This is a genomic window from Pontibacillus yanchengensis, assembly GCF_009856295.1.
Lineage (GTDB): Bacteria > Bacillota > Bacilli > Bacillales > BH030062 > Pontibacillus > Pontibacillus yanchengensis_A.
Genome location: NZ_WMEU01000001.1, coordinates 807,399 through 1,500,570, shown reverse-complemented (window position 1 = coordinate 1,500,570; position 693,172 = coordinate 807,399). Strand labels below are relative to the sequence as shown.

The window sequence follows — 693,172 nt, the reverse complement described above, 5'->3', positions numbered from 1 at the left end:
TTGGTCCAACGAGGAGTTTAAAGTTATTATGAGGGGTTGGCAAGTGACTTTTTTAATTTATGCCGGCCCCCGCGGGGGCCGGCATAAATTAAATGCCAATCCTTACATTATTAGAATGCCATAAACATTTTGGGCTTGCCAATCCCTTTATTTATACGTTTTACTTGATATAGAATATTAAAGGTATAAAGGGGTGGTGTTTTGGAATGGATTTTGACTGTAAATGGACTAATGTTTCTTGTACTGACCATCTTATTGCTTGCCAGTTATATCCTCCCTTACATCAAGAAAAAGGTTTCCATCCATGAGGAATCAAGTGCATCGGCATGTGTGACTACTTATTTTTATGATCGTGGTCACCGCTGGTATGCATTTGTGAAAAATGAGGGAACTGGTAAAGCAGTAAACGTTCGCGCAGTAGTTATGGGCTCTTCTCACTTTGATCTTCCAGACCAGGAGGATTTTGAGTTAGATTCGAATGAAGAATTACCTCTTGGTATTTTTCAAGATCCAATCTCAAGTATCATTGTGCGGTGGGATGATGAAGAGAAGCATAACAAAATAACAAAGGGTTACTATCAGCAATAATACAACTAGCAAAAAACAATCCTCGCTATAACATATAGCGAGGATTGTTAGTGTCTCTTGTCGTTTAAACACTGGCTTTTTGTTGTTGCTCTTGTTGCATTTGTTTACGTCTGAGCCATTTTGCAATCATTCCGTGTTTAGGGCTAAGCATGAAAGCTGCCGTGAATAGTATCCCTGTTGAAACGGCCATTGCACCTGAAATCGATACATCAAATACAATTGACATGCCGTAACCAAGTAAAGAGGAAGCAGCCCCAATGATAGCACTCAGAATGATCATCATGCCGAAGCGATCTGTTATCAGGTATGCAGTAGCTCCAGGTACAATCAGCATGGCAACAACAAGAATTGCGCCAACACTGTCAAAAGAAGCCACAGTCGAGAAAGAAACCATGGTCATTAACATGTAATGTATGAAGACTACTGGTACGCCGATAGAGATAGCCATCGCTGAATCGAATGTGCTTATTTTGATCTCTTTATAGAATATTAGTATGAGCAAGAGATTTAGGAGGAAGACACCACCTAACATCCATACCGCTGTCGGTCCATATGAGACTCCATTGATCATTAGAGAATCCCATGGAATAAATGCGATTTCACCCATTAAGGCGTGATTCACATCCAGGTGAACACTGTCACCAACAAATGAAATCAAGACGACACCTAATGCAAAAAGGGAGGTGAAGACGACCCCAATTGCTGCATCAGATTGGACACCACTTGAATCGAGTGCTTGAACCATGACAGCTGTAAGAACGCCAACAAATGCAGCTCCTATGAGCATCGGTAAGCCGTTTAACGACTGTGTAACAAAAAATGCTAATACAATTCCGAGTAAAACGGTATGACTAATGGCATCAGCTAGCATAGCCATTTTGCGGAGAATCAGTAATGCTCCAGTCATTCCACATGTAATCCCTACGAGACATCCTGTCAGTATAATCCACGCATCATAACTCATGCTTGCCTCACCACCTTTGCAATTAATCCTTTACGTGTACCAAGTAGAAGAGAGAATAAGAAAATAGTAGATGCACAAAGGACAATAAGTGGACCAGTAGGAAGTCCTTCTCCCGTTGTGCTTATCAATGTGCCTACTACCCCTGAAATAGATCCAATCACCCCTGATAAAAAACTCATATGACCTAACTGATCTGTCCAATAACGAGCGGCCAGGGGTGGAGTAATCAATAATGCTGCAATTAATACAACACCGACCATTTGAATACCAACTACAACAATACCAACTACAAGGCCCATCAATATACCGTTAAACAATCCTACAGGCAGCCCAATTCCTTTTGCGAATAAGGGGTCAAAAATAGAGATTTTTAATTCCTTGAAGAAGAGAGAGCTGACGAGAATGATAAGAAGTGATCCGACTGCAATGACTTGAATATCGCCTTTTACCATCGCAGCTGCCTGCCCAAATATGAAATCGTCTAAGCCACTCTTATCTCCGGTAGTATTTTTGGAGATGTACGTAAGGAGTACAATCCCTAATCCGAAAAATACAGATAGAACAACACCAATCGATGCATCTGTTTTGATACGTGAGTGTTTCACGATAGCCTGAATAAAATAAGTTGCCAATAAACCAGTACATGCAGCTCCTAGTAGGAAAAGAGGAATCGATTTAACGCCAAATATGAGATAGGCCAGACATACGCCTGGTAGAGTCGCATGTGCCATTGCATCGCCGATTAGGCTTTGTCTCTTTAACAAAACAAAACTACCAATTAATCCACTAGCAAATCCTAAAATCATTGCCCCTAGAATCACCCACTGGGTATTTGCATTTGTTAAAAGTTCTAACATATCTTCCATTAGGATCACCCCTCCTGCACAAGTGCCGGACCATTACCAAGAAAGGAAATAGCTCCTCCATATGTTTTTTCTAAATTATCTAATGTGAACACGTTCTCCGTTGGCCCACATTCAATTGGTGTTTTATTTAATAGCAAGCAGTGGTCAAAATAATCTTTTACTGTTTGAAGGTCATGGTGAACAACTAATACGGTTTTTCCTTGCTCTTTCCATTCTTGTAGTAGTTTCATAATTGCTTTTTCTGTTGCTGCATCTACTCCAGCGAATGGTTCATCCATAAAGTAAATTTGGGAGTCTTGGGCTAGAGCGCGGGCAAGGAATACCCGTTGTTGTTGACCACCGGATAATTGACTAATTTGTCGATGTGCAAAATCTCTCATTCCTACTTTTTCTAAGCATTCATACGCAAAATTGACCTCTTTTTTTCCAGGGCGTTTGATCCAACCTATGTGACCATAGCGTCCCATTAAGACAACATCCAGTGCATTCGTAGGGAAATCCCAATCGACTTCACTTCGCTGAGGAACATATCCTATTAAACTACGCTGTTTTTTATATGGCTTCCCATATACCGTTACTTCACCTGAAAGCCGTGGTATTAAGTGAAGAATCGCTTTGATTAAGGTAGACTTTCCTGCTCCGTTTGGTCCTATAATCCCTGTTAGTGTCCCTTCAGGTATATTAAAGTTAACTCCTTCGAGTACTGGTTGTTTTTCGTACGTAACAGCCAGGTTTTCAATTTGCAGTGCATTCATCGTATCATTCCCCTTTCTCTTACTTTAGTGAATCAACAATAGTGTTAATGTTGTGTCGAAACATTCCAATGTACGTTCCAGCTTCTGTGTCTTCAGCTCCCATGGCATCGGAGTAAAGTTCCCCGCCAATTTCAACGTTATGGCCTCGTTCTTGCGCTCCCTCTACCACCGCATTAATAGACCGTTCTGACACACTACTTTCGACAAATACTGCTTTAATATTACGTTCAACAAGTGTATCTACAAGTCTTTTCACATCATTTAATCCATACTCTGACTCGGTGCTTAATCCCTGAAGTCCCATAACTTCAAATCCATAAGCTTCCCCGAAGTAATGGAAGGCATCATGGGCAGTGACAAGGACGCGACTTTCCTCAGGTATTTCACTAACTTTGTCTTTTGCATAAGCTTGTAACTCATCAAGCTTTTGTTTGTATTCCTTGAAGTTTTTCTCATAATCTTCTTTGTTATCGGGATCTAATTCTACTAATCCATTTTTAACTTCTTCTACAGCATATTCCCAAAGCTTGATATCGAACCATACGTGAGGATCGAAAATCTCAGGGTTAGTTGGATCAGCAGCTAACTTTTCTTCAGGAATATTTTCAGCAACAGCGTACGTCGGTTTTTCACTACGCATTTTTTCAAATATCTCATTCATTTGGCCTTCAAGATGTAATCCGTTATAAAAAATGATATCCGCATTACTAAGTGTTTTTATGTCACTTTGAACGGCTTTATATAAGTGCGGATCGGTTCCTGGTCCCATAAGACTCGTAACTTCAACATGATCTCCACCTATGTTTTTTGCGACATCACCAATTTGGGCGATGGTCGTGGCTACTTGTATTTTTTCGTCGTTGTTACCGGCATCAGCGGTTTCCCCATTTCCAGTGCTACAAGCTGCTAACACTAATAATGGTACTATCATCATTAATAAGAATGCTTTTTTCATATTTCCATCTCCTTTTGTATATGTTAAATTTGTTGCCTTTGCGCAAAAATGATTAGAAAAATTTTTAAATGCTTGTGATTATAAAAATATATGTAATAGCATAAGAGTTGTGCCTGTTTCTTAAAAAATTTACGTGAACAATAAAAGTTTCCCTTATGCAAAATATATAGATAAGTCTAACATATGTCAACTAAAAAAAAGATAGAACATTTCTAAAAAAATTGTTTATAATGAAAAAAACTCGGATAAACTATGTGAAAAACCTATCACACTTCTAATCTATAATGGACTACTGAGAACGCTGCATACGAGCAAAAGTGACGAATTGGATAGATTCCCGGCTAAAAAATTCGAGTTCTTTCGACAAAAAATTTAATTTTCTATTGAACAAATGTTAAGCCTTTGTTAATATTGAATTTGTCATTGAAATTGAAGGACATACTTCTTCATTCATGAATAGAATAAGTTAACTGAGTACTGGTATTATTACTTGCGGGTGTAGTTTAGTGGTAAAACCTCAGCCTTCCAAGCTGATGTCGTGGGTTCGATTCCCATCACCCGCTCCATAAATATGTTGCCAACGCAGTGTTTCGTTTAGAGGTGTGGAAACGAAGCATTGCGTTTTTTATATGTCCAAAAAAGGTTACAATGTAAAATAAAGTAAACGTTCGTTAACAAATATTATTAAATCCGTAAGAAAGGTGTGATTGGATGAAAGACTTACAGCAGAAATTAAAGCAAATCGATGGAAAGAGTTATAAAGCCTACAAGGATATTCAAAGTCGGTATTCTTTCAATGGTTATGACCTCGTCCTAGATTATGTTCAAGGGGACCCATTTGCGGCTCCATCAAAAATTCGCATCATCGTCCCAAACCAATCAAAACCAATAGAACCGAAATGGAAAGAAACGAAATCAAGACGTATTTATTCAGAAGACATCCTTGCGAGAGAAGTCGCTAAGGCTATTCATAAAGATAATACCTTCATTAAAGGTACTGGAAAAAGTGGCATGGTAGCCATTGATGCACCAGGACAAGAGATTTTAGACAGAACTGCCGTCTCTATATCAGATCAAGAGCTAGTTATCTGTTTATCCATTGGATTACCCGCAAATGGGCGACGTATCAATGGTAAAGAAGCAGAAAAGCTTCTTCTGACAGCTCTTCCAAACATAATGAATCAATCTGTCTTTTCCATTAAAGATGAAGCGTTTGATCAAGCATGTGAACTTGCTGATCAACACGATGCGATTCGCACTAAGATGAAAGAAGAAGGTTGGATTTCATTCGTAGCAGATGGGGCAATTCTTCCTCGTGAAAGTGGGATTAGTAACAAACCAATGAAAAAGGCCGTACCATTTGAAAGTCCTGAAGCGAATCGAGTGTCGATTGATATCCCACATTCGGATCAGCCAGTAACCGGGATGGCGTTGAAAAAAGGAATCGTTCTTATTGTTGGGGGAGGATATCACGGAAAAAGTACCCTATTGAAAGCAATGGAGCGTGGGGTGTATCCTCATATTAAAGGAGACGGTCGCGAATATGTCATTACTGATCCTAATGCCGTAAAAGTTCGCGCAGAAGATGGACGTTCTGTTGCAAGTGTAAATATTTCTCCATTTATCAATGACTTACCACATGGTGAGGACACGATTCAGTTCTCCACAGAAAACGCCAGTGGAAGTACCTCGCAAGCTGCAAACGTTATGGAGTCTATTGAAGCAGGTGCATCGACAATCCTTATTGATGAAGATACAAGTGCTACCAATTTTATGATTCGTGATGAGCGTATGCAGGAACTTGTTGTCAAAGAGAAAGAACCAATTACTCCGTTCATTGATAAAATTAAACAAATGAGAGATGAATTAGATGTTTCCACTATTCTTGTAATGGGAGGTTCTGGTGATTATTTTGATGCTGCTGATGATGTGATTATGCTTGATCAGTATCTACCTTATAATGTTACGAAAAAAGCGAAGAAAATTGCTGAGCAACATCCATTCCATCGTGAAAAGGAAAGTGGAGATCATTTTGGTGACATTCCGAAACGTTATTTTCTTCCCCAAAGCATCAATAGTAAAAAAGGAAAGAAATCTAAGATTCAGGCAAAAGGTAGGACCCATATTTTAATGGGAGGAACCGATGTATCATTACACTACGTGGAGCAACTTGTAGATACCTCTCAAACAAGCATGATTGCTGAAGTACTACTTCATCTTGAGCAAAAAGGCTGGCTTAAGAAGCAGCGTAGTCTTAATGAGTTACTCGACGAAATTGAACATCAAATGGATGAAAAAGGACTATCTTCCTTTACTCCATTTCCAGACCAACATCCTGGGGATTTGGCAAGACCACGTAGACACGAGGTTGCTGCAACTTTAAATCGACTACGTATAGCCAAGGTAACCCATATCTAAATACGAGAACTAAATAATAATAGGAAAGGAGGGAAAAGGGATGGACATTCACGCTTTTAAAGAAGATATGATTGCATACAGTAAAGAAATCGGGATTGATAAAATTGGTATTGCCTCCCCAGATGTATTCACAGAATTAAAAGAACGATTACGGACACAACAAGAGCTGGGCTATCAATCTGGATTTGAAAAAGGTTCCTTAGAAGAACGAACAGAACCTAAACGGCACGTAACAGAGGCGAAATCGATTATATCAATTGCATTGGCCTATCCATCTAAACTAAAAAATGCTCCTCGAAGTACAAAAGAGGAAAGGCGTGGAATCTTTTGTAGGGCATCTTGGGGCCAGGACTATCATGATGTTTTAAATGACCGACTAGAAAAGTTAGCAGCATATTTAAAGGAAAAATATCCAGGCTTTACGTGGAGGTCGATGGTAGATACCGGAGAGTTATCTGACCGGGCTGTTGCCGAGAGAGCTGGTATTGGCTTTACTGGTAAGAATACCAATCTTATTACACCTGAGTATGGTTCCTATGTGTATTTAGGTGAAATGATTACCAATATACCTTTCCCTCCTGATGATCCTGTCGATGATAGTTGTGGAGATTGTAATATATGCGTGGATGCATGTCCGACTGGGGCGCTTGTTCAAGGGAATCAGCTTAATGCCCAAAAATGTATTGCATTTCTGACACAGACAAAAGGGTTTCTCCCTGATGAATATCGGGGTGTCATTGGGAATCGCATCTATGGATGTGATACGTGCCAAACAGTTTGTCCGAAAAATAAAAAGAAAGATTTTCACTTGCATGAAGAGTTGGAGCCAGATCCAGAAGTAGTAAAACCTAAACTAAAACCACTGTTATCTATTTCCAACCGTGAATTCAAAGAAACGTTTGGGCATATATCAGGTTCATGGCGAGGGAAAAAACCGTTACAACGGAATGCTATATTAGCTCTTGCTCATTATAAGGATGAAAACGCTGTTGAGGAGTTAGTTCGTGTCATGAATCAAGACCCTCGTCCTGTAATTCGTGGAACTGCCGCCTGGGCATTAGGTAAAATAGGGGTGCCATCCTCACACGATGAAATTCTTCTTGCAAGAGATAAGGAAGAAGATGAAGAGGTTTTAGAAGAAATGGAAAAAGGCTTACGTTATTTTCACCCTTTAAATAAATAGGGATTTTTTGTATGATTAGCTTGTGAGGTAATCACGTTAAAGATATTTATTGATAAACGTCCGAAACAACTTTTATCTAAGTGAATACCATGTACAATATTCAAAAAATCTTTTAATAAGAAGGGGTAATTATGACAAAGCGTTCCTTTCTTTACTATGATGAAATGGATAGCCCACTAGGGCCACTAACTCTTATTTCAACAGAAAAAGGGCTATGTCGAATTGATTTTGGGAATCTACGAGATACAGAACCTAAGCTCACCAGCTGGTCACGAAAATACTTCCTCAAGTCTGAATGGATTCAAAATGAAGAGAAACATCAAGTAATAAAACAACAACTAAACGAATATTTCTCTGAAGACCGAAAGACGTTTGATGTACCTTTTGATTTATATGGAACTCCATTTCAGCAAACAGTCTGGAAGGCTTTAGCTGAAATCCCATATGGCGAAACGCGATCCTATAAAGATATATCTTTAGCTATCCAGGCACCAAAGGCAATAAGAGCTGTTGGCGGCGCCATTAATAAAAACCCACTATCTATCGTATTTCCATGTCATCGCGTTATTGGGAGTAATGGTGCTCTGGTTGGCTACGCCGGTGGCTTAGAAAAGAAAGAACATCTATTACAACATGAGCATGCTATAGCTATCTCATCATAAATAATACAAGAATTGAACGAATGAGCACTCCGAGCACAGTATGGAGTGCTTATTTTTTGTTATACTTTTAGAATCATCGAGGTCATCTTGTAGAGAGTCGCTCCAATATGGGAAAAGCCCTGGAGTTCCTTATATATAAGAAAATTGCACCAAAAATACAATTAAATCCAGGAAATAAGATGCACTTAATGTCTATAATGGTGATATATCTATACAGGAGCAAATAGAAAGGGGAACTGAGGTTATGCAATTAAACGCTGAACAAGCAGAAGCGGCCAACTATATAGATGGACCGATGCTCATTATTGCAGGTGCAGGTAGTGGTAAGACAACGGTTCTTTCTTACCGAACGAAGAATATGGTGGGGGCAGGGATTGATCCTAAACAAATTATGATGCTTACATTTACAAATAAAGCTGTCCGTGGGCTTGAGCAGCAAGTTGCCAAGCAAATAGGTGAAGAATCGGCTAGTAATGTTTGGATTTCTACTTTCCACCGCCTCGGTCTTCATATTGTTGGTGAAGTCGATTCTTCCCTTGTCACGTTACATCCTGCAGGGTCGAGACAGGTATTGAAAAAGATTACAGAAGAAATGGACATAAAAGAAGACAATAAGGAGTTTGTAAGACCAGCGAAATTACTATCACTCATTTCCTTATTTAAAAGTGAACTTGTACTGCCTTCCTATTTATATGATGGCCTGTATTTGAAGGAGTATATTGATAGCGACAGCGTGAAAGATCTAATTCGCCAACATATTGGCACGAAAGATAGACTTGAATTATTCCGTTCTATTTATCAAACGTATCAGCGACTGTTGAATCAACATAATCAAATGGACCTTGACGATATTTTGTTAAAAAGTGTCGACTATCTGGTTTCAGGTGATGAGGTATTACATAAACTTCAAAGTAGGTTCCGTTATTTTATGATTGATGAGTTTCAAGACACGAATCGAGCACAATATGTCTTGGCACAAATGCTATCAAACCACACTAGAAATCTAGCTATCGTGGGAGATGATTTCCAGTCTATATATGCTTTCCGTGGAAGTGATATGAGGAATATTTTAGATTTTGATAACCATTACCAAGATGCTTTTACGGTACGGTTAGAGGAAAATTATCGATCAACACCTGTGATTCTAGAAGCGGCAAACCAACTTATCTCCCATAATGAGGATCAGAGGGAGAAGACCCTTACTACCAATCAACAGGAAGGAGAATTGATTACAGGATACAAGGCGGATACGATACAAGCCGAAGCTACTTGGGTTTCTACAGAAATTAAAAGACTTATACATGAAAAGGGATATCAGTATCGGGATATTGCGATTTTTTACAGAAGTCATGCGGATGGAAGTCTATTTGAAGTTATGTTCCCTGAAGAGGACATCCCCTTCACCGTGGTGAAAGAGGGAAGCTTTTTTGAGCGTGAAGAAATCAAAGATATAATGGCATATGCATCCTTTGTTGTAAATCCACATGATACATTTGCGCTAAGAAGAATCATCAACACTCCAAAACGAGGAATAGGTAAGGCTTCTGTTGATCGAATTGTAGAGGCAAAAACAGAGAACATAGACTATATTTCCTTGCTTGTAAATGGGAACCTTCCTGGGGTGAAAGGGAAGTCGTTAGAACGAGCTAAGGAGTTTGGAGAGGTTGCCCAAAGGCTTCAAAGTGGAATAGGAAAAGTTGGAGTTGCTCGTTGGTTAAAAGCGTGCCTTAAGATTACGGGGTACAACGAGATGTTGGATCAATTAGAGGATGGTCAGCGACGTGAAAAGCAAATCCATCTTGATAAATTAGTAGAACTCGCTAGTGAATTTGAGGCTCAAGATGAGGAGATGACACTTCACTATTTTATAGATAGGTTAAAGCGTACGGACGTAGATGCCACGCTTACGAAAGATGAAGATTTTGATCGTGTCCAATTATTAACAGTTCACGCCTCAAAAGGACTAGAGTTTCCCGTTGTATTTGTAGTTGGCATGAAGGAAGAAGGATTCCCTTCTCCATATGCATATAGTTCCTTCGCGATGGAGGAAGAGCGGCGTATTTGCTACGTTGCGTTCACACGCGCAAAAGAGCGTCTTTACTTGAGTTATCCTAAGAAAAAGCAAGAGAAAAATGAAGAAGGGGAAAAAGTAGAAGTAAACGCAACACCATCACGCTTCCTTTCTGAATTTGATTCCTCGTTGATCAAATGGGAATAATAATGAGTATAGGCTCACTCTGATAGTGAAACGAATAATCCTTCCCCTTTCCTCATAAACATGTACAGGAAGGGGGAGTGGTTATGGCGGTAGTGGACAAAATACAAGCATATTGGGAAGAGGTCCTTCGTTCAGATGGGAGTAGAGATGATCGGTCTTGGTTATCGAAGAAACGGTTGTTACACGAACGTCGAGGTGCAAAAGTTGTGCGTATAACAGCGGAAGGAGTGCCCTATCGTTCAACTATGATTTCCTCTCTAGAACATCATGTTGACTACCAATTGTATGTTACCTTCTTTATTAAGCAAGGGAAACATTTTTACATAGAGGAAGGGCAAGAGCAACATCGAGCTATATTTAAAGGGAGTACTATAGTGGAAGATCGATCTCTGGAGATTAAGGATCCTATCAAAAAAGAATCTCCTGGATTAGAGTTTCATGATAGTCACGGTTCTGATGTTCGTGAGGTACGCTTCAGCTATGATCGGCAAAAAGCAGTACAATATGCAAATCGGTGGTGGAATAGCTATAACCCTCAATATAAGCATTTCGAGAATGATTGCACGAACTTTATCTCACAATGCTTACGGGCTGGAGGTGCTCCAATGTGGGGCATGGCAAACCGGTCAAAGGGCTGGTGGTATAATGGTAGTTCTTGGAGCTATAGTTGGACGGTTGCGAACTCATTACGTTGGTATTTAAGTGGATCTAGTAAAGGATTGAAAGGCAAGGAAGTCAATCAAGCTCGTGATCTAATACCTGGGGATATTATTTGCTACGATTTTGAAGGAGATGGTCGCTGGAATCACAATACCATAGTGGTGGAAAAAGATGCATTCGGTGAGCCACTAGTCAATGCTCATACCTATAACAGTTACCATCGATATTGGGATTATGAAGACTCTACAGCGTACACCCCTCAAATTAAGTATAAATTTTTCCGAATAGGGGAGTAAAATATGATATAATACACAGGTTAAATTGTGAGACACGAGGTGAACAACATGGCACTTCATATAGTGTTATATCAACCAGAAATCCCTGCAAACACAGGAAATATTGCAAGAACTTGCCTGGCAACCAATACAGTTCTTCATCTTATTCGACCGTTAGGGTTTTCAACAGATGATAAAATGCTTCGCCGTGCTGGTTTGGATTATTGGCACGACGTTTCAATTCGATACTATGATTCATTAGAGGAGCTGTATGAAGCATATTCGCAAGGAAGTTTCTTTTATATCGAGAACTTTGGAACTGGATATTGGACAGACTTTGATTACAGTGATCCAGAGGATGAGCTGTTTTTCGTGTTTGGAAGAGAAACAGACGGCATTCCAACTTCCTTATTAGAAGGAAAGGAAGACCGTTGTTTGCGTATTCATATGAACGATAAAGTACGTTCATTAAACTTATCCAATACGGCGGCTATCTTGATCTATGAAGTATTGCGCCAACAAGGCTTCCCAGGGTTAAAGTAAGACCATAGCTAACATGCTATGGTCTTTTTTGAACGGAAAAGAAAGTATAGCTTTTGGTTCTTACATGTCTAGCACCAGCACCCAGCAAACGTCCTGTACCTCCTTACGATAAGTCAACATCGGAGTGCTATCGCTCTTCGTGTTAAGGTCATTCAAATAAAAAGGGAGCATGTACAATCACCCATGCTCCCTTTTTATTTATTCGTTTTATTTAGCATCATATCCTGCAGTGTACATAGAAACAATAAACGTAACAATTACGCCTAGTACTAATACTAATTTCAAGGTTCTGCCTCCTTATGTATGCGTGTTAATCTTTATATTCTTACCATTTATTATATCCAATTATAGCAAAACTTTTAATGGAATAACAGTTTTTTGAGGTTTTCGCTATAGGAAGAGAGGGATATATCTAATGTACTACATGTACAGTTACAATAATTCATTTGACTTCTTTTTAAAAGGTGAATATAATATAGTTTAGTTAACTTAACTAAACTATATAGAGGGGTGAGTGTGTCATGGGATACATTTTTCTTTTAGCTGCAATGTTCAGTGAAGTTGTAGGTAGCACAATGCTGAAACTCTCCACTATGCAAGGAATTCCAAAAATTTGGGGGAATGTAGGTGTAATTGCTGGATTTATGACAGCTCTTTATTTTTTGCAACTCACTCTTCAATACCTCCCGCTAAATCTTGCTTACGCCTTATGGGCTGGTGGGGGAACAGCGCTCACTGTAGGTGTTGGCGCTATTCTTTTCAAAGAGCAAATAAATGGTATGATGGTAGCAGGCATACTTTTAATTATAGGTGGCGTTCTCGTACTGAATATGGCAAGAGTTGCCCACTAATATAGATTTGAGGAAAAAATCATGACATCAAACGATAAGGTTGTTACACTTTATAATCGTTTTGAACGTTTGTGGATGAATTTAGCAGAAGAGGAAGATCGTTTTAAAGAATATGGAATTTCTTCTACTCTAGAGGCATTGTTAACGACGATTATTCGAATAAAACATCCTACAACCACTCAGCTTTCTGAGGAAATGAATATTTCCAAAAGCGCAGTAAGCCAAATGGTGACCAAACTAGAAGACGGAGACTTTGTAAAAAAAGCTGTAGATCCGGATGATAAACGAGTTCAGCATTTAGAATTAGGCCCAAAAGGGAAGGATTACGCAAAAGATTTAAAGCGTTATGAAACGCATGTGTACAATTTATTTGCGGAAAGCTTGAATGAAGAAGAAGTGGAGCAAGTATCACAATCCTTTGAAAAAATTCTACAAGTATTGAAAAAAAAGAACTGACGCAGCTTTTGATGCTAGTGTCAGTTCTTTTTTTTTGGTGTATAGCGTACTTTTAAAATGTTGGCTTGTGTATAACTTAATATGTATAGGGGCCACGTTCAGCTCTAGCGCCCAACGACTAACAAACTTTCTGAGCCTCCTTACAATTAGTCAACATCGAATCACTTCGTTCTTCGTGTTTTCTTTATCTCATATGGATTCAGGGGAAGTTCAATTAAATTCGCTGCGTCACGCAGCAACATCAAACCAACCGACGTCTTGTGGGCAGCAGTTTGTACGTCGCTAGCAAGGCTGTTGTGCTTTTATTCTTTGTCTAGGTAAAAAACAGATTATACATAAGCTTACGTCTATTCGACAGGAATAGATGAATATTGTCTACTATTGTCTAGTATTGGCAGGAGGCAGGGTTTTCCGTCTGCACCTAGAAATTAGTACATAGATATTCCGGCTAACTGAAGTGGTAACTGGTGAACCATACTATGGTAAGACAATAAAAAGGAGAGAAACATCTATGGGATCGAACAATTTTCATTCTGCAAGTGCCATTCTGGAAAGGAAGTATTTTGATGTTGAGCCAATCAACAAACGTATTAAAGTGTACCAGCTGCCTGAGGAAATGGATGAGCAATACTTGGAAGAATTGAAGACAGTCGCAAAGAAAGTGGCCTGCGATAAAATCATTTTTTATACTAGATCCAATACAGAAGAGGAAAGCAGAGTTCAAAGATTCGGGTCTCATTTTGAAGGGGAAATCAAAGGCTTTCTTAATGGAGAAGACGCCAAGATTTATTCATTTTATGTTGATCCAATCAGGAATCAAGCAGACCCTGATAATGTTATTTCCAGAGTTAAACAATTAACTCTTAACAAGCCAACCGGGAAAGTTAATCTTGAAGAAGGATATACAATGATTTGGGCAAAAGAAGAGCATGCCGAGGACATGGCTACTTTATATCGGTCTGTTTTCGATAAATATCCTACACCAATTGATGATCCCAACTATATTATCGAAATGATGAAAAGTGACGTCTGTTTTTCATTGATTTACAGTGAGGATGAGCTTGTAAGTGCTTGTTCAGCTGATATATTCACTGATTTCAATGCTGCCGAATTTACTGATTGTGCTACACTGCCGAGTCAGAGAGGAAAAGGATTGTTATCTTATCAGTATCCTTTTTTAGAAAAGCGCATGAAGGAGTTAGGTATTGGGACAATGTTTTCGTACACAAGAGCAACATCGATGGGGATGAATATTGTTGCTGCCCAGCAAGGCTTTACATATGGTGGGTGCATGGTTCAAAACAGTATGATTGGTACGGGGATTGAAGATATGAATATATGGTATAAACAGCTATAATTTTTTCATGTCGTTAAGTTCTTGGTAAAAAGAATAGTGTTTTTATTTACAAGGTCCATATAAAATAGCGCACTTAACTAGTGCGCTATTCTTATGAAGTTTGGCTCTGCATTCTATATAATTGTCGGTATGTTCACCTTGGAAGATATATAACGTCTGAACCAACATATAATCTGTAATCGAAATCTCTTCTTTATCTTATTCTAAGCTTCTAGGTTATTCTTCTTGTTGAGAGAGTTTGTTAGAGAAATAGATATGAGTTCGGTAGACTAATTTTTTGCACTTTAAATTTAACATAATACAAACTTAATCACCCTTGAACTCATTTTTCAGAAAGACCAGACATAGACTGTACTAATTCAGTAAATTCCCAACACCGACAGGGGAGGTCTAGTGTGTGGATATTTTAAAAAAAATTCAAAGTTATAGGGAAGAAGAAGAAAGCTTAAAGTGGGAAGGTACGTTTGGAGAGTATTTAGATATGCTTAAAGAACGTCCATACCTTGCACAATCAGCTCACTCCCGTGTTTACAATATGATTAAACACTCCGGGATTGAAGAGGAAAGTGGGAAATTTAATTACAAATTCTTTGATAATGAAATTTTTGGATTAGAAGAAGCGATGGAGCGATTGGTAGAGGAGTACTTCCATCCGGCGGCTAAACGACTAGATGTACGTAAACGAATTTTATTACTGATGGGGCCAGTTAGTGGAGGAAAATCAACCTTAGTTACATTATTAAAGAGAGGATTGGAACGCTTCTCTCATACTGATGAAGGAGCGGTCTATGCTATTAAAGGGTGTCCAATGCATGAGGATCCTTTGCACCTCATACCTCATCATCTGCGTGAGGATTTTGCGGATGATTATGGCATCCGTGTTGAAGGCAATCTTTCTCCATTAAATATGATGCGTCTGGAAAAGGAATATGGAGGACGTATTGAGGATATGAGAGTAGAGCGTATTTTCTTCTCTGAAGATAAGCGAGTTGGGGTAGGAACGTTCAGCCCATCAGATCCAAAATCTCAAGATATTGCGGATTTAACAGGTTCCATTGACTTTTCTACCATTGCTGAATATGGATCAGAATCTGACCCTCGTGCTTATCGATTCGATGGGGAATTAAATAAAGCAAATCGAGGTATCATGGAGTTTCAAGAAATGCTGAAGTGTGATGAGAAGTTCCTATGGCATTTGCTTTCCCTAACACAGGAAGGAAATTTTAAAGCAGGAAGGTTTGCGTTAATTTCTGCTGATGAAATGATCATTGCGCATACAAACGAATCGGAGTATCGTTCCTTCATTTCAAATAAGAAAAATGAGGCACTCCACTCGCGGATGATTGTAATGCCAGTTCCATATAACCTAAAAGTCTCCCAGGAAGAACGCATCTATGAAAAAATGATTCGTCAAAGTGACATTAAAGATGTTCACATTGCCCCTCACACATTAAAGGTGGCAGCGATGTTCACGATTTTAACAAGATTAAAAGATTCTACTAAAAACAATGTGGATTTACTGAAGAAGATGCGCTTATATGATGGGGAAACAGTAGAAGGCTTTAGTGATGTTGATGTGGAAGAACTGAAGAGTGAACATCATGATGAAGGTATGAGTGGAATCGACCCACGTTATGTCATTAACCGTATTTCTTCTACCATTATTAAGAAAGAAATGACATCAATCAATGCTTTGGACGTTCTTCGTTCCTTAAAGGATGGATTGAGTAGTCATGCTTCTATTTCAAAGGATGATCGAGAGCGTTATCTAAATTTCATTTCTACAGCTCGAAAAGAATACGATGAACTTGCTAAGAAAGAAGTACAGAAGGCATTTGTATATTCTTATGAAGAATCAGCGAAGACGCTTATGGATAACTATTTAGACAATGTAGAAGCTTATTGTAATAAGGCAAAGCTTCGTGATCCATTGACGGGAGAAGAATTAAATCCAGACGAAAAGCTTATGCGTTCTATTGAAGAACAAATAGGTATTTCTGAGAATGCGAAGAAAGCATTCCGTGAAGAAATTTTAATTCGAATTTCTGCTTATGCTCGTAAAGGTAAGAAGTTTGATTACTCTTCTCACGAACGTTTAAGAGAAGCAATCCAAAAGAAATTATTTGCTGACTTAAAAGATGTTGTGAAAATTACAACATCAACTAAGACCCCTGATGAGCAACAACTGAAAAAAGTTAATGAAGTAATAGCCACCTTGATAGATGAATATGGCTATAACTCTTCTTCAGCAAATGAATTGTTACGCTATGTAGGTAGTCTTTTAAATCGATAATAGGTAACGCTTTTCCTGTTATTGCAGAAAGCTAGTAACAAAATTATAAATTTAAGTTTAGGAGCACCCCAATTCTATGTGATTGGGGTGCTTGTTTGTGTGTGTACAGTATTAGCAGGGGAGAGAGGTTATTCAGGATACAAGGCATAATCTTGTAGACTTGAAGGTGAGATAAATTTGGTGCACAGAAAGAGCGATGTTTCCGTAGATTTAGTTAGAATAAAGTTGTTCCACGGCCACCTTTGCTGTTGTTTGGGAGAAATGGAATATAAGCTTTTATTTTTAGTGAAAACCCTCTTTGGGTAGATCTTATGGACAAATAAAACTTTATTTTTTACAAACAGTGTCCTTTCGGCAGACATACAACATTTGGCCGTGGGTCCGATAGCTGGGGGTGAAGGGGAACTACGAGACTCCCGCGGGAGAAAGAGGTTGGTGAGACCCGGGAGGGAGCAAAGCGACTGAGAAGGCTCACCAGCTCGCCTGCAGGAAAGCGAGTGTTTCACCGTAACCCCCCTTCCACGTTTCAAGTATCGGACCCATCACCTCTTGAATATATCTCGAATCCAAGTCTTCAAGATAATGGGGCTTTTTATGGAATAAGAAGAGAAGTAAAGTTGAAAAAATCGAATAATAATAATTATTATTTTCGTGTTTTTTTAAATGAATGTGTGATGAAACCTTCTACTACTATGCTATAATGAACCCAATTCGTGATTAAATAAAGAACAAACCATAAAGGTGTGTTAGCGTTGAGCAAAGAATATTATGCGATAATCGATATAGGTTCAAATACAGTTCGACTTGTCATTTATCTTCGTGAGAAAAGTGGACGTTTTCAAGAAATAGAGAACGTAAAAGCTGTTGCACGACTTCGAAATTACTTAGAGGAAACAAACGTTTTAAATCAAGATGGTATCGAAGTATTATTAAAGATACTAAAAAGCTTCAAAGAGGTTACAGACACATACGATCTTAATCAAATTATATGTGTAGCGACTGCTACCATTCGACAGGCGGAGAATCAACAAGAGATTATTTCAGAAGTAGAACAGAGAATCGGCTATAACATCCAAACGCTTTCAGAAGAAGAAGAGGCGTATTATGGGTATCTAGCTGTTGTAAATTCAACCGCTATTGAAGAAGGAATTACAGTAGATATAGGAGGAGGAAGTACGGAAATTACGTACTTTGAAAATCGTGAAATTAAGCACTCCCACAGTTTTCCGTTCGGAGCACTAACATTAAAGCAAATGTTTGTGAAAAATGATGTACCATCGGAAAAGGAAATGCATAAGGTAAGAGATTACCTGCGCGAACAGTTTAATTCGCTACCATGGTTAAAATCTTGCAATGTGCCATTAATCGGAATTGGTGGAAGTGCGCGAAATATGGTTCAAGTGGATCAAGCTCTAAAGAGTTATCCTCTTGCTGGCTTACACCAGTATCGCATGTATGAAAATGATATGGCGTTTATAAAAAATTATCTGCTAACCTTATCATTTAAAAAGTTGCAAAAGGTGGAAGGACTTACAAAAGATCGTGCTGATATTATCCTTCCTGCTATTGAAGTCTTTCATTCTTTATATGAATACGTGGATTCCTCATCATTTATTTTAAGCCGTAAAGGTCTACGAGATGGCATTTTTTATGAGCAATTAACGCATGATTTTGGGATATCTGTTTTCCCAAACGTTATCGAGGAAAGCTTCAATGAGCTTGCTGTTGATTTTGATATTGATTATAAACATGTTCATCAAGTTACAGATATTGCTCTTAAGCTATTTGAGGAATTTAGAATGCAGGGGGTAGGACATGTAACCAAGGCGGATGTTGGTTTATTAAAAAGAGGAGCTTTTGTATTTAATTTAGGCGAATACATTGATTCAGAGTCTTCTTCTCAGCACACTTTTTATTTGTTAGCTAACCGAACCATAGATGGATTATTACATCAGGAACGTCTGAAAATTGCTTTAATTGCATCTTATAAAAGTAAGCCTATCTTCAAACAATACTTATCACCATATAAACATTGGTTTGTGAAAGAAGAACAGAAGAAATTAAGAACATTAGGGGCTATGATTAAACTCGCTTTCAGCTTTGATTCTACAAGAAGAAGTATTGTAGATGATTTGGATATAGATATTCAGGATGAGGATATAAATATCACTGCATACTGCAACCAAGAATCAATGCCTGAAGAATATCAGGTAGAGAAACAAAAGAAGCACTTAGAGAAAGCATTGAAGAAGAAAATTAATGTTGTCTTCCAACCTCATGAATAAATAGAGTGTGTTAAAAGTTAAAATAAAATCATCTACAACAAACATTCTGGTACACGCTTAAACCAGAATGTTTTTGTGTCAAAAGTGAGTATCGGTGTGGTTTTATAGCATAACCAGTATCAGAAAACAGTATAAAGGGTATAGTTAAAAAGTAACTTTCAAGGTGTTTTCTAAACGCAAAAATCAGACCGGATTTTCTATGCTTAACATTGGGTTTAAATAATTTTAATCTTGTCTTTACATTCGCATTGTACGATATAGTTGATGCAATATGTCTCTGACTATAGGAAAGGGTGAGGAGGAACCATATGAATCAAGTAACTGATTTAGGAAACCCTCAATTTTATAATAACCGAGAATTAAGCTGGCTAGCATTTAATGAACGAGTTCTTCAAGAAGCTTTAGATAAACGCAACCCTTTATTGGAAAGATGTAAATTCTTAGCCATTTTTAGTTCCAATCTAGATGAATTTTTCATGGTTCGTGTGGCAGGATTAAAAGACCAAGTGAAAGCTGGATTCAATAAACCAGAAAACAAGGCTGGCTTAACACCTAAAGAACAACTAGTAAAGATCTCCGAAAAAAACCATAAGCTTGTTGATATGCAATACTCAACGTATCAACATGTGCTGATACCAATGCTCGAGAAAGAAAATGTCTTCTTTGTATCAATTGACGATTTAAATGAAGAAGAACAGAATCTAATGGAGCATTATTTTGATGAGCAAATCTTCCCTGTTTTAACACCTATGGCTGTCGATGCATATAGACCTTTCCCTATGCTACTCAACAAAAGTATCAACTTAGCTGTAGTGTTAGAAGATGAATATGATGAATTTGAAAGTGAGATCAAAACAGCTATTGTCCAAGTTCCAGCTGTGTTGGATCGTTTTATTGAAATTGAAAATGAAGACAATGATGATAAGAAACGCTTCATTATGCTTGAAGATGTCATCAGTTACTATATACAAAAGATGTTTAAAGGCTATAAGGTAAAGTCTGTGACTGAATTCAGAATTACTAGAAATGCTGATATGACGATTCATGAAGAAGGAGCTAGAGACCTTCTTAAAGAAATTGAAAAAGAGTTAAAGAAACGTAAGTGGGGAGCGGCGGTTCGCTTAGAAATTAAACGAAATCAGTTTGATCCACAAGTGCTTGAGTTTTTATTAAATGTATTAGAAATTCATCGCAAAGATGTGTATGAGGTCGAAGGTCCATTAGATCTAACGTATCTGTTCAAATTCCATAAAGAGTTAGAATCATATCGAGAAAACTTGGTCTATGAAGGGCTAATTCCTCAGCCACCTAAAGATTTAGGTTCTGAAGAAGAATTGTTTGATATTGCTTCTGAACGCGATATATTCTTGCACCACCCTTATGAGGCATTTCAGCCAGTATTAGATTTTGTTTCGGAAGCAGCTGATGACCCTGATGTGCTTGCAATTAAACAAACGCTTTATCGAGTGAGTGGGGATTCACCTGTAATAGATGGGTTAAAACGCGCAGCTGAGAGCGGAAAGCAAGTAACTGTACTTGTCGAATTAAAGGCTCGCTTTGATGAAGAGAATAACGTACAATGGGCAAAAGAGCTTGAAAAAGCTGGATGTCATGTAATATATGGTATGAACTACTTGAAAACACACAGTAAAATTACACTTGTTGTGCGTAGAAAGAAACATCAAATCCAACGCTTTGTTCACCTTGGAACAGGTAACTATAATGATCAGACCGCCAAACTATATACTGATATGGGGATTATTACGTCAGATCGTAAGTTTGGTATAGATGGAACAAATTTCTTTAACTATTTAAGTGGATACACGGAGAAACCATCCTATCATCATATCTCTATGGCGCCTTTTGATATTAAGAAGGATTTCTTGAAATATATGGATGAAGAAATAGAAAATCATCGTCTGTACGGCAATGGTAAAATCATTGCCAAAATGAATTCTCTTACGGACAAAGACCTTATTATGAAAATGTATGAATGTTCTTGTGCAGGAGTACAGATTGATTTAATTGTACGTGGTATCTGTTGCTTACGTCCTGGAATTGAAGATGTTAGTGAAAATATTAGAGTGAGAAGCATCGTAGGGAGATTTTTGGAGCATAGTAGGATTTATTACTTTTATAGTAATGGTGAAGATAAAATGTTCCTTTCTTCCGCTGATATGATGACGAGAAATATGGAAAAAAGGGTAGAATTACTATTCCCTATTTACGATATCCATGTGAAAGATCGCTTGTATAATATCCTTCAAATTATGTTATCTGACAACATGAAAGCAAGGGTTCAAGATGATCATGGAAACTATCACTACGTTAAAAAACCAGAAGATGAAAAAGAAATTGATAGTCAAATGGACCTTTTTGGTATGGCTTATACCGTGAAAGAAGACGAAGAATAAAGAACACACATGAGGGGGAGAGTACAAATATACAAATTCTGTATATTTGTACTCTTTTTACTACCGTTACCTTTATAAGGATACACAACAACCTTTAATTTTAACAATATTCATGAAAAGTCGTGCTTTTCTATCACATATTTCTAAATTTTTGTTTTTTCTTTTAAAAAACTAGGGTAAAGTAGTTGAAGAGTGAAACGGAAAAAAATTATAATAGAAGATGAGTTTGCAAACGGTTACTTCAAAGAAAGCGAACTTCTATTGGGGGTAGTAAACGTGTCGAATAAGATTAGCGGTTCCAATACTAATATTTGGGAACAATTTCATGGCCCCAACATGGGGTACATTGAAGAGCAGTACGATTTATACTTAGACGATCCAACTAGGGTCGATGCATCATTAAAAGAGGTTTTTGATAAATATGGTGCTCCAGATTGGATGCAAGGTCAAGGTGGTCAAGCTGTAGAGCAAGGGGCATCCTCTGGAGATATTAAAAAGGTTACCTCAGCTATGAAATTGGTTGAGGCTATTCGTCGTAATGGGCATTTAGAAGCCAATATTTACGCTGTTCCACCTCAGGAGGAAAGGTATTCTCCACTACTTGATTCAAAAACTTACGGCTTGTCTGAGAAGGATTTGGAATCAATACCAGCTACTTGGATATGGGAAGAGGCCCCAAACCATGTTCATAATGGGAAGCAGGTCATTCAAGAGCTGAAAAAGTACTATGCTGGTAATATCTCATTTGAAGTGGATCATGTTCATAACGATGAAGAGCACAACTGGATACAACATAAAATTGAAACTGGTGCTTACCAAGTATCTTTAGATAATGACAGAAAGAAGGAACTATTAAATCAATTAACCGAAGTGGAAGGTTTTGAGCATTTTCTAGCAAAGACATTTGTTGCACAGAAGCGTTTCTCCATTGAAGGATTAGACGTAATGGTTCCAATGCTTGATTATATGGTCCGTGCTTCGTCTGAAGATAAGATGAATGACATTATGATGGGGATGGCGCACCGTGGCCGACTAAATGTATTAGCCCATATCCTAGGGAAACCTTATGAAAAGATTTTCTCTGAATTCCACCATGCTCCAAATAAAGAACTTGTGCCTTCAGAAGGTTCAATGGGAATTAACTATGGTTGGACTGGAGATGTAAAATATCACTTTGGTGCTAGTCGTGATGTTAAGAATAGTCATGAAGAACGTTCTACGAGGGTGACACTAGCCCACAATCCATCTCACTTGGAGTTTGTTAATCCAGTTGTGGAAGGATTTACTCGTGCTGCACAAGACGACCGAAGTGAGCGCGGGGATGTTTCACAGGATACAGGTAAAGCTTTTTCCATTTTGATTCACGGAGATGCTGCATTTCCAGGTGAAGGTGTCGTAGCGGAAACGTTAAATATGAGTGATTTACCAGGCTATCGCGCTGGTGGTTCCATTCATATTATAGCGAATAATTTACTAGGCTTTACAACGGGTCAAAAGGAAGGGCGTTCTACTCGTTATGCTAGTGACCTTGCCAAGGGATATGAAATTCCGATTATTCACGTTAATGCAGATGATCCTGAAGCTTGCTTGTCAGCTGTACAATTGGCCTATGAATATCGTCAGAAATTCCATAAGGATTTCTTAATAGATCTTGTCGGGTATCGTCGTTATGGACATAATGAGATGGATGAGCCACGTGGAACACAGCCTTATTTATATCAACGCATTGATCAGCAGCCTACTGTAGCTACTCGATATGCTCAACATCTTCAAGAAGAAGGAACCATCAGCGAAGGTGAATTTGATCAAGTGAAAGAAACGATTGATCAGAAGCTAAAAGATATTTATGAAAACATGAAAGAAAATGAAACGGGTGAGCGGGATGTTAAGAAGCTTCCTGAAGCAGTAGAAAGTAAGCTTGAGGATATTGAAACAGCCGTACCGTTAGACCAACTAAAAGAATTAAATAAAGGATTACTTCAGCGCCCGGATAACTTTAATGTATTCCGTAAGCTTGAGAAAATTTTACAACGGCGTGAAAATGCTCTAGAAGAAGGTAATAAAGTGGATTGGGCACTTGGGGAATCACTGGCATTTGCTTCTATTCTTGCAGATGGAAAACCAATTCGCATGACTGGACAAGATAGCCAACGTGGTACATTTGCTCATCGCCATTTAGTGTTGCATGATGTGGAAGATGGTTCGACATATTGTCCTATGCATGGCTTAGAACAAGCTCAAGCTTCGTTCTCAATTCATAATAGTCCTCTTAATGAAACAGGTGTGTTAGGCTTTGAATATGGATATAGTGTCCAGGCACCGGAAGCACTTGTTATTTGGGAAGCCCAATATGGTGACTTTGCAAATGCTGGCCAAGTTATAATAGATCAGTTCATTTCAGCGGGACGTGCAAAATGGGGAGAAAAGTCGAGCTTGGTGATGTTGCTTCCTCATGGATATGAAGGTCAAGGACCAGAGCACTCCAGTGCACGATTAGAGCGTTTCTTAACACTAAGCGCTGAGCATAACTGGACTGTTGCTAATGTTACTTCTGCAGCGCAATACTTTCATTTACTACGTCGTCAAGCTGAAATCGGAGACCGCGATGAAGCTCGTCCACTTGTATTAATGTCTCCAAAGAGCTTAATACGAAATCAGCGAGTTGCTTCTGATGGTAAATTATTAAGCGAGGGTAAGTTTGAACCGTTGCTTGAACAACCTGGACTTGGAAAGAATGAAGAACAAGTGACTCGTATTGTAATTGGTAGCGGAAAGATTATGGTTGATATAGAAGAGGCAATTGATGAAGCGAAAGACAATAATTGGGATTGGCTACACGTACTACGTGCAGAACAAATCTATCCATTCCCTGATCGTCAGCTACAAGAAACGTTAGAGCGTTATCCTAATGTGAAAGAAATTGTTTGGGTCCAAGAAGAACCAAGAAATATGGGTAGTTGGGATTTCGTGAAAGAAATTCTTTATGAACTAATTGGAGATGACCAAGAACTAAGTTACAGTGGTCGTCCTCATCGATCTTCTCCAGCCGTAGGAGAACCGAACATCCACAAAACAGAGCAAAATAGAATCATTCATGAAGCGTTGAAGCTAAACAAAGGAGGAGATACCAATGAAGGAAATTAAAGTACCAGAGCTTGCTGAATCTATCACAGAAGGAACTATCTCAGAATGGCTTGTAAAAGAAGGGGACTCCGTTCAAAAAGGGGATCCAATTCTGGAATTAGAAACAGATAAAGTAAATATAGAGGTGAACTCTGATTATACAGGTGTTCTTGCTGAAGTGCTTAAGCAAGAAGGGGAAGATGTAGAAGTTGGAGATACGATCGCGAAGGTAGATGAAAACGGTGAAGCTGGTAGCTCCTCCGAAGAGAAACAAGAAGAAAGTTCAGAACAAGCATCAAATAATGAAAATGAAAGTCAAAACCAAGCAGAAGAACAACCATCTTCTGAACAGAAGCAGGAAGAAACAAAAGCTGCTGATCAACAACATGAGAAAAAGGATCCTAATAAAGAAGTAGTAGCTTCTCCTGCTACTCGTAAGAGAGCCCGTGAATTAGGGATTGACTTAAATAACATTCATTCTAATGATCCATTAGGTCGTATTCGTCCGGAAGACGTTGAAGCGGCAGCAAAACAAAAAGAAGAAAAGCCAAAGAATGATAAGAAAGCTGACAAAAAACCTGATAAGAAATCAGAGAAAACCGAGTTTGATAAGCCTGTTGAGCGTGAGAAAATGTCTCGCCGCCGTCAAACGATCTCTAAACGTCTGGTAGAAGCACAGCAAACAGCTGCTATGCTTACAACGTTTAATGAAGTAGATATGACAGCGATTATGGAGCTTCGTAAAGAACGAAAAGATCAATTCCAAGAAAAGCATGATGTGAAACTTGGTTTCATGTCCTTCTTTACAAAAGCTGTTGTCGGTGCCTTGAAAGAATTCCCGTTACTAAATGCGGAAATTCAAGGCGACGAAATAGTGAAGAAGCAGTTCTATGATATCGGTATGGCCGTTTCCACTGACGAAGGATTAGTTGTACCAGTTGTTCGTGATGCAGACCGTCTAGGTTTCGCAGGAATTGAAAAAGAAATTGGTCGTCTTGGCAAAAAAGCTCAGAAAAAAGAACTATCTCTAGACGAGCTTCAAGGTGGTTCCTTTACCATTACAAATGGTGGTATTTTTGGATCAATGCTTTCTACACCAATCTTGAACACACCTCAAGTTGGTATCCTAGGAATGCACAGCATCCAGAAACGCGCCATGGTTATGCCAGATGATTCAATCGAAGTTCGTCCAATGATGTATATCGCTTTATCTTACGATCACCGTATCGTAGACGGTAAAGAAGCGGTACAATTCCTTGTACGTTTGAAAGAAATGCTAGAAGATCCTTATAATCTTCTTCTCGAAGGTTAATATCATAGGATACAGAGAGGATGTCCAATCAATGGACATCCTCTTTTTTATGAAGTATTCTCCTCTATTTAAACAATACTTGCCAATTGGTAATTTTCACTCACTAGATAGTTTCAAAAATCTAATCCCAGCATGGTATATGATGTCATATTCCAAATAAGAGGCATAATTTTGAAGACTCAGAAACGGAAACATAGCAAGGTGGTGTGTGGGGACTATATATTTCACGCTTTGGAGAACAGCCAAGAACCAAACGAATGCAAAGATAGGCCTGGAAATGGTGAGACTCCCGCGGAAAAACAGATGTGTCGAGCCCCACAGGGCCACGTTTTGGCAAGAAGAGACGAATCGATCCAGATGAAGTTCGACTAAGACCGTCACATCGTGTGACAACGTCGAACGATCCTACATCGTGTAGGACCGCAGGAAAGCGAGCTATTTCCAGGCCCATCTTTTCTCTAAATAATACAACGGAAACATTTCTCTTACCCAGATTATCTCGAATCCAAGTCTTCAAGATAATGGGGCTTTTATGTAATAACTTATGAAGTTTCTTTTCATACGTAAATACATTGATTTTTACAATAGGGAAGATGTAACATAAGTTACATGAAACGTTTTGGTGTATAAAACGTATATATCTAACAAGACACAACATTCAAGGAGTAGCTCCCAATGAATATGTTTATTGAATATTTGTTGGATCTGGACCTAGTGAATGATCCGTTGCTGTATTCATTTTATGTCAGCATGTTCTTATCACTAGCATTAAATCGGGTTTGGGCATCGTTTGTAAGTGATGCATCAGCATGGCTTACAAAAGGATGGGGAGTAGAAGAACGTGATTCATTTACTTTTGACTCTCTGCAAACCAACATAGGATCTACAAACCACATTATTAATTGGATTCAAAAAACCATTAAGAAGCAAGAAGGTTCACCGGACGAAGACCATAGCCTCATTATTCAAACCATAACAACGTAATTGAATAATGAGGAGGAAATAATAAATGAAAAGAACAATGCAACTGATCATGCTATTTCTAGTATCTACCCTCTTTTTAGCAGGATGTTCTGCAAAATCTGGTGGTGGGGATGGATTCTTTAATGAATTTTTTGTACAACCATTTTCGATAGCTATCCAATCATTAGCAGAATGGTTTAGTGGTAGCTACGGTGTTGCAATCATCGTGGTAACGTTGATTATACGCCTTATTCTTATGCCGTCGATGCTCAATATGTATAAAAAGCAACAGTCCATGAAAACAAAAATGGCAGCTATTAAACCAGAAATAGATGATGTACAAAATAGGTTAAAAGAAGCTACTTCTCAGGAAGATAAGCAACAATTACAGAAAGAGATGATGTACCTTTACCAAAAGCATGGGGTGAATCCGCTTAACATGGGTTGCCTTCCATTGTTGCTACAAATGCCAGTATTGATGGGGTTCTATTACGCAATACGTAGTTCTGAAGAAATTGCTACGCATTCCTTTATGTGGTTCGACCTAGGTCAACCAGATATAAGCATGGCGATTATCGCAGGAATTCTATATTATATACAATATAAAGTATCCCTTATTGGAGTACCAGACGCACAGAAGAAACAAATGAAAATAATGGGATTATTATCTCCTGTTATGATTCTAGTCATTTCTTTAACTGCACCAGCAGCCTTGCCCCTGTATTGGGCAGTAGGAGGATTGTTCTTGATTCTTCAAACTTGGTTAGGAAGAAAATTATATTCACAGTCTAAAGAAGAAGCTTCTTAATTTACAATCACTTTTCAATTTGGCTAAGTGGTTCTTCATGAATATAACTATAAAGAAAAACTCTGAGATTATTTTTGTAGTCTTAGGGTTTTTTTATTTTTACGGAAACTCAATTAGACCTAACATTACGGATATCATAATGCATGCAAGAATAGGATAAAAAAAGAGAAATACATTTATAGAATAAATTATCAGAATTTTTAATCAAAATGACAATCACTGCATAGTATAAGAGTAAACAATATGAAGGAGGGGTAAGGATGAGTCGTTCTAAAAGTTTTGTGATTTCTGAAGAAAACTGGTCCCTCCATAGAAAGGGTTACGATGACCAACAACGCCACCAAGAAAAAGTACAAGATGCAATTAAAAACCAACTTCCGGACCTGATTTCTGAAGAAAGTATTATTATGTCGAATGGTAAAGATGTCGTGAAAATTCCGATTCGTTCGTTGGATGAATATAAGATTAGATATAACTATGATAAAAACAAACATGTAGGTCAGGGGAAAGGTGATAGTCAAGTAGGGGATGTAATTGCGAAAGACGGTTCTCCTAAAAAGGCAGCAGGGAAAGGTGATAAAGCAGGTGATAAAGCAGGTGAAGATTATTATGAAGCAGAGGTATCACTTGCAGAATTAGAAGAAGTACTATTTACTCAACTTGAACTCCCTAATCTACAAGAAAAAGAAAAAGACAATATCGTTACAACAGATGTAGAGTTTAATGATATTCGAAAAACAGGGTTACAAGGAAACATTGACAAAAAACGAACGATGCTAGAAGCATTTAAACGGAATGCGATGTCAGGTGAGTCTACGTTTAATCCTATTTATCCTGAAGATGTTCGTTACAAAACATGGAATGATGTTGTTAAGCCTGAATCGAAGGCTGTGGTGTTGGCGATGATGGATACCTCAGGTTCTATGGGGGTATGGGAAAAGTATATGAGTCGTAGCTTTTTCTTTTGGATGACCAGATTCTTGAGAACGAAGTACGAAACAGTAGATATTGAGTTTATTGCACATCATACAGAGGCTAAGGTTGTTTCAGAGGATGATTTCTTTTCAAAAGGTGAAAGTGGAGGAACTATTTGTTCATCAGCATATAAAAAAGCGTTAGATCTAATTGAAGAGAAATACCATCCTGATCGATATAACATTTATCCATTCCATTTTTCAGATGGTGACAATTTAACTTCGGATAACAAGCGTTGCTTAAAATATGTGAATGACTTGATGGATCTATCGAGTATGTTTGGGTATGGTGAAGTAAACCAGTATAATAGGCACAGTACCCTGATGTCTTCCTATAAAAAAATCGAAGATCCTCGTTTTAGACATTTTGTGCTTCGTAGAAAAGCAGATGTTTTCTACGCCATGAAGCATTTCTTCCAAGAAAATGAAGAAGCGATAGTTGCAAAATAAATACAATTCGCTAAGGCCTTCTCATAATATGAGAGGGCTTATTTTTTTGTGATTAAAATGAATGAATAAACAGAGATTATATTTTGAAAAAAATAGTTAAATTTTATCGAAATTTGTAGAAAAGTAATATTTTTGTAAAGAAATGATTGACTAGTAGTTAAATATTAGGATACTATATAAAAGAAATATCAGAAAATTACCAAATTTGCTAAAAATACTAATTTTCAGAGGTGTACATATGAATCACTTTCAACAATCGCAAGGGAAAGCCCCTTTGCTCGAAGTGAAAAATCTGGAAACAGCTTTTGGGATTGATGGAAAGGATTATAATGCGGTCGATCGAGTAACATTTCATGTGGAACCTGGTAAAGTGATTGGGGTTGTAGGTGAATCGGGATGTGGTAAAAGTGTTATGTCGTTATCGATTATGGGATTGCTTCCCAAAGGAATAGGTAAGGTAAATGCAGGGGAAATCAAATTTAAAGGTCGTAACTTAGAGAACTTAAATGATAACGAAATGAATAAAATACGTGGGAAAGATATAGCAATGATCTTTCAGGAGCCTATGACGTCATTGAATCCAGTGTTCACCATAGGTTATCAATTAGAAGAAGTGCTACATAACCATTTTAAAATCTCAAAAAAAGAAGCTAGGCAAAAAGTGGTACAACTACTAACAGCTGTGGGAATCTCTAGACCAGAGAAGGTTGTGTATGAATATCCGCATCAACTATCTGGGGGTATGAGGCAAAGAGTGATGATCGCTATGGCCATAGCTTGTCAACCCCAGCTTCTTATTGCAGATGAGCCAACTACAGCGCTAGATGTAACTGTTCAAGCTCAAATACTGGAGCTGCTAAAGGATATTCAACGGAAAAATAACATGTCCATTATTCTCATTACCCATGACTTAGGAGTTGTTTCTGAATCATGTGATGAGGTTATCGTAATGTATGCCGGACGTATTGTAGAAAAAACAGATGTAAGAAGATTATTTAAGGAGCCGAAGCATCCCTATACTGAATTGCTAATGGGGTCAATACCAAGAATGGATGTAGAAACGGATCAGTTAGCCACAATTGATGGAATGGTACCTTCACTAAAAAACATGCCACATGTTGGGTGTCGGTTTGCCAATCGTTGTCCAAAGGCTATGAAAGAATGTACAGAGGTAACACCTGAGCTTAAAGAAAATGAGTACGGTCATGAAGTAGCTTGCCTCCTCTATGAGACAAGTCGACCTGCAAAAGAGGTGTCACATTGACTATTACCCAAATGAAAACCTTTCAAACTAATAATCTATTAGAAGTTGAAAACTTACAAATGCATTTTCCGGTAAAGGGTGGTTTCTTTCGAAGAACTATTGGAGCAGTTAAGGCTGTAGATGGTGTATCCTTTACCATTCGAAAAGGGGAAACACTTGGTTTAGTAGGAGAATCCGGTTGTGGAAAATCGACAACTGGCCGATCTATCTTACGATTGTTAACACCTACAGGTGGAAAAGTCACTTTTGACAATGAGGACATTACGAATATAAATGGAAAACGACTTAGAGATATACGTCAAGATATTCAAATGGTATTTCAGGATCCATACGCTTCCTTGAATCCAATGCAAATGGTTGGGGATATCGTAAGTGAGCCTATTCATAATTATTATAAGAATAAAAACAAAGATGAGTTAAAGGTTGAAGTGATGGATTTACTAACGCGTGTTGGCCTCCCGGAGGAAGCATATTATAAATATGCTCACGAATTTTCAGGTGGACAGCGTCAACGAATTGGAATAGCTAGAGCTTTAGCGTTAAAGCCTAAATTGATTATTGCCGATGAGCCGGTATCTGCTCTTGATGTATCTGTACAATCTCAGGTACTTAACTTGTTGAATGAACTTCAAGATGAATTTGATTTAACCTATTTGTTTATTGCACACGACTTAAGTGTGGTAAAGCATATGAGTGACCGAATTGGTGTGATGTATTTAGGTAATATCGTAGAGGTAGCAGACAAGCATTCCATTTACGATAATCCATTGCACCCTTACACTCAAGCCTTAATTTCAGCTGTTCCTGATGCTTCTAAAATGGGAGAGAAAAGGGAACGAATCGTCTTACAAGGAGATGTACCAAGTCCTGAAAATCCACCTTCTGGCTGTCCATTTCATACAAGGTGTCCAAAGGCGATGGATCGATGCTCAAGCATCAAACCTGATTTAAAGGAGGTGAAACCAGGTCAGCACGTTGCATGTATTCTTTACGATTAATCATTATTTAAACAATTAACAGGGGGGTTCACTCATGAAGAACAAGAGATTATATTGGCTTTTATCCATGGTGTTAATGCTTTCGTTGTTCCTGGCTGCTTGTAATAGTGGAGATGATACGGAAGCGCAAACAGATTCTGAAGAAGATACAACGGAAGATTCAAGTTCTGATGAAGGTACAGAAACGGAAGAAAACGCTGACGGCGAACCAAAACAAGGTGGAACACTAACATATGCGATTGACTCTGAGCCTGAAGGAATTCTAAACGTCCATTATTATGGTACAGCTACAGATTTTGAAATTCTTCAGTTTATGGTTGATCCACTTTTCACATATGATGAAAATTTAGCTCCGGAACCACACTTAGCAAATTGGGAAACAGAAGATAACAAAACGTACACTTTCAAATTTGAAGAAGGTGTTAAGTGGCACAATGGTGATGAGCTAACGGTTAATGACTGGGTCTTTGCTCTAGAAACGTTAGCGGATCCAGATTATGAAGGTCCTCGTTACTCAAATGTTCAAACTATTGAAGGTGCTGAAGCGTATAACAAAGGCGAAGCAGATAGCATCTCTGGTATTGAGGTAATTAATGATTATGAAGTAAAGGTTACATTTGATAAAGCTCGTGTAAACAACTTAATTAACATCTGGAGTTATCCGATGAATGAAAATCGTTGGAAAGATGTACCGGTTTCCGAAATATTAGGACATGAATACACTCGTACGACTCCAATCGGTACTGGTCCATTTAAAATGGGTAAAGTTGTTCCTGGTGAAACCTATGAGTTTATCGCTAACGAAGATTATTTTAAAGGTGCACCGAACTTAGACAAGATTATTGTTAAAGTTATCGATAATAAAGCTGTATCTGGAGCACTTCAAAACGGTGAAGTAGATATGGTTCCTGTACACCCAACATTAGGTGAAGAAGTAGAAAGCATGGAAAACGTTGAACTTGTTACGTATCCTGGTCTATCCTACTACTATGTTGGCTTTAAATTAGGTGTGTTTGATAATGAGAAAAAAGAAATTGTAGAACAAAAAGAAAAATATCAAGACAAAAAATTACGTAAGGCGATGTACCATGCTATTAATCGCCAAGAGTGGATTGATGCATTCTTTAGTGGTTATGGTTCTCCTGTAGATGCACCAGTACCATCAAATCACTGGATTGCAGCTGATGATAGTGACTTACAGCAGTATGAATATGACCCTGAAAAAGCGAAGAGTCTTCTAGACGAAGCAGGATACAAAGATACAAATGATGATGGTTTCCGTGAAGATCCAAATGGTGACGAGTTTGTAGTAAACTTCTCTCACTATTCATCTACAAATCCAACATTTGAAGCACGTGCGAAGGCTCTAACACAGTACTGGAACGACATTGGTCTACAAACAACTCTTGAGATGATTGAAGGTTCCTTGTACTATGACAAGATTGAAAAAGATAGTGACGACATTGAAGTGTTCTACGGTGGATGGAGTACTGGTACAGACCCAGACCCAACAGCGCTTTGGTCTTCAGACGCTCTTTGGAACTACACTCGTTGGAACAACGAAAAGAGTGATGAATTACTAGAAAAAGCGCTTGATGTAGAAGTAGTAGGAACAGATAAAGAAAAACGTCAAGAAATTTATACAGAATGGCAACAACTTGCAAATGAAGAGCTTCCAATGCTTTATATTGCAGAGTTACAAGAACTTCAAGGCATTAACAAGCGTGTCGGTGGCGTGGAATACGATGTTTCTGGAAGTAATCTACCAAACGAATGGTACATTAAAGAATAATAGGTTACTAGCTTGTAACAGATAAGGGGAATGTCCATGTTAAAGTACTCACTTCGACGAATTCTAGGCATGATCCCGATGTTATTCCTTATCTCAGTGGTTGTGTTTTTCCTGGCATTAGCTATGCCAGGAGATTCACTCACTGGTGAAATTGACCCGAATAATACTGACCCAGAATATATTGAACAAATGCGTGAAAAGTTGGGATATAATGACCCAATTTACGTACAGTATGGAAGGTGGATTTCAAATTTTGCACAGGGTGACTTCGGAACCTCAACTAAATATAAAATTCCTGTTGCTGATTTAATTGCTCAACGATTGCCTAACACATTGTTTCTTGGAATTACATCCTTAATCATTACATACATATTTGCCTTTGTAATGGGGATGTATGCAGGGCGAAAACCCTATACAAAACTAGATAACTTTATTGGTGGGTTCAACTACCTTATGTTAGCCATCCCTATATACATTGCAGGTGTGTTCGCCATTTACTTTTTCTCTTTCCATCTAGGTTGGTTTCCATTCTCTGGATCAGTCGATATTGCCACAAATGAGGGGACCCTTGATTGGTGGTTATCGAAGATTTACCATGTGATTTTACCAGCACTAGTGCTTGGAGCGATGGGTACAGCAGCTTACACACAATTTTTACGAAACGATATTATTGATAACAGTCAAAAAGATTATGTTCGTACTGCTAGAGCAAAGGGAACACCAGAGTCACGAATATATAATCACCATATTCTCAGGAACTCTGTCATTCCATTGATCACATTCTTAGGCTTTGACATCGTAACACTGGTGAACGGTGCATTAATTACAGAAACTATTTTCACGTATCCTGGACTAGGGCAACTATTTTTGTCCTCGATGACAACAAACGATTACCCAACGTTAATGACCTTAGCGTTAATGTTTTCATTTCTTGTATTAATCGGAAACCTGATAGCGGATCTTCTTTATGGTGTTGTAGATCCTCGTATCAGACTTGATTAGGAGGTGTGGCTATGGAAGTCGTACACAATAAAAAATCACAAACCCCAAATTCGACAACTAAGCCACAAAAGAGCATGTCTCCTTGGGCAATGGCCCGACGTAAGTTTATGAAGAATAAACTCGCGATGATTAGCTTGTGCTATCTCATTGTCTTAGGAATTCTCTCTTTCCTGGCTCCCTATATCACAACCGCTGATATTTCTCGTGTGAACATTGGTGATATGTCTCTAGCGCCATCAGCGGAACATTGGTTTGGAACAGATACAAGTGGTCGAGATGTCTTTACAAGATTGCTTTATGGTGGACGAGTTTCTTTGTTGGTAGGGATTTCATGTACTACCATTATCTTATTTATTGGAACGTTGATTGGCTCTGTTGCTGGATACTTTGGCGGCATGGTTGATAGTATGTTTATGCGTTTCACAGATTTCATTTTAAACTTTCCGTTTCTTGTGTTTGTTATCGTATTAAATGCTATCTTATTTGGCATTGTGTCTGGGATATGGGTGTTAATTGTAGTGCTTAGTATTCTAGGTTGGGGAGGAGTAGCCCGCCTTGTCAGAAGTAAAATCCTATCTGAAAAAGAGAATGAATATATTCTTGCGTCCATTTCTATTGGTTGTAAGCCAGGAAAAATTATTCTCAAGCACTTATTACCTAACGTACTTACCACAGTGATTGTGCAAGCTACCATTTTGTTTGCTACGATGATTGTAGCTGAATCGGGACTAAGTTATTTAGGATTCGGTGTACCACAAGAAGTACCAAGTTGGGGCAATATGTTAGCTGCCTCTCAACAACCAGAAGTATTACAGAATATGCCATGGATTTGGGTGCCACCAGCATTAGTGCTGATTTTAACCATTCTTTCTATTAACTTTATTGGAGAAGGGGTAAAAGAAGCATTAAATCCTAAATCATATCGATAAGTAAAATCCGCCATATTTTATGGTGGATTTTTTGTAATTACCATTATTTCCTAAATGACATGTGTTTTGGGTTTGGTGGAATATGGTAATATGAAGAGTGAATATACATAAGTGAGGGATATGATGAAAGTTAAAGTAGTTGCGTTTTCAGCTATTAGTCTAGTACTGATTTTTGTATTTGCTTGGTTTCTATCTAATGAGGATAATAGAGGGAATCCGACAGCTCGCGACATAGTAAAGAATAATCAAGATGCAGACATTCTCAAGTTAGATGGACAGGTGTATGGAAATGGGATGGATCTGGAATGGGTTCAAGATAAAGAGTATGAAAAAGGTCAGAAGATTGGGGAAGTGAGAAACAAAACTCAAAATTCATGGTGGTTTCGCGATCGCTATGCTACAAAACTACCGGAAGGGACAGCGTTATACACGACTGGGGAAGAGGAGTATGAAAAAGGAAACCCACCGTTTCATGTACTAGTGGAATACAATAATAAGAAACTAATTTATATAGCATATATCGAGGGGTAATCCTATCTTTTCAATGAAAACTAAGATGTAGGGGTGAACCATTTCTTAATGGTAGCAAGTAATGAGTTTTCCTTTTTCTGTTCTGATCCCTTTTCATCGTGATCTTGCACAAAGATATCTTCTATATCCACAGCATAATCATAAGTCAAGATTGCACCCAAATCAGACTCTGCTTCGTTGTTTGTGACAGCTGTATAGGGGATGTTGTATTTATCAGCTAATGTTTTTTCTTCTTTCATAAAACGAGAAGCAACATGACCATTTAATAATAACTTTGTTCCAGGATGATGTTGCATCGCTTGTTCTAGTTCTTGTAACCCTTTATCTTGCATAAGTTGTCCATTTGTCAGAGCAATGACTACCCGCTCGCGTATCGTTCCTAAGTACCGTTTTCGTTCACTAGCTTTTATCTGCTTTTTTCCGTGAATGCCTTCTTGTAAGATATCGTCTATTTCTTTATTTGCCATAGGTTATTCCTCGCTTTATTGTACTTCTCTCATAAATATATATGATTACATAATACTAAATCAACATATACGAAGTTTATTTTTGAATTAAAATAGGAGCTTGAATAGAAGTGGATATTGAGGAGAAAAAAGGGGCAGAATAGATGGCTCATATGCATGTGCTTCCTTCTTCACATAACACTATTTCCCATTCGCATTCCACCCATTAAACATTTAACTGCCAAGATATAGAAACCTTTTATCAACTCAATTCGCAAAGTATTGAACATACAAGCAACCTTCGTCCCCGGTTGAACAAATGCGCACAGTGTTTGGGGGGATGTATAGACAATCACCTTGTGAGCATACATGGAATTTGCCGTTGATTTCTGCACGAAAGGATCCTTCGATTATATACAGGTAGATAGCTAAATGGGTTTGTTCAAGTGCCTGTGTTGTATTGGGTGCATAACGGTGAACGATTACATATCCGGTTTCATCAGATAATAAATTACGAATTGTTATATCTAATGTACTACCTCTCCCCTTTTTAACATAAGGTTCTTCTAGGAGCGGGGAGTCTGTTTTGTTTGTTAGTTGGTCTTGATGTTCATTTGTAGAAGCTAGAGTACCGTACCATTGCAAAGACGGTTGCGGAGTATTGTGTTCGGTCGTTGTACCAGAGCATTGAGGTTGTGGATGTACATATTGTTGGAGAGGAAGGTGGGGTTGAGCGTTGGCATAATAATATTTAGGTTGGAATACCATCATAAAGGTAGGCTGACATTGATTTAGTTGAGGTGTATCGTACTTGACATGCATCGAAATGCTATGGAAAGTAAACTCTTCTGTTTGGTTGTGTTTGTTCTGTAAATTGTCTTTCCATTCATTTATATCATCTAGTTCTTGAAGAGTTTGTAGGAGTCCTCGAAAAATCTTTTGATACACCTCCTCAGAGTGATGAATACGTTTCGGCTGAAAGAAAGCAATAAAAGATGTGTTTTGTCCATATCTTTTGTAATGAAGTGCATATTTTTTTAATTGATTTGCTAAATGTTCTAGGTCTTTCTTTTTGTAGGTGGAATCGACGAATGCAAATCGATACTGTCTTTGCTTAAAGCCTTCCAGTCCTAACAAACATGGAAAAGGGTTTTGATCGGACAGCATATCTTTCGCGAAGTTTTCAAAGACATCATAACCCCACGTAGGCATTTTTTTAGGTAGGTATGTTTCTGCCAAGTCTCTAATTTTTGTATCCATGTACACATTCCCCCATTATAATGGTCGACTATACATTATATAAATCCCCAGACAAAATTATGATTTATTTCGATTTTGTATACGCATCTAAAATCACACAAAAAAAGAGTAAGGATTTGTACTACCTTACTCCATTTTTAATGGTTTATAACAAAACCACCAATCGAGGCATTCAATCTTACCTTGCTTTTGTAATTCTAAACGTTTCTGAATCTCTTCTACACTATTTGCTGGAGGTACAATCACATTGCCTCCAATAAATGGATTGTTAGGCCAATTTTCAGGTAAAGCAACATTAAAAAGAGAGGAAGTTTGTAATGCATGAACAGAACGCCATATTTCCTGGATGTTCCTACCTATTTCTTGAGGATAATATAAGATTTGTCTAATAATACCTTTATCATCAACTATAAAAACGGCTCTAACTGTTCTGGTTCCTTGTCCGGGTGGGAGCATTCCGAGCTCTTTTGCTAGAGAACCAAGAGGGTCGGCAATAATAGGAAAAGTGATACTCACACCTGTATTTTCTTGTATCCACTCAATCCATTTTAAGTGCGCATATACTTGATCTACAGATAATCCAATGAGTTCTGTTCCCATTTTATTAAAGTCTTTTTGATATTGTTGAAAAGAGATAAATTCCGTTGTGCAAACAGGCGTGAAATCACCAGGATGGCTAAATAATACAAACCATTTCCCTTCATAGTCTTCAGGTAGACGAATGGGACCTTGTGTTGTTTGAACCTCAACGTCAGGGAACTTATCCCCTATTGTAATTACCTCAGATGATTCTTTCATTCAATTCATCTCTCCCCTCAAACCTTTCATCTATAGTTACTGTATTCTTGCAAATGCAAAATCATGAAACGGAAATATTTTGTCGATACTGTTAAAAAATCGAGCTTTTTCCTAGGTTTATGAGTAATATTTTGTTTCGTTGGTAAACTACTCATGATAACTTATGAAGGAGCGATGAAGGATGAAGAAAGTGTTAGCTATTTCATTGCTTGTTGTAGGGTTATTTTTTGCATTTATGCAGCCTACTATAACAAGTGCCCAACAATCAGATACCTATGTTGTTAAACGAGGAGATACATTATGGAAGATTTCGAAAAAGTACCAAATTGGTCTTTCGGAAATCATTAGTGCCAACCCTCAGTTTAATAATCCAGATTTAATTTATCCTGGAGATAAAGTAACGATTCCTCTAAAACAAAATATTAAGTCCGTAGAACAAGAGGTTATTCGTTTGACGAACGAGGAGAGGGCAAAATATGGGTTACCAGCTTTAAAAGCAGATTGGCAGTTATCGAGAGTAGCTCGATATAAATCTAGAGACATGCGAGATAATAATTACTTTGCTCATAACTCCCCTACTTATGGTTCACCATTCCAGATGATGAAAAGTTTCAATATTTCTTATCGTAAGGCGGCAGAAAATATTGCCGCTGGACAAACATCACCTGAGGCAGTAGTAAAAGCTTGGATGAATAGCTCAGGACACAGGAAAAATATCCTAGATAAAGAGCTGACATATATCGGAGTAGGTTATGCAAAAGGTGGAAGCTACGGCCATTATTGGACCCAGCAATTCATAACGAAATAACTGAATGAAAAGCCAGCTACTTCTTAGCTGGCTTTTTACATACTAACCACAGTTACTTAATGTCTTCTCGGAAAAAAATTTTTAGAATGATGAAAAGGGATGGAGAATAGATGTACCAAGGATTTAAATAGGACGGACTATAAAACAGGAAAAAATTTCATTTGCAAGACGTCTGACAACTTGGTACAATTTTTTCGGAAGGTTGAAATGAAAGCATTTTCATATCACCGAAATAATTACTATTTTATATATTTTAAGGGAGGACAAGAGCTGTGGATATACTTCTTGGGTTACTTGCAATAATTATTGTTCTTGGTATTGGTTTCTTAATGTCCAATGATCGAAAGAATATCAACTACACCGGGATTGGAGTTATGTTGGTATTCCAATTGATCACTACGTGGTTCGTGTTTAATACACCTATTGGACAATGGATTATTGGTACAATTTCTGCTGGTTTTACGAATTTGATTAATTATGGTAAAGAAGGGGTTGCCTTCGTTTTACCTAATGTTGCTAATGTTGGAGAAGATGGGTCATCAGCGAACGTTTTCTTCTTAGACGTTTTACTTATCATTATCTTCTTTGCAACTATCTTGTCTGTATTAACTTATTTAAGAATTCTACCTCTTATTATTAAGTACATTGGTATGTTTATTTCTTGGATTACTGGATTACCAAAGGTTGAATCCTTTAACGCAGTTAACAGTATGTTCTTCGGTCAATCAGAAGCACTACTAGCAATTAAATCACAGTTCCACCATTTAAATGACAATCGTTTATATATTGTAAGTGCATCTGCTATGGGGTCTGTATCAGCATCTATTGTCGGGGCTTATCTTGGAATGCTTCCAGATCAGTTCGTATTAGTTGCAATTCCTCTAAACATGTTCAGTGCATTGATTCTTGGTTCTCTTATTGCTCCAGTAAAAGTGAAAAAAGAGGATGACCGCGTTGACGTTAAAGATGTTTCTGGTGCGAAGAGTTTCTTCGAAGCAATGGGTAACGGTGCGTTAGACGGCGGTAAGATCGCTCTTATCGTAGCTGCAATGCTTATTGCCTTTATTGCATCTCTAGAACTAGTGAATGGAATAATTGCCTTCTTCTTTAACGGTGTTACACTACAAACCATACTTGGTTATGTGCTTGCTCCAATCGCGTTTTTAATGGGGATTCCAGGCGGAGAACTTGTACAAGCTGGTAGCCTTATGGGAACAAAGGTTGTAACGAATGAATTTGTTGCCATGCTTGAACTACAAACATTTATTAAAGACGCAAGCTTGTCAGACAAAACTATAGGAATCGTTTCCGTATTCCTAACGAGCTTTGCGAACTTCTCTTCTATTGGAATTATCGCAGGTACAGTTCAAGGAATCGATCCTGATAAAGGTGCTAGCGTATCTAAATTTGGACTTAAGCTTCTAATCGGAGCAACATTAGGTTCTATTCTATCAGCTACAATTGCAGGATTATTCCTATAATAAGCTTTAGATACTGGAATGAGGATATCGCCTCATTCCAGTTTTTTTATTATACGAGGTCTTTCTATAGCAGTGAGTGAGTATAGGTTGGTAACTCTTGCATGGTAGTTTCAAAGCCCAGGAAGTTTCGTGTCCCTCGAACCGCCCACGTCCTGTGGATAGCTGTTTGTGCGTCGCTAGCAGGGCGATGCGCTTTTCTTATAAAAGTTTGGTATTCAAAGGTTTGAAATTGGATGATAAAGGAAATAGACCAAGAGATAAGAATTACCACAAAGGAGTGCGAATCATGTCCGAACATTACGGTTTATTTATAAATGGAAAATGGATTCAGACTCAACAAATGAATGAAGTAGTCAATAAATATGATGGCGATGTTTTTGCTACCGTATCGAAAGCTGGAGATAATGAGGTTGAGAATGCTATTCATGATGCTGAAGTAGCTTTTGCAAACAAAGAATTCCCTCCATATCAACGATATAAAACATTACTTAGAGTAAGTGAACTTCTCCAAGCACACAAAGAAGATTTAGCTCAGGTCATTACTAATGAAGCAGGTAAGCCGATTAAGCAAGCGCGTACAGAGATTGATCGTGCTACACAAACATTTGAATTGTCTGCTGAAGAAGCGAAGCGCATTACTGGTGAAGGTGTCCCTGTTGAAGCAGCACCTGGATCAGAAAATCGTATGGCTTTCACGATGCGAGTACCAGTAGGGGTTGTCGGGGCGATTAGCCCCTTTAATTTCCCTGTGAACCTTGTTGCTCATAAAATCGCTCCTGCCATTGCAGCTGGTAATGCCGTTGTTCTAAAACCAGCCAGTGCAACGCCTGTATCTTCTTTGAAGTTAGCAGAATTGTTTGAAGAGGCTGGATTACCAGAAGGTTTCTTGAATGTAGTAGTGGGATCAGGCTCTACTGTCGGAAATCAAATGATGGAAGACGAACGGATTAATTACTATACATTTACAGGTAGTGCTGAAGTTGGTCTGAAACTTAAACAAAACACAGGATTAAATAAACTTACATTAGAGTTAGGTAATAATTCTCCTGTTATTGTTGATCGGGAAGCAGATGTTGAACAAGCAGCTACCACGTTAGCACAAAAAAGTTTTGCCTATGCTGGACAAGTTTGCATATCTGTACAACGTATTTATGTCCATGAAGATATTCAGAAAACTTTTCAAAAGAAATTTATTGAAGCTACAGAAGAATTAAAAGTAGGCGATCCTTTTGATGATCAAACGGATGTAGGACCTATGATAGGAGAAAAAGAAGCTGAAGGAGCCGAAGAGTGGCTTCAAGAAGCAAAAGGTCAAGGTGCAGATGTTATCCATGGAGGTAAGAGGAAAGGTGCTATATTAGAACCGACCATTGTTGCGAATGTAGAACATACAATGAAAGTGGTATCAGAAGAGGTATTTGCCCCAATTGTAACCCTGATGACTTTCTCGGACTTAGATCAGTGTATAAGTGAAGTAAATAAATCTGATTATGGTCTACAGGGGGGTATCTTCACAAATGATATAGACCGGGCCTTTAAGGCTGCTCGAAAAGTCGAAGTTGGTGGATTTATGATTAATGACGCTTCCCAATACCGTGTTGATTTAATGCCTTACGGTGGAGTGAAAAATAGTGGTTGGGGAAAAGAAGGACCAAAATATACAATAAATGATATGACAGAAGAACGTTTAGTTGTGATGAATCTTAAACAATAAAGGTAAGTTGAAGGGGAAAGGAAAAAGATCCTGACGTATTCCGTCAGGATCTTTTTAATATACGTTGAACATTCTACAATATTTCCAAGGAAATAGTCTCTTGGAATATGGTTCGACAAACGTATTTACTCTTTTGCTTCGGTTGTAAACAATTGTGGATGATTTAGGGATTGTTTCTGCAAACGAACTAAACGTGTCAGAAGTGCAATGGCACCAACTGCTAACCCTGTAATTAATCCTACCCAATATCCTGCTGGTCCCAAAAAGGTGAACGTGGCAAGTACATACCCACTTGGAAGTCCTATGATCCAATACGAGATGAAAGCCATGAGAAGGGTTATATTTACATCCTTATACCCTCTCAAAGCACCTTGAATAGGAGCACCAAAGGCATCAGATAACTGGAAGAAGATAGCGTAGAATAGGAAGTGTTTGGTCATGTTAATCACTTCTGGATTAGAGCTATATAAGTTTGCAACAGGATCATCAAAAATATAAATGGCTGCTCCACAAATAACGGACATAGCTACAGCGATGGAGATTCCCAAATAACTATATTGTTTGGCATCTTTCATTCGTCTTGCACCAACCTCGAAACCGATTGCAATCGTTAATGCCATTGATATGCTGAGAGGAATCATGTATAAAAACGAGGCAAAGTTGATGGCCGCCTGGTGTGCAGCAATAGTAAATGTACTATATGTACTCATAAATAAAGTAACGGCAGCAAATATACTAACCTCAAAGAATATAGCAAATCCAATAGGCACGCCTATCTTGAGTTGTTCCCACCATGCAAGTAGTGAAGGTATTTCAAGATGCTTATGAATTTCGTATAGGGAGAAGGGGCGAACTTTGGATAAGATAAGTAATGAGATAACAAACGAAATCCAGTAAGTTAGAGACGAGGCTAGCCCAGCGCCAATACCACCTAATGGAGGAAATCCCCATTTACCAAAAATGAGCACATAGTTAAAAAGAATGTTTACTGGTAATGCAATAAGTGTAATAAACATGGTGATTCTTGTTTGACCTAGTGCATCAAAAAAACAACGAACGGCATTATACATAAAAAGTGGGATAATCCCAGTGCTTAACGCAACTAGGTAATATTTCGCTATGTAGCTTACATTTGAGTCTAGTGACATACTCATCAAAATAGGATCCAATAAAAAATATCCGATTATAAATACGATAATTGCTAATACGATGGATAAATAGATACCTTGTCTGACGGCTGATGGAATATTTTCTTTTTTATTGCTACCTACTAATTGTGCTACGATAGGAGATAGTGCTAGTAGTACACCATTAATACCCGTGAAGATGGGGACCCATAAGCTAGAACCAATAGCAACGCCGGCTAAATCGTTCGCTCCGGCCTTACCGGCCATGACAGTGTCAAAAAAGTTCATGGAATACATACCTAATTGAGTAATTAAGATAGGGATGAGGATTTGTAAAAATAATTTACTTTTGTCTTTCAGCGTATCTGTTGGAAACATCAGCCTCTTCCTTTTCATATCAGTTACTTATACAGTTAAGGGGATTATAGCATATTTACTTCCCTCTACATAAAAAGCTGACCAAATAGAAAGGACGACATATATGACATCAAAACGTATTTTATTTACTGGAGGCGGGACAGCAGGGCATGTCATCGTCAATCTTGCTTTAATCCCTGCTTTTCAAAAAGATGGATGGGAAATCGATTATATTGGTTCGGAGAATGGTATTGAAAAGAAGCTAATTAGTAATCTAGAGGGTGTCACATACCATTCGATATCGACAGGAAAACTTAGAAGGTATTTTTCTAAAGAAAACTTTAAAGACCCGTTTCGTGTGTTAAAAGGTACCGGGCAGGCTTATAACATTATTCGTAAGCGAAAGCCACAAGTTGTGTTCTCAAAAGGTGGATTTGTATCAGTACCTGTAGTTGCTGCTGCTAAGCTGAACCGCGTTCCGTCGGTTATTCATGAATCTGATTACACACCTGGCTTAGCGAATAAGTTGGCAATGCGATTTGCTAAAAAAGTGCTAACAACTTTTCCGGAAACCAATCAATATTTGCCTGAGAGTAAAGCTGAATGGGTTGGAGCGGTTGTACGTGACGAGCTTTTTCAAGGTAGTAGACAAAAGGGCCTTAACATGACGAACTTCACGAAAAGCAAACCAATTATTCTTGTTATGGGTGGTAGCTCTGGTTCTAAGAAAATTAATGATTCTATTCGAAATAATCTTACTCAGTTACTTGAACAATTTCAGGTAGTTCATTTATGTGGAGACGGAAATAAAGATGAGTCTTTAGAAAAACCAGGTTATGTACAATATGAGTATGTCAATGAAGAACTCAATGACTTGTTTGCCATTACCGATTATATCGTATCAAGAGCAGGGTCAAATTCCATATTTGAATTCCTAGCACTGAAAAAGCCAATGCTGCTCATTCCCCTCTCCCGCCACGCAAGTCGAGGAGACCAAATCCTAAATGCAAACTCCTTTGTTAAACAAGGATACGCTAGAATGGTGGAAGAGGAAGAGCTAGACAGTGGTCGTTTGTTAGAGGAATTACAGCACCTACAACAGGAAAAAGAACAAATACTATCAAGTATGGAAAACTATAAGAGCGAACAAGCAAAAGATAAGATTATTAAGATGATCAAGGAAGCCTAAAGCAACAGGCTTCCTTTTTTATTCTGTAATAGTCCCATTATGTTGAAGACTTGGATTGGAGATAAATACCTTTATTAAGCGGGATGTTTCCGATACGTTAATAAGAATAAAGGTGGCCGTGGAACAACTCGCGTCCTGCCGGCGAGCTGGCAAGCTACCTTCGGGGAAAAACGCCCTTAGGGGACCTTGCCTACCTCTTTCTCCGGCGGGAGTCTCCTTGTTCCCATGCCACCTTTTCTTTTGATGGGATGGACGGAAACATGGGCAGGGAAATCGGGACGGTCGCTCCTATATTCAGAAAGTCGCTCCAATTTTCGAAAATCTGCTCGCAAAATTCCACATTATGCCTCTATAACGGAATAAAGCTCGTATGTTTTAATACAGAAATGGTGCTATGAATTGTGAATTGCGTATTTTTAGTTTTCTATTATAATAAAAGGATAATAGATTGTGGAGTAAGGATGGTTCAATGAGTTCTATCTATTGTCGATATTGTGGTAAAGAAATAAAGGATCGAGATGAGTTGGTAACCGCAACGAATTATTTTCGTATTCAGCCTTATCATTGGCGTTGTTTCGGAAAAGTAGAGGAAGAAACGATTGCGGTTACAAAAACATGGAAGCCTTTAAATGGTCCATCAGGAACGATTTCGGTAGTGTTGATGCTTCTGTTAGCTGGAGTAATGGCGTTCACTGATGTGTTAGGGGAAATTGGGAATTTAATTGGTGTACTAAGTTTATACCCAATCGTTTTAAGAGTGTTATCTTATTTTTTGTTTGAAAGTAAGGTACCAGATTTACAAAAACAAAATAAGTAAACAAGAGGGAAACGACTGGTATAGTGGTTTCCTTTTTGTATAAATAGATATTGAACATGGCTTTTAACTAGACAAAGATTTGTCGCATCGCAAGATTTCTGGTCATGATAAACAAATTATGGTAGAGTAGTTACATTGCTTTGAAAGACTATATGTACTATCTGTAAAGGGGTTTATGACTCGTCATTCATTCTATAAGAGAAAGGGGAATGACTAGATGAAAAACCATCCAGATTATCAAGAAGAGTTGGATCGATTAACATTCACAAAAGCGTATATGGACTCTGTAATTGCCGCACAAGAAACAGATCAAGAAACGTTGAAACAACGACAACAAGAAACAGTGGAAGCGTTAGATTTCAAGGACAGTAGTTTGAAGTATCAGGATATGCTCGCCCATTCCAACTTTATGAAGATGTCCAAAGAACAACTAGAAAACCTCAGGAAACTTCGAAAGAAACCGTACTTTGCCCGCATTAATTACCATCGAAAAGAAAAACCAGAAGAAGAAATATTCTACATAGGAAAAGTATCGTTATTTGACCGAGAAACCCAGCAACCTATCATTTTAGATTGGCGATCTCCTCTTGCAAATGTGTACTATGAAGGAAGATTAGGGGATGTGAGTTATGAAGCTCATGGAGATACGTATGAAGGAAATGTCTCTTTAAAGCGTCAGTATACTATAGAAGATGGGGAACTTCAGGATTTTCGAGATATTGATATCACCACAAAAGATGATTTATTACAAGAATCCCTTTCCCAAAATGCGGATCACCGCTTAAATGAGATTGTCTCAACGATTCAAGAAGAACAGAACCGAGTTATTCGAGCAGATTTAAGGAAGCCAATTATTGTCCAAGGAGCTGCGGGAAGTGGGAAAACTACCATAGCGTTGCATCGGGTTTCTTACTTTCTGTACACGCTAAAGGATATTTTCCATCCTGAGGAAATGCTTATTCTTGCTCCCAATCGTCTATTTATAGATTATATGAAGGAAGTTCTTCCAGAATTGGGTGTAGATAAAGCTAGATCAACGACATATATCGATTTTGTGAAATTAGTAACTAACCACCCATTCCATGTGAGAACTCAGCATGAAACGTTAATGAATGTACTAGAGAATGATGGCGAAGAAGATACAAAGTTAGAAGTTGCCTCGTTAAAGGGATCTGCTTCTTTTCAAACCATTCTTAATCAGTATGTCAATGTAATAAAGAAAGAGTTTTTTGTCGATGAGGACCTGACAATAGGTGATTTTCGAGTTGTTAATGGAAAGAAGATTAAGAGAATGTTCGTCGACGATTATGCTTACCTTCCTATCTATAAACGTAAGGAAAAAATAAGACAGGTGTTAATGAGTGATGTTCGACGTAAGAAAAAAGTGATCGTAGAGAAACTCACAAAAAAGTATGATGATGAGTTAGACAAAGCTTTGTATGGAATAAAGGATGCTGACAAGCGGAAAAGAAGAGTTAGCTTTTTATTGGACAAAAAGGAAGAAAAACTTCGAGAAGTTGAAAAGGAAGCGAAAAAAGCAGTTTCAACCTATATGAAAAAGTTCCCAAATTATAATCTTTCCCAATATTTTAAGCGGATGTACAAAGATGAAGCTATCTTTGAAAAGGTGGTTGATTCAAGCTTAACTAAAACTCAAAAAGATAAACTTCTGCACCATACTATTACCAATCTTAAACGTAAAACAATTGATGCTGAGGATTTAGCATCTCTTTTGTACTTACAGGCAATCTTATATGGAATAGAATCTGATTTTAAAGCAAAAAAGGTAGTCATGGACGAAGCGCAAGATTATTCCGTAATGGAATTTGTTAGTTTACGTCGATCCCTAAATACAGAGTTATTTACGATAGTAGGAGATCTAGCTCAAGGTATCTATCACTATAGAGGTCTACCATCTTGGGATATACTACAAAAAAAGCTCTTCACATCACCCAACTACTTAACGCTACAGAAAACATATCGAACGACAATTGACATTATGAGTGTAGCAAATGAGTTACTTGATCATATGACTGAACCCCTCCCGAAAGCAGAACCAGTAGTAAGGCATGGCGAAAAGCCAGTATTCTTTTCCACTAAACAAAAAGGGTGGGAAATGCAGTTAGTCGAGAGGTATCAATCACTTCATAGTAAAGGGATGAACACTTTTGCTTTTATAGGAAAATCCAAACAAGAATGCCAGCTTATCTATGATCATTTACAGCCTTTTTTTCCTAATAACATTCAATTATTAGGGGAAGAGGATGAGATGGAATCAGATCAGATTATAATTTTACCTATTTATTTGTCGAAAGGATTGGAGTTTGACTGTGTTTCTTTAGTGAGTATTGATGAGGTCTATCATTACAATGAGCTTGATATGAAATTGCTCTATGTAGCTATGACTCGTCCTTTGCATTGTCTTTCCTTCTATGGGGAACACTCAAGTGATTTTCTATTAGATTACATTGAAGACACGAAATATATGAAATAGACGTAACGAGGACTTCCAATTGGAAGTCCTTTCCTTTTATTTTAGCAAAAACTGATTATGAAGAAGGATTCTATTGAGAAACGAGAAGAACCCATAACGATGAAAGATAGTTTGACTTATTGAAAGAATTTGAACGAATACTCTCATTTTTCAGACTAGGCGTCTTTTGAGTTGTGGTGGCTATTTTATATACAATTAAAATCGTTGCCGTTAACTGAAGAGTAGGAGGAGTAAGAAATGTTACTTATATCCATCCAAGATCTTACACCAGATCAACTAGCAACCATTTCTACATATTTGCCTCAAGGTATGTCGGTGTATCATGTCGCATCCCCTGATGAAATAGCAACCATCCTTTATCAGGATGTTCAGATTTGGATTACATATGGAGAGGATGTTACCGAAAAATGGCTTGAGCACATGCCGAATCTTTTGTGGATTCAAATTTTCCAAGCAGGAGTAGAACAGTTACCTCTTGGAGCAATTAAGGATCGCTCTATTCAATTGACGAACATGAAAGGCATCCATGGTATTCCCATGACGGAATATGTGTTAAGTATGTTGTTTTATTCAGTAGGTAACCTATCCTTTTTTGAACAGCTACAGAAAAAGCGTTATTGGGATGAAACAGCTCAATTTGAAGAGATTCATCGAAAGTCGGTGACGATTTTTGGAGCGGGAACGATAGGAGTGGATATCGCAAGAGCTTTGAAAGCGTTAGGACTACATGTAGCTGGAGTGAATACAAGCGGAGTGAAGAAAGAGCCTTTTGATGAGATGTATCAATTACATGAGCGATATAAACCGTTGGCCGAAAGTGACGTCGTTATTTTATTAATGCCGATTACAGATGACACAAAATATTGTATTGGCTATGAAGAATTAAGCATTATGAAGGAATCCTCGTGCTTAATCAATATTGGAAGAGGTCCTTTAATAGACGATAACGCTCTAATTGATGCCTTGGAACATAAAAAAATTGGACATGCAATTTTAGATGTATTTGATAAAGAGCCTCTACCTTTTGAGCATCCATATTGGTATCTACCAAACGTAATGGTGACTCCTCATGTAGCAGCAAAGTCCCCGCTATATCTTGACCGCTGTATTGAGCAGTTTGAAGGTAACATGAAAGCTTTTATAAAGAAGACTGAGATGAACTATATTGTAAATGTCCAACAAGGTTATTAGGAGGTATAACAATGATGTATGATGGAACGTTTCATTCTGTGGAAGAAGAAAGGCAATTTGTGAAGCAAAGATTAGCTGCGTCTTTTCGTCTATTTTCAAAATTTGGATTTAATGATGGGTCAGCTGGACACATTACAGTACGCGACCCAGAGAACAAGCATCACTTTTGGGTAAATCCGTTTATGGTCCATTTTGGCCAAGTGAAAGCTTCCGAATTATTATTGATTGATGAAGATGGCAACGTTCTTAAAGGTGAATACGGGAACGGTATCAATGGTGCCGCGATAGCAATTCACTCGGCAATACACAAAGCAAGACCAGATGTAAATGCTGCAGCTCATGCGCATTCTCCATATGGGATGGCATGGTCTACTCTCGGGAGGACACTTGATCCAATAACGCAAGATGCTTGTACGTTTTATAATGACCACTCCATCTTTAATGATTATACTGGCGTAGTGTATGACGATTCTGAGGGGGATCGTATAGCAAGGGCTCTTGATAGCAATAAAGCGGTTATTTTGCAAAATCATGGATTGCTTACAACTGGTCAATCAGTAGATGAAGCTGCTTGGTGGTTTATTGCAATGGAGCGAGCGTGCCAAGTACAAATGACGGTTGAATCAACTGGATCGAAACCTATTCTTATAGACGCTGAGCATGCAATACATACTCAAAAGCAAATGGGATTACCTGAAATAGGAAGAGAAGAATTCAAGCCTTTATACGATATGATTACGAAAGAACATCCTGATTTAGTGAAGTAACAACCACAAAAGGAGAGAGATTATGAAGAAAGTACTTTTTATAATAAGTTCACTTGTACTAATGATTCTTGCAGCTTGTGGAAGTGAGGGTGCCAGTAGCTCTGGATCCAGCTCTGAATCAAAAGAAAAGAAAATAGACAAGATTGTATTAGCAGATGCAGGTTGGGACAGCATCCGATTTCATAATAGTGTAGCTCAAACGATTATTGAAAATGGATATGGATATGAGACTGACGTAACAAATGGTTCAACAGCTGCAACCATTCAAGGATTACGTCAAGGTGACATTAACGCATATATGGAGGTTTGGACAGATAACATTAAAGAATTATACACAGAATCAATTGAATCAGGTGATATAGAAAAAGTTGCCGTTAACTTTGATGATAATAAACAAGGTCTATGGGTTCCAACTTACGTAATCGAAGGAGATGAAGAGCGTGGTATTAAAGCTGCCGCTCCAGACTTAAAGACAGTAAAGGACCTAGAACAATATAAAGATGTATTTGAAGATCCTGAAAAACCAGGTAAAGGACGAATTATTGGAGCACCATCTGGTTGGGCACTTAGTGAATACTTAGCAACTAAAGTAGAAACATATGGTCTACAAGAAGAATATAACTATTTCCGCCCAGGTTCTGATGCCGCTATTGTAACGTCATTAGCATCAGCGTATGAAGCTGGTGAACCTTGGGTTGGATATTACTGGTCTCCAACATGGGTAACCGCAAAATATGACATGACATTATTAAAAGAGCCAGAGTTTAATGAAGAGCAATGGGAAAAGAATCGAGGTACTGAATTCCCTCCTAATGACGTTGTGGTAGCAGTGAACAGTAACTTACCAGACCAAGCGCCAAAAGTAGTTGATTTTCTATCAAACTATGAAACAAGTAGTGAATTAACAGGTGAAGCGTTAAAATACATGAAAGATGAAGAAGCGTCTGCAGATGAAGCAGCTATCTGGTGGATGAAGAAACATGAAGACTTATGGACAGAGTGGTTATCAAAAGAAGTTGCTACAAAAGTAAAAGATGCAATTAAGTAATGTATAAAGACCAAGGCGATGTATGATCGCCTTGGCTTTTTGTAGTAAGAGCCAAAATTTGATAGATAATCTAATAATCATGACGATTCTTGAATAATTACTTCGACAAAAAATTTCGACGATACTTATGATAGTAAACACTACTCAGGTTTATTTGGTGAATTTTAAAAAAATTCTTATCCAATTCTTGATTATTATGAAGAGATATAGAGGAAAACGATATAATACAATACAAAACGTAATTCTTTCACTATTATCATTCCAAGCCAGTATTAAACCATATAAATGAGAGAATACGCATTTTGTCGAATTGTCCGTGTTTTATATATAATAGTAAATGTTGTTACAAAGGTGGCAACGATAAATACAGGAGGCGATATTCCAGATAGGTTATATATTAAACTTACAAGAATACATACAAGTTTTTGTTAAGTATTATCTTTATCCTCTAGTTAAACCCATCTAGATTTTCTTTATACAAATTTTCCTCAAACATGATTCATAATTCTTTTCTGAATAACCTCTAGAACCATTAACCCATAAAATAATGAAATTGGCTACTTCTAGGCCATTATAATTTAGTACATAATTAAGTTAAAAAATGTGAAAATATTTTTCAAAAAATTGGGTTTATATGTTAATTAAGAAAGGAGAATTTGTTTTGAAAAAATTATTTATACTTTTATCCTTAGCTCTATTGGTTGCGTTAGGAGCATGTGGTAGTGGAGGAGAAAAGGCAAGTAGTAAGAAGAAGATAGAAACGATTACGTTTGCAGATGCAGGCTGGGATAGTATTCGAGTTCATAACAGTATTGCACAAACTATAATTGAAGAAGGGTTTGGATATGACACTGATGTAACTACAGGGTCTACTCCAGCAACAGTTCAAGGTGTGCGCCAAGGTGATATTAACGTACATATGGAAATGTGGACAGATAACATAAAAAAAGTGTATGCAGAAGCAATTGAAGCCGGAGACTTTAAAGAAGTATCCGTAAATTTTGATGATAACAAGCAAGGTCTATGGGTGCCAACATACGTTATTGAAGGGGACGATGAGAGAGGAATTGAACCAGCTGCCCCTGATTTAAAAACAGTTGAAGATTTGAAAAAGTATCCTGAGCTTTTTCAAGATCCAGAAAAACCAAGTAAGGGTAGAATCATTGGTTCCCCGTCCGGTTGGGCTGTAGGTGAAATTCTGGCAACGAAAGTAGAGACATACGGGTTGGATGAACAATATAACTATTTCCGTCCGGGCTCTGATGCTGCAATTGTAACTTCTTTAACGGATGCATATAATGCCGGCGAACCTTGGGTTGGCTATTACTGGTCCCCTACTTGGGTGACAGCGGTTTATGATATGACTCTACTAGATGAACCTGACTATAATAAAGATCAGTGGGAGAAAGATCGAAGTACGGAATTTCCACCGAACAAAGTAACGATTGTTGTTCATAATGAAATGACGGAACAAGCACCGAATGTAGTTGATTTTCTATCAAATTATGAAACAAGCAGTGAATTAACTGGAGAATCCTTGAAGTATATGAAGGAGAATGACGCTTCAGCTGAGGAAGCAGCGATTTGGTGGATGAAGAAACATGAAGACTTATGGACAGAGTGGGTATCAAAAGAAGTTGCTAAGAAAGTAATTGACGCCCTGTAATCACAATAAAAAAGTAGTTGACCACATCTACTGGCCAACTACTTTTTTAATACAAATACCAAAAAAATAGAGAGAGGGAAAGTTAATGAATGAGCATTTTCCAGATATACAACTTAGTTTAGGAGACTATGTAGAAAGTTTTATTATGTGGATCAATGATGTATTTGCTCCATTATTTGACTTTATTTTCTTCATTGCTTCTAGAACGATGTTAGGAATTGAACAAGGATTACTGTTCTTGCCTTGGTGGTTATTTATCATTTTAGTATTTTTATTAGGATGGCGTTTTAAGTCCTTAGGTGCTGGTGTTTTATATGGTTTCTTTATATTCTTAGTCGGAACATTTGGCTTATGGGAAGTTCTTATGACAACAATTTCCATAGTGGTAACATCCGTATTTATTTCCTTATTATTTGGAATACCTCTTGGTGTTTGGATGGCATTTAGTAGAGGGTTCTCCTTTGTGATGAGACCGATATTGGATGCAATGCAGACAATGCCGAGTTTCGTTTATTTGATTCCAGCTATCTTCTTCTTTGGATTAGGAAACGTTGCTGCAGTTTTTGCGACTTTAATCTATGCTATTCCACCGGTTATTCGATTAACAGAATTAGCAATACGAAATGTTAATGCTGAAGTAATTGAATCAGCTGAATCATTTGGGTCATCAAGGTGGCAAATGTTAAAGAAGGTGCAACTACCACAAGCATTACCAACCATAATGGCTGGTGTGAACCAAACGACAATGATGGCATTGGCTATGGTGGTTATTGCATCAATGGTAGGTGCAAAAGGACTTGGAGAACAAGTATTGATTTCTATTAACCGAATTGATTTATCGTTAGGATTTGAAGCAGGAATTAGTATTGTATTTTTAGCGATTTTAATTGACCGCATTACGGGTGGTGTCGCAGACCGCTTCCAAAAACACAGGGGGGCAAACTAATGAGTGAGAAATTGAGAATCGAAAATATATCAAAAATATTTGGGCCGAAGCCAAAATCCATTATTCCTATGGTGGAAGAAGGAAAAGAGAAGGACCAAATACTAGATGAGACTGGCCACACGGTGGGAGTCTATAATGCATCTATGAACGTAAATCAGGGTGAAATATTTGTCATTATGGGCCTATCAGGTAGTGGGAAATCAACTTTAATCCGTTGCCTAAATCTATTAAATAAACCTACATCAGGGTCTATCTATGTAGATGATGAAAATATTGTAGATTATAATCACAATCAATTAAAGAAGTTTCGCCAAGATAAGATTGCAATGGTTTTCCAACATTTCGGATTATTTAGTCATCGTACAGTACTTGGCAATGTAGAGTATGGCTTAGAAATTCGTGGGATTTCAAAAGAAGAACGACATGAGATTGCGATGAAAAACATTGAAGTAGTTGGTCTTAAAGGATATGAGGAAAAATATCCTGACGAACTATCAGGTGGTATGCAACAGCGTGTAGGTTTAGCTCGAGCTCTCGCGAATGACCCTGACATTCTTTTAATGGACGAGCCGTTTAGTGCATTGGATCCATTAATCCGTCGAGAAATGCAGCTTGAGCTGTTAGATATTCAAGAACGTCTTCAAAAAACCATCATTTTCATTACTCACGATGTGAACGAGGCTTTCAAGATTGGAGACCGTGTAGCTGTGATGAAAGATGGTAAAGTGGTTCAAATTGGTACACCGGAAGAAATTCTAGAAGAGCCAGCTAATGATTATATAGCCAACTTCATAGCAGATATAGACCGATCCAAAGTACTACGAGCGGAACATATCATGATAAAGCCAAATGCGCTGGTTTCTATTAAAGGTGGCTTGAAAGTAGCAATACGTGAGATGGAGGAGAACGGCATATCAAGTGTATTCGTTGTTGATCGTCAGCGACATCTTCAAGGATTGGTGACCATTGATGATGCTGTGGAAGGTGTGCGAAGTAAAAAATCCCTACATGATGTGATGAAAACAGACCCAATTCAAACTGTATCAAAAGATGAGTATGTACACGATCTGATTCCAAAAGCACTGGATTCAACATATCCACTTGCCGTAGTAAATGAAGAAAATCGATTAGAAGGATTTATCTTACGTGTACATGTATTATCTGGATTAGTGGCAGATGAACTAGATGAACAAGTGAAAACGCAGGAAACCAATCATACGGATTCTGTAACTGTTTAAAACTACTTCAAACCTTGAGACAGTGGTTCGTTGTTGAGCTTAAACAATAATGAAAAGTAGATAAGTAAGTAAAAAAACGACCAGTTTTGGTCGTTTTTTAGTGATACCTAATACAAAAAACGCCCCATTATCTTGAAGACTTTAGTTCGAGATATATTCAAGAGGTGATGGGTCCGATACTTGAAAAGTGGAAGGGGGGGTTACGGTGAAACAACTCGCTTTCCTGCGGGCGAGCTGGTGAGCCTTCACCCCCAGCCGGGTAAGGGCTATCGGACCCGCGGCCAAATGTTGTATGTCTGGGTAGATTATAAAGACAAATAAAACTTTATTTTTTACAAACAGCGAACTAATGTCCATTAGCTTTCTTGCCACAGAATTTTTTGTTATGAACCAATTGTGATACTAGAACTTACTAGGGTGTAGACCATCAGAAGATATTCAAATATCTCAACCTCTCTAAGTTCGCTATGTTTCCGTTGCTCCCAATACTAGCAAAGGTGGCCGTGGAACAAGGAGACTCCCGCCGGAGAAAGAGGTAGGCAAGACCCCACAGAGCCCCGATTTTTGGGCTCGAGGAGGCTTGCCAGCTCGCCGGCAGGACGCGAGTTGTTCTAGAGGCCACCTTTATTCTAACGAAAGCAACGGAAACACCCCACTCACCCAAACTATCTCGATTTCAAGTCTTCCACATTATGCATCGATTATCGAATAACTCCACCTTTTCCACCTGACAAATAACTTCTTGCTAAGTAGTATCATTAATCATATGAATTCGTTTGACTTGTCATATTTACATTACAAAATGACCTTTGCTTGCTTCCGAATGCTTTTCATTTGTCCTATTGTTTTCCAATGCGATACCATCATAGATGTAGGAGAAGGATTCCATACTACTGTAAAGGAGTCAGATACAATGAGTTTAACAGCTACAACGACGCTTCATAATGAAGTAAAGATGCCTTGGTTAGGATTAGGTGTCTATAAAATGGACGAGGAAAGCAATGAAGCGAAAGAATCGGTATTATCAGCACTAGATTTAGGTTATCGAAGCATTGATACAGCTTCCTTCTATAAAAATGAGGAAGGTGTAGGAGAGGCTCTTCAAGAAACATCCGTTCCACGCGAAGAATTATTTATCACTACAAAGGTTTGGAACGATGAGCAAGGATATGAAGAAACGTTAAATGCTTTTGAGAATAGCCTTTCTAAGTTAGGTCTTGAGTATATAGACCTTTACCTAATTCATTGGCCTGTTCCTGGGAAGTATAAAGAGACATGGAAAGCTCTTGAAAAGCTTTATAAAGAAGGAAAGGTAAGAGCGATTGGTGTAAGTAACTTCTTGCCGCATCATTTGGATGAGCTACGAAAAGACGCTGAAATCAAGCCGATGGTAAACCAAGTCGAATTCCATCCACAAAATAGTGTTCCTGAACTACAGGAATATTGCAAAAACAATGGAATTCAACTTGAAGCATGGTCTCCTCTAGCACGTGGGAAGTATTTTGAGAATGCAGTATTGCAAGAATTAGCAAAGAAATATGATAAAACAGCTGCCCAAATTATATTGCGTTGGGATTTTCAACATGGTGTTGTAACGATTCCGAAATCTTCAAGCAAAGAACGCCAGGCGCAAAATGCTGATATTTTTGATTTCCAGTTAACGAGTGAAGAGATGGGCAAAATTGATACATTAAATAAAGAAAAGCGTATCGGTCCACACCCAGACGAATTTGATTACAATGCATAAAAAAAGCCTAATATAGCTTTAAACAAACTTATTCTATACTCAAGAAATAAACGAACCCGCCATCCCAAGGGAATGTGCGGGTTTCGTTATACTAATTAATGATTCCACTACGTAATATCTGTGTATCCACATTTACTTTAACCTTCATTTGAGGAAATATCTCTCGCCATCGGCTATCAGCTAGTGCCTCAGGACCAACTTTACGTTGGTATTTCAATCCGAATCCTACTGGGTCAGAATTCATTTCTTGTAATTTTTGTATAAGTTCTTCACTTTGTTGTTCTATGTTCTTACCTATGATTTCCCCTAGCTTCTTTACAACTTTGGGATCTTCCATCTTAATCGCTTCGGAGATTTCCAATATTCTTGCTTTGATGTTGATGTTTACTTTAAATTCAATGTTTTCCACATCTACTACTTCTATATTCGCATTACTTGTTATTTCTCCTAAATCAAGGTAAATCCCCTTTATTTCATTATAGTGGCGATCTTTATCATCCTTATCGATGAAGGGCTCTGGAGGAATGACCATTTCTAAATGACCTGCTGTAAATTTATCTGTGAGCAATTTTAAGTGAAATCCTTCCTTAACAGATATACTACCAACCATACGATCATCTTGAAATACTGCAAGGTTTCTGATGGTAGGCTTGGAATTCTCTTCATTAATAATAGGAAGAATGGGGTCAGAGGATTGGTCATAATAATGGTGTAGAAAATCATGCAAGGTACTTTGAGGTACCTTTTCTTCTTTAACATTTTTTTCAATTAACTGATGTATATATGTTCCAATATTCGGAGCATCTTCAAAGTTATTTGCTTGTAATACTTTATTCGCGGTTGTCTCACTGACTGCTATATACATCATATCAGCAATTGCTGCATCCCTGGCTAATGTGTCCAATAACCTCATAGCTCCTTCCTGTGCTATTTTTTCCCCAAATAAAACTAAGCGGAGCTGTCCCGACGCTAATTTTTTACTAGTTTTTAAACTTGCATCATTCATTAAACCTTTGGCTGTTTTAGCACGAGTCGTAATAATTTGGGAGATGTTTGCTCCATTTGGATCAAATTGGAATAATACATGTGTACCTTCTAACCATCCTTCTTCTTCAAGCATATCGAAGCCAACTGCTGTAACAATCCCAATTTGCTCAAGGTGTTTTTTTTCAACACAGCTCGTTAAGAACAGTACCGTACATAAAAATAGCAGCATCATTTTTTTCAATTCGAGCCACTTCCTTTGCTCTTTGTGAGTTTTTTCTTCACTAGGACAATCAACAGAAGGAGAAATGGATAAACAAACACCGTATAAAATCCCACTTTAGCAGAAAGGTCTGTGAGGGTATCTATGCTGAAACGAAATTCAACAATATTCGTGAATGCATATAAAAGAAGAACAATTACATAAAGGGCATGCTTTTGTTTTACATGATACAGACGTTTAGCTCCATAGCTCGCAAGCCATATAAATAAAATAACATTAGGCAAGATAACAAATCCCCAAAATGCAACTGCAATAAAGTCAAATCGTTCTAATATAGAAAATTGGATGATCTTAAACATAGCTAATGTTGGCCAGATTTGTCCTTCCAGTTGAGGTCCGCTAAAATATCCAATTGAAATAAAGGTGACCAAGAAAGTTAAGATGGTAGTTAGTAATACAGCTAGATGGGCTACAATAGGTACTTTGTTTTTATTACTAATGAAAGGATATACAAACAGTAAAACCTCTAAACCTAAAACGGAAAACGTGGTTTTAAAGGCACCCATCATTAACTCTTTTGGACTAGCTTGGATAACGGGAAGATAATGGTCCCAATCTATATATCTTACTGGTTCATAAAGCGAAAAAACAAGCCAAATTGTTAGAAAAAAGAACAAATAAGCTGATCCTACTACCACTCGAAATCCGCCTGTAATAGCATAAGTAGCTAAGAACAATAGGAAAAACGTAATTTGAAGAGAAGGCATCTTAGGAAAGATAAAGACTTGAACTACTTCTGTATAATTCAGCATGATGCTACTTGTTACAGTTAAAATATATAGAATGTAAAAGGTACCCAGTATTCGGCTAATCCATTTTCCAAAAACATCTTTCTGAATAGCAAATAAATCAGCATTTTTGTATTGTTCCAGAAGGGAAATCATAACAAAAATGGTCAAGTGTAAGAACACGCCTGCAATAAGCACAGAAATCCAAGCATTGTTTTGAGATTCTTTATAAATTATTTGGGGAACCCCCATGATTCCTGCCCCAATTTGCATGGTGTGAATAATGAAGAACAAATAAAATGCAGTGATTTGTATATTGGCTTTAATCTTGACATGTCCTTGGTTCATGTAAATCCCTACTCATCTATGTCTTTTTTCTTCTTCGCTTTCTTTTCGGAATATGCTTTCTTGTCCTTAGGATGGTTGGATAAAGGTCTGGTATTTCCGATTGTAAATGGTAATCGGAGAATCGAATCGTTAAAATCTTTAATCGTTAAAGGGTAAATAGGTGACAAATAAGGTCTACCAATAGAAGTTAACCGTAATAAATGAATGATAAGAAACCCGAAAACAAAAAGCATTCCAACTAACCCCCATAATCCAGCAAAAATAATAGTAGGGAAGCGAATAATTCGGATGGCAGTACCCATTAAATAACTTGGTGCTGTGAAAGAAGACAGGGCGCTTAAAGCTACGATAATGATTAAGATATTACTGGTGAAACCTGCTTTAACAGCCGCTTGCCCAAGTACAATACCACCAACAATACCCATTGTTTGTCCTACTTTTGTTGGTAGTCTGGCTCCTGCTTCCCGAAGTAATTCAATTAAAGTCTCCAGTAATAACGCTTCTAATATAGGTGGGAACGGAACTGTCGCTCTTGACTGTCCCAATGATACAAGCATGGATGATGGAATAACCTCATAATGAAAGGTCAGGGCTGCTACATAGGCAGGTGTTAACAAAATAGATAGAATCATGGCCGATAACCGTAAAATTCTTGCAAACGTACCCATGTTCCACCTCATATAGACATCTTCCGTTGTTTCTAAGAAGGAGAACACGGTAGATGGTGCAATTAACACATTAGGGCTCTTATCAAGTAACACTCCGACTTTTCCTTTTTTCAACGCATAGCACAGTCTGTCTGGCAATTCTGTTTGCAATATTTGGGGAAATATACTTCTACTATTGTCCTCTATAAGTTGAGCTAACACAGAGCTATCAAGTACATCATCTACTTCTAACTCTTCAATGCGCTGTTGTACAGTGTTTACGTTCTCATCATCTGCAAGTGATTTTAGATAAATAACCCGAACCTCTGTTGGAATTCGATCCCCCACAATAATTTTTTTAACTTCCAAATCAGGCGTATCCATACGCCAACGAATAATGTTTAAGTTGGACACAATTGATTCTGTAAATGAAATTTGCGGCCCAAATACAAGGGATTCATTTTCAGCACGACTAATCGATCTTCTTTCTAGTTCAGGGATAAGGTAGGTTAGCGCTTTATCATCCTGCTCAACATATACACATGCTGATCCGTGTATTAGGTTTGAAGCAATTTTATCTATGTTATCTTGTGCGTCCCCTCCACCTAATGGCAGTTCATTTAAAATGACTTTATGATCAAGGGGTTGTTGCTGAATCTTTAAAAGTGGTGGAAGTAAACTTTTGTTTAGTTGAACTTTATTAATTTGGTAGGTGATATAAAAGATGGCTACCTTTTTTTGTTGGATGGTGTATTCAATCATATTTAAATCAGGACTTTCATTAAAAATATCCTTCAATTTCTGGTGAATTTCTTCAATCGTATATGGGAAGCTGCTATTAGAGCTGCTGCTGGTTGACTTTCTTTTGTTTTTTCTCATGATGGATTCATCCTTTTGTGGAAAGTTAGTCTTAGTATGAGAGAAATTGGTGGGATTATGAGAAGTTAAGCCTTTTTTCTGAAAAGAATTGTAGTTGTAGTTGGATTTTGACTATATTATGATGTTTCACACATAAAACTACTAAATTCACTAATACTAAAGCAAAACGAGCTCCTGTATTCATCAATTATAAGAACTAGTACAATCTACTACCTCGTTCAAAAGATAGGATGAACAAGATGAGTCTACAATTAATTGAAGCCTACATCCCAAATAAACATTTCGAATCTGTAGATGAGAAGTTGCGAGAGCATACCCATACTTCATATTGGGTATCGAGTGAATCTAAAGAACGGATGCTTGTACGAATTCTCGTGAATACAGATGAAGTAGAGGAAATATTAAATTACTTAGAGAGTGTATCGAATGTAGTAGATGGTTTTGAGACGCTCCTAATTCCAGTAAGAACTTATTTATCTAGATCTACATTAAATGAGGAAACAGAAGAAAAAGAGGAAAATGAACAGGACGAGGATGAAGATGATAAGACCATGCTGATGCGTGCCAGTAGACATGAGTTATTAACGTATGTAGAGAAAAACAGCTTAACTACTTTAAACTACACGCTTTTGATTTTTTTATCTGCTGTAGTAGGTACAATGGGATTCATTAAGGATAGTGACGCTGTTGTTATTGGGTCTATGGTAATCGCACCTCTTATAGGGCCCGTTATTGCAACAGCTTTTGCAGCTATATTAGGTGACTATAAATTGTTAGGAAAAGCGGCACTTACATCTTTGTTAGGCGTGGGTATTGTCATTATCATTGCCATTATTTTTAACATGTTCTTTCACATTGATATCAATACGAGGCAGTATTTAGCACGGACAGAAGTGACACTATCCGATTTCTTCCTTGCCTTAGCAGCAGGTGGAGCAGGGTCAATCGCAACACTGAATAGAAAGGCAGGCAACCTTGTGGGGGTTATGGTAGCTGTAGCGTTGCTTCCACCAAATATTGCACTTGGAATGTCTATCGGAAAAGGTTTATGGCCTGAGGCATATGGATCATTTTTACTCGTTACAGTCAACATCATGTGTATTTTATTGTCTGCAGTCATTGTATTTTCATTAACAGGCATTAGACCTGTTCGTTGGAGAGAAGTACAAAGGGCAAATGTATCAAGATCGCTATCGATTATATTTGTATTGCTGATAGTAGCTTCGCTTTTATCCGTCATATTCTTAGGGCAGGATATTAAATTTGAATAACTAGTTATAAGCTATTGCTGTTCTTATATGAGCGGCTTTTTTTATAATTTCAAAGTTATATATTAGCATAGGCATTTACCGTTCTAAATCTTTTCCACGCTCATATAGTAAAAAAGTAGAAAAGTTTTCCTGATAATTGTTGACTTAAGATTTTGAAAATTATATACTTTGTACATCTTACGAATAAAAGGGAGGTTACATTATGTTGATTTCAAAGTTTGATTGCCATGAGTTGAATAAAATAAGTGACCTTCCCTCTTTATTCTTGTGTCAGTAGGATAAAAGGATCTACAACTGTAAGTAAAGGGTCACGTCTATGTTCGTGACTCTTTTTTTATGCTCGCATACGTCACCGGACGTATGCGTTTTTTTATTGTCTAGGAGTTTATACAAAATTTGGTTGTTTATAACTTTATAGGTTATACACCACGTCCAGCTCCCAGCGACTAGTGTTCTTCCCTCACTTCTGTACGATAAGGTCAACAGCGAACCAAACTACGTCGTGTAGGCCGCAGCCCATACGTCGCTAAGCGGGAGCCCCGAGCTTTTGTTTTTCTTTATAAAGCTTCAAGCTTTATATAAACATTCTAATAAAGGAGGAGTTACAAATGAGCAACAGTTCAGTAGGAAAGGTAGTAAAGGATTGGAAGGCAACAGGCGGATAACAAATGAATATTTGGAAAAGAAGGTGAACGTATGTTTTCAGTTTTAGGAAAACTCCAGTGGTTTTTTAAGGATTATTGGATTCGGTACACTGCAGCAATTGTCATGTTAATTTTTGTTAGCGCCATCGACATTATCCCACCGAAAATTATTGGGATGGCGATTGACGCGATTCAGTTTGAAACATTAACAACGGGACGATTACTAGAATTACTGCTTTGGTATGGACTGATTATTGTGGTCAGTTACGTGGTTTCGTATTATTGGGTGAATTTACTTTTTGGTGGAGCAATCATTTTGGAACGGAAGGTTCGCTCGAAATTAATGCAACACTTCCTTTCGATGACACCAACTTTTTTTGGGAAATATCGTACAGGAGACTTAATGGCTAGATCAACCAATGATTTGAAAGCACTATCCATGACAACAGGGTTCGGTATTTTGACGCTGGTGGACTCTACTTTTTTCATGGTTATGATTATTGGTGTGATGGCCATCACAATAAGCTGGCAATTAACTTTAGCTGCATTAATACCACTTCCGATAATGGCTCTTATTATGAATCGATATGGAAAGACGATTCATGAGCGCTTCACAAAAGCTCAGGATGTTTTTGGTGACATGAATGATGATGTACTTGAATCTATTCGTGGTGTACGTGTTATTCGTGCGTTTGTCCAAGAGGATCAGGATGAGAAGCGGTTCCACGAGATGACGGAAGAGGTCTATGATAAAAACGTCGCAGTGGCGAAAATTGATGCAATGTTTGAGCCGACTATAAAAATTCTTGTTGGTATTTCTTATACGATTGGTTTAGGGTACGGAGCATCGCTTGTATTTACGAATGTGATTACACTCGGTCAACTGGTTTCCTTCAATGTATATCTTGGAATGCTTATTTGGCCAATGTTTGCGGTTGGTGAATTGATTAATGTCATGCAACGAGGGAATGCATCTCTAGATAGGGTGAATGAAACACTTGGCTATAGAGCGGATGTAGAAGATCCAGCCGAGCCAACAATCGTTCCTCTTCCTCAAACGGTTGTCTTTGATAAGGTGACGTTTCAATATCCTGACACAGAGCAAGCTCAACTGAAAAATATTCAATTAGCGGTACAACAAGGAGAAACCATCGGAGTCGTAGGTAAAACAGGAGCCGGGAAAACCACAATGTTTAAGCAACTGTTACGAGATTATCCTGGCATGAAGGGAAATCTATCAATCTCTGATATATCTATTCATGACCTTTCTTTAGACGTAACAAGAGGATGGATTGGCTACGTTCCCCAAGATCAAATTCTTTTTTCGAAAACGGTTCGAGAAAATATTCAGTTTGGTCAAGATGGTGCTGAGGATTCGGAAATTGAAAGAATATTGAAATTGGCCTACTTGAAGGACGATATTGATAACTTACCACAAGGATTAGACACGAAAGTTGGCGAAAGTGGGGTCACTTTATCAGGTGGACAAAAGCAACGTGTATCCTTAGCACGAGCTCTCATTATGAATCCAGAAATTTTGATATTAGATGATTCCTTATCAGCAGTCGATGGGAAAACGGAAGCGAATATTATTAAACATTTAAAACGAGAGCGCAAGGATAAAACAACTTTTATTGCTGCGCACCGTTTATCTGCTGTTCAACATGCTGATCTAATAATTGTATTAGAAGATGGCGAAATTGTAGAAAGAGGTACGCATGTAGAGTTGATTGAGAATAAAGGATGGTACTTCGAGCAGTTCACCACACAACAAATGGACTCTGAGGAGGTGAGCGGCTAATGAAATCTTCAACGGAAAAACGATTATTTCAATATGCTATGCAGTTTAAGAAAACGATTTTCATAGGGCTGATTTGTTTAACCATTGCCGTAGCACTTGAACTGACAGGACCATTTATAGCAAAGCGCTTGATTGATGAGCATATTCTTGGGATTGAAGCAAATTGGTATCAGGTGCAAGAGGAAGAAGGCTCTCACACAGTATTATATCAAGGAGAGCCTTACAAACGAGCTGATCGCATCGATTCAACTGATGAAAAAGTAGATACCGCAACAATTTTACAAGCTGGAAAAAGCTATTACTTTATAGAGGAAGATGTACCAACAGAGGGTAATAAATCATTCGAGGATGGTGTCCTTACGATTACCACACCGGATGAGACAGTAGAAGTAAACGCAACCGGATTACAATTGGATGAGTTGTATGCATTCTTTAAACCGGAAACAAGTGCAATAAAATGGTTGCTTGGTTTGTATGTTGTGTTGTTATTGATTGCAGCAGTATTTCAATATTGGCAAACCTATTTGTTACAGGTATCTTCCAACAAAATCATCCAGAAGATGAGAAAAGATGTTTTTGCTCATATTCAACGAGTCCCAATTGATTACTTCATCAATCGCCCTGCAGGTAAAATTGTAGCTCGAGTTACAAATGATACAGAGGCAATTCGTGAATTGTATGAAAAGGTGCTAGCAACTTTCGTTACAAGTTTAATTTATATGTTCGGAATCTACATTGCCTTATTTCTACTCAACGCAAAGCTAGCTGCAATCTGTCTATTGCTTATTCCAATTATGGCGCTCTGGATGAAACTGTATAAAGCATATGCAGGTAAGTACAATGATGTAATCCGCTCAACGATTAGTGACTTGAATGGTAATATCAATGAAGCGATTCAGGGTATGCCTATCATTCAAGCATTTCGTAGACAAAAACAAACGACAGAAGAGTTTGAAGAAATGAACACCCGTCACTTCACGTATCAAAATAAGCTACTAAATCTAAATTCCCTAACATCCTTTAATTTAGTAAACGTACTACGAAACTTAGCGTTTGTAGCATTTATCTGGTACTTTGGAGGAGCTTCCATGGGGGTTGGTGGCGTCGTATCAGTTGGGTTACTCTATGCATTTGTTGACTATTTAAATCGCTTGTTCCAACCAGTTATTGATGTAGTTAATCAATTATCTCAACTTGAGCAAGCTCGTGTTGCATCAAGCCGTGTATTTGAACTTATGGATCATGAAGGAGAAGAAGTTAATAATCAACCTATTCCTCGATATAGAGGCAACATTACGTTTGATCATGTTTCTTTTGCATATGAAAAGGATGATTATATACTAAAGGATATTTCCTTGCAAACACAAGAGGGCGAAACAATCGCATTTGTTGGGCACACAGGTTCTGGGAAAAGCTCAGTTATGAATTTGCTTTTCCGTTTTTATGACCCACAAAAAGGGACCATATCGATTGATGGTATGGATACAAAAACCTTATCACGACAACAAGTACGAAGTCATATGGGGATTGTTCTTCAAGATCCGTTTATTTTTACAGGAACCATATTATCCAATGTTACGATGGGGGATCCTACCATTTCGAAAGAACGAGCAATAAAAGCATTGCAAGAGGTTGGCGCTGATCGTTTCATAGAGAAATTTCCTAATAAATATGATGAACCTGTGAAAGAAAAAGGAAGCACTTTGTCAACTGGAGAACGACAGCTAATTTCATTTGCCAGAGCCCTGGCATTTGATCCAGCTATATTAATATTGGATGAAGCAACAGCCAATATTGATACAGAGACAGAAGGTATCATACAAGAGGCTTTAAACGTTCTTAAAAAAGGAAGAACAACACTAGTAATTGCACACCGCCTATCTACAATCCAACAAGCAGACCAAATATTTGTGTTGGATCACGGTAGAATTGTAGAACAAGGAAATCATGAATCTCTCATTAAAGAAAATGGTATTTACTATCAAATGTATCAAATGCAACAAGGGAGACTAGAGGAAGCGGCAATTTCATAACAAAAAAGATAGATGCGGTATGCATCTATCTTTTTTTAGGTTAGAAGGATTATGAAAAATAACTGGAAGAGAGAAGCTATTCAGCATAAGAGGAATAATCTGGAATACTTGAAATCGAGATAAATTTGGTAATCCCGAAGGAGCGATGTTTCCGTAGATTTAGTTAGAATAAAGGTGGCCGTGGAACAACTCGCGTCCTGCCGGCGAGCTGGCAAGCCTCCTCGAGCCCAAAAATCGGGGCTCTGTGGGGTCTTGCCTACCTCTTTCTCCGGCGGGAGTCTCCTTGTTCCACGGCCACCTTTGCTAGTATTGGGAGCAACGGAAACATAGCGAACTTAGAGAGGTTGAGATATTTGAATATCTTCTGATGGTCTACACCCTAGTAAGTTCTAGTATCACAATTGGTTCATAACAAAAAATTCTGTGGCAAGAAAGCTAATGGACATTAGTTCGCTGTTTGTAAAAAATAAAGTTTTATTTGTCCTTATAATCTACCCAGACATACAACATTTGGCTGCGAGTCCGATAGCCATTACCAGGTTGGGGGTGAAGGGGACCTACGAGACTCCCGCGGGAGAAAGAGGTTGGTGAGACCCCGGAGGGAGCAAAGCGACTGAGAAGGCTCACAAGCTCGCCCGAGGAAAGCGAGTTGTTTCACCGTAATCCCCCCCTTCCACTTTTCAAGTATCGGACCGATCACCTCTTGAATATATCTCGAATCCAGGTCTTCAAGATAATGGGGCTATTATGGAATATCTCTTGCATCTAACAGCCAACAAATTTCTCACATTTGAAACAAAGGTGGTAAAATGAAAAATATGTGATGCCCTATCTTATGTCATTTAACGTAAAGGGAGTTTGCTATGAGTGAAGATCGAAACAATCAAAACCCAGATATAATAGATGATGATTTATATGAAGAGTTCGAAGATGAGGAATTATTTGAGTTACTAGAGGAAGAGCGTCGTAAGCCTAAACCAGAGAAAAAAGGACCCGTCTTTCCCAAATGGGCGTTTTGGTTAATTGCCATTATGATGTTTATCAATGTTATCGCCATTATACCGAAGACTTTTTCCTTACCTGCTGTTGATTTCCTCTTTAAATCTGCTCAATTATCGACTAATTCAGATATCAACACCTATCAAAGATCCATCGTTGTTGTTGAATCAGGAAAGTCAAAAGGTACAGGATTCTCCATATCAGAAGATGGCTATATCATAACGAACCACCATGTGATTGATAATGGGGAAAAGATATCATTAGCCTATCCAGAAGAAGGGCTCTTCCAAGGAGAAGTGGTAGCTGAATTTGAAAGTGTGGATTTAGCTTTGTTGAAAGCTAGGCGGGTAGATGGGAAAAAAGTAGAAGACCTTCCATCATTACCTTTAGCTGAGGAAACATCATTTAAGGAAAGAGAGCATGTGCACTTTATAGGCAATCCACTTCGTTTTACAGGAATCGCGAATGAAGGTGAAGTAATTGGCTATACGCGTTTAGATGATTGGGAAGAGGATGTTCTAATGCTCGATGCTCCGATTTATCATGGGAATAGCGGGAGCCCAGTGATTAATATGGAAGGTGAAGTTATAGCTGTTGTGTTTGCTACAATTAAACGGGAGCAACATGGCAAGGTTGGCTTGGCCATTCCAATTTCGTATTACCACCATAAAATAGAAAATCTAGAGGAAAGTCAAACTCCGGACCAATGAGTGAAAAGATGAGTATATTAGAAAATTTTTCAACTCCAGACGACAGACTCCCCTGTAATGTAACGAATAGATATAAAGTGTAAAACTACCGTTTACCGTAAGATAGGTAGTTTTTTACTTTCTAGGAAATTATAAAAATGTTGGCTTGTGCATAACTAAGTATGTTATAGAGGCCACGTCCAGCTCCAGCGCCCAGCGCCTAGCAAACTTCCTGCACCTCCTTACGATAAGTCAACATCGAATCGCTACCACTCTTCGTGTTTCCTTTATCTCATACGGAATCAAGGGAAGTTCGATTAAAATCGCTGCGTCACGCAGAAACATCGAACCAACCCACGTCGTGTGGGCCGCAGCATGCACGTCGCTAATCGGGTGCCCTGAACTTTTGTTCCTTTTGTAAAGAAATTCTAATAGGAATTAAGAAGAAAAGAAATGATATAAATTGATGCCTTTCTATTCCTTGGTGTCGTGTGATTTCAGGACGATGTTAATAAATGGATGAAAAAAACGGTAGATAATACCTTTTATATGTTGTATGATACCCATATTGAAAGTGGCTCAACCCCCGCCATGATAGGAAAAACATGTATTGAATATGACAATGGGTGAAATCTTTTTGTAACAAAAATGAAAAAAAGTAAAGGTCACCACCCAAAAATAAATCAAATAAACCGAAAATTATAAATAGCTGGAGGTGATAAAGGTTGATCAGACGTCTGTTAAAAAAAGACGGAGATGATAGCCTCGAAGAACTCGTCACCCTTGCACAGGATGGCGATGAGGATGCACAAAATCATCTCCTGAAGCAATATCAACCTTTTATCGCCAAAAGTGTCTCTGAAGTTTGCAAACGATATATCGACCCTTCAAAAGACGATGAATTCAGTATAGGTTTGATGGCTTTTCATGAAGCTATCCAATCTTATTCAAGAGAGAAAGGAAGCTCTTTTCTCTCTTTCGCCAAGCTTGTAGTAAAGCGGAAAGTTATTGATTATATACGAAATGATCAGAATAACCCAGTGGTTGCCTCGATTGATCAAGAATATGATGACGAGGAACAAATGGAAAATCCGCAAGAGGTTAAAGCAGCTAGAGATCGTTATGACCTTGAAACTGAAAGCTGGTATAGACGCATTGAAATTCATGATTTTACAGAGAAGTTGAAAACGTATAAATTGTCTTTTGAAGAGCTTACTACTGTGTCCCCCAAGCATAGAGATGCTCGGGAGTCAGCTATCAAAGTAGCTCGCACGATTTACAACGATGAACAACTTAGGGACTTTGTTCTAGAGAAGCGTAAACTTCCTATGAAACTTTTGGCTGACAAAGTAGAGGTAAGTAAAAAAACCTTAGAACGTAATCGTAAATTCATCTTAGCCATTTTCATCATTTTGCATGAAGATTACGTCTACTTGAAAGATTATATTAGGGGGGTGGGCCTTTGAGAAAAGGAATCATCATGGAGCAACATCGTCGGTATTCCGTCGTTATGGGTAGAGATGGCACGTTCCATAAAGCAAAACCACTGACTGGAAATATACCGGGAGACGAAGTACAATTCGAACCTTTACCAGAAAAAAACAAACTGTTTGGTTTTTTTCCTAGGAATCTAAAACTTAATGTACGTTTTATTGCTATGGTAACGGCATTACTAATTGCCATCCTACCGTTATATTCGTGGTATGATTCCAACCAAGCTTATGCTTATGTAAATATTGATATGAACCCTAGTTTAGAGTTGAAAGTCAATCATAAAATGAAAGTCATTGATATGACAGCATTAAATGACGATGCGGGTTCATTTCTCGAAACACTGTCAGACTGGAAAAACAAGGCCGTGGAAAAAGTAACTGTCACCATTATTCAAAAAGGACAGGAAGCTGGCTTAATGAATCAAAAGAACCAAGTCATGATTGGTGTAAGCTATGATGGAAACAGCAGTCAAGGAAAAGGAATTACAAATAGTATTGATGAATACTTGCAAACAAATCCTCAAGCCGTGACTATTGCCACGTTTGAAGTACCTAAAGAAATCCGAAAGCAAGCTCAAGAAGAAAAGAAATCGATGAATGAGTTGTATGCTCAATCAGTCATGCAACCTACAGAGGGAACAACGAACACTGTATCTACATCATCTAATGTGAATAAAAAGGAACAAGAAATTATTCAATCATTTTATAATGGTTCCAAAGATCCTAATGGCCAAAATAAACAAAATTCTACACAAGAACAGTCAGATTCAGGTTCTAAACAAAATCCTACTCCAGAAAACCCGGAATCTAAAGAAGATACACAGGGAGAAAACGAACAACCAGAAACCAGTGAAGTGGATACCAATACTTCAGCTAAAGAAAATAAACAGCACAATGCTAAGAAGAATAAGGCTGTTTCATACTCAGCAGAACAATTATTGGATAAACTCCCACCTGGCATAGCAAAAAAAATAGACATACAAGATGATAATATACTCAATGCTCTTCCTCCTGGTATAGCAAAGAAGGTCAAGGAATCTGGCAACATTGACGAATTCCGTTCGCTTCTTCGCAAGCGAATGGAGGAAGAGGCTGATTTTTTACAAACGAAACAAAAAAACAATCAACCAAATAAAAAAAAAGAGATGAAACAACAAAATAATTCGAAACGATCCCAGAAAGAACTGAAAATCAAACAAGAGAAAGATAAGAAATGGAATGACAATAGAGGAAAAGATAAACCAAACAACAACAAAAGGAAGAACAAAGATAGGAACAAAAACATGCAAAAACAACATAAAAATTCTAATAAAAAGAACAAACAATAACTATTATACGAATATTAATTAAAACCCTTTTTCTGTCTCAGATTCAGAGAAAGGGTTTTAATGTGTATTATATAAACTAGGTTAGATATCCAAAAGTGCAATCCTTTAGTTCTTTCGTTACAATATGAAGAAATGGAGGGATGTAAAATGGCTAGGCAAAACATAGGGGTTCGTGATGCGAAGTTAGCTCCTTGTCCGAGTTCACCAAATTGTGTATCCACTCAAGCGGAAGATGAGTCCAAGCATATGGAAGCATTAGCTTTTAAAGGTGATAAACAATCTACAAAAGACAAGCTGAAAAGAATCATAGAGGAATATCCCAAAGCTCAAATTGTTACAGAGCGTGGGGACTATATTCATGCTACCTTTACTACCAAGTGGCTTAAGTTCACGGATGATGTAGAATTTTACTTAAATGAAGAAGAACAGAATATCCATTTTCGTTCTGCCTCTCGAACAGGTTATTCTGACTTAGGAAAAAATCGAAGTCGAATGAATGATATAGCAGAGTCATATAATAAGTTATAAGAACATGCCTTCAAATGTATCCTCGTTTGAAGGCATTTTTTAGATATATAATTCTAAACTAGGGAGAGAAAACGGGATTTATACCTTTATATGAATTATGAAATATTTGTTACTACACGCTAGTTGTGACAGGAAGGCTTATTCTTCAACTCGAAGTGCTCGAACGCAAGTCTAGATAACTTCATGACTTTTAAAATATATTAAAAAAAAGTTAAGAGTTTATGACTTTTATGTTACAAAAGGTTTTCGAAAACATTACAAGATAGTATAATAAGTAAGGTCTTAGAATTATCTATGAACTATTGAATCTCCTAGTGGGGGGAGAACGGATTTTTTATTTATTAGAAGGGGAGAGAGACATGAGCCAACATAAGAAAAAAGGAATAAGCAAATGGCTAGTCGTGGTTTTATCAATCATCGTCGTAGTCGGTTTTGGTGCCACTGCTTATGGTGTGCTAAAAGAAAATAATCCTATGGCTCTTTACGTAACAGCAGAGAAAAATACGATGGAAGAACATTGGGAACGTATGGAACAATACAATCAACATACGTTAGCACTACAAGAACGTATGCTACAAGAAGCATACAAAACAGATGCTTCTTTAAAAATGAATGTTAATGCTCAAGGTGGACAATTAAATCAAGCAGTTCCACAATTGGCTATGATACAAGGTATTTTATCAACATTAGAATTAAAGATGACGTCAAAGGTAGATCCTGAGACTAGTGAAATGTCTGGTAGTCTTGATGTTCTGTTACAGGGGAATAGTCTTGCGCAGGGGAGCTTTTATCAAAATGAAGAAAAGACAGCTGTAAAAGCACCATTTCTATATGGTAAATATTTTGCATTAAAAAATGATGAACTTGGGGCTTTCATGGAACGAATGAATCAACCCACACAGGGGTTAACGGAAATTCCTAACTTTGTACAGTCTAACAGTGCAGCATTTACTGCAGATGAGATGAAAGAGATGGCTGAAGAATATGTGAAGGCATTAGGGAAACATTTTGACCAAGATCAGTTCTCTCTATCAAAAGGTGTTTCCTATGAGGAAGCGAAATATGACAAGGTAACAATTGACATTAGTGAAGAAAAAGCACAAGCTATGATGAAAACATTAATGGAAAAGCTTAAGAACGACGAGCGGATATGGGATGTTCTTGATCAGCAAATGAAACTTCAGGGGATGGCAGCAGGTGAACAAGAAACTTTACAAGAAAATCTTGAGACTGCTATTCAAAATGTAGATCAAGTCAAGCTTCCAAATGGTATTACAATTGAAGCCTATATTAAAGATGATATTGTTGCACATGAAACATGGACCATGGATATAAAACCTAATGATGAAGACGCTGTAAATGTTGCTATTTCAAGCGACTATAATAAAGAAGCGAAGAATCGCTATACAGCATCAGCCAACGTTACCTTTATTCCTGAGTCTGAAGATAGTAAGCTTAAAATCAGTTACAAAGAAGATGGAAAGCCAAATAAGGATGGTCTGCATGTAGACTACAATATTGGCTTAGATTACAAAGATCAGCAAGAGGATTTGAAAGCGAATTTACTATTAAATACAGACTACACAGAAACAAGCTCCAATACAGACTTTGAACTTCAGCTTGAAGGAAGTAAGCTTGGGAATCAACCAGTGCCTGGTATTAGTGGTACGTTCAAATCGAAAACAACAAAAGAAGATAACAACCAATATACACAAAAAAGTGACCTTGAACTTGATATTGCTATGAATGATCCTGCAATGGGGAATACAAAAGCCCATGTTGAATTTCATTTAGAACAAGATGTTTCCTTCACAAACGACGTAAGTTTCCCAACTGTGGAAGGGAAGGAAGCTGTACAAGTGATGGAAAAATCAGATCAAGAACTTGAGCAAATCAGTAAAGAAATCCAAATGAATCTGCAACAATATATTGGAAACTTCATGGGCGGTCTAGGAGGCCTAGGCGGATTCTAATTCGTATGAACGATTTATGATATGGAGGTGGCAGCTTGATGAATGTGTTCTCGCTATGGAAATATGAGATGAGGGCGACCATTCGAAGGCCTGCCCCTCTTTTTTTATCTTTTCTATTACCAATAATTGTATTGGGTATGATGTTCTCGGTAGTTTTTTCGTTGTTTCAAAATGAAGAACAGCTAATTCAGACTGCTGTTGTTGATCAAGATCAAACATTTGAGACGAAATCGCTTGTTAATCAGTTAGCTGATGATGGAAGAATGAAAGCAGCTATGAATTTGAGGCCAATGGATAGATCCAAAGCAAATGAATTGTTTTCTAACGAAGAAATTACTGCAATTATTGAAATCCCTGAAGGGTTTACGCAAAGCCTTCGAAGAGGTGAAAATGATCCCATCAAAATCGTAACGAATCAACAACAACCTCTTCAGTCCACGTTGGTCAATGTGTTACTAGAGAGTGGCGCTAACTATATATCTGCTTCTCAAAGTGCTGTGAATACTGTATATGACTTACATATTAAATCTCTACCAGAAGAGAAGCGGAACGGGAAGCTGCAGCAATTGATTGTAACGTTCACCCTATTCGCATTATCTAGAAATAAGGCATTTGAAACCGAACTGATACCAGCTGGCACTAGCTTAGGTTGGGAATTACATGGCATGATATCAGTCATGATTACGTTTCTATTTTTATTCAGTATGATCTATCACCTTGCTGATACTCGTATGAAGAATAAAAATATGACGTTAAGGTTACGCTCATTCAACATTACAGACTTACATGATTATATAATCAAGTCAGTGAAGTGGTTTCTTGCTATTACCTTAAGTGGTATTCTATTTTTCGTAATGATTGGCTTTACAGATAGCATTCCTGCATTTTCTTGGAAGATAGGGATAGCAATTATTCTGTGTAGCTTATTCCTTACAATGTTCGTATCTGCTTTCTATGGAATTCTTAAACATACATTGATAAGGGTAGGGGCATTACTAACTACGGGCTTATTAGGTATTGGGGTAGCAGGGGTATGGGTTCCATCTAATTATTTACCATCTTCTTTATTATTTGCGTGGAATCCGTTCTCAGCATGCTATGTATTATTTCAGTATTCTGTAACGAACGAGTCCTCCATAACACCTATGATTTTCATTCTTCTCGTATGGTCAATCGTATTATGGATCTTCGGTTGTTTAATCACGCAATGGAAGGAGAGACGCCATGCTTACCTATCTAGGATTACAACTTCGTAGATGGAAAACAAAACCATTCGTAGCTCTTATCAGCATGATGTTTCCTTTCCTATGTTTCTTCATTTTAGCACCATTTCTGACATCAACGACGGAAAAGACGACGATTCCGATTGCGATTGTAGATGAGGATGAGAGCACGTATAGTCAACGAATCGTTTCGCGATTAACAGATCAACAACGATTATCCATTCAACTCCTCCCTTATAAGGATATGGTAAAGGCGTTACAAAAGGGAGAAGTGGAAGCTGGTTTTGTGTTGCAAGAAGGATTGGAAAACGAGATAAAGGCAGGAGCCATTCAAGATACTATTACGTGGATGAGGACGAGCAATTCAACTTTAGATGTATTTATAAAAGAGCAGTTAGGTGCTGAATTGATGCGTATAGCGCTGAATGCCAAGGCGGCAAATACAGTGATGGAGGCTTCACAATCGAATAAAGATTGGGAAGAAGTCTATCAATATTCAGCTTCTTTTTGGGAGCCTTCCCCTTTATTTGAAATGAATTTTATCAAACGAACTCCTTCCTTTCCCCAGCAAGACAAGGCATTGTTAGCCAATTGGCATAAAACTGTTTTGGTACTATTTTTTTTCTACGCTTGGACAATGTCTATTTGGTTATGTCAACAGCTTTGGAAAGATAAGCAAAATGGTGTGTTGGATCGCCTTTCATTAGTTCAACTAACCCCAATTCGATACTATTTGGGACAAGGATTGAGTATTTGGCTTGTTTCTCTTATGTCATTTCTCATTGCCATATGCGCAATGGGAGGTAGGGTCCCTTGGGATTTGTTACTACAGGTGGGATTGTGGGCAAGTATTGTGCTAACTGGAACGATTGTAGTTACATATGCGTTTTATCTTATGTTTAAGCTGTCTTCTGCAACACTTATTGTTATCGAAAGTGTAGCAGTTGTCACAGTTGTAGCAACCTTATTAAATCAATCAGGAGTTTCATGGATTGGGGATACAGTTGTCCCATACTTTCCACCAAGCTGGCTTATGCATAATCCATTTATCATGTAAGGAGTGCTTGAATGATTACGTTAAAAGAGGTTTCAAAATCATACAAGAAGAAGGAGGTGCTAGCCCCTACCACCTTAGAGATTGAGGAAGGGGGGGCATACGGCATAGTTGGTCCTAATGGAGCTGGTAAATCCACACTCCTAAAGCTCATTGCATCACTGGAACGGCCAACCAAAGGAACCATTTATTATCAAGGGAAATCGTACACCTCTTCAGTAAAAAATGTTCGTCAATCTATTGGATATATCCCCCAAGAAATTGCTTTATACGAAGAACTGACAGTCAAAGAACAGCTTGATTTTTGGTCGAATATATCTCCGAAAAAAATAGATGACGCTTTCGTACAAAACATGAAACAAACCCTTCGTTTGGATGAAGTAGCTAACCAGCGGATTCAATACCTATCAGGTGGATGGAAAAGAAAGTTGAATTTATGTGTGGGATTAATACATAATCCATCTATTTGTTTATTGGATGAACCAACAGCAGGGATTGACCTTGCAGCAAAAGAAGATATTCTAACGTGGTTAAAAGCGTTACATCAACAAGGAAAAACCTTGCTCTACATTAGTCATGATCGACATGAACTACATACATTAAGTGATCAGTTCATCGTACTCTTGAATGGTCATGTGGTATTTCATGATGATAAAGAAGTTTTTCATCGTACTAAGTCTCAACTATTGAAGAACCAAGAAGAACATCAAGAGTTGGAGAAGATTTTATCTTATTTATAAGAAGAATGATGTGAAAGTCGTCTGCCCTAGGTTGGACAAACGACTGGAGGTTTAACATATGTGCCTAGCTTTTAACTTCAATTCCGTATAATGAAGCAATTGCTTATCATCTAGAACCTTTGCAGCAAAGCTAAGAAGGTTAAGGGTACATCATTGTATTGGCCTTTACAATGAAACATAAGCCTTATCAAAACCCTTTTCTCTTTTTATAGAAGAGATTATTTTTAGTATGAGGGAAGAAGTAGATCTTCATGTGTAGCAGATTCTGAATGATATGGAAGTAAAAACCAAAATCGATATTTTAGATGTTGGAATTGAAAAAGGGTTATTTCTGATATAAACTCTAGAATCAAAACCGACATTTGGAGTTGTTCTTGGTATGGATATAACCTAACGAAAGAATTGCGTATTATTCCATTAATGAAGACATCCATTTATAAAAAATGTAAAAAAACCAGATGTCGACAGAAAGTTTCGACATCTGGTTTTTATTCGGTTTTTCCTGTAATACCATAAAAGAACATATGAAGGATTTGTTCTGTGAACTGTATGAGGGACTCCTCTGATTGAAAAAATTCTTTATGATTTCGCATGGCCTGATAGTACATATCTACGTAAAACATCATCATTTGTAACGAGATAGAGTGATGGATGAAGCCTGCTTCTTTCCCTTCCTCGAGTAAGTCCATAAAAAGAGGAATCGTGTAGGATTGAGAGAATTCATCAATAAATTCCTTCAGTTCAGGTCGATCTGACATTAACGCTTGCATAAATTCCAAATCAAATTGAAAGATGTTGTCCATCTTTAAGGTAATTAGTTGACGTATTTTCTCATCAAAAGCAAGGGAAGGATCATGCAATAAATCTTTGACTTCTTCAATTCTTGAGAAGGCAAAAGATTTCACTGATTCAACAAGTAACTGATCCTTACTTCCGAAATAGTTATATATCGTTACTTGAGAAACTTCAGCTTTTTTTGCAATTTCTTGTATGCTTACTTTTTGTATGCCTTGCCTAGAAAAAAGCTCAAACGCTGTATCTAAAATGTTTTTCTTCTTTAATTCCGTTCTTCTTTCAAAACCATTCATGGGCGCCACCTCTTCACCCTTATCATACCGTGGGTTTTAGAGTGAATCAATTCATTTTGCTCTGTTGATTGCTATCGTTTTTCTCCTTAGCCTGTTTTGTATAGGTTTCGATATATTCTGCTGACCGCTGTGCCAGACTATATACCGTAAGGGTTGGATTAGCAGATGGGGCGGTTACAAATGTTGGTGAACCTACAACGAATAAATTGTCCACATCATGGGTTTGACCATAGCTAGTAACGACTGAATTAGTTGAATTATTCCCCATTCGACACCCCCCCATTAAATGGGCATGAGCTTTTAAATGATAAAGAGGAGTTCCTCCTGCATTCTTGAGTACCGATTTCATTACGTCTTTGGCTTTTTCTCGTATGGATTCATCATTTTGGTGGTGGGAAAACGTTACTTTTGGAATGGGACATCCATACTTATCCTTTTGATCGGATAAGGTAACAGCATTATGATGTTGAGGTATAACTTCTCCCAGCATAGCAATACTTACATAATGATTATAATCAAGCATGCGCTCCCTTAATCGTTCCCCTACACACTCTGTATCGTTCTCAAAAAATAATGTTGCTAGCCTGATTGGACGTAGACCATAGCTATTCATAAGAAATCCTCTCTTGAATCCGTAGTTTCTGCCACATAAATACGTATCCAGAGTGAGGGCTTGGACAGGGTTACCTCGATACATTCGTATTTCTTCAGGAAATATAGCGAGGACATGGTCATTCATGTTTGTAAGGAGATATTTGCCGACTAAACCGGATGAATTGGCAAGACCGTTGGGAAAGGACTCGGATGCTGATGCTAATAAAAGCCTTGGCGTTTCAATGGCGTAAGCAGCTAACACGATGGTTGTTGCTTCTATTTCATGGTGTTTTCCATCAAGTATGTAAAGTACTGATGTTGCTTTTCCTTCCTCGTTCGTTGTAATGCGATAGGCTGTAGCTTCGGAAATTAGTGTGACTCCTGCTTTTAATCCTTCTGGAATAAATGTATTTAAGGGTGTTGTTTTGGCATCCGGCATACATCCCTCTTCACAAAACCCCCTATTAATACAAGGATGTCTGTCCCCCTTTGGAGCAGATAATATAGCCAATGGGGAAACACTGTGTTGATAACCTGCTCGTTCTAATCCTTCTCTAAATTTTAGCGTATTATTGGATAAATCATGATGAGCAGGATAAGGAAAATGATTGCCGAATTTTTTCCATGGGAATGTGGAAGGTCCAGATAGACAAAGCGTTTTGGTCATTTGTTTATAATAGGGTTCTACATCTTGATAGGAAATCGGCCAATCCTCTCCAATTTGTTCACTCGTTTTTGTTTGAAAATCGGTAGGGTGAAATCGTAATAGCTGTGCAGTATAATGTACTGCACTTCCTCCAACGCCTTTTCCGGATGTACTTCGATATAAATCTAACGGATCTTGCCCTTCACTAATTCTAGGTTCATCCCAGAACAATTTCTCCATTTCTAACTCATCACTAGCAAAATCTTGTTGAGGGTCACGCAATGGTCCTGCATCTAATAGGAACACGTTAAGCCCTGCCTTTGCTAAGTGAGCTGCTACAACAGAACCAGCTGCTCCTGCACCTACAATACAGACATCACAAGAGGTTCTCGTCATGAGGTTTTGCCTCCCATTCATCAAATTGATGAGGGCCGAATGCATAATAGCCACGTGGATAAGCAGGACCCGCGAAACCGATGGTAGACCATATGTGTGGATCTGCGTATATGATTTTTATGAGTTCAGAAGTTAAGGTTGAATGAAAAAGATGACTTTTAATAGGATTCCAAATCCTTGGGTCTCCATCAATTTCTTTCCATGCCTCCATAATGGAAAGCTGATCGTTTTTGTCTAATTGGAAGAATGGGAGGTGATACTGATGGATACTTTCTTGTTCTGTATTTTCTAATCCTTGTATGATAATATCTTCTTTCGTAAAGCGAGCTTCTCTTGGAAAGGTTGATAGCTTTTTGTTTGTAATTCGTTGGTCAAGCACCATGGAAATGCTAAGCGTATGCTCGCCTAGATGGGATGGGAATAGGCATTTTGATAAGGCTTGAAGGGTCCGTTTGTGTGTGGCTGATAATACGTTCCCCTCTTTAGAATGAACCCTTTCAAAAATGACGCTTTGAGTTGCTTCATCCCATTCGTTCTTTTGACTAATAACATCATATGTAGGATAGTACGTTTTGGAAGGATGGTTCTGTTTGGTCATTGTAAATCCCCTTTAATACCATAGATTAAATAGCTGCATAATGGAAAACGCAGCAATTGTAAATGGAAGGATGAAAGGCGGTCCTGACTGAAGATTTTCATACACGAAGCCGCCTGTACGTTTGCTAATAGCTACCAGATGAAGAATGCCTCCATACATTCCTGCTATAACTCCTATACTTGTTAAGATAGTTTGAATCCATCCAGTCCATGGTTCTGGATAGACAACCACTAAAAACCCCGAGAAAGCAAGCAATGGGAGTGCAATCACAGGAATCCACATTTGCCATTTATGAAATTTCCCGCGATGATGCCAAACCGTAACTTGCATCCAAAGCATAAGAAAGCCAAACGCAATAACAAGCGTTAATACTCGTCCTAAGCTCATCTGACTCCAATCTGTTAGCATATAGCTTCCTCCTGACAGTAATATTTTCTATTTTGTTTCAATAATGGTTATTCTATACATAGAGGGTGTGACTAGACAGACCCGTATGGAATTGATTACGATTAAACTAAAGGATAACAGTTTGTGTTTATCATTTAGTATTCTTTGAAACCGTTTTATAATATGGGATAAACAGATGTGTTCCCTAAACTAACGTTGAACAAAGAAAGGGTTAGACGACATGTCAAAATTGGATTTATCACAATTTGAAAAAAAGATTGAAGTTAGAAATATCCGCGATGAGGATATTGAGCAAATCATGGAACTACAAAATGTGTGCTTTCCAGGAATGGATCCGTGGAAGAAGGAGCATTTGGAAAGTCATTTAGATATTTTCCCAGAAGGTCAGTTTTGTGTTGATTTAGAAGGAGAGGTTATCGGAAGTTGTTCAAGCTTAATGGTGAATTTTGATGAATATGATGATCAGCATACATGGGACGATATTACAGATGAGGGATATATTACGAATCATGACCCAGAAGGTTACAACCTTTATGGAATTGAAATTATGGTGCATCCCGATTATCGAGGTATGAAAATTGGGAGACGCTTATATGAGGCTCGTAAGGAATTAGCTCAACAATTGAACCTTAAAAGTATTATTATAGGTGGAAGAATTCCAAACTATAGTAAGTATGAGGAACAAATGTCACCACGGACATATGTCAGAGAGGTAATGAATCAAAATATTTATGACCCAGTACTGACTTTCCAAATTATGAATGGATTTACCGTGATGCGTGTGAATCCAAACTACTTACCAGATGATCAGGCCTCTAGTAAATATGCAACGTTAATGGAATGGAATAATGTAGATTATCGTCCAACTACAAAACGCTATTTTAAGACGTCTTATCCTGTTCGAATTACAGCGATTCAGTACATGATGAAGAATATTGAGTCCTTTGAAGAATTTGCACGTCAAGTAGAGTATTATGTAGACGTCGCTAGTGATTATGGATCTGATTTCGCCGTCTTCCCAGAAATATTTACTACTCAGTTGATGTCCATTATTGATGAAAAGATTCCATCAAAAGCGGTAAGAAAACTATCGGAGTACACAGAAGACTATATCGAATTATTCACACATTTAGCAGTGAAATACAATGTGAATATTATTGGGGGATCTCATTTTGTAGAAGAGGATAACCATAAAGTCTTTAACATTGCTTACTTGTTCAGACGTGATGGAACAATTGAGAAACAATACAAAATACATGTTACACCGAATGAAAAGAAATGGTGGGGCATTCAACCGGGAGATACAGTAAAGGTGTTTGATACAGACTGTGGAAGAATTGCCATTCAAATTTGTTATGATGTCCAATTCCCAGAGCTTTCGCGTTATGCAGTCGACCAAGGTGCGAATATTATCTTCTGTCCGTTCTGTACAGATGATCGACAAGGGTATCTACGTGTCCGTTATTGTGCTCAAGCACGTGCAGTGGAGAACCAGGTTTATACGGTCATTGCCGGAACGGTTGGTAACCTTACACAGGTTGAGAACATGGATATCCAATATGCTCAATCTGGTATTTTTACTCCATCTGATTTTGAATTCGCAAGAGATGGAATTGTCGGAGAGTGTCACCCAAATATTGAAACAATTGTAGTAGGAGATGTGGATTTAGAAGTACTACGTCGTCAACGTAAATCTGGGACAGTGAGACAACTAAGGGATCGTAGACGTGACTTATTTGAAATGAATTATAAACGACTATCCACTGAAATAGTAACAAACGATTGATTTGAGGAAGGGTAAGGTTAAAATAATGTTGCGAAAGGATGGACAACACATGCAAAACCTACAAGAGCAAACAGCTATTATAACAGGTGCATCTAGAGGCATTGGGAAAGAAACCGCTCGTCAATTAGCCGCACAAGGGGTGAACGTGTCTTTATTAGGTAGTTCTGATGACATTTATAAAACAAAACAAGCGTTAGAAGAAGAAGGGTACAAAAACGTGTTAGCTTTCCAAGCCGATGTGAGTAAAGAGCATGAGATTGATCATGTCGTACAAGCTACTTCCAATGCGTTTGGTACTGTTGATATACTCGTCAATAATGCTGGAATAGGCATGTTTAAACCTGTAGAGGAAGTAACGGTGGAAGAGTGGACAAAAATGTACGAGGTCAACGTACAGGGCGTCTTCCTATGTACAAAAGCCGTCATCCCTTCTATGAAGCGACAACAATTCGGAACCATTATTACAATCTCATCTGATGTTGGACGATATAGTATTCCAAATGGATCTCTATATACCTCAACTAAGTATGCTGTCCAAGGCTTTATGGGATCGGTAGCTCAGGAAGTAAGAGAACATAAAATAAGGGTAGGTACCATCAACCCAGGTATGGTGGACACGTACTTTGCAGAATCCACACAAGGGGACCCTGAAAAGAAAGAATGGTTGAAAGTCGAAGATATTGCGGAATCAGTAGTGTATATGGCAGCTGCTCCCAAGCATATGCTAATAGATGAAATGCATCTTCACCCGCTTATACAGGAGTATCCAAGACCTTGATTAGAAAAGCGCGAGTAACCTCTATGGTGCTTGCGCTTTTCTTTATAGGTTTATGGGGTGGTGTGGTGCATATATATGGAATGGTTCCTTATCTATAGGAAATTTACCAAATGTTTGCATGGGTATAACGTTATAAGTGTAGAGGCCACGGCCAGCTCCATCGCCCAGCGACTAGCAAACTTCCTGCATCTCCTTACGATAAGTCAACATCGAACCTCCATTATTTCAAAACTTCCTCTAAACCACTGTTGGACAGTTTGTACGTCGCTAAGCGGGCGCTTGTGTTTTTCTTTATCCTGTAGAGGATTGCATTTTTTGGTATAATGTCTCAATAGAAGCTTGTTAAGAAAGTTGGATTGGTATGCTTGATGAACAGCAACGGTTAGAAGCTTTGAAAACAATAGCGGAAACATTAAACCAATGTCACCATAAGGAAGATATGATTCAAAAAGTATTACAGAAGTTGGTATATATTACGCATTTTGAAAGTGGTTGGGTTTTTTTGGAGAATGGATTCGTTCGCCTTGTAGCTGACGAAGCGTTACCCCCTGCCTTAACGATAGATGATAAGGCTCCCATGTGTGGGGAGGATTGTTACTGTGTGAGTAAATATAAACAGGGAACGTTGACGACTGCTACAAACATTTTAAATTGTAAGCGGATTGAGAAATCAATCCAATTAGGAAAAGGTGATACAAGAGGGATTACTCATCATGCTACGGTCCCTTTAAAGACGCCGGATCGCTCATTTGGTTTATTGAATGTAGCTACTCCTCATACTTCTACATATAAACAATCTGAACTGGACTTAATTGAAGCAGTTGCCTTTCAAATGGGGACAGCACTACAGCGTATGGAGCAGTTTGAACGAGAGGAGCAACGTGCTAACTTCTTGAACACACTTCATGCTTTATCAAAGAACTTAAGAGAAGCGCAAACAATAGAAAAAATTAGTACTATAGCCATACATAGCCTACATAAAGCATTCCCTGTATCTGGGGTTTCTCTTCGAGCTAGTGGAGAGGTGTTTGGAGATGAAAGCTTAGCTCTAGAAGGTGACCATGCATTTGAGTTATCTGATCAAAACGGACAGTTACGTATTCGTTTTGAACGTCATTTGTCAGAGCTTGAAGAAGAGATGATCGAGTTGGCCGTTGAATATATAGATTTATCATTTCGTAATGTTCGATTGCAAGAACGAGAAAAGGATATGGCTCGTTTTCAGGAAAGGGCTCGATTAGCACAAGACCTACATGATTCGGTTAATCAGCTACTCTTTTCTGTCGTATTAACTGCCAAAGGGGCAAAATCGATTTCGAAGGAAAAGCCTGTTAAAGAGCAATTAGCTTATATACAAACGCTTACTTCTGATGCACTACAAGAGATGCGAACACTGATACAAAGATTAAAGCCTCATGGATTAGAAGAAGGAGTATTAGCTGGTCTGAAAACATATGCTGAAAAAATCGGTCTAACTGTAGCATTGGAGTCTTCTGGAACGACCACCCTTCCATACACAGCAGAAGAAACGCTGTGGAGGATTGGTCAAGAAGCCCTTCATAATGCCAAAAAGCATTCCATGTGTCAGGAAGTTGCTTTGACACTATCCAAAGAAAAGAATCAGGTAGTAATGACGATAGAAGACAAAGGAAAAGGGTTTGATCAAGATGAGATTGAGATAGCCATTTATCCTTCCTATGGAGTAAAAGGAATGGTGGAGAGAGCTGAATTAGTAGGTGGGCATTGCGATATAACGAGTCAGCCCGGAGAAGGAACGACTGTAACAATAGCGATTCCTTTTAAAAAGGAGGAAGAGTAAGCGATGACTATACGTATTTTGATAGCTGATGACCACCATGTTGTTCGAAAAGGACTAGTTTTTTTCTTTCGAACGCAAGAAGACTTGGAAGTGGTATCAGAAGCGGCTAATGGGAGAGAAGTACTTACAGCCATAGAGGAGCAAGAAATCGATGTAGCATTATTGGACGTACAAATGCCAATAATGGATGGAGTCGAAGCAGCAAGAGGGATACGAGAAAAGAATCAATCGATAAAAATTCTGATGTTAACGAGTTTCTCGGACTACGATTCCGTCATTCCAGCTATTCAAGCTGGAGCCAACGGGTATCAATTAAAAGATGTTGAACCTGATCAATTAGCGGATGCTATTCGAAGAGTTCATAAAGGAGAAAGTATGATTGACTCTAAGGTTGCCTCTCATTTAATGAATCATGTAACAGGTGGAGACGAACAAGAGGAGAAGGCTAAGCTAGAATCCCTAACGAAACGGGAAAAAGAGGTCTTAAAGCAAATGATGAAAGGTCAAAGCAATAAAGAAATATCAAACACACTCTATATCACAGAGAAGACTGTAAAAACGCATGTCTCAAACATACTATCCAAGCTTGAGGTTCACGATCGTACACAAGCTGCATTGTTTGCAGTAAAATATATGAAAGAATAGCTCAGTCTAACGTTGTAAAAGATAGTCCGGCTTAAATAGGTGAATGAACCCTTCCTCTAGACAATGTCATGATAATTCGTTCCTTTTACAAAAGACACAGGTGAAACGAAAAAGGAGGACATAAGTATGAAAATTGTAGTAATCAATGGAACACCTCGAAAATATGGTAGAACAAGAATCGCAGCCAAACATATGGCTGATACGATAAATGCACAATTAATTGATTTAAGCACAATGAATTTACCAATGTTTAATGGGGATGAGGACCAGTCATCCATTGCAAATGTACAATTGTTAAAAGAAACGGCTATGGAAGCTGACGCATTTATATGGTTATCTCCCGAATACCATGGAGGAATAAGTGGTGCACTGAAAAATTGTTTAGACTTTTTAAATGGGGATCATTTTCGACAAAAGCCTGTATTGCTATTTTCGGTTGCTGGTGGAGGCAAAGGTGGCATCAATTCCTTGAACCAAATGAGGTTAATTGGAAGAGCCTTGTATGCTCATGTTGTACCAAATCAAATGGTACTGGACCCACACTGCTTTATTCGGGAAGAAAATCGCTTAACTGAAGAAGCTGCAGAAAAAGTACAGTCCATTTTAGATGAATTCCAACGGTTTTCAGAACGTGTAACAAAATAGAGTATTTAAAAAACCCCCTTTCGACGAAAGGGGGTTATGTGGTGGTTTAAGCATTTTTTATATTTGTTCTACAAGTTCACTTGGGGGAAGATGAATCATAGCATGGTCAATATACTGCATTAAGCTTTGGTGGGAAGATACGACCTGGTCATCCTCTGGGGAGTAATGATAGGCATGCAGAAATGTTTCAATTTTCTTTGACAAAAAATCATCTTTCGTACGTACCATTAAGATTAGCAAATCATCCCATTGCCCCCACAAAGTGAAATACAATGCTTTATCATAATCAGCAATATAAACAGACATATTCTCCACGACCCCTTTCACGAAGGGTTAGTAGTAGTGTAACCCTGTTTCGCACCTAACACGCTATGACGTTTTTGGTGTACTTGTTAAAGTATGGGGACATCAGTAAAAAGGTTCTTGGAATAAAGCATATTTTGCTGTTGCCATTGAATCTTTTGTTGAAAAATAGGATGCTGACTTTTGAATAGTCTTTGCTTGAAAAACAAACGCTAGTCATGAAAGACATGATAAAGGAGAGACGTTGATTATGACGAGTAAAAATGGAAGCAAAGGTAGTCACAATCAAAATTCACCGAAACGTACAGGGAACCTTCCTGGAGGAAAGATGAAGGAAGAGTTTGCTAAGGAAATCTACGCTGGTGATAACAATAAAGGAAAAGAGTATCGATCTAAAAAAGGTAGTAAATCACAACTGAAAAATCCTCAGAATCATTAGGGTAGTACACTACAACTCGTCTGCATGAGTTGTAGTTTTTTAATCGTCTACGCACTATAAAAATGTTAGCTTGTGTATAAATTAATACGTCTAGAGACGACGTCCAGCTCCAGCGCCCAGCGACTAGTATGCTTCCCTTGCCTCCGTACGATAAGTTAACATCCAAACACGCATGTTTTCGTGTTTCCTTTATCTCCTACGGAGGAATCAGATGGGCCGCAGCATCTACGTCGTTAGCAGGGCGCGCTGAGCTTTTGTTCTCACTGAAATATTTTTCTCTAATCAGTTATGGAAATAATTGGTTGGTTGTTTTGTTAAAAAAAACACTCAATAGAGAATAAACATCTTTGACCAAAACATACTAAGAGCACACCAAATATTCTCTAAGGAGGAAACAATGAATGAATATTAAAATTGCAGGCATTACTATGCTTTCAGCAGCTATCCTTTTCGGCTGTCAAGGGGACGACAAAGAAGCACGTATGGGTACAAAAGGAAATGATTATGAGGATAGTGCTAACAATACGAACTACTCTGCACAAGAAGATGATTACAACAAAGTCGATTATGACAATGGTCCTAACCAAGGTATGATGGATGGTCAAGACTATGGGGAAGAAAATGTGGGTAATGAAGATACCTATAAAAATGACAAAAATGATAATAATCAACGCTATAATGTAGCACGTGAAGTGGCTCAAAAAATTTCCAAGCAAGTGGAAGAAGTTGATCGTGCATATGTACTTAAGACACGTAACAATGCATATGTAGCTGTTACACTAGATGGCGAAAAGAATAACAAAAATAATGCTATGAACAACAACAATAATAACTATAATACCAACCAAATGAATACGAATGATAACAACAACATGAATAACAATGATACCAAGAATAATATGGGTAACGACAAAGTGAACGATTCTTTAAAATCAGAAATAGCTAAAGTAGTTAAATCTTCAGATAAAGAAATTGACAACGTGTATGTATCATCAAATCCAGATTTTTACGGAATGACTAGAGGATATGTAAACGACGTAAATGATGGAAACCCAGTAGGTGGATTCTTCAATGAATTCGGTAAAATGGTTGATCGTATTTTCCCTGATGCACGATAAATAAATTTGAAAATAAACTCCTTGCATAGATAATGCAAGGAGTTTATTTTTTGCAGGAATATAAAATCATGGCGTTTGTGTCGATGTGTATCTCCAGTGCCTCTCTTTAGAAGATATAATAAGCAAATTCAATCTGTGGAATTATTCATCATAGCGAGGATTTGCTTAAGCCTCTATGTGTTCTTGGTACCCTGGCTTTCCATTCCTTATGTGGGATATTCTATTACTTCTAATGAATGGTCTTGATCCATGCAATAAGCAAAGAAAATATGGTTAGTATGAGGGAACCCTTGTTGGTTTAATTCCTTTAGAAGCCATTCTTCGTTTTTATCAATTAAGCTTAAATTTCGATGCTGGATTACGCCTTCTACAATGACAGATAAAGGTATACCCTCATAAGGAGGTTGGATACCGATATCATTTGGTGTAAGCGGAGTGAATTCTCTTTTGGGTATGATGCTGACATCACCATTCGGTTCTAAGAAAGCATACTCAATGGTTCCAACTTGCGGATGTCCAGATGTGCGAAGAACAGATAATAATTCTACTAAGGAAAACCTCGATTTTCGTAAATTATCTGGTAGAATTTTACCATGACGAACGAGAACAGTGGGTTGCCCGATAATCCAGTGCTTAATGCCATTATTGAGCATAAGTTTAGAAATCAAAAAATGAATAAGAGCTATCCCGATAATACCGATGATACTTTGCCAGTATGTATCAATTTGGATAGGCTGAAAGGCGACATACGCTAGGAAAAACAACGCTGCAAAATCATGAGGAGTCAGTTGAGCGAGCGCAGATTTTCCAAGTAAGCGAACGACCAAAATATACAAAATAAAAATAAGTAGTAATGGGGGAAGAAAGCTCAACTCTGGCTCACATCCTTTTCCATGTAATCTACCATAGTGTTTGTCTTCATCTTCTGAATATGTATAAACCGAACAAATCGTTCGTTTATCATTTCCAATTGTGCTTTGGTACAATAGTATAAATGGGGTTGGAGGAGGAAGCAGATGAAGCGTAAACAAAAAATTCTAGCCTATATTACTCGTGTGAGAAATGGGCAACATGAGCTACTAGTACATAAGCATAAACATCAACCTGAAGCAGGGATTCAAGTAGTATCTGGCACAGTAGAGACAGGAGAATCACTAGAGACAACATTATTTCGCGAAATCCTTGAAGAAGCTGGCCTAAAAAGAATCAAATTGAAGAAGTTTTTAAACACTTATACCTACTATCATCCAACCAAACATAAAGAACTCGAACGAAATGTCTTTTGGCTTGAAGTAACAGACCAAGTACCCGACGAATGGGAGCATGAGGTCGAAGGAAGTGGCAACGACAAAGGTCTCATTTTTTGTTGGAGTTGGGTTCCTCTACATCATCATATAGAGCTGGCAGCTAATCATGATGATTGCCTGCATTTAATTCGTTGAACACATTCCGGTTGAGGGGTGTCTTTGTTCTCGTATAGGAAATTATAAAATTGTGTGCATAACGTATTAAGTTATAGAGGCCACGTCCAGCTGTAGCGCCCAGCGACTAGCAACTTCCTGCTCCTCTCCTTGCGATAAGTCGACATCGAACACTTGTCCCCTCTGTATTTCCTCTAAAAAGGATTTAGGTGAAGTTCTGGGGTGATGGAGGTTCGATTAAGACCGCTGTATCGTGCAGTAACATCTACATCCTGTAGGCCCGCTTCACGCAAAACGTCGAACCAACCCAGGTTCTGTGGGCAGCAGTTTGTGTCGCTAAAAGGGCGCTTTCACTTTTGTTATTAAACAAATAAACCATATACCTTAAAGTCATTCCTGTCTTTCTCTTTCATACACTAGTAATAAGACATGTATGAAAGGAAGATGACCGTGAACATACAGGGTAATAAAGAGCTTCACCAGACTATTGAAGAAATTACAGACATCGCAGAAGGATTTGGTCTTGATTTTTATCCAATGCGTTATGAGGTTTGTCCTGCTGATATCATTTATACGTTTGGTGCATATGGAATGCCAACTCGTTTCTCCCACTGGAGCTTTGGTAAGCAATATCATAAAATGAAACTTCATTATGACCTTGGATTAAGTAAGATTTATGAACTTGTCATTAACTCAGATCCTTGTTATGCCTTCTTATTGAACACCAACAGTCTTATTCAAAATAAACTGATTGTCGCCCATGTTCTAGCCCACTGTGATTTCTTTAAAAACAACGTACGATTTGGTAATACAAATCGTGACATGGTTGAAAAGATGACGGCTACCGCAGAACGTTTTTCTTATTATGAAAAAATCCACGGCCGCAAAACAGTTGAAGAATTTATTGATGCTGTGCTAGCAATCCAGGAACATATTGATCCATCCTTACAAAGACCGAAACTAGCGTGGACACTAGAGGATCTAGAAGAGGAGGAACTAGAAGGACCTCGACCAACACCTTATGATGACCTATGGGAACTTGGGGAAGAAAAGAAACCAGAAGTTGATAATAAAAAGAAGAAAAAGAAATTCCCTCCACAGCCTGAGAAGGACATCTTATTATTTATCGAAGAATATAGCCGTGACCTTGAAGAATGGCAGCGCGATATCATGACGATGATGCGTGAAGAAATGCTGTATTTCTGGCCACAGCTGGAAACTAAGATCATGAACGAAGGCTGGGCTTCGTATTGGCACGCAAGAATCCTGCGGGAGATGGACCTAACTAGTTCTGAAGCGATTGAGTTCTCTAAGTTAAACGCAGGTGTGGTGCAGCCATCCAAAACACAAATCAACCCTTACTATCTAGGTGTGAAAATTTTTGAGGATATCGAAGAACGCTACAACAATCCAACCGAGGAAATGAAAAGGCTTGGTGTGAAACCTGGTTCTGGTCGTGAAAAGATGTTCGAGGTACGGGAGATTGAATCGGACATTTCCTTCATTCGCAACTATCTAACCAAAGAATTGTGCAGTCGAGAGGATTTATATTTGTTCCAAAAACAAGGTCGTGAATACAAAATTACGGATAAGGACTATCAAGAGGTTCGTGATCAACTTGTTACGATGCGTGTGAATGGTGGTTTCCCGTATATAACAGTCGAGAATGGTGACTATTTAAAAAATGGAGAGCTCTATCTGAAGCATCATTTTGAAGGTGTCGAACTAGATCTTGATTACTTGGAAAGAACGATGCCTTATCTTTACCAATTGTGGGGAAGAACGGTTCATATCGATACTTTCGTAGAGGATCGTAATATACTCTTCACGTATGAAGGGAAGAAAGTGAATCGGAAGTTTATTTAAAAAGGTTAAATAATTTATGAAGAACAAAGTTTTCCTTTTGAGTTAGTAGTAGCAACGCTTGGGCTTCCAAACGTTCTTGTTTATATTCCCTTGTTAAACTAAAGCACCCAGGTGATAGCCATTCGTCTTTAATGATAGGTTGGTTGGCATACACATTATAGGATCCCCCAAGGTACGAAATTAAGGACATGAATCTTCGATCAGGTCCTGTTATTGGCATCCCTTCTTGTTCAGACTCTTCTAGGAACCAAAGCATGAGCCCGTAATCATTTCCTGATGGACCACCTATTAAGTAATCTCCCTTTGCCGATGCCAAAAGCCGCCAACAACAGACTGGCTAATCCCAAAAAAAGACACCCAAATTGGGTGTCTTTTTTTGGGGGACTATGGTTTCATAGACCGATAACTTTGATATTTATGGATGGCTTGCCCACCATATCCCGAATTATCACTGTAGAAATCATCGACGATTTCTAGTTCCTGATCCATATAGGATTCCCCTTCTTCGAAGAAGGAGACTTTTTCATAGGGCTCTAAGTATTGCGTCTCCACCCCGATGATTGCTTTTGTGCCGATATCCCTGGCATATTGTACTTCGTTGATGTAATTCATTTCTGTTTCGCTATGGTAGAGGATGGAATCCCGACCTTCGGCGAAATCACGATATGCCATGATAGCAATGCCGCCGATGACCGTATCGGTTACGTGTTCGGATAGCGGTTTTGTCTGTCCATCATAGGTCGTTGTATATTTCGAACCATCAAACCAAAATGGCATCGCCATCATGAAGAAGAAATCATGGGTCTTGGCGTACCCTTCGACTTCCAGTTTCAATGTGTTCAGTCCCTTCAAGTATTGATGGATGAGCTTGGGTCGTTCGTCAGCGGTATCCCATTCTGGAAGTAGATACGGTTCGATATCGAATTGAATCCCATCGAACTGCGCTTGTTCGGGAACCTGTTGATTATAGTTTCGCACTAATCGGAAACGGTTGATGGGGATGTAATGGTTCTCGGCTCTCGCCCATTCCGATGCCCCATCAAGGGCAATGACGTCAATATCGTGTTCGTGTGCCGCTTTGATAAATGCCTCGTACTGCTCGGGATGCTGTTCAAGATAAGGATCGCCGCCTCTTTCCCCGATGTTCAAATAAAGGACATTCACTCCTTTTTCCTTCGAAAAATCAATCAACTCTTCCCTCGCCTCCCTAGTCGCAATGTCGTCATTCGGGAACCATGCCCACATACCCTTGTCATGCCCAGACTCTGTTTCAGCCCTTCCTTGTTGCGGCAACAGCAAAGCGAGCATCACCAGTCCAAGGAAACAACCATAGATCGTTCTCTTTCCCATTCAAAACCCTCCTAAGCTATTTAGTTACATCCACTATATCGGACCACCATCCGAATAACTAGGACTTTTATATGTCCGAAATATTTCCGGTTTCATGGTATAGTGGAAAAAGCATAGAAAGGATTAGCAGGATATACGATGGTTTCGCTCCTTTTTGGAACAGGTGATAACGTATAATACTATCTTTTTATGAGACCGACCTACTATCCTATCAGAATTAGTTCTAAAAGGGGAAAGTCGTGCTGGATATTTAGGATAATTTTATGTTTTAACAAGTTTTTTTAACAAAAGATATCTACTAAACCATTTTATTTTTTGAAGATTATTCTTACCTTCTTTGACATCAAAAAGAAAAGGTATAACTTTTGTCTTTCCTAATGTAATTTCATCACCTACTTGAGAAATGCTAAAGTTTTTTGATATTAAAAGTTGGTAAAGAGGTTTATTTAAAACACCAGTGTAGAAATGAACATCATTAGCTATAGCATGATTATAGATAATTTCAAGCAATTCAATACATGGGAATTATTAGCTTTATGAAAAAATTGATTTCGACAGATTCGAAGACCCCTACGAAAAAACCAGTACCTTCTTCCAACCATTACATTAAACCAGTCAAGAAGGTTCGATTTACTCAACAAAAATTAGGAACATTATCACCCGTACAACAACCTTCCTGGGAAGCGTTCTTCTCGTCCTCCAAAACAGATCCCAAGTTGATAGGCTTTGAAAAACGTTCTCGTAGAAAATTCAAAAATCTTTATCTTGATAATGAAATGATTGTTGCGGAAGCAGCAAAAATGATTGAAATTGTCCAAAAAGAGAATGGGAGTCAAATTTCACTCAAAGAAACCTCTCTTGAATCATTAAACTCCGTCATCGCAAATCATTCAGGTATTGTTTTTAGCAATAAAGAGAAAGTAGCCTTCCTCAACCTACATACTTATGAAAGTTTTGAATGGGATTTTGAATGGAAGCCTTTCACATTTGCCCTTGGAGAAGATTTTTTTGTTAATTGGAACAAGAGAAACATACGAAGGACCTGGAGAGTTGTACTGCTTTGATTTTAATGGTTCATTAAAATGGGCAATAGGTTTCAAAGAAAACTTCGCGTCAATGTTTGGGGATATGGACTTCATTCCTTACTTATTAGATGTTTCCAGCGATTCTACGGATATATTTGTGGGTAGCAAGTAAGGCTACCATTTCCTATTCTGTTGAGCAACGGGGAGAAAGAAAAATTGGTTTGCTAGAAAAGCAGAATTCAGGAAAATGGTCTCTCGTGAAAACAGAAGGTGTTGAACCGAAAGAAAAACCATTTGGGGCGGGTATGCATGAGTTTTCTGGGAACACATTCTCCTTAAAACGAACTGATAAGAAAAAATATCTTTTCAAGTCAAATGACGTTGAAAAAGAACTTTCAGTTAGTGCGGCTATTTATGAAGCTTATGAACTGCATGGTGAACTAGTAGTACGGATAGGTAATAGAACAATCGCATTCTTTGATACGAACATGAAAAAAATACAAGAAATTAAAGAGAAAGAAAACATAGGAGGAATAGCCCCTGGTGAAAATTCATTGTTTATTTCACTAAAAGGTGAGGTTAAAGGATACTCTTATCAAGGTGAGTTACAATGGAAGTATAGTAGCATCCCTAAGCCATATGGAAACCAACAATATTGGGTTCCATCCAGACAATGTTATATCTGGAGTGTCCATAATGATATAGAGCACATTGTGGCAACAATATCCGAAAAAGGAGAGATTATAAATAGTCAATCCTTCGGCTCTAAAGAATACCATCGAGATATGATTATCTCACCTCAAAATCAATGTTTTATTGCACAAACGAATGGTTCTATTGAATGCTACGAAATGCAATAAACTAAGTAATACAAATGAATTAAGTAATTCTAGAGGTCTCTCGCATAGGCGAGGGTCTTTTTTTTAATATTCCTTTAAACAAAATTTTCATTAGGATATAAAATCTATTGCTTGTTTGAATCTGAATAGAGGAAAAACTGATTAAAGGTTTAGAGAGTGGAAAAGACAATATATATGATGAAGGAGATCCTTGCCGTTTAAATAAAGTAATTGAACCAGAAGGATACTTTTAAATGGTTAACGAATGATAACTGAATTAGCAGACCTAAGGGGAAATAGTGATTGATAATATATTGGTTTTATTGAGGAAGTAGAGCATTCGAAGCTAAAAATTGTAATGGGTTTAATTAACTGGAATCGACAAATTTTAACAAAATATAGTCTTAAGTTCTTATAAAATATTTTAAAGGAGGGAAAAAGATGTCTATACCTGATTATCAAAGTTGTATGTTACCTTTTCTAAAAAATTTTGGGTGATAAAAAAGAGCACAGCCTAGAAGAAATGTATGAAATGCTAGCAAAACAATTTTCTTTAACAAAAGACGATATGTTAGGAGGCTGTCCTCATAATTTTATATATTATTTTAGGCATCAATGCTAAGGAATTACCATGTTAAGATAGTAGTGTGTGATGAATCGATGATTTTATAGGGAGGGGACATTATGAAAAATGTGATTGTTTCTTGGAGTGGAGGGAAGGATAGTGCGTTTGTTTTATTTAAGCTCATGAGAAATGGAGAGTACATTATCAAGGGTTTACTTTCTACAACATCTGAAGAGACCAAGCGTCTACCAATACATGAAGTAAGCACATCACTTATCCAAGAACAAGCAACCTCCATTGGCCTACCTTTATTTGAGGTCTCTTTACCTTCAAATGCCAACAATGATTTATATAAAAAAACGTTAAAGAAACAGTTCGATCAGTTTAAAAACAATGATGTCTATACCATTATTTATGCAGATCTCTTTCTAGAGGATATAAAAGTGTTTCGTGACCAGTTATTGTCTGAAGTAGGTATGATTGGAGAGTATCCACTTTGGGGGAGAAACACGTCCGCACTAGCTGAAGACTTCATCTCAAAGGGGTTTGAAGCTATTGTGACTACAATCGATGCCGAAAAGCTTCCCTCTGAGATGGTGGGGAAGCTTTATAATAAATCTTTTTTGGAAAACTTACCTGAAGGTGTCGACCCTTGTGGAGAAAATGGTGAATTTCATACGTTCGTTTTTAATGGTCCGTTGTTTCAATATTCCATCCCTTTTTCAGTAGGTGAAACCTTCGAGACGGTATCTGGTCGATTTTTACATGTGGAAATCCATTCTAGTTAATCTTTTTCTGCTAAATAGAAACCGATATAATCAAGTGCTGCTTCTAGGTTCTGGACTGTTTTCGTTTTTAATTGCAGCAGTTGTATATTATTGACCTCATGCTTAGCTATTTCCGGAGAAATACCAGTAATAATGGTCTCAATCCCCATTAATTGTAATGATTGTACAAGTTGAATAATGACTTGAGGAAAGTTTCCATCTAAAATAACAAGACCAGATAAATCAATAATAAAGTACTCGATCTGCTGGGACGAACCATACTGAAGTACATTATTTATGATTTTGGCGGATCGCTGCTCATCAATAATTCCTTGTATTGTAAGGATGGAGATTCCTTGAGTAATAGGGATAATAGGTACGGTTAAGTAGTCCATGTTATATTTTGTTTGATCTAACTCTATGAGATGGGATAAGATTTCAGCCATGGACTTTAGATAATGGATATCCTCATCACTGAATTGTTTTTCTTCTTTGTCCATAACACATAATGTACCGAAAACATTCCCCTCTGAATCAGTTAATGTAACTCCCAAAAAACCTTTGACATCTAATTGGGAGGTGACTTCTAATTGTTGAGTTACCTCATCTTTCATTAAATTTTCTGTAGTCATTGCATTATTGTCATCACTTATGATCAATCGGCAATAGGTCCCACCATATTCCACCGAATATCCCTCTGGAATAATTTCTTCATGTTCATTGTAAGAACTAAGTACAGTCATTTCGTGTTCGCCACGTTTGGTGACGTATGCTGTATTCACATTTAAATGTTCACTAATGATATTAAATAGCCTTTGGGAGGCTGTTTTTAAAGATTGGAATTCTGATGAAGCTAAATTGTATTGACTAGACATACAGGAATTGACACTCCTTTACAGCGTACATTAACAAGAATATATATCAATTGTAATATACATATAGTCTTTCTTGTAAGGGAAAGGGTTATTGAATAGTAAAGGAAAGATCAACCTCCTGCTACATCAAGCAACTAGTTTGCTTCCATCGCCTCCGTATAATAGCGCAACATTGAAGGGGGGCTATGTCTTGGAGGTAATAGCACATACGTTGCTTAATCAGTGCAAGGAAATATTTTTTGTGTTGCTTCCATATAGTTACCAGCTGAGATGGTAGTTTCATTACAATTATTGGAACTTATCAGGTTAGGTTTGTATATCCTGATAACAACAAAAGGGGATGGAATTTTCTACGATAATTCGTTGAGAAACGATTGAAGGACACTGGTCTTCTCTTCTATACTTTTTATAGTGAAGATAATCATATCCTCGTAAATCGATCGTAAATGAGTCGAGTTGGTGGGGGTGGAGGACAGTAATTCCTTTGATGCTAAAGTTCTTCTTCGGTAGTGGTTTGTCGTTTGCAGACAATATAAATAAAAGGATACTCAATGCCGAATTTCTTAATAGCCTCTACTTGTTGTAGAGCATTCTGTTCATTGGAATAAGCTTCTGCTTGAACGAGATAATATCGTTCATTTGCCATAGTAGTGGGCGTGACGATTTGTGTAAGAAATTGAAAACGTTCTAAAGCGTTAGGTCTTTCAAACCCGCAATAACCCTGTAGAGTGGGGTATCTTATTGAGCTTGTAAACCTAAGGGAGATGCTGCGCTTTTTGCAATAGCTTCTGAGACCTCATTAATAAAACTATTATTGTTGAGTAGTTGGAGGTCTTTTTCGTTACCTACAAAGAATACTTCTATTAATATAGCACTCATCTTGGTTTCTCTAAGTACATGAAAATTTGCCCGCTTTTGTCCTCAATCGGTAACATTATATTTGTCTTGGATGATAGTGACGATTTGATTATGAATCATTTTTTTTGTGCTTCTCTGGTTTGTTTGGACACCTGGTCGTTATAAATATGCGATTCGAACCCTCGACCATCACTAGCATTATTGTGAATAGAAAGAAAGTAGTCTGCGTTCATAGAGTTAGCCATATTTGTACGTTCTGTTAAGCTTATGGTTTGGTCAGATGAGCGTGTCATTGAATGATTTAATAGGTAGATATGTACCTTAAGAGCAATCGTTAAGTTATAGTTCTTTTTCAAAAATCCTTTGTATGAGACACCTGGATCACTGCATCCATGACTTGGATCTATGATGATCGTTTTTATAGGTATTTCCCCCTTTTTTGAGATTTAAGATTCCATATCATAGTATTCAAATACATGTTAGAGTGCTTGGGTTTTCATATACGAATGTGCACTTGTAAATATGTCTTTGAAAAAAATTACAACTTTATTTTAAAAAAGAGTAGCTTTATTTCAGGGATGTGCTATAATAAGATTAATTATTGTTGTTCGTGTACGAAAGCAAGAAGAAATGGAATTTCGTCTTGAATGAATATGTTGAGCAGGAATAGTAATACAATGTGGAGATTATTCCACGCAGGAGGTAACTACATGTTACAAGGTAATGTTAAGTGGTTTAACGCAGAAAAAGGTTTCGGTTTCATCGAAGTAGAAGGACAAGATGACGTATTCGTTCACTTCTCAGCTATTCAAGACGAAGGTTTCAAAACACTAGAAGAAGGTCAACAAGTTTCTTTCGAAATCGTTGAAGGAAACCGTGGACCACAAGCAGCTAACGTTTCTAAGTAAGCTGTATATAGAAAAAGGACTTTCCTACATGGGAAGTCCTTTTTTAGTAGTAAAGAAAGTTTTTGGCTCTTACATATCTAGCACCGGCGCCCGGCAACTAGTATGCTTCCTTCGCCTTCTCCATTATCCCGGAACTTCCTATAAGTCACTGTTAGTACGTTGCTCCCCAGTGCGCTTAAGCTTTTCTTTAGTACCTAAAAAAGATTGGGGCATGAATTAATCTTTTGTATTCACGCTTCTTTTTTCGTTCATCACTACTTTGGATAAAAAGGATAGAGAAGGCCTCCCACATAAAAATCCAACCTCCAACTGTTAAGCTTTCCAACAAAAAGTGTTCAAATAATCCGGATTCCGTTGCATTTTGAAAGTAAAAGGAAAGGAACGTAAATAGAGCTGATACAATAATAAACCAAAGCGATTTTTTTCTTCTCCTATGTACTTGTTTACTTGTGACGAAGTAATGGTATTCGAAAAAATTATGAATGCTATCAGTTATTTTTTCTTCTAATTCTTTATCTTGTGTTTCTTTTTTTACATTAAAACGGAGGGCAATTTTCTCAGTAGTATCAATATCCCTTGAACAATCTTCAATAAATGAGCGCAGGCTACTATCTAAGTCGCGTACATTATACACAGATGAATCCCATGTATTAAAGATATCGTCATAATCCTCTATCGAAATTTCTATAATATAATCTCCATCTTCATCAATTGTATAAAATTGATCCAGGTAGCTTTTTGTCAATTTTTATACCACCTTATTTGTGAGTACTAGTTTACCTCCATTGTAACGGAACTTAGTATTTTTCGCTTACCTTCGAATTGACCTCACTACATTTGCTGATAAAATTAATGAGTGCGGGGAGGTGAGGGTATGAATATTATTCGTTCCAATCAACTTGATTATTACGGATTACATAAAAGGATTTTTCGGTTGAGTTGGTTCTTACTTGTGTTGATCGTGGCGATTGTTTGGTTTACCAGTCGTACCTACATAGAAGAGAGGACCTTTCTTTTACAAGACATTTCAAAAGCTGAGGATACCATGTCCCACATTTCATTTGCGTTAGAATCTGCTAGGCATGGTTCTAGAGAAGTGGTAGGGAATCCGAGCTTTGAACACAATGAACATTTGAATACATTACAACGACATTTTAATTGGTGGGAGTCCTTCAAAGCTGAACAGCACCCCTATCAGTTTGCTTTGAATACATCCATTGGTGACTTTTTAGAAGTCTTACATACAAAGAAAAGTTATGACGCTATTGGATCTGTTGATCAAGAAGCTTACAAGAATATGAGAGGACTTATTGAACAGTATCAAAAAGCTCTGGAAGAAGAACGAATGCATCTTAATGGTATTTTGGGTTGGGAATTATCTTCCATCGTACATACATTTAATGTCCAAATGTATATGGATCTTCATCAACAAATGGGTCAATTAAGCATGACATATAGTCAGTATCAACAACTTCCTTCTGAAATGAGTCTTATTTCTGAACAACAGGCAAAAGAAACGTTAAGAGAATTATTTTCAAATCCTGAAGCAGATGTTCATCTGTCAGAACACCTGTCTGAAGCTCACCATGTAGATTCGAGAGGATTCCTACAATTTGATGTGGATATAGCTGGGAACGATTATTCTGGTGAAATGAATGCTTATACGGGAGAAGTTCCTCATTTTAGAGCTCATGGTGAGTCTACATCAGGGGAGGTTATTTCTAAGACCAAGGCTGGACAAATAATGAAGGATTTTCTTAATAAAAATGGGGAGCACCGTTTTGAGTATGAAGTTACTTATTTAGGGATGAATCATAACTTCACAAGTAATGTTGATATTAAACGGTACTCATATAAAGTTACCCCGACCTATGATGGTTACCCGTTACACATTGCCTATCAGTATAATATCGATGCTCGTACAGGTGAGATGGTTAGTAAGCGAGTCATGGAAAGTGAGAGTCGCGATCATTCTATTCACCAAAATATGAGCATTCAACCTGTCACTAACCCAATCTCCAAACAGCAGGCTACAGAAGTCTTTGAACAAGAGTATCCTGACATGCCTATTGAATATGAAGGAATGACCTATATCCCTTCACTACTGTCAAATCAATATGAATTGGTGTATCAGTTTACATTAGACCACGAGAAAACGTATATAAATGCTCAAACAGGCGATGTGGATATCCCCTATTAAGAGTGGGTAGATTATTCTTCTCTTATTTCAAGTGAAGAAAGCATAAGTTTCTGGCGCCAAAGTGTCTAGCTCAAACGCCCAGCGACTAACAAACTGCGGATCCATGTTAAATTCAAAGCTAAGAGGGGTAACAGAAAGTAATACGATAAAACAGAGTACCAAAGCTTCCATTCATTATATTATATAGCATCATGCCGAATTGGGTGGAGTAATACTCATAGATCATCGAAAAGAAGATACATATAGTAACATAGCTAAATTGAATGGTGCCGTTTTTACCAAAGGGGTAAAAATTCAAGAATAAAACATTAACACCGACAAAAATAGGGATGACAAACATGGTACCCCAATCAATCATATGTTCCGTTAAATAATAATACCAATTCAATTTGATGTGTAAGTAAACATCAACAACTAACTGTAATTATAAAGCTGAAAAGGTGGAGGCGTATATTTCAATTTTGCTTAATCGTTTTGGAACAATAATCGTGACGAACGTAAAAATAATTGATGTGATGATTAAATACAGCATTGAATCAACTCCAGTCCACAGTACTTGTTGATGGGGGTGATAGATGGTCTTATTATCTTGCACGAATGGAGAGGAAGTATAAGTGTGAAGATAATGATACACAAAATGATTTCTCCTTCAACTCACTAGGACATTGAAGCTTTAAAGGAAAATATATCTATACACTTTTTTCTGAATCTTTGTTAAACTAGTGCGAATAGAGAATTCTTTACCAAAATACCAAAGAACTGAATAAGATGATTATACCTATAACGTTGAGGAGGAGCCCCATGAGCATAAAACCTTATGTGTTAACCGAGACTGAATATGTAAACCAAGAAGAATTAACGTATCCATTTGAGGAGCGAGGCCTACAATTTGGCGATGGTGTGTATGAAGTTATCCGTGTGTACCATGGCGAATACTATTTAATCGAGGAACATGTGGAGCGATTATTTCGATCTGCAGCCGCAATTAAGTTAGAAGTCCCTTATACGAAAGAGGATATGTACAAACGGTTAGAGCAGTTGCTTCAATTAAATGCTTTCACTGGAGACGGAAAAGTTTATTTGCAAATAACAAGAGGTTCAGCACCACGTGACCATGCTTTTCCTAAAGGTGTTGGAGCGAATTTATATGCGTATGTAAGTGATGTACAAAGAAAGCTAGACCTTATGAAAGATGGTATTTCTACTATTACGGAACCTGATGTGCGCTGGGATTTATGTTATATTAAGAGTTTGAATCTGTTACCAAATGTGATGGCTAAACAAACAGCAACGGAGCAGAATTGTTTTGAAGCCGTTTTGCATAAGGACGGGAAAGTAACAGAATGTAGCTCCTCCAACGTTTATTTAGTGAAAGATGGGGCGATTTATACCCATCCTGCTACGAAAAACATTCTACATGGATGTGTTCGTATGCGTATCGAAGCATTTGCCAAAGAAGCAGGTATTCCATTTCATGAAGAAGCATTCCATTTAGATGATATGAATGAAGCGGATGAGCTGTTTCTAACTAGCAGTACAGCTGAAGTTATGCCGATTGTAAATGTGGATGGCAAAGCTGTTGCAAATGGAACTCCTGGGAACATAACCCGTCTAATGCAACAGGCATATGAAAAAGATGCAGGAATACCGGAGAATGCTTCCATCTTCGCTGACTGTACAGAAAACAAAAGTGTATCGTAATTTGTAAGGTTCAAAATTATTAATATTTTGTAAAAAAGCATTGTTCTTGAACAATGCTTTTTCTTATTAATGAAGGTACTAGGCACTTTGTTTAAAAAGCAAAAATTATTAAAATTTTATTTTGTAAGGCTTGTTTATGTGCTACACTCCTCTAGCGAGAAAATATGCAATATTAAATTTTAGATAATTCTAATGATTAAGAGTGAGGGGTTTAGTATGAACAATCAAGCTTTAATACAAGACCCGATGGCGATTTTTGCTTATCTGATTGCCATTGTCGGTATCGTATTTATGATCTCAACAATTGAGAACAATGGAGTTAAGAAATTCTTCCGTTACTTACCTCCATTGATATGGATGTACTTTTTACCGATGATCTCCACTACTGTTGGAATCATCCCACAAAGTTCTGATTTATATAGTTTCTTAAGTACATATATGCTTCCAGCAGGTTTATTGCTATTAATGATTAGTACGAACGTACCTGCTACGTTTAAACTAGGAGGAAAAGCCATTCTCGTTTTCCTTGCTGGTACAGTTGGAGTTGTGATTGGTGGTCCAATCGCATTTGCCTTGTTTCAAGGAATACTTCCTGATGAGGCATGGAGAGGTGTAGGTGCCCTTGCCGGTAGCTGGATAGGTGGAACAGCAAATATGGGTGCAATGATTGACGCCTTTAAAACACCAAAGGATATTTTAAGTCCTATTATCTTAACAGATACAATCGTTGCTATTAGTTGGATGGGCATTATGATCTCGCTAGCCAACTATCAGGAACGCTTTAACAAGTGGAATGGTGCAGACAACTCTACTATTAAAAAGGTGAATGAAGAGATTGCAACAGACGTAGCAAGGAATGCAAAACCACTTCAGCTTCCGCAGTTATTCGGTATTATTGCCGTTGGCTTTGCAGGATCTTATTTAATTCGAGTATTCGCAAAATTAGAGTTTATTCCAAAGACAGAAGTTATGAGCACGTCTACGTGGACATTCATTATCATTACCGCAGTCGGAATCGCGTTATCCTTTACCAAAGTCCGTAATTTAGAATATTACGGAGCGAGCAAAGTAGGCTATTTAGGTATATTTCTATTCCTTACAGCTATTGGGGCACAGGCCAACCTGATGGATATCGTCCAAGCTCCACAATTTATCTTAATGGGTGTTGTATGGTTGATCATCCACATCATTTGTATCTTTACAGCCGCTAGATTACTAAAAGCACCATTATTCTTCGTAGCTGTAGGATCTCAAGGTAATATTGGCGGAACGAGTTCTGCCCCTATCGTAGCGTCTGTTTTCCAACCAGCCCTTGCACCAGTAGGCTTATTAATGGGGATTGTTGGTAACGTTGTCGGTACGTATGCAGCATTGTTATGTGGTCAGCTTGCGAAGATGATAGCAGGTGGCTAATGTGTAAGAGGTTTTAATATGGGAAGGAGAATCCTTTAATAATGGGGGATTCTCCTTTTTAAATATATGACGTCTTTCATTATCAGTCTGTTATAATAAAACGAGTTGAAAGGAGGTTTCAAAGTGAATAAGTCATTTTCGCTTCTTGAAGTTATTCTTATTTTTACTGTTACGGTTTCGTTTTTAATGATGGCCATTTCCTTTGATGCACCTCTTTATTTGGCAATGATCCCTGGTATTGTTCTATTATGTGGTCTTGGTATGAAGCATGGTTATACTGTGAATCAGTTTGTCCACTCTTCATGGATAGGTGTGAAGCGGAACAAGGATGTAGCTTGGTTATTGTTTTTCATTGGCGTCATACTTCCAACATGGTATTATTCTGGCACCATTCATGACCTTAATGAGCTATTCCTATCTTTTATATCACCTTCTTACTTTTTTACGTTTGCATTTCTTATTGTTGCGATGATGTCGATGGTAGTAGGATCATCGATTGCTAGTTTGAGTATTGTCGGTGTACCACTGATGGCTGCAGCAAATCAAATTGGTTTGCCTGTTCCAGTCGTAGCTGGTGCGTTAGTGTCAGGTGGCTTTGTTGGAGATCGCTCCTCCCCTATATCAAGCTCATTCCAGCTTCTGCGGATGTCTGTGGAGATAGACACAAAGTCACACTTTAGATCAATAGCACCAACATTAGGCTGGGGTGTCATTTTATCCATTATTATCTTTCTAACGATGGATTTAGTCATATCGAAAGAGCAACTCACATTGAATGAAGTTACACCATTTTCACAGTTAGATTATGGGAGCATAGGTGTTTCGTTACTTCCGCCATTTATTCTGTTAATAATGATTCTCTTAGGTCAGGAGATGAAGCTTTCCTTTTCGTTAGGAATAGGGATTGCTATCGTAATTCTCCTAGCAAGAGGTGTCGGGCCTATGGAATGGTTAGAAGGTCTTTATTTTGGAGTAAATGCTCTGAGTGGGGTGAGGGATATGCTCCCGTTTGTCCTGTTCATTCTTGTTGTAGGAGCCTATTGCCAAATCATGGAGGATACGGAGATTATCCAACCTTATATCGAAAGGATATTTACAGATAACCGTTCGCTGCAAAAAAATACAGCTCAATCAATTGCGGTTGCTGCAGGTGCTTCCTTGATTTCACCTAACCAGTCGTTTCCCATTATATTAACGGGTAGAACCCTTATGCCATATTGGAAAAAGAACTTCTCCCAAACCCATTTATCACGCATTTTAGCTGATTCTACCGTTGTGTTTGCTGGCTTAGTCCCTTGGAGCCTATTAGCTATTCTGTGTAGCACAATAATCGGAGTGCCTGTGCTTACCTACGCTCCTTTTGCAGTATTCCTACTTCTTATGCCAGTCATTACGTTTATCTATTCAGGTATTGTTAGTAAAAAGAATATTTCTGATTTAAAGCATGCTTTGCAAGAATAGTTTTTTGCATAAAAATAGTCGCATTGGAACTAGCATACTAATTTTCATGTCTAATTGGTATGCTTTTTTCAAGACACTTTATTGTAAATTTATGTTAAAACATTAAGGCTTGTGAAGCGGTCAATTTTTTTAGTTTATTAATAAAAGCAATAGAGGGAGGGGCTAGTTTGTTAAATAAATCACTACGAATTAGTTCGAGTATGTATGATTTGTTGCTGACGTTAGGCGCGTTTTATATAGGAATATCGATGCTTTTAGGGAATGGAATTTTTGCTACGTTTCCGCCTGGATGGAACGGTATTATGCTGTTTAATAATTGGGCGAGTTTAGCTTTATTTGCAATCATAATTTTTGGAATTGGAAATGCCAGAGTTTCCATTTATGGGTTTATTAAAAAAGAGAAGAAATTATTCATTTTAACCCTGACTATGGGAATGATATTCCTTTTAAGTACGGTGACACAGATTATTTTGGTGAAAGAGTTGTACCTAGCGACAGTGCAATTTATGTTCTTTAGTTCAATCCAAATCGTATTTGGTTTCGTTGGTTTAGTGACAAAAAATCTAACTAAATTTGAAATCTAGTAAAATAACAGGGAACATAAAAAGCTTGGGTTGTAAACGACTTCAAGCTTTTTAATATGAACACTCCCACCACTTACGAAAGAAAACCGTTTTCGTTGAAGTGGGGGATTCCTAAGAACGAAGGCGATTCATCTCCCCCCCCTTAATGTTGGGCTATGTCCTTCACACGCTTGAAGAGGGAGTTTTCTCGCCTTTTTTAATAGGAAAGAAAGTATAAAATTTTGGCCCGCAGATGTCTAGCTCCAGCGCCTAGTGTGCTTCCCTCACCTCTGTATGATAAGTCAACATCGAATCACGCATGTTTTCGTGTTTCCTTTATCCCCTACGGCTCAGTCTAGCCCATACGTTACTAAACGGGCGCTTACGCTTTTCTTCAGATAAATTATTATAAACGTTTTTTCATAACAAGATCCGTCACTTCATAGCCGATTTTTTCATAGAGTGCTAAAGCCCTTTTATTGTGAGCAAACACATGTAGTCCAATTTGCTTAATCCCTGTTTGTCCTGCATATTCCTCAAGTGCATTCATGGTTGCTCTTCCATATCCCTTGTCCCGTTGATCTTCATGAAGTTTTATATCGTAAATGAAGGCACGTCTCTCATCCTTCTTATCTTCTATTTTGATCCAAAGTACTCCTATGGATTCCTGCTTTTCATTTTGAATGGAAAAGAATACATGTTGGAGTGTACTTAGTCCATCTGGTAGTAATTGTTTAAATTGTTCCTTGGCATTTGGAAGTGCCTCTTCCTCTGTCCAATTCCCGGCCTGGACATGCTCATCAGCATATTCTTCTATTGATTGTTCATAATAGTCTTCAAAAATTTCTTGTGACATTCGTTGTAAGGTGATGTTCATCTTATCTCTCCTTTATTTGATTCAGTTGTACTCCCGACTATAATTATTCGACTCTAGACGGGGGAAGACCTTTTGTTTATGAGATTTTATAGGAGGTACTTTAACCTAGTTATATAGTCTGTTATGACGTTTGGTACCAAGGTATGGGTAAAATAGATTAAAAAAATATAATAAAAATGTAAAAAAATACTTAACAATTTATAGGTATGGTTCGATAATCATAGGTGTGAGTCGAAAAGAATAGTTCGAAAATAAGGGAGAGGAAAAGATGAGGGGTCAAGATAAGAACAAAGTATTATTTCTATTAATTATCATAGTAAGCTTTTGCATTCAATTTACTATATTTAGTCCAACAGTATCACAAGCACAACCTGAGACATTTGCATCGTGCATGGTGGAATGCCATGAATTTTCCCTTGTAAATAATCAATCATCAACAACCGTAGATGGGACAAAAGAAGAAGCGTTTCTGTCCTTTACATCCATGATGTCTAAGGATATCTCAGGGGGTCTATACAACTATTATACTGTGCAACAAGACCCAACCCCCTATGTGTACTACGAAACACCTACATTAGTTACAGAACTATCACAACCTTCAAGCAAGGAGAATACAAAAACGAATCTCTCGTTACAAATTGATTCTGGGAATGAAGCCGAAACGATAATCAGTGGTGCAAATACTAAGTTAAAAGCACTTATCGAAAAAAATCTACAGTTACACGGGTTTACTGTAAAACAAAATGCTGATTCTGTAACAGAAACTTCTACGGATTCAAATGTAGAATTACGTATGACGAAATCACAAAGTGAAGCCTTCGTTCAGGGCGGGAGCATGGAATCTATAAAGGATGGCTATTCCTTTGAAACAGAAACATACTATACCTATGTTCAAGCCTTACAAGATGCTTTGAATGAGTACCACACACAAAAGAATGTTTGGCTTTGGGAACGTTCTCCGATAACGGAAAATCCGGATGAAACCATCGAGTTCCTATTTGATCATCAAGTTGATCACATTTACCTACACTATAAGCCAGCACTTGAAGAATCCGTTTATGCTTATTTCATTAAGCAAGCCACGGCCAATAATATGAAGGTCCATGCCTTAATGGGAAGTCCTAAGTGGGGATTAGAAGCCTATACAAAACATGCTGTGAAACGGGTGGATATGGTTAAAGGGTATAACGCTAATGTGGAAAAGGATGAGCAGTTTGTTGGTATTCATTTCGACGTCGAACCATACACGCTTGATCAATGGGATAAGGATCGAGCCAATGTTTTAACCCAATGGTGGTCATCTGCTGAGAGATACATTACTCATGCAAAAGATGCTGGGTTTATCGTAGGTAGTGCTTTGCCATTTTGGACAGATAACAAAAAAGTAACGGACGTGAAAGAGAACTTCTTTAAGGATATGGTAGATATTCAAGACTATGTATCCATCATGGCGTATCGAGATACAGCTTTAGGATCGAATAGCATTACCTCACTTGCGAACAGTGAAGTACTTTATGCTAATTCGCCAAAAGTTGAAGTAGGGGTGGAGCTAAACCCGTATGAAATTGACTATGTATCGTTTGCGAATCATTCCAATGCAGAGATTCAAAAACAAGTGTCCCTTGTTCGCCGTTACTTTATGGAAGACCAAGCAGAAGGATTTAAAGGCATTACCATGCAAAGTTATAGTGCATGGAAGAAGAAAGAAGAGGAATAGAAAGGTAGCTCTCATTATAGGTAGTTTGTTCGTATTTTGGAACTCGTAATAGCGAGCTGATGAACAAACTACATAACATTTGGTTTAGAAGAACGTTTGGAGATTAGGTTGTCCAAGCGTTTTTTTAATATCTTATCACACTTAAGCAGACTCTCTATAAGTAACAAGTGAAGGGAGAACTAAAAAACCAATTATACATATGATGAAACCTGTGAAAAGTGTTACTGCAGTGTTATTAAAAGGGGAAAGGAATTCAATGAAGATAAATATAGGAAGAGCGGTAAAAAAGACAGTAATAAACCTACTAGTAAATGTTATCTTATGTGTCGTACTGCATTCTTTACACTCAATAGGACTGTAGGCAAACAATAATGATAGATATATACCACCCCAGCTAAATTGCGCATTACAATTCTTACATTTTATGCAAGAAAAATCGCCCAATTATCATGCTAAGGTATTATTTTATAGTTAAATATATTTTTTATTAAATTCAGCATAAATATCCAGTTAACATCCATGAAGTTGTGATATAGTCTCACTAGTGATTCACATTCCTCTAGTATCTAAAAAAGGGATACCCCTCAGTAGGATATCCCATCTATTAGTATAAATCCGGCTGGAATTCACTTCTTAAAAGGCCCATCATAATTGTATCGTAGTATTCTCCATTTATGAATTCATTACTTCTCAGTCTGCCTTCTAATTTAAAACCACATTTTTCATAGACTCGGAGAGCTTGGTGGTTGCCGCTCCAAGTGTCAAGCTGAATTCGTTCCATGTTCAAATCGTAGAAAAGGTGCTTGGCGAGTGTCATAATGATATCCATACCATAGCCTTTCCCCCAGTAATCCTTTTCCCCAATAACTAGGCCGATGGTGGCAGAACGTGTGATGAAGTTAATATCTCGGAAGTCGCACTTGCCGATATGCTGAGAGGATTCTTTCTCATATACCGAAAATACATAACCATGAGATAAAAGATTAAGTTGTGTGAGATTTTGTTCATAGTGTGCTTCGATTGCTTCTAGTGGATTGTTAATTTGATATGCAAATTCAGATCCAGAACCTAACCTTGTGATCTCTTCATCGTTATTCCAACGATACACATTTTGAAGATCCGGCTTTGTGACTGGACGTAGTTCGACATTTTTTCCGATTAGCATAAGAAGTTCCTACCTTTCTTTCTCGTTGAAGTGTGTTGGTTAGTAGGTTGAACTGTTTCGAATAGTATTGTCATCATAAGCACCACCCTCTCACATTTACTCTTCATTATACGAATAGTTTGATAAAAGTTAAATCAAAAATCATAAAAATGGCGAGGCTTCAGGGTGGGAAGCAGCGAATACAAGAGGCGGAGTGACGGATAAGAGAAGCAAAGGAGCGGAGACAGGAGGGAAAGTGACGGATAATCGAGGGAATAAGCATTTTCTTGTAAGACAGTAAAAATTTTTCTCTTTAGAACGTACACTCTTACAAAATTCAAGTAGACTTTACCACATTTTTTGCTTGAATTTTGTGTTCATATTCTGTAATGTTGAATACAACATATAGATTAGTAGTTTAAAAATAAAACTATATATGCTAAAACTAGCGAGTTGAAGGTGCTCAATCAGAGCATAATAGGGAATCTGGTGAAAAGCCAGAACTGTCCCCGCAACTGTAAGTGTGACGAAATGAGATATTCCACTGTATCGGCATGAAGATATGGGAAGGGCTCAAAGTAGGTGTAAACACAAGTCAGGAGACCTGCCTTCGCTCGTACGTAGTTTCAACATTCTTCGGGGATCAAGAAGGTGAAACGATAGACATACTTATGAGTACTGGATTTGTCTAATCCTTTTCATAATGATGCTGTCGTGATAACCGCTTTCCTTCAAGGAATAGCGGTTTTTTTATTTGTATAGGAGGTATAGTGATGAACACAATGACATCAGTTAAAACGAAAGAGAATCAATCATTTGAAACGTGGTTTGCTGAATTAAAAGAGGACTTATTCGGGTTATCGAGAATTTTTCCAAACCTTGAGGTAGAGGAGTATATTGAAACAGTAATGAACTCTTTGCATCACAAGGGCGAGAATTCTAAGGATCATGTGTATAATGAGCTTATTTTGAAAGGACTCGAGCGCATGGACGAGCAAGAGCCTGATTGGACGTATATTTGTGCGCGTATCTATGCCAAGCAATTATATGAGGATGTTGCCACACGACGAGGTCTGTCACCAACAGACAACTACCCGTCATTTAAGGAACTCATTTATATGCTGGAGGCAAAAGGGGTGTATAGCTCATTTATTCTGGATTTTTATACAGATGAGGAACTACATACATTGGGCCAAAAGCTAGTGCCAGAGCGCGATGAGTTTTTTAACTACATCGGACTGCGAACATTAGCTGATCGATATTTAGCAAAAGGACACGATGGTGAATTGTATGAACTTCCACAGGAGCGGTTCATGATTATTGCTATGACACTGATGGCAAAGGAACCTAGCTCCAAACGCATGCAATTAATAGAGGAAGCCTACTGGGCGATTAGTAATCTGTACATGACAGTGGCAACACCTACTTTATCGAACGCTGGGAAAAGCTATGGTCAATTATCAAGCTGTTTTATCGACACAGTAGATGATAGCTTGCAAGGCATCTTTGATAGTAACACCGACATTGCCAATCTATCGAAAAGTGGTGGAGGTATTGGGGTTTATCTCGGGAAGATTCGTTCAAAAGGCAGTGATATTAAAGGATATAAAGGTGTCGGTTCCGGTGTTATTCCATGGATGAAGCAACTCAACAATACTGCTGTGAGTGTCGATCAGCTTGGTCAACGCCAGGGTGCGATTGCTGTTTACTTGGATGTGTGGCATCAGGATATCTTTGCCTTTTTAGACGCAAAACTAAATAATGGCGATGAGCGCCAACGTACGCATGACCTTTTTACAGGTGTTAGTCTACCAGATTTATTTATGGAAGCAGTAGAGAACCGCGAAGATTGGTATCTATTTGATCCTCATGAAGTTCGTACCGTAATGGGTTTTAGTTTAGAGGATTATTATGATGAAGAACAAGGTTCAGGTAGTTTTCGAGAAAAGTATCAGGCTTGTGTAGATAATCCAGACCTCTCGAAGCGTGCCGTTCCGGCTATCGATATCATGAAACGGATTATGATTAGTCAACTCGAGACAGGCACCCCATTCATGTTCTATAGAGATGAAGTCAATCGTAAAAATCCAAATTCACATAAAGGCATGGTATATTGTACCAATTTGTGCACAGAGATTACGCAGAATCAAAGCCCAACGACGGTGGAGGAACAATATACCCATGATGGCAAAATCATTACTGTGAAAAATCCTGGAGACTTTGTTGTTTGTAATCTATCGAGTATTAATCTAGGGAAGGCCGTACCAGATGATGTCCTTGAACGCCTTATCCCTATCCAAGTTCGTATGCTTGATAATGTGATCGACTTAAATCAAATCCCAGTTGTGCAAGCAGAAATCACGAATGACCACTATCGGGGCATTGGACTAGGTACATTTGGATGGCATCATTTATTAGCTGTACAAGGAATTCGTTGGGAATCGGAGGAGGCTGTTAGCTTTGCAGATGAACTATATGAGAACATCTCGTATCTCACGATTGAAGCTAGTAAAGAGTTAGCAAAAGAAAAAGGAGCTTATCCGTATATGGAAGGCTCTAAGTGGCACACAGGCGAATACTTTTTAGATAGAGGCTATACTCAATCCTCTTGGCAATCGTTACAGCAAGAGGTGCAGCAGCATGGTGTGCGAAATGGTTACATGATGGCCGTAGCACCGAACTCATCGACGTCTATTATTGCAGGGAGTACGGCTAGTATCGACCCTGTTTTCAAGAAATTTTACTCTGAAGAAAAGAAAAATTATAAAATCCCTGTAACAGCACCAGATTTAAATGAACAAACCTATTGGTATTACAAATCTGCTTACGACATTGATCAAACATGGAGTATTCATCAAAATGCTGCACGCCAACGCCATATAGACCAATCTGTTTCCTTTAATATCTATGTGAAAAATTCAGTGCAGGCAAAAGAGTTACTGCAACTTCATCTTGAAGCGTGGCGAAACAAACTGAAAACGACCTATTACATGCGCTCGACTTCAACAGAGGACGTGGAAGATTGTGAGAGTTGTTCATCTTAATAAGGAGGAATAATCATGAGTGAATCACTTCTATCAAAACGAGATTTATATGATACAAAAGCCCCTAATCAATCAACGGGTATTATTAATGGACGTAGCTCAAACGTATTAAATTGGGATGATGCACGCTTTTCGTGGGCTTATCCAATGTATAAAAATATGTTAGCGAACTTTTGGATCCCTAACGAAATCAATATGAATAATGATGCGAAGCAGTGGCCGCAATTAAGTGAAAAGGAACAAGATACGTTCAAAAAAGTGATTGGATTACTAGCATTTCTTGACTCTATTCAAACCGATTATAGCGGGAAGATTGCCGACTACTTAACAGATTCTAGCTTAACAGCTCTTATGCAAGTACTTTCCTTCCAGGAGGTCGTTCACAATCAATCCTACTCGTACGTATTATCTTCACTCGTTTCCAAACACGAGCAAGATGAGATTTTTGAATATTGGAAGCATGATGAGGTGTTGCTGGAGCGAAATGAGTTTATAGCGAATGGGTATAAGGAATTTGTTGAAAAGCCGACACCAGAATCGTTTCTTCGTTCTGTTGTCTATGATGTTGTACTAGAAGGGTTGTTCTTTTATGCTGGTTTTGCGTTTTTCTATAACCTGGCACGCAATCAGAAAATGGTATCAACGAGTACGATGATTAACTATATCAATCGCGATGAACAGCTTCATGTGAACCTATTTGTCCATATATTTAAAGAAACATTAGAGGAACATCCGGAGATTGACCGAGCAGAGATGCTTCAGTTTGTTACCGACACATTCCACAAAGCAGCTGAGCTTGAGATTAAATGGGCATCTTATATCATCGGGGATGATTTTGATGGATTATCGATGTCAGAGCTAGATGCCTATATTAAATTTATGGCGAATAAACGATGCAAGGAACTTGGTGCAGGGAAACCATTCCAGGATTATAAAAAGAACCCACTAAAATGGATCCGCGCTTATGAAGATGTGAATAGTGGAAAATCCGATTTCTTTGAACAAAAGTCTCGCCAATATACGAAAGTCAATTACCAGGACAATGGATTTGATGATCTATAAGGTAGCATGAACCCCGCAACAACTGCGGGGTTTTTTATGTGTTTTAGAATGGTACAATAAGAAAAAAGATAAGGAGGTGTGGAAGATGAAGGAAGAAATACTGGATAGCCTCCACACATTAGAGAGAGTACATCAAATCCGTATTCTATATGCTTGTGAGGCGGGAAGCCGAGCTTATGGTCTAGCCTCAGAATCAAGCGATTACGATGTTCGGTTCATCTATATCGCGCATCCAGAATGGTATCTATCCATTGATCAAAAAAGGGACGTTATTGAAAAACCATTACATAATCAGATTGATTTAAGCGGTTGGGAATTAACGAAAGCACTGCAGCTTTTTCGCAAATCAAATCCTTCGATGCTCGAGTGGCTTCAATCCTCTATTATATATCAACAAGATGAGGAATTTACAACCCAGTTATTCGATCTTCAACCCAACGTTTTTTCAGTGAAACCGGTGATGTATCATTATTTCCACATGGCAAAAAGGAATTACAAAGATATCACCAACAAAGAAACGGTTACAGTGAAGCACTATCTTAATGTGTTACGACCTTTACTGGCGTGTATCTGGATGAAGCAATATGACAGTATGCCACCGCTTCAGTTTTCCAGAATGGTAGAAGATCTGAACTTACCGGCTAACCTTCGCTTGAATATTGAACGAATCAAAGAAATGAAAATAGAAGCAAGTGAAAAAGAACAAGTTGGACCGCAGCCACGTTTGCAACGATATATGGAAGAACAACTCACGTTTATTGAAGAATATGTAGAAGGAGTAACACCAAATGATACAGCCATCACAGGGGAGTTAGACGAATTATTTCGACGGGTGTTATTCCAAACGTGGAGTTCTTATTTTCATTTTCAAAATAATTCTTTATGAAAACTCCTTTACCTTAACGTCACGGAAACCCTTATGATAATGACATAAGAAAAGGGAGGAAGTTACATGAAAATAAAAGAAGCAGCTAATCAATTACATACAACCCCGAGAACGATTCGGTTTTACGAAGAAAAGGGGCTCATTCAGCCGGAAAAAGGAGAAAATGAGTATCGGTATTACAATGAAACACATTTATGGCGGTTACAGGCAATTCTGGCTCTTCGTGAGATCGGAATGTCAACTAGTCAAATAAAAGAAGCTCTTGAAAATGGGAATGAGATCGAAACTTATTTAAACGTTCAACGATCTGCCCTTTATGAACAGTGGCTCCAAATGAAGGATATGATTACGACAGTTGATGACATGCTTGAAAAGCAAAAAGAGCATAATCTAGCTGCTGAAGATCTTTTCAAACTTTCCAAACAACTAAAAGAGTTAAAACAAATACGGAATGACTGGGAAGATAAATGGAATTTCGATAATCAAGCTCACGACTATGATGAAAACATTAAAACGACTGGATATCGTTTTAACGTACATGAGCATTACCATGAAGCGTTAGTTAAGGTGGAGTCGTTTATTTCACCGATGCCAGATGAAATAGGAGTAGATATTGGTACAGGTACGGGTAACTTGGCATCTCTATTTTTGGAAAAGGATGTTGAGATGATTGGAGTAGATCAGTCCGAAGAGATGCTAAAAGTTTGCAAAGAAAAGCATCCTGAGATAGATGTTCGCCATGGTCACTTTTTAGCTCTACCATTAATGGATGGGCAAGCTGATTTCATTGTGACGAGTTATGCTCTTCATCACATTCCTGATACACAAAAACTATTGGCACTTAAAGAGATGGACCGTGTTATAGGAAAGAATGGACGTATTGCTATAGCTGACCTCATGTTCGAAGATGAGTATGATCGAAATGCGAAGCTAGCCAAGTACGAGGAAGATGAGAACCATGAAGCTCTTGAAGCAATCCATGATGAATATTATGCTGATCGCTCCTTGCTTTTGAACTGGTTAAAAGACAATGGTTATCAGGTAGAATGTGTTTCCTTTAATCCTATTCTTTATATTGTGTTTGCAGAAAAAATATAAAAGATTGTACGGCCATATGTAGAGAAGAAATAAGCAGAGGAACAGGCAGATTAGTGCTTGTTATTGTGTTTGACACACAATATGTAATCTATTGTTAAAACGTAAGATGGATAATAAATTCACTTAATTTACCAAAAATTTGAAATGAATCCGTCATCTCGTTCGTATGAAAAGAGTAAGAGGTGATTCAAAGTGGATATAGTATTTATCATTTTCGCTGTTATTGTGATTGCCATTGGTATTGGTAAAAAAGCATCTAGTGGCCCAGCTTTCTATGACGACCAAAGGGATAATCATAGCGCTGGCGGTGGTAGTTTCTTTGATGGTGATGGTGGTTTTGGAGACGGTAGTGGAGGTGGCGGAGAATAGGTCGCCCCATAGAAAGAGCTTGGGTTTCCAAGCTCTTTCATATGATTGCTATTTTTGGACATGCTTCAAAAAGTTTATTTTTTCTGTAACAATTCAATCATTTCTCCATCTAAACCTTGATAAAAAGCTGTGTACCAACCTGTTTCCGAAACGGTATAAGGACCTTCAACAGGTTGTAATGATAGCGAAGCGAGTCGTGATATTGTTTCTTCCAACTCATCCACTTCCCAGCAAAAATGAGGCGAATTCGAATAGTGATGTTCCTCATCCTCGATCAACTCAAGTAGTATATCTTCATGCTTAAGGATGACAATTTGCTCCTCCTCATACGCAAGGGAAGTGTACTTCTTAAATTCAAACATCTGCTCATAAAAGCATTTTGAAGCAACTAGGTCCTTTACGTATAGACCCCCGTGATGCCAATTCATTCAAGATTCCCCGCTGGAAGGATTAAATTCATATCTCCAAATTCGTGCCATAGATAGCCTTTGTGTAGAGCTTCCCCGTAAGCTTTCATGAGTTTCTTTTCTGGCAAAAAAGCCGTCAGCATATGCAAGTGACTTGCTTCTGGTTCGTGAAATCCCGTCAGTAGTCCATCTACTGTAATAACGCGATGATTCTGGTCGATGTAAAGCCTTGTAATGCCAGAGATAGCTTTAACCTCACCATGTTCGTTAACGGCAGATTCAAGTGCGCGAACGACTGTAGTTCCGACAGCAATTACACGGTTACTATTCTGTTTAGCTTGAGTGATAAGCCTTGCAGTTTCTTCTGGGACATTGAAAGCTTCAGGATGATTTTTAGGATTTGGCCAACGATTTTGTTCATAGTAGCTTAATCCAGCATGGAGTTGAATGTAAGTGGTCTGGACCCCTTTTGCTTTTAGTTTGGAAAGTAAATCCCACGTAAATGCACGACCAGCAGAAGGCATTTCAACAGAACCAGGTATAGCTCCATATACCGTTTGATAGGTTTCTAACGGCCATGGATGGTGAATGTATTCATACCGTACTGGTTCACCGTATCGATAAATATAATCAAGCAGTGAACTCCCACCCTTTGAAAAAGATAAGGTAACGAGCGGTGGCTCTGAACCAAGTCCTGAAATGGTAGCTTCTAGTCCTTCTGGAAACTGAATCGGAACATTGATTTGACGAAATGTTCCTAGTAGTAACGCCTCCCATTGATTTGTAGAAATTTTTCTAGACAGACGGATTTCTACGTTTTGTTTCCCTAGGCACCCTTTCAAAACTGGGGGAATGGTTCTACTATTATTTAATACTATAACATCACCATCTTCTAGAAATTGATCAATTTCTTCAAAACGTTTGTGGTACGCACTATCTTCATCTTCTTGTAACACCATTAACCTAACTTCGTCCCGGCTCATTCCTTTATGCTCAGGTGGTACTTCAGCATGAAGGAACTCTGGAATGTGAAATGAGGTAGCAAGTGTATTCATGACAGTTCACTTCCTTTTCTAGTAAAGGATTGGGCTTCATAACGTTCTCCATTCACATCCTTTGCCTGTTCAGAAGCTAAATAGAGAAATACATCTACTACATCATCAGGTAACGCCAATTCATAATCACAGTCTGGGACGGCTGTTTCATGCATTTCTGTATTCATTTCACCTGGGTCGACCATATTGACCCTAACACCTGTGTCATCAAGTTCATCTGCCCAAATGGCTGTAAGACCTTCTAAACCAAATTTAGATATACTATAAGCTCCCCATTCAGCTAATCCGGTTTTCCCTACTTCTGACGTCACATTTATAATAGAACCTTTTCCTTTTGCTAACATGCCAGGAAGTACTCGTTTCGTAACCAGAAATGGATTTGATGTATTAACTCTAATGACTTCTTCAAATTGATCAGCTGGGTAGTCAGCAAGTAAAGTTGGCCCAGGACCAAACGTCGATGCGTTGTTAATCAGTACATCAATGGAACCAAATGCATCCTCCACTACTGAAATGAATCGATCAACATCTTTTACCTGTGTCACATCCGCTGTGTTTGCTACAACGGTAGCGCCTAACTCCTCAACTTGCTTAACTACTTCATCTAGTTCTTCATTTCCGCGTGCACATAAGCCTAATGAGTATCCTTCTTTAGCAAAAGACAATGCTAATGCCTTTCCAAGTCCTTTTGACGCTCCTGTAATAACCGCTACATATTGTTTCTCCATTTGTAAAACTCCTTTTGATTTTATTGAACTAAATTTAGTGTAGCGTTAGCAGGAAAATATTGAATCGGTGATTGGCATGAAAGTGGTATCGAGAATTAGTTGGAGTACTACATCAGACTTATGAAGTAGATTTAGGGTGACGTGATGTTAGAATAAAATCCAGTTAGACAAACATTTACAAATGAAATATGATAGATAACAAATGATTAAAGTGTATGTGTTTTGTGATGGAGGAGCTAGAATGACAACAATCAATGATATAGCAAAAATGGCTAATGTTTCGCGGACCACCGTGTCACGCGCTTTAAATAATAATGGATATGTAAGTGAAGACGTTCGAAAGCGTATTATGAAAATTGTAGAGGATACGGGTTATATGCCAAGTGTTTCAGCACAATCACTACGTACAAAGCGTTCTGGTGTTATTGGCATTATTCTTCCTAAAATAAGTACCGAAACATCAAGTAGAGTCGTAAAAGGAATCAATGAAGTTGTCTCCAAAGAAGGCTTTCAAATCTTATTAACAGATACGGAATTAGACAAGAGGAAGGAAGTAGAATATATTCGTTTACTTCAAAGTCGTCAGGTGGATGGCATTATTTTACTAGCAACGAATGTGAACGAAGGGCTACTAAATGTTATTAAAGACGTGAAAGTCCCATTCATTTCATTAGGTCAAGAGTTACCGAATGTAACATCAGTTGTATATGATGATTATCACGCAGCCTGTGATATGACCAATTTATTTATTCAGCGAGGTCATGATAAGATTGCGTTCATCGGTGTTGGAGAAGAAGATCCGGCTGTAGGTCAAACGAGAAAACAAGCATATATGGATACACTGAAGAAAAACGGACTGCAGGTGAAAGACGAATGGATTCATGAAGGAGGCGACTTTAGTATTGAATCTGGATACGAGAGTATGAAACAGATTCTGAAAAAATCTGAAGGAAACCCTCCAACAGCTACATTTGTCGTAACGGATCGGATGGCAATAGGTGCTATGGAATATTTAAAGGAACAAGGGTATCGCATACCTGATGATATGGCAATTTCAGGAATTGGAGCAGCCGTCATGTCAGCCTATATCACACCTTCTTTAACGACAATAGATTACAATAACAAAGAGGCTGGGCGATTAACAGCTCAATTAATGCTCGATAAATTAAATAATAAAAAAGTTTCCGAAAAATCTACGTTATCCTATAGACTCATTTCGAGAGATAGTGTATAGTGTGAATTAATAAATGAGTTATGTAATCGTTCACATAAAAACATTTATTTTTTTAGAAAATAAATAAAACCGCTTACATTTTTTATTTAATAAATATGTAATCGATTCCTTATTTTAAAGTAGATTCGAAATGGCAATTATAAAATACGTCTGCACACGATGTGTGAACGATTACATCAATATGTAATAGGGAGGAATAAACAATGGCAAGTAATTCAGAAATTGCGAAGCAGGTCATTGACGCGATTGGCGGAGAAGAAAACATTCAATCGGTTGCTCACTGTGCTACTCGTCTGCGAATTATGGTTCATGACCATGAAAAAGTAGATGTAGAAGAAGTCGAGAAAATTGAAAAAGTAAAAGGTGCCTTTTATAACTCAGGACAGTACCAGGTTATTTTTGGTACAGGTACTGTAAATCGTATTTATGAAGAAGTAACAAAGCTAGGGGTAGAAGGATCATCTAAATCAGAGATGAAAGAAGAAGCAGGTAAACAAGGAAATGCTTTTCAACGAGCTATCCGTACATTTGGTGATGTGTTCGTACCGATTATCCCAGCCATTGTTGCAACTGGTTTATTCATGGGTCTTCGTGGACTTATTTTACAAGAAGAGATATTAGCCTTATTTGGATTGACCCCAGATAGTGTACCAGAAAACTTTGTTCTATTTACGCAAGTATTAACAGATACAGCCTTTATCTTTTTACCTGCTCTTATTGCGTGGTCTACCTTCAGGGTGTTTGGAGGTAATCCAGTCCTCGGTATAGTCCTCGGTTTGATGCTAGTATCACCGGCCTTGCCGAACGCCTGGGACGTAGCAAGTGGAGATGCAGAACCTCTTAAATTCTTTGGTTTTATTCCGGTAGTAGGTTATCAAAGTTCAGTATTGCCAGCATTCTTTATGGGTATCATTGGGGCTAAGTTTGAAAAACGAGTCCGAAAATATGTACCGGAATCACTTGATTTAATTGTAACGCCGTTTCTAGTTCTTCTTGTCATGATAGCACTTGGTCTACTAGTCATTGGTCCGGTATTCCACCAGTTAGAGGAATATATTTTCGCAGGAACGAAATTCTTGTTAGAACTACCATTTGGACTTAGTGGACTGATAATTGGTTTCTTTAACCAAATAATCGTTATTACGGGTGTCCACCACATCTTTAACTTCCTAGAGATTCAATTATTGAATAACTTAGGGTACAATCCATTTAACCCAATTATCACAGCAGCAATCGCTGCTCAAGGTGGTGCAGCACTTGCAGTAGGTGTGAAGACAAAATCCAAACAGTTAAAAGCATTATCCTTCCCTTCTGCGGTATCTGCGTTCCTAGGAATCACAGAACCAGCTATTTTTGGTGTTACGTTACGCTACTTTAGGCCATTCGTTATGGGACTGATTGGTGGTGGTGCAGGTGGTTTCCTAGCATCAATGCTTGGCTTAAAAGCTACGGGAATGGCTATCACCGTCCTTCCAGGTATGCTTCTATATTTAAATGGTCAACTACTTGGATATATTCTAGTAAACGTTGTAGGTATTGGAGTAGCCTTTGTATTAACTTACATGTTCGGTTTCTCAGATGATATGCTGAATGATAGTAAAAAATAAAAATTAGTAAAACATTTGAGGAAGGCCTTGGCTCACAGGGTCTTCTTTACTGTTCCACTTTCAGAGTGCAGTTAATTTCGTAGAAAGCTCACCATATTTTCGTGGAACCAAATCAAGATGGAGGGGTAGGATTCAGGATGAATAGAGATGAAGAATTACGTTATAAAGCCTATCAGGAAATAGAACTACACAAGGATATAGTTGAAAGGGATCCACACCGACAACACTATCATGTTGTGCCTCCTGTGGGCCTTTTAAATGATCCAAATGGATTCATCCAGTGGAAAGGCACCTATCACTTGTTCTTTCAGTGGATGCCCTTTGATACGACGCATGGGGCTAAGTACTGGGGGCACTATTCCTCGACTGATTTAGTGAATTGGAGCCTTGAGCCAATCGCCTTAGCTCCTAGTAATTGGTATGATAAAAATGGTTGTTATTCAGGCAGCGCTGTAGCTCATAATGGAAAAATGAAGTTATTCTACACTGGAAATGTAAAAGATGAACAAAATAATCGGGAAACTTACCAATGTTTAGCGACGTCTGAGGATGGAATTGAATTCTCAAAACAAGGCGTTGTGATTGAGCTACCAGAAGGATATACAGCACATTTCCGCGACCCGAAAGTGTGGCAGCATGAAGGAAGTTGGTATATGGTCATTGGCGCTCAAACGACTGAAGAAGAAGGTTGTGTGGTGTTATACGAATCTCCTGATTTAGAGAAATGGGAATGTAAAGGGCAAATTGCAGGACCAGCTCATGGAGACAATCTAGGCTATATGTGGGAGTGCCCTGACATGTTTGCTTTGGAAGATAAAGATGTCTTGCTATTTTCACCTCAAGGTGTAAAAGCTGATGGGGTTCTTTACAATAACGCGCATCAATCAGGTTACATGGTAGGGCAGATGGATTACCATCATTCAAGATTTCATGGTTCTTCATTTGTGGAAATTGATCGTGGCTTTGATTTCTATGCTCCTCAAACGACATTAGATGACCATGGGAGAAGAATCATGTTTGGGTGGATGTCAGTACCTGATGATCAAGAGGCGCATCACCCAACTATTAACTATCGATGGATTCATTGTATGACCGTGCCTAGAGAGCTTCAATTATGTAATAGTAAGGTATATCAAACACCTATTGAAGAGCTGAAACAACTGAGGGAAGAACCCACTACAATCGCAAACATTAACCTTGCTAATCAACAGTATGTTTGGCCTTCTGAATTGGATTGTGCTTCTGAGATAGAAATCGGCTTGAACAATACAGAGGAAATGACATCTTTTGAATTAGAATTGTTTGATTGCATTACACTCTCTTACAACCAACATGATCGTGAGTTTAGCTTATATCGAAACAGTTTAATTCATGATGAAAAGGAATCTAGAAGTTGTCACTTATCTTCTGGACTACAAAGCATGAGGTTGTTTGTAGATGCTTCATCCATTGAAGTGTTTGTAAACGATGGAGAAGAAGTATTCTCTGCCCGCATATTTCCTTCCCATACGAATCAAGATATGGCTGTTAGAAGTGAAGGTACAGTCAATGTAGATATCACTAGCTGGACGTTAAAACAGGAATAGTACTGAATCCTAGCTCTTTTATAGTAGAGCTAGGATTTTTTATAGAGAATGCGTATTTATTCTGATATAGCCCTATTATCTTGAAGACTTGAGTTCTAGATATATTTAAGAGGTGATGGGTCCGATACTTGAAAAGTGGAAGGGGGTTACGGTGAAGCAACTCGCTTTCCTGCGGGCGAGCTGGTGAGCCTTCTCAGTCGCTTTGCTCCCTCTGGGGTCTCACCAACCTCTTTCTCCCGCGGGAGTCTCGCAGTTCCCCTTCACCCCAACCTGGTAATGGCTATCGGACCCATGGCCAAATGTTGTATGTCTGGGTAGATCTTAAGGACAAATAAAACTTTATTTTTTACAAACAGCGAACTACTGTCCATTAGCTTTCTTGCCACAGAATTTTTTGTTATGAACCAATTGTTATACTAGAACTTACTAGGGTGTGGACCGTCAGAAGATATTCAAATACCTCAACCTCTCTAAGTTCGCAATGTTTCCGTTTCTCCCAACATCGCAGGAGGTGGCCATGGAACAAGGAGACTCCCGCCGGAGAAAGGGGTAGGCAAGACCCCCTGAGGGTGTTTTTCCCCGAAGGTAGCTCGCCAGCTCGCTGGCAGGACGCGAGTTGTTCCACGGCCACCTTTATTCTAACTAAATCTACGGAAACATCCCACTCCCCCCAAACTATCTCGAATCCAAGTCTTCCAGATTATGCCTCTTATGTTGAATGACTAATAAGTATAAAAATCAGAAAATTTAGTAAATAAAGTGGTGACAAGTTCTTTTTTGTAGGCATAATCTATAAGGATATAGTAAGCTGCCATTTATAGGTTATCAGTATGTTCTTTGTAAGATATATTACAGAAATGAATCGAACGGGATATTATGATGTATGATACCAACGGTTAAAGATGGCAGAGCGAATCTTTAATAGAGGAGGTTATTCACATGACCGAAAGAATTGATATCACAGATAAGGTTTGTGGAAAGATTTGTGATGATGGGATTGAGTTGTTTTTTTATTCCGATAAGATTGGCGAGGTTATGTACTCCGATAAGAACAAGGAATATGTTTTATTCGCAGGATATATTCGAGAAAATAGCCGCATCTATAAAATAGAACCCAAACGAGAGCCTGTGACACAATTTGTAGAAGATTGTGATCTTGGATGGTGTTAAAATCATGAGAATGGATTGTGTTTTAATGGCAATCCATTCTTTTCTTTTCTAATATTAGTGGAGAGTATATATAAGGAGCTTAATTCAATGAATACACTACACCATGGTTTTTGGACATATGTAGCTATGAGAAAGCGTAAAGATGTTGTGAAGTATGCTATTATTGGAAGTCTAATACCGGATATTGTTTATTATATTATGTTCTTTTACATTTTGTTCTTTGGGGACATTATTTCATCTCAATAATTAGAAGAGGTTGATTGGCGTGGTCTTATGCATGAGATGGCTCATGCACTATTTGCTCATCCAGTAGTAGAAGTACTTAGACAAGCTGGACATTCTTTTGCTGTATGGATGATTTTTTATGGAATGGTTGTATTTTTCAAAGGATGGAAATTGAACAGGTGGACAGGCTTTCTATATGGATGGTTAGGCCATATTGTCATTGATTTACTCACTCACGTTGAAGATGCTGTACCCGTTTTTTATCCATTCAGTTTGAAGGTGATTCGAGGTCCTATATCGTATTGGGATGATGATTATTATGGGGATGTTTTTTCTCTTGTAAACGGAATTTTAATGGCTGCTGCTTTACTTTGGATTCTGATTAAAAAAGTGAACGCTAATCGAAAAAAGCGTTCACTCTAATGCGGTTTTAGATTTTTGTTTGCCTTTGTCTCCAAGATATTCAATAAAAACAGTGATATCATAAAAGTATTGAATAATTGGTCCTAAAAATAGTGCCGTAATTAAGGTGCCGATTCCAACGACATCCCAACCACCAAGTAGGAAGCCAATTAGAACCAAACCAGCTTCAAACAGAATTCGCACAAATCGTTTGGAGCTGTTTGTTTTTTCGTTTACAACCATCATAAAATGATCTACAGGTATATGTGGGAATGGAGATCTTAAATACATGCCGATTCCTAAACCCAAAAAAATAACTCCAATACCGAATATTCCCCATTGAGCCCACCAAACTTCAAATTTTGACTCACCAAGTATTTGGTAAAGCCATACGTTTAACGTGAGGCCTCTTAATAAGCTAGGTATAATGGATTCAAACTTAGGTCGTTGTCCTGCAATCTTGGCATTAATAAGGACGAGGGTTACAAAACCTGCAATTAAGAAGTAACCAACCTTTATATTAGTTATCTCTGCTAATCCGAAAGCCACTGTATCTCCAGGTGCTACTCCCACTCCAGATTTAAAAAGAAGAGCCAAACCTAAACTCGAGATAACAATCCCGAACAGATAAAGGGCAAATTGAATTTTTTTATTTCGATTACCCAAATAATGCTCATACATTTGTGAAATGTTACTCATATGATTTCTCCTTTTTTACTAAAACCTACTTTTAAATACGAATGATTTAGGGTATAGAAATTAGTATATTGGATACTAGGAATAAACCTATAATAAAGAATAATGAAAAATGATTAAAAAGAAAACCATTTTGCAACACTGAGACATATTATAACCAATATTGTTTGGTATTAGATAGGGTGTATAGCAAATTGTCGAAAAAAGAGGGAACATCGCTACATTGATCGAATTAGAAAGAATGTATAGAAAAGAATGAGAACATTATTAAATATAAGAAAGTGGGGGATGAATACATGCTTCCTCGTAACCTTGAATTAATGGAAAAGGCTAAAGCATTTGTTGACGAGAATCTTACCTTTTGTACGTATGTATGTTTAATCGGTTCGGTAGCAAGAGAAGAAGCTGATGAATTTAGTGATATTGATTTGATTTGTTTTACTGGGCGTGAACAATACTTAGGTGAACAGGATATCTCTTATGATGGGGAAATTGTTCAATTGCATGTAAAATCTATATTGGAGTTTCCAAATAAAGAACTCTTCTCTTATAACCCATGGCATTTTCGTTATTTAAATGAGTCAGTTATTTTGAAGGATACAAATGCTGAATTAAGTAAGCTACAAGGATGGGCACAGTCCTATTTCTCTTCTGTTCAAGGACAACGTGATGTCATTCAAGATGTAGAGAGAATTGTACAGGGAAGAAAAGAGTACGCCATAGATCAACTTAGAAGAGAAAATTATTTTGCTGCTACTCATGCTGCTATGGGAGCATGGGCTGAAGCAGCTTTAATGTATCAATTTTTGCATCACGATAGAGTTTCCATCGATAGTATGATACCAAACATTATGGAGCTTCCACTTTTTGATGAATTAATAGACTCTGTTCCAATCAAACCGATTGAAAAAGTCGATATTTCTGAAGTATCGAAAACCATGACTCATTTACGTCTTTATTTACGGGAAATTGGTTTCTCTCATTTGCCTGGACTTTCTAACTTGCAGGATGAAATAGGTAAACATAAACAAGAGCGATTATTACAAGAGGGAGAATTGTTCAATTTATTATGGCAATCCTATAGTGAAGCATTTTTACTTCTGTTGAAAACCTCTCAAGATGAAGAATTTCATGCTTATTATGCTAAGCTTCCAGAAGAGTTGAAAAGAAGCTTAGAAGCCATTGGCTTTATAGCTTTACCGAAACCTAAGATTGAAAGTCTACTTAATATCAGTGATAAGTTAATAGACCTTTCGAAACATGAATTAGCTAGTGAACAGAAATCATAAAGGTAAATATGTATTGATGTTGTTAATCAATAGCATAGATAAAAAATCCTGACCCATTTTCATAGTCAGGATTTTTGTTTTCCATAGGAGAAATACATAAGTGATGTATGACCATGGTTTATAAAGAAAGAGTATTCTTTCTGATGATTCTTATTCAGAAAGAAGAGGTTGTTTGAATATCACAAACTATGGGAAAAGAAACACGCAAGCAAACCCGAAAAAAGGAGAAACAATATGAGGCCATCAATCCAGCTGCTCATACTTTTACTATTAGGATCCGCCTTCATAGGTATCATGTTAATCCCGGTTAGTATTATCTTTCAAATACTATTTATTGTGGTTTATTTTGTGTTGGTTGTAGTCATTTCTTTTTCCATTATTCTTGAGAGAAGGTCATCAACCGATACGATGTTGTGGATTTTCTTGATTTGCTTCGTCCCAATCATTGGGTATTTCTTTTACATTTATTCCGGTCAACTCTCTCGACAGGGACTTTTATTTCAAAATAAAAGAAAGAAGGCAAATAAGGTTTTTCAGGAGCAGGAACCAGAGGATTATGATCATCTCCCATTAAAACCACAGCAAAAAAGGGTCTACAATATCATTCAATCCTATGCTGAAACCCCGTTGCGAACTGAAAATCAAGTAAATATTTTGACGAATGGTTATGAAGCTTTCCCAAAGATTATGGAAAAGTTGAAACAGGCTACGTCTTTCATCCATATGGAATACTACTTATTCAATTCAGATGAAACTGGCGAAGATATTATAACAATCTTAATTAACAAAGCTCAAGAAGGTGTGAAAGTAAGGCTTTTATACGACTCAGCGGGGAGTATAAAGTTAAAGAAACGCGATATAAAAAGAATGCGCCAGGCTGGTGTGGAAGTGCATGAGTTTTTACCACTTGCTTCTGGTCTGTTAACTCAAACGTTTAATTTTCGTAACCATAGAAAAATTATCGTGATTGATAATGAAATGGCATTTGTAGGTGGGATGAACATAGGAGACGAATATAGAGGGATTTCTCAGGATCACCCAGATTGGCGGGATACACATACAATTATTCAGGGAAAGGCTATAAAAGATCTACATCTCATCTTCTTAGTGGATTGGTGGTACATTGCTAACGAATATTTAGTTGATCAATACAGCAATCAGCCAGTCGTTAATCCGAAAGAGTCTAATACGATGTTGCAAGTAGTACCTAGCGGGCCTCATAATGAACATCAAATCATGAGGGATGTGTACACTACTCTCGTGAATAGTGCAGAACACTCTGTCAAAATTGCTACTCCATATTTCATCCCTTCAAGAGAAATTCATACTGCGTTACGGATAGCTGCCCAAAGAGGAGTGGAAGTCACTCTTCTTATACCAAAGCAATCTGATAGTTGGCTCGCTTATTATGCAGGCCACTCTTATTTCCCTGAATTATTGGAGGATGGCATTAATATTTATTTGTACGAGAAAGATTTCATGCATCATAAGATTATGATTATTGATGATGAAACAGCTTCTGTCGGTACAGCAAATATGGACGTAAGAAGTTTCTATCTTAACTTTGAGGTGAATATTATTTTATATGATGGTACACCAGTACAAGATTTAACTCGAAATTACCACTCGGATCTCGAAAAGTCACAGCAAGTAATGCTTGATACATTTTCAAAACGTAAAAATTCTGCTAAATTTAAAGAGGCGTTTGCAAGACTATTCTCACCTCTTTTGTGAAAAAATAAGAGTATATGAAAAAAACGAGCACATGGGAATATGTGCTCGTTTGGTATATTACTAGCCTCGTTTTGGTTGTACGAGAAACGTTAATAGTAGGAATAAAGCGAAGCTAAGTAACAACAAAGAACCCCCGCCAATATAAAAGATAAATGTAAATCCTTCTGATACGCCAAAAGGTTTTACCATATATAACCACATACCCGCAGTTAGTCCAGTTGTTCCTAGAATAGCTGTTAGAGCATGAGTATAAGCTAATTTTTCAAACTTAGTTTCAAATAACTGGTAAAACGCAGACCAAGCAAATAACGATAACCAACCAACGACTAATACGTGTGCGTGAATAGGTCTAAGTGCATAAGCTTCTCCTTGTGAGCCCGCCATATGAGCTCCCATAAACGCTCCTATCATACCGAAAATTCCAGCAAAACGGAGTAATAATAGACTGATAGACTTCATTTCGTTTCCTCCATCATCATTCAAGTTTTCCTTCTTACTTTAACACACCTCTTAGTTTGAAAGAATAGGGAGGTGTGTTTTTGGAATAATCCCCTTGATATTTACAGAATTTTCACTATGTTATTACAAATAAGCTAAAAATATGTATTGTTTTTACAATTTATTAGAAAATTATGTGATATCATTATATATGTGTTAATAATTTCAAATTTGGAAGGGGAAGATGAGGAGTATGGAAACAAAATTATTACGAGTGACGGCAAATCTAGCATTATCTGGTGTACTGGCTGTTTCTGCACTAGCGCTACCTACAAAAGTTGCTGTAGCTGCAGAAGATGAAAAAGAAACGGTTTCAGCACAGCTATTATTAGTTAATGATCTCCATGGAAAAATTGACCATAAGGATTCTTTTGCTGATTATGATGGTGATGGAGAGAATGATCCAGCTGGAGGTGTACCTTATCTAGCAACCTATTTAGAGCAACGTGAACAAGAAAATCCTAATAGTTTACTAGTACATAGCGGCGATATGGTAGGGGGAAGCCCGATTGTTTCTTCATATTTTCAAGATGAGCCAACGGTTGAAATTATGGAAGAGATGGGCTTTGATGTAGGAACACTAGGAAATCATGAATTTGATGAAGGTGTGGAAGAAATGCTTCGCATGATTAATGGTGGTGATCATCCAGACGGGACCCCTGATTATGATGGTATTGATTTCCCTATGATAGCAGCCAATGTACAGTATAAGGACTCTAAAGATCTTGTCATTGATCCATATAGGATTGAAGAAGTTGCTGGTGAAAAAATTGGGTTTATCGGAGTTGTTACAACAGAAACACCTAATATGATTATTAGTGAAGGCAATGAGAATGTAGAATTCACTGATGAGGCAACAGCTATTAATAAGTATGTACCAGAGTTAAAAGAACAAGGTGTTAAAGCGATTGTTGTGTTAGCTCATAACCCTGCAGAACAAAATGAGGATAAGATTACTGGTGATGTTGCAAACATTGCCAACGAAATAGATGATGAAGTAGACATTATCATGGCGGCTCATAATCACACTTACAACAATGGTATGGTTGATGGTAAGCTTATTGTACAAGCCTACTCTTATGGTACGGCTTTTGCTGATGTAGATATAGAGATTGACCCTGAAACAGGAGATATTGTAAATAAAAAAGCCGAAGTTGTTACCTCTTTTCAGGAGAAAGTAGAGCCTGATGCGGAAGTAGCTGCTATTTTGAATAGGTATGAAGAGAAAGTTGCTCCTATTAAACAAGAAGTTATTGGTGAAACCGCCTATGGAATTGAAGGTGGGTATGCTGAGGCTGGAGAAATTGGTGATAATGCATTAGGTAATTTAATTGCTGATGGTATGAAAGCTGAGATGGATGCTGACTTTGCACTTATGAATGGTGGAGGTATCCGTGATAGTCTTCCAAAAGGAGAAGTAACTTGGGGAGATTTATTCGATGTTCAACCATTTGGTAATATACTGAATAAAGTAGATGTGACCGGTTCTGATTTAGAAAATATACTAAATGCGCAAATCAGCGAACAACACGGTCCAGATGTTAGTGTAGCTGGTTTTCATTACACTTGGAACGATGAAACAAACAAAGTAGTTGATATTACACTACCAAATGGGACTTCAATTGATGCTGACAAAACATATTCTGTTGTAGTAAATAATTATATGTATGGGAATGAAGAATATCGACTTGCAGAGCTTGGTGAAAATAAAGAAGTAGGTCCTAACGATCTACAAGCTACAATTAACTATGTTGAATCGCTAGACCAACCAATTGAATATAAAGCAGAAGGTAGAATTTCTACCGTTCAAGCTTCAAATGGTTTTAATGATGTGTCTGAAGGTGATTGGGCGTATGAAATGATTCATGACCTAGCACAAGATGGTGTATTTGAAGGAGTGTACCAAGACGAATTCAAAAAGGATGCAGCTCTAACTCGTGGAGAATTTGTAAGAATGTTAGTACGTGTTTTAGACCTTAAATCTACAAAAGATACGCTAGAAGATCCTTTTGAAGATGTGGAAGACCCTGCTTTCGCGCTGGCGTATGAGCATGGAGTGACAAAAGGTGTTAAAGAAGGAATCTTTGCACCAGATCAAGAGCTTAACCGAGTACAAATGGCTGTTTTATTAATGCGAGGTTATGATGTTGTTTCTGACCAAGAAGTGAATGTTTCTGTTGAGGATACCTTTAAAGATGGAGGCACGTTTGTATGGGCCCATGATGAGGTGTTAAAAGGTCATGCACTCGGCTTATACAATGGCTACAGCAATGGCCACTTTGCACCTAAAGATATTGCAAAACGTGATCAAGGTGCTGCTGTTTTATATCGATTAAAGAGTTTACTTAATCAATAACATAAAAGATTTACAGAACAATCCTGTCACTTTTAGAATGTGGCAGGATTTTTTCATTAAAAAGGCTAGATAATGATAAATGCTCAAAAAATTTCAGGAGATGTTCATCTAAATAGTGTTATGCTTATTGAAAACTGTGATGAAAGGGAAGACAATCAATCGGATTTAGCTGTTCACAAGGAACGAGGAACAATCATATGAATCTTTTCAGCAAAAACAAGGAATTAGATGGCCTTTTATTTAAGATAACCAATGGAGGAGAATAAAATGAGTCAGAGAATTATTTGGCAAAATAAAGAAACAGCAGGGTGTGAGTATGTACATATTATAGAGGATGACGAATCTATAATAGCTAAAGGAACGGTCTTGTTTGTCGAAAAAGGCCAACCCTATCAAGTAAACTATGAGATTGAAGTTGATCAACATTGGATAACCAAAGGTGTGAGGATTCAATTAAACGAAGCATATAAAGAGTTAAATCTACAAACTAATAATAAAGGAAAATGGTGCTTAAATGGAAATAGAGTAAAGGATATGGATGGAACGATTGATGTAGATTTATCTGTGACCCCTTTATCGAATACTCTACCTATCAAACGATGTACCTGGAGGGAAGGGGAGACAAAAACATTTCAAATGTTATACATCGACATCCCATCATTTGATTTAAAAAAACTAAAACAAACCTATACATATATAGGAAGAGACAACAATCAACGGACATTCCGTTATACTTGCCAAGACTATAAGACTACAATTTCAGTCGATGAAGATGGTTTTGTAATAGAATATCCAAATCTATTTACCAGAAAAGCTAACCTTGTAAGGGAATAAACTAATATCTGAAATTAAAGAATCATAGAGTATTACAAGGAATATTTACAAACAACCGAATAGGAGAATAGAACAATGTGGCTTCGTATAATAGGAGCTATTGCTTTTACAGCTACCTTTGGGGTTATTGGTTATTTTATCATAGCCATTTCAATGATCTTATCTACAAAAAATGGATATGTATATGTTGGGATTCTAGTAGTAGCTACTTTGATTGTAGTGAATGTAATGATTTTAGGAGTTCTCAAGAATTTGTCTAGAAAGTTAGCAAATTTGATTCCTATATTAATATACGCTATCCCATTAGTGATTTATGGTGGGTATGAAACTTATATGAATAGTATAGAGATTGAGAATGCGGAAGTAGATTTAACGCAGTATGAGCCATTCGAGGAAAATACGAAGGTAGCCCGTTTAGACGGAAATTCGAGCTTTCAATTAAAAGAACCTCTGCCTGCATTAGATGGAGCTACAGCATTATACCCTGTTTATTCTGCCTTCACACGTGCCCTTTATCCAGAAGGGTATTATCCTCATGATAATCCTCTGGAGAGTAAAGTAATTGTATCAAAAACAAATGATGCTTATGATAAGCTTGCTAGCCAAGATGTTGATATGATTTTCGCTGCAGGACCTTCCAGTGCACAAAAGAGGAAGCTTGGAGATGAGCGGGAATTAACGCCTATTGGCAAAGAGGGATTCGTGTTTTTCGTACATACTAGTAATCCTGTGGATACGTTAACCATTGAAGAACTTCAGGGTATTTATTCTGGTGAAATTACCAATTGGAAAAAGGTTGGAGGAAAGGATCAAGAAATCATTGCATTCCAAAGACCTGAAGGAAGTGGGAGTCAAACAGGTCTTCAAAATATGATGGGAAATGTACCTATAATGGAACCACCTTCAGATCAACGAGTGACTGGTATGGGAGGTGTGATTAAAAAAGCTTCTAATTACCGTAATCACCGAAATGCTATTGGATTTTCGTACCGTTATTTTGCAACGAAAATGGTAAAGCAACATGGAATTAAGTTACTAAAAGTGAATGATGTTACACCTGATGTGGACTCCATTCAAAGTGAATCATATCCTTTAACTGGCGAGTTTTATGCTATTACGAATGGTACAGAGAACCCTCAAATTGCTGCGTTTAAAGAGTGGATTTTATCAGAGGAAGGGCAAACATTGATAGAAAAAACGGGGTATGTGCCTATTGGGAGATAGGGGATGCAACTACTAATGCAGCGGTTTGAAAAATTGCTTTCTAACAAAAGACATTAAAGATTATTCACTAAATAAAGGCCGAATAAATATAAATTTATTCGGCCTTTTGCTCTCTTATTCTTTTTCTTGTTTTTTATCGACAGGCGTACTATCTAGTTCCTCTTCTTCATCCTTGAAACGAAGTAAATCACCATAAACAACTTTATCAGAGAGATTTAGTTCTGTTTGTGCTTTATTTTGGATGTCTTCACATTTAGAATTATCAACTTTCCATTGTGTTGCTTTGTCATAGCAAACATCATCTTCACCAGCATAAAGATATTCCTCAGAAATCGCACTGCCATCACGAAGAATAGCTATATTTTCGCGATTTTCAGCTAATAGGTCAGTACCAAATTGTATATCATCTTTTGTTTCTTTACCTAGAAGATGTAAAATTGTAGGCTTTAGATCAATTTGGCTTCCAATCGTATCCATCTTCTTGCCTTCTAAACCAGGTGAGTGAATAATCAATGGAACCCGTTGCAATTGAGTATGCTCAAATGGACGAATTTCTTCATGCATTATTTCGCTCATTGCTCTGTTATGGTTTTCTGAAATACCATAGTGGTCACCATAAAAGACGAAGACTGTATCTTTATATTCCCCTGCATCTTTCATGCTTTGGAAGAATTTCTTAAGTGATTCATCCATATAACGAGCTGTTTGGAAATATCGGTCCACCGTACCGTCACCTGTGTTTGTCTGTTCAATCATTTTATCTGCTTCTTTATTTAGTGTGAACGGATAGTGGTGAGTTAGTGTAATAAATCTTGTATAGTAGGGCTCTTCTAAGCTTTTTACTTTTGGAATGGATTGCTCAAAGAATGGTATATCCTTAAGTCCATAGTTAACAGAAATGTCTTCTGTTACATCGTACTGTGCTTTAGAAAAGAATTTGTCATACCCTAATGTTTCATACATAACATCACGATTCCAGAAACTATCATTATTACCATGGAATACTGCTGATGTGTAGCCTTCTTCTTTAAGAATTTCTGGTGTTGCATTTAATTCGTTACCAGAATTTGTTGTAAAAACGGCTCCTCTTGGTAAGCCATATAGAGAGTTATCAATAATAAACTCAGAGTCTGATGTTTTGCCTTGTCCAGTGTTGTGATAGAAATTACTAAAGTATAGAGAGTTTTTATCTTCAATTAGGTCATTTAAGAAAGGTGTAACTTCTTCTCCATTTACTCTGTAGTTAATCACAAAGTTTTGTAAGGATTCCATTGAAATCATTACAACGTTCTTGCCTTCTGCTTCACCGAAGTATTTACCAGGGTCACCTTTTTGAGTGTGTAGATAATTTCGAACTTCGGATAATTCACTACTTTCTGCAAATACCCTGTGCTTTTGTGTATTCGCAGTCATGACAGTGTCATAAAGGTGGAAGTTGTACACTCCCATTAATTTAACAAACATTGCACGGTCAAAAGTTCTTGTTAATAGTTGTGGGCGCTCGCTCTCAGCCATTCCAAGGTTAACAGCTAAAGCCATAATAGCAGCAGCAAATATTAAACCAATGGAACGTTTACGGATAGATAACGTTAATTCACTACGTTTCACAATTGCCCATACTAACAACACCACAAAGTCTGCCCATAATAGTAGATCCATAGCTCCCATTAATTCTGAGGCACTACCACCTAATTGCCCAAAGTTCTTGTATTGCATGAGAACTGGGATTGTGATGAAGTCATTAAAGAATCGGAAATACACCACATTGGCATATAAGACGAACGACATGATAAAGTAGAGCGTCAAAAAGGCTTTCATGCGTTTTTTCTTAGAGAATAGAAAACTTAACGCTAAGAAGAAAAGAATCGATCCCAATGGTGTAATGAATAGAATGATCTCTTGGAATGTATTTTCTATATTTAATGAAAATGAGAATTTAAAAGCTAAATAGGATTTTGTCCATAATAGAATCGTAGCTACAATAAAGAAAAATAACCCATTTTGGAACAACTTCTTTAATTTAGTATTCATTTTGTCCTCCTCTAGATGGAACTCAATGTTCATATGATATCAGTTTTTTATTAACAATTTCTTAATGAAATATTCACCTATCATTTATTTCCCTTATTGAAAACTTAACAAACATATTATTCGAAAACAGTATCATAGTTTGGTTAGAAAAACTCGTAATCTAATCAAAAAGTCTTATTAGACCGATGTTTCATAAGTTTTATAGATTATTTGAATAAAGGAAGGTTTTATATGAATATTTTATTATAGTTAAAAATGTTAAGAGAGTGTAAATGTTATTCAAAGATTTATTATATAGGATGAACATATAGTAAATCAACAATAAAAGTGAATATATTACAGAAGATGGTACTTTAGGTGGAGAGGAAGGAATTTTGGGCATAGAAGCATTCTAATAATATTATTACGTCTGAGTGATGATACTCCATAAAAGCCTCATTGTGTGAAAGATTGAGGTCGGCTAATACTTCACTATTTGATCCTATTTTCAATTGTTTTTATAAGAAAGCCTTGATTGATAGACGGGCTTTTATAAGTTAGTAGTTAACGTCCTGGTGATAGAATAATAAGTTATTCTTAATGTATTACTATATAATAGCTAAATGAAATGTATAGTAGTGTAGTAGGAATTGAATAACTAGATATTGTAGAAATATTTACATAGAGTCTAAGTGTTTAAAGTTGAATCCATTTTCTAGTTGATTTATAATAAATACAAATTCCCTTTTAATAATAATTATAAATAAATAATTAATTTAAGTTTTAGAAAACGAAGAAGAGGGGATAGATTTATAGTAAATAAAAAGGAGTGGTTACATAGTGAGTGATAAAAGAAAAAGCCTAACGAATGAAGCCGGAATCCCTGTTGGTGATAATCAGAATTCAATGACAGCTGGGTATCGTGGACCAACGTTGATTCAGGATGTTCATTTATTAGAGAAGCTTGCACACTTTAATCGTGAACGTATTCCCGAGCGTGTTGTTCACGCAAATGGAGCGGGAGCATTTGGATATTTTGAAGTAACAAATGATTTGACGAAATATACGAAAGCAGACTTTTTATCGGAAGTTGGAAAGCGTACGGAAATGTTGGCTCGTTTTTCAACAGTTGGTGGAGAAAAAGGTTCTGCAGATACTGCAAGAGACCCGCGTGGCTTTGCGCTGAAGTTTTATACTGATGAAGGGAACTATGATCTTGTTGGGAACAACACACCTGTTTTCTTCATTCGAGATGCAATTAAATTCCCTGATTTTATTCGAACTCAAAAACGAGATCCGCAAACAAACTTGAAAGATCCTAACATGGCGTGGGATTTTTGGTCTCTTTCACCTGAATCCTTACACCAAGTAACGATTCTATACTCTGACCGAGGCGTACCTGCAACATACCGTCATATGCATGGATATGGAAGCCATACCTTTAAGTGGACAAATGCAGATGGAGAATCCGTATGGGTGAAATACCACATTCGTACAGATCAGGGCTATAAAACATTAGATGATGAGACAGCAACAAAAATTGCTGGTGACAACCCTGATTACAAAACAGAAGATCTATTTAACTCTATTGAAGAAGGTAATCCGCCAAGCTGGACAATGTATGTACAAATTATGCCACTTGAAGATGCGGAAACGTATAATATTGATCCGTTTGATGTGACGAAGGTTTGGCCACATGATGATTATCCACTTATTGAAGTAGGAAAAATGGTATTAAATCGTAATCCACAGAACTATTTTGCAGAGATTGAACAGGCTTCCTTTAGCCCTGGTAATTTCGTGCCTGGTATTGATGTTTCACCAGATAAGATGCTTCAAGGACGGCTATTCGCATATGCAGACGCACACCGTTATCGTTTAGGCGCTAACTACGAAATGCTACCAGTTAATCGCCCTAAAGTTGACGTGAATAACTATCAACGTGACGGGTTCATGCGTTTTGATGATAATGGTGGCGGTTCTGTAAACTATGAACCAAATAGTTATGATGGACCTGTTGAAGATCCACAGGCTAGACAACAATCTTATGAGGTATCTGGTTTAGCTGATAGTACGTCTTACGACCATTTCGATCACTATACTCAACCAGGAAATCTGTATCGTTTAATGAGCGAAGATGAGAAGCAACGTCTCATTTCTAATATCTATGGTTCTATGAAAGACGTACGAGATGATGAAATCAAGCTAAGACAAATCAAGCACTTCTATAAGGCTGACCCTGATTATGGCGAACGAGTAGCAAAGGCATTAGGTCTTCAGGTGCCTGAAGAGGTTAAGTAGAAAAGTGAATCTGTATTATAGATAGTAGAGCCTATTTTGTAAGTAGGCTCTACTTTTTTATTGTATAGCTGAAATTATAAAATTCAATCCTTGTGTATAACTAAAAAAGTGATGTGGCCACGTCCAGCTCCAGCGCCCAGCGACTAGTATGCTTCCTTCGCCTTCGTACGATAAGTTAACATCGAATCACGCATTTTTTCGTGTTTCCTTTATCTCCTACTGACTAAGGGAAAGTTCGATTAAAATCACTGCGTCACGCAGCAACATTGAACCAACCCACGTCGTGTGGGCCGAAGCACATACGTCGCTAAACGGGCGCCCTGAGCTTTTATTCTTTATAAGAAAAAGGAAAATGAATTTAGTGGTTTCTTTTTTTTATCTATGTCCGTAGTAGGGGTTCTAACCCAATTGTATAATAAATCTCAATTCGCTTCTGTTCCTAGATTGGTGCATCAAAAGGATTTGCAATTTGTAAATTCTCTTAATACTGGAATGCTAAATATGGCCGTTTTTATTGCGCCAGGATTAGGTGGAATATTAATCAGTATATATAATCCTGGATTCGCTCTTGTTCTTAACAGCATTAGTTTTCTTGTTGGTTTTCTTGTTGTACTAAGCTTGAAAATCACTCCTATGAACGAGACTAGCCATTCACATTTTTTACTTGATATAAAAGAAGGTTTTCAGTTTGTTTGGAATAACAAGCCTATTTTTATAACGAATGTTGCCATGCTTTTTTCGATTGTAGGAACTACCCTTTTTCTAACTATGATGATTGTCCATCTCAAAACGGCTGTTCACTTAAATGCATCACAAATAGGATGGATATTATCCATTGGAGGGTTAGGTGCCATAGGAGGAGCTTTCCTTTCTAATCCACTTAAAAAGTTGCTTTCACTTCGTGCGATATTGTTTTTGGCTGGTACAGTTGGTGGTGTATCTATTATTCTATTTAGTTTCGTACATACGATTATATTATTAGCTTGCATGAATGCTATCGGGACTATGTGTGCCGCAATGATGAGTCCTTCCATTGTTACAATCAGACAGCAACTCACACCTGAACGATTGCTCGGTCGTGTTCAAGCAACTAGTCGATTCATGACTTGGCTCCTTATGCCAATAGCTGCATTGTTGGCGGGAGTGTTCGCTGATTATATGGGGACGTCTATCACCATTTTGATAGGTGGAGTTATATCAACTCTGGCTTCGTTCATCTATCTGCACAAATCACTAAGAGTGGTTTCCTCTTATTAGTGAAGGTCTTCACCGAGAAATAAAATTCAAATGCAGATTAAGGCTTCAGCTTCAAACAGAAGAGATAGAGGAGTTCATTGCATCTGGGAGGGAGGAAGAAACGTGATTCAATGGGAAGAAGAAATACTGATTGATGCGCCCGTTGAAGAGGTCTGGAGTTTATTTTCGGATCAAAACATCCAAACAATTATGCCAAAGGTAGAAGAGCATACTCTCACGAAAAGCAAGAGCATGACGTGGGGGCAAAGCATCGTCAATCTTATCGTGAAGGAAAGCGCGTTGAGACTTATATTGTTGAAACATTAGCTTATGAAGATAGTGGGGATAAAAAGTACAAGAAACTCTCTTTTGTCTTAGGCAAGGCTTTTGAGGTTACCCTTTCCTTCACGTTATTAAAAGAAAATGATAGTCAGACTAGGTTTATTTATGAGGGGCAGAACAAGGGGATTAATTTTGTAGGAAGAGCGATGCTTAAGCTCGGTAATGAAAAAAGCAACAAAAATGTCGTGGATGAATTTTTGCAAAGGGTTGAGCAAGAAGCGGTGAATAACAAGTCTAGTCTAAATCATTAATTAAAAAGACATCTCTATGCTTTGAGCTCAGAGTAAAGGCTTTCTCTGAGCTTTTATAGTATATTCCATTATGTTGGATAGGGGGGGGAGTAAGCTCCTGAAAGAATTACCGGAGAGGTAAAGATATCCAGAAGCTGTGTAACCCTTCTTCTGTGTGAAGGCCGATTTCTCCGTTATGGTGTTCGATGATTTCTTTGGTAATAGCTAAGCCAAGACCGGATCCACCTGTTTCACGACTTCTGGAAGGGTCTGTTCGAAAAAAGCGCTCAAATATAGATTGCTGATGTTCTTCGGGAATAGACTTGCCAGGACCTGTTATGGATATAAGATAGGAATCCTCTTTTTCTGTACCTAAAATGCGGATGGGGCTGTTACCTTCATAATAGCGAATGGCGTTATCAATTAAATTGGTCATGACCTGCTGAATACCTTCGATGTTAAGAGAAAGTAGCTTAGGAGACATGTTTACCTCCAAATCAATTTGTTGTTCATTTAAGGACCATTGAAACATGGAAACACATTGGTTCATAAGAGAGGATATGTCTACAGACTCTTTGTCGGCCACTATATTATGGGAGGCGTAATCCCATTCTTTTAGTTGTTCTAATTGATTCATCATTTTCGTAAGACGTTGAGATTCATTGTATAACGAATGATAAAGAGAAGAATCCCCTTGTATCACACCTTTTTGTAATGCATTTAAGTATCCATTTAAGTTGGACAGCGGTGTTCTTAATTCATGAGAGAGATCAGAAACAAATTTCTTCCTATGATATTCATTAACTTTTAATTGCTGAATTAGCTCATTAAAATGTTCCACAAATTCGGTCATTTCATCTTTGGAAGACACCTGAATTGGATCAGGATAAGAACCTTCTTTCAAGCTTTTGGTTGATTCTATTAACTCCTTGAGTGGTGACACAAGCTTTTTTGTTAATAGATAATGTACAATACTTCCAATTAGAATCGCAATTAAGCTGAATAACCATAAATATTGTAAGAGAGTAGAGTTAAAATATACTTGTTTTTCATTGTTCATACTTCCCATGCTCTCCACTAGAAAGCAAGCAGTATTATACATTGCTAATCCACTTAAGACGATAAAAAGTGTAATAATCATTACATTCAATGCCGTAAGTTTCCATAAAAATCCTCTAGGAGCGAGAGTAGTTAGCCATTTATGCATCCACAAATTTATACCCCATTCCTCTGACTGTTTGAATTCGTTTAGGGCAAGAGGTATCTTCTTCTACTTTTTCTCGAAGCTTTTTTATATGAGCATCAATCGTTCGATCAAGCACATTTGTTTCAGCGTGAGGGTAGATTTGACGTAACAACTGTTCTCGAGATAAAACGATATTTGGGTTCTCCATAAAATAATAAAGAAGGTTAAACTCATATTTTGTCAGCGTAATAGGATGGTCGTACAACAGTACTTCACCTTTACGAGGTTTGATGCACAAACCACTATAGGTGATTTTTTGACAGAATTGGCCCGTACGACGTAGTACTGCTTCTACATGAGCTACAAGTTCATCAGCATCAAATGGTTTTGTGATATAATCATCTGCTCCCATCTTTAAGCCAGCAATTTTATCGCTTATCTGTGCTTTTGCTGAGAGCATAATGATGGAGACTTCATTTCGTTCTTGCTGTCGAATCCATTCGCATACCTCTTCGCCACTTTGTTTTGGGAGCATTAAGTCTAGTATTACTAAGCAAGGATGATGGGTAAGAAAGGATGCTTTCGCGTCCTCACCATCTTCAGCTTCAATCACGTTGTACCCTGCATTTTGAAGATACAAGCTGACAAGTTCGCGAATCATTTTATCATCTTCAACGACAAGTATGGTTTGTTTCAATAGCATCACCACCTTCATTTTACGACATATAAACAGTTAATTCATCTGTTTATATTGTTTGACCATTTGTTCGTAATTCATCGCCCCAAGCGCCTTATGTTGAATGACACCGTTTGAATCTACCATATATGTCGTTGGAATTGGACGGATTTGATAGGAAGTAGCAATGTTGTTTTGCTTGTCTAATAGAATTGGAAAACTAAGTTCAAATTCCTTTACAAAATCCCTTACATCTCCTAATCCACTCTCTGTAGAGGTTAGGTTAATTGCTAGAATAGTAATATCTTCATTTTGATAAAATTTTTCCATGTCTGGCATTTCAGCTCGGCATGGTGGACACCATGTAGCCCAGAAATTGATCATGACCTTTTCGCCTTTAAGATTAGAAAGGCTTATCTTTTTATCGTTTAATGTAGTTAATTGAAAATCGGGAGCTTTTTTTCCGACCTCTAATCCTACTTCGTTTGTGTTGTTATCTGAACCCTGTCCTTCTGTAACATTAAATTCTTTATTTTCTTCTTCTTTATTATCTTCTGAGGTGGATGAACTAGTTAGATCATAAACAGCCCAACCAAACATTCCAATGATTACAACCGTAATGAAGAGCTTTTTGATATTCATACTCTTTACCTCCGTTCCTTATCCTAAATTTGAGAACCATGTGTCTTGTACAAGTTGAAGCAAGAAGTTTGATAGTTTGGACATTTGGCCTGAGTACAGTAGCACTCCCATTACGATCATAATTGCTCCACCTGCTTTCATAATCTTCTCGCTATAACGTACAATCCATTTTGTAGATCCTAAGAAGAATGCTAAAACAAGAAATGGAATGGCAAACCCTATAACATAAGCTATAGTATAAAGCGTTCCTTGAGCTGGATTACTCCCTGCTACGACTAGTATAGAGGCGAAGATAGGGCCAATACACGGTGTCCATCCTGCTGCGAAACCCATTCCGACAAATATTGTCCCAATATACCCAACTGGTTTTTGAGTGAATCGAAAACGTTTTTCTCGCATGAACCAAGAGATATTCAACCAGCCTGCAACAAACAGACCCATAACCACAATGAAAATACCTGCGATCCTTTGGAGGAAAACTCCTGATGTCCCTGTTAGTAATCCTTGAATCCATTCTCCTAAGAAAGAAACCCCAACCCCTAAACTGATGAAAATCAAGGAAATGCCAAACAGAAAAAATATCGAATGCAATAATAGTTTGGAACGAACCTTTAGAGATGATTCTGATTCAAGCTCTTTTACACTCATGCCAGTGATATATGATAGGTAAGCTGGAAAAATGGGGAGCGTACAAGGGGATAGGAAAGAAAGAATCCCAGCTCCTAACGCTAACCATATTGTTATATCAGATGCTGCTGTCATGTTTTCACCTTCTTTTCATGTATTTAAAATGTTTGTTTTGACAATAAATGCCTAAATCTAGCGGTTACTCCCTCTGGTTTTTAAACCTGTAGGGTATAAGCGAAACCACAGCAAGCTTACGATTATCAAACTAATAACCCAAAACCAAGTGTCGACGGTGTATAGGAAAATATGGGTATGAGCGAAAATGGAAGACAATACAAAATAACCAACCGTAAAAACTGTGATGCCGATATAAAGAGATAATCGAGTTAAGGAGTTTTGTGTACCTAACAGTATGATTAGTGTAGCTACCAAGATCCCAAGTTGGCTTACGTGCACAGCGACATTTTGTTCTACAACTGTATTTGAAAATTCAAAGAAAATGGAACTCAATATAAATACATAGAATAACGCTGTTCCAATATGATTAATATTTAAGTCCCGCCGATAAACATGAAGCTTGCTATAAGGGAGGATGAACGCAAAAGCTAAATAAAAAGCGTGACTATTGCTTGGATACGCAAGTACTGCACGAGGGTCATTCATAAATGTCCCTATGTTTACTACAATCTTTGCAATCCAAATGGAAATAACAAATGCAAAGAAGAAGGAACTTATTTCATTTGTTAGTTGTTTTACGTAAGATTTCGAAAATGGGCTTAACACTTGAAATAAGATAACTCCTAATAGCAAGCTCACCCCAAGAAATACAAATGATCGCTGTATAATTAAGGGGCCTAGCATCCATGCGTTTGGCATGATGTTTCCTCCTATCGAATAACTGTAATGGAATAGTACCACAGGAATATGAAAGTTTTATGAAAGTCATTTAGATTTTTTTGCGGACTGTGGTTTGAAGAACGTTGGAAATTCAATATAGTTCAATAAGTAGTGTGAGGATGGATTATTACTTTATTATAATATTTCCTCTTTTTCTTTATGAAAATTGTGACATTTCTATGCAAAACATATATAATAAGAACGTACGTTTGGTTTTGGTGGGATGGAATAAGAGAAGGAAGGGGAAGTAAACATGTACAAAGATGCTTGGGACTTAAATAGAATATTTGATGGAAAGAGTAATTCGGAGAACCTTCATAATCATATAAGTTTGATAGAGAAAAAAGTGAATGATTTTAATAAGATTATTGATGCATTTTGCATACCAAAACAAAAGGAAGACGCTAATGTCATCCAAAACTTAATGAAGCACATGAATGATATTCGCTTGAAACTGTCTCACACTTCTTCATTTATAACGTGCTTGCTTGCAGAAGACCCAAAAGATCAGGGAGCATCTGTTATACAAGAAAGAATTGCTAAAATATCCGCGCAGTATGATGAGGTCTTACATAAACTTCAAACCACTCTTTCATACATTCAAGCTTCGGTTTGGGATGAATTGTTGGCAACAGACAGGCTAAAACCTTATCAATTCATTTTAAGGGAGTGGCGTGATCGTAAAAACAATAGACTAACGGAAGAAGAAGAGAAAATCATTTCTTCACTTGAGGTAGATGGATATCATGGATGGAGGAAGGTGTATCAAACTCTTGTCAGGAGTTTGCGTGTTCGTTTGGAAGTTAATGGAGAAGTGAATGACTTATCCATAGGGCAAGCCATGAATTTGCGATCTCATGAAGATGGTGATGTTCGTAAAAATTCATATAAGGCTTTGGAACGTGCATGGACTTCTCAAGAAGACATACTATCTTCTATACTAAATCATATTGGTGGGTTTCGTTTGCAAGTGTACAAAAAAAGAGGTGTTACCAATATACTAGAAGAACCATTACGCCATAACCGACTAAGTGAACAAACCTTGCATACAATGTGGGAGGTCGTGTGTGATCATAAAAAACCATTCTCAGCTTATTTAAAAAGAAAAGCAACTTTGCTTGAAAAAAACTCTATGCATGCTTATGACTTTTGGGCTCCAATAAACCGAAGTAATCAAACAATGGATTATCAAGAAGGTGTGGATTTTATACTACAACACTTTGGTGAATTTGGTGCTGAATTAGAGCGTTTTTCTCGACAAGCAATACAAAACCATTGGGTGGACGCTGAAGACAGATTAACTAAATCATCCACAGCTTTTTGTGCAGGCTTCCCTTTAACTGGAGAATCTAGAGTATTTATGAACTATGGAGGTAAGATTACGGATGTATTAACCTTAGCTCATGAATTAGGGCATGCTTTTCACAATCATGCTATGGCTTCAGTGGAAGGGGTGAATAAACAATATCCTATGTGTGTAGCGGAGACAGCTTCTACCTTTGCTGAAATGGTAGTCCTGGATGCAGCATTAGAGAGAGCTGATACAAAGGAAGAGCAACTCTTCTTACTAGACGAAAAAATAAAACGAAGTGTGATGAATTTCATGAATATCCACTCTAGATTTTTATTTGAGGTTCGGTTCTATCAGGAGAGGGCGAAAGGGATAGTTTCAGCAACAAGGTTAAATGAATTAATGCAAGAAGCTATCGATGAAGCCTATACTGGCAGTTTAGAAGATGCTCCTCAACATGCTTGGGCCTTTACTCCGCATTTTTATATCACTACAGTACCTTTTTATAATTTCCCTTACACTTTTGGTTACCTCTTCGCTCAAAGTATGTATGCAAAGGGAAAGACTGAAAGGGATAAATTTGAAGAAAACTACATGGCATTATTGCGTGACTCTGGCTGTATGTCTGTAGAAGACCTAGCGATGAAGCATTTAGGTAGAGATATACAAGATAGATCGTTTTGGGAAGAAGGAATGTCCCTATGCATCAAAGATGTAGAAAAGTTTTTAGAATTAACCTCTTCTATGGAAATGGATGGTGAAAGGAAGGTATGCAAAAGTATAGAGTAGAATATTGTTAAGTATGATAAAAAAAGGGGGATGTATATGTCATTTGCGTTTAAATCTATTGATCACGTTCAATTAGCTGCTCCAAAAGGTGGGGAGGGTGAAGCGAGGGCCTTCTTTGCTGAGACTTTAGGGTTAAATGAAGTAGAAAAACCAGAGGAGTTAAAAAAGAATGGCGGGATTTGGTTTACATTTGGGAACAATGAAATTCATATAGGCATTGAGGAGCCATTTTCTCCAGCAAAAAAAGCTCATCCAGCACTAGAGGTAGAAAATCTTGAAATTCTAAAGAAACACCTCACAGAAAATAATGTGGAGTACATAGAGGATGATCGACTTCCTGGAGCAAATCGTATTTATGTGTACGACCCGTTTGGCAATCGTATCGAATTGTTAGAGTGGTTATAGTTTTTATGTAACAGCGTGTGATGTAATAAAGAAGACAGTATAAAAGGAAAATAGCATGTGCATAACTTAGTAAGTATTAGTGGCCCCGTCCAGCTCTAGCGCCCAGCGACTAGTATGCTCCCCTAGTCTCTGTACGATAAGTTAACATCGAATCACTTCGTTCTTCTTGTTTCCTTTATCTCCTACAGAATTAGGTGAAGTTCGATTAAAATCGCTACATCACGTAGCAACATCGAACCAACCCGCATTGTGTGGGGCGCAGCATATACGTCGCTAATCGGGCACTCCGAGCTTTTGTTCTGTCTATTTAATTAACTCAAATAATAAGTACTCATTTTCTTGTGTTTTAGCTATTAATTTTTCAGCGTTGTCCTCTACACTATAAACGGCTGTCCCAGGAAGTAATGTGTTTGATGTGAAGTTTTCAACAGGGTGAAGTGTTTCATCAATCTTTAGTATAATACTACCAAGTTGTTGATCCAGTTTTACTTTCTGTTGCTTGTTTACTTTTATATATTCCTTCCCGTCTATAATCATCATTGGTCCATATCCACAAAGTTCATAGTTCTCAGAAGTTAATGTAGAATCTGTTTCTGACACCTCACTGACTCCACAGGCGGTAATCAACATTAAACAAGAAAGTATTCCTAATAAACGAATCATGACGTAGCTCCTTTCTAGTTGTTCTTATTGAAAAGATATTCATTCTTGTATTTTTACATGCATGTTTTTCTACAAGTCCTAGAATAGTATCACTCTTATACACAAGTGCGCTTTGATGGATGAAACCTTTTTTATCTGTAATACTAATAGGTGGTATGTTGATATTATTTATAATCATTTTTTGAAAGGTGTGTGACATTGTGAAAGCTGTACAAGTGACTGGTTATGGGGGATTAGAACAACTTGAAGTCGTTGACAAAGAGATTCCACAACCAAAAGAAAATGAAGTTCTTATTCAAGTAAGGGCTTGTGCGATTAACAATACGGAAATTTGGATGCGAGAAGGGGCTTATGGTACAGGAGGTAAGTCTGGTTGGCGTCCCGAGGGCGTTCAATTTCCTCGAGTACCTGGATCGGACATTACTGGGAAGATTGCAGTAGTTGGTAAGAATGTAGATGAAGGAAGGATAGGAGAGGATGTTGTCTTATTTCCTTTCACATCTAGTGGCAAAGAAGGGGAAGAACACATTTCAGAGGATATGTCCTTTATAGGTTCAGAATATGATGGAGGGTATGCAGAGTATGTAGTGTGGCCTGCTGAATTATGTGATCCTATGCCACTTGATACTTATGAAGAGAGTGCCGTTTTTTCTGTAAGTGGAATGACGGCATGGCATATGGTGGAGCAAACAAAGGTGAAACCAGGTGAAACTATTATGGTCACTGGAGCAAATGGTGGTGTAGGTTCTTTAAATGTACAGATTGCTTCAAAGGCGTTTGGCGCCAATGTTATTGCTATAGTAGGTGATTTAGCTTTAGAAGGTAAAATGAAGGAACTAGGTGCAACCCATGTCCTTTCATATAAATCTCCCCATTTAGCAGAAGAGATTCTAGAAGCAAATGGAGGGCCAATTGACGCAGTGCTTGATGTAGTAGGGGATGCATTATTCGATACATCACTTCAAGTATTGAAAAAGGGTGGGCGATTCTGTACTTCCGGTTCTGCAGGTGGTCAAAAAACAGAGCTGGATTTTAGAACACTTTACCTCAAACATATCACGCTTATTGGTTCTGTATTGGGAACAAGAGCGGAGTTTAAACGTCTAATGGACTCAGTGGCTAAAGGTGACATTAAACCTGTTATTGAACGTACATTTCCTTTGCATGAGGCAGGAGAAGCTCAGCAATATTTTAAGGAAGCCGGTAAACTAGGTAAAATTGTTTTGTTACCAGAACATAATGAAGGATAATAGTTGAACAATTGCGCTCAGAGAAAATCTCTGGGCGCTGATTTTATATTAGGGAGGATAACATGAATTCATATTGTGAACGTGTGTTTCATCAGATTGATGTTCTGGTTGGTACGATGACTACACTAATAGACCAATTAGATGAACATGATCTGGAAAGAAGGCCAACCGAAGGAAAACATTCTATAGGTGAATTGATAGTGCACATATCTACTATTTGTGAGGCGGATTTGCTTCTTTCAGATGAGAAGACAGCAGAAGAAATGGAGTCATATTATAATTCGCTAGATGTGAAGACCAAAAAAGATGGTAAAGAGCAACTTGTAAGAACCGTTAATGTTCTGAAAGAACGATATGCATCCTATGGAGAAGTGGAATTATGGGAGAAAACCACATCTTATTGGGGTATTTCGTATTCTCGGTTTGAATGGTTGCTCGAAATTGTAGCTCATCTCTATCATCATAGAGGTCAGCTGCATGCAATTCTTGTACATACATATAATCAAGACCCATCTATATTGTTATTCGAATAAGTAGAGTACAGAATAGATCTGTACTCTCTTTAAACCTTTATAAGTAGATGTACTCAAAAACGTAGAGCCTTTCGTGGTATCAAATGAAAAAATATGTTAAGTTTTGGAGGTGATGGAAGGGTGTGGTTGATAAATGAAAATGATTATAAGAAGTGGGATTGGTTCATTATACTTACTTCTATTAGTATCATGCTCTACTCTAACCATAAATGAAATTAAACAAGTAGAAGTAATGTATCGACATTTTCAAGAGCAAACATTGGAAGAAGAATACATAACAGAGCAGGAAATGAGTATTTTTGTGAAAGCCATAAATAATGCAAAAAAACTTGATTCCAATAAGTTAATTCAATCAGAACCACTTGTTTCTATTAAAATAGATCTTGAAGGAAACGATAAGCAGCACTACCATCTTTGGTTAACAAAGGATGGGAAAGGTTACATTCAGTATTTGTTACCTGGTAAGGATGGAACGTATGAATTAAAACAGAACGCTGTTAAGAATCTAACTGAATTCTTTTCTACGAAAGAAAATATACCATTGTTAGCTGATGACATTGAGTTTCAGAGCTAATGTAAAAAGAATGTCCTTGTGACATTCTTTTTTATAGTGCAGGAATCTATAAAAATGTTAGCTGGTGTATGAAGGAGGTTCGATTAAACCCATTGCATCATGCAGAAACATCGAACTGACCTACGTCCTGTAGTCCCACATCACGTACAACATTGAACCACCCCACGTCCTGGGGGTAGCAGTTTGTACGTCGCTAAACGAAGGCCCTGACTTTTTGTTCCAACGAAATATAATTTGACAAGAAGACGAAAATTTCTTAACGTTTTGATAGTATAACAAATCTGAATAAATTTAATGAACCAATATAGGAGCGCTCATTTTGATTAGATTAGAGAAATTCACTCAACAGGATTTCGATTTATTGCTGTCATGGATTGAATCAAAGATGTTTATGCATCAGTGGACGGGGAATTATTTTACTTATCCTCTCACACGTAATCAATTGGAAACCTATGTAGATGGTGCGAATGTACAGGGGGCTACAAAATATATTTATAAAGCAGTGCACGAGGAAACAGGGAATATAATAGGACACATTTCGATAACAAAAATTGATTGGACGAACCAATCTGGACGAATTGGAAGAGTGCTAATTGGGGACAAACGGTATTTAGGTAAAGGAATAGGCAAAGAAATGGTACGTAAAGCTACGACTATCGCTTTTGATACGCTACACCTACATCGCATGACCTTAGGTGTATTTGATTTTAATGTATCAGCATTTCATACCTATAAAAAAGTAGGATACCAAAAAGAGGGTGTTTTGCGTGAAGCACGAAAGTTTGGGGATGAATATTGGTCACTTATTGAAATGAGTATCTTACGAAGAGAATGGGATGAGTCGTACAAAACAAAGGAGAGAAATTGATGCTCATAACATATGAACCCTTAGAAATGAAACAGGAGGAGCTAGAACATATTGTATCGATATATTCTATTTCTCACTCTAAATGTAATTATCAAGTTAGGGAAAGGTTTGAGAAGCATAGCTCCTATCCTGGTTATGTTGGACTAAGAGCGATTTGCGATGAAGAAATAGTGGGTTTTGCGTATGGATACACCTCATTAAATGATCCATTTTACTATAGTCATGTAGCCCAATTGTTAAGTGATGATGAGAAAGATAGATGGCTTACCAATTGCTTTGAATTTGTAGAACTTGCTGTGCTTCCGAATTATAGTGGGCAAGGTATAGCATCCACACTTGAAAAAAGACTACTTGATAAGTCTTTCCATGATACGTCTATTTTCATAACAGGTGTAGAAAATGTTCAGGCCCGCACACTATACACAAATCTTGGATGGGAACCTGTCAAAGAAGGGCCGTTAGTTGATGGAGAACATATGATAATAATGGGGAAACAACTGCAAAGAACGGAATGATAAACGACTTACCACTTATTTTTACTGTTAGGCTGTATTCCTCTCTATTTATAAAGAGAGAGTACTTGCCTGCATTTTTTAAAATCTCGTAAATTTAAGCGAAATGCATTGTTCATAGCACATTCTATCGATAAAATGGATAGGATAGGAGAGGATAAAATGAACTTGTTTCGTACTTATATTGAAATTTTATTCGTTTCATTTCGTTTAGGACTAACTTCTTTTGGCGGACCAGTGGCTCATCTTGCTTACTTTCAAGATGAATATGTAAATCGACGAAAATGGTTAGATGATAAAAGTTATGCTGATTTAATAGCTTTATGCCAGTTCTTGCCTGGGCCTGCGAGCAGTCAAGTTGGAATCTCAATTGGGATGGTACGCGGTGGAATTATAGGAGGCATATTAGCATGGTTTGGATTTACAGTTCCATCTGTCATAGCTCTAGTTTTATTTGCACTATTTCTTAATGGTTCCGGGGTCCAAGATGCGGTATGGATTTCTGCTTTGAAGGTTGTTGCTGTAGCAGTTGTGGCACATGCTATCATGAATATGGGGAAGAAACTAACGCCAGACCGCCCAAGAATTACTATAGCAGTACTAGCTGCATTTATTTTATTATTTTATCAAACAGCTTTCGCCCAAATTAGTATTATCCTGATTGCAGCGATGATTGGAGTTTACTTATTTAGAAAACAAGATCTTCCTGAGGGACAAGATGTTGAGCTGAATTATAAGAAGAAAACGGGAGTTGTTTCTCTGATTCTTTTTATAGCGTTTCTTATTGGAACGCCAATTTTGGCATCTAATGTTTCGTCTGTGTACATAACCTTATTTGATATTTTTTATCGTGTAGGTTCGATTGTATTTGGTGGAGGTCACGTTGTCCTCCCGCTTCTACAAGCTGAGGTTGTACCAAATGGATTGGTTTCCAAAGAATTGTTTTTAGCAGGGTACGGTGCAACTCAAGCCGTCCCAGGACCGATGTTCACCTTCTCTAGTTATCTAGGGACAATTATTGCAAGTGTACCTGGAGCGATAGTAGCTACCTTAGCAATGTTTCTTCCATCTTTCTTTTTACTTGTTGGTGTTCTACCTTTCTGGAATCAACTACGTAAAAATAAAAATGTTAGAGCAGGGTTGCTAGGAGTGAATGCAGCTGTTGTTGGTATTTTGCTTGCAGCGTTGTACGATCCGATTTGGACCAGCGCCATCCACTCCAACAAAGATATCGCAATAGCTATCGGCTCATTTACATTACTATATCACTGGAAGAAACCAGCATGGCTAGTTGTTCTTGTTACAGTTGTAGCCTATATTGGGGTATCTTTGTTGGTATAGAAAATAATAGTAACACATTTTCATTGCTAAATGTAAGGAAATATTCAATAGTAGACACAAGTGGTTTCTCAAGTGAAATCACTTGTGTGTTTTTTTTTTTTTGGGTGACCAAGGCCTGATGAGAAGCATTATTTCATATAAGAGGCATAATATGGAAGACTTGAATTCGAGGTAGCTTGGGTGAGAGGGATTTTTCCATTGTGTTAAGGGAGAGAAAAGAAGGGCTGGGAATAGCTCGATTTCCTGCGATCTTACACCGGTGGGGTCTCGACACATCCATTTTTCCACGGGTCGCATCCATAATGTAGTACTGGGATTTGACATGTCGCTGCGATCAAAACATGGGATATGGAGCGCTTTCCCCTGCCTTCGGAGCGAGAATAGAAATATAGGGGTGAGAATTGGATTTTTGGAGCGACTCTTGCCCATTTCAGAGCGACTTTTTCAAAATAGGAGCGACCGCTGTTTTGGGGGTGCTGTGCAGCCGGTCTAGAGCGGGCGCTGGTGGGAGGTTCCGAGCAACATTTCAAGTTTCTGAGAGCTTTTCCGATTTCTGAATATAGGAGCGACCGCCAATTTCCCGGTCCACCTTTTGGTTCTTTAGGTTTAACGCCATGTTTCCGTTTATCTCAACAAAAGCAAAGGTGGCATGGGAACAAGGAGACTCCCGCCGGAGAAAGAGGTAGGCAAGATCCCCCTGAGGGCCGAAGGTAGCTTGCCAGCTCGCCGGCAGGACGCGAGTTATTCCCAGGCCATCTTTATTCTAACTAAGGCAACGTAAACATTCCTCTTAGAACAAATAATGGGGTTTTATGGAACAAACAATGAATTGTCTTCTTTAGAATAGATAAGTAATAACCAAAGATGTAATGGTATTGGTCTCTATAAATAAATTTCTTTAAATCACATGTTTTTTAAAAATATACTTGTCAGAATATTTAGTATATGCTATTATATAAACAATAAATGAAAACGTTTACAAAGCGGTGATTCTTAAATGAATGAGTCCAATTTACGTAAACAAGCATTAACAGAAGTTCACGAGAAGGTTAGTCAGCAAGAGACAAATAACTTTTTGTTCAATTATGGAACATTAGCTGTAACATTGTTGGCACTGTTAGTTGATCATTTATTTTAAAACATAATTTGAAAGCGTTAACAATTGGTACCTCCTAAAATGTACTATATAAAAAACCCTAGTCACTAATGACTGGGGTTTTTCCCTGGATTATTAGGAAATTATAAAATTGTTGGTTTGTGCGTAACTTAAAAAGTAATAGAGGCCACGTCCAGCTCCATCGCCCAGTAACTAGCATCCTAAACGGGCGCCCTGAGCTTTTGTTCTTTTATTGGTTACCTTTATCATGGACGGCTAATTTACTAACAAGAGAAGAACTATCTTCATTTAAACCGATAATTTCAACATTTTTACCTTGTTCTTTAAACTTCATAACGACTTTATCAATTGCGCCTACAGCTGAGTCATCCCAAACGTGCGTTTTGCTAAAGTCAATAACGATGTTTTCAGCATTTTCTTCTTGATAATCGAACTCATCTGGCATGTCTGAAACGGAAGCGAAGAACATTTCACCTTTAACGACATACATACGACGACTACGTTCTGCATCGAGCGTTTTCTCTACATGAATGTTCGAGATTTTTGCCACAAAGAAGATGGCACTTAAGATAACGCCTGCAAGTACACCTTTAGATAAGTCATGAGTGTAGACAACTGTTGCTACTGTCACAATCATAACGGCTGCATCTGATTTAGGCATTACGTGAAGTTTTGTTAACGATGACCAATCAAATGTACCTATTGATACCATGATCATAACCCCAACAAGGGCAGCCATCGGAATTTGTACAAGTACATCTTTCAACAAGATGATAAGGACCATTAAGAACACGCCAGCTACTAGAGTGGAAAGGCGGCCACGTCCACCGGATTTCACATTAATAACGGATTGACCAATCATCGCACAGCCAGCCATTCCGCCAAAGAATCCAGTTATAACGTTGGCAATACCTTGTCCTCTTGCTTCTTTGTTCTTATCGCTTGGAGTATCCGTCATATCATCTACAATTTGAGCTGTTAACAGAGACTCAAGTAGTCCAACTACTGCAAGTGCAATAGAATAAGGGAAGATAATCTGTAATGTTTCAAATGTTAGTGGAATCTCAGGAATAAGGAAGACTGGTAGTTTAGATGTTAGATTCCCCATATCACCTACTGTTTGCACTCCAACGCCTGTTGTTACAGCAATGATTGTCATTACAACAATCGCTACAAGTGGAGCAGGAACAGCTTTAGTAAGATAAGGAAAAATGTAAATGATTGCTAACGATCCAGCTACCATTAGATACATTGCCATACCAGCACCTTCGAAGTAATCAAGCTGAGACATGAAGATTAAAATACCTAGTGCGTTTACGAATCCTACCATTACCGATCTTGGAATGAACTTCATAAAACGTCCAACCTTCAATACACCAAAAATGAATTGAATAATCCCGGTTAGGATTGTAGCGGCAAGCAAGTATTCTAATCCATGATTGGCTACCAATGTAACCATCAACAAGGCCATCGCGCCTGTTGCAGCAGATATCATGGAAGGTCGACCACCAATGAAAGCAATGACTACAGCAATACAAAATGAAGCATACAACCCTACCATTGGATCTACACCTGCGATAATCGAGAAAGCAATCGCTTCAGGGATAAGGGCTAGTGCCACAACTATACCTGCAAGGACATCTGCCTTCACATTACCGAACCACTGTTGTTTAATTGTTTCTAGGTTCAATTTAGCACCTCTTTCTATTTTATTAGTTTCTTAGAGCGACTTTCGAACTCGCCGAAAGTCATAACCGATTGCAACGAGAAAGATTATAACACGAAGAAAGAAAATCAAATAATGGCATGTAAGCGTATAATTTCAGAACATGCTTTAAATATCTCTTAATTGCTTGTCCATAGATGCCAAAACCATAAAAATGACATTTTTTTGTCTGGATTTTTAATTGTAAGGTGTAAACGTGTTTAATCATGATAGAATGAAGGGAAATCGGTAAGTTTAATAGGGAGGAAATTTTCTTGTATAAAAAGATATTACTAGCTGCAGATGGTTCGGACCATGCTACACGTGCAGCACATCATGCTGCTCATCTAGCAACAATTGAGCCGGATGCAACGATTACCATCGTGTACGTTGTCGATCCAGCTTCCTCAAAGCATGAAGTTATTGCTGAGGGGCGTAGTAGTACGTACTTAGAAGAATTACGTCATGAACGAGTTCGTCCTGTAGAAGAAATTGTGGAACAAAAAGGAGTCTCCTTTGATTACAAACTCTTAAAGGGTGAGCCTGGTCCAGAGATTGTTCATTATGCAAATGATGAGCAATATGATGTTGTTGTTATGGGGAGCCGTGGATTGAATACATTTCAAGAAGTAGTGCTTGGCAGCGTTTCTCATAAAGTTGCACATGGAGCAAAGTGTCCTGTCATGATAGTTAAATAATTATAATACTAAAAAAAATCGAGCAATAAGCTCGATTTTTTTACAATTAAGAAATTATTAGAATGTTTGCCTTGAGCAAAGCGCCCCTGAGCTTTTCTTTATAGAAAGATGTCCATTAATAATTCATCTATATATTGTCCTTCCCCACGTTTGATAGCTTGTTTTTTGTATCCATATTCCTCGAAACCACAAGATGAATATAAAGCTATGCCTGGTTCGTTTGTTGCTACTACTGTGAGTTGCAGTTGTTCAAGGCCAATGTGCCTACCGTATTCGATGCATTTTTGAATGAGCTCCTTGCCGATGCCATTCCCTCTTGCAGAAGGGGTTATATACATGGCGAATACATTCCCTATATGATCAAGTCCTTGCTGTGATTCAGGGACTAGAGTAGCAACTCCTTGTAGGTCACCTTCTTGGTAAGCGCCAATATTGTAATTGCTTTCGTTGCTTAACCGTTCCGCTGTACTCTCAATTGGTTTTTCTCTTTTTATTGCATCTTCGTAGGTAGTAAGAAAAGCGCTAGGATCTTGCTGAAGTGCTTCTAAACGTAAATTCCAATACGCCTCTGCATCTGTTGCATCAAGTCTTTTATAGTCTATCAATGCTAACTCTCCTTCTGTTATTGCTTTTCCATAATATGAATGAATTGTGTATCAACTGTCTGAATTAATTTTCGCTGGGTGAAATAAATGGAAGTTCCGATTACAATACCAAGGATCAGGAAAGTTATCCATACATTCGTCACGAAAGGAAGGAACCATAAAAATAACACTAGTGTTCCGAAACCGAAAAACAGAATGAGTAGACTTTGTAATGGAGCGAATCTTGATTTAAATACTTGTTGTTCATCGTTCCATTTTAACTTCGGATTATGAATATCGATAAACACTCCGATTAAATTACTGATCCAACTAGCGCCTACCACGAGAATCAACCAAAGAATAAGTACGAAAATAGGAACGTTGATCACGAACCCAAAGAGAATAAGTAACAAAACAATGGAAACGGATTCTACAATCCATGCAGCTAATAATTTTCCATAGAGAATGGTTTTCGGTTGGATTGGCATATATAAGTTGGTAAACCAGTTCGAACCTTCACGAGAAATTGCTGATGTAGCTGTTGGATTTGTACCTAATACAAATATAGAAAATAAAAATAAAGCTAATAGGATGCTCTTTGGAGCAATGCTTTGCAAGGTGCTAGCCATAGCCCCGATGTCTTCATCGATGAACATCATAATAAAAATGAAAAAAGGTGCAAATAAACTATTGATCACACAGTTCATAAAGAATGCCGGGGTACGTATAATCGTTTTCAGTTCTTTGGTTGTATAAGACCATAGTATAGAACGCGATGATGTTCTGGATTCTATATCCTCAACCTTTTTTCCTTTCCCACCACCGCTAATACCAAGTACACCCTGATAATAAAAACGTTGCCCAAAAACGATAAATAGGGTAATCGCAATAACTGTAATGAGTAAGAATAGGACGAGAAAAAGTACACTATGCCACCATACATCCACTTCAAGAGCCTTAGTTGCTGCATAAACATTTGGGATGAATTTTGTTACATTCCATAATAGTTGATCCTGTTGCTCAAGCCATTTTCCTAAGCCTTGGGAAAGCTGGTCTGTATCCTGGTTCATACGAATGATAACATTGAACCCTACAATCATGAATAATGAGAACATACCAGCAACAAACTTGGTTCGATCTTTATTCTTAGATATATTGGCATACCGCATGAGAACCATCACCATTAATGCTGATAAGATAAATGGAATCAGCGGAAAAAAGATAAATGTTAGAAATCCGTTTAAAGCAAATAAAATGCCACTTCCGTAAGCTAAGCCATAGAAAAATAGAATCGGAAGTATGACAACGGCAGATATCCCATAAACCGTAAGCAATGGTGCTAATGACTTGCCGATTACGAGCTGATATGGGTGAAACGGCATGGCTAAGTAATCTTCTATATCCTCTGCAAAGTAAAAGGAAGAAAGAATAGATGGAATGCTTGTGAATAGTAAAAGAATGCCAGTCAGAATAAGTCCGATTGCGATAATGAACGATTCATGACCTGTTGGTTCTAACACTTGGTATAAGGAGGATATAATTGTATTCAACAAAAACATCCACATAATACCGATTGGAATCAGGGCAAGGCTAATAATGAACACATTTATTTTGAACTTATCATCTTTCCCAACCATGGAAAAATGCATCTTTACCATCGTTTTAAATAATAGAAGTGTCTTATTCATGATTGGTCAACTCCAAGAAGAGTTGTTCAAGGGACCCTTCTGTACTGAACTTCTCACGCATATCATCCATTTTTCCGGTGAATTCAAGTTTTCCATTGTTGATAATAGCAACTTCATCACACAATTGTTCTACAACTTCAAGAACGTGTGTTGAAAAGAAAACAGTCTTCCCTTTTCTGGCATGCTCTCTCATCATCTCTTTCAATTTGTAAGACGATTTTGGATCTAAACCAGTTAAAGGCTCATCTAAAATCCACACATCTGGATCATGCAATAATACACCACTGACGATGATTTTTTGCCTCATGCCATGTGAGTAGGTTTGAATGGCATCATTTAGCACATCATAAATCCCAAATTCTTTCGTAAGGTATTCGATTTTTTCTTTGCGTTGGTCAGTTGGAATATCATACACATCTCCGATAAAGTTTAAATATTCAATCCCTTTTAATCTCAGAAACATATTAGGACTATCTGGTACGTATCCAAACGTTTTCTTGGCTTCTAAGGGGTATTTAGAGATATCAAAGCTGTTGATTGTAATGGTTCCCTCATCTATAGGCAGGATACCAGTTAGCATTTTTATGGTAGTTGATTTACCTGCTCCATTTGGACCTAAGAAACCAAATATTTTCCCGTCTGGGATGGTTAGGCTTAACTGATCAACTGCTTTTTTATCACCTGAATAGCTTTTTGTTACATGTTGAAACTGAATCATGCGACCCCACCTTTTCATAAACTTACACTTATATGTACGAGAGCCATGGCTATTTTGATTCACATCTATATAGATAACGTGTGATACGCTATCATCATAGTAAGAAAAGCGCAAGCGCCCATTTAGCGACGTAAGGGATGCTATACAATGAAGGTTGGTCTGATTTTTTTAGATAATTCAGAAGATGGAAGTTTTAGGAGGAACAAAGTGATTATTAAAGATGAAATTTATGGAACGTTTGATATCCAAGAGCCTGTCCTTGAGGAATTGGTTGAAACCAACTCAATACAACGACTGAAAGGAATTCATCAAGGAGGTGCGAGCTATCTAGTTAATGAGAATTGGAACGTTACTAGGTTTGAACACTCCGTTGGTGTAATGTTGTTTATTCGAAGAATGGGGGGCACTGTAGAAGAACAGATAGCAGGACTGCTACATGATGTATCACATACAGCATTTTCTCATGTTATTGATTATGTCATGCAGGAAGAAAAGGAAGATTACCATGAACGCATTTTTAAGGAAATAGTCTATCAATCTAATATTCCTTCTATAATCAAAAAACATGGATATGATGTAGAGCCTATTTTAGATGAAACAAATTGGCGCCTTTTAGAACAACCATTGCCAGATTTATGTGCTGACCGAATTGATTATACCTTACGAGATATGTATCACTATCAAGGACTAAGTATAAAGGGAGTAGAGGATTTCCTTCAAAGCTTACAGTTCGATGGTCATGTTTTATATCTAACCGATATTCATATAGCAGAGTGGTTTGTTCGATGGTTCTATTGCGAAGTCATAGATTTCTTTATGCATCCTCTCAATGTGCATGGTTCCCAACGTTTGAAAGAATTATTGAAAACAGCACTAACAAAGCAAGTCATCACTATGGAAGATTTTCTACTCCAGGATGAAGAAGTATTAGAGTTAATCCGTCTAAAAGGCGATAAGGACCTGCACAATATGCTAACACACCTAGAAGAAGATGTTACAGTCATAGAGGACAAGGAGAATTATGAGTTTCATCAAAAGAACAAATTACGCTACATCGATCCCCTTGTTTTGTCTCAAGATAATACACTTCATCATATTTCGAAATTAAGTGAAGAGGTGAAGCATGAGACGATCAAGGCGAAAGCCCAATCAGAGAAAGGCACATATGTACGTAAAGTAAAATAGTTTATTTACCAAGAAGGAAGTCCTATCACCGACTTCCTCTTAATCTATAGATAAGTAGTTCATATCATATGGTTTTTCAATAACTTTATTATTATCAACAGTTACAGAATAAGCAGTTGCTTCTGGTCGGGAAGCAATGGCGGCGTGGATAGTATCTCCAACAAAGTGAAGGGCTGCGCCATCATCCAGAGCATAGCCTGGCTTCATGGAACCAGTTTCAATGGACGATCGGTAGTGAAATTGCCTTTGTGATTCTCCATCGTAGTGAGGACATAAGCTTCCATGTAAATAGCCAAGAGCAGGTACGTTTGACCATTCCCCGGGAACAGAGTCAGAAAGGCCCTCCTCAAACCAACAAATAGCACCAGCACTAATTCCCGCCAATATAATCTCTTGCTGTAAAGCTTTTCGTAGGATTTTGTCCAAGCCCCATTCTTTCCATAACGCTATTAAATTTCGAGTGTTCCCTCCTCCTACATAAATAATGTCTTGTGATAACAAAAAAGCTTCTTTATCGGCAATGGTTTGTTGCAGTAAAGAAAGGTGAGTAGGCTCACAGTTCTCCTTTTCAAAGAATTCATAGAAACGTTGTATATAATCCTCTGAGTCACCACTAGCAGTTGGAATAAAGCATATCTTCGGACTGATTTGGGCGGATTGGTTAAGTATATAGCGGTCTAGTCTAGGGTTGTCTGGTTCTTGAGAAAATCCACCACCACCCATAGCAATTATATTCATATGTAGCCTCCTTTTTCATTTCTCTTATTCTATCAGTTTTTTTGAAAATGTTATAATAGTATGAAAAGTATAAGGGTGTTTTTATGAAAGTTCAAGGGTTTAATCATATCACCATTAATGTGAGTAATTTAAGTCAGTCATTAGCTTTTTACGTGGATCTTTTAGGAATGGACCTTATTCATAAAGGAAACTATGATGCATATTTGGAGTGGGGAAAAGCATGGGTGTGTCTCCAGGAGCGTCCTTCTTATTCTAAATTAGAACAGCAACATATTGGAATTGATCATGTAGCGTTCACAGTCGATGAAATTGGTTTTCATCAGGCTACTACGTACTTGATAGAACAACAGGTTTCTATAACTCGTGGGCCTATTAAGCGGGGAGGAGGTTGGACAATCAATTTTTTGGATCCTGATGGTACTGTTTTGGAATTACATTCTGCTACATTACAGGATCGAATGCAGGTATGGGAATGATAAAGAAACTATATAGTGAGGTGAAGGAATGAGATTAGTATCTATTTGTCCTAGTAACACAGAGCTGGTTGCATACCTTGGGTTAATGGATCAACTCGTAGGGGTAGACCAGTGGTCAGATTGGCCAGAAGAAGTGAAGGATTTACCACAATTAGGTCCTGATTTATCCATAGATATGGATGAAGTGGAGAAGCTTAAGCCTGACCTTGTATTGGCTTCATTAAGTGTGCCTGGTATGGAGAAGAACATAGATGAACTAAATAAGCGTAACCTTCCTTATATCATCTTAAATCCAAATTCACTAGAGGATATTGCAAAAGACTTGCTAAAAGTTGGCGAACATACGGGTGTTTCTGAACGTGCTGACCGTGTTGTAAACCAGTTTCGTAATCTAATTCAAGAATATGAGGAACTAGCTGAAACAATAGAGGATAAACCAAGAGTGTATTGGGAATGGTGGCCAAAGCCGATTTTTACTCCTGGAGGAACGAATTGGCTTACGGAAATTACCCGCCTTGCTGGGGCTGAAAATGTGTATAGCCATAAGAATCAAGCTAGCATACAGACAGAGTGGGATGAAGTACTGGGAAAAAATCCTGATGTGATATGTATGGCTTGGGTTGGAGTAGCGGAGAAGAAGATGAAACCTGAACTGATACAGAAACGACCAGGTTGGGAACAAATGAGAGCCGTTCGCCACAATCGAATTTATCCTTTAGAAGAAGCGCTATTTTGTCGTCCTTCACCAAGACTTCTGTATGGGTTGCAAAAATTAGCTTATCTGCTTCATCCAACCGTTTATCCAAATGTGGAAGAAGAGGACCCTATTCAATTTTCGTTAAAATAAACGAAAAATTATGAAAATTTTACTATATTTGCAGGAATTAACTTGTCTCGACACTAATATAGTATATAGGATTGTGCATGGTTTGAAGATTCTTCTTTTTCATAGTGAGAGAAGATTAATAGCGTAATTTATGAAAGCGTTTACTTATTTAAGGAGGGAATTGTGTGTATTTAACATTGGATCAAATGTTTGACCTTACTGTTAAGAAAAATGCGAACAAAGAGGCCTTGGTTGATTTAACAAAGAATAAGCGCTTAACTTTTGCAGAATGGCAACAAGAAGTGAATCAATTAGCGAATGCGTTACGTGCAGCTGGTGTCGAAAAAGGAGATCGCGTTTCTACGTTTATGTTTAACACCCATGAACTAGGAACAACACTTTTTGCATGCTCCAGAATTGGAGCTATCTTTAATCCGATTAATTTCAGATTAGAGCCAAAAGAAGTCGATTTTATTTTGAAGGATGCAGAACCTAAGGTGGTTATATTTGAAAAAGTATTAGAGCCTGTTGTGGCTTCCATACAAGAAAACCATCCAGAGGTATCGTTTTGGTTTATTGATGCACAGTCTCCAGCCTATGCTGTGAATTATCATGAACGAGTACAACAAGCACCTTCCTCAAAACCTGAGATAGAGGTTAGTGAAGATGATGATTATGCAATTATGTACACAAGCGGTACGACTGGGCGACCAAAAGGAGTCGTGCACCGTCATAGAGATATGGTAGAACAAAGCCTTGCAACTTTAGCTCAGCTTGGACTATCAGAACATGACCGCGGATTAGTAACTGCCCCTATGTTTCACTGTGCAGAGTTACATTGCTGCTTTTTACCTCGAGTTCATATCGGCAGTACAAATGTTATTATGCACCACTTTGATCCAAAACAAGTACTCGCTACTATTCAAGAAGAGAAGATAAGTTGTTTCTTTGCAGCGCCAACAATGTGGAATATGCTTCTTCAAGAAGACTTATCTCAGTTTAACCTAGAGTCCTTAAATGTTGGATTATATGGAGCGGCTCCTATGGCACCTGCTTTGGTAACTGCATGTAAAGAGAAGCTAGGAATCGATTTAGTACAGGCGTATGGTATGACGGAAATGGGTCCAGCCATTACATTCTTAGGTAAAGAAGAGCAGCTTTCTAAAGCTGGATCAGCAGGACGTGCTTGTTTTAACCATGAAGTCCGAATCATTAAGACAAATGAATCAGGTTTATCAGGTGCTGATGATATCGCTGAGCCTGGTGAGGTTGGTGAAATCATTGTAAGAGGACCATCCATGATGAGGGAATATTTTAAACGACCTGAAGCTACAGCTGAAGTTTTACGGGATGGATGGTATTTCTCTGGTGATTTAGGTTTTATGGATAAAGAACAATATTTGTATGTAGCTGATCGTGTACGGGATATGGTTATTAGTGGTGGCGAAAACATCTATCCTCGTGAGATAGAAGATCTTCTACATGCTCACCCTGATGTGCTTGATGTTGCTGTACTGGGAGAACCTCATGAGTTTTGGGGGGAATCTGTAGTAGCGGTAGTCGTGAAGAAGGATGAAAGTGTGACAGACAAAGATTTAGATGATTACTGTAAAGCAAGCGAAGAGTTATCAAATTATAAACGACCGAGAAGATATGTCTTCGTAGATGAATTACCTCGTAATGCAAGTGGGAAAATTCAAAAGTTCTTGTTAAGGGAGCAGTTTAAAGCTGGATCCATGTCATAAATGGGTTTCTGTATGATGGTAGTTTGGATGCATGGTAAACATATCAATCATTAGAAGAAGGGACGATCCTGAATGATGAATGTACCTTTAACATTGCCAATGATGATGGAAAGAGCAGAAACGTATTTCCCAAAGAAACAGGTTGTATCTCGTACATTAGATGGGATTCATCGAATCAACTATAAGGAACTTGGATTGCGTACTAGAAAATTGTCTCATGCGTTAGAAAAGCTAGGTGTCAAAGAAGGAGAGAAGGTGGGGACATTTGCCTGGAATCACCACCGTCATTTAGAAGCGTATTTTGGTATTCCAGGCATGGGAGCCGTCCTTCATACGATAAATATTCGTCTTGCAGGGCAGCATATCTCCTATATTGTAAATCACGCAGAAGATCGCGTGTTGCTCATCGATGAAGATTTATTACCTTTGATAGAAGCGGTACAAGATGAACTGAAAACAGTTGAAGCTTATGTAGTTATGACAGATCAAGAGAAGCTACCTGAGACAAGCTTATCACCAGTCTATCATTATGAAAAGCTATTAGAAGGCGCTGATGCCACCTATGAATTTAAGAGGGATATCGATGAAAATGCTCCTGCTGGTATGTGTTTCACCTCGGCTACAACCGGTAACCCAAAAGGTGTTGTCTACTCTCACCGGTCGATTGTTCTACATAGCATGGCACTAGGGTTGGCTGATAGTGCTGCTGTGTCAGAATCTGATGTGGCAATGCCTGTTGTCCCAATGTTCCATGCGAATGCCTGGGGGTTGCCATTTGCAGCAGTATGGTTTGGAACCACTCAAGTCATGCCTGGACCTCAATTTACACCACAAGCACTGGCTGAGCTTATTGAATCGGAGAAGGTAACCTTATCAGCTGGTGTCCCTACTATATGGCTTGGCTTATTACGAGAATTAGATACAGGGGATTATGATACGAGTAGCTTACGTGCTGTACTATGTGGAGGGTCTGCAGCTCCAAAAGGGATGATACAAGCATTCGAATCAAAATATAATATCCCGTTCATTCATGCATACGGAATGACAGAAACAACACCGCTTGTATCTCTTTCTAGGTTGAAAAGTTATCAAACGGACCTTGAGGAAGAAGAACGTCTAGAGATTCGCTCAAAACAAGGGACAATGGTACCAGGCGTGGAAATGAAGGTAGTTGGAAAAGATGGAGAAGTCGCCTGGGATGGACACGAGATGGGAGAGCTCTTACTTAGAGGCCCATGGATAGCTGATGAGTATTATCAAGATGACCGCAGCTCTCAAGCCTTTGTAGAGGGTTGGCTCCATACAGGTGATGTTGTAACAGTAGATGAAGAAGGAACAATTAAGATTGTGGATCGTACCAAGGATTTAATAAAGAGTGGTGGGGAATGGATTTCTTCTGTAGATTTAGAAAATGCGCTGATGGCTCACGAAGCCGTGTTTGAGGCAACTGTTATTGCTGTTCCACACGAAGAATGGCAGGAACGACCACTCGCATGTGTCGTGTTGCATGATGGAAGTCATGTATCCAAACAAGAGATGTATGATTACCTAAAGCCCCAATTCGCTAAATGGTGGCTGCCGGATGATATCGTGTTCATGAAGGAAATTCCCAAAACATCTGTAGGGAAATTTCTAAAACGTGCACTAAGAGATCAGCTTAGTGATCATTTTGCATTAGCAAATGATTAAAGAAAAGCGCAAACACGTTCTGGAAGCAACATATATGCTTGGCGCTGGTGCTAGACATGTAAGCACAAAATTAATATTTTCTTTACTAAAAAAAGAGGGGGAAATCCCCTCTTTTTTAATGTTCACAACTATATGTTACTACCAAATAAATCTGTCTTATGTGAATGTCACAAGACAGATTTTTTAGTTTAGTCTTCTATCTGTACTTCATAGGCGTGAGGGATATACAGTGCTTCGTATGAGGTAAGGTCATTCTCTTCCACAAATTCCTTAAGCTCTTCTTCACTATCAAACCATTCATAACTACTAGCATTATACGTTAGTAAATATTCTGGTTCTTTCATGATACACACTCCTCACTATTTTTTGTATTAGTCTATTAATAATAAATAGTGTTTATGCTAGATAGTAGTTTACTTACTAAAAAAATAATGTCATCTAGACGCCATTCATATAAAACCATAGAGGGAGTAGCTATAGAAAAAAAGGAAACCATTTCCAACCAGAGTGGTGTCCCATTTTTGTTATCTAGCGTACAATTATAAAAATGTTGTCTTGTACATAACTAAGTAAGTTATAGAGGGCCACGTCCAGCTACAGCGCCCAGCGTCTAGTAAACTTCCTGCACCTCCTTATGATAAATCAACATCGACTCGCTTGCGCTCTTCGTGTTTCCTTTATCTCATACGGAAGGAAGTTCGATTAAAATCACTACATCACGTAGCAACATCGAACCAACCCACGTCGTGTGGGCAGCAGTTTGTACGTCGCTAATCGGGCGTTTGCAAGTAAAACTTATTCTTTATCTGGGGAGTTTTTTCAATAAAATAGTCTTCGATTAGTATCCAATGTGATTAAGTACTAAAATCGATGTTAATGTATCCTTTCATGTGGGCTTGAAGAACCGAATAGCATAACTCTGAATCATGAATGTTATTCTCTTTAATCCCAGAAAGGCAATCTAATATCTTCAGTCTTTGTACCGAGATCCATTCATGTGCTTCCGTATGTTGATTGCCTTTGGCAAGAATCTCTTCTGTGTAAAATACATGCGTCACTTCATTTGAACGCCAAGCGGCAGGGACCATGCTACCTAAATAATGAACTGCACCGCAGACATATCCTGTTTCCTCTTGAAATTCTCGTATTACTGCTTCCTCTAGTTTTTCTCCTTCCTCCACTCCTCCACCTGGTAATTGAAGGATATAGTCATCTAGAGGTTCGCGATACTGATTTATTAGAATGAAGTCCGACTGATAGTTAGCAAGTAAAACAACAGACTCATTTTTATGAATAGAAAAGTGGGGATTATCATTTTCATCCTTTAAAGTCCTCGTCCCTTCCATTTGAATAAGTAATGTATCTTTATGATCCATTTAACTCCTCCTTATTTTAAAATTTATATTTAATAATTTCTTTTAATGGTAAATATAACCATATCATTTTGAGAGTTATGTTCTAGTAGTATGTTTACATAATTTGAAGTATATAAATATACCGCTACTATTCTAAAGAAATAGTATTAAAAAATTGCTTAATTTTACAATAATGTAACAATGATGTAAATTCAAACCCCATAAATGTTAAAATTAGATTTAAGATAATTCTGAATTATCGAATGTTAGTAAGGTAATGATTATTAAGGAGGGAAATAAGTTGTTACAATCGATTTGTCGGGAAATGCAACGAAATAAACGCAAAGTTACGAGTGCTGTTATTTCCTTAGGGATGATTGCAAGTGTCGTTACGCCTGTTACCATTAGTGCTAAAGAAGATGAGGATGTAGTAAAACTACGAGTTATGGAAACAACAGACATTCACTCACATGTTATGAATTATGACTATTTTAGCGGAGAAGAAGCGAATGATTTTGGACTTGTTAATACAGCTACTTTGATTCGGGATGCAAAAGAAGAAGCGAAAAACTCATTGTTATTTGATAATGGAGATTTAATTCAAGGAAGTCCCCTAGCTGATTATTTGGCTACCGAAAAGGAATGGTCTGAAGAAGATATACATACTGTTTATCAAGCAATGAACTTGCTTGATTATGATGCAGGGAACTATGGTAATCATGAATTCAATTATGGGTTGGAGTACTTAAATAAAGTAACAGAAGGTTCGAACTTTCCTTATGTCAATGCAAACGTATATAAGGTAGATGAAGATGATGATCCAAGTAATGATGAGAATTATTTTGATCCATATGTCATGCTAGATAAAAAAGTTGTTGATGAAGATGGAGAAGAACATACGTTAAAAGTTGGTGTAATAGGGTTTACACCTCCACAAATTACGCAGTGGGATAAGAATAAGCTAGAAGGTAAAGTCAAAACAAAAGGAATAGTTAATACAGCAGAGAAGTTTGTACCACAGATGAAAGAAGAAGGCGCAGACATTGTAGTAGCCATTGCTCATTCAGGTATTGGAGATGTTACGCAAAGTGGTATGGAAGAGAATGCGACTTACGATCTTTCCAAAGTGGACGGGATTGACGCTATTATGTTTGGGCATGCTCACCAACAGTTTCCAGGAAAAGCATATGCTGATCTTGAAGGTGTCGACGTAGATAAAGGCACTATAAATGGTACACCATCGGTTATGCCAGGGTTCTGGGGATCTCATTTAGGTATGATTGACTTCACTGTTGAAAAAGTAGACGGTGATTGGACAGTTCAAAATGCCCAATCAAAACTCAAAGCCATTTATGACTCCGAAAAAGGAGAAGCACTTGTAGAGCCAGACGAAGAAATTGTGAGCGAAGTGAAAGAGGATCATGAAGCCACAATCGATTATGTGAATAGTGCAGTAGGTGAAACGGAGTCACCTTTATATAGTTATTTTTCCCAAGTTCAAGATGATCCTACCGTTCAAATAGTGACGGATGCTCAAAAAGCATATGTGAAGGAATATATTCAAGGAACGGAGTTAGAAGGATTACCAGTATTATCAGCAGGAGCACCATTTAAAGCTGGAAGAGATGGAGTCACAGATTACACTGATATTGCTGAAGGGGATTTGGCTATAAAAGATACGACATCATTGTATAAGTATCCTAACACTGTTAATGTCCTTAAATTAACAGGCTCAGAAGTCCGTGAATGGCTTGAATGGAGTGCAGGACAGTTCAATAAAATCGATCCAAATAGTAAAGAAGAACAATTATTAGTTAAGGAGAACAATCGATCTGATAATGGATTCCCTAGTTACAATTTTGATGTAATTGATGGTGTTTCTTATCAAATTGACGTAACAGAACCGCAACGTTATAACAAAGGTGGAACGGAAGTCATCAATGATACGCATCGTATTAAAAATTTAAAGTATAATGGCGAGCCAATAGATGAGGATCAGCAATTCCTAATAGCTACGAATAACTATCGTGCCTCTGCTACACCGATTGCTAATCCAGGGGGAGATAATATTGTTATAGAATCTCCTGATGAGAACCGTCAAGTATTAGTAGATTATATTCGTAATCATGAAAGCGTTAATCCAAAGGCAGATGGTAATTGGTCATTTGCTCCAATCAAAGGGAACCCTGATTTAGTATTCTATTCCTCCCCTGAAGCGAAAAAGTACGCCGAAACAAATGAAGATATTTCGTTTGATGAAAAACTAGATAATGGGTTTGCTAAATACAACATTGAATTGAATAAGGGAAAATCAAACAACAAAAAAGACGAGGAAAATAAAGAAGACAAAGATGAAGAAAAATCAAATGGGAATAATGATCACAAGGATTCTCAAGGAGACAGCACAGCAAATGACATGGTGTACACGATAAAATCTGGGGATACATTAGGTAAGATAGGTGCAAAATATGGCGTTTTCTGGCGCGAACTTGCCAACTATAATAATATATCTAATGTTCGTGAGATTATGCCAGGCCAAGAAATTTTGATTCCCGTCTCTGATGATACAGATGATTATAAAGTCCATCGTGTACAAAAAGGAGAGACGTTGGGTAAGATTAGTTCTCAGTATAATGTTCATTGGAAGGATTTAGCGAGGTACAATGAGCTAGACAATCCTCATCGTCTTTATGTGGGACAGGAGATTAAAATTCCAAAAAAATCTGAGTAAACAACTCTAGAGCCATTTAAGTCCTGCTACTAATAAGTAGTGGGACTTTCTTTTATAGAACAGAAAGCATAACTTTAGGTACTTACATGTCTAGCTTGAGCGACTAGCAAACTTCCTTCTCCCCTTACGACAACATAGAATCTTCCTATTCTTTCATATATTTTTATACAGTGGGTTTAGATAAAGTGTTGCTACTTTACCCATGTGCTTTTCTTTTTGAAAAAATATACAATTTATGGATGTTGGCCTCTTCTCAGAGTTTAAGGTTTTAGATTATAATAAATAAGAATTTTATATATGGGGAGGAGAGACGTATGTGCAACCTAATACCGTTCAGCAATTAAATCAAACAAATTCTGCTATGAATTTTGTCCAGCGAGGTGCGTTTGCTGCACTACCGATTGTATTTGGGTATTTGCCAATCGGCATTACATATGGAGTACTTGCTAAACAATCAGGTCTTTCTTTAATAGAAATTACCATGATGAGCGTATTCGTCTTTGCTGGTGCCGCACAATTTGTAGCTGTAAGCATGATTAATGCCGGAGCTTTATTCGTTGAAATTGTCCTTGCCACGTTTGTGCTGAATCTAAGACATTTTGTGATGAGTTTTTCCATAATGAATCGTTTACGTTCTGTTTCATTAAAGTGGAAAATCCCAATTTCATTGGGTCTGACAGATGAAACTTTCTCCGTAGCTTCTTTATACCCTAAGGAGGGACAGAAAAAAGGCGGGATGTGGTTTTATGCATCTATGATTCTGGTATCATACTTTGCTTGGATACTCGGATCATTTGCAGGAGGGTTGTTGGGGGAAGTTATTCCTGAGGCGTTAAGTCAGAGTATGGGGATTGCCCTTTATGCTATGTTTATAGCCTTATTGATTCCCTCTGTCCGTAGTGAATGGCGTATTGGTTTAATTGCAGTTCTAAGTATGATGTTGAATTACATAGCTTATGCTATTACAGGGAATCAAGGGTGGTCGATTGTACTTGCTACTATACTAGCGGGTGCAAGTGGTATTTGGCTTCTCCCTCAAGAGGAGGTGGAAGAATGACAGCTATTATTGTAGGAATGGCTATTGTTACGATGGTGCCAAGGTTTTTACCCGCTTTTGTAGTAGATAAATGGGTCTATCCGAAATGGGTAAGCCGATGGTTAAATGCTATTCCTTATGCGGCCTTAGGGGCACTCATTTTCCCATGGATTACAGGTGTTATTGAAGGCAAGCCATATATAGGTGTTCTGGGTGGACTGGTTGCAACGATACTAGCCTTTTTAAAAATCAATACAATCATTGTCGTATTGGGGGCAATCATCACGGTATTCCTTTTCAATACGGTAATCTAGTCATTTGTCACACGTTCTGGGTTTTCGCATATAGTGTAGAGAATTCATAACGGGAAGGGGATACACTGTGATGTATGATCCGCGTCAAAATCAACTCGATTGGCTAGGTCAGCTTCTTTTTCCTGGTGGAGGAGGTGGAGGGTTCCCAGGTCAACAGCAATTTGGACCTCCAGGACCGCCACCAGGGCAAGGTGGCGGTGGGCAACCTCCATTTGGACCACCGTCAGGACAGGGAGGATATGGACCTCCGGGACCACCGCCATCATCACCGCCATATGGCCAAGGGCAACAAGCTGGATATGGCCAGCCTAGTTTATTTGCAGTAGACCCAGGAGCCTTCAGGAGATGTTTATATCGTTATACGTGGGTTCGGTTAAATAACGGTAGAGCGTTTTGGTATTATCCAACCTTTATTGGAAGAACATCAGTAGCAGGCTATCGCTGGAGAAGAAGCCAACAAAGATGGGTGTATTTCGGTATTGATACAGACCGTATTAGTTCATTCTCGTGTCAATAATGGTAGGGGACGTCATCTAATGGTGACGTTTTCTCATTTATTTTTGGGGTGTAAAAAACATTGTAGTTTTTGATAGGAATTATAATGTAAGGCGGATGCATTTAGGAAGAAGCAAAGACAACATACATGAAATTAAAATAGACAAGCATTACTATGCATATACATACGTTAAGGAACGAGAAAAGGGGGAACTTTACGATGAAGGTTCGAAAGGCCCAACTAAAAGATGCTGAAGCGATTGCCCATGTTCATGTATTGAGCTGGCAATCTACTTATCAACACGTGATTGAAGAAGAATATATTCAAAACTTGAATGTCGAAAACCGTATTACATTATGGGAAACAGTGTTAACAAAACAGATTAATGGTCAAACCGTACTTCTTGCTGAGACAGAACAGGGGGAGGTTGTTGGCTTTATCTCAGGTGGAAAAGAGCGCACAAAACGCTATGGATATGATGGAGAAATTTATGCGATATACTTACTGGAACAATACCAGGGAAAAGGGTATGGAACACAACTGTTTAAGTCATTCGTAGAGAACATGAAAGAAGAAGGATATACGTCTATTTTGGTCTGGGTACTTACCCAAAACCCGTTTAAGCGTTTTTATGAAAAGTATGGCGCTTCTCCCGTTGAAGCAGAAGAGGTAACGATAGGGAAAGGAACCTATCAAGAAACGGCTTATGGGTGGAAGCGGATTGATTTACTGGAGGAACAACTTAATCAAATGGCTATGTAATGAAAAACCAGTCTTCTCTGTATAGAAGACTGGTTTTAAACTTATCTAGATACTTTCTCTATTCTTGATAGGGCTCTATATGAATTTGAGTGTGCTTAATGTTGTGAACTTCCTCAAGCGTATACTCAATTCTGTCTGTAATATCATGACTTTCCTTTACGCTAAGATCGGGTGCAACATGGATAGTCGCATCGACCAGCACTTGGTTTCCTAGCAGCCTTGCCTTTACATCTTCAACTCGTTTAACATCAGGATCTTTAGCTATGGTATGTTTGACATCATCTAATAATTGTTCATCAATCCCATCTGTTAAGGCATGTGTAGCATCACTAAAGATTTCATAAGCTGTTTTACAAATGATGATACCTACAATAAAACCTGCTACAGGGTCTAGCCAGAATGCTCCGAACTGTGCCCCAATAATCCCTACAAATGCACCAATACTCACTAAGGCATCTGAACGATTATCCTGAGCTGCTGCATATAAGGAATGGCTATCAATCTGTTTAGATAGACTAAGGTTATACCGATATACCCCATACATTACAATAGCCCCTCCGAATGCTGTCCAAGCTGTAAGCATGCTAGGCTGATCATTAGATCCTTCCCAGAGTTTAACGATTGTTTCATATAATACCTGGAAGCCAATCGTCATCATAATGAAAGCTGCAATTAGGGAGCCGATTGTTTCTGCACGAAAATGGCCATAGTGATGGTCCCGATCTGGTGGTTTTCGTGAAATTTTTAGTCCGATTAAGACGGCTAGGGAGGCGACCACGTCTGTTACGTTATTTAGACCATCCGCGCGAAGAGCTTCTGAATTTCCAGCATAGGCTATAATTAATTTCACTACTGAAAGAATCAAATATGCACATATACTGAGCCAAGCCCCTTGTTCACCTTTTTTTAACTTATCATACTCATTCATGGTTCAATCCTCCGTTAGCTCTCTTTAGCAATCTTTAGCTTACCAAAAGCAATATGACTGGGTCTAGAGAAAAAAAGGTTCATAAGAGCATCTGTATTGTTTAAGGAAAAGGATGTTTCCCTAACTCAACTATACTTTTAATGGGTAAAAATACCTAAATATTTCCTTGGTTTTATCATTATTTGTAATTTAAGGTTAGCTTCATTAATAAAGGGGTAAGAAAATAATATAAGAATTCATTGATAATATTTTATTATAACACTGTACATCGGACTTTCATTTTTGGATAAAAAACATAAGGGGTGATCAACATGATTAAAGAAACTGTCATTATTGAAGGCTCTGTTCGTGGAATGAAGTTCTCAAAACCGGTCTTATTACAATATAATCCTTCACAGGAGAACGTGGAAGAAGCTATTATTAAATTTTTTGACAGTCATGCGAATTCCTTTGAAGAATTAGCTGTACAACGTGGGTGGCGTGATTCTTATTGGACATTTCCACAATATTATGAACTAGTGATTTAAACATACTTAGATGCTGACTCAGTTGGGTCAGCTTTCTTTTTGGCATCTATTAAAAATATGTATGGTTTAATGTTGATCCGATGATCAGAGCTTCTTTTCATCTTAACCAAAGATAATAAAAATATAAAAAAGATAAATATCTCGAAACTGAAAATCTTAGTTTTGAAATAAATATATCTTGGGTATATAATATAAGTATCCTATTGGATGAGAATCATTCAACAAGGTAATACTACACAATGATATGTGATTAAAGGAGCGATGTTTACAATGGCGAAACTAGCAATTATTTATTACAGCTCAACAGGAACGAACTACAAACTGGCAAAATGGGCAGAAGAAGCAGCCAAAGAAGCTGGAGCGGAAGTAAAAGTACTTAAGGTACCTGAAAATGCACCAGAAGAAGCAATTGAACAGAATCCAGCCTGGAAACAACATTTAGAAGCTACTAAAGATGTTCCGGAAGCTACTAATGACGATCTTGAGTGGGCTGATGGATATATTTTCTCTGTACCAACTCGTTTTGGTAATGTACCTGGGCAAGTAAAAAGCTTTCTAGACGCTGCTGGCGGTTTATGGTTCCAAGGGAAGCTAGTTAATAAAGTCGTTAGTGCAATGTCTTCAGCTCAGAATCCACATGGTGGTCAAGAGCAAACAATCACAAACCTTTACACTACTATGTTCCACTGGGGTGCAATTGTAGCCACTCCTGGTTATACAGATAATTCCATTTTTGCTGCAGGTGGTAACCCTTACGGAACAAGCGTAACTGTTGATGGGGAAGGAAACATGCAAGAAGATGTGGAAGCTGCCGTTAAACATCAAGCTAAACGTACTGTAGATATTACAAACCGTATTCATAATAACTAAGAAACAGAGGGCATGCCCTCTGTTTTTTTGTTCCATTTTACTATTGATATTCCATATTCGGACCATTATCTTGAAGACTTGGATTCGAGATAATCTGGGTAAGAGAAATGTTTCCGTTGTATTATTTAGAGAAAAGATGGGCCTGGAAATAGCTCGCTTTCCTGCGGCCCTACAGGATGTAGGGTCGTTCGACGTTGTCACACGATGTGACGGTTTATCTGGATCGATTCGTCTCCTCGGGCCAAAATGCGGCCCTGTGGGGTCTCGACACATTCGTTTTTCCGCGGGAGTCTCGCCATTTCCAGGCCTATCTTTGCATTCGTTTGGTTTAACAAAAACATCGCCATTTGTTGTGGGTGTACACAAATTGCAATACGTTCTTCGTTAGGCACATACATATCTTTTTGTGACAAAACACATTTTATTAAAAAGATATCTTAGCTGTTCTGCAAAGCATGAAATATATAGTCCCCATACCACCTTGCTATGTTTCCGTTTCTCCCAACATCGCAGGAGGTGGCCGTGGAACAAGGAGACTCCCGCCGGAGAAAGAGGTAGGCAAGACCCCACAGAGCCCTGTTTTTAGGGCTTGAGGAGGCTTGCCAGCTCGCCGGCAGGACACGAGTTGTTCCACGGCCACCTTTATTCTAACTAAATCTACGGAAACTCCCCACTCACCAAATTTATCTCGAATTCAAGTCTTCAAAATTATGCCTCGTTTATTGAATAACTTTTCTTACTAAATATGACCGAACATCTTGAGCTTTTCTTAGGGTCAACTAAGTCTCAAGTAGTCTCTCACATAACCAAACGATTGGTACCCCCTAAACTCAGGATGATTACTCTTAAAGAGTATATATATGGGTGATTGGGTTAAAAAAGGGTTCATTTCTAACAACCATCTTTCTCCATAGAAAATCCCTTGAAGTGCGGTTGGCATTTCCTTCTTGAAAATGTTGTAGCGTATATTTTGAACGGAGTAATCAATGTCTTCATTTCCTACTAATACTTCTCCTATAAATGGAATTCCATCTTGATGAACCATCCACTTACCTAATACTTCATCCCTCATCTCATTCACTTGATCCAATGCATATGTTTTTGAAATTGTTAAAAATAAGTCTCCTGTTTGATCAGAATGTGTTAGTACATATTTTCTTTCCCAAAAAGGTGTGAAATGTTGGATATCTGGGCGATACTGTACATATGAGCGTGTCGGTGAAAAACTCAAGAGGCACCTCTCCCTTTTTCATCATACTATGCACAAATGTGAGGAGTGGGGAGATAAAGGAGAAAGAATCCATTTGCTTATAAGAATGTGCAATAAACAGAAAAAAATTTCAGTGTTCAAACGTGTTTTAATGCGGTTTAGAGAGGGAACAAAAAAAATAACACATAATATTTTCAGAATATTGTTTCAATTCTGCGTTTTGTGTAATATACTATAAAAAAGGAACAAGGGGGTATGTTCCATGAAGAAACAAAAAGTGTCTTATCAGTTGAAGTGGTTCCCATTAAAAGGAAAAGAAGTTATTCATGCCAAACGAGAAGTACCTTTTGAAGTGAAGTTGGCCTCAGCATTGGTGTTAGATGAATTATGTTACTTGTGGAACAAAAGACACCTTGAAGCACAGCTGAATGAGGCTATTGATCAAAAAGATGAGCAGCGGTTTATGGAACTAAGTCACGTATATAAGCCCTACACTTTTGAATAAATCGTAAAGATTTCCAAGAGACGAAGGGGTAAGGAAATGAATTGAAAAGAGACATAAATAAGCCTAGCACACTACTGCTAGGCTTATTTATGTATGTTGTTATCTCCATTGTTTTCTATTCCTCTAGGCAGAATTGTTCCATCAACATCGAATGTAGAACCAAAAGAAATACTTTCTAAATAATGGAGTTGCTTGGATTTATTCTGACCATTCAATGGAACAATCTGATTCTTGTGTAAGATATGTGGGTAGAATGCCATTGTGACTTTGTCATTGTCTAAAAATATTTGGAGTACTCCAGTCTCAGCTGTCTTTCCAGAGACATAATCAGGGATACACCGGCACATCAGTCTATAGACTTATATATGGAAAGAGGGGCAATTATAAGATATGGTATGGATGCAATGCAGGAAATGTGAAAATTTAGGGAGAAAAGCCTATGAATGATGTGTAGGAAAATGTAAAATAAAAGGAGATATTGATAGCGGATAAATGAATTCATTTTGTGGGAGGTAGAGAAATGGGAGAAACGCATAGGATGGAAGAAGTACAAACGAAGCAGAATGGAGTTATTGTGAAGATACTGGCTTTTTCAGTTTTGTTAGGTGTAGGAGCAGAGTACATGGTGGATGCCCCTATGTTAAACATGATTGCCGTTGGTGGTGGTGGAAGTGTAAGTGTGGTTCTGATGTTTTGGTTATATTACAAAAAGGTGTATCAAAAATTAGTACCGTATATAGCCATCATTAGTTTAGCAGGTATTGCTTTTGTGGTGATGATGGCTTCTGAATACGTGACAAACATGTTATTCACCTTCTATGTGCTTGCTGTTGCTGCTGTGTCTTTATCGATTGCAGCCTTAGTAACCGGAGGGGTATTAGGAGCTTTATTATTAGTCTTTTTTGCATTAGAAAAAGGAAGTACCCTTGGTTTTGATGGACGTGCAATGACTATCTCTTTTGTATTTTACGTGTTGGTGTTCGTTGTATTATTCATTCAGGTACGATTGTCTAAACGACTACTGACTGATGCAAGAGAGTCCCTTTCTAAAAGTGACATATTACTTCGACAACAGGATGAACAGGCTTCTCATATTCAAGAAACGGCGAGTAAAGTCTATACATACATGAAACATATCCATACCAATAGTTCGGAAAATACTTATGCTATGAATAGCATGAATGAGTCATTTAAAGAGATATCTGTAGCCTCACATAACCAGTCATCTTCCGTAACGGACATTACGAAAGCAACCGATAGATCTAGCGAATTGTTACAGCAGATGATTGACTCATTTAATCAGCTTGTGGAAAGTGCTCAGTATGTGCAGACTAGAGCTGAAGAAGGAAAAGGATCTGTACGAAACTTAAATAGGAATATGTCTGAATTTAAGCATTCGTTTCATACGATGAGTGAGCAAATGGATGGATTACGAAATAAGATTGCGGAATCTACTGGATTTACAAGTCAAATACAAACAATTGCTGGTCAAACCAATTTATTAGCATTAAATGCTAGCATTGAAGCAGCCAGAGCAGGAGATGCAGGGAAAGGTTTTGCTGTGGTGGCAGAAGAAGTGAGAAAGCTTGCCGAAACTTCTAATCAAACAGCAGAACAAATTAATGAGAATCTCAAAGAAATACAATCTGATGCAGATTATACTAGAAATCAAGTTATAGACAACGAACGAATGCTATCGGAAAGCCTAGAAATCACGAAACGAGTTTCGGAAGGATTTACATTAATCACAAATGAAATCGCTTTATTTATTCAACAGCTTAATAGATTTGGCGAACAAGCAACAGATATACAACATACATCAACGGATATTCAATACTCTGTGAATGAACTAGCTTCAGTAATTGAACAGACGAGTGCAACCATGCAGGAACTACAATCAATGGTAGGGGAACAAACTGAAAAGCAACAAGTACTTTTGCAATCCATCCATAATACAAGATCCTCGGTGGAAAATTTAGAGAAACAAACGAATAGTGAAACGTAAGATATATAGGTTGCGTCTAAAAATATAGGTGATGAGTCAAGTACCATGTTGGGATGAGAGGTCTTAGTTTTAATGGCTAAGGCTTCTTTCCTATCCAAAACATTTGCGACAAATGGCACTCATGTTATATTCTGTTAGGGATGATTAAAAAGGAAAGGATCTACAACATGAAAAAAACCTTGCGAACAATAATGATGGTATTGATCATTGTTTCACTTTCTGCATGTGCGATGGAAGAAAGTGGGGATAAAGAACCTATAAATTCTTCGTCACCATCTGAACGTCAATCTCAGCCAGATACGAAGAATAAACCAGATGATGATTTTAATGAAAAACAAGATAGTGAAGATCAATCTCCAGATAATACACAAAATGGAGATCAAACTTCTGTTGATGAGAACCAGAATCAAACGGGTGAACAGAACAATTCTAATCCTTCCAATCAGGAAAATAATGATTCTAGCGGGAGTGCCAATGCTGCACCTAAGGATGTGGTGGATGACCATACTAGTGTGGAAGCTGTAATTAATAAACAACGACAATTACCGTCAGGCTATAAACCATCTGATTTGACGGTCCCTGAGGTTCCATTTTATTTTGAACAGTTTTTACCTAAAAAACAAATGCGCGAAGAGGCTGCAAGTCATTTAGAAAATCTTTTCTCAGCTGCTAGTAAACAGGGACTAGATTTAGTAGCTGCCTCAGGCTACCGTTCTTATGAGCGTCAAAAACAAATCTATCAAAGTAACGTAGAAGCTTATGGCGAAGAAAGAGCCAACCAATTTTCTGCACAACCTGGTCATAGCGAACACCAAACAGGATTAGCGATGGATGTAACCGTAGCTCAAGTTTCTTTTAAACTAGTGCAGGAATTTGGAAATACGGACGAAGGAGACTGGCTAGCGAACCATGCTCATAACTATGGATTTATCATTCGCTATCCTAAAGGGAAAGAAGATATAACAGGATATAACTATGAACCTTGGCATCTACGATATGTTGGTAAGGAAGCGGCAACAGAAATATACAACCACAAGCAAACACTCGAAGAATATTTTGGCCTAGTGCCAGAAGAATAGAAAAAAGTATGCCTTTTCTTATAAAAGGCATACTTTTTTCTGGCTGTCTAGCGTACTATAAAAAGTGTTGGCTTGTGCATAACTAAGTAAGTTATAGAGTCCACGTCCATCTCCAGCGCCCGACGTAGCAAACTTCCTGCACCTCCTTACGATAAGTCAACATCGAACGCTTACGCTCTTCGTGTTTCCTTTATCTCATACGGAATCAGGGTGAAGTTCGATTAAAATCGCTACATTACGTAGCAACATCGAACCAACCCACATCCTGTAGGCAGCAGTTGCACGTCGCTAACCGGGCGCCCTGAGCTTTTGTTCCTCACATTCATACATCTGAATTAATTCATTTCCGTATTAAAGCCCCTTAACCTTAAGCAGACTAGAAGCCTTTCTTTTAATAGCAAATCCCAACACGAGTCCTTGAGAAGCGATGCTCTTGAAATGTTTCAAAAGCAAACTTAGCAGTATCTCCTGTCGTTATTTTCTTACCATCGATAGGGAGCATATCCAATTCATATCGTACTTCACTTTCTTCTTCCCCTTCTGGAAGGTAGGTTGGGCATACGATTGTCCAATCTAGAGTGGATTGTTCCAGCATCTTATACACAGCTGCATGCTCCTCAGCGGCGAACGTTTTGGTTCGTTTGGATTCGGATGATTGGTAGCGAAATTTTCCTTCTTCGTAGCGACTATTCAAAATGCCAGCCGTACCAATTGTTACAATTCGCTTAATCCCCAGTTGGTTCATGTGCTCAATGATAAGAGGAAACGCTGTTGTTAGTGTAGTAGTTTTATCTGTATTGAGGCTAGATATTACACCATGGGAACCTATTAGTGCTTTTTGAAGGTCCTCTGTATTTGTAGCATCCCCTTCTATGAGCGTAGCAAAAGGAATTAGCTCTCGAGCTTTTGAAATATCTCGAACAAGCGCCTGTACTTGATATCCTTGATCATGTGCTAGTCTAGCTATTTTTTGACCTACTCTACCGCTTCCTCCTAATATGGTTAATTTCATCCTAATCTCCTTCCATCAAAGTTAAATTTTCGTAAAATTTCGTAAAAAGATAGGTGTTTGATCATAGATTTGCTATTCTTGATATACAACCTTTTGAAAGTGTGGGTGCATATGAATAAAAAACTCGTTCGAAGCTGGGCTCTTTATGACTGGGCAAATTCTGCCTTTGCAACGACTATTATGGCTGCTGTGTTACCAATTTATTATTCTCAAGTAGCGGCTTCAGGTTTAGATGGATCTGTGGCAACTAGTTATTGGGGTTATACACAGTCTATTGCTGTTCTCATTGTTGCGATTTTAGCTCCCATACTCGGAGCGATTAGTGACTATTCTGCTGCCAAGAAAAAATTTCTACGCTTTTTTGCGTATATGGGGATGATTGCAAGTGTTATGTTAGCATTTGTAGACTCTGGTGAATATTTATTTGCTTCTCTCCTCATGATTATTGGAACAGTAGGATTTTCCGGAGCGAATGTTTTTTATGATGCGTTTCTTCCAGAAATAGCAAAAGGAGAAGACATTGATCGAGTATCTTCAAAAGGATTTGCATTTGGATATATAGGTGGAGGACTTCTTTTAGCTCTGAACCTCCTTCTTATTCAAAAGTATGAATGGTTTGGCCTGCCATCGACGAGTGTAGGAACAAAAATTTCTTTTGTTTCGGTAGGGGTATGGTGGTTTGTGTTCTCTATCCCGTTGTTTAAAAACATTCATGAAGAAAGAAAAACAACGCCTGATAAACATACCTCCTATATCAAGATTGGCTTCCAACGAGTAGGATCTACGTTTAAAGAACTTAATCAGTATAAGCAATTATTGTTATTCCTTGTTGCTTTCTGGTTATACAATGATGGTATTTCTACCATCATCAAAATGGCAACGAGTTACGGCACATCCATTGGGATTGGCACGTCTGATTTAATCATGGCTCTCCTGATTACGCAGTTTGTCGGCATTCCTTTCTCCTTCTTATTTGGATGGCTTGCTACGAAAATATCTGCTAAAAAAGCTTTATTGCTGGCGTTGTATATATACATTGGCATCGTCATATTAGGTTACTTTATGACGTCAGCATTACATTTCTATGCTCTTGCTACATGTGTAGGGTTTGTGCAAGGGGGAGCGCAGGCACTAAGTAGGTCTCTTTTCGGACGAATGGTTCCAGATGATCGCCATGCAGAATTTTTTGGTTTCTACGGCATTTCGTCAAAATTTGCTGCTATATTTGGTCCTTTTTTGTTTGCGCTTGTAGGTACGCTTACCGGATCAAGTAGACTCGGTATATTTTCTCTTGTCGTTTTCTTTATTGCAGGAATTATATTGCTAACTAAGGTTGATGTTGAAAAAGGAGAGAAAGAAGCGCAAGAAGCTACATTTGAAGCCAATGCAACGGATGTCCATACGTAACCATATCAGAATCATCCTAGCCTTTCACTCGGAGGAAGAGCTAGGATTTTTTTTATGTCTAGGAAACTATAATAATGTTGACTTGTGTATAACGTATTAGGTATAGAGGCGACGTCCAACTCCAGCGCCTAGTAAACTTCCTGCCTTCCTTACGATAAGTCAACATCGAATCACTCATGTTTTCGTATTTTCTTTATCTCATACAGAAGGAAGTCGATTAAAACCGCTACATGACGCAGCAACATCGAACCAACCCACGTTGTGTGGGCAACAGTTTGTACGTCGCTAAGCGGGCGCTCTGAGCTTTTGTTCTGGAAAGGCCTCTGTGTTGTAGGAATATTTTGTATGTACTTGGTGTCCTCATTAAGGTAAAGTAGAAACAATTAGGTAAGAGAATGGAGATAATATAATGAAAAATAAACAAAAGAAATCAGTCGGGAAAACAGAGCCGAAACAATATACAGTAGAAGAGGAGACAACATTACTGCCGTATTTACAGAAGATATTACCAAATAGGAGCCGAAACGCAGTGAAATCAATTTTGACGAGAGGACAGGTTGCAGTGAATGGAGAAAGAGTAACTCAGCATAACCATCCGTTAGTAAGGGGACAAAGGATTACCATATATAAAGATAATAAAAATCCAGCCTTACAAGGAGTAACAATACTTTTCGAAGATAATGATCTAATGGTGATTGAGAAAGAAGCGGGGTTATTATCTATGGCGTCCTCTCATGAAAAAACAATGACAGCCTATCGTCAGCTTTCCGATTATGTAAAAACACAGCATCCTAAAAATCGAATCTTTATCGTTCATCGTTTGGATCGCGATACATCAGGGGTGATGATATTTTCGAAATCTGAACTAGTGAAGCATAAGTTCCAAGAAAGCTGGAAGAAAGTGGTGGAGGAGCGAGTTTATATTGCACTTGTAGAAGGAAAGGTACAGAAGTCGGAGGGAACCATTACCTCATGGTTAAACGAAACCAAGACACATATGATGTATTCGAGTCCGAAACCTAATAATGGAAAAAAAGCTGTTACCCATTACAAGTTACTTCAATCAAATATTAATTACTCCCTTTTAGAAGTAAGACTAGATACGGGTCGGAAAAATCAGATTAGAGTTCACATGCAGGATATAGGACATTCTATAGTTGGAGACAAAAAGTATGGATCTACTCATAATCCAATAGGGCGCTTAGGGCTTCACGCAAAGGAGATTACCTTTGTACACCCCTCATCAGTAAAAAGTGTACATTTTGAATCCAAAACGCCAAAGGCATTTTTGGATAAAGTAAAATAAAAAGAGAACACGAAATAACTGTTCTCTGATTATACGATTGGATCACAATATTGATTTGTTAACTGCAGGTTTAGAGCTTTTCCGGTATCATACGAAATGTTAGACAGCATCGTTTGTAAGGAGTACCGTTTACCTTCGGAAGGAGAGTCCCAGTAGCTAAAAAGTTCCGAAAGAATTCCGATTCCTTCTGCTCGCGCTTGCTCATAAAGGTCCAAAAAACCTTCTGTGAATGATTCATTGGTAGCGGAATGTTTCCAAACCAGTTTCTTTTCATTCAAATAATCCGTATTGGATTTAACTGGTTGATGAGAAAAGGATGAAATCATGGATCCAAGTAAAATATTCTTCCACCCATATGGATCATACAGTACACGTAACGCTTTCTTCATATCTTTATAAGCAGATTGAATATAATGTTCAGCCACTTTGTTTCGTTCTTTAGGAAAATATAGCGTTATGGACTTATCAAGAAGCTCCTCTATCTCCCTATCTAATAAACGTCCAACATTAATTTCCTTATATACAGGTGTTTTCCATGTTTGTAGGTTTCGATAGCGTTCCATCATGATTGTATCAATGATAACTTCGAGCTCCTGATGTTTATTCTTATGATATCCTGCTAAGTAATGAATATAAGGATGCGTATTCCGATCTAAAATATGATGGGTAACAAACCCAGCTACATAGGCTTTAGTTGAGAAAGATGCTTGCTTGGCTTGCTCAATCATCGATAATAAAACGGGCCCGCAATAGTAATGGTGAAGGGCATTCCCAATCTCATTAACTGACCCATCTTTTTTCCAAGGCCAAAAGTTATGATAAAAGAATGGGTCAGGTCCTTGGGCACCTAAGTTTAAGTAAGGCTGTGCGGCTGTCCATTCCTCGGATGTTTCAATAGAATCTATAAGATCCTCGCAAAATAAAATGTGAGTCCAAATATTAGGCATGGTTAACTCCCTCCTTAAGGTAAGGATGACCTGATTACCTTTATTTTTATTATAAAGGATAATTCCCGCCCTATGAGAATGAAAACTCTAACATCTTGTGAACGTTCTATATTTTTTGCAATTAAAGAGTTTCGATTTTTCTATGTAATGAGAGAAGAAAGGTAAATAAGGCTTTTGTTCAATTTTACTACCTGAAAACTGCTATCAGAAGGAAGGAATGTTATAATAGACATCGAAAATAAAATGTGTGAATAATGAAACACATTTATGAAAGCGCATCCTAGGGAAATGCCCCCTTACTTGGAATAAGCTAAGTATTTTATACATACAGGGAGCATGGAAGAATGATGTCTACTAAGGGAGGATTACAGAATGGAATATCGTATTGAAAAAGATACACTAGGTGAAATAAAGGTTCCGGCTGATAAATATTGGGGGGCCCAAACGCAAAGAAGTGTTCAAAACTTCCCAATTGGAAATGAGCGTATGCCGAAAGAGGTTGTTCATGCTTTCGCAATTTTAAAGAAGAGTGCAGCAAAAGCCAATTATGCACTTGGCTTATTAGAAAAGGAAAAAGCAGAAGCCATTTCGTATGCAGCTGATCGAATCACGAGTGAGGAGTTAGAAGAGCACTTTCCACTTGTGGTGTGGCAAACAGGAAGTGGTACACAGTCCAATATGAACGTGAATGAAGTAATGGCTTATGTAGGAAACGAATGGTTAACGAAGCAAAATTTCGATATGAAACTTCATCCAAATGATGATGTGAATAAATCACAAAGTTCAAATGATACGTATCCTACCGCTATGCACATAGCATCTGTTTTGAAGGTTGAACAAGAAGTACTCCCGGCACTTGCTAATCTTAAAGGAACACTAAAAGAAAAGATGGAAGCGTTTGAGGACGTTGTGAAAATTGGACGAACTCATCTACAGGATGCGACGCCTCTTACATTAGGACAGGAAATTAGCGGTTGGCACCGTATGCTAGAAAAAACAGAAGGTATGCTAAAACAAAGCTTAGAGTATGTTCGTGAACTAGCAATTGGTGGTACTGCAGTGGGAACTGGATTGAATGCCCATCCTGATTTTTCAGAGCAAGTATGTAAAGCGATTAATGAAGTAACTTCAGAATCCTTTATCTCTGCACCTAATAAATTTCACGCACTAACGAGTCATGATGAGCTTGTTCATACCCACGGGGCTCTTAAAGCGTTAGCTGGTGACTTAATGAAGATTGCGAACGATGTGCGATGGTTAGCAAGCGGACCCCGCTGTGGCATTGGCGAAATTACTATCCCGGCAAATGAACCAGGAAGCTCTATCATGCCTGGAAAAGTTAACCCTACTCAAAGTGAAGCTGTGACAATGGTAGCGACGCAAGTAATGGGAAATGACGCAACGATTGGTTTTGCAGCAAGTCAGGGTAATTTTGAATTGAACGTATTTAAACCGGTTATTGCGTACAACTTCTTGCAATCCTGTCAGCTTCTAGCTGATAGCATGAGCTCCTTTAACGAGCGTTGTGTGGAAGGCCTTGAACCAAATCATGAGAAAATTGAACAATACTTAAAAGATTCTCTAATGCTTGTTACAGCGTTAAATCCTCATATTGGTTATGAAAAAGCAGCCAAAATTGCTAAATATGCATTTGAAAATAGTTTAACGCTTAAAGAAGCTGCAGTTGAAACGGAAATTCTAACAGAAGAGCAGTTTGAAGAGTATATCGATGCAAAAGCGATGACAAAACCAAATGCAAAATAAAGAAAGGCTCAGCTCGTCAGTTTAGCGACGTACAAACTGCTGTCCACAGTGGGTTGGATCGATGCTGCTGCGTGGTGTAGCTAGATACGCAAGAGCCTCCAAACTATACTTTCTTTATTATAAATAAGCCCTCAAACAATCGTTTGAGGGCTTTTCCATTGCTATTTAATTATTGTTGTTGTCCGCCATACTGTTGTTCAGCAGCCTGAACAAGACGCTTAGTGATTTCGCCGCCAACTGATCCGTTTTGACGGGAAGTGGAGTCTGGACCAAGTTGAACACCGAACTCTTGTGCGATTTCAGTTTTCATTTGGTCAAGTGCTTGTTGTACACCAGGAACTACAAGCTGGTTAGAGTTATTGTTCGCCATAACAATTCACCTCTTTATATTTTTTTTGGTGGGCTTGCTGGATTTGCACCAGCTAATACTAAGTAGCCCTTTGCATTATGTTTGGTTGATAAGTTTGTATTTCTAGTATGTGAGAGAATATAAGAAATATTAGAGGTAAAAATCTCCACTTTTTTAATTACTTACTCAACTTTCGCAGACTGAAATAGGCAGGTAAGCCTTAATATAGTTGGGCAAGCCTGCGATCCAGTGTCGTAGTTGACTTTTTTTTGATTAGTTTTTGTACTTTTTTATTGTTCTCTTTCATAGCACCTTCAAGAAGCTCGATAAGTTGTTGAAGAGCTACAGCTCAATCGAGGTCATTGATTTCATCACAAAGTTCATAAATACGATCGTCGATTCTGCCAAGACAACACGATATACCTTGTAAAAGAATGGTTGTACGGGCAAATCAGCGAATCGTAAGAACGACCATGAAACTCCTTCTGAAGGCTAAGAAATGACTTTGCTGTTTTAAAGAAGACCTCAATATCCCAGCGTATGCCATAAATACGGATGATCTCTTGATCGCTTAACGTGCAGTCTGTACTTAATATGGCAAGCCATTTGCTCTTTTTATTACGATTACGGAAAAACACGATTTTTACAGGTACACCATTTGCTTGAACGGTATGAATAGAACTTAGAGGAGCTTTTTTGTCTGTTGATGGTGTAGCGAAACGGTAGAGTTCTTTCAAACTCATTCACCATGTAGCGTTGTTTTAGGTTTTTAACCATACCGATTACTTCAAGTCCCTGGTCTGTTATGGCTTTAATTAAAGGTTGTTGGGTGAACCATGTATCCATCAATATATAGGAAGCATGTTTCCCAGAATCAAGCGCACGTTGAATCATGATTGGAATCACCTCAGGGTCAGGTTTCAAAGCCTCGGCACGGCGTCGGTATCCAGAGCTAGGCTTGTCGATGTGTTCGGAAATACCATTAAGGCAGTTCTTGGAACTTAATAAGGCAAAGTCAATCGGCAAAAAGGTAGCACCATCCGACCAACCTAGTGTAAGCATACGGAACCCTTTGTAGAAACGCATTTTCTGAGATGCGTGGTCAAAACAACGAGAAAGAAGCTCAACACTTTTACTTCAATTCCTTTGAATAATATGTATTTTTGCCTAAAACCTGAAAAGAATAAATCTGTTGATTTCTCTATTTGAATAGTGAATCAAAAAGGATAACTTTATGTTTAAAAGAGAAAATAAGTGAAAAAATTACCAAAATTATTTTCTCATATAATAATGAGGAATGGGTGACAATATTCATACACAGGAGGTGAAACCACATGGCTTATAACAATTCTAATGAATTAGTTGTACCTGGTGTACAACAAGCTTTAGACCAAATGAAAACTGAAATCGCTCAAGAGTTCGGTGTTCAACTTGGTCCAGACTCCACTTCCCGTCAAAACGGATCAGTTGGCGGCGAAATCACTAAACGCTTAGTTCAAATGGCTGAGCAACAATTTGGTGGTCAAGCAAAATAATTTTATACGTAATGGATGAGGAGGAATGGGAAACCATTCCTCCTTTCAACGAACATGGAGAAGTTAGTCTTGTAAAAGCGAAGGGAATGTGAGAAACAAGATATACATAAGGAGGGAACAAGGATGTTTGTTTGTCCTTTATGCAATGGTCTCCAAACGATTGTAGTTCACTGTCCTGCATGCAATTGGGAAATGAAGGAGCAAGGAAGAGTTGTTGATTATTTAGATGATTATAGTCCTTACCTAGATGATGAAGGTCTGAAATTAGTTGATGGAGATCAAAACTCTTCAGAAGAACATGAATGTGTACATCTGTATCAATGCACGAAATGTGATAGAGATCGACATGTATCGATTAATGAATTACATCGCTAAATATAAAAAACCGGATACCTATTTTTTAAGGTACCCGGTTTTTTATATTTAGCGAATGCGTAATTCAGTTTCTTTATCAAAGAAGTGGGCCTTGTTCATATCAAGAGCCAGGTCAATTTGTTGACCTCCGTCAATATCAGAGCGTGAATCTACACGTGCAATGAATTCTTGACCACTAACGGAAGAGTAAAGGTAGGATTCAGAACCCATTAATTCAGCTACATCGATTGTCGCTTTTAAACTGCTCTCTGAGCTGGACTCGATGAATACGGGTTCATCATGAAAATCTTCTGGGCGGATTCCAAGAATAATTTCTTTTCCTACGTAATTTTGTTCACGAAGCATTTTCATACGACCTTCTGGAACTTTAAGTTTGTAATTTTCTAGTTCAAAGTACCCTTCAGATAGAGTGCCATAAAGGAAATTCATCGCTGGTGAACCAATAAACCCACCAACAAACACATTCTCAGGCTGATCGTATACATCCTTTGGACGACCTACTTGTTGAATAATACCGTCTTTCATAACTACGAGGCGAGTTGCCATCGTCATCGCTTCAGTTTGGTCGTGTGTTACATAAATGGTAGTTGTTTGCAGACGTTGATGAAGCTTTTGAATTTCAGCGCGCATTTGTACACGTAACTTAGCATCCAAGTTTGATAATGGTTCGTCCATTAAGAATACTTTTGCATCTCGTACAATGGCACGTCCTAGTGCTACACGCTGACGCTGACCACCAGAAAGAGCCTTTGGTTTACGATCAAGGTAGTCTTCTAATCCTAAAATTTTCGCAGCATTTTTTACACGACGGTCGATCTCGTCTTTTTTAAATTTACGAAGTTTTAAACCGAAAGCCATATTATCGTACACATTCATGTGTGGATAAAGTGCATAGTTCTGGAAAACCATCGCAATGTCACGGTCTTTTGGAGCTACATCGTTCATGCGCTTGTCTTCAATCATGAAATCCCCATCAGTAATTTCTTCTAATCCAGCAATCATTCTAAGAGTAGTTGACTTACCACAACCAGATGGTCCAACAAATACAATAAATTCTTTATCGGCAATATCTAAATTAAAATCTTCTACAGCGGTTACATTTTTATCATAGACTTTTTGAATATTCTTTAAAGCAATTTCAGCCATTTTCATTTCCTCCCTAATATGTAGAGCGTTTTGAGTTAACTTAAGTCTATCGAACATTCAGAATAGGGTAAATGGAAGGTATGCACAAAACTATGAAAGCGCTTTTGTGCATCTTACCTACATTTCATTATTTTGGTGTTGTATTAATGCGAGATAAGTAATTAATGCCCCTTGAAATTGCTTTACATCTATGCCGGTTTTTTCAATGAACTTATCAACTCGGTATTGGAGACTGTTGCGATGCATATATAATTCTTTAGATGCGAGGGTAGCATTTGAATTACAAGCTAGGAATACTTGGATGGTATGCAGTAAATCAGGTTCATCGATAACAGGTTCTAATACTGTAGTATGAATATACTCCTTGTCTGCATGGTCGAGGTTGTTTGTGTATAGGTAAGGCATGACATCTGTGTATAATAGTACAGGTCTAGAAGGGTTAAAAGGTACCAATTCAAAACATTTCGTGCCCCAAGTGTACCCTTTTTGAATGTTGTTTGGGCGGTAGTAATACGGCGTAATGTATAATTGTAATGTGATATAAAAGTCACTCATCAGGACATCAATGATATCTTCATAAACAATAGTTTCATTAAAGTAATCAAAGTGTTCTTCAATAATAAAGCCTTGATCATGACCTTCCCAAAGTAATGGCATTTTATAAGGAAACAAGGATTGAATAGCCTCCTGAAGTGCATCTAAATCAACATCGTTCCCGCGTATCGAAAAAAATACGTATCGATACTTGTATGGAAATTTCTCATTCACTTTCGTTATGTTCTCTTCATCGCTATGATAAATCCACTTATGCCATAGTTGCTCACGAGTGGAGAGAGTAGAATGACGGAAATCATAAGGTTCTAGAAAGGTGGAGAGCAACTGAATTTCACGCTCTGAAGTAGTGTCAATCGGAAGTCCTACAATTTGATTGTCTTCGGTTTTATACCATATGTATTTTTTTGCGTCGATATCTAAGTGAGGAGTGAGAATCTGTATATCTGGGAAAAGTGCTTTTAGCTGATTCAACATGGAAAGACCTCTTTCTGTTAATTTTTAAGGAAAATATTAATTCTTCTAGCTTTCAGCAATTTTTTGCAGACCGCAACCCATACCTCGCTAAACGGGCGCTTGCGCTCTTCTTGTTTCATTATAACAATCGAGTAGTTTCTACTAAACACTCGAACTTTTTTTCCAAGCGTTGGTATTGTATAATGAAATGAAAGGATTTTATAATAAAATGCTCTACCTTTTATAGATAGAACGTGATAAGGGGGGAACTAACATGGAAACACAAGAGATGAATCAGTATTCTCAGGATATGAAGAACCGTCTTAAACGCATTGAAGGTCAGGTACGTGGTGTTCTGAAGATGATGGAAGAAGAAAAAGATTGTAAGGATGTCATTACTCAATTATCTGCAGCACGCTCTGCCATCGACCGTTCTATTGGATATATTGTTGCTAAGAACTTGGAAGCATGTATTCGTAGTTCAGAGGAGAATGGAGAGCCTACTGACGAGTTGATTCAGGAAGCTGTACAAATGATCGTAAAAAGTCGTTAAATCTGTGAAGGGGTGTTCCATTAAAAAGGGACACCCCTTTATTTACTTTAATAGGGAATTGTAAACATTGTTGGCTTGTACATAATTTAATGAGTTATATAGGCCAAGTCCAGCTTCAGCGCCTAGCAACTAGCAAACACCCTGCACCTCCTTACGATAAGTTAACATCGAACTAACCCACGTCTGTTGGCAGCAGTTTGTACGTCGCTAAATGGGCGCTGGACCGTTGCTGCTGTTACCCCTCCATGCTGATACAAATGCAGCGCTTGACTTTTGTCCTTCATTTTTACCATATATCTTGTTTTACTTATGTTTCTGTTTTTTCGTTTCGGCTGGATAGGGTTCATTCTCGTGGGGAAGATTGCGGGATTCTTCTATCTGTCCACGGTTGTACAATGAATTCACCGTACCTCCTGCAAGTCCTTCATTAATCATTCTATCTACATCTACTTCATACTCTTCACGACTTTCTTTTTGTTGATCTTTTTTTGGATCTGCCATATAACATGCCTCCTTCCTTTCTAGATATATGTTTCCGACTGATAGCACATCTCATACATATCAAAAAAACATGTAAGCGCATTCAAGTATTTCAAGCTATTTTGTGAAGCTTGAGGTATAATGAAGGGTGGAGCTTTTTTAGGAGTAAAGATAGCATAAGTTTTGATTTACATGTATAGCTCCAGTGCCTATACTAGTGTTCTTCCCTCGCCTCTGTACGATCAGTCAACATCGAATCACTTCGTTCTCCATGTTTCCTTAGAGGATGTTATGGAATGATGGAAGTTCGATTAAAACCGCTGCTTCACGCAGCAACATTGAACTGATCTATGTCCTGTTGGCAGCAGTTTGTACGTCACTAGATGGGAGGTCCGAGCTTTTCTTTATGTAATAAATAAAATAGGGGGGATTATATGGATTCCTTACATAGATTATATCCTAGCGTTGATGGGAATAAAGCTAGTCGTGATAAAATGGTTAGCTACCTTCAATATGTTCTAGAACAATTAGATCGAATGAAAGATCCTAATAGCCTTATTCTGGGTAAAGAGCAACTTAATAGTGACAGTAAGACATATTATTACATGCTAGCTGAGCAAGCTTTCATCCCACAGGAAGGTCACTCTATAGATCAAACATTACGGCAATTAATAAAATTAAGTGAAGGGCACAGGGTGTCCAATAGTAATTATTTGGCCAATGCATCTTCCATGCCCAATACGGCGAGTTTAGTAGCTAATTTTCTGATGACCTTGTTGAACGGAAATAATTTGTGGGATGTGGAAGGGTCCACTTCTGCCAATGTTGAGACGCAAATTGTAAGCATGTTATCGAAGTTAATCGGATATGACCCTGCCGAAAGTGGAGGATACACTACTTGGGGTGGCCAGGGAGCAACGTTTACTTCTCTGCGAATAGCCATATCCAAAAGGTATCCGGATGCAAATAAAAAAGGGGTACCTCGTAATTTATACTGCTTCTGCTCAGAACTGTCTCATTATAGCTTGCATAAATCGATGGAAGCTACAGGACTTGGAACTGATCACTTGGTTAAGGTTAAAACAAATGATGACCATTCCTTAAATATGAATGATCTTAGAAAACAGATGGAAAGCGTTATTGCTATGGGTGGTGTCCCTTTATATGTACTGACCACAATGGGAACGACAGATACATTTGGGATTGATTCGATCAAAGAAGTAAAAGCCATTTTGACTGAGTTGGAACATAAATACAATTTACGTGACATATATCTCCATGCCGATACAGCTATGGGGGGGATGTTTGCATTTTTTAATGAGTATAATTTTTCTACTAACCCATTATATATTGAAAAAGATGTGTTATATCCATTATCAAACATATGTGAGAAGTACCAACACGTGAACCTTGCCGATAGTTTGGTGTTTGATTTTCATAAACTTGGTCAGACGCCATATGTATCGAGTTTATTTCTCTTAAAAAATAAATCAGATTTACATGCAGTAGATTTACATCCAGAAGAAACACCTTACGTAGGAAATAAAGGATTTGGTCATTACCACACTAGCTATACGTTAGAATGTTCAAGAGCAGGTACTTCGATTCCTATTTATGCATCATTACTTACGTTTGGTGTGGAAGGATACCAAAGATTGTTGGCTAATTATCTGTCGATTAACCTGGCATTTCGAAAGAGGCTGCTAAAAGAATTTAAATTTATAGCCATTACGAATGAACTATCTCCAATTACCACGTTTCGTTTTTATCATGATCGTGTGAAATGGGAAGAGGAGAAAAAGAGTCTATCTACAGAACAACAAATTCAAGCTACAAATGAGCTGAATGAGAAACTGATTGAATCGATGGGGATAGACAGAAAAGACTTGTATTTTGGCAGTACTAGAAAACAATGTACAGTAAAAGCGGTGGATACAGGCAACCAAGTTAATATTACCTCTCACAAATTCTTTAGTATCTCACCATACACTTCTATTGAAGATATGGATAGATATTTTCATTTCCTGCACAAACATGTGGATGAAGTGTTGGTTATGAAATAGTAGAAAACAATATGAATTTTTATGTCAAAGAGCTATGAATTGCTTAAGCGATTTAAAGCTCTTTTTTTTATGCTAGACATTCGCTTAGAAACTGAATGAGTGAGTAGATATTCCATACGTAGATTTAGTTAGAATAAAGGTGGCCGTGGAACAACTCGCGTCCTGACGGCGAGCTGGCAAGCCTCCTCGAGCTCAAAAATCGGGGCTCTGTGGGGTCTTGCCTACCTCTTTCTCCGGCGGGAATCTCCTTGTTCCACGGCCACCTTTGCTAGTATTGGGAGCAACGGAAATATTGCGAAGTTAGAGAGGTTGAGGTATTTGAATATCTTCTGACGGTCTACACCCTAGTAAGTTCTAGTATCACAATTGGTTCATAACAAAAAATTCTGTGGCAAGAAACTAATGGACATTTAGTTAGTTCGCTGTTTGTAAAAAATAAAGTTTTATTTGTCCACAAGATCTACCCAAAGAAGTTTTCACTAAAAATAAGGGCTTATATGTCCTTTCGGGAGACATACAACATTTGGCCGCGGTTCCGATAGCCATTCCCCGGCTGGGGGGTGAAGGGGAACTACGAGACTCCCGCGGGAGAAAGAGGTTGGTGAGACCCCGGAGGGGGCAAAGCGACTGAGAAGGCTCACCAGCTCGCCCGCAGGAAAGCGAGTTGTTTCACGTAACCCCCTTCCACGTTTCAAATATCGGACCCATCACCTTTTGAATATATCTCGAATCCAAGTCTTCAAGATAATGGGCCGATAATGGAACATAAGCAGTTTGAGCTGGGAATTCATACCCCTTATAGCAAATTCAAGTTTCAACTAAATAGGAAAAAGTAGTCCGATTAGAAGTACATACTTCAAAACTGAACTACTTTGGATTATTATATAAGCTTTATGCTATTGAGCTAACAAAGATAAATAAAAATGCTTAGCGTAACGGTATGGGTACGAGAGAATGACAGATTGTTCTTTTTGAAAAGCCGGATGATCATAGAGGGCATAGCCAGGTTTAGAATTTGCTTCAAATAACCATACCTTTCCCTCTTCATCGATGCCAAAATCAAATCCAAGTTCACCAATTGGTGACGATGATTTATGATCTAGTGCTTTACTGACAAGAAGTGCTGACCGTTCTAATTTTTTGTAAATGGTCTGGCTTTCTTTATCATCGAACAACTCATCAAGTGTATGCAAAGAGCCACCCCGCTTCACATGGGTAGTGAGACTTCCTTTACCTGCGAATTTTGTACAGACTGCTGTAACTTCCCACTCATTGTTTTCATTCTTATTTGCATGAACCCGGTAATCCATAGGACTGGATCGTTTAGACTTAAGTGGTATTTCTGGTTGAGCAATGTAACCATAAAGACCATTAGGAAATTGCTGCTTAAGCATTTGTGAAAGTTGATGATAGCGCTGATGGACCTTTTTGTCTTGATCGTAATACATGCATTCGATTCCGGCTGAATCAGAGTGGGTTGTACATTTTTTAATACCTGAACCTTTACTACCATGGATAGGTTTGATATAAATACTTTTATGAGTGTCCAGCATCTCGGCAATTTTGTCTTGCGATGGATGCAGAACGGTTGGAGGTAGTAAGTGGGCAACTTGACCTGTCTGAATAAGTTGATCATAGGTTTTCCATTTGTTAAAAAATCCTGAATTAAACCATATGGTATGTTCTTGAAGTTTTTGTTTCGCTTCTTCTATAGAGGGGTGATGTTCAACTTTACGATTTGGAATACGATCATATATGACGTAGGGGATAGGGTAGATGAGGTCTTTCCACTCGCCATCACTAAATACCCATCCATGAATCGTCTGATTATCCCAGTTGATGTGCTGATAACCAAAGAAAATGGTATCAAAGCCATATGATTGTCCTGTCATCGCCATCGACTCAAAAACAGGTGTACGTTCACCAAGCACTTGAGCCTCTTCCTCTTGAAAACCTGCTGTAAACACACCAAGTAAAGGCTGAAGAATAATATGTGGTCCTTGTACATAACAAGAAATAGTTCGCTGTTGCAGAAGATGTACTTCCTCTACTAAGTCTTCGGAAATATATAAAATGTCGTCGTCTTTTTGATGCGTCATGATTTCAATAGATGCTTGCTTTATTCCATATTTTATCGTTTGGGCTTGTTTAAATGCAGGGTACACTTGTTTAGGGACAATCACACGATTCTTATGACTTCGATAGGATTGTAGATGAAAGTGGAAAGATTCCATACGTTTTCCTCCTGTTCTGCCTTTTCATTACTATCCTATGAACGCTTGTTTGAAATCATGCTTTTCCTTTTTTTCATGAAAGCTTTTGGATATACTATATCTTTAAGGAAGTTAAACGTTTTGAACAATTGATGATAGAAAGGTCGGTCTTATGAAAATATTACTTCTTATATTATTAATGATGGTAATTGGGGCTATAATTGGTGGGGTAACTAACTCGCTGGCAATCAAAATGCTATTCAGGCCTTTTCAGCCAAAATACATTGGTAACAAACAACTACCATTTACACCTGGTTTGATTCCAAAACGCCGTAATGAACTTGCCGATCAGCTAGGGAAAATGGTTGTGGAGCATCTGCTAACCCCTGAAGGACTTAGAAGGAAGTTCCTAGATGCTACTTTTCAAAGACAAATGGAAGAATGGGCTAAGACAGAGGTGGATCGTTTTCTACAATCTGAACAGTCACTCGAGAATTGGTTGAATAGTTATAACGTCCCATTAGATGTAAAAAATATGGAACAAACCATTTATGACTTTACACAAAAGCGTTATCACCAAGTTATGGATCAATATCGTGAAGAATCCATCAAAGAGTTAATGCCACCCAATTTAGATGAGAAAGGAAGAGCGAGTATGGAAACCGCTAGCTCGTATATCCTTGATCAGTTAGACCAATATATATCAAGTGAGCAAGGAAAACGGAAACTTGGAGATATTATAGAACGGTATTTAGAAGGCCAAGGATTTTTAGGAAATATGATATCGAACTTTTTAGGTAATGAAGGACTTGTTGATAAAGTTCAGCCTGCCATTAGTAACTATCTTCAATCCACCGAAACGAAAGGTTGGTTAACCTCACTACTTGAAACAGAATGGGATAAGTGGACAAACAAAGATGTGCGCTTCTACGAAGACAAGGTAGGTTCAGACGTTATAGCAAAAACGTTGGCGTCGGTTGTCACGAGTGCCGTTCCTGTTCAAGAATGGATGAATCGATCCATTGCAGAACATACTAATACCCTTCGTCCATATGTGTTAGACACAATGGTTCCGAGCTTGGTAAGTCATATAGGGGTTTATTTATCTGAACGAATTCCTGAAATAATGGAAAAATTACATCTATCTGATATTGTGAAACAAGAGGTGGAGTCTTTTTCTGTAGAACGTTTAGAGACAATGATATTAGATATATCCCGTCGAGAATTTAAGATGATTACCTACCTCGGTGCATTGCTTGGGGGAGTGATTGGGCTTGTTCAAGGAATCATTGCTATTCTGATTTGATAACGATTTAATCGGATTCCTATACACACTACGTTTCGTTTGTTATAGTGTTAGGGAATGAGCTTAAAAGGACAAATAATTAGGAGGCAACACTCATGGCTAATATTTATGATTACGCATACGACCTAGAAAAAGCAATCCGCGAAAGCGAAGAATTCCAAGGCCTTAAACAGGCATATGAAGCAGTAATGGCGGACGAGCAAGCGAAGGAAATGTTCGACAACTTCCGTAATACTCAAATTGAATTGCAACAAAAACAAATGCAAGGACAAGAGATTTCTGAAGAAGAAGTTGAACAAGCTCGCAAAGTTGTAGAAACTGTACAACAGCATGAGCAAATCTCTAAGCTAATGGAAGAAGAGCAGCGTCTAAACCAAACAATCAATGATGTAAGTAAAATCATCACAAAGCCTCTAGAAGAGCTTTATGGTACAGACGAAGAAGGACAACAATAAAGCAAGTTAAAATCCTCCCTTATTGGGAGGGTTTTTTTTAGTCGAAAGTTATTCCATATAAGAGGCATAATTTTGAGGACTTGAAGTTGAGATAAATTTGGGTGATCGCACCAACCTCTCTAACTTCGCAATGTTTCCGTTGCTCCAATACTAGCAAAGGTGGCCGTGGAACAAGGAGACTCCCGCCAGAGAAAGAGGTTGGTGAGATCCCTGATAGCCATTACCCGGCTGGGGGGTGAAGGGGAACTACGAGACTCTCGCGGGAGAAAGAGGTTGGTGAGACCCCGGAGGGAACAAAGTGACTGAGAAGGCTCACCAGCTCGCCCGCAGGAGAGCGAGTTGCTTCACCGTAACCCCTTCCACTTTTCAAGTATCGGACCCATCACCTTTTGAATATATCTTGAATCCAAGTCTTCAAGGTAATGGGGCTTTTATGTAATGAGAAATATTCATAGAAAGTCTAACGTTAGAAACACTATTTAACACCTTAACTGTATCAGGAGTATGAATGATTTATTTTTAGTGATAAACAATACTGCTCTTGTTTTCCTGTTTTCAGCAGGAAATATGGAAAGGGATAAAGAAGTTAGTTTATACCAGTGTTTTGCTTGGTAAGTATTTAGTAGGAGGGTTACCATGAGTTATTTTACATTAAAGAGTGAGAACGGTATATCACACCTGAAGCTCACGCGTCCTGATAAAATGAATGCGCTTAATCATGAAAGTCTTCAAGAACTTAAAGATCATATTTGTGATATTGAAGAGAATGATGATTTAATTGTCGTGATTTCTGCAGAAGGAAAAGGATTTTGCTCTGGCGGAGATATAAATATGATGGAAGAAACGAGAGGAGAACACTCTTTTCAGCATGTGATGGATGATATTGAGGATGTAATGACTCAGTTTTATCTTATGCCGAAGATGGTTATATCTGCTGTACATGGTCCTGTTGTAGGTCTAGGATTAAGTCTTGCATTATCAACTGATTTTGTTGTGGCGCATGAATCTTCGAAGTTATCGATGAACTTTATTGCAATTGGTTTAATCCCAGATGGAGGGGGCCATTTCTGGTTACAAGAACGTCTAGGTACACAACAAGCGAAACGCTTTGCATGGGAAGGAAAAACACTTACTGGCGAAGAAGCTTTGGAAGAAGGGTTAGTAGATTCTGTAACTTCTGAAGATGTGGAAGAAGAAGCATTTAAGCTTGCTCGTCAATGGCAGCAAAGACCGCTTCACGCTATGATTGGTACAAAGCAAGTGTATCATCGAAATGAATTAGACAAGCTAACGAAAATTTTGCAAGAAGAACGAATATGGCAGTTTGATTTGAAAAATACAGAAGACCATCAAGAAGGGGTTCAGGCGTTTTTACAAAAACGTAAACCGGATTTCAAAGGTAGGTAAAGAAGAAAATCCTGGCAATATGCCAGGATTTTCTTGTCGTATAGGAAATTATAAACGGGTTGAGGTTGTGGATAACTTAGGTAAAGTGATGTGGCCACGTCCAGCGCTAGCGCCCAGCGACTAGTATGCTTCCCTCGCCTCCGTACGATAAGTTAACATCGAATCACGCATGTTTTCGTGTTGCCTTTATCTCCTGAGGAATCAGGTGAAGTTCGATTAAAATCGCTACATCACGTAGTAACATCGAACCAACCCACGTCGTGTGGACCGCAGCATACATATACGTCGCTAAACGGGCGCTTGCGCTTTTGTTCTTATAAGGAAAGCTAGTTTCACATTTTAGTTTAATTTCTTATCGATGAAATAGGACCATATGTCCATCAGGGGCTACACAACGGTGGGTGTGTTCTTCATAACCTTGGTCTTCAAGCTTTTGTTTACCAATTTTAGTTGCGTCCTGATCATTTTCTGCTTCAAATGTTTCATCTAATAAGTGAGTACCATCTGGTGCAAATACAGTTAAAGCATATGCTTTCATATTTTATTCCCTCCTGAAATTTCTACACCTTTACTATTTCGCATTAGGCTTTATTTTTCCTGCTAATCTCTTCATATTTGTCGATAAATGTAATGTGGGTCACTATGAAGATAAAAAATAAGTAAATTACCATTTCGCATAATTAATTTTTTGTTGCTCTTACATCCTCTTACATCCTCTTACATGATTTTCCTTATACATTTAATGTATAAACCTAAATAGTATAAAAGATTTTGAAACATATTGCTTATTTAAGACGTATGTGGAGTAGGAGAGGAGAGAGTATGACATGACACTGAAATTAGATAATGTGACCAAGCGATTTGGTTCATCAACTGCTGTAGATAACCTTTCGTTAGAAATACCTGAGAAACAAATATTTGGTTTTCTTGGAGCGAATGGTGCAGGAAAAACCACAACATTTCGTATGATCCTAGGTTTGATGGATCTCACAGAAGGCTCAATTTCTTGGAGTGATGATTCCATAAATTATAGTAAAAGCCACCTCATTGGCTATCTTCCTGAAGAACGAGGATTGTATCCAAAGTTAACAGTAAAGGACCAGCTTGTCTACCTTGGGAGATTGAGAGGGATGCAGAAGAATGACATTATTACCGAAATGGATGCTTGGCTTGAGAAATTTCACGTTCCTGAATATCGTGACAAAAAGGTAGAAGAGCTTTCAAAAGGTAATCAACAAAAGGTCCAGTTTATTTCGGCTGTCATACATAAGCCAAAGTTGCTTATTTTAGATGAACCATTCTCAGGACTAGACCCAGTTAATGTTGAACAACTAAAAAAAGCCGTTGTTGAGTTAAAAGAAGCTGGGACATCGATTGTATTTTCATCTCACCGAATGGAGCATGTAGAGGAACTATGTGAGCACTTATGTATTCTTCATCACGGTACACCTGTTGTACATGGGGGACTAAAGGAAGTGAAACGTTCCTTTGGGAAGAAAAATGTAGTGATACGAGCAGATTTTGATGTGAACTACCTTAAGGATGTTCCAGGAGTTGTTCGCTATAAAACTTTTACGGAAGGATGTGAACTGCAAATCGAGAGCGAAGATGTTGCAGGACGCATATTTGATGCCCTATCTGGAAAGGGGTTTGTACGTACCTTTGATCTTGAAGAGCCTACCCTAAATGACATATTTATTGAGAAAGTAGGTGCTTCTTATGAATAAGTTTTTCGTTATATTAGCTCATACTTATCTGAATCGTTTAAAATCAAAGGCGTTCATTATTACAACTGTTATCACGCTTTTACTTATTGTAGGACTTGCCAATTTCCAAAACATCATAAGTACATTTAGTGGTGAAGAGGAACAAGTAGATACGGTTGCGGTTATTGATGAAACAGATTCCTTATTCTCTAGGTTCCAGGAACAAGTAAAGGCTCAAGAAGATGTCATGGAAGTTGAGGAGTTTGATGACTCAGAAGAAGAAGCAAAAAAGGCAGTACAAGAAGGAGAATATAAAGGACTTTTAACACTGACTTTAAATGAAAGTGATTTGCCTGAGGGTACCTATTATTCCAATCAAATGAGTGAAATGAGTATTAGTGGAAAGCTTCAGCAAGGTTTACAGCAATTGAAAGTGGCTGTGGCAACCGAGAATGCTGGTATTGAAGAATCAACAATACAGCAAATATATTCTCCTGTTTCTTTTGAAAAGGTGTCATTAGCGGAGGACTCGAAGTCGTTTGAAGAGCTTAACGAGACACGTGGGCTTGTATATATTATGCTGTTTTTGCTTTACTTTGGTGTCTTAATGTATGGAAATATGATAGCAATGGAAGTTGCCACAGAAAAATCATCAAGAGTTATGGAAATATTGATTTCCAGTGTTTCTCCAGTAACGCAAATGTTTGGGAAAATATGCGGAATTGCGTTATTAGGTATTACCCAATTCAGTTTGATCTTATTAGTGGGATATCAATCCATTAAAAGTAATATGGAATCAATGAGTGGCGGAGGATTCACCAGTTATTTCGGATTCTCTAATGTGGAAATAAGCACACTCATTTATGCAATACTCTTTTTCCTACTTGGCTATTTGCTTTATGCAACATTAGCTGCGATGCTAGGATCTATTGTGAGTCGGATTGAAGATGCACAACAAGTGATTACACCAATGACATTGCTAATTGTAGCTGCTTTCATGTTAGCTATGTTTGGGTTAAATGTACCGGAATCTACATTTGTAACCGTAACATCCTTTATCCCATTCTTTACGCCAATGCTTATGTTCCTACGGGTGGGAATGCTAGAGATTCCGTTTTGGGAGTCCAGTCTTGGTATATTACTATTGATTGGTACTATTATTTTATTAGCTGTCATCGGTGCACGAGTTTATCGAGGTGGTGTACTCCTTTATGGACGTTCTTCGTCGTTGAAAGATTTGAAGAAAGCTATGCAATTATCCAAAAAAGAATAATTCAGATGACTCTATACTAAAAGCAAAAGAAAACGAGCAATGATTGTTCGAGATTAAGATGGTGTATGATGCTTTTTATCTTGCTTATCTAGTTGACCCAACAGGAATTGGAATTGGTCTTATTCAGCCAAAGGAATAAACTCATCATTACTAAAAAGAGCAAAATCCAAAGATGGAGCTTGCTCTTTTTATTTGTGCTATTTATTAAGCTGAACGTGAGTGTAAGTTAATCTTTTGCGGTGTTTTCCTTTTTGTATTGCATGTTGGTGGTTTGATGATCAGGTTCATTACGGAACTTTTCTACTGGTCCACTGTTAGGGGATCCTTTAACACTTGCTGCGCTTTTTCCACGCTCAGATGGATTCTTTTTTCGTTTAGCCATATGCTTCACCTCCACATCAATAGCTTCACCAGTTATAAGAAATATATGAAGCGAACGTGCATTCGTGTGCTTCGTTTGATACAATCAAATCAATGAGATTGAACAGAGAGGAGCTTCTTTGTATGAAGGGAAGCATTCGATTTTTGCATTGTGCTGACTTGCATATAGATAGTCCTTTTAAAGGCTATTATTATTTACCTGGTCCACTGTTCCGTGATGTGAGAGAAAGTACGTTTAAGGCGTTTGATAGGCTAATTAATCATGCTATTGAACAGCAGGTGGATTTTGTGTTGATGGCAGGTGATATTTTTGATCAGGATGGCAGGAGCTTGAAAGCACAACTCCATTTTAAAAAAGGTTTGGAACGATTAGCGGAATGTCGTATTCATACTTATGTCAGTCATGGTAATCATGATTATATGAATGCCACTTTTTATCCAATGACTTACCCCGAGTATGTGCATGTATTTGAAACCGAAGAGGTAAAGTCCTTTCCTTTTTATAAAAACGGGGAGAAATTGGCTGATATACATGGATTTAGTTATGAACAGCGAGCTGTTCACCACTCCAAACATCAAGATTTCACACCATCTTCTGAAGGTATCTATAATATAGGGATGTTACATGGTAGTCTATCTACAAATACAGAGCATGATGTGTATGCACCGTTTTCAATAGAGCAACTTCTTCAAAGAGGTATGGACTATTGGGCTTTAGGTCATATTCATAAAAAACAAGTACTACATAAGGATCCATACATTGTCTACCCAGGTAATATTCAGGGACGACATAGAAACGAACAAGGAGAGAAAGGGTGTTATATCGTAGATCTTTCTGAAAACACTACCTCTCTTACGTTTTGCCCCACAGAGAATATTCAGTTTAATGTTGAAACATTTCAAGTAGAAGAGCAAACGAACCTTCATGATTTAGAAACAACCGTTCAATCCTTGAAAGATGATAAACGAATGGAATGTGGGAAAGCATTCATAGAAGTAACGTTTCAAGGGTCTTTACCGTTTCCAAAAGGGCAAGAACAGTCGATGATAGATGAGCTGAAGGATATATGGAATGAACAGGAAGAAGAAGCAGCGGATTGGATATGGATTTCCCGGGTACATACTTCTATTACTCCTAATTGGGATCGTGAACAGTTGAGTAATGGCGCTCATTTTATAGGTGAATTGATTCGCCAGTTTGACAATCACCAAGATATCGAAGACCATTTGCATGAACTGTTATATCATAAGCATATGCGAAAATATCTACAACCCTTTTCGGAGGAAGAAAAGCAAGACTTATTAAACAGAGCAGAACAGCTATTGCTTCAGAAACTTTTGAAGGGGGAGTAGGGTATGAAGCTAATAGAAGTACATATATATGGCTTCGGAAAATGGGTGAATGAGACTATTCAATTTTCTGAGGAGGGACTTTCTTATGTGTACGGTAAAAATGAAGCCGGGAAGTCCACATTACATCAATTTATTCTATATATTTTATTTTCGCTTCCTCCAAGAAAGCTTCAAGCATTTAAGCCTCAAAGAGGAGGAGTAGTCGGAGGTAGCCTTGTGATTGAAACTCCTGCTTGGGGACGAATCAAAATTGAGAGGCAACCGGATAAATATGATGGGGAAGCACGTTGCTATACAAATAATGGGGAAGAAAAAGAAGAGTCTTTTTTGAAAGAACTTCTAAATGGAGTGGACCGATTTACATATGAGGCGATTTTTTCCTTTGGGCTTCATGATATTCAACATGTACAGCAACTACATTCAGATGACATTGGAGATATTTTATTCGGAATAGGAATGACAGGCTCAAGAGAAATTTATGACGTAGAGAAGAAACTGGAGAAAGAATTAGACCAAAGATTTAAAAAACAAGGCAAAAATCCACAACTCAATCAACAGTTAGTTTCTGTTAGAGAAAAGGAACAACTATTTCAAGCTTCTAAACAAGGAGAGGAACAATACGCATCACTGAAAAAGCAGGAAAATAATCTGCAAAACGAACTTGAGGCATTGCAGAACAAATATAAAGATGTAGAAACATCTATAGATGAACTAGAGAGGAAACAACAAGCTGTACAACCTTTGTTGGCTTACCAGCAGTTACAAGAAGAGGAAAAAGAATATGAGGAAGATCTTTCTTTTCCTGAGAATGGAATGGAACGCTACTATCATCTGAAAGATCAGTACCTCCCTTTAAAAAGTGAATTAGAAGTCATTGAACAAAATGAGAAAACGTATCGCGATAAGCAACGTGATCTCTATGAAGTTGATGAAAGAATCCTGGAATCGTTGAAGGATCTTGAGCAGAAAAAGCAGCGGAATGATGTAAAGAAAGAGCAAAGAGATCATCTCAATCAAGAAATTGAACAGCGTACTAAAAAGGTGAAAGATGAAATTGAGTCACTAGGTATTGAGCTTACCATTGATGATGTGGAAAACATTGAGTTCCCCTTTTACATAGAGGAACATTGGCAAATGCTTTCTAAGCAACAACGGGACATTGAGCTAGAAGACGAACAGTATCAACAACAGAAACGGGTTAATAAAGAACGGGAACAGCAACTCCTTTCGGAAAAAGAGACACTCGAACAATCTCTTTTATCTGAGCAAGTGTATGATCATTATCAAGCGGAAGTAGACAGACAATATGAACAGGACGTTCAACAAAAAATAGATAATCAGCACAAGCAGCAGCAAGATTCACTGGAAGCTTATCATCGACGCATAATCGCACTAACAAATCAAGTATTGATAGGAGTAGCAGTACTATTTGCCATTGGTATATCGATGAGTTTTCTCTTTAATAATTGGTGGTTTGGGATAGGAACTTTTGGACTGTTTGGAATTGTAGTAATGGGCGTGAGTATGATACGAAATTCTCTTCCTAATGTTGATACTAGTATCGGTGAGAAAATAGTTGATGAGAATGAATCATCAACAACTTCCTTAACTTGGTATAAGGAACAGCTTGCAACTCATGATAGGATTAAGACAGAACTTGAACAGTTTTCCTATCAAGTTCAACAATTACATGGTGAAATGATGAAGCTAGATGAGCGCTTTGCTTCTTTAGATAGACAGCGCCAACGCTTTTATCAACAGGTAGAAGAACAGATGGAGATGTATTCTTTTCTTCGTCATGTGGATTTGGATTTTTGGCCTAAAGCATACCAAAAGGTAATGAGCCATAAAGAATCACTTGAACATATAAGAGAGCAAGAACAAGATGTTCAACAACTGAAGAACGATATCTCTTCGTATGAGGAACAAGTAGAAACATTAGCTAGTCAAGTAGATATAGACACGAATGTTTCTATAGAAGAGAAAGAAAATCAGTTATTTCAACTCAAAGCCTTTATCCAAAAGCAATTAGAACTAAAAGACACTTACACAGAATGGCTTTTTACAATAGAACAACAGAAACAGGATGTTCGTGAAAAAATGAAGCCGTTCGAAGAAGAAATTCGAAAACTTTTTAGGTTTGCGAATGTTGAAGATGAGGAAGCTTATATACAAACAGGTAATAAGATTAATCGACTTTATGACATTAAGCATAACAAAAAGCAATATTATGAACAGCTTTATTCAATATATCTAAATAATGACAAGGTGAAATCATTATTGAGTTCCTCCTTAGATTCATCTTTCATTCAACAAGAACGGCAAGAAAAGACTAAACGTAAGCAAGAGTTGTCAAACCAAATTGATTCCGTCAGACAACAACTGTCAGATACATTGTCCCATTTGAGGACGTTAGAGGGAGATGAATCGATATCCAAGTACCGACATGAGTTAGAGTTTGAAAAAAGTTTATTAAAGGAACAAGCCATGGAGTGGGCAGTTTATAAAGTAGCGTATTCTATGTTGAGAAAGACTAAATCTACTTTTCAACAGGAACGTATGCCGATGGTACTTGAATATTGTAAGCAGTTTTTCTCCATCCTAACGAATAACACATATGTACATGTATTTGTTCCATCCTCGGAAGAAGGTTTGGTTGTAGAAACGCAATCTGGGGACCGATACACAGCGGAGCAATTGTCTCAAGGCACAAAGGAACAATTGTATGTAGCATTACGGTTATCTCTAAGCCGGGTAATGAGTGATCAGCATGGTATGCCATTCATCATAGATGATGCATATGTTAACTTCGATGAGGAACGAACGAAAGAATTTTTAACTTTACTTACTAACATTTCGCGTACACAACAGGTAATTGTGTTATCATGCAGACAGTATATTCAAGACATACTGAACAAACAACAGATTATTTTTCTATAAAAAAATAAGTTTTTATTTGTCATGTCCTCGCATGTTTGGAATAATAGTGATAAAATACTCTAGGTACATGTCGAATAAAGCTAGTGGAGGGTCGTCCATTGGTAGATAAAAAACAAGAATGGGCAGAATATGAAGAAACAATAGAAAAGTTTATCCAGGTGATTGCGAAGAATATGAACCTATACGGGATTACTTCCTCTGTAGGACGTTTGTATGGAACGTTATATTTCTCCGACTACCCAATGACGCTCGATGACATGCGTGATGCGCTAGAGATGAGCAAGACGAGTATGTCGACAGGAGTACGTTCTCTGTCAGAAATGAAAATGGTGGAGCCTGCTTTTCGAAAAGGAATTCGTAAGGACTTATATAAATCTGAAGAAGATTGGTATAAAGCATTCACCGCATTATTTGGCAATCGCTGGAGACACCATACGGAAACAAATATGGAAGAAGCAAATGAAACTATTTCGGAGTTGCGTTCCATTGCGGATAACTGTGATGATGAGGAGCTTGTAGGCAAAATTCAACGTGATATCGATCGACTTGAATACGCACAAAGCTATTATCGTTGGCTAATGAAGTTTATCCGTGTTGTTGAATCTGGTGAAATTTTCAAGTATGTTCCAAGAGAAGATTAGCGAGAGAAAGAGCGTGGCTTACACGCTCTTCTTTTTTTTTATAAGTAAAACTCTACCTAAAAAAGCACCACATCGAATATTGCTTAGGTCAATAAGTTGTGAGCTAGAACCGCGCGCCGTGTTCTTAGACATTCTTTTTTCTTTACACATAGGAAAAGTTTCATTACTCTAAAAGTAATTAGTATCAAAATCTATTTCGTCCATATATAAAACACATTGTAAACGCATGAGAGGAGGAACATTATGAAAAAAGGAATATCCAATCATCAAATAGGAGATGCCTTCGATGATTTTATGTTAATTAAGTCATCTACAAAAGGTGTTGCCAGTAATGGAAAACCATTTTTAACATTAGTTTTGCGTGATGCGACAGGTGAAATTGAAGCAAAATTGTGGGAAGCTACTAAGGAAGATGAGCAGACTTTCATTGCTGAAGAATTAGCTCGAATAACAGGAGAAGTCAACCAGTTTCGCGGTAAAGCACAATTGAAAATTCAGTCCATCAGACCAGCGCAACCTACAGATGGAGTGAAGGCATCAGATTTTGTGGAGAAAGCTCCTGTATCACAAGAGGACTTAATGGAACGAATTACAGAAGCTATATTTGAAATGAAGAATCCAAATCTTCAACGCATCACACGCCATTTTGTGAAGATGTATCAAGAAGCTCTGTTAACATACCCTGCAGCAGTAAAGAATCATCATGAGTACGTTTCCGGACTAGCCCACCATATTGTATCTATGCTAAATTTAGCCAAAGAATTAAAAGAGCTATATCCAGATTTGGATCAAGACCTTCTTTATGCTGGCATCATTTTACATGACCTAGGGAAGCTGAAAGAATTATCTGGAGCAGCGACTCCATCCTATACCTTAGAAGGGAAATTAATTGGTCATATCCCAATGATGGTAGAAGAAATCGGAGCAGTTGCCACTGAACTTGGAATAGACGGCGAAGAGGTAACCATGCTTCAGCACATGGTCTTGAGCCACCATGGCAAAGCAGAGTGGGGTAGTCCTAAACCTCCACTTATTCGAGAGGCAGAAATGCTTCATTTAATTGACTTGGTTGATGCAAAGATGAATATGTTAAATCGATCTTTAGATAAGGTGCAACCTGGTGAATTTACCGAACGATTATTCGCTATGGATAATCGGAGCTTTTATAAGCCTTTGTTTGCGGATCAGTACAAAGAATAGAAAAGCTCACTTATAGGGAGAAAGCAGACTCATAAGTCATAAGATGTACTTCAGTGCATATACATTTAGTAAACGTGGACAAGGGGGTACAGAAATGATGGAAATTGCCGGTTTTCCTTGGTGGGTGTTAGCTATCATCTTGTTTATGATCTTTTGTGGGTATATGGCTTATCGCGCTATGCGTGAGGACCAGAAAATGGAGAATCATTTTATTGAGCAAGAAGGACAAAAGTATATGGCACGCATTGAAGAAGCTAGACAACAAAAAGACGAAAATAAAGAGCACACAATGGCCTCCGGATCTTAAAAAACAAGCGCCCGCACAGCGCTTGTTTTTTTGTGGTGTTATAAAACGTAGGGGAAATGTACTGGAATAACCCATCCTGCATTATATATCTATAAACAACGGAGCTTTGTATGAGGAGAGTCCACAATGTGGACAAAACAAAAAAGAGGATATCCACAGGTTGGATATCCTTTTAAGCATTATTGTGCTGATTCTTTATTATCGAATATATCTTTGAATTCTTTAATTTTAATATCCACATTCGCATCCTTAATGATTTGATCTATGGATGTTTTTGCATCTGCATTATTGACTTGTTGTTTTTGGAGCTCTGACTTAATTTGGTCTCTCATTTCATCTAGTGGTTTTACATCTGTTTCTTTTTTGTCTGATACTTTAATGATATGCCAACCAAAAGACGATTGAACAGGATCACTCACTTCGCCTTCTTCAAGTGCATAGGCAGCATCTTCAAAGGCAGGATCCATTTTTCCTGGACCAAATGTACCTAAGTCTCCACCCTTTGAAGCGGAAGGACCAGTTGAATATTCTTTGGCAAGTTCAGCGAAACTTTTATTCCCTTCTTTTACCTTTTTGGCAACTTCTTTAGCTTTTTCTTCTGAATCAACAATAATGTGGCTTGCTTGTAGTTCAGTTTTCATACGCTCATAGCGTTGTTGAATGTCTTCATCACTAACTTCAACCTTTGCTGTAGCTGCTTTCTGCTGCAGTAAGCTATATTCTAGTACGGTTTTGAAATCTTCTTCGTTTTGGAAACCCATTTGCTGGAGAGCTTGGTCAAATTGATCACCGTATTGACTCTTATACCTTTCAAGCTCTTGTTCCACTTCTTCCTTTGTTACTTCAAAATCATCATTCAGTACTTCTTTAACAATCATTTCATGCAAAACTTGATCCCCGTAACGATCTTTCAGTTCCTCATAGAATTGTTCTTTCGTAATATTCCCATTTTTGGACTCAACAACTAACTCAGATTGGTCTGATTGAGATTGAGAACAAGCTGTTAAAGCTAGAACACTAGCAGCAAAAGTAGTGGCTAGAGTGAGTTTTTTCATATTCGTAAGCACTCCTATATGTAAATTAATTTCCATTTTAAGGGACAACCATATCATCAAAATACTATAACATATTGATGAATAAATCAATAGAAGTATGATGGATACACAAAACTTTTGAGAAATTGGGGCAAACGCCTATTCAGGTTTTTTTCTTACGCATAAGATATCTTAGTTAGTTGGAAAAGGAGGTGTTCTTATGAGTAAAGGTTATGGCGGAGGATTTGCCTTGATTGTTGTATTGTTCATCTTGTTAATCATCGTTGGTGCATCTTGGTTGTACTAGGAACCTCCTAAATACAGCGACAAAAAAAGAACTACCTAATCATTAGGTAGTTCTTTTTTCGTATGCACGAAAATGTCATGTGCGTTCTAATCGGTCTCTATTCCTTCTTAAGTTATGTGTACAACACTTCAACGTAAGAGGAAATGAGTAGAATTGTGATTAAAATATTGATGGTTCGAAATACTTTAGGTTGTTTTTCAGTTGCCATCTCTGTTTTCAGGCACAAAGAATGGGTAAGTGAATTAAACATGAATAAAATTAACAGCGCAAATGGTACAAAAAATACTGTCACGATTAAGAACCTCCTTTTGCACCTATGAAATTACTGTATCAAAAATTACATCTGTTGAACAGATTAAAGTTTTAACTAGCGAAAAAAACACCCTAAGCAGGGTGTTTTTTTATTAAAATCCTGGATATTACGTTTACACTCTCATTATTGTTTGTATCTGTCAATCAAGATGTCGTATCCATCTTTTGCATTTTCAATAATACATTTTTTTGGTGCAAGTAAGAATTGTCTTACACATAAGAAATCGGTAAAAGACAAGCCAATATTAACAGCAGTAAACACTAAGATATATGCGTAATAATTCGGGAATACGTAGCTAGTTACGATTCCCGGGATCGTCAAAAATAACGTTGGTGCTAATGCCATTAGAATAGACGTTTTCTTTGATAAAGTGGAAAACGTACGATATGAGAATGTCGGTAAGATACCACGCTTTAATTTCCAGCGAATACGCACTCGTTTATTTAGCAGTAAGAGCGGAATCATATGCATTAACTTGTGGATAATGGGAAGTAAGAATAACGCCACTGCTATCGGAAACAATCCATGATCTTTCACTGCTTGATGCTGGTGTAGCATAGAAACGGGTAAATATAAGAGAATAAATGAAAAAGTACCAAGTATAAGACTTAGTAAATAAATTCGATTTGAACCAAATTCTTTAGTGATGTTAAAGGATTTCCAGCAGTTTAAGTTCATCCTCATCAACCCCCTTATTGTGACAATCAATTCATATTTATAGTAAAATATCTTGTAGAATATTAATGTTATTTGTACATAAATAAGTAGGAAATTTAGTTGTGCATTTCCTTCGAAGAGAGAGTTTCAAAAGTACGCGTTTTTATTTAAAATATCATCAGTCCTATGGAATGATACGATGTTTTGAAGAAGAAATCAATAGGGTTTTTGTAAAAAGTTTTAGAAAGTCTTGAGACGCATCGTGACGAGGGTCACAAGCTGGAAAAATTGTAGTGCTAAAGAGGAGAGAATTGGTGTGGAGAATAAAGTGTATGACACAGAAATGATAGCATTTCATGTCAGGCTTCTATCGCAAATGTCTAAAACGGATCACTACCCGTTCACGAAGATGATTTTGGAAAAAGGGCTAAAAGAAGAGGAATATCAAGAGGTACTAAGCTTGTTACATACATTACAGAATATGTATGAGGAACAAAAAGAAGAAGGCCTATTAGATTACACATCTCTGCTCATTCATTTTGCTGGTATGTTAAATATGAAACTACATCCGGATGACACAATGGATGCTTTACATAAAGAAGGAAAGTACGAAGAGTTGATGGAGGAGTTTAAAAAATGCTTAGTGAATGTAATATAGTATGTATATATGCTCTACTAGTTAAATGTAATACTGCCCGTAGTTAGGAAAGACATAAAAAGAACAGGAATAAAAGAGATTATTCCTGTTTGAGAATACTTGCGTTTGTGAAGAAATCTTCCTCATCATAGAATTCTTCTTCAATATTATTCATGGAACGTTCTAATATCTCTAAGTATTCCGGTCCATAAATCTCTCTTATAAGTGCTACTAAGTCTAAGAATTCTGGAAATTTACCATAAAGTTCTTTCAACGGTTGTGTACCAGTTAACAAGGAGTTATTTTCTGGATTATACGTTTTCATCGTTTCTAGAAGCAATGCTTCTCCTTGTTCTGTTAATTGAATATACGTATTACGCTTGTCATTCTCCCTTTTCGAAAAAGTAAGTAGTTCTCTTTCTTCCAATTTTTTAGAGAAATTAAATGCTGTTGAAACGTGCATGACTCCAAATTTAGATACCTCAGAAACACTTGCTCCTTTAAGGTGATACGCAATCCAAAGAATGTGATGTTCATTTATATTTAAATTAAACGGCTTGATCCATTGTTGCCAATCTTTTTCTATTGTTTTCCATAGAGCCTTACTTAGTTGAGCCATTTTATGGCTGAATAAGATGGCTTCATGAATTGACGAACGCTCTTCTTGACTCATCTAGTACCCCTCCCTCGCATAAAAAATAACCTTTCCTATACAACATTCACTTATATTATCTCAGGAAAACGTCTCAGTTGAAAATAATCATGCGTAAAAAAATACATATTAAATTATTAAATTCTTATGAAAGTTGATGTGAAAGAACATAAATGAGTTGAAAATTTTGAATGGTAAAATCCCCCACATCTAAAAAAACAAACGGGGGGGATAACTAATGAGAAAGAGAGAAGCTAAGAAGTGAAAAATTAATGATCAAGTTTTTCAAATGCTTTCGTAATTAAACAGTGAAATTCAATCATTTCATCAAGACGCTCTTTAAGATCATTTACGTATTCAGTTTGTATGTTTCCTTGTTCTCTTTCTAAAAGTGTCTTCGTTTCTTCTAGTGATTGCTTCTGTCTACAAGCTGCATCAAGCCAGCGTTGAACATAAGAAGCCATAAATTTTGGGAAAAGGTTATCATTTGCTTGATATAAATCTTTTCTTACTCCTTTTTTCCAAACCCGTTCGACTAAATTTAAGTCGAGAAGGGTTCGGATTCCAGTGCTCATGGAAGTCTTGCTTTTTGCTAGCGCTTCGCTCATTTCATCAAGGGTCATCGGTTCGCCTTCTATGTATAAAGTTACAAATAGTCTTGCTTCTGAAGGAGTAAGACTAAACATTTCTAATGTCTTTGAAAATTCTGTGACAGCATTATATTGTACTTCACTAAGTACAGTATCATTGTCCATATTGGGCATTGGAAGGTCCTCCTTCTCTCATACTATTCCTACCCTACTATAAATGAGAGAAAATAGAAAATAACAGATTGGATAGCATTTTAGAGAAAAAAAGAGGAAAATGAAGCTTTCATGTTCAAAAGTTTGTTCAGTTTCAACTGTACGTTTAAAATATTCATATTTAAAAGTATTTATAGTTTGTTCATTTGTTATTTATCATATATAGTATAAAAGGTAGTTGTTCAACAAACACGTAAACACGTAGTTACAAAAAGACGTCCAAAAGTACTAGTCAAAACGTAAGAGGGGTGAGCATTAGTGCCGATCATCAAAGTAGAAAACTTATCAAAGATTTTCGGTAAGAATCCTTCCCAAGCACAAAAATTGCTTGATGAAGGTTATGGAAAAGAAGAAATACTTGAGAAAACAGGTAATACAGTCGGTGTAAATCGATGTAATTTTGAAGTAGAACAAAGTGAAATATTCGTTATTATGGGACTTTCTGGTAGTGGTAAATCTACACTAGTCCGTTTACTTAACCGTCTGATTGAACCAACAGAAGGTAGTGTTTATATTAATGACGATAATCTCTCCAAAATGAGCAGCAAAGACTTGAGAGACATTCGTCGTAAGAAAATGAGTATGGTTTTCCAAAGCTTCGCTTTATTCCCATACCGTACTGTTCTAGAAAATGCCGAATTTGGTCTAGAGGTACAAGGTATCGATAAAAGCAAAAGAGCTGAAAAATCGAAAGAGGCGCTTGAATTAGTAGGACTAGGTAGTTTCATAAATCAATATCCTGGTCAACTTTCAGGAGGTATGCGCCAGCGTGTTGGTTTAGCACGAGCATTAGCCAATGATCCAGAAGTGCTATTAATGGATGAGGCTTTCTCTGCACTTGACCCATTGATTCGTAAAGAAATGCAAGATGAACTATTGGATATTCAGGAACGTATGCAGAAAACAATCATCTTCATTACACACGATTTGGACGAAGCACTTCGTATCGGTGATCGTATTGCATTAATGAAAGATGGTTCGATTGTACAAATCGGTTCCCCTGAAGAAATATTAGTAAACCCAGCAAATGATTATGTAGAGAAATTCGTTGAAGACGTAGATCGTTCCAAGGTCTTAACTGCACAACATATTATGAAACGCCCAGAGACGGTGAACATAGAAAAACATGGTCCTCGTGTAGCTCTAGAGCGTATGAGAGAAGAAGGACTGTCTAGTATTTATGTTACAGATCGTTCACGTAACCTAAAGGGCTATGTAACAGCTGATAAAGCTTCAGAAGCGAAGCAAAACAATATAACAGACCTAAATCAAATTATGGTAACTGATGTACCAACAGCTTCTCTTGAAACATCTATGAATGAGATTTTTGACATGATTCATGATTCTCCAGTACCAATTGCTGTTGTAGAAGATGGGAAATTACGAGGAGTTATTGTACGTGGTGCTGTAATAGGAGCGCTAGCTGGAAGTGAGGTGTCATTGAATGAAGATCATCGAAACGATTCCGATGAAACAGTGGATCAGTAATTTAACAGACTGGATTACAGATAATTTTGAATTCTTATTCGAGCCAATCAAAGATAATTTAGGTGCCTTTATTGAATGGCTTAGTGAAACACTACAATGGATAAACCCATGGTTGTTCATTGCTTTGATTGCCATTTTGGCCTTCTTTGTTACAGGTAAACGTATTGGTTTAGCGATTTTTGCTTTCATAGGTTTATGGTTTATATTCAACCAAGATCTATGGCAAGACTTAATGGATACATTCTCACTCGTTATAACCTCGAGTATTATATCCGTAATTGTAGGTGTTCCATTTGGGATATGGATGGCGAAAAGTAGGGTCGTAGAGGCAATTATTACACCAGTTCTCGACTTTATGCAGACGATGCCAGCCTTTGTATATTTAATCCCAGCCGTTGCCTTCTTTGGTATCGGAATGGTTCCAGGGGTGTTTGCATCTGTTATTTTCGCAGTACCTCCAACTGTTCGTTTTACGAACTTAGGTATTCGCCAAGTATCGAAAGAATTGATTGAAGCATCAGAAGCCTTTGGTACAACAGGATTTCAGAAGTTATTTAAAGTTCAGCTGCCTATGGCAAAGAAAACCATTATGGCAGGTATTAACCAAACAGTAATGCTTGCACTTTCCATGGTTGTTATTGCATCCATGATTGGTGCAGAAGGTCTAGGTCAAAAAGTAATTGAATCCTTATCACGTAACAATGTTGGACTAGGCTTCGTAGCTGGTGTAAGTATCGTTATTCTAGCGATTATTATTGACCGTTTCACTCAAAGCCTTAACACGCAAAAGGGTGAATAAAGAAATTGTTTTTGCTCTTTTTCTTCTTTAAGGAAAAGTCAAAATATAGGGAAGTACATTTAAAAAAAAGGGGAGTATCAATTATGTTTAATTTAAACTGGAAACGTCTAGGTTTGGCGGCTGGTTTGTCACTTTCAATCGTAGCTGCAGGTTGCGGTTCTTCTGATGGAGGATCATCTGATTCTGGTTCATCCAATGGAGATAGCGCTGAAGGTGGAGAATCGAAAGCTGCTATTGGAGAAGAACTTGATTACACAATCACTGGTATCGACGCTGGTGCAGGTGTTGTGAAGACATCTGAAAAAGCAGTAGAAGAATATGGTCTTGAAAACTGGGAAGTACAAACTTCTTCTGGTGGAGCTATGACGGAAGCACTAGGCAACGCTATTGAAGACGAAGAGCCAATCATTGTTACAGGTTGGACACCACACTGGAAGTTCGCTAAATATGACCTTAAATATCTAGAAGATCCAAAAGGTGTGTTTGGTGGCGAAGAGCAAATCAAGACAATGGTAAAAACAGGTCTTAAAGAAGAGAAACCAAATCTATATAAGATTCTAGATCAGTTCAAATGGTCTTCTGAAGAAATGGGTAAAGTCATGCTTGCACGAAAAGACGGAACTCCAATCGAAGAAGCTGCTAAGAATTGGGTTAAAGAAAACTCTGACAAGGTAAGCGAATGGACAAAAGGAACAGAAAAAGTCGATGGTACGAAAGCGAAACTTGTTTATGTATCTTGGGACTCTGAGATTGCTTCTACAAACGTAATTGGCGAAGTACTTCGTCAACAAGGTTTCGAAGTTAAGCTTACTCAACTGCAAAACGCCGCTATGTGGCAAGCAGTTGCTGAAGGCGAAGCTGACGGTATGGTAGCTGCATGGTTACCAGGTACTCACGGCGATCTTTATGAGTCAAATAAAGACAGCCTAGAAGATCTTGGTGCGAACCTTGAAGGTGCAAAAATCGGTCTAGTTGTTCCGAAATACATGGATATCAGCTCTATTGAAGACCTGAAATCTGAATAAATACTTCACAAAAAAAGCCCTGCTCATTTGAGCAGGGCTTTTTTGCTGTATAGCCAGGAAATTATAAAAGTGTTGGTTTGTGTATAAATTAATAAGTTATAGAGGCCACGTCCAGCTCCGATCGACTAAAAAACTTCCTGTACCTCCTTACAATAAGTCAACATCTAATCGCTATCGCTCCTTCGTGTTTCCTTTATCTCATACGGATTCAGGGGGAGTTCTCGAGTGATGGAAGTTCGATTAAGACCGGCTGCATTGTGCAGCAACATCGAACCAATCCGCGCTCTTTGGCAGCAGCTTGTACGTTGCTAAGCGGGCACTTCCGCTTTTGTTCCTTGTACTTTTATAGGGGCAGGATATAAATTTACAAAAGGAAGATTTGCTAAGTTTTTTATTCCCACTCATTGTCATAATACTTAAACATTAGATATTTCATAAGTAGATGGAATTGTACCGAGCAAATTTTTCCAAGGGGTGTCTCTCCCCTACATTAAAAAAGCCTACTACAGATAGTAGCAGGCTTTGTGTTTGGATTTAATGTTGTTCTTCGTCTTCGGCAGCTGCCGGAGTTGGAGGATGCTCTTGGACTTGGATTTCATTTTGGTTTTGGTTTGCTTTTTCTTCTAATTCTTTTAAGCTATCCTCAATTTCTTGAAGGTGTTTTTGAATATTACGTTGGTGGGGCTCAATTGTTTGCTTCCAGCTTTCAATTGACTGCTTAATGTCAGAAGAAAGATCTTTTAGTAGAATAGCTCCTTCTTTTGAGGTTTGAGCAATTTGTTCGGTAAGTTCCCTGCCTTCACCTTTTAAATTGGTTATGGTATCTTTCAAACGTGTAGAGGTATCTTTTGCTTGGTTTCGGATTTGATTGCCTGAAGAAGGAGTAGAAAGTAATGTTGCTGCTGCACTTACAACGCCTCCTACAACAAATCCTAGCACTAATGATTTACTTTTTCCCATATTCAAAACTCCTTTCTAGCTACTATTATATCCGTTTTTTAAGTGCCTGTAGAGGTATAAATGTCATTTCCTTTTAGAAAATTCAAAGTTTTATAAGCATATGTATGATGGATTATACATCCTCCCTACAAGCAACGACGCTTACTTAATTCATTATTCCCTATATGATTTAAATAAAAACCCCTGACTTCACGTCAGGGGTGGAAAAGTAAAATTATGATGCTTTAGATGAAATTTGCGCAATTCGTGTGCGTGCAAAAATCTTTTGGACAATTGGATAAATGACAATCATTGCTACTGTATTAAAAGCAGCTGTTGGAAGTACAACAGCCAAGAATAGAGCACTAAATGTGGTTTCTACAAGACCAATGAGCATTACAGCTACAAATAAAAAGATTGTTCCACTTATGAGTGTGCCGAAAGCTGTAAGGATAGGTGCTAGTTTGTTAGAGCTCATAACTTTGCTTAAAGCAACATATACTCCAAAAAATAGTAAAGCTGTAATAGGTTTATCAACTACATTTGCAATTTGTCCACCAGGTACGGATGTCGTTAGAGCAGAAATACCGCCTGTTACGAAGGATAGCAACATTACATAAGGAAGCTTAGGAAATAATAGAATACCCAAGAACATCATGACAAGAAGCATATCCGGCTTCATACCAAATAAAATCGGTGGAGCAAAAATGTGTAAAACAGCTCCAATACCTACAAGCAATGACAATAATACTAAGATACGTGTGTCCAAACGATTACTCATGTTCATCTCTCCTCTTCTAATCTAAACTCGTCTACTTTCCAACTGTGTCCTCGTGACCAGTTGCGAAAGTCTACTATCATTTTAACAAATAATAAAAAAAAGTAAACGTTACTTCACTTGTTCCGCAATGGAGGAAGCAATCGATTGAAGGTCCTCATTAGAATAGTCATCTGTATGGGTTTCCCACTTCGCCCCAAAGCCATCATTACTACCATAACGAGGAATGAGATGAATATGAAGGTGAAATACAGACTGACCTGCAGCTTCCTCATTGTTATTTAGCATGTTTAAGCCTACTGGGTTGAATGCTTCTTTAATTGCATTAGCAACTTTTGGCACACGAGAGAAAAGCTGCTCAGCGGTTGTAGCATCTGTTTCATATATGTTTTTTGTGTGCTGCTTTGGAATAACTAGTGTATGACCTTTTGTTGTTTGACTAATATCAAGGAACGCATACACAAACTCATCTTCATATACCTTGGCAGATGGAATATCTCCATCCATTATTTTACAGAATATACAATCTTGACTCATGTTATTTCCTCCTCTTCCTAACTTTAATGTCATTTGTTGAGTTTATATTACCAAAGATATGTATGACTTCCAATTAAAAAGCAGAGTACCTCATAAGAGGTACTCTGCGGGGGAAGACTTGAATGAACTGTCCTTCATCTATCCAGTATGAGTGGATAGTACGGGGACTACTCTGCCACGCGTGGGGTTGCCACTAGGATGTTAAACCAACGATAAGTGATTTAACAAATGATCGTGAACAAAGCTTGCGAATATACCTGCTGTCAACACCTCATTTAATTAGTAAATGTGTGTGAATCAATCTCAAACCGAGTGGTGGAGATCATAATCAGCTTGGTCTTTCACTGACACCTCATTTCGATTGTTAAGCCTAAACTTAAAAACCTTTAAACAAGTTACAGTGATTGCTTTGGACAGTTCATCCTGTCGCCTTCAATAGTATTATGTGCAATGATTTCAATTCTATCCGAAAAAAATCATCTTTTTTTGGCAAAGTTGCAGGGGAATGATAAAATTTGAAGAAGTGAAAGAATGGAAAGAGGGATGAACAATGGATTCATTATTACATATAGAAAACGTCGTCGGTGGATATACACATAAAAACGTTCTCCATGGAATTTCGTTTGATATCCAACCAGGAGAAATTATGGGACTTATCGGTTTGAATGGAGCGGGAAAAAGTACAACCATCAAGCATATCATTGGCCTCATGCAACCAAAAGAAGGAAAAGTAATGATTAATGGGCAAACGTTTCAACAAGATCCAGAACAGTATCGTAGCCAATTCTCTTATATACCAGAGATGCCAGTTTTATATGAAGAGCTTACCTTGAAGGAGCATTTACGTTTAACCGCAATGGCCTATGGTCTTTCTGAAGATACATTTGAAGAACGTTTACAGCCACTCTTAAAGGAATTTAGAATGGAAAAGAAACTGAATTGGTTTCCGGTTCACTTCTCCAAAGGTATGCGTCAAAAGGTAATGATCATGTGTGCTTTCTTAGTAGAACCTTCTCTCTATATTGTGGACGAACCTTTTGTGGGACTGGATCCTTTAGGAATTCAATCCTACCTCCAGTTAATGAACAACATGAAGGCTCAAGGGGCAGGTGTATTAATGTCCACACACATTTTAGCAACTGCTGAACGTTATTGCGATCGTTTTGTTATTCTTCATGATGGAGAGGTTCGTGCCAAAGGGACGCTAGAAGAATTGCGAACTTCCTTTAATATGCCAGGTTCTACTTTAGATGATATCTATGTAGAACTCACAAAGGAAGATGAACATGCTTAATGCTCAAGAGCTTTGGAGGAATCGGTTAAATAATCATTCGAAGGAGATGGGGCGATATTTACGTCTCATGTTTAATGATCACTTTGCGTTTGCGATGTTTTTCTTTTTAGCTGGCTTAGCTTATGTTTATCAGCAATGGCTCGCAGATTTATCAAATGGTTTTCCATCTGCCTTGGTCATTGCCGTTATTCTTGGGCTGCTTCTTACGTATAGCCCTATTCGAACAATGCTGAAAGAAGCAGATTTGGTGTTTCTCTTGCCGGCAGAGGCTCAACTGGGTTCCTTTTTTCGAAATGGAATTATTTACAGCTATATCACGCATCTATTTACGCTTTTATTCATTTTCGTAGCACTAGGGCCGTTATATTTTACTACCTATCCCGAACGTAGTGGATCTGATTTTCTAGTATTAGGTGTAGTTGTAGTCGTATTTAAAGCTTGGAATATCTTGAGCCATTGGTGGGAAATCAATAGTCGTGTTGGTTGGAGTGGATATATAGACCCCATCTTTCGTACCTTGCTAAACGGCTTGACTATTTATTTTATTGTAGTTGGCAATGCATGGATATTTGCTGTAATAACAACACTTCTTTTCTTTGGAGTAATGATGTACGACTATACGCTTGCAAAAAAACGTAGAGGCATAGCATGGGATTTACTTATAGAGAAGGAACAAGCAAGAATGCAGACCTTCTACCGTATCGCGAATTTATTTACAGATGTTCCACATTTGAAAAAAACCATCAAGAAACGTCATTGGCTCGCAGGATTGGTTAAATCTCCAATTCCATTTCAGCAAAATCAAACATTCGATTACATGTATCGCATTACGTTTGTTCGTAGTAGTGATTATTTAGGGATGTATGTTCGACTATTGGTCATTGCTGGAGCTCTTGTTTATTGGGTACCTAACTTTTGGTTCCAGCTTGGATTTGCTTTTTTATTCTTATACATGAGTGGTTTTCAAATGGTCACACTTTGGCATCATCATAAACAGTTAGAGTGGCTAGACCTCTATCCAGTACCATTAGAGCAAAGAAAACGGGCATTATTAAAATGGTTGTTCCAACTAATGCTTGTGAAAACGTTCGTATTAGGTATCGTATTTCTATTGCTATGGAACTTATTAGGGGTCGCAATCGTATGGGTTGGTGGAGCAATCTTTAGTTATGGAATGGTTTATAAATATTTAGTTCATCGTATGAATTGATGACAAAACTCGGCACGTTTTCGTGGCGAGTTTTTTACTAATAAAAAGGAGGGTGGACATTGGAAGAAACACATTATGAAGCTAAAGTAAGAGAGGAAGCAAATCGATGGGTTAAGCAAATGGAGAAAAAATCCTCCATCATTCAAAGACGATCCAAGCACATACAATCCATCATTAACAAAAAGGTACCAGACCAAGTTCATAGTGTCGTTACCGAAAGTGTGAAGCAGATGATTCAGCTTGCCTTAACGAGTTCAAAGTATATTTATAAAGTGGAAATAAAAGAACACGCAACACTAGAAGAAAGAGAAGAGATGATTAAAGAAAGACTGAGACAGTATAAACGTACAGCTGCATTAGAAGGAGCTGGGACAGGTGCGGGTGGTATATTACTAGGTGCAGCCGATTTCCCCCTATTGCTCAGTATTAAGATGAAGTTTCTGTTTGATGTCGGTCAATTATATGGATATGACGTAACCAAATACGAGGAGCGGATGTATTTGTTGCATTTGTTTATTCTTGCTTTTTCGAGTGATGAGCAGAAAAAGTCGGTGCTTCATACAGTGGTACATTGGGAGAAAGAAAAGCTAGAGTGGAGAGAGGTTGATTGGAAAACGTTGCAAATAGAATACCGAGATACGATTGATTTTGTGAAAATGATGCAACTTATACCGGGAATCGGAGCACTTGTGGGAGCCTGGGGGAATTATCGATTATTAGAGAAGCTTGGGGAGACGGCAATGAATGGGTACCGCCTCCGTATGCTCTCTTCTTAATGTTGGTTCTGATAAGCTAAATACGATTGAAACAGTGTTTTCGCACTTAAAGGTAAGGCACGCTCATCAAAATCAAATTTAGGGTGGTGGTGGGGATAGATGTGACCTTCTTTTTGTGCGCCTGTGAAATAAAAAGCCCCTGGACGTTCAAGCATGTAGTAAGAGAAATCTTCTCCTGTCATAACCGGGGATACATACTCAGCTCGCTCGATACCAGGTGTATTAGCTGCAGCGTTTAACACTAAATCAGCTTCTCTTGGATGATTCACTAGTGGAGGATAGCCTCTCGTGTAATAAAATTCATAGGAAGCATCATGAGCAACACAAGCTCCTTTAATGTGTTTCTCCATTTCTTGAATAACGGTTTCTTGAATCTCCTGGTTAAAGGTTCGAACCGTACCTTTCAACGTAGCTGTGTCAGCAATGACGTTAAATGCTTTGCCAGCTTCGAACGTACCAACCGTAACAACAGCAGAGTTCAGAGGATCAATTTTTCTGCTAACGATTTGCTGGAGAGAAGTAACAAGCTGTGAACCAATTAAAATGGCATCCTTCGTTTGGTGAGGCTGAGCACCGTGGCCACCTTTACCTTGAATCGTGATTTCAAAAGCATCTGCACCAGCGAAGAAGGATTCAGGAGCTGTTTCCACGGCTCCTACAGGCGTGTTGATCCATAAATGCGTTCCAAATACTGCATCGACTCCATTCAGTGCTCCTGCTTCAATCATAGGTTTTGCACCACCAGGTGTGATTTCTTCTGCATGCTGATGTAGGAAGACGACAGTTCCAGGTATGTCATCCTTGTAAGGAATAAGAGCTTTGGCTAAGCAAAGCAGAGCAGCAGTATGTCCGTCGTGGCCGCAAGCGTGCATCACGCCAGGTACAGTAGACTTGTATGGAGCGTCTTTTGCATCTTGAATAGGAAGCGCATCAAAATCGGCGCGGAGTGCAACCGTTTTACCAGGTTTCCCCCCTTCAAGTTTCGCTATAACTCCATTTCCACCAACTTGACTTTGATAAGGCATTCCTAACTCTTCGTAAAAGGAAGCAATGTACTTAGCCGTTTTCGTTTCGTGAAAAGAAAGTTCAGGATATTGGTGAAGGTAGCGTCTAATATGTACCATTTCTTCATACAATCCATCAAGGTCTTGCATTAGTTTATCCCACATCTATTCTCATCCTTTCTTTTGAAATAGTATAACAAAAAAACAAGCTTGTGATTAAGAGAAGGTCTTATGTATTTCTTTTATTTTTTATAAGAACAAAAGCGCAAGCGCGCGGTTTTGCCCACAGGGTTGGTTCATCTATAACTTACTTAGTTATACACAAGCCAATATTTTTATAATTTCGCTAGATAGTAAAAAAACCTCCACAATCGTGGAGGTTTCAACAAATTAAGAAAGGCGTGGATCGGCTAGTAGACGTTCCATTTCTTCCATATGCCCAGTTTCGTCAGCAATCATATCGTCTAGCTTAACAACTAGTTCTGTATAACCTAGTTCTTCAGCTTGTTTCTTACGTGTTTCATAACGCTGAATAGTGTCTTTCTCAGCGCGTCGAGCTTCTTCTAACATATCTTTCACATCTGAAAGTTGTTTCACTTCCGCTGGCTTAGTAGTTGGGGTACCACCAAGTGTTTTGATTTTCTCAGCTAAGTAAAGTGCGTGACCTTGTTCGTCAGCAATTTCTCCTTCAAAGAACGGTTTTAATACTTGATAATAAAGTCCTTGTACAGTTGCTGCATTGTACGTGTACATGATACTTGCTGCATATTCGTGTGCTAAGTCTTCGTTTAATCCATCAATTAGTTCTTGTAGTTTAGCATCCATTTTTTCATCACCTCAATAAATATTTTTTGCACATATATAAAATTCCCACATAAAAAAAATCTAAACATATTCCTAAAATAAGGATAAAATGAGATGAGAAGGAAGTGTGATATGAATCAAATTAATCGAAAAAAATTGACTCTCATTTTTACATGTTTATTAACTATTGGCTTTACTATAACTCTTACTGTTTTTGTCGATAGAGGAGGACAATTCCCTTTTGATCTATGGTCTGCAGAAAGTCTTTATGAAGTAGGGGGAAATACGTGGATTCATTCCATATTCATTTATATAACGAAACTGGTTTCTCGCACGGTAATCATTGTTCTTTCCTTATTAATTGTTAGTTTTTTGCTTATGAAGCGAGATTGGTTAGCGGCCATTATGATGTCCTTAGGGGTTTATTTCGGAAATGAGTTAAACGAAGTAATCAAAGGTATTGTTAAACGACATCGCCCATCTAGCTTAGAATCACTCCATGAGGCAGGGTATAGTTTTCCGAGTGGACATGCTATGGTCGCTGTTATTTTTTATAGTTTGGCTGCTTATTTTCTTGCACGATACTTTAAATCAAACGTAATTAGGCAATACCTATTTTTTAGTGCTTACATAATCGTTTTACTAATAGGCATCAGTCGCTACATTTTATCTGCTCATTACTTAACAGATGTCATTGGAGGATTTCTATTTGGTATCTTGTTTGTAAACGTTTGGATTGTCCTACATAGAGTGGTTAGCAACTTTTCATTCCTTTCTCCGCCTAGAGACCGAGATAAAAACATCCTGTAGCAGGTGTAAGCTTGTTTGTATCTCAACTATAATATGTAGTAACAGGAATTCAGCATATAATTCCTTCATAAATAAAGGGAAAATGACTTAAGTATCTAATAAGGTAGAATAGATTATTTTCCCTTGGGATAAAAGGATGATACCAATGAAAAAACATAATTTGTTCACGTATATCATCGCACTCGGCTTTATAGCTCTTGGTGCTTTTCTAATATTGACAAACCTCGACATTATTTCCTTGGAAATATCGAATGCTTTTCATTTTAGCTATCCATTTTTTATTTTCGGTATGGGGGTGTTTATTATCTTAGACACCATTCGAGGAAATCAAGACGGATTAGGATTTGGATCATTTTTAATAGTATTTGGTGGGTTATTGATAGCAGACCGATTTGACTATGTGGAATTTAATTTCTTAGAATTTTGGCGATTATGGCCATTGCTATTCATTTATATCGGAATAAGCTTCTTTTCCCCATCCAAGAAAAAAAAGAAACCAAAAGTATATGTATCTAAAGATAATGATGTTGATGATGAATATATTAAGAAAAAGCACAAGAAAAAGCGAAACGTGGCCATAGGAGATCATCGTTTTGATCAACCCAATTGGAACGTAGAATCGATGGATCTATGGAATGTCATTGGTGATTACCATGTTGATTTTACGAAAGCTTTTATACCGGATCAAGAAACATCAATTAGCATTTCTGGAGTCATTGGTGATGTGAAAGTCATTATACCAGAACATGTTGACTTCCAGATTCATGCAACTATTAAAACCGGTGATATCAGAGTGTTAGATGAAAAATCAGAGGGGCTAAACCGTGACATTCATTTTAAAACCCCTGGTTATGAAGAAGCCACAAAAAAGCTTGATTTAGATGTTCATTTCAAAATTGGTGACATTAAAGTAGATAGAGTGTAGGTGACCGAAATGTTGAAAAAATTGAATAGCATTCGATATAAGTTCATACGTTCTCATTTGTATGCTTTGTTTCTAACAACGATGATTTTGTTATCTTTCTTTTTAGCTATCTATGTTACGTATGAACCTTCTTGGCTAACAGCAACTTCCATATTCCTTTTTGTAGGGAGTATGGTTTTAGTATCATTTTTTGTTTCTTTATATGTAGGATTTCAATCAAGTAGTGATATGAAGGAGCGATTAGGTGGAATCTCTACTCTGATTACCTCTTTATCTCAAGGCAATTATGGTTCTTCTATACGATTAACCCCAGATGATGAAATATCGAGAATTGGTACAGAGTTAAATGAACTTGCCAAGAAGCTTAAGAGTCAAGTGAAGTCGTTACAAAGAATGGCTGATGAGAAATCAGAGTACGCTAAATCAGCTCATAAGGCAGCAACAATCGAGGAGCGACAAAGACTTGCGAGAGACTTACATGATGCTGTTAGTCAGCAACTGTTTGCGCTTACTATGATGTCACAGGCTACATTGCGTCTATTTGAAAAAGATCCTGCTAAAGCTAAGCAACAACTTGAGGAAATTACTTCGATGGCATTACAGGCACAAACAGAGATGAGAGCTTTATTGCTCCATTTACGACCTGTCCACCTTTCAGGAGAACCACTACATCAGGGTGTGCATAATTTAATTAAAGAACTTAAACAAAAGTGCCAAATCGAATTTGATCTTGAAATGGATGAAGCAGTAGGGATTTCTGATGGAGCGGAAGAACATCTATTTCGCATTGTTCAGGAAGCACTTTCCAATATTTTGCGTCATTCAGAGGCCACTGAAGTGATTGTATCTTTACATATGCGTCATGAAGAATTATTTCTTCATATAGGAGATAATGGGAAAGGTTTTGAAATAGACCAAGATAAGAAGATGTCATATGGTTTAAAGACGATGCGTGAGCGTTGTGAAGAAATTGGTGGGACGTTTGCTATTCGTTCTAAACAACATGCGGGAACGTATATTGATATTCGAATTCCGGTACAGGAGGAGCATGCTTATGAGTAATCAGATACGAGTTGTTGTAGTGGATGATCACGATGTTGTTCGAAAAGGGGTCATTGCGTATTTGATGACGGAGGAAGAGTTAGATATTGTTGGAGAAGCCTCAAGTGGTCATAAAGGAGCAAAGCTTGTTTTGGAAGAAAAGCCCGATGTTGTTCTTATGGATTTAATCATGGAAAATGGCAATGGAATTGAAGCGACAGAACAAATCATGAAGGATCTACCAAGTTGCAAGATTATTATTCTAACAAGCTATTATGATGACGAAAAAGTATTTCCAGCGCTAGAAGCAGGAGCTTTTAGTTATATGCTAAAAACCTCCTCAGCCGACCAAATAGCCGACGCAATTAAAAAGGCTGCAAAGGGAGAAACATATATTGAACCGAAAGTTGCAAATAAAATGATGACACGGTTTCGTTCTCAAGAGAGAAAGCCTCATGAAGAATTGACCGGAAGAGAGCTAGAAGTTTTAATGTGTATTGGCGATGGTTTAACCAATCAAGAGATTAGTGACAAGTTATATATTGGGATAAAAACAGTTAAAACACATGTGAGCAATATTTTAAGTAAATTAGCAGTTCAGGATCGAACACAAGCCGCAGTGTATGCGCATAAGAATGGTTTGTTCAAAAAAGGACAATAAATATATTATTGCAATAATAAAGGCAAAGAGGTTTCAGAACCTTCTTGCCTTTTTATTGAAATACATGAGATTTGGCGTGTAGATGTCTAGCGCAAGCTTTATGTCATTCAAAGCTTTTCTCTACGAAGAGGAATATTGTTCTTTTGATTGTGCAGTACTCGAACTGCTTTTCTTAGCCATGATGATGGAAATAACTACAACAAGAAGCATCACACCCCAGAATGTAGCTTTCCACCAAGGGCTGTGCGTAAACCCTTCCTGTATTAGTCCTAATTTCACATTTTCATGCGCCATCGTATGGAGGGCAAGCTTAACTCCTACCCAGGCAACAATAATGAAAGCAGCCTTCTCAATAGTAGGGTATTTTTTCATGTACTTAACAATATAATTAGCGGCAAATCGAATAAATGCTAAACCAATAGCCATACCAATAAATACGACAATGAACTTTCCACCGTCCATGCCTCCAAGCTGGGGGATTGAAGTTCCTGGTAAGGATACAGCGATTGCCACTGCTGCTAATATTGAATCAATCGCAAATGCTATATCTGTAAGTTCCACTTTGAAAATTACTTTCCACAGGCTTTGGTTTTGATTGATAGTAGAAGAGCTAGCGTCATTCTCTTTACTATTCTTGATGATATGTTTTATACCTAGATAAATAAGGTATGCAGCACCAATAGCTTGTATTTGCCAGATGTTCACGACGAAAGATATAGCAAACAACGCAGCAAATCTAAATACATAGGCACCTACAATACCATAGAATAAGGCTTGTTTCCGTTTCTTTTCAGGTAAATCTTTTACGAGAACTCCCATCACAAGTGCATTGTCAGCAGATAATAGCCCTTCTAGCCCTATGATAACAAGAAGAGCCCAACCATACTCTAGCCAGATACCCATCTTAAATGCCTCTCTTCTATTAAGTGTGTGTACGGTTCACCGGTTCCCACTCTTAATAGGGAGTAAACGGAGCAAGATGAATCTTTGAAAGCGAAAATAAATGCCCTTAATCATAATAAGGGTCACCGTTTGTGATAGTTTTTTACTATTTTTTCTCACGCTTTTTGTTTTTATATTGATCGTCTCTCTCATCCTCATCTTCTTCGCTAACTACTTCTTGTTCTTCATGAAAAGGCACTTCTGTTTGACCAGTAATTTCGTCGAACGGGGTGTAGAACGCAGAAACATCTTTCTTTTTAACAAATGCTTTGTAAAATCCGATGATTACCAGTATGACAATAATAAATGGAAAAATGATTGATGCTAAACCTAACATGCTAGCACTCATATGATTACCTCCTAATATTGGTGGAAAGATTTCTGTATAATAGAAACTGCGTTTATTTTACTACATTCTCCTCGAATAGAATTCCTTTCCCATAAAGCATAGCGAGTTACCCAAGAGTTCGATATACTAGACTTATCAATATAATGTAATAGGATGTTGAGAAATGAAGAAAAAAGTTGAGATTCTTTTATTTATAACGTGGCTTCAAGCTTTTCTCGCGACGTTTGGGAGTTTGTTCTTTTCAGAAGTGTTAAATTTTATCCCATGTGAAAAGTGCTGGTATCAAAGGATATTAATGTATCCACAGGTGCTGTTATATGGCATGGCCTTATTCCATAAAGACTTACGATATGCCCAGGCAGGCCTTTATTTAAGTGGAACAGGCATCATTGTTGCAGCTTACCATTATGGTCTTCAAAAAATACCTGCCCTACATGCTGAGAGTAGTAGCTGCGGAATCGTCCCATGTGATGGCGAGTATATTAATATACTTGGCTTTATTACCATACCTTTTCTCTCCCTTACTGCATTCACAGTTATTTTTGTTATGCACATATGGTTGCGTAGAGAATGGAAGGAAGCATAGAGTAATATAAATAAAAACACTAAGAGTGCTATAACTACTCTTAGTGTTTTTCGTGTGAAAAATATGATGAATGATTTAATGTTCTGTACATAAGGGACAGCCTGGGGAAGAAGAACCAATAGATGGGGAAATGACGGAGCAACAAGCTCTTTTATATTTGTCAGGAAATTATAAAAATGTTGGCTTGTGCATAACTAAGTAAGTTATAGAGGCCACGTCCAGCTCCAACGCCCAGCGCCTGGCAAACTTCCTGCACCTCTTTACAATAAGTCAATATCGAACGCTTGAGCTCTTCGTGTTTCCTTTATCTCAAAACAATTCATAGGGAGTTCGATTAAAAACGCTGCGTCACGCAGCAATATCGAATCAACCCACCTCCTGTGGGCAGCAGTTTGTACGTCGTTAACTTGGCGCTTGTCCTTTTGTTCTTTGTTGGGGAAAACTCAGATATTTATCGAGATCGATGGGGTATGGATAAGGGGTATGTACCGTTAGCATTAATTTTGCTGCTCTCTTTTTAAGTTTAATGTGGGTGTCTTATCGAAAAATGTACAATCCTTTTTTGGGGGATAGTAGGAATATTCTTTGCTTTGGGTGCGATTGTGTATGGATTAGGAAATGGTGTGTTTTATTATGACGACCTTATGGTAATAGGAAAGGAACTTGGTTTGGGGTTATTCGGAAATGTGCTTTATTATAAGGAAGCCAAACGAAAGATTGCTAAGTTAAAAGAAAAGAAGGGTTCATTGTATAAAGAAGACCTTTAAAAAGCTGGTGGTACAAGTTGGCTTGGCTACTTGGTATAGGAATCATAGTCGCTTATTCCGCTTTGTAAACATTTGTATTTTTCTGGATAAATAAGGGTTAGCAAATGCAGAACTAGAAGGAAAAACTCGAGTAGTTAAGTAAAATTCTAGGAGGTTTTCTTACGTGTCGAGTCCTATTCATTCAGAAATCGGAACTGTTTTTATCTCTGTGAGTAATATTGAAAAAGCTAGAGATTGGTATTGTGACATCTTAGGAATACTAGCTGATGGTGATATCCAATTTGGTCATCTTTACGTTATCCCAATGAAAGGAACAGGGATTGTATTAGATAGTAAAATCTATTCGGAAGAGAACGTCTTCAATAGGCCTGCTTTTCATTTGAATACATCAAACATCCAAGAATCTTATCAATTTATGAAGGGAAAGAACGTAGAAATCCTTACAGATATTCAGCATGACCATTTTTTTAACTTTAAAGATCCTGATGGGAATCGTTTAATGGTTTGTCAGTGTTAGGTGCCTAAAAAGAACTGTTATACTAGTAGCTTAAAACTCTTTCATAACCCATTTTTAGTTAAACAACTTAAAAAGGAGCAACTCTCGCTTTTAGCATGGAGAGTTGCTCTTTTTTTCAGAACTAAAGAAAATATAAGTTTTTGCGCTTACGTGTCTAGCTCCAGCGCCTGCGCTTTTCTTTATTCTTCTTCATTAATAACATGGTATTTTGTTAAGTATGCAGGTCCAGCTACATAGGACGGTTTTTCCTCGCTTTGAGGGCCTGAGTTTTTGTGTGCTTTTTCAAAGGCTTGAGAGTTCTTCCAATCTTCAAAGCTTTGAACGTCTTTCCAAAGGGTTAAAACAGTGTACGTGTTGCCTTGGGTTGGGCGTAAAATGCGAATTGCTTGAAATCCTGGTGAATCTTCGATGGCACCAGCGCGATTTTTGAAGCGGTCTTCAAATAATGGGCGACCTTCGTCGGTTACAGGAATGTTATTCATCACAACGTAACCACTATGTTCGAATGTGCCTTCCTGATCCACAACTTCGTATACATGTGGTTCTTGAAAAATGTTGTCCCCTTCTGTGTAAGCAACGGTATTGTCTTCTCCATTCATTAAGAAGACTGGTTGCTCAGGGTGGTTCTCTTGTATTGTGCGTAAGTAATCATATGTTCCACTTGTTAAATATACATTCATATAAGAAACCCCTTTCCTACTCTTAGTTTAGCAATGTCTGGATTTGAAAAGCAAGCTAGAGATGACGATATTATTTCTGAAACTAGGACAAGTAGCGTATAATAGAATAAGCATTTATTAATTGTGACTCCTTTAGAGGTGAACAGCATGGAATGGAAAAAAGAAGAATTTATAAATTGGTTTAAAAAAACAAAATGGAAATGGCCCATCATCTTTGTCATAGCCCTTATGTTTCTATCTATTATAGGATACTATGGTCTTTTATTTGGTGGTAAGCAGGTTGTCGATGAGCGTCTGTTTGTACTGGATGAGGCGACTACGATTGTGGATGAAGAAGGGCAAGAATTAGGTAAGTTATATAAGCAAAATCGAATAGTCGTACCTATCGATCAAGTTCCAGAGCATGTACAACATTCATTTATCGCAATAGAAGATAGTCGTTTTTATGACCATGCGGGTGTTGATTTTAAAGCTACACTTCGGGCGATCTATAGAGATTTAATTGCCATGAAAAAGGTGGAAGGCGGCAGCACTATTACGCAACAGTTAGCCAAGAACTTATTTTTAACAAATGATAAAACGTGGTCACGGAAGTTTAAAGAAGTCATGGCTTCTCTTTATTTAGAGCGAAACGTTAGTAAGGAGCGGATTTTACAATATTACTTAAATACGATCTATTTTGGCGAAGGGTTGTATGGAATTGAGACTGCCTCTCAATATTTTTTCAATAAACCTGCTACGAAACTTACAGTTGAAGAAGGGGCTTTGTTGGCAGCTTTACCTAAGGGGCCAAATTACTATGATCCTTCAGAACATCCAGAGAGAGCCAAAGAACGACGTAATATTGTTATTCAGCGTATGAATGATACGGGTTACCTCACAGCTGAAGAAGCGGTGAAGTTACAGCGAAAAGCTATTAATCTTGAATTAGGTAGTCCAGAGAAAAAGCCTTGGCTTTCTAGCTATTTAGATATGGTGGTGAAAGAAGCAAAGAATGAATATGAGTTAAGCAATGAAGAGTTGTATGAAGGTGGTTATCGCATCGTAGTAGGCGTGGATGAAACCATTCAGGAAATCTCCTATAATGCTATGCAAAACGATCAATTATATCCTGGATCTCAGCCTGGAGTGGAAGGGACGTTTTTACTCATGGATGAAAAGACTGGGGTGATTGTAGCTGCACATGGAGCGAGAGATTACAAAAAAGGTGATTTGAATCGTGTCTATGTAAAGCAACAGCCAGGCTCCGTCATGAAACCTCTAGCTGTTTATGGACCAGCACTTGAACTAGATAACTATGCCCCTTATTCCCTCCTTGTCGACCAAAAAAGGAGTTATGGGGATTACACACCCAAGAACTATGACAACCGTTATGCTGGTTCGGTTTCGATGTATGAAGCATTGATGCAATCGAAAAACGCACCGGCAGTATGGCTACTCAATGAAATTGGTATCGATTATTCCAAAAAATATTTATCCAAAATGGACATCAACCTATCGGAAAATGGCCTCGGGATTGCACTGGGGGGATTATCCGAAGGCGTTACACCTATTGATCTCGTCAAAGCATATCGACCCTTCGCACATAAGGGGGAAGTAATAGAGCCTCATACTATTTTACAAGTGTACAATGAAAAAGATGAATTAGTCTCTCATTCTACCTCGAAAACAAAACAAGTATTTAAACCGCAGACAGCCTGGGATATGACAAGAATGCTTGAATCTGTCGTAGAAGATGGGACAGGTCAGCAAGGTTCTTATGACAAAGCTTTAGCCGGGAAGACAGGCTCTACACAGCATCAGTATGCTCCTGGGAAAACGAATGATGCATGGTTTGTCGGCTATACACCGCAATATGTTGGGGCAGTGTGGATGGGGTATGATGAAATTGACAAGGAACACTATTTAAATGGTGGTAGCGTTTATCCAACCAGATTAATGAAGGATATCTTGTCAAAAGTGGATCAAACCAAACAGCTGCAAAATGAGTTTGTGAAGCCAGATAATGTAGAAGAACTTCAAAAACCGATTCCATTACCAACCATAGAATCACTCAAGGGGGACCTTGATGTTGGAGCGTTTTCCGTAACTGTCAAATTACAATGGACTAAAGCGAAAGATAATCGCGTAGTGTACCGTATTTATCGCCAGGAAACAGGAGAAGATACTTTCGTTGGAGAAGTTACTGGACAAGGGGAGTACACGGTAAAAGGAGTAAGTGTTTTCCACGAAGAAACGTACTATGTAGTACCATACAATCCATTAACAAAAGTGGAGGGCAAGCCTTCTAATACAATTGAAGTGAAATGGAAATGGTAGGAATGTGCAAAAGAAGGTGCTGTTATCAGCATCTTCTTTTTAATTAAGGAGATATATGTGTACAATGGGTAATGGAATAGAAAAATACAAGCCCATCGAAATAGGGCAAATTCATGACAATATGCTCATTTCTCTATACACAATGATGATAAATCGTTATATTGATGAAAGAGTAATTTTAGGATTGATGTGAAAGGTGAGAACCAATGACAACTTTTAATGACACAATACTTAAAGCGTTTAGAGGAGAGGAGACGGATCACGTACCAGTTTGGTTTATGAGACAAGCTGGACGTTCCCAGCCTGAATACAACGCATTGAAAGAGAAATATTCATTATTTGAAATTACCCATCAGCCAGAATTATGTGCGTACGTGACACGTTTACCCGTTGAACAGTATGACGTAGATGCGGCTATATTATATAAGGATATCATGTCTCCACTACCTTCTATTGGAGTAGATGTTGAAATCAAAAAAGGTGTAGGACCTGTAATTGATGACCCCATTCGTACGAAATTAGATGTTGAGAAACTAGGAGAAATTAATCCGGAAGAGGATGTCCCTTACGTATTAGACACAATCCGCTTACTGACTCGTGAGCAACTAAATGTTCCTTTGATTGGATTTAGTGGTGCCCCGTTTACACTTGCAAGCTATATGATTGAGGGTGGCCCTTCAAAAAATTACAATAAAACCAAAGCGATGATGTACAGTCAGCCAGAGACATGGTTTTTACTAATGGATAAACTTGCGGACATGACAATCCGTTATGTACGTGCACAAATTCATGCAGGAGCTAAAGCCATTCAAATCTTTGACTCTTGGGTTGGAGCATTGAATGTTCAAGATTATCGTTTCTTTATCAAGCCTATAATGGAACGCATTTTCTCTGAGCTTCGGGAAGAAAATGTTCCTCTAATTACATTTGGTGTTGGTGCAGGTCATCTGGCAAAAGAATGGAATGACCTTCCGATTGATGTACTTGGGTTGGATTGGCGTACATCCATACAAGAAGCGCGAGATATGGGTATCCAGAAAACACTACAAGGAAACCTTGACCCAGCAATTCTTCTTGCAGACTGGGATACAATCGAAAGCCGTACAAAAGACATTCTTGACCAAGGCATGCAACAACCAGGATATGTCTTCAACCTTGGACATGGCGTGTTCCCTGACATCAAACCTGAGACATTGAAGCGCCTGACCAAATTCGTTCATGACTATTCAAAACAATCCTAACCCGTTTAAAAAAGCTTAGAAGAGGTGTTCAATATGGCAAAAAAAACAATGGGCTTACTAGTAATGGCCTATGGCACACCATACACTGAAGATGATTTAGAGCGTTACTACACTCATATTCGTAAAGGTCGTAAGCCATCTCCAGAAGCGTTAGAGGATCTACGTGAGCGTTACAATGCAATTGGCGGGATTTCTCCTCTAGCACGAATTACAGACGAGCAAGCAGAGGCACTTCAATCGAAATTAAACGAAATGCAAGATGATATCGAGTTTAAATTATACATTGGCTTAAAGCACATTGATCCATTTATTGAAGACGCGGTACAGCAAATGGCTGATGATGGAATTGAAGAAGCGGTATCCATTGTATTAGCTCCTCATTATTCTACGTTTAGCGTGAAATCCTATAATGGCCGCGCAATCGAAGAGGCAGAAAAACTAGGCGTAACGACCATTTATTCAGTTGAGAGCTGGTATGATGAGCCTGGCTTTATCGAGTATTGGTCCGATTCTATTCAAAAAGTATATGATCAAATGTCCGGGGAAGAGCGTAAGAATGCAGTTCTTGTTGTTTCCGCTCACAGCCTGCCGATGAAGATTTTACAAGATGGTGATCCGTATCCTGAACAGTTGAAGACAACGGCTAAATTAATCGCGGATCAACTGCAGATTAAAAACTATGAAATTGGCTGGCAAAGTGAAGGAAATACACCTGACCCATGGATTGGACCGGATGTGCAGGATCTAACACGAGATTTATACCATGAAAAAGGGTATCGTACATTTGTTTATGCACCGGTTGGGTTCGTTTCTGATCATTTGGAAGTCTTATACGACAATGATTATGAATGTAAAGTTGTTTGTGATGAACTAGGCGCTAGTTACTACCGCCCTGAAATGCCAAACGTTCATCCATTATTTATCCAAACATTAGCCAATGTCGTGCTAAACAAAGCTCAGAAGTAGGGGATATCAATGACAGAGCAAAAAAACATTGTTGTCATAGGCGGTGGCATAACTGGACTTTCTACCGCCTACTATTTACAAAAGCAAATCAAAGATCAAGGACTACCTTACCAAGTGCGCGTTTTAGAGGCTAGCAATCACTTGGGAGGCATGATTCACACCGAGCAAAAAGATGGTTTCACCATTGAGCGAGGCCCAGACTCTTTATTGGCACGTAAGAAAAGTGTGTTCCGTCTGATTGAAGAAGTCGGCATGGAAGACCATATTGTTCCGGTATCTACAGGGAAGTCCTATGTTTTAGCGAAAGGAAAACTCAATGAAATACCGCACGGTTCCTATATGGGCATCCCAACTCAAGTAAGTCCCTTTTTGTTCTCAGGCCTTTTTTCACCACTAGGTAAACTAAGGGCTGCTGGAGACTTTGTGAAAAAGCCTTCAAAACCAAATGGAGATCAATCGCTGGGGAATTTCTTCCGGTATCGGTTAGGGGATGAAGTAGTCGAGAACTTGATTGAACCTCTTTTATCTGGAATTTATTCTGGAGACATTGATCAATTAAGTTTAATGGCTACTTTTCCAAACTTTTACGAACTTGAGCAAAAGCACGGAAGTATTATGAAAGGTTTAAAACAAACCGTTCCGAAGAAGAAAAAGTCTGATAAGAAACCAAGCGTGTTTCGTACCCTTGATACTGGATTGAGCTCACTAGTAGATGCAGTTCACTCGAAATTGGATGAAGGAACAGTACAGTTAAATACTGCAGTTGATCATATTGAGAAAAAAGAAGAAGGTTATCATCTTCTCTTAAGCTCAGGAGAGGTGGAGTATGCAGATAGTGTTGTTATCACCACGCCTCACTACCGAGTGCAGCGCATGCTTACCCAGTATGACTTCATGGCCCCATTAGGGGATATGCCAGCAACCTCTGTTGCGAATGTGGCACTAGCTTTTGATCAATCCGCTATTCAAAAAGATATTGATGGATCAGGCTTTTTAGTATCACGAAATAGTGACTATCGAATCACTGCCTGCACATGGACGCATAAAAAATGGCCCCACACGACACCAAAAGGAAAAGCCTTACTTCGCGCATATGTAGGGAAGCCTAATGATCAGGAAGTCGTGTCGCTATCAGATGAGGAAATAGAAGAAATTGTCCTGAATGATCTTAACAAAACAATGAACATTACCAAACCACCCGAATTCTCCGTCATCACAAGATGGAGGAACTCAAGAGCACAATACACTGTAGGCCACAAAGAACGCATGGAACACATTGAACAATCTTTACGAGATAAACTTCCAGGTGTGTACTTAGCTGGAGCTTCCTACCATGGCTTAGGTGTACCAGATTGTATCGATCAAGGTGAAGAAGCAGTTCAGCGCGTTTTACAATATTTAAGTTCTTGATGGATGTCTTGAGTACCCACACTTTATTAGTGTGGGTTTTTTGTATTGGTGGGAGTGGTGGAGTATTGGAGTCTGGTAGATAGTGTGAGTGTTGGGAAGCGACGGATAAGGGAAAGAAAGCAGCGGATAAGAAAACGGGAAGAAACCCAAGCATATCGATAGAAAACCCACACATATCAGGAAGAAACTCACGCATATCAAGCAGAAGCCCATGTGTATCGATACGTCCCCCCCCTCCCTCTATTACCATAACTCACAATTTCATATTGCGTTATTACCAAAAGACTAGTAAAATTTTAACTATGAAAACGGTTTCAAGTTCGTGATTTTACTAATGAGCAGGAGGAGTTTGTTTTGCCAACTATTGAGGATGTTGCAAGGCATGCCGGCTTGTCGAGGACAACGGTTTCAAGGGTGATTAATGATCAACCTTATGTATGTGATGAGAAGCGGCAGCGAGTAGTGGGTGCGATGAGGGATCTTGGGTATGTGCCTAATTCATCGGCTCGGAGACTTCGTAGTCAAAAAACCGAGACGATTGCCATTCTGCTACCACGCATTACCAATCCTTTTTTCAGTCATATGATTGAAGCAATGGAAAAGAAAGCGTCTGAATGGGGATATCAGGTTATAATATGTCAAACGCACTACTCTTCACAAAAAGAGCTAGATTACTTAGAACTAATACGTACCAAGCAAGTGGATGGTATGATTATGACTTCTGTCCATAATGAATGGTCAGCTATAGAAGAATACTTACCTTCAGGACCGATTGTGTTATGTAATGAAAATATTGAGGAAGCTAATACCTCAATCATCTATATTGATCAACAAGAAGCTGCCTATGATGCGACGACACATTTAATTGAACAGGGATGTCAAAAGCTTGCTTTCCTAAGCGGGGGGATGGATAGCTCCATTTCCTTATCTCGTCGTAGGGGATTTATGAAAGCGGTTCAAAAACATAATGTTTCTTTTGTGGAGCATGAAGACTTTAATCAAGCTGTCGATGTAGAGAGTGGACGTGGAATCTTCCAATCTATCCAACAGGAAGATTCTGATATTGATGGAATTTTTACCGGGTCTGATGAAGTGGCTGCTGGTATCATCTATGAAGCCATGAATAAAGGGATTAGTATTCCTGATGATTTAGCAATAGTTGGTTTTGATAATCAGACGATTTCTAAGCTCATGAACCCTTCGATTACAACGATTGAGCAACCGGTAGTAGAGATGGCCGAGAAATGTGTAGAAATTCTCATTCAACAGATTGAGCAACGTGGAAGACATAAACGTGAGGACTATATATTTCCTCACACTTTGAAAAAGCGTTCTTCTACCGCAAAACCTATGGCAATCCCTATGTAAATAAAAGTGTCTTTGAAGCAAATTGCTTCAAAGACACTTTTTTATAGTACGCTAAGCTATAAAATTCAATGCATGTGTATAACTAAAAAATGATGTGGTCAAGTCCGGCTCCAGCGCCCACGATTGTTATTGCTCCCCGTGTTTCCTTCATCTCCTACGGAATCAGGTGAAGTTCTGGGTTGAAGGAGGTACGATTAAGATCGCTGTATCGTGCAGCACCAGCGAACGGACCTACATCCTGTAGGTTCGCCTCAAGCAGTAACATCGAACCGACCCACGTCGAGTGGGCCGCAGCATATACGTCCCTAAGCGGGCGCCCCGAGCTTTTGTTCTCTTAATTAAGGATGCTTACTCTTTCTTTATGAGAAATTCAAGCATAACTGTTATATAATAGTAAAAAGCGGATAGCATTGCGCTATCCGCTCATTAAGGGAAAGTCTTTGTAGTTGTTTGTATGTGTAATGTAATGGCAATTTTACTAAGAAGGTGTTTAGAGTCTAGGCTGAGGGGCAACATGGACTATAGAAATAGTGTGTGCCTATCTTGCTGGGTCGTCACAGTTTTCGCAAAGGTTACCGTAGCAATCTGCTTGCTCCTCATAAGCATTTCCGCATTTTGCGCATTTTTTGTCCGGTAGGTTTTTGAAAAATTCAAGAGCGTTCATCATAATTGAAAATCCCTCCAATGAGTTTGTGTATATTTATTGTATTACAACAGATTTAAAATTACAACCATTTGTATTATAACAACTTGTACTTTTTTTATTTTTCTGTAAATTTACTGATATACTAGGATTGAAGCGTAATAACAGTACAAGTACTACAACAATTAATTATAGGAGGCAGGACAATGAAAGTAACAGTGAATGGATTTTGGGGAGGATATCCCGCAGCTAATGGAGCGACGTCTAGTTACATTTTTTCATCGGAAGGCTTCACTTTATTAGTGGATTGTGGAAGTGGTGCCTTATCTAGATTGCAATCCAAAATGGATGTAATGGATTTGAACGCCATCATTATTTCCCATTATCACTTTGATCATATAGCTGATATTGGTGTGATGCAGTATGCTTGGAAGGTCCAGAACATACTGGCAAAGACAAATAAGCAATTGCCGATTTATGGTCACAAAGAAGATGAAGCTTCCTTCCAAACGTTAAGTCATGAATTTACAGTAGGTATGCAGTATGACCCTACTCAATCCATTGAAATCGGCCCTTTTACACTAACGTTTCTTAAAACGAATCATCCAGTACCATGCTATGCCATGAATATCACCGATGGAAAACATACAGTCGTGTACACAGCAGACTCAAGTTACAATGAATCGTTTATTCCATTCAGCAAGGATGCTGATTTATTAATTACGGATAGCAACTTTTATGATGGTATGGATGGGTCAAAGCCAGGCCACATGACAAGTACAGAATGCGCGCATATTGCTAAAGAAGCAAATGTCAAAGAACTGTGGCTTAGCCATTTACCACACTTTGGTGATGTGACAAAGCTTCAAGATGAGGCCAGTAAGAAATTCGACGGTACGGTTCGACTGTGTGATGAAGGGTTGACTTGGGAAACCGAATAATCTAGGTCGATGAGACCATTAGAATTGAAGGTACAACTTCTTTCAAGTACAATAAGAAAAGGAATGGTTGACTGAATTGAAGGAGGAAACTGGTTATGATGCTATTTGTAGATAATGAGGGTATTACAGATCCACGAATTAACCTAGCGATTGAAGAGTATGTATTGAAGAATTTAGATATAGACAATAACAATACATATCTCCTGTTTTATATAAACGAGCCTTCTATTATCATTGGAAAAAATCAAAATACGATTGAGGAAATTAACACCGATTATGTGGAAGAGCATGGCATCCATGTTGTTCGTCGCTTATCTGGTGGGGGCGCTGTATATCACGATTTAGGAAACTTGAACTTCAGTTTCTTAACGAAGGATGACGGCAACAGCTTTCATGATTTTGCTAAGTTTACAAAGCCTGTTACAGATGCTCTGCAAAAAGTAGGTGTGAAGGCAGAGCTCTCTGGACGAAATGATGTCCAGCTAGAAGATGGTCGTAAAATTTCAGGAAATGCTCAGTTTTCGACTAAGGGGCGCATGTTCAGTCATGGTACGCTTATGTTCGATTCTGAGATTGAAAACGTTGTTTCAGCTCTTCGTGTGAAATCTGAAAAAATCCGCTCGAAAGGAATTAAGTCGATTCGCAGTCGAGTAGCAAATATTTCAGACGAGGTGGATGAAAGCATGTCCATGCAGGCGTTTAAGGACATGCTTCTAAGATATATTTTCGATGTTCAATCAATAGAAGAAGTTCCACAATATAAGCTAACAGAAGAAGATTGGAAGAAGATCTACGAGCTTTCTGAAGAACGCTATCAGAAGTGGGAATGGAACTATGGAAAATCTCCTGCAGCAAACATTCAGCACTCTCATCGCTTTGATGGTGGTACAGTGGACGTACGTCTTGATGTAAAAAAAGGAAACATTGAGAATGCGAAGATTTATGGAGACTTCTTTGGTGTAGGGGATGTAAGCGAAATTGAAAATCGCTTAATCGGAACACGTTACGATCGTTCCTCTATCGATGAGGCGATTCAAGACTTGGATATCTCCCATTATCTTGGTCGTATATCCCGAGAGGATTTTCTTTCTCTAATCTATTAATAAAAAAACGTGTGAAGCAGGGCGGAATCAACCATGATTTCGCCTCTTTTTCATAAAAGTGGCCCTTGCGCATTTCCTAATATTTAGCTCCAGCGCCTACCTCTCCTCAGGGTCTTAAGCAAATCCTCTCTGTGGCAAAAATCGTCACTAAAAGGCTTTGCTTAAGCCTCGGAGTTGAGCGAAGCGCCCCGAGAAATTTTTACAAAGGGGATTAAGGTATGCATAAAATAGCGATAGTAACAGGTGCAAATGCAGGTATGGGTTTAGCTACGACTACTCAATTAGCTAAACAAGGTATACATGTTGTAATGGCTTGTCGAAATGAAGCAAGAGGACAGGCCGCACTTGAGGTGGCTAAACAGGATAGCCAATCAGAAGCAATTGATTTAATGATCTGTGACTTAGGGAACTTGGAAAGTATTCGATCATTTGCTAGTGAATTCAAACAACGTTATGGCAAATTAGATATTCTTGTGAATAATGCAGGTGTTGTTCATTTAAAACGAGAGGAAACGGAGGATGGTTTCGAAGCACAACTAGGTGTGAATCATCTAGGGCACTTCTTGTTAACGAATTTACTTATAGAGTCCTTACAGCGTGCAGAGGCTGGTCGAATTGTTGTTGTGTCATCTGGAGCTCATAAGTGGGGGGAAATTCATTTTGAAGACCCTCATTTAACCAAAAGCTACAATGTTATGAAAGCATACGGTCAATCGAAGCTTGCAAATGTGTTGTTTACGAAAGAGTTGGCAAGAAGACTTCAGAATAGTAGTGTTACGGTTAATGCTGTTCATCCAGGTGCTGTGGCTACTAGTCTCGGTGTGAATAGAAATACAGGCTTTGGTAAGCGTGTTATGATCTTTCTAAGCCCATTCTTTCGAACACCTGAAAAGGGAGCAAGTACTGCCATTTATTTAGCAACCAGCCCTGAAGTGGAAGGGAAGAGTGGCGACTATTACTATAATGAATCCATTGTCCCTATTACCAATAAGGCAAATGATGAGCAACTGGCAAAAATGTTTTGGGAATGGAGCGAAAAGGAAGTAGGGTTATAGCTTCTATTTTTAAAATAGCTTTATAGACTAATATATACAGTTAGAAGAATCAGTAGGTGAAATCATTTTGGAGATTGTATTAATTATTATTATCAGCGTATTAGCTGTTGCCATTGTATGGGATGTGTTGTTCCTACTTCCTACAAGATGGTTGAAGGTAGAGCGTGTGAAGTGGGATAGTAAGGCTAAAAAGAAGGTTATCCAAATTAGTGATCTTCATATTAAGCATTTACGTGTGCCTATTACAACACTTAAACAACTGATTGAAGATGAACAGCCTGATTATGTGTTTTTAACAGGAGACTTTATTGATAAAAATGAAAAAGAATTCCCTAAGCTAGAGCGCTTTTTAACCATGATACAGCAAACAGGTGTGGAAACGTATGCTGTACTAGGCAATCATGATAGGTATATTGAAGAGGTTCATAAACTGGAAGAAATTTTAGGTAAGTATCAGGTTCATTTGTTAAAAAATGAGTATGTAGAAAAAGAGGATTTATTTATTGTAGGAATTGATGACTTTTGCCAAGGACATCATGATATAAAGCGGAGTTTCCAATTTTCCAATCCTCTTATTAAAGATATTCTTGTTTTGACCCATGACCCTGACATAGTGGATGATTTGAAAGAGTCTTATACGATGCTTGTTTCAGGCCATCTGCATGGAAAACAGGTGAACGTCCCTTATTTATTTAAAGTTGCCGACATGGGAAGATTAGCAAAAAGGGGGATTTACAAAGGCCAGCATGTACATTCAAATGGAACATTTTACATTTCAAAAGGAATCGGTCAATCTCGCTGGAACATTCGCTTCATGGTTCGAAGTGAAGTTACGATTCATGAGTTATCGTAAAGAAAATCGCACACGCCTTGTTCACCTCGGGCAGAGGCATTAGAGCTAGACTTGTAAGCAGAATAAACCTTATACTATTTAAAAAACTGCTCATCCCTTGTTATTGGGATGAGCAGTTTTTTAGATCACTCTATTCTTTATAAGAGGATATAAAGAATTTATATAGACTTCCATCCTCATCGTCTTCTGCGTGATTGTCGATATACTCTCTTATATATTCATTTAACTGCTTCCAGTTTTCATAACTCAGCTTCTTTTCCACCATGCTGAATTAGTAACGCAGCAGGAATACTAGAATACCAAGAGAAAACTCTCCCAATCTTATCTTGATGATTGAAACGATACCTAGTTTTTCGTAAAGGGAGGCTAAGTGTTGTGGCTCTCTGGAGCAACTTCCAATGATTTCAGAGCAAGAATCGAAACAGGAGCGCCTTTTAATATAGGAGCGAGTTGTTGAAATTAGGATCAACAATTGAAAAATAGGAGCGACAACCAAATATATGCACCAATAGTGCTACAACGGGATCTTGGAACTTATGATTTTTCTATTTCAGAGAGTTTTAGCCTAACAATAAGAAAATGAGCTGGTAAGTTTTCTATATTGACCATTACATAGAAGCCTGATACCATAACCTTTATCGCAACTGCATATATGCAACGAGTGTTATGGGTGACACTATAACAGGAGCAAATTCTGGAGAGACCGTTTAAACGGCGCCGAAGGGTTCACAATCTCAGGCAACCGGACAGGATTGTTAGATGTACTTAAAAGTAGCTTAGTATGTTTGACGACTGCCTGAATGAGATTGGATGTATGGATTCCAATCTTTTTTAATGTCGAGGACAGGTTAAGAAAAGATAAGACTTATTAGAACAAATCAAATAGACGAGGTGACGCAACATGGAAAATCGACGCGCAGTAGTCAGTGTTCTTGGTAAAGACCAAGTAGGAATTATCGCAAAGGTTACAACTGTTTTATCTGAAAAAGAGATAAACGTGTTAGATATTAATCAAACAATCGTGGAGGATTTCTTTACGATGATGATGATTGTAGACGTAACGCAAATTGAGGATCTCGATTCCGTTCGCCAAACATTAAATGAGATTGGCGAAGAGCTCGGTGTCAAAATTAATCTACAGCTTGAAGAAGTCTTTCAAGCTATGCATCGAATATAAGGAGGGCGATTCACAATGAATATCGGATTAGATGAAATTACAGAAACCGTACGCATGGTTCAAATGGAAAACTTAGATATACGCACGGTTACTATTGGAATCGATCTCAAGGATTGTGCGGATGCAGATTTCTCAGCTATGCAAACACGTGTGTATGATAAAATAGTGAGCTATGCAAAAAACCTAAAGCCATATGCTGAGCAGGTGGAAAAAGAGTATGGTGTACCAATCATAAATAAACGAATTGCGGTTACTCCTATTTCGGAGTTACTTGGCAATGCAACAAGAGAACAGGCGATTGAACTGGCGAAAACATTAGATAAAGCAGCAGCGGATATAGGTGTTGATTTTATCGGAGGCTATTCAGCTCTTGTTCATAAAGGAGTAACAAAAGGTGACCAAGTGTTGCTAGATTCCTTGGCAGAGGCATTGACCGTAACAGACCGCGTTTGTGCATCGATTTCTGTAGCCACGACAAGAACAGGTATTAACATGGATGTCGTTAAACAAATGGGTACGATTATTAAGGAAGCTTCTGAAAACACAAGAGACCAGGACGGCATCGCATGTGCAAAGCTAGTTGTTTTCTCAAACCCAGTAGAAGATAATCCATTTATGGCCGGCGCTTTCCATGGTACAGGTGAAGGAGACGCCGTACTGAATGTAGGCGTAAGTGGACCTGGGGTTGTATTAAATGCACTGAAAAAACACCCAGAAGCAGATCTCGGTGAAGTCTCTCAAGTGATTAAGAAAACCGTCTTTAAAATTACGCGCGCTGGAGAGCTAGTTGGGAGAGCCGTTGCGGATCAACTCGATGTGCCATTTGGTATTTTAGATTTATCCCTTGCACCAACAAACGCATTGAACGATAGTGTAGCAGAAATCCTAGAAGAGATTGGTGTGGAACGTGTTGGAACTCACGGGACTATTGCCGCTCTAGCACTAATGAATGACGCTGTGAAAAAAGGTGGAGCTATGGCTAGTTCGTATGTAGGTGGATTAAGCGGTGCGTTTATTCCAGTCAGTGAGGACAATGGCATGATTCAAGGAGTGAATGATGGCTCCCTGACGTTACCAAAACTAGAAGCCATGACCTGTGTGTGCTCAGTTGGACTAGACATGATCGCTTTATCAGGAGAAGCATCTGCCGAAACGCTCTCAGGTATTATTGCAGACGAAGCAGCCATCGGGATGATCAACAAAAAAACAACAGCTGTACGAGTGATCCCAGTACCAGATAAAGAAGAAGGGACAATGGTTGAGTTTGGAGGTCTATTAGGCCGAGCCCCCGTAATGGGAGTTAATCCTTTCAGTTCTGAAGGATTTGTGAAGAGAGGCGGAAGAATACCGGCTCCATTACAATCGTTGATAAATTAATGCTATTAGGAAAGCTCGCATGTGTATTCTGAATAGAATGCACATGCGATTTTTTTGGAGAGAAAAAGAAACAAGGAATCGAGCTAATACACGTGAACGAAAGAAGGGACAGTGGGTCAATATAAGTAGGATGGAAGAGAGCAAAAAGCGATCTGAAGCGAGCATAAGTGGGTTGGAAGAGAGCAAAAAAGCAACCTGAAGCCAGAATTAGTGATGATAACACATAATTTGAAAACGCTTCATACGAATAGCTTGCTAGAAAGTTGTCAGTATTTTATAATAAATATGAATTTAACTCAGAAATGAATGACTATTCATTCACAATTAGGGGGAACATGTTCATGAATTTAAGTGATCAGTTGTCGATCACCACAAGAAAGAATCCCACCAAGACGGCTTATATTTTTCAGGATCAAGAAACAAGCTATCAAGAGCTAGAAGGTTCTATAACCAAGTTTGCTGCTAGTTTGAGAGAGCTTGGCTATGAAAAGGGAGATCATATTGCACTTGTAACAGGCAATAGCCCTTATTTTATGATTGGATTATATGGCGCACTACGCTTAGGGTTAACTGTAATACCTATCAACCCGATTTATACTGCAGACGAAATGAGTTATATTTTGAAAAATGGTGACGTAAAAGCTGTTATTACAATGGATTTGTTTGTTGAAACGTTTGAGGAAATGGCACATGACTTACCTTTAATTGAACATTATATCATTGCTGAGACAAGCCAAGACTCTAATTGGCAGCAAAGTCAATTAAGCGATAGAATGAAATCGTTTACAAACCTTGTGAAGGAAGGATCGCTTCAATTTGAACGTCCAACCATCGATGAAGAGGATATTGCTGTCATTTTGTACACTTCAGGAACCACAGGGGCTCCAAAAGGCGCTATGCTCACTCATAAGAATATTTATTCCAATGCGAAAGATGTAGCAGACTATTTACAATACGATACAAATGATAAGGTCATTGCAGCGTTGCCGATGTTCCACGTGTTTTGCTTAACGGTTTCACTGAACGCACCGTTGATGAATGGTGGAACTGTCATTATCGTACCTAAATTCTCTCCTCAAGAGACTTTCCAAGTGGCTAGTAAATGGGAAGCTACTGTATTCGCGGGTGTTCCTACCATGTATAATTACCTATTACAATCAAGTGAAGGTCATACAGAGGACTTTAGTAGTGTGCGCCTGTGTATTTCTGGTGGCGCATCTATGCCGGTTGCTTTATTGCAGGAGTTTGAGAACACCTTTAATGTCATGGTTTCAGAAGGATATGGGTTATCAGAAGCCTCTCCAGTAACATGTTTCAATCCACTTGATAGACCACGCAAAGCTGGATCTATTGGACAGAGTATATGGAATGTTGAAAACCGGGTTGTGGATGAGCTAGGAGAAGAGTTGCCACCAGGTGAGGTTGGAGAATTAATCGTTCGCGGACCAAATGTGATGAAGGGCTATTATAAACTCGATGAAGAAACTGCTGTAGCCTTGCGTGATGGTTGGCTTTACACTGGGGATATGGCTGAGGTCGATGAGGAAGGATATTTTTATATTGTCGATCGTAAGAAAGATATGATTCTAGTAGGAGGGTATAATGTTTATCCAAGAGAAGTGGAAGAAGTGTTATACAAGCATCCAAATATTACAGAAGTAGCAGTCATTGGAACACCAGATCCAAATCTAGGAGAAGCGGTACAAGCCTTCGTGGTACTAAATGAAGCCTCCGCTGTTACAGAACAAGAACTGGTGGATTACTGTGCTGGCCACCTCGCTAAGTACAAGCTTCCGACATCCATCGAGTTTTTGGATGAATTGCCAAAGAATACGACCGGTAAAATTTTAAGAAAGAGCTTACGCCAACGTGTTACGTATTAATATATGGGAAAAGGATGTCCTGGAGGGGCATCCTTTTTTGTTTTCTCCAAACAAACCTCACATATTCCGAGAATACCTCTATGGTGATCTTTATCCTATTTTCCCTCTCTTAACGATACAAGGATTCTATATTTAATGACAGAAATTTTCAAAAAACCCTTGAAACAAAGTATATTTTCCTGTAAATTTTAATACATAAAAGCGTAGAAGCGTAAAAGTGATAAAGTAATTAAAGGGGGAGAAACAAATGAAAAAGTGGTTAGCACTTATTTTAATTGTAGGTTTAATTTCATTAGTAGGTTGTGGAAGCTCTGAATCTGGTAATGCGGAGGCTTCTAATGATAAAGAAAAGCAAAAAGAGACATATAAAATTGGTGTAACACAAATCGTTGAGCACCCATCATTAGACGCTGCACAAAAAGGGTTCAAACAAGCATTTAAGGATGAAGGTGTGAAAGCGGAATTTGACGTACAGTTGGCGCAAGGGGATGCGAAGAATAACCAAACCATCGCCAAAAAGTTTGCAGGTGACGATGTGGACTTGATTTTTGCAAATTCAACGCCAAGTGCACAGAGTGCTCTAAATGTTACAAACGATATTCCAATTGTGTTCACTTCTGTAACGGATCCAGTCGGTTCTAGTTTAGTAGAATCAATGGAAAACCCGGGTGGAAATGTAACTGGAACAACAGATACACATCCTGATGCGGTACCAAATACAATTGATTTTATTAAAGAAACAGGAGCGAAGAAAGTTGGAATGATTTATAATCCAAGTGAACAGAACTCGGTAGCTCAGGTTAAAAACGTGAAGAAGCTAGCTGATGGAAAGCTAGACATAAATGAAGCAACGGTTACATCTACAGCTGAAGTGAAACAAGCTGCAGAATCGCTGGCTGGTAAAGTAGATGCATTTTATATTATTACAGATAACACCGTCGTGAGTGCGCTTGAGTCTGTTCTTCAAGTAGGACAACAGCAAGACACACCAGTCTTCGTAGGAGAATTAGATTCTGTTAAACGTGGTGGCTTTGCAGCATACGGATTTGATTACTTTGATATCGGTTATGAAGCTGGACAGAAAGCCTTGAAGATCCTAGAAGAAGGAAAAAACCCAGGCGAGATTCCAGTATCTTACCCACAGAATTTAAAGCTACAAATCAATAAAGACGCAGCTGAAAAAATGGGTGTAGATCTTAAAGATGAATGGAAGAAAGACGCCGAAGTGATTGAGCCGTAGAGGAGGGAAAGTATGGTTAGTGCATTATTTGGAGCAATGGAATCAGGACTAATATACGCGGTTATGGCGTTAGGGGTTTACCTTACCTTTCGCATACTCGACTTTCCCGACTTAACGGTAGATGGGAGCTTTGTCACTGGAGGGGCTGTTACCTCTGTCATGATTGTAAGTGGTATCTCTCCTGTTCTTGCAACGATTGCAGGTGGAGCGGCTGGTTTCCTGGCAGGGTGCGTCACTGGCCTGCTTCATACGAAAGGAAAAATCAACTCATTATTAGCGGGGATTCTCATGATGATTGCGCTGTATTCCATCAATCTTCGAATTATGGGAAGGCCCAACATCCCCCTTTTAAACGAAACAACAGCATTGAATCAAGGGCGCTCCTTATGGGATGCGATGCAGTTGGATAGCATTCTAAGTTCACCATTCAAAGCTATGGGCCTTTCTTCCTTTTTACCGACAAGCTTTTTCATTCTGGTGAGCATCGGTATCGTCGTTATCATCGTAAAAAAAGCACTAGATTGGTTCCTTCACACGGATAATGGTCTTGCGTTACGAGCTACGGGAGATAATGCGAAGATGGTAAAGAGCTTTTCAGCAAACACAAGCAACTATGTTATTTTCGGCCTTGGGCTATCCAATGCCCTTGTTGCGTTCAGTGGATCGCTAATTGTTCAGTATAATGGATTCGCTGACGTCGGTTTAGGAATTGGCATGATCATTGTAGGTCTTGCTTCGGTCATTATTGGGGAAGGGATCTTTGGAAAAAAATCCATTGCAAGAACAACCCTAGCCGTGGTGTTGGGAGCCATTGTGTACCGCGTTATTTTAGCTGTTGCGATGCAGTTAGAGTTCGTGAAGGCTAGTGACCTGAAACTTATCACAGCTATTATTGTAACGGGCGCACTCGTACTGCCGAACATGTGGAGCAGCTGGCGTGAGCGATCGGAACGTATGAAAAAGCAAAAGGCCATGCAGCAAAGTTTAGATGAGGAGAGGAGGAATGAAGTTGCTACAGCTCAAACAGATTGAGAAAGTGTTCTACCAGGGAACACCAGATGAGAAAAAAGCCATCCAAGGACTATCACTAACCTTGAATGAGGGGGATTTTGTTACCGTCATTGGAAGTAATGGCGCAGGCAAATCGACGCTACTGAATATGGTAGCTGGTGTATTATTTCCTGATGAAGGCATGATTTCAATCGATGACAAAAATGTAACCTTCGTTCCCGAGCATAAACGAGCCAAGTGGATTGGGCGTGTTTTCCAAGATCCGATGTCTGGCACAGCACCCAACATGAGTATAGAAGAGAATTTAGCCCTTGCCTTAGGGCGTACAAATAAAAGAGGACTTAGACGAGGTGTAAGCTCCAATCGCAAAAAAGAGTTTCAGCAAACGTTAACCGATTTGAATGTAGGCCTAGCCAACCGACTCCACACCAAAGTTGGCTTACTGTCAGGAGGAGAACGTCAGGCGTTATCCTTACTGATGGCTACATTTACAGAGCCGAGATTGCTGCTTCTAGATGAACATACAGCAGCATTAGACCCAGCCAGAGCTGAGCATATTACCAATATCACACAAGATGTTATCCGAGATAATAACTTAACAACGCTCATGGTCACCCATGATATGGAACAGGCACTGCAGATGGGGAATAGACTTGTGATGATGGATGAAGGACAGATTATTTTTGAGGCAAATGAGGAAGAGAAGAGACAGATGAGCGTTCAGGATTTAGTTGAGAAGTTTCAGCAGATTAGAGGAAAAGCGCTTGCTGATGATAAGACATTGCTTCATAAATAATGATAAAGAGGCTATCCAGATGGATAGCCTCTTTTGTATTAGTAACATAAGTTCTGTCGCTCACACGTCTAGCTCCCGTGCCCAGCAACTAGCAAACCTCCTATTTCTCCTTACGATAAGTCAATATCTAACGCTTGCGCTTTTCTTTAGTTCACCAGACCCATTACTTGATCATATACTCGGTCTTTATCAAAACCTTCTCCCATTGGGAACTTGGCTACTAGGTAATTTTTTTCATCAATTAGATAAGCATAGGAAGTATGAACAATATAATCAGTGCCGTTATCTTTAAATAAAAAACGGAATGGATCAGCTAATTTTTTTGTGTCGTCTAATGAACCTCGAAGGAATGTCCAAGCTTTATCGTGATCTGCATTATATACTTCCATATATTTTCTTAGGCGTTCTGGTGTATCATTTTCAGGATCAATACTGATGGTAAGAAATTCAACTTGATCTCCGTACACACCATCTGATTTAAATTGTTCCTTTAAATGCATCATGCGTTGTGTTGTTAACGGACATACATCGGGGCAAGCTGTGTACATAAATTCTACAATACGGACTTTTTTATCCATATCATCCAGATTATATGTTTCTCCATAAGGTGTTGTCATACTAACATCCGTAGGAAGTTGAACTCCTGCATCCCGCCAAAACTCTAAGTAGCTAATACCAATTCCGACTCCTACTACTAAAATTGAGATGAACAATATATACCATTTTTTTCGCATCTCTGGTCCTCCTTGCATCATAAAAGAATCATGATTTCATACTTTAATGATACAAGATTTTCCTATGAAAAAGGCATGCAATTGGTGAACAACTAATGACAAAAGTATGGCTGAAAATTGAATACGTACTAACAAACTTAGTACAATAGAAGTAGCAGAGGAGAGGGATACGAATGAAAAAGGGCATTCTTGGATATGGCATCTTTTTAGCCGTCCTTTGGTTATACTTTAGTTTTCTTTATGATCTAGAAACATATTCTAATTCAAAATATGCAGCATTTAGGCACGCATATTACTTTACCCAGACAACATTCACATGGGTAGTACTTTGGGCGGTACTACAGTCTGCCTTTCATCATACATATACACAGATTATAGAACGGAATTTTGGAAGGGAATGGGTTCGTTCTTTAGTTTATGGAGCAAGCTTGGCACTGGGATTTCAATTAATTTCCTTACCCTTAGATATACTTGGTTATGGAATGGCACAATGGGCTGATGTAAATCATCAACCGATCAAGGACTGGCTAGGGGAGTGGGGAGTAAAATCTCTTTTCTTTATTCTCATTATTAGTGGTCTCGTAATAGTAGCGCGAATGTGTATGATGAAATTTCGCCGCTACTGGTGGCTATCGATATGGATGATTGCTCTACCGATTTCCTTGTTTCTCTTGTATATTCAACCAGTATGGATTGATCCAATTTTCGAAAATTTTCAGCCCTTGCGTGAAACCGCAATAAAAGACGAAATTGTTGGAATGGCAAACGAAGCAGGTATTTCGGAATCGAACATCTATGAAGTGAATATGAGTGAAAAAACATCAACCTTTAATGCCTATGTAACAGGGTTGGGTCCTCAAAAACGAATTGTCATATGGGATACAACAATAGAAAATATGCAGGAAGACGAAGTTCTGTTTATCTTAGCTCATGAAATTGCCCATTATGTAAAAAATCATGTATATTGGGGTGTGCTAGGATCGCTGCTATTCAGTTTGATTTTACTTAAAGGACTTGCCATCATCATTCCTTGCATATTTCAACGTTTCAAAAGACGATGGGATTTGCGTGCTGTAACAGATTTAAAGTCGATACCACTTCTGTTGCTCATTACATCAATTTTATTATTTGCAACAGAACCGATGTATTTATGGGTATCCAGGCAAATGGAACTTTCAGCAGATCAATATGCAATTGAACATACTGATTCACTAGAACCTGCTATTGAAGGCTATCGTTCACTAGCGGTTGAATCAAAGAGTGACATTAATCCTTCACTATTTGTGAAATGGTTCAGGTATACCCACCCTCCTATAAAAAAACGGATAGAAATAATGAAACAAGCCCAAGAAAATAAGGAATAACACATCATTCTTGAGGAAAGTTATATAAAAATAATGATAAAAAAGAGGGGATATTCGGATGTCTTTACATGTGAGGTTCCGAAATATCCTAAACTCCCTGTAAAACCTCATGTTGGTATTTTATTCCAATAACGCAATCGCTTGCGGTATTCCGCAAATCTTTTTCGGTTACTTTTATTCAAGACTATATTAAAATAAATATAAGACAAATTAGTCATTCATTTAGATGAGTGCCTTAATGAGTCTTGTGTACTTTACACCTCATTGTGTAACGTGCATGGTGAATAAGTTCCAACACTTGTTCACAGAGTAATTCCCTCACTCAAAAGTTAACCAGTCGTCTCTTTTTTGACCAATGCCCTAGAGGCATTGGTCCTTTTTTTTATTATTTATGCTATGTTAAAGAATGGTCTTAATTTTTTTTGACTGAAATAAAAGGCCAAAAAGCTGTTCAACAAACGAGGCATAATCTTGAAGACTTGAAATCGAGATAGTTTGGGGGGGAGTGGATTGTTTCCGTGGTGTGAATAAGAGAAAAGATGGGCCGGGAAATAGCTCTCTTTCCTGTGTTCTCGACACATCTGTTTTTCACGATAGTCTCCATAATACAGCACAGGGACTTGTCATATCTCTGCGATAAAAACATGGGCACTGGAGCTACTTTTCCTGCTTTCGGAGCAAGAATCGAAAAACAGGAGCTACTTTTGAAAAATAGGAGCGACCGACCCAATTGCCCGGCCCATCTTTGCGTTCGTTTGTTTAACGCCATGTATCCGTTCATCTCAAACATCGCGGGAGGTGGCCTGGGAACGACGAGACTCCCGCCGGAGAAAGAGGTAGGCAAGATCCCCTGAGGGCGATTTTCCCGCAAAGGTAGCTTGCCAGCTCACGGCAGGACGCGAGTTGTTCCCAGGACACCTTTAGTCTAACTAAGGCAACGGAAATATTCCTCTTATAACCAATAAAAGCCCCATTATCTCGAATCCAAGTCTTCAAGATAATGAGGCTATTTGGGAATATCAAGCATGTAATTAACTACTGAAAAAGCACCATTCCACAAAGGTAAATTAACCTTTTTTGGAAGAAGGTGCTTCGTACGTTATTAAATATTCTTCGTCCGTAATATAAAATGTAAATTCTGGTCTGTAGGATATGAGACCTAGTCGTTCAAGTTTGAAGTAATTAACCTTATTATAGGGATCACCATCAATGATAGGTAACTCATTCGTTTGTTTCATGTATCTATCAATTGCTTGCTGTATGTGATCTAAATCAAAAGCAAGCTGCTTATCCTTCTCATCAAAAACCTCATATGTTTCCTTAGACATGTAATAAGTTTCATTGGGGGTTGCATCTAAATAAGGTGAAAGTAACTCGTAATTGATTGTGTTATCTTCATTAATAATGGTTTGGAGTTCTACGCCGTTTGGTAGGTGAGAAGTAAACCGTTGGATAGCTTGTCGGACTTCATGAATGGATACATCACGTTTTGGAAGTTCGTCATTAGAATATTGATGCGTATCTTTTTTCTTGTTATTTCTTTTTTTTCTTCCCCACATAATCATTCCTCCTTTGGCTAACGACATATTTCCCTATTTCTTAATATTCGATAAAACTCTTTTTTGACCTTCATGTGTATACAAACACACTGAAAAGAAGTAATTATACTCTCAGCCTAAGACGTTTAAATTTCACTTATTTTGCACATTCTAAGAAAAAGTGATAAAAGGAGAGAGCATTATGAATCATGATCCAGAAACGGACCGAGAGCTAAAAATCTACACTCCTTTGAATCCGGACTTTGGAATGAGCGATGGCGGATACACTAGTCACGTCATAGATGCGGATTTAACATATGAAGCAGAATCCCCAGAAGTAAATGTTGAATAAGACACTCGCATTAATCAGCGAAATGCTTATTCATAATTTATTCCCTTTACAGAAATTAAAAAACTGTATTTTTTGGGATGTTTTACAAAAAAGTAAAACCATTTATGCTACTTTCTTACATGTAGAACTTATTATGAGAGGATGTTAAACATGTTATGGAAAGAGCACTTTGAGGTTACACCTTTTACACAAGCAGTAGTGGCAGATAAGGATGAGAACGGAAAAACCGTCTCCTATGTTTTCGAAGGTAACGAAGGATTTTATGTCAATTCAACGCCAAAAAAATTAATTGATCAAGCTTGCAAATATTTTGGTTCTAGTTTAAGAGGAAGACAAGACGGAACGAAGGATGTTAGCGGTATAACACATAAAGCTCCCATAGCAATTGACCCAGTTAGTGGCATGTATTTCTTTCCCACAACATCCCCACAACATAGTAATTGCTCTTGGATTTCACATACCCACATAGACCATGTGAAACGAGCTAAAGACGATATGAGTACCATTATAGTATTCAAAAATCAAAAAAACGTTAAGCTTACCATCTCCCATGGTTCACTACTTAACCAGATTCAGCGAACAGCTCAATTTCGATATAAGCTTACGGAGCGTTTTCACACTTATCCGAAACAGGGAAGTTATGATCACGTGGCAGAGCCGTTTGTGTCTTCTACCTAAAATATATAAATCCCAATGAACAGCATGCGCGTGTCGCATGCTGTTGTTATTTTTAGATGAGGTCCCTACTAAGGAAGAAGGGAAAGAGATAGAAGGCGAGGTTGTGGATATCAGTCCATCAAAGAAGGATTAGCTCCCAATTATACCCCGGAGATTTCGCAAACATTGCTAAGCGTCGATTAGAAGGAGAATCTTATATGAAGCTAGCGAGTGATTTAGATATCTCCTCAGGAAGAATCGTGGACATGTTGGATTTGTATCGTGAACATGTAGCTCCTTTAGCTGAAAAGTGGAAGGAATGGAAAGATACTCAAGTGAATAGTGAAGAAGATCCTAGTGACAGTGGTAGTGAGTTGGGTGCAAATGAAGACGATGAAGATTCTCAAGATGGAGCTGCGTAACATGCAAAACGGAAACGGCAGCGAGTATGGACCTGTTGTTTCGGAAAGAGGGGTTTCATGCCGTTCATCGGTATGAGCCTCTATACAAATATGAATTAAAAGTCGTAAACGGCATGGATGGAGGGAGATTCCCCAATGAGCGCAGAGAAAATCATTGAACACTTAATGCAGATGGGTCATGAAGATATGGACTTGATTCTTATTGAAGGTGAGCCTTTTTGCCACGCCGGATAATGTGGAAGCTGTGAATGAGAGTATGAAAAGAGAGTGATTTAATTATCCGGCATAATGGTAATATATTTAATACTATTCTAATGTCTATAATGTGAATAGTTGGTTCTAAGGCTTGCCCAATGAGCAATCAAATAGATCAAAAAGAATATTGGAAATGAATAAAAGGAACTCCATTGTAGTTCTTCATAAAGGTGAAAATACTTAGATATAGACTCACCTATAAATGAAGTCAAGAAAGCATATATCAAGCCCTTTAATAGTGGTGAAACATGGGGTTTATATTCAATCAACCCCATAATTATCACTGGTATTAGCGAGCAGTCCCAAGGTGCATATGCAGGTATCCAAGGAAATAGCCCATAATGATACACCCATAGCCCAAACTTCACACCAAGAAAATCAAGGAAGGATGAAAGTAATATAACTAAAAATCCTGAATACAAAAGTCTATCTCTACTTTCTTTTTTGCTTAGTAAGAACCAAACTATCCATGGTGCAGTTGATAATGCTAATCCTGCCCACCAATGAGGTGTGAATAATACGTTTTCATACCAGAACGGTATTTTTGATTTTGCCATGTTAGTGAGTTTTTCATAAAATTCTAGGTTTTTTTCTAAGTATGTTTGTTGATCCATAATAACAACAACTCCATGATTTTATTATTAGTGTTACCAAAAATCATTCCTTTGAAAAGGTTCTTCAATAAAATAGCTTGTGTTTATTAAATAGAGAAAGGCGCTCAGTATATAGACTGAACGCCTTTCATGGAAAATGTCATTGGATTCTTAGTTAGATAGAAATTATACATTGGAATTTCAAGGGGGTGAAGTTAAATAGAGATATATCAAGGCAACAGCTTAGATGTTCTTAAATTATAAAAAAGAAAAAAGCACATAGCTCTTAAGGCCATGTGCTTTGAAGTTTAGTTGGAATGATAGAACAATAATATATACGAAATAATAGAAATTCAAAAATTAATAATTAAGTCGGTTTATTGGTTAAAGCTGTGTGAATTAAATCTATTTCGGAGTCTAGTACTGTCAAATAATTTGAGTCTGTATGGGAGATAGTGTTTCGTAATTCGTTTAATCTGTTTAAGTCTCTTGTTATTATCTCTTGTTCATCATCATTTAACAAGATTTCATTCATAAGAAACTCCTTAATTTAGCCATTTCAATTATTTACCCCAAAATAGCAATTTCGAAACTTTGATATAGATGCAACTAAATAGTGATTAGGTGTAATTAAAAACACGCATGTACATCAATTGAAGAAATGATTGAATTTATGGATAGTAATAAATAAATAGAGGGCTAAGAAATTAAAGCAAAAAAATAGCGCAATGTGCAAATAACACATGCGCTCAAAACATTTAGTGAGGGGAACTTAGCTCTTAAGTTCCAGGAAATTTTATCTTGAAGAGTTTCAAATTAATAATCACTGAATTAGGGGTAGAAACAGCGAAACCCAAATTTCCTGATTTTTCATTATACATTATTTGAATTATATGACAATGGTTATCTTGTTAGGGAGGGTGATTAACAATGAATTTTCCTTACAGAAGGTATTTTATATAAGAACTCAAAGAATTACAGCTTGAGCTTATTAATTAGAGTTAAAAGAGCTCCCCTATTAGGGGGGGAGCTAAACTAAGTATTTTATTAACAATCTGTGTAATACCAAGACTCACATGCATCATATGCCTGTTCGGATTGATTAGCACCTGCATATGATGTTCCAGCGATTAAACCTAGCGCTACAACACCTACTAAACCAAACTTTTTTAGTTTTTCCATGTAGAAAACACCTCCTTAATTTGGATGTGTTTACATTATATGGTTAATATTCAGAAAATTTCAAGTTATAGGAAGAAAACAGGAAATTTGTCGCAAGTCCCTACATTGAATATAAATCATATATAGGACATTTGACTTTCTATGTAGTTCAATCGTCTATTGAATATAGATTTCACTTAACGATGAAGTTCTTTTCTGAAGTTATTTTATCTAAGGACTCAATTAAATGACTAAAGTTCGGTTTCATTATAAAGTCCTTAGCTCCTATTCTGAGAGACTCCGTTACATGGAATTTATGACCTACTGATGAACACATCATCACATTGGCATTAGGATCATCATCTAAAATGTTTCTAAGACAATCGATACCTCCAAGCCATGGCAATGTGATATCTAAAATAACTACTTCCGGTCTGTGTTCCTTATAGAGTGTAGTAGCAGTACAACCATCACTTGCTTCTGCTACAACATAGTAATTTGAGTCATGAAGTAGGCTTTTCAGCCATGACCGCATGAATTTGGAGTCATCAACTAGCATTACGCTATGCATGAAGACATCCCCCTTTTCGCTAAATATTAAGGCAAATTAGGAAATGGGATTCGATGTGCAACCCGGCTACCGTGGTACATAAAACTTTAGGTCCGTGGCTTTGCGTCTTTTACTTTCGTAAAATTTGCCTATGCTAGCATATATCGACAGAATTCTACAATTTTTGATGTGTTATTGAAAAATTTGTTAATAAAAGAGGGATTCTAAAATATACTTCTAATAATCTTCTACAGTCCAACTAATGTGAGTGTGTAATTTATTTGAATTTAATTGTGATTTTAGATCTAGTATTAAGTGGGTGTAATTGGGGAGGAGCAGTAGAAGAAAAATCCTCTCAGCCTAATATAGATACTATAAGTACAACTTGGGTAAACACGCTATATAAAAGAGGGAGGTATTTTGTGAATATAGCTGATGCGTTGGAACAAAAGAGGAGTATTGATTATTTTGAAGGCCTACATGACGCCTATGATTTAAACTTAATATTCGGATAAACAGTCTTTGAAGCTACAACTGATAATGTTTTGTATAATTTTGAAAAATATTATTCCAAGGAAAAAAGTAAACAAGTGGATAATATGCTTAAATCTTTACGAGAAATAACTTATAATGCTAATCAATATGTAAAAGAAAAAGATGATGAGTAAAGGAGAATTCTTTATATCTAGAGAGTTTGTAGAGTTCTTGTTTTGTTATGTGAAGGTGGAGGTTTAATGACACTAAAAAATATTCTAATAACTATTATTATACTTTTAATTTCAAATATATATTTGTTTAATATATATTCCTTTAAAACTTAGATTTTAAGTGGATAGATAATAAAACTATAAAAATTAATGAAGAAACTATTAACATATTTAATGAAACATATTATTACCTTGATGATCCGGATTGAATTTCATTACATCTTTGGCACGTACTAGCGTTTTAAAGCTTGATATTTATTCTCTCTATTTTCCCTACTTTATCTCCTAGGCATTAAAAGACATCTTTTTTTACATTATTTCCTCTTCTTCTTGCATATATATTTTTACATAGGAAGATTATTGTAATCTAATAAAAGTAATTTTAGTATAATGAGAAGGGAGTTGATACTATGGAAACTATTACGTCTTTCTTTATAGAGTATGAAATGTATTTTAAGATTACATTGAGTGCTTTGCTAGGTTTTATGATAGGAATGGATAGAACCTCAAAACATAAACCAGCAGGTATGAAGACTTATACTTATGTGTCTACTGCATGTACTTTGATTACAATTATTTCGATAAATAGTGCATCTTCATTTAGTGAACCATTTAGCGGGAAAGTAATGGACCCTATGAGACTTGCTGCTCAAATAGTATCTGGATTAGGTTTCCTTGGTGCGGGAGTGATATTAAAGGATGGACTAAGAGTTAAAGGACTTACTTCTGCGGCTATGATTCTATTTGTAGGTGGTGTAGGTATAGGTGTAGGAGCTGGATTCTATATGGCAGTTTTATATTCGGTATTCATTACGTTTATTTTTACGAAAACTGCCGGTTATTTTGAAAACCGTGAATTAGTTCGAAATAAATAAATCAAAAAAGACTAATTTTCATGAATATATTCTCGGTTCTGAGATCAAGGTGCAGAACCATTTGTGTAATCTTTTTAGGGGTCTACAATATTGACAATGAACAGCATGTGCAGGTCGCATGCTGTTTTTATTTTCTGTATGTCAATTGAGATTCGTTAACTAATTGACAGGAAAGTAGAATTATATGAAAGTGTGAAATAAATGGAATCATAATGATTTACCAGTTTTTGAGGAGTTCTTTTCATATGCTGCATGTATTAGCTAAGAGAAACATCACCTTTTTTCTTATAGCTAGGTTAGTGCTAGAACTAGCTAAAAAGATTTCGTGGATTGCAATTGCGTGGTTTGTATATCAACTGACTAATTCAGCTTCTGCGATTGGGTTTGTAATTACAGCAGCAACGATATCACCACTGATATCTAGCGTTTTTGCGGGAGTTGTACTGGATCAATTTAATAGAAGAACGTTAATGGTTGTAGAGAATGGATTAAGAGGTATGTTTCTTTTGCTTATTCCCCTTTTATATTGGGGAGATCTATTGATGTTTTCATCAATCGTTATCATAATTTTTCTTAATGGTTTTTTATCTGCTTTTACTGATATAGGAAGTACTACTATATTGCCAGCTTTTGTGGCGAAAGAAGAATTAGAAAGTGCGAATGCAATGTTAGCTATTACGGGTCAATCAGGTTATTTAATAGGACCTGCGATAGGAGGGTTTTTGTCCGGTTTTCTTGGTGCCCCCATTACATTGATCATTACCGTAGTGTTATTTTTGCTGGCATCCTTCCTATACTTTCTTATCCCCAATGAGATATTCCATCAAGATATGACTCAACAAGATTATACTCTCTCATGGAAAGAAAAGATCGCAAAAATAAAAGAAGATACAAAAGAGGGATTTGCCTTTTTAAAAAAACATAGAATACTAATTGTAATTGCGAGTGTAACCTTAGTATTTAATGTTACCTATGCACCACTGGAGCCGGTTCTACCGGTCTTTGTAGGTAAAAATGTAAATGGTGGTCCAAGCACGTTGGGGCTGATTTGGACAGTATTTGCGGTTGGCGCATTGATAGGCTCGTTTATTTGGGTGCGTTTGAAAATGGATGTTTACTATTCATATTCACTCGGAGTTGTAATTAGCCTATGGGGAATAGCTCCTGTGATTATGAGTCAGTTTACCAACGAAACTATCATTTATATCATTATGTTCTTCGGAGGAGTAGTATATGCTCCTTATAATATTGTCGAGCCAACTTTGGAGCAGCAGCTAGTTCCTGACAAAATACGCGGTAGAGTGTTAGGGGTATTAGGTATGATTGCAGGTATTGGTTTTCCGGTTGGCACATTCTTAGGTGGATTATTAGGGGAATTCATAGGCCCATCACTTACCATTTTCTTATCGGGGATGTTTACAATCGTATTAGGGGTATTTGTATTTAGGGATAAATCTCTTAGACTCACTCCACGAGATGTGAATTAAGTCTGGATTAGCTTACAATGTATTCTATCTGCTACAGAGGCAAGTTGATGAAGAAAGAAAAGAAGTCAGCACGTGATGCTGACTTCTTATTATGCAGAAAGGTCGTTTTAGTAGTGCAATCAACGCAATGCTATAGTATAAAGCCCTTTTTGTAATATCTAAAACAGAACATGATAATCATTGGATACTGGAACAATATGTAGTAGAGGAGAAGTATGAGAGCTGCTATTAGTGATTATAGTAAGAAAATGAACGTTATGTAAGCGTAAGGAATGCGCAACGTCCAAAGCTAACGAAAAACGAAGTATTGATTAATGTAGGATCTGTTAGTTTAAATTTTGCAGATGTTTCCGCGATTAGAGGTTACTATCATTCTCTAGGAGGGGAATATTTTATTCCTGGTTTTGATTGTGCCGGAACCATTGTGGAGGTAGGAGAGAGCGTAGAACGATTCTCAAAAGGGGATCGAGTTGTTGGGTTTCCAAATGGAGGAGCATTAGCGGATTATGTAAGTGTTGATTGTAATCTTGTTTATAACGTACCTAAAAATGTTTCTTTTGACTATACCGTAGCCATTTTAAGTATAGGAATTACAGCATATGAATTAGTACACAAGGTAGCTGTGGTAAAGGAGTCAGATAAAGTATTAGTTCATGCAGCTGCTGGAGGTGTTGGCTTAACGTTACTACAATTGCTCCAAAAACAAAAAGCAACAATCTACGGAACGGTTGGAAATGAAGAGAAAGATAAATTGATAAAAAATATAGGGGCCCATCAAGCTATACTATATAGAAAAGAAGACTTCCAGAAAAAATAATGGATTTGACGGAAAGAAGAGGAGTAGATATTGTTTTTGATTCTGTTGGGGGTGAAGTTCTGGAAAAAAGTATGAAATGTCTTTCTTCTTATGGGAAGTTGATAACCTACGGCCATGCTTCTGGTAAACCGGGGCAGATTTTATCGACAAATCTTCATTCGACATCTAGATCGGTTATAGGTTATAGCCCTGGTGAGAGACAGCATGATTATCCAGAATCACTTAGGGAGAGTGCCGAAACTGTAATGACATTATTATCAACTGAAGAATTAGACGTGAAAATTAGTGAAAAATTAAGTTTAGAGGAAGTTAATAAAGGATTTCAACTGATGGCTGATAGAGGAAATATAGGAAAAATACTAATAAATCTTAATGATTCATAATAAAACGAAAAAATATCGAACTTACCCAAATGATAGCCTCCTCTCTTATGAGGATGAGGCTATCTTTATTTCCTATTGTACCTTTTTCATTAAAACATCATTTCCATATTAGTTTTAAACTACTTCGTCATAAGGAGCTAGCATCTTGATACCATAATGTGTGTAGTTGGTTCATCAAGAAAGAAAAAACTGATTGGATAATACTCCAATCAGCTCTTTAAGGGGAAATTCTAATAGATAAAGTGTTCAGAATTATCATAACATTAACGCTTTAAAGCGTAAAGTGAAAATAAAAGAATTATATAATAATATGGTTCAACATTATCAACACTTTGTTAAAGTCTTTTCTTGAAGAACAAGGTTTAAGTTACTTTATTCAAATTCGAAATTAGATACTTCCTACCTATTCCTTATTGATTTGAACTGTCAGAATCGATATAATAAGAACAAATGTTCGTTTTGAAAGTGGAGGGATATCTATGACGAGAGAACGTATAAATGATAGAGGAACTATTAAATGGACCTCAATGATGCTTCCAGAACATGTAGAAAAGCTGAAAGAGATGTGGAGAGAAGATGAACGGGTAGAAAAAGGGGATCTAGATGAGCAGCAAGCTGCAGAAATTGACTTTAAGCTACAACTTGCATTAAAGGATGATTTAACGGTTGGAATTAGCTATCATAACGGATTTGACTATAGATATGCAAAAGTCAAAATTCTTTCGATCATCCATGAAAAGAAGACATTATATGTGGTGAATCAAGAAAGTAAAGATAAGGTCGAAGTCAGTTTACACGCTATTAACGAGGTTACGATTATTTGAGAACCAGACATATCTATTGTACTTGTTTAAGCAATATTATCGTAATGAAAAAAATGTTACGATGAGGTTGTTGGCAAAGAGTTCCAATAGATCTGCGGTAGAAAAGTGGGTTAAAGGATGGGGAATATGAAGAAAATTATAGTTAGCTATCGTATTAGTCGGTTCTATTATAGCGGGCTCTGCAATGTTCTTATAGTTAAGAAGGGAAGTAGCATGTGATGCCCACACGCTACTTTTATTGGTTTGAAGGACGATCCTCTTGAATCATCTCTAAAAGTTTTGCAGCTCTTTCGTCTCCATCATACCATTCGTCGATAATGTCTTGCGTGTTTTTGGTGAATACGTCATGTACGAATTTTCCTTCTAAATGTTCTTCAGAAGAGGTAATGGAAGCCTCCATAGTGGATTGAATCTTATTATGGTTCGCTTGATGTGATTTTAACGGAGTACCCAGCAGAATCTCACCTAATCGTTGACTATTCAGTTTACTTATTTTCATGTTAACTCCCCCTTTCTCTCCTGAATAACCCAGATTTTAACCTTTGTTGTCTTTACAGTTGTATGAATTTATATAGTGTATATCGACAAGATATCTTATTTTTCGACATATATCATCCCTTTTTTTATATTTCTAACTTAAGATGATATAGACGAAGGGCCTGAATCTCTATCCTTGCAACCTTTTGATATCGAAAAATACATAAAAATAGATATTTAGACTCACGCATCGAATGGTTTTGGTTCTATGGTCTGTGGGAATTAGTATTCAAATATGACGCACAAACACCAGGAGGACACTGGTTTGGGATATAAAGGGAGAATAATCAGTATGGCCATCGTACTTTTCCTAGATATATTGGAATGCGTACACGTATATAATAAACGGTTCTCTTAACTAGATGAACCTAGATTTTGGTTTAGTCTTGCTGTTTCAATTGTCGAGGTATTAATGGGTGGTGGATAGGGAAGCAGTTTGATCGAGTGAAGTTTCTATCAAAACGAGGTTATTTAACAAAAGCGTTTAACAGAAGATGGGTTTACAAGAAATATGATCGATTTTTTAATAGTTTGGAAACTACCGATAGAATAAAGGTGACGTTAGTTGATATTAATCAATTTAAACAAATTAACGATCATTATGGACATGAAGTGGGTGATAGAGCAATTTGTGAGGTAGCTGAGAACCAGAGTAGATAAAAGTGGAATTGTAGCTAGATGGGGAGGGGATGAGTTTCTCGTCATCGAAAAGAGGTCATAAGCTGAACTCTCATCTCTTGAATTAGAGCATTTTCATCTGTCACCAGCAATAATCATTACTGCTTCGAAAGGGACTGTCACTTGTGAAAAAACGTATTGTACATTAGACGAACTAGTTTAGGAAATTAATGACTTTATAGAGGAGATTATTTTTCCAAAGGCGAGACAATTAAAGCTAGATTCATTTGAGGTAATGGGGAATCATAGTCACTGGAATGAGACGATAGAACATGTTTTTGCTGATCGAGAACTTGAGAGTTGGAGAAAAAATGTTTTCAAGCTTTACAAAGAGGATTACGCAAAAGAGAAAGAACCTTGTTTAGAGCCGGGATATGAGATAAAGCAAATTACAAAAGAACTTTATGACTCCGATATAATGCAAAATATTGAGTTTTTACATAAAAAGCTATTAGAGTTTTGGTCAGATGCTGATTCCTTTTTAAGAAAGGGGATTGGATATTGTGTTGTTTATGGTCAAGCCATAGTGAGTGTTTGTTTCACTGGATTTATCGCAAGTAATCTTCATGTTGTTGATATAAAAACAGACAAGCATCATCAAGGCAAAAAATTAGGACAAAAGGTGGCACATTCGTATGTGAAGAAAAGTTACGCCTTATTGGGACTGCGTGGAAAAATCATCCATCTAGGTCTGTTGCAGAGCTTCTAGGCTTTACAAGTGAGTTCACCTATAAAGGATATGCGTTTGGAATTTAAAGTGACTGTTTCTCACAAAAATAGGGGAATGCACTAGTGAATCTATGGGAAGTGTTCGCCTAATGTGAACTTAGCCATCCAAAATGTCCCCATTTATTACTCAGCTGAAGCCAAATGATAATTTGCCTGCATACCTTTCCTCATCAACTCATAAATAATTGTTTCGACATTTTTCCGGATTGCTGGATTGAAATAATTTCGTTTCTCTTCGTACCCATTACACGTAAATAAATACGATGAAAAGGATTCGTTTTTATTTAAATAGATCACGTCTAGTTTTTTATTCTTCATAACTTCTTTTAAGTATTTTCGTTCCGCTTTCCCCTTGTGCTCCATTTTTCTAAGGAGCTCTAAGTAGGGTTCTTTGATTTTAAAGGTACCTTTTTCGATTGTACGAATGTCCTGAGCGATCACAATTAGAGCCATCGATAAAAATAGATATCGTGATGCGAGTTCTCGGTCCTCTTCGTTGAGATAACGCATTCTCTTCCCTCCTGTATAATCGAACACACGTTCTATTATACCCTATATATATGTAAAAACAAACACCAATATTATGAAAATCGATACATTTTTTATCCATCGCATCTCTAACTAGATTTGAAAGCACCTTTAGGTTTAGGTGAAATAAGTATAGTTCTAGGCACAGGAGAAGGTTTTGAATTAGAATAAAAGAGTAATACTGTATATCAAAGGGAAGAAGACGTGTGGAAAATGAAATAGGAGAATACATATGAAAAAAATCCAGAACTTAGACTTCGAATCGTTACAAAAGATGATTGAGGACGATACATTTGATGATTTCATCATGCAGCTGTTGAATCAATATGAGCAGCTAGGCCCTTTGCCAGGGATATTATTACCACTATTTGAAGCTATTTTTCCTTTTTTACCTTTGTTTATTTTTGTACTAGGAAATTCGATTGCGTATGGCTTATTAAAAGGGTTTCTTTATTCGTGGATTGGAGCATCCTTAGGAGCATTGATTGTGTTTAGAGTGATTCGGCGCCTTGGTCAACAGCGTTTCTTTCAGTTTGTTCGGAAACATAAACAAGTACAGCGGGTTATGCAATGGTTAGAAAAGCACGGCTTTGGTCCATTGTTTTTACTAATGTGCTTTCCGTTTTCTCCCTCCGCTATTATTAACGTAGTAGGGGCATTATCTAAGGTGAGCTTTCAACAGTTTGCGTTGGCGGTCTTATTAGGTAAAGCCGTGATGATATTTACCATTGCCTATGTTGGCCATAGTATAACAGAGTTTGCCAAGCATCCTATGAAAACAATAGTCGTAGGAATCTGCATAGCAGTATTTTGGCTGATTGGGAAATATTTAGAACGTCGATTACAGAGAAAAGCCCAGGAGAAAGAGCAAGATAAAGAACAGGAAAAAGCAAGTGCAAACGATTAAATACAAAATAATCCGGGTAAGATGTTTATAGAATACACCTGGAGGAGTAAATCCATGAATATGAAGAACATATGGAAGTGGGTAAGGACGATTTTGTTTGCGATTGTACTTGCCATGGCATTTAGAACGTTTTTATTTGCAAGCTACATCGTTGACGGAAAATCGATGGAACCTACTTTATTTGATGGAAACTTACTAATGGTTAATAAAGTAGTCTATGACTGGGCGGATGTTCACCACGAAGATGTGATTGTCTTTCATGCCAACAAAGAAGAGGACTATGTGAAGCGTGTAATTGGATTACCCGGCGATCGTATTGAATATAAAGGTGATATGCTCTATTTGAACGGTGAGAAAGTGGAGGAGAAGTACCTAGATCCTTATCGAAAAAATGATGGAAAACCTCTGACAGAGTCCTTTACTCTAGAAGATACGACAGATAGGAATGAGGTTCCAGAAGGGCACGTATTTGTACTAGGAGATAATCGAAGAGAATCGCTAGATAGTCGTTATTTTGGTTTTGTACCGATTGAGACCATTGTCGGAAAAGTTGATGTTCGATATTGGCCTATTTCTCAACTTGCTTTAACTTTTTAACGCCTATAGAGATCCTTACCACCTTTATGTGTGGAAGGATTTTTTTATTGTCTAGCGTACAATTATAAAAATGTTGGCTTGTGCATAACTAAGTAAGTTATAGAGGCCACGTCCAGCTCCAGCGCCCAGCGACTAGCAAACTTCCTGCACCTCCTTACGTGTTTCCTTTATCTCAAAACGATTCATAGGGAGTTCGATTAAAAACGCTGCGTCATGCAGCAACATCGAACCAACCCACGTCCTGTGGGCAGCAGTTTGTACGTCGCTAACCGGGCGCTTGCGCTTTTGTTCTTTTGATGGAATCTGAACAGAAGGAATATCACTTATTTCGAAGCTGCCCGCCAATCTGTTTCATTTTCTGTTGTTGTTGCGATTCAATAAATATCGAAGGTTTCTGGATGGTTAAGCTTAGTAAGGAAAGGGAGGCAAACAATAATGCCACTCCAGCGAGAACGATAGTAAAGGGAACCCAGGCTGCTACAATGCTCCCGATGCTTGCTCCTGTTAGAAGAGTAAAAGAATAAATCGAGACAGCACTTGCTCTAGCATGGGAAGCGAATTGGCCAATAAGTAGAATGACCATTGGGATAGTCAATGCTGTCGATGCAATTAGAAATATAGATGCCATAAGCAACGTCCATATGCTTATCGTGAACAATGGAATAGTAATACCAAGTGCCATAAGCATGAGAAACACGCTCAAGACAACTCTTGGTCCTAGCTGTTTCTGTAGCGTGCCAGCAAAGAAAGCTGGAATGATTCCTATTAATCCAATAAACCGGAATGTTTGAAGTGAAAATGGAAGATTCATGCTTGCTTCGTACATAAATAGTTCAAAACTTCCATAAAACAACATGACTGCCATTAGTAAGAAAAAGGAAATTGCATAAAGTTTCTGTAAGGGTCTGCATTGAAAAAATGATAAAATAGGAGACAGGGAAAATACAATCTTTTTCTTCTTCATGGTTGATGTGTATAGAGTTATGCTCATGGCTAGAAAGCATAGGAAATAAATAAGAGAAAAACCAAAAAAAACAGTCTTATACGAATCACCAACATCGGTAAGGGCAACTGATAAGATTTGACCGAATATACCTGCAAATAAGAAGCCGGTATTAATCATGGCGATGATGAAAGCTTGCTGCTGTCCTTGAAAATGTTCAAATGTGTAAGCGAAGGCAGTGGGGGCAAAGCTTGCAGCCATTACGCCCTGGATAGCTCTCATGGCAAGGAAGATCCAAAAATTTGGTGCGAATCCAATCAGCATGGAAATGACAACCAAACTGATCATCCCAAAGATTAATAATCGTTTATGGGGAATCTGATCAGCTAGTATTCCAAAAAAGAACAATCCTACAGCATAAGGGAAAATAAAAAACGTGCTGGCTAAAGATGCGGTCGTAATCGAAATGCCAAAATGCTCTGCTAGCTGAGGTTGAAGCGGAAGCATCGTATATAGGTTACTAGCAATGAAAATCCCTGTTATCACAAGGGCTAAAGCCATCCACGTTTGCCTGTGCATGAGACCACTCCTTCAGAAATACGTAGTGGTTACTGTATGCAAATAATACATAAATAGTTCGTAAAGGGGGAGGAAAGCGTGAGTATACGATTTTTATTAGGACGAGCAGGTTCTGGGAAAAGCACGCGTTGCTTAACGGAAATTAAAGACCTGCTTCAAGCCTCGCCAGAAGGGCCGCCCATTATTTATATGGTACCAGAGCAAATGACCTTCCAGCAGGAGTATGCTTTATTGAAGCAAGATGGAATAGAAGGAAGTATTCGTGCTCAAGTGTTTAGTTTTTCTCGACTGGCATGGCGTGTGCTTCAGGAAACTGGTGGAGGAACGAAGAAATTTATTAGCTCTACAGGTGTCCAGATGATGCTACGTAAAATTACGGAGCAACGAAAATCCGATTGGAACGTATTCCAAAAAGCGATTGAAAAGCAAGGTTTCATCGAGCAATTGGAAACGATGATTACGGAATTTAAGCGATATCGTGTGACTCCACAAACACTTCAGGAACAAATGAATGTGATGGATCAATATGTTCACCATTACCCTGGAGAAGAAGCGCTTAAGCACAAGTTAGAGGATCTATCTTACATATATGAAGAGTTACTATATGCCCTAAGAGAACAATATATTGATAGTGAAGATCAACTACAGCTTTTAGCGAACAAAATTGAGGAAGCTGACTTTTTGGAAGGTGCTGAAATCTATTTAGATGGATTTCACAGCTTTACTCCACAAGAATTAGTTGTACTGCAAGCACTAATGAAAAAAGCAGCGCGTGTGTCGATAACATTAACACTCGATGAACCTCGGTATGGTGAAATTCCAGAGCTTGATTTATTCTATCAAACGGCTCATACCTTTCAAGAGGTTCAAGAGGTTGCTAATGAAGTGTCTGTTCCGATTACGGAAATCAAGCACCTATATGGAGAAGTAGGTCGTTTTCAACAGAGACATGCTTTTGAACACCTAGAACATTATTTTAATACAAGGCCAGCACCTGCCTATCAAGACAAGACACCAATTTCGGTTGCCCAAGCTGTTCACCCACGTGCTGAGGTGGAGGGAGTTGCGCAAGAGATTATTGAACTCGTACGTGATAGTGGCTATCGTTATCAAGATATGGCGATGCTGATTCGTGAACCAGAAGTCTATCACGATATTATTGCGACTGTTTTTGAGGACTACAACATCCCTGTATTTATTGATGAAAAACGTACGATGATGAACCATCCGTTGATTGAATTTTTGCGTTCAGCGATGGATGTTATGGAAGGGAATTGGCGCTACGATGCAATATTCCGCTTGTTAAGAACGGATTTCATTCCATCATCTGATTCAGAACATCCTTTAACGCAGGAAGCCATTGATGAACTAGAAAATTATTGTTTGGAGTATGGGGTACGAACGAAAAACAAATGGATTGGCGATTCTAGATGGCGTTATCAACGGTTTAAAGGATTCAATCAAGCATCGCAAACAGATGAAGAAAAACGAAAGGAAGAACGCTTAAATAGATTACGACACCAGGTGACAGCAGCCTTACTGCCTTTTGACGAATCACTTCGAGAAGCCAAAACGGTAAAAGAACGGTGCCAGGTGTTGTTTGAGTGGCTTGAAAACCTTGGAGTCCCTGAAAAGCTAGATGCTTGGCGCGACGATTATGATGATCAAGGACTAATTGAAAAAGGTCGAGAGCAAGAGCAAGTTTGGGACGCAGTTGTTCAGTTGTTTGAAGAAATGGTAGAAATGATTGGCGATGACAAGCTTTCCTTATCTGTTTTCCGTACTACGCTCGATACAGGTTTTGAATCACTTGATTTTGCCCATGTACCGCCAAATATGGATCATGTCATTGTAGGTAGTGTCGATCGTTCGCGTATTTCAGGCATTAAATGTGCCTTTCTACTAGGTGTGAATGAAGGTTTATGGCCAATGAAGCCACCTGCTGAAGGGATGATTTCTGAGCAGGAACGAGAGTTATTATCAGAGCATGGCATGCAGCTTGCAGATAGTAGCAAACGTCAGCTATTGGACGATCATTTTTACGTGTACTTGGCTTTTACAGCTCCGTCTGATTACTTATGGGTCAGTTATCCGCTAAGTAATGAGGAAGGGAAGTCGAAGACACCATCTTCCATGGTCAAGCGAATTCAGGAGTTATTTCCCCGTGCGGAGGAAAAAATGCTTCTCCAGGAAGATGATGATCATCAGGATGCTGAACGATTTATTACCACTCCAGAAAAAACACGCTCTGTCTTAACCGCCCAGCTCTCTCGTTATTTACGGGGATATCCAATGAAGGATGTGTGGTGGGATGTACTGGACTGGTTCATTGTACGTGATAAGAACCATCTGGATACGAGACGTGTGTTGATGAGTTTATTTTATGAAAATACACCAGCAAATCTCGGGAAGAACACAACAGAAGAGTTGTACCCGAAGCAAGTCAAAGCTAGTGTTTCAAGGCTGGAAACGTATTATCGTTGCTCCTATCAGCACTTCGCTAAATACGGTCTTGGACTTCAAGAGCGTTCTGTTTATAAACTGGATGCACCTGATATAGGTACACTGTTCCATGAGGCTTTAAAGCAAATTACAGAATGGATTCAAGCGGAGGGGCGCGATTGGAACACAATATCTCAACAAGATACGAATCAGTACGCTGAGCGGGCTGTTCATCAGCTATCTCCAATTTTGCAGCACCAAATTTTGTATAGCTCAAATCGCTATCAATATATTCAACGCAAATTACAGGACGTAGTCGCTCGAGCTGCTTATATGCTGAGTGAACAGGCGAAGCGCAGTCAGTTCTCTCCTGTTGGACTTGAGCTAGGTTTTGGTCCTAATGAAATAATTCCACCAATGAAGCTTGATTTGAAAAATGGCTTTGAGCTACTTCTTAGAGGACGTATTGACCGTGTGGATCGAGCTCAAGGGGATGAAGGGATGTTGCTACGGATCATCGACTATAAATCCAGTTCTAAAGGGCTCGATCTTGTTGAAGTGTATTATGGGCTGGCACTGCAGATGTTAGCGTATTTAGATGTAGTGTTAACGCATGCACAGCAATGGCTTGGGGCTCAAGCTTCACCTGCAGGAGTGCTTTATTTTCATGTTCATAACCCGATGCTATCGGATAATACGTTACTCGATGATGTAGATATTGAAAAAGAGTTGTTCAAAAAGTTTAAGATGCAAGGCCTTTTATTAGAAGATGAAGAGATTGTTAAAATGATGGATACAAGCTTAGATTCAGGTACAAGTCATATTGTGCCAGCAGGATTAAAGAAAAATGGAGATTTCTTGAAAAGTTCTAAAACAGCGGAGGAAGCGTCATTCCAACAACTTCAAGGATATATTCGGGATTTGATGATGCAAGCAGGAGAAGACATTACAAATGGGAAGGTCGATCTTAATCCATTCCAAAAAGACCAGCAAGCTGCTTGTGATTATTGTGAATTCCGTTCTGTTTGTCAGTTTGATCCTTCCCTAAAAGAAAATAGCTACCGATCATTAAAAGGAATGAAGGATGAAGAAATTTTAGACAAAATTACAAAAAGAGGGGAGGAATCGTAATGCCTACTTGGACACCAGAACAGGAAAGAGCTATTTATACAAGTGGGAAGGATATGCTCGTAGCGGCAGCGGCAGGGTCAGGTAAAACGGCTGTACTTGTAGAACGGATTATTCAAAAATTGCTCAGTCGTGATGAACCGACAGATATTGATTCCCTACTTGTCGTAACCTTCACCAATGCAGCAGCACAAGAGATGCGTAATCGTGTTGGTGAAGCTCTCGAACAGGCGCTGGAACAAAATCCAGATTCGACTCATTTGAAGAAACAGCTTTCGTTACTACAACGAGCCTCCATTTCTACACTTCACTCATTTTGTATGGATGTAGTGCGCCGCTACGCTTATTTATTAGATTTAGATCCTCAATTTCGGATTGCAGATGAAATCGAAGCGGATTTGATGCGTCAGGAGATTATGGAGGATTTGTTTGAAGAGTGGTATGGGGCTGAAGGTGAGGAACGAGAACGATTTTTTGAAGTGGTAGACAGATTCTCAAGTGACCGTAGTGATGTTGAAGTAGAGCACCTTATGATGAGCCTATACCAATTTGCAATGCAAAATCCATGGCCAGAGCAATGGATGAACCAAGTTATCGAGATGTACAAGGTTAGTCCTGAGACGCCAGAGGAAAAACTCGAATGGCTAACTATCTTAAAGCGGGAGGTTAAAAATCAATTGCATGCCATGCTTGCTGATTCAGAGCAAGCCCTGAATCTGACGCGAGAAAGTGATGGACCTTACCATTATGCTGATGCGATTGATGATGACAGGGAACGCATGCAACAAGCGTTGGGGCTCATTGATTTATCATGGCAGGATTTACAGACGTATATGCAACAGGCGGGTAGTTTTAAAAAGCTATCGGGCAAAAAAGTTGAATGTGATGAGGAAAAGAAAGAGCGCGTCAAAACTCTTCGGGATCGTTACAAAAAACGTTGGCAATCCTTAGCGCAAGAATGGTTCTCCCGTTCTCTTCCTGCTTATCTACAAGATATGGAGTCATTAGCACCTGTTGTAGAGCAACTGATGACACTTGTGAAGGACTTTCATCAACGCTTTCAGCAAAAGAAAAAGGAACAGGCACTTGTGGACTTTGCTGACCTAGAGCACTATTGCCTGCAAGTATTAATGGATGAATCTTCGACGCCTGAAAACATTGTTCCATCTGAAGTTGCTCAGAGCTATCAAAGTCAGTTCACTGAATTATTGATTGATGAGTATCAGGATACCAATATGGTACAAGAAACCATTCTTAGAATGATTTCTCAAGGTGAACAAGCCGGAAATGTGTTTATGGTGGGGGATGTGAAGCAAAGCATTTATCGCTTCCGTCATGCGGAACCATCGTTATTCATTTCAAAATACAAGCAATTTGCTCAAGATGAGCACCCTGCTGAACGGGTAGATTTGGCAAGAAATTTCCGTAGTAGGAAAGAAGTCTTGGCAGGAACAAACTATATTTTCCGACAAATTCTTGATGAAGATGTTGGCGAAATGACGTATGACAGAGATGCAGAACTCATTTATAGCAATACGATTTATGATGAAATCACCTCCGATGATTCCGAAGCGGAACTAATGGTTATTGATCGCGAAGCTTCCGATGAAGGGGAAGGATCATCCAATGAAGATGTACATGATTTAGAAAAAGCGCAACTGGAAGCAAGAGCCTATGCGAAGAAGATTAAAGAATGGCTAGGACATGGTGACGGTGAGCCATTGCAGGTTGTGGATAAAGCAACAGGGGCTAAGCGGAGCATACAATACCGAGATATTGTCATCTTGCAACGTTCTATGACATGGGCTCCCACGATAGTGGAGGAGTTAAAGCAGCAAGGAATTCCTGTTTATGCTGAATTATCTACCGGCTATTTCGAAGCTATTGAGATTCAAATCATGCTTAGTCTCCTAAAGGTGGTTGATAACCCTCGCCAGGATATCCCTCTAGCTTCTGTACTACGTTCACCTATTGTTGGATTGAATGAGGACGATTTGACAAACATACGATTAACGAAAAAAAATGCAGCTTATTTTGACGCATTGAAACAATATCGTAGGGTAGGAGAGAACCAAGAACTCGTACAAAATGTCGAACACTTCTTGATGCGGTTAGATGTTTGGCGTGTTCGTGCTCGACAAGGATCACTATCTGAATTGATTTGGCAAATTTACCGGGAGACAGGCTACTACGATTTCGTAGGTGGTATTCCTGGTGGAAGACAACGTCAGGCTAATCTTCGTGCCTTATATGATCGAGCGCGTGTGTATGAGTCTACATCGTTCCGTGGATTGTTCCGGTTCCTTCGCTTTATTGAACGAATTGAAGAGCGTGGAGAAGACCTGGGGGCGGCCCGTGCGTTAGGAGAACAAGAGGACGTTGTTCGGATTATGACCATTCACAAAAGTAAAGGACTGGAATTCCCAGCTGTACTCCTTGGCGGGATGGATAAGCAATTTAATCAGCGCGACCTAATGGCCAAGTACTTGCTTCATAAAGATATTGGTTTTGCAAGTAAATACATTGATCCAGAAAAACGAATTATGTATCCAACGCTTGCCTACCATGCACTAAAAAAAGAAAAACAACGAGAGTTACTAGCTGAAGAGATGCGTGTGCTCTACGTTGCCTTAACACGAGCGAAAGAAAAGCTCGTAATGGTCGGTAATGTATCTTCGTTAGACAAGAAAATGCAAAAATGGCAAGAATGGATTGATCATCCAACTTGGGTACTTCCGTCTCAATACAGACTTGAAACGAAATCGTATCTGGATTGGGTGGCACCAGCGTTAATTCGACATGAGCAAAATGAAGTGCTTCGCGGTGAAGCGTCCATTAACCGTATTCCTGAGGATATTTTCAACGATGAATCCCATTGGCGAATCTCCCTTCATCATGCGAATGAGTTCGTGAACCCTGCAACAGTCGAGGAGCAGAACCATGAGGCACTTGAAAGAGCTGTGAAGGAATGGAAGCCATTCAACGATGAATCACAATTAAATGATGAAGTAGAGCGCAGGTTGAATTTTCAGTACCCGCATCAAAAAGCAATCCACCACCGGGCCAAGCAGTCCGTAACAGAATTAAAGCGTCAACGCGAAGCCAAGGATGAATATAGTGCGGATACGTTAATAAAAGCCTCAGCCAAGAAACCAATCGTCCAACGTCCACGATTTATGCAGAAAAACCAAGAGTTATCAGCAGCAGAGAAAGGTAGTGCCATGCATACCGTGTTGCAACATATTCCGTTTGAACGAGTTCTTACTGTTCCTGAAATCGAGGACTATGTGGAGAAATATGTAGAGATGGAATTACTAACACGAGATGAAGGGGATGCTATTGATTACCATGCAATTGAAGCTTTATATCAAAGCGAACTCGGTTCAAGATTAATCGAAGCAGACGAGATTCATCGTGAAGTGCCATTCACGCTAGCACTTCCAGCACATGAAGTGTACGCAGATTGGATAGAAGAAACGAACGAAAAAGTGTTCATTCAAGGTGTGATTGATTGTATGATTCCGACGGAGGCCGGTTGGATGATTATCGACTACAAAACTGATCAAATTAACCAGCACATTAATGATAAACTTATCGAGAAACTACAAGATCGGTACAGAACCCAAATCTCTCTTTATGCGGAAGCATTGGAACGTATTTGGAAAAAGCCAGTTACCGATAAATACTTGTATTTCTTTAACGGACCACTACTGACTAAAGTAGAATGAGGTGTGTGATGGACGAGAACGTGTGAATTATGTGGTAGAACTCCTGTGGATACGACAGAACACCATTTGATTCCCAAACAATATGGAGGTACTGATGGATGGGCCCGTTGCCCGACTTTGTATCCCATGCCATAAATATATCCATGCGATTTTCACCATTGAGGAGCTAGCTGGATTCTATCACACACTTTTACGTCTACAAGAACACCCCAGTATGGAAGAATATTTGAAGTGGGTTCGAAAGCAGGCACCCGGCAAAAAAATTACAATAAAGAAATCGAACCGAAAAGAATCGATAATCCAAGGGAGCATCATTTCAGTTGAAATGGTGCTTTTATTGTGTGGATTAGGGTCTCATGTTGCGAGGCAATACGGGTGTATCAGAGTTTTATGAGATGAGCATATAAAGGGCGATACGAGCATATCGGTGTGCGATATACGCATGAAGAGGGGCGAGTGTATCGGCATGCGATATACGTATGAAAGGGGAAAAACCGAACATATCCGAGGTGGAACCGCGAATAAAAGGCGGCGCACAGGACATATCGCTATTCAATCTATCCATATCGCCTACCAATATGCGATACCTATTATCGGTATAATGAACTCTTCTATAATTTAGCAAAAAAAATCCCGTACACTACGGGATTTTAATTAAATCTTACGTCGCTACGGTTGGTTGGTCGATTGCGTCTGGATCTATTGGGTTGGAGGTACTAAATCCGTTGTTTGTGTTTATAAAGTCACCTGTGTTTCCGCTACCTGATCCATATACCGACTTGGATGATGTTTTAGGAGAAATATAGAAGGAATCTCCAAAGTTGATGACACCACCGCCGACGCTGTTAATTTTAATTGGACCTACAATGGATGGCATCCATTTCACCTACCTATTCGGAAGTGTCTCCTTTCTAGCCTATGCGTGGTTATGTTCATCGTTCCATATCTGTATGGTTCTCTTCCTGCAGAATACGAAAGTGTTTAATTCTTGCTTCGCCCTCAATTGTATCTATGTTGCCAATTTGAAATAGACTAGAAGAGGCGATACCGAGGATATCAACACTGTTCACATCAATATAGGGGCAGCATGGAGTGTGTGTCTGATTGATTACAAGTCTTTCATCAAATCTAGGTAGTTTTACTTTGAAAATAGGAAAATCACTATAGGGAAAATCTTTATCTGTAAATGTCGCTCCCTCTTTCTGTACAGCTAGTACGCGGGCAGCTAAATTGGCTTCTGTGGCGTCTCCGATTTCAAAAATCGAACTATTGAGTAACGAAATGACTTTTACTTGTTGGACTCTAGAAGTTCGTTTATCCATATTACGATGTTCCTATCTGTTTGTCACGCGCTAGTGGCACAAAAGGTGTAACAATAAGTGACTCTGGAGGTGTATCAAAAACGGACGTTAGTGCAAAATGTTCGTTATCACCTATTAAAAAAACGGATGATGAAGACACGGCGGTAATACGCACGTTGCCAACGTTCAACCCGCAATTGTGTACTTCGAAATTCATGAGTTTCCATCTCCTTTATTCGCCTGCTTTTGCAAGAAGTGATGAAGGGATTGGTTAATTTCTTGCTTGATTTGGTCAACAATCTGGACTTTTTGTTCATCTTCAACCACACCATTCGAAGAGGTTGACTGATCCATGTAATAAGACACTCGATCTCCGAGCTGTTTTTGGACGTCTTGTAAAATAAACTGCTGATATGTTTGATCGAGATCTTGACCATATTCTCTAGCGATAGATTGAAGTTGGGATGGGCCTTCCTTCGTCAGATAGTTTCCTAGTTCATTTACAATATTTTCTTTAATCGCTTGACCCGTATTCAGTTTTGGTGGAAACGGTTCTTGTGGAATCGAAAGGTCCTCCACCCCCATACCACTTCCAGGAGTGAAGCCAATATTCAGTGTGCCTTCTAGTGTTTCAATTTTAAGTTGATCGAATTTGTACTCTATTTTTTCAATATTGGTCGATGGTTTCTGCTTTTTGGATTCCATGTCTGTTTCTAATTTGTCGATCCGTTTTTCAAGCATTTTCATCTTCTCATTTTGCTTTTCAACCATTCGATTAAGCTTCTCTACGTACTGGTTCCAGGAATCGTAATAGCCCATCGAGACCTCTCCTTTCTAGGCATTGACCTATTTTAGTGTATGAAGAGGAGATATAAAGTGTGAAACAGAGACCTATAATGGTACAAAAGGTGCTTGAGGTGGTGATTCAACAGCTTCTGCCTCTTCAGCAGGCTTTTCATACCCACCTGTGTTGTATAAACTCGATTGTGATTGAATAACACCTGCGCTTCCTATCTGCAAAACAGAAGAATTACTAATGGAACCGACCTTTAAAAAATGAATCGAAATGTTTTGGTAAATCGTATAGTTCATAAAGGACCTCCTTTATATATCATCAGAATTAATTGTAGATTGATCAATGGTATCTTCGTCATTCACATAGGTAGTTGAATTAGATAAGTTAATAGATATGCCATCACCAGTGTTAAAGGATCCACCTCCTGCAAAGGTCTTTGCGGAACTTTCTGGTGCCATGGCGTACACATCACCAATATTAAATATACTGGAGCTTGATATGCTGACAACTTTTACGGCTCCGACCTGAGCGGGCATAGGCATACCTCCTTCGTTATTAGTCTATGAAAGGGTTGAAAAATGGTGATAGTTAGGGAATATTTTTCAAATTACGTTGACCTTATTGTAACGAAAAGGGTAAAATTACACTAAGTTATATGTCAAAAAAGGGGAGAAGAGAAATGAATCACGGAAAACCACTTCACGCTTCCGAGCGTTTGCCATGGATTGATGCTGCCAGGGGATTGGCGATATTTGGGATTTTTATGGTGAATGTGCCAGCATTTAATGCGCCTTATTTTATGTATGGTGGGGAAAGCGTCTTTTGGGACAGTCAAATGAGTCACATCGTTCAAGCATTCATTGATATATTTTTCCAAGCAAGTTTTTATACGCTATTTTCCTTCTTGTTTGGATTCGGCATGTATATGATGAAGCAACGTCTCTTGGATAAAGGGTTCGGAGATCGGTACCAGCTCATTCTTGCCAGGAGGTTAGTTGTTCTAATTGGTTTTGGACTCATTCATGGCCTCTTTATTTGGCACGGGGATATTTTATTTACGTATGGGATGATTGGGTTATTGCTATTTTTGTTTTTTGGACGAGAGACAAAGACTATGGTTAGTTGGTCATTTGGACTTTTATTCTTCTATGCGATTACCTCAGTTGCTCTCTATTATCCTGTTCGAAATATGTTGTCTGGTATAGACCGACAGAACATTCAACAAGCTCAAGAGGCGTACAGCTCTGGTACTTGGATGGAGGTTTTCGGGCAAATACAACATGATTGGCTTTATTCGAATAGCTTAGGATTTCAATGGGTTTTTCTCACGTTGAGTTTATTGCCGATGTTTTTACTAGGTATGTATTTTTGTGAAAAAAGATTGCTACACGACACTACAGAACATAAGCCAACCTTGCAAAAATGGTGGGGTATTACCTTGGTTTTTTTTATCGTTTTTAAAATGGGGCCATATTTGTTTGGCAATCCAGAGTGGATCCAATATAGTGTCCAAGATAGTATTGGAGGTTCAGCGAGTGCCGTCTTTTACATTACATCCGTCGCACTTATGTACCAACATGGAATTGGAGGGAAGCTATTTGCTCCTTTCACGTTTGTAGGACGTTTATCATTAAGCAATTACCTACTACAGTCCGTCATCTGTTTCTTTCTATTCTATTCTGTCGGTTTAGGGTTATATGGTTCAGTGCCACCGATTATGAGTGTCGTGATTGTAATAGGGGTTTATTTCTTGCAGGTTATCGCCAGTAAATTATGGTTAAAGTTCTTTCGATTTGGTCCATTTGAATGGTTGTGGAGAACCATTACGTATATGAAAAAGCAACCATTACGCCGCACTCCGAATATAAAGGAGGAAGTATCCAATGAAACATGATCAGATTCAAAAAGAAGCGAAGAAATGGGTAAAAGAAGGAATTATTTCTTCTGAACAATATACAGCTATTTTATCCAGATACCCTAAGCATGATCATCGTTTCTTGTTAATGGCCTTTGGAGGATTATTTGTTGGATTGGGTTTTCTAACCTTCATAGCTTCGAATTGGTCCGATCTTACAAATGCTATAAAAATGGTTATTATTTTGGTGGCTATGATTGGATTTTACGGTGTAGGAGAACGCATTTACCGAAAGCACTCAAGAGGGATTGGAGCAACGTTTTTAGTTGTAGGTGTTCTTACGTTTGGAGCTGGAATTATTCTTACCGGTCAGATGTATCATTATATGGCCTATAGTGCCACGGCGTTCTTTATATGGTCTCTTGCAGTCATTGCGGTCTTTATCTTAAGTCAGGAAGCCGTCATGCTAGTATTGGCATTTGGTATTATTACGGTTGGTCAAATCTATGGAGGATTTACGTATCACGATTTTCATCTCGGTCTAGGATTGCTTTTTCTTATTGGATTAGGCTATTTTACCTATAAACATCAACGGGAATGGATTTCCACCCTTTATGGAATAGGATTTTTTTTGCAAAGCCTTGTGCTCGTGCTAACTTCAGATTTATCGTATTACTGGCTATTTGCATTCTTGTTATTGTTATACAGCCTTTCAGAAATTGTATCGAAGGACTTTCCTGTGCAAGCTTTTAAGCGTATTGCCTTAGCTTTAGCGTTTCTTATTGGGATCATACAAGTTTTCACCCTACAATCCGGATGGGTGTTACAAGATATTCAGCTAGAGGTTAGCTTTCTTCTGGTATTAATTGTAATTGGTGGATGGGTTATTTATCGTAAAATCACCACCCATTCTTCAGTAGAATTGGTAGATTTAGCCCTATTTGTGCCTGTCTTTTTATTGCCAGATTTAAAGAGTGCTCTGGTATTAATTATGTTATATATTTTTTCACTAGGTAGGTTACTAACAGGATATAAAGATGGGGACGCTGAGATGATCAACATTGGAACAATTGCGTTTTTAGTGAGTACCCTTGTAGCTTATTTCCAATTAGCATGGGACTTTCTTGATAAATCGTTGTTCTTCTTTATTGGAGGAGTGCTGCTATTTACGCTTGGTTACTTGCTTGAACGGAGACGAAGAGCTTTCTGTCGTGCAGAGGAAAGAGGTGATCGGTTATGAAGAAATGGTTATTTATCGTGGTCGTGGCCGCACAAGCGTTTTACTTAGTAGCAATGGCAGTTTCCTATTATGTAATGGAAGATTTCGGTGAAACTGTAACACTTCAAACAGCACCTGTTGATCCAAGTGATGTGTTTTATGGCGACTATGTCATATTAAACTATGAAGTAAATACAATTCCAAAGGGTCAATTGAGTGAAGGAGAGTTGGAACGAGGGGATAAGGTTTATGTTTATTTAGTTCCAAATGACAATGGAATATTTGAGGTACAAAGAGCATCACTACAAAAACAAAATGCAAAAGAGAACGAAGTGATAATGACCGGACGTTACGAATTTGAAGCAAACGATGGTTTTCAGATAGACTATGGAATCGGTCGATATTATGTTGAAGATAATAGTGGTGAGACTTATGAAAATCATCAGGGTGATATGATGGTTGAAATTGCTATCGCCCCTTGGGGTCAGAAGAGAATAATAGAGGTTATGTTGGCAAAGTAGGTGTTCAGCTGAATTGCCTATAAAAAAGCATTTTTAGTTATATATACCTATAAAATTTCTGGAAATATATAAAATAGGAAAATATTTCTATACAAAAAATAAGAACTATGAATGATACCCAACTAGACAATTATCGATGTATAATATAGATAATCAGATTCAACGTCAAGTTCATAGCACATCTGTTGAATCTCGATAAAGGCAAACCTGATGAAAATCAGTGACGCAAAGCTATAGGGGCTACGGATCATGTTGCCACGCATGAATCTACGCCAGCCAGTTACCGAAAGATTGCGGGTGCATTTTATGATCTAACCCACTTTCGGTAGTCGAAGGCAGGGTTATTTTTTATGCAGGAGGAGGTGACCAGTAGTAGCTGCACTACTCGAACCTACATGAATCTATTCCTTTTTACGACCATTTTTAGGGATAGACTAGCATGATTAGTTCCCTCACCATTCTATTCTGACATAAGACCTTGCCTAGACACGTCGTACCTTGTCCTTTTGAAGGACATCCTCTATTTTAGCGTACATCCTTACGTTTTTAGTTTATTGTAAGAACACAAGCAGTTGAGTTTTGAGTGATTTTCCCCTTATACAAAATAGACGGCCTTACGCATCATGCGTAAGGCTCTTTTTTTGCTTTGGGACGAAGGGACAGGTTCCTCGTCCCACTGGATTCTGCTAGGTGGTTTTCAGTACAATGAAACTAGGTTTTACAATTGGAGGGTTTTAGATGGATTTAGGACTACAAGGGAAGCGGGTTATTTTGTTAGCAGCTAGTAAAGGATTAGGGAAGGCGATAGCAACGGAATTTGTAAAAGAGGGAGCGGAAGTGCTCATCTCTAGTCGAGATCCCGAAAATTTATTCTCAGCCGCACAGGAAATAAAGCAAGAAGTAGGCGGAGATGGATCAGCTCCACACACACATGTATGTGATCTAACTAGTGCAAAAGCAATAGAGGAATTGTTTGAAGCGGCCTCTGATAAACTAGGGGGTGTTGATGTACTAATCAATAACGCTGGAGGACCTCCTGCAGGTTCTTTTATGCAATTCAAAGATGAAGATTGGCAGCAGGCATTTGAATTAAACTTACTTAGCTTTATTAGAGCATCTCGATTAGCAATTCCGCAAATGCAAGATGCAGGAGGAGGGCGTATTTTGAATATAGCTTCCTCTTCCATAAAGCAACCTATCGATGGGCTTATTCTTTCCAACACATTTCGTACAGGAATAGCAGGATTATCAAAAAGCCTTGCCAATGAGTACGCTAAAGATAATATTTTAGTAAATACGATTGGACCAGGAAGAATTGGAACAGAGCGTGTAGAAGAATTGGATAAAAAACAAGCCACAAGAAGAGGATTATCCAGTGAAGAAGTCAAGGCAGAAGCAGAAACCCAGATTCCAATGGGGCGTTATGGTGAGCCAGAAGAATTTGCAAAGACAGCTGTTTATTTAGCTTCATTTGCCAATACGTACGTGACCGGTGAAACGTTAGTGGTCGATGGAGGCTATGTGAAAGCATTATAATCTTAAGAGCCGCAAGGGGGGATATCACTCAGTGCGGCTTTTATTAGCTGAAAAGAAAGAATAAATTCTGGCGCTTACGTGTCTAGCTCCAGCGCCCAGCGACTAGTGTGCTTCCCTCGCCTCTGTACGATAAGTCAACATTGAATCACTCATGTTTCCGTGTTTCCTTTATCTCCTACGGCTCAGTCTAGCTCATACGTCGCTATCAGGGCGCTTACCCATTTCTTTAGCTTTTTGCTTCACCTAATGATGGATGCGAGGTACAGAGCATGGTAACCGCAGCTACACACAAAATCGTCATGGATGAGAGAAGAAGCGTTTGAGTGGAGAAGAGATATCCTCCTAGTAAGATGACTGCAAGATCGATGACAAAAATGACTGCACCGACATTGATTTTGAATAAATCTGCAATCATTTGTGCTAGCAAGTCCGTCCCACCTGTGCTCGTCCCATGTCGAAGCATGAATCCGATACCACCACCAACAAAAACCCCACCAATCATGGAACTAAGTGCAGGATCTAATGCAAGGTGATGTAGTCTTAATCCGTTAAATAAATCAATAAATAGAGATGAGATCAAGAGTCCATGTAAACTATTATAGAAGTAATACCGATAATGAAACCAGGCGAGGGTGAAGATCGGAATACTACAGATGATGATAGCTAGTCCAGCTTCCATGCCCCATAAATAATTTGCGATTAAACCAATTCCTATTACCCCACCATCTAATACATGATAAGGTGCTAAGAAAAAATTAATACCAATCGCCAAAAGGGAGCTTCCAAATAAGATGATGAGGCCTTTCTTTAAAAGGGCTTTCATAAGAGTCTCCTTTGCGTACATGTTTACTTTATATGTATTCAGGAGATTGTCTTACATACGAGTTTTTAATATAGCTTGATAGATGATTGGTATAGATTCGTATAATAAAAGCGAATGTTTTGACAGGTAAAAATTACAAATGTAAATTAGTATGTGTAGCAACTATCTTTAAATAGTTGATGTGACAACTAATGTAGGAAAAAGGTTATTCGTGTAGGATGAAAAACTGTTCTGATTGTTAAAATAATTAATCCCTAGTAACTAAAGGAGTGAACACACATCAACATGGCACAAGAATATGAAAACCAAGAACCTTTGAAACGAAGTGTAAAGGATCATTGGTATGTAGAGTATAGTGAACAGCGTTTTCCTGCTATCCAAAAAGGATGGGTTTTGCCTGCAGATCGCTGGAGAGAGTTTGATCCATTTATTTTAATGGCTGAGGATTGGTTCAAGCGAGGCACGTTTTCTGATCACCCTCATCGAGGCTTTCAAACCATTACGTATGTGATTGATGGAAGACTGGAACATGTGGATAATGGGGGAGGAAAAGATGTTCTCCACCCAGGTGATGTGCAATATATGAATGCTGGCTGGGCTGCTAGACATGCGGAAGAAGGTGTAGAGGATGACATCGCTCACACGCTTCAGTTGTGGTTGAACTTACCGAGTCATTTAAGGAATACAGAGACGAAATATCAAAATGTGTATCTAGAAAACGTACCAGAAGTAACGGTCGATGGTGGGTCTGTTAAAGTCTATTCTGGTGATATTGCTGGAGAAAAAGGACCATTAGAGTCACTTGTTCCAATTACTCTCACGGAGATTTCATTAATTGAAGGGGCCTCCTACACGCATCAGTTACCAGAAAATCATAACGCGTTTCTCTATGTATTATCAGGAGAAGTAGGTATAGGTGAAATGGAGCCGGTTCATCTGAAAAAACATGGAGTAGCTACATTAACATATGACGAGAATGGCAATGAAACGAAAACAAGTGAAATCCAGCTAGATGCCAAGAGTCGTCGAACAAGAGTGTTGGTCTATTCTGGAGTACCAATCAAAGAAGAAATAGTTCAACATGGACCATTTGTGATGCGGTCAATGGAAGAAATCAAGCAAACAATTCAAGATTTCCAGCAAGGAAAATTTGGACCTTCCTCTCAATAAGAGGATCTATTAATCAAATAAGCGAGAACGTATGTCGCATGTGGTTTCGTACTAGAAATCACATGCGTTTTTTGCATCTTCAAAGAAAGGAAAATATACATGGGTAATAAAAAACTAGGATAAAAGGGATTCTTACATAAATATAGAACTAACTCTAGAAAACAATGTAACTAAAGTAGTTTATTAGAAGGGAGATTTAAATTATGGATCGACACTTTAAATATCTAAACGGAATGTTATCTGAAGGAAACTTGATTAAGGCAGGCCCTTGCCTGGATGGTGCATTTGGAATAGTCGTCTTTCGTGCTGAATCGGAGGGTATGGTTAACAGGGTTATGGAAAGTGATCCTTTTGTTGAGGAAGGCGTTATGACTGGTGAAGTAAATCCTTATCGAGTATCACTTATGGAGAAGGAAAAGCAATAATAGAAAAAAGCTCAGATAACTCTGAGCTTTCCTGATTACTTTTAAAAAGTTGTTGCAGCCATAGAAGCTTTTTCTAATCCATCTTCAACAATTGCTTCTGCTTTGTGAGGGTATTGATTGTGGCCTTCCACCACTACCGTTGTAATATCTTCAACGCCCCAGAAGCGAAGAATATTTTCTACATAGTTTACGGCCATTTCAGCTGACTGAGCCGATCCTTCTGAATAAACGCCGCCTCTTGCGTTCAAGAGTAAGACTTTTTTATCTGGTAATAATCCCACAGGTCCTTCTTCTGTGTAATAGAAGGTCTTTCCAGCTTGAGCCAAGTAATCAAAATAGGTATGAAGCACGGCAGGGATCGTGAAATTCCATAATGGGAAAGCAAATACCACTTTATCTGCTTCAAGGAATTGATTTAGATACCCATTAACTACTTCAGTGGCTTCTTTTTCAGATGGGGTTAGCTCCATCCCTTTTGAAAGCTTGAACATACCATTAATTTTGTCTGTATCGTAATAAGGTAAGTTCTCCTCAAATAAATCTAATTGTTCTATTTGATGATCAGGATGAGCTTCTTTATATTGCTCTAAAAACGTATGATAAAGCTTAACGCTTACAGATTGCTCGATGGGGCGGGAATTTGCTTTGATAAATAAAACTTTTGTCATGATTTATTCCTCCATATATCGTAAGTTAGTTGTTATAGCAACTTGAAGTGCAAAAAAGTTGTTGTAGCAACTATAATAACGATAAGAATGTCTATTTGTGTTGGTCAACATTCTTATTCATCTTGTTAAGGATTCTTTCAAGTTCCATGAGTTCGTCATTGGATATACCATCACATACGACGTCATTAAATTGTTCCGCAATCGGTATAACCTCGTCTCCTAATTGTTTACCATTTTCGGTAAGGTATAATTTGAGAGAACGACGATCTTCTTCATAAAGACTTCTTGTAATGAACCCTTTTTTTTCAAGATTAGAAGCCATTCTAGCTACATTTGTTTTATCTTTGTTCAGTTTTTGGGCTAACTGGTTCTGGGTTAATCCATCCTCTTCCCAAAGTAGCATCATAATTAAGTTTTGTTCAGGAGCTAGGTTGTATGGTTCTAGTCTGGATTTAATTTCATTAGTGAGATTTAAGTCTGTTTTGTGGAGCTTAATACTGATATAATCTTGAAAACCTAAATTCAAATCAACGACCTCCAACTATTTAGTTGCTACACATACTATTTTGCGATGATTAGTATATACGGTAGGTTATGGATTGTCAATTGTAATGGATTCTAGAAAAGGTTCCTACTTCTGGTTTTGAATTTTTATTCCAGTAAAGCCCCATTATCTTGAAGACTTGAGTTCGAGATAATCTGGGTAAGAGAAATGTTTCCGTTGTATTATTTAGAGAAAAGATGGGCCTGGAAATAGCTCGCTTTCCTGCGGCCCTACAGGATGTAGGGTCGTTCGACGTTGTCACACGATGTGACGGTTTGAGTCGAACTTCATCTGGATTGATTCGTCTCCTCGGGCCAAAATGCGGCCCTGTGGGGTCTCGACACATCCGTTTTTCCGCGGGAGTCTCGCCATTTCCAGGCCCATCTTTGCATTCGTTTGGTTTAACGGAAACATCGCCATTTGTTGTGGGTGTACACAAATGATATACGTTCTTCGTTAGGCAAATACATATCTTTTTGTGACAAAACACATTTTATTAAAAGATATCTTGGTTGTTCTGTAAAGCATGAAACATATAGTCCCACCACCTTTATTCTAACTAAATCTACGGAAACATCCCTCCTTCGGGATTACCAAAATTATCTCAACTTCAAGTCTTCAAGATTATGCCTCTTATCCTACATAACCAACCAATAAAAAAAAGATCAAACCCAAAGTGGATTTGATCTTTCTTTTTATGTTTACGCTTCAAGAACCTCTTTGATTTTTTCAATAGCCCAATCAAGGTCTTCTTGTTTGATAACAAGTGGGGGAGCGAAGCGGATGACCGTTTCGTGTGTTTCTTTACAAAGTACCCCGCGTTGCTTCAATTGCTCACAATATTTACGAGCAGGCTCGGTTAATTCAACACCGACGAATAAGCCTTTGCCTCGAACTTCTTTAATGATTGGATTATTGATTTTTTCCAATTCTGCTTTCATGTATTGACCTAGCTCTAATGAGCGTGAAGGTAGTTTTTCTTCCTCAATAACTTCTAGGGAAGCGACAGATACGGCACATGCTAGTGGATTACCACCGAATGTAGAGCCGTGTGACCCAGGTGTGAATACGCCTAAGATATCTTTGTTGGCAACAACACAAGAGATTGGGAATACCCCGCCGCCAAGTGCTTTTCCTAGGATAAGGATATCAGGAGATACATTCTCCCAGTCACATGCGAACATCTTACCACTTCGACCTAGACCTGCTTGAATTTCGTCAGCAATGTAAAGGACGTTGTTCTCCTTACATACATCAAAAGCTTCCTTTAGAAATCCTTCTGGTGGGATGTTAATACCTGCTTCACCTTGGATTGGTTCAAAGATGAATCCAACTGTATTCTCAGTGATAGCTTCTTTCAATGCTTCTACATCGCCATAAGGGATGGTTTTGAGACCTGGTAGAGCTGGTCCAAAAGCGCGTTTTTCTTCTTCATCATCAGATAATGAGACAGCTGTCATTGTACGTCCATGGAAGTTTCCATCACAAGCAATGATTTCTGCTTTGCCTTCTGGAACACCTTTTACATTATATCCCCATAGTCGAGCAGTCTTGATGGCCGTTTCTACAGCCTCTGCTCCTGTATTCATTGGTAGTGCCATTTCTTTGTTGGTTAGTTTACATATTTTCTCATACCACGGACCTAGCTGATCGTTGTGGAATGCGCGTGATGTTAGTGTTACTCGTTCTGCTTGTTTGTTTAGAGCATCGATAATTTTAGGATGACGATGGCCCTGATTCACAGCGGAATATGCGCTTAGCATATCCATGAAACGGTTGCCCTCAGGGTCTTCTACCCAAACACCCTCCGCCTTTGAAATAACGACAGGAAGCGGGTGATAGTTTTTTGCTCCGAATTCTTGTGTTTGTTCAATGATTTCTTCACTTGTGCGTACCATTGTATCCCTCCATTGATAATAAAATGACACCAATAGTGATATTATAACAGGTTTACAGAATTTTTTGTTTTTTTACATGAAATAAGATTAACAATTCTACTAATTTGTTTGTATAAAAGTTAGGCAGGGAATATTTCATTGAGTAGTAGGAGGAAAGAGTAAACATTCGCATTTAGGTGCTTTTTTTGGTATGATGACCTTGGTAAAATGTAGGTAAAGGAGGAGAAATATATGACAACACACTTACATATCACATCGTGGGTTCTAGCGTTAGTCTTACTTGGACTATCCACATGGTTTTACCGTTTTGGCAAACAAAAACAAGGCAAAATCACTCACATGGTTCTACGTTTAGATTACTTATTAATTCTTTATTCAGGCGGTTCTCTATTAGGAGGATACTTCGGTGGAGATACTAGCGGTTATATGATCGAATTAATTGTGAAAGTAATCTCAGGATTATGGGTTATTTACGCAATGGAAATGATATTAATTCGTTCTAACAAGCAACATGGGACAAGAAGTGGCTGGATTCAGTTCTGGATTGCTATTGTTCTAGCACTAGTTCTTGGTTTTGGTCGTCTACCATTCGGAATTTTACCGTAAATTAAAGAAACACATGATAAAAAGACATCGATCTAGGTTAGCGCCTGAGATCGATGTCTTTTTATATTTGGGGGGGGGGTAAATAAATTTAGCTATTGTTGGCAACAATCTTACATATATAATGATAATGAGAATCGTTTTCAATGTCAATGGGGGACTTTATTTTTTTCACATCTTTTTTTATCTGGGCATATGTATGAATGGAGGATGTATGAACAATGACAGCTACAGCATAGAAAGGATGATAGGCGTATGTGTGGCATCAGCGGCTGGGTAAATTATAAAAAAGACCTTACCAACTATACGAACGTAGTTGAAAATATGGCGAAAACACTAAATTTTCGGGGACCTGATGAAGCAAATTCATGGATTAAATCTCATGTAGCATTTGGACATCAGCGTTTAATTGTAGTCGATCCCGACGGAGGACGCCAACCCATGACGTTCCAATCAGGATCACATGCCTTTACGATTTGCTATAATGGAGAGCTTTATAATACGGAGGATATTCGTAAGGAACTGCTTCAAAGAGGGTGGAAGTTTCAATCTCACTCTGATACAGAAGTGCTTCTTAAGAGCTACATGGAGTGGAAAGAAAAATGCGTAGACCATTTGAATGGGATATTTGCGTTCGCGATATGGGATGGTCAGTCAGAGTCATTATTTTTGGCGCGCGACCGACTCGGCGTAAAGCCATTATTTTATACCGAAAATGCTGGGGGACTGTTGTTTGGTTCGGAATTAAAAGCGTTACTTGCCCATCCTGATGTCAATCCGGTTCTAGACAGAGAGGGTGTTAGCGAAATTCTGGCACTCGGTCCCTCTAGAACTCCTGGCCATGGTGTCTTTAAAGGCATTAAAGAACTTCGACCAGGTTATGTGGCTAGATACAGCCGTGACGGATTAAAACAATCTCGTTATTGGAACGTAGAGAGCCATGAACATAAGGATAATGTTGAGAAAACCGCTGAGAACATAAGATTCCTTTTTGAAGATGCTGTGAAAAGACAGCTGATATCTGATGTGCCCATTGGAACATTTTTGTCAGGAGGCGTTGATTCAAGTGCGATTACAGCTGTTGCAGCTGAACATATGAAGCAACAGGGAAAAGATCCATTAGCCACGTTTTCCATCAATTACGAAGATAATGCCAAATACTTTAAATCTAGTACATTCCAACCCAATAGCGATGAATCTTATATTCAGCTCATGACAGATACACATGGAACGAATCATCATAATTGTGTCATGAATAATGAACAATTAGCGAATATGTTAGAAGAAGCTGTTCGAATGCGTGACTTACCTGGAATGGCGGATGTGGATTCATCTCTTTTATGGTTTTGTCGAGAAATAAAAAAGGACGTTACCGTTGCATTATCCGGAGAATGTGCGGATGAAATTTTCGGGGGATATCCTTGGTTCTATAGAGAAGAGGAGCTAGCAAGAGAAGGGTTTCCGTGGATACGTTCTTCAGAAGTTCGTCATGATATTTTAGCCTCGGAATGGAAATCAAAACTTGATTTACATGATTACATGATGGGACGTTACCAGGATACGATACGAGAAACACCAACGTTTGAAGGGGATACCAAGGAAGAGGCACAACGACGCCAAATGTTTTATTTGAATCAGCAATGGTTTATGACCACCCTACTTGATCGAAAAGACCGCATGAGTATGGGGGCGAGTTTAGAAGTTCGTGTGCCATTCAGCGATCACCGTCTAGTAGAGTATGTATGGAATATTCCTTGGGAAATGAAACGTTACGAAAATCGGGAGAAGGGAATTTTACGAAAGGCATTAGAAGGGCTATTACCTCATGATGTGCTATATCGAAAGAAAAGTCCATATCCTAAAACACATAATCCAGCCTACACAAAAGCAGTCGTAACCTGGATGGAGAAGGTTCTAGCTGATCATAATGCACCACTATTTGAACTTTTTGATAAAGAAAAAATAAAAGAACTAGTTGATAGCGAAGGAAAAGCAATTTCAGCACCGTGGTTCGGCCAACTGATGACTGGACCGCAGCTGCTAGCTCACTTAGGTCAAATCAATTATTGGATGGAATATTATAAAGTTGAAATAGATGTTTAATGGAATAAAGCCGTAAGCGTTTTGCTTAACCCTACCATTCAAGAGGGGGAGGCGCTAGAGTTAGATATAAAAGAAATGAGTCTTTCTTTAATTATTATAGGTGCTTTGCTGAGTAATGGGCAAAGCACCTTTCTTATGAACGAGATTCTGAACGCAGAGCCTGAAGTTAGGGGTATGAGCAGTGTACTAATAATGACGGTTAGCCACTCGGACGATAGGTTTACATGTGAAGTCAGAGTATAATAAACATAAAAGGAAGGAGAGATGCGTGATGCAAACGTTAGTAACGGGGTTTAACGGAAAGGGCGGATTTGAGGTAGCTCAGCAAGTGAAGGAAAAGGGAATTCCTTTAAAATGCGCTGTGAGAAATATAGCAAAAGCTAAACAGCAGTATGGAGACGAGTATCGTTTTACATCCCTAGATTTTTCTAATCCTGATACGTTTGAAGAATCACTGGAGGGAGTGAATAAACTATTTCTGATGTATCCTCCGGGAGATAACATTCAATTTGACACCTTCCTGTCAAAAGCGAAGAAGAAGGGGATCCAGCATATCGTCTATTTATCTATTAAAGACGTTCAATTTATGCCGTTCATTCATCACTACAAAAATGAAAAATTGATTAAAAAGCATAATTTACCGTACACTTTTTTGCGGGCAGGGTATTTTATGCAAAATTTGAATGATTTTTTAAAAGATGAAATTATTCAACGAAATCGAATCTTCGTTCCTGCAGGGAAAGGAAAAACAAGTTTTGTAGATGCACGTGACATTGCTGAAGTTGCAGCTATATGCTTCTCAGATTCAAAGAAACACGCCAATCGAACCTACACTTTAACGGGGAGCGAGGCACTTGATTTTTATGAAGTAGCAGAAGTAATGACAGAAGTTTTAGATAAACATATTCATTATACAAATCCGAATGCTAAAGAATTCAAGGAATTTATGATAGACAAAGATGTGGATGAATCCTTTGTTAATGTTGTTGCAGGTATTCATTTTCCAACGAAACTAGGTTTGGCTAAAGGAATTAAGCATGATATTAAGGAGGTAACAGGGCATCAGCCAACAAATCTTAAAACTTACATACAAGACTATAAAGGAAATTGGTTGTAGGTGCCAAGAATATAGTGAGAAGATAGTAAAAAGGAGTGATTCAATGAGTGAGCAATTAAGAATAGGAATTATTGGTGCAGGTGGAATTGCCAGGAATGCTCATATTCCAAACTACCAAAATTATAAGGATGACATTCAGGTCGTTGCAGTTGCGAATCATAATAAGGAGAAGGCTGTACAATGCGCGGAAACTTTCTCGATACCAAATGCCTATGAGGATTATCAGTCCATGCTAGAAGAAATGAATTTAGACGCTGTGAGTATCTGTACTCCTAATAAATTTCATGCCGAACAAGCGATTGCCTCTCTTCAAGCAGGATGTCATGTATTATGTGAAAAACCACCAGCTATATCTAAAAAAGAAGCAGAAGCAATGGTACAAGAAGCAGAAAAATCAGGCAAAGTGTTAACGTATGGTTTTCATTTTCGCTATTCACCAGAAGTTGAAACGTTAAAGAAGTTCATCGATGCTGGTGAGTTAGGCGAAATCTATGCTTCTCGAGCTCACTATAATCGAAGGCGCGGTATTCCGGGATGGGGTGTGTTTACCAATCAAGAGTTACAAGGTGGAGGCACATTAATCGATAACGGTGTACATATGTTGGACACAGTCTTATATCTGATGGGTTATCCGGAGCCTAAAACGGTACTCGGTGCAACGTATCAAAAAATAGGAAATCGTCCAGGAGTAGGCGTATTAGGAGAATGGGATTACGAAAACTTTTCTGTAGAAGATATGGCAAGAGGGATGATCACGTTTACTAATGGGGCGTCGCTAACATTTGAATCGACATTTGCTGCAAACGTGGAAGAAATAAGTTCAAAGAATGTAACTCTAATGGGAGATCAGGGAGGAGCGGATCTATTTCCGCTAAAGATATACCAGGAAAAGCACGATATCCTACTAGATAGTACTCCAGCTTATTTAGAAGAACGCGATGTATATAAACATCAAGTTCATCATTTTATCGAAAGTATTCTTCATGGCAAACAGCCCTTGAGCACAGCAAGGGAAGGAGTTATCCTACAAGCAATAATGGAAGCTCTCTATAAATCTGCTAAAACAGGAGAAGCGGTTAATATATGATGATAATGCATGTGGTTTTCTAAAGAGTTATATGAAATGTGCAAAATACTAAATCATATACAAAAATATCTAAAAGCATATTTACAAGGCTATTCCCTTATTAAATCGCTTTTTAAAAGGCTTAGTAGATATCTATTATCTCTAAGCCTTTATTTGTGTTTGCATCTACATCCTCGATTAACACAAAAATGTTAGGCTGCCACAAGAGCTAGAATAATGGAAATAATCCCAATGAAAAGTAGCCCCCAAATAACTAATTTCTTATTAATATCAGTTTTGAAAAATAAGTAGACAAAACCAACGTATAAAACGGTAGCTATCGAATAAAAGGTTATGCCTGATAGTAACTTTTCATTGGTATAGTCTACTAAAATAAAATGTAAAATTGTTATGGTATACGATATAAAAGCAATTAAAAAATGGAGTTTTTTTGTATCCATCTAATTCCCCCCCTATATCATTCCTTACGATTATATAAAGTTAAAGTTACAATAGTGTTTTTATACTGCATTTCTGATTGTGGCCAGTTTCTCATTAGGGGTTATAAATAAGTAAATGAACTACTCCAAAACTTATACAAAAGCCTTCCGAACCCAAGCTTTGCCTCGCCAACGAAATATCATAATTATACCTCTTAACCATTCATCTACTATAAAACCAATCCATATACCAGATAACCCAAGTCCGACTACCAATCCAAAGAACCATGCGAATGATACGCTTATGCCCCACATGGAAATAATACCAATCACAACAGGGAAGGTCACATCACCTGCACCTCTTAACGAATTAATGACGACCAAGTTCGTAGCTCTACCTGGTTCAAGAAGGATGGTAAGCATCAGTAAGAATGAACCACTTTCTATAATGTCCTGGTTATCGGTGAAAATCCCAAGTAGTGTGTCACTGAAAAGATAAACGATGACTGCCATCAACACAGATATGGACATGGCAATTTTCGTACTGTTGAAGCAACGCTTATATGCTTCTTGTACTTTTTCAGCTCCAATGTAATGACCAATCAAGATTTGTGTCCCTTGTCCAATTGCAATGGCAGCTAAGAAAATGAACATGGAGATATTCTGCACGTACACTTTGGTTGTAATGGCTGTAGTACCTAGCTGTGTAATAAAGTATGTAATTGCCATTTGACTGGCATTGTAGGAAAGCTGTTCACCTGCAGAGGGGATTCCGATTCGTAGCAGCCCCTTTAGATGACTCTTTTGGTAGCGAAAAAATGAAGCAAATGGTAATTCAACCTCACTCCGTTTTATAAGGAGTACTGCTAACACTAAAAAGCCGAGAAAACGACTAGTAGCTGTTGCAATCGCAACACCTTGAACACCTAATACTGGTAACCCAAATGGACCAAAAATAAAGATGTAATTTCCAATCACATTTATTATATTCATTCCAATGGTGACGTACATTGCGTCTTTCGTGAAGCCATAGTTTCGAAGAATAGCACCAGCAGTCATAATCAATGCTTGGACAAAGATGAGCCCTCCTACGATATTCATATAAATAGTGGCATTACCCATTAACTCAGATGGTAGCTCCATAATATTAAGAATAAGCTCTGAAAAAAGGTATAGGCCAACACTCAAGATGAGAGAGAACCACAAGTTTAAGCTGATGGAGCTTACAGCTATCTCACCGGCATTTTTATGGTTATCAGCTCCTAGGTTTTGAGCAACAAGAATACCAGCCCCTGTCGCAACAAAACCAAACATGACAATTACGACCGAAAGAATTTGATTGGATACACCTACTGCTGCAACAGCACTATCGTCGTACTGACTTAGCATTAGAGTATCTGCATTCCCCATCAGCATATGTAATAATATCTCAATAAAGATAGGCCAGGTTAGAGAAAATAAGGTTAATGATTTTTGGTTCTGTTTATCCATAGGAAGGCTCCTTGTGAAAAAAGGTTGATTAATAGTGACGGTGGATGTAGTTTTTTCGAATCATATAACAAAAGTCTAGTGTACCGAGGTCGCTCCTATTTTAAAAAGTTGCTCGAAATACATCATAGTCACACCTATATTTAGAAAGTCGCTCGAAACAAATTTTTTATCATTAAAAATCACAAGACATCCTTTAACACAAACATTAAAAAAGGCGAGAGCCTAATACAGGCTCTCATCCTATTTATTTGAGAATTTGAAACACTTTACCCTCATAAGGTTGCAAGGATACAGGAGTATGTGGATCCAATGTAGTCGTTTCATTAGACAATAACTCTTTCAAATCTCTTTCTTTTAAAATCGGTAGGCTATAAGTTGCTTCTTCAGCAGAATTGTTTAATACAAACATCAGTTTCTCCTGTTCATTTGCTTTTTCATAGACGATAATACTTTTCTCATCGTCTGCTTCAAGCATGCGTAAATGGGCGTGGTTTCCGAATGCTGGTATTTGTTTGCGTAGGGAAAGAAGTTGCTTCACATAGCCGTGCATATCCAAGTCTTGATGTTCTTTTTCCCATACCATACATTTTCGGCAGCCAGGGTCAGCTCCACCGGACATGCCAATTTCATCTCCGTAATAGATACAAGGCGTCCCGATAAAGGAAAGTTGGAATAGATAAAGAAGTTTTACTTTTCGTTTATCCTCGCCAGCTAACGTTAGGATACGAGGTGTATCATGGCTGTCTAATAGATTAAAAGATACTTCATTCACATTCTCTGGATAGGAATGCAGCACATTCGTAATCGAATTGGAGAAGGTGCTAGGAGAGATGGATTGCTCAGCGAAAAATTGAATGGATCCCATTGTGAATGGATAATTCATCACGGCATCAAACTGATCACCTTGAAGCCATGGCATAGAATCATGCCAGATTTCACCGAGGATATAGGCATCTGGTTTGGCGTCTTTCACGACAGTTCGAAACTCTCTCCAAAAAGCATGATCCACTTCGTTGGCTACATCTAAACGCCAACCATCAATGTCGAATTCTTCTATCCAATAGCGTGCAACGTCAAGGAGGTACGTTTTCACCTCAGGGTGTTCTGTATTCAATTTTGGCATAAATGGCACAAATGAGAACGTGTCATAGTTTGGTTGGGGGTCCGTCACGAGTGGAAACTCCTGAATATGGAACCAGTCTTTGTAGCGAGATTGTTCTCCATGTTTCAAAACGTCTTGGAAAGGTTCAAAGTAGTAACCACTATGATTAAATACAGCATCTAACATGACACGAATGCCACGGTCATGACAGGCTTGTACGAGTGTTTTAAACGTTGCTTTATCTCCAAACTGAGAGTCAATTTCCATGTAATCAATGGTGTCGTATTTGTGGTTGGAATAAGCTTTGAAAAAAGGTGTGAAATAAATGCCTGAAATGCCTAAATCAACTAAGTAATCAAGGTGGTCCAATACTCCTTGCAAATCACCGCCGAAAAAGTTTTCTGGAGTTGGCTCCTCGCTTCCCCAAGCAAGTGCTTCTTCAGGATCGTTTGAAGGGTCTCCATTGGCAAACCGTTCAGGGAAAATTTGATACCAAACCGTATCCTTTACCCAAGTCGGTGGAGAAAATACATCGGTGGCATTTAAGAATGGAATACAGAAGTAATACGCTACATCATCATCTGGAATATGATCGAAGAACCCTTTTTCTGTAAAAATGAGCGTTTCTTCTTGATCTTGCAATTGAAATCCATAACGTAATCTACGGTAGGGAGGTTTCACCTCAGCGAACCAATAATCAAATCGATCGTCAGCACCGGTTTTGATCATAGGTTTCGTATCATATTGCCATCTGTCTTGCGCTCCTTCTGCCGTTTGAGGGAGGTGAGAGTATTCTCCTCCATCACTTTTAAAGATATAAGGATCTCCGTGAATTAGTTGCACATGTTGCACGTCATTTTTCTTCGTTTGCAGACGAACATGAATAGTTTCTGCATCATACGCATAAGCAAAATTGTTTTTAGGACGGTGATAGATAGCTTCTTTTAACAATACGATTCACCCTTTCTAATCTGTTCAAACGTTTGCACAACATCGCAGTGCTTTCTGTTTGAATATGTAAATAAAGCATAGGAAATTCTATGACAAGAGTCAAAGGAAAAATACCTTACTGACAAAAATGATAACGCATTCAATGAAAAGATAGAAGCGAATTAATCAAAATAAAGAAATTAAAGAAATTTTGTGAAAACGCTTGCGCAATTTTGTGGTTGTTGTATAATGGAAATTGTAAAGAGTGCAACCGCTTCCACGGATTACATAATATCTTGCTAGAATCGGTGTCGCTTTTTTCTAGTAAACTATTTTTTTATTTCATAGGAGGGTCAAAATATGAAGAAATGGTTAGGTCTATTTCTTGCACTGGGTCTTATTGTAGGGTTAATGGCGGCTTGTGGTCCGAATGAAGAATCTTCAGGTAATGGTGGAGATTCCGGAGAGAGTTCTGGCGAAGGTGATAGTCAAAGTACAGAGGGCGAAGGATCATCTGAAGAACAACCAAAGCCGGACAAGCTTATTGTTTGGGAAGACCAAGACAAAGGTGAAGCTTTAGAGGCCGCGGCGAAGAAGTTTACAGACGAAACTGGTATTGAAATTGAATATGTAGAATACAACATTACAAAAATGCAAGAAAACATGGCACTAGATGGTAGTACAGAAAAAGCACCAGATGTTGTGACAATGTCTCACGACGGCGTTGGTCCATCAGTGGCAAAAGGATATATTAAGCCAATTGAAGTAAGTGATGATGTATTAAATAAATACACTCAATCATCTGTTGATGCATTAACATACCAAGACAAGCTTTATGGCTTACCAAAAGCAGTAGAAACAACAGTATTTATTTACAATAAAGACAAAATGGAAGAGCCTCCTGAGTCAATGGATGAAATGTATGAAATGTCCAAGACAGCAAAAGAAGAAGGTAACTATGGTTTCTTAGCTACTTGGGATAACTTCTACTTCTCTCATGGTATATTCCATGGCTTCGGAGCCAACGTATTCGGAGAAAGCCCATCTGAAATCGGTTTAAATAGTGAAGCAGGTGTAGAAGCAATCAACTACATCGACAAATGGTACGAAGAAGGTCTATTCCCTGAAGGATTACTAAGTAAGAATGCAGCTAGTGTGGTAGACCGTCTGTTTACAGATGGCGATGCAATCGCAGTACAAAATGGTCCATGGGCATTCCAAAATTATACGGACAAAGGTGTGAATTACGGTGTAGCACCAATGCCGGACCTTCCAAATGGCGAGCCACAAGGTACGTTCATGGGCGTTAAAGGTTGGTTTGTAACATCATTCTCCCAACAAAAAGGTAAAGATTACTGGGCAGAAGAATTCGTGAAAGTTGTATCGAACGAAGAAAACGCGAAAGAGCGTTATGACATGACTGGAGAGATCCCTCCACTTAAGGCATTAGTTGAAGATGAAGAATGGGTATCAAATAACCCAGGTGCGGCTGCTGTAATGGAACAATCCAAAAATGCTGTAGCAATGCCGGTTATCCCAGAAATGGCAGAAGTTTGGGATCCAATGAAAACAGCTGTTCAGTCTGTAGCTACAGATAAAACAGATGCTCAAAAAGCACTTGATGATGCTGTTAACGTAATTAAGCAGCAAATCGAGGCGAACTACTAAGATAGTATGGAAAAGAATAGGCAGGCGGTATCCTATATGGATGCTGCCTCCATTTTTCTATAATACTCATCAAGTTACTTCTTTTTACTTAATAGAGATATAGAGAAAGGGGATACCCTTCATGAAACTGGAATATGAAGATAACAAAGAAATCAATACGGGTTATCAATCTAATCATCGAAAAATAGCTATGTTCCTATCCTTCATTCCGGGACTAGGGCAAATGTATAACCGCCAATTTATTAAGGGAATAGGCTTTTTGATTTTAGCGGCATCATTCCTTACTGTATTCTGGGATTTCTTAGACATAGGTATTTGGGGATTATTCACACTAGGAACGACGTTACCACGTGATAATTCGATCTTTTTACTTGTGAATGGAATCATTTCCATATTGCTATTGTTTTTCGCCGCTATTTTTGTGTTTATCGTATTAAGGGATGCATACAAAAATGGTCAGAAACGTGATTTAGGACATCGATTAAATTCCATGCGCGAACAATATCGCAATTTAATCGATAATGGTTTCCCATACTTGATCCTATCACCAGGTTTTTTCTTACTTGTATTTGTCGTCATAACACCAATTATATTTGTATTTACCATTGCGTTTACAAACTATGATTTATTCCACCAGTGGCCCGCTAGTTTAATGGATTGGGTAGGATTTGAAAACTTCAAGAAACTATTTACGCTAGAAATGTGGCGTTCCACTTTCTTCAACGTATTTGCCTGGACCCTAGTTTGGACCTTCGGAGCAACTACGTGTCAGATTGCATTAGGTGTATTCCTCGCAGTTATCGTAAACCAAAAGGAATTAAAAGGAAAAGCGATTATTCGTACAGTATTTATTTTACCATGGGCAGTTCCAGCATTTGTTTCCATCTTGATTTTCTCAGGAATGTTCAACCAGGACTTCGGTTCCATCAACGAGATTTTAGCATCCACCATTGGAGTTGAAATCCCATGGATGACAGAGCCATTCTGGTCAAGATTAGCTCTGATCATGATTCAAACATGGCTTGGCTTTCCGTTCATCTTTGTAATGGTTACAGGCGTCTTGCAAGCTATTCCGGAAGAATTGTATGAAGCAGCAGTAGTGGATGGGGCATCAGCTTTACAAAAGTTTCGAAATATTACCTTCCCGCTGATTATGTTCTCCATCGCACCAATCTTAATTACACAGTACACATTTAACTTTAACAACTTTAACGTAATCTTCCTATTTAATGGAGGAGGACCACCAGTTTCTGGTCAGAAAGCTGGCGGTACAGACATTTTAATCTCATGGATTTATAACTTAACGATGACCTCTCAGCAATATGGTATTGCAGCTGCCATCACGTTAATCATGTCTGCTTTTGTAATCGCAGTTGCTGTTTGGCAGTTCAGAAGAACGAAATCATTCCAAGAAGAGGATATGATGTAATATGGATATTAAAACAAACAAAATCGTCCGTCTAACGCTTAGTTATGCAGTTATTGCTTTCATGTTCGTCATTATTTTGTACCCAATCTTGTGGGTATTTGGGGCTTCTATAACGCCTGGTTCTTCTATGGGGAGTTTCTCCTTATTACCAGAGAAAACAACATGGGGTCACTACGCACACATTTTTAATATGGAGGAAAGTAATTATTTACTCTGGTATTGGAATACGTTAAAAGTCTGCCTTATTACAATGGCAGCATCCGTTTTAGTCGTAAGTTTAATGGCGTATGCATTCTCTAGATATCGTTTCTGGGGGCGTAAAAATGGCCTAGTAATCTTCTTAATTTTGCAAATGATTCCGAACTTCGCAGCACTAATTGCGATTTTCGTATTGGCACGTGTGACAGGACTTGTTGATACACACTTAGGATTAATTCTAATCTATGTGGGTGGAGCAATTCCAATGAACACTTGGCTAATGAAAGGGTACTTAGACTCGATTCCAAGAGAATTAGATGAAAGTGCTCGAATGGATGGAGCAGGACATTTACGAATCTTTTGGCAAATTATCATGCCTCTCGCTAAACCAATGGTTGCGGTTGTTTCCGTATTCACATTTATCATTCCATTCACAGATTTTATTCTGGCAAAAGTACTACTACGTACTCCAGAACAGTACACACTTGCAGTTGGACTGTATCAGTTAATTGCTCGTGATTTTGGTAGTGAATATACAACATTCGCAGCTGGGAGTATTCTGATCGCAATTCCGATTGCAATTCTATTCCTATCTTTCCAGAAATACTTCGTTTCTGGATTGACGGCAGGCGGTACAAAAGGATAATCTTAAAGGCGTATGAAACTGTTTACAAATGGAGGAACGGAAAATGAAAAAAAGCAGCGTACTCTTTGCGCTCCTAATGATTCCGTTTCTTCTTTTTTACGCCCTTCCAACTATAGGAGCAGCTGAAAAAGAAGAACGAAACTGGGAAGACGAGCTAATGTATTTTATTATGGTGGATCGTTTTTATAACGGTAACCTAGACAATGATTATAATGTCGATCCAAAAGACCCTAAGGCGTATCATGGTGGGGACTTGCAAGGTGTGATTGATAAGCTAGATTATATCAAAGATCTAGGATTTACATCGATATGGTTAACACCAATCATGGATAACCAAGCAAAAGGCTATCATGGGTATTGGATTGAAGATTTTAAGAGTGTAGAAGAAAACTTTGGAACCATGGAAGACGCGAAGAAATTAGTAGAAGAAGCACATAAACGAGATATGAAAGTGATTTTTGACTTTGTTGTGAATCATACTGGTACCGAACATCCATGGGTCAATGAGGAAGACAAACAGGATTGGTTTCATGAGCAATCACCACTCATAGGTGATAGTCAGGATCAACTAGAGAATAGTTGGTTATATGGTTTGCCTGACTTGAAACAAGAAAATCCAGAAGTGAAGCAATACTTATTTGATGTAGCGGAGTATTGGATTAAAGAAACAGGAGTAGATGGCTTTCGCTTAGATACCGTCAAGCATGTCCCGAAATCATTTTGGGAGGATTTTAGTGATCATGTCAAAAGCATTGATTCTGATTTCTACTTGTTAGGGGAAGTCTATAGTGAAGATCCTCGTTACATTGCTGAATATGAAAAAACAGGAATTGATTCGTTTGTGGATTACCCGTTTTTTGAAACAGCTAGACAAGTATTTCAAGGGCCAGGAAACTCGGTGAGTGCGTTGAGTACAGTGTGGCAACGAAACATGGCCTTTTATGAAAATCCGCACCATCTAGGAACCTTTTTAGATAATCATGATAATAAGCGATTTACTAGATTAGCTGCAGAAAATAAACAAAATCCACTAACAAGATGGAAGCTAGCATTAACGTATATGTACACTGCACCTGGAATGCCTATCGTATATTACGGGACAGAAGTTCCACTAGATGGTGGCGAAGATCCTGATAACAGAAGAGACATGAATTTTAAAACAGGCGATACAGAACTGAAGAAACATATGGAACAATTAGCAGCAATACGCAAACGATTCCCAGCTCTAACCCATGGGGACTTTGAGCAAGTAGTTGATGAAGGCGCGTTTGGCGTATTTAAACGAACATATGAAGATCACTCCGTATTTATAGCTATTAACAACGATGTCGAAACGAAGAATGCAACGTTAACAGGAGTACCAGAGGGATCTCAGTTACGCGGGCTAATCTATGACTCCATTGCCCGGGATCAAGGAAATGGCGAATATAAAATCGCTTTAGATCGAGAAACCGCAGATATTTACGTGACAGAAGAAGATAAAGGACTAAATTATCTGTTTATTGGAGTTATCTTTGCAGTAATGGGTTCCTTTGTTGCGTTTGTTGTTGTAGTAAGTCGAAAAAATAAACAAAATCAGACAGAATAAGCATCAGAGGAGGGAATGGAATGCTTGAAGATACAAGCTTTGCGATCCATCCAGGAAAAAAAGCAAACATAGCAGAAACACCTTACCATGATATAGGAAATGTAAAAAACGTAACCGAAACCAGAAGAGGATATCAGGTGGAATGTGAGCATGGATATGTAACGGTTCAGCTTTACCGGGACGATATCATTCGAATTACGATGAATTCAGTTGAAATACCTAGTTGTGATTCCACCCCTGCTGTTTATGCTCAAAAACAAGAGGTGAACAGTTCAATAAACGAAGAGGAAGAACACATTACGATTACGTCCTCTGCCTTAAAAGCGGTAGTCCACAAATCTCCGTTCAGACTCTCCATCCTAGATGCTGATGGACAAGAAGTTGTCTCTGAGCAAGATAGAGGAATGGGCTACCATGAAACAGGGGAGGTTATTTGCTACAAGCAAATGAATCAACAAGATCGATTCTATGGATTTGGTGAAAAATCAGGCTTCTTAGATAAGCACGGGGAACGTTATACCATGTGGAATACAGATGTGTATGCACCGCATAATCAAGAAACGGATCCTTTGTATCAATCCATTCCTTATTTCATGACTCTGCGTAATGGTAGAGCACATGGTATCTTCTTTGATAACAGCTACAAATCTACCTTTGATATGAAATCAGAGCCAGACTATTATTCGTTTAAAGCCGAAGGTGGGGAACTAGATTATTACGTATTTGTAGGTCCAACACCAAAGAAGGTTTTGGAGCAATATACACACATCACGGGACGGATGACCATTCCACCAAAATGGGCGATTGGCTATCATCAATCTCGTTATAGCTATGAAAGTGAAAAAGAAGTTCGTGAAATTGCTAAGACATTTTTAGATAAAGACATCCCCCTTGATGTAATCTATTTAGATATACACTACATGGATGAGTACCGTGTCTTTACCTTTAATAAGGATCAATTTCCAAATCCAAAACAAATGATAAGTGACTTGAAGGACATTGGGATTCGAGTCGTCCCAATTGTTGATCCTGGCGTAAAGAAAGATCCTGAATACAAAACGTATCAAGAAGGAATTCGTGAAGATCATTTTTGTAAATATATCGAAGGCGACCTTTATACAGGAGAGGTTTGGCCAGGGGAAAGTGCTTTTCCAGATTTTACGGATGAGCCAACAAGAAAATGGTGGGCGAATAAACACAAGTACTATGCTGACCTTGGTATTGAAGGTATTTGGAACGATATGAACGAACCAGCTGTTTTTAATGAAACGAAAACAATGGATACAACCGTTATGCACAAAAATGATGGCAAACCAGCAACTCATAGGGCGTTACATAACCTATATGGTTTGCAAATGGGGAAAGCTACATTTGAAGGAATGAAGCAACATTTAAATGGAAAGCGCTCGTTCCTCCTTACCAGAGCAGGCTTTGCTGGAGTGCAACGATATGCATCTGTATGGACAGGAGATAATCGAAGCTTTTGGGAACACCTACAAATGTCCTTGCCAATGTGTATGAATTTAGGCATTTCAGGCGTTCCGTTCACAGGGCCTGATGTTGGTGGTTTTGCCCATGATACCAATGGCGAATTGTTAACAAGATGGACCCAGGTTGGAGCATTCACCCCATACTTTCGTAATCACTCTGCGATTGGGACGTTGTATCAAGAGCCTTGGCAGTTTGGTGAAGAGTATGAGGCTATTATCAAAAAATATATTCAACTTCGTTACCAGTGGCTACCGCAGCATTATATGTTGTTCCAAAACGCTCACGAAACCGGTTTACCTGTTATGAGACCGTTATTCTTGGAATACCCAGAAGATAAGAAAACCTATAATCTAAATGATCAATTTATGATTGGAGATAACGTGGTTATTGCTCCAATCATGCAACCGGATGTAACTGATCGGGCCGTATATCTACCTAAAGGGAATTGGATTGATTACTTTACTGGAGAGCAATACGAAGGTTCCTCATCCCACCTCATTCATGCTGAGTTGGATACATTGCCGATATTTGTTAAACAAGGAACATTTATAACTCATAGTCCAAGTCGCCAATCCACTATGGTAGAGCAAGAGGAATTATACGTCCATGTGTACGCAGGGCAAGAAGGCACTTATGAAAGCTATGTTTACGAAGATGATGGAGAAACATATCAATATGAACAAAGCAATTCCCTTAAGCTTCCTATCCAAGTAGAGTGTCACCCTACGAGAGTAGATGTATCTATTGGTGAAAAAGAAGGGACCTTTAAACCGGCTTACGCTTCCCTTTCATTTAGGTTTCATGGTCTAAAGAATCAACAAGAAGTGTATATGAATGGGGAGAGGAAAGAATTGCAACATTCAGAGGTGGAACTAGAGCTTTTTTAATTAAGAAGAGTTCAAAAAAATGAAAGGTACGACATTCAGATAGGAACGAACATCGTCGTCAAGGAGGTGGAAAATAATGGCAATTACAATCAAGGATGTGGCAAAAGCAGCTAAAGTGGCTCCTTCTACAGTGTCGCGGGTTATCGCAGATCATCCTAGAATTAGTGAAGATACGAAAAAACGTGTGCGAAAAGCAATGAAGGAATTAGGCTACCATCCAAATGTGAATGCTCGAAGTTTAGCGAACCGTTCAACTCAAGCATTAGGTATCGTCATGAAGTCTTCTGCTGATAAAGCTTTACAGAATCCGTTTTTCCCTGAGGTATTAAGGGGTATTAGTTCAGTAGCACATCAATTAGATTATTCTCTTTACATTTCTACTGGTGAAACAGATGAGGAAGTGTATGAAGGTGTCCAGCGAATGGTACATGGTAATCGTGTTGATGGTATTATTTTGCTTTACTCTCGTGTCGATGATCCAGTAGCCAATTACTTACTCGAAAAGGATTTCCCATTTGTGTTAATCGGAAAACCACATGGAAACATGGATAAGGTCACCCATGTGGACAATGACAATGTGAGTGCATCAAGAGACATTACCAATTTGTTAATTGATGAAGGTCATGAACGCATTGCATTCATCGGTGGTGATACGGATCTAGTGGTTACGCTAGACAGGATGCAAGGATATGAATTGGCTCTCCAGGAATCAGAACTTCCGATAAAAGAAGACTATTATATTCACGCGGAATTTCTGAAATCAGGAGGACGAGAGGCGGTCCATCAATTATTCCAACTTAATGAACCCCCGACTGGATTGGTTATAGCCGATGATTTAATGAGTATCGGGGTTATTACAATGCTTGAGGAGTTTGGCATACGGGTTCCAGAAGATGTGTCGATTGTTAGCTTTAATAACGTTTATTTATCAGAGATTACGAGACCTCCATTGACGACGATTGATATTCAAATTTATGAACTAGGCAACCAAGCTGCAAAGTGTGTAATAGATAAAGTATGTAATAAGGAAGAGCCTGCTAAACGTATTATTGTTCCTTACCATGTCATGGACCGTAGTTCGACAAAGGATATAAAAGGAGCTTCTAAGAAATAGCCAATCTTTATACACAAATGGGCGCAATGTTTGCTATTACTCTTTTACAATTGGAGAGGTGATAACGGTGGAACGTATTATAGAAGTTGATGAATGGAAAGTAGTAGAACAAGAGCTTCATCCTGAGAAAAATCGGTTAGCAGAAAGCTTAATGAGTATTGGAAACGGTCATATGGGGATGCGCGGTAATTTTGAAGAAACCTATAGTGGAGATACTCATGAAGGGACGTATATTGGAGGGGTTTATTACCCTGATAAAACGCGGGTAGGCTGGTGGAAGAATGGGTACCCAGAATACTTCGCAAAAGTATTAAATGCACCCAACTTCACAGGAATTCGTATTTTTGTGGAAGGGTCAGAATTAGATTTAAACACATGGAATGTTACCAATTTTCGTAGGGAACTTAACATGAAGCACGGTTATTTATATCGTACGTTTACGGCTGAAAATGAAGAAGGCCATAAAATTGAGGCGAATATAACTCGTTTCTTTTCGATTGTAAGTCATTCTCTTGTGGCGATTCGTTACGAAATCAAACCTGTTAATTTTGATGGAACATTAACCTTCCAACCTTATATCAATGGTGATGTTCGAAACGAAGATGCAAATTACGATGAGGATTTCTGGGAACCTGTCCACCATGAAGTGGTTGACAACGTTGGTGTCTTATCCATGCGCACCCGTAAAACAGCTTTTGACGTGACGGCTGCTATGCGAACATCTGTGTATGGTCAAGAGATTCAAGTTACGAACACAACTGACGAAGAAGAATACATCGATAACACGATTGAGGTAGCCGCAACGGAAGGTGAGCCTGTTACATTTTATAAATATGTCGCTGTGACGACCAATCGCGATTATGAGCAAGAAGAGCTGGCAGAAAAGGCCATCGCATTAGTGGGTGATGCTTTTGAAGCTGGGTTTGATGAGCTGTTTGACGCTCAACAGGATGCTTGGGAAGAACGTTGGAAAAAAGCTGATGTAACAGTAGGCGGCGACGCTGAAGCTCAGCAAGGCATTCGCTATAATATTTTCCAACTATATAACACGTACGACGGAGATGATCCACGCCTGAATATTGGTCCTAAAGGGTTTACAGGTGAAAAATATGGAGGAAGTACTTATTGGGATACGGAAGCCTATTGCTTACCATTCTACTTGAGTACCGCAGATCCAACCATTGCCCGTAATCTTTTAATCTACCGTTACAACCATTTAGATGAAGCAAAAGAAAATGCGCAAAAGTTAGGATTAAATGGTGCCTTGTATCCAATGGTAACGATGAATGGCCAAGAGTCTCACAACGAATGGGAAATTACATTCGAGGAAATTCACCGTAATGGAGCCATTGCGCATGCAATATGGAATTATGTGAATTACACGGGTGATGCAACTTATTTACCTCAGTACGGGTTTGAAGTGCTAGCTGAGATTAGTCGTTTCTGGTCCAGTCGTGTTCATTTTAATGCTAGAAAAGGAAAGTACGTTATGCTTGGCGTAACGGGTCCAAATGAATACGAAAACAATGTGAATAACAACTGGTACACGAACCGTATGGCTGCTTGGACACTAGAGTACACATTAGGGGTAGCTAGATTCTTACAACGTCGTTATCCTGGGCGCTATGAGGAACTCGTACATGCATTAGGTATACGCACAGAAGAGCTTGATCACTGGAAACACATCATTAATAACATGTATTATCCTTACGATGAAGAAACAGGTGTTTTCTTGCAGCAGGACGGATTCATGGATAAAGAATTGATGGCTATGTCAGAGCTTGATTCTAAGCATCTACCAATCAATCAAAACTGGTCGTGGGACAAAATTCTACGTTCATGCTTTATCAAACAAGCTGATGTACTCCAAGGGTTGTATTTCTTAAACCATAAATATTCTCTTGAAGAGAAAAAACGTAATTTCTATTTCTACGAACCAATGACTGTGCATGAATCGTCCCTATCTCCATGCGTACATTCCATCTTAGCTGCAGAAATCGGTGAGACGGAAAAAGCATATGAAATGTATGTACGTACAGCTCGCCTGGATTTAGATAACTATAACAATGACACAGAGGATGGCTTGCATATTACAAGTATGGCAGGATCTTGGTTATCGATTGTTCACGGTTTCGCTGGTATGAGAGTGATGAATGGTAGCCTTAACTTTACACCAATGATTCCAGAAGATTGGGATTCCTATTCCTTTAAAATCAACTTTAGAGGACGCTTATTGAAAGTTACAGTAACGCATGAACGTACATCAATTGAACTGGAAGAAGGCAACGATCTAACAGTCATATTGAATGGAGATATGCTTAAAGTACCACGTGCGCTGATTGCTGTTCCAAGTATGTAAAATCTCTTTACTTTTTAAATGGAAGTGTATATAATTAAAAATTAACTATAAATAGCCGTCGATAAAGAGAGTAATTGTAGGTGCGTTTCTAGCGAATTAGGGATGGTGAGAGCCTAATAAACAAGCCTACAATGAACCGGACTTTTGAGGCATTACCTTGAATACAAGTAGAGGTAATCGGTCGCTTCCGTTACAGAGCTATGAGTCGATTTGCTAGACTACGTTTGTCTAGTGGATAATAAGAGTGGTACCGCGGATGAAAACCCGTCTCTTCCCAACTGATGTTGGAAAGAGACGGGTTTTTTTATGGTAAAAGAAGGAGGAATAAACGATGAAAAACGAAGTTGTGCAAGGTCTTTATGAGGTGTTAGATTACCGTCTAAGCCAAGAGACAATTGAAACTGTATTAGAAACGCCAAAGTATGAACATTTGGGTGATATTGCGTTTCCTTGTTTTGAGCTTGCAAGAATAAATCGCAAAAATCCAAAGCTTTTGGCTGAAGAGTTGGCGGAAAAGTTGAGAGGTTCTGTTCCCATAATCAATACGGTCGAAGCGATAGGACCTTATGTGAATATCTTTTACAATAAAAAACTTGTAATGGAGCGCACGCTTTCGGCAATCCAAGTCGGAGAGAACCACTATGGGGCACATGAATTTGGTGAAGGGAAGACCATTACAATGGATTTGTCCTCCCCGAATATAGCCAAACCTTTTTCAATGGGACACCTTCGTTCCACTGTAATCGGCAATGCGATTGGTAATGTGCTAGAGAAATGTGGGTATGATGTTGTTCGTATCAATTACTTAGGGGATTGGGGAACACAGTTTGGTAAACTAATCGCCGCGTACACATTATGGGGAAATGAGGTGACTGTTCGTTCTAACCCTATTCAAGAACTGCTCAAGTTATATATTTTTTTTCATGAACAAGCAGAACAGGATCAGAAGCTGGAGGATTTAGGAAGAGAATGGTTTAAAAAGTTAGAAGATGGAGATGTGTATGCTACAAAACTTTGGAAGTGGTTTCGTGAAGAGTCCTTGAAAGAATTCCAAACAATTTACAACTTATTAGGTGTTACTTTTGATTCCGATAAAAGTGAGGCCTATCACCATGATCAAACGCCTGAAGTGGTCGAGCAGCTCAAGGAAAAAGGGGTGCTCCAAACATCTCAAGGAGCGCAAGTTGTCCCTTTAGAAGCAGAAGGGTTACCTCCTGCCTTGATCAAAAAATCCGATGGCACAACATTGTACACCACACGTGATCTGGCTGCAGCCATTGATCGTAAAAATGTCTACAACTTCTACCAATCCTTATATGTTGTTGGACATGAACAAAGTCTCCATTTTGACCAATTGCGTGCTGTACTATCTAAAATGGGATATGACTGGGCGGATCAACTTGTCCATATCCCATTCGGAATGATGTTGCAAGATGGCAAAAAAATGTCGACAAGAAAAGGAAAGGTCGTATTTTTACAGGACGTTTTGCAAAAAGCAATTGATGTTGCCAAGCAAAACATCGAAGAGAAGAATGCTACGTTAGAGAAAAAGGAGGAGGTAGCAAAACAAGTAGGGGTAGGAGCTGTTATTTTTCATGATATTAAAAATGATCGCCGCAACGATGTCGATTTTTCCTACGAAGAAATGCTTCGCTTTGATGGAGAGACAGCACCATATCTGCAATATACTCATGCACGTGCAAAATCTATACTTGGAAAAGCGCCAAACATTAGCAAGAAAAACCATTATGACCTCCCTGAACAAGAGTGGGAAGCAGTATGGCCTCTTGTGAAGCATATAGCTATGTTCCCTGAAGTGATTAAAGCTTCAGCACAAGAGTACAATCCATCCAAACTAGCAAAGTATTTAGTAAAACTAGCCCAAGCTTTTAACCGATTTTATACAAAAGTGCACATTTTACAGGAGGATGCGTATATGGCCGCTCGTTTGGAAATGGTTCATGCGGTAACCGTTGTACTGAAGGAGGGACTAAATCTGCTTGGGATTGAGGCTCCGGAGGAAATGTAGAGGGAGAGTTACGCATATCGAAGTGTGACACACGCATATCGGGGTGCGACCCACGCATTTACACCTTATAACCCCCTACTATCTAAAAGAGAAGCACTTATAAAAGAAATCAAAAAAGCCTCCAGACACGCACTGTACCTGGAGGCTAACTTTACTTTATTTCTACATTTAATTCTAAATCTTTAATATGAGCAATTGGGAACAAGATGGATTCTGCATCGAAATCTTTTAACTTGTTTCCGTTCTCTACGCGGTGTGGTGTATCTGGGTTAGCAAGTGCGCCTGTACCAAGTGATACGAAGTCGGCTTTTTCTTCTATAACAGCTTTCAATGCTTGGTCGGGATCACCTAGTTTGCCGTTCGCAATAACTGGTTTTCCACCGAATTCACTAGCTGCTTGGGCCATGGAGCGAGTATTGTCACCGAAGCCTGGAGCGGTGCCATCTCCATCTGTTACGTGGATATAATCTAGTGCTTCATTGCCTAGTGTTCCGAAAATCATCTTTGCATCGTGTTCACTATTTGGCCAGCGATAGCTTTGATCAGATACTTTTCCTTGGGATAAACGAATACCAACCATGTAGTCCTCGCCTACTTTTTCACGAATGGCTGTGATGATTTCGAGGATGATTTTTAATCCAGCTTCTATGGAACCACCATACTCATCTGTACGTTGATTCATATAATCTGTTAAGAATTCATCCAAAAGATATCCATTTGCACCATGAATTTCAACACCGTCAAAACCAGCTTCCTTAGCTAAAGCTGCAGCATCTGCGAAGGAAGCGATAACTTGATCGATGTCTTCTTTTGTCATTGTATTTGGGGTTGGAAATGGCCCAGAACCACCATAGAAACCAAGTTGTTCTCCTTTGGGTGCAACAGCAGAAGGGGCAATTGTTTCATCTGTATAGGCATTTCCTTGAACCTGTCCACCTGCATGCATCAATTGGGCTACCATTTTGGTATCATATTCGTGAACTTGATCAACAATTTTCTTCCAAGCATGCTTGTGTTGTTCCGTTACAAGACCTGGTTGATTATCATATCCTTGGCTATGAGCGTCATCAATGTAAATCCCTTCGGAAATAATACCACTGAAGCCACCCTTGGCATAGCGTTCATAATATTTCTTCATGGTATCATTTGCTGTACCATCGTTATTTGCAGTCACTCGCGTCATAGGAGCGACAATATATCGATTGGAAAAAGGGATTGTTCCGATGTGTGTTTGTTCAAATAGAGTTGAATAATCTGTTGTCATCGTTTCAAATCCTTTCTAACTCTCGTTTTTGGATGTGCAGGAGTAGTGCTTCATCCCAAATAATAGTTTGAATTCATACTAAAAAGAATGCAAGGAATTGAAACTGTTCCTTTATCCGTTTACAATCATCCCACCATTAATGTGAACCATTTGCCCACTCATATAGGAAGCATCTTCACTAGCTAAAAATACATAAATAGGTGCTACTTCCTTCGGTTGACCAGCTCGTTTCATTGGAGTTGTGGTACCAAATTGTGAAACTTTCTGCGCATCAAAAGAAGAAGGGATTAGCGGCGTCCAAATTGGCCCTGGTGCAACGCCATTTACTCGGATCCCTAGGTTTACGATATTTTCAGATAATGATCTCGTAAAGGCTGTGATGGCACCTTTTGTAGAAGAATAATCAAGTAGATCCTTCGAGCCGTGATAGGCTGTAACCGAACATGTATTAATGATGGAACTACCGTTATTTAAATTCGGCAATGCTGCTTTGGTCATGTAAAAATAACCAAAGACATTGGTCCGAAACGTTCTTTCAAGTTGTGTGCTCGTTATGGATGTTAGATCACTTTGCGGATGCTGTTCTGCAGCGTTATTTACGACAATATCTAGTTTGCCAAACTGTGAAATGGTTTGACGTACAGCCGTTTCACAAAAAGCTTCATTTCCAATGTCGCCACTAATGAGTAAGCATTGTTGTCCTTCTTTCTCAACGAGTGCTTTGGTGGCTTTTGCATCAGCATGTTCATTTAAATAGACAATCGCAACAGATGCGCCTTCCCTCGCATAGTGCACACTAATGGCTCTTCCAATACCACTGTCACCACCTGTGATGATGGCGACTTTTCCAGTCAATTTGCCACTAGCCTTATAAGAGGAAGCTATATATTCCGGAAGTGGTTGCATTTCATATTCAAACCCAGGTTGATGATTTTGAGTTTGTGGGGGTTGCCCAGTTTTAGGACTGTTGTCTTGGCTCATAAATAAACCTCCTTACTTGGTTAATATCATTAGCTTAACCAGGTAGGAGGAGAATGAACCTAATCAATTATGTAAAAAAACGTTTTGAAAATAAAAAAACCGATGTAAAAACATCGGGTTTAAACCAATTCAGTCTCACTATGAGATGACTCTGCACCTTTTTCATGCAAACGTTGAAATAATGATCGGTAGGAAGGATAGTCTATTTCGCCTTTAATATATAACTGTTGGCAGTAATCTAACAACTGGTCGGCAGTTTCAGCCTCATGACCTTTCTCTTGTTTGTAAGCATGCGAAAGCTCTACTAGGCGCATGGTTTTAAAATCCCCCTTTGTGTTATTACATAATATGTTAACATATATTCATTATTTGAAAAGGGTCATTTAGTATGTTAGGGCTAGTCTGAGTCGTTGATTTGTTGGCGCTTTTTCCTCCAAATCCGCAAGCCAATAATACTTCCAACAACAAGAAGCAACAAGATTATAATAGGCGAATAACCTATTAATGCGACCGTTAAAAAGGAGAGAAATTTTTGCAATCCATCAACTGATTGATGAAACGCTTGTTTTGTCTTCGTCCATGTTTGCAAATCATTGGATTCGGAATTGGATACAACCACCTTTGTTTCTTGAATGTGTAAGGTAACGGTGGAGTAATCGCTTTGATTTTCTAAATAATTCATTTTACCCTGAATGACTTCGATTTCCTCCTGAACCCTTTCTAAGTCCTTGGAAACCTGCAAGAGTTGTTCTGTTTCTTCTGCCTGATCCATAAAGGAGAGTAGTCGTTCTTCTACTTTTTGCTTTGCTTTTAATCGAGACTCTAGGTCAACATAATCCTCTGTTACATCTCTTCCTGATATGTCTTTATTGGTTATGGACCCACTAATAGGGGACAAACCATTTACAAACGGGTAAAAGTTTTCCTTAGGTACGCGTAATTTGACTGTTGCATTTGTTTTTTCATTGTCCCCTTTATTGACGGAACTGTTAACGATATAGCCTTTATGTTTTTGGATGAGTTGCTCTAGTTTCTGGTAAAATGGATTATATTCTCTCGTCTTTATCGAAATATCGGCGTTGTAGATGATCATTTTTTTGTCTTGATTTGTAATATCTACTTGTTCGTCCTGTGACACATCCGCAACTCCATTAGTTTCCGATTGAGACGAGCTTTCTTGTTTTTCAGGATTCCCTGTAGAACTTTCTTGTTGAGCATCAGTATTTGCTGATTCTTTGCTTCCTTCAGCTGTATTAGCGGATTCACTATTTTCACTTTTAGATGCATCACCGCCTTCATTATTGCTGCAAGCAGATACTACTAAAGTGATGCCTAACAGGACATATAGAAGAAATCTCATTTTCATATAATTTGTACCTCCTTTTAAGTAGTTAGTCGAATAGATAAAACGAATTGTTACAGATTTTGGTCAAAAATGAAATGCGTTCGTAATGTGTTTGTAATAATAAGGAATAGGAAGGAGAGAAATTGTTTTGCAACTAATTGTTACGGTATCCTTTATCGTTATGGTTTTATTTTATTTTTTCGCTAAAACTAGATGGACGATAGAGGATGATAATGTTCGTATTTCAGGAGCATTCACATCAAAACAAATTAAAATATCAGATATAAAAGAACTACGACAAATACAATCCTATACAGGAGAAAAAGATGCGGAATTCGTTGGGTTACCATTAATTGAAAAAGATCGAATGATGATTAGCACATCAAAAAAGAATTATATTATTGCACTCCGCTCTTCACATAAATTGGGACAAGCCATCATAGAGCGAAATAAGCAAGTTCACTACAAGGCAGAACTACTGTGATGAGGCCTATTCATTGAAGTTCTTTCTAAATCCATAGAAGGCGCGATAGCCTAATTGGTCGTAAAACGTTTTAGAAGAGCTCGTTGCAAGCATCTCGATGCGTGTCTTTGGATATAAGCAATGAACATAATCGAGGAGTTCTTTACCTACTCCTAAACCTCTATATTCCTATGAAATGATTAGTTCACAGATAAATAAAGATATGTATTGGTCTTTAAACCCTCTTAAATACCCAATGATTTCATCATGATAAGTAGCTACGTAGGTGATATTAGAGTGATCCCAAGCTAATTTCACGTCTATCCTTCGATCTGGATGAGAGTGCCAACCTTCTTGTGTGTTTAGCTGTTGAATGCTAGGAAAATCTGAACTACAATACTGTCTAATTGTAATAGAATAATAGTTTGATAAGGTAAGTTCCAATTTAGTCACCGCCAAACTTTTTTAATTGAGGATAACCGCAACTATACTAATTAATCCTCCTTGGATGAGTGATTCTACAAATAATAGAGTGCTGTTTTTTTTACGTTTGCTCAGATATTCATTAACTAATAGATTAATGATAAATAAAAAAGCCAGTAAAGTTAAAATAAGGATTCCAAAATCATATAAATCCAACATTATCCTCCTTCCATATTTGTATTTTTTCCATATTTGTATTTTTTCCAATTATTTCAAAATACACTCTCAAACTCAATGGAAAATGTTTGGAAAAATTTTCATTAAAATAACTATGAAAAATTATAAATCTAGCAATTTTTTTACATATATTTCAGACACTTGTAACTTTTTTCTTTTCATACCGACTACTTTACTAAATAAGAAGAAAGAGGTGTGAAAATGAAACGATTGTACATGATTATGGCGGCGGTTGTCGTTTCGATTTTTGCTATTTTCTCCCTTCAACAGCACGAAGTATTGGCTGATGTTGGGGAAGATGAAGCAAAAGTGGTGCCTGTTCACAAGAATTGGACAGTTACTTTTTCAAAACAAATGGACGAAGAGAGTTTTACATACGAGACAGTCAACGTGACAAGTGAGAACAATCAAGAGATGGATATCTCGTTTCAACTCTCAGAAGATGGTAAAACATTAAAGGTCCAGTCTCCTGAAGAAGGATATCCACTAAACCAGCAGTTTACGTTAAAAATCTCAAGTAACGTGACTTCTGCAGAAGGTAAACAAATGAAGCAAGATTTTACACTTGAGTTTCAAACACGAGATGAACTACCTTCAGTCGGCTCGAAAGAAAATTTTATTGCAATCTTAGATGAGATGCAGAAAAACCAAGAAACTCGTTATCAGACATTTGATGCGCAAGCAACAGCAGAGTCAGCAGATTCTTCAGCATCCTCAGAAGAGAGCGCTTCTGCCGATTCAGCTAGTAGTGGTAACGATACATCGAAAACCAACGTACAGGTTGATGGAGTAGATGAGGGTGATGTTGTGAAAACAGACGGAAAGAATTTCTACTTTGCCCGACAAGATGACATCTTGATTACAAGAGGGCACCCAGCTGGAGATAGTCAGCTTTTAAGTGAAGTTCAAGAAGAAGGTTTTCGACCGAATGAACTGTATATCTATGAAGACCGACTAATTGTAATGGGAACGATGAGGGACACCTTTTCAACACAAAAGAAAACGGAGCAAGATGGTGTGGCCAAAGAAATGATTTACCCATACTACCGCGGTCAAACAGCAGCATATGTGTATGATGTAACCAATCCATCTAAACCTGAAAAAATTCGTGAAGTAACGGTTCAAGGAAACTTTCTTACTTCGAGAAAAATAGATGAGACTCTATACTTCATTACAAATGAACATCCTCCATTCCATATCATGAATCGCGCAGAAGAAGAAGGTGAATCCGTAGATAAGGAGGAATTGCGGCCAATGTATAAAGATACTGCTGTCTCATCAGAGGCTATGTCTGTATCGTATGATCGCATGCATAAGCTACCTGAAACGGATGATTCTAGCTTTTTAACGATTACCTCATTTGATGTGACAAAAGAGGACCAAGAAGCAGAGGTGAAGACATACCTCGGTTCCGGCGACACGGTATATATGTCTAAAGAAAATATCTATCTAGCTGTTCGTGATTATCCAGAATATACGAAAGAATCGGTGGATCGTAATCAAACTCCAGATACGAGAATCTATCAATTTGGTGTAGATGGTACGAAGGTTTCGTATGATGCTGAAACGAACGTACCTGGAACCCTTATTAATCAATTTGCGATGGATGAACGAGATGGAACTTTCCGTGTTGCGACAACGAAGGGGAATATGTGGGATGAGGAGAATACATCCACTAATAATCTCTATACATTCGATACATCTTTAAACAAATTAGGTGAGTTAGAGGGCTTAGCTGAAGGAGAACGCATTTATAGTGTACGTTTTATGCAGAATCGTGCCTATATGGTTACCTTCAAGCAAGTAGATCCGTTATTTGTAATCGATTTGCAGAATGCCGAAGCACCTGAAGTACTCGGAAAGCTAAAAATTCCAGGCTTCAGTAACTATTTACATCCTATTGGGGATAACCATGTAATAGGATTTGGTAACAGTACAAAGCAAACGGAAAATAATAGAACGGTTACGGATGGGGTGAAGCTATCGCTATTTGATATTAGTGATGTAAGCAATCCAATTGAGAAGGATGTTGAGATCATCGGAGGAAGTGGTTCAAGTTCAGACTTGAATTACAACCATAAAGCACTTTATTATCATCCAGACAAAAACTTATTTGGATTCCCAGTTACCGTTTCAGAAAGTTATAAAGTACAGCAAGGCGATGCTGAATATATGAAACACCGCTTTGTTTTTGAAGGAGCCTATCTATACAACGTAACACCGGAAGATGGGTTCACATTGAAGAAAACAATCTCACATCAGCCTGACAAAGAGCTAGATCACCCACAATGGGAAAATAAATTGCAACGTATGATGTCTATTAATAACTATCTATACTCCTTCTCCAATAAGCAGATGGAAGTATTGAACCTTGAAACAGAAGAACAAACAAACGTTGTAGAATTCCCATGGGAAGATAGATAAACTTTATTAGGTGCCAGACCCCCGGTGCGTTAACACGTTACTAGAGTGGGGGTCTGGCACCGTATTCTATAGCTTTGTATTACTCTTCTTAGCACGTTCTTCTAACTTGGACTTTGGTTGTTGATCGGCTTTGTCCTCCGTAAACCCTTGCGGATTCACGTTGGAAGACATTTTTCCTTTGTTTTGGTTTTTTCGTTTGCTCATGAAAAACACCTCCTGCCCTTAGTGTGGCAGAAGGTGTATGTTTTTATCCTATGAACAGATGCCAGGGACTTCAGTACGTTAACTCGATAATGCTTTAACAGTGTGGGAGTCTGACACCAAACAAGCGTGTTCTATGAAAGAGCAGGTGCCGTTAGCTGTTTTGTAATGGAGTACGTTTTCCAACCTCCATCAAGGTTTCGAGCTGTGAATCCATTATGAGTTAAGATGCGTGTAGCCAAGTATCCTCTAAGTCCAGCTTGACAATAAACGATAATGTTCTGATCCTTTGGAAGTTCATTCAGTCGATCTCGTAATTCATCTAATGGGATATTTTTTGCTCCATTAATGTAACCTTGTTCTAGTTCCTTAGGATTACGGACATCCACCACAAAATCCCCTAGCTCAACTGCATCTTGAACCTCATGCCATTGTAGTGTTTCTATATCCTCATTCATCATATTGCTAGCTACATATCCTAGCATATTTACAGGGTCCTTAGCTGAGGAATATGGGGGTGCATAAGCTAGCTCTAAATCTGTTAAATCTTCCACTGTTAGTCCGCCTTTAATGGCTGTGGCGATAACATCGATTCGTTTGTCTGCACCATCCTTCGCAACGATTTGCGCCCCAAGTAGCTTCCCATCCTCTTTTTGGAACAGTACTTTCATAGCCATTGGCGCTGCACCTGGATAATAGCCAGCGTGAGAACCAGGGTGAATATGGACGATACTGTAGGGAATATCTAGCATTTTCAAACGTTTCTCATTCAAACCTGTAGTAGCAACCGTGTACTCAAACACCTTTACAATGGAAGTTCCAAGCGTACCGTTATAGCCTTCCTGTTTACCGTAAATATGATTTGCAGCAATGCGACCTTGTCGATTAGCAGGCCATGCTAAGGGAACCATCGTCGGGGATCCAGTGATGTAATCTTTAACTTGTACAGCGTCTCCAACAGCATAAATGGATGGATTGCTTGTTTGCATGAAATCATTTACAATAATTCCACCTCTTTTTCCAACTTCTAAATCGGCATCTATTGCTAATGTATTTTCCGGCTGCACCCCAATAGATAGGATAATCATAGATGTAGCGATTCGATGCTGACTTTCTAATACAACCGATTTTCCTTCGTCTTCAATAGACTGAATCCCATCTTCTAAAATAAGCTCAATCCCTTTAGCTCGTAATTCCTCATGAACATAAGCAGCCATTTCCGGATCGATTGGCGCCATCACTTGATTACCTTTTTCAATTACGGTTACATTTAGACCTCGTTCAACTAAATTTTCAGCCATTTCGAGCCCGATAAACCCACCACCAACAACAGTTGCATGATTTGGTTGGTGACTATCTACATATGTTTTGATTCGATCCGTGTCAGGAATATTCCGAAGTGTAAAGACGTTCTTTTCATTTACCCCAGGAAATGGAGGGACAATGGGTTTCGCACCTGGAGATAAAATCAATACATCATAGCTTTCCTCATATTCAATTCCTGTTAAGCGATTTTTAGCATATACTGTTTTCGCATCTTTATCTATAGATTTGACTTCAGTTTGATTTCGAATATCTAAATGAAAACGTTTGGACATTCCCTCTACAGTTTGAACGAGAAGTTTATCACGTTGTTCAATGGCACCACCTATATAGTAAGGTAAACCGCAGTTTGCAAAAGAAATATATTCTCCACGTTCGAACATAACAATTTCGCTTGATTCATCTAAACGACGTAATCGAGCAGCAGCCGTAGCTCCTCCCGCAACTCCACCTATAATAACGATTTTTTTTCCCATCATCGTTCCTCCTCTACGTACTAAATATCAATTAATAAATACCCTTAACCGTATTTTATGTAAAAAAATAAAGAAAGTAAATCGGATATAAACGAAAGTTGTGTCAACTTTGTGGATGATGGATGGATTATAATAAAAATAAATGTAGTAAGTGCTAGGTTTATGCTGTGGTTTAATTGAAATAGATTCAGGGTTGCTATGTGTAATAGTGGTTAGAAAAAGAAGTCATCTGCAGTTCCATAATGACTTCGACAGAGAGAAGGGGGGGCAATTGCTGGAATCCAGAAGTAGACGTTACAAAAAACCTAGCACATGCCCATGTACTAGGTTTGGGAATCTTTATTTGTGATCCGTTTTTTTAGAAAATTGACGCTCACCATTTTGTCTCGCTTCTTCTCGTTGTTCATTCTTTAGGGCGCGCTTTGCATTGTTATCCAGAGGTTTCTTGTCGTTATCCTTTTTCATTTATATACACTCCTTTCTAATTCACCATTAGAATGTGCAATAAGAGGGTATATTATTTATAAGAATCATTGAGGAAAAATAACGCAATTGTACCTGGGCCAGAGTGAGCTCCAATGGAAGAGCCAACAGGATGAATAACAATATCCTTAGGGTTGAATTGTTCATTAATTTGCTCAGCTAATTGATTGGCACGCTCAAGGTCATCACCGTGACTGATGGCAACAATTTGATTGTTGAAGTCTTGTCCTCGCTCTTCCATTACTTCAATCATACGTTTGATTACTTTTTTCGAACCGCGAATTTTCTCTAAAGGAATCAATTTGCCTTCTTCAACATGCAAAAGGGGTTTTATTTTTAACATGGTACCGACAAAAGCAGCTGTCTTACTCACACGGCCACCACGCTTTAAATATTCTAAGTCGTCGACTGTGAAAATATGCTCCATATGATTCATATGGTATGTTCCCATTTCTACAACATCAGCAGCTGAAGCCCCTTCATGAGCAAGTTGAGCTGCTCGAAGAACAACTAAGCCAAATCCAAGGGACGCACAATGGGTATCAATGATTTGAAAATCAAAGTCAGGATACTCTTCGTTGACTTCTTGCTGCATCATTTTGCCAGTTTGATATGTACCAGAGAGTTCTGAGGAGAGGGCAAAATATATGCAGGTTTTCCCTTCTTTTGCACATGCTTCAAACTGCTCCTTAAATGTTTGTGGGGAAACTTGCGAAGTTTTCGGTTCCTTCCCATTTCTCATCGCATCATATACTTGTTTAGAGTCAATTGTTACAGCATCAAGGTAATCCTCATTATCTAGATGGACTGTAAGTGGAACACGTATAATATTGTATTTTTCTATGAGGGAATTAGGTAAATCACAACCTGAATCCGTAATAATTTGTACGTTCATGCTTTCACCCTTTTCTATAGTAAGCTTTTGTCAATAGTTTAATCTTAACATATAAGATAGTCAAAGGTTACATCAGTGAACCCTGATTTCACGCCCATCAACCAAAATGGAAGAAAAGTAAAGGTGAAATTAACATAAAAAGGCTTGATTTTCCAGTTGGATTGGTGGTACAAAGATAAGAGGGCGTCTTAGTATTGAAGGAGGTACCGGATGTTCATTTTCGAATTCAAGCGACTATTCATCGTCATATTAGGTGCAATATTGAACGCAATTGCACTAAACTTATTTCTTATTAAAGCAAACGTCTACGCAAGTGGATTTACAGGAGTAGCACAGCTCCTCTCGAGTTTATTACAAGACTATGTAGGTATAGGAATCACTACTGGTGTTATCCTATTTATATTAAATATTCCTGTCATTCTCTTAGGCTGGTTCAAAGTTGGAAGAGGATTTACTATCTACAGTTTACTTTCTGTCTTGTTCACAACAATTTTTTTGGAGATTATTCCTGTTAGACAGCTTTCCCCGGACATTCTACTAAATGCTGTATTTGGTGGAGTTATTGGGGCAGTTGGTATTGGCCTCACGTTAAAATGGGGTGCTTCTACCGGTGGTATGGACATTGTTGCAATGATATTGTCCAGGCTACGAGATCGACCAATTGGAACTTATTTCTTTATTATGAATGCAACTATTATCATTTTAGCCGGTTTATTGTATGATTGGGAGAAGGCACTTTATACCATCGTAACACTATATGTATCAACACGTGTGATTGACGCTATTCATACTCGTCATGAAAAACTGACAGCGATGATTATTACTACAGAAGCGGAAGAACTAGAAAGGGCCATTCATTCTAAGATGGTAAGAGGTATTACTACCGTCCCTGCTAAAGGTGCTTTCACCAGACAGGATAAAAACATGCTTATTATGGTCATCACGCGGTATGAACTATATGACTTAGAACACGTAATAAAAGACGTCGACCCACATGCATTTACCAACATTGTTCAAACGACTGGTATATTTGGGTTCTTTAGACGTGATGATTAGAAAGAGAGATGAAACGTTTCTTTCATTTAATCCGTCTAATTAATAGGAAGATAACATAAGAAAGGGTGGCAAACATGAAAAAACTTCTTGTTCTTGTCATGGCGCTAATTTTAGTAGCAGCCGGTTGTTCTTCATCATCAAAAGCAAACGATACTGACAATCAAGAGAACCAAGACAACCAAACGGAAGAAACATCAAGTAACGCTTCAGAAGAAGAAGAAAACAAAGACGATCAAAATAAGGAAGAGGAAAAGACAGACGAAATAAGCGTAAAGGAACTATTGCAACAACAAGAAATGTCTGCTAGTGCGAATGCAGAGACGGAACAAGTTACATTTGATTTCAGCATAAAAAATACAGCTGATAAACAAGTAGAACTTGGATTCTCATCTGGTCAACAATATGAAGTTGTTGTGAAAAATAAAAAAGGTGAAGAAGTTTATCGCTATTCACAAGGTAAAGCATTCACAGAAGCCTTAACATCTAAAAAGGTGAAAGCTGAAGAAAGTGTTGCATGGAAGCAAGCATGGAATTATAAAAAAGAAGACAAGCGTGTAGAGCCAGGAAAATACACGGCTGAAATCACACTAGTTCCAAATAAAATAAATGGAAAAACAATCGAAGCAAAGCCGTTTCAACAAACGGTAGAATTTGAAGTTGTTTCTGAAGATCAAGCCTTCCGTAACATTAATGTAGAAGGTTCTAATGGAGAATACACTGTAACTGGTGAAGCAAGAGTGTTTGAAGGAAGTTTTCTTTACAATGTGGAAGATGGACATAATGTCCTTGTAAATGAAACAGCTGTCCAAGCAAATCAGGGAGGACCAAACTGGGGTAAATTTGATTTTGATGTAAGCATTGCAAAAGATAAATTACCTTCTAATGGCACGCTAACCATGATGATGTACACGAAGAGTGCAAAAGACGGTTCTATTGAAAATGTTAAATACGTGAAGCTAGAGACATTTAAATAAGCAAGTAACAAAAAGCATGTGATTCTCCTCTATAGAGTCATATGCTTTTTCACATCTCCTGTACTTTCAATTTTATGTAGAAGGATTTTTCCAAGAGGGAGAATTAATATATAAAGAAAGCAGACTACCATTGATAGGTAGTCTGCTTTTTATTTAGTATCCGTAGCTTTCAAATACTTCTTTAACTTTAAGTGTAAGGTCTTCCCATGTTGCATCAAATGTTTTGTTAACAGTGATGAAGTTTTGGAAGCCAAATACGTTGTCCACGCCATCAATAGCCATAAGGTCATTCATGATCTTATAGTCACTTGTTTGGCCTGGCATTACCGCAACGCTACCATCTCCATCAAATATCATTCGATCAGACGTAAACTTATAAGCATTTGGGTTTGGTGTTTCTTGAGCTTGTACAGCCATACTATCCCTCCTCGAGTACTCAATCATATATTAGCATGAAATCATGGTCAGACAAAAGAATGTCAACTAAGTGAATTTTTCTTTCTTTTCCTATTTTCAATGTAAAAATATGTTACGATAAGCACATCATAACACATTCACATCATTCTAAAAGGTTTAGATGATTGTATAGAGGGCTACTTTCAAAAATCATGAGGAAAAGTGAGGACATTCATATGATCAAAAAAGGGATTTGGTTGGGTACTGTAACAGGCCTCTTACTTGGTATCGTTCTGTGGTTCATTGAATACACAACAGGTGTAAAAGTGTACTCGTTACTATTAAATATAGATTTTGTACCTGTAATTGGAGATATAGAATGGCCTATTTGGATGGAGTGGTTTTTCCATTTAACCATATCATGGGCGATTGCAATAATATACTTAGCTTGGATTAGGTTTCAATCAGATGGTGGTAAGAATGCAAGGTGGTCTACAGCGCTGTTATTAAGTGTTGTGGCAGCTCTAACCTACTTTCCCCTCACTGATTTAGCGATAAAGGAGACGCCGGCCCTTGATGATACTGTAGCTATTTTGTATTGGTTTATTGGACACATTGTTTACGCTGTAGCTTTAGTTAAATTAGATGAATGGACATAAACCTGGCTATCCTAATCATAAGGATAGCCAGGTTGTTTCCTCTACATCCAACGTTTCCAATCTCAAAAAGAAATTTAACGAACGAGTGTTGTAGCTGCGAATGCAGACGTGGACCATCCAAATGTTCGAGTGATTCCTTCTATGAAAGTGATATGTCATATATAAAGCAGTGAGGCATGAGCCTCACTGCTTACTGTGTGAAAGAGATTATTTTAACCCTTCGTGGCGTTCAATTTCTTGTTGAAGCTGTTGAAGTTGACCTTGTTCTTCTTCAGAAGCATTGGCACGAGCAGAGTTGATACAGTTTTTCGCGATACTGACCTCTTCTTGACTCGCTGCTCCTTTGCGGTTTGTGACATTACTGACAGCTTCTCTAGCCTGTTGGAATAAGTTATTTCTGTTCTGCATCTTTAAAAACCTCCCACAGTATGATTGTCTGATTCCTCACGTTTACGTTCTACTTCTGAGAACACTTCACGATACGGGAATCGTTCATCATGTTTCTTAACGGCATCTTTCCCTTGCTGAACAAAACGCTTCGATTTGCTTTTTTTGCTCAACTTAAATCCCCCCATAGAATGAAAAAAGCCTGAACACAACTTGTTGCTGTGTTCAAGCTTAGTATGGTCTAAAGGAAAGTGTTCATGTATTTCAATAATTGGGAAAGGATCTACTACATTGCTTAGGAGGATAATTTTAGAAAATCCTCAAGGAAACAAGCAATACCATCGCCTTCATTGGAATGGGTGGTATAATTAGCAACGTCTTTCAGCTCTGATATAGCATTATCCATCGCAACACCAACACCTGCATATTCCAACATTTCTAAATCATTATCCTCATCACCAAAGGCTATGATACGCTCCTCAGGGATATGATAGTAATGAGCAATTTTTTGGAGTCCTACTGCTTTATTCAACCCTGCGCGCACAATTTCAATTACATGCCAAGGAGCACCCCATTTTCGATGGTCGATGACTTCGGCATGCTTATCTGTTAATTGATCGCGTAGTGCTTGAATTTTATCAATTTCCGGATGAATCAATATGGAGGTAGGATCATCTTTCAAATTGGATGATAGGCTTCCTATGTTTATAGGTGTATCGCTCGTTTGAAAAATTTCCATAAGCTCTTCATCATATTGATCAAGATAAACATCATCCCGAACTTCTGCAAGCACATTCTTAACACCTAACTCTTTACACGTATGTAAAATACTGTGAGCTGTACGGATTGACATAGGAGAATGTATGGCATCCCAGTAATGATTCTTCGGATGGTGAATTAAAGCCCCATTAAAGTTTACCATAGGGGTGTCTAACTCCATCTCATTATAATAATGAATACTTGCTCGGTGCGGTCTTCCTGTTGCGATAGACACAATGTGTCCTTCTGCTCTTGCTTTGGCAATCGCCTGTTTGTTGCGCTCACTAATGATTTTTTCATCGGTTAGAAGCGTTCCATCTAAATCTAAAGCGATTAAGTATTTTTCCATCATGTTTACCACCTCTTATGGTTTTTAGTTTATAACTATGACTTATTATATGTAAAGGTTGAACTAACTAGGATGGCCTTTTTCTTTCTTTTCCCAATTGAGAGTGTTAGCATAGATAGTGTTGAGAACAAAATTATAGAATACATATTGTATGGAAAAAAGGAAGGGAAACAGCCATCATGATAGGAATTTATCGTGAAACCATTGAAAACATTCCATCACTTATTGTGGTCGATTCGAGTAAAGAGAACCAACCACTTCCTCTTGTCATGTATATTCATGGCATTACAAGTGTGAAAGAACAAAACTTACCAATAGCATATTCACTTGCTTCAAAAGGATATCGAGTCGTTTTACCTGATTGTTATCTACATGGAGAACGAGAAGAAGGGATGAACAATCAAGAACTTACCTATCGATTATGGGACGTTGTTGTTCAAAACTTAAAGGAATTACCGATTTTACAACAATCTTTAGAACAACGTAACCTGATTAAAGATGGACGAATCGGTTTAGCAGGAACAAGCATGGGAGGCATAACGACTAGTGCTGCCCTCACACAATACAACTGGATTAAAGTAGCTGCTGTATTGATGGGGTCACCTCAGCCAGTACGATTTGCTGAGGAACAAGTTGCTACCATTAAAGAGATGGACATGGATGTGCCAATGACAGAAGAAGAACAGCAAGAATTAATTCGCTCGCTGGCCAATATAGACCTATCCAAGCAAATTGATAAGTTATATGGTAGACCAATGTTTTTCTGGCACGGAGAAGAGGACAATGTAGTGCCATTTGACCACTCCTATAGTTTTTACAATGATGCGATTTCCCATTATAAAAACCCAGAGAACATTCGTTTCTTACGAGAAGTTGGGCGAGATCATAAAGTTTCTACCTATGCAGTTTCAGAGACTGTAAATTGGTTTGATTTACACTTATAAGGAGTAAGGCTAAAGGTAGTGACCTGGCTTTCATTCTAGAGAGTTTTTCGTTATAATAATGATTAGGAAACAAGAAGGGGGAAAACACCTATGGATCAACAGTTACACGATAACATGATGGGTGCACTTGAAAATGTAATTGACCCTGAGCTTGGCATTGATATTGTTAACCTCGGGCTAATATACGGAGTAGATCGTGATGAAGATGGTGTAGGCCATGTCACGATGACTTTAACAGCTATGGGTTGCCCACTAGCTGCTACGATTGAACAGGATGTTAAACGTGTTCTATCTGATTTACCAGAGTTAAATGATATCGAAGTGCATATTGTTTGGAGTCCGCCTTGGACGAAGGACAAGATGTCTCGCTATGCGAAAATCGCACTTGGTATCCCGGATTGATTTAGATAAAAACCCTTGTTGGTCATGATACCAACAAGGGTTTTTACATATAAAATGGATGAAAGGAGTTCCTCTCATGAACAAACATCCATTTGTAGTTTGGCAAGTCGTTGGATTTAAAAATAGTGGCAAAACAACTGTCGTCTCTCAGCTAATCAAAAGGTTACAACAACAAGGATATCGTGTTGGTTCCCTTAAGCATCATGGACATGGTGGTCCTCCATTGATAGAAGGTGTTGCCACAGATAGCGGTAAACATCGTCAAGCAGGAGCTGTTGTCAGTGGTGTTGAAGGAGATGGCATTTTTCATTGGATAGCGAAAAAACAATCATGGTCTCTTGAGGAAATGCTTCATATGTATGAAGTTATGGACGTGGATGTTGTTCTGCTGGAAGGCTTCAAACGTGCGACTTATCCTAAAACAGTCATCCTTAAAGATGAATATGATCTATCATTACTAGAGGAATGCTCTCATATTGATTCTTATCTTTATTGGGGTCAAGTTCCTTTCTTTTCGATTGAGGAAGATGGGGCAGCTTTTTCAATATATCATTCTAAATCGATAGAGGAACTGTCAAAACGAATAATAGAGAGGTGTAAATAAAATGAGTAACTATTTTCGTATAACAGACCAGTTTATTTCTGTGGAAAATGTGGTAAATAAAGTTGTAAGACCAGAAAGTGGTGCAGTCAACACCTTTATTGGTACGGTTCGCGAATTTACGAAAGGCAAGCGGACCCTTTATTTACACTATGATGCTTATGTTCCGATGGCTGAAAAGAAATTGGCGCAAATCGGGGATGAAATTCAAGGGAAATGGCCGGATGCACTAGTAGCGATCACCCATCGTATTGGTGAACTGCACATATCTGATATTGCCGTGGTGATTGCGGTCTCAACACCACATAGGGCAGACTCCTATGATGCTAGTCGCTATGCGATTGAACGCATTAAAGAGATCGTCCCAATTTGGAAAAAAGAACACTGGGAGGATGGAGAGTCTTGGATTGGCAATCAACTCGAGACTAAATCCTATCCGACCGGAAAGCCTGAAGAGGAGGATTTATATGGTTAAAGTATTACTATTTGCACAATTTCAAGAAGCAGCAGGTAGAGAAAGTGTAGAAATCGATGCAGCTGGACATCCTGTCTCTCACGTTAAATCCGTGTTGAAAGAAAACTACGGCATTCTAGAATTGGATGATGCGAACGTAGCTGTTAACGAAGAATATACAAACATGTCAACAGAGCTGAAAGACGGTGACACTGTTGCATTTATCCCACCAGTAAGCGGTGGCTGATGAAAGCTGAATAGAAACACAGAAAACGTCTAGGTATCATTAACCTAGACGTTTTTTGGTAATGGGATATTCTAGTATAGTGATGCAATCAAATAGTGCTAATAATCTGTTATTTTGAAGACTTAAATTCGAGATAGTGTTTGCTTTACCCACTCCGAGATGAGTTATGCTCTCTTCAATCCTGCTTATGCTTGCTTCATCTCCTCATGCCCCGTTTGTTGAATAACTTCTCTTTTCTTACTAAAAGGGGGGGGGCTTATTCAACTGGAGAGGGAGTATTGCTACGAGAAAATTGACTCATTTTTGACTAGTGAGAAGCTGCACAAAAAAATGCCTGAAATCTCTATAAAGAGGTTTCAGGCATCTTCTTAACTACATCTTATGATGAGAGTCACCGTTTCAATCCTTTTGCAAGGTTAACAATAAGTAAAATTAGGGCAATTACTAATAGAAGGTGTATAATTCCGCCTCCGATTTGTAGGGAGAATCCTAGTAACCATAGAATTAATAATACAATTAAAATTGTCCACAACATCTTGTAACCCTCCTTCTACTATGTATAGTGCCCTTTTGAGGAAGAATCGAAACGTAATATGAGATTACATTCATATTTCAAAAGTAAGGCATCCTCGAAAGGGGAGGGTCCTTATGCTACATGAAGATAAATACAAGCGCGCCTACGATAAAGCAATAAAAGGAAAAATACTTTAGATTTCCTTTTGCCATAATGTTCATAAACCAACGTAGCGCATAGTAGGAAGCTATGATAGATCCGAGGAAGGCAAGGATGTACGGTATTAGTTTAGCTTCTCCCTGGGCCATAAGATCTCCAACACTTAAGACAACAGTTCCGAGACTAACAGGAATGAATAACAAGAAAGAAAAACGTAGAGCGGTTTCTTGTTTCCAACCTAGGAGCATGGCAGCTACAATGGTAGCACCAGAACGACTAATACCAGGAATCAAAGCAACAGCTTGAGCAAGACCTACAATAATAACACCGATCCATGTAATATCATGGTCTCCTTTGATTCCTTTTAAGTTACGAATAATCCAAAGTGCAACACCAGTTATAATAAGCGTAATACCGACCATTTTCGCTTTATCCCCAAAAGTATTCCCAATCCAGTCTTCTAATAATATACCTAGAATAGCAGCTGGGATTGTACCGATGATGAGGTAGATGATAAAGCGAGAATCATTTTTCTTATCTTCATTTCTCGTATTGCCAACTAAAAAGGCTAGTCCATTTTTAATTAAGCGGATTAAATCTTTCCGATAAACCATCAGAACTGCAATAAGGGAGCCAAAATTCACCAAAACTTCGAACGTAAGGCCTTGCTCGTCCATTTTAAAAAGCTCTTGAACAATGACTAAATGTCCACTCGATGAAATGGGGATGGGTTCCGTGAAGCCTTGAAACACCCCTAAAAACAAATACTTTATTAGTTCAAACAATTTTTCCATGTTACGTTTTCCTCCTGTTCCAAATGAATCTGTTTAATGGACAGTCATGTCCAGATTCTCTATATAGTACGACTGCTCCATTTCACATTTGTGGGCTGGGTGAATATCCTACATCATAGAGGAGGTCATTACTTATGAGAAAGAGAAAAGGACAAAGTTCTACCTACAGTCATATGTATTCTTTATGTAACAAGCATATGAATCAATATATATTAGCGCAATTAGCAGATGGTGAGCATGTTGATGGTGTCATTACTGGAGTGGATGGTGATTATCTGTATTTAGCCATTCCAACATCAGTTGAACAACATAATACATCTGAACCTAATGCTCCTACCTACCCAGCGTATTCTTCAACTACTTCATCTCTTCGACAATTCGGTGGTATGAGCAAAAGTGGGAGGTTTGGACCCTCAACAATTCAATCATACCAGCCACCACAACGATTTCAACGCCTGATTTTACCATTGTCTGTACTAGTTACGGTAAATGCTTTGCCATGGTATTAAATCAGTATTTGTTAGTATAAATCTCTTGCTCCGACGTCAAACTACTATATAAAGACATGTAAAGGAGTTTGAAATTTATGGGGCAAAGACATCAATTTAAACATGGCGATAAAGCGCCCAATAATGGGGTTTATGTAGAGATTGGAGAAACGGGAAGTATGGTGAAAGACCCGAAGCAAATCCGCTTAAATGCAGGTCAATCCTTCCCGGCGAACTCAAATAAAGATCGAGTATGGTCTTATAAAAGAAAACCATAAACAATAGCATCCACCATCTGATGCATGCTAAAAAATAAGCTCAATGAGCACTTGCTCATCTGTAATGGGTTTATAAATTCTAGAGTGGCGTTGAAGCTATTTATGAAATGAATCTTAAAAAGAGAAAAATCCTCCTTCCTTACCGGGAAAGGAGGATTTTTGATTAAAAATAGCGAATGACGAAGTAGTATAATACAACTTCGTCACTCATTTATTCGGTGTCTTCTTTTAATGCGCCTTCACCTAAAATTAATACAGTTAAAGTGAAAGCTACGGTTAGCACAATTGCTTGGGACAAATGGAATGCTCCACCGTTCATACTTGATACTACATATGTAACCATGCAGCTAAGTAGAAAGCCCCAAAAGATTGACCAGAACAAACGCATAATGCTCACCTCTATTTCAACAATCTGTTTTAAGTTTATCAAACGTTTTCAGAAAAATAAACACTAAGATAATTTTATTGGTAAGAACTTTTCTAGATAAAGGCATGTGACCATACAATGCTATATCCTATACATACATTATAAAGGATATAACCCTTTAATAAAGGATGAGACTGAATGGATAACTCCTTGGATGTCATAACAAGAACATTCCAATTGGATAAACAAACCTGCTTGCTGCATCTCCCAGAAAAACCAAATGGATTTTTAATCCTTTACCTTGGTGACGCTGGACATTATGTAGAAGAACATCAATCGTTTTGGAGTGAACATCCTGAAAGAGCAAGCTTGCTAAATCAATTGTTAGAGAACGGGTACACTTTGTTTACGAGTCAACTGTACGGAAATGGGTGGGGAAGTCCTAAAACCACACATCTATTACACCAAGTCTTACAATTTGTTCGACGACAAGAAATCGTTAATCCGCATATTCATGTTATTGCCGAGGGTATGGGAGCATTAACAGCACTAAGATGGCAAGAGAATCATGACATTTCCATACGCTCATTTGTATTTTTTACACCTTGTTTGAGTATGAAAGCTTTGTTTGACCAAGAACGAAGTAATCAAGTCTTCTTCAAACGATTGAAAAAAGAACTAGCATCGGCATATGATTTAGAGGAGAAGAATGTAGAAAAGGATGTGATACAGCCATCTTCCTTACCTCAAACCGAGACACCTGCTTTGATTTTTCATGATGTATCATGTCAACATTATTCGGTCCATGAGCATAGCCGACGTTTTGAAGAAGAACAACACTATTTAAATAGAAGAGTTGAGCTCAAATTAGCAATACATCCCATTTTACCAAGAGTGACCACCTCTATTCTCCGATTTATGAAAGAATATGAAACGACATTAAGTAGTTCCTATTAAAGCATGATTACAGAGATACATCATACGCTATAATAGGAGGGGAGAAAAGGATGAATTATCTTGTATGGGGTTGTTATGAAGGAATTGGATTTCATATTGTGAATGCCTTATTAGATGAGGGGCATGAAGTTGTAGGAATTGATAAACGAACAGAAAAAAAAGAAACCTTGGCGATGTTCATTGGTAGAAATTCGAACTTTTCATACTACAATACGGTGGAGGATTATATGAAGGAAGAGGATGACAACGCATTTGAAGAAATGTATGTCGTAGAGCATGAAAATCACTCCCCGCCATGGAAACAATTAGAACATATCGACGCCTCTTCCCGTGTTCGCATTCTACCTTATAATCAATTAGACCAGGGGAAAAACGGATGGATAACCGTCCAAGTGGAACGCTGTTATGGTCCGTGGCTATCTACTCCTCTGTCAACTATAAAGAAACAAGACATACCAGTTGAGGATGTGATTTCTCCCATTTTTAAAGTCGCAGCTTCAGTTGTTGAAAAAGATGTGGTAACGCTCGGGATGGATGAAGGAAAGGAACACGAGAAGTATGATAGAACCATTACTAGAACAAAGCCTTTTGATGAAACGATCAAACGTGCACAAGAACATCAATCTCAATACCCTTCCTATTATGAAAAATAACGCTTAACATGTGCATACATTTACGAATGAAAGGATAAGAGATACAATATGGCTAGATAAACTAGTGGGATGAAGTCATAGAGTAAATGAGGTGCTAGAGAGTGTATTTGCGAATCCTGTTTTCATTTTCCTTATTGCTTGCACTGTTGGCAGGCTGTTCCAATGCGATGGGGCAAGGTAACATCCATAAAGTTGGTATGCTTGTCGAACATACAGTGCATGACCAGGTTTGGGGACAAAAAGGTTACATGGGATTATTAGATATTAAAGAAGAACTAAATGTTGATGTATATTTTAAGCAACACATCCAATCGAAACAATCCGCACAAAAAGCAGTTGAGGAATTTTCAAATGAAGGTGTGAATTTAATTTTTGGACATGGTAGTTCGTTTGGAAAGTACTTTGATCAATTTCAGTCACAATATCCAGAGATTCAATTTGTATATTTTAATGGAAACATTCATGGGGAAAATATTACGAGCTTAAATTTTAATGCACATGCTATGGGATTCTTTGGTGGGATGGTTGCAGCTGGAATGTCTAAAACCGATAATGTTGGTATTGTTGCAGCATATGAGTGGCAGCCGGAAATTGAAGGTTTTTACGAAGGGGCCTTGTATCAGAATCCAGATGCCGATGTACACATACAATATGTGAATGGCTGGGATAACAGTACACGTGCAAAGATGATGTTTAAGCAAATGAGGACAGAAGATGTGGATGTCTTTTATCCAGCTGGAGATGGTTTTAATGTACCTTTAATGAAATCCATAAAAGATAGTGATCTACAAGCAATAGGGTATGTTTCAGATCAGTCAAACTTTGGTGATGCTACCGTATTAACGAGTACAGTACAACATGTAGATAAACTGTATCTATTGGCTGCCAAACGGTTTAACAAAGGGGAATTGCCTGATGACGTACTCACATTTGATTTTCAAGATGATGCCATATCTCTAGGTGATTTTAGCTCAACTGTGCCCAAAGAATTTAAACAGAAAATAAAAAGTGCAGTGAAGGAATATAAAGAAACAGGTAAGCTTCCTAATCAATAATCAAGCCATAATATAATTAAATATATAGGGAACGCTATATCTTTTCGTAATAGGGTTAGGCTGTAACTTATACCTTGCTATCCAGACGCTATGCACTTTTCTTTATACAAAAATCCTGTCACAGAGTTGTGGCAGGATTTTCGCATGTTTATTCTTCGTTTGCAAAGGCTACTTATTGATAGTTTGGGAGCTTTCACATCATGTTGGCTCGGCCTTATTACTAAGACTTCCAATTCTTAAGGAATTTCGAAACCTCTTTTACATATGGGGAAAGTTGATTGTACGTTTCAATAATAATACCTGTAGTATCTCCAATATCAAACGATTCATTTTTTTCGCTTCCTTGGTCAGATTTGGATGAAGTTGGCCGTGGTCCAAACATAAAGTCATCAAAACTTCGAGTTCCTTCTTGATTTGAATCTTTTTTCTCTGCCAATGATTCCACCTCCTTCGTTTCATCATATGGACAATAGCTTGGTTGAGGGAGGGCTCATGTCTAATCATGACGATTGGTTCTACTTGAATCTACCTAGTAAATACCTTAAAATTAGTACCAAGTCATAAGAATTGATAATATATATTACCTTTAAGGGGATGAAGATATGAGAAATGCAGGTATTTTAGGTACAGGCCACTATGTACCAGAGCGTGTATTTACCAATTTTGATATGGAAAAGCTTGTGGAAACGAATGATGAATGGATTCGTACCCGTACAGGAATTGAAGAGAGAAGATTAGCTAATGATGATATGGACACATCAGATATGGCTTATGAAGCAGCTGTACGTGCTTTAGATAAATCAAATCTTAAGCCTGAGGATATTGATTTAATTCTAGTTGCGACAGTAACGCCGGATTCGCCGTTCCCTTCGGTAGGTAATCGAGTACAAGAAAAACTAGGAGCAACAAAGGCAGCATCTATGGACTTATCTGCTGCATGTGCTGGATTTATGTATGGTATGATTACAGCACAGCAGTTTATCCAAAATGGTGCATATGATCATGTCCTTGTTATTGGGGCAGAGAAGTTATCTAAGGTTACGGACTGGACAGACCGTAACACCTGTGTTTTATTTGGAGACGGAGCCGGTGCCACTGTGATGGGGCCTGTTAGTGAAGGAAAAGGAATCTTATCCTTTGAATTAGGTACAGATCCAACTGGTGCCAAGCATTTATATCAATGCAAGGAAGATAATTTCATTAAAATGAATGGTCGAGAAGTGTTTAAGTTTGCTGTTCGTCAAATGCCTGAATCGTCTATAAATGTACTTGAAAAAGCTGGCTTAACGAAGGAAGAAGTTGATTTTCTAGTACCTCACCAAGCAAACATTCGAATCATGGAAGCAGCTAGACAACGTCTTGAAATTCCAGAAGAAAAAATGGCGACTTCAGTGAAGCGATATGGCAATACTTCTTCATCTTCTATTCCAATCGCCTTATCAGAAAACGTAGAAAACGGTAAAATAAAAGATAATGATGTAGTAGTGCTAGTTGGTTTCGGTGGTGGACTCACTTGGGGCGCTGTAGCATTACGTTATGGAATCTAATTGAAGGAGGAAGCTTATATGGATGCAAGAAGAGTAGTGGTTACTGGCATGGGAGCAGTCTCGCCAGTTGGTAACGATGTAGAAACCATGTGGGACAACATAGTGAACGGGAATTCGGGAATTGGAGAAATTACCAAGGTTAATAAAGAAGAATTCTCTGCTCATGTATCTGGAGAATTAAAAGATTTTGATCCAGGTAACTATTTTGATAAAAAAGAAGCACGTAGAATGGATCCTTTCACACAATATGCACTAGCAGCCTCTCTGATGGCTGTGAAGCACGCAGGTCTAGAGATTAACGAAGAAAATGATACTCGTACAGGAGTGTGGATTGGTTCTGGTATTGGTGGAATGAACACCTACGAAGAACAATTTCGTAAATTTATGGACAAAGGTGCTCGTCGCGTGAGTCCATTCTTCGTACCAATGATGATTCCTGACATGGCTGCAGGGCAAGTTTCCATAGCGCTTGGTGCAAAAGGAATTAATTCCTGTACTGTTACAGCATGTGCATCTGGTGCTAACTCAATTGGAGACGCATATAAAGTAATTGAACGTGGCGATGCAGACATCATGATTGCTGGCGGTTCAGAAGCTCCACTAACGAATATGGCATTTGCCGGATTCTCTTCCATGAAGGCTCTTTCAACAGAAGAAGATCCAACAAAAGCAAGTCGACCATTTGATAAAGAACGTGGAGGCTTCGTTATGGGGGAAGGTGCAGGTATTCTAGTTCTGGAAACACTTGAGTCTGCCAAAAAACGCGGAGCAACCATTTACGCTGAAATTGTAGGCTATGGTTCAACGGGAGATGCGTATCATATTACAGCCCCTGCCCCAACAGGTGAAGGTGCAACACGTTCCATGAAACAGGCTATTGAAAATGCTGGCTTAAAGCCAGAAGAAATTGATTACATCAATGCCCATGGTACAGGAACAGCTTTAAATGATAAGTACGAAACAGAAGCGGTTAAAAATGTATTTGGTGAGTATGCTTATAAATTGTCTATCAGCTCAACGAAATCCATGACAGGTCACTTACTTGGAGCAGCAGGTGCTATTGAGTCAGTTATTTCAATCAAATCACTGCTCAACAACATTGTGCCACCTACAATTAATTATGAAAATCCAGACCCAGATTGCGACTTGGATATCGTACCAAACGAAGCAAAAGAACACGAAGTGACAACGGTCCTAAGTAACTCCTTAGGATTTGGTGGTCACAACGCAACGCTAATCTTTAAGAAATTTGCAGAATAAATTTATACTAAAGCGGCTCTATTCATTTGATTAGAGCCGTTTTTTTGTTGTCCAGGAGATTATAAAAATGTTAGCTTGTGCATAACTAATTAAGTTATAGAGGCCACGCCCAGGCCTAGCAAACTTCCTGCACCTCCTTACGATAAGTCAACATCGAATCGCTACCACTCTTGATGTTTTCTTTATCTCTAAACGATTCATAGGGAGTTCGATTAAAAACGCTGCGTCACGCAGCAACATCGAACCAACCCACGTCCTGTGGGCAGCAGTTTGTACGTCGCTAACCGCGCGCCCTGAGCTTTTGTTCGTTAATGCGTAATTGAAGGTGTATTCGTGATTATTAATCAATAAATAATGGGGAAAGAGGAGCTGGAATTAGCAAAACGTAGCTGAACCTCGCACTAGACTCACACGCATATCCAGGGAAAACTCACGCCTAACGAAAGAGAACCCAAGCATATGGAAGAAGAATCCACGCATATCGAGAGGAACCTCACGCATATCAATTTCAAAAGCGAGCAAAAAAGGAGTCACATCCAGTTAGAATGCGAATGAGCCAAGTTCGTTACAAATAAAAATCCCACACCACTAAACAAGTGGTGCGGGATTGTATGACTACGATTCCTTTTTATTCGATTCAGTAAGCGAGTCTTGACTTGCTTGTGCTTTATCCTGTTCTGACTCTGTACTTAAAAAGTTTTGTATAGCTTGACGGTTTTGTTGTTCGTTATGAGATAGCACCAAACCAATGTTTGCTATTCGTTTGTTCTCATAGGAACCATCAACAGGGATGCGTTTTGTTTGAATGTTTTCCGCTGGGTTCATTAAGAACATGCGGCCATAGTTCATTAATTGTGCGTTGCTCATATCTGTTGCAATGTAAGAACTGAGTAAGCCTGCTGTTTTGGGTAGCTTCGGAATACTACTGAAAGACACCATTTCTTCCTTCAATCGAGACATGACTTGTTGTTGACGTCGAACCCGTCCAAAGTCACTTTCGATATCATTACGGTATCGAGCGTAGTCTAACAATTGAGATCCATTTAGTTTTTGTTCTCCAGGATATAAATTAATATTTACATCACCAGCATTATCGGTATATTGCATTCTTTTTTCTACATCAATTTCAATCCCATTCGGGGAGACTGTGTTTATGATATCTTTAAACCCTTCAAAATTCACAACAGCATAATGATCAATAGGGACACCAAAATTCTTTTCTATGGTTTCAGAAAGTAACGCAACGTCCCCCATAGCATAAGAGGCGTTGATTTTATTGTAGCCTCTTCCAGGAATCTGAACATAAGTATCTCTCATAATAGATACAAGTTTAGCAGTACCTTTTTCCGTGTTGTACTGACCAATCATGATTGTATCTGTACGAGAAACTTCCTGATCTCTCTGGTCACTTCCAACTAATAGAATGTTTACCTTATTATCTTCAGGCTTTTCAACTTCAAGATCTCTATTTTCAAAATCTTCTTTTGTTTCTTCATTTTCCTCGGAATTTCCAGTACCACCATTGTCTGCACCTAAGTTTTGTCCTGCTACAAATTGAAATGAAGAGTATCCAATCACACCCAAGAACAGTACAATCACGATGGAAAAGAGAAGCTTTCGTTTACGTTTTCTCTTACGTTGTCTACGTATCATGCGGCTTCTGGCCATCCATGTACCTCCTCTCTCAAAAAAACCACTTATTTAATAATTTACTCTTTCTATTGTTTCAAGTAAAGAGGGTTTTTGCTTCTAAATAAAAATTCGATACTGTGAATTGGAATGAGGGGGTAGCCTTGTACATATATATATAGTAGCAAAATGGACGAGCTTGGGAAGGGGATGAGCAGGTGTTGGCCATTGTTTTATTTTTAATTGGATTCGGCTTAGCCGTTTCGGGTGGAGTCACAATGATCGTCTATCTGAATTTTTTACCGGCAGGATTTCAATGGATGGACTACCTATTGTTTATCCAAACACGCCCAGAATGCTATCTCCTTCCGATTGGCGTCCTTATTATATTAGTATCTACATTTCTGTTTCCGAATGATTCCTGTTAAAAGTTGGCTGAATTCGTATAAAAATTCCTTTGATGGTCATACTGATTTCTACAGAAGAAAACGTTTGGAAAAGTGAGGGGTAAGAATGCTGTATTTACATGATGTATGGGTGAATTGGTTTGAAGGAGAAGAAAATGGATATAACGTTTGTTCGTTTCATGAATGGCGTAAAGAGGATGGCATTGAACTTCTAGACCAGGTACCACTGATGTATGTAAAAGCATCGCTCTACCATTACATTGAAAATGACCTCCAAGACCTACCACAATCTTTGTTAGATGCGGTGTACAAACGAGCTTATTTACGTAAGAATCAAGAACGAATTTCCCTTGAATATGCTTTTGTTGTTACGGATGGCACCTCCGTGCTAGCTGTGGACACGATGGGGTACAATTTACCAGTACGAAAAAGTAGATTGATCCCAAGGCAAGAGCGATTGGTGTACGATATGATTGACCAACATAAGCCAGAATCGTACAACTTTCGTGAAGGGGAAGAAGAGAAGGAATATCACATATTGTCTCCACACCCAATTACCATGATTGGGCTCACACGTAAAGAACGACAACTCAAGCAACTTCTAATGATGACATTAGATCAGTTGCAAACAACCCAGAATTTATCAGAAGTTCGCTATTGGTTAACAGAATGGGATCCAAGTCACTATGCAACCATTCACCAATATAGCTTTGATCAAGCATGGCAAATGCTATATAACGGTGTCTCCGAGGGATGGTCCAGGGCACATGAAGAACTATGTCGCAACCTTGTGAAAGGCCAACCATTTTTCGAGAAACTGTGGGAGTTAGAATACAACCAGCAAGTAAACAAAGGGGTCTGACCATCAGTGTAAATCATGCACTGGGGTCAGACCCCTTTGTTGTTGTCTAGAAAATTATAAAAATGTTGGCTTGTGTATAACTAAGTAAGTTATAGAAGCCACGTCCAGCTCCAGCGTCCAGCGACTAGGAAACTTCCTGCTCCTTCTTGCGAAAAGTCAACATCGAACGCTTGCGCTCTCCTTGTTTCCTTTATCTCAAAACGATTCATAGAGAGTTCGATTTAAAACGCTGCGTCACGCAGCAACATCGAACCAATCCACGTCCTGTGGGCAGCAGTTTGTACGTTGCTAAGCGGGCGCTTGCGCTATGTTCTTACTTTTTCTTTTTCACTCGGCCTAAGCCCATTGCTTTTTTGGCTTTACGTAGTGTTCTCATCGCGTCGGCATTAGCTTTCTCAGCGCCATGATCTAGAATATCGTCCAACTCTTCTGAGTCGATAAGTTCATAATAGCGTTCTTGAATTGGGCGCATAGCCTCTATGACAACATTGGCTACATCTTGTTTGAATTCTCCATAGCCTTTTCCTTCATATTTCGTTTCAAGACTCTCGATGCTCTCATTAGCAAAGCTAGAATAGATGGTAAGAAGGTTAGATATACCTGGCTTATTCTCCGCATCGAATTTTACAATACCTTCAGAATCTGTAACAGCACTTTTAATTTTTTTCTCCATTTGTTTTTCATTATCTAACATGGAGATAAAACCTTTTTGATTCTCGTCAGACTTACTCATCTTTTTCGTTGGTTCTTGTAGGGACATAATTCTGGCTCCCACTTGAGAGATGCTAATCTCTGGTACAGTAAAAATGTCATTGTATTTATTATTGAAGCGTTGAGCTAGATTTCTTGTTAATTCTAAGTGTTGCTTTTGATCGTCTCCAACAGGAACAACGTCTGTATTATATAGTAGAATATCGGATGCCATTAGCGGTGGGTAAGTGAGTAGACCGGCAGAGACACCTTCTCTACCAGCTTTACTGGACTTATCTTTAAATTGAGTCATACGTTCCAATTCACCAATGTATGCCACGCATTGTAACATCCATCCTAGCTGTGTATGCGCAGGTACTTCTGATTGTATAAATAGAGTAGATTTATTGGGGTCAATACCTGAAGCAATATACAATGCAGCTAAGGAACGGATGTTTTTACGTAATTCTAACCGATCCTGGGGAACGGTAATAGCATGTTCATCCACTATACAAAAATACGTATTGTTCTCTTCTTGAAGCTCAGGGAAATGCTTCATTGCCCCTAAGTAATTTCCTATGGTCAACGTCCCACTCGGTTGAATTCCTGAAAAAATGTTCTTCATTTTCATCTCACCTCTGTTAGATATTCTGTTAAATAAAAAAAGGTCCATTCGTCTACATATATAATGTAGGGACGAATGAACCGTGGTGCCACCCTAGTTATCTCAATAATAGATACATGAGATCACTTCACCCAATATCGCCTGGGGCGCGATGTTTCGTACTACTGTTCAGAAACATTGCTCGAAAGTCCACTTCCATCTCAACATGCCATCTGTTCGCACCTACCACAGACTCTCTTCAGGCAGAGGAGGGATGTACTCTCTTTCTCATCGCTTCGTTTATCGTATTGTTGTTAAATTATATGCAATAATAAATAGATTTGCAAGCTACTTAAAGAGCCTGATAAAAATAGGTTAATAAGCCGAGCATGCCAACGGTTAATGCAACACCTTGAAAGATAAACATCTTCAATACTGAAGGCCTCACCATTTGGGAAGGAAGAGGTTTCTGTTCCCAATCGTCCAAGTAATCCCTGTCCTTGGACATGCGATTATTAAATCTCCGAAAACTATACGTAATAGCATCCAGGAACTTTCCTTTAATGACAATCATCAACAACGAGATCATGACATAAAAGTAAGATACATAAAATAGGGAGTTAATATAATGGAACAAATCATACATTGGAGCCCATATAAAGAAGAAACCAAAACTAAGGGCGACATTTAATCCTAAAAACCACCACTTATTCAAGAATAGTGCCAAGTTATTTACACCCTTTCACTATATTCTAAAACATATTATAGCACGAAATTACAAAATAACCACATTGTAAAGAATGTAAAAATGACGGAAAATTTAGTAAGTAATAAAGGTTGTATGCTTTATGCATTTAAAGGGGAATAGTAGTAGATCTGCTCATATTAATTAAAAATTCGATTGTATATTTAATACAAACACATGCAATAATAGGTATTTATACCTACGTTGTGGATTTATTTATATAGTTATAAAAGCCTATTTTATGTCATACAAACGTAATTTTTAAAGGATTTCTTAAAATTTATGCAAAAAAGTTAATGCAAAATTGTCCGAAAAATTGTATAATTTGTTTTGTAGATAAAATATCTGCTGAAAAATTTAGTAATTCTTACTTTAAGGGGAGGTCAATTTTTACATGAGAAGCACAAAATGGTCATTACTACTTGTGTTAGGACTAGTTCTTACAATGTTCCTAGCAGCATGTTCCGGAGGCGGATCTGAAGATGATGGATCTGGTGAAGGTGACGGAGAAAACACAGAAGACAATAGCGGCACTGACGGTGGCGAAGGCGATTCTGACAAAGAAGCTTCAGGTGGAGATAACGAGACATTACGTCTAATTGAAGGCTCTGAGATTCCATCTATGGATGCAAGTAAAGTACAAACTTCAACTGGTATCCAATTCGTTACAGCTGTACAAGAAGGGCTTTATCGTTTAGCACCAGGTGGAGACATCGTTGATGGTGTAGCGAAGAAGTCAGAAACAGAAGTTAGTGAAGACGGACTTACATGGACATTCCATTTACGCGATAACGCAACATGGGCTAATGGAGACAATGTAACTGCAGGCGACTTTGTGTATGCTTGGCAACGTGCTATTAACCCAGATACAGGTTCTGTTTACGGACCATACTTAATGAAAGGTAACATTAAAAACGCTACTGCTATTGCAAACGGCGAAATGGAACCTTCTGAATTAGGTGTAGAAGCTAAAGATGAGCAGACGCTTGTTGTAAATCTAGAAACACCAGTACCATACTTTGACTCTTTTGCAGCATTCCCAACTTTCTACCCTCTTCATAAAGAGTTCGTAGAAGAGCAAGGCGAAAACTATGCGTTAGAAGCAGACACTATTCTTTCTAACGGTCCTTTCAAGATGGAAAGCTGGGACCACGGTTCAAGCTGGAAACTTGTTAAGAACGAAGACTATTGGGATGCATCAAATGTTGACCTTGAAGCGCTTGACGTTCGTGTTGTTAAAGAGCGTGCTACTCAGGTAAACTTATATCAAACAGGCAAAGTTGATAAAGCTGGTCTAGGCGGAGACTTTATCGATAAGTACAAAACAGATTCAGACTATAAAGAACTACAAGAAACAGTTCTTTTCTACCTGAAGTTTAACCAAGATTCTGCTACTCAAGGTGAGAAAATGCAGAACGAAAACTTCCGTAAAGCAATTGCACAAGGTTTCAACAAAGAAGACTATGTAAACGTAGTAGTTGGTAACAGCAGTATTCCTGCGAACTACTTTATTCCAACTGGCTTGGACAAGCATCCTGAGACAGATGAAGGCTTCCGTGACATTAACGGTGAAATGCTTAAATTCGACCTTGAGAAAGCTCAAGAGCATTGGAGTAAAGCGAAAGAAGAGCTTGGATTTGAAGAAGTTGAACTTTCCTTCCTATCTGGTGACACTGAAAGTGCAAAACTTACAAGTGAATTCTTTAAAAACCAGCTAGAGAAGAACCTACCTGGTTTAACAATCAAGCTTAAGCAGGTTCCATTTAAAGAGCGTGTTCGTATCGAGAACGCTTCTGAGTATGAACTAACATTCTCTGGTTGGGGTCCTGACTATGCAGACGCTATGACATTCCTTGACCTATGGGTAACTGGCGGACCTAACAACGACATGGGTTACTCTAATGAAGAGTATGATAAGCTAATCAATCAAGCACGTACTGATCTAGCTACTAAGCCAGTAGAGCGTTTTGAAGCAATGCTAGAAGCTGAAAAAGTACTTCTAGATGACGCTGCGATTGCTCCTGTATATCAACGTGTACGTTCTGTTCTACAAAAGCCTTACGTTAAGAACATGGATCAACTAAATCCATTCGGTAACGACTACAGCTACAAATTTGTAGAAATTGAGAAGTAAAATACAGAACCGTTACAAAACTTGTATATATGGTTAAATGAAGGAAGAGAGTATGTGTTAAGTTTTGCGCATACTCTCTTTTTCCCTGTAAAAGTACAAATAGTTTCAATAGGGTGAATTTTCAAATATTTTTCGACAAAATTTTACACATGCACTAAAGTCAAGTCTATGTGTATTGTCATGTGTATGCTAAAATGTTTCATAGGGGAAATTTTAATAGGAGGTGTTGATATGGCTAAATATATTCTTCAACGAATTATATATATGTTCATTACATTGTTTATAATTGCTACCGTTTCGTTTTTCTTAATGAAACTTCTTCCTGGTTCTCCTTTCGCAATGGAAGGCAAGTTAAGTGAAGAGCAATTAGAATTGATGAAAGCTCGTTATGGCTTAGATCAACCAATTCCCGTTCAGTATTTTAATTATATAACGAACGTTGCACAAGGAGACCTTGGTGTATCATTCCAGTTTGATAACAGAGAGGTTACAACGCTAATTTTGAAGAAATTAGGTCCATCTTTACAACTGGGAGCACTTGCGCTAGGTTTCGGGATGGTAATAGGTATGCTATTAGGTATAGCAGCTGCCATTAAACATAATACTTTTGTAGATTACGGTTCCACTTTCTTAGCTGTAATCGGTAAATCAATTCCAAGCTTTGTGTTTGCTGGAATGCTTCAGTATTACATTGCTGTAAAATTAGGTTGGCTACCAGCTGCATTTTGGGAAGGCCCAAGGTATATGATTCTTCCTACTATTGCATTGGCTATGTTCCCAATCGCAACAGCAGCACGTTTTATGCGTACGGAAATGTTAGAAGTGTTAGGTTCTGACTTTATCACAACTGCTAGAGCAAAAGGACTTAACAGTATATTAGTTACCTTTAAACACGGACTTCGTAACGCGGTAATTCCATTGATTACAGTAGTTGGCCCACTAGCTGTCGCGCTTATGACTGGTAATCTTGTAATTGAGAATATCTTTGCAATACCAGGATTAGGTGAACAGTTTGTAAAATCCATCACAACAAATGACTACCCAATGATTATGGGAACAACACTGTTCTTCTCTTTCTTGTTTATCTTTATTGTATTGGTAGTCGATATACTATATGGAATTATTGACCCCCGTATCCGACTAGCAGGAGGTAAAGATTAAGTATGGCAAATGAAGAGCATAAGTATAATAAAGATCGATTTGAACCCATAGAAATGTCAGAAGAAAAAGGGGAAGAACTTTCAAGACCCCAACTGAGTTACCTGCAAGATTCATGGATTCGATTAAAGAAGAACAAAGGGGCTATCATTGGCCTGTTAATACTACTATTTATTGGATTTATGGCTATTTTCGGCCCTTATATGAATGATTATACATTCAAAGAACAAGATTCTAACATTACGAACGTTCCGCCACGTGTACAAGGTTTAGAGAATATTTCATGGTTAGGACTTGATGGCAAGGAAACCGAAATCTTAGAAGGTGAATCCGTAGAAGCCTTAAAAGAGAAAGCGCTTTATGTTTTTGAAACAGAACCTGAGTTTTTAGAAACCAATGTAATAAAAGAAGCTTCTGGAGATGAAATGGCAGAAGTTGAATTTACGAATGATATTTATGCCGCAAGAGGTATTCAAGATGAATATTATTGGTTTGGTACGGATCAGTTAGGTCGTGACCTTTGGACGCGTACTTGGTCTGGTACTCGAATCTCTTTATATATTGCTATTCTAGCAGCGCTCATTGATATGGTTATTGGTGTTGTCTATGGAGGTGTTTCCGCGTATTACGGTGGACGTGTAGATAACTACATGCAGCGTATTGTGGAGATATTAGTAGGAATACCAAACTTAGTAGTCGTAATTCTCATGATTCTTGTACTTGAACCCGGAATATTGTCGATTACCATAGCCTTAACCATAACAGGTTGGATAGGAATGGCCAGGGTAATACGAGGGAATGTTCTTAAACTTAAAAACCAAGAATTTGTACTAGCATCACGGACTCTAGGTTCTAGTGATTCACGAATTTTAATGAAACATTTAGTACCTAACGTAACTGGGTTAATCATTATTAATACAATGTTTACAATTCCTGGAGCTATTTTCTTCGAAGCTTTCCTAAGCTTTATTGGACTAGGTTTACAACCACCTTTAGCTTCCCTTGGTACATTAATTGATGATGCATTTAAATCATTCCAAATTTATCCGTATATGCTTGTATTCCCTTCGGTGATTATCTCATTAATAATGGTTGCATTTAACGTTCTGGCTGATGGCCTACGAGATGCACTCGATCCGAAGATGAGGGAATAGAAAGGTAGGTGTGCTTTTAATGGAAAAAATACTAGATGTAAAAGATTTAAAAGTTTCGTTCGATACCCACGGAGGGGAAGTAGAAGCAGTTCGTGGTGTAAACTTCCATTTAAATAAAGGTGAAACATTAGCGATCGTAGGAGAGTCTGGTTCTGGTAAATCCGTTACGACAAAAGCATTAATGGGTTTAATTCCATCACCTCCTGGCAAGATCAAGAATGGTGAGATTTTATTTGAAGGTAAAGATTTAACTAAGTTATCTGATAGAGCAATGTCGAAGGTTCGTGGTAAAGATATCTCTATGATTTTCCAGGATCCGATGACATCCCTAAATCCAACGATGAAAATCGGTAATCAAATTATGGAAGGCTTAATAAAGCACCAGAAAATGAACCGTAGCAAGGCAAAAAGCCGAGCTATTGAACTATTAGAGATGGTTGGTATTCCAGATGCAAAAGGTCGTATCAATCAATACCCTCACCAATTCTCTGGTGGTATGAGACAACGTGTTGTTATTGCAATAGCACTAGCATGTAATCCTAAAATTCTACTTGCCGATGAGCCAACTACAGCACTTGACGTTACAATCCAGGCACAAATTCTAGAATTAATGAAAGATTTACAAAAGAAAACAGAGACGTCCATTGTATTTATTACGCACGACCTAGGTGTAGTAGCAAACGTAGCTGATCGCGTAGCTGTAATGTATGCTGGGAAAATTGTAGAGGTAGGAACAGTTGATGATATTTTCTACAATCCACAACACCCATATACATGGGGATTACTAGGATCTATGCCAACACTTGATGACGAAGAAAGTGAATTAGCGGCGATTCAAGGTACACCTCCCGACTTGTTGAATCCTCCAAAAGGAGATGCGTTTGCGGCTCGTAACCAATATGCGTTAAAAATCGACACAGAAGAGGAGCCTCCAATGTTCAAAGTGTCTGATTCGCATTATGCCGCTACCTGGTTGCTTCATGAGAATGCACCTGAAATTGAATTACCTGAGGCTGTTAAAAAACGTACTCAAGGTTTTGCAAAGATGGGCGCTTCGAATGATGATGGGAAAGGTGATACGAAATGAGTCAATCACAAGAAAAATTACTTGAAATAAAAGGCCTTAAACAACATTTTCACTCGGGAAGAAATAATGTAGTTAAAGCAGTAGATGGTTTAACATTTGATATTTATAAAGGCGAAACATTTGGACTAGTTGGTGAGTCTGGTTGTGGTAAATCTACTACTGGCCGTACTATTATTCGCCTATACGATGCTACTGATGGTGAAGTTCTTTTTGATGGAGAAAATGTTCATGGAAAGAAAAATAAATCAGAGATGAAGAAATTCAATCGTAAAATGCAGATGATTTTCCAAGACCCTTATGCATCCCTTAACCCACGTATGAAGGTAATGGATACTATTGCAGAAGGACTAGATATCCATGGCTTGGTGAAAGATCAAAAGGAACGCCAGAAAAAAGTTGAGGATCTGTTAGAAACTGTTGGCTTAAACAAAGAGCACGCGAACCGTTACCCTCACGAATTTAGTGGTGGACAGCGTCAGCGTATTGGTATTGCTCGCGCATTAGCAGTGGATCCTGACTTTATTATCGCTGACGAGCCTATTTCTGCATTGGACGTTTCTATTCAAGCACAGGTCGTCAACCTAATGAGAAAACTACAACGCGAACAAGGCCTTACGTATCTATTTATTGCCCATGATCTATCCATGGTGAAATACATCAGTGATCGAATTGGTGTTATGTACTTTGGTAAGCTTGTAGAGTTAGCGGATAGTGATGAGTTATATAAGAATCCATTGCACCCTTACACCCAGTCTTTACTCTCAGCGATTCCGTTACCAGACCCAGATTATGAACGAAATCGCCAACGCAAAAACTATGACCCTACACAACATGATACAAGCGAAGAGCCAGAGTTTCGTGAAATTAAACCAGGGCACTCGATTCTGTGTACAACGAAAGAACTTGAACAATACAAAAAGCAATTAAAATAATAGTGATTAAACCTCATCATATTGGTGGTGAGGTTTTTATTTTACTTTCGATTGTAAAATTATAACAAATACTCATGAGGGTAATAGAGAAATGATTTGACATAAGACAAACATATGAAAAATATAAATAATTAGGAAAAATATATAAATTGTTTCCCAAAACTTCCTCATTCTCTTTTATAATAGAATTATATTCTTTAATTAGGAGTCGATGTGATATGGAGAAAATGCAACCCAAGACAATAGTCCTCATAGGAATTCTCCTTCTAGGTTTGAGTTTCCCACTACATAATGAAATCTCTGCTGAAGACGAATCAGGTATCCAAACAGTTTCGTTTCACACGGAAAATCAAATGACATTACAGAAGCGTGAGTTACCTGACCCTGTTCCAAGATTTGTATATGATACTGGACTTAATTTTGAATACCCTGATGCAGTAAGAGGTATTTATGTGACAGGTCCAAGTGCCGGGGGAAGTCGTTTTGAAAAGTTGACGAAACTATTAAACGATACAGACTTAAATAGTATGGTTATTGATATTAAAGAAGATGCTGGTATATTGACTTATAAACCTGAAGAAGGGTCGCCTTATCATGAGGTAGGTCGTAATTACATTAAAGATCCTAGGAAATTGCTAGAAACATTAGAGGAAAAAGAAATTTACCCTATAGCTCGAATCGTTGTATTTAAGGACAGCGAATTAGCCAAAAAACGACCAGAATTGTCCTTTAAGAAGAATGGTAAGGTATGGACAAATGGTAAAGGTGAATCGTTCGTAAATCCATTTATGAAAGAAGTTTGGGATTACAATGTAGAAGTAGCCAAAAAAGCAGCAGAAATGGGCTTTCAGGAAATTCAATTTGACTATGTTCGTTTCCCAGAAGGATTTGAGAAACGTGATGATATCCTTACTTATAGTGAAGGGGACTACAAAGATTTTGAAGGTGACAACGTTCAAAAACGAGTAACTGCCGTAACTGATTTTGTAAAGTATGCAAGGGAAGAATTAGAATATTATGATGTGGATGTCTCTGTAGATATTTTTGGTTACTCTGCTACCATTGCTGAAGCACCTGGTATTGGACAGAATTTTACTAAAATATCAGAACAAGTTGATGTTATTTCATCTATGATTTATCCTTCTCATTGGACATCATACTTTGATATTCCATTCCCTGATAAGGAACCTTATAAACTAGTTTCTGAATATGCTAAAGTTGAAAACGAGAGATTGGGAGAACTAGAAGATCCGCCTACTTCTAGACCTTGGATACAAGACTTCGATGCTCCTTGGCTCTACCATGGAGAACCAACAAAGCACTATGATAAAGAAGAGGTCGAGGCCCAGATTAGAGCGCTAAACGAACATGGAATAAATGAATTCCTATTATGGAATCCTGGAAATTCCTACTCGGAAAATGTAGATTACACTCCATAACAAAAGAACATCCTGGCCTATATTGGCCAGGATGTTTTTTGTTATAAGTGAAGGAACTATAATTTTTGGAGCTTACATGTTTAGCAATTGTGTGCTTTTCACGCCCTCTGTAAGAAAAGGAAACATCTGATCGCTACCGCTCACCGTGTTTCTTTTATCTCATAGAGATATGGAGGAGGTTCTGGAATGATGGGGCGCTGCATCGTGCAGGAATATCGAAGCAAACCACTTCGTATGGCAGCAGTTTTGTACGTCGCTAAACAAGCGCCCGGAGCTTTTTTTTATGTGCAATGTATAAAAGTTTCTATCTTTTTCAAGATAAATACTAGGGGCTACGGTTTGCTTTTTGATTGACCGCTTATTCCGCGCCAATTTTTTTGTAAAGTATTGGACATATTTTTAAACGAATCTTTAGAGTTTCTCCTAAATAGTGCACTTGCAACAAAATGAATGATACTTGCTAAAAATGCCGTTGATAAAATAATGCCTACGCCGACTAAGAACATGTCCATAATGAAAATCTGCATGATCAAGGCTCCTTTCTAACCATGTAAAAGTCTTCATGTTATACTATATGCTTTTAGGGAAAAGTATTGAATGGAAAGTTTTAGAGAAATAAATTTCACAAATCACTGAAAATTCGTTATAATTAAATGGACTACACAAAAAGGAGTAGATCAATGAATTGGTATGAGAAGTTAAATGAATATTTTCCGGTTGAGGAAATGAAATCTAAGGAGCATATGGATTTGCTCTTAAAGGAAAAAAGTGATGTGTACATTAAGGATGAAAGTTCAAAGCATGTTCTAATGTACGCTGAGTTTGAATCATTTATTTTCATCGATTATGTTTGGGTATCCACTCAAACCCGAGGACAGGGAATTGGTCATAAACTGATTGAGAAACTTAAATCAAAAGGTAAACCAATTATATTAGAGGTAGAGCCTGTTGATTACGAAGATACGGACACCGAAAAACGCCTCAAATTCTACCAGAAAGAAGGATTCGAACACGCTCATTCCATTGGTTACACTAGACGTTCACTTGCTACCAATGAGCTGAACCAAATGGAAATCCTTTATTGGTCCCCAGAACACGAATCCGAAGAATCCATTTTTGAAAAAATGAAAGAACTGTATGTAAATATCCACACGTATAAAGATAAAGAATTATACGGTGAATCCTACCAGCCAGTTGAAGAAGTCCTCACCATTAATGAAGACCCAGATTCTAAGAATATTCTCGAATCTATAGCTACACCTGAAAAAGCTTAGGTAAAGGAAGTTATAGCAAGTAGGGTATTACCCTGCTTGCTATTTAAATCTACTATACATAATAGAAAGCCTGTTAGAAATAACAATTGAAAATGATATTCAATGCGAAAAAAGAATTCTAAAAAAGTATCATTTATATGTTTAGATTTATTTGAACGTGGAATAGTACACTATGAGATAGTTGTCCGTTGTATAACATTTGTAGAATAAAGGATTATTTTTTGTTTAGTATCTACCGTTTTGGTTGTAAATGTAGTATACTTAAATTTAAGCGCCTACATTAAACTTATTTTAATTTAATAAGCGATTAAAACATTCGTGATAAATTTTGTTTGAGGAGTGAAGATTGCATGGTCACACTTTATACTTCTCCAAGTTGTACATCATGTCGTAAAGCGAAGGCTTGGTTAGAAGAGCATGATATTCCGTTTGAGGAACGTAACATTTTTTCTGAACCCCTGTCTATTGATGAAATTAAAGAAGTACTACGCATGACAGAAGACGGCACAGATGAAATTATTTCGACTCGATCAAAGGTTTTTCAAAACATGGAAGTCGAATTAGATCAACTTCCTATGAAAGATTTATTGGATATGATTACTGCAAATCCAGGTCTGCTACGTCGACCAATCATCGTGGACGAAAAACGCTTGCAGGTTGGTTACAATGAGGATGAGATTCGTCGATTCCTACCTAGAACAGTACGTACATTTCAGCTTCAAGAAGCACAACGCTTAGTTAACTAAATACAATACTTAATTAAAATAAAACTCTGCCGAATGCTCATTCAGCAGAGTTTTTTAGGTTTCCTTTTATATAGCTCTTATAAGATGCTTATGCGTGTTGTTCCTTACGTTGGTTTAGTAGATATCCTACCCCAATTACAAGGAATATGGCTGCAATAGGAATGACCCACTCAAGGTATGCATATTCATGGAAAAAGGCTTTAAAATTACCTTCATTTAAAATCATCTCACCAGCTGTATATGCTAGAATACCTGAACCAAGATATACAAGGAATGGATATTTTTCCAATAAGGTAAGTATCAGCTTGCTACCCCAAATAATAATTGGAACCGAAACAAGTAATCCTATGACGACGAGCCAGATGTTACCATGAGATGCGCCTGCGATGGCTAGAACGTTATCGAAACCCATAACTAAGTCTGCGAAAACGATTGTCTTTATTGCGCCTGTGAGACTGTCTTTGGCTTCGATATCTGGGTCTACTTCGTTATCTGTAAGAAGTTTTATAGCAATGTAAATGAGCAAAATTCCACCTATGGCTTGCAAGAACGGTATCTGGAGTAAGTAAACAGCAACAGCTGTTAATGCGACCCTAATTCCTACTGCTAGGCCTGTACCCCAAAAGATTGCTTTGTTCCGTTGCTTATCAGGTAATTTTCTACTAGCTAGTGCAATAACAATGGCATTATCTCCGCCAAGAATAATATCGATACCAATAATGATCAATATATCTTTGATCAAGTCTAATTCCAAGAAAAAACCTCCTACTACCTAGTGACAATAGCTGAATTTTCAGCTAAAATAATGAATTAACTCACGAATTAATTATGATTCTCGACTTAATTAATATAGTGCAAGCAATATTACATGTCAAGAATCTAGGTCATTCGTTTGTTTTGAACATTTTGAGCAATTCTGTTTTCAATATGCCCTCGAGTATCATAAAATAGTAACAAATACTAAAAGGATTCAGCACATCATATGGTTGAAACATTTCAATTCAGGGTATGTTGTAAATAAGAACTATTTTTATAGGGTGAAGTTTTCCCTTCCACCTAAACTAGTCAACAGAAGGGAGCGAGTTCAATGGAAATCGAACGTATTAATGAGAATACCGTTAAATTCTATGTGACGTATATGGACATCGAAGATCGAGGTTTCGACCGAGAAGAGATCTGGTATAATAGAGAAAGAAGTGAACAGCTCTTCTGGCAAATGATGGACGAAGTAAATGATGAAGAAGGGTTCAATTTAGATGGACCGTTATGGATACAAGTACAGGCTATGGATAAAGGCTTAGAAATTGTTGTAACGAAAGCTCAGATTTCTAAAGATGGACATAAGCTTGAACTACCTACTGATGATGGAAAAACCATCGACATGCCAGTGGATGAAAAACTGGAATCCATGTTAGATAGTGGGGAAGAGGTAAATAAGGATCAAGACAGCGAATCCGCTGGTGAAAACGATGAGAAATCATCAAATGATCGTTTATCTTTCGTAATTCGTTTTCAAGACTTTGAAGAAGTTATTCAACTAAGTCATTACTTCGGTAAGCCAGATGGCATCACAGATAAACTTTATCACTTTGAAGATACGTATTTCTTATACGTGGAATTTACAAAGGAAGAGATGAGCGACGAAGTACAAGAGAACATTCTAAGCCAGCTGCTTGAATTTGGTCATGAATCCCAATTGACTGTCCACCGCTTAGAAGAATACGGAAACACAATTTTCGATGAAGATGCATTGAATCAAATCTCCAAATACTTTCCAGAAATGTAACTGGATGTGAGGCGACAACTCTAAGTTGTCGCTTTTTATTTTGTATAGTAATTTATACACGTATAACTTAATGCCACGTCCAGCTCCAGCGCCTAGGATGCTATCCTCGCCTTCATACGATAAGTTAACATCGAATCACTCATGTTTTCGTGTTTTCTTTATCTCCTATAAATTCAGGGGAAGTTCGATTAAAATTGCTACGACACGTAGCAACATCGAACCAACCTGTGTCGTGTAGGCTGCAGCATATACGTCGCTAAGCGGGCGCCCTGAGCTTTTGTTCTGTTAAGACTGAAACGGTATGTCTTTCATTCGTATAAGGAATAAAGGTGTAAAACGAAGGGTAAATAGAATATACTTCTAACAACACGTTGTAATTCAGAAAGGAACGAACCTTCATGTTTAAACGTATTCAAATCTTAGTGTTCTTATCTATATTAGGGCTCATACTTTATGTTACCCATTCTTACTGGCAAGGTTGGCTGCTAGGGACGATGTCGATCCTTTTTACGATCTCAGCTGTGTTTATTGGAGTTGTGATTTTTTTCGAAAACCGCCATCCTACGCAAACACTGACTTGGCTCGTGGTTTTAGCTGCTGTGCCGATTGTAGGATTCTTTTTTTACATCATATTTGGCCAAAATTATCGGAAACGAAAAATGTTTCAACAAAAAGGTGAAATAGATGAACAAGCCTTTCGAAGAATAGAAGGTTCAAGGCAAATTGATCAGAGCCAAATGGAACAAATGGGAGATCACCAAAAGCTTCTTTTCCAATTGGCTCAACGATTGGCCCACTCTCCTATTACGTTTAATACGGATACAAAAGTATTAACGGATGGGGAAGAAACATTTCAATCATTACTATCCGAACTAAAAAAGGCTCAACACCATATTCATATGGAATATTACATTGTTCGTCATGATGAAATTGGAATGGAAATCAAAAATATTTTAATAGAAAAAGCTCAGCAAGGTGTCGAGGTCCGTTTTCTATATGATGCAGTGGGTAGTTGGCAATTATCAAATCGCTTTAAGCAAGACTTAGAAGAGGCTGGTGTAGAAGTTGTCCCATTTTCACCTGTTCGTCTCCCGTTTTTAAATAACAAAATTAACTTTCGAAACCACCGTAAAATTGTAGTCGTGGATGGAAAGACAGCTTTTGTAGGAGGTTTGAATGTTGGTGATGAATATTTAGGAAGGGATTCGAACTATGGCTTTTGGCGAGATACCCATTTGCTTGTCCAAGGAGAGTCCGTACGAAGCTTACAGTTAATATTTTTACAAGATTGGTACTATATGACCGGTAATGCTCACTTGACGAGTGAGTACCTTTCTCCGCCACTTGTAGACTCAGAGGGGAGAGGTGGCGTCCAAATGATTGCAAGTGGTCCTGATAATGAATGGGAAGTAATTAAACATGTATTTTTCTCCATGATTGTCAGTGCGAAAGAGTCAATATGGATTGCGTCTCCCTATTTTATTCCTGATGAGGACATTCTAACTGCTTTGAAGGCGGCTGCTTTGAGTGGTATTGATGTGAAATTGCTTGTCCCAAATCAACCTGATAAGCGCATAGTTTATTATGCTTCTAGATCTTATTTTCCTGAGTTATTAGAAGCAGGTGTGAAAATACATGCCTTTAACAAAGGATTTTTGCATAGCAAACTTATGATTGTCGACAATGAGCTGGCTTCAATAGGTACATCAAATATGGATATGCGAAGCTTTCATTTAAATTTTGAGGTAAATGCGTTCTTATATAGAACTCAAAGTACTGAAAAATTAGTCCATGATTACATGGATGATCTGAACTATGCTGAAGAGATTACCTTAGATTCATTTAAAAAAAGACCATTACTCAAAAGATTTTTGGAATCAACCTCCAGACTTCTTTCTCCTTTGTTGTAAAGAAAGCATAAGTTATGGCACTTACATGTCTAGCTCTAGCGCCCAGCGACTAGCAAACTTCCTGCTCCTCCTTTACGATAAGTCAACATCAGATTGCCGTCGCTCACCGTGTTTCCTTAAGGCCTACACGACGTAAGTTGGTTCGTGTTGCTGCGTGACGCAGCAACATCGAATCTCTATCATTCCAGAGTCTCCTCTAAATTACTGTTAGACAGTTTGTACGTCGCTAGCAGGGAACTTGCGCTTTTTTTCTTACTTATGAAGGATAATGGTATGTGGGAGGAGTATGTATATATTTAGAAAGGAGTGTAATTATGTGTTAAGAGCTCTTAATCGTTTAGGAAAAGAATTTCTATTAATGGATTGTTCCAATGAGGAAATTAGACACATTCGAGGTCTAGAATCGTTTTTTTGTCCGACTTGTAAGGAAAAAGTGTTAATAAGAGCAGGGAGTAAAGTAGTTCCACACTTTGCTCATAAGCCTTATTCGAGGTGTGTGAATGCATCAAATGGGGAGGGGAACTATCATGAACGAGGGAAAATACATTTATTTAAATGGCTACAAGCTCAAGGATATCATGCTATGTTAGAAGCTTATATACCTGAGATTAAGCAACGCCCTGACATATTTCTCACCATAAAAAGGAAAAAAATAGCAATTGAATATCAATGTTGTCGTATTTCCCCGGAAATGATGTTGGCTCGAACGAAAGGATACCAACGATATGGGATTATTCCTATTTGGATTCTTGGTGGAAATCGTCTGAAGCGTAATCAACAAAACATTGTAACATTATCTTCGTATGACCAGCTTTTTTTTCATCAATTTCAATCTAATTCCCCAATAAGTGTTTATTATTATTGTCCAGATGCTAAACAATTTAGTACCTTCCAAACACCCTATCCAATTAGTAAAACAAAAATGATAGGAACTCTTCATTTCACTTCTATTCAGTCCCTCACATTCCCCCAACTTCTTAATCTCCAATCAAATCTACATCCTAATGTTTTAGTAGACCTTTGGATAAACGAAAAGCGGAATTTTAGGAAAAAGCCTCATTCTATTTTTAAAGCTCAAGAAGCCTATTCCATTCATCAGTATTTGTACCATCGTGGATACCATGCGAGTTTACTCCCTTCTATTATTAACCTCCCAATTCAAACACTCTTTCCAAATGAAGAACCTTATAGTTGGCAAGCAAAGTGGATTATTGAGAATGTGCTTCCCCTCCCATTAGGGGGAAGGATATCGGCTACCGATACGGTTAAAGACTGTTATCCATTAATGAATAATGAGCCAAGGCCGTATTATGCTTATGCATGCTTGTTGGCTAGGATTGGTTTATTAAAACATTTACATGGCATTATCTTTGAGAAACGAATGGAGGTAGAGTTTCCTCGAACATTACACGATGGAATAAAACAAGATGAAGAATTAATCAGCTTATTAAAGAGTAGAATAAAAGAATAGAGAGGCAGTCATCATTAGCATACACAGGAGAGGATGCGATATAATGATGTGAGAAATGTATAATATTTCTGAAAAAAGAAGGGTTTTCTAATTCGGGACACGAAATAAGGAAAAGGAAATATAGAAGGAGGAATGGAGATGGCTAAAGAGCTACCAAAACGTGAAGAAATACCAGAAGAACGCACCTGGAGGTTAGAGGATATTTTTTCTTCTGATGAAGAATGGAATCAAGAATTTGAAGCAATTAAACAACTAATTCCAACTATTACAGAATATCAAGGGAAATTACATGAATCAGCTGATACATTATATAATCTGCTAAAACTTCAAGATGAAGTGGCGAACCGAGTTGGGAAACTGTTTACATATGCACATATGCGCAATGACCAGGATACGACAAATTCGCATTATCAAGAGATGAATACTAGAGCAGAAAACCTCTTGACCCAGGTTGGTAGTGCTATGAGTTATATTGATCCAGAAATTTTAGCAATGGAAGAAGGTAAGGTTGGACAGTTTATATCTGAAAAAGAGGAACTGAAATTATATGAGAAGGCATTGAATGAAATTACTCGTCAACGCCCTCACACTCTAAGTGAGCAAGAAGAAGCTCTTCTAGCTAAAGCTTCAGAAGTGATGTCTACTCCTACTCAAACATTTGGGGCGCTGAACAACGCTGACCTAACGTTCCCAACCATTCAGGATGAAGAGGGCAATGATGTCGATTTGACGCATGGTCGATACATTCGCTTCCTTCAATCAAAAGACCGAAGTGTAAGAAAGCAAGCCTTTGAGGCGATGTACGAAACATTTGGCAACTTTAAGAATACGTTCTCAACGACATTAAGCGGATCTGTTAAGAAACATAACTTTTCAGCTTCTGTCCGTAACTACGAATCCGCTCGTCATGCAGCTCTAGATAATAACAACATTCCAGAAAAAGTGTACGATAACTTAGTAGAAGCGGTGAACGATCGCCTTCCTGCTTTGCAGCGATATGTTGACCTCCGTAAAGAAGTACTTGGTGTAGATGAGCTTCACATGTATGATTTGTATGCAGACCTTGTACAGGACGTTGATATGGATATTCCTTATGACCAAGCTCAAGAATTAGTATTGAAGGGGCTAGAGCCTTTAGGTGACGAGTATGTGAATATTGTCAAAGAAGGATATAAAAATCGTTGGATTGATGTGGAAGAGAACAAAGGGAAACGGAGCGGTGCGTATTCTTCTGGTACGTATGGAACAAATCCTTATATTCTCATGAACTGGCAAAATAATTTAAATAATTTATTTACGTTGGCACATGAGTTAGGTCACTCTCTTCATAGTTATTATTCTGCAGCGAATCAACCGTATCGTTATGGAAATTACTCCATATTCGTAGCAGAAGTTGCTTCCACATGTAATGAGGCACTTCTAAACGATTATTTATTGAAAGAAACAGAAGATGAAAAGAAGAAACTATATCTTCTTAACCATTTCCTTGAAGGATTCCGTGGCACTGTGTTCCGTCAAACAATGTTCGCAGAATTTGAACATGATATTCATAAGCGCGAACAAAATGGGGAAGCATTAACGGCCGATAAACTTACCGAGTTATATCACGATCTAAACCAAAAGTACTTTGGGAATAATATTGTAGTAGATGATGAAATTGGGTTAGAATGGGCCCGAATTCCACACTTCTATTACAATTACTATGTCTATCAGTATGCAACGGGCTACTCTGCAGCAACAGCCTTAGCGTCTCAGATTTTAAAAGAAGGCGATGATGCAGTTAGTCGTTACAAAGACTTCTTAAAGGCAGGAAGTAGTGATTACCCAATTGAAGTACTGAAGCATGCTGGGGTGGATATGACCTCTAAGCAACCAATCGAAGAAGCCCTTGACGTATTTGAAGAAAAGCTAGCTGAATTTGAAAAATTGATTAAAGCATAAAAATTACCTTTCATGGATGAAAGTGAAAAAGATCCTAGTTCCTGTTAATGGGATTTAGGATCTTTTTATTGGTAGTGATTGGGGATTTCATTATCTCCGTACTCCCTATCGAAGTCCTTTGAAGGAACGGCGATGTGTAAAACTGAAAATAGTGAAATAAATGCATGCGAATAATAATGGCAATGATAGGAAGAGAGGAACAAGTCTCATTAATCCTAACAAATTAAATCCTAGAGCGATGGTTGTGGAAATCAGCCAGAACAAAGGTAGGTAACGCATGGGATCACTCCGTTTCGTAAAAGTAAAAAAGAGGAATAATGGCCTATAGTTGTTAATTCAGCTCTCTGCAAGTAGTATTCTTTCCACGCTCTGATGAGGTAACATCGAATCACTAGTGTTTCTGTTATTTCCTCTGGATACAATTGATGTTCGATTTAACCTACTGTTGATACCCCTATCGAACCTATGTTGTGTAGGTAACATCTTAAAAATAGTTAGACAAACTTCCAGAGAATTTCTATATAGTATTATTAATGTATGCGAGGGTTGGACAAATCTTTACATGTACATTCTTGAACCTTTTGTGACAAAAATCTTAAACCATTGTAAATAGGTAATGTCCCATGCTATAGTTTATATGTGAAATAAATCACATACTAACAAAATCCTTTGTTTAGACTGTGATACTTTCTCCCATCCCCCTTTGTCTAATGATATAGACATTGATAAGCCAGGCGATTGAAAGCCTGGCTTTTTTCTTTAAATAAATTTTGTGCTTACATGTCTAGCTCCATCGCCCAGCGATTTAGAGTAACGTAACCTATAACTGCCAAAAAAAAAGAGGGCTACTCAGAGAGAGTATAGCCCGACTTGTACTTATCTAATTAAGAATTATTTATTTTGTTTTACTGATCGACATACCGCCAAAACATATCATACTTAGCTGGGTGTTGTTCGACTTTTTGTTTGAGTAGAAGTTTCTTCATCTCGCATTTTGTTTTGGCTTCAGACCAGTCATATACTTCCGAGATTTCGCGGCTTGCTACCAGGCCATAGTGTTTTAGGAATTCTTCAATATCTGGTTTGGAAGCAGGAGAAGGTTTTTTCTGTAACATTTCTTGTAGCACTTCTACATAAATAGGATAAGGATAAAGTCCAGTAATTTTAATGCCTTCTTCCTCTTCCTCTTGGTTAAAGAGAACAATTGCTGGTATTTGATCTACTTCCATTTCACGAGTCAATTTTAAGTCACATTGTAACGCGCGTTTAGCAGAATCAGAGTGTAAATCACGCTTGAATTCTTCTACATCCAGCTTAACATCTTCTGCGCAAGAGATGAGTACATCTTCGTTTGAGATATTTTGTTTATTTAAGAATAAATATTCCTGTAGTTTGCGTAGAAATCTCATCCCAGCTTTCCGACCTTGTAATTCTGCAGCTTTGATTCCCAATGCCGCGAGCCATGGAGACGAGACAGGATTTTCTAACCATAAATCACCATCACAACTCATACCAGTTCGGGAAGCTACTTTTTCCCAACCTTTTGCTAAGTCCTCTGGTTTTTGAAATGATTCTGAGTTTAAGGAAGTTAATTTTCCACTAATGATTGGTCGGATTGTAAAGTATCTCCCATACTCAATCGTAAGCTTTTTTATATATGGCTCTAGAGACCAGCATTCAGGACATAAGGGATCGATAAATACATAAATCTCAACTGGTTTTTTTAACAGGTCGAAAAAACCAAACTGGGATGTTGATGGTTTCGTGTTGTTTGATTCCCTAGTCATATGCCAGCTCACGTGGATTCTCCTTTCCCATCTTCTGGTGTATTCATCATGTGATGTGCTGTATAAGTTAATCGTTCAAAAATAGCACTTCGATAAGGTTCTTCTACCCCAGCTTCCTCTAACGCCTCATTCATGCATGAGAGCCATGCGTCTTTACGAGTAGGGGTGATTTCAAACGGTAAATGTCTAGCTCTTAGCATAGGATGTCCATGCTCCTCTGTATAATACGCAGGCCCACCTAAGAATTGTGATAAAAATTGTTTTTGTTTACGAGCTGTTTCTGTTAAATCTTCCGGGAAGATGGGGGCTAAATCTGGGTGTTTTCCCACACGTTCATAAAACGCTTCGACCAAAAGATGAATGGTAGCTGAGCCACCTATTGCATCATAAACCGTTCCTTCATAATTCGTCATACTTAACACTCTCTCGTTAACTTTATCTGTTATAAGACTAATTCGTAGTAAATTTAGTTCATGGTGAAAGCGTTGACAAACTTAAGCCTGTCACACGTAATCCCTTTATGGTGCCTTCATCATGTATCTTTTCCTTATTGTAGCAACGCTAGCTTCCAAAACTCAACAAATCTGTTTATGTTACAGATTGGAAGAATCGTTTAATTTTATTTGGTGTCTCACGTTCTGGTATATCAAATTGATGAAGAATGTCTTTGAAGACAGTTTGTCCATGTTGTTTTTCCTTTGCTTCTAACTCAAACTCATAATCCGTTACATTATTATAGTGACTGCGGTCTAATACAATAAGGGTATCCATGTATTCTGTCTCCATACGTTCTGTCGTCAAAGCACCTTTGAATTGAAGAGAGGAGAAGTCAATGCCAAAATTAGCAAGTCGGTCCTTAATGTTTGGAGCAGGAGCAGGTTCATTATTCATCCATCCCTGTGCTTCTTCTTCTGTTAACGTATCGTGCGTTTCAAGAAGTCCTTTTGGGTGAGGTTCTTTTAGGGTTGCCGTCCACGTATCATTTTTTTTGCGAATACGAAGGGCGCATTTCTTTTCACGCAAATCGAAGGAATTTGTTTCAAAGTAATAATTCGTCTGACTAAAACGTTGTTCCTTTTGGAAAGGTAAGGTTTGAGCAAGTTGTTCATATTCGTTTTCTTCTAGTAAGTTTTTGAATTCTATTTCAATTTCTTGAGACATTTTTATACCTCCATCTATCTAAAATGGGTCGATTCTATTATTGATGACATTTGTAAAGATTGCAATCATTATCCATTTCCCTATTTTATGATACAATAAAAGCGCAGTAATCATCATGTGAAGCAACTTGATGACGCGCTGTTGTTACGTTTAAAGGTGGTGCTTGATAGATATGAATTGGGAAATGTTTTTGGCACCTTATAATCAAGCTGTTGATGAATTAAAGGTGAAGTTAAAGGGAATGCGAGCCCAATATGAGTATGGTTCCACACATTCCCCTATTGAATTTGTAACAGGTCGGGTGAAACCAATACAGAGTATATTAGCAAAAACAAGAGAGCGAAATATTGCTTACCCCGATCTTGAAGATGAAATACAAGATATTGCAGGACTTCGAGTCGTTTGCCAATTTGTCGATGATATTTATACAGTAGTAGGTATGCTTCGACAGCGCAAAGACTTTGATATTATCGAAGAGAAAGATTATGTTAGCAAAAAGAAAGAAAGCGGATACCGTTCCTATCATGTTATTATTGAATATCCCGTGGAAACCATACAGGGGGAAAAGAAATTGCTTGCTGAAGTTCAAATTCGTACACTCGCCATGAATTTCTGGGCGACGAATGAACATTCTTTAAATTATAAGTATAGTGGACAAATTCCAATTGAGGTGAAAGCGCGCTTGAAGAAAGCAGCTGAAGCTGCCTTTCAATTAGATGAAGAAATGTCCAAAATACGCAATGAGATCCAAGAAGCACAAGCTATTTTCAGGAAAAAGAATGATAATGAACCAACTGACAAATCCTAACGTGTAAATAAAAGGGAGGTTTCTTCTATTATGAAGTTTGCGCTTACTTCCAAAGGCGATTCTGTCTCCGATGAAATTTTAGCTAAAATGAAAAATTATTTAACCGAATTTAACCTTGTCATCGATGAGGATGAACCTGATTTGGTTATTTCAATAGGTGGGGATGGGACGCTTTTAGAAGCGTTCCACACGTATATACACCGCCTAGATAAGACAGCATTTATTGGTGTACATACCGGTCATTTAGGCTTTTATGCGGATTGGATGCCGAAGGAACTCGAAAAGTTAATTATCGAAGTGGCTCGTACCCCGTTTCAGGTAGTCGAATATCCGTTATTAGAAATTACAATTCGACCTAAAGGGGACGAACCAGAGGATCGTTTTCTAGCCTTAAATGAATGCTCCGTGAAAACGGCAGAAGGTTCCGTGGTGCTCGATGTTGAAATAAAAGGGGAACATTTTGAAACGTTCCGTGGAGATGGACTATGTATTTCGACTCCATCTGGTAGTACTGCCTATAATAAGGCCTTAGGTGGAGCGATCATTCACCCTTCACTAGAAGCGATTCAGATTGCGGAGATGGCATCCATTAACAACCGTGTCTTCCGTACGATTGGGTCACCACTGATTTTACCGAAGCATCATACATGCATGTTAAAGCCAAAGCATGAAAAGAGCTTTTTAATCACACTAGACCACATAACACGCCGCTATGCTGATGTGAAGTCCATTCAGTGCAGAGTGGCGAAAGAAAAAGTACGTTTTGCGCGTTTTCGTCCCTTCCCGTTCTGGAAACGAGTACATGATTCTTTCGTAGCGGATGATGAATAAAAGAAGCGAGGTGCACTGGACGTGAAGTGGACCATTACCAAACAACAAGAAGGGATGCTCGTACGTAACTATCTTCACAGCGTACGAGCATTTTCACGTAGCATGGTGAAAGTGGTGAAATTTGACGGGGCAATCCTTTTGAACGAGGAACCTGTTAGTGTCAAAGCGAGATTAAAGGAGGGGGATGTGCTAGAACTACATTTCCCTGCTGAAGAACGAGGGCCTCACCTACATCCTGTTGATCGTCCAATTGTAGTGTTATATGAGGATGCTGATGTACTGGTGTTACACAAACCTGCAGGGCTTGCCACAATACCTTCTATCCATCACTTGGAGGATACATTGTCGAATCGGATCATTTCATATTACAACAAAAAGAACATTTCCTATACCGTCCATGTCGTTACGAGATTGGACGTCGATACATCAGGTATTGTCCTAATTGCTAAGCATCGACTTGCTCACTCAATCTTGTCTTCCAAGCAAGAAAAGGGTGAGATTCGCCGTACGTATAAAGCCATCGTTACTGGGGCGCTAGCTGATCGAAAAGGAACCATAACTGCCCCAATAGGAAGAAACTACGATTCCCTTATTGAGCGAAAGGTAACTCCTGACGGGCGAGAGGCAATTACTCATTACAAAGTAGAAGTAGAGACTCAAGACTATTCTCTCGTGGATGTTCGTTTGGAAACAGGGCGCACCCATCAAATCCGTGTTCATTTTAGCTATCTAGGTCATCCTCTACTTGGGGATGACTTATATGGTGGGAAGCGCGACCTGATAGAAAGACAGGCTTTACATTGTACTTCACTCGTATTTCCTCACCCAATGAGTGGGGAGGAAATACGAGTGAATTCGGGGATGCCTGAGGATATGGCTGGGCTTATTAGAGATAAGCGTGAAATATGTAAAGAAGGCTGACTCCTAATGAGTCGGCCATTTTAAAATGTACAAAAATGTATTTATTGGACGTTAAGTCCATACGTCGCTAAGCGAGGGCATGTGATATATTGTCGTCTAGGAAATTATAAACGGGTTTGAGGTTGTGAGCCACGTCCAGCTCCCAGCGACTAGTATGCTTCCCGCGCGCCTCCATACGATAAGTTAACATCGACTCACGCATGTTTTCGTGTTTCCTTTATCTCCCGCGGAATCAGGTGAAGTTCGATTAAAGTCGCTACATCACGTAGCAACATCGAACCAACCTATGTCGTTTAGGCCGAAACACATACGTCGCTTAACGGACGCCCTGAGCTTTTGTTCTTAATCATCAAATGTTCGAAATTTCTCTGGTACTTCAGGTTGCTTTGATGGAACGGAAATGATTTCTTCTTCTGGAAGTCGGAATGCTGACAAGGCTCCACCAAATACACAGCCAGTATCGATATTGACCGTTTTATTTTTGAAGCGGGGTGTTCGTACTGGAGTATGACCATACACAATCCACCGATCTCCTCCGTATTCTCCTGCCCAATCACGACGAACAGGCATACCGTTTTCGTGGAATTCTCCCGTTATATCTCCATATAGCACAAAGGTATGGACTTTTTTATCCTCATGTCCAATCATATCTTCACGGATGCCAGCATGAGCGACAACCAGGTTGGCTTCTGGGAGTACATGATACAAAGGGGAATGCTCATAAAGCTCCATAAACCGTTGTTTAATTTTTTCCTGTTGATCAGATGGGAGCGCTTCATATTCGGCAACCGTTGTTTCTAGCCCATGTTTTTGTTGTACATTATTCCCTTTGAAAAAGCGGTACAATTTATTGTCGTGGTTCCCTGGTACATAATGACCTCTTTGGTGCTTTACGACAAGTTCATATACAAAGTGAATGACTTTTAACGATTCGGGACCCCGATCAGGTAAATCTCCGACAAAGATGGGTGTACGCCCATCCTCATGTTCAGGCACACCGTCTTTAATTGTGTAGCCTAGCTTTTGAAATAATGTAAATAACTCATTAAAACAACCATGAACATCACCAATGATATCAACTTTCATATAATTCCTCCTTGGGCTATCTATATCATCAAGATTTTCACTCGTGAATAACATTAAAGGCTGCTTAGAGCTTTAGCACCTACAGCTTCGTGTTTTTTGCACTAATAGAAGGACACTTGCGCTTTTGTTCAAAAAAAGGGTGGTCGCTATTTTAGCGTATCCACCCTTTCCTCTAATCAAACATATAGGTTTTCGTTCGAAAGCGAACGTTTAATACTAATCCTATGGCGAGCATGTAGGTCAGTAAGGAACTTCCGCCGTAACTAAGAAAAGGGAGGGGAAGTCCTGTTATTGGTAGCAGTTGAATAGACATGCCGATATTCTGGAATATTTGGTACGTGAACAGTCCGATGATGCCGACACATAAATAACTACCAAATTGGTCATTACTTTCTAGAGCTGTGGAAATAACTCGATAAATGAGTAAAAAAAACAATGTCACAACAACACTTGCTCCAAGGAAACCAAATTGCTCTGCGATGGCTGTGAAGATCATGTCTGTATGGCGTTCGGGAATGTTTAATGATTGCATCCCCATGACACCTTTACCGATTAATTGACCGGAGCCAATCGCCATCATCGCTTTTGTTAACTGATAACCGAAATCTTCGTACTTCTCAGGTTGAAGCCAGCCATAAAACCGGCCTGTTACGTGACCAAAATCGGATTCTGTTAAAAATTGCTCCATAGCAAGTGGAAACAGTAGATAAATGGTTACGAACGCTGCTGCAGAAATAGCGATAATTCCAAGAATAGTTAATAGGATACGCCAGCGAATACCGGAAACGAGAATAAGAGCTCCTGTTATGGCAGCCATAACAAGAAACGTACCAAGGTCAGGCTGCTTGGCGATAAGTGCCATAGGAGGCAGTGCAACACCAATTAATTTAGCTAACAACCATAAATCATATTTAACACTTTGATAATCGGGTCTCTTTTCATGGTGACGGGCAATTAAATGACTTTGAATGATAACAAGAAATACTTTCATAAATTCCCCGGGTTGTACGGTCCCGAATGGGAACTTAAACCAACTTGTAGCACCATTGTTTGAATGGACAAGAAAACCAGGGATGTGTAGTTCAAGCATGAGTAACATCATCACACCAAAACCATAAATGACCCATGCGAATTGTCGGAAGCGGTCATAATCAATAAACATGACTGAGACCACTAAGATGGTGCCAAGTATGTACCATTGCGTTTGCTTCATTAAAAAGTTAGAGCCATCATACTTAGAAGGTAACGTCGGTTCAATTGTATAAAGTGAGAATAAGCTAACAGCAGCCAATAAGAGTATAATAAAAATTAACGTAAAATCTATGTTAAAGCCTTGGTTTTTTTGATTCATAGATGATCCCTTTCTTCTATAGAGGATGTGTTCCCATTTACGTTTCAAACAAAAAGGGAGCAATCCATTTCCTAATAGGATACGATTAAAAAGTAAGCACAATGAAAAGTGTACACTATTCTATGCCATTTTTTAAGAATTTCCTTTCTTATAATAGTAGATAAGATGAAATCTATGATAAATCTAAATAACATTCGTTGACAAAAGCCATCTTGACCCTTACTATGAAACGGTCAAATTCGAACATCTAATATGGAACAGAATGCAGATAGAAGCATCTATTACCATTTCATTTTAGGCGATGAGGAGGGATTTATGATGGAATACCTTGAAGAAGATGAACGTAGAGAACTTTGGGGGAAAATTCAGGATGCGTTGTTTCAAGATAAGATTGATCAATTTCGTGCTGAATTTCTAGAAATGCATCCATACGACCAAGCAAAAATATTTGAAGAACAAGATACGGATGTACGAATGCAAATTTATACGTACCTCTCGCCTGAAGAAATTGCTGAGGTTATGGAGCATATTGATATTGAAGAAATAGAGGATTATTTTACGGAAATGGATCCTCGATTTGCGGCTCAAGTCCTTGCTGAAATCTCAACGGATGATGCTGCAGATATTTTGAATGAATTAGACAAGAATAAAGTAGCCAGCTTCTTGACGATTATGGACAAGGAAGCGGCATCTGATATTAAAGAACTTTTATACTATGAGGAAAAAACAGCTGGTAGTATCATGACGACCGAATTTGTGGTCATCAATGCCAATCAAACTGTACGAGAAGCCATGCTGCATTTACGTAAGGAAGCGCCTGATGCTGAAACAATTTACTATATATTCGTGATTGATGAGGATAAGCATTTAGTTGGTGTTATCTCACTTCGAGACCTTATCATTGCAGAAGATGATTGGCTTATTGCAGAAGTAATGAGTGATCGTGTCGTTTCTGTCCAAGTAGGGGAAGACCAGGAAGAAGTTGCACGCCTGATGCGTGATTACGATTTCCTTGCCCTTCCTGTGGTTGATTTTCAAAATCATCTACTTGGAATTATTACTGTCGACGATATTATGGACGTTATGGAAGAAGAGGCAAGCGATGACTATTCCAAACTTGCCGGTGTATCTGACTTAGATCGTCCGGATGAGAATGCCTTTGCAGCTGCCAAGAAACGGTTGCCATGGCTGGTCATTCTGCTATTTTTAGGTATGATGACTGCTTCCTTAATGGGGCGCTTTGAAGCGACATTAAATCAGGTAGCAATACTAGCGGTATTTATCCCACTTATTGCCGGCATGGCAGGTAATACAGGCACACAAGCATTAGCGGTAGCTGTTCGTGGACTAGCTACAGGTGACCATGAAAAAGATGGCATTCTAAAACTCGTGATGCGAGAAGCAGGTACAGGATTGATTACGGGAACGATTTGTGGAATTCTCATTACGATTATTGTCTTTTTATGGCAAGGTAATATTTTCCTTGGTATGCTTGTTGGTATTTCCATTATGGCAGCTTTAATTGTCGCTACACTTGCTGGTGCTATCGTACCTCTTGTGATGCACAGGCTTAATATTGATCCAGCAGTTGCCTCTGGTCCGTTTATTACAACGATTAATGACATTATATCCATTTTAATTTATTTAGGAATGGCGACCACATTCTTAAGTTTACATCTCTTGAATTCATAATAAAGGAGGGGAAAGTGTATGGAACACGGTTCCGCATCTGTAACATCGCTAGTGATAGTTATCCTAGCCGCTTTTATTACTCCTATTCTGCTGCATCGATTTAAGCTTCGAACAGTACCAATTGTCGTAGCTGAAATTATCGTAGGATTGATTATCGGAAAAAGTGGTTTCGACCTCATTGAATCCGGTATGTGGTTGGAAACCTTATCAACATTAGGCTTTATCTTCTTAATGTTCCTAAGTGGACTTGAAATAGACTTCTCAGCATTTGCAGGAGGACAGAAAAAGGAAAAGACCGCGAAAGGGAATTTTGCCCCTAATCCGTTGAAAATAGCCTCTTCGATGTTCGTTGTAATTTTGCTGTTATCTTTAGGGATGTCGTATCTATTTGTTGTATTTGATTTTATTGATAACGTCTTCCTTATGACACTGATTATCTCCACCATTTCTCTAGGGGTTGTCGTACCAACGCTTAAGGACGCAGGGATGATGAAAACCCATATCGGGCAAATCGTATTGCTCGTTACCGTTATTGCTGACTTAACCACAATGATTCTATTAGCTGTTTTCGTTTCTATTTACGGAGGCGAAGAGAGTGGAAGCATGTGGCTACTGCTCATTTTATTTGGAGCGGGCGTATTGATTTATTTCGTTGGAAAGAGATTTCGTGAGCAATCATTCGTTCAAACGATGTCAAAAGGAACAGTCCAAATTGACACACGAGCGATTTTTACCATCATTATGGTGCTCGTAGGGATCTCTGAAACAGTTGGAGCAGAAAACATTCTCGGTGCTTTCCTTGCTGGTGTTATAGTCGCACTCCTTTCACCAAATCAAGAGATGGTCAAGCGTCTGGACAGCTTCGGCTATGGCTTCTTGATTCCAATCTTCTTTGTAATGGTTGGGGTCGGCATAGATATTCCAACGCTATTCCAGGATTCAAAAATCTTGCTATTGATGCCGCTACTATTTTTAGCCTTGGTCATTGCTAAGATGGTACCTTCTTTAATGCTAAGACGCTGGTACTCCTGGAAAGAAGTCTTCGCTAGCGGATCGATCTTAACAGCCAAACTTTCTCTAGTAATTGCAGCTGCAACCATTGGTGAAGAAATGGGGCTGATTACTACGAGAATGGAAGGGGCATTGATCCTCGTTTCCGTTATCTCATGTCTGATTGCACCGGTTATCTTCAAGAAACTATACAATCAGGACGAGGAAGAAACAGAATATAATTATACCGTCTCCTTTATTGGTTCCAATCGAATGACGCTACCAGTTGTTCGAGAGTTAGATCCGAAGCTATATGAAACTCATCTGTATCACACGAAAGTAGAGAAAGTTGATGAACGGATCTCCAACTCTTGCTTTGAAATCAATGATGTTGAGAGTTACGATGTCGACGACCTCCACGGACAAGGCATTTTTGATGTCGATGTTCTTGTCGTTTCCACCGGGGACGAACAACAAAATGCTGTCATTGCAAAATATGCAAAAGATCGAGGCGTTGAACGTGTCATCGCCCGTGCCGAAACATCTGAGTTAAATAATGAATTGAAAGCTTATGGAGTAGAAGTGTTCTCTGTATTCCTATCCTCCAAAGCACTATTAAAGGCGATGATTGTCGCACCAAACTCAGTCGATCTATTAACAAAACAAGAAAGCCAGCTATACCAAATCAACATGAACAATCCAAGGTACGATGGTATGTATTTACGCAACTTCCCTTTCACAGGAGATGTGATCATGGTTCGGATCTTCCGTGATAAAGATTCCATCGTACCACATGGCGATACCGAACTGAAAATGGACGACCGTTTGATTGTGACCGGCTCTTCAGAATACGTGGAAGAATTGCGCATGGATCTTGAGTTCTGCGAGATGTGCTAAATAAGTTGATTGTTCGGAAGCACGCCCTTTTTGGGGGCGTGCTTTTTGTTTGGGAGGAGAGTGGGGATTTTGAGAGGCTGTGGATGGAGGGACGCAGCTGTGTATTTCAGGCTCCCTGAATGAGTGTTTGCTCGGAAATTTTAAACCTTGCTCCGAAATGAAAAAAGTTGCTCTGAAAATCAAAATTTTGCTCTGAAGTAGGAAAAGTAGCGATGTTTTTGTGGGGATTTTGTAGGGAAAATGGCAGTCGATCCTAAATTCTTGATCTCGCTCGGAAGTGTGGGGATTCTTCTCTAAAAAGGCAAGCTTAGCACCAACCCCTCACTAGTAATCCTCATCCCCAACAATCAAATCCAAGTGTAATCACATTCATATAGGATATACTGTAATAAGGGTCACTACCATATCTCTTGTCTTTCATGGTGGGTTCGTTTAAAATAGTATCAGGTACTAATAACAAATACTAATTCTCACCTTTGAAAAAATAACTCTGAGGAGGGCGAAAGATGAATTTTTCATTAGAAGGTCGTACATATGTAGTTATGGGTGTTGCAAATAAGCGTAGTATTGCTTGGGGTATTGCTCAGTCACTTCATAACGCTGGAGCGCGTCTAATTTTCACGTATGCAGCAGAGCGTTTTGAAAAATCAGTTCGTGATCTAGCAGCATCATTGGAAGGACAAGATGCTTTGTTCTATCAGTGTGATGTGACAGATGATGAGAGTATTACGGAAACGTTCCAACAAATCCAAAACGATGTAGGTACAATCCATGGGCTTGCACATTGTATCGCATTCGCGAATAAAGATGAGTTGAAGGGCGATTTCTTAAACACGAGCCGTGACGGCTTCCTAACTGCTCACAACATTAGCTCGTATTCCCTTACTGCAGTGGCAAGAGCTGCACAGCCACTTATGTCAGAAGGCGGAGGCATTGTCACGCTTACGTATCTTGGAGGAGAGCGAGTTGTGCCGAACTATAACGTTATGGGAGTTGCAAAAGCAAGCTTGGATGCTAGTGTGAAGTACTTGGCAGAGAGCCTTGGCCAACATAGCATCCGTGTGAATGCAATTTCAGCAGGGCCGATTCGTACTCTATCCGCTAAAGGTGTTGGCGACTTCAACTCTATCCTAAAAGATATCGAAGAGCGTGCTCCGTTGCGTCGTCCAACAACCCAGGATGAAGTTGGCGATACAGCATACTTCCTATTAAGTGATATTTCACGTGGTGTAACGGGCGAAATCATCCACGTTGATTCTGGCTTCCATATTATTGGACGTTAACAGAATAGATATAAAAACCCGCACATTTCAAAAATATTGTGCGGGTTTTTTATATGAATAATGGCTTGTAGATGTCTAGCTTTCTATGCCTTTTCTCAGAACCTTAAGCAAATTCTCTCTTTAGAAAGGTTCACCATGCTAAAGCCTCTACATTAGATATGAGTGATGAATTCGTTGACCTCGGTTAATGAAATGACAGAGTGGACATGTGGTATGTCCATTTTCACCCAAGACGTGTCAAAATAAGGAGAATATCTCACTATTCTAGTATAAATAACAAAGGTAAAGTGCGACTCAATGATTTGTAAAGTTTATGTAAATAGTCCTACATAATCCAAAAGGGTGAGTGTAATAGAAAAAATGGGCACATTTCTTACTCTACTGCATATAATGTAAGGAATAATCATGTAGATAGGGGAGTGTATAGAATGGCACAAAGGAAAAGGAAGAACAAAAAGCCGATGCTTTACATCACCCAACCTGACTTCCAAAGTAGCGAGCCTAAAATGCAATCGTCCTATCGCTCTGAGCGGAAAAAGCAAGAACTGAAACCATCAGATTCAGGAAGTACTAAAGAAGTACAAACAGAAACCATAAAGGCTACATCAGAGCGAAAACGACGTCGTAGATTTGACTTAGCATTTGATATGGATGACTCCACCCAAGGACAAGAAGAGAATACATTGGGTGTAGAAGTGGATGAAGGTAAGGTTGATGCAACATTTGAACCCCAGGAAACAAAAAAACAGTTTGAAGATGTAGAAGCAGAAGAAGTCCTCGATGAAGAAGAGAAGCCACAATCTGAAGAAAATAATAACAGCTCCTTATCCAATCGGAAACGCCGGAGTCGCTTTAAGGAAATGGATTTAGAAGAAAAAGTTGATTATTTTGTGAACCTTCCATCTCAAGTTCCACGAATGAAATGTGAAGTAATGACAGAAGAAAAATCATATCGAGGTTGGATTCAGGACTATCAAGATGGAATAGTACACATGAAGATTCTTCAACGACCATTTCGTGTAGAACTTCCGTTTGAATCTATTAAAGATATTGTGTTGCGAGGATTTTAAAAGCTCCATATGCGGTTTTCCTACATCAAAACAAAAAAGCCAGCTCCTTTTATGGGAGACTGGCTTTTTAGGTTGATTAACGGATAGCGTTGATAGCTGGAAGACAAGTAATATGACAGAAACAGTCAAGGTCCACTGTGATACAGATTCCGGTTGCTCTTAAATCACTGATGTCTTGGCATTTTGGGGATTCGTGTTTATCTTTATGACCGTGATCATCATGATCATCAGAAACAAGTAGCTCAAGAAGTGCGCAGTCATCATCTACTTCGTTTACACGGAAGAAGAAGCTGCACATTAGTTCTCCAACACTACCACGACCGTTTCCACGAAGTGCTCCGAACCCTTTGAAAGGTTTGCAGTCTTTACAATATAGAAGAACAGGAACAGTATCTAGACCATTGTTACCCCCAGTATCTCCTAATAGATCATTAATTGATTGTTCGCAACTTGAATCGCAAACATCATCTGCTATATCATTTTGTGCAGCTACAATCTCTTTAAGGATGTCTCTTACGCAATCTCCACTATCAAACTTTTTGCCACAACCCATGTGTCATTACCCCTTTCTTGGTGAATTGACTTAATTGTCTTTAATAGAATATGTACCGCACTTCCTTTTGTGTGGGCTCTAGCCTGTATTTTTTGAAGATATGCATGTTGCACACATTACAACGCATGATTCAAACCTAAAATTAAATCCATTACTATTAAAATATGAGAGGTTATCGATTGTGTGTTACCTTATGTTTTTCTAACGAAACCGGGCCAAAGCCCATACACTAAATAGGTGAAACACATAGGATAGTATCGATTAAGTCACCAAAAGGAGTGTAAACAGCATGTCTGAGAAAAGAAGAGTTATTAAAGTCGATGAAGTCCTCATTCAAGCAGATAACGTAGTAATCGAGCCGCGTCGTGACCGTCACGATGATCGTAAAGATGACCGCCGTGATGGTCGTAACCCATTTGACAGCTTATTCGGCCCACGTCGTATGGAAGTAGAAGAGGCGGAAACAGAAGAGAAAGAAGAAGTAACTGAAGAAAACGAAGGCGAACAACGTCCGCCGTTTTCCTGGATCTAAATAGAAATATAGGTGGATACGGGCACATAGTCGTATGTTCACCATTATTAATCCTAGTACACATTGTGTTCTGGGGTTTTTTTCTTTGGAAAAAAGAGTGATTTATACTGAATGATTCTTTTCTATATAAAATAAGAAGACAATAAGTAATTTCGTTCATATAAAGCAACGTGAAAGGTTATATAGCTGAATTTAATACAGCAATTTTTGTTAATACACAATCAAGTTCCACCCCTCTAAAACATAAACTACAGAAGAGGAGGGGAGTCTGTGTCGATCAATTGGATGGATTTCATACTATTAGTATTGGCCAGCTATCGAGTCACCAATTTATTGGTTTATGATTCAATCACGGAATGGATTAGGAGTCCCTTTCATCGGATTGTGGTCAAGGAGAACGATAGTGGGGAGCAAGAAGAATTTATTGAGATAAAGGGGAAGGGTCTACAAGCGTTTATTGGGGAATTATTAAGCTGTCATTGGTGTACTGGGGTATGGGCATCGGCACTTGTGTTACTTACGTTTATGTATCTACCAATTCTTATTCCGTTATGGATTATTTTTGCGATTAGCGGAGGAGCTTCTTTGTTAATGTCAATTTTTCCTCGCGGTTAGTGAAACAACCTATACGAGATGAAGCGAACCATCATATGCTAGAAAGAGATACATTTTCCTAGAAAGGATGGTAGTGTCGATGAAGATACAGAAAAAAGCTCAGCCAATCCAAAAGAAAAGCGTTTCTCCAAGACCGTTGAAAAAGAAAAGTGGCTGTGGTTGCGGTAAGAAAAAAAGGGATAACCGATAATGGGGAGAATTCGAATCTTCGAACCTCATTGGATGAAGCCGTTTCATGATGTTCATAAACACCTTGGTCGAAACGAAAAATGGCTTCAATTTCCTGAGAAAAAGCACGCGAAATTTGAGAAAGATTTTAACGAGTGGCATGACGATTGGCAACCTTCCTTTAAAAAAAGTATGGATGACATCGAAAACGCCATGAAGCAATTAGAGAAGAAAATGGAAGAGTAACGCTTCTTAAGTCATGCACTTAAGAAGCTTTTTTGTGGTGCTAGACCCCCGCATTAATACCGCGCTACCACTGTAAAGGAGTGGGGGTCTGCACCGTGAAAAAGGACTTTTGCCTGATAAAGGCGAATAATAAATGTAAGCGGCTCCATCATTAGACCTGTTTTAGCGTATATCCCTATGAAAACAAGCAATTCAGGCGAATAACTATAGTAATATTCGGGTAATGGTAATATAAAGGATCATATTTATAAGGAGGAATACACTATGGGGTACATCTTACCTATTGCGCATCATCAGTACAATGATTACCGCGAACGTGTTGAGAGTCCGAAACGAGATCCATTTCATGTCGATCCTGTCTTTAGGCTCGACTTAGAGGAAAATTTGCGTGAAAACGAACCAAGAGATGAAGACCGTAAAGAATTTCAAGAATACGAAGAACGGCTGGAGAAGCAACAAACTTCTCGAAAACCTAGTCAAATTTATACACCAAATACAGCTCACGCAGGAAAAGGACAAAAAATTTACTCTGACTTAACAGGAATTGGACGGCATTTTAACGAAAGTGTGTAAAAAATGCCGAAGGAGTAGACCCTTATGCAATTTAAACAAATCAACGACTATTGCTACTATTTTCATGGTGCGGTGAACATAGGTTACGTCCATAAAGGCGATTCCGGCATGATCATTGACACTGGTATTGATGCACAAACAATGAAGAAAGTGCTGAATCACTTAGATGAACATGCTCTACCTGTAACCCACTTATTTATAACCCATGCCCACTCAGACCATTATGGTGGTGGGTCTTACTTACAACAAGATCGTTCTATATATACCTTTGCTCCTTATTATGAAGAGGCAATCTTACGCAATCCATCCTTAGAGCCTCTCTATTTATTTGGAGGGAATGATCCTGTACCAGAATTACGAAACAAATTTCTAGAAGGGAAACCGATTTTTATAGATGAAGTGCTACAAGAAGGTGTTTATGAACGAGATGGGTTTCATTTCACTACATACTTACTACCTGGGCACAGCTATTACCAATTGGGCATTCTTATTCATGATTGTTTGTATGCTGGAGATGCTTACTTTAGTGAGGAGCAACTTATAAAACATAAAATTCCATTCCTTACAGATGCCTATCATGCCATTCAAAGTCTATATCGCTTGAAAGATATTAGATGTGATGGTGCTGTTCCAGGTCATGGGCAATTTGAAGAGGATTTTCATCCAACAGTTGATGCGAATATTGCCTATCACCATGAACTCCTACACATGTTGAAGCAGTACATTCAAGAACAGGAATTTGTAAGTCACGAAGAGATTATTGCTTACATGTGTGAAACCTTTAAGGTAACCGTGAATCAGTTATCCCAATGGTTGTTGTTCCGTACAGCCATCACAGCATATCTCATTGCTTTATTGAAACAAGAACAAATCGAGTATCAAATTCATCAGTATCGATGGATGTTTACCATTAAAGAAAAAGAAAAAAAGTAATATTTTCAACCTACACACACTATATAACAAAGAAGGAGAAGCTTAGTATGGGACCACATACAATGCTTCTCCTTCTTTATATTCAGCATATAGAACATCCTTCGGTGAAGAAATCTGTTCTTGTTTGAGTTGATCAAGTAACCATGCTTCATCCAGCCCAACTTCTTGAAGGTTATCCCATATAACCTCCCCATCCGTGATAACGCTACGAGGAAGGGGGACGGTTTCGGGTTGCAAATTCAAGTCATTCCGTGTCGTTGGTTGCTGTAAGGATTTTTTCAAAACGGACACGGTACCATTAGTTTCTAAGACGGCATATTCAACCTCTTTTAATGAAAAAATATCTTTTGCACGTAATAAATGTTGAAGTTGATTAATATCTAACTTCCCTTTAGTTAAGTTTTCTTTTTGGAGTTTTCCCTTATAGATAATAATAGTGGGACTACCTTCCAGCAAGGCGCGTGTTCTTTTCACCTTTTGCGTGATGATTTCCGTAGTGTAAATCAAGATTCCCCACAGGAATACAGCAAACAAAATTTGCGGGATTCCTACTTCTTTATCATATAGAGCGTTTCCAACTAATTCCCCAAGAACAAGAGCAGAAATAAAATCAAAGGCCGTAATTTGAGTGATTTGCGATTTACCGAGTAATTTGGTTAGTACGAATAAGCAAAGAAAGCCGATTAACGTCTCCACAAAAATCTGACCAAACACCATTCTCCTCCCATCCTTTCTTTTTGTTGATACATCCATCATTGACATAGGACGAGGGAGTTATACAAAAAATATTAGGAATGGAGAAATATATAACGAAACAAGGCTAGTGGGGGTTCTGGCACTATGTTTTGCGACAATTAACCTACTTTGAATAATATATCTAATCTCATGAAAAATCGCATGTGATTTCCATTATAGAAATCACATGCGATGTTAGGTTTTATTCATTTCTGTTGATTGGAATACACACTAGCTTAACGATTTTGTCATCGTCTTATGGGGAATTCCGGCATCCATAAATTCCTCATCTGAAATAACCTCGTAGCCTAATGATTCATAAAATCTAATCGCTCTTGTTTGAGCATTGAGTTTGGTTTTGGAGTAACCTTCCGCTTTTACGAAGTCTTCCATGAATAGAATCATTTGCTTTCCGTATGAATTGCCACGATAATCTTTCAGCACAGCAATACGCTCGAGCTTGCCGTATTCTTCTAAAAACCTAAGCCGACTCGCAGCTACGGGAGCATCGTGTTCATAACCGACAAAATGATTAGCATAGTCGTCGAATTGATCCATTTCTTCTTCCATCGATACATGTTGTTCTTCAACGAACACTTTTTGACGAACGAAAAAAGCGTCCTTTTTTTGTTGTTCAGTTGTTGTTTGTTGAATGTTCACGTGGCTTAACCCTTTCCAAGACGGAAGGTTTCATATACCGTCCATGATCCATTATCTAATTGATAGAGCAATTGAAAACGATCGATTCGCTCTTCAAATTCAAAACTCTTCATTTGTAGACTGCCATAAACATCAGAATGCTCATCATCTGATAGCTTTTGCGCAATGGTAATATGAGGTACAAAATTAAATGTATCCTCTTTTGGAATGTCTGTTCTATTTAGTCGTTCATGAAGGTTCTGCAATTCTTCACTTGCTTCTACCTTCATATAAATAGTATTTGTTACTGGAGAAAAAGTACTTAACTTACGAATAGCAAATGAGAAAGGATTTGTTTCTTTTGCTACTTCCGAGAGTTCCTTAACTACTTTCTCGATGTCTTCATCGTCTTCCTCAAACGCTTCCTTCAATGTAATATGTGGTGGAATGAGTGCGTAATGAGGGTCATAACGCATCCGATACGAATTAGCTACATCTTGGATGTCTTTTGATGGAAAGATTGCTATACCATATTTCATCCTATAACCTCCTGATATATATAGTGTGAGTTGTAAACGTTACCATGCTTCAAGCAAGTGAAGCGTTTTAGGGAATGAATCTATTATAACAAATTTTCTGACATCATTCTTCTAGATTTTTTATTGAATTTTCGACATCTAACGAATTGGTATAAATTAAAAAAAACTACTGCTTACTCCCCTTGCCCGAACATGGTTGGAAGAACACGTTTTAAGTCTTTTTGCCAGTATTTCCATGTATGCTCACCATCTAGTTCGTGGTACGTATAGCTTGAACACTTTTTCTCTAAAACATCCCTGAGCTTACGGTTTGGGGTAAGGAAATCCTGACGATCTCCGTCTGTTGTTGGAACATTCGTTTCTTCATTCCCAATCGTATGGTAGATATCCATAGAGGATACTTCTTTACTCTGTTCCACTTGATTAAGTACGTATTCATCAACGTATGGTGATTGCATGATAACTTTTCCAAACGTGTTTGGATACTTAATGGCTGTCATTAGTGCTATCGTCCCACCAAGAGAATCTCCCATTAATGAACGCGAGCCTCCCATATGGTAGGTTGGTAACTCTTCGTCTAATAAAGGTACAACCTCATTAGCCAAAAACTTCATGTAAGCTGTGAATTTACTTCCGTCGGGATGATATTTTTCACGGCGATCATATTTGTCATTGTAGTGAATACCAACAAAGATTGTATTCTCAATGGATTGATCTTCATGATAGCGATCACTAAGAGTAGCAATTCGACCGAGCTGCATGTAGTCATCCCCGTCTTGCATAATACAGATATGATACTTGTATAAAGGAGAGAACGAGGACGGCTTATACATTTTCACCGTCAAAGATTCTTCTAAGTATTTACTTTCGATTGTATGATCCACCATTGTTCCATCTCTGCCCATCTTCTACCTCCTCATCAATACAGGAAGTTATCCTTCCCATTTCCCTTAATATTTACTTCATAAACGCCAATACGTTTAGTGTATCACAAACGATGCGAAGAGTAGAATTTAAGGAGTTTACTCAAAAACACAAAGGGAATGTGTAACTATTGTAAACAAGCATGATGTAAGGAGGAAGGTAGATTGGCACAAACAAGTAACCAAGTACATAGTCGTGAAGTGGAACGTGCAGCCCGTGAACTACTACAAGAACGAGGAGCAACCGTACAAGGGATTGCTGAAATTGTATATGAAATGCAAGCTCAATATACGGACACATTAACGATGGATGATTGTTATGAAAGCGTCGATCGTGTATTGGAAAAACGCGAAATTCAACATGCCGTATTAGTCGGTATTGAACTGGATAAATTAGCTGAAAACAATCAATTATCACAGCCACTTCAACAAATCGTTGAATCAGATGAAGGACTTTTTGGTGTGGATGAGACCATTGCATTAGGCGCGGTATTCGGGTATGGAAGTATTGCCGTCACGACATATGGTCACCTTGATAAACAAAAAATTGGCTTGATCAAGGAACTAGATACGAAGGAAGTTAAAGGTGTACATACATTTTTGGATGATATCATCGCAAGTATTGCCGCAAATGCTTCTGGGAGAATTGCCCACCGTCTTCGTGACTACGAAGAAGAACTAGAGGAAGACGAAATAAAGATTCGTGATGAGGAAGATCGGTTGAGCTAATTTCATATATTACATTTTTTTACTTTTTAGTATAACTTTACTAGAGCTTATCCAAAAAATCCTGTGCCAATCTTTGGTACAGGTTTCTTTGGTTTGCGTTAAGAAGTTTTCATAAGGAGTGATTATGAATGTTGATTTGAGTATAAAGAGGTAAATGTAAATAAATAGCATATTGTTATAAAAGATGGTAGGATAAGAGCGATATAGCTTATTCTTGCCTTGGGCATATTAATAAGGAGGTGAAAGAAATACGCCTGGATGAAAAAAGAATTATAAAAATTTTTAAAAGTAGGTATTTTACCCAATTGTTTTTCGTGTATTAACTTGGTAAAATATCAAGCGACGTATTATAACGAGGGGGTTAACTTATGAAACAAAGAAGATTTTTAGGATTATTATTTGTGATAGCGCTTTCACTAGTGCTTGCTGCATGTGGCGGCGGTACAGCTGATGGCGGAAATGAAGGAAACGGTGGAGAAAGTGGTGAAGGTGACAGTGGCGGCAAACAATTTGTCAGCATGCTAACTGGAGGAAACCAGGGTACATATTACCCACTTGGTGGCACCTTTGCAAAAGTAATTAACGATAATCTTGAGAACGTAGAAGCGAATGCAACATCTTCAGGTGCTTCTGTCGAAAACATGAAGAAAATTGCTGACGGCGATGGACAGGTAGCTTTTGTACAGACAGATATCGCTGCGTATGCAGCTGAAGGAAAGCTTATGTTTGAAGGTAATAAAATTGAAAACGTTCAGGCGATGGGCTCTCTTTACCCTGAAACCATTCAAATCGTTACAACCAAAGAATCAGGTATTGAATCTGTTGAGGATCTTAAAGGAAAAACTGTATCTATCGGTGCACCTGGTTCAGGTACACGCGCAAATGCGGAAAATATCCTTGATATTCATGGTTTAAGCACAGATGACATTGATGCTCAAAACCTTGACTTCGGTGAATCTACTTCAGGTATTCAAGATGGTTCCATTGATGCGGCATTCATTACGTCTGGTACACCAACTGGTGCAGTAGAAGGTCTTGCAGCTACAACAGACGTGACTATTGTTCCGATTAAAGAAGGTAAAATTAATGAATTGAAAGAGAAATTCCCTTACTATGCGAAGGATACGGTGAAAGAAGGTACGTATGGTCTAAAAAGCGACGTAACCACGGTAGCTGTTCAAGCTATGCTTGTAACGCGTAAGGACCTGGGCGAAGATGTTGTCTATAACATGACAAAAGCAATCTTCGAAAACACAGATGCAATTTCTCACACAAAAGGGGAATTCATCTCAGCTGAAAGTGCACTAGAAGGTGTAGGAATTGACCTTCATCCTGGTGCGAAGAAATACTTTGATGAAAAAGGAATCAGTAAGTAATTTCGCAGGATAGTAGAGCAAAGATAGGCCAACCTAGGTCTATCTTTTCCTGCTATTTAAGAAGGGATTGGCAATGGCACGTTCAACCAAAAAGTGGGGCACTCTCACCGCAATTATATTCATTCTAATAGCGGCCCTAGCCACATATATTTTTTATCCATACCACTATATACTTACCTTCGAAAAGCAAAGAACAGGTGAATTATTGGCCTATCTCCCAATAGAAGAAAATCGGAACTTTCATATCAAATACACTCACTCTGTTCATTTATCTGAAGTAGTGGAGTATTACCAGGCTATCGAGGGAAATATAAAACCGGTAAAACTGGTGTATGAAGATACTGCGATTGGCATGCCTTCCGATGCACATGGGGAAGACACCTTTCGGATGGAGGACGGAAAATATATTATTGAGAAAAGTGAAAACGCAACACCATTTGAAGAATTGAATTTGTCAGTGGGACAGGTTAGGGCAGAGCATAAAGTCATACACAATAATCAAACTTATTTATTAAAAAACTACGTCGGAGCAGGAACAAATGTAACCATCGATGCACAAACACGAAGCAGGTGGCAGCTCTGGAAAGGAGTGAATATGCTTGAGTAACGAAGATCAATCATTATCTCAAGATCAACAAAAGGAAGTGTTGAGTAAGTACGATAAAGAATCAGGCTCACGAGAGCTTTCAGGTATATTAGCGAAAATCGTCTTTTTTGGATTGCTGGCTTTCTCTCTTTACCAAGTGTGGTTCACCGTATTTGAGCGTTTACCAGCACAAATACACCGTCCCATTCACCTAGGTTTTGGTCTAGGACTTGTTTTCCTTCTTTACCCTGCGACAAAAAAGAAACAAGCTAGAGGAAAACTAAGTTGGTATGATTATATTTTATCCATATTAGGAATTGGTGTAGGAGCATACTGGCCAATTCAGTATAATGAACTTATTCAAAGTGCAGGTCAGATTTCACAAGTAGATTTGTACGTTGGGATTTTGGCCGTGCTTCTTATCCTAGAAGCAACAAGGCGGGCGGTAGGCTTACCAATAACGATTATAGCAGCACTATTTCTTGCTTACGCCTACTGGGGGCGCCAAATGCCTGGCTTCCTCATTCATCGAGGAGTGGACATAGATAACTTAGTCCAGTCCATGTATTTCACAACAGAAGGAATATTAGGCACACCCCTAGCGGTATCATCCACCTTTATTTTCTTGTTCTTATTATTTGGAGCATTCTTAGTAAAAACAGGAGTCGGACAATATTTCAACGACCTAGCTGTAACGCTTGCTGGTAGACGTACTGGCGGCCCAGCAAAAGTGGCAATCTTCTCTAGTGCCCTTCAGGGTACAATCAGCGGTAGTTCGGTTGCAAACGTTGTTACATCTGGTTCTTTTACCATTCCGATGATGAAACGCCTTGGTTATCGTAAAGAATTCGCTGGCGGCGTCGAGGCTGCAGCATCTACCGGAGGACAGCTTATGCCTCCAATTATGGGTGCAGCTGCCTTTCTTATGATTGAATTTATTGGGATTGACTACTGGAGTATTGCGAAAGCAGCACTTATTCCAGCGATCCTATACTTTACAGGAATATGGATCATGACTCACTTCGAAGCAAAACGATTAGGTCTTCGGGGAATGGAAGAAGAAGAACTACCTGACCGTAAAGAAGTATTTAAGAGGTTGTATCTACTAGCGCCTATCTTTGCGATTGTGTTTTTCTTAGCTTCTGGACTAAGTGTTATTCTATCAGCCTTCTATGGTATTATAACGACGATTCTTGTTGGGTTGCTACGACCAGAGAAATTCCGTAAGCTCTATATCGTTGCCTTTGTAGCAGGTGCGATAGGATATCCGATTATTAAAACGATCATCGCAGGTGGCATGCCTGGTGATTTGATACAAAACAGTCTCGTATGGGGCGGTATGATAACCGTACTTGTAAGTTATTTATTTGACCGCAACTTTATTGATTCTGTGGAAGCGCTCGTTGATGGTGCCCGCACAGCTCTGGGTGTTGTTGTTGCAACAGCCGCAGCGGGTATTATTGTTGGTGTTGTAACGAAGACAGGTCTAGGTCTTAAATTGGCAAACAGTCTTGTTGAATTGGCAAATCAACAGTTGTTACTGACGCTATTCTTCACGATGATTGCTGCAATCATTTTAGGGATGGGGTCCCCTACAACAGCTAACTACGTTATTACATCAACGATTGCAGCACCAGCGATTATCTTACTCGGTGTCGATGATTTGCCAGCGCATCTTTTCGTATTCTACTTCGGAATTGTTGCTGACATCACTCCACCTGTTGCCCTTGCAGCCTTTGCTGCCGCTGGTGTATCAGGAGGCGAACCGATACGGACTGGGGTTAACGCCGCCAAATTGGCCATCGCCGCATTCATCATTCCGTATATGTTCGTCCTGAGCCCAGAATTGTTGATGATTGATACAAACGCAGTTGAGCTCATTTGGGCTCTATTCACAGCCGTATCAGGTATGATTGCGATTGGAGCCGGCATGATCGGCTACTGGTACCGCAAAACCTATTGGATAGAACGCGTCCTTGCTGTAGCTTCAGGGCTCGCATTGATTTATCCACATGCCGTTTCCGATATTGCAGGACTAGTCGGATTTTCTGCACTTATCGCGGCCCAGTTCTTTTATAAAAAAGATATGATTGGCGAGCCTGTTGTTAAAGCAAAACCGAATTCATAAAGAAAAGCGGGAGCGCCCGGTTAGCGACGTACAAACTGTCTAAAAGTGATTTAGAAGAAGTTCTGAAATAATGGAAGTTCGATTAAGACCGCTGCGTCACGCAGCAACATCGAACCAACCTACGTCGTGTAGGACGAAAGGAAACATGGAGAGCGCAAGGGTCCCGATGTTGACTTATCGTAAGGAGGAGCAGAAAGTTTGCTAGTCGTTGGGCGATGGAGCTAGATATCTATGAGCCGCATCTTCCTATTATGATTAAGAAGGACCTATACCATTTGAGGTATAGGTCCTTCTTTATGTCTATAGGATTTACACTATTCCGTTACGCTAGGAGATTTGCGCATCACACGAGAAGTCTGCTCGTATGCATATGCGAGCGATAGGAGCTGTGTTTCTTGAAAGGCCATACTTGTCAAAGTGAGTCCAACTGGTTTACCGTCAGTTGCCGTGAACCCTGCTGGAACAGATATAGATGGATAACCGGCCATAGCTGCAATACCTGCACCTAGGTTGTTAGCAAATAAAATAGCTTCTAGGCTATGCTCTTTCATGACCCGGTCAATTCCTTCTTTCTGAGAATACTGTATATCACCTAAACGGTCTAGAAGGTATTCTGGTTCGGTTAACGTTCCGCTTTTTTCTTCTGCAGCTGTGAACAACGTTTGACCGTACCGAAGTGCAACATCAGCGTGCTCTTCATTATATTGAATTAATTCATGAAGGGTATGCACGGGCACTTGCTCGGAACAGGTGGATAAATACGCATTCAGTCCGTTTTTGAATTCATGGAACATAACGCTGGAATCTCGATTCTCTGTGGTAATTGTAATATCTACAATTTCTGCGCCTTGTTTTTGCATGTTTTCGATAGCTTGCTCAATCAACGTTAATTCTTCCTCATCCAAGGACTCAAGATAACCTCGGTCCACACCAATTCGTGCACCTTGTAAGGATGTGGTTTGAAGGTATTTGGTATAATCAGGTACGTATCTCCCCCGACTCATTTTCGTTGCCGAGTCCTCATCATCAATCCCAACAAGCGCACCTAGTAACACAGCCGCGTCTTCCACCGTTTTTGTGATAGGACCTGCTGTATCTTGACTGTTGGCAATGGGAATAATGCCCGTTCGACTAATGAGTCCCACTGTAGGTTTTAAACCAACTACTGAATTACTGCTGGCAGGGCTAAGGATGGAGCCGCTTGTTTCCGTTCCGATAGCTCCAGCAGCAAATTGAGAAGCAACAGCAGCTGCTGATCCAGAACTCGAACCCCCTACATCAAATTGACCAGGTCCATATGGATTCAGAACTTGTCCCCCGCGTGAACTATAGCCATTCGGCATTCCTTCGGTTATGAAGTTCGCCCATTCGGTCAGATTCGACTTCCCTAGAATAATAACCCCAGCATCACGAAGTTGTTTTACAAGAAAAGCATCCTGCTTAGCATAATGGTGCTCCAAAGCTACAGAACCTGCACTAGTATGCATTTTATCGCCTGTATCAATGTTATCTTTTACGATAATGGGAATACCATGAAGCGGCCCTCTTGTCCCGTCACGTTTCCTTTCAACATCAAGGGCTTCTGCGGTATGTAACGCATCAGGGTTGATCTCTAAAATGGCATTGATATTTGGTCCATTTTGATCATAACTCGCAATTTGCTGGAGGTACATCATTGTAAGATTCTTAGATGTGGTTTCTCCATTTGTCATCATTCGTTGTAACTCGCTTATATCTTGTCTGAATGCATCCATTTGTTTCCCTCCTTCATTATGGAAAAAGTTAGTTGTAGTCTACCAAATAAAGAAGAAAAATGCTTGTACGAAAGGTTGAACGGATTGGTGAATTTTTAGGTTGACTTAATACCTATGGGGGTATAAAATGAAATTAGATTAACTAAAAGGTAGGGGATTACGATGTATATAGTATTTGGTATAACTGCCTTGGTGCTGTTCTTTGTTATGAGACGATACGTTCCTGTAGCAGGTGTGGATAAAATAAATGTACGCGATGTAGAAGCGACGTACGAAGAGGTTATAATGGTCGATACTCGAGCTTATCAAACATCAGCTATTGAAGCAAATCAGGAAGCTTTTTGTATTCCATTGCCTTATTTAAATCGACACTACACTGATATCCCTGATAAGGATGTTGTGCTAATATCAACTGATTCAATAGAAAAAAATCTCGCTACACGCCTATTGAGAAAGAAAGGGTATAACGTAGTGGGATACACCATTCCAGAAGAAGGAGGATGCTGTTATGCATTACGATGCGCAAGTGAAAAATAGAATCAAACGTATTGAAGGACAAGTGAGAGGCTTGCTTAAAATGATGGAAGAAGAGAAAGATTGCAAAGAAGTTGTCACGCAAATGTCTGCTGTCAAAAGTGCACTCGACCGCACGTCCGCATTAGTAGTTAGTTCAAACCTAGAAAAATGCATCCGCGAGCAGGATGAAAATAACGAAGGTTCTAGTGAATTGATCAATGAAGCGGTTCAACTACTAGTGAAAAGCAAATAAATAGTCTAGTGAAAACAAGAGAAGAATCAGGGAGTGAATGTGTGTGGAAAGCATTATACAGTATGTAATCTTAATCGGAATCATATGGTTTGTCATTAGTCGGTTCATGCCTGTTAAAGGAATCGCTAACACAACACCAGCAGAAGTAAAGAATCGTACGAAAGAAAAAAACGTGCAATTCATAGATGTACGAACACCAAGAGAATACAAGACCAATCACCAGAAGCCTTTCAAGAACATTCCCTTAGGGGATATTGCAACTCGTTCTAGCGAGCTAGATAAAGATAAAGAGGTTATCGTTCTTTGTCAAAGTGGAATGAGAAGCATGAAGGCAGCTAAGGCATTGAAGAAACAAGGTTTTAAGCATATTACCAATGTTAAAGGTGGCCTTGGGGCTTGGGTGTAGTATTGGTCCACAACTAATATAAAGCATAAATGGAAACCTGATTATCACTAGTGGTAATCAGGTTTTTTTGTTGTATAGCGTACTATAAAATGTTGAATTGTGTATAACTAAAAAAGTTATGTGGCCACGTTCAGCTTCAGCGCCCAGCGACTAGTATGCTTCTCTCTCCTCCGTACGATAAGTTAACATCGAACAGCTAACGCTCTTCGTTTCTTTTATCTCATACGGAAAGAAGTTCGATTAAAATCGCTACTTCACATAGCAACATCGATCTAACCCACGTCCTGTGGGCAGCAGTTTATACGTCGCTAACCTGGCGCTTTCTCTTTTGTTCTATTATCGTAAAGTAATGAAGGATATTGTAAAATGAAAAGAAGGAGTGGTGATGACATAATGAAAACTTATACTCTATTGGTAATTGCACTTATTTTGGTCATCTTAGGGTCGTTGTTTAGATCGAATGAACAACTGAGCTGGATTACAATCATTTGTTATCTAGGAGCAGGAGTAAGTTTTATCGTGCAAGCTATAAGAATGATTAGGCAGGAGAAACAATGATATAGGAATGTAACGTAAGCTGAATCAAAATGGTTCGGCTTTTTTATTTTATAGCGAAATTATAAAATTCAATTCATGTGTATAACTAAAAAAGTGATGTGGTCATATCCAGCTGCAGCGCCCGGCGACTAGTATTCTTCCCTCGCCTCCGTACGATAAGTTATCATCGAATCAAGCATGTTTTCGTGATCCCCTTCATTCTACGGAAAGAAGTTCGATTAAAATCGCTACTTCACGTAGCAACATCGAACCAACCTACGTCGTGGAGGCCGCAATATGGAAAGCCCATTCTCCACCTTAAACCAGGAGAAGAGCTACTAGGTTTTGCTTCTTCGGAGCTAGTAAACTCGCATTCAGGCTTTGCGAAGACTAATGTTATTATTGGTACAATTTACAAACTACATAATCGAAAACGAATTGCCTATCATGAGATGTATTATGCGTTTGGTTTATTTGGACATTTCCCAAATGATATGTATTTTGTATAATTACATTCGCTCTCAACATCACACACCAACCATATTGGATCAGAAAATGCTAGAAATGCTCTATCATCCTGCCATTGAATTGAATATGAACGAGAAAGAAGCAAGAGAAGTGCTAGAAAAAAGAGTGGAATCATGAGGAAGGTTTTAGTGGGCTATTCATATATGATGTAGTCCACATTTTTATATGACATATCGAAAGAAGACGACAGCATATACCTAATGTAGGAGCGTTTATAAATGTCCCAGAAAAAAGTATGGAAAGAGGCGATGAGGTAAGTGGTTCCTGCACATGTTCGTGAAAAGCTTTCGTTATATAGTTATATGATCAAAAGGGGAAAGCCTGCAGCATCGATGGCTATTCAATCGAGATATGTAGAAGACGTACGAGAACTACTAGCACAGTTAAGTGTTTCCTACACACTCCAGCCTTTGACTGATGATTGGTACACATTATGGATGTATAAGCATCCACATATTCTCGATATAATAGCACAGCTGCCACAGGCTCCCAAAACTTCTTTTGACCACTGGGTTCTAGGAAAGCTTTACGGATATGATGAAGCGTCGATCAGCGAATTTCTCGTTAAGCTTGATCGTAGTCCGTAGCTTCGCAATTCGGGCACGGAGGTAGAATGTCATCTGTGTCATCAAGGGTTACTTTTTCTCCACAACGGCGGCATTTGTACGTTCCTTGTCCTGGTTTTTCACCTGTATTCGGCATACAAGCACCTCCCTTCTTCGTATATTTTCTTCATTCCCGTTTTGAGAAGGAATAATCTACTTTTTTTGTAAAACGATTGTAAATTCATTATTTAAATATAATTAAATGTTCTATTGTCCGCTTATGGCCCTTTAAATTTGGACGAAAATTCCATTCGATGAGTCAGTAGACTCAACTTTTGATAATTATATGGAAAATAGGAAAAATGTCCTTTTGTATATGATATCGTAGCAATCGTTAGATTTCATACATACAAAAGGGGTGGAAAACAGATAAATGAAAATGCATAAGTGGATTGTAACCGTGATGATTGTAAGTTTATTCGCAACAAACGTACCTCAAGCATCAACCTCTCATGCCGAGGCTGTAAGAGATGTGGTCATTAGTGAAGTGGCCTGGATGGGCACAACGACTAGTTATAATGACGAATGGATTGAATTACATAACACAACAAGCTCTAGCGTCTCAGTAGAAGGTTGGACGTTAATCGCTACAGATGGCTCTCCTTCTATCTCGCTATCCGGTAGCATCCCTGCAGATGGGTATTACTTACTTGAACGTACAGATGACAGTACTGTTTCAGAAGTAGCTGCTGATCATATCTACACAGGCTCTCTCAGTAATTCAGGGGAACACCTGGAACTGAAAGATGGAAGTAGCAATGTCATCGATGAAGTTGACAGTTGGTATGCGGGAGATAACGATACGAAGTCTACAATGGCTCGTCAGGACGTAACCGTTAGTGGGACAAGCTCCTCCAACTGGTTTACTTCTACATCTTCCTATAATGAAGGGAATGGTACACCAAAATCATCATCCGAATCTGCAACAGGTTGTTCAACAAATGAAGAACAACTAAACAATGTTTCTAATACAGCAGGGTCCATTAATGTGTACTTTAATAAATGCGTACACGAACAGGCCGCGACATCCGGCAATAAAGCCAACTACAATGTGAACTTGGAAGACCGATTAATCAACCGAATTAACAATGCGACATCTACGGTTGATCTCGCAACCTATGAGATCAATTTGCCAAACATTGTTGATGCTCTAGTGGCCAAGGCAGCTCAAGGAGTAGATGTACGGATTCTAGCAGATGCAAAGGATGGAAGTGACCCTCATTATACAGAACGTTACCAAAAGATGCGCCTCTATATCGAGCAAATGGTTAGAGGGCAGGATGGAACCATCGGTACTTCAGACGATATTGAAGTATTCTCAGACTCGATCATGTTTGCCGTAGAAGACAGCGCACTCCGAGAACAATATAATCTACCATCTTCGGTAACGGGAATGAATCAGGTTACAGCAGGTGTCGGAAACGATACTCAATCAGGATATCTATTAGCTGATGCTGAACAAAAAGATGATGGAAGCTATTATTCCCCAGGTAATCAAATGCATAATAAATTCGCGGTTGTCGATGGAAAATGGGTGTTCACAGGCAGCTGGAACTTCACGGTAACAGGCCTATATGGCTCAGAAGAAAATATGCAGAATGACGTTCTTGGTGGGAATACGCAAAACGTAGTCGAACTGCACTCTACAGATCTAGCAGATGTGTATAAAACAGAGTTTGATGAAATGTGGGGAGCAGCAGGCATGTCTCCAGACCCAGACGCATCCAATTTCCACGGACGTAAAATAGACAATACACGTCATCACGTAACAGTTGGTGGAAAAACGGTAGATGTGTATTTCTCTGCCGGTGACGATGCTGTTGGTGCAATGACTTCTTATGTTAAAAATGAAGCAGATTATAGCTCGTACTTTAGCATTTTTGCTTGGTCCGACCAGGCACTTGTAAATGAACTGAAGAACAAATGGGAAGGCTCCTATAATGATTTAGAAGGTTCATTAACTGGTTTTGATGTGAAAGGCGTTTACGATGAAAGCTTTTGGAATCAGTGGTGGTCAGCTTCTATTGAGATGACAGGGAGAACCGCATCTCAAGAATCAACGAACAATCCAAATATACGCTGGAACAATGTAGCTCCGGTTTATGAAGACAATGAAGATCGAAAACTACACAGCAAAACGATGCTAATCGATGCCGAGAATCCAAACAGTGACCCAACAACTATCGTCGGCTCAACGAACTGGAGCACAAACGGTAATGAAATCAATGATGAAAACATTCTATTTATCCACGATGCAGATATCGCTAACCAATTCTTGCAAGACTTCTACGCACGGTACGACTCAGCAGGTGGAGCCGTACCAGCTCAATAATATGGTATGGTAATGAGCATAACGTGATTCAAAACGAGCAAAAGCGTGGTAGAAGTGAATATAACCCTACCACCACCAAAGATTACAAGTTACACTTCTCCAAAAACGGGTGATACAAGGCGCATATTGTGTTCAATCATGATCACTATTAGTTAAAATCGTGATAGTTAAGCGGATCAAATCATGTGGTTTGGTCCGCTTGCTTTATTTTTGCCTTAATCTTACTATCAACTTACTCTTCTGCAATATATCTATGTAAAAAACTCTTAGTATCATTTAATAATCAAAACTGGGCAATGTACCCGTTTTGCAACTTTGTGGCTCACACTTCCTAACACCATTTCTTGAAATCCGTTAAGACCACGACTCCCAACGATGACCATATCAAAGTCACCGTTATTAGCATACTTTACAATAGCTGGTCCTGCTTCTCCATAAATAGTAGTCACATGATAATGTATATTAGCCTTTTTTGCTTTCTCTTCTATTTCAGCAAATTTATCATCCAATACATAAAAATTTTCAGGGCTATTCCAGTTATGAAGTGTATTCGTTTTGGCATCCCGGTGATTCTCAACGTATAGAATAGTGAGGGAAGCATTTTCATTACACGTAGCAATATGGATAGCATGTTCAGCTGCTCGTACTGAATGATCGGATCCGTCTGAAGCTAATAAAATAGTTTTATACACGGTATTCCTCCTTTCTCACCCGCAAAGAAATTATAAAATATGGCTCTTACATGTCCAGCTTCAGCGCCCAGCGACTAGTATGTTTACCTCGCCTTCGTATGATTAAGTTCACATCGAATCACTCATGTTTTCGTGTTTTCCTTTATCTCCTATGGACTAAGGGGAAGTTCTGGGTTGAAGGAGGTTTGATTAAGTTCGCAGCATCGTGCAGCAAAATCGAACCAATCTACGTCGTGTAGGCCACAGCATATACGTCGCTAAACGGGCGCCCTGAGCTTTTGTTCTTTAATGACTGCTTAATTTTCTGGCTAGTTTTTTATTTAAATCAGAACTCGACTTGCTTAATCCCACTGCGTACGCGTTAACCCCTTTGGCCTCAAACGTACGTACAATTTTGTCTAATACCACGACCGCAGAATCATCCCATAATCGCGCTTCATTGAAATTCAGAACGACTTCCTGCGCTTCATCGATTGAGAAGTCAAAGTTATCGATTAAATCAGTAACAGAAGCAAAGAACAGTTCTCCTTGAAAATACATAATCATGCGATTACCTTCGATGGATCGCTTCACATGTACTTTGGAAATTTTATTTACAAAAAACATTGAACTTAACAAGATACCAGCTAACACGCCTATAGCTAGATTGTGAGTGAAAATAACGGTAACGACGGTAAGCACCATGACAATGTTGTCTGTAAAAGGCACAATTGTGATTGTTTTCAATGAGTTCCAGTCGAATGTCCCAATCGATACCATAATCATGACGCCAACCAAGGCGGCCATCGGAATTTGAGATACTATATCCCCTAGGAACACAATCAGGAAGATAAGGACAAGGCCTGCAGTTAACAATGCTAAACGCCCTCTACCACCAGATTGTACATTAATGACAGACTGGCCTATCATAGCGCATCCTGCCATGCCGCCAAAGAACCCTGTTACAATATTAGCCAAACCTTGGCCTTTTGATTCCTGGTTTTTGTTACTAGTAGTGCCGGTAGCATCATCGACAATGCTTGCCTCGTTAACAATGATTCGACAAGTCCTACAATTGCTAAGCCAAGGGCATAGGGAAAAATGATGCGAAATGTTTCAATCGTCAACGGTATCATTGGCAGGACGAAGGAGGGGAATACTCTTGTAATCTCGCCCATATCCCCGACAGTACTTATGGTCGTTTCTTATAGTAAGGCAATCGTTGTGATAACCACGATGGCTACTAATGCAGAAGGGACTACTTTACTTACATAAGGTAAAAGATAAATAATAGCTAACGCTCCTATCACCATCGCATACATCACCCAACCTGCACCTGCAAACCAAACGCAATCTGAAGAATCCCTGTTAAGATGGTTGCTGCCAGTAAGTAGGAAAGTCCATAGCCTGCGACCAAATCCACCATCAATAACGCCATAGATACCTGTGGCACCTGAAATCATCCCCGGACGTCCGCCAACAAATGCAATGACGACCGAAATAATAAAAGAGGCGTACAAGCCTACCATCGGATCTACCCCAGCAATAATGGAAAAAGCAATCGCTTCAGGAACCAATGCTAACGCTACTACTGTGCCTGACAATAGATCCCCTCTTACGTTACCAAACCATGATGCTTTCTGCGTTTGTGCCTCCATAACCAAAAACTCCTATTCGTTTCTGGGATTTATTATGCCCGAAATGCTAAAGAAACATGAATACATAAGGTAATTGATGGACATGTAAAATAAAAATGAGCGGCGCCGGAACACCCTTATCATGCATATCTGTGCTGCTATGATGGTAAGTAGAACTCTTATTAGAACGAAATGGAAGGACCTTATCATTGTGATTCTAAAAGTTATGTGAACTTTTGTGTCCAATATATCTTTTCTCCTAAACTACTGTATAATAATAGATGTTTGTTAGAGGAGGAAAATAATTGAACCGAAAACCAATAACTGAAATCTACTTCATTCGTTTTGTTGCGTGTATATCTGTTGTACTCATTCATTCTATGACACTAACTCAATCAAACTACCAACTTCCTAAACTCACTGTTGATAGCTTTTATATGATCAAACTGGCGATGATGTATGCTACACCATTGTTTGTTATGCTATCAGAATTCTTGCTATCTTATTCCTACCCAGATCGACTACCAAAATCATTTTGGAAGAAGCGTCTACTTTATATCTTTGTTCCTTACCTATCTATCGCTTTACTTTATGCATTGTATCCATGGTACTTATATGGATGGGAGCTTCAAAAGGTACTGAACACCTTCTTTGATAAAGCTGTGTTAGGGTTATGGCATGGCTATTTTGTTCTAATTATTTTTCAATTTTATGCGCTACACTATGTAATGAAAAAGTATTTTGACCGCTTTCCAGCTAAATGGGTCATCCTTGCATCCTTTATCATAAATGCACTTTATTTATCATTTTTTAATTTCATGAGTGGCAATGACTTCCCTCCTATAGCAACATTTTGGAGCTACTACAAGCTCCCATTTGTAGGCTGGATTTTCTATTTCACAGTTGGATATTATGCTGGAAAACATATCGACACGTTCGTTGAAATGATTACGAAGTATAAGAAATGGGTCTACACAGGAGTAGTTGTAACAATAGCTCTGCCACTAACGATGGAATATACTGATTCCATTCGGTTAGTCTCATCCAAAAGGCCAGATATTTTGCTTTATACAGTGTTTGTATTTTTTGCGCTATATCTAATGGCCAAAAGGATCAAAGTAATGCCTAGAATCGTTATGATTGTGAGCAGCTATTCGTATAGTATTTACTTGCTTCATCTATTGGTCATGTATAATGCGACACGCTACTTAAAAGATATACCAATATACATTAATATGGGCTTGTATGTAGTTATCTTATTCCTAGCAGGGACAGTAGGTTCCATTTTGATAAGTTACCTGATTTCGTATTTACCATTCGGTCAGTTTATTGTAGGGAAGATAAATAGGCCAAAAGCAAAACCAGCTCCTGTACCAGAGAACCAACCTCATCCAGTACACACGTGAAAATTCACCAGAAAACGTTGACATAGTGGGAGGAAAGCGGTATATTAAAAGATGTCAAAAAGAATACTGCAAAACATATTCCCACACGATTCCGTAGCTCAGTTGGGAGAGCGCATGCTTGACAGGCATGAGGTCGTTGGTTCGAGCCCAATCGGAATCATTAACGAAGCAACAAACCGCCATTATCGTTGATATGGCGGTTTGTTATGTTTGAAGCACATATTGATTAAAACGGCAATTAATTTAATCTTTCTGTTATCTTTTTCAGAAGTGTTTATAGTCAAACTTTGCGGTTACTAACTTGATCTTTCTTCTAAGAACTGGCACGTCGCAACCATTTCTTTCATGAAAAATTTAAGTTTACAATTAAATGGAGTGATTACATGAAAAGATTACATGTGTTGATGATGGGGGCCATGTTGATAGGGTGCACAGACAACAGTGAGGAATTAAGTAGAAAAACGAAGATTGCCGAGGTTAAAGGTACAGTAGCATATGTAGAAACCAAAGAGGTTTATCAAAGAGTATTAGTAATACCTGATATCGAAAAAGAAATATTAGAAACTGCAAATTACGATGAGTCATTACGGATAGCTAGAGAAAATGATGGCTCTTGGTTCACCATTGAAAATCAAAACCAATATAAAGTAGGACAATCAGTTAGGGTGAGATATGACCAAAACCAAATACATACAGAAACCAATCCACCAGGTCTAGGAGCCGATAAAATAAAAATAATACAAAATTAAGTAAAAAAATGGAGCACCCCCCCCCTTTACCCACTATATTTCTTAAGAGATACATGGAGTTAAGTAATCTTATTTCTACTTTCTCTATAGATATCATCTGGTTTAGTCCGTTATAATTCTAAAAAGTAAAAAACTCTATGAAACGATTATAATGAGGGTACATAGCAGCTAATAATAGGTGAAATTCCTTAATAAAATAAGCGAAATCTTTTAAAACTCCGCTTTCACATGTAATCATAGAAGAAAGAAAGTACAAGTGAACACAATTTTTCCATAGAAGCTTGTGTGAGTTTTGTTTTTTGTAGAAGACTAAATGATAAAAAAATATTAATGAAATAAAGGTGATTGTATGACAACGAATAATGAAATGGGATGGAACTTCGATCATAGTTATACTCGTCTGCCGGACATGTTTTTTGAAAGGGTGGACCCTACTCCTGTACGTTCTCCGGAGATGGTTGTGTTTAATGAAGAGTTGGCACAATCTTTAGGTCTAGATGGTAAGAGGCTACAAAGCCAAGAAGGTATTGATATATTGAGTGGGAACCAACTCCCTGAAGGTGCGTTGCCGATTGCAATGGCTTATGCCGGGCATCAGTTCGGAGGCTTTACGATGTTAGGGGACGGTAGAGCTGTGTTACTTGGGGAGCATATGACCTCTTCAGAGGAAACGCTCGATATTCAGCTGAAAGGATCAGGAACGACACCATATTCTCGTGCAGGCGATGGCCGTGCGACACTTGGACCGATGTTACGAGAATACATCATCAGTGAAGCTATGCATGGTCTCGGCATTCCAACTAATCGTAGTCTTTCTGTAGTGAAAACAGGGGAATCTGTGAGGCGTGAAAGAGAGCTACCTGGTGCTGTACTTACCCGCGTTGCAGCAAGTCATCTGCGTGTCGGGACGTTTGAATACGTGTCAGAATGGGGCAGTAAAGAAGATCTCAAGACACTCGCTGATTACGCCATCCATCGTCATTACCCAGAGGTGAAAGAGGATGAGAATCCATACCTTTCACTTTATAAAAAAGTCATCGAACAACAGGCTGCACTCATCGCTAAATGGCAACTGGTTGGCTTTATCCATGGGGTTATGAATACGGATAACATGACAATCAGTGGGGAAACAATTGATTATGGTCCGTGTGCCTTTATGGATGAATTTGACCCGAAAACCGTCTTCAGTTCTATTGATACGCAAGGTCGCTATGCTTATCAAAACCAACCAGCCATTGGTCAATGGAACCTCGCACGCTTTGCTGAGGCGTTATTGCCATTATTCCATGCAGATCAAGAGGAAGGTGTCGAACTAGCCAAAGAAGCTCTAGCTCATTTTGAGAAAATCTATTATAGTCATTGGCTTATAGGAATGAGAAAGAAACTAGGCCTCTTAAATGAAGAAAAGCAAGACAGAGAGTTAATTGATAACCTTCTCGACATTATGAAAACGAATCGTGCTGATTTCACCAATACATTTCGCGCTTTAACACTCAAGAAAGTAGAGGATACGCCTATGTATGGTACAGAAGAGTTTACGAACTGGTATAAACAATGGCAAGAGAGAGTGGCTAGACAGGAAGAAACGAATGCGTCTATTTATGAAGTGATGAAAAACGCTAACCCTGCAGTTATCCCAAGGAACCACCGCGTAGAAGAAGCGCTTCAAGCTGCAGTCAACAAAGATGACTATGGTGTGATGGAGCGGTTAATGAACGTTCTTTCTAATCCTTATGAGTACTCAGAGGAACAAGAAGAATATGCTACATGGCCTGACCCATCAAGAGGTCCTTACCAAACGTTTTGTGGAACTTAATAAGAGTTATAAAACAAGAGCTCCCTCACCAATTGGTAGGGAGCTCTTGTTTTAAGATTATACCTTTACTTCATCCACTTGAACAGTCCAGTTGAATTCATCTTCTATCTTGCCAAATTGAATTCCTGTAATGGTGTCATAAAGACGTTGGGATAATGAGCCGATGTTTTTATCGTTTACCTGAATAGTTTGGTCATTCCATGTTAATTCTCCAACTGGAGAAATAACAACGGCTGTACCAGCACCGAATACTTCCTCTAATTCACCACGTTCATGAGCATCAAAAATTTCTTGGATGGAAATCTTCTCTTCTCGAACCGGGATACCCCAATGGTTGAGTAGTTCGATTACGGAATTACGTGTCACTCCATTTAAGATACTTCCACTTAATGCAGGGGTTACGACTTCTCCGTTGATTTTAAAGAAGATGTTCATACTACCGACTTCTTCTACATATTTATTTTCTTTGGAATCAAGCCAGAGGATTTGGGAGTAGCCTTTTGCTTCAGCTTCTTTCTGTGCTTTCATACTAGCAGCATAATTTCCTGCTGTTTTCACTTCGCCAACTCCTCCAACGGAAGCTCGGATATATTTTTCCTCAACGTAGATTGGCACAGGGCTAAGTTGATCCCCATAATAAGATCCTACAGGAGAAAGAATCACGAGTAATTTATATTGTTTGGAAGGACGGACTCCAATAAAAGGCTCTGTCGCGAACACATAGGGACGAATATATAAGGAGGTACCTTCCTGATTCGGAATCCAATCTTTATCCGTTAAAAGCAATTGTTGGATCGCGTTTAACAAGAAATCCTCATCGATCTTAGGGATGTGAAGACGCTCGCATGACTGGTTAAATCGCTTCATATTTCGATCTGGACGAAATAGTTGAACTGTACCCTCTGGTGTCGTATATGCCTTCAAACCTTCGAATATCGCTTGTCCATAGTGAAACACCATAGCTGCTGGGTCCATAGTAAGAGGGCCATACGGAACAATTCTCGGATCATGCCATCCTTGTTCTTCCTCATAATCCATCACAAACATGTGGTCAGTGTAATGAACTCCAAACCCTAAAGCATCAGATGCAGGTTTGTTCTTTAACTCTTCTCTTTGTACGAATGATATATGTTGACTCATGACAGCACCTCTTCTATAAAATGTTTAGCGTTGAAAAACCTTCTCGTAATTTGTTTCTAATTTCTAAATGTTTAGTTATTATAGTAGAGATAGTGGAGAATTACAATAGTTTACTACTGACATATCACCCGCATGATGCATCCCATAGAAAAAGAATTTAACCCTGAGGACCATACTCACATCTGATGAGAGTTGGTTTATTACTGGGAGTCAGTATCGTGTAGCGGTGTACGACGTAAATAAAGAGTGGATTGGAGCCCCGAAGAATAAGGTCCTTTATTAATGACGGAAATTATCCAATTCCGTCATTCCATAATGTTGAAAAATTCTTATCCATCTCTTATCCCTTTATGAGTGATGTCTATTTTAAAATCAATGCTGATTGGAACATCCGGATATTGTGTTTTCCATTTCTCTAACGTGAAATTCGGAAAACGATTCTTCAATATATATCCAAACCCAAAGGGGTCTATATCCTTTTCTTTAAATTGGTTAATTAGCTCAAGACCTTTTTCTTTTGAAAATGTTATCATTTTTGATTCAATATCTTCGATCATCTTGGGGGTTACAGCGACATTCATATTAGCAACCTCATTTAGATAACCCTTTACCTTTACTTCAATGTTAAACTTTGGATTACTTGCATCTCCCGAGGTATGATAAGTAACTTTGGAAACTACATTTTCTAAAACCACATTTTGATCTTGGTAGGGCATAGTTAATATACCGAAGCTTGCTCTATCTTTTAATACCTTAAAGAAAAAACCTTCAGAATATGGAACTGTGTGTACTAAGACACCATCTTTTAGAATTCCTATCCCCTTTAGGACCACATCATTATTTTCTTTTTTTAGAACAGGAAGAATGGGGTCTATCCCTACGGCATAATGATGTTTTAAGAATAAATGTAAATTTGAATTCGGGAAGTTTCCTCTCTGGATATTTTGTCCAATCAGTTTACCTATATATTCTGCGGTTGTCCCTTCTCTATTATTATATGGTCCTTTAATTAAATTCTCAGCTTCGCCATTTACTATACAGAGTGAAATATTGCGACCAATTACAGGATCCCTACTTAGATATTCGACGTAGTTCAAAATCCCTTCTTTTGCAAGTTTTTCCCCATAGAGAGATACTTTCAATTTCCCGTTAGAAATTGGTTTGGAAGTTTTATGTTGCATTTTTAATAACAATTCTTTAATAGAAGATGCAGTTTCTGTAATCGATACTTCATTTGAAAATTCTTGAGTCTTTTCTCTCCTAATTATTTGTGGTATAGCTACGGTTCCTTTAATTGTTTGATCATCTACATAGTCAAAACCTGAAAGAATTACTAATACCCTATCTTCTACACTATAGTTTTGTTGACAGCCAGCTAGTATAAGAAAACTTATAAAAATGAAGGAAAACCTACCTTTCATAATTATTCCTCACTTTATAAAAAATTAATTTCAGGACCCATAAAATCGGAATGTACATTAAGACATATACTCCTATACGATTGGTAATATCATTAAGATGATTAACTTCAATTAACTCGTTAAGTAAGCAAGTGCTTAAATAAAGTACTAAACAAAAGGCTGCTAAAACATATTTCTGTTTTATATGAAATATTCTTTTTGGAATACGAGTGGCACCCCAAAGAGCTAAGCAACAATTAGGCAATACAACAAACAACCACACAGCAATCCCTATATATTCAAAGCGTTCTAAAAATGGAAAATCAACGATCTTCCATAAGTCTAGAGTTGGCCATGTAACAATTTTTATTTGCTCCTCACTGAAGTACATAAACGAAATGATCATAGATATCAGGTAGACCAAGAGAGTGAAAAAGGCCCCGAATTGAGCCCACTTTTGAGAAGAGCGAGCATGCTTAAGGAAGGGATAATATACAAATAGTAATTCAACTCCCAGGAAACTTAGCAAACTAGGCTCAACACCTAGAAGTAAATCAGACACGTTATGTTTAACGCTTGGATAGGTAGCAACGATATCTCCAGTTTGCACAGGAAAAATTTTAAGGAGAATAAGAGGGATGCCTATCATCACACTAATGACGGCTATTCCTGTTATCGTTCTAATTCCTCCTGAAACTAAGTAGTAAATTAACAGGATAAAAACTAACGTGAAAAACCAGATATTCAATTGAGGAAAAATCCACACTTGCACTACTTCTATATAGGTTCTCATTACTTCTAAAGTTAGGAGGAGGAAGTAAAGACTAAATAGCATACTTACAAAATGGCCAATATATCGACCGAACATCTTCCTATGAACAGTTACAATATCATTATGGGAGTTGTTGTTTAGAATAGAATAAATCATCCATAAAATAATATGAACGAGAAGTCCTGATATAATAAGGGAAATCCATCCATCATACCCTACTTTTTGAACAATATGCTTTTCAAATCCTAGGATTCCCACTCCTACTTGCATAGCATGAATCAAAAAAAACACAAATATAGGGGAAACCATCGATGATTCGGAAATTGACACTTTCTTATTACTCATCAATATCCCTCTTTTCATCCGCCAGACTTTTATTAAATCTTGTAGGATCAGTAGGTCTTACCTCGAAAGGTCTTGTATACTGTTTGTTAAATGGTAATCGAATAAAAGCGTCCTTTAGATCTTTTAACCTAGTTGGATACAGAGGTGCAAGAAAAGGTCTACCAATCGATTTCAATTGTATAAGGTGACCTATTAAAAAAGCTGAAATAATCCCAATACCCAATACTCCCCATATTTGTGCTCCAATAATAAAAGGGAAACGTATTAAACGAATTGTGTTACTAAATTGATAAACAGGAGTAGTAAAGGAAGCGAGTGCTCCTAAAGCCACTAAAATCAACAACACATTACTGGTAAGCCCTGCATCTACAGCTGCAGTTCCAATTACGATTCCTCCTACAATACCAATCGTTTGGCCAATTTTAGAAGGTAGTCTTGCACCAGCTTCGCGTAGCAGTTCTATTGCAAATTCCAATATAATCACTTCCAAAATAGGCGGAAACGGAATATTTGCCCGCGAAGTAACAATTGTTGCCATCAATTGATCTGGTATCATTTCCACATGATGAGTCAAAACAGCAACATATAATGACGTTATAAGCACCGAGAATAAAACGGCAAATAGACGGATGAGTCGAAAGGTAGATGCTAATGGCCATGGTATAAAATAGTCATCTGATGATGACAGAAATTCAGTGAAAGTCGAAGGGGCAATAATAGAATGAGGGGATCCATCTACAATAATAGAGATTTTCCCTTCTATTAATGCCTCAACTGTTCGATCAGGTCGTTCGGTATCTAAAAACAGAGGAAAGGGGGAATTCGAGTTATCGGAAATCATCTGGGAGATGAAAGAACTGTCAATCACTTGATCATAATTAATGTTATGTAATCGTTGCAGGACGGTTTGAACATTTTCCTTATCAGCTATTTCATCTATATATAGAATAGCAATACGTGTTTCGGTATAAGAACCAACACTCACTTCTTCAATGGTGAGTTGGGTTTTAGTGATTCTTTTGCGTACGAGGTTAATGTTTGTGTCAATTGACTCAACAAAGGCTTCTTTAGGACCGACTACACTGAATTCTACTTCCGGGATGCTTATTTTCCGACCTTCTCTTTTGCTCGCAGGGATAAGTAGGCCTTGAGAATGTCTTTCTTCCATTTGAATGAAAACAAATCCTTGTAATAAATAATTTTTTATTTTTTCTGGATCGTCTGTCATAATCATTTTTTCGAGAGGAAGGTAACTCTGTAATTCATCTAAACTGCTTCTTTTTTCTTCCTTGATGGTGGGTAAAATATGTCGATTGACAATCTTGCTGTCCACCAGGGTCGTATAGTAGGAAAGAATACAGGAAGTTGGACCTTCTATCGTCCATTTGATAAAGTCTTTTGACTGTTCCATCCTGTTTATTAAAGCAGGGATGCTTTCTTCCATATTTTTAGGGGGATGACTCCCGTGTTTGGATTGTGTTGGTTTCTTCTTGTTATTAGTTAGTCTAATCCATTCCCACATATATAGTCTCCTTATAAGTTGAGTGAAGCTTATGATAAAGATACAAGCGCAAAATTGCTTCTTTTACCATTTTGTGAAAAATTTTAATAAACTATACATCTATGGGGATAATGTTTAATAAAAGTCACGAAGGGGGAAACAGTATTGATTTATGGATATATCATTCCTTTAATACTACTGATTTCATATTATATATTTTCTTATTTCTTATTAGATCAATTTGCAAAATTTGTAATGTATGTATTGTTAATCATAATAGTTCTTCTTCCTTTCCTTCCACTGTTTATTTATGAGGAGCAGGAAGAAGAGTAAATAGCTTTAAACTTACATAATGGTACGTATAAAACTCCCTGCTTATGAATTCGGTAGGGAGTTTTTAAGCTTTCTAGTATGGCTGAATTTGATATAAAAGGATTCCAGGTGCAAATCCGTGATGACAGCGAGAAATCTCCAAGTTCCAAAGTATTAACAGGGAAGGAAATTTGGGTGGTCAGGCTGGGTTGATTTGCAATGATTGGAGGCTATATGTCTTTTTAGGGTATTGATGGAAAGGCAAAATACAAAGACAGTCCTATCGAAGAATACTCGACAGGTATTCCTTCCTCTTGGCCAGGGGAATATTGTAAGATACTTAGCAAAATGTATTTAAGTCAATACGAATTCTATTTAATTATTTCCTTATTAAAATAGCATTGTTTTTACTTTGACAGGGTAGAGGTGGCTGTTCCAATACTATTTTGAATAATGAAGATAAAGAAGCTGTAACATTAGTTTAATAGTTGCAGCCGTTTTATTTACGTCAGTTATTCGTTAAAATTTTCAAAAAATTATTGTAAATTCATCTATCTTGATGTATATTAAAACCATACTTAATTCGTTCAATGAAAAAAGTAAGTTAAAGGTGTTACTAGGAGTGGATGTAATGCGTGCGTTAAGAACTGGGAGTAAAGAACTTATTAAAGAAATTAATCGGTTTAAGGTTTTGAATATTATTAGGCATCAACAGCCGGTCAGTAGATCAGAAATAGCGAAACAATGTGAGTTGGGTGTTTCTACACTGTCTTATATTATCGAGGAATTGAAGACGCAAAGGTTAATTTATGAAGTAGGAGAGGCTACCTCTACAGGTGGAAGAAAGGCGAAGTTACTTAGGTTTAACAAGGATCATGGTTACATTATAAGTGTGAAAATTGAAGAAGAGCAAATTTTGACAGCGCTTACAAATATGGAAGGTGAAATACTATGCAAAAGGTATGCTTTATTTTCCAAAAAAGAGTCTCCAGAAAATGTTACTGATATGATTGAAGCCGAAATTCACCAGATCTTTACACAAGAAAAGAAAGATCTATCTTTTCTATTAGGTATAGGCATCCTGTCTTCTGGGCTGGTAAACAGACATGATGGAACAATTATAAGATCTTCGATGCTTGGATGGGAGAATGTCCCCATCACAAAAATGGTAAAGGAATCTTTTCCTGAGGCTCAGGTATTCGTGGATAACAATATTAACGGATATACATTAGCTGAGTTAGAAAAAGGAGAAGGCAAATCGAACCAAAACTTTTTAGTTGTATCTATTGGTGCTGGAGTTGGATTATCAGTTGTCATCGATCGAAAAATTTATTATGGATCAGTAGGCGGGGCTGGAGAGTTTGGTCATACCACACTTGTGCCAAATGGATATCCTTGTCACTGTGGACAAAATGGTTGTTTGGAAATGTACGCATCCGAATTTTATTTCAAGAATAAAGCGCAAGAGCAAGCTAACCATTCTTCTAGCAATTTAAAAGACTTTCATTTTTCAGAAGTAGCAAAGACGGCAGAAGAAGGCAACGAGTTTGCAATAAATCTAATGAAAGAAATGGGAACATACTTAGGTTATGGATTAAGAAACCTTATTAATACCTTTAATCCAGATAAAATTATCATTGTAGGAGAAGGTGTGAAGTATAGTCATTTATTTAATCATGAAGTAAACCTTATTGCTAATGATAACTTCTTTGAGAAAGTGGACATTAAAACAGATCTTGTGTTTTCTGGGCTCAATGATGATGCTTGGTTCACTGGTGGGGCATTACTTGCCATCAATCAAATCTTTCAGGAACCTATCTATGAACCTATAAAGGCAGGATTGTAATAGAAGGGGGTGTGCGAAGTGGTAAGTATGACGAAGAAGAAAACGTTCTTTTGGTTATGTGTATTCCTCTTACCAAACTTACTAGGGTTTTTAACATTCATTGGTGTACCCATTGTATCCTCGTTAGTGATTAGTTTTACGGATTGGGATTTACTTGGTTCTATGTCTTTTAATGGTATCGAAAATTACATTCGTTTAGTTCAAGATCCAGAGTTTTGGGTGTCATTTCGTAATACCATTCTCTTTATAGTAGGATATTTACCTTTAGTACTTATTTTTGGGCTTGCTTGTGCCTTGTTACTAAATCAAAAAATGAAATTCCGCGCATTTTTTAGGGCTACATTCTTCCTACCAGTTATAACAAGTTGGGTCGCTGTATCACTAGTTTGGAAATGGCTATATAACCCTGAGTACGGACTGATTAACTACCTCTTATCCACAATCGGTATAAGTGGACCTCAATGGTTAAATGACCCGAGTACAGCAATGATAGGAATTATATTAGCAAGTGCATGGAAAGATATTGGATTTGTAATGGTGCTTTTTTTAGGAGGGTTACAAAACATTTCTCCTACTTATTATGAAGCAGCTTCCATTGATGGCGCTAGTAAATTTCGACAGCTATGGAACATAACGATACCACTATTAGCACCTACAACGTTCTTTGTAACGATTATCTCATTAATTAACTCTTTTCAAGTATTTGACCAGGTCATGATCATGACTGGTGGAGGTCCTGGGGGATCAACCATTGTTATGGTTCAAAACATATATAATCATGCGTTTCGTTACTTTGAAATGGGTTATGCTTCTGCGATGAGTTGGGTATTATTCTTGGTTATATTCTTATTTACATGGATTCAAATGAAATTCCAGGATAAGGGGGCGAATTAATTATGGAAGCTCAGACTTCGAATGAACAAATGGCTTATCAAACGAATCAAGAGAAGAAGGAAAAAAACCGCCCTATACTAAAAAGAATCCTATTTTACTTACTTTTAATTGTAGGCGCTTCCATAATGTTGGTTCCTTTCCTGTGGATGATATCAACTTCTTTGAAGCCAAATGGAGCTACAATGGTATTGCCACCAGAGTTTATTCCGAGCGAACCTACTACAAGTAACTATGAAAAGGTTACACAACAATTTCCTATGATGAGGTTTTTATGGAACTCTATAATAGTTGCTGTACTTACAACGATAGGACAGATGATTTTTAGTTCTATGGCTGCTTATGCTTTTGCTAGGATGCATTTTAAAGGGCGGGATAAATTATTTTTACTCTATCTTGCTACTATGATGGTACCTACTCAAGTCACCATGATTCCTCAGTTTATCTTGATCAAACAGTTTGGATGGCTAGATTCATACCCTGGTCTAATTATACCTACTATGTTTGCAGTGTTTGGAACCTTTTTAATGCGTCAGGCCATGTTAGGAATCCCTCGTGAACTAGAAGAAGCAGCATTTATGGATGGAGCTAATCATTTTCAAGTTTTTTACAAAGTTTGCTTGCCTCTAATTAAGCCAATGCTTGCAACATTAGGCATCTTTACTTTTATGCAATCATGGAATAACTTCCTATGGCCATTGATTGTCGTTAGTAATGAAAAGCTAGCCACACTACCTCTTGGACTATCCCTATTACAAGGAAGATGGGCAACAGATTGGGGATTAATGATGTCTGGGGTTGTAATTAGTGTATTACCTATTTTGATTGTCTATCTTTTCGCTCAGAAATACTTCATTCAGGGTATGACAATGAGCGGAATGAAAGAATAAATAGTATTTAAAGGGGAGAAATTACATGAAAAAATGGTGGTCTTTATTGGTGCTGCTTGTTGTAGGTGTTCTTGGTTTAGTAGGTTGTACTTCTTCTGAAAGCGGAGGGGAAGAGAATGATTCCGAAGGTGGTCAAACAGAAATTACCTATTATAGTTTCTCTGCAACTCCAAACTATGAAGATGTATTGGCTGATATTGTAACTGCTTTCGAAGAAGAAAACCCTAATATTAAAGTGAATACAGAATTAACAGCTTATCAGGATTATTTCACAAAGCTTCAAACGCGAATAGCTGGTGGAAACGCACCAGATGTGTTTGAACTAAATTATGAGAATTTCGTGCAGTATGCTTCTAAAGGTACATTAGCAGATCTCTCTACAATGATTGAAGAAGATGAAAACTTTGACCCTAAACAATTAAATCAAGAAGCATTCAAAGCTTATCAGTTTGAAGGCAAGCAATATGGTATGGTTGAAAGCTTTTCTAACGTTTTGACTTTCTATAACAAAGACCTATTTGATAAAGCTGGCGTCGACTACCCGACAGAAGATTGGACATGGGAAGATGAATTAGCTGCTGCTGAGAAGATTACCGACGAAGAGAATAATGTGTGGGGAACGTACGCACCTGTCACAATGAATGAATACTTTAAAATTGCCGCTCAAAATGGTGGAAACTTATTCGATCAAGATGGAAATCCTACTGTTGATAAGGAAGAAAACTTAGAAGCATTAAATTACATGGTAGACAAAGTAAACGAATCAGGTGTATCTCCATCTCCTGCAGAGATGTCTGGGCAAGCACCTGCAGATTTATTTTTAAATGGTCAGTTAGGAATCGTTCATACAGGTATTTGGATGTTTGATGCCTTTAAGGATGCATCTTTTGAGTGGGATGTAGCGCTTGAAGCAGGAAATACGCAAAAAGCACACCACTTCTTTGCTAATGGTTTGGCCGTTTCTGCAGATACGGATAAAAAGGAAGCCGCATATAAATTCGCTGCATTTATGAGTGCTAGTGAGGAAGTTGCTAAATTACGAGTGGAGAATTCTTGGGAACTACCGGCAATAACGAACGAAGATATTTTACAGCCTTATTTAGAGCAGACTCCTCCAGAGAATCGTCAAGCAGTATTTAATGCTTTGGATACACTTGTATTACCTCCGGCAGTAGATAATTGGAGTAAGATTAGTGATGTAACAAATCAAGAATTTGAAAAAGCATTAAATGGAGATAAAACAACAGAAGACGTATTAAAAACATTGCAATCAGAATATGAACAGATATTAAGTGAGTAAACCTATATGGAGAAGGATATATGTGCTTTGTACAGCACATATATCCTTTTTCAAAAGAAAAGAGAGTATAAGTTCTGGCGCGAACATGTCTAGCTCCAGCGTCCAGCGACTAGCAAACTTCCTGCTCCTCCTTAAGATAAGTCAACATCGGAGCGCTATCACTCTCCGTGTTTCCTTTATCTCAAAAGGGTTTAAAGGAGGTTCGATTAAGACAGCTGCGTGACGCAGCTGTCTTAATCGAACCAACCCCCGTCCTGTGGGCAGCACGTCGCTAGCAGGGCGCTAGCGCTTTTTTAATGAAAGGATGATAATAATGGAGACTAATCCAAAATATACAGCGCTACTCCAAACGTATCTTCGTCAATTAAAAGGAGATTACGAGGCAGTAGAGGCATCTATTCTACATTTGCAGCCTAATATAGAGCAGGATGAACTATACACTATTGCAACATGGCTTTGGGTTCTGCAGAAACAAGTAGGCCTTACACCAAACAATCAACGTTTAAATACGATCAACTATGAGCCATATGTTTCCTATTTAACGAAAGAATGGAGGAAGGAGCATAGAAGTATATGGGAGCAATCAAATAAAGATATATATTTAGCCAACTTAGCTATGACTTACGCTGCCTTGCAAGAAACAAAGCATATTAGAGGAGAAGCTGTACTTCAGAAAACGATGACAGCCGTACGCGATTTTATTTTTGACCATTTATTATCACGTGGTACTGCACTAAACAGTGCTAATAGTAGAACAATTTCTGTTGAACAAACGTTAGCTGTTATGCCGTATGGATTATTTTCCCCTGAAGATTTGATTATGGTAGAGGCAACACAACAGATGGTTCTTCATTTTGAAGAAGATAATGGGTTACTTCCTTTTCGAGGTGCCACTCATGTTTCATTAGCTGCAACAGCCATGATAGCCCTTTATTACTTAGAGAAGTCAGAAAGAGAAAAAGCATTCCGATTTGCCAATTATGTAAAGCAACATAACAAAGAAGATAAACTTGCTGAAGTAATAATTGGTATGTTTGATTTTTATGCTTCAGGAGAAAACATAGAGGATAAAATCCTTCATGATCCGTTGGGTAATGAGAATGTGTACGAATCACAAGCAACAGAACGGTTTCCTCATTATCCCACCTTAGAAGATCCTATTCATTTTGCATGTGAGGTTACGAGTAATACAGAAATTCTGGACGTAGGACTAGTGATGGAAAATAAGTCAAAAACCTGGGATAAAGAGATCTCTTTAAAAGCGAAAAATGTTCAAGATACCGTTATTTATCAAGGTACCATATCTTCTCTACCAAACCATGAGAAATATACCTATTATTTTTATGCTAATCTTGAGAATGGTAAACAGCTTCAGTCTCAATATTACAAGTTAATGACTTGGAAGAAAGATAGTCTCCAACAATTTGAAATCATCGCAGCGAATAAAAATGAAGTCAAGCTCGCTCTTAGCAGTAACCAGACCTTACATATATCTCTTAGGGATGAAGGGATGAGTTTGAACTTTCACCAGCATGGAGAGCAACAGTTGGGAGAAAACCAACAAGATTCAACTACGACACTAGTCTCAGGGGAATTTAGACTAGAGGTGGAAGCGAATAATCCCTCTCTTTCTCTTTACAAAGGCGAAAAGAAACTATTAACCTCTCATTCTCTTTATCCGCCAATTGAATGGAAAATGGATGTGAATGGAGTAGTAAGAGAATGGAATATACACTGGGAAAGTCCTTTGGAGGAGCAATTTTATGGATTCGGGGAACGGTATAATGCAATAGAGCAACGTGGCAATGTTATAGATTGTTATGTGTATAATCAGTATCGGGATCAAGGTACAAGGACGTATATTCCAATTCCTTTTTATATGACGAATAGTGGCTATGGTTGTTATATCAATACAGCCTCTTATACGAAGTTTGATTTGGCTTCTGAGTTAAAAGATAAATGCACCATGATGTTTGAACAACATTCTAAAGATAAGAATACCGAGATTCAATTTTATTTTGGCACATATAAGGAACAGTTGGCAGCATATACGAACGTCACCGGGAATTCTGCTATGGTGCCTGCATGGGCGTTAGGACCATGGATGTCCAGTAATAACTGGGATAGACAATCTATAATAAAGCAAGAGGTGGAGGCGACGAAAAAGCACAATATTCCTGCCACTGTGATTGTGCTAGAGCAATGGAGTGATGAAGCAACCTATTATATGTTCAATGATGCAATGTATGACATGAAAGAACCAGGACATATCCATCACTATGAGGAAATGGAGTTCCCTTCTTGGGGGAGATGGCCTGATCCAAAGCAAATGGTCGAAGAACTTCATGAAGATAACTTAAAGCTCATTTTATGGCAAATACCGATACAGAAATATTTAAATAAACAAAATCATCCACTTAAAGATCAAGATGAAACATACATGATTGAGAACGGATATGTTGTACAAAATGAAGACGGTTCCCCTTATAGAATTCCTGAAAACTGGTTTACGAATAGCTTGATCATGGACTTCAGTCATGATGAAGGTAGAAAATGGTGGTTTGCTAAACGTCAGTATTTAATTGAACTAGGTGTTGATGGTTTTAAGACAGATGGAGGAGAGTTTGTTTTCGGTAAAAACCTTCAGTTTGCAAATGGAAAAACTGGCAGTGAAATGCGAAATGTGTATCCGAATGATTATATTGAATCGTATTATCATTTTGCCCAACAAAACAATGGCATTACATTCAGCCGTGCTGGGTACACGGGGGCACAAAACTTTCCGGCACATTGGGCAGGTGACGAACGCTCCACATTCGATGCTTTTAAGCGGTCACTAGTAGCTGGTCTTAATGCTGGACTCGCAGGAATCGTGTTTTGGGGATGGGATTTAGCAGGATTTAATGGGGACATCCCCACGGCAGAATTATTTATGCGCTCCTCTTCCATGGCTGCCTTTTGTCCGATTATGCAGTATCATGCTGAAAGTAAAGCGGAATTCAGTCAGGATCGTACCCCTTGGAACATAGCTACTAGAACAGGAGAAGATAACGTTATTGATGTGTACCGTTTCTTTGCGAATGTACGAATGAATTTGATCCCTTATATTTATCACGAATCAAAAAAAGCCACGAAAACAGGTTTTCCATTAATGAAAGCGTTAATGCTTGAGTACCCAGAAGATACAAGAGTGGAAGGACTATATGATGAATATATGTTTGGAGATGCCATGTTGGTCGCTCCAATAATAGAAGAAGAAGCAATATCAAGGAAAGTATATCTACCAAATGGTACATGGGTAGATTTATGGTCTAATGCAGTACATCAGGGTCCTACGGTTGTAACGTCGAAAGCGGATGTCGATGAAATACCTGTATTTGTTCGAATGAATTCTGCTGTCCTATTGAATGTAGATGAAACAAGACAATTAGGTAGTTCTGTTGGAAATGATGTATCTCAGTACCAGATCCCTTTATGTAAAGTGTACTGTGAAACATCGTTCGCAGAAAAGATGGTAGACCATTTAGGGCACACAATCGAAATAAACGTAGAGGTTCATGATCATGAAATTGTCCTAGAAACTTATACAGAGTTAGAGAACCTTCAATTTGAAGTCATTGGAAAGAACAAACCATTTCGTATAGTTGGGAGGGACTAAGGTATGTTAGAAGATACTAGTTATGCAATATTACCTTCTAATGCGGAAAATCAAAAAGAAAATGTCCACTCCGTGGGAGCTATAGAATCTATTACTTGGGACGGAAACGTATTAAGAGGAAAGCTATCAAAAGGAACCTTTTTCATTTATTTTACAGAAGAGAATGTGATTCGGTTTGGAGTTGATCCGTTCGGGGATATTTCAGAAACCAATACGATTGCGGTAGAAAAAGATAAGCCTCTGTCTGGCGTGATATGTGGAGAGAAGGAAACAGAGATTCAATTGGTCTACCAGAACTATAAAGCTATCATTTATAAATCACCTTTTTCTGTTAGAGTAGAAAACAATAATGAATTACTTTTTGCAACGGACTCACCATGTGTTACTTATACTACTGATAAACACGTTACGTTAACGGTTCATAAATCTCCTGATGCACCAGTATATGGTCTTGGGGAGAAGAGTGGTTTTTTGAACAAAAATGGTTCAAAGATAAGCAACTGGAACACAGATGTTTTTGCTCCCCACAATAAAGATACAGTGGAATTATATCAAAGTATCCCTTTTGCTATTATTCATGAGCCAGGGCGAGTTTCTACTGGTATTTTCTTTGATAATTCTTATCGTACTGAATTTGACATGCAACGATATGAGAACAAAATGACGATAAGAGCAGATGGGGGAGGGGTAAACAGTTATATTATGTTAGGAGAAGACATAAAAGACACGCTCCAACATTATACAAAGCTCACGGGTACAACTCCTCTTCCTCCCAAATGGTCGTTAGGGTACCACCAATCTCGATACAGTTATCAATCACAAGATGAAGTAGAGAAAGTAGTTGCTTTATTTAAAAAATACGATATTCCGTTAGATTGTATTTTTCTAGATATTCATTATATGGATGGTTATCGTGTATTCACTTTTGATGAAGATCGTTTTCCTCAAGTAGAACAAATGGTTTCCGAGTTAAAGGAGCAAGGTATAGATGTTGTTCCCATTGTAGACCCTGGGGTGAAGCAAGATGTTGACTACCCGGTTTACAAAGAAGGGATGCTAAAAGGATACTTTAGTAAATATTTGAGTGGAGAGGTTTATCACGGAGAAGTATGGCCAGGCACTAGCGCTTTTCCAGACTTTTTTCAGGAAAACGTTCAAAAATGGTGGGGAGCTCTTCATGAATGTTACACGCAGTTAGGGGTTCGAGGGATATGGAATGATATGAATGAACCTTCTGTATTCAATGACACGAAAACGATGGATTTAGATGTCATGCATAAACTTGATGGAAAGCTTATTAGCCATAAAGAAGGGCATAATTTATATGGCATTTATATGAGTAAAGCAACGTTTGAAGGACTACAAGCTTTAATGCCTAATACACGGCCATTTTCTCTCACAAGGGCCGGATATGCAGGGGTACAGCGATATTCCGCGGTATGGACTGGAGATAACAGAAGTCATTGGGAACACCTTGAAATGTCATTACCAATGTCTATGAATCTAGGGATATCAGGCGTTGCTTTTTGTGGAGCGGACGTTGGAGGTTTTTCTTCCGATACCACACCAGAATTGTTGATTAGATGGACGCAAGTAGGAGCGTTTTTGCCTTACTTCCGTAATCATAGTGTACAGGATTCTATTTATCAGGAGCCATGGGTATTTGGTGAAGAAACAATGATGTCAGTTAAAAAATACATTCAATTACGGTATCGTTTTATACCATACTTGTACACGCTTTTTTATGAAGCAGAGCAAACAGGCCTAGATATAGAATGGTTAGCCTACTACTCTAGTGATAAAGAGATGGTAGGAGCGGTGTATGAAGATGATGAACTATCTTACGACTATCGAGATGGTAAGTATTCTTTAACAAAGATAACCGTTCATAAGGATGGACAAATACATGTTGATAATTCAGGATTACTTGATACAGTAGTTAAAACACAAGTTAGAATAATAGGAAAAGGTGAAGCGGGTGAATAGTATGGCAAATGAATGGTGGAAAAAGAGTGTGGTATATCAAATTTATCCTATTAGTTTTAATGATACTACGGGAAATGGAAAGGGAGATATACCAGGAATCATTGAAAAGCTTGATTATTTAAAAGAACTGGGAATTGATGTAGTGTGGTTATCTCCTATTTATGATTCCCCACAAGCGGACAATGGTTATGATATTCGAGATTATCAATCAATCTATGAACAGTATGGAACCATGGAAAATGTAGAAAGGCTGATAGAAGAACTACACAGCAGAGGTATGAAACTTGTCATGGACCTAGTCGTTAACCATACTTCTGATGAGCATCAATGGTTTATTGAATCAAGAAGTAGTAAAGATAACGATTATCGTGACTATTATATCTGGCAGGACGGAAAAGAAAACGGAGAACCTCCAACAAACTGGGGTTCGATATTTAGTGGGTCTTCATGGGAATACGATGAACAAACAGAGCAATACTATCTTCATTTATTTGCGAAAAAGCAGCCTGATTTAAATTGGGAAAATCCCAAACTAAGAGAAGACGTATATAACATGATGAAATTTTGGTTAGATAAAGGGATAGATGGATTTCGAATGGATGTAATCAATTTCATTTCAAAAGACCAGGAGTTTAAGGATGGAGAAATAAAACCAGGAGAAAAATTCGGAGATCCAGGTCCATATTTTGTGAATGGTCCACGCATCCATGAATTTTTGCAGGAAATGAACGAAGAGGTTATGTCAAAATACGATATCATGACAGTGGGGGAAATGCCGGGGGCAAGTCCTGAAGATGCGATCGAGTACACGAATCCTGCAAATCACGAACTAGATATGATTTTTACATTTGAACATATGGGATTAGACGAAAAAAACGGAGATAAGTGGAACTTGAAACCTCTTGATTTAGTTGACCTAAAAGAGAATTTCGAAAAATGGCAGATCTCCCTACATGGTGTGGGATGGAACAGTTTGTATTGGAACAACCATGATCAGCCCAGAATTGTTTCTAGATTTGGTGACGATGAAACCTATCGGGTGAAGTCTGCAAAAATGCTCGCTACGTGTCTGCATATGATGCAAGGGACTCCTTACATTTATCAAGGGGAAGAGTTAGGGATGACGAATATTCGCCTTGATCACTTAGAATATTATCGTGATATCGAAACGTTGAACATGTATAAGGAAAAGTCAGACCTTGACTGGTCACACGATAGAATCATGGAAGCCATCTATGCAAAGGGACGAGACAATGCCCGAACTCCCATGCAATGGAGCAATCAGAAAAACGCAGGTTTTACGAACGGAACACCATGGCTTCAGGTGAATAGCAACTATGAGACGATTAATGCTGAAGCGGCTTTAGCGGATGAGGATTCTATTTTCTATTATTATCAACATCTCATACAACTTCGAAAAGAGTTTGACGTCATTACGACTGGAACATTTGAATTACTTATGCGTAATGATCCAAATGTCTTTGCCTATCGACGTGTAGGGCAAGATGAATCACTTATTGTGTTATGTAACTTTTCCAGTATGGAGGTCGAGTTAGATGAGAAAGTAGTGGAAGCGATACAAGAGGCTAGTGTTCTGATAACCAATGAAAATAAAAGTTCTGCAACCGGAACATTATCGCCTTATGAAGGGACCGTTTTTAAACATTAAAATTTATACAACCATAACAAAACAATAAATATTTTAAGCGTGAAAAGAACAATGAAACCTGTAATCATTAAGAAGTTAATGGTTACAGGTTTTTTTGAAGTTTGGAATCGTACATCTGTCTCTAGAACTACATTTTTTTATAGTGAGTGCTCAGAGCTTTTCATTAGTGTGGGAAAGTATGCAACTACAATCTTTCGGAATAATAATTGTTAATACTTTTTTAATATTTTTATAAGTGGTTGATAAGAATTCCTTGGCATAATGGTCTTAGTTGAAAGGGAGGTATTGGGATGGAGAAGACACCAGTCGCTGAATTAATAAATGTAAAGAAACGAATAGGAAAGACCACGATTATTGATGATATATCCTTGGAGGTTTTTCCTGGTGAGGTATTTGGTTTTCTTGGACCAAATGGAGCAGGGAAAACAACGACGATTCGTATGATGGTAGGATTAATGGATATAACAGAAGGAGAAATTCTGATTCACAATCATAGCATTGAAAAAAATTACGAAAAAGCTATTGCTCATGTTGGGGGCATTATTGAAAATCCTGAGATGTACAAGTTTCTATCTGGTTATGACAATTTGATTCACTACGCAAGAATGGTTCCAACAAAGATTACAAAAGACCGGATTCAAGAGGTAGTGAAGCTGGTAGGGTTGGAAAAAAGTATTAAAAATAAGGTAGGGAGCTACTCCCTTGGGATGAGGCAAAGGTTGGGACTTGCACAAGCTTTACTTCATTCTCCATCCTTGTTGATTCTGGATGAACCTACAAACGGTTTGGATCCTGCAGGTATTCGTGAAATTCGAAATTATATTCGTAGAATTGCTCATGAGGAAAACATGGCTGTGTTTGTTTCTAGTCACCTTCTAGCTGAAATGCAATTGTTGTGTGACCGTATCGCAATTATCCAGAATGGAAGATTGATTAGTGTGGAAACCGTTGGGGACTTTGTCGGTTCCTCATCTAAGGAAGGAGTTCGTTTCTATGTATCGCCGTTGGATAAAGCAGTGGAATTGCTGAACTCCACATACGAATCCGTAATAGTAAACGAAGGTAAAGATTTTGTCGATGTGTCCGTTACGTATGAGGAGATTGCAAATATGAATGAATTATTTGTTAAACATAACATGAATGTGTATGGCATTACGACGATCCATTCAACATTAGAAGAGAAATTCCTTGAAATTACGGGAGGTGGAAAGTAGATGGTGAAATTACTAAAATTAATCCAAAATGAAAATATGAAGCTATATAAACGCTTAGGAACATGGGTAATGATTGGGTTAGTGGTATTCGCGGTTTTGGCTGTAGGGATATTTTCTACATTCGTGATGGAATCAGATGACAGTGCCAACTGGAAAGAAAGACTTCAAGTAGAAAATACACAATTACAAAAACAGCTAGAACAAAGTCCCTTAAAGGGTGCAGGTGAAACGTATGTAAAGAAACAAGTAGCGATTAACAACTATCGAATCGAGCATAATATTCCTCCTGTTGATTCTCAGTCTCTGTGGGGATTCATGATTGATGCAACGAATTTTACTGGACTCATCGCATTATTTACAATTGTTGTAGCTGGAGGTATGGTTGCGAGTGAATTCTCCTGGGGTACCATTAAGTTATTATTAATCAGGCCGGTAAGCCGTACTAAAATTATTCTATCGAAATACATTTCGACGATTTTATTTGCCTTTTTTAGTCTAGTATTATTATTTGGTTTTTCTTTCATAGTAGGGAGCTTATTCTTTGGAGTTGGAGGTGCAGATTACCCGTATCTCGTGTACAATAACGGAGAAGTTCTAGAGAAGAGCATGATGATGCATATCATTAATCTTTTTGGGTTCAATAGTATTGACCTTCTTATGATGGTGACGTTAGCCTTTATGATTTCAACTGTATTCCGCAGTAGTTCTCTTGCGATTGGCATCTCTATCTTTTTATTGTTTACTGGACCCCAACTTGTTCAATTGTTAAGCAACTATGATTGGGTGAAATATGTGTTGTTTGCGAATACGAACCTTCAGCAATATACGAATGGCGTTCCAATGGTTGAGGGAATGACGATGACTTTTTCCGTCATTGTCTTAATTGTTTATTTTATTGTGTTTACTACATTAACGTGGTTTGTTTTCAAAAAGCGAGATGTAGCCGCATAATGTAAGAATCTATGAAGGCGGGCTGTTATGAACGAAGAGAAAATATTAATTGTTGAAGATGAAAAGGAACTTGGTGAACTAGTCAGAGATTATCTTCAAGTAGAAGGCTATGAAGCAATCCTCACCTATGACGGAGAGGAGGGGCTTGCTCAATTTTATAAAGAAAAGCCGATCATGGCTGTACTAGATATTATGTTGCCGAATATAGACGGAATCGAAGTGTGTCGAAGGATTCGAAAAGAATCGAACATTCCTATCTTGATGATGAGTGCGAAAAAGAGTGATACCGATAAAATAATAGGACTTGGTATCGGGGCAGATGATTATATGACAAAGCCGTTCAGCCCTGGGGAGTTAGTGGCACGAATCAAAGCCCATCTTCGTCGATATAAACATTTTTCTAACAACAAAGAGCAAACGTACGATCACATCATCGAGTTCAGGAATTTGAAATTGGACGTTAAGCGATATGAGTTGTATGTAAATGAGGAAAGGATTAATGTGTCAGCTACGGAATTTAAGTTGCTTCACTTATTGCTTTCTCATAAAGGACAGGTTTTTTCGAAGGAACAGCTGTATGAGAAGGTTTGGGGTTATACCGATTATGGTGATATCAACACGGTTACGGTCTATATGAGTAAAATTAGAGACAAAATTGAAGCGGATACGACTAAACCGCAGTATATACAAACCGTGTGGGGCGTTGGATACAAATTCAACGATTCCTTATGAAATCTAGTTTAAAAACGAGGCTTGTCCTTGCATTTCTCTCTACAATCATTGTTCCGATTCTTGTAGCTATCTTGACCTTATACCTTGGTGCTGATCAACTATCCAGTGAAGAAGATGACCAATTAGATCAGCTGTTTTCCGATGTAAAAAAGGAAATAAGGATGACGAAAGATGAACTTCCTGATAGAAATGCTTTCTACAATGAAATCAAACCACTCCTGGATCGGTATGATATGAACGTTACCATTCATACAGAAAAAGAGGAATTAATTTTTGATTCAAAGAACTACAGAGAAGTCGATGAGATGAATAGTTTTCTCCCTAACTTCAATACGTTTACCATTCAAGTCCAACCAGAAACAGGCGTAATGTGGGATGTTACGATTCAGGCCAATTCTTCACAAAACGCACCATTTCAAAGGATGAATCATATTGTACGCATCCTTCTTCTTAGTGTAGGTATGGGGTTCTTAACGATGATTTTGATGATTGTTATCTGGACGACATATATATCTAGGACTGTTTTAACACCTTTAAAACATATTTATCAGGCTACAGAAGAAATGAGAGATGGGAACCTGGATTATCCTATTGTGTATAAAAGAAAAGATGAGATTGGTCGTTTTATTGAAGGCTTTAATGTTATGAGGCAGCATGTGAAAGATTCCTTTAAGAAGCAGAAACAATATGAAGACTCTAGAAAGGAATTGATTGCTAGCATTTCCCACGACCTTCGTACTCCATTGTCTTCGATTAAAGGATATGTGGAAGGGTTACGTGATGGGATCGTTCAAAATGAGGAAATGAAACATCGCTATCTTGAAGTAATCCATGATAAAACCGACCATCTTGACCATTTAATAGAAGACTTATTCGAGTTCTCTAAGATGGAAGTTGATCAGCTTCCTATCGAGAAAGAAGTCGTGAACGCCTCGGTTTACTTTGAGAGGCTCATTACAAAGCATCAATTCGAACTTCGAAATCAAGCTGTGGAATTGACTTACACAAATGAGGTGAAGCCAGCTAGTATCCTGTTGGATCCTATTCGTGTTGAACAGGTGATGAGTAACCTAATCGATAATGCAGTGCGGTATGGAAGTGATCGAATTAAAATGGACGTTCATGCTGATGACTTAGAAGGAACTATAGCTATAAGTATTACTGATAACGGACAAGGAATAAGAAAAGAAGATATACCTTATATCTTCACATCCTTTTACCGCGGAGAAAAATCTCGTTCTACCTACAGTGGCGGGTCAGGGTTGGGGCTGTCCATTGTAAAATATATTGTCAAAGCCCACGGAGGAGATATACGTGTGAAAAGCGATAAAGGTAAAGGGAGTACGTTTATTTTTACCCTTCCGTTGTATGTGAAAGGGTCCAATCCCAGTATATTTGAATAAGACAGGAAAAGAGAACGCGAAGGTATAAAATCTTCGTGTTCTCTTTTTGTTTTTGCGAAGATTTAGATTACATATCATTTACTATAGTAATAAAATAACTTAATTATCTTGATAGTAGATAACATGAACAAAGTAATGGTTATTTTAGATATACTATTACAGGTAGCAAAAGTGGATTCTTATCAATTCTAATAATGGTACTCCTGGAATGTTGGAAACATTTTTAAGAAGAGTAACTCTTAGGCTTCACAAAAATGTCGAAATAATCGGACAAATATAAGATATTGAATACATAAATATGTTAAAATAAAAGTATAAAATGAATAAAAATACAATAAACCAAAGAGGGTGAATGGTTATGAAGTGTTTGGTTGCTTATGATGGTTCGGAGTTAAGCAGGAAAGCTTTGGAACAAGCCATGTACCAAAAGCATGATGATGCTCCGATGGAAGTGCATATCGTGACAGTTGTTAGCCCAAATGGACCTTATACCAACCCCGGTTTATATCAAAGTATTGAGAATAGCTTGATGGAGAAAGCAAAAGCTGAGTTAGATAGTATTGTGGAAGAGATTCAAGACATCTATAATGTTACGATAAAAATTGAAGTCCTAACAGGCAATCCTGGTAATAACATAGCAAAATATGCTAAAGAACACGATATTGAAATGATTATCATCGGAAGTAGAGGGCTAGGTAATGTTAGGGGTTTTTTCCTAGGAAGCGTGAGTCACAGGGTGGTGCAGCAAGCGGATTGCCAGGTTATGATTGTTAAATAAAGAAAGGGATTAAGTGTATCTTTGCTCTATCCTTTTCTTATGATTCAATTTTCATCGTCACAAAAATGTCGAAATAATCGGACAATTCCTCTACGAATTCGAACGAAATATGTTAAAATAATAGTGAAAGGTGAATGAATATACAATAAACCAAAAGAGGGTGAATGATGATGAGTAAACTCTTGGTTGCGTATGATGGTTCTGATTTGAGCAAGAAAGCTTTAGAAGAAGCTATGCATCAACATCATGATGGTGCCCAAATGGAAGTGCATATTATCAAAGTCGTGAGTCCAGATGGCCCTTATTCTAACCCTGGTTTATATCATAGTATTGAAAGCAGCCTTGTGGAGAAATCAGAAGAAGAATTGCAAATGATGAAAGAAGAGCTTCAAGAAAAATATGAGAATATCACAGTACACACAGAAGCCCTGACAGGTGATCCTGGTAATAGTATATCCGAATATGGGAAAGCACACGATATTGACATGATTGTGATAGGTAGTCGAGGCTTAGGAAACATCAAAGGGTGGTTCCTAGGAAGTGTCAGTCACAGAGTAGTGCAACAAGCGGATTGTCAGGTGATGATTGTTAAATAGATAAAAAAAATCAGGCACTTAAGTGCTTGATTTTTTTGTTTTTTAAGAAGTTTCTAATTGATCCATTGTCTTATGTTCTTTTTTGCACGTGCAGATGTTCGCTCAGACCCTTTCCAAATTTTTTTACATAACGAGTTAATAGTTAACCATTAATCTGAGAACGGTATATTACTCTTTAACAAACAGTGTATAAATTAGACTTTTCCATAAAAAGCAAACAAAAAATAATAAAAAATTCTGAAAATTACATTGACCTCTTGAGGGATTGCTGATAAGCTTTACTTAAGTTGCATACATTGTATACGAAGAATACGAAGAATACGAAAATGAAATAGGTGAAGTAAATGAGTAATCAAGCCACAAATGGAAGCTTTCTAGAAAAGAAGGTGTATGAAGATATTCGTATGATGATTACGAATGGTGAACTTAAGCCAGGGGACAAGATTATTCAAGATCAAATGGCGAATCGTTTAGGGGTGAGTAGAACTCCTCTTCGAAGAGCATTCAGTGAACTGGAAAGAGATTACTATTTAGAGATAACAGCTCAAGGTGTTTTCGTTAATCAATTTTCAACAGAATTTCTTACTTCAATATGGGAGGTGAGGGCAGTTCTAGAAGGGTTGGCTTGTAGGCTATCTGCTGAACGGATGGATGATGCTACTGTTCTATATTTAAGAACATTGTTTGCAAACGCTTACCCGAAATTTGAAGAAGGAAATTACGATCCCTATCATAAAGCGGATCGCATTTTTCACACTACTTTATTAGAAGAGGCAAAAAATCCTGTGCTCAAGCGAAACATTGAAAATACGCAAGTTCTTTCCATTGCATTGGACTTAGGAATTCTGCGAAGTCCAGAGGAAACGTACCAGGAACATATGGATATATTAGATGCGATAGAAGTAAAAGATTCTGAAAGAGCAGAGAAGCTAATGCTCGAACATATTCGCAAGACGACACCATTATTAGCAGAGAAAGCTGATAAATAGTAGGTTGGAAATTTTTTTATCAATCTTTGTATACAATGTATACGAAAATAAAAATTAGAGAGGGGATTTATAAATGGAATTAAAGAATTCACTAATTGTAGGGTTGTTAGGGAAATATGCTGATCGCTTTCATGAGTACCAACCGGCAAGAAGCATTTATGAGAACTTGAAAATTGCTAAAGATATACCTGGGGTAGATGGAATTGAAATCGTGTACCCTCAAGATTTTGAAGATTATGAGCGTACTGTTGAAGCGATTAAAGATACAGGATTAGCTGTTTCAGCCGTGAATTTGAACGTTAAATCCGAATCTAAATTTAAATATGGATCCTTCACCAATCCTGATCCAACTATCAGGAAAGAAGCGATTACATATTTACAGAAAGCCATGGATTTGGCAGCTGATTTAGGCACAGAAATGGTGACGTGCTGCCCTCTGATTGATGGGCATGATTATAATTTCCAGGTGGATTATCGAGATCAATGGAATTGGTTGATTGAAGGATTAAAAGAGGGAGCCTCACACCGCAGTGACATTAAGGTGAGTCTGGAATATAAACCATATGAGGCACGAAATAATATTATTTTAGCAGATATGGGTAGAACACTTCATGTTTGCGATCGAGTTGGCCTACCCAATGTGGGTGTAACGATGGATGTAGGGCATGCATTAGCTGCTCAAGAAAACCCAGCGGAAATGGCGTGCTTAGCCGCTCAGACGGGTCGTTTATTTTATGTTCATTTCAATGACAATAACCGTGCTTGGGATTGGGATATGCTACCGGGCTCTGTAAACCTATGGGATCTCGTGGAAACGCTTTACTATCTGGATCGAATGAATTGGTCAGGTTGGTTAACGTATGATGTATTTACTCGACACGGAGATCCAGCAGAATCCTTTGCAGTTACCAATAACATCATGAAACAAGCCCAAGAATTAATGTATAACATTGGTCCTAATGTCATCCAAGAACACGTGAATAAAGGGAACCCAGCACAAACGTTTAATTTCCTATTCGAACAATTGGCTAGCAAGACAAGGGAGGATGCTAAATGTTAATAGGTTTAGGGAGCTTTATGTTCCGATATTCGGTTGGAACCAAAACATTTCAGCCAGAACAGCCATTAGATGCTGTTGGATTGGTAGAGAAAGCTGCAGATTTAGGAGCAGATTTAGTACAGTTTGCAGAAAATTTACCATTAGATGATTATACACAAGCAGATCTACTAAGAGTGAAAGAGATAGCTAGCAAGAATAATATAGTACTAGAGGCTGGAACTGCTGGAGCAACAAAAGAGATATTACTTAGACACTTAGAGATAGCCCAATCACTAGATGCTAAACTTGTTCGTGTTGCTCCTCATGCGCCAAACCTAAACCTCACATACTATGAAATTCGAGATGCGATTGTTTTAGTTCTTCCAGAGTATGAGAGAGCAGGAGTATCCATTGCGATAGAAAATCACTTCACTATGAAATCGGAAGACCTAGTTGCTCTTCTGAAAGAAATAGATCATCCGCTTGTTGGTACTTGTGTAGATACAGGTAATTCCATTGCACAACAGGAGTGGCCCTTAGAAACAGTTAAAATGCTCGCACCTTTTGCGAAATCACTACACTTAAAAGATTATGATATGCACATGCATCCAGAAGGTATTGGAGTTAATGTTCGAGGTTGTCCCCTTGGGGAAGGAATGCAAGATATCCAAGAAGTAATGGATGTCATCCAACAATACTGTGGCATGAATATAAATGTTGTGCTTGAACAATGGATGCCTAAATTAGAAAACGAAGTGGATACATTAAAACAAGAAGAGGAGTGGATTCGCACAAGTCTAGCGAATGGGAAGAAGTTCATAGTAGCTAACGTATGATGTTTATATTGAGATTACCATATGGAGGGGTTACATGAGTACAAAAGATAAAATGATAGGAAGTTATTTGGGTGCTGCAATAGGAGATGCAATGGGGGGCCCAATGGAGAGCAGTCACTACAAACGAATTCAAAAATATATTGGAGAAGTTAAAGGGCTGCTTCGTTATGAGGAACCTTATCTGTTACCAGAAAGATTGACAGATCCTCAAGGGACATTCTTCCCAGGTTATGCACTGCACCCAGAGCCAGGTAGTATAACAGATGATACATTTTGTAGAAAAGACATAACTAAGTTCATTATTGAAACAAAGGGGGAGAGAACGCCTGAAAAGTTAGTTGACTGGCTATTAAAAAATGGAGAATTAGATACTCAATGGCCTCAAATAATGGTAGGTGCCCTCCACAAGATTAAGAATGGAGAAGTAAGTGCTGAGGAATGTGGACGTTCCTATAAACAAGGAGGTGGGATTGGTTGGTGGTTCCCAATTGGTATTATCCATGCAGGTGACCCTGAAGGTGCTGCTAAGGAAGGTAGATATTTATCAAGCATTTGGAAAGCTCCACTTGAACAAGATTTTGTAGCAGCTGTAGTTGCGGGTATTGCAGAAGGTTTGAAAGAAGAGGCAACTCACCAATCAATGATTGACGCTATGTTACATCAATGCGGTCCTTTAGCAGCAACATTAATAAAGCGTGCTATTTCCCTTGCAGAAGAAGCTACTGATATTTGGGATCTAGCAGAAAAGCTATATCAACATGCTTTGATGCCAAATACAGCACACATTTGGGAAATTACAGGTCAAGATCCTCCAATTGAAAGGGATGCACCGTTGCCACCAAAAGTAGAGCCTATTGACTATTCAGATGAGAGCTACACTACATTTTTCTTTGCAGAGCAAATCCCCTTTGCAATTGCTGCTTTTGTTTTTAAGGGAGGAAATGTAAGCGCTATCCCTGCCTGTTGTAATTTAGGAAGAGACACGGATACCAATGCTAATCTAGTAGGAGCCTGGGTAGGTGCTTTACACGGTGAATCTGCTCTTCCAACAGAGTGGGTTGAACAAGTTATAGAAGTGAATAAGAAGGAATTAGAGGTTCGGGCACTGGCTGAAGAGCTTGCCATGGTTACCGTATAGGATCCAAAGAAAATGCAGACGGCTGGTAAAAAAATAAAGGGAGGGCATTTTATGTTCCGAATAAAACATTTCTTATTGGTGTTCAGTGTATTTTTAATCATGGGTGTGATAACGGCTTGTAGTGGTGGAGATTCAGCTAGTTCTTCAGAAGCAAATCAGGCAGAAGGTAGCGATCAAGTAACCCTTGAGATTTGGGACTTTATGCAAGGAAGAGATGCTTACATCAATGTTATTGAAAAATTTAATGAAGAACATGAAGATATACAGATTAAACGTACGGAAATCACCAGAAGTAATTTTGACTCGAAGATGATCAATGCTGCAGCAGCAAATGAACTACCTGACCTTTTTGTCAATTCTCACTCCCGTTTTCAGGCTTTTGCAGACGCTGGTATAGCTGCAAATATCTCTAAAATGATTAATGAATCTGGATTGGATCAAAAGTTCTTCGAAGGGTCATTAGAGCCACAAATTTTTAAAGGGGATTATTATGGTTTGCCACTATACAACAACGACTTAGCTCTTTATTATAACAAAGAAATGTTCGAAAAAGCTGGACTGGATTCGCCCCCTGAAACATGGGAAGATATCCGTGATTATGCAAGTAAGTTAACAAACGATAATGTGTATGGATTAGCTATGGCGGGATCAAAAGATGAACAGGGGACGTTCAATTTCTTGCCTTGGATCTGGCAGGCAGGTGCTGACTTAGATACATTATCAAGTGAAGAAGGCGTTAATGCAATTGAGTTCCGTCAAACTTTATTAGAGGATGGCTCTGTCTCCAAAGAAATGCTTAACTGGCAACAGAATGATGCCAACTTACAATTCTTATCGGAACAGGCAGCTATGCAGATTAATGGAAGTTGGAATGTGCCTACATTAAACCAAGAAGCTGATTTCGAATGGGCGGTTGCTGAATTACCAAAAGGGAAACAACGGGCTACTATCATCGGTGGGGAAGCAATCGGAATTGGTTCCACCAGTAAACACAAGGAAGAAGCATTTGAGTTTATGAAGTTCTTTTATGATGACGAAACATACAAAAGCTTTATTCTAGAAGATGGTAACCTTCCAAGCGTAAAGGCAATTGCAGAAGCTCCAGAGATTGTAAACGATCCAAATATGAAGGTATTTACGAAAGGGTTAGAATATGCTAAATCGAGAGCTTATGGACCGAACTATCCTGAGATTTCAGCGGTGGTACAAGAATTAGTACAAGCAACGGTTTTAGGAAAAGATGCTAAAAAAATTGCCAAAGAAGCAGAAAAGGAAATTAAGCCTCTACTAATGACAGAATAAAAAAACCTCAATAGGATCTTCAAGTGATGGTGTTGTGGTATCAAACACAGCACCATTGCTTTAAAGGAGGGCGTTCGAATGGACATGAAAACGGGAGCGACAAAATTAAATATGAATACAAAGCAGAAGGTTAAGTACAAGAAAAATAGTAAGAGGAAAATGAATTGGTTTACCGACCATCTTTTCTTATTTCCAACCATTCTATTCTTCTTGATTTTTATCCTTTATCCTATTTTATATAATATTATGTTGAGTTTTAAAAAAATGGATGTATCAAACTTTATGACAGGCGGAGTATGGGCAGGTCTAGCGAACTATCAGGCTATATTCTCAGACCCTTTACTGTATAAGGCCTTAGTTAATTCGTTTATCTTTACATTTGCCTGTATTGTTATTGAGTTTATTATAGGGTTCGCGCTTGCAGTATTATTTAGACAAAAGTTTCCTGGTGTGAACTTTATGAGAGGGTTAATCCTTGTAGTGTGGATGCTTCCATCTGTTGTAGTAGGAGTTCTCTATAAGTGGATCATGGCCGGGGATTCAGGAGTATTAAACTTTGTCTTAACGCAAGTAGGATTAATTGAAGAAAATATATTATGGGTTTCAAGTGAACAGTTTGCCCTAATAGCTGTTACTGCCGCAAACATATGGCACGGGATCCCATTCTATATGATTATTTTATTAGGTGGTCTTTCTACATTACCTCGTGATTTGTATGAAGCAGCCAAAATTGATGGAGCAAACGGGTGGAGGTCGTTTTTGAAAATCACTTTACCATTGATGAAGCCAACCATATTAGTATTACTGATGCTTGGGCTAATCAACTCATTTAAAGTGTTTGACCTTATTTATGTAATGACTGGTGGCGGCCCATTAGATGCTACCACTGTTATTCCATATTATGCATATAAACTATCATTCTTGCAATTCAACTTTGGAGAAGGTGGAGCAGTTAGCGGAATTATGCTAATCCTTGTAATTATTCTTGCAATTGTGTATCTGAAACTAATGCAAAAGGAGGAAGCGAACTAATGGTAAATACAAATAATAGACGTACAATCCTATTTATGGTACTTGGTATTCTAGCAACGTGTATAATGATGTTCCCGGTCTATTGGATGTTTATTACGTCGATTAAGCCATTAAATGAAATTTTCTCCAGCCCACCGATTTTCTTTCCAAATGAACCTACATTCAAACCATATGTTGAGATTTTTCAAGGTGAAAAATCAATGCTTCTGTATATGAAAAATAGCTTTATCATTGGATCTGGTAGTATGCTACTAACATTATTACTTTCTGCACCAGCAGCATACGCTTTAGCACGTAAGAAAATTACTGGATTGGTTGTCATTGTTGGAATCCTTATCACGAGTCAAATGTTTCCAACCATTATTATGGCCACACCACTATACATTATTTATCAAAAAATAGGACTTACCGATACATTTCTTGGGTTGATCATTGCGAATACGACTGTTTTATTACCGTTTGCAATCATCCTGTTACGTCCTTTCTTTTTACGACTACCTAAAGGATTAGAAGAAGCGGCACTTATCGATGGATGTAATAAGTTTACTACATTCTTTAAAGTAATTCTTCCATTAACCCGAACTGGTTTAATTACAGTAGGAACTTTTACATTTCTAATGGCTTGGAATGAACTTCTTTTCGCATTGACGCTATCAAATGACAACTCAATGAGACCAGTAACTGTTGGTATTTTCAATTATATGGGGGAGTATCAGTCGGTTTGGAACAACTTAATGGCTGCCTCATTCGTGTCATCCTTACCAATTGTAATAGCCTTCATCTTCTTACAGAAGTATATTGTTGATGGTCTTACGACTGGGGCTACAAAAGGATAATAGAAGGAGGATCTATATGTGCTATGTACTAGGTATAGATTTGGGGACGAGTGGAGTTAAAGTTTTAGCTGTTCGTCAAGATGGAAAAGTAGTGGCAGAAGCTACTAGGGAGTATCCGCTATTACAGCCTTATCCGGGTTATAACGAGCAAAATCCTGAAGATTGGGTGCAACAAACCTACTTAGCTATAGAAGAAGTTATTCAGAAGACCGGGATTGATGCAGCACATATTCAAGGAATTTCTTACTCCGGTCAAATGCATGGTTTGGTATTGTTAGATGACAAAGGGAATGTGATTCGGAATGCGATTTTATGGAATGATACAAGAACATCTCAAGAGTGCAAAAATATTGAAGAAACCCTTGGGGAAGAACTTTATGAAATCGCAAAGAATCCTGCCTTAGAAGGTTTTACGTTACCAAAACTACTGTGGGTGAAAAATCATGAACCTGATCACTATAGTAGAGCAACCACATTTTTGTTACCAAAGGATTATCTGCGGTATCGAATGACTTGCAAATTACAAATGGATTTTTCAGATGCAGCTGGTACATTGTTATTAGATGTTGTCAATAAACAATGGAGTCTAACTATATGTGAGGCATTAGGGATTTCAATCGACCTTTGTCCTGAATTAGTAGAATCACATCATTGTGTAGGAAATATTACAGAAGAAGTAGCTAAAAGATGTGGTTTGTCGTCGAGTACGCAAGTTTTTGCAGGGGGAGCAGATAATGCATGTGGAGCAATAGGAGCAGGGGTGCTCTCCTCAGGAAAAACATTATGTAGCATTGGTACATCAGGAGTTATGTTGAGCTATGAGGAACATGACGAACGCCAGTACAACGGAGCGGTTCATTATTTTAACCATGGAAAGCAAGATGCTTTTTATGTAATGGGCGTAACGCTTGCAGCTGGGTATAGCTTAAGCTGGTTTAAAGACACGTTTGCTGCTGATGCAACCTATGAAAGTTTATTAGCGCAGATTAATAAAGTTCCAGCTGGCTCGAATGGTTTGTTGTTTACACCTTATATTGTAGGAGAGAGAACCCCTCACGGTGATTCTACAATCAGGGGAAGTTTCATTGGAATGGATGCTTCGCATACGTTCAACCATTTCATCCGTGCAGTGGTTGAAGGGGTTACCTTTTCTCTTCGTGAAGCACTAGACATTTTACGAGAATCGAATCATGAAATTAATCATATCTATTCCATAGGTGGTGGAGCAAAGAATGATAATTGGTTACAAATACAAGCTAATATATTTGATGCATCCATACAAAAATTGGAGAATGAGCATGGTCCAAGCCTAGGTGCTGCCATTTTAGCTAGTTATGGAGTAGGATGGTTTCCTACTTTGGAAGATTCTGTGAATATGTTTGTTATGTATGGAGAAACCTTCTATCCGCAACTAGATCAAGTGGAGCAATATGAGCGATTTTACAGAAGCTTCAAAAGAATTTATAGCGATACAAAAGCTGTAAATGAAGAAATAAAGACGTATAGAGATAACTGTAACTAGATATTTTAATATTATTAGGCATTCCATAATTTTGTTACATAATCTTAGATAACTTTGATGAGTGAACTGCTCATAGATTAGATATTTTCTCTGTCCCAAAAGTAGTAATCATTCCTGCGTTAAACGAATAAAAGGCAGTTCATAAATCTAAACTGTCCCAATCACTAGAGGGTTCTTGTTTCTAAATTATGTTTTCCTACACAAATAGGATATTTAAAGAAGCTATCCCACCCAAGTAGATGTTTTAACACTGGCTGTATCTAGGGTATAATAGAATATCAAGCACCAGTTTGTATGAACGAGAGAAGGTGAAACAATGAGTACGATGAAAGATGTGGCACAAAAAGCAGGGGTTGGACTTGGCACTGTATCGAGGGTTATTAATCGAACGGGGTCCGTCAAGGAATCGACTCGTATTAAAGTGGAACAAGCGATTAAAGATTTGAATTATCAACCGAATGAAGTGGCGAGAAACTTCAAGATGCAGCAATCACAATCAGTTGCTTTAATTGTTCCATCGATTTGGCATCCCTTTTTCTCTGAGTTTGCGTACTTTGTGGAAAAGACGTTATCTAGTAATGGGTATAAAATGATTCTCTGTAACTCTGAGAGTGATGCCCAAAAGGAAATCAACTATATTAATATGCTAGAAAAAAATAAAATTGATGGCTTAATTGCGATTACATATAGTGAAGATATCGATCAGTATGTCTCTAGTAACCTTCCGATTGTAAGCATTGACCGACATTTTACGGAGGATGTCGTCTATATTACGAGTGATAACCACAAAGGTGGGCAAATGGCCGCGCAGCAATTGGTGAATCGAGGATGTACGAACATAGCTTTCATGGGAAGTATTTCAACCATCAAAAATGAATCCATGTATAGACGCAATGGATTTGAAGAGAAAGCTCAAGAAATAGATATCTCCTGTGTTATTTTTGAAAAAGAAGAACCGATTGAACACTTGGAACAGACCATTGAAGGATTCGTGTCAGAACATCCTGAGCTAGATGGAATTTTTGCGATGAATGACAAGTGGGCTAGAATTATTATTAACACATTAGAGAAACAAGGAAAAAATATTCCTAAAGATGTACAGGTCATAGGTTATGATGGATTAAGGAGTAGTAAGGAAGCGGGATTAACGTTCTCCACGATCCGTCAACCTGTTCAAGATATGGGGGAACAGGCTGTAACAGCATTGTTAAACATCATCCATGAAGAACCCGTGAAGTCTAGAATCGTACTTCCAGTAGAATTTTATGATGGATTTAGCACGGTGTGATGGGGGTTCGTATAGGTAGTAATCTTATTGCTAAAAAAAGTATTGACACCTTAAGAAAACGAAGATAAGATATAAGTAAGTTTAAAGCGATTTCTTTGTTTTCTATTTTTTTAGAGTAATTTGGAAACGTTTCCAAATTTATTTTCATTCTTATAATATAAAACAAGGAATCTATTTTTTTACCCTAAAGTGGAAACGTTTCCAAATTAAGGGTGTTTATTTTAAATAAAATTGGAAACGTTTCCGAAAAGGATTGAAGAAATGATGGTTTTGGTTAAAAAAAGGAGGGACTTGTAATGGCGAAAGATGCAAAGAAAGTGGCTCAAAGTATTCTAGAAGCATTTGGTGGGGAAGAGAACATTCATAGTATGGCTCACTGTGCTACACGGTTACGAGTTGTTTTGGTTGATGATGACCTGTTTGACAAAGAAAGCATAGAAGCAATTGAAGGTGTAAATGGCTATTTCTTTCAAAGTGGCCAGCACCAAGTAATTCTAGGAACAGGCTTTGTGAACAAGGTATATGCAGCATTGGTTGAAATGGGAGTAGCAGAGGGAGATGTAAAAGAAGAAGCGAAAAAGAACATGTCTCTGGCTCAACAACTGACAAGAGCTTTTGCAGATATTTTCATCCCGATTATCCCGGTTTTAGTAGCGACGGGATTACTGATGGGATTACGTGGACTTTTACTTAATGGATTTAACTTGGAGTTGTCTTCTCAATTATTAACGTTATCGCAAGTGTTAACAGATACATCCTTTACGTTTATTCCAGTATTAGTAACATGGTCAGCTATGAAGAAGTTTGGAGGATCGCCGGTCATTGGGATAGCGCTCGGGTTGATGCTTGTAGCCCCCCAATTGCCGAGTAAGTGGGCCGTAACGTTTGGTGATGCAGAACCATTGCTCTTGCCATTTTTAGGATTTGATATTCCGATTACTGGTATGCAAAGTTCGATTCTGCCTGCTGTGTTTATGGGGTGGCTAGCATCGAAGATTGAAAAAACAGCAAGAAAACGCACACCAGAAGCATTAGACCTAATTTTAACACCGTTTATCACACTATTATTCTCTCTAGTACTAGGACTTGTATTAGTTGGTCCAATGATTCTAGGAATCGAAAACGTTATAACAAGCGGAATTATGTACTTCTTTGAATTGCCATATGGCATTGGTGGTGTCATCTACGGAGGAGCTATTCAATTCTTGGCTATTACTGGTATGCATCATACAATCATCCCGATTACTGTAAAGATGGTATCCGAAACAGGGTACGACTTAATCAATCCTATTGGAACAGCTGCTATTGCGGGGCAAGCGGGGGCAGCGTTGGCTATCATTTCAGCTACACGCAATAAAGTGAAACGTTCGAACATGACTAGTGCTGTCATTCCGGCTTTTCTTGGTATTACAGAACCTGTTATGTTCGCCATCACGCTTCCAAAGGTAAAACCTTTCTTATATGGATGTCTTGGTGGTGCTGTAGGAGGGGGTTTAGCTTCTCTATTAGGAATTGCAGCTGCTGGAACAGGTTCGACCATGCTCCCTGGCATGTTGCTTTACATTGGTGATGGCTTGCTTCAATATATTTTGGTTATAGCAGTTGCCTTAACGACAGCTTTCCTTGCAACGCGCTTCGCCTATAAAGAGAAAACAGAAGAAATCACCCAAAACACGAATTTAACGGAAAAAACTAGTTAACGTAAGATCACCCATGAGAAAGGATGCTAGTAAAATGGATTTCTCTAATAGACAAAATCGGTTCGTCCCATTATCAGATGTATCAGCTGACTATCTCAAGGATATTGAACAGAAGACAAAGACAGACGAATTCTATCCTTCTTATCACATTGCACCCCATCATGGGTTATTAAATGATCCAAATGGCCTTGCCTTTTACAACGGGGAACACCACATTTTTTATCAGTGGTTTCCTCTAGGGCCAGTTCATGGACTGAAGCATTGGTATCATGTGTCCACAAAGGATTTTGTACATTATACAGATCATGGAATAGCGCTTTTTCCAGACCAATCGTATGATTCACATGGTTGTTTTTCAGGATCAGCTTTAGTGGAAAATGACGAGCTGCACTTATTTTATACTGGCAATCACTTAACACCAAATAACGAACCTTATCCCACACAATGCTATGCAAAGATGTTGCCAACCAATGATATCGAGAAGTATGGTGTTATTGCAGATGTGAATGATGCTGATTTTACTAGAGATTATCGAGATCCTGTCGTATTTAAGAGGAAAGATACGTACTATATGCTCGTAGGAGGGAAAACTCGTTCCAAACTTGGGGCGTTGGCCCTTTATGAGGGGAGAGGTAAAGATTCGCTTACTTATAAAGGCATAGTGAATACTCAATTTGATGAATTTGGTTACATGTGGGAATGCCCTAATTACTTCGAAAAAGAGGATAAAGGTGTGTTTATCTTTTCCCCGCAAGGCTTGACTAGTGAAGATCCATACTCATTTAAAAATGTGTTCTCCGTTGTGTATGTAATAGGAGAAAAAATGGATGTGGACAATCGTAAATTTACGCATGATTCGTATTATGAGCTAGATAAAGGTTTTGATTTTTATGCACCTCAAACGTATGAGGACAATGAAGGAAGAAGAATCCTAATCGGCTGGCTGGGCAATTCGAAAAGTGAGTATCCAACTGATAAGAATATGTGGGCTCATATGCTAACTATTCCTAGAACGTTATCCATTGAAGGAGATAAACTAATTCAAAATCCTATTGAAGACTTAGAATCATTGCGGCGAGAGGAAACGGTCATATTGTCCGAGGTGCGTGTACCGCAAAAAGCATTTGAGCTAGAACTGTCTGTAGACTCACAATTTGAACTATCTTTATCAAACGATGCAGGAGATTCTATTACTTTTTCTTCAAATGGTGATGAATATTGTTTGGATCGTTCCGATATGACGTATGTGTATGCGGAAAGGTTTGGAACGAAACGGTTTGCTGAACGGAAGGTAACAGAAAGCCATACGATTCAAATTTTTGTGGATCATTCTAGTATAGAGATTTTTTGTGATAATGGAGAGACTGTTTTTACAAGCAGATTCTTTATTACGAATCTCAGTACGCTCACAATAACAGATGGAGTTAGCGGGAAATTATTTAGGTTGGCTTCTATTGATTGTGGTGTGGTAAGGGATGCAACTAGGCGTGTCATATAATTAATGTATCGGGCTGTAACCATTACATGGTTACAGTCTTTTTTACGTGTAATGAAACCTACTACATTAACCAATACTAATATAATAAAATTCGGAAGCGGGAGGAGTGACATGGAACACTGGGCGTCGGTGATACCGTTTGTTGTCATTATTGTGTTTGCCTTGTGGACGAAGCAAGTATTACCAGGGTTATTTATTGGATTGCTAATTGCTTCCTTGATTGTAGAAGGTTCTTTCCTAGGCGGGATGGACGCTATGTCCTCCTATATCATTACGAATCTCACAAAAGATACAAAGCTCCAGGTTATTGGATTCTTATATATTTTTGCTGGCATTATCCAAATGACGAAAATGACAGGTGGTATCAAAGGATTTATTGAATTAGTGTCAAACCGTATCCAGACGAAGAAGCAGGCGATTTTCTTGAGCTGGCTTTCATTGGGAGGTACGTTTATCTCCCCAAATCTGCGTATTGTAACGGTTGCACCTATTATGAAGGCTATACAGAATAAACTAGATGTGAAGAAAGAACGCCTTAGTTTTGTGATAGAAGCGACAGCTTTACCAGTCATTGCATTAATACCTGTTGCTACGGCTTTTATTGGATACATGACAACTACGATTGAGTTAGCTTTAGAAAATACTGAAATCAGTGGTGATGCTTATCTTTACTTCCTGAAAAGTATCCCTTTTAACTTCTTTTCGATTACGACGATTGTACTGGCCCTTGTGTATAGTGTGGTGAAGCATCCGAAGATTTATGATCAGAAGGATGAGCATAAGAAGGAGGAGGGACAAAGGAATGATGAGGGTGCTGAAGACAAAGGCGTGAGAGCTAATGTATGGAACTTGGTTATTCCACTGTTTTTGGCGATAAGTTTATCTGTTCTTTTGTCGTGGTGGGATGGGTATCAGCAGACACCTAGCATGATTCAGGCTTTTATGAAAGCAAATGTAACAAAAGCGATGTTCCATGCCATCTTGATTACGCTTGTTATTACCTTCCTTCAGCACAGTATAGATCGATATTCCTTAAAAGAACTATTACAGTATTTCTTCGAAGGAGGGAATAAGCTCATACCCGCCTTTTTCTTATTTGCACTGGTGTGGGGATTGGCGTCAGCTACGAAGGATTTAGGTTTATCATCATTTGTAACGGAAACATTAGGTGTGATTCCAGAATCTTTTATCCCACCGATAACTTTCTTACTAGGGTCGGTGCTAGCTTATTTTGTTGGTTCTGCATGGGGGTCATGGGGCTTATTGATGCCTATTGGTGTTTCACTAGCGACAACATCGGACATTCCATTACCTCTTTTAATCGGCATCGTATTTGCAAGCGGTACAGTAGGAGGACTAGTCTCTCCACTTAGCGCCACAACTGCAACCATGTCGAAAATTATGGGATTTAACACCGTCACCTATTCAGGATATAAGCTTAAACACAGCGCAGCCCCATTTCTGTTGTCCCTAATTTTGTATGGGCTAGTGACCTTGGTGTTCTAGTTGGAAGGGGGGATGAGACGCGGGGACAGGTCCCTCATCCCAAAAAAGGTAACAGACCCCCGCATTGGTAATGTGGTTATACTGTGAAGCAGCGGGAGGTCTGGCGCTTTTATTATGTGTGGGACGAAGGACCTGTCCCCGCATTCCACATGCAAATTGTTAAACGTTAGGATAGATACATAGTATAATTACGGTGCAGGGTATAGTACGGAGTTAAATTTGTTAGGAAAGGAAGAAGTATGAATACATCATCAAGCGGCATTCAAATCGGCGTAAAAGAAAACATCACGCAATTTATTTTGTTAGTTGTCATTAATTTATTTGTAGGTTCAATGGTTGGGTTGGAGCGGACCATTCTCCCAATCATAGGGGAAGAGCGATTTGGCCTTGCCTCTATGACTGCGGCTCTTTCGTTTATCGTTAGTTTCGGTTTCTCAAAAGCAACTATGAACTTATTTGCGGGAAGCCTTGCAGATAGGCTGGGTCGCAAAAAGGTATTATTAGCTGGTTGGGCAATTGGATTAGCTGTTCCATTACTTGTTATTTTTGCTGAAACTTGGTGGTTGATTGTGTTTGCCAATGTGTTGTTGGGGGTTAATCAGGCGCTAACCTGGTCGATGACAGTGAACATGAAGGTGGATTTGGCGAAATCGAATCAACGTGGGTTAGCTGTTGGATTCAATGAATTTGCAGGTTATATAGGAGTGGCTTTAATGGCAGCTATATCTGGCTATGTAGCATCTGTTTATTCGTTAAGTCCAGAACCTTTTTATATTGGCATAGGATTAGTTGTTGTTGGATTTGTTCTATCGTTATTAACTAAGGATACAGGTGAATATCTGAAGGTACAATCTCAGGAGCAGCCTTCTAAAACGATTTCTACATCGGAAGTATTTAAACAAACGTCTTGGAAGAATAAAAATTTATCCAGTAGCAGTTTTGCAGGATTAACAACAAATTTGAAAGATGGCATGGCCTGGGGGCTGTTTCCTATCTTTTTTGCATCTAGTGGATTAACAGTAGGTCAGATTGGTACAATCATTGCCGTTTATCCTGCAGCATGGGGGTTTTTCCAACTGTTTACAGGAGTATGGAGTGATCGAATCGGTCGAAAAGGTCTCATTGTAGCAGGAATGTTTGTTCAAGCTTTCTCGCTTTGGTTCATCTTGTTAGTCAACGGCTACTTCTTATGGCTCATTGGAGCACTCCTTCTCGGAATAGGAACAGCGATGGTTTATCCTACCATTATCGCTTCTGTCAGTGATGTAGCCCAACCTAAATGGCGGGCAACGTCTCTAGGAATTTATCGTTTCTGGCGAGATAGCGGATATGCATTTGGGGCTTTACTTGCAGGGGTGTTTGCAGACCTATTATCCGTTCATTGGGCAATTGGCCTTGTAGCTATTCTCCCACTGTTGTCAGGCGTACTATCGTTAACAAAAATGCAGGAAACGTTGGTGGGATGATGGACCTGTCCCTGCGTCTCATCCCCCTTCTCAACAAAATAACACTTGCGAAGCTAATGGTATTAGTTATAATGAAACTAATACCATTAGTTTTTCTTAGGGGGAATACGTATGAAAGTGACCAAATTGGATCAGGTGTATATGCTTTCGTTTATGCCAACGTTTTTTCCGGTTAATTGTTATTTTGTTGAGGGAGAGAAGTCTCTGACGTTGATAGATGCAGGAATGCCTTTTAGTAAAAAGCCCATCTTAAAAGCAGCGGAAGAAATAGGGAAGCCTATCCAGAGAATTGTTTTAACTCATGCACATACAGATCATGTTGGCGCGTTAGATGGGTTGAAGGAAGCACTACCAACAGCTGAAGTGTTGTTACCTGAACGTGAACTAAAGATCTTAGATGGTGATTTGTCGTTAGAAGAAGGTGAGGGAGATTCGCCTATTAAAGGTGGAGTTCCTAAGAACATTCAGACCAAACCTGATACCTTACTAAAGGATGGGGACCGGATCGGTTCGTTACTAGCAATTCATGCTCCTGGTCATACACCTGGGTTGATGGCTTTTCTTGATGAGCGAAGCAATAGTTTAATTGCTGGCGATGCACTTCAAACAAAGGGGGGAGTAGCTGTAGCGGGAGACATGAGATGGAGTTTTCCTTTTCCAGCATTAGCTACATGGAACAAGCAAGTCGCTATTGAAACAGCTGAGCGGTTAATGGAGTATAAGCCCTCCTTGCTTGCAGTAGGACACGGAAAATGGATTCATAATCCTGAAGGCAAGATAAGAAATGCTATTAAAAATGCCAAACAATCGTTGCAGGGGGAATAAACAATGTCGCCTAGAGCTGGACTCAACCAAGCACTCATCATCGATAAGGCGCTAGAAATCGCCAACATAGAAGGGGTGGAGGCTGTAACAATTGCCATATTGGCAAGAGAATTAAATATTAAGTCACCTTCGTTATATAATCATGTCAAAAGCTTAACTGAAATCAGAGAAGCAATGGCTATCCAAGCACTAACTCTTATGGAACAGCACCTAAAAGAAGCGACTGCTGATATAGAAAATGGTGCAGCAAGGATTCGAGCGTTAGGAAAGGCCTACGTGCGATTTGCTAATTATTATCCAGGCATCTATGAAGCTTCATTATCATCGCCAGATCCATCCTCTCAACAGGTTATGGAGGCTGGGGAAGGGGTTGTCACGCAAATTAAGGAAGCCTTGTCCCCTTACCCATTTTCAGAAGAGAAAATGATTCATGCAATAAGAGGATTAAGGAGTCTACTACACGGCTTGGTAGATTTACATTATCGGGGAGGATTTAATTTGGAAGTTGATTTAAAAGAGTCGCAAGAATTTATGGTAGAAACGTTTATTAAGGGATTATGAGGACGAACTTGGGACGGAGGGACAGATGGCTCCGTCTCACTTTTTACACTTTTTTCGTATTAAAAAACTCACTCAATATAAGCACACTCGCTCCAATGGCAGAACTGTCCTCTCCAAGCTTGGAAAGCATAATGTTGGTATTTTTCGCTTCTTCTGTAAGGCCTCGTTGTTGAATGGTTTCTGTGATACCTTTCAGAATAAAATCGCCTGCTTTTGATACACCACCTCCAACTATAATTCTTTTTGGATTAATGGTATGAATTAGGTTTGTCAGTCCAATGCCTAAATAGCGACCAGTTTGGTTTAATAATTCGATACTATAATCATCACCTTGAAGAGCAGCCTGGTACACAACCTCACCATTCACTTTGTCTAAATCACCTTCAACGAGGTTACAGATTAAGGAGGACTTACCAAGTTTTAATTCTTTAACAGCACGTTCTGCAATAGCAGGACCACCTGCAAGAGTTTGTAAACAGCCATAGTTCCCACAACTACATTTCGGACCAGAAAGGTCAATCGTCATATGACCAATTTCACCGGCAATAAAGTTCTCACCTTGGAATAATTCGCCTCTAATCATCACACCTGCACCAATTCCATAACCTACGTTAACTCCTACAATATTGCTTTCCTCATGCCCATTTCCAAACCAAGACTCGCCAAGTGTCATCGTTTTGGCGTCATTTTCTACTTTGACCATCATGCCGAATTCCTTTGTTAACTCATCCTTAATTGGTATGTTATAGGTTTGAAAAGAAGGAGCGTATAAGGATATCCCTTCTTTTATATCGACAATTCCATGCATACCAACGCCAATGCCTAAGTATTTTTCATGGTCAGAAGTTCCCTGATCAATGATGGTTTGTATGCCTTCTTTCATTTTGATTAATAAATGTTCAGCGTCTGGATGCTCTTTTATTTCTAGTACGATACGATCGACTACGGTCCCAAATAGATTTGTTACGACGAATTTCATATGATATCTTCCTACATCGATACCAATCACGAAAAAATGATCCCCATTGATTTCAAGGTAAGTAGGTTTACGGCCACCTTTCGATTCGCCTTGATTGGTTTCAATAACAAATTGAGTTTGAATTAGTTCTTTTACTAGATTACTTACTGTTGGAGGAGTCAAATTGGTTCGTTTAGCAATTTCAGCTCTAGAAATAGGACCTTCCTCACGAATCATATTGAGAATAATCGAGCGATTTATGGATTTCATTAATTGAAAGCTACCACGTTCATATTGTGTACTCATTGTATCTCTCCTAAAAGAATACTATGTTTTTATCAATACATTCTTAGTAAATTATTTTAAAAAACTAAGTAAAAAACGAAGATTAAAGATTATATATTAAAAAAAGAATATGTTGCTAGATAATCTTATTGTAACTTGAACATGAACTGTGATAAAAGTCTTTTCACAATAAACTACTAAAATTTTCGGAAAATTAATAAAAATACCTTTTCAATTTTTAAGGCATGTGATAAGTTATGGGTAAGTTAATTAAATAATTTTATTAAGTTTTGTGGAAGCGCATACAAAAAAGGGGGAAATTAAGTTGAAAAAATGGTTGATGGTTGTGCTTGCTATTGGGCTTTGTCTAGGGGTTCTTGGAGCATGTTCAAACAGTGAGTCATCAGGGTCATCAAGTGATGAGGGAGAAGGCGAAGGTAGTTCTAAGCCGTCAGGAGAACTGACGATTTGGGGTTGGAACGTTGCAGCACAGTCAATGGAACTTGCAGTAGAAGGGTTTAAGGAAAAGTATCCTGATGTAGAAATTAACGTTGAAGACATTGGTCGATTAGATGTGTATGAGAAGTTAACAGTAGGATTAGCTTCTGGTGGAAGCGGACTTCCAGATATCGTCCTAGTAGAATCGGATCGAATTTCGAACTATGTAAACAAATTCCCAGAAGGATTTGTCAATCTTTCTGAAATGGGATATGACGAACACGCATCTAAATTTGGAGAATACAAAACATCTGTAACCCAAAATAAAGATGGCGAATTTGTTGCAGCACCTTGGGATATTGGTCCAACTGGGGTATTCTATAGAACCGATATCTTTAAAGAAGCAGGTGTGAAACCTGAGGACATAAAAACATGGGATGACTACGTAAAAGCCGGGGAAACCATTAAGGAAAAGACAGATAAGAAGATGTTACCAATTGATATTGCTAATGATGATGCAGTATATCGTATGATGTTGAATCAGCAAGGCTCCTATTATTTCAATGAAGAAGGGAATATAGCTGTTAATAATGAAGCTTCTCAGAAAGCATTCAACGTGATAAGTGACCTTCATAGCAAAGACTTGGTTCTGAATAATGACGGTTGGAATGGACTTGTTTCTGCTACTGTAAATGGTGAAATTGCTACCGTCCCATTTGGCGTTTGGTACACAGGAACGATAAAAGATCAAGCACCTGATTTATCAGGTAAATGGGGTGTGTTCCAGTTACCTGCTTTTGAAGAAGGTGGGAACCGTGCGGCTAACCTTGGAGGTTCTGATCTTATGATTCCTTCTTCAACAGAAAACAAAGAAGCAGCGTATGCGTTTGTGGAATACTTTACAACCCAAAAAGAACCACAAATGAAGGCATTGAAAGAAAAAGGAATTTTCCCATCCTTAACATCCACATATGAGGATGAATTCTTTACGAATGAATCAGAGTACTTTGCAAACCAGAATATATATAAGATGTTCTCAGAAGAGGTTGAAAACATTCCAGCAGCGAATTACACATCTGATTATTCCCGTGCATTCAAAGTGATGACAGATACTCAAGCTTCGATTCTACTGGATGGTACTTCTATTGAGGAAGCAGTGAAGAATGCTGCAGATAAACTCAACAGTGCGACAGATAGAGAAGTAGAATAACGTTATTCAATCATTAGTATAGTTTAAAAAGCCGACCTATTCGAAAAGGATAAGTCGGCTTTTTTTTAAAGTGAAGAAAGTTTCTGGTCGTTTCGTGTCTAGTTCAAGGGTCCAATGACTAGCAAACTTCCTGCCTCTCCTTACGATAAGTCAACATCAGATCGCTGCCGCTCTCCGTGTTTCCTTTATTTCATACGGAAGGAAGTTCTGAATGAAGGAGGTTCGATTAAGACAGCTGCGTAACGCAACAAAATCGAACTAACCTACGTTTTATAGGCCTAAATCGCGTAGCGATACAACGTCCTGTGGGCAGCAGTTTGTACGTCGCTAGCAGGGTGCTTGCGCTTTCTTTATCCATATTTTGTGGCTGCTTGAAAAGCAGATGTATTATTCTGAATTTTTTATAAAATATTTATCAAGAAGGTATCACAAGTCAAATTAGGTATGTTAAAGTTAAGTTAATTAATTTAATTAACAAAGTATAAATGAATTTGAAAGCGAATTCATCAAAAGGGGGGCGTGCTGTGAACCAACAAGATGCTCAAGCAAATGAGACGAAAGATGAAGTTGAATATGGAAGGCAACCAGATCCTAAAACGAAACGGAAGTGGATTACTCCGAAAACAGTACCATACTTATTTATCTTACCAGCTATTACGTTCTTTTTAATCTTTACGGTTTATCCAGTAATTTCATCGTTACTCTTAAGTTTTCAAAAGAAAGTGGGTTCTTCGTATGAGTTTGCTGGATTAGAAAACTATATTAGATTGTTCCAAGATGAATTGTTCTACAAAGCACTTGGTAACACGTTTTTAATTTTAATCGTTCAGGTACCTATTCAATTATTCTTAGCAGTAGTCATTGCTGTAGCTTTGAATTCAAAGATGGTGAAAGCGAAAGCATTTTTCCGAGTGGCGTTTTTCATGCCAGCGATTACAGCACTTGTGGCTGCTTCCATCATTTTTATGATTATGCTCGATCAAAACTATGGCCTAATTAACTACTTATTATCACTTGTTGGAATTGATGCTATTCCATGGTTAAGTGACCCTTTTTGGGCGAAGGTTTCTCTAATGGCAGTTATTACATGGCGTTGGACCGGTTACAATATGGTTATTTTCTTAGCTGGATTGCAAAATATTCCACTTTCTCTTTATGAAGCGGCAGAAATGGATGGAGCGAGTAAAATTCGACAGTTCTTCCATATTACGATACCTCAGTTAAAGCCAATCTTCTTATTTACCTTTGTGTTATCAACCATTGGTACGTTGCAGTTATTTGATGAACCATACACATTAACCTCAGGTGGACCAAATAACGCTACTTTAACGATTACATTATATTTATATCAAAACGGATTTAGGTATTTTGACTTCGGTTATGCATCAGCAATTGCTTACGTACTCGTACTAATCATTGGTGTCCTTTCTTGGATCCAAATGAAAATGGCAGGTGAAGATGAATAATGGGTAAACCAACAACACTTCAAAAAATAGGCTTATATACATTTTTGATTATAGGCGTAATCGTCTCAATTTTTCCTTTCTATTGGATGTTTGTCGGGGCAACGAATCCTTCGGGTGAAATTTTTAGTGTGCCACCAAACTTCTTGCCTGGCACGCATCTTATTGAGAACTTTCAAAACCTAAATGAATCAGTTGGAATTATTCGAGTAATGTTCAACTCGTTATTCATTACGTTAACCTTTACAGCTATTTCAACGCTTGTCTGTACGGCAGCAGGATATGCATTTGCCAAATTTAGATTTAAAGGCCGTAAGCAAATTTTCTTTATGTTATTAGTAGCGATCATGATACCTTATCATGTTACGCTGATTCCTTTATTTGAGATTTTTGCGAAGGTGGATTGGTTAAACACATATCAAGCGGTTATTTTACCGCAAGTTGCATTCCCTTTTGCGATTTTTCTAATGAGACAAAACATGCAAGCAATCCCAGACTCATTATTGGAAGCTGGGAGGGTCGATGGAGCAGGTGAGTTTTATATCTTTTTTAAGGTAATTCTTCCTGTTATGCGACCAGCTTTAGCGGCTGTAGCGATTTTCCTGTTTATGTTCCAGTGGAATAACTTTATCTGGCCATTGGTTGTATTACAGTCTGAAGAGATGTACACCTTGCCAGTCGCTTTATCTAGTTTAATTGGAATGTCACGGATTGACTATGGTCAGGTCATGATGGGAACTACCCTTTCGACCTTGCCAATCATGATTTTCTTCTTATTATTACAGAAACAATTTATCTCAGGTATTTTAGGAGGTTCTGTAAAAGAATAATCCATTTGGGGAAGGAGGATGAGATATGCCGATACACATTAATACCGATTCAAAAGAGTTTCATCTTCAAGGGAAAAATACAAGTTATATAATGCGGGTAATGCGTAATGGTCAATTAGGGCATATTCATTTTGGAAAACGTATAAGCCATCGTGACAGCTTTTCTCATTTGTATAAAGAAGAAACACGTGGAGCTACCTCCTTTGTATATGAAGAGGACTTACAATTTTCTTTAGATTTGCAGCGGCAAGAGTATCCTTCATATGGAACGACGGATTATAGAGAGCCCGCTTTCCAAATCGAAGCTTCCAATGGAAGTCGAATCAGTAATTTTACGTATCAGGGCTACCGTTTGTTGAAAGGGAAACCGTCACTGGACGGATTACCAGCAGTTTATACAGAAAAAGAGGAAGAAGCAACATCTTTAGAAATAACATTATATGATGATGTTATCAATATGGAATTAGTTCTTTTGTACACTGTCTTTAATGAACGAGATATAGTGACACGTTCAGCTTCTTTTCATAATAAAGGAGAAGAAGTAATCTACCTTAATCGCGTCTTAAGCGCATCGTTGGATTTAGTCGATGATGATTATGAACTTGTTCAGCTGTCCGGAAGTTGGATAAGAGAACGACATATGAAAACAAGGAAGCTACAACCAGGAATACAAGCTGTATCTAGTCTACGAGGAGCAAGTAGTAGTCAACAAAATCCTTTTATAGGATTAAAACGCCCTCATACGACAGAACACCAAGGGGAAGCAATGGGTTTCAGTCTTGTGTATAGTGGTAATTTTCTTGCTCAAGTAGAAGTTGATCATTACGATGTTGCAAGAGTATCGATGGGAATACATCCATTTGAGTTTCGATGGAAGCTGGCTCCTGGAACATCCTTTCAAACACCAGAGGTTGTAATGGCTTATAGTGATCAGGGATTAAATGGGTTAAGTCAAACGTATCATTCCCTATTTCGTAATCGATTGGCAAGTGGAAAATGGCGCGATCGTGAGCGACCAGTATTAATCAATAACTGGGAAGCAACTTACTTCGATTTTTCAGAAGATAAACTGCTAAATATTGCTCGAGAAGCAAAGGAACTTGGTGTAGAGTTGTTCGTCCTGGATGATGGATGGTTTGGTAAACGCAATGATGATACAACCTCATTAGGAGATTGGTATGTTGACTTACGAAAATTACCTAATGGGTTAAAACATCTTGCTCAACAAGTTCGACAAGAGGGACTGAAGTTTGGCTTGTGGTTTGAGCCAGAGATGGTTTCTAAAAAGAGTGAGTTATATGAGGAGCACCCAGATTGGATTTTACATGTACCCAATCGATACTCCTCTCATGGGCGTAACCAATATGTATTGGATTTTTCAAGACAAGAGGTTGTAGATTTTATTTATCAACAAGTGTCTAGTATATTAGCGGAGGTGCCAATCGATTATATTAAATGGGATATGAATCGTAATATGACAGAGGTAGGATCACAAGCACTGCCACCCGATCAACAGCAAGAAGTATCTCATCGTTACATGTTAGGGGTTTACGAGTTGTATGAAAGACTTACTTCTGCTTTTCCCGAAGTATTATTTGAATCTTGTGCAAGTGGTGGGGCAAGGTTTGATCCAGGTATGCTCTATTATGCTCCTCAGGGGTGGACTAGTGATAATACTGATGCTATGGAAAGACTGTCCATACAATATGGAACTTCACTCGTTTATCCATTGAGTTCAATGGGAGCACACGTCTCCGCTACTCCAAATCATCAAGTGGGAAGAACCACATCACTAAGAACAAGAGGAAACGTCGCTTTCTTCGGAATGCTTGGGTATGAGTTGGATATAACAGAACTGGATGAAGCATCAAGGCAACAAATGAAGGAGCAGATAGAGTTCTACAAAACACATCGTTCCACTATTCAAAAGGGGACGTTCTTTCGATTGATTAGTCCTTTTGAGAACCATCAGAATGAAACAGCTTGGATGTCCGTTTCGAATGATCAATCAGAGGCGATTGTAGGGTTTTATCGAATGTTAGCTAAACCTAACCCAGGGTTTCAAAGCTTGGTGTTAAAGGGGTTAGATCCTGGAGAAATGTATAAAGTAACAGGTTTTTCTACACTATTCTATGGAGATGAGTTAATGACGCTTGGTATCCCAATGGAAACACCGTTTACTGGGGTTCCAGATGGAAGACCATACGACTTTGGGGATTTTACTTCACAGCTATGGGTGATAACTAGGGTGAAGGGGGAAGATTGAGGTGATGATATGCAAACGATAACAGAAACATTTGTGGATATATTTGGTGATGATCAGAACATAGAGAGCTATTTTGCACCAGGTCGTGTAAATTTAATAGGAGAACATACGGATTATAACGGAGGGCATGTGTTCCCAGTCGCTTTAGATACAGGGACATATGCGGTAGCTCGGAAACGTATGGATAAAAAATTGTGTTTATATTCTATGAATTTTGAAGGAAAAGGAATAGTCGAAGTAAATCTTGACTCATTAGTTTATGAGAACGATCACAATTGGGCTAACTATCCGAAGGGAGTAGCTTATAGTTTGCAAGAGCAAGGATACCAATTGGACTATGGGTTAGAGGTCGTGTACTTCGGTAATATTCCTAATGGAGCTGGCCTATCCTCTTCCGCCTCCATTGAGTTAGTAACAGCTGTGATGTTACGAGATGTAAATGACCTTCCCATTGATATGGTCGAATTGGTTCAAATCTCACAAAGAGCTGAGAATGAATTTGTTGGTGTGAACTGTGGTATTATGGACCAATTTGCAATTGGAATGGGGCGTAGAAATCATGCTATATTGCTAGATTGTCAAACGTTGGATTATCACTACACACCTTTACAATTAAATGAAGAAGTTCTTGTGATTGCTAATACCAATAAGCGACGTGGACTTACGGATTCTGCTTATAACACCCGTCGAGAACAATGTGAACGAGCGCTTGCTCAACTGCAAATGCATAGCCCAATTCAGTCTTTAGGAGATTTAACAGAGGTTGAATTTGAGCAATTGAGCCATGCTATAGAAAATGAAGAAGATTGTAAACGAGCTCGTCACGCAGTCTATGAAAATCGTCGTACCATCTTAGCAGTTGAAAAATTAAAAGTTGGAGATATCCAAGCATTTGGTAAGTTAATGAATGAATCACATATATCATTACGTGATGATTATGAAGTAACTGGTCTTGAATTAGATACACTAGTCGAAGCATCATGGGAAGAAGGGGCGATAGGGTCTAGAATGACTGGTGCAGGCTTTGGTGGTTGCACAATCAGTATAGTTAAAAAAATGGACGTAGAGAGGTTTAAGGAACAGGTTGGGTTGAAATATAAGCAAGTTACAGGCTTGGAAGCTGATTTCTATATCGTGAATATTAGCGATGGTGCTAAAAAGCTAGAAGAGGGAGTGACAATATGACGGTTTTAGTCTGTGGTGGTGCAGGATATATCGGAAGTCATGCTGTTGCATCATTACTTAATCAAGGAGAAGAGGTTGTTGTTATTGATAACATCCAGACAGGTCATCGAAGTGCAGTCTTAGAACAAGCTACATTTTATGATGGGGATATGCGGGATGAACAATTTCTAGATAATGTTTTTCAGTATAACAAGATAGATTCCGTTATTCATTTTGCTGCTAATTCCTTAGTTGGGGAAAGTGTCGAAAAACCACTAGAATACTATGATAACAATGTTGGAGGCGCTATCACCCTATTGAAAACAATGGCAAAGAATGATGTAAAGCATATCGTCTTCTCTTCTACTGCAGCAACCTATGGGGAACCGGATCAAATCCCAATTTTAGAATCAGACCCTACCATACCAACCAATCCTTATGGAGAGACGAAACTAGCGATTGAAAAGATGCTCAAATGGGCGGAACAAGCGCATGGCATTCGTTCCATTGTGTTTAGATATTTCAATGTAGCTGGTGCTGATCCAAATGGTAGATTAGGTGAAGATCATCGGCCTGAAACCCATTTAATTCCTATCATTCTACAAGTTGCACTGGGGAAACGAGAAAAAATTATGGTGTTTGGTGATGATTATGATACTCCTGATGGAACGTGTATAAGAGATTATGTCCATGTGAACGATTTGGTAGATGTCCACCTTTTAGCAGTTCGAGCTCTACAGAAAGGTGCAGAAAGTGATATCTATAATCTAGGGAATGGGCATGGTTTCTCTGTTAAAGAAGTAATTGAAACAGTAAGACAGGTGACGGGTCATCCCATCCCAGCAGAGGTTGCACCGAGGAGGCCTGGTGATCCAGCCAAATTAGTAGCTTCTTCTGAAAAAGCAAAAAATAAGCTGGGTTGGAAGCCTAATTATTCGGATTTAGAGACAATGATAGAAACAGCATGGAATTGGTGTCGAAAACATCCTGATGGCTATTCATCTTAACAAGGGGCGATTGAAATGAACAACATTTATCATGATATTGATTTACTAATTCAATATGGAGTTAATCAACAACTGATAGAGAAGTGGGATGTAGATTACGTTCGAAATCAATTGCTGTCTTTATTTCGCTTAGAAAATTATCAACCGACAGAAATGCCCCCTTCTTGTAAACCGATTATGGACCTTGTAAGTGTGTTGTCTCGTTTACTAGATTACGCGAGTGACAAAGGATTAATTGAGGATGACACGATTACGGAGCGTGATTTGTTTGATGCCAAAATCATGAATAAATTAATTCCATTTCCGTCTCAGGTCATTCACCAATTCAACCATTTTTATAACACGAAAGGTCCTGTCACAGCTACGGATTATTTCTATCATTTATCAAAAGCTTCTTATTATATTAAAACTGATAGAATTGCGAAAAATATGCATTGGTATAGTAGCACGGAGTATGGTGATTTAGAGATTACTATCAATTTATCTAAACCTGAGAAAGATCCAAAAGCAATAGCAGCTGCTCGAGCGAAAAAAGAAGAAATAAAATACCCACGTTGTTTATTATGTAAGGAAAATGAGGGGTATGCTGGAAGACTGGATCATCCGGCTCGAGACAATCATCGATTAATTCCAGTTGAATTAGAAGAAGAGCAATGGTACCTCCAGTACTCTCCTTATGTTTATTATAATGAACATGCTATTTTACTTTCAGAGCAGCACCGCCCCATGGAAGTATCAAAAGAGGGGTTTGATCGTCTCCTTCATTTCTCTTCAAAATTCCCGCACTATTTTATTGGTTCCAATGCAGATTTACCCATTGTAGGAGGGTCAATTCTAAGTCATGACCATTTCCAAGGAGGTCATCATGAATTTCCGATGGCCAAAGCGCCCATCCGTAATGAAATTACAATCCCTGGGTATGAGGATATTGAGTCAGGAATCGTACATTGGCCAATGTCTGTTTTAAGGCTTAAAGGTTCAGACAGAAAGCGCATTAGTGAGCTCGGGGGAGAGTTATTAAATAGTTGGCGAAACTATAGTGATCGAGATGTAGGTATTTATGCAGAAACCAATGGAGAGTGCCATAATACAATTACTCCTATAGTAAGATGTCGAGATGGAAAATATGAACTTGATCTAGTGCTTCGAAATAATCGTACGAGTGAGGAGCATCCTATGGGCATATTCCATCCTCATGACTCTGTTCATCATATAAAGAAGGAGAATATAGGGTTGATTGAAGTGATGGGTCTTGCTGTTCTACCCGGTAGGTTAATAGAAGAAATGAAAGAACTTGCCCACTATATGGAGAGTGATAATCTAGATGGAGCAATGGCAAACGAAAATACTGCAAAACATGTTCCCTGGGCAAGAGAGATTTTAGCAAAAAAGGATTGTTCAACTACTAATATCCAAGAAGTGCTTCAAGATGAAATCGGAAAACGGTTCTCTGAAGTATTAGAACATGCGGGTGTTTTTAAACAAACCCTTGAGGGGCAAGAGGCGTTCTTGGCATTCATCCAACAGGCGTGTATAGAGGTGGCTAACCATGATTAAAGAGAGGACGAGAAGAACAACGTATAAGGGGTTACGAGCTATCGTAGTTGAAAATAACATGTTAAGTTGCACCTTTTTACCTGATTATGGAGGGAAACTAGCAAGCTTATATGATAAAAAAGCAGACTATGAATGGTTATATCAAAGTAATGAGAACACGCTTGCCATACCCGAATATGGGGCACCATTCCCAGATTATGACTCGAGTGGTTTTGATGAAATGTTCCCAGGCATTGACCAAGGCCCCCATCCTAATGATTGGGAAGAGATACCGGATCACGGCGAAGTGTGGGCATTGCCATGGGAAGTAGAAGAACATGAAGGAATCATATACATGCAAGTAGAAAGTCCGAGGTTTCCTTATAGGTTAAAAAAACAAGTTTCTTTAAATGGGGGAAGGCTATCTTTTTATTATGAGGCTATTAATACCGGAAACGTTGATTTTCCTTTTATTTGGACGCCTCATGCTCTCCTAAACATCACAGAGCAATCGACCATAGTGGTGCCTTCAGATTTAAATGAAGTAATGTCAGTGGAAGTGGATTCCGAACATTTAGGGGGATGGGGACACATTCATACTTTCCCTATGACTACCTCTAAGAAGACAAATGTACCTCATAATCTAGCAGTGATGGAACGTAAAGAAGCTGGCAATATAGAAAAGTTTTACTTTACGAAGCCTTTAAAAGAAGGTTGGTGTGGTGTTGAACAATCCGACATAGGTCGAAAACTTACGTACACCTTCCCTCCAGAAAAAGTACCATATTTGGGCGTTTGGAAAACCCACGGAGGTTACAGAGGCGATTATAATTTTGCCTTAGAACCCTGCACAGGTGTATATGACGATGTTTATGTAGCCGATAAAATAAATAAAGTATCTCGTATACCAACGAATGGTTCGTATGAATGGACATTTACCATGGAAATCGGAGGTTTATAAATGAGCTATTTTGGAGTGGACTATTATCCAGAACATTGGTCAGCACATCAAATGGAAGAGGATTTATCGGGGATAAAAGCGTTAGGTGCAAATATGATACGGATTGGGGAATTCGCCTGGCACTTGATGGAGCCAAAAGAAGGTCAGTTTGATTTTACTTTTTTTGATAGTGTTTTGGAACGAGCAAAAGAACATAACCTTAAGGTTATGTTTGGAACACCCACAGCTACATTCCCGGCTTGGTTAGCAAATCAATACCCATCAATTCTATCGGAAGATGAATATGGAACAGTTCGAGCGTTCGGTGGTCGTCGTCAATATTGCTTTAATTCTGATATTTATCGAAAATATAGTGCACAAATTACAAGGGAACTAGTGCGGCATTATGCAGAAGAAGAAGCAATTGTAGTGTGGCAAGTGGATAATGAATTTGGTCATGAAGGTAGTGATCAATGCTATTGTAATCAATGTGAACAAGCGTTCCAAACATACTTACGAGAAAAATATGAGGACATTACTGAATTAAATGAACGGTGGGGGACTATTTTTTGGGGGCAAACCTATAATGATTTCAGTGAAATCCCAGCTCCTCGACCAACCGTTACGACCCATAATCCAAGTCTAAAGTTAGATTGGGCACGTTTTCGTTCCTTTTCTGTTAACCAGTACACCCATGAAATGACGAAAATCATTCAAGAGGAAAAAGGTGAGCATCAACAAGTTACCACAAATGTTTCCGGTGGTTTTTTTGATAAATGGTTCGATCATGAAGAAAATCTCAGACCGATGGATTTTGTATCTTATGATAATTACCCAGTTTGGGGTGGCCTTGAAGAACCTCTCCCCCCTGCAGCCGTTGCCTTAGGACATGATTTTAATCGTGGTTTACAGGGGCAAAACTTTTGGATTGTCGAAGAGCTAATTAGTGCGCAAGGGCATGATGTGATTGGGTACCTACCACGACCAAACCAAGCGAAACTTTGGTCGTATCAGGCGTTTGCCCATGGTTGCTCGAACATGTTGTACTTTCGCTGGCGGGCAATGACTAGAGGTGCTGAGCAATTCTGTTTTGGTGTAGTTGACCACGATAATCGCTATGGACGCAAATATCATGAAGCACAGGAAGTATTTACTGAAATGAAGGACTATGAAACCCTACTGGAATCACCTATCACAGCAGATGTAGCGGTTTTATATGATTATGAGAACATTTGGGCTTGGCGCTCTCAAATTCAAAGCAAGGATTTTGATTTTAACAATGAAATATTACGTCTATACCAGCCATTTTATGAGTTGAATACATCCATTGATGTTATTCCAGCTGAACGAGATTTTTCTTCCTATAAAGTAGTGCTTGTCCCCGTTATGCAAATATTAAGTACTGAATTAGCAAATCGTTTGAAGGCGTTTGCTGATTCTGGTGGAACGGTTATGTTCTCATTTCGAACTGGTTTGAAGGATAAGGATAATACGATTTATTTTGGGCAATCCTTACCAGGACCTGTCGCAGACCTTACGGGTATTCGGGTGGAGGAAATTGAATCTCTATCAGCAGAGCATCAAATCCCACTAAAAGGTGAGAACGAAGAAGCTGAAAAGGAAACAACAGCAACTATATGGCGTGATTTGATTATCCCAGAAGGTGCAGAAGTCTTGTATCACTACAATGATTCATTTTATCAAGACTATGCTGCTGTTACAAAGAACACATATGGGGAAGGTGAAGCGTACTACATTGGAGCTGGAGTTGATGTAGACGGATTGAGAAAAATAGTCAAATCGATTGTTACTAAACATCAGATTGAATACCACGAGTCTCCTGAAGGTGTGGAAATCTATACTAGACAAGTAGATGGTGAGCGGTACACGTTTTATTTAAATCATTCACATCAAGAGAAAGAAGTGAATCACCTGTCACTAGCCCCTTATGAGAGTACGATTGTGCAAACTGAATAAACGCTTTTTTTAAGGTGCCAATCCCGCTTAAGCAGTAGGGGACTGGGCACATCATATATGGAATGGGACGGAGGGACAGGTTCCTCACCCAAAACAGGGGTATCTATATTTATGTAAGACGAGGAACCTGTCTCCTCGTCTTACTATTATGATAAACTATAATTATATAGATTGGAGGAGTGTTAGTGTGAAGCCGAAAATTGCCGATGTTGCGAATGTTGCAGGTGTATCGCCCACGACTGTTTCGAGAGTGTTGAATGATCGAGGGTACATAAGTGAAGAAACGAGAAAGAAAGTTCATGATGCCATGAAAGAATTGAAGTATTACCCAAACGAAGTGGCTCGTTCATTATATATTAATAAAACGTTTTTAATAGGGCTTATTTTCCCTACAACCAGTAATCCTTTTTATGGGCAGCTTATTTTTCATTTGGAAAATATCGCTTCTTCTTTAGGTTATAAAGTGTTGCTATGCAATAGTGAAGGCCGTGAAGATAAGGAGAAAGAATACCTAGAGATGCTTCAAAGAAATCAGGTGGATGGAATAATTGCAGGTGCTCATAATAAAGAGATTGAAGAATATGAGTCAACTAATCTTCCTGTAGTAGGGATTGATCGAAATCTATCAAGTAAGATTCCTGTAGTATCTAGTGATAATTATCATGGTGGGCAATTGGCTACAGAACTGCTTATTCGCCAAGGATGTCAAAAAGTGATTCATATAAATGGTCCAAGTGATTTGGACACACCAGCTAACTTAAGAAGAAAAGCATATGAAGATGTTATGCGTGCCCATGATCTTAAGCCACTTACATATGAAGTAGAGGAGACGGATTCACCTGTCATTGGACAACTTTTTGATGAAAATCCTCAAGTAGAAGCTATATTCGCTAGTGATGATCTGATAGCTTCAAATGTGATTCAAGAGGCGAAAAGAAGAAACCTCTCTGTTCCAGACAATGTGAAAGTTATAGGATATGATGGCACCCAAACCATAAGAAGTATATTTCCGGAATTAAGTACAGTGGAACAGCCTATTGAAAATATTGCACAGAAAGCATTAGAACTATTAATGAAACAAATTGATGGTGATGACGAGAGCCTTCCACTTGAGACGATTTTACCTGTGAGATTAATTGAGAGTGAGACAACCAGAGTGTAAGTGGATCATCTCCACTTTATACTTGGCCTTAAAGGTACATCGATGTCTCATGGTAGGGTTTAGTCGAAACTTTATTCTCACAAAAACACCTGTATAATTGTGAGAAAATTTTCATAAATAATATGTCATCCGGTTGACATATGAAACCGGATGACATATTATTTGTTTAGGCGCTTACAAGTTAGCGAATGTAATTCTACTTTTGGTAGAATTCATTTCTAGTTTTTGGATAAGGTATTTAATCTATTAATCAGGGGAGGAAAAGTAAATGAAAAAATTCTCGGTTTTGTTAATTTGTGCAGTAATAGCTATGGTTATGACCGCTTGTAATGGGGAAAGTGAAAACGCATCTAGTGAAAGTAAAAATGAAGTATCTGTTTGGTTCCATACATCTAAAGAAACAGCAGAAGCAAAAGCTATGCAAGACATAGTGGATCAGTTTAATGAAGAAAATGAGAATGGTTACACAGCAAAAATGGAGTTTATACCTAGAAGCGGAAGCGGTGGAGGATATGAAGATAAAATTAACGCTGCACTGACGACCGACTCGTTACCAGATGTTTTAACATTGGATGGTCCTAATACCGCTGCTTATGCGAAGTCAGGAATCATTGCTCCGGTTGGCGATTATATCAGCAATAAAGATGATTTATTACCAAGCATTATTGAGCAAGGTACTTATAATGACAAGTTATATGCAGTAGGTTATTCAGAATCGTCCGTTGGTATTTTCTATAACAAACAAATGCTAAAGGATGCAGGAGTAGATCTATCCACACTACCAACAGTTGAGGATCCTTGGACGTGGAAAGAATTTAAAGAATTGGCTGCTACGTTAACGGAAGAATATGATGTACCAGCTGTGGAAATGGGATTAGATACTAAAAGTGAATGGTTAATGTATGCATTTACCCCTTTCCTATGGTCACAAGGTGGAAACATTGTAAACGACGAGAAAACAAAGGCAACAGGAACATTTAATAGCGATAAGAGTGTGCAGGCTATGAACTTTGTACAAGACTTAGTTGCAGAAGGCTATACAACGAAAACACCTGTTGAAAAAGGATTCCAGACAGGGAAGTATCCGTTAAAACTAACTGGTTCTTGGACAATTGCGGAAATGGCGAACAGCTATCCTGATGTAGAATATGGTGTCATGCCTTATCCAACATCTCCTGATACGAATGAACTTGTTTCTCCTTCTGGAGCATGGCAATATGCTATGGCTGCCTCTACCGAGAAAAAAGAAGCAGCTGGAGCCTTTATTGATTTCATGACAAAACCAGAAAATCTTAAGAAAATTTCTTTAGAGAATAGTGTCTTACCAGCTTCTAAGTCCATTATCGATGAAGTGAAACAAGAAGTATCTCCTCAGATGCAAGTATTAATTGAACAAAATGCTAAATCTGGTCACGCTAGACCGGTGTTACCTGAATATCCACAGGTGAGTAGAGTGTTCCAGCAAACCATTTTAGATTTGACTTATCCTGATAAAAACGACGATATACAAAAATTACTAGATCAAAAGGCTAAGGAAATCGATAAGGCTTTAGAGTAACAAACTAGTAATCCGGCTTGGTGAAACCCCAAGTCGGATTCTTTTTCAAAAGGGGGTAGAAAAATTGAAAAGTATAAACGCTAAACATAATATAGTAGCCTATTCATTTCTGTTACCAGCATTAGTATTACTTGGACTATTTTTGCTTATACCAGCGATTATGGCTATTTATTATTCCTTTACTGACTACTACTTATTGACACCTCAGGATCGTACTTTTGTGGGTTTTGAGAATTTTATTGAAATCTTCTCAGACCCTACCTTTTTGAGAAGTTTACAGAACATCGCTATCTTTGTTTTATGTGTTATTCCTGTACAGGTAGGGGCAGCACTAGGACTAGCCTTATTAATTAATAAACAGCGTAGAGGGAATATGTTTTTTAAGGTGGCTTATTTCGCGCCTGTTGTATTATCTCTTGTTGTTATTTCTGTGCTTTGGCTATATTTATTAAATCCGTCCGAGGGATTAATCAATGAAGTCTTAATGCAAATAGGATTTGACCCTCAACCATTCCTAACGAGTCCGGACCAAGCCATTTATACGATCGTATTCGTATCAGCATGGCAGGGAGCAGGCTATCAAATGCTTATCTTCCTGGCGGGACTTCAGAATATTCCTTCTGATGTCTATGAAGCCAGTAAAATTGATGGAGCAAATAAGTGGCAAAACTTTATTCATATCACATTGCCATTGTTAAAGCCTACTACCATTTTAATTATGATTACGACCTTGATTGCCTCCTTTAAATTAATCATACAACCAATGGTTATGACGCAAGGTGGGCCAATGAACTCGACGATGACACCAGTCTATTATATCTATCAATCTGGTTTTTCAGATCGACTGATTGGTTATGCCAGTGCGATGACCGTTGTATTTGGACTATTGATTGGTCTTGTTACGCTTATCCAAAGTAAAGTTTCGAAGGAGGATGAGTAATATGGATAAACGATTGAAAAAGATAATTGAATACGTGTTATTAATCTTATTGGCATGTATCTTTATCTTTCCTCTAATATGGATGATCGCCTCTTCTATGAAACCAGAGTCGGAAGTCTATTCGGATATGGGTGGTATTCAGTCTATGATTCCATCTTTGAATCCGTCAGATTGGTTCACGACCTATCAAGAATTATTCGATCGATTTAATGTTCTGAAGTATGTGTTCAACAGTATAACTTATTCCATAGCTGTTACTGCAGGTTCCATCTTAATCAATGCAATGGCAGGGTATGCGTTTGCTAAGTTTGATTTTAAAGGCAAAAAAGTACTGTTTGGAGTGTTAATCGCACTATTGATTGTTCCCGTTGAAACGTTGATCATCACCCAATTTACAGTTGCCCATGACTTAGGGATATTAAATACACGACTTGCGGTAATTTTACCGATGATTGCCAACATGTTTTTTATCTACCTATTCAGGAATTTCTTTATGGCCGTGCCAGATGAAATCATCGAGTCGGTAAAGTTGGATGGAGCCAACTACTGGACTATATTTTGGAGAATCGTATTACCAATGTCTAAGCCTGCAATTGCCACAGTAGGAACACTATCGTTTATTGCAAGTTGGAATGATTACTTATGGCCATTAATGGTATTAACCGATTCGAGTAAGTACCCCCTTCAGGTAGCGATTACAAATATTAATTCTACGCCGCCTGTTTATACAAATCAGGTTATGGCCATTTTGACTATTTCTACGATTCCATTAGTCATCGTATATATCATCGCTCAACGGTATATCTTACAAGGACTTGGCGGATCTGGAACAGGAATCAAGTAAAAGTACACGAATAAATGGAGGAATACATGAATATGACAACTAATCATGCACAAGCATATAGGCCATACTTACACTTTGCACCGAATGAAAATTGGATGAATGACCCAAATGGACTCGTTTATTTCGAAGAAGAGTATCACCTATTTTTCCAGTATCATCCTTACAGTAGCGTGTGGGGCCCAATGCATTGGGGTCATGCAGTCAGTAAAGATTTAATCCATTGGGAAGAACTCGATATCGCTCTACATCCAGATGAACATGGGATGATATTCTCAGGTAGTGCGGTCGTAGATAGGGAGAATACGACAGGATTTTTCCCGGATAAACCAGGGCTTGTAGCAATCTTCACTCATCATTTAGACGGAGAAGAAGGAGAAAATCCTGTCGAAACCCAAAGTCTTGCTTACAGTCATGATTATGGTCGGACTTGGAAAAAATATGATGGAAACCCTGTCCTTACTTCAACAACAAAAGTGGATTTTAGAGATCCAAAAGTGTTCTGGCATAAGGAAACATCTAAGTGGATAATGGTTTTGGCAACAGGCCAAACAATTACGATATATTCTTCATCTAATCTACTAGAATGGCAGTATGAAAGTGAATTTGGTGAGGGAATCGGCTGCCATGATGGGGTTTGGGAATGTCCTGATTTATTTCCATTATCTGTTCAAAATAGTGATGAGAACAAGTGGGTGATGCTTGTCAGTACAGGAGATACACCGGAGATTGGAATCGGTTCCAAGACCCAATACTTTGTTGGTCATTTTGATGGATCCACATTTGTTCCTGAACCTGCCTCTGTCAATTGGTTGGACTTTGGAAAAGATAACTACGCGGGCGTAAGCTTCTCGGATATTCCAAACGAAGATGGTCGACGTATCTATGTAGGGTGGATGAGCAATTGGTTATACGCAAATGAAGTACCGACTGATGGTTGGAGAAGTCAGATGACGGTTCCAAGAACGCTTTCTCTTCAGAAAAAAGAGGGGGTATATCAACTGATTCAAGAGCCAGTCCAGGAGCTGGATGCCTATTTTACAAAAAAGCAAGACATTGATGAACAAATTGACCAAACTTGCTCTTATGATATACATGAATCCTATATAGATGTGAATGTAACTATAGATGGTGGTGAGACTAAAGAATATGGTTTAAATATTCATCATACCCCCGAACAATTCACAACCATTCTATTTAATAGAAACAATAATTCGGTGAAGGTAGATCGTACGAACTCCGGTAAAACAGAATTCTCCAAGCATTTTCCGGTTGAACAAGGCTTGGAACTAGAGGATAGTGAACAGGTTCAACTAAGTATATTGATTGATTCTTCTTCTATTGAACTATTTCTACAAGAAGGGGAATACGCATTAACAAGTTTAGTTTACCCAGACCAAGCTTGCGAACGTTTATCTTTCTTTACAAAAGACAGAATGATTAAAGTAAACGGTACTATTCATACCCCAGTGTGATGAGGGAGACAGGTTCCTCATCTCACTTTTGCAACTGAAAAAGTGCTAGCCCCCCCCAATTGGTGTTGTAGTGATACTGTGAAGCGGTGGGGGTCTGGCACTTTTATAGGGGTTGAGTTTTTGCTAAACCAGTAATGAAAAAGCATATAAAACATGCAACTGAAGTAACCATAATTGCAAGGAGCAACCCAATAGCAGTCATAAATGTATCTTCCCCCCAGGGTAACGAGGTGTCGTTCAACGTTACTAACCAGTAGATAAACAAAAGCGTTGCACATATGTAGAAACTACTACCGATGAGACTCATCTTCGCACGTCACCGTTTAGGCCCCTTCCAAGATTTATAAAAAACCATCCATAAATAAATGCTTGCTACAACTGCTAAAAGCATAATCGATAAATGAACATAATGTATGGTTAGCAGTGTTAAACTGTACAAAATGAGGATTGTAGATAGAAATAAAAGAGCATTTAGTCCAAACAAAAACGCTCCATCTAAACGATAATCTTGAAACCATTTAGCATCTTGAAGTTACGAAACAATACATGATTCTCAGAAACATCTAGATAAGATGGGTTTCTTGAAATAAAGCAAGAAACTGATTCCAATAATATCAATCAGTAAAATAAATGAAATGATTCCTCTCCTTCCACCCAATATTTCCACCTGTATAACAAAAATTTTCCTGCTTTTGTGAGACGGAGAGACCTGTCCCTCTGTCTTACTTTTGCAAGTGTTGCCGCCGCCCATGGCCCTAATAATCTAAACCTGCAGAGTTCGAGGGAGGGTGCCATTATTTTGGGACGAGGAACCTGTCCCATGTCTCCCTGTCCTATCTGCATAATTTTTTGATACTTATTTGATATAAAAGGTAAATGTATTAGCTAATTACTAGAAATAGAAGCAAGTAGGGGGGAGCAATGTATGAAGAAAACAAAAGGAAGGCTTCTTTTAAGGACAAGTATTTTGATGCTTTTTGTAGCAGGTCTTATATATGCCATCTATCAAAGTTATTCCAAAGATTCAGATATGATTACAGCAGGTGACAAGGCACCTGATTTTCAACTGCAAACGTTAGATGGCAATACGATTCAATTAAGTGATTATAGGGGGCAAGGTGTTTTCTTGAATTTCTGGGCTACCTATTGTCCACCTTGTAAAGAAGAGATGCCTTATATGGAATCACAATATCAGAAATTTAAGGATAAAGGAGTTACCGTATTAGCAGTTGACCTCGGAGAACCGAAAATTCCTGTGAAGCGCTTTGTAGACAAGTATGAATTGACTTTTCCTATACCTATGGATAAGAATGAATCAGTGATGGATGCGTACGGGGTTGGTCCTATTCCTGTTACATTTCTGATAAATAAGAATGGGGTTGTAGAAGATCGAATTACGGCAGGATTAACCGAAAGTGATATAAGAAAATACATGAAACAAATACAGCCAGAGGATTATCAAAAGGGGGAGGCTCTTGACTGACATCTCGATTTTTTTAGCGTTTGGAGCTGGCCTTTTATCGTTTCTTTCACCGTGCTGTTTACCTTTGTACCCTGCATTCTTGTCATACATTACTGGTGTATCCGTTGATGACTTAAAGCAAGGTAATGGATTATTACAAAAACGGTCCTTACTCCACACACTGTTCTTTTTACTCGGTTTCTCCACCATTTTTATTGCACTTGGTTTTTCAACTTCTTTCTTAGGAGAATTTTTCCTTATGAATGATGAATTCATTCGACAATTAGGTAGTATTTTCATCGTATTCTTAGGATTTGTCGTAATTGGAGTATTTAAGCCTAAATTCATGATGAGAGATACGACGTTAACATTTAAACACAAACCAGCTGGATTTGTAGGTTCTAGTTTCGTAGGAATGGGGTATGCAGCAGGTTGGACTCCGTGTACTGGTCCCATTTTAGCTGCTGTTTTAGCTATGGGTGTGTCGAATCCAAATCAAGCTATGATGTATATGATTGCCTATGTATTTGGATTTGCAATTCCATTTTTTGTGATGTCTTTTTTTATCGGACGTATGAAATGGGTGAAAAGATATAATCGCTTAATTATTAAAATTGGCGGATACTCCATGATTGTAATGGGGATTTTTCTATTCTTTGGATGGATGACTAAACTAACATCATTCTTATCCAATCAATTTTTTGGTGGCTTTACCGGCTTCTAAGGTGTCATAGCCAATGAGACGAAGGGACAGGTTCCTCGTCCCACTTTTGAAAGCATCAGACCCTCATGGCTGTAATGCGATAAAGCTATAGAATGGTGGGGGTCTGGCACCCCTGTTTTGGGACGAGGGACCTGTCCCTGCATCCCACCTGCACAATTTCTTGATATTTTTCATATAAAATAAGCTCAGGAATCAATAGAGAGGAAGATAGATGTGTCTAACAAAGGAATAATAATAGCAATAATGACTGGTACTCTACTATTATCAGCATGCAATCAAGAGCAAGCTGGTAATGATGAGTACCTGAAGGAATTTGATGGGAAGCTTGATCATGTTCATGGCTTAGGATATATGGGAAGTGATGCTGATCTTGCTTTTGCTTCACATGATGGATTGAAATTTTACCAGGATGGAGAGTGGTATTCTACTTCTCAGCAAAACAATGACTACATGGGATTCACATCAGTAGATGAAGGGTTCTATACAAGTGGACACCCAGGGAAAGATTCTAACCTTCCCAATCCTCTAGGTGTACAGAAGAGTTCAGATAAAGGGAAAACACTCGAAGAAGTGGCATTCGAAGGAGATTTCGATTTTCACGTCATGGGTGTAGGCTATAACAACCACACGATGTATGTAGTAAATGGTCATGAAACCAACAAGCTTTCTATGGGCATACATAAGAGTACAGACAATGGAGAGAAATGGGAAAAGGTAGAGGCTTCAGGCCTTCAAGGAGAAGTCATGTCTCTTGCTGTTCATCCTACAAACAGTGAGCGTATAGCTGCTGCATCCAAAGTCGGTATCTACCTTTCTGAAGATGGAGGTTCTACGTTTACTAGAATAACAAAAGAAACGAATGGGACGATGGTTCACTTTACTAATGATTTTCTATACTATGGATTCTTCGATAGTGAGGCTAAGCTTGTAAAATTTAATTATCAGGACAATAAGAAGACTCAATTAACCTTACCAGACTTAGACCAGGATGCAGTAGCTTATTTCGCTCAACATCCTGAAAACGCTGAGGAAATGGTGTTTCTTTCTTTTAATAATCATGCATTCCAAACAAAGAATGGCGGAGATAAGTGGGAAACGATTGTAGAAGCAGGAGAAGTACAAGAGTAGTAACACTTCATACTTACAAAAGCATGTTATTCTATTAAAAAAACAATCTACGTACACCCAATCGTGATTCAGGATGATTGGGTGTTTATAATGAGAAGTATTCAAAAAATACAACGCTAGTTATAGTAAGAGAGGAGGTAATTACGTGTATGGAACGTTTAGCAGGGTTGCTTCATGGTTTAGTGACCCTTTGTTACAGCTTGCTAATGGGTACAACCACATTCCACTTTTAGCTGCTCTCTTTCTGGGATTAGTAGGGGCTGTAGCTCCTTGCCAAATAACCGGAAACATCGGAGCTTTGTCACTCTATGGCAATCAGTCATTGCAAACAAAGACTTCATGGCGCCATATTGGCCTTTTCATAGCAGGGAAAATGGTTGTATTCTCTGTTTTAGGAGCTCTAGTATGGTTGTTTGGACAGGAAATAAGAGGTCAGTTAACCCTCTTTCTTCCTATTATACGAAAGCTTATCGGCCCCAGTCTTGTAATAGCTGGGTTGTATTTAATTGGTGTAATAAAGATTAGGAAAACACTAAGACTCGGAAGTGTTTTCGAATCCTTCCAAAACAAACCTGGTATTGGTAGCTTTTTTATGGGGGTAAGCTTTTCGTTAGCCTTTTGCCCTACTATGTTCATTTTGTTTTTTGTTACATTGATGCCTATTGTTCTTTCTACCTCCTACGGAATAGTATTGCCAGGAATATTTGCGGTGGGGACGTCGTTACCTATTTTATTTATTCTATTCCTGATTTGGTACTTTGACATGAGTGGTATATTACTTAAAAGAAGTCGTATGATAGGGAAGATTGTCCAAATCATTACTGGATTCATACTTATTGTAATTGGGGTTTTGGATACTCTTACATACTGGCTTTAAATTTTAAACATAACGAGGGTCTCGAAATATGAATAAACTATCCTTTAAATTAGGGGTTCTTATTTTAATATGTATTATGATTGTCGAGGGAATTCTGTTCTTTTTCCTATACACAAACTTAGCCAACAGTCGTATAGAAGAAGTTCTAGATAATTTGTTAGCCCGAGGTAATAGTCATCGAGATGTATTAGAGAAAAGCTTTAATGAATCCACATTAAATCATGTCGCATTGATGGAATCAGAAGCTGATACAATCGTGATGATTACAGACGACGATCAAAATGTCATTGCTCAGTCCGAGCCAATGAATGATGAGATTAAGCAACTGATTACGAAGCCACTCTCTGATATTTCTCATCGAGGGGTGATCCTGAATAAAGAGTGGAAGTCAAGTTCGTTTGTGGCTTCCGTTAGCCCTATTCAAATTAATGGGGATAATCGGGGATACGTGTATATGTTCTCCCAAACAACAGTTATTAAGAGCGTGATTAATCAACTATCCAATCAATTCCTGCTGGCTGGTCTTATAGCCATACTCTTAACAGTACTAGCTATCTTTATATTAAGTCATTTGATTACTAGGCCACTGGTTCGCATGAAACGAGCGACAGAAGAAATCATTAATGGAGACTCAAAAGTTTCATTGGAGTCAAAACGAAAAGATGAGCTGGGACAATTAGCAAATTCAATTGTCATTCTATCTGATGAACTGGAGCGGCTAAAGCAAGATCGCAAAGAATTTCTAGCTAGTATCTCTCATGAACTGCGCACACCACTCACATACATTAAGGGATATGCCAATATTGCTAGTCGAGACATGATTAGTGAAGCGGAACGGCAGGAGTACCTGGGCATCATTCGTGAAGAAACTGATCATGTAACACACCTAGTTAAAAACCTGTTTGACTTAGCTAAAATGGATCAAAATCAATTTGTTATACAAAAAGAGAATGTGAATTTATGTGACATGTTAAAAAAGGTAAGAGAAAAAATGCTTCCGATTCTAAATGATAATGAACTGAATCTAGATATTACGTGCCCAACTAATATTATCATTTATGTGGACCCTGACCGTTTTCAGCAAGTAATTCTTAACCTAATGGATAATGCCATCAAACATTCTCCTAAACAGTCCACCATCTATATTGTTGGGAAAGTGAACATGGCAAAGGTAGCTATTACAGTTCAGGATGAAGGAGAAGGGATTCCAGAAGAAGAGCTTCCTTTTATATTTGAACGATTGTATAGGGTGGATAAATCCAGATCAAGAGAATATGGAGGATCTGGATTAGGTTTGTCCATTGTAAAAGAAATCATTGAAAAGCATGGGGGAGAAGTGAAAGTAGAAAGTGTAGTAGGAAATGGAACGAAGATGACGATTCTATTAAACGAGGAGGATATAGTTCCGTATGATTAACATATTGTTAGTAGATGATGAACAACGCATGTTGGATTTACTTGAACTCTACCTCTCACCACATGGGTATCGATGTACCAAAATAAAAACAGGTCAAGAAGCCATACGCAAGGTAGAAGAACACTCCTTTGACCTGGTCCTACTGGATATTATGATGCCTCAATTCGATGGCTGGAAGGTTTGTAAGGAAATAAAACTCATATCTGATGTTCCCATTATTATGGTAACAGCAAGAGATCAAAAGACAGATATTGTAAAAGGGTTGAAAATTGGGGCTGATGACTACGTAACCAAGCCATTTGATGAAGATGAATTATTGGCTCGTGTACAGGCATTATTGAGAAGGACTTCAAAGGAAGAGTTGGTCCATGTTCATGGTTTAATATGGGATGGAGATAAACATAAATTAAGTTATCACGACAAACCAATTCCAGTGACTCCAAAAGAGTTTGCAATGATTGGTCATTTGATGAAGCATCCAGAGCGTGTATTCAGTCGGGAGCAACTCATTGACATCGTTTGGGGCTTTCATTCTGATACAGAGGGTCGAACCATTGACTCTCATGTACGGAATATTCGGGAAAAAGTAAGACAGACTGGTTTCCCTATTGATGACTATTTTAAAACAGTCTGGGGTGTTGGGTACAAGTGGGTAAAGGATGAATAAACTATCACCATTTTGCCACAGAGTCTGCACAGTTTCTTGATAATTACTGGATACACTACTAGTGAGAACAAAAGGAGGGATTTAGGATGAAGAAGAAAATTTTCTCTGCCTTACTTGTTTTGTTAGTAGTCTTAGGACTTAGTAATGTCGTGATGGCTCATGGAGATGAAAATACTAGGGGGCCTCATTCTGTGCTAGGGCTTGATGTCGCAGAAATGATTCCTTGGATGAAAGATATGCATCCAAACATGAGCGATGAAGAGCTTAATGAGATGTATCGAGATTGTCATCAGAATGAATGATAAAACAGTAAAAAAAGGACCAAGTTGGTTCTTTTTTTTACTAATATAAGTTAATTTGTAAATATTCTAGGTCAGTTTTATACCTGATGCGGTATTTGGTGGGTCCTTTCTGTGTCAATATCAGTCCTAGAGTAGTCCAGTCGAGGGTGGCAAGGAGCACTAAGTTTTTTTATACCTCTTTGAGGTAATACGTATTCGTGAATGGAGGCGTTAGGATATGATGAATGGTCAAGGTATGATGGGTGGTTTTTTTGGAATGGGAGTATCTTGGTTACTTATTATAGGTATCATTATCGTAGTTGTTGCCCTTTTGATGAAATTTTCGTCTGGTAACCAACAACACTCTGCAAATCACCAAGATTCTCTCGCTACGTTAAAGCAACGCCTAGCTAAAGGTGAAATTACAGAGGAAGAATACGATCGATTAAAGAAAAAGATAGTTGAATAAGAAATGTTTCTAAACGGCGGACGTGGTCACTATTAATGCCATAAAAAATCACATTCATAGGCGGGAAGTAGAAGAAGTCTATTTTGCAAACATATACCTCATGTCCGAAAGCCTTACTCAAATAGAGTAAGGTTTTTTTCGTTACGAAGGCTCACTTCACCTAGCAATATCGAACCACCCTACCCTATAGACTTCACCCCCATACATCACTAAACGAGAACTTGCTTTTTTGCTCTACGTATTTTTCCCTTCTTCTATTGAAAGAACAAGCTACTGCACAATTCGTGCACATTTATTGTTTATAATACGGACTAGGGTATAAAAATCAAAAAGGGTGAAAACGATGAAGAATAAAATATTTATTTCACTCCTATCATTAGGTATATTCCTTATAGGAGCCTGGTTCGTTATTCAAGTAGGTGGAAGTATTGGTAGTAAGAGTTCAACGAAGGTACTAACGGAAAAAAAGGGAACAAGTATTATGGATTTGGAAGGAGATTCAAAAGAGGGAAAGCAAGTAAAAACGTTCAATATTACAGCTTCCTCTAAGCAATGGAATTTGAATGATGAAACTATAGTAAATGCCTGGACTTACAATGGAACAGTTCCAGGGGAAGAGATTCGAGTTACAGAGGGGGATTATGTACGGGTACATTTGAAAAATGATTTAAATGTACCTGTGACAATCCACTGGCACGGTGTCGTGTTGCCAAATAAAATGGATGGCGTTCCTGGCGTGACTCAGGATGCTGTACTACCGGGAGAGCAGTTCACCTATGAGTTTTCAGCAGATAATCCCGGGACATTTTGGTATCATTCCCACCAGCATAGTTCCAAACAAGTGGATAAAGGATTGTATGGAGCGCTAATTGTTGAAGAAAAAGAAAAGCAATATCAAAATGATCAAACATTTATCATAGACGAGTGGGCAGTTAATCAACAGAAGCAGAACATCATGAATATGGGGAGCATGATGTCTGGTGGAATGTCAGGTGATGGTGAGGCAGATACGAAGGCTATGTACGATACGTTAAGCATTAATGGTAAAAGTGGCAATCAGATCGATCAAATCAATATGAAAAAAGGAGAGAAAGGAAGACTTAGGTTTATAAATGCAGGTTATCAAACTCATTATGTAAACTTTCCTGATCAAAGCATGAAGATTGTGGCAGTGGATGGAGAGGATATTATCAACTCCTCTCCTCCATCGACATCGCTGATGGAAATAGCTCCAGGTGAACGAATTGATGTGGAGTTTACTAAAACAAATAAAACACCACAGGCAGTGACGTTATTGAGTTACAATGAGTCAACTAGTCCAGTAAGTATTCCAGTTAAAGAAGATTCTGTGGCTAGTAAAAAAGATATTACCCAAAACAGTTCCATCAATAAAAGTAAGGCAATAAACAGTACAACCTATAAAAGTGAAGAATTACTTTTTACTGATTTACCTAAGTCAGATGTCCAATACACGATGGAGTTAAATATGGGAATGAACATGGGGGAAGGCATGGTATTCCAAATTAACAACGATATCTTCCCAAATACAGCTCCAATTCAAGTGACAGAAGGGGACATTGTTAAAGTGACCTTAAAAAATACCGGCATGTTGAATCATCCTATGCACTTACATGGCCATCGCTTTCAAGTGGTTGCTAAGAATGGAGAACCCCTTGAGAACCCTGTTGTAAAAGATTTACTTAATGTAAAGCCTGGTCAAACCTATGAAATTTATTTTAAGGCGAACAATGCCGGGGAATGGTTGTTTCATTGTCATGATAACAATCATGCTGATAGAGGAATGGTAACAATTTTGGATTATAAGAATGTTTATTCCCCATTCAAAATAGGTGGAGATATGAAGAATAAACCATAATTATGAAGATAAAAATATTCATCTGCACAAATTTTGGATATTAGTTGGGCATGACTATACTATAGAAAGAGAACAATATTTAAATGAAAGAAAGGAGCATAGTTAATATATGGCTCATGAACACCACAATCATCATACAGAAAATCACGAAGAACATGAACATCATGAAGGGCATGAGGGTCATGATCATGGAGCAATGGTAGAAGACTTTAAGAAACGGTTTTATATTTCTCTTATTGTAACCATTCCTATCCTATTATTATCTCCAATGATTCAGGACTTTTTAGGGCTAGATTGGGCATTCCCCTTTGACCAATATGTACTATTTGCATTAGCTACATTTGTCTTCTTTTATGGAGGATTACCTTTCTTAACTGGTGCTAAGGATGAGTTGAAGCAAAAGAATCCAGGTATGATGACATTGATTGGACTTGCGATAGCTGTAGCATACTTGTACAGTTCTCTCGTTGTGTTTGGCCTGGAAGGTCGGAACTTTTTCTGGGAGCTAGCTACGCTAGTAGATATTATGCTTCTTGGCCATTGGATAGAAATGAAATCTGTGATGGGTGCTTCAAATGCATTAGAAGAACTAGTGAAGTTGATGCCCAATGAAGCACATAAAGTAGATGAAGAAGGAAATGTAGAGGATGTACCTGTAGCTGATCTACAAACGGGTGACAACGTATTGGTGAAGCCTGGAGAAAAGATTCCTGTTGATGGAGACATCATTGATGGAAAGACCACCATAGATGAATCCATGTTAACGGGGGAATCCGTTCCGGTCGAAAAGAACGAAGGAGATGAAGCCATAGGTGGCTCAGTCAACCAGGAAGGGTCCATCACCATCACCGTTCAAAAAACAGGGGATGATACGTATTTATCTCAGGTAATTGGACTAGTGAAAGAAGCGCAGGAATCAAAATCCAAAACGCAGGATATTTCCAATCGTGCAGCAAAATGGCTCTTTTACCTTGCCTTAGCAAGTGGTATTATCACCTTCATTGTCTGGCTTGCATTAGGTCATCCTGTTGATGTAGCCATGGAACGGATGGTTACGGTTATGGTCATTACATGTCCACACGCATTAGGCTTAGCGGCACCTCTCGTGGTAGCAGTATCTACATCCATTTCGGCTAAGAAAGGATTGCTGATTCGAAATCGTGCCAATTTTGAAGGGGCTAGAAGTTTAAATGCCGTCGTATTTGATAAAACCGGTACCTTAACGAAAGGTGAGTTTGGTGTAACGGAAATCATTCCACTAAATAACTATACAAAAGAGGACGTTCTGACATGGGCAGCTTCCTTGGAACAAAACTCAGAACATCCACTGGCTGAAGGAATTGTGGATAAAGCCAAACAAGATTCCATCAGTCTAAAGAATATAGAAGAATTTGAATCCATGACTGGTAAAGGGCTTAGAGGTACAGTTGACGGGAAAGAAGTCAACGTTGTAAGTCCAGGATACGTGGACGAACACGATTATACCTATGATCAGTCTTCTTTTAACGAACTTTCTGAGGAAGGAAAAACGGTCGTGTTTGTATTGGTGGAGCAAGAATTAATGGGCATGATTGCACTAGCTGATATTGTCCGAGAAGATGCCAAGGAAGCTATCACATCGCTAAAAGAAAAAGGTGTCCATTCTATTATGTTAACGGGTGATAATCAAAAAGTAGCTAATTGGGTTGCCAAGCAATTAGGCATAGATGAAGTATATGCTGAAGTGCTTCCGGATCAAAAAGCTGATCAGGTAAAGAGCATCAAAGAAAAAGGCTGGAAAGTTGCCATGACTGGAGATGGCGTAAACGATGCACCAGCCCTAGCTACCGCTGACCTGGGAGTTGCTATTGGAACAGGTACCGATGTAGCAATGGAATCAGCTGATATCGTCCTTGTGAAAAGTAATCCAAAAGATGTCGTTTCGATTATGGAATTATCCAAGAAAACCTATCAAAAAATGATCCAGAACCTATGGTGGGCAGCAGGTTACAACATTGCAGCCATCCCATTAGCAGCCGGCGTTCTAGCACCAATTGGAATCATATTAAGCCCTGCAGTTGGAGCAGGTTTAATGAGCCTAAGCACAGTTGTAGTAGCTATTAACGCTAAACTCTTAAAAGCATAGTTAGATGAGGGGGCAGGTCCCTCGTCTAACACTATCATAAAGCAAGCACCTCTTTTGTTTTTTAGTGATTTCTTGTCTATCTCACTATACGAAACAAAGGGTGCTTTTTTTATTTAACTCAATGAACTCTCTTTGTAGATAAGGTGCCTAGGGAAGACTGTTTAGATTAACTATTTTTAGGTGCGAAAGTTATAGAGCCCACGTCCAGTTCCAGTGTTCAGTTACTAGCAAACGTCCTGTAGCTACTTACTATAAGTCAACATCGGATCACTACCGACCTTCATGATTCCTTTATCTCAAAAGGAGGCAGAGGAGGTTTATGGGGGGATGGAGGTTCATTTAAACCCGCTGTGTCAAGTATCAACATCGAACAAAAGCAGTTTGTGCGTTGCTAAACAGGTGCTTGCGTCTTTCTTTATTTTCTAATCTAATTCATTCAGTATAGTGTTAATAGTGTATAAATGATAAAGTTAACTATATATATTAAAGGAGGATTTATGTTGAATAAAAAGAGACTCGGTTTACTATTGAGTGGTATGACTGTGTTTATTTTGATTTTCGCAGCATGCGGAAATAGTAGTTCAAATAATGATACTGCTGAAGAGGATGCAGATAGCCAGGAAGAGACAAATGAAAATGAACAGGACTCTAATGAAACAGAAAAAGACCAAGACGAACAGGCAAAGGAAAAGGATGATTCATCTTCTCAATCTGAAGAAGAGGACTCATCAAACGACTCAACCAATGAAGATACGAATAAAAAAGATGATAAAGTCATCGAAGTATCTGCTTATGAAATGGAATATGATCCAAGTAATATTACACTAAAAAAAGGGAAAGAGTACGAAATTGTTCTTAAGAATGATGGAACAATGTTTCACGATCTAACTTCAAGTGAACTGGATGCAGAAATTACATTTATGGGGGATATGCCAGGTCATCCTGATGAAGTTTCTCTCCTTAACAATTTAATGGGTGTAGATAAGGTTTATGCCAATGGTGGTGACGATCATTCTGAAGAGCAAGAAACCAATAGTGAAGAAGATGGGCATCATGGTGACAGTCACGATGATGGTCATGGAGACCAATCTCTTCATATGAATGCAAAATCAGGTCAGACCGTTCGTATTAAATTTATCCCGAAAGAAGTAGGCGAATATGAATTCTTCTGTAGTGTAGAAGGACATAAAGAAGCTGGAATGGTTGGAACGTTTAAAGTCGTGGAATAATAGAGTTGTTTGAATATAGAAAGAGATCCATGGACAACATGGATCTCTTTTTTACATCTCTTCTTTTATTCCTTTCTTAACAAGCCACCAGTTTGCTGGGTAACTTGTAATGAATCCAAGAATCATTGCGATTTGCATCATAAACCAGTACGTAGCTTCATGTGGTTTCGGAGGTTCTGTAAATAAGATGAAATGTACAATGGCCATCCAGCCAAACATGCCGATCTCAAAAGCAATAAGAGAAAAGGAATCTGCTTTGATCGCAGCTTTTAATGAACCATATATTCCTTTGTTTTTATCCATAGGATAAATAGCAAAGAATTGAAAGATAATACCGAATAGATAGGCTAATACAAACTCCACCACATAATGGGCGAAAAGGGTAGAGCCCACAATTGTTAAACCTGTAAGGGCTACGATGGGAACACCTACTGCATCACCAACAGTACAACCTGAAGAACAATGACTAGTAGAAACAAAGACTTTTGCAGGTTTCTCACGTTTATCCTCTATTTGAAGATTTTTTGCTTTTAGTCTTCCCCATCGAAAGTATGTCCAAATGGCAAATGGGCCAAAAAACCAACCATTTATTGGCCATACTACGTTCATAATGGACATCATTTGCGGATGCCTACATATATCAACCAGAATAATAATGGAGGAAATAACACCGATTCCTAGTGCAATCCAAGAAATAATTGTTAACATACCTACACCTCTCTATTTATTTTGATGTTATTTTTATACCCGGTAAAGGTATAGGGTGAAACAAAAAAAACTAAAAAACAAATTAAAAGAATAGCATTTGACATATACATATAGGGGGTATAGCATAAAAGGAAAGGAGTGTTGAATAATGGAAAAAACATTAGAAGTAAAAGGCATGACATGTGGGCACTGTGAGAAAGCTGTAAAAGGTGCGCTAGAAGAATTGAATGGCATTGACTCAGCTAACGTACACTTAGAACAAAACACAGTAGATGTTAGCTATGACGAGGCTAAAGTAAGTGAAAAAGAGATGAAAGATGCAATTGAAGACCAAGGGTACGATGTTGTGTAATGCATAAGAAGCCAAGACTTATCTAAAAGTCTTGGCTTTTTTTTTCTTACAGGACAAGTAAACCAAATTCCTCTCATACACATTAATAAATAAGGTGTTGGAGGGGATGTTATGTCTGTTGGGATGCTAGTCAGTATTTTTATTATAGTGTTGCTATGGGCCATTGTTATGATTACCATTTTACGTTATAAGGAGAAAATCTCCATCATGACAGGCATGGTAATTTCCATGACTATCGGTATGATTATTGGAGTTACATTAGGAGCGATTATTGCTTTGCATTTACATACTGATATGTTCTTATCGACATTCATTGGAATGGGGATTGGTATCAGTGCAGGTGTCTTAGCTGGGATACCCATTCATATGGTGGCAGTAATGGATGGAATGGTATCAGGAGCAATGGGTGGCATGATGGGGGCAATGCTTGGTGCCATGATCATGCCTGAATATGGAGACGTAACCATTCGATTACTCCTTCTTTTTTACAGTGTGAGTACATGTATATTGCTTTATCTACTGGATTATGAGATTGGTGATACTGGGAAAAAACTATTCCATAATCCCATTATAATGTCTGTTGCTCTAGGTGTTTTCTTTTACGCTTATCAAATGCTAGGGCCAATTTTATAGATAATGCTATTGAAATTGACTCTCTTGGTACTACATACCAATAGGGATAAAATTATTTTTTTTAAATAAAAAATCTGAAATCTGCACAATTTCTGGATGTTTGTTGGGCACAACTATACTGTAAACTATATGAAGGAGTGATGTTAAAATGGCACACGAACAACATCAAGCAGCACTAAAAGCACTACACGAATGCATGGAGGCATGTAATCATTGTTATGATGCTTGCCTGCAAGAAGACGATATTAATATGATGAGCGAGTGCATTCGTCTCGATCGCGAGTGTGCAGATATTTGTGCATACCTAGAACAAGCACTTACAAGAGGAACACCATTTGTTTCCGAACTAGCCCAAGTTTGCGCAACTATCTGTGAACGTTGTGGTGAAGAATGTAAGAAGCATAATCACCAACATTGCCAAGAATGTGCAGATGCATGCTTCAAATGTGCAGAAGAATGTAAGAAGTTAGCCTAGTAGGAAGGAATGGGACGAAGGGACAGGTTCCTCGTCTCAACAATTATACATGCCAAAAAATGCCAGACTCCCATCGCTGTGATGCGATAATGCTTTAGAACAGCAGGGGTCTGGCACCTCTATTTTCGATGAGGAACCTGTCCCCGCTTCCCGCAACTTATTTCACAACCTGCCATATGGGACGAAGGACCTGTCCCCACGTACCAACCACACAACCTACCATATTTTTGATATAATTGCTCTATTATTACTAAGTAAATAGAGGGGAATAAATATGACTGAAATCGAACAGATAGGCAACATGCTTATAGAAAAGAAATATGATATTGCCCAGAAGATGACAGAGGATCAGAAAGAAATATTAAAATATAACTCAGAAGAATATTTAGAAGGTATAATCAACAATAGGGCTGAGGTGATATCAATCATTGCTGAGTCACTAGTAGATGCCAATCGAGATTCGATGAAAGAAATTACAGATAAAGCGCTAGAATTGAGTAAAAAAGCCATTCAACTAGAGATGCAAATGGATGAAGCGATTAAAAGCACTAGTAAGTACAGAAAGTATATTTGGGATAAGATTTCGGTATTTTCTGAAGAGGAAGATATTTCGCGCCAAGCAATCATTAAAATGGCACAACAGATAGATCCGTTAATTGACCATGCCGTATATATTTTCAGTACTGGATATGTAGAGCAACATAAAGAGAGACTTAAAGAAGCTAAGGACTCCTTCTTTGAATTATCTGCACCAATTGTTCCTCTTATGGATGATATGGCTGTCATGCCGCTTGTGGGGGATATTGATACATACCGTGCTCAGGTTATTCTAGATACAGTGCTCAACAAGTCCACCCAATGGAAAGTCGGTACTTTGTTTATCGATTTATCTGGTGTGACGGTTGTAGATACTCAGGTAGCGCAAGAGATAATTAAGATCACCAATTCATTAATACTGCTTGGAGTAAAGCCAATTCTAACAGGCATTCGCCCAGAAATTGCTCATACGATGGTACAATTAGGTATCACCATGGATGTAGAGACAAAGGCTACTCTAAAACAAGCCATTTCTGATTATTTTACTGACGCTACTCAAACCAAACTATGATAGACACACAAAAAATCCCTAGAACCTTTATGGTTCTAGGGATTTTTACAGTAATGGAATAGTAGTTGTTACCGTACATATCCAGCATCAGCTTCTACTAACTATAATTCCAAGCTAATCCTATGTGGAAAAACTTCACCGCGTAATAGGCTTTACTTAACCATGGTGGAGGTAAGCTTGGTGCATGCTTATCTGAATCTGAAATGTTCAGGCGGAGTATTCCAGTGTGTTTCGTTTTTGCGTCTCTGCTATATATATATCTAATTTCTGGCTAATTTCAAGAGTCTTCTCATGGTTAAGGCCATACGTAAGCCCAATTTCAATCATTAAGGACCTTAGTGACGTAATGCTCTGATTTAGTTCTTCATTGGAAAGTTCTTTATTTACATTCATACATACTATCTCCCCAAAATATAAAGGTAAGATGTCTGACCTGTTGGAAAGTCATGTTCTGAATAAATTATACCATATTAGGGTGATGATGGGTAATAAAATTTAATAGTAAGAAGTTATCGTATGTATTACAATGGAATTGAGTCTTTTGATTTGGGTCTATAGATACAATGCGTGGGTATTAAAGGAAAATAGTATATGGTTTTCTTTCATTACATATTCATCCATTATCATTAAAGCCTTGCATGACTGAATGAAAGGTCATTATACTTTTTGTAATGGTTCATAGGAGGATTTACATGATAGATTTTGAAACATATATAAAAGCTTCTAAACGAGAGTGTGAGGAACTTCATGGTCTTGATCCAACAGAAAGGCCTGTATTAGAGGTTGGGATTACTCCTGAAGAAGTTCAGCAAAGAAAACAATCGTTAGAGCAGGCCCTACATGTAATCCAACATTTTATGCAAAAGTTACTATATTATATGGGGGGAACCCCAACACTTGTCGTGACGACAGATAAAGATGGATACATCGTAGATATATATGGAGACCCAAGTATTATGGAGATGGTCGATTCCATTGGGATACAAGCAGGTGTGAAATTTGAGGAAAAAGAAGTAGGCACCAACTCTATTTCTCTAGCATTAAGTCATGAAGAACCTATTGCGCTAGTTGGCACAGACCATTTTCAGCATGCTTTATCAGGTGTTGCATGCTATACTGCACCTTTTAGTTATTCTGATGATGATCGTTTAACGGGAACTGTGTCCATTATGACGACAGTCGATTATGCTAATCATTTTCATCTTGGATTGTTATCCTCTGCTGTCGATTCTATTGAGCGAGAGCTTCGATTGCAAGAGAAGAACAATAAGCTAGAAATATTGAATCAAGTGTTAATAAATTCCACGCCTCTAGGTATTATTATGACTGATGAAAATGGAGAGTTAATCGAATACAACACAGCATTCGAAGAAATTACCGAAAACAATGTGAAGCAAGTGATAGAGAAAGAGCATAAGCAGATTCATCTTATAAGAGGATATATCGATACGGTTCTGAGTAACGGTGAAACGATCAAAAACGTTGAACTTACCCTACCGATTAATGAAGAGGGATATACTAAAATTTGCCTCCTTGATGTCATCCCTCTATTTAATGGAGAAAAAATAATAGGAGCCTTCGCACAATTTAGAGACATGACCCACTATTATGAGTTACAACAGCAACTGATTGAGTCCGAAAAGTTGTCCACACTAGGCAAATTTGGTGCTGGCTTAGCTCATGAAATACGAAATCCACTTACTTCGATTATTGGACTCACACAGCTCTTAAGAGAAAACAACAACCAAAATAAATATCTTGATATCATTATTGGTGAGTTAGAAAGAATCCAAAGTTTAGTGAACCAATTTGTGTTACTGAGAAAACCTACCGATTTAAAAACGGAAACGTGCAACGTTCCAACATTAATCGAAAACACAGTAGAGTTAATGAACAGCAATGCACATCTACAAGATATCGACATCCAATTTGATTCCACTCACTCAGAGCTGAAACTCGACATTGACCACGCCAAGATCAAGCAAGTCCTAATCAACTTTATCAAAAATGCCTTCGAATCCATGCCGAATGGTGGAGAAGTGCATATTCAGTTAACCAGTAACGCTGAAGAAAACGAAGTCAACATTGCCATTCAAGACCAGGGGATTGGGATGACGAAAGATCAAGTCAACAAACTCGGAAAACCTTTCTTCACGACAAAAGAAAGTGGTATGGGGATGGGATTAACCATCTGTTTTGATATTATCAAAGCTCATCATGGAGAAATTAAGATTGAATCAGAGGAAGGGGAAGGCACCAGGGTGGATCTGGTACTTCCTAAGTAAAGGGATGCTCTAATATTAACTAAAACAACAATATTTACTATCCTAAATGTCCCGGTTTAATTATTTGTAGTAACCGGGACATCGTATGTCATCCTGTTTTTCTTCTTAAAAAAGATTGTGTTTGTGAGTGTTTATTTCTATTTGACTAGAATCTTCATAGTCAAAAATTTGAGTATGGCCTTCATCATTAACTCGATATACTTTTAACTCTGCGTTTTTCACATAATTTAAAGCGTTCCGAATGACGGGTTTACTAACGTCATTCCTTACTCTTCATTTCCATTAAAAATTAACTTAGCAGCTATTTGATTTGTGAAAAAGTCATTTTTTTTATTAAATTTGGTGGAATTGTTATATTCTTCTCTAGTTAAACAGTGAGTTGAACAAACATCAAAAAATAAAAAAGGGTCTTGTTTGTCTGTTAGGACATTTGACCAATTAAAATCTTTTATCCAAGTCAGTAACCTATTTTGTAGCTCTATTCTGGATTCTTCATTTAGTCCATTCTAGACACTATGTCCCCAACACTCCAATTACTCCCATTTGTTCATTTTTTTAGTCTAAAATTATTACAACTTGTTACTAATATTAAATTCACCTTTATCAAAATCCCATTCATCCTCATCATACTTAAAAACGAATACATAATATCTTTTTACCTTCTTAGTGACGCTAATCAATTTTTAATGCCCCATACTTTTTTTGTAGGATTTCTATTACGATATTACCTCAAATTGTTTTGTGAACTTTGGTGATTTATATAGATTAAGGTTTTTAGAATTAGTCAAATTAATCAGATTTTTGAAAAAAGTTCACATAAATTTCATAATATGAAATTTTCGAAGGTTCTGTTCTTGTTCTTCCCTTTATAGTAGTATCAGAATTTAACAATTGGAGGTGGCAAAAAGGTTATGAATGTACGCGAACTAAGAAATTGTTTTGGATGCTTTGCTACAGGAGTTACGGTAGTTACCTGGAGTGAGGATGATGAGGTGAAAAAAGGAATTACCGTTAATTCATTCACTTCTGTCTCTCTAGATCCACCACTTGTACTTGTATCTATTGATAAGAATGCTAGGGCGTATGAAAGTCTTAAGGATAATAACTTTATCGTAAATATCTTATCTGCAGGGCAAGAGGCTGTTGCTTGGCAATTTGCTGGCCGAGAGCAACAAGGACTGACCATTGAATGGGAAGAGAGCGAGCTAGGTCCTAAGATTAGAGATTCACTCGCTACAATTGAATGTAAGCCATGGAAAGAATATGACGGAGGCGATCATGTCCTGTTTATTGGTGAAGTTCAAGATTACACTTATCAAGAGGATGATGGTCTCGTATTTCTCAAAGGTAAATTTCGTCAAACGAAAGCTATTGAAAACTATGTTACAGACTAAGTGAAGGAGGGTCAAGTGCTATGGGGATTCGTACTGGAACAGAATATATCGAAGCATTGAAGTCTCGTCAACCCGAAGTGTGGATGGGCGGTAAGAGAATAAAGGACGTTTACAATGAGGCTGTTTTTCATCAGCCAATTCATGAAATTGCTAAATTATATGATATGCAACATAACGACGAGTATCGTGATGACATTACGTACATTTGTGAGGAAACAGGAGAACGAGTTTCACAAGCATTCAAAGTTCCAAAATCATACGAAGATTTGAAAGCGCGTTCAACATTGTTTGAGGTTTGGGCTAGAGCAACTTTTGGATTGATGGGTAGAACACCAGATTTTCTAAATGTTACGGTAACGGCTATGGCAAGTAATGCTTGGTTCCTTGAGCAATACGATTCACAATGGGCAAACAATATGGTCAATTATTACAAATATATCCGTGATAATGATTTATTTTTAACACACGCGATTATTAACCCTCAAAATGATCGAAGTAAATCCTCTCATGAGCAAAGTGATGAGTTTACACACTTAGGTGTCGTAGAGGAAAGGGAAGATGGTTTTGTTGTGCGTGGGGCAAAGATGCTAGCCACATTGGCTCCTATCACGGATGAGGTAATTATATATTCATTCCCTGGTTTTCGGCCTGGAGATGAAAAGCATGCCATTGCATTTGCATTACCAATTGATACACCAGGGTTACGAATTATCTGTCGTGAACCTGCACAAGACGGAACAAGATCTCTATTTGATCATCCACTTTCTTCTCGTTACGAAGAAATGGACGCACTTCTTGTATTTAACGATGTATTTGTACCAAAAAATCGAATCTTTATTAATCAAAATGTGGAAGCAGGTAATTTACTTTATCCGAAAACAGGGATTGGTCAACAGCCTGCGCACCAATCTGGAGTTCGAGGGTTAATCAAGCTTCAATTTGCTTCAGAAGTGGCAGCGAGAGTAGCCGACTCAATTGGAGTAGATGGATACCTAAATGTACAAACGCAATTAGGTGAGCTGATGCAATCTGTGGAAGCAATCAGAGCGTTACTTCGCATATCTGAGCATGAATACGAGACATTAGAACATGGGGAAGTGATGCCAGCTGGAACACCACTAGAAACGATTCGTGGTATGTTACCAAAAATGTATCCAAGAGCGATTGAAGTCATTCAAACTATTGGTGCGGGCGGTTTACTCATGTCACCAACTGAAGCGGATTTTCTGAACCCAGAACTACGGGGAGATACTGAAAAATACTATGTGGGAAGAGAAGGTATTTCCTCAGAAGAACGTGTTCATCTATTTAAACTGGCTTGGGATTTAAGCGGGGAAGCTTTTGGACAAAGGTTACTCCAGTATGAACGATATTATTCTGGAGATCCGTTAAGAAGGTTGGGGCGTTTTTACACTAGCTATAAACGAAACAACCAATTCGCCATGGTTGATGAGGCATTAAAGGGAACAAAAGTAGATCAAGGCCAATTAACTTAATACGCAACCAACATAAGGAATAATAGCTGGTATTTAAAGGTATTTGGTGCCGTTTGTCGAAACTAAGGTTGGAACTTTACTTTCTATTTACATTTCTTAGAACGAAGACAAACGTTATGGGTAAAAGGGGGAAGGCATGTGATTTCATCCGTTCAAAAAATTTCCAAAATTCTGAATTGCTTCACCAAAGAAGAACCTGCTCTTGGTAATTTGGAAATAGCGGAGAAACTTAACATGAATGCAAGTACAGTGAATCACCTTGTTCGTACACTATGTCAGGAGGGAATGCTTATTCAAGACAGTCGAAAGAAATATCGACTGGGATGGAAGCTGCTTGAATGGAGCAACCATGTCATGTATCAACAAGATATTTACAATGAAGCTACTCCTTTCTGTGAAAGATTGATTAGAAAATTTCATGGAACTGTTCATATCGGAATGTTCGATGCAGGAGAGGTTCGCTTTGTACTTAAAGTTCAATCTAAAGAATCCCTTCCAGTACCAACCTATATTGGTGCAACTAAACCCGCATATTGTACCAGCACAGGGAAGGTGTTATTAGCACATAATCCTGCGTTAATTAAGCCAACGATTGCGAAAGGTCTAATGAAGCTAGCTCCAAATACAATTACGGATGTACCTAGTCTTGAAGAAGAATTGAAGAAAATCAAAAGACAGGGGTACGCCATTAGTAATAACGAAAATGAACTTGGTTTATATGGAATTGCTGCTCCGATTCGTTCCTATACAGGTCAAACCATTGCAGCGTTAAACATGGTTGGACCTATTTCATATATGAACGGTAGAAACCGTGAAGATATGATCAAAAACGTTGTAAGTACAGCGGAAAATATCTCAAAAGATTTAGGTTATATTAGCGCTTTATGAAAGCGGTTTCAAAAAATGTGAAGGAGGACTATTATGTCTACAAAATCTACATCTTTTCTACAGTCAAGAGTAATGGATTTAATGAAAACCGTGGAGGAAAACAAGCATTTATTACAACCTCCAGTAAACAACAAGGTTCTTTGGGAAGATTCCGAGTATATTGCTATGCTACTTGGCGGTCCGAACAAGCGCCGAGATTTCCATATCGATCCTGCAGATGAATTCTTTTATCAAATGAAAGGCAGCGCATTTGTTGAGTGTATAAATGGTGATGGAGAGCGTGAAGTCGTTGAAGTTGGTGAAGGAGAAATTTTCATGCTTCCTGCTAATGTACCACATTCACCACACCGTGTAGCAGACTCTTATGGTATTGTCATTGAACGTAAACGTGGTGAGGGAGAGCTTGAGAGTTTCTCGTGGTTCTGTGATAACTGTAATCATGAAATGCACCGAGCTACCGTACAGTTGACAGATATAGGTACACAGGTGAAAGAAGCGATTGAAAACTTTAATGGAAGCGAGGAGCTTAGAACGTGTAAAGAATGCGGTTATGTGATGCCTCCTGAAGCAAAGGAATGGAAAGCATGAGAGTAGACTTTCACACTCACGTTATCCCAAAAGAAATACCCAACTTTGCAGAAAAATATCCCGGAAAGTGGCCGACACTTCATCAAACTTGTGCTTGTGGAGCCAATATTATGGTAGAAGGTAATGTATTTAGAGAAGTAACGGATCAAGTGTGGGATTCCCAAAAGAGAATTAAAGATATGGATAGGGAAGGTGTAGATATCCAAGTTTTATCTCCGATACCAGTTACATTTTCATACTGGGCAGATGTGAAGGCAGCTACTGAAATGGCAATGGTTCAAAATGATTTCATTTCCCAAACAGTAAAAGAAAATCCAGCTCGATTTCTTGGTTTGGGGACTGTCCCTATGCAAGATGTGAAGGCTGCAGTGAAGGAAATGGAACGTTGCGTACAGGAGCTAAATTTGTATGGGATAGAAATTGGTACAAACATCAATGGAGAAAACCTTGATGCACCCCAATTCCTTGAATTCTTTGAAAAAGCTGAAGAATGGAATGTTCCATTATTTATACACCCTTGGGAAACGCTAGCTAAAGACAGAACACCACGCCATAACTTTATGTACACTGTTGGCATGCCAAGTGAAACGGCGCTAGCTGCTGCAAGTTTAATCTGGAGTGGTGTTCTAGAGAAATTTCCAAGATTGAAGATTTGTTTTGCACATGGAGGAGGATCATTCCCTTATATTCTTCCAAGATTGGATCAAGGATGGGAAGTTTGGCCGCATTTACGACTGACACCGCATCCACCTAGCCATTATGCACGGAACTTTTACTTTGATTCACTAAACTATGATTCTATTAATATCAATTATTTAATTGAACGTTTTGGTCATGATCGTGTATTGATGGGGTCAGATTACCCATTTTTATTGAGAGAAACCCCCCCTGGGAAAGTAATCAATAACATGGAAAATCTCACAGAAGAGCAAAAACGAATGATTCTTGGAGAGAATGCCCTCCGATTCCTAAATGTAAAGGAGAAGAAGCTTAATTATGGGACAAAAAGTCATGACGCCAGAGGTAAGGCTGCAAAATCTGGGACTTGAATTGTCCCCAATACGTCCAGCAGTTGGAAATTACGTAAGTCATGTGAAAGTAGGTAACTTGATTTATACAGCCGGCCAAGGAGTAGATGAGTATCATGGGAAGCTTGGTCGTGACCTAGAAGTAATAGATGGTTATCACGCTGCTCGTATCTCGATGTTGAATCTATTAAATGTGTTGAAATTCGAACTTGGAGAACTTAACAAGGTGAAGCGTGTCGTCAAAATCCTTGGGATGGTTAATTGTACAGAAGATTTTATCGATCAGCCTAAAGTAATTGATGGAGCTTCAGACCTTCTTGTCGATGTGTTTGGTGAAAAGGGACGTCATGCTAGGTCAGCAGTAGGCATGGCACAGCTCCCTGGTGGTACTGCAATTGAAATTGAAATGATTGTAGAAGTTGAAGGGTAAGATGGTGACACATGTGTCACCATCTTTCCTTAAATGATATGGGTTAAGTAAGGGAGGAAGCCAATTTGAAAACCAAAGAGAAGATGATTAACAAGGTTCGTCCAATTGATTGTCGTCATTTTATTAATGGACAATATGTTGATTCAGATAAAGGTAGAACCTTTGACAATATCAATCCAGCTACAGAAGAAGTCATAGGAGTTGTAGCAGAAGGCACGCAAGAGGAAGTCGATGCAGCAGTTCAAGCTGCTAAACGAGCATTAAAAGGACCCTGGTGTGAGTTTACCCCTAATGAACGTTCCAATGTGTTGCGCCGTATTGGGGACATTATTTTAGAGAGAAAAGAAGAATTAGCAATTCTTGAGGCTATGGATACAGGGAAGCCATATGAGATGGCCTTGGAAGTTGATATTACAAGAGCTGCCTATAACTTTCATTTCTTTGCTGATTATCTAACATCCTTAGGGACAGAAGCCTATCAGCAAGATGATCAGGCTCTTCATTATGCAATCCGTCGCCCTGTAGGTGTTGTAGGGATGATCAATCCATGGAATTTACCATTACTCCTTTTAACATGGAAGATGGCACCATGTCTAGCAGCAGGTAATACAGCTGTAATGAAACCTGCTGAATGGACACCTATGACTGCGACTGTTTTAGCTGAAATAATCAAAGAGGCTGGCGTACCGGATGGGGTAGTGAATCTAGTACATGGTTTTGGTCCAAATGCTGCTGGATCAGCATTGACTGAACATCCTGATGTAGATGCGATTACCTTTACTGGTGAGACGAAAACAGGATCAGCCATTATGAAAGCTGCTGCACCAACTTTAAAGAAGCTGTCATATGAGCTGGGAGGTAAGAATCCAAATATTATTTTCGCAGATGCAGATCTAGATGAAGTAATTGATACGACATTGAAATCAAGTTTTATGAATCAAGGTGAAGTATGTTTGTGTGGTTCGCGAATTTATGTTGAACGTCCCGTTTATGAAGCCTTTCTAGAGAAGTTCGTAGACAGAACGAAACAACTGCAAGTAGGTGATCCCTTTAAGGAAGGTACAAAAGTAGGGGCAGTCATCTCGAAAGAACATTACGACCGTGTTCAACAATATATCGGAATCGCTAAAGAAGAGGGGGGAACAATTGTTGCGGGTGGTGGACGTCCGAAAGGTGAACAAAAAGGATACTATATCGAGCCAACAATTGTTACTGGATTGACACGTGATTCACGTTGTGTGAGAGAAGAAATATTCGGACCAGTCGTAACTGTTTTACCATTCGATGAAGAAGAAGATGTCATTGAGCAAGCTAATGACACCCACTATGGATTAGGTACAACCATTTGGACAAATGATTTGCGTCGTGCTCACCGTGTTGCTCATAAAGTAGAAGCTGGAATCATATGGGTCAACACATGGTATTTACGTGACCTGCGAACTCCATTTGGTGGATTGAAACAAAGCGGGATTGGTCGTGAAGGTGGCATGCATAGCTTTGAATTTTACAGTGAGCTCTCGAATATAACGATTAAGCTTTAACATATAGGAACAAAGAAAGGAGGTAAGGTCATTGAGTGAAAACATACTAACAAAAGAGCTAGGGCAGTTGGTGAAACACATTGAGCGTCCGGAAACAACTCATCAATGTGTTCAACCATTAACGGCTCTAAAGCAAGACTTAACCATTGATGAAGCTTACCAAATTCAACTGAGAATCATTCAACATAAAGTAGAGCGAGGAGCTCATATTGTCGGGAGGAAGATAGGCTTAACGTCACTTGCGATGCAGGAACTACTTGGTGTTGATGAACCAGATTATGGTCATTTGTTGGACAATATGGTGGTGGAGAATGGAGGCCAGATTCCTCAGGGCAAAGTTCTTCAGCCAAAAACTGAAGGGGAAATTGCTTTTGTGCTAAAAGAAGATTTAAGAGGTCCCAATGTAACTGTAGAAGATGTATTGAATGCAACCAATTACGTTGTACCTGCTATAGAGATAGTAGACAGTCGAATTGCAGATTGGAATATTACCTTACAAGATACCATTGCAGACAATGCCTCTTCAGGGCTTTATGTACTAGGTCATCAAAAGGTTGCTGTAGAAGATGTGGATCTTGCTGAAATTCAGATGGAATTATTTAAAAATGGAGAATTGATGAACACAGGAAAAGGTTCAGCGGCACTCGGAAATCCTGCTAAATGTGTTGCCTGGCTTGCCAATAAACTATTTGAATATGATAGTTCATTAAAGAGTGGAGAAGTGATTCTTTCGGGTGCACTATCTTCAGCTGTGAATGCTATAGCTGGTGATGAATTTACAGTGAGAATGGATCAATTAGGAGACGTATCAGTTACGTTTACTAGATAACCTTTCACATAACTAATGGAAGGAGAAGTGTACACATGACAAAAGTAAAAGTCGGTATTATCGGGTCCGGCAATATTGGAACTGATCTTATGTTGAAATTACTCCGATCTGACAAACTTGAAATTACAACGATGATTGGTATTGATCCTGAATCAGATGGCCTTAAACAGGCAAAGAGCTATGGTATTCGTGTTATCGATACGGGTATTGACGGGTTTTTAGAAAACCCAGAACTTGCAGACATTCTGTTTGATGCCACATCTGCTAATGCCCATGCTTATCATACAGAGAAATTAAAACCTTTAAACAAAAAGATACTGGACTTAACACCTGCTGCACTGGGCCCATTTGTGGTCCCGCCAGTTAATCTCGGTTCCCATATGGATGAACCTGATGTAAACATGATCACCTGTGGTGGGCAAGCAACGATTCCAATTGTTAATGCGGTCCAACAAGTGTGTGATGTCGAATACGCTGAAATCGTCGCAACGATTTCTAGTAAAAGCGCCGGACCAGGTACTCGCGCTAATATTGATGAATTTACGGTTACAACATCCAGGGGGATTGAAAATGTTGGTGGAGCTAAAAGAGGTAAAGCTATTATTATCCTCAATCCTGCTGAACCACCGATTATTATGAGAGATACTGTTTATTGTCTTGTTAAAGAAGAACAAATAGACGAAGCAAAAGTCACTGAATCAATTAATCAAATGGTCAAAAAGGTTCAGGAATACGTTCCAGGCTATCGTATGAGAACAGAACCTATTTTTGACGGCAATAAGGTAACCGTTTTTCTAGAAGTAGAAGGAGCTGGAGATTACCTTCCTATTTACTCAGGAAACCTAGATATTATGACAGCATCCGCTGTAAAGGTAGCAGAGGAGCTTGCCAAGTATCAAGATGCACAAAAAGCATGAGTCTACTCATTTTTAGTTTGAAATGAAAGGAGTTTCTAAGTGAATAAACGAGATGTATATATTACAGAAGTAGCGCTGCGAGATGGTAGCCATGCTATAAATCATAGCTACACAATAGACCAGGTTACAGAAGTAGCGAAAGCCTTAGATGAAGCACATGTACCTTTTATCGAAGTATCTCATGGAGATGGTCTTGGAGGATCATCATTGCAATATGGACTTTCCACAACAAATGAAATGGAATTAATCTCTGCAGCTGTGTCCGTCTGTAAACAAGCTGATATAGCGGTTCTTCTATTGCCAGGCATTGGAACTGTGGGAGATTTAAAAGAAGCAGCCAATATTGGTGCAAGAATGGCCCGTATCGCAACCCATGTAACCGAAGCAGATGTTTCCAAACAACATATTAAAGTGGCCAAAGAGCTTGGAATGGAGACTGTCGGATTCCTAATGATGGCTCATATGGTTCCAACAGAAAAACTGATTGAACAAGCGAAATTGATGGAAAGCTATGGAGCTGACACAGTGTATGTAGTAGATTCGGCTGGTGCTTTGCTCCCCCATCAGGTAAAAGAGCGCATTAGAGCTCTTAGAGAAGCCTTAAACGTAAATGTAGGTTTTCATGGACATAACAACCTTTCACTTGCAATGGCCAATACTTTAGTTGCCATTGAAGAAGGTGCTACAAGAGTTGATGGAAGTGTTCGATGCCTTGGAGCAGGAGCAGGTAACACCCAAACTGAGGTCCTAGTTTCGGTGCTAGACAGAATGAATATAACTACAGCGATTGACCTATATAAAATGATGGATGTTGCTGAAGATATAGTTGCGCCTATACTAGACCAACCACAGGAGATTACGAAAGGTAGTCTTGTATTAGGGTACGCAGGAGTCTATTCTAGTTTTCTTCTTCACGCTAATCGAGCAGCACAGAAGTTTAACCTGGATCCTAGAGATATATTAATTGAGCTAGGAAAACAAAAGGTTGTCGGTGGCCAGGAAGATATGATTTTGGATGTGGCAAGTGACATTGCCCAAAAGCGAATGACGTTTTCGACATAGAAAGGAGCGAAGAACATGGAAACCAACACACTTCAATTAAAACAGATAGCTGAAATGATAGACTCTCACCAAACGAATGGAACAGAGATGGACAAAATCACCATTAATCATCCTTCGTTAACTGTAGATGAAGCATATGAAATTCAAACCCTTTGGAGCGATACAGCAGAAAATCGAGGAGATCACATGATTGGATGGAAGATGGGACTTACAAGCAAGGTAAAGCAAGAATCAGTTGGTGTAAAAGAACCTATTTATGGACGCCTGACCCAATCAATGGAAGTCAATCATCCTGTGTTACTTCTTGACACGTTGATCCATCCAAGGGTTGAACCTGAAATTGCCTTTGTCATGAACAAGGAGGTAAAGGGAGGTAATGTAACACCAAAGGATATTTGGATGGCAACAGAGATGATCATGCCAGCTATAGAAGTCATTGACAGTCGTTATAGAAACTTCTCGTTTACGCTTGAGGATGTAGTTGCTGATAATGCGTCTTCTTCACGTTTTTTCCTTGGAGATCAAGCATTTTCTCCTTATCATACTTCACTGAGTGATGTGGAAGTGACGATGTCTAAAAATGGTGAAGTTGTTCAATCTGGACTAGGTTCTGCAGTTCTTGGGCACCCAGTGAGATCGATTGTTGAGCTAACAACTATGATTAATCGGTCTGGACTCTCCATTCAACCAGGCATGGTAATCTTAACAGGTGGCATTACGGAAGCTGTAAACGTCTATAACGGTGATCAAATTGACGTAGATTTCGGACCACTCGGCAAGATGAATATTGACGTTCGTTAATCATAAGGAGGATCCACATGCCTATTGCCTTTCTTCATATCCTTGAAGGACGAAATAAAGAAACGAAGAATCAATTAATAGCTGAAGTTAGCGAGGCGATGAGCCGTACCCTTGAGGTAGATCCTAGTAAAGTCCGTGTCCTCGTTCAAGAAGTTCCGAAAGAACACTGGGCCGAAGCTGGCATAACAAAAGCAGATAGACTTTAGAATAATGGCAATGAATCTGATTTTTAATGAGTAGATAATCTGGACAGAAGGAGGTGACGTGAATGAGAATACACCATAACCACCCCCCAAATTTGCCTTCGAGTGTTGTGGCCATCGGCGCTTTTGACGGTGTACATCGTGGGCATCAAAGGGTAATATCTCAGGCCGTCAAACGAAGCAAGAAGTACAACGTTCCAACCGTAGTATATACGTTTGACCCTTCGCCTCGCTCTTATTTTCAAGGAGCACGAATTTTAACAACTATTGAAAAGAAAATCGAGCATATTCAGAGGTTAGGAGTAGATCATGTCGTCATTGCTCGGTTTGATGAAACTTATATTAATAGAACTCCCGCTAGTTTCATAGATGAACTAACAAATATTTCTCCACTTGAAATACATGTGGGTAGAGACTTTCGATTTGGAAAGAACCGTTCCGGGGATGTTGATCTATTAGCTGAGCACTTCCAACTTCAACTCACGGAGTCTGTTTGTTGTCCAGGTGGTACTATTATTTCATCTACTCGCATTCGTAATCTACTTTCACAAGGAAACATACAAGAAGCTACCTTTTTGTTAGGATGGTCATCTTCTAATTTCGTCTCTCAAGATTTTGCTTATCAATCAAACCCTTCCTAGTCCTTTTCAATAAGTTTTTTGTAAGCGTTTTACCTTTTTGTTTATTACTTATTAGGGGGAAATAATCAAATGAATACATTCACTAAATGGTTCATGTATCTAGTAGCACTGTCGCTTGTAGTATTCGCGTTGGCAGCATGTAACGAATCATCTGAATCTGGTGCTACTACTTCTGGTGAAAGCTCCGGAGACAATTCAGGAAAATCTTATTCCTTTAAGCTGGCACACATTACACCACCTACACACATGTGGCATAAAGGTGCAGAAAAGTTTAAAGAGGAACTTGAAGAACGTTCAGGTGGCAGAATGGAATTAGAGATTTATCCGTCCAGTCAGCTTGGTTCTGAAGCTGATATGGTGGAACAAATCGTTGCGGGTTCAGTTGACTTTGGTTTAATTACTGCTGCATATATGAGTTCACGTGAGCAAGCTTTCGCAGCTTGGTTTACGCCTTATGCATTTGAAGATTTAGAAGCAGCGAACGATGCACGTGATTCTGAGGTCGCTAAGAAAATACTTGGCACATTAGATCAACAAGGATTAGTAGGGTTGGATTACTTGTTCGCAGGTCAGCGTGTCATGTTGTTTAAAGATAAAGAAGTAAAGAGTACGTCAGATATGGATGGACTTAAACTACGCGTTACACCTAGTCCACCAATGCAGGATTTCTACACATCTACAGGAGCATCAACTGAAGGGCTACCATTACCAGAAGTGTATTCAGCAGTACAAACTGGTGTAATTGATGGAATGGATATGGACCTTGATGCAACCATCACAAATAAATATCACGAAGTAGTTGATCATGCTGCTGTTACAAATCACATGGTATGGCCAGCCATTGCGATGGCGAACAAATCTACTTTTGAAGGAATGTCAGAAGAAGACCAACAAATTGTTAGAGAATCTATCAAAGCAGCTGCAGAATATACAGCTATGACAAGAGCGGGTAAGGAAGAAGATTTTAAGCAACAGCTAAAGGATGAGGGAATGAATGTATACGAGCTAGATGAATCGTTATTTAAAGAACAGAAAGAAATGTTTGATGAGAAATACGGTAAGAAAGATCCACTTATTCAAGAATTTATCGATTCATTCCGCTAAGAGACAGAAGGAGGGAAGACAGATGAGGACAATAAGTCATGGTATTTCCAAAATAGAAAAAGGTATCTCCATTTTATTAATGTTTTCAATGGCCATTGTAGTTACTCTTGCTGTAGCCTTTCGATACGTATTGCAATCACCCCTATCATGGGCGGGAGAGATTTCTGTTTTCTTACTCATATGGATTAGTTTTATTGGCGGCAGTCTGGGACTTAAATATAAGTCCCAGGCAGCAGTCACCATTGTAGTGGAATACATTCCTGAGAATATTAAAAGAATGGTCATGATAGTAGGGCATATATGTATGCTCCTTTTTCTATTTATCTTAATCTATTACAGCTTCACTTGGATTTTATCTCCAAGTGTTTCTTATCAAAAGTCAACCACATTATTAGTACCAATGTGGATTCCGTATATGGCTGTTCCTTTGGGCCTAACCTTTGCGGCAGTACACCTACTTTCCAACCTATTTGATATTTTTCAAAAGGGGGAGAGCCAATGAGTATGGTAGTTATTATCTTATTTTTTGTGTTCTTGTTCATGGCCATTCCAATATCTCTTGTTCTAGGAATGACGACTATCCTTTACTTTTTAATGGAGGGGAATGGCACATTAATGCAATCCACACCGATGCGTCTGTACTCTGGATTGGACAACTTTGGCTTACTAGCGATTCCCTTGTTTATGTTGGCAGGTGAATTGATGAATGGTGGGGGGATTACAACCCGTCTTGTTAAATTTGCTAAAGTATTATTTGGCCATGTGCGAGGAGGTCTTGCCTATGTAACAATCGTCTCGAATATGTTTTTAGCTTCTATACTAGGATCAGCAAATGCACAAGCCGCCATGATGAGTAAAATTATGGTTCCTGAAATGGAAAGGGAGGGTTATAAAAAAGAGTTTTCTTCTGCTTTGACCCTTGCCTCTTCTATCGTGGCACCTATTATCCCTCCAAGTATGATTTTTATTATATATGGAACCCTTTCTGGTACATCCATTGGTGGTTTATTCATGGCAGGAATTGTTCCGGGGATACTTTATGGAATAGGGTTTATTACGTTAATTAGCATTATAGGCTATAAATACAATTTTCATAAAAGTGAACGGGCAACATGGAAGGAAATCTTTAAGAGCACATTTAATGTATTACCAGCCTTACTCGTACCAGTCATTATTATAGGGGGCATCATTAGCGGAGCTTTCACGGCTACTGAATCAGCAGCCATCGCATCAGTCGTTGCTTATATTGTCGGCACATTTTTCTATAGAGAATTAAAATGGAGAAAAATACCCGAGATCCTCATTAATACAGTGGTTACTTCTGCTACCGTAACCTTTCTGATTGCAATGGCCAACATATTTGGTTGGATGATTGCATTTGAACAAATTCCTCAGGCAATCGTTTCTGGTATGACATCACTTTCTGATAATCCATTCGTCTTTTTATTGCTAGTAAACATCTTTCTTCTATTATTAGGGGCGGTGTTGGATGGCATTGCAGCTCTTATAATCCTAGTCCCCGTATTTATGCCTCTACTAACAGTATATGAAATAGACCCAATACATTTTGGGGTTATCATTTGTATTAACTTGACTCTCGGATTACTAACACCACCAGTTGGTACAGGTCTGTTTATTGTATCATCAATCGCACAAGTCCGTTTTGAAAAGCTTGTACGATCTGTAGCGCCTTTCCTTATTATGGGGGTACTTATTCTTTTTGTGATTACATATTGGGAGGCAGCAATACTGTTTATACCGAATTGGTTGGGATTGTAAATTATGAGTTTTTTTGTTTGTATATTTCTTAGTAACCTAACACTTATCTTTATCCAAGATAAGTGTTACTTTGTGTGAATATGTGATAGGAGAAAATGATATTGCAGGAGGCTAATGGTGTAGATTACGATTATAGAAAGTAAACAATGAAGGAGGTCGTTTATATATGCTATTAGAATGCATTGTACAAAATAAACAAGAAGCTAAGGAAGCAGAAAAACTAGGCGTGGACCGTGTAGAGTTGGTTTCAGCCATGCAAGAAGGAGGTCTAACGCCGAGCTACGGAACGATAAAACAAGTATTAGAGAGCGTAGACATCCCGGTCCAGGTTATGATTCGTCCCCATAGCTACGGTTATGTTTATAACGAAGAGGATTTTCAAGTCATATGTGAGGATATTCGTGCGATACAGGAACTTGGCGGGAACCGAATCGTCTTTGGTGCGTTACATGAGGATTTCACAATTAATGAGAAGATGCTTCAAGAGTTCATAACAAGGTTTCCTGATCTGAATATCACATTCCACAGGGCTTTCGATGAAATAGCATCACAGGAAGAAGCCTATAAAACGCTATCAAAATATCATTCGAATGTGAAGCAAATCTTAACATCAGGCGGTGCTTCTAATTGTGAAGAGGGGAAGGAAGAGTTAGCAAAACTAGTACACCTTTCTCGGGAACACGATGGTCCTATTATTATGCCTGGTGGAGGCATGAAGCCTTCTAATTTAGGACGGGTTCACCATGTGGCAGGGGCAGAAGCGTATCATTTTGGAAAATCGGTACGAATGGATAACTCCTTTGCGAACGGGTTAGATGCGGAAGTTGTAAAAGGGTTGCTTGAGAATACTCAAGATAGGTAACAAGCAAAAATGGGGTCTAGCACTAATCATAATATTATGATTAGTGCTTATTAATTTAAGAAAACTATTGAGTGCATTACATAATTTTGAAATAATAGTTGCAACTAAGTATGAAACATGAAGGAATGGTTGTGTGTGAAAAGAGGAGTGCTGCTATTTTTGACTATGCTAATTGCCATAGTTGGGTGTGCACCAAAACAAAACATAGATATGATGACACTTCTATATGAAACAAAGTATATATCGGAAGTCGATATCAAATTTGAAGATTATTATTACGATGTAACAGAGTTGGCAAGAACCACCAAACCAAGCAAGATGGAAGATTATATTGCCATTATAGAAGGGCTTGAATTAAAGAAAGTAAGAAAGCAACAGATTAGTGAATTAGATAGCAAAATGAAAAGGTATAGAGTGAAAGGCGAGTCGCTAGTAACAAATCTAAGTTACCAAAAGAATGATACCTCCTATAACATCATGATAGAAATCTCATCTGATGGATTTGGCTTTTTGGTAGACTTCAAGGATACATCCTCATCTGATGAAATGTATCAAATAACCAACGCTACTTCAGAGACCTTCTCGAAAATCCATACATATTATGAATCTATCTATAAAAAAGTCCCTCCCGAGAACGATAATGGTTTAGATTCAAAGACTGATTTAAGGCTTGATGAAGAGTGAGGGTTATAAATGTACAAACTAAAAGCAATACCTGTATGAATGATGGCTTGTTTTCTAATAATAGGTTGCCAAAGCAGCAATCTTAAGAGTGCGGAAGAGGTAACAAACATAGAAGTCATTGAATGGGACGGTCAGAAGCGAATTGCCTCGATTGATGACAAACAATTTATCCAGAAGATAGTAAAAGCCTTAGATCATGCCCAGAAAGAATCAACAGCAAACATGGACTTTAAGCAGCCTGATTATAAGTTGCATTTTAATCATAAGGAAAAGGCTTTGTTCACTATGGGATACTACAAAGAAGTTATCGTATTGAACAACAAAGTGAGATATTTCGATTATCAAGAGGGGGAGCTGTATAATGTTGAAATCCCCTTCCTTAAAGAAGCATATACGCAATAGAAAAACTGTTGTGAAGTTGCTATTAGAATAGAGGAACTTTAATAATGAAATGATCCACAAGTAATATCAGGAAACTTAAGTAATGATTGGAGAAATAAACATGGCTTTTTTATATGTGTTAGTAGCAGGCATGCTAGGACTTATTGTTATTGGACCAGCTGGTTCAGTGATTGGTGGCTTAATAGGATTGGTCTTTGGGGTTGCTCAATCAAATGGTAGAAGAATCCTGAGATTAGAAAAAGAGATAGCGGCTCTGAAAAATAACGATACTGAATAGTTACTCCCCACATAAACATTAGAATTGGAGGGTTACCGTTGAAAAAAATAGCAGCAACTTTAATGCTAGTGTTATTACTAGTAGCTTGCAATAATAACAATGACCCAACAAATACACTAACAGGTGAGGTATTAAATGTTGATAAATCCTACATAGGTGTAGAATGTTCTGATGAAGCAAAAGGAAATCAGCAACCACAATCATCAAAGATGTATGTATGCACGGTGAGAATAACAGATGACACTATATTCAGTAATGGCAATATGGAAGATTTGTCTGATGATTCTAAAGTGAAAGTAAAGTTAACCAAGAAGATGGACATAGACACACAGAAGAAATCTTCATTAAATGTAACTGCAAAAGAAATCATAATCAAATAAAGCTTTTATGAATTCTTAGTGCCTGCCACTATCCTAAGCTATTGAGGATAATGCTAGGCACTTTTTTAAGGCTACCTTAAAATTTCATCTACTGTTTTTATCTCAGCAAACCAGCGTAATACCTCATTATGATGATCGATAATATGTTGGGAACTAATGTATGGTTTATCAAACGTGCTATGTGTATCTTTTACGAGCGTGATCTTATATCTTTCGCTGAATCCTCTTCTACAAGTGGTATCGACACACGCTTCTGTTTGGATGCCAGTTAAATACAATTTATGGATGTTATGTTCTCTGAGTTGACTTTGTAAGGCAGTATCATAGAAGGAATCAGGAGTGGTTTTTTCTATCACAATGTCTTTGGGACGTGGGGATATGTTTTCATGGATATGCCAGCCTGGTGTGTTTTTTTCTAATGGGCTATTTTCTGGTCCGTTATGCTGAACAAATATAATCTTTAATCCTTTTTTATTTGCGAATTCTATCAACCTACTAATATTCTGTAATAAATTTTTTCCATTGTGTACTGGTGGTGCCATCGTAAACATTGCTTTTTGGACATCAATAATTACTAATGCTGCATTCAAAGAAGAAACCTCCTCTATTGGCAAGGAACGTGTGTTCTTGTTTAATTTAACATAAATTGTAATTATCTGTCTATTACTTTGATGAAAATATAACTTCATCATTCTCAAATATAATTTACCAAAATGATTCTTAGTCACAGACTAGTAAAATTTAAAAAAATTAGTTGGATTTTAAATGCTATCTTTAGTAGAATATGTAAATAACAGGTCATCTGATGACCTGTTATTTACACTGTTTTTTTGAAAGCGGCTATACGAATGTATTTATTCTCAATTACTATAAGATAGTAATAAATGTAGGTTGTCATGGAATTTGGAGGAAATCGCAGTGCAATATAAACAAATACGAACAAGAAAAATATACGAAGAAGTAGCTGATTCATTATTAGAAATGCTTCAAAAAGGTGAATTGAAACCAGGTGACAAACTAGACTCCGTAGAGCAATTGGCCAAAAACTTTAGCGTTGGTCGATCTGCTGTACGAGAAGCGTTAAGCGCATTACGGGCGACAGGTATACTGGAAATGAGGCAAGGAGAGGGGACGTTTGTAAAACAATTCGATCCTACCAAGTTTTCCATCCCTGTGTCAGTGGCTTTCATCATGAAACGTAAAGATATAAAAGAGTTAATGGATGTAAGAAAAATATTAGAGGTAGGAGCAGTATCAACAGCTGCATTGGAGTATAAGGAGGAGGATTTACTTCCTATTCAGGCCGCCTTAGATGATATGAGAAATGCGAATGATAATGGAGAACTTGGAGAAAAAGCAGACTTGGATTTTCATCTAGCTATCGCTCAAGCAACACATAATCAAATGCTCGTTAACTTAATGAACAGTGTATCTGAAATTATGATGGAAGCAATGCGAGAGGCGCGTAAACTTTGGTTTGATTCAGAAAAGAGAACGTGTAAGCTTCTAGAAGAGCATAAGCTTATTTACGAAGCAATTGAGAATCGTGATCCAGATAAAGCTCAAGAGCGAATGCTATTTCACTTAACACAAGTAGAAGAAGCACTATTTCAATACATCGATTAAAGAACAAAGTTCAAGCGCCCACTTAGCGAAGTATATGCTGCGGCCTAGTAGGTTTGTTCGATGTTGCTGCACGATGCAGCGGTCTTAATGAACATCCTTTAAAACCGTAGAAGATAAAGGCAACATGAAAACATACGTGATTCGATGTTAACTTATCGTACGGAGGCGAGGGAAGTATACTAGTTGCTGGGCGCTTGCGCTAGATTTGTAAGCGCCCAGCATGAATACACATAATAGAAAAGGTTCTAATGCCAGAACCTTTTCTTTTCCTGAGTCATCAGATGACCTGTTTAATAGAATTCTGAAAATGGAGTGGAGGAAGCAACATGAAAGTATCCTTATTTATTACCTGTTTATGCGACATTATCTCTTCGGATGTTGGTAAAGATACGGTTGAGGTGTTGGAGAAATTAGGGTGCGAGGTAGATTTCCCAGAGCAACAAACTTGTTGTGGTCAACCTGCTTATAATAGTGGGTATTTATCTAAATCGAAAGAAGCTATGAAACAAATGATCAGGGCCTTCAAAGATTCCGAGTATGTAGTAGGTCCATCTGGTTCGTGCGTTGCTATGTTGCATGAATACCCTAAGATATTTAAAGGGGATCCACAATGGGAGGAGGAAGCCAACAAATTAGCTGCAAAATCCTATGAATTTACTCAATTTATTGTAGACGTATTGGGCAGAGTAGATGTTGGTTCCACATTTAAAGGTATTGTAACGTACCACAGGTCATGCCATATGACCCGGTTATTAGGAGTGAAAGACGCTCCGCAGAAACTATTAGAACATGTGGAAGGAATTCAATTAAGAGAGCTTCCTTTATGTGAGGATTGTTGTGGGTTTGGAGGTACTTTTGCGATAAAAAACCCGGAAATTTCCGAGCAAATGGTTAAGGAAAAGACAGAACATATCATGGAAACAGAAGCAGAGTATGTAATTGGTGGAGATATGGGATGTTTGATGAACATTGGCGGAAGACTCAGCCGGGATAATAGAGACGTTAAAGTGTTGCATATAAGTCAGGTGCTAAACAGCTAGAAAGGGGATCAAATCATGGCTATTAAGTTAGGGGAAGCTTCTTATAAAGAAAGGATTCAGTCTGGAATTGAAAACGATTTTATGAGAGGAGCGGTTTCTTCGGCACAAGGACGATTTCGTTCTGGTCGACTAAAGGCTGCCGAAGAGTTAGGGAATTGGGAAGATTGGAGAACTCGAGGGAAAGAAATTCGTACACATACACTCGAGAACATCGATTTCTACTTACAACAATTAAGTGATGAAGTTTCCAAGCGTGGTGGCAACGTCTTTTTTGCCGAAACAGCTGAGGAAGCCAATGAATATATTAATAATGTAGTAAAACAAAAAGAAGCAAAGAAAGTAGTTAAATCAAAGTCGATGGTAACCGAAGAAATAGGGTTGAATGAGGCTTTGGAGGAAGCTGGTAGTGAAGTCATTGAGACAGATCTCGGTGAATGGATACTGCAAATGGATGAAGATCCTCCTTCCCATATCGTGACCCCAGCGTTGCACAAAAACAAAGAACAAATAAGAGAAACTTTTGCGAGTAAAAAAGGGTACAAGAACTCCGACATGCCAGAAGAACTAGCAACGTTTGCCAGAGAGCAGTTAAGGAAGGAATTCTTATCAGCAGATGTAGGCATTACAGGATGTAATTTTGCGGTCGCAGAATCCGGAGCCATCACATTCGTTACCAATGAAGGGAATGCTAGACTTGTTACTTCCTTGCCAGATACACAAATATCCGTCATGGGGATGGAGAGGTTAGCTCCGACTTGGGAAGACATGGAAGTGTTAGTGAGTCTATTGACGAGGGCAGCGGTGGGACAAAAGCTAACGAGTTATGTAACCGCTATTACAGGAACTCGACTAGAGGACGAGGTAGATGGTCCGGAAGAATATCATTTAGTAATCGTAGATAATGGTCGTTCTAAGATACTAGGTACTGAATTCCAATCTGCTCTACACTGCATTCGTTGTGCAGCGTGTATTAATGTATGTCCTGTATATCGTCATGTAGGTGGACATTCTTACAATTCTGTTTATCCTGGACCCATCGGAGCAGTACTAACACCGTTGTTGGATGGATACGACGATCATAAGGAACTACCATACGCTTCCACATTATGTGCCGCTTGTACAGAGGCATGCCCTGTCAAGATCCCGTTACATGAACAATTGATACGACATAGAGAAATCATCGTGGAGCGAGAAAAGAAGTCCCCTAAAAGCGAACAGATGATGATGGAAGGCTTTGCGAAGTGGGCATCTCATCCCGCAGCGTATAAATTAAGTGCCAAGATGGCAAGAACATCACTGAAGCCTTGGACGAAAGACGAAACCATCAAGAATGGACCTGGACCACTAAAAGGATGGACAGATGTACGTGATTTCCCAGCACCAAGTAAGCAAAGCTTCCGATCTTGGTTCAAGTCCAGACAAAAAACGGAAAGGGGGCACTAGCTAATGAGTATTCAAAACAGAGATAGCTTTCTTCAAAATGTGGCTAATAATCTTGGGAGACCCCGAAGGACAGAACAGGTAGAGAGACCCTCTTTTACGGTTGCGCCACAATGGGAAGTGTTTAAAGAACATACGCAAGATGAGTTAACCGATGAATTAGAGGCACACTGCAACGTTATTCATACGACATGCAAACGAACTACCGTATCTGAATTGCCACATGTATTATGGGAAACAGTAAAAGGATACGATGGAAAGTCTGTTATTGCTTCAGATGACAAGCGAAACAATGCATTTGGAGTAACATCTTTTTATAAAGAACTGGAAGAGCAAGGAGTAGAGTTTCATTTATGGAACCCATCGGATGGGCACTATAACATGGAATTTGCCGAGCGGGCAGATGTAGGCATCACCTTTAGTGATATCACCCTAGCAGAATCAGGTACAGTGACACTGTTTAACAATAGTGGGAATGGACGGGCTATTAGTCTATTACCAAGAACCTATATAGCAATTATTCCGAAAAGCACCCTTGTTCCTCGAATGACCCAGGCTGCTAAGCATATTCACGATGCCAATCAAGAGGGACATCCAGTCTCCTCGTGTGTCAGTTTCATCACAGGCCCAAGTAATAGTGCTGATATTGAAATGAATCTAATCGTAGGTGTACACGGTCCCGTTGAAGTAACGTATATTATCGTGGAATGAACGTGCTATAACCTATAGAAAGAACCCCTCACAGAGTGTCCTACAGTTTGCGAGGGATTTTCTGTAGGTATGAAGTAAAAGCATTTTCTATATTTGAAATGAAGATAGAGTCTAATCCTCTGTTATTTTAGTTAATTTTAATTATTTGAAAAAAGAAGATTATTATATTATTGAATATAAAATCACTAACGTGAAGAAACAAGAAGAAATCGTGACTATGACTCGCGATTTCTTTATTATCATTCTACTGATGAAATGGACCAACGTATTCAGCTGAAGGCCTGAAGATCGTGTTATCTTCTAATTGTTCCATGACATGCGCGGTCCAGCCTACCATGCGGCTTGCTGTAAAAGTTGCAGTAAAGAGGTTTGTTGGAATGGTTAGTTCTCGTAAAATCGCCGCTGCATAAAACTCGACATTCGTATAAAGGTTGCGTCCAGGTTTTAGCTCCTCTAATACTTGTATAGCTGCTTCCTCCACTTTCAATGCAAGGTCAAACCAATCGTCTTCTTGCTTTTGTTGTTGGAGGATTTTTTTGATGGCTTGCGCTCTAGGGTCCCATGTTTTATACACTCGATGTCCAAATCCCATTAACTTCTCTCCATTTTGGACTTTTTCTCGAATACACTCCTGAATATCTCCGTGTTGTACTGTCTCGTTTAATAGCTCAATGACACCAGATGGAGCCCCACCATGTAAAGGTCCCTTCATAGTTCCTATAGCTGATGTGATTGCAGAAGCGATGTCTGATTCCGTAGAAGCAGTAACTCGAGCTGAAAATGTAGAGGCATTTAATCCATGTTCCATAGTTAAAATCATATAGGTTTCCAAAGCTTGAACATAAGCTGGAGATGGTTCTTTTCCAGTAATCATATAAAGGTAATAGGCAACGTGATCTAAGTCAGAGCGTTCTTCTGGAAAATCGAAATCCTGTTGGAGCGATTGTCTATAAGCAATAATGGCAGGCGTTAATGAAGTAAGCGTGATGGCATCGATGATGGTGGCTTGGTTTTCATCGGTTAGTTCCAAGGATGATAATGCTGTTCTCAATACACTGAGCATGTCATGACTCTGTGGGACGGATGCTATGATGCTTTTCATATTGTCTGGAAGCTGCCGGGATGCTTGAAATTGTTTCTTTAATTCTATTAATTGTTCTTGGTTGGGTAAGGTACCGTACCATAGTAAATAGGCTACTTCTTCAAAGCTATGTGTTTGAGCTAATTCGGGAGCGGCATACCCACGATAGATTAACCTTCCTTGTTCTCCATCAATAAAGCTAATTTTCGTTTCTGTACATGTAATTCCTTTTAATCCTCTCGCAATCATTTGGTTACCTCCTTGAATTGTTGCTACTATTAAGTATAAATTGTATGGTTAATTTAGAAAATTAAATAAATTAAATGGCAGTGATTAATAATTTTAAAGAATGAGGTGGGGTAATGGAATTATCATGGTTGAATACCTTTATCACAGTGGAAAGGGAAAAGAGTTTTCGAAAAGCTGCTGACGTATTATTTGTTTCGCAACCAACGGTAACTGTCCATATTAAATCTATCGAAAAAGAACTAGGAGTCAGTCTGTTCGAGCGGAATAATCGGTTCGTGAAACTTACTGAAGAGGGGAGGAGGTTCTTGAGGCATGCCCAGAGAGTACTAGCAGTCCATCAAGAGGGAATGGAAGATATGCATTCCTTTACGCAAGGGTATAGACATAAACTAAGCTTAGCCATATCCCCATCCATTGCAGACACAATCATGCCAACTGTGTTGAAAGGGTATCTGAAAAGGAATCCAGAAGTTGAGATTAATGTAGATATTCGAGAATCGGTAGAGATTGAAGAAGCAGTTGGAAACGAAGAAGTAGATATTGGGTTCTCTTTGCTTCCTAGTCATAATAATGATGTCATTTGTTATGAACTGTATGAAGATGAGATTATTTTTTGTGTCCCGCATGATGGATATGATGATGAATCAGCACCGCTAAACTACCCTGAGACGTTTTTGCAGCAACATTATTTGTTCACACACAATTACCCAGGTGTATGGGATTCATTGCATCAGAAAATAAAATCAAACTTTCCTCAATCTAAATCCATGAAAGTATCCCAAGTCCACATTACCAAGCGATTTATAGCAAGTGGACTCGGTGTATCCTTCTTACCGAAATCGGCAGTTAGAAGAGAACTGCTAGAAGGAAGAATTTTAGAAGTGCCCTTTCCGGAAATCTCTTTACCGAATGTACATACCTATGCTCTGACAAAGTACAATCATACGCTGGAAAATGACTTCATTGATTTTGTTTCTAATCATCAGTTTAAGTGACCATAAAACAGGAATAAGAACTCCTTATGCCACCGTGGTGGCACCCCTGAAATCACATGAACTGCGTCGCTTCTTTCACTTCATATTTCTTTAGTTTATTATAAAAAGATGACCGACTCATGCCTAATAACTTAGCGGCCTTCGTCCGATTCCCACCTGCATTCTTCAAGGCTTGGATCAGCATGTTTTTCTCTGTTTCTTGGAGTTTCTTTTCACGGTCTAACCTTTCATTAGGAGGTTTGTGTGTATCAGAAGCTTCAGGATCTCTACTTTTCTCAAGAACGATGTGTTCTGGGTCAATCCATTTCGATGTAGAAAAGTGATAGGCCCGTTCTAGTACATTTTCGAGCTGACGGACGTTTCCTGGCCATTCATAATCTAGAAGTTTTTCTAGGTGCTCTTGTGATATGCCGATGACATCGCGATTCGTTTTTGTATTAAATTTCTTGATAAAGTGATCGCATAATAATTGAATATCCTCCTGCCTTTCTGAGAGAGGTGGGATATGGAGCTGAATCACATTGATACGATAGTAGAGGTCTTCACGAAATGTACCTTCAGCGATGAGCTTCGCTGGGTCTTGGTTAGTTGCGGCTATGATTCGAGTATCCACCTTAATCGTTTCGGTTCCACCAACTCGTTCAAACTCTTTTTCTTGAAGAATGCGGAGCAGCTTGGCCTGGAGCGTCATAGGCATGTCACCAATTTCATCTAGAAAAAGCGTTCCCTCGTGAGCAAGTTCGAATTTTCCTGGTTTGCCGCCTTTCTTTGCTCCTGTAAATGCGCCATCTGAATATCCGAAAATCTCAGATTCTAGTAGTTCCTCTGGAATGGCTGCACAATTGATTTTAATGAATTTCCCAGTTCTTCCGGAAGCACTGTGAATGCCATCTGCGATTAATTCCTTCCCTGTACCACTTTTTCCTGTGATTAAAATATTGGAGAAAGACCTGGCTGCAATTAGTGCTTTTTGTTTGAGTTCTTCCATGCTGGAGCTTTTCGAGACAATGTGGGCAAACGGACCAGCGTGTTGCCCCATGGCTGTGAAGCTTTCCTTATAGTAAGTCAGTTCGTGTTCTAGTTTTTCCAAATGGGAGAGAAGGTCTTTCCATACATCCAGTTGCTTACTAATAAGTTTAATAATGGTGCCGACTTGTTGTTCATCTTGATAAATGGGTGTTTGCGTTAGGATGGCTTTTTTTCCTTGAATCGTAATAAGCTCGCCCACAATTTTTTCAGAATGGATGGTGTGTTTATGGTTGGTTAGTTCAGGTGCGACCGTATCAATGGAAGTACCCAGAATAGAAGAACTGTTAGAAATGCCAATGAGGGAAAGAAATTCTTTGTTTGCTTTCGTGATATTTCGTTCATTGTCAATCATGACAACGCCGTCATAGGCAACTTCGAGTGCATTATCGAGCATGTTTTCTAATTTCTTCGTCGTTTCGAGCTCATCGGCTATGTATTCAAAGTCGGTAATATCTTTTAATACAACCATGGCTCCTGTAATTGTGTCCCATTCTTTTAAAGGAATGAAGGAAGCAATTAGAGTGTTATCACCAATGCTCAATCGCTTATGCTTAATAATTTCTTTTGTGCGTATAACTGCACGTAAGTTTGCAGCAATTTGTGGGAATGTTTGGGTGATGGGTTGGCCTGTTAGTTCAGATTTTGTTTTGTGTAAGATAGTTAGAGCTGAAGTGTTATAAGAAGTTACGTGGAGGTGGGTATCCACAGATAAAACAGATTCCTGAAGGTTATTCATAAGGGTTTGCAATCGATTCACTAAGTTTTGCCGTTCGGAAATAAAGCCTTTAATTAATTCGGATTTTGATATGATTCCAACCACATCCTCGTATTTATTCAACACGACGGCATGGCCGATATTTTCTTTTACTAATAAATCCTTCGCATAATACACACTTTCCTCTTCTAAAAGGGTGACTACGTCTCGCTTTATACAATGAATGATATTTGCCTCAAGGTTCGCATGATCAAGCAACCATCGATACAAGGAATATTTGGTTACAATACCGATTAACTTTTTCTCTTCTACGACACAAGCAATATCCTGGCGGTAATCTAAAAAGGACTGCAATACTTCACGAACGGTAGCGTCTTGATGAATGGTAATGAAATTATAGGTTACTAGATGTTTCGTTTTCATCCCAATCCCCCAGTACTTTTTCTTTCAGTATATACAAGGATTGTCCAATTCTCAACATAATTGTAAGAATTTTCGTACGAATGTGCGGAGTATTGGACAGTTGTTTATGTATTACTTCTATTTTTATAGACACCGTAGCTTTAATCACATAAGGCTTACATATATGCTACCTCTTTTAATGAACTTGGCATGGCTTTTGCATATAAGCATCGTGAGGACTAATAAAGGGGTGACGTTACATGCGTGAAGACCAACATCTTTATTTGAGTGAAAAGGAACGCATTTTAAAAGGTGGCAAAGAAAAGTACCATCAACATAATGAAAGCAAAGGCAAGATGTTCGTGCGCGATCGACTCGCCAAGATTTTCGATGAGGGATCGATTGTGGAGGACGGAATGTTTGCAAACTCAGAAAACCCTGATTTACCAGCTGATGCATGCCTTACTGGTATTGGGGAGATCGATGGAAGAACGGTATGTTTTTTAGCTGCCGATTCTACAGTGAAGGCAGGGTCTTGGGGACCGAAATCAGTAGAAAAGAATATTCGCATTCAGGAAAAGGCGATGGATTTACAAGTGCCAATCCTATACTTAATTGATTCAGCTGGAGCAAGGATTACCGAACAATTAGAGGTGTTCCCAGGAAGAAGGCATGGAGGGAAAGTATTTTACAATGAAATACAAATGTCTGGTTCCGTACCACAAATTTGTATCTTATTTGGACCGTCGCCTGCAGGGGCAGCTTATGTTCCAGCTTTCTCGGATTTAGTAATTATGGTGGATCAAAATGCTTCTGCTTACTTAGGTTCTCCGCGTATGGTCGAGATGGCAATTGGGGAAAAGACGACAATGGATAAAATGGGCGGAGCGAAAATGCACTGTTCGGTCAGTGGCCTTGGTGATGTGTTGGCGGAATCGGAACAGGAAGCGATAGATGCCTGTAAAACCTATTTACGCCTCATGCCACAAAACTGGTCGGAAAAGCCTGAGGTGACTGAATCAAATCCTCCTGTGGAAGGCCGGAAAATCGAAGAAATCGTACCGGAGAACGGTAACAGTGCGTTTGATATGTATGAACTGATTGATCAAGTAATCGACGAAGGAACGTGGTTTGAATATAAGAAGCTATTTGCTCCAGAGCTCATCACTGGCTTTTGCCGATTGGATGGAAAGGTAACTGGCGTGATTGCCAATCAGCCAAAGGTAAAGGGTGGTACGCTGTTTGTTGATTCACCCGATAAGGCAGCACGGTTTATTAAAATTTGTAATGCCTATAACATTCCGCTTTTGTTTTTATCCGATATTCCAGGCTACATGATTGGCTCTAAAGTGGAGCAAAGCGGGATCATTCGTCATGGAGCGAAAATGATTTCCGCTCTTTCAGAAGCAACTGTGCCTAAAATTTCTGTCGTCGTTCGGAAGTGTTACGGGGCAGGTCTTTATGCGATGGCAGGTCCTGCGTTTGGTACGGATGCTGTGTTGGCTCTTCCAAGTGCATCGATTGCAGTGATGGGTCCTCAGGCTGCTGTAAACGCTGTGTATTTTAACAAAATTCAGGAGCTTCCTGAAGAGGAGCGGCAAGCATTCGTAGAGCAAAAGCGTCAGGAATACTCCGAAAACGTGAATATCCATAAGCTTGGGTCCGAACTCATCATCGATGAAATTATCGATTTTGACGACATAAGAACAGAGATAACTCGTCGATTCAAACTGTATGCATCGAAGAAAGTAACGACGCCGCAAAAACGGAATGCCATCCATCCAGTGTAAGAAAGGAGTGAACGTAATGGAATTTGAAACAATTTTGTATGAAGTGAAGGAGCAGGTTGCCACGATTACATTGAACTTACCTGAGTCACGCAACCCGTTAACAGAACAATTGGTTGCGGAGCTCATGCAAGCAATCAAAACGGCAGATGCCGATAACGGGGTTCATGTCATGATTGTTACCGGCGCAGGGAAAGCATTCTCGGCTGGGGGGAACTTGAATGAGTTCAAGCAAAATATGGAAAAAGATGTTCCGCAATTATACGTAGAGGGGAAAGAAAGCACGGAATTATTCAAGCTTGGCGCGACGGTCAAAACCCCAATAATAGCGGCAGTGAATGGTGCGGCATTGGGTGGTGGAACAGGTCTCGTGGCGATGTGCCATATTGCGATTGCCTCCTCTGAAGCGAAACTCGGCCTCACCGAACTGAGGCTTGGGATTGTCCCGTTTGTGATATTGCCGTGGGTTCGACAAGCAGTGGGGAATCGTAGAGTGCTAGAGATGATGTTAAAGGCAGAGATTTTATCAGCTGAACAGGCTGCTGAATACAACCTTGTTCATGAGGTCGTCCCACCTGAGCAACTAGAAGAAAAAGCATGGGAAACAGCCAAGACCATTGCGTCTCATAGCCCTTTAGCGGTGAACCTTGCTTTAGATGCGTATTTTACAACAGAGGATATGGATTTTATGAAATCCTTCGATTACTTGACTAACTTACGTCTCGTATCGTTTAAGAGTGACGATTTGAAGGAAGGAGCTTCTGCGTTTTTGGAAAAAAGACCTCCTGTATGGAAGGGGAAATAATCGAAAAGGAGTGAGCATGTGCGACCGATACGAATAGGAGCAGCGCAAGGGTTCTATGGGGACACGATTGAACCGGCTGTGGCTACCGCCAAGGCTGGAAATGTCGATTATTTATGCTTTGACTGTCTCGCAGAACTGACGATGGCCATTTTGCGAAAAGATCAACTGAAAGATGAGAACTTAGGCTACACTCGGGATATTACAGGGGCGATGAAGGCTTTGTTGCCCTATGTGAAGGAAAAAGGGATTAAGCTACTGACCAATGCTGGAGGGTTGAATCCAGTTGGAGCACAGCAGGAAGTGCTACGGGTTGCGCAGGAGTTAGGCATTACCGATTTGAAAGTAGCTGTCGTAAAGGGAGATAACATTTTCGAAGATATGGAGGAGTTGATGGACTCTGGCATTTCCTTTGATCACTGGGAAACGAATGAATCGATTTCTACCATTAAAGATAAGCTGCTATTTGCCAATGCATATATAGGGGCCCAACCGATTGTCGAAGCGCTACGACAGGAAGCCGATATCGTCATTACAGGGCGAACTACCGACACGGCTCAGTTCCTCGCCCCTCTTTTATACGAATTCAACTGGGAACAAGACGATTGGAATCGATTGGCAAGTGGGGTGTTCATGGGGCATTTACTAGAGTGCTCAGCTCAATCAACCGGTGGTAATTTTAGTGGAGACTGGCAGGATATCGAAGCTATGGATCAAATCGGCTATCCCATTGCAACGTGCGAACCTTCTGGAGATTTTGTTGTCAGCAAGGTAGAAGGTAGTGGCGGTCTTGTGTCACCAGAAACGATTCAGGAGCAAATGCTATATGAAATTCATGACCCGTCAGCCTATGTTACACCAGATGTGGTCGTGGACATTACGAAGGTTCAATTCGAACAAGTACGAGATAACGAAGTGAAGGTTACAGGTGTTCATGGAAAGCCCAAGCCTGAGGAATTAAAGGTTGTGATGGGTTACGAAAATGGCTATATGGGGCAAGTCATCATCGGTTTCTCATGGCCAGATGCGCTAGCAAAGGCGAAGAAAGCAGACCAAATCATCCGACAAAAGTTAAAACGGCATTCACTCGACTATGAGGAACTCCAAACTGATTTTATGGGGTACAACTCACTGCATGGACCATTAGCGGAGCCTCCAGGTGAAGACATAAATGAAATTTACTTACGGATGGCCATTAAAACCGCTTCGAAACGAGAAGCGATGAAGTTTGCTAGACTGTTCCCTCCTCTCGCGTTGAATGGACCACCAAGTATGGGTGCTTATATTGGCAATATACCCCCAAGACAACTCGTTGGCATGTGGGCATCACTTATTCCTTGCGAGATTGTCGAGCGTAATGTAGACGTACATGTGCAGGAGGTGTTTGTGAATGCCTAACGTACAACTGAAGGAAATTGCCAGAGCCAGGTCAGGAGATAAAGGGAATACGGTCAATATTGGGTTAATTGCCAAAGATCAAGCGTGGTATGACACGCTCGTCCATCAGGTTACGAGTAAACGAGTAAGCGAACACTTTGATGGATTGGTAGAAGGCGAGGTTACCAGGTACGAGTTACCTAATATACATGCGCTCAACTTCGTCTGCACAGAAGCACTAGGTGGTGGAGGTTCTAGTTCGTTGCGATTAGACAATTTAGGGAAATGCTTTGCTTCTAATTTGCTGAGATTGGAAGTTAAGGTAGAAAAGAACAAAGTTGATTAATTTTGAAAGCGTTATCAAAGAAGGGGGGCAACATATACGTGAATCATACGGTTGTAGACTATGTGAATGCTGCTGTAACAACGCATCCTGATAAAGTGTTCTTATATCAAGGAGAAGAACAGATGATATTTAGAGAGATAGATGAGCAAAGTGATCGATTAGCTAGTGCTTTACTAGATATAGGTATTGAAAAAGGTGATCACTTGGCCATTAATGCATTAAATCAATTTGAATGGTTAGTATCCTTTTTTGCATCAGCCAAGTTAGGAGCCACCCTTGTCACGTTAAATGTTCGTTATCGAGATAGTGAAATCGAATATATGGTCAATAACGCAGAAGTGAAAGCCATCATCTCTATTGATTCGTTTGCTGGTTTTGATTATGTTGCTTTCTATCAAAACCTTCGGGATAAGCTCCCTACGGTCGAACACTATTTGTTTATAGGAGGCGGGGGTTTTGAAGGAAGCTATGACGTTGCAGATTTACTCCAAGTGGAGGTCAACAAAAAGCGACTGGAGCAAACAAAGCAGCAAGTAAAAGCAACTGATCCACTACTTATTATCTACACGTCCGGCACAACCGGGAAACCGAAAGGGTCTATGATTACACACAAAAGTATCCTAGCTTCCGCCATTGCCCAACGTGACCATTTTCATGTTGGTGAAGAGGATCTCGCAATAGGAGCGTTACCACTCAACCATGTGGGAGGAATTACGTGCACGGTGATGGTAGCCCTGGTTAGTCAAAGCAGTGTAACGCTTATTCCATTTTTCCAACCACAACAAGTTCTTCAAGCGATTCAAGAGTATAAGGCAACCATTCTAGGTGGCGTTCCAACGATGTATCTCATGCTCATGAATGAAAAAGATTTGGCTCATTATAATTTATCATCGCTGCGCTTGTGTATTGCAGGAGGATCTAATGTCGAGCCAAAGTTAGCGTTAACACTCTCTAAGCAATTGCCAAATGCGACGCTTGTAAATCTGTACGGTTTAAGCGAAACATCGGGTGCATGTGTCCTATCGAATTTACATGATTCTGTTGAAACGATATCCAACAGCATCGGTGTTGTGATTGGAGATTTTCAAGGCAAAGTCGTCGACACAGAAGGAAGGGAAGTCCCTAATGGAGACGTGGGGGAACTCGTTATTAAAGGAGATTGTGTAGCCCAGGGGTATTATCAAATGCCAAACGAGACAGCGGAGACTTTTTCCTCTGATGGGTGGCTTCAAACAGGAGACATGGTCACAAAAGATGCATCCAGTTATATCTCTTATAAAGGACGTAAGAAAGAAATGTATATCACAGGTGGCTTTAATGTGTTCCCGGTTGAAATTGAAAACATCCTTACCACCCATGACAAGGTACAACTTGCAGCAGGAATAGGTATTCCTGATGAATTCCTAGGGGAGGTGGGCCGTTTTTATATCGTGCCTGCAGCTGATACAAATCCTACAGAAGAAGAGCTGAGGGAATTTTGTCTCTCTCATGTATCGGATTACAAAATTCCAAAGGAGTTTATTTTTGTCAGTGATGTTCCCATGACGCCGGCAGGTAAAATACAAAAAGCTAAATTAAAGGAAAACGGGGCAACAAACCCTCAGAACTCATAAGGTGACTTGGAAAAAGGAGTGAATGGAATGACATATAGCCCCTATTTCACAGAGGAGCATGAGCAACTTCGCAAAACGATACGGAAGTTCGTTGAAAAGGAAGTGGCTCCTTATGTGGATGAATGGGAGGAGCGAGGGGAGTTTCCGCGTGACATTTTTAAGCGCATGGGCGACCTTGGGTTTCTTGGTACGAAATATCCGGAGGAAGTTGGCGGTCAGGGCTGGGATTATTTCGCTGGTATCGTCATGGCTGAAGAAATCGGCAAATGCGGTGCAGGTGGTTTTCCGATGGCGGTAGCAGTTCAAACCGATATGGCGACACCTCCTATTCTTCAATTTGGCACACCTGATCAGCATGAGCGCTTTTTAAAACCAGCATTACAAGGCGAAAAAATAGCTTCTATTGGTATCTCTGAACCTAATCATGGTTCGGATGTGGCATCGATTCAAACACGCGCTCGTCGTGATGGTGACGAGTGGGTGATCAATGGATCGAAAACGTACATCACCAATGGACCAAGAGCCGACTTTGTCACCCTCGTTACCCGTACGTCTGATGAACCTGGCTATAAAGGTATTAGCCTGTTTTTAGTCGAGTCCGATCGACCTGGTTTTTCCGTTAGTAAAAAGCTCGAAAAAGTAGGGATGCGTTCGTCGGATACAGCTGAACTTATCTTTGAAGATGTCCGAGTCCCACATGAAAATCTATTAGGCGAAGAAGGAAAAGGATTCGCGCAAATTATGTGGCAGCTTCAGGGCGAGCGAATGGTTGGGGCTGCTGGAGCAATCGGAATGGCGGAATACGCTTATGAACTCGCGCGGGAGTATGCGAAGACAAGAGAGGCTTTTGAAACGTCCATCAACAATTTCCAAGTTATCTCCCATCTGCTCGTTGATATGAAAACGGAAATTGAGATTTGCAAGGAGTTAACCTATGCTACAGCCTATCGATTCGCTCGCGGAGAAATCCCAAGTAAAGAGATTTCAATGGCGAAAATGTCCGCAGCCAAAACAGCCTTTTGGGTAGCTGATCGCGCCATTCAAGTCTTTGGGGGAAGTGGTTATATGATGGAAAATCCGGTCCAACGCATTTGGCGAGATAGTCGCGTGTATCGAATTGGCGGAGGGACGGATGAAGTCATGAAGGAGATTATCTCGAAGCAAATCGATCTATAACAGGGAGGTGATGGGATGAGTTCGCATTGGATTTTTACAGAAGAGCATCAAGAATTTCGAAAAACGTTGAAAAAATACGTGGAGCAAGAAATCAAGCCTTTTGTCCGGCAATGGGAAGAGCAAGGCGAAATTCCAAGAAGCCTTTTCAAGCAAATGAGCGAGTTAGGTTATTTAGGAATTAAGGTGCCAGAGGCTTATGGTGGAGTAGGCTTAGATTGTATTACGGAAGCGGTGTTAGTTGAAGAACTGGCCAAGTGCGGCTCTGCTGGAGTAGGTGCGTCTGTTGGAGCGCACTTAGGTATTGCGATGACACCGATTTTAAACTTCGGGAATGAAGCGCAAAAGAACACCTATGTACGGGATGCTGTTAACGGGGACAGTATTGCTGCTCTAGGGATAACAGAGCCGAATACTGGCAGTGATGTATCTTCCATCAAAACAACAGCTGTAAAGGAAGCGAATCATTACAGAATTAATGGCTCGAAAACCTTCATTACAAATGGCGCCAATGCCGACTATGTCGTCGTTGCAGCCAAAACGGCGAAAGAACCGAAGCATAAAAATATTAGCCTGTTTATTGTAGAAGCGAGGGACGAAGGGTTCAGCACCGGGAATAAACTAAACAAACTCGGATGGCGTAGTTCGGATACGGCAGATTTGTTTTTTGACAATGTCGTGATACCTGAGGATCGTCTCATAGGTGAAGAGCATAAAGGGTTCTACTATATTATGAAAAACTTCCAATGGGAGCGCATTATGCTGTCGTTGGCCTGTGTCGCACAAGCCGAGCTAGCGCTAGAAGACACGAAACGATACACGAAGGAGCGCGAACAATTCGGTAAACCCCTGGCCGAATTCCAGGTAGTCCGTCATAAACTCGTCGATATGGCGGTGGATATTGAAAAAGCTCGCCACATCACGTATCGAGCGCTTTATCTGTATGACCAGGGAGAGGATGCGAGCACAGAAGCAACGATGGCCAAGGCATATGCTGGCGAGATGGTGAACCGGGTTACAGATGAAGCGGTCCAACTTCACGGTGGTGCAGGTTATATGATGGAGTACGACGTCCAGCGCTACTGGCGCGATGCGAGAATTCAATCGATTGGGGGCGGGACAACGCAAATTATGAACGAGATTTTGGCGAAGCGGCTTAAGGTAGTGGAATGAGTGGGGAGCGTAGGGGACTGGCGCTGATATAAAAAGGATATCGCGGATATAGGAACATTCTCGCTGATATATGAAAAAAATCGCTGATAAAGTACCTCTACTCGCTGATATCTTTTAAACCATATCAAAACCTCCTCCATAAACAATAAACATAAAGGAGCTGGATTCATGTTAGTGAATGAGATGAACCGTGTTGCGATTGGGGATATGGTCAGAAGGACGGCAGGTCGTGTTCCGAATAAAGCTGCATTTGTTGATGGGGATGTGGAACTGAACTACAAGCAATTGGATGAAAAGACGAATCAGTTTGCTCACTATCTATTGAACAATGGATATCAAAAAGGGGACTGTATCGCGACCATAGCGGGCAATTCCTATGAGCACGCCATTGCATTTTTTGGCCTTGCTAAAGCAGGCATGACCTGGGTGCCAATCAACCCAGGCATTTCGCTAGCTGAGAAGCAATACATCCTAGAAGAAGTGGAAGCCACGACCATCTTAGGAGACCCTGCTTTTTTATTCAACAATCTGGAGGATTTTAAGCACTACTCGCTATATGTATTTGGCGATGAGGCACCAAAGGCTGGAACTTCGTTCATAAGTACGTTGGAGAATCAATCCACAGAAGAGCCAGAAGTTGATATCCAGGACCGCGATATAGCACAAATCATGTTCACGAGTGGTACCACAGGCAACCCAAAAGGCGTCATGATTAGCCATCAGAGTGTATTTATCGCAAGCCTTGCCAACATTATCGAAATCGACATTAAGCCTCACACAAAAGCAACCATCATGATGCCGATGTTCCACTGTGCGCAGCACACCTTCTTAGCCTCCTTCGTTCATATCGGTGCAACCTGTGTTGTCATTAAAGGCTTTGAACCAGCATCGCTCATGCAAACGGTACAGGACGAAAGCATATCCCTTATGTTCGCGCTACCTATCATGTATAAAGCAATCCTTTTTCATCCGAATCGAGAACAATATGATCTATCAAGTCTTGATACATGTGTATATGCCATGGCTCCAATGGACCGTAGCACGCTTGAAAAAGGTATTAAAGAGTTCGGAGCAAAATTTGCACTAGGAACCGGACAAACAGAAATGTATCCAGCAACAATGGTATTCAAGCCTGAAGAGCAGTTGCGACGCTTCGGCTCCTACTGGGGAACGAGTAGCTTAATTAACGATACAGCAATCATGGATGATGAGGGCAACATTCTGCCAGATGGCCAGGTCGGAGAAATCGTCCACAGGGGACCGAATGTGATGAGCGGCTACTTAAATAATGACGAAGCAAGTGAACAAACGCGGGAATTCAACTGGCACCACACTGGGGATCTTGGCTATTGGGATGAAGACGGGCAGATGGTCTTTGTCGATCGGAAAAAAGATATCATCAAAACAGGTGGGGAGAATGTAGCATCCATCAAGGTAGAGCAAACCATCCTCAACCATCCGAGTGTAGGGAATGCAGTTGTCGTTGGTCTGCCACATGAACGCTGGAGTGAAGCAGTTACCGCTTTTGTCGTGCCTGCAGAAGGGAAGGAACTGACAAAAGAAGAGGTTATCTCGTACTGTAAGGAGCATCTTGGTGCGTTTCAGGTACCAAAAGATGTTCTAATCGTTGACGAATTGCCAATGACGACCACTGGGAAAATTCAAAAGCATCGCGTACGCACGCAATTCCAGTCTCATTATATGCAAGGTAATCCGATGGAGCGGAATTAACCACATAGAAAGGAGGAAGAAATCGTGGATAAAGGAATTGGCTCCTGGTTAACGGTTCATCGTGACCAATCCCCGCATAAGGTTGCATTGATTTCAGGTGAACGTGAGCTGACGTATAAGCAATTGAATAGTAGAGTCAATAAACTAGCCAACAGCTTCTTGAAACTCGGGGTAAGGAAAGGGGATCGCATCAATGTACTCCTGTTCAACTCGATTGAACTGATGGAAACCCTATTCGCTTGTGCGAAAATCGGCGCTATTTTTGTTCCAATCAATTACAGATTAAGTGTAGAGGAAGTCGAATATATCGTCCGTGATTCGGGGGCTCACTACTTGATTTATGAGGAACGAACGAGTCAAATCATATATGGATTACGTGAGCGAGTGAATGAGATGAACCATTACATTTATGTGGGAGAAGCCACGGATTATACCGACCTCACCTACGAACATCTCATCAATCAATCGAGGGACAATGAGCCAGGTTTTGAACTGGAAGAACATGACCTGCACATGATGATGTACACGTCAGGCACTACAGGCAAACCAAAAGGAGCCATGCTGACCCATGGCAATACCCTTTGGAATGCTATCAATGTCTTGCATGGCTTGAACCTGTCCAAAGATGACATCACGCTAACCGTCGCCCCTTTATTCCATATTGGAGGCATGAATATTTTAACGACGCCACTATTGTACATCGGTGGCACGGTCGTTTTGCAAGATGTATTCCAGCCTCACAACGTACTGGAAGAAATTCAATCTCGGCGTGTTACAACGCTATTTCTCGTGCCAGCCATGTGGATGGCTCTTATCAACTCATCTTCCTTTGACCAATACGACATCTCCTCCATGAAGATGAATATTTCAGGTGGAGCACCATGCCCTATCACCATCATTGAATTTTTCCAACAACAGAACATCCCCTTTTACGAGGGATTTGGCTTAACGGAAACAGCACCATTTGTATCCCTGCTTGATAAAGAAAATGCCCATCGAAAGAATGGTTCCGTTGGCAAACATCCAATGCATACGAGGGTACGTATCGTTGATGAACAGGACAGGGATGTGGAAGCTAATCAAGTTGGGGAATTGGCCGTAAAGGGACCTAATGTGTTTGCTGGTTACTGGAACAAGCCTGAAGAAACGAAGCAAGTCATGAAGGAAGGCTGGTTTCATACCGGCGACTTAGCAAAAGTGGATGAGGAAGGCTTTGTGTATATCGTTGATCGCAAAAAGGACATGGTCGTAAGCGGTGGCGAAAACATCTATCCGATTGAACTGGAGCAGGTGATGTACACCCATCCAAATATCCAAGAGGTAGCGGTTGTAGGGATTCCAGATGAACAGTGGGGCGAGGTGCCGAAAGCCTATATTGTCTTGAAGAACGATCAACATTCACTTTCACTGGAGTCGATAAAGGCATTTTGTCAGCCGAAGCTAGCAGGATTCAAGCTTCCGAAACAGGCAGAGTTTCTAGATGCACTGCCACGGAACGCGACTGGCAAAATTTTAAAGACACACTTACGGAAAGCACATAGTGTTAACAGGTAGAGGAGGAGAAAGAATGTTTACCAAATACTTTGACCAGTTTCAAATAGGCGATACGTGGACGTCAAAAGGAAGAACCATCACGGAAGCGGATTTAGTCAATTTTTCTGCATTGAGTGGAGATTGGTTCCCACTCCACACGGATATAGAATATGCCAAAGAGACGCCGTTCAAGCAACGAGTCGCACATGGCGCACTAATTCTATCTATTAGTACGGGTTTAATAGACTTAGAGCCTGGAAAAGTAGTAGCGTTTTACGGTATTGATAAACTCCGGTTCATTCGACCAACGTTTATCCATCACACCATTCATGTAGAGCTGGAAGTAGTTGATTTGGACGAAAAAGACACAACAGGTGTCGTTACCGTTCGGGAGAAAATCGTCAATCAGGAAGGAGAAACGGCTGTAGATGGCGTATTAAAGTTGTTAGTGAATAAGGAATAAGGAAGGAGATTTACCATTGAAAACCAAGCTCCCGGAATCTATTGCTCAAAACCTATCATTACCTGTAATTTCAGCACCAATGTTTCTCGTATCTAGTCCAGCACTTGTCATTGAAAGCTGTAAAGCAGGTGTTATTGGTTCATTTCCTACACTAAATGCGCGTACTGAAGCGGATTTTGAACAATGGATGGATCAAATTACAACCGAATTAGCGGAAGCGAAAGAAGCCAATCCCTCACGAAAAATCGCACCATGGGCCGTTAACCTCATCGTCCATCGTACCAATAAACGTTATGAAACCGATCTAGAACTCATTCAGAAATACCAGCCACCTATCGTCATCACATCACTAGGTAACCCATCAGCAGTTGTCGAAATCGTTCATCAATACGGAGGACTAGTATTCTCCGATGTAGCAACCATACCACATGCGAAAAAAGCAGCATCAACTGGTGTAGACGGACTCATCCTTGTTGCTTCAGGTGCAGGAGGCCATGCTGGACCAATAAACAGCTTTGCCTTTGCTGGAGCGGTACGCGAATTCTGGGATGGCATTACGATTCTAGCCGGCTGCATCTCAAGTGGAAGAGACGTTCTTGCCACACAAGCACTTGGCATGGATATGGCTTACATCGGAACAAAATTCATCTCTGCCAAAGAAAGCATGGCCTCCGATGACTACAAAAATATGCTCGTCCAATCAACCGTCGAAGACCTCATCAACACCGACGCCTTCACCGGCGTACACGCCAACTACTTAAAAGAAAGCATCACCAAAGCTGGCATCAACATCGACGACCTAAAAAGCAAAGGCTCCGCCGACCTATCCAAACTCAACCAAAGTGACTCGAAAGCATGGAAGGATATTTGGTCCGCAGGGCAGGGAGTGGATCAAGTGCATGAGGTGGAGAGTGTGGAGGAGATTGTGGAAGGGTTGGAGAAGGAATATAGTGAGGCGTTGCAGGGGTTTGTGGGAGTGGGTAACATCTAAAAAAAGAAACCTCGTATCCCAATCAGGGATACGAGGTTTCTTTTTTGATCAGGTTAATTTATTTGCTTGAAATTCACATCATTGCCATCATACCAATATTTCACTAGATTAAGTGAGCTCCATTCAGCAGAATATGTAGGTCTGTTACCTTTTGCAAACTGTCTTCTTCCAACCAATTCTTGGTGATCTATCACATTTTTATTAAATCCATTTGTAATCAAAGAAGCTTCAATCATCGAGTAATCACCATGTGCGTATTCTTGTGCTACCCAATCCACATATTTCATTAATTGATTAATATCTTGTTTAGTTGCTGATCCTGCTTTTACTTCAATAACACAATATTTGTATATTGTGTTATAACCTTTTAAGAATTTGTACCCAAAAATGTCTATCGCATCCATGTAATCTACTGGTTTATGAGGAGAGGCTATTACTTGATGAGATATATAATCCCATTTTCCAAGTAAAAAAGGTTGAGGATTTTGTGCATCGAGTTTATGTAAGAGATGGCCTTCTAAAGCCATTTCATGCGCTATTTTTTCTCCGTCTATACATTGACGAACAATTTCGAGAGTGTCTAATAGATAAGAATCTATTCTTGTAGAATCCTTCAATTTGCTATCTATTAATCTATGTCCCAATGAGTTAAATTCAAAAACAGTATTGGTATTGGGGGTATGAATATTTTTCTGATTAGCCTTTAAATTTAAGTCTTTTAAAGCACTATTCTCTTCATCATCTATTTTTATGAATGATTTCTTCCAAAATGCCCTAAGCATTCTAAAACTTCCAGGTGCAGAAGAAAGAGCTTCATCCATATCTACTCCTTTTTTGAAAAAATATGGGTTAGGTTCAAAAGTACAAATCCAACGATAGTTTGGATCATTCTCTTTCCTAAAAAGAATCTCGTTTTTGATTGAATCAAACAAATAATTATAAGGTTGGCTCGCTTTAGGATAATTTTTGTATTTGCAGTCAAAACCTACCTTTTTAAGCTTACCTATCCCATATATTTTTCTATCTATAAAAAAGTAGATATTGTCTCCCGGCTTCATGGTAACATAATCATTAAAAGTTCCTTCATGCGATGTTTGCCACATGTTTTTATTCCATTTTTTTGTGTGTTTTGGTTGGTTAATGAGCGTTGAATAAATCCCTGCGGTAAAAAGAGGTTCCAATCTTTTTTCAATATCTTCAGGGTTATACAAGTTATTCTTATTTTTCTTAATGTTACCTTTGCTTACAGACATAATGAATCCAACCATATAAATACCTCCGAAATATGATCAAACATTTACTATTTTAAGTGAAAATACTTTAGTAATGGAAGTATAGTCGTTTAGAGGAAATTTATATTGAAACGATTTTTATGGGGGGGAAAAGACTTTAAAAAAAATGATTCACGTTTTATAACGAGAATCATCAAATTGAACTTATATAACCTTTGTATCTTTTTCCTCATAATCAAACAAACTCAAATTCTGTTTACTTTGCTCTTTTTCTTGCATTTTCTTTTCACTATCCACTATTCGTTTAAGCTCTTTCGCCATCTTCTCCACTAAATCAACTACCAAAGCATTACCCATACAAAAATAACGGAATTTATGCGGCATACCTGTATTGGTCCAATCATCAGGGAATCCATTCATTCGTTCACATTCTATTGGGGTTAGGAGACGAAGGCGTCCTGTCTCTGGATCTCGTACGACATGGGTACTTCTGCTTTTACTAGATTCGCTAGTCAGTATGGTTCTTCCAGGATAATCTAAGTGATCTGGAAAGGCCATTCCCCCTTCAGCATATTGATACTTGTATCCCTCGCTAGTAACACGATCTATTTTCTTAGGGCCTTTCATATACTCCCAATCATCTAGTTTTTCACCTAGATAATATTTTTCATCTGTTACTGCTTGCTCCAGAATATCACCTAGAGTAGTTTGCTTCTTCGGCTTTTTAGGTAGTACTTCCTCAGAATATACTTCTCCATCTATCATTACACCACTATTTCTAAATCGAAAGTTGAAGTTATCAGAAAGTTCCACTATATCATCATGTAGAGTGGTAGAGAGTGGCTGATGACGATTTGATGATTCTTCTTGTATCGGGAATTGGGATTGGAAGTATCCATTGCTATGAAGGATGTTTTCTCCATCAAAATGTTTCATGGATTGATAATAATGAGTATCTTTGTGATACGCAAAGATAAATACCCTTCTTCGCTTTTGAGGATATCCATAATCCGCAGCATTAATCATCCTCCATTCAACACCATAGCCACGTTTTTCAAATGACTTGAGCATCACTCCAAAGTCGCGGCCTCTTTGCTTTGAAGGAGATTTAAGCAATCGATCCACGTTCTCCAATAGAACAAAGGGAGGTTGTTTTTCTGCTATAATCTTATCTATTTGCCAGAAAAGAACCCCTTTCTTCCCAGCAATTCCATCAGCTTGCGTACGAGCAACAGAATAATCTTGACATGGAAATCCACCTACTAAAACGGTGTGATCTGGAATATAGTAAGATGCTTTATCTGCGTGTTCGGCAATATCAGTATTATGAATTCGTTTCGTTTCTTCGTGGGTACTGATACCCTTTGTCTTTACAAATCCATTATTTTTAATATTTTCGATATAACAGTCATATGCATGTTGTTTACTTTTGCCTGGTTCCCACTGATTCGCATAAACAGTTTCCCAGTTTTTTGAAGCTCTTTCAAATCCGAGACGGAAGCCCCCTACACCAGCAAATAATTCGCTAATGGTATAATCGAATTTCACTATGACTTCCTCCGTTCTTTATTGTAAAGTTAAAGACTATATGACATTATACAACAAGGAATGCAATATATAAAGATTATATCATAGGGGGAGTGCATATGTCCGAACAGAAGTTTGCATATGATGTTTCTAGTCCGAAATCCATAGAAAATCATGCTAAGAAACTGGAAAATAAAAGTTTTCGTGAAGCATTAGATGGCTTGGTTATTCGAGAGAAAGGTAATAAGGGAGGTCTTGGACAACTTCTTGAAAAAAGTCATTTTGGATACGAGATTAATAGTAATGCAGAACCAGATTTTGAGGAAGCTGGTGTAGAGTTAAAGACGACACCGTATATATATAGAAGCAAGAATAGACCTGTTGCAAAGGAAAGACTAGTATTAAACATCATAGATTATATGACACTGCCTCATGAAAAATTTGAAAATAGCTCTTTCTGGAAGAAGAACCAGACATTACTCCTTATTTTTTACCTCCATCAAGCAAAAGATGTTATACCAAATAGACTTGATTACCAAATTACCCATGCACAGTTATTTCAATTCCCAGAAAAAGATTTAAAGATTATTAAGGCTGATTGGGAGAAGATAGTTGAAAAAGTACGTCAAGGAAAAGCCCATGAATTGTCTGAGGGAGATACTAACTACTTAGGAGCTTGTACAAAAGGGGCTAATAAATATTCTCATAGGCCACAGCCATATTCTGATGAATATGCTATGCAAAGAGCCTTTTCTCTAAAAACTTCGTATATGACTACTGTGTTGAATCACTACATACTCCCTGGGAAAAAGACATATCACGAATCTATTCTTGAAGAAAATGATTTAGGTGAAGACACATTAGAGTCTTTCATCCTAAAGAAATTTAATCGCTTTAGCGGAATGTCAGTAGATACGATAATGAGTGAGGTGGGGGAAGAGGTAGAAAGTAAGCCTAAACATTTTACTGCTAGAGTTGCTTCTAAAATGTTAAACCTAGATGATCGCTTAGAAAAAACAGAAGAATTCAGAAAAGCTAATATCAAAGTCAAGAATATTACGGTCTCTAAAAAAGGTAAAGTCAAAGAATCGATGTCATTTCCAGCTTTTAAATATAAAGAACTAATTAAAGAAGAATGGGATAGTTCTACACTTAGAGAAATGTTTTTAAATACGAGATTCTTATTTGTTGTATTTAGATACAATGAACACAATGAGCTATTCTTTGAAAAAGCACTGTTCTGGAACATTCCTCATAATGATTTAGAAATTGAGGTTAGAGAAGTATGGGATGAAACCATCAACCGTATCAAAGATGGTGAATGTAGAAATCTACCTACTGCTTCGGAAAATCCAGTGGCACATGTTCGCCCTCATGCACAAAATAAACAAGATACGTATGAAACCCCACAGGGTGACCATGTAGTAAAGAAATCCTTTTGGTTAAATAACAAATATATCGAACAACAAATTGGTCTATAAACCCTCCCTTTAAACAAAACAAGTTACTTATTTCGTTTTTTAATTTCTAAATTTGGGAAGTCTGACTAAAAAGGTCAGAAATGGGTGGGGTTCATGGCGGAGTCTCTTACAGATGAACAAAGAAAGAAGAAGATGGGGGCAATTAAAGGAAAAGAAACCTCCATTGAAAGAAAAGTGAGTAAGGAATTATGGAATAGAGGATATCGGTTTAGAAAGAACGTTAAAAATTTATACGGTACTCCAGATATAGCCATAAAGAAATACAAAATTGTCATTTTTCTTGATTCATGCTTTTGGCACGGTTGTGAGGCGCATGGTACTTTCCCAAACTCAAATCAATCTTTTTGGTTTAATAAATTGAGTCGTAATAAGGAACGAGATGAAGAAGTAAATCAATACTATTTGAAAAAAGGATGGCATATTCTAAGAATATGGGAGCACGAAGTTAACTCAAGTGTGGAGATAACAGTGGATAAGATTGTTCAATTTATTGAAGAAGCAAAGATATTTGAGCGATATAAATCATATAACAGGAATAGTTAAGATGTTGGGAGAGTATTACTTTTCCCAACATTTTCTTTCAATTGCTTCAATGTTAGGCCATGATACTAATTCTCGCAAAGAGTGGGAGAAGAAGCTTTCTTCTTTAAAGAAAGGTCAATGTATAGCCTATGGACCTACACTCCGAGAAAATGGTGAATTACAGAATAGTTTACCTGTAATTATTAACATTACTCCTATGAGTGAAAGAATTAAAGATTAGTAAGTTTGAAGCCGTAATTTTATTAATTACGGCTTCTTTTTTAGAAGAATATTTGTATAAATAGATACTTGTTATTATAATTAGAAATTAACAAATGTTATGTATCAACTGAAAACAGTAGTAGTAATACTGAATAGGGGAGTAACGATGAAACAAGAGATTTACGTAGTCGGTGCTGTTATTATAGAAAACAATAAAATCCTCTGTGCTCAAAGAGGTTATACCGACACTATGCCATTAGTCTGGGAATTCCCTGGTGGAAAGATTGAAGAAGGTGAATCACCACAAGAAGCACTGTACCGTGAAGTAGAAGAAGAAATGGATTGTACTGTAGAAATTGGTGAACAGGTAGAGCACACTGTTTATGAATATGATTTCGCTATTGTCCATTTAACTACGTATTATTGTAAGTTACTAAAAGGGGAACCAGTTTTAAAAGAACATGCTGCATTTAAATGGCTGTCTCCGGGTGAACTTCTAAGTATTGACTGGGCACCTGCTGATATGCCAGCAATTGAAAAATTAAATCAAATGTCTTTTTAGTATAGAACGTTGTATAAGTACAACGTTCTTCTTTTATGAAGTGATGTTTTAATAAAAAATAAAACTGAAACCTGTCATCATTCTAATCGTATATAATATAGTTACAGCAAGTACAAAAAAATAAAACTCAATGCACAACTAAAGGAGGCTTTCCGATATGAGAACAGGTAATCCGAGTTTATCAGCTAATACGTTTGATCGATATAGAGGGATGACGGGCGAGAATCAGATGACGATACAAGGGAGTGTGAACAAGACGTTTGTTCTACTTCTGCTGGTTGCTGCTACGTCAATTTATTCATGGAATATGTTAGTGGCGAATCCAGGAATGGGGACAGGATTGATGCTTGGTGGTGCGCTTGGTGGTTTGGTGTTTGCGCTCATCACGGTATTTGTTCCTAAGGCTGCTCCGATTACAGCACCGATTTATGCTTTGTTGGAAGGATTGTTTGTCGGTGCGATTTCGGCAACGTATGAGGCTCAGTTTGAAGGGATTGTGTTTCAGGCGGTTATTTTGACATTTGGAGTATTGTTTAGCCTGCTCCTTGCTTATAAGTCTGGCATGATTAAGGTAACCCAAAACTTTCGGTTAGGTGTCGTTGCGGCAACAGGAGCAATTTTTGTTGTTTACCTTATTTCATTCGTTGGAGGTTTCGTTGGGTTTAATGTCCCACATCTTCACGAGGCGACTCCGCTTGGTATTTTAATTAGTGTGGGGATTGTAATCATTGCGGCTTTGAACCTAGTGCTGGACTTTGACTTTATCGAAAGAGGTGCTGGGTCAGGCGTTCCAAAGCATATGGAATGGTACGCTGCGTTTGGACTGGTCGTTACACTTGTATGGTTATATATAGAAATTTTGAGGTTGTTGTCCAAGATTTATCGCCGATAATAAAAAGGCCACGATTGTGGTCTTTTTTATTTGTCTAAGGGATATTAATCATTTAGTAAATAAATCAAGAATCATTAAACTTCGGTATTTTAATAGAAATGTGGCTCACTTTGTTTCCATCCTATACAAATTTATGTCTACAAAAAGACGCGCGAATGAATTATAGAGGCAAGATGTATCGATTGTACGCAGGTGAAGATGCAATTGGTACAGTTGAGGAAAAATCAGAATCTACGACTCAAGTAGGCAATCAATTGCTGAATTTTTTAAGCTTACATACCATGGTAGGGGTAGAACTGATAATGGAGGATCATAGAGGTGACTTGTTAGGGACCATCCAAAAAGGTAAAGGGATAAATAAGGGCTTTTCTCTCTATGATGAGAAGGGGCAACATATTGGGGCTATTGCATTTACGGGTAAGATGATTGCTCCAGCCTTTACTTTGGTTGATCATACAGATACAGCTCTTATGAAAGCTGAAGGTGATTTTAGTGTTTCCTATTTCTCGGTAGTTGATTGTGAAAGTGGAAAGAAGCTTTCTTCTATCAAAAAGCGCTCCTTTACTTATGATACGATGAAAGATAATTTGATGAAGGAAGATGGATATTTTATGGATTGTGCTGGTGGATGTGAATTATCATTCGAATTGAAGATGGTTATGAAAAAATGCTGAATCCCATTGATACAGCATTTTTCATTTATGTACTATTCATATGTTCCTTCAATCATCTTTATTTCGATAAGATAAGGTTCTTATATTTACCTCCTTTATTACTGGTATTTCAAGTTTCAAAAAAAGCTATTTAAAAAGTTATATAGTAACTTTCAAAAAAACATCAACTAGTAAAATATTACCATTACCTTTAGATTGCTAGGTCTGGTAAAATCTTAAAAGTGTTATTTTTACATTACATAAAGTAGTAGAGGAGAGATTGTTTTGCCAAAACAACCATGGTACTTGCAGCCCTGGATGATCGCATTGTGCTTTGCGTTATGGAATATAATCGTACCACCTATAGTAGGGATTATACTTATAGTGCTGGAATACAAGCGTCGTAAGAAAATTAGACAGATGTGGGAAGAAGTAGGGTTTGATGATGTACTTAAAGTCGATCAGAAGAAAGCTGAAATTGAAAAAGAGATTGAACAACTAGAGTCTCAGAAAGAAGAAAGAAATAAAGAGACAACTCGATTGGATAACCTTATTTCTGAAAAGAAAGATGAAATGATTGTTCTCAATGATGAATTATTACTTCAATCATTTGGTTTTTACGAACCGAAATATGACCTTGAATCATCTCAGGCTTATAAAGACAAGCTAGATGATATTCGTGATCGTCAAAAACAAATGGCAAAAAATAAAACAGCCACATCTCATCCGGAAAACTTTAGTTTAGACGGAAACAAAAGTAAGGGTAAAGCTATGCTCAATAACATTATTAAAATGACCATTCGTTCGTTTAATAATGAATGTGATACCGTTATTTCTAAAGTGAAGTTTAATAATATTGAGGCTAGTGAAAAACGTATTAAAAAATCTTTCGAACAGTTAAATAAGTTTAATCAATACAATACAGTAACCCTAAAACAAGATTATTTAAACCTTAAGCTTGAGGAATTATATCTTGCTTATGAGTATGCCAAGAAGAAAGAAGAAGAAAAAGAAGAGCAAAAGCGCATTAAAGAACAAATGCGCGAGGAAGCGAAAATCCAAAAAGAAATTGAGGAACAGAAGAAGAAGATTGAGAAAGATGAAAAACACTTTAATCAGGCTCTTCAAGATTATCGTGATCGATTAGAAAACGCCGATGAAAAAATGCAAGAAGAACTAGAACGTAAGATTCAAGAGTATGAAGCAAAAATTGCTGAACTTGAAAAAGAGAAAGAAAATGTAGATTTTCGTGCACAAAATGCCAGAGCAGGGTATGTTTATATCATTTCTAACATTGGTTCTCTTGGTAACGACATAGTTAAAATAGGTATGACAAGAAGGTTGGAGCCACTCGATCGTGTGAAGGAATTAGGCAATGCTTCGGTTCCGTTTACGTTTGATATTCACGGGATGATTTTCTCTAACGATGCTCCATCTTTAGAAAATGCATTACACCATGCATTTGATCACCTTAGGGTAAATAAAATTAACAATAAAAAAGAATTCTTCAGAGTATCTCTTGAAGACGTGGAACAAGAAGTCAAGAAGAATCACGATGCCACTTTAGAGTTAACAAAAATGGCAGAAGCAGAAGAGTTTCGACAATCTCAGGCTCTTGATCATTCACAAACAAAAGGATATTACTCTGCTGAACAAGAAGTTGCAACAACAGTTGAATAAATACGGAAGATAAAGTTGAAGTGCCTGTTTCCCAAAAATATTAATTGAGGAGCAGGCACTTTTAATAGTGTAAAAAAATTATCGACTGCAACAGGTGCTAGACCCCCGCCGCAGTGATGCAGTAAAGCAGTGGGGGCTGGCACTTTTTTTACCGGAGCTGCTCCAGGTGGTCGAGAAGCTTCAATTGTGCTCCGCTAGCTACTATGATTTTATCTTCGTTCCAGCTTACTACATCTTCACACGGGAGATATGGTTTATTTTGTTCTTCTTCCAGCATAAGGCCAATGATGGTTTTGTCGTTTGTATTGAGGATGATTTCTTCTAGCTCTCCTAGTTGTTCGCCTGTTTCTGATACGATTGGTATCTCTTGGAGTTTGGTATGAGAGTGACAGTTAGGGGAGGGCTCTCTGCGTTCTTCCTCAATTTTTTGGCCACTCATCGTAAGCTTGCCAGGTTTTATGGTTTCTATTTTGTATTCTGGAATATAGTAAAGTTGTTTACTCTTTTTATCTTTATTATCGAGAGGGTTGATTTTTTCTAGAAAACTTTTGCTTTCTTGTTCATCCATTTCGTGAGGTGGTTTGTACAGTTTTAGCGTCACATATGCTAGTTTTTGCTCTTCAAGATCGATGAAAACATCGTGTACGGTAGCCTTTTCATTTTCGGATTCGGAATTAGTAATGGTGGCGTTTATGAGGTTGCTGGCTAGTAAATTCAAGTGGCCACAACTCCTTTATATAAAATCAATCATGCAGGGCAATATTTCCTTTTTTCTAGGTGATTAAACTAAACAGGGGAGATGGTTATTCCTTCTCCTTCCACAGATTTCCGTTTACAATAGGTTATAGATACATAAAAACGGAGGGATGGACGTGTTGCAAGTTGTGTGGTTTAGACGGGATATTCGGTTACATGATCATCAGCCACTTGTGGAAGCCCTTCGATTTGGCGAACCGATTCTACCAATTTATATAGCTGATCCCTCTCTATGGAAAGATAGCGAGCTATCGGTTCGTCATCTCCAATTTATTATGGAAGGGCTTACGGAACTTCAGGAATCTTTTCAAAAGCGAAGAGGTACCGTTTATGTCTCTATTCAAGAAATGGAGGATGTTCTCGAGACGATCTATGAAGCGTTTGGGGAATTTACGATCCACACCCACGAGGAAAGCGGGACGCCTTTAATGAATGAGCGAAACATGCGTGTACATAAGTGGATGGAGTCGCAAGGTCTTCAAATGAAGGAGTATCAGCAAGATGGGGTTCAGAAGGGTATTGATAATAGCAGGGCTTTTAAAAAAGAGTGGAATGTCTATATGGACGGCCAACTTTTTGAAATACCTGAGTATGTTCCAACTGTGGATGAGGATGAAGTTCCATCTATCCTATCTTCCACTATTGAAAAAATGAACAGGCTTTCGGTTGGTGGCATGCGTATAAAATATGGGCAACAGGGTGGTGAAAGTCTAGCGCTTGAGTCACTAGAAACGTTTTTATCAGAGCGTTCGAAGCGGTATAAGGATGATATGGCAGATCCCATTGCTTCTTCTACATCAGGTAGTAGGATATCTCCTTATCTTGCATGGGGGAATATTTCGATGCGATATATTGTCCAGCAGACGAACGAACAGCTCTTCTCTATAGAAGATGAGGAACATGATAATCAACTGAAGGCGTTTCTGTCACGTCTATTCTGGCACAGTACCTATAAGCAGTGGTTGGTGGGTAATCCGTCGATTGCTTATGAATCCATCGACACCGCGTTAGATGATGTGCGAAAAATAGACATTGAAGTGTATCAGAAATGGTGTGATGGGGAAACGGGGATTCCGATGATTGATGCAGCGATGCGGTTACTTCTGAAGACGGGTTGGATTAATAATCAATTAAGAGCGATGCTCATTTCGTTTGCTTGCCACACGCTAGGCATGGAGTGGCGCAGGCCCGCTGATTATCTTGCTGGACTATTCTTGGACTATGTGCCAGGTATTCATTATAGCCAAACACAACTCACAGCTGGAACAACGGAGTCTAAGTCAGTAAAAGTTCTTAATCCAATCAAACTAGGAAAAAACCTCGACCCTGAAGGTACATTTGTACGCCGTCACATTCCAGCGCTGAAGCACGTTCCAAACAAGTATGTTCATGAACCTTGGAAGTTCCATGGCTTTGTTCATATGGATTATGGTGAACCAGTACTGGATGTGAAAGAAGCAAATCGACGGGCGAAAGAAATCTTTTCAAGTGTTAAAGGTACCAATCATGTTCAAACAAAAAGAGCTCAGAAGAAACGGAATGCCAACAATGAAGCGGAGCAACTGTCACTCAATCTGTTTGATTCGTAAGACAGTGCATCTTTCAAAAAGTGGTCAATTATTTAAAAAGGAGGCTATACCATGCAATGAAGCAAGAACCCCAACCGAATATTATGAGTTACTAGAAGAAGATTGTAGAAAAGAGAGAAGCTGTTACTTATTCGACAATACATCCTAGGTCACGGACCTGAACTCAAAGAAGGTATTCAGTACAAGATGCTATGTTATGGTGATGAGTCATCTACTTTGTTTAATTTGAATGCTCAAAAGTCTTACGTGAGCTTGTATGTAGGAATAATTGAGAAAATAGAAGGGGCCAAGGAGCTTCTAGATGGGTTTGACTTTGGGAAGGTCTGCATCCGTATATCCGTATCAAAAAATCAGTGGACGTAGAGTATAGAGGTCTAGAAACGTTTGTTAAGATAACGATAGAACATCGGAAAGCTGGTGGGGATACCGGTTGTTAAAAAAAGAAAAAGGTGCCTGATCCCCGGTATGGTAACGCGTTAGCGTGATGGGGGTCAGGTACCTTTTTAATGTGATTACTTAAGAAGTTTCGGTTCAAATGGGAAGTCGGAGAAGTTTTCGACGCCGTCTTCCGTTACGAGTAGTTGTTCTTCTAGTTTCACGCCTTCTTTTCCACCTGGTGAACCGATATAACTTTCTACTGACAGTACCATATTTGGTTGGATGATGCCGTCGTACCCTTTTTCTTCGAAGTCTTGTGCGTACACGATATAAGGATACTCACCGCTAAGTCCTGTTCCGTGTGCTACTGTGAAGTAACGGTTCGGGAAGAATTCTTCTGGGATCTTCCAGCTCTTTTCTGCGTATTCACGGAAGGACATGCCTGGCTTTAGTAGGTCAATGTTCGTTTGTATTTGTTCATATGCTGTTTGATAAAGACGTTTTTGTTCATCCGTTGGTTCACTATCTCCGCAATAGAACGTGCGACTGATGTCTGTGAAGTATCCGAATGGACCGTTCATGTCTGTATCAAAGGCCACAAGCTCACCTTCATTGATGACTTTGTCACTACATTCTTGGAACCAAGGATTTGTACGGTGGCCAGAGTTTAGAAGTCTTGTTTCCACATAGTCCCCGCCTTGTGCTATGTTCGTTTGGTGAAGGTAGGACCACAGTTCATTCTCGGTGATGCCTGGCTCAAGTGCCTGTTGCATACGAATCATGCCTTGTTCTGCTGTACGAACAGAAATTTTCATCGCTTCAATTTCTTGGTCACTTTTAATACTACGAGCATGCTCAATAATTTCTTGCCCGTCCACTACCTCGACATCTAGTTTGGACAGTTCAACAAGCCCGATGGAAGGAGAGTAATCAATCGCTAGTTTTTTGTTGCCTCCTTGACGTTCTTTAACGAGCTCTTCGATTTCTTTTGCCCAATTCCTTGCATTGTCGTATAGGTTTTCGCCGGATGCTACATAAGAAAGTGTTGTTGCCTCTCTAACTTCATCAATTGTTTCCAATCCTTCTGAAAGGTGTTCACAGTTAGGAAAATCAAATAAAGTAACCGGTCCTTCGGTTGGAATGTACACATAACGACCTGGGTTACGTAGCATGAATATCTGCATGTTTCGACTGCCTGTTGCATAACGAAGGTTTACAGAGTCAAAAATAACAATACCACCGTACCCTTGTTTTCTCAATTGCTCCCGGACTCTTCCAAGCCGATATTGACGCATACGGACCGTATCGATTTGCGTTTTATCGTGACGGATGCTTGATAGTTTGTTCATTATACTCCTCCTGTAGTTGAATTTTATAATTTGCTTCTAATTATCGTTTTATCTAATGAACATATTACAATATGATGCAACTTATTACAATATGTTATCGTGAATTACTTACCTATTTCTACTCGGTAATGAAAAGCATTCGGAAGATATTTGGTACGGCTATACTCAATTGGCATACTGTCTATACCTACGGTTGTCCGTTCTATATCTGTTAAAGCCTCACCTGGAACAATCCCTAATAAATCAGCTTCGTACTGGGTAGCATTCGAAGCTGAGACGACTTCTTGAATGTTGGTGTAGTGAATGTTGTGTTGTCCTAATTTAGGGAAAATATCAAAGTCTTTATAAGAAAATTCCTTTACTTTTTCCCCAATTGAAAGGGGGAGGAATAATTGTTGAAAGGCAATTGGTCTCCCGTCAGCAATTCGTAACCTTTCTAGTAAATAAACTTCCGCTTCTTCTTCTAGTTTTAATTGATATTTCGCATGGTAATGTTCTTTTAGTTTTTCGAACCTGAGAACCTTCACTTCCATGTTTGTACCTAGTTCGTGGTGCATAATCCCCGGATTCCCAAGCTCTACTTGTGGTTCTTCCCGAACTCTCGTAGGGGCCCCGCGCCTTGTTTCTAATACATTTTTTTGAACAAGATCTTGAACCGCCTGGCGTATGGTAGTTCGGCTTACGTTATATTGCTCGATCAACTGGCTTTCGGAAGGGATCGCTTCTCCTGGTTGCCAGACTCCTTCTTTTATGTTGTTTACTAATTTATTTTTTATTTGCACATATAATGGTAATTTTCTTTGTTTGGACATATATTCACACCTTTCTTTCCAACTCATCAGCAGGTATTATGCATGAGTTGTAGCTTGTGACTTAATTAATCTTATTATGACATGCTTTAACTTATTATAACACCATGCTTTCGTTTTTGGTGCCAGACCCCCGCTGTAGTAGTGTGATAAAGTGATAAAGTAGTAGGTATCTTTTTTGACATTGAAAAAGAGACAAGCATATAAAAGGGAACCCATAGGTTGTTGGAGTTCCCTTCTCATTAAAGCATTTATCTTTAGACCTAATTATTCTATATCACTTGTATATTTTTCTTGGAGTAACTACATCAACATACACTGTAAGATTTACATCAGTATTTTGCTTGTAATCACTAATGACCCCTCGCATATACCACAAGGAGACACTCTAGAACGTGGTGGCAACGCACTGGCAAAGTGAAACGTTAATACAATTCAGTGATGGGGGGGCTGGTACCATTTTGGTAGCTAGTTATTTCTCTACGTGCCTTTCATATGTAAGGTAAGAATATAGGCGATATCCAATCGGGATTAATGCTAGTAAAGAAGCAGCTTTCGATGCCCCGTCAGCAAAGAGTAACCAGAAAAATGCAAGAATCATAACAAAAAAGATTCCAACATTCCCTGAGAAACCATTAATGGGCTGGTTATCTAAGAAAAAGGTTTTTGCTCCTTTTAAGTCTTTCGCATAACAAGCTTCGTGGTATGGTACCACTTCAATTACCATGGTTGCAGTAACTAAATCTTCTCGAACTCTAATTTCTTTCTTACACTTGTCACAATAGATTGGCTTTGACACTAGAAGCACCTCTTTCGAATGTACACTTAATAAGTCTATACGAAAGGAATGTAAAATTGTTTCATTCTAGTAGACATTTTCTACACATTATGTACATTTTGTTATAGTAGGGAAACAAAGGTAAATGTTGAATGGAGGGTGGCATAGTATGAGGTTTTTTTCCGATGATATACGTGACAGAGTAAGAGAAGATGCTTTAGCAATGGAAAAACGGGGGGACCTTGCTCCCGATATACTGGAATACATTTATGATCAAGGCTTGTTTAAGCTGTTAGTGCCGGAACAATTTGGTGGAATCATGACCACGTTACCAAGAGCCACAGAAATCTATGAAGAAGCTTCCTATATGGAAGGGAATTTTGGTTGGTTGATTGGCATTTGTTCAGGTGGGGGCTTTATTACAAAGTTGTTTCCTGAGCATGTGTACCGTGAGAAGTTCACCAATCGAGAAGCTGTTATTTCTGGCAGTGGCTATCCTAGTGGCACAGCCCGGGCTGTTAATGGAGGTTACGTTGTAAATGGAGAATGGAAATTTTGTAGTGGATCCTCATTCGCGACGTTGTTCACGGTAAATGCGATGATTGAGCATGGAGATGGAAAAGATGCTGAAATGCGTACCTTCGTTTTTGAACGAGACCAGGTTGAGTTGGTGGGGGATTGGAACGCTACTGGCATGAAAGCAACAAATAGCCAAACCATTCAGGTTAGGGAAGCCTTCGTTCCAGAGGATAGGGCATTGCTTTTTGATATGTCAGCAACGCTTTATGAGGAACCATTCTATACATATCCTTTTATGCAATTTGCAAAGGTGCAGTTTGCAGCAGTGGCCCTAGGGATTTCCAGACACTTTCTGGAAGAATGTAAGGCCTTAGCCGAGACGCACAAACAGGAATGGGATAAAGGTGAGAAATATTCATTTATTTTGGAAAAGGTACATCAAGCTGAAGAAAACTTGGAGAAAGCTCGAAATCAATTTTATGAAGTGGTTCATTTTTCATGGAATGCTCATGTTAATGGCGAATACTTTTCAGAAGAACAACTTTCGGAGATTAGTATTGTCTGCGAGGATGCAGCAGCTGAGAGTTTGAGAGCAGCTCAATCTGTTTTTCCATACTTAGGCATTACAGCTGTGTTAGAAGATAATCTAGTCAATAAAACATGGCGAGATTTACAAACCGCTTGCCAGCATGGATTGATCTTGTCATTTCGGTAATAGTGATGGTGCCTGACCTCCGCCGCTTTAACACAATACCGCACCGGGGGTCAGGCACTTTTTTTACAGTTTGTGCGTCGCTAGACGGGCGCTTACGCTGTTCATTATCTATCTGGCATAATAGTCACTATTTGCTGAATTCGTACAAAAAAGGTGGAGTCCCCTGCAGTAAGCACAATGTGGTCAGGTTTTACTTCTATTAATTTGCCGCGAATGGTATCCTTCGTTGTTTCAACAATTAACATATTACCGACTACTGACTGTAAGGTGTGGACTACATAAGGGTCCACCAATGTCATTAATTGCGTATTCATTTGCTGGTGTACACGTTGATCTTGATAAGGGTAATACATAGAAAAATAACCTCCCATTATTAGTCTATATACTTTATGACGAATACCTATTTTTGGTTTGGGCGGAAGGTTACGTTACAATGAAAGACGCATCACTGCATCTAGATAATAAACAACAAACTCTTGTATATGATAAGATTTAAGTAAAGGGTTACTTGTGTAGCCTGTGTCTATTGTAGAAAATTGTTATGAAGGAGTAAGAGGCTATGGACGATCCGAATCAATTAGATAGAGCTCAGCTTAGATATGTAAAGCAAGAAATGACACGGTTTATGATGTCTTATAAGTTTGCAGTTGATCAAATTACCACGAAAGTGGATATTCTGAAACAAGAGTTTCAATATATTCATGATTATAACCCCATTGAACAAATCAATTCACGAGTGAAATCCCCGGAAAGCATCTTCAAAAAAGCAAAGCGCAAAGGTATCGAACTTTCTTTAGATAGTATTAAGGAACAAATTACGGATATAGCAGGTGTTAGGGTATCTTGTTCGTTTATTTCAGATATCTATCGGCTACGTGACATGATTGAAGGCCAAAAAGATATTAATGTAATAGAAACGAAGGATTATATTGAATATCCTAAGCCTAATGGATATCAGAGTTTACACCTAATACTCACTGTTCCGGTATTTATGTCTGACCGAGAAGAAAAGGTGTACGTAGAAGTTCAAATTCGAACTATAGCGATGGACTTTTGGGCTAGCTTAGAGCACAAAATCTACTACAAATATGATTATGAAATTCCCAATCGTTTATTGGATGATCTAAAAGAGGCAGCAGAATCAGCTGCAGAATTAGACCGTAAAATGGAAGCCCTTCACAAGGAAATCGGAGATTTAAAACGAGACGATGACGATGACGAAGAAGATTTAAAGAATATGTTGATTAGTAAGGATAACTTTAAGATTCCAACGGATTTATTACTATCGATGGTAAATCCTGATGAATCAGCAAAATAAAAATCAGGTGCCTGGCCCCCAGTAGAGTGATGTTCTAAAGCGGTGGGGGTCAGCCACCTGATATTTTTTTATAAGAAAACTGAAACGTTGGGGGACCCTTTTTCGGTACATAATAGTGTAACCATCCATATCTTCCATAAAATTTCCAGTTGTGAGAAAATGGGTGTTGTTCGGAAACTATATAGGGAGGCTTTTTATGCTACAGGGAGCAGCAGTTATCATTATTTTGTCTATTCTTGGGGCTTTAGTATTGATTGGCGGGATTGCCACATTTATTATATTCCGCATTCGCTACAAAACGGCAAGTTCCAACGAAGCACTTATCGTAACAGGGCCGAAGCTTGGAGATCCAGAAGCAGAGAACAACGTGTTTGAAGATGAAAATGGACGTTCTATGAAGATTATTCGTGGTGGCGGTTATCGTCTACGTATGTTCCAAACGGCAACACCAATTGACCTGACATCATTCCAGCTACAGGTCAATTCTGAGAAAGCTTACACGAAAGAAGGTATTCCTGTCCGAGTGGCAAGTACAGCCGTGATCAGTATCGGTAGTGACCTTGAGATTATGGCCAATTTTGCTGAGAAATTCCTAGGGAAAGCACAGAAAGAACGTGAATCTGAGTTGAAAGATGTGTTGAACGGACATCTACGTTCTATCATTGCGTCACTTCCAATTGAGAAAGTGTACAATGACTTTAAAGAAGTAAACACACAGGTGAAAAATATTGCTGAAGCTGACTTGAAAGGCATGGGTTTTGAAATTACATCTTTTGCCTTGAATGATGTGGAAGACGTGGACGAAGAAAATGGCTACATAGATGCCCTTGGTCGTCCACACATTGCAGAAGTTCAGAAAAACGCTGATAAGGCTGAGTCTGATGCGAAGAAGGAAACGCGTATCTATCAGGCTCAGAACGACCAGGAAGCTCAGAACGAGGAAAACCGTCGTCAGACAGAAGTAGCAGAATCTCGTAAAGAAAAAGATATTAAAGAAGCAGAGTTCCAAAAAGAAACGAACCGTGCCAATGCGAATGCAGAGCAAGCTGGCGAAATCGAACGTCAAAAACTTAATCAACAGATTAAGGAAGAAGAACTTAAAGTTCAATACATCGAGAAGCAGCGTGCAGTTGAACTAGAAGAAGAAGAAAACAAACGTCGTCGCTCTATTGCTGACGCCCAAGCCTATGAAACAACCAAAAAGGCACAGGCTGAAGCTGATCAAGAGCGTATTAAAGGTGAATCTGAAGCAGAAGTTATCCGTCAGCGTGGTATCGCAGAAGCGGAATCCAAAGAGCGTATGGCCAAAGCGATGGAAAACTATGGCGAAGCAGCGATTATGGAAATGCTTATCAACGTATTGCCTGACTATGCAGAAAAAGTATCTGCACCAATTTCCCAAATTAAGGACATGAAGGTCATTGATATGGGTGGATCAGATTCTAAAGGTGGTTCTGCAAAAGTTGCGAACAGTGTGACGTCCACAATGCTAGGCATTCAAGAATCATTAAAAGAAACAACAGGTATGGATCTGAAAGCATTGATTGAAAGCTATGTTTCTCGCGGTAACGTGAATAACTTCTCTCTAGATACAGAGAAGCAATACCAAGAAACTTCGGCGACAACAGAGACGGATTATGCTCAGACGCAGAGCAGTAGAGCTGAAGCTGAGCCGGAAGCACAACCTGAAGAAGAGGTAGAACAAACTTTGGATAAAGATTCAGAAGAAAAACAGCCTATCCAGCCGTCAGACGACCAAGCAGAATCGTAAATGTAAGTAGAGCCACACTACCCTAATTGGGAGTATGGCTCTTTTTTTATGCCTTTATTACACTATCACAATACCGCGCCGGGGGTCTGGAACCTAGAATCTATTCTACTTACACAAAAAAGCTCTAGCCTTAAGGCTAGAGCTTTTCCTTTGCTATTAAACTTTTACTAACTCATACTCTTCCTCTTCATCCCAGTATGTGCAACCTTCAAAAAAAGCATCCTCAATACAAGATTGGATAATCTCAGGTAATTGGGTTGGGATCATTTCGGCGTCCATGATTTCGATTCTCATTCCACCAACAAGGCCTTTGAATATAGCTTTCTGGTCTTTGTTAACGTATAAACGACCTATTTCTTGTTGAATGTTGAGGGAATTGTGTTGGGAATAGAACACAATCAATCCAGTAATAAATGAATTACGACTCTCGTGTAGGGCGATTTTTTTCCAGTTGGTTGTTTCGTTCAGGGATTCCATACCTGCTTCCGTAATTAATTCAGGATCGCGAAGTACAGACACGTCATCGTACTTTCTAATACCAAATAAACTGTTGTAGGCAGCAACGGTGATGTGTTTCTCTTCCATCGTCAGAATGACATCTTCTTGCTCCAAAAACACTTGGCTTACGTACTCTTTCATCATGTCAAATACTTCTTGGGTGTTTTGCTCAATACTGTTTTCCAATTCAAAGACAGCCTTCTTTTCATCAAGCAAATCACGAATTTCCACTTTTTTATACACCCTCCTAAATTATGATTCATGGTATGTATTTCCAAATAGTAGACATTCAAAACGTTTTTTCCTATTTTTCTAAAAAATAGTAGAATTTCACTAGAACGTGCCACACAACTCGGTTCAGGTGCCAGTCCCCCTACGGCGATAAACACAGTACAGAGGAGGGGTCTAGCACCTGAACAGGGGAGCAGAACCTGGAAGGGGGAACGGTGGTGGGTAAATGGGTGAGCCAATATTTTTGTTTACAAATATTTTGCTCACATCATAGAGGGACTAGCCAATTCTTCTATGATGTAGAAATATTTCAAAATATTGGCATTTATTGTTTTGGTGCGTATTGATGGGGGAGGGGAAGAGTATTGTACAACTCTTTAAGGAGAATTCCTTTCCTGTTCGGGAATTATATTACAATAACGTAAAAACAATGTAACGAATGAAATACAAATGTTTACTCATTGTTATTGAAGTATTTACTATGGGTGTTACAGTAGTCAATGTGAAATTAACGAAGAGCTCATTAATAAAAATCATAATTCTTGAGTACTCAATTCGCCAAGGAGGCTGAACATCATGAAAAAAACAATTCTTTCAGTAGCAGCAGTTGCAACGATTTCGGTAGGAACTACAGTAACAGCAAGTGCTGAAGACGTTGTAGTTGATAAAGGTGATACGTTATGGGGAATCTCTCAGGATTATGGAGTTTCCGTAAATGATATAAAAGATATAAATGGACTTTCATCTAATACAATTTATCCAAATCAAACGCTAACCGTAAACAATAGAGAGGGAAATACAACAAGCGAAGCAACAACAGCATCAGCAAACGGAACACACACAGTTCAATCTGGAGATACGCTATGGAGCATTGCACACGACAATGGCGTAAGTGTAGGTTCCCTTAAAGCGTGGAACAACCTAAGCTCCAACATTATCGTAGTTGGACAAGAACTAGTATTGAATGAATCATCATCAGCAGAAGTTGAGCAAGTAGAGAGCAACACTTCCCAAACTGAAACCACAACAATTAATAACAACACCAGTGCTGACCAACAAGCGGACGACAATGTAGCAAAAACGGTTAACGTAGAAGCTACAGCTTACACTGCTTATTGTACAGGGTGCTCAGGTGTAACCAGTACAGGTATCGATTTACGTGCAAACCCTAATCGTAAAGTGATTGCCGTAGACCCTGACGTAATCCCATTAGGTTCTGAAGTATATGTAGAAGGATATGGAAAAGCGATAGCAGGTGACGTTGGTGGCGCAATCCAAGGTAACCGTATCGACGTATTCATTCCAAATCAATCTGATGCTCTAGCATTCGGTCGCAAAAACGTTGAAGTAACTGTATATGAATAAGTTTCAATTACTAGAGGCGATTTCTATGAAGGAATCGCCTCATTTTTCGTATACCATCCTCTAGGAATGTTAAAACTCTTAAAAAGGTCTATTAAACATTTTCATATATTCTCTATTTAATTAATAGGATAGAGGTAAAAGAGGAGGAATGGTATGATGGATAGTAAGCTAAGTAAAGAATTGGTCAATTTGTTAGATGAAAATGAATTGAACACCTTCCTAATAAAATTTCAATCCTACCTTTATGGAACTTCTGCTACTTCCACGACCTTCGAAAATAATCCTCTAATCCATTTACCATATCTTGATCAAAAACTTCATCAACTAACACGTAAAGAAAGACGGCTGTTACGTGTGAAAATACAAGGGTTGATCCTGAGATTAGATGAGGTGAAAAAGGTTCCATTCCCGTCACCTTTTGTGAATGGAGTTATTGCATCGATCTTACTTCTTTTACTTGGGGGAGTGATGAAAAATCCTACTCTTTATCCAGTCTGGATGATGACCTTGATTGCGTCGTGTTTTGTTATTGTAATCCCTGCTGTGTCATGGATGAATCTCCATTATTCCGGTAAGGATGTCGTAAATAAAGAAAAGCTAACAATTCTAGCAAGTTTATTAGAAGAAACAAATGATAAGATTTAATTCTATCGACAAACTTCGACATATCTTTTCTACATTCTATGGTAACTTTTGGATGAAGAATTTTTTATAGGAAGTTAGGTTGAAATTAAATGAAAACTACTGGAATGGTTATGATTCTTCTAATTATTGGATTGTTTCTTTTTACTTTGGTAGATGGAAAGATGCTTGATGGGAAAGTTGGCTCTAAAGATCTTGTAAAGATAAAAAGTTTACCAGACGTGGAAGATACAGTCGTTGAATCGAGTCCTAGTAAGCCATCAGCTGTGTTGCTTGATGCCCCTCATATACATCAGCTTCCTGAATTACCTCGAGGATGTGAGGTAACCTCCTTATCTATGATGCTCCAACATGCAGGAGTCAACGTCGATAAAATGACGCTCGCTGAAGAAGTTAAAAAGGTACCTTATAAAGAGAATGGGATATACGGAGATCCTAATGATGGATTTGTCGGTAATATGTACACCTATGACGAACCTGGTTTATCTGTCTTTCATGAACCATTAGAAGAACTTGCAAGCCAATACTTGCCAAATCAAGTTAGAAACCTTACAGGCAGCGATCTAGAGAAAATTAAAGAATCCTTGTCTAATGAAGCCCCTGTCCTTGTCATTCTAGCCAGCACCTATGATAAAGTACCTGAAGATACATGGGAAACGTGGGAGACACAAAATGGCACCATTCAAATTTCAAAAAAAATTCATTCTGTTCTTGTAACAGGTTTTAATGAAGAATCTATTTTTATTAATGATCCGTTACATGCAACAAAGAACCGTCCTATTGATATCGAAAATTTTAAAAAAGCCTGGGAAGAATTCGGCAAACAAGCGATTGCATTGACTAGTGTCGATTAAGAACAAGGAACAGTAAATTAATGCGGCTTACACGACGTCGGTTGGTTCGAGGTTGCTGCGTGATGCAGCGGTTTTAATCGAACTTCCTCTAAATTACTTGGGGTGGATTGTACGTCGCTAGCAGGGCGCTTGCTCTTTTCTTATCCTATTACTCATACAGCCTCTTCCAATATTTCTGTGGATTATAATGCTACTCATTAGTGTCATTGCGAACATTTCAGGGACTGTTATCCTGATTCGATATATTCAAAACAATTAACAAAACACATAACTGTAAGTCAAGCGGCCCAAGGATTCATGGTCGCTTTTACTATGTTTGTAAACTCATACGGGAGGGTTATAATGAAACGAAATTGGATAGCTTTGCTGCTTGCTTTTTCACTAGTAGCTATACTAACTGGTTGTGCAGATGGTACAGCGCATGTGTATGTAAATAAGGATGGTTCCATGGATGTAAATGTGGACTTTGTCCTTCCTCAACAAGCGCAAATGGTCATTAATAAGAATATGGAAAATCGTATGAAAGACGCCTTTCAAGAACAAGGCTTCTCATTTGAAAAGCAATCCTCTGATGAGGGGTTACATTATCATGCTGAGCAATCGTTAACTGCTGAGGAATTACAAAATCAAATCAAAAGTGAAAATGATTTCATCTCTCTAGAGGAAAAGAATCAATTCTTTACAACGACATATATTGTAGATGGAGAAGTGAATGTAGCGAAGTCGTATGAAACCATGCTTGAAGATATTGATAATAGTTTGCCAATCGATGTAATGAACACGGTATTAAATCAATTTGATCTTCAATTTAAGTTGACATTACCAATGGATGTGATTGAGGAGCATAACGCAACGAAAAAAGATGGAAATACGCTAACATGGGATATTTCTCTAACGGAAGCAACCCCAATCTATTTTAAGGCCTCTGTCCCAAACATCAAGAACATTGCTATAGTTGGCGTAGGTCTGCTGTTAATAATTGGTATAGCAATCTGGTGGGGAAGACGACGGAAGAAACAAATGTAATGTGAAAGAGAGAAATACAGAGCGAGGTAGTGGAATGTATAAGTATTATGATAAACATTTACGACAATGGGAGATACTGCGAAAAAAAGGGGTTACTAACTACTTCTTTTTATATGGATTGATGGGTAGTACGGGGTATTTTATATTTACCTATTTATTACATATGGTGTTTAATGATGGTTTTGAGACATTTACCACACTGATTTCCTCTATTATTTTTGGTCCACTGTATGCTGGGATATCGTGGGTGATGGAGAAAAGAAATACAAAATTATTGGAAAGGTATGGATTGAAGAGGGCGGTCTAGGTGAGCAAGAGGATAATTAAGATTATAATGCTAACTTTTATGGTTTATCATTAGGTTGCAATGCTGATTCTTCTTCAACGTATAAGATTTGAGTTGATGCGTCTACAAAATCAATCCAGGCTGCAATAGATAGACTCAGCAAATATCGAATATAAACTAGATAAGCAGGGAAATGTGTATATTCAAGAAAAGGATATTCAAAATGTTGTAAAATGTTGTTCATAGTGTAAGAAAGGGAGATTCCCTAGTGTGGCAGCTTTCTGGGCTTATTTCTACATATCTCTTCTTATTTCAATATCGAAATCGGTTTCTTTTTTTTCAAAAAACTATTGAAAACGGATACATTACATCATATAATCAAGTTAAGTTAAAAAAAGAAACCGGTTTCGAAAGCCGACTATTAAAGAATGTTAAGGTAATAGCTTCTTTTTTTAAAGATAGTAGAAACCGGTTTCGTGAAAGTGGAGCTTTTGATTCTTGGAATTATGACTATTCATTATTGGGGAGGAAACAGAATGAAGAAATTTTATATGTTGATCGTTTTGCTTTTGAGTTCAAGTATGCTTCTATTTGGTTGTAGTAGTGATCAAGAAGGGTCAGCTTCAGAAGATGAAGGTGGCGGCGAGAATGAAAAAATAGAGTTGGATTTTTGGGTGTTTGGAGCAACAAATTATGAGTCTCTAGCTGAACAGTATCAAGAAGAGAACCCGAACGTTACAATCAATGTTCGTAAGTCTGAGTTAGGGGATCACCATAATAGCTTGTTCACGGCAATCTCTTCTGGAACAGGTGCACCAGACTTGACGATGATTGAGGTTGATCAATTAGATCGTTTCCGTGAAGCCAAAAGTCGATTTATGAATTTATATGAATTAGGTGCAGGTGACATACAGGACAAATACTTAGATTGGAAATGGAAAATGGCTGAGGATGGTTCAGGAGACTTCTTATTCGGATTACCTACTGACATTGGACCGAAAGCCATGTACTATCATACAGAAGTCTTTGAAAATGCTGGTTTACCGACAGATCCAAATGAAGTAAGTGACATGATATCTGATCCGGAATCATTTAAAGACGCTGCTTCTAAGGTTCTAGAAGCTACAGGAAAACCGATGGTAGATAGCATGGAAATGGCGTTCCGTGCGAATATGGATGCATTGAAGCAGAGTTATTTCAATCGTGAAGGTGAACTCTTAATAGAGAACGAGGATAACAAAGTAAAAGATGCTTATGATTTTGCTGTTGAACTAAATGAAAAAGGATATGTTGGTTCTTATGAAATGTGGACACCAGAATGGGCAACAGCACTAAACAAAGGTGAATTTGCTGTAGAAATGGCTCCAGCTTGGTTGAAAGGCTACATGACAGAAAATGCACCTGAAGCAAAAGGAAAATGGCGTGTAACACAACTTCCTAATCAATTTTCTGGTAACTGGGGCGGTTCTTACCTTTCTATCCCTAAGGAAACGAAGCATGGCGAAGAAGTATACAAGTTCGCTAAGTGGTTAGTTAGTCCAGAAAATCAAATGAAATCGTTTGCGGAAAGTGGATTATTCCCTTCAGCTCCTTCTGTGTATGAAATGGAAGAGTTTAAACAGAATTCAGATGAATATTTTGGAGGTCAAAATACCGCTGAAGTATTTGCAGAGGCAGCTCAAGATATTCCAGCAGTGTACAAAGGTCCAAAATATGTAACTGTAAACAATGAAGTGTTAACGGCTCTTCAAAATGTTGCACAAGGTGCAGACCCTGAAGAAGAATGGGATGCAGCTGTAAAACGCATCAAAGATGTACTGAAACGATAGTGTTATATCAAGGGCTGGATGGTCATCGCTATCTAGCCCTTATTGATAGGAGGTTCAGAGAATGGAACTTGCCCGAAATAAACAAAAAACCGTAGAACCAAAAAAGAGAAAATTATCAGAGCGAAAAAAGGATATGTTATCAGGCTATTTATACATAGCACCATTCTTTATCGTCTTTGGTGTTATCGGCTTATATCCTGCCTTATTTAGTATCGTGCTAGCCTTCCAAAAGTGGAATGGTTTTGGAGAAATGCAATTTGTAGGACTTCAAAATTTCTCCCTAGTCTTACAGGACCCATTATTTTGGAAGTCATTGTATAACACAGTAATTATGGGGCTTATGGGAACCGCGCCTCAATTAATCGTAGGAATAGTCTTAGCATACTTTCTAAACATGGCTGTTATTAAGTTTACAAACTTCTTTCGAGTAACTATCTTCATGCCATATATTACCTCAATGGTTGCGGTTGCTCTCGTATTCGGAGTTTTCTTCAGTAATAATGAATCTGCTCTAGCAAACTATGTTATTGGATGGTTTGGAATCGATCCCGTCAATTGGAAGACTTCTGAATGGGGAGCTAAAATCGCTATTTCCCTCATGGTGTTCTGGCGTTGGGTTGGCTACAATACCATTATCTACTTAGCCGGGCTTCAGAGTATACCTAAGGACTTGTACGAAGCAGCGACTATAGATGGAGCAAATAAGGTTCAGCAATTCTTTCATATTACCATACCACTATTAAAGCCTTTTATTCTCTTAACTGTATTCATGTCTACCGTTGGTGCAATGCAGCTTTTCGCTGAACCAACTGTATTCTTAGGATCCTCAGCCTTCACAAGAGATGAAGCGATGACAGTCGTTATGTATTTATACAGAGATGCCTTTAACCTGAATTCCTTTGGTACAGCATCGGCAACAGCTGTTTTACTGCTGATTATCATCGTAGTGGTAGCGTCTATTAATACATGGTTAACGTCAGGTACGAAGCGTAAGAAAGGGAGGGTTAAACATGCGAAAAGATAATAAGAAGAAGTTTTCATTTGGAGTTTTACCAGTTTATGTGGTGTTAATTATAGCTTCTCTCTTATCATTGTTTCCTTTTTACTGGATGTTCGTAATGGCAACAAGACCAAGTGAAGCATATAATTCCATCCCTCCAGCTATCATACCTGGTACAAAATTAGTGGAAAATTTTCAGATGGTTCTTGATTCGATCCCATTCTTTCAGGCCATGTGGAATACCATTCTACTATGTGCGAGCGTTACGATAGTTGTGTTGATCATCAGTTCATTGGCTGGTTTTGCATTTTCTAAATTTAACTTCCCAGGCAAGAATGTCTTCTTTGTTTTAATATTGCTTACGATGGTGATCCCGCCACAATTGGGACTAATTCCACAATATTATCTTGTGTCTAAATTAGGATGGTTAGATACATTGTTCGGTGCTGGAATTCTGTATCTATTAAATCCATTAGGTATCTTCTTGATGCGCCAATATGTAACTCAGTCTGTTCCTGATGAATTAATGGAGGCAGCTAAATTAGATGGATGCTCCAATTTTAGAATCTATCGAAGTATCGTTCTTCCAATTATAAAGCCAGCTTTTGCAACACTTGGAATTATTGTCTTTACGCTGGTATGGGGAGAATTTTTATGGCAATTTACCGTGCTGCGTAGTCCGGATTCCTATACGTTGCAGGTTGCTCTTGCTTCATTAAACAATGCGTATAATGTTGATTTTGGAATGCTTTTATCTGGAGTATTCTGGGCCACAGTACCTCTGATCTTGATTTTCTTAATGTTTAACAAACTATTTATCTCAAGTATTACAGAAGGCTCGGTTAAATAAACAAAGCTACTCATACGAGTTCATTCCGACGTAAAAAAATGAATAATGTACAATACTAGACCATTACGGAGGTAGAAATATGACTACAATAGAATTTCCACAGAACTTGAAATGGGGGGCTGCAACAGCGGCTTATCAAATAGAAGGGGCAGCTAATAAGGACGGTAGAGCTCCTTCCATTTGGGATACCTTTTCACATACTCCAGGTAATGTAAAAAACGGTGATAATGGAGATGATGCATGTGATAGTTATCACCGTTATCAGGAAGATGTCCAATATTTAAAAGAGTTAGGTGTAGATGTGTACCGGTTTTCGATTTCCTGGCCTCGTGTCATGCCTGGAGCAACAGGCGATTTGAATCCAGAAGGGGTAAGCTATTATCGTAACTTAATTCAAGAATTAGTGGATAATGGAATTGAACCAATTATTACACTTTATCATTGGGATTTGCCACAATCCTTGCAAGACCATGGTGGGTGGGAGAATCGTAGAACGGTAGATGCTTTCCAAGAGTACGCATCAGCAATGTTCCGAGAGTTTGGAGATGTGGTGAAAAAATGGATTACCATCAATGAACCATGGTGCGCGTCTTTTTTATCGAATTACCTAGGTGTGCATGCTCCAGGTAAACAGGACCTTCAAGCGGCAATAGATGTTGCGCACCATCTATTGTTAGCTCACGGGAAATCAGTGCAAGCGTTTCGTGATATCGTGCCAGACGGTGAAATTGGTTATGCGCCGAATGTTGATTGGCTAGAACCATATAGTCAAGATCAAGAGGATAAGGATGCCTGTGAACGAGAAATGCAGTGGAAGGTTCAGTGGTTTATGGATCCTGTCTTCAAAGGGGAGTACCCGCAGCTTCTTCAAGATATTTTTGCGAAACACAATGGTCATGTAAAGCTTGAAGAAGGAGATATGGACATCATTTCACAACCAATTGATTTTATGGGAATAAATTATTATTCAGGCCATGTAGCCCGTCATAAAAAAGGAAATGGAATGTTTGAGGTAGAGCCTATTTGGGTGGATTATGATAAAACGGATATTGGTTGGCCCGTCTATGCGGATGGTTTTTACAACGTATTAACTCATCTTCAACAGTTGTATGGCGATATCCCAATCTATATTACAGAGAATGGTGCTTGCTATAACCATGAAGTAAAAGATGGTATCGTGAATGATCAGGAGAGAATCGATTACTTAAAACAACACTTAACTGCTCTTCATCGTGCTATTAAATCTGGCGTTCCGATTAAAGGGTATATCCTTTGGTCCTTGCTCGATAATTTTGAATGGGCAGAAGGGTACAGTAAACGATTTGGTATCATTCATGTAAACTATCGTACGTTTGAAAGAACTAAGAAGGAAAGTTTCTATTGGTATAAACAAACGGTTCACAATAATTGGTTTGAAATTTAATTAGAACGTAAAAAAGCTGTATCCTTGGGGATACAGCTTTTTTATGAGATTTTATTACATATTGTTGTTGATATTCCATTATCTCCCCATAACTTGAAGATTTGGATTCAAGATAAAACCGCTTTATTAAGCGGGATGTTTGCGACACGGGAGGTGTATTTCATGTATTGAAGAATAGACAATTTGATGAGGAAACACACTTTCATGCTGTGGAATTATGACTGCTATAAACTGTTAGATCACTAATATGTTAGGCTTGATTTATTCTCATGTGATTCGTTTTACATTAATCATAATATGATTTGGAATCACACATAACGGAAATATTTCTCTCTTCCAATTTATCTCGAATCTGAGTCTTCAATATAAAGCCTCGTTTGTTGAATAACTCTTTATACTGATTTTGTTATCAAAAAAATTATATTGTTCAACATAGTCTAATATTAAGATGGATTTGAGCTTTCTTCTTGAACCAAGGCCTTGCATGAATTGCGAATGACAAGGTCTACTGGTACGACGACGCTTTCGGCAATTTTTTGTTGTGTGTTGATTTGCTTAATTAGTAGGTCAGCTGATTCTTGTCCAATTCGATTCGTATCCTGACGAACTGTTGTAAGTGGTGGATTAATGAACTGTGCCAAGTCAATATCATCAAACCCAATGACAGAAAAATCATCTGGTACTTGGTATCCTGCTTCTTTAATTGCTTCCATCGCACCAATGGCTAAGCTATCCGCTGCTGTAAAAATGGCAGTAGGTGGACTTGGAAGGGAAAGTAGCTGATTCATAGCCTTAAAGCCGCCTTCTCTTGAAAAGTAATCCCCATTCACAACATATTCATCTGGAATATCCAAGCCCATCGTTTTCATGGAAGTCATAAATCCGTTTCTTCGTTCTTGCCCTGCAAAGGTAGTCGCGTGACCAGCGATATGTGCTATGGATCGGTGGCCTAGTGAATACAGGTATTCCACTGCCTTATAGCTTCCAGCAAAGTTATCTGAATTAACAACAGCAGATTCTTTACTATGTAGGTCAATGACCACGGTAGGGATCGATGAATCCATTAATTCTTTTACCTGTACATCATCAAAAAGAGAGCAAACCACGACTACACCATCTACACCGCGATATTTAAATTGCTCTAAATAGCTTTTTTGTTGATTATTAATCATTCGAGATGCAAACAATAAATCATATCCAAGAACCTCAACATTCTTCCGGAAGCTTTCTATGACCGCATTAAAGAAAGGGTGCTTCATTCCAACACCAAGAGATTCAATAAAAATAACCCCTATTGTCCAAGATTTTTTGGTGGTTAACGTTCTAGCGTGAGAGTTGGGCAAATACCCCATCTCTTCCACTGCATCTAGAATAGCTCTTTTGGTCTTAGAGCTTACATCTGAATAGTTATTCAACGCTTTAGAAACAGTTGTTACAGAGTACCCTGTTTTTTTTGCAATATCATAAATTGTTACCATAAATATTTACACCCTCTCAGCATCGAAAGCGCTTTCGTTATTATCATAATATTATCCTTCTTATATTGCAAGGAGAAATTTTTTGAGAACTGTATTCCCCTTTATAAAAGAGGTAATCCTGATAATAAAATTATACTAAAAAAGCTGTGGTTCATACATGTATTTGATGTTTTTTAGATACCGAGCAATTACGAGTTAAGCTTAATAAGCATTCGATGAAAGATTTGTATAAAGAGGATAGGGCAATACTCACTATGAGGAATGGAGCCACCTAATTGTAGGATAGAAGAGAGTGCTTCTACGAAAAAGTTTCATTTGCATTCTAATTATGGTGAAAAACTCGAAGCCGTTCTTATGAACATCAAAGCCAACCTGGATGAGGAAACTACTTCAAAACTTGATTTAGAAAGATGTGAGCGTATCATACATAGAGCATCTATTTTCTCCAGTACTTGTGAGGCATGTGGTGATTGCTTACTCGAGTTAGAGCGTCACTTGAATGAGTTAGAAGAAAAAATCAATCAGGATAAGGAACCTATTGTAAAAGAACATAGAGCCCTTGTAGGGAATATCGTTTCTCATATGCAACAAGATCATATATTAGTAACAAAAGGTTACTACATGAGTGTGTTTATCTCGATTGGTACTGGTTTAGGATTAGTCTTCGGTTTACTTCTATTTGATCAACTAGCTCCAGGACTTCCGATCGGCTTTATGTTGGGGATTGGCATAGGTGCAGGGTTGGATGAAGATGCAAGGAAGAAAGATAAGGTTATTTGATACATTGTAAGATTAGTTACCAAAAAAGCCTTAACCAACGTTAAGGCTTTTTCACATTATGATACTCTTTATTATAGAAACATACTCTATTTCGTCCATTTTCTTTCGCTTCATATAATGCTTTATCGGCATTAACAATTAGCATGGTATGGTCAGAATCAAAATATGGAGTAATTGTTGTTACGCCAACACTTACTGTGAGAATAGGTGTAACATCAGATTCGATATTTGGAATGCCTTCATTAATAATACCGAGACGAATGGATTCACCTAACAGTCTGGCTTCCTTTTCATTCGTTTGAGGGAGAATGACGGCAAATTCCTCTCCACCATATCTTGCGAAAAGATCTTGTTCTCTGACGATCTTGTTGATAATAGCGGCAATTTCTTTAAGGCAAGCATCACCTTGATGGTGGCCGTATGTGTCATTATAGGTCTTGAATTTATCTATATCGAACAGGATGAAAGAAAGCGGAGTATTGTCCATCATCGCATCATGCCACGCTTTTTCTAGTGAATAATCAAGGTGCCTTCGGTTTGGAATCCCTGTTAAACCATCTAAACTAGATAGTTTATGGAGCTTTCGATTCATATCTAAAACTTCCTTCTGCATTTCTTTACGCTCTGTTACCTCTCTAGATGAATAGATGAAATCGTCTGTTTGGGTAAGACCCTTCATTCGCTTGAATGTTGTCTCTAACCAAACATAGTGTCCATTCTTTTTCTGGAATCTGAATTCTAGTGTCTGACTTGAAGTGTTAGATGATACATAAGGTGGTTGTTCTTCTTGTACGTCTTCTGGGTGAATATAGTGAAATACGTTATTTCCTATCAGTTCAGAAGGAGCATAGCCTAAAATGCTCTGACAAGAAGGGGAGATGTACTTGATGACCCCTTCCTTATTATGTGTCGATACTACGTCAGTAGAGTTTTCAGCGATAAGTTTATAGTATTGTATGTTTCGATTGTTTTGGTTGGATTTTTTTATAAATTCAGCCATATAGTACGTCAATCCCCCTCCGATTATGGAAAAAGGAATATGGTACGCCAGCGCTACTTCAGCTATTCGTATATCTTCAACTAATAAAATAATCATCATAGAATTTACAATGATGAAAACTCCATTCATAATTATATATTTTTTAGTTTTAGCTAATGAACCGTCAGAAATGAATCCTAGGATTAAGCTTATGAAAACAATGACTGACCCTACAATTAGGGATGTGTCACTAATACCGTAAAGTAACATTCTGGCCAGTCCGATGATGATTCCAGACAGAGTAGCGGAGACAGGGCCCCCAAAAATGGCTGCAATAATGACTGCTAAGTGTCTTAAGTCTAAAATGACGGTATCTGTTATCTCTATTGTACTAACCATTAATAAGGAGCCAAGAATGCCTGAACCAAATCCTGCATATAACCTTGTAGATAAGGGAGAGGTTCGATCAAGAGGACTGTTTTCAAAGAATTTTCCTGCTAAGAAAAGTAGTGCAACGGTAATAGCTAAATTATTAAATAAATCAACATACATTCTGCTCCCTCCCCTTTGGTAAAATTTCATAGGTATATAATACCATTGATTTAATGGTGTAGCATGATAAATAAATGAAATTAACACATTAAATTAATATGAAAGGGGAAAACCTTCATAACAGAGTGTGAATGGCATTCCTTAACCTATCTTTTAAGGGGTGAAATACCATGTATTTTAGTGCTTCCGTATCACACCTAATTAGTAGATAATAAAAGTAATAAGACATTAAATGAGAGAAGGGATAGAGATGGCAAAATCAATTTTAATTATTGGAGCCACTGGTAATGTTGGATTGCCATTAACCAAAATGCTTTCTGAGCATGGTTATGATGTGAAAGCTGCTGTAAGGTCCTCAACGAATGTGGAAGTCCTGCGTGCTTTAGGTGTAGAGACAATTCAAGCTGATCTTCGTAACTTTTTTTCATTGATGAATGCCATGAATTTGGTGGAGAAAGTATTTTTTGCCGTCCCTTTCGTTTCTAGTTTTGTTCAACTTTCTATGAATGTTGTAAAGGCTGCTGAAGAAGCTGGAGTGGAACATCTTGTGAAGCTTTCGGGAAGTGGGGCCCAGTATGAAGCAATCCAATTAGCGAAATGGCATAGGATCATCGAGAGAGAAATGATGAAATCAGGTCTTCATTATACATTTCTACGACCAAACTCTTTTATGCAAAACTTTACGAATTTTAGTAGTGGAACCATTGATGATCATGGTTCGTTTTACCTTCCCCTTGGAGAAGGGCGAGTTTCCTTTATCGATGCTCGAGATATCGCAAGCGTTGCCTATCATGTACTAACGGAAAAAGGGCACGATGGACAAGCTTATGAACTTACAGGACCAGAAGCGATTTCCTGCGCTCATGTAGCATCTAGTTTATCGAATGTGTTAGGGAAAGAAATAAGGTACAACGGGATAACTGAGGAAGAGGCACGACAGATGATGCTTGAAGAGGGACTGCATGCTGGTATTGTGGAAGCAAGACTTGAATTGTATCAGTTAAATCGATTGGGATACAGCTCTGCTATTACAAATACGGTGAGGGATATTACAGGAAAATCTCCATACACATTTGAGCAATTTGCTTGGGATTACAGGGAGCGATTTAGAGGCAAGTAATAAAAGAGCAAAAAAACGTCATTAGCTACATTTCATACCATATAAGAAGAGGCTGCCCGAATCTCATAGGCAGCCTCTTTTAACAGAGAGTATAAGTTCGCGCTTACATGTCTAGCTCCAGCGCCTATCAAACTTCCTCCATCTCCTTACGATAAGTCAACATCGAATCGCTTACGCTCATCGTGTTTCCTTTATCTCATACGTATTAAGGGGAAAATCGGTTAAACCTGCTATATCACATAGCAAAATCGAACCAACCCAAGTCCTGTGGGCAGCATTTTGTGCGTCGCTAACCGGGTGCATACGCTAGTCTTATTTAATCGTTTGCAACTGATGGATATGTTCTTGTAAAGCTGGATAGATGTTCTGGTAGACTGCAAACATTTGCTGATAGATGTCATGTTGGTTCATGTCTGGTTGGACGCTTGTTTGCATTGGAATGGAAGATTTGATGCTTTCTAATGATTCCACTTCTCCGATACTATACAGGGCTGTCCATGCTGCTCCCCATGCTGAGCTTTGGTGACTTTTGGGCACGTGGACGGGTTTGCCGAACACATCGGAGAGCATTTGCAACCAAAGTGGGCTACGGGCAAAGCCGCCGCTTGCATAAAGGGTTTCATGGTGATTACCTAGTCGTTCAAGAACGTGAGCAATGTGATAAATACTAAAAATAACACCTTCCATAGCTGCTCGAATCATGTGTTTCTTTTCATGTGTGGATCGAAGGCCAATATAGTTTGCCTTGGCATTTGCATCCCAGAAAGGGGCGCGTTCACCATTAAGATGGGGAAGGAAGAGCAGTCCATCGCTTCCTGCTGGCGCTTCGGCTGCAAGATGATTGAGTTGATCGAAGGACAAAACATACCCTTCATTGGAAAAGAGGTCTTTTAACCAATTTAGGACGATGCCTCCGTTATTCGTTGGGCCTCCGGTAATCCATAAATCTTCTGAGAAACTATAGCAAAAGACTTCCTGACGATCATCGACAGAAGGGTTAGCGGTGAATTGGCGAATGGCCCCACTTGTCCCAATAGTAATGGCTGTCTCACCTGGCTCAATTGCTCCAATACCAAGATTAGCTAGTGGTCCATCACTGCCTCCTGCGATAAATGGAGTATTCGGTTGTAATCCCATTTTTTCATAGGCTTCTTCAGAAAGACCTTTTAATTGATAAGTCTCTGGCACGATACGAGAGAGATAGTTTGTTGTAATGCCTGCTAGCTCTAGTGCATGGCCATCCCATTCTTGCTTGTGAATATCATAAAATCCAGAGGAGGCAGCGACGGAATAATCTACAACGAATTCTCCGAACCAACGATACGTTAAATATTCTTTAATGGATACGAATTTGGTTGCTTGATGATAGGGTTCATAATCGTTTTCTTTCATCCAAAGCAATTTCGCAAAAGGAGACATAGGATGAAGCGGTGTGCCAGTTCGTAAGTAGATGTCTCGTTCCATTTCTTGTAATTGTTCTGCTTCCTGTACACTTCTCCGATCTGCCCAGGTGATAGAAGGGGAGAGCGCTCGTCCTTTTTCATCCAAACATATTACGGAGTGCATGGCTGCTGACATACCAACAGCTGAAATCGATTCCTTTGGCACATCTTTTTGCTGAAGGGCATGCCTGATTGCGCTTGTAGCTGCTTCATATATTTCATCCGCATCTTGCTCGGCAAAGCCTGGGTGTGATTGATCTAATTCATACCCAACCTCATATTCAGAAACAACATTGCCATCGTATTGGAATACGACTGCTTTTGTACTGGTTGTGCCTATATCAAGGCCTATTGTATAGAGTGTCATATATGCTGGTCCTTTCCTATTGGAATTAAATGCGTTTCATGGATATCGCTTCACGCATTTTTTGTGTAGCTTCTTGTGTTTGTTCTTTGTGCTTAATGCAATAGTTTACATATAGTGCGTCGATAATAGTGAGTTCAGCAATTCTAGAGGCTAGTGCCTCTGAACGATATTCTGTTTCTTTTGCTGCGGTATAAAGAGCGTAATCCACATTTTTGGATAAGACTGATTTTGCCAGGTTTGTGATGGCTATCGTTGGAACGCCATTTTGCTTCACGATATCTAACACATCAATAATGTCTTTATTGGAACCTGAGTGTGAGATGAGAATTGCTATGTCATCTTTTGTTAATTGAGACGCCACCATAACTTGAAGGTGTGATTCACTGTATGCGTGAGCTGGAATGCCAGTTCGAATAAATTTATGCTGGGCGTCCTCTGCGACAATTCCAGATCCTCCTGAACCGAAAAAATTCAAGGATCGTGCATTAGACAGAACTTCTATGATTTCTTTCATCATACTTTGATCTTGGATTTCCTTTGATTGTTCAAGTGCATTGATGTTCGCATTAAACACTTTATAGGTAATATCGATTTCGGAATCTTCCTCAGAAATAGTTTCATGAATATCCTGAATCGGATTTACGATTTCTGATGCTAAGGCAATCTTCATTGCTTGATACCCTTTAAATCCTAGTCGCTTACAAAACCTGAAAACGGTTGCATCTGCGACCATTAAATCTTCTGATACCTGGTTGATGGTAGAGTGAATGATATGCTGTGGATCTTTCAGTATATAATCTGCAATTAGTTTTTCCTTTTCGCTAAATTGGCTATAGATCGTTTGTATACGATGCAATACATGCTTAGATGCATTTTCCTCCATTATACTCCCTCATTTACATAAGAATCTTATACAAATAGTGTAAACGATAACATTTCTGAATTGAAGTGAAATGGATGAAAAAAATTTCATGAAAACGCTTGAAACGAAAAAATTTTTATGTATAATTGGTGTTAACGAAAAAATATTTCATTCATTTTTTCAAAACTTACATAGTTTTAGAGAGAGGAGCCTTTATATGAAGCTAGGTCTTATTGGTCTAGGGAAGATGGGTTACAATCTAGCCTTGAACCTGTTGGACAATGGTCATGAAGTAGTTGCAACAGACGTCAACGACCAACAAGTACAAAACGTTGCACAAGATGGTGCTTCTCCAGCTGATTCTATTCGTAGTCTAGTAGACAACCTAGAATCACCACGCACAATTTGGATGATGGTCCCAGCAGGAGATGTTACAGAACAGGTTTTATCAGAGTTAAAACCTCTGTTAGATGAAGGGGATCGCATTATCGACGGTGGAAACTCTAATTATAAAGACACGCTTCGACGTGCAGAAGAGTTACAAGGACTAGGTCTTTTCTACTTTGATGTAGGAACGAGCGGTGGAACCGAAGGAGCTCGAAATGGAGCTTGCTACATGATTGGTGGCGACGAAACAGAATTCAGAAAGATTGAACCGATTTTTGCTAATACTGCAATTGAAAGCGGTTACCACTTTGCCGGGCGTGCCGGAAGCGGACACTTCCTGAAGATGGTTCACAATGGCATTGAGTACGGTATGATGCAAGCGATTGGCGAAGGATTCGATATTTTAGAAAAGAGTCCATTCGACTACAATTACGAGCAAGTTGCAAACGTTTGGAACAATGGTTCGGTTATCCGTTCTTGGTTAATGGAGTTAACAGAAAGTGCATTTAGTAAAGACGCGAAATTAGATGACATTCGCGGAGTAATGAACTCTTCCGGTGAAGGTAAATGGACCGTTGAGTCTGCACTTGATTTTGAATTAGCAGCACCTGTTATTACGATGTCCTTAATGATGCGCTATCGTTCCCAAGCAGACGATACCTTCACAGGAAAAGTTGTAGCAGCACTACGTAACGAGTTCGGCGGCCATGCGGTCGTTAAGAAATAAATATTATTAAACTTAAACAAAGGGAGAGATTGGTTATGAAAAAACTTTTCACAGTTGCACTAACAGCACTTATGGTGCTAGTACTAGCAGCATGCGGCAGTGAGGGAGGTTCTTCTTCTTCAGGAGACGATGGAAGCGCTTCAGGTTCAGATTCAGGCTCAAAAGAAACAAAAACTATTAAAGCAGGAATTGGTCTTAACGACAAACACCCACAGTACAAAGGTCTACTTAAGTTCAAGGAAATTGTTGAAAAGAAAACAGACGGTCAGATTAAAGTAGAAACATATCATAGTGGTCAGCTAGGCGATGACCGTACGATGACAGAGAACCTTCAAACAGGATCTCAAGAAGTAACAATCCCATCTACAGCACCACTAGCAAACTTTGTTCCAGCATTTAGTGTTTTTGATATTCCTTTCCTATTCCCTAACACGGAAGTAGCAGATAAGGTGCTAGCTAGTGAAACAGGTCAAGGTCTACTTAAAAAGCTAGAAAGCCAAAACCTTGTAGGACTTGCTTATTGGGAAAATGGTTTCCGTGATGTAACAAACTCTAAGCGTGCAATCAAATCAGTAGAAGATTTCGAAGGTCTTAAGCTACGTACGATGGAGAACGACTTACACTTAGACGCATTTAATGCACTTGGAGCAAACCCAACACCAATGGCCTTCACTGAGCTATTCACAGCAATGCAGCAAGGTACAGTAGATGGTCAAGAAAATCCATATGCAACAATCTATCTACAAAAATTCTATGAAGTACAGAAGCACGTTTCTAATACACACCATGTTTATAGCCCGTTCGTTTTCTTAATGAGCAAGAGCTTCTATGACAAACTATCTGATGAGAACAAGAAGATTGTAGAAGAAGCAGCAGTTGAAGCTGGTAAGTATGAGAAAAAGTTAAACCGTGAAGCGAATGAGAAATACTTGAAGAAACTTCAAGAAGAAGGCATGACGTACACTGAAATTAGTGAAGAGAACCGTGAAGAAATGAAAGAAGCTGTTCAACCAGTTGTAGATAAATATAAGAGCAAAATCGGTGAAGATGTTGTAGAAAATATTTATAAAGAAGTTGAAAAAGCGAAGAAGGAAACTGAATAAATACATTCAGAATTAGGAGGATAAGGTAGAGTTTTATGCTCTACCTCATTCCCTTTTTAATCTATCAAACTATAAACTACTGCTAGATAAGCATGATCTGAGGTGAAACGATGAGATTACTAAAAACAATTGACCAACGAATAGAAGAAGCCCTATTAGTACTGTTCTCTTCAGTCATGGTTTCTGTTATTTTCCTACAGGTTGTCATGAGATTGTCTGGAAATTCCCTGTCATGGTCTGAAGAACTAGGTCGCTATTGCTTTATTTGGCTCGTCTACGTTGGAATTAGTTATGGTGTAAAAAAACAACGCCACTTAAAAGTTGATGTGATGTTACTTCTATTAAAAGACAGAGGGAAACTCGTATTATCCATTATTTCAAATTTACTATTCTTAACATTTGCCATTCTCGTTGTTCGATATGGAACAGCAATTTCTTTACAACTTCTATCATTTGGTCAGCAATCTCCAGCTTTACATATCCCTATGGGTCTTGTTTATCTAGCGGCTCCAATTGGTTTAGGTTTGACAGCTATTCGACTTATCCAAAACATCTATAAGCAAATCAGGATGTTGATTGGTAAAGATGAGATGAATTTAAAAAATGATCGTGAAGAAATGCAAGACGTGAAAGGTGGGGATGAGTCATGACAGCAGGAATATTATTCGGAAGCTTTGCCCTCTTTTTACTCTTAAGTGTACCAATTGGGATTGCGCTCGGACTGTCCACACTTGCAACAATCGTGTACACAGGGGCCCTTCCGTTAAATTTTCTAATGAAGGAACTAGTTACAGCTATGGATTCGTTCCCAATAATGGCTGTTCCATTCTTTATCCTCGCCGGTGAAGTTATGGGTAAAGGTGGTATATCTGAACGATTATTTAATTTTGCAAATGCGTTAGTCGGTAACAAAACCGGTGGCTTCGCAATGGCAACGATTGTAACCTGTATGTTCTTCGCAGCGATTTCTGGTTCAGGACCAGCAACTGTTGCTGCAATCGGGGGAATTATGATTCCTTCCATGGTACGTAAAGGGTATGATAAGAAATTCGCAACCGCTGTTGTAGCAGCAGCAGGTTCCATTGGGGTTATCATCCCACCAAGTATTCCGATGGTTATCTACGGTGTCGTAGGTGGCGCATCAGTTGGTGACATGTTCATGGCAGGTATTTTCCCAGGTGTTCTAGTAGGACTATCTCTTATGACTTGGGCGTACATCTATTCTAAAAAACATAATTATGGTGGAACAGGTGAAAAGACAACGCTCTCCAACATTTTCAGTACATTTTGGGAAGCTAAATGGGCATTAATTATTCCAATTATCATATTGGGCGGAATTTATGGCGGTTATTTCACACCTACAGAAGCAGCTGTAATTGCCGTTGTATATAGCTTAATTGCAGGGCTATTCTTGTACGGTGAGCTTAAGTTCAAGCACATTCCAAAACTATTAATCGATTCATCCTTAACGACAGCTACGATTTTAATCATTGTAGGAACCGCAACAGCATTCGGACGTTTACTTACAATTGAACGAATCCCAGATCAAGTTGCGAACATGATGCTTTCTGTAAGTGATAGTCAAATTGTTATCATGTTAATGATTACTGTTTTACTATTAATTGTAGGTTGCTTCATGGATACACTAGCTGCAATTATCATCCTGACGCCAATTCTATTGCCAATTGCAACTAACATTGGCTACGACCCAATCCACTTCGGAATCATCATGGTCGTAAACCTGGCAATCGGATTTATTACACCACCACTCGGCGTAAATCTATTCGTAGGTTCCGGAATATCAGGCTTATCCATCGAACAACTTTCGAAGGCAATCTTGCCATTCTTTATAGCTATGTTAATTTCCCTAGCCATCATCATCTTCGCACCACCAGTTTCCATGTGGTTGGTGAGCCTAGGAGGATAACGTAATGAAGTAGGATTCTTTGCATACCTGTAGAGAATCCTCCTTCTTTTTATTATGGAAGTGGTGCAAGTGGTGGAAAGACTACACGGCTTAGTTTGGTAGGGAAGTAGCGCATATCTGGAGGAAACCCACGCATATCAAGAGGTCACCATGGCATACTCTAGCGGAACCCAATGAGATTCCCAGAAAACGCTGAAATGCAGCTGGTTCTAATGCACATGCATCATCAAACAGCAAACATCATATTTTTTTACATTACAGTAAGCGATTCCAAAACCATTCATAAAGAGGTGAGCTCTATGAAACAAATTGACGTAGTCACTATGGGAGAGACGATGGTTCTTTTTACTGGGAATGAGTCTTTACCTATTCCATATGTACATCAGTTTAAAAAACAAATAGGTGGCGCGGAGTCCAATGTGGCAATTGGTCTTGCTCGGCTTGGATATAAGTCGGGTTGGATGAGTAAGCTTGGGGACGATCCATTTGGTACCTATATCCATCATTTCATTCGAGGGGAAGGGGTGGATACCACACAGGTACAGCTGATTGATTATGCGCCAACGGGTATCTTTTTCAAAGAATCTCTGTCACCTGAAGATGTTCGTGTTCATTACTATCGCTATCAATCCGCAGCTAGCACTCTCACGAAGGAAGACGTAAAGGAAGAGTACATAAAACAAGCACGCGTTCTACATCTTACAGGGATAACACCAGCATTAAGCTCAACCTGTAAAGAAGCTGTCTTTCAGGCCATTTCTTACGCGCAAAAGCACAGTGTCCCTATCATATTTGATCCAAACATTCGCTATAAGCTATGGAATAATCTAGATGATGCAAAAAAAACATTACTAGAGATGGCCACCCATTCAGACATTATCTTAGCTGGTGAAGATGAGGGAGAGTTTCTCACTGGCGAGAAGGATGTCCATTCCATGGCCAAAGCACTGAAAACGGCTGATTCCCAGCATATCATCGTAAAACAAGGAAAATCAGGAGCTTACATTTTATCTAATGAAGAGATGTTTGTAGAAGGATTTCCGGTCGACCAAGTTGTGGACCCCGTCGGTGCTGGAGATGGGTTTGCGGTAGGTGTCATTAGTGCCTATTTGGATGGACAAACCATTCCTTATGGGGTGAAGCGAGGAAATGCTATTGGTTCACTCGTTGTAAAAGTGAATGGTGATATTGAAGGTCTACCAACGAAACGTTCCTTGGAACAATATTTATCCAATCAATCGAATCCTGGTCAAGATGTAAAAAGGTAAAGGAGGAAGAACAGGATGACGAAGCATAAGAAAATTTCACAGTTAATCGATTCCGGGCTTATAGCCGTAATACGTCAACCAAAGGAAGATGATATTCACCACATTGCTGATGCTCTTATAAAAGGAGGAGTGGGCGCACTCGAGATTACCGTCGATACTCCTGGAGCATTTCGCATGATTGAAAATATCAAGCAAACCTTTGGTGATCAAGCTTTAGTCGGAGCAGGAACAGTCCTAGATGCTGCCACGGCTAAGCGAGCGATTGAGGCGCGTGCTGATTTTGTGTTTTCTCCATCTTTTAATAAGGAGATGGTGGATTTGACGAATCGGTATGGAGCCATTTCGATTCCGGGTGTATTAACCCCAACGGAAATGGTGACAGCGTATGAAAGTGGAGCGGATCTAGTCAAAGTGTTCCCTGCTACTTCATTTGGACCAGGGTACATTAAAGATCTACAGGGGCCACTAGGTCATATTCCAATGATTCCAACAGGTGGGGTTACGTCCGAGAATGTTGGTATCTTTATGGAAAATGGCGCTGCTGCTGTAGGCGCTGGAGGATCGCTTCTTGATAAAAAAGCTATTCAAGCCAAGGATTTCGAAACATTAACCAACAAAGCTATTGAATTCCGTGGATCAATCAAAGGAGCAAGAAAGGAGAGCGAGTAACGATGAGGATAACCAATCTTGAAACATATGTAGTACCTCCAAGATGGTGCTTTTTAAAAATCCAAACAGACGAAGGCATTGTAGGCTGGGGAGAGCCAGTTGTAGAGGGCCGTGCAGAAACGGTAAAATCTGCAGTCAATGAACTGAGTGATTATCTTATTGGAAAAAATCCTCATCATATTGAGGATCACTGGAATGTTATGTATCGTTCTGGATTTTACCGTGGAGGACCTATTTTGATGAGTGCCATTGCTGGAATAGACCAGGCATTATGGGACATTAAAGGGAAATTCTATGATACTCCAATCTATGAGCTAATGGGTGGCGCTTGTCGCGATTCGATAAAAGTGTATTCCTGGATAGGGGGCGATCGCCCTTCTGATGTAGGACAAGCTGCCAAGGATGTTGTAGATCGTGGGTTTAAAGCGGTTAAAATGAACGGTACAGAAGAAATGCAATACATTGATTCGCATGAAAAAGTGGAGAAAGCTGTTTCCAGAATTGCTGGAATCCGAGAAGCGGTTGGCGATCATATTGGTGTTGGCATTGATTTTCACGGCCGCGTTCATAAAGCGATGGCAAAAGTGCTTGTGAAAGAATTAGAACCATATAAGCCAATGTTTATTGAAGAACCGGTACTACCGGAACATAATGAGGCATTGCGTGACATCTCTTCACTAACGACGACACCGATTGCAACAGGTGAACGTATGTATTCTCGTTGGGATTTCAAAGATACTCTATCTAATGGTTATGTTGATATCATTCAACCGGACCTTTCTCACGCTGGTGGTATTACAGAATGCAAAAAAATCTTCACAATGGCAGAAGCTTATGATGTTGCTGTAGCACCACATTGTCCGCTGGGACCAATAGCGCTAGCTGCTTGTCTACAGACGGATGCAACAAGCCATAATGCATTCATTCAAGAGCAAAGCCTTGGCATCCACTATAACAACGGTAGTGATTTACTTGATTATATTCAAGATAAATCTGTTTTTGATTACAACAATGGATATGTTGCGATGCCGAAAGGGCCAGGTCTTGGTATTGAGATTAATGAAGAGCATGTGAAGAAAATGGCTGAGGAAGGGCATCGCTGGCGTAATCCTGTTTGGAGACATAAGGACGGCACTGTCGCCGAGTGGTAATGTCTGTTGAGTGTATTTATAGAAGTCGTATTGCCGGTTCTACTTGTATTCTTAAGTGGATATGGCATTCAAAAGTGGAAAAAACTCGACATTAAATCAGTCTCAACGATTGCGATATATATTTTAACGCCATGTCTTGTCTTTGAAACGTTTTATGATGCTGATTTGAATAGTGAATATGTTAGCATAGTTATTTTTTCTATTGGTTTACTGGTTTCCATTATTACGATCAACAAGGTAATGAAAAAAGTAAATGGATACAATGAAGCAGAAGAAAGTGGGATGATTTTATCAACTGCTTTCATGAATTCTGGGAATTACGGCGCTCCGATTGTTTTATTTGCGTTTGGTGAAGAAGGATTTGCATACTCGATCTCCTTCCTTGTCCTGCAAGCCATTATCATGAACTTTTTTGGTGTGTACTACGCAGCCCGTGGCCAGGCAGGGATGAAGCTTGCTTTTCAATCCGTTTTGAAAATGCCTGCAACCTATGCAGCAATTATTTCCTTATTGTTAAATGTAACGAACGTGCCAATGTCAGAGAATATACTGTCCGCCATTAAGCTCATTGCGAATGGAGCGATCCCTGGTGTTATGATTGTATTAGGTATGCAGTTAGCTGATATTTCAATCAAGTCGATGGAATGGGGAAAAATCACGTACGCCACTTCCATTCGGTTACTAGCATCACCACTAATCGCATTCGGGCTCGTAATGATTTTACCGATGGGCGATTTACTTGGAAAAGTACTTATTTTATCTGCAGCGATGCCATCTGCTGCTACGACTACGATGTATGCTGTCGAATTTGATTCACGACCAGAACTGGTCTCGAGCATCACCCTGGTAACAACGCTTGCCAGTATTATTACCATTACAGTTTTATTAACATTTATGGCGTAAAAGAGGAGGGATAATATGACGTTCAAGGTAGTGGTTACAGATTATGAATACGATACGCTCCAACCTGAGCGAGAGGTGATTGAACGTGCTGGTGGGGAGCTTGTAGCTTACCAATGTAAAACAGAAGATGAGGTTATCGAAGCATGTAAAGATGCAGATGGAATTCTGACTCAATACTCACAGATTTCTGCATCTGTGATTGAAAATATGGAGCGATGTAAAGTCATCGCCCGCTATGGAATAGGCTATGACTCTGTTGATGTAAAAACAGCTACAGAAAATGGTATTTCTGTATGTAATGTAACGGATTATTGCTTAGATGAAGTGGCCGATCATACGATGGCGTTGCTGTTATCATCTGCTCGAAAAGTTACTCAGCAAAATCAACAGGTTAAAAAGGGAACGTGGGACTTTAACTCGGCTAAACCGATTTCACGTTTGCGAGGAAAAGTCCTTGGACTAATAGGGTTTGGCAATATTGCGAGAACAGTGGCTGAGAAAGCCAAAGTCTTTGGACTTGAGATTGTTACATACGATCCATTTCTAACAGATGAAGATGCGATTCGTGCGGGCGTCACATCAGTTGAGTGGGAGGAGCTGTTCCAACAAGCAGATTTTCTGAGTATTCATGTTCCATTGAATGAGCAGACACGTGGACTTGTAGGGAAAGCGGAATTTTCTCTTATGAAGCATACTGCAACATTGGTTAATACGGCGCGTGGTCCAATTGTGGATGAGGAAGCTCTAGTTGCAGCTTTAGAAAACAATGACTTTGCAGGAGCTGCACTAGATGTGTTGGAAACAGAGCCTATCCGAGCTGATCACCCTATGCTCAAGATGAATCAGGTGTTGTTAACTCCACATATTTCCTGGTATTCAGAAGAATCCGAAAAGGAATTGAAAACAAAAGCTGCACAAAATGTAATGGATGTTTTACAAGGGAAGCAAGCAACTTATGTGGTTAATCAGGTTTAAGATCTGTGAATCTGAAGGTTTATGAGGCAATGAAGCCGGGAAACGAGCCGATATAATCGGGCTTTCTCCGAAATAGGAGCATAAGTCGCTGATATATGTTGTTTTTCGCAGATATATTCAGAAAGTCGCTGATATATGAATAATACCGCAGATATAACTGCTTAACTCGCGGATAAGCCTCGTAAAAAGCTTAGAGAAAGAAAAACGAACTGTATGTATAATGTCTGACAAATTCAATGAAATACGATTAATCTTAAGGAGGGACCATCCATGAGTGAACTTTCCAAGGTAATTACCGTAAACATCGACGAGACACAAACTATCATTGAGCTAAGTAACAAAATCCAACGCTTTGATTCTGAAATCTTTCTGAAAAAGTACGTTGATGGCAGTATGATCGAAGTGAATTTGAAAAGCTTTTTAGGATTAATTAATTTAAGACTAACAAATGGCGACGAAATTACAGTCCGCTGTATTGGTGAAGATAGTGAAGAGGCTCTAAATGAGGTAAGAGAGTGGTTAACTTAATACATGTGTAAATCAACATGAGGGCGAAATCGGAAACGTTTTCGCCCTTGTTTTTTGCACTTTTATAATTTGTTAATATGTTAAAGGGTCAAAGTGTAAACGCTTCTAGACCTCTTTCTGCGCCAAAGACTTGCCATTCGGCAAGTTTTCTATAAAATCTTATAAACTGTGTCGTGATTTCTGGTGGAGAAAAGGTAGGGGGCCTATCAATTATTCAAAGTGCATTGATGAAACCAAAAAGCATCTCCAAATGAAAAATTTTCAAAAAACTTTTGTCGAAACTGTTGCAAAACAGAAAGAGTGCGAGTAAACTGTAGTATAACAAATGAATAATAAATAAACTGTTATATAAAAGGAGGGAGAAACACATGACACAAATCAAAATATCAGCTCATGCATGTCCTGAGTGTGGAGAGAAAGTGGATAGCAGCAGTCAGAAGTATATGATGGAATGTGAACGTTGTCTTTCTAAGCACGAAGAGTAAAAAATTTTGCAATAACTGTTATATAATAGTTGATTTTATGTGTTGTTGTTTTATAACAAAAGGGGTGGTTCAGAAAGATGAAGACGGAATGGAGTAGTATTCACATTAATGGTGTTATGGAAGATGGGTTTAAGGACATTCTGACGGAAGAGGCTTTAAGTTTCATCGAGAAACTCCATCATCAATTTGAGGAGCGAAGGCAGCAACTTCTGGAACGGCGCACACATATACAACAGCAGTTAAAGCAGGGGGAGAAGCCTACTTTTTTATCTGAAACAACTTCCATCCGTGAAGGGGATTGGACGATTGCCCCGTTGCCGGATGATTTACAGGATCGGCGGGTTGAGATTACGGGCCCTGTGGACCGAAAAATGATTATCAATGCACTAAACTCAGGGGCTAGCGTGTTTATGGCTGATTTTGAAGATTCTAATTCACCAACTTGGTCTAACACCATTCAAGGACAAATCAATTTGCGTGATGCCATCCGCCGTACGATTTATTTTGAGAATGATAAAGGAAAAGTGTATCAGTTAGGTCAAAATCCTGCAGTATTAAAGGTTCGACCAAGGGGATGGCACTTAGATGAAAAGCATGTGACCATTAATGGTACTCCTGTATCAGCTGGCATCGTAGATTTCGGATTGTATTTTTTCCATAATGCAAAGGAGCTTATCGCACGTCATTCAGGGCCTTATTTTTATCTTCCGAAAATGGAAAATTATCTTGAAGCACGCTTGTGGAATGACATTTTCGTATTCGCGCAACAAGAGCTTGGTATTCCGAACGGGACAATTAAAGCAACTGTACTAATTGAGACCATTTTGGCTAGCTTTGAAATGGATGAAATTTTATATGAGCTTAAAGATCATTCTGCTGGATTAAATTGCGGTCGCTGGGACTACATTTTTAGTTACTTAAAAAAATTCCGCCACGATCACAATGTAATTTTACCTGACCGAGCTCAAGTGACGATGGAAGTTCCGTTTATGCGAGCGTATTCATTGCTCGTCATTCACACGTGTCACAAGCGAAATGCTCCAGCAATTGGTGGAATGGCGGCACAAATACCAATAAAAAATAATTCAGATGCAAACGCACTTGCTTTTCAGAAAGTGCAGGCTGATAAGGAGCGTGAAGTGAATGATGGACATGACGGGACGTGGGTTGCCCACCCGGGCATGGTTCTAACCGCAAAGGAAGTGTTTGATAAGAGGATGCCAACGCCAAATCAAATCGCAAACAAGCGAGAAGATGTGGAGGTTACAGCTGAAGACTTATTGGAGGTACCAACAGGAGACATCACAGAGCAAGGGTTGCGGACCAATATTAATGTCGGCATTCAGTATATTGCTTCTTGGTTGCTTGGCAGAGGTGCTGCTCCCATAAATAACTTGATGGAAGATGCAGCGACAGCTGAAATATCGCGAGCTCAAGTATGGCAGTGGATTCGTCATCCTGAAGGAAAGCTAACAGATGGACGGAAAGTAACATTTGATCTTGTTGAGCAAATCAACCAGGAAGAATTGGAGAAAATTGCCCAACAAGTCGGGTTTGAAACGTATCGGCAAAATCTTTATGAAGAAGCAGCGGCTCTGTTCACAAAACTCATTCAAGAAGATGAATTTGCCGAGTTTCTAACGATACCGGCATATGAACAGTTATAAGCTAACCAATTTTAAGGAGGAATCGGTGTGAAGCAAGAACGTGTAGAGGAATTGAAACAGCAGTGGAATCAAGAAGGACGTTGGAAAGGAATTACCCGTCCATATGAGGCAGAGGATGTAATACGTTTAAGAGGTTCCATGGATATTGAACATACGTTAGCCAAAACAGGGGCAGAAAAACTATGGAAGCTTCTGCATTCTGAAAGCTATGTGCATGCGCTTGGTGCGCTTACAGGGAATCAGGCTATGCAACAAGTAAAGGCTGGCTTAAAAGCGATTTACTTAAGTGGTTGGCAGGTTGCGGCAGATGCAAACTTGTCTGGCCATATGTATCCTGATCAAAGTCTTTATCCTGCCAATAGTGTTCCTCAGGTAGTGAAACGAATAAATCAAGCACTTCAACGTGCTGATCAAATTCATTATATGGAAGGTAAGACAGATACAGATTGGTTCGCACCGATTGTAGCAGATGCAGAAGCAGGATTTGGTGGGCAACTGAATGTATTTGAATTAATGAAAAGCATGATTGAAGCTGGTGCTTCTGGAGTTCACTTTGAAGACCAGCTCTCCTCTGAGAAAAAATGTGGTCATCTAGGTGGGAAAGTTCTTTTACCAACGCAAGTTGCTGTGAAAAATTTGATCTCTGCTCGTTTCGCAGCTGATGTAATGGGAACACCAACTGTATTAATTGCGAGAACGGACGCCAATGCTGCTGACCTTATTACGAGTGACGTGGATCCTTATGATGCTACGTTTATGACAGGAGAGCGAACTCCAGAAGGTTTCTATAAAACAAAAGCTGGTATCGACCAGGCAATTTCTCGAGGCTTAGCTTACGCTCCATATGCTGATTTGATTTGGTGCGAGACGTCTGAACCAAATCTTCAGGAAGCTCAACAATTTGCTGATGCGATACATGAGAAGTTCCCAGGTAAATTACTGGCTTATAATTGCTCCCCTTCGTTTAATTGGGAAAAGAAACTAAATCAACAAACGATTGCAACGTTCCAGCAACAACTTGCTGAGATGGGATACAAATTCCAATTCGTAACACTAGCCGGTTTCCACGCCCTAAACCATGGTATGTTCGAATTGGCTAGAAAGTATAAGGATGAAGGGATGAAAGCTTATTCAGCTTTACAGCAAGCAGAGTTCGCTAGTGAAGAATATGGCTACTCAGCAACTAGACACCAGCGTGAAGTTGGAACAGGTTATTTTGATGAGGTAGCTCAAGTTGTTTCAGGAGGTATATCTTCTACTACTGCGCTAAAAGGATCGACTGAATCTGAACAATTTACCGATCAGCAAATTCATTCTTAACAGGGGGCAAGTTGGAACCGGAATAGAGATAGAGAAAAGATGAGCAAATTCCTTCGATGGGATTTGCTCTTTTTTTTGAAAGTAAAGAAAGCATAAGTTCTGGGCTTATATGTCTAGCTCCAGCGCCTACCCCCGTCGGGGTCTTAAGCAAAGCCTCTCTGTGGCAAAATCGCCACGAAGAGGCTTTGCTTAAGACTGTCAGCGGTGACCAAGGCGCGTGCGCTTTTCTTTTCGTCTTTCCGTTAATCATTATTCGGTATCCCGAAATCGATTTTTCGATGATAACCTCTTATAAACCATGTTAGATTTAAGTCGTGCAAAAAAACAAATTGCATATTGTTTCATGTTTTTCCAACTTTTTCTCAAAATAAACATACTTAATTTTGTACATAGGAAACATGAACAATAAACAAATCTAACTTACACATATGACTTGGAGGAAAAGAATGAACAAACATCCTTTTTATTTTACTCTACTAATTTGTATGACTGTGCTTCTTGTTGGTTGGTCTCAACCAGATGAAAAGCAAAATGTACTCCGTGTAGAAACGGCAGATCTTACAACTAAATCAGATGATATTATTTCAAAAAGTAAACAGCATCAAATCAACACAATTTACGTAAACATTAACACAAATCGTTCTAGTTTCTATTACAAAGAATTTATCCGAAAAGCTAACGAAGCAGGAATAGACGTCCATGCGTTAGAGGGGAAACCTTCCTGGGGGCTTGAAGCGAATCAGCAATCCCTAATTGATTTTACGAAATGGGTTGAACGGTATAATGGGAAGGTTTCAGAAAATGAAAAGTTTGAAGGGATTCACCTAGACATTCAAGCGCAGCATACGGAGCAATGGGATGAAAATTCAAAATCCGTTATAGAAGATTGGAAAGCTAATCTCAGCGCATTTCAAAACGAACTCAGTGACGCTGAGCTGACTACTAGTGTTTCTATCCCCTTCTATCTGGGCGGGTTTGAAACACCAGATCAACCGGAAATGCCGTTTAATGAATGGGTGATAAAACAATTCGATCATACATCGATACTAGCTCATCGTGACACAATCGAAGGTGAACGTGGCGTGATTGCGTTAATCAAAGATGAACTAAAAGTAGCAAATGAATTAGGAAAGAAAGTTTCCGTTGGGGTTACCTTGGCTGACACAGGAGAAGATGTTACTTCTTTTTACGAAGAAGGAACAGAAGATATGCAGATGCATCTTGATGTGTTACAAAAACACATGAAAGACAATCCTGCATACACCGGGTATTCCATTGATCAGTACAGTTATCTGTCTACAGAAAAAGAGAATCCAACAACCGAAACGGAAGATACTCAACAAGAAACTAGTCAATCCGATCTTGTTAAAGGTACCTATATCTGGCACGCTTCCAATTTAATTGAATCTCCAGATGAAATCATAGACTTTGCTAAGGAAAATAACCTTAACTTTCTGTACACACGGTTAGATCGTACGAAAAATTTCTCAGTTTATAAAGATTTTGTAGAAAAGGCACATGCTGCTGGTATTGAAGTGCATGCAATGGGTGGTCATCCTACTTGGGCACTGCAAAAAGGCGAGAAACGAATGAAAATGTTTGTGGATTATGTAACAAACTATAACGCTAGTGTTTCAAAAGAACAGCAATTTGATGGGATCCATCTTGATGTCGAACCTTATACATTACAAGAATGGTCTGAAGATAAAAACGCCGTTATGAAAACCTGGAAAGATAATATGGAATTGTTTGTGGATGAAGTAGAGCAAAAATCAAATTTAGAAACAAGTGTAAGTCTAGCCATGTGGTTAGATGACCACGAGACACCAGGTCAACCAAACCTATCTTTCTCTAAATGGGTGATTAAACAACTGGATCACACTGCCATTATGGCATTTAGAGACTCTTCTGAAGGACCAGGTGGAATCGTTGATGTGTCTAAAGAAGAAGTAGCCTTTGCTAACAATCTTGGCAAGGATATTATCATATCCGTTGAGATGCAAAAGATGGAAGAGGCCCCTCACATCTCTTTTTATGAAGAAGGAGAAGAGGAAATGGTAACGGAGTTAGACAAAACAGAGAATGCCTTGGAAGAAAATTCATCTTATCAAGGGGAAGTTGTCCATTCCTATGAATATTGGAAAGATGCCGCAAAGTAAATAGTAGATGACGAGAAAGCGTGAATAGGACTACTCCTATTCACGCTTTTTTTGTTTCACACTTGAAGTAGAATTGTTATCTTTTGAGCGTACTCTTATATGCGCGATCCTTTCAAAGCTACCCTAACTAATATGAAACCTCAGAAGCAACACTACCGATTTTCATAGTTACTAATCATTAAGCACTTTACATCTTAAAAGTGAATGGAGGCTAATCTGTGGTTGAGTTATAAAAGATGAGGGAGCGTATTTTGTCATTAAGTGAATCGGATGCTAAAAGTTTAGCGATGCTTACTTATGCAAATCTGCTCTGAAAATTCGGATTTTGCTCTGAAATCGAAAAAGTTGCTCCGAAATACCTGCTATCTGAATAATTTTCTCATAATCTTGCCTGTTACTTTACCTGTGGCACGTCTTTTCACACGTTGAGCAGTACGTCCTTTGCTAATGGCGCTGACATCACTTTTATATTTGGATAGCTTCGAAAGCTTTGATAGGATTCCCATTTCATCACCTCTTTATCTAGCGTTTTGTTTTAGTATTCCTTTTCTATTAAAAAGTGAAACTCCATCTATGGTTGGTTAATATTGGTATGAAGTATTTGTCAGTAGCTTGATTCATAGTAAAGACGCATCCAGTTTCTGCTCCCACTCACATACGTCTTCGCATAGCCTGTTACGCTAAACATCGAACCAAACTATGAAGCTCATACATCGCTATACGGGTACCTGTGTTCTTATTCTCGACCTCTTGTTTCATACAGTTTGCTCCAGGGAAAGGAATATAAAAAGGAGGGGATATGCATGGTTCAAGAGGTGAAACGTAGAGACGGATATAGTTGTCTCGTGTGTGGACATATATTTGATTTTGAAGCTCCATTGCAAAAAGATTATCAAGTTAGTAAGGATGCTGTTCGGGCTAGAGCAGTTGCTGTGAATACAATGGAAGGTTCTGATGAAAAGCTTGTAAACTTAATGCTATATACGGATTGTCCGCAATGTGGTGTAACAAATGAATGTAAGGAAGTACTTTAATACATTGTGTGAAGGCGATCTCAACTGCGAGATCGCCTTTTTAATGTATAAATAGCTGCTTATAGATGGCAACCTCAGCCATTTGTTCTTCCCCAAAAATCCCTCTCCTTGGTCTGAATACAACATGCAATAACTCTTCTTCAGCTTGCTATATTTCTATAAATACAAGTTTGCTAGAAATATTCCTAGTGTTTCTTCATAGATTTCGTCAAACTGGGTGAGTGGAAGTGGGCTGGTGCCTTTTCCTAACTCAACGGTGTAGCCAGGGCGACGCCATTCTTGAATATACCAGTCTTTGTAACCTGCGTAGCTATCAATGAAACGAATTGGGCGATATCCACTTACGCGTTCAAATTCCTCCACAATCACTTCAGCACTAGGTGGTTCTAGACTCTCATACCCCCAGTAGATTACCTCTCCTTGTGTATGAAACGCTAGAGCTCTGGTGAAGTCTCTAGAACGTGTCAGTTCAGCAACAGCCTGGGCTTCTGGTTCAGATAAAGGATAAGGTCCAGGATAATTGAAAGGGGAAGGGGATTGTTGTTTTCGCTCGCTCTCCAACTCCCATTTAGCTGGGTATTGATTATTCAAATCCACTCCATGTATGTTTGCCTTCCAGCGATCAAAATTCATACTATTGTTATTTATAGTCGACACTTGGGAGCGAAAAGGCTCTTCTTCTGGCAGTCCTTGCAGTACAAGATTGACTCCATCCGGGTTGACCATAGGTACTGCAGACAAATCAGTTTGGTTATAAAACGGGTTCAACGGTATGCCACGAATCGGAGTTTGATTTGTTAGGGCAAGCAGGTATTCGTTTAAAAATTTCATCATAATCGGAGTGGTAATCCATTCATTTGCATGGAAGGAAGCATTGATGTGAACTTGTTTGCTCCCCCGCCCAATCCTTAGCTCTGGTATTGATTTCCCCATAACGGATGTACCAATAGATTTCTGGCGAATAAATGGATAAATCGATACAAGTTGATTTATGTCATTTATCATCGTTAAGTAGGAGTACGCTTCTTTTCCATTAACAACCCTCCAAGTAACACGAACGGGAACAAGGATGGTTTGGCCAATTTGTAATGCATTGGGATTGGTCGCCTTGTTTAGTAAATACAACACATCTAAAGGATAACCTTGACGGCGGGATATAGCCCATAACGTGTCACCTAATTTGATGGAGTAGTTAGTAAGAACATAACCGGGAATCTGAACCTGTTGCCCAATTGATAGCTGATTAGGATTAATGGATCTATTGGAATCAACAACTAACGAAAATGGAATTCCGAACAATTGACTATAATACCAAAGTGAATCTCCACTACGTACACTTACTTTCATCGGGAGCACCTCCCATCTTATTTATAATATGTTTATCGTAACTATCTCGAGCACTTAGCGTGTCGTAAGGTAGGAATGGTCATCACTAATTCGTGAACGCATAAGTACGAACTCCCTCTCTATCGTATTACAATATATGGAAGCATCATTTCATGGTCTTCATGTTCTAGAATATGGCAATGCCATACATATAAGCCTGTGAATGGCCCTACTGCGAAAATGACTCTAGTTATTTCACCAGGGTTGGCAATGACCGTATCTTTCCAACCGCGTTCGTTGAGAGGTGGTGTGATTTTAGGACCCGTTGTGGAGATGTTGCCTGTTTGCTGATATAAATCAACATCATATGGTTGGCGATCGAGCACTTGGAAGCGAACAAGGTGAATGTGAATAGGGTGTGCATCATCAGTTGTATTTAGGAAGGACCATAGTTCATAAGTGCCGAGTTTAGGGCACTCTGTTATCGGTTCTGCCCACCTTTTATTATTTAATAAGTTGATCTCTCTTCCATAGGCATCTTGGGTCATATCAAGAGATAACTGTCGAGTTTTCGAAGCCAGATCTTCAGATAATATAGGCATATGGGTTAAATAATAAGGGATTGTGCTTGTATCCAAACTACATAATGGGCGATTGATTCTGAATTGTAGGATGGAGCCCGTTGTCTCAGGTTCAGGTACGTCACCATCTGGAAAAGGTGCTGGTGCGCTGTTTTGTAAGATAATGGTATCTCCGTACTGCATAGAAAAATCCACAATGACATCTGCACGTTCAGCAGGTCCGAGAAGAATTTCTTTTAGCATAACTGGTTGCTTGAGCAATCCCTGATCACTTCCAATTTGATAAAAAAACTGATTTGAACTCAATGAAAAATTATAGAATCTAGAATTGGATGCATTTAATAAGCGGAAACGATAACGACGGGGTTCAATGTCTAAATATGGCCATACTTTTCCATTTACGAGAATAGTATCACCGAAGAATTCTGGTATAACAGAAGGACATACGCCTTCGACCGGTATTTCAGGTTCACAAGGATAGTATAGGGAGCCATTTGTATTGAAACTTCGATCCTGAACCATTAAGGGCACTTCATAATTTCCTTTAGGAAGGTTCAACATTTGTTCTTGCGTGTCGCGAATGAAATAAAAACCACTTAACCCAGCGTATATGTTCAATCTTGTTATACCTACAGCGTGGTCGTGATACCAAAGAGCGGTAGAAGGCTGGAGGTTGGGGTAATCATAAATTTTTGTTGTGAAATAAGGTCCTACTTCCTGAAAGTTGTTCGTAAACCATGCTTCTGGATACCCATCACTATAATCTGGTGTTGCTCCTCCATGAAGGTGAACAACTGTACGTACTTCAGGGTTAGAAGGCTCTGCGCCATGAACCGTTTTATCCACTGGAAGAAAATGCTTTCTTGGGAGCTGATTCTTCCAACAAACACGAGTTAAATGATGACTAAATGCTTCAATTGTTGGACCTGGATACATGCCGTTGTATCCCCAAATAGTTGTCGGTGATAAATCACGATGAAGTTGTTGGACACATTGAAGCATTGTCACTTCATAATATGGAACACCATTTAAAATGGTATTTGGCTTTAAGGTAGATGGTATAGGTAACGGATCAACAAATTTCCTTAACTTCATTTCATCACCCTTATGTTTTGTATCTATACCATAATATATAGTGTTACTTTTTAGAAATCATGCTTCATCATCCTTTTGTTTTGAATGAGGAACAATTCTAGGCTAATGACATACATAATAAAGGGAAAAGGTTTGGTTTGGAGAGGAGGATACTGTGTGAATATACCGTGGATAAACAATGCTGCGATGAAAAATGCACCAAAAGGGAAACAAGTGAGTCGGTTTAAAGAGGGGAAATCATATAATAAAGAACGAAAAAAACGCAAATCACCAAAGCGTTTGAAGCGAAATTATGCTGGGAAATCGTTCAAATTTGGTGAAACTACATTTGAAGAGAAAGAGATAGACAATACATTGACGATTGAGCAAGTGAATTGTTCTCACATTTCTGAGGCCAATTTAGAAGAAGAACATGTACAGGAAGAACAAACGTCGCAAATCTCCAATGTTGAAGATGGTCTGTCTACATCTTCTTATGGAGAAATGATTCAACATGTGGTACAACAAAGTTTTCAGGGCCAAGATCAGTTGGTGGCAAATGAAAATAATCCATTAGATGATTCAATTGCTGAAATAGAAGAGACACATACTGAGCATACGGATGTTAAAGAGGAGAAGAGTCGTCAAGAACTTGAGACAGAGACTCTTCCTTTAATGAAAAAGGAAGAGGTTGAAATTACTGAACAATGTCACCCATTAACAGGAACGTATTCCTATTCTTTGAATCTGTTGAATGAGAATAAAAAGGAAAATGAACCAAGTGAAGTAGATAATGTGTTAACTGGAGAGGTACATTTTAAAGCATGGATTAATGTAAAACATTTCTTACGTCCACCACTAATTCCTTCTTCCTCTAATCAAACGTATCGGTTTATAGATGATGATGATCGAGTAAACGAAAGTTTAAGTTCCAAGTTTTTTTATACAGAGAAAACGTTTCATGACACTCCATACTGCGACATCGCAAGTGCTGTTATTTCGAACCAAGTACAAATAGCAAATACACCATCTAAAGTTCCTACAAAGCAACTCAATGAGCTTTATGGCTATTCTTATGAGAAAAAGCTGGAGAATCACCAATATCTGGGTATAAAAACTCCTGTTTTGTTAGGGCAATATGATATTGAACTAGCGATGGAGCCGACCATTGAATCTCCTTTTCCAATTTATGAAGTGGATACCATTGAAAATCAACTTAGTATCCGTAACTACGATTTTATCCCGAAAACCCATCCATCTTCCCGAAGTATGATGTCAGAAGCAAAAGAAGGTGTCATTATGCTTGAAGGTGTGGTGTATCAATCTATTTTTTGTAGGAGAAATATCTCTATTAGTAATACTTATCAGTCTATTTCTGAAAAACTAGTACTTCATTTAGGGTTAGAATTTATGCAGGTTCAATCATGCTAAGACAATAAATGGTGGTTTGTCCTCTACCATCTACCTATACGACTTTTACATTCGAGCATACAGTATAGTAGGGATGAAAATAACTCCCTAATAAGTAAATGGAGGTTTTTCAATGAGCGATTATCAATATGATTCCCATCACGGCCACTATGGCAAAGATTCAAGAGATGCTAATTGTAAAGTGAAGGGGAAAACGCAAACTCAATTCCAAGACACAAATGTGGATCCTACAACGATTTCAAATGCAGTTGTGAAGGTGCCTGTTCTATTGGCAGAGACAACACTTCAAATTGTTGTAGAAGCTGATATTCCACTAGACCCACCAGCAGTTGAGATTAAACGAGTGTTGAAAAATGCTGTACTGACTCAATGTAAGCTTGTACCAGTGGCATTTGGTGACATGCTAGGGGACGGATCTCGCCAGGTTACACGTGCTAAGCTTTTTGTTCAAGGATATATCCGTAAAGACATTGAGTATGCTACAGATCGTTGTGAAGGAAAAATCAGAGACCGAATTGCCAATGTACCGTTCTCAGGTTTTGCTGATTTAACAGAAGCCGATTTTGTAACATTACCTGCATTTGGTGTATCAGAGGAGAGTAAATCACAATTTATCAATCCGAAAATTGGCGAAAAGCCTAGACTGGATAAATACTACTTTCAGAACGATGTATTCTACAACGAGCAACCGTATTGTGAACTAGTGAGAGCCGATTTCTTTGAGCTTGATTTCTCACACGAATACACGATGCTTGGGGACACATTTGATAAGATTACAGAAAAAGTTGTTCTAGACTTAACGCTTAAAGTGTTGCAAAGTCGTCAAGTTGAAATTGGTGACATTGGTGCAGCTACAAACCCTTAATTCTTAATTCCTCATCCGTTCCTGCGGATGGGGTTTTTCTTTATTTTATACATAGTGATTAAGAGACGTGTGGGGATGAGCCCAGTAGCTGTGAAAAGCTAAAAAACCCTAATATATGCTACACTTGGAATATGGAAACAAATAGAAAGGATGAGAATATGTACGGTTTAGATGAAAAACGTCAAGAGGTACTAAATTTTGTCGATACGCTTACGAATGAAAAAGCTACAACGAAGCCAGATCAGCATACGTGGTCAGTGGTTGAAGTATTAGAACATTTATATTTAATGGAAAATGTCGTTATAAAACAGATTGAGCATGCAATTAAAAACGGGGAAGTAAAGGAAATAGGCGAAAAACCGATTCATAAGACGACGATTCGTACTCAGAAGGTGGATGCACCTGAGACCGTTCAACCAAAAGGTCATTTCCAAACTATTGAGGATGCGAAACAAGGATTAGAGCAATCAAGAGAAGCGACACTATTTTTAATTCACAATAAGGACCAAGAGCTTCTTCAACATCGGACGTTTCCTCACCCTGTCTTTGGTGATATGAATTTAGAGCAATGGATTGAGTTTATCGGATGGCACGAATTACGCCATTTAGAGCAAATGAAGGAAGTGCATAATCAATTGGCGTAGAGAGTAATTTCTTTTTTGCTCTCTACATTCGTTTGACATCCAGAGATGAAGTTTTTATACTATAGAGAGATGGGGAATGAACGTTCATTCCGCGAAATCATTCATACAGACATTAAACGAATATTTGATGGCGAAGAACAGTGGAGGCTAGTGATAATGGAAGAAGCAACGAGTAAGCGGGAGCATATCCTTAATGCCGGACTAAATCTTTTTGCAGAAAGAGGATTTGATGCAACAACCATACCGATGATTGCTACAAAAGCTGAAGTTGGAGCCGGAACCATCTATCGATATTTCATCAATAAGGAGAACTTGGTGAATGAACTATTTCAGCAATATGTAGAGACATGTATTAACATACTACATGAGCATTATCCTGAAACGAATAGTTCTCCACGAGAGCAATTCCGTCATATATTTAATGGAATGGTTCGATTTACAAATGAACATGAACATGCCTTGTATTTTATCAAAACACATAACCATTCTCACGTATTAAATGAAACCAGTCGTGAACGATTTGAAGAAATGTTGAATTTTATTCGATCCTTTTTTGAAAAAGGGAAAGAACAAGGCATTATTCGTGATCTTCCAGCCAATGCGTTGATTGCCATCGTGTTAGGAGCTTTTCTTGAACTTCACAAGCTTGTCCGAGAAGGGGATGTCGACCCAAATGCTAAACTTTTCGAGGGTGTAGAAGAAAGTTGTTGGGATGCGATCAGAGCGCATTAAAGCGCTCTGTTCTCTTTTTACCTAATTCGGAATGAATATTCATTCCGTTCGAATATACTAAGACTAATTGAGTACAAAAGGATGATAAAGTATGACAAACACAAGATCCGTACCGTCACCTAAAGCTTATGGTCCATTACGTAATTTACCATTGATAAATCGTGATAAGCCGATTCAGTCGTTAATGAAGCTTGCAAGACAATATGGTCCAATTTTTGATTTTGAATTTCCTGGCCGTCAAGTTACTTATGTATCTAGTCATGAGTTAGTGAAGGATTTAAGTGATGAACGTCGTTTTGATAAAAAAGTACACACCCCTTTAAGAAAAGTACGAGCATTTAGTGGAGATGGTCTTTTTACGAGTGAAACAAGCGAGCCGAATTGGAAGAAGGCTCATAATATCCTTCTCCCTAGTTTTAGTCAGCAGGCGATGAAGGGTTACCATGATAAAATGGCCGATTTAGCGGTGCAACTTGTTCAAAAGTGGGCTCGTTTAAATCCTAATGAAAGTATTGAAGTACCAGAGGATATGACAAGACTTACATTAGACACGATTGGACTTTGTGGATTTAATTATCGGTTCAATAGTTTTTACCGTGAACAACCACATCCGTTTATTCAAAGTATGGTTCGAGCTATGGATGAAGCCATGAGTCAAACGCAACGTTTTGGCATACAAGATCGGGTGATGGTACGTTCGAAGCGTCAATTTCAAGATGACATTCAGGAAATGTACACGCTTGTTGATCAACTGATTGCTGAGCGAAAAGCGAATGGAGACCAAGGAGAAGATGATCTACTTTCTCATATGTTAAAAGGAAAAGATCCTGAAACAGGCGAGGCACTTGATGACGAAAATATCCGCTATCAGATTATAACTTTCTTAATTGCTGGGCATGAAACAACGAGTGGTATGCTCTCATTTGCGTTGCATTTTCTCATGAAGAATCCTGATAAACTTCAAAAGGCTTATCAAGAAGTGGATGAAGTTGCAGGTGACGGAGTTCCAACTTATAAACAAGTAAAGAAACTTAAGTACGTACGCAACATCCTTAATGAATCCTTGCGATTATGGCCAACAGCACCTGCCTTTGGTTTGTCAGCCAAGGAAGATACGACGATTGGCGATGGGATTCCATTTTCAAAAGGGGAAACAGCTACAGTACTAATACCTGAGTTACATCGAGACAAAAAAGTATGGGGCGATGATGTCGAAGCATTCAAACCTGAACGTTTCGAAAATCCAGACTCTATACCTCAACATGCTTTTAAGCCTTTCGGTAATGGGCAACGCGCTTGTATTGGGCAACAATTTGCGATGCATGAAGCGACTCTTGTATTAGGGATGTTGTTACAAAACTTCGAGTTTGTCGATCATACCAACTATGAGCTTAGCATCAAAGAGACACTAACTTTAAAGCCAGATGGACTAACGATGCAAGTTAAACCAAGGAAGAATAAAATGGCTTTTGCGATGACATCATCATATGAAGAAAAAGAGGCCGAAACCTCTACCCACAATAAGTCACAGAACGTTCCTAAGCATGGGACTCCTTTACTCGTCCTTCACGGATCTAATCTAGGTACCGCGAAAGGAATTGCTAAAGAACTTGCTGAAACTGGTGAAGCGCAAGGATTTGATTCTACAGTTGCTTCATTGGATGAGTATACAGGAAATCTTCCATTAGAAGGAGCTGTGCTAATTGTCTCTGCCTCCTATAACGGTAATCCACCAGACAATGCTCATGCCTTTATTGATTGGCTAGACCAGGCTGGGCAGAATGAACTTCAAGGTGTGCGCTTTGCGGTATTTGGATGTGGCGATCGCAACTGGGCAAACACATATCAGCGTATCCCATCGTTTATTGATGAGAAAATGGCTGAAAAAGGAGCTACTCGCTTATCTGAACGAGGGGAAGGAGATGCGAGTGACGACTTTGAAGGACAGTATGAAAATTGGGATGAGCACCTATGGTCCAATATAGCTGAAGTATTAGATATTCAACTAAATGCAGAACAAGACGATGGAAGTAATGGTCTATCAATGGAAATTGTGAGCGGGGTTACGGCAACGCCACTAGCAAAAAACCATCAAGCCTTCACAGCGAAACTGTTGAAAAATGTTGAGCTGCAAGGTGAGGCGAGTGAGCGAAGTACACGTCATATAGAAGTACGCTTACCAAATGGTGTTACTTATCAAGAAGGAGATCACCTAGGTGTAATCCCGCAAAATAGACAAGAGCTTGTTAATCGAGTTCTTCATCGTTTTGGAATGGATGCAAACACGCTTATTAGTTTGCATGGAGGGTCCGGAAGAGCGTCTCATCTTCCATTAGAACAGCCTGTAAGTGTGGAAAATTTATTGATTCATTATGTTGAAATGCAAGAACCAGTAACAAGAGCGCAGCTTCGGGAACTAGCCGCTCATACGACTTGTCCTCCTCATAAAATAGAGCTGGAGCAACTGTTAGAGGAAGAGGCTTATAAAGAAGAGGTACTTCAAAAACGCATAACCATGGTTGATTTACTTGAACAATATCTAGCTTGTGAACTACCATTTGAGCGATTTATTGCGCTCTTACCTCCATTAAAGGCAAGGTACTACTCTATTTCAAGTTCCCCAAGTGTTCAAGTCCAAAGTCCGAGTATTACAGTAAGCGTTGTGAGAGACCAGGCGTGGAGTGGACATGGTGAGTATAAAGGGGTGGCTTCCAACTATTTAGCTAACGTTCAAGAAGGGGAAGATATCGCATGCTTTATAAGCACACCTCAATCCAATTTTCAACTGCCTGAAGATAGCCAGACCCCAATGATTCTAGTGGGTCCAGGAACAGGACTAGCTCCTCTACGTGGCTTTCTTCAAGCACGCCAGTCGTTGAAACAGAATGGTTATTCATTGGGTGATGCCCACCTTTATTTTGGATGTCGTCATCCTGAGCATGATTATCTATATAAAGAAGAACTAGCTCAATATGAACAAGAAGGTATTGTGCATGTTCACACCGCTTATTCTCGATTAGAAAATCAACCAAAAACCTACGTCCAACATCTAATTGAAAAGGATGGGCAAGAACTCATTCAAATGCTTGATCATGGAGCACGTTTATATGTGTGTGGCGATGGAAGTGAAATGGCTCCAGCTGTTGAGGATACGTTAATGGCTAGCTACATGGACTATCATCAAGTATCTAAGGAAGCTGCGATGGTGTGGTTAGAGCAACTACAATCAGAGGGCGTATATGCAAAAGACGTATGGGCTGGCTAGAGTAATTTCCTGTTATACAGTGATTATAAAAGGTGTTAGCTTGTGCATAACATAATAAGTTATAGAGGCGACGACCAGCTCCAGCGCCCAGCGACTAGCAAACTTCCTGAACCTCCTTACGATAAGTCAACATCGAATCGCTTCCGCTCTTCATGTTGCCTTTATCTCAAAACGATTCATAGGGAGTTCGATTAAAAACGCTGCGTAATTCAGCAATATCGAACCAACCCACGTCCTGTGGACAGCAGTTTGTACGTCGCTAAACGGGCGCCCTGAGCTTTTGTTCCCCTTGAGTAAAAAATAGGAAAGTGACACAAACTATCCCTATACAACTAAAGGAGGGATAATCGTGACAGCACCCTATTTATGTCCTAGTTGCAAAACCAATCGAACACGTTTTAATGTGATTGAGCAAGTTGCGACGTCCATTAAAAAGGACCCACAAACGGGTGAGGTTGTCGAAGAATATACTGCCGATAACGTCTCCCCAATGCACATCCAATACAAAGGTCCATCTGTTCGTATTCAATGTGCTGCTTGTGGTGTCATTGAGGAAGAACTTTCGTTTATAAAACGGGCTGAGTACAATCAAACATCCTAATAAATTCACGAAGAAAACACGAATGGGTGCAGCTCATTCGTGTTTTTTACTATCCCGATTTATGCTGTTTGCCCCCTCACGATGTTCTTGAATGTATCGATTTGCTTTAATTTCTTTGATACATCTAAATGTTTGATGATGGAATCTACTTCATCCATCCAGGTTTGATTCTCCTTTTCCGTTCGACAAGAGTTCGGTAAAAATTTCATCTACCCTTGTTTCATTCGCTAATGTCCTTAAAAAAGCAATAGAATATGGAGTAAGGGAGTGCTGCCCCATTTTTTGTGAACAATTCAGGACTATTGCCAAATATCGTGATAATTAGGTTTATATTTAATTGATTCCTGATATCTCAAATTGTGAAAAGTCCTTAGGATTTTTCACAATTTGTTTTTGCTTCGAGTTTGAGGGTTTTCTTCTTATTGGACTCATTTTAATCATCTACACCTATTATTCGAGTGGGGTGTTGATTTATACATGACTGCAGTTATTTTACAGGAATATTTTCTTGTATTATCGTGAGTTGTAATTGTTGGCATCAAGTGATGAAAAAATGGTAAGCAGTAAGAAGCAATTGTAGACAACGAGAAAAATAAATGTTTTGATATCCCTACCAATAGGTTATGCAGAGAGTATGAAAACTAAAGTGACTAATAAGAGGAGTGGTAGATATGGACGAAATTAGATGGGGAATCATCGGTTGTGGTGATGTAACGGAAGTCAAAAGTGGACCTGCTTTTGATAAAGTGCATAATAGCTCATTAGTAGCCGTCATGAGAAGAAATGGAGAGAAAGCCAAAGACTATGCAGAGAGACACGACGTTCCGAAATGGTACGATAAAGCAGAAGATTTAATTCATGATCCAGAGGTGAACGCTGTTTATATTGCCACCCCACCTGCTAATCATAGAGACTATACCATAGAGGCAGCCAAAGTAGGTAAGCCAGTTTATGTAGAAAAACCTATGGCGAGGAACGCTGAAGAATGTTCCGAAATGATTACATACTGTAAGGAGAAACAAGTGCCTTTATATGTGGCATTCTATCGCCGGGCCTTGCCACGTTTTTTGAAGGTGAAGGAGTTACTTGATAAAGGGGAAATAGGTGACATTCGTTTTGTTACGTCCCGTCACACAAAACCTCTTATGGAAAAAGATGAAAATGGAGAATGGCCATGGAGGGTTCAGCCTGAAATAAGTGGAGGTGGCCTATTCTATGATTTAGCTTCCCATACGTTAGATCTACTGGATTTCTTAATTAGTCCGATTGAAGAAGTGAAAGGATTCGCAGCCAATCAAGCTAGTGCCTATCCAGCAGAAGATATGGTGAGTGGCAATTTTCGCTTTAAGAATGGCGTAATAGGAAACGGTGTTTGGAGTTTTTCTTCTTATAAAGATGAGGATATTAATCGCATTGTGGGAACAAAAGGAGAAATCACATTTTCCACTTTTGATCACACACCAATCACCCTTTTGAATGACAATGGTGTACAGGAATTCAACATTGAACATCCAAAGCATATTCAACAAGGCCTCATCCAAAAAATAGTTGATGAACTATTAGGTAAGGATACCTCACCAAGTACAGGGGAAAGCGCTCAAAGAACAAATTGGGTGATGGATGAAATGGTTCGTGAGTATTATGAAAAGGGATAATGGTAAGTAAGCACACCTGTTTAGGGTGTGCTTTTTTTGTTGTCTAGCGTATTATAAATATTTTGACTTGTGTATAACTTAATAAGTTTTAGTGGCAATGTCCAGCTCCAGCCCAGCAAACTTCCTGCTTACGATAAGTCAAGATCGAATCGCTTGCGCTCTTCGTGTTTCCTTTATCTCATGCGGATTTATGTGAAGCTCGATTAAAACCAGCTCATAAAGTAGTAACTTCGAACCAATCCAACGTCGTGTGCGCCGCAGTATATACCTCGCTAAACGGGCGCACTGAGCTTTTATTCTATTAAAGCATTAGAAAAAAGTTTCTAGAATTGTTACCTCATAAAATTGGCCTAATGGAGCGGGTTTGAGAGAATAACAATATTATATTTTTCAAAAAATTAAAAAAACCTGTTGTAAAACGCTTACATAGCATCTACAATATCACTAAATCGTTTTAGTAAATCGATTTATTGTTTTTCGAGATGAGTTTATTATAATTTTTTGCATAGTACTAAATCGATTTAGTATAGTCCCCGATCGATTAAATCAATTTGATTTTTGGAGAGTCGATGATGAAGAACATAACAATATCAGATGTAGCAGAGCGAGCTAAAGTATCAAGGAGTACTGTTTCACAATACTTGAATCAACGCTACGACTACATGGGTGAGAAAACAAAGTTACGAATAGAAGAAGTTATTGAGGAATTAGGCTATCAACCAAATATCGTAGCTAGGAGTTTGAAACAGAAATCAACCAAAACGATAGGTGTCATTGTAGCTAACATCCTACACAACTTTTCAACGGAAGTGAGTAGATCTATTGAAGATGTTTGTAATGACTATGATTTTCACACAATCATTTGCAATGCAGATGATGAACCGAAAAAAGAAAAGCGCTACATTGAAATGCTTCGAGCAAAACAAGTAGATGGACTTATTATCTTTCCTACAGGTGGTAATAAGGATCTATATAAAAGGATGCTTGAAGAAAATTATCCAGTTGTTTTTGTTGACCGATCCGTAGATGGTATTCCGATTTCGTCCATCATGTTGGATAACGAAAAAGCATCAACATTGGCAATTAACCATTTTGCATCTAACGGTTATAAACGAATTGGGATTGTAACAACTTCAATTTTGCAAAGTGTAACTCCAAGAGTAGAACGTGTAGAAGGCTATAGAAATGCTATGCAAGCACATGGTCTACCAATTGATGAGGATTATATAAAAAGTGTAAATATAGGTGAGATACAAGAAGCTCTAATTGAAATGGCGAATCTTCCTAATCCTCCAGAGGCAATTTTAGCTGGGAATGACCTGGCGCTAATCGAGATATTGAAATTTGTTAAAAAGCATAATCTCACAATGCCTAAAGATCTAGCAGTAATAGGTATTGATGATGTGTCATTTGCTAGTTTTTATAGTCCTACGATTACGACTATTGCTCAACCGACATTTAAAATGGGGAAAAAAGCTGCAGAAGTGTTACTTAGTAAAATACAAAAAGAGGAATCAAAAGATGATGGTCCTGATTATCGATTTGAACCAGAACTAGTCTGTCGAGATTCAGTATAAGTAGCAATTACGAAGCAAAGGAGGTCGAAAAATGAAAGATATCATAACAATAGGAGACGCGATGATTACTTTAGACCCATCTCACAAGGGGCCCATGAGGTATTCTTCATCATTTGAGCGTAAAGCAGGAGGAGCGGAATTTAATTTTGCAATTGGTTGTTCTAGATTAGGTTTACGTACAGGATGGATTAGTCGTCTTGGAAATGATGAGTTTGGTCGATATATATTTAACTTTGCTCGGGGCGAAGGAATTGACATGAGTGCAGTCCAATTAATGGATGGCTATCCAACCTCATTGAATTTTAAAGAAGTTATGGAAGATGGTACCGGGAGAACGTTTTATTATCGTGAGAACTCCCCAGTCAGTACATTAACAGAGAAGGATCTTGATGAAGCGTATATAAAAGATGCAAAGGTTCTTCACATTACCGGGGTTTTTACAGCTATTGATTGCGAAAAAAATAAAAGGCTCATTAAAAGGGCGATTGAAATAGCAAAAAATAACGGGGTGATCGTTTCCTTAGATCCAAATATCCGTCTCAAGCTCTGGAGTAAGGAACAAGCTAAAGAAACATTAATAGAGTTTTTACCTTATGTAGATATTTTACTTACAGGTGAAGATGAAGCTGAGGTGCTATTTGACACATCAGAACCTACCCAGATTGTAGAACAAAGCAATATACGTGGGATTGAAACTGTAGCCATTAAACGGGGGGAGAAAGGAGCCATTAGTTATCACCAAGGCGAATGGTGTACAGCAAAGCCTGTTCCACCCAAGAAAGTGGTTGACACAGTAGGTGCAGGAGATGGATTCGATGCAGGTTTTATTTATGGATTTTTGGAAGGGTTTCCATTAGACAAGACACTCCGCTTTGCTAATACTATAGGTTCTATGGTTGTCAGTGTTTATGGAGACAATGAAGGTCTACCGTATCTTGATGAAGTGTTAACACAATTGGGAGAAAAAGAATTAATCGAGCGATAAAAGAGGTGTCTTGAGATGAATATTCAACTAGCGCTTGATCGATTAACGAAAGAAGAATGTATAGATGTTGTAAATGAAACAAGGGAGCAAATCGACTGGGTTGAAATTGGAACTGGGGTCATTAAGGAATATGGAATGGACTTTGTAAGAGATATGAAAGCACGCTTTCCTGAAAAAACGCTTGTAGCGGATATGAAAACTTGCGATGCCGGTAACCACGAAGCAAAACAAGTATTTGAAGCAGGAGCTGACGTAACGACTGTTATGGCTTTTGCAGCTGATCAAACTATTATAGATATGCTTAAGGTTGCAAAAAAATATGAATCTCGCGTAATGGTTGATTTGCTTGGTGTTTCAGATACCAAACGAATAACGGAAATACAATCAATAGGAGTAGATTTAGTAAGTCTTCATTTCGGAAAAGACATGCAGAAATCAGGAGAATTAGAGGATGAGTATTTCTCCATTTTAAAGGGTCAAGAAGACCTAGAGATAGCTGTAGCAGGTGGGATTACAGTGGACTCCTTGCCTAGAGTAATGAAGCATAATCCTGATACCGTCATTGTCGGAAGTGCTATAACCAAGCAAGAACATAAAGGGAAAGTTGCCGAACAAATGAAGGAGATGATTCGGAATTATGAAAGATACTATTCAAACAGTAGCGAATGAAGTATCTGGTGTTTTACAAAATGTCGATGAAAAACAAGCAATGGATTTATCGCATGCAATTGGTGAAAGTAAACGTATTTTTATTTCAGGTGAAGGAAGATCTGGGTTTATGGGCAAAGCAATTGCTATGCGACTCATGCACGGTGGTTTTGACGTTTATGTAACAGGTGAGACCATCACACCCAGCATCTCTGAAAATGATTTATTGATAGCGATCTCTGGATCAGGATCTACTTCATCTATTGATCAATATGCTAATAAGGCTCAAGAAACAGGAGCAAAGGTGTTTTTGGTGACAACCAATCCTGATTCAAAAATTGGTAAAAAAGCAGATGGTGTTTTAGTTGTACCTGCTGCTACGAAAAAGCGTTTGCCTGAAGAACCCGAAACGGTTCAACCGCTTGGGAATCAATTTGATCAATCTGTGCATTTGCTATTAGACGCAGTTATTATTTCTACTATTAATGAAAAAGGCGAAACCGATTATGATCAAATGACGAAACGACATGCGAATTTGGAATAAGGGGGAATTCAATGAAGATTGTAGAACGATTACAGCATGAAAAAATCGTTGCTGTACTCCGAAACACAAATGTGGAAAATATTGTACCGATTGTTCATTCATTGCGGGAAGGTGGAGTGAAAGTTGTAGAGATTACTGCTGAAACACCGCATGCTTCTTCTGTTATACAAAAGCTAGTTGAACATGCGTCTGATGACATTCTAGTAGGGGCGGGAACTGTACTAGATTCAGAAACTGCTAGATTGATGATAATGGCAGGGGCGCAATTTATCGTTTCCCCAACTGTCAATGAAGAGACGATTCGGATGACAAAGAGGTATGGTATTCCAAGTATACCAGGTGCCTTAACACCAACAGAGATAATAACTGCATATGAAAATGGAGCAGATGTAGTCAAGGTGTTTCCAGCTAATGTTTCTGGGCCAGAGTATATTAAAGCTCTGAAAGGTCCATTACCACATATCCCATTAATGGTTACAGGGGGGATTCATGAGGAGAATATAAACCAGTATCTTTCAGCAGGAGCGGAAATGGTAGGTGTAGGTGGTCAATTAGTTAAACCGGATAAACTTAACACGGATGAGGATTTTTATCGTGTCACTGAAGTAGCTAAGCGCTTCGTAAGCGAATACACATTATAACTAATTTGAGGGGGACATGTAGTCATGAAAAAATATCTATCGTTACTTATTTTGATTGTAGTTTTTGCTTTAGCAGGTTGCAGTGGTGGAGGAAGCTCTGCTAACAGTGAAGGGGGTAGTTCAGATAACGGAGATGGAAGCGATAGTAGTGATAGTCTTAAAATCGTAGCTGCTCATAACCAAACGTCTCCAGAAAACCCTTATCAAATCGGGATGAAGGAATTCAAGAAGGTTGCTGAAGAAGAGTCAAATGGAAAAGTGAATGTTGAAGTCCATGCGGGTACACTTGGGACAAGCGAGTCTGAATTAGTAGAAAAACTAAAGCTTGGAGCTGCGGATGTTGTATTAGTATCCCCAGGGTTTATGTCTAAGACTGGTATCGATGAAATTGATTTATTTGCTCTACCATATATGTTCGATAGCTATGATCATTGGGAGAAAGTAGTAGATGGTGAGATTGGAGATAAGATGGCAGACATCATCAAAGAAAAATCAAACAATGATTTTAAATTGCTAGGTTATTGGACAGCTGGAGTACGCCACTATTATGGTAAAAAACCTCTACAATCTGTAAGCGATTTAGAAGGTATGAAATTAAGAACACAAACGTCAGGTGCGGTTGCGGAGTACTGGAAAAAGACAGGAGCGGTTCCAACATCCGTTGCATGGGGTGAATTATACCAGGCCCTACAACAGGGAGTTGTAGACGGAGCAGAAAATGCGTATCCATACTTCGTACAACAAAACCACCACAAAACAAAGAATGGTAAATATATTACTGAAACAGGTCATGACTATACGACTCGTTTCCTATTAATCAATGGTAAGAAATTTGAAAACTTCTCTAAGGAACAAAAAGATACCATCATGAAAGCAGCAGAAGCGGCTGTAAAAAAAGAACGTGAAGCTCTTTATTCTCAAGAAGAAGAGTACAAGAAGAAAGCCAAGGAAGATGGAGCTGAAATCAATGAGATTGATCGTCAGCCATTTATTGAACTAGCTAAGCCCCTTCAGGACAAAGTAGCTGAAGAGGTTGGGCTAGAGGATATGCTGAAGAAGATTCGTGATATGAAATAAAATTGCTTAACTGAGAGATGAAGGATCGGGCACAGCTTGTGCCCTTCCCTTTTATCTTCTTTAAGGAGGGTAAGTGAGAGCATGTTTATTAAACTATTAGAAAGAATACAACTGACCATTGGCGCCATTTTCCTGTCTATCTTTTTTATCACCATTGTTATACAGGTTACAACAAGGATGATTAGTATTTCAGCCATATGGACAGAAGAAGTAGCGAATTATTCATTCATTTGGGCTGTTTTCATGGGAGCGGCCGTCATGCTCAATCGTCGAGAGCATTTTAAATTTGACTTACTATTGAAGAAGCTAAAAGGGAAGGCCAAAAGTACATTGGTACTCATTAATGATTTGATTTTGTTAGCCTTTAGCTTTGCTATTTTCTATTATGGAATTATTGCTGTACAAAATTTCTGGAATTATAACTGGGTATCTCTTTCTGAAATGAAGATGGGCTATGTATGGATTTCTGTTCCTATTATGGGAGGAACCATGGTCATTTATATGATTGGTCATTTAATCAATACGATTAAACAGTTTAATAGAGAGGAGGCTGCTTCATCATGATTGGTCCAATTTTAGTTGGGTTATTTATCTTGTTAATGGTTATTGGCATTCCGATAGCATTTGTCATTGGAATAGTAGCTTTATTGGGGATAATGAATGTGGAGTATATACCGAATGTCACTGTTCCAGTAAAAATGTTTAATGGACTAGATTCTTTCGTGTTACTCGCAGTACCTTTGTTCATTTTAGCAGCCAATCTTATGAATAGTGGAAAAATATCTCAAAAACTAATTGATTTTTCTTTATCAATCGTGGGGCATATTCGAGGAGGTCTTGCTCACGCTAATATACTTGTTTCCATGATTTTTGCGGGGGTTTCCGGCGCTTCCCAGGCAGATACAGCAGGTGTTGGAAAGATCCTAATACCAAACATGAAGAATCAAGGTTACGATAAAGAAAATGCAGTCGGAATAACGGCAGCTTCCTCTACAATTGGTGTAATTATCCCACCAAGCATTCCTATGATTATTTATGCCGGTCTTACCAATGTATCGGTTGGAGCGCTGTTCTTAGTTGGGATTATACCTGGTATTTTAGTAGGATTGGGTATGATGATCATCGTGTATATTTTAGCAATGAAAAGAGGGTACCCTACTTATCAAAAAGCTTCATGGAGTAATTTTATGAAGCAGTTTTTAGAAACCATCCCAGCCTTATTCACCCCTGTTATTTTAATAGGTGGTATCATTACCGGTATATTTACAGCCACGGAAGCGGCAGCCTTTGCTTCCTTGTACACAGTTGCTGTAGCAATGTTCTATTATAAGACATTAAAATTAAAAGATATTCCGCAAATCTTAATTGATACATTACTATTAAGTTCGCTATCATTGTTTGCGCTAGCAGCCGCTAATGCTTTAGGTGAGCTAATGAGTTATTACAAACTAGCAAGTTGGGCTCAAGAATTCTTTACAAGTAATGTTGATAACAAATGGATTTTTATGCTTATTGTTATTGGCTTTTTCTTATTTGTAGGTACATTTATGGATGCCATCCCAGCAATGATTTTATTTATCCCAGTTATCCTACCGATAGCCATGTCATTCGACATAAGTCCTGTTCTTTTAGGTATTGTTACCATAATGACTCTAGCAGTAGGGTTGGTGACACCACCATACGGACTTTGCTTACTATTGGCAGCGAAAATTGGAGATTTATCGGTTGAACGATCATTTGGAGCAGTTATGCCATATATTGCAGTCATTGTTGTGGTGTTATTGTTAGTAGCCTTTTTCCCAGACTTAGCGGTCTACTTACCGAAACAACTCAACCCAAATATGTTTTAACAAACCATTGTAAGCTAGCTTCTGTCAGTAAGACAGGGGTTAGCTTTTTTCGTATAAATAGAATCATTCAATATCCTTAATATACTGAAAGTTAGTGAATAACTGCAATATTAATCCTTATTTTATAGAAAGAAAAGAACAATGACAGTTTACTATAACAAAGCGTTAAAGTGCTGGTGAGACAGGCTTTTTAGAATTTCTGGGAATAGTTTACTGCCCAAATTCAGGGATGAGATAGTGGAATAGGGGATGAGGATGGCTGTGTAGTATATATCTTTCAATGTAACCGCTTTCCCTAACTATTTGGACTTATTCCGCATGACTTATGGAAATGCTGTTGAATATTTTTGGTGGTTTGTTACGATTAATAACATTGAAATAAACACATTTTAAAATTTGGAAATCAACAGGAGAGTGAGCACGCTTTGAATCAAACCATTGCCTTTTTAGGTGCCGGATCGATGGCTGAGGCCATGATTGCAGGAATTGTGCAATCTGGTACGCTATCTCCGAAACAAATCATTGTAAGTAATCGCAGCAATCATAATCGTCTACAGGAACTAAAAGTGAAATACGGTATTAAACCAGTAAACCGAGACGACTTACAGCATGAAGACGTAGATGTCTTTATCCTTGCTATGAAACCAAAGGATATCGAATCTGTGTTAACGGATTTGCAACCGAAAATACGTAGTGACCAAGTGCTTGTTTCGGTATTAGCTGGTATCTCCACTTCTTATATGGAAGAACAACTTCAACAGCCACAACAGGTTATACGTGTTATGCCTAATACATCAAGCACGTTAAGAGAATCTGCAACCGCTATATCTCCTGGAAATTACACTCCTTTTCAACAAGTAAAGCTTGTACGATCCCTTATGGAAAGCATTGGTGAAACCTACATTATCGATGAAGAACAAATGGATGTCTTCACGGGAATCGCAGGTAGCGGACCAGCTTATTTTTATAACTTAATGGAGCACATAGAACAAGTTGGCCATGAACAGGGCCTCAGCAAAGAAATGGCACGAAACATTGGTGCACAAACGATTCTAGGTGCAGCCAAAATGATGCTAGAACAAGAGGATACACCTACAGAATTACGTGAAAAAGTAACGTCTCCAAATGGTACGACAGCTGCCGGTCTTGATGCTTTAAATGCTCATGGTGGGGGAGAAGCAATTAGTGCTGCCGTTATAGGTGCAGCGAGACGTTCAAAACAACTTAGCGAACAACTACAACAACAAACCATCGTCCATTCATAGGTAGCTCATTACACAATTCAATAATACTAGGAACAAAAAAATCATTGGTAAAGGTAAAGAACGATAAGGAGTGAATGGGTCATGTCAGATATGAAAAAGAAACGCATAGTCATTAAAATTGGTAGTAGTTCATTAACGAGTTTACACGGAGAAATTAGTCGTAGAAAGCTAGAGAAATTAGTAGATGAGGTCGTTCAGTTAAAAGATGAAGGCCATGAAGTACTGCTTGTATCATCAGGAGCCGTTGCGGCAGGCTATCGTAAACTAGGTTGCTTATCTCGTCCAACAAAACTTCCTGAAAAACAAGCTGCAGCGTCCATAGGTCAAGGATTGCTTATTGAATCCTACTCTGATTTATTTATTTCTCACGGTTATATCGCGTCGCAAATTTTGATTACGCGTAGTGATTTTTCTGATGAGAGTCGATATAACAATGCAAGAAACACAATAAATGTTTTATTAGAAAGAGGTATTATCCCAATTGTTAACGAAAATGATACGATAACTATGGATTTTCTTAAGTTTGGTGATAATGATACACTATCTGCAAAGGTTGCTGGATTAGTAGATGCAGACCAGCTTGTTATCCTTTCAGACATTGAAGGATTGTATGATGATAATCCAAACACTAACCCTGATGCGAGCCTGATTGAACGAGTTCATCAAATAACACCAGAAATTGAAGCAGTCGCCGGAGATGCTGGTAGTTCAGTGGGGACAGGAGGAATGAGATCAAAAATAGATGCCTTTAAAATTGCAATGGCGTCGGGTATTACATCTTTTATAGGAAAAGCAAGTGTCCCAAATATCGTCTATGATGCTGTTTACCAGAAAGCAAATGGCACGTATTTTGAACCAAAAGCAGAAACAAATAACCTTGATCAGAAGCAGCAATGGATTGCCTTCAACTCAGGTCCAGAAGGTGAACTGATTATTGAAGAGAGCACTGTTGAAATGATTGTAGATGGGAAGGAAAGTCTTTCTCCAGCAAGTGTTCACAGTGTTAAAGGTGATTTTGACAAAGGATCCGTAGTTCGAATTATTGACGTGGGTGGTAACGAAGTAGGACTCGGTGTTGTTAATTATTCTTCGGAAACATTTAGAAAGTATCAAGAAGTCGATACTCAATTTGAAGCTGGTCAAGAAGCAGCAGTCGAGAGTGAGCATCTGGTATGTCATCTCGAAATATCAGTACCTGCTAGCGTTTAAATCATAAAGGAGGATGTCATGACTACTACTAAACAATCGTTAACTGTCAAAGAACAAGCCATGAAAGCACAGAAAGCTTCAAAACTATTAGCCATTCTTTCAACAGAAGAGAAAAACGAAGCATTACGCAAAGTTGCAGCTCGTCTGGAAACAGAATATGAACTAATTCTAAAGGCAAATGAAGTTGATTTAGAAGAAGGGCGTAAAAAGAACTTTGATGATGCTTTTATGGATCGCCTAGCCTTATCCAAAGACCGTGTATTGGAATTTGCGCAAGGACTACGTGATGTAGCTGAGCTTGAAGATCCAAATGGAATCGTAAAATCCCAATGGACTTTAGACAACGGACTTGATGTCCAACAAGTTACCGTACCACTTGGTGTAATCGGTATGATTTATGAGGCTCGTCCAAACGTAACAGTTGATGCGACAGGACTCGCATTGAAATCAGGTAATGCCATTGTGCTAAAAGGTGGCTCTTCAGCAATTGCTTCCAACAAAGCTATTGTAGAAGTAATGCGCTCTGCTTTAGCTGAAACACGAATTTCAGAAGATGCGATTCAATTCATCGATAGCACTGATCGGGAAGCAACACAGCAACTCTTTACGATGAAAGAGCATATTGATGTGTTAATCCCTCGTGGAGGTGAGTCTTTAATTAATGCCGTAGTAGATAATGCAACTGTTCCAGTACTAGAAACAGGAGTAGGGAATTGCCATATCTACATCGATAAGGAAGCTGATGTGGAGAAAGCACTAAGTATTCTCGTTAATGCGAAAACCGATCGACCAGCGGTTTGTAATGCAGCTGAAACAGTTATTGTACATCAGGACTGGTTACAAGAGCATCAAGAAGCGTTCAAAAACGCACTAGCAGAACATGGCATTCATGCCCATGCTGATGAGTACGCTCAAGCTCTTATCCCAGGATCTGATGCAGCAACGGAAGAAGATTGGGCGAATGAATATTTAAGCAGAGATATTGCCGTGAAGACTGTATCAGATGTGCTAGAGGCAATTGAGCATATCGAAATCTATGGTACGAAACACTCTGAAGCGATTGTTACGGAAAACCAAAAGAATGCTGACACGTTCATGAAACTAGTCGATGCAGCGGCTCTTTACCATAATGCTTCCACTCGCTTTACTGATGGTGGGGCGCTAGGATTTGGAGCAGAAATTGGTATCTCTACACAAAAGCTTCATGCACGTGGCCCCATGGGACTGCCAGCTCTTACAACGATTAAATATATGATGACTGGAACAGGTCAAATTAGATAAAATGAATATTGGTGCCTCTCCTTGTTAGGGAGAGGCACTTTTTTTGAAGTAAAGAAAGTATAAGATTTGGCACTTACATGTCTAGGTTCAGCTCCTATTCCTTGCGGTCTTAAGCAAATCCTTACTGTGGTAAATATCGCCACAACGAGACTTTGTTTAAGCCTGTCGGGGATGAACAAGGCTCTTGCGCTTTTCTTTGGGTTGCAGTGTGTAGTGCGAAAGAATTCGAGAATAAAATTTTTTGGGCATTTATTTAGCTTCTGCTCACTGCAGTCCCTAAAAACTTGCATAAATATAGTCATTTCTGCTGGTTTCGCTCATATTAATACATTATTATGCGGGAATCACTCGATTTTTTTATAGAGAAAATTACGCAAACCCCTTGCTAAATATGTTTTGTTTGATATGATAAAAGATATTTAATTCTTCGAAATATTCAAAAGCAGGAATATTCATTCATAAGAAGCGTACATATTCTTATCATGAAAATATGTAATGTACATGCCATAGAAAAGGAGTGAGTGGATGATACACGGCACAGAAAATAAGCGGATTGTCGTAAAAATCGGCAGCAGTTCGTTAACTAGTTCTCAAGGAGAATTAAGCCGACGAAAGCTAGAGAAGTTAATTAACGAAGTAGTGTTGTTGAAAGATGAAGGATACGAAGTGTTACTCGTATCATCCGGAGCGGTTGCTGCGGGCTATCGGAAGTTAGGATGTTTAACAAGACCTGACACTTTGCCCGAACGCCAAGCTGCAGCATCTATTGGCCAAGGCTTGCTAATGGAGACTTACTCTGAACTATTTGTATCTCATGGATATATTGCATCACAAATTTTATTAACACGTAGCGACCTTGCGAACGAAGAGCGATACAATAATGCTCAAAATACGATAAATGTGTTATTAGAACGCGGTGTTATCCCTATTGTGAATGAGAACGACTCCGTCACCACAGATGAACTGAAATTTGGCGACAATGATACGTTATCTGCAAAAGTGGCTGCATTAGTAGATGCAAATCAGTTAATTGTTCTCTCTGATGTAGATGGTCTTTATGATGGAGATCCAAAATCTAGCGACTCGAAGCTTATTGAACATGTTTATGATATTACCGAGGAAATAGAAAGCGTAGCTGGAGGTTCAGGTAGTAGTGTTGGAACTGGTGGAATGAGGTCGAAAATCGATGCTTTCAAAATTGCGATGGCTTCTGGTATATCAGCATTTTTAGGCAGAGCCACCGTATCCAATATAATCTATGATGCAGCTCACTTGCATGCAAGAGGAACTTACTTTGATCCCAACCCTGATTCGCTTAATCTTGATAAGAAACAACAATGGATAGCATTTAATTCTGGTCCAGAAGGCGAATTGGTATTGAAAAACAGTCGTGTTGGAGAAATTATCGAGGAAGAAGTCGATATACATCCTAAAGATGTCGACACAGTTCGAGGCAGTTTTGAGAAAGGGGCGGTTGTACGTATTTTGGATGAAGCGAATGTTGAAGTAGGCCTTGGCGTGGTGAATTTCTCTTCTACTATGATGAAGCAGTGGCACGATGTTGATCCTAACTTAAAAACCGGAAACGAAATCGCAATTGATAAAGAACAATTTGTGTGTCATCTTACCACAAAGGTATCGATGAAGTTGTAAAAATCAAGCTTCTCCTGCTAAGGGGGAGCTTGATTTTTTTCGTAAGAAAAGAGGGAGAAAATTTAGGTGCCATATCTAGCTCCAGTACCCAATGTCCATCAAACTTCTTGCACCTCCTTACGATAAGTCAACATCGAATCGTTACCGCTCTTCGTGTTTCCTTTATCTCATACGGAGCCGTACAGTTTGTACGTCGCAAAACAGGCGCTAACGCTTTTCTTCGCAATAAATTCACAAAATGAAAATATAGTCAAATTTTTTGAAAATTTTTCTTGTAATCTATGAAGTTTGAAACTATAATAAATTTAACGAAAGCGCTTTCGAAATGATGAGGTGGTTGCAATGGTTACCATTTATGATATAGCAAAAAAGACAGGTTATTCTGTTACAACAGTATCCAAAGTCATTAATAATTATCAAGATGTTAGTGAAAAAACCAAGAAAGCTATTCAATTAGCTATGGAAGAAACAGGATATTTGCCTAACTCTCATGCCAGATCCTTAACGACTAAAAAATCCTGGACAATTGGTGTAGTATTTATTGAGTCATTAGGTATCGGGATGAAGCATCCTTTCTTCAATGCTGTCATTGAAAGCTTTCGAAAGCAAGTTGAACTCTTAGGGTATGATCTACTCTTTGCATCTAGAAGCATTAGTAATCAAAAGAAAAGTTATTTGGATCACTTTCGTTATAGAGGAGTAGATGGTGTGGTTATTGTCTGTTCAACCTACGATGACGAACAAGTTCAAGAATTAATAGAAAATTCAATTCCTAGTGTTGTTATTGATCTTAATAGTAAAGAATCAAGCGCAGTCTATTCAGATAATTTAGATGGTAGTAGACAAGCAGTAGAGTACTTATACGGACTTGGTCATCGTGCAATCGCACACATTAGGGGACACCAATCCACTCATGCTGGAGAACAAAGAATGCTGGGGTATAAACATACTTTAACAAACTTAGGGATACCCGTTCGAGAAGAGTACATTGAGAATGGAAGGTATTTTTCAAGAGATGGTGGGTATGAAGCGATGGAGAAATTACTCGCTTTAATGAATCGTCCAACTGCTGTGTATGCAGCTGGAGATAGTATGGCGATAGGTGCCATAGAAGCCATTCGCAACCATGGTTTACACGTACCAGAAGATATATCAGTTATAGGATACGATGATATTGAATTATCTCAATACGTTCATCCACCATTAACTACGATTAGACAAAAGACAGATTTGATAGGTATTGAATCTGCAAAACTACTAGTTAAACAAATTAATGAAAAAGAAAAATGTATAGAACATCATATAATACCTGTAGAATTAGTGGAAAGACATTCTTGTAGTAGCATATAATTTTTTTCAATGATTTCGAAACCGATTTCGAATACATTACATGCATAAAGCTCTTTTTTTAAAATTATACGAAACCGGTTTCAATTAGGTTGATTAGTCTAAGGCTTGATTGCCTTTCTAATACATTAAAAAAATACTAGGAGGTTTTCCTTGTGAAAAAAAGGTTTGGTTTGTATTTAATGTTAGTACTTACGTTACTTGTTTCTGCTGCTTGTTCATCTGACACAAATGCTAATTCTGGTTCAGATTCTGATTCAAAGGATGATGTTCTTAAGGTTTGGTCGTTTACCGATGAATTAAAAGAGCCAATCAAAACATTTGAAGAAAGAAATGGCGTTAAGGTTGAGTTAACCATTGTCCCTATTGCTGATTATCCTACTAAGTTGAAGCCAGTCTTAGAAAGTGGAGTAGGTGCACCTGATGTTTTTACTGGTGAAATTGCTTTCTTAAAGCAATGGACAGATCGAAATTATTGGGAAAACTTGTCTGAAGAACCTTATAATGCTGACCAATTATCAGATGATTATGTTGATTATGTATTTGATTTAGGTAAAGATTCAGAAGGTAACGTCAAAGCGCTTTCATGGCAAACTACACCTGGTGGTATTTTCTATCGTAGAAGTATCGCAACTGAAGTGCTAGGAACGGATGATCCTAATGAAGTGGGCGAAATGATGTCTTCTTGGGATGGTGTATTTGAAGTAGGCGAGAAAATGAAAGAAAAAGGATATAGCTTGTTCCCAGATGAAGGAGCTATTCGTTGGTTCTCAAAAGGTGAAGAACCACAACCATGGGTAAATGAAAATAATGAACTAATCATGACAGATGCGAAGTTGAATTACTTTGATCATGCTAAAAAATTACGTGATAAAGAATACACAGCTTTTGCACCAGAATGGTCTCCTACATGGATTGAATCTATGAATGGTCCAATTGGTATAGATAAAGATGGAGAAGAGGGGGAGCAAGAAGCAACTGGTCAAACAGAAGTATTTTCTTACGCTCTTCCAACTTGGGGATTACACAGTGTTCTAAAAATAAACGCTGAAGATACTTCTGGTGATTGGGCAGTTACGAATGGACCTTCTCCTTATTTCTGGGGTGGTACTTGGTTAGGGATTTATAGCGGTTCTAAAAATAAAGAGCTTGCATGGGATTTCGTGAAGATGATGACACATGAAGAAGAATTCTTAACAGACTGGGCTAAAGAAACAGGAGACGTGCTTTCCTATCTTCCTGTAACAGAGAAAATTAAAGATGATTTCAGTGAGCCTTTCTTGGATGGTCAAAATAACTATACTTTCTTTCTTGACCAGGCAGAAAAAATTGAGGCTGGTATTGTAACGAAATATGACCAGCAAATTGATACGTTGCTAGGTGGTCAAGTTCTAGAGTATGTTGACGGGAAGAAAACCAAAGAAGAAGCTGTTAATGAGTTTTACAAGCAAGTTAAAAACGCATATCCAGAATTAAAATTGCCTCAATAAGTGCACTATGATACAGACACAAATTGGGATATAAGCAATTGCTTTTATCCCAATTTCTCTTTAAACGTATTAAAAGTTTAACTTTGGCTTATAAATGTCTATCTCTAACGCCTATCCTCTATTGGGTTTATAGGTAAGTCATCTCTGTGGAAAATTTGCAACGTCTAGACTTTTTAAGTCTTTCCGAGGGATGCAAAGTGCTTGTGCATTTCTTTAGCCTAAGAGAAAGAAGGAGTGCTATATGAAAAAATTAGATCACAAAGGATACTTCTTTATAGCGCCATTTTTTGCAATCTTTCTGGTTTTTAATATCTATCCGGTTCTGCTTACCTTTTACTACACCTTTACTAGCTATGAGGGATACGGAACCCCTGAATTTATTGGGCTTACTAACTATATTCGTATTTTTTCAGATAGCTATTTTTATGAGGCTTTCTTCAATACGTGGAAAATATGGGGATTAAACTTCGCCCTCCAGTTAGGGATTGCATTGTTATTAGCAGCATTGTTTTCAGATCTCCGATTTAAGATTAAAGGGCTTGGATTTTTTAGAGCCATTTTCTATCTACCAAACTTAATAACTATAAGTTCTGTCGCAATTCTATTTAGTATTATGCTAGATTGGCGTCACGGTTCTGTGAATATGTTTCTACAGCAGATAGGGCTTATCTCAGAGCCAATTAATTGGTTAAATCAACCTGTAACTGCTCAGGTTTCTGTGGCACTTATTCTTACGTGGATGTGGTTTGGTTACACCTTTATTGTATTGATGGCAGGGGTATCAGGTATCCCGGGAGAATTATATGAAGCTGCATTAATTGATGGGGCTAACCGATGGCAAACTTTTGTACATATAACGCTGCCTCTTCTGAAACCAATTATGTTATATGTCATGATTACTTCTTTAATTGGTGGTCTACAATTATTTGATTTACCAATGCTTATTACGGATGGCCTAGGAGCACCAGAAGGCTCCCTGAACACGATGGTATTGTATTTATACAACCAAGCATTCCGTTATAACAATTATGGCTATGCAGCGACCATTGCATATGCATTATTCCTTATTACAGTAATCTTTTCAGCTATTACATTTAAATCTATGTATCGTAAAAGTGTCAAAGAATAGGGGGGTTATAAGATGACTAGAAAGCAATATACCAAACTGATCGTCTATGTATGCTTAGTTCTGTTAGCTGTAATCAGTGCCCTGCCTTTTTACATGATGATTGTAAATGCCACACGAGATACGAAAGAGATTCTATCAGGCTTCTCTTTTTTACCAGGAAGTTCGTTAATTGAGAACTATCAAACAATGATGGATTACGTGAACATTTGGCTTGGGTTTAAGAATAGCTTAATTGTTTCTGTATCAGTCACGGTTCTTAGTGGGTATTTTTCTGCCTTAACTGCATTTGGGTTTGCGGTTTATAACTTTAAGGGTAAAAACCCGCTATTCATTTTTATGTTATTGATGATGATGGTACCTGGCCAACTAGGTTTAATTGGTTTTTATGAATTAAATAAATTTATTGGTACCCTTGATACATTTATTCCATTAATTGTTCCAGCTATAGCAAGTCCATTCGTAGTGTTCTTCTTAAGACAGTATTTAGCAACTACCTTACATCCAACACTATTAGAAGCAGCGCGAATGGATGGGGCAAGTGAATTGAAAATCTTCCATACGATTGCACTTCCGATAATGATGCCGGCAGTAGCTACTATGTCTATCTTTACGTTTATCGGATCTTGGAATAATTATATTGTTCCATTGGTTGTTCTGTTTTCACCAGAGAAATTTACGCTACCAGTATTAATGGGTTTCTTAAAAGGTTCGCAAGTTGCACAGAATTTAGGCTCTATGTATATAGGAATTGCAATCTCGGTTGTACCAATTATGGTAGCCTTCTTGTTCTTCTCTAAATATATCATAAGCAGTATTTCAGCTGGATCTGTAAAAGAATAATAGAAGAGGTGTAGAGCATGCAGACATTTTCAAAGGATTTTATTTTTGGAACCGCAACGTCTTCCTATCAGATTGAGGGTGCGGCTACCGAAGGGGGAAGAACTCCGTCTATATGGGATGAGTTTTCAAAAACACCAGGGAAAGTTTGGAATGGGGATACTGGTGATGTAGCCTGTGATCATTACCATCGTTTTGAGGAAGATATAGAGATCATTAAGGCACTTGGTGTTGACTCTTATAGGTTTTCCATATCATGGCCAAGGGTTTTTCCTAGCGAAGGCCAATATAATCCAGAAGGTATGGAGTTTTATAAGAAATTGGCTAAAAAGCTAACGGAAGCAGGGATTAAACCTTTCGTAACCCTATATCACTGGGATATGCCGAAATGGGCATATGATAAAGGTGGATGGGTAAATCGGGATTCTGTACAATGGTTTTTAGAATACGCAGAAAAATGTTTCGAAGAGTTAGATGATCTTGTCTCAATGTGGATTACTCATAATGAACCGTGGTGTGCAGCACTTTTGGGTTATTATGAAGGAGTTCACGCACCAGGTCATACGAATTTGGACGAGGCAGTAAGAGTTTCTCATCATTTGCTGCTATCTCATGGCAAAGCTGTAGAGCTTTATAAAAATCAGCTTCACTTAACTAAACCTATTGGAATCACGTTGAATCTTTCCCCTGTTTATCCTGCTAGTGAACGTGTAGAAGATGAACTTGCGGCAAATAATTATGATGGATATCTGAATCGTTGGTTTTTAGATCCAGTATTCAAAGCTAGCTATCCAAAAGATATGTTGAATTTATACTCTAAGCAAGTCTCAAGCTTTGATTTTATTCAAGAAGGAGATATGGGTACCATTGCAAGTCCATGTGATTTTTTTGGAATTAATTTTTATAATCGAGCGTTAATTCGTTATTCTACTAACTCACCACTTCTATTTGAGCCAGCAGAATCAGATTATCCTAAAACTGGTATGGGATGGGATGTATCCCCGAATGAATTCAAAGAACTAATTCGCACCCTTAGAAGGGATTTTACAGACTTGCCTATATATATTACGGAGAATGGGGCTGCATTTCAAGATGTCCTTGAGGAAGATGGAACCGTGAAGGATGTAGAACGAAGAGATTATATGGAGCAACATATTGAAGCCATATCTGCCTTAAATGAGGAAGGGATGAACATTCAAGGCTATTACTTGTGGTCGCTGCTTGATAATTTTGAGTGGGCATTTGGCTATGATAAACGGTTTGGAATTACGTATGTCGACTTTCAAACCCAGAAAAGGTATATGAAAGACAGTGCCAAACGATATGCAGAGATTGTTCATAGTAGACAACTTTAGGTAAAATAGAAACCGGTTTCGTTCATGGGAGGAGTGAAAGAATGAGAACAGTAAAACAAATTGTAACGGCACGAGATACGGAAGATCGGTTAACAGAAAAGGAAACAGTGTCGTTTACGTCGGATAATCAGGAAGCAGATATTTGTATCGATCCCTCCATAACCTATCAATCTATCTTTGGATTTGGAGGGGCCTTTACGGAAGCTACGGCTTACACACTTAGTCAGATGTCTGAGGATAAACGAGCAGAGGTACTGCACAAATATTTTGATCAAAATGAGGGTATTGGGTACAACATTGGTCGTGTTCATATTCATAGTTGCGATTTCGCTTTAGAGAATTATACGTATGTTCAAGAAGGAGATGTTGACTTAGCTACATTCGATATTTCTCGAGATCACAAATGGGTTCTCCCACTCTTGAAGGATGCTATGAAAGTGAAGGGAGACACGATCCCACTTCTAGCATCTCCTTGGAGTCCTCCTGCTTGGATGAAAACAAATCAAGATATGAATAACGGTGGACAGCTTTTACCAGAGTACCAACAAACATGGGCGAAGTACTATGCAACATTTATCCAGGAATATCAACGGGAAGGATTGGAGATATGGGGCGTTTCTGTTCAAAACGAACCAGCAGCTGTCCAAGTTTGGGATTCTTGTATTTATTCTGCTGAGGAAGAACGAGACTTTGTGAAAAATCATCTCGGACCTACACTGCATGAGAATGGACTAGAGGATATTAATATCCTCATCTGGGATCATAACCGTGATCAAATCGTTGAGAGAGCTTCCACTGTTTTGTCTGACCCTGAAGCAGCAAAATATGTATGGGGAACTGGTTTTCATTGGTATGTGAGTGAAGATTTCGAGCAAGTTGGAGAGGTGCATAACCGATTCCCAGATAAACATCTTTTGTTCACGGAAGGTTGCCAAGAAGGTGGAGTAAAGCTAGGTGAATGGTTCACAGGTGAGCGATATGGAAGAAATATGATTGGTGATTTAAATAATTGGACTGAAGGTTACTTGGATTGGAACATGGTTCTTAATGAAGATGGTGGTCCTAACCACGTCCAAAACCTTTGTGACGCTCCAATCATTGCCGATACCAAAACAAATGAACTTCATTACAACAGTTCGTACTATTATATTGGACATTTTAGTAAATTCATTCGTCCTGGAGCTCTTCGAATTGGGGTTACCAATCACCATGATGTTTTAGAAACTACGTCATTTAGAAACAAGGACGGTAGCATTGCCGTAGTCGTAATGAATGAGTCTGATGAGCACCAAGCATTCTCTTTAGGGGACTGTGATCATCTTATACATTTTGAACTCCCTGCCCATTCCATCGCTACTTATATTGTTAACGGATAATTTATTATGGATAAGGAGGTATCATGTTTATGAGGAAAAGCCACTATTATTATGATGCACAAAAAGGATTTGTTATTGAAAACTTTGATAAGGCAAAGACATTTTCTAGTTTCCTACCCGGGATTGCAGGTGTAAAAGGGATTCCAATGTGGGCGTTCTACGTGAATAGAGGTCAAGGCATTTGTAGCTTTGGAATAGAAAATAAAAATTCTCCTATTATGGAATTTTCACCTGCGAGTATTGCCTATCGCAATGTATCGAAAAACGGCTTTAGAACGTTTGTTAAATTGAAGAATCAGGAGCGCCTAATAGAGCCCTTTAGTCCTGATGTAGATACGGAACACATTCAACGAAACATGTATATAAAAGAAAATCGGCTAACAATTGAGGAAATCAATCCAGAAGTCGGAATAAACGTAACGGTAAACTATTTTCAAATTCCTCATGATCATTTCGCTGGACTCGTTCGAAAAGTGGAAATTACCAACCTTAATGACACACCCTTGGATTTGGAAGTCGTGGATGGTATGCCGGAGGTTCTTCCTTATGGGGTTGAAAATATGGCTTATAAGGAAGTAGGAAACCTATTAAGAAGTTGGATGGAAGTGTATAACCTAGAGAACAGCATTCCCTTTTATCATGTTCGAGCAAGTATTGGGGATGAAGCAAAGGTAGAGGAAGTGACTAAAGGCCATTTTTACCTATCTTTCACAGATGATAAGCAGCTACAGTCTCCAATTGTCGATGCAGATATCTTATTTGGTACAGAAAGCTCGCTTCGTTATCCAGAAGGGTTTATCCAACATTCCTTGGATGAGTTAGCTACTTTTTCACAAGTTACAGCTAATAAAGTACCTTGCGCATTTACTCCTGTCAAAAAATATTTGGAACCACAACAGTCTGTTACTATCTCTAGCATTATAGGCCATGTAGAAGATATTGATGTAATAAATTCTAGGGTCAATGAACTAACAAGATTGAATTACATACAAGAAAAACAACAAGCTGCGGATGAGCTCGTTCATCAACTTACCGATTCCATTCAGACAGCCACGGATTCCCCTGTTTTTGACCAATACTGTCGTCAAACCTATTTAGACAATGTATTACGCGGAGGCGTTCCGTTATTGTTAGAAAATGGAGAGGATAACTTTGTTTATCACGTATTTTCTAGAAAGCATGGCGATATGGAAAGGGACTATAATTTCTTCCGTATAGCACCAGAGTATTATTCTCAAGGTAATGGAAACTTTCGTGATGCTAATCAGAATAGACGAAATGATATCTTCTTTAACCCTAAGATTGGCAGTTTCAATGTCAACATGTTTATGAGCTTGATTCAAATAGATGGCTATAACCCACTCTCGGTGGAGGGATGCACGTTTGAAATTCCACAAGTACGTCTAGATAGCGTTAAACAAGTTGTAGAAAACCATGTATCTTCTCATCAAGAAGAGATTATACAATTGCTTTCTTCCCGCTTCACACCTGGTAAGCTCATGCATTATATTGCGCTTCATCATGTTGACGTAAAGGGGAATGAAGATGAATTTCTAGCAAACATCCTATCCAATAGTACTCAACAAATAGAAGCTAGCTTCGGGGAAGGGTTTTGGACAGATCATTGGACGTATAACCTTGACCATATTGAAAGCTACTTGGCTATTTATCCAGATCAGATCGAAGCTTTCTTATTTGATGATCATACGTATGCGTTTTTTGATAGTCCTGTACGTGTACTTCCTAGAAAGCAAAAGCATGTCCTTTCTAACGGTACTGTAAGACAGTATGGAGCAGTACAGGAAGACGAACAGAAAATGAAGAAACTAGGAGTTGGTCTGCAAGATACTAATTGGCTTCGAACCAAATCGGGTGAAGGTGAAGTCTATCAAACCAGTTTATTTGCAAAATTGATTTCGCTATCCTTAGTAAAATTCTCTTCCTTAGATCCATATGGGATGGGAATTGAAATGGAAGCCAATAAGCCTGGTTGGAATGATGCGCTAAATGGTTTGCCAGGTTTAATAGGATCAGGTATGGGTGAAACATTTGAGTTGAAAAGATTGATTAATTTTATGCTCCAGAATATGTCCATGTATGAAGGCAAATCCATTTATCTTCCTGAGGAAATTACAAGCTTCCTTTACAATGTGAATACTCTAGTTGAGGAGTACTACTCTGACCATATCAATGAATTTACGTACTGGGATGAAGTTTCCACTCTTAGGGAGACATTCAGAGAGAATGTACGATTTGGGATAACTGGTAAGGAAGAATCTGTTTCATTAGCCGAACTAAAGTCGATGTATGAAGGGTTTTTAAATAAAATCAACAAAGGCATTCAACGTGCAATTGAAATAGGTGATGGACTCTCACCAACTTACTTGTCCTATGAAGCAAGCGATTATGAGGTAATAGATTTGGAGCAATCCGAAACATTATCAACGTTTGAAGGTTTGCCGCCAGTTCGTGTTAAAAGGTTTACGGTCAAACCTCTTAATCACTTTTTAGAAGCTCCTGCAAGGGCTTTAAAGACATCTGAAAATAAAGAAGTATCCTTATCTATCTATAACGCTGTAAAAGAGACAGCTTTATTTGATGAAGCGTTAAAGATGTATAAAACCTCCGTTGATCTAACAAATGAGTCGTACGAGATTGGTAGGATTAAAGCATTCACACCAGGATGGCTAGAAAGAGAATCTGTATTTCTCCATATGTCCTATAAATACTTACTTGGACTGATTAAATCTTCCTTATATGATGAGTTTTTCGAGGAAATAAAAACATCACTCATACCGTTTTTAGATGCTGAGAAATATGGAAGGAGTACACTTGAAAATGTCTCTTTTATTGCTACATCTGTCAATCCAGATCCAGCGGTTCATGGACAAGGTTTTGTTGCGCGACTAAGTGGATCTACGGCAGAATTCTTAAGCATGTGGAAAGAGATGATGTTTGGTCATTACCCATTCACTATGGTAAATGGAGAACTAGCATTTGCATTAAATCCGATATTACCAGGATGGTTATTTAATGAGCAAGGTGAGGTATCAGCTACATTTTTAGGCAGTACTACCATTACGTATAAAAACCAAGATAAACGTAATACGTATGGCGAAAATCATACCGAAGTTAATTCCATGAAGCTAGTGTACCATGATGGAAAATCAGAAATCATAGAGGATGCAATCATAGTTGGTGATATCGCTTACGACATACGTAATGGTGATGTAGCCTCTATTGAAGTGGAGATGAGCTAGTCTAATTAAAATGCGTAAATTATGTTGAACATACCAATACGTGAACAAGCACTCGCTTTCTAATAGCGGGTGCTGTTTTTTTACTAACTGAGATACAGGGACAGGTGCGTTGTCTCAATTTAAGGACACGATGAGACGAGGAACCTGTCCCTTCATCTCATTTTACTTCCTCTTTTTTTACCATAGATAAACATATTTACTAAAAACTAGTTGTAAGTATGAAACATAGCTTAAGAAAAAAGGAGGAGACAAGTGGGAATACCGTTTTTGAAAATGGCTGTTGTTTACTTTTTAGTGGGGATTGGGTACGGAATTTACATGGATATGACGCAGGATTTTGATTTAAAGGGTGCTCATGCCCATATTAATTTAGCTGGTTGGGTTTCTATGGCTCTATTCGGTATTATTTATCATTATTTTCAAAGTATTGATAATTCTCTAGCAAAAGTCCATTTTTGGTTGTACAACATTGCGATGCCAATATTCATGATATCTCTAAGCTTTGTGCTGACCGGAAACATTAGTTTTGTACCTGGTATTATTGTTGGAAGTAATTTATTAGCGATTGCCGTATTAGTATTTGCTTCTAATGTTCTATTCAAGTTGAAAGCGAGTAACGAAGCGAAACTTAAGCAAGAGCAGAACATGCAAGATTGATTTATGTTTAATAAAGAAAAACTGGTTACTGAATTCTGTTTCTAGACGCTTAAAGGACCAATTTTATACGATACCTTACTTTTTAAAAGGCTGTCTCTACTAAGGGGCAGCCTCTTTTTGTTGAGGTAAGAGAAAATATACTTATACATGATGGATATTTAATAAAAGGACTTTTTACACAGTTTTTAATTTTCTAAAAATTACACTTCACAAATAAATTCGTCGTATTGTATAATTGTCATACAAATTAAATGATACCGCTTACATAGTTGCGGTGTTTGGGAGGGTATTCATTGTCTGTATGGGATTTAGCTGTTGATTTAGGATTGATTTCGATGTTGTTGTTGGTAGGAGTAGTGCTTCGGGCGAAAGTGACAGGCATTCAAAAAGTATTTATTCCAGCGAGTATTATTGCTGGGTTGGCTGGACTAACTTTAGGTCCAAATGGGTTCAATCTATTACCGTTTTCCGATCTGGTTAGTCATTATCCTACGATTTTAATAGCTGTCATTTTTGGTGCTATTCCAATCGGGGCTGCGAAAGTGAATTGGCAGCAAACATTTGGGCGTATTCGTAACATGTGGGTTTATTCTATGATGCTGACTCTTTTAATGTGGGGCGGCGGAGCAATGATTACATACTTATTGCTTGCAAGGGTTTGGGACATTCCTACTGGATTTGGATTGGTACTAGGAGCAGGCTTCCTTGGAGGTCACGGAACAGCGGCTGCAGTTGGAGAAGCGTTTAGTGGACTTGGCTGGGAGGAAGCGACAGCCCTTGGCTATACATCGGCAACGATTGGATTAATTTGTGCCATATTAGGTGGACTATTTTTAATCAAGAAAAGTGCTAGAAACAACCAGACTAATTTCATCTCGGACTTTAAAGATCTACCAAATGAACTTAGGACAGGACTTGTACCTCAAGACAATCGTAAAAGCTTTGGCGATGATACTGTTTCCAGTAACACCGTGGATCCGTTATTTTTTCATATTGCGATTATATCATTAGTGGTAATGGGAAGTTACTTTCTACAATCTTGGATTGAGTCCGTCTTCCCAAGCATTAGTGTACCGTTGTTAAGTCTATCATTTGTGGTTGGATTGATTGTCCAATTCGTACTGAACGCCACCAAGGCAAATGACTACGTAGATAAGCGGATTATTGATCGTATTAGTGGCACAGCTACAGATTTGATTGTAGCGTTTGGGATTACATCGATTAATCTAGCTGTTGTAGCGGCATATGCTTGGCCACTTATTGCATTGTTTATCTTTGGTATTATTTGGGCGTATTGTATTTTCCATTTCATCGCACCGCGAGTATTTCATCAACACTGGTTTGAAAATGGTATCTTTGGATGGGGATGGAGTACTGGAACAGTAGCAATGGGGATAGCGCTATTACGCATTGTTGATCCAAAAATGAAAAGTTCCACATTGGATGACTACGCATTAAGCTACGTTGGTATGGTTCCAGTCGAGATTTTAATCATTACCTTTGGTCCGATCATGATGATGTCAGGCCTAGGTGGAGTATTCCCACTTATTTTACTAGGAGGTAGTGTCGTTATTTTACTCATAGCAGCGAAATCAGGTTGGCTAGTCTCGAAAGAAACAGTAGACTACCGAAATAGCAAACCTGTTTATTCCTACGAGGAGGCTCAATGATTTAAATGAAAATAGAACGGAAGAAAGTATCCATGCAAGTATTCGATCGCATTAAAGAAATGATTCAACAAGAAAAAATGAAGCCTGGCGATAAGCTGCCAACAGAGAAACAACTTTCTGAAATGTTTGGGGTAAGTCGGACGCCAGTTAGAGAAGCTTTAAGTGTTCTAGAAGCTAGCGGCCTTACGACTTCCAAGCAAGGAGGAGGAAGTGTCATACAAGCTACTTCTCTAAGCAACTTGATGGAGGAGACACAGTTTGAATTTGTAGATCCAAAGGAAGTGCTGAACCTCCTTGAAACAAGAATCATATTAGAGACAGAAGCTGCAAGACTAGCAGCTGAACGCCGAACTCCAGAAGAGCTAGAAGAAATGAAACAAAACCTAGATGCAATCCGGTTATCACAGGATGAAAACCAAATTGGGTACAAGGAGGATATTGCGTTTCACAATGCAATTGTAAAAGCCTCTCACAACCCTATTTTAAATCAAACCATTGAAGGAGTAACGAATTTGTATGAAAAAGCGATTCGTTTTTCTCTTATGAAAAATATGGGTGTTTCTGAAAAAAGAGTGCAAGTATTAAGTGAGCATGAGCGAATTTATGCCGCGATTTGCCAGGGAAATGGTCCAAAAGCCAAAGAAGAAATGCAAACTCATTTATCCAATGCACGAAAGAAATTTGAAGAAGAGCTCAATCAAGCAGCTAATTCATAAAAGGGAGAGAGTGTAATGATCGAAAAACCAGTGCAATTCTACAGTGAAGGACTATTACTACAAGGGAGTTTATATTTTCCTGACTTCTATCAAGAGGGAGATAAGCTTCCAGCGATTATACCAAATTCTGGCTATCAAGGGGTCAATGAATTCTATCCTCGAATGTTTGCACAATCGTTGACGGATAAAGGCTACATTTGTTTAGGTTTTGATTACCGTGGCTTTGCAGATAGTGAAGGGGATCCTGCAAGAGTCCTATTAGAGGAACAAGTCCAGGACATTCATAACGCCATTACATTTCTTCAACTACAAGAGGAAGTTGATCATGAGCGAATTGGCCTGATTGGTTGGGGCATGGGTGGTTCGAACGTCATTCGTGTTACAGAAACCAATAATAATGTTAGTGCTGTTGCGACTTTAAATGGCTTTTATCATGGTGAGCGCTGGTTGAAGACGGTTCATTCTTATGAGGATTGGATGAAGGTATTAGAAACAGTAGAGCAAGATCGCATCCGACGAGTGGTTGAAGGGGAATCAAAGGAAGAGGAACCATTTCTTCATTATCCACTAGACCCCGCGACAAGAGACTATGTCGAAAAAGAATTGGCCGATCGTAAAGGATTTGGTGGTAAGACACGTATTCAATTCACCGAATCTTTACTAGAGCTTGATGCGGATCGCGCGGCACAAAACCTTGAAGACATTCCTCTATTTGTTGGTCATGGAGTAGAAAATATCCTTCATCCTTATGAAGAAGCTATTGCTCTATATGAACAGGCTGCAGAACCAAAGCAGTTCTATCGTATTGAAGGAAAGCACAATGACTTTATGTATAGCAAAAACAGTGAATATATTGCTTTAATGGATGAATTGGAAACCTTTTTTAACGAGGCATTAGCATAAAGGGGAGACATTAAAATGACAGAATACTACCATCCTCTTTTACAGGGAGCTTATGATCTTCACGTTCATAGCTCCCCAAGTCTTTTTCCGAGAAAACAAACGGATTGGGAACTTGTTAAAGAGGGACAAAAAGCTGGTATGAAAGGGTTGGTCATTAAAGCCCATGAAGGAAATTCTTATGACCGTGCGTATTTAATTCGAGAAAAGATACCAGATATTGATGTGCAAGGTGGGCTTGTATGTAATTTGTTTACAGGTGGACTTTCTCCTCATGCCGTAGATACAGCTCTGCAGATGGGGGCGAAAATAATTTGGATGCCCACCATATCAGCCAAGCAACACGCTAATTATTTTCAAAATCATTCCCAGGGAAATTTTTTTAATAGTAAAAAGTCTCTGGATTATTCAGCATCTGTATTAACGATATGGAATGACCATGGAGAGGTGAAGGACGAAGTAAGACAAATCCTCTCTCTTATTGCTTCACATGATGCTGTGCTTGCAACAGGTCATCTTTCTCCAGATGAAGTGGGCATATTAGTTGATGAAGCGATTCATATTGGAGTAGAACGTATTTTAATACAACATGCTGATCTAGGTATTGCTCAAATTCCACTTGATATGCAAGTGGATCTAGCAGAGAAGGGTTGCATGATTGAGAAATGTTTTCTTGCATGTGGGAATGATTTCAATAATTTAACTGTTTCAGAAATGGCACATACGATCCGGACAATAGGAACAGCATCTTGTGTATTAGTTACCGATTATGGTCAACCGCATAATTCGACTCCAATAAAAGGATTACAAGAATTTATCGAGAAATTGTTAGAATCGGGGTTAAAAGAAGATGAAATAACGGAAATGGTGTCGACTAACCCAAAATCCTTATTAGGTTGATATCATGTAAAGGAGGTCACATACGTGAACGAATGGATAGAAGCACTACAAAAGCACCTCCCTGAAAAGCAAATTATGACCCATTTAGCAGATCGACATAGTTATAGCTTTGATGCTTCGTTTGGAGAATATTTACCTGAAATTGTGGTGCAGGCGAAAAAGAAGGAAGAAGTCGTCGATATTGTGAAAATTGCCAATGAACACCGGATTCCCATTTACCCACGGGGACAAGGAACGTGCTTAAGTGGTGGTCCGTTACCTGTGAATGGTGGAATTGTCTTGGATTTATCGCAATGGCCTGAAGAAATCGACGTCAGTGCTGATGATTTAACCGTAACGGTATCACCAAGTGTGTTAACAGCAAATATTGATAAAGCTGCAAGAGAACATGGTTTGATGTATGCTCCAGATCCAAGCAGTGCCCATGTAGCAACCATAGGAGGCAATCTTGCCGAGAACTCCGGAGGTCCTCGAGGCTTGAAATATGGGGTGACAAAGGATTTCGTACTTGGACTGGAATTGGTTACACCAGAAGGAGAAATCATTCGTACAGGTGGAAAGACGATTAAAAATGTTACAGGTATTGATTTGACGAAATTGCTCGTTGGATCGGAAGGTACGCTTGGGGTCATTACAGAAGCAACGCTAAAATTAGTTCCAAAACCACCAGCTGTACAGACGTTAATGGCTGTTTTCGATGATGTGCGTCTTGCTGGACAGGCTATTTCAAGAACATTAACCTCAGGCATTCTACCATCTAAAATGGAATTCATGGACCAAGCTTGTATTAGAGCAGTGGAAAACTTTCAACCAGCTGGATTACCTACGGATGCTGCCGCTATTGTCATCATTGAATTGGACGGCCATCCGGAGACGCTAAGCATTGAAAAAGAGCTTATCCAGGATATTATGAAAAATATCGGAGCAAGGGATACCGTCATTCCTGAGTCGCAAGAGGATGCAACGAAAATTTGGCATGCCCGAAAACAGGTATCACCAGCCATTGCCAAAATTAAGCCCACAAAAGTCTCTGAGGATGCCACCGTACCAAGAAGTAAAATTCCTGATATGATGGATCGTCTTAAGGAGATAAAAGAACGCCACAATGTTGAGATTGTCGTATTTGGTCACGCAGGTGATGGCAATCTACACCCTAATGTCCTATGTGATAAACGTGATCAAGAAGAAATGGGGCGAGTTGAATTAGCTGTAGAAGAAATTTTCCAAGCAGCTATTGATCTTGGAGGGACTCTGTCAGGAGAGCATGGCATAGGTACGATGAAGGCTCCATTTATGGAAAATGAACTCGGAGAAGTTGGGCTAGATATGATGCGTCGAATCAAGGATGCCTGGGATCCGAATGGTATAATGAATCCAGGTAAAATCTTTCCGGAAAAAGGCCAGAAGCTGGTGTTGCGTAGTGAGTAGTGTAAAAACGCTTCAGGAAAAGATTAATTATGACAAGACCTTTGATTGTGTACAATGCGGCTATTGTCTTCCTGCTTGTCCAACCTACGAAACAATGGAGAGGGAAACCCATTCCCCTCGTGGGCGCATCAATTTAGTAAAAATGGTTGCAGAAGGAAAAGCTGCTATTGAAGATTTACAAGAGCCTATTGAGAAATGTCTTGGTTGCATGGCATGTACAACGGTGTGCCCGACGGATGTGCAATATGGTGAAATTTTAGAAGGTGCCAAAGAAGTCATTGAAGACAATCAAGTCAAATCGAAGACCCAGCAAAAAACGGAGCAGTTTTTGTTTGAATCATTCTTTCCTTCTAAAGGGTGGATGGACACACTAGGAAATGCGACGTGGTTGTACCAAAAAACAGGCGTGCAAAAAATAGCCAGATCCTTTCATTTAACAAAGGTAGCCCCAATGAATCTCGATCAATTTGAAAAGGTGCTACCAGATTTACCGTCACCAAAAGAACGAAAACGACGTGCCAAACGTTTTATACGCAAACGTCCTGCTACAGCAAAAGTAGCCTTTTTTACAGGATGTGTGATGGACAGTATGTTTTTTGATACGAACCAAAATACGATTGAATTGTTGTTAAGGAGCGGCACAGAGGTTGTCCTTCCTGAGCAACAAACGTGCTGCGGTGCTTTACATGCACATTCGGGTAAAATTGACCAATCGAGAGAACTAGCGAAAGAGAACATTAAAGCCTTTGAAGAAGAGCAAGTAGATTACATTGTGAATAATGCTGGTGGATGTGGCGCTAGGTTAATAGAATATCATCATCTGTTTGAAGAAGGGACTGAATGGCATGAGCGTGCCAAGCAATTCGTTGCTAAGGTCAAAGATATAACCGAAGTTCTCGCAGAGCTTGATCAAATTATCTATACAAAACCTGTTGAGAAAACGGTAACCTATCAACCTTCATGCCACATGAGTAATGTTCAAAAGGTGAAACAGCCCCCACGTCAACTAATGGATAAAATACTAGGGTTAACATTAAAAGAACTCGATCGACCAGATTTTTGTTGCGGCTCAGCAGGTATTTATAACATTCTAAACTACGAAGATTCGATGGATGTACTTGATGTGAAAATGAAGGATGTCTGCTCGAAGCAACCTGAAGGTATTGTCACGACTAATCCTGGTTGCCTATTACAAATGAAACTAGGAATTGAACGCGAAGGAGCTAGTGAAGAAATGGATGCTGTGCATTTGATAGATTTACTTGCACAAGCTGGACCTGTTGGGAAATGGGAATAGTGATTAGGGAAAGGACGAGCGGATATGCTCGTTCTTTTTCGTGCTATAATATAACTTACTTTAGAGGAACAATAGGAGGAAATATGGTTATATGTCTTTTTTGTATATTGGATTAATAGGCTTTATAGGGTTGTTGTTTTTTGGTTCTGAGGGTTTTGTGATAGGTGCACTTGTGGGGATGATATGGACAACTCAATCTAATAGAAAAAGAATCCTAGAATTAGAAGATGAACTCTATGAATTCAAGTATAATAGAAGTTAATAAAGAATCATTAAATGAAAATACGCACTATCTCGAGAATATGTCTTATGGTATCGTTGCAGATGAAGGACAATATAATAGAAATCCTATAAAAAATGACGCTAAGAAATGAAAAAATATATGAAGGATTGGACACTTATACTATTTTTTATACGAAACATTATAGTATATCGCTCATATCGCTATCCGATACAGAGAAAAAATGGTTGGAATGATTGTATTAATAATGTACTTGGCTTCTTAAAGATACATCTAGTTGCTATCAATAAAGGTTAATTTGGGTACCGTATCGGTAGGCGGTATGAATTGCAAAATCACGTTTTAAATTTCATTTTTGTAATAAAAGGAGGAACGGTATGCGACACGATATAGAGCCGAATGAACGTGCCTTTTCATCCAAGGCAGTAGCGGATGAACTTGGCATAGCTACAACAACTGTAAGGAAGTATGGCCAAATTCTGGAAAGAAACGGCTATGAGTTTTTTAAAGATGGAGATCGTCGTATATTTGTCCGTTCAGATATCAAAGCGCTTATAGCGATACGCGACACGGCTAAGAATAGAGACGATACAGCAATAGAGATTGTAGCCCAGCAAAAAGAGAGATTAGAAGAAACACAGGAAGCAATGGAAACAAAACCAGCAACTCAAGGTACATATGATCATTCACTCCAAGACCCCAATCAATTACATGAATTTATTAAATTCCTCTCTAGTGAACTAGCTGCTACACGTGAAATGAATGTTCAACTGCAAAATGATATGTCACATCTTAAATCAACTGTATCGCAACTCCAGCAAGATCACCATGTAATTAGTTCTGGGGTGGGAAATTTCTCGCAAAAGACTAATACGAAAATTGAAAAATTAGTAGAACAACAACAAAACCATTATGAACAATTACTCGAACAAGAAAAGCAAAAAAGTGAACTCTTGCAAGAAGAAATAAAGCAAATGCGTGAAGAACAGCAAAAAGAATGGCGTGTGCAAAATGATTTTAATAAACAAATACAGGAATCATTTCAGAGACCAAAAGGGTTTTGGGAGTCTCTATTTTCTATATTTCGTAAGTAGTTGATATTCGTACACTCACACTTGAGGTGAACGATTTGAAGGGAATAAAGATTACTAAAAATAGAGCTGCTCTATTATCTATATCTGCTCTTTTAATAATAAGTTTGATATTGACTTCTAATGAAAAAGGAATCTCTTATGTAAGACGTAACCTAGATATTCATCAGGCAGAAACAGTACCTTATCAAAATGATATTACTTTTACTTTAACAACAAAGCAAATTCTAAATGGCTTGAATGAACCTATACATATAAATCAAATATACGATACAGATATTTATGTGGAAGAAGTAAAAGAAAAAATGAATGATTTGAAAGAAAAAAAGAATATTTAATTATTGTGGGATTTAATAGCCATTACCATGCAGACGGTGGAACAATGTTAAGCCTATTTCGTTTAAACGATAATCAAACAAGAACAAATACCATTCGATTAAAAGCCTATGAGGAAAATGGTGCTGAAGGGAATTATGGAAGTGGTTTTGGAGATAGTGAAGGTAATTCAGAACAAATGGCTATGTTTGTCTTTACTAAAGAAGAATTACAAAAAAGTAAGCGATGGACCTTTCAAATGAGTAACATGCATTTATTAAACTATAAAAAAAGAACTAGTACTTCGTGATGGTAGAAATCCTATATATGAGCCAAAGGGAAAATGTTTAATATTAGAAGCTATCCCCCCGGTCATTAAGATATAAAAAAACATATAAGAGGTGATTGTCAGTTGAATATCCAAATGTTTCAACAAATGGCGCAATTACAGGCAATTCGTACGATGGGTTCGGGAAATTCGGCATCGTCTTCTATGAATACGTCATCGTTTTTTACGCAGTTATTGCAAAATGAAATGGCATCGTTTGATGTTCCAACAGCATCTAAACAAACTAGAAGCATGACATCGTCCATGCCTCCTCTTTCGATGGGGTCAATGAATCAGGTGATGACATCTTCCAACTCGTTCAAACCACAAATAGAAGCTGCGGCTCAAGAGCATAATGTAGATCCAAAGCTACTAAATGCTGTTATTAAACAAGAATCGAATTTTAATCCAAATGCAGTAAGTAACGCAGGAGCGAAGGGATTAATGCAGCTTATGCCTGCTACAGCACAAGGATTAGGGGTAGAGAACATTATGGATCCTATCGAAAATATCAATGGGGGAGCAAAGTATCTTCGGCAGATGCTAGATAAATACAACGGGGATACAGAACTAGCGCTGGCAGCTTATAATGCTGGTCCAGGTAATGTAGACAAGTATGGTGGGATTCCGCCATTTGAAGAGACGAAAGCTTATGTACCAAAAGTGATGTCCAATTATATGAATGCGTAACTGATATAGAAAACGCTTGGATAACAAACGAGTTATCCAAGCGTTTTTATTGTTATCTAGCTTACATCTATAAACGGATGAGTATGTGGATAACTTGATAAAGTGATGTTGCCGCGTCCAGCTCCAGCGCCCAGCGACTAGCAAACTTCCTGCACCTCCTTACGATAAGTCAACATCGAACGCTTGAGCTCTTCGTGTTTCCTTTCGGCTTACACGACTTAGGTTGGTTCGATGTTGCTGCGTGACGCGGGCCTACAGGAGGTAGGTCAGTTCGATGTTGCTGCATGATGCAGCGCTTTTAATCGAACCTCACCCGGTGCAGAACTTATATTATTCCAGGACAGTTTGTACGTCGCTAACAGGGCGCCCCGAGCTTTTGTTCTGATATTAATCGTTAACTTGCTCTGGCACTAGGAATTTCACCTTGAGAGAATCTAGGTCGAATCAGTTGCTTCACAAACCATCCTGCTACAAGTAACCAGAGAATCCCTCCTAAAATCATGGAGGTAGTGTAGGCTAGTCCAAACCCTTCAGGTGCATAAAAAATATACGTGCTCACGACAGCTGTCATTGCCAGAGCTGGTATGCTGGCAATCCAGTGGAATTTTCCTTCCCTTAAGAGATACATGGTAGCTGTCCATAACATAACGGTAGCTACAACCTGGTTGGACCACCCAACATATCGCCAAAGAAAGGAATAATCAATTTGGGTTAAGAGGAACGTTGGTAAAGCAACAGGGATCGACAACCAAAGTGGCGTCCATTTACCAGTTAGCTCTTTTTTACGAAATTGTGTAATTAAATCACCTAGCATCATACGAGAGGAACGAAGTGCTGTATCTCCTGTGGTCACAGGTAATATGATAACACCAATGACAGCCAAAACCCCTCCAAAGGCACCAAGAGTAGACGTGCTGATTTCATTAACAACGCTAGCTGGACCACCTGCATCAAGTGCTTCTTTAAGTCCTCCCGTAGATCCAAAGAACGTCATGCCGGCAGCAGCCCAAATCAATGCAATAATGCCCTCCGCAATCATTGCTCCATAGAAAACTTTGCGACCTTCACTTTCTTTTTTTAATGTGCGGGCAAGAATTGGACTTTGAGTACTATGAAATCCTGAGATAGCACCACAAGAAATGGTTACCATTAGTAATGGCCAAATGGGTGTTTGTTTAGCTTCAGGATGTAAATTATTGAACGTTAAATTTGGTATAGGGTTATCAAAGAAAAATAGCCCCACTCCGATCGATACAGCCATAAAGATTAAAATAGCTCCAAAGATAGGATAGATTTTACCGATGATCTTATTAACTGGTAATAGTACAGCGATTAGGAAGTAAGCAAAAATAACAAGTAAAGAAGCCATAAATGTTAAAGGGGTTACTTCCGCCATTAATTGCGCTGGGCCTGCGGTAAAGGCAGCTGCCACAAGAACCATGAGAGCAATAGATAGCACATTAATGACAGAGCGAGCAGGTTTACCTAAGTATTTTCCGACAATGGTAGGGTATTGAGCACCGTTATGTCGTATGGAAAGCATTCCAGAGAAATAATCATGTACAGCTCCACCAAAGATGGATCCAATTACAATCCAGATAAAAGCCACAGGTCCATATAATGCTCCTAAAATGGCTCCAAAAATAGGACCTAGTCCAGCTATGTTTAATAGTTGAATTAAACTAGCTTTCCACCAACTCATTGGCATATAGTCAAATCCATCCTGATTCGTATAGGCAGGTGTACTTGTTTGATCATTAATCCCAAAAATTCGCTCGACCACCTTTCCATAAACAACGTAACCTAAAATTAATAACAAGATGGATGCAACAAATGTAACCATCGTGACAGCCTCCTTTCAAAAAAACGATTTTAGAATGTAAAAAACATTGTAAGGTTAGCTGACGGAAAAAACAATTAAAAAAAATGAAAAAAATAATTTGCTGATAACAAAGTGTGGATTCAATCTGAAAAAGGTATTGTTACAACTGGTGAAAAATGAGGTATACTAGTATAAGCAATTAGACGTATGTGAGAAAGGGATTTTCTATAATGACAAATGCGCATTCAAATACAGATTTTTATTCATCACTCCCACCATTTCTAAAGACTGCATGGGAAAAAGCACAATTCACAGAACCAACAGCCATTCAACAACAAGCTACTTCTTTTATTGTAGAAGGAAAAGATGTTTTAGCGGAAGCACCTACAGGGAGCGGAAAGACGTTAGCTTATCTTCTTCCATTATTCAATAAAATAGATTTTAATCAAAAGCAAGTACAAATCGTTATTTTGGCATCTTCTCATGAACTAGTCATGCAAATTCATCAAGAGGTACAAAAATGGACAGAAGGCTCAGACATCAAAAGTACGACACTTATTGGTGGAGCTAATGTAAAACGCCAAGTTGAAAAACTGAAGAAGAAACCACAGATTGTAATAGGCACCCCAGGCCGAGTGCTGGAACTGATCAATCAGAAGAAACTAAAAATGCATGAAGTCAAAACGGTCGTTTTTGATGAAGGCGATCAACTACTGATTCCAGAACATCAAGATACAATAGAACGAATTGTAAAAAGCACGCTACGAGAGCGTCAGTTGTTACTATTCTCAGCAACCGTATCGGAACATGTGGAAAAGAAAGCGAAGGAAATGATGGATGACCCTGAAGTTATAAACGTGCAACAAGGGGAAGGGGATCAACCGGAAGTGGAACATGCTTATATTCCATGTGAGGCACGCGAAAAAGTTGATACACTACGTAAAGTGATTCATGCCATCGATGGGAAGGCTCTTGCATTTGTGCGTGATGTTGGAAATCTACAAGTGATGGCGGAGAAATTAGCATACAGAGGTCTTTCGGTCGCAGTACTTCATGGAGATACAAAGAAGCAAGACCGCGCTAAAGCTATTCAAGCCTTCCGTTCAGGCGAAGCCCCGCTTTTACTTGCAACTGACGTGGCAGGGCGTGGCTTAGATATTTCAGATATCACCCATGTTATTCATGTCGATGTACCAGACGAACTTGACCAGTACATTCATCGCTCTGGTCGAACAGGAAGACTTGGATCAGATCAGGGTACTGTATTGTCCCTTACAACGAAAGAGGAAGAGAAAGAATTACACAAATATGTAAAGAAATTAAACGTCCCCCTTCATAAGAAATCTCTCTATAAAGGCAAACTTCGGGATGATTCCAAGCAGTAATGAATAGATATTAAGTTAAAGGCTAAGTCACTAGACTTAGCCTTTTTACAACTTTCGTGATTACAAGGGAGTTATATTTGCGAGCAACTTTTTCAATTTAGGATGAAATATTGAATTTTCCGAGTAAATCGGATTTTGTAGTATCCGCTCCTCCTCTTTTATATGTATGAGCTCAATAGATGTTTACATATAAAAGAAGAAAAAGTGATTTGCATTTGGTATTTAATGTTAAAATTAAATCAAGTTCTCTGACTATATGGTAGGAGAGGATGACTGCACTTTTTAGCTAACCTAATTGAATATGTCTTCTCAAGTAAGAAAACGTTGGTGTACACTACGCTTAGCTGGAAGGAATATGGATTGTACCGAAGTTGAAAGCTGCGTCTATTAAATATCGAGTAGCTTAAACGGCTGATTTTTACTCAGCACCTGGTGGTTCTTATAGCGATCTTGGGAATGAATACAAGTTTTATGTATCCCAACCAATGAGGGAAAAGCTTTAGAAGCCATTCATCATAAAAAGTAAACATTTGTTATGTAATAATCAATTATTGTAAAAAGGTGTATGAAGGAGGGAGCATGTACATGAGAGTTTTATTGGAACTGTTACGAATCATTTGTATTTTTGGCATATTAGCCGGAGTGTTAGGTGGGATGTTAGATGCGTTTTATGATGCGTTTGTTGGCACTGAAGCAACTGCATATCAATGGTTAGGCTATGTAGGAGTACTTGTTTTCTTGTTTGTACTCTATCGAAATCATTGGCAATTCAGTGGCTGGTATAAGGGAAAGGCTAGAGAAAAACTATCTAATCTAGTTACTAGGATGTTAGTAAGGACTTCTATTATTCTAGTAATAGCACCGACTTTTATAGATGTTATAAGGAGGTAGTTGCCTGTGTATCAACGAAATCGTATTGCCACGATTCTGCAAGTTATTGGTATAGTATTCTTCCTAATGGGGATAATTATTGCTTTTATTGTCAAGAGTATCCTGTTTTTTTATTTATCTTTTGTAGTACTTATGCTATTTCTTGGTTTTGCTGAAGTCATTCATTTGCTGCAAAAAATTCATCTGGACCTTATTCGTTACACCAGAGGGGAAGAGTTTGTTGAGCAGAAACAATCACCGGAGGTACAGGAGGGACATTTCTATACTATTCACCCGTTAACAGACAAGGATAAGCAAAAAGTGCATGAGCTATTTGAAGATACACCAGCAAAACATTTGAAACTAATTCATACCCCTTACGAACATGTGTGTATTGTACATAATAAGAGTTCGTATTCCGTTGTGAGGGTGACGGAACAACAAGCGAGCGTTGTTCCTGTAAAAGAGTTAGAAACATCTAATCCAGGATTAATAAAGTGGTCAGAAGAGCGAAAAGGGATTCGGTTAGATGGTGGTGAAAAGAATGAAGAACTCTGAACTGATATACACATTAGTGAAAATTTTTCTTTATTCAGTAAAGAATACGCAAAGTATTTTGGTGAATAAATTTCATAGTTTATTGACAGGCTGTCCAATATAATGTTATATTAATAATTAATTATTCATGTTCGTTTGCAAGTTATGAAAGAGAAAGTTACTAGTAAGTCACTTTAGTCTGGAATGAATATGCAGAGCATTAATAGTAATACATTGTGGATTTTGATCCACGCAGGAGGTAACAATTATGTTACAAGGAAACGTGAAATGGTTTAACGCAGAAAAAGGATTCGGTTTTATTGAAGTAGAAGGTCAAGACGATGTATTCGTTCACTTCTCTGCTATTCAAGAAGAAGGCTTCAAAACATTAGAAGAAAATCAAACTGTTAACTTCGACATTGTTGAAGGTAACCGTGGCCCACAAGCAGCTAATGTTCAAAAATAAGTGAATACTAGTAAAAAGAGACACCCTAAATTGAGGGTGTCTCTTTTTTTTGTGGTTTAGGAAAAAAATGTTAGCTTCTGTATTACTTAAGCCGCGTCCAGCGCAGCGGCCAACGGTTAGCAAAATTCCTGCATCTCCTTCTGATAAGTCAACATTGAATCGCTAACACTTTTCGTGTTTCCTTTATTTCATACGGAATCTGGTGAAGTTCGATTAAAATCGCTACATCATGTAGCAACATCGAACCAACCTACGTCGTGTAGGCCGCAGCATATACGTTGCAACCCGGGCGCCCTGAGCTTTTGTTCTTTACATATCGTTATTTCTAGTTGTATTTTATGAATTTTCACGTGACAAAAAAAAGGAAATTAGATTCTTTAAGTAGAAACTAGTTACGGAAGCAAACTGGAGGTAATATATTGTCTACTTTTAGAGAAAGTTTAGAACATTTTAAGCAAATTTGGCGAGAATCTTCGTTGGAAGAGTTAAAACAAGTGATGAGTATGGATTATCAAGCACGTGAGGTTCGTGGTGATGAAATCGTAGACTTTGGTTATGATCAATCTATTATGGGGTGGGAGCAAGGATTTGATTATGTTGGTGGAACCGAAAATGTGGAATGGGACATTAAGGAAGTAGGGGTACTTCCTTTGAAGGAAGAGGAGTGCATGGCCATTCTATCAGCGACTATTAGACAAGATGGCACATCATTAGAAACAGCTAATTTATTTTTTCACACCTTTCAACAAAATGAAGAAGGGGATTGGAAACTGGTTCGAAGCTATATTGAAGCTGGGATAACAAAAGAAAATATACATAGTTTGCAAGTTACCTAATGCAGAAAACTGTCCCTTGGTGGAATAGGGACAGTTTTTTGCTTGCACCAGGAAATTATAAAATTCAATGCTTGTGTATAACTAAAAAAGTGATGTGACCACGTCCAACTTCAGCGCCTACCCCCCTCTGGGTCTTAAGGCAAGCCTCGCTGTGGCAAAAAACGCCACTTCGAGGCTTGCCTTAAGCCTGTCGGGGGTCACCAAGGCGCCCCGAGCTTTTGTTCTTTGATTTAAACCTAAAAAGGAAATCCTCCAAAACCTTGGTTTGACCCGAATAATTGACCCAAAGCATTCCCGAATCCAGAACCAGCATTAGGTCCTCCATATCCTGGTCCGAAGCCTCCGTTATATGGTCCGGGTCCTTGACCGTATCCAGGATCATATCCAGGACCATATCCAGGTCCGAAACCTCCGCCGTACACTGGGTTGTATCCGTTCCCGTATCCAGGTCCATTACCTGGGTTAAACCCATACCCATTTCCGTAGTTCGGACCATAGCCAGGGTTGAATCCACCATAGCCAGGCCCTGGTACATATCCTGGATTAAACCCAGGATTTCCTGGTCCTCCAAAACCTGGTCCGAAACCATTATTTGGCGGCCCAAAACCTTGAGGGTTATTATTTCCGTTCAATGCTTTATTCAGTAAATACCCTCCAGCTGTTAGCATGAGGGGACTAATAAATCGTTCATCTTCACCATATTGCGAGTAAGGAACATGAAAGTAGTGATGATGCATGTTTGTACCCCCTTTAACACATCGTACATTGTAGCTTATGATAAATGTCTTGAAGTGTGCCTAGAAAGGGAAGGATATGCCGTCTCCCAACTGAAAAATAGTTGTTACAACGGAGTAGAAACTAGAATTAACGATTCATTAACGATTCATTAGGGAGGGAGAAAAATCCTAAAATATTGTTTTATCATTATGTTCTTTTCGATATTAGTTGTTGCAGGATGTTCCAAAGAATACACTAGTGAGCCTACAATAGTAGGATATATTGTAGAAACAACTCCTGATGAACAAGAAATCCTTGTTGTTAACCAAATTAGTAAAGAGCAAGCCATGGACTTCGAGCTTGAGCAATATATCGGGAAAGGTATCGATGCGTATTATATAAATGTAGATAAGGTGTGGGATTTTACCTTCGATTATGAGGTGGGTCAAAAAGTACGTATTTGGGTAGATGGATTAGTTGATGATTCCTTTCCTATGCAGGTTGAATTAGGTAAGATTGAAATGATTGAAGAATGATTGTAATGTGAGATAGTACATAACGTAAATAGAGAAGGAAGTGGTGTAGATATATGGATTACATGGATACGGAAATGAATCATAGACCAAACATGAGAGAAACAAATTATCAGCAAGTACCTGATGAAACAAATCGAGAGGGTGTCGTATCTATAGCGGTTTGGTTCGGATTAATTTTATTACAGGCGATACCAGTTGTTAACTTCTGGGATATCCTCATCGAGTCCATAGGTTAAATTTTCGACAATGCTACCAGCATAAATAGGGCTTTCTTGAGATACATAACCAAGCATTTTTCGCCATGACATCAACGAGAACTCATTAATTTTCGTAGCACCATAACGAATTTCGCCTTGTTGAGGTTTATAGAATTGTTCTATGAGGGAAAATAATGTTGTTTTTCCGCTTCCACTTGGACCGACTATGGCTGTAACATCCCCACTTTTGGCGGTGAAAGATACGTCATATAATACCTTCTCAGAGTCATCATACCCAAAAGTTACTCCATTAAGAACAAGTTCATTATTATGTTCGATCCTTCTTCCTTCTGTAAAATCCTCTTCCTCTAAATCAAGTATGTATATTACTTTTTCCGTAGCGCCGATTGTTTTTTGAAACTTCGTGAAGAACACGACGATTTGAGTGAGTGGCATAATAATTTGAAAAAGATAAATGAAAAAAGCCGCCAATTCCCCTGCAGTCATTGCTCCAGAAGATACTCTTATTCCACCAAAGCCTATAATAAGAACAAGGACCACAATGATAAGGGAGGAGACAAGAGGCGACATAATCGCTTGAATTATTCCCTCTTTTAGCCCAAGTTGATATAGGTTGTGGATTCCCGATTTCCCGCTTTTATATTCACGTTCCTCAGCATTGGAAGCTTTCACTAATCGTATTTCTGAAATCACTCGTGTTAAATGGGCAGAAAAATTTGCAGTCTTCGATTGTAAGCTTCTTGATATTTGAGCGCTCTTCTTACCGATTGGTATAAGGAATAGTAGCGCAATGGGGATAATGGAAAACATAACTAGTGTAAGAGGCCAATCTAAGAAAAACAAAATGATAATGGCACCTGAAACAGAAATAATTCCTGTAACAAAGCCTGTGAAGTTGTCTGTGATCAAATCTTTAATAACGCCTGTATCGTTTGTCATCCTGCTAACAGAATCACCTGTCTCATGCGAATCATAGTACGAAATGGGAAGAGCTAGTAGTTTCTCCCACAATCTCTCACGTAAAGAAGCGATGATATGCTGTCCAACTCGGGCCAGTATGTAAACCGAGACCCCGCCTGCTATCGCCTGAATCAAAAAGGCAGTTACAATGCCGACAATGACGGTAGTATTCAGGTTCTCTAAATCGAAGTTATCAATTAATCTACTGGCTAGCAATGGAATACTTAAGCCTGCCATCGTAGTAAGAACACTAAGAAATAGAGAAAAACCAAATAAAAATTTAGGTGGATTTGTAGCTCTAATTAATTGGACGAGATTCTTCCAATTTGCTTTTTTATGTATAGTTTCCATCATGTACCTCACATCTTAATAAGTCGTTACCCTTTTTCATCGTTTATCGCAAACTTTGTTTGTGATGATGTGGATAAATTCTATTACCTTCCAGTTCTATTTTAAACTATTATCGTAAGAATTGTAATAAAAAGAGAATGTCGTTACACTTTAATTGAGACGAAGAAATATAAACTAAAGTAAGGGAGTTTAGTATTATGAAAATTGCCTTGGCAAATGATCATGCTGGATTCGCACTAAAAGAAGAAATTAAGGGATTGGTTGAACAACAGGGTCATGAGGTTGTGGATTTTGGAACGCATGATGAGGAGTCTTGCGATTTACCTGATTTCATATATCCTGCATCTCTAGCGGTAGCAAAGGGTGAAGCGGAACGTGGGATATTCGTAGATGGAGTTGGTTACGGAAGTGCGATGATTGCCAATAAAATCTATGGTCTGAACGCAGCGGTTTGTCAGGACCCATTTTGTGCCGAGTTAGCAAGGTCCCATTCCAATACGAATGTGTTGTGTATTGGTGGGAAAATTATTGGTTCAGCTATTGCTTTGAAAAGTGTGAATGTATGGTTGAATACTCCATTTCTTGAGGAAGAAGAGAAGTATAAACGTCGTGTGGATAAAGTAAATAAAATAGCTGAAAGGCATTTGAAAGAAATCTAATTGTACACGGAGGATGCCTTATGCAATCAACGTATAGTATCTTGAAACAATCCATACCAATCTTTCGTATCTTTGATGAAGAAAAGGCAAAAGAATTTTATATAAGTTATTTGGATTTCTCATTAGATTGGGAGCATAGGTATGAAGAATATTTTCCTTTATATATGCAAGTTTCCTCTGGAGACTTCATGCTTCATCTCTCAGAGCATCATGAGACTGTTCTCCAGGGGCAGCAATTCGCATCGAAGTAGAAGGTATCGAAGTATTGCATACAGCATTAGAGTCGAAGTCCTATGCATATGCTAACCCCGTCCATTGAATCAAAACCATGGGGGATTAAGGAGATGCAAGTTACAGATCTTGGGAATAAATTGATTTTTCACCATTGGGTGTAAAGGGTGGAAAATGACTAGTGGGATCTTCTGCAATTATAAGTATGATGATTAGTATGATCTGAGTGGGATTGTTAGACTTTAAGAAAATACATAATATGTAGAAGGCAACCCCGTATTAGAGTAATCGTTTTAAAATGAAAGTAGGCGTATAAATGAAAATGAGTAAAAAAGGGGAATGGCTCGAGATACAGGTATCGAAGGATTGGGTAGGAAATTCAATTGAGTACATATTAAAGAATCTCTTACATGTTCCAAAAAAACAATTGCATCAATTACGAATGGAGAATGGTGCAAAACGAAATGGTGAGGATGTCGCATGGTCAACTGAATTACAAATAGGGGACAAGCTTCAAGTTCATCTATTCCCTAAAGAAGAGTTAGATGTTCAACCTACATATATGGATGTAAAGGTTTTATTTGAAGATGAACATGTTCTAGTTGTCAATAAACCAGCCGGAATGAATGTTCATCCTAATGTGGAAGGGCAGACGGATACGTTAGCCAATGGTGTTGCTTTCCATTTTAAAAGTCAGGGGTTAGAAGCTAAAGTACGGCATATTCATCGATTAGACCAGGATACTACCGGAGCGGTTATTTTTACTAAGCATGCTTTAGCTGGCTCTATTATGGACCGATTGCTTGAGCAAAAGAAGATTAAAAGAACTTATATAGCTCTTATAAAAGGTAAAGTTACCAAGAAAAAAGGGACCATAAACGAACCGATTGGCAAGGATCGGCATCACCCTTCTAGAAGAAGAGTGTCACCAAAAGGACAAGATGCGATAACACATTATGAAGTATTAAAATATCATGCAAAAAAAGATCAGACGGTTGTGAAAATTGACCTTGAAACAGGGCGAACCCATCAAATTCGTGTCCATATGAGCCATATTGGCCACCCATTAGTTGGAGATGTATTGTATGGTGGGAAGAAACAAGCATCAAGACAAGCATTACACGCAGCAAAAATCACCTTTCCACACCCTATTACAGACGAAAAAATCGAGTGCATTGCACCCTTCCTAGATGATCTATTTCCTCCAGATAGTACAAACTATTTAGAATGACTTAATCATATATTAAGTAGGGCTAAATCATATTGGTTTAGTCTTCTTTTTTACGTTGAAAAGCAATGTAGGGACATAGCAAAAGTTTGCAAATTGGGATCTATTCTTATTTAAACAATGAACTGAAACATTTATAAAATTCCAACCCCAGTTTCCTAAGCTTTTTCTTAATGGAAAGCCATAACGTATCTTTACTAGCTAGAAAGACATAGTTTGAGCTCACTACAGATATTTGAAATAATTTACATATAATAATATTTAAAAGTAAGGGTTTCACCTATGCATTTCTTAGTAGATATAGTTGAAGATATAATACAATTTTTCTTTGCTAACAGTAAATTTAGCTATCCAAAGGGAAGTATTATTATAGATTTTGAAGACAGATACCAGCATCGTAGCTCATACATTAGAGGGAAAGAAGAACATTTATCTAGTAAAGGAAGAAGTGTTGAATATGTAGGGGATCGTACGTTTATCATTGATGGGAAGTACTATGAATTTATCACACAAAATGCCCCTGCATTAGGGAAACCAATTCAACGAACATTATTGTACACCAAAGATGATAATTAGAATATCTAAACATTTAAGATAAATTATATAAAAAATCGTAATGTGATGAATCTTTACGATGTTAGAAATGGGAGGGGAAACCTTATTAGAAAACGATTCTATTGGTTGGTCTGTATTTTTATAATAATTATGATGGTTGGTTGTACAAGTGATCAGACAAGTAACCAGGAAGTTAGAGAGAAAATCGAAGCTTATATTACCGAATCACTTGAGTATGAAGCAGGATCTTATGTGAAAGTGAATTCTCAAATCATTATGAGTGGAACAGACGAACAATTAAGCGTAGAAACCAGACAAATTAAAGATTACTTTACCAAACAAGGCTCATACATAAAAACCAAATTGATACATTCATCAACAAAACAGAATAGTGATGAGGAAGAAGTAATTGAAAAAGAACCTATGACAATATTATTGCCTGTGGACCTTGCTCTAGACGAATCTAAGACTTTTCCATCTGGTGAAGAACTAGATGAAAAGGAAAGTGAAAAAGTGAAGCAACACATAATAGCTACCTTTGATGATGCGTTCTAACCTATTTATTTTATAGTAAAGGTTCTTACGATTCCCTCATATATAGAAAAGAAGCACCTTTGTTCTACTCTACAACAACTCTGAAGCGTATTTATTCAACTGCTTACTCTTTTCTTCAATTTCTTCAATAAATGCAGAAATTTCTTCTGTTGAGTAGGCTTGCTCTTTCCCAACGGCCACAATGTTTTCTATGGAAGTGGACATGTCATCTATCGATTTATGTATGTTTTCAAGTGTATTTCGAATCTTCTCTGTGGATTCGACTGTCTCATTTGAGAACTTTCTAATTTCCTCGGCTACGACACTAAACCCTTTGCCCATCTCCCCAAGCTTTTGCAGGCGTTTCTTGTGCTGTTTTCAATGTCATCAATTTCCCTCAATAAAAGTCCTGTGAATAAAGTTTATCATTCCAAAGACTTAAAGAATAACAAGTTTCAAAATAGACTCGATTCTTACCATGGAATATTATATTAAAATTATAATTTCTTGTGATTGTGGTCGATGTGCTCAAAATGTTTCAAACATAGAAATGAAGGTTACATTTGTTAAGAATAATAAAATAGAAGATTCGCTTTATTAGAATTTCAAAATAAAGGAGACGTTTATCGTATGCGTAACTATAATCAGTTGAAACATTACATTAACGGAGAATGGGTGGAATCTACTGGTTCTGAGACAGAGCCCGTTATTAACCCGGCTACCGAGGAAAAGCTTGGAGAAATTAGTTTAGGAACACAAGAGGATTTAGATAAAGCTGTTTCAGCAGCAAAAGCAGCATTTCCTTCCTTTTCCCAAACAAGTAAGGAAGAACGTATTGAGATGTTAGAAAGAATTGTAGAAGAATATGAAAAGCGAAAAGATGAGCTTATTGAAGTAATGACTGATGAGCTTGGCTCTCCACTTACGGTTTCAGAGAACGTGCATTATAAAATGGGACGTGCTCATTTCGCTCAAGCTGCAGAGTCATTAAGGAATTTCTCTTTCACTGAAGACCGAGGTGGACATACGATTGTGAAGGATACTGTAGGGGTTAGTGGACTTATTACCCCATGGAATTTCCCGACCAATCAAGCTTCCACGAAAATAGCTAGTGCGTTTGCTGTTGGAAGTCCAGTGGTCTTAAAGCCTGCTGAATTGACACCATATGCAGCAATTATTCTAACAGAAATATTTGATGCTGCAGGCGTTCCAAAAGGAGCTTTTAACCTAGTAAATGGTTCAGGTTCTGTTATTGGGAATCGTATTAGTAGTCATCCTGACATTGATTTTGTTTCTTTTACTGGATCAGCTGGAGTTGGCCAAAAAATCATGGAGAATGCATCTGAAACGATTACCAATGTAGCTCTTGAATTAGGAGGAAAATCACCACTTGTAGTGCTTGAAGATGCTGACTTAACTACCGCTGCAAAATCAGCTGTGAATCACATTGCGATGAACTCTGGTCAGGTTTGTTCAGCAGCAACAAGAATCTTAGTTCCATCTTCCATTAAGGAAGATTTTGAACAAGAAGTAAAAAATGTACTACCAGAATTTCCAGTAGGTGATCCTAGAGGCGGAAATTATGTAGGCCCACTAGTAGCCCAAAAGCAATGGGATAGAGTTCAATCTTATATTGAAAAAGGTATCGAAGAAGGAGCTACGCTTCTAGCTGGTGGAACAGGTGAACCAGAAGGTCTTGATACAGGATTCTATGCTAAACCAACGATTTTTACAGATGTAAAAAATGACATGGTAATTGCCCAAGAGGAAATCTTTGGACCAGTTATGTCCATCATATCCTACGATACAGTTGATGAAGCTATTGATATTTCCAATGATGTTTTTTATGGACTTGCAGGTTACGTAATTGGGAAAGATCGTGACAAAGTTCGTAAAGTAGCAACAAATATTCGTGCCGGAAGAATCGGCGTCAATAACGCTGACTTAGACTTCTCTGCACCATTTGGAGGCTATAAGCAATCTGGTATCGGAAGAGAATGGGGAGATTATGGTATTGAAGAATACCTTGAAACTAAAGCAATTATGGGGTTGCCTGAGTAAAAAAGGATAACCTGTTGATATAAGGAGAAAGGAGGTAGTAATCTGCCTTCTTTCTTTTTTAAAAACGGATGAAAATAATTTTCATATAAAAATAAAAAATGAGAAAAGGAGTTTCATTATTAGTATCGAACTATTATAATAGAGGGCAATACTTTTTACATATATTTTGGAAGCGTTTTTTGAAAGCGTTATACAGGTGGTTATGTCTAATATTCAAAGAAGGACGGGATGAAAATGAGTAAAGAGCTATTTAATTTAGAAGGAAAAATAGCAGCAATATCAGGTGCAACTCGTGGGATTGGTCATTCAATGGCTATAGCATTGGCAGAGGCAGGTGCTGATATAGCATTACTTCAGCGTAATGTTGAGAAAACCGATGTACAGGAGGAAATTAAGGCATTAGGAAGAAAATGTGAAATTATACCTTGCAACTTAGATGATACGAATCAAGTTAAAGAGGCTGTTCCTGCAGTTGTAACTGCATTTGGTAAGATTGATATTTTAGTAAATTGTGCAGGTATCCAGCGTCGATCTCCTTCAGTTGATTTTGCGGAAGAAGACTGGGATGACGTCATTAATGTCAACTTGAAGACAGTTTGGTTATTATGCCAACAGGCTGGTCGTTATATGACGGAGCAAAATAGTGGGAAAATCATTAATTTAGGATCTTTATTATCATTCCAAGGTGGATATACGGTACCAGCTTATGCTGCTGCTAAAGGCGGAGTTACTCAATTAACGAAAGCGCTCTCCAATGAATGGGCGAAACACAATGTTAATGTTAATGCTATTATTCCGGGTTATATTGCAACGGATATGAACACGTCACTCATTAATGATGAAACACGTAATCAGCAAATTCTTGATCGAATCCCTGCAGATAGATGGGGGGATTCAGAGGATTTCAAAGGAACCGTTGTTTTCTTAGCTTCTGATGCTTCCAACTACATTCATGGACACCAACTAGCTGTTGATGGTGGTTGGTTGGGTAGATAGAATCAGTCGAAAATTCATAAGGTAAGTTTAATATAAAATAACATGCTATATTTAGGGCGAAATCTTACATGATTTCGCCTGATTTTTTTATTGTTTAACGTACTACATAAATGTTGGCTTGTGTAATTAGTTTAGACGGCTACGAGTCATTTCTAGCTGCGATACAATAAAAATATGTCAGCAAAGTGTAAATGGAGGTAGATTATGATTACCTCTGAATCTAAAGAAGAATTGTATTAGGTATTACTGGAGCTTAACGCTGAATACGAAGGTGTTTTTTTTGTAGGAGTAATGACAACTGTTATCTAATTGGTTCTCCCTTTCAAAAGAAAGTATGGGAACAGTTAAGAAGAATATCCTTTGGTGACAAGAAAACTTATACAAACGTAGCAAATGCAAATGGAACAAACCAACTTGCTATCATCGTTCTGTGTCACAGAGCAATTAAAGAAAATGGAGATCTTGCTAAATATGGTGGTGGACTGCATCGAAAAAATGGTTACTGGAACATGAAGAAGAAAGAAGTTAATCGTGTCTCCTAATAATCCAGCTCTTTTAAGAGTTGGATTGTTTAATATTTCGTTGAAACGGTTTTAGCTAACCTATAATTCTAGTAACATTATTATTTAAAGGAGGAAGATTTTATGAAACGATTTTTATTGTATTTTATTTCGACAGTAACATTTATCGTTTTGGTTTTCTGGGGATACAAATTACCTGAAATGGTTAGAGAAGAATTAATGTTTGAAGGAAACTCAGAAGTCTTATATTTTCTAGTGGTAATTTTTACTTTTCTATATCCAACTTTAATTGGGATACTAATACGCTTACCAAAATTTATTAAAGAAGTTAAAGAAAAAAGAAAGTGGGCTATTGATTGGGTTAAATTATGCGCAATTGGCATCCCGACTTTGTATGTTTCCCAGATTATAGTTTTGTACTCTTCTCTACCACATAGTGTACCACTACCATTCAGTGGAGCACTTATGAGAAATATCGAATCTCCATTGTCTACTATAGCAGGTATTATTTTTGGTTATATTGTATTAGACAGCCTTAAAGAAAAGAAAAGAATGATATTTAGTACTACTATATAAACACTTTAGATGGTGGATAATACTTTGGAAAAAGAACAAAAGCATACTCTCTCAAAATCCCAAGAAAGTATGTCTTTTTAACCTTGGTCAACACCCAAAGCCATTTTCAAATAATCTACAAACATAATTGATTGTTCTTTAAGTTTCACATCCTCTGGAGGTAGGATTGCATGGTCAAGGGCGAGACCATCTATAAAGGAAATGATGGATCTTGCCAGTATATCGCTATCAAATCGATTTGAGAACTCACCGTTCTCCTGACCTTGATCGATAATGCTTTTGTAGATTTTTAAGCCAGTGTAATAACGTGTTTTTCCATATTCTATTCGGCGTTGGTCATTTCTTCCTGTAATAAAGAACTCCAGGTTGGATGGTGCCATGGGATCCATTTTGTCGTCAGGCTGCTTACCCTCTCCAAAAATACGTGCAAGTAATAAATCCCAGTAAGAAGAAACTTCATCGTCGAGTTTATCTAACGTATGATGCATAGACTCATTGATGGAGTCCTCAAGAAGAGCTTCGTACACATCCTCTTTATTCTTGAAATACTGATATAAGCCACCTCGACTCACATTAGCTGTTTCTAAAATATGCTTCATGGTAGCTTTTTCATAGCCATGTTCAATGAACACGTTTTTTGCTGCTTCTAATATATTAGCTCGGCGTTGCTCCTTGTGCTGCTTGCTGACTTTCGGAGACATACTTATTCCCCCGTTCTATTTTTTCTCTAATTATTAGACCAATAATGGAAACAACGATTAACAGAGAAGCCGTTATTATAAATGTTGGGAGGATCCCTAACCATGTGGCAAGCCATCCACCTAATAATGGTCCAACAATTGTAGCGCTTGTGGTTACACTATTAATGACACCAAATACTCGACCTGTCATACGCGCCGGTGTTTCCGTTTGTACAGAAGCCTGGAATGGAATAAAGATCAATCCAGCAGAAATGCCTGACAGAAAGCCAAGCACTGGTCCCCAGATAGAGGAAAGGGATAAATCAAAGCTTGTTAATAACCCCATCATACCAAAGCTAATACCAATTCCACAAACACCAAGGAACAACAGGAGAAGTGCATTGTAATCCGTTTTCTTTGTAAGGACGAATCCAGCCAAAAACATACCAAGACCTGAGCCAGTCACCATTAGTCCAAACAGATTTGGGGAAGCATCCGATAACTCTCGCACTAAGACAATAATCTGCGAGTCTGATAACTGGAGTATCATTAAGCTTAACCCTAAAACGAACATTCCAACAAGTAAGAAACGACTTTGCTTAATGAAGTATAGACCCTTCATAAAGTCTTCTTTAAACGTGGTACTTTCTTCATCATAGTCATTGCCATCGTCCTCTATAACAATCACGGATTCAGGTAAAGCAAAAATAAGTAGAGCTGATAAGAAAAATGTAGCTGAGTCAATCACGAAGACTAGTTGAGCTCCGAACGCCGTCACCAACATGCCACTTAATAACGGCCCAAGCACTTTAGTTGTCGAACCAATCATGGATGAAATGGACATGGCACTCTTCATATCCTCTTCTTTTACAAGTTCTTTCAGTTTTCCATTCTTAGCGGGAATGAACACAGCTGAAAGCAAACCAATTGTGAATAAGCAAGCATATACCGTCCAAATCGAACTTGCCAACGCAAGAATCAAAATAAGTCCTGCTCTTACTAAATCAGAAACAATCATTAATCCTTTTCGATTAATTCGATCTGCAACCGTTCCGGTAAATGGACCTAGTAAAGCCATCGGAAGTGCCAAGCATAATATAACAAACGAAACTTCCATTGGCGTAGCGTTCCATTTCATGCCAACCATCGTTATAATCGCAACAATACTTAACCAATCACCTAAACTAGAAATCAACTGTGCTGTCATTAAGGTCATAAATCGTTTATTTCTTAATAATGTCCTTTCCATATGAATCCCTCCAAATATAATCGACACCGATGTCGTTTTGTTAATCTTATTATACCGACACCGATGTCGATTTACAACCTTTTTCAAAATATTTACTAAAATTTAATGACCTTATTACATAGAATGGTGTGAAACTAAATAGCTTTAGTGCCGTATAAATTAGTCAAAATGGTTCAAATGTTGAAACTTACAGAAGGTTTTCAGTTACTTCTAAGATTACAGATAGGAGGGGATAGTATGGATGATTTTTGGATGATGCAGCGGTTTTAATTGAACTTCCTCTAAATTACTGGTGGACAGTATGTACGTCGCTAAGCGGGCGCTTGCGCTTTTGTTCTAATAAAGAGGAGAATACCACTTATTTTTATCTCATATGAATAGATATGAGGTGAGATATATGAAAATGAAACCAGAAGTCCATGATTATGGAACACTTACCTATCCAGATGATATGCTATCCATTATTCGTAAAGGATTCCCAAAAGTATCAGATCCGAAAAAGGTCATTATTATAGGTGCAGGTATGTCAGGGTTGGTATCTGCTTCCTTATTAAAAGAAGCAGGGCATCATGTGACAATTCTTGAAGGGAATAATAGGATTGGTGGAAGGGTTTATACAGTCAGAGAACCATTCTCAAAAGGAAATTATATTGATGTGGGTGCAATGCGTTTTCCGGATATACATAAATTAGTGTTTGAATACATAAAAAAATTTAACTTACCTACAAATGAATTTTTAAATGTGACAGACAACGACGTTCTTTATGTGAATGGTATTCTAACCACCATGAAAAAGTATGAGAAAAATCCAGACATCCTAAAGTATCCATTACCTCCAAATGAACAAGGGAAAACAGCTAGTGAGTTACTATTATCGGCTGTAGAACCCTTTCTATCCTTATACAATAGTCAATCCCCTGAACAACAAAAATTGTTAAGAAAGAACTTTGATAGCTATTCATTTGAAGATTTCCTTAGAGAGAATTTAATTGGGAATCGCCTTTCTCCAAACGCGATACGCTATATAAAAGTTGTATTAGGGATAGAAGGGTTTCCTGGATATTCATTTGTTGATATTTTATTAGATATTGTTAGCACTATTTTTAATGATGAGTTAAAGTTTTTTGAAATTACAGGTGGTAATGATTTATTGCCCCATTCCTTTCTTTCTTCACTAGGGGAAAATATTTATTGTGGACAAAAAGTTGAAGGAATAATCCAAAAAGAAGAAGGAGTAGTCGTGACCTCGAGAGATTTATCCTCAGACCAATATCATTCTCTAGAAGGGGACTACGTTATTACGACGTTACCTTTTTCGGTATTTCAGTTTGTTGATATATTCCCCTATGACACTTTTTCATTTAAAAAATGGAAAGCAATACGAGAAATTAGTTATGTTGACTCAGTCAAAATAGGCTTAGAGTTTAAACACCCTTTTTGGAAACAGCTAGGTATTGGAAATGTCATCACAGATTTTCCGACCAGATTTAGTTATATCCCAAGTCATAAAATTGAAGAAGGGAAACCTGGGGTTATGCTTGGGAGTTATAGTTGGAGTGAAAATGCAAATCTATGGAGTAGCCAGCCAGAACAAGAACGAATTCGTCAGGCCCTTCATGGGTTATCCAAGATATATGGAGATGTAGTGTATTCAGAATATCTAGCTGGAACCACCTTTAGTTGGAACCAAAACCCATTTGCAGCGGGTGCGTTCACTCTATATGCACCTTATCAGGAACAGGACTTATCTGAAGCTGTTTATGTACCTCAAGGGAAAGTTCATTTTGCAGGAGAACACGCCTCACGTTTTCACGGCTGGGTAGAGGGAGCGATTGAATCAGGTATCCGCACCGCTTATGAAGTGAATTATCGAATTGATTAATACAAGGCACCTTGGAGAGGGGGAGGGGATAAAATGTGGGGCTGGTTGGTCGATATTGTGATGAACAGTTGGTTAGGTGTATGCTTATTAGTTTCCATACCGATTATTCTGTTTAGTCTTGCATCAAGTAATAGAAAGCGTATGAATAAAGATATTGAGAAAGATCCATATGACCATCGTAAAAACCCACCTCCACCGCCTGGTGGAGGTGGGTTTTTATAGAGAAGTCCTTTGTAGGGGGGATGTAACAAGCACTTTTAAAACATGGACGTTATCTACATGATATTCTAGGGTTATCCAATAGAAAGGGGGTATCTCTATGAACATTTTAATGATTAATTTTCCAGCCGAGGGTCATGTTAATCCTACTCTTGGCATGGTAAAGGCTTTTACTGATAGAGGAGACGAAGTCCATTATTTAACAACTGAGAAAATTAATCATAGGTGGAATATTGGATTTAGTGGCTAATGATTTAGGCGTGAGTCTTGGAAGGGCTGGCTTTAGGGAAAGTGGAGGAGTTGAGCAAGCTCTACGGGAGATTGATGCGTTTATAGGAAAAAAGTAAAATGCAATAAAATAGTGCCAACCCCCCCACCGCGATAATGCTGTAGCGTGGTGGGGGTCTGGCACTTATTTTGTGGCAGTTATATTGTATTTGCGGGTTGATTTGTATAAGCTAGTGCTTGTTCGAAATCGACAATGAGTTCATCTGCATCTTCCAGTCCTACTGATAAGCGGAGTAAACCTTTTGTAATACCGCGCTGGTCACAATCATGATCAGGCATAGAGCCGTGTGACATATTTCTTGGATAAGATAGGATGGACTCAACTGCCCCAAGGCTAACAGCGAAAACGGGCAGCTTTAACCGTTCTACAAATTGCTCAACGGCCTGTTCATTGGCGAGTTCGAATGACAGAACAGCACCGCCATTTTTGGCTTGTTTTTGTTGAACTTCATAATATGAGTTTGAAGTCAATCCAGGATAATAGACTTTTGTAATAAGAGAATGGCCTTCTAAATAATTTGCTAGTTTTTCTGCTGATTCTACAGACTGCCGCATTCTAGCGTGCAGGGTTTTGATGCCGCGAAGGACCAGCCAGCAATCCTGAGGTCCTAAAATGGCACCGCATGAATTTTGTAAAAAACCGATTTGTTGGGCTAATTGTTCATCATTTACTACTACTAAACCAGCAACAACATCACTATGTCCTGCTAAGAACTTGGTGGCACTGTGAATAATAATATCCACACCAAGATCGAATGGTTTTTGTAACAAAGGCGTTAAGAACGTATTATCCATATACGAAATACAATCATGCTGTTTAGCAAGCTGTGTAACTGCTTCAATGTCTGTTACTTTTAACAGCGGATTCGATGGTGTCTCGATAAAAACAGCCTTCGTGTTCGATTGAAAGGCTGCTTTTACTTCATCAAGCTTGGTCATATCCACAAAGGTATGCTCGATTCCGAAACGAGAAAGGACTTGCGTAACAAATCGGAATGTACCTCCGTACACATCCTCGGTAATGAGTAGGTGATCACCTTTGGACAATAGCATAAGAGAACTAGACACCGCAGCCATGCCAGAGGCAAACGCGAAACCATGCGTGCCACCTTCAAGGTCAGCTATGGTAGTTTCTAGTGCATCCCGGGTTGGGTTACCGGAGCGAGCATAATCGTATTGACCAAATTCACTAATATCCTCTTGGTGGAATGTTGAAGCATGTTGAATCGGTACACTAACTCCATTGGATGTTTTGTCTACAGAATAATCATTGTGAAGTAGCTTAGTTTGAACAGAATAATTAGACATGTTGCTTAACCTCCGTTTGTGCTTTATCAAGAGCTTGTTGTAGATCTTTTGTTAGATCTCTATCATCCTCAATTCCTACAGATAAGCGGAGTAATCGATTATCTACACCATAACTAGAGCGTACTTCTTCTGGTATATCAGCATGCGTCTGAGTGGCAGGGTATGTGATAAAGGTTTCCACACCGCCAAGGCTCTCCGCAAAAGAAATAAGCTCAAAACTCTGAAGAAGGTATGGGACGAACTCCTCTTGTTGAACACGGAAGGAAAGCATGCCTCCATGACCAGGATAGAGAACATCTGTTACATTGGAATCGTTCTTAAGGAACTCAGCGATTCGTTTTGCATTGGTCTCATGCTGCTTCATACGAAGACCTAGTGTTTTTATACCTCTCATTAACAGCCAACAATCAAATGGGGATAATACGGCACCAGAAGCGTTCTGTTCAGCAGCCAGACTTTCACAGATGGCTTCATCATTGGCTACTACGAGTCCGGCGAGTACGTCATTGTGACCTCCAAGGTATTTCGTTGCCGAGTGTATGACAATGTCTGCACCTAGTTGAAGTGGTTGCTGTAGATAAGGTGTAAAGAAAGTGTTATCCACGATTAGAAGTAGGTTGTATTTTTTAGCTAATTTTGCAATGGCTTCGATATCAATTTGGGTCATGAGTGGATTAGTGGGTGTTTCGATAAATAGTCCTTTTGTCTTCTCTGTTACTACTTGTTCGAAATCTTCTGGCTCTGTGCTATTCACGTACGTAAATCCAAGGCCAAATTTTTGAAAGTGATTTTCGAAGAGACGGTAAGATCCACCATAAACATCTTGGGTAACAACGAATTCATCTCCTGGGGTGAAAATAGAGAAGACCGTTTGAATGGCAGCCATTCCGGAACTAAATGCAAATCCATCAAGACCAGATTCCAATGTAGCGATGGATTGCTCTAATAAATCGCGGGTTGGATTACCGGTACGGATATAATCATATCCAGTTGATTGTCCAATTCCTGGATGGCGGTAAGCAGTAGAGAGGTGGAGTGGTGGGGTGACAGCACCTGTTGTGGATTCACTGCGGTTCCCTGTTTGTGCTAGTTTTGTATCTAAATGATGACTACACATGTCGATCGACTCCTTTAGTATGGTATGAATGATAATAAAAAAAGCCCTTCCGAAGAAGAGCTTGATGGTCTCAAGTTTATCCTTCTTCTTATCTTTCAAGTGGACATTCATCCCACTTGCTGGAGGTAGCACCTCACCTAAATAGGCCGGTTGCTGAAGCTTCGACGGACCAGATCCCTCAGCTTCTCTGAATAAGAATGTTATGTGATTTGTAATTTATTTAATTACTACCATACAGCATTAAAGGATGTTACGCAATGAATGATTTTAGAAAATTTAAACTTTGGATAAATAGAGGAGGGGTGTGCTCGGAAATTCTATAATTTGCTCTGAATGCTCTCAGTCCCCCCTCTAAATCTCACTCCAGATCAATTCCCCTATAAAAAAGCCATCAAGGTATTCCCTCAATGGCTAATGTGATTTATTTTCGGTTTTCATAAACTTCATCAAAGCGTTGTGCTAAATCAAAGTCGCGGTTTGTTAGGCCACCTACATCATGAGAAGTAAGGGCTACAACGACCTCTTTGTACTCTAATTGTATCGAAGGATGATGGTCTTTTTCGTCTGCGATGGTGCCAATTTGTTGAACAAATTCTAACCCATCTTTATATTGTGCAAAAGTGTACACTCGTCCTATTTCAACTTCGTCTTTCACTTCCCATTGAGGGATATCCTCATGATTTTGCTTAATTTCCGTTTGAGATAATGTGCTCATGGTAATCCTCCTTATTAGGTATGGACTTCTATATATATTTTACCTTTTCATAAAAGAGTTAAACTAACCATAAAGTACCAAAGGGTTTTATGATAACTATGGAGAATATTATTATAGTAATGAAACATTAGTGATCTAGCTTAATAGGGAAGTGAATAAATGAGAGAATGGTTGAAAGTATTAAGGAAAGAAAAAGGATTCACCCAGGAATATGTAGCTTCCTTGTGTCATATTGATCGAGCATATTATGCTCAAATTGAAAGCGGTAAACGAACACCAAGTTTACAAATCGCTGAGAAAATAGCTGACATCTTATCATTTAATTGCTCAAACTTTTATGTGGATTATTTTATCGAACCATTACAAGCATCTTTGTCAGATTTACCTATTACATTTACACATTGTGATTTAGATTTAAAATATACATGGGTGTTTAACTCTCAGGTTGATTTTGAAGACAATTGGCTCATAGGCAAACAAATATACGATATAATGGATGAATCCTATAGTGACAAGTTAGTGGCCTTAAAAAAGGAAGTAATACGAACTGGGGAAATAAAAAAAGAGGTAATCGCGTTCTCCTTAAATGGAGAAGAACGTGATTATTTGACTTATGCCAAACCATTATATAACAAGAAAAATAGTATTGTAGGTGTAGCTACGGCAGCAATGGATATTTCAAAAGTAAAGTAAGTATAAGTTCTAGCGATTACATGTCTAGCTCCATCGCCCAGCGACTAATGTGCTTCCTCACCTCTGTACGACACATATATTTTCATGTTTCCTTTATCTCATACGGAATCAGGTGAAGTTCTGGGGTGAAAGAGGTTCGATTAAGACCGCTGCATCGTAAGCAACATCGAACCAACCCACGCCATGTGGGCCAAAGCATATATATCGCTAAGCGGGCGCCCCGAGTTTTTGTTCTTTATTCATTGATTTCTATATTTCGTTTTAACAATTCTTCCTCGAGAATAGTTAGAAATGATGCTTCGACGTCTTCGTTTTCTTTAGCTTCTTGATATGCTTTAATTAATAATTCATCTGTCAATTTTACGACCATTGGAATCCCCCCACAGCAACTTCTATATCTCTACTAATTATTATCTTGTACTACAAAGAACCTTTTTGTCATGTGGCTCATTTGTTACACAATAGAAACTTTCATCAATTTGTTTTATGAAAATAGTAATGAAAGTGGGTTGCTTAATATAGTATAAATAATACACTTGTGGGTAATGTCAGAAACTATTAATTACAGGACTTGAATATTTATGAAGATGATAGGTGCTGTAGCTCATTTACTGTAACAAATCGATATCCTTGATTTGATAATAATTTCAAGATTTCATTAATCGTATTTAAGCCATTATTAGTTTTATCATACATAGGGTGTAGTAGAATAATAGACCCTGTTTAATATTACTTTTTACGTAGTCAACTTTCTTTGAAAGTAGTATGAAGTATCCGGCTCTATATGAATTTCTTCTTTAGTATAGGAAGAGGACTTAAAAATCATAGGTTTATGAGAATAAGTATGATTCCCTAATTGATGCCCAGCATTGCTAATCTTTTCTCCGAGTTCCATATTTTCTTTGAGTTTGTTTCCTACTACAAAAAGGAAGCTTTTGCATTATACTTCTTAAGCAAAGGGAGAATGCCTTTTACATTTTCGGTAGGACCGTCATCAAAGGTCAAGGCGACAACATTCTCATTCATATTCACTCGATTGGTTAAGCCTCCAAAAAGCTGAAATGTTCTTGCATTCATCAATTCAAAAGTTCCATATAAACTTGAAGAAATAGCAAGTATGATCATGGTTATATTGAATAACTTTTTTCTCATTTGATTACCCCTTTTCTATGTTAGCTAGAATATTGTTCCTATTATTAAAATCGTATTCAAATTACATTGTTTATTCAATAACAAGCAAATGATAATTCTATGATAAAATAATAGTAGATTAAGATATGAGAGAGTTTTTAATCATATGAATACGCTAGGCTATTTAATGATTATATAGGGTCCCCTTACGAAAGAGGAGCTGTTCTTTCACTCAATACGCAAAAAGTTATCATTTGACGTAAATCTAGTGGGTGAAAGCCGAATGTCCCTTTTGATAGTATATATAGGAAACATGCGGAGATTTATAGTTATGAATCTAACATGTATATTAAAGACTTAGGAAGTAGACATGGCACATGGGTAAATAAACACCAATTACCGTGTTACGAAGAAAAGACTTTACGTGGGTACAATTAAGCTATCGAATGGATTCACGTTTAGTATTTAAATTAGAGAATCAAATTCTCCAGGAGCAAGAGTGTAAGTTCGACGCAAATAAGCAGGAGGTCTGGATAAGCAATACTTGCTACACATTCTCTTCTAAAGAATATAAATGTGTTGAAAAGAAATAAAGGACAATTTGTTTCAAAAGATGAATTGAAGCATGCGGCGTGACCAAAAGAATTTATGAACAAGGAGTCCCTGATGTGAGCGCAGAAGAAGTAAATGCCATCATCTACCGTATTCGAAAAAAAATAGAGTGTAAGCATACATATAGAAAACATCAGAGGGAAGGGCTATATTCTTACGCTGAAATAATAGGAATAACTTATTTGAATATAATAGGGAAGGTGAAAATCAGTGGAAGGATATATGATTTTGTTCGTCTTTTTACTCTTTATGATTATTAGCACCATTGCCAATATATTATTGAAGATGACAAGAAAGAAAGATTGGATTATCTCCATTCTGCTAAGCTTAGCATTAACTATAATAACAGTTCCAATAATAATGTAATATTAAAAAGAGCTTGGGTTCTGCCCCAAGCTCTTTGCTGTGAAAGTAAAGAAAGCATAAAATTTGGCGCTCACTTGTTTAATTCCAGCGCCTACCCCCTCGGGCTTTAAGAGCAAAGCCTATCTAAGCGGCAAAAATCGCAACGAAGAGGCTTTGCTTAAAGCCCGCCGGGTGATGAAGGCACCTTGAGCTTTTCTTTGATTTTATAATATTGGTGATAAGAGCCGTGATACAGACTCTTTCATTTTAATTAAATTGGTACGATTACGGTACACTTCTTCTGTGATTTCATAGGAGTTGGCAAGGTCCTCGATAAAGATTTGTTGCAGCTCATTGGATAAGATAGGGTCATAGACGATAGCATTTACTTCAAAGTTCAGTTTGAAGCTTCTTACATCGATATTAGCTGTTCCAACTGATGCAACTTTACCATCTACCACTAAAGTCTTAGCGTGCAGAAATCCATTTTCATAAGTGAAGCTTCTTACTCCTGCATCAATCAATTGTCCGATGTGAGCATAAGTGGCCCAATACACAAACATATGATCAGGCTTATTAGGAATCATAATCTTCACATCAACCCCACTTAATGATGCAATCTTTATGGCATCCATTAAACTATCATCAGGGATAAAGTAAGGTGTTTGAATATAGACGCTTTCTTTAGCCGATAATATTAACTTGATATATGCATTCTTAATCTGTTGCCACTCAGAGTCTGGTCCTGAAGTGATAATTTGCATACCACTGTTTCCCTGAGGTTGGATGTCAGGGAAATATCTAGAAGAGGGAGCCATTTTATACTTAGAAGCATGGTTCCAGTCGAGATAAAATCGAGTTTGAAGAGAATAAACAGCACTTCCACTCACCTTAAGATGGGTGTCCCTCCAATAACCAAACTTTTGGACGAGCCCAAGGTATTCATTGCCAATATTAAAACCACCAATATAACCGACAACTCCATCCACAACAGCAATCTTTCTATGATTACGATAGTTTAGACGTAAGTTAATATAAGGAATCCGAGAAGGAAAAAACGCTGCTACATGGCCCCCTGCATTAATGAGCGGGGATAATGCGGATCTACGTAAACTTAACGATCCCATATCATCATATAAAAAGCGGACTTCAACACCTTCATAAGCCTTTTTGGACAATGCGTTAATCAATCGCTCTCCCGTTTCGTCATTTCGCACAATATAGTACTGAATATGGATGAATTCCTCAGCTTTTTCTATTTCTCTAATAAGGTCATCCATTTTCTTATGCCCATCTGTAAACACTTCTATATGATTATCATTTGAAAAAATGGAATCGTTGTTTACTAGATTCATATACATAAGACCTTGATACTCATAATTTGATTCGTGGTGATGGTCGAACATCTTTTTTTGCCTTTTTTTCAAACTGGTAAAAAATTCTGTGGCTTCACTAGAAACCCGAAATAACTTTGCCTTGCTTAAGTTCTGACCTAGAAAAAGATATAATATAAATCCAAAAATCGGTATAAAGAATAAGACCATTAACCAAGCCCAAGTTGTACTAACCTGTTTTCGTTCTAGAAAAATAATCGTGATGCCTAATAGTACGTTTACGAATGTTACAAATATTGCTAGACCTGCTAGTAAACCCATAGTCGTACTCCTTAAAGAAGTTTTAAAAAGTGATTCCAATGAAATGATAGCTTACCATTAGTAGAAAAGGAATACCTTTTGTGAAAGAAAATAATAGAGAATGATTCCAAGCTTCTAATTAAGCTGAAGCGGAATTAAAAAAAGCAATCATGTGTTGATTAAATTCATCGGGGCGCTCCATGTTAACCATGTGCCCACACCGCTTCATAATATGTACGGACGTCGTTTGCGATTCTTCGATTTTTTCCATTAAGGAAGGGAGCAGCGTGTGATCCTCTTCGCCAGAAATATATAAACGTGGGACATTTGTTGCGTTAATTCGTTCATCATATATTTGTTCGATTCTTGAGATAGCATGTAGCCAATAAATAAAGTTTTTTCGTCCTAGCAAAGCGCCTTTGTCCATGATGATATTATTAGCCGGTTGGTGGTTCTCTTTTGGCATCATATAGATCATTAACTTGCGCATATACCATTTATATGGAAGGAAATATATCCATCTCTTTGCAATTCGTAAAAAACGCATCGCCTCTGGTGTGAATGCAATTGCGGCCCCACCAAGAACTGCTTTTTTTACACGCCACGGTTCTTGTAAGATAAGTTGATGTATAACTATCGTTCCTAATGAAACACCTACAAAGTATGCCTTTTTTACGCCTACATGATCGAGGACTTTTGTTACTTCTCGAATTGTATGATCAAATGGTTCTTTCATATTCATAGGTTGGTCCTTTGATTGATAGTGCCCAGGTAAGTCAATGAGAAGTACATTAAAGTACTTGCTGAGCTCATCCAGCTGCCCATCAAAAATAAAATGCCCTGTACAAACGGCATGTAAACAAACAACCCAGTCTTTTTTATTATTGTGATAGGTTTTATAAAAAAGCACGCACAGGTTCACCTCCTAGTCTTTTCCTATTATAAAGCATTTGAACCAAAATAGAAAAAGGTCGAAACTGAATGCATCCATATTTTATTATTGAACAATAAAAATTCCCTTCATGATCTTTGCTAATTCTAAAACGGCATCTACACCAAACTTCACACCAAATCCAATTAATAAAATACTTGCGGTACCATTTACTATTTTCATTACAAAAGGAGTCATCAATTTTCGTCCTTAAATGTATGGTAAAAGAGAGGTTTAGATTCCATAGACCTATGCCAATAAACACTAGACTACTCAACAAAAAGGAGTGAATCGTGTTTCCTTCTTGCAGTGCAGTGCTAAGAACAGAACCATAGATGCCAAGCCAGAATAATAAGTTCATAGGATTCGTACCCGCGATTGTAGCTCCGGTTAAATAGGATTTGATTGGAAGATTCTTTTTGATTGTTGTAACTCTTTCGTTTGATTCGTGTACAGAAGTGACTGAACCCATATTCATAATTCCAGAATGAATTAAGATAAAACAACCAAGCATCATTAAAGAAATCTTTACCCAAATAATACTGAGTAGCTGAGCAAGTCCAAAAAACATACCTACCATCAATAAGAGGTCGGAGGACATTCCTCCTAGTCCTACACAAAAAGAAGGCCAAAAGCCGTAAAGAAGTCCCCGCTTAATGATCTCAATATTGATGGGGCCTACAGGAGCAGCAATCGATAAACCCAGTACAATATATCCTACGACTAATGTAATCATTGGCATGTACCTTTCTATACTATAGCTTGTCTCTATTAGTACATGTAAGAAAGGCTTTAGTTAGTACTTTTTTATTCTTTGGAAAAAAATCCTGCCTAGGATAAGGGGGGGGGGGGAAGGATAATAAGAAAAGAGCATGAAGAGCTTGTCGAGCCGCGTATAAATCCTCTTTTAAATTAAAGCATTCGTTCAAACTCGATGGCATACTCTACCTGGCAAGGATTATAGTGCTATTTTGTCCGGTTATTTTATTCAAAAAAGGACCCCGGAACTGCGGGGTCCTTTAATCGGACATTTCAATTTTAAGTTCTTGTTCAAGTTTTTCTTCATCGTTACGAAAGCGAGCCAGATAGGTCACAATTTGCTGAATGCGAGGCTCTGGCAAATACACGCCGTTGTAGGACATATACTCGTTGACTTTATCTCGGATTTCCTCATCGGATATTCCCCACTCCGTCGGGTTCTCAGCGCGCATCGCCAAGGTCTCACTAACTTCCTCTTTGGTTTTAAGAAGTGCGTTTTCTAGAGAGCGGAGCTCCTCATCTGTCGCTCCTTCATCGCTATTCCATTTGCTCAATAAGTGTTGTACGGTTTTGATATGTTCACCCATGGTTGTAATCCCATCCTTTCGAGTGTGGTTACTATCATTATACGATATTTACAAAGGGAATTGGTATTTTATAAGAAATCCAATACATTTTGAACTTTATCGTCGGTTTTATCACGGTCTAATAGAGATACCCAGGAGGTGTCCAGAATATGTGTTTCAAAAAAATTCTATCTTTTTTTGGGTCTTCCTCTAATTGAAGAATACTATTTTGGCACCTAAACGAGACTATAAGAGGGAGTAGTAGTATATAATATTTTAATCCGATGATATAGTTGGATCTTTTGGATCCTTTTTTTTGCGATTGAAAAGGATGAAGATTCCTACGAAAATAAGAACGAGTGGCCAGAGTTTGGCTGCAAAAGCTATCCACGCTTGTGCAAAGAAAATGAGTGCTAAAATAGTCAATATTCCTACAGGGATTAATAATCCTCGATTTCGATACCCAAAAAACCATAGCTCAAATAACCCAAAAGCAGGTGCTAATAAAATCGTTGGCCATGTATAATCAGCGTATTGAAAATTGGTTAAGGTCTCTAAGTAAAAATGAAGGCTTAATATAAGTAAAATACCTCCAGGTACCAGCAACCCAGCTAATTCTTTGCGCATGCCTGATAAAAAGAATGCAATGTGGAATCCTAGTGCTGGTAACAGTAACGCGATAGGCCATGAAATGAATCCAAATTCAAACTGAATGAGTCCAAAGTTTTCTAAGAAGATATAACTTCCCATAATAATCAAAACGAGTCCTATCACAATATTGCTAATCTTTTCTTTACTCATGAATACTCCTTCCTTTCTATAACAGTAAAGAAAGTATGAGTTGGTAGCTCCAACGTCTTTCTTTATACTGTATATAGGGTTATACGAGGCAATTGATGTTAGCGTTTCATATTTTGTTCTACTCATATACATTGCTGCTGGAAGAACAAAAGCTCAGGGCGTCCGTTTAGCGACGTACAAACTGTCCAACAGTGATTTAGAGGAAGTTCTTGTCGCGGGCGTGTCCTCTATATTTAGTAAGTTATTCACACGCAATGATTTTTATAATAGTACGCTAGACAGAAAAAAATCCCTCTTTCCTAATAGAAAGAGGGGAGTGGCAAACAACTTAGGTAGCCCAACCATTTAGAATCATCCTGAACAGCGATTCTAAAAGTGACATCTTACCGGACGACTCTTAGGGGAATTCGTTCCCTACTTGTACTTGCTGATCGTTCATTGGTTAAGTCAATTTTTGTATCATTGTTATGGGCGAAACAACATGGAACAATTCGTTTCGTAATAGGTTCCTAACCACCTTTATGAATGTTATAAACCGCTAGAATATGATGTTGCTCATAGATGTCTAGTTCCAGTGCCAAGCGTAAGATAAGTTAACTTCGAATCCCTCATGCTTCCTGTCACCTACAGGGTGAATGAAGTTCGATTAGTTTCTCTGCGTCACGCAGTAATATCGAAAACCAATATCCTATAGATCGCAGAACACTAGTTGCTAAACAGGTGTTTGGGCTTTTCTTTATCACAGAGCATGTGTGTCAGGTTTAGCTTCTTGGTTGATGTTACGTTAACAACCGTTTTCTCAGTCCAGAAAGCGTAGTACTGATGCTACACGATTGAATCTGCTTTAGAATGTGTCCATCTTGATTCTTTATTAAGAGCCTACTTGATGTGGTGCCAGATACCCTTTCACTATTTCAAGTGTAGGTGTGGTGGGTACTGACTTTTTTCATGCAACATACACAGGGAGCAATGAACTTGATTTATTCCTAATTCGAAGTGAGTCAGATTTTCGAATAGGAGGGGAGCTCGAATGCTAGAGCATTTCATTTCTTATCCCTGCTTGTTGAATGGAAGCTTATCATTCAACGGATTGGTAGTTCTAGTGATTGTTTGAATCTGTTTTGGTCAACTTCAACCTTTTCCTCTTCGGTCGTTGATATGGGGTTACAAGTAAATCTTCCTCTACACAGGAGGTGTTCCCTATCCCTGACCATCATCGGGGTTCGTTATCTTAGGAACGAACTCGAATGGTTGAGCCACCTAAGTTGTTTGATGCTTTTTTTTGTGTTTGTTATCTTCTTTACATCTTTAGTATAGCACGTTTTTGGGAGAATCAACGGGTAATATGTGACGCTTTTGTGAACGATTTCACAATATGATGAGTTGTTCCTTTAAGATTGTTTTAAACAAGTTAGTGTACCACAATATAGATATGTTTTTTAGTAAGGGGGGGAGTTGGTTTTGACAGGTATATTAGCAGGAATCATCTTGTTTTTGGTGTTACTTGGTTTTGGCGCTTTTTTGGAGGTACGTGCAAAACTTTCTAGTCTGGAAGAAAGAATAGAAAAATTGGAAGGAGAGCAAGACAACTACCTTTGATTAAAAAGAAAAATTGGAGGATCGCTCATATATCAATCTGAAATCGCAATCAAAATTTTAAATCTCGATCATAAAACAAGGAAGTCGCTCATAAATGCCATGCTCTACTTCTTTGCACCACAGCTTCTTTTGTGTGAAGATGGAGAACAAAACAAAAAAAGACTTCCGTGCAGAAGCCCTTTTTTTGAAAAAAACTTACTTTGTATATCGGTTCGCATAACTTGATGCAGCATATGAATCGGGCTTGATTTTTACGTCAATCCCCATTTGATCAATGCGTTGAGTCATATCGGAAATAAGATGTCTTGTTAGCCCTTTGTGTCCTATGTCGAGATGAATTTCGAACGAGAAGGAAGCGCCTTTTTGTTCATAGGGTAGAAGGATTTCGGCTATTTCCTCTAAGTATTCGGGTGTGAAGTAAAAGGCGATGTCCTGACTAAGCCAGGTTTCGGTGGATATTTTTTCTTTTAGGCTGGTAATTGGTCTGCGCACAGTATGATTCCGTAAGCAGCCCCATGCACCTTTACCTATTCTGTGGATATGAATAGCTGTAATAAATCGGGTATAATCGCGATGTACGTGTGAATCGGAGCCTAGTGATAGGCGATACGAGGCAGACGGGTCATGTTCCACAAATTGCTTTATCCGTTCTTGAACATCCTCAATAGACATGTTTTGATTCGTTTGATTATAAAAATAGGGGTTTTCAAACATGTTTTCACCTCAATATACAATATGCGATGCTATTTCTATTTTATTCATAAACTCGAAAACTGTGTGTTAAATTCATGTAAAAATTCTATCTAAAAGAACATTTTATAGCAGCACACTCTTCTTGACTGAAAGAAACAAGTATATCTATAATAGGTACATCTTGAGGCTAGGTGAAAACATACATAGTGATGGACTAGCACTTTATTATAAAGGGTGGTTTGATGGCATCAACGAAGCAAAAAGGAAGCAACGCGTGGATTTATTGGATGATTGGCATTATATTAGCAGGTGCAATATTAATTGTTGTACTAGATCGTCAACTAGGTGGGGATGAAGGTAGTTCAAGTAATGGAGAAACAGAGTTAAGCTATGAGAATCAACCATTTATTGGGGAAGAATCTGCTCCAGTTGAGATTGTGGAATTTGGAGATTATTTATGCCCGCATTGTAAGACATTTGAAGAAAGTTTAGTACCACGAATCAAAGAAGCATTCGTAGATACAGGAAAAGCGAAGTTCTATTTTATGAATTATCCTGTCATTGGACAAGGTTCTGAACGGGCAGCTCAATTCGCTGAAGCTGTTTATCAAGAGCTTGGTAAAGATACATTCTGGGAGTTTCACAAGCATTTATTTGAGCTTCAGCCAGAGGATGCATCATTGGTTGATTATAACAAAGATTTCTTTAAGCAAGCGTTACAAGATGTAGTAGACGATGAAGCAAACATTGAAAAAGTTGTAACTGCCTATGATGAAGGTATGAAAGATGCAGTGCAAACGGACAAAAACATGGCACAAAGTCTAGGTGTGCAATCTACACCAACTACTATTGTGAATGGAAAAGTGTTTGAAGGAGAGACATTTGCTGATCTGGAAAAAAGAGTTGAGGAAGCTATGAACGAAAGTGAATAATATAGCCAAGGTGGTATCAGTTTTGAAACTGGTACCACTTTTTTGCCCTTATAAGTAATGTTTTATATGAGCGATAATTAGATTTCAACATCTACAAAGGCTTGCCGAATAGTAGTATGTCGGGGGGGGGGGGGAACTTTGACTGAGTAAATCCTTGAATGTGGTAAGATATAACAAGTATGATTTTTAAAAAAGGAATGTTGAAGGTGTTTTTTTTACAGATGTTAAGTCTAGATAATATAACACCTAATATGCTTGATGATTTTGATCGAATACAAGCATCACATCGTGTACTAGTTTGAACAGAAGGAGCTTTGCAAGAGAAGGATGAAGTTTTTGAGGATGATTGGACGGTAAATCAAAAGAGGAATATTGTAGAGCACTTTGTTCAAACAATCAACTACTTCAGTCTCCGTTGACGTCGATTCAAGGGTTTGCGCAAAGGCATTAAAGGACGATGTTATTCAAGATGAACAAGAAAGAAAAGAGTATTTGTCTATTATCGAGCATGAAAGTAAAAGGCTGTCCTCATTGAGTCAAAATTTATTAAAGCTTGCAACCTTAGATACAGATCACCCTCCATTTCATCCAATTGCTTCTTTAGAACCTCAATGGTCAGCTAAGGAGCAAGGGATTCATCTGAATATTGAAGACACAACGTTTAAGGCCGAGCAGGATCAACTTGAACAAGTTTGGATGCTTGACTTATCTACTTTATAAAAGCGTTCAAATACGCGGGATTGTTCTTCTTCTAAAATACCAATCCCACTATCCGATATAGATACGACAATATTTTCATCAACAGATTTTGTTGAAATATAAATCTTGCCCTTAGGTGGCGTGTATCGAATAGCATTGGTTAATAAGTTTAAAGGTGGTAATGGACTGGGATTATCAATTGCCCAGAAAATCGTTCTTCTTCACCATGGTTGGATTTCTATTGAAGTAAACCTGGAGAAGGTGCGACATTCCATGTTCATCTTCCAAAGACCATTGAGATTGTAAAGATTGAGTATTGAGTTGGTGCTCAGTCTTTTTCTACTTTCAGCGGTAATCGTCAATATTTTTTCATGGCTCCATCGCTAACTGGACGCCCTGATCTTTTGTTCTCGTCTAGCGAAATTATAAAATTCAACGCTTGTGTATAACAGTGATGTGGCCCCGTCCAGCTCCAGGGCCAGCGACTAGGTTGCCTTTATCTTTACGGGCTAAGGTGAAGTTCCATTAAGATCGCTACCTCACGTAGCAACATCGAACCAACCAACGTCCTGTCGGTAGTCTAACCGGGCGCTTACGCTTTTGATTTTTTGTTCATATACAGTTCATAAAACATAGATATAGTTATGCTAGATACATTTTGAAGGGAGTCATTTTACACAATGAATTGGATTACTAAATTCAGCTTAAAAAATACCATTGCAATTATCATTTTAACTTTATTAGTCGTAGTTAGTGGTGTGATAGCTACGAACAAAATTAAAGTGGAAACATTTCCGGATGTAACATTTCCTGTTATGACGGTTCAAACCGTTTATCCGAATGCCTCAACAGAGGATGTGGAGGAAAATGTGACTACACCAATGGAGGAGGCGCTTCTTAATTTAGAGGGGTATGATTCCATTTCGAGTACATCAAAAGAAAATGTTTCTATCATTACCATAATGTATCCATTTGGTGAAAATATTGAAGAAGCACAGTCTGATGTAGAGTCTGCTGTCAACAAAGTGACTTTACCTGATGATATAGACCCAAACGTACAGGCTTTATCCATAAATTCAACCCCAATTTATCAGGCTGCGTTATCTGCAGAAGATTTATCGAAACTCCAAGAAGATATGGAAACAAACATTGTCCCTAACCTTGAGAGTATAGAAGGGGTATCAAGTGTAGAACTAACTGGTAAACAGGATACCAATATTACTATAGAAGTTAAGGAAGACGAAGCTTCCTCATATGGGCTTTCTCTATCCACTATTAAAGATGCTATTCAGCAATCTGAATATAAGTTACCAACAGGTACACTTAGTCAAGAAGGAAACTCTATACCTGTTGAGATAAAAGGCAACATAGATGATCTAGATGCTATTAGAGAAATTGAAATCCCCCTTACACAAGGTGCTGGAGGAGCAGCAGGCCAGGGTGGCCCACCTCAGCAAGGTGGAAATCAGCAACAACAGGCTCCATCAGGTGGGAGCCAATCTCTTGGGGCACAAGCAGCAGTGCCACAATCGATTGTACTATCTGACATTGCTGAAGTGAAAAAAGATACCACTCGTACGGAGATCTCCAGATTTAATGGTGAAGATAGTATTTTGTTAGAAGTAATTAAATCACAAGAAGCGAACACAGCTGCGGTTGCAGATGAAGTGAAATCGTATTTAAACGACGCTGTAGAAGAAAATGAGTATGAGCTTTATACCGTGTTAGACCAAGGGAAAGAGGTAAATAAATCAATTTCTGCCTTACTTAAAGAAGGTGGATTTGGAGCTCTATTCACTGTAGTCGTAATTTTGTTATTTTTACGTAATATTCGCGCAACGGTCATCGCGATTCTTTCTTTACCGATTTCCATTTTTGGAACGATTGCTTTACTAGAGCAATTCGGTTATACCTTAAACATTATGACGCTTGGCGGTTTAGCAGTAGCAGTAGGTCGAATTGTGGATGACAGTATTGTCGTTATTGAAAACATATATAGGTGGAAGCAACAATACCCAGAAATGAAGCAACGAGAACTCGTTTTCAAAGCGACAAAAGAAGTGATGGGTGCCATCGCGTCATCAACCATTGCAACTATCATTGTATTTTTACCACTCATGTTTGTAAGTGGAATCTTAGGAGAGTTCTTCAGGCCATTTAGTTTAGCTGTAGTATTCTCTATTTCGATTTCCCTTATTGTAGCTGTTATGCTTATTCCTGTTTTAGGTAAATTCTTCTTTACAAACGTGACGCACAAATCAGGTAAAGTGAGAGGGAATTCCTGGTATGAGCGCTTCTTGAGAGGGTCCTTGAAGCGTAAATGGATCGTATTTGTATCCTCCATTGTACTGTTATTCGGTTCCTTTTCCCTTGTTCCCGCATTAGGAGTTTCCTTCTTACCAACAGAAGGAAGTGAAACATTTGAAGTTGAAATGACCCTTCCAAAAGATGTGACTTTACAAGATACGAGTGAAGTAGCTGAGAAAATAGAAGAAGAACTTTCAGATGAAGAGAACATTAACTACAATCAAGTCTCGATTGGTTTCGCTAGCCAACAACAAATGCCTGGTACTGTAGCGAATACAAATGAGAATGTAGCGCGCTTCTTTATTGAACTGAAGGAAGATATACCCATTGATGATGCTATGCCAACTTATGAACAACAAATAGAAGAGATGGCTCAAGATGAATATGACGAAGCTACAGTCAAAGCGACAGAGATTCAACAAGATGGACCTCCATCAGGGAATAGTATTGATATTAATCTATACAGTGATAATTTAGATAGTCTCGATCGAGCTTCTACTCAAATAGAGAAGCTTTTACAAGAAGACGATCGAGTAAAGAACATTACAAATGATATGGAAGATACAAAGACGAAATATCAAATTGTAGTGAACGATGAAGGTGAAGAATTAAATGTAAGCCCGTTCCAGTTAATGCAGCCGATTCAAGAACGTCTTCATAGTGTGGATGGTGGAACCGTTACGCTTGAAGATAAAGAATGGGAAATGGAATTAACGTTTGATGAGCAATTTAATTCCAAAGAAGACTTGCAAGACTTCACAGTAAAAACTATAGAAGGAGAAAAACGTCTAGAGGAAATTGCAACGATTAATGAAGTGCAAGTTCCTGCAGCTATCAAGCACCAAGACGGGGAAACTGCAAGCACGGTATCTGCAACCATCAAAGGGGAAGATACGGCGAAAATTTCGAGCGAAATTCAAGAAGATGTAGATGCATTATCTCTACCAAATGATGTAGAAGTAGATTTATCTGGTGGGCTTGAAATGATAACAGAAGGTTTCTCTGATCTAGGCTTAGCAATGGGAGCGGCTGTAGGTTTAGTATTCTTAGTATTGAGTATTACATTCGGTGGTATTATTACACCAATCGTCATTCTCTCCTCTCTCATCTTTGTGCCTGTTGGATCCTTAGCTGGATTGCTTATTGGCGGACAAACGTTATCAATGAGTGCGATGATTGGAATGCTTATGTTGATTGGAATAGTTGTAACAAACGCCGTTGTTTTATTAGACCGAGTGGAGGCAAATCGTAAGGAAGGTATCGAATTAACCGAAGCGATTGTGGAAGCATCAAAAACACGCTTACGTCCGATTCTGATGACAGCACTTGCTACAATATTTGCTTTAACACCACTAGCGTTATCGAACTCTGCATCTGGCCTTATTTCCAAAGGTCTTGCAATCACCGTAATAGGTGGACTAACAACATCAACATTGTTAACACTTATTTTCGTGCCAGTATTTTATAAAGCACTTGGTAAGTATCGCAAGATTGATACAGATCATAGTATATAATGATAAGAACAGAACCGAATGGGGAGGCTTCCATTCGGTTTTTGTTTGGGTATTTATGTAAAGATATATAATTACGGGTCCGATATTCGCCCATCATGCATAGGATGGTTTTATCAATGTTTGAAGGGAATGAAATGAAATGTATTATGTTCCGACTGTTCATCCTTACCCATTAAATGCTCCATTGTACAATGCTGAAATGATGTCACGTAGTAATCAAGGAAATGGAAATCAATTAGTAGAAGCATTACTAGCAGGAATTAAAGGTAAAGCTACTACCATAGATTTTTACAATCGTTTAGCAAGGTTGGCACCAAATCAAGAAGCGTACAACGAAATAATTGTTATTCAAAATGAGGAAAGAGTGTTTTTAAGACAATTTACTGACATGTACACCGCACTTACTGGAATGCAGCCTGTGTACCAAATCGATCAAGCTCGTTTTGCCTATTATGAAGAAGGGCTGCAAAAGGTGTATGAGCAACAAGTGAGAAATTATGAAGAATGCCATAAAGGTTACTTACTTAGTCAACATTTACCACTACGTGATTTATTTTTAGGTGCATGTAATCAAGAGGCAGAGCATGCAGAACGATTTTTTTCTTTTGATGGAAGAATCGAATTAAAGGATTATGGTTCGGAGCCATTTGTTGTGGACATTGAAGAAGCGACTACAGAAAATGATACGTTTCGTACTGCCTTATGGACAGGAGAGCATTTTCAAGTTACTTTGATGAGTATCGATGTAGGGGATGATATCGGTTTAGAGATTCACCCTAATTTAGATCAATTTTTACGTATTGAACAGGGGCAAGGTTTAGTTCAAATGGGAGATAGTAAAAATCAAGTAAACTTTGAGGAAGAAGTTTTGGATGATTATGCCATTATGGTACCTGCTGGTAAGTGGCACAATCTCATTAACACTGGAGATGTACCACTCAAGCTTTATGTGATTTATGCACCTCCTGAACATCCATTTGGTACTGTTCATAAAACGAAAGCAGACGCACTAGAAGCGGAAGGGAACTCATACTAATAATTTATAGATTCGTATGCAAGTATAACGCAGTCCACAATTCGTGGATTGCGTTTTTTTTAATGGTCTAGGCACTATAAACGGGTTAAGTTTGTGGATAACTTGATAAAGTGATGTGGCCGCGTCCAGCTCCAGCGCCCAGCGACTAGCAAACTTCCTGCCCCTCCTTCCGATAAGTCAACATCGAATCGCTACGCTTTTCGTGTTTCCTTTATCTCATACGGAGCCGTCCAGTTAGTACGTCGCTAACCGGGCGCTTGCGCTTTTGTTCTTTAATAGTGATCCATATGGCGTTACTATTCGATTACTTAATAAGAGAATAAAACAAAAGTAAAGGAGATGGGAAATGAGGATGAAACAACTGAAACGTATTTGTGTAACGATAATAGCAATGACATTATTATTACCTTCATTAGCTTTTGCAGATGGAAAGACAGCCGATAAGGCTTCCGCTGCCAACACATCAGCTGCTGACTTCAGATCACAGTTAGATCAATTACTGTCAGAGCATTTTGTACTAGCTGTTACGTATATGATGAAAGCTTATGAAGATGCACCTGATGCTGATCAGGTTTATGAAAAGCTTGATCAAAACGCTCAAGATATGGCACCTGCTATTGCTTCTATATATGGAGAGGAAGCAGCATCGACATTTGAAGAAATTTTCCGAGGACATAACGATTATTCAAATAACTTCGTCAAAGCTGCGAAGAATGGTGACCAAAAAGCACGCAAGAAGGCAGAACAAGAAGTAAAAGAATTTGTTAACGAATTTGGAATGTTTGTTGCTAAAGCAACAAATGGAAACCTTTCAGAAAAAGCAGCTAAAAAAGTAATTCAGACTCATGAGCAAGATGTTGTGAACACATTTGATTATTATGTAAATCAAGAATATCAAAAAGCCTATGAATCATTCCGTACAGGATTTCACCGGATGTTTGATATTAGCAAAGCCCTGTCTACAGCCGTTACAAAGCAAATGCCACAGAAATTTAATCAGACGATGGCTAACGCTCCAGCAGCCGACTTGCGTTCCTCTTTAAATGCATTGGCTTCCGAGCATTTTGCTTTAGCTACTCTAGAGATGCAAAAAGGCTACAATCAGGCTGAAGATTATGACTTTGTAACATGGGTGGAGAATCAACACACAGAGGAATTTAAATCAGCAATCAAAAATTTATATGGAGAAGAAGCGGCTTCTATGTTCGAAAAAGTGTGGCAACAAGACCACATTAATGCTCAAACGAACATCGTGACCGCTACACTTGAAGAGGACCAGGAAACAAGACAAGAAGCGGAAAAGAGTTTGAAGATGTTTGCCGATAACTTTGGTGCCTTTCTAGCAAAAGCAACAGATGGCAATATGCCTAAAGATGCTGCTTCCGAAGCAATTTGGATGCATGAAGAAGATATACTAGAAACATACGATCATTACGTTTCAGGAGATTATGAAAAAACATATAACTCCTTTAGAGATGGTTATGCATTTATGTTTGGTATTGGTGAAAAGTTAGGAAGCGCGATTGTTACCCAAATGCCAGACAAATTCGAAGCAGAAGCAATGCCAAACACTATGCCTGACACAGGTATGGGAGGAGCAAGTGCACAGAGTCATTCCATTTCAACATTACTATGGATTACATTTGGGATGTTAGCTCTTGGTTCTGCAGGTTTCCTGTATCGAAAAAAATCACTGCAATAAATAGAATGGCAGGGTAGTAGAGTTTACATCCCCTACCGTTCTAGATCTTTTTTTATGGAAGAGGTGATGAGAGAGTGGATAGAGATTGGAAAATATATTTTACAGTAGTAGGGTTCCTTGTCGTATTGATGATTGGATTTGAAACGAACGTATGGGCGAAAATCACAAATTCTTCCTCTGGACAAGCAGGGATTGAATTGAACTCCAACCAGTATTTAAATGAGTTGGAGGACACATCAACTGCTTCCTCTAATAAGGTGAAAGAGTTCACTGTTTTGAATAAGAAAAAGTCAATGGATGAAGTAGATTTTGAGATAGAAAAGGAAGAAGAAGACAATGGCATCGTACCAAAGCATATCAAGATACCTGCTATCGATGTTGATACAGATATTTTAAATGTTGGGATTCTGGATAATGGTCAAATGGGGGTTCCAGACGATACGGTGAATGTCGGGTGGTTTGAGCCAGGAACGAAACCAGGCAATACAGGTAATGCTGTGATGGCTGGTCACGTTGATAGCTACCAGGGAGCTGCTGTGTTTTTCTATTTGAAAGATTTGAAGAAAGGCGATGAAGTCACCGTTACGAATAAAGATGGAGAAAAGCGTACGTTTGTGGTACAAAAACTTGAAAGCTACCCAACTGAAAAAGCTCCTATTGAACAAATTTTCGGTAAAACAGATAATCAAAACTTGAATTTAATCACATGTACTGGAACCTATAATCATGACAAACAAGACCACGAAAAACGACTTGTCGTGTACACAGAGTTGAAGAAAGAAAAAGAAGATTTTCATGTTCCAAAACCAACAAATGTGGAAGTGAACGGTACATTTGTCACATGGCACGCTGTACGAAAGGAAGAAGTAATTGGTTACCGGGTGTATGAGAGTAAAGATGGTGAAACGTATAACAAAGTTGCTAGCATAGATTCACATGAACGAAAAACCTACTCTGAGCCTAATGCATCGAAATACTCTTATTATGTAACAAGTGTAGATGAAGATGGAAATGAGTCAGATCCATCGGAAAAAGTGAATGGAAAGGATTAGACCCAGGTAGTGAGCCTGGGTTTATTTTTTTAGGGAGAGATGCTGGTATGAAAGGAGCGGATAAGAGGAAGAGAAGCGAGCATATCTCAATCTAAAGTTACCAAAAGCAAGATCACTAAACATAATGAACCATGCAATACCGAAAAACTGTAACCAATCGAGCTGTTTCATCGTCATTAATAGTAACCAGTGTTCCAAATCTTTTAGGGAGGGTGGTTCATGAAAAAGTTCAGTATCGTTATGATGATGTTTGTGCTATTGAGTTCCATTTTCTTCTCGTTTATCCCCACACCCGTTCAGGCATGTTCTTGTGTGATGCCTCCGTCAGTTGAAGAGGAGGTAGAGAAATCCGCGGCGGCTTTCACAGGAGAGGTCACCCATATTGAAAAGAAAAACCGTTCGAGAAAAGTGACATTCGAGGTTTCGAATACATGGAAGGGTGTTACTAAATCTCAAATTGTTATTTCTACGGGGCTTAATAGTGCTGATTGTGGGTTTCCATTTGAACTTGGTGGAAACTATCTCATTTACGCTAATGAATCTTCCATGTATGGAGGAGTAGACGAATTGAGTACGACAATTTGTAATAGAACAGCTGCTATTGAGGAAGCTCAACAGGATTTAGAAACACTTGGTGAAGGAGAGCCTCCTACTGAAGATGTGAATCTAGATGATAATGCTAATAACGGACTAATCTATGGGGCTAGTGTAATGATTGTGGTACTACTTTCTTTTGTATTGTGGAGGAAACTGCGCTAGTCATTTAAAGGATTTTTATGGTAAGTCTCGAAGTGTGAACAGAGGAGAAAACATGTATTGGAGGGTTCCTAATGGTGCCGCAACGGATAAGTTTAATCACACTAGGTTGCAAGAATCTCCCTGTTCTTCGAGACTTTAATGCATATTTAGGTTGGAAAGAAACAGGGCATGGGTATCAGGATTATGCAGTTTTTAAAACTGCAGGAGTGATGTTATCCCTATATCCTCTAAAATCATTGGCAAATGATACTGGTTTAGAAGCCCAAAAAAATACTAGTTCATTTAAAGGTGTTAGTTTTGCCATTAATGTGGATACTCCAGAACAAGTGGACGATACAATAGGTGTGGTTCGTGAAGCAGGAGGAAAAATTTTAAAAGAACCTAGTAATGAAGGGCACTTTCGTTCTGCTTGCTTTGCAGATCCTGAATATAACGTCTGGGAAATAGCATATAACCCTGACTCAACATTTGATGAACGCGGAGCCATGCTTACAATTTAAAAAAAGGGCGAAGAAACAATGTTAGATCAAGCAATACAGCTACTACAAGACCATCAATTCGAACAAGCACAAACTATCTCGTGAAATTGGTAGAAACCTCACCTGATCATGCTGAGACCAATTTTTATTGTGCCGTCTCCCATGACGCGCTTGGTATGGAACGAGAGGCGATCCCTTATTATGAAAATGCTTTATCAAATGATATAGATGGGGAACTTCGTGAGAAAACATACGTGCAATTAGGGAGTAGTTTTCGATGCATTGGTGACTATTCACATGCTAAAACAACACTAGAAAAAGGTGTTGAGGAGTTCCCGGATAATAGTGCTATCAAAGCGTTCTTAGCACTTACGTTACATAACCTTAATGAAGATGAAAATGCATTAACTATGTTGTTGAACCTTCTATCCACCTCTTCTTCAGATCCTTGGATTACCAAGTATAAAACAGCTCTAGAATTCTATTCAGACAATTTAGAGAAAAACATGGTAAAGGCAGGTGAATATGGTGATGAACAATAATGACAACAATTTTAATGATGTTACAGATCATCAAAAAAAGATTGAAGGACTTTCATTCACTAAAAGTGGACGTCTTCCGTTGCCAATTCGAATAATAGGTTATTTTCTTACGGGTGGTATTCTACTGATGACAGTAATCGCATTTGTAGCGAACTTGGTTTTGTAATATGCAAACGAGTATTTTTTATATTACATGTTTTCCTTCACCTCCTCACATACTACATGTTAAAAAAGAGGTGATCATATGACTCAGAATACAAGCGAAACACCAGAGTATATCGTTTTCAAGGATGAACAAGGCGAGGAGCAACAATATAAAGTCGATGCACTTGTTGAGATGAATGGCAATCAGTATGTGTTATACACGCATGAAGGGGAAACAAAAATGAATCGGATAGAGCATGAAAATGATGAGGCTACGCTTTGCACGGTTAGTGATGAGGAAGCAGAAGCATTGATGGACGCATATCGGAAAGGGCTAGAGGAAGATTTAGAAGAAGAGCAGTAGGAGTTAGTAATATGAAATGTATGCATTAATAAAAAAGGAGCCTAATTAGGCTCCTTTTTAAAAAAGAATATATATGTTCTGGCTCTTACATGTCTAAGGCTCAAGCGCCCAGCTACTAGCCAAGTTCCTGCTTCCTACTTACGATAAGTCAACATCGAATTACTGTAGCTCCTCGTGTATCCTTTATCTCACACGGAGAGAAGTTCGATTAAGACCGCTGCATCACGCAGCAAACATCGAACCAACCCACGTCCTGTGGGCAGCAGTTTGTACATCGCTATACAGGCGCTTGCGCTTTTCAGTTAATCTTACTCTCAAGCTAAATGTCTGACTTTGTGGTTGCTTGCCAGGTGTTGGATGGTTGGCATTTTGGAGACATCCATATTCCCGCCACTGACTACGATTCCTACATTTTGTGCGTTTAGGTGTTTCCCGTGTGCTAGTAGGCCTGCGAATGCTGATGCTCCAGCACCTTCTACGAGGCTTTTGTTACGTTCGAGCATATAAAGCATTGCGGATGCAATATCTGGCTCAGTGACGGTGACAATTTCATCTACATATTGGTTGATGATTGGGAATGTCGCCATACCTGGTTGTTTCACGGCGATGCCGTCCGCAATTGTTTTGACTTGGGTTAGAGAAGACGCTCCCTTTTTGTAAAAACGATTGTATGTTGCACTCGCTTCTTTGGCTTGAACACCGATGACGTTAATATCGGGTTTTATCGACTTGGCGGCGACAGCCACTCCACTAATCAGACCACCTCCACCAATGGGAACAAGAAGTGTATCTAAGTCTGGATTTTGTTCGAGCATTTCTACGGCAATGGTTCCTTGGCCGGCCATCACGTCAACGTCATCAAATGGATGCACGAAGACACTGTTGTTCTGCTCTTGATCCTCTAGTGCGGCCTGATAGGCTTCTTGAAAGGATTCACCGGTTAACATGATAGTGGCTCCATATGCTTTCGTAGCCCGAATCTTCGCCTCTGGTGTATGTTCAGGCATATATATTTTTGCTTCGATGCCTCGTTTGGAAGCGGCTAGTGCAACGCCCTGCGCATGATTCCCTGCGGATGCGGCAATAACCCCTCGATTCGCTTCTTGCTGCGTTAATTGTGAGATCTTGTAGCTGGCACCTCTTACTTTAAAAGCGCCGGTTTTTTGTTGGTTTTCCATCTTAAAGAAAATGTTTTTCCCAGTCATTTCGTTAATGGATGTTGATGTTTGTAAAGGGGTACGATGAACGATATCTTTAAGATGATTCATCGCCTCCGTGACTTTCTTTCCTGTTAAGCAATTCCCAATGTCTTCACACTCCTAATGTTTGTTTAAATGTCTAGCTCTAGCGCCTCCCCCTCGGGGTGAGCAAGGCGCTAGCGCATTTGTTCTTCGTACTCATCAATTTTATCCTGCTTAGTTAGTGTAACGGCAATTTCATCCCAGCCGTTAATAAGCATTTCTTTAGAGTAGTTATCAATGTCAAACTGTGCATGAAAATCATACTCATCTGAAACAGTTTGATCCTCAAGATTTACCGTTAGCGGATAATCTTCAGCTTCTGCACGGTTCATTAATTCCTGAGTTTGCTCTTCTGATAGTGTAACAGGTAAGATACCATTTTTCACACAGTTATTATAAAAAATGTCAGCAAAACTTGGTGCGATAATAACTCTGAAACCAAAGTCTTCTAATGCCCAAGGGGCGTGCTCACGAGAAGAGCCGCACCCAAAGTTTTCACCAGCAACTAAGATGGTAGCGTCTTGATATTTTTCCTCGTTTAAGGAGAAATCCTCTTTAGCTGTACCATCTTCGTAATACCGCCAATTATAGAAAAGGAATTGGCCGAAGCCTTGGCGTTCAATTCGCTTCAGAAATTGTTTAGGAATAATTTGGTCTGTATCTACGTTGGCGCGGTTTAACGGATAAACCTTGCCTGTGTGTTGTTGGATTGGTTCCATGATATCCCTCCTATAGTTAAAAGTTAAACCGGCTGCTCGGTGTATTGTCTTACGTCTACAAAACGACCTTCAATCGCAGCAATTGCAGCCATTTCAGGACTAACAAGATGAGTTCTTGCGTCTGTACCTTGGCGGCCTTCGAAGTTACGGTTGGATGTTGATGCACAACGTTCTCCTGGTGGAATGATGTCGTCGTTCATCGCTAGACACATGCTGCAACCTGCATCGCGCCACTGGAATCCAGCTGATTTGAAGACTGTATCCAATCCTTCTGCTTCTGCAGCCTCTTTGACTGATTTAGAACCAGGTACAACTAGAGCGTTGATAGAAGGATGAACCTGCTTACCACGAACAATATCAGCGGCTTTTCTCAAGTCACTTAGACGAGAGTTCGTGCAAGATCCAATAAAGACATGCTCTAGCTGAATGGAGGACATAGGTTGACCAGCTTCAAGATCCATATATTCTAGTGCACGTTGAATTTCAGCCTTTTCATTCACAGTTTCTCCGCTTTCAGGAGTTGGAACTGTCGCACTAACTGGAACACACATGCCAGGATTCGTACCCCATGTTACTTGAGGTTCCACTTCGTCAGCATCAATTTCAACTGTCGCATCATATTCAGCTCCTTCATCTGTTGCAAGAGCTCTCCACTCTTCGACTGCTTTCTCGAAGTCCTCTCCTTTTGGAGCATGGCGTTTTCCACGGATATACTCAAAAGTCGTTTCGTCAGGGCTGATTAATCCAGCACGAGCACCTGCTTCGATAGACATATTGCATACAGTCATGCGCTCTTCCATCGATAGAGATCGGATGGCTTGGCCAGTGTACTCAATAATGTAGCCTGTTCCAAAACGGACACCGTATTTTGCGATGATGGCTAGGATTAAGTCTTTTGCAGTGACGCCTTTGCCAAGTTCCCCGTTGACTTTTACGTTCAATGTTTTAGGGCTAGCTTGCCATAGCGTTTGGGTAGCAAGAACATGCTCAACTTCACTAGTTCCGATACCAAATGCAATAGCACCAAACGCTCCGTGTGTTGATGTGTGGCTATCACCACAAACAATTGTTTTCCCCGGGTGGGTTAAACCAAGTTCTGGTCCGATTACGTGAACGATACCTTGATCAGGGTGATCGATATCTGCAAGTTCTACACCAAACTCATTACAGTTTTGCTTAAGTGTTTCCATTTGTTTTTTTGACACTTCATCTTTAATGACATTACGGTGAATCGTTGGCACGTTGTGGTCCATTGTTGCGTACGTCAATTCTGGGCGACGGACTTTACGGTTATTTAGGCGAAGCCCCTCAAATGCTTGAGGGGAGGTTACTTCGTGTACTAGATGAAGGTCAACGTATAGAAGGTCCGGTTTACCTTCTTCTTGATGAACCAAGTGTTTATTCCAGATTTTATCGATGATTGTTTTGGGCTGTGTCATTGATTCCACTCCTTCTTGCTTAGGCTTTCTATGCGTAGCATGTCATGATACTATTTGTTGCGTCTTGAGATGTTACATGTTCAAGTACGCGTCGTGTCATTTCTTTCGTACCTACAAGCTGGCCATTCTTAACATCTAAATCTCCTGTGTGATAACCATCTTGAAGTACTTGTTGTACAGCTTCTTCAACGATGTTCGCTTCTTTTTCAAGATGGAAGGAATGGCGAAGCATCATAGCGGTTGAAAGAATCATAGCTAAAGGATTGGCTACGCCTTTTCCTGCAATATCTGGCGCTGAACCATGTACAGGTTCATATAATCCAACACCGTCATCTCGTAAACTTGCAGAAGGAAGCATACCTAGTGATCCTGTTAAGACAGATGCTTCATCACTTAAGATATCTCCAAACATATTTTCCGTTACGATGACATCAAAATCAGTAGGAGCTGTAATGAGTTTCATAGCAGCTGCATCGACCAATTGATGTTCTACAGTGACATCAGGATAGTCAGCCTTTTTCTCTTCGACAACTTCACGCCAAAGTTTACTAGATTCAAGTACGTTTGCTTTATCTACTGAAGTTAGATGCTTTCGACGAAGCTGAGCACTTTTGAAGGCATTATCGACAATTCGTTCAATTTCATGGCGTTCATAAGCTAGTGTGTCGACTACAGAATTCCCATCGTGGCTTCGTTCGCTCGGCTTTCCAAAATAAAGACCACCTGTTAGTTCACGGACAATCAACAAGTCACTTCCATCTACTACCTCATGCTTGAGAGGGGAGGAGTGTAGAAGTTGTGGGAAACCTTTAATAGGACGTAGATTTGCAAAAAGCCCTAAAGATTTACGAATACCAAGTAATCCTTTCTCAGGTCGAAGGTGGGAAGGATTGTTATCCCACTTAGGACCTCCAACAGCTCCAAGGAGGACTGCATCGGCTTGCTCGCAAGCTCGAACGGTATCTTGGGGGAGGGGAGTGCCTTGTTGATCAATGGCAACTCCACCGATATCATGTGTGTGGTACGTGAACGTATGGTTGAAACGTTCCGTAATGGCGTCTAACACTTGCCTAGCAGATTGGATGACTTCACTACCGATGCCATCCCCTGGAAGCAAGACGATTTGTTTTTCCATTAAAAACATCCTCCTTTTATAAATTTGCTGTTTGTTTTTGTTGTGAATTAGGGTTAAGCAGTACGCGATTGACAGCGTTTAGAAACGCGTGCGCAGAAGCTTCTAATACGTCCTGGGCAGCGCCACGACCGTTAATTGGTACGTCATTTACTGTAAGGCGTACATGGACTTCGGCTAAAGCATCACGCCCTTCGCCAATTGAGCTTAAACGATAGTCTTCTAGGTGAACCTCTTCATGAATCAACGAATCTAGTGTGTTGTAAATGGCTTCCACACTTCCACGTCCAGTGCCTGCTGTTTCTTCTTTAGAGCCATCTGGTGTCGTTAGAACGACTGTAGCAGTAGGAATGTTAGAAGAACCATACTGCACTTGGAATGCATCCAATTTATACTTAGGAGCATCTTGCGTATCGGTTTGAACGTTGGTAAGAATCGTGAAAAGATCTTCATCTGTTACTTCTTTTTTACGATCCGTTAAGCTTTTGAAGGATTTAAAAGCATCCATTAGATTTTCTTCAGAAAGGGAATAACCTAGACCTTCTACTTTTTCTACGAATGCGTGCTTACCAGAATGCTTGCCTAGTACCATGTTACTCTTATGGATGCCAACCATTTCTGGAGTGATAATTTCATAGGTAGAAGCGTTCTTCAGCATGCCATCTTGGTGAATACCAGATTCGTGAGCGAAGGCATTGCGACCTACAACAGCTTTGTTTCCTGGTACTTCCATGCCAGTAAATTTACTAACCAAGTCACTAGTTCGTTTAATTTCACTAAGAACTAGGTTTGTTTGATAGTTATAATAATTATTTCGAATGGTTAGAGCGACTGCGATTTCTTCAAGACTAGCATTTCCTGCGCGCTCCCCAATGCCATTGATGGTACCTTCCACTTGAGTAGCGCCATTTTCGATGGCTGCTAAGGAGTTTGCTACAGCCATACCAAGGTCATCATGGCAATGGGCAGATAGGGATACTTGATCAATATTTGGCACATTTTCACGAAGGTAACGGAAAAGATCACCGTATTCTGCAGGGGTACTGTAACCAACTGTGTCAGGTACGTTAATGACAGTAGCTCCTGCATCAATTACTTTTTCAATGATTCTTACTAAAAACTCCCGATCAGAGCGACATGCATCTTCTGCTGACCATTCCACTTGAGGGAACTTCTCTCTTGCGTAAGACACCATATCTACTGCAATATCAATTACTTCATCAGGTGATTTCTGTAGTTTGTGTGTCATATGAATAGGGGAGGTTGCTAGGAAAATGTGCAAGCGCGGCTCTGCAGCATCTTTTAACGCTTCCCACGCTGTATCAATATCTGATTTCTTCGCCCTGGCAAGACCAGTTACGGAAGAATTTTCAATCGTACGAGCGATTGTCTGAACAGAGTGAAATTCACTTTGGGAAGAAGCGGGAAAACCCGCTTCCATAATATCTACACCAAAACGTTCCAGTTGCTTAGCAATTTCAAGTTTTTCTAATTGATTCAGGTTAACGCCAGGGGACTGTTCGCCATCTCGTAGAGTTGTGTCAAAGACCTTAACGTGAGCCATTATTGACCACTTCCTTTTCAGATTTGACTTTTTCAGATTCCTTAACGAAAGGCATCAATTCTCGTAGTTCACGACCTACTTGCTCGATTTGATGTTGGTTCTCACGAACGTTGATAGCGTTAAATTCTGGACGATTTGCCTGGTTTTCAAGGATCCAACCTTTTGCGAAAGCACCTGTTTGGATGTCGTTCAGTACGCCTTTCATGCGTTCTTTCGTGCCTTCATCAACGATGCGTTTGCCGGATACGAAATCGCCCCACTGAGCTGTATCGGATACAGAATAACGCATGTTCTCTAGTCCGCCTTCATACATAAGGTCAACAATTAGCTTCAACTCGTGCATACATTCGAAGTAAGCAACCTCTGGTTGATAACCAGCTTCTGTAAGTGTTTCAAAACCTGCTTTTACAAGGCTTGAAAGTCCGCCACATAGTACAGCTTGCTCACCGAATAGATCTGTTTCAGTCTCTTCTTGGAAGGAAGTTTCTAGTACGCCTGCTCGACCAGACCCAATTCCTTTAGCATAAGCTTTCGCTACCTCACTTGCCTGACCAGTGTAATCCTGGAAAACACCATATAGGGAAGGGACTCCAGCACCTTCTTCGAATGTGCGTCGCACTAGATGTCCTGGTCCTTTTGGAGCTACTAGGAATACATCCACATCAGCTGGTGGGACAACTTGATTGAAGTGAACGTTGAAACCATGTGCAAATGCCAATGCATTTCCGGCCTGTAGATTTGGTTTAATGTCATGTTCAAATACAGAAGGTTGATGCTCATCTGGTAGAAGCACCATAACCACGTCTGCTTCTGCTACTGCGTCAGCTACGCGTTTAACTTCTTGGCCGTCGTTTTCTGCTTTCGTCCATGATTTTCCTGGGCGAAGTCCAACTACTACGTTATAGCCACTTTCTTTAAGGTTCTGCGCGTGAGCATGACCTTGGGAGCCATATCCTACTACTGCAACCTTTTTCGCTTTTAATACCTCGTCTTGAATATCGTTGTGATAAAGTACCTCTGCCATGTTTGATCATCCTTTCGAATTTTTAATGAGTATTGTTTATATTAATCTTGCTAGTTCGTGCTTTCATCCATCCTATTGTAATAATGAATAGGAGGAGGTGAGGTCAGCAACTTGAGGCTGCTGTCCCCGCTGAAATGCGGTTAATCCTGTACGAGCTAATTCTTTAATGCCATATGGGCGAAGCAATTCAATGAGTGCTTCGATTTTCTCGGATTTGCCTGTGGCTTGAACGGTAAGGCTTTCCTTACTAACGTCAATGACATCCGCACGAAACGGTTCAATGATGCCTTGAATTTCGCTTCGCTGTTGAGCATTACTCCCAATTTTAATGAGGGCAAGCTCTCTAGCTACAATTGCTTTCTCTGTAATATCTGAAACTTTCAAAACATCAACTTGTTTGTTTAATTGTTTTGTAAGTTGCTCGAGTTTCTGGAAATCCTCTACATCTACGACAAACGTCATTTTCGAAATGCCTTCTGTTTCTGTGCGCCCAACCGATATACTTTCAATGTTAAATTGCCTTTTTTGGAGTAGGCCTGTAATTCGGTTTAATACACCACTGCGGTTTTGAACGGTAGCGGTTATGATTCGTTTCATGTTGGTTTCACTCCAATCATTTCATGTAAACCTTTTCCTGGAGCGATCATAGGATAGACGTTTTCTTGTTGAAGGACGCGGCAATCCAATACGACTGGTTCATCGTTTTGCATTAGTTCAGGTAACACTTCTTCAAGATGTTGCTGGCTTTCGATTTTTAGTGCATTAACATTGTAACTTTCACTTAGTTTTACGAAATCCGGTTGAGTGTGAAGAAGTGATTCCGAATAGCGCTCTTCATAGAATTTTTCTTGCCATTGTCGAACCATTCCAAGTGCTTCGTTGTTTACAATAACCACTTTTACTGGATATCGCTTTTCCTGTAGGATGGACAGCTCTTGCATCGTCATCTGGAACCCACCATCTCCAACTACTGCAACAGAAGCCTTCTCTGGATTGGCAAGATAAGCACCGATGGCTGCAGGGAAACCAAAGCCCATCGTTCCAAGTCCTCCTGATGTTACCCAACGATTAGGTTCATTAAAGGTATAGTACTGAGCTGCCCACATTTGATGCTGCCCGACATCAGTGGTTACAACGGCATCACCATTAGTTGCTTCATGAACTTTTTCCATTAACCACTGTGGTACCATTTTTTCCTCAGGATTGTTGTACCAAAGTGGATATTCTTCTTTATATTCTTGAAGATGGCGTAGCCAGTCTCCATGATTCGTTGATTCCACATCATGCTTTTGAAGAACTTTCAATGCTTCTTTGGAGTCAGCAACGATTGGAATGTGCGTTGTGATGTTCTTACCAATTTCAGCTGGGTCGATGTCTACGTGAGCAACCGTTGCATTGGGTGCGAAATGTTCCAGTTTTCCGGTTAATCGGTCATCGAATCTAGAGCCGATATTAATGAGTAAGTCACATTCATACAGCGCCATGTTGGCGGCGTATGTTCCGTGCATGCCTGCCATACCCAGGAAAAGTTCATCGTTTCCAGGATAGCCTCCCAGTCCTAGTAGCGTATTGGTAACTGGGATTGCATGATGGTGAGCGAATGCTTTTAGTTCTTCTGAAGCATTGCCGTGGATAATTCCAGCTCCTGTTAGCAATACAGGTTTTTTCGCTTTCGCCAGTGCATCCTCTAGTTTCTTAATTTGAAGAGGGTTTGGCTTAAGGTTTGGTTGATAGCCAGGAAGATAGAATGTTGATTCATATTCTTCTTCGGCTGGACCAGATGAAATATTCTTCGGGATATCAACCACTACAGGACCAGGTCTGCCAGTAGAAGCGATATGGAAAGCTTCTCTAACAATGCGAGGCAGGTCGCTGATGGATTGAACTTGATAATTGTGTTTTGTAATTGGGGTTGTAATTCCCATTACGTCAGCTTCCTGAAAGGCATCAGTGCCAATGACATTTGAAGCCACCTGACCTGTAAAAATAACTAAAGGTAATGAGTCCATCATAGCGTCTGCGATCCCTGTAATAAGGTTTGTAGCTCCAGGACCTGATGTAGCAATTACAACACCTGGCTTACCTGAAACACGAGCGTAACCTTCAGCTGCATGAATAGCGCCTTGTTCATGGCGAGTTAAAATGTGTTCAAATCCATCCCCAGCTCTGTAAATCGCGTCATAAATCGGTAAAACAGCACCTCCGGGATAACCGAATAGTGTATCAACTTTTTCCTGAATCAAAGCTTTGACGAGTAGATCAGCACCTGTATTTGGCTTAGAGTTAGAATCTGTGTTCATGGCCATTTTTGCTTCTACCTTCACCTGTAATCCCTCCATTTCAATGAATAGTTTTTTTATTAATCGTTCCTCTTTGGTGGGAACGTTCCCATTGGGTTAGGTTGTTTAGCAATATTCCTCATTTATTTTTATTTTCACCTTGCTACATCCAGCTATTGCTCCCAGTGTATAGTGAGAGAAATGTGCGACTAAGCTCGCTTCTGCAATCAAAAAAAACAGCCAAGATCTAGTTCACCCCAAATACGACCGCCTTCATGGCGGATGTGTAGGGGCGAAAGATCTTGGCTTTCGCGGTACCACCCTAATTTATAGTATCCTCTCGAACACTACCTTATGAGACTGCCCGCAAGATGAAAAAGAGATAAGGGGGGTCTCTTTTGATAACAGGTGCATGGTCAACACCTGGCTGAGCCTACTAAACGAATCGTTCAGCCCAGCACTCAGGGATGATGTCGGATTAAGGTGTATTTCCGGGCTTCCAGCAACCCCGGCTCTCTGTGAATACAGCATCTTAAACCTTTATTCCCGTCGTCGTGTTTTACGACTATACTTTTATTAAAGTAAATTGATTAACGATTATCTTAGCTAACCACAGCGTCTTGCTGCCTATCGGGGTAACATTGTACCCCGTCTCTTGTTACAAGTTCTCTGAATAGGGCAAGAAGTTCATTTGTCATCTCGCCTGGTTTTCCTTCACCGATTTTACGTTGGTCAACTTCTACAACAGCAATGACTTCAGCTGCCGTCCCTGTAAGGAATACTTCATCAGCTACATATACGTCATGGCGAGTAAATGGTTCTTCTTTCAAGTCATAGCCATGTTCTTTTGCTAAATCAATAATGGCGTTTCTGGTAACACCTTCAAGAGCTCCTAGATAAACAGGAGGGGTATAAATCGTGCCGTTCTTAACAATAAAGATATTATCTGCTGATCCTTCCGTTACATATCCTTGATCGTTAAGCATTAACGCTTCGTCTACGCCAGCTTGGTTGGCCTCTAATTTAACCAAAATATTATTTAAATAGTTAAGAGACTTAACTTGAGGACTTAAGACGTCTGGTCGATTGCGTCTGGTAGAAACGGATCCTAATCGTAATCCTCGTTCATATAGTTCCTTAGGAAAAAGAGCGAGTGCTTCGGCGATCACCACAACTCGTGGTGCTGAACAGCTTGATGGATCTAGGCCAAGGTTTCCAGCGCCTCGAGATACAACGACGCGGATATATGCATTGTCAAGTTCATTGTGTCTGATTGTATTGACAATAATCTGCTTTAATTCCTCCTTCGTGTATGGAACATCAAGCAAGATCGATTGTGCGGATTCATATAGGCGTTTTAAATGTTCTTCTAAACGAAAGACGTTTCCGCTATAGGCACGAATTCCTTCGAACACCCCGTCTCCATATAAAAATCCATGATCGTAAACAGATACTACGGCTTCTTCCTTGTTGACGAATTGGCCGTTTAGGAAAATCCATTGACTGCTCATACTAACACTCCTTTCCTTTAAAGTTTTCGTTATGAGATGTGTTAAAGCATTCAAGTTTTAAGATAGCCCCTGCGGTTTCAACTTTAGTTTGTAGTTGTACGCTTAGGGCTTTTGTCAACCCCCTGATAAAAAACAGGAAGCAGTGCATTTCGATAGGTAATGAATAGCTATCGGTTTGTTGTGATTGATGACAATCATAAGCCCGTTTTGAGCTGTGGTCAACAGGTATATTCTAATTTTTCAGATAGTTTAGACTAATCAGAACAAAAGAAACCGCTTACATCGTTGTCCTTATAACAAACCATATGGTCGAAAAAAATTATAAAAAAATTTATTTTGTTTGCTTGAAAAGTACTTATGTATCTCTCAAAAGAACAAAAGTGAGGGGGGTGGAGGACAACTATTCTTATTAAACCCCTGTCATGATGGACTTTTTCTCATATTTCTCAAAATAAAAGTAAAAACCGTGATAAGTGTCCAGACATTAGTTAGGCGAAATACATATATTGATTGCAGGTCAGTAATTTGAAAGGAGCGTTGTTCCATGTCGTCAAAAGAAAATAAAGAAATTCGCCGTAGAAGTATGTTTGATCAACTCTTTGATATTCATCCTAATCGGTCATTACTCGATACAATGGATCAATTTTTTACAGATGCATTTGGAGCCGGAGGAGGGCTTCCCGTATCAAGACAAGATGGTAAATCCCACTATACAATTGAGGTGGCGTTGCCTGGGGTTTCTAAGGAAGAGATTGATTTAGAGTTAATGGATGATACGTTACGCATCACTGTAGATAGACAGGAATCAGTAATAAATGATACTGCTAAAACAATGAGTGAAAATAAGTCCTATCTAGAAAGAACAATTCGGTTGCCTGAAAATCTTGTATTACGAGAAATGAAAGCACGATATGATAATGGGGTATTAAAAGTTCGATTTCCTAAACGTAGAGGGAAAAAGGTTGATATTGAGTAGATGAAAGGACGTGTAAAGCGTCCTTTTTTTGGTTGTATTAGTAGTTTGATAGGGAAGTTATTCCGAATAAGAGGCATAAATCTTGAAAACTTGAAGTCGAGATAATCTACAACTGTACAGAGTGTCCTCGGGCCAAAATGCGGCCCTGTGTTGTCTCGACATATCCGTTTTTCCACGGTAGTCTCCCCATTCTCAGAGGGTTAGTGAGGAGAAATAGTGATTCAGAGCGACACTTTGAAAATTGGAGCGAAAATGGAAAAATCAGAGCGAGTTTTCCGGAATAGGAGCGAGCGCGAAGATCTGAGTAATTTTACCGATTTTAGAGCAACCTGTAACGCGTGCGCTCAAGCTGTATGTGAATACCATCATTCAGAAATTAGGTTCAAATATCCTTCCACTCTAACCTGGCTATATTTCCGTTCATTCCAACAAAAGCAAAGGTGGCCTAGGAGCAAGGAGACTCCCGAAGGAGAAAGAGGTAGGCGAGATCACTGAGGGCGCTTTTCCCAAAGGGAGAATGATTAAGGGGAGGTTCGACTAAAACCGTCACATCGTGTGACAACGTCGAACGACCCTACATCGTGTAGGGCCGACAGGACGCGAGTTGTTCCCATTCCACCTTTATTCTATCGAAAGCAACGGAAACTTTCTCTTACTTACCCATATTATCTTGAACTCAAGTCTTCAAGATAATGGGGCTTTTATGAAACATTAAGGAAAGTATAAGAAGGAACTATCATATGAATTAACTAGATTTGATGGTCATTGTTAGAATTTTGAAACATCATAGCTTCTCTTTCGTAAATTGTAGGTAGAGAAAAGGGGGAGTTTTATTATGAGAACGTTCGTCATTGCAGGGGTTACCATTATCATAGAGACGATTCTTTTATGGCTGTTCTCTCTATGGCTAGGAGTCCATTTGCTTGAGATTTTACTGCTTGGTGGTATTTCGATTTTTGGAATAGCATGGTTTTTCCAACAAGGTTCGACCTATGCTAATAATCATATAAATACCATGACTAGAGGTTGGACAGGATTAGATACGGGAGGGGTGCGTGTTTTTCGTTTCAAGGTGGGCCCTGTAGTGTTTGGGTTACTCATGTTTATCCTTATTAGCTTAATCATTACTGTTATTTATTATGTGGAGATTTAACATAAGATACTTTTGGATGATTCGACCTAGGTAGGTACTTTTGTAAGCGTCAAAAGTGTTTTAAAAAATGATAAGTAGGCGTACCTACTTATCATTTTCTTCCATTGAACTAGGAGCAGGTTGTACAGCAGCTCCCATATCTGTTGCAAGGGTAACAATAGACTGGTTTATGCGCCAAATGTAATAGAGTTTATACACGAATAGTTGTTGGGAAAGAGATGATCTCTGGTTGGAGTATCGTTCGACGATTTTCCGATCCTCTTCTAGTTCCCAAACAGTTATGTTACCGTGACCTTTTATAAGCTGGATGACATTTGTAATATTAGCGATTACATATTGTTTGGTATGCGTTAATGTATTTTCAATAATAGCATCCATATCAGGGATAGGGTGCCGAGTTGAATGTAAGTGCTTCGCATAATAATTAATGGCAATTAAAACGGTTAACCAACGTTCAATACCGGAACGAGCCAATCTTCCGGGTCGATTTCTTAGGGAAATGGAATCGATGCGTAGTTGGTAGAGTTGTTGGTCCAGTTCAAAGCTTTTTTCTGCAAAATTATTATGTTGTTCCTTGCCTAAAAGGTGATCTAGATACGCTTCTATATAAGATGATAGTTCTTCTAAAAACATAGTCATGGTTTCTGCTACTTTGTCCCGTGTTTTTGTTGGAAATACGAGAGTTGCAGCAAGCAAACCAATATATGCTCCGATGAATGTGTCAACAACACGAACCCCCATGACTTCTTGTGTGATTCCCCCAAGTAGTAAATCATACAACATCGCAATGATCATCGTAATCCAAAAAATCATGACCGAATAGGAAACAGGGAACAAGTAAAATGCCATGAAAATGCTGAAGAAAATAAACGCTATCTCAACAGTAGTATGTGAAATAAGCTGAGCTACTCCAAAGCCAACTACAGCCCCAAGCACTGTTCCTAATGTGCGCTGATTTGCTTTAACAAACGTACTTCCTACAGATTCAGTTCCCATAAAGATAATAAAGGAGGATAGAAGAATCCAATATGGATGCGTTGGAGTAAGCGTGTATCCCAGGTAAACAGAAACACTACCGGCGATTACGGCTTGGATAGCTTTCTTTGTAGCTGGGTATAGTCCTTTTTGGTTCTCTGTTTTTGAATCATCTTCTTCAACTATATCTTCTTGGTCTTTTTCTAAATGTTCTACACGTTCCTCGTGCAGCTCAGAAGCTCCTTCGATAACATGATTGGCTATCGATTCAATACGCCTCACTAAATACAACCATTCTTCTTGATCTTCACTAGTTGTATTTCTGATTTGTGCACGTAACGCTTGAATCGCTTTTTCTGCTCGGTTGAGTTGAACCAACACATTATCATCACGTAAAACTCTTACATTCCTGATCGACTCGAGTACATCTAGTAACGCATCCTGGAAAGGTGTCTCTTGAAAAGCTTGTAATTCTCTAAGTCGCTGAATAGTGGGAGATAGGGTTTGCATAAGCATTTCAGCATCATATACATAGAGACGGAGTTCGTTAGCACGAATTCCTTTCCATACATTCCCTGGATTCGTTGTCCCTAACTGACCTGATATATTGCGTGCATATTCGTTTAATTTTGTTAAATTACGATCTAGTGTTTTAATCTGTCGTGATGTAATCGATGGTGATATAACCATTTCTTTGACTAAATGAAGAATAAGATTCGTTTGTATATGAAAGGAATGCATGCTTTTTTTTAGGACTTGATTTGGTTTGTATTGCAATAAGATAAAGTTAAAGAAGTAACTATATAGAATTCCAATTGTAATACTTAGATAATACCAAGCGACTTGATTGAACTGTATATCTAGGATTGTAGTAAAATAAATGGAAAGGAATGCAATCATACATATAGAAAAATAACGAATGGAGAAGCGAGATAGATAAAAAGCTAAAAAGACAACAATTAGAATCATTACATCAGAAAGATGGTAAAAATCTAATAAAAAACTGCCTGTGGTGATTGATATAGCACTGGATAACCCCATGAGCCATATTGTAACCTTCTTTTGTGCCTCTGTTTCATCAAAGAGAACAAAGGAACTGACTAACCCCACAACCCCTGCAAAAATCGGCATTGTTACGTTGGTACTGCTATTATCTAGGAACAATAAAAAATAATTTGTTGTAATTACACTTAAAATAACACTTAACGTGATTTTGATAGCGGTCATTAATCTCATTCGACCTGGGTCGGATGCAGACAGGCGCGCGCTCATATGTCGGATAAATTGGATAAATGATGTTTGTGAGTTCATACCTTTATCATACTTGATAACCATCTTTCAGTCCAAGGTATGTGTATTATAGAAAATATTCAAATTTTATTTACTTCATTCAATTAACGCACGAGCTTCACATTTATAACATAAATGTGAAGCATTTTTTGCTACTGAATAAATATTAACCTCTATATTACTTTAAACCAATATCAGTTTGATGCTGAATTCCTCTAAAAACTTCCTGCCATAAATAAATTAATGCAAAAAACCTCTACACTTCTATTGTTAACCGATGTATAATCAGGTTGACAATGATGGTGAGTTACTATATTCTACTTACAAATAAGGAACAAAGTAGGTGATTCAGATGGAATTAAGAACAATGATTTATGCTTCATTATTTGCTGCAATCGTAGGTGCTTTAGGGTTATTACCACCACTAATAACTCCTTTTACACCTGTGCCGATTACAGCACAGACACTAGGAGTCATGCTTGCAGGTTCTTTGTTAGGTGCTAAAAAAGGTGGATTAAGTTTATTGGTTTTCGTCTTATTAGTAATGGTAGGCGCCCCGCTTCTTTCTGGTGGACGGGGAGGTTTAGGGGTTTTATTTGGTGTATCAGGTGGTTACATATTAAGTTGGCCAATCGGAGCGTTCGTGATTGGTTATTTAGTGGAACGCTTTTGGAGTCGGATGAATATCGGATTGTTTATCTTAGCCAATCTAATCGGAGGAGTCATAGTTGTTTATGCGATGGGGGTTACCTACCTATCAATTATTACCGATACTACGTGGGGACAAGCAGCTTGGTCTGCACTCATTTACATTCCTGGTGATCTAGTGAAAGTGGTGGTTGCTTCTGTTATAGCTAGACAAATGATGAGAGTGTACCCTCTTATAGAGAAAAGTCGCTCAAACAATGTATCAAGAGCAGTTTAAGAGCATCTAGGTTTGCCGTTTGAGGCAGGCCTTTTTTCTTAGATTATCTATTACTGTATAATTAAGGGAAATGCGTTTCGATGGAGGGCTGCACTATGTCTATTATTGGCGACCGTATTAGTAAATACGCATCTAGCCATGCTAGTAAACTTGCAATATCTACAACAGAAGAAGAAGTAACTTATAAAGAATTACAACTGCATATCGATCAAATGCAGCAAATTTTACTATCCCTTATTCCTGATATAAAGGGGAAGAAAATAGCGTTTTTACTTAACCATAGTGTGAGTTGGTTAGAAGTGTTTCTGTCCATTAGTGGTGTTGGAGGGATTGCCATTCCGCTAGATTCTAAATGGAAGGGTAATCAAATGAAACAAGTGTTAGCTGATTGCAACCCAGATATGGTTGTATCTAATGATTCGTTTTTAGGAAAATACCCTATACTAGAAACTTATTCGTATCAACCTGTTAGTCGTTTCTATCAACTACCAAAGCGATTCTCTCAAAAAAAAGAGGTTGGAGAAGATGATTTATTTTATATAGGTTATACATCTGGAACGACAGGTACTCCAAAAGGATTTATGAGAACACATGGTTCGTGGGCTGATTGCTTTTCTGAGGGAATGAAACGGTTTGGGTTAACACAAGATGATAAGATTTTTTGTCCTGGTCCTCTAGTACACAGTCATTTTCTATATGCCTCTTTGCAAGCTTTGCATATCGGGGCAACGCTTTATGTGAGCAATTATTTTGACGCAGAAGATGTTTTAGACCGCATTGATCGTGAAGAAATTACCGTTTTGTATGTTGTTCCAACCATGTTTGAAGCTATGCATAAAATGACTCAGCAATATACATTAACGAGTTTGAAAACTCTAATTTCTTCTGGAGCCATGTGGGGGAAAGAATCTAAGCAAAAAGCTATTGATTTGTTACCCAACGTACAAATATATGAGTTCTATGGAGCGTCAGAATTAAGCTTTGTAAGTGTGAAAGATGTAAGGGATGAACTACATTCAGAAGGTAGTATTGGTGTGCCGTTCCAACAGGTGGAATTATCTATACGCACAGAAAATGGGGGTGAAGCACCATCTGAAGAGGTAGGAGAACTTTATGTCAAAAGTCCCTGGATATTCTCAGGATATTTGAATAAACCCGAAAGAACAGATGAAGTTTTTGCTGGAGAATGGGCTACAGTGGGAGATCTCGGATATAGGGATGGCTCAGGTAATATTATTCTTATTGGACGTAAGCACAACATGGTCATTAGCGGAGGGTTAAATATTTATCCTGAGGAAGTAGAGCATGTTATTCGGAACCATCCACACGTAGAAGATGTTATCGTATTAGGTGTTGAGGATGTCTATTGGGGGGAAAAAGTCGTTGCTATTTATATACCATCTCAAAGTGATCAACTAGATGTGGATGAACTAAAAGCACATTGTAAAACAGAGCTTCCAAGCTATAAGTGTCCAAAGAATTGGATACAATCCTCACATTTCTACTACACCTCTAGTGGGAAAGTATCCCGAGACAAAATGAAACAACGGATTCAATTAGCAGTGAGGTGAAAAGATGAATAACGCGGTCATCGTTTCAGTTAAACGAACAGCAATTGGTAAAATGGGAGGGGCTTTGGCGCATTTAAGACCTGAGCAATTAGTAAGTCCTCTTGTCCAATCCATCATCAGCGAGACGAATCTAGATCCGGTGATGATCCATGATGTGGTCTTAGGAAATGTAGTAGGTCCTGGTGGTAATATTGCTAGACTATCAGCATTACAAGCAGGACTTCCAATCTCAGTTCCAGGAGTAACAGTAGATCGGCAGTGTGGGTCTGGTCTTGAGGCAATTAATCTTGCATCGCGTCTCGTCCAGGCAGGAGCAGGCGACATGTATATAGCTGGTGGTGTGGAAAGTACGAGCAGAGCACCATGGAAAGTAGAAAAGCCCTTCTCTTTATTTGATCCTAATGGTCCAACTTTTTATGGAAGAGCTCGTTTTTCTCCTGAAGAGATTGGCGACCCCGAAATGGGTGAAGCGGCAGAGAATGTGGCCTCGGCTTATAACGTTTCAAGAGAAGATCAAGATGCCTACGCCTATCAGAGTCATCAAAAAGCATTAAATGCACAACAAGAAAACGTATTTAAGAGTGAAATTGTACCTGTAGATGGAGTTGACATGGATGAATGTCCACGTCCGAATACTTCATTAAGCAAGCTCGCACGCCTACCCTCTGTCTTTCGAGAAAATGGTACAGTGACGGCAGGAAATGCTTGTCCATTAAATGATGGGGCAGCGGTTGTACTGATCATGTCAGAGGAGAAGTGTAAATCGTTAGGTTTAACTCCTCTTGCGAAATTCATTGATGCTACAAGTGCTGGAGTAGACCCTAACTATCTCGGTATCGGTCCAGTTCCAGCAGTAAGAAAACTACTGGAACAACAGGATTGTGGGGTTGAAACAATAGATGTTGTAGAATTTAATGAAGCTTTTGCTTCTCAAGCATTAGCCTCTTTACGAGAGTTACACATTCCGCTACATAAGGTCAATCTATCTGGTGGGGCATTGGCTCTAGGACATCCATATGGAGCTTCAGGCGCAATTCTCATTACTCGTTTGGTTACCGAGATGAAGCGGCGTCATCTTCATACAGGTCTTGCTACCCTTGGTATTGGTGGAGGTCTGGGACTAGCTACCATGCTTGAGAATGTAGAGGAGGAATAGAAAGATGGATGCTAGCTTAATAGGTTCTACAACTAAGGTACAGTCGATTTGTATTTCTCCGCAAGAGATAAAAGAGTACGCAGAAGCTATATTCATACACAATGGTATATATATTGGTCAAAACACAGCTATAGAAGAAGGGTATGAGGATATTCCTATTCCTCCTACAATGCCCATTGTGTTTTGGAAATCGATACATATCCCTTGGCTATCCACTTTGGACGGGTTAGTACACACGAACCAGAGTTTCCATTATGATCAATCACTTTTGGCAAATAGAACGTATGAGTGTGTAGTAGAACTGACCAATGTCGTTGAAAAACGTCGTCATAATAAAAGAATGACATTTTTTGAACATAGGTTACTCATTTATTTTCAAGGAGAGTTACACGGAACAGCTTTTACAACGCTTATGGCTATGGAGGAGGGAGTTACATGAAGCATGAAGGGAAGCAGACACACGTAGGTGAGATTGCTCGTGTAACTCGTAAGCATGTCGCTCGTTATATTCGAGCTTCTGGTGATGATAATCCGATTCACTACGATGAAGAAGCAGCAAGGAATACAGGTTTTAATCGCCCTATAGTACATGGGATGTGGACACTTGGAGTGATGACCTCTTATGTTTGGAAGTGGTATGGTTCTCACGTGCAACTAACTACAGTTGATGCTTCCTTTAAACACCCCCTTTTTCTAGAGGATTCATTGCTAATCAAGGGGGAGGTTGTGGAAAGTCGAGGAAGTGATATAAAAATGAAACTAATGGCGAAAAACCAAGATGATCAAACGCTTGTTAGTACACAAATTGTAATAAAAGGAGCGAGGTAAATGAATGCTATGCCAAAAGAAGTGATTATCATTACAGGATCCACTCGTGGTATTGGCAGAAGTACAGCGATTGCTTTAGCAGCATCTGGAGCAGCTGTAGTAGTGAATGGTAGAAATGAACTAGAAGTTCAGGAACTCGTTTCCACCATTCGAGGAAATGGTGGGAAAGCTGCTGGTTGGACCGGATGTGTACTAGAAGAAAGGGCTGGAGAGCAACTTGTTCATGTTGCGCGAACTCATTTTGGGGCTGTGACAGGTCTTATCAACAATGCTGGTATTATACGCGATCAGAAATCTTATCGTATGGAGTACAAGGATTTCTCTGATGTTATTGATGTCCATGTGAAGGGTGCTTTTATTTGTAGTAAAGCTGTTATTCAAGACATGCGGTCCACTAATACACACGGATTTATTGTTAATATTACCTCGCTAGCCGGACTTATTGGTACTATAGGTCAAATCAACTATAGTGCAGCTAAAGCTGCATTAATTGGAATGACGCATACGCTAGCTAAGGAATTAGAAAAAGACTTTATTCAAGTCAATGCTATCGCACCTGCAGCAGAAACCGATATGACACGCCCTTTTATTGAAAAAGTAAAACAACAAGCTAGTCCAGAAGAACAAGTTTACTGGAGTATAGGAAGCCCTGAAGATGTCGCAACTTTTATTGATACTTTTTTAAAGGAACGCAAATTACAAGAGACAGGAGAAATCTATGCCATTAATGGAAGCGAAACTGGGAGATGGCTACCTCCTTCATATGAGCTACTGTAGAATTGGTAGAGAGCAAAATTAGGAGTGATTTTGCTCTTTTTTGTATATTCAAAGGGAGGTCGCTCATATGTTGTGGATCTCGCTCATAACCTATTTCTAGCTATAGGTTACTAAACCAATTAATGTTCCATTAATCAAGACCGTTCTCATGAAGAGTACGGTCTTTCTTCTTTATATAGGAAATAGCCTCTAGGCGGCTAAACTGGCTCCTGCGCTTTTTTTCATTAGTTATCTACCTTGGTAGGGAAATTTCATAAAAATCTCTGGAATAAAGCATATCCAATGTAAATATATTGAGAAGCAGAGAGGAAAATTTAGTCCACTCAAGATGAAAAAGGGGGATGAACGTAATGAGTAAGAAGCTTTTAGCGGTCTTTAGTTTATTGTTGGTTCTTATGTTTGGACTAGCTGGCTGTTTTAGTGGAGATTCAGAGGATGTAACAAAAGATGACTCAACGGATACTACTGATACTTCTACAGATACGGATAATAGTGAAGATACAGAGGGTACTAATGATGTCGGGGAAGAAAAAATTCTACATTTGAATAACTCTTCAGAACCGGGGGCGCTACATCCCGGTTTAGCAGAGGGTACGCACGATTCATGGCCACTGAATCACTTGTTCGAAGGGTTAACGAAGAAAAGTCCGGATGGAGAAGTGGAACCAGGAATGGCTGAAAAATGGGAAACGAGTGAAGATGGTCTAGAGTGGACATTCTTCTTGAAGCAGGATGTGAATTGGTCGAACGGAGATCCTGTGACAGCAGAAGATTTTAAATATGCTTGGTTGCATGCTCTTGATCCAAATGTAGGTTCATCTTATGCGTATCAATTGTATTATGTGAAAGGTGCAACAGAATATAACTCTGCTGATATTGAAGCAGTAAGCGATGAAGACCTTACGAAGCTTCGTGATGGAGTAGGAATTGAGGTTGTAGACGAAAAGACATTAAAAGTAACGTTAGCTCAACCAACACCTTACTTCTTAGATTTAACTTCATTCTACACATACTTCCCAGTTAACAAGAATGTACAGGAAGGAAATCCAGAATGGTACCAAGAAGCTGATGGGTATGTATCAAATGGCGCGTTCACACTGGAAGAGTGGAATCATAAGGAAAGCATTACACTGAAGAAGAATGAAAACTACTACGATAAAGATCGTATCAATCTTGATGGCATTAACTTCTTAATGATTGAGGAAGCATCTACAACATGGCAAATGTACCGTAACGGTGAGTTAGATTTCCTTTATCCACTACCACAGGATGTGGTTGGTCAAATGAGTGAGAATGATGATCCAGAATTTAATATTGCTCCAGACCTAGCTATTTATTACTACAACTTCAATACAGAGAAAAAACCATTTAATAATGCAAAGGTCCGTAAAGCACTTTCTATGGCAATCAACCGTGAAGATTTAGTAGAGTTCGTGGCACAAGGTGGTCAACAGCCAGCATATGGTGTTGTACCTGAAGGCATTAATGATGTTGATGGTGACTTTCGTCAAAATGGTGGTGCTTTATTCGAGTCGGATATAGAAAAAGCAAAGGAACTACTTGCTGAAGGCCTAAAAGAAGAAGGTATGGATTCCATGGATGAATTCGTGATTCTATATAATACTTCGGAAGGTCACCAGGCGATTGCTTCAGCAATTCAAGAAATGTGGCGTAAAAATCTTGATGTTTCAACAAAGCTAGAAAATGTAGAATTCCAAGTTAAACTAGATCGTGAGAAAGCTGGAGATTTCATGGTTTCACGTGCAGGTTGGATTGGGGATTATGTTGACCCGATGACATTCATGGATCTGTGGGTTACAGATGGTCCTTATAATGATGCAAGTTGGAGTAATACAGATTACGATAGTTTAATAGATAAAGCCAAAACAACCATGGATGCTGCAGAACGTATGGAAGCAATGCATCAAGCGGAACAAATTCTCATGGATGAAATGCCTGTTATGCCAATTTATTTCTACACCAAACCATTTACTGTTAAACCTTATGTGAAAGGTATCTACACACCAATCAACAAATATACACAATTCCATTATGCTGATATTGAGAAAGAATAAGATGATTCTATTTTAAGTAAGATTTTGGTTTGACTGTCCTGCTGCCTTTCGAGGTGGCAGGACTTATCCTATATCTAGTGATGGACTTGCTGTTTTATTTACTTGTATTGGGGTGAAGGGTATGTTTCGTTATACATTGAAGCGGTTGGGATGGGCCATTGTAACACTATGGGCAGTAATTACAATTACCTTCTTATTAATGCACAGTATTCCAGGGAACCCATTTGCGAAAGAAGGAACAATGCCAGAAGCTGTCTATAATAACCTGCAGCATTATTATAATTTGGATAAACCACTGGTTGTTCAATATGGATTGTATTTAAAACAGTTAGCGCAATTTGACTTTGGGCCTTCGTTAAAGTCGAAAACAATCACGGTAAATGATTATATTGTTAACGGTTTCCCAGTTTCTTTGCATCTTGGTATGCAAGCACTAGTGATTGCCATTACATTTGGACTCATTTTTGGAGTCATTGCTTCTTTAAATCGAAACAGGTGGCCTGATTACGTATCCATGGTGTTATCGATTATTGGAATCTCAGTACCTAGCTTTATTTTAGCTACGTTCTTAATTAATTTCGTTGCAGTTGAGTGGGGGCTCCTACCTGTGGCAACATGGCAATCATGGTCGCATACAGTATTACCATCTATATCTCTTGCCATGATGCCGATGGCGTATATCGCGCGTCTGATGCGCTCAAGTATGCTAGAGGTGTTAGGTCAGGATTATATTAATACAGCTCGTGCAAAAGGGATCGCAAAGCACATGATTATTTTTAAACATGCGATTAGGAATGCGATTCTTCCAGTTGTGACAGTATTAGGAATCATAACTGCAAACCTCGTAACAGGCAGCTTTATTATTGAACAAATCTTTGGCATTCCCGGTATGGGTGAGATGTTCGTGAAAGGGATTTTTAACCGTGATTATCCTGTTATTTTAGGTTCGACAATCTTCTATGCAGCTATTTTAATCTTCCTTGTGTTTATTGTAGACATTGCTTATACATTTATCGATCCAAGAATTAAGATAACGGGGGAGAGTAAATGATGAAGAACAATGAACAATTGACAAAGGAAATGTTTCAGAAGGTTCATGATAACTTCCAACATGCAGAAAAAATCAATCGACCAACTGTTTCGTATTGGTCGGATGTGTGGCGTCGTATTAAGGAAAATAAACTTGCTATGTTCGGCTTAATCCTAATTATCTCGCTTTCTGTACTTGCCATTATAGGTCCTTATATAAATGGCTATTCATACTATGAACAAAACTTCATGGAAAAAAATCTTAAGCCTAACGCAGAACATTGGTTTGGGACAGATCAACTAGGAAGAGATATCTTTACCAGGGTGTGGTATGGAGCGCGTATTTCCTTATTTATCGGAATGATGGCAGCTCTTATCGATTTTTTAGTTGGTATCCTTTATGGTGGTATTTCCGGTATGGCAAGTGGGCGAACAGACAATGTCATGATGCGAATTGCCGAAATTTTATATGCGATACCTTATTTACTAATGGTTATTCTCCTGATGGTTATAATGGAGCAAGGTTTATGGACGATTATTTTGGCTATGACCCTTACTGGTTGGATTCCGATGGCTAGACTGGTTAGAGGGCAGGTGCTTCAAATGAAGGAACAAGAATTTGTTCAGGCTTCAGAAGCACTTGGTGCTAAAACAGGCTGGGTGTTACAAAAGCACATGATACCCAATACAATGGGACCTATATTAGTAAACGTAACGCTAACAGTGCCTACGGCTATATTCGCAGAAGCTACGTTGAGCTTTCTGGGATTGGGGATTCCAGCGCCACAGGCAAGCTGGGGAACAATGGCTAATGATGCATTAGATAGTATTTTAGTAGGGAACTTTTATCAGTTGTTTTTTCCTGCCATTTTGATTTCTTTAACAATGTTTGCATTTAATGTGTTTGGTGATGGACTTCGAGATGCATTAGATCCTAAGCTACGAAAATAAACGGGAGAAAGTAGGATATTTCGTGAGTCATATATTAGAAGTGAGAGATTTAGTCGTTTCCTTTCATACCTTTGGGGGAGAGGTACAGGCTGTGCGTGGAGTGAATTTTTCTGTGCCGAAAGGAAAGACAGTAGCTATTGTAGGGGAATCAGGTTGTGGAAAGAGTGTAACTGCCAAATCCATTATGCAGTTACTACCTAAGCCACCAGCTGAGTACAAACAAGGCGAAATCTTGTTTAATGGAGAAAATATATTGGCAAAATCAGAGAGGCAGATGCAGAGAATTAGAGGTAATGAAATAGGTATGATCTTCCAGGATCCTATGACCTCTTTGAACCCTACTACAAAAGTAGGCGCTCAAATTACAGAAGGGATTTTAAAGCATAAGCATGTAACAAGAAAAGAGGCAAGGTCTCAAGCAATCGAATTGCTGAATCTCGTCGGCATTCCACAACCAGAAAAGCGTGTCGACCAGTATCCGCATGAGTTTTCGGGAGGAATGCGTCAAAGAGCTATGATTGCCATTTCCCTAGCTTGTGAACCTGAGCTCTTAATAGCAGACGAACCTACGACAGCCCTTGACGTTACCATCCAGGCGCAAATTCTGCAGCTGATGAAAGATTTACAAACTAAAACAGGAACATCGATTATCTTAATTACCCATGACCTGGGTGTTGTCGCAGAAACATGTGATCACGTGGTAGTGATGTATGCTGGACAAGTTATCGAAACAGGTACAGTGGAAGATGTTTTTGAAACACCGCGACATCCTTACACAAAAGGGCTGATGAAGTCAGTTCCACGCCTAGATCAAAATAGAGAGCAACCCTTGATTCCTATTATAGGATCTCCTCCTGACTTAATGGATCCAACGCTCGGTTGTCCGTTCTTCGCACGTTGTGAACATGCAATGGAAGTATGTCGTAATCATAATCCTTCATTTGAACATATGGGAGGAGAACAATATGCTTCCTGTTGGCTTCACCACCCATTAGCAAAGGCAGCAGAATAAAGTGATGTAGGGAGGAGAATCATGATGGATACCAAGGAGAGTAAGAATGAAGCGGGTGTGACGAGTGAGAGCAGAGGACCTCTTTTACAGGTGAAAGGATTAAAGAAATATTTTAAAGTGAACAAGCAGCACCTAAAAGCTGTGGAGAATGTCACATTAGATATATACGAAGGGGAGACGGTCGGTCTTGTAGGTGAGTCAGGATGTGGTAAGTCTACGGCAGGTCGTGCCATTATACGACTTTATCAACCTACCGCTGGAGATGTGTACTTTAATGGAGAAAATATAAATCAGTACTCCGGAAAAAAGTTAAAACAGCTTCGAAGAGATATTCAGATGATTTTCCAGGATCCTTATGCTTCCTTGAATCCAAGAATGACGGTGGAGGATATAATCGGTGAAGCTTTAGACATTCATGGGTTAGCAAGGGGGAAGAAGCGTAAGGAACGGATTTTAGAATTGCTTGTTTTAGTGGGGCTTGATGCAGAACACATTAGTCGATTTCCTCATGAATTTAGTGGTGGTCAAAGACAACGAATTGGTATTGCACGAGCGTTAGCAGTTGAGCCAAGATTTATTGTTTGCGATGAACCAATATCAGCTTTAGACGTGTCAATTCAAGCACAAGTAGTGAATCTACTTCAAAATTTACAAAAACAAATGGGGCTAACCTATTTATTCATAGCACATGATTTATCGATGGTGAAATACATTTCAGATCGCATATTAGTAATGTATTTAGGGAATATGATGGAACTCGGATCAAGTGATGAACTTCATGAAAATCCATTACATCCCTACACGCAAGCATTGCTATCAGCGGTGCCTGTTCCAGATCCAAAATTAAAGGATAGAGAACGAATTGTTGTCAGTGGTGATGTGCCTAGTCCTTTAAATCCTCCAAGTGGGTGTGTGTTCCGAACCAGATGCCCTCATGCAATGGATATTTGTGCAAATCAGGTTCCGGAGTGGAAAGAAGTAAGGGAGAATCATTTTACTGCTTGTCACTTGTATGAATAATGAAGAGCCATAAGAACGTTCTTATGGTTCTTTTCTTATTAAAGAAGACAGTGTAGCTTCAGCTCCAGCGCCCAGCGACTAGTATGTTTCCCTCGCCTCCGTACGATAAGTTAACATCGAATCAAGCATGTTTTCGTGTTGTCTTTATCTCCTACGGAAACAGGGGAAGTTTGATTAAAATCGCTACGTCACGTAGCAACATCGAACCAATCCACGTCGTGTGGGCCGTAGCATATACGTCGCTAAAAGGGTGCCCTGAGCTTTTGTTCTTAAAAAGACTGTGTAGCTTCAGAGCTCAATCACTACACTAGGGGTTGGTGGCCAATCATTTTAGGGGAAATCAACCTATTTGAGACTTTATTTTTAGTGAGTAAGGTGTTCAAATCATCTCTTTACAGAGTAGCATAGCTTTTTCGATTTGCAATGAAGTTAGCTATTAAGTAGATGATAATATAAATAAAGAAGGAGTAATATAGCTTCCAATGCTCACGGTCATACATATCAAGCCATTGAAATATAGGTTCAGCTACATATGAACTAAAAATACTAAAAATGATAGCTTTAACGAGAGGATTAGCGGTGGGCTTAATTTGAATTAAAGCCATTGCAATAACAGGTAGTAATGTGAAATCCCAAGGGAAAAAAGCTGGAATGGTAGGTACGACTTCAGAATGGTAATGCCATAATCCTAAACTAATACCGATTACATCAAACCAGGAAGAGACAAACAGAACAAAAAGACCTGCAGTTAACAAGCGCCAGGTACTGTCTTTTTTTCTCAGAAAAATCCATAAAATCCACGGCACAACAGCTAAAATGAAACCAATCCACCATTGTAATGAAAAAAGTACACTCTCAAAGAAAACGCTAGTAATCATATCATTAGCTTTCTCTATTAGATTGTAAGCTTCTGTCATTTTGTTGGTTACACTTTGCTCCATTTTCATTAATAATCACCACATTGTGTATTATAGAGAGTGATTTTTATTTTTTACTTGTGCTATCTTTATTATTCAGTGTGGCAATTTTAGGTGTGCAAATTAGTGTGAAGTCACTACCTTTCTCTATATGGTTCAAAATGTTGCGAAAAGACATTGCTAAGTAATCTATTTTTAGATAGATAAAATGTTAACATCGTAATCAATGAACAATCCTGTTTCAATAACGCCTGGAATTCCCGCAAGTCTAACTTCATCCTTTTTATCAATAGTGGAAAAATGGACATCGAGAATGAGGTTACCAGCTTCTGTGATAACAGGTCCGTCTTTAGCTGTAGCTTGACGTAATTGGACTTGTTCAACTGGAAAAGTAGATAGTTTCGTTTCCACTAGGTGAAGTGCACGTTGATCAACTTCAATTGGCACAGGGAATTTTTGACCTAAATGGTTAACGAATTTGCTTTGATCAATCAGGATATAATTTTCTGGGGAGCTGGCCATAACGAGTTTTTCGTGAAACATGGCCCCCCCTCGCCCTTTTATTAAATTGTGGTTTGGGTCTACTTCATCTGCACCATCAAATGCCCAGTCTGGTTTTGCTGTGGCAAGGGTCGTAGTGGGGATGCCAAGCGTTGTACATGTCATCATAACCTCTTGGGAAGTAGGAATAGCAGTAACTTTATATCCTTTTTCCTTTACATACTGGGCAATGGATTGGAGGGCTAGAAAAGCAGTAGATCCTGAGCCAATCCCTATAACGTCACCATCTTTAGCTCTTTGTGCGATTTGGTCCGCAACATGTTGCTTGGCCTCAATATTTGAAATTTCGTTTGACCACTTTATATGAGTTGCTAATGGATTGTTCCACATAAATAATATCCTCCTCTATTGGTAGCTCTTCTAATAGAATACCCGTTTTTTTCGTCTAGACACAAACTTATACCTACTTTTATTTCTATAACCGAATCTTTTACTAATCGACCTTATGTTTGAGTTTACATACGATTAGGGAATGCTAAGGAATGGTATCGAAATAGCTTCCGTTTATAAAAAATCTCCTTCCTTAAGCAGGAAGGAGTATTTATATAATGTTTGGTTATTATGATTTTTCATTGAAGTGGTTTTCATTGTGATTGGCTGGAATTTCATCTGGTAAAGGGTCGACAGTATGGTTATATTGATAGCCCTTTGAAATAGCAGCCATCGTTAGAAGAAGCACTGCAACCATGATAATCATGCATACAATTAATATGGCAAACACGTGATGTTCCCTCCTTAACTAAACGAACAATTATACTATATATTCTAGTTTATCACAGCTCTAAAGGGGGAGGAACTTTAATTTTCTACTACATCCTGCCTACATCTTACTCCAGCGCCCGGCTAGCTTCTTGATTACTTTATATCAAAAAGACTGTGCTCTATGGGAGCTTACGCATTGCTTCAGTTCCTACATCAAGAGTGTCAGAGGAGGAAATTATGATTTATCAATTAAAGATAAAACTAGAAGGTGAAGAAACTTCAGTATGGAGGAGGGTGGAAATTCCTTCAAATTTCACATTCCAGAATCTCCATAATGTAATCCAATCTTGCTTTAATTGGCTGGATAGCCATATCCACATGTTTACTATACTTCAGAATAATGAAGTACCAGTGAAAATAGGTATGAGCCCAGGAGAGGATCTGTTTACAGTTGATTATTTTGAGGCAAATGAAAGAATAGATGCATGGTTAACATCACCGGGTGAAACATGTACGTATCAATATGACTTCGGTGATGACTGGGTACACACAATTGAATTAGAAGAGACATTAGAATTACAACCAAACATGATTTATCCCCGTTGTACCAGAGTGAAAGGGACGGCCCCTGAAGAAGATGGTAGATTGACATGGGAAGGTTCTGAGTCTATTAAGGATGAGAAAGCATATGTTGATGCTATAAATAGTAAGTTACTTGCAACATTTCATGAAAAAGAAAAGTCTCAAGAGGATATAAATGAAGAGTTATATGAGAATATCGTAGAGTTAAAACAGCGTAAGCCTTGGAAGAAAATAAGTGATCATCAGGTGATTGCTATAGAAAACCCTTCTGAATGGCAAGAAGATTTTGGCCAATTCAGTTTTTGTTCTATTTTAGGAAAAAGTGGACAAGAATTTGGCGTTGCTATTTATTTTGGAGCACAAGGTTTGCGAGAGATGGACAAAATTTTGAAAGGTCAATTTGAAGAAGAAGATACGTATGAGATGCAAAACTTGTTAGTAACATTTGTGGACAAAGAAGAACTAACCAAAAGAGATTATGAGGAAATTAAAGAACAGCAGTTAACTTTCAGAGGTGAAAACCAGTGGCCACAACTTCGAAGCTTTTTACCAACTTATCATCCGTGGTATGTGGATGAAAAAGAAAAGAAACATGTTAATTACATTTTATCTGTGTTACTTGAGTTATTACGTTCAGATATTGATGAGAAAGAAATTGCAACGAAGCCACCAGAGTATTTTGCAATCTTAGAAGCTACAGGTGGGTTTGAAGTATCTACCCTTATCGCGCATGTTGAAGATGTAAAGTATGACCACACACTATATTTAGCACAAGAAGAAATAGAACCATTAAAATTTCAAAAACGTCTAGATGAGCCGATGCGTTTAGATCAATTTTTCTTACCAGACCCTGTTCAGGAGGAAAATGGTGTGCGTCCATATTATGTTGAAGTTACGGTCTTTTTTGCACCAGAACAGCAACAAATGCTTGACGCTCAAGTGCACCCAGCTTTACCACCTTCTCATATTCAGCAATTTATAAAAGATCAATTTATGAGCTTAGGTGTTCCAAATGAAGTACAAGTCGCCAATAAAGCTTTATATGAAATGATAAAACCGTTACTCGAGGCATTAGGTATATCTCATTCCTATTTGAGTGAAGACGAAACGATGAATGTAATTAAATCAGAAATGAAAAATCAACATTATTCCTAGAATGGACAAGGCACGGTTAATCTGAGGTGGTTAACCGTGCCTATTTCATATGTTTAGTACAAATCACATTTTATAACTACCTTTCTTCAGCACCTTCCCCGACATGATCTATTATATAATCAATACGTTTTTATATCTATTTAAGAAAGCATACTCATCTGTCGTGCTTATTGGTAAGTTTATTTCCTGGTGCAAACCATCCAAATAATGCAATTGCTACCAAAACTCCGTAGAATGTTAATGTCCAACTTGTGCTATGTGGGAAGTGGTGATCCAATAAACCAATATCCTTATGAGCAAGTGTGATAACTGCTAATTTAACTCCGACCCAAGCTACAATGGCATAAGCGGTTGTTTCTAATGCTGGGCGTTTTTCGAGCAATTTCACGAACCAAGTAGCAGCGTATTTTATTAAAATAAGCCCTGCAATGCCTCCGAGTACAACGATGATAAATTTTCCGCCATCCATTCCCCCAAAATCATCAATAGGAGAATCTGGAAGACCGAGTGCAAGGGCGACAGCAGCGAGAATAGAATCAATTGCAAAAGCAAGGTCCGCTAGAGCTATCTTACCTACTGTTGGCCAAAAGCCTTTACCAGCAGCTTCTTTTTCTATGTCATTCTCCATGTTTTCATTTTCATTTCCAAACTGAGCCTTTATAACATGTTTTAACCCTAAATAAAGGAGATAAGCTGCTCCAATGGCTTGTATTTGCCACACGTTAGCAATAAACGAAATAGCAAAAAGGGCAATGAACCTGAATGCAAAGGCCATAAAAATCCCATATTTAATTGCCTTTTCCTTTTCTTCTTTTGGTAAATGTTTGGCTATAACAGCAAGGACAAGCGCATTATCAGCTGATAATAATCCCTCAAGACCTATGAGTATTAATAAAGTCCAACCGTATTCCAACCAGATTGATTCCATGAAGGATGCTCCTTTCTTAAGGTAGTATTAATCAAGTTCATGATAGTAGAGGGGGACTTGCAGATAATGCGTATTAAAGTGCAACAGACTTTTTATGAAATAGAGTTGATTAGCAAAGCTTCTAGAGTGCGATAGTTACTTAATATTACCTTTCCAAATTCCGAATAATTAATTCTTTATAATAAAGTAAAGAAGGTCATTTGGGAATTTAATGCTCAATTTGAAAAGATTATTCATATTTATATTAAAAGCTTTCACGAGTGCTTAAATGGTATAATGAACTCACAATAAATAGTGATTGAGTGGACTTAATTGCTATGAAAGTCTTTATTAGTTGAAAGGATGAAAAATACAATGATCGAACACATAGTAATATTTAAATTTAACGAAAAAACATCAGAGCATGAAAAAAAGGAAGCAATTAATCAATTGAAATCGCTTAAACAGAAGATTCCTGGAATAGTGGATATCCAAGCCGGATTGAACTTTTCAGATAGAAGTCAAGGATTTGATGTAGGCTTAACCGTACGCTTTGAAGATAAACAATCCCTTGAAGAGTATGGACCACACGAAAAACATCAAGAAGTAGTCTCATACCTAAAAGAAATAGGACTATCAGATATCATTGTGGTGGATTTTGAATTATAAGTATAGATTGAAAATGTGGAGATCGATAAGTTGATTTTCAGTTTTTTTCGTTAATCGATTTAAAAGATTGATTAAGTTACATGGAAGAAATAGAGTGGTTATATGAAAAAATGTATTTTCTTGTTATTTACTATTCCATTCCTATTAACAAGCTGTAGCGGAAGTACTGATCTTCAAGATTTTAATCATGACGATTTAAAAAAGCGAATAGAAGACCAGTATTTTTATGTTAAACTTCCAACAAAGCTTCCATTTGAGGTGAGGGAAGCAGAATTTAGTAAACCTCCTATAGAAAAGGAATCTATTAAAACACTAATAATTGATTTTCTTGGAGAACATAATGAACATATAGGTCTACAAATAACAAATAGTGGTAATGTATCCTCTGTTTCAGAGAAAGATTATAAAGAAGTTAAAATAGGTAATGTTCAAGGAAAGTATTATACCAATAATGCTGGTACGAAGTTATTGAAGTGGACTCAAAATGATGTCCACTATACTCTCAAGTATTTTGCTAAGCAATCAGAAACAAAGGTTACACAAAAAGATTTAATGGAAGTTTCTAAATCGTTCAAGTAAACATAATCACTTCAACAATAGAATTAGTTATTACCAAATTTAACTATTGCAAAACAACCACCTATAGCTTTATAATATTACGTTGTAGTATGGATAAAGGTGGTTTTAAGAGGTGTTCGTTTTTTATTAGCAAGTAAGAAAGTATAAGTTTTGACTCTTATATGTATAGGTCCAGCGCCCAGCAAGTAGTATGCTTCCCTCGTCTCCGTACGATAAGTTAACATCGAATCACGTATGTTTTTGTGTTTCCTTTATCTCCTACGAAAACAGGGGAAGTTCGATTAAAACCGCTACTTCATGTAGCAACATCGAACCAACCTACATCGTATAGGCCGCAGCATATACGTTGCTCTTAGGTCACTTGCGCCTTTCTTTTAAAAAACGCCCTGGTGATCAATATTACCATCAACAGCTCAGTTGCCTAATTTTATATCCTGCAAATATAAATAGATAGGTGGAATCAACAATGGAAGAGAAAAACAATTATCAAGTATTGCTTTATTATAAATATGTAACGATGGAAGATCCTGAGCAATTTGCACAAGATCATCTAGAGTTTTGCAATAGCTTGGGGTTAAAGGGAAGAATCCTTGTAGCATCAGAAGGGATTAACGGTACAGTATCAGGACCGAAAGAACAAACAAAGAAGTATATGGAAGCGATGAACAATGACCCTCGTTTTGCCGATATGCCATTTAAGATTGATGAAGCAAGTGGTCACGCATTTAAGAAAATGCACGTTCGTCCACGCCCTGAACTGGTAACGTTGCGTCTTGAGGATGATATAAATCCTCATGATCTTACAGGGGAGTACCTTGAACCGAAAGAATTTTATCAAAAAATGCACGATGAAAATACGATTATCCTTGATGCCCGAAATGATTATGAGTATGACCTCGGTCATTTTCGTGGTGCTATTCGTCCAGACATTAATTCATTCCGTGAACTACCAGAATGGGTTCGCGAGAATAAAGAAATGTTAGAAGGTAAACAAATTCTAACGTATTGTACAGGCGGAATTCGTTGTGAAAAGTTCTCTGGCTGGTTGAAGCAAGAAGGCTTTGAGAACGTGGGACAGCTTCACGGAGGAATTGCCACTTATAGCAAGGACCCAGAAGTACAAGGTCAGCTATGGGATGGTCAAATGTATGTGTTTGATGAACGTATTAGTGTTCCAGTTAACCAGACAGAACATGTTGTCGTAGGAGTTGATCACTTTGACGGTGAACCATGTGAACGATATGTAAACTGTTCTAATCCTGACTGTAATAAGCAAATTCTATGCTCGGAAGAAAATGAGCACAAATATATGAGAGGCTGTACACCTGAATGTAGAGTCCATGAACGTAACCGTTATGTAGAAGAGCATAATATGAATCAAGATGAAATTAATGAACTTCTTCATGCGCTAGGAGAAGGCGAAAGCCAAGCTTCATAATAAGTGAATAGAATTTAGTTGTCTCCATGGAATACCATTCCTTGGAGACTTTTTTACATTTTAATAGTAAAAGGGTGCGAAACTAACTCTTTGGGCTTGAAAAAACAACTAAAAAAAAGGACAATAACATAGAGTACGTACTGTAAGAAAGGGAGTGGCTTTCTTGAACATAGAAATTATAAAGTGTCACGGATCGAATAATGACTTTGTACTTATAGATGAACTGTTCCATACGTATCATTTTAGTGAGGTTGATCGAGTATCGATTGCAACTATGCTATGTGATCGAGACGGATTAATTGGAGCTGATGGAATTTTATTCACGATGCCTAGTGACCATGCAGATGCTCGTATGAGAATGTTTAATCCAGATGGTTCTGAGGCTGAAATGTGTGGAAATGGACTTCGTTGTGTCGGGCGTTATGTATGTGAGCAATTAGACAGAAACGAAATAATGGTGGAAACGAAAGAAGCAGATTTATCCGTTGTTAAAAAAGGGGAAATCTATGATGATGTCCCTGCTTACGAGGTATCTATTGAGCCAGTCCGTTTAGATCCACAATTGTTTATGAAAACAGAGAAAAAGCTACATGTGGAGTTGCCGATTGAAAATTTATCAGAGGACCTAACATTTACAGCTGTATCTGTTCCCAATCCCCATTTAATTACAATGGTACCTGAAATCCATGATGAGAATCTTTCTTCTATCGGAAAGCAAGCTAATGAAGATAAGAATTTATTGCCGTCTGGTGTAAATGTTAGTTTCATTCAACCATTGGGAGATCAAAAGATTTTTGTGCGCACCTATGAGCGAGGTGTCGGATTGACCAATGCTTGTGGAACAGCCATGTCTGCTTCTTCATTAACAACTGTGTTGTTAGAAATTAATCAACTTAGTGAAGAAATTTATGTCTACAACCGTGGTGGCTTTGTGATTTGCGTGGTGGAAAAACAAGGTGATGAATATTTCATTAAGTTAAGAGGTAACGCAACGTATGAATATAGAACATCACTCAATGTGGAATTTGAACATTATACGTTTGAAGAACAATCCAATCGTGAAGGATTTGAGCAAGAGAAACAAGCTTATGCTAAATTACAAGAACATGCGAAAGAAGAAATTAACCTAGCTGCTCATGAGTAAGTCTTTGAAATCTTTAAATATGTTCGATGTTGTTTATAGCCTATTAAAAATCCGAACTATAATTCGAAATCTTCTTTTGAGGATTCGAAATAGTTCGGATTTTTTCTTTATAAATTTCTGTTTTCTTAATATCATTCGGCTTTAGAACTGGTTATTATAGTTTTGTCCCAGCCTTTAATAAAAAACTTGTTCGAATTCTAAGGTAAGCTATGTACGAGATGATTCCTATTAAGAATTTTCCTATACTCATTATTTTACTTGTTGTAGTTAAATCATAGTCATACTTCCTC

At 38.7% G+C, this 693,172-nt stretch carries 653 protein-coding genes, 2 tRNA genes, 7 pseudogenes, 5 riboswitches and 2 other annotated features; of the genes and pseudogenes, 475 read left to right on the top strand and 187 right to left on the bottom strand.

Going from position 1 to position 693,172, the window contains the following annotated elements:
- Nucleotides 1-201 precede the first annotated feature (201 nt).
- Nucleotides 202-588, top strand: a complete 387-nt coding sequence (locus GLW08_RS07185; protein ID WP_160847833.1) for a hypothetical protein — start codon at nucleotides 202-204, stop codon at nucleotides 586-588.
- Nucleotides 589-652: 64 nt separating this feature from the next.
- Here GLW08_RS07185 and GLW08_RS07180 read toward each other — a convergent pair whose 3' ends face one another.
- From GLW08_RS07180 to GLW08_RS07165, 4 genes are read right to left on the bottom strand one after another with little or no spacing between them, the layout of a single operon-like run.
- Nucleotides 653-1,552, bottom strand: a complete 900-nt coding sequence (locus tag GLW08_RS07180; protein WP_160847832.1) for a metal ABC transporter permease — start codon at nucleotides 1,550-1,552, stop codon at nucleotides 653-655.
- Nucleotides 1,549-2,418, bottom strand: a complete 870-nt coding sequence (locus tag GLW08_RS07175; protein ID WP_160847831.1) for a metal ABC transporter permease — start codon at nucleotides 2,416-2,418, stop codon at nucleotides 1,549-1,551. Before GLW08_RS07175 ends, GLW08_RS07180 begins: the two co-directional genes overlap by 4 nt.
- Nucleotides 2,419-2,423: 5 nt before the next feature.
- Nucleotides 2,424-3,173 carry a metal ABC transporter ATP-binding protein gene (locus GLW08_RS07170; RefSeq protein ID WP_160847830.1) on the bottom strand — a complete coding sequence of 250 codons (750 nt, stop codon included), beginning with the start codon at nucleotides 3,171-3,173 and terminating at the stop codon, nucleotides 2,424-2,426.
- A 19-nt stretch (nucleotides 3,174-3,192) separates the two neighbouring features.
- Entirely contained in the window at nucleotides 3,193-4,128 is a 936-nt protein-coding gene (locus tag GLW08_RS07165; RefSeq protein WP_160847829.1) for a metal ABC transporter solute-binding protein, Zn/Mn family, read from the bottom strand.
- Between the two features lie 492 nt (nucleotides 4,129-4,620).
- Between GLW08_RS07165 and GLW08_RS07160 the strand changes: the two genes are divergently transcribed.
- From GLW08_RS07160 to GLW08_RS07045, 24 genes are all read left to right on the top strand, one after another.
- Nucleotides 4,621-4,694, top strand: a tRNA-Gly gene (locus GLW08_RS07160).
- 145 nt (nucleotides 4,695-4,839) lie between these two features.
- Nucleotides 4,840-6,546: an ABC-ATPase domain-containing protein gene (locus tag GLW08_RS07155; protein WP_160847828.1), complete on the top strand. Its 1,707-nt coding sequence runs from the start codon at nucleotides 4,840-4,842 to the stop codon at nucleotides 6,544-6,546.
- 40 nt (nucleotides 6,547-6,586) lie between these two features.
- On the top strand, nucleotides 6,587-7,729 hold the full coding sequence (queG, locus tag GLW08_RS07150) for a tRNA epoxyqueuosine(34) reductase QueG (RefSeq protein ID WP_160847827.1): 1,143 nt from the start codon (nucleotides 6,587-6,589) through the stop codon (nucleotides 7,727-7,729).
- Nucleotides 7,730-7,860: 131 nt separating this feature from the next.
- Nucleotides 7,861-8,391: a methylated-DNA--[protein]-cysteine S-methyltransferase gene (locus GLW08_RS07145; protein WP_160847826.1), complete on the top strand. Its 531-nt coding sequence runs from the start codon at nucleotides 7,861-7,863 to the stop codon at nucleotides 8,389-8,391.
- 244 nt (nucleotides 8,392-8,635) lie between these two features.
- Nucleotides 8,636-10,609, top strand: coding sequence for an ATP-dependent helicase (locus GLW08_RS07140; RefSeq protein WP_160847825.1), 1,974 nt, complete (start codon nucleotides 8,636-8,638; stop codon nucleotides 10,607-10,609).
- Nucleotides 10,610-10,692: 83 nt separating this feature from the next.
- Nucleotides 10,693-11,565 (top strand): amidase domain-containing protein, encoded by an 873-nt coding sequence (locus tag GLW08_RS07135; protein ID WP_160847824.1) that lies wholly within the window; start codon nucleotides 10,693-10,695, stop codon nucleotides 11,563-11,565.
- A 48-nt stretch (nucleotides 11,566-11,613) separates the two neighbouring features.
- Nucleotides 11,614-12,087, top strand: coding sequence for a tRNA (uridine(34)/cytosine(34)/5-carboxymethylaminomethyluridine(34)-2'-O)-methyltransferase TrmL (gene trmL, locus GLW08_RS07130; RefSeq protein WP_160847823.1), 474 nt, complete (start codon nucleotides 11,614-11,616; stop codon nucleotides 12,085-12,087).
- Nucleotides 12,088-12,608: 521 nt separating this feature from the next.
- The gene (locus GLW08_RS07125; protein ID WP_160847822.1) at nucleotides 12,609-12,938 is read left to right on the top strand and encodes a DMT family transporter; all 330 of its coding nucleotides are present in this window, start codon (nucleotides 12,609-12,611) and stop codon (nucleotides 12,936-12,938) included.
- Between the two features lie 21 nt (nucleotides 12,939-12,959).
- Complete coding sequence (locus GLW08_RS07120) at nucleotides 12,960-13,394, top strand: MarR family winged helix-turn-helix transcriptional regulator (RefSeq protein ID WP_160847821.1); 435 nt, start codon at nucleotides 12,960-12,962, stop codon at nucleotides 13,392-13,394.
- 511 nt (nucleotides 13,395-13,905) lie between these two features.
- Nucleotides 13,906-14,751 carry a putative beta-lysine N-acetyltransferase gene (ablB, locus tag GLW08_RS07115; protein WP_160847820.1) on the top strand — a complete coding sequence of 282 codons (846 nt, stop codon included), beginning with the start codon at nucleotides 13,906-13,908 and terminating at the stop codon, nucleotides 14,749-14,751.
- A gap of 397 nt (nucleotides 14,752-15,148) precedes the next feature.
- Nucleotides 15,149-17,044 carry a PrkA family serine protein kinase gene (locus GLW08_RS07110; RefSeq protein WP_160847819.1) on the top strand — a complete coding sequence of 632 codons (1,896 nt, stop codon included), beginning with the start codon at nucleotides 15,149-15,151 and terminating at the stop codon, nucleotides 17,042-17,044.
- Between the two features lie 752 nt (nucleotides 17,045-17,796).
- Nucleotides 17,797-19,329, top strand: a complete 1,533-nt coding sequence (ppx, locus tag GLW08_RS07105; protein WP_160847818.1) for an exopolyphosphatase — start codon at nucleotides 17,797-17,799, stop codon at nucleotides 19,327-19,329.
- A 308-nt stretch (nucleotides 19,330-19,637) separates the two neighbouring features.
- Entirely contained in the window at nucleotides 19,638-21,743 is a 2,106-nt protein-coding gene (locus tag GLW08_RS07100; RefSeq protein WP_160847817.1) for an RNA degradosome polyphosphate kinase, read from the top strand.
- A 276-nt stretch (nucleotides 21,744-22,019) separates the two neighbouring features.
- A complete protein-coding gene (locus GLW08_RS07095) occupies nucleotides 22,020-24,887 on the top strand; it encodes a 2-oxoglutarate dehydrogenase E1 component (RefSeq protein ID WP_160847816.1) in 2,868 nt (955 codons plus the stop codon).
- Nucleotides 24,874-26,178, top strand: a complete 1,305-nt coding sequence (odhB, locus tag GLW08_RS07090; protein WP_160847815.1) for a 2-oxoglutarate dehydrogenase complex dihydrolipoyllysine-residue succinyltransferase — start codon at nucleotides 24,874-24,876, stop codon at nucleotides 26,176-26,178. The genes GLW08_RS07095 and odhB overlap by 14 nt, the downstream gene beginning before the upstream one ends.
- Nucleotides 26,179-26,853: 675 nt before the next feature.
- Nucleotides 26,854-27,162 (top strand): hypothetical protein, encoded by a 309-nt coding sequence (locus GLW08_RS07085; protein WP_160847814.1) that lies wholly within the window; start codon nucleotides 26,854-26,856, stop codon nucleotides 27,160-27,162.
- Nucleotides 27,163-27,187: 25 nt separating this feature from the next.
- A complete protein-coding gene (gene yidC, locus GLW08_RS07080; protein WP_160847813.1) occupies nucleotides 27,188-27,949 on the top strand; it encodes a membrane protein insertase YidC in 762 nt (253 codons plus the stop codon).
- A gap of 260 nt (nucleotides 27,950-28,209) precedes the next feature.
- Complete coding sequence (gene yhbH, locus GLW08_RS07075; RefSeq protein ID WP_160847812.1) at nucleotides 28,210-29,373, top strand: sporulation protein YhbH; 1,164 nt, start codon at nucleotides 28,210-28,212, stop codon at nucleotides 29,371-29,373.
- Nucleotides 29,374-29,611: 238 nt separating this feature from the next.
- Nucleotides 29,612-30,637 carry an ABC transporter ATP-binding protein gene (locus GLW08_RS07070; RefSeq protein WP_160847811.1) on the top strand — a complete coding sequence of 342 codons (1,026 nt, stop codon included), beginning with the start codon at nucleotides 29,612-29,614 and terminating at the stop codon, nucleotides 30,635-30,637.
- An 11-nt stretch (nucleotides 30,638-30,648) separates the two neighbouring features.
- The gene (locus GLW08_RS07065) at nucleotides 30,649-31,635 is read left to right on the top strand and encodes an ABC transporter ATP-binding protein (RefSeq protein ID WP_160847936.1); all 987 of its coding nucleotides are present in this window, start codon (nucleotides 30,649-30,651) and stop codon (nucleotides 31,633-31,635) included.
- 34 nt (nucleotides 31,636-31,669) lie between these two features.
- The gene (gene opp4A, locus GLW08_RS07060; RefSeq protein WP_160847810.1) at nucleotides 31,670-33,427 is read left to right on the top strand and encodes an oligopeptide ABC transporter substrate-binding protein; all 1,758 of its coding nucleotides are present in this window, start codon (nucleotides 31,670-31,672) and stop codon (nucleotides 33,425-33,427) included.
- Between the two features lie 36 nt (nucleotides 33,428-33,463).
- Nucleotides 33,464-34,429: an oligopeptide ABC transporter permease gene (opp4B, locus tag GLW08_RS07055; protein WP_160847809.1), complete on the top strand. Its 966-nt coding sequence runs from the start codon at nucleotides 33,464-33,466 to the stop codon at nucleotides 34,427-34,429.
- Nucleotides 34,430-34,440: 11 nt separating this feature from the next.
- Nucleotides 34,441-35,358: an oligopeptide ABC transporter permease gene (gene opp4C / locus GLW08_RS07050; RefSeq protein ID WP_160847808.1), complete on the top strand. Its 918-nt coding sequence runs from the start codon at nucleotides 34,441-34,443 to the stop codon at nucleotides 35,356-35,358.
- 120 nt (nucleotides 35,359-35,478) lie between these two features.
- On the top strand, nucleotides 35,479-35,889 hold the full coding sequence (locus GLW08_RS07045; protein WP_160847807.1) for a hypothetical protein: 411 nt from the start codon (nucleotides 35,479-35,481) through the stop codon (nucleotides 35,887-35,889).
- Nucleotides 35,890-35,909: 20 nt separating this feature from the next.
- Here the strand turns inward: GLW08_RS07045 and GLW08_RS07040 are convergent, their stop codons facing one another.
- The 3 genes from GLW08_RS07040 to GLW08_RS07030 form a co-directional block, all read right to left on the bottom strand.
- On the bottom strand, nucleotides 35,910-36,356 hold the full coding sequence (locus GLW08_RS07040; RefSeq protein ID WP_160847806.1) for a YueI family protein: 447 nt from the start codon (nucleotides 36,354-36,356) through the stop codon (nucleotides 35,910-35,912).
- Between the two features lie 246 nt (nucleotides 36,357-36,602).
- The gene (locus GLW08_RS07035; protein ID WP_160847805.1) at nucleotides 36,603-37,595 is read right to left on the bottom strand and encodes a YqcI/YcgG family protein; all 993 of its coding nucleotides are present in this window, start codon (nucleotides 37,593-37,595) and stop codon (nucleotides 36,603-36,605) included.
- A 126-nt stretch (nucleotides 37,596-37,721) separates the two neighbouring features.
- Nucleotides 37,722-38,393: a peroxiredoxin gene (locus GLW08_RS07030; protein ID WP_160847804.1), complete on the bottom strand. Its 672-nt coding sequence runs from the start codon at nucleotides 38,391-38,393 to the stop codon at nucleotides 37,722-37,724.
- Between the two features lie 181 nt (nucleotides 38,394-38,574).
- Here GLW08_RS07030 and safA point away from each other — a divergent pair, with 181 nt between their 5' ends.
- The 3 genes from safA (at nucleotide 38,575) to GLW08_RS07015 (ending at nucleotide 42,396) form a co-directional block, all read left to right on the top strand.
- Nucleotides 38,575-39,201 (top strand): SafA/ExsA family spore coat assembly protein, encoded by a 627-nt coding sequence (safA, locus tag GLW08_RS07025; RefSeq protein WP_160847803.1) that lies wholly within the window; start codon nucleotides 38,575-38,577, stop codon nucleotides 39,199-39,201.
- A gap of 272 nt (nucleotides 39,202-39,473) precedes the next feature.
- Nucleotides 39,474-40,682 carry a nucleoside transporter C-terminal domain-containing protein gene (locus tag GLW08_RS07020; RefSeq protein WP_160847802.1) on the top strand — a complete coding sequence of 403 codons (1,209 nt, stop codon included), beginning with the start codon at nucleotides 39,474-39,476 and terminating at the stop codon, nucleotides 40,680-40,682.
- A 286-nt stretch (nucleotides 40,683-40,968) separates the two neighbouring features.
- A complete protein-coding gene (locus tag GLW08_RS07015; RefSeq protein ID WP_160847801.1) occupies nucleotides 40,969-42,396 on the top strand; it encodes an aldehyde dehydrogenase family protein in 1,428 nt (475 codons plus the stop codon).
- Between the two features lie 125 nt (nucleotides 42,397-42,521).
- Here the strand turns inward: GLW08_RS07015 and GLW08_RS07010 are convergent, their stop codons facing one another.
- Nucleotides 42,522-43,901, bottom strand: coding sequence for an MATE family efflux transporter (locus GLW08_RS07010; RefSeq protein ID WP_160847800.1), 1,380 nt, complete (start codon nucleotides 43,899-43,901; stop codon nucleotides 42,522-42,524).
- 103 nt (nucleotides 43,902-44,004) lie between these two features.
- On the opposite strand from GLW08_RS07010, the gene GLW08_RS07005 reads away from it, so the two are divergent.
- From GLW08_RS07005 to GLW08_RS06960, 10 genes are all read left to right on the top strand, one after another.
- Nucleotides 44,005-45,069 (top strand): undecaprenyldiphospho-muramoylpentapeptide beta-N-acetylglucosaminyltransferase, encoded by a 1,065-nt coding sequence (locus tag GLW08_RS07005; RefSeq protein WP_160847799.1) that lies wholly within the window; start codon nucleotides 44,005-44,007, stop codon nucleotides 45,067-45,069.
- 469 nt (nucleotides 45,070-45,538) lie between these two features.
- Nucleotides 45,539-45,886 carry a hypothetical protein gene (locus GLW08_RS07000; protein ID WP_160847798.1) on the top strand — a complete coding sequence of 116 codons (348 nt, stop codon included), beginning with the start codon at nucleotides 45,539-45,541 and terminating at the stop codon, nucleotides 45,884-45,886.
- Between the two features lie 217 nt (nucleotides 45,887-46,103).
- Nucleotides 46,104-48,380 (top strand): RNA polymerase recycling motor HelD, encoded by a 2,277-nt coding sequence (helD, locus tag GLW08_RS06995; RefSeq protein ID WP_160847797.1) that lies wholly within the window; start codon nucleotides 46,104-46,106, stop codon nucleotides 48,378-48,380.
- A 237-nt stretch (nucleotides 48,381-48,617) separates the two neighbouring features.
- Nucleotides 48,618-49,571 carry a D-2-hydroxyacid dehydrogenase gene (locus tag GLW08_RS06990; protein ID WP_160847796.1) on the top strand — a complete coding sequence of 318 codons (954 nt, stop codon included), beginning with the start codon at nucleotides 48,618-48,620 and terminating at the stop codon, nucleotides 49,569-49,571.
- Between the two features lie 11 nt (nucleotides 49,572-49,582).
- A complete protein-coding gene (locus GLW08_RS06985; RefSeq protein ID WP_160847795.1) occupies nucleotides 49,583-50,338 on the top strand; it encodes a class II aldolase/adducin family protein in 756 nt (251 codons plus the stop codon).
- A 22-nt stretch (nucleotides 50,339-50,360) separates the two neighbouring features.
- Complete coding sequence (locus tag GLW08_RS06980) at nucleotides 50,361-51,386, top strand: ABC transporter substrate-binding protein (protein ID WP_160847794.1); 1,026 nt, start codon at nucleotides 50,361-50,363, stop codon at nucleotides 51,384-51,386.
- A gap of 661 nt (nucleotides 51,387-52,047) precedes the next feature.
- Complete coding sequence (locus GLW08_RS06975) at nucleotides 52,048-53,052, top strand: ABC transporter substrate-binding protein (RefSeq protein ID WP_160847793.1); 1,005 nt, start codon at nucleotides 52,048-52,050, stop codon at nucleotides 53,050-53,052.
- 85 nt (nucleotides 53,053-53,137) lie between these two features.
- Entirely contained in the window at nucleotides 53,138-53,998 is an 861-nt protein-coding gene (locus GLW08_RS06970) for an ABC transporter permease (RefSeq protein ID WP_160847792.1), read from the top strand.
- Nucleotides 53,998-55,236 carry a quaternary amine ABC transporter ATP-binding protein gene (locus tag GLW08_RS06965; protein WP_160847791.1) on the top strand — a complete coding sequence of 413 codons (1,239 nt, stop codon included), beginning with the start codon at nucleotides 53,998-54,000 and terminating at the stop codon, nucleotides 55,234-55,236. Before GLW08_RS06970 ends, GLW08_RS06965 begins: the two co-directional genes overlap by 1 nt.
- 913 nt (nucleotides 55,237-56,149) lie before the next feature.
- On the top strand, nucleotides 56,150-56,983 hold the full coding sequence (locus GLW08_RS06960; RefSeq protein WP_160847790.1) for an aldo/keto reductase: 834 nt from the start codon (nucleotides 56,150-56,152) through the stop codon (nucleotides 56,981-56,983).
- Nucleotides 56,984-57,074: 91 nt separating this feature from the next.
- On the opposite strand, the gene GLW08_RS06955 is transcribed toward GLW08_RS06960, so the two are convergent.
- The 3 genes from GLW08_RS06955 to GLW08_RS06945 are packed head-to-tail and all read right to left on the bottom strand — an operon-like array spanning nucleotide 57,075 to nucleotide 60,852.
- A complete protein-coding gene (locus tag GLW08_RS06955) occupies nucleotides 57,075-58,202 on the bottom strand; it encodes a Ger(x)C family spore germination protein (protein ID WP_237458362.1) in 1,128 nt (375 codons plus the stop codon).
- A 5-nt stretch (nucleotides 58,203-58,207) separates the two neighbouring features.
- Nucleotides 58,208-59,326: a GerAB/ArcD/ProY family transporter gene (locus GLW08_RS06950; RefSeq protein ID WP_160847788.1), complete on the bottom strand. Its 1,119-nt coding sequence runs from the start codon at nucleotides 59,324-59,326 to the stop codon at nucleotides 58,208-58,210.
- A gap of 8 nt (nucleotides 59,327-59,334) precedes the next feature.
- The gene (locus GLW08_RS06945; RefSeq protein WP_160847787.1) at nucleotides 59,335-60,852 is read right to left on the bottom strand and encodes a spore germination protein; all 1,518 of its coding nucleotides are present in this window, start codon (nucleotides 60,850-60,852) and stop codon (nucleotides 59,335-59,337) included.
- A 239-nt stretch (nucleotides 60,853-61,091) separates the two neighbouring features.
- Between GLW08_RS06945 and GLW08_RS06940 the strand changes: the two genes are divergently transcribed.
- The 11 genes from GLW08_RS06940 (at nucleotide 61,092) to GLW08_RS06890 (ending at nucleotide 76,628) form a co-directional block, all read left to right on the top strand.
- Nucleotides 61,092-62,123 (top strand): TIGR00341 family protein, encoded by a 1,032-nt coding sequence (locus GLW08_RS06940; RefSeq protein ID WP_160847786.1) that lies wholly within the window; start codon nucleotides 61,092-61,094, stop codon nucleotides 62,121-62,123.
- 696 nt (nucleotides 62,124-62,819) lie between these two features.
- Complete coding sequence (locus GLW08_RS06935; protein ID WP_160847785.1) at nucleotides 62,820-64,568, top strand: ABC transporter ATP-binding protein; 1,749 nt, start codon at nucleotides 62,820-62,822, stop codon at nucleotides 64,566-64,568.
- Complete coding sequence (locus GLW08_RS06930; protein ID WP_160847784.1) at nucleotides 64,568-66,601, top strand: ABC transporter ATP-binding protein; 2,034 nt, start codon at nucleotides 64,568-64,570, stop codon at nucleotides 66,599-66,601. The genes GLW08_RS06935 and GLW08_RS06930 overlap by 1 nt, the downstream gene beginning before the upstream one ends.
- A gap of 863 nt (nucleotides 66,602-67,464) precedes the next feature.
- Entirely contained in the window at nucleotides 67,465-68,310 is an 846-nt protein-coding gene (locus tag GLW08_RS06925; protein WP_160847783.1) for a S1C family serine protease, read from the top strand.
- Between the two features lie 704 nt (nucleotides 68,311-69,014).
- Nucleotides 69,015-69,755 (top strand): RNA polymerase sigma factor SigI, encoded by a 741-nt coding sequence (gene sigI, locus GLW08_RS06920; protein WP_160847782.1) that lies wholly within the window; start codon nucleotides 69,015-69,017, stop codon nucleotides 69,753-69,755.
- Nucleotides 69,752-71,110 (top strand): anti-sigma-I factor RsgI family protein, encoded by a 1,359-nt coding sequence (locus GLW08_RS06915; RefSeq protein WP_160847781.1) that lies wholly within the window; start codon nucleotides 69,752-69,754, stop codon nucleotides 71,108-71,110. Before sigI ends, GLW08_RS06915 begins: the two co-directional genes overlap by 4 nt.
- Nucleotides 71,111-71,257: 147 nt before the next feature.
- Nucleotides 71,258-71,638, top strand: a complete 381-nt coding sequence (locus tag GLW08_RS06910; protein ID WP_160847780.1) for a DUF1499 domain-containing protein — start codon at nucleotides 71,258-71,260, stop codon at nucleotides 71,636-71,638.
- 359 nt (nucleotides 71,639-71,997) lie between these two features.
- Nucleotides 71,998-73,611, top strand: a complete 1,614-nt coding sequence (locus tag GLW08_RS06905) for a DUF6583 family protein (protein ID WP_160847779.1) — start codon at nucleotides 71,998-72,000, stop codon at nucleotides 73,609-73,611.
- A 38-nt stretch (nucleotides 73,612-73,649) separates the two neighbouring features.
- The gene (locus GLW08_RS06900; protein WP_160847778.1) at nucleotides 73,650-74,867 is read left to right on the top strand and encodes an ABC transporter permease; all 1,218 of its coding nucleotides are present in this window, start codon (nucleotides 73,650-73,652) and stop codon (nucleotides 74,865-74,867) included.
- Nucleotides 74,836-75,891 carry an ABC transporter permease gene (locus tag GLW08_RS06895; RefSeq protein ID WP_160847777.1) on the top strand — a complete coding sequence of 352 codons (1,056 nt, stop codon included), beginning with the start codon at nucleotides 74,836-74,838 and terminating at the stop codon, nucleotides 75,889-75,891. Before GLW08_RS06900 ends, GLW08_RS06895 begins: the two co-directional genes overlap by 32 nt.
- Nucleotides 75,892-75,902: 11 nt before the next feature.
- Nucleotides 75,903-76,628 (top strand): ABC transporter ATP-binding protein, encoded by a 726-nt coding sequence (locus tag GLW08_RS06890; protein WP_160847776.1) that lies wholly within the window; start codon nucleotides 75,903-75,905, stop codon nucleotides 76,626-76,628.
- Between the two features lie 488 nt (nucleotides 76,629-77,116).
- Here the strand turns inward: GLW08_RS06890 and GLW08_RS06885 are convergent, their stop codons facing one another.
- The 4 genes from GLW08_RS06885 to GLW08_RS06870 are packed head-to-tail and all read right to left on the bottom strand — an operon-like array spanning nucleotide 77,117 to nucleotide 80,358.
- Nucleotides 77,117-77,716 (bottom strand): TetR/AcrR family transcriptional regulator, encoded by a 600-nt coding sequence (locus GLW08_RS06885; protein ID WP_160847775.1) that lies wholly within the window; start codon nucleotides 77,714-77,716, stop codon nucleotides 77,117-77,119.
- Between the two features lie 46 nt (nucleotides 77,717-77,762).
- The gene (locus GLW08_RS06880; protein WP_160847774.1) at nucleotides 77,763-79,352 is read right to left on the bottom strand and encodes an FAD-dependent oxidoreductase; all 1,590 of its coding nucleotides are present in this window, start codon (nucleotides 79,350-79,352) and stop codon (nucleotides 77,763-77,765) included.
- Nucleotides 79,333-79,950, bottom strand: a complete 618-nt coding sequence (locus GLW08_RS06875; protein ID WP_160847773.1) for a gluconate 2-dehydrogenase subunit 3 family protein — start codon at nucleotides 79,948-79,950, stop codon at nucleotides 79,333-79,335. Before GLW08_RS06875 ends, GLW08_RS06880 begins: the two co-directional genes overlap by 20 nt.
- Nucleotides 79,951-79,962: 12 nt before the next feature.
- The gene (locus GLW08_RS06870; protein WP_160847772.1) at nucleotides 79,963-80,358 is read right to left on the bottom strand and encodes a hypothetical protein; all 396 of its coding nucleotides are present in this window, start codon (nucleotides 80,356-80,358) and stop codon (nucleotides 79,963-79,965) included.
- A gap of 220 nt (nucleotides 80,359-80,578) precedes the next feature.
- On the opposite strand from GLW08_RS06870, the gene GLW08_RS06865 reads away from it, so the two are divergent.
- The 5 genes from GLW08_RS06865 to GLW08_RS06845 all read left to right on the top strand — a co-directional run bounded on the left by GLW08_RS06865 (nucleotide 80,579) and on the right by GLW08_RS06845 (nucleotide 86,031).
- Nucleotides 80,579-82,144, top strand: coding sequence for a bifunctional GNAT family N-acetyltransferase/carbon-nitrogen hydrolase family protein (locus tag GLW08_RS06865; protein WP_160847771.1), 1,566 nt, complete (start codon nucleotides 80,579-80,581; stop codon nucleotides 82,142-82,144).
- A gap of 49 nt (nucleotides 82,145-82,193) precedes the next feature.
- Nucleotides 82,194-82,922, top strand: coding sequence for an SDR family oxidoreductase (locus GLW08_RS06860; RefSeq protein ID WP_160847770.1), 729 nt, complete (start codon nucleotides 82,194-82,196; stop codon nucleotides 82,920-82,922).
- Between the two features lie 361 nt (nucleotides 82,923-83,283).
- Nucleotides 83,284-84,741 (top strand): GAF domain-containing sensor histidine kinase, encoded by a 1,458-nt coding sequence (locus GLW08_RS06855; protein ID WP_160847769.1) that lies wholly within the window; start codon nucleotides 83,284-83,286, stop codon nucleotides 84,739-84,741.
- Nucleotides 84,742-84,744: 3 nt separating this feature from the next.
- Nucleotides 84,745-85,386: a response regulator gene (locus GLW08_RS06850; protein WP_160847768.1), complete on the top strand. Its 642-nt coding sequence runs from the start codon at nucleotides 84,745-84,747 to the stop codon at nucleotides 85,384-85,386.
- Between the two features lie 126 nt (nucleotides 85,387-85,512).
- Entirely contained in the window at nucleotides 85,513-86,031 is a 519-nt protein-coding gene (locus tag GLW08_RS06845; RefSeq protein ID WP_160847767.1) for an NADPH-dependent FMN reductase, read from the top strand.
- A 57-nt stretch (nucleotides 86,032-86,088) separates the two neighbouring features.
- On the opposite strand, the gene GLW08_RS06840 is transcribed toward GLW08_RS06845, so the two are convergent.
- Nucleotides 86,089-86,337: a YhdB family protein gene (locus GLW08_RS06840; RefSeq protein ID WP_160847766.1), complete on the bottom strand. Its 249-nt coding sequence runs from the start codon at nucleotides 86,335-86,337 to the stop codon at nucleotides 86,089-86,091.
- A 247-nt stretch (nucleotides 86,338-86,584) separates the two neighbouring features.
- Between GLW08_RS06840 and GLW08_RS06835 the strand changes: the two genes are divergently transcribed.
- Both GLW08_RS06835 and GLW08_RS06830 read left to right on the top strand, forming a co-directional pair.
- The gene (locus GLW08_RS06835; RefSeq protein WP_160847765.1) at nucleotides 86,585-86,773 is read left to right on the top strand and encodes an imidazoleglycerol-phosphate dehydratase; all 189 of its coding nucleotides are present in this window, start codon (nucleotides 86,585-86,587) and stop codon (nucleotides 86,771-86,773) included.
- 401 nt (nucleotides 86,774-87,174) lie between these two features.
- Entirely contained in the window at nucleotides 87,175-87,891 is a 717-nt protein-coding gene (locus GLW08_RS06830) for a YhcN/YlaJ family sporulation lipoprotein (RefSeq protein ID WP_160847764.1), read from the top strand.
- Between the two features lie 206 nt (nucleotides 87,892-88,097).
- Here GLW08_RS06830 and GLW08_RS06825 read toward each other — a convergent pair whose 3' ends face one another.
- Nucleotides 88,098-88,763 carry a DUF421 domain-containing protein gene (locus GLW08_RS06825; protein ID WP_160847763.1) on the bottom strand — a complete coding sequence of 222 codons (666 nt, stop codon included), beginning with the start codon at nucleotides 88,761-88,763 and terminating at the stop codon, nucleotides 88,098-88,100.
- Nucleotides 88,764-88,907: 144 nt separating this feature from the next.
- On the opposite strand from GLW08_RS06825, the gene GLW08_RS06820 reads away from it, so the two are divergent.
- The gene (locus GLW08_RS06820) at nucleotides 88,908-89,333 is read left to right on the top strand and encodes an NUDIX hydrolase (protein WP_160847762.1); all 426 of its coding nucleotides are present in this window, start codon (nucleotides 88,908-88,910) and stop codon (nucleotides 89,331-89,333) included.
- Nucleotides 89,334-89,762: 429 nt separating this feature from the next.
- Nucleotides 89,763-91,178: a SpoVR family protein gene (locus GLW08_RS06815; RefSeq protein ID WP_337193906.1), complete on the top strand. Its 1,416-nt coding sequence runs from the start codon at nucleotides 89,763-89,765 to the stop codon at nucleotides 91,176-91,178.
- Here the strand turns inward: GLW08_RS06815 and GLW08_RS06810 are convergent.
- A complete protein-coding gene (locus tag GLW08_RS06810) occupies nucleotides 91,171-91,494 on the bottom strand; it encodes a hypothetical protein (RefSeq protein WP_160847760.1) in 324 nt (107 codons plus the stop codon). The genes GLW08_RS06815 and GLW08_RS06810 overlap by 8 nt on opposite strands.
- A gap of 68 nt (nucleotides 91,495-91,562) precedes the next feature.
- Nucleotides 91,563-92,528 carry a hypothetical protein gene (locus GLW08_RS06805; protein WP_160847759.1) on the bottom strand — a complete coding sequence of 322 codons (966 nt, stop codon included), beginning with the start codon at nucleotides 92,526-92,528 and terminating at the stop codon, nucleotides 91,563-91,565.
- A 536-nt stretch (nucleotides 92,529-93,064) separates the two neighbouring features.
- Between GLW08_RS06805 and GLW08_RS06800 the strand changes: the two genes are divergently transcribed.
- The 3 genes from GLW08_RS06800 to GLW08_RS06790 all read left to right on the top strand — a co-directional run bounded on the left by GLW08_RS06800 (nucleotide 93,065) and on the right by GLW08_RS06790 (nucleotide 95,745).
- Complete coding sequence (locus GLW08_RS06800) at nucleotides 93,065-93,592, top strand: hypothetical protein (protein ID WP_160847758.1); 528 nt, start codon at nucleotides 93,065-93,067, stop codon at nucleotides 93,590-93,592.
- Between the two features lie 182 nt (nucleotides 93,593-93,774).
- Entirely contained in the window at nucleotides 93,775-94,413 is a 639-nt protein-coding gene (locus GLW08_RS06795; RefSeq protein WP_160847757.1) for a hypothetical protein, read from the top strand.
- 663 nt (nucleotides 94,414-95,076) lie between these two features.
- Nucleotides 95,077-95,745 (top strand): diphthine--ammonia ligase, encoded by a 669-nt coding sequence (locus tag GLW08_RS06790; RefSeq protein ID WP_160847756.1) that lies wholly within the window; start codon nucleotides 95,077-95,079, stop codon nucleotides 95,743-95,745.
- On the opposite strand, the gene GLW08_RS06785 is transcribed toward GLW08_RS06790, so the two are convergent.
- The 4 genes and pseudogenes from GLW08_RS06785 to GLW08_RS22080 form a co-directional block, all read right to left on the bottom strand.
- Nucleotides 95,742-96,599 carry an STAS domain-containing protein gene (locus GLW08_RS06785; RefSeq protein WP_160847755.1) on the bottom strand — a complete coding sequence of 286 codons (858 nt, stop codon included), beginning with the start codon at nucleotides 96,597-96,599 and terminating at the stop codon, nucleotides 95,742-95,744. The two genes, GLW08_RS06790 and GLW08_RS06785, sit on opposite strands and share 4 nt — an antisense overlap.
- Nucleotides 96,600-97,089: 490 nt before the next feature.
- Nucleotides 97,090-97,245: a hypothetical protein gene (locus tag GLW08_RS06780; protein ID WP_160847754.1), complete on the bottom strand. Its 156-nt coding sequence runs from the start codon at nucleotides 97,243-97,245 to the stop codon at nucleotides 97,090-97,092.
- Nucleotides 97,246-97,337: 92 nt separating this feature from the next.
- A pseudogene (locus tag GLW08_RS22085) lies at nucleotides 97,338-97,505 on the bottom strand (N-acetylmuramoyl-L-alanine amidase); the annotation flags it as partial.
- A gap of 68 nt (nucleotides 97,506-97,573) precedes the next feature.
- Nucleotides 97,574-97,864, bottom strand: coding sequence for an N-acetylmuramoyl-L-alanine amidase (locus GLW08_RS22080; RefSeq protein ID WP_337193914.1), 291 nt, complete (start codon nucleotides 97,862-97,864; stop codon nucleotides 97,574-97,576).
- Nucleotides 97,865-98,167: 303 nt separating this feature from the next.
- Here GLW08_RS22080 and GLW08_RS06765 point away from each other — a divergent pair, with 303 nt between their 5' ends.
- Complete coding sequence (locus GLW08_RS06765; protein ID WP_160847752.1) at nucleotides 98,168-98,365, top strand: cold-shock protein; 198 nt, start codon at nucleotides 98,168-98,170, stop codon at nucleotides 98,363-98,365.
- Between the two features lie 187 nt (nucleotides 98,366-98,552).
- Here the strand turns inward: GLW08_RS06765 and GLW08_RS06760 are convergent, their stop codons facing one another.
- The gene (locus tag GLW08_RS06760; RefSeq protein ID WP_160847751.1) at nucleotides 98,553-99,110 is read right to left on the bottom strand and encodes a hypothetical protein; all 558 of its coding nucleotides are present in this window, start codon (nucleotides 99,108-99,110) and stop codon (nucleotides 98,553-98,555) included.
- Nucleotides 99,111-99,239: 129 nt separating this feature from the next.
- Here GLW08_RS06760 and GLW08_RS06755 point away from each other — a divergent pair, with 129 nt between their 5' ends.
- Nucleotides 99,240-100,565, top strand: coding sequence for a PepSY domain-containing protein (locus GLW08_RS06755; protein ID WP_160847750.1), 1,326 nt, complete (start codon nucleotides 99,240-99,242; stop codon nucleotides 100,563-100,565).
- Between the two features lie 424 nt (nucleotides 100,566-100,989).
- On the opposite strand, the gene GLW08_RS06750 is transcribed toward GLW08_RS06755, so the two are convergent.
- Nucleotides 100,990-101,199 (bottom strand): hypothetical protein, encoded by a 210-nt coding sequence (locus tag GLW08_RS06750; RefSeq protein WP_160847749.1) that lies wholly within the window; start codon nucleotides 101,197-101,199, stop codon nucleotides 100,990-100,992.
- A 167-nt stretch (nucleotides 101,200-101,366) separates the two neighbouring features.
- Between GLW08_RS06750 and dat the strand changes: the two genes are divergently transcribed.
- From dat to GLW08_RS06730, 4 genes are all read left to right on the top strand, one after another.
- Nucleotides 101,367-102,266, top strand: coding sequence for a D-amino-acid transaminase (dat, locus tag GLW08_RS06745; protein WP_160847748.1), 900 nt, complete (start codon nucleotides 101,367-101,369; stop codon nucleotides 102,264-102,266).
- A gap of 216 nt (nucleotides 102,267-102,482) precedes the next feature.
- Nucleotides 102,483-103,679: a DUF819 domain-containing protein gene (locus GLW08_RS06740; RefSeq protein ID WP_160847747.1), complete on the top strand. Its 1,197-nt coding sequence runs from the start codon at nucleotides 102,483-102,485 to the stop codon at nucleotides 103,677-103,679.
- Nucleotides 103,680-103,802: 123 nt separating this feature from the next.
- Nucleotides 103,803-105,140 (top strand): Na+/H+ antiporter NhaC family protein, encoded by a 1,338-nt coding sequence (locus GLW08_RS06735; RefSeq protein WP_160847746.1) that lies wholly within the window; start codon nucleotides 103,803-103,805, stop codon nucleotides 105,138-105,140.
- Between the two features lie 167 nt (nucleotides 105,141-105,307).
- Nucleotides 105,308-105,724, top strand: coding sequence for a hypothetical protein (locus tag GLW08_RS06730; protein ID WP_160847745.1), 417 nt, complete (start codon nucleotides 105,308-105,310; stop codon nucleotides 105,722-105,724).
- Nucleotides 105,725-106,109: 385 nt separating this feature from the next.
- On the opposite strand, the gene GLW08_RS06725 is transcribed toward GLW08_RS06730, so the two are convergent.
- A complete protein-coding gene (locus GLW08_RS06725; RefSeq protein ID WP_237458322.1) occupies nucleotides 106,110-106,580 on the bottom strand; it encodes a GNAT family N-acetyltransferase in 471 nt (156 codons plus the stop codon).
- Nucleotides 106,581-106,848: 268 nt separating this feature from the next.
- Here GLW08_RS06725 and GLW08_RS06720 point away from each other — a divergent pair, with 268 nt between their 5' ends.
- Nucleotides 106,849-108,297, top strand: coding sequence for a hypothetical protein (locus GLW08_RS06720; RefSeq protein WP_160847744.1), 1,449 nt, complete (start codon nucleotides 106,849-106,851; stop codon nucleotides 108,295-108,297).
- 141 nt (nucleotides 108,298-108,438) lie between these two features.
- Here the strand turns inward: GLW08_RS06720 and GLW08_RS22395 are convergent, their stop codons facing one another.
- Together GLW08_RS22395 and GLW08_RS06710 are read right to left on the bottom strand one after the other, a co-directional pair.
- Complete coding sequence (locus GLW08_RS22395) at nucleotides 108,439-108,741, bottom strand: TIGR04104 family putative zinc finger protein (protein ID WP_160847743.1); 303 nt, start codon at nucleotides 108,739-108,741, stop codon at nucleotides 108,439-108,441.
- Nucleotides 108,742-108,901: 160 nt separating this feature from the next.
- The gene (locus GLW08_RS06710) at nucleotides 108,902-109,462 is read right to left on the bottom strand and encodes a GNAT family N-acetyltransferase (RefSeq protein ID WP_160847742.1); all 561 of its coding nucleotides are present in this window, start codon (nucleotides 109,460-109,462) and stop codon (nucleotides 108,902-108,904) included.
- A gap of 419 nt (nucleotides 109,463-109,881) precedes the next feature.
- A riboswitch (cobalamin riboswitch) is annotated at nucleotides 109,882-110,066 on the top strand.
- Between the two features lie 148 nt (nucleotides 110,067-110,214).
- Here GLW08_RS06710 and GLW08_RS06705 point away from each other — a divergent pair.
- From GLW08_RS06705 to GLW08_RS06685, 5 genes are all read left to right on the top strand, one after another.
- Nucleotides 110,215-112,485 (top strand): ribonucleoside-diphosphate reductase subunit alpha, encoded by a 2,271-nt coding sequence (locus GLW08_RS06705; RefSeq protein ID WP_423808596.1) that lies wholly within the window; start codon nucleotides 110,215-110,217, stop codon nucleotides 112,483-112,485.
- A gap of 15 nt (nucleotides 112,486-112,500) precedes the next feature.
- On the top strand, nucleotides 112,501-113,547 hold the full coding sequence (locus GLW08_RS06700) for a ribonucleotide-diphosphate reductase subunit beta (protein WP_160847741.1): 1,047 nt from the start codon (nucleotides 112,501-112,503) through the stop codon (nucleotides 113,545-113,547).
- An 85-nt stretch (nucleotides 113,548-113,632) separates the two neighbouring features.
- Nucleotides 113,633-114,433, top strand: coding sequence for a nucleotidyltransferase domain-containing protein (locus GLW08_RS06695; protein ID WP_160847740.1), 801 nt, complete (start codon nucleotides 113,633-113,635; stop codon nucleotides 114,431-114,433).
- Between the two features lie 66 nt (nucleotides 114,434-114,499).
- Nucleotides 114,500-115,531, top strand: a complete 1,032-nt coding sequence (locus GLW08_RS06690; RefSeq protein WP_160847739.1) for a MerR family transcriptional regulator — start codon at nucleotides 114,500-114,502, stop codon at nucleotides 115,529-115,531.
- A gap of 192 nt (nucleotides 115,532-115,723) precedes the next feature.
- On the top strand, nucleotides 115,724-115,900 hold the full coding sequence (locus GLW08_RS06685) for a hypothetical protein (RefSeq protein WP_160847738.1): 177 nt from the start codon (nucleotides 115,724-115,726) through the stop codon (nucleotides 115,898-115,900).
- Nucleotides 115,901-115,974: 74 nt separating this feature from the next.
- On the opposite strand, the gene GLW08_RS06680 is transcribed toward GLW08_RS06685, so the two are convergent.
- From GLW08_RS06680 to GLW08_RS06670, 3 genes are read right to left on the bottom strand one after another with little or no spacing between them, the layout of a single operon-like run.
- Nucleotides 115,975-116,328 (bottom strand): VOC family protein, encoded by a 354-nt coding sequence (locus GLW08_RS06680; RefSeq protein WP_160847737.1) that lies wholly within the window; start codon nucleotides 116,326-116,328, stop codon nucleotides 115,975-115,977.
- Nucleotides 116,325-117,362 carry an S-adenosylmethionine:tRNA ribosyltransferase-isomerase gene (locus GLW08_RS06675; protein WP_160847736.1) on the bottom strand — a complete coding sequence of 346 codons (1,038 nt, stop codon included), beginning with the start codon at nucleotides 117,360-117,362 and terminating at the stop codon, nucleotides 116,325-116,327. Before GLW08_RS06675 ends, GLW08_RS06680 begins: the two co-directional genes overlap by 4 nt.
- Nucleotides 117,359-118,090: an SDR family NAD(P)-dependent oxidoreductase gene (locus tag GLW08_RS06670; RefSeq protein WP_160847735.1), complete on the bottom strand. Its 732-nt coding sequence runs from the start codon at nucleotides 118,088-118,090 to the stop codon at nucleotides 117,359-117,361. The genes GLW08_RS06675 and GLW08_RS06670 overlap by 4 nt, the downstream gene beginning before the upstream one ends.
- Nucleotides 118,091-118,331: 241 nt before the next feature.
- Here GLW08_RS06670 and GLW08_RS06665 point away from each other — a divergent pair, with 241 nt between their 5' ends.
- From GLW08_RS06665 to GLW08_RS06640, 6 genes are all read left to right on the top strand, one after another.
- Entirely contained in the window at nucleotides 118,332-119,324 is a 993-nt protein-coding gene (locus GLW08_RS06665; RefSeq protein ID WP_160847734.1) for a LacI family DNA-binding transcriptional regulator, read from the top strand.
- Between the two features lie 203 nt (nucleotides 119,325-119,527).
- Complete coding sequence (locus GLW08_RS06660; RefSeq protein ID WP_160847733.1) at nucleotides 119,528-120,931, top strand: sucrose-specific PTS transporter subunit IIBC; 1,404 nt, start codon at nucleotides 119,528-119,530, stop codon at nucleotides 120,929-120,931.
- A gap of 137 nt (nucleotides 120,932-121,068) precedes the next feature.
- Nucleotides 121,069-122,517, top strand: coding sequence for a glycoside hydrolase family 32 protein (locus tag GLW08_RS06655; protein WP_160847732.1), 1,449 nt, complete (start codon nucleotides 121,069-121,071; stop codon nucleotides 122,515-122,517).
- A gap of 939 nt (nucleotides 122,518-123,456) precedes the next feature.
- Entirely contained in the window at nucleotides 123,457-123,687 is a 231-nt protein-coding gene (locus GLW08_RS06650; RefSeq protein WP_160847731.1) for a DUF2553 family protein, read from the top strand.
- 87 nt (nucleotides 123,688-123,774) lie between these two features.
- Nucleotides 123,775-123,933 (top strand): hypothetical protein, encoded by a 159-nt coding sequence (locus GLW08_RS06645; protein WP_160847730.1) that lies wholly within the window; start codon nucleotides 123,775-123,777, stop codon nucleotides 123,931-123,933.
- Between the two features lie 27 nt (nucleotides 123,934-123,960).
- Nucleotides 123,961-124,335 carry a metal-dependent hydrolase gene (locus GLW08_RS06640; RefSeq protein WP_160847729.1) on the top strand — a complete coding sequence of 125 codons (375 nt, stop codon included), beginning with the start codon at nucleotides 123,961-123,963 and terminating at the stop codon, nucleotides 124,333-124,335.
- On the opposite strand, the gene GLW08_RS06635 is transcribed toward GLW08_RS06640, so the two are convergent.
- Nucleotides 124,327-125,013 carry a YczE/YyaS/YitT family protein gene (locus GLW08_RS06635; protein WP_202406196.1) on the bottom strand — a complete coding sequence of 229 codons (687 nt, stop codon included), beginning with the start codon at nucleotides 125,011-125,013 and terminating at the stop codon, nucleotides 124,327-124,329. The genes GLW08_RS06640 and GLW08_RS06635 overlap by 9 nt on opposite strands.
- 293 nt (nucleotides 125,014-125,306) lie before the next feature.
- Here GLW08_RS06635 and GLW08_RS06630 point away from each other — a divergent pair, with 293 nt between their 5' ends.
- On the top strand, nucleotides 125,307-126,299 hold the full coding sequence (locus GLW08_RS06630; protein ID WP_160847728.1) for a nucleotidyltransferase domain-containing protein: 993 nt from the start codon (nucleotides 125,307-125,309) through the stop codon (nucleotides 126,297-126,299).
- 234 nt (nucleotides 126,300-126,533) lie between these two features.
- Entirely contained in the window at nucleotides 126,534-128,033 is a 1,500-nt protein-coding gene (gene cls / locus GLW08_RS06625; RefSeq protein WP_160847727.1) for a cardiolipin synthase, read from the top strand.
- Nucleotides 128,034-128,093: 60 nt separating this feature from the next.
- Here the strand turns inward: cls (GLW08_RS06625) and GLW08_RS06620 are convergent, their stop codons facing one another.
- Nucleotides 128,094-128,492 (bottom strand): hypothetical protein, encoded by a 399-nt coding sequence (locus GLW08_RS06620; RefSeq protein ID WP_160847726.1) that lies wholly within the window; start codon nucleotides 128,490-128,492, stop codon nucleotides 128,094-128,096.
- 232 nt (nucleotides 128,493-128,724) lie between these two features.
- On the opposite strand from GLW08_RS06620, the gene GLW08_RS06615 reads away from it, so the two are divergent.
- The 4 genes from GLW08_RS06615 to GLW08_RS06605 all read left to right on the top strand — a co-directional run bounded on the left by GLW08_RS06615 (nucleotide 128,725) and on the right by GLW08_RS06605 (nucleotide 132,945).
- Nucleotides 128,725-130,887 carry a 5'-nucleotidase C-terminal domain-containing protein gene (locus GLW08_RS06615; RefSeq protein ID WP_237458321.1) on the top strand — a complete coding sequence of 721 codons (2,163 nt, stop codon included), beginning with the start codon at nucleotides 128,725-128,727 and terminating at the stop codon, nucleotides 130,885-130,887.
- A gap of 72 nt (nucleotides 130,888-130,959) precedes the next feature.
- Nucleotides 130,960-131,088 (top strand): hypothetical protein, encoded by a 129-nt coding sequence (locus GLW08_RS22075; RefSeq protein WP_272917058.1) that lies wholly within the window; start codon nucleotides 130,960-130,962, stop codon nucleotides 131,086-131,088.
- Between the two features lie 66 nt (nucleotides 131,089-131,154).
- Nucleotides 131,155-131,721, top strand: a complete 567-nt coding sequence (locus GLW08_RS06610) for a putative glycolipid-binding domain-containing protein (RefSeq protein ID WP_160847724.1) — start codon at nucleotides 131,155-131,157, stop codon at nucleotides 131,719-131,721.
- A gap of 75 nt (nucleotides 131,722-131,796) precedes the next feature.
- Nucleotides 131,797-132,945, top strand: coding sequence for a PstS family phosphate ABC transporter substrate-binding protein (locus GLW08_RS06605; protein ID WP_160847723.1), 1,149 nt, complete (start codon nucleotides 131,797-131,799; stop codon nucleotides 132,943-132,945).
- 114 nt (nucleotides 132,946-133,059) lie between these two features.
- On the opposite strand, the gene GLW08_RS06600 is transcribed toward GLW08_RS06605, so the two are convergent.
- Nucleotides 133,060-134,976 carry an LTA synthase family protein gene (locus GLW08_RS06600; RefSeq protein ID WP_160847722.1) on the bottom strand — a complete coding sequence of 639 codons (1,917 nt, stop codon included), beginning with the start codon at nucleotides 134,974-134,976 and terminating at the stop codon, nucleotides 133,060-133,062.
- A gap of 819 nt (nucleotides 134,977-135,795) precedes the next feature.
- Here GLW08_RS06600 and GLW08_RS06595 point away from each other — a divergent pair.
- The 4 genes from GLW08_RS06595 to GLW08_RS06585 all read left to right on the top strand — a co-directional run bounded on the left by GLW08_RS06595 (nucleotide 135,796) and on the right by GLW08_RS06585 (nucleotide 139,085).
- Complete coding sequence (locus GLW08_RS06595) at nucleotides 135,796-137,256, top strand: catalase (protein WP_337193905.1); 1,461 nt, start codon at nucleotides 135,796-135,798, stop codon at nucleotides 137,254-137,256.
- A 381-nt stretch (nucleotides 137,257-137,637) separates the two neighbouring features.
- Nucleotides 137,638-138,513, top strand: a complete 876-nt coding sequence (locus tag GLW08_RS06590; protein WP_160909148.1) for an MFS transporter — start codon at nucleotides 137,638-137,640, stop codon at nucleotides 138,511-138,513.
- Between the two features lie 102 nt (nucleotides 138,514-138,615).
- Nucleotides 138,616-138,819 (top strand): hypothetical protein, encoded by a 204-nt coding sequence (locus GLW08_RS22230; protein WP_337193904.1) that lies wholly within the window; start codon nucleotides 138,616-138,618, stop codon nucleotides 138,817-138,819.
- Nucleotides 138,750-139,085 (top strand): SRPBCC family protein, encoded by a 336-nt coding sequence (locus tag GLW08_RS06585; RefSeq protein ID WP_337193903.1) that lies wholly within the window; start codon nucleotides 138,750-138,752, stop codon nucleotides 139,083-139,085. The genes GLW08_RS22230 and GLW08_RS06585 overlap by 70 nt, the downstream gene beginning before the upstream one ends.
- A 106-nt stretch (nucleotides 139,086-139,191) precedes the next feature.
- Here the strand turns inward: GLW08_RS06585 and GLW08_RS06580 are convergent, their stop codons facing one another.
- Genes GLW08_RS06580 through GLW08_RS06560 form a run of 5 tightly spaced genes read right to left on the bottom strand, consistent with a single transcriptional unit; the run spans nucleotide 139,192 to nucleotide 143,071 of the window.
- Nucleotides 139,192-140,271 carry a sensor histidine kinase gene (locus GLW08_RS06580; RefSeq protein ID WP_160847931.1) on the bottom strand — a complete coding sequence of 360 codons (1,080 nt, stop codon included), beginning with the start codon at nucleotides 140,269-140,271 and terminating at the stop codon, nucleotides 139,192-139,194.
- Nucleotides 140,264-140,947 carry a response regulator transcription factor gene (locus tag GLW08_RS06575; RefSeq protein ID WP_160847720.1) on the bottom strand — a complete coding sequence of 228 codons (684 nt, stop codon included), beginning with the start codon at nucleotides 140,945-140,947 and terminating at the stop codon, nucleotides 140,264-140,266. Before GLW08_RS06575 ends, GLW08_RS06580 begins: the two co-directional genes overlap by 8 nt.
- Before the next feature lie 36 nt (nucleotides 140,948-140,983).
- Nucleotides 140,984-141,568: a TlpA family protein disulfide reductase gene (locus GLW08_RS06570; RefSeq protein ID WP_202406195.1), complete on the bottom strand. Its 585-nt coding sequence runs from the start codon at nucleotides 141,566-141,568 to the stop codon at nucleotides 140,984-140,986.
- A gap of 18 nt (nucleotides 141,569-141,586) precedes the next feature.
- Nucleotides 141,587-142,330: a cytochrome c biogenesis CcdA family protein gene (locus tag GLW08_RS06565; protein ID WP_160847719.1), complete on the bottom strand. Its 744-nt coding sequence runs from the start codon at nucleotides 142,328-142,330 to the stop codon at nucleotides 141,587-141,589.
- A 57-nt stretch (nucleotides 142,331-142,387) separates the two neighbouring features.
- The gene (locus tag GLW08_RS06560) at nucleotides 142,388-143,071 is read right to left on the bottom strand and encodes a hypothetical protein (protein WP_160847718.1); all 684 of its coding nucleotides are present in this window, start codon (nucleotides 143,069-143,071) and stop codon (nucleotides 142,388-142,390) included.
- 274 nt (nucleotides 143,072-143,345) lie between these two features.
- Between GLW08_RS06560 and GLW08_RS06555 the strand changes: the two genes are divergently transcribed.
- Both GLW08_RS06555 and GLW08_RS06550 read left to right on the top strand, forming a co-directional pair.
- Nucleotides 143,346-145,172 carry a M3 family oligoendopeptidase gene (locus GLW08_RS06555; protein WP_160847717.1) on the top strand — a complete coding sequence of 609 codons (1,827 nt, stop codon included), beginning with the start codon at nucleotides 143,346-143,348 and terminating at the stop codon, nucleotides 145,170-145,172.
- A gap of 36 nt (nucleotides 145,173-145,208) precedes the next feature.
- The gene (locus GLW08_RS06550; RefSeq protein ID WP_160847716.1) at nucleotides 145,209-145,577 is read left to right on the top strand and encodes a VOC family protein; all 369 of its coding nucleotides are present in this window, start codon (nucleotides 145,209-145,211) and stop codon (nucleotides 145,575-145,577) included.
- A gap of 303 nt (nucleotides 145,578-145,880) precedes the next feature.
- Here the strand turns inward: GLW08_RS06550 and GLW08_RS06545 are convergent, their stop codons facing one another.
- Complete coding sequence (locus tag GLW08_RS06545) at nucleotides 145,881-146,240, bottom strand: hypothetical protein (RefSeq protein ID WP_160847715.1); 360 nt, start codon at nucleotides 146,238-146,240, stop codon at nucleotides 145,881-145,883.
- 200 nt (nucleotides 146,241-146,440) lie between these two features.
- Here GLW08_RS06545 and GLW08_RS06540 point away from each other — a divergent pair, with 200 nt between their 5' ends.
- From GLW08_RS06540 to GLW08_RS06510, 7 genes are all read left to right on the top strand, one after another.
- Complete coding sequence (locus GLW08_RS06540; RefSeq protein WP_160847714.1) at nucleotides 146,441-147,490, top strand: zinc-binding dehydrogenase; 1,050 nt, start codon at nucleotides 146,441-146,443, stop codon at nucleotides 147,488-147,490.
- Nucleotides 147,491-147,552: 62 nt separating this feature from the next.
- The gene (locus GLW08_RS06535; protein ID WP_160847713.1) at nucleotides 147,553-148,023 is read left to right on the top strand and encodes a DinB family protein; all 471 of its coding nucleotides are present in this window, start codon (nucleotides 147,553-147,555) and stop codon (nucleotides 148,021-148,023) included.
- Between the two features lie 133 nt (nucleotides 148,024-148,156).
- A complete protein-coding gene (locus GLW08_RS06530) occupies nucleotides 148,157-148,597 on the top strand; it encodes a hypothetical protein (protein WP_160847712.1) in 441 nt (146 codons plus the stop codon).
- Nucleotides 148,598-148,916: 319 nt separating this feature from the next.
- Complete coding sequence (locus tag GLW08_RS06525) at nucleotides 148,917-149,465, top strand: GNAT family N-acetyltransferase (RefSeq protein WP_160847711.1); 549 nt, start codon at nucleotides 148,917-148,919, stop codon at nucleotides 149,463-149,465.
- On the top strand, nucleotides 149,465-149,980 hold the full coding sequence (locus GLW08_RS06520) for a GNAT family N-acetyltransferase (protein ID WP_160847710.1): 516 nt from the start codon (nucleotides 149,465-149,467) through the stop codon (nucleotides 149,978-149,980). Before GLW08_RS06525 ends, GLW08_RS06520 begins: the two co-directional genes overlap by 1 nt.
- 159 nt (nucleotides 149,981-150,139) lie before the next feature.
- Nucleotides 150,140-151,318 carry a chromate efflux transporter gene (gene chrA, locus GLW08_RS06515; protein WP_160847709.1) on the top strand — a complete coding sequence of 393 codons (1,179 nt, stop codon included), beginning with the start codon at nucleotides 150,140-150,142 and terminating at the stop codon, nucleotides 151,316-151,318.
- 997 nt (nucleotides 151,319-152,315) lie between these two features.
- Nucleotides 152,316-152,456 carry a hypothetical protein gene (locus GLW08_RS06510; RefSeq protein WP_160847708.1) on the top strand — a complete coding sequence of 47 codons (141 nt, stop codon included), beginning with the start codon at nucleotides 152,316-152,318 and terminating at the stop codon, nucleotides 152,454-152,456.
- Nucleotides 152,457-152,664: 208 nt separating this feature from the next.
- Here the strand turns inward: GLW08_RS06510 and GLW08_RS06505 are convergent, their stop codons facing one another.
- Nucleotides 152,665-154,125 carry a SulP family inorganic anion transporter gene (locus tag GLW08_RS06505; RefSeq protein ID WP_160847707.1) on the bottom strand — a complete coding sequence of 487 codons (1,461 nt, stop codon included), beginning with the start codon at nucleotides 154,123-154,125 and terminating at the stop codon, nucleotides 152,665-152,667.
- A gap of 290 nt (nucleotides 154,126-154,415) precedes the next feature.
- Between GLW08_RS06505 and GLW08_RS06500 the strand changes: the two genes are divergently transcribed.
- Nucleotides 154,416-154,838 (top strand): universal stress protein, encoded by a 423-nt coding sequence (locus GLW08_RS06500; protein ID WP_160847706.1) that lies wholly within the window; start codon nucleotides 154,416-154,418, stop codon nucleotides 154,836-154,838.
- 98 nt (nucleotides 154,839-154,936) lie between these two features.
- Here GLW08_RS06500 and GLW08_RS06495 read toward each other — a convergent pair whose 3' ends face one another.
- The 3 genes from GLW08_RS06495 to GLW08_RS06485 are packed head-to-tail and all read right to left on the bottom strand — an operon-like array spanning nucleotide 154,937 to nucleotide 157,828.
- Complete coding sequence (locus GLW08_RS06495) at nucleotides 154,937-155,443, bottom strand: GNAT family N-acetyltransferase (RefSeq protein ID WP_160847705.1); 507 nt, start codon at nucleotides 155,441-155,443, stop codon at nucleotides 154,937-154,939.
- Nucleotides 155,444-155,460: 17 nt separating this feature from the next.
- Nucleotides 155,461-157,110, bottom strand: coding sequence for an ABC transporter permease (locus GLW08_RS06490; protein WP_160847704.1), 1,650 nt, complete (start codon nucleotides 157,108-157,110; stop codon nucleotides 155,461-155,463).
- The gene (locus tag GLW08_RS06485; protein ID WP_160847703.1) at nucleotides 157,103-157,828 is read right to left on the bottom strand and encodes an ABC transporter ATP-binding protein; all 726 of its coding nucleotides are present in this window, start codon (nucleotides 157,826-157,828) and stop codon (nucleotides 157,103-157,105) included. Before GLW08_RS06485 ends, GLW08_RS06490 begins: the two co-directional genes overlap by 8 nt.
- Before the next feature lie 207 nt (nucleotides 157,829-158,035).
- On the opposite strand from GLW08_RS06485, the gene GLW08_RS06480 reads away from it, so the two are divergent.
- Nucleotides 158,036-159,013: an HD domain-containing protein gene (locus GLW08_RS06480; RefSeq protein ID WP_160847702.1), complete on the top strand. Its 978-nt coding sequence runs from the start codon at nucleotides 158,036-158,038 to the stop codon at nucleotides 159,011-159,013.
- A 39-nt stretch (nucleotides 159,014-159,052) separates the two neighbouring features.
- Here the strand turns inward: GLW08_RS06480 and GLW08_RS06475 are convergent, their stop codons facing one another.
- Nucleotides 159,053-159,751, bottom strand: coding sequence for a peptidase E (locus GLW08_RS06475; protein ID WP_160847701.1), 699 nt, complete (start codon nucleotides 159,749-159,751; stop codon nucleotides 159,053-159,055).
- A gap of 83 nt (nucleotides 159,752-159,834) precedes the next feature.
- Here GLW08_RS06475 and GLW08_RS06470 point away from each other — a divergent pair, with 83 nt between their 5' ends.
- The 4 genes from GLW08_RS06470 to GLW08_RS06455 all read left to right on the top strand — a co-directional run bounded on the left by GLW08_RS06470 (nucleotide 159,835) and on the right by GLW08_RS06455 (nucleotide 164,487).
- The gene (locus GLW08_RS06470; RefSeq protein ID WP_160847700.1) at nucleotides 159,835-160,227 is read left to right on the top strand and encodes a VOC family protein; all 393 of its coding nucleotides are present in this window, start codon (nucleotides 159,835-159,837) and stop codon (nucleotides 160,225-160,227) included.
- Nucleotides 160,228-160,255: 28 nt separating this feature from the next.
- Nucleotides 160,256-161,074, top strand: a complete 819-nt coding sequence (locus GLW08_RS06465) for a cobalamin-binding protein (RefSeq protein WP_160847699.1) — start codon at nucleotides 160,256-160,258, stop codon at nucleotides 161,072-161,074.
- A 164-nt stretch (nucleotides 161,075-161,238) separates the two neighbouring features.
- Entirely contained in the window at nucleotides 161,239-162,798 is a 1,560-nt protein-coding gene (locus GLW08_RS06460) for a long-chain-fatty-acid--CoA ligase (RefSeq protein ID WP_160847698.1), read from the top strand.
- Between the two features lie 72 nt (nucleotides 162,799-162,870).
- Entirely contained in the window at nucleotides 162,871-164,487 is a 1,617-nt protein-coding gene (locus tag GLW08_RS06455; protein ID WP_160847697.1) for a long-chain fatty acid--CoA ligase, read from the top strand.
- A gap of 188 nt (nucleotides 164,488-164,675) precedes the next feature.
- Here GLW08_RS06455 and GLW08_RS06450 read toward each other — a convergent pair whose 3' ends face one another.
- Together GLW08_RS06450 and GLW08_RS06445 are read right to left on the bottom strand one after the other, a co-directional pair.
- Nucleotides 164,676-164,831, bottom strand: coding sequence for a hypothetical protein (locus GLW08_RS06450; RefSeq protein WP_160847696.1), 156 nt, complete (start codon nucleotides 164,829-164,831; stop codon nucleotides 164,676-164,678).
- 510 nt (nucleotides 164,832-165,341) lie between these two features.
- The gene (locus GLW08_RS06445) at nucleotides 165,342-165,863 is read right to left on the bottom strand and encodes an NUDIX hydrolase (RefSeq protein WP_237458320.1); all 522 of its coding nucleotides are present in this window, start codon (nucleotides 165,861-165,863) and stop codon (nucleotides 165,342-165,344) included.
- Nucleotides 165,864-166,143: 280 nt separating this feature from the next.
- Between GLW08_RS06445 and GLW08_RS06440 the strand changes: the two genes are divergently transcribed.
- The 5 genes from GLW08_RS06440 (at nucleotide 166,144) to GLW08_RS06420 (ending at nucleotide 171,181) form a co-directional block, all read left to right on the top strand.
- Entirely contained in the window at nucleotides 166,144-168,573 is a 2,430-nt protein-coding gene (locus GLW08_RS06440) for a bifunctional 2',3'-cyclic-nucleotide 2'-phosphodiesterase/3'-nucleotidase (RefSeq protein ID WP_160847695.1), read from the top strand.
- A gap of 316 nt (nucleotides 168,574-168,889) precedes the next feature.
- A complete protein-coding gene (locus tag GLW08_RS06435; protein ID WP_337193902.1) occupies nucleotides 168,890-169,630 on the top strand; it encodes an AzlC family ABC transporter permease in 741 nt (246 codons plus the stop codon).
- The gene (locus GLW08_RS06430; protein WP_160847694.1) at nucleotides 169,627-169,923 is read left to right on the top strand and encodes an AzlD domain-containing protein; all 297 of its coding nucleotides are present in this window, start codon (nucleotides 169,627-169,629) and stop codon (nucleotides 169,921-169,923) included. The genes GLW08_RS06435 and GLW08_RS06430 overlap by 4 nt, the downstream gene beginning before the upstream one ends.
- A gap of 70 nt (nucleotides 169,924-169,993) precedes the next feature.
- On the top strand, nucleotides 169,994-170,440 hold the full coding sequence (locus GLW08_RS06425) for a hypothetical protein (RefSeq protein ID WP_160847927.1): 447 nt from the start codon (nucleotides 169,994-169,996) through the stop codon (nucleotides 170,438-170,440).
- A 198-nt stretch (nucleotides 170,441-170,638) separates the two neighbouring features.
- On the top strand, nucleotides 170,639-171,181 hold the full coding sequence (locus GLW08_RS06420) for a GNAT family N-acetyltransferase (protein ID WP_160847693.1): 543 nt from the start codon (nucleotides 170,639-170,641) through the stop codon (nucleotides 171,179-171,181).
- Nucleotides 171,182-171,239: 58 nt separating this feature from the next.
- Here the strand turns inward: GLW08_RS06420 and GLW08_RS06415 are convergent, their stop codons facing one another.
- Nucleotides 171,240-172,109: a cation diffusion facilitator family transporter gene (locus GLW08_RS06415; RefSeq protein ID WP_160847692.1), complete on the bottom strand. Its 870-nt coding sequence runs from the start codon at nucleotides 172,107-172,109 to the stop codon at nucleotides 171,240-171,242.
- 311 nt (nucleotides 172,110-172,420) lie between these two features.
- On the opposite strand from GLW08_RS06415, the gene GLW08_RS06410 reads away from it, so the two are divergent.
- Nucleotides 172,421-172,636 carry a hypothetical protein gene (locus GLW08_RS06410; RefSeq protein WP_160847691.1) on the top strand — a complete coding sequence of 72 codons (216 nt, stop codon included), beginning with the start codon at nucleotides 172,421-172,423 and terminating at the stop codon, nucleotides 172,634-172,636.
- Between the two features lie 270 nt (nucleotides 172,637-172,906).
- Nucleotides 172,907-173,506 (top strand): NAD(P)H:quinone oxidoreductase, encoded by a 600-nt coding sequence (gene wrbA / locus GLW08_RS06405; protein ID WP_160847690.1) that lies wholly within the window; start codon nucleotides 172,907-172,909, stop codon nucleotides 173,504-173,506.
- A 775-nt stretch (nucleotides 173,507-174,281) separates the two neighbouring features.
- Here wrbA and GLW08_RS06400 read toward each other — a convergent pair.
- Nucleotides 174,282-174,737, bottom strand: a complete 456-nt coding sequence (locus GLW08_RS06400; RefSeq protein WP_160847689.1) for a staygreen family protein — start codon at nucleotides 174,735-174,737, stop codon at nucleotides 174,282-174,284.
- Between the two features lie 241 nt (nucleotides 174,738-174,978).
- Between GLW08_RS06400 and GLW08_RS06395 the strand changes: the two genes are divergently transcribed.
- The 3 genes from GLW08_RS06395 to GLW08_RS06385 all read left to right on the top strand — a co-directional run bounded on the left by GLW08_RS06395 (nucleotide 174,979) and on the right by GLW08_RS06385 (nucleotide 178,305).
- Complete coding sequence (locus GLW08_RS06395; RefSeq protein WP_160847688.1) at nucleotides 174,979-175,221, top strand: IDEAL domain-containing protein; 243 nt, start codon at nucleotides 174,979-174,981, stop codon at nucleotides 175,219-175,221.
- A 520-nt stretch (nucleotides 175,222-175,741) separates the two neighbouring features.
- Entirely contained in the window at nucleotides 175,742-177,226 is a 1,485-nt protein-coding gene (locus tag GLW08_RS06390) for a methyl-accepting chemotaxis protein (protein ID WP_160847687.1), read from the top strand.
- 167 nt (nucleotides 177,227-177,393) lie between these two features.
- Nucleotides 177,394-178,305, top strand: coding sequence for a M15 family metallopeptidase (locus tag GLW08_RS06385; protein WP_160847686.1), 912 nt, complete (start codon nucleotides 177,394-177,396; stop codon nucleotides 178,303-178,305).
- Nucleotides 178,306-178,696: 391 nt separating this feature from the next.
- Here the strand turns inward: GLW08_RS06385 and GLW08_RS06380 are convergent, their stop codons facing one another.
- The gene (locus GLW08_RS06380) at nucleotides 178,697-179,317 is read right to left on the bottom strand and encodes an NAD(P)-dependent oxidoreductase (protein WP_160847685.1); all 621 of its coding nucleotides are present in this window, start codon (nucleotides 179,315-179,317) and stop codon (nucleotides 178,697-178,699) included.
- 111 nt (nucleotides 179,318-179,428) lie between these two features.
- On the opposite strand from GLW08_RS06380, the gene GLW08_RS06375 reads away from it, so the two are divergent.
- Nucleotides 179,429-180,724 (top strand): MFS transporter, encoded by a 1,296-nt coding sequence (locus GLW08_RS06375; RefSeq protein ID WP_160847684.1) that lies wholly within the window; start codon nucleotides 179,429-179,431, stop codon nucleotides 180,722-180,724.
- 409 nt (nucleotides 180,725-181,133) lie between these two features.
- Nucleotides 181,134-182,030 carry an RluA family pseudouridine synthase gene (locus GLW08_RS06370; protein WP_160847683.1) on the top strand — a complete coding sequence of 299 codons (897 nt, stop codon included), beginning with the start codon at nucleotides 181,134-181,136 and terminating at the stop codon, nucleotides 182,028-182,030.
- Between the two features lie 29 nt (nucleotides 182,031-182,059).
- Here GLW08_RS06370 and GLW08_RS06365 read toward each other — a convergent pair whose 3' ends face one another.
- On the bottom strand, nucleotides 182,060-182,977 hold the full coding sequence (locus GLW08_RS06365; RefSeq protein WP_160847682.1) for a zinc dependent phospholipase C family protein: 918 nt from the start codon (nucleotides 182,975-182,977) through the stop codon (nucleotides 182,060-182,062).
- A 372-nt stretch (nucleotides 182,978-183,349) separates the two neighbouring features.
- Between GLW08_RS06365 and fumC the strand changes: the two genes are divergently transcribed.
- Entirely contained in the window at nucleotides 183,350-184,741 is a 1,392-nt protein-coding gene (fumC, locus tag GLW08_RS06360) for a class II fumarate hydratase (RefSeq protein WP_160847681.1), read from the top strand.
- Nucleotides 184,742-184,910: 169 nt separating this feature from the next.
- Here the strand turns inward: fumC and GLW08_RS06355 are convergent, their stop codons facing one another.
- Nucleotides 184,911-185,111 (bottom strand): alpha/beta-type small acid-soluble spore protein, encoded by a 201-nt coding sequence (locus GLW08_RS06355; protein ID WP_160847680.1) that lies wholly within the window; start codon nucleotides 185,109-185,111, stop codon nucleotides 184,911-184,913.
- A gap of 165 nt (nucleotides 185,112-185,276) precedes the next feature.
- Nucleotides 185,277-186,227, bottom strand: a pseudogene (locus GLW08_RS06350) (IS4 family transposase); the annotation flags it as partial.
- A 197-nt stretch (nucleotides 186,228-186,424) separates the two neighbouring features.
- Between GLW08_RS06350 and GLW08_RS06345 the strand changes: the two are divergent.
- Nucleotides 186,425-186,625: an alpha/beta-type small acid-soluble spore protein gene (locus GLW08_RS06345; protein ID WP_160847679.1), complete on the top strand. Its 201-nt coding sequence runs from the start codon at nucleotides 186,425-186,427 to the stop codon at nucleotides 186,623-186,625.
- Nucleotides 186,626-186,748: 123 nt separating this feature from the next.
- On the top strand, nucleotides 186,749-187,000 hold the full coding sequence (locus GLW08_RS06340) for a hypothetical protein (RefSeq protein ID WP_160847678.1): 252 nt from the start codon (nucleotides 186,749-186,751) through the stop codon (nucleotides 186,998-187,000).
- A gap of 48 nt (nucleotides 187,001-187,048) precedes the next feature.
- On the opposite strand, the gene GLW08_RS06335 is transcribed toward GLW08_RS06340, so the two are convergent.
- On the bottom strand, nucleotides 187,049-188,146 hold the full coding sequence (locus GLW08_RS06335; RefSeq protein WP_160847677.1) for an ABC transporter ATP-binding protein: 1,098 nt from the start codon (nucleotides 188,144-188,146) through the stop codon (nucleotides 187,049-187,051).
- Nucleotides 188,147-188,263: 117 nt separating this feature from the next.
- Nucleotides 188,264-189,175 carry a PucR family transcriptional regulator gene (locus GLW08_RS06330; RefSeq protein ID WP_160847676.1) on the bottom strand — a complete coding sequence of 304 codons (912 nt, stop codon included), beginning with the start codon at nucleotides 189,173-189,175 and terminating at the stop codon, nucleotides 188,264-188,266.
- Nucleotides 189,176-189,428: 253 nt separating this feature from the next.
- On the opposite strand from GLW08_RS06330, the gene GLW08_RS06325 reads away from it, so the two are divergent.
- Complete coding sequence (locus tag GLW08_RS06325) at nucleotides 189,429-189,707, top strand: metal-sensitive transcriptional regulator (RefSeq protein WP_272917057.1); 279 nt, start codon at nucleotides 189,429-189,431, stop codon at nucleotides 189,705-189,707.
- Nucleotides 189,708-190,010: 303 nt separating this feature from the next.
- On the opposite strand, the gene GLW08_RS06320 is transcribed toward GLW08_RS06325, so the two are convergent.
- The gene (locus GLW08_RS06320) at nucleotides 190,011-190,208 is read right to left on the bottom strand and encodes a hypothetical protein (RefSeq protein WP_160847675.1); all 198 of its coding nucleotides are present in this window, start codon (nucleotides 190,206-190,208) and stop codon (nucleotides 190,011-190,013) included.
- 413 nt (nucleotides 190,209-190,621) lie between these two features.
- Between GLW08_RS06320 and GLW08_RS06315 the strand changes: the two genes are divergently transcribed.
- Nucleotides 190,622-192,250, top strand: coding sequence for a pyridoxal phosphate-dependent decarboxylase family protein (locus GLW08_RS06315; RefSeq protein ID WP_160847674.1), 1,629 nt, complete (start codon nucleotides 190,622-190,624; stop codon nucleotides 192,248-192,250).
- 896 nt (nucleotides 192,251-193,146) lie between these two features.
- Here GLW08_RS06315 and GLW08_RS06310 read toward each other — a convergent pair.
- Nucleotides 193,147-194,484, bottom strand: coding sequence for a YheC/YheD family protein (locus GLW08_RS06310; protein ID WP_160847673.1), 1,338 nt, complete (start codon nucleotides 194,482-194,484; stop codon nucleotides 193,147-193,149).
- A 151-nt stretch (nucleotides 194,485-194,635) separates the two neighbouring features.
- Between GLW08_RS06310 and GLW08_RS06305 the strand changes: the two genes are divergently transcribed.
- The 3 genes from GLW08_RS06305 (at nucleotide 194,636) to GLW08_RS06295 (ending at nucleotide 197,631) form a co-directional block, all read left to right on the top strand.
- A complete protein-coding gene (locus tag GLW08_RS06305; protein WP_160847672.1) occupies nucleotides 194,636-195,769 on the top strand; it encodes a DUF445 domain-containing protein in 1,134 nt (377 codons plus the stop codon).
- A gap of 95 nt (nucleotides 195,770-195,864) precedes the next feature.
- Nucleotides 195,865-196,224 carry a YlbF family regulator gene (locus tag GLW08_RS06300; protein WP_160847671.1) on the top strand — a complete coding sequence of 120 codons (360 nt, stop codon included), beginning with the start codon at nucleotides 195,865-195,867 and terminating at the stop codon, nucleotides 196,222-196,224.
- A gap of 636 nt (nucleotides 196,225-196,860) precedes the next feature.
- Nucleotides 196,861-197,631, top strand: coding sequence for an enoyl-CoA hydratase (locus tag GLW08_RS06295; RefSeq protein WP_160847670.1), 771 nt, complete (start codon nucleotides 196,861-196,863; stop codon nucleotides 197,629-197,631).
- A 352-nt stretch (nucleotides 197,632-197,983) separates the two neighbouring features.
- Here the strand turns inward: GLW08_RS06295 and GLW08_RS06290 are convergent, their stop codons facing one another.
- On the bottom strand, nucleotides 197,984-198,169 hold the full coding sequence (locus GLW08_RS06290; protein ID WP_160847669.1) for a YhzD family protein: 186 nt from the start codon (nucleotides 198,167-198,169) through the stop codon (nucleotides 197,984-197,986).
- Between the two features lie 289 nt (nucleotides 198,170-198,458).
- On the opposite strand from GLW08_RS06290, the gene GLW08_RS06285 reads away from it, so the two are divergent.
- Both GLW08_RS06285 and GLW08_RS06280 read left to right on the top strand, forming a co-directional pair.
- Complete coding sequence (locus GLW08_RS06285) at nucleotides 198,459-199,358, top strand: ABC transporter ATP-binding protein (RefSeq protein ID WP_160847668.1); 900 nt, start codon at nucleotides 198,459-198,461, stop codon at nucleotides 199,356-199,358.
- A complete protein-coding gene (locus GLW08_RS06280; protein ID WP_160847667.1) occupies nucleotides 199,351-200,610 on the top strand; it encodes an ABC transporter permease in 1,260 nt (419 codons plus the stop codon). Before GLW08_RS06285 ends, GLW08_RS06280 begins: the two co-directional genes overlap by 8 nt.
- Before the next feature lie 226 nt (nucleotides 200,611-200,836).
- Here GLW08_RS06280 and GLW08_RS06275 read toward each other — a convergent pair whose 3' ends face one another.
- Complete coding sequence (locus GLW08_RS06275; RefSeq protein WP_160847666.1) at nucleotides 200,837-200,992, bottom strand: YuzL family protein; 156 nt, start codon at nucleotides 200,990-200,992, stop codon at nucleotides 200,837-200,839.
- 122 nt (nucleotides 200,993-201,114) lie between these two features.
- Between GLW08_RS06275 and GLW08_RS06270 the strand changes: the two genes are divergently transcribed.
- The 5 genes from GLW08_RS06270 to GLW08_RS06250 all read left to right on the top strand — a co-directional run bounded on the left by GLW08_RS06270 (nucleotide 201,115) and on the right by GLW08_RS06250 (nucleotide 207,432).
- Nucleotides 201,115-202,344 (top strand): metallophosphoesterase family protein, encoded by a 1,230-nt coding sequence (locus GLW08_RS06270; protein ID WP_160847665.1) that lies wholly within the window; start codon nucleotides 201,115-201,117, stop codon nucleotides 202,342-202,344.
- A 3-nt stretch (nucleotides 202,345-202,347) separates the two neighbouring features.
- The gene (locus tag GLW08_RS06265; RefSeq protein WP_160847664.1) at nucleotides 202,348-205,284 is read left to right on the top strand and encodes an ATP-binding protein; all 2,937 of its coding nucleotides are present in this window, start codon (nucleotides 202,348-202,350) and stop codon (nucleotides 205,282-205,284) included.
- Between the two features lie 98 nt (nucleotides 205,285-205,382).
- The gene (locus tag GLW08_RS06260) at nucleotides 205,383-205,925 is read left to right on the top strand and encodes a GbsR/MarR family transcriptional regulator (RefSeq protein ID WP_036820508.1); all 543 of its coding nucleotides are present in this window, start codon (nucleotides 205,383-205,385) and stop codon (nucleotides 205,923-205,925) included.
- 243 nt (nucleotides 205,926-206,168) lie between these two features.
- On the top strand, nucleotides 206,169-207,125 hold the full coding sequence (yhaM, locus tag GLW08_RS06255; protein WP_160847663.1) for a 3'-5' exoribonuclease YhaM: 957 nt from the start codon (nucleotides 206,169-206,171) through the stop codon (nucleotides 207,123-207,125).
- Between the two features lie 94 nt (nucleotides 207,126-207,219).
- A complete protein-coding gene (locus GLW08_RS06250) occupies nucleotides 207,220-207,432 on the top strand; it encodes a sporulation YhaL family protein (protein ID WP_237458319.1) in 213 nt (70 codons plus the stop codon).
- Between the two features lie 179 nt (nucleotides 207,433-207,611).
- Here GLW08_RS06250 and GLW08_RS06245 read toward each other — a convergent pair whose 3' ends face one another.
- Nucleotides 207,612-208,487, bottom strand: a complete 876-nt coding sequence (locus tag GLW08_RS06245) for a peptidylprolyl isomerase (RefSeq protein WP_160847662.1) — start codon at nucleotides 208,485-208,487, stop codon at nucleotides 207,612-207,614.
- Between the two features lie 199 nt (nucleotides 208,488-208,686).
- On the opposite strand from GLW08_RS06245, the gene GLW08_RS06240 reads away from it, so the two are divergent.
- The gene (locus GLW08_RS06240) at nucleotides 208,687-208,773 is read left to right on the top strand and encodes a YjcZ family sporulation protein (RefSeq protein WP_036820520.1); all 87 of its coding nucleotides are present in this window, start codon (nucleotides 208,687-208,689) and stop codon (nucleotides 208,771-208,773) included.
- A 112-nt stretch (nucleotides 208,774-208,885) separates the two neighbouring features.
- Here GLW08_RS06240 and GLW08_RS06235 read toward each other — a convergent pair whose 3' ends face one another.
- Both GLW08_RS06235 and GLW08_RS06230 read right to left on the bottom strand, forming a co-directional pair.
- The gene (locus GLW08_RS06235; protein ID WP_036820523.1) at nucleotides 208,886-209,065 is read right to left on the bottom strand and encodes a hypothetical protein; all 180 of its coding nucleotides are present in this window, start codon (nucleotides 209,063-209,065) and stop codon (nucleotides 208,886-208,888) included.
- Nucleotides 209,066-209,209: 144 nt separating this feature from the next.
- Nucleotides 209,210-209,764 carry a DUF3267 domain-containing protein gene (locus tag GLW08_RS06230; protein ID WP_160847661.1) on the bottom strand — a complete coding sequence of 185 codons (555 nt, stop codon included), beginning with the start codon at nucleotides 209,762-209,764 and terminating at the stop codon, nucleotides 209,210-209,212.
- Between the two features lie 295 nt (nucleotides 209,765-210,059).
- On the opposite strand from GLW08_RS06230, the gene GLW08_RS06225 reads away from it, so the two are divergent.
- A complete protein-coding gene (locus GLW08_RS06225) occupies nucleotides 210,060-210,401 on the top strand; it encodes a DUF1878 family protein (RefSeq protein ID WP_337193901.1) in 342 nt (113 codons plus the stop codon).
- 79 nt (nucleotides 210,402-210,480) lie between these two features.
- Here GLW08_RS06225 and GLW08_RS06220 read toward each other — a convergent pair whose 3' ends face one another.
- On the bottom strand, nucleotides 210,481-211,053 hold the full coding sequence (locus tag GLW08_RS06220; RefSeq protein WP_160847660.1) for an HTH-type transcriptional regulator Hpr: 573 nt from the start codon (nucleotides 211,051-211,053) through the stop codon (nucleotides 210,481-210,483).
- Between the two features lie 248 nt (nucleotides 211,054-211,301).
- Nucleotides 211,302-211,796, bottom strand: a complete 495-nt coding sequence (locus GLW08_RS06215) for a GbsR/MarR family transcriptional regulator (RefSeq protein WP_160847659.1) — start codon at nucleotides 211,794-211,796, stop codon at nucleotides 211,302-211,304.
- Nucleotides 211,797-212,093: 297 nt separating this feature from the next.
- Here GLW08_RS06215 and GLW08_RS06210 point away from each other — a divergent pair, with 297 nt between their 5' ends.
- From GLW08_RS06210 to GLW08_RS06200, 3 genes are all read left to right on the top strand, one after another.
- A complete protein-coding gene (locus tag GLW08_RS06210; protein ID WP_160847658.1) occupies nucleotides 212,094-213,323 on the top strand; it encodes a betaine/proline/choline family ABC transporter ATP-binding protein in 1,230 nt (409 codons plus the stop codon).
- Nucleotides 213,280-214,122 carry an ABC transporter permease gene (locus GLW08_RS06205; protein WP_160847657.1) on the top strand — a complete coding sequence of 281 codons (843 nt, stop codon included), beginning with the start codon at nucleotides 213,280-213,282 and terminating at the stop codon, nucleotides 214,120-214,122. Before GLW08_RS06210 ends, GLW08_RS06205 begins: the two co-directional genes overlap by 44 nt.
- Before the next feature lie 83 nt (nucleotides 214,123-214,205).
- A complete protein-coding gene (locus tag GLW08_RS06200) occupies nucleotides 214,206-215,147 on the top strand; it encodes a glycine betaine ABC transporter substrate-binding protein (protein ID WP_160847656.1) in 942 nt (313 codons plus the stop codon).
- A 534-nt stretch (nucleotides 215,148-215,681) separates the two neighbouring features.
- Here the strand turns inward: GLW08_RS06200 and GLW08_RS06195 are convergent.
- From GLW08_RS06195 to GLW08_RS06185, 3 genes are all read right to left on the bottom strand, one after another.
- Nucleotides 215,682-216,107, bottom strand: a complete 426-nt coding sequence (locus tag GLW08_RS06195; protein WP_160847655.1) for a YtxH domain-containing protein — start codon at nucleotides 216,105-216,107, stop codon at nucleotides 215,682-215,684.
- A 214-nt stretch (nucleotides 216,108-216,321) separates the two neighbouring features.
- Nucleotides 216,322-216,867, bottom strand: a complete 546-nt coding sequence (locus tag GLW08_RS06190; protein ID WP_337193900.1) for a tryptophan transporter — start codon at nucleotides 216,865-216,867, stop codon at nucleotides 216,322-216,324.
- 108 nt (nucleotides 216,868-216,975) lie between these two features.
- A complete protein-coding gene (locus tag GLW08_RS06185; RefSeq protein WP_160847654.1) occupies nucleotides 216,976-217,401 on the bottom strand; it encodes an HIT family protein in 426 nt (141 codons plus the stop codon).
- Nucleotides 217,402-217,951: 550 nt separating this feature from the next.
- Between GLW08_RS06185 and GLW08_RS06180 the strand changes: the two genes are divergently transcribed.
- From GLW08_RS06180 to GLW08_RS06170, 3 genes are read left to right on the top strand one after another with little or no spacing between them, the layout of a single operon-like run.
- Nucleotides 217,952-218,695: an ABC transporter ATP-binding protein gene (locus GLW08_RS06180; RefSeq protein ID WP_160847653.1), complete on the top strand. Its 744-nt coding sequence runs from the start codon at nucleotides 217,952-217,954 to the stop codon at nucleotides 218,693-218,695.
- The gene (locus GLW08_RS06175) at nucleotides 218,688-219,905 is read left to right on the top strand and encodes an ABC transporter permease (protein ID WP_160847652.1); all 1,218 of its coding nucleotides are present in this window, start codon (nucleotides 218,688-218,690) and stop codon (nucleotides 219,903-219,905) included. The genes GLW08_RS06180 and GLW08_RS06175 overlap by 8 nt, the downstream gene beginning before the upstream one ends.
- Nucleotides 219,906-219,964: 59 nt before the next feature.
- Entirely contained in the window at nucleotides 219,965-220,681 is a 717-nt protein-coding gene (locus GLW08_RS06170) for an EcsC family protein (RefSeq protein ID WP_237458318.1), read from the top strand.
- On the opposite strand, the gene GLW08_RS06165 is transcribed toward GLW08_RS06170, so the two are convergent.
- Nucleotides 220,678-221,850, bottom strand: coding sequence for an amidohydrolase (locus tag GLW08_RS06165; RefSeq protein WP_160847651.1), 1,173 nt, complete (start codon nucleotides 221,848-221,850; stop codon nucleotides 220,678-220,680). The genes GLW08_RS06170 and GLW08_RS06165 overlap by 4 nt on opposite strands.
- 225 nt (nucleotides 221,851-222,075) lie before the next feature.
- The gene (locus tag GLW08_RS06160) at nucleotides 222,076-222,510 is read right to left on the bottom strand and encodes a ferritin-like domain-containing protein (RefSeq protein WP_160847650.1); all 435 of its coding nucleotides are present in this window, start codon (nucleotides 222,508-222,510) and stop codon (nucleotides 222,076-222,078) included.
- Between the two features lie 111 nt (nucleotides 222,511-222,621).
- Between GLW08_RS06160 and GLW08_RS06155 the strand changes: the two genes are divergently transcribed.
- The 4 genes from GLW08_RS06155 to GLW08_RS06140 all read left to right on the top strand — a co-directional run bounded on the left by GLW08_RS06155 (nucleotide 222,622) and on the right by GLW08_RS06140 (nucleotide 225,926).
- Nucleotides 222,622-223,299: a phosphatase PAP2 family protein gene (locus GLW08_RS06155; RefSeq protein ID WP_160847649.1), complete on the top strand. Its 678-nt coding sequence runs from the start codon at nucleotides 222,622-222,624 to the stop codon at nucleotides 223,297-223,299.
- 145 nt (nucleotides 223,300-223,444) lie between these two features.
- Nucleotides 223,445-224,224 (top strand): cell wall-active antibiotics response protein LiaF, encoded by a 780-nt coding sequence (gene liaF, locus GLW08_RS06150; protein WP_160847648.1) that lies wholly within the window; start codon nucleotides 223,445-223,447, stop codon nucleotides 224,222-224,224.
- Between the two features lie 9 nt (nucleotides 224,225-224,233).
- Nucleotides 224,234-225,286 carry a sensor histidine kinase gene (locus GLW08_RS06145; RefSeq protein WP_160847647.1) on the top strand — a complete coding sequence of 351 codons (1,053 nt, stop codon included), beginning with the start codon at nucleotides 224,234-224,236 and terminating at the stop codon, nucleotides 225,284-225,286.
- Nucleotides 225,279-225,926 carry a response regulator gene (locus tag GLW08_RS06140; protein ID WP_160847646.1) on the top strand — a complete coding sequence of 216 codons (648 nt, stop codon included), beginning with the start codon at nucleotides 225,279-225,281 and terminating at the stop codon, nucleotides 225,924-225,926. The genes GLW08_RS06145 and GLW08_RS06140 overlap by 8 nt, the downstream gene beginning before the upstream one ends.
- A gap of 120 nt (nucleotides 225,927-226,046) precedes the next feature.
- Here GLW08_RS06140 and GLW08_RS06135 read toward each other — a convergent pair whose 3' ends face one another.
- Both GLW08_RS06135 and GLW08_RS06130 read right to left on the bottom strand, forming a co-directional pair.
- A complete protein-coding gene (locus GLW08_RS06135; RefSeq protein WP_160847645.1) occupies nucleotides 226,047-226,829 on the bottom strand; it encodes a TerC family protein in 783 nt (260 codons plus the stop codon).
- A gap of 145 nt (nucleotides 226,830-226,974) precedes the next feature.
- A complete protein-coding gene (locus tag GLW08_RS06130) occupies nucleotides 226,975-227,217 on the bottom strand; it encodes a DUF3951 domain-containing protein (protein WP_160847644.1) in 243 nt (80 codons plus the stop codon).
- A 163-nt stretch (nucleotides 227,218-227,380) separates the two neighbouring features.
- Between GLW08_RS06130 and GLW08_RS06125 the strand changes: the two genes are divergently transcribed.
- The 3 genes from GLW08_RS06125 (at nucleotide 227,381) to GLW08_RS06115 (ending at nucleotide 229,087) form a co-directional block, all read left to right on the top strand.
- Nucleotides 227,381-227,803, top strand: a complete 423-nt coding sequence (locus GLW08_RS06125) for a disulfide oxidoreductase (protein ID WP_160847643.1) — start codon at nucleotides 227,381-227,383, stop codon at nucleotides 227,801-227,803.
- Between the two features lie 590 nt (nucleotides 227,804-228,393).
- Nucleotides 228,394-228,570 carry a hypothetical protein gene (locus tag GLW08_RS06120; protein WP_160847642.1) on the top strand — a complete coding sequence of 59 codons (177 nt, stop codon included), beginning with the start codon at nucleotides 228,394-228,396 and terminating at the stop codon, nucleotides 228,568-228,570.
- 163 nt (nucleotides 228,571-228,733) lie between these two features.
- Nucleotides 228,734-229,087, top strand: a complete 354-nt coding sequence (locus tag GLW08_RS06115) for a VOC family protein (protein ID WP_160847641.1) — start codon at nucleotides 228,734-228,736, stop codon at nucleotides 229,085-229,087.
- A 179-nt stretch (nucleotides 229,088-229,266) separates the two neighbouring features.
- Here the strand turns inward: GLW08_RS06115 and GLW08_RS06110 are convergent, their stop codons facing one another.
- Nucleotides 229,267-229,767: an antibiotic biosynthesis monooxygenase family protein gene (locus tag GLW08_RS06110; protein WP_160847640.1), complete on the bottom strand. Its 501-nt coding sequence runs from the start codon at nucleotides 229,765-229,767 to the stop codon at nucleotides 229,267-229,269.
- A gap of 147 nt (nucleotides 229,768-229,914) precedes the next feature.
- Between GLW08_RS06110 and GLW08_RS06105 the strand changes: the two genes are divergently transcribed.
- The 5 genes from GLW08_RS06105 (at nucleotide 229,915) to GLW08_RS06085 (ending at nucleotide 237,071) form a co-directional block, all read left to right on the top strand.
- Complete coding sequence (locus GLW08_RS06105) at nucleotides 229,915-232,086, top strand: transglycosylase domain-containing protein (RefSeq protein ID WP_160847639.1); 2,172 nt, start codon at nucleotides 229,915-229,917, stop codon at nucleotides 232,084-232,086.
- Between the two features lie 206 nt (nucleotides 232,087-232,292).
- On the top strand, nucleotides 232,293-233,327 hold the full coding sequence (gene hemE / locus GLW08_RS06100; protein ID WP_160847638.1) for a uroporphyrinogen decarboxylase: 1,035 nt from the start codon (nucleotides 232,293-232,295) through the stop codon (nucleotides 233,325-233,327).
- Nucleotides 233,328-233,360: 33 nt separating this feature from the next.
- Nucleotides 233,361-234,293, top strand: a complete 933-nt coding sequence (hemH, locus tag GLW08_RS06095) for a ferrochelatase (RefSeq protein ID WP_160847637.1) — start codon at nucleotides 233,361-233,363, stop codon at nucleotides 234,291-234,293.
- Nucleotides 234,294-234,302: 9 nt separating this feature from the next.
- Entirely contained in the window at nucleotides 234,303-235,703 is a 1,401-nt protein-coding gene (hemY, locus tag GLW08_RS06090) for a protoporphyrinogen oxidase (RefSeq protein WP_160847636.1), read from the top strand.
- 354 nt (nucleotides 235,704-236,057) lie between these two features.
- Nucleotides 236,058-237,071, top strand: coding sequence for a LacI family DNA-binding transcriptional regulator (locus GLW08_RS06085; protein ID WP_160847635.1), 1,014 nt, complete (start codon nucleotides 236,058-236,060; stop codon nucleotides 237,069-237,071).
- Nucleotides 237,072-237,609: 538 nt separating this feature from the next.
- Here the strand turns inward: GLW08_RS06085 and yhfH are convergent.
- Nucleotides 237,610-237,735, bottom strand: coding sequence for a protein YhfH (yhfH, locus tag GLW08_RS06080; RefSeq protein ID WP_423808599.1), 126 nt, complete (start codon nucleotides 237,733-237,735; stop codon nucleotides 237,610-237,612).
- A 185-nt stretch (nucleotides 237,736-237,920) separates the two neighbouring features.
- Here yhfH and GLW08_RS06075 point away from each other — a divergent pair, with 185 nt between their 5' ends.
- From GLW08_RS06075 to GLW08_RS06030, 10 genes are all read left to right on the top strand, one after another.
- Nucleotides 237,921-238,655, top strand: coding sequence for an MBL fold metallo-hydrolase (locus tag GLW08_RS06075; protein ID WP_160847634.1), 735 nt, complete (start codon nucleotides 237,921-237,923; stop codon nucleotides 238,653-238,655).
- A 98-nt stretch (nucleotides 238,656-238,753) separates the two neighbouring features.
- Nucleotides 238,754-239,758 (top strand): lipoate--protein ligase, encoded by a 1,005-nt coding sequence (locus tag GLW08_RS06070; RefSeq protein WP_160847921.1) that lies wholly within the window; start codon nucleotides 238,754-238,756, stop codon nucleotides 239,756-239,758.
- A 218-nt stretch (nucleotides 239,759-239,976) separates the two neighbouring features.
- Nucleotides 239,977-240,813: an SDR family oxidoreductase gene (locus GLW08_RS06065; RefSeq protein WP_160847633.1), complete on the top strand. Its 837-nt coding sequence runs from the start codon at nucleotides 239,977-239,979 to the stop codon at nucleotides 240,811-240,813.
- A gap of 67 nt (nucleotides 240,814-240,880) precedes the next feature.
- Nucleotides 240,881-241,666, top strand: a complete 786-nt coding sequence (locus GLW08_RS06060) for a metallophosphoesterase (RefSeq protein ID WP_160847632.1) — start codon at nucleotides 240,881-240,883, stop codon at nucleotides 241,664-241,666.
- Nucleotides 241,667-242,350: 684 nt separating this feature from the next.
- A riboswitch (glycine riboswitch) is annotated at nucleotides 242,351-242,426 on the top strand.
- A 141-nt stretch (nucleotides 242,427-242,567) separates the two neighbouring features.
- The gene (locus tag GLW08_RS06055; RefSeq protein ID WP_160847631.1) at nucleotides 242,568-242,843 is read left to right on the top strand and encodes an ACT domain-containing protein; all 276 of its coding nucleotides are present in this window, start codon (nucleotides 242,568-242,570) and stop codon (nucleotides 242,841-242,843) included.
- 15 nt (nucleotides 242,844-242,858) lie between these two features.
- Entirely contained in the window at nucleotides 242,859-244,220 is a 1,362-nt protein-coding gene (locus tag GLW08_RS06050) for a PFL family protein (protein ID WP_160847630.1), read from the top strand.
- 341 nt (nucleotides 244,221-244,561) lie between these two features.
- Nucleotides 244,562-246,103: a fatty acid--CoA ligase family protein gene (locus GLW08_RS06045; protein ID WP_160847629.1), complete on the top strand. Its 1,542-nt coding sequence runs from the start codon at nucleotides 244,562-244,564 to the stop codon at nucleotides 246,101-246,103.
- A gap of 247 nt (nucleotides 246,104-246,350) precedes the next feature.
- Nucleotides 246,351-247,343 (top strand): ABC transporter substrate-binding protein, encoded by a 993-nt coding sequence (locus GLW08_RS06040; protein ID WP_160847628.1) that lies wholly within the window; start codon nucleotides 246,351-246,353, stop codon nucleotides 247,341-247,343.
- Nucleotides 247,344-247,355: 12 nt separating this feature from the next.
- A complete protein-coding gene (locus GLW08_RS06035) occupies nucleotides 247,356-248,375 on the top strand; it encodes an ABC transporter permease (RefSeq protein WP_160847627.1) in 1,020 nt (339 codons plus the stop codon).
- The gene (locus GLW08_RS06030; RefSeq protein WP_160847626.1) at nucleotides 248,353-249,150 is read left to right on the top strand and encodes an ABC transporter ATP-binding protein; all 798 of its coding nucleotides are present in this window, start codon (nucleotides 248,353-248,355) and stop codon (nucleotides 249,148-249,150) included. Before GLW08_RS06035 ends, GLW08_RS06030 begins: the two co-directional genes overlap by 23 nt.
- Nucleotides 249,151-249,296: 146 nt before the next feature.
- Here GLW08_RS06030 and GLW08_RS06025 read toward each other — a convergent pair whose 3' ends face one another.
- The gene (locus tag GLW08_RS06025; RefSeq protein ID WP_160847625.1) at nucleotides 249,297-249,884 is read right to left on the bottom strand and encodes an SCO family protein; all 588 of its coding nucleotides are present in this window, start codon (nucleotides 249,882-249,884) and stop codon (nucleotides 249,297-249,299) included.
- Nucleotides 249,885-250,057: 173 nt separating this feature from the next.
- Between GLW08_RS06025 and GLW08_RS06020 the strand changes: the two genes are divergently transcribed.
- Nucleotides 250,058-251,248, top strand: coding sequence for a M48 family metallopeptidase (locus GLW08_RS06020; protein ID WP_160847624.1), 1,191 nt, complete (start codon nucleotides 250,058-250,060; stop codon nucleotides 251,246-251,248).
- A 1,067-nt stretch (nucleotides 251,249-252,315) separates the two neighbouring features.
- Here GLW08_RS06020 and GLW08_RS06015 read toward each other — a convergent pair.
- Nucleotides 252,316-252,807, bottom strand: coding sequence for a DUF3939 domain-containing protein (locus GLW08_RS06015; RefSeq protein WP_160847623.1), 492 nt, complete (start codon nucleotides 252,805-252,807; stop codon nucleotides 252,316-252,318).
- A 181-nt stretch (nucleotides 252,808-252,988) separates the two neighbouring features.
- Between GLW08_RS06015 and GLW08_RS06010 the strand changes: the two genes are divergently transcribed.
- From GLW08_RS06010 to GLW08_RS06000, 3 genes are all read left to right on the top strand, one after another.
- A complete protein-coding gene (locus GLW08_RS06010) occupies nucleotides 252,989-253,138 on the top strand; it encodes a hypothetical protein (RefSeq protein ID WP_160847622.1) in 150 nt (49 codons plus the stop codon).
- Between the two features lie 150 nt (nucleotides 253,139-253,288).
- Entirely contained in the window at nucleotides 253,289-253,816 is a 528-nt protein-coding gene (locus GLW08_RS06005) for a competence protein ComK (RefSeq protein WP_237458317.1), read from the top strand.
- 197 nt (nucleotides 253,817-254,013) lie between these two features.
- Complete coding sequence (locus GLW08_RS06000) at nucleotides 254,014-254,217, top strand: hypothetical protein (RefSeq protein ID WP_160847620.1); 204 nt, start codon at nucleotides 254,014-254,016, stop codon at nucleotides 254,215-254,217.
- Nucleotides 254,218-254,528: 311 nt separating this feature from the next.
- On the opposite strand, the gene GLW08_RS05995 is transcribed toward GLW08_RS06000, so the two are convergent.
- From GLW08_RS05995 to GLW08_RS05990, 3 genes are all read right to left on the bottom strand, one after another.
- The gene (locus GLW08_RS05995; RefSeq protein ID WP_160847619.1) at nucleotides 254,529-255,086 is read right to left on the bottom strand and encodes a CBO0543 family protein; all 558 of its coding nucleotides are present in this window, start codon (nucleotides 255,084-255,086) and stop codon (nucleotides 254,529-254,531) included.
- Between the two features lie 1,026 nt (nucleotides 255,087-256,112).
- Entirely contained in the window at nucleotides 256,113-256,247 is a 135-nt protein-coding gene (locus GLW08_RS22070) for a hypothetical protein (protein WP_272917056.1), read from the bottom strand.
- A 172-nt stretch (nucleotides 256,248-256,419) separates the two neighbouring features.
- Entirely contained in the window at nucleotides 256,420-256,797 is a 378-nt protein-coding gene (locus GLW08_RS05990) for a response regulator (protein WP_160847618.1), read from the bottom strand.
- A 53-nt stretch (nucleotides 256,798-256,850) separates the two neighbouring features.
- Nucleotides 256,851-256,936: riboswitch (cyclic di-GMP riboswitch) on the bottom strand.
- A gap of 957 nt (nucleotides 256,937-257,893) precedes the next feature.
- Between GLW08_RS05990 and GLW08_RS05985 the strand changes: the two genes are divergently transcribed.
- The 5 genes from GLW08_RS05985 (at nucleotide 257,894) to GLW08_RS05965 (ending at nucleotide 261,869) form a co-directional block, all read left to right on the top strand.
- A complete protein-coding gene (locus GLW08_RS05985) occupies nucleotides 257,894-258,358 on the top strand; it encodes an MgtC/SapB family protein (protein ID WP_160847617.1) in 465 nt (154 codons plus the stop codon).
- 245 nt (nucleotides 258,359-258,603) lie between these two features.
- Nucleotides 258,604-259,845 carry an MFS transporter gene (locus GLW08_RS05980; protein ID WP_160847616.1) on the top strand — a complete coding sequence of 414 codons (1,242 nt, stop codon included), beginning with the start codon at nucleotides 258,604-258,606 and terminating at the stop codon, nucleotides 259,843-259,845.
- Nucleotides 259,846-260,152: 307 nt separating this feature from the next.
- Entirely contained in the window at nucleotides 260,153-260,662 is a 510-nt protein-coding gene (locus tag GLW08_RS05975; RefSeq protein WP_160847615.1) for a quinone oxidoreductase family protein, read from the top strand.
- The gene (locus GLW08_RS05970) at nucleotides 260,662-261,045 is read left to right on the top strand and encodes a zinc-binding dehydrogenase (RefSeq protein ID WP_160847614.1); all 384 of its coding nucleotides are present in this window, start codon (nucleotides 260,662-260,664) and stop codon (nucleotides 261,043-261,045) included. Before GLW08_RS05975 ends, GLW08_RS05970 begins: the two co-directional genes overlap by 1 nt.
- A 479-nt stretch (nucleotides 261,046-261,524) precedes the next feature.
- Nucleotides 261,525-261,869: a YolD-like family protein gene (locus GLW08_RS05965; protein WP_160847613.1), complete on the top strand. Its 345-nt coding sequence runs from the start codon at nucleotides 261,525-261,527 to the stop codon at nucleotides 261,867-261,869.
- A 235-nt stretch (nucleotides 261,870-262,104) separates the two neighbouring features.
- On the opposite strand, the gene GLW08_RS05960 is transcribed toward GLW08_RS05965, so the two are convergent.
- On the bottom strand, nucleotides 262,105-262,368 hold the full coding sequence (locus tag GLW08_RS05960; protein ID WP_160847612.1) for a hypothetical protein: 264 nt from the start codon (nucleotides 262,366-262,368) through the stop codon (nucleotides 262,105-262,107).
- A gap of 482 nt (nucleotides 262,369-262,850) precedes the next feature.
- Here GLW08_RS05960 and GLW08_RS05955 point away from each other — a divergent pair, with 482 nt between their 5' ends.
- Together GLW08_RS05955 and GLW08_RS05950 are read left to right on the top strand one after the other, a co-directional pair.
- Entirely contained in the window at nucleotides 262,851-263,066 is a 216-nt protein-coding gene (locus GLW08_RS05955; RefSeq protein WP_160847611.1) for a diguanylate cyclase, read from the top strand.
- Between the two features lie 184 nt (nucleotides 263,067-263,250).
- Entirely contained in the window at nucleotides 263,251-263,793 is a 543-nt protein-coding gene (locus GLW08_RS05950) for a GNAT family N-acetyltransferase (RefSeq protein ID WP_337193913.1), read from the top strand.
- A gap of 143 nt (nucleotides 263,794-263,936) precedes the next feature.
- Here the strand turns inward: GLW08_RS05950 and GLW08_RS05945 are convergent, their stop codons facing one another.
- A complete protein-coding gene (locus GLW08_RS05945) occupies nucleotides 263,937-264,323 on the bottom strand; it encodes a hypothetical protein (RefSeq protein WP_160847610.1) in 387 nt (128 codons plus the stop codon).
- A 250-nt stretch (nucleotides 264,324-264,573) separates the two neighbouring features.
- On the opposite strand from GLW08_RS05945, the gene GLW08_RS05940 reads away from it, so the two are divergent.
- Both GLW08_RS05940 and lepB read left to right on the top strand, forming a co-directional pair.
- A complete protein-coding gene (locus GLW08_RS05940; protein ID WP_160847609.1) occupies nucleotides 264,574-265,248 on the top strand; it encodes a TVP38/TMEM64 family protein in 675 nt (224 codons plus the stop codon).
- 54 nt (nucleotides 265,249-265,302) lie between these two features.
- Nucleotides 265,303-265,845, top strand: coding sequence for a signal peptidase I (lepB, locus tag GLW08_RS05935; protein ID WP_160847608.1), 543 nt, complete (start codon nucleotides 265,303-265,305; stop codon nucleotides 265,843-265,845).
- Between the two features lie 319 nt (nucleotides 265,846-266,164).
- Here the strand turns inward: lepB and GLW08_RS05930 are convergent, their stop codons facing one another.
- A complete protein-coding gene (locus GLW08_RS05930; RefSeq protein ID WP_160847607.1) occupies nucleotides 266,165-267,367 on the bottom strand; it encodes an MFS transporter in 1,203 nt (400 codons plus the stop codon).
- A 78-nt stretch (nucleotides 267,368-267,445) separates the two neighbouring features.
- Between GLW08_RS05930 and addB the strand changes: the two genes are divergently transcribed.
- A complete protein-coding gene (gene addB / locus GLW08_RS05925; RefSeq protein ID WP_160847606.1) occupies nucleotides 267,446-270,940 on the top strand; it encodes a helicase-exonuclease AddAB subunit AddB in 3,495 nt (1,164 codons plus the stop codon).
- Nucleotides 270,940-274,665, top strand: a complete 3,726-nt coding sequence (gene addA, locus GLW08_RS05920) for a helicase-exonuclease AddAB subunit AddA (RefSeq protein ID WP_160847605.1) — start codon at nucleotides 270,940-270,942, stop codon at nucleotides 274,663-274,665. The genes addB and addA overlap by 1 nt, the downstream gene beginning before the upstream one ends.
- Nucleotides 274,666-275,326: 661 nt before the next feature.
- Here the strand turns inward: addA and GLW08_RS05915 are convergent.
- From GLW08_RS05915 to GLW08_RS05895, 6 genes are all read right to left on the bottom strand, one after another.
- Nucleotides 275,327-275,542, bottom strand: coding sequence for a spore germination protein (locus GLW08_RS05915; RefSeq protein WP_160847604.1), 216 nt, complete (start codon nucleotides 275,540-275,542; stop codon nucleotides 275,327-275,329).
- A gap of 55 nt (nucleotides 275,543-275,597) precedes the next feature.
- Nucleotides 275,598-275,987 carry a spore germination protein GerPE gene (locus GLW08_RS05910; RefSeq protein WP_160847603.1) on the bottom strand — a complete coding sequence of 130 codons (390 nt, stop codon included), beginning with the start codon at nucleotides 275,985-275,987 and terminating at the stop codon, nucleotides 275,598-275,600.
- A 1-nt stretch (nucleotide 275,988) separates the two neighbouring features.
- Entirely contained in the window at nucleotides 275,989-276,183 is a 195-nt protein-coding gene (locus GLW08_RS21600) for a spore gernimation protein GerPD (protein WP_202406192.1), read from the bottom strand.
- Nucleotides 276,180-276,785 carry a spore germination protein GerPC gene (gene gerPC / locus GLW08_RS05905; protein WP_160847602.1) on the bottom strand — a complete coding sequence of 202 codons (606 nt, stop codon included), beginning with the start codon at nucleotides 276,783-276,785 and terminating at the stop codon, nucleotides 276,180-276,182. The genes GLW08_RS21600 and gerPC overlap by 4 nt, the downstream gene beginning before the upstream one ends.
- 72 nt (nucleotides 276,786-276,857) lie before the next feature.
- The gene (locus tag GLW08_RS05900; RefSeq protein ID WP_160847601.1) at nucleotides 276,858-277,058 is read right to left on the bottom strand and encodes a spore germination protein GerPB; all 201 of its coding nucleotides are present in this window, start codon (nucleotides 277,056-277,058) and stop codon (nucleotides 276,858-276,860) included.
- Between the two features lie 12 nt (nucleotides 277,059-277,070).
- Nucleotides 277,071-277,298, bottom strand: a complete 228-nt coding sequence (locus tag GLW08_RS05895; protein ID WP_160847600.1) for a spore germination protein — start codon at nucleotides 277,296-277,298, stop codon at nucleotides 277,071-277,073.
- Between the two features lie 143 nt (nucleotides 277,299-277,441).
- Between GLW08_RS05895 and GLW08_RS05890 the strand changes: the two genes are divergently transcribed.
- From GLW08_RS05890 to GLW08_RS05875, 4 genes are all read left to right on the top strand, one after another.
- Nucleotides 277,442-278,656: a DUF418 domain-containing protein gene (locus GLW08_RS05890; protein ID WP_160847599.1), complete on the top strand. Its 1,215-nt coding sequence runs from the start codon at nucleotides 277,442-277,444 to the stop codon at nucleotides 278,654-278,656.
- Nucleotides 278,646-279,857 (top strand): DUF2157 domain-containing protein, encoded by a 1,212-nt coding sequence (locus GLW08_RS05885; protein WP_160847598.1) that lies wholly within the window; start codon nucleotides 278,646-278,648, stop codon nucleotides 279,855-279,857. The genes GLW08_RS05890 and GLW08_RS05885 overlap by 11 nt, the downstream gene beginning before the upstream one ends.
- Nucleotides 279,854-280,357: a GDYXXLXY domain-containing protein gene (locus GLW08_RS05880; protein WP_160847597.1), complete on the top strand. Its 504-nt coding sequence runs from the start codon at nucleotides 279,854-279,856 to the stop codon at nucleotides 280,355-280,357. The genes GLW08_RS05885 and GLW08_RS05880 overlap by 4 nt, the downstream gene beginning before the upstream one ends.
- 190 nt (nucleotides 280,358-280,547) lie before the next feature.
- Nucleotides 280,548-280,645: riboswitch (cyclic di-GMP riboswitch) on the top strand.
- 450 nt (nucleotides 280,646-281,095) lie between these two features.
- Nucleotides 281,096-281,893, top strand: coding sequence for an SDR family oxidoreductase (locus GLW08_RS05875; RefSeq protein ID WP_160847596.1), 798 nt, complete (start codon nucleotides 281,096-281,098; stop codon nucleotides 281,891-281,893).
- Between the two features lie 226 nt (nucleotides 281,894-282,119).
- On the opposite strand, the gene GLW08_RS05870 is transcribed toward GLW08_RS05875, so the two are convergent.
- Entirely contained in the window at nucleotides 282,120-282,716 is a 597-nt protein-coding gene (locus tag GLW08_RS05870) for a YitT family protein (RefSeq protein ID WP_160847595.1), read from the bottom strand.
- A gap of 285 nt (nucleotides 282,717-283,001) precedes the next feature.
- On the opposite strand from GLW08_RS05870, the gene GLW08_RS05865 reads away from it, so the two are divergent.
- Both GLW08_RS05865 and GLW08_RS05860 read left to right on the top strand, forming a co-directional pair.
- Nucleotides 283,002-283,886 (top strand): pirin family protein, encoded by an 885-nt coding sequence (locus GLW08_RS05865; protein WP_160847594.1) that lies wholly within the window; start codon nucleotides 283,002-283,004, stop codon nucleotides 283,884-283,886.
- Between the two features lie 203 nt (nucleotides 283,887-284,089).
- Nucleotides 284,090-284,311 (top strand): YciI family protein, encoded by a 222-nt coding sequence (locus GLW08_RS05860; protein WP_160847593.1) that lies wholly within the window; start codon nucleotides 284,090-284,092, stop codon nucleotides 284,309-284,311.
- Between the two features lie 41 nt (nucleotides 284,312-284,352).
- Here GLW08_RS05860 and GLW08_RS05855 read toward each other — a convergent pair whose 3' ends face one another.
- The 3 genes from GLW08_RS05855 to GLW08_RS05845 form a co-directional block, all read right to left on the bottom strand.
- On the bottom strand, nucleotides 284,353-284,979 hold the full coding sequence (locus GLW08_RS05855) for an FMN-dependent NADH-azoreductase (protein ID WP_160847592.1): 627 nt from the start codon (nucleotides 284,977-284,979) through the stop codon (nucleotides 284,353-284,355).
- A 91-nt stretch (nucleotides 284,980-285,070) separates the two neighbouring features.
- Nucleotides 285,071-285,505: a MarR family winged helix-turn-helix transcriptional regulator gene (locus GLW08_RS05850; RefSeq protein ID WP_160847591.1), complete on the bottom strand. Its 435-nt coding sequence runs from the start codon at nucleotides 285,503-285,505 to the stop codon at nucleotides 285,071-285,073.
- Nucleotides 285,506-286,224: 719 nt separating this feature from the next.
- On the bottom strand, nucleotides 286,225-287,421 hold the full coding sequence (locus GLW08_RS05845) for an ornithine--oxo-acid transaminase (RefSeq protein WP_160847590.1): 1,197 nt from the start codon (nucleotides 287,419-287,421) through the stop codon (nucleotides 286,225-286,227).
- A 231-nt stretch (nucleotides 287,422-287,652) separates the two neighbouring features.
- Here GLW08_RS05845 and GLW08_RS05840 point away from each other — a divergent pair, with 231 nt between their 5' ends.
- The 4 genes from GLW08_RS05840 to GLW08_RS05825 all read left to right on the top strand — a co-directional run bounded on the left by GLW08_RS05840 (nucleotide 287,653) and on the right by GLW08_RS05825 (nucleotide 292,331).
- A complete protein-coding gene (locus GLW08_RS05840; RefSeq protein WP_160847589.1) occupies nucleotides 287,653-288,027 on the top strand; it encodes a YisL family protein in 375 nt (124 codons plus the stop codon).
- A 252-nt stretch (nucleotides 288,028-288,279) separates the two neighbouring features.
- A complete protein-coding gene (gene asnB, locus GLW08_RS05835; protein WP_160847588.1) occupies nucleotides 288,280-290,127 on the top strand; it encodes an asparagine synthase (glutamine-hydrolyzing) in 1,848 nt (615 codons plus the stop codon).
- A gap of 271 nt (nucleotides 290,128-290,398) precedes the next feature.
- Entirely contained in the window at nucleotides 290,399-291,244 is an 846-nt protein-coding gene (locus tag GLW08_RS05830) for an SDR family oxidoreductase (protein WP_160847587.1), read from the top strand.
- Nucleotides 291,245-291,287: 43 nt separating this feature from the next.
- Nucleotides 291,288-292,331 (top strand): Gfo/Idh/MocA family protein, encoded by a 1,044-nt coding sequence (locus tag GLW08_RS05825; protein ID WP_160847586.1) that lies wholly within the window; start codon nucleotides 291,288-291,290, stop codon nucleotides 292,329-292,331.
- Nucleotides 292,332-292,522: 191 nt separating this feature from the next.
- On the opposite strand, the gene GLW08_RS05820 is transcribed toward GLW08_RS05825, so the two are convergent.
- The 3 genes from GLW08_RS05820 to GLW08_RS05810 form a co-directional block, all read right to left on the bottom strand.
- A complete protein-coding gene (locus GLW08_RS05820; protein ID WP_160847585.1) occupies nucleotides 292,523-292,771 on the bottom strand; it encodes a hypothetical protein in 249 nt (82 codons plus the stop codon).
- Between the two features lie 132 nt (nucleotides 292,772-292,903).
- Entirely contained in the window at nucleotides 292,904-294,241 is a 1,338-nt protein-coding gene (locus tag GLW08_RS05815) for an MATE family efflux transporter (protein ID WP_160847584.1), read from the bottom strand.
- A 244-nt stretch (nucleotides 294,242-294,485) separates the two neighbouring features.
- Nucleotides 294,486-296,294: an alpha-glycosidase gene (locus tag GLW08_RS05810; RefSeq protein ID WP_160847583.1), complete on the bottom strand. Its 1,809-nt coding sequence runs from the start codon at nucleotides 296,292-296,294 to the stop codon at nucleotides 294,486-294,488.
- A 339-nt stretch (nucleotides 296,295-296,633) separates the two neighbouring features.
- On the opposite strand from GLW08_RS05810, the gene GLW08_RS05805 reads away from it, so the two are divergent.
- The 8 genes from GLW08_RS05805 to argS all read left to right on the top strand — a co-directional run bounded on the left by GLW08_RS05805 (nucleotide 296,634) and on the right by argS (nucleotide 309,682).
- Nucleotides 296,634-297,941 carry an extracellular solute-binding protein gene (locus GLW08_RS05805; RefSeq protein WP_160847582.1) on the top strand — a complete coding sequence of 436 codons (1,308 nt, stop codon included), beginning with the start codon at nucleotides 296,634-296,636 and terminating at the stop codon, nucleotides 297,939-297,941.
- Between the two features lie 121 nt (nucleotides 297,942-298,062).
- On the top strand, nucleotides 298,063-299,370 hold the full coding sequence (locus GLW08_RS05800) for a carbohydrate ABC transporter permease (RefSeq protein ID WP_160847581.1): 1,308 nt from the start codon (nucleotides 298,063-298,065) through the stop codon (nucleotides 299,368-299,370).
- A 1-nt stretch (nucleotide 299,371) separates the two neighbouring features.
- Complete coding sequence (locus tag GLW08_RS05795; protein ID WP_160847580.1) at nucleotides 299,372-300,214, top strand: sugar ABC transporter permease; 843 nt, start codon at nucleotides 299,372-299,374, stop codon at nucleotides 300,212-300,214.
- Nucleotides 300,215-300,257: 43 nt separating this feature from the next.
- A complete protein-coding gene (locus GLW08_RS05790) occupies nucleotides 300,258-301,802 on the top strand; it encodes an alpha-amylase family glycosyl hydrolase (protein ID WP_160847579.1) in 1,545 nt (514 codons plus the stop codon).
- A 20-nt stretch (nucleotides 301,803-301,822) separates the two neighbouring features.
- A complete protein-coding gene (locus GLW08_RS05785; protein ID WP_160847578.1) occupies nucleotides 301,823-304,180 on the top strand; it encodes a glycoside hydrolase family 31 protein in 2,358 nt (785 codons plus the stop codon).
- 76 nt (nucleotides 304,181-304,256) lie between these two features.
- The gene (locus tag GLW08_RS05780; protein WP_160847577.1) at nucleotides 304,257-305,294 is read left to right on the top strand and encodes a LacI family DNA-binding transcriptional regulator; all 1,038 of its coding nucleotides are present in this window, start codon (nucleotides 304,257-304,259) and stop codon (nucleotides 305,292-305,294) included.
- A gap of 67 nt (nucleotides 305,295-305,361) precedes the next feature.
- Nucleotides 305,362-307,653 (top strand): family 65 glycosyl hydrolase domain-containing protein, encoded by a 2,292-nt coding sequence (locus GLW08_RS05775; protein ID WP_160847576.1) that lies wholly within the window; start codon nucleotides 305,362-305,364, stop codon nucleotides 307,651-307,653.
- Between the two features lie 49 nt (nucleotides 307,654-307,702).
- Nucleotides 307,703-307,928 (top strand) — a binding site (T-box leader).
- Nucleotides 307,929-307,984: 56 nt separating this feature from the next.
- On the top strand, nucleotides 307,985-309,682 hold the full coding sequence (argS, locus tag GLW08_RS05770) for an arginine--tRNA ligase (protein WP_160847575.1): 1,698 nt from the start codon (nucleotides 307,985-307,987) through the stop codon (nucleotides 309,680-309,682).
- A 151-nt stretch (nucleotides 309,683-309,833) separates the two neighbouring features.
- Here the strand turns inward: argS and GLW08_RS05765 are convergent, their stop codons facing one another.
- From GLW08_RS05765 to GLW08_RS05750, 4 genes are all read right to left on the bottom strand, one after another.
- Nucleotides 309,834-310,946 (bottom strand): NADH:flavin oxidoreductase, encoded by a 1,113-nt coding sequence (locus GLW08_RS05765; protein ID WP_160847574.1) that lies wholly within the window; start codon nucleotides 310,944-310,946, stop codon nucleotides 309,834-309,836.
- Nucleotides 310,947-311,057: 111 nt separating this feature from the next.
- Nucleotides 311,058-311,927 carry an SDR family oxidoreductase gene (locus GLW08_RS05760; RefSeq protein ID WP_160847573.1) on the bottom strand — a complete coding sequence of 290 codons (870 nt, stop codon included), beginning with the start codon at nucleotides 311,925-311,927 and terminating at the stop codon, nucleotides 311,058-311,060.
- Between the two features lie 119 nt (nucleotides 311,928-312,046).
- Nucleotides 312,047-312,241 (bottom strand): YppF family protein, encoded by a 195-nt coding sequence (gene yppF / locus GLW08_RS05755; protein WP_160847572.1) that lies wholly within the window; start codon nucleotides 312,239-312,241, stop codon nucleotides 312,047-312,049.
- Between the two features lie 83 nt (nucleotides 312,242-312,324).
- Nucleotides 312,325-313,293, bottom strand: coding sequence for a DUF4349 domain-containing protein (locus tag GLW08_RS05750; RefSeq protein ID WP_160847571.1), 969 nt, complete (start codon nucleotides 313,291-313,293; stop codon nucleotides 312,325-312,327).
- Nucleotides 313,294-313,420: 127 nt separating this feature from the next.
- Between GLW08_RS05750 and GLW08_RS05745 the strand changes: the two genes are divergently transcribed.
- On the top strand, nucleotides 313,421-313,756 hold the full coding sequence (locus GLW08_RS05745; RefSeq protein WP_160847570.1) for a hypothetical protein: 336 nt from the start codon (nucleotides 313,421-313,423) through the stop codon (nucleotides 313,754-313,756).
- 168 nt (nucleotides 313,757-313,924) lie between these two features.
- Here the strand turns inward: GLW08_RS05745 and GLW08_RS21825 are convergent, their stop codons facing one another.
- Nucleotides 313,925-314,188 carry a hypothetical protein gene (locus GLW08_RS21825; RefSeq protein ID WP_237458315.1) on the bottom strand — a complete coding sequence of 88 codons (264 nt, stop codon included), beginning with the start codon at nucleotides 314,186-314,188 and terminating at the stop codon, nucleotides 313,925-313,927.
- A gap of 408 nt (nucleotides 314,189-314,596) precedes the next feature.
- On the opposite strand from GLW08_RS21825, the gene GLW08_RS05735 reads away from it, so the two are divergent.
- Nucleotides 314,597-316,819: a beta-propeller domain-containing protein gene (locus GLW08_RS05735; RefSeq protein ID WP_160847569.1), complete on the top strand. Its 2,223-nt coding sequence runs from the start codon at nucleotides 314,597-314,599 to the stop codon at nucleotides 316,817-316,819.
- A gap of 66 nt (nucleotides 316,820-316,885) precedes the next feature.
- Here GLW08_RS05735 and sspL read toward each other — a convergent pair whose 3' ends face one another.
- The 4 genes from sspL to GLW08_RS05715 form a co-directional block, all read right to left on the bottom strand.
- Nucleotides 316,886-317,023, bottom strand: coding sequence for a small, acid-soluble spore protein L (gene sspL, locus GLW08_RS05730; RefSeq protein ID WP_160847568.1), 138 nt, complete (start codon nucleotides 317,021-317,023; stop codon nucleotides 316,886-316,888).
- Nucleotides 317,024-317,154: 131 nt separating this feature from the next.
- The gene (locus GLW08_RS05725) at nucleotides 317,155-318,819 is read right to left on the bottom strand and encodes a CoA-disulfide reductase (RefSeq protein WP_202406191.1); all 1,665 of its coding nucleotides are present in this window, start codon (nucleotides 318,817-318,819) and stop codon (nucleotides 317,155-317,157) included.
- 339 nt (nucleotides 318,820-319,158) lie between these two features.
- Nucleotides 319,159-319,284 (bottom strand): DUF3941 domain-containing protein, encoded by a 126-nt coding sequence (locus GLW08_RS05720; RefSeq protein WP_160847566.1) that lies wholly within the window; start codon nucleotides 319,282-319,284, stop codon nucleotides 319,159-319,161.
- Between the two features lie 52 nt (nucleotides 319,285-319,336).
- Entirely contained in the window at nucleotides 319,337-320,197 is an 861-nt protein-coding gene (locus tag GLW08_RS05715) for a DegV family protein (protein ID WP_160847565.1), read from the bottom strand.
- Between the two features lie 210 nt (nucleotides 320,198-320,407).
- On the opposite strand from GLW08_RS05715, the gene GLW08_RS05710 reads away from it, so the two are divergent.
- Together GLW08_RS05710 and GLW08_RS05705 are read left to right on the top strand one after the other, a co-directional pair.
- Nucleotides 320,408-321,253, top strand: coding sequence for a YitT family protein (locus GLW08_RS05710; protein ID WP_160847564.1), 846 nt, complete (start codon nucleotides 320,408-320,410; stop codon nucleotides 321,251-321,253).
- Nucleotides 321,254-321,327: 74 nt separating this feature from the next.
- Nucleotides 321,328-322,227 (top strand): BsuPI-related putative proteinase inhibitor, encoded by a 900-nt coding sequence (locus GLW08_RS05705; RefSeq protein ID WP_160847563.1) that lies wholly within the window; start codon nucleotides 321,328-321,330, stop codon nucleotides 322,225-322,227.
- A 153-nt stretch (nucleotides 322,228-322,380) separates the two neighbouring features.
- On the opposite strand, the gene GLW08_RS05700 is transcribed toward GLW08_RS05705, so the two are convergent.
- Nucleotides 322,381-322,644 carry a NifU N-terminal domain-containing protein gene (locus GLW08_RS05700; RefSeq protein WP_160847562.1) on the bottom strand — a complete coding sequence of 88 codons (264 nt, stop codon included), beginning with the start codon at nucleotides 322,642-322,644 and terminating at the stop codon, nucleotides 322,381-322,383.
- Nucleotides 322,645-322,859: 215 nt separating this feature from the next.
- Between GLW08_RS05700 and GLW08_RS05695 the strand changes: the two genes are divergently transcribed.
- On the top strand, nucleotides 322,860-323,282 hold the full coding sequence (locus GLW08_RS05695) for a hypothetical protein (RefSeq protein WP_160847561.1): 423 nt from the start codon (nucleotides 322,860-322,862) through the stop codon (nucleotides 323,280-323,282).
- A gap of 207 nt (nucleotides 323,283-323,489) precedes the next feature.
- Here the strand turns inward: GLW08_RS05695 and GLW08_RS05690 are convergent, their stop codons facing one another.
- The 3 genes from GLW08_RS05690 to GLW08_RS05685 form a co-directional block, all read right to left on the bottom strand.
- Entirely contained in the window at nucleotides 323,490-323,690 is a 201-nt protein-coding gene (locus GLW08_RS05690; RefSeq protein ID WP_160847560.1) for a DUF3813 family protein, read from the bottom strand.
- A gap of 2 nt (nucleotides 323,691-323,692) precedes the next feature.
- Nucleotides 323,693-323,842 carry a hypothetical protein gene (locus tag GLW08_RS21595; protein WP_202406190.1) on the bottom strand — a complete coding sequence of 50 codons (150 nt, stop codon included), beginning with the start codon at nucleotides 323,840-323,842 and terminating at the stop codon, nucleotides 323,693-323,695.
- A 122-nt stretch (nucleotides 323,843-323,964) separates the two neighbouring features.
- Nucleotides 323,965-324,780, bottom strand: coding sequence for a Cof-type HAD-IIB family hydrolase (locus GLW08_RS05685; protein WP_160847559.1), 816 nt, complete (start codon nucleotides 324,778-324,780; stop codon nucleotides 323,965-323,967).
- 176 nt (nucleotides 324,781-324,956) lie between these two features.
- Here GLW08_RS05685 and GLW08_RS05680 point away from each other — a divergent pair, with 176 nt between their 5' ends.
- The 5 genes from GLW08_RS05680 (at nucleotide 324,957) to moaD (ending at nucleotide 327,425) form a co-directional block, all read left to right on the top strand.
- Complete coding sequence (locus tag GLW08_RS05680; RefSeq protein ID WP_160847558.1) at nucleotides 324,957-325,721, top strand: alpha/beta fold hydrolase; 765 nt, start codon at nucleotides 324,957-324,959, stop codon at nucleotides 325,719-325,721.
- A gap of 90 nt (nucleotides 325,722-325,811) precedes the next feature.
- The gene (locus GLW08_RS05675; RefSeq protein WP_036815677.1) at nucleotides 325,812-326,123 is read left to right on the top strand and encodes a metal-sulfur cluster assembly factor; all 312 of its coding nucleotides are present in this window, start codon (nucleotides 325,812-325,814) and stop codon (nucleotides 326,121-326,123) included.
- A 76-nt stretch (nucleotides 326,124-326,199) separates the two neighbouring features.
- Nucleotides 326,200-326,727 (top strand): molybdopterin-guanine dinucleotide biosynthesis protein B, encoded by a 528-nt coding sequence (gene mobB / locus GLW08_RS05670; protein ID WP_160847557.1) that lies wholly within the window; start codon nucleotides 326,200-326,202, stop codon nucleotides 326,725-326,727.
- Nucleotide 326,728: 1 nt separating this feature from the next.
- Entirely contained in the window at nucleotides 326,729-327,199 is a 471-nt protein-coding gene (locus GLW08_RS05665) for a molybdenum cofactor biosynthesis protein MoaE (protein WP_160847556.1), read from the top strand.
- A complete protein-coding gene (gene moaD / locus GLW08_RS05660; protein WP_160847555.1) occupies nucleotides 327,192-327,425 on the top strand; it encodes a molybdopterin converting factor subunit 1 in 234 nt (77 codons plus the stop codon). Before GLW08_RS05665 ends, moaD begins: the two co-directional genes overlap by 8 nt.
- A 391-nt stretch (nucleotides 327,426-327,816) precedes the next feature.
- Here moaD and GLW08_RS05655 read toward each other — a convergent pair whose 3' ends face one another.
- Nucleotides 327,817-327,960, bottom strand: a complete 144-nt coding sequence (locus tag GLW08_RS05655) for a lmo0937 family membrane protein (protein WP_152600694.1) — start codon at nucleotides 327,958-327,960, stop codon at nucleotides 327,817-327,819.
- 116 nt (nucleotides 327,961-328,076) lie between these two features.
- Nucleotides 328,077-328,892, bottom strand: coding sequence for an undecaprenyl-diphosphate phosphatase (locus tag GLW08_RS05650; protein WP_160847554.1), 816 nt, complete (start codon nucleotides 328,890-328,892; stop codon nucleotides 328,077-328,079).
- 134 nt (nucleotides 328,893-329,026) lie between these two features.
- Here GLW08_RS05650 and GLW08_RS05645 point away from each other — a divergent pair, with 134 nt between their 5' ends.
- Nucleotides 329,027-329,401, top strand: a complete 375-nt coding sequence (locus GLW08_RS05645) for a hypothetical protein (RefSeq protein ID WP_160847553.1) — start codon at nucleotides 329,027-329,029, stop codon at nucleotides 329,399-329,401.
- 77 nt (nucleotides 329,402-329,478) lie between these two features.
- Complete coding sequence (locus tag GLW08_RS05640; RefSeq protein ID WP_160847552.1) at nucleotides 329,479-329,658, top strand: YjzC family protein; 180 nt, start codon at nucleotides 329,479-329,481, stop codon at nucleotides 329,656-329,658.
- Nucleotides 329,659-329,869: 211 nt separating this feature from the next.
- On the opposite strand, the gene GLW08_RS05635 is transcribed toward GLW08_RS05640, so the two are convergent.
- Nucleotides 329,870-330,046, bottom strand: a complete 177-nt coding sequence (locus GLW08_RS05635) for a YjzD family protein (protein WP_160847551.1) — start codon at nucleotides 330,044-330,046, stop codon at nucleotides 329,870-329,872.
- A gap of 177 nt (nucleotides 330,047-330,223) precedes the next feature.
- On the opposite strand from GLW08_RS05635, the gene GLW08_RS05630 reads away from it, so the two are divergent.
- From GLW08_RS05630 to GLW08_RS05620, 3 genes are all read left to right on the top strand, one after another.
- Nucleotides 330,224-330,982, top strand: a complete 759-nt coding sequence (locus tag GLW08_RS05630) for a hypothetical protein (RefSeq protein WP_160847550.1) — start codon at nucleotides 330,224-330,226, stop codon at nucleotides 330,980-330,982.
- A 50-nt stretch (nucleotides 330,983-331,032) separates the two neighbouring features.
- Nucleotides 331,033-331,635: a hypothetical protein gene (locus GLW08_RS05625; RefSeq protein ID WP_160847549.1), complete on the top strand. Its 603-nt coding sequence runs from the start codon at nucleotides 331,033-331,035 to the stop codon at nucleotides 331,633-331,635.
- Between the two features lie 101 nt (nucleotides 331,636-331,736).
- Entirely contained in the window at nucleotides 331,737-332,690 is a 954-nt protein-coding gene (locus GLW08_RS05620; RefSeq protein WP_337193899.1) for a BMP family ABC transporter substrate-binding protein, read from the top strand.
- 220 nt (nucleotides 332,691-332,910) lie between these two features.
- On the opposite strand, the gene GLW08_RS05615 is transcribed toward GLW08_RS05620, so the two are convergent.
- Entirely contained in the window at nucleotides 332,911-333,126 is a 216-nt protein-coding gene (locus tag GLW08_RS05615) for a hypothetical protein (RefSeq protein ID WP_160847548.1), read from the bottom strand.
- A 166-nt stretch (nucleotides 333,127-333,292) separates the two neighbouring features.
- On the opposite strand from GLW08_RS05615, the gene GLW08_RS05610 reads away from it, so the two are divergent.
- Nucleotides 333,293-334,237, top strand: coding sequence for a beta-ketoacyl-ACP synthase III (locus tag GLW08_RS05610; RefSeq protein WP_160847547.1), 945 nt, complete (start codon nucleotides 333,293-333,295; stop codon nucleotides 334,235-334,237).
- An 18-nt stretch (nucleotides 334,238-334,255) separates the two neighbouring features.
- The gene (gene fabF / locus GLW08_RS05605; protein ID WP_160847546.1) at nucleotides 334,256-335,497 is read left to right on the top strand and encodes a beta-ketoacyl-ACP synthase II; all 1,242 of its coding nucleotides are present in this window, start codon (nucleotides 334,256-334,258) and stop codon (nucleotides 335,495-335,497) included.
- Between the two features lie 615 nt (nucleotides 335,498-336,112).
- On the opposite strand, the gene GLW08_RS05600 is transcribed toward fabF, so the two are convergent.
- On the bottom strand, nucleotides 336,113-337,165 hold the full coding sequence (locus tag GLW08_RS05600) for an LCP family protein (protein ID WP_160847545.1): 1,053 nt from the start codon (nucleotides 337,163-337,165) through the stop codon (nucleotides 336,113-336,115).
- A gap of 179 nt (nucleotides 337,166-337,344) precedes the next feature.
- Here GLW08_RS05600 and GLW08_RS05595 point away from each other — a divergent pair, with 179 nt between their 5' ends.
- Nucleotides 337,345-337,554, top strand: coding sequence for a hypothetical protein (locus tag GLW08_RS05595; protein ID WP_160847544.1), 210 nt, complete (start codon nucleotides 337,345-337,347; stop codon nucleotides 337,552-337,554).
- Nucleotides 337,555-337,639: 85 nt separating this feature from the next.
- A complete protein-coding gene (locus tag GLW08_RS05590; protein ID WP_160847543.1) occupies nucleotides 337,640-338,395 on the top strand; it encodes a YjbA family protein in 756 nt (251 codons plus the stop codon).
- Between the two features lie 313 nt (nucleotides 338,396-338,708).
- Here GLW08_RS05590 and trpS read toward each other — a convergent pair whose 3' ends face one another.
- Together trpS and GLW08_RS05580 are read right to left on the bottom strand one after the other, a co-directional pair.
- Nucleotides 338,709-339,710 carry a tryptophan--tRNA ligase gene (trpS, locus tag GLW08_RS05585; protein WP_160847542.1) on the bottom strand — a complete coding sequence of 334 codons (1,002 nt, stop codon included), beginning with the start codon at nucleotides 339,708-339,710 and terminating at the stop codon, nucleotides 338,709-338,711.
- Between the two features lie 64 nt (nucleotides 339,711-339,774).
- Nucleotides 339,775-339,990 (bottom strand) — a binding site (T-box leader).
- Between the two features lie 51 nt (nucleotides 339,991-340,041).
- Nucleotides 340,042-340,416 carry a DUF3899 domain-containing protein gene (locus GLW08_RS05580; RefSeq protein WP_237458314.1) on the bottom strand — a complete coding sequence of 125 codons (375 nt, stop codon included), beginning with the start codon at nucleotides 340,414-340,416 and terminating at the stop codon, nucleotides 340,042-340,044.
- Between the two features lie 412 nt (nucleotides 340,417-340,828).
- Between GLW08_RS05580 and GLW08_RS05575 the strand changes: the two genes are divergently transcribed.
- The 6 genes from GLW08_RS05575 to GLW08_RS05550 all read left to right on the top strand — a co-directional run bounded on the left by GLW08_RS05575 (nucleotide 340,829) and on the right by GLW08_RS05550 (nucleotide 348,338).
- A complete protein-coding gene (locus GLW08_RS05575; protein WP_160847541.1) occupies nucleotides 340,829-342,568 on the top strand; it encodes a peptide ABC transporter substrate-binding protein in 1,740 nt (579 codons plus the stop codon).
- Between the two features lie 231 nt (nucleotides 342,569-342,799).
- The gene (gene opp3b / locus GLW08_RS05570) at nucleotides 342,800-343,729 is read left to right on the top strand and encodes an oligopeptide ABC transporter permease (RefSeq protein ID WP_160847540.1); all 930 of its coding nucleotides are present in this window, start codon (nucleotides 342,800-342,802) and stop codon (nucleotides 343,727-343,729) included.
- Between the two features lie 2 nt (nucleotides 343,730-343,731).
- Nucleotides 343,732-344,880 (top strand): oligopeptide ABC transporter permease, encoded by a 1,149-nt coding sequence (opp3C, locus tag GLW08_RS05565; RefSeq protein WP_160847539.1) that lies wholly within the window; start codon nucleotides 343,732-343,734, stop codon nucleotides 344,878-344,880.
- A 19-nt stretch (nucleotides 344,881-344,899) separates the two neighbouring features.
- Entirely contained in the window at nucleotides 344,900-345,967 is a 1,068-nt protein-coding gene (locus GLW08_RS05560) for an ABC transporter ATP-binding protein (protein WP_160847538.1), read from the top strand.
- A complete protein-coding gene (locus GLW08_RS05555; RefSeq protein WP_160847537.1) occupies nucleotides 345,964-346,899 on the top strand; it encodes an ABC transporter ATP-binding protein in 936 nt (311 codons plus the stop codon). The genes GLW08_RS05560 and GLW08_RS05555 overlap by 4 nt, the downstream gene beginning before the upstream one ends.
- A 218-nt stretch (nucleotides 346,900-347,117) precedes the next feature.
- Entirely contained in the window at nucleotides 347,118-348,338 is a 1,221-nt protein-coding gene (locus tag GLW08_RS05550; RefSeq protein WP_237458313.1) for a putative glycoside hydrolase, read from the top strand.
- 332 nt (nucleotides 348,339-348,670) lie between these two features.
- Here the strand turns inward: GLW08_RS05550 and GLW08_RS05545 are convergent, their stop codons facing one another.
- The gene (locus tag GLW08_RS05545; protein WP_160847536.1) at nucleotides 348,671-348,865 is read right to left on the bottom strand and encodes a hypothetical protein; all 195 of its coding nucleotides are present in this window, start codon (nucleotides 348,863-348,865) and stop codon (nucleotides 348,671-348,673) included.
- A 153-nt stretch (nucleotides 348,866-349,018) separates the two neighbouring features.
- Here GLW08_RS05545 and GLW08_RS05540 point away from each other — a divergent pair, with 153 nt between their 5' ends.
- Entirely contained in the window at nucleotides 349,019-349,612 is a 594-nt protein-coding gene (locus GLW08_RS05540; RefSeq protein ID WP_160847535.1) for a GNAT family N-acetyltransferase, read from the top strand.
- A 350-nt stretch (nucleotides 349,613-349,962) separates the two neighbouring features.
- Entirely contained in the window at nucleotides 349,963-350,358 is a 396-nt protein-coding gene (gene spxA / locus GLW08_RS05535) for a transcriptional regulator SpxA (protein WP_036815641.1), read from the top strand.
- Nucleotides 350,359-350,446: 88 nt separating this feature from the next.
- Here the strand turns inward: spxA and GLW08_RS05530 are convergent, their stop codons facing one another.
- Nucleotides 350,447-351,112 (bottom strand): TerC family protein, encoded by a 666-nt coding sequence (locus GLW08_RS05530; RefSeq protein WP_160847534.1) that lies wholly within the window; start codon nucleotides 351,110-351,112, stop codon nucleotides 350,447-350,449.
- A 333-nt stretch (nucleotides 351,113-351,445) separates the two neighbouring features.
- Here GLW08_RS05530 and mecA point away from each other — a divergent pair, with 333 nt between their 5' ends.
- The 4 genes from mecA to pepF all read left to right on the top strand — a co-directional run bounded on the left by mecA (nucleotide 351,446) and on the right by pepF (nucleotide 357,466).
- Entirely contained in the window at nucleotides 351,446-352,144 is a 699-nt protein-coding gene (mecA, locus tag GLW08_RS05525) for an adaptor protein MecA (RefSeq protein WP_160847533.1), read from the top strand.
- Nucleotides 352,145-352,542: 398 nt separating this feature from the next.
- Entirely contained in the window at nucleotides 352,543-354,054 is a 1,512-nt protein-coding gene (gene cls / locus GLW08_RS05520; RefSeq protein WP_160847532.1) for a cardiolipin synthase, read from the top strand.
- A gap of 316 nt (nucleotides 354,055-354,370) precedes the next feature.
- Nucleotides 354,371-355,525, top strand: coding sequence for a competence protein CoiA family protein (locus GLW08_RS05515; RefSeq protein WP_160847531.1), 1,155 nt, complete (start codon nucleotides 354,371-354,373; stop codon nucleotides 355,523-355,525).
- Between the two features lie 132 nt (nucleotides 355,526-355,657).
- Entirely contained in the window at nucleotides 355,658-357,466 is a 1,809-nt protein-coding gene (gene pepF, locus GLW08_RS05510) for an oligoendopeptidase F (RefSeq protein ID WP_160847530.1), read from the top strand.
- A gap of 905 nt (nucleotides 357,467-358,371) precedes the next feature.
- On the opposite strand, the gene GLW08_RS05505 is transcribed toward pepF, so the two are convergent.
- From GLW08_RS05505 to GLW08_RS05495, 3 genes are all read right to left on the bottom strand, one after another.
- The gene (locus GLW08_RS05505; protein ID WP_337193898.1) at nucleotides 358,372-359,265 is read right to left on the bottom strand and encodes a ClpXP adapter SpxH family protein; all 894 of its coding nucleotides are present in this window, start codon (nucleotides 359,263-359,265) and stop codon (nucleotides 358,372-358,374) included.
- Nucleotides 359,262-359,666 (bottom strand): globin, encoded by a 405-nt coding sequence (locus GLW08_RS05500; protein WP_160847529.1) that lies wholly within the window; start codon nucleotides 359,664-359,666, stop codon nucleotides 359,262-359,264. The genes GLW08_RS05505 and GLW08_RS05500 overlap by 4 nt, the downstream gene beginning before the upstream one ends.
- Before the next feature lie 175 nt (nucleotides 359,667-359,841).
- Nucleotides 359,842-360,414: a CYTH domain-containing protein gene (locus tag GLW08_RS05495; RefSeq protein WP_160847528.1), complete on the bottom strand. Its 573-nt coding sequence runs from the start codon at nucleotides 360,412-360,414 to the stop codon at nucleotides 359,842-359,844.
- A gap of 172 nt (nucleotides 360,415-360,586) precedes the next feature.
- On the opposite strand from GLW08_RS05495, the gene GLW08_RS05490 reads away from it, so the two are divergent.
- From GLW08_RS05490 to GLW08_RS05480, 3 genes are read left to right on the top strand one after another with little or no spacing between them, the layout of a single operon-like run.
- Nucleotides 360,587-361,222, top strand: a complete 636-nt coding sequence (locus GLW08_RS05490) for a GTP pyrophosphokinase (RefSeq protein ID WP_160847527.1) — start codon at nucleotides 360,587-360,589, stop codon at nucleotides 361,220-361,222.
- A 30-nt stretch (nucleotides 361,223-361,252) separates the two neighbouring features.
- Nucleotides 361,253-362,053, top strand: coding sequence for an NAD kinase (locus tag GLW08_RS05485; protein WP_160847526.1), 801 nt, complete (start codon nucleotides 361,253-361,255; stop codon nucleotides 362,051-362,053).
- 21 nt (nucleotides 362,054-362,074) lie between these two features.
- On the top strand, nucleotides 362,075-362,974 hold the full coding sequence (locus GLW08_RS05480) for an RluA family pseudouridine synthase (protein ID WP_160847525.1): 900 nt from the start codon (nucleotides 362,075-362,077) through the stop codon (nucleotides 362,972-362,974).
- A gap of 342 nt (nucleotides 362,975-363,316) precedes the next feature.
- Here the strand turns inward: GLW08_RS05480 and prpE are convergent, their stop codons facing one another.
- Nucleotides 363,317-364,060, bottom strand: a complete 744-nt coding sequence (gene prpE / locus GLW08_RS05475) for a bis(5'-nucleosyl)-tetraphosphatase PrpE (protein WP_160847524.1) — start codon at nucleotides 364,058-364,060, stop codon at nucleotides 363,317-363,319.
- Nucleotides 364,061-364,232: 172 nt separating this feature from the next.
- Nucleotides 364,233-365,411 carry an FtsW/RodA/SpoVE family cell cycle protein gene (locus tag GLW08_RS05470; protein WP_160847523.1) on the bottom strand — a complete coding sequence of 393 codons (1,179 nt, stop codon included), beginning with the start codon at nucleotides 365,409-365,411 and terminating at the stop codon, nucleotides 364,233-364,235.
- 318 nt (nucleotides 365,412-365,729) lie between these two features.
- Between GLW08_RS05470 and mgtE the strand changes: the two genes are divergently transcribed.
- The 4 genes from mgtE to GLW08_RS05450 all read left to right on the top strand — a co-directional run bounded on the left by mgtE (nucleotide 365,730) and on the right by GLW08_RS05450 (nucleotide 371,343).
- The gene (gene mgtE, locus GLW08_RS05465) at nucleotides 365,730-367,103 is read left to right on the top strand and encodes a magnesium transporter (RefSeq protein WP_160847916.1); all 1,374 of its coding nucleotides are present in this window, start codon (nucleotides 365,730-365,732) and stop codon (nucleotides 367,101-367,103) included.
- An 18-nt stretch (nucleotides 367,104-367,121) separates the two neighbouring features.
- Nucleotides 367,122-368,990, top strand: a complete 1,869-nt coding sequence (locus GLW08_RS05460) for a monovalent cation:proton antiporter family protein (RefSeq protein WP_160847522.1) — start codon at nucleotides 367,122-367,124, stop codon at nucleotides 368,988-368,990.
- A gap of 506 nt (nucleotides 368,991-369,496) precedes the next feature.
- A complete protein-coding gene (fabI, locus tag GLW08_RS05455; RefSeq protein WP_160847521.1) occupies nucleotides 369,497-370,273 on the top strand; it encodes an enoyl-ACP reductase FabI in 777 nt (258 codons plus the stop codon).
- Between the two features lie 428 nt (nucleotides 370,274-370,701).
- A complete protein-coding gene (locus tag GLW08_RS05450) occupies nucleotides 370,702-371,343 on the top strand; it encodes a CotO family spore coat protein (protein WP_160847520.1) in 642 nt (213 codons plus the stop codon).
- A 76-nt stretch (nucleotides 371,344-371,419) separates the two neighbouring features.
- Here the strand turns inward: GLW08_RS05450 and GLW08_RS05445 are convergent, their stop codons facing one another.
- Nucleotides 371,420-371,896: a CotY/CotZ family spore coat protein gene (locus GLW08_RS05445; RefSeq protein WP_160847519.1), complete on the bottom strand. Its 477-nt coding sequence runs from the start codon at nucleotides 371,894-371,896 to the stop codon at nucleotides 371,420-371,422.
- A gap of 289 nt (nucleotides 371,897-372,185) precedes the next feature.
- Between GLW08_RS05445 and GLW08_RS05440 the strand changes: the two genes are divergently transcribed.
- The 5 genes from GLW08_RS05440 (at nucleotide 372,186) to GLW08_RS05420 (ending at nucleotide 374,963) form a co-directional block, all read left to right on the top strand.
- Entirely contained in the window at nucleotides 372,186-372,428 is a 243-nt protein-coding gene (locus GLW08_RS05440; RefSeq protein ID WP_160847518.1) for a hypothetical protein, read from the top strand.
- 270 nt (nucleotides 372,429-372,698) lie between these two features.
- The gene (locus GLW08_RS05435) at nucleotides 372,699-373,043 is read left to right on the top strand and encodes a DUF1360 domain-containing protein (protein ID WP_160847517.1); all 345 of its coding nucleotides are present in this window, start codon (nucleotides 372,699-372,701) and stop codon (nucleotides 373,041-373,043) included.
- A gap of 189 nt (nucleotides 373,044-373,232) precedes the next feature.
- Nucleotides 373,233-373,457, top strand: a complete 225-nt coding sequence (locus GLW08_RS05430; protein ID WP_237458312.1) for a hypothetical protein — start codon at nucleotides 373,233-373,235, stop codon at nucleotides 373,455-373,457.
- A 264-nt stretch (nucleotides 373,458-373,721) separates the two neighbouring features.
- The gene (locus GLW08_RS05425) at nucleotides 373,722-374,030 is read left to right on the top strand and encodes a hypothetical protein (protein ID WP_160847516.1); all 309 of its coding nucleotides are present in this window, start codon (nucleotides 373,722-373,724) and stop codon (nucleotides 374,028-374,030) included.
- 24 nt (nucleotides 374,031-374,054) lie between these two features.
- Nucleotides 374,055-374,963: an MBL fold metallo-hydrolase gene (locus tag GLW08_RS05420; protein WP_160847515.1), complete on the top strand. Its 909-nt coding sequence runs from the start codon at nucleotides 374,055-374,057 to the stop codon at nucleotides 374,961-374,963.
- 42 nt (nucleotides 374,964-375,005) lie between these two features.
- Here GLW08_RS05420 and GLW08_RS05415 read toward each other — a convergent pair whose 3' ends face one another.
- The 4 genes from GLW08_RS05415 to GLW08_RS05400 all read right to left on the bottom strand — a co-directional run bounded on the left by GLW08_RS05415 (nucleotide 375,006) and on the right by GLW08_RS05400 (nucleotide 377,781).
- Complete coding sequence (locus tag GLW08_RS05415; protein ID WP_160847514.1) at nucleotides 375,006-375,680, bottom strand: DUF421 domain-containing protein; 675 nt, start codon at nucleotides 375,678-375,680, stop codon at nucleotides 375,006-375,008.
- Between the two features lie 249 nt (nucleotides 375,681-375,929).
- A complete protein-coding gene (locus tag GLW08_RS05410) occupies nucleotides 375,930-376,358 on the bottom strand; it encodes a GNAT family N-acetyltransferase (RefSeq protein WP_160847513.1) in 429 nt (142 codons plus the stop codon).
- A gap of 5 nt (nucleotides 376,359-376,363) precedes the next feature.
- A complete protein-coding gene (locus GLW08_RS05405; protein ID WP_160847512.1) occupies nucleotides 376,364-376,876 on the bottom strand; it encodes a YjcG family protein in 513 nt (170 codons plus the stop codon).
- A 173-nt stretch (nucleotides 376,877-377,049) separates the two neighbouring features.
- Nucleotides 377,050-377,781 carry an alpha/beta hydrolase gene (locus GLW08_RS05400; RefSeq protein ID WP_160847511.1) on the bottom strand — a complete coding sequence of 244 codons (732 nt, stop codon included), beginning with the start codon at nucleotides 377,779-377,781 and terminating at the stop codon, nucleotides 377,050-377,052.
- A gap of 183 nt (nucleotides 377,782-377,964) precedes the next feature.
- Between GLW08_RS05400 and GLW08_RS05395 the strand changes: the two genes are divergently transcribed.
- The 4 genes from GLW08_RS05395 to GLW08_RS05380 all read left to right on the top strand — a co-directional run bounded on the left by GLW08_RS05395 (nucleotide 377,965) and on the right by GLW08_RS05380 (nucleotide 382,618).
- Nucleotides 377,965-378,528 carry a phosphatidylglycerophosphatase A family protein gene (locus GLW08_RS05395; RefSeq protein WP_160847510.1) on the top strand — a complete coding sequence of 188 codons (564 nt, stop codon included), beginning with the start codon at nucleotides 377,965-377,967 and terminating at the stop codon, nucleotides 378,526-378,528.
- Nucleotides 378,529-378,896: 368 nt separating this feature from the next.
- Nucleotides 378,897-379,904, top strand: coding sequence for a TAXI family TRAP transporter solute-binding subunit (locus GLW08_RS05390; RefSeq protein WP_160847509.1), 1,008 nt, complete (start codon nucleotides 378,897-378,899; stop codon nucleotides 379,902-379,904).
- A 73-nt stretch (nucleotides 379,905-379,977) separates the two neighbouring features.
- Complete coding sequence (locus tag GLW08_RS05385; RefSeq protein WP_160847508.1) at nucleotides 379,978-380,511, top strand: DUF1850 domain-containing protein; 534 nt, start codon at nucleotides 379,978-379,980, stop codon at nucleotides 380,509-380,511.
- Complete coding sequence (locus GLW08_RS05380; protein WP_160847507.1) at nucleotides 380,504-382,618, top strand: TRAP transporter permease; 2,115 nt, start codon at nucleotides 380,504-380,506, stop codon at nucleotides 382,616-382,618. Before GLW08_RS05385 ends, GLW08_RS05380 begins: the two co-directional genes overlap by 8 nt.
- A 314-nt stretch (nucleotides 382,619-382,932) precedes the next feature.
- Here the strand turns inward: GLW08_RS05380 and GLW08_RS05375 are convergent, their stop codons facing one another.
- The gene (locus GLW08_RS05375; RefSeq protein ID WP_160847506.1) at nucleotides 382,933-384,372 is read right to left on the bottom strand and encodes an amidase family protein; all 1,440 of its coding nucleotides are present in this window, start codon (nucleotides 384,370-384,372) and stop codon (nucleotides 382,933-382,935) included.
- 162 nt (nucleotides 384,373-384,534) lie between these two features.
- Between GLW08_RS05375 and GLW08_RS05370 the strand changes: the two genes are divergently transcribed.
- The 6 genes from GLW08_RS05370 to GLW08_RS05345 all read left to right on the top strand — a co-directional run bounded on the left by GLW08_RS05370 (nucleotide 384,535) and on the right by GLW08_RS05345 (nucleotide 387,199).
- Nucleotides 384,535-384,909: a rhodanese-like domain-containing protein gene (locus GLW08_RS05370; protein ID WP_160847505.1), complete on the top strand. Its 375-nt coding sequence runs from the start codon at nucleotides 384,535-384,537 to the stop codon at nucleotides 384,907-384,909.
- Nucleotides 384,881-385,141: a metal-sensitive transcriptional regulator gene (locus GLW08_RS05365; protein WP_160847504.1), complete on the top strand. Its 261-nt coding sequence runs from the start codon at nucleotides 384,881-384,883 to the stop codon at nucleotides 385,139-385,141. Before GLW08_RS05370 ends, GLW08_RS05365 begins: the two co-directional genes overlap by 29 nt.
- A 37-nt stretch (nucleotides 385,142-385,178) precedes the next feature.
- On the top strand, nucleotides 385,179-385,547 hold the full coding sequence (locus tag GLW08_RS05360; protein ID WP_160847503.1) for a rhodanese-like domain-containing protein: 369 nt from the start codon (nucleotides 385,179-385,181) through the stop codon (nucleotides 385,545-385,547).
- Between the two features lie 393 nt (nucleotides 385,548-385,940).
- Nucleotides 385,941-386,105, top strand: coding sequence for a hypothetical protein (locus tag GLW08_RS05355; protein ID WP_160847502.1), 165 nt, complete (start codon nucleotides 385,941-385,943; stop codon nucleotides 386,103-386,105).
- 438 nt (nucleotides 386,106-386,543) lie between these two features.
- Nucleotides 386,544-386,729, top strand: a complete 186-nt coding sequence (locus GLW08_RS05350; RefSeq protein WP_160847501.1) for a DUF2927 domain-containing protein — start codon at nucleotides 386,544-386,546, stop codon at nucleotides 386,727-386,729.
- Between the two features lie 140 nt (nucleotides 386,730-386,869).
- Nucleotides 386,870-387,199: a hypothetical protein gene (locus tag GLW08_RS05345; protein ID WP_160847500.1), complete on the top strand. Its 330-nt coding sequence runs from the start codon at nucleotides 386,870-386,872 to the stop codon at nucleotides 387,197-387,199.
- On the opposite strand, the gene GLW08_RS05340 is transcribed toward GLW08_RS05345, so the two are convergent.
- A complete protein-coding gene (locus GLW08_RS05340) occupies nucleotides 387,177-387,314 on the bottom strand; it encodes a zinc ribbon-containing protein (RefSeq protein ID WP_160847499.1) in 138 nt (45 codons plus the stop codon). The two genes, GLW08_RS05345 and GLW08_RS05340, sit on opposite strands and share 23 nt — an antisense overlap.
- A gap of 276 nt (nucleotides 387,315-387,590) precedes the next feature.
- Between GLW08_RS05340 and GLW08_RS05335 the strand changes: the two genes are divergently transcribed.
- Nucleotides 387,591-389,549, top strand: a complete 1,959-nt coding sequence (locus GLW08_RS05335) for a phospholipase D-like domain-containing protein (RefSeq protein ID WP_237458311.1) — start codon at nucleotides 387,591-387,593, stop codon at nucleotides 389,547-389,549.
- 272 nt (nucleotides 389,550-389,821) lie between these two features.
- Here the strand turns inward: GLW08_RS05335 and GLW08_RS05330 are convergent, their stop codons facing one another.
- Nucleotides 389,822-390,241 (bottom strand): universal stress protein, encoded by a 420-nt coding sequence (locus GLW08_RS05330; RefSeq protein ID WP_160847498.1) that lies wholly within the window; start codon nucleotides 390,239-390,241, stop codon nucleotides 389,822-389,824.
- A 285-nt stretch (nucleotides 390,242-390,526) separates the two neighbouring features.
- Nucleotides 390,527-391,878: pseudogene (locus GLW08_RS05325) on the bottom strand (SulP family inorganic anion transporter).
- 284 nt (nucleotides 391,879-392,162) lie between these two features.
- Between GLW08_RS05325 and GLW08_RS05320 the strand changes: the two are divergent.
- The 4 genes from GLW08_RS05320 (at nucleotide 392,163) to GLW08_RS05305 (ending at nucleotide 395,828) form a co-directional block, all read left to right on the top strand.
- Nucleotides 392,163-393,263 carry an acyltransferase family protein gene (locus GLW08_RS05320; protein WP_160847497.1) on the top strand — a complete coding sequence of 367 codons (1,101 nt, stop codon included), beginning with the start codon at nucleotides 392,163-392,165 and terminating at the stop codon, nucleotides 393,261-393,263.
- 87 nt (nucleotides 393,264-393,350) lie between these two features.
- Nucleotides 393,351-393,423, top strand: a tRNA-Val gene (locus GLW08_RS05315).
- Between the two features lie 223 nt (nucleotides 393,424-393,646).
- Entirely contained in the window at nucleotides 393,647-394,012 is a 366-nt protein-coding gene (locus GLW08_RS05310) for a DUF3221 domain-containing protein (RefSeq protein WP_160847496.1), read from the top strand.
- A 349-nt stretch (nucleotides 394,013-394,361) separates the two neighbouring features.
- Complete coding sequence (locus GLW08_RS05305) at nucleotides 394,362-395,828, top strand: protein adenylyltransferase SelO (protein ID WP_160847495.1); 1,467 nt, start codon at nucleotides 394,362-394,364, stop codon at nucleotides 395,826-395,828.
- A gap of 57 nt (nucleotides 395,829-395,885) precedes the next feature.
- Here GLW08_RS05305 and GLW08_RS05300 read toward each other — a convergent pair whose 3' ends face one another.
- The 4 genes from GLW08_RS05300 to GLW08_RS05285 all read right to left on the bottom strand — a co-directional run bounded on the left by GLW08_RS05300 (nucleotide 395,886) and on the right by GLW08_RS05285 (nucleotide 401,007).
- Nucleotides 395,886-396,968 (bottom strand): branched-chain amino acid aminotransferase, encoded by a 1,083-nt coding sequence (locus GLW08_RS05300; protein ID WP_160847494.1) that lies wholly within the window; start codon nucleotides 396,966-396,968, stop codon nucleotides 395,886-395,888.
- A gap of 329 nt (nucleotides 396,969-397,297) precedes the next feature.
- On the bottom strand, nucleotides 397,298-398,389 hold the full coding sequence (locus tag GLW08_RS05295; RefSeq protein ID WP_160847493.1) for a Ger(x)C family spore germination protein: 1,092 nt from the start codon (nucleotides 398,387-398,389) through the stop codon (nucleotides 397,298-397,300).
- Nucleotides 398,379-399,485: a GerAB/ArcD/ProY family transporter gene (locus GLW08_RS05290; RefSeq protein WP_160847492.1), complete on the bottom strand. Its 1,107-nt coding sequence runs from the start codon at nucleotides 399,483-399,485 to the stop codon at nucleotides 398,379-398,381. The genes GLW08_RS05295 and GLW08_RS05290 overlap by 11 nt, the downstream gene beginning before the upstream one ends.
- Nucleotides 399,478-401,007 carry a spore germination protein gene (locus tag GLW08_RS05285; protein ID WP_237458310.1) on the bottom strand — a complete coding sequence of 510 codons (1,530 nt, stop codon included), beginning with the start codon at nucleotides 401,005-401,007 and terminating at the stop codon, nucleotides 399,478-399,480. The genes GLW08_RS05290 and GLW08_RS05285 overlap by 8 nt, the downstream gene beginning before the upstream one ends.
- A 922-nt stretch (nucleotides 401,008-401,929) precedes the next feature.
- Between GLW08_RS05285 and GLW08_RS05280 the strand changes: the two genes are divergently transcribed.
- From GLW08_RS05280 to GLW08_RS05145, 30 genes and pseudogenes are all read left to right on the top strand, one after another.
- On the top strand, nucleotides 401,930-403,144 hold the full coding sequence (locus GLW08_RS05280; RefSeq protein WP_160847491.1) for an ROK family transcriptional regulator: 1,215 nt from the start codon (nucleotides 401,930-401,932) through the stop codon (nucleotides 403,142-403,144).
- An 18-nt stretch (nucleotides 403,145-403,162) separates the two neighbouring features.
- Nucleotides 403,163-404,038, top strand: a complete 876-nt coding sequence (locus GLW08_RS05275; RefSeq protein ID WP_160847490.1) for an ABC transporter permease subunit — start codon at nucleotides 403,163-403,165, stop codon at nucleotides 404,036-404,038.
- A 29-nt stretch (nucleotides 404,039-404,067) separates the two neighbouring features.
- Complete coding sequence (locus GLW08_RS05270; RefSeq protein WP_160847912.1) at nucleotides 404,068-404,925, top strand: carbohydrate ABC transporter permease; 858 nt, start codon at nucleotides 404,068-404,070, stop codon at nucleotides 404,923-404,925.
- A 25-nt stretch (nucleotides 404,926-404,950) separates the two neighbouring features.
- A complete protein-coding gene (locus GLW08_RS05265) occupies nucleotides 404,951-406,225 on the top strand; it encodes an ABC transporter substrate-binding protein (RefSeq protein ID WP_160847489.1) in 1,275 nt (424 codons plus the stop codon).
- Nucleotides 406,226-406,538: 313 nt separating this feature from the next.
- Nucleotides 406,539-409,883, top strand: coding sequence for a TIM-barrel domain-containing protein (locus tag GLW08_RS05260; RefSeq protein WP_160847488.1), 3,345 nt, complete (start codon nucleotides 406,539-406,541; stop codon nucleotides 409,881-409,883).
- A gap of 3 nt (nucleotides 409,884-409,886) precedes the next feature.
- Nucleotides 409,887-410,510: pseudogene (locus GLW08_RS22390) on the top strand (hypothetical protein); the annotation flags it as partial.
- A 12-nt stretch (nucleotides 410,511-410,522) separates the two neighbouring features.
- Nucleotides 410,523-411,656, top strand: a pseudogene (locus GLW08_RS22385) (TIM-barrel domain-containing protein); the annotation flags it as partial.
- On the top strand, nucleotides 411,654-411,869 hold the full coding sequence (locus GLW08_RS22380) for a DUF5110 domain-containing protein (RefSeq protein WP_423808690.1): 216 nt from the start codon (nucleotides 411,654-411,656) through the stop codon (nucleotides 411,867-411,869). The pseudogene GLW08_RS22385 and the gene GLW08_RS22380, both read left to right, overlap by 3 nt.
- Nucleotide 411,870: 1 nt before the next feature.
- Nucleotides 411,871-413,538, top strand: coding sequence for a glycoside hydrolase family 13 protein (locus GLW08_RS05250; protein ID WP_160847486.1), 1,668 nt, complete (start codon nucleotides 411,871-411,873; stop codon nucleotides 413,536-413,538).
- A gap of 290 nt (nucleotides 413,539-413,828) precedes the next feature.
- The gene (locus tag GLW08_RS05245) at nucleotides 413,829-414,752 is read left to right on the top strand and encodes an ABC transporter ATP-binding protein (protein ID WP_160847485.1); all 924 of its coding nucleotides are present in this window, start codon (nucleotides 413,829-413,831) and stop codon (nucleotides 414,750-414,752) included.
- Entirely contained in the window at nucleotides 414,753-415,703 is a 951-nt protein-coding gene (locus tag GLW08_RS05240; RefSeq protein WP_160847484.1) for an ABC transporter permease, read from the top strand. It begins immediately after the preceding gene.
- 27 nt (nucleotides 415,704-415,730) lie between these two features.
- On the top strand, nucleotides 415,731-416,435 hold the full coding sequence (locus GLW08_RS05235; RefSeq protein ID WP_160847483.1) for a response regulator transcription factor: 705 nt from the start codon (nucleotides 415,731-415,733) through the stop codon (nucleotides 416,433-416,435).
- Complete coding sequence (locus GLW08_RS05230) at nucleotides 416,432-417,838, top strand: sensor histidine kinase (protein ID WP_160847482.1); 1,407 nt, start codon at nucleotides 416,432-416,434, stop codon at nucleotides 417,836-417,838. Before GLW08_RS05235 ends, GLW08_RS05230 begins: the two co-directional genes overlap by 4 nt.
- A gap of 358 nt (nucleotides 417,839-418,196) precedes the next feature.
- Nucleotides 418,197-418,616: a universal stress protein gene (locus GLW08_RS05225; RefSeq protein WP_160847481.1), complete on the top strand. Its 420-nt coding sequence runs from the start codon at nucleotides 418,197-418,199 to the stop codon at nucleotides 418,614-418,616.
- A gap of 164 nt (nucleotides 418,617-418,780) precedes the next feature.
- Nucleotides 418,781-419,212 carry a universal stress protein gene (locus GLW08_RS05220; RefSeq protein WP_160847480.1) on the top strand — a complete coding sequence of 144 codons (432 nt, stop codon included), beginning with the start codon at nucleotides 418,781-418,783 and terminating at the stop codon, nucleotides 419,210-419,212.
- Nucleotides 419,213-419,556: 344 nt separating this feature from the next.
- Nucleotides 419,557-420,201 carry a GntR family transcriptional regulator gene (locus tag GLW08_RS05215; protein WP_160847479.1) on the top strand — a complete coding sequence of 215 codons (645 nt, stop codon included), beginning with the start codon at nucleotides 419,557-419,559 and terminating at the stop codon, nucleotides 420,199-420,201.
- 73 nt (nucleotides 420,202-420,274) lie between these two features.
- Nucleotides 420,275-421,261: a sugar phosphate isomerase/epimerase family protein gene (locus tag GLW08_RS05210; protein ID WP_160847478.1), complete on the top strand. Its 987-nt coding sequence runs from the start codon at nucleotides 420,275-420,277 to the stop codon at nucleotides 421,259-421,261.
- Nucleotides 421,255-422,076: a sugar phosphate isomerase/epimerase family protein gene (locus GLW08_RS05205; protein ID WP_160847477.1), complete on the top strand. Its 822-nt coding sequence runs from the start codon at nucleotides 421,255-421,257 to the stop codon at nucleotides 422,074-422,076. The genes GLW08_RS05210 and GLW08_RS05205 overlap by 7 nt, the downstream gene beginning before the upstream one ends.
- Nucleotides 422,077-422,110: 34 nt before the next feature.
- Nucleotides 422,111-423,214, top strand: a complete 1,104-nt coding sequence (locus GLW08_RS05200; protein WP_160847476.1) for an ADP-ribosylglycohydrolase family protein — start codon at nucleotides 422,111-422,113, stop codon at nucleotides 423,212-423,214.
- 51 nt (nucleotides 423,215-423,265) lie between these two features.
- The gene (locus GLW08_RS05195; protein WP_160847475.1) at nucleotides 423,266-424,516 is read left to right on the top strand and encodes an ABC transporter substrate-binding protein; all 1,251 of its coding nucleotides are present in this window, start codon (nucleotides 423,266-423,268) and stop codon (nucleotides 424,514-424,516) included.
- Between the two features lie 78 nt (nucleotides 424,517-424,594).
- A complete protein-coding gene (locus GLW08_RS05190; RefSeq protein WP_237458309.1) occupies nucleotides 424,595-425,548 on the top strand; it encodes a carbohydrate ABC transporter permease in 954 nt (317 codons plus the stop codon).
- A complete protein-coding gene (locus GLW08_RS05185; protein ID WP_160847474.1) occupies nucleotides 425,548-426,384 on the top strand; it encodes a carbohydrate ABC transporter permease in 837 nt (278 codons plus the stop codon). Before GLW08_RS05190 ends, GLW08_RS05185 begins: the two co-directional genes overlap by 1 nt.
- Before the next feature lie 16 nt (nucleotides 426,385-426,400).
- The gene (gene xylB / locus GLW08_RS05180; protein WP_160847473.1) at nucleotides 426,401-427,906 is read left to right on the top strand and encodes a xylulokinase; all 1,506 of its coding nucleotides are present in this window, start codon (nucleotides 426,401-426,403) and stop codon (nucleotides 427,904-427,906) included.
- A 316-nt stretch (nucleotides 427,907-428,222) separates the two neighbouring features.
- Entirely contained in the window at nucleotides 428,223-429,194 is a 972-nt protein-coding gene (locus GLW08_RS05175) for a LacI family DNA-binding transcriptional regulator (protein ID WP_160847472.1), read from the top strand.
- Between the two features lie 296 nt (nucleotides 429,195-429,490).
- Nucleotides 429,491-430,894, top strand: a complete 1,404-nt coding sequence (locus GLW08_RS05170; protein WP_160847471.1) for a PTS transporter subunit EIIC — start codon at nucleotides 429,491-429,493, stop codon at nucleotides 430,892-430,894.
- A 34-nt stretch (nucleotides 430,895-430,928) separates the two neighbouring features.
- A complete protein-coding gene (locus tag GLW08_RS05165) occupies nucleotides 430,929-432,392 on the top strand; it encodes a glycoside hydrolase family 32 protein (RefSeq protein ID WP_160847470.1) in 1,464 nt (487 codons plus the stop codon).
- Between the two features lie 111 nt (nucleotides 432,393-432,503).
- Nucleotides 432,504-433,898, top strand: a complete 1,395-nt coding sequence (locus GLW08_RS05160) for a Na+/H+ antiporter NhaC family protein (protein ID WP_160847469.1) — start codon at nucleotides 432,504-432,506, stop codon at nucleotides 433,896-433,898.
- A gap of 239 nt (nucleotides 433,899-434,137) precedes the next feature.
- Nucleotides 434,138-435,364 carry an MFS transporter gene (locus GLW08_RS05155; protein WP_160847468.1) on the top strand — a complete coding sequence of 409 codons (1,227 nt, stop codon included), beginning with the start codon at nucleotides 434,138-434,140 and terminating at the stop codon, nucleotides 435,362-435,364.
- Between the two features lie 111 nt (nucleotides 435,365-435,475).
- Nucleotides 435,476-436,189: an MBL fold metallo-hydrolase gene (locus tag GLW08_RS05150; RefSeq protein ID WP_160847467.1), complete on the top strand. Its 714-nt coding sequence runs from the start codon at nucleotides 435,476-435,478 to the stop codon at nucleotides 436,187-436,189.
- A 3-nt stretch (nucleotides 436,190-436,192) separates the two neighbouring features.
- Nucleotides 436,193-436,750 (top strand): TetR/AcrR family transcriptional regulator, encoded by a 558-nt coding sequence (locus GLW08_RS05145; RefSeq protein ID WP_160847466.1) that lies wholly within the window; start codon nucleotides 436,193-436,195, stop codon nucleotides 436,748-436,750.
- Between the two features lie 43 nt (nucleotides 436,751-436,793).
- Here GLW08_RS05145 and GLW08_RS05140 read toward each other — a convergent pair whose 3' ends face one another.
- Nucleotides 436,794-438,014 carry an ROK family transcriptional regulator gene (locus GLW08_RS05140; protein ID WP_160847465.1) on the bottom strand — a complete coding sequence of 407 codons (1,221 nt, stop codon included), beginning with the start codon at nucleotides 438,012-438,014 and terminating at the stop codon, nucleotides 436,794-436,796.
- Between the two features lie 304 nt (nucleotides 438,015-438,318).
- Here GLW08_RS05140 and GLW08_RS05135 point away from each other — a divergent pair, with 304 nt between their 5' ends.
- From GLW08_RS05135 to GLW08_RS05015, 25 genes are all read left to right on the top strand, one after another.
- A complete protein-coding gene (locus tag GLW08_RS05135; RefSeq protein ID WP_160847464.1) occupies nucleotides 438,319-439,641 on the top strand; it encodes an ABC transporter substrate-binding protein in 1,323 nt (440 codons plus the stop codon).
- 611 nt (nucleotides 439,642-440,252) lie between these two features.
- Nucleotides 440,253-441,107: a sugar ABC transporter permease gene (locus GLW08_RS05130; RefSeq protein ID WP_337193912.1), complete on the top strand. Its 855-nt coding sequence runs from the start codon at nucleotides 440,253-440,255 to the stop codon at nucleotides 441,105-441,107.
- Nucleotides 441,107-441,934: a carbohydrate ABC transporter permease gene (locus tag GLW08_RS05125; protein WP_160847462.1), complete on the top strand. Its 828-nt coding sequence runs from the start codon at nucleotides 441,107-441,109 to the stop codon at nucleotides 441,932-441,934. The genes GLW08_RS05130 and GLW08_RS05125 overlap by 1 nt, the downstream gene beginning before the upstream one ends.
- A gap of 25 nt (nucleotides 441,935-441,959) precedes the next feature.
- The gene (locus GLW08_RS05120; protein ID WP_160847461.1) at nucleotides 441,960-444,200 is read left to right on the top strand and encodes an alpha-galactosidase; all 2,241 of its coding nucleotides are present in this window, start codon (nucleotides 441,960-441,962) and stop codon (nucleotides 444,198-444,200) included.
- Between the two features lie 9 nt (nucleotides 444,201-444,209).
- The gene (locus tag GLW08_RS05115; RefSeq protein ID WP_160847460.1) at nucleotides 444,210-445,385 is read left to right on the top strand and encodes a galactokinase; all 1,176 of its coding nucleotides are present in this window, start codon (nucleotides 444,210-444,212) and stop codon (nucleotides 445,383-445,385) included.
- Nucleotides 445,382-446,371, top strand: a complete 990-nt coding sequence (gene galE, locus GLW08_RS05110; protein ID WP_160847459.1) for a UDP-glucose 4-epimerase GalE — start codon at nucleotides 445,382-445,384, stop codon at nucleotides 446,369-446,371. Before GLW08_RS05115 ends, galE begins: the two co-directional genes overlap by 4 nt.
- 15 nt (nucleotides 446,372-446,386) lie before the next feature.
- The gene (galT, locus tag GLW08_RS05105) at nucleotides 446,387-447,928 is read left to right on the top strand and encodes a UDP-glucose--hexose-1-phosphate uridylyltransferase (protein ID WP_160847458.1); all 1,542 of its coding nucleotides are present in this window, start codon (nucleotides 446,387-446,389) and stop codon (nucleotides 447,926-447,928) included.
- Nucleotides 447,921-448,868 (top strand): DUF5107 domain-containing protein, encoded by a 948-nt coding sequence (locus GLW08_RS05100; RefSeq protein ID WP_160847457.1) that lies wholly within the window; start codon nucleotides 447,921-447,923, stop codon nucleotides 448,866-448,868. Before galT ends, GLW08_RS05100 begins: the two co-directional genes overlap by 8 nt.
- Nucleotides 448,869-450,824 (top strand): beta-galactosidase, encoded by a 1,956-nt coding sequence (locus GLW08_RS05095; protein WP_160847456.1) that lies wholly within the window; start codon nucleotides 448,869-448,871, stop codon nucleotides 450,822-450,824.
- Between the two features lie 187 nt (nucleotides 450,825-451,011).
- Entirely contained in the window at nucleotides 451,012-451,986 is a 975-nt protein-coding gene (locus tag GLW08_RS05090; RefSeq protein ID WP_160847455.1) for a substrate-binding domain-containing protein, read from the top strand.
- A gap of 268 nt (nucleotides 451,987-452,254) precedes the next feature.
- Nucleotides 452,255-453,544, top strand: coding sequence for an ABC transporter substrate-binding protein (locus GLW08_RS05085; protein WP_160847454.1), 1,290 nt, complete (start codon nucleotides 452,255-452,257; stop codon nucleotides 453,542-453,544).
- A 64-nt stretch (nucleotides 453,545-453,608) separates the two neighbouring features.
- The gene (locus tag GLW08_RS05080; protein ID WP_237458308.1) at nucleotides 453,609-454,484 is read left to right on the top strand and encodes a carbohydrate ABC transporter permease; all 876 of its coding nucleotides are present in this window, start codon (nucleotides 453,609-453,611) and stop codon (nucleotides 454,482-454,484) included.
- A gap of 1 nt (nucleotide 454,485) precedes the next feature.
- Entirely contained in the window at nucleotides 454,486-455,328 is an 843-nt protein-coding gene (locus GLW08_RS05075; RefSeq protein WP_202406187.1) for a carbohydrate ABC transporter permease, read from the top strand.
- A gap of 26 nt (nucleotides 455,329-455,354) precedes the next feature.
- A complete protein-coding gene (locus GLW08_RS05070; protein WP_237458307.1) occupies nucleotides 455,355-456,800 on the top strand; it encodes a glycoside hydrolase family 32 protein in 1,446 nt (481 codons plus the stop codon).
- A 925-nt stretch (nucleotides 456,801-457,725) separates the two neighbouring features.
- Nucleotides 457,726-458,283, top strand: coding sequence for a thiol-disulfide oxidoreductase ResA (resA, locus tag GLW08_RS05065; RefSeq protein ID WP_160847452.1), 558 nt, complete (start codon nucleotides 457,726-457,728; stop codon nucleotides 458,281-458,283).
- Nucleotides 458,276-458,986 (top strand): cytochrome c biogenesis CcdA family protein, encoded by a 711-nt coding sequence (locus GLW08_RS05060; protein ID WP_160847451.1) that lies wholly within the window; start codon nucleotides 458,276-458,278, stop codon nucleotides 458,984-458,986. The genes resA and GLW08_RS05060 overlap by 8 nt, the downstream gene beginning before the upstream one ends.
- A 213-nt stretch (nucleotides 458,987-459,199) precedes the next feature.
- Nucleotides 459,200-460,114 (top strand): F510_1955 family glycosylhydrolase, encoded by a 915-nt coding sequence (locus GLW08_RS05055; protein WP_160847450.1) that lies wholly within the window; start codon nucleotides 459,200-459,202, stop codon nucleotides 460,112-460,114.
- Between the two features lie 145 nt (nucleotides 460,115-460,259).
- Nucleotides 460,260-460,991 (top strand): sulfite exporter TauE/SafE family protein, encoded by a 732-nt coding sequence (locus GLW08_RS05050; protein WP_160847449.1) that lies wholly within the window; start codon nucleotides 460,260-460,262, stop codon nucleotides 460,989-460,991.
- Between the two features lie 28 nt (nucleotides 460,992-461,019).
- A complete protein-coding gene (locus tag GLW08_RS05045; protein WP_160847448.1) occupies nucleotides 461,020-462,408 on the top strand; it encodes a sensor histidine kinase in 1,389 nt (462 codons plus the stop codon).
- Nucleotides 462,401-463,075, top strand: a complete 675-nt coding sequence (locus GLW08_RS05040; RefSeq protein ID WP_160847447.1) for a response regulator transcription factor — start codon at nucleotides 462,401-462,403, stop codon at nucleotides 463,073-463,075. The genes GLW08_RS05045 and GLW08_RS05040 overlap by 8 nt, the downstream gene beginning before the upstream one ends.
- 86 nt (nucleotides 463,076-463,161) lie before the next feature.
- Complete coding sequence (locus GLW08_RS05035; protein ID WP_160847446.1) at nucleotides 463,162-463,377, top strand: hypothetical protein; 216 nt, start codon at nucleotides 463,162-463,164, stop codon at nucleotides 463,375-463,377.
- Nucleotides 463,378-463,594: 217 nt separating this feature from the next.
- A complete protein-coding gene (locus GLW08_RS05030; protein ID WP_160847445.1) occupies nucleotides 463,595-463,825 on the top strand; it encodes an SHOCT domain-containing protein in 231 nt (76 codons plus the stop codon).
- Between the two features lie 343 nt (nucleotides 463,826-464,168).
- Complete coding sequence (locus tag GLW08_RS05025; RefSeq protein ID WP_160847444.1) at nucleotides 464,169-465,701, top strand: multicopper oxidase family protein; 1,533 nt, start codon at nucleotides 464,169-464,171, stop codon at nucleotides 465,699-465,701.
- Nucleotides 465,702-465,810: 109 nt separating this feature from the next.
- Nucleotides 465,811-467,826: a heavy metal translocating P-type ATPase gene (locus GLW08_RS05020; protein ID WP_160847443.1), complete on the top strand. Its 2,016-nt coding sequence runs from the start codon at nucleotides 465,811-465,813 to the stop codon at nucleotides 467,824-467,826.
- 497 nt (nucleotides 467,827-468,323) lie between these two features.
- Entirely contained in the window at nucleotides 468,324-469,055 is a 732-nt protein-coding gene (locus GLW08_RS05015; RefSeq protein ID WP_160847442.1) for a plastocyanin/azurin family copper-binding protein, read from the top strand.
- 51 nt (nucleotides 469,056-469,106) lie between these two features.
- On the opposite strand, the gene GLW08_RS05010 is transcribed toward GLW08_RS05015, so the two are convergent.
- Nucleotides 469,107-469,763 carry a DUF4396 domain-containing protein gene (locus GLW08_RS05010; protein WP_160847441.1) on the bottom strand — a complete coding sequence of 219 codons (657 nt, stop codon included), beginning with the start codon at nucleotides 469,761-469,763 and terminating at the stop codon, nucleotides 469,107-469,109.
- Between the two features lie 148 nt (nucleotides 469,764-469,911).
- Between GLW08_RS05010 and copZ the strand changes: the two genes are divergently transcribed.
- The 4 genes from copZ to GLW08_RS04990 all read left to right on the top strand — a co-directional run bounded on the left by copZ (nucleotide 469,912) and on the right by GLW08_RS04990 (nucleotide 472,331).
- The gene (gene copZ, locus GLW08_RS05005; protein ID WP_160847440.1) at nucleotides 469,912-470,115 is read left to right on the top strand and encodes a copper chaperone CopZ; all 204 of its coding nucleotides are present in this window, start codon (nucleotides 469,912-469,914) and stop codon (nucleotides 470,113-470,115) included.
- Between the two features lie 111 nt (nucleotides 470,116-470,226).
- On the top strand, nucleotides 470,227-470,748 hold the full coding sequence (locus GLW08_RS05000; RefSeq protein ID WP_160847439.1) for a hypothetical protein: 522 nt from the start codon (nucleotides 470,227-470,229) through the stop codon (nucleotides 470,746-470,748).
- A gap of 148 nt (nucleotides 470,749-470,896) precedes the next feature.
- On the top strand, nucleotides 470,897-471,223 hold the full coding sequence (locus tag GLW08_RS04995) for a four-helix bundle copper-binding protein (protein ID WP_160847438.1): 327 nt from the start codon (nucleotides 470,897-470,899) through the stop codon (nucleotides 471,221-471,223).
- A gap of 274 nt (nucleotides 471,224-471,497) precedes the next feature.
- On the top strand, nucleotides 471,498-472,331 hold the full coding sequence (locus tag GLW08_RS04990; RefSeq protein WP_160847437.1) for an STAS domain-containing protein: 834 nt from the start codon (nucleotides 471,498-471,500) through the stop codon (nucleotides 472,329-472,331).
- A gap of 207 nt (nucleotides 472,332-472,538) precedes the next feature.
- Here GLW08_RS04990 and GLW08_RS04985 read toward each other — a convergent pair whose 3' ends face one another.
- The gene (locus GLW08_RS04985) at nucleotides 472,539-472,724 is read right to left on the bottom strand and encodes an aspartyl-phosphate phosphatase Spo0E family protein (RefSeq protein WP_160847436.1); all 186 of its coding nucleotides are present in this window, start codon (nucleotides 472,722-472,724) and stop codon (nucleotides 472,539-472,541) included.
- Nucleotides 472,725-473,023: 299 nt separating this feature from the next.
- Here GLW08_RS04985 and GLW08_RS04980 point away from each other — a divergent pair, with 299 nt between their 5' ends.
- From GLW08_RS04980 to GLW08_RS04875, 22 genes are all read left to right on the top strand, one after another.
- Nucleotides 473,024-474,616, top strand: a complete 1,593-nt coding sequence (locus GLW08_RS04980) for an ATP-binding protein (protein WP_160847435.1) — start codon at nucleotides 473,024-473,026, stop codon at nucleotides 474,614-474,616.
- A 911-nt stretch (nucleotides 474,617-475,527) separates the two neighbouring features.
- Nucleotides 475,528-476,010 carry a flavin reductase family protein gene (locus tag GLW08_RS04975; RefSeq protein WP_160847434.1) on the top strand — a complete coding sequence of 161 codons (483 nt, stop codon included), beginning with the start codon at nucleotides 475,528-475,530 and terminating at the stop codon, nucleotides 476,008-476,010.
- 20 nt (nucleotides 476,011-476,030) lie between these two features.
- A complete protein-coding gene (locus tag GLW08_RS04970) occupies nucleotides 476,031-477,506 on the top strand; it encodes a 4-hydroxyphenylacetate 3-hydroxylase family protein (protein WP_160847433.1) in 1,476 nt (491 codons plus the stop codon).
- Nucleotides 477,507-477,644: 138 nt separating this feature from the next.
- Nucleotides 477,645-478,394, top strand: coding sequence for an IclR family transcriptional regulator domain-containing protein (locus GLW08_RS04965; RefSeq protein ID WP_160847432.1), 750 nt, complete (start codon nucleotides 477,645-477,647; stop codon nucleotides 478,392-478,394).
- A 33-nt stretch (nucleotides 478,395-478,427) separates the two neighbouring features.
- Nucleotides 478,428-478,982, top strand: a complete 555-nt coding sequence (locus GLW08_RS04960) for a 3-hydroxyanthranilate 3,4-dioxygenase (protein WP_160847431.1) — start codon at nucleotides 478,428-478,430, stop codon at nucleotides 478,980-478,982.
- The gene (locus GLW08_RS04955; RefSeq protein ID WP_160847430.1) at nucleotides 478,979-480,031 is read left to right on the top strand and encodes an amidohydrolase family protein; all 1,053 of its coding nucleotides are present in this window, start codon (nucleotides 478,979-478,981) and stop codon (nucleotides 480,029-480,031) included. The genes GLW08_RS04960 and GLW08_RS04955 overlap by 4 nt, the downstream gene beginning before the upstream one ends.
- Nucleotides 479,979-480,440, top strand: coding sequence for a RidA family protein (locus GLW08_RS04950; RefSeq protein ID WP_160847429.1), 462 nt, complete (start codon nucleotides 479,979-479,981; stop codon nucleotides 480,438-480,440). The genes GLW08_RS04955 and GLW08_RS04950 overlap by 53 nt, the downstream gene beginning before the upstream one ends.
- A gap of 83 nt (nucleotides 480,441-480,523) precedes the next feature.
- Nucleotides 480,524-481,981 carry an aldehyde dehydrogenase gene (locus GLW08_RS04945; RefSeq protein ID WP_160847908.1) on the top strand — a complete coding sequence of 486 codons (1,458 nt, stop codon included), beginning with the start codon at nucleotides 480,524-480,526 and terminating at the stop codon, nucleotides 481,979-481,981.
- A 79-nt stretch (nucleotides 481,982-482,060) separates the two neighbouring features.
- Nucleotides 482,061-482,810 (top strand): 2-keto-4-pentenoate hydratase, encoded by a 750-nt coding sequence (locus tag GLW08_RS04940; protein ID WP_337193911.1) that lies wholly within the window; start codon nucleotides 482,061-482,063, stop codon nucleotides 482,808-482,810.
- A gap of 35 nt (nucleotides 482,811-482,845) precedes the next feature.
- Nucleotides 482,846-483,727, top strand: a complete 882-nt coding sequence (locus GLW08_RS04935; RefSeq protein ID WP_160847428.1) for an acetaldehyde dehydrogenase (acetylating) — start codon at nucleotides 482,846-482,848, stop codon at nucleotides 483,725-483,727.
- A gap of 39 nt (nucleotides 483,728-483,766) precedes the next feature.
- Nucleotides 483,767-484,789, top strand: a complete 1,023-nt coding sequence (gene dmpG / locus GLW08_RS04930) for a 4-hydroxy-2-oxovalerate aldolase (protein ID WP_160847427.1) — start codon at nucleotides 483,767-483,769, stop codon at nucleotides 484,787-484,789.
- A 15-nt stretch (nucleotides 484,790-484,804) separates the two neighbouring features.
- Nucleotides 484,805-485,590 carry a 2-keto-4-pentenoate hydratase gene (locus GLW08_RS04925; RefSeq protein ID WP_160847426.1) on the top strand — a complete coding sequence of 262 codons (786 nt, stop codon included), beginning with the start codon at nucleotides 484,805-484,807 and terminating at the stop codon, nucleotides 485,588-485,590.
- Nucleotides 485,591-485,607: 17 nt separating this feature from the next.
- Nucleotides 485,608-485,796, top strand: a complete 189-nt coding sequence (locus tag GLW08_RS04920; protein WP_160847425.1) for a 2-hydroxymuconate tautomerase family protein — start codon at nucleotides 485,608-485,610, stop codon at nucleotides 485,794-485,796.
- Between the two features lie 62 nt (nucleotides 485,797-485,858).
- On the top strand, nucleotides 485,859-486,434 hold the full coding sequence (locus tag GLW08_RS04915) for an FAD synthetase (RefSeq protein WP_160847424.1): 576 nt from the start codon (nucleotides 485,859-485,861) through the stop codon (nucleotides 486,432-486,434).
- Between the two features lie 69 nt (nucleotides 486,435-486,503).
- Nucleotides 486,504-487,538, top strand: a complete 1,035-nt coding sequence (locus GLW08_RS04910; protein WP_160847423.1) for a TRAP transporter substrate-binding protein — start codon at nucleotides 486,504-486,506, stop codon at nucleotides 487,536-487,538.
- A 22-nt stretch (nucleotides 487,539-487,560) separates the two neighbouring features.
- On the top strand, nucleotides 487,561-488,040 hold the full coding sequence (locus tag GLW08_RS04905) for a TRAP transporter small permease (protein WP_160847422.1): 480 nt from the start codon (nucleotides 487,561-487,563) through the stop codon (nucleotides 488,038-488,040).
- Nucleotides 488,037-489,317, top strand: coding sequence for a TRAP transporter large permease (locus GLW08_RS04900; protein WP_160847421.1), 1,281 nt, complete (start codon nucleotides 488,037-488,039; stop codon nucleotides 489,315-489,317). Before GLW08_RS04905 ends, GLW08_RS04900 begins: the two co-directional genes overlap by 4 nt.
- 166 nt (nucleotides 489,318-489,483) lie before the next feature.
- Complete coding sequence (locus GLW08_RS04895; protein ID WP_160847420.1) at nucleotides 489,484-490,179, top strand: copper homeostasis protein CutC; 696 nt, start codon at nucleotides 489,484-489,486, stop codon at nucleotides 490,177-490,179.
- Between the two features lie 159 nt (nucleotides 490,180-490,338).
- Nucleotides 490,339-490,863, top strand: a complete 525-nt coding sequence (locus tag GLW08_RS04890; protein ID WP_160847419.1) for a hypothetical protein — start codon at nucleotides 490,339-490,341, stop codon at nucleotides 490,861-490,863.
- Nucleotides 490,864-490,902: 39 nt separating this feature from the next.
- Entirely contained in the window at nucleotides 490,903-491,265 is a 363-nt protein-coding gene (locus GLW08_RS04885; protein ID WP_160847418.1) for a DUF5301 domain-containing protein, read from the top strand.
- Nucleotides 491,266-491,365: 100 nt separating this feature from the next.
- Nucleotides 491,366-491,542 carry a hypothetical protein gene (locus tag GLW08_RS04880; protein WP_160847417.1) on the top strand — a complete coding sequence of 59 codons (177 nt, stop codon included), beginning with the start codon at nucleotides 491,366-491,368 and terminating at the stop codon, nucleotides 491,540-491,542.
- Nucleotides 491,543-491,604: 62 nt separating this feature from the next.
- The gene (locus GLW08_RS04875) at nucleotides 491,605-491,922 is read left to right on the top strand and encodes a hypothetical protein (RefSeq protein ID WP_160847416.1); all 318 of its coding nucleotides are present in this window, start codon (nucleotides 491,605-491,607) and stop codon (nucleotides 491,920-491,922) included.
- A gap of 71 nt (nucleotides 491,923-491,993) precedes the next feature.
- Here the strand turns inward: GLW08_RS04875 and GLW08_RS04870 are convergent, their stop codons facing one another.
- Nucleotides 491,994-492,512 carry a cysteine hydrolase family protein gene (locus GLW08_RS04870; RefSeq protein WP_160847415.1) on the bottom strand — a complete coding sequence of 173 codons (519 nt, stop codon included), beginning with the start codon at nucleotides 492,510-492,512 and terminating at the stop codon, nucleotides 491,994-491,996.
- A 328-nt stretch (nucleotides 492,513-492,840) separates the two neighbouring features.
- Between GLW08_RS04870 and GLW08_RS04865 the strand changes: the two genes are divergently transcribed.
- The 4 genes from GLW08_RS04865 (at nucleotide 492,841) to GLW08_RS04850 (ending at nucleotide 496,739) form a co-directional block, all read left to right on the top strand.
- Nucleotides 492,841-493,548, top strand: a complete 708-nt coding sequence (locus tag GLW08_RS04865) for an FCD domain-containing protein (RefSeq protein WP_160847414.1) — start codon at nucleotides 492,841-492,843, stop codon at nucleotides 493,546-493,548.
- 326 nt (nucleotides 493,549-493,874) lie between these two features.
- Nucleotides 493,875-494,588, top strand: a complete 714-nt coding sequence (locus GLW08_RS04860; RefSeq protein WP_160847413.1) for a (Fe-S)-binding protein — start codon at nucleotides 493,875-493,877, stop codon at nucleotides 494,586-494,588.
- Between the two features lie 15 nt (nucleotides 494,589-494,603).
- Entirely contained in the window at nucleotides 494,604-496,031 is a 1,428-nt protein-coding gene (locus tag GLW08_RS04855) for a LutB/LldF family L-lactate oxidation iron-sulfur protein (protein ID WP_160847412.1), read from the top strand.
- 3 nt (nucleotides 496,032-496,034) lie between these two features.
- Complete coding sequence (locus tag GLW08_RS04850; protein ID WP_160847411.1) at nucleotides 496,035-496,739, top strand: LutC/YkgG family protein; 705 nt, start codon at nucleotides 496,035-496,037, stop codon at nucleotides 496,737-496,739.
- Nucleotides 496,740-496,983: 244 nt separating this feature from the next.
- Here GLW08_RS04850 and GLW08_RS04845 read toward each other — a convergent pair whose 3' ends face one another.
- On the bottom strand, nucleotides 496,984-498,069 hold the full coding sequence (locus GLW08_RS04845; RefSeq protein WP_160847410.1) for a citrate synthase/methylcitrate synthase: 1,086 nt from the start codon (nucleotides 498,067-498,069) through the stop codon (nucleotides 496,984-496,986).
- Between the two features lie 113 nt (nucleotides 498,070-498,182).
- Here GLW08_RS04845 and GLW08_RS04840 point away from each other — a divergent pair, with 113 nt between their 5' ends.
- Nucleotides 498,183-499,064 (top strand): LysR family transcriptional regulator, encoded by an 882-nt coding sequence (locus GLW08_RS04840; RefSeq protein ID WP_160847409.1) that lies wholly within the window; start codon nucleotides 498,183-498,185, stop codon nucleotides 499,062-499,064.
- A 52-nt stretch (nucleotides 499,065-499,116) separates the two neighbouring features.
- Here GLW08_RS04840 and GLW08_RS04835 read toward each other — a convergent pair whose 3' ends face one another.
- Nucleotides 499,117-501,231, bottom strand: coding sequence for a sigma-54-dependent Fis family transcriptional regulator (locus tag GLW08_RS04835; protein WP_160847408.1), 2,115 nt, complete (start codon nucleotides 501,229-501,231; stop codon nucleotides 499,117-499,119).
- 239 nt (nucleotides 501,232-501,470) lie between these two features.
- Here GLW08_RS04835 and GLW08_RS04830 point away from each other — a divergent pair, with 239 nt between their 5' ends.
- The 11 genes from GLW08_RS04830 to GLW08_RS04780 all read left to right on the top strand — a co-directional run bounded on the left by GLW08_RS04830 (nucleotide 501,471) and on the right by GLW08_RS04780 (nucleotide 514,199).
- On the top strand, nucleotides 501,471-503,000 hold the full coding sequence (locus GLW08_RS04830) for an acyl-CoA carboxylase subunit beta (RefSeq protein WP_160847407.1): 1,530 nt from the start codon (nucleotides 501,471-501,473) through the stop codon (nucleotides 502,998-503,000).
- 16 nt (nucleotides 503,001-503,016) lie between these two features.
- Nucleotides 503,017-503,802 (top strand): enoyl-CoA hydratase/isomerase family protein, encoded by a 786-nt coding sequence (locus tag GLW08_RS04825; RefSeq protein ID WP_160847406.1) that lies wholly within the window; start codon nucleotides 503,017-503,019, stop codon nucleotides 503,800-503,802.
- Nucleotides 503,803-503,820: 18 nt separating this feature from the next.
- The gene (locus tag GLW08_RS04820; protein ID WP_160847405.1) at nucleotides 503,821-505,197 is read left to right on the top strand and encodes an acyclic terpene utilization AtuA family protein; all 1,377 of its coding nucleotides are present in this window, start codon (nucleotides 503,821-503,823) and stop codon (nucleotides 505,195-505,197) included.
- Nucleotides 505,190-505,522, top strand: a complete 333-nt coding sequence (locus tag GLW08_RS04815) for an AtuA-related protein (RefSeq protein WP_160847404.1) — start codon at nucleotides 505,190-505,192, stop codon at nucleotides 505,520-505,522. The genes GLW08_RS04820 and GLW08_RS04815 overlap by 8 nt, the downstream gene beginning before the upstream one ends.
- A gap of 38 nt (nucleotides 505,523-505,560) precedes the next feature.
- Nucleotides 505,561-507,135 (top strand): AMP-binding protein, encoded by a 1,575-nt coding sequence (locus tag GLW08_RS04810; protein WP_160847403.1) that lies wholly within the window; start codon nucleotides 505,561-505,563, stop codon nucleotides 507,133-507,135.
- 27 nt (nucleotides 507,136-507,162) lie between these two features.
- Nucleotides 507,163-508,311 carry an acyl-CoA dehydrogenase family protein gene (locus tag GLW08_RS04805; protein WP_160847402.1) on the top strand — a complete coding sequence of 383 codons (1,149 nt, stop codon included), beginning with the start codon at nucleotides 507,163-507,165 and terminating at the stop codon, nucleotides 508,309-508,311.
- A 15-nt stretch (nucleotides 508,312-508,326) separates the two neighbouring features.
- Nucleotides 508,327-509,481 carry an acyl-CoA dehydrogenase family protein gene (locus GLW08_RS04800; protein WP_160847401.1) on the top strand — a complete coding sequence of 385 codons (1,155 nt, stop codon included), beginning with the start codon at nucleotides 508,327-508,329 and terminating at the stop codon, nucleotides 509,479-509,481.
- Between the two features lie 168 nt (nucleotides 509,482-509,649).
- A complete protein-coding gene (locus tag GLW08_RS04795) occupies nucleotides 509,650-511,212 on the top strand; it encodes an AMP-binding protein (RefSeq protein WP_160847400.1) in 1,563 nt (520 codons plus the stop codon).
- 24 nt (nucleotides 511,213-511,236) lie between these two features.
- On the top strand, nucleotides 511,237-512,766 hold the full coding sequence (gene menE / locus GLW08_RS04790; RefSeq protein ID WP_160847399.1) for an o-succinylbenzoate--CoA ligase: 1,530 nt from the start codon (nucleotides 511,237-511,239) through the stop codon (nucleotides 512,764-512,766).
- 13 nt (nucleotides 512,767-512,779) lie between these two features.
- Entirely contained in the window at nucleotides 512,780-513,208 is a 429-nt protein-coding gene (locus GLW08_RS04785) for a MaoC/PaaZ C-terminal domain-containing protein (protein WP_160847398.1), read from the top strand.
- 16 nt (nucleotides 513,209-513,224) lie between these two features.
- Nucleotides 513,225-514,199, top strand: a complete 975-nt coding sequence (locus GLW08_RS04780; RefSeq protein WP_272917050.1) for an NAD(P)H-dependent flavin oxidoreductase — start codon at nucleotides 513,225-513,227, stop codon at nucleotides 514,197-514,199.
- A 53-nt stretch (nucleotides 514,200-514,252) separates the two neighbouring features.
- Here the strand turns inward: GLW08_RS04780 and GLW08_RS21590 are convergent, their stop codons facing one another.
- Complete coding sequence (locus GLW08_RS21590) at nucleotides 514,253-515,467, bottom strand: hypothetical protein (RefSeq protein ID WP_202406186.1); 1,215 nt, start codon at nucleotides 515,465-515,467, stop codon at nucleotides 514,253-514,255.
- Between the two features lie 168 nt (nucleotides 515,468-515,635).
- A complete protein-coding gene (gene dcm / locus GLW08_RS04770; RefSeq protein WP_160847397.1) occupies nucleotides 515,636-516,979 on the bottom strand; it encodes a DNA (cytosine-5-)-methyltransferase in 1,344 nt (447 codons plus the stop codon).
- A gap of 98 nt (nucleotides 516,980-517,077) precedes the next feature.
- Here dcm and GLW08_RS04765 point away from each other — a divergent pair, with 98 nt between their 5' ends.
- The 6 genes from GLW08_RS04765 to GLW08_RS04740 all read left to right on the top strand — a co-directional run bounded on the left by GLW08_RS04765 (nucleotide 517,078) and on the right by GLW08_RS04740 (nucleotide 522,970).
- The gene (locus GLW08_RS04765) at nucleotides 517,078-518,439 is read left to right on the top strand and encodes a Sau3AI family type II restriction endonuclease (RefSeq protein WP_160847396.1); all 1,362 of its coding nucleotides are present in this window, start codon (nucleotides 517,078-517,080) and stop codon (nucleotides 518,437-518,439) included.
- A gap of 93 nt (nucleotides 518,440-518,532) precedes the next feature.
- Nucleotides 518,533-518,982, top strand: coding sequence for a very short patch repair endonuclease (locus GLW08_RS04760; protein WP_160847395.1), 450 nt, complete (start codon nucleotides 518,533-518,535; stop codon nucleotides 518,980-518,982).
- Between the two features lie 367 nt (nucleotides 518,983-519,349).
- Nucleotides 519,350-519,745: a (deoxy)nucleoside triphosphate pyrophosphohydrolase gene (locus tag GLW08_RS04755; RefSeq protein WP_160847394.1), complete on the top strand. Its 396-nt coding sequence runs from the start codon at nucleotides 519,350-519,352 to the stop codon at nucleotides 519,743-519,745.
- 157 nt (nucleotides 519,746-519,902) lie between these two features.
- Complete coding sequence (locus GLW08_RS04750) at nucleotides 519,903-520,637, top strand: Bax inhibitor-1/YccA family protein (RefSeq protein WP_160847393.1); 735 nt, start codon at nucleotides 519,903-519,905, stop codon at nucleotides 520,635-520,637.
- A gap of 155 nt (nucleotides 520,638-520,792) precedes the next feature.
- Nucleotides 520,793-521,311 carry a hypothetical protein gene (locus tag GLW08_RS04745; protein WP_160847392.1) on the top strand — a complete coding sequence of 173 codons (519 nt, stop codon included), beginning with the start codon at nucleotides 520,793-520,795 and terminating at the stop codon, nucleotides 521,309-521,311.
- A gap of 264 nt (nucleotides 521,312-521,575) precedes the next feature.
- The gene (locus tag GLW08_RS04740) at nucleotides 521,576-522,970 is read left to right on the top strand and encodes a DUF4041 domain-containing protein (protein WP_202406185.1); all 1,395 of its coding nucleotides are present in this window, start codon (nucleotides 521,576-521,578) and stop codon (nucleotides 522,968-522,970) included.
- Between the two features lie 148 nt (nucleotides 522,971-523,118).
- Here GLW08_RS04740 and GLW08_RS04735 read toward each other — a convergent pair whose 3' ends face one another.
- Nucleotides 523,119-523,688, bottom strand: coding sequence for a PRC-barrel domain-containing protein (locus GLW08_RS04735; protein ID WP_160847391.1), 570 nt, complete (start codon nucleotides 523,686-523,688; stop codon nucleotides 523,119-523,121).
- A 154-nt stretch (nucleotides 523,689-523,842) separates the two neighbouring features.
- Here GLW08_RS04735 and GLW08_RS04730 point away from each other — a divergent pair, with 154 nt between their 5' ends.
- Both GLW08_RS04730 and GLW08_RS21820 read left to right on the top strand, forming a co-directional pair.
- Entirely contained in the window at nucleotides 523,843-525,315 is a 1,473-nt protein-coding gene (locus GLW08_RS04730; RefSeq protein ID WP_160847390.1) for an FAD-binding domain-containing protein, read from the top strand.
- 120 nt (nucleotides 525,316-525,435) lie between these two features.
- Nucleotides 525,436-525,678 (top strand): DUF1801 domain-containing protein, encoded by a 243-nt coding sequence (locus tag GLW08_RS21820; RefSeq protein WP_237458353.1) that lies wholly within the window; start codon nucleotides 525,436-525,438, stop codon nucleotides 525,676-525,678.
- A gap of 149 nt (nucleotides 525,679-525,827) precedes the next feature.
- Here GLW08_RS21820 and GLW08_RS04720 read toward each other — a convergent pair whose 3' ends face one another.
- From GLW08_RS04720 to GLW08_RS04710, 3 genes are all read right to left on the bottom strand, one after another.
- The gene (locus tag GLW08_RS04720; protein WP_237458306.1) at nucleotides 525,828-527,042 is read right to left on the bottom strand and encodes a M24 family metallopeptidase; all 1,215 of its coding nucleotides are present in this window, start codon (nucleotides 527,040-527,042) and stop codon (nucleotides 525,828-525,830) included.
- Nucleotides 527,043-527,146: 104 nt separating this feature from the next.
- On the bottom strand, nucleotides 527,147-527,854 hold the full coding sequence (locus GLW08_RS04715) for a GntR family transcriptional regulator (RefSeq protein WP_160847389.1): 708 nt from the start codon (nucleotides 527,852-527,854) through the stop codon (nucleotides 527,147-527,149).
- A 469-nt stretch (nucleotides 527,855-528,323) separates the two neighbouring features.
- Entirely contained in the window at nucleotides 528,324-528,650 is a 327-nt protein-coding gene (locus GLW08_RS04710; protein WP_160847388.1) for a hypothetical protein, read from the bottom strand.
- A gap of 148 nt (nucleotides 528,651-528,798) precedes the next feature.
- Between GLW08_RS04710 and GLW08_RS04705 the strand changes: the two genes are divergently transcribed.
- Complete coding sequence (locus tag GLW08_RS04705; RefSeq protein WP_160847387.1) at nucleotides 528,799-529,863, top strand: acyl-CoA dehydrogenase; 1,065 nt, start codon at nucleotides 528,799-528,801, stop codon at nucleotides 529,861-529,863.
- A 104-nt stretch (nucleotides 529,864-529,967) separates the two neighbouring features.
- Here GLW08_RS04705 and GLW08_RS04700 read toward each other — a convergent pair whose 3' ends face one another.
- Nucleotides 529,968-530,216 (bottom strand): YuzF family protein, encoded by a 249-nt coding sequence (locus tag GLW08_RS04700; RefSeq protein WP_237458305.1) that lies wholly within the window; start codon nucleotides 530,214-530,216, stop codon nucleotides 529,968-529,970.
- 206 nt (nucleotides 530,217-530,422) lie between these two features.
- Between GLW08_RS04700 and GLW08_RS04695 the strand changes: the two genes are divergently transcribed.
- The gene (locus GLW08_RS04695; RefSeq protein ID WP_237458304.1) at nucleotides 530,423-531,181 is read left to right on the top strand and encodes a GTP pyrophosphokinase; all 759 of its coding nucleotides are present in this window, start codon (nucleotides 530,423-530,425) and stop codon (nucleotides 531,179-531,181) included.
- Between the two features lie 196 nt (nucleotides 531,182-531,377).
- Nucleotides 531,378-532,952 (top strand): flotillin family protein, encoded by a 1,575-nt coding sequence (locus tag GLW08_RS04690; protein ID WP_160847386.1) that lies wholly within the window; start codon nucleotides 531,378-531,380, stop codon nucleotides 532,950-532,952.
- A gap of 156 nt (nucleotides 532,953-533,108) precedes the next feature.
- On the opposite strand, the gene GLW08_RS04685 is transcribed toward GLW08_RS04690, so the two are convergent.
- Nucleotides 533,109-533,681, bottom strand: coding sequence for a hypothetical protein (locus tag GLW08_RS04685; RefSeq protein ID WP_160847385.1), 573 nt, complete (start codon nucleotides 533,679-533,681; stop codon nucleotides 533,109-533,111).
- A 576-nt stretch (nucleotides 533,682-534,257) separates the two neighbouring features.
- On the opposite strand from GLW08_RS04685, the gene GLW08_RS04680 reads away from it, so the two are divergent.
- The 8 genes from GLW08_RS04680 to GLW08_RS04640 all read left to right on the top strand — a co-directional run bounded on the left by GLW08_RS04680 (nucleotide 534,258) and on the right by GLW08_RS04640 (nucleotide 542,956).
- Nucleotides 534,258-535,046, top strand: coding sequence for a LysM peptidoglycan-binding and 3D domain-containing protein (locus GLW08_RS04680; protein WP_160847384.1), 789 nt, complete (start codon nucleotides 534,258-534,260; stop codon nucleotides 535,044-535,046).
- Nucleotides 535,047-535,199: 153 nt separating this feature from the next.
- Nucleotides 535,200-535,691, top strand: coding sequence for a hypothetical protein (locus tag GLW08_RS04675; protein WP_160847383.1), 492 nt, complete (start codon nucleotides 535,200-535,202; stop codon nucleotides 535,689-535,691).
- A gap of 89 nt (nucleotides 535,692-535,780) precedes the next feature.
- A complete protein-coding gene (locus GLW08_RS04670) occupies nucleotides 535,781-536,542 on the top strand; it encodes a C39 family peptidase (protein WP_160847382.1) in 762 nt (253 codons plus the stop codon).
- A 342-nt stretch (nucleotides 536,543-536,884) separates the two neighbouring features.
- On the top strand, nucleotides 536,885-537,568 hold the full coding sequence (locus tag GLW08_RS04665; protein ID WP_160847381.1) for an LPXTG cell wall anchor domain-containing protein: 684 nt from the start codon (nucleotides 536,885-536,887) through the stop codon (nucleotides 537,566-537,568).
- A gap of 822 nt (nucleotides 537,569-538,390) precedes the next feature.
- Nucleotides 538,391-539,683: an ABC transporter substrate-binding protein gene (locus tag GLW08_RS04655; RefSeq protein WP_160847379.1), complete on the top strand. Its 1,293-nt coding sequence runs from the start codon at nucleotides 538,391-538,393 to the stop codon at nucleotides 539,681-539,683.
- A gap of 61 nt (nucleotides 539,684-539,744) precedes the next feature.
- A complete protein-coding gene (locus GLW08_RS04650; RefSeq protein ID WP_160847378.1) occupies nucleotides 539,745-540,707 on the top strand; it encodes a carbohydrate ABC transporter permease in 963 nt (320 codons plus the stop codon).
- Nucleotides 540,694-541,533 (top strand): carbohydrate ABC transporter permease, encoded by an 840-nt coding sequence (locus tag GLW08_RS04645; RefSeq protein ID WP_160847377.1) that lies wholly within the window; start codon nucleotides 540,694-540,696, stop codon nucleotides 541,531-541,533. Before GLW08_RS04650 ends, GLW08_RS04645 begins: the two co-directional genes overlap by 14 nt.
- Nucleotides 541,534-541,612: 79 nt before the next feature.
- Nucleotides 541,613-542,956, top strand: a complete 1,344-nt coding sequence (locus GLW08_RS04640; protein WP_160847376.1) for a GH1 family beta-glucosidase — start codon at nucleotides 541,613-541,615, stop codon at nucleotides 542,954-542,956.
- Between the two features lie 443 nt (nucleotides 542,957-543,399).
- Here the strand turns inward: GLW08_RS04640 and GLW08_RS04635 are convergent, their stop codons facing one another.
- Nucleotides 543,400-544,434 carry a LacI family DNA-binding transcriptional regulator gene (locus tag GLW08_RS04635; protein WP_160847375.1) on the bottom strand — a complete coding sequence of 345 codons (1,035 nt, stop codon included), beginning with the start codon at nucleotides 544,432-544,434 and terminating at the stop codon, nucleotides 543,400-543,402.
- A 261-nt stretch (nucleotides 544,435-544,695) separates the two neighbouring features.
- Between GLW08_RS04635 and GLW08_RS21815 the strand changes: the two genes are divergently transcribed.
- Nucleotides 544,696-545,214, top strand: a complete 519-nt coding sequence (locus GLW08_RS21815; RefSeq protein ID WP_237458303.1) for a hypothetical protein — start codon at nucleotides 544,696-544,698, stop codon at nucleotides 545,212-545,214.
- 40 nt (nucleotides 545,215-545,254) lie between these two features.
- Here GLW08_RS21815 and GLW08_RS04625 read toward each other — a convergent pair whose 3' ends face one another.
- Nucleotides 545,255-546,745, bottom strand: coding sequence for a diguanylate cyclase domain-containing protein (locus GLW08_RS04625; protein ID WP_160847374.1), 1,491 nt, complete (start codon nucleotides 546,743-546,745; stop codon nucleotides 545,255-545,257).
- 250 nt (nucleotides 546,746-546,995) lie between these two features.
- Here GLW08_RS04625 and GLW08_RS04620 point away from each other — a divergent pair, with 250 nt between their 5' ends.
- A complete protein-coding gene (locus GLW08_RS04620; protein WP_160847373.1) occupies nucleotides 546,996-547,865 on the top strand; it encodes an SDR family oxidoreductase in 870 nt (289 codons plus the stop codon).
- Nucleotides 547,866-548,177: 312 nt separating this feature from the next.
- Here the strand turns inward: GLW08_RS04620 and GLW08_RS04615 are convergent, their stop codons facing one another.
- A complete protein-coding gene (locus GLW08_RS04615; protein ID WP_160847372.1) occupies nucleotides 548,178-549,674 on the bottom strand; it encodes a gluconokinase in 1,497 nt (498 codons plus the stop codon).
- Between the two features lie 25 nt (nucleotides 549,675-549,699).
- Complete coding sequence (locus GLW08_RS04610; protein WP_160847371.1) at nucleotides 549,700-550,557, bottom strand: MurR/RpiR family transcriptional regulator; 858 nt, start codon at nucleotides 550,555-550,557, stop codon at nucleotides 549,700-549,702.
- 196 nt (nucleotides 550,558-550,753) lie between these two features.
- On the opposite strand from GLW08_RS04610, the gene gnd reads away from it, so the two are divergent.
- The 14 genes from gnd (at nucleotide 550,754) to GLW08_RS04540 (ending at nucleotide 565,805) form a co-directional block, all read left to right on the top strand.
- Nucleotides 550,754-551,650: a phosphogluconate dehydrogenase (NAD(+)-dependent, decarboxylating) gene (gnd, locus tag GLW08_RS04605; protein WP_160847370.1), complete on the top strand. Its 897-nt coding sequence runs from the start codon at nucleotides 550,754-550,756 to the stop codon at nucleotides 551,648-551,650.
- Between the two features lie 35 nt (nucleotides 551,651-551,685).
- Complete coding sequence (locus GLW08_RS04600) at nucleotides 551,686-552,753, top strand: TRAP transporter substrate-binding protein (protein ID WP_160847369.1); 1,068 nt, start codon at nucleotides 551,686-551,688, stop codon at nucleotides 552,751-552,753.
- 110 nt (nucleotides 552,754-552,863) lie between these two features.
- The gene (locus tag GLW08_RS04595) at nucleotides 552,864-553,403 is read left to right on the top strand and encodes a TRAP transporter small permease (protein WP_160847368.1); all 540 of its coding nucleotides are present in this window, start codon (nucleotides 552,864-552,866) and stop codon (nucleotides 553,401-553,403) included.
- Complete coding sequence (locus GLW08_RS04590) at nucleotides 553,400-554,680, top strand: TRAP transporter large permease (RefSeq protein ID WP_160847367.1); 1,281 nt, start codon at nucleotides 553,400-553,402, stop codon at nucleotides 554,678-554,680. Before GLW08_RS04595 ends, GLW08_RS04590 begins: the two co-directional genes overlap by 4 nt.
- A 299-nt stretch (nucleotides 554,681-554,979) precedes the next feature.
- Nucleotides 554,980-555,948: a sugar kinase gene (locus GLW08_RS04585; RefSeq protein WP_160847366.1), complete on the top strand. Its 969-nt coding sequence runs from the start codon at nucleotides 554,980-554,982 to the stop codon at nucleotides 555,946-555,948.
- 15 nt (nucleotides 555,949-555,963) lie between these two features.
- Complete coding sequence (locus GLW08_RS04580) at nucleotides 555,964-556,617, top strand: bifunctional 4-hydroxy-2-oxoglutarate aldolase/2-dehydro-3-deoxy-phosphogluconate aldolase (protein WP_160847365.1); 654 nt, start codon at nucleotides 555,964-555,966, stop codon at nucleotides 556,615-556,617.
- 2 nt (nucleotides 556,618-556,619) lie between these two features.
- A complete protein-coding gene (gene dgoD, locus GLW08_RS04575) occupies nucleotides 556,620-557,768 on the top strand; it encodes a galactonate dehydratase (RefSeq protein WP_160847364.1) in 1,149 nt (382 codons plus the stop codon).
- A gap of 6 nt (nucleotides 557,769-557,774) precedes the next feature.
- Entirely contained in the window at nucleotides 557,775-558,671 is an 897-nt protein-coding gene (locus GLW08_RS04570; RefSeq protein ID WP_160847363.1) for an AEC family transporter, read from the top strand.
- A 15-nt stretch (nucleotides 558,672-558,686) separates the two neighbouring features.
- Nucleotides 558,687-559,646: a C-terminal binding protein gene (locus GLW08_RS04565; protein ID WP_160847362.1), complete on the top strand. Its 960-nt coding sequence runs from the start codon at nucleotides 558,687-558,689 to the stop codon at nucleotides 559,644-559,646.
- Between the two features lie 270 nt (nucleotides 559,647-559,916).
- On the top strand, nucleotides 559,917-560,174 hold the full coding sequence (locus GLW08_RS04560; protein WP_160847361.1) for an HPr family phosphocarrier protein: 258 nt from the start codon (nucleotides 559,917-559,919) through the stop codon (nucleotides 560,172-560,174).
- Nucleotides 560,175-560,542: 368 nt separating this feature from the next.
- Nucleotides 560,543-560,659 carry a YhfH family protein gene (locus GLW08_RS04555; protein ID WP_160847360.1) on the top strand — a complete coding sequence of 39 codons (117 nt, stop codon included), beginning with the start codon at nucleotides 560,543-560,545 and terminating at the stop codon, nucleotides 560,657-560,659.
- Nucleotides 560,660-560,775: 116 nt separating this feature from the next.
- Entirely contained in the window at nucleotides 560,776-562,326 is a 1,551-nt protein-coding gene (gene aceB, locus GLW08_RS04550) for a malate synthase A (protein ID WP_237458352.1), read from the top strand.
- Between the two features lie 27 nt (nucleotides 562,327-562,353).
- The gene (aceA, locus tag GLW08_RS04545) at nucleotides 562,354-563,646 is read left to right on the top strand and encodes an isocitrate lyase (RefSeq protein WP_160847358.1); all 1,293 of its coding nucleotides are present in this window, start codon (nucleotides 562,354-562,356) and stop codon (nucleotides 563,644-563,646) included.
- A gap of 446 nt (nucleotides 563,647-564,092) precedes the next feature.
- Nucleotides 564,093-565,805 carry a hypothetical protein gene (locus tag GLW08_RS04540; protein ID WP_160847357.1) on the top strand — a complete coding sequence of 571 codons (1,713 nt, stop codon included), beginning with the start codon at nucleotides 564,093-564,095 and terminating at the stop codon, nucleotides 565,803-565,805.
- Nucleotides 565,806-566,167: 362 nt separating this feature from the next.
- On the opposite strand, the gene GLW08_RS21585 is transcribed toward GLW08_RS04540, so the two are convergent.
- Entirely contained in the window at nucleotides 566,168-566,311 is a 144-nt protein-coding gene (locus GLW08_RS21585; protein WP_202406184.1) for a hypothetical protein, read from the bottom strand.
- 297 nt (nucleotides 566,312-566,608) lie between these two features.
- Between GLW08_RS21585 and GLW08_RS04535 the strand changes: the two genes are divergently transcribed.
- Nucleotides 566,609-566,839 carry a hypothetical protein gene (locus GLW08_RS04535; RefSeq protein WP_160847356.1) on the top strand — a complete coding sequence of 77 codons (231 nt, stop codon included), beginning with the start codon at nucleotides 566,609-566,611 and terminating at the stop codon, nucleotides 566,837-566,839.
- 156 nt (nucleotides 566,840-566,995) lie between these two features.
- Here the strand turns inward: GLW08_RS04535 and GLW08_RS04530 are convergent, their stop codons facing one another.
- Nucleotides 566,996-568,186: a M14 family metallopeptidase gene (locus tag GLW08_RS04530; protein ID WP_160847355.1), complete on the bottom strand. Its 1,191-nt coding sequence runs from the start codon at nucleotides 568,184-568,186 to the stop codon at nucleotides 566,996-566,998.
- A 119-nt stretch (nucleotides 568,187-568,305) separates the two neighbouring features.
- Nucleotides 568,306-569,841 (bottom strand): multicopper oxidase family protein, encoded by a 1,536-nt coding sequence (locus tag GLW08_RS04525; RefSeq protein ID WP_160847354.1) that lies wholly within the window; start codon nucleotides 569,839-569,841, stop codon nucleotides 568,306-568,308.
- A gap of 156 nt (nucleotides 569,842-569,997) precedes the next feature.
- Between GLW08_RS04525 and GLW08_RS04520 the strand changes: the two genes are divergently transcribed.
- The 38 genes from GLW08_RS04520 (at nucleotide 569,998) to GLW08_RS04335 (ending at nucleotide 612,770) form a co-directional block, all read left to right on the top strand.
- Nucleotides 569,998-571,251 (top strand): hypothetical protein, encoded by a 1,254-nt coding sequence (locus GLW08_RS04520; protein ID WP_160847353.1) that lies wholly within the window; start codon nucleotides 569,998-570,000, stop codon nucleotides 571,249-571,251.
- Nucleotides 571,252-571,363: 112 nt separating this feature from the next.
- Complete coding sequence (locus GLW08_RS04515; RefSeq protein WP_202406183.1) at nucleotides 571,364-572,116, top strand: CsxC family protein; 753 nt, start codon at nucleotides 571,364-571,366, stop codon at nucleotides 572,114-572,116.
- 158 nt (nucleotides 572,117-572,274) lie between these two features.
- Nucleotides 572,275-572,760 carry a DinB family protein gene (locus GLW08_RS04510; protein WP_160847352.1) on the top strand — a complete coding sequence of 162 codons (486 nt, stop codon included), beginning with the start codon at nucleotides 572,275-572,277 and terminating at the stop codon, nucleotides 572,758-572,760.
- A gap of 156 nt (nucleotides 572,761-572,916) precedes the next feature.
- The gene (locus tag GLW08_RS04505; RefSeq protein ID WP_160847351.1) at nucleotides 572,917-573,492 is read left to right on the top strand and encodes a TetR/AcrR family transcriptional regulator; all 576 of its coding nucleotides are present in this window, start codon (nucleotides 572,917-572,919) and stop codon (nucleotides 573,490-573,492) included.
- 91 nt (nucleotides 573,493-573,583) lie between these two features.
- Entirely contained in the window at nucleotides 573,584-576,757 is a 3,174-nt protein-coding gene (locus tag GLW08_RS04500) for a bifunctional cytochrome P450/NADPH--P450 reductase (RefSeq protein WP_160847350.1), read from the top strand.
- A 349-nt stretch (nucleotides 576,758-577,106) separates the two neighbouring features.
- Nucleotides 577,107-577,358 carry a DNA alkylation repair protein gene (locus GLW08_RS04495; protein ID WP_160847349.1) on the top strand — a complete coding sequence of 84 codons (252 nt, stop codon included), beginning with the start codon at nucleotides 577,107-577,109 and terminating at the stop codon, nucleotides 577,356-577,358.
- Between the two features lie 671 nt (nucleotides 577,359-578,029).
- The gene (locus GLW08_RS04490; RefSeq protein WP_160847348.1) at nucleotides 578,030-579,013 is read left to right on the top strand and encodes a Gfo/Idh/MocA family protein; all 984 of its coding nucleotides are present in this window, start codon (nucleotides 578,030-578,032) and stop codon (nucleotides 579,011-579,013) included.
- Nucleotides 579,014-579,585: 572 nt separating this feature from the next.
- A complete protein-coding gene (locus GLW08_RS04485; protein WP_160847899.1) occupies nucleotides 579,586-580,590 on the top strand; it encodes a LacI family DNA-binding transcriptional regulator in 1,005 nt (334 codons plus the stop codon).
- Between the two features lie 31 nt (nucleotides 580,591-580,621).
- Nucleotides 580,622-581,575 carry a sugar kinase gene (locus tag GLW08_RS04480; protein ID WP_160847347.1) on the top strand — a complete coding sequence of 318 codons (954 nt, stop codon included), beginning with the start codon at nucleotides 580,622-580,624 and terminating at the stop codon, nucleotides 581,573-581,575.
- A 15-nt stretch (nucleotides 581,576-581,590) separates the two neighbouring features.
- Nucleotides 581,591-582,244: a 3-hexulose-6-phosphate synthase gene (hxlA, locus tag GLW08_RS04475; RefSeq protein WP_160847346.1), complete on the top strand. Its 654-nt coding sequence runs from the start codon at nucleotides 581,591-581,593 to the stop codon at nucleotides 582,242-582,244.
- On the top strand, nucleotides 582,213-582,767 hold the full coding sequence (gene hxlB / locus GLW08_RS04470) for a 6-phospho-3-hexuloisomerase (protein ID WP_160847345.1): 555 nt from the start codon (nucleotides 582,213-582,215) through the stop codon (nucleotides 582,765-582,767). Before hxlA ends, hxlB begins: the two co-directional genes overlap by 32 nt.
- A gap of 11 nt (nucleotides 582,768-582,778) precedes the next feature.
- Nucleotides 582,779-583,408, top strand: coding sequence for a bifunctional 4-hydroxy-2-oxoglutarate aldolase/2-dehydro-3-deoxy-phosphogluconate aldolase (locus GLW08_RS04465; protein WP_160847344.1), 630 nt, complete (start codon nucleotides 582,779-582,781; stop codon nucleotides 583,406-583,408).
- 24 nt (nucleotides 583,409-583,432) lie between these two features.
- Nucleotides 583,433-584,485, top strand: coding sequence for a TRAP transporter substrate-binding protein (gene dctP / locus GLW08_RS04460; protein ID WP_160847343.1), 1,053 nt, complete (start codon nucleotides 583,433-583,435; stop codon nucleotides 584,483-584,485).
- A gap of 81 nt (nucleotides 584,486-584,566) precedes the next feature.
- Nucleotides 584,567-585,049 carry a TRAP transporter small permease gene (locus GLW08_RS04455; protein ID WP_160847342.1) on the top strand — a complete coding sequence of 161 codons (483 nt, stop codon included), beginning with the start codon at nucleotides 584,567-584,569 and terminating at the stop codon, nucleotides 585,047-585,049.
- On the top strand, nucleotides 585,046-586,335 hold the full coding sequence (locus tag GLW08_RS04450; RefSeq protein WP_202406182.1) for a TRAP transporter large permease: 1,290 nt from the start codon (nucleotides 585,046-585,048) through the stop codon (nucleotides 586,333-586,335). Before GLW08_RS04455 ends, GLW08_RS04450 begins: the two co-directional genes overlap by 4 nt.
- 461 nt (nucleotides 586,336-586,796) lie before the next feature.
- Nucleotides 586,797-587,600, top strand: a complete 804-nt coding sequence (gene proC, locus GLW08_RS04445; protein WP_160847897.1) for a pyrroline-5-carboxylate reductase — start codon at nucleotides 586,797-586,799, stop codon at nucleotides 587,598-587,600.
- 81 nt (nucleotides 587,601-587,681) lie between these two features.
- A complete protein-coding gene (proB, locus tag GLW08_RS04440) occupies nucleotides 587,682-588,809 on the top strand; it encodes a glutamate 5-kinase (RefSeq protein WP_160847341.1) in 1,128 nt (375 codons plus the stop codon).
- A gap of 18 nt (nucleotides 588,810-588,827) precedes the next feature.
- Entirely contained in the window at nucleotides 588,828-590,090 is a 1,263-nt protein-coding gene (locus tag GLW08_RS04435; RefSeq protein WP_160847340.1) for a glutamate-5-semialdehyde dehydrogenase, read from the top strand.
- A gap of 525 nt (nucleotides 590,091-590,615) precedes the next feature.
- Nucleotides 590,616-591,743 (top strand): glutamate 5-kinase, encoded by a 1,128-nt coding sequence (gene proB / locus GLW08_RS04430; protein ID WP_160847339.1) that lies wholly within the window; start codon nucleotides 590,616-590,618, stop codon nucleotides 591,741-591,743.
- A 342-nt stretch (nucleotides 591,744-592,085) separates the two neighbouring features.
- Nucleotides 592,086-593,093 (top strand): LacI family DNA-binding transcriptional regulator, encoded by a 1,008-nt coding sequence (locus GLW08_RS04425; RefSeq protein ID WP_160847338.1) that lies wholly within the window; start codon nucleotides 592,086-592,088, stop codon nucleotides 593,091-593,093.
- 152 nt (nucleotides 593,094-593,245) lie between these two features.
- Nucleotides 593,246-594,580: an extracellular solute-binding protein gene (locus tag GLW08_RS04420; protein WP_337193894.1), complete on the top strand. Its 1,335-nt coding sequence runs from the start codon at nucleotides 593,246-593,248 to the stop codon at nucleotides 594,578-594,580.
- Nucleotides 594,581-594,821: 241 nt separating this feature from the next.
- Entirely contained in the window at nucleotides 594,822-595,709 is an 888-nt protein-coding gene (locus GLW08_RS04415; RefSeq protein ID WP_160847337.1) for a carbohydrate ABC transporter permease, read from the top strand.
- A gap of 12 nt (nucleotides 595,710-595,721) precedes the next feature.
- Nucleotides 595,722-596,549 carry a carbohydrate ABC transporter permease gene (locus tag GLW08_RS04410; RefSeq protein WP_160847336.1) on the top strand — a complete coding sequence of 276 codons (828 nt, stop codon included), beginning with the start codon at nucleotides 595,722-595,724 and terminating at the stop codon, nucleotides 596,547-596,549.
- A 17-nt stretch (nucleotides 596,550-596,566) separates the two neighbouring features.
- Nucleotides 596,567-597,901 (top strand): GH1 family beta-glucosidase, encoded by a 1,335-nt coding sequence (locus tag GLW08_RS04405; RefSeq protein ID WP_160847335.1) that lies wholly within the window; start codon nucleotides 596,567-596,569, stop codon nucleotides 597,899-597,901.
- 41 nt (nucleotides 597,902-597,942) lie between these two features.
- Nucleotides 597,943-599,277 carry a glycoside hydrolase family 30 protein gene (locus GLW08_RS04400; RefSeq protein ID WP_160847334.1) on the top strand — a complete coding sequence of 445 codons (1,335 nt, stop codon included), beginning with the start codon at nucleotides 597,943-597,945 and terminating at the stop codon, nucleotides 599,275-599,277.
- 29 nt (nucleotides 599,278-599,306) lie between these two features.
- Nucleotides 599,307-602,537: a cellobiose phosphorylase gene (locus GLW08_RS04395; RefSeq protein WP_160847333.1), complete on the top strand. Its 3,231-nt coding sequence runs from the start codon at nucleotides 599,307-599,309 to the stop codon at nucleotides 602,535-602,537.
- 252 nt (nucleotides 602,538-602,789) lie between these two features.
- Nucleotides 602,790-603,194 carry a cbb3-type cytochrome c oxidase subunit I gene (locus tag GLW08_RS04390; protein ID WP_160847332.1) on the top strand — a complete coding sequence of 135 codons (405 nt, stop codon included), beginning with the start codon at nucleotides 602,790-602,792 and terminating at the stop codon, nucleotides 603,192-603,194.
- A 293-nt stretch (nucleotides 603,195-603,487) separates the two neighbouring features.
- Nucleotides 603,488-604,864, top strand: a complete 1,377-nt coding sequence (locus tag GLW08_RS04385; protein ID WP_160847331.1) for a sodium/glutamate symporter — start codon at nucleotides 603,488-603,490, stop codon at nucleotides 604,862-604,864.
- 5 nt (nucleotides 604,865-604,869) lie between these two features.
- Nucleotides 604,870-605,580: a FadR/GntR family transcriptional regulator gene (locus GLW08_RS04380; protein WP_160847330.1), complete on the top strand. Its 711-nt coding sequence runs from the start codon at nucleotides 604,870-604,872 to the stop codon at nucleotides 605,578-605,580.
- A gap of 15 nt (nucleotides 605,581-605,595) precedes the next feature.
- Complete coding sequence (locus GLW08_RS04375) at nucleotides 605,596-606,483, top strand: alpha/beta hydrolase (protein ID WP_160847329.1); 888 nt, start codon at nucleotides 605,596-605,598, stop codon at nucleotides 606,481-606,483.
- A gap of 15 nt (nucleotides 606,484-606,498) precedes the next feature.
- The gene (locus GLW08_RS04370) at nucleotides 606,499-607,380 is read left to right on the top strand and encodes a DUF6282 family protein (RefSeq protein ID WP_160847328.1); all 882 of its coding nucleotides are present in this window, start codon (nucleotides 606,499-606,501) and stop codon (nucleotides 607,378-607,380) included.
- Between the two features lie 24 nt (nucleotides 607,381-607,404).
- Entirely contained in the window at nucleotides 607,405-608,808 is a 1,404-nt protein-coding gene (locus GLW08_RS04365; protein ID WP_160847327.1) for an FAD-linked oxidase C-terminal domain-containing protein, read from the top strand.
- Complete coding sequence (locus GLW08_RS04360; protein ID WP_160847326.1) at nucleotides 608,801-610,105, top strand: heterodisulfide reductase-related iron-sulfur binding cluster; 1,305 nt, start codon at nucleotides 608,801-608,803, stop codon at nucleotides 610,103-610,105. Before GLW08_RS04365 ends, GLW08_RS04360 begins: the two co-directional genes overlap by 8 nt.
- 91 nt (nucleotides 610,106-610,196) lie before the next feature.
- Entirely contained in the window at nucleotides 610,197-610,367 is a 171-nt protein-coding gene (locus tag GLW08_RS04355; protein WP_160847325.1) for a hypothetical protein, read from the top strand.
- A 356-nt stretch (nucleotides 610,368-610,723) separates the two neighbouring features.
- Nucleotides 610,724-611,440, top strand: coding sequence for a hypothetical protein (locus GLW08_RS04350; protein ID WP_160847324.1), 717 nt, complete (start codon nucleotides 610,724-610,726; stop codon nucleotides 611,438-611,440).
- A gap of 35 nt (nucleotides 611,441-611,475) precedes the next feature.
- A complete protein-coding gene (locus GLW08_RS04345; protein ID WP_160847323.1) occupies nucleotides 611,476-611,775 on the top strand; it encodes a hypothetical protein in 300 nt (99 codons plus the stop codon).
- A 44-nt stretch (nucleotides 611,776-611,819) separates the two neighbouring features.
- A complete protein-coding gene (locus GLW08_RS04340) occupies nucleotides 611,820-612,062 on the top strand; it encodes a hypothetical protein (protein WP_160847322.1) in 243 nt (80 codons plus the stop codon).
- A gap of 102 nt (nucleotides 612,063-612,164) precedes the next feature.
- Entirely contained in the window at nucleotides 612,165-612,770 is a 606-nt protein-coding gene (locus tag GLW08_RS04335; RefSeq protein WP_237458302.1) for a lytic transglycosylase domain-containing protein, read from the top strand.
- A 394-nt stretch (nucleotides 612,771-613,164) separates the two neighbouring features.
- On the opposite strand, the gene GLW08_RS04330 is transcribed toward GLW08_RS04335, so the two are convergent.
- Nucleotides 613,165-614,613: a carbon starvation CstA family protein gene (locus tag GLW08_RS04330; protein WP_160847321.1), complete on the bottom strand. Its 1,449-nt coding sequence runs from the start codon at nucleotides 614,611-614,613 to the stop codon at nucleotides 613,165-613,167.
- 209 nt (nucleotides 614,614-614,822) lie between these two features.
- On the opposite strand from GLW08_RS04330, the gene GLW08_RS04325 reads away from it, so the two are divergent.
- From GLW08_RS04325 to GLW08_RS04305, 5 genes are all read left to right on the top strand, one after another.
- Nucleotides 614,823-615,977, top strand: a complete 1,155-nt coding sequence (locus tag GLW08_RS04325; RefSeq protein ID WP_160847320.1) for a DEAD/DEAH box helicase — start codon at nucleotides 614,823-614,825, stop codon at nucleotides 615,975-615,977.
- Between the two features lie 585 nt (nucleotides 615,978-616,562).
- Nucleotides 616,563-616,868 carry a hypothetical protein gene (locus GLW08_RS04320; RefSeq protein WP_160847319.1) on the top strand — a complete coding sequence of 102 codons (306 nt, stop codon included), beginning with the start codon at nucleotides 616,563-616,565 and terminating at the stop codon, nucleotides 616,866-616,868.
- A 6-nt stretch (nucleotides 616,869-616,874) separates the two neighbouring features.
- A complete protein-coding gene (locus GLW08_RS04315; protein WP_160847318.1) occupies nucleotides 616,875-617,405 on the top strand; it encodes a hypothetical protein in 531 nt (176 codons plus the stop codon).
- A 247-nt stretch (nucleotides 617,406-617,652) separates the two neighbouring features.
- On the top strand, nucleotides 617,653-617,850 hold the full coding sequence (locus GLW08_RS04310; protein WP_160847317.1) for a cold-shock protein: 198 nt from the start codon (nucleotides 617,653-617,655) through the stop codon (nucleotides 617,848-617,850).
- 419 nt (nucleotides 617,851-618,269) lie between these two features.
- Nucleotides 618,270-618,686 carry a flavoprotein gene (locus GLW08_RS04305; RefSeq protein WP_202406376.1) on the top strand — a complete coding sequence of 139 codons (417 nt, stop codon included), beginning with the start codon at nucleotides 618,270-618,272 and terminating at the stop codon, nucleotides 618,684-618,686.
- Nucleotides 618,687-618,922: 236 nt separating this feature from the next.
- On the opposite strand, the gene GLW08_RS21580 is transcribed toward GLW08_RS04305, so the two are convergent.
- Entirely contained in the window at nucleotides 618,923-619,423 is a 501-nt protein-coding gene (locus GLW08_RS21580) for a hypothetical protein (RefSeq protein ID WP_202406377.1), read from the bottom strand.
- 189 nt (nucleotides 619,424-619,612) lie between these two features.
- Between GLW08_RS21580 and GLW08_RS04295 the strand changes: the two genes are divergently transcribed.
- Nucleotides 619,613-619,939: a DUF3221 domain-containing protein gene (locus tag GLW08_RS04295; RefSeq protein ID WP_160847316.1), complete on the top strand. Its 327-nt coding sequence runs from the start codon at nucleotides 619,613-619,615 to the stop codon at nucleotides 619,937-619,939.
- 53 nt (nucleotides 619,940-619,992) lie between these two features.
- Entirely contained in the window at nucleotides 619,993-620,175 is a 183-nt protein-coding gene (locus GLW08_RS04290; protein WP_160847315.1) for a hypothetical protein, read from the top strand.
- Here GLW08_RS04290 and GLW08_RS04285 read toward each other — a convergent pair.
- Nucleotides 620,119-621,471: an ABC transporter ATP-binding protein gene (locus GLW08_RS04285; protein ID WP_237458297.1), complete on the bottom strand. Its 1,353-nt coding sequence runs from the start codon at nucleotides 621,469-621,471 to the stop codon at nucleotides 620,119-620,121. The two genes, GLW08_RS04290 and GLW08_RS04285, sit on opposite strands and share 57 nt — an antisense overlap.
- 194 nt (nucleotides 621,472-621,665) lie before the next feature.
- On the opposite strand from GLW08_RS04285, the gene GLW08_RS04280 reads away from it, so the two are divergent.
- The 5 genes from GLW08_RS04280 (at nucleotide 621,666) to GLW08_RS04260 (ending at nucleotide 624,696) form a co-directional block, all read left to right on the top strand.
- Nucleotides 621,666-622,127, top strand: a complete 462-nt coding sequence (locus GLW08_RS04280; RefSeq protein WP_160847314.1) for an RpiB/LacA/LacB family sugar-phosphate isomerase — start codon at nucleotides 621,666-621,668, stop codon at nucleotides 622,125-622,127.
- Nucleotides 622,128-622,147: 20 nt separating this feature from the next.
- Entirely contained in the window at nucleotides 622,148-622,378 is a 231-nt protein-coding gene (locus GLW08_RS22065; RefSeq protein ID WP_272917048.1) for a glyoxalase superfamily protein, read from the top strand.
- Nucleotides 622,379-622,674: 296 nt separating this feature from the next.
- The gene (locus GLW08_RS04270) at nucleotides 622,675-623,589 is read left to right on the top strand and encodes an RluA family pseudouridine synthase (protein WP_160847313.1); all 915 of its coding nucleotides are present in this window, start codon (nucleotides 622,675-622,677) and stop codon (nucleotides 623,587-623,589) included.
- Between the two features lie 279 nt (nucleotides 623,590-623,868).
- The gene (locus tag GLW08_RS04265) at nucleotides 623,869-624,162 is read left to right on the top strand and encodes a hypothetical protein (protein WP_160847312.1); all 294 of its coding nucleotides are present in this window, start codon (nucleotides 623,869-623,871) and stop codon (nucleotides 624,160-624,162) included.
- 105 nt (nucleotides 624,163-624,267) lie between these two features.
- Nucleotides 624,268-624,696 (top strand): hypothetical protein, encoded by a 429-nt coding sequence (locus tag GLW08_RS04260; RefSeq protein WP_160847311.1) that lies wholly within the window; start codon nucleotides 624,268-624,270, stop codon nucleotides 624,694-624,696.
- A 69-nt stretch (nucleotides 624,697-624,765) separates the two neighbouring features.
- On the opposite strand, the gene GLW08_RS04255 is transcribed toward GLW08_RS04260, so the two are convergent.
- Complete coding sequence (locus GLW08_RS04255) at nucleotides 624,766-625,017, bottom strand: methyl-accepting chemotaxis protein (protein ID WP_160847310.1); 252 nt, start codon at nucleotides 625,015-625,017, stop codon at nucleotides 624,766-624,768.
- A gap of 288 nt (nucleotides 625,018-625,305) precedes the next feature.
- Here GLW08_RS04255 and GLW08_RS04250 point away from each other — a divergent pair, with 288 nt between their 5' ends.
- From GLW08_RS04250 to GLW08_RS04235, 4 genes are all read left to right on the top strand, one after another.
- Nucleotides 625,306-626,736, top strand: coding sequence for an aldehyde dehydrogenase family protein (locus GLW08_RS04250; protein ID WP_160847309.1), 1,431 nt, complete (start codon nucleotides 625,306-625,308; stop codon nucleotides 626,734-626,736).
- Nucleotides 626,737-626,970: 234 nt separating this feature from the next.
- Entirely contained in the window at nucleotides 626,971-627,732 is a 762-nt protein-coding gene (locus GLW08_RS04245) for an SDR family oxidoreductase (RefSeq protein WP_160847308.1), read from the top strand.
- A 263-nt stretch (nucleotides 627,733-627,995) separates the two neighbouring features.
- Nucleotides 627,996-628,274: a methylated-DNA--[protein]-cysteine S-methyltransferase gene (locus GLW08_RS22225; protein WP_337193910.1), complete on the top strand. Its 279-nt coding sequence runs from the start codon at nucleotides 627,996-627,998 to the stop codon at nucleotides 628,272-628,274.
- 102 nt (nucleotides 628,275-628,376) lie between these two features.
- Nucleotides 628,377-628,829: a hypothetical protein gene (locus GLW08_RS04235; protein WP_160847307.1), complete on the top strand. Its 453-nt coding sequence runs from the start codon at nucleotides 628,377-628,379 to the stop codon at nucleotides 628,827-628,829.
- A gap of 77 nt (nucleotides 628,830-628,906) precedes the next feature.
- On the opposite strand, the gene GLW08_RS04230 is transcribed toward GLW08_RS04235, so the two are convergent.
- Nucleotides 628,907-629,530 carry a TetR/AcrR family transcriptional regulator gene (locus GLW08_RS04230; RefSeq protein WP_160847306.1) on the bottom strand — a complete coding sequence of 208 codons (624 nt, stop codon included), beginning with the start codon at nucleotides 629,528-629,530 and terminating at the stop codon, nucleotides 628,907-628,909.
- Nucleotides 629,484-630,758 carry an MFS transporter gene (locus GLW08_RS04225; protein WP_160847305.1) on the bottom strand — a complete coding sequence of 425 codons (1,275 nt, stop codon included), beginning with the start codon at nucleotides 630,756-630,758 and terminating at the stop codon, nucleotides 629,484-629,486. The genes GLW08_RS04230 and GLW08_RS04225 overlap by 47 nt, the downstream gene beginning before the upstream one ends.
- Before the next feature lie 397 nt (nucleotides 630,759-631,155).
- Here GLW08_RS04225 and GLW08_RS04220 point away from each other — a divergent pair, with 397 nt between their 5' ends.
- The 3 genes and pseudogenes from GLW08_RS04220 to GLW08_RS04210 all read left to right on the top strand — a co-directional run.
- Nucleotides 631,156-632,640, top strand: coding sequence for a flavin monoamine oxidase family protein (locus GLW08_RS04220; protein ID WP_237458296.1), 1,485 nt, complete (start codon nucleotides 631,156-631,158; stop codon nucleotides 632,638-632,640).
- A gap of 33 nt (nucleotides 632,641-632,673) precedes the next feature.
- Nucleotides 632,674-632,862, top strand: coding sequence for a hypothetical protein (locus GLW08_RS04215; RefSeq protein ID WP_160847304.1), 189 nt, complete (start codon nucleotides 632,674-632,676; stop codon nucleotides 632,860-632,862).
- Nucleotides 632,863-632,959: 97 nt separating this feature from the next.
- A pseudogene (locus tag GLW08_RS04210) lies at nucleotides 632,960-633,094 on the top strand (macrolide family glycosyltransferase); the annotation flags it as partial.
- Between the two features lie 191 nt (nucleotides 633,095-633,285).
- On the opposite strand, the gene metC reads toward GLW08_RS04210, so the two are convergent.
- The 3 genes from metC to GLW08_RS04195 all read right to left on the bottom strand — a co-directional run bounded on the left by metC (nucleotide 633,286) and on the right by GLW08_RS04195 (nucleotide 636,287).
- Nucleotides 633,286-634,455: a cystathionine beta-lyase gene (metC, locus tag GLW08_RS04205; protein WP_160847303.1), complete on the bottom strand. Its 1,170-nt coding sequence runs from the start codon at nucleotides 634,453-634,455 to the stop codon at nucleotides 633,286-633,288.
- The gene (locus GLW08_RS04200; RefSeq protein WP_160847302.1) at nucleotides 634,448-635,572 is read right to left on the bottom strand and encodes a methionine biosynthesis PLP-dependent protein; all 1,125 of its coding nucleotides are present in this window, start codon (nucleotides 635,570-635,572) and stop codon (nucleotides 634,448-634,450) included. The genes metC and GLW08_RS04200 overlap by 8 nt, the downstream gene beginning before the upstream one ends.
- 85 nt (nucleotides 635,573-635,657) lie before the next feature.
- A riboswitch (SAM riboswitch) is annotated at nucleotides 635,658-635,770 on the bottom strand.
- 223 nt (nucleotides 635,771-635,993) lie between these two features.
- Entirely contained in the window at nucleotides 635,994-636,287 is a 294-nt protein-coding gene (locus GLW08_RS04195; protein WP_160847301.1) for a 4a-hydroxytetrahydrobiopterin dehydratase, read from the bottom strand.
- Nucleotides 636,288-636,446: 159 nt separating this feature from the next.
- Between GLW08_RS04195 and GLW08_RS04190 the strand changes: the two genes are divergently transcribed.
- Complete coding sequence (locus GLW08_RS04190) at nucleotides 636,447-636,980, top strand: helix-turn-helix domain-containing protein (protein WP_160847300.1); 534 nt, start codon at nucleotides 636,447-636,449, stop codon at nucleotides 636,978-636,980.
- A gap of 235 nt (nucleotides 636,981-637,215) precedes the next feature.
- On the opposite strand, the gene sda is transcribed toward GLW08_RS04190, so the two are convergent.
- Together sda and GLW08_RS04180 are read right to left on the bottom strand one after the other, a co-directional pair.
- The gene (gene sda / locus GLW08_RS04185) at nucleotides 637,216-637,350 is read right to left on the bottom strand and encodes a sporulation histidine kinase inhibitor Sda (RefSeq protein WP_160847299.1); all 135 of its coding nucleotides are present in this window, start codon (nucleotides 637,348-637,350) and stop codon (nucleotides 637,216-637,218) included.
- 209 nt (nucleotides 637,351-637,559) lie between these two features.
- A pseudogene (locus GLW08_RS04180) lies at nucleotides 637,560-638,132 on the bottom strand (polysaccharide deacetylase family protein).
- Between the two features lie 279 nt (nucleotides 638,133-638,411).
- Between GLW08_RS04180 and GLW08_RS22375 the strand changes: the two are divergent.
- Nucleotides 638,412-638,549: an FHA domain-containing protein gene (locus GLW08_RS22375; protein WP_160847891.1), complete on the top strand. Its 138-nt coding sequence runs from the start codon at nucleotides 638,412-638,414 to the stop codon at nucleotides 638,547-638,549.
- Nucleotides 638,550-638,779: 230 nt separating this feature from the next.
- Nucleotides 638,780-638,983 (top strand): hypothetical protein, encoded by a 204-nt coding sequence (locus GLW08_RS04170; protein WP_160847298.1) that lies wholly within the window; start codon nucleotides 638,780-638,782, stop codon nucleotides 638,981-638,983.
- A 309-nt stretch (nucleotides 638,984-639,292) separates the two neighbouring features.
- On the opposite strand, the gene cls (GLW08_RS04165) is transcribed toward GLW08_RS04170, so the two are convergent.
- From cls (GLW08_RS04165) to GLW08_RS04145, 5 genes are all read right to left on the bottom strand, one after another.
- On the bottom strand, nucleotides 639,293-640,723 hold the full coding sequence (cls, locus tag GLW08_RS04165; RefSeq protein WP_160847297.1) for a cardiolipin synthase: 1,431 nt from the start codon (nucleotides 640,721-640,723) through the stop codon (nucleotides 639,293-639,295).
- Nucleotides 640,724-640,841: 118 nt separating this feature from the next.
- Entirely contained in the window at nucleotides 640,842-641,612 is a 771-nt protein-coding gene (locus GLW08_RS04160; protein ID WP_160847296.1) for an alpha/beta fold hydrolase, read from the bottom strand.
- Nucleotides 641,599-642,369, bottom strand: a complete 771-nt coding sequence (locus GLW08_RS04155) for a LysE family translocator (RefSeq protein ID WP_160847295.1) — start codon at nucleotides 642,367-642,369, stop codon at nucleotides 641,599-641,601. Before GLW08_RS04155 ends, GLW08_RS04160 begins: the two co-directional genes overlap by 14 nt.
- A 283-nt stretch (nucleotides 642,370-642,652) precedes the next feature.
- Nucleotides 642,653-642,979 carry a DUF1002 domain-containing protein gene (locus GLW08_RS04150; protein WP_160847294.1) on the bottom strand — a complete coding sequence of 109 codons (327 nt, stop codon included), beginning with the start codon at nucleotides 642,977-642,979 and terminating at the stop codon, nucleotides 642,653-642,655.
- Between the two features lie 255 nt (nucleotides 642,980-643,234).
- Complete coding sequence (locus tag GLW08_RS04145) at nucleotides 643,235-643,759, bottom strand: LiaI-LiaF-like domain-containing protein (protein ID WP_160847293.1); 525 nt, start codon at nucleotides 643,757-643,759, stop codon at nucleotides 643,235-643,237.
- A gap of 1,461 nt (nucleotides 643,760-645,220) precedes the next feature.
- Between GLW08_RS04145 and GLW08_RS04140 the strand changes: the two genes are divergently transcribed.
- Entirely contained in the window at nucleotides 645,221-645,358 is a 138-nt protein-coding gene (locus GLW08_RS04140) for a hypothetical protein (RefSeq protein WP_160847292.1), read from the top strand.
- A gap of 195 nt (nucleotides 645,359-645,553) precedes the next feature.
- Here GLW08_RS04140 and GLW08_RS04135 read toward each other — a convergent pair whose 3' ends face one another.
- On the bottom strand, nucleotides 645,554-646,072 hold the full coding sequence (locus GLW08_RS04135; RefSeq protein WP_160847291.1) for a ribonuclease H-like YkuK family protein: 519 nt from the start codon (nucleotides 646,070-646,072) through the stop codon (nucleotides 645,554-645,556).
- 221 nt (nucleotides 646,073-646,293) lie between these two features.
- On the opposite strand from GLW08_RS04135, the gene GLW08_RS04130 reads away from it, so the two are divergent.
- Both GLW08_RS04130 and GLW08_RS04125 read left to right on the top strand, forming a co-directional pair.
- Complete coding sequence (locus GLW08_RS04130) at nucleotides 646,294-646,983, top strand: DsbA family protein (RefSeq protein WP_160847290.1); 690 nt, start codon at nucleotides 646,294-646,296, stop codon at nucleotides 646,981-646,983.
- Nucleotides 646,984-647,367: 384 nt separating this feature from the next.
- Nucleotides 647,368-647,703 carry a HAMP domain-containing histidine kinase gene (locus GLW08_RS04125; protein ID WP_160847289.1) on the top strand — a complete coding sequence of 112 codons (336 nt, stop codon included), beginning with the start codon at nucleotides 647,368-647,370 and terminating at the stop codon, nucleotides 647,701-647,703.
- Here GLW08_RS04125 and GLW08_RS22370 read toward each other — a convergent pair.
- Nucleotides 647,661-647,801 carry an ATP-binding protein gene (locus GLW08_RS22370; protein ID WP_423808689.1) on the bottom strand — a complete coding sequence of 47 codons (141 nt, stop codon included), beginning with the start codon at nucleotides 647,799-647,801 and terminating at the stop codon, nucleotides 647,661-647,663. The two genes, GLW08_RS04125 and GLW08_RS22370, sit on opposite strands and share 43 nt — an antisense overlap.
- 561 nt (nucleotides 647,802-648,362) lie before the next feature.
- Between GLW08_RS22370 and GLW08_RS04115 the strand changes: the two genes are divergently transcribed.
- The 9 genes from GLW08_RS04115 to GLW08_RS04080 all read left to right on the top strand — a co-directional run bounded on the left by GLW08_RS04115 (nucleotide 648,363) and on the right by GLW08_RS04080 (nucleotide 657,581).
- The gene (locus GLW08_RS04115) at nucleotides 648,363-651,503 is read left to right on the top strand and encodes an efflux RND transporter permease subunit (RefSeq protein ID WP_160847288.1); all 3,141 of its coding nucleotides are present in this window, start codon (nucleotides 648,363-648,365) and stop codon (nucleotides 651,501-651,503) included.
- Between the two features lie 139 nt (nucleotides 651,504-651,642).
- The gene (locus GLW08_RS04110) at nucleotides 651,643-652,539 is read left to right on the top strand and encodes a cupin domain-containing protein (RefSeq protein ID WP_160847287.1); all 897 of its coding nucleotides are present in this window, start codon (nucleotides 651,643-651,645) and stop codon (nucleotides 652,537-652,539) included.
- Nucleotides 652,540-652,885: 346 nt separating this feature from the next.
- Nucleotides 652,886-654,241 (top strand): copper amine oxidase, encoded by a 1,356-nt coding sequence (locus GLW08_RS04105; protein ID WP_237458294.1) that lies wholly within the window; start codon nucleotides 652,886-652,888, stop codon nucleotides 654,239-654,241.
- Between the two features lie 74 nt (nucleotides 654,242-654,315).
- The gene (locus GLW08_RS04100) at nucleotides 654,316-655,293 is read left to right on the top strand and encodes a sortase domain-bontaining protein (RefSeq protein WP_160847286.1); all 978 of its coding nucleotides are present in this window, start codon (nucleotides 654,316-654,318) and stop codon (nucleotides 655,291-655,293) included.
- Between the two features lie 219 nt (nucleotides 655,294-655,512).
- Complete coding sequence (locus tag GLW08_RS04095) at nucleotides 655,513-656,052, top strand: hypothetical protein (RefSeq protein ID WP_160847285.1); 540 nt, start codon at nucleotides 655,513-655,515, stop codon at nucleotides 656,050-656,052.
- Nucleotides 656,053-656,123: 71 nt separating this feature from the next.
- On the top strand, nucleotides 656,124-656,552 hold the full coding sequence (locus tag GLW08_RS04090; RefSeq protein WP_160847284.1) for a VOC family protein: 429 nt from the start codon (nucleotides 656,124-656,126) through the stop codon (nucleotides 656,550-656,552).
- Nucleotides 656,553-656,632: 80 nt separating this feature from the next.
- Nucleotides 656,633-657,073, top strand: coding sequence for a tetratricopeptide repeat protein (locus GLW08_RS04085; RefSeq protein ID WP_160847283.1), 441 nt, complete (start codon nucleotides 656,633-656,635; stop codon nucleotides 657,071-657,073).
- Complete coding sequence (locus GLW08_RS21575; RefSeq protein WP_202406378.1) at nucleotides 657,063-657,239, top strand: hypothetical protein; 177 nt, start codon at nucleotides 657,063-657,065, stop codon at nucleotides 657,237-657,239. The genes GLW08_RS04085 and GLW08_RS21575 overlap by 11 nt, the downstream gene beginning before the upstream one ends.
- 78 nt (nucleotides 657,240-657,317) lie before the next feature.
- Nucleotides 657,318-657,581 carry a DUF1292 domain-containing protein gene (locus tag GLW08_RS04080; protein ID WP_160847282.1) on the top strand — a complete coding sequence of 88 codons (264 nt, stop codon included), beginning with the start codon at nucleotides 657,318-657,320 and terminating at the stop codon, nucleotides 657,579-657,581.
- Between the two features lie 314 nt (nucleotides 657,582-657,895).
- On the opposite strand, the gene ilvA is transcribed toward GLW08_RS04080, so the two are convergent.
- The 9 genes from ilvA to ilvE all read right to left on the bottom strand — a co-directional run bounded on the left by ilvA (nucleotide 657,896) and on the right by ilvE (nucleotide 668,490).
- Nucleotides 657,896-658,849 carry a threonine ammonia-lyase gene (ilvA, locus tag GLW08_RS04075; protein WP_160847281.1) on the bottom strand — a complete coding sequence of 318 codons (954 nt, stop codon included), beginning with the start codon at nucleotides 658,847-658,849 and terminating at the stop codon, nucleotides 657,896-657,898.
- A gap of 107 nt (nucleotides 658,850-658,956) precedes the next feature.
- A complete protein-coding gene (leuD, locus tag GLW08_RS04070; RefSeq protein ID WP_160847280.1) occupies nucleotides 658,957-659,541 on the bottom strand; it encodes a 3-isopropylmalate dehydratase small subunit in 585 nt (194 codons plus the stop codon).
- A gap of 23 nt (nucleotides 659,542-659,564) precedes the next feature.
- Nucleotides 659,565-660,980 (bottom strand): 3-isopropylmalate dehydratase large subunit, encoded by a 1,416-nt coding sequence (gene leuC, locus GLW08_RS04065; RefSeq protein ID WP_160847279.1) that lies wholly within the window; start codon nucleotides 660,978-660,980, stop codon nucleotides 659,565-659,567.
- 28 nt (nucleotides 660,981-661,008) lie between these two features.
- On the bottom strand, nucleotides 661,009-662,115 hold the full coding sequence (gene leuB, locus GLW08_RS04060) for a 3-isopropylmalate dehydrogenase (protein WP_160847278.1): 1,107 nt from the start codon (nucleotides 662,113-662,115) through the stop codon (nucleotides 661,009-661,011).
- Between the two features lie 16 nt (nucleotides 662,116-662,131).
- On the bottom strand, nucleotides 662,132-663,676 hold the full coding sequence (locus GLW08_RS04055; RefSeq protein WP_160847277.1) for a 2-isopropylmalate synthase: 1,545 nt from the start codon (nucleotides 663,674-663,676) through the stop codon (nucleotides 662,132-662,134).
- Complete coding sequence (gene ilvC / locus GLW08_RS04050; protein ID WP_160847276.1) at nucleotides 663,663-664,700, bottom strand: ketol-acid reductoisomerase; 1,038 nt, start codon at nucleotides 664,698-664,700, stop codon at nucleotides 663,663-663,665. Before ilvC ends, GLW08_RS04055 begins: the two co-directional genes overlap by 14 nt.
- 72 nt (nucleotides 664,701-664,772) lie before the next feature.
- Nucleotides 664,773-665,297, bottom strand: a complete 525-nt coding sequence (ilvN, locus tag GLW08_RS04045; RefSeq protein WP_160847275.1) for an acetolactate synthase small subunit — start codon at nucleotides 665,295-665,297, stop codon at nucleotides 664,773-664,775.
- A complete protein-coding gene (gene ilvB / locus GLW08_RS04040; protein ID WP_160847274.1) occupies nucleotides 665,294-667,039 on the bottom strand; it encodes an acetolactate synthase large subunit in 1,746 nt (581 codons plus the stop codon). The genes ilvN and ilvB overlap by 4 nt, the downstream gene beginning before the upstream one ends.
- A 542-nt stretch (nucleotides 667,040-667,581) precedes the next feature.
- Entirely contained in the window at nucleotides 667,582-668,490 is a 909-nt protein-coding gene (gene ilvE / locus GLW08_RS04035; protein ID WP_160847273.1) for a branched-chain-amino-acid transaminase, read from the bottom strand.
- 544 nt (nucleotides 668,491-669,034) lie between these two features.
- Between ilvE and GLW08_RS04030 the strand changes: the two genes are divergently transcribed.
- A complete protein-coding gene (locus tag GLW08_RS04030) occupies nucleotides 669,035-669,466 on the top strand; it encodes an Hsp20/alpha crystallin family protein (protein WP_160847272.1) in 432 nt (143 codons plus the stop codon).
- Between the two features lie 835 nt (nucleotides 669,467-670,301).
- Nucleotides 670,302-670,619 (top strand): hypothetical protein, encoded by a 318-nt coding sequence (locus GLW08_RS04025; RefSeq protein WP_160847271.1) that lies wholly within the window; start codon nucleotides 670,302-670,304, stop codon nucleotides 670,617-670,619.
- A gap of 84 nt (nucleotides 670,620-670,703) precedes the next feature.
- On the opposite strand, the gene GLW08_RS04020 is transcribed toward GLW08_RS04025, so the two are convergent.
- Nucleotides 670,704-672,905, bottom strand: a complete 2,202-nt coding sequence (locus GLW08_RS04020; RefSeq protein ID WP_160847270.1) for an FUSC family protein — start codon at nucleotides 672,903-672,905, stop codon at nucleotides 670,704-670,706.
- Between the two features lie 331 nt (nucleotides 672,906-673,236).
- Between GLW08_RS04020 and GLW08_RS04015 the strand changes: the two genes are divergently transcribed.
- From GLW08_RS04015 to GLW08_RS03965, 11 genes are all read left to right on the top strand, one after another.
- Entirely contained in the window at nucleotides 673,237-673,809 is a 573-nt protein-coding gene (locus GLW08_RS04015; protein WP_160847269.1) for a biotin transporter BioY, read from the top strand.
- A 95-nt stretch (nucleotides 673,810-673,904) separates the two neighbouring features.
- Nucleotides 673,905-675,380 carry an AMP-binding protein gene (locus GLW08_RS04010; protein ID WP_160847268.1) on the top strand — a complete coding sequence of 492 codons (1,476 nt, stop codon included), beginning with the start codon at nucleotides 673,905-673,907 and terminating at the stop codon, nucleotides 675,378-675,380.
- 4 nt (nucleotides 675,381-675,384) lie between these two features.
- Complete coding sequence (locus GLW08_RS04005; protein WP_160847267.1) at nucleotides 675,385-676,536, top strand: thiolase family protein; 1,152 nt, start codon at nucleotides 675,385-675,387, stop codon at nucleotides 676,534-676,536.
- 4 nt (nucleotides 676,537-676,540) lie between these two features.
- A complete protein-coding gene (locus GLW08_RS04000; protein ID WP_160847266.1) occupies nucleotides 676,541-676,975 on the top strand; it encodes an FAS1-like dehydratase domain-containing protein in 435 nt (144 codons plus the stop codon).
- Nucleotides 676,972-677,364, top strand: coding sequence for a MaoC family dehydratase (locus GLW08_RS03995; protein ID WP_160847265.1), 393 nt, complete (start codon nucleotides 676,972-676,974; stop codon nucleotides 677,362-677,364). Before GLW08_RS04000 ends, GLW08_RS03995 begins: the two co-directional genes overlap by 4 nt.
- Entirely contained in the window at nucleotides 677,365-678,141 is a 777-nt protein-coding gene (locus GLW08_RS03990) for an SDR family NAD(P)-dependent oxidoreductase (RefSeq protein WP_160847264.1), read from the top strand. It begins immediately after the preceding gene.
- Between the two features lie 350 nt (nucleotides 678,142-678,491).
- Nucleotides 678,492-680,216, top strand: coding sequence for a peptide ABC transporter substrate-binding protein (locus GLW08_RS03985; protein WP_160847263.1), 1,725 nt, complete (start codon nucleotides 678,492-678,494; stop codon nucleotides 680,214-680,216).
- 121 nt (nucleotides 680,217-680,337) lie between these two features.
- Nucleotides 680,338-681,267, top strand: a complete 930-nt coding sequence (locus GLW08_RS03980; protein WP_160847262.1) for an ABC transporter permease — start codon at nucleotides 680,338-680,340, stop codon at nucleotides 681,265-681,267.
- Nucleotides 681,267-682,196: an ABC transporter permease gene (locus GLW08_RS03975; protein ID WP_160847888.1), complete on the top strand. Its 930-nt coding sequence runs from the start codon at nucleotides 681,267-681,269 to the stop codon at nucleotides 682,194-682,196. The genes GLW08_RS03980 and GLW08_RS03975 overlap by 1 nt, the downstream gene beginning before the upstream one ends.
- A 22-nt stretch (nucleotides 682,197-682,218) precedes the next feature.
- Entirely contained in the window at nucleotides 682,219-683,208 is a 990-nt protein-coding gene (locus GLW08_RS03970) for an oligopeptide/dipeptide ABC transporter ATP-binding protein (RefSeq protein ID WP_160847261.1), read from the top strand.
- A gap of 24 nt (nucleotides 683,209-683,232) precedes the next feature.
- Nucleotides 683,233-684,228: an ABC transporter ATP-binding protein gene (locus GLW08_RS03965; protein WP_160847887.1), complete on the top strand. Its 996-nt coding sequence runs from the start codon at nucleotides 683,233-683,235 to the stop codon at nucleotides 684,226-684,228.
- A gap of 392 nt (nucleotides 684,229-684,620) precedes the next feature.
- On the opposite strand, the gene GLW08_RS03960 is transcribed toward GLW08_RS03965, so the two are convergent.
- The 3 genes from GLW08_RS03960 to ytzI all read right to left on the bottom strand — a co-directional run bounded on the left by GLW08_RS03960 (nucleotide 684,621) and on the right by ytzI (nucleotide 686,427).
- Nucleotides 684,621-685,175: a CBO0543 family protein gene (locus GLW08_RS03960; protein WP_202406379.1), complete on the bottom strand. Its 555-nt coding sequence runs from the start codon at nucleotides 685,173-685,175 to the stop codon at nucleotides 684,621-684,623.
- Between the two features lie 165 nt (nucleotides 685,176-685,340).
- Nucleotides 685,341-686,036: a ribose 5-phosphate isomerase A gene (gene rpiA, locus GLW08_RS03955; RefSeq protein ID WP_160847260.1), complete on the bottom strand. Its 696-nt coding sequence runs from the start codon at nucleotides 686,034-686,036 to the stop codon at nucleotides 685,341-685,343.
- A gap of 229 nt (nucleotides 686,037-686,265) precedes the next feature.
- Entirely contained in the window at nucleotides 686,266-686,427 is a 162-nt protein-coding gene (gene ytzI, locus GLW08_RS03950; RefSeq protein ID WP_160847259.1) for a YtzI protein, read from the bottom strand.
- 218 nt (nucleotides 686,428-686,645) lie between these two features.
- Here ytzI and GLW08_RS03945 point away from each other — a divergent pair, with 218 nt between their 5' ends.
- Nucleotides 686,646-688,145: a plasmid pRiA4b ORF-3 family protein gene (locus GLW08_RS03945; RefSeq protein ID WP_160847258.1), complete on the top strand. Its 1,500-nt coding sequence runs from the start codon at nucleotides 686,646-686,648 to the stop codon at nucleotides 688,143-688,145.
- A gap of 154 nt (nucleotides 688,146-688,299) precedes the next feature.
- Here GLW08_RS03945 and GLW08_RS03940 read toward each other — a convergent pair whose 3' ends face one another.
- A complete protein-coding gene (locus GLW08_RS03940; protein WP_160847257.1) occupies nucleotides 688,300-689,073 on the bottom strand; it encodes a TerC family protein in 774 nt (257 codons plus the stop codon).
- A 354-nt stretch (nucleotides 689,074-689,427) separates the two neighbouring features.
- Here GLW08_RS03940 and GLW08_RS03935 point away from each other — a divergent pair, with 354 nt between their 5' ends.
- The 4 genes from GLW08_RS03935 to dapF all read left to right on the top strand — a co-directional run bounded on the left by GLW08_RS03935 (nucleotide 689,428) and on the right by dapF (nucleotide 692,882).
- On the top strand, nucleotides 689,428-689,721 hold the full coding sequence (locus GLW08_RS03935; RefSeq protein WP_160847256.1) for a Dabb family protein: 294 nt from the start codon (nucleotides 689,428-689,430) through the stop codon (nucleotides 689,719-689,721).
- 102 nt (nucleotides 689,722-689,823) lie between these two features.
- Complete coding sequence (locus GLW08_RS03930) at nucleotides 689,824-690,300, top strand: DUF4367 domain-containing protein (protein ID WP_160847255.1); 477 nt, start codon at nucleotides 689,824-689,826, stop codon at nucleotides 690,298-690,300.
- Between the two features lie 466 nt (nucleotides 690,301-690,766).
- Nucleotides 690,767-691,738 carry a rhodanese-related sulfurtransferase gene (locus tag GLW08_RS03925; RefSeq protein ID WP_160847254.1) on the top strand — a complete coding sequence of 324 codons (972 nt, stop codon included), beginning with the start codon at nucleotides 690,767-690,769 and terminating at the stop codon, nucleotides 691,736-691,738.
- Nucleotides 691,739-691,901: 163 nt separating this feature from the next.
- Nucleotides 691,902-692,882: a diaminopimelate epimerase gene (gene dapF / locus GLW08_RS03920; RefSeq protein WP_160847253.1), complete on the top strand. Its 981-nt coding sequence runs from the start codon at nucleotides 691,902-691,904 to the stop codon at nucleotides 692,880-692,882.
- The last annotated feature ends 290 nt before the right edge of the window (nucleotides 692,883-693,172 follow it).

What these genes read in the sequence shown, in the direction of transcription:
- GLW08_RS06570 (WP_202406195.1), bottom strand. Translation starts at nt 141,568, where the DNA reads ATGAATATCAAAAAGCTCTTCATTACGGTTGTAATCATTGGAATGTTT.
- GLW08_RS05665 (WP_160847556.1), top strand. Translation starts at nt 326,729, where the DNA reads ATGAGTAACTATTTTCGTATAACAGACCAGTTTATTTCTGTGGAAAAT.
- metC (WP_160847303.1), bottom strand. Translation starts at nt 634,455, where the DNA reads ATGTCTAATTATTCTGTTCAAACTAAGCTACTTCACAATGATTATTCT.
- GLW08_RS05200 (WP_160847476.1), top strand. Translation starts at nt 422,111, where the DNA reads ATGAGTACAAAAGATAAAATGATAGGAAGTTATTTGGGTGCTGCAATA.
- GLW08_RS05100 (WP_160847457.1), top strand. Translation starts at nt 447,921, where the DNA reads ATGATTAAAGAGAGGACGAGAAGAACAACGTATAAGGGGTTACGAGCT.
- GLW08_RS06005 (WP_237458317.1), top strand. Translation starts at nt 253,289, where the DNA reads ATGTTATGGAAAGAGCACTTTGAGGTTACACCTTTTACACAAGCAGTA.
- queG (WP_160847827.1), top strand. Translation starts at nt 6,587, where the DNA reads ATGGACATTCACGCTTTTAAAGAAGATATGATTGCATACAGTAAAGAA.
- GLW08_RS04230 (WP_160847306.1), bottom strand. Translation starts at nt 629,530, where the DNA reads ATGTCTCCGAAAGTCAGCAAGCAGCACAAGGAGCAACGCCGAGCTAAT.
- GLW08_RS06905 (WP_160847779.1), top strand. Translation starts at nt 71,998, where the DNA reads ATGAGCCAACATAAGAAAAAAGGAATAAGCAAATGGCTAGTCGTGGTT.
- GLW08_RS05840 (WP_160847589.1), top strand. Translation starts at nt 287,653, where the DNA reads ATGACAACACACTTACATATCACATCGTGGGTTCTAGCGTTAGTCTTA.
- GLW08_RS04150 (WP_160847294.1), bottom strand. Translation starts at nt 642,979, where the DNA reads ATGGGTGAACATATCAAAACCGTACAACACTTATTGAGCAAATGGAAT.
- GLW08_RS06450 (WP_160847696.1), bottom strand. Translation starts at nt 164,831, where the DNA reads ATGAAAGAACCAGAATATTTACTAACGTATAATGCTAGTAGTTATGAA.
- GLW08_RS06840 (WP_160847766.1), bottom strand. Translation starts at nt 86,337, where the DNA reads ATGTCTGTTTATATTGCTGATTATGATAAAGCATTGTATTTCACTTTG.
- GLW08_RS05415 (WP_160847514.1), bottom strand. Translation starts at nt 375,680, where the DNA reads ATGGTGTTTGGTCAGATTTTTGTGGAGACGTTAATCGGCTTTCTTTGC.
- GLW08_RS05160 (WP_160847469.1), top strand. Translation starts at nt 432,504, where the DNA reads ATGGAACACTGGGCGTCGGTGATACCGTTTGTTGTCATTATTGTGTTT.
- GLW08_RS04500 (WP_160847350.1), top strand. Translation starts at nt 573,584, where the DNA reads ATGACAAACACAAGATCCGTACCGTCACCTAAAGCTTATGGTCCATTA.
- GLW08_RS04995 (WP_160847438.1), top strand. Translation starts at nt 470,897, where the DNA reads ATGGCACACGAACAACATCAAGCAGCACTAAAAGCACTACACGAATGC.
- GLW08_RS04925 (WP_160847426.1), top strand. Translation starts at nt 484,805, where the DNA reads ATGGAAACCAACACACTTCAATTAAAACAGATAGCTGAAATGATAGAC.
- GLW08_RS06290 (WP_160847669.1), bottom strand. Translation starts at nt 198,169, where the DNA reads ATGAAAGCATATGCTTTAACTGTATTTGCACCAGATGGTACTCACTTA.
- GLW08_RS04815 (WP_160847404.1), top strand. Translation starts at nt 505,190, where the DNA reads ATGCCTAACGTACAACTGAAGGAAATTGCCAGAGCCAGGTCAGGAGAT.
- GLW08_RS04115 (WP_160847288.1), top strand. Translation starts at nt 648,363, where the DNA reads ATGAATTGGATTACTAAATTCAGCTTAAAAAATACCATTGCAATTATC.
- GLW08_RS06720 (WP_160847744.1), top strand. Translation starts at nt 106,849, where the DNA reads ATGAGGGGTCAAGATAAGAACAAAGTATTATTTCTATTAATTATCATA.
- GLW08_RS05490 (WP_160847527.1), top strand. Translation starts at nt 360,587, where the DNA reads ATGAATTGGGAAATGTTTTTGGCACCTTATAATCAAGCTGTTGATGAA.
- GLW08_RS06025 (WP_160847625.1), bottom strand. Translation starts at nt 249,884, where the DNA reads ATGCGAAAAAAATGGTATATATTGTTCATCTCAATTTTAGTAGTAGGA.
- GLW08_RS06695 (WP_160847740.1), top strand. Translation starts at nt 113,633, where the DNA reads ATGAAGGAAGAAATACTGGATAGCCTCCACACATTAGAGAGAGTACAT.
- GLW08_RS06020 (WP_160847624.1), top strand. Translation starts at nt 250,058, where the DNA reads ATGAAAAAGGGCATTCTTGGATATGGCATCTTTTTAGCCGTCCTTTGG.
- GLW08_RS06850 (WP_160847768.1), top strand. Translation starts at nt 84,745, where the DNA reads ATGACTATACGTATTTTGATAGCTGATGACCACCATGTTGTTCGAAAA.
- GLW08_RS06385 (WP_160847686.1), top strand. Translation starts at nt 177,394, where the DNA reads ATGAAAAAAACCTTGCGAACAATAATGATGGTATTGATCATTGTTTCA.
- GLW08_RS04455 (WP_160847342.1), top strand. Translation starts at nt 584,567, where the DNA reads ATGTTTATTAAACTATTAGAAAGAATACAACTGACCATTGGCGCCATT.
- mecA (WP_160847533.1), top strand. Translation starts at nt 351,446, where the DNA reads ATGGAAATCGAACGTATTAATGAGAATACCGTTAAATTCTATGTGACG.
- GLW08_RS06395 (WP_160847688.1), top strand. Translation starts at nt 174,979, where the DNA reads ATGAAGAAACAAAAAGTGTCTTATCAGTTGAAGTGGTTCCCATTAAAA.
- GLW08_RS04465 (WP_160847344.1), top strand. Translation starts at nt 582,779, where the DNA reads ATGAAGATTGTAGAACGATTACAGCATGAAAAAATCGTTGCTGTACTC.
- ablB (WP_160847820.1), top strand. Translation starts at nt 13,906, where the DNA reads ATGGGATCGAACAATTTTCATTCTGCAAGTGCCATTCTGGAAAGGAAG.
- GLW08_RS04505 (WP_160847351.1), top strand. Translation starts at nt 572,917, where the DNA reads ATGGAAGAAGCAACGAGTAAGCGGGAGCATATCCTTAATGCCGGACTA.
- GLW08_RS06035 (WP_160847627.1), top strand. Translation starts at nt 247,356, where the DNA reads ATGGTTAGTGCATTATTTGGAGCAATGGAATCAGGACTAATATACGCG.
- GLW08_RS05070 (WP_237458307.1), top strand. Translation starts at nt 455,355, where the DNA reads ATGAATATGACAACTAATCATGCACAAGCATATAGGCCATACTTACAC.
- sspL (WP_160847568.1), bottom strand. Translation starts at nt 317,023, where the DNA reads ATGAGCAAACGAAAAAACCAAAACAAAGGAAAAATGTCTTCCAACGTG.
- GLW08_RS06925 (WP_160847783.1), top strand. Translation starts at nt 67,465, where the DNA reads ATGAGTGAAGATCGAAACAATCAAAACCCAGATATAATAGATGATGAT.
- GLW08_RS06705 (WP_423808596.1), top strand. Translation starts at nt 110,215, where the DNA reads ATGAACACAATGACATCAGTTAAAACGAAAGAGAATCAATCATTTGAA.
- GLW08_RS21575 (WP_202406378.1), top strand. Translation starts at nt 657,063, where the DNA reads ATGAACAATAATGACAACAATTTTAATGATGTTACAGATCATCAAAAA.
- GLW08_RS05865 (WP_160847594.1), top strand. Translation starts at nt 283,002, where the DNA reads ATGGCACAAGAATATGAAAACCAAGAACCTTTGAAACGAAGTGTAAAG.
- GLW08_RS05860 (WP_160847593.1), top strand. Translation starts at nt 284,090, where the DNA reads ATGGATCGACACTTTAAATATCTAAACGGAATGTTATCTGAAGGAAAC.
- GLW08_RS07135 (WP_160847824.1), top strand. Translation starts at nt 10,693, where the DNA reads ATGGCGGTAGTGGACAAAATACAAGCATATTGGGAAGAGGTCCTTCGT.
- GLW08_RS05705 (WP_160847563.1), top strand. Translation starts at nt 321,328, where the DNA reads ATGAAAAAACTTCTTGTTCTTGTCATGGCGCTAATTTTAGTAGCAGCC.
- GLW08_RS04795 (WP_160847400.1), top strand. Translation starts at nt 509,650, where the DNA reads ATGTTAGTGAATGAGATGAACCGTGTTGCGATTGGGGATATGGTCAGA.
- GLW08_RS05985 (WP_160847617.1), top strand. Translation starts at nt 257,894, where the DNA reads ATGGAAACTATTACGTCTTTCTTTATAGAGTATGAAATGTATTTTAAG.
- GLW08_RS05430 (WP_237458312.1), top strand. Translation starts at nt 373,233, where the DNA reads ATGGGGAGAATTCGAATCTTCGAACCTCATTGGATGAAGCCGTTTCAT.
- GLW08_RS04590 (WP_160847367.1), top strand. Translation starts at nt 553,400, where the DNA reads ATGACAGCAGGAATATTATTCGGAAGCTTTGCCCTCTTTTTACTCTTA.
- GLW08_RS05600 (WP_160847545.1), bottom strand. Translation starts at nt 337,165, where the DNA reads ATGGCCAGAAGCCGCATGATACGTAGACAACGTAAGAGAAAACGTAAA.
- GLW08_RS06740 (WP_160847747.1), top strand. Translation starts at nt 102,483, where the DNA reads ATGAACAATCAAGCTTTAATACAAGACCCGATGGCGATTTTTGCTTAT.
- GLW08_RS06960 (WP_160847790.1), top strand. Translation starts at nt 56,150, where the DNA reads ATGAGTTTAACAGCTACAACGACGCTTCATAATGAAGTAAAGATGCCT.
- GLW08_RS05190 (WP_237458309.1), top strand. Translation starts at nt 424,595, where the DNA reads ATGGACATGAAAACGGGAGCGACAAAATTAAATATGAATACAAAGCAG.
- GLW08_RS05625 (WP_160847549.1), top strand. Translation starts at nt 331,033, where the DNA reads ATGAATTATCTTGTATGGGGTTGTTATGAAGGAATTGGATTTCATATT.
- mobB (WP_160847557.1), top strand. Translation starts at nt 326,200, where the DNA reads ATGAACAAACATCCATTTGTAGTTTGGCAAGTCGTTGGATTTAAAAAT.
- GLW08_RS05460 (WP_160847522.1), top strand. Translation starts at nt 367,122, where the DNA reads ATGGAACACGGTTCCGCATCTGTAACATCGCTAGTGATAGTTATCCTA.
- GLW08_RS06160 (WP_160847650.1), bottom strand. Translation starts at nt 222,510, where the DNA reads ATGGATGCTAAACTACAAGAACTAATTGATGGATTAAACGAAGACTTA.
- GLW08_RS05425 (WP_160847516.1), top strand. Translation starts at nt 373,722, where the DNA reads ATGGGGTACATCTTACCTATTGCGCATCATCAGTACAATGATTACCGC.
- GLW08_RS05790 (WP_160847579.1), top strand. Translation starts at nt 300,258, where the DNA reads ATGAAAAAAAGCAGCGTACTCTTTGCGCTCCTAATGATTCCGTTTCTT.
- GLW08_RS04855 (WP_160847412.1), top strand. Translation starts at nt 494,604, where the DNA reads ATGGCTATTAAGTTAGGGGAAGCTTCTTATAAAGAAAGGATTCAGTCT.
- GLW08_RS06780 (WP_160847754.1), bottom strand. Translation starts at nt 97,245, where the DNA reads ATGGCAAATGAACGATATTATCTCGTTCAAGCAGAAGCTTATTCCAAT.
- GLW08_RS06325 (WP_272917057.1), top strand. Translation starts at nt 189,429, where the DNA reads ATGGAAACACAAGAGATGAATCAGTATTCTCAGGATATGAAGAACCGT.
- GLW08_RS06340 (WP_160847678.1), top strand. Translation starts at nt 186,749, where the DNA reads ATGTTTGTTTGTCCTTTATGCAATGGTCTCCAAACGATTGTAGTTCAC.
- GLW08_RS04560 (WP_160847361.1), top strand. Translation starts at nt 559,917, where the DNA reads ATGAGTGAACTTTCCAAGGTAATTACCGTAAACATCGACGAGACACAA.
- GLW08_RS04515 (WP_202406183.1), top strand. Translation starts at nt 571,364, where the DNA reads ATGAGCGATTATCAATATGATTCCCATCACGGCCACTATGGCAAAGAT.
- GLW08_RS05305 (WP_160847495.1), top strand. Translation starts at nt 394,362, where the DNA reads ATGACAACGAATAATGAAATGGGATGGAACTTCGATCATAGTTATACT.
- GLW08_RS06190 (WP_337193900.1), bottom strand. Translation starts at nt 216,867, where the DNA reads ATGAGTAATCGTTTGGACACACGTATCTTAGTATTATTGTCATTGCTT.
- GLW08_RS04030 (WP_160847272.1), top strand. Translation starts at nt 669,035, where the DNA reads ATGTCGTCAAAAGAAAATAAAGAAATTCGCCGTAGAAGTATGTTTGAT.
- GLW08_RS04715 (WP_160847389.1), bottom strand. Translation starts at nt 527,854, where the DNA reads ATGTCCAAACAAAGAAAATTACCATTATATGTGCAAATAAAAAATAAA.
- fabI (WP_160847521.1), top strand. Translation starts at nt 369,497, where the DNA reads ATGAATTTTTCATTAGAAGGTCGTACATATGTAGTTATGGGTGTTGCA.
- GLW08_RS04895 (WP_160847420.1), top strand. Translation starts at nt 489,484, where the DNA reads ATGCTATTAGAATGCATTGTACAAAATAAACAAGAAGCTAAGGAAGCA.
- trpS (WP_160847542.1), bottom strand. Translation starts at nt 339,710, where the DNA reads ATGAAGAACATTTTTTCAGGAATTCAACCGAGTGGGACGTTGACCATA.
- GLW08_RS04110 (WP_160847287.1), top strand. Translation starts at nt 651,643, where the DNA reads ATGTATTATGTTCCGACTGTTCATCCTTACCCATTAAATGCTCCATTG.
- GLW08_RS03980 (WP_160847262.1), top strand. Translation starts at nt 680,338, where the DNA reads ATGTTTCGTTATACATTGAAGCGGTTGGGATGGGCCATTGTAACACTA.
- GLW08_RS06135 (WP_160847645.1), bottom strand. Translation starts at nt 226,829, where the DNA reads ATGGGTATCTGGCTAGAGTATGGTTGGGCTCTTCTTGTTATCATAGGG.
- GLW08_RS04220 (WP_237458296.1), top strand. Translation starts at nt 631,156, where the DNA reads ATGAAAATGAAACCAGAAGTCCATGATTATGGAACACTTACCTATCCA.
- GLW08_RS04665 (WP_160847381.1), top strand. Translation starts at nt 536,885, where the DNA reads ATGAAACGAAATTGGATAGCTTTGCTGCTTGCTTTTTCACTAGTAGCT.
- GLW08_RS04565 (WP_160847362.1), top strand. Translation starts at nt 558,687, where the DNA reads ATGACGTTCAAGGTAGTGGTTACAGATTATGAATACGATACGCTCCAA.
- GLW08_RS06615 (WP_237458321.1), top strand. Translation starts at nt 128,725, where the DNA reads ATGGAAACAAAATTATTACGAGTGACGGCAAATCTAGCATTATCTGGT.
- GLW08_RS06155 (WP_160847649.1), top strand. Translation starts at nt 222,622, where the DNA reads ATGAATCAAATTAATCGAAAAAAATTGACTCTCATTTTTACATGTTTA.
- GLW08_RS07005 (WP_160847799.1), top strand. Translation starts at nt 44,005, where the DNA reads ATGACATCAAAACGTATTTTATTTACTGGAGGCGGGACAGCAGGGCAT.
- GLW08_RS04215 (WP_160847304.1), top strand. Translation starts at nt 632,674, where the DNA reads ATGTGGGGCTGGTTGGTCGATATTGTGATGAACAGTTGGTTAGGTGTA.
- GLW08_RS21580 (WP_202406377.1), bottom strand. Translation starts at nt 619,423, where the DNA reads ATGCATCATCACTACTTTCATGTTCCTTACTCGCAATATGGTGAAGAT.
- GLW08_RS03935 (WP_160847256.1), top strand. Translation starts at nt 689,428, where the DNA reads ATGATCGAACACATAGTAATATTTAAATTTAACGAAAAAACATCAGAG.
- GLW08_RS04250 (WP_160847309.1), top strand. Translation starts at nt 625,306, where the DNA reads ATGCGTAACTATAATCAGTTGAAACATTACATTAACGGAGAATGGGTG.
- GLW08_RS05310 (WP_160847496.1), top strand. Translation starts at nt 393,647, where the DNA reads ATGAAAAGATTACATGTGTTGATGATGGGGGCCATGTTGATAGGGTGC.
- GLW08_RS07085 (WP_160847814.1), top strand. Translation starts at nt 26,854, where the DNA reads ATGAATATGTTTATTGAATATTTGTTGGATCTGGACCTAGTGAATGAT.
- GLW08_RS05880 (WP_160847597.1), top strand. Translation starts at nt 279,854, where the DNA reads ATGAAGAAATGGTTATTTATCGTGGTCGTGGCCGCACAAGCGTTTTAC.
- GLW08_RS05015 (WP_160847442.1), top strand. Translation starts at nt 468,324, where the DNA reads ATGTTGAATAAAAAGAGACTCGGTTTACTATTGAGTGGTATGACTGTG.
- GLW08_RS06000 (WP_160847620.1), top strand. Translation starts at nt 254,014, where the DNA reads ATGAAGCTAGCGAGTGATTTAGATATCTCCTCAGGAAGAATCGTGGAC.
- GLW08_RS06605 (WP_160847723.1), top strand. Translation starts at nt 131,797, where the DNA reads ATGTGGCTTCGTATAATAGGAGCTATTGCTTTTACAGCTACCTTTGGG.
- GLW08_RS03945 (WP_160847258.1), top strand. Translation starts at nt 686,646, where the DNA reads ATGATTTATCAATTAAAGATAAAACTAGAAGGTGAAGAAACTTCAGTA.
- GLW08_RS04525 (WP_160847354.1), bottom strand. Translation starts at nt 569,841, where the DNA reads ATGAAGTTAAGGAAATTTGTTGATCCGTTACCTATACCATCTACCTTA.
- GLW08_RS04950 (WP_160847429.1), top strand. Translation starts at nt 479,979, where the DNA reads ATGGGACAAAAAGTCATGACGCCAGAGGTAAGGCTGCAAAATCTGGGA.
- GLW08_RS04720 (WP_237458306.1), bottom strand. Translation starts at nt 527,042, where the DNA reads ATGAACAAACTATCAAGCATCCGTCACGATAAAACGCAAATCGATACG.
- GLW08_RS05800 (WP_160847581.1), top strand. Translation starts at nt 298,063, where the DNA reads ATGAAACTGGAATATGAAGATAACAAAGAAATCAATACGGGTTATCAA.
- GLW08_RS04835 (WP_160847408.1), bottom strand. Translation starts at nt 501,231, where the DNA reads ATGAAAACGAAACATCTAGTAACCTATAATTTCATTACCATTCATCAA.
- GLW08_RS04090 (WP_160847284.1), top strand. Translation starts at nt 656,124, where the DNA reads ATGGTGCCGCAACGGATAAGTTTAATCACACTAGGTTGCAAGAATCTC.
- GLW08_RS07015 (WP_160847801.1), top strand. Translation starts at nt 40,969, where the DNA reads ATGTCCGAACATTACGGTTTATTTATAAATGGAAAATGGATTCAGACT.
- hemY (WP_160847636.1), top strand. Translation starts at nt 234,303, where the DNA reads ATGACAGAGCAAAAAAACATTGTTGTCATAGGCGGTGGCATAACTGGA.
- GLW08_RS06140 (WP_160847646.1), top strand. Translation starts at nt 225,279, where the DNA reads ATGAGTAATCAGATACGAGTTGTTGTAGTGGATGATCACGATGTTGTT.
- GLW08_RS05875 (WP_160847596.1), top strand. Translation starts at nt 281,096, where the DNA reads ATGGATTTAGGACTACAAGGGAAGCGGGTTATTTTGTTAGCAGCTAGT.
- GLW08_RS03960 (WP_202406379.1), bottom strand. Translation starts at nt 685,175, where the DNA reads ATGAAAATGGAGCAAAGTGTAACCAACAAAATGACAGAAGCTTACAAT.
- GLW08_RS06820 (WP_160847762.1), top strand. Translation starts at nt 88,908, where the DNA reads ATGAAGCGTAAACAAAAAATTCTAGCCTATATTACTCGTGTGAGAAAT.
- GLW08_RS04400 (WP_160847334.1), top strand. Translation starts at nt 597,943, where the DNA reads ATGAGAACAGTAAAACAAATTGTAACGGCACGAGATACGGAAGATCGG.
- GLW08_RS05785 (WP_160847578.1), top strand. Translation starts at nt 301,823, where the DNA reads ATGCTTGAAGATACAAGCTTTGCGATCCATCCAGGAAAAAAAGCAAAC.
- GLW08_RS06755 (WP_160847750.1), top strand. Translation starts at nt 99,240, where the DNA reads ATGAATATTATTCGTTCCAATCAACTTGATTATTACGGATTACATAAA.
- GLW08_RS04755 (WP_160847394.1), top strand. Translation starts at nt 519,350, where the DNA reads ATGAAACAAGAGATTTACGTAGTCGGTGCTGTTATTATAGAAAACAAT.
- GLW08_RS05010 (WP_160847441.1), bottom strand. Translation starts at nt 469,763, where the DNA reads ATGTTAACAATTATTTCTTGGATTGCACTAGGAATCGGTGTTATTTCC.
- GLW08_RS04435 (WP_160847340.1), top strand. Translation starts at nt 588,828, where the DNA reads ATGACTACTACTAAACAATCGTTAACTGTCAAAGAACAAGCCATGAAA.
- GLW08_RS04255 (WP_160847310.1), bottom strand. Translation starts at nt 625,017, where the DNA reads ATGGGCAAAGGGTTTAGTGTCGTAGCCGAGGAAATTAGAAAGTTCTCA.
- GLW08_RS05115 (WP_160847460.1), top strand. Translation starts at nt 444,210, where the DNA reads ATGCAAACGATAACAGAAACATTTGTGGATATATTTGGTGATGATCAG.
- GLW08_RS05240 (WP_160847484.1), top strand. Translation starts at nt 414,753, where the DNA reads ATGGTGAAATTACTAAAATTAATCCAAAATGAAAATATGAAGCTATAT.
- gerPC (WP_160847602.1), bottom strand. Translation starts at nt 276,785, where the DNA reads ATGGGCTATTACGATTCCTGGAACCAGTACGTAGAGAAGCTTAATCGA.
- GLW08_RS05970 (WP_160847614.1), top strand. Translation starts at nt 260,662, where the DNA reads ATGGATTTGACGGAAAGAAGAGGAGTAGATATTGTTTTTGATTCTGTT.
- GLW08_RS04670 (WP_160847382.1), top strand. Translation starts at nt 535,781, where the DNA reads ATGAAAACTACTGGAATGGTTATGATTCTTCTAATTATTGGATTGTTT.
- GLW08_RS05375 (WP_160847506.1), bottom strand. Translation starts at nt 384,372, where the DNA reads ATGGATGCATTCAGACAAGATATAAGCGAGTTACAACGAATGATGACA.
- GLW08_RS04510 (WP_160847352.1), top strand. Translation starts at nt 572,275, where the DNA reads ATGTACGGTTTAGATGAAAAACGTCAAGAGGTACTAAATTTTGTCGAT.
- GLW08_RS04805 (WP_160847402.1), top strand. Translation starts at nt 507,163, where the DNA reads ATGACATATAGCCCCTATTTCACAGAGGAGCATGAGCAACTTCGCAAA.
- GLW08_RS04845 (WP_160847410.1), bottom strand. Translation starts at nt 498,069, where the DNA reads ATGATTGCGAGAGGATTAAAAGGAATTACATGTACAGAAACGAAAATT.
- lepB (WP_160847608.1), top strand. Translation starts at nt 265,303, where the DNA reads ATGAATATGAAGAACATATGGAAGTGGGTAAGGACGATTTTGTTTGCG.
- GLW08_RS05945 (WP_160847610.1), bottom strand. Translation starts at nt 264,323, where the DNA reads ATGCGTTATCTCAACGAAGAGGACCGAGAACTCGCATCACGATATCTA.
- GLW08_RS06935 (WP_160847785.1), top strand. Translation starts at nt 62,820, where the DNA reads ATGTTTTCAGTTTTAGGAAAACTCCAGTGGTTTTTTAAGGATTATTGG.
- GLW08_RS04410 (WP_160847336.1), top strand. Translation starts at nt 595,722, where the DNA reads ATGACTAGAAAGCAATATACCAAACTGATCGTCTATGTATGCTTAGTT.
- GLW08_RS04955 (WP_160847430.1), top strand. Translation starts at nt 478,979, where the DNA reads ATGAGAGTAGACTTTCACACTCACGTTATCCCAAAAGAAATACCCAAC.
- GLW08_RS06295 (WP_160847670.1), top strand. Translation starts at nt 196,861, where the DNA reads ATGAGTTATTTTACATTAAAGAGTGAGAACGGTATATCACACCTGAAG.
- GLW08_RS05185 (WP_160847474.1), top strand. Translation starts at nt 425,548, where the DNA reads ATGGTAAATACAAATAATAGACGTACAATCCTATTTATGGTACTTGGT.
- GLW08_RS04985 (WP_160847436.1), bottom strand. Translation starts at nt 472,724, where the DNA reads ATGAATGTAAATAAAGAACTTTCCAATGAAGAACTAAATCAGAGCATT.
- GLW08_RS05610 (WP_160847547.1), top strand. Translation starts at nt 333,293, where the DNA reads ATGAGAAATGCAGGTATTTTAGGTACAGGCCACTATGTACCAGAGCGT.
- GLW08_RS04350 (WP_160847324.1), top strand. Translation starts at nt 610,724, where the DNA reads ATGCGACACGATATAGAGCCGAATGAACGTGCCTTTTCATCCAAGGCA.
- GLW08_RS06725 (WP_237458322.1), bottom strand. Translation starts at nt 106,580, where the DNA reads ATGAACATCACCTTACAACGAATGTCACAAGAAATTTTTGAAGACTAT.
- GLW08_RS21585 (WP_202406184.1), bottom strand. Translation starts at nt 566,311, where the DNA reads ATGGGAATCCTATCAAAGCTTTCGAAGCTATCCAAATATAAAAGTGAT.
- GLW08_RS07120 (WP_160847821.1), top strand. Translation starts at nt 12,960, where the DNA reads ATGACATCAAACGATAAGGTTGTTACACTTTATAATCGTTTTGAACGT.
- fabF (WP_160847546.1), top strand. Translation starts at nt 334,256, where the DNA reads ATGGATGCAAGAAGAGTAGTGGTTACTGGCATGGGAGCAGTCTCGCCA.
- spxA (WP_036815641.1), top strand. Translation starts at nt 349,963, where the DNA reads ATGGTCACACTTTATACTTCTCCAAGTTGTACATCATGTCGTAAAGCG.
- ilvA (WP_160847281.1), bottom strand. Translation starts at nt 658,849, where the DNA reads ATGAATCATCTTAAAGATATCGTTCATCGTACCCCTTTACAAACATCA.
- GLW08_RS06520 (WP_160847710.1), top strand. Translation starts at nt 149,465, where the DNA reads ATGCTCATAACATATGAACCCTTAGAAATGAAACAGGAGGAGCTAGAA.
- mgtE (WP_160847916.1), top strand. Translation starts at nt 365,730, where the DNA reads ATGGAATACCTTGAAGAAGATGAACGTAGAGAACTTTGGGGGAAAATT.
- GLW08_RS06465 (WP_160847699.1), top strand. Translation starts at nt 160,256, where the DNA reads ATGAGATTAGTATCTATTTGTCCTAGTAACACAGAGCTGGTTGCATAC.
- GLW08_RS04370 (WP_160847328.1), top strand. Translation starts at nt 606,499, where the DNA reads ATGACAGAATACTACCATCCTCTTTTACAGGGAGCTTATGATCTTCAC.
- GLW08_RS06980 (WP_160847794.1), top strand. Translation starts at nt 50,361, where the DNA reads ATGAAGAAAGTACTTTTTATAATAAGTTCACTTGTACTAATGATTCTT.
- GLW08_RS06425 (WP_160847927.1), top strand. Translation starts at nt 169,994, where the DNA reads ATGTATGATCCGCGTCAAAATCAACTCGATTGGCTAGGTCAGCTTCTT.
- GLW08_RS05560 (WP_160847538.1), top strand. Translation starts at nt 344,900, where the DNA reads ATGGAAAAAATACTAGATGTAAAAGATTTAAAAGTTTCGTTCGATACC.
- GLW08_RS05700 (WP_160847562.1), bottom strand. Translation starts at nt 322,644, where the DNA reads ATGGCTGTACAAGCTCAAGAAACACCAAACCCAAATGCTTATAAGTTT.
- GLW08_RS04330 (WP_160847321.1), bottom strand. Translation starts at nt 614,613, where the DNA reads ATGGTTACATTTGTTGCATCCATCTTGTTATTAATTTTAGGTTACGTT.
- galE (WP_160847459.1), top strand. Translation starts at nt 445,382, where the DNA reads ATGACGGTTTTAGTCTGTGGTGGTGCAGGATATATCGGAAGTCATGCT.
- GLW08_RS04625 (WP_160847374.1), bottom strand. Translation starts at nt 546,745, where the DNA reads ATGTATGTTGATTTATTTAATAATTTAGCTATTACCGTTGCACTACTT.
- GLW08_RS06790 (WP_160847756.1), top strand. Translation starts at nt 95,077, where the DNA reads ATGAAAAATGTGATTGTTTCTTGGAGTGGAGGGAAGGATAGTGCGTTT.
- opp3b (WP_160847540.1), top strand. Translation starts at nt 342,800, where the DNA reads ATGGCTAAATATATTCTTCAACGAATTATATATATGTTCATTACATTG.
- GLW08_RS06230 (WP_160847661.1), bottom strand. Translation starts at nt 209,764, where the DNA reads ATGAACTTAAACTGCTGGAAATCCTTTAACATCACTAAAGAATTTGGT.
- GLW08_RS04395 (WP_160847333.1), top strand. Translation starts at nt 599,307, where the DNA reads ATGAGGAAAAGCCACTATTATTATGATGCACAAAAAGGATTTGTTATT.
- GLW08_RS05450 (WP_160847520.1), top strand. Translation starts at nt 370,702, where the DNA reads ATGGCACAAAGGAAAAGGAAGAACAAAAAGCCGATGCTTTACATCACC.
- GLW08_RS05150 (WP_160847467.1), top strand. Translation starts at nt 435,476, where the DNA reads ATGAAAGTGACCAAATTGGATCAGGTGTATATGCTTTCGTTTATGCCA.
- GLW08_RS04285 (WP_237458297.1), bottom strand. Translation starts at nt 621,471, where the DNA reads ATGATGGAAACTATACATAAAAAAGCAAATTGGAAGAATCTCGTCCAA.
- GLW08_RS06600 (WP_160847722.1), bottom strand. Translation starts at nt 134,976, where the DNA reads ATGAATACTAAATTAAAGAAGTTGTTCCAAAATGGGTTATTTTTCTTT.
- GLW08_RS06485 (WP_160847703.1), bottom strand. Translation starts at nt 157,828, where the DNA reads ATGATTCAGTTTCAACATGTAACAAAAAGCTATTCAGGTGATAAAAAA.
- GLW08_RS05340 (WP_160847499.1), bottom strand. Translation starts at nt 387,314, where the DNA reads ATGCCGAATACAGGTGAAAAACCAGGACAAGGAACGTACAAATGCCGC.
- GLW08_RS06250 (WP_237458319.1), top strand. Translation starts at nt 207,220, where the DNA reads ATGATGGAAATTGCCGGTTTTCCTTGGTGGGTGTTAGCTATCATCTTG.
- ilvB (WP_160847274.1), bottom strand. Translation starts at nt 667,039, where the DNA reads ATGGAGGGATTACAGGTGAAGGTAGAAGCAAAAATGGCCATGAACACA.
- pepF (WP_160847530.1), top strand. Translation starts at nt 355,658, where the DNA reads ATGGAGATGGCTAAAGAGCTACCAAAACGTGAAGAAATACCAGAAGAA.
- ilvN (WP_160847275.1), bottom strand. Translation starts at nt 665,297, where the DNA reads ATGAAACGAATCATAACCGCTACCGTTCAAAACCGCAGTGGTGTATTA.
- GLW08_RS05545 (WP_160847536.1), bottom strand. Translation starts at nt 348,865, where the DNA reads ATGCAGATTTTCATTATGGACATGTTCTTAGTCGGCGTAGGCATTATT.
- GLW08_RS07100 (WP_160847817.1), top strand. Translation starts at nt 19,638, where the DNA reads ATGAATCAAGTAACTGATTTAGGAAACCCTCAATTTTATAATAACCGA.
- GLW08_RS04880 (WP_160847417.1), top strand. Translation starts at nt 491,366, where the DNA reads ATGGCTTTTTTATATGTGTTAGTAGCAGGCATGCTAGGACTTATTGTT.
- opp3C (WP_160847539.1), top strand. Translation starts at nt 343,732, where the DNA reads ATGGCAAATGAAGAGCATAAGTATAATAAAGATCGATTTGAACCCATA.
- leuC (WP_160847279.1), bottom strand. Translation starts at nt 660,980, where the DNA reads ATGACACAGCCCAAAACAATCATCGATAAAATCTGGAATAAACACTTG.
- GLW08_RS05760 (WP_160847573.1), bottom strand. Translation starts at nt 311,927, where the DNA reads ATGAGCCAAGACAACAGTCCTAAAACTGGGCAACCCCCACAAACTCAA.
- GLW08_RS05205 (WP_160847477.1), top strand. Translation starts at nt 421,255, where the DNA reads ATGTTAATAGGTTTAGGGAGCTTTATGTTCCGATATTCGGTTGGAACC.
- GLW08_RS05890 (WP_160847599.1), top strand. Translation starts at nt 277,442, where the DNA reads ATGAATCACGGAAAACCACTTCACGCTTCCGAGCGTTTGCCATGGATT.
- GLW08_RS04200 (WP_160847302.1), bottom strand. Translation starts at nt 635,572, where the DNA reads ATGTGTAGTCATCATTTAGATACAAAACTAGCACAAACAGGGAACCGC.
- GLW08_RS21815 (WP_237458303.1), top strand. Translation starts at nt 544,696, where the DNA reads ATGGAGCCACCTAATTGTAGGATAGAAGAGAGTGCTTCTACGAAAAAG.
- GLW08_RS07040 (WP_160847806.1), bottom strand. Translation starts at nt 36,356, where the DNA reads ATGGCAAATAAAGAAATAGACGATATCTTACAAGAAGGCATTCACGGA.
- GLW08_RS06110 (WP_160847640.1), bottom strand. Translation starts at nt 229,767, where the DNA reads ATGAATGTATATTTAACAAGTGGAACATATGATTACTTACGCACAATA.
- GLW08_RS05245 (WP_160847485.1), top strand. Translation starts at nt 413,829, where the DNA reads ATGGAGAAGACACCAGTCGCTGAATTAATAAATGTAAAGAAACGAATA.
- liaF (WP_160847648.1), top strand. Translation starts at nt 223,445, where the DNA reads ATGAAAAAACATAATTTGTTCACGTATATCATCGCACTCGGCTTTATA.
- GLW08_RS07065 (WP_160847936.1), top strand. Translation starts at nt 30,649, where the DNA reads ATGAAAACCTTTCAAACTAATAATCTATTAGAAGTTGAAAACTTACAA.
- GLW08_RS04850 (WP_160847411.1), top strand. Translation starts at nt 496,035, where the DNA reads ATGAGTATTCAAAACAGAGATAGCTTTCTTCAAAATGTGGCTAATAAT.
- GLW08_RS06945 (WP_160847787.1), bottom strand. Translation starts at nt 60,852, where the DNA reads ATGAGAAAAAACAAAAGAAAGTCAACCAGCAGCAGCTCTAATAGCAGC.
- GLW08_RS06895 (WP_160847777.1), top strand. Translation starts at nt 74,836, where the DNA reads ATGCTTACCTATCTAGGATTACAACTTCGTAGATGGAAAACAAAACCA.
- GLW08_RS04080 (WP_160847282.1), top strand. Translation starts at nt 657,318, where the DNA reads ATGACTCAGAATACAAGCGAAACACCAGAGTATATCGTTTTCAAGGAT.
- GLW08_RS07030 (WP_160847804.1), bottom strand. Translation starts at nt 38,393, where the DNA reads ATGAAAGAATCATCTGAGGTAATTACAATAGGGGATAAGTTCCCTGAC.
- GLW08_RS06510 (WP_160847708.1), top strand. Translation starts at nt 152,316, where the DNA reads ATGAATGAGTCCAATTTACGTAAACAAGCATTAACAGAAGTTCACGAG.
- GLW08_RS06285 (WP_160847668.1), top strand. Translation starts at nt 198,459, where the DNA reads ATGACACTGAAATTAGATAATGTGACCAAGCGATTTGGTTCATCAACT.
- fumC (WP_160847681.1), top strand. Translation starts at nt 183,350, where the DNA reads ATGGAATATCGTATTGAAAAAGATACACTAGGTGAAATAAAGGTTCCG.
- GLW08_RS04355 (WP_160847325.1), top strand. Translation starts at nt 610,197, where the DNA reads ATGTCTTTTTTGTATATTGGATTAATAGGCTTTATAGGGTTGTTGTTT.
- GLW08_RS06045 (WP_160847629.1), top strand. Translation starts at nt 244,562, where the DNA reads ATGAATTTAAGTGATCAGTTGTCGATCACCACAAGAAAGAATCCCACC.
- hemE (WP_160847638.1), top strand. Translation starts at nt 232,293, where the DNA reads ATGACAACTTTTAATGACACAATACTTAAAGCGTTTAGAGGAGAGGAG.
- moaD (WP_160847555.1), top strand. Translation starts at nt 327,192, where the DNA reads ATGGTTAAAGTATTACTATTTGCACAATTTCAAGAAGCAGCAGGTAGA.
- GLW08_RS06175 (WP_160847652.1), top strand. Translation starts at nt 218,688, where the DNA reads ATGCTTAATGCTCAAGAGCTTTGGAGGAATCGGTTAAATAATCATTCG.
- GLW08_RS04970 (WP_160847433.1), top strand. Translation starts at nt 476,031, where the DNA reads ATGGGGATTCGTACTGGAACAGAATATATCGAAGCATTGAAGTCTCGT.
- GLW08_RS04975 (WP_160847434.1), top strand. Translation starts at nt 475,528, where the DNA reads ATGAATGTACGCGAACTAAGAAATTGTTTTGGATGCTTTGCTACAGGA.
- GLW08_RS07180 (WP_160847832.1), bottom strand. Translation starts at nt 1,552, where the DNA reads ATGAGTTATGATGCGTGGATTATACTGACAGGATGTCTCGTAGGGATT.
- GLW08_RS05175 (WP_160847472.1), top strand. Translation starts at nt 428,223, where the DNA reads ATGAGTACGATGAAAGATGTGGCACAAAAAGCAGGGGTTGGACTTGGC.
- GLW08_RS06320 (WP_160847675.1), bottom strand. Translation starts at nt 190,208, where the DNA reads ATGGCAGATCCAAAAAAAGATCAACAAAAAGAAAGTCGTGAAGAGTAT.
- GLW08_RS06985 (WP_160847795.1), top strand. Translation starts at nt 49,583, where the DNA reads ATGATGTATGATGGAACGTTTCATTCTGTGGAAGAAGAAAGGCAATTT.
- GLW08_RS04945 (WP_160847908.1), top strand. Translation starts at nt 480,524, where the DNA reads ATGATTAACAAGGTTCGTCCAATTGATTGTCGTCATTTTATTAATGGA.
- GLW08_RS05900 (WP_160847601.1), bottom strand. Translation starts at nt 277,058, where the DNA reads ATGAACTATACGATTTACCAAAACATTTCGATTCATTTTTTAAAGGTC.
- GLW08_RS06205 (WP_160847657.1), top strand. Translation starts at nt 213,280, where the DNA reads ATGAAGATCATCGAAACGATTCCGATGAAACAGTGGATCAGTAATTTA.
- GLW08_RS04015 (WP_160847269.1), top strand. Translation starts at nt 673,237, where the DNA reads ATGGAATTAAGAACAATGATTTATGCTTCATTATTTGCTGCAATCGTA.
- GLW08_RS06785 (WP_160847755.1), bottom strand. Translation starts at nt 96,599, where the DNA reads ATGTCTAGTCAATACAATTTAGCTTCATCAGAATTCCAATCTTTAAAA.
- GLW08_RS06590 (WP_160909148.1), top strand. Translation starts at nt 137,638, where the DNA reads ATGTCCGTAGTAGGGGTTCTAACCCAATTGTATAATAAATCTCAATTC.
- GLW08_RS05230 (WP_160847482.1), top strand. Translation starts at nt 416,432, where the DNA reads ATGAAATCTAGTTTAAAAACGAGGCTTGTCCTTGCATTTCTCTCTACA.
- GLW08_RS05910 (WP_160847603.1), bottom strand. Translation starts at nt 275,987, where the DNA reads ATGGATAAACGAACTTCTAGAGTCCAACAAGTAAAAGTCATTTCGTTA.
- opp4B (WP_160847809.1), top strand. Translation starts at nt 33,464, where the DNA reads ATGTTAAAGTACTCACTTCGACGAATTCTAGGCATGATCCCGATGTTA.
- GLW08_RS06430 (WP_160847694.1), top strand. Translation starts at nt 169,627, where the DNA reads ATGACAGCTATTATTGTAGGAATGGCTATTGTTACGATGGTGCCAAGG.
- GLW08_RS05400 (WP_160847511.1), bottom strand. Translation starts at nt 377,781, where the DNA reads ATGGGCAGAGATGGAACAATGGTGGATCATACAATCGAAAGTAAATAC.
- GLW08_RS21600 (WP_202406192.1), bottom strand. Translation starts at nt 276,183, where the DNA reads ATGAATTTCGAAGTACACAATTGCGGGTTGAACGTTGGCAACGTGCGT.
- GLW08_RS04800 (WP_160847401.1), top strand. Translation starts at nt 508,327, where the DNA reads ATGAGTTCGCATTGGATTTTTACAGAAGAGCATCAAGAATTTCGAAAA.
- xylB (WP_160847473.1), top strand. Translation starts at nt 426,401, where the DNA reads ATGTGCTATGTACTAGGTATAGATTTGGGGACGAGTGGAGTTAAAGTT.
- GLW08_RS05085 (WP_160847454.1), top strand. Translation starts at nt 452,255, where the DNA reads ATGAAAAAATTCTCGGTTTTGTTAATTTGTGCAGTAATAGCTATGGTT.
- GLW08_RS06445 (WP_237458320.1), bottom strand. Translation starts at nt 165,863, where the DNA reads ATGGATCATAAAGATACATTACTTATTCAAATGGAAGGGACGAGGACT.
- GLW08_RS03990 (WP_160847264.1), top strand. Translation starts at nt 677,365, where the DNA reads ATGAATGCTATGCCAAAAGAAGTGATTATCATTACAGGATCCACTCGT.
- leuB (WP_160847278.1), bottom strand. Translation starts at nt 662,115, where the DNA reads ATGGAAAAACAAATCGTCTTGCTTCCAGGGGATGGCATCGGTAGTGAA.
- GLW08_RS06660 (WP_160847733.1), top strand. Translation starts at nt 119,528, where the DNA reads ATGGCAAGTAATTCAGAAATTGCGAAGCAGGTCATTGACGCGATTGGC.
- GLW08_RS04375 (WP_160847329.1), top strand. Translation starts at nt 605,596, where the DNA reads ATGATCGAAAAACCAGTGCAATTCTACAGTGAAGGACTATTACTACAA.
- GLW08_RS06245 (WP_160847662.1), bottom strand. Translation starts at nt 208,487, where the DNA reads ATGAAAAAACTCACTCTAGCCACTACTTTTGCTGCTAGTGTTCTAGCT.
- GLW08_RS04750 (WP_160847393.1), top strand. Translation starts at nt 519,903, where the DNA reads ATGAGAACAGGTAATCCGAGTTTATCAGCTAATACGTTTGATCGATAT.
- GLW08_RS04280 (WP_160847314.1), top strand. Translation starts at nt 621,666, where the DNA reads ATGAAAATTGCCTTGGCAAATGATCATGCTGGATTCGCACTAAAAGAA.
- GLW08_RS05020 (WP_160847443.1), top strand. Translation starts at nt 465,811, where the DNA reads ATGGCTCATGAACACCACAATCATCATACAGAAAATCACGAAGAACAT.
- GLW08_RS06950 (WP_160847788.1), bottom strand. Translation starts at nt 59,326, where the DNA reads ATGAACCAAGGACATGTCAAGATTAAAGCCAATATACAAATCACTGCA.
- GLW08_RS06830 (WP_160847764.1), top strand. Translation starts at nt 87,175, where the DNA reads ATGAATATTAAAATTGCAGGCATTACTATGCTTTCAGCAGCTATCCTT.
- GLW08_RS06240 (WP_036820520.1), top strand. Translation starts at nt 208,687, where the DNA reads ATGAGTAAAGGTTATGGCGGAGGATTTGCCTTGATTGTTGTATTGTTC.
- GLW08_RS05280 (WP_160847491.1), top strand. Translation starts at nt 401,930, where the DNA reads ATGCGTGCGTTAAGAACTGGGAGTAAAGAACTTATTAAAGAAATTAAT.
- GLW08_RS05470 (WP_160847523.1), bottom strand. Translation starts at nt 365,411, where the DNA reads ATGAATCAAAAAAACCAAGGCTTTAACATAGATTTTACGTTAATTTTT.
- GLW08_RS04655 (WP_160847379.1), top strand. Translation starts at nt 538,391, where the DNA reads ATGAAGAAATTTTATATGTTGATCGTTTTGCTTTTGAGTTCAAGTATG.
- GLW08_RS06880 (WP_160847774.1), bottom strand. Translation starts at nt 79,352, where the DNA reads ATGACGAGAACCTCTTGTGATGTCTGTATTGTAGGTGCAGGAGCAGCT.
- GLW08_RS04825 (WP_160847406.1), top strand. Translation starts at nt 503,017, where the DNA reads ATGGAATTTGAAACAATTTTGTATGAAGTGAAGGAGCAGGTTGCCACG.
- GLW08_RS05690 (WP_160847560.1), bottom strand. Translation starts at nt 323,690, where the DNA reads ATGCAGAACAGAAATAACTTATTCCAACAGGCTAGAGAAGCTGTCAGT.
- helD (WP_160847797.1), top strand. Translation starts at nt 46,104, where the DNA reads ATGAAAAACCATCCAGATTATCAAGAAGAGTTGGATCGATTAACATTC.
- GLW08_RS05960 (WP_160847612.1), bottom strand. Translation starts at nt 262,368, where the DNA reads ATGAAAATAAGTAAACTGAATAGTCAACGATTAGGTGAGATTCTGCTG.
- GLW08_RS06855 (WP_160847769.1), top strand. Translation starts at nt 83,284, where the DNA reads ATGCTTGATGAACAGCAACGGTTAGAAGCTTTGAAAACAATAGCGGAA.
- dat (WP_160847748.1), top strand. Translation starts at nt 101,367, where the DNA reads ATGAGCATAAAACCTTATGTGTTAACCGAGACTGAATATGTAAACCAA.
- leuD (WP_160847280.1), bottom strand. Translation starts at nt 659,541, where the DNA reads ATGGAACCAATCCAACAACACACAGGCAAGGTTTATCCGTTAAACCGC.
- GLW08_RS04095 (WP_160847285.1), top strand. Translation starts at nt 655,513, where the DNA reads ATGAAAAAGTTCAGTATCGTTATGATGATGTTTGTGCTATTGAGTTCC.
- GLW08_RS06055 (WP_160847631.1), top strand. Translation starts at nt 242,568, where the DNA reads ATGGAAAATCGACGCGCAGTAGTCAGTGTTCTTGGTAAAGACCAAGTA.
- GLW08_RS06535 (WP_160847713.1), top strand. Translation starts at nt 147,553, where the DNA reads ATGAATTCATATTGTGAACGTGTGTTTCATCAGATTGATGTTCTGGTT.
- cls (WP_160847727.1), top strand. Translation starts at nt 126,534, where the DNA reads ATGAGGCCATCAATCCAGCTGCTCATACTTTTACTATTAGGATCCGCC.
- GLW08_RS05295 (WP_160847493.1), bottom strand. Translation starts at nt 398,389, where the DNA reads ATGAAAGGTAGGTTTTCCTTCATTTTTATAAGTTTTCTTATACTAGCT.
- GLW08_RS06910 (WP_160847780.1), top strand. Translation starts at nt 71,258, where the DNA reads ATGGCTAGGCAAAACATAGGGGTTCGTGATGCGAAGTTAGCTCCTTGT.
- GLW08_RS04585 (WP_160847366.1), top strand. Translation starts at nt 554,980, where the DNA reads ATGAAACAAATTGACGTAGTCACTATGGGAGAGACGATGGTTCTTTTT.
- GLW08_RS05350 (WP_160847501.1), top strand. Translation starts at nt 386,544, where the DNA reads ATGCGTTTGGTTTATTTGGACATTTCCCAAATGATATGTATTTTGTAT.
- GLW08_RS05685 (WP_160847559.1), bottom strand. Translation starts at nt 324,780, where the DNA reads ATGATGGAAAAATACTTAATCGCTTTAGATTTAGATGGAACGCTTCTA.
- GLW08_RS04690 (WP_160847386.1), top strand. Translation starts at nt 531,378, where the DNA reads ATGCTACAGGGAGCAGCAGTTATCATTATTTTGTCTATTCTTGGGGCT.
- aceB (WP_237458352.1), top strand. Translation starts at nt 560,776, where the DNA reads ATGGAAGATGGGTTTAAGGACATTCTGACGGAAGAGGCTTTAAGTTTC.
- GLW08_RS05170 (WP_160847471.1), top strand. Translation starts at nt 429,491, where the DNA reads ATGGCGAAAGATGCAAAGAAAGTGGCTCAAAGTATTCTAGAAGCATTT.
- rpiA (WP_160847260.1), bottom strand. Translation starts at nt 686,036, where the DNA reads ATGTGGAACAATCCATTAGCAACTCATATAAAGTGGTCAAACGAAATT.
- GLW08_RS04025 (WP_160847271.1), top strand. Translation starts at nt 670,302, where the DNA reads ATGAGAACGTTCGTCATTGCAGGGGTTACCATTATCATAGAGACGATT.
- GLW08_RS04265 (WP_160847312.1), top strand. Translation starts at nt 623,869, where the DNA reads ATGCATTTCTTAGTAGATATAGTTGAAGATATAATACAATTTTTCTTT.
- yhfH (WP_423808599.1), bottom strand. Translation starts at nt 237,735, where the DNA reads ATGAACGCTCTTGAATTTTTCAAAAACCTACCGGACAAAAAATGCGCA.
- GLW08_RS05390 (WP_160847509.1), top strand. Translation starts at nt 378,897, where the DNA reads ATGAAACAAAGAAGATTTTTAGGATTATTATTTGTGATAGCGCTTTCA.
- GLW08_RS05550 (WP_237458313.1), top strand. Translation starts at nt 347,118, where the DNA reads ATGGAGAAAATGCAACCCAAGACAATAGTCCTCATAGGAATTCTCCTT.
- proB (WP_160847339.1), top strand. Translation starts at nt 590,616, where the DNA reads ATGATACACGGCACAGAAAATAAGCGGATTGTCGTAAAAATCGGCAGC.
- GLW08_RS06330 (WP_160847676.1), bottom strand. Translation starts at nt 189,175, where the DNA reads ATGTTGAATCAGCTAAAAGCACTTTTCCCAGATATACAGATTCTCACT.
- GLW08_RS05155 (WP_160847468.1), top strand. Translation starts at nt 434,138, where the DNA reads ATGAATACATCATCAAGCGGCATTCAAATCGGCGTAAAAGAAAACATC.
- GLW08_RS05265 (WP_160847489.1), top strand. Translation starts at nt 404,951, where the DNA reads ATGAAAAAATGGTGGTCTTTATTGGTGCTGCTTGTTGTAGGTGTTCTT.
- GLW08_RS06270 (WP_160847665.1), top strand. Translation starts at nt 201,115, where the DNA reads ATGAAGGGAAGCATTCGATTTTTGCATTGTGCTGACTTGCATATAGAT.
- GLW08_RS05825 (WP_160847586.1), top strand. Translation starts at nt 291,288, where the DNA reads ATGAGTGAGCAATTAAGAATAGGAATTATTGGTGCAGGTGGAATTGCC.
- GLW08_RS06800 (WP_160847758.1), top strand. Translation starts at nt 93,065, where the DNA reads ATGAAAAAATTGATTTCGACAGATTCGAAGACCCCTACGAAAAAACCA.
- GLW08_RS04600 (WP_160847369.1), top strand. Translation starts at nt 551,686, where the DNA reads ATGAAAAAACTTTTCACAGTTGCACTAACAGCACTTATGGTGCTAGTA.
- GLW08_RS06965 (WP_160847791.1), top strand. Translation starts at nt 53,998, where the DNA reads ATGAGTGAGAAATTGAGAATCGAAAATATATCAAAAATATTTGGGCCG.
- GLW08_RS04000 (WP_160847266.1), top strand. Translation starts at nt 676,541, where the DNA reads ATGGATGCTAGCTTAATAGGTTCTACAACTAAGGTACAGTCGATTTGT.
- yhaM (WP_160847663.1), top strand. Translation starts at nt 206,169, where the DNA reads ATGAAAAAAGGAATATCCAATCATCAAATAGGAGATGCCTTCGATGAT.
- GLW08_RS05385 (WP_160847508.1), top strand. Translation starts at nt 379,978, where the DNA reads ATGGCACGTTCAACCAAAAAGTGGGGCACTCTCACCGCAATTATATTC.
- GLW08_RS04130 (WP_160847290.1), top strand. Translation starts at nt 646,294, where the DNA reads ATGGCATCAACGAAGCAAAAAGGAAGCAACGCGTGGATTTATTGGATG.
- GLW08_RS04190 (WP_160847300.1), top strand. Translation starts at nt 636,447, where the DNA reads ATGAGAGAATGGTTGAAAGTATTAAGGAAAGAAAAAGGATTCACCCAG.
- GLW08_RS04540 (WP_160847357.1), top strand. Translation starts at nt 564,093, where the DNA reads ATGAACAAACATCCTTTTTATTTTACTCTACTAATTTGTATGACTGTG.
- GLW08_RS06015 (WP_160847623.1), bottom strand. Translation starts at nt 252,807, where the DNA reads ATGTGGGGAAGAAAAAAAAGAAATAACAAGAAAAAAGATACGCATCAA.
- GLW08_RS06665 (WP_160847734.1), top strand. Translation starts at nt 118,332, where the DNA reads ATGACAACAATCAATGATATAGCAAAAATGGCTAATGTTTCGCGGACC.
- GLW08_RS04645 (WP_160847377.1), top strand. Translation starts at nt 540,694, where the DNA reads ATGCGAAAAGATAATAAGAAGAAGTTTTCATTTGGAGTTTTACCAGTT.
- GLW08_RS06555 (WP_160847717.1), top strand. Translation starts at nt 143,346, where the DNA reads ATGTACAAAGATGCTTGGGACTTAAATAGAATATTTGATGGAAAGAGT.
- GLW08_RS04580 (WP_160847365.1), top strand. Translation starts at nt 555,964, where the DNA reads ATGACGAAGCATAAGAAAATTTCACAGTTAATCGATTCCGGGCTTATA.
- GLW08_RS03995 (WP_160847265.1), top strand. Translation starts at nt 676,972, where the DNA reads ATGAAGCATGAAGGGAAGCAGACACACGTAGGTGAGATTGCTCGTGTA.
- GLW08_RS05795 (WP_160847580.1), top strand. Translation starts at nt 299,372, where the DNA reads ATGGATATTAAAACAAACAAAATCGTCCGTCTAACGCTTAGTTATGCA.
- GLW08_RS05260 (WP_160847488.1), top strand. Translation starts at nt 406,539, where the DNA reads ATGGAGACTAATCCAAAATATACAGCGCTACTCCAAACGTATCTTCGT.
- GLW08_RS07000 (WP_160847798.1), top strand. Translation starts at nt 45,539, where the DNA reads ATGAGTTCTATCTATTGTCGATATTGTGGTAAAGAAATAAAGGATCGA.
- GLW08_RS05355 (WP_160847502.1), top strand. Translation starts at nt 385,941, where the DNA reads ATGAAAACTTATACTCTATTGGTAATTGCACTTATTTTGGTCATCTTA.
- GLW08_RS22065 (WP_272917048.1), top strand. Translation starts at nt 622,148, where the DNA reads ATGCAATCAACGTATAGTATCTTGAAACAATCCATACCAATCTTTCGT.
- GLW08_RS05675 (WP_036815677.1), top strand. Translation starts at nt 325,812, where the DNA reads ATGGATCAACAGTTACACGATAACATGATGGGTGCACTTGAAAATGTA.
- cls (WP_160847297.1), bottom strand. Translation starts at nt 640,723, where the DNA reads ATGGGTTTACTAGCAGGTCTAGCAATATTTGTAACATTCGTAAACGTA.
- GLW08_RS05025 (WP_160847444.1), top strand. Translation starts at nt 464,169, where the DNA reads ATGAAGAATAAAATATTTATTTCACTCCTATCATTAGGTATATTCCTT.
- gnd (WP_160847370.1), top strand. Translation starts at nt 550,754, where the DNA reads ATGAAGCTAGGTCTTATTGGTCTAGGGAAGATGGGTTACAATCTAGCC.
- GLW08_RS06630 (WP_160847728.1), top strand. Translation starts at nt 125,307, where the DNA reads ATGCTTCCTCGTAACCTTGAATTAATGGAAAAGGCTAAAGCATTTGTT.
- GLW08_RS04745 (WP_160847392.1), top strand. Translation starts at nt 520,793, where the DNA reads ATGAATTATAGAGGCAAGATGTATCGATTGTACGCAGGTGAAGATGCA.
- GLW08_RS05300 (WP_160847494.1), bottom strand. Translation starts at nt 396,968, where the DNA reads ATGAGTCAACATATATCATTCGTACAAAGAGAAGAGTTAAAGAACAAA.
- GLW08_RS07165 (WP_160847829.1), bottom strand. Translation starts at nt 4,128, where the DNA reads ATGAAAAAAGCATTCTTATTAATGATGATAGTACCATTATTAGTGTTA.
- GLW08_RS06940 (WP_160847786.1), top strand. Translation starts at nt 61,092, where the DNA reads ATGAGTCTACAATTAATTGAAGCCTACATCCCAAATAAACATTTCGAA.
- argS (WP_160847575.1), top strand. Translation starts at nt 307,985, where the DNA reads ATGAAAAACGAAGTTGTGCAAGGTCTTTATGAGGTGTTAGATTACCGT.
- GLW08_RS06955 (WP_237458362.1), bottom strand. Translation starts at nt 58,202, where the DNA reads ATGATGCTGCTATTTTTATGTACGGTACTGTTCTTAACGAGCTGTGTT.
- GLW08_RS05555 (WP_160847537.1), top strand. Translation starts at nt 345,964, where the DNA reads ATGAGTCAATCACAAGAAAAATTACTTGAAATAAAAGGCCTTAAACAA.
- GLW08_RS06040 (WP_160847628.1), top strand. Translation starts at nt 246,351, where the DNA reads ATGAAAAAGTGGTTAGCACTTATTTTAATTGTAGGTTTAATTTCATTA.
- GLW08_RS07010 (WP_160847800.1), bottom strand. Translation starts at nt 43,901, where the DNA reads ATGTTTCCAACAGATACGCTGAAAGACAAAAGTAAATTATTTTTACAA.
- GLW08_RS05995 (WP_160847619.1), bottom strand. Translation starts at nt 255,086, where the DNA reads ATGGATCAACAAACATACTTAGAAAAAAACCTAGAATTTTATGAAAAA.
- GLW08_RS04105 (WP_237458294.1), top strand. Translation starts at nt 652,886, where the DNA reads ATGAGGATGAAACAACTGAAACGTATTTGTGTAACGATAATAGCAATG.
- GLW08_RS04195 (WP_160847301.1), bottom strand. Translation starts at nt 636,287, where the DNA reads ATGAGCACATTATCTCAAACGGAAATTAAGCAAAATCATGAGGATATC.
- GLW08_RS05655 (WP_152600694.1), bottom strand. Translation starts at nt 327,960, where the DNA reads ATGTTGTGGACAATTTTAATTGTATTATTAATTCTATGGTTACTAGGA.
- GLW08_RS06185 (WP_160847654.1), bottom strand. Translation starts at nt 217,401, where the DNA reads ATGAGTCAAGATTGTATATTCTGTAAAATAATGGATGGAGATATTCCA.
- opp4A (WP_160847810.1), top strand. Translation starts at nt 31,670, where the DNA reads ATGAAGAACAAGAGATTATATTGGCTTTTATCCATGGTGTTAATGCTT.
- GLW08_RS05940 (WP_160847609.1), top strand. Translation starts at nt 264,574, where the DNA reads ATGAAAAAAATCCAGAACTTAGACTTCGAATCGTTACAAAAGATGATT.
- addA (WP_160847605.1), top strand. Translation starts at nt 270,940, where the DNA reads ATGCCTACTTGGACACCAGAACAGGAAAGAGCTATTTATACAAGTGGG.
- GLW08_RS06165 (WP_160847651.1), bottom strand. Translation starts at nt 221,850, where the DNA reads ATGTGGGATAAACTAATGCAAGACCTTGATGGATTGTATGAAGAAATG.
- GLW08_RS04915 (WP_160847424.1), top strand. Translation starts at nt 485,859, where the DNA reads ATGAGAATACACCATAACCACCCCCCAAATTTGCCTTCGAGTGTTGTG.
- GLW08_RS06310 (WP_160847673.1), bottom strand. Translation starts at nt 194,484, where the DNA reads ATGGAATCTTTCCACTTTCATCTACAATCCTATCGAAGTCATAAGAAT.
- GLW08_RS07155 (WP_160847828.1), top strand. Translation starts at nt 4,840, where the DNA reads ATGAAAGACTTACAGCAGAAATTAAAGCAAATCGATGGAAAGAGTTAT.
- GLW08_RS22070 (WP_272917056.1), bottom strand. Translation starts at nt 256,247, where the DNA reads ATGGAAAAACTAAAAAAGTTTGGTTTAGTAGGTGTTGTAGCGCTAGGT.
- GLW08_RS05645 (WP_160847553.1), top strand. Translation starts at nt 329,027, where the DNA reads ATGAGAAAGAGAAAAGGACAAAGTTCTACCTACAGTCATATGTATTCT.
- GLW08_RS06265 (WP_160847664.1), top strand. Translation starts at nt 202,348, where the DNA reads ATGAAGCTAATAGAAGTACATATATATGGCTTCGGAAAATGGGTGAAT.
- GLW08_RS06390 (WP_160847687.1), top strand. Translation starts at nt 175,742, where the DNA reads ATGGGAGAAACGCATAGGATGGAAGAAGTACAAACGAAGCAGAATGGA.
- GLW08_RS05895 (WP_160847600.1), bottom strand. Translation starts at nt 277,298, where the DNA reads ATGCCCGCTCAGGTCGGAGCCGTAAAAGTTGTCAGCATATCAAGCTCC.
- GLW08_RS06565 (WP_160847719.1), bottom strand. Translation starts at nt 142,330, where the DNA reads ATGACAGCAGCATCTGATATAACAATATGGTTAGCGTTAGGAGCTGGG.
- GLW08_RS06835 (WP_160847765.1), top strand. Translation starts at nt 86,585, where the DNA reads ATGACGAGTAAAAATGGAAGCAAAGGTAGTCACAATCAAAATTCACCG.
- GLW08_RS06620 (WP_160847726.1), bottom strand. Translation starts at nt 128,492, where the DNA reads ATGAAGTCTATCAGTCTATTATTACTCCGTTTTGCTGGAATTTTCGGT.
- GLW08_RS03940 (WP_160847257.1), bottom strand. Translation starts at nt 689,073, where the DNA reads ATGGAATCAATCTGGTTGGAATACGGTTGGACTTTATTAATACTCATA.
- GLW08_RS04145 (WP_160847293.1), bottom strand. Translation starts at nt 643,759, where the DNA reads ATGAGTAAAGAAAAGATTAGCAATATTGTGATAGGACTCGTTTTGATT.
- GLW08_RS04910 (WP_160847423.1), top strand. Translation starts at nt 486,504, where the DNA reads ATGAATACATTCACTAAATGGTTCATGTATCTAGTAGCACTGTCGCTT.
- GLW08_RS04270 (WP_160847313.1), top strand. Translation starts at nt 622,675, where the DNA reads ATGAAAATGAGTAAAAAAGGGGAATGGCTCGAGATACAGGTATCGAAG.
- GLW08_RS05125 (WP_160847462.1), top strand. Translation starts at nt 441,107, where the DNA reads ATGGGTAAACCAACAACACTTCAAAAAATAGGCTTATATACATTTTTG.
- GLW08_RS05250 (WP_160847486.1), top strand. Translation starts at nt 411,871, where the DNA reads ATGGCAAATGAATGGTGGAAAAAGAGTGTGGTATATCAAATTTATCCT.
- GLW08_RS06640 (WP_160847729.1), top strand. Translation starts at nt 123,961, where the DNA reads ATGCATGAGATGGCTCATGCACTATTTGCTCATCCAGTAGTAGAAGTA.
- GLW08_RS05915 (WP_160847604.1), bottom strand. Translation starts at nt 275,542, where the DNA reads ATGCCATCCATTGTAGGTCCAATTAAAATTAACAGCGTCGGCGGTGGT.
- GLW08_RS05780 (WP_160847577.1), top strand. Translation starts at nt 304,257, where the DNA reads ATGGCAATTACAATCAAGGATGTGGCAAAAGCAGCTAAAGTGGCTCCT.
- GLW08_RS06890 (WP_160847776.1), top strand. Translation starts at nt 75,903, where the DNA reads ATGATTACGTTAAAAGAGGTTTCAAAATCATACAAGAAGAAGGAGGTG.
- GLW08_RS04325 (WP_160847320.1), top strand. Translation starts at nt 614,823, where the DNA reads ATGACAAATGCGCATTCAAATACAGATTTTTATTCATCACTCCCACCA.
- GLW08_RS04480 (WP_160847347.1), top strand. Translation starts at nt 580,622, where the DNA reads ATGAAAGATATCATAACAATAGGAGACGCGATGATTACTTTAGACCCA.
- GLW08_RS05440 (WP_160847518.1), top strand. Translation starts at nt 372,186, where the DNA reads ATGTCTGAGAAAAGAAGAGTTATTAAAGTCGATGAAGTCCTCATTCAA.
- GLW08_RS06145 (WP_160847647.1), top strand. Translation starts at nt 224,234, where the DNA reads ATGTTGAAAAAATTGAATAGCATTCGATATAAGTTCATACGTTCTCAT.
- GLW08_RS04840 (WP_160847409.1), top strand. Translation starts at nt 498,183, where the DNA reads ATGGAATTATCATGGTTGAATACCTTTATCACAGTGGAAAGGGAAAAG.
- yppF (WP_160847572.1), bottom strand. Translation starts at nt 312,241, where the DNA reads ATGCGCCTAGTAGAGCTTTCGCATGCTTACAAACAAGAGAAAGGTCAT.
- GLW08_RS06415 (WP_160847692.1), bottom strand. Translation starts at nt 172,109, where the DNA reads ATGAATGAGTATGATAAGTTAAAAAAAGGTGAACAAGGGGCTTGGCTC.
- GLW08_RS06580 (WP_160847931.1), bottom strand. Translation starts at nt 140,271, where the DNA reads ATGCATAAATGGCTAACTACTCTCGCTCCTAGAGGATTTTTATGGAAA.
- proC (WP_160847897.1), top strand. Translation starts at nt 586,797, where the DNA reads ATGGCTGAGGCCATGATTGCAGGAATTGTGCAATCTGGTACGCTATCT.
- GLW08_RS04885 (WP_160847418.1), top strand. Translation starts at nt 490,903, where the DNA reads ATGATGGCTTGTTTTCTAATAATAGGTTGCCAAAGCAGCAATCTTAAG.
- GLW08_RS04485 (WP_160847899.1), top strand. Translation starts at nt 579,586, where the DNA reads ATGAAGAACATAACAATATCAGATGTAGCAGAGCGAGCTAAAGTATCA.
- GLW08_RS04990 (WP_160847437.1), top strand. Translation starts at nt 471,498, where the DNA reads ATGACTGAAATCGAACAGATAGGCAACATGCTTATAGAAAAGAAATAT.
- GLW08_RS06355 (WP_160847680.1), bottom strand. Translation starts at nt 185,111, where the DNA reads ATGGCGAACAATAACTCTAACCAGCTTGTAGTTCCTGGTGTACAACAA.
- GLW08_RS05220 (WP_160847480.1), top strand. Translation starts at nt 418,781, where the DNA reads ATGATGATGAGTAAACTCTTGGTTGCGTATGATGGTTCTGATTTGAGC.
- dgoD (WP_160847364.1), top strand. Translation starts at nt 556,620, where the DNA reads ATGAGGATAACCAATCTTGAAACATATGTAGTACCTCCAAGATGGTGC.
- GLW08_RS06530 (WP_160847712.1), top strand. Translation starts at nt 148,157, where the DNA reads ATGAAAATGATTATAAGAAGTGGGATTGGTTCATTATACTTACTTCTA.
- GLW08_RS04020 (WP_160847270.1), bottom strand. Translation starts at nt 672,905, where the DNA reads ATGAACTCACAAACATCATTTATCCAATTTATCCGACATATGAGCGCG.
- GLW08_RS05630 (WP_160847550.1), top strand. Translation starts at nt 330,224, where the DNA reads ATGGATAACTCCTTGGATGTCATAACAAGAACATTCCAATTGGATAAA.
- GLW08_RS04960 (WP_160847431.1), top strand. Translation starts at nt 478,428, where the DNA reads ATGTCTACAAAATCTACATCTTTTCTACAGTCAAGAGTAATGGATTTA.
- GLW08_RS03975 (WP_160847888.1), top strand. Translation starts at nt 681,267, where the DNA reads ATGAAGAACAATGAACAATTGACAAAGGAAATGTTTCAGAAGGTTCAT.
- GLW08_RS06875 (WP_160847773.1), bottom strand. Translation starts at nt 79,950, where the DNA reads ATGACCAAACAGAACCATCCTTCCAAAACGTACTATCCTACATATGAT.
- GLW08_RS04235 (WP_160847307.1), top strand. Translation starts at nt 628,377, where the DNA reads ATGAAACGATTTTTATTGTATTTTATTTCGACAGTAACATTTATCGTT.
- GLW08_RS07140 (WP_160847825.1), top strand. Translation starts at nt 8,636, where the DNA reads ATGCAATTAAACGCTGAACAAGCAGAAGCGGCCAACTATATAGATGGA.
- GLW08_RS04555 (WP_160847360.1), top strand. Translation starts at nt 560,543, where the DNA reads ATGACACAAATCAAAATATCAGCTCATGCATGTCCTGAGTGTGGAGAG.
- GLW08_RS05145 (WP_160847466.1), top strand. Translation starts at nt 436,193, where the DNA reads ATGTCGCCTAGAGCTGGACTCAACCAAGCACTCATCATCGATAAGGCG.
- GLW08_RS06550 (WP_160847716.1), top strand. Translation starts at nt 145,209, where the DNA reads ATGTCATTTGCGTTTAAATCTATTGATCACGTTCAATTAGCTGCTCCA.
- GLW08_RS06650 (WP_160847731.1), top strand. Translation starts at nt 123,457, where the DNA reads ATGACCGAAAGAATTGATATCACAGATAAGGTTTGTGGAAAGATTTGT.
- GLW08_RS05140 (WP_160847465.1), bottom strand. Translation starts at nt 438,014, where the DNA reads ATGAGTACACAATATGAACGTGGTAGCTTTCAATTAATGAAATCCATA.
- GLW08_RS07045 (WP_160847807.1), top strand. Translation starts at nt 35,479, where the DNA reads ATGATGAAAGTTAAAGTAGTTGCGTTTTCAGCTATTAGTCTAGTACTG.
- GLW08_RS06635 (WP_202406196.1), bottom strand. Translation starts at nt 125,013, where the DNA reads ATGAGTAACATTTCACAAATGTATGAGCATTATTTGGGTAATCGAAAT.
- safA (WP_160847803.1), top strand. Translation starts at nt 38,575, where the DNA reads ATGAAGAAAGTGTTAGCTATTTCATTGCTTGTTGTAGGGTTATTTTTT.
- GLW08_RS05225 (WP_160847481.1), top strand. Translation starts at nt 418,197, where the DNA reads ATGAAGTGTTTGGTTGCTTATGATGGTTCGGAGTTAAGCAGGAAAGCT.
- GLW08_RS05420 (WP_160847515.1), top strand. Translation starts at nt 374,055, where the DNA reads ATGCAATTTAAACAAATCAACGACTATTGCTACTATTTTCATGGTGCG.
- GLW08_RS07170 (WP_160847830.1), bottom strand. Translation starts at nt 3,173, where the DNA reads ATGAATGCACTGCAAATTGAAAACCTGGCTGTTACGTACGAAAAACAA.
- GLW08_RS05540 (WP_160847535.1), top strand. Translation starts at nt 349,019, where the DNA reads ATGAATTGGTATGAGAAGTTAAATGAATATTTTCCGGTTGAGGAAATG.
- GLW08_RS05445 (WP_160847519.1), bottom strand. Translation starts at nt 371,896, where the DNA reads ATGGGTTGTGGCAAAAAGTTTGATAGTGGAGATTGCGTAAGAGACATC.
- asnB (WP_160847588.1), top strand. Translation starts at nt 288,280, where the DNA reads ATGTGTGGCATCAGCGGCTGGGTAAATTATAAAAAAGACCTTACCAAC.
- GLW08_RS05035 (WP_160847446.1), top strand. Translation starts at nt 463,162, where the DNA reads ATGAAGAAGAAAATTTTCTCTGCCTTACTTGTTTTGTTAGTAGTCTTA.
- GLW08_RS05495 (WP_160847528.1), bottom strand. Translation starts at nt 360,414, where the DNA reads ATGTCTCAAGAAATTGAAATAGAATTCAAAAACTTACTAGAAGAAAAC.
- GLW08_RS06710 (WP_160847742.1), bottom strand. Translation starts at nt 109,462, where the DNA reads ATGCTAATCGGAAAAAATGTCGAACTACGTCCAGTCACAAAGCCGGAT.
- galT (WP_160847458.1), top strand. Translation starts at nt 446,387, where the DNA reads ATGAACAACATTTATCATGATATTGATTTACTAATTCAATATGGAGTT.
- GLW08_RS22075 (WP_272917058.1), top strand. Translation starts at nt 130,960, where the DNA reads ATGATAAATGCTCAAAAAATTTCAGGAGATGTTCATCTAAATAGTGTT.
- GLW08_RS05195 (WP_160847475.1), top strand. Translation starts at nt 423,266, where the DNA reads ATGTTCCGAATAAAACATTTCTTATTGGTGTTCAGTGTATTTTTAATC.
- GLW08_RS05335 (WP_237458311.1), top strand. Translation starts at nt 387,591, where the DNA reads ATGAAAATGCATAAGTGGATTGTAACCGTGATGATTGTAAGTTTATTC.
- GLW08_RS05635 (WP_160847551.1), bottom strand. Translation starts at nt 330,046, where the DNA reads ATGCGTTTGTTCTGGTCAATCTTTTGGGGCTTTCTACTTAGCTGCATG.
- GLW08_RS06700 (WP_160847741.1), top strand. Translation starts at nt 112,501, where the DNA reads ATGAGTGAATCACTTCTATCAAAACGAGATTTATATGATACAAAAGCC.
- yidC (WP_160847813.1), top strand. Translation starts at nt 27,188, where the DNA reads ATGAAAAGAACAATGCAACTGATCATGCTATTTCTAGTATCTACCCTC.
- GLW08_RS07070 (WP_160847811.1), top strand. Translation starts at nt 29,612, where the DNA reads ATGAATCACTTTCAACAATCGCAAGGGAAAGCCCCTTTGCTCGAAGTG.
- GLW08_RS04320 (WP_160847319.1), top strand. Translation starts at nt 616,563, where the DNA reads ATGAGAGTTTTATTGGAACTGTTACGAATCATTTGTATTTTTGGCATA.
- GLW08_RS06180 (WP_160847653.1), top strand. Translation starts at nt 217,952, where the DNA reads ATGGATTCATTATTACATATAGAAAACGTCGTCGGTGGATATACACAT.
- resA (WP_160847452.1), top strand. Translation starts at nt 457,726, where the DNA reads ATGAAGAAAACAAAAGGAAGGCTTCTTTTAAGGACAAGTATTTTGATG.
- GLW08_RS05095 (WP_160847456.1), top strand. Translation starts at nt 448,869, where the DNA reads ATGAGCTATTTTGGAGTGGACTATTATCCAGAACATTGGTCAGCACAT.
- GLW08_RS05990 (WP_160847618.1), bottom strand. Translation starts at nt 256,797, where the DNA reads ATGCATAGCGTAATGCTAGTTGATGACTCCAAATTCATGCGGTCATGG.
- GLW08_RS05870 (WP_160847595.1), bottom strand. Translation starts at nt 282,716, where the DNA reads ATGAAAGCCCTTTTAAAGAAAGGCCTCATCATCTTATTTGGAAGCTCC.
- GLW08_RS06490 (WP_160847704.1), bottom strand. Translation starts at nt 157,110, where the DNA reads ATGAATAAGACACTTCTATTATTTAAAACGATGGTAAAGATGCATTTT.
- dctP (WP_160847343.1), top strand. Translation starts at nt 583,433, where the DNA reads ATGAAAAAATATCTATCGTTACTTATTTTGATTGTAGTTTTTGCTTTA.
- GLW08_RS07145 (WP_160847826.1), top strand. Translation starts at nt 7,861, where the DNA reads ATGACAAAGCGTTCCTTTCTTTACTATGATGAAATGGATAGCCCACTA.
- GLW08_RS05845 (WP_160847590.1), bottom strand. Translation starts at nt 287,421, where the DNA reads ATGGTACGCACAAGTGAAGAAATCATTGAACAAACACAAGAATTCGGA.
- GLW08_RS04530 (WP_160847355.1), bottom strand. Translation starts at nt 568,186, where the DNA reads ATGAAAGTAAGTGTACGTAGTGGAGATTCACTTTGGTATTATAGTCAA.
- GLW08_RS06420 (WP_160847693.1), top strand. Translation starts at nt 170,639, where the DNA reads ATGAAGGTTCGAAAGGCCCAACTAAAAGATGCTGAAGCGATTGCCCAT.
- GLW08_RS05695 (WP_160847561.1), top strand. Translation starts at nt 322,860, where the DNA reads ATGATCAAAAAAGGGATTTGGTTGGGTACTGTAACAGGCCTCTTACTT.
- GLW08_RS05715 (WP_160847565.1), bottom strand. Translation starts at nt 320,197, where the DNA reads ATGAACGTACAAATTATTACGGATTCAGGTTGTGATTTACCTAATTCC.
- GLW08_RS04860 (WP_160847413.1), top strand. Translation starts at nt 493,875, where the DNA reads ATGAAAGTATCCTTATTTATTACCTGTTTATGCGACATTATCTCTTCG.
- GLW08_RS05120 (WP_160847461.1), top strand. Translation starts at nt 441,960, where the DNA reads ATGCCGATACACATTAATACCGATTCAAAAGAGTTTCATCTTCAAGGG.
- GLW08_RS05855 (WP_160847592.1), bottom strand. Translation starts at nt 284,979, where the DNA reads ATGACAAAAGTTTTATTTATCAAAGCAAATTCCCGCCCCATCGAGCAA.
- GLW08_RS05805 (WP_160847582.1), top strand. Translation starts at nt 296,634, where the DNA reads ATGAAGAAATGGTTAGGTCTATTTCTTGCACTGGGTCTTATTGTAGGG.
- GLW08_RS06645 (WP_160847730.1), top strand. Translation starts at nt 123,775, where the DNA reads ATGAATACACTACACCATGGTTTTTGGACATATGTAGCTATGAGAAAG.
- GLW08_RS06805 (WP_160847759.1), bottom strand. Translation starts at nt 92,528, where the DNA reads ATGGGAAAGAGAACGATCTATGGTTGTTTCCTTGGACTGGTGATGCTC.
- GLW08_RS04675 (WP_160847383.1), top strand. Translation starts at nt 535,200, where the DNA reads ATGATGGATAGTAAGCTAAGTAAAGAATTGGTCAATTTGTTAGATGAA.
- GLW08_RS05235 (WP_160847483.1), top strand. Translation starts at nt 415,731, where the DNA reads ATGAACGAAGAGAAAATATTAATTGTTGAAGATGAAAAGGAACTTGGT.
- GLW08_RS06125 (WP_160847643.1), top strand. Translation starts at nt 227,381, where the DNA reads ATGAAGAAAAAAGTTGAGATTCTTTTATTTATAACGTGGCTTCAAGCT.
- GLW08_RS03930 (WP_160847255.1), top strand. Translation starts at nt 689,824, where the DNA reads ATGAAAAAATGTATTTTCTTGTTATTTACTATTCCATTCCTATTAACA.
- GLW08_RS05370 (WP_160847505.1), top strand. Translation starts at nt 384,535, where the DNA reads ATGTATATAGTATTTGGTATAACTGCCTTGGTGCTGTTCTTTGTTATG.
- copZ (WP_160847440.1), top strand. Translation starts at nt 469,912, where the DNA reads ATGGAAAAAACATTAGAAGTAAAAGGCATGACATGTGGGCACTGTGAG.
- GLW08_RS04055 (WP_160847277.1), bottom strand. Translation starts at nt 663,676, where the DNA reads ATGGCTCACGTTAAGGTCTTTGACACAACTCTACGAGATGGCGAACAG.
- GLW08_RS04875 (WP_160847416.1), top strand. Translation starts at nt 491,605, where the DNA reads ATGCTAGTGTTATTACTAGTAGCTTGCAATAATAACAATGACCCAACA.
- GLW08_RS05815 (WP_160847584.1), bottom strand. Translation starts at nt 294,241, where the DNA reads ATGGATAAACAGAACCAAAAATCATTAACCTTATTTTCTCTAACCTGG.
- proB (WP_160847341.1), top strand. Translation starts at nt 587,682, where the DNA reads ATGTCAGATATGAAAAAGAAACGCATAGTCATTAAAATTGGTAGTAGT.
- GLW08_RS06860 (WP_160847770.1), top strand. Translation starts at nt 82,194, where the DNA reads ATGCAAAACCTACAAGAGCAAACAGCTATTATAACAGGTGCATCTAGA.
- chrA (WP_160847709.1), top strand. Translation starts at nt 150,140, where the DNA reads ATGAACTTGTTTCGTACTTATATTGAAATTTTATTCGTTTCATTTCGT.
- GLW08_RS06050 (WP_160847630.1), top strand. Translation starts at nt 242,859, where the DNA reads ATGAATATCGGATTAGATGAAATTACAGAAACCGTACGCATGGTTCAA.
- GLW08_RS06470 (WP_160847700.1), top strand. Translation starts at nt 159,835, where the DNA reads ATGAAAGTTCAAGGGTTTAATCATATCACCATTAATGTGAGTAATTTA.
- GLW08_RS05765 (WP_160847574.1), bottom strand. Translation starts at nt 310,946, where the DNA reads ATGACAACAGATTATTCAACTCTATTTGAACAAACACACATCGGAACA.
- GLW08_RS05405 (WP_160847512.1), bottom strand. Translation starts at nt 376,876, where the DNA reads ATGAAATATGGTATAGCAATCTTTCCATCAAAAGACATCCAAGATGTA.
- GLW08_RS06280 (WP_160847667.1), top strand. Translation starts at nt 199,351, where the DNA reads ATGAATAAGTTTTTCGTTATATTAGCTCATACTTATCTGAATCGTTTA.
- GLW08_RS04785 (WP_160847398.1), top strand. Translation starts at nt 512,780, where the DNA reads ATGTTTACCAAATACTTTGACCAGTTTCAAATAGGCGATACGTGGACG.
- GLW08_RS05820 (WP_160847585.1), bottom strand. Translation starts at nt 292,771, where the DNA reads ATGGATACAAAAAAACTCCATTTTTTAATTGCTTTTATATCGTATACC.
- GLW08_RS05965 (WP_160847613.1), top strand. Translation starts at nt 261,525, where the DNA reads ATGACGAGAGAACGTATAAATGATAGAGGAACTATTAAATGGACCTCA.
- GLW08_RS05710 (WP_160847564.1), top strand. Translation starts at nt 320,408, where the DNA reads ATGTTCATTTTCGAATTCAAGCGACTATTCATCGTCATATTAGGTGCA.
- hxlA (WP_160847346.1), top strand. Translation starts at nt 581,591, where the DNA reads ATGAATATTCAACTAGCGCTTGATCGATTAACGAAAGAAGAATGTATA.
- opp4C (WP_160847808.1), top strand. Translation starts at nt 34,441, where the DNA reads ATGGAAGTCGTACACAATAAAAAATCACAAACCCCAAATTCGACAACT.
- GLW08_RS04920 (WP_160847425.1), top strand. Translation starts at nt 485,608, where the DNA reads ATGCCTATTGCCTTTCTTCATATCCTTGAAGGACGAAATAAAGAAACG.
- GLW08_RS04380 (WP_160847330.1), top strand. Translation starts at nt 604,870, where the DNA reads ATGAAAATAGAACGGAAGAAAGTATCCATGCAAGTATTCGATCGCATT.
- GLW08_RS04225 (WP_160847305.1), bottom strand. Translation starts at nt 630,758, where the DNA reads ATGGAAAGGACATTATTAAGAAATAAACGATTTATGACCTTAATGACA.
- GLW08_RS06345 (WP_160847679.1), top strand. Translation starts at nt 186,425, where the DNA reads ATGGCTTATAACAATTCTAATGAATTAGTTGTACCTGGTGTACAACAA.
- GLW08_RS06200 (WP_160847656.1), top strand. Translation starts at nt 214,206, where the DNA reads ATGTTTAATTTAAACTGGAAACGTCTAGGTTTGGCGGCTGGTTTGTCA.
- sda (WP_160847299.1), bottom strand. Translation starts at nt 637,350, where the DNA reads ATGGTCGTAAAATTGACAGATGAATTATTAATTAAAGCATATCAAGAA.
- GLW08_RS04935 (WP_160847428.1), top strand. Translation starts at nt 482,846, where the DNA reads ATGACAAAAGTAAAAGTCGGTATTATCGGGTCCGGCAATATTGGAACT.
- GLW08_RS04405 (WP_160847335.1), top strand. Translation starts at nt 596,567, where the DNA reads ATGCAGACATTTTCAAAGGATTTTATTTTTGGAACCGCAACGTCTTCC.
- GLW08_RS05575 (WP_160847541.1), top strand. Translation starts at nt 340,829, where the DNA reads ATGAGAAGCACAAAATGGTCATTACTACTTGTGTTAGGACTAGTTCTT.
- GLW08_RS06130 (WP_160847644.1), bottom strand. Translation starts at nt 227,217, where the DNA reads ATGAGTGCTAGCATGTTAGGTTTAGCATCAATCATTTTTCCATTTATT.
- GLW08_RS04650 (WP_160847378.1), top strand. Translation starts at nt 539,745, where the DNA reads ATGGAACTTGCCCGAAATAAACAAAAAACCGTAGAACCAAAAAAGAGA.
- GLW08_RS06885 (WP_160847775.1), bottom strand. Translation starts at nt 77,716, where the DNA reads ATGAATGGTTTTGAAAGAAGAACGGAATTAAAGAAGAAAAACATTTTA.
- yhbH (WP_160847812.1), top strand. Translation starts at nt 28,210, where the DNA reads ATGAGTCGTTCTAAAAGTTTTGTGATTTCTGAAGAAAACTGGTCCCTC.
- GLW08_RS04290 (WP_160847315.1), top strand. Translation starts at nt 619,993, where the DNA reads ATGGATTACATGGATACGGAAATGAATCATAGACCAAACATGAGAGAA.
- GLW08_RS05885 (WP_160847598.1), top strand. Translation starts at nt 278,646, where the DNA reads ATGAAACATGATCAGATTCAAAAAGAAGCGAAGAAATGGGTAAAAGAA.
- GLW08_RS06380 (WP_160847685.1), bottom strand. Translation starts at nt 179,317, where the DNA reads ATGAAATTAACCATATTAGGAGGAAGCGGTAGAGTAGGTCAAAAAATA.
- GLW08_RS04535 (WP_160847356.1), top strand. Translation starts at nt 566,609, where the DNA reads ATGGTTCAAGAGGTGAAACGTAGAGACGGATATAGTTGTCTCGTGTGT.
- GLW08_RS03965 (WP_160847887.1), top strand. Translation starts at nt 683,233, where the DNA reads ATGGATACCAAGGAGAGTAAGAATGAAGCGGGTGTGACGAGTGAGAGC.
- GLW08_RS06365 (WP_160847682.1), bottom strand. Translation starts at nt 182,977, where the DNA reads ATGCCTAATATTTGGACTCACATTTTATTTTGCGAGGATCTTATAGAT.
- GLW08_RS05735 (WP_160847569.1), top strand. Translation starts at nt 314,597, where the DNA reads ATGAAACGATTGTACATGATTATGGCGGCGGTTGTCGTTTCGATTTTT.
- GLW08_RS04450 (WP_202406182.1), top strand. Translation starts at nt 585,046, where the DNA reads ATGATTGGTCCAATTTTAGTTGGGTTATTTATCTTGTTAATGGTTATT.
- GLW08_RS05650 (WP_160847554.1), bottom strand. Translation starts at nt 328,892, where the DNA reads ATGGAAAAATTGTTTGAACTAATAAAGTATTTGTTTTTAGGGGTGTTT.
- GLW08_RS04765 (WP_160847396.1), top strand. Translation starts at nt 517,078, where the DNA reads ATGTCCGAACAGAAGTTTGCATATGATGTTTCTAGTCCGAAATCCATA.
- GLW08_RS05360 (WP_160847503.1), top strand. Translation starts at nt 385,179, where the DNA reads ATGTGTGTGGAAAGCATTATACAGTATGTAATCTTAATCGGAATCATA.
- GLW08_RS04310 (WP_160847317.1), top strand. Translation starts at nt 617,653, where the DNA reads ATGTTACAAGGAAACGTGAAATGGTTTAACGCAGAAAAAGGATTCGGT.
- GLW08_RS06410 (WP_160847691.1), top strand. Translation starts at nt 172,421, where the DNA reads ATGATTAAAGAAACTGTCATTATTGAAGGCTCTGTTCGTGGAATGAAG.
- GLW08_RS06930 (WP_160847784.1), top strand. Translation starts at nt 64,568, where the DNA reads ATGAAATCTTCAACGGAAAAACGATTATTTCAATATGCTATGCAGTTT.
- GLW08_RS04900 (WP_160847421.1), top strand. Translation starts at nt 488,037, where the DNA reads ATGAGTATGGTAGTTATTATCTTATTTTTTGTGTTCTTGTTCATGGCC.
- GLW08_RS06560 (WP_160847718.1), bottom strand. Translation starts at nt 143,071, where the DNA reads ATGCCAAACGCATGGATGCTAGGCCCCTTAATTATACAGCGATCATTT.
- trmL (WP_160847823.1), top strand. Translation starts at nt 11,614, where the DNA reads ATGGCACTTCATATAGTGTTATATCAACCAGAAATCCCTGCAAACACA.
- GLW08_RS05930 (WP_160847607.1), bottom strand. Translation starts at nt 267,367, where the DNA reads ATGCACAGGCAAACGTGGATGGCTTTAGCCCTTGTGATAACAGGGATT.
- GLW08_RS04245 (WP_160847308.1), top strand. Translation starts at nt 626,971, where the DNA reads ATGAGTAAAGAGCTATTTAATTTAGAAGGAAAAATAGCAGCAATATCA.
- GLW08_RS06990 (WP_160847796.1), top strand. Translation starts at nt 48,618, where the DNA reads ATGTTACTTATATCCATCCAAGATCTTACACCAGATCAACTAGCAACC.
- GLW08_RS06610 (WP_160847724.1), top strand. Translation starts at nt 131,155, where the DNA reads ATGAGTCAGAGAATTATTTGGCAAAATAAAGAAACAGCAGGGTGTGAG.
- GLW08_RS06690 (WP_160847739.1), top strand. Translation starts at nt 114,500, where the DNA reads ATGAAAATAAAAGAAGCAGCTAATCAATTACATACAACCCCGAGAACG.
- GLW08_RS04905 (WP_160847422.1), top strand. Translation starts at nt 487,561, where the DNA reads ATGAGGACAATAAGTCATGGTATTTCCAAAATAGAAAAAGGTATCTCC.
- GLW08_RS05285 (WP_237458310.1), bottom strand. Translation starts at nt 401,007, where the DNA reads ATGTGGGAATGGATTAGACTAACTAATAACAAGAAGAAACCAACACAA.
- GLW08_RS06455 (WP_160847697.1), top strand. Translation starts at nt 162,871, where the DNA reads ATGATGAATGTACCTTTAACATTGCCAATGATGATGGAAAGAGCAGAA.
- GLW08_RS06300 (WP_160847671.1), top strand. Translation starts at nt 195,865, where the DNA reads ATGGCTAATATTTATGATTACGCATACGACCTAGAAAAAGCAATCCGC.
- GLW08_RS06315 (WP_160847674.1), top strand. Translation starts at nt 190,622, where the DNA reads ATGGATTCCTTACATAGATTATATCCTAGCGTTGATGGGAATAAAGCT.
- GLW08_RS04700 (WP_237458305.1), bottom strand. Translation starts at nt 530,216, where the DNA reads ATGTATTACCCTTATCAAGATCAACGTGTACACCAGCAAATGAATACG.
- GLW08_RS04005 (WP_160847267.1), top strand. Translation starts at nt 675,385, where the DNA reads ATGAATAACGCGGTCATCGTTTCAGTTAAACGAACAGCAATTGGTAAA.
- GLW08_RS06105 (WP_160847639.1), top strand. Translation starts at nt 229,915, where the DNA reads ATGGAATGGAAAAAAGAAGAATTTATAAATTGGTTTAAAAAAACAAAA.
- GLW08_RS06475 (WP_160847701.1), bottom strand. Translation starts at nt 159,751, where the DNA reads ATGAATATAATTGCTATGGGTGGTGGTGGATTTTCTCAAGAACCAGAC.
- GLW08_RS06545 (WP_160847715.1), bottom strand. Translation starts at nt 146,240, where the DNA reads ATGATTCGTTTATTAGGAATACTTTCTTGTTTAATGTTGATTACCGCC.
- GLW08_RS06670 (WP_160847735.1), bottom strand. Translation starts at nt 118,090, where the DNA reads ATGGAGAAACAATATGTAGCGGTTATTACAGGAGCGTCAAAAGGACTT.
- GLW08_RS04135 (WP_160847291.1), bottom strand. Translation starts at nt 646,072, where the DNA reads ATGTTTGAAAACCCCTATTTTTATAATCAAACGAATCAAAACATGTCT.
- GLW08_RS04010 (WP_160847268.1), top strand. Translation starts at nt 673,905, where the DNA reads ATGTCTATTATTGGCGACCGTATTAGTAAATACGCATCTAGCCATGCT.
- GLW08_RS04155 (WP_160847295.1), bottom strand. Translation starts at nt 642,369, where the DNA reads ATGATTACATTAGTCGTAGGATATATTGTACTGGGTTTATCGATTGCT.
- GLW08_RS06305 (WP_160847672.1), top strand. Translation starts at nt 194,636, where the DNA reads ATGAAAATATTACTTCTTATATTATTAATGATGGTAATTGGGGCTATA.
- GLW08_RS04610 (WP_160847371.1), bottom strand. Translation starts at nt 550,557, where the DNA reads ATGGAGGAAAATGCATCTAAGCATGTATTGCATCGTATACAAACGATC.
- GLW08_RS04980 (WP_160847435.1), top strand. Translation starts at nt 473,024, where the DNA reads ATGATAGATTTTGAAACATATATAAAAGCTTCTAAACGAGAGTGTGAG.
- GLW08_RS06070 (WP_160847921.1), top strand. Translation starts at nt 238,754, where the DNA reads ATGCTATTTGTAGATAATGAGGGTATTACAGATCCACGAATTAACCTA.
- GLW08_RS04830 (WP_160847407.1), top strand. Translation starts at nt 501,471, where the DNA reads ATGCGTGAAGACCAACATCTTTATTTGAGTGAAAAGGAACGCATTTTA.
- GLW08_RS05500 (WP_160847529.1), bottom strand. Translation starts at nt 359,666, where the DNA reads ATGACGAATTATGAAGGAACGGTTTATGATGCAATAGGTGGCTCAGCT.
- GLW08_RS05030 (WP_160847445.1), top strand. Translation starts at nt 463,595, where the DNA reads ATGATGAATGGTCAAGGTATGATGGGTGGTTTTTTTGGAATGGGAGTA.
- wrbA (WP_160847690.1), top strand. Translation starts at nt 172,907, where the DNA reads ATGGCGAAACTAGCAATTATTTATTACAGCTCAACAGGAACGAACTAC.
- GLW08_RS06845 (WP_160847767.1), top strand. Translation starts at nt 85,513, where the DNA reads ATGAAAATTGTAGTAATCAATGGAACACCTCGAAAATATGGTAGAACA.
- GLW08_RS06075 (WP_160847634.1), top strand. Translation starts at nt 237,921, where the DNA reads ATGAAAGTAACAGTGAATGGATTTTGGGGAGGATATCCCGCAGCTAAT.
- GLW08_RS05270 (WP_160847912.1), top strand. Translation starts at nt 404,068, where the DNA reads ATGGCTTATCAAACGAATCAAGAGAAGAAGGAAAAAAACCGCCCTATA.
- GLW08_RS03925 (WP_160847254.1), top strand. Translation starts at nt 690,767, where the DNA reads ATGGAAGAGAAAAACAATTATCAAGTATTGCTTTATTATAAATATGTA.
- GLW08_RS05485 (WP_160847526.1), top strand. Translation starts at nt 361,253, where the DNA reads ATGAAGTTTGCGCTTACTTCCAAAGGCGATTCTGTCTCCGATGAAATT.
- GLW08_RS21590 (WP_202406186.1), bottom strand. Translation starts at nt 515,467, where the DNA reads ATGGTTGGATTCATTATGTCTGTAAGCAAAGGTAACATTAAGAAAAAT.
- hxlB (WP_160847345.1), top strand. Translation starts at nt 582,213, where the DNA reads ATGAAAGATACTATTCAAACAGTAGCGAATGAAGTATCTGGTGTTTTA.
- ilvC (WP_160847276.1), bottom strand. Translation starts at nt 664,700, where the DNA reads ATGGCAGAGGTACTTTATCACAACGATATTCAAGACGAGGTATTAAAA.
- GLW08_RS06220 (WP_160847660.1), bottom strand. Translation starts at nt 211,053, where the DNA reads ATGAGTCAAGAAGAGCGTTCGTCAATTCATGAAGCCATCTTATTCAGC.
- GLW08_RS06870 (WP_160847772.1), bottom strand. Translation starts at nt 80,358, where the DNA reads ATGCTAACAGATTGGAGTCAGATGAGCTTAGGACGAGTATTAACGCTT.
- GLW08_RS04615 (WP_160847372.1), bottom strand. Translation starts at nt 549,674, where the DNA reads ATGACACTCTATACAATAGGCCTTGATATAGGCACAACCAGTACAAAA.
- GLW08_RS06680 (WP_160847737.1), bottom strand. Translation starts at nt 116,328, where the DNA reads ATGAATTGGCATCACGGGGGTCTATACGTAAAGGACCTAGTTGCTTCA.
- GLW08_RS05750 (WP_160847571.1), bottom strand. Translation starts at nt 313,293, where the DNA reads ATGAAAATGAGATTTCTTCTATATGTCCTGTTAGGCATCACTTTAGTA.
- GLW08_RS04490 (WP_160847348.1), top strand. Translation starts at nt 578,030, where the DNA reads ATGGACGAAATTAGATGGGGAATCATCGGTTGTGGTGATGTAACGGAA.
- odhB (WP_160847815.1), top strand. Translation starts at nt 24,874, where the DNA reads ATGAAGGAAATTAAAGTACCAGAGCTTGCTGAATCTATCACAGAAGGA.
- ilvE (WP_160847273.1), bottom strand. Translation starts at nt 668,490, where the DNA reads ATGAGCAGTCAATGGATTTTCCTAAACGGCCAATTCGTCAACAAGGAA.
- GLW08_RS05830 (WP_160847587.1), top strand. Translation starts at nt 290,399, where the DNA reads ATGCAAACGTTAGTAACGGGGTTTAACGGAAAGGGCGGATTTGAGGTA.
- GLW08_RS06865 (WP_160847771.1), top strand. Translation starts at nt 80,579, where the DNA reads ATGTCAAAATTGGATTTATCACAATTTGAAAAAAAGATTGAAGTTAGA.
- GLW08_RS06765 (WP_160847752.1), top strand. Translation starts at nt 98,168, where the DNA reads ATGTTACAAGGTAATGTTAAGTGGTTTAACGCAGAAAAAGGTTTCGGT.
- GLW08_RS05365 (WP_160847504.1), top strand. Translation starts at nt 384,881, where the DNA reads ATGCATTACGATGCGCAAGTGAAAAATAGAATCAAACGTATTGAAGGA.
- GLW08_RS04705 (WP_160847387.1), top strand. Translation starts at nt 528,799, where the DNA reads ATGAGGTTTTTTTCCGATGATATACGTGACAGAGTAAGAGAAGATGCT.
- GLW08_RS04295 (WP_160847316.1), top strand. Translation starts at nt 619,613, where the DNA reads ATGTTCTTTTCGATATTAGTTGTTGCAGGATGTTCCAAAGAATACACT.
- GLW08_RS04640 (WP_160847376.1), top strand. Translation starts at nt 541,613, where the DNA reads ATGACTACAATAGAATTTCCACAGAACTTGAAATGGGGGGCTGCAACA.
- cls (WP_160847532.1), top strand. Translation starts at nt 352,543, where the DNA reads ATGTTTAAACGTATTCAAATCTTAGTGTTCTTATCTATATTAGGGCTC.
- GLW08_RS05980 (WP_160847616.1), top strand. Translation starts at nt 258,604, where the DNA reads ATGCTGCATGTATTAGCTAAGAGAAACATCACCTTTTTTCTTATAGCT.
- GLW08_RS06065 (WP_160847633.1), top strand. Translation starts at nt 239,977, where the DNA reads ATGCATAAAATAGCGATAGTAACAGGTGCAAATGCAGGTATGGGTTTA.
- GLW08_RS07035 (WP_160847805.1), bottom strand. Translation starts at nt 37,595, where the DNA reads ATGGATACAAAAATTAGAGACTTGGCAGAAACATACCTACCTAAAAAA.
- prpE (WP_160847524.1), bottom strand. Translation starts at nt 364,060, where the DNA reads ATGAAAGTTGATATCATTGGTGATGTTCATGGTTGTTTTAATGAGTTA.
- GLW08_RS05640 (WP_160847552.1), top strand. Translation starts at nt 329,479, where the DNA reads ATGGGGCAAAGACATCAATTTAAACATGGCGATAAAGCGCCCAATAAT.
- GLW08_RS05075 (WP_202406187.1), top strand. Translation starts at nt 454,486, where the DNA reads ATGGATAAACGATTGAAAAAGATAATTGAATACGTGTTATTAATCTTA.
- GLW08_RS04620 (WP_160847373.1), top strand. Translation starts at nt 546,996, where the DNA reads ATGGCAAAATCAATTTTAATTATTGGAGCCACTGGTAATGTTGGATTG.
- GLW08_RS04695 (WP_237458304.1), top strand. Translation starts at nt 530,423, where the DNA reads ATGGACGATCCGAATCAATTAGATAGAGCTCAGCTTAGATATGTAAAG.
- GLW08_RS06370 (WP_160847683.1), top strand. Translation starts at nt 181,134, where the DNA reads ATGAAAAATAAACAAAAGAAATCAGTCGGGAAAACAGAGCCGAAACAA.
- GLW08_RS06675 (WP_160847736.1), bottom strand. Translation starts at nt 117,362, where the DNA reads ATGAATACACTTGCTACCTCATTTCACATTCCAGAGTTCCTTCATGCT.
- GLW08_RS05165 (WP_160847470.1), top strand. Translation starts at nt 430,929, where the DNA reads ATGGATTTCTCTAATAGACAAAATCGGTTCGTCCCATTATCAGATGTA.
- GLW08_RS05045 (WP_160847448.1), top strand. Translation starts at nt 461,020, where the DNA reads ATGAATAAACTATCCTTTAAATTAGGGGTTCTTATTTTAATATGTATT.
- GLW08_RS06215 (WP_160847659.1), bottom strand. Translation starts at nt 211,796, where the DNA reads ATGCCCAATATGGACAATGATACTGTACTTAGTGAAGTACAATATAAT.
- GLW08_RS03985 (WP_160847263.1), top strand. Translation starts at nt 678,492, where the DNA reads ATGAGTAAGAAGCTTTTAGCGGTCTTTAGTTTATTGTTGGTTCTTATG.
- GLW08_RS06970 (WP_160847792.1), top strand. Translation starts at nt 53,138, where the DNA reads ATGAATGAGCATTTTCCAGATATACAACTTAGTTTAGGAGACTATGTA.
- GLW08_RS05725 (WP_202406191.1), bottom strand. Translation starts at nt 318,819, where the DNA reads ATGGGAAAAAAAATCGTTATTATAGGTGGAGTTGCGGGAGGAGCTACG.
- GLW08_RS05680 (WP_160847558.1), top strand. Translation starts at nt 324,957, where the DNA reads ATGATAGGAATTTATCGTGAAACCATTGAAAACATTCCATCACTTATT.
- GLW08_RS07125 (WP_160847822.1), top strand. Translation starts at nt 12,609, where the DNA reads ATGGGATACATTTTTCTTTTAGCTGCAATGTTCAGTGAAGTTGTAGGT.
- GLW08_RS05590 (WP_160847543.1), top strand. Translation starts at nt 337,640, where the DNA reads ATGCTGTATTTACATGATGTATGGGTGAATTGGTTTGAAGGAGAAGAA.
- GLW08_RS06010 (WP_160847622.1), top strand. Translation starts at nt 252,989, where the DNA reads ATGAATCATGATCCAGAAACGGACCGAGAGCTAAAAATCTACACTCCT.
- hemH (WP_160847637.1), top strand. Translation starts at nt 233,361, where the DNA reads ATGGCAAAAAAAACAATGGGCTTACTAGTAATGGCCTATGGCACACCA.
- GLW08_RS06195 (WP_160847655.1), bottom strand. Translation starts at nt 216,107, where the DNA reads ATGGGAAAAAGTAAATCATTAGTGCTAGGATTTGTTGTAGGAGGCGTT.
- GLW08_RS05720 (WP_160847566.1), bottom strand. Translation starts at nt 319,284, where the DNA reads ATGAAAAAGGATAACGACAAGAAACCTCTGGATAACAATGCAAAGCGC.
- GLW08_RS05040 (WP_160847447.1), top strand. Translation starts at nt 462,401, where the DNA reads ATGATTAACATATTGTTAGTAGATGATGAACAACGCATGTTGGATTTA.
- GLW08_RS06335 (WP_160847677.1), bottom strand. Translation starts at nt 188,146, where the DNA reads ATGGCTGAAATTGCTTTAAAGAATATTCAAAAAGTCTATGATAAAAAT.
- GLW08_RS06900 (WP_160847778.1), top strand. Translation starts at nt 73,650, where the DNA reads ATGAATGTGTTCTCGCTATGGAAATATGAGATGAGGGCGACCATTCGA.
- GLW08_RS06275 (WP_160847666.1), bottom strand. Translation starts at nt 200,992, where the DNA reads ATGGCTAAACGAAAAAAGAATCCATCTGAGCGTGGAAAAAGCGCAGCA.
- GLW08_RS05000 (WP_160847439.1), top strand. Translation starts at nt 470,227, where the DNA reads ATGTCTGTTGGGATGCTAGTCAGTATTTTTATTATAGTGTTGCTATGG.
- GLW08_RS04595 (WP_160847368.1), top strand. Translation starts at nt 552,864, where the DNA reads ATGAGATTACTAAAAACAATTGACCAACGAATAGAAGAAGCCCTATTA.
- GLW08_RS04760 (WP_160847395.1), top strand. Translation starts at nt 518,533, where the DNA reads ATGGCGGAGTCTCTTACAGATGAACAAAGAAAGAAGAAGATGGGGGCA.
- GLW08_RS06655 (WP_160847732.1), top strand. Translation starts at nt 121,069, where the DNA reads ATGAATAGAGATGAAGAATTACGTTATAAAGCCTATCAGGAAATAGAA.
- GLW08_RS05210 (WP_160847478.1), top strand. Translation starts at nt 420,275, where the DNA reads ATGGAATTAAAGAATTCACTAATTGTAGGGTTGTTAGGGAAATATGCT.
- GLW08_RS04415 (WP_160847337.1), top strand. Translation starts at nt 594,822, where the DNA reads ATGAAAAAATTAGATCACAAAGGATACTTCTTTATAGCGCCATTTTTT.
- GLW08_RS06375 (WP_160847684.1), top strand. Translation starts at nt 179,429, where the DNA reads ATGAATAAAAAACTCGTTCGAAGCTGGGCTCTTTATGACTGGGCAAAT.
- GLW08_RS04680 (WP_160847384.1), top strand. Translation starts at nt 534,258, where the DNA reads ATGAAAAAAACAATTCTTTCAGTAGCAGCAGTTGCAACGATTTCGGTA.
- GLW08_RS05290 (WP_160847492.1), bottom strand. Translation starts at nt 399,485, where the DNA reads ATGAGTAATAAGAAAGTGTCAATTTCCGAATCATCGATGGTTTCCCCT.
- GLW08_RS04425 (WP_160847338.1), top strand. Translation starts at nt 592,086, where the DNA reads ATGGTTACCATTTATGATATAGCAAAAAAGACAGGTTATTCTGTTACA.
- GLW08_RS04340 (WP_160847322.1), top strand. Translation starts at nt 611,820, where the DNA reads ATGTTAAGCCTATTTCGTTTAAACGATAATCAAACAAGAACAAATACC.
- GLW08_RS05215 (WP_160847479.1), top strand. Translation starts at nt 419,557, where the DNA reads ATGAGTAATCAAGCCACAAATGGAAGCTTTCTAGAAAAGAAGGTGTAT.
- GLW08_RS04635 (WP_160847375.1), bottom strand. Translation starts at nt 544,434, where the DNA reads ATGGTAACAATTTATGATATTGCAAAAAAAACAGGGTACTCTGTAACA.
- GLW08_RS07175 (WP_160847831.1), bottom strand. Translation starts at nt 2,418, where the DNA reads ATGGAAGATATGTTAGAACTTTTAACAAATGCAAATACCCAGTGGGTG.